Source organism: Lautropia mirabilis (assembly GCF_900637555.1).
GTDB lineage: Bacteria > Pseudomonadota > Gammaproteobacteria > Burkholderiales > Burkholderiaceae_E > Lautropia > Lautropia mirabilis.
The window spans coordinates 699,358-1,622,103 of the sequence record NZ_LR134378.1 but is presented as its reverse complement, the minus strand read 5'-3'; the positions used below and the strand labels follow the sequence as shown (position 1 = coordinate 1,622,103).

Genomic DNA, 922,746 nt, shown 5'->3' with positions numbered 1-922,746 from the left:
GTTTCATGTCCACCTCGGCTCGTTGGATCGGGAAAGACAACATTGTCCCAGCAAGCGTGCCCGCAAAAAAGCCCGGGCAGGCGTGACAGGCACGCACTGCACCGGGCCGATCTCCAGCCGGGGAGGAACGACTCAGTCCTTCAGCAGGTTGTTGGACTTGAGCGCAGCCAGCCACTTGTCGGCGATGACGGCTTCACCCTGATCGTTGGGATGGAAGCGGTCACGCAGCATGGTGGTGGCGAAGCCGGCGTGCTGGTCCACCACGACAACCTTGGACTTGGCGGTGGACAGCGGCGCGATCTGCGAAACGATCTGGGCGTTGTAGGCAGCAACGCTGGCCTCTTCCGTCCCCCCTTCGGTGTTCAGGTAGGGAATGACCTGAGCCACCAGGATGGTGATGTCGTCGTCCGCGGCGCGCAGCGTCTCGATCATCGCCCGCAGCTGCGTGACAGCGTTGGCCACGCCATTGGCGGCGTCGTTGTGCAGGTTGTTGGTGCCGATGTGGATGACGGCCACGTCGGGCTCCTGATCACGCACGGCAGCCTTCAGGGTGCTGAGTGCCTGCGGCAGCGCAGTGTTGACCTGATCGACGCAGGCCCCCCAGTAGCCCTGGTGGGCGGTGTCGAACTCGGGCAGCTTGTAGACGCCGGTATCGACCGCCGTGGTGTTGTTGGCGCACGAGTTCACGTCGGCCGTGGACGTGCCCAGCCGGGTGCCCACGAAGTCCACCTGCGGCAGGCTGGCGTCGGTCATCAGGCCGTTCCAGAGATTGCGGCGGAAGCTGTCCTGGGCGGTGCCGGCCTGCGGGGCACTGCCCTGAGTGATCGAATCGCCGATGTACATGATGCGCACCACGTCGTCATCGTTGTCGGCGCTGTTGGCGATGGGCGCACGGCCACCGGCAGGTGCAACCCCCAGCTCGTCCACCTGCGTATCGGTGGCGGTGGTGAAGTTGACGGCCTTCCAGTCATTGGTGGCCAGCCGCAGCTGGCCGTTGCCCACGTCGGTAAGCGCAGCGCTGTAGGCGCCGGTGGAACCATTGGCGGTGCCCGACTGGACCCAGGCGTCGGTGGCCCAGGCAGCGGCCGTGTTGACCAGATACTTGGCGTTGGCGCGATCATCGGCGCCACCGGCCGTGTCCTGCACCAGACGGGTCTGGGCGGTGGTGAAGATGGCCTCCACCTGGGCCGGCTTCACCAGGCTCTGCGTGAAGGCAGCCTCAGGCCAGAAGCGGAACAGCTTGCCGGCCGTCATCTTGACCGAGACACCGCCGCTGGATTCAGCGCGCAGGCAGGTGCCCAGCTCGCAGGCCTGGGCGTCGCCGTTGTAGGCCGCGTTGTAGAAGGCGCCCCGCACCTGGTTGCTGTACTGCACACGGCTCCACTTGCCGCCGCTGCGCACGTAGGTTTCCAGGTTGCGCAGCTGCACGCGGGTGTTGGTGGCCGTGTTGTCGGCAGCGGTGAAGACCTGGCCATAGGCGCCCAGTGCGGTGGCCGTGGCCGGCGCCGTGGCGTTCTGGGCCGCGGCTGCCGTGGCGAAGTAGCCGGCGGTCAGCTCGGCAGAGGTGGATTCATGTGCGCCGGTGCGGGCCGCCTTGATGGCAGCCACCGAGTTGACTGCGCCCGTGGCCGTCGTGGTCGTGCCGGCGGCTCCAGTCGTGCCGGTCGTGCCCGTGGTCGTTCCGATCGCACCGGCATTGGTCGTGCTGGCGGTGTTGTTGTCGTTGCTGTCCGAGCCGCAGGCTCCCAGGACGAGGGAAACAGCGAGAAGCCCGGCGGTGGGCACTGCGCGAGAGATTTTCATGAAATGGATAAATCAGTAGCGCCCATGAGCCATGCCTTCGGAAGGGCTGGCCCGGACCGGACCCGGACATGGTCGATGCAAGGTCTGCACACCAGGAGCTGGCGGCCATGCCGGCACATGAAGCATCCTGCAGGAATTGTCCCGGCCTTTCGTGGCCCCGGGCAGGTTGAAAAGTGGCGGGCAGTGTAGCAGCGCCCCATCCCACCCTTTATTGCAGGATCACCCCGGCTGATACGCAAACCGAACAAAGCGCCGACATTGCTTGGCAAAAACGCTGCAGAAACGCAGCCGGATACGGTTTGCAGGGCGATATTTCCGGATATTTACCGAACATCCATCGCCACAACACCCATGAATGGTGAATACATTAAGAAGATACACGCCCACACGAAACAAACGGTCACGCTTTTCCAATAAACGATACGACCGAGACGTCTGAACCCGGCAACCCATACACCAGGCTCAGACATGCAGGGACATGCGCGGGGAAAAGCCCCCTTGTCACCGATGGAAGAAGTGGCGGTGCAGGGCCCACAAAAAAGCCCGGGCAGGCGTGACATGCACGCACCGCACCGGGCCTGGGTATCCGATGTCTGCAGCGAAGGGGCTACACGTTGCGCCTGTCGCGCAATGCCTGGGCCACCGTGGCTGCATCCACATATTCCAGCTCGCCGCCCAGTGGCACGCCGCGGGCCGGGCGGCTGACCGACAGACCACGGGCGGTGAGCACTTCAGAGAGGTAATGGGCGGTGGCCTCCCCTTCCTGGGTGAAGTTGGTGGCCAGCACCACTTCCCTGACCACACCGTCGGTGGCGCGCGCCAGCAGGCGCTCGAACTGCAGGTCGGACGGCCCGATGCCGTCCAGCGGCGAGAGCCGGCCCATCAGCACGTAATAGAGTCCCTGATAGGCGCGGGTGTGCTCGATGACCAGCTGGTCAGCTGGATTTTCCACCACGCACAGCAGTGCGGGATTGCGCGTCTCGTCACTGCAGATATCGCACAGCTCGTGTTCGGTGAGCGTGTTGCAGCGGCTGCAGTGCCGCACCCGCTCAAGGGCCTGCGCCAGCCCCTCGGACAGGCGCCGGGCAGCATCGCGGTCGCGCTGCAGCAGGTGAAAGGCCAGCCGCCTGGCCGAGCGCGGGCCCACGCCAGGCAGTCCACGCAGGGCGAGGATCAGTTCATCGAGGGCGGCCGGGTCCTTCACGCGCAGTCAGCCATCAGAACGGCATCTTGAAGCCCGGGGGCAGCGGCAGGCCGGCGGTGACGGCCGACATCTTTTCCTGGGCGGTCTGCTCGGCACGGCGCAGTGCATCGTTGACGGCCGCGGCCACCAGATCTTCCAGCATGTCCTTGTCGTCGGCCAGCAGGCTGGGGTCGATGGCGATGCGGCGCACATCGTTGCGGCAGGTCATCACCACCTTCACGAGGCCGGCGCCGGACTGGCCTTCCACCTCGATGTCGGCCAGCGAGTCCTGCACCTTCTTCATGTTGTCCTGCATCTGCTGGGCCTGCTTCATCAGCCCGGCCAACTGGTTCTTCATCATGACGATTTCTCTCCATCGAGGGGTTTGATCGAATCCGGCAGTATGGTGGCTCCGAACTCTTCAAGCAATGTCCGGACGAAAGGATCGGCCTTGATGGCCTCTTCACTCTCGGCCTGGCGACGCGCCTGTTGTTCGGATGCACGTGCGGCCGCGGTCTGGCCACCGGTCTGGCCCACCGTGACCTGCAGCTGCACCCCGGCACCGAAGTGGTCGGCCAGCAGCTCGCGGGCACGCTCAACCAGCGAGGGCTCAGCCAGATGGCGGATGGGCACCTGCACCTGAAAGACCTGCCCCTGCACGCCCTTCAGCTCGCTCTGGGCCAGCAGCTGGCGCACGGCGCCCTGGGCATGCAGGCGCGCCACGAGGCTCGGCCAGTCGCCGTCGAAATCCAGCGTGCTGGCGATGGCGGGCGCGTCGGCCGCGGGGGTTGCGCCTGGCGCCACGGGTGCCTCTGTCCCGGTGCGTGCATGGGGCGCGGCGGGCGTATTGGATGCGGCAGGCGCATGGGCCGCCGCAGGAGCATGTGCAGCGGCATGTGTCACGGCAGGCGCTGCCGCAGCGGGGGCCTTCACGGCAGGCGGTACCGAAATGGGCGGTTGCACAGCAGATGCGCGCGACGCGGGTGCCTGCATGGCCGGTGTGGACGCGGCGGGTTCATGCGTGACAGGCGCGTGCGTGGCGGGCGCATGGGGCGCCGGAGCCGACGCTGCAGGAGCATCAGGCCCGGTACCACGGGATGCCTGCGACCGGCGGTCGGCCGAGGTGTCGAAATAGAGATCCTGCCGTGCCGGTCGAGGCCGGTCGTCGTCGGCCGCGGGCCGGGCGGACGACTCACCGCCTGCGGGCTGGCGCGCGCCCGTCTGACGCGGGGCGGCAGCCGGCGTACCCGACACGGGCGCTTGCCGAGCCCCCCCAGGACCATTGCTGCCACGGGCCACCATGGCGGCAGCCATCTGGCGAGCACGAGCGCGCGCATCCATGGCGGCATCGCCCCCCGGCCCTGATGACGCCATACCCGGGCCGGCATCCGGGCCGCCCGCGGTATCGGCGTGCAGCGCCCCTCTGGCGGCGGCCGGTTGCCCCGGTGCCTGCGCGCCCGTCTGGCCAGCAGCACGATCCGGCGTACCGCCAAAGGACGACCGCGCCGCGCCGCCCGGTGCCGCCATGCCACGCGCTGCCGCCGAGCCATGGCCCGGCGCGGCGGCACCATCGTCCACGGCAGTCAGCGCGCCCAGCGCCAGATTGTCGGCACGGAAAGCCAGCATCCGCAGCAGGGTCATCATGAAGCCGGTCTGGGCATCGGGCGCCAGCGACAGGTCACGCACGCCATGGATGGCAATCTGATACCAGACCTGCACATCGGAAGGATCCATCTGCGCCGCCAGCACGTGCGGCTCGCCCTGGCCCACCTGGGCCAGCGCCACCCGTTGCAGCTCGGCGGCCATGGCCATCAGGATCTGGGCATGGGCCACGTTGCGGGCCGCCATGCTGTCGGCCTGCTGCACCACGGCAGCGGCATCGCCGGCGGCCAGCAGCGCCAGCAGTTCGGGCGCCAGGTCTTCATCGACCGTGCCGAGCATCTCCTGCACGGTGGCCTGCTTCACCTGCCCCGCGCCCAGCGCGATGGCCTGGTCGAGCAGCGACAGACCGTCGCGCATGCTGCCCCCGGCGGCCTTGCCGATCAGCTCAAGGCTCCGTTCTTCATAGGGAATGTCTTCGGCCTGCAGGACGTTGGCCAGGTGTCCGGCCACGGTGGCCGGGCTGACGTTGCGCAGACCGAACTGCATGCAGCGCGACAGCACGGTGACTGGCACCTTCTGCGGATCAGTGGTGGCCAGCACGAAGATGACGTGGGGCGGCGGCTCTTCCAGCGTCTTCAGCATGGCGTTGAAGGCGTGGGTGGAGAGCATGTGGACCTCGTCGATGACGAAGACCTTGTAGCGGCCCACCGTGGGCAGGTAGGCAGCGTTTTCCAGCACCACCGCCATTTCCTCGACCTTTCGGTTGGAGGCCGCGTCCATCTCCAGATAGTCGGGAAAGCGCCCCTCGTCCACGCCCCGGCAGGCCGAGCACTCACCGCAGGGATGCGAGCTGACGCCCTTTTCGCAGTTCAGGGCCTTGGCCAGGATGCGGGCGATGGTGGTCTTGCCCACGCCCCGGGTGCCGGTGAGCAGGTAGGCATGGTGAAGCCGCTGGTTGTCGAGTGCGTGGCGCAGCGCGCGCACGACCGTGTCCTGTCCGACCAGGGAATCGAAGTCGCGCGGGCGCCATTTGCGGGCCAGCACCTGATGGCTGCCGGAGGGAGAAAGTGACTGCACCGGGTTCCTTGCCGGAGCCACGGGGGCGCACCGGGCGGAAAGACTGGAAGACGGGAGGCGCCGCAGGGCCTGTAGCACCCTGTACCGGCGAGATATGAGGGGGACGAGCCGAACCCTCGGCACTTGCGGGATTCGGTTATGGCTGCTTCCTTCCGGACCTGACCAGGTTCCCGAGCCACAATGCGAGGAGGCCCGTCCGCTGGCGATTGTATATCAAGGCGCCGCAACGGCAAGTTCGGGCATGCCCGCACGCATCCGCCCCGGAATCTGCCGCCGCCCTCCCTGCATGGGCCTCCGGCACGCCCGCCCCGGGCCTCGAAGACAGCCGTTCCGGCAGGGCATCATGTCGTATCGACATATGTGTCATTCCCGAGACGATACATGCAGCCGTCGGACCGACGGATGGCATTGATTCCCTGCCATCCACCCCGATCTGACGGAAAGAGGCCTGGATACGGGCTTTGGCACGGTACGGGGCAGCGGCATTCGCGCCCCCGCCCCCGCCCTCCGGCGGCATCCAGGCTTGCGTGCCCTGCACCTCCCGGTGGCCAGCCGTGTTATTTTTAGCGTCCGAACAGGAGAGTTCCAGAAAACCCATGGGTATCAAAAACGTTTCCGCCGATTCCTTCGACACCGATGTGCTGAAGTCCGACGTGCCGGTTCTGGTCGATTTCTGGGCCGAATGGTGCGGCCCCTGCAAGCTCATCGCCCCGATCCTCGACGAGGTCTCGCACGACTACTCCGACCGCATGGCTGTGGCCAAGGTCAACGTCGACGATAGCCAGGCCATTGCCGCCAAGTACGGCATCCGTGGCATTCCCACGCTGATGCTGTTCAAGAACGGCACGCTGGTGGGCACCAAGGTGGGCGCCGTCTCCAAGGGCCAGCTCACCGCCTTCCTCGACAGCAACCTCTGATCCCGGGTGCCGACAGCGCGGTGCCTGCACGCAGCGCCGGCCCGGCCGGCCGTTCCTGCAGTTGCACTGCCTTGGCACAGCCCCTTCGCACGGAGCATCCCGCTCGACCGACCTTCAGCCGGCCGTCTCGGTGCTCCCCTCGTCGCGCCATGTGACCGGCGTGGCGAAATCTGCGGCCGGTTTGTGTGATTTTTTTGCACATGCAGGTCATTCGTAGTACAGTGCGAACCCGAACCTGATCGGGCACTCGCCCCTGACAGACCGGCACTGCATCTGCCGGCTGCGGGTCCGATGCGCAACGGGCCATCTGCCGCAGCGCTCTGCACCGCGTGCACGCGCTGCCTGCCCGGATCCTCCGGAAGAACCGACCGCCGAGCCAGAAGCCCGGCAGGAACGGCGCACAAAGGTGCCGGCACGGTTTTCCGGACCTCTCCGGAACATCCCGGCTCTGCCCGTCGGCTTTCCAGCCATCGCGCCCAGCAGGCAATCTCCCGGCCACCGAGCCTGCGTTTCCCGGTCGGCCTCCGCTCTTGTCACCGTCGCCCACAGGCGCTCCTGCTCTGTCAGGTCCGCCCGGCGCGCGGCCACACCCCCATTCCATCCTCCGAAGTCTTGCCATGCCGGCATCGTTTCCGGCGGGGCCGATTCCGACCAACCCTCATCCGTTCCAATCTATGTACCTGTCCGAGCTGAAGGCCCTGCATATTTCGCGCCTGATCGAAATAGCGCAAAGCCTGGAGATCGAAGCTGCCAACCGCCTGCGCAAGCAGGAGCTGATGTTCGCCATCCTCAAGCGCAAGGCGCGCAACGGCGACCAGATCTTCGGGGACGGCGTGCTGGAGGTCCTGCCCGACGGCTTCGGCTTCCTGCGCACCCCCGAGACCTCCTACCTGGCCAGCCCGGACGACATCTACATCTCGCCCTCGCAGATCCGCCGCTTCAATCTGCACACCGGCGACTCGATCGAGGGTGAGGTGCGCACGCCGAAGGATGGCGAGCGCTACTTCGCGCTGGTGAAGGTGGACCGCATCAACGGCGCGCCCCCCGAGCACTCCAAGCACAAGATCCTCTTCGAGAACCTGACGCCGCTGCACCCGGACGAGGTGCTGCGTCTGGAGCGCCCCGACCTGCTGACCGACGAGAACGTCACCGGCCGGATCATCGACATCATCGCCCCCATCGGCAAGGGCCAGCGTGGCCTGATCGTGGCCCCGCCCAAGAGCGGCAAGACGGTGATGATGCAGCACATCGCGCATGCCATCACCACCAACCATCCCGATGCCGTCGTCATCGTCCTGCTGATCGACGAGCGCCCCGAGGAAGTGACGGAGATGCAGCGCTCGATCCGCGGCGAAGTGGTCTCCTCCACCTTCGACGAGCCCGCCACCCGCCACGTGCAGGTGGCCGAGATGGTCATCGAGAAGGCCAAGCGCCTGGTCGAGCACAAGAAGGACGTGGTGATCCTGCTGGACTCCATCACCCGCCTGGCCCGTGCCTACAACACCGTGGTGCCCTCCTCCGGCAAGGTGCTGACCGGTGGTGTGGACGCCAACGCCCTGCAGCGGCCCAAGCGCTTCTTCGGCGCGGCCCGCAACATCGAGGAAGGCGGCTCGCTCACCATCCTGGCCACGGCACTGATCGACACCGGCAGCCGCATGGACGAGGTGATCTACGAGGAGTTCAAGGGCACCGGCAACATGGAGATCCACCTGAACCGGCGGATGATGGAAAAGCGCATCTTCCCGGCCATGGACATCAACCGTTCCGGCACCCGCCGCGAGGAACTGCTGATCAAGCCCGAGATCCTGCAGAAGGTCTGGATCCTGCGTCGCCTGCTGCACGACATGGACGAGCTGCAGGCCATGGAGTTCCTGCTGGATAAAATGAAGGCCACGAAGAACAACACCGAGTTCTTCGACATGATGAAGAAGTGAGCCCCATGCACATCCGCCTGAAGGACCTGACCTATCCCGCCATCGCCCTGGTGGTGGCCCTGCTGCTGCGCTACCTGGTGGTGGAATCCACCGACCTGGCCCTGCACTGCGACATGCACCGATGGGAAGGCTGGTGCGGTGTGCGCACGGCGCTGGTGCTGTCGTTCTTCCGGCAGGACCTGGGCTGGGTGGCCCTGGTGCTGTCGCTGCTGGCCTGCTGGCGCCAGAACCTGCTGATGGCGCGGCTCTCGCTGGCCCTGGCTGTGGCCGGACTCATCCTCTACTCGTATGAGCCGGCTGCCGTAGCGGCGCTGGTGGCCGCCATGCTGCTGGCACGCCTGGACGTGAAGGCGCGCCGACTGGCACAGCCCGCCTGACGGGCATCACCCCCGCAGCACCTCCGCGTCCGATCATCGGACGGCGGAAAGAAAAAGGGCCTCTCACGAGGCCCTTTTTCATATCCGGGCAACGCCCGGCTCAACCGCTTCCTCAGTGCTCGTCCTGCGCCGGCATCCAGAAGCGGCCATCGGTGGCCACCGCAGCCAGCGCCACCACCGTGGCGCCAAACGTCAGCGACTGGCCATTGGCAAAGCCCTCGATGAACACGAAGGCGATGCTGCCAAGCACGCAGACAGCGGCGAGCACGCGCTCTTCCACGGCCCCCGCCAGCCGCAGGCCGGCCAGTCGGGCCATGGCCAGCCCCAGCAGCGGCAGCATGTACAGCACCGTCGGGAAGCCCCGGTAGCGGGCATCAAAGAGCAGCAGCAGGGTCATGATGGCAGCTGCGAACAGCAGGAAGCTGCGGCACACGCCCAGCCAGTCCAGCGCGTCGAAGTGCGCGCGCCGACGCCGCCACAGCGTGTTGAATGACGGCACGGTCAGGCCCACCAGCGACGAGGCCCCCTGACCGGCCCGCCGGTCGGAACGCCCCAGGGCCAGCAGCTGCGCCACCCGGAACATCAGCACCAGCGATGCTGCCCCCAGCAGCACGGTGGCGCCCCATTCCAGCGGATTGCGGTTCCAGACCATGCCATAGCGCAGCTGCGCCACCACGAGACCTCCGGTTGCCGCCCCCAGGGCCATCACCTGCACCTGGGACAGCCGTTCGGTCAGCTGCCAGCGGCGGGACAGCCCCAAGGCAGCCGCCAGGCCGATGACGGCCCCCAGCCAGCCCAGATACCAGTACGGATCTTCCGCGACCGGGCCGGTGGCGGGGAACTTGGCCTGGCCATCACTGTCGAAGACCCCCCAGTTGCCGCCCATGGCGCCTTCCTGGCCCCGCTTCCAGGGCTGGTCGAAGCCCTCGATGAAGTTGTAGTTCAGGTGGTGGTCAGCCGCGGCCTGGCTGAACTCGCGCATGAAGCGCGCCTGGTTGACACGGCTGGCCACGGCCGCATCCCGCTGGCGGCCTTCGCTGGGCCAGCCAGTCTCGCCGATCAGCACGTCCTTGCCATTGAACATCTGGCGCATGCGCTCGGCCGTGCCGGTGATGTGGTCGATGGCGGCGTGGATGCCCACCGGGTGATCTTCCCAGTACGGCAGGATGTGGACGGTGACGAACGAGACGTGCCGGGCCAGCTCGGCGTTCTCGCTCCAGAACTCCCAGACATCGGCGTAGGTCACGGGCACGTCAACGGCACTGCGCACCTGATCGATGTACGCACCCATCTGCTGGGCCGACTGCTCGCGGCGCAGCAGCACCTCGTTGCCCACAACGATGCCGCGGATGGTGTCGGGGTATTCGCGGGCCAGCTGGATGGCACGCTGGATCTCGATGTCGTTCTTGTCGCGCTCACGGCCGATCCAGACACCCAGCAGCACCTTCATGCCCAGCGACTTGGCCACCTCGGGCACCTTGTCCAGCCCCTGGATGACCGAATAGGTGCGCACGCACTGCGAACGGGCGGCCAGGATGGACAGGTCTTCACGCAGCCGCGCTTCCGAGACCATGGCGCCGGGATCCAGCGGGGTCTCGCCGGGCTTGCGGAACGGCGCATAGGAGACGCACTGCAGCTTGTTGTCGGCCGCATCGACCATCGGCTGCGGCGTGCCTTGGGCGCGCCACCAGGCCAGCACCAGCAGGGCCGCCAGCACGCTCAGCAGGGTCATCCAGCGGGAACGGTTGCGGGACAGGAAATCGAACATGGGAATGGTCTGTGACGATCGATGGGAAGGAGCACCCGGCAGGCCCTGGGATGCCGGAACGGCAGGATGGCCGGGCGGGCACAGAAGGATGATACCGGCCCCGCCGAGGAATCAGGCGGCCAGAGAATGCGCCGTTGGCGCCATGTGTATCAGGCTGCAAAGTGACGTGACAGCCTCGTAATTCTGCCAGAGCCGACAACGCATAGAATCTCAGGTTGTCCGCGCAAAGGTCGTGTCGGACGTTCTGCATGTCATTCATGACATTCCGCACGTACGGCAGACTTTGACCGGCCTGCCTGGTCCCGTGAAGGTTCATCATTGCGGGATCGGGCACAATGCCCGGCGCACGCCCGCCTCCGGCATGTCCGGGGCGCGCCGCGTCGACGCATCGCATCTCGTTCGTCAATCCCGACAGGAAGCATCCCCTATGTCCGGACCGGACTCCCCTTCGTCCACCCAGGCCCCCCCCAGCCACCCCATTCCCGACAACCCGCTGGGCGAGCATTTCCGCAACCACCATCCGGTCACCTTCGGCCGCGTGGTGGGCGCGGCGTTCCTCGCCCTGTCGCTGGCCGTGCTGAACTTCGTGACCTGGGACAAGATCAACCCGCTGGTGGACGCGCCGGCCTTCTACGGCAAGATCAGCGGCCTGGCCTACAACTCCGCCCAGCGCTGGGACAACCCGCTGGATGGCCGCAACGCCGATGAGTCCTCGATCGAGAAGGACTTCAAGATCCTGTCCGACTACACGACGCGGGTGCGGACCTACAGCAGCGTCGATCAGCCCAACATTCCTGCCCTGGCCGAGAAGGCCGGCCTGCACCTGACGGCCGGTGTCTGGGTCAGCAAGGATGAGGAGCGCAACCAGAAGGAATTCGACGCCATCGAGAAGGCGGTGCATGACACCAGCTCCATCGAGCGGGTCATCGTCGGTAACGAACAGGTGCTGCACGCCGGCCGCACCCCGGCCGAGCTCATCCAGAACATGCGCGAGGTCAAGCGCCGGGTGCGCAAGCCGGTCTCCACGGCCGAGCCCTGGCACATCTGGCTGCGCTACCCCGAGCTGGCCGCCAACGCCGACTTCATCACGGTCCACCTGCTGCCCTACTGGGAAGGCCTGCCGGTCCAGCAGGCGCTGGAGTACACCTTCGGCCGACTGCACGAGGTGCAGCGCCGCTTCCCCGACAAGAAGATCGTGATCGGAGAGGTGGGCTGGCCCAGTCAGGGCGACCGCCGCGACTCCTCCCGTGCCTCGCCCGCCAGCCAGGCCGAGTTCATCCGGGGCTTCCTGGTGCGCGCTGCCGCCGAGAACATCGACTACTTCCTGATGGAGGGCATCGACCAGCCCTGGAAGATCGAGCTGGAAGGCCGGGCCGGCCCGTACTGGGGCTACCTGGACGCCTACCGCCAGCCCAAGTACAGCCTGACCGGCCCCATCGAGCGTGATCCCAACTGGGAAACCAAGGCCGCCCTGGCGTCGGCCATCGGCGTGGTGGCGCTGTTCTGGTTCATGTTCAGCTTCTCCAACCTGCAACTGCCCAGCCGCATCGCCTTCGGCCTGGTGCTGCAGGCCGTCATCTCGCTGTTTGCCTGGCTGGTGGCCCTGCCCTTCGACTACTACATGCGCCCGATCGACTGGACCTTCCTGGTGATCCTGGTGCCGTCGCTGCTGGCCATGTCCACCATCCTGCTCACGAACTTCTTCGAGTTCGTCGAGATGTTCTGGCCGGGCAACCTGCGTCACGTCTACCGCCCACGTCCGCTGGCCCCCGGTGCGCGTGAACCCAAGGTGTCGCTGCACCTGGCCTGCTGCAACGAGCAGCCCGACATGGTGATTGCCACCATCAAGAGCCTGGCTGCGCTGGACTACACCAACTTCGAGGTGCTGGTCATCGACAACAACACGAAGGACGAGAAACTCTGGAAGCCGGTCGAGGAATTCATGGCCACGCTGCCCGAGAACTTCAAGTTCTTCCACCTGCCCAAGTGGCCCGGCTTCAAGGCTGGCGCGCTCAACTACGGGCTGACGCAGACGGCGCCCGATGCCGAGATCATCGGCGTGGTGGATGCCGACTACGTGGTGGTGCGTCGCTGGCTGAAGGACGTGGTGAGCTACTTCGATGATCCGGACACCGCCGTGGTGCAGTCTCCGCAGGCCCACCGGGGCTGGAGCCGCCACACCTTCCGCCGGATGATGAACTACGAGTACGACGGTTTCTTCCGCATCGGCATGCACCACCGCAACGAGCGCAACGCCATCATCCAGCACGGCACCATGACGCTGGTGCGCGCCCAGCCGCTGCTGGAGGGCAAGTGGTCGGAATGGACCATCTGCGAGGACGCCGAGCTGGCCCTGCGCCTGATGAATCAGGGCTACACGCTGCGCTATGTGGACGTGGTGATGGGTCGCGGCCTCACGCCCGACACCTTCTTCGCCTTCAAGAAGCAGCGCAAGCGCTGGGCACAGGGCGCCATCCAGATCATGAAGGCGCACGCGAAGACCCTGTTCGGCCGCAGCAACCTGACGGCAGCACAGCGCTACCACTTCATCACGGGCTGGTTCTCATGGATCGGTGACGCCCTGCACCTGCTGTTCGCGCTGGCAGCCATCGCGTGGAGCATCGGCATCATTGCCGCGCCCCACCTGTTCAGCCTGCCCATCCTGCTGTTCATGATCCCGCTGATCGCCTTCTTCTTCTTCAAGGCGCTGATGGGACCGCTGATGTACATGCGCCGCGTGCGCTGCGAGCAGAAGGATGTCTGGGGCGCCGCACTGGCCGGCATGGCCCTGTCGCACGGCATCGCCCAGGGCGTGTTCTCGGGCCTGTGGAACAAGACGGCCGTCTTCGAGGTGACCGAGAAAGGCGGTGGCGCCGGCACGCAGGCCGCCGATGTCGAGTCGGCCTCGGCTGCGTCGGCCACGCCGGCAGCCGATACCGCTGCAGCCGGTGCCGCCGTGGACACCGTGACCACGAGCCCTGCCCCGGCACCCAAGCCGGCCAAGCCCGCCAAGCCCAAGAAACCCGCAGGCATGGCCTGGGGTGGCGTGCGCGAGGAAGCCCTGCTGCTGATCGGCCTGCTGGTGGCAGCGCTGGGCATCTCGATGACCCGGCTGCCCAACCACCTGGAATCGGCCATGTGGATGGTGGTGCTGGTGCTGCAGGCGGTGCCCTACATGGCTGCCGTGGTCTGCGCCCTGCTGTCGGCCTCCAAGGCCAAGCACCTCGAGAAGAAGCCTCGCAAGACGGCCGGCCAGTCCGGCAACGAGGCAGCCAGCGACGAGGGATCGGCCAGCCAGGCCGCCAGCGCCTGAGTCAGGCGTCGCTCCTCCGGCCGCCCTGTCATGGGCGGCCCCGGACGGGGACGGGACGGATTTCGATCCGCCCGTCCCCGTTTCTTCATGGGCCGCCGTCCGTCGGCCAGCGCTGCCCGAAGCCCCCGACAGCCGGCCGCCCAAGCCCGACCGGCGGGGGCGAATCGTTGCACGGACAGGCCAAACCGTTATAATGGACGTTTACTTGTCGTACCGTTGCGTGCGTTTTCATCACCTGCTTCGGCGCTGAACACCCAACCGATTCCCCTATGAAAGAAGGCATCCACCCCGAGTACCGCGAAGTCGTGTTCCAGGACATGGCCAACGGTTTCAAGTTCATCACGCGTTCCACGGTGCACACGCGCGAAACCATCAAGATGGACGACGGCAAGGAATATCCGCTGATGAAGCTGGACGTGACCTCCGAGTCCCACCCGTTCTACACGGGCGCTCAGCAGCGCATCATCGAGACCGGCCGCGTCGAGAAATTCCGTCAGAAGTTCGCCCGCACCGGCGCTACCGCCGCCAAGGCCTGATCCGTTCTACGGCCCCTGGCCGCGGTTCGCCGTGGCCCCAGAAAAGCCCTGGCAACTGCCGGGGCTTTCTTTTTCCATGGTCTCTCGTGCGTCCGATGCGCCCCTGGCGGACAATGAGCCCAAACGATGACTGATCGGCCCCACAGGATCCGACGATGACAAGCTCTAGTTCCGGGTCGCGCGTCAGACCCTATCTGGTCACCTCGGCAGACGCCGCACGCCTGCCACGCTGGATTCCGCTGCTGTTCTGCGCGGTCTATGTCCTGGCCGGCCTGTTCGGGCGTGATCCCTGGCGGACCGACGACGCCATCGGCTTCGGCATCGCCCACACCATGGCCACCGGCAACAGCATCGACTGGCTGCTGCCCAACGTGCAGGGCCAGCTGGTGCCCGACGAGGGCGGCCCGCTGCCCTTCTGGGTGGGCGCGCTGGGCATGCACGCCGCACGGCTCTTCAACACGCTGCTGGCCAGCTTCTTCGGCCATGCGGCCGACGGGTGGCGCATCGCCCCGGACCTGGCCATGCGACTGACAGCGGCTGCGGGCATCGCTTTGGCCATGACGCTGCTCTGGTATGCGGCGCGCAACCTGGCCGTGCGGCCTGAAATCCAGCCGCAGGATCCGTTCGGCGCCGGCGCCAGCCCGCAGGACTTCGGCCACGCCGTGGCCGATGCGGCTCTGCTGGCCGTGCTGGCCTGCTTCGGGCTCATCGCACCCATCCACGAGACCACGGCCAACGCCTCGCAGACCCTGTGCGTGGCGCTGCATCTGTTCGGCCTGTCGGTGGCCATCGATCGTCCCCGCCGCGGCGGACTGCTGGTGGGCCTGGCCATCGCCGCCAGCCTGCTCACCTACGGCATTCCGCTGGCCGTCGTCATGCTGCTGGCCACGCTGCTGCTCCTGTGGCTGGTGGTGCCCTTCCGGCTGGTGGCGGGCTGGATCCTGCTGACGATGCTGCCGGTGGCCGTGCTTGGCAGCATTGTCTGGCCGGCGCTGCTGGCCTATTTCAGCCACTCGGACGCCGTGGTGCAAGCCCTGCCCCTGATGGAGGGTGACAGCAACCTGCCGGTGGATCCGGCTGCCAGCCAGAAGGTGGCGGAGTTCTTCCACGGCTGGCTGTCCTGGAATGCCGGCATGTTCGGCGCGCCGAGCGGTGAAGCGCTTTCCCAACTGGGCGGCACGCTGCCGTGGTACCTGTGGCCGCTGTGGCCGTTCGTGCTGTGGGGCATGTGGCGCTGGCGGGCCGGCTGCCGTGAAGCGCCCATTGCCGCGCCCCTCTTCCCGCTGCTGCTGATGCTGCTGGCCTCGCTGTGCAACCCGCAGACGGCTGACCACCAGGCCACGCTCACCCCGATGGTGCTGCCGATGGCCGTGCTGACCGGCATGACGCTGCCCATGATCCGCCGCAACCTTGTCAGCGTGGTGGACTGGTTTGCCGTCATGATCTTCTCGGTGGCCAGTCTGGCCGTCTGGGCCTACTGGGTCGCCTTCATGTCGGGCTGGCCGCCGCGCATGGCAGCCCGGGCCGAAGCCGCGCTGCCAGGCTTTGTCGCCCACGTCTCGGTCATCGAGCTGATCATCGGGTTGCTGGCCACCGGGGCCTGGGTGCTGCTGGTGGTGTGGCGCGTATCGCGCCGGCCGCGCCCCTTCTGGCGCCCCATGGCGCTGTCGTCAGGGGGCATGGTGCTGACCTGGCTGCTCCTGATGACCCTGTGGCTGCCTGCCGGCAACTGGCGCAAGAGCTACCAGGAACTGGTGATTCCCACCCGGGCGCTGTTTGCCAGCCAGCCGGGCTGCGTGCTGCATGCCGGCACGGATGCCGGTGAACTGGCCCTGTTTGCCTACTACGCCGGCGCCCGCTTCGTGCGGCTGCCGGATCTGCGCCAGCAGGATGAGGCACCGCCCAAGCCTGTCTGCCCCTGGCTGCTGGTGGCCGACGACACGCCGGGCACGCCCATCAACCTGCCTGACCTGCTGGGCCGCGCCAAGGACGCCGGCCTGGATGGCGCCACGCCCGCCCAGATCCTGGCCCAGCCCTGGCAGTCGCTATGGCAGCGCCAGCGGCCCTTCGGCAAGACGCCGCACCTGCTGGGGCTGTACCGGCGGGTGCCTGTCGAGACGGCGCCCACCCCCTGAGCGCCTCCCGGTGGCCCCGGCTGATCCCGGACTCGGGATCAGCCCCTGGGCTGTCCGGCCGGTCCGATGAAGTGCTGGCGGTAGTGCCGCAGCTCGTCGATGGATTCCTGAATGTCGGCCAGCGCGGTGTGGGCGCCGCGCTTCTTGAAGCTGCGATAGACCTCGGGCGCCCAGCGCCGTGCCAGTTCCTTCAGCGTGCTCACATCCAGGTTGCGGTAGTGGAACCAGCTTTCCAGCTCGGGCATGTAGCGCGCCATGAAGCGCCGGTCCTGCCCAATGGAGTTGCCGCACATGGGTGACTTGCCTTCGGGCGCCCAGGCGCGGATGAACTCCAGCAGGATGCCCTGCGCCGCCGCCTCGGTCAGCGTCGAGGCCCGCACGCGGTCGATGAGCCCGGACTTGCCATGGGTGGACTGGTTCCACTTGTCCATGGCGTCCAGCACCGTGTCGGGCTGGTGAATGGCCAGCACCGGCCCTTCAGCCAGCAGGTTCAGCTCGCTGTCAGTCACCACCATCGCCACCTCGATGATGCGGTCGATGTCGGGATGAAGGCCGGTCATTTCCATGTCGAGCCAGACCAGACGGCTCTCGTCAGGCCGGCCAGGGGGAACGAACACGGTGCCCAGTGGCTGGCCATCGGCCGTGTGGCCGGCCGAGACGCCCTGCGGAGCGCCCTCCGACGCCTGATCCATCCCGTTCCGTTCGTTTTCCGGGGCGGCAGCCGCCCCCATTGTGTCTTGGGTTTCCATGCTTTAATTGTCGCATGCAACCCCTGCACTTCAGCTTCCTGTTCGTCGGATTCCTGTTGCTGTCGCTGGTTCTGCGCCTCTGGCTGGCCAGCCGTCAGGTCCGCCACGTCAGCCGGCACCGCGACGCCGTGCCCGAACCCTTTGCCAGCCGCATCAGCCTGCCGGCCCACCAGCGCGCCGCCGCCTACACCATCGCCCGCGTGCAGCTGGGCATCGTCGACCAGTTCGTGGGCGCGGTGGTGCTGCTTGCCCTCACCCTGCTGGGCGGTCTGCAGTTCATCCACGAAACCTGGATGCGCTGGCTACCCGACCAGCCGCTCCTGCAGCAGCTGCTCGTCATGGCCACCGCGCTGCTTCTCATCAGCCTGGCCGAGCTGCCGGTGGACGGGTGGCGGCATTTCCGGCTGGAGACCCGCTTCGGCTTCAACCGCATGACGCCGGCGCTCTTCGTGGCCGACCACCTGAAGGCGCTGCTCGTTGGCGCCCTGCTGGGACTGCCGTTGCTGGCCGCCCTCATCGCGCTGATGCAGCACACCGGCCAGCGCTGGTGGTTGTGGGCCTGGGCCTTCTGGATCGGCTTCAACGTCGTGGTGCTGCTGCTCTTTCCCACCGTCATTGCCCCGCTCTTCAACCGCTTCGAGCCGATGGCCGATGGACCGGTGAAGGAACGCATCCTGGCGCTGTTGGCGCGCTGCCAGTTCAGTGCCGGCGGCCTGTTCGTGATGGACGGCAGCCGCCGCTCGGCCCATGGCAACGCCTACTTCACCGGCTTCGGCAAAAGCCGGCGCATCGTCTTCTTTGACACCCTGCTGGCCCGACTGGAGGTCGACGAGGTGGAGGCCGTGCTGGCGCACGAGCTGGGCCATTTCAAGAAGAAGCACATCCAGAAGCGCCTGGTGCTGCAGGGCGTATTCAGCCTGGTTGCCTTTGCACTGCTGGGCTGGCTGTCGTCGCAGATCTGGTTCTACCAGGGGCTGGGCATCGCCATCGGCCCCTTCCAGGCCCAGGCACCGGCCGGCGTGGCGCTGCTGCTCTTCTTCCTGGCCCTGCCCGTCTTCCTGCTGCCGCTGCGGCCGCTGATGGCCTGGATGTCACGCCGTGACGAATTCGAGGCCGATGCCTTCGCGGTGGAACACAGCAACGGCCAGGCGCTGGTCTCGGCCCTCACCAAGATCTACGAGGACAACGCCAGCACCCTCACGCCCGATCCGCTGCATTCGGCGTTCTACGATTCCCACCCGCCGGCGCCCCTGCGCATCGGCCGGATCCGGCAGCGGCTGGCCGAGGCGGCCCCGGCCGCCCCATCACAGCCATGACCTCACCACAGCCATGACCTCCTCCGATCACCCGCGCCGCACCGGCCCCGCCGACGACTTCGACGACGACTACACAGGTGCCCGCTACGAGGACGAGGCCATGGCCCTGGCCAACAAGGGCCGGGGACGCCAGCCCCCCCGCCCGGGTGGCAGCCGTTCCTACACCCGCAAGACCCCGGCCGGCAGCCAGGCCCAGCCGCGCGGCCAGACCCGTTCCGAGCGACTGCAGGCCGACGTGATGGCCGCCTATGGCCGCCAGTTCCTGCTGGCCCCGACGGATGGCGGGCCGCACCTGCCCGCCATGGCGGTGGGCCGGCGACTGGACTGCGTGGTGGGCGACCATGTGACCTACCGGCAGGCCGACAGCGGCCCTTCAGCCATCGAGAGCGTGGCGCCGCGCCGCAACCAGGTGCGCCGCCGCGACGCCTTCCGGGAGAAGATCATTGCCGCCAACGTCGATCAGGCGGCCGTGCTGATCAGCGGCTACCCCGCCTTCGACGAAGCGCTGCTGATGCGGCTGCTGCTCGGCCTCACCGCCGAGGACATCCCCGTCCTGGTGCTGGTGACCAAGCAGGACCTGAGCCAGTCGTTCGAGCAGGTGCAGGCGCGCACGCGCGTCTACGAGTCGCTGGGCTACCCGATGCTGCCCATTTCGGCCCTGAAGGATCCCGCCTCGCTGGAACCCGTGCAGGAACGCCTGGTCGGCAAGCGCACCGTGCTGCTGGGCCAGAGCGGCATGGGCAAATCCACCCTGCTCAACGCCCTGGTGCCCACCGCCAGCCAGCAGACCAACGAGATCTCCACCGCATTGTCCAGCGGACGTCATACCACCACCTTCAGTCGTGCCTTCATCCTGCCTGATGGCCAGAGCTGGCTGATCGACACCCCGGGCTTCCAGCAGTTCGAGCTGGCACACCTGAGCCGCTGGCAGCTGCTGCACGCCATGCCCGAGTTCCGCCCCTACTTGGGCCAGTGCCGCTTCAACGACTGCCAGCACCACGACGAACCGGGCTGCGCCATCCGCGATGCGGCCGAACGCGGCGACATCGACCCGCACCGCTACGAACTGTTCCAGCAGCTGGTGGATTACGACTAGGCGCCTGCGGCGTTGAGGGTTGAGGGTTGAGTGCAGAAGACACGAAGCAGAAATTACAAAACGCAAGACCTGCCTGGGCGCCTCAAAAGCGTCCGCCTCTGCTTTTTTCCGTCACCGGAATGCCTTCCCTGCTCGGGGCCTCCCCTACGTCCGGACTTGGGCCGCTGCCTGCACTGACGCTGATTCGACGAAATTCGGTCAACAATCAGGGACATGAAGACCATGATTTCTGAGCATTGGCTCGGCGCATGATGTCATGTTCCGACAGGGACCAGCACACCGTCCTGTCACGAAAACTTTCTTTACGTTGTAATCACCCACCAGGAACCGTTCCGAAAACCCCGAAATCAAGTAACCAAACACTACATTCGTCGCAGGATCATCGACACGCGCTATGGTGGCTGCATGCAAATCGTTTCCCCACGCCAACAGACGGAGGCAGACCATGACGACGCGCATACCCTCCCGCCACACGATCCTCGCAGCGGCAATCCTCGCGCTGCTGGCCGGCTGCGGCAGTGGTCAGGACGACTCGGCAACCCGGACCAAGGCGACCGCGAACAGCCTGGTCACGGCCGCATCCTCGTCCGCCCAGACGACCGACGGCGCCCTGGCCCCCAGCAGCAAGGCGGCCAGCTCCACCCAGGCCGCCATCGACACGCACAGCATCAGCAGTGATCTGCTGGCCACCCTGCTGCTGCAGGGCACCACCTGGGACGGTCAGACCCCCGAGTACCGCGTCTGGCCCGCATGGCCATGGCGAGGAGCCGGAAACAAGGGCCAGGTCGACACCGACGCACTGGCGCACACGCCTCCGTTGCAGGGTGGCCAGTGGCTGCAGCAGGTGGACCCCGACAGCCGCCACTATCGCTATCACCAGGCCAGCTGGCTGCAGGACAGCCCTGTCGATGGCTTTGCCTATCCCACGCTGGACACCGGGCTGGATCTGCACATGGTCAGCGAGGGCTCCTACCAGGAGAACTTCCACGGCAGCCAGTACCTTGCCTATTCCCGCGACACCCCATTCAACCTGGGCAGCCAGGCGCAGGTGCGGGTTGGCGGCACCGGCAACGGCCGCAGCGGCGAGGATGCCGCATCCGATGGCCAGACCCTGACGCTGGATGCCGTCACACGCCCCGTCGCCATCACGCCCGGACAGCGCATCCCGCTGAACCAGTCGCTGGCCGAATGGCGCAACGCCCAGGGGGACTCCGTGAAGCTGGTTCCCATGGCAGGCCAGGCCAAGGACCAGGTACGGCTCTGCCTGGATCAGAAGGTCCAGAACGTGAAGCGCCTGAGCTGCACGCTCTGGCAGGTGCCCGCCGACTGGACGACCCTGAGCGCGCTGCCCACCTATCAGGGCCTGCGCGTGGTGGATGAACGCGACGACCGGCAACGGACCTGGCAGTCCACGACCCGCTATCCGGCCTACAAGGCCGCCACCGTGTCCTCCCGGGGCGTGCGTGGCGACGTGCTGGCTGGCGTGCTGGTCCACTATGTGGACACGGTCCCCGCCCTCATCGGGCCGAACTACCAGAGCTGGTCGGCCGTGCCCTGGAACGGCCCCGGCCCGGACGGCCAGCCCCTGCCCCGTAACGATGGCGCTCCCGCCGTACCCGATGTCGAGGGGTGGTCCAGCATTGACCATCCTGGCCGGACCGAGCCGGGACGGACCCACTACACCCACGAATTCGAGAACTTCCTGAGCCACGACAGCCGGAATCTGCTGCCGGACTACGTCTTCACCCCTCAGACCGTCACGCTGGGGATGGACGTTCACATGGGACGCTTCTTCGAGGGCTATCAGGAGCTGGGCTTCTTCACGCCGGGTCGCTTCCTCTATAGCATCGACGGCGAAGCCACTCCGGGCCGCCCGCTGCTGACCCTGTCCACGCAGGCCAGCTTCACCACCGGAGACCCTGCCTCGGCTGCATCACCGCTGCGCTCGACCAGCAGCTACACCCTGCGCGCCGGCGATGTGGTGCCCTTCAACCAGGCGCTGCAGCACTGGCAGGATGACAAGGGCAACCAGGCCACGCTGAAGGTGCTCAAAGGCAAGGCCAAGGACGAGTTCCGCCTGTGCCTGGATCAGCAGCTGCCCGCCATCAAGCGCCTGTCGTGCAGCCACTGGCGCATCCCGGCGGACTGGAGACTGGACATCTCCCCCGAGTTCAAGGGCATCTCGGTGGCTGATGACCGCAGCGCCGTGGGTGACAGCGGCACGCTCTACTGGCAGACCCGGCCCGAAGCCACCAGGAACCTGAAGAGCGTGAAGACCTTGCAGCGCAAGGCGCTGATCCGGCAGAAGGCGCTGCAGCAGCGCTGAGCATGCCGGGCGCGCGGGATGGCGGCGATCATTCAGGTGATTCAGCAGCCATCCTGCGCCGCAACCAATGGATCACGCCCGTGCACACGGCGCCCACCAGCACGGACAGCGCGGGCGCCACGCCGAGCGTGATCCACGGGCGCGCCAGGAAAGCGTGCGGCCCGTACAGCTGCGGCAGCCACAGGGAAAACAGAAAGCACACGCTGACGATACAGAACACCTTCCACATCGCCAGCCGGCTTGCGGGCACCCGGGTCATGAAGGCGGTCAAGCCCACAAGCACCAGAATCCGGCCGACCCCGTTCAACACATCCATCCATGTCATGGTCGTGCTCCTTCACGCCACCCGTTCGGTGCGTTTCATCCACGTGGCCAAGGCCATGCCAGCCCCCACGAACAAGCCGTAGAACGCTAGGACCGCGGCGACGATCTGCGATCGTGGCCACCACCCCAGCCCTGCCATGCCACGCGGCACCAACATCAGAAATGGCAGGACCAGCCCCAGCAGGAACATCAGCCAGACCGGCCAGCGATACTTGAGGGCCCCCTTCACCAGCAGGAACGGGGCACCCACCACCGTGGAATGCACGAGGATTTGCAGGGGTTGGTCGTCCATGACGCAGCCATCCAGACGGGGATCACCCGTGCGATGGTAATGAGCGTGCCCTGAAGGGACGAAGAAGATCGCTTTCCTGACAGGGTCTTGCCGTTGTCAGGGGGTGCGACAGTCAGGTGGACTGGCGTGGTCTCAAGTCGATGGCGACTCCCCGCCCCCACTGCATGCCGCACTCCATGCGATCGCCGGACGGGTCCCTCGGGCTGCAACGGTGGACCGCCACCATTTCCGTCACGCCGCCAGGAAGTGATAGAAATTGCGCAGCATGGTGGCGGTGGCTCCCCAGATGAAGTAGGTGTGACCCGCCGGTGCCTGCCAGGGCATGGCATGAAAGGCGCGCTGGATGAGCTGCCCGTCCTGCTGCCAGCGCCCCAGACGGCGCTGATGATTGGCCGGATTCATCAGGAAGGCCAGCGGCACCACGAAGGCTTCCTGCACCTCCTGTGGCGACAGCACAAGCGACTGGGGCTGCACCGCAGCATCCAGCAGTCCCACCACGGGATTGACCCAATAGCCCGTGCCGGTGGCCATGCCAGGCAGGTTGCCCAGCACCTGGACCTGATGGCGAGCCAGACCGATTTCTTCTGCCGCCTCGCGCAGGGCCCCATCGGTGACCGAGGCATCTTCCGGATCCAGCCGGCCGCCCGGAAAGGCAATCTGGCCCGGGTGGTGGCGCAGCCGGTTGCTGCGCACTGTCAGCAGCACACCCAGCCCCTGAGGGGTAGGTAGAAGCGGCACCAGCACGGCAGCCGGCGTCAGCGGGCGTCTCGCAGTGGCGTCAGGGTGTGAAGCGCGCCCCCCTGCGGGCTCCTGGGGTGCCCAAACAGAAGCCGATGGGGAGGCGGACGATGGGCCGACAGAAACGGCCGGCACACTCGGGGGCGGCCCCGATGGCGCCTCGGCATTGCTCTCGGCCTCGATCCGCCAGTCGGAGGGCGGATGCAAAAACCGCTGCCGGATCCAGTCGCCCTGCAGGCGCTGATCGGACAGCGGTTGTTCGGAGGATCCGCCGGCAGCAGCCAGCACGGGGGCTGACGACAGATCGAAAGACGGAACGGAAACATCAGCCGATGCTGGCGCAGGCGCGGCCACCCCTCGTGGGATAGGAGGCCGGCGGCCAGACATGGCCGGAACCGATCAGCCCTCGGCGCCTTCCGCGGCGGCCTTGGCAGCCTGCGTGCGGGCCGGCAGCTTTTCCTTGATGCGGGCCTTCTTGCCGGACAGGTTGCGCAGGTAGTACAGCTTGGCGCGGCGCACGTCACCGCGGCGCTTGACCTCGATGCTGGCGATCAGCGGCGAGTACAGCTGGAAGGTACGCTCGACACCCTCACCCGAGGAGATCTTGCGGACGGTGAAGGCGCTGTTCAGGCCACGGTTACGCTTGGCGATGACCACGCCTTCGTAGACCTGCACACGCTTGCGGCTGCCTTCAACCACGTTGACGGCCACGGCCACGGTGTCACCCGGTGCAAAGGCGGGAATCTGCTTGCCGAGGCGGGAAATCTCTTCCTGTTCGAGCTGGGCGATGAGGTTCATGCTAGAGGACTCCAGGCATCATGGGCGGGGCTGTTGTTGGGATTGGAGCCGATGGCACAAAATTGGGCCAGCGGCGGATGGTCCCGCCAGAGGATGCAAGCTAAGCTTTTGATGATAGCACGGATTTTGCCGAAAGCAGCTCCGGGCGCTTGCGCTGCGTGGCGTCCAGGGCGGCGGCATGACGCCAGCGCTCTATCTCGCGGTGGTTGCCCGACAGCAGTACGGGGGGCACCCCGGCCGGCACGTCGCGTGGCAACCCCGGCAGCTGCTCCGGGCGGGTGTAATGCGGGCAGTCCAGCAGACGCTGAGCCGGCGCTCCCTCGGCAAACGAGTCCTGTTCGGCCGATTCGCCGTGGTTGAGCACCCCCGGCAGCAGGCGCACCACGGCATCCATGACAAGCATGGCCGGCAACTCGCCCCCCGAGACCACAAAGTCACCCATCGAGATTTCCTCGTCCACCACGGCGTCGAGGAAACGCTGGTCGATGGCCTCGTAGCGGCCGCACAGGAAAATGGCGCCATCAGAAGCCGCCATTGTCTGGGCGCGTGCCTGGGTGAAGTGCTGCCCCTGCGGGGACAGATAGATGACGGGCAGCTCGGGGCGCCCTTCGGCGGCACGGGTCTCGCGCAGCGCCGTCAGGCAGCGCAGCAGCGGCTCGGCCAGCATCACCATGCCCGGCCCACCGCCATAGGGGCGGTCATCAATGCGCCGGTAATTGTCGAAGGTGTAGTCGCGCGGATTCCAGCAACGCAGGAAATACGCGTCGTTGCGCGCGCGCCCGACCACGCCATAAGGTGCCGCGGCCTCGACCAGGTCGGGAAAGATGGTGATGATCTCGAAGTCCATGGCAACGAAAGGGCGTCAGGGGATGAGACGGCCTTCCCTTTCGCCACGCACAGCGGCGTGCCGCAGCAACGTTCAGACCGTACGACGGATCAGCGCCAGTCGGCCGCCCAGTCTGCCTGGATGCGCCGGGCTGCAATGTCCACCGATTGCACGATGGCCTCGACGAAGGGGATGAGCATGCCGTCGTCCAGACGCAGCACCTGCTGCGCACCGTGGTCATCGACAGCCACGACCGTCCCCAGGCGAGCCCCCTGCTGGCCGATGACTTCGCAGCCGATCAGGTCCGCATGGTAGAACTCGTCGTCCTGGGTGGGCGGGAAGTCGGCGCGATCGACCTGGATTTCCACGCCCTTGAGGGCCAGTGCCTGTTCTCGGGTGAGTGGCGGCTGGCCGTCCAGCAGCACCAGCTCGGCCACCAGCGCGTCACCCTGCACGCGGCAGCGGCTACGCCGCACGACCTGCGGCAACGCCAGCGGACGGGCTGCGCGTCTGGGCGCAGGGACCTGCCCTGCAGGCGGACCGTCCGGAGACGGCTCGACCGCCTCGACCAGGCGCCAGCGCCGGGCATGGCGCAGCACCGATTCGGAGGCGGCGGCGTAGGGCTCAATCTTCAGCGCGCCCTGGACACCATGGCTGCCCCGAATGCGGCCGACGCCAATCCAGTGGGGATCAGCCACGGAAACTGCTCTGGAAGAAATCAGGCAGCGGCAGGTTGCTGCTCGACCTTCTTGGCCAGGCGGGCCACGCTGGGCGACAGCTGTGCGCCCTGGCTGACCCAGTGCTGCACGCGGGCCAGATCCAGACGCAGGGACTGCTGGTCCTTCTCGGAAGCCACCGGGTTGTAGAAGCCCAGGCGCTCGATGAAGCTGCCATCACGACGGTTGCGCTTGTCGGTGACGACGATGTTGTAGAAGGGGCGTTTCTTGGAACCACCACGCGAGAGACGAACGACGACCATTGAGATATCTCCGAATACCAGCCGATGCCGCAGAACTGGCACCCGGACTCCGGGCCTGGCCAGAAACTGCCTGCCGGGCTCCCCAAGGCCACGCCAGAGCGCGCCCATAAGAAACCCGATGTTGAGGAAACCCTTGATTGTATAGCGCAAGTGCGCCGTTGTCATGCAATGAACCACCACCCAGGGCCCAGGCCCGGGGATGAGCGCTGCGCCGGCGCAGGATGGAGCCCTCCCCAGGCGGACCTGCCCCGCCCCCATCACCGCTGCGCCAGGAACGACAAACACCCGACGTTGATCGGCCAAAAGTGGCTGAAAACGCACAAAGTGGGTAATCTTTGAGTTCAAAGCACTCGGGAAAGTCCGAAAAACACGAGACGCGCCGTCACTGAGCCTGTCCAGACCGTCCCCTGTGCGGCTTCGGAGCCCGCTTTGCATTTCAGCCTCAGTCCCACCCAACAGCTTCTCATCCTGCTGCTGCTCATCCTGTGCAGCGCCTTCTTCTCGGCCGCCGAAATCTCGCTGGCCGCCTCGCGCCGCATCAAGCTGCAGGTCATGGCCGACGAGGGCGACGAGCACGCCAAGGAAATTCTCGCCCTGCAGTTGCGCCCCGGCCAGTTCGTCACCGCGGTGCAGATCGGCATCAACGCGGTGGCCATCCTGGCCGGTGCCGTGGGTGAATCGGCGCTCGGCCCCTCGCTGCACGACTGGATATCCCCCTTCTACAAGGGTCCCTGGCTGGAACCGCTCACCACCACGCTGTCCTTCCTGGTGGTGACGGGCATGTTCATCCTGTTTGCGGACCTGCTGCCCAAGCGGCTGGCCATGCTGGCCCCCGAGCGACTGGCCCGGCGGCTGGTGCGCCCCCTGCACGGCTGCATCGTGCTGTTCAAGCCCATTGTCTGGATCTTCAACACGCTCTCGGACAAGCTGATCTCGCTGTTCGGGCTGCCGGCGCAGCGCACCGACGAGCTCACCTTCGACGACATCTCGGCCGTGGTGGATGCCGGCGCCGAGGCCGGTGTGCTGCCCGACACCGAATACCACCTGATCGAGAACGTCTTCGAGCTGGAATCGCGGCTGGTGTCGTCGGCCATGACCACGCGCGAGAGCATTGCCTACCTCACGCTGCAGGAAACCGAGCAGGAGATCCGCGAGCAGATTGCCCAGCTGGCCCATTCGCGCTTCCTGGTCTGCGACGACGAGATCGACCGCATCGTCGGCTACGTGGAATCGAAGGACCTGCTGGCCCGCATCCTGAACGACGAGCCGCTGACGCTCAAGGGCGCACCGTGGATCAAGCCGGTGCTGACCATTCCGGATTCGCTCACGCTGTCCGAGCTGCTGAACCATTTCCGGGCCAGCCGCGAGGACATCGCCATCGTGCTGAACGAATACGCGCTGGTGGTGGGGCTGATCACCCTCAACGACGTGATGAGCACCGTGATGGGCGATCTGGTCAACGACAACCAGCGGCAGATCGTCAAGCGCGACGACAACAGCTGGCTGATCGACGGCCTGACCCCGGTGGAAACCGTGCTGCGGGCGCTGGACATCGAGGCGCTGCCCGAGGACAGCAGCTACGAGACGCTGGCCGGCTTCATGATGTACAGCCTGCGCCGCATGCCCAAGCTCACCGACGCCGTGAGCTACGGTGGCTACAAGTTCGAGGTGGTCGACATCGACCACCATCGCATCGACCAGCTGCTGGTGACACGGCTGAAGGACCCCGCCAAGGAAGAGGCCGCACCAGCCGCAGCGGACTGAAACCGGCCACGACCCTGCCCCGCCGACCAGGCCCTGCGTGGCTGACACCTGGCCACGCCCTGCGCGGCGGACACCCGGTCACGCGCCGCACATGGGGGTGTCCCGACCCGGATGCCCCGATGAGGCCCCAACAAAAAACCCCGACAGCCTTCTGCGCTGCCGGGGTTTTTTCATGAGGGATGACCAGGTATCAGTACGCCGGATGCGCTTGGAAGCCGCTGGACAGGAACGGCGCGCCACGGCCGTTCACGGCACCGGGCGAGCTGCGATAGACCGCGCCTCCGGGCTGGGCCATGGGCGGCATGGGACGGATGTGCGGTGCACCCCAGACCACGGGGGCGCCCCCATAGACCAGCGTCTCGGTGGGCGCCGCAGCGCTCGCACCGCGCAGCAGCATCGTCTCCAGCTTGCGCTGGCGTTCCTGCATGGCCTCGATGGCCAGGCGGTCGGTATAACGCTGCTCGAAGGCCCGGTTCTGCTCGGCCCAGTTGCGGCGCTCGGCTTCCAGCACGGCGGCCGGGGGGGCGTCGGGCAGCCGATAGTCGCGGCTTTCGGTCTCGATGGCGCCTTGGGCAGGCTTGTCGCCGAAGCTGAGCGAACCATCGTGCATGCGCGACTGATAGACCTTGGTGACGCTTTCAGCCTGGGCGGCGCCCGCCGCCAGCAGACCACTCATAGCCACGGCGGCACAGGACAGCACCAGACGGCCCACCGCAAATTTCGTTTCCATTTCCACGTCTCCTGACGAAAGGCACCCGGCGGGGCACCAGCGGCAGGCATTCTTGATCGGCGCCCCGCCCCACGGCAAGCAACCATGCCTCAAGAATCGCCAAAACGTCGGAGTCCTTTTCATGGCCGGAAACGACAACGGCGGAACGTGACGAATGTCACGCTCCGCCGTCCGGTGAGGCGATCAGGCGATCAGCCCAGCTTGGCAGTCAGCGCAGGCACGGCCTCGAAGAGATCGGCCACCAGGCCATAGTCGGCCACGCTGAAGATGGGCGCCTCTTCATCCTTGTTGATGGCCACGATGATGCGGCTGTCCTTCATGCCGGCCAGGTGCTGGATGGCCCCCGAGATGCCGGCCGCGATGTAGAGCTGCGGCGCAACGATCTTGCCGGTCTGGCCCACCTGCCAGTCATTGGGCGCATAGCCGGCGTCCACCGCCGCACGCGAGGCCCCCAGGGCGGCACCCAGCCGGTCGGCCAGCGGCTCCAGCACGGCCTGGAACTGCTCGGCGCTGCCCAGCCCCCGGCCGCCGGCGACGACCACCTGGGCGGCCGTCAGCTCGGGACGATCACTGGAGGCCTGCTCGCGGCCCACCAGGGCGGGCTGGCCGTCGACGGCCACGGCCGCCACTTTCTCGATGGCGGCCGAGCCACCTTCAGCGGCGGCCTCATCGAAGGACGTGCCGCGCACCGTCAGCACCTTGATGGGGTCGCTGCTCTGCACGGTGGCAATGGCGTTGCCGGCGTAGATGGGCCGGCGGAAGGTGTCGGCCGAATCGATGCCGGTCACCTCGGAGATCTGGGCCACGTCCAGCAGGGCGGCCACGCGCGGCATGAAGTCCTTGCCGTGGGCGGTGGCGGCGGCCACCACGTGGCTGTAGTCCTTGGCCAGCGGCACCACCTGGGCGGTGACGACTTCGGCCAGGGACTCGGCCAGCGCCGGATCGTCCACCACCTTCACCTGGGCGACGCCCGCCACCTTGGCGGCGGCCTGCGCAACGGCATCCACGCCGCTGCCCAGCACCAGCAGGTGCACCTCACCCAGCCGGGCGGCTGCATCCACGGCCTGCAGCGTGGCGCGTTTCAGGGTCTTGTTGTCGTGTTCTGCAATAACCAGTACTGCCATGGGTCACTCCCTCTTCCGTTGCGCCTGATCAGATGACCTTGGCTTCGTTCTTCAGTTTCTCGACCAGCTCCTCGACGCTGGAGACCTTCACGCCACCCTGACGGGCAGGCGGCTCGGTCACCTTCAGCACCTTCAGGCGCGGCGCCGGATCGACGCCCAGGTCGGCCGGGGAGAATTTTTCCAGCGGCTTCTTCTTGGCCTTCATGATGTTGGGCAGCGTGACGTAGCGCGGCTCGTTCAGGCGCAGATCGGCGGTAATGACGGCCGGCAGCGGCATGCGCAGCGTCTCCAGGCCGCCATCGATCTCGCGGGTGACGGTGGCCTGACCATCAGCCACCTCGATCTTCGAGGCGAAGGTGCCTTGCGGCAGCTTCAGCAGCGCCGCCAGCATCTGGCCAGTCTGGTTGGCATCATCGTCGATGGCCTGCTTGCCCAGCAGGATGATGCCGGCCGACTCCCTGGCCTGCACGGCAGCCAGCAGCTTGGCCACGGCCAGCGGCTGCAGCTGGGCATCGGTTTCCACCTGGATGGCACGGTCGGCGCCAATGGCCAGCGCGGTGCGCAGCGTTTCCTGGCAGGCGGTGGGCCCGCACGAGACGGCGACCACTTCGGTAGCCACGCCCTTTTCCTTCAGGCGCACGGCCTCTTCCACGGCAATCTCGTCGAAGGGGTTGATCGACATCTTGACGTTGGCGATATCCACGTCGGTGTTGTCACTCTTGACCCTGACCTTGACGTTGTAATCGACGACCCGTTTGACTGCTACCAGAATTTTCATGAGACAAGTCCGTTGATAGAGGTAGTCCACATCGCGTGGAATCATACATGCCGCCATCGGGGGAAGCTCCGGATGGGTCCATCACCCTTCCCGGCCGGAAATGCGAGGCCCGGGAGCCCAGGGCATGGAATCAGCGTGGCGGCCTGCAGGTACATGACACGCTCGTTTTTCCACACATTATAAGAGAGTGTTTCATCAGGGTTTCCCATGAGCGCTACCTTTTGGAAGGTCATGAACTATCGACCCAGGGCAATCCGGGTGGACTGACCCACCCGACACCCCAGGCGCCACGGTGCCCAGGGGCCAGAGGGATGAAGCCCTGAAGGCCTGCAAGCCCGGAAGCGCAGAAAACCATCCCCTGCCCGACACCCGCCCCCTGACGGCCGACCTGGGGCCTGGGGACCGGACAGCGGGGGCGCATCCGCGCCCGCCAACCGGCCGTCAGCCCGGAACCAGCCATGCAGGCGTTCCCCACTACCATCGGCGCCGCTGGGGGTATTGGATGGGCACAGCAACGGACCGGCATGCCGGTGTCCGTGCAGACCCACCCCCATTCCTTCATTCCGTCACGGCTGGTACCCCATGCTGCAAAAGATCCAGGAAGTCGCCATGCAGATCGGCGCCATCGTCGTCGGCAAGCCGCGCCAGATCCGCCTGACGCTGGCCTGCCTGTTCGCCCGTGGCCACCTGCTGCTGGAAGACCTGCCCGGCGTGGGCAAGACCACGCTGGCTCACACGCTGGCCCGTTCGCTGGGGCTGGACTACAAACGCATCCAGTTCACCAACGACCTGCTGCCGGCAGACATCACCGGCTCCAGCGTCTATCAGCGCCAGGAGCAGCGCTTCTCCTTCATGCCCGGCCCGGTGTTCACGCAGATGCTGCTGGCCGACGAGATCAACCGTGCCTCGCCCAAGTCGCAGAGTGCGCTGCTGGAGGCCATGGAAGAGCGCCAGGTCTCGGTGGAGGGCGTGGCCCATCGCCTGCCCGAGCCGTTCTTCGTGATCGCCACCCAGAACCCGCAGGACCAGATCGGCACCTTCCCGCTGCCCGAGTCGCAGCTGGACCGCTTCCTGATGTGCGTGGAACTGGGCTACCCCGATCCCAAGTCGGAACGCGCCATTCTGGAAGGCCGGGACCGTCGGGACTGGCTCACCGAGCTGAAGCCGATCCTCACGCCGGCCGAGCTGCTGCAGATCCAGAAAGCCGTCACCGAGGTGAAGACCTCCGGCCCCCTGATCGACTACGTGCAGAACCTGCTCACCCAGTCGCGGCGCTCGTCGATGTTTGCCGAGGGGCTGAGCCCACGGGCCGGCCTGGCGCTGCTGCGCGCCGCCCGCGCCTGGGCACTGCTGGACGGCCGCAACCACGTGCTGCCCGACGACGTGCAGGCCGTGCTGCTGCCGGTGGCCGGACATCGCCTGAAGCCGGCGCGCGGCGCCGCCACCAACCACCGCGCCCGCGCCGAGCTGGTGGCCGAGCTGCAGAAGGCGGTGGCCATTCCCTGACATGACGCCCCCGTTCCACGCCATGGCCCTTCCTGTGCAAGGCCCGGTTCCGACCACTTTCCCCTACTGAATGCGCTTCTTCGGCCGCACGCGCACCCCCTGGGAAGGCGACTTCCCCCTCACCCGTCGACGGATCTACGTCCTGCCGTCCCGGATGGGGCTGATCTTTGCCGGTGCGCTGCTGGTCATGCTGGTGCTGACCATCAACTACGGGCTGGCGCTGGGCTACGTGCTGGTCTTCGTGCTGGGCGGCGTCTTCTGGGTGTCGCTCTTTCATGCGTGGCGCAATCTGGCCGGGTTGGTGCTGCGACCGGGCCGCGGCGATCCGGTGCACGCCGGCGAGACGGCAGAACTCAACCTGAGCTTCCTGAACCCCACCCGGCTGGCGCGCTACGCCATCCGCCTGGACACGGGCCGCGATACCGAGGCACAGGAAGTGGACATTGCCGCCGAGGCCGAGCAGATGGTGTCGGTGGCGCTAAAGACCGAAAAGCGCGGCTGGCAGCCGGCCCCGCTGCTGCGGCTCACCTCCGACTTCCCGCTGGGCCTGTGGCGGGTCTGGACGCTGTGGTATCCGGCCGCCGGCGTGCTGGCCTGGCCAGCCCCCGAGAATCCGCCCAGCCCCCTGCCCCAGTCCCATGATCCCACCGGCCATGCCGAGCAGCATCAGCATGGCGGCGACGATTTCAGCCACCTGCGCCCCTACCGCCCCGGCGATTCGATCCGGCGGCTGGCCTGGCGCGCCATGGCCCGCCATCCGCAGGGCCTGCCGCAGACCCGGGAATTCTCCGATGGTGGCGAAGGCGGCGAACTGATGTTCGACTGGGAGCAGCTCCCGCCGGGTCTGGACGAAGAAGCACGCCTGTCGCGGCTGACAAGCTGGATCGAACTGGCCGAACAGGCCGAGCAGCCCTATGCGCTGAAGCTGCCGCGCCGCCATTTCACCACCGACCGGGGCCCCAAGCAGCGCGCTGCCTGCCTGGAAGCCCTGGCCCGCTTCGGTGAGGCCCCCGCATCATGAGCCAGGCTCCGCACCAGCCGCAGCCTGCCCGGCCGTTCACGGCAGCCCCTGGCAGCAGCGCGGGCCGTGGATCACGGAATCCAGACGCGAGAACACGCGGCAGCCAGGAAAACGCCACCCTGAACCCGCGTCTGCGCCCCTCGCTGCGTGCGCTGGGCGGCCGTCTGGGCGGCACCTGGGAACGCGACCGGCGCGACACGCTCTTCCTGCTGGCCGTGACGCTGCTGGCCGTCCTGCCCCATGCCCTGTACCTGCCCTTCTGGTGCACGGCGGGCTTTGCCATCCTGTTTGCCTGGCGGCTGGGCCTGCTCGTTTCCGGCCGGCCCCTGCCGGGGCGCTGGATCCGCATCCTGGCCAGTCTGGCCGTGGTGGGCGCGGTCTACGCCCAGTTCCGCACCCTGGTGGGCCAGGAAGCGGGCGTGGCGCTGGTGGTGCTCTTTCTGGGACTGAAACTTCTGGAGATGCGCACCCGGCGGGACTTCTACATCACCGTCTTCCTGGGCTTCTTCCTGCTGCTGGCCGCCTATCTGCACTCCCAGAGCATCCTGATGGGTGCCTGGACGCTGCTGGCCATTCCGGCGCTGCTGGCGGTGCTGCTCACCATCCAGTACCAGCAGGCCGAGGTGCCGCTGCGCACCCGGCTGCGCCAGGCCGTCGTGCTGCTGCTGCAGGCCCTGCCGCTGGCCATCATCCTGTTCGTGCTGTTCCCGCGTCCGAGCGGGCCGCTGTGGGGCAACCAGAACCAGCAGGACGCCAGCACCACCGGCCTGTCGGATTCGATGGCTCCCGGCGACTTCTCGAAGCTGGCCGAATCCAATGAAGTCGTGATGCGGGTGGAATTCCAGGGCGATGCCCCTGCCCCCAGCGACATGTACTGGCGCGGCCCCAGCTTCGGCCACTTCGACGGCCGGCGCTGGACGGCGCTGCCCCCCTCGGCCGAGCGCAGCCTGCCACCGCCCGAGGTGCGCGTGCCACAGGGATCGGCCACCTGGCAATACACCATCACGCGCGAGCCCGGCAACAACCGCTGGCTGCTGGGACTGGACACCATCACCCAGACCCCGGAGGTGGGCGATGAACCCACCGCCGTGCTGCCCACGATGGAATGGGTGCGCCAGTCGCCGCTGACCGAACGGATGCGCTTTGTGGCGCAGTCGCGCCCCGGCTCCTGGACGGGGCTGAACGAGACCGAGCGCAGCCTGCACAACTGGCTGCAACTGCCACCGGGCTTCAATCCGCGTGCCCTGGCGCTGGCCCGACAGTGGCGCCAGCAGCTGGGCGACGACCCCAACGTTCTGGCCGCCCATGTGCTGCGCTGGATCCGCGAGGAACCCTTCCACTACACGCTGTCGCCCCCCAAGCTGGGCAAGGACAGCATCGACGAATTCCTGTTCGAGAGCCGGGCAGGCTTCTGCGAGCACTACAGCAGCGCCTTCGTCTTCATGATGCGCGCCATGGGCGTGCCTGCCCGCGTGGTGACCGGCTACCAGGGCGCCGAGCACCATGCGCAGGATGACTACTGGATCGTCCGCCAGGCCAACGCTCACGCTTGGGCCGAAATCTGGCATCCGAAGGAAGGCTGGCTGCGCGCCGACCCCACCGCCGCCGTCGCTCCCGAACGCATCGAGCAGGGCAACCTGCAGTCACTGCGCGCCCAGCAGCAGGACACGCTGGCGCGCACCGCCTCGGACCTGACCCGACGCTGGACGCTGAGCCTGGACGGCATCACCCACCACTGGAACCTGTGGCTGCTGTCCTACGACCGCAACAGTCAGCGCCGCCTGCTGGACCGCCTGGGCCTGGGCGCCGATGGCTGGCAGACGCTGGCCGGCATCCTGGCGGGCGCCTTGGGGCTGGCACTGGCCGTCACGGCGCTCTTCACCCTGCGGGCCCGTCAGCCGCGCGACCCGGTGGAGCGGGCCTTCGAGGACTTCTGCCGGAAACTGGCGGCCATCGGGGCGGACCGCATGCCCCAGGAAACGGCCAACCAGTTCCTCTACCGCGTCGAGCGTCTGCTTGATGCCGACAATGCCGCGCTGGCACACGATATCGTCGCCACCTACAACCGGATGCGCTACGATCCCGAACCCGGCCCGGCCGAACTGCTGGCCCAGCTGCGCGGGCTGGTGCGGGCCTTCCGGCCCTGAGGGAAGGCGAGCCGCAGGAGTCCGGTCGCCCCCTCCGGCAGCCGGCCCCGCACCGCCCCGTCTTACCCCGCCCGTCCTTCATGCCTGCCATCACGCCCCCTGCCCCGCGGCTTGCCGCCCTCTGCCTGAGCCTTGCCCTGCTGGGCACCGCATCTGTCGCCCTGGCGGCCCCCTCGGCCGAAGGCACGGCCAAGGCCCACACCGTGCGCAAGGCAGCGTTCACGAAAGGGAAGCACACGGCAGGCTCGACCACGGGCGGCAAGAAGGCCGGACAGAACAAGGCCGCCCAGGCATCCCGTTCCGCCCAGGCTTCAACGAAGCCAGCGACGACGAAGGCCCGGGCCGGCGCATCCCGAGGACACCCCGCCGGGAAAGCGGCCCGGACACAGCCCGTCCCCAAAGCTTCATCCAAGGCTGCCGCCACGGCAGCCGCGGCGACATCCACAGCAACGGCCGCCGGCGTGACCGCTGCGGCCAGCGGTCCGCAGCCTGTTCCCGGCAACTATGCCGAACATCTGGAGGTGAAGGCCTTCGTGAGCGAAATGGCCGAGCGCCACGGTTTCGACCGCAACGCCCTGCTGGCACTGTTCGCGCAGGTCAGCCCCAACGCGCGCACGCTGGCGCTGATGACGCCCCCGCCTCCGCCGCCCCCCGTGCCAGCCCCGGCCGGTGACGCCACACCCGCAGGTACCGCCCCCACCACGCCGCCCCCGGCCCCCAAACTGCCTGACTGGCCAACCTACCGGGCCCGCTTCCTGCAGCCGGTGCGCATCGATGGCGGCCTGAAGTTCTGGGAGCAGCATGCCGGCGCACTGGAACGCGCCACGCAGGAACATGGCGTGCCCGCCGAGATCATCGTCGCCATCATCGGCGTGGAAACCCTCTACGGTCGCAACACCGGCAAATTCCCCACCATCCAGGCGCTCTCCACGCTGGCCTTCGACTTTCCGCCGCGCGCGGCCTACTTCCGCAAGGAGCTGGAGCAGTTCCTGCTGTACTGCCGCGAGAACGGCCTGGATCCGATGGCGCCCCGGGGCTCCTACGCCGGCGCCATCGGCACCCCGCAGTTCATGCCCGGCAGCATCCGCAGCTATGCCACCGACTTCGACGGCGATGGCCGCATCGATCTGGTCAACAGCCCGGTCGATGCCATCGGCAGCGTGGCGCGCTTCCTGGCCATCCACGGCTGGCAGAAGGACCGCGACCTCTACTACCCCGTCACGCTGGCCGAGAACGCCGACCCCGCCTCGCTGCTGGCCCGCGGCCCGAAGCCTGAGCTAAGCATCGCCGAGCTGCGCGCTGCCGGCATCAGCAGCCCGCTGTCGCTGCCGGCCGACCAGCCGCTGATGCTGGTGGACCTGCCCAACGGCGCCAACCCGCCCAGCTACGTCATCGGTACCGGCAACTTCTACGCCATCACCCGCTACAACCGCTCGTTCTTCTACGCCATGGCCGTGACCGAGCTGGCCGAAGTGCTGCACCAGCGCCATGCCGGCACGCTGGGCGCACCGCAGCTGGAACTGCCCAACCAGCCCACGCTGCCGCAGAAGCCGCCCTCGCCCTGAGCATCGGGGACGCGGCCTGACGGTTTCATGCTCAGGCCGACCTCTCACGGACACAGCACCACACAGCACCATACAGTGCCACTCAGCGCCAACATGGGCAGCCCGACACGCGCCGAATCCGGCTGCATTGACGCGCTGAATGGGGATCCCACCATCCGGATGACGGCAGACCGGGGCAGCGGCGTTAAGATAGCCTGCCTCATGCCCGTTCATGGACGATCCTCCCCCGTGCCAAGCCCTGCCTCCGCACCCAGTTCCCCCGACCTGCCTGCCGGTCCGCTGGACCTTCCCCCTCACGCCCGCGACATCTACGTCATCTCCCCTTCCGGGGCGATTGCCGACCGCAGCCGCGTGCAGCGGGCGCGCCGGCTGCTGCAGCGCCAGGGCTTTCGGCTGACGCTGGACCCGAAGGCGCTGGCCACCTACCAGCAGCGCTTTGCCGGCGACGACGAGACACGCCTGCAGGCCTTCCAGCGGGCCATGGAGTCCAACGCCCCCACCATCATGACCAGCCGGGGCGGCTACGGCATCACCCGCTACCTGGAAAAGCTGGACTTCGAGCGTCTGGCCGCCAGCGGCAAGAAATGGCTTGGCTTCTCGGACTTCACCGCCTTCCACCTGGCCATGCTGGCCCGGACAGGGGCCACCACCTGGGCCGGCCCTGCGCTGGTCTCGCATTTCGACGCTGCCGACCCGGCCGACGTGGATCCCACCACGCTGGAAACGCTGGCTGACGCCCTGTCGGGCCGGCTGGAACTGGTGGGCTTTCGGGGCGAAGGTGCGCCGTTGGGCTTCGAGGCCGAAGGCACGCTCTGGGGCGGCAACCTCAGCATGGTCTGCTCGCTGCTGGGCACCTCGCTCTTTCCGCGCATCGACGGCGGCATCCTGTTCCTGGAAGAGGTCAACGAGCACCCCTACCGCGTGGAGCGGCTGATGACCCAGCTGCTGCACACGGGCGTGCTGGACCGCCAGCGCGCCGTGCTGCTGGGCCACTTCAGCTGGAAGCAGGCCGAAGGCGATCGCTACACGATGAAGAAGGTCTGGCAGTGGCTGCGCACGCAGACGCCCACGCCGCTGATCACCGGCCTGCCCTTCGGCCATGAGCCCACCACGCTGACCCTGCCGCACGGCGCACAGGTGGGACTGGCGGTGGATCGGCGCACCTGCTATCTGGTGCTGCCGCACGACCACGGCCAGCCTGCGCCGGGCCTGTTCGGCGTCGATCCGGCCGGCAACGACCAAGCGGCCCACCGCGCCTGGCAGTGCTGGTGCGGGCAGCCGCATGAGGGCTGATCAGCCGGCGAACAGCCCCGTCGACAGATAGCGGTCGCCCCGGTCGCAGACGATGAACACCACGGTCGCCGGTTCCACCGCGCCGGGAGCGGGAACCCCGTCTGACGTAGGAGCCTGCCGTGCTGCCGCAGACCGTTCCGCGGCCAGCTGCTCGGCCACCCGCAGCGCAATCACCGCCGCGCCACCCGACGACACGCCGCAGAAGATGCCCTCTTCCCTCGCCAGCCGGCGCGTCATCTCCTCGGCTGCCTGCTGGCTCACTTCCTCCACCCGGTCGATGCGCGCCTGCGCCCGGATAGCGGGCTTGTAGCCTGGCGGCCAGGCGCGGATGCCGGCGATCGATGCGCCTTCTGCCGGCTGGGCGCCGATGATCCGGATGGTCTCTCGCTGTTCCTTCAGGAAACGCGACACGCCCGTGATGGTGCCGGTCGTACCCATGGCCGAGACGAAGTGCGTGACGCGGCCTGCCGTCTGCCGCCAGATTTCCGGACCGGTACTGCGATAGTGCGCCCGCCAGTTGTCGTCGTTGGAGAACTGGTCCAGCACCCGGCCACGTCCCTCGGCCTGCATGGCCAGCGCCAGATCGCGCGCGCCCTCCATGCCCTCTTCCTTCGAGACCAGCACCAGCTCGGCCCCGTAGGCCTGCATCGACTGGCGGCGTTCCAGACTCTGGGTCTCGGGCATGATCAGCACCATCCGGTAGCCCTTCACCGCTGCCACCATGGCCAGCGCAATGCCGGTGTTGCCGGACGTGGCCTCGATCAGCGTGTCGCCGGGCCGGATCTCGCCACGCGCCTCGGCAGCCGTGATCATCGCCAGCGCCGGCCGATCCTTCACGGAACCGGCCGGATTGTTGCCTTCCAGCTTGGCCAGCACGCGGACACCGGCTGCCTGCACGGCCGGATCCACAAGACGCGACAGCGCCACCAGCGGGGTATTGCCGACCTGGTCGAGAATGGACGTGCCGTCGGCCATCAACCCGAGGCCATCCACCCGATCGGCACCTGCATCCAGCACGCGCCGCGGTGCTGCGTCCGCGCCCCTTTCATCCTCCCGAGCCGCACCGGCCGGCACCGCGCCCGGTGTGTTCCGTACCGTCATCAGACCGGCACCGTCATCAGCGACAGCGGCGCGGGCACGTCCAGCGGCATGACGCCCGGCTGCTCCAGCTTCACCAGGCAGTCGTGCAGCTCTTCCACGGCCTCCACCCGGCCGAAGCTCTTGCGCCAGACCAGCATCACCTGACGCACCGGCGGTGTCTTCTCGAAGGGCACGTAGGTCAGCAGGCCGTCATTGTTCTTGCCCTCCACCCCGGGCTCGATGCCGGCCGGCATGGCCGTCCACGGCAGCACGGTGATGCCGATGCCCGAGGCCACCATGTGGCGGATGGTCTCCAGCGACGACCCCTCGAAGGTCTTCTGGATGCCGGCCGTGCTGGTCTGCGAATAGCGCGACAGCTCCGGGCAGACCTTCAGCACCTGGTCGCGGAAGCAGTGGCCTGCGCCCAGCAGCAGCATCGTCTCGTCCTTCAGTTCAGTCGAATCTACCGACGGGCGCGACGCCCACGGATGCTTGGTGGGCACCACCACCACGAAGGGCTCGTCATAGACCGGCCAGGACATCACGCCCGGCACCGGCATCGGCTCGGCCACCACGGCCACGTCGATCTCGCCCAGCTTCAGCGCCTCCAGCAGCTTGGCCGTCAGCCCTTCCTGCAGCAGCAGCGGCATGCCGGGCACGGCCTTCAGCATGGCCGGTACCAGACGGGGCAGCAGGTAGGGACCGATGGTGTGGATGACGCCCAGCCGCAGCGGTCCATGGCGGGGGTCCTTGCCTTCCTTGGCGATCTCGCGGATGGTGGCGGACTCTTCCAGCACGCGCTGGGCCTGCTCGACGATGCGCTCGCCCACGGGGGTGACGCTCACCTCCACGTTGCCGCGCTCGAAGAGCTGCACTTCCAGCTCGTCTTCCAGCTTCTTGATGGCCACCGACAGGGTGGGCTGGCTCACGAAGCAGGCCTCGGCCGCCCGGCCGAAGTGTCGCTCGCGGGCCACGGCCACGATGTATTTCAGTTCAGTCAAAGTCATAGAAGAATTCTATCTCAGACTGGGCACCGAACGCTCCACATTCCGTCGGCTTCCGGCCGACCGCACGACGGAAAGCCCACCCGCAAAAACCGGCCTCAATGCCGCGCGGCAGGCCGCTCAAGCATCCAGGAAGCGCTCGCGCCGTCGCAGCCAGCGGTCCAGATGCGCTTCCACCACGTCCGGGCGCGCCTCCAGCAGCCGCTCCGACAGGGCGTGGGCAATGTCCACCAGCGGGGCATCCCGCCCCAGGTCGGCAAAGCGCAGCAGCATCGCCCCCGACTGACGGGCGCCCAGCAGCTCGCCCGGACCGCGCAGCTCCAGATCGCGCCGTGCGATCTCGAAACCATCCTGCGTCTCCCGCATGGTGGCCAGCCGCTCACGGGCAATGGCCCCCGGCGGATGCCGGTACAGCAGCACGCACAGGCTCTGCGCCGTACCCCGCCCCACGCGGCCCCGCAGCTGATGCAGCTGCGACAGGCCGAAGCGCTCGGCGTGCTCGATCACCATCAGGCTGGCGTTGGGCACGTCCACCCCCACCTCGATCACCGTGGTGGCCACCAGCAGATCCAGCTCGCCGGCCTTGAAGGCCGCCATCACCTCGTCCTTCTCGGCCGCCGACAGCCGCCCATGCACCAGCCCGGTGCGCACCTGCGGCAGCGCCGCCTGAAGCTGCTCGCGCGTGTCGATGGCGTTCTGCAGGTCCAGAGCCTCGGATTCTTCCACCAGCGGGCAGACCCAGTAGGCCTGGCGACCTTCGGCCACCCAGCGCCCCACGTTCTCCACCACCTGGTCGCGCCGCGAATCGGCAATCAGCTTGGTCGTCACCGGCTGGCGCCCCGGCGGCAGCTCGTCGATCACCGACACGTCCAGATCGGCATAGAAGGTCATCGCCAGCGTGCGCGGAATCGGCGTCGCCGTCATCATCAGCTGGTGCGGCAGGAAGCCGTCTTCCCCGGCATGTCCTTCCGCGGCACTGCGCACCCGTCCGTCCTGCCCGGCAGCGGCCTGGGCCGTGTCCTGCGTAGCCCCTGCACGCTCCGGCTCTTCGGCGGCCGTGCCGGCATCCCGCGTGCCCTCCCCACGCAGCGCCAGCCGCTGTGCCACGCCGAAGCGGTGCTGCTCGTCCACGATGGCCAGCGCCAGCCTGGGAAAGACCACCGAATCCTCGATCAGCGCATGCGTGCCGATCAGCACGTCCACCTCGCCAGCGGCCACCGCCTGCTTCACCCGGCGCTTGGCGGCTGCCCCCAGCGAACCGGCCAGCCAGCCCACCCGCACGCCCAGCGGCTCCAGCCAGGGAGAGAGCCGCTCATAGTGCTGCCGTGCCAGGATTTCGGTAGGGGCCATCAGCGTGGCCTGCCAGCCCGAACCCACCGCCACCATCGCCGCCAATGCGGCAATGACCGTCTTGCCGCTGCCCACATCGCCCTGCAACAGCCGGTTCATGGGCTGCTGCCGCGCCAGATCGGCCGCGATCTCGTCACATACCCGGCGCTGCGCACCGGTGAGCGCAAACGGCAGCGAAGCCAGCAGCGCTGCCTCTCCGTCGCGATTCGCCAGCGGCTGCCCCCGCTGCCCCGCCCGCAGCTGACGCGCCCGTCGCAGCGAAAGCTGCTGCGCCACCAGCTCTTCCAGGACGATGCGCTGGCAGGCCGGCGTGCGCCGCTCCAGCAGGGCGTCCAGATCGGTCCCCGGCGGCGGATGATGGATGAGCCGCAGCGACTCCAGCAGCGGCGGCAACCCGGCCAGCAATGACGCCACCGGGTCCGCGCCCGGCCGTCCCGATGCCTGCTTTCCGTCGCCAGAACCCGACATCAGCGCCGTCAGCAACGTCGGCGGCAGCGTGTCCTGCCAGCGGCAATCGGCGAGAGCCCGGTCGATCTCGCGGCGCAGCGTGGCCTGGCCCAGACCGGCCACGGTAGGGTACACGGGCGTCAGCCGGTCGGGCAGCGGCGTGTCCTCGCTCACCATCCGGTAGCGCGGATGCACCATCTCGCGGCCAAACAGCCCCACCCGCAGCTCGCCATAGGCGCGCACCAGCCGCCCCGGCTGCAACTGCGTCAGCTGGGACGGATAGAAATGCAGGAAGCGCAGCTGCAGCTCGCCGGTACCGTCGTTCACCCAGACCTGCAGCGCACGTCGGCCCCGCGTCACTTCGGCACGGGTGACAGTGGCCTGGATCTGGGCCGAACTGCCGTGCACCAGCGAGCCGATCGGCACCAGCCGGGTCTCGTCCTCGTAGCGCAGCGGCAGGTGCAGCACCAGGTCGTCCGGCCCGTGCAGCCCCAGCCGGGCCAGCAGCGACGCTGCCGAGCGGCGGCCGGACGACGTCTTGGCCGCCCCCTTGGCGGTGCGCCCGCCGGCAGCCTCCTTGCCCGGTGCTTCTGCGCCCTCAACGGCGGCGCCTGCCTTGCGCACGTTCTTCATCGCGCGTGCCGCGCCGACCGTGAACGACTCACGCCAGCACCAGCGTGGCTTCCACCTCGAAAGGTGCGCCCTTGGGCAGCGCTGCCACCTGGACGGTGGAACGTGCCGGATACGGCGCATGGAAATACTCGGCCATGATGCTGTTGACGGTAGCAAACTGCTTCAGATCCGTCAGGAACAGCCCCAGCCGCACCACCTGACCCAGGTGGCCACCTGCAGCCTCCACCACGGCCTTCAGGTTGCGAAACGCCTGATGAACCTGCGCCTCGAAGCCGCCCTCGACCAGCTCGCCGGTCTTGGGATCGAGCGGGATCTGACCGGACAGATACACCGTGTCGCCGGCACGAACCGCCTGCGAATAGGGGCCCAGCGCGGCCGGAGCATTGGGGGTGGAAATGGGCAGAGCCATGACGATCTCCTCGTGGTGATGATGTCCTGTCATTCTAGGGTATCCGCCGCACAAGTCCTCGCGTCCGTCGCACGTCGGGCATGGACTTCATGCGAATCCCCAGGGGGCGGCCCGGCCCCTGCACCACCTTGGCCAGAGACTCGCCCCCTCACGATCCACTACCATTGAGAAACCCGATGCCCGACGCCATGTCGATCGGGCCGGCCTGGCCTGTCCGCAGGCTGCCAGCGGGTCGGCACACCGCCTCCCGCCCGTCTTCCCCGCCTTGGTCCCGTCGCACCGTGAGCACCTCCGCCACCCCTGCCCATTCCCCATCAGCCACTGCCGCCCATCCCAACCCGCAGGTGCCCATCCGCATCCGCGGCGCCCGGCAGAACAACCTGAAGGGGCTGGACCTGGACATCCCCACCGGCCAGCTGGTGGTGGTCACCGGTGTCTCGGGCAGCGGCAAGTCCTCACTGGTCTTCGACACCCTCTACGCCGAGGGCCAGCGTCGCTATGTCGAGACCTTCTCGGCCTACGCCCGCCAGTTCCTCGATCGGATGGATCGTCCCCAGGTCGACAGCATCGACGGCGTGCCGCCCGCCATCGCCATCGACCAGACCAACCCGGTGCGCACCTCGCGCTCCACGGTCGGCACGATGACCGAGCTGAACGACCATCTGAAGCTGCTGATGGCCCACGCCGCCACCCTGTACTGCCGGCAGTGCGCCCAGCCGGTCCGGGTCGACGACGTGGCCAGCATCGCCGCCACCGTGCACCAGCGGGCCGCCGCGCTGGAGGATCCCCGCCTCTACGTCACCTTCCCGGTTCTGGTACCGGCCGGCTTCGACGAACGGGAGGTCATCGCCCAACTGCAGGCCCAGGGCTACACCCGCATCCACCAGCGCGAGGATCTGCCCAACCCCGTCGAGAGCGAGGAAACCACCGGCAAGACCGGCAAGCGCAAGGCGGGCAAGGCCGCAAGTGACAAGGCAGCGAAGGCCGGAAAGCGCACCAAAGCCGACAAGACAACCCGCGCCGCAGCAGCCAAGGCAGACGCCAGCACCCTTACCTCTCAGGCCGTCCCTCCGGATGGCGCCGACGCCGCCACGGCAGCCGGCGCCGACGACACCCCGCTGATACACGATCACCCCGTCCGCCTTACCGTTGTGGCCGACCGGTTCCGCGCCAGCAGCGTGCCCGATGACCGGCTGGCGGGCAGCCTGGAAGCAGCCCTGGACCGTGGCCATGGCCGTCTGGCCGTCATCGCCCAGGACGCCGAGGGCCACGAGCTGGCCCGCTGGCATTTCAGCACGCAGTTTGCCTGCGCCACCTGCGACATCGCCTATCACGCGCCCACGCCCAGCCTGTTCTCGTTCAACTCGCCGCTGGGCGCCTGCGACACCTGCAAGGGCTTCGGTCGCGTCATCGGTCTGGACCTCGGCCTGGTCATCCCCGATCCGACCAAGTCGCTGGCCGAAGGCGCCGTCAAGCCCTGGCAGACGCCCAGCTTCAAGGAAGCCCAGGACGAACTGATGAAGTACGGCCGCAAGGCCGGCATCGATCTGGACAGCCCCTGGTCGGACCTGTCCGAAGCCGACCGGCGCTGGGTCATCGAAGGCGCGCCCGACTGGAGCGGCGACTGGAAGCGGCAGTGGTACGGCATCCGCCACTTCTTCGGCTGGCTGGAAAGCAAGGCCTACAAGATGCACATCCGGGTGCTGCTGTCCAAGTACCGCTCCTACACCCCGTGCCCCGCCTGTGAAGGCGCCCGCCTCAAGCCCGAGGCCCTGCTCTGGCGCGTGGGCAACGAAGAAGACGCCCGGCAGGCCTTCGCCCCGGTCGCCGACGAAAACGGAACCGCCCCGGCCGACCAGCCCTCGTCCGGCCGCGCATCTTCAAACGATCCGGCCGGTGTCGATGCCCACGCGGAAAGCGCGGGAAGCTACCGACGCTTTCGCCCCATGGGCACGCAGTGGACCGACGCCCAGCTCGACGCCCTGCCGGGCCTGACCCTGCACGACCTCATGCTGCTGCCCATCGACCGGCTGAACCGGCTGATGGCCGGCCTGCACCTGCCTGCGCCGCTGGACGAGGCCACCGAGCTGCTGATGACCGAGATCCGTACCCGGCTGCGCTTCCTGAGCGACGTGGGTCTGGACTACCTCACGCTCGACCGCCAGTCGCGCACGCTCTCCGGCGGCGAAGTGCAGCGCATCAACCTCACCACCGCGCTGGGCACCTCGCTGGTCAACACGCTCTTCATCCTCGATGAGCCCTCCATCGGCCTGCACCCGCGCGACATGGACCGCATCATCGCCATCATGCAGCGGCTGCGCGACGCCGGCAATTCGCTGGTGGTGGTCGAGCACGACCCGCAGGTGATGTTCGCCGCCGAGCGCATCATCGACATCGGCCCGGGCCCGGGCGAACGGGGCGGCCAGATCGTCTTTGACGGCCCGGCCAGCCGGCTGCCTGCCGCCCAGACACTCACCGCCGACTACCTGGCACGCCGCAAGCACGCCTCCTCCGGCCATCGCGAACCCGTCACCGACGACACCCCGCGCCTGCGACTTGAAGGCGTCACCGCCCACAACCTCAAGGGCATCGACGTGGACATCCCGCTGGGACGGCTCGTCTGCCTGACCGGCGTCTCCGGCAGCGGCAAGTCCACCCTCATGCAGGACGTGCTGCTGCCCGCCCTGCTGAAGGAACAGGGCCTGCCCACCGAGGCTCCCGGTGAATTCAGGCGCCTCGTCGGCGCCCGCCAGATCGACGGCGTGGTCTTCGTCGACCAGTCGCCCATCGGCAAGACCACCCGCAGCAACCCGGTCAGCTACGTCGGCGCCTTCGACCTGATCCGCAAGCAGTTTGCCGCCACCGAACTGGCCCGCGAACGCGGCTACACCGCCGGCGTCTTCAGCTTCAACAGCGGCGATGGCCGCTGCCCCACCTGCGGCGGCAACGGCTTCGAGCACGTCGAGATGCAGTTCCTGTCCGACGTGTACCTGCGCTGCCCCGACTGCGACGGCCGGCGCTTCCGCCCCGAGATCCAGGACGTGCGCATCCGCGGCCGCAGCGACGGCACCGCCATGGCCCGCCCGGTGGAGGCCTCCATCGTCGACGTGCTGGAAATGACCGTGCGCCAGGCCGCCGACTTCTTCAGCGCCACCCCCGAGATCCAGCGCCGCCTGCAGCCGCTGGTCGAGGTCGGCCTCGACTATCTGAAGCTTGGGCAGCCTGTGCCCACCCTGTCAGGCGGCGAAGCCCAGCGCCTGAAGCTGGCCGGCTTCCTGGCCGAAGCCGCCGAACAGGCCCGCAAGCGCGGCGCCCGCAGCGGCCGCCACGCTGCCGGCGGCACGCTGTACCTGTTCGACGAACCCACCACCGGCCTGCACTTCGACGACATCGCCCGACTGCTGCGCGCCCTGCGCTCGCTGCAGGCTGCCGGCCACTCCGTGCTGGTCATCGAGCACAACCTCGACTTCATCGACGCCGCCGACTGGCTCATCGACCTGGGCCCCGGCGGGGGCGATCACGGCGGGCGCATCGTGGCCACCGGTACCCCACCGGACGTCGCCGCCAATCCAGCCTCCTTCACGGGTGCGGCACTGGCCACCCACCAGGCCGAGCTGGAGCGCCTGTCCCGCCAGGCCACGGCGCCACAGGCGGCCCACACGGTTCAGGAGCCCGCCCCCGCCTGGCAGGCCGGATCGCTGCGCGACCGCGCCAGCAGCGCCATCCTCGTGCACGGCGCCCGCGAGCACAACCTGAAGAACATCGACGTGGACATCCCGCGCGACCGGCTCACCGTCATCACCGGCGTCTCGGGCAGCGGCAAGTCCACCCTGGCCTTTGATGTCGTCTTCGGCGAAGGCCAGCGCCGCTATCTCGAATCGCTCAACGCCTACGCCCGCCAGTTCGTCCAGCCCGCCTCGCGGCCCGATGTGGACGGCATCTACGGCATCCCGCCCACCGTTGCCATCGAGCAGCGCACCAGCCGCGGCGGCCGCAAGAGCACCGTCGCCACCCTCACCGAGATCCACCACTTCCTGCGACTGCTGTTCCAGAAGCTGGGCACCCAGTACTGCCCCAACGACGGAACCCCCATCGAGCCGCAGTCCTTCGACAGCATCGCCGCCCGCATCCTGCGCGACTACCGCGGCCGCCAGGTGGGCCTGCTGGCCCCGCTGGTCGTGGGCCGCAAGGGCGTCTACACCGACCTGGCCAAATGGGCTCACGGCAAGGGCTACCCCATGCTGCGCGTGGACGGCAAGTTTCTGCCCACCCAGGGCTTCCCGCGCATCGACCGCTACATCGAGCACAACATCGAACTGCCGGTGGCCGACCTGACCATCAGTCCCGCCCACGAGACCGAGCTGCGAACCCAGCTGCTGGCCACCCTGCAGCACGGCAAGGGCGTGGTCATGCTGCTGGAAGACGTGGACCGCCTGAAGACCGACCTGGACGCCCACCTGAACACCGTCCTCTTCAGCACCAAGCGCGCCTGCAGCCACTGCGGCACCAGCTACCCCGAGCTGGATCCGCGCACCTTCTCGTTCAACGCACGGCAGGGCTGGTGCCCCGGCTGCCTGGGCACCGGCCTGGCCATCATCGGCCGCATCAAGAAGGATGAACTTACCCCCGGCCTGGAAGGCGAGACCGATGCCGGCGTCACCTACAGCGATGACCCCTGCCCCGTCTGCCACGGCCAGCGCCTCAACCCCGTGGCGCTGAACGTGCGCGTCGGCGGCCAGTCCATCGCCGATGTCACCGCCCAGTCCGTCCTGCAGGCCCGCCAGTGGGTCGACACCGTGGCCAAGGGCTTCGACCGCCGCCAGACCGACATCGCCGCCGGCATCCTCGACGAGATCCGCAACCGCCTGGCCTTCCTCATCGACGTGGGCCTGGGCTACCTCACGCTCGACCGCTCCGCCCCCACCCTGTCCGGCGGCGAGGCCCAGCGCATCCGCCTGGCCGGCCAGCTCGGCTCCAACCTGCAGGGCGTCTGCTACGTGCTGGACGAACCCACCATCGGCCTGCACCCGCGCGACAACCGCCTGCTGCTGCAGACCCTGGACAAGCTGCGCCACAAGGGCAACACCCTGCTGGTCGTCGAACACGACGAAGAGACCATCGCCCGCGCCGACCACCTGATCGACATCGGCCCCGGCGCCGGCCGCCTGGGCGGCCAGATCATCGCCAGCGGCACCCTGGCCGAAGTGGAGGCCAATCCCGATAGCCTCACCGGCCGCTATCTGGCCCATCCGCCCGCCCTGCCCGATGCCGCCCGCCGCCCCGTCGACGACGACACCCCCGCCCTGCATCTGCTGGGCGCCCACCTGCACAACCTGAAGGACGCCTCCGCCCGCATCCCGCTCAAGCGTCTGACCGTCGTCACCGGCGTTTCCGGTTCCGGCAAGTCCACCTTCGCCCGCGACGTGCTGCTGGACGCCCTGCAGCGCAAGCTGGCCGGCGAGCGCGGCAAGATCCCCCACTGCCAGGACCTGCAAGGCTGGCAGGGCATCCAGCGCGTGCTGGAAGTGGACCAGACCCCCATCGGCAAGACCCCGCGCTCCACCCCTGCCACCTACATCGGCTTCTGGGACGCCATCCGCCGCCTCTTCGCCGACACCAGCGAAGCCCGCCTGCGCGGCTACACCGCCTCGCGCTTCTCCTTCAACACCGCCGGCGGCCGCTGCCCCGCCTGCGAAGGCCAGGGCGTGCGCACCATCGAGATGAACTTCCTGCCCGACGTGCGCATCCTCTGCGACACCTGCGGCGGCGGACGCTTCGACCCCGAGACCAACCAGGTCCGCCTCAACGGCAAGTCCATCGCCGACGTGCTGCACATGACCGTGGACGAAGCCCTGGAATTCTTCACCCCGTGGCGCTCCATCGCCCATCCCCTGCAACTGTTGCAGGACGTGGGCCTGGGCTACCTCACCCTGGGGCAGCAGAGCCCCACCCTGTCCGGCGGCGAGGCCCAGCGCATCAAGCTCGTCACCGAACTGGCCAAGGTCCGCGCCCTCACCGAAGAGGTCGACCCGCTGCGTGAAGCCAAGGCCCAAGCCACTGCCCGCGCCCGTGCGCGCAAGGCCGGCCACCAGGGCGAGGTCGTCGACGGCGGCACCTTCTACATCCTGGACGAGCCCACCGTCGGCCTGCACATGGCCGACGTGGAGAAACTGCTGCACGTCATGCACCGCCTCGTCGATGCCGGCAACACCTTGCTGGTCATCGAACACAACCAGAACATCTGGGCCGAGGCCGACTGGATCATCGACATCGGCCCCGAAGGCGGCACCGACGGCGGCCAGGTCGTTGCCGAAGGCCCGCCCGCCCAGCTGGCCCGCAGCCGCAAGACCCACACCGGCCGCCTGCTGGCCGAGTTCCTGGCGGCGCATCGGGGCGAGAAACCCGAGGGGTCCGAGGGCAAAGCCACCAGGAGAGAAGCCAGCGAGAGCAAAACCAACCTGGCCGGGCTGCGCCCGGCATCCCGCACCCGCAAGGCGAGCACCACCCGCGCCGGCACCAAGGCCCTCAAGACCGATCCCCACTGACGAAACGCTCACCCCGCAGACAGGGGGCCCTGCAGAAGCATCCAGCGCCTGCAGCCCCCCGTCCGGCGTCCTTTCCCACCCGCGCACCCATCATGCAACCTGCAACCGCTCCATCCGCCGCCATCGGCCTGCCCTGGCTGGGCACCGGCGCCCTGTTCGCTGCCCTGGGAGTCGCCGCCGGCGCCTTCGGTGCCCATGGCCTGCGTGCCATGCTGGCCGAGCCCCTGCTGCTCATCTACGAGACCGCCGTGCGCTACCAGATGTACCACGCCCTGGCCCTCGTCGCCCTCGGTGCCCTGGCCGGCCGCCTGCCTCCCCGCGCCATCACCGTCAGCGGCAGCCTGTTCACCCTCGGCATCCTGCTGTTCAGCGGCAGCCTCTACCTGCTGGTGCTCACCGGCACCCGGCCACTGGGCATCCTCACCCCCATCGGCGGCAGCTGCTTCATCGCCGGCTGGGTGTGGCTGGCCATCTCGGCCTGGCGTGCCGTGCGGACGCCCGAACAGCCCAGGTCCCGCACATCGTGAAACACCCCACCCCGTGACACGCCTCACCTCGTGACACGCCCCATCGCGTGGCACGCCCCCCACACACATTCGTGGCCCCTCGAAGCGGCGTCTTTCCAGGCCATCCACGCAAGATCAGCCCCCAATCCGCTCCGCGCACCGCACACTGAACGCATTTGGGCCCAGAACGGAACCATTGCCCACCGGATCACCGAAGATCCGGCGGGGCCTTCGCCGACCCCTTCCCGGAACTCGGCAAAACAGACATCCGTGCTGCGGTTTTGTACAGTGACCCAATCGTCAATTGTGGCAACATCCTGAATTCAAGTGCATGCCTTGCCTGGAGGTTTTCGTCATGGACACTACGCAAAAGACGCCATCCCCCCGCTCAGCCCCCAACACCGGGGCTCGCAGGGCCGCGTGGCGCATCCTGCAACGCGAGGGACGACGCCTTGAAGAGACGCCCCTGCGAACCCTGCTCGAAAACCCTGGCCGCCCTGCCCAGCTGCGCCTCGAAGCCGCCGGCCTCATCGCCGACTTCAGCAAGCAGCGCATCGACGACGCCGTCATCGACGCCCTGATCGGCGTGGCCAACAGCGCCCGCCTGCCCGAAGCACGCCAGTACATGCTCAGCGGCGGCATTGCCAACCCCACCGAGGGGCGGCAGGTGCTGCACACCGCCCTGCGCGGCCTCGAAGGCGACCCCAACGCGGCCCAGCTGGCCCGCGCCGAACGCCAGCGCATCGTCGACCTGGCCCGCCGCTTCCGTCAGGGTGAACTGCGCGGCCACAGTGGCCAGCCGCTCACCACCCTCGTCTGCATCGGCATCGGCGGCTCCGACCTGGGCCCACGCCTGGTCTGCGACGCCCTGGCCCAGCCGGGCGGCCCCGACGTGCGTTTCGTGGCCAACGTCGACCCGGCCGACCTGGCCCGCAACCTCGTCGGCCTCGACCCCGCCACCACCGCCTTCCTGGTCGTCTCCAAGACCTTCACCACCCGCGAGACCCTGGCCAACGCCGAAGCCGCCCTGCACTGGCTCATCCACGCCGGCATCCCGCGCGAGGCCGCCCTGCGACAGTTCATCGGCGTCACCGCCCACCCCGAAGCCGCCGAACGCTACGGCGTGCCCGCCACGCAGATCCTGCGCTTCTGGGACTGGGTGGGCGGCCGTTACTCGCTGTGGTCCGCCGCCGGCGTCTCCATCGCCATTGCCTGTGGCCCCGAAGTCTTCGAGCAGCTGCTGGACGGCGCCCGCGCCATGGACGAGCACTTCCAGAGCGCCCCGTTCAAGAGCAACCTGCCCGTCTGGCTCGGCCTCATCAGCATCTGGAACCGCGACATCCTGGACTGCACCAGCCAGGCCATCATCCCCTACAGCGAACGGCTGCGCCTGCTGCCCAACTACCTGCAGCAGCTCATCATGGAGAGCAACGGCAAATCCGCCCGCGTCAACGGCAGCCACCTCGGCCTGCTCAGCAGCCCGGTCATCTGGGGCGTCTCGGGCACCAACGCCCAGCACTCCTTCTTCCAGCAGCTGCACCAGGGCCCCGACACCGTGCCGGTGGACTTCATCATCGCCCGCAAGGCAGATCCTGCCACCCTGGGCGGCCCGGATGACCAGCGCCACCAGATCCTCGTGGCCAACTGCCTGGCCCAGAGCGCCGCACTGGCCCTGGGCAAACCGCTGCCCGACGAAGCCAGTGGCGAAGACTGGCACAAGGCCTTCCCGGGCAACCGGCCCAGCACGCTCATTCTGCTGCCCGCCATCGACGCCCGCTCCGTCGGCGCCCTGCTGGCCGCCTATGAGCACGCCACCTTCGTGGCCAGCGTGATCCTGGGCATCAACGCCTTCGACCAGTTCGGCGTCGAATACGGCAAGGTGATGGCCAAGTCGGTCGAATCCGCCCTGGCCGGTGGCGACGCCAGCGCGCTGGACCCGTCCACCCGGGCCCTGCTCGGCTACTTCCGCGGCTGACGCAGCGTGAACCGTGCGCCCTTCGGGCGCACTCAAAAAAAGCGCCCGTCATGGGCGCTTTTTGCTGGCCCCCCTTGCTGCGGCCTTACTGGAGACACTTCCACCAGCTCCAATCTTCCATCGCGTTCTCAGCCCCCAAGCGGGTTTCCGGGCCTCCGATGTAGAGCGCCCCGTGAGCCGGGTACCCTCCTCGGCTCATGTTGCCCGCTTGCGCTTCCAGAGCTCCTGTGGAGGCACCCCACTCCGGGGTGTTGCGGTCAAACCAGACTGCTATCCTGGTAAGACCGTCGGTTACAAGCGCTACTCAACCTAATCCAACCGACTGTGTCATGACGGCTTCGCCTTGAATACCATACCCGTTTCGGGTACATTTCTACCAAGAGATCAAGGTGGCGAACATCCTCAAACGAAAGGACTTTGCACGCTGGCAAGCCAAGGAGCACCTGACGGACACAGCACTATGCAAAGCAGTCAAAGAAATGGAAAAGGGGCTGATCGACGCAGACTTGGGAGGTTTCCTCTACAAGAAACGAGTTGCTCGTTCAGGCTCAGGCAAGAGCGGAGGATACCGAACACTGCTATCTGCTCGACTCGGTAACCGTTATGTATTCCTGCATGGATTCGCCAAGAACGATAGGGCGAACATCACGCAGGACGAGAGGAAGGCGTTGCAGTTCGCCGGCATAACATTTCTGGAACTGCCCCCCATGGCCTTATCCAAGGCGTTGCAATCGGGTGTTTTGATAGAGGTACATTGTGAGCAAGATCATTGAATCGCTGCGCGAGGATCTCGAAACGCTTCACCAAGCCGGAGCCATCGACAAGGTGACAATGCGTGAGTTCGATGCGATCTGCCCCCCTCCAGTAAGGGACTTCCAGGCCGCCGACATCAAGCGTCTGCGTGAAAGTCTCAGGTTCAGCCAACCCGTGTTTGCACTTCACCTGCACACATCCGCATCAACCATACGCAAATGGGAACAGGGCGAAACCCACCCTACAGGCCCAGCACTCAAGCTTCTGAACATCATCGCCGACAAAGGCTTGCAGGCCATCATCTGACATTTCCATCAACGGAAGGCATCCCCCAAGGGATCCGCCTGCTCCCGGGCATGAACTTGGCCCCCATAATGACCATGGGCCCCAAACAGGGGCCCATGCTTCAGCAACGATCAGCGATCAACCTTCAGCCGATCAGAACCGGATCCCGGCCTTCACGCTGTAGCTGGTCGTGTCGCCCGTGCGATCCACCTCAGCAGCCAGGTTGATGCCCAGGTTGATGTTGACGCCGGCAAACGCACGGTTCAGCGAGAAGGACTCGCGCTTCAGCCCCGGCACGTCCTTCGGCGTGCTGCGCACCCACACCTTGCCCACGCCCGCATACGGCGTGAACATCAGGATGCCTTTCGAGATCGACAGGTCCACACCGGTCGTGTTCATCTTCAGCTGGTCCACGCCCGACAGCGCCGAGTACGAACCCCGGATGGCCACCGCCGGCATCACGGTGCTGCCCTCGATGAAGGCCCAGCGCACACCAGCACCCCAGACGCCGATGTTGTTCGTCGCCTTGTTGTAGAACGCATCCAGGTCGATGTTGTTGGGCAGACCCTTGTGAGCCCGGATGCCGCCCATGGCCACGTACTGGTCAACCTTCGACCCATTGGAGGCCCGGCTCCACAGCGAACGGTCCTTCAGCTTGAAGCCCGTGGCCGAGGCGCTGATGTCGAAACCCAGCACGCCCAGCCCTTCCGCCGGAACCACCCCCTTGAAGGCCACGGCACCGCCCAGTTCCTTGGACAGCTCGCGGAACTCCTGTTGCTGCAGCGCCTGCAGCGTGTTGGCGTAGTCACTTGCCGCCATGGCCGGCGCAGCGGCCAGCCCGCAGCCGCCGACTGCCGCCAGAGCAACCGCCACACGAGCAGCCGTCATCTTGCGCGTAAAACCAGAATACATTGTGTCATCTCCTGACAAATAACGTCATATTCCAGAAAGGGCCTCATACAAAACGCCCCATCACACCCCTGATATTAGCCCATGGCGCCACGGCAGGGTGACAGTCCGACATCCGTCGTCCGGAGCCGATGGAACGCCGGTGCTAAGATCGACCGGAAAATGCCGCGCGCCGCGCCATGCCGCATGTACCGCATGTACCGCATGTACCGCATGTACCGCATGTGCAGCATGTACCGCGTTCGCCGCATGGCCGCCACGAGCAGTCTCCGGCGTACCGCATCGGCGCAGCATCCCTGACCCCACACCTTTTCCGCTTCGCTCCCTCACCGTGAACACCACAACACGCCCCGAGTACATCCTCACCCTCGCCTGCCCTGACCGCGCCGGCATCGTTCACACCATCACCGGCCTGCTGCTCGTGCACGGCGGCAACATCACCGAAGCCGCCCAGTACAACGACCCCGACACCGGCCTCTTCTTCATGCGGGTGCAGTTCACCAGCCCCGCCGCCCCCACCACCCTGCGCGATGCCCTGCAGGCCGCCGCCAGCGACCTCTCGCTGCGCTGGAACCTGGCCGAGAACGGCCGGCGCATGCCCACCGTCATCCTCGTCTCGAAACTGGGCCACTGCCTCAACGACCTGCTCTTCCGGACTCGCGCCGGCATGCTGCCCATCGACATCCGCGCCATCATCTCCAACCACGAAGACTTCCGTCCCCAGGTCGAAGCCCAGGGCATCCCCTTCCACCACGTCCCCGTCAGCGCCGCCACCCGCGAAGCCGCCGAAGCCCGACAACTGGAAATCATCGAATCATCCGGCGCCGAACTGGTTGTCCTCGCGCGCTACATGCAGATCCTCTCCGACAACCTCTGCCGCCAGCTCCAGGGCCGTGCCATCAACATCCACCACTCCTTCCTGCCCAGCTTCAAGGGTGCCCGCCCCTACTACCAGGCCCATGACCGCGGCGTGAAGATCATCGGCGCCACCGCCCACTACGTCACCGCCGAACTCGACGAAGGCCCCATCATCGAACAGGACGTCGAACGCGTCGACCACACCATGACCGTCGACACCCTCACCGCCCTGGGCGGCGACGTCGAGAACGTCGTGCTCGCCCGCGCCGTCAAATGGCACGCCGAACACCGCATCATGCTGAACGGCCACAAGACCGTCGTGTTCCGCTGACCTGGCCCCCCTCCTTCTGAAAGCCCCGGGAACCGGGTACCTCCACAGGCGATTTCTGGGAGCGCAAGCGGACAGCATGAGCCGAGGAAGGTACCCGGCTCCCGGGGCGTACTTCATCGAAGGCACTTCTCGCCAACAGAGGAAGGCACTTGGCTCAAAGGGCGCTCCCCATCGAAGGCACCTCCTCCAACCAAGGCACAGCCATCACCTTCTGAAAGCCCGGGAAGCGGGTGCCTCCACAGGCGATTTCTGGAAGCGTAAGCGGACAGCATGAGCCGAGGAAGGTACCCGCTTCCCGGGCGTGCTTCATCGAAGGCACTTCTCGCCAACAGAGAAAGGCACCCGGCTCCCGGGGCGCTCTCCATCGAAGGCACTCTCCCCTTCATCAGAGGCCCTTCTCCCCCGAAACCCACGGGATTCCGTACAAACCCCATGGGTACTTTCCCACCTTGCGAAAAGCAGGCACTCCCCGCAAAGTCTCCTTCCGCGCCCTCGCCCCATGAACGCCCCAGAGCGGCCGGCAAGGGTGGGGCAACCACAAGGAGACAACCATGGCCGATCCCATCGTCGAACGAATCCGGCAACACCCCCAGTACCCGCGCCTGAAGACGGAGCGCAGCCGCCTCGGATGGACACTCACCATCCTGATGCTGATCGTCTTCTACGGCTTCATCGGACTGATTGCCTTCGACCGCCAGTTCCTGGCCCAACCGCTCAGCGCTGACGGCGTCACCACCATCGGCATCCCCATCGCCCTGGGCGTGATCATCTTCACCGTCCTCATCACCGGCTTCTACGTCCACCGTGCCAACAGCCGCTACGACGCCATGACCCGCGACATCCTGAAGGAGACCACGCAATGAACCGCCAAGCCCTTGCCTTCGGCGCCGCCCTGGCCGCCTTCGGCCTGATAGCCGCCCCAGCCCATGCCGCCGGCGTCGACGTCGGCGAAGTCACCCGTCAGGCCACCAACTGGACGGCCATCATCCTGTTCACCGCCTTCGTGGGCGCCACGCTCTGGATCACCAAGTGGGCCGCCGGACGCACCCGTTCCGCCGCCGACTTCTACACCGCCGGTGGCGGCATCACCGGCTTCCAGAACGGCCTGGCCATTGCCGGCGACTTCATGTCCGCGGCCTCCTTCCTGGGCATCTCCGCAGCCGTCATGGCCAGCGGCTATGATGGCCTGCTCTACGCGCTCGGCTTCCTGGTCGGCTGGCCCATCCTCACCTTCCTGCTGGCCGAACGCCTGCGCAACCTCGGCAAGTTCACCTTTGCCGACGTGGCCGGCTACCGCTTCCAGCAGAAGCCCATCCGGATGTTTGCCGCTGCCGGCACGCTCGTGACCGTCGCCTTCTACCTCATCGCCCAGATGGTCGGTGCAGGCCAGCTCATCAAGCTGCTCTTCGGACTCGACTACTGGGTCGCCGTCGTCATCGTCGGCGTGCTGATGATGGTCTACGTGCTCTTCGGCGGCATGACGGCCACCACCTGGGTGCAGATCATCAAGGCCGTGCTGCTGCTCTTCGGCGTCTCCTTCATGGGCTTCATGGTCATGAAGCACTATGGCTTCAGCCTGGAAGCGCTGTTTGCCGATGCCGTGCGCGTCAAGGCCAACATCGCGGCCCAGGGCGGTGCCAGCCCTGAAGAAGCCCACCAGCACGGACTGGCCCTGATGAGCCCCGGCGGCTTCATCAAGGATCCCATCTCCGCCCTGTCCTTCGGCATGGCGCTGATGTTCGGTACCGCCGGCCTGCCCCACATCCTGATGCGCTTCTTCACCGTGCCCGATGCCCGTGAAGCCCGCAAGTCGGTGTTCTGGGCCACGACCTGGATCGGCTACTTCTACCTGCTGATCTTCATCATCGGCTTCGGTGCCATCACCATCGTGCTCACCAACCCCGAGTTCGCCAACACCGCCACCGGCGTCATCCACGGGGGTGCCGGCACCGCCAACATGGCCGCCGTGCTGCTGGCCAAGTCCGTGGGTGGCAACCTGTTCTACGGCTTCATCTCGGCCGTGGCCTTCGCCACCATCCTGGCCGTCGTTGCCGGCCTCACCCTGTCGGGCGCCTCGGCCGTCTCGCACGACCTCTACGCCACCGTCATCAAGCAGGGCAAGGCCGACAGCGCCTCCGAACTGCGTGTCTCGCGCATCACCACCCTGGTGCTTGGCGTCATCGCCGTGCTGCTGGGCATCCTGTTCGAGAAGCAGAACGTGGCCTTCATGGTGTCGCTGGCCTTTGCCGTGGCAGCCTCGGCCAACTTCCCGGTCCTGTTCCTGTCGGTGTTCTGGAAGGGCACCACCACTCGCGGCGCCGTCATCGGTGGCTTCCTGGGCCTCATCGCCTCGGTACTGCTCACCATCCTGTCGCCGTCGGTCTGGGAAGCCACCTTCGGCAACCCCGTGGGCAGCGCGCCCTTCCCCTACACCTCGCCGGCAGTCTTCTCGATGATCGTCGGCTTCCTGGGGGTCTGGCTGTTCTCGCTGCTCGACAACAGCGCCACCGCTGCACAGGAACGTGACGCCTTCGAGGCCCAGCAGGTCCGCTCCGAGACCGGCTACGGCGCCGCCAAAGCCTCGGCACACTGAGGCACCACCCCGCAGGCCATCCCCGGGTACGGGTCCGATCCCCGGCCCGGGGCCTCACGGCCCAGGCCATGGACAGATCACCGCACCATCACCTGACGGCCCCCTATCCAGCCTGCCCACCATCACCCAGCCCGCCCGGCCATCGCGCCCGGCGGGCTTTCTGTTCGCTCTCCCTTGACGCCCTCTTTCGCAATACTACAATTGTAGTAAAACTGCCTTTCATAGCCTGCCTCAACCATGACCGCCTCCATCGCCATCCGTATCGACCGCCAGCTGTACGACCAGGCTCGCAACGATGCCCGTGCCGAGCACCGCACCATCAGTGGTCAGGTCGAATACTGGGCACGGGTGGGTCGTGCTGCTCTCGACAACCCCGACCTGCCCGTCACCTTCATTGCCGAATCCCTGGCCTCGATGGATGAGGCCCGCGAGGACACGACTCCGTTCGTGCCCCGCAGCCAGCGCCCATGAGCGCCTACGCCCTGCGCCAGACCCGGCGCTTTGCCCGCACCTACAAGAAGCTTCACGACAACGTGGCCAGCGATGTCGATGCCGCCGCCCTGGCCGTGGCTGACAATCCACAGCTGGGGGAACGCAGGAAAGGCGACCTGTCCGACCTCTTCGTCTACAAGTTCCGCAGCCAGAACCAGCTCTATCTGCTGGGCTACACCGTCGATGACGGCATACGACTGATCTATCTGGAAGCCGTGGGCCCGCACGAGAATTTCTATCGGGATCTCAAGCGGGGCTGACCTCCATCAGGCAAAGGCTGCTTCCATTCAGGACGCAGCCTCCGCCTCCCCCCGCAACTCCCGCAGCCGGATGAAGGCCAGCGCCGCCATCACGGCGTCGTTCAGCGCATCGTGGGCATCGCGCATCGGCAGATCCAGCGTCTGCAGGATGGTGGCAAAGCGCAGGTCGATATCGGCGTTGTCGTGCTGCTGATAAGGCGGCAATTGACGGAAGCGCCAGTCGTAGTACATCGCCGACACCTCGATCTTCCGCTGCGGCAGCGTCAGGCCGAAGCAGCGCTTCAGCGCCCGGTCGATCATCGCCACGTCGAACTCCAGGTAATAGCCCACCAGCGGCCGGCTGCCGATGAACATCAGCAGTCGTTCCATGGCCTCACACAGCGGCAGCCCATCGGCCACATCCTGGGCTCGCAGGCGATGCACCGCCACACTGTCGGGACTCACCTCGCGCTCCGGGCGCACCAGCAGCTCCAGCCGTTCGCGCGTCATGAGGCGACGCCCCACGATCCGCGTCGCCCCGATGGCGATGATCTCGTCCTGCCGCACGTTCAGGCCGGTGGTCTCGCAGTCCAGTGCCACCCATTCATCGGGCGGCGGCGGCTCGAACAGGAAGGCCCAGCGCGGGTCCTTCAGATGCCGGCGCTGCCAGTCGCGCCGCCACTCAAACAGACGCCGCTGCAACCAGGCCGGCAGCGTCTGCACCACACTGCGACCGCTCATGATGTCGTCTCCCCGAGGCTTCCATCCATGACACCGCTCCCGTCACAATGTGGCGTGCATCACGACACGGCCCCCAGCCGGAAGCGCAGCCGCAGCTGGGCACGAAAGCGTCGCACCGCGGCCAGCGCATCCTTCAGCAGGTCGCGCTCCAGCGGCGTCAGGCCGGCCAGATCCACCTTGCCGCTCACGGGCTGCCCCCGGTCCATCTCGTCCAGACCGGCCTTCAGCCGCAGACCCATGAAGAAATGCAGGCTCTCCGTCAGCTCCTGGGCCGTCTCGGCATCCAGCGCACCGGCTTCGTGCAGCGCCCGGATGCGGGCCTCGGTGCTGGTGGCGTCGATGCGCTCGGCCAGCGCCATGCTGCGCACCCCATGCACCAGCGGGAACATCCCCGCCTTCTTCACGTTCAGATTGGCCTCGCCGCCCCCCAGCATCCGGCGCCACCAGCGCGTGCCGTCTCCGAAGGCGTCCACCACGGCGGCAAAGCGCGACATCATGGCATCATCGTCGGCCAGCATGCCAAACACCTGCCGGCGCAGCGACGCCAGAAGTTCCGCGTCGCCGCACACGGCGTGCGCATCCATGAAGACCGCCAGATTGATCAGGCTGTCGGCCTCCGGCAGCACCAACCATTTCCGCACACGTCGCGCAAAATCCTGCACCGTGCCACGCCAGGTGGCATTGCTCAGCATCACATTGCCCGGACAGGGCGGATAGCCGAAACGCGCCAATGCCTCCGAAAAACGTGCGCAGATCGCGGGCAGGTCGTCCGGGGGCACATAGCCGTCTCGCAACAGCAACGCGTTGTCCTGGTCGGTCTTCAGAAGCTGTTCACCGCGTCCTTCGCTGCCCATCACCAGCAGACAGCTGTTCTGCACCAGCTCCGGCGGGGCAATCAATTGCCAGGCCTGCTCGAAGAGACGGCCGTTCAGATCCTGCACCAGCCGTGCCAGCAGCGCCACCCGCGTACCGCCCCGATACTGCCGGCGAATCATGTCGTTCATCTGCGCTGCAGCTCGTGCCAGCGCATCCAGATCGGTGGCAGCCCGCAAGCGCCGATCGATCAGCATGGAATGATTCGACAGGAAACCAAACAGGTCCAGTGATTCCAGCAACCCCAGAATCTTTCCGTCATCCTGCACCACCACCCGGTGAACGCCATGGCGCTGCATCAGCACCAGCGCCTCACCCACCTGATCATCGGGACGCACCGTGATCAGCTCCCAGCTGGCCAGCTCGCCCACCGGCAGCCTGTCCAGCGGACGGCCATCCAGAATGGCCCGCTGCAACCCGCTGGTGGTGAAGATCCCCCATCGTGGCGGCTGTGCGACATCGTCACGCACCAGCACGTTGCTGGTCTTTTCCGCCTGAAACAGCCGAACCACCGAAACGATGTCCATATCGGCCGGCACGGCATGGGGTGGGCTCAGCAGCGCCTCGTCCACACGGGCCATGTGCAGCGACTGCATCTCCCGTTCGGCGTTGCGACCAGCAACCGCCTGCACCTTCTGTCCGAGTGCCGAGAACAGCAGCGCACTGAAGGTGTCGTTGGACGCAATCAGCGCATTCACCGCCTCGTGGGACAGCTCGTAGGCCAGCACCTCGTCCACCGCCACGAAACGGCTGCCGGCACGCCCGGCCACCAGCGCCCGTCCATCAAAGCTGTCGTCCGGCCCATAGGTGGCCAGCAGCTCGCTTCCATCGAACTGCTGCACATAGCCCTTGATCAGCACGAACAGGTGCTGCGGCACATCACCGGCATCCAGCAGCACTTCACCAGGCCGGAAGTAGGCCACGTTCACCTGGTCACGGACCAGCCGCTGCTCCGAGGCGTCCAGGCAGTCGAAGGGCGAGACCGAGAAATTGAAGGCATTCGGCATGGCACCCCTTCATTGTCAAAAATCAAGGTAAACTGAAAGCATCGAGTCTTTCCCTTTCTGCAGCGCGATGCCTCCTGCCAAGCACACTGCCGCCCTCTCCGGCCGACCGGACCAGCCCAAAGCGGCAGAACTGGCCCACGCGCCCGAGGAACAGGTCTTCATTGCCGAGGCGCGACGCCATTGCCAGCAAAGCGGCAGCCGCCTCACGCCCCTGCGCATCGAGGTCCTGCTGCACCTGCGCCAGCATCCGGGCGGCATCAAGGCCTACGACCTGCTCTCCAACCTGCAGAGCATCAAGCCCGGCATTGCGCCCATGAGCATCTACCGCACCCTGGACTTCCTGGTGGCATCCGGTCTGGTGCACAAGGTGGACGCCACCAGTAGCTTCATCGTCTGCGAGCACGGCCACCATGATCACCACGAGCACGGCGCCCCCGTGATGCTGATCTGCGAGCGGTGCGGACAGGCCAAGGAGATCTGCGACCCCGAGGTGCATGAAACCCTGCAGGCCTCACTGGCACACATCCACGCACTCAATGGCTTCCAGGCCCACGGTCTGGAGATCAAGGGCAACTGTCGCCAGTGTCTGGCCAGCCCTCATTGAACAGCATGCGCGCCCCGGGATGAATCCCGGAAAACCCCCATGCTTCATGCCGCGATGCTTCCAGGCTTCCGCGGCGACACAAAAATCACCCGCCAACGCCCGTTCCGCCTGCCGCCAGGGCAGCAGGCAGGACGGGCGTCCTCATGCCGGGCGGGTCAGGCGTCCTCGTCCTCGACCAGGTTCGCCGACACCTTGGCCAGCAGACGCGAGAGCTGGCGACGGTCGTTGGCCGACAGCGAGGCAAAAGCTTCGGCCAGCGCCTCGGCCTGCCCCGGGAAGACGCGCTTGCTCAGCGTGCGTCCCTTGCGGGTGAGCACCACCAGGTTGGAACGGCGGTCATCCGGGTTGCCGTGCCGCTCCACCAGCCCGTCGCGCACCATGCCATCGACCAGCCCGGTGATGGTGGCGCGCGCCACCCCGGCCTGATCGGCCAGCACGTGCGGCGGCAGGCCGCTCTTGTGGCCTTCCAGCAGGAACAGCAGGATGAAGCGCCCTTCCGACAGCCCCTGGGGAGCCAGCGCCGCCGCGCGACGCCGATCGATCATTGCCGCCAGCGTCAGCGTCTGCGCACAGACGCGCATGCTGTCCTGATCGGCAAGATCCTGACGTTCCGCTTCTTCCAGAAGGGCCTGATATTTGGGGTCAAGATCGATTTCCATGGTCTCTTCTTGCTTCGGTTTGGTCATTGACCATACGGACGGCGTCACGCCTCGTCCGCATCCGGATTATTCTGGATGGCAGCCGCCAAGCCACACGCCATCTGCTTCCATCCTACACCATCAGGACAATGTCCGACCGATGTGGATCATGAGCCGCCGTCATATCCAGTGCGATTCCGTCACCGGACTTTCCAGCACCAGGCCTTTGTATCGATAATGTGAATTCATGTCACTCGCATGTATCAAGACCACCTGGGGTGTGGCAGGCACAGGGGAGCTGGCCCGGACATACCCGACCCAGGACACCTGACCCGGCAAGCATCCGCCTTCCTGGCTGCGGGGGCCCCTGACCCGGACAGGAGGTGCCCAGGGAAGCCCCTACCCGGGAAACTCCGGGCTACGCCCCTTCCGTCAGGCAAGGAACAGGCTCATCATGAACGGCGCCAGCAGCGTCAGCAGAAAGCCGCTGACCATGGCCATCGGGATGACGGACGGTGAACAGACCTGCTTGATGATGGGCAGGGACGAATCCATGGCCGTTGCACCGGCAGCGGCCAGCCCCACCACCGGCCACCAGCGGCCCACCGCGTACAGGATGACGAACGCCAGCAGCTCGCGCAGCAGATCGATGCTCAGGGCCATGGTGCCGTAGGCCTTGCCCAGCGCCTCGGCCACCATCACGCTGGACAGCGAGAACCAGCCGTAGCCGCTGGACAGCGCCAGCCCCGCCTTCAGGGGCACATCGGCCAGCCACGCCACCAGCCCACCGCCCAGCATCGACCCCACGACCACCAGCCCGGGCAGCGCCAGCATGGCAGGCGACACCCATTGGCGGCTCAGACGGATCTGGGCCAGATCAGCCCCGATGATGCCGATCATCAGCAGCAGGAAGGCATTGCTGGACGGCAGAGCCAGTGACTCCAGGCCAAGGTGTTGCTGCGCCAGAAAGAGCAAGGCCCCCAGCGCCACCATGCCCAGCGCGATCAGCGCCTCGCGCAGCGGCGGCCAGGCCAGACTCAGCTGCTGGGCCAGCGACAGGCGCTCGCGCTGCCGACCGGCTCCACCCGTGCTCCCAAGGTCTGCTCCCGAGCCGCCTTCAGCACCAGGTCGTGCCCCGGCCTCGGGGGCAGCTTTCGCTTCCTGCAAGGCCGCTCCCTCGGGAAGCCTGTCGTCGGAAAGCCTCTCAGGTACGGCAGGCTCGCTCACCGCCCCACCCTGCGCGACCTCCCCGCCTGCCCGCGCTTTCGGGACACGTGCGGGATTCAGCACCGACAGGCGCTGGCGCCAACGGGTCAGCCAGCGCCGTGAAGCCAGCACCAGCAGGCCGGGCACCAGGGTGGTGGCCAGTGCGAAGAGCGCCGAAATGCCCAGAATGCGCCCCACCGACCCCGACGAGAACAGCACCTCGCCAAACTCGTGGCCGATGAGAAAGAGCATCAGCCAGATGAGGGGGGCAATCATGCCGATGAGCCGGCTGCAGAGCGCCTGGGGCGCCAGCCGACCGAACACGACCCCTGCGGCCAGGGCCAGCAGGATTGGCCAGAGAGCATTCAGGATATTCATCCTGACATGATAGCGAGCGGCGCAGTACCCGGCAGGGCCATCCCCAAAGAGCCACGGCGACAACACGAAAGATCAGAAGCTGGCTCCCTCGTTCCGCCCTGTTCGGGCCGTCCTCCTTGAACCTCCGTCGATCCGGGTACCGCGTGGAGCCCCGCCCTACCCGAGCTGCCTTCCCCTCCAGGCGGCACGTGCAGCCGCGCCCCCGCTCACTTCAGATACGAGCGCAGCGCCGTCACCACCACCTCCAGGTCCTGCTGCCGCTGCTGGGGCGTGCTGTCCGTCGCCCCCAGGTGCTCGCGGATGTGGTGTTCCAGCACCTGCCCCATCAGCCCGTTGACCGCCCCGCGAATGGCTGCGATCTGCTGCAGGATGGCCGCGCATTCGCTTTCCTGCTCCAGCGCCTTTTCCAGCGCAGCGGCCTGACCGGCGATGCGGCGCACGCGCGTCAGCAGGGCCTTCTTGTCTCGAATGGTGTGGGACATGAATCAGTGCACCGTGAGTAGGGTTATCTATACTGGGGTATAGTATAAAGCGTTCAACGGGAAGACGCATGAAACCGACCGAAACCCCTTCGCCCGCCCCCGCCAACTGCGAGGTCATCCATTCCTTCACCCAGGGCAACCCTGTGGCCGAGCGACGCACCCGCTGGGTGATGTGGCTGACGCTGGTGGTGATGGTGCTGGAAATCGCCGGTGGCTGGATCTTCAACTCCATGGCGCTGATGGCCGACGGCTGGCACATGAGCTCCCACGCCTTCGCCCTGGGGCTGACCGTCTTTGCCTACCGCATGGCCGCCCGCTATGCCCGGGACCGTCGCTTTGCCTTCGGCACCTGGAAAATGGAGATTCTGGGGGGCTACACCAGCGCACTGCTGCTGGTGGGCGTGGCCGTCACCATGCTGGTGGAATCGGTGGAGCGCATGGTCAATCCACTGCCCATCGGCTATGACCAGGCCATCGCCACCGCCGTGCTGGGCTTGGCCGTGAACCTGGTGAGCGCCTGGATGCTGAAAGACGACCATCACCACCACGGTCACTCCCACGGGCACGCGCACGACCATGATCATCATGCGCACCACGCTGCCGATGCCCATGCCCACAGCTCCGACCATCGGCACAGCGACCACGACCACGACCACGACCATGACCACGCCCATGCGACCAGCCATGGACACGATGACCACGCGCATGGCGCCCACGCCGACCTGAACCTGCGCGCCGCCTACATCCACGTGCTGACCGACGCGGCCACCTCCATTCTGGCCATTCTGGCCCTGTTTGGCGGCAAATGGTGGGGGGCCAGCTGGCTGGACCCACTGATGGGCATCGTCGGCGCCGTGCTGGTGGGCGTCTGGGCCAAGGGGCTGCTGCGCGACTGCGCCCTCGTGCTGCTGGATGCCGAGATGGACAACCCGCTGACCGAGCGCATCGCCCGCACGCTGACCGGGGCCGCCATGCCGGTGAAGGTGCAGGACCTGCACCTGTGGCGGGTCGCCAATGACAAGTACGCCTGCATCGTGGCCCTGCAGGTGGCGTCCCCCACAGTGACGACGCCTCCTCCCGTGGCGGATGTCCCTGCCAAAGACTGCTGCCCGCAGGATGCCACCGGATCCACAACGGAAGGCGGGCAGCATCACGGCACCGACGCCGGCTGGCAGCCCCGCCCTGCCCCCGACTACTTCCGCCGACTGCTGAGCGCGCATCCCGAGCTGGTGCACATCACGGTGGAAGTGGACGTGGTGGCCACCGGCGGACAGCCTGCAGTGACTCACTGAACGAACGGCGCCCGACATGGGCCATGCACGAGCCGCCAAGCACGCCGCTGTAAAGCGCGCGACTCGTGCCCGCCTTCGTCCCCCTTACATCAGCCCCGTGCTGCGCAACACCGTGATGCCGATCGCCGCCGAGAACATGGCGCCAAACGTGGTGATGCCCACGATGTTGGCAGCCGCCACGTCATTGCCGCCCATGGCCTTGGCCATCACATAGCTGGCCGCTGCCACCGGCATCGCACACATCAGGAACAGCACCCCCATGGGGATGCCTCGCAGCCCGAAGGCCAGCCCCACCGCCACGGCCGTCAACGGGGCCACCACCAGTCGGCCGATACTGGCCTGCAACGAGATGCCGGAAGTATCCAGTACCGAGCGGACATCGAAGGTGGCACCGGCGCAGATCAGCGCCATGGGCAGCGCAATGTTGGCCATGTAGCGCGCCGTCTGCATGACGGGCCTGGGCAGATCGATATTCAGCCGCTGCAGCAGCAGTGCCGACACGATGGCCACGATCAGCGGGTTGGTGACGATGTTGCGACCGATATGCAGCCAGCGGCGGCGACCTGCCCGCGCGCCGGAACGACTGAGCGTGATCACTGACAGCACGTTGTAGAGCAGCGTGACCACGCCCACATAGACCGCCCCCGACGGCAGCCCGGCATTGCCGTAGGCGTTCTGCACGAAGGCCAGCCCCATGATCGCCATGTTGCTGCGGAATACCCCCTGCACGAACACGCCCTTGTCGCGCACCTCCGGCACGAAGCGCCATGCGTACAGCTCCGCCCCCAGGTACAGCAGCAGCGTCGTGCTGACCCCCGCGGCCAGCATGACGGCTTCCTGGCCGTAACGGATCTCGCTGCTCATCAGCTCATGAAACAGCAGACATGGCAGCCCGTAGTTGAAGACCAGCCGGGAGGCTTTCGCCGCAAAAGCCGCATCCACCTGCCCCGTGCGGCGCATCACCACGCCAAACCCCAGCAACAGCACGCTGGGCAGGGTCACGCCCACGGCGAACAGGATGGCATCAAACAGCGCTTTCATCGGGGAAACGCGCGCCTCAGCGGCGTTGCGCCTTCAGCAGATCCGCCACCAGGAAGGCCAGTTCCAGGCTCTGCGAGCCATTGAGCCGCGGATCGCAGGCGCTGGTGTAGCGCTCCTGCAGGCTCTCGTCCGTCAGGTTCTGTCCGCCACCCCGGCACTCGGTCACGTCCTGGCCGGTCAGCTCCACGTGCAGGCCGCCGGCAATCGTGCCTTCGGCCTCGTGCACCGCGAAGAACTCGCGCACCTCCTGCACCACGTTGCCGAAGTCGCGCGTCTTCAGCCCGTTGGAGCTGGTCACGGTATTGCCGTGCATCGGGTCGCAGCTCCAGATCACCGGACGACCGCTGGCCTTCACCGCCCGCACCAGCGCCGGCAGGTGCTTCGGCAGCTTGCCGGCCCCCATGCGCGTGATCAGCACCAGCCGACCCGGCTCCTGATTCGGATCCAGCGCCTGCATCAGCCCCAGCACTTCATCGGGCGTGGCCGTGGGCCCCACCTTCACGCCAATGGGGTTGTGAATGCCGCGCAGGTACTCGATGTGCGCCCCATCCAGCTGGCGCGTGCGCTCGCCCAGCCACAGCATGTGGGCCGAGGCCCCGAACCAGCGGCCCTGATGCGGCCCCTCGCCCGGTCGCGTCAGCGCCTCTTCATACGGCAGCAGCAGCGCTTCGTGCGAGGTGTAGAAATTCACCCGGTTCAGCGACGACCCGGCGCCATCGAGCACGCCACAGGCCCGCATGAAGGCCAGCGCCTCGCCGATCCGGTCGGCCAGCTCCTGATAGCGCTGCCCCTGTGGGCTCTCCCGCACGAAATCCGCCGTCCAGGCATGCAGCTGGTGCAGGTCGGCAAAACCGCCGCCCGCCAACGCCCGCAGCAGGTTCAGCGTGGCTGCGCTGGCCGAATAGGCGCGCAGCAGCCGCTCCGGCTGCGGCACCCGGTCCGCCTCGGTGAACGCCCCGCCATTGATGATGTCGCCACGATAGCTGGGCAGCGTCACCCCGTCCCGCGTCTCGGTATCGGCCGAACGCGGCTTGGCATACTGCCCCGCAATACGCCCCACCTTCACCACTGCCTGCGCCGCCGCATACGTCAGCACCACCGACATCTGCAGCAGCACCCGGAAGGTCTCGCGCGCCGCATCGCCATCCAGCATGTCGAAGCTCTCGGCACAGTCGCCCCCCTGCAGCAGGAAAGCCCGCCCCGCCGCCACCTCGGCCAGCTGCCCCCGCAGCACCTGCACCTCACCCGCAAAGATCAGCGGCGGAAAGGCACGCAGCTGCCCGCACACCGCGTCCAGGCGCCCCTGGTCCGGATAGGTCGGCATCTGCCGGGCCGGATGCGTGCGCCAGCTCTCGGGCGACCAGGAGGAAACGCCGCCAGCAGCAGCAGACACGGAAGCAGAATCCTTGGGAGCAGTCGTCATGATAGAAGGCAGCAATCGGATACGAGTCAGGGAAGCAGCTATTGTAGGAGAGCGGGCCGCTGCCGGTCGCGATGGCACGGCTGATCGTTCTTCATTCTCCGCAGAATATGCGGACATTGGAACAAGATTCGCCGCAGGCGCAAGGCTGGGCTGCGATGAGCTCGACCGCCTGGCCCGGGAAACTAGCGATTGGTTGCCAACCAGCGCTCCTTGGTCAGGACGTAAAGGCAGTGTCGTTCAAGCTCATGACCGCTTTCCAGCTTGGGGTGATTGAAGTCCTCGCCGGTATTTCTCATGCCGACTTTGATCATGACCCGCCGTGATGGCATATTGACCTGTGCCGTAAAGGCGTACACAGCGTCCAGCGCCAGCTCTTCAAAGGCAAACTGCAAGACCCGCCTTGCTGCTTCAGGCGCATAGCCCTTTCCCCAGTCAGCAGCCAGAATGCGCCAGGCGATCTCCGTCAGCGGTGCATGGGGAATTCCACTGTCACCAGCCAGGGGGTTCAAACCGGATATCCCGATAAACTCGCCGCTGGCCTTTGACTCCACCGCCCACACCCCCCAGCCCCTTTCTGCTATCAGCGAACGAAACTTATCAGCCTGTTCATGGCTCTGCTGCTCGGACAAAGTACTGGGGAAGTAGCGCATCACCATCGGGTCTGCGCTCAGCCGGGCATACGCAGAGTAATCCTCATCCCTCCACTGCCGCAGGCGTAATCGTTCCGTTTCCAACATCGCCATGCACCCATAAATTATTCAGGGCGGGAGATCCCCTCATGTCATATGAACAAGGTTAGATCGTCTGCCGCGCCTCTCGCCAACCCCAAAACGAAAAAGGGCCGGCATGAAGCCGGCCCTTTGGCATGGGGGTGGTGGAGACGAGGAGGATCGAACTCCCGACCTCGGCATTGCGAACGCCGCGCTCTCCCAGCTGAGCTACGTCCCCACGATCATGTGGATGATACCACCGCTTCGGTCGATCCCAAACCGGCGGGCCCGCTCGCAGCAGGACGAACGGCCGAGGCGCTGCGGCAAACGCAACACCCCGGCTGCAACACCCGTCTTCGCCATGAGGCCCCATGACGCAAACAGGGCCACCCGGTTTCCCGGATGGCCCTGCAGGGGGTCACGGAAGGATCATGGACGCAGCCACGCCCCTTCCCCGCTCATGCCCTGGATAGCCTCATGCCAGCAGCGAGCGCAGCATCCAGGCGTTCTTCTCGTGCAGCTGCATGCGGGTGGTCAGCAGGTCGGCGGTGGGTTCGTCGCCAGCCTCGTCGGCTGCCGGGAAGATCTCGCGGCAGGTACGCACCACGGCTTCCTGGCCTTCCACCAGATCCTTGATCATCTCGTTGGCGGACTTGGTGTTGTCGCCGTCCTTGATGCTGGAGAGCTTGGCGAACTCGGTGTACGAACCCGGAGCCAGGTGGCCCAGAGCGCGGATGCGCTCGGCGATCTCGTCCACGGCAGCGGCCAGTTCGGTGTACTGGGTCTCGAACATGGTGTGCAGCGAGTTGAACTGCGGGCCGGTGACGTTCCAGTGGTAGTTGTGGGTCTTCAGGTACAGGCTGTAGGAGTCTGCCAGCAGTTTGGACAGGCCCTTGGCCACGGTTTCGCGTTGCTTGTCGGTCATGCCGATGTTGATGCCCATGTTTGAACTCCTGTCGAGAATTGGGAGGGTTGCCATGCAGTGCTTCCAGTCCCGGCGCCCTTGGCCTTCCGGCGGGCCCGGGCTGCCCTGCACGATGGAAGGCAGTATAGGAGTGTCCTATCGATACGGCAAATTTATTTATTTCATTGTATCGATAGCCAGACATGGAGCGGCAAGAAAAAAGGCGCACCTGATCGGCAGAACAGGTGCGCCCTAACGGTGGCAGCCGAGGCTGCCTCTCCTCCTCCTCAACAGGGGGATCAGTGCCTGACACCAATCAACGTCCCCTTTGGTGAAGAGGATATTACTCCGTTCACTGGTGAATTTCTGGCGTCAGGACCTAGGGCAAACCCTAAGAGACCCGTCGGGACTAACCCTGAAAGGCCCCGGATGGGGCCGAAAGATGGGGCCCGAAAGCATAGCCCGCCCCTTTCGGCCCGGCGCATCCACCTTGCATCAGGTCCGTCCCACGCGGTTCAGCATCACCAGGGCCAGCGCCAGGAACAGGATGGACGGGATGCTGACGGCCAGCCAGGGCGGCCAAGTGTTGATGAGGCCCAGGTTGGAGAAGAGGCCGTTCATGATGTAGAAGCCCACGCCCAGCGAGATGCCGAAGAAGAGCTTCAGGCCGATGCCGCCGGCACGAACCTGCAGGTAGCCGAAGGGCAGCGCCAGCATCAGCATGACGATGATGGCCAGCGGGTAGACCACTTTCTTCCACAGGGCCAGTTCGTAGCGGTTGGCATTCTGGGCGTTTTCCTTCAGGTGCGAGGTGTAGCGCCACAGGGCCAGGGCCGACATGCGGTCTGGGGCGATGGCCAGCACCGACAGCAGCGCCGGGTTCAGGTCCGAGACCCAGACGGTCTCGGGCCGGCGCTCCACGGCGGCATGCAGGGCATCGTAACCCGTCTGGGTGCGGGAGACGTTGAAGCGGGTGGTCTCCACGCCTTCCAGTCGCCAGCTGCTGGCCTGACCGTTGTGCGCCGGCTGATAGCGGCCATGCTCGGCGTGAATGACGGCCGTCAGCCGGAAGTCGGTGTCGAATTCGTGGATGGCCACCTTGCTCAGGCCGCCGTCGGCTTCCAGGGTACCGATGTTGACGAAGCGGGTCTGAAGGCGCTGGCCATCGGGGCCACGCACGCTGTCCTTCAGCCACAGGCCGGAGCGGAAGGCGCCCACGCCCGAGCCCTTGCCCAGCACGTCCATGCGCAGCTGCTGGGCACGCTGTTCGGCCATCGGGGCGATCCACTCACCGGCCACGGCGGTCAGCACGGCCAGCAGCACGCCCAGCACCAGCACGCCGCGCAGCGCCAGCTGGCGACTCATGCCGGCCGCACGCATGGCGGTGAATTCGGAGTTCTGGGCAAACTGGGCCAGCGCGTAGATGCAGCCAATCAGCGCGGCCACGGGCATCAGCTCGTAGATGTGGCTGGGCAGGCCCAGCAGCACGTACAGCACGGCCTGCGGCAGCCGGTAGCCGCCCTGGCCGATGTCGTCCAGTTCGTTGATGAGGTCGAAGAAGGCAAAGAGCCCCAGAAAGCCCAGCAGCACGGCCATGATGCCGCCGGCAATCTCGCGGGTGAGGTAGCGGGCCATCAGCTTCATGCCGTCTTGCCTCCCCGCAGGCGGGCCACCAGCTTGCTGAAGCTGAAGCGCGGCAGCGTGAGCCGCTTGCGGAACATGTAGAGCGCCAGGCCCAGCACCAGGGCGTGAGTCAGCCACACGCCCACCCCGAAGCTCAGTTTCTCCTGGGTGATCCAGGACCGGACGACGCTGTTGAGGTTGGAATAGGTGAAGTAGATGAGCACGCCGATGACAAGGTTGACGGAGCTGCCCAGCCGCGGGTTGACGAACGAGAGCGGGATGGCCAGCAGCGCGATGACGAAGACGGAGATGGGCAGACCGACCCGGTAGGCCAGTTCACCCCGGGCGGCGGGCGACGAGAGCTGCATCAGGTCCGGCGTGGCCATGCCGCGCACGCTCTCGATCTGGGTATTGACGGGCTTGGGATCGAGCCGCACGCCGTAGCGCAGGAACTCCATCAGCGAGTATTCAGGCGTGCCCCAGGTGCCGTCGTAGCGACGGCCGTCCTCCAGCACCAGGAAGCGATCGCCGTTCTCCTCGATCTTCACGTGGCCACCACGCGAGGCCACCACCACCATGCGCGGGCCGTTGTGCTGCACCACGAAGACATTGGAGACGGTGCTCTTGTCAGGGCTCATCGATTCCACGAAGAACACCCGATTGGACGAGGTGGATTCACGGAACTGCCCCGGCGCCACCATGGACACGTCCTCGCGCTGATTGAAGCGCTCGCGCAGCTCGGCAATCTGCTGGTTGGCCCAAGGCGACAGCACGAAGGTGACGGCTGCCACCACCGCCGCATAGGGCAGCACGAACATCATCACCGGGCGGATCCAGGCCGTCAGGCTCTGACCGCTGGCAAACCAGATGACCATCTCCGAGTCGCGCCAGGCGCGTGCCAGCACCATCAGCACCGACAGGAAGACCGTCAGCACCAGCAGCACCGGAATGAAGCCGATGGCGTTGAAGGCGATCAGCGGCAGGATGTCGGAACTGGCGATCCGGTCGCTGGTGGCACGGTTGAGAAACCGGATCAGCGACGTGGTGACCAGAATGGTGAACAGCGTGGCAAACATGACGCCGGCAACGCTGTTCAGGTCGCGGCGCAACGACTGGCGGAAGATCATCGTGCTAGTTTACCCGGGTTGCCCGCATCTTCCGGGGCGTCGAGGGCACACGCTCACCGCCTGTGGTGCGTGTGCAGACATCCCGGCATCGCCCCTCCCCGCCCAGCCTGCGGGAACATGCCGTCGGCCGTCTGGCCGGCCGTCGCTGCAGGGGGCATGGAGCCCCGTCCTATAATGGGCGTTTGCCGCTCCGGCCCGCTTCACCCGATCGAGATTCCTGATGACGCTGCAGTTCTCCCTCAAGACCACCGCTGCCGAGAAACTCCGCACCCAGTGCCTGGTGCTGCCCGTGCAGGCCGGCAGGCTCACGCCCACTGGTGCGGCCATCGACGCCCGCCTGGACAACGCGCTCTCGGCCATCCTGAAGGCCGGCGACCTGGGCAAGAAGCCCGGTTCCACGCAACTGGTGCCCCCCAGCGTCAAGGGTCTGCCGCGCATCCTGCTGGTCTCGATGGGCCATGAAGACACCATCAAGGCCCCCCGTTTTGCCGAGGCCGTGCGCAGCGCCTTCCGTGCCGTGCTGGCTTCGCCCGCCACCGACGCCTTCTGCTGCCTGCACGAGGCCCACGTCGAACTGCGCGAGCTGCCCTGGCGCGTCGGCCAGATCGTGCTGGCCGCCCGTGAGGTGCGCTACCGCTTCGACGATTACAAGAGCAAGCCCGAAGCCGCCCCGGCCCTGAAGGACGTGGTGCTGGGCGTGGAAAGCGCCGCCGACCAGAAGGCCCTGGCGCCCCGCGTGGCGCGCATGTCCGACCTGGCCGACGGCATCGACACCGCCCGTGATCTGGGCAACCAGCCGCCCAACGTCTGCCACCCGTCCTTCCTGGCCAGCCAGGCCCAGAAGCTGGGCCGCCAGCTCAAGCTCAAGGTCGAGGTGCTGGATCAGAAACAGATGGCTTCGCTGGGCATGGGTGCCCTGCTGGCCGTGGCGCAGGGCTCGGCCCAGCCGCCCAAGCTCATCGTCATGCACTACCGTGGCGCCGGCGCACGCCAGGCCCCGGTCGTCCTGGTGGGCAAGGGCATCACCTTCGACACGGGCGGCATCTCGCTCAAGCCCGCTGCCGACATGGACGAGATGAAGTACGACATGTCCGGCGCAGGCTCGGTGTTCGGCACCCTGCAGGCCGTGGCGCAGATGAAGCTCAAGATCAACCTGACGGTGATCATCGCGGCTGCCGAGAACATGCCTTCGGGTTCGGCCGCCCGCCCGGGCGACATCGTCACCACGATGTCGGGCCAGACGGTCGAGATCCTCAACACCGACGCCGAGGGCCGGCTGGTGCTGTGCGACGCCCTCACCTACGCCGAGCGCTTCAAGCCGGTGGCGGTCATCGACGTGGCCACGCTCACCGGTGCCTGCGTCATCGCCCTGGGCCATCAGCGGGCCGGCCTCTTCTCGAATGACGACGCCCTGTCAGCGCAGATCCAGGCCGCTGGCGACGATTCCGGCGACACCTGCTGGCCCATGCCGATGGACGACGCCTACAACGAGCAGCTGCGCTCGCCCTTTGCCGACATGGGCAACATCGGTGGCCGCCCGGCCGGCGCCATCACGGCTGCCTGCTACCTGTCGCGCTTTGCCAAGGCCTATTCGTGGGCGCACCTGGACGTGGCGGGCGTGGCCTGGCGCTCTGGAGCCAACAAGGGCTCCACGGGTCGTCCGGTGGCACTGCTCACCCACTTCCTGATGGATCGCGCAGGCTGAACGGCCTTCCCACGGCACGAATTCCCGCAGCCCCATGACCCAGGTGGATTTCCACTTCAACGTTCCCGACACCGGCCGCTACGGCTGCCGGCTGGTGCGCAAGGCCTGGCAGGCCGGGCACAAGGTGGTCGTCTATTGTGAAGACACCCGCCGCCTGGCCAGCTTCGACCGTCTGCTGTGGGAATTCGCGCCGCTGTCCTTCATTCCGCACGTCTCGGTCCGGCATCCGCTGGCAGAGCGCACCCCGGTGCTGCTCACGGCGTCCGACGCCGACGTGCCCGCCAGCCACCGTCAGGTGCTGGTCAATCTGGGCGAGCGCATGCCGCCCGCCTTCGCCGACTACGCCCGGGTGGTGGAACTGGTAGGCACCGATGCGCAGAGCCGTCAGGCGGCCCGCGCCCGCTTCCGTTCCTACCGCGAACAAGGCTACACCCCGCTCACCCACGATGTGGAGGAACGAGATGGCAACCGATGACAAGCACCCCGACACGGGCACTCACACTGCAGGCGGCGCCCATCCGGCGACAGGCCAGGCCACCGGCTGGCCACGCTCGCAGTTCCCCGACGACTCCGACGACGACTACCTGGAGGACGAGGCCGGCCCGCTGGACGAGGACGCCGCCATCGCCACCCTGCCGCCGCTCACCGACGAGGACCGGGCGCTGATCAACAAGCTGGTGCATTCCATGCGCCTGCTGGATGTGGGCATCTCCTCGGCAGCGGCCCACGAGGCCGCACCAGCCACCGCGCCCGTCCCCTTCCCCGAGCTGCCCACCACCGGCAGCCCGGACGCCGCCCCGTTCGCGCCGCGCACCACGACCATCGTGCCGCCTGCGGTGCGTCCATCCACCCCCACGCCGGAAGACGAAGACGCCATCCCGATGCTGACGGATGTCGTCAACGTGCAGCGCTATCACCCCGATCAGCTGCCGCGCAACTTCGAGGACGTGGACTGGAGCAACCTGGCCGGTCAGGTGCGCGAGAACGTGCTGGAGCGGCTGCTGCGTCGTGGCGACATCCTGCTGGATGGCCAGATGAATCACGCGCTGGCCCCGGTCATCTCCCGCGCCGTCGAGACCATGACGCGCGACGTGCACGACACCCTCAACCGCCTGATCCGCGACATCGTGGCTCGCGCGGTCAACGAGGAAATCACCCGGCTGCACGCCGAGATGGCCCGCCAGAACCACGACGACTGAATCCGGCGGGGCTGCTCAGGCCCCGTCGACGCCGGACCGAGGCCCCCACAGGGCCCTTTTGAACGTGCCTGATCGTGACGCGGGGGCACTGTGAGCGACACCGTGGGCATGAAACGCCCGACACGCTCTAGAATTCCCCTCATCCGATCACTTCCATCCAGACACGTTCATGACCAACGCTGCTGCCCCTGCGGATTCCGCCCAGGACCAACTGCCCAAGAGTTTCGAGCCGGCGCCCATCGAGGCGCGCTGGTATCCCCTGTGGGAATCGCGCGGCTACTTCGCCAACCGGCCGGCCCCGGGCACCGACGCCGCCGGCACGGCATCCGCCCAGCCGGCCAGCGACACCGCCTACTGCATCCAGCTGCCGCCGCCCAACGTCACCGGCACGCTGCACATGGGCCATGCGTTCCAGCAGACGCTGATGGACACCCTCATCCGCTATCACCGGATGCTGGGCAAGGACACCAACTGGGTGGTGGGCAGCGACCACGCCGGCATCGCCACGCAGATCGTCGTCGAGCGCCAGCTGGCCGCCGAGGGCAAATCGCGCTACGACCTGCCGCGTGAGCAGTTCATCGAGCGCGTCTGGGCCTGGAAGAACGAATCGGGCGGCGCCATCAGCAAGCAGATGCGCCGGCTGGGCGACTCGGCCAACTGGGAATACGCCGACAGCCTGGGCACGCATTCCGGCTACTTCACCATGGACCCGAAACTGTCCACGGCCGTGGCCGAAGTCTTCGTGCGCCTGTATGAAGCCGGCCTCATCTACCGCGGCAAGCGGCTGGTGAACTGGGATCCGGTGCTGCGCACGGCCGTCTCCGACCTGGAAGTGGACATGACCGAGCGTGATGGCCACCTCTGGCACATCCGCTACCCCTTCGCCGACGGCCCCCAGAAGGCTGCTGACGGCACCGAACTGCCGGGCCTGACGGTGGCCACCACCCGCCCCGAGACCCTGCTGGGCGACGTGGCCGTGGCCGTACATCCCGATGACGAGCGCTACCGCCACCTGCACGGCAAGATGCTGACCCTGCCGCTCACCGGTCGTCAGATCCCCATCATTGCCGACACCTACGTCGATCCCGAATTCGGCAGCGGCTGCGTGAAGATCACCGGCGCCCACGACTTCAACGACTACGAAGTGGCCATGCGCCACAACCTGCCGCTGATCGTCGTGCTCGACCTGCAGGCCAACATGGCGGGCGACGCCGTGCCCGAAGCCTACCGGGGCCTGAACCGCTACGAGGCCCGCGATCGCATGGTCGCCGACCTGGACGCCGCCGGCCTGCTGGTGAACACCGTCAAGCACCGCAACATGGTGCCCGTCTGCGGCCGTTCCGGCGAAGTGGTCGAGCCCATGCTGACCGACCAGTGGTTCGTGGACCAGACCCGCGAGACGCAGCCCGACGGCCGCCCCGGTGGCATGGCCGCCATCACCCGCCCGGCGCTGGAAGCCGTCACCTCCGGCCGCATCCGCTTCTTCCCCGAGCACTGGGCATCCACCTACGACCACTGGCTCTCCAACATCCATGACTGGTGCATCTCGCGCCAGCTGTGGTGGGGACACCGGATCCCCGCCTGGTACAGCGAGGATGGGCAGCTCTTCGTGGCCCGCAACGAGGAAGAGGCCCGCCAGAAGGCTGACGCCGCCGGCTGCACCGGCCCGCTCACCCAGGACCCCGACGTGCTCGACACGTGGTTCTCGTCGGCCCTGGTGCCCTTCACCTCGCTGGGCTGGCCCGCCGACGACGCCCAGACCCGCGCCGACCTGGCCCGCTACCTGCCCTCCGACGTGCTGGTCACCGGCAACGACATCATCTTCTTCTGGGTGGCCCGGATGGTGATGATGACCCAGTACTTCACCGGCAAGGTGCCCTTCAAGGACATCTACATCAACGCCATCGTGCGCGATTCCGAAGGCCAGAAGATGTCCAAGTCCAAGGGCAACACCCTGGACCCGCTCGACCTCATCGACGGCATCGAGCTCGACGCCCTGCTGGCCAAGTCCGTGCGCGGCCTCATGCGCGCCGACCACAAGGCCCGCATCGAGAAGTACGTCAAGAAGCACTTCCCCGACGGCATCCCCGCCTTCGGTACCGACGCCCTGCGCTTCACCTTCGCGTCGCTGGCCAACTTCTCGCGCACCCTCAACTTCGACATCAGCCGCTGCGAGGGCTACCGCAACTTCTGCAACAAGCTCTGGAACGCCACCCGCTTCGTGCTGATGAACGTCGAAGGCCATGACAACGGCTTCGCCCGGCCCTGCAAGAAGGACTGCGGTCCCGGCCAGTTCATGGACTTCAGCCCGGTCGACCGCTGGATCGTTTCCGAACTGCAGCGCACCGAGGCCGAAGTGGCCAAGGCCCTGGCCGAGTACCGCTTCGACTTGGCCGCCAACGCCATCTACGGCTTCGTCTGGAACAGCTACTGCGACTGGTACCTGGAACTGGCCAAGGTCGAACTGAACCACGAGGACCCCGCCCAGCGCCGTGGCGCCCGCCACACCCTGCTGCGCGTGCTGGAAGCCGTCCTGCGGCTGGCCCACCCCCTCATCCCGTTCATCACCGAGGAACTGTGGCAGAAGGTGGCCCCGCTCACCCACAGCTACGGCGACGGCGGCGTGCAGACCCTGGAAGGCGAAGCCCTGCAACAGGCCCTGGCTGAGCGCCGCCACTCCATCATGCTGCAGCCCTACCCGCAGGCCAACGACACCAGGATCGACGAGAACGCCGACGCCTGGATGACCGAGCTGCGCGCCCTGATCGACGCCTGCCGGGCCCTGCGCGGCGAGATGAACCTGGGCCCGCAGCAGCGCGTGCCCCTGCTCATCGCCAGCGACGACGCCCGCATCGACCAGATGCTGCCCTACCTGCCCGGCCTGGCACGCCTGTCCAGCGCCGAGCGCGTGGCCAGCCTGCCCGAGAACACCCTGGCCCCCGTCCAGGTCGTCGGCAACCACCGCCTCATGCTGAAGGTGGAAATCGACGTGGCCGCCGAAAAGGCCCGACTGGACAAGGAGATCGCCCGCCTGCATGCCGAAATCGGCAAGGCCAACGGCAAGCTCTCCAGCCCCAACTTCGTCGAACGCGCCCCCGCCGCCGTGGTCGAGCAGGAGCGCCAGCGCCTGGCGCAGTTCGGCGCCATGCTGGAGAAGGTGCAGGGACAGCGGGCCAAGCTGGGGTAAGCCCTAGTAAGCCGTAGTAAGCCGGAATTAGCCGTAGTAAGCCGGAATAAGCCGAAAAGCATCAGGGCCCTTCTCGGGCCCTGATGCAGGCAAACGCTGCACCCATGCTCTCTCGGGCCTTGGGGCAAGCTGCCGCGCGTTCACTCTTGGCTCTGATGCCAGCCAGACACCGCACATGTTCACGCTCGGGTCCTGATGCTGGCAGGACACCGCACATGTTCTCTCTGGGACCAGCAGGCCACAGCCACAATCGCACCGTGCACCACGCCCTCTTCCCCCTGATGACCCGCATCACCCGGCTGGAATTCAGGGCGGAAAGCGGTCCTGGCTCACGGATGCAGTGGAACCACCGGGGCAGCGGCCACGTACAGGTGACGGTAAACGGCCCCGATGTCTTCTTTCAGGAAGCATTCACGCTGGACAACGGCCTGCCCTGCCAGGACCGGAAATGCTGGCATTTCGGGGAAGAAGGCATCATCTTCCGTCATTTTCGGCAGCAGCGCTTCCAGGACATCCTGTTGCTGGTGCCTGATGCCGGCGGGTTTGCGCCTTGTGCCACAGAGCCTGATGGCACTGAACTTCACGTCACGCAGCCAAGCAGTATCCAGCCAAGCGGCGTCCAACCAGGCGCCACCCAGCAAGGAAGCCCCCACAAGGGCCCCCTCCCTCCAGACGCCATCCCACCAGGCGGCATCCACCTGGTCGCCCAGACGCCCTATTCCTGCCCGCCAGACCGCTACGACGGCAGCCTGTCACTGCACGGCAGTACGCTCGAACTGCGGCTGCGCATCACCGGCGCACGCAAGGATGAAGACATCCGGTACCGCTATCAGGCTGATCCGGGCTGAATGACCAGAGACTGCGACAGGGAACTCATTCGTACCCCATGCCCAGCGCCTGCGCCTGCTCGGCCAAGGCGTCCAGCGCCTGTTGACGCTCTGCGTCAATCTGGCTCTTGTAGGCCATCACATCCGCATAGCGGACACGCCGATGGGTGCCTGTCCTGTGGAACGGGATCTCGCCTCGCTCCAACAACTGCACCAGGAAAGGGCGGGACACATTGAGCACATCCGCTGCTTCCTGGGTCGTCAGCTCGGCGTGGATCGGAATCACGCTTACGGCGTTGCCCTTGCCGATCTCGGTCAGCACATCGACCAGCAACCGCAAGGCAGAGACGGGCAGATGCACCGGGTGCGAAACGCCTGCGTCATCGAACAGTTCGATCTGCTGCGAATCTGCACGGGTCTGAAGACAGGCCGAAAGCAATCGCCCGCTTTCGCGGGCGATGGCGACCTCCTCAGCGGAGGGCAAGGTGTGAGAGCGGAGAGCTGCCTTCATGATCTTTGATCTTCCCCTTCATCGTCCGGCCATTCTATTCGAAACAAACGAAAAACGAAATAACCGAAACGACGAAAGGCAAGATCTCGTCAATGCTCCCTTACCGCCGCCGCAGATAGAAAACCGTCACGTCCCCGTCATCCACCTGGGCCAGCAGCGCATTGCCCGTCTGGCGGGCAAAGGCGCTGAAGTCCTGTTTCGAGCCGGGGTCGGTGGCCTCCACGCGCAGCACCTGGCCACTCTGAAGCGTGGCCAGAGCCTTCTTGGCCCGCAGGATGGGCAGCGGGCAGGAAAGCCCTCGGGCGTCCACGTGGGCGTCCACGTGGTCCGGGATGGCGCTCACTTCCGGTTGGCCAGCTGCTGCACCAGGCGTTCGTGGGTCATGCCCAGCACGCCTTCCAGCGCTGCCACGTCGTTGCCGCCAGCCATGGCGAAGTCGGGCTTGCCACCGCCCTTGCCGCCCACCTGGGCAGCCACGCGGCCCAGCATCTCGCCGGCCTTGACCGTGTTCACCAGGTCGGGCGTCACGCCAGCCACCAGCTGGATCTTGTCGTTGCCTTCCACCGAAGCCAGCACCACCACCAGCGACTTCAGCTGATCCTTCAGCTGGTCGACCGTGGCGCGCAGCGCCTTGGCATCCATGCCATCCACACGGGTCACCAGCAGGTGGGCGCCACACGGCAGCACCGTGGCCTGGGCGGCCAGGTTCTGACCCTGGCTGCTGGCAGCACTGGCCTTCACGCGATCCAGCTCGCGGCCCAGATCCTTCACCTGGGTCTGCAGCTGGGCCACACGAGCCGGCACTTCGGCCACCGGGGCCCTCACGGCCGCGGCCACCTCGGCCAGCGTGGCCAGCTGCTGCTGGATCCAGGCCAGGGCACCTTCGCCGGTCAGGCCGTCCACACGGCGGATGCCGGCAGCCACGCCCCCTTCGGAGGCAATCTTGAAGACACCGATCTCGCCGCTGCGGGCCACATGGGTACCGCCGCACAGCTCACGGGTATCGGCCACGTCCACCACGCGCACCACGTCACCGTACTTCTCGCCGAACAGCGCCATGGCACCGGCGGCGATGGCCTCGTCATACGACATCTGGCGGATGACGGTGGCCGTGTTGCTGCGAATCTCGGCGTTGACGATGGCCTCGACCGCCTGGATCTCTTCCGGCGTCATCGGCTTGTTGTGGCTGAAATCGAAACGGGTATGGTCCGGATCGACCAGCGAACCCTTCTGCGCCACATGATCACCCAGCACCTGGCGCAGTGCCTTGTGCAGCAGGTGGGTGGCCGAGTGGTTGCGGGTGGTCTTCTGGCGCAGGGCCGTGTTGACCTGTGCCTGCACGGTGTCGCCCACCTTCAGGCTTCCCTCTTCCACGCGACCATGGTGGCCCCAGACGGCGGCCTGGATCTTCTGCGTGTCGGACACGGCAAAACGCAGGCCCTGCCCCTGCAGATGACCCTGGTCGCCCACCTGACCGCCCGATTCGGCGTAGAACGGGCTCACGTCCAGCACCACCACGCCCTCGTCACCGGCCTTGAGTTCCTGCGCCGGCTTGCCGTCGTGGTACAGCGCCAGCACGCGGGCCTGGGCCGACAGCTCGTCATAGCCCACGAAGCGGGTGGTTTCACCGTCGTATTCCAGCAGCGAAGCGCCCTTGAAGCGTCCGGCGGCACGCGCCTGTTCGCGCTGGTGCGCCATGGCCGTCTCGAAGCCGGCCTCATCCACCGTCACGCCGCGCTCGCGGCAGACATCGGCCGTCAGGTCCAGCGGGAAGCCATAGGTGTCGTGCAGGCGGAAGGCCGTCTCGCCGTCCAGCACCTTCTTGCCCTTCAGTCCGGCCAGCGCCCCTTCCAGCAGGCTCATGCCGTTGGCAATGGTCTCGAAGAAGCGGGACTCCTCGCCCTTGAGCACTTCCTCGATGCGGGCCTGATCGCGTTTCAGCTCGGGATAGGCCTCACCCATTTCCTTCACCAGCGCCGGTACCAGACTGTAGAGGAACGGCTGGCGGGCACCCATCTTGTAGCCGTGACGCACGGCGCGGCGGATGATCCGGCGCAGCACGTAGCCGCGGCCCTCGTTGCCCGGCACCACGCCGTCAACGATGGTGAAGCAGCAGGCACGGATGTGGTCGGCGATGACCTTCAGCGACGGGCTGCCCGTCTCAGGTGTGCCGCCTGCGTCCTGCACCACCTTGGCCGCAGCGGCCAGCAGGTTCACGAACAGGTCGATCTCGTAGTTGGAATGCACGTGCTGCAGCACGGCCGCCACCCGCTCCAGACCCATGCCGGTATCCACGCTGGGGCGCGGCAGCGGATGCAGTTCGCCGGATTCGTCCCGGTTGTACTGCATGAAGACGATGTTCCAGATCTCGATGAAGCGGTCGCCATCTTCCTCGGGGCTTCCCGGAGGGCCGCCGGCGACCTCGGGACCGTGGTCATAGAAGATCTCGGTGCACGGGCCGCAGGGACCAGTATCGCCCATCATCCAGAAGTTGTCCGACGCATAGCGCGCGCCCTTGTTGTCGCCGATGCGCACGATGCGATCGGCCGGCACGCCCACCTGCTTGGCCCAGATGTCATAGGCCTCGTCGTCCTCGGCATAGACCGTCACCAGCAGCTTCTCGGGCGGCAGCTTGAAGACCGTGGTCAACAGCTCCCAGGCAAACTTGATGGCGTCCTGCTTGAAGTAGTCGCCAAACGAGAAGTTGCCCATCATCTCGAAGAAGGTGTGATGGCGGGCGGTGTAGCCGACGTTTTCCAGATCGTTGTGCTTGCCGCCGGCGCGGATGCACTTCTGGGCCGTGGTGGCGCGGCTGTAGGGACGCTTGTCGAAGCCCAGGAAGACATCCTTGAACTGGTTCATGCCCGCGTTGGCGAACAGGAGCGTGGGATCGTCATGCGGCACCACCGGGCTGGACGCGACGATGGTATGGCCCTTGGACTCGAAGAACTTCAGGTACTGCTGGCGTATTTCGGCGGACTTCATCATGGGTATCCGGTGGAGGAACCCTTCATTCTAACGAAGGGGCCCCCTACTCTGCCAATCGGGACTTCCCTGTGGGCAACACCTGGTAGCGCCTGGATGCGCTCATCATTCGGCGGTACAACGTATCAGCCCCGGAAGGTCCCAGCCCCAGCCTCGGCGCCGGCCCCGACCCCAGCGCGAGAGCCCCCCGCTGCCCGCCCGAACAGTGTCCGGGGCAACCGCCCAAACAGAGCCTGGAGCAGCCGCCGTACAGAGCCAGGGCATCCGCTATGGCATCATTGCCCGAAGGCCGAAGAACGGCATCCGCCGCAGCGCCACCCGCCCGGCTGCACGGCCACGCTCCCGAGTACGCCCCGGAATCCCGCTGCCGTCCCGGATGCCGCAGGGCATGGCGCATGCCTTCGCCGGAATGCCCCAGCCTTCATCGCTCCCAATCACACCGGAGACCCCACCCCATGAACGCCAACACCCAGCCCGCCCCCACACCCACCACGCCATCGCTCAAGGTCGCCTTCCTGGGCCTGGGCGTGATGGGCTATCCGATGGCACGCCATCTGGCACAGGCCGGACATGCGGTCTGCGTGTACAACCGCACCACGGCCAAGGCAGAACGCTGGCTGGCCGAGATCGAAGGCAAGGCCCCCACCGGTCGCCACCGTCTGGCCCTCACCCCGCGTGAGGCCGCCCAGGACGCCGACATCGTGTTCTCGTGCGTGGGCAATGACGACGACCTGCGCAGCGTGGTGCTGGGCGAAGACGGCGCCTTTGTTGGCATGAAACCCGGCGCACTCTACGTGGACCACACCACAGCCTCGGCCGAGGTCAGCCGCGAGCTGGATGCGGCGGCACGTGCGCACGGCCTGCACTTTGTTGACGCCCCGGTCTCGGGCGGACAGGCGGGCGCCGAGAAAGGTTGCCTCACCGTCATGTGCGGCGGCACCGAGGCCGATGTGGAACGGATACGCCCCGTCTCGATGGCCTACGCGCAGGCCATCACCCGCGTGGGCGACGTGGGCGCCGGACAGCTGGCCAAGATGGTCAACCAGATCTGCATCGCCGGCCTGGTGCAGGGGCTGGCCGAGGCCATCCACTTCGGCGAGGTGGCCGGTCTGGACATGAAGCAGGTGCTGGACGTCATCGGCAAGGGCGCGGCGCAGTCCTGGCAGATGGACAACCGCGGCAAGACCATGACCGACCGCCAGTTCGACTTCGGCTTTGCGGTGGACTGGATGCGCAAGGACCTGGGCCTGTGCCTGGGCCAGGCGCGCCGCAGCGGCGTCACACTGCCCGTGACGGCACTGGTGGATCAGTTCTATGGTGACGTGCAGGCCCTGGGCGGCAACCGCTGGGACACCTCCAGCCTGATCGTGCGCTTCGATCATCTGAAGACGCAAAAGCCCTGAAAAAGCCAGGGTCGCTCAGGTCCCAGGAAGGCAGGTCGTCCCTGCCTTCCCCGGCTCGCCTTTTCTTCCCTTCTCCGGCTTCACCCCGCCTTTGCCGCCTGCGCCACCTTCCCGTTCCTTCGGCGCGGGCGCTCTGCCTGTTGTCCGGGGCCCTACCCGTGCCGCTGCCAGGTACGGCGCCAGTCGGCCCCTTCCTGCAGCAGCCGGGTCAGCGCCTGGCGGTTCCCCGTCAGCAGCGCATGGCGAATGGCCTGCATCCGCGCGTCCACCGCATCAATCGCCCGTAGCGTCGGCATCTGGTTCTGCAGCAGGATGTCCGCCCACAGTTCGGGGGACGACCCCGCAATGCGGGTCAGGTCCAGCAATCCGGGGCCGGCATGATCGCCGGCACGAATGGGCGCCTCCTCTCCGTCATCCCGCACCGCCTTGCCCGCGCCGGCATCCTTGCCTGCAGCATCCGGCCTGCCCGGGTTCGCCCCATCGGCCGCCACGGCCCCTGCCACGGCAAAGGCCACGGCATGGGGCGCATGCGAGACCAGCGCAAACACCCGGTCGTGGTCGGCCACGCTCATCCGGGTCACATGTGCCCCCAGCTGCTGCCACAGCGCCTGCAGGCGCTCAACCGAATCCGGCCGATTCCCGGGCAGCGGGCTCAGCACCACCTCGCGGCTCACGAACAGGTCCAGGTCAGCCGCATCCGGCCCGCCGCGGTCACTGCCGGCAATGGGATGGCAGGGCACGAAATCACCCAGCCCGGGCGTGGCCTGCGTCGCGGCACCATCGCTCATCGCAGCGATCGTCCTGCGCCAGGCCGTCACCACCGGCCCCTTCACGCTGGACAGGTCGGTCAGCACCGCGTCGGGGGGCAGATGGGCCGCCACCTCGGGCACCAGCGCGCAGTTGACGGAAATGGGCGCGGCCAGCACCACCAGGTCGGCCCCGGCCAGCGCGTCGGCCACCGAATCGGCCCGGGCATCGAAGAGCCCCAGTTCCATGGCCCGCGAGATGTCCGGCTCACGCCCGAAGCCCACCAGGCGCACCCCGGGCAGCCGCGCCCGCAGCGCCGCCGCCAGCGAGCCGCCCATCAGGCCCGTCCCCAGGATGGCCACCTGCCTGAACATCACTGGCCCAGGATCTTCGTGAGCGCGTCGATGAAGGCCCGGTTCTCTTCGGGCAGCCCCACCGAGACACGCAGCCACTCCGGCAGACCATAGTTGGCCACCGGCCGCACGATGATGCCGGCCCGCAGCAGCTGGTCGTTGATGCCGGCCGCATCGCCCACCTTCACCAGCACGAAGTTGCCCGAGGACGGCACGTACTCCAGCCCCAGCGCCTCGAAGGCCTGCACCAGCTGGGCCCGTCCCTCGCGGTTGATCTGGTAGCTGCGCGTCAGGTAGTCGGCGTCGTCCAGCACCGCCTCGGCGGCGGCCAGCGCGGCGCTGTTGACGTTGAAGGGCTGCCGCACCCGCCCCATCAGGTCGGTCAGTGCGGGCTGCGCCACGGCAAAGCCTACCCGTAAGCCTGCCAGCCCATAGGCCTTCGAGAAGGTGCGCGACACGATCAGGTTCGGGAAACGCTTCACCCAGGCCAGCGCGTCATAGCGCTGCTCGGGCGCCAGGTATTCGGTATAGGCCTCGTCCAGCACCACCGCCACCTGGGGCGGCACCTGCTCCAGAAAGCGCAGCAGCGCATCGCCCGGGATGAAGGTGCCGGTGGGGTTGTTGGGGTTGGCAATGAACACCATCCGGGTCTCGGGCGTGATGGCCGCCAGCATTGCCGCCAGGTCATGGCCCAGGCCCGCATCAGGCACCTCGATGCCCACCGCCCCGATAGCCTGCGCCACCAGCGGATAGACGATGAAGGCGTAGCGTGAATGGATGATGCCCTGCCCCGGTCCCACCAGCGCCCGTGCCGCCAGCTCCAGGATGTCGTTGGAACCGTTGCCCAGCGTGATCCAGCCGGCGTCCACCCCGTAATGCCGGGCCAGCGCCTGCTTCAGGTCATGGCCGTTGGCATCCGGGTAGCGTGCACCACCGGCCAGCACCTGCTGGGCCGCCGCCACCGCCTTGGGCGACATGCCCAGCGGGTTCTCGTTGGAGGCCAGCTTCACGATGCCGGCCGGATCCAGCCCCAGCTCGCGCGCCACCTCCCCGATGGGCCGTCCGGGCCGGTACGGCGCAATGCTGCGCACCCCGGCCGGCGCCCCCGCTGCGGGCGACACGCCCTGTTGTCCCTCCGTGTTCATCTGGATTCCCTCCCTGTCTCGTAGTCCTGCAAGCCCCAGCCCCCAGCCACCATGTGACTGGCGGCTCTGGGCGACACCTCACACCACCATGGCGCTTTCCGACGGGTACGACCCCATCAGCCGGAAAAAGGCCGCGCGCTGCTGCAGCTCGGCCAGCGCCGTACTTACCTCCGGGTCATCCTGATGCCCCAGCAAGTCGATGTAGAAATAGTATTCCCATCCTCCCTGACGCGCCGGGCGGGACTCGAAGCGCTTCATCGTCACCCCGTGGCGCGAGAGCGGCTCGATCAGCTGATGGAGCGCCCCGACCCGATCGGGCACGCCCAGGATCAGCGAGGTCTGGTCCTGCCCCGACGGCAGCACCTTCTGCATGCCCACCACCAGGAAGCGCGTCCGGTTCATCGGATCATCCTGAATGGCATAGGCCACCGACAGCAGGTCATACACGGCCAGCGCCGTCTCGCTGCCGATGGCGGCCAGCGCCGGATCCTCGGCTGCCCGTCGGGCCCCCTCGCCGTTGCTGGACACCGGCATCAGCTCCACATCGGGCAGATTGCGCTGCAGCCACAGCGTGCACTGCGCCAGCGCCTGCGGATGCGCCACCACCTGCCGGATATCGGCCATCTGTCCGGTCCGGGACATCAGCACATGTCGCACCGGCACCGTGATCTCGGCCGTGATCCGCAGCGGCGTGTTCAGGAACAGGTCCTGGGTGCGCGTCACCGACCCCTCGGTCGAGTTCTCGATGGGCACCACCCCGAAATCCACCGTCCCGGCTTCCGTCACCCGGAACACGTCGTCGATGGACGCACAGGGCACCCCTTCCACGGCATCGCCGAAGCGCGCCCGCATGGCCTGTTCGCTGAACGTGCCCCAGGGCCCCAGAAAAGCCACCCGCAGCGGCCGCTCCAGCCCCCGGCAGGCCGACATCAGCTCGCGCCAGAGCGAACGGATCGCCGTATCGGGCAACGGCCCGGGGTTGGCAGCCTGCAGCTTGCGGATGATGGCCGCCTCCCGCTCGGGGCGGTAGACCGGAGCATCGTCAGCCCCCTTCTTCAGCTCACCGATGCGCTGCGCCAGCCGCGCCCGCTGGTTGACCAGCGCCAGCAGCTGCTCGTCCAGGGCGTCGATGTCCTGCCGCACCCGGTTGATCTGATCATCCGCCATCTCGTTCCCTCACTCCTTTCGTGCTCGTCCGTTCATGCGAACCCGGGTGCCATTGATGCAACCGCACCACATTTCGACCGCCGCTTCGCACCCTTTCTGCCGCGATCCTTATCTGAACTGTAACAAGCATAACCAGTCGTGCAGTTATTCATACCCTTTTCCAGCAAGCAGGCACACAATGAATACATCCACCTGCGGACTGTCATGAAAAACACACTGCTTGTCACTGCCGTCTTCGGTTTGTTGGCCCTCAGTCAGACCGTCCAGGCGCACGATGCTGCCCCGACCGAAGCCATCCGAACCGCCCAGCCCGCTGCCGTTCAGCAGCAGGCTGCCCCCCGGCCTGCCCTCGAACATGCGGGCGTCCATCTGGCCCAGGTCACCACGCCGGTGGCCACGGCCTCCCGGCAGCCCGAGGAAGACGAAGGCACCATGCCTTCCGTGGCCTACGGCCTGATCGGCCTGCTGCTGATGATCTGCGTCCTGGTCAAACGGCACAACGATCCCGTCAGCGTCTGACGCCCCTCCCGGCCCCCGGCCAAGGGCGGACATCGACCCTGGCCATGGCCGGACGCCCTGCATGCCGACCACCTTGTCATTAGCAGGGAGGTTTCCTGCTTTCTTCCGCTCCAACCGTCCAATGCCTGCGGGCCATTCCGATGACCCGCAGGGGGTTCGCCCCTCGCTCGCCGGAAGGCTGCAAGGGGCGCGGAGCGCATCACTCCTCGGCAGCCTCGCCTTCGGCCGCCGCATCATCGCCCGACGGCGACTCCCCGGCTGCTTCCGGGCCTTCACTGGCCGCTGCAGCTTCACCGTCGGCCGACTCGCCCACGGCAGCCAGCACTTCCGGTGAATCGCTGCCCACCACGCGCTGAACGCGCGACAGCGTGTCGCCCTCTTCCACACCGATCAGCGTCACACCCTGCGTGGCCCGGCCCATCTCGCGGATCTCGTCGACCCGCGTGCGGACCAGCACACCACCGGTGGTAATCAGCATGATCTCGTCACCCTCTTCCACCAGGATGGCGGCCACCATCCGGCCATTGCGCTCGGACGACTGGATGGCAATCATGCCCTTGGTGCCGCGGCCGTGGCGGGTGTGCTCGATGAGCGGCGTGCGCTTGCCGTAGCCGTTCTCGGTGGCAGTCAGCACCGAACGGCGCTCATCGTCGGCCACCAGCATGGCAATCACCTTCTGGCCTTCTTCCAGCGCCATGCCGCGCACGCCACGCGCCGTGCGGCCCATGGCCCGCACATCGCCCTCGGAGAAGCGCACTGCCTTGCCGGCGTCGGAGAACAGCATCACGTCGTGCTCGCCGTCGGTCACGGCCGCACCGATCAGGTAGTCGCCCTCGTCCAGGTCCACCGCGATGATGCCGGCCTTGCGCGGGTTGGAGAAGTCCGACAGCGCCGTCTTCTTCACCGTGCCCAGGCTGGTGGCCATGAACACATAGTGCTCGTCGTCGAAGGTCTTGATGGGCAGAACCACCGTGATCTTCTCGTTCTCGGCCAGCGGGAACATGTTGACGATGGGGCGCCCGCGCGAGGCGCGCGAACCCTGCGGCACCTCCCAGACCTTCAGCCAGTACACCCGGCCGCGGTCGGAGAAGCACAGGATCGTGTCATGCGTGTTGGCGATGAAGAGCTGGTCCACCCAGTCGTCATCCTTGGTGCTGGCTGCCTGCTTGCCCCGGCCGCCACGACGCTGCGACCGGTACTCGGACAGCGGCTGCGCCTTGATGTAGCCCGAGTTGGACAGCGTCACCACCATGTCCTGCGGCGTGATCAGATCCTCGATGTCGATCTCGCTGGCGTTGAGCTCGATCTGCGAACGGCGCGGATCCTTCTCGGGGCCGCCGAACTCTTCCACCACCCCCGTCAGCTCGTCGCGGATGATGGCCGTGATGCGGGCTGGCTTGGCCAGGATGTCCAGCAGGTCCAGGATGCGGTCCACCACCTCGCGGTACTCGGTGACGATCTTCTCCTGCTCCAGCCCGGTCAGCCGCTGCAGGCGCATCTGCAGGATCTCGCCAGCCTGCACCTCGGACAGCTGGTAGGTGCCGTCGGGCTGCAGCCCGGCGTTCGGATCGATGCCTTCCGGCCGCAGCGCCGACACGTCGCCCGCCGCGCGCTCGACCATCTCGGCCGCAATGCCCGCCGCCCAGGTCCGCGCCAGCAGCCGCTCTTTGGCCACCGGCGGCGTGGGCGAGGACTTGATCAGCTCGATCATCTCGTCGACGTTGACCACCGCCACCGCCAGACCTTCCAGCAGGTGCCCCCGGTCACGCGCCTTGTTCAGCTCGTAGACCGTGCGCCGCGTCACCACCTCGCGCCGGTGCGCCAGGAAGGCTTCCAGCACCTGCTTCAGGTTCAGCAACCGGGGCTGGCCATCGACCAGTGCCACCATGTTGATGCCGAAACTGTCCTGCAGCTGTGTGAGCTTGAACAGGTTGTTGAGCACCACCTCGGCGTTCTCGCCGCGTTTCAGCTCGATCACCACCCGCATGCCCTGCTTGTCGGACTCATCGCGGATGTCGGAGATGCCCTCGATCTTCTTCTCGTTGACCAGCTCGGCGATCTTCTGCTGCAGCACCGCCTTGTTCACCTGGTACGGGATCTCGTCGACGATGATCGCCTGGCGGTTGCCCGCCTTGTCCATGTCCTCGAAGTGCGTCTTGGCGCGCATCACCACCCGGCCGCGGCCGGTGCGGTATCCCTCGCGCACACCCGCCACCCCGTAGATCAGCGCACCGGTGGGGAAGTCGGGGGCCGGAATCTTCTCGATCAGCTCGTCGATCGTGGCATCCGGGTTCTCCAGCAGCAGCAGGCAGGCGGCCACCACCTCGTGCAGGTTGTGCGGCGGAATGTTGGTGGCCATGGCCACCGCGATGCCCGTGCTGCCATTGATGAGCAGGTTGGGGATCTTGGCCGGCAGCACCTGGGGCTCGGAGGTCGAACCGTCGTAGTTCGGCCCGAAGTCCACCGTGTCCTTCTCGATGTCGACCACCATCTCGCTGGCGATCTTGCGCAGCCGGATCTCGGTGTAACGCATCGCCGCCGGGGGGTCACCGTCCACCGAGCCGAAGTTGCCCTGGCCGTCCACCAGCGTGTAGCGCAGCGAGAAGTCCTGCGCCATCCTCACCACCGTGTCGTAGATGGCCGAGTCGCCGTGCGGGTGATACTTACCCATCACGTCACCCACCACGCGGGCCGACTTCAGGTAGGGGCGGTTCCAGACATTGTTCAGCTCGTGCATGGCGTAGAGCACCCGACGGTGCACCGGCTTGAGGCCGTCACGCACATCGGGCAGCGCGCGCCCCACGATCACGCTCATGGCGTAATCGAGGAAGGAGCGCTTCATCTCCTGCTCGAGACTGATCGGTACCGTTTCTTTGGCGAATTGATCCTGATCCATGGAATCCGGGACGCACCGCATGGCCCCCGTGCGAAGGGCCCCGCCGCACGCAAACAAGAGACCCGGGCACACGCCCGGGTCAGGAAGAAAGGAGGAAGCCCCGACAACGGAGCCGCCCCGGAACAGGCCCTGCGGTCAGCACGTCCCCAGGACCCGAAAAAGCTGCGCCGGCCACCCAAGACGGGTCCTGAAGACCCATCAATGACCGGGCCATGCCTCGCTCCGGCTAAGCCCTTGAATTTTAGACCATCCGCGCCCCCGACTCACGGACACCCCGAAACCGGCTCTCACGTATCGGCAAGAACCCGACACCCGAGTCACTTCTGCCCTTTCACCCGCCTGGCGCCCTTGCTCCCACTGCGGCGCATTCTCGGGCCGCCCCGTGTCCCCAAGCCGGCTTCACGCCACGAATATGTTGCAAATGAACGACAATTCACCCCGCGGGCGTCGCAGAACGGACCCAAGTCCCTACGGACCGACCGGACGCTATGGCACAATGAGTCAAGCGTATTCGTATGGATGCAGCCCTACGGCCACGGCCCGAAGGTTGTTCTTTACGCAAGCTCACTGCATTTTGCACAGGGTCACAGCTGGTAAGTGGTACGCCACAGTCCGTCCTTGTCAAGGTGCTGGTTTTTCAGCTGAGAGTCGTCTCACCGAGAGGAGAAACATGAAGAAATCGGTCAAGCTTGGCGCATTGGCTGCGACAGCGCTGCTCGCCGCCTGCGCGACAGGCAGCGGGGCAAAGGGCCCTGATGTCACCGCCGATCAGAACGATACCGGCTACGTCACGTCCCGTGACGGTGGCGTGGTGACCGGCAAGTTCGGCGAGTGCTTCCACGACAAGGCCTTCAAGGCTTCGCACGCCATCGTGGAATGTGATCCGGATCTGGTGCCGAAGGCGCCTCCGCCGCCTCCCCCGCCGCCGCCGCCGCCTCCCCCGCCGCCGCCTGCTGCACCTCAACCCACCAGTGAAAAAGTCACCTTCGCTGCCGATACCTTCTTCGGCTTCGATCGTGCCGTGCTGAAGGATGAGGGCAAGCAGAAGCTGGATGACATCGTCAACCAGCTCGACGGTGTTGCTCTGGAAGTCATCGTTGCCGTCGGCCACACCGACAGCGTCGGTCCGGAAGCCTACAACCAGCGTCTGTCGGTCCGCCGTGCAGAAGCTGTGAAGGCCTACCTGGTCAGCAAGGGCATCGAAGCCAACCGGGTCTACACCGAAGGCAAGGGCGAAGCCCAGCCTGTGGCTGACAACAAGACCAAAGAAGGCCGCGCGAAGAACCGTCGCGTGGAAATCGAAGTGGTCGGCAGCCGTCAGGTCATGCAGTAAGCCTGCAGCACGCCACATGCCAGCTGCCCGCCCCGGCGGGCACTGGCAGGGCCAGAAAAGCCACCATGATCCGTCATGGTGGCTTTTTTATTGCCCCATGCCTGAGTCCCGTTGGCCGCTGGCCCGCACCCAATACACGGCTTAGGCTCTAAAATCCCCCATGCCCCCAGGAAGGCGGCCTTCCGGCACACCTTCCCCAGGCACCCCTCATCCGGTTCCGTGCCCGCAAGGGCGCCTTCCCGGCCCCTTTCCGCAGGGCCTCCCCTGCCGCACGCTTCCATCTGCCATGTCCACCAGCCCGTCCGCTTCCTCTCCGGTCCCCGCCGACAGCAGCGCCGCTGCCAACGTCGACCAGGCCGAACTCGACAAGTTCCAGGCGCTCGCCTCGCGGTGGTGGGACCCCGACAGCGAGTTCAAGCCCCTGCACGACATCAACCCGCTGCGTCTGGAATGGATCGTCCAGCAGGCCGGCGGCAGCCTGTCCGGCCGCAACGTGGTGGACGTGGGCTGCGGCGGCGGCATCCTCACCGAAGCCCTGGCCAAGGCGGGTGCCGCCACCACGCTGGGTGTGGATTTGGCCGACAAGTCGCTTCAGGTGGCCCGTCTGCACGCCCTGGAAAGCGGCGCCCCGGCCAAATATGAAAAGATCGCCGTCGAGGACCTGGCCGCGCGGCAACCCGGCCACTTCGACGTGGTCGTCTGCATGGAGATGCTCGAACACGTCCCGGACCCGGCCTCGGCCATCCGCGCCTGTGCGGACCTTGCCAAGCCCGGCGGCACCGTGCTGCTCTCCACCCTCAACCGTAACCCCAAGTCCTACCTGTTTGCCATCGTCGGCGCCGAATACGTCCTGAAGCTGCTGCCGCGCGGCACCCACAGCTTCGACAAGTTCATCCGCCCCGCCGAACTGGCCCGCATGGCCCGTCAGGCCGGTCTGGAGCTGCAGGGCTTCATGGGGCTCACCTACAACCCCGTCACCCAGCAATATCGCCTCAACCCCCACGATGTCGGCGTCAATTACATGGCATCGTTCCGGAAACCCCAGTAAAGGTCCGTCATGCCCCAGCTCAAGACCCGGCCTGCCGCCGTCTTCTTCGACCTGGACGGAACCCTGGTCGACACCGCCGACGACCTGGCCGCTCCGGTCAACCACATGCGCGAGGCCCGCGGCCTCAAGCCGCTGCCCCTGGAAGAGTACCGCCCGTTTGCCTCGGCCGGATCACGCGGCCTGCTGCATATCGGCCTGGGCGCCACCGCCGACGACCCCGACTACCCTGCCCTGCGCACCGAGTTCCTGAACCGCTACGAACAGGAGATCGCCGTCCACTCACGGCTCTTCGACGGCATGCCCGCACTGCTGGCCTGGCTGGAAACCAACGGCATCCGCTGGGGCGTCATCTCCAACAAGCTGGAATACCTCGTGCACAAGCTGGTGCAACAGCTGGGCCTTGGCCATCGCGTGGCGCTGGCCTACGGTGGTGATACCGCCCCGCGCGCCAAGCCCTGGCCCGATCCGCTGAAGATGGCCCTGAAGGAAACAGAGCTCACCGCCCGGCAGTGCGTCTACATCGGCGACGACCTGCGCGACATCCAGGCCGCCCACGCCGTGGACATGCCCGCCGTGGCGGCCGCCTACGGCTATGGCAACCCCAACGAGATCCCGCACTGGAAGGCCGACCACGTCGTGAACTCCCCGCAGGAACTCCTGGCCATGCTGAAACGGCTGCCTGCCTGATAGCTGCCCACCTTCCCGAAATCGCCGCCCGCCAGAAAACATCTGGCGGAACCGGCTCACCAAACAGCCCGCTCAGTAGCAGATGCTGTTGTTGCTGCCCATGCGCAGCATGCTGGCCATCGTCACGCCGCGCACACGGATCGGCGGCAGCTGCTCTCGCGTGCGGATATCGAAGCGGTAGATATACGGCGCCCCCTCGTCCAGCGTGTAGAGCGCCGTCTTGCTGTCGCCCGTCACCCACATGTTCATCACCTCGGGCACGAAGCGCACGATCTTGCGGTCCGACGGATCCTTGAACGACTGGAACATGATGCCCTTGTCCCCCGCCAGGATCCAGGTACTCTCCAGCCAGCCCGTGCGAACGAAGCGCGGCGAGAAATTGACCCGGAAGCGTTCAGGCGTGCCATTGCCGTTGACCAGGTCGAACATCGCCACGTTGCCCGTCACGTCGGCAAAGATCACATGCTTGGAGTACGCATCGATGTACGGCATGATCATCGGCTCATTGGTGGAGCCTACCGTACGCATCGGGCCCGTGCTCAGCACCTTGTCCTGAGCCGGGAAGTACACCAGCCCTTCCGAGCCATCGTCGGTCGTCATGGCCAGCAGGTCATCCTCGGGGCTGGCCACACCAATGCCCAGACCCGACCCGGTACCAATATGCTTGGACAGATCGATCGTCTCCCAGGGCGCATCCAGCGGCTCTGCCCCGCCGTAGCGGTGGTAGATGCAGGGCCTGTCCTCGTCCAGCACCCAGAACGACTGGCTGAACGAGCTGAACAGCAACGAATAGTACGTATTGATCAGTGCATCGCGCTGATCCGAATCGAAACGGCGGGGGAAGATGCGTACCGTGAAGTCCTTGTAGTTGATCATCCCCACCTGATCGCGCAGCCCCACCGCCACCAGATTGGTCTGCGGCACGAAGAAGATCTGGAAGACCGGTGAAGGCAGCTCGACCCGGCGCCGCTCGCGCGTCTTCAGATTCATGAACTCGATGGCTGGCACCTCATACGCACCCACTGCCATCATGGCGTCGTCACGCGCCATCTCGAACACATTGGGCCGCATCGAGAAGTACAGCGTCTCGATATGCTCTCCGCTGACGATGTCCGTCACGCTGATGAAATTGCTGAAGCGGTCAGCCACGAACACGTAGCGCGTTGGCGCGTAGATGGACTTCACCACGCGCTTCATGGCCTCATGCTGGTCATCAGGCCCTTTCGACATCGGGCCGGACGGCATGCCTCCGGAAGGGGCCGCAGCTGGCTGCGCGCCCTCCTGGGCGGCGCCAGCTGGCGGAGGATGGTCTCCCGGCGTGGCCGATTCATGGACCATACCGGTTTCCTGGGCCCAGGCAGCCAGCTGTGTTGCCAGCCCCAGTGATGCCCCTGCCCCCGCCTGAATGAACTGTCGCCGCTTCATGTCACTACCGTCCGGAAAGATGGCCGTCAGTGGCCTTCAAGTCAGAGACCCAGAAAGCCCTGATCAGTGGGCCTTTTGGGAATGATCACCGTGCTTGCTGAGCGCCATGCCCATCATGCTTGATGCCGGCGTCCTTCATCACGTCCTTCACCGACTTCACCACGGCTTCGCAGCTGGCCTGGGTGCCGTCGTCGAAGAACACCGTCATGGTGTGCTTGCTGCCCACCTTCGGCTTGTTGGCGACGTCGAACAGCATCACGTGGTCGCCGCCCTTCTTGAACACCCGCTCGCCTTCCTTCAGCGTCAGGTCCTTCAGCGGGCCCATCTCCATCACGCCATTCTGCATGACCATCTCATGCAGTTCCACCCGTGCACTGACACCCGGAACCTCGGCACGCACCAGCTTCACCGGAGCGCCCGTGTGATGGAAGTGCGCGAAGGCACCCGTCATGTCCTTGCCGGACACCACTTCCTGGATCACGCAATTCGTCAGCTTGGTGTGCGTGGCCGTCTCAGCTGCACCAGCCTGACCGGAAATCAGCAGAGCCGGAGCTGCCAGCAGGGCTGCCATCGAAAGAACCGTCGACTTCTTCATGGTGAAACTCCTTCGGGGAATGAATGGGGCGGATGGATGCCGCCACCAGGGAAAACAGGGACAGAAACCTCTCGGGATGTCCGCGCGGCCACCGGAATACCGCATGGCCGCCAGGGACTGCCCGTCAATCACGATCGGAACGCATTGATCCGGCGAACAGTCACCTCAGACGGATGCCTGGACACGAACACGAGCCGACACCAGACCGCCATGGCCAGATACGGAAGCCGACATCTCACCAGCTGGTGCCAGACTGGCCTCTTCGGCCTTGGCCGGCGCATCGATCTTCGCAGGAGCGGAGCCATTGGCGCCCGACCCGGCAGCACCTGACTTCTCAGCGTCCGGCTTGACCGCGTCCGACTGGTCTGCATCAGGCTTCTTTCCGGCATCCTTGGGCGGCTCGCCCAGCACACGGTCCAGTTCCTGGGTCAGCCCCTCGGGGCCCATCTGGTAGTCATAGACGTCCCGCAGCTTCCGGTCAGGGCCGATCAGGTAGATCAGCGCGCTGTGGTAGACCGAATACGGCACGCCAGGTTCCGGGTTTTCCAGCTTCTTGCCGTCCAGCCGGTAGCCAAACGTTGCGCCCAGAATGTCGGAGAGCGCCCGGATGTTCTTCATGCTGCCCGTCAGGCCCACAATGCGCTCATCGAAGAAGCGCACGTACTGATCCAGCCGCTCGGGACTGTCATTGACCGGGTCGATCGTCACGAACACCGGCACGATGGCGTCCGGGTTCTTCAGCGCCTGCATCACCTCGCCGAACTCGAACAGCGTGGTCGGGCAGATATCGGGGCATGAGCTGTAACCGATTGCCAGAAGCAAGTACTTGCCCGGGAAGGCATCCTGCGTCACCTTGCCCTTCACATGCTCCAGGTCGAAATGAATGGCGCGCCCCACCTCGGGCTGCCCTGCAGGCTCCACAACCGGCCCAGCCCCTGGCTGACCAGCCTGGACTGCGCCGCTGCCTCCTTCCTGCGCCACGCCGTTTCCGGCCGCTACCAGCAGCCCGATACTGGCTGCCACTGCCCACCGCTTCAACATGACCATCTTCTCCTGAAATCTGTTCTTTTCCGACAAAACGGCCGAAGACAGAAAAATGCTGCCATCGGCCGTCAATGATACGACGCGGGTGCGTGCGCCTTCGGAATGATCGATTCTCCGTTGTGGTCTCTGTCTGCCCTGAACAGGCATTTTTACTGAAAACCACCAGAAAATGATTTCCAGACGCCTGATCGGAAAAACGTCTCCCCCGGGCAACAGGAAACGGCCCACCCGAAGAACAGGCCGTTTCCGTCAACGCTCAACCGATTACTTCTTCTCTTCCTTGAACTCGGTCGGCGCCTTCAGCTGCTCCATCAGGTCGTTGTCCCACTTGCCGTCGACCTTGATCTGGGCCAGAGCACCGAGGTTCACGGCCTCGATCAGGTTGTGGTTCAGATACACATACACGCCAGGTTGCTTGAACGTGTACATCGCCGCCCCCGTGGAACCCGCGGCGATGGCCCAGGTCTCCAAGTTCTGTGCCGGGGTGTCGGCCAGGTTGCCACGCTCCCAGACATAATCGCCATGACCACCGATCAGGTGCGGGTAGCTGAAGCGGTTGGCCTGCGAGTGGTAGATCATCACCGTCTCGCCCACCTTGGCCGTCAGCGCGTTCTCGCCCGTGTAGGCGCCCTTGCGCTCGCCGAACACGATGTGCGTCGGGATCAGCTTGTCCATGACCTCGCGGTCATCCGCCATGGACTCGGCAGCACTTTGATAGCGCTTGAAGTTGCCGTTCTCATCCTTGGGCAGGTAGAAGTCCTGCTCGCCGATGTAGTAGGCACGGTCGTAGTGCAGCTTCTTGCCGTTCTTGTCATGCAGGCCTTCCTTCGGCAGCACCGTGATGGCGCCGTTCATGCCGTGCACCACGTGCCACGGAATCATCGCGCCGCCAGGAGCGCAGTGATACACGAAGGTACCCGGCTTGGTGGCCTTCCAGCGGATCACCACTTCCTGGCCAGGCTGAACGTGGGTCAGCTCGCCAGCGCCCAGAGCGCCGGTGGAAGCGTGGAAGTCGATGTTGTGCACCAGCTCGTTCTTTGCCAGGTTCTTCAGCGTCAGCTCGACGTAGTCACCCTCGTGAACGATGATCATCGGGCCAGGGACCGAACCGTTGAACGTGAACGCCCACATGAAGACGCCCGGCTCAACCTCGATTTCCTTCTCTTCGATGAACATCTCGACCTGCACCACGCGCGGCGCCTTGGGCGGCGTCAGGCTGTGCTCAGGAACGAACGGAGGCTTGACCAGCTTTTGCTTCACGCGCTGCAGCTTCGCAATGCTCGCAGGCGCCTTGATGACATCGTAACCCGGCAGCCCGCCGGTGGTGGAGACAACGGGATCGGCAGCGAAAGCCGCAGTCCCCACGAGGCAGGAACTCACTGCCGTGCAGATAAGCGCCTTGCGCATGACAGAAGCGATCATGGGAGATACCTCTCGATCGAAAAAAATGGAGCTGATTGGACGAAGTCAGACGTACACAACAACCGTCAACATCTGAAACACAACAAGGATCAATCTATAGGAACGGCCACCTCCATCATTTGACGTTCATCAACTTTTCAACGCAATCTGAAGAAAGTTTGATTCATGTCAGATGAGAGCCATTCTTTTTTGGCGATGAACCTGTCAAAAACACTCGGAAACTCGCCAAGACCCTTGCTGCAAGCCGTTCTCCAGCCGGTGTGCATGAAAGCAACACCCATGCAGGCACCTTGCAAACCCCAAAAGAGCCCCTGTCATCAGAACCGTACATCCATGTTCATGAATTAATGTTCATAAGTGAACGTTCATTTATTAACATTCACTCCTGAAAAGAAATGAAAACGTCCTGAAGGTCTTTTTCCAGGCGCCTGATGCTTCCACCTGCACTCGGAGAGCCACCTGCCACTCGAAGAGCCACCTGCGTTTGGAGAGTCCCCAGCCTCCCTTTCGACGCCCTCCTCCTCACGCCCCTTCCCCTCACGACACGCCCCCACCAGGGGCGACTCCTTTCCCTCTGCCCCCCTCCCCGACATCCCCGCGGCACCACCGCCCTCACGGTGCACCACGGCCACAGCCCCCCCCTTCCCTTGACAACCGAGGTATACTGAAAGGTCTGGGGCCGACCTGGTTTCGACGGGGGTAGTGAAGCGGCTCAGGGCGTGTCGAGGGTCCGTTACCTCGTTAATCCACCGGAAAACCAATAAACGCCAACGACGAGCGTTTCGCACTGGCCGCTTAAGGCCTAGCCGCTGCACCGGGTTGTCGGTAGCCCGGGCCCCGCAAGGGGCAGCAGTGTCATTCTTACCGAATCGTCCCTGGCTGGGCCACCTGGTCAGGGCCTAAAACTCAGGTGGCTGGTTGCTGGTTGAGCCTGTGCGTCGGCGTAACGGCAACGAGATCTCAATGACGTCACTACACACGTAGAACTGGTCGCAGAAGACTCTCGGACGCGGGTTCGATTCCCGCCGGCTCCACCAATCACTAAAATCCCAACCCTTATCGGTTGGGATTTTTTTTGCCCGTTCCCCCAGTGTTGGCGCGGTTTCGGGGCTTGGGCTCTTGACCTCCTTATTGCCGGTACGCCGATCTTCACGCCCAAACGTGCCGTTTTTCTCTCTCCGTTCTCTGCGGGTCTCTTGACCGGGCAAGCGGCGAATTCCTGTGTTTTCAATGGGTTGATGCCCGCTGGTTGCGGTTTTCGTTTGCTGTAGGACAGGCGACCGAGAATGGAGGAAGGCGGGGGCGTCACGCACCCGTCGCCGGTTGCAGCGCGATGATCGCCATACCGGCCAAGGCGATGCTAGCTCCCGCAAGGTCCCAGCGGGTCAGCGCGACGCCGTCGACAAAGTGCAGCCAGACCAGCGCCACGGCGATGTACATCCCCCCATACGCGGCATAGGTTCGCCCGGCGGCCGTCGGGTGCAAGGTCAGCAACCAGGCGAACAGCGCCAAGGAAAGTGCCGCTGGCAAGAGCAGCCATGCCGATTTGTCCTGCTTCACGACCAGCCACGGCAAGTAGCAGCCGACGATTTCAGCCACCGCTGTCACAGCAAAAAGGAGGGCAATTTTCAAGAGGTCCATCGTCACGTCTCCTGAAGTGCCTGGATCATCGGGCAGCGCACCTGTCCCAGTGCGGCGCAGCAGCGCTGCACCAGATCTTCCAGGACCGCCTCAATGCGGTGAAGATCAGCGAGCTTGGCGCGCACATCCGCGAGCTTGCGTTCGGCCTGTTCGCGGGCCTCGGTGCAGTGCGACCCATCCTCGAGCTCTAGCAAGTCGCCGATCTCGTCCAGGCTGAACCCCAGGCGCTGGGCCGATTTGATGAAGCGCACGCGCGCCAGATCCGCCTCACCGTAGCGACGGATGCCGCCCTGGGGCCGGTCTGGCTCCTGCATCAACCCTTTGCGTTGATAGAAGCGGATCGTCTCGACGTTGACCCCGGCAGCCTCGGCCAGGACGCCGATGGTCAGGGTTACGGGTGGTTCATTCATGGCGCTTGACTCCGTACTTAAGTACGGAAGTAAGCTTACGCTATGAAAACCGATCGACCAACAGAACCACAAGACAGCGGACGCGGCGCGCTGGTGACGGGCGGACTTGCCGCCATCCTGGCCTCCACGTGCTGCCTCGGCCCCTTGGTGTTGATCACGCTCGGCGTTTCCGGCGCGTGGATCAGCAACCTGACGCTGCTGGAACCCTACCAGCCCCTGTTCATCGGCGCGGCGGTGGTAGCGCTTTTCTTCGCTTACCGCCGCATCTGGCGACCGGCCACGGATTGCGCACCGGGGCAGGTCTGCGCCCTTCCATCGGTCAACCGCGGCTACAAGGTGCTGTTCTGGATCGTGGTGGCGCTGGTGATCCTCGCCCTCGGATTCCCGCTGATCGCTCCCTGGTTCTATTGAAAGGAATTTGCCATGAAGAAACTCGTTGTGCTGGCCACATTTGCCGCTTTCGCCTCGCCCTTGTGGGCCGCGCCCCAGACCGTCACGCTGTCCGTTCCGGGCATGAACTGCGCAACGTGCCCGATTACGGTCAAGAAGGCGCTGACCAAGGTATCGGGCGTCAGCAAGACCGAGGTGAGCCTGGACAGGCGGGAGGCCAAGGTGACCTTCGATGATGCGAAGACCAACGTCGAGGCCCTGACGCGCGCCACCAAGGATGCGGGTTACCCCTCAACCGTGGTGGGGAGTGCCAAGTGACAGCGATGATCCTGGAGTCGACGCTGACCTGTCCCGAGTGTGGCCACGCCAAGACCGAGACGATGCCCACAGACGCCTGCCAATGGTTCTATGAGTGCGAGCAGTGCCACACGGTGCTCAAGCCCAAAGCCGGTGACTGCTGCGTGTACTGCTCCTACGGCACCGTGCCGTGCCCGCCGATTCAGGAGCGCGGTAAGGGGACTTGCTGCGGCTCATCGGCCGGATAGCAGGCGCGCGCACTGAACGTCCCATCGCTGCGGGATGGCCCTGCGGCTGACACGCTCCAGGGTCACTCCGTCATCCTCACCGGCTGCGCAGGATTCAACGATGCTGGGTGCCAACTGAGCCAATCGGGCGATTCTGCTGGCCCGACCGAGATCGAGGCCCTCAGCTTGTGCGATCGCGCTGATCGATGCAAATCGACCTTCGTCCAGCAGGCGCTGCCAGTGGTGCGCGAGGCCAAGCGCCCGCATCAACGCGGTGTCCTGCGCGGTCGACCGGGCTTCCCGCTCCCGGGTGGCCTCGGACAGAAATTCCTGCGGCGCGTCCAAGGGCGTGATGACCTGCTTCTTCAGCCCCCGCTTCACCAGCGTCCAGGGCACGAAGGTTTCCAGTTGCACGCCGCCTGCCGGGTTCGGCAGTTGATAGGTGACCGGATCACCCTTGAACCGGCCCCGGTGCTTCTTGCTCATGCGTCCTCCTCAAAGCGCTTCACGATCTGGCGTTGCGCCTCCCAATCCACCGGCAGCGGGTTGCGCTGGAACCAGATCAGGTTCATCCGGCGAGGCTGCCGCCCGGCCATCAGCAGTTCGAGGATGTCAGGCGCGAATGGAAATGAAAACGTCCTGAAAGTCTTTTTTCGGGTGCCTGATGCTTCCACCTGCACTCGAAGAGTCCCCTGCCTTTGGAGCGCCCCCAGCCCCCCTCTCGACGCCCCTCCTCCTCACAACAGCCCTCCTCACAACCCTCCTCCTCACAACCGTCCCCCTCACGACACGCCTCCACCGGGGTCGACTGCTCTTCCTCTGCCCCCCACCACCCTCCTCCCCGACGTCCACGCGGCACCACCGTCCTCACGGTGCGCCACGGCCACAGGCCACCCCCTTCCCTTGACAACCGAGGTATACTGAAAGGTCTGGGGCCGACCTGGTTTCGACGGGGGTAGTGAAGCGGCTCAGGGCGTGTCGAGGGTCCGTTACCTCGTTAATCCACCGGAAAACCAATAAACGCCAACGACGAGCGTTTCGCACTGGCCGCTTAAGGCCTAGCCGCTGCACCGGGTTGTCGGTAGCCCGGGCCCCGCAAGGGGCAGCAGTGTCATTCTTACCGAATCGTCCCTGGCCGGGCCACCTGGTCAGGGCCTAAAACTCAGGTGGCTGGTTGCTGGTTGAGCCTGTGCGTCGGCGTAACGGCAACGAGATCTCAATGACGTCACTACACACGTAGAACTGGTCGCAGAAGACTTTCGGACGCGGGTTCGATTCCCGCCGGCTCCACCAAAAACCCAGGGCCTGGATAGTCTCCAGGCCCTTTTCCTTTGCGCGCCCCCCTCGTGGCGTGAGGGCGGCGGGTGGCGACGCGGCCAAACCAGCCAAACCAGCCTGGTTCCAAGCCTGTCCGGTCTCTTTTCTCTGTTTGATCAGCTCCACCCGACCGTCGCCGCCGACCAGTACGCTCTCGATCAGGCTCGTTTGCCGTCAGGGTGAAAACCGAAGTTTGCGGCTTGCACCTGCGCCAGCCGTGCTCCGCTCCAGAGGCAAACGGGATAATTCTGGAAACGACGTGGCTATGGCAACGGCAGTTACCCCGTTTCCCGTACGCCCAGAAGATCACTGCTAGCGATAGATAGATACTATCCGTATCTGATAGCATCCCGAAACCATGTCGGCGAAATCGAAGCTTACGCACAGTGGTTGCCCACAGCCGCCCAAATCCGGTCGGGTTGATGGGAAAAACCTTGAATAGAAGCCTACAGGAGTGCGCTGTTTGAGCCAAGAAGGCCAACTCCTCGACCAAAAATCCTTACAGTCCGTGATCGGCAAGAACGCCGACTGGAACGAGCTGGCCAAGGATTGCATAGCCTTCGCCAACGCGACCGGTGGTCGTCTGCTGCTCGGCATCGAGGACGGAGAAGACGCGCCACCCGCAGGCCAACAGATCCCTACCGACCTTCCGGACACCATTCGACGCAAGATTGCCGAGCGCAGCGTCAACGTGGCCGTGCTTCCGGATGTGGTTACCGCAGCCAATGGCGGTCAATACATCAACCTCGCAGTTCCCCGGGCCATCGCGGTGGCGTCGACAACCGACGGCCGCTACTACCTGCGGGTGGCCGACCAAAGCAAACCTGTCACGGGTGACAATGTGCTGCGGCTAGCGGCGGAGCGTGCGGCGCTACCGTGGGAAACGCAGACCACACTGCAAATGCCCAGGTTAGTTGCCGCTCCGGACAAGGTCGGCAAGCTGGCGAACGCGCTGAGGGCATCGGACCGGGTCAAGCCTTCAGTCAAAGAGAAGTCCGATGACGAGCTCCTCGACCATTACCAGCTCGCACAAGGTGGCTATCTGACCCACTTGGGCATCCTTTGTCTAGGACAGCAGCATCAGCGTGCGCAGCTGACCACCGCCCCGGTGATCCAGTTCATCAAGTACGACGAGCACGGCCAGAAGGTCAACAAGCTGGTGTGGGACGACCACACTTTGAATCCGATGGAACTGATCGAGGCCGTCTGGGTGGAGGTGCCCGACTTTCGAGAGCGCTACGAATTGCCGGATGGCCTGTACCGCCAGAACGTGCCCGCCTTCGACGAGACGGTGGTACGCGAGCTTCTAATCAACGCGCTGGTGCATCGTCCCTACACTCAGCGCGGCGACATCTTCCTGAATCTGCACCCGGATCGGCTGGAAGTGGTCAACCCGGGTCCCCTGCCGCTGGGCGTCACACCACAGAACGTACTGCACACCACCGTGCGTCGCAACGAGCACCTGGCTCGTCTGTTCCACGACCTGAAGTTGATGGAGCGCGAAGGCAGCGGCTTCGATAAGATCTTCGAGGTGCTGCTGTCGCAGGGCCGCCCGGCGCCGGAGCTGATAGAAACTCATGACCGCGTACAGGTCACGGTACGCCGCCGCATTCTCAAGCCCGAAGTCATCGACTTCATTGCCAAGGCAGAGCAGACCTACCAGCTTACCCAGCGTGAGCGCATCGCCCTGGGCCTGCTGGCGCAGCACGACGCCATGACCGCTCGCGAACTGGCCGCCGTATTGGAGCTGCCCTCGGTCGAGTCGCTGCAACCATGGATCAAGCGGCTGCTGGAGTGGGATCTGCTCCAGTGCGCAGGGCGCACGCAAGCCACGCGCTATTTCGTCGATCCGGGGTTGCTGCGCCATCTCGATTTTGCGGGGGAAACGACCCTGAAACGGATCGAGCCGCACCGGCTCACCGCCCTGCTTCTCGAAGACCTCAAGCGCTACCCCAAATCAGCCATCGGCGATATCCGCCGGCGCATCGGCAGCGAGATCCACCCCAGGCAGGTCAAGCGTGCGCTGGATGGCCTGGTGGACAAGGGCGAGGTGCGCTTTGAAGGTGACAAGCGCTGGCGGCGCTATTGGGCGGTGTCATGACAACGCTATCGGACAATTTGTGCCCTATCGGCCATAGTCGGGCGATAGAAAACGGGCGATACACCGGTAAAGGCCAAATAAATCAAAGTCTTATATCGGCCACCGCAGGTGCAGTATGGTCGATAGCGGCAAGGCTAAACCACTGCAACCCAGTGGCTTTCCATCACTTGCCAGGAGGCAGCCCGTGATGGCGGAACAGAAAAAACAAACTCCGCTGATTCGCTACGCGGACTCAACGACCGAAACCTCGATAGGTCCAAAGCCGATAGGCAGGGAACTCAGCGCGAGAGCATATCCCGAACGGCCTGTATGTCAAGCCAGGCTGACCTTGGCCCAAGAACAGCAACGAGACCCTGCATGCCTACATTGAACTGGATCGGTAAAGAAGCCGTCGTAAAACACCACAAAGAAGTGCCGTTCCGCCTGTTGGAGCCGGTGCCCGAGCTATCCTGCGGCGATGCCGACAGCGGCAACCTGATCGTTCAGGGCGACAACCTTCACGCGCTCAAGGCCCTGCTGCCCCGCTACGCGGGGCAGGTGAAGTGCATATACATCGACCCGCCCTACAACACCGGAAATGAGGGCTGGGTCTACAACGACAATGTCAACAGCCCGGAGATTCGCAAGTGGCTGGGCGAGGTGGTTGGCAAGGAAGGCGAGACACTGGACCGGCACGACCGCTGGCTGTCGATGATGTATCCGCGCCTGGTGCTGCTGAAACAGTTTCTGCGCGAGGACGGGGCGATCTTCATTTCCATCGATGACAACGAGGTGGCTACACTGCGTTTGCTGATGGATGAGATTTTCGAAGCCCGAAATTTTGTGGGCACGGTCATATGGCAAAAGAAATACGCAGTATCCAATGACCACAAAACCATCGCACCGATGCACGACTTTGTACTGGTTTATCAACGATCACCCAGTTGGCAACGCAATCTGCTACCGCGCGGGAAGGAAAAAGACAACCAGTACAGGAATGAAGACGAAAAAGGAAAATTTCGTATCAGTGACTACACGTGTGCCAAAACAGCAGAAGAACGTCCAAATCTCTACTACCCAGTAACCAACCCCAACACTGGCGAGGAAATATGGCCCAAACGCACCCGCGTTTGGGCCTATTCACAAGAGGAACACCAACGACACGTGGCAGAGGGCTTGATCTACTGGGGCAAGGACGGCAAGGGAAAGGTGCCTGCCTATAAGCGCTACAAACACTCACTCCGCAATGATGGGGTGGTACCGCAAACGCTCTGGCCACACGAATTTGCAGGCCACACCGATGGTTCGCGCAAGGAGCTTCGCGAAGTGCTGCACGACATTCCATCGGTATCAGATTTCGCAACACCTAAGCCCTCCCTGCTTATCCAGCGCGTTCTGCAAATTGCCACTGACAAGGATTCGTTGATCCTTGACAGCTTTGCTGGTTCCGGTACTACCGGACATGCTGTGCTGAAGCAAAACGCCGAGGATGGCGGAAAACGCCGCTTCATCCTCGTGGAGATGGACACGGGCATCGCAAATAACGTCACCCGCGAGCGGATCAAGCGGGTCGCCGACGGCTACACAAACGCCAAAGGTCAGGCTGTCGAAGGCCTCAGCGGCGGCTTCCAGTTCTGCCGGCTGTCCGCTGAACCGCTGTTCAACGCCGACGGCCAAATCCGCAGCGACGTGAAATTCGCGCAACTGGCCGAGTTCGTCTGGTTTGCCGAAACCGGCACGGGCTTCACCGGCACTGCCAATTCGCCGCTGCTCGGCGTGCACGAGGGCCGCGCGATCTACCTGCTCTACAACGGCATCCTCAAGGACAAATCGTTGGGTGGTGGTAACGTGCTGACCGGCCCGGTGTTCGATGTACTTCCCAAGTTCGCCGGCCCCAAAGTGATCTATGCCGCAGCCAATCGCATGGGTGGCCGCGCTGCACGCGAGGGCATCACCTTCAAGCAAACCCCCTACGCGCTGGAGGTGTAAACCATGACCACATTCGCGCCCAAGACCTACCAGCAGCAAGTGCTCGACAGCGTTGAGGCCTACTTCAAAGCCTGCCACGAGCTGCCGTCGCCTTCGATTGCCTTCACCGCCACCACCGAGCGCCTGTGGGGCCGTGGCAATGCGTACAACCCGCTGTCGGGCTTTCCGCCCGACATGCCGTACTTCTGCCTGCGCGTGCCCACCGGCGGGGGCAAGACCTGGCTGGCGGCCAAGAGCATTCAGCTTGCCAATACGCACCTGCTGCGCTGCGAGCACAGCGTGATCCTGTGGCTGGTGCCCAGCAAGCCCATCCGCGAACAAACCTTGCGCGCTCTGCGCGACCGTCTGCATCCGTACCACTCGGCACTGCGAGAGGCGGGACCGATCACGGTGATGGATATCGACGAGGCCAAGAGCGTGACCCGCGCGACGCTGGACACCTCGACCACCATCATCATCGCCACCCGACAGGCGTTTCAGGTGGAAGACGAGGAGTCCCGCAAGGTGTACCAGAGCAGCGGCGCGCTGATGCACCACTTCGACAATCTGTCGCCCACGCAGCGTGACGCCTTGTTGAGCGAGGGCGAAGGTTCCGAACGAATGACGCCGTGCTCACTGGCCAACGTGTTGCGCCTGCGTCGGCCTTTCGTGGTGGTGGACGAGGCGCACAACAGCCGCACCGAACTCGCCTTCGACATGCTGGTGCGCTTCCGCCCCAGCGGCGTGATGGAACTGACCGCCACGCCCGACCTGGAACGCACGCCCAGCAACGTACTTCACAGCGTCTCCGCCGCTGAATTAAAGGCGGAGGAAATGATCAAGCTGCCCGTGGCGCTCGAAACCGAACCGAACTGGCAGCAGTGTCTAGCCGACGCCATTGGCCGGCGCGACGCCCTGCACAAGCTGGCAGACGAGGAACACCGGGTCGGCGCGGATTACTTGCGGCCGATCGTCCTGATTCAATCCGAACCCCGCCGCACCGGTGTGGAAACACTGGATTTCGAGAAGGTTCGCCAGGAGCTGATCAGCAACCATGGCATCCCGGCCGGCGAGATCGTGGTCGCCACTGGCGAGGAGAAAGGTCTTGAGCAGATTGACGCCGACTACAAGCTGGGCATCGTCGATCCGTCCTGCCCGGTGAAGTTCGTCATCACCCAGAAGGCGCTGGCCGAGGGTTGGGACTGCCCCTTCGCCTACATCCTGGTGAGCATGGCCTCGTTGTCATCGGCCACCGCAGTAGAGCAGTTGCTCGGACGCGTATTGCGCCAACCCGGCGCCAGCCATCGGCAAGCCAAGGCATTGAATCAGTCCTATGCCTTCGTGGTCTCGCGCAACTTTGCTGAGACGGCAGGTGCACTGCGCGACCGTCTGGTCGCGAGCGCCGGCTTCGAGCGACGCGAAGTGACCGAGTTCGTCACCGCCGCCAAGGCTGAGCAGGCTCGACTGGATCTGGAAGGGCACGCCGGACGCGTCGTGGTTCGGCCGGTGGCGATCACCTTGACCGAGAAGCCCGACCTCAGGAGCGTACCGAAGCCGGTGCGCGACAAGGTGAGTTGGGACGGCAAGCTCAACACCCTGACCATCAGCACGCCGCTGACCGAGGACGAGGCGGAAGTGCTCAGAGCCTCTGTCAGCTCTGAAACCGCTGCCGCCGCGATTATCGAAGCCGCCGAAATCAGCCGTACCACGGCCATCGAGTTCTTCCAGACGCCTGCCGAGCTGGGCAAGCGCTTCCGCATCCCGCAACTGGCCTTGCGCGTACAGGGTGAACTGCAGTTGTTCGACGACCCGGAGGTACTGGAGTACCCATGGGATTTGTTCACCTGCGACGCCGCACCGACTGGTGATGACCTGAATACACTGAATGCCGGTCTGAAGGTGTCCGAAGGCGGTGAGATCGATGTCGACGATGAAAGCGGCAAGGTCGTTTCACGTTTCCTACCCGATCTGCAGCGCGACCTTGGGCTGGTCTATCAGCCCGAGAACTGGGACGAGGTGCGCCTTGCCACCTGGCTCTGCCGCAACTTGCCGGAACCCTCTCTAACCCATACCAGCAAGCAGGCTTTCGTGGCCAAGTGGCTGACCGAGCTGCTACGTCGCGATGGCTTCACGCTGGCTCGAGCCAATCTGCAGAAATTCCTGATCCGAAATCTGCTGGAGGCGCGCATTCGTGAGCTGCGCAGGCAGGCAATCGGCAAGACGTTTCAGCAAACACTGTTCGGCGACGATGCAGCCTCGCGCGTCGTAGTCACCAATCAGTACGCGTTTGAGTTCCACGCGCAGACCTATGCACCCAGCCGGGATTACGACGGCCGTTTCGGACACTTCGACTTTCGAAAACACTTCTACGGACGCATCGGCGACTTCGACAGCAAGGAGGAATTTGAATGCGCTTGCTGGCTGGATATTCAGGCGCAGCAGGGGCGCATCCAGTTCTGGGTGCGCAACCTCGTTCGACGCGAAGGTAGTTCGTTCTTCCTGCAGAAAGCCGATGGGCGTTTCTATCCGGACTTTCTGTGCCAGCTACCCGGTAATGATAACGAGCCGGGCCCAATCCTGGCCATCGAATACAAGGGTGCGGATCGCTGGACTGCCGCGGAGGATGACCGGTTAATCGGTAGTCTCTGGGCAAACCTGTCCGAGGGACGCTGCCACTTTGTAATGATCAAGGACAAGCACTGGGAGTGGATCGAGGACTATCTGAAATGATGCCGATTCACAGGCTCACAAGAGAGTGTAACCATGTCCGATATGCTGCTTCAGCCCTCGTTGTTCGAGAAGAATTATCTTCTCCGAAAACGCAGACAGGTTGTCCATGTGCCGAATCGCTCTGGTAGATCACGCCAGGAAGCACCTAAGCACAGGATCCAGAGAATTCCGTTGTGAGTATCTGTCGGTCATCACTGTGAAGTCGCTCCACCTTCTGTTCATGAGAAACCAGATCGACGATCGCTCCCAAGCAGCGCCAGAGAGTTCGTAGCTCTTTGCCAGGCGAGGCCTTCAGCCTCTCATACGCCAACTCTACCCGTTCGCACCTTTCGTACACGGCCTAGACCCCCGCTCGTTCGCTCAGCGTTCCGGCGAGATCAATAGAATGCCTTTCCCCCTCTTACAATAGAACCAAGAACAGCCCCAAGGGCAACAAGGCAGGAGCCAACCATGTACAAGAAACTTCTGGTCCCCCTGGATGGCAGCGCCACCGCTCAACTGGCGCTGAAGCACGCCGAAGCACTGGCCAGGCTCAGTGGCGCCTCCATCATCCTGCTCTCCATCGTCGAAGAGATGCACTACAGCAACGGCTACGAGCACCCGAAGGTCTATACCGAGCAGGTGCGGCCGCACTTCCTGGCCACGGCGCGTGCCCTGCTGGAAAAGGCGGCCAAGCCCTTGCGTGACGGTGGCCTGTCGGTGGCGGCGCACGTGGTGGAGAGTGGCAACCACCGTGTCTCGGAGCTCATTGTCCAGCAGGCCAAGGACGAGCATTGCGACCTGATCATTCTGGGCACGCACGGCCGTCGCGGCATCGACCGGCTGCTGCTGGGCAGTGATGCCGAGCAGGTGGCCCGCATCGCGCCGGTGCCGGTCATGCTGGTGCGCACGGACGGCAAGGAGGCCTGATTTTCAGGGGCGCTGGTTGTAGTCCAGTGCAATGTCCAGCCACCGATCGAATACGGGCTCGGTCAGTGCATCGGCCCGTACCGTGATCCAGCCGGTGGTCTTCTGCTGCTGCTTCCGATTGCCGATGCGGGCTGGCTGTGCCGTGCCCCCGGCCTCGGCCAGCAGGCGCTCCTCGTCTTCGGGCGGGCAGCGCACCATCATGTCGCCGCTGCGGCTGGCAAACGCCACGATGTGGCCGTCCACCATGAAGGACAGGCCGCCAAACATCTTCACTTCGCGCAGGCTGGGAATGCCCGCCAGCCGCTCGCGGATCCGCTGGGCCAAGGTTTCATCGTATGCCATGCGGCCCAGCATACCAGAGCGGCCCACCCGCCTGCCCCCAGCCTCTCACATCTTTCACGAAAGCTGCCGCGCCGGGTCTTTCCCCACCCTGCCCCTTTCAGGCCCCCTTCAGTCATACCCCATCATCGCCGGCAGCCACAGTGACAGTGCCGGCACGTAGGCAATCAGCAGAAGCGCCAGGATGCTGACCAGCGTGAAGGGCACGACCTTGACCACGATCTGCTCCACCGTCATGCCGCTGATGCCGGAGGCAACGAACAGGTTCTCGCCCAGCGGCGGCGTCTGAAAGCCAATGGAGAGCGCGCAGATGACCACGATGCCCACATGGGTGGGATCGGCGCCCAGCATGTACATGATCGGCATCAGCACCGGCACCAGGATCATGATGGCCGCCAGCGTTTCCATGAACATGCCCACGAAGAGCAGCAGCACGATCAGGAAGAGCCACACCACTTCCAGGCTTTCGGTCATGCCCAGCAGCTGCGCAGCCAGTTGCGCGGGGATCTCCTCTTCCACCAGCACCCGGCCGAACACCGTGGCCGCGAACAGGATCAGCAGCACCCGCCCGGTGATCCAGGTGGTGGCCAGCAGGGCTTCCCGCGCCTTGGCCCAGGTGATCTCCCGGTGCAGCACCACGCCCACCAGCAACGTGTAGGCAATGGCCACCACGGCCGATTCGGTGGGGGTGAAGAGCCCGGAATAGATGCCGCCCAGGATGATGAAGGGCGCCACCAGCGACCACACGCCATGGCGCAGCGCCTCGACGATGGCGCGGCCGCTCCAGGTATCGGTCAGGCCCCGGTAGCCGCGTCGGCGCGAGATCAGGTAGTTCACCAGGATCAGTGCCAGCGCCATCACCAGGCCCGGCACAGCCCCCGCCATGAACAGCTTCGGGATCGACAGGCTGGCGAATTCACCGTGCTGCGCCACGGCGGCCGGCGGAATCTGCAGACCCATGGCCGCCACGCCGAAGATCACCATCGGGATGGAGGGCGGAATGATGATGCCGATGCCGCCAGATGCCGCCGTGACGGCGCCTGCATAGGCCTTGTCATAGCCGCGTCGCGTCATGGCCGGCACCATCAGCATGCCCACGGCCGCCGTGGTGGCCGGACCGGAGCCGGAGATGGCGCCGAAGAACACGCAGGCCAGCACCGTGGCCATGCCCAGCCCGCCCGTCACCGGCCCGGCCAACGCCTCGGCGATGTCCACCAGCCGGCGCGAGATGCCGGCCGCCTCCATCAGTGCGCCGGCCAGCACGAAGGCCGGCAGCGCCATGAGCGGGAAGGAGCCCACCGAGGTGTAGGCGATCTGCACCATGCGTACCGGATCGATGTCCAGCACCCAGAAGCAGGCCAGCGCCGACACGGCCAACGAGACGGTGATGGGAGCGCCGATGAGCAGCAACACCAGGAAGGATCCGAAAAGGATCGCCACGATGGGGTATTCCATGCCCTATTCCTCGTGGTGCTGATGGGCCAGCCGCTCGATCTCGGCCTGCTCGGGGTCCTTCAGCGCCTCCCCCTTGATCAGCACGCGATAGTCGTTGGCCAGGATGCGTACCGACATCAGCACGAAGGCCACCGGCAGCACCAGATAGAAGTATTTCATCGGCAGGCCCAGCGTCTGCGAACTCCAGAAGCGGTTCATCCGGAAGAAGATGAAATCGATGCTGAGCCACGCAAAGTACAGGTTGAAGGCCACCCAGATGAGATCAGCCAGCCCTTCGGACACCTTCTTGACGATGGGCGGAAAGAACGTGAACTGGAAGGTGACGCGGTTGTGGGCCGAGAGCCTGGCCGCCACCACGGCGCCAAAGTACGCGAACCACACGAACATGTGCGTGGCCAGTTCATCCGCCCACAGGATGGTGTAATGGAACAGCTGCCGGCTGACGATCTGCGCAAACATCAGCGACACGAACCCCACCAGCAGAAAGGCGCAAACGAACTCCTCGACGTGATCCAGCCAGGACCAGCGGCGCTTCGGGCGGGGCTGCTTCTGTGCTTGGGCCATGGCGTTTCCCGTCACAGGGCTGGCGGCAGGCACGGCGGCCAATCAGCGCCCCAGGGCACGCTGGGTGGCATCGATCTTCTCCTTGCCGCCCACCGTGTCGTAGAAGCGGGGCCAGACACGCTCCATGGCCACCTTTGCCCAGGCCTCTTCGCCCCCAGCGGGTTCAACGATCTCCATGCCCTTGGCCTGCAGCTGCTGCCTGACCTCACGTTCGGTCCGCTGCAGATAGTCGTAGCTGTGCGTCGTGGCTTCCCGACCCGCCGCCAGGATGGCATCCTGCATGGCAGGCGTCTGATGCTGGAAGACCTCTTCACTGATCACCAGCGGCTCCAGCGAGAACAGGTAGCGGATGGGCGTGATGTACTTCTGCACCTCGTCGAACTTCATCGCCGCCACGGTGATGAACGGATTGTCCTGCCCATCCACCACCTTCTGCTGCAAGGCGGTGAAGGTCTCGGACCATGCCAGCGGCGACGGATTGATGCCCCAGGCCTGATAGGTCTCGATCATCACCTCATTCTTGGGCACGCGGATCACCATGCCGCTCAGGTCTTCCGGATTCGTGACCGGCTTGCGTGAATTGGTCAGCACCCGGAAGCCCGAGAACGCCCAGCCGACGATCCGCACCTGGGCATCACGCACGGTGTTGTCCACCAGTTCTCGGCCGATCTCGCCCTGCACCAGCGTGCGCGCCTCGTCGGCATTGCGCACGATGTAGGGCAGCGTCAGCACGCTCAGCGTGGGCGAGAACGGCGCCAGGTTGTTGATGGCCAGCACCGACATATCCAGCGTGCCCATGGCCGCCTCGTTGACGGTGTCCTCCTCGCTGCCCAGCTGGCCATTGGGAAACAGCGCCACCCGGTGCACGCCCTGCGTCTTTCTTTCCAGCGACTGCTTGAAGAATGACGCCAGCTCCCACTGGGTACCGCCCTGGGCATCGCCCACGGCCATCTTGAAGGTGGCGGCACTGGCCGTGCCGGAGATGCCCAGCAGAATGGCCACGATCAGCATGATGCCGGCAGATTTTGGTCGCATGGAAGGTCCCTCCCTGGGGTCGGCGCTCTTTCCCGGGCGAGTCTGCCCGGTCTGGATTCGGGAATGTGCCGGCGGTGCGCCGGCACGCGTTGCGTCGTCGAAGGACGGGTTACAGGACTTCGTCCTTCAGGTGATACCAGCGGTACAGCGCCCGCTGGCCAAGCCGCCGGAATGGCGCAAACCATTCCGATGTGATGACGCCAGCCACGTTGGGGAAAGGCAGCTGCCCCTGGAAAATGGGCAAGCGCAGCGAGCCTCCGGCGCCGGCGATCCACTGCGCCAGGCGGCGACCGGCCTGGGCAGCGTACATCACGCCATTGCCACCATAGCCAAGCGCGTAGTAGATGGCGACGTGAGGGTCGGGCTGCACGATGCGCGGCATCATGTCGTGGCTGACATCCACCCAGCCCCACCAGGAATAGTCGATGGACACGTCACGCAGGCCCGGAAACTTGCGCACCATGCCGTCCAGCAGCATCCGCTCGTAGCGCTTGTCGGGCGCACCGCGTCCGTTGATGGCGCTGCGACTGCCGATCTGCAACCGACCATCCGGTGTGAGTCGATAGTAATGGCGCAGCACCCGCGTGTCGGTAATAACCTGATGGGTGCGCAGGCCATTGGCCTCGATCTCCTCGGGCGTGAGCTGGCGCGTGACCACCGAGTTGGACAGGATGGGCATGAGGCGGTTGCGCAGGCGGGGATGCAGTGTCTGCGACGTGTAGCCGCCCGTGGCCACGGCCACGGCCCGCGCACGCACCACGCCACCGGGCGTCTGCAGATGGTGCCAGCCGTCCTTCGTGACCCAGCCCTGCACCGGACTGGCCGGATGCACGGTGGCCCCCAGCGCCCTCGCCTTCTTCAGGTAGCCGAAGGCCAGCTTGGCCGGATGCACCCCCAGCCCCTCGGGCTCGTGCATGGCGCCAGCCGCCTCGTGGTCGTCGATGTAGTGGCGACGCAGCGTGTCGGCATCAAGGATCTGCGCATCGTAATCGAAGACCTCGCGCAGCACCTTCGCCTCCCTCTCCAGCATCGGCATCCGGGCCGCACGGTGCGCCACGTACAGGTGGCCGCCAGGCTGCACATCGCAATCGATGTCGGCAATCAGCCGCTTGAAGTACTCCATGCCATCCAGACATTCGGCATGCAGCGCCAGCGCCGTGTCCAGCCCCCAGCGTGCGATCCATTGCGAGCGGGTCAGGCGACCGGAGGCACACTGGGCCTGACCCCCATTGCGCACGCTGCATCCCCAGCTCACGCGGTTGGCTTCCAGCACGGTGGCCCGGACGCCGTGATCACGCGCCAGTGCGATGGCGGCCGACAGCCCGGTGAAGCCGGAGCCGATGATGGCCACATCCACCTCGCGGTCGCTGTCGATGGGGCCATCGTCCGCGGGCGGCTCACCGGCCGTGGCAATCCAGTAGGTCGGTGAGTAGTCCTGCCCGCATCCGGGCGTGGACGCCAGCAGAGGATCATAGGTCGGATCGTAGCGATCCAGCGCACGGGTGGTTGAAACGTCCTTCGACGGCAAGCGTTGGCGAAGGAATCCCTGGTCGACTGCAATATCCATCATGCAAACCCACAAAAAGACATCGGGGCGCAGATCGGCTGCAATCACGTGGCTGCATATACCGGGGATCGACACGCGCCATCGCACGTGCGGACCATCGGAATATCTGCCGATCGGTGCCATGGCCACAATATAAATGACATGGCACCGATCTTATTTATCGGAAAAATACTATTGAAATAACCAAATCATGAAAAAGCGGAGAGCGCTCACATCCGCATCAGCAATACCACGCCCGTCATGAATGCGGCAACGAACAGCGCCTCGCTCACCAGCAGCACAATGGGCCGCCAGCCCAGCGCGGCGATCTTCCCGAACGAGGTCTTCAGCCCCAGTGCCGAGATGGAGATGACGAGCGCCCACGAAGAAGCATCACCGGCCAGGTCATGAACAGCCGCCGGGATCCAGCCCAGGCTGTTGAGCACCATCAGCAGCACGAACATCAGCAGGAAGAAGGGCAGCAGCGGTGGCCGCTTTGCCGGCTTGCTGCCATCCAGGGAGGCCGACTGCGCCACGGCCTTGCGAAAGACGAAGGCCAGCGTCAACACCACCGGCACCAGCATGGCCACCCGGAACATCTTGGCCAGCGTGGCGGCCTTGGCGATCTCGGGCGACAGGATGTTGCCCGCCCCCACCACCTGCGTCACGTCATGAATGGCACCGCCCAGGAAGAGGCCTGCCTCGGCCACCGACATGTCCAGCCAGCGCACCCAGAGCGGATACAGCACCATCACCACCGTGGACAGGCTGGCGATGCCGATGGCCGTCATCAGCGTGTTGCGCTCGTTCTCGGCCGTCTGCGGCATGGTGGCGGAAATGGCCATGGTGGCCGAGATGCCACAGATGCCCGTCCCCCCGCCCGACAGCAGCCCCAGCATGGGCGGCAGGCGCAGCGCACGCGCCATCAGCACCCCGAAGGTCATGGTCAGAACCACGGCCCCCGCCAGTCCCAGAATGCCCCAGAGCCCCAGCGCCGAGACATCGGCCATGACGATGCGGGCGCCCAGCAGCGCCACCCCGATGCGCACCAGCTTCTTGGCCGAGAACTCGATGCCCGGCACGCAACGCGCGTCTTCAGACAGGAAATGGAAGGCGATGCCGATCAGCAGCGCGTAGAGGAACTTCGGGCCGCCGTAGTGCTCGGACACAAAGCTGGCGGCCACGGCAATGACCGTGGCCAGCATGATGCCGGGCAGGTACCTGCCCACGACGGAGAAAGGCGTGGCAGGGTCGGGGCGGGAAGGCATGGCAATGAGCGGATGAGGGAGCGGGATCAAGGACCCCGGCATCATACCCTGCCCGCCTGAGCCCCCGCCCGACAGAGAAAGGCCCGGACAGAAAAAACCCCTGATTCCCGCCAGAGCCGCAGCCGGGGGAACCAGGGGATGCGTCCACCCGGGCCAGCCCCGGGCGGAAACGGACAACAGACGGCCGATCAGGCGCTCTGCAGCGCCGTCACCGCAATGGCGTTGACGATGTCGGGCGTATCAGCGCCCCGCGACAGGTCGTTGGCCGGACGGCGCAGGCCCTGCAGCAGCGGCCCCACCACCATGGCGCCACCGATACGCTCGGTGATCTTGTAGCCGATGTTGCCGGCATCCAGGTTGGGGAACACCAGCACGTTGGCACGGCCCTTCAGCTTCGAGTCCGGGAGCTTGCGTGTGGCGATCGACGGCACCATGGCGGCATCGAACTGCACCTCGCCGTCCAGCTTCAGATCCGGCTCGGCCGCAGCCAGCAGCGCCACGGCGCGCTGGACCTTCTCGACGTCGGGGTGCTTGCCACCGCTGCCGGCGGTGGAGAAGGACAGCATGGCTACACGCGGCTCTTCACCCAGCAGCTGCTGGGCGCTGCGACTACCGGCGCGGGCAATGTCCACCAGCTCCTCGGACGTGGGATTGATGACCAGGCCGCAGTCGGTGTAGATGAGGCCACCCTGCATGGGATGATGAGGCTTGTCCAGCGCCACCAGGAAGAAGCTGGACACCAGGCTGGTACCCGGTGCCGTGCCGATGAGCTGGATGGCGGCACGAACCACGTCGGCCGTGGTGTGCACGGCGCCGGCCACCGAGCCGTCCACCTTGCCCTCTGCCACCAGCATGTTGGCAAACACCAGGGGCTTGCGGATCTCGGCAGCCGCCTTCTCGGGCGTCATGCCCTTGTGCTGACGATGCTGGAAGAGACGCTCGGCCAGGGCCGCCGTCTCGGGATCGTTGGCGGGATCGCGGATGGTGAGGCCGTCCAGCGACAGCCCTTCGGCGGCCGCACATTGTTCGATGGCCTTGCGGTTGCCCACCAGCGTGATGCGGGCCACGCCGCGCTGCTGTGCCTGCACGCCGGCCCGCAGCACGCGGGGATCGTCGGCTTCACACAGCACGACGTTCCGGTTCAGCGCGCTGGCACGCTGCTGGACTCCCTGCAGCAGGTCCGGGAGGGCGGGATCGGGGATGTAGGTGAGAGTGCTCATGGCAAACGACGGAAAAGGGACAATGGGCAGGATCCTGAATGTGATCCCATGGTACCCCAGCACCCCCGCCATCGGCGCAACCACGTGCCATGGTGAAAACCCCAACCCGGAAGCCCTCACCCTACGGGGTTCCTGGGGATCCTCTGGATAAGTCACGCGAACCGGCGCGCCACGGAACGGGATGCAGGACAAGGCGACATTTGCTGTCAATAGCGGCGCTATTGACAGCAAATGGCAACGCAGTCATGCGCCCGTTACGGGGATGCGACGGCCGCGGGGACTTGTTCAGAGGATCCCTAGACATAATCCCGGTACTTGTCCAGGAAGCGCACCGGCTTCGACAGCGCATCGCGCCGGAACGGATCGCCCAGCTCGCGGGTGCACATGATCTCGATGATGCAGGTCTTGCCCTCGTTCATCTGCATGTCGATGGCTTTCTTCAGGCTGGGGCCCACGTCTTCCAGACGGTCCACCACAATGCCCTCGGCCCCCATGGAACGGGCAATGCCGGCAAAGCTCGGGCTGTCCAGCTCACCGGCCACGAAGCGGCGGTTGTAGAAATCCACCTGGTTCTTCTTCTCGGCCCCCCACTGCCGGTTGTGGAACACCACCGCCGTGACCGGGATGCCGTGGCGCACGCAGGTCATGGTCTCGACCATGCTCATGGCCCACGCACCGTCCCCGGCATAGGACACCGCCGGCCGGTCGGGACGGGCCACCTTGGCGCCGATGATGGTGGGGAAGGCATAGCCGCAGTTGCCAAAGCTCATCGGCGCAAAGAAGCTGCGCGGCCGCTCGAAGCGCAGGTAGCTGTGCGCGACCGAATTGATGTTGCCGATGTCAGTGGAGAGCATCACGTCCGGCGGCAGCGCCTTTTCCAGCTCACGCAGCACCTGGCGCGGATGCAGGTACTGGCCGCCGCTGAAAGGCGTCTCGCCCTTCTGCTCCTCGATCATTTCCAGGCTGTACGGATCGGTCTCGTGTGTCCAGGCATCCAGCTCCTGCTCCCAGGCGGTCTTCTCGGCCTGGATCTTCGCGGCACGCTCGGCCTTCGTTGCATCCGACACCAGCGTGCGGCCCTGCAACCGCTCAAGCAGCGCCTCGGCCGCCGCCTTCGCATCGCCGCAGATGCCTACCGAGATCTTCTTCACCAGCCCGAGCATCTTGTTGTCGGCATCCACCTGGATGATCTGCGCCGCTTTCGGCCAGTAATCCATGCCATGCTGGGGCAGCGTGCCGAACGGCCCCAGGCGGGTGCCCAGTGCCAGCACCACGTCCGCCTGGGAAATCAGCTTCATGCCAGCCTTGGAGCCCTGGTAGCCCAGCGGACCGCACCACAGCGGGTGGCTGGCCGGGAAGCTGTCGTTGTGCTGGTAGCTGTTGACCACGGGCGCCCCCAGCCGCTCGGCCAGCGCCCGGCACTGTTCCACGCCATCGGCCATCACCACACCGCCGCCCGACACAATGACCGGGAACCTGGCCTGGGCCAGCAGCTCGGCGGCACGGTCCAGACTTTCCTTGCCGCCCGGGCCACGCTCCAGCGGCATCGGGCGGGGGATTTCCGTCTCGATCTCGCCATAGAAGTGGTCGCGCGGGATGTTGAGCTGCGTGGGGCCCATTTCCGACAGCGCCCGGTCGAAGCAGCGCCCGGTGTATTCGGCCATGCGCGCCGGGTTGTTGACGTGCGCCTGATACTTGGTGAATTCCTGGAACATGGGCAACTGGTTGCATTCCTGAAAGCCCCCCAGCCCCATCGTGCGCGTACCGGCCTCGGGCGTGACGATGACCACCGGACTGTGGGCCCAGTAGGCCGCCGCAATGGCCGTGACACAGTTGCTGATGCCCGGGCCGTTCTGCCCGATGACCACGCCCTGGCGGCCGCTGGCACGCGAGTAGCCGTCTGCCATATGGGCCGCACCCTGCTCATGCACCACCGAAATGAAGCGGATGCCCGCCGGCGTGAAGATGTCCATTGCATCCATGAAGGCCGACCCCATGATGCCGAAAATGTTCTTCACCCCATGGGCCACCATGGTCTCCACGAAAGCCTCGGAAGGCGTCATTTTCTGAATCCCTTCCACCACCTGCCTCTCGTCTTTCACCATGTTCCCTTCTCCTCTTTCAGCAAACCGATGCGGGCGCATCCATTTGAAATCCATGACAAGCGGATTATTTTCTGGGCATGGGAAAAAGTGTCAATAAAACCTGTGGATAATGCGCATGAGGCCATGCGCAAATCGCATTTGGCCCCCGCATTTGGCCCCCCGCAGGCAGGCATGACAGGAAAGAGCGCTCCCCTCTTTCAGAAAACCCGCTCGTTCAGCCCCCCACGCGTTCGCTTGCCCGCTCGCTCACCCGTCCTCGCCTGTCCGCACCTGTCCGCGCCCATCCTCGATCCCCATCCACGATTCACTGGCCGGTTCGCCCAACGTAGGCCCTCCATCCCGGCGTGATGCCACGCCACACGCATCTGCCCGACAGGCAACGATGGACGCCCCCTTCTGACGCCGGAACGGCAAGGGCGCTATGATCATGTCCATCGACACGTCGCCCGGCCCTGCCGGCGGCAGCAACCGCATCCCTCACAGGCCCTTTCCATGCTGATTCCCGTCATCCTGTCCGGCGGCGCCGGAACCCGACTCTGGCCCGTCTCGCGTGAAGGTCACCCCAAGCCCTTCATGAAGCTGCCCGACGGCGAAAGCCTGCTGATGAAGACCTACCGGCGCGCACGCCGCGTGGCCGATCCGGGCGAGATCCTGACGGTGACCAACCGCGAGTACTTCTTCCTGTCGCGCGACGAGTACCAGCTGACCCTGCCCGATGAGCCCGAGCGTCCCACCTTCCTGCTGGAGCCCTTCGGCCGCAACACGGCCCCTGCCATTGCCCTGGCAGCCCTGCAGGTGGCCGATCGCCACGGCCCCGACGCCCTGATGCTGGTGATGCCCGCCGACCACCTGATCAGCGACGAGGCGCTGTTCGGCACCACCGTCGGCCAGGCCGCCGCACTGGCCGCCCAGGGGTATCTGGTCACCTTCGGCATCCAGCCCACCGCTCCGGAAACAGGCTACGGCTACATCGAGGCCGGCGAACCCATCCCGGGCGCGGGTCACCAGGCCAGCAATGGCCGTCACGTGGTCCGCTTCATCGAGAAGCCCGCCCGCGAGAAGGCCGAGCAGCTGCTGGCCGCCGGCAACTACCTGTGGAACTCGGGCATGTTCTGCTTTGCTGCCCGCACCATGCTGGAAGCCCTGCAGCAGCACGCCCCTGACGTGCTGCGCGCCGCTCGCGCTTGCCAGGCCAGCGCGAAGCAGGAGCACACCAGCCACGCCACCCTGCTGGAGATCGTCGGCGACGACTTCCGCGAGGCACCGGACATCTCCATCGACTATGCCGTCATGGAGAAATCCGACCGTGTGGCCGTGGTGCCCGGCACCTTCGGCTGGAACGACATCGGCTCATGGGATGCGGTGCGCAGCCTCTCGGCGCCCGATGACGAGGGCAACCGCAGCACCGGCGAGACCGTCTTCGTCGACAGCCACGACGTGTACGTTCACAACAGCGAAGACCGCCTGGTGGCCACCGTCGGCCTGGAGAACCTGCTCATCATCGACACCCCCGATGCCCTGCTGGTGGCTGCTGCCGACCAGGCCCAGAAGGTGAAGGAGGTGGTGAAGGAACTGAAGGCCCGCAAGCACGAGGCCGCCCAGCTGCACCGTACCGTGGCGCGCCCCTGGGGCACCTACACCATCCTGGGTGAAGGTTCGCGCTACAAGATCAAGCGCATCGAGGTGAAACCCGGCGCCAGCCTGAGCCTGCAGATGCACCACCACCGCAACGAGCACTGGATCGTCGTCAAGGGCATGGCCAAGGTCACCAATGGCGATGAAGAGATCTTCGTGGGGACCAACGAGTCCACCTACATCCCGGCCACCCACCGCCACCGGCTGGAGAACCCCGGCCTGCTGCCGCTGGTGATGATCGAGGTGCAGAGCGGCGAATACCTGGGCGAAGACGACATCGTGCGCTTTCAGGACAACTATGGCCGTGCCTGAAGCCGCCCAGGGCATCACCGCCGTCGTTGTCACCTACAACCCCGACCCCGAGCAGCTCGCCCGGCTCTGCCAAGCCGTGCAGCCACAGGTCGAACATGTTGTGCTGGTCGACAACGGATCATCCGCCGAGACCCTGGCCGCCCTTCAGGCCCTGGTGGAAGGCCCTTCCAGTGCGCTGACCCTGCTGGCCCAGGGCGAGAACCGGGGCATCGGCGCCGCACAGAACGCCGGCATCGCCATGGCACGCCAGCACGGTAGCCGCTACGTGCTGCTGCTGGACCACGACAGCATTCCCGAGGCCGACATGGTGGCCACCCTGCGCGCCGCCATCGAAGACCAGCCTGCCGGCAGCCCCCCGGTAGCCGCCGCCGGCCCGCGCTACGCCGATGCGCGCCAGACCACCAACCCCTCCCCCTTCGTGCAGCTGGAAGGATTCAAGCGCGTGCGCTGCGAATGCCAGCACGCCGGCCAGCTCATCGAGGTGGAGCACCTGATCGCCTCCGGCAGCCTGATCCCCATGGCCGTGCTGGACGCCGTGGGCGACATGGACGAGCGGCTCTTCATCGACTACGTGGACATCGAGTGGTGCCTGCGAGCCGCCCACGCCGGCTACCGCATGCTGGGCGTGTGCGACGCCCGCATGCAGCATGAACTGGGCGATACCCCCATCCGCTTCATGGGCAAGCACCTGCCCGACCACTCCCCCCTGCGCCACTACTACCTGTTCCGCAACGCCCTGCTGCTGCAGCGCATGCCGCACATTGGCTGGCGCTGGAAGGTGGTGGATGCCTACCAGACCGTCATGAAGTACGGCTTCTACGCCCTGGTGGCCACGCCACGCCTGCCGCGCATCCGCATGATGAACCGGGGCCTGTGGGACGGACTGCTGGGCCGCGGCGGTGCCTACCAACCGCGCTGAAGTCCCTGTGTCACCCCCCGAAGACAGCCGGCACACAGTTCCACCTGCCTCGCCCATGCCCCGTCCGGCCCCGAGAAACTCCTGAAAAATCAGGCGTGTTCCCGGCATCTCCGGGGTTTCCTATCGTCATCTGCGCCCTTCCGTCACAATAACGGTTGCCCAGTCACACAGGTTCCCATGAAGATCACCCTCTCCATCGTCAGCCACGGCCAGCGCGACATCGCCCTGCGCATGCTGGAAGACATCCTGCGCCTGAGCCCCCCGGACGTGGCGGAAATCATCTACACCGCCAACATCCCCGAACGCGATCTGCCCGCCCTGAACATGGGCCACATCCGCCTGGTGGTGATCCGCAACGAGACCCCCAAGGGCTTCGGCAGCAACCACAACACCGCCTTCTCGCACTGTCGCACGCCCTACTTCTGCGTGATGAACCCGGACCTGCGGTTCGACGCCGACCCCTTCCCGGCCCTGCTGAAGGACCTGACCGGCACACCGAAGCGGGGTCTGGTAGCCCCCCGGATCTACAGCCCCGAAGGCGAGCTGGCCAACACCGCCCGCAAGCTGTACACCCCGCGCGAGCTGATCCGCCAGAAACTGCACCCCGTCAACCACGGCGACCACCCCGACTGGCTGGCCGGCATGTTCCTGCTGTTCAACAGCCGCGCCTACAACGAGATCCGCGGCTTCGACGAAGGCTACTTCCTGTACATCGAGGACGTGGACATCTGCAGCCGCCTCTGCCTGGCCGGCTGGAGCCTCGCCCAGGTGGCCGACACCCGGGTAGTGCACGATGCCCGCAAGCAGAGCCATCGATCTCTGCGCTTCACCCGCTGGCACATCGGCGGCATGCTGCGCTACTGGACCCGCACCTGCTTCTGGCGGTATGGGTGGCGGCTTTGGCGGGAGGGGCGCAAAGCTGCCAAGGCATGACGGTCTGTCATCTGTCCAAAGAAACGTCGTTTCAGCAGAGAGACTTAATGCACCCGCAGCACTTCGACTAGGCTGGGCGCATCCAGCACCCGTTCGGCCCAAGTGTCCAGCTCCTGCCCGGAAGCCACCTTTAGACGCTCGCGCGTCACCTCGTCCAGTGGGCCAAAGCGCGTTTCCAGCTGGCGGATCAGCAGCTGCTGCTTACCCTGCAGCACGCCCAGCTCGACCCCCTGCTGGACACCTTGTTGGATTCCTTGGGCCTTACCTTCGGCCCTAAGCTGCTCAACCACATCCACCATCCTGCGTTCCTCCGTTGCATAGCGTTCAGCGTACAGGCGCTGCCCCGTTTCATCAAGCTTGGCATAGTGCTTGATGAAGTATCCGTACTTGGCCACTTTCTCGACATCAGCCTCCATCGAAAGAAGCCCCTGCGTGGCCTTGCCACAGGCGTCGACCCGCTCCAGAAGTGACTTGTGGCGCATGCACGGCAAGGTGATGCGGGTGACGATGTTGTCACTGTCGAAATAGTCACGTGCGTGGAGTCGCCCCAGCTCACACACCAGCGGGGTGAAGTGCATGAAGATGCGCCCCTCGCTGCCTAGTCTCAGTCGCGTGCGGCTGCAAGCCTGGCCGCGCAGAAAGATCACGACCGGCACTACCCGGTCCGTCTCGCAAGTTTCGGCGACCTGGGCACAGTAGACGGCCATCCGGTAGATGGAGAAGCGATGTGCATCGCTCTCCTCTTCCAACAGGAAGATGATGGCCTCACGCCTGCCATCGGGCCACGTTACCTTCAGTGGCACATCCAGCTCGAAGAAGCGGTCGCTGAGTCGATCCTTCGGCAGTTCCTGCCGTATCGGTGTGATCAGGACATCGGGCCCAAGGTGCGCTGCCACCTCAGCGGCAAAGAAGGCCAGTGCTTCGCGCGGGTAGTCAAGGATGAGGTTCTTGAAGTTCTGATCGTGACTGGTGCTCATGCCGTCATCCGTGGCGGACGAGATGGCGGAATGATCCTCTGGACCAAGAGGCACTTCAATCGGTCAGATGGATGAGGGAGAAGGGCTAGATGGCCGGCCGTAAATCATCCCACATGAAAGCAAGGCGACCACCTGCGGCTCGAAGCGGTGCGAACCCCATTCTTCGTCGCAATGCAACAATCTGCTTCATAAAACACAAAACTGACATGAAAGTCAAATTTGATACACAAACCCATCTATTGATAAAGTTCATTGCCCCTCGTACTCGGAATGAGGGCTCATCCGTTCCCTCCGGTACAGAAGAGACACGCCACCATGAAGTTGAGTGCGCACCTGATCATTGCTCCTTTTCTGCTTGCGTTCTCGGGATGGACGCTATCAGCCCATCTCTGTGTTCTTCTAGGACTCGGTGCATATGCACTGATAGCCCTGTTCCCTTGTGTAACAACCCTTCTTCTCCTTGCATACAGAAAAGGCACAAGAATCCCTTTCCCGGGCCAAAACGCACGCACCCCCCCACAAGACACTGTCTCAGAAAGATTGATTCTGCAGCAGGATCACTCCTCTTCCGCTGAGATCTGGTGGATGGATGCACCTCATCCCGACAAACTGGGAGCACGGCCTCACCATGGCTTCTTCGGCAGGATGCTTGATACAACACACGCTCTTATCCGCTGGCGTGACGGGCTGGCCCTACATCTCATGCTCGCTGTATCACCACTGGTTCTCCATGCATCATGGTATGCGTTCTGGGCCTATGCCATTCTGCTTCTTCTGCTCTGTCTGGTAGACAAGGGTATGCCTCTAGGCCGTCCGACAGGCACGATCCCATCCATGGAAGTAGCCACCGGGCAGTTCATCGCACCTGCGCTATGTCTGTTCATACTGGTATTCATAATCCTGGCGCTATCCATCACACGCAGCGACCTTGATGATGCCTACTATGCAGCCGTAGCAGCACATATGGCAGCTCACCCCGAAGCACCGCTGCAATCAGGGGATCCCATGCTCGGGGAAACGGGGTTCCCTCTCATCTTTCACAGCTTCCGCTTCTCGTCATTCGAGCTGCTGTCCGGAGCCCTGGGTCTGCTTTCTTCCTCAGCAGCTCTTGATGCCTACTATATATATCTCGTCCCTCTTTGGTCAGGCCTTGCCGTACTTGCGACCTACCTCTTGGTGCGGCAGCTGCAGCCACAACAGTGGTTGCTTCCCACTATATGCACACTTGCCCTGGTTCTACTTCTGGGCGAGATGCACCGGAGTTCGGCCAACTTCTCCTTCGTAAGGATCTTCCAAGGCAAAGCAGTATTCGTATCCGTACTCGTCCCCTGTATCTATTACCTCACCAACCGTGTCTTTTCGGCCAGCGCAACTCGCGCAGACTTTCTCCTGCTGGCCTGCTGTCAGATTTCAGCTATTGGAATGAGCAATATTGGCATGTTGATGGGTCCCCTTGCCGGTTTCAGTGCATTGATGGCCAACATTGCCATGCCCCAAAAATATCATCGCATCCGATTTCCTTTGGTAGCCTCCCTGCTTCTCATTCCCCTACCCTATCTTCTCGATGTCCTTGTCCAGTCCGCAGGGTCTCCTCTTCTCGAAATCGCCAATGAGCCACCCAACTCCGTCTGGAAAAGCGTTTTCGGACACCATCAACAGTATCTTGTCGCCCTCCTTCTGCTGGCAGGCCCAGTTCTGTCGACGACACCCGCGGTACGGTGGCGTCTGACAGTCCCTACCCTAATTTTAATGGTCGTCTATCTAAACCCATGGCTTGCCGGTTTTATCTCACGACACGTAACGACCCCTGCTGTCTACTGGCGGGTCGTATGGACGCTCCCTGTTCTGATATACATGGGAGTTGGGGGCAGCATGCTTCTGACCGCACCTGTTCTCTGGAAGCGTCATCACCCTCGCGCTGCCGTCGCCATGTTGATTCTGATGGCCCTGGTAGTACAGGCACTGCCTCACCACACACTTCGTCCATCTAACATCGAACCATACCAAGGCTTTGCCACCTGGAAGATTCGCATGGAGGACCTTCAGGTAGCACAAGAGGCAATGGCACTATGCCTGCCTGGACAGCGCCTCCTGGCCCCTGAACGCATCGCTGGGGTCATCTCCAGGTTCGAGCACCATCCGCCCCTTATCGCCACACGGGATGCCTACATCGACTTCATGAAGCCGTATGTCAATACAGACCAGCACCTTGCCCGCCGCGTCCTGTATGACTTCGCCAACGGACGTCTTCCAGCTCCCGATAACGCCGTACGCAACGCCTTGAATTCTCTGCAGGTCGGAATGGTAGTCACCATCGCATCTCAAGAAACGCCCCAAATAACAGGACTCCTGAGCGCTTCCGGGTTTCGCCAAGCGAGCTCCCTGAGTGGTCATCATCTTTGGACAAAGCAACCATAACGTACTGATCCCGGCCGACTCCCCTCCATGCTCAGGGCAGCACGGGAAAAGGTGTCTCGCCTCCTCCTCGACCTCAGACATTCCGACAGATAGATCCCTTGCCTGAGCTATACATCCTTTGGATCTCGCCCGGAGTACCTCCACCTGTCCGTGACAACTCGATCAGCGGGTGTCAACTCGAAACAACACTGTTTCATTAATTAGACATCTGATACCATATGTTTCGTTTTGAGGTTCATCTAATTTGGATGAACCAGTTCTGCCATGTCTGTGTGCGCCTCACTGATCGCCCGCCAAGCCATGCCTCTCGAGGGCGAGGCTGAGCATCACACTCCAAGGAATCGTCGCATGGCATGAGCAGATTCATTCACCCAAGATCATTGCGCCATGGGTTCAATCACAAAACAATGTCCGGCATGCGGACAGAATCTGCGTGCAGGACAGCACGATTGGCACTTGGTCTGTCCCTCCTGCTCGTATGAGGGCAGCTCCCTCCAAGTGGACATTGATGTCGTCGGGGACCACGAGGTACTGAATGAAGCTCTGCGCCAAGAAGGGCTTAGTGACCTCAGACAAGCCAACTTTCGTCTTCTGAGCAAGAAAATCGCCGCCTCCGTCTCGGTACTTCCGGGAGAGCGGAAGCCTCGCCTGCTGGATGTCGGATGTGCTCATGGATGGTTCATCCAGGCCACGGAGAAGGCATTCTCAAGCCAAGGCATAGAGCCCGACGCCCGCATTGCCGACGTTGCGGCCTCAAAAGGCCTCAAGGTCAGGAAGGGTTTCTTTCCGGATGTCCTCGATCAGGACGAACGCTTCGATGTCATCAGTTTCAACGATGTCATGGAGCATATCCCCGACGTCAACGCTGCTTTCAATGCCTGTGCAAGGCACTTGACCCCAGGTGGGCGTGTCGTTATTAACGCCCCGGCAAGGACGGGTACCTTGTACCAAATTTCAAAGTTGCTGGATCGGTTGGGCCTTCCTTCCAGCTTCGAGCGAATGTGGCAGAAAGACTTTCCGTCCCCTCACATCCATTACTTCGATGACAACTCAATTGAGGCCATTGGAGAGAAGGCCGGACTGATGCTGGAGAAAATCAGCACCTTGCCCTCACTGAGTACAAACGGGCTGTATGCACGCATTCGATACGACAGGAACATGCCTGCCTGGAAGGCTTGGGCAATTACATCCATTCTTTTCGTCATGAATCCTGTACTCAGGATCCTTCCCGCCGACATAAAGGTTTGGGTTCTGAGACTTCAAACATGACCGGCTTTTCCTCACAAGAGAATGCCGACCTTTAGAAAGTATCTAACCTCATGCCCCCCCCAATTACACAGGTTCTTATATTTCAGACCCCCGCCATGACACAAGAAATAGAAACGGACAAGACCTATCATCGCCCAGCTTCGTCTTTATTGCTTCAACACCCGAGACCATAGCCTCACCAGCCCCGCATACCAGACGATCAAGCATAGAAACATAATCATTCATATTTTCACGGAGACCTGAAATGCCAGACAAATTCCGAACAAAGAAATTAAACAAACTCGGTCTCAAAAAATGCATAGTCGCCCTATCTGCCCTTTACTGTATCACTCACGTACTCCTTGCACTAACACCGTCGTCATACGCGTTGGCACTTCAGATTGCAGGCCAGGAAGTCAAGGGACTGATTCTTGGAACTCCCAGAGCCATCCGTTCCGATGAATGGATGGTATTGACCCCCTATTACCAGATTGCCGTCAATAATAACTTCCTGATGACGAACCCCCTCTCCCCTTACCAGGAGAGCCTTAGATCTTTCCAGTCCCTTCCCATTCTTGACTGGGGCCTCATTTTCAAACCATATCACTGGGCATTCTTTGCCCTCCCTCCGGCGAACGCGCTGTCTCTATATTATCTATTCATGACTTTGTCCTTTGTGGCGGGCTGGGGAATGCTGTTCAGACAATTCCGCCTTCCCTTTTCCATCTCGCTTCTACTGTCCGGAACCCTCTATTTTTCTCCCATGGTCCAGACATGGTGGACAACAAACCTTGGCTCATTTTCTCTTGCACCATGGGCAGTGCTTTCATGGATCCTAATAGAAAACCGGATTTTGCGAGTTCTTCTAACCGCATATACCCTAGCCACGTGGGCTCTAGCCAACGCGTACCCCCCATTTCTGTACTCCATCGGCTTCGCAATGGCGGCACTGACAGTCAGTATCAGAACAGACATACTGAACAGGAAACGCCTGGTAGACGGTCTCCTTGCCCTAGCGGCCGCACTCGGCATTTTCTTCCTCTACTTCGGCGACCTCATTGCCATCATGAGGAATACCGTTTACCCCGGCCATAGGGTAAGCACGTCCGGCGGTGTGGGATGGCCAAGAATGATCGCACACCTGCTCCCTGGCGTCACGACGCGTTCATACGAACCACTCCCGGGCATCCCGAACAGCAATGCAGCAGAAATTACCGTCCTCTCAACCTTTCTCCCTGCGCTCACGCTAGCACTGATCGACTATTCGCGTCTTCAGAAAATCATCTGGGAAAAACGACTCAAGGCTCTGGCTTTTTCTGCATTCTTCTTCTTCATTTCATGCTGGCTGATTCTTTACATCCCTCCCGTGGTAGCAAAGCTGACCGGCCTCTCTATGGTACCGACAGGGCGTGCCGTCCTCGCCTTCGGGCTCATGCTCAACATCATCTGTGCCGTAGCCCTGGCACGGGCTGGAATACGGATAAGCGGTTTGCGTCTTCTCCTTCTTGCCGCCATCCTCTTTACGGGAACGGCCCTAAAGCTGGCTCTATCAGAGGTAGCGGCGACCGAACTCTATGGATTCATGGATGCCATTCCGTACGCGTGCGTGGCCTTGCTGGCTGGCATTCTGCTTTCAAGGGTATCTAGTCTATCAACGCCCCTAATTGCTGTCTTCTTTGTCGCGTTTGCGAGCAACGCTCTGACGTACGGCCCTTTCAATCCGGTGCAATCTGCATACCCGATATTCGACCATGACCGTGCCACCACAAGACAGCACATGGCAAATCTTGGAGCCATCGTCACGAACAAGGGGGATATCGCGGTACCAGGCCATTTCGGTGCGATCCTGGAGGGAATGGGATTTCAGACAATCAACCATGTTCTCTATGCCCCTCAACTTGACTATTTCCGCAAGATCTACGGCAACATGGATGAAAGCAGCTTCACACAGACATTCAATCGATATGCCCACATATCCATTGGAAACGTCACCAAGCCGACACTCATCGCCCCTGACCACGTACAGCTTCCTATAAGCAGTTTCTCTGGGAATAGCTTGCTTTCAGGTATCGAGCCCCCCTCTCCCGCGATTGAGATTCTCAATTCCCCTCCGAGCACGCTGGAGCAGATCAACCGACATGGACACATCGACAGCATTTCACGCTCTGCTGACGACAAAAACACTCTGGATCTGACCGGTTGGATTCATGCACGCTCAGACCCCAGCACTGCGGTCCGCATATGGAGCAGTAACCCCATTCAGAAAGCAGAAATCAGCAGCCACAGCAGGGCTGATGTCGCTCAGGCCATATCACAGGAGCTCGCCAATTCCGGAATTCGACTCCGTCTCCGTTTCCGAGAGCCCCTATCGCCTGACGACAAAGTCTGTATTGAAGTACAGGATGGTGAAGGCATATTCAGCACCGTCCTGTTCATGAACGCTGATCACGGATGTACCACCCTTGGTCTCTCATGAGCGCCTCTCGCCACTTCCCTCCTCAGCAGCAGCCGATTGAGTCGTCTCAGATCACCTTGGAGCCGGACAGCCTGGCGTTACCTGCATCGTCCGGTCCTGCTGATGGATCAGCACGACACAAGCGTTCCTTACATAGCCGTTTTCCGGACGTTCATTGTCTCCCACCGCTGGATGGAACCTCCAGACACTGAATGCGGTCGCTCCATTAGTCAGCTTCAACTCCATGTCAACATAACGTCCAGAGGGAATACGAACGAACACGTAGCTGTTGTCCACCACATCATCCAGATCAACATCGACCTGATGCCGCTGACCGCCAACGTCTGTCAACATCAAGGATGCCGTGCCTTTCAAGGTCTGTCCGTATGTTCCCACCATGAACCCCAGAGCCTCGGTCATTGGTATAGCGTTATCAGATACATCCGATACTAGGCGAAACACCATCGGGTGCCCCGGCACAAGCAGCGGCCCGGGCTCCACGACGCCTTCTCTGGCCATAGCCTTGGCTGTAACAGGTCCGACTGAAAACACGGGGATATAGAATGCCTGAATGAGCTTGCACACGCTGATGAGCAAGGACACCAGTCCCAACGCAACCAGCATCACTATTCGCAATGACCTCAACCACGCCGTCATAGCGGGCTTCCAACTACACACAGCCAGTAGCAACAGCATGACAGGCACCAGCAGATAGCGCCCCTGAACCCCCTGAATGACCGTGGCTGGATGCGGCGTCCATGTGAACAGCATGGCCAGGAACGCCAGAAAGATGCCTGTCATGCCTGTCAACATCAGTGCGCTACGCGGCATGAGTGTCTGTACAAACTGTTTCGGCGTGACAAGGCAAGGCAGGATGACCAATCCTAGCAGACCCCCAACATAGGCATAGGCTCCACGCGACAGCGGTTGATCGAAAAATACCCCAAGGAATGACCCAACATAGCTATTCAGCATTACCCGGTCTGTCAATGTTTGTACAAGAACACTCACGAGCTTCGTGGGAGCGCTCAGATAGTAGAAGACCACCTGAGCGGTAGATACCTCCCTAGGAATCCTGAAATCGACCGTGTTCGGTATAGCCAACGCCATCCAGATCATGATAGCCAGCGTTGCTGTCGCCACAGCCACCCATGGCCATACTCGTCGGGTAGGTAAGGCTGCGACAGCCATCAAAAGCACCATAGGAGCCAGATGCGCCCGCGCAGTACCCAGCAAAAATACCACGACAGCCATCAGCCAGAACAGACCTTCAGCTGAGCCCCTGCGCAATGCGAGCAAACGCAGAAAACAGGAAATCGCCAGGATAGCAAGCGCGTTGCAAAGAAAATCTATACTAGCCGATGCCATCTGAAAGATACTCATTGGCAAAAGCATGAGTGCAATAACGACAGGTTGCGGCCAGAAAATGTAAAAGGCCAGAGCGATGGTCGCCGCCCCCGCGAGCATCGCAAAAGCGCGCGCCAGATAGTAGCTTCGCTCAACCGTCAGGCCCCATGCCTTTCCAATGGCCAGCGCTGAGGCCTGAGGCAGATAGACCAAAGGGAAGTAATAGCCTGTTCCAGGGGTATAGGAAAACTCTTCTTCTCCACGCCAACGAATGCTCTCCGTTGCCTTCTGATCCAATAGATTTTCCTTATTCCGCCGGTAGGGGTCGTACTGTTCAAGATATTCAATTAGCCCCTTATCCACCATGCCGCCGGACATGGTACTTCCATTGTGGCACTGCGCACTCTCGCCTTGGCAAGACTTCGTCTTCAGAAAGAAATGTCCCTGTGATAGGAGATAGGCACGAATAATATGTCCTTCCTCGTCAGGTGACTTTCGCGGAGGGATAATGACAGACAAGACCCCTCCCAGCAGAAGGGTAACGATCAAAACCCAACGAAAGGCCATACCCAGAGGCAGGCCCTGTTGTGAAACAGGAGAAGTGTTGTCTGGCATGGCCCGATCAGCTTTGTAACGAGACTGACCGGATTGTACAGTGCCCCTTACTCAGGGCTGACACGCACGTCTTTCGTCATGCAGCCCTGCAAGAATCCGCAGGCCCGCGCCAGCCCGGAAGGCGTCTGACGCGGGGCCTGCCGTGCGGGTTCACGACGCAACCGGCGCAACCGACACGTCCAGTGCTGCCACCCGCGAAGGCCACGCCATGGAGAAGTCGTCCCCCAGCAGGGAGAGGTTCGGGCTGTAGGCCGGATCATCGGCGATGAGGGCGCCCCAGCGCTGCTTCATGATGGCAGCCTCGGCTGCCAGACGCTGCTGGTTGCTGCCTGCCTGGTCACTGCCCCGGCTGGCGGATTCGTGATGGATGAAGGAGGCAAAGGGGTTGTAGAGGTTGCGCAGCCCCTGGGCACGGACCTTCAGACAGAAGTCCACGTCGTTGTAGGCGACCTTCAGGGTCTCGTCGAAGCCATCGACGGCCTGGTAGGTGCTCTTCCGGATCATCAGGCAGGCGGCCGTGACGGCGCTGAACATCTGATGGGCCGAGGCGCGGCCAAAGTAGCCGAAGTTGCCGCGCGGAATGCCCTTGTGAGCGTGGGAGGCCACGCCACCGATGCCCAGCACGACGCCGCCATGCTGCAGGGTGTTGTTGGGATACCAGAGCTGGGCGCCCACGCAGCCGATATCGGGCTGGCAGGCAAAGGCCAGCATTTCTTCCAGCCAGTCGGTCTGGGTGATCTCGATGTCGTTGTTCATCAGCACCAGGTATTCGCCGTCAGTCTGCGCCACCCCCAGGTTGTTGAGCGCAGAGTAGTTGAACGGGATGTCGGCACGGATGACCTTGACGCGCTCGTCCTTGGCGATGCTGTCGAGGTAGGCGAGCGCTTTCTCATCAGTGCTGCCGTTGTCCACGACGACGATCTGGTAGTTCGGGTAGGCGGTCTTTTCCAGGATGGAATTGACGCACATGGACAGCAGCTCGACCCGGTCACGGGTGGGGATGACGATGCTGACGAGCGGCAGCGGATCGGGCAGTCGGTGCTTGATGCGCAGCAGGCCCGGGATGCCGGGAGCCGGATAGACCTGGGTGTCGGGCTTGCCGATGCGTTGCAGGTGCGAGGTGATGGATTCGATCTGGGCCTTGAGGGCGTAGTCCTTCTCTTCCAGTGCCAGCGCGGTGCTGCCGGGAAAGATGCGCCAGTGGTAGAGCACGCGCGGCACGTGGACGATGTTCTCGGGGCCAACCTTCTCGATGACGCGCAGGGCCAGATCCCAGTCCTGGGCGCCTTCGTAGCCGACGCGGAATCCCCCGATCTCTTCGAGCACACTGCGGCGGTAGACGCCGAAGTGGCTGATCATGTTCTGCGACAGGAAGAGTTCGTAGTTGAACTGGCACTTGAAGTACGGCGCCTGGCGCACGTTGTCTTCGGTGACCTTGTCTTCGTCGGAGTAGATGAGGCCGGCCTGCGGATGCTGGTGGGCAGCCAGCGCCATGTAGGCCAGGGCATGCGGCGGCAGCAGGTCGTCGTTGTCCATCAGCGCGATGTAGTCGCCGGTGGCGATTTCCAGCGCCGAATTGGTAGCTGCCGAGATATGGCCGTTCTTTTCGCGGAAGACGAGCTTGATGCGCGGATCCTGGGCGGCCAGCTCGGTCAGCAGTTCACGCACGGCGGCATTGGGCGAGGCATCGTCGGCGATGCAGATTTCCCAGTGCGGATAGACCTGGGCCTGCACGGATTCGATGGCCTGGCGCAGGTAGTCCAGCGGCGGGTTATAGACGGGCATGACGACCGAGAAGGTGGTGGTGATGCCCAGGTCCTCGATCTTCTGGCCCAGGGCCGCCATGGTGGCCTTGTCGGTGGGGTCGTAGAGACGCAGCCAGCCGTGGTAGGGATCTTCGCCCGGTTGCAGCAACGCAGCCTGTGCAGCGGCGGCCGGCACGTTCAGCAGGCGCTCGGCGTTGCTGATACGTGCCTGCAGGCCCTGAACGCCTTCGTTCCTGAGGATGCTGACGGCCTGGCTGGCGGTCTTTCCGACGCCCCCGCGCATGGCAATGGAGCGGCGCACCAAGGCGACTTTCTGGCGGGTTCGGTTGATGGGGGTACCCACCCAGCGGATGGGGGCGGTCATGCGCCAGCACAGCGACTGCTGCAGGGCGGTGGCCAGGTGATGCAGCTCGGCAGCATGCTGGTCCGAGGCCTGTCGGGCGGCACGTGCTTCTTCCAGCGCCTGGTTGGCTTCGGTCAGACGTTCCTTCAGCCTGGCCTCTTCCACCCGCTGGAGGCCATCCAGCTTCTGCTGCAGTTCAGCCTGCGTGCGCTGCAGTTGGGCGCATTGTTCATCACGCTCGGCCAGCCGGGCAGTGAGTGCCTCGATCTGTGCCTGCATGCCGGCCTGTATCTGGGCCCCCAACAGCATGTCGGCCACACCGGCCAGCTGGTTGCGGGCTTCGGGCGTGGCGCAGGCCTGCAACGCCTGCTGGAAGGCCTTCGGCACGTTCCCGCCCACCGCCAGCACACCCAGACCCTGGGCATGCGCAAAGGCCAGATGCGGATATTGGGGTTGCAGCTGCAGCCACAGAGCGGCCGCACCGCTGTCAGCCTGCTCGATGCCAACCAGCAGCACCACGGCATGATCGGAGAGCCGGTCACGCCAGCTTTCGTATTCGTTGCGTACGGTCTCGGGCGAGTAGCGACCATCGATCAGCAGCAGATCGATGCTGCCGGGTGCAAAGCGAGGCAGGGCCTGGGCATCACCCATGCGCAGCAGGCCGGAGAAGGCGCCGAAATGCTGGCGGTTGTAGTCGGATGCGCCGGCTTCCTGCTGCACGCTGTGGCGCTGTGCCAGTTCTTCGGCCTGCCAGGTGCCCACGGCCCAGCAACGGGTAGGCAGGCTGTTCTCGGCCACGGTCTGGCATGCAGCAAAGTAGAGGTTGCCCGACTGGGTACCCAGCTGGACGAAGGTGGCGGGCTGGAGTTCTTTTACCAGCCAGGCCACGAACGGGATGTGGCCCTGCAGGTCGAAGGGAGGAACCAGCCGGTTGGGCCGGAAGGCAAGCACTTGGGCAAGGAGGGAGTCCATGTCGTTCATCGAGCAGGGCTTGTTCTTGTTCGGGATGACGCCCCGGGGCGTGGCCCCGATGCGGCAGAGATCAGATGCGACAACGGCGGCGCAGGTTGCGCAGCCATTCGGACCAGCGCCAGCTGCGTGAATGCAGCAGCGTCTGGACCTGGGCTTCCAGTTCCTCGATCTTCTGCCGGCTGGCGTCGATACGCTTCAGGCCATCGGTCAGTTCCTGGCTGCACTCTGCCAGCTGCTGGCGCAGCACCTGGGCATTCTCTTCGGCCGCCTGGGCCCGCTGCCGCTGTTCGTGCAGTTCGGTTCCCTGAGCAGCCAGGCTGTCCAGCACCATGGGCACCGGCCGGCGGGTGCCAGTATAGAGGCCGTGGCTGACGGCACGCACCGAAACAGCCATCAGGAAGGTCTCTTCCAGTGCCAGCCATTGCTGGACATCTTCGGGCGTCGCATAGTAGCCACAGCGATCGGCCAGGGCGATGACGACCCTGGGAATGGAGCCCAGGGTGTCTCGCGGGACCAGGCCAACCTGCAGACTGTGCATGACGCCGCGCGTGAGTACCCAGCCAGCCGGAACCGGGCAGGACACCACCCACTCCTGGTCGATGATCTGCTGGCGTCCCGTGCCTTCGTTGATCAGGATGTTGAAAGGCACCATGTCCATCAGGTTGCCGGGCAGCACCAGCTGGCGCAGCGGGCGACCACGCTCGCCAATGCCTGCCGCACCAGGGGCATATCCTGCAGCACCTGCGTCCGGGACGGCCTCGGTGGACTCCCCTGTGGTCCCTGCGGCATCAGCCCCCTGCTCCGATGCCGCAGCCAGCAAAGGCGAGGTGCCGACTTCAGCAGAAGACAGGAGGGTCTCGCACCAGGGACGCAATGCCTCGACCATGGCCGGCACGTTGCCTTCGCGCACATGGGCGACCAGAGCGCGCCAGGCCAGCTGACGACCCGGGAAGTAGTCGGAATCGGCAGTTTCCAGCGTGATGGTGTGCCCGTCAGCCAGCGGCAGGGATACGGGTTCATCGGGCAGGATGCGGCGTTTGGTGACGCGGATCCCGCCCTGTGCCTGCGGAATGAAGCGGGTCTCGGTGGCCATGCCCCGATGACGGTGAACGGCCGCAAAGGTCCAGGCCAGGGCAGCGGGCTGCCAGGGTGCAGCAGCGGCCGGTTTGCCCGAGGCAGCGCGGGCATTTCGGCCCTTGCCCTTCCCTGCTGCCTTCTCGACCGGCAGGGGGTGCTGAGCCACCACCAGGAAGGAGTTGCTGAAGTCACCCAGCAGACCGTTCTCTTCCAGAACGCGGTTGACCAGGGCCTCATCGAAGACGCGATGACGGTTGTCGTTGTAGTCTTCGCTGTCGTTGCGCAGCAGCAGGTCGAAGGCGTTGAAGTCGGGGTGCTTCAGCGCCGCATCGGTCAGCACGATGCTGGGGACCTTGTAGTCCGGATACGGATACAGCCACTGCTGCTGTTCCAGACCGGCACGGGCCAGCACCTGCGAAAGCGCCTGACGCCCGAAGGTGCGCGGCCCACCCGTCTTCTGGTAGAGATCCTGGATGCCGGAGAACGGCTTGCCCAGGTGATCTTCCCCGCAGCCGTTGAAATACTTCAGGCCCAGCTGGTTCTCGATGGCCACCACCAGCCGGCCCCCCGGCTTGAGGTGACGCACCGCTGCCGCCAGGTAGGACTGGTAAGGATCCGGTGCCCCGGAATAGGCGGCGGCATATTCCAGCACACCGATCAGCGTCACCCAGTCGTACTGGCCTTCCACGTCCACAGCCTGAAGGTCATCGGCAATGACGGTGACATTGGGCAGGTCGGCACATCGAGCGGCCGCCACACGGGCGCGGGCCAGGCTGCCTTCCACGGCCGTGACCTGTGCACCGGTCTCACCCAGGTAACGGGTGATGGCGCCGGTGCCGCAGCCCAGCTCCAGCACGCGGTCCTGGGGGCCGATATCCAGCGGGCGCACCAGACAGTGCCGTGCCCGGCTGAAGTGGTAGCGGGTGGACCAGTCGACGATGTTCTCGAGATAACCGGGCGCAAAGGTGCTGCGGTCGTCCAGACCTTCCACGATGTCGAGCAGCCGCTGTTCGGCCTCGGCGCCTTCCGAATAGCCGAAGGCCTCGGCCCCCGGACGGAAGTACAGGTTGTAATCTGCGTCTTTCTGGTAGCTCATGTGTCTGCCTGAATGTCCACACGCATGTCGAAATCTGCCAGACCGTAGCAGCGGGACTGCCGGCTGACGTGCATCAGGATGCTGTCGTAGCGCCGGTCCAGCGGCTCGACCTCTCCGCCGCCGATCTCCTGGGCCACGCCCAACGACAGCAGGAAGTCGCCGGCGCCGATGCGCAGGTCCAGCGAGAAGACCACGCGCACGGTCTGTCCTGCCCTGGCCGGCTGCATGACCGGGCCGTCGGGGAAGTCGCGCGAGTTGCTGCCATAGACGGTCACGCCGTCGGGCGTCTTGATGGTGAGGCCATAGATGGGAGCCGGTACGTCCACACGGAACCGCACCCAGGCCACCACCATCACCTGTTCGCCGGTGTTGAGGCGCACGGTGTGGTCCACACCGTTGGTGGTGACCATGAAGTCGACAATCTCGACTTCACGGCTGCCCCAGCGGTATTCATCACTGTTGTAGCCAGGGCGCTCCTCGAAGCGGCCGGGCGGATGGCCCACGGGCAGCAGCGACAGCGGAGATGTGTTGCGGCCACGGGCAACAGCATGAGCGGCAGACGCACCGTCGTGCCCGGCCGAAGCCGCCGTGCCCTCTTCCTGCTCGACCGCCCCCTGCGCATCGCCCCGATCCTGATCCGTCTGCAGGGCGCCGCCAGCGGCAGTCTTGCCGTCCTTGGCATCATCCCCCTTCCCGGCCTTCTTCGTGTCCTCGACCTTGCGCTGCACGCCGAAGAGCAGGTCCAGATAGGTGTTGGCCACGTCCTTGGGAGGCCCCTCCTGGTGCACCACGCCGCCTTCCAGCAGGATGGCGCGGTCACAGTGACGGGTGATCTGCTCGGTGGAATGGGTGACCAGCAGGATGGTGGTGCCGCGCGAGACCAGCTCCTCGAACCGGCGGAAGCACTTGGCCTGGAACTTGGCGTCCCCCACGGCCAGAGCCTCGTCGACGATCAGCACGTCGGGCTCGACGCAGGCCGAGACGGCAAAGGCCAGCCGCACGTACATGCCGGACGAGTACGACTTGACGGGCCGATCGATGAACTCGCCGATGTCGGCAAAGGCTTCGATATCGGCAAAGCGCCGGGAGATTTCCTCTCGGCTGATACCCAGGATGGCCCCATTGAGGTAGACGTTCTCGCGTCCGGAGAACTCGGGATTGAAGCCCGCGCCCAGCTCCAGCAGCGCGGCCACGCGGCCACGGATGTCGACCTGACCGGCAGTGGGCGTGAGCGTGCCGCACAGGATCTGCAGCAGCGTGCTCTTGCCGGCGCCGTTACGGCCGACGATGCCAACGGTCTCGCCCCGGCGCACAGTGAAGTCCAGCCCCTTCAGAGCCCAGAACTCGCGGAAGTACTGCGGCGGGGTGCGCCCCACCAGACGGGCCAGACGGCCCATCAGCAGCTGCTTGAGCAGGTGGCCCGGGCCGTCGTAGAGCTGGAAGCACTTGGACAGGCCCGACACGCGGATGGCCACATCGCTGTCCAGCGTGGGCTCGGCAGGCACGGGGGCGGCCTGGCCGGCGAAGACCGGGTCGGCCACATCAGCAGGATGGCCAGCGGCAGGACTGCCCTCACGGGCTGGGGTACGGGTATCAGAGGACATCGGCGAACCCCTTGCGGATGCTCTGGAACCAGACAAAGCCCAGCCAGGCGAACAGCGCCATGCCGGCGGTGAACATGCCCCACTCGGTCCAGTCGGGCTGGTTGCCCCAGATGAGCACGTCACGCGACTGCACCATGGGCAGCGTGAGCGGGTTGAGCTTGACCCACGGGCGCATGGTCTCGGGAATGGCCTCGATGGAGAAGAAGGCCGGCGAGACGAACAGCATGATGGTGAGCACCACGCCGATGGCCTGGGCAATGTCGCGCACGTAGACACCCAGCGCGGCCAGCCACCAGCTGGCCCCCAGCGAGAAGAGCAGGAGCGGCAGCCACACCAACACGATGAGCGGTGCGGTGAGCGGGATGCCGCCTTCCATGATGAGCAGTGCCACCAGCAGCACCGCCATGCTGACACCAGCCTGGAAAAGCGCCGAAAGCAGGCTGACGACCGGCAGGATCTCCAAGGGGAACACGACGCGCTTCACGTAGCTGGGGTTGCCCAGGATGAGCGACGGCGCCCGCCCGGCCACCTCGGAGAACAGCGTGTGCACGATGACGCCAACAAACAGGATGATGGCGAAGTCGGTATGGCTTTGCTGGGCCCCGGTATGCCAGCGGGCCTTGAACACCACCGAGAAGACGAAGGTGTAGACCACCAGCATGAGCAGCGGGTTGAGCAGGGACCAGAACACGCCCATGACCGAGCCGCGATAGCGGGCGACGATCTCGCGCCGGGCCATCTGCAGGATGAGCGTGCGGTGCCGCAGCAGTGTGGACACCATGAAGCCCGGCGAGACGGGCGTGGCAGCGTGTGGATTCAACGGTGGGAAGTCCGCAACGAAGAAAGGCTGCCGGACGGGACGACCGGAAGCGGCAGCGGGTTGATTATTATCCGGGAATGCCCAGGCTCATGGTCCGGCACCTATGCCCCGACATCTGCCGGCGTGACATCCGTCACACACGGCGGCCCCCGCCCGGATTGCCCCTGGCTCCGTGGCATGGCCATGGATGAGCGCAGGGCAGCAGCCGGAGCGTTTCCCCGCATTCTACGGCCTTGACCCCCTCCGACCGTCGCCAAGGCCCCAGGGAAGGCCGCCTTCACGGCAAAACCTTACAGGCGCAAGAATGCCGTTACACACCCGTACCCTGGTGCAAAATGAAGGGCGCAGCATCCGCCCCGCCCGAGGCCTGCTGCCCGCCTGCCCGTGAAGTCTCCAGCCCCAGGAAAGCCGCGCCTGCCCATGTCCTCATTGCCCTCCTCCTCCCACGCCCTTCTCGCCTCGCTGCGGGCAGCCTTCTCGGGCCGAATGGTTTCCGACCCGGCCGGGATGGCCCCCTGGTTGCGTGACTACCGCCAGCGCTGGGGCGGGCCGGCTCTGGCGGTGGTGCAGCCCGACAGCACGGCGGACGTGGCGGCCGTGGTGCGCTGGTGCGTGGAACACGACGCGGTGATCGTGCCGCAGGGAGGCAACACGGGGCTCACCGGCGCGTCGGTGCCGCTGGGTGTTCCGCCCTCCAGGCTCCCGTCGGGGGCCCCGCCAGCTTCAGCGGACAAGGCGCCGTCCGATGACCTGGATCCATCGCAGGCACGGACCACGGGCGGCGCAGACGCCCGGCTCCGCCCCGTGATCCTGCTGTCACTGTCACGAATGCAGCAGGTCCGCAGCGTGGATGCACTGGCCAGCACGATGGTGGTGGAGGCCGGCTGCACGCTGCAGGCGGCTCAGGAAGCCGCCGCGGCGCATGGACGGCTGTTTCCGCTGTCGCTGGCCTCGGAGGGCAGCTGCACCATCGGCGGCAACCTGGCCACCAACGCCGGCGGGGTGCAGGTGCTGCGCTACGGCAACATGCGCGAGCTGTGCCTGGGACTGGAGGTGGTGACGGCCGACGGCCAGGTCTGGCATGGCCTGAACCGGCTACGCAAGAACAATACCGGCTATGACCTGCGTGACCTGTTCATTGGCGCCGAGGGTACGCTGGGCATCATCACGGCGGCCGTGCTGAAGCTCTACCCGCAGCCGGCTGGCCAGGTGGCAGCGCTGGTGCAGCTGGAATCGCCCGAGCAGGCGCTGGCGCTGCTGGCGCAGGCCCAAGGCCGACTGGCGGCCGAGCTGACCGCCTTCGAGCTGATATCGGACGCGGCGATGCAGCTGGTGCTGAAGAACATCCCCGGAAGCCGGCTGCCTTTTGAAGCGTATCCTGCCGACGCCCCCCTGCCCTGGTACGTGCTGCTGGAAGTCAGCAGCCTGCACAGCGAGCCGGCGGCACAGGAAGGACTGGAAGCGGTGCTGTCCGAGGCACTGGCCGACGGGCGGGTGCAGGATGCAGTGATCTCGCAGTCGCTGGCGCAGTTTGAACAGCTGTGGGCGTTGCGCGAAAACATATCCGCCGCGCAGAGCCACGAAGGCAAGAACATCAAGCATGACATCTCGGTGCCGATCTCGCGCATCGGTGAATTCATCGAAGCAGCATCACGGCAGATTCGCCAGGCCTACCCCGATGCGCGGCTGATCGTTTTCGGGCACCTGGGGGATGGCAACCTGCATTTCAACGTGGCTCCCCATGCACGTTTTGCCCAGCACTATGATGAGGCCTTTGCCCGCGACGAGGCCCTGGTGAACCGGCTGGTGCATGATCTGGTGGCAGCGTACGAGGGCGCCATCTCGGCCGAACACGGCATTGGCGTGCTGCGTCAGGCAGAACTGGTGCGCTACAAGCAGCCGCTGGAACTGCAGATGATGCGCGCCATCAAGCAGGCACTGGACCCGCAGGACCGGATGAACCCCGGCAAGCTGCTGCCCACGCCGTATACACGAACGCCATACCACTGAAAATCGTTGCAAGAAGCCAACAACGTGGCACTCCTATAATGGCCGGTTCCGTTTTTCATTCTTTTTGATAGAGCCATGTCGAATCCTGCCGAGTCTGCCAAAGCGCCGCCCGTTGCCATCATCACCGGGGCTGGCAGCGGCATCGGCCGGGCCGTGGCTCGCGCCTTTCTGGAGGCCGGCTACGCGGTGGCGCTGGCCGGTCGGCGCGAACATGCGTTGCAGGAAACCGTGCAGCTCTGGTTGCAGCATGGTGCCCCCCGGCCCGACATGCAGGACGGCGCCACGGCCGAAGCGGATTCCGGTCCGAACGGAAAACGCAGCCGTACCGCCTTGTCGGAACGCACGACTGACACCACAGCCACCACGCAACCCCGTGATGCGGCCCGCGCACTGGTAGTTCCCACCGATGTGACCGATCCGGACGCCGTGAATGCCCTCTTTGACCGGACGGTGGCGCATTTCGGGCGTGTGGACGTGCTGTTCAACAATGCCGGCATCGGTGCACCGGCCGTGCCGCTGGAAACGCTCTCGCCCGCACAGTGGCGCGCTGTGGTGGACACCAACCTGAACGGGCCGTTCTTCTGCACCCAGGCGGCCTTCCGGGTGATGAAGGCGCAGACGCCACGCGGCGGGCGCATCATCAACAACGGTTCGGTGTCGGCACATGCCCCCCGACCGATGACCATGCCCTACACGGCCACCAAGCACGCGATGACCGGCCTGACGAAGGCGGCCTCGCTGGATGGTCGCGCCTGGGACATTGCTTGCGGGCAGATCGACATCGGCAACGCCATGACCGAGATGGCGCGGCCCATGGCCGAAGGCATCCTGCAGGCCGATGGCCGCGTGGCCTCCGAGCCGACCATCGACGTGGCGCTGGTGGCACAGGCGGTGCTGGACATGGCGCGACTGCCCCTGTCGGCCAATGTGCAGTTCATGACGTTGATGGCCACCAAGATGCCACTGGTTGGCCGCGGCTGACCATCGGCCATGACCGGCGCGCAGACACGACAGGTTGTTGTGTTGCAACCAACAGCGCCCGCTGGTGCCACGAAAACGGCCAGGTAGCCCCTGCCTGGCTGGCAGACCTGTGGCGGGCGGACAATGCCCGCCAACCGGAAGGATTCATGATGAAGAAAACACCCCGCTCTCTGGCACGCCCGCGGCTGACAACGCTCACCCTGGCACTGGGCAGCTCCCTGCTGCTGCAGCCCACGGCACAGGCCGAGACACTGCGCGAGGCCGTGAGCATCGCGCTGGGCCAGCACCCGCAGGTTCTGGGGGCACGCCGCAACGCCGAGGCCATCCGCCACGAGGTGACGGGCGCCGCCAATGCCATGAACACCCGCTTCGGCGTGATTGCCGAGCCTTCAGTGGGCTACACGCGTGGCCAAGGTCGCGACCGTCGCTCGGGCGATCTGGGGGCCCAGGCCGTCAAGCCGATCTATGACGGCGGCCGCACCGACAACGAGACCGACCGCCAGCGCGCCCGTCTGTCCAGTGCCAACTACAGTACCGAAGCCTCGCGCGACGACATCGCACTGCGCGTGGCCGATGCCTATATTGAAGTGGCAAAGCAGCAGCAGCTGGCAGAGCTGGCCCACGACTACGTGGACGGTATCGCCGCGCTGCAGCGACGCGTGCAGGAGATCGTGCGCATCGACCAGGGGCGCGGCTACGACCTGCTGCAGACCGATTCCCGACTGGCGCAGGCCCGCCTCACGCTGGCCGACCGCGAGGGCCAGCTGGCGGAAGCGCGCGAGGCACTGGCGCAGCTGGTGGGTCAACCCATCCAGGGCGTGACCAGCACGGAACCCCCGGGCGAGCCGATCCGCAGCCTGCAGGACGCGATGGACCTGCTGAACATGCACCCGTCGATCCTGGCACGTCGCGCCGAGGTGACGGCCGCCCGAAAGGCGGCTGCCGTGGCCGATGCCTGGACCAAGCCGACCGTCAACCTGCGCGCACGCGTGACCAGCCCCCGCGATTTCGATGGCAAGCGGAAATGGTTCGGTGGCTACGATCTGGGTCTGGTGACCGACTGGAGCCCCTTCGATGGGGGCGTGGGCGCTGCCACGGCGGCGGCGGCCAATGCACAGGTGCTGACGGCCGAGGAAGCCGTGGCCAGCACGCGCCGTGCGCTGCAGACCGACGTGGCCCGCCACTGGACGCAGATCCAGTCGCGCGTGGGACGCGTGGGCACGCGTGCCGAGCTGGTGGAGAGCACGCGCCAGGTGCGTGCTGCCTACTGGGAACAGTTCCAGATCGGCAAGCGCAGCATCATCGACCTGCTCAACGCCGAGAACGAGATCTACGCCGCACGATTGGGTGCCGCTACTGAACACGCCGAGCTGACCCAGGCCCGCTACCGGCTGCTGGGCGCCACCGGGCAGCTGCTGCCGCGCCTGGGCATCGCGCCACTGCCGCCGGTGACTGACAGTGAACAGACACAGGCACAGCAAAGGAACGGAATTCCGCCATTGCCGGAACTGAACTGAAGACATGAGCACACAAGCACAGCCCCCCCAGGGCCATGAAGGACGGCCCGAACAGCCAGCCCAGCCGCTGAACGCCACGATGACGCAGCCGCAGCCCGATCCGCTGCTGACAGCGCTGTCGCAGATGCTGGCGCGCTTCGACATCCACAAGAGCGAAGAGGCACTGGCGACCGGCATTCCGCACGAGCGGCCCCTGCAGCCGGCAGGCATGATGCGCATCGCCGAAGCCCATGGCTGCAAGGTGCGCATCCAGCATCGGGACCTCACCCAGATCAACCCACTGCAGCTGCCCGTGGTGCTTCTGCTGCAGGACCTGCGCGCGTGCCTGCTGCTGGACTGGCGCAATGACGGCAAGGCCGTGATCCTGCCCTGTGAGCCGGGCGCCATCGAACTGGAAGTGACGCACGCCGACCTGCAGAAGCAGTACATCGGCACCTGCCTACTGATCCGTCCGGCCATTGCCGAGGACAAGCGCAGCCCGATCGAGATCGACCGTCCGAAGGGGCACTGGTTCTGGAGCACGATCTGGCGCTTCCGCGGCTACTACGCCCAGGCGGCCGTGGCGGCGCTGCTGATCAACGTGCTGGCGCTGGCGGGCACCTTCTTCACGATGAACGTGTATGACCGGGTGATCTCCAACCAGGCCTACACCACGCTGTGGGCACTGGCCAGCGGCGTGATGGTGGCCATGCTGTTCGAGTACCTGGCCCGCAACCTGCGCAGCTGGCTCATCGACAATGCCGGCAAGAAGGCTGACCTGCTGCTGGGCTCGATGCTGTTCCGGCAGGCGATGATGTCGCGGCTGGAGAACCGGCCACAGTCGGCCGGCGCCTTTGCCAACACGATCCGCGAATTCGAGTCGGTGCGTGACTTTGCCACGTCGGCCACGCTGGCCACGCTCACCGACCTGCCCTTCGTGCTGATGTTCGTCTGGGTGATCCACATGATCGCCGGACCGCTGTTCTGGGTGCCGCTGGCCTGCATTCCCATCCTGGTGATCGTGGGCGGGCTGGCGCAGATTCCGCTGTCGCGCTATGTGAAGGAACACCTGCGGGAAGGTTCGATCAAGCAGGGCATTCTGGTGGAGACGCTGGAAAGCGCCGAGGCCATCAAGGCACTGCGCATGGAAAGCCAGGTGCAGACCCGCTATGAACGCGCCGCCGCGCTGACGGCCCGCACCTCGATGAAGAGCCGCAGCATCACGGCGATGGTGAACAACTTCACTGCGCTGCTGCAATCGATGTGCACGGTGGCGATGGTGGTGTGGGGCGTGTACCTGATCGGCGACGGCACGCTGACGATGGGTGCGCTGATCGGTGCGGTGATCCTGGCCGGGCGCACCATTGCGCCGGCGGCCAGCATCACGGCGCTGGCGGTGCGCTACCAGCAGGCCCGCACGGCGCTGTCATCGCTGAACCGGGTGATGAACACCCCCACCGACCGCGATCCGGAACGCAACTACCTGCGCAAGCCCACCACCGCGGGCGCACTGGCGGCCGAAGGCATCAGCTTCCGCTATGACCCGATGTCGCCGGACTCGGTGCGTGACCTGAGCATGACGCTGAACCCGGGCGAACGGGTGGCGGTGCTGGGCCGCATCGGCAGCGGCAAGTCGTCGCTGCTGAAGGTGCTGGCCGGCCTCTATCTGCCACGCGAGGGCTCGGTGAAGCTTGACGGCATCGAGCTGCAGCAGATCGAACCGGCCGACGTGCGCCGCCACGTACTGTACGTGGGCCAGGACACGCGGCTCTTCTTCGGCACGCTGCGCGAGAACCTGAAGGCGGGTAACCCGCACATCGACGACGATTCGATGATGCGCATCGCCGATGCCTTCGGCGTGCACCAGATCGCCAGCCGCCATCCGCGCGGCTACGACATGCCGATCGGTGAAGGCGGCAACGGCCTGTCGGGCGGTCAGCGCCAAGCCGTGGCACTGGCCCGGGCCGTCATCGCCAATCCGTCGGTGATGCTGCTGGACGAGCCCACCAGCGCGATGGACTCGGCCACCGAGACGATGGTGATGCAGGCGCTTTCCAGACTTTCCACGCGGCAGACGATGGTGTTCGTTACCCACAAGCTTCAGCTGCTGGACTTCGTGAACCGGGTGATGATCATGGACGCAGGCGTGCGGGTGGCCGATGGGCCGAAGGAAGCGGTGCTGCAGGCACTGAAAGAAGGCAAGATCCAGGGAGTTCGTCGTGTCTGAGCAGAAACCCAATGAAGGGCGTGCCGTGGTGCCCTCCCCTGCCCAATCCGGTCAGTCTGGCGCCGCCGGGCGCTCGGCCCAGCGTGCCGTGGCCACCGCCACCCCTCAGGCCGTCCAGCCGCGCGACACCTTCGCCCACCCCGTGTACGCGGGCAGTGGCAGCGACTTCGACTTCATGCGCGACATGCAGCAGGCGATGGTCAACGATCGCCAGAAGAGCAGCTTCCTGCTGCTGGTGCTGATGGTGGCGCTGCTGGTGTCGGCCGCCATCTGGGCCCACTACAGCAAGCTGGAAGAGATCACCAAGGGGGATGCGCGCATCATCGCGTCCAGCCGCGAGCAGGTGATCCAGTCGCTGGAAGGCGGCATTCTGGCGGAGATGCTGGTGCGCGAAGGCGCCACGGTCGAGAAAGGCCAGCCGCTCTTGCGCATTGACGAGACCAAGGCACGTTCGTCCTACAAGGAAGGTCTGAGCAAGGTGATCAGCCTGAAGGCATCGGCAGCGCGTTTGCGCGCCGAGGCCCGTGGCACGCCGCTGAAGTTCCCGGAGGACGTGCTGGCCGATGCCGAGGTGGTCGACAACGAGACCGACACCTACAACGCCCGGCGTGATTCGCTGCAGCAGGCCATCGCCACGTCCAAGGCCAGCCAGGCGCTGATCGGCCGCGAGATCAACATCACCAAGCCGATGGTGGCCAAGGGTCTGGTGGCCGAGACCGAGCTGCTGCGCCTGCAACGGCAGTACAACGACCTGCAGGCCGCCATGCAGGAGCGCATCAACAAGTACCGCGTGGATGCCGCCAACGACCTGTCCCGTGTAGAGGCCGAACTGGCCCAGGTGCAGGAGGCGCTGACGGCCCGCCAGGACCAGGTGACGCGCACGGTGCTGACCGCACCGGTGCATGGCATCGTGAAGAACATCCGGATGAACACGCGCGGCGGGGTGATCCAGCCGGGTCAGGACATCATGGAGATCATTCCGCTGGAGGACCAGCTGCTGGTGGAGGCCAAGATCCGCCCGCACGAGGTGGCCTTCCTGCGACCCGGGCTGCCGGCCACGGTGAAGATCTCGGCCTATGACTACGCCATCTACGGCGGCCTGCACGGCAAGGTGGAGCTGATCAGTCCCGACACGCTGCGCGACGACGAGCAGCGCTCGGCCGGCAACGACCGCTACTACCGGGTGCTGGTGCGCACCACCAGCTCGACGCTGCACGCGGGCGGCAAGGACCTGCCGATCATCCCCGGCATGACGGCTGCGGTGGAGATCCGCACCGGCGAGAAGACGGTGATGGACTACATCCTGAAGCCGATCCTGAAGATGCGCGAGGCGTTCAGGGAGCGGTGACACTTTGACCGGTGTGGCCGTTGGCCCGACAATGCCGGCATGTCATCCCCTACCCTCTTTCTCGGGCTGCTGGTCCTGGCAGCCCTTCTCGTCGGGCTTTTCGTGGCCTGGCCCCTGCTGCGCCGGCGTCCCGCCGGCATCGATGCCCCGGCGGCCGACGCCGCCCGGCTGAATCAGGACATCATCCGTGAACGCCGCCAGAAGCTCGACGAGGAGCTGGCGGCCCTGCCCGAAGGCTCGCCCGAGCGCGAGGCGCTGATGCGCGAGTTCGCCGCCGGTGCACTGGCCGACCTTGCGCCAGCCGACACCCCTGGCGCCCCAGTCGATGCCCCCCGCCGGCGCCAGCTGCTGGCCGTGGTGTTCATCACCCTGCTGGTGGCGCTGCCACTGGCCTTCTACCGCACCACCGGCATGCCCGAGGCCGTGGCGCCCGACTTCGCCGAGAAGTCGCAGATGCCGGACGTGAACAGGATGCTGGCCCAGCTGGAAGCCCGGCTGGAGGCCGAACCGGAGATGGTGGAAGGCTGGCTGATGCTGGGCCGCTCACGCCTGGCGCTGGGCGAAGGCGACAAGGCGGTGGAGGCGCTGGAGCGGGCGCTGAAGCTGGACAGCGAGGATCCGGCACTGGCAGCGCAGATCCGTACCGACCTGGCTGACGCACTGGGCCGGCAGGCCAATTCCCGGCTGGAGGGCCGCCCCTGGGCACTGATCCAGGAGGCGCTGGCACGCCAGCCCAACCACCCGAAGGCCATGGCGCTGGCCGGCGCCTATCAGCTGAGCCAGAACCGCCCTGCCCAGGCGCTGGCCTATTGGGAGCCGCTGCTGCAACAGCTGAAACCCGGTACCCCCCAGTATGAGCAGGTGGAGCAATACATCGCCGGCGTGCGGGCAAAGGCCAATGCCGGAAAGCCGGCCAATGCGCCTTCTCCGGGTGGAAAGGCCGCCCAGCCATGATGCAGGTCACCGGCATCCGCATCGAGCGCGGCCAGCAGGTGCTGGTCGACGGGCTGGATTTCTCGGTTGCGGCGGGCAACGCGCTGATGCTGCGCGGCCCCAACGGCAGCGGCAAGTCCACCCTGCTGCGGGCGCTGCTGGGGCTGACGCCGGTGCAGGCGGGGCAGATTCAATGGCAGGATGACCGTTTTGCGCCGGGCAGCGGCCGACTGTGCACCCACGCCCTGTGGCTGGGCCATGCGCATGGGCTGAAGGGAGAACTGTCGGCCATCGACAATCTGGAGCTGCTGGCCGGGCTGGACGGCACCCGTCCCACCCGCGCGCAGTTGCGTCAGGTGCTGGAACGGGTGGCGCTGGGCAAGCGGCCGAACGTGGAGACCCGCCGGCTCTCGCAGGGCCAGCGGCAACGGCTGGCGCTGGCGCGGCTCCTGCTGTCACCGCACCGGCCGCTGTGGCTGCTGGACGAGCCGTCGGCCGCCCTGGACACCGAGGGCAGCACGCTGCTGGACACCCTGCTGGAAGAACACCTGGAGGGCGGCGGCAGCGCGCTGATCGCCACCCACCTGCCGGTGCTGGCGGCGTGCCAGCCGGCCGAACTGTGGCTGGGGGACAATCGCGCATGAAAACCGCCCCTGCCACCTTTGCCTGGGCACTGAAGCGCGATCTGCGCATTGCCCTGCGTCGCCGGGCCGACACGCTGAACCTGCTGGGCTTCTTCGTGCTGGCCTGCCTGATGGTGCCCTTTGCCGTGGGCCCGGAGACCGACTGGCTGGCGCGCCTGGGCCCCGGGATCATCTGGGTGATGGCACTGCTGGCACAATTGACGGCTTTGCCGATGCTGTTCGCCAACGACCATCAGGACGGCAGCCTGGAGCACATGCTGGCCAGCGGCCGCTCGGCCACCGCGCTGGTGGCAGGCAAGCTGCTGGCGGTGTGGCTGGTCTCGGCGCTGCCGCTCATCGTCATCACGCCAGTCATGGCACTGGCCCTGTCGGTGGACCTGCCACGCACGGGCCTGCTGGTGCTGACGCTGCTGCTGGGTACCCCCACCCTGCTGGTGCTGGGCGCCATCGGTGCGGCGCTCACGCTGGGGGTGCGGGCCGGTGCCGCCCTGGTGGCGCTGCTGTGCCTGCCGCTCTATGTGCCGGTGCTGATCTTCGGCGCCGGGGCGGTGGACATGGTGACGGCCGGCCTGTCGCCGGATGCGCACCTGGCGCTGCTGGCGGCCGGCATGGTGCTGGCCACCTGGGGAGGCCCCTACCTGGTGGCGCTGGCGCTGCGCACCTCATTGGAGTGATATCCCGCATGAACCTGTTTGCCTACGCAGCCCCGCAGCGCTTCTATGCCCTGGCCGGCCGGCTGATCCCCTGGTTTGCCGTGAGTGCCGCCCTGCTGTGCCTGGTGGGTCTGTGGCTGGGCTTCTGGGAGGCCCCCACCGACTTCCAGCAGGGCGAGGTCTACCGGATCATCTTCATCCACGTGCCGGCGGCCTGGATGGCCATGTTCATCTATCTGGTGATGGCGATCTACGCCATCCTGAACCTGGGCTTCCGCACCCGGATGTCGGCGATGATGATCGCCGCGCTGGCGCCCACCGGGGCGCTGTGGGCCGCCATCGCGCTGTGGACAGGCTCGCTGTGGGGCAAGCCCACCTGGGGCACCTACTGGGCCTGGGACGCCCGGATGACCTCGACGCTGATCCTGCTGTTCCTGTACTTCGGCTATCTGGCGCTGACCAACGCCATCGAGGACCGCAACCGCGCCGATCGTGCCGGCTCCATTCTGGTGCTGGTGGGCAGCATCAACGTCCCCATCATCTATTTCTCGGTCAATCTCTGGAACACCCTGCACCAGGGCTCCAGCGTCAACCCGGTCAGCGGCTCGAAGATGGCCACGGTGATGCTGCTGGCCATGCTGGTGATGTCGCTGGCGGCCTGGTGCTACAGCGTGGCGGTGGTCCTGCACCGGGCGCGCAGCATCATCCTGGTGCGCGAGGCGCACACGCAGTGGGTGCATGAGCTGCAGGAGCATCCGGAAAAATCGTGACGGTGTCCGGCCCCCTCACCGGGCGCCGAGCCATCCAGACATCGAAACCTTCAGACTTCCACGCGCCAGAAAGGCTACAGGTGGGCATCAGAGCCGACGACCCGCAATGATTATCAGTCCGGTTTCTGGCGCCATTTGACGACTATTTTCCCGTAACGTATCCGATCATCCGCCATGGCCCGCCAGCCAGTCCGCCGAATGTCGGCCGCGTTGACCTCGATCAACGCTGGCCAGCACGCTACGGGTATCGTCATCCTTCCTCTACGATACCCCTATCTATTCTCCATGACACACTGGCATTACGTCCTGATTGCCTATGGGCTGTCCGCCCTGGCTCTGGTGTTGGAGCTTGTGCTGCTGGCCGGACGCCGCCGGCATGCGCGCCACTGCATGGAAGACGCCAACTCATGACGCCCCGCCAGAAGCGCTTTGCCTGGATCGCCTCGGGCCTGGCGGCCCTGGTGCTGGTCGCAGGCCTGTTGCTCTACGCGCTCAACAGCAACATCGTCTTCTTCTACACGCCGACCCAGGTGTCCCAGGGTGAAGCCCCCAGTGGTCGCGCCTTCCGCATCGGCGGGCTGGTGGAGCCCGGCAGCCTGAAGCGTGACGGGACGCGGGTCGAGTTCGTCGTGACCGATGGCGAACACCAGATCGCCGTCAGCTATGTGGGCACGCTGCCCGACCTGTTCCGCGAGGGCAAGGGCGTGGTGGCCCAGGGCCGGCTGGACGATGCCGGGCATTTCACTGCCTCCGAGGTGCTGGCCAAGCACGACGAGAACTACATGCCGCCCGAGGCCGCTGAAGCACTGCACAAGGCGGGGCACCCGTCGTCCATCGATACCCTGAAGGCACAATGAAGCATGATCGCTGAAATCGGACACTACGCCCTGTGGCTGGCACTGGCACTGGCGGTCGTGCAGTTCTGCAGCGGTCTGTGGGGCGCCCACCGGCAGGACGGGCGGCTGATGCAGGTGGCCCACCGCGCCACGCTGCTGCAGGCGGCCATGATGGTGGTGGCCTTCGGCTGTCTGGCCTGGTCCTTCGTGCATTTCGATTTCAGCCTGAAGAACGTGGCCAGCAACAGCAACCGCATGCTGCCGCTGCCCTACCGCATTGCCGCCACCTGGGGCTCGCACGAGGGTTCCATGCTGCTGTGGGCGCTGATGCTGGGCCTGTGGACAGCGGCCGTGGCCAGCTTTGGCCGCACGCTGGGCACGCTGGTGCGCAGCCGGGTGCTGGGCGTGCAGGGCTTCGTGTCCGTCGGGTTCCTGCTCTTCCTGCTCACCACCTCCAACCCCTTCGAGCGCAGCCTGCCGGCCCCGCCTGATGGCCGCGACCTGAACCCGCTGCTGCAGGATCCGGGCATGGTGCTGCACCCACCCCTGCTCTACCTGGGCTATGTGGGCTTCTCGGTGGCCTTCGCCTTTGCCATTGCCGCCATGCTGGGCGGCCGGGTGGATGCAGCCTGGACCCGCTGGGCGCGCCCCTGGACCACGGCAGCCTGGTGCTTCCTCACCCTGGGCATCACGCTGGGCAGCTGGTGGGCCTACTATGAGCTGGGCTGGGGTGGCTGGTGGTTCTGGGATCCGGTCGAGAACGCCTCCTTCATGCCCTGGCTGGTGGGCACGGCGCTGATGCACTCGCTGATCGTCACCGAACTGCGCGGCACCTTCCGCAACTGGACACTGCTGTTGGCCATCGCGGCCTTCAGCCTCAGCCTGGTGGGCACCTTCATCGTGCGCTCGGGCGTCATCACCTCAGTGCATGCCTTCGCCACCGACCCGGCACGCGGCGTATTCATCCTGAGCTTCCTGGTGGTGGTCATCGGCGGCTCGCTCTTCCTGTACGCCTGGCGCGCCCCCCGGCTGGCACAGGGCAATGCGCCGGCAACCTTCTCGTTCAGCTCGCGCGAGAGCATGCTGCTGGCCAACAACCTGCTGCTGGTGGTGGCCTGCGCCGCCGTCTTCCTGGGCACCATGTACCCGCTGCTGCTCGACACGCTGGAGCTGGGCAAGATCTCGGTGGGCCCCCCCTACTTCGAGGCCGTGTTCGTGCCGCTGATGGCGCCGGCCGTGTTCCTGATGGGCGTGGGCCCGGTGGCTCGCTGGCGCAACGCGCCGGTGCCGGATCTGCTGCGCCGGCTGCGCTGGGCGCTGGGCGTGTCCATCGTCACCACGGTGCTGGTGGCCCTCACCTCCGGCCGCTTCTCGGCCGAGCGGCTGGCCAGCCCGGCTGAAGGCGGGGTCGGTGTCGGCGGGGCCGTGCTCTTTGCCATTGGCATGTTCATCGGCATCTGGGCCATTGCCTCGGCACTGGCGCTGCTGCGCGAACGGCTGTGGCCGTCGGGCGAGGCTGCGGCGTCGCGCTCTGCCATGGAGCGTGCCCGCGCGCTGCCGGCTGCCTTCTGGGGCATGCTGGTGGCACATATCGGCGTGGGCGTCTTCATCATCGGCGTGGCCGGCGTGAACACCCTGGAGACCGAGGCCGACGAGGCACTGGCGCCCGGCCAGAGCATGTCGCTGGGCGGCTATGAGTTCCGCCTGCAGGAACTGCGCGAGGTGCCCGGCCCCAACTATCAGGCCGTGCAGGCCAAGGTGGAAGTCAGCCGCGACGGGCACTTCCACAGCATGCTGCTGCCCGAAAAGCGCGCCTATAGCGGCGCCATGGGTACCACGCAGACCGAGGCCGCCATCGAGACCCGGCTGACCGGTGACGTGTACGTGGCCCTGGGCGAACGTCTGCCCGATGGTCGCTGGACGATGCTGGTATGGATCAAGCCCTTCGTGGACTGGATCTGGGGAGGCTGCGTGCTGATGGCACTGGGCGGCTTCATCGCCATGGCTGACCGGCGCTACCGCCGCCGGCGGGCACACGGCCGACAGGACTGAAACGCTCTCCGGCAACAGGCCGGGCATGGTGTTGCACCGTGCCCGGCGCTCGCCTTTCCAGCCTCGGCGGTGGTTTCTGCTGCGGTTTCTACTGTGGTTTCTGCCGTGCGAGCCGCAGGCCGTATCATGCCCCCATCCCTTCCCGCATCCCTTCACTGAACGATGAAAAAGAAGCGCGCCAAGGCCAAGAAGAAATCCGGTCTGTTCTCCCTTCGCTACCTGCTGCCGGCAGGCTTCTTCCTGGCGCTGTCGGTCTTTCTGCTGCTGGGGCTGAACCGCAACCCCAACGAGATTCCCTCGCCGCTGATCGGCAAGGCCGCCCCCGAGTACGCCCTGCCACGTCTGGCAGACGCACCCGCCTCCATCGGGCGGCGTGCTCTGACGCCGGATAACGGCAACACGTCGGCCGGCCAGGCCAGCGCCGACGCCGGTGCGGGTGCCGACGCCAAGGGGACCAGTGACAATCTGGTGAGTTCCCAGGCGCTGCGTGGCCAGCCCTACCTGCTGAATGTCTGGGCCTCGTGGTGCATGCCCTGCCTGCAGGAGCATCCGCAGATGGTGGCACTGGCCCAGAGTCACCGCATCCGGATCGTGGGCATGAACTACAAGGACCAGCCGGCCGACGCCCGCCGCTGGCTGGCCCGCAATGGCAACCCCTACGACGAGATCATCGTGGACGCCCAGGGCCGCACGGCCATCGACTTTGGCGTCTATGGCGTGCCCGAGACCTTCCTGATCGATGCCGAAGGGCGGATCCGTTACAAGCTGACGGGCGCTCTCTCCGTCCAGACGCTGCAGGACCAGCTACTGCCGGCCATCGCCGCACTGGAAAGCAACGGCCAGCCGTCGGGCAACACCAGCCCTCGGCCGAATCCGGCGCCCTGAGCCTGCCCATCCCGAACCCAGTGCCCTGCACACAGGAAGGGCCATGACGGCGTACCCCACCTGGCGCCCTTCCTGCAGAGGCCACTTGCATGACACCTGCCCACAGGTCACCGCATGAACCTTTTGCCTCCTCACCCTGATCGCGCCGCCCCCCATGGGGGGGAAGTCCGCTCCACCGTTTCTGTCTGCGCGTCCGTTTCTGAAACGCGCGGCCGGACGGCGCGGCCGATGACATCCCGGTACTGGGCTGCCTGCCTGGGGCTGGCGGCCGCGCTGATGGTGGGCCCTGTGGCGCCCGTGGCGGCCGTCACGCCTGTCCAGGCCGTGCCGGCAGCAACCGGCAATGCCACCAACGACAGCGCTACCGGCTCGGCGGCTCCGGACGCGGCCCAGTCCAGCGCGCCGCATGCCGATGCCCAGGCGGAAGCCATCATGCGCACGTCGCGGTTTCGGGGGCTCGCGGCCGAGCTGCGCTGCCTGGTGTGCCAGAACCAGACCCTGCTGGACTCCCATGCCGATCTGGCCAAGGACCTGCGGATGGAGGTGGTGCGCCTGATCCAGGAAGGTCGTGACGACGCCGAGGTCAAGCGCTACCTGGTGGATCGCTATGGCGAGTTCGTGCTGTACCGGCCCACCTGGTCCTGGCGCAACGGCATTCTCTGGCTGGGGCCGCTGGTGTTGCTGGCGGTGGCCGGTGCGGTCATCTGGCGGCTGACGCACAAGCGCAAGCTGCAGGAAGACGAACTCGACGATGCGGACGACACGGACGATGACGGCAGCGACGGGGAGGACGACGAGACGCCACCGCTGTCCACCGAGGACGCCATGAAGCAGGTGGACGCCCTGCTGGCCCGGACAGCCGAGGAGCCTGCCGCTCCCACCCACGTGAGCAGCCGCAAGACAGATAGCTGAGCACACTGGCAGCAAGGCAGGCGCACGGCCCTCAAATTCGCCACCAGCGGCCGACTGGGGTATCGTTGTGGTGATGAGGCCAACCGTCGGTGAAGCATGATGTGCAATACACAGCCCACCCCTGCAATGCCATCCACGGCAAACGCCACGCCCCAGCCCTTTGCGGAGCTGGGGCCCAACACCGTGCTGGCGGCACTGGAAGAGATCGGCCTGCGCTGTGACGGACGCCTGCAGGCGCTCAACAGCTTCGAGAACCGCGTCTATCTGGTGGGACTGGAAGATGGCGGCAGCCGCGTGGCTAAGTTCTACCGCCCCGGACGCTGGAACCGTGACCAGCTGCTGGAGGAGCACCGCTTCGCCCACGAGATCGCGGCCGCCGAGATCCCACTCGCAGCGCCGCTGCACCGGGACGCGCTGATGGCTCCCGACCTGCTCGATGAAGAGGAAGACCCCGAGGACGATGCGGCCGTGGCCGACACGCTCTTCGAAAGCCATGGCTTCTACATCGCCGTCTATCGCCGTCAGGGCGGCCGCGTGCCCGAGCTGGACAACATCCACGAAGGGCCGGCCATGCGCGAGCGCATCGGGCAGTTCATCGCCCGCATCCACCAGGTGGGCGCGCGCCACGGCTTCCTGCACCGCCCGCCACTGGATTGTGGACTGGATGGCTGGAGATCGATAGAACGGGTGACGGAATGTGCGTGGCTGCCGCCGGAAGTGCGTCACCAGTGGGAGGATCTGGCCCGCCAGTGCTGCACGCTCGTGGAAGCGCGGCTGCATCCGACATTGGCCAGCCCGGGCGTGGCGGACTTCACGCGTATCCGCCTGCATGGCGACTGCCATCTGGGCAACCTGCTGTGGACCGAGGCCCATGGCCCGCATTTTGTGGATCTGGACGACTGTCGCAGCGGCCCGGCCATCCAGGATCTGTGGATGATTGCCGATGCAGCCGGCCAGCAGGACGCCGAGACGGGGGATGACGCCACCTCACAGGCCATGCATGAGCTGCTGGCCGGCTACAAGCAGATCCGCCCCTTCGAGCGGCGGGAACTGGCCCTGGTGGAACCGTTGCGCACGTTGCGGATCATCCGCCACAGTGCGTGGCTGGCCGAGCGCTGGGAAGACCCGGCCTTTCCGGCAGCCTTCCCATGGTTTGGCTCGGTACGCTACTGGCAGGGCCAGATCATCAGCCTGCAGGAGCAGCTGGCCCAGCTGCGGGGCCTTTGAGCGATGCGCCCGGCGGCGTGGGGCGCCGCCCATGAAACAGGGGCCTCCTGACGAGGCTCCGAGATGCGCCCCTTCGTGCGGGGCAAGGCCCTGACCAGGGCCCCGGCGGATTACTGCGCCTTGTTGGCGGCGTCCTTGAAGGCGGCGCCAGGGGTGAACTTGGGCACGTTGGCCGCGGCGATCTCGATCTTCTCGCCGGTACGCGGATTCAGGCCGGTACGGCTGGCGCGCTTGCTGGCGTGGAAGGTGCCAAAGCCCACCAGGGTAACGCGGTCACCCTCGGCAACGGCCTTCATGATGGCGTTCATGGCCGAGGTGAGGGCCCGTTCTGCGGCGGCCTTGCTGATGTCGGCTTCGCTGGAGATCGTATCGATCAGTTCACTTTTATTCATTCATACCTCTGACTGGTTGGCTATGCCTTGTCCGAGTTGCAAAGCGGTGCGCACGCGGCCCGCAGGCCCGGCGCGACGCACCGCCGCGACTGTCTCGACCCGGTGCGCAGAGGCTGCCGGGCCACCGCTTCAAGCGGCAATAAGCGCGGATTCTACCGTGATTCCCGCTGCCACTGCGCCCGCCTTGAAAAGCCCCTTCCCTGCACTTGTCCCAGGACAAGGAACAGGACGGCCAAGGCGTCACCACAGGCGACAACCCCCGGGAGCGCAAAGAACATGAACGGCCCTCGCCGACATTGATGGCCCCTCATGGCCCATCCCGTCGACGAGGACTCCCCTGCCAGCCGCCTGCGCAGGCGGCCGGCGGTGCAGGTCAGTCGGCCGCGTACTCCAGCAGCAGATCATGCGCTGCCACCGTCTGCCCGGTCGCCACCAGCACGGAGGCCACCGTGCCGTCACGCTCGGCCCGGATCTGCGACTCCATCTTCATGGCCTCGATGGACACAAGCGGATCACCAGTCCGGACCTTCTGGCCCGGCTTGACGGCCACCGTCACCACCATGCCCGGCATCGGAGCACCCACATGCAGCGGATTGCCGGTCTCGGCCTGCGGACGCGAACCGGCGGTGGACTCGGCATCGGCCTTGCGTACACGGATGGTGCGCGGCTGGCCGTTGATCTCGAAGAAGACCCGCACATAGCCCTCGGCATCGGGCGCGGTGGTGCCCTGCAGGCTGATCAGCAGCGCCTTGCCCTGGTCCAGCTCGACCGAGATTTCCTCGTGTTCACGCAGGCCGTAGAAGAAGGCTGACGTGGGCAGTGCCGCCACGTCGCCATAGCGCCGCTGATGATCCCAGTAGGTGTTGAGCACCTTCGGATACATCAGCCAGGCCGCCAGGTCGTGCTCGGCCAGCGGCTGGCCCGCTTCCTTCTCGGCCTGGGCGCGCATGGCGTCCATGTCAGCCGGCGGGATGCGGTCCCCCGGCCGGTAGGGCGCGGGCGGCGTGTCCTTCAGCACCTTGCGGCCCAGGGCCTCGGGGAAGCCGTCGGGAGGGAAGCCCAGCTCGCCCCTGAACAGCGACACGACGCTCTCGGGGAAGGCGACCTCGCGGGCCGGATCGGCCACGTCCTCGGCCGTCAGGTCGTTGGCCACCATCATGATGGCCATGTCCCCCACCACCTTGGAGGTGGGCGTGACCTTCACGATGTCGCCGAACAGCCGGTTGACCTCGGCATAGGCCTTCGAGACCTCCGGCCAGCGATGCTCCAGACCGATGGCACGCGCCTGCTCGCGCAGGTTCGTGTACTGCCCGCCAGGCATCTCGTGGTGGTAGACATCGGCCGTGCCGCTGCGAATCTCGGACTCGAACGGCGAGTAGAAGCGCCGCACGCCCTCGAAGTAGTCGGCCAGCTCGCGCAGCGCCTGCGGGTCAAGCTTCGGATCGCGCGGATCACCGGCCAGCATGGCCACGATGGTGTTGAGGCTGGGCTGCGAGGTGAGCCCGCTCATCGAATCCAGCGCCCCATCCACGGCATCCACGCCAGCCGCCACGGCCGCCATCACCGTGGCCACCGAGGCCCCACTGGTGTCATGGGTATGGAAATGTATGGGCAGCCCGACTTCCTGGCGCAGCACCCGCACGAGTTCGGCCGCCGCACGCGGACGGCACACCCCCGCCATGTCCTTGATGCCCAGCACGTGACAGCCGGCCTTTTCCAGCTGGCGGGCCAGGTTCACGTAATAGGACAGGTTGTACTTGGGCCGCGAGGTGTCGAAGATGTCGGCCGTGTAGCAGAGCGTGCCCTCGCAGATGGCGCCGGTCTCGCGCACCGCATCGATGGCCACCCGCATGTTCTCGACCCAGTTGAGCGAATCGAACACCCGGAACACATCGATGCCCTGCGCAGCGGCCTGCTGCACGAAGTGGCGCACCACGTTGTCGGCATAGTTGGTGTAGCCCACCGCGTTGGATGCCCGCAGGAGCATCTGCAGCAGCATGTTGGGCATGGCGGCGCGCAGCTTGCGCAGGCGCTCCCACGGGTCTTCCTTCAGGAAGCGGAAGGCCACATCAAACGTGGCCCCCCCCCAGCACTCCAGCGACAGCAGCTGCGACAGCCGGTTGGCATAGACCGGCGCCGCCGGCAGCATGTCGTGCGTGCGCATGCGGGTGGCAAACAGCGACTGGTGCGCATCGCGCAGCGTGGTGTCGGTAACCAGCAGCTGGGGCTGCTCCCGCATCCAGCGGGCAAAGCCCTCGGCGCCCAGGGCCTCCAGGCGCTGCTTGTTGCCTGCCGGCGGCGGCACATTCGCATCCGGCTGCGTCGGCATGCGCACCTGCACATGGCTCAGATCCGGCGCCGCACGTCCCTTCATGTCGGGCTGACCGTTGACGATGACATCGCCCAGATACTGCAGCAGGCGTGTGGCCCGGTCGCGCCGTGCGGTGAAGTCGAAGAGCTCCGGCGTGTTGTCGATGAAGCGGGTGGTGACGCGCCCTGCCCCGAAGTCCGGGTGCTTGATGACGTTCTCGACGAACTGCAGGTTGGTGGCCAGGCCGCGGATGCGGAACTCGCGCAGCGCCCGGTCCATCCGGCGGATGGCCTCCTGCTGCGAGGCGCCCCAGGTCGTGACCTTGACCAGCAGCGAATCGTAGTAAGGCGTGATGACCGCGCCGCTGAAAGCGGTGCCGCCGTCCAGGCGTACCCCGAAGCCGGCCGCACTGCGGTAGGCCGTCATCCGGCCATAGTCGGGCGTGAAGCCGTTCTCGGGGTCTTCGGTGGTGATGCGGCACTGCAGCGCGTGGCCGTAGAGGCGGATCTCTTCCTGAGCCGGCACGCCCGAGCCCAGCTCCAGCACCCTGCCCTCGGCATCGACACGGTCTTCACGCTGGCCGATGCGTGCGCCTTCCGTGATGCGGATCTGCGCCTTCACGATGTCGATGCCCGTCACTTCCTCGGTGACGGTGTGCTCGACCTGCACGCGCGGGTTGACCTCGATGAAGTAGAACTTGCCGGTATCGGCGTCCATCAGGAACTCGACCGTGCCGGCGTGGGTGTAGTTGACCGCACGAGCCAGCTTCAGCGCCGCCTCGCACAGCCCCGCACGCTGCTCATCGGTCAGATACGGTGCGGGCGCGCGCTCCACCACCTTCTGGTTGCGCCGCTGCACCGAGCAGTCGCGCTCGAACAGGTGCACCACATTGCCATGCAGGTCGCCCAGCACCTGGACCTCGACGTGGTGCGCACGGCGCACCAGCTTCTCCAGGTACACCTCGTCATTGCCGAAGGCCGCCTTCGACTCGCGCCGCGCCACCGGCAGCTGCACGCGCAGGTCTTCCGGTGTCTCGATGGCACGCATGCCGCGACCGCCGCCGCCCCAGCTGGCCTTCAGCATCAGCGGGTAGCCAATGGCAGCCGCCAGCTCCAGGCATTTCTCGATATCGTCGGGCAGCGGATCAGTGGCTGGCATCACCGGCACGCCGGCTGCCACGGCCGCTTCACGCGCCGCCACCTTGTTGCCCAGCCGGGTCATTACCTCGGCCGTGGGCCCGATGAAGGCAATGCCCGCTGCGGCGCAGGCACGCGGCAGCTCGGGGTTCTCGGACAGGAAGCCATAACCCGGGTGAATGGCATCGGCGCCGGCCTGCTTGGCCACCCGGATGACCTCGGCGATGTCGAGGTAGGCCTGCAGCGGCTTCTGCCCCTGCCCCACCAGGTAGCTCTCGTCGGCCTTGGTCCGATGCAGCGCAAAACGGTCCTCGTGCGAATAGATGCCGATGGTGCGCAGCCCCAGCTCGGTGGCTGCACGCATCACGCGGATGGCGATCTCGGAGCGGTTGGCCACCAGCACCGATCGGATCCGCCGGCCCTGGCCTACGTTGTTGTCACCCATTTCGTTCTGTCCTCTTGTCATCCGGAAACGTTGTCACCGCCACGGCTCGCGCGGTTCCAGCCGGAAATTATGCCTTGGGGTCCTGCTCCCGAACCCCGCACTGCGGTAATTCACTTCCACCCTGACCGAGGGGCGTGCCATCCGAAAACAGACCCATTTCCCCTTCCGGCCCGATGAAACGCCAGTCTCCGGGCCATGAACAGCCTGTCCGCGCGGTTCTTTCATGCCTGTCAGTGATGACAACCATTGCTTCATTGCGCATGAACCGCGCTGTCATCCCATGAACGGTCCACGACGTTGATGGCATGTTGCGTACAGGGTGCCAGCCTCGTTCCCGGCAAGCACAGTGCGCATGATGGAAGATTTCCCGGCAGAATCAGGGCTGTGGAAGGCGCTCACCGGCCCTGCCGGAGCGCCCCTGACTGCAGCCTCGGGCCGTTTCGGCTGCAGTTTTCGCCATCCCCCGGCCTGCCATGACGCCGCCGACGAAATCCACGGCCAATCTGTACACGGGGGTGACATAACGTCACATTCCAGCCACGCAGGCCAACGAAAATTCCGCCCGTTGCCGTCTCACCCTACACCTTCAGTGCCATGACTCCTCCCACCCTTTCCCTGTCCCTCAGAACCGTCCCGCTGCTGCTTGCCGCCCTGCTGGCGTCCTGCGGCGGCGGCTCCGAAGATTCGGGCGGGGCGTCCAGCAACACGCCCTACCAAGGCACGCTGCTCAACGGCACCAACTGCACGGTGCGCTACTACGCGCAGTCACAACCCAGCCAGCGCGCAGGGACCGACCCGCTCTATCTCACCCAGTGGTATCTGAAGAACACCGGCCGCCTGAGCGGCTATTCCGGCCTGGCTGCGGGCGAGGACCTGCAGGTCGAGAATGTCTGGGCCAGCGGCCTTCGGGGCGAGAACATCCGTGTGGCCGTGGTGGATGACGCCCTGGAGGTGACCCACCAGGATCTGGCCCCCAACGTGGTGGAAGGCGCCAGCTACAACTATGTGAGCGATGGCAGCTGGCAACGCGGCAGTCCCTGGCCGCTGCCCTGCACGTCAAGCCAGACCCACGGCACCGCCGTGGGCGGCGTGGTGGCAGCCCGCGACAGCAACGGCCTGGGCGGCCGGGGCGTGGCACCACGTGCCAGCCTGGTGGGCTACAACGCCCTGGCCAACGACCAGGACAGCGAGGTTCTGGATGCTCTGGTACGTGACCAGGGCAAGAACCATATCTACAACAACAGCTGGGGCGCCGAAGACGACGGCCACTTCAACACGCCCGCCTCGCGCTCGGCCCAGGTGGGCACCATTCTCAACGGCCTGCGCAACGGCCGCAACGGACTGGGCTCCATCTACACCTTTGCCGGCGGCAACGGTGGCGCCAATGGCGACTACTCGGTGCTGGACGGCAACGTGAGCATGCTGGGCACCATCCCGGTCTGCGGCACCAATGCGGCTGGCAAGCGAGCCCCCTACAGCGAACCGGGCCCCAACCTCATCGTCTGCGCGCCGTCCAGCGACATGGGCCAGGCAAAAGGCAGCAGCCTGCCGGACGTGACCACCACGACGCTGCAGAACCAGTACACGGCCAAGTTCAATGGAACCTCGGCCGCCACCCCAATGATCTCGGGCGTCATCGCCCTGATGCTGCAGGCCAACCCCAACCTCACCTGGCGCGACGTGCCGCTGGTGCTGGCCCGAAGCGCCCGTCAGGTGGATCCGACCAATGCCGGCTGGACCAGCTATGGCGGCTACCACTACAACCATGAGTACGGGTTCGGCGTGGCTGACGCCACAGCCGCCGTGCAACTGGCCCGCAGCTGGCAGAGCGTGGGCGGCAGCAGCACGCTGCGGCAGTGCGGCCCCTACAGCGCCACGGTCAACCAGGCCATTCCCGAGACCACCCCGGTTTCCGACGCAGTGCTTGAAAACCCGTTCGCCGACGCTAGCGGCCTGAGCAAGGCCGCCGTCAACGGGGTCACCTCCCGGATCAGTGCTGCCGGCTGCGGCATCCAGCACATCGAACACGTCGAAGTGGTCCTGACGGCCACCGACGACACCGGTGCCCGTGCCCACCCCAGCGCCGGTGACCTGCAGATCACGCTGACCAGCCCCGCCGGACAGACCAGCACGCTGACCACGCCGCACCTCTGCTACAACATCAGCGGCCAGCAGACCAACTGCCAGGGCCTGGTGGACTTCAGTTTCGGCCTCAGCCGCCACCTGGAGGAGCCTGCCATCAGCGGCACCAGCAGCGACTGGACCCTGGCCGCCGCCGACCGTCGCACCGGCAATACCGGCCGGCTGAGAAACTGGTCGATCACCCTCTACGGACGGTGATGATCAGGTACAACCCTTCGACCATGAACATCCCTCGCTGAACCCGAGCCCGAAGAGTCCCAACATGCGCAAGAACACCCTGATCCAGAACCTGGCCATCGGCCTTTCCACGCTGCTGCTGGGCCTGTCCAGCGTGCAGGCTGCCGATGCGAATGTCGTGCAGCTGATCGGTCCCGACAAGACGGTCCGCAGCTTCCAGATCGACACCGCGCACGTCGTGCAGTTTGGTGGCCGCACCCAGGTGCGCAAGGCCAGCCAGGCCGAGACCAAGCAGCTGCACACCCTCAAGAGCACCCGTGGCGCGCTCACCAGCACCTCGGGTGGCACCGTCTCGCCCGTGCTGAAGGATGCCGCCGGCCGCCGCTATGGCCTGCCCGGTGGCCTCATCGTCACACTGAAGCAGGACATGTCCGAGGCTGATGGTCGCGCCCAGCTGGTGGCTGCCGGCCTGAAACCCGAGCGGCAGATCACGGGCCGCGTCTGGGTGGTGGAAAGCCCGGCCGGGCTGGAGACCATCGAGATGGCCAACCAGCAGAACGCCAAAAGCATCTTCACCGACGTGAGCCCCAACTGGTGGACCAAGCGCGCGCTGAAGTGAGCACGCGATCCGGCGCAAGATTCGATCACACTTGATTCGCGACCTGTTTTTTTCTGGCTCGGCCGAACGGTTGCCTCCAGCCCCCCCCCGCTGCCTGCAAACACGGGCAATCTGCTTCGGCTGACAACACCGCCCGTGCTTCGGCCCGGGCCGCTGGAGTTGCCCGATGAAACGCATCCTTGCCATCGCCCTCCTGACCTGTCTGGCCGCCCCGGCCTGGGCCGATCCACCTGTCCCTGAATGGGTTCGAGCTGCGTCCCGGTGCACTAATCTGACGCCAAACTGCAATCCGTTCGCGGACATGATGAGCGATGCAGACCTTGCCGTGTTCCGTTACCTGACCGTCTACAGCATTTTTGACCTCCCGCCAAAGGAACTGCGACTGGCGGTCGATAAAGTCGAAAAAGCAGTCGCGGCAGCACGTTCCCGTAGCAAGACCGCCTGTGAGGATGCCGACAGAGTGATCAAGCTCATGCAGAGGGGGGCCAGTCGTGCGGTCCGTCGACACGCCGACGAGTTGGTCGCCTTCGTCATGGAGCCCAACTGCCAGTGACTGGCGGCTTCACCCAACGACAAAGGGGGCTCATCGCCCCCTTCGTCATTTCCGGACCTGCGGAACGTATTGCCAGCACGCATCCTCATGGTAGCCCCCATGAGGCAAGAGACGAGTGAGGCATGGGCTGCCAGGAACGGTCAGCTGCCCACGGATTATCTGCTCCCCAAGCCCCTTAACCTATAAAAAGCCGAAGTCAACCGTCCATCGACTGTTTGCCGCCAAATCGATGTCGTGACGCAACGCCGTTGCTAGAGTGACGCATCCCCGTGTGCCGATGTTGCACCGTACCGACTCATTCTGGAGCCGTTCCGTCATGAAGACACGACACCTGCCTGTGCGCCACCTGGCCACCCCGCTGCTGCTGTCCCTGCTGGCTGCCTGTGGCGGAGGCGGTGCGAACCCATCTGCCAACCTGGTGTCTGCCCCGGTCAACGGCACGCAGGCCGGGGGGGCGGGCGGCAACGGTTCGAAGCCCGGGGTGGCTCCAGGCACGAACGGCACGGGCAGCGCAGGAAGCGGCCAGGCCGGTGGCCATCAGCCCGGCAGCAGCAATCCGGCAGGCAACGGCAGCCAGCCGGGCGCAGGCACGTCGGGCAACCACGGCGGCTCTTCTGACTCGCCCCGCGAGCGCGTCAGCTGGGCGGGCTGCAAGCTGAACTACTTCCGCGGCGGCCCGGCCGTGGCCGACAGGACCGGATCCGACCCGAATCAGACCCGCCAGTGGTACCTGACGAACACCGGCAGCCTGCCCGGCTTCTCGACCGACGGCATGGTGGCTGGCGAGGACCTGCGCGTGCAGGGCGCCTGGGACCAGGGGATGCGGGGTGAAGGCATCCGCATTGCCGTCATCGACGACGCCCTGGAAGTGACGCACGAGGACCTGCGTGCCAACGTGGTGGCCGGCAGCCACAACTACCGGCGCCTGTCCCCGAATGCCAAGACCATTGCCGGACACGCCGACTACCCGATGCCCTGCACGGAAGACAACGACCACGGCACCCAGGTAGGCGGCGTGATTGCAGCGCGCGACGGCAACGGCATCGGCGTCTCGGGCGTGGCACCCCGCGCCGGGCTGGTGGGCTTCAATGCGCTGGCCAACAGCCTGACCGAAGACGCGCTGGATGCGCTGGTGCGCGACATCGACCGCAACCACGTCTACAACAACAGCTGGGGCGCCGCCGACATCGGGCACTTCTTTGCCCCGGACAACAAGGCCGCCTTCGACAGCACGCTGAATGACGGCCTGAGCAAGGGACGTGACGGACTGGGCGTGATCTACACCTTCGCGGCCGGCAACGGCGCCTTCGATGGCGATTACTCCTCCATGGACGGCACGGTCAGCGCCCGGGGCATCGTGACGGTCTGCGCCACCAATGCCGCCGGCACGCGTGCGCCGTACAGTGAGCGCGGCCCCAACCTGACGGTCTGTGCCCCATCGGCCGACCTGAGCCGGACACTGGGAATCGAGGGAGCCCCCACCCTGCCCGACGTGTCCACCACCGCACTGCAGAACCAGTACACCGACAGCTTCAACGGCACCTCGGCAGCCACGCCGATGGTCTCGGGCGTGGTGGCGCTGATGCTGCAGGCCAACCCCAAACTCACCTGGCGTGATGTGCCGCTGATCCTGGCACGTTCCGCCCGACAGGTGGATGCCAAGTCCAGCGGCTGGCGCAGCCACAACAGCCCGATCGTCGAGGGGCAGCCTGGCGCCTACGACACGCTGCGCTACCACCACGACTACGGTTTCGGTGTCGTCAATGCCGATGCCGCCGTGAAGCTGAGCCGCAACTGGCAGAGCGTGGGCGGCAGCAGCACGCAGAAACAGTGCGGTCCGTTCACGACCCGGGTCAACGCCCCGATCCCGGAAGCCGATGCCGTGGCGACCAATCCCGTCCGGAAGAGCCAGGCGGAAGCGTTCCGGAAGGCGCTGATCGAGGCGGGCAACCGGATCGACTACAACCAGGCGGCGGCCAACGGTCTGACCTCCACCGTCAGTGTGCCGGAAAGCTGCCAGATCACGCATATCGAGCACATCGAGGTGACGCTCACCGCCTCCAATGCCGATGGCAGCGACGAGCACCCCAGCGCGGGCGACCTGCACATCACCCTGCAGAGTCCGCTGGGCAGCGTCAGCACCCTGAGCGTGCCCCACCCCTGCCAGCTTCCCACCGATAACGGTTCGATGCAGATCGGCCCCTGCCAGGGCCTGCAGAACTACCCCTTCGGCGTTCGCCGTCACCTGGAAGAGCCGGTGGCCCAGGGCAGCAACAGGAACTGGACCCTCTCGGCAACCGACCGTGTGGCTGGAGAAACCGGTCGGCTGAAGGACTGGAGCATCACCTTCTACGGTCGATAACTCCCCACAGGGGTCTGTCTTGCCGGCATGGCCAGCAACCTTGATGCCGACCGTTCCGGCATCCGACAGCCCCCGCCCTGCCTTTCCGGGCACATGCACCGTCGCACCGCCAGCCCCTGGCTGCGACGGACACCCCAAGACGTTGCGGCATCCCTTTCCGGACGGATCTCCATCATGCGCAAGACGCCCATCGCCCAGGCCCTGACCCTTGGCTTCTCCACCTTGCTGCTGAGCGCGTGTGGTGGAGGCGGCTCGGATGATTCCGCATCCCCTCACATCACCGCCCTCCAGATCGGCGACCTGGTGCTGGAACGTCCTGCCCGACCGGTGGACCTGAGCCCGCAACGCGCTGTGGAAGAAAGAGTCCAGGAACAGACGCCACCGGCCACGTCACGCCCCGCCCCGCAACCCCAGGCTCCCGCAGCGGCGCTCACGTCGCCAGCCCCTGCCCCTGCGCCCAGCGGTTCCGGCGCTGGCACCAGCCCGAGCCCAAGACCCGTTCAACCGGTCGTGGCACCCGCCCCCAGTCCGGCGCCGACCCAGGGCACACAAGGCCAGGCCTCTCCGGCCCCCGCCCCCGTGCCTGGCGGTTCCGGTACCAGCGCGGGAGCCAGCCCGAGCCCCGTTCAGCCCGTCGTGGCACCAGCCTCCAGCCCGGCGCCGACCCAGGGCACGCAGGGCCAGGCCACTCCGGCACCCGCCCCTCGCCCCGCTCCAGGCCCCAGCACCGACTCCGGAGCCTCCAGCGCGTCTCCTGCGGCAACGCCTGCACCGGCCCCCGTCGCCAGCCTGGCGCTGGATGCCGCCACCCTGGCCACATTGCCCGCCCAGCTGGGCTGGACGAACTGCGCCCTGAAATACCCGCGCCCTCAGGCCGCTCCCGTTTCCAAGGCGGGTGCCGACACCTATCTGTCGCTCCAGTGGCACCTGGAGAATACCGGTCCCCTGCCCGGCTTCCCCAGCATGAAGGCGGGCGAGGACCTGCGCGTGAAACCGGTCTGGAACGCAGGTCTGCGCGGTGAAGGCATCCGCGTGGCGGTGCTGGATGATGGACTGGAAGTGACGCACGAAGACCTGTGGCCCAACGTCGTGACCGGCAGCCGCAACTACCGCACCGAAGCGGGCATGCTCGGTCTGTCCGCCTCCAGCGGCGGCAAGATTGCCGGCCTGCATGACTTCCCCATGCCGTGCAGCAACGATGACACGCACGGCACCTCGGTGGCAGGCCTGATCGCCGCCCGCGACGGCAATGGCACCGGCGTCTCGGGCGTGGCACCACGCGCCCAGCTGGTGGGTCTCAACATCCTGGCCTCCAACTTCGTGGCCGACACGCTGGATGCCCTGTCACGCGATCTGAACCGGAACCACGTCTACAACAACAGCTGGGGCCCCACGGACAACGGACACCTGGCCACGCCGGAACCCGACTGGTCGAGCTACAACGACACGTTGCGCAACGGGCTGAAGACAGGCCGCAACGGCCTGGGTGCCATCTACGTCTTTTCCGGCGGCAACGGGGCCATCCAGACCGACTATTCGTCGCTGGACGGCGGCGTGAGCGCGATGGGCATCGTCAACGTCTGCGCCACCAACGCCATGGGCAAGCGTGCGCCCTACAGCGAGCGGGGCGCCAACCTGACGGTCTGTGCCCCGTCCGCCGACGCGACGGACGACCAGCAGCCGGAAGTGACCACCACCTCGGTGCGGAACGACTATACCCACACGTTCAACGGCACCTCGGCCTCTGCCCCCATGGTCTCGGGCGTCATTGCACTGATGCTGCAGGCCAACCCGAAACTGACCTGGCGCGACGTCCCTCTGATTCTGGCGCGCACGGCCCGCAAGGTGGATGAACAGGATGGCGGCTGGCGTGATTACCGCAGCCCGCTGGGCAACGCCCAGGGCCTGTACGACGTGCTGCACTACAGCCACCACTACGGCTTCGGCGTGGCCAATGCAGACGCAGCCGTGCGACTGGCGCGGAACTGGAAGAGCGTGGGCGGAAGCGACACGCTCAAGACCTGCGGCCCCTACACCACGACCGTGAATGCCTCCATTCCCGAAACCGGGATCGTGACCCAGCAGGGCGCCGACCAGACGGCCAGAAGCACGAAGGACAACAGCCAGGCCCGCACCTATTTCGGTGCGCTCTACCAGCTGAGCAACACGCTGGACTATCAGATGGCCCCGGCCAACGGCCTGCGATCCGCCGTCGAGATTCCGGCTGAATGCGACATCCGCCACATCGAGCACGTCGACGTAAAAGTGACAGTCACCGCTGCCGATGGCCAGGGCACTCACCCCAACACCGGTGATCTGCAGATGGCCCTGCAAAGCCCGCTGGGCACGGTCAGCACGCTGATGCTTCCCCACGCCTGTACCGATCTGAACACCGCGGCCTTCGGCGCTCCCGAGCTACTGGTGGAGCGTTGCGGCGGCCTGAGCAACTTCACCTTTGGCGTTCGCCGCCATCTGGAAGAACCGGTGGCCAGCAGCAACAGCCGGAACTGGGAACTGGTGACGGCCGACCGCGTGCAAGGTGGCGAGGGACAGCTGAAGGACTGGAGCATCACCTTCTACGGACGCTGACCCCCACCGGGCAACAACATCTCCCTGTCCCGAATCACGCCTCTGAACGTACGACATCCATCGACGATTCTTCTTCGCCACTCTTTCCGGACCTCTCGACCATGCGCAGAACGCACATTGCCCAGGCCCTGGCCCTTGGATTCTCTTCCCTGCTGCTGAGCGCATGCGGCGGCGGCGGAAGCACCGAACACGACACACCATCGGCGAGCCACCTGGCACAGCAGGATCCGGCCACATCCGGCCACGGCCTGCAGGGAGAAACCGGACAGGCACCCGTGGCCACGACGCTTGCCCAGGCATCGCCCCCGGCCGTCCAGCCCGTCGCCACGCCGGCACCGGCCCCTGTTGTCACGCCGGCCCCCATCGCCGCACCAGTAGCCGTTGCCACGCCCACTCCCGTCGTAGCACCCGAGCCTGTCACCAGACCGGCGCCTGCTGTCAATCCGGCTCCCGTCACCGCGCCGGCTCCTGTCGTCACACCGCCCCCCGCGGTCAAGCCGACTCCCGTCGCCACGCCGGCTCCTGTCGTTACGCCGGCTCCTGTCGTTACGCCGACACCGGTCGCCCCCCTGCCTCCCGTGACGAACCCGGCCCCCGCGCCCAAACCGAATCCGGTGGCAACGCCCTCACCCGTGCCACCCGCCAGCCCCACCACCGGTGGCACCACGCCGCCCGGCAAACCTGCTACGGGTGGCGTCACGCCGCCGGCGCCGGTCACGGCACCCGTTGCATCGCCCACCCCTGCCCCGACGACGGGTACTCCACCCGTTGCCACGCCGGCTCCCGTGAAGCCGGTCAACAGTGGCAACAACGGCGGCGGCAACCAGAACGCACGCCCCGCGCCGCCTGAAATGGTCAGCTGGACGGGATGCTCGCTGAAATACTATCGACCGCAGGGGCAGCCCGAGATCAGGACCGGGGCCGATCCGCTCAAGCCCCAGCAGTGGCACCTGAAGAACCTGGGCAGCATCGAAGGCAAGCGTTACACGCGCATCAAGGCCGGCCAGGACCTGAATGTGGAGAACGCCTGGAATAGCGGTCTCAATGGCGATGGCATCCGCGTGGCCGTGGTCGATGACGGCCTGGACATGACGCACCCGGATCTGCGGCCGAACATCGTCGACGGCAGCCACAACTACCGCCGCCAGTCGCTGGGCGAGAACCGATACAGCAACCGGATCGCCGGCCACAAGGACTGGCCGGTTCCCTGCACGGAAGACGATTCACACGGGACCTCGGTGGCGGGCATCATCGCGGCACGGGACTACAACGGCATCGGCGGCACGGGCATTGCACCGCGTGCCAGCCTGGTGGGCTACAACCTGCTAGCCTTCGGGGATGAGCGCAACATCCTCGACGCCCTGTCGCGCGACATCGACAAGAACCACATCTCCAACAACAGCTGGGGTCCGAACGACGACGGCCAGCTCAACAAACCCGCCAGCGGCTGGACGGCATTCAACGACGCCCTGGCCAAGGGACTGAACAAGGGTCGCAACGGACTGGGTGTCCTGTATGTCTTCTCGGGTGGCAACGGGGCCTGGGAGGGGGACTATTCCTCGGCCGATTCCGCCACCAGTTCGCGAGGCGTCATCACCGTCTGTGCCGTCGACGCCGCCGGCGAACGCTCGCCCTACAGTGAACGCGGCGCAAACCTGACGGTCTGTGCACCGTCCGGGCGCAGCACGACACCGGCCACGGCCCCCGAAATCACCACCACCGCCGTGAAGGACAAGTACACGGAAGACTTCGGCGGAACCTCGGCCGCTGCTCCGATGGTTTCTGGCGTGGCGGCGCTGATGTTGCAGGCCAACCCCAGGCTCACCTGGCGTGACGTGCCGCTGATCCTGGCCCGTACCGCGCGGCAAGTGGATGCCTCCAAAGGGGGATGGAGCGAACTGCGCAGCCCGCTGGCAGGCGTCACCGGCCACGATGTGCTGCGCTACAGCCACCACTACGGCTTCGGCGTAGTGGATGCCGAGGCCGCCACCCGACTGGCCCGCAGCTGGCAGAGCGTGGGCGGCAGCGCCGAACAGCGCAAATGCGGCCCCTTCCTCATGAACGTGAGCAAGCCCATTCCCGAAGCGTCGACGGTTACACAGCAGCAGGCCGACAGCACACCAGCCTCGATGGATGATGGTTCGGCCGAAGAGCAGTACTTCGAGGCGCTGACAGAACTGGCCAACAACCTGGACTACAACAAGGCTCCCACCGGCGGGCTGTCCTCGACGATCTCTGTGCCGGCCAACTGTAACCTGCAGCACATCGAGCACATCGACGTGAACCTGACGGTGACCGGCGACAACGGCCGGGGTGAGCATCCCAATGCAGGCGACCTGCAGATCGCACTGGCCAGCCCGCTGGGCAAGGTCAGCACCCTGCTGCCGCCTCACCCCTGCACCGAGAAGGATGAGGACGGCGAGCTGAAGATCCTGGCCTGTCAGGGGCTGCAGGACTTCACCTTCGGCGTGCGCCGACACCTGGAAGAGCCGGTAGCCGCCGGTGCCAACCGCAACTGGACCCTGTCGGTAGCCGACCGCGTGCAAGGTGGCACCGGACAACTGAAGAACTGGAGCATCACCTTCTACGGGCGATAGGCTGCAAAAGCACCATGCCGACGGTCATGTCCAGCTGGACACCGTAAAAAAAACCGTCGGCACGCCCGAACAGGGCAGTACAAAACGGCATAATAGCGAGTGGCCGGGAACGCCGCTGCTGGGATCCGATGGGAGACTGCAGGCGCGGGCCCTGCAAAAAAGGGTCGGCTGGATCCGTATGACACTGAACGTCCGTATGAATCTGCCCGCCGTCCGGTGTTCGGAGGAGACGGATCCGAGCCGAGAAACCGCTGAAGAACCGACTGCGACGTGAGCAATCAAATCCTTCGATTAATCATATAGTTATTGATTCAATCTAGAAATGATCTCACATTTCGGGGGCGCTTCGCAAGGTTGCGCTTTCGAGACAGTGCAAAAAACCAACATCTGCCGCCGTCCGTCGGCTGCCCTGCTCCAGACATCTTCCTGTCGCACACCATGACTTTCCCTGCCGCTTCCCAGTCCGCTCAACCGGCCTCTGTCCTGCCCCAGCCCACCGTGGTACGAAGGGAAGACTACCGGGAGCCCGACTGGCTGGCGGATGGACTGGTGCTGCATTTCGCCCTGGACGCCCAGGACACGGTGGTGACGGCGGCATGCCGCTATCGTCGCCGCCCGGGCGCAGCGGCCGATGCCCCGCTGCGACTGGACGGCGAGGCGCTGGAAACCCTGGGCGTGGCCATTGACGACCAGGTGCTGCCGCAGGAAGCCTGGGTGCAGGACAAGGGCCAGCTGGTGCTGAGCAACCTGCCCGAGCACTTCACGCTGCATACCCAGGTGCGCATCCATCCGTCGGCCAATCTGGAGCTTTCCGGCCTGTATGCCACCGGCAGCACCCTGCTCACCCAGTGCGAGGCGCAGGGCTTCCGGCGCATCACCTGGTTCCAGGACCGGCCGGACGTGATGACCACCTACCGGGTGATCCTGCAGGCGCGCCGCGCTCAGTACCCGGTGCTGCTGTCCAACGGCAATCTGCTGGCGGCCGATGCGCCGGCAGCTGCCGAAGCGCGGGCCGCCCTGTCGGTGCTGCCGCTGCCGGCTACCGACGGCGACTGGCATGAGGCCGTCTGGGAAGACCCGTTCCCGAAACCCTGCTACCTCTTCGCGCTGGTGGCTGGCAATCTGGCCGTGAACGAGACCCGCCACCGGCTGGCCTCGGGACGCGAGGTGCTGCTGCAGGTCTGGACCGAGCCCGAGCAGATCCACCGTACCGACTTCGCGCTGCGCAGCCTGGAAAAGGCCATTGCCTGGGACGAACGCCGCTTCGGGCTGGAGCTGGACCTGGATCGCTTCATGATCGTGGCCGCGCCCGACTTCAACATGGGGGCGATGGAGAACAAGGGTCTGAACATCTTCAACGCCAAGTACGTGTTCGCCGACCCCTTCGTGGCCACCGACACCGACTTCGAGTGGATCGAATCGATCATCGGGCATGAGTACTTCCACAACTGGACCGGCAACCGCGTCACCTGCCGCGACTGGTTCCAGCTGACGCTGAAGGAAGGGCTGACGGTGTTCCGCGACCAGGAATTCACCGCCGACCAGATGGCCGCCGGCGTGGATGCCCAGGCCGCCGGCAGCGTGCGGGCCGTTCAGCGCATGGGCAACGTGCGGGTGCTGCGTCAGGTGCAGTTCGCCGAAGATGCCGGCCCGATGCGCCACCCCATCCGCCCGGACAGCTATCAGGCCATCGACAACTTCTACACCGCCACCGTCTACGAGAAAGGTGCGGAAGTCATCCGCATGCTGCAGACGCTGCTGGGCGTGGACGGCTTCCGGCGTGGCATGGACCTGTATTTCGAGCGCCATGACGGCCAGGCCGTGACCTGCGAGGCCTTCGTGGCCGCCATGGCCGATGCCAACGGACGTGACCTGGAACAGTTCCTGCGCTGGTATGCCACCGCCGGCACGCCCCGGCTGCAGGTGCGAAGCCAGTACGATGCCGCGAACAAACGGCTGGTGCTGTCGCTGACACAGCTTCTGCCGGACGCCGAGGGGCATGCGATGCCGGCTGGCGAGCGGGCGCTGCACATCCCGGTGGACGTGGCACTGCTGGCCCGCGACAGCGGCCAGGTGCAGCAGCACCGCCTGCTGGAGCTGACAGCCTCGCAGCAGGACTTCGTCTTCGAGGGCGTGGAAAGTGCCGACGCCCGGGGACCGATGCTGTCGCTGCTGCGGGATTTCTCGGCGCCGGTGGTGGTGGATCATCCCTACAGCGACGAGGACCTGGCCTTCCTGCTGCGCCACGACGACAACCTCTTCAACCGCTGGGAAGCCGGCCAGCAGCTGGCCGAACGTGCCCTGCTGCAGGCCATCCGCCAGGGCGATGCCCAGGCGACACTGAAGGCGCTGAGCGGCGCACTGGCTGCCACCCTGCCGGATGCGCGGCTGGATGACGGGCTGCGCCAGCAGTTCCTGATGCTGCCCGAAGAGAAGCGGCTGGCCGAACAGCTGGAGCCGCTGGATCCGTCCCTGCTGCGTGCCCGACGTCTGGCGGCGCTGCGCACCCTGGTGCAGCCGCTGGTGCCCTACCTGCAGGACGTGGTGGCCCGCCAGCACTGGCGAGCCAACTATTCGCTGGCCGTCCCCGAGGTGGGGCAGCGCGCCCTGGCCAACACGGCACTGCAGCTGCTCACCCTGGTGGGCGCCGAGGGTGCGGCACGCCAGGCACGCGCGCAGTTCGAGGGCGCCAACAACCTGACCGACCGGCTGGGCGCGCTGCAGGCCCTGGTGCAGTGCGAGCCGGATGATGCCGACTGGGCGCTGGCGCGCTTCGAGGACATCTACCGGAACGAGACCCACGTGCTGGACAAGTGGTTTGCCGTGCAGGCCCGCATGCACGGCACGCACCAGCCCACCCTGGCGCGGGTGCGCCAGCTGATGCAGCACCCGGGCTGGAACAGCCAGAACCCCAACAAGGTGCGCGCCCTGCTCTACACCTTCTTTGCCGACAACCTGGCCGAATTCCACCGCCCCGATGGCGAGGGCTACACGCTGTGGCGTGACGAGGTGCTGCGACTGGACCGCAGCAACCCGCAGCTGGCCGCCCGGATGGCACGCACACTCGACCGCCACCAGCGCTTCGTGCCGGTGCTGGCGCGGCAGATGCACGCCGTGCTGGAACACGTGGCCCACGAGGCCCAGTCGCCCGACGTGCGTGAAGTGATTGCCAAGGAGTTGGGTGCCCTCTGAACCCGTCCTCACAGCCGGCGCACCCCGTTTCGTGGTGCGCTGCCTGAGGACATTGTTCAGAGGAGCCCCTGGGGCGCCCTGAAAAGCCCCACCCGATTTCACGTTCCGGAGTCCGTCCATCATGAAGAAACACATCAGCCTCACCCAGTACCTGGTGGAGGTGCAGCGCCAGAAGGGGTTGATCCCCGGCGAGCTGCGCCTGCTGCTGGAAGTGGTGGCCCGCGCCTGCAAGCGCATCAGCCAGGCCGTCGGCAAAGGCGCCCTGAACAACAACCTGGGTGACGTGGGGACCCAGAACGTGCAGGGTGAGACCCAGAAGAAGCTGGACGTGATCGCCAACGACACGCTGCTGGAAGCCAATCTGTGGGGCGGGCAGCTGGCCGCCATCGCCTCCGAGGAAATGGACAAGCCCTACACCATTCCGGACCGCTATCCGAAGGGTGAATTCCTGCTGCTGTTCGACCCGCTGGATGGTTCCTCCAACATCGACATCAACTCGATGGTGGGCACGATCTTCTCGGTGCTGCGGGCGCCCGAAGGCGTGGAGCATGTCACCGAGAAGGACTTCCTGCAGCCCGGCGCGCAACAGGTTGCGGCCGGCTACGCCATCTACGGTCCCTCGACCATGCTGGTGCTGACCGTGGGCGACGGCGTGGCCGCCTTCACGCTGGACCGCGAGATCGGCGCCTGGTACCTGACCGAGCGGAACTACCGCATCACGCCGGACACGAAGGAATACGCCATCAACGCCTCCAACAGCCGGCACTGGTATCCGCCGGTCAAGCGCTACATCGACGAGCTGCTGGCCGGCAGGACCGGCCCGCGCGGCAAGGACTACAACACGCGCTGGATTGCCGCCCTGGTGGCCGAGATTCACCGCATCCTGAACCGGGGCGGTGTCTTCATGTACCCGGCCGACCAGCGCAACCCCAGCAAGCCCGGCCACCTGCGCCTGCTGTACGAAGCCAACCCGATGGCCATGCTGATCGAGCAGGCCGGCGGCGCGGCCACCGACGGTCGCCAGCGCATCCTGGACATCCAGCCCACCGGACTGCATCAGCGCGTTCCGCTGTTCATCGGCGCCCGCGAGGAAGTGGAACGGGTCACCTCCTACCACCTGCAGGCCGACCAGGCATGAACTTCACCGTCCTGCTGGCCCGTCTCGCCGCCCAGATCCTGCTGGGCATCGCTGTCTTCCTCTGGGGCGCCATCGCTGTGCTGGACCCCGCGCGCGGCGATGCCCGCTGGGTCATCGGCCTGGGGGCCGTCCTGGCACTGGCCGCCCTGCTGCGCCTGGGCCGGGGCGGTGCCTGGGTCCCCTGGGCGGCCGCCGTGGGCCTGGTACTGCCCATCGGCATGCTGGCACACGACAACGGCGGCTCACCGTGGCTGTGGGCCCTGTGGGCGCTGGTGGCCTTCGCCACGGCCGGCTGGGTGCGCAACGGGCATGAGGTGAAACAGGGCTGAGGCTGCCAGGATATGGCAGTTCTGCCAGCCAAGCGGTGCCTTGGGAAAGTCTGAACAAGTCCTCGCGGCCTTCGGCAGGATGCCCGGCTAAAACACCCGCCGAGGCCATGCACACAAGTGCATCCTCAAACCGGCGGGTTGCTTTCTTGTGCGCCTGAAGCCCGATCCCCTTCCCTGTCCTGGATGAAACGACGATAAATGGCTGGCGTGCTGAACACCACGGACAGCATGCGAGCGACCTGCATGGCGGTGACCATGGCCACGCCCAGCTCCAGCGCGCGGGCCGTCAGCGTCATTTCGGCAATGCCGCCAGGCATCAGCCCCAGAATGAGCGACGGAGCGGGCAGTCCAACCAGCGGCGACAGGACCTCGCCCAGCCCGACCGTCAAGGCGATGCTGGCCAGCGTGAAGACACAGGCAGCCGACAGCAGCCGGGGAGCACACCGCAGGAAATCCGGGCGGTACCGGTCACCGAACGACCACCCGATGCAGAGCTGACCGGCCCACGAGACCCAGCGCGGCAGATCGGTATGCGGCAGCAGCTGAAGCAGATTCACGGCCGCCACGAACAGCAGCGCCCCCAGCAGCCACGCATTGGGCAGACGCACGCGCAGAAAGAACCAGACGGAAACCAGACTGCCCAGCATCAGCGGCAGCAGGCTGCTCCAGTTCACATCCGGAACAGCCCCCCGAAGATGGGAGACATCACCGCCCAGCCACTGCACGCCGAAGGGCACCAGCGCCACCACCAGCAGCACCCGCACGCTGTGCACCGTGGCCACATGGTCTGCCCGGGTGCCATGGCGATGCGCCATGTTGACGATCTCGCTGGCCGTGCCGATGGCCGACGAGAACCAGGCCGTCCCCACATCCAGGCCACCAACGCGGTGATAGAACCAGCAGCCGATGACCGCCAGCACCTGGGCATACAGGATGCCGGCAAGAATGAGCCCCCAGTGCTGCCCCAGGCTCTGCATCACCTCGGCGGAGAAGTACAGTCCCAGCGACAGCCCGATGACCCAGCGCCCGAACTTGTTGAATGGCGCCGGGCACCGGGTGGGCATGCCGGCCACCCGGGTGGCCGCCGTGAGAAACAGTGGCCCCAGCAGCCAGGGCAATGGGGTGCCCATCCAGACCGCCAGGCCGGCACCCAGCAGGGCGATGCAGAGGCCGCGGGCGACGGGCTGCCAGGCTGCTGCGCCGGATGAGCCGGCCACAGCGCTCATCCCCGTTTTGCTTTCCATCGGCGGATCAGTGCAGGAAGCACGAACACGGCGACGGCCAGCACCCAGAACGATATCGTGACTGGACTGGAGAACAGGATCGAAACGTCACCGTTGGAGATGGCCAGCGCACGACGCAGGTTCTGCTCCATCATCCCCCCCAGCACCACGCCCAGGATGAGCGGCGCAACTGGCAACCCCGCCTTGCGCAGCAGGTATCCCACAGCACCGATCCCCAGCATGAGCAGCAAATCGAAGGTCGAGGCATTGATCGAATAGACCCCAATGAAACTGACGCAGACGATACCCGGCATCAGAATCCAGGGTGGCACGGCCAGAATGCTGGCAAAGACCCGCACCAGGGGCACGTTCATGATGAACAGGATGACGTTGGCCACGGCCAGCGAAGCGATCAACCCCCAGACCAGCTGGGGCTGCGCATCGAAAAGCACCGGGCCCGGCGTGATGTTGTAGAGCGTCAGCGCGCCCATCATCACCGCTGTCGTACCCGACCCGGGAACGCCCAGCGTCAGCATGGGAATGAAGGAGCCGATGGCCGCGGCATTGTTGGCGGACTCAGGGGCCGTCAGCCCACGCATGTCACCCCGACCGAACTTTGCATCTGCCCCTCGACGCTCGCCAATGCGTTTCTCGTTGGCATAGGCAATGGCAGAAGCGACGCTGGCCCCGGCCCCGGGCAGAACCCCCAGGCCAAAGCCTGTCAGACTGCTTCGCATCACGGTGGGCCAGGTAAAGCGCAGTTCCTGCAGATTGAAGAGCTTGCGATCACCTGGCGGAACCGAGATGGCAGCCCCTGCGACGGCCCGTTCCAGCATCTGCAGCAATTCCGTGATGGCGAACAGACCGATGACCACCACCACAAAGTCGATGCCATCGGCCAGATGCGGCACATCGAAGGTGAACCGATACACGCCGGAATTGGCATCCACGCCCACGGTCGAGATGGCCAGTCCGATGGTAGTGGCCAGGATGCCCTTGACGGGATCCTCCCCCAGCAGCCCTGTCAGACAGCAGAAAGCAAAGACCATCAGCACGAAATATTCAGCCGGCCCGAAAGCCAGTGCCCATTTCGCCAGTGCCGGCGCCAGCGCCACGATACCGAAGAACGCCACCAAGGACCCCACGAACGACGCCCAGGCCGACAGGGACAGCGCCACACTGGCCATACCCTGGCGCGCCAGCGGATAGCCGTCGAGCGTGGTCATCACCGCTGCGGCATCACCCGGCACGTTGATGAGGATGGAGGCAATACGTCCACCATACTCCGCCCCCACGTAGACGGCCGCCAGCAGGATCAGCGCGGTCTCTGGCGGCAGGTTCATGGCATAGGCGATGGGGATGAGCATGGCCACCCCGTTGATGGGCCCCAGTCCTGGCAGCAGGCCCACCACCGTACCGAAGAAAGCGCCCAGGGCGGCAAAGCCCAGGTTCATGGGTGCAAAGGCCACGCCGAAGCCCTGCCCCAGTTGAGAAAGCACCTGACTCACAACCATGCCTCCAGGATTCCCGGCGGCAGGACGACATCCAGGCCGCGATCAAACAGCAGAAACAGCAGAATGCTGCCCACCACGCCGGCTGTCAGCGTCTTCACCCAGCTTCCGCCGAACAATCGGCCGACCAGGCACACCATCAACGCCGTGGCCGGAATGAAGCCCAGGGGCTCGAACACCACGGCATAGGCAACCAGCACCAACACAACGGCAAGGATTCGCCCCAGAGCCCCGGGTGGCAAGGGCTCGGCATGGCCGCCGCCCTTGAGCAGCAGACGGACGCCGCACAAGGCCATGATGGCGGCCACGACCATGGGGAACGCGGCGGGACCGAGGGGTTCATAGGCCACCGGCGCCTGAAGGCCGTAGCCAAACCAGAGCATGAAAGCCGCCAGCGACAGTGCGCCGAGGCCCAGGATGCGATTGTTCATGGCGTCTCCGTGCTCAGGGCTCCTGCACCAGGCCAAACGACTTCGCCAGATCCGCGTACTCCTTCACCCGTGCCTTGACATAGGCATCCAGTTCCTTGCCCGTCATCGAGAACGGGTACAGACCCTGCTGTGCGCGCAGTTTGGCAAAACCCTCGGTTTGCATGGTCTTCTCCAAGGCCTGCTGCCACCACTGATAATCCTCGTCCGACACCTTGGGCCCCATGTAGAAGCCACGGATGATGGGCCATTCGATGTCATAGCCCTGCTCCTTGGCAGTTGGCACATCCTTCAGCCGGCCTGGCAGGCGTTCACCATGAAAGACCGCCAGAACCTTGATGGGGGCCCCGCCTTCGAGCTGTGCAGCGGCCTCGGCAGCATCACCCATGAAGACCTGGACATGATTGCCACGCAAGGCGGTGATGCCTTCCCCACCGCCTTCAAAGGCCACGAAGCGCATCTTGCGAGGATCGACACCTGCTGCTCGAGCAGTCAGCGCTGCCTTCATCCAGTCCTGGCTGCCGACGGAGCCTCCCGTTCCGAACACCACGGCCGCAGGATCCTTCTTCAGGGCATCCATGAGCGCGCCCAGCGTCTGGTAAGTTGAATCATCACGAACAACGACGACGCCATAGTCGGCGCCGATAGCCGCCAGCCAACGCACATCATCAACAGAGTAGCGACCGAACTTGCCTTGTGCCAGATTCAGAAGCGAACCACCAGAGAACGCCACGATAGCTCCCCCCTCATCGGGACGCTGAGCGACGATATTGTTGTAGGCCACTGCCCCCACGCCACCAGGCATGTAGACAATGCGCATGGGACGCTTGAGTACCCCTCCTTCCTTCAGGGAGGTCTGCGTCAGCCGGCAGGTGAGATCGAAACCACCACCGGGCTTGGCAGGTGCCACACACTCGGGGCGGCGAGGCTCGGCGGCGCTCACCGTGGACGATACCGTGAGTCCTCCCAGCGAGACCGCCAACGCGAGAACACCCGCACGCAGCCCTGTACGAAGGGGGGCGCATGACGTTGCCCGTCCAAGGCCCGCGGATGCGGTACGCGCTGACAATGAATCACCGACAGGGATGAAGGTTGATTGAAACATCGGGGTGTATCTCCTTTCATGAGCACCAGTCGGTGCGTGGCGCCCCTGAGGACGCCTCTGAACGGGTTCTCGTGGAGCGGAGTGCGCAGTGTAGAGCGAGATGGCCACTTCACCCGCCTCCCGCTTATTGGCGATTACCCTGATATGCGACGACAACACATGACTGGCTCCCGACGAGAAGATCCTGTTCACCCGGTCATCCTGATGAACGAGCGTCATGCCGGCATCGCGTCCGTCTCCTGTGCAGCCCCTGCCCTGCGAATGGGGACGTCCCCCGAATTATGGGAGCCCCCTGCCCCTTCTTTTCCCGAACGGGACAGGCTTTGCGGTTCACAGCGGCACGAAGTTGGAACTAAGCTGTTTTTTCATGAGCAGCTTTCCAACCAGGCTGCACGGTGCAGCCCCACCAAGGAGGTGAACGATGACGATTCCTGGCAACACGTACCGCCTGCCCCTGACGGCTGCTGCGCTGGCCATCCTGCTGGCCGCCTGCGGCAGTGGCAACGGCCATGACGGCAGTAATGCTGACACCAAGGCCCTCTCGGACACCACACCGGCTGCCACGGCAAAGCACGCCACCAAGGCAGATGAAGCCCAGGCTGGAGATACGGCACAGGCGAATACGGCAGCACAGGCAGGTGACGCCGCACAGGCGGCCGACGCTACACAGACCACCGGCGCCGCGCAAGCTGCCGCTGCTGCTCCGGCAAGCTCGGCCAACGCGGAATCTGCCGCCGCCCCCGCCACCGATGCCTCCGGCACGATCAGCTCGGCCACGGCTGCGAACCGCACGGCGGTAGCCGATACGGCAGAAGCCAGCACCGTCACCCAGGCCGCGCCGCAGGCAGCCCCCATCTCGGCCGCCGGGGTACGGGGCGATGCGCTGCTGACCATGCTGGATCAGAAAGGCTGCCTGACCCTTCATCAGGCCACGTCATACAACGGCACGCGCGTCACGACGGGGAAGCCGCTGGAGCTGCCGGAGCCTCGTGCGGATACGGATCTTAACCCCAACAACTATCAGAAGACGACCCCGAACAGCCCCGGCCTGCTGAGCCCGTTTGCCGCGCTGGGCAACATCATATGCGATACCCAGTACTACCAGTACCATGCCGCCGCACCGGGCGAGTATTCACTGAGCGTGGGCAGCGGGCCGCACCCACGGCATCAGTATCTGGGCGAGAAGATTCTGCGAGAGTTCAATAACCAGAGCATTTCGGCGTCCCTGACGGTCACGGCAGACTCTGCCTCACTGGCTGATGCCGTCAGCGTCGGTGCCGGCAAACCGTCGATTGGCGGCGTCGGTGCGCCCTTCAGCTTCCGGCTGGACGGTGTGGCCTCCTACGGTCTGCTGAAGCAGTGGGGCAGCCAGGTGGGCAACCTGGCCAAACTGCTGCTGTTGAAGGGAGACTCCGACCAGCAGGCCAAGCTGTGCTGGAACATCGAACAGCCCCGCGCCAGGCGGCTGCAGTGCGTCGTCTGGCAGGCGCCGGCCAATTGGCAGCGTGGACAGCAGCTGCAGGTCGTCGATCAGTACCTCATCGACGACCGTTCGGTCTATGGCGAGAAAGGCTTCGTGTACTGGCGGGGTCGTTTCCCGCAGTGACGGGCTGATGTTTTCTGTCTATCGGGGAAGCCCGCGCCTTGGTGCGGCTTCTCCTCCGCCTCTGGACTTCGTGCACGCTCCTGGCGTCCAGGTGAAGGATGCGACCGATCCCGACAGGACTGACCCGCAGGCCGCTGTGGCGCTGTGGCGCTGCGGGCCAGGTTTCCTGATGGCCTCTCAGCGCAGCAACTGTGCAATGGCCTGGCTGGCTGCAGCCAGGCCCATGCTGGCGGTGACCGTAACGAGCGAACCATAACCGGCGCACGCCAAAGGCATGCCGCCGCCCTCGCCCTTCGGGCGGGTGCCGGCAATCTGTTCAGGCGAATGGATGGCCGGCACACCGAAGCGGGAAGGATCGCCCTTGCGGCGCCGGCGGGACGAGGACTGGGTCTGTGCAGCCGGAACCGGCCGCGCGTCCTGAGCCGAAAAGTGGCCTGGCGCGCCTGCGCCTTCCTGCGCCTGGCTGTGGGCCATCGCGTTCAATGTTTCAGCATGGCTGGCTAAAGGCGATACCGTGGTGCCGCCATCCCCGCGCGGGAAGCCGTGATGCCGGCGCAACCGCGCACGCACGGCCGACAGCAGCGCATCCCCTGTGGTCCGGGAAAGATCTTCCACCCGCAGCTGCAGGGGATCGGTGCGGCCACCGGCTGCGCCGCAGGCAATGACGGGCTTGCCGTTCGCCACGCACCAGGCAATCAGCGACGCCTTGGCCGCCACGGCATCGATGGCGTCGATGACAAGATCCGCGTCGGCAGGGATCAGCTTCTCTTCCTGGCCGGGCTCGATGAATTCATCGACAGGATGCACGGAGACGTCGGGCGAGATGTCGCGGATGCGCTGCGCCATCACCTCGACCTTGGCCGCGCCCAGCGTGCTGGTGAGCGCATGAACTTGGCGGTTGATGTTGGACTCGGCCACGTGGTCCAGGTCGATGAGGGTGAGGCGCCCCACGCCGCTGCGCGCCAGCGCCTCGGCAGCCCAGGAGCCGACACCGCCAATGCCGACAACGACGACATGGGACTGCCAGAGCCGCTGGCAGCCGGCTTCTCCGTAGACGCGGGCGACGGAGGCAAAACGACGATCGGTCATGGTGGGATTCTTTCCGTTTGGATGGATGGAAGGGTGAACGCCGCGGCCTCATCGGGCCCAAGCGTTGCCCAGTCCTGCTGCGCAAGTCTGCCAGTGTCCTACCGTATGCTCAGGCTGCAAAATTGCGGCATCACCTCCGGGTGGCAGCACGGCTCAGGATCAGCACACCCAGGATGACGACAGCCGTGCCCACGATCTGCAGGCCGCCCGTGGGTTCCCCCAGAACGACGGCTCCCAGAAAGATGGTCCAGACCGGACCGATCATGCCCACCTGCGCCGCCTTGCCTGCCCCCAGATGATTGACGGAGGCCGTGGTCAGAAAGAGCGGGAAGACGGTGCAGAAGATGGCCGTCATCAGGGCAATGCCCTGCACTTCGATCGGCTGGCGAAACAGGTCGCCCCCACCAACCAGCAGCGCCTGGGTGACGCAAAGCACGCAGGCCACCAGGCTGGCCCAGGCTGTCAGCCGCATGGGTCCCAGGCGGCGGACCATCTCGCCGGCGCCCACCAGGTAGAAGGAATAGCTGAGACAGCTGCCCAGCACCAGCGCGCTACCCAGCGGCACATTGACCTGCAGACTGCCGTCCAGATCGTGCAGGTAGACGAGGATCACGCCCAGATAGCTGACGCCCAGCGCCGTCCACTGGGTGCGGCTGACCGGGCGCTTGAGCCAGAACACGGACAGCAGCAGCACGAAGGTGGGGCCCAGATAGAGCAGCACCCGCTCCAGGCCAGCCGAGACGTATTGCAGCCCCAGGAAGTCCAGGTAGCTGGCCAGGTAATAGCCCGAAAAGCCCAGGCCCGCCACGCGCCAGACATCGCCGGAGCGCCAGACGCTGTCCGCGCGGGGCGTCGCGTCGTCGGATAGTCCTGTCGCGCCTGCCGGGGCCTGCCTGTGCCAGCGCCGGCGCAGCGCCGCACCGTCGCTGCGCCAGGCTACCCAGGCAAAGAAGGGGGCAGCCCACATCATGCGCAGCCCCAGAAAGGTCTCGGTACTGACACCATGGCGGTAGGCCAGCTTGATGAGGATGCCCTTGCAGGCAAACAGCATGGAGCCCAGCAGGCCATAGAAGAGCCCGAGATGCTCGGGCTTCCAGCGAGAGACAGGCATCAGCGGCTCTTGCCGGTGAGCGAGCCCAGAATGCCGCGCACCAGCGCGCGACCGACCTGCGAGCCCACCGAGCGCATCATGCTCTTGGCAGCGGTTTCCAGCACGGAATCGCTACGACGGCTGGCCGTCTTGCCGCTGCTCTTGGTGGTGCTGCCGCTGACGCCTCCCAGCAGGCCATCCAGTGCATCCTGCAGGAAGCCGCCCGATCCGGCGCTGCCCTGCGTCTGTGCCCCGGCCTGGCCGCTGCCGCCATGATTGCCCCAGCCATCCATGCCACCGGCACCGCTCGCACCGCCTTTGGAGGCGCCTGCCCCGCCTGCTGCCGCACCGGCAGCCCGGTCGCGCAGCACTTCATAGGCGGATTCACGGTCAACAGCCTGCTCGTAGACGCCGGCCACCGGCGAGGCAGCCAACAGGGCCTGGCGCTCTTCGGTCGTGGCCGGACCGATGCGGGAGGCCGGCGTGGCGATCCAGACGCGCTCGACGATGCCGGGCGTGCCCTTGGCATCCAGGAACGAGACCAGGGCTTCGCCCACTCCCAGCTCGGAGATGGCTTTTGCGGTATCAAGCGCGGGGTTGGCGCGCATGGTCTCGGCCGCGGTGCGCACGGCCTTCTGGTCGCGCGGGGTGAAGGCGCGCAGCGCGTGCTGCACGCGGTTGCCCAGCTGGCCCAGCACGCTCTCGGGCACATCCAGCGGATTCTGGGTGATGAAGTAGACGCCCACGCCCTTGGAGCGGATCAGGCGCACCACCTGCTCGATCTTGTCCAGCAGCGCCTTGGGCGCGTCATCGAACAGCAGGTGCGCCTCGTCGAAGAAGAAGACCATCTTCGGCTTGGGCTGGTCGCCCACCTCGGGCAGCTGCTCGAAGAGTTCCGAGAGCAGCCACAACAGGAAGGTGCCATAGAGCTTGGGCGCGTTCATCAGCTGGTCGGCCATCAGGATGTTGATGACGCCGCGCCCATCCGGGGCGGTGCGCATCATGTCCGATAGCTTCAGCATGGGCTCGCCGAAGAAGCGCTCGGCGCCCTGCTGCTCCAGCGTGAGCAGGTTGCGCTGGATGGCGCCGATGGATGCCGACGAGACGTTGCCGTACTGGTTGGTGAACTGCCTGGCGTTTTCGCCCACGTACTGCAGCATGGCGCGCAGGTCCTTGCTGTCCAGCAGCAGCAGGCCGTTGTCATCCGCAACCTTGAAGGTGAGGTTGAGCACGCCTTCCTGCGTGTCGTTGAGGCCCAGCATGCGCGACAGCAGCAGCGGCCCCATGTCGGAGATGGTGGCGCGAACCGGGTGCCCCTGCTTGCCATAGACATCCCAGAGCGTGACCGGAAAGCCCGTGAACTGCGGCGTGGGCAGGCCGTGCTGCTCCAGCCGGGTCTGCAGCTTGGGGCTCATCTGGCCCGGCTGGGAGATGCCGGTGAGATCCCCCTTCACGTCGGCCATGAACACCGGCACGCCGATGGCCGAGAACTGTTCGGCCAGGCGCTGCAGGGTGACGGTCTTGCCGGTGCCAGTGGCACCGGTGATGAGGCCGTGACGGTTGCCCAGCGCCGGCAGCAGCACGGCCTCGAAGGTGTCGTTCTTGCCGATCAGCAGGGGGGAAAGGGTGTCGGACATCGAAGGCTCCGGAAAGGGATGGGCCGGAAGCGGCCGCAGAAGACGCCGCAGGAAGGGCCGATCACCGGCGCAGGACGCGGGGCGAACGGTCGGCTGAATGGTAAAATCGCGCGCTTGGAAAGGGATGAGGCGGCCTCGCAGGGCATCCCCATGGGCCGTGCACCCCCTTCCAGGGCATTCGGGATGCCTGTCCCGGTGGCTCTTGCACGGGCCTGACGGGGCTGCTCCCAACCGGTTATCTTAGACCAGAGTACCCGGATGCCGCGCGCTCGCACCCCCGCTTCACCGGCGGCATGCGGCGTGCCGATGTAGATCATTGTGAACCCTGCGGCTTGCCATGGCGGAGCGTCACGCCCCGGCCACAGGCAACCGCCCTTCCCCCAGAGGATCCGAGCATGGCAGGCCATTCCAAGTGGGCCAACATTCAACACCGCAAGGGCCGCCAGGACGCCAAGCGCGGCGCGCTCTTCACGCGGCTGATCAAGGAAATCACCGTGGCCGCCAAGATGGCCGGCGGCGACCCGGCTATGAACCCGCGGCTGCGGCTGGCCATGGAAAAAGCCGCTGACGGCAACATGCCCAAGGACACGGTGCAGCGCGCCATCCAGCGCGGCGTGGGCGGTCTGGAAGGCGTCAACTATGAAGAAATCCGCTACGAGGGCTACGGTGTGGCCGGCGCGGCGGTCATCATCGACTGCCTGACCGACAACCGCACCCGCACGGTGGCAGACGTTCGGCACGCGCTCACCAAGCACGGCGGCAACCTGGGCACCGACGGTTCGGTGGCCTTCCAGTTCACGCACTGCGGCCAGCTCGTGTTTGCCCCCGGCACCGACGAGGACAAGCTGATGGAAGTGGGCCTGGAAGCCGGCGCGCAGGACATCCTGTCCAACGACGACGGTTCGCTGGAAGTCATCACCGAGCCGGGCGACTTCATCGCCGTGAAGACGGCGCTGGAGGCGGCCGGCCTGAAGGCCGAGGTGGCCGAGATCACCATGAAGCCGCAGAACGAGCTGGAACTGACCGGCGATGATGCGGTGAAGATGCAGAAGATCCTGGACGCGCTGGAAAACGTCGACGACGTGCAGCAGGTCTACACCAACGCCGTCATCGACGAGGAATGAACGACATGACAGCCCGGAAACGATGCCTGGTGGTGGGTGGCGGCGGACGCGAGCACGCCATCGCGCTGGCTCTGGCCCGCTCGCACGCCTTCGAGACGGTCTACGTGGCCCCCGGCAATGCCGGCACAGCCCTGGAGCCCGGTATCTGCAACCTGCCGGTCACCAACATCGAGACTCTGGCGCTGTTTGCCCGACGCGAGAATCTGGCCTTCACCGTGGTGGGCCCCGAGGCACCGCTGGCCAAGGGCATTGTCGATGCCTTCCGCAAGCAGGGGCTGCCCATCTTCGGGCCCACGCAGGCGGCGGCCCAGCTGGAAGCGTCCAAGGACTTCGCCAAGGCCTTCATGAAGCGCCACGGCATCCCCACGGCCGCCTACGAGACCTTCACCGACCCGGCAGCCGCCAAGGACTACATCACCCGTCAGGGCGCGCCCATCGTGGTGAAGGCCGACGGCCTGGCGGCCGGCAAGGGTGTGGTGGTGGCCCAGACGGTGGCCGAGGCCCATGCGGCCGTCGACCAGTTCCTGGGCGATGACTTCACCGGCGGCAGCAAGGACGGCAAGGACACGGCGCGCGTCGTGGTCGAGGCCTTCCTGACCGGCGAGGAAGCCAGCTTCATCGTGATGGCCGATGGCCGCAACGTGCTGGCGCTGGCCACCAGCCAGGACCACAAGCGCCTGCTCAACGGCGATCAGGGCCCCAACACCGGCGGCATGGGCGCGTATTCGCCGGCGCCTGTCATCACGCCCGACATCCATGCGCGCGCGCTGCGCGAGATCATCCTGCCCACCATCCGCGGCATGGCCGACGAGGGCACGCCGTTCACGGGCTTCCTGTATGCGGGTCTGATGATCGGCAAGGATGGCAGCCTGAACACGCTGGAATTCAACTGCCGGCTGGGTGACCCCGAGACGCAGGCCATCCTCAGCCGTCTCAAGACGCCGCTGGGTCAGCTCATCCAGGCCGGCATTGACGGCCGGCTGGACCAGGTGGAGGCCGAGTGGGATCGCCGCAGCGCGCTGTGCGTGGTGCTGGCCGCAGCCGGCTACCCGGCCCATCCGGAGCTGGGAGACGCAATCACCGGCCATCCGGCACACGGCAATGCCGAAGGGGGCGACCTCTTCGTCTACCACGCCGGCACGGCCCAGAAGGACCAGGACGTGGTGACCAGCGGCGGCCGAGTGCTGGGCGTGACGGGGCTGGGTGACTCGCTGAAGATGGCGCAGACGCGTGCCTATGAAGGTGTGCGCGGCATCCACTTCAACGGCATGCAGTACCGCAGCGACATCGGCCACCTGGGGCTGCCGGCCAACCAGCGCCATTCCTGAGGAGGCTTTCCCGACCGGGGCAGACACCCTCGCCTGCCTCGGGCCTTGGGCGTCGGACCTCGGATCCCGGGCCGCGTCCCCCTTCCCCGCAACTCATCCCCAGAACAATCATCATGAACTCCACGGCCCTGCCTTCTTCTCCGGCCGAACATGACGCCATCGCCGCCTGGTTCGCCGGGCTGCAGTCCCGCATCGTGGCGGGTCTCGAAGACATCGGCGGAGACCGCTTCCTGCGCGATGCCTGGCAGCGCGAGCCCGACAGCCCCACCCAGGGCAGCGGCATCAGCTGCGTGCTGGACGATGGCAAGCTCTTCGAGCGTGCCGGCGTGATGTTCTCCGACGTGCAGGTCAGCCAGCTGCCCCCCACCGCCTCGGCCAACCGGCCGCAGCTGGCCGGGCGCAAGGCGCGGGCCACGGGCGTGTCGCTGGTGCTGCACCCGCGCAACCCCCACGTGCCCACCGTGCACATGAACGTGCGCTTCTTCCGCGCGCTGGCCCCCACGCCGGCCGAGCAGGACGTGTGGTGGTTCGGCGGCGGCATGGACCTCACGCCCTATTACGGTGAGGAAGAGGACGCCCGGCATTTCCACCAGGTGTGCTTCGATGCACTGGCCCCCTTCGGCCCCGAGCACTACCCGGCCATGAAGGCCTGGTGCGACCGCTACTTCTTCCTGAAGCACCGGCAGGAGGCCCGCGGCATCGGCGGCATCTTCTTCGATGACCTGAACCAGCCGGACTTCGCCACGGCCTTCGCGCTGACGCGCAGCGTGGGCGACCATTTCCTGGACGCCTACCTGCCCATCGTGCGGCGGCGCATGGACCGTGCCTATGGCGAGCGCGAGCGCACCTTCCAGGCGCTGCGCCGCGGCCGTTACGTGGAATTCAACCTGGTGCTGGACCGGGGCACGCTGTTCGGGCTGGCCTCGGGCGGCCGCACCGAATCCATCCTGGCCTCGATGCCGCCCACGGCCGGCTGGCGCTACCAGTACCAGCCCGAGCCGGGCACGCCCGAGGCACGGCTCTACACCGACTTCCTGCCGGCGCGTGACTGGCTGGGCGTGGCATCGGCATGAGTCTCGGCCGGCGTCGTCGCATCGGGCTTCTGGGCGGCAGCTTCGATCCCGTCCACATGGCGCACCTGGCCCTCGGCCAGGCGGCCATCACCGCCCTGAAGCTGGACCAGCTGGTGCTGATCCCGGCCGGCCATGCCTGGCAGAAAGGCGGCAACCAGGCCGACGGACGCCATCGGCTGGCCATGCTGCGCCTGGCCATCGCCTCCCTGCCCGCCAGCACCGAGGCCAGCCACTGGAAGATCGACGAGCAGGAAGTGAACCGCAACGGTCCCAGCTACACGATCGACACGCTGAAAGCCCTGCGGGAGCACTACGGCCCCGACGACGCGCTGATCCTGGTGCTGGGCAGCGACCAGTTCCGCAACCTCGACACCTGGCATGACTGGCAGCACCTGCTGGATTGCGCCCACCTCGCCGTGACGCAGCGCGAGCGCGTCCCCCTGTCCGACCTGCCGCCCGACATCGAGAAACTGCTGGCGGCGCGCGGCACGGGCTCGCTGCCCGATACGCCCGCCGGCAGCATCATGTTCTTCCGGATGCCGCCCGTTCCGCTGTCGGCCACGCAGCTGCGCAAGCAGCTGGCCGCCGGCCAGCCCGTGAGCGGACTGCTGCCGATGGGCGTGGAGGCCTATATCCGGCGGCACGGGCTGTACGGCACCGGCACACCTGAAACGGGGCAGGACTGATCTTCCCGGCCGAGGCCGGGGCAGCCGTCACCGGGGGCGTGACTTCCTGACCGAAGCCGAGGCAGCCGTTGCCAGGCGCGTGACGAAACCCGGCCCGCAGAGCCCCGCATCCCGGGCCTGCAAGCCACCACAGCAAACGACATCAATGACCGGATCAGGCCATACGGGTACACACCCGTGAACCGGACCGATTCCTATAGTATGAGCACTGTACCCTCTGTTCAGTGCCGAACCTTCGGGACCAATAGACCCATGAGCATTTCCGAACTGCAGTACCTGGTGGTGGACGCGCTGGAAGACGTGAAGGCGCAGGACATCCGCGTCTTCGACACCGGCCCGCAGCGCAACGCCAAGTCGCCGGCGCTGTCCGACCTGTTCGATCGCGTGGTGGTGGCCACGGCCACCTCCAACCGTCAGACCCGGGCGCTGGCCGCACACGTGCAGGACCGGGCCCGCGAGGCAGGCTATCCGGTGGTGTCGGTGGAGGGCGAGGAAACCGGCGAATGGGTGCTGGTGGATCTGGGCGACATCATTGTGCACATCATGCAGCCCGCCATCCGCGCCTACTACAACCTGGAAGAACTGTGGGGCACGCACCCGGTCGAACTGCCGCTGCCCCGGCCGTCGACCCACAAGGGGCACAGCCGCAAGGATGAGGATGCCGCCCCCCAGGGCGCGCAGGCCTGACCAGCAGGCAAGGAGCGCACGGCGATGCTGATCCGCATCCTGGCCGTGGGTCAGCGCAGCCCGCGCTGGGTGGACGAGGCAGTTTCCGACTACCTGAAGCGTTTTCCCAGCGGGCTGGACGTGGAACTGGTGGCGGTGAAGACCGAGAACCGCACCGGTGATCCCACCCGACGCACGGAAGCCGCCACCGCCACGCTGATGGCACGTGAGGCCGAACGGCTGCGGGCGAAGCTTCCGCCTCGCGCCCGGGTGGTGGTACTGGACGAGCACGGCGACGATCTGCGCACCACGGCGCTGGCCAGACGATTGCAACAATGGCAGCAGGCAGCCGACCCGGTCGCGATCCTGATCGGCGGTCCGGACGGGCTGGATGCCGGCCTGAAGGCCGAGGCGCAGGAGCGCATCCGGCTTTCCAGCCTGACGCTGCCACACGCCCTGGTGCGGGTGCTGCTGGCCGAACAGCTGTACCGGGCATGGTCGATCAACGCGGGACATCCTTACCATCGGGAGTGACCGACTGTCACGGGCAGATGACGTGACTGGCTGACGGGAGACTTCCATCTCATCAGGAGTGACATCATGATCTATCTGGCATCGCGCAGCCCACGCCGGCTGGAACTGCTCAAGCAGATCGGCATCACCGAGGTCCGGTTGCTGCTGGACGAGGACGAAGGCCGGGCCGAAGAACTGGAAGCCATTCGCCCGAAGGAGTCTCCCACGAACTATGTGGAACGGGTGGCGCGTGCCAAGGCCGAGGCCGCCTGGCAGCGGCTTCAGGAACTGCAGCGTCAGGACTTCCTGGCCCAGATGGCAGGATCCCCTGTGGCCGAGATCGCCGCGACCACGGCCCCCGCCACGGCTACGGCGGCGGGCGCCACCTCGAACGGCACCGCCGCTTCGGACAGTCCGTCTGCCACTCCGGCCACCGGGGCCTCCCCCGCCACCCGACCTGCCCCAGGCAGGCTACCCAAGGGCGCAGCCGCAACCGGCCGCAACTGGCCGGCCGCCCCGCTGCTGGCCGCCGACACCACGGTTGCCGTGGGCGGCCGCATCCTGGGCAAGCCCACGGATGAAGAAGACGCCCGGCGCATCCTGAAGCTGCTGTCGGGACGTTCGCACCGGGTGCTGAGCAGCGTGGTGGTGGTCAGTCCGCGTGGCAAGGTGCGCCAGCGCACCCAGGTGTCGCGGGTGCGCTTCCGGCGCCTGACCGATGAAGACATCACCGCCTACATCGCCAGCGGGGAGCCCTTCGGCAAGGCGGGCGCCTATGGCATCCAGGGACTGGCCGCCCGTTTCGTGAAGAAGATCGAGGGCTCGTACAGCAGCATCATGGGCCTGCCGCTCTACGAGACAGCCGCACTGCTGAAGAAGGCTGCTGCTCCCGCCGCATCGAAGAAGAAAACCTCGGACTGACGGAACGACCGGGACCCAATGCGGGCGTGCCTGCGCCCGTCCATCACCAGGGCGGGTGCATCGGGACATGCGCATCCCGCCCCCGGAGCGAGGCGACACACCATTGTGTTGCCTTGGTCGACAAAACGTCCATCCGGGCGCTTCACCCCCGGTGCAAAGAGCCGCCGATTTGGCGGCCATGCCCTGCATGGTGTATATCTGTCAGAAGATATGTCGCCGGAGTGCTCCATGACTGACGCCCCCAAAGAAGAAATCCTGGTCAGTACCACCTCTCCAGAGACCCGGGTGGCACTCATCCAGCAGGGGGTTCTGAAGGAATTCAACCTTGACCGGCAGGCCAGTCGCGGCCAGGTGGGCAACATCTATGCCGGCATCGTCAATCGCGTGTTGCCGGGCATGCAGTCGGCCTTCATCGACATCGGGCTGGAACGCTCGGCCTTCCTGCATGTGACCGACCTGTGGCAGTGCCGGATGGATGGGCACAAGACCACCCCCATCGAGAAGCTCCTGTACCCAGGGCAGCCGCTGCTGGTGCAGGTCATCAAGGATCCCATCGGCAGCAAGGGCGCCCGGCTCACCACGCAGATCAGCATTGCCGGGCGGATGCTGGTCTATCTGCCGCATGACCCCCACATCGGCATTGCGCAGCGCATCACTGACGAGACCGAGCGCAACCGGCTGCTGGAGCGCGTGAAGGTGCTGGCGGCCCAGGGGCACGACGGAAAAGCCTCGGAAGGTGGCGGTTTCATCATCCGCACGGTAGCCGAAGGCGCCGAGGACGAGGTGCTGATGGCCGACATCCAGTACCTGCGCCGGCGCTGGGCACAGATTCTGGAGGCCGCGCAGGCCAACGCCAGCGGCAAGCCGGCCGGCAGCCGCCAGCCCGAGCAGCTCTACCACGAGCTGCCGCTGTCGCAGCGGGTGCTGCGCGACATGGCGTGGGCGGGCACGCAGTCGATCATCGTGGACGACCCCGAGACGCTGGCCACGATGCGCACCTTCTGCCAGACCTACATGCCCAATCTGGAAGAGAAGCTGCGCCTGCATGAGGGCAGCCGCTCGCTCTTCGACCTGTACCAGGTGGACGAGGAAGTCGAGCGCGCCCTGGCCCGCCGGGTGCCGCTGAAGTCCGGCGGATACCTGATCTTCGACCAGACCGAGGCGCTGACGACCATCGACGTGAACACGGGCGGCTACATCAGCGGCCGGAACTTCGATGACACGGTGTTCCGCACCAATCTGGAGGCCACGCAGACGCTGGCGCGTCAGCTGCAGCTGCGCAATCTGGGCGGCATCATCATTGTCGACTTCATCGACATGCACAGCGCCGAGCACCGCGAGACCGTGCTTCAGTCCCTGCGCAGCGCACTGCAGCAGGACCGCACCAAGACCACCGTCAACGGCTTCAGCTCGCTGGGACTGGTGGAGATGACCCGCAAGCGCACCCGCGATTCGCTGGAAAGGATGCTGTGCGAGCCCTGCACGGCCTGCCATGGCAAGGGCACCATCAAGACGGCCCGCACGGTCTGCTACGAGATCATGCGCGAGATCGCCCGCGAAGCGCGACAGTTCGATCCGAAGGAATTCCGCATCCTGGCCTCGCAGCAGGTCATCGACCTGCTTCTGGACGAGGAAAGCCCGCACCTGGCCATTCTGGGCGAGAACGTCGGCAAGCCCATCACCCTGCACGTGGAGCCTGCTTACGCGCAGGAAGACTACGACATCATCCTGGCGTGAAGTGGCGCAGCTTCTTGGGAGGCAGCAGCCAGTCGATCCCTGCCTTGAGGCGCAGCACCCAGCGCCGTTGCCGGTGTTCCAGGGGCAGCGCCCGCCAGTCCACCTTCCCCACTCGGGCCACTGCCTGAGCCACGGTCTCGTCCTTGAGCCGGGCCTCGGCCAGAAAGCCGGCAATCAGCCGGTTCCAGGCCGCCTTGTTGCCCCAGTAGTGGCCGATGACATCCTGGCAGGGGTGCAGCGTGCCCTGCTGCAATGCCAGCGAGAAGGCAAACTGCTCGATGAGCCGGCGGGGACAATCAGTGGCGCACATGGCGTCGCACAGCTGCAAGGCCTGCGCCACCCGCTCGGCTGCCGTGCTGGCCGGCAAGCCGATCACGCCGGCATTCCACATCTCGTGCCGGCCGGTCAGCGCAATGCCTTCCAGCGTCCTGCCCACCAGCGCGCGGCGTGTGCGGGTCAGCGTCCGGCTGTTGCGGTCGCCCAGGCGATTCTCGAAGCAGTGCATGTAGGCGGCCCCCGCATCCAGCTGCCGCACCATGTCTGCCAATGAGCCGGCCAGGAAGGTGTCGGAATCCACGTACAGCAGATGCTGGCCGGGATACTGGCGCACGGCCATGGCCACGGCCTGGATCTTGATCCGCCAGAAGAACTGCTGCGGCCCCTGCCACCCGGTCAGGGTCTCGGCCGTGATGGGAAGAATCTCGACGGCTGCCATGCCGCGCTTCCCGGAAGCGTCCTTGCCCCCATCCTCGGTGGACAGTGCGTTCCGTGCCGTACCGTAGAGCCACCGATAGAAATCCGGGCGGTCGGTCACCACCAGCACCCGCCTGATGTGCGGATCCCGCATGAAACTGAGCGCCGCGAAGACGGCCTGCTGATGATTGTCGGTGTTGTCACCGAAGGTGAGCAGCAGCAGGTTCATGGGGAAGACCGTGCGTTCGGGGCGAAGGGGGAATTTGGCTCGCTGGCGCTCAGCGACGCTCGCAGCTGCTCCCACTTCGCCTCGGGAAGAGCCGCCCAATGGTATTTCCAGAACGTGCCGGCCGCATTGAGCCGGGCCAGCGTCAGACCAAAGCGCCCGTCCAGGAACCCGGCCCGCAGCAGATAGCCACGCACAAACGACCAGCCTGCATGCACGCCGCCCTGCAGGGAACCGCCACGGCCGCGTGCGCGCAGCGCCTCGGCCCCCAGGAAGGCATAGCGGCGCGCCTTGCTGCGCGCGTCTTCCGGAGAGTCCACGCTGTCATGCACCAGGATGCCCTCCAGCACACGGGTCTCGCCGTCGCAGACCAGGCTCTCGTGCACCCGTGCATCGGTGAAACGGCCGCGCTGCCGCTCGAAGAGCCGCAACACCCGGTCATTGCCCCACAGACCGTGGCGGATCACCTGGCCGCAGTAGCGGCTGCTGCGCCGCAGCCAGTAGCCGGCCACCGTCGCCTCGGAGGATGCCTCACACAGCACCCGCAGGATTTCGGCGGCCAGCGCATCCGAGACCTGCTCGTCGGCATCGATGGACAGGACCCAGCGGTACCGGCAGCGTGCCAGTGCCCGGTTCTTCTGCGGGCCGAAACCCGGCCAGTCGGGCGTCACTTCCACGTCGGCGCCCAGACCGCGAGCAATGGCCACCGTGTCGTCGGTACTGCCCGAATCCAGCACCACGATCTGATCGGCAAAGGACACGCTCTGCAGGCACCGCGCGATGCGATGCGCCTCGTTGCAGGCAATGATGGCCACCGACAGGCCCCCGGGAACCGACAGGCCGTCGGCTGTCGTCACAGTCCCGGCTGACGCAGCGGCCGAAGACGCCGCCGCAGATACCTGCACACCCACAGCGGATGCCGAAGAGGAGCCAGATACGTCACCCTGCTGCATCGAGCGTGAAACCCGTTCACCCCCATCCGGGCGAACGATGTTGGGCGACTCTGCACCTCGTACTCCGGCGACATCCGCAGCGACCACATTCGGCGCGACATTCCCCGCACCGCCCTTCGGTCTGCCCATGCCGGCAGGCCCTGCCGCCGCGGCTCCCGGCCCACTGGCCGACATCAGCCAGCTGGCCAGCAGCACGTAGGCCAGCAGCGAGATCTGTCGGTCCAGCAAGGAATCAGTCATCGTGAAGGCGGCATAGCTGGCGCTGAACAGCACCAGCATCAGGGCCGTCTCGGTCTGCTGGCCGCGCAGGAAGCGCCGGCACCCCACCACCAGCGGTGCCCAGAAGAACAGTACGATGACGACGAGTCCCGGGATGCCCGCTGCCGACAGACCGGCCAGATATTCATTGTGCGGCCCCTGGTAGAGCACCAGCGCATCGCGCGCCAGCTCGCCCGTGTCGCGCTGGCGCTGCGTCTCGGCACCGAACCCGTCAAAGCCCACGCCGGTGAACGGCGCATGCCGGGCGGCCCGCAGCGCAATGCCCCACAGCGCCAGGCGCTGCCCCACCTCGCTGTTGTTGTCACCGGCCTGGAAACGCTCATACTGCGGACCGATATCGGCAAAACGTGCGCCCATGTAGTCCGTGGCGCCGGCCAGCACGACGAGGCCCAGCACCGCAGCCAGCACCGGCTGGCGCTGACGCCACCAGGGCCGACGCCCCTCGCGAGCATTCCTTCCGGCCTCCGTACCCTGCCTGGCCGACGACTGTGCCCGGCGACGCAGCCACCACAGCACCCCCAGCACGGCCAGGGCGAGGGCCACGCCCAGCAGCGCACCACGCGCCTGGGTCAGCGCCACCGCCCCCAGACCGGCCATGAAGCCCACGCCGCCCAGCACGCGCCGCCAGACCTGCGGTCCGCGCAACACCAGCTGCAGCGAAAACAGCGCGAGCACGGCGGAAAGATCCCCATACTTCAGCGCGCCGCTGCCCACCACACCGGCTCCCAGGTGCCCGTGCGGCCGGGGGATACCCAGCTGGAAGTACTGCCAGCTGGCCAGTCCCAGCGCCCCCACGGCCCCCAGCGCAGCGGCCGGCAGCAGCCAGCGATGCACGGCCGGCCCCCGGGCCGGCAGGTTGGACAGCAGCACGCCCAGCCCCAGCGCGCAGATCAGCACTTGGTCCCAGTCACGCCAGCGCAGCCAGCCCATTTCGATCTGCACGGCAAACAGCGTCGCATAGCCCACCAGCGGCACGGCCATGGCCCAGCCCTCGCGCAGGCGGCGGCCCAGCGGCGGGGCCTTCAGCCACTGCCCACCGATGATGGCCAGCAGGCAGGTCAGCGCCACCAGCGGCGTCTGGACTTTCGGCACAGCCAGCAGCGTCAGCAGGTAGAGTGCCAGCAGGCCATGCGCGACATTCACCAGAAGCATGTATCAGATCCCTCCCGGCGGCGCAGGGCGATCGTCGTCGGCCAGCTGCGCCAGCCCCCGTTCGGCCACGGTCGCCCCCCGGCTGCCCGCCAGGCGGGCGCGCCGCTCGTTTTCCTCGGCAGCGTCCCGCGCCGCCTCCCGGTGCCACAGATGCAGCACGGTCGTGGCGAAACGCCCGTTCTTCAGCCGCCCACCCAGGTTGAACCAGCGCAGGACCAGATCCGTGTCCTCGAAGCCCCAGCCGGCAATCTTTTCCTCGAAGCCATTCATGCGGATGATGTCATCACGCCAGAGCGCCATGTTGCAGCCCTTGAAGAGCCGCCAGGGCCGCCCCTTCGGATGGCGCCACCACCGCCCGGGCAGGCGCAGCAGGCCGAACACGTTGTTGATGTCGCCCCGCCGCCAGGCCTGCAGCCACTGCCACGGATTCCAGTCCAGCGGATTGCAGTCGCCCGCCTCGACCTGTGCCGTCAGGCGCTCACTCAGCAGCACCCGGTTGCCGGCCGTGGCAAATCCGGGCTCGGCCAAGCGCTGATGGGCCAGCACGAAGTCCGGCCGCAGCAGGCAGTCCCCATCGACAAAGACCAGCAGATCTCCCCGGGCTTCACGAATGGCACGGTTTCGCGCCGCACTGAGCCGAAAACCCTCGTCGGGCTGCCAGCAATGCAGCAGCCGTTCACCCAGGTGCTCGCGCCAGCGCGTCACCACCTGGACGGTCTCCGGTCCCGAACCGTCATCGGCCACCAGGACCTGCAGTGGCATTTCCTGCTGGCGCGCGACGCTGGCCAGCACCCGGTCCAGCGCACGCGGCCGGTTGTAGGTGGAGATGATCAGCGAGACCGTCGGTCGGCCTTCACGGCGTGCCGCAGGCGTGCCCTGCAGGTGATGGTCCATTACGTCAACGTTCCCCCGGCATGCAGGCGCGCATACAGCCCACCCAGTTCGATCAGCTCGGCGTGCGTGCCGGACTCGACGATGCGGCCGTCATCCAGCACCAGGATGCGGTCGGCCTTCTCGATGGTGGAGAGCCGGTGCGCGATGATCAGCGTGGTCTGGCCATGCATCAGCTTGTCCAGCGCCGCCTGCACGAAGCGCTCGGACTCGTTGTCCAGCGCCGAAGTGGCCTCGTCCAGCACCAGGATCGGTGCGTTCTTCAGAAGCGCCCGGGCAATCGACAGCCGCTGCCGCTGGCCGCCCGAGAGCCGGATGCCGTTGTCACCGATCATCGTGTTGATGCCATCGGGCAGCGACGCGACGAACTCGGTGAGATAGGCCGCCTCCAGCGCCGCCCGCACATCGGCCTCGCTGGCGCCTCGCCGGCTGCCATAGGCCACGTTGTTGGCAATGGTGTCGTTGAAGAGCATCACCTGCTGGCTCACCCAGGCAATCTGCCGGCGCAGGCTCTCCAGCTTCAGCGACTCGATCGGGATGTCGTCGAGCAGGATGCGTCCGTCCGTCACCGAGTAGAAGCGCGGGAGGAGGTTGGCCAGCGTGGTCTTGCCACCGCCAGAGCCCCCCACCAGCGCCACCGTCTCGCCCGCCTTGATCTCCAGATCGATCCCCTTGAGCGCCAGGCTGGTGCTGCCCTCGTAGCCGAAGCGCACACCCTCGAAGCGCAGCGCACCCTTGGCCCGCTCGATCTCCTGAGTGCCGTGGTCGTTCTCGATGGGCTCATCGATGAAATGGAACACCGCATCCGCTGCCGCGAAGGCGCGCTGCAACTGACCATTCACGTCGGCCAGGTGCTTGAGCGGGTTCAGGATCATCAGCATGGCGGTCAGGAACGACACGAAGCCGCCCACCGTGGTGCGGTCCTGCTGCGACTGGTAGAGCGCCAGCGCAATCACCAGCGACACCGCCACCGCCGCCATCACCTGCGTGATGGGCACCAGCAGCGACGAAGCCACCGTCATCCGTCGTGCAAAGCCCTGCAGCTGCCGGCTGGCCGCCGCGAAACGGCTGCGCTCGTGCTCCTGCCCTGCATAGACCTTGATGACCGGGTTGCCATGGATGGCCTCGCCCACCACACTGGTGAGCTCACCCGTGTAGCGCAGCTGCTCGCCCGACAGCCGTCGCATGCGGCGAGAAAACGCGCCAACCGCCAGCGCCACCATCGGGATCAGCACGAAGGCGATCATCGTGAGCTGCCAGTTCAGGTACAGCAGCCAGCCCAGCAGGCCCAGGATCACGCAGGTGTCGCGCACCATGATCACCAGCACCGAGGCCAGCGACTGCGTGACGTTCTGCACGTCGTTGACCAGCCGCGCAATGATGGTGCCCGCCGAATGGGTCGAGAAATAGCTCACCGGCATCTGCACCAGACGGTCGAACATCTGCTTGCGCAGGTCGTACAGCACCGAGTTCGACACCTCGTTCATTGCGTAGTTCATGGTGAACGTGAACATGCCACGCCCCACGAAGAGCCCGATGATCATCAGCGGCGCCGTCCACATCAGCTGCGGATTGCCCTTGCCGCCGAAACCGTCGTCCAGCAGGTGCTGCATGATGGCGGGCAGCGCCGTCTCGGTCGAGCCGGTCAGCATCATCGCCACCACCCCCAGCGCGAACACCCGCCAGTGCGGCCGCACATAACGGAACAGCCGCGCCAGCAGCACCCGCTCGCTGGAGGGCTGCCGGATGGTGGGATTCTCTGCCGGTTTGGCCGCCGCCTCCGTACCTGCCTTGTCCGGGCCGGATGCCTTGACGGTGGCCTCGTCCGTCCGGTCTGCCTTTTCCTTGTCCTTCGCCAAATCAGCTCCGCTCATCGATAGCGCATCTCGACCCGTGCCTCGGTCAGCCAGCCCTTCAGGCCGGCCAGCAAGGCGTCATCAGGTCGCACTGCCCATTGGTGTCCCAGCCGCAGAACGGCGGTCGCACTGTCACTGTAATAATGAATTTCCACCGGGCAACCCTCGCCCTGGCTGCCGTCCACCCGGTGCGGCATCAGCAGCTCCCTGAGCCGTGCCGCATCCGGCTTGCCAGCGATGGTCAGCTGCAGCGCCCGGGCATTCTCACCGCGTGCCGTACCCAGGTCCAGGATGCGCTCCACCGACAGCCGGTGGCCGCCGCTGTAGTCGTCCTTGGAAAGCTTGCCCTGCACCACCACCAGCTCGTCTTCTTTCAGCAGGTGCTTGTACTGGTCCCACGCCTCGGGAAAGACCGCGATCTCCTCGGTGCCCGACCCGTCATCCAGCATCACGCGAACCATCTTGCCACGCCGCGTCATGGCCGTGGACAGGCCTGATACGATGCCCGCCACCGTCACCGGGGTGGACCCGAAATGCTTGCCGACGATCTTTTCCAGATCGCCGATGCGCGTCTTCACGAAGCGGCGCACCTCGTCCCGGCAGGCGTCGAACAGGTGCCCCGTCAGGAAGTAGCCCAGCGCGCTCTTCTCTTCCAGCAGCCGCTGGCGGTCGTCCCAGCGCTCGGCCGGCAGCCATTCGCGCGCCGGTGCCTCGTCGGTGCCCCCGAAGAAAGCGTCATCGAACAGCCCGCCCTGGCCGGCTGCCTGCTCACGCGCCTTCTGCTCGGCCGCCTCCATCGCCTGCGGCACATTGGCCAGCAGCCGCGCCCGGTCCGGATCCAGCCGGTCGAAGGCGCCCGCGCGCACCAGCGCCTCGATGGTGCGCCGGTTGATCAGCTTGCGGTCGATCCGCTCGCAGAAATCGAAGAGATCGATGAACGGACCACCCGCCTCGCGGGCCGCCACCACGTTCTCAATGGCCGACTGCCCGACCCCCTTCACACCGCCCAGCCCGTAGCGGATGGCGCGCGGGGCCGCCGGCTCGAAGCGATAGGCCGATGCGTTGATGTCGGGCGGCTGCACCTCCACCTGGTTGGCCTGCGCATCGCGCACGAAGATCTGCACCTTGTCCGTGTCGTCCATGTCCGACGACAGCGTTGCCGCCATGAACTCGGCCGGATAATGCGCCTTCAGCCATGCCGTCTGGTAGGTGACCACCGCATAGGCCGCCGTATGCGACTTGTTGAAGCCGTACTCTGCAAACTTCTCCATCAGGTCGAAGAGCTGGCTGGCCAGGTCCGGATCCTGACCCTTGGCCGCAGCGCCTTCCATGAAGGTCTTGCGCTGCTTGGCCATTTCCTCGGCCTTCTTCTTGCCCATCGCCCGGCGCAGCAGGTCGGCACCGCCCAGCGTGTAGCCGGCGATGATCTGCGAGATCTGCATCACCTGCTCCTGGTAGACGATGACCCCGTAGGTGGGCTCCAGGCAGTCCTTCAGGTCCGGATGGAAATAGTCGATGGCCTGCTCGCCGCGCTTTCGCAGGATGAAGTCGTCCACCATGCCCGAGCCCAGCGGCCCCGGCCGGTACAGCGCCAGCACGGCGATGATGTCCTCGAAACGGTCGGGCTGAAGCTTTCTCAGCAGCTTCTTCATCCCGTCACTTTCCACCTGGAAGATGGCGACCGTGTTGCCGTCACGCAGGATCTGATAGGCCGCCTGGTCGTCAAAGCCCAGGTTGTCCAGGTCCACCGGCTCCTGCCCCTCGCGCGCGCGCCGCTCGTTCACATAGCGCACCGCCAGGTCGATGATGGTGAGGTTTCGCAGGCCCAGGAAGTCGAACTTCACCAGGCCCACCGCCTCCACATCGTCCTTGTCGTACTGGCTGACCACCGAATCGGTGCCCGGCGCCCGGTAGAGCGGACAGAAGTCCGTGAGCTTGCCCGGCGCAATCAGCACGCCACCGGCGTGCATGCCGATGTTGCGGGTCATGTCCTCCAGCGGCCGCGCCAGCGCGAACAGCTCCGCCACCTCCTCCTCGTTGGCCAGCCGCTCGGCCAGCTGCGGCTCGGCCTTGAGCGCCTTGTCCAGCGACAGCGGCTTGGCCTGCTCGATCGGGATCAGCTTGGAGAGCTGGTCGCAGAAGTTGTAGGGCATGTCCAGCACCCGGCCCGCATCGCGGATCACCGCCTTGCTGGCCATCGTGCCGAAGGTGGCAATCTGCGACACCGCGTCGTAGCCGTACTTGCGGCGCACGTACTCGATCACCTTGCCCCGGTTGTCCTGGCAGAAGTCGATGTCGAAGTCGGGCATCGACACCCGTTCCGGGTTCAGGAAGCGCTCGAACAGCAGCGCATACGGCAGCGGGTCCAGATCGGTGATGCCCAGCGAGAACGCCACCAGCGAACCCGCACCCGAACCCCGCCCCGGCCCCACCGGCACCCCGTTCTGCTTGGCCCAGACGATGAAGTCCGCCACGATGAGGAAGTAGCCCGGAAACCCCATCTTGATGATGGTCTCGCACTCGCGCTTGAGCCGCGCCTCGTACTCGGGTGCCTTCTGCGCCCGCACCTCCGGATCGGGATAGAGCTTCTCCAGCCGCTTTGCCAGCCCGTCCTCGGCTTGGTGAACCAGATACTCCTCGATCGACACCCCTTCCGGCGTCGGGTAGATGGGCAGCTGCGGATTGCCCAGCCGCAGCGTCACCGCACAGCGCCGCGCAATCTCGACCGAGTTGGCCAGCGCCGCCGGCAGGTCGGCGAACAGCGCCATCATCTCCGCACGCGTGCGGAAATACTGCGTCGGCTGGAAGCGCCGCACCCGCTTCGGATCGGCCAGCACCTCGCCTTCGGCAATGCACACCCGCGCCTCGTGCGCCCGAAAATCCTCCTCGCGCAGGAACTGGATGGGGTGCGTGGCCACCAGCGGCAGGTCCAGCTCCACCGCCAGCCGCGCCGTGGCCCGCGTGCAGCTCTCGGCCTCGGGCGTGCCGTCGCGCTGCACCTCCAGATAGAAGGCGTCCGGGAACGCCGCAGCCCAGTGTTGCGCCGCCTCGACCGCCCGGGCATGGTTGCCTGCCAGCAGGAACTGGCCCACCTCGCCGCCACCGGCCCCCGACAACGCAATCAGCCCGCCCGTCGTCTCCGCCGTCAGCCATTCGGGCAGCAGCTCGGCATGGCCCTTGTACTCATTCTCCAGCCAGGCCCTGGAAAGCAGCTCGCACAACCGCCGGTAGCCGGCATTGTTGGCTGCAATCAGCAGCAGCCGATACGGCCGATCACGGTTCTCGGCATTGGTGATCCAGACATCGGCCGCGCAGATGGGCTGCAGCCCCTTGCCCGAAGCCTGTTTGTAGAACTTCACCCAGCCGAACAGGTTGGACGCATCCGACAGCGCCAGCGCCATCTGCCCGTCGGCCACGGCCGCCGCCACGGCCTCGTCCAGCCGCACGATGGAGTCGACCACCGAATACTCGGAACGCATCCGCAGATGGACAAAACCCGGCCCCTCGGCACCTTCAGCCACCGACGGCACGGCATCGGACACGGCGACATCTGCGGCCACCGACGCCGGGGGGGCAGCGGAAGCGTCGGGCGAAGCGGAAGCGGGGGAGGAGACGGCTTGGCTCATCCGCCGATTGTACGTGCCCAAGGGCCATGGCGGTATGTCCATCGGGCCCGGCCTGCGATCCCGCCTTCCGCCCCCTGACGCAGCGCCCACCCGCCCGGCGCTGCCCTGTGTCCGACGGGGCCCAGGCCCCTTCCGGCCTGCCTGCCCGCCACCCCGCCCTGGGCGCGGACCGGTAGAATCCTTCCATCATGCCGAACACCTACCTGAACCTGGCCGCCTACCAGTTTGCCGACCTCGACGACCTGCCCGGGCTGCGCGCCCACCTGCTGGCCGAAGGTCGCCGCCTGGACATGCGTGGCACCATCCTGCTCACCCCCGAAGGCGTCAACATCATGCTGAGCGGGCCGACAGACAACGCCCGCGCCTTTGCCGACGTGCTGCGCAGCCTCCCCCCGCTGGCCAACATGCACATCAAGGAAAGCCTCTCGGACGAGCAGAGCTTCAACCGCTTCCTGGTGAAGATCAAGCGCGAGACCATCACCTTCCGCCAGCCCGGCATCCGTCCGGCCGACGGCCGCGCCGCCACCGTCTCGCCCGAGACCCTGGCCCGCTGGATCGACGAAGGCCACGACGACGACGGCCGCGACATCGCCATCATCGACACCCGCAACGACTTCGAGGTCCAGGTCGGCCACTTCCACGGCGCCATCAACCCGCACATCACCAAGTTCACCGAACTGCCTGCCGCCCTGGAGGCCCACCGCCCCCAACTGGCCGGCAAGCGCATCGTCACCTACTGCACCGGCGGCATCCGCTGCGAGAAGGCAGCCCTCTGGATGGCCGCCAACGGCTACGACAACGTCGTCCAGCTTGACGGCGGCGTGCTGGACTACTTCGAACACACCGGTGGGAAGCACTGGGACGGTGAACTCTTCGTCTTCGACCGCCGTGTCTCCCTCACCACCGATCTGGCCCCTGGCACCTGGGAACAGGACTTCGACACCCGAACCGTCCATCCCGCACCGAAGCACGACACCGCCTCCCAGCCCCCCAGCCAGGGAAGCTGACCGACTGCCCGCCCGCTTGCCTGCGGGCACCATCGCCCCCATATTCTGACGCGCCGGGCACGCTCGCCCGGCACACCCGGCGTCACCCTCCCTGCACGATCCCCCAGTCCTTCCCCTGTCTTCACCACGCCATGGCCGCCACCACCCTCACCGTCACCCTCTGGCTGATCGGCATCACGCTGATCCTCATCGGCGTCGCCGGCACCGTGCTGCCCGCGCTGCCCGGCGTCTTCTTTGTCTTCCTGGGCATCCTGCTCACCGCCTGGATCGACGACTTCTCCGTCGTCAGCGGCCTGACCGTCGGCATCTGCCTGGCCATCACCATCGTGGCCTGGGTGCTGGACTACATCGCCGGCATCCTGGGCGCCAAGAAGGTCGGCGCCAGCCGTGAAGCCATCGTCGGCTCGTTCATCGGCACCATCGCCGGCGTCTTCAGCGGCCTCTGGGGCCTGCTTTTCATGCCCCTGCTGGGCGCCGCCATCGGCCAGTACCTCTACGACCGCGACCTCATCCGCGCCCGCAACGTCGGCATCGCCACCTGGCTGGGCATGGTCATCGGCATGCTCATCAAGATCGCCCTCACCTTCCTGATGATCGGCATCTTCGTCTTTGCGCTGGTCACGCCATAAAGCCCAAGGGTCCAAGGGCCCAAAGGTCCAAGGTCAAGCAGTATGGATCGGGCCCCTTCAAAGGCCCCTTTCGACAAGACGTACGCTCCCCAGGAGCAGCAAGGAGACGCCGCTCACCTGAGGGCTGACCCATCAAGCCCTTCCGCCCGATCAGCCCAGCCGGAGCGGCATGACCCATGGCATGCCCGCATCGTTCATCGGTGCATCTCGCACTTCTCGAATGAGACCTCGAGCCGACCCAGCTTTGGCTCGCCACAGGCAAACAGATGGGCACTGCCGGCCCACAGAAGCGCGAGAAAGGACACGAAGACAACCATCTTCGCCAGATCCACAAACAGGACGCGCCATCCCGGCCCCTCGTCGCCCGCCACATCCTCCGGCTTCACGCGACCACCCACATCCCTGGGCGCAGCACCCTCATTCCCCTTGGCCTGACCAGGCCCTGCCTTTCCGAGGGATGATCCAGCCCCTGCCGTTCCAAAGCCGCCGGCCATCGCACCACCTTTGGCCGCGCCGCGCTCTGCGGCATGGACGGCCAGATCGTCGCCCTCGCCCCCTCCCGCCTTGACGTCCGGAGCCCTTCCTTCCAGAAGCGCAATCCGGGCTTCCATGGCAGCCGTCCTTTGCCGGATGACTTCCACCAGCTGCTTCCCTGCCAGCTCCCTTGCCCTTCGCGCCCTCACCTCACGAGCCACCAGCAGAGCCAGCACCAGCAGAACCACGACGACATGCCCTTTCCCGTCGAAGATCAGAAAGAACAGCAGCATCAACAGGGAATCGAGGAACCCTTGGCCGCCCTGAAGCATTGAGAGCAGCAGAATGCCAACGATCGAGAACGCAAGCCACTTTCTCATGACACACCCACATCAATCGACGTGCTCGTCATTGCGCTTTCAGCGCCACAGAGCCAACAAGACCGGGCAAAACAATGCCACTACCCATGCCACGCTTGGCCTCCTCAGTAGCTTTCTGAGCGCCCACCATCCCAGGTAGAACGATCACCTGAAGTTCACACCAAAGCCGTCCGTGGCAGCGATCTCGCCCCTATCGAACAGAAAGAAGCAAGCCATCATCAGGAACAGCAACCATCCCCAGAACAACAGCCCCTCCACATCACGAAGGGAAACCTTCTCCCTGTCCGAGCGTTGGTCAGCGGATGATGAATGCACGCTTCCAGCCAACATCTCGCCTTCCTCGCGGACGCTAGTGCCCTCTTCGCGCCGTCGAAGCCCATCTCTCGCCCGGCGTCGTCTCCCATGGATCTCTGCTGCCACCAGAAGCAGGACACAGGGCACCACGCCTCCCTGGACAAGATAGAGCAACAGTGTGAACAGCGCCTCCATGGGCCCCTTACGAGAGATCAGCGCCATGACAAGGACCACGCCGATGGACGCAAAAATCCATTTCCATCGGCCATACCGCCTTCTGCCCACCGTTGCCCTCGGTTCCGCATCCTGCGCAACGCCATCACGCCCGACATCGGCCCTCAAACACTTCTCTGACTCACGCATTTCCATCCTCCAATCCAGTCCTTTGAACTGAACGAGAACATCCGTTCATCAAGGCTGACGACAGTAGCTGCTGTACTTGCTGTCCAGAAGGATCTGGGTTCTCTTCAGGTATTCGCAATAGACAGCCATATTGATATACCTGACGCGATCACCCTCTGACATAGCCGATTCAGGAACCCTACCTTGTTCCTTCATGCGTTTACGATCTTCAAGGGTTGCCGCCCTTTCCAATCCAATCTCTTCAAGCTCCGGGTGCCGGCCCACCCAGAAAACGGAGTCACGCCCTAAATCATAGGGACGAACCCCATATATTTCCGTCTTATAGTCACTAACAATTCTCCCATCTTGAAGAATTTCTCGACCATCGCTACCTTCTATGCCCGTTCCATCTCCATGGACAACCGGCATGTCAACCCTCTTCAGGCCATCGGGCAAGTCACCCAATTTGACCCCGGCTCGTTCAGCCCTTTCCATAAGAACCCAAAGAGCGATATCCGAAAGATCACCATCCGGCTCACTCGTCCCAGGCGCAGGATAGCCTCCGCCAATGTCTGAATGGGCACCTGCCATCATGAACTCCTCCCGGATACCAATCACGTTTCCATCGGCATCAATCCGTGCAGTACTACCCTCCTCCATTTTCGTACCACGCATAGGCACTGTATTTACCTGACCACCCAATGAAGCCCCATCGAACAGCTTTCCTCGTACATCATGTGCAGCGATGATGTTCACGACATGCTCCCACTTTTCGCTCACTTCCATGGGCTTGCAAGCTGTCTCCCAGTTTTTCACGCCGTCATACATGTTGGTGAAGACCGGGTCCATCAGCCCCATGAAGCGCAGCTTCACTTGGCCAGCCTTGGCCGCATCGATTTCCCCCGACTCCAGCTTCCTGGCAATGATTCGCCCAAACTCCAGGGCCTGAACAGCACCCCGTGAGAAACCGACCACGTCAATGTTCAGTGTCTCGCCTTCCTTCAGCTGTTCGACCGCCTTCATGAAACGGCCGACCTGGTAGTTGACGTTGTCCTTCCACTTGTCTGCGGTAATGGGTTCGATCTTCTCCCGGTGAACAGGCCCGCTTGTCCTGTTGTACGCCGCATGTGGCCCAAATTCGACACCCACCCCCTCCAGGTACGGCCGTAGTACATCGCCTCCCGGCCCGTTGGCCTTCGCGTCATAGGCCTGGTAGAAGTGCCAGATGTTCGTCGGCTTGTCCGGCGCGTTGTACGTTCCGTCAAAGGCAAACAGCATCAGGCCCGTCGGATCCACGTTTCGCATCGGATCGGCATCCACATACAGGTACGGATTGGGCCCCGCACGCAGGCCCAGCGGGTCCGGTGACACATAGCGTCCCAGCGTGGGGTCATAGTCCCGGCGCATGTTGTAGTAGAGACCGGTTGCTGCATCGGCCCACTGACCGGGGAAGCGCAGCATGGGGTCAACACCAAACAGGCGTGCAGAATCTTCCCGGAACACCACCAGCCCATCTAATGCCTCAGGTTCGCCGAAAGGCCCATACTGCTGCTGCCAGACAATGCGCCCTTCCGCGTCGGATCGCATCATTGGCAGGCCGCGATGATCCACATGCAGCCAGTCGATGCTCAGCGTACCGGCCTTGTCGAAGAGCCAGCCTTTCTGCCCCGGGCTGCGCTCCATGACAGCTACCGGAATCTCTCCCTCATGCCACCACAGGCGCATGCCCTCGTGGGCGGTTGTTGCCTGTACCTGCAACCGGCCTTCCACGTAGTCGTAAAAGTCCCATTGCTGCCCCTCGCGGCGTGCAACCCGCTCACCCCGATGGTTGTAGTAGTAGCGGATGCTGCTACCATCCGCATGCACCATGGACAGGATCTGGCCGCCCGGGTGCCAGGTCAGTTTCCAGTCATTCCATTGCAGGGGACGGCCGGCGGCATCGTACTCCACACCTGCCAGGCGGTTGCTGCCCTCCAGGTACGTGGACCGAACGCCGCTGACATGTGCCGAGATATCGCCCGTATCACTGGCGTTGGCGTTGGCGTTGGCGTTGGCGTTGGCGTTGGCGTTGGCGTTGGCGTTGGCAGGATCATGCTTCCCACTGAAAAGCCGGTTGCCGTTGGCATCATAGGCATACCACCAGGCACTTTCATCCAACTGAGCGGAAGCAGCCATGTCCACGGACGCTGACGTATCGGCCCCATCCGGCACAACAGACGTTCTGGCCTTTTCCGCCACCGAAATTGGCCGCACATTCGCGGCTTCAGGCCGGGTACGCTGCGCAATGATCAGTCGCCCCGCCGGATCATAGGCAAACTGCTGCGCATGCGCCTGCGTATCGATGCGCGCCACCTTGCCATCTGCCCGATAGCCATAGCGCATCGAGTACAGCGCATTTCCATCAGGAGATGCAGTACCCGGTCGACTTTCCCGGAACTCCGCCAGACGGCCTTCCCCATTCCACGACAGCTGCCGCTGTACACCGTTGCCCAGCAGCCAGTGGTCCTCCACACCCTTGCCATCAACGGCGCTGCCCACCAGCTCGCGACGATAGAGCAACCGTGCCGGTGCCTTCGCATGCTCCTTCAGCGTCACTTCCACAGCGGGCAACTTTCCATCACGCCCCTGCTGCGTGGCACGATGCACCACGCTTCCATCCGGCAACGTCACCTGATCCGGCTGCGACTGGTTGCCGGCATAGGTGTACTGGTACCGGAAGGTCTTCGTCACGACGCCGTTTTCCGGATGGAGATCAACCTGCCGTTCGACGACGCGCCCCTGCGCATCGTGGCGATAGTGCTCCGTGACGTTGCTGCCCTGCACCTCCACCAACCAGCGGCCTTCATAGCGGTAGCGTGTCTCGTCGCGGAAGCCGTCCGGGGACGTCACGGTCTTCACCAGCGGACGGTCCCAGGCATCCCGCAAGAAGCTCACGACGGCGCCCGTGGCATCAGTCTCGCGCACCACGCGATCAGCCTCGTCGTAATGGATCGTGTCCGTGCCCGCATCCGGTGAGACGATCTGCACCACACGATTGAAATCGTCCACCCGGATGGTCTGCTGCACACCGTTGTCGGCCACATGGCGCAGGGCCCCGGCCTCGGCATGAAAGCGCCCGACATCCTCCAGCCAGGCCATGCTGCTGCCAGCCCAGCCATCGGTACTGCTGGACACTTCACGTCCCAGAGCATCCACCAGCGTCCAGCGCGAATTGCCCTGGGCATCATCGCCATCACGACGCACCTGCACCGTATCCTCTGGCCCGGGCAACGGTCCGTCGATATGGGTCAACAGCCCCTTGTCGTCATAATGCGCCGTCGTCGTGCGGCTGACCGGCTGCCCCAGGCTGTAGCCAGATTCGGTCAGCGTGACTGGCAGCACACGCCCTGCCATGGTCGTGTAGGTGAAGCGCACCTGGTACATCCTGCCAGGCTCGATACTGGGCCGCTCGACCAGCGTGGGGTACGGATTGCTCAGGTCGGCATATTCATAGCGGCGATGCAGCCGCCATGCCGTCTCTGCAAAGCGGGAAGCAATCGGCCCCTGTTTCTGGGTGGAAACCTCTTTCTTGCGCTCACGCCATGTGCGCACGTAGACCGCCTGCGTGCGGCCGTGCATGTCCCGTTCAAAACGAAATTCCCGGTGGAAAGACTGGCGCATGGCATCCACCCTCTGATGCATGCCCACCATATGACCGGCTTCATCATAGCGGTAGTCCCGGTCGGCCAGACGGCAATGCGCGCACTGCTGACCGGTAATGGACAGCGTCTGCCAGCTACCATTGAAGTTTCGATACCGATAGGTCTGCTTGCGCCCCTGCCGGTCCTCGACCTCGGTCTGCAGCACGCCCGCCGCATCGGCCGACTGGTAGCCAAACTGCATCCGCTCGCCCTGCCAGCTCTCATACTGTCGCACCCTGCCCTGCGCATCATAGTGCCACTGGCTGAGCGTCACGCGCCGTTTCAGGGCGGGGGACTCCACCTCGATGGCCGTCAGCGCAAACGGAAAACCGGGATCCTCGTAGCGATAGAAACGCCGGTTGCCGGAGGGCGCCTCCGCGGCCACCAGCTGACCGGTAGGCAATACCTTGTAGCGCCATGTCCCTTGCGGATGATCGATGGCCATCAGGTGATTCTGACGATCGTATCGGAAGCGCATGACGCGACCATCCGGATCCACCACTGACAGGATCCGGCCACCCCGCGCACGCTCGATGCGCAGCACATGCGCGTCCAGCCGGATGGCCAGCAGCCAGCCTTCCGTATTGAAGTCCAGCTCCCGCCCGTCCGGCCAGCGCCACCGATACCCACCCTGGGGCAACGACGTGACCGTACCGTCCTCGGGCTCCGAACCCACGCACTGCATGGCCTGCTGCTCTGCATGCGCCTGCCCGGCGACGGAAGCCCCCACCTTCCAGGCTGCACGATCCCCCTCCGACACATCCGGGCGCCAGAAGATGCGCCGCATGCCATCGGCCTGAACGATCTGGATTGTCTTGCGGGTTGCAAACAGCCGCGTGTCATAGGAAAGATGCCACGCACGCCCCAGCGCGCCATCCACGGCCGCCAGCGACGAGTTGTAGTGACGGCGGATCTCCAGTCCCAGCGGCCCGTCCAGCGGCTCCGCATCCAGGTCCATCTGCACCTTCTGCCCCGTCTGCGGATTGACGGGGTTACCCACCCCCACCCGCACGCTCTTCTTGCTGAGCATGCTGGCCACCCCCAGGGCAGCGCAGGGCGCCTCGGTCGGCGTGGCGCTGCAGCGATTGCGGACATCCGCGCCCCAGGTGCTCAGCTTCTGCTCGGCGGTGGGCCTGGGCTGGTCATCAGCGATGCGATAGGGACTGTCAGCGTATGAGGGCAGCAGCGGAGGCGCCTTGTCGTTGTCCTTCACCGTTCCCGCTGGATCCACGACATCCGCCGGCGCCTTGGGTGCGCTGTCGGACTTCCTGACCTTGCCCTTGGAAACGCCTGATCCCGTAGCCTCCGCCACGGCTGCTCCACGCTGTGCCACGCCGGCCCCTTCTCCCGCCAACGCCCACCCAGGCACCAGCAGCGACAGCGACACCACACCGACGACCCTGTATCCCAGCTTCATGTCCAGCCCTCGTTCCCGCAGGATTTCCGACGGGCTGAACTCTGACGGATCACGCCGCCTCTGCCGATCCGGCAAACGAACGAGGGCGGGACTCCATCACGGCGCGACTAGGCCATCCGGATGATCGCGCCCTACCGCTTCCAAAAGACGGGCTGCTCCGTTCCCACCTACCCGGGCGGCCACGATCACACGCTCAACCGCAAGTAGGGGGCACCAAGCAGACTTAGAATGCCTCCATGCCGTCCCCGCTCACCCCCCTTCCCACCGTCTGTTTCGCAGGCGTCCGCCAACACGGCGGCCGCGAGGCACGCGACACCGTGCGCCACGCCCGCCCCTACGTGGGCCGCTTCGCCCCCTCGCCGAGCGGGCCGCTGCATGCCGGCTCGGTGGTAGCCGCCCTGGCCAGTTACCTGGATGCACGCGCGCACGATGGCACCTGGCTGCTGCGCATCGAGGACATCGACCCACCCCGGGTGGAGCCCGACTCGGATATCCGCATTCGCCACCAGCTGCAGTTCCTGGGGCTGCACTGGGACGCGCCGCCCTGGTACCAATCGGCGCGCATGGACCGCTACCAGGCGGCCTTCGACTGGCTGAAGGAACAGGGGCATCTCTATGGCTGCGGCTGCACCCGCCGGGAGATCACCCAGGCCTGGCAGGCCCGCTGGCAGCAGATAATTCAGAATTCAGACAATATTCGTCTGGCCCACATGCCCGAGGAAACACCCTATCTGGGTACGTGCCGCCATGGCCTCCCCCCCGGACGGCAGGCCCGAGCCTGGCGATTCCGAACGACCGAAGGATACGTGGACTTCGAGGATCGCTGGCTGGGCTGGCAACGGCAGCACCCCGTACAGGATTGCGGTGATTTTGTATTACGCCGTGCCGATGGCGTCTGGGCTTACCAGCTGGCCGTGGTGGTGGATGACGCCGAGGCAGGCATCACCGACATCGTGCGTGGCGCCGACCTGCTGAGCTCCACCGGCCGACAGATGCAGCTTCAGCAGGCGCTGGGCATGCCACACCCGCGCTACCTGCACCTGCCGCTGCTGATGGGTGAGAACGGTCAGAAGCTCTCGAAGCAGAACGGCGCGCCCGGCATCGACGACTCGGGACGCATTGAGCCCGCCGTCATTCTGAATGCAGCCGCCCAGGCCCTCGGGCTGCGCCCGCCTGGCAGCCGGGACCCGCAACGCTGGCTGCACGCCGCCACCGAACAGTGGCGGGCGCGCTTCAGCCCAGCCTGATGACTTACAGCACCACCAGACTCAGCAGCCAGATGAACAGGATCGCCACGATCCCTTGCACGGCCGTGGCCGCCGTCTGAGCCCGCAGGGCCTGGGCCACGCTCATGCGCGAGAACTGGGTGACCACCCAGAAGTAGGAATCGTTGGCGTGGGAGACCGTCATCGCCCCAGCGCCGATGGCCATCACGCACAGCAGGCGTCCCATCTCGCTGTCCAGACCGATGGAGGCCATCAAGGGCGCCACTAAAGTGGAGGTCGTCACCAGCGACACGGTGCTGGAACCTTGCGCGGTCTTGAGCGCCGCTGCCACCACGAAGGGCATGAACACACCCAGCCCCAGGCTGGACAGCGTATGTCCCAGATAGCTGCCTACCGGGGTTTCCTTGATGACGGCCCCGAAGGCGCCCCCGGCCCCGGTGATCAGCAGGATGGGCGCCGCCAGCACCAGGCCCTGCGTGATCAGCGCGCTGATGCGCTCGGTCCGGTCTTCACCCCGGATCAGCAGTAGCGAGAACAGGAAGCCGATCAGCAGCGCACACAGCGGCTTGCCCAGGAAGGCGGCAACCGTGAACAGCAGGCCCGAGCCCAGCGGCCGCGACGGAAAAGCTGCCACCGAGCCGATGCAGATCAGCGCGATGGGCAGCACGATCGGCATGAAAGCCATCAGGGGGGACGGCATCTGGCCGTAGCGGGTCCGATCGGCAGCTCCGTCGGTGTCGTCCGCATCGGCATAGCGCGTGGCGGCCACGGCACCGGCCGGTGATGAAGCCTCCCTGTCTGCGGCGTTCACCGAGCCCGCCGTGCTGGCCTGCCCAGCAGCGCCCTCGCCCTGCGGTAGCTCATGCACGAAGCGATTGGCCCACAGCCAGCCGGCCAGGCAGGCGGGTACCGACACCACCAGACCCATGACGATCACCAGCCCCAGGTTGTCGGCCAGGCCCAGGTTGCCCGCGGCCGCGATGGGTCCCGGCGTGGGGGGCACGAAGTTGTGCGTGGCGTACAGCCCGGTGGCCAGCGCCACGCTCATGGCGATGGAGGAGACCTTCAGGCGTTTCGCCAACGTTTCCTTCAGCGAGTTGAGAATGACGTAGCCGGAATCACAGAACACCGGGATGGAGACGATGGCCCCGATGACGGACATGGTGAGCGTGGGAAAGCGCTCTCCCAGCACCTTGATGACCGACTCCGCCATGACCACCGCTGCGCCGGTGCGCTCCATCACCAATCCGATGATGGTGCCGAACACGATGACTAGGCCAATGCTGCCCAGGATGCTGCCGAAGCCGGTACCGACCGTGTCGGCAACCTTGGGCAGCGGCATGCCATAGAAGAAGGCCGTGAGGAACGCGGCCAGGACCAGCACCAGGAACGGGTGCCACTTCAGCTTCGCCGTGCTGAAGACAATGAACGCGATGACGATGGCGAGCCCGATGATCGTCATGATCCCCTCTTCTTTGGAAATTGTCGTGTGATGACAACTATAAAGAGATCAAATGACGAAAGCAAACCCCGCCTGGGCCTACCCAATAATGCCTGGCGTTGCGGCACAAGACGGGAATAGCCAGCAGAAACGGAAGAACGTCGTCAACCGCCGCAAGCCGATATCAGCCCCCCGGCTTGCCCCCCAGCAGCACGGCCAGCTTGTTCGCGGGACGGCGGATGGCGCTGGAAGGCGCAGAGCCCCGACGACCGGAGGCAGCTGCGGGTGCGCCCCCCTGGATGACGGCCGGTGTATCGGTGCTGACGCCGCCTGCAGCCGACGCCTGCCCCCGCTCGGGGGCATCCGCTGCCGCTGCGGCCGGCTCGCTGGGCACATAGGGCGCATGAAAGAGCGGATCGTCGACCACGGGCTGCGGCGCAGGATAGCGGGCAGCGCGTTCGGCACTTGGCGCATGGCCGCGCAGGTTGCCCTCGCGGCGGCTGCCACGATCACGACCGGAACGCGACGGCGCGCCAATGCCACGCGAATCCTCGCTGCGTGCCGTCTCCTCGCCACCTTCACGGTGGCCGCGACGGTCATCCCGACTGCGACGCTCACCCCGGCCGCGTGCAGAAGCCGGCAGCTGCAGTTCCTGCACGTCCAGCTTGCGCTTGGTGAGCTTCTCGATCTCGGCCAGCGCCTTCTGGTCATGGTCGACCATCAGCGACAGTGCCATGCCGGAGGCGCCGGCACGGCCGGTACGGCCGATGCGGTGCACGTAGTCCTCGGGCGAATGCGGCAGATCGTAGTTGATGACGGCCGGCAGCTCGGCAATGTCCAGGCCACGGGCCGCCACGTCGGTGGCCACCAGCACCTTGATCTCGCCGGCCTTGAAGCCGTCCAGCGTCTTCAGGCGCTCCTGCTGGGACTTGTCGCCGTGGATGGCCTCGGCCAGGAAGCCTTCCTTCTGCAGATGGCGGGCCAGACGGCCGGCACCGATCTTGGTGTTGGAGAAGACGATGACCTGTTCGATGCCGCGCTCACGAATGAGCGCCCCCACCGCGTCACGCTTGAGGTCTTCGGAGGGCACGTGGTAGACCGTCTGCTCGACGTTCTCGGCCAGCGTGTTGGGCCGGGCCACCTCGATGAGCTTCGGCTCGTTCAGGAAGCGCTTGGCCAGCTTGCGGATCTCGTCCGAGAAGGTGGCCGAGAACATGAGGTTCTGCCGGCGCGGATTGAGCAGATTGATGATGCGCTGGATGTCGGGCAGGAAGCCCATGTCCAGCATCCGGTCCGCCTCGTCCAGCACCAGCAGCTGCACCTGCGACAGGTTCACCGACTTCTGCTGGACGTGATCCAGCAGCCGTCCGGGGGTGGCGATGAGGATCTCGACGCCGGCGCGCAGCGCATTGGTCTGCGGCTGCATGTCGACGCCACCGAAGACGGCAGCCGAACGCAGCGGCGTGAACTGGATGTAGGTCTTGACGTTGTCGTGGATCTGGTCGGCCAGCTCCCGCGTGGGCGCGATGATGAGCGCGCGGACCGGGTGCCGCGCCGGCGAGGCGCTATGGCTGGCCGACGGCATGAGCACATTGATGATGGGTAGCGCAAAGCCGGCCGTCTTTCCGGTACCGGTCTGGGCAGCGGCCATCACGTCATGGCCCGCCATGACCACCGGAATGGCCTTGGCCTGGATGGGGGTAGGCTTGGTGTAGCCGGCGGCAGTGACGGCCTTGAGCACGTCGGGATGCAGGCCGAAATCACTGAAGGTGACGGTGGCCGGCTCCTGGGCGCCTTCAGGCGCGGGGGCAGTTGACAAAGTCATGGCCCGATTGTAGCCGAATGCCGCCGAAAACCCGCATGGCAAGCCGCCCTAAAGCCCTTCGGGCCGTTGCGCGGGCGTCGCACCCATTCACTGTGTCGGACGACTTTCCAGTACATGCCGGGAACCTGCCCGGCAGCCCCCGGTACACCGCCCTTCATTGCGGCGCCTTCATATCGGAAGGCAGCCAGGCGCGTACCCGCAACCCGGGATGCGCATTCTCCAGGGCAAGCCGGCCACCGTGGGCCTGAGCCACCAGGCGGCACAGATAGAGTCCCAGCCCCACACCACCGGCATGGCGGGAACGCGCCGCATCGGGACGATGGAAGGGTTCGGCCAGCTTCGAGAGCTGCTCCTCGGGCACACCCGGCCCCCAGTCCCGAACCTCGATGACACAGCCGCCCGTGGGAATCCTGTCGATATGCACCACGGCAATGGCATCCGTGTCGGGTGCCTCCGTATGGCCGGGGCGGGCTGCCGTATGGGCTGTCGTGTTCCCGCCTTCATCCGGCATGGTGCTTCCAAACGCACCCTTCCTGTCGGGATCACGTCCGTTACCCCCATGTCGCACGGCATTTTCCAGCAGGTTGCGCAGCAGCAGGCGCAGACGGGTGGCGTCCAGATACTGCGCCGGCAGCTCCGTTGGCACCTGAAGAACAACCTCTACGCCAGGGTGGCGCGTCTGCAGCTCGGCGATGACGCTGCGGGCCACGACGCCCGGGTCCAGACTTTCCCGCTGCAACGCCACATGACGGTCGGACAGGCGCTCGCTTTCCAGCAGATCCTCCACCAGGGCAGACATCTCCCGCAAGTCACGCAGCAGGGCCTCCCGCTGCGGTCGCACCTCGGGATCGTCCTCGGGCAGCAGCTCGGTGTGCAGGCGCGCGCGGGTCAGCGGGCTGCGCATCTCGTGGCTGATGGCCAGCAGCAGGCTGCGCTTGGCATCCAGCATCTGCCGGATGTCCTCGCCCATGGTGTTGAGCGTCGTGGCCAGCTCGCCCAGTTCGCCGTGCCGCCGGGTCCAGACAGCCGGAATGGGGTCATCGAAGTTGCCCTGGCCGAAGCGGCGAGCGCCAGCGCTGATGGCATCCAGCGGCCTGAGCGTGCGGCGCACGTACCACCAGGCCAGCAACGTCAGCAGCAGCAGCGCGGCCAGTCCCCGGGCCAGCGGGTCCGAGCCATCATGCCGTGCCAACATGGCATGGCGGTCGATGCCGAACACGAGCCGGTGCCCATCGGGCGTCGAGCGCTCGGTGATCTGCCTGATCTGCTGCCAGCCGGGGGGCTCGTCGCCCCACCCACGCCCTTCCCCCACATGAGCACCACGATGCCCCATCCCGCGCTCATCATGACGGTCCGCTCCGGGCATGAGCGCATCCGACGGTGGAGAGTCCTCCCAAGTTCCATCACCCTCACGCCACCAGTCATGTTGGGGATCCTGCGGATGGGACGCCCATCGGATGACCGGTCCCTCGATGCGCACCGTCACCGGCAGGCGCTGTGCCAGTGCACGGGCGCGTTCAACACTGGGATGGCCATCAACCGTGATCTCCTCGGCCAGACGGTCGACATAATCGACCAGCAGCGGCTGGGCGGTCAGCTGCCAGCGCGTGGCCACCACCTGCCGCATGGCGCCGATGAACACGACCATCAGCGCCGCGGCCAACACCAGAAACACCAGCACCATGCGCAGCTTGATCGAGAACGCCAGGCGCACCGGAAGACCGCGCACGCCAGCAAGGAAGCGCCCCATGAAGGCGCGTACCCGGGCAAGCCAACGCTTGGCGGCCGGCATCATGCCTCCTGCGGCCGCAGCGCCAGCGCATAGCCGACATTGCGCAACGTCTTGATGACCACCAATGGCTCCAGCTTGCGGCGCAGGCGGCTGACGACGATGTCCACGGCGCGGCTGTAAAGATCCACCTCGTGGCCTCGCAGCCGGCCCAGGATGTCGTCACGGCTGAAGACGCGCCCCGGCTCGCGGGCCAGCATCAGCAGCAGTTCATATTCGGTGCCGGTCAGCGCCACGTCCTCGTCGTGACGCAGCACACTGCGCCGGACGGGATCGATCACCAGCCCCTCGAAACGCAGCACCGAGGCATCCTCAGGGTGCACGCCAGCAGAATCCGCGCCGCCCCCCGAAGAGGCTGCACGGAAGCGTCGCAGCACCGTCTGCACCCGCGCCACCAGCTCGCGGGGCTCGAAGGGCTTGGGCAGGTAGTCGTCAGCGCCCATTTCCAGGCCCACCACGCGATCGGTCAGCTCTCCACGCGCCGTCAACATGATGATCGGCACCTGGCTACCCTTCCGGATCCGGCGACAGACCTCGAAACCGTCCATCTCCGGCAGCATGATGTCGAGAATCGCCGCATCGAAATTCCCCTCCTGAAGCCGCGCCAGCCCCTTTGAGGGCGTGAACGCCTGCTCAAGTACCAGATCGAAACGCTTGAAGTACATGGCCAGCGGAGGCCCCAGCTGTTCGTCATCGTCGATCAGCAGCACGCGATTCATGGATTCATTCCTGGATGCCAGATAACGTCTGGACGGCCCCACATTGTCAGCCCCCCCGGCAAGATCAAAAAAGGCACGGAGGCAGCTCCTACACAGACTCAGCTTCGCTTGCGCGCCCACCGGGGTTTGGCGACCCCCAGACCGGTGATGATCAGGATCAGCAGGACGTTAACTGCCCCGCCAATGTCCTCAAAGCGATTTGCCGCCACGATTTTCTCCATGTTGGCCACCATGTCCGTCGAGGCAAGCGCCATCATCTCGGCACCAGCGGGCAGTACCACGACAAAGGCAATCAGGGTGACCAGCGCGGCAAGCCCCATGTGCACGCCAAGCCAGCGGCTGTTCTTCACCGACCAGCTCATCAGCCACAGGCCGACGCCACTAAGCAGGAGCAGCCCAAGCCCCGGCAGCGTGAGAAATTGCGTGGCAGCCGCGATATGCTCGCGGGCTGCCAGAAACCGGCCGCCACTCACGGGACCACCGCCAAGGATCCCGGCCACAATATGCCCGAAGATGGATCCCAGAAACAGGACAAGACCCATCAGGTGCAACACCTTCAGGGAAGAGTAGACGAAACGACGCATGATGGAAATCTCCCTTGGGGACGAAAAACCTCGGGAAGACAGCGCGGCACCGTCATGCGTTGACACGGGTTGATCGATGCCGCGCGCCCCGTCACCGGGTTTTCATTTCCGGTCGCCGAAACGCTCTTTCAGCTTCTCGCGCACGACCCGCTGCTGCCCGGCATCCAGACTGTCATAGAAGCTCGCCATGGCCTCCACCACTTTCGGGCTGTGCTGCTGCACGGCCTGCAGCTTCTGGTCGACCACGCTCTGGGCCTTGACCCGGTCGAAGCGTTCGCCAGCAATCACCTGCTGCAGGTCTGCCGCCATGTGCCCCTCACTCCAGAGCGCCTGGCGCTGCTCATCCAGCTGGTCAGCCAGCACTTCCAGCTTGGCCCGCTGCCCCACATTCAAGGACAGCTCCTGACTGACCCGTTCCACCACGTAGGCGCGCCGCTGGGCGGGGTCCTCTCCCCGCCAGTGCGGTCCACAAGGGCCATATCCCCCCCAGGGGCCCGTCCCCCGGAAACCGCATGCCACCACGGCGGAAGTCACCAGCACCACGGCCGTCAGGCCAACCAGAACTCGTTTGATTCCCATGAAGTCACCTCTGCGGGATCCGCCTGGCCATGGCGCCTTCTCATCGGCGGCCACGCCTGTCCGGATCCCGTCATGCCCGGAAGAACCGGCATTCAACACGTGCGGGCGGAAGTGCCCGGGCACGCTGAACATGGGAGACATGTTCGGGCACCCCGCCGAACCGATCATCTCGTTGCAGTGGCGTTTCTTTTCGTTTTGTTTCGACGCCTAGCTGCCCCCGGTACACCGCCCCTCAACAAGAAAAAACCGGAACGCCCCTGGAAGGGAACGTTCCGGCCGCCCATCGGCATCAGGACCGACGGGATGGAGGGACCAACAGGCGTTTCAGCCGATCAGGGCTGCTGTAGGTGGCCCGGACCGCCCGGTCCACCGTGTCCACCGCCACCAGGGCCAGGTCCGGGCCCCCACGGGCCGCAGCAGGCCCCCAGGGCGCCCAGCACCAGCAGGACGGCGCCCAGGCGCATGACCTTGCGTTGCAGGTTGCTCTTCATGGATTTCCTCCAGGGAATGGCAAAGAATCAGCCCACCATCTTCTCGGGCCGGACCCATTCGTCGAACTGTGCCTCGGTCACAAAGCCCAGCGCCAGGGCAGACGCCTTCAGCGTGGTGCCTTCCTTGTGCGCCTTCTTGGCAATCTGCGCGGCCTTGTCATAGCCGATGTGCGGGTTCAACGCCGTCACCAGCATCAGCGACTGCTCCATCAGCTGGTTGATGCGCGCACGGTTGGGCTCAATGCCGACGGCGCAGTTGTCGTTGAAACTACGGGCACCGTCAGCCAGCAGCCTGACCGATTGCAGCAGGTTGTGCACGATCATCGGCCGGTAGACGTTCAGCTCGAAGTTGCCGCTGGCGCCGCCAATGTTGACGGCCACGTCGTTGCCGAAGACCTGCGCACAAGCCATGGTCAACGCTTCACACTGCGTGGGGTTGACCTTGCCCGGCATGATCGAGCTGCCCGGCTCGTTCTCGGGGATGGAGATCTCGCCCAGGCCCGAGCGCGGGCCGCTGGCCAGCCAGCGCACGTCGTTGGCCAGCTTGAAGAGCGAGGCGGCGATGGTCTTGAGCACGCCGTGGGTCGCCACCTGTGCATCGGCAGCAGCCAGCGCCTCGAACTTGCTGGGCGCGGTCTTGAAAGGCACGCCCGTCAGGCGGGCAATCTCGGCTGCCACCTTCACGGCGAACTCGGGGTGGGCATTGAGGCCCGTGCCCACGGCCGTACCGCCCTGGGCCAGCTCCTGCAGGTGCGGCAGCACGTCTTCCAGGTGCTTCAGGCCATGGTCCAGCTGGGCCACGTAGCCAGAGAACTCCTGCCCCAGCGTGAGCGGCGTGGCGTCCTGCAGGTGGGTACGGCCGATCTTGACGATGTCCTTGAAGGCCTCGGACTTGGCCTTGAGGGTGTCGCGCAGCTGCTTCAGCGACGGGATGAGGTTCTTGTGGATGGCCACGGCTGCAGCCACGTTCATGGCCGTGGGGAACACGTCGTTGGAGGACTGGCCCCGGTTAACGTCGTCATTGGGGTGGATCTTGCGCGATTCGCCGCGCTCGCCGCCCATCAGCTCGCTGCCGCGGTTGGCCAGAACCTCGTTGAGGTTCATGTTGGTCTGGGTCCCCGAACCGGTCTGCCAGACGGCCAGCGGGAATTCACCATCATGCTTGCCGGCCAGCACCTCGTCGGCGGCCGTCTCGATTGCCTTGGCCTTGTCGGCTGCCAGTTGCCCCAGTCCGGCGTTGACCGTGGCGGCCGCACGCTTGACGGTGGCCAGCGCCCGGATCAGCTCAGGCGACTGCTTCTCGGTGGAAATCCTGAAGTTCTGCAGCGAACGCTGAGTCTGCGCGCCCCACAGGCGATCGGCAGGGACGGCGATCTCGCCAAAGGTGTCGCGCTCCATGCGCACGGATCCGGTCATGGGAATCTCCTCGGGTTATTGGAAGTAACCGTAACTATAGCGTGTTACGGCCCTCCGTTGCCGAGATAGTTCCCGGAGTCCGTCGGGAAGCCAACAGGCCCCTCAAGGGGGCCTACAGAAGGTCAGCGCGGCAGGCCGATGATGTCCTCGATGGCGAAGGCCGGACGCGAATCCATCCAGTTCTTCACGACGAACGATAGGGGTCTGTCCCCCCACCCCATGGCCAGACCAAAGGCGCAGATCTGCTCGAACGTGAACTGGGAGCCGACGATGGCGGCGGGTTCGTCGGGCAGGACGGGCGTGTGCGTGACCTCTGGCATGATCGGATCGGGCAGGCGCGGACCTGGCGGCAGTTGGGAACGGGGGCAAGCCTACGGGCCCTTCGCCCCCGTCCCAAGCACGCATGCCGCTGCCGGTCCACCCCGCCAGACTGGCGGCAAGGCCGGGACACAGACACGACAGCACCGAATGGCCCGGCGTCGCATTCATGCCTCACGCCACCTCGGACAGGACCGAACACACCTTTCCGATGCCGTGTTCGGGGGCAGATGTTCCCTTCCCGATCCTGAATGTCCTCTTCCGGGCCGTCGTCATGCCGGACGCCGTCGGATGGCCATGACTACACCAACCGGATGCGTGGCTCAGCGGGAGCACGGAGAAACATCAGACAGGCAAGACTGCCCGGACACGGGCCAGGGCATGGCGTCAGCCGATGCGGCCTGGCCGCACCGTTCACCACCCATCGGCAACCATCAGCCGCACATCCTTGCTGCGCTGCGCCCGAGTGGGCCGCAGCGCAGAATGTGCCCATGGATTTCTTTCTCTCCTGAGCTTGGATTAGCGGGTCAACCTACCCTGGGTGACCCGCTTTTTTTTGCTCATTCGGTCGGCAGGTTGACGGTCACGGTCTTGCCGTTGACGCCGGGAAAATCGGCAAACAGCGCATCGATCATGGCAGGCATCTGCGGCGCAACCGCCGCGGACTCGCTGCGCGTGACCAGCGTGGACTCATAGACACGCTCGCCGGGAATCGGCTCACCCGGGGCCGGTCCGCTTGAAGCTGACCTCACCCGGTCGATCTGGACCTGAAGGCGGTGACGGTACTGAATGTTCTCGGACGTGCCGCCAATGGGAATACCCAGCCCCAGGCCCCATCCTGTTCGATAACCGCCCCCCAGGCCCAGCGAAACGCTGCTGGACGAGGTGCTTCCGGTGACGCTGCCACCGTCGGTCCGGTATTCGAAATGCACGACCAGTTCAGCGGCGTGCAGGTCGGGCACGGGGACCAGCCCATGCCTGCGCAGGGCCTCACGGACCCGCAGGGAATAATCGGCATATTCCAGGCTCTCGGCCTGCCCCGGCAGCGGCTGCACGATGAAGTGCCGTCCGGTCCAGGCGTCGGCGCCGGCGTCCTGACGATTGAAGGTGGTGATCTGGGCCGGCGTGGTGCTGGCGCACCCGGCCACCAGGGCCGTCACCCCCAGAATGGTCGCTGCCAGCATGCGGCGCGACCGTTGCAGTGATGCCCGCTTCATGTCGAATGTCATCATGGGCAGATGATCCTCGTCGATATGTCGTTCCTGCCCGCATGCCCGGCCCGGATCATTCCGGCCGGGCAGAGTCCATCAGGACTCTTCGTTGACGCGGAATTCCTCGATGTCGTGGCCAGCCTCGACATGAGCGCGCAGCCAGTTGGGCTGCTTGCCCCGGCCGGTCCAGGTATTGCCCTCGTCGTCGCGGTAGCGGATGGGCACCGGCTTGCGGGACACGGAGCCCACCGGACGGCCGCGACGGGGACGGGCGCTGCCCTCTTCCGAGGCGGCGCCCAACCGTCCACCGGCCGGCCGGCGGCCGCGGCGGATGACCGCACCATTGGCCGAGAACAGGTCGTCCGGCGTCAGTTCATAATCGACGATGGCCTGTCGGATCTGGGCGATGATGCCCTTTCTTTCACGATTCTTGATGGCATCTGCCTGCTTCTGGAGCTTGGCGATTTTCCGGTTGAGGTCGATCAGTGAGGCCATTGTGGTGAATATTCCTGAAAAAGTATGGACGCCCAATGTGGCGTTCCAGCGAAGAAGAATACGCGATTTTTGCCCGCTTGCGAACCAGGAACAGAAAAAATGGATGAAATCCCTCGATCGGGAATGATCATCGTGTCTTTCCGGAAATGGTTTCGGGAGATATCAGCGCAGCATCCGGCAATGCGTGGACAAAATATCGAAACGAAGTATGCCAGAGACGCACGGGGAACTGCCGTGATTTCCCGACAAAGACCCTGACCACGCCATGGATCTCCCGAACGGGCCCCTGAAACATTTCAGGGTTTCCAGGGGAATCGTCCTGCACGGAGACGGACCACGCACGGGGAGGTGGAAACCGGGCAGGATGGGACGGCAAAAGGCGCGAGAGGACAGGCGGATGCACAAAAATCCGGCACCGCCGCGGGCAGCAAATGAAAAGCCCGCCGATGGGCGGGTACGCCATGGCGCGGTAATGCCACGGATGCATGCGCCCCGAGAACCGAGGCGGCGCGACAGTAAAGTGTGGTAGGCCGTGTTGGGCTCGAACCAACGACCAAAGGATTATGCGTACCACTTCGGCTTTCGCCGCCCGTTTCCGGTTCGTGGTCTGGACTCTGTCTTGCCTTTCGGCCTTCCCGTCGAGTCTCTACACGTTCTCCGACAATCCGGAGCTTCGCTCGGCATTGGCACGGCACCGAGGACGGCGCCAGAGCGTCTGCCGAATTTGAGAAGTTCTACCTCGGAGCAGCATGCACTACTCCGGGCAACCCATGTGGCGTTTCCCATGAACGGAACCGGAAGACACACGGCATGCCATGTGCACCCCGGCCGCCGGACGAAGGGAAATGCCCGCCAAGTCCTCTGCTCTGACCAACTGAGCTAACGGCCCACGCGGCTGATTATGGCATAGGTCCGGCCGTGTTGTTATTCTGCCAACCAACCCCATCCCTGATATGCTGCCGTCCCTTCAGGAAAAGGCTGCAACGGGGCTTTTTCCTGACCGTCATGGACGCCCGGCCCGAATGAAAGGCCTCCCGGCCGTCGATGACATGCGGTGCCGGCTCCGCGTTTGCATGGGCCTGTCCGATGCAACCTTCCCTGCCCGTCGCCGCTCACTGCCTCAACCCTCCCGTTCCATCTGCCCAAGCCCATGCCTCAACCGCTGGAACAACGTCTCGCCTCCGAACTGTCGATCAGGCCGCAGCAGGTGCAGGCCACCATCGCCCTGCTGGACGAAGGGGCCACCGTGCCGTTCATTGCCCGCTACCGCAAGGAAGTCACCGGCAACCTGGACGACACGCAGCTGCGCCACCTGTCCGAACGCCTGATCTATCTGCGCGAGCTGGACGCCCGCCGCCAGGCCATCCTGGACTCGATCACCGAACAGGGCAAGCTCACGCCCGAGCTGGCCGCACGCATCGACGAGGCCGACAGCAAGCAGCGACTGGAGGATCTGTACGCCCCCTACAAGCCCAAGCGTCGTACCAAGGCGCAGATTGCCCGCGAAGCCGGACTGGAACCGCTGGCTGACGCCCTGCTGGCCAACCCCATGCTGGTGCCCGAGACCGAGGCAGCCGCCTATCTGAAACCCGCCTTCACCACGCCCGATGGCGACAATCCGGGCGTGGCCGATGCCAAGGCAGCCCTGGACGGTGCGCGGCAGATCCTGATGGAGCGCTTTGCCGAAGATGCCGACCTGGTGGGCCGCCTGCGCGAGTACCTGCAGGAAAAGGCGGTGCTCATTTCCAAGGTGGCCGCCGACAAATCGGAAAGCGGCGCCAAGTTTGCCGATTATTTCGATTACCAGGAACCGCTTTCCGAGATTCCGTCCCACCGGGCACTGGCACTGCTGCGCGGACGCCGCGAAGAAGTGCTGACGCTGACGCTGAAACTGCCCGACGAGGTGGATGGTGTGGAAGGCCCGGGCTGGTGCGAGCGCACCATTGCCGCCCGGGTAGGCATTGCCGACCAGAAGCGCCCGGCCGATCCGTGGCTGCTGCAGACGGTACGCTGGACCTGGCAGATCAAGCTGGGCTGGCAGATCGAAAGCGAACTGATCAACATCCTGCGCGAGAAAGCCGAGGAAGAAGCCATCCGCGTCTTCGGTCTGAACGTGAAGGATCTGCTGCTGGCGGCACCGGCCGGACGGCGGGTCACGATGGGTCTGGACCCCGGCGTGCGCACTGGCGTGAAGGTGGCGGTCGTGGACGACACCGGCAAGCTGCTGGAGACGGCCACCATCTACCCGCACCAGCCGCGCAACGACTGGACCGGTTCGCTGGCCACGCTGGCCCGACTGTGCGCAACCCACAAGGTAGAGCTGGTGGCCATCGGCAACGGCACCGCCTCGCGCGAGACCGACAAGCTGGTGGCCGACCTGATGCGCGCCCAGCCACAGCTGCACCTGACCAAGGCTGTGGTCTCCGAAGCCGGCGCCTCGGTGTATTCGGCCTCGGAGCTGGCAGCGCAGGAATTCCCGGCCCTGGACGTGAGCCTGCGGGGTGCGGTCTCCATCGCCCGTCGCCTGCAGGATCCGCTGGCCGAGCTGGTGAAGATCGAGCCCAAGGCCATCGGTGTGGGCCAGTACCAGCACGACGTGAGCCAGACCCGCCTGGCCAAGGCGCTGGACGGCGTGGTGGAGGATTGCGTCAACGGCGTGGGCGTGGACCTGAACACGGCCAGCGTGCCGCTGCTCACCCGCATCGCGGGCCTGGGGCCGTCGCTGGCCGAGAACATCGTCCGTCACCGTGACCAGAACGGCCCCTTCCCCAACCGCAAGGCACTGCTGGACGTGACGCGCCTGGGCGCCAAGGCCTTCCAGCAATCGGCGGGCTTCCTGCGCATCCAGGGCGGCGACAACCCGCTGGATGCTTCTGCCGTCCACCCCGAGGCCTATCCCGTGGTGCAGAAGATGCTGGATGACCTGAAACTCGGTATCAGCGATGTGGTGGGCCAGCGCAGCGTCATCTCCCGGCTGGACCCGGCCCGCTACACCGACGAGAAGTTCGGCCTGCCCACCATCCAGGACATCCTGAAGGAGCTGGAAAAGCCGGGCCGCGACCCCCGCCCCGAGTTCCGCACGGCGGCCTTCAAGGAAGGCGTGGACAAGCTGGAAGACCTGCGCCCCGGCATGACGCTGGAAGGCGTGGTGACGAACGTGGCCAACTTCGGCGCATTCGTCGACATCGGTGTGCACCAGGACGGCCTCGTGCACATCTCGGCGCTGTCAGATCGCTTCGTGAAGGATCCGCATGAGGTCGTGAAGACCGGCGATGTGGTGAAGGTGAAGGTTCTGGAAGTGGACGTGCGCCGGCAGCGTGTGGCGCTCACCATGCGCATGTCGGATGAGCCCGGCGCCGAACGGGGTGCCGGTGGCCGCCCGGCCGGCGGTACGCGCCCGGCCGGAGGCAATGCACGCGGCCCGCGTCGTGATGGCGCCCGCCCCGGCAGCAGCCGGCAGGCCGAGCAGCCGCAGAGCGCACTGGCCATGGCGTTCGCCTCGGCCCGCAACAAGGGGCGCTGAGGCCACCTCGGGCACCCGGGCAGCACGCTCCGGGTGCCGCTTCATCATGGGGCATCAGGAACGGCGACGGTGGCCGTTCCTGCCCCCGCTTTCCCTTCAGCAGCCTTCCTGCTTCCGCCCTTCCCAACGGGGCATCTCTGCTGGTTCTGCCAGCCCCGCGCTCAGGCAATCAGGCGTTCTCGAGCGCCCCCCGGCTGCGCCGCCCCCTGGCCCGCATGCTGGGCAACCGGAACAGCGACAGCATGTCGGGCAGCTGATCACGCAGGGCGTACACCGCCAGCACCACCGGCAGCAACACCAGCCAGGCCGCCGCAGCCAGCACCTGCCATTCCAGCCGGGGCATGCCCGCCTGGACGGCCGGCAGGGCCGCCACCGATTCGGACAGCATCACCACCGACGGCGGCCAGACCACCGAGCCCAGCACCCGCGCAAACAGGAACTCCATCCACCCCACCAGGAAGCAGGCCAGGAAGGCCCCGCGCACCTGCTGGTGGATGGCCGGCAACAGCACCCGCACGATGAAATGCGTGAAGCCGAAGCCGTCCTGCATGGCCATCTCGTCCAGCGCTACCGGCACCTGCGCCATGCCCGCAGCCAGAATCCACACCGCCAGCGGGACCGCAAAGCTCAGGTGAGCCAGCCCGACCGCATAGGGCATGCCCAACCAGCCCAGCAACTCATTCAGGTGAATGAGCGGAAAGGCCAGCACCACGGCCGGCATCATCAGGCTGACCAGCATGGTCACCGCCATCAGCCGCTCACCGGCCAGCAGGCGGCGAGACCAGGCGTAGGCCATGGGGACCGCCAGCACCACCGCAGCGGCGGCCGTCAGCAGCGCCCGCAGCCCGGTGCGCAACAGGCTGGTGCGCCAGACCGGGTCGTCAATGACCGCCATGAAATGGGTGAAGCCGATACCCTCCTCGGGCGTGGCGCCCTGCAAGGCCAGGCGTGCCAGCCACAGCAGCGGCAGGACGGCGAACACGGCGAAGGCCGCGAGCACCAGCCATCGACACACGCCCCGCAGGAATCCGCGGCGACGTCCCAGTTCCAGATCCTCGCCGGCCTGCACGGTCCCGCCGATGGACAGGCGGCTGCGCCCGCGCCCGATCAGCCACAGGATGGTGAGCATCATCGGCAGTACCAGCATGGCCTGCAGCAACGTCAGGCACGTGGTCAGGTCATGGATCGAGATGTCGGAGAGCCGGTCGGTGAAGGACATGAGCCCCGGCAGCAGCCAGGACATCGGGGCCGCCCCCGGCACGCTGCTGGACAAACCGCCGAACCAGTCCTGCGATTCGGCCAGCCGGGCCAGCGCCCCGCCCCCTGCCCCTGCCAGATACCGGAAGAAATCGACATCGATGAACGCGCCCACCATCAGCCGGTAGAAGACGCCCAGCGCCAGCGCCCCTCGCAGCCAGGGCCACTCCAGCAGGCGGAAGGCCGCCCAGCCCGAACCGCCATCGAACAGCACCGACTGATACTGGACTCGCTGGATGTGGCGCAGCCGCGCCAGGCACAGCAACGCAAAAAGCGGCACCCACTGCCACAGGTCACGCAGCAGCATGATGGAGGAGCGCGCCAGGGGCGGCAGCGCCCCGGGCACGCACTCGGTCAGCCCCGGCACGCACCAGGCCGGCAACGCCAGCTCAGGCAGGAACAGCACCTTCCAGCCCATCACGGAAATGATGAGCGGGGTGAACAGCATCACCCCCAGCAGGGTGCACCACCAGCCGGAAGCCCGCCCCCGCAGGGGCAGCATCCGCGCCAGCCACAGCCCCAGCGCGGCTTCCAGCGCCACCATCAGCGTCATGCGCAGCGTCTGCGCCAGCAGCCCCTGCTGCACCACCGGGTCATATGCCAGGATCGACAGCATGTGCCAGAACCTTCCCAGCGTCCCCGACGACACGCCCAGCGTGAGCTGAACCAGCACCGCCAGCGGCAACAGCCACAGCAGCATCAGCGTCAGCGAGCCGGGCAACACCAGCCAGGCCGGAAACCAGCGCTCTCGATGCAATGCGCTCATGCCCTCGTCCTCACTGCACCAGCCTCCCGTCCACGAAGAAAAGGCTGTGCCGGTTGATGATCTGCAGTTTCTCGCGGCGGCCAGCCACCGCGCTACCGGACAGCACCGCCAGGTCGTAGGCGGCCGGCGTGTCGACCAACACCCGCGCACACAGCGGAATCTCGGTTCCGGGCAGCACCCCATGCAGCTGCATCCAGGTGCCATCATCCTCGACATGGGTCAGCAGCGCCTCGATGCAGCCCTCCTGACCCGGTCGGCCCAGCACCACGTGCTCGGCCCGGATCGCCATCTCGATGCTGGATTTGGGCGATTGCCCCTGCAGCTCGGCCAGCCACAGGTCCAGCTGGGGAGGCGATGGCGGCAAGAGCGGCACGCCGGCAAAATGAGCCACGCCCCCGTCCGAACGGCAGGGCAGCACATTCAGTCCGCTGCCGCCCAGCCGGCTGGCCACCGCCATGGTGCGCGGATACTGCACGAACTCGGCCGGCCGGCCCTGCTGCAGGATCCGGCCCTGATCCAGCATCAGCCACTCATCGCCCAGCCCCATCACGTCGGGCTGACCCCGGGTGCTGATGAGAATGCACATGCGCCGGCTGCGCTGCACCTGCCGCAGGCAACCCACCATCCGGCGGCGCCCCTCGGCATCCAGCACCTGCAGCGCATCATCCAGCAGCAGAAGGCCCAGATCCTCGCGGATCAGGGCACGACCGATGGCCACACGCTGCGCCGTGGCCGGAGCCAGCTGGCCAGCGCGCACATGCAGCACGTCCAGCACCCCCAGCAGCGAAGCCATCTCGGTCACCTGGCGACGCAGCTGCTCGGGCGAGAGCCGCTGGCGGCGCAGCGGCCAGGCCAGGTTCTCCTCGACCGTCAGCGCCGGGTAGACCACCGGCACGGCCGGCACCAGCGCCGTGCGTCGGCGTCCCACCGGCAGGCGGGTCACGTCCACGCCATCCAGCACCACCTGGCCGCGACGCGGCCTGTGCAGGCCCGCCAGTGTCTGCAGCAGCAGCGACTTGCCGGCCCCTGCCGGCCCGAACACCGTGCACAGGCTGCCTTCCTCCAGCATCAGGTCGATGTCGGTCAGCGACGGCCCCGGCCGTCCGCCCAGCCAGGAAGGCCGGCGCGATGCACTGACATCCAGCGAAGAAACCCGCAGAAAAGCCATTTGGCGCTATGCCCTCCCCGCCTTCATCGCAGCGCGAAAATCGTCGGTGCAGCTTCGGTCACCGGCATGTCCGGCGGCACCGGCACCACCTGGGGCCTGCGTTGCGCCCGTTCGGCAGCCCGCTCCACCTGCTGCACCAGGGCACCGGCCCCGTCGAACAGGTAGAGGGCGCCCGGATCGGCGTGGAGCACCACTGTCTCGCCCAGCGCCGGGCGCAGCAGCGACGGCACCAGGGCCGTCAGCGCCCCCACCCGGGCACGGCATTCGATGCGCGTGCCCGCGAGGCCGCATTCCACCCGCTCGACCCGCGCCGGGAAGGCCAGATCGCCAGCCGTACCGGCCAGCCGCAGATCCTCGGGCCGAATCCCCACCAGGAGCGCCGGATCCTCGACATTGAGCGGTGCCATGAGAGCCATGGCGGGTCCCTGCTCGATCTGCACCGAATGGTCCACCAGCGTGGCCCGCAGCAGGTTGATCGGCGGATCGCCGAAGACCCGTGCCACGTTCAGCGATACCGGATGCAGCAGGACGTCGATGGCCCGGACCTCCTGCTGCTGCAAGCGCCCCTGCGCCACCACCGCCGTGGCGCCGCCCAGGGCCAGCGCGACCTGGCTGCTGCGGGTGGCCACCGCCACGGCCATGCCCTGCTGCCAGGCCGTGGTGCAGATGGAGGGCAGGTCCTCCAGCATGTGGATGGCCTCGACATCCGGCAGCCCCGCCAGCGGATCATCCAGCAGGAGCAGTGCCGGCCGGCTGGCCAGGGCACGCGCCAGCGCCAGCCGGCGCTGCCCCACCAGCGACAGATCGGCCGGCATCAGCGACAGGCAGTCGCCCAGCCCCACGGCATGGGCCAGCGTGATGACCTGTTCTTCCAGGAGCTTGCTGCGCGCCATGCGCAGCGGGACCGCGATGTTCTCCCAGACTGTGAAGCCCGGATAGTTGGTGCTGCGCACATCCACCAGCGCCACCTGGCTGTTGCGGCTGCCGTCAAGCGCCACTTCGCGGCCATGGACCTGCAGGCGACCGGCATAGGGGCGCAACTGCCCGGCCAGCACCCGAAACAGCGCCGACTTGCCTGCTCCGGCCGGCCCCACGATGGACAGCGGCCCCCCGAAGGGGATGTCCAGCGACAGCGCGCGCAGGATGTCCCTGCCTCCATCCCGCAGGCAGATCCGGTCGCAGCGAATCGTCATGCCGAATGAAACCCAATAGCCATGCGGACCCCCTGGAAGCCACGGACGGCATCGTGCGCCGCCCTGTTGGTCTGCATTACAGAACAAATCGTGAGGTTTGGCAACTTACGCAACCAGTTGCAACACCGCGTCCCGATTATCATCGCCATGACGAAACTGCACGGAATCGACCATGCGCTGGGAGAACGAACGCGAAAGCAGCAACATCGAGGATCGCCGCGGCCAGAGCGGCGGCGGCGGGGGCCTGCCCTTCAGCGTGGGGGGAGGCCGCCTCAGCCTGGGCACGGTCGCCGTCATCCTCATTGGCGGGTGGCTGCTGGGAATCAACCCCCTTACTTTATTGGGGCTGCTGGCCGGCGGCGATATCGGCACCGGGCAGTCGCTGGCGCCCACCACCACCCAGTCCCAGCAGGTGAGCGGGCAGAACGACGCCGGCAAGCGCTTCGTCTCCGTGGTGCTGGCCAGCACCGAGGATGTCTGGACGAAGATCTTCGCAGCCAATGGCGCCCGCTACACACCACCGGGTCTCGTGCTGTTTTCCGGCCGCACCCAGACGGCCTGCGGCGTGGGCGTCACCGGGGCCGGCCCCTTCTACTGCCCGGGCGACCGCAAGATCTACATTGACCTGGCCTTCTACCGGGTGCTGCAGGACCAGCTGGGCGCGGCCGGCGACACGGCTCAGGCCTATGTCATCGCCCACGAGGTGGGCCACCACGTGCAGAACCTCACCGGCACGCTGCAGCAGGTGGAAGAAGCCCGCAAGCGCATGGACCAGCGCAGCTACAACGCCCTGTCGGTCCGACTGGAGCTGCAGGCCGACTGCTATGCCGGCATCTGGGCCAACCATTCGCAGCAGGCACGCCGCTGGTTCGATGCCGGTGACATTGCCGAAGCCATCAATGCCGCCGCAGCCGTGGGCGACGATGCCCTCCAGCGTCGCGCCGGCAGCTCCGTCAACCAGGAAAGCTTCACCCACGGCAGCTCGCAGCAGCGCCAGGCCTGGTTCCGCATCGGCAACGAAACCGGCTCGGTACAGCGCTGCGACACCTTCACCAACCGGCAGCCCTGATCAGGGACGTGGGCTGCCCCCCTTGGCCGCGCTCGGCACCGTGCCCGTCGGCACGGCTGTCGGCGTGGCCCCCGCGTTGTAGGTCATGTCAGGCACGGCCAGCTCGCGCCACCACCAGCGGTTCGGCCCGGGAATGCTCACGCACAGCACCTGCCGGCTGTCGGCCGTCAGTGCCACGCTGGTCAGCGTGCCTTCCGGGCACAGCCCCGGCCGCGGCGCCTGCGTGCAGTTGGCATCGGCGCACGGCTTGGCCGGTTCCTCGTTCAGCACCGCCGAACGCCCCGTCCAGTTGTCCACGCCCCAGCTCGACACGACCATGTCACGGCTGTCGATCTTGCCGTCATTGTTCGTGTCGATGATCTGCTTGGTGGCCATGCCGCCCGTGATCGGCTCGACGAAGGTGCTGAAGCCCGGCACGTTCACCAGCTCCGCGCAGGGATTGCTGACGTAGTCCACCTCCACCACCGGCGTCATCGCCTCGAACAGCGCCATGCCCGAGACCATCTGCGGCGGCGCGATGGTCCGCAGCCCGCGGTTGCTCATCATGTTCAGCGGGATGTGCCAGCCCCGGTGCGTGGCCCAGTTCAGCACCTTGGTGGGATCGGTCTCGTAGGCCAGCTTGCCGTTCTGGGTGAGCGTCTGGTTGCGGCGCACCAGCGTCGTCAGGGCAATCGGCTCGCCTTCACGCCACTGCCAGCCCGCGGCCTGCACGGTCCCGCCGGCCTGCGCCTGCTTCTGCACCAGCGTACCGTTGTCCCACAGGCCATAGTAGGACTCCAGTGCCCGGGACTTCTCATCGCCCGTCTCGAAGAGTTTGCCGGTACCGATCAGCACCATTGTGCCGCCACGCGGATGGGGCACCAGTGCGGGCGCTGCCGTCACCGGCCGCCGGTCCGCCGTGGTGAACAGCGGGCGACCGCCCAGCGACACCTTCCATTCGGCGGCCCGCTCCGACGCCAGGTCGAACTTCCAGACGTTGCCATGCAGGTCGCCGGCATAGGCGGCGGTGATCACCTGGTTGCCGTCACGCAGCAGCTTGATCCCGCCCAGACCGTTGGGTTCGGCCATCGAGCCGCGCCCCGTGTCCAGCGTCTTCAGCACCTTCCCGGTCGCCAGATCCACCACGAAGAGCTGGGCACGACGGGACTTGCTCTCGTACCCGTTGCCGAAGATGGCCACCCACGTGCCATCACGCAGCATCCCCACCTCGGGTGCGGCCAGCACATGGCCCAGCTCGGCCGCATGGCTCTCGTCCAGCTCCCACATCAGTGTCTTTGTCCCGAGATCGGCATCGGCCGTGCGCGTCATGTTCAGCGCAAACACCGCCTTCGGGCCGGCGCCCGTGGTACCCACCACCACGTTCTGCCACTTGCCGTCCAGGTGTGCGTCGGCCTCCACCAGCGGACCATCCATCAGGAAGCGCTGCTCCTGATTGTTCCGATTGGCCAGCCGGGCCATTTCCTTCATCACCACGTTCGGCGCATAGGCAAAGCTCTCCACCCCGTCACTGGCGCGGAAGGCATGCACGAAGCCCTCGTTGGAACCCACCATCACCAGCTTCTGGCGCGATGCGGCCCCCTTCTGCTCCTTCAGATAGGCACGGTAGGAACGGGCACCGGAATCCACCGTCTGGCCCCCGCTGCCCACGCGCTCCGGCAGGCTTGCATAGCCCTGGTTGGTGGCGGCCCCGATGAAGACCGGTGCCGAGTTGACGATCTGGCCCAGCACGTTCCGGCGAGGCCGGAACAGCGTGGTCTCGTAGTTGCCGTCACCCAGCAGGTAGGCCACCAGCTGCCGCCCCCAGACCTCGCGCTGCGCGCCCTGGCCGGGTGCGCCACCAGCATCAAGCAGCGCCTGCTTCAGCGTCTGTGGCAACTCATCGTTGCGCTCCGCACTCCAGAAGAAGTTGCTGGCACGCACTCCCGTGGTGCTGCCGTTGCCGACAATGGCATGACGACGGCTCCAGTGCGGCATCTTCTCGGCGGCGCTCCACTGCAGATTGCCTTCCCGGCCGTCCACACCCAGTGCAAAGGCCTGCAGGTTGCCCGTCCGGTCACGCGTCATGAACGACGGCACAAACTTCTGGTTGCTGGTCTGCAGTGCCCGGTTGCTGACCGACACCCCGGCGGTCGAACCCGAACGGTTGACGATCTCGGCCAGGATCTGGCGCATCGACGCCAGAAACTCCGTACTGTTCTTGACGTTCAGATAGCGGCCCCGACCGTTGACGGCGGCATGCCACAGGTCGTCCACCGCCTCGTCCGAATCCTTCCTCACGACGGCGGGCCACGACCGCCTGCCCGAAACGATGTCCTGCAGCGTGCTGGCCTGCGACTCAGGCGTCGATGCCGGCAGCTTGCCGTCCGCGCCAAAGCTCAGCGTGTACATCGTCACGTTCTGCCAGAACGACGGATTGTCGGCATCCACCGGAACGTTGTTCGCCAGATTGGGCATCAGGTCCCGGTTCCAGTAATACATGGCCACATCGGCCAGCGTGCGCCCCGTGGCGCTGCGATAGAGCCGGTTGTTCGGGTCATTCGGATCGTAGCGGAAGGCACGATTCTTGCCCGATGCCGGAATCACCGGACCCAGCTCATTGTCGGCATTGCTCATGCCGGGGATCCGGTCGATCTGCGTGTTGTCCTGGTCGTTGTACTGCCCGTCGGTCATCAGGATGTGATAGGAGCGACGGCAGCTCAGCTGACGCGTCTGGCCCTTGCTGTCCGTGTCCGACCAGGGCCCCTGCGCCCCGTCACGCTTGAAGTACTCACCCACGGCAATGGTGGCCCCCAGCAACGGGGTGCTGCCGGAGGGGTTCACCGACTGCAGCCAGCTGAAGAACGCCGTCTTGTCCTGGCCGTCGAACCGGCGCACGCCCCGCTCGACAACCCGGGTTGCGATACCGTCAACTGCCCCTTCCGCCTTGTTGATCCGGCCATAGCCCACGCGGACATCGCCTCCCAGCTGACGGGCAAAGGCCTCGCCCACCGCCCCCACGGCCAGCAGGTAGCGGAAACGGTGATACTGGAACCAGTTGGCGAAGTTCTTGTATTCCTGCTCCTGGGTGCAGGTACGCACACCGGGAGATTTCTGCCGGCATTCGGTCCGGTCGGTGGACTCGATATCGAATTCCTGATGGTCGGCAATCGACACGCGCCGATAGCTGGCCGGGTCATTCCGGTTCACCCCCGTCAGCACATAGTAGGTGGCCGGCTTCACCTGGGCAGGCGCCTGTCCCCAGGCAAAGGGCACGCACTTCGAACCCCGCTGAACGGAGGCTGCACAGACCTGGTGCGCGCTGCCCGCGACAGGCTGCAGACCTCTCAGGTTCAGCGTCTTGTCACCTGCATGCTTGTAGAAATAGTGCACGGCCCCCGGATCTGCGTCCGGCTCGCGGGTGCCGTCGGCATTCATCCACGGCATGTAGCGCACCTTCGGGTTGTAATACAGCAGGTTCACGTCCGAAGAACGCCGACGCGCCGACAGGATGTTTCCGTCACGCGAATCCAGCAGGCCAGCAATCCCGAAATAGGCGATCTTTGCCGGCTCCTGGGGATGGATGGCATAGATCTGGTAGGGGAGATCCGTATCGGGCAGATAGTTGAACAGCATCGAGCCTGAGTCATCCAGCGTGAACATCACGTTGGGCTCCACGACCGGGGGCGTGGCCACGATCAGCGAGTGCTGCGCGATCTCGGCCTGCACGGTCCCCGCACCAGCACAGGCCATCAGAAACAGGGCCAGGCGCACTGCCTTCCCTGCCCCGGCCTGAATGCCGGGACAATGTTCGACACCATGGTGCCCACCTGCCTTGCTGCCATTCACTGCCATGAAGATCTCTCCGGAATACCTGCCGCGCATCCTCGGAATCGCGCGGACTTCCTGATGATCCGGGCACTATCTTCATGACGCCGACTGCAGGCAAGCCGTTGCAGACTGCCGCCATGCAGCTCGTGACAGGCGGTGGCAGCACGCACCGCCACCCCGCAAGCCCTGCTCCGGAAAGCGGGCTGCGCGGCGGCGATACGCGGACTCAGAAGCGGGGGGCAGTCCCCTTCGTGGCACCCGGGGCACCATCACCGGCCAGTGTTCCCTGAGTAGCCCCTCCAACAGGCGCCGTCGGCGTGGCACCTGCGTTGTAGGTGATATCAGGCACGGACAGCTCGCGCCACCACCAGCGGGTCGGCGTCGGGACATCCACACACAGCACCTGGCGGCTCTCCACCGTCATGGCCACACTGGTCAGGGATCCTTCCGGACACAGGTTCTGCTGCGGCTGCGCCGTGCACGGCGCCGTGCTGCAAGGCTTGGGAGGCTCCTCATTCAGGACCACCGAACGACCGGTCCAGTTCTCCACGCTCCAGCTCGACACGATCCGGTCGCGGTTGTCGATCGCTCCATCATGGTTGGTGTCGATGACCTGCTTGGTGGCCATGCCCCCCGTGATCGGTTCGACGAAGGTGCTGAAGCCCGGCACGTTCACCTGCTCGGCACAGGGATTCCGGGCATAGTCCACCTCCACCACCGGCGTCATGGTCTCGAACAGCGCCATGCCCGAGACCATCTGCGGCGCCGCAATGAGGCGCAGCCCCTTGTTGCGCATCATGTCCAGCGGGATCTGCCAGCCCCGATGCAACGCCCAGTTCAGCGCCTTGCCGGGATCACTCTCGTAGGCCAGGCGCCCATCGGCCGACACGGTCTGGCGTCGCGTCACCAGGAACCTGGCCTCGACCGGATCCCCCTCGCGCCACTTCCAGCCCACCTGCCGCCGATTGGCCCCTTCGCCCTCCATGTCCTGCACCATCGTCGACTGATCCCACAGACCATAGAGCGACTCCTGCGCCCGCGAGCGCTCGTCGCCGGGCTCGAAGAGCTTGCCCGTGCCGGCCAGCACCATCGTGCCGCCGCGCGGGTGCGGCACCAGCACCGGTGCGGCCGTGAACGGGCGAGCATCCTGGGTCCTGAACAGCGGCCGGCGGTCGAAGGCCACCTTCCACTTGCTGCGATCCCCCGAGGCCAGATCGAACTTCCACATGTTGCCCTTCAGGTCACCCGCCAGCGCAGCGGTGATCACCTGATTGCCGTCACGCTGCAGCTTCACGCCGCCCAGTCCGTTGCGATCGGTCTTCGAGCCCACCCCGGTATCCAGCCGCTTGAGCACCTCACCCGTGGCCAGATCGACCACAAAGAGCTGGGCACGTCCCGATTCGCTTTCATAGCCATTACCGAAAACCGCCACCCAGGTGCCGTCACGCAGGACGCCCACTTCGGGCGCAGCCAGCACATGGCCCAGCTCGCGATCCCGGCTGGCATCCAGCTCCCACATCAGCGCCTTCGGGGCCAGGTCAGCATCCGCCGTGCCCGTCATGTTCAGTGCAAACACCGCCTTCGGACCGGCACCCGTGCTGCCCACCACCACGTTCTGCCATCGCCCCCCCAGATGGGCATCGGCCTCCACCAGCGGTCCGTCCATCAGCAGCCGCTGTCCGGTCTGCCGCTTGTCGGCCAGCCGAGCCATTTCCTGCAGCACCACGTAGGGCGCATAGGCAAAGTGCTCCACCCCGTCACTGGCCCGGAAGGCGTGCACGAAGCCGTCGTTGGCGCCCACCACCACCAGCTTGTCCTTGTCGTTCTGCCGCCCCTTGGTACCCTTCAGGTACGCCCGGTAGGTGCTGCTGCCGGAATGCTTGCCGCCCAGCTCGGTGGGCAGCGAGGCATAGCCCTGATTGGTGGCCGCTCCGATGAAGACCGGCGTGGAGTTTATGATCTGCCCCAGCACGCCACGACGCGCCCTGAACAGGGTGGTCTCATAGTTGCCGTCACCCAGCAGGTAGGCCACCAGCTGGCGCCCGCGGGCCACGGCCTCATTGCCGGCATGCTGATTGCGTGCGATGCCCTGCGTATCCAGCAGCATGGTCTTGACCGACGTAGGCAGATCGTTGGGCCGGTCAGAACTCCAGTAGAGCTTGCTGGCCCGCTCGCCCGAGGTATTGCCGTTGCCCACGATGGCACGACGCCAGCTCCAGTGCGGCAGCTTGTCGATCGCACTCCATTGCGGTGCGCCCTGCTCGCCCTTGCTGTCAAGCGCATAGGCCATCAGGTTACCGGTCTGGCTGCGCGTCATGAAGGACGGCACGAACTTCTGGTTGTTGGCCTGCAAGGCGCGGCTGTTCACTGCCACGCCGGCCGTCGAACCATTGCGATTGACGATCTCGGCCAGGATCTTGCGCATCGAAGCCAGAAAGCTCGTGCTGTTCTTGACGTTCACATAGCGGCCATGGCCATTGACGGCCGCATGCCAGAGATCATCAATGACCTCCGGTGAATCGTCGTTGATCGTTTCCGGCCATTTCAGCTCACTGCTGGCCAACCGCTCCAGCGTTCTCGTCTGGATCTCCGGCGTCCCGGCCGGCAGACTACCATCCACGCCAAAGCCCAGCGTGTACATCGTCACGTTCTGCCAGAAGGACGGACTGTCACCATCGACCGGCACATTGTTCGGCAGCCGCGGCAACAGGTCACGGTTCCAGTAGTACATGGCAATGTCTGCCAGTGTCCTCCTGGCCGGGCTGGGATAGAGCTTGTTCCTGGCATCATCCGGCTGATACTGGTACTGCGCATTGCGGCCCGAAGCCGGAATGACAGGCCCCGGCGTTCCATCAGCATCCTCGATGCCTGCGTGGTTCTCGAACTTTCTCGTCTTGAGGTCGTTGTACTGACCGTCCGTCATCAGGATATGGTAGGAGCGACGGCAACTCAGCATGCGCTTGCGCCCGTCCGGCCCCTGATCCGCCCAGGGCCCATCCATGTCGTCACGCGAAAAATAGTCACCCACCGAGATCGAGGCCCCCAGCAATGGCGTCCCGCCCGAAGGGTGCACGTCCCTCTGCAACCAGTTGAAGAAGCTGTCCTTGTCGGCTCCCTGGAAACGGCGCACGCCGCGCTCCACCACGCCCGTGTCACGGCCATCGACGGAGGTGGAGCCCTTGTTGATGCGCCCATAGCCCACGCGCACGTCGCTGCCCACCTGGCGTGCGAAGGCCTCGCTGACCGCCCCCACGGCCAGCAGGTGGCGGAAGCGATGGTACTGGTACCAGTTGGCAAAGTTCTGGTATTCCTGCTCCTGCGTGCAGGTCCGCACACCGTTGGCCGCCTTCATGCAGTCCGTGCGCTCGTCGGAATCGATCTGGAAGGAGGTCGCCTCCGAAATGGAAACGCGTGTGTAGTTCCTGACGTCGTTGAGCAGCTGCTCCCGCTCCCGAGGCGTGATGCCCTCACGCGTGAGCCTTTCACGGCCCTTGAAGAGGAAATACGTGGCTGGTTTGACGGCGTTGATACCGTAATCCTGTTTACAAGGATCGTTCCACCCCCGGGCAGCCCGCACGCAGACCTTGTGGTCATTCGGCCGCAGCTGGTAGGTGCCACGCAGATTCACTGTCACCGTGCTGTGCCCGTAAAAATAGTACGCAGCCTCGGGACTGGCCTTGGGCTCACGCGTTCCATCGGCCTTCATCCACGGCAGGTACAGAACCCGCGGATCGTAGTAAAGCAGGTTCACGTCCGGCGAACGGCGGCGCGCGGCCAGCGCGTAATACTCCGAAGGCAGCGCCCCCTTCACCTCGTAGGTCCCCACCTGGGCCGGCTCACCCGGGTGGATGGCGTACAGCTGGAAATTGATCTCCGTATCCGGCAGGTAATTGAACAGCATCGAGCCCGAGTCATCCAGCGTGAACATCACGTTGGGCTCGACCGCCGGAGGATCGGCGATGATCAGCGAGTGCTGGGCCATCTCCGCATGCGCCAGCACACCGGTCGTACCCGCCAACACCGCCAGGGCAAGCCTCACCCCCTGCGTCAGGCGTGCAGCCGACCGCATCCGATGCCCTTTCCGGGCAACGCCCCAAACAGCATCCTGTTCATTCATCTTCATGGGTCTCCTCATGGGCCGTGAGCGCATCACTTGCCTGCCGCCGTGGGCACGGCCCCCGGGTTGTAGGTGATGTCCGGAATGGCCAGCTCGCGCCACCACCAGCGGGTGGGCGACGGCACGCCCACGCAGACCGGCTTGCCATCACCCACGTTCTGCAGACTGCTGGCCAGTGAATCGGGCGGGCAGACCGACCTGGTCTGTGCCTGGCTCTGGCAACCCGCGCCCTCGCAGGGCCTGGGCGGCTTCTCTGCCAGAATCACCGACCGTCCGGTCCAGTTCTCCACGCTCCAGCCCGCCACCTGAAGGTCTGCCTCGTTGATCTTGCGGTCCCGGTTGGTATCGATCAGTGACTTGGGGCTCATCAGCCCCGAGAGCGGATCCACCACCAGCGAGAAGCCCGGCGTGTTCACATTGGCCGCGCAGGCTCCCAGCTCTTCATCCACGAAGGGACTCATGGTCTCGAAAAGCGCCAGGCCGGACATCAGCTGCGGCGCAATGATGTTGCGCTGACCGCCCAGCGCAATCATGTCCACCAGGCGAATGCGCCAGCCGCTGTCCTTGCGCCAGTCCAGGATCCCGTTGGCCTTGTCGTCGAAAGGCGTCTGCGCCAGATAACGGCTTCCGATGACATTCAGCTTGCGGGTCTTCACCGCCGAACGGGCAATGGGCACGCCATCCTTGTCTTTCTGGCGGCCATCCACCCAGGCGCGCTTGCCCTTCTCATCGGAAACCAGCCGGGTGTAGTCCCACAGCCCGTAGATCGATTCGACCGGAAGCGCCTGCCCTCGGGCGGTATCGGGCCGCTTGTTGTCACCCACCTCGAAGAGCTTGCCGGTGCCCACCAGCACCATCACCCCGCCCAGCGGATGCGTGACGGTGGTCGGCGGTGCCGTGATCGGGCGCTCGTCATCCGTCGTGAACATCGGCTTCTGGCCGTAGGACACCTTCCAGTCCGACACCGTCTTGCTGGCCAGATCGAACTTCCAGAGGTTGCCGCGCAGGTCGCCTGCGTAGGCCGCGGTGATGACCTGGTTGCCATCGCGCACCAGCGTCACGCCGCCCAGACCGTTGGGCTGGGCATTGCTGCCCACGCCCGTGTCCAGCCGCGCAAGGACATTGCCCGTCGACAGCTCGATCACCAGCAGCTGGGCACGTCGGGAGCGGCTCTCGTAGCCATTGCCCGTCACCACCACCCATCGCCCATCGGCCAGCACGCCCACCTCAGGTTCCTGCAGCACATGACCGATGGCATCGCCATGGGCCTGCACCGCCTGGTTGGCGTCGCTCAGCTCCCACAACACGGAATCCTTCAGCCCGTTGAAGTCGGTGTTCGTCACATCCATGGCGAACATCGCCTTCGGCCCTGCCCCGGTGGTACCCACCACCACATTTCGCCACCTGCCGCCCCAGTAGGCATCCCGCTCGATCAGCGGGCCGTCCATCATGAAACGGGCCTTGAAACCGGATCTGGACGAGGCCCCCAGCTGCGACAGCGATGCGTAGGGCGCAAAGGCGAAGATCTCGCGGCCGCCATCCTTGGCCGGATCGGGATTGGCATTGAAGCCGTGCAGGAAGCCCTCATTGCTTCCCACGAAAACCATCGAGGGACCGCAGACCTTCGCAGCGCCCCCCTGCAGGGCCGTGCTGCAACTGCGCGCCACCTTCTGCGCCACATAGGCGGTGTAGCTCTTTGCGCCCGACGGGGTGTTTCCGAAGGTCGCCGGCAGGTAGCGGTAGCCCCGATCGACAGGGGCACCGATGTAGACCGGCTGCGAGTTGATGATGTGGCCGATGACGGCGCTCTGCAGCTGCTCACGGAATGCCTTGCCGGACTCGCTCCGGTCCCCGCGCAGATACATCACCAGCTTGCTGCCATCACCCTCCCCCTTGAGCGCGCCGTCGCGCAGAGCCTTCTTCGCGTCCGTGCTCATCGTGTCCCAGAAGAACGCCGAAGAGGCCGCCCCCGACCTGGCGCCGGTACCCACGTACATGCGCCGGTCAATGGGCTTGGGTAGATGGTCCAGCACGCTCCATTGGCGCGCGCCCTGGTTGCCGGCGGCATCCACGGCGTAGGCCGTCAGGTCACCGGTCCAGTCCTTCGTCTTGAACGACGGCACGAACTTCTGGTTGTTGGCCTGCAGCGCCCGCGAGGCGACAGCCACGCCCGAGGTGCTGCCGGTGCGGCTGGAGATGTCTGCCAGGATGCCCGCCATTTCCGTCAGGAAGCCGCTGCTGTTACGCACGTTGACGTACTTGCCGTGGCCGTTGATGGCAGCGTGCCAGAGGTCATCGACGGCCGAGGGACTTTCGGCCTCGACCCTGCTCGGCCACTCCCGCGTGCCGTCCATGATGCCCTTCAACCCGTCCGGATAGGGAATGTTCCCTTCCACGCCGAACCCCAGCGTGTAGGTGGTGACGTTCTGCCAGAACGAAGGGTTTCCATCATAGGGCGTGACCAGGTTGTCCAGATCCGGACGCAAGTCCCGTTTCCAGGCGTCCATCGCATAGTCGGCCAGCGTACCCGGGGTCGCGCTCATGAAGGGACGAACGGGCTGGTACTGATACGTCGAATGGATCTTGCCCTGACTGCTGCCCGGCCGGTGATCGACGATCTCCTCGCCTGACGTGTTGTCGGACTCATTCGTATAGTGCGACGGCGAATCATCGTAGAACGTGTACTGGCCGTCCGTCATCAGGATGTGATAGGAGCGTCGGCACGCCAGATGCTTCTCACCTGTCTGCTTCCCAGGCGTTGTTGCCCAGGGCCCCGTGTAGTCTTTGCGCTCGAAGTACCTGTTCACCGTCTGCAGGGAGTGCATCAGCGGTGTACCACCCTTGGCAGTACGCTGGCTCAGCCAGGTGAAGAATGCACTCCGGTCTTCGCCTTCGAAACGGCGGACCCCACGTTCGACAATGCTGGTGAGGGCACCATCGACAACACTTTCGGCGCTCTTGTTGATGCGTCCGTAACCCACCCGGATATCCTTGCCCAGTGCCGTGGCAAAGGCATTGCCCACGGCGGCAATGGCTACATGCATCCGTGTGCGGTGATACTGGAACCAGTTGGCAAAGTTCTGGTATTCCTCCGCCTGCGTGCAGGTACGGGTGCTGGCACCAGGACTGGTCACCTTGCAGTCAGTACGCGTGTTGGCCCGCACGAACTCCTTGTGGTCCATGATGGAGACGCGCTGGTAGTTGCTGGCGCTGTCTTTCGACGACTGGAAGTCACCCAGCGTCCACCTCACGGGCGGCTTGTTGTCGGGGTTCTTGAGCAGATAGTACGTGGCCGGTGCAATCATGGTGACGCTGCGGTCCACCACACTGCACTCCTGCCCTTTCTTGGGCTCAAGCTGCGGCCTGACGCAGGCTCCCTCATACGGATTCTCCATCCCGGGCTGATGGACGGGCTGGAGTCCCGTGATGTCCATGGTGAGCGAAGCGATCTTCTCCTCCGAATGGCCAAGGTGGTACTTCACCTTCCGGGGGTCTGCATTCGGCATCCGCACCCCTGTTCCGTCCACCCAGGGCTCGTAGCGAATGTCCGGGTCATAGTAGAGCGTGTTGACCTGCGGCGAGCGCTTGCGAGCCGCCAGCAGGTCATTGTCACCCGTACCCAGCAGTCCCTGAACACGCCAGGGCGTGTACCCGGTCCTGGGCTCGGCCGGATGGAGAGCAAACAGATGATCGTCCAGGTCGGTGTCGGGCAGGAAGTTGAAGGCCATCGACCCCGAATCGTCCAGCGTGAACATCAGGTTCGGCTCGACGACCGGAAGCTCCTTGACGATCAGCGATTCCTGCGAGATGACAGCGTGTGCCTGCGGCGCAAGGGCGCAGGACATCAGCAGCAAGGCGGCACGGACCGCCTGCGAGAGCGCGTCCCTGCTTCCAGCATGTGGCCTGCCGCAGCAGGGATCGGTCATGCGTATCATCGTCGTCCTTTTTCCGGAAGCCCCCGCCAGGAGCCCAATGCCCCTGGACGGTTCTCCTCGATCAGAACGGCAATATGATTCGACGCACGATCTCCGACAAGGCAGGCGGGATCATCGCCGCCTGCGAATCGACGGATGGTAGGCCGGTGCGGCTGCCCGGCCTCAGGGTGCTGTCACAGTAATCTGGGCTTGGCCAGGATTTGCACCAGCGTTGTAGGTGACATCGGGCACCGAGATCTCGCGCCACCACCAGCGCGTGGGCGCAGGCAGGCCCACGCACACCTGGACGGCATCGCCCACGTTCTGCAGGCTATTGGCCAGAGAATCTTCCGGACACAGCTGGGCAGGCAGCGGCTTGCAGTCAGCCAGCCCCCCACAGGGTTTGGCCGGCGGCTGGGTCACGACCACCGAACGCCCCGTCCAGTTCTCCAACTCCCAGCCCGCCACCGGTGCGTCACCACCGTCGACCAGCTTGTCGTTGTTGGTGTCGATAAGTGCCTTGGGACTCATGCGGCCGGACAGCGGGTCCAGCGCCAGGGCAAACCCCGGTGTGTCGATCCGGGGCTTGCAGGCCGCCGTGACCTCATCCACCCAGGGACTCATCGTCTCGAACAGCACCAGACCGGACATCAGCTGCGGAGTCACGATGTTGCGCTGCCCCCCCACCGCGATCATGTCCTTCAGCGTCACGCGCCAGCCCCGGTCCCGCGTCCAGTCCAGGTTTCGGTTGGCCGAATCTTCCAGCGGGATCTTCACCAGTGTCATGCCCGGATTCACCTGCAGCCTGCGAGTGACCACGGTGCCAAGCTTGATGGGAATGCCGTCATTGCCCTTGCTGGTGCTGCCATCCGCGTTCTTGCGGTCATCGGCCGCCCAGGTGCGGTTTCCGTTTCGATCGATGCTCAGCCGTGCGGTATCCCACAGGCCATAGAGTGAATCGAATGGCCCCCTGTCCCGATCGTAGTCGGCCGGGATCTCATTGTCACCCACCTCGAAGAGCTTGCCCGTACCCACCAGCACCATCACGCCACCCAGCGGATGGGTGACAAGGACAGGCGCTGCGGTGATGGCCCGTCCGTCGTGCGCAGTGAACATCGGCTTCTTGCCATACGACACTTTCCAGTTCGACGGGTGGGAGGCGGCCAGATCGAACTTCCACACGTTGCCCCGCAGGTCACCGGCAAAGGCACCCGTGATCACCTGGTTGCCATCACGCACCAGGGCCACGCCTCCCAGGCCGTTGGGCTGACTGTCACTGCCCACGCCCGTATCCAGTCGTGCAATCACCTGCCCGGTCTGCAGTTCCACCACCAGCAGCTGGGCCCGCTTCGAGCGGCTCTCATAACCGTTGCCGATCACCACCACCCAGCGGCCATCGGCCAGAACGCCCACCTCGGGCTCCTGCAGCACATGGCCGATGGCATCCGCATTGGCCTTGACCGACTGATTGACGTCACTCAGCTCCCACAGCACGGCCTGATCCAGACCATTGAAGTCGGTCTGGGTCACGTCCAGCGCGAACACGGCCTTGGGCCCTGCCCCGGTCGTGGCCACCACCACGTTGTGCCAGCGGTTGCCCCAGAAGGCATCCCGCTCGATCAGCGGGCCGTCCATCATGAAGCGGGCCTGGAAGTCTGGCTTCGAGGAGCGCCCCAGCTCGGAGAGAGAAGCAAAGGGGGCAAAGGCAAAGATCTCGCGTCCACCATTCTTGGCGGGATCGGGATTGGCATTGAAGCCGTGCAGGAAGCCTTCGTTGCTGCCCACGAACACCATGGCGGGGCCGCAGACCTTCGCAGCGCCGCCCTGGATGGTCGCGCTGCAGGTACGTGCTGCCTTCTGCGCCACGTAGTCCTTGTAACTGTCAGCGCCCGACTTTGCGCCGCCGAAGGTAGCCGGCAGGTAGCGGTAGCCGCGGTCAATGGCCGAACCGATGTAGGCCGGCTGCGAATTGACGATATGGCCGATGACCGCACTCTGCAACTGGGTACGAAACATCTTGCCCGACTCGGAACGGTCACCTCGCAGATACAGCACCAGCGGGCTGCCGTCCTCGTCCTTCTTGCCGGCCCCCTTGATCAGCTCGCGCTTGGCCTCGTCGGTCATGCGCCGGGCCGGTTTGTCTTCGGCGCTGTCCCAGTAAAAGGGTGAAGCTGCCGGTCTGCCGAATTTTCCGGTCCCCACGTACATGGTCCGATCGATGGGCTTGGGCAGACGCTCCAGAACGCTCCATTGCAGCGCTCCCTGCTGGCCATGGGCATCCACTGCATAGGCCTTCAGGTCTCCCGTCCAGTCCTTGGTCTTGTACGAGGGCACGAATTTCTGGTTGTTGGCCTGCAACGCACGCGACGCCACGGCCACCCCGGCCGAGGTTCCGGTACGGCTGGCGATCTCGGCCAGGATGCCGGCCATCTCGCTCATGAAGCCGGCGCTGTTGCGCACGTTGACGTACTTGCCATGGCCGTTGACGGCCGCATGCCACAGGTCGTCGATGGCGGTGGGTGTGCCGGGCTTCACCTCGGCGGGCCATGAGAGCGATCCGTTGATGATCTTCTGCAGGTCATCGGGATACGACAGCGTGCCTTCCACGCCGAAGCCCAGCGTGTAGGTGGTCACGTTCTGCCAGAACGAAGGGTTACCCTCGTAGGTGGGGACCTCGTTGTTCAGATCCGGACGCAGATCGTTCTTCCAGCCATCCATGGCGTAGTCGGCCAGCGACCCATAAGCCACTCCCTTGTACGGGGCCTGGGGACGATACTGATAGCTGCCGCGCGCCGGCCCGCCCTTTTCCGGTGCACGATCATCCTTGATCTTCTCGCCGTCCACATTGTCGGACTCGAGCGGGAAGTCCTTCTGAAGCATCCCCTCGGTTCTTTCCGGGTGATCAGGATCATACTTGGGGAAGGTGTACTGCCCATCCGTCATCAGGATGTGATAGGAACGACGGCATGCCAGATGGTTGCGGCGCTGATTCAGCTTCCCGCCTATCCGGCCCGGCTCCGCTGCCCAGGGGCCCATGGCGTCGGCACGCCGGAAGTAGTTGTTGACGGTATTCGTTGCCCGCATCAGGGGCGTTCCACCGTCGGCCGTTCGCGTATTGAGCCAGTTGAAGAAGTCCGAACGATCGGTTTCACCCGCATTCAATGTGGTGGCTGCGGCATTCTTGTTGACGAAGCGCCGTACCCCGCGCTCGACCACGATGGTCTCCACACCATCAACCGGCTTGAGCACTCCCTGGTTGATGCGTCCATAGCCAACGCGGATATCCGGCCCCAGGGCCGTGGCAAAGGCGTTGCCCACGGCGGCAATGGCCACATGCATCCGCGTGCGGTGATACTGGAACCAGTTGGCAAAGTTCTGGTATTCCTCCGCCTGCGTGCATTCGCGGACGTTGGGGTTTTTCTTGGAAATCAGGCAGTCGGTGCGTGTGAAGGGCCGGTCGAAATACTGGTGGTCCTTGATCGAGATGCGCTTGTAGTTGCTGGCACTGTCTTTCGTCCAGTCCCCGGGCGGCTTGAATTTCGGGTCTTTCGGCAGGTAGTAGGTAGCCGGTGCCACCGTCCTGGTGACGCCATCCCCCGTGCAGGGCTTCTGTTCTCTGAGGTCGCTGACGAACTGATTCCCCTGCGGCGTCACACACACCGGGCGCTCCCCCACCGACCTCTCCCCGGTGATGTCGAGCTTGAGATCCTTGAATTTGGAGTTGGGGTGGTTGACGTGGTAGATGACGGCCCTGGGGTCGGCGTTGGCCATGCGCACCCCGTTCTTGTCCACCCAGGGTTCATACCGTGTATCCGGGTCGTAGTACAGCGTGTTCACCTTCGGCGAACGTCGACGGATTGCCAGAATGTTGGTGTCGTCCGTGGCCAGCAGCCCCTCGTATTTGTAGGGCGCATAGTCGTCCGGCTCGTCGGGGTGGAAGGCGAACAGATGATATTCCAGGTCCGTGTCGGGCAGATAGTTGAAGGCCATCGAACCCGAGTCGTCCAGGGTGAACATCAGGTTTGGCTCGACAACCGTCACTTCCTTGTTGATGAGCGACCGCTGGGAAATCTCGGCCTGCACAGGTGACAGCAGGCTGCACGACATCAGCAGCAGCGCCGCATGCACGGCACGCGGAACCCTGCGCGGCATGACAGCTGCCGGCATTCGATTCAGGTGGAGGCGGGTTACGGTTTCCATCGGTTTCATGTTTCGATCGGATCGTGTCCGCCAAACCGTGCGTCCCTGCACGGCCCGGCGGCCACGATGTTCAGAAGGGTGCCCCCACCCGCAGACATGGGGGAGGAGAATCAGGTGACGACTGAGCCGGAGAAGGTCTCGTTCGTTCGAGCCGAGACAGTGCGCTCGATGGCCCCCATGCCCACCGGATGATCGTCCATCTCATCCTCATGGACAGGTGCGTAGTCGTCGAAGCCCTCGAAGCCCTCGAAGCTTTCCAGGCCGTCGTAGACAGCCATGTGCCAGTCGGGCTCGTCGGCACCTTCCAGGTCGTGCCAGTCCGCGTCCTGACCGACCGGGACATCCAGAAGACCCGACAGCCCCTGCAGGACATCGGCCTCGGGATCCTCCTCGAACGAAGCCAGCCCCTGCACCCACAGTGCTGCTTCGTCCGGATCGCCATCGAGCATACCGGGGACTTCCTGCACGGGTCCGGCATGGCGGAGGGCCCAAGCCTGTGCAGCCCAGTGGCCACGTCCAGTTTGATCTGCGTTCATGAGGTCACCTCCCCACGGAAAGCGTCGTTCAGCGCCAGCAGTTCTCGGCCGAAAGCCGCTCAGTACCCGTCACCGCCCGGGTATCGTTACCACGAACCCCCACGCTGTTAAGCGTGAGCGTGCCACAGGGGTCCGTCTTCTTCCTGGGTACGGCACGCAGCGTATAGCTGTTGTCGTCACTCTCGACGGAAATATCGTAGAGCGGCGCACCATTCTTGGGCGATCTCTGCAACGACGTCGGCAGTGCGACCTGTGTCCTTCCATCACGTTGGGTGCGATAGGAGTTGTGCAGGGAATAGAAACGCTGCATGAACTGGGTGGCGTCCATTAGCGTGGCCTTGGCGTCTGCCCGATTCGCTCGCTGTATGTACGAGAAATAGGATGGCACGGCAATGGCCGACAGGATGCCGACAATAGCCAGTGCAATCATGATCTCGATGAGGGTGAAGCCACGCACGCCAGCTGAGGTGCGAGTGCTGTAGACCCGGGCTGCCGGCATCACGGCCGGAAGCTGCACGCCACCGTCCTCAGCATCCTGCTGTCCGCGGAACGCCACCTGGTGCACCAGATTTCCTGCGCCAAGCTCACGGCCGCAGCGGGCCGACAGATCACCTGGCGCATCCATCGGACCAGGAACAGGGGGATATGTCACAAGCACCATCATCTGATTGCTCTCACCATCGATTGCAGCCGCACTTCTGCTCCCTTGGCTGACTGGTAGTCAGTCAATGACTGGTTAGCCTTTCGTGCAGCATATTCCTGATAGCCCGGGCTGAAGCCACGGACCGTGATGCGGAAGAACAGGAACCTGTCGGCATCGAAACCGCGAGACTCGGCAGTGATGGTGCCCGGTACGGGCGGAGCGATCTTACGCCAGTCGTCGATGGTCAGATACCGGAAAAGGCACTGGGGGTTCTTCTTGATGTTGTCAGGCAATCCGAGCTGTTCGCGCGGCACTTCCAGCTTGGCCGGACCAGCCCAGGCCGCATCATCCGCCCACTCCTCATCCTTCTGGTAGTTCACCAGCATGGGCAAGGTAGTGAACTCACGGATCACCTTTTCTTCGCAGTAGCGCAATGCAGCCTCCGCAGCCTGGAAGGCCAGCGTACGGGCACGCAGGTTGGCACCCACCATGTCGGTGGTCAACGACAACCGCACCGCCACGGCGGTACTCACCGCCATCACCGTGAGCAGGATCAGCGTCATCACCATGACGATACCCTGCTGCGGGGTGGACGCCCTGCCCCACCCGGCGACCGATGTCATTGGTTGGCGCTGCATGGAGGAATGACGCATGGTGCTTTCCTGCAAGACAGTACGGAGCTTCATTGGGCCACCCCGACCTTGTTACGGATGGCTACCGTGGTGGTAAAAGCTTGGCGCAGCCGGCGGTCCTGCACGGTACGCAACACGCCGTTACAATCCACATAGGGCGTGCCAACCTGGTCGTTCACGTTGTCCTCGCTGCGTATCACCAGGCAGATACGCACTGCGTTCACCGCACACCAGGCATTGGGCTGGATGGAGCCAGGCTGGCATCCAGTGGTCATCTGCGAAGCGTCGCGATAGGTGGAAGTACGGCCGCTCAGCGCCGGAGCGTCGAAGGCCACGTTGGTGGCAAGCGCGTTGGGATTGATGCCCGAGACGCCATAACGGATGCTCATCTGCTCGACGTTGTCGGCCAGAATCTGCTCACGCGGGATTCGGGCATCAGTGGGCGTGATGTTGGAGCGGCAGAACAACCCTGGGTTACCCGAGGCCGTTCCGGAGGTCTTGATGTAAAGTCGCTCCTCGATTTCCTCGCTGATGGCGTGTGCCTGCGGGCCATGCGGCGTGCTGGCCACCAGGGGAGCCGCCGTCAGGCTGGCATCGTGCATTTTCTGGCTGAAGACCACGTTGCCCAGGCAGTCCCAGTTCCGCCCGCCAGGCTGCACCTGAAAGCGCAGGGCCACCGAATCATTGTCGCCGTTCTGACTGCCATTGCCACAGGCCAGCGAATTCCAGTCAGCAGCCGGATCGGCGAAGGGCCCACTGCAGCCAAACAGCGGGCTGTCGTGGTTCATCGAGATGTCCTCGGCCATCACTTCGGAGGATGGCAGCCAGAAGCCCGTCATGCGCAGGTGGTCAGCCAGCTGAACCAGCGCCAGGTTGCCCAGGTCATGGATGGTGGACTGCACATTCTGCTTGCGCCCGGAAATGCCCGAACCACTGACGGTATAGAGGACGGTGGCTGTCACCATCAGGCCGATGGCGACAGAGATGAGCATCTCGATCATCGAGAAGCCCTGCTGGCGGGCATGCCCACCAGGCGGATGCCAGGCCAGCGGACGGGGCTGCCGAGGCATGGTGCCGTTCGTCGAGTTCAAAGCTTCACTCCCAGCTGCAGGCATTGCGGTCGATGGTTGTTGCCCTGCACATTACGCGGGCAGAAGCGGTCGGAAGACAGCGAATCGTCGTCCAGGCCAGGCACATTGGGCTGCTTCCACAGCACCCAGATGTCGATGGCATCACCACTGGCGTTCTTGATCACGAACAGATCGCCACCCGGCAAGCTGTTGCGGGCCTGCCGGCGCACTTCCTGCTGGTCGAAGCGGGCAATGTCGTAGTGCGTGCAGATGACCGTTCCCTTCAGGCAGTCGGGGCCACTGTAGGGAGGAATGTTCACGGTGGGGTCGTAGCCGGCGGTATAGAGATAGGCGTTGGCCCGATCACCGCGGGCCACCCCCTTGTCCACATTGAGGTTGGCACGGATCCGATCCGCGTACTCGCTGGCAATCTGGGCGGCCATGTTGCGAAACTCGGCCGTCCGCTCGAAACCCATCGATTTGGTCTGGGCCCAGAGCATGGACAGCATGCCGATCGACAGCACGATGACGGCCACCAGCACTTCGATCAGGCTGGAGCCCTCCTGGCGGGAGGTGCGGGAGAAGACAGGATTCAGCATGGTGCGAGCACCCCCGTGGAACTGACGCAGACCTTTTTCTCCAGGGCCTTGTAGGATCGGTCACTGGTAGGCAGCGGCGGCTTGAAGGTGAAGGTGCGGGCCCCCCTACCTTCAGGACCCCGTTGGGTCGGAAACGGATGCCGCCCACGTCGTCTGCCTGGATGCTGCCGCCATTGCTGTACGGCTGCTGCACACGGATGTACTGGTCGTTGGCGTAGATACTGCCGATGAAGACCAGGTAACCGGTCTTCCAGTCCGTGGAGTTGACACACATGGGCTTTCCATTGGCAGCGGAAGCGTTCCTTGTCGGACAGAGCGAGACTTCACGGCCGCGCTTGAGCGCCTCGGAACGGGCCAGGCGCAGGGCCGAGGTCAGGTCGGTGATCTGGGCGGCAATCGAACGCTGGATGGCGAAGTCGCGGAAGCTGGGAGCGGCCATGGCGGCCACAATACCCATGATTGCCATGACGACCAGCATCTCCTGCAGCGTGAAGCCTGCCGAGGCTTGCGAGGATTTCATGCTCTCCAGACCTTAGCGGTTGAACGGAAGGCAGGAACCCACTCCGCCATGGCGGTCGTGGAATATCCTGCAACGGCAAGTCTGAGGGAGGGGTCAACCCGCGGGCAACGGGCGCTGGACGAGCGGAGGCTGTGTGTCTACTGGTGGCCGCAGATGTGTGACAGATTGCCCCCGAGCGCGGCCTCACCACGCCGCGAGGAACGATCGACCGGAATTTTCCGGGCACACTCCGTGAACGGGCCAAAAAAATCCCCGGCAGGGGCAGTGCCCTGTCGGGGATGGGTCCGCAAGTGACTGCGCCCTGCCCTGCCATGAGCAGGCGTCGGGCGCGGGCCTTACTGGCCTTCGAGGAAGCTCTTGAGCTTGTCGGCCCGGCTGGGGTGGCGCAGCTTGCGCAGCGCCTTGGCCTCGATCTGGCGGATGCGTTCACGGGTCACGTCGAACTGCTTGCCGACCTCTTCCAGCGTGTGGTCGGTGCTCATCTCGACGCCGAAGCGCATGCGCAGCACCTTGGCCTCACGCGGGGTGAGCGAGTCCAGCACTTCCTTGACGACCTCGCGCATGGAGTCATGCAGCGCGGCGTCGGAAGGCGCCAGCGTGGTGGTGTCCTCAATGAAGTCGCCCAGGTGGGAGTCGTCGTCGTCGCCGATCGGCGTCTCCATGGAGATGGGCTCCTTGGCGATCTTGAGGATCTTGCGGATCTTGTCCTCCGGCATGTCCATCTTCTCGGCCAGGGTGGCGGGGTCAGGCTCGACACCGGTTTCCTGCAGGATCTGGCGGCTGATGCGATTCATCTTGTTGATGGTCTCGATCATGTGCACCGGGATGCGGATGGTGCGCGCCTGATCCGCGATGGAGCGGGTGATGGCCTGCCGGATCCACCACGTGGCGTAGGTGGAGAACTTGAAGCCGCGCCGGAACTCGAACTTGTCGACGGCCTTCATCAGGCCGACGTTGCCTTCCTGGATGAGGTCGAGGAACTGCAAGCCCCGGTTGGTGTACTTCTTGGCGATGGAGATGACCAGGCGCAGGTTGGCCTCGGTCATCTCGCGCTTGGCCTTGCGCGCCTTCATCTCGCCCATGGCCATGCGCTTGTTGATTTCCTTCAGGTCGGGCAGCGGCAGCACCACGCGCACCTGCAGGTCGATGAGCTTCTGCTGCAGATCCTGGATATCGGGGATGCTGCGAGCCAGCACGTCGGCATACGGCGGGTTGCCAGCCAGCTCATTCTCGACCCACGCCAGGTTGGTCTCGTTGCCCGGGAAGCTCTTGATGAAGTGCTCGCGCGACATGCCGACGCGGTTGACGCAGATGTCGAGGATGGTGCGCTCGACGGTGCGAACCTCGTCGACCTGGGCACGCAGCATGTCGCACAGCTTCTCGACCACCTTGGCCGTGAAGCGGATGGACATCAGCTGTCGCTGCACCGATTCCTGGGCAGCCAGGTAGGCCGGCGACTTGTAGCCGTCGGTTTCCAGGGCCTGACGCATCTGCTCGAAGGCGGCGCCGATGCTGTCGAAGCGCGACAGCGCCTCTTCCTTCAGCTCCTCGAGCTTGGCGTTGTTCATGGCCGCGACGGAGGCCTCGTCGTCATCGTCGCCATCCGAGCGCGCCGGACCGAAGGACATTTCCTCGTCGTCGGCATCCGGGTCGAGCAGGCCGTCGACGATCTCGTCGACCCGCAGCTGGGCGGCGCGGACCTTGTCGGCCTGCTCCAGCACCTCGGCAATGGTCGTCGGACATGCCGAGATGGCATGCATCATGTCCTTCAGACCTTCCTCGATCTTCTTGGCAATGACGATCTCGCCCTCGCGGGTGAGCAGCTCGACCGAGCCCATCTCGCGCATGTACATGCGCACCGGGTCGGTGGTGCGACCGAACTCGGAGTCCACGGAAGACAGGGCGGCCTCGGCCTCTTCCTCGGTGTCGTCGTCGGACGAGGTGACGGTACGGTCGTTGAGCAGCAGCGAGTCGGTATCGGGAGCCTGTTCATAGACCGAGATGCCCATGTCGCTGAAGGTGCCGATCATCTGGTCGATGGCCTCGACCTCGGTCAGTCCCTCGGGCAGGTGGTCGTTGATCTCGGCGTAGGTGAGGAAGCCCCGCTCCTTGCCCAGCTTGATGAGCTGGCGCAGGCGGCTGCGGCGCGCTTCCATTTCCTCTTCGGTCACGCCCTGCTTGACGCTGGCCAGCGCCTCCTTGATGAGGGCCTTTTCCTTGGAACGCTTGTCACGTCCCCTGCCCTTGGTCGGAGCCGCAGGCACATCGCTTTCGACCGCGTCGTCGTCTCCGTCGAGATCGGCGTCATCGCCGTCGTCGGTGGAGATCATGTCGTAGTCGCCGCCGTCATCGAAACCGTCATCATCGTCCAGGTCGCTGGAAGAGGATTTGGCCGCCGCCTTCTTCTTGCCGGCGGCTTTCTTGGCCGGCTTCTTGGCGCCGTCAGCCTTCTTGGCCTTGGCAGGCTTTTCGGCCTTCTCGCCCTTCTCTGCCTTCGTCGATTTCTCGGCCTTGGCCTTGGTCGCCTTGGCCTTGGCGGGCTTTTCGGCCTCGCCGGACTTGCCCGCGCGGGCAGCCTTCACGGGTTTGGTGCCGTCGGCTGCGTCGGAAGCGGCCGCTGCCGTAGCGGTCGCGTTCTTGGCCGCTTCTTCCTGAGATTTTGCTGTATCTTTTGCCACGTTGGATTCCCGCATTGAACCTTCAATCATATCAGCCCGTCCCCCGCTGGGATAGGCGTTGAATCGTCGCCATCAGTTCTGCATATCGGGTCCGCCCCCCCGGTTCATCAAGACCCCGGCTCACCACCTGCACCACCTCACGACGCGCCTGATCAAGCCGCATCCGGTCCAGGGCCCCCAGATAGTCGGCGCGCGCCTCGTCGTAATCCATGGCGGCCATCACACCGGCATCGCGCTGGTCCAGCGACTCGATGAAATCGGCTTTCCTGGGGTCGGTGGCGCGCACCTCGGCCAGTACCGATGCAAAGTGCGCCCCGGCCGGCAGGGTCGCCAGCTCGTTGCGCCAGTCCAGCAGAGCCTGGGGCAGCAGGCTCTCATCTTCCAGAGGTTCCTGGGCCAGCGCGGGGTAATAGGCCAGCAGCAGGCAGATGCGCTGCTGCAGGGTGGGCGGCGTCGGCCGGGAACGGGCCACGCCCGGCATGCGCGCAGCCCCCGGCTCGCCCCCCTGATAGGGGCGGTCGAAGCCTTGACCGCCTTGCAACGGGCGGTTTCCCCGGCGTGAAGCGGCATTGCCGCCCCCCTGCCAGCGGTCAGCATTCTGCCCGCCCTGCCCCCGCGCACCACGCCCCTCCTGCCAGCGGCCGGATGATGCCTCGCGCCAGGGGCGCCCTTCAGCAGGAGCGGCCTGGTCACGCAGGGAAGCGCCTTGCATCATGGACGCACCGGGGCGCATGGAACGGGCTTCACCGCCCGCTGCCCGCCCCCCATGACGCACGCCGCCCTCCCGGACATGGGCCACCGGATGGGCCATCTGCAGGCCGCAGTAGGCCGCCAGCTCTTCGGTTGGCAGCCCCAGACGCCCCGCCATGTCCACCAGGATCTGCGTGCGCAGGGCGATGTCGGGCATCTGCTGCACCAGCGGCTTGAGTTCGGCCTGCATGCGGGCGCGCCCTTCGGGCGTGGTGATGTCTGCCCGCTGGGCCAGCTCCTTCAGCAGGAAGGACGACAGGGGCAAGGCATCGCGCACGCAGGCCTCGAAGGCCTCCAGTCCTTCGGCCCGCACGAAGCTGTCGGGGTCGTGCTCGGGCGGCAGGAAGAGGAAATCGAGCTGCTTGGTATCGGACAGCAGCGGCAGCGCATTCTCCAGTGCCCGCCACGCGGCGCGGCGCCCTGCGGCATCGCCATCGAAAGAAAACACGACCCGATCGGCCAGGCGCAGCAGCTTGCCCAGGTGCATGGCGGTGGTGGCAGTGCCCAGCGTGGCCACGGCGTAGTGGCAGCCGTGCTGGTGCAGCATCACCACGTCCATGTAGCCCTCCACCACCAGCACGCGACCACTGGTGCGGATACCCTCGCGCGCCTCGAAGAGGCCGTAGAGCTCATGCCCCTTGGAGAACAGCGGCCCCTCGGGCGAGTTGAGGTACTTGGGTTCTCCCTGTCCCAGCACCCGGCCTCCGAAGCCGATGACCTGGCCGCGCGGATTCCGGATGGGGAACATGATGCGCTCGCGGAAGCGGTCGTAGCGCTTGCCGTCTTCACCGGCAATCACCAGTCCGGCTCGCACGGCGTCCTCGGCGGCGTAATCGGGCAGCACGCCTTCCAGGTTGCGCCAGCCCGCTGGCGCATAGCCCAGCCCGAAATGGCGAGCGATCTCGCCGGTGACGCCCCGTTCCTTCAGGTAGGAGATGGCAGCGGGGGTTTCCTTCAGGCGTGAGCGGTAGTAGCGGGCAGCCTGATCCAGCCACTGCGACAGCGCCAGCTGCTGGCTGGCCTTGCGTGCGGCCTCGGCGCCTTCCCGGCTATGGTCTTCGGGGACGGTGAGGCCCACGTCGCGGGCCAGCTCATGCACGGCCTCGACGAAACCCAGGCCGTGATGCTCCATCAGGAAGCTGATGGCCGAGCCATGCGCGCCGCAGCCGAAGCAGTGGTAGAACTGCTTGGTGGGCGACACGGAGAAGGACGGTGTCTTTTCATTGTGGAAAGGACACAGTCCCTGGTAGTTGGCTCCCGCCTTGCGCAGCTTGACGGCCTTGCCGACCACGTCGACGACATCGACGCGGGTCAGCAGCTCCTGGATGAAGGATTGCGGGATCAAACCATCGCGGGGCGTCCCGCCTCAGGCGGACAGGCGCGCCCGCACCTTGGCAGAGACGGCAGCCAGATCGGCCTGTCCGGCCAGCCGGGTCTTGACGATGGCCATGACCTTGCCCATGTCGGCCATGCCGGCAGCGCCGGTCTCGGCCACGGCAGCCTCGATGACGGCCTGGATCTGGGCATCGTCGGCCTGCGCCGGGCGATAGGTGTCGAGCACGGCCAGTTCGGCGCGCTCCTGCTCGGCCAGTTCGGTACGACCGGCCTTTTCGAACTGCTCGATGGAGTCCCGTCGCTGCTTGGAGAGCTTCTCGACGATGGCCAGCACCTGGGCGTCATCGAGCGTGGTGCGCTCGTCGACTTCCTTCTGCTTGATGGCAGCCAGCAACAGGCGCAGGGCGCCCAGGCGCACCTTTTCTCGCGCCCGCATGGCAGCCTTCATGTCGGCGTCTATACGAGACTTGAGATCAGTGGCTGTACTCATGAGCAATCAGGCCATGGGAATGGCCTGCGCGAAGTATCTGAAAACGACGCAGAATGGCGCCGACGCCGCCTGACAGACCATGCCAGACGACGCACAGCGCCGCAAGAAGACTGATCGGATGAAGATCAGTATTTTTTCTTGGGCAGCATCTGGCTGCGCAGGCGCTTGTGATGACGCTTGACGGCAGCCGATTTCTTCCGCTTGCGTTCTGCAGTCGGTTTTTCATAGAACTCACGCGCACGCAGCTCGGTGAGCAGCCCGGTCTTCTCGATGGTTCGCTTGAAGCGCCGCAGGGCAACATCAAACGGCTCGTTTTCCTTGACTCGGACCAGTGGCATGAAAAAACCTTCCTTGAAACGTTGTGAAATGGGCACTTGAGGCTAGTCCACGATTATAGACGCGACTCGCTTCACTTGCCAAGCACGCCAGGTGATCCGTCAACGGCCAACCGACAGGCGCCGTACCGGACGGGTCTGGATGGGCAGGCTGTCCTTGCCCCCAGCCCCTGGGCGCCTTCAGACACGTCCTTCGGCTGCGATGGCCTGCGCCGCCGCGAAGGCCGATGCCCATGCCCACTGGAAGTTGTAGCCGCCCAGCCACCCCGTCACGTCCACGGCCTCACCGATCCAGTGGCTGCCAGGCACGGCGTGGGCCTGCAGGGAGCGCGGATCCAGCGCCTCAGTGGCCACGCCCCCCACCGTCACCTCGGCCTTTCGATAGCCTTCGGAACCCGCCGGCTGCACCGGCCAATGCGACAGGGCCTGCCCCAGCTGGCGCAGCCGGGCGTCCCCGATCTCGGCCAGGCGGCTGGATTCGGCCAGCCCTTCCAGTGCGCCGGACACGCCAGGCGGCATGAGCGCTCCCGAAAGCCGAGTGGCCGAGGCCAGCCAACTCCTGACCAGCCGCGCAGGCAGCACAGCCCCCAGCACTGTCCCCAGCTGCTGCCGATGGGGCTGCCCGGACAGGCTGGCGCCGCCAGGCAACGCCTGTGCGCTGGCACGGCCAGCCTTCAGATCCACCAGCCACTGCCCCGGATCGGGCATGTCCGGCAAGAGGTTCAGCCAGACAGGCTGCCCCGGCTGCCAATAGCTGGAGATCTGCAGGATGCCGGGCCCCGAGAGCCCACGATGCGTGAACAGCAGATCCTCATGAAACACGACGGGACGGGGCGCCTTTCCCTGACCCTTCTGTTGCGTGCCTTTCCCTGCCCTGGCGGGGGGCGTCGCGGACGCCTGGGACCCGGGGTCTGCTTGCAGCCCGGTACCGCCCTCCCCAAGCCGGGCGTCCGTCCTGGCGGTGTCCGCTCCACTGTCACCGGCCGTGGCAGGCACCACCGAGACCGCCACTGGCAGGGCCACACCCGAAAGGGCTGCAAAGTCCTGCCAGGCGGCCGACGTGACCGTGAGGGGAACCAGTCCGGGCCGAGGCGCCACCGTGGCCATGTCCCACTGGCGAGCCAGCTGCCAGGCCCGATCGCTGGCACCGATGGCCGGGATGGAAAGTCCGCCCGTGGCCACGACCAGATGCCGGGCCAGGAACACCCCATCCGAGGTGCTCACGCGAAAGCGCGGGCTATTGTCGGCCCCGTCCAGACGCGCGATCTCCTGCACGGTCACCGGGTGGCGTATCTGCACGCCGCCACGCGCGCAGTCAGCCAGCAGCATGTCAATGATCCGCTGACTGGAATCGTCACAGAAGAGCTGCCCCAGATGCTTTTCGTGAAACCCGATGCGCGCTTCACGCACACGGGCAATGAAGCGCTCGGGCGGATGGGCCTTGAGTGCATGGCGCACGAAGCGCGGATCGCCGCTCAGGTAGCGGGCCGGATCCGCGCCATTCAGATTGGTGAAGTTGCAGCGACCACCGCCCGAGATGCGGATCTTCTCGCCGATGCGACGTGCATGGTCCAGCACGGCCACCCGCAGGCCGCGCAACCCCAGCTGCCCGGCACAATACAGCCCGGCAGCGCCCGCGCCCACCACGATCACATCCCGTCGTTCCACTGTCCTGTCCTCATGTCCTTCGCCATGCCGCCTGCACCGCCTATGGGCGCGGCGCCCGACAGCGTATCATCCTCCCGACACGGTTCGGACGCTCCAGGCACACCAGGGAGCCGCCCTGCCCGGCAAGCCCCGCTTCCCTCCCCCTGCGCCTGACGCAGCATGGTTTCCGGTGCTGACTTGCCCGGACATCGCCACGCCTGCCCCTGGCTGCCCCCGCCCGCTCCGTCATCGCATCCCTTTCCCGACACACCACAATAGACTTCCATGCTGGTACTGGGCATAGAGACCTCCTGCGACGAAACCGGCGTCGCCCTGTACGACACCGACCATGGGCTGCAGGCCCAGGCCCTGCATTCGCAGGTGGCCATGCACAACCGCTACGGTGGCGTGGTGCCGGAGCTGGCCTCTCGCGATCACGTCGAGCGGCTGGTGCCGCTGCTGGAACAGGTCATGGCCGACGCCCAAAGGCCGCTGTCGGCCATCGATGCCATTGCCTACACCCAGGGGCCCGGGCTGGCTGGTGCGCTGCTGGTGGGGGCCTCGGTCGCCACGGCGCTGGCCATGTCGCTGGATCGCCCCGTCATCGGCGTGCACCACCTGGAAGGCCACCTGCTCTCGCCGCTGCTGTCGGACGATCCGCCCGAGTTTCCCTTCGTGGCACTGCTGGTCTCCGGTGGCCACACGCAGCTGCTGCGCGTGGACGGCCTGGGGGCCTACACCCTGCTGGGCGAGACGGTCGACGATGCAGCCGGCGAAGCCTTCGACAAGAGCGCGAAGCTGCTGGAACTGGGCTACCCGGGCGGTCCTGCGCTGTCGGCGTTGGCAGCCCAGGCGGATCCGACGCGCCCCGACGCGCCCCGCTTCACCCTGCCCCGGCCCAAGCTGAAGAGCGACGATCTGGACTTCAGCTTCAGTGGTCTGAAGACTGCCGTCCTGACCCAGGTGAAGAAGGGACTGGCTCCCGAACACCGTCCGGACTTGGCCCGCGAGGTGGAAGAGGCCATCACCGACGTGCTGGTGGGCAAGGCCCTGAAGGCGCTGAAGCAGACCGGGCTGTCACGGCTGGTGATTTCCGGCGGCGTGAGTGCCAACCGGCGACTGCGCGCCAAGCTGGCCGAGGCCAGCGCCCGCTGGCCCGCGAAGAAGGCGCCGCTGCGGGTCCACTTTCCGCCGCTGGCGCTGTGCACCGACAACGGTGCAATGATTGCCTACGCCGGCGCCTGCCGGCTGGCGGCCGCGAAGGCCGCCGGCCCTGAGGCAGTCCCCCTGGCCGGCATCGACACGCAGCCCCTGCGCTTCGATGTGCGGCCACGCTGGCCGCTGGAAGAATTGCCGGCGGTCAGTGCCCACCCACCCGCGGCGGCGGGTATTTGACCTTGGGCGGCTTGGGCGCCTTGTTGCCCCCGATCTTCGATTCCTTGCCCTTCAGCAGCCGGTTGATGTTCTCGCGGTGCCGCCAGACCAGCAGCGCGGCGATGAACAGGATGACCAGCGCCCGGGCATCGATGCCATAGAAAAGCTGCCAGTAGATGGGCGCCATGAATGCGGCCGTGATGGCCGCCAGCGACGAATAGCGCGTCAGGAAGGCCACGGCCAGCCAGGTGGCCAGCACGGCCAGACCGTGCAGCGGGTTGAGCGCCAGCAGCACCCCGCCGGCCGTGGCCACGCCCTTGCCGCCCTTGAAACCGTGAAACACCGGGTACAGGTGGCCGATGAAGGCGGCCAGCCCCACCAGCATGATGATCATGTCGGACAGCCCCAGCGACGGGGCCAGCCAGCGCGCCAGCAGCACCGCCAGCACGCCCTTGCCGACGTCACCCAGCAGCGTGAACAGCGCCGCCTTCTTGTTGCCGGTGCGCAGCACATTGGTGGCGCCCGGGTTGCCCGAGCCGTAGGTATGCGGATCGGCCAGCCCCATGAGCTTGCTGACCACCACGCCGAACGACACCGAGCCGATGAGATAGGCCGCCAGCAGCACAAGGATCTGGACGGACAGGGAAGCAGAAGCCATGGCGAATCATCCGAATGGAATGAGGGCATCCATCATGCCCGGACATGAATGAAATGTTACAGGAAGCGCGCCGACTCCCCTACCCCCGCGGGTGGTGCTGCGCATGCAGCGCCTTCAGGCGCGCCCGCGCCACATGGGTGTAGATCTGGGTGGTGGAGATGTCGGCATGGCCCAGCAGCACCTGCACCACCCGCAGATCGGCCCCGTGGTTGAGCAGGTGGGTGGCAAAGGCGTGCCGCAGCGTATGCGGCGACAGCTGCGCCTCGATGCCCGCCCGCAGGGCATGGCGGCGGATGAGCACCCAGAACATCTGACGCGTCATGCCGGTGGCCCGCTGCGTGACGAACACGGCCTCGGCCTGTCGCGCCCCCAGCAACCGGGGACGCGCCTCCTGCAGGTAGCGCACCAGCCAGGCACGCGCCTCCTCGCCCAGCGGCACCAGCCGCTCCTTCGAGCCCTTGCCCACGATGCGCACCAGACTGTCCACCATCGACACCTCCGACAGTTTCAGCCCCACCAGCTCCGAAACCCGCAACCCGGTGGCGTAGAGCACTTCCAGCATGGCCCGGTCACGCAGGCCCAGCGCCGTCTCCACGTCCGGTGCGGCCAGTAGCGCCTCCACCTGGGCCTCGGACAACGTGGCCGGAAAGCGCGCCGGCTGCCGCATGGCACGGATGCGCAGCGTGGGATCATCCTGCCGTCGCCCCTCGCGCAGCAGGTGTCGATAGAAACGCTTGATGACCGTCAGCCGCCGATTGGCGGAACTGGGCTTGCCGTGCCCATGGGCGTCAGCCAGGTAGGCCAGCAGATCGGCCTCGCTGGCCTCGGCCAGCGCCACGCCCCGCGTCGAAGGGGCCAGCCAGCGCGCCAGCTGGACCAGATCACGCCGATAGGCCTGCAACGTGTTCTTCGACAGCCCGTCTTCCAGCCACAGGGCATCACTGAAGGACTGGATGTCGGCATCGGCCTGCCGGATCCGCTGGGCCACGGCGTCGATCTGCGCCTCCCCGCCCGACGCAGCAGGCGCGTCGGCCTTCTTCGGGCGCGCGCCCTGCCTGCCGGCCGTCGCGCCCTCCATCATCGCCCCTTTCCCGCTCATGCGTTCCATTCCTCCCCATCGCCCCCATCTGTTGCTATGCTGACAGGCAATGCGCCGTGCTGGCCGCGCCGGCAGACCGGCGGCCTGCGCGAGGCAGCCCAGGGAAAGATGTGTGGCAAAACCGCCCTCTCCCCGGATGGCCGACCTGCCGGCCTCCGGCCTCGAAAGCGGCCGCGTGCAGTCATCAACGGATCCGCCTTGCCCGTTCAATGGGTACCCGACCCGCCCCGCACAGGGTCTGACACATTGGCGGGAAACCAACGAACAGGGATACGAAATTGCAACGATACCGGCTAGCCGACGAACGGCAGACCGGCCGCTGGGCCCAGGCCCTGGCCCAGGCACTGCCCTCGCAAGACCTTGAGAGACAAGCGTTTATCGTCACCCTGCGGGGCGACCTGGGAGCCGGCAAGACCACGCTGGTCCGTTACATGCTGCGCGCGCTGGGCGTGCAGGGCCGCATCAAGAGCCCCACCTTTGCCCTGGTGGAATCTTATAATCTCCCGAAGTTCCCGGTCTACCACTTTGATTTATATAGGTTCTCGACGCCTGACCAGTGGTTCGATGCCGGGTTTGACGATATATTTGCCGGTGCCGGGCTGATGCTGGTGGAGTGGCCCGAGCAGGCTGCGGGCGCCTTGCCGGCAGCCGACCTTGATCTGCGACTGCTTCTTCCGGATCCCGACACCGACGAAACGCCCCAGGCAGTCCCTGCCGCGGGCGACACGCGCGGCGACGCCGCGGCAGGGACGGACACCGCCGAGACGGACCCGGACCCAGCCGAAGCCCGCCACCTGGAGGCCCATGCGCACAGTGCGCGCGGAACACAATGTCTGACGAAACTCGCCAACATCCTCGCAGCCGACGACGCCTGCTGAAGCTTGGGCTGGCCTCGCCATTGCTGCTGCCGCTGCACGCCGCCCAGGCTTCGGCGCCCATTCGCGTGGGCCAGCCATCCCGGCCGGGCAGCGCGCCTGCGCGTGCCTCCACCCCGAAAGCTGCCGCATCAGGCAGGACCGCCGCGACCCGAACCGCGTCCGCCAGTGTTGCCCCCGCCAAGGCCGGCACCGCCGGCGGCATCCAGCGCACGGCCCTGGAAACCCCGGCCAAGGCCGCGGCAGCCAGCACCGACAACCGTGCCATCGCGGCCGTGCGGATGTGGCCGTCACGCGAATACACCCGCGTCACCTTCGAGCTGACCCAGGCCATTCCTTTCCGTGCCCGCCTCATCGACAACCCCAATCGGGTCATCCTGGACCTGGAAGGGCTGGAGGTGGAATCGAAGGTGCGCGAGCTGCTGGGCAAGATCAGCACCAACGACCCCTTCGTGCGCCAGGTGCGCGTGGGTCAGTTCAACCCCGAGACCCTGCGCATCGTCTTCGACCTGAAGCAGGCCGTGGCACCGCAGGTGTTCACGCTCAAGCCCGCCGCCGGCTACCAGCACCGGCTGGTGCTGGACCTGTATCCCAAGCATCCGGTCGACCCGCTGGAGCAGCTGATCGCCGACGCCAACGGCAAGACACACGACAGCAAGGCCGCCAGTGGCCCGAAACAGGCCAGCAAGGGCAAGTCCTCGGCGGCCTCCGGCAAGAAAGCCCCTGCCCCCGAAGTGACGCGCACCTTCACCGTGGTGCTGGATCCTGGCCATGGCGGTGAGGACCCCGGCGCTACCGGCCCGATGGGCACGCACGAGAAGACCGTGGTGCTGGCCGTGGCCCACAAGGTGAAGAAGCTGCTGGCCAAGGAAGAGAACCTGCGCGTGGTGCTGACCCGCGACGACGACTACTACGTACCGCTGGGCAAGCGCGTCAGCAAGGCGCGCGGCGTGCGGGCAGACCTCTTCGTTTCCATTCACGCCGACGCCTTCGTCAAGCCCGATGCCCGCGGCTCGTCAGTCTTCGTGCTGTCCAACCACGGGGCCTCCAGCCTGGGCGCCAAATGGCTGGCCCGCAACGAGAACCGTGCCGACCTGATCGGGGGCGTCAACATCAAGACCGCCAGCACCCCCGAGACCGCCAGCCTGCTGATGGATCTCTACACCACCTCGCAGATCCGCGACAGCAAGGTGCTGGCCAAGCGCGTGCTGGCCGAGCTGGGCCAGATCGGGCGGCTGCACAAGGCCAGCGTCGAGCAGGCCAACTTCGCCGTGCTGCGCTCGCCGGACGTGCCGTCCGTGCTGGTGGAGACCGCCTTCATCAGCAACCCCGACGAGGAAAAGCGCCTGCGCCATCCCCAGTACCAGGACGAACTGGCCCGCGCCATCGCGCGGGGCATCCTGGACTACCGCAAGCTCAACCCACCGGGGCCGCGCGGCAAGCTCTCCTGACCCCGAAAGCACGGCGCGCCTGCCGGCGGGGCCAGCCCCGCCCCGGCATGCCCCCCGGATCCGCGGCAGTGGCAACGACACCAGCCACGGACCCGCCAAGCGTCAGGAGCGGCCGACGCTCACGTAGCGGAAGCCCAGCTCTCGCACCTTGGCCGGGATGTACATGTTGCGGCCATCCACCACCAGGTCGCCCCGCATGCCCTTGTGCAGCTTGCGGATGTCGGGCGAGCGGAACTGCGGCCATTCGGTCACCAGCACCAGCGCATCGGCCTCCTGCACGGCTTCGTACTGGTCCTGCACGAACACCAGATCACCGTTTTCCTGGGCCTCACGCGGCATCACGCGCGGCGCCGTGTCCTTCGTCTCCGGATCGTAGGCGCGTACCTGGGCACCGGCCTTCAGCAGCGACTCCACCAGCGTGATGCTGGGCGCCTCGCGCATGTCGTCAGTACCCGGCTTGAAGGCCAGTCCCCACAGCGCAATGGTGCGCCCCTTCATGTCGGGACCGAACTCCTCCACCAGCTTCTCGAAGAGCCACTGCTTCTGCACCTGGTTACGCCGCTCCACGGCGTTCAGCACCATCGGCTCGAAGCCGACCGAGCGCGCCATGCTGGCCAGCGCCTGCACATCCTTGGGCAGGCAGGAGCCGCCGTAACCGGCCCCCGAGCGCAGGAACTTGTCGCCAATGCGCGGGTCGGTACTGATACCCAAGCGCACGTGCTCCACATCCACCCCCAGGCGCTCGCACAGGCCGGCGATCTCGTTCATGAACGAGATGCGGGTGGCCAGCATGGCATTGGCTGCGTACTTGGCCATCTCGGCATCGCGCACGCCCATGTGAATCAGACGGGCGCCCTCCTTCACGAAGGGCTCATACAGGTCGTCCAGCAGCTGGCGGGCCCGCGGCGAATCGACGCCCACGATGATGCGATCGGGCTGCATGAAGTCCTCGATGGCCATCCCCTCCTTCAGGAACTCGGGGTTCGAGGCCACGTCGTACTCGATCTGCACGCCCCGGGCAGCCAGCTCGGCGTCCACGGCGGCGCGCACCTTCTCGGCCGTGCCCACCGGCACCGTCGACTTGTTGATGATCAGCGCCGGACGCTCCATGTGCTGACCGATCTCGCGGGCCACGGCCAGCACGTGACGCAGGTCGGCCGAGCCGTCCTCGTCCGGGGGGGTGCCCACGGCGATGCAGAAGATGTCGGCCTCACGCATGGCCTCGGGCAGCGAGGTGGTGAAGCTCAGGGCGCCGGTATCGGCGTTGCGGGCGATGATGGCATCGAGCCCCGGCTCGTAGATGGGCACTTCACCACGCTTGAGGCCCGCGATGCGCTCCTCGCTGATGTCCACACAAATGACCCGGTGGCCCTTGTCGGCCAGGCAGGCCCCCGAAACCAGACCCACATAACCCGATCCAACAACCACAAGATTCATGATCAATCCTTTCAAGGAAATAGATTATTTCAATCCAACTGCCGCATGAAGGGCGACAGGAACTCTCCGTCCCCGCATACAGCCATCGGGCCCGGTCCAACAAAAAACAGGAAATCTGATGCGCGTCGTCAGCGCGGCAGGCGTAGCGTCACGTGCAGGCCTCCCAATGGGCTGCGGCCCAGTTCCAGCCGCCCCTCGTAGGTCTCGGCAATGTCGTTGGCGATGACCAGTCCCAACCCACTGCCCTCGGTGCTTTCATCAAAACGCTGCCCTCGACGGATGGCCCGTGCGATCTCGTCATCATCCAGACCTGCACCGTCGTCCTCGATGCAGATGGCCAGCAGACCGGTGCGCGAGCGCATTCCGTCATCCTCGGTGGTGGGCTGGGTCAGCAACCGCACCGTCACCACCACCCGACTGCGGGCCCACTTGCCGGCGTTGTCCAGCAGGTTGCCCAGCATTTCTTCCAGGTCGGTGCTCTCGCCCCGCCAGTACACCCGACCCGGCACATCCAGTTGCCAGTCGATGCCGCGCGCCGCATGCAGCGTCTGCATCAGCCCGATCAGCCCCTGCAGGCACTCGTTCACGTCGATGCGCCGTCGATCGCCCGCCCCGCTGCCCGCCCGGGCCAGGTGGCGCTCGATCATCCGGTTCATCGTGTCGACCTGGCGGCGCACCTCCATCCCGTCGACCTCCGCCGAACGCGACTGGGCGTTGAGCAGCGCCAGCGGCTTCTTCAGTGCATGGCTGAGATCCGCCGCATTGCCCCGTGCCCGCGTCACGACCCGTGCGTTGCGCTCCAGCACCTCGTCGATCTCGGCCGCCAGCGGATCCAGGTCGGGACCATAGCCGCTGCCGGCACGATCGGCCTCGCCGGCATGGATGCGTTGCAGCGCATCATGCAGACGACGCAGCGGCCGCAACCCCAGCCAGACCTGCACATACATGCCGGCCACCATCGCCAGCGCCAGACCACCCAGCATCACCATCAGGATGCGGTCGATGCTGGCCATGTCCTTGCGACTGGTCTCGGCCGGACCGTAGACATACAGCCGGTACGCATGGCCATTGACGTGGAAGTTGCGCACCAACCCATACAGCAGCTCGTCACGCGGCCCACGGATGGTCATCAGCTCGGCAGAGCCCGCCACCGGTGAGGCCATGGCCGCATCCAGGCTGCTGTCCCACAGCGACCGGGAGCGATACACGGTACCCTCGGCTTCCAGCTGCCAGTACCAGCCCGAGAAGATGAAGCGGAACTCCTCGCTGACCAGCCGGTTGTCGAAGCTCACCCGTCCGTTGCCATCCACCGTCAGGCCTGCCACGATGCGGTCGGCCCGTTCATCGAGCGAACCGCTCATGCTGCGCAGGATGGCCGCATGCAGCTGATCGCGCATCAGCAGGCCGCCCACACCGGTGATCAGCAGCACCGCCAGCATGCCCAGCAGCATCAGCCGCTGTGCCAGCCCGATGCGCTGCACGCGCACCGGCCGGGTCGGTTGCACAGGACTGTCGCTCATGGGGCAGGATCGACGGACACATCGTCATCATCCCCTTCGGCCTCATCGCCTTCGGGCGCCGCAAGCACGAAACCACGACCACGCACGGTACGGATCATCGACACGCCCAGCTTGCGGCGGATGCGGCCGATCAGCACGTCCAGCGCATTGGAATCCGGATCGCTGTCGCGGGCATAGACATGCTCGACAATGTCGGTGCGGCTGAGCACCACACCAGGCTGGTGCATCAGGTAGGCCAGGATGCGCTCTTCCTGCGCCGTGAAGGCCAGTCGCCGGCCCTCCATCGAGAAACGCCCCTGCAGCGTGTCATAGGAAAGCGGCCCCACCTGCAGCACCGGATCGGCATGGCCATAGGCACGGCGCACCAGCGCGCGCAGTCGCACCACCACCTCTTCGTGCATGAAGGGTTTGGTGAGATAGTCATCAGCCCCTGCGCCGAAACCGGCCAGCTTGTCGCTCCAGCGACCGCGCCCGGTGAGGATCAGCACCGGGAAATTGCATCCCTGCTCGCGCCACTGCTTCAGCACCGAAATACCGTCCAGCTCAGGCAGCCCCAGGTCCAGCACCGCTGCATCATAGCGCTCGGTGCTACCCAGGAAGGAAGCCTCCTGACCATCCACTGCAAGCTCGGCCACCATGCCGGACTCTTCCAGCGCAACCTTCAGGCTCTGAGCCAGCTCGCGATCATCCTCGACAATCAGCACTCGCATCACCGCACCTCGATCTCTTCTTCGCTCAGGACCCTGCCCGTGACCGGGTCCAGCGTCAGCTCGATGAGCGAATCATTGGGGAGACGAAGGTCAATCTCGTACACGGGCTGCTCGTCACGATCGTACTTCAGCTCGACCTCCAGAACCGTGCCGGAATAGCGGCGCAGCAGCGATTCCAGCAGGTCGGGCAACGGCTTCATGCCGGGCGTGGGCACAAAGACACCGATGTCGGAGACCAGCTCACCGGTACTGGCATCGACGAACAGGCCACGCACCTGACCGTTTTCCTGCAGCACCCGCACGTGATAGATTTCGCGCCCCTGACGGCCACGCTCCAGATCCACGTCCACCACGCGACCCGGATGCTGTTTCAGCACCTTGCGCAGCAGGTTCGGCAGGTCAGCCAGCAGCGGCCCGGTCTCGCGACGGACTTCCTCACCGGTCACGGCGTCGATATGGATCTCGCGCCGGCGGCCACTCTCGTCCAGCAGGCGGACCTCGTAGACATGGCGCCCCTTGTCGTTGCGGTCCAGCTCCACATCCAGCACGTTGCCGGCATGCTTGCGCTGCACCGTCTGCAGGATCTCGGCCAGCGGCCGAAAACGCCCGGCCGTGACGGCATTGCGCACTTCGTCATGCTCGGCCGCCAGCGCGCCGGCTGCGGCCAAGGACAGCAGCGCAGCCACCGGAGCAGCAAGCAGGGAGGGGAGGAACCAGGTCTTCATGCCGAGCATCGTAGCCAATCCTGTCTGAACGAATCGTGAACCATGTCGTCAGGGTAGATTCACCACGAATGGGGGACAATGCAGGCATGACAGAACAGACCTGCGCCACGCCCTCTTCCATGCGTCCCCGCATCGCCCTCTATTCCCATGACACCATGGGCCTGGGTCACATCCGCCGCAACACGCTGATTGCCCAGACCCTCATCCAGCCGCCGCTGTCGGCTCAGGTCCTGCTGGTCTCCGGCATCCGCGAATCCGGCGCCTTTGCGCTGCCGCCAGGCATCGACAGCATCACCCTGCCCGCTTACCGCAAGCAGCCGGATGGCAACTATACCGCCCGCGCGCTCGACATGCCGCTGGAACAGCTCGTTGCGCTGCGCAGCCAGACCATTCTGGCCGCACTCACGGCCTTTGCGCCCCAGTTGCTGATCGTCGACAACGTGCCGCGCGGTGCACTGTCCGAACTGGATACGGTCCTGCCGACCATGCGGGCACGGGGCACGCGCATCGTGCTGGGCCTGCGCGACATCATCGACACCCCCGAGGCTGTGGCCCGGCAATGGGAACGCCAGAAGAATGCCGACATCCTGCGACGGTGCTTCGACGCCGTCTGGATCTATGGTGACCCCCGGGTCTACGACACCATCTCCGCCTACGGTCTGGACCGGCTCGAGAGCATCGAGGTCACGCCGGTGGGCTATCTGGACCCGAACCAGCGCTGGGAAGCAAAGAGCGACACGGGTGGCACCGCCTCGGACGGGACCGTGGCCGAAACGTCCGATGCCCCCTATGCCCTGTGCATGATGGGTGGTGGCCAGGACGGACTGGCCGTGGCCGAAGCCTTCGCGCGGGCGCCGCTGCCCAGCGGCTGGCGCGGCATCATCCTCACCGGCTCGATGATGCCGGCCGAGGCACGCCAGCGGCTGCAGGCCCTGGCCGATGCCCGGCCCGAGCTTCAGCTGCTCCCGTTCGTGGCCGAACCACTGACCCTCATCCGCAATGCCCGCGCCGTGGTGGCCATGGCCGGATACAACAGCACCATGGAAGTGCTGGCGCTGGGCAAGCGCACGCTGCTGGTGCCGCGCGTCACCCCCCGCGCCGAACAATGGCTGCGGGCCAGCCGACTGGCCGAGCTGGGCCTGGTGGGCTGTCTGCACCCCGACGAGCTGGATCCGGCCCGCGTGGGCGCCTGGCTGGCCGAAGCCGCCAAACCGGCCCCGGCCGTCAGCGCCCTGCAGGCGCTGGACTTTGGCGGACTGCGGCGCGTGGCCGAGCTGGCAGGCCAGCTGCTGGGCACGCCCAGTCCGGTGGCCCGGGTGCCTTCCGCGGCCTGATTCCCTTCTTCAACGGCTTCTTCTCTCTTTCAGGAACCTCCCATGTCCGAGCCCCGTTCTCCCATTGCCGTCGGCTACGTGCTCAAGCGCTATCCGCGCTTTTCGGAAACCTTCGTCGTCAACGAGATCCTGGCGCTGGAAAAGGCCGGCGTGCAGGTCGACATCTTTGCACTGGGCCCGGTCAGCGAGACCCACTTCCAGGAAGCCATCTCGCGCGTGCGCGCGCCGGTGCACCGCATCCGCCATCAGTTCCACGACACGGAGCTGTACTGGCAGCTGCTGGTTCAGGCACGCAAGGCCCTGCCCGAGTTCCGCCGCCTGGCTCATCTGGCCGATGAGCACGACTGGGTGACGGTCGGTCAGGCCGTGCTGCTGGCCATGCAGGCGCAGAGCAAGGGCATCCGCCATCTGCACGCCCACTTCGGCACCCAGGCCGCCACCGTGGCCCGGCTGGCCGCGGCCTTTGCCGGCATCCATTACAGCTTCACCGCCCACGCCAAGGACATCTACCACCAGTATGAAGAACCGGTACAGCTGGATCTGAAGATCCGCGATGCCGCCTTCACCGTCACGGTGTCGGACTACAACGTGGACTATCTGCGCACCCACTTTGGCGCGCCCACCGATCGCACCCACCGCATCTACAACGGCCTGGACCTGTCGGCCTTCCCGTACCACCCGCCCATCAACCGGCCCTCGCACGTGGTGGCCGTGGGTCGCCTGGTCGAGAAGAAGGGCTTCCCGTTCCTCATCGAGGCCATCGGCCTGCTGCGCGACCGGGGCATCGATTGCCGCTGCACGCTGGTGGGCGACGGCCCGCTGCGGCCGCAGCTGCAGAAGCAGATCGAGGACCTGGGGCTGACCGACCGCGTGCAGCTGGCGGGCGTGCGACCGCTGACCGAGGTGTCGGCCTTCCTGAAAGGGGCCGCCGTGCTGGTGGCGCCCTCCATCATCAGCGAAGGCGGTGACCGAGACGGCCTGCCCACCATTCTGGTGGAAGGCATGGCCCTGGGCACCCCCTGCATCTCCACGCAGGTCGTGGGCATTCCCGAGCTGATCCGTGACCACGAGACCGGCCTGTGCGTGGCCCCCAACGATGCCAAGGTGCTGGCCGACGCCATTGCCGAGATGCTGGGCAATCCCACCATGGCCCGCCTGCTGGCGGACAATGCTCGTGCCCTCATCGAGAGCGAGTACGACGTGCACCGCAACACGGCCCGCCTGCGCGACCTGTTCGCCCGGAGCATCCAGGCCGTGGACGCCCGGCACGCCGCACACCAGCCCAGCGCCACCGAATGAACCTTTCCGGAGTTTCCATGAAGAAACACATCGCCTATGTCTGCGCCGACGCCGGCATCCCGGTCTTCGGCACCAAGGGAGCCTCGATCCACGTGCAGTCGGTGGTGCGAGCCGCCCTGAAGGCCGGCCACCGCGTCACGCTGTTTGCCACCCGCTTCGACGGCCATGTCCCGCTGGGTCTGGAGAACGTCGCCTGCGTCCACCTGCCGGAGATCCCGCAGGGAGACCCCACCAAGCGCGCCCATGCCGCCCTTGAAGCGCGGGACCACATCGCCGAGCGGCTTGACGCGCACGCCCCCTACGACATGGTCTACGAGCGCTACTCGCTCTGGAGCGACGTGGGCATGCGCTGGGCCCGTGAACACGGCATCCCGGGCATTCTGGAAGTGAACGCGCCGCTCATCGAGGAGCAGCGCACCCACCGCCAGCTGGTGCTGGAAGACGAGGCGCACGCCGTGGCGCAGTCGGCCTTCTCGCAGGCCAGCGCCCTGCTGGCCGTCTCGCCCGGCGTGGCCGACTACCTGCACACCTGGCCCGGCACGAAGGGACGCGTGCATGTGGTGGCCAATGGCGTGGATCCGTCGCCCAGCGCCGACAGCGCCGAGCTGCGGGCCGCGCGCCATGCCGACATCAGCAACGAAACCCCGATCGTCATCGGCTTTCTGGGCACGCTGAAGCCCTGGCACGGCCTGCCGCTGCTGGTGGAGGCCTTCGCGCGCCTGCACCGGCGCTTCCCGCAGACCCGGCTGCTGGTGGTAGGTGACGGTCCCGGCCGCACCGACATGGAATCATCGCTCACGGCCCTTGGCCTGCTGCAGCACTGCCGCTTCACCGGCGCCGTGCAGGCACATGAGGTTCCGGGACTGCTGGCGCAGATGGACATTGCCACGGCGCCCTACCCGGCCCAGGACAACTTCTATTTCTCGCCCCTGAAGATCTACGAGTACCTGGCCGCCGAACTACCGGTCGTCACCACCCGCGTGGGCCACCTGGCCACCGTGGTGCTGCAGGACGTCGACGGTCTGCTGGTGCCCCCCGGAGATCCGGACGCCTTTGCCGATGCACTGGCCACCCTGGTCCAGGATCCGGCGCTGCGCCTGTCCATGGGCCGCCGTGGCCGTCAGCGCATCGTGGCCGAACACAGCTGGGATGCCGTCATCGCACGCATTCTGGCCATGGCCGATGCTGCCATGCCGGACAGCCCCGTGATCTGATCGACCGCCCCCGGATTGCCCACGTTCAAGCCCGTCGCAAGAGGAGCCCTTTTTCCCGTGCCCCAGAAAGACACACGCCCCACCGGCAGCCCCATCCGCCGTGTCCTGAAACGCTTCCGTCCCTTCATGAAGGGACAGGGGCCGCTGCTGGCCGGCTCGCTGGCGGCACTGCTGCTCAGCACCCTGATGCGGCTGGCCGAACCCTGGCCGCTGGCCTTCGTGGTGGACCACGTGCTGGGCGACCCGAAGAACGGCCACAAGGCGCTGGGCCAGTGGCTGGGCAGCCTGGAGACGATGGAAATCGTCTGGCTCTCGGCCGTGGCGGTGGTGGCCTTTGCCGCCCTGCGGGCGCTGGCCGGCTTCCTGTCCACCGTGGGCTTTGCGCGCATCGGCAACGAAGTGCTCAGCAAGGTCCGCAACGTGCTCTACAACCGGTTGCTGCGCCTGTCGCTGGCCTTCCATCAACGCCAGCGCAGCGGCGACCTGGCGCTGCGCCTGGTCAACGACGTGGGCCAGCTTCGCGAGGTGACGGTCTCGGCCCTGCTGCCGATGATGGCCAACGTCTTCATCCTGGTGGGCATGTTCGGGGTGATGTTCGTGCTGAACTGGCAGCTGGCGCTGATCTCGCTCATCCCGCTGCCGGTGATGTGGCTGTCGGCCAAGCGCAGCAGCCGGCTCATCCACGAGGCCAGCCGTCGTCAGCGTACCCGTGAAGGATCGCTGGCCGCCACGGCAACCGAATCGATGTCGGCCATCCGCACCGTACAGTCGCTGGCGCTGGAAGAAGGCTTCTCGCGCATGTTCCGCGGCAATGACGGCCAGGCCGCCAACGCCGACATGAACACCAAGCGGCTCTCGGCCGGCCTGGAGCGCTCCATCGACCTGCTGGTGGCCTGCGCCACGGCCCTGGTGCTGTGGCAGGGCGCGCTGCAGGTGATCGCCGGCTCGCTCACGGCTGGCGATCTGCTGGTGTTCATCTCGTACCTGAAGAACTCCATGCGCCCGGTGCGCGAGTACGCCAAGTACGCCGGACGCCTCTCCAAGGCCCTGGCCTCGGCCGAGCGCATCTCCGACATCCTGGAGGAATCGCCCGACATCGCAGACCGCCCGGATGCGCGGTCTGCCCCGGCCTTCCGCGGCCAGCTCGCCTTCCGCAACCTGCACTTTGCCTATGAAGACGGTGCACGCCCCGTCTTCAAGGGACTGGACCTGCAGCTGGATGCCGGCGAGCACGTCGCGGTCGTGGGCCCCTCGGGCATCGGCAAGTCCACGCTGTCGGTGCTGCTGCTGCGCCTCTACGATCCGCAGGAAGGCCGCATCGAGATCGACGGCCACGACATCCGCGAATGGAAGACGGCCAGCGTGCGCCGCCAGATCGGCCTGCTGCCGCAGGATGCGCTGATGTTTGCCTCCAGCATCCGCGACAACCTGGCCTGCGCCGCCGGCCGCAAGGTCAGCGATGCCGAGATCATCGAGGCTGCCAAGCTGGCCAATGCACACGACTTCATCACGGCACTGCCCGAAGGCTACGACACGGTCATCGGCGAGCGCGGCGCCACGCTGTCAGGCGGCCAGCGCCAGCGTCTGGCCATCGCCCGACTGGCCCTGCGCCGCTGCCCCATCGTGGTGCTGGACGAGCCCACCACCGGACTGGATCGCGCCAGCGAGGCCGTGGTGCGCCACGCCATCACCCGCCTCATCGACAGGCGCACGGCGCTGATGATCACCCACGATCTGGATCTGGCATCGCAGGCCGACCGGATCGTCTACGTGGACCAGGGCGGCATTGCCGAATCCGGCACCCACGCGGAGCTGCTGAAGAACGATGGTCCCTACGCGGCCCTGTGGCAGATACATCGCCAGGCCGTGGGCGACCTGCAGGCCAAGGCCGCGCTGGCCGACACCGGGAGCGATGCATGAAGATCGAGACCGAACAGGCCCTGCTCGGGCAGGAACCCGACATGCCCGGCCTGTCGCTGCTGCTGGACGAGCAGGCGCTGCTGGATGTGGTGCAGCTGCAGCTGCCGGCAGCCGACATCTCCCGCATCCGTATCGACTACCTGCGCTACAAGCCCGGTACAGGCTGCCTGGCCGGGCTGCGGGTCTTCGACGTGCTGGGCCGCTCGCAGCACGCCTTTGCCCGCGTGCTGCCCCGCGACAGCACCGCCTGGCCATATCAGTCGCGGCGCCTGCTGAAACGCAGCGCCCGTGACGGCCGCTTCTCGGCGCATGTGCTACCTGCCTGGCACCTGCTGCTGGCCAGCGCCGTTCACGACCGGCGCATCACGGCCCTGGCGAGCCTGCTGCACGACCCCGACATGCTCACCGGCCATCATTCGCTGCCGGACGACTTCCGCCCCTGGCCGGCGCCCCACGGCACGACAGGCCTTCTGCAGGATGCCCCCGCCACCCTGTACGACAGCCGCCTGTTCGGTCAGGTTCTGCGCTACAAGCCCGAACGGCGGCTGGTGATGCGACTGCAGCAGGACGGTCGGCCCCGTGGCCTGCTGCGTGCCTGCATCGAGCATGACTTCGAGGCCACACTGGCCGGTGCCCAATTGGCCCAGACAGTCCAGTCCACGCCGCTGCTGGCCGTGGATGCAGCCCGGCATTGTCTGGTGCTGCCCTGGCTGGCCGGCCAGAGCCTGGACCAGCTGTTTGCCGCCGAACTGCCTGTCATCACCCCGGATCCGCTGTCGGTGGCCGACGCCGCCCCATCCGTAACGGCACGCCGCTTTGCCATTGAGGCGGCCGATCTGTCCCTGCTGACCGACGTGGGCCAGCTGCTGTCGAACCTGCATCAGACCAGCGCCCCGCATCCCGTCCAGCGTCACACCGCGCACGACATCGACGCCCTGCAGCAGGCCTGCACCACCCTGGCCTACCTGCAGCCCGAGCTGGCCGACGAGGTCCGTACCCTGTGCGCCCGGACCACTCTGGCCCTGCAACAGGGCATCTGGCAGCCGCGCATCACCCACGGCGACATGTCGCTGGAACAGCTGGTGCGCAACGACCTGGGCCAGATCCTCATCATCGACTGGGACAGTGCCGCCTGGGGCGACCCGATGGCTGACTTCGGCTCGCTGCTGGCCCGGCTCGTCGTGCAGCACCTGCAGCGCCACCGTCCCTTCATCCCGCTGGACCCGCTGTCCGCGGACGACGGCACGGCCGAACAAGACTGGAATCACCCCGCATTCACCGCTGCGCCCTCCATCGACAGCACCTCACGCCCCGTTCAGGAAAGTCTGGAGCTGCTGGAGGCGGCACGCGAGGCCCTGCTGGAAGGCCATGGCCGGATCCTCTCCTTCGAGGACCGCAAACGCGCCGGCTGGCACACGGTGGCCCACCTGCTGCGCATGATGCCCGAGGGCTTTCGTCGTCGCCGTGCTGACTGGCCGATGCTGATGCAGCAGATCCTGCAGGTTGCCCAGCACCTGGCCGGCCGGCTGCAGCCGCTTGCCCCGCCGGCGGGCCGCACCGGAGGACAGGCCCAAGCCCCGCAGGAACGTCCTGAAGCGACCGGCGTGCATGGCGGGCCCGCCCCACAGGGCACGGCCTCCGTGAAGGACGCACAGCCAAGCGCGCACGACACCCCTTCAGCAGCGCCTTCCGCATCCTCCGCGGCGCCCTCGGCGTCATCGGATGATCCCGCCACCTGGCCCCAGACCGACGTGTCCCTGATGCAGCCGCTGCTGCTGGATGCCCTGCATCTGCGCCCTGACGCCTGGACACTCCAGCCGGTGCAGGTGCTGCGCCACAAGGCCGGCCGTCGTGCCCTGCTGGAGTACCGGCTGCTCCCCTCGTCGGTCACCGATGGCCAGGAGCAGATCCTGCTGGGCAAGCTGCGCTTCAAGGGCGCTGACCGTCACGGCTTCCGGGTGCAGCAGGCGCTACATGCACGCGGCTTCAGCCTGCCCTGGCTGGGCGTCCCCGAGGCACTGGCCATCCTGCCCGAGCAGAAGCTGTGGCTGCAGCGCAAGGTTCCCGGCGTGATGGCCACGCCGCTGCTGCGCCCCGGCAGCAGCACAGAGCTGGCCACGCGCATTGGTCGGGCCCTGGCCGCGCTGCACCATGCGGGCGCCCACCTGCTCCAGGCGTCGGAAGCCTCGTTCCTGCCCCATGGCAACCCGGCATCCGCTCCCCCTCAGGCAGCAGCGGCCGGCTCGGCCTCCCATGGCGCACCGGTTCAGTCGGTTACTGTCCGCCCCCTGATCACGAAACGCTGGACACTGGATGATGAGCTGCAGATGCTGCACCAGCGCCTGCGTGAGGCCGCTGCGCTGCGTCCCCAGTGGGCTGGGCGCATCGAGGCCCTCATTCCGGCCACGCAGCGACTGGGAGCGCATCTGCTGCCCAACCCAACCACCGGCATCCACCGTGACTGCTATGCCGACCAGGTGCTGGTCGATGGCGAGCAGCTGTACTGGCTGGACCTGGACCTGTTCTGCGAAGGGGATCCCGCGCTGGACGTGGGCAACTTCATCGCGCACCTGATGGAGGACGGACTGCGTCACCACGGCGACATCTACGCCCTGCGCCCGCACCAGGACGCACTGCTTGAGGCCTTCCTGCAGGACTCGCCCCAGGTGAACGAGCGCACGCCCACCGGCTGGACGCTGCTGGCACTGGCACGACACATCTACCTGTCGACCCGTTTCCCCGATCGGCACCACACCACCCTGCCACTCCTGGAATATTGCGAGGCACAGCTGCGCCCCTGAGACCCTTCCCCTGAACAGGGACATCGACCACAGAAACAACGACGAATCCCGCGCGCCGGTGCGCTGCTGGCATGAATGCATGCGTACCGGCGGGATGCAACGGCCAGATGGACCGGCCTCTTTCCTGAAGTCATTCAACAACTCACCAGACTCGGAGATATTCGCATGCGAACCACCGTTCTCGAGACCCGACCACACGAGCGGGCACAACAGCCTCGTCATGCCGTCCCCTTCATGGCCCGCTCCCTGCTTGCCCTTGCGCTGAGCGCGACCCTGGTCCCCGGCGCCCACGCCGAGAAACCCATCGAATGGCAGGAGCCCGGCCTCCAGCTGCGCTCGCGCCTGTCCTTCGAGACCGAGTTTCTGCGCAACCGCCAGCTGGCTGCCCGCGACATTCGCACCAAAACCGAGATCACCCCCGAGGCCAGGCTCGCAGGCCGCTGGCAGTTCGACCGGCGCTGGGGGATTGCGGGCGAACTGGAACTGGAAGATGCCACCGAGCGCGAGACGGGCAGGAACACCAATCACGACACCGTGCTGAAGGTCAAGCAGCTGTACGGCGAAGCACAACTTCAGGAATACGGTGCCCGTCTGCGCCTGGGCCGCGTCTCCCGCACCGATGATCGTGGCTGGTTCTTCGACACCGAGTTCGACGGCGTGGAAGGCACCCTCGAACAGGGCCCCTGGCAGGTGGTCGCCTTCTACGCCCGCGTGGGTCAGTGGGACCGTGATCTGCTGAGCAGCCGCGAAAGACGCAGTGACGGTACCGACTACCTGGCGGCCCTGGGCACCTACCGGCTTTCCGACACCCACCAGCTGCTGCTGAAAGCCCTGCACCAGAACAACGACCGCACCGATCGGCGTCTCACGCATGTGGCCGCCGGCTCGCAGAACATGCCCAAGAAAGGCATGCAGCACTGGGCCATGGTGAGCCTGGTCAGCGGCCATGAAGGCGGCCGCAGCGTGCTGGGCGAGGCCATCGACCTGGGCGCCACCTGGTTCCTGGACGAACAGAGCGAGTGGGCGCCACGTGCCACCCTCGGCTATGCCTGGGGCAGTGGCGACGACGGCAATGGCAAGGACAACGCCCACCGCCAGAGCGGCCTGCAGAACAACAAGGCCAAGCTGGGCAACATCATGGACTTCGAGGTCTATGGCGTGGCACTGGACCCACAGCTCTCCAACCTGCATGTGCTGACGGCCGGCGTGGGCTTTGCCCCCATGGAAAAGAGCACCCTGGACCTAGTGTTCCACCACTACCGGCAGGACAAGGTGGGTGCCCTGGGAAGCGACCGTAGCAACCTGCGCCCCCGCGGCGACCAGCTGAACAAGCGCGCACTGGGCAACGGCATCGACATCGTCTGGGGCTGGCGGCCGACCAAGCAGTGGCGCGTGGAAGTGGCCGGCGGCGTCTTCATGCCGTCCAGCCGTTTCCGCCACAACAACCGGGCCAATGCCGACAAGTCGAGCAACGTCTACGCCGGCAGCGTGGAAATCAAGTACTACCCGAACTGGTCGTTCTGAGCCTGCACCTGCCTCGGCCCCCTCGGGGCCGACCGTGGGCATGCAGGTACCGGGGCAAGCCGGATGGTTCCGGCTCGGAAAACCCAAGAGAAGCGGGCCAGCCCACCACATGGGCCGGCCCGCATGACCTGAGCATGACGTGAAAGAAAAAGGGCGCCACAGGCGCCCTTTCCGCTTTCTGCCGACGGGCCAGCCGCGGCTGGCCACCACGTCGTCAGGCAGCCTTCTGCTTCCGGCGGTTGAGGTAGTGCCGCACCACCTCGAAGACGGCAGGCAGGCCGGGGATGATGATCATCGCCAGCGTCACCCACGAGAAATGGGCCTTGACCCAGTCGTTGTTGCCGATGAGATAGCCCAGGCCCGACAGGCCGACCACCCACAGCACGCCGCCCACGATGTTGAACATCGCGAAGCGCGCATAGGTCATCTGTGCCACCCCCGCCACGAAGGGCGCGAAGGTGCGGATGAAGGGCATGAAGCGCGCCACGATGATGGTGATGCCACCATGCTTCTCATAGAAGGCGTGCGTGCGGTCGAAGGCCTCGCGGTTGAAGAAGCGGCTGTCTTCCCAGCTGAACACCTTCGGACCGATGTAGCGGCCAATGGAGTAGTTCACGGCATCGCCCAGCACGGCGGCCACGGCCAGCAGGCCCATCAGCAAGGGCAGATCCAGTCCGCCCACAGCCGCGATGGCACCGGCCACGAACAGCAGCGAGTCTCCCGGCAGGAAAGGCATCACCACCAGCCCTGTCTCGATGAAGATGATGGCGAACATCAGCGCATAGACCCAGACGCCGTAGTTCTGCACCACCATTTCCAGGTGCTTGTCCAGATGCAGAAAGATGTCGAGCAAGGCAGAGAAATCCATGAGTGGAGTTTTCCAGGCAGACGATAGAGGATGCACAGTTTACCCGAGGGGTTTTCCGCCAGCTGAGATGACACGACGCCGCAGACGGACACCGGCATGACACCCCTGTCACATGCGTCGACACCCGGCCCGCGGGCGGCTCTGCAATAATGGCGGATGCCTCCTGCGCCCTCGTCGGATATGTCCACGCCCGCCAGCCAGTTCCCCCTGCCCGCCGCATCCGGCGCCGGGCCCACCCGCCCCATTGCCCTGCTGCCCGACGTGCTGATCAGCCAGATCGCCGCCGGCGAGGTCATCGAGCGCCCTGCCTCCGCCATCAAGGAGCTGCTGGAGAACGCGCTGGATGCCGGGGCCAGCCAGATCGAGATCCGCATCGAGGAAGGCGGTCTGCGCCGGCTTCAGGTCATCGACAACGGCCGGGGCATCGAGAAAGACCAGCTGCCGCTGGCCCTGGCCCGGCACGCCACCAGCAAGATTGCCTCGCTGGCCGACCTGGAGCATGTCACCTCGCTGGGCTTCCGGGGCGAGGCCCTGGCCTCGATGGCCGCCGTCTCGCGCCTGACCCTGGCCAGCCGCCCGCTGGCCGCCGAACACGGCTGGAAAGTGGACGTGCAGCCCGGCCAGGCCGCTCCGCCGCCCGAGCCCGCCGCCATCGCTCCCGGCACCGTCATCGAGGTCATCGACCTGTTCTCGGCCACCCCGGCGCGGCGCAAGTTCCTGAAGTCGCCGGCCACCGAGGCCGCCTACTGCCTGGACGCCATCCGGCGCATTGCCCTGTCGCACCCGGCCGTGCAGTTCGTCGTCCATCAGGACGGCCGCGAAGTGCGCCGCTGGCCCGCCACCACGCCCGCCCAGCGCATCGAGAACCTGGTGGGCGACGGTGCGCGGCTGCTGCCCGTCTCGGCCCAGGCCGGTCCGCTGGCCGTGGAAGGCCTGCTGGGCGAACCGGACGCCGCCCGCGCCCGCAGCGACCGGCAATACCTGTTCGTCAACGGCCGCTTCGTGCGCGACCGCATGCTGGCCCAGGCCATCCGCCAGGCCTTCCGCGACCGCCTGCACGGCGAGCGCTACCCCGTCTTTGCACTCTTTTTGACCATCGACCCCACGCTGGTGGACGCCAACGTCCACCCTGCCAAGACCGAGGTCCGCTTCCGCGATCCCGGCGCCGTGCGCCACCTGGTCTTTCATGCCATCGAGAACGCGCTGGCCGCCACCCTGCCCCAGCAGCGTCAGGGCGCCAGCCGCACCATCGAACTGGCCGGTGGATCGGGCATGGGCGCCGGCACGGATGTCAGCGGCTACACCTCCGACCGGCACACGGTCCGTACCCTGCCGGGGCACCAGCCCGCCGCTGCCCCTGGCGGGCGCCCTGGCGCTGGCAGCCTTCCCATGGCCCGCCATGTGCAGGCCCATGACACCGCGGGCCCCCGCGCGCCCCACCACAGCCCGGCACACGATGTGGCGGCCAATCGCGCCAGTCTGGCCTTCCAGGCGCCACATCGTCAGCCTGCCCCCGACTGGCAGCAGGTGGAACTGCGTGCTGCCCCCTCGGACGACACGGGCACGTCCCCAGTTGGCCGTGCGGAAGGGTCATCGGCAGATACCACCTTGGCAACCCCTGCCCCTCATGCCGCCGAGGTACGCCCCGGCTGGCCTGGCGTGACGGGTAGCGCCACGGCTGAGACCGCGGGATCTGCGCCCGGCATCGTGCCTCCCGCCGCTGCCACCACGGCAGGCACCATGGCAAGCGCCATGGCAGACGGGATTGCCGGTGGAGCCTCGGGTACAGCGAGCACTGCCGGCTCTACACCATCCACATCCACGGCTCCCGCGCCGGACACCCCACCACTGGCGCACACGCCCCGCATGGGCTTTGCCCTGGCCCAGCTGCACGGCATCTACATCCTGTCGCAGACGGCGGATGGTTTGATCATCGTGGACATGCACGCCGCGCACGAGCGCATCGTGCTGGAGCGCCTGAAGAAAGCCCACCGCGACCATCGGATCGCCCGACAGCCGCTGCTGATTCCCGCCGTCTTCCAGGCCACCGAACTGGACGTGGCCACCGTCACCGACGACGCCGACTCCCTGGGCGATCTGGGCATCGACCTGGAAGTGCGTGGCCCCGACACCCTCGCCGTCACCAGCGTACCTGCCCTGCTGTCGCGCGCCAACCCCGAGAAGCTGGCCCGCGAAGTGCTGGCCGCCTGGCAGGCGCCCGCACAGCATAACGCGCTGGAAAAGCGCCTGGACCGCCTGCTGGCCACCATGGCGTGCCATGGTTCGGTACGCGCCAACCGCGCCCTGACCCTGCCCGAGATGAACGCCCTTCTGCGCGACATGGAAGCCACGCCCGACGCGGATTTCTGCAACCACGGCCGCCCCACGTGGTTCCGGCTGACGCTGGAAGAGCTGGACCGCTGGTTCATGCGGGGGCAATGAGCATGCGCGCCCTGATGCTGCTGGGCCCCACCGCCTCCGGCAAGACCGCGCTGGCGCTGGAACTGGCAAGACACCTGCCGGTGGAGATCATCAGCGTGGACTCTGCGCTGGTGTACCGCGACATGGACATCGGCACCGCCAAGCCCACTGCCGAAGAAAGAAGTTCGGCGCCTCATCACCTCATCGATATCCGCGATCCGGTGCAGAGCTACAGTGCTGCGGAATTTGCCACCGATGCCTGGCGGCTTATCGACGAGATCGAGGCACGCGGCCGCCTGCCACTGCTGGTGGGTGGCACGATGCTGTATGCGCGCACGCTGCTGCATCCCATGGACGACCTGCCCGGCGCCCGTCCCGACATCCGCGCCCGGCTGGATGCAGAAGCGGCCGAGCACGGCTGGCCCTACCTGCACCAGCGCCTGGCCACGCTGGATCCGATCACCGCCCAGCGCCTGCACGCCACCGACGCCCAGCGCATCCAGCGCGCGCTGGAAATCATCGAGATCACCGGCCAGCCCCTGTCCACCCTGCACGCCGCCGGCCAGAAGCCCAAGGCCCATCCCGACATCCGTATCGTCAGTCTGGAACCGGGTGATCGAAGCCAGCTGCATGCTCGCATTGCCCAGCGCTTTGCGCAGATGCTGGAACACGGCTTCATCGACGAAGTGAAGCACCTGCACGCCCGCCCCGAACTGCACGCCGAACTGCCGGCCATGCGCACCGTCGGCTACCGTCAGGTGTGGCAGATGCTGGATGGCGAACGCACACCCGACACCCTCTTCGAGGCCGGCGTGGCCGCCACCCGCCAGCTGGCCAAGCGCCAGCTCACCTGGCTGCGCTCGCTGCCCGTGGACCTGCGGCTGGATTGCCTGCGCGTTGGGTTGGGCGATGAGGTGATGCGGTTCATTGAGGCCAGCAGGAACGTTCCTGTCAGTGCACGCTGAAGCGGGCTACTGACGTGCTGCGGGGCAGGCAAGGTGGCCTGTGGTGGCTGACCTATGGATGAACGATGGCAGGTTTCTGTACGAGGAGAGGAAGCGTGATCTGGCCGACACCTTGCACCATGACGGCTGAACACGAATCACGCCCGAACATCGACAACGTATTCTTTCTGGTACTGCATGATCTGACTGTCCGCTGACAGAAAGAGCATCCGATCGATTTCTGCCTGCATCATCAACAGACGGTCAAACGGATCCCGATGCAGCAGTGGCAACCGCTGGACGGCCACGATGTGCCGCAGGCGAATGCGCGTCTCTTCAAAGCCCTGATCCAGCAACTCATCCACGATTCGCTGTGGATCATGCGGGAAAAGATCCTTCCGCAGGCCGGCCTTGATGGCCAGTTCCCAGATGCTGGCATCGCTGAAGCACAGGGTATTGCGCTCATCCATCAGAAAGGCCTGGATCCTGGGAGAGAACATCTCCTGCCTGCCCTCCAGGTACCACAGCAGGACATGCGTGTCGCAGAGCGCTTTCATTTCGCCTTCCCGACGGAATGCAGAAGCTCGGCCTCGGACGACTCCTGACCGGCAAACAGCGCCTGGATCTCGTCTTCCAGCCAGCGATCGAAGTCCTCGGGGATGGTCAGCTGTCCCTTCAGGGTTCCCATCTGCCGCTTTCTGCCTTCCCGTTGCACGGGCATACCGGCAGCGGCCTTTTCCGTCACCTTGTAGCCAGCACCAGCGCCCTCCTCCAGGCACCCAGCGGGGCTTGTACCCTGCGCTTCAGGCTGAGCAGGCGCCCATGCCTGTGCAGCACTGTCGACCTGACGCAGCCGCCAGTATTCAGCCACCGACATCACCACGGCCACGCCCCTGCGCTGGCGCTCTATGACCACAGGCCCCTGATCGACGGATTCCAGAAGCTCGGCAAAGCCCTGGCGGGCCTTGCTGGCAGTGATGGTGCGCACGGGGGGATCCTCTTCAGGCTAGAATTGTACATATTGTACAAAACCAAACACCCAGCCGCGCGGCTTCTACCCGCAGGACTCGTATGCATCAGCCGAAAAAGCAGCGCCAAACCCCATCGCGCAGGAAGCCCATGCTTCACCATCGCGGGGGTGTCACCATGATCATCAAACCGGACTACAGTCGCGCGGACGTCAGCCCTGAAATGGCCGAGATCATGTGCCTCTTCTACAACAGGACAATCCCGTTGTCCCGGGCCGCACGCATGGCGGGCAAGAGCTTTTGTGAGATGGCGATATTCCTGCACACCCATGGCATTCCGATCTTCGGCACGGAGCAGCCAGATGACCCGGAAATCATGGAAGAGGTCCGGGAATACAGGGAACAGAACGGGATCGACATGCCGCCCTACCTTCGTTGAGTGAAGGCCAGGCGGCCGCTCAGTCAGCTCACCCCTCGAACAAACCCCGCACCGTCTCGGCCAGCCTGGCGATTCCCGCGTCCGACAGGTCGTCGGCCTGCACGGTATGGCGCTTGTCCCAGTGGCTGAAGTTGCGGCCCAGCGAACGGCTGTATTGCGGGTCGTAGTGGCGGCTCATCAGCTCGGCAAACAGTTCGGGCAAGTTGCCTTCTTGGGCCCACGCCTGCCAGCGGGTGATGGTCTCGTTGCCCTGCAGCTGCTTGAAACGGCCCAGCAGGTCGGCAAAGGCGGCGGGATCGTCGCCCAGGTAGGCGTAGTCGCGCAGCAGGAAGTCCAGGCGGGATTCGGGGCTGGCGTCGATCTCCACCAGATCGGTGCTGGCGCGCAGGTGGGCCACCATGTCCAGCGGCAGGCTGATGCTGCCGATGCGGGCGCTCTCGCTTTCGGTGTAGACGGGACGGGAGGGATCCAGGCGCTTCAGCGCGGTGTAGAGCTGGGTCTCGAACTGTTTCTGGGGCGGCTGGGGCTGGCCGGGCCAGGCGCCCAGCATGGAGCCCTTGTGGCGGGCCATGCCTTCGAGATCGAGCACCTGGGCGCCCTGGGCGGCCATAGCCTGCAGGATGCGGGTCTTGGCGGTGCCGGTCTGGCCGCACAGCACCACCAGGCGCAGGCCGTGGATGAGCGGGGGCAGGCTTTCGACGACGTGGCGGCGGAAGGCCTTGTAGCCGCCCTTGAGCTGCTGGGCGTCCCAGCCGGTCATGCGCATCCAGGTGACCATGGAGCCGCTGCGCAGGCCGCCGCGCCAGCAGTACACCAGGGGGCGCCAGCTTTCGGGCTTGTCGGCGAAGGCTTCTGCCCAGTGGCGGCCCAGGTTGGCGGCCACCAGACCACCGCCGATGCGGCGTGCCTCGAAGGCGCTCTTCTGCTTGTAGATGGTGCCGACCAGGGCGCGTTCCTCGTCATTCAGGACGGGGTGATTGACGGCGCCGGGCAGGTGGTCGAGGGCGTATTCGGAGGGGGAACGGGCGTCGACGAGGGTATCGAAATCACCGATGGCCTCGACGCCCACCGGACCGCGATGGTTTGCCATGTGCTTGCTCGGTGGCGGAGGGAAATGGGAGTCGAACCCACCCGGCGACGCATGGCGCCACCCACCGGGTTTGAAGCCCGGCCGACCCACCGGGATCGTGTTCCCTCCGGTGGTGCAAAGACGGTGATTGTGGCACGAAACTGCTGGGGAGCCTCTGAACAAGTCCCCGTGGCCGTCGTATCCCCGTAACGGATGCAGGACTTATTCAGAGGATCCCTTGAACACCTCACTTTCCAGCCGCAGCACGTGCGTGTCCCCCACACGGCGGCACAGGCCAATGCGGTCGAAGAACTCCAGCATCTGCACGGCGCGCTTGCGGCCCAGGCCGCTGGCGTCACGGAATCTGGCCACGGTCAGGATGGGAAGGGGGTTGCTCGCCCGTTGCACCTCGGCCGAATCCGATGCCGCAGGCTCTTTGTTCTCCAGCGCCAGCTGCCGCACCAGCGCGGCCAGCCGGGCTGCCGTGGCAGCGTCCAGATACAGGTCCTTCACCACCTGATAGAGGTGGCCGCTGCGGGCCAGGCGGGCCATGGCGGGGCGCAGGTTGGCGGCGGGCTCGCCAATATGTTCGGCCAGGTCACGCACCCAGGCGCCCTGGGCGCCAGCTTCCATCAGGTGCGGGGTCAGGCGCTGCAGCAGGGTTTCGTCACGAGCGGCCAGCTGGCTGCCGTGTTCGGGCAGGTGGACGAAGGCGCCGCTCTGGGCCACGCTGCCTTCCTTCACCAAGGCATCCAGCAGCAGACGCCAGTGGGCGTCGTCCATGCGCAGGCGTGCCAGGCGGCGCAGGCGGGCGGCGTCGGGGCCGATCTCGTCGGTGGCGTTCTGGTGGTAGGCGGCCAGTGTGTCCAGCACGGTACGGCGCAGATGCTGCCAAGTGGGCTCGCCGATGATGAAGTCACCGGCCAGGCGACGATGCGGCAGGGTCTGCAGGCTGGCATCAAAGGCCGCCACGCTGGCCAGGCCAAAGACCTGCTGCCACTGGCGCAAGTCCACGCCATGTTCGCAGGCCTCCAGCAGGCCCGCCAGGCGGTCGCGCAGCGCCGGGCGTTGCAGGGCCTGCAGCAGCTGCAGGCGCTGTGGGGTGCGGCGGTAGCGTACCGGCGCACGGGAATCCAGCACACGGCCACCACCGATGATGCGCTGGCCGGCCGCATCGCGCAGGATCAGCCGGTCGCCATGCCAGGCGGCCAGGGGCTGCGGCAGCACCAGCTGCGCCAGACCCGTGCAGCCCGGGGCTAGGGTGTCAGCGTCCAGCACGGCCACGGCGGCCGGGCTGGCGGTGGTACCCAGGTGGACATGCACGCGGGTACCGCTGCGGATCGCCCGGGGTTCGGCATGCCACAGGTGCAGCTCCACATCCAGCCGGTCAGAGACCGAAGCGATGCCGGGCTGGGCCAGCCAGTGGCCCCGCTGCAGCTGGTCGCGCTCGACGCCGGCCAGATTGATGGCGCAGCGCTGGCCGGCGTGGGCCGCGTCGGTGCTGCGGTTCTGGGCGTGCAGCGAGCGCACGCGCAGCTCTTTCGGGCCATCGGGCAGCTGCTGCAGCACGTCGCCCACCTGCACACGGCCGGCATGCACGGTGCCGGTGGCCACGGTGCCCACGCCGTCCAGGCTGAACACGCGGTCAATGGCCAGGCGGAAGCCTGCCTGGGCCGGAAGTGCTGCAGTGGTTTCGGCGGTGGTGTCTACGTTGGTATCTGTCGTGGTTTCGGCAGGTTCTGTGGCCGCCGCGGCCCAAACGGGGCTGTCGGAACCATGGGGGTCTGCGACCCCGTGCGCACCATGCGCGGCATCCAGCCGCGCCGCCTCGGCGCGCAGCAGCTGGCGCAATTCGACCACGCCGTCACCGCGGGTGGCCGAAACGGGGATGATGGGCGCATGGGCCAGGGGCGTGTCGGCCAGCAGCGCTGTCACCTGCTGGGCCACCTCCTGCACGCGGGCTTCATCCACCCGGTCGATCTTGGTGATGGCCACCACGCCGCGGTCGATGCCCAGCAGCGACAGGACGGCCAGGTGCTCGCGGGTCTGCGGCATCACGCCGTCGTCGGCCGCCACCAGCAGCAGGGCGAAGTCGATGCCGGTAGCGCCGGAAATCATCGTGTGCAGCAGCTTTTCGTGGCCGGGCACGTCGATGAAGGCGATGGGTTCGCGGGGCAATCCGAACGCGGGCACGACCTCGGTTTGACCAGCCGTAGCAGCAGGCGCAACGCTACCCTTCCCCACCGCCGGCCCATCATCGCTGGGCGCCAGGAAGGCATAGCCCAGCTCGATGCTCATGCCGCGTTTCTTCTCTTCGGGCAGGCGGTCGGTGTCGGTGCCGGTCAGTGCCCGGACCAGCGAGGTCTTGCCGTGGTCGATGTGCCCGGCGGTCCCGATCATCATGGTGTGTTCTCCAGCTGCTGCCATTGCTGCGCGAACGTACCTTCGTCGGCCTCGTCCAGGCAGCGCAGGTCCAGCCACACGGCGTCGTCGGCCACACGGCCGATGACGGGGCGTGGCAGTTCCCGGAGGCGGGCTGCCAGGGCCTTCAGGCGGCGGCCGGCACGCTTGCCGTCGGCGCAGCGGATGACCAGGCCGCAGCTGGGCAGCGAATCCACCGGCAGCGCACCGCTGCCAATCTGGCTGAACATGGGCTCGACGGTGACGGTCCAGACAGGCGCCAACGCAGCCTGCATGCCAGGCAGCAGGCGCTCGGCCTGACGGCGGATGTCGGCCTGCGGGCGGATGAAGAGCCGCAGCGTGGTCAGCCGTTCGGGCAGGCGCTCGGGCACCATGTACAGGCGCAGCAGCGCCTCGATGGCCGCCAGGGTGATCTTGCCCACGCGCAGCGCGCGCTTGAGCGGGTTCTTTTTCAGGCGCGCAATGAGATCCCGGTGACCGACGATGAAGCCGGCCTGCGGGCCGCCCAGCAGCTTGTCACCGCTGAAGCTCACCAGATCGGCGCCGGCGGCCACGGTCTCCTGCACGGTGATCTCACGCGGCAGCCCCCAGCGGGACAGGTCCACCAGGGTGCCGCTGCCCAGGTCCACGGCCATGGGCAGGCCGGCCTCGTGCGCGATGTGGGCCACCTCGACCTCGGACACGCTGCGGGTGAAGCCCTGCACCGCATAGTTGCTGGTGTGGACCTTCATGAGCATGGCGGTGCGCGGAGTGATGGCGCCGGCGTAGTCGGCCGGATGGGTGCGGTTGGTGGTGCCCACCTCCACCAGTTTGGCGCCGGCGCGCGACATGATGTCCGGAATGCGGAAGGCGCCGCCGATCTCGACCAGCTCGCCCCGCGAGACCACCACCTGCTTGCCACGTGCCAGGCTGTTGAGCATCAGCAGCACGCCAGCGGCATTGTTGTTGACGATGGTGGCGTCTTCGGCCCCGGTCAGTTCGCGCAGCCAGCCGCTCACCAGGTCGTCGCGGTCGCCGCGTCCGCCGCTGTCCAGATCGAATTCCAGGTTGGCAGGCGTGGTCATAGCCCGTGCCACGGCCTGGGCCACTTCATCCGGCAGCAGCGCACGCCCCAGGTTGGTGTGCAGCACGGTGCCCGTGAGGTTGAAGACCTCGCGCAGGCGCGGGGCCAGCTGACGGCGCAGGATCTCTTCCACCCGGGCCGTCCAGGCCTCGTCGGTAGAGGGAAGCCCGCCACCGGCCGTGGATGGCTGCGCACGGCCGGCCGAGGCGTCCCCGGCTTTTGCTGTGCCCTGTCCACCTGCGTCCTGTCCGCGCCAGGCGCTACGCGCCTCGGCCAGCAGGTCACGGATGACAGCCACGGTGCGAGTGTGGCCGTATTCGTCCAGCAGGGGCTGCATGCCCGGCAGGCGCAGCAGCGCATCCACCGAAGGCAGGGTCGGCTGCACGCCCTGGCCAGGGCCGTTGCCGGCAGGCGCCTGCGCCGACTGACGCACCCCATCGGGTGCCACGTGGCCAGCCGGAATGTCGCGCCCTGCCATCAGTGTGTGGTCCTGTGGCCGTCTTCTTGAGCGGGCGGGAGCGATGGCGTGCCCGTCTGCCCTGCCCCGCTTCCGCCGTCGCCGGCCTCATCTTCGGGGAAGAGGAAGGGATGGGCCCCGGCACGCGGATGCCCGTCCTGGCCCATCATCATGTCCAGCATCAGGGTCCCCAGGTCGTCGGCCAGCACCTCGATGGTGGGATCCTTTCTCAGGTCGAAGATCTTGCTGTAGCAGCCGCACTTGCCGCAAAGCTCGGCCATGCAGGGCACGGCAGCGCGCTGTGCACCGACCATCGGGTTCTTCACCAGATCCTCGCGTGACATCAGCGGGGTATCCACGGATTCAAGCCGGCGATAGCTGATGCCTTCGGTGGAGGCGCAGTTGCTGCACTTGACGCGCACCATGTGCCACTCCGTCTCGCAGATGGAGCAATGCAGGTAGCGAAGGCCTTCTTCCTGACCGCCGATGTGCACGACGCTGGCCAGCGGCGAGCTGCTGCACACGGGGCAGATGGTGGGGGGATCGACGAAAGGCAGGGTCTTGAGGTCCAGCCGCGCAGCGCGGCTCATCATGACCACCTGCACGGCGGCCATCACCACCGGGGCGCGCACGCGCTGGCTGTCGTTCAGATGCTCGTTGCTCCACAGGCTGGCCAGCAGATGGCCCAGTGCCGCGTCGTCCAGGTTCTGAAGCTCGGCCAGCACCTGACGTTCCACGTCATTGGCTTCTTCGGCGCCCGGGCCCTGCTGCAGATGCCCGACGATGGCGCGCATGACCGGCTTCCAGGCAGGATCGATGTCGGCCGGCAGTTGCCACAGCGGCATGGCGTGGCGCTGGGCGCGGTCAAGCCGCTCTGCGTCAGGCTGGGGCATGTCGGGCACGGCGTCCAGCGCGGCATGCTGGGCGTCGACCAGTCGGGCCAGATAGCGCAGGAAGGGGCCCATGGGGCTGCCTTCGGCCAGGTGGCGCAGGCGTGCTGCGCGCTCACGCAGTCGCGTGGCTGGCTGGGGGAGGATGATGCGAGGAAAGGCGGTGCGATCGAGAGCTTCGATCTCACCCGGCTGGAGAATGCGCTGCGACATGAATTTCCCTGGTTTGAATGCGGGGCGTGCCGTGGACACGCGGGCGCCGGCAAGGGCGGCCCAGGTGTTCACGGCACGCTGCAGGGATCATAGCCGCTTTGGCCGACGCAGAACAATGCTGCGCGGCCAGCCAGCCTCAGCGGTTGTCGCCTGTCATCTTGCGGTACCAGGCGCGGTGGTGCTGCTTGGCCCACGCGCGGGTGACGGTACCGTAGAACATGGCGCGGATGGTGCCGCTGGTCCAGATGGCGGCATAGACATGCATGATGATCAGCATGATCATGCAGAAGGCGGCCGTGGCATGCACCAGTACGCCCACCCGCTCCCAGAAGACGGGCAGATCCAGCCAGGCGCGCCAGATCATCACGCCGCTGACCACCAGCGCCAGCATGCACACCACCAGGCCCCAGAACAGCACCTTCTGGCCCCCGTTGTACTTGCCCTGCTCCGGCATGTCATGGTCGTTGCCGTCGACCATCTTCTTGATGTCCATCAGCCACCGGATGTCACGCTTCTCGATGTAGTTGAGCTTCCAGAAGCGCGCCGCCATGATGATGAAGAAGAAGGCCATGCCGACACCGAAGTACGGATGCAGGATCCGCGTCCACGGGCCGCCACCAAAGAGCTGGGTGAGCGGGAAGAAGGCCGGATGGAACATCGCCAGCCCCGTGAGCACCAGAGCGATGAAGAAAAAGCCGACGATCCAGTGGTTGAGCCGCTCGGAAGCGTTGTAGCGAACGATGTCGCGTGGGTTGCGTTGCATGGATCAGACCTCCTTGCCGGATTGGGCACCGGACGATGCCTGCTGCTGCTTGGCAGCCGCTGCCTGACGGGCCAGCTCGCGGTCCTCGGCATCCATTTCGTCCTCCAGCTCCTTGGACACCGAGTTGGGGCCCTTGGTGATGAAGTGGAACAGGCTGCCGAGCATGGCCGCGCCCATGGCCACCATGGCCAGCGGCTTGGCCACGCCCTTCCAGACCGTCACCATCGGGCTGATCTGGGGCTTCTCAGGCAGGTTGGCGTAGATGGACGGCTTGTCGGCGTGGTGCAGCACGTACATGACGTGCGTACCCCCCACCCCTTCCGGATCGTACAGGCCGGCATTCTCGAAACCGCGCCGCTTCAGATCCGCAATGCGGGTCTCGGCGTGGTCCTTCATGGCCTCCTTGGTACCGAAGACGATGGCACCCGTGGGGCAGGTCTTGACGCACGCAGGCTCCAGACCCACCGCCACCCGGTCGGAACACATCGTGCACTTGTAGGCCTTGTTGTCCTTCTTGGAGATGCGCGGGATGTTGAACGGGCAGCCGGTGATGCAGTAGCCGCAACCGATGCACTTCTCCTCGTGGAAGTCCACGATGCCGTTGGTGTACTGCACGATGGCACCCGGCGACGGGCAGGCCTTCAGGCAGCCCGGCTCGGCACAGTGCATACAGCCGTCCTTGCGGATCAGCCACTCCAGGTTGCCGGTGGCGTCGTTCTCGTACTCGGTGAACCGCATCACCGTCCAGGTGTTGCCGTTCAGGTCGGTGGGGTTGTTGTACGTGCCGTTGGTGGTGCTGACCACCTCCGGCCCGAACGGTGTTTCCACGATGTCGGGCCGGAGATCGTTCCACTCCATGCAGGCCGACTGACACGCCTTGCACCCGATGCACTTGGAGACATCGATGAGCTTGGCGATCTCGCCGGAACGCGGTTCACGCACCTGGGGTGGCGTGGTGGTGGTGGCTGACAGGCGTTTGATATCGAGTGATTGCATCGACATGTTTCAGCTCCTCAGATCTTCTCGACCTTCACGAGGAAGGACTTGAACTCAGGCGTGAAGCTGTTGCCATCACCCACAAACGGCGTCAGCGTGTTGGCCAGGAAGCCCGGCCGGGTCATGCCCTTGAACCCCCAGTGGATGGGAATGCCCACGTGGTGGATCGTCTTGCCGTCGATCTTGAGCGGCCGGATGCGCTTGGTGACCACCGCCACGGCCTTGATGAAGCCGCGCTTGGAGGACACCTTCACCTTGTCACCCGCCTTGATGCCCAGCTCCTGGGCCAGCGCCTCGCCGATCTCCACGAACTGCTCGGGCTGCAGGGAGGCATTGATGAGCGCGTGCTTGGTCCAGTAGTGGAAGTGCTCGGTCAGCCGGTAGGTGGTACCCACGTGCGGGAACTCCTCGGGCTTGCCGAAGGTTTCCCAGATCGGCTTGAACACCCGGGCCGCCGGCGACGAGGTCGCCTTCGGATTGTTCGGGTACATGGGGTTGTAGCCCAGCGGCGTGTCGAACGGCTCGTAGTGGGTGGGGAACGGCCCTTCGGCCATGCCCTGGCGCGAGAAGAAGCGCGCCACCCCTTCCGGGTTCATGATGAACGGCCCTGCCCCCGATTCCGGTGCCAGCGTGGGCGCCATGTCGGGGATGTCGGCACCGACCCACTTGCTGCCGTTCCACTCCACCAGCACGCGGTCCGGGTTGTAGGGCTTGCCGTTCAGGTCGGTGGATGCCGTGTTGTACAGCACCCGCCGGTTGGCCGGCCAGGCCCATGCCCAGTTCAGCGTGTTGCCGATGCCGGTGGGGTCGGAGTTGTCGCGCCGGCCCATCTGGTTGCCGGCCTCGGTCCAGCAGCCTGCCCAGATCCAGCAGCCGCTGGCGGTGGAACCGTCGTCGCGGCATTCACCGAAGCCCGCCAGCTGCTGGCCAGCCTTGCGGATGACCTTGGTGGGGTCCTTCGGATCGGTCACGTCCTTCAGCGCCCGGCCGTTGTACTCCATGGCCAGTTCTTCAGGCGTGGGCTCTTCCGGACGTGCATAGCCGCTCCAGTCCAGGTCGCGGATCGGATCGGGGAACACGCCGCCTTCCTTGGCGTACAGCTCCTTGAGACGCAGGTGCAGCGCCGCCATGATGGCGATGTCCGGACGTGCCTCACCCGGCTGCTCGGCCGCCTTCCAGTGCCACTGCAGCACCCGCGCCGAGCTGACGATGGAACCGTCCTCCTCGGCGAAGCAGGTGGTGGGCAGCCGGAAGACCTCGGTCTTGATGCTGGCGGTATCGACGTCGTTGAACTCGCCGAAGTTGCGCCAGAACTCGGAGGTCTCGGTGGCCAGCGGGTCCATGATGACCAGGAACTTCAGCTTGGACAGACCACTGCGCACCCGCCCGGTGTTGGACAGCGAGGCGATGGGGTTGAAGCCCTGCGCCAGGTAGCCGTTGACCGTGCCCTCGTTCATCATCTCGAAGATCTGGAGCATGTCGTACTCCTTGTCGAGCTTGGGCAGGTAGTCGAACAGCCAGTTGTTCTCCTTGGTCGCCTTGTCGCCGTACCACGACTTCATCAGGCTGACGTGGAACTTCGGATAGTGCTGCCAGTAGCTGACCTGACCCGGCCGCAGCGGCTTCAAGGTGCGCTTGGCGATGTACTTGCCGTAGTCCTGCTCGGCCTCGCGCGGCAGCGTCAGGTAGCTGGTCAGCGTGGCCGAGAGCAGACCCAGGTCGGTCAGCCCCTGGATGTTGGAGTGGCCGCGCAGCGCGTTCATGCCGCCGCCCGACACGCCGATGTTGCCCAGCAGCAGCTGCACCATGGCACCGGTACGCAGGATCTGCGCCCCGATGGAGTGCTGCGTCCAGCCCAGCGCGTACATGATGGTGGCCGCCCGGCCCGGCACGGCCGTCGAGGCCAGCGTCTCGGCCACGTGCAGGAACTTGTCCTTCGGCGTGCCGCACACACGTTCCACCGCCTCGGGCGTGTAGGACGCGTAGTGCTTCTTCATGAGCTGATAGACGCAACGCGGGTGCTGCAGCGTGGGATCGGTACGCACGTAGCCATCCGGCCCGAGCTCATAGTCCCAGGTCGAGCGGTCGTAAGTACGCGTCTCCTCGTTGTAGCCCGAGAAGATGCCATCGACAAAGCGGAAATCGTCGCGGACGATGAAGCTGAAGTCGGTGTAGTTCTTGACGTACTCGTGATGGATGCGGTCGTGCGTGAGCAGGTAGTTGATGATCCCGCCCAGGAACACGATGTCGCTGCCCGACCGGAGGGGGGCGTAATAGTCCGCCACCGCGGCAGAGCGGTTGAAGCGCGGGTCGACCACCATGAAGTACGCATTGTTGTGCGCCTTCGCTTCGGTCACCCACTTGAAGCCACAGGGATGCGCCTCGGCGGCATTGCCGCCCATGATGAGCACTACGTCGGCATTCTTGATGTCGACCCAGTGATTCGTCATCGCACCACGGCCAAACGTCGGGGCAAGACCTGCCACCGTCGGGCCGTGTCAGACACGCGCCTGGTTGTCGAACGCCAGAAGTCCCCAGCTGCGGGCCACCTTGTGGGTGATGTAGCCGGCTTCGTTGCTGGCGGCCGAAGCGGCCAGCATGCCGGTGCTCGTCCATCGGTTGACCACCTTGCCATCATCGGTCTTCTGAACGAAGTTGGCGTCGCGGTCGTCCTTCAGCAAGCGGGCGATGCGATCAAGCGCTTCATCCCAGGAGATGCGCTGCCAGTGATCGGAGCCCGGTGCCCGGTATTCGGGGTACTTCAGCCGGTTGGGACTGTTGACGAAGTCCAGCAGACCCGCCCCTTTCGGACAGAGCGTGCCGCGGTTGACCGGGTGGTCTGCGTCACCCTCGACGTGAATGACAGCACGCTTGGCATTGCGAGCGCCGTCGCCCAACGAATACATCAGAATGCCGCAACCCACCGAACAGTACGTGCAGGTCTGGCGGGCCACCGTGGTCTCGGCCAGCTTGAACTGGCGAACTTCTGCCAGCGCCTGAGAGGGCGAGAAGCCCATCAGAGCCATGCTGGAAGAAGCGAGACTGGTCCCCGTCACCTTGAAGAACTGTCGCCGGGAGATCCTCTGCTCCATGGCACCACCTTCTTGGTCTGGACAAGACCGCACGCCACCCGACGAACGCGCGTCCTGACGCGACATTCGTCCGGAGCGGCACAGGGACTCGTCCGGGGTAAAAAATCAAAACCCGCACCGAGTGCCGCCGGATCGACAACGATCCGGACTGACAGCAGTCGACACGGGCCGGGAATAAAGATGAACGCACCGGCCCACCCCGCAAGCTGCGCGAGCGGAAATCCGGCGATTCATGAGGAGGATTCTAGTAGCCAATGCCTCAAAACCCAAAGCGTCAGGCGCATGAACCGGCCAACGGTCGACGGTATGTGCCTGAAAGCACGCGCATTTGTGAGAAATCGTCAGACAATACCCCGGATGCTGCGTAGTGAACGCGACTGCATCGCGGTTAGACTGATGTGAGAGGGAAATGCCCCTTGTCAGGCCGCTTTCGATACACCAGCAATCGATATATACAGAAATAATAGCGATAGCAAAAAACAACGGACGACCGTTGGTCGGGGCGCGGGGTACCCGATGCGGTCGTCCGTGCTGACAGGAATTACCCTGCCCTTTCCCCTCAGGCGACCACGGCTGCTGCTTCGCCCGGCTGGCGCGTGCGCACCTCACCGATCTCGAAGACCTGCTCGCCGGCTTCGGTGAGTGCCCGGGTGACGGCCGCCACGTCGGCCGGGGCCACGGCCAGTACCATGCCGATGCCGCAGTTGAACACGCGGTGCATCTCGGCCGTGTCGATGCCGCCCTGCTGCTGCAGCCAGTCGAAGACCGGCGGGCGCTGCCAGCGCGACGCTTCCATGTGGGCCGTCACCCCCTCGGGCAGCATGCGGGGCACGTTCTCCACCAGTCCGCCGCCCGTGATGTGCGCCAGGCCATGGATGGGTTGCGCGGCATCACGCAGCAGCGGCAGCAGCGACTTCACGTAGATGCGGGTGGGTGCCATGACGTGCTCGGCCAGCGGACGGCCCTCCAGCGGCTGCTGCAGCGCCTGGGCAGAGACTTCGCCCAGGGCCTTTTCCAGCACCTTGCGTACCAGCGAATAGCCGTTGGAGTGCGGCCCGCTGGAGGCCAGGCCCAGCAGTCGGTCACCGACCTGCACGCGGCTGCCATCGATGATCTGGCTGCGCTCGACCACGCCCACGGCAAAGCCGGCCACGTCGTACTCGCCGTCCGGATACATGCCCGGCATCTCGGCCGTCTCGCCGCCCAGCAGCGCGCAGCCGGACTGTTCGCAGCCCCGGGCAATGCCGCCCACCACGGCCGCCGCCGTGTCCACGTCTAGGTGCCCGCAGGCGAAATAGTCCAGGAAGAAGAGCGGCTCGGCCCCCTGCACCAGGATGTCGTTGACGCTCATGGCCACCAGGTCGATGCCGATGGTGTCATGCACGTCCAGCGCAAAGGCCAGCTTCAGCTTGGTGCCGACGCCGTCGGTACCCGAGACCAGCACCGGTTCGCGGTAGCCGGCCGGCACCTGGAAGAGCCCCCCGAAACCGCCAATACCCGAGAGCAGGCCCGGGCGGCGCGTGCGCGCCGCCAGCGGCTTGATGCGCTCGACCAGCGCGTCACCTGCATCGATATCGACCCCGGCATCCCGGTAGGAAAGACCTGTTTTCTGCGTGTTCGCCATGATGCTTCTCGCTGCGTGCCCGGCCGGGGCCGGCCAGGCCCCGCCTACGGGATGATGGGACCGGAGTCGACGAGCCCCTTGCCCTGCTCCGGCGGCAGCCGCATTCTAGCGTGACGACGGACCATGACGGGCACGGACACCCCATAGCCGCCCTGTCTCCCTGCGGCGCGCTACCGCTCCGTATCGTTCCCTGCTTCCCCCTGAAGCCCATGCCGCCCTCGGCTGCCTGTTACATGGAAGGACACAGTGCGGCATCATGCAGAACAGTACCGGCCCCACACGCTCTAGAATCGGCAGGTACACCACCTGCCCCCGGACGGGCAAGCCTGAACAGCCCCACCACCATGGATGCACAACTGACGCTGGATTTCGGCCCTCCTCCTCCGCCGTGTTTCGACAACTTCGTGCCCGGCGCCAACCTGGAGTGCCTGGCCACGCTGCGTCACCTCGTGCAGAGCCTGAAGCACGGCGAGACACCTGCCCAGCGCTTTTTCTACATCTGGGGGCCAGAGGGCTCAGGCAAGAGCCATCTGGCCGGCGCGCTGACCGCCAGCCAGTGCCCGAACCTGATGGTGGTGGACGACGTGGACCGGTACAGCAAGGGCCGGCAGCGCACACTCTTTCATCGCTTCAATGCCCTGATCGATCAGCCCGACCACGCCCTGGTGGTCTTCGGCAACCAGCCCCCCGCCCGGCTGAAGCTGCTGCCGGAGCTGGTGAGTCGCCTGAGCTGGGGCATGGTGTTCTCGCTGCAGCCGCTGGATGACAACGCGCTGGCCGACGCCCTGGAGCAGAGCGCCCGCGAGCGCGGCCTGAATCTGGGCCAGGACCTGAGCACCTATCTGCTGCGACACACGCGCCGTGACATGGCCAGCCTGAAGACCATTCTGGACGGCCTGGACCGGCTGGCCTGGGCCCGCAAGAAGCCGCTCACCCTGCCACTGCTGAAGGACTACCTGCAGAGCCAGCGGCAGGCGGGGGAAGAAGGGAAAGCAGAAGGCTGAAAGACTGATCGCCCATCGAGAAGGGCATGGTGAGCCAGGGCGACGGAGGCTGCTGGCTCACCAGATGCTGCGAGTGCCTGGATCAGAGGGGGACGCCGCACCAGATGTTGGCCACTGGCCCGTAGAAGCGGTCGTCGTTTTCCGCCATCACGACGAAATGGCTGGAGAACTTGGCCAGCACGGCCTCGCCCGGCACCTCCCCGTCCAGGCGCAGCAGCTTGCGTCGCCCCAGGAAGTCCAGCGGATCAAAGTAGACACCCAGCCGCTGGCTCAGCACCTTCGCGATCAGGGGGCGGCCGGCCGTGGACAGCGACATGTGGACATGACCGTACTTCATGGCGTAGTCGTTGGCCAGATACGCCACGAACGGATCCATGCGCAACGAATCCCGTTCGGCCCGGACCTCGCCCTCAGCCGAGATGTCCACCTTGCAGCGCTCGCCCGTGATCAGATCCGTCCCCGTGTAGGTGCCCGCCACACAGGCCAGCAGCGGTGGCGCAGACAGCCAGACCCCGTTGTTGCCATAACCTGCGGGATGCGGTACCGGACACGTGGCCATGATCTTGTGCGCCAGCGCCACGCCAGGCCCGTCGCCCGGCAGAATATAGTGTTCCTCCCCCTTCTGTCCTGCCGTGGCGGCGGACGTTTCCCCCACATGTACAGGATTCGAGGGCGTTTCCGGCGCATTCTGAGCACCGAGGCCGGAGCCATTGGCATCCGCCGTGGCGGAGTTGCCTTGTGGCTGAGGCTGCAGCTGTGGTTGTGTCTGAGATTGTGGTTGCAGCTGCGTTGGCGGCTGCGGCTTCGGGGCTGCCTGCGCTTGGGCTACATCGCTGACGGGCCGTGGCGTGGGTGTGGTAGACACCTGATCCTGGGCTGCCACAACGGGTGCGCGAGCCCCATCTGCCGAGGCCTTGATCGGCGCAGACGGTGAAGAGCCCCCGCCGCCACAGGCGGCCAGTGTCAGCAGGGAGGAAACAACAGCCACCTTCAGCGCGGTGGCCTCGAAAGGCACACGCAAGGATTCAATTTTCATGGTGCAAGGATGGAAAGCGGGGGGAAGAGCCTCATCGGGGTGCAGAAGCCCCCGACAAGGCCCGTGATGCAGCATCGGTGACAGAGGGGCCCTGGAGCCCCCTCACGACAAAATCAGCGGGGAATGGCGCACCAGATCAGGTCATCCCGCGACATCTCTTCGGCTTCGTGCACCACTTCCACCAACAAGTAATCACCCATCTTCTGGATGAGTCGTGACGATTCCGGATCATCAAGCCACTCTTCCCGCGCACGCTGCTCGTTGATGCGGTTCCCGTTCTCGTCCAGCTGCCCCACCAGCAGAGTCCACCCATCGCGATCAAGCTTGCGCGCCCCCAGAGCATCCACAGGGTCAAAGAGAAGGGCAACCGACTCTGCCTCTTCATCCAACGAGTTCGCGACCTTCCTGCCCTCCGTTCTCAGCTGGATACGGAAAGCACCATCTTTCCAACTGTAATCTCCAAGCTCGGACGCACTGAACGGCCTGAAGGCACGTCCCCCGCGGCTGGCACGAACATCCCCATTGGCAGCAATGTTGACCTCGCAACGCTGACCCGTCCAAAGGTCCGTGCCCGCGTAGCTACCTGCAACGCAGGAGATAATGGACGACACGGTGGTCTTTGACCCCCAGCCACCGCTCATGACGCCGAACGTCGGGCACGTGGCATGGATACGCCGGGCAAACTCCGTCCCGATTCCCTTGCCGCTCCACGCAGCCGCCTGGGCTGCGCTGTTTGACGGCCCATTTCCCGGGCCCAGGTCAAGACCGCTGCCTGCAGCGCTCTGTCCCTGCAGAGCGCTACCGTCTGCCGTGCCCAGCCCCTGCAGAGCGCTACTGGCTGCCGCATCCGGTACCTGCTGAGTGCCACTTCCTGCCGTACCCTGCCCCTGCGGGGTGCCGCTGCTGGTTGCGCTGTTGGATGTGCCCGCAGAACCCTGAGCGTTGCTGGCGACAGCCGTGGCGCCACCGGACGCCGAGCCGGCCGTACCGGACGTGGTGGATGAATCGCCCCCACCGCCACCGCAGGCGGTCAGGGCAAACAGGGAGGAAGCCAGGGCCACGGCGATGGCGCTGGACTGGAAGGGAGAGCGGGAAGCGGTCGATTTCATGGCAGCTCCAGATCGATCGGGATGGAAGGATGATCGGAAGCTGGCGGCCTGGCCGTCAGCATCGCACCCGAATTGGCGCGATATGGAAAGCCTATCGACGGACAGACAAGACGGCAGTGAAGGAATGCACGGGTATGGACAGACAGCCGGCAGGCCTAGGCCGGATGGCCTGTCATGGCTGTGCCCTCAGGCGGGACGTCATCGCCCTCGGGCGGGGCGTCAGTCAGCGCACCGTACGAAGCGGTGCGCTGACGCAAGCACGTCAGTGCGCCGCCGCACACAGCGGCAGCACGACGGTCTGGCCGTTGCTGGCACGAAGCAGTTCGGCCTCAATGCCGTAGACCGTGCGCAGGGCATCTTCGCAGACAACCTCGTTGAAGCTGCCCAGGCCGGCCACATAGCCGCCGTTCAGCAGCATGATGGTGTCGGTATGACGGGAGGCCAGGTTGAGGTCGTGGATGGCGATGACCACCAGGGCGCCGGTGCGGTCGACGTATGCCCGCAGCCGGTCGAAGACCTGCATCTGGTGGCGCACATCGAGCGCACTGGTGGCTTCATCCAGCAGCAGCAGCTCCGGGGAGCGCAGCAGGCGCTGGGCCAGCAGCACCAGCTGCTGCTGGCCGCCAGACAGCGTGTTCATGCTGCGGCTGTGCAGGTGGCCGATGCCGAATTCATCCAGAACGCCGATGGCCTCATCCACCATGGCGTTGTCGACGCGCCAGCTCAGTCCCTCGTGGCGCCCCAGCAGCACGGTCTCGGTGACGCTGATGTCGGCGCGCACATGGCACTGCTGCGGCATGTAGCCGATCTCGCCCAGCTTCACGGGGCGGCCCTTCCAGTGAATGGTGCCGCCAAAGGGATACAGTGTGGCGATGGCGTTGACCAGGGTGGACTTGCCGGTGCCATTGGGGCCGATGAGGCCGACAATCTGGCCCGGTTCCAGCCGGCCCGAGATGTCCTTCAGGATACGGGCCTTGCCACGCATGACGCTGACGGATTTCAGTTCGAGGCTCATGTCGATTCCCCTTACCCTTCGTTGCCACGCCGGGCGATGATGGCAAACAGCATGGGCACACCGGCCACGGCGGTGATGATGCCCACCGGGATGACGGCCGCCGGCGAGATGAACTTGCCGAACACCGAAGCGCCCACCAGGATGACGGCACCGATGACGGCCGCCAGCGGCAGCGAATAGCGGTGGTCTTCACCGACCATGCTGCGGGCCGCATGCGGGGCGATGAGGCCCACGAAGCCGATGGTGCCCACGAAGGAGACCGCAGCGGCGGTGAGCAGCGCCACCATGAAGAAAGTGCGCTGCCGGATGCGGTCAACTGACAGCCCCAGGCTGCGCGCATTGGCATCCCCCAGACGCAGGGTGGTGAGCGCCCAGGCATCCTTCATGATGAAGGGCAGGCACAGCAGCAGGACAACGGCGCAGACGGACACGCTGGTCCAGGTGGACTTCAGCAGGCTGCCAAACAGCCAGAAGACGATCTGCTGCAGCACTTCGGGCGAGGCCATGAACTGCAGCAGCGACTGCACCGACTGGAAGAAGAACAGCACGGTAATGCCGCCCAGCACCAGGATCTCGGGCGAGGCGCTGCGCAGCCGGGCGATGATGTAGACCAGCCCGCAGGCCACCATCGTCATGAGGAAGGCGCAGACGGGAATGACGATGTAGCCGGGCAGCGGCAGGCTGCCGCCGAACATGATGGCCAGCGCAGCGCCAAAGCCGGCCGCGGCCGAGAAGCCCAGCGTGAACGGACTGGCCAGCGGGTTGCCCAGGATGGTCTGCATCTGCAGGCCGGCCAGGCCCAGGCAGGCGCCCACCAGCGCCCCCATCAGGGTCTGCGGCATGCGCAACTGCCACAGGATGGTGGCCACGTCGACTTCCTCGCCAGCCGGACCAGCCATCAGGCCGCGCCAGACATCGGCAAAGGGCATGCCGGAAGGGCCGGTGGTGAGGTCCAGCAGCAGCAGTGCCACCAGCACCACGCAGGACAGGACAATGAGCATGAGCCGCCGGGCAGAGACGCGCCGATAGTCGTCGTGCCGGGCGGGAGCAGGAACGGCTTGGTTCATGATGAGGAGAATTCTGGATGCAGCAGAGAGGCATCCGCATACGCGGCCGGATGATCCCTGCGGGTACGAGCCCCTTCCCCGCTCCAAGGCATCGGGCGGCCTGCCAGCCGTCATGCCGCGTACCCGAAGCCCGGTCGCCGGGCCTTCACCTGGGCGATTCTGCCGCCCAGGGGCCCGGAAGGGGAAAGGCTCAGGGGGGGTTACTTCGCGGCGCCAGCCACCGGGGTGTACGGAAGCATGAACTCGCCGTCGGCCTTCACCGGCAGCCATTTTTCGTAGAAGTCACGCAGGTTCTGCTGCGGATCCACATCCTTGAAGGCGTCCGGGTACAGCTGCTTGGCAACGTACTGGGCATACACGTAGTCGGACAGCGTGCGGGCACCACCGTGGTAGATGCCATGCACCCCATGGTTCTTCACAGCCGGCAGGTTGCTCCAGCCCGGCCGCTTCAGGTAGGCGGCCATGCGCTCGCGGGCAACCTCAGCCGTGGCGCCGAAGCCCATCTGCACGGACTGGGGCTTGTTGAGCCATTCGGAACCGGCCAGAAAGATCAGGTCCGGCTTCTGGGACAGCACGTATTCGGGGCTGAGCGGCCCCCAGTTGCCGACCTGCCCATCGGCGATGTTGTGGCCACCCAGGCGGGTGACCAGTGCGCCCCACATGCTGTTGCCGTAGGAGTTGCCCACTTCGGAGGCGCCCTTCTGGGCCAGCTCGAAATAGACCTTTTTCTTCGTGGGACCGGCTTTCTTGATGCGGGCGTCGATGTCCTCGAAGGCCTTGCGGTAGTTGTCGGCCAGCTCCTGGGCGCGTTTTTCCTGGCCCATGATCTTGCCCAGCGCAAGCGTCGAGGCCACGTGTTTGTCCACGGTCTGCGAAAGGTAATCGAGCACCAGCACGGGAATGCCGGCAGCCTCGATCTGCTTGACGCTCTCGCCCAGGGCCTCGTAGCTGAAAGTGGCAAGAATCAGCAGGTCCGGCTTGGTGGCGATGAGTTTCTCGATGGAGAAGGTGTTGTCATCGGTCGAGCCCACGTCCGGCAGGGTTTTCAGTTTGGGCAGCGCCTTTTCATAGGCGGCAAACTGTTTCGGGCGCCAGTCTTTCCAGGTGGTCAGCGACAGGCCCACCACGCGGTCCAGCGAACCGGGACCGGCGATGGCCAGATAATCTTCGTAATAAAAGCCCAGCACCACACGCTTGGGTACGTCGGGAACCGTGACCTTGCGACCCACCACGTCGGTGGTGGTGATTTCTGCCTGGGCGGCAAAGGCCAGGGGCAGCAGGCTCAGCGCCAGGGCGGCAGCGAGTTTCTTCATGGGGGGCCTCTTGTATATGAAATGATTTGACCGGGCATGGCGCTGCGGCAATGCAGCACCGGCAACGGCACCTCCACACCAGCGCCTGCCAGTATCGGAAAGTGCCCGGTACCCTGCACGCTGAATGCGGTGAACGGATCCCGGCACCCGGATGGGTACAGCAACTGTCGAATGGGGCGGATTATTGCACCCTTCGCTCCATGCGCCGGAATATATGGCCCCTGATCGCGTAAGGTATATGCAGCTTTGTAAAAGAGACGGTGGTTCTTATAAGGCAGACACTACGTAAATTGACGGCGATCAAATTAAAAACCCTCTGCAGTCCCTTTCAGGGATAAGCAGAGGGTTGGGGTGCATCGTGGACCTGCTGGAGCGCGCCAGAAGCTCATTCATTACCGTGCCGCCCCTCGAGCCTGCGGGGCGGGGCGACAAGGCAGCGGGACAGCGGGACAGCGGGACAGCGGGACAGCGGGACAGCGGAACAGCGGAACAGCGGAACAGCGGAACAGCGGAACAGCGGAACAGCGGGACGGCTGGACGACTGGACGGCTGGACGACTGGACGGCTGGGCGGCTGGGCGGCTGGGCGGCAGCATCGTCAGGCGCTGCGTGGCGGGCGCGGGGGCAGCATGCCCCTGTCCACGATGAAGTCGATGAGGGTATCGAGCCCCTCGCCGGTCTTCAGGTTGGTGAACGCCCAGGGGCGCCCGGGACGCATGCGCTGCGTATCACGCTCCATCACGTCGAGGCTTGCGCCCACGTAAGGGGCCAGATCGATCTTGTTGATGACCAGAAAGTCGGAACGGGTGATGCCCGGGCCGCCCTTGCGGGGGATTTTCTCGCCTTCGGCCACATCGATCACATAGACGGTGAGGTCGGCCAGCTCGGGGCTGAAGGTGGCACTGAGGTTGTCGCCACCGCTTTCGACGAACACCACGTCGAGGTTGCCGAAGCGCCGGGCCAGGTCCTCGACGGCGGCCAGGTTCATCGAGGCATCCTCGCGGATGGCGGTGTGCGGACAGCCCCCGGTCTCCACGCCGACGATGCGTTCGGGGGCCAGCGCACCGGCCTCGGTGAGGATGCGCTGGTCTTCGCGCGTGTAGATGTCGTTGGTCACCACCGCCAGCTGGTAGTGGTCACGCATCGCCTTGCACAGGGCTTCGAGCAGGGCCGTCTTGCCGGAGCCGACGGGGCCGCCCACGCCCACACGCAGTGGCTGTTTATAGTGCTGTTCGTTCTGCATGGTCTGAAAGAGGAAATCCGACGGGAAAGGGGAAACCGGACGGGAAAAGGGAAAAGAGGGTCTCGAAGGGGGCGTGCCCCGCTACGACCGGAACAGCCGGCTGTACTGGGTTTCGTGGCAGGACGAGGCGATCGACACGATGGGCAGGCCGCCGCCGATGTCGTCATCGGGCAGCTGCAAGGCCACGGGCAGCTGTTCGGCCAGCACCGCACCCAGGTCGCGCAGCAGGGTCTGTGCCGCCTGCTGGCCGAAGGGCACGAGTTTCACGCCGGCCATCACGGCGCCTTCCAGCCAGGCAAAGCCATGGGCCAGCAGCAGCTGCTGCAGCGGCATGTGCCAGTGCTGCGCCAGCCAGGCCATGGCACTGGCCTGGGTGAGTGCCAAGGCTACACGCCACGGGGCGTCGGGCTGCATCTGCCAGCCATCGATCAGGCGGGCCAGGGCTGCGCCCCGCTGGGCCTCTTCGGCCCGCAGTTCAGCCGTTTCCCGGTTGGCCAGCAGGAAGACGCCCCACCGGGTAAAGGCGCCCAGATCGGGCTGCTGCAGGTCGGCAGCTGCGTAGAGGCGGCTGAGTACGGGCCAGTCCAGGCTGACGAGGGTGTCGTGGATCTGTTCGGTCTGCCAGCGGACGAAATCCGCCACGGTACGGACCCAGCCGGCTTCCACCGCCCATTCCAGCCCCTGCGAGTAGGTGTAGCCTCCCACCGGCAGCGATGCGCTGGCCAGCTGCAGCATGCGCAGCTGGGCAAGACTGCCCTGCATCAGCCGGCAAAGAGGACGGCGGCAGCGGCCACGAGGCCTCCACCGGCCAGCTGGCGCACGCGCTGGTGACGGCGCAGCAGCGCCCCCGCGCCAAAGCCCACGGCCAGCAAGGCGGCACTGGCCATCACGAAGCCGGCGGTGAACTGCCAGAAAGCATCGGGTGCCGCCTCGACACCATGGGCCCAGCCGTGCACGAGGGCCAGTGCCGGCATCAGCCAGGCCAGCACGCGCTGGCGCGACGGCAGCAGCAGGGCCAGACCGGCCACGGCCAGCGACAGCGTGATCAGCGTTTCCATGCCGACGAATTCAGTGCTGTAGTGTCCGGCCACGGCCCCCACGAGCATGGCAGCCAGCGTGGCCAGCGGCAGCAGCAGGGAACGGCCGGTCACGGCCGCCAGCACCCCGGTGCCCAGCAGCATCAGCAGGTGGTCCAGACCGGTGACGGGATGCAGCAGGCCTTCCTGCAGGGCGGAGGTGTGCACATGGGGTTCGGTGCCGGTGTGGGCCAGCACGGGCGCTGCGGCAGCTGCCAGCAGCAGGGGAAGCAGTCGTTTCATGGGTGAGGTCCTGTGGGAAGGGGGATATTCAGGAAAAAGGAACTGGACGGCCGGCAGCACGGTATCCCGCGAAGTCATCCGTGACCGTGACCGTGACCGTGACCGTGACCGTGGCTATGGCTACGGCTATGGCTATGGCTGTGGTCGTGGTCGTGGTCGTGGTCGTGGTCGTGGTCGTGGTCGTGACCATGGTGATGGCCATGATCATGGTGGTGTGCATGATCCTGCGCATGACCGTGACCCTGCGCATGACCATGACCGTGATCATGCACATGACCATGCGAATGGCCGTGCGGGGCGCTCTGGTAGGCACCGGCCTCGGGCTCGAACGGGGCCTGTTCGACCACGACGTGCAGGCCCATCTGGACGAGCATATCGTCGAGCACATGGTCGTGCTGGTAGCGTGCAAAGCCCGGGCCGATCTGCAGGGGCACGTGGCGATTGCCCAGGTGATAGCAGGCACGGGCCAGCTGCAGGGGATCGTCGCAGTACAGGGTGGAGACGGTTTCGGCCGCCGCCTGGATGCGCAGCAGGTACTGGCCGGTTTCATCGGCCAGCACATCGCCACCGCGCAGCAGATGGCCACGCGGCAGGATGAAGCCGGCCTCACCGCCCCCGTCCAGTGCGATGCGGGCGCGGCTTCTGATGCGCACGTCGATGGGCAGCGTGGCGCTGGCCATCTTCAGGGTGGTGGGCAGGGATTCGTTGCCGTCGGGCAGATCCAGCCGGCGCGTGAACATCGGCAGCCCGGGTAGGACTTCGGTCATGACAGGATGCAGAAAACCGTTCAGAAGAGGAAATAGCGCTGGGCCATCGGCAGTGTGGCCAGCGGCTCGGCCACCAGCAGTTCTCCGTTGGCGCGCACCTGGTAGGTCTGCGGATCGACGTGGATGTCGGGCAGTGCGTCGTTGTGGATCATGCTGGATTTGCGGATGCGGCGGCAGTCGTGCGCGTGGCCGATCAGGCTCTGCAGGCGCAACTGCTCCGGCAAGCCGGCGGCAATGGCAGCACCGGGCAGGAAGGTCATCCGCGTGGCATGGCGGGCGGCACCGAACGCGGCATACATGGGCCGGTAATGCACAGGCTGCGGGGTGGGGATGGAGCCGTTGATGTCACCCATCGGGGCCATCACCACCAGCCCGCCCTTGATGACCAGGGAAGGCTTCACGCCGAAAAAGGCGGGAGACCACAGCACCAGGTCGGCCAGTTTGCCCACTTCGATGGAGCCCACCTCATGGGAAATGCCATGGGTGATGGCCGGATTGATGGTGTATTTGGCCACGTAGCGGCGCACGCGGAAATTGTCGTGACGCTCGCTGTCCTGCGGCAGCGGGCCGCGCTGCAGCTTCATCTTGTGCGCCACCTGCCAGGTACGCAGCACCACTTCGCCCACACGGCCCATGGCCTGGGAGTCGGAGGACGTCATGCAGAAGGCACCTATATCGTGCAGGATGTCCTCGGCGGCAATGGTTTCGCGGCGGATGCGGCTTTCGGCAAAGGCCACGTCCTCGGCGATGGCCGGGTCCAGGTGATGGCAGACCATCAGCATGTCGAGGTGCTCATCCACCGTGTTGACGGTATAGGGCAGCGTCGGATTGGTGGATGACGGCAGGATGTTGGCGTGGGCGCAGGCGGCGATGATGTCCGGTGCGTGGCCGCCCCCTGCCCCCTCGGTATGGAAGGTGTGGATCACGCGGTTGCCGATGGCGCGCAGCGTGTCTTCCAGAAAACCGCCTTCGTTGAGCGTGTCGGTGTGGATGGCGACCTGCACATCCATCTCGTCGGCCACGCCCATGCAGCAGTCGATGGCAGCGGGCGAGGAGCCCCAGTCCTCGTGCAGTTTCAGGCCCATGGCACCGGCACGGACCTGCTCGCGCAGCGGTTCGGGCTGCGAGGCATTGCCCTTGCCGAGCAGGCCGATGTTGATGGGCAGTGCATCGGCGGCCTGCAGCATGCGGGCCAGATGCCAGGGGCCGGCCGTGCAGGTGGTGGCACGCGTGCCCTCCACCGGTCCCGATCCGCCACCGATCATGGTGGTCACGCCCCCGGCCAGTGCCTCGTCGACCTGCTGGGGGGCGATGAAGTGGATGTGGGTGTCGATGCCCCCCGCAGTGACGATGCGCCCTTCGGCCGCGACGATCTCGGTCGAGGCACCGATGGGAATGGTCACGCCGGGCTGGATGTCCGGATTGCCGGCCTTTCCGATGGCGGCGATGCGGCCGTTCTTCACGCCGATGTCGGCCTTGACGATGCCCCAGTGATCGACGATCAGGGCATTGGTCAGCACCAGATCCATGACATCGGCGGCCAGCTGCTGGCCCTGCCCCATGCCATCACGGATGACCTTGCCACCCCCGAATTTCACTTCCTCGCCATAGAGGGTGAAGTCCTTTTCGACTTCGATCCACAGATCGGTATCGGCCAGACGCACGCGGTCGCCCACGGTGGGGCCGAACATGTCGGCATAGGCGCGACGGGAAATGCTGCTCATGATTCCAGTGCCCCCATCACGCGGCCGGCAAAGCCATAGACGCGGCGAAGACCTCCCAGCGCCACCAGGGTGACGGTGCGGGACTGGCCCGGTTCGAAGCGCACGGCCGTGCCGGCGGCGATGTCCAGCCGGTAACCACGGGTGGGTTCGCGGTCGAACACCAGGGCGTCGTTGACTTCGTAGAAGTGATAGTGCGAACCGACCTGCACGGGGCGGTCACCGTGGTTGGCCACGGTGACGGTCAGCGTGGCACGACCGGTATTGAGTGGAATGTCACCAGGCTGGACCTGGATTTCACCGGGAATCATCGAAGGTGTCCTTGTGTGATGGTGCAGATTTCAGGAGGCGTCACGGGCATCCCTAGACGATGGGGCTGTGCACGGTGACCAGCTTGGTGCCATCCGGGAAGGTGGCTTCGACCTGTACATCGGGAATCATCTCCGGCACCCCTTGCATGACCTGGGCACGGGTCAGCAGATGGCGGCCCGCCTCCATCAGCTGCGCCACGGTTTTTCCATCACGCGCCCCTTCCATGATGGCTGCACTGATGTAGGCCACCGCCTCGGGGTAATTCAGCTGCAGGCCACGGGCCAGCCGGCGCTCGGCCAGCAGGGCAGCGGTGAAGAGCAGCAGTTTGTCTTTTTCGCGGGGGGTGAGTTCCATGGTGTCTGGTCGAAAAAGGTCTGGCCGGGAACGCCTGGTCAAACGGGTGGAAAGAAAACGGGGGGCAAGGATGAAAGGAGATGGGAAAGGGCCTGTTGCGGATGCCCTGCCTGCCGTGCGAACGGATGTGCGTGCATGACCGGATCAGGTGCTCCAGATGCGCGGCGGACTGGGATCCAGCCCCATGACGGCGGGGCGCAGGGCGGCCCAGAGCTGCTGCTGCAGACGCTGGATGCGTTCGTTGTCGCCGCCCAGCAGGCGCACCACCAGCAGGTCGCCCAGCAGGGTGGCACCGGCCAGCGGCAGCGATGCGGCGCTCTCCTGCAGCAGCGCACGGGCCTGCGCCAGCAGGTTTTCATCCGCCGGGGTGAACACGAGGGTGGACAGCAGGGGCTGACCGGCGAGCTTGGCAAGGTGGCCGCCCTGGATGCGCAGGTGTTCGTGCAGCAGCGGCTGGCCGTCCCGATACACGGCAAAGCGGCTGACCAGCTCGCCCCGGTCGAAGGCCTCGTGCATCACGGGGCGGCCCAGGCACAGCGTTTCCCAGCCGGTCAGCCGGGCGCTGCCATGCAGGTCGAAGCGGGTTTCGGTGCGTGCGCGTGCGCCGGGAAAGAGGATGGTGTCCTGCGGAAGCCACTCCAGCCGGGCGCCATCATCCAGCGAGAAATGCTGCCCGAGCGTGGCCTGCGGGCCCGCGCTGCGGTAGAACTTCGTGGCACCGGGCATGGTGATGAGGGTGTGTGCGGAGGATTCGACACGCACGTCGAGCTGCAGGATGTCTCCCCCCACCACGCCACCGGGCGGATGCAGCAGGTAGACATGGCATACCGCCTCTCCTTCCGGATAGAAGGGGCGCTGCACCAGCATCGGGCCCTCGTGACGCTTTTCCAGCAACACGGTGCGTGCCGCATGGCCCCCCTGCCCGCCGCGGTTTTCCGGTGCCGTGCGTGCGGCAAACCGCAGCTGCAGGTGCGCACGCCAGCCGCAAGCGGCGGTATCGGAATCGGGGAACATGGAAACGACGGAGGAAACGGCGGACTGAAACAAGGCCAGTCATCATACGTGGTGATAATCCGTCCGTCTGCGCATGCCGGTCCGGGGCGCATGTCTTCTGTTGTGGATGCACCACTTTTTTCCCTATTTTTTGCCGGGACGCGGGCGGCCTGCCGGGCGCTCCGTGCCGGACGGCATGCCCCCGGCGGCCCCGGGGGGAGCGCCCCTGTCATCACCGGCACACGGATTCCGGAGCCCGCGTGCGGGGATTCCGGGAGTCGCGTGCATTGATTCCAGGGCCTGCGTGCGTTTTCAGGGGGCAGCGAAGGGACGGCGAGGGAACGGCAAAGGGGCGGCAAAGGGACGAACGGACCCATAACGCCTGCCAAAACATCCCAAATGTGTCCACAACGCTTTAGAATGACCTACATGAAAAGGCTAGCCCTGTTTGATCTGGACCACACGCTGCTGCCCATCGACTCCGACAACGAGTGGGGGCGCTTCCTGTGCCGTACCGGCCGCGTGGCCGACGTGGCAGCCTTCAATGCCCGCATCGACGCTTTCTTCGAGCAGTACAAGCGCGGCCAGCTGGATCCTGCCGAGCACCTGCGCTTCGTGCTGGGCGTTCTGGCCGGGCGCCCTGCCGACGAGATCGAGGCATGGCGGCGCGAATACATCGACACGGTCATCCGCCCTTCGCTGAACGCCGAGGCGCTGGCCCTGGTGAAGAAGCACCTGGACGCCGGCGACCTGTGCGTCATCGTCACGGCCACCAACGCCTTCGTCACCCGCCACATCGCCGAGCTTTTCGGGGTGCAGCACCTGCTGGGTGCCGAGGGTGAGGTGAAGGATGGCCGCTACACGGGCGAGCCCCAGGGCACGATCACCTTCCAGGCCGGCAAGCTTGTCCGCCTGCGCGAATGGCTGCAGGAACAGGGACTGACGCCGGATGATTTCGACGAGATCTGGGCCTATTCCGATTCACGCAACGACCTGCCGATGCTGGAAATGGCCACGCATCCGGTAGCCACCAATCCTGATCCGGTGCTGCGCCAGACGGCGACCGAGCGCGGCTGGCCGATCATCGACCTGTTCCCCCTCGTATAGGCATCGTGTTCAACCGATTGTTCAAATGGATCGCCGGCCGGCCGGCCGACCGCGACACTCCGGCCGCTGCGCGCGCACCTGCCCGTCCCCGCGCCCGCATTCCGGGCCGCACACCCGGCCGCCCCCGCTCCCCGGCCCCCAAGCTGCCCGAGCCCCGCATCCTGTCCGCCCAGTCGCTGGGACTGTCCCGCCAGCAGGTCTCCAGCGCCGCGCTGCGCACCTGCGAAGAGCTGCAACACGCGGGCTACAGCGCCTACATCGTCGGCGGCGGCGTGCGCGACCTGCTGCTGGGCCGTGCCCCGAAGGACTTCGACGTGGCCACCGACGCCTCCCCCGAGGCGGTGCAGTCGCTCTTTCGGCGCGCGCGCATCATCGGCCGGCGTTTTCGCATCGTTCACGTGATGTTCGGGCGCGAGACGATCGAGGTCACCACCTTCCGGGCAGCCCATACCAACGGCCAGACCGACGCCCATGGCCGGATGCTGAACGACAACGTGTTCGGCACCCGCGAAGAAGATGCCTACCGACGCGATTTCACCGTCAACGCCCTCTATTACGACCCGATCGCCGAGACGCTGATCGATCCGATGGGCGGGGTGGATGATCTGTCGGCACGGCTGCTGCGCATGATCGGTGACCCCACCACCCGCTACCGGGAGGATCCGGTGCGGATGCTGCGCACCGTGCGCTTTGCCGCCAAGCTGGACTTCCAGGTCGATCCGCCCACGCTCCAGCCCATCCGCACGCTGGCCCCGCTGCTGGAGAACGTGCCGCCGGCGCGGCTGTTCGACGAGGTGATGAAGCTGCTGGAAAGCGGCCATGGCCTGGCCTGCCTGCAGCGACTGCGCCACGAGGGGCTGCACCACGGCATCCTGCCGCTGCTGGACACCCTCTTCGAGACGGACGAAGCCTTCATCACCGAGGCGCTGACCCGCACTGACACCCGCGTGCAGCAGGGCAAGTCGGTCTCGCCCAGCTTCCTGTTTGCCTCACTGCTGTGGCCGCAGGTACGGGTGCGCTGGCAGCAGCTGCATGCCCAGGGCGAACACCTGGTGCCGGCGCTGGATCAGGCCATTTCTGAAGTGCTGGACGAACAGGGCACGAAGCTGGCCCTGCACCGGCGCTACCAGGCCGACATGCGCGAGATCTGGATGATGCAGCCCCGACTGGAAAAGCGTGGCCGGCAGTCGTTCACGCTGGTGACGCAGCTGCGTTTTCGTGCCAGCTACGACTTCCTGCTGCTGCGCTGCACCTCGAACGAGATCGATCCTGCACTGGGCGACTGGTGGACGGAGTTCATCGACGCCGATTCCTCTCGGCGCGAACAGCTGGTGCAGGAAAGCCTGGGCAGCACCGGCAAATCGGGGCGCAACACCCGCAAGCGCCGGCGGCGGCGCAAGAGCGCCTCGACCGAGAACGGTGCACCAGCCGAAGGGCATGGCGGCGCCGGCGAGCCCCCCGCAGCCTCCTGATCATGACCACGGGAAACGGGACGAAGCCCCGCGCGGCCTGGATCGGCCTGGGGGCCAACCTGCCCAGCCGCGTCGGCGGCCCGAAGGAAACGCTGGAAGCCGCACGAAAACGCATCGGCGAGCTGCCCGAGACACGGGTGACGGCCGTTTCCAGCCTGTACGAGAGCGCACCGGTGGACGCGGGCGGCCCGCCCTTCATCAACCAGGTGCTGCGCGTGGAAACTACCCTGCCCCCGCTCTCGCTGCTGGAAGGGCTGCAGGCCATCGAACTGGCCTTCGGACGTGAGCGGCCGTTTCGCAACGCCCCCCGCACACTGGATCTGGACCTGCTGCTGGTCGCTGGCGAGACCCGCACGGATGCGGTGCTGACGCTGCCGCATCCGCGCCTGCATGAGCGACTGTTCGTGCTGATGCCGCTGGCCGAGATCGATGCCGACCTGCACGTGTCCGGTCTGGGAACGGCGGCCACGCTGCTGGCGCAGCTGATGGCCACCGAGCACGGGCAGGATTGCCGGCGACTGGCCTGATCAGGAACGCTCCTGGGTGGCCGAGGCCGCTTTCCGGGCGTCTGCGGCTCCCGCCTTCATGCCCGCCGCATCAGCCAGCGCCTCAGCAGCCCCCGGCGTATCCGACGCCTTACCGGCGGCGGCTGCATCCACATGGCCCGGCCTCGCCGCATCGACGTTCCCGGCAGATTCGGCACTCACGATCGCCTCTGCCACGGCCACCGCTTCTGCGGCCTCTGCTGCCGCCTGCTGCACACTGGCGGCATTTTCCGGCACCAGCTCGGGCGTCTCGTTGCTGACCAGGCTCAGCACCTTGCTGCGCGACAGCATGCCGACGAATTCGTCGTGCTCGCCCGTAACGGCCAGCGGCTGGTCACTCTGCAACAGGTGGCCCAGCACGGTGTCCAGCCCTGCCGTGGACGGCACCGAGGCCATCTCCTCGACGTATTCGGACACGTCGCGCGCGCCTTCCTTCAGGGCATCAATGATGCGCCCGACGGTGAGCACGCCAGCCAGCCGCTTGCCGTCCAGCACGGGCGCATAGTCGTACTTGCGCGCCTGAAGCAGCTCCAGCGCATGGTTCGGCCGGGTACGCATAGTGAGCGTCAACCGCGCACCCTCCTGCAGCGCATGACCGGCGTTGAGCACCTTGCTGCGGTTCACGTCCTGCAGGAAGGACTGCACGTACTCGGTGGCCGGCTCCAGCAGGATGTCCTCGGGCTCTCCTTCCTGGACCAGCTCGCCGTCCTTCAGGATGGCGATGCGGTTGCCCAGGCGCAGCGCCTCGTCCAGGTCGTGGGTAATGAAGACGATGGTCTTGTTGAGCCGTGCCTGCAGCTTCAGCAGGTGGTCCTGCATCTCGCGGCGGATGAGCGGATCCAGTGCCGAGAAAGCCTCGTCCATCAGGAGGATCTCGGCATCGGTGGCCAGTGCGCGGGCCAGCCCCACCCGCTGCTGCATGCCGCCGGAGAGCTGGTGCGGGTACTGATGCTCGAAGCCCGACAGCCCCACCTGGTCCAGCCAGTAGCGCGCCTTCTCCTCACGCTGCGCGCGCGGCACCTTCTGCACGGCCAGACCGTAGGCGGCGTTGTCCAGCACGGTGCGGTGCGGAAAGAGGCCGAAGCGCTGGAAGACCATGCTCATCTTCTGCTGGCGCAGGTGGGCCAGCTCTCGCCGCCCCAGCTCCACCACGTTCTGGCCATCCACCCGGATCTCGCCCGAGGTGGGCTCGATGAGACGGTTGAAGTGCCGGATGAGCGTGGATTTGCCCGAACCCGACAGGCCCATGATGACGTAGATGCTGCCTTCGTCGATGGACAGGGAGATGTCGCGCAGGCCCAGCGTATGACCACTGCGGGTCAGCAGCTCCTCCTTGCTCATGCCATCCTGGACGGCCTTCAGCCAGCGATCGGGATGCGGGCCGAAGATCTTGTAGATGTGGCTGACTTCGATCTTGCTCATCAGTGCGCTCCTCGTCGTTGCCGGCGGCCATAGCCCTGGGTGATGCGGTCGAAGAGGATGGCCAGCACCACGATGGAGACGCCCGCCATCAGGCCCCGACCGACCTCAAGCCGATTGATGCCCTGCAGCACCTCCTGGCCCAGGCCGGTGGCCCCGATCATCGAGGCGATCACCACCATGGCCAGCGCCATCATCGTGGTCTGGTTGATGCCGGCCATGATGTTGGGCAGCGCCAGCGGAATCTGCACCCCGAAGAGCTGCTGCCAGGTATTGGCGCCATAGGCGCGCGAGGCCTCCAGCACCTCCTTGTCCGCCAGGCGGATGCCCAGATCGGTGAGGCGGATGAGCGGGGCCACCGCGTAGATGATGGTGGCAATCAGCGCCGGGGTCTTGCCCAGGCCAAAGAGCATCACCACGGGGATGAGATAGACGAAGCTGGGCATCGTCTGCATGACGTCCAGCACGGGGTTCAGCACGGCCCGCACCCAGTCCACCCGCCCCATCAGGATGCCGACCGGGATGCCGATGACGACCGACAGGAAGGTGGCCATCAGCATCAGCGCCAGGGTCTGCATGCCGGCGTCCCACAGGCCCAGCAGACCGATGATGCACAGCAGCCCGCCCATCAGCAGCGACAGGCCGATACGGCGCGTGAGCAGCCAGGCGACGACGATGACCGTCAGCACCACCGACCACCACGGCGCCGTGCGCAGCAGCTTCTCGAACCAGCCCAGCCAGCGCTCGAAGTGGTCGGACAGTGCCCCCAGCGAGTCGCCATAGTCGGTGACGATGCCATCGACGAAGCTGTCGATGCCCTTGCGAAGCTTCACGGGGTCGAAGAGTTGCGGAAACATGTCAGAGCCCCGCCTTCACGCGTTCGGCCACATCGGCCGGCACCCACTTCGTCCAGACATCGGCGTGGTTCTTCAGGAACCGGTCGGCCACGTCCGTCACTTCCAGCGACTCCGCATCCATCTCGGCCAGCATGCCGTTGACCACATCCACCGGCAGCGACACCTTCGACAGGAACTCGGTGGTCCTGGGCGCCTGTTCAGAGAACTTGGTGTTGACGCCCGTCAGCACCGGGTTCTCGGGGTAGTCCACCACTTCGGGGTTGGCACAGTCCGCATCGGTCAGGCACTGGTGCTTGGCCTTGTCATAGGGCGGGAACTTCAGCCGCACCAGATCCATCGAGGCGACCATCGGCGTGGGTGACCAGTAGTAGAAGACGACGTTGCGCTTGCGCTTGTAGGCCGAGGTGATCGCGGCCTTCTGGGCAGCCCCGGTACCAGGTGCGAACAGGTTGAAAGCTTCCGCCAGCTTCTTGTCGGCCTTGAAGATCTGGGTGGCGACCACCTCGCAGCCCCAGCCCACCGGGCAGCCGTAGAAGCGGCCCTTGCCGGGGTCCTCATTGTCGGCAAACTCGTCCTTGAACCGGGGCAGATCCTCGATGGACTTCAGCTCCGGCAGGCGCTCGGCCACATAGCGCGGGATGTACCAGCCCTCGCCTCCCAGGTAGACCGTGCCGATCGACTTCACCTTGCCGGTGGCCACGGCCTTGGCCCAGGGATCGGCGATGCTGTTCTGCCAGATCTCGCTGATCACGTCCAGATCGCCGCGGCCCATGGCGGCCAGCGCCGACAGGGTCTCGGTGGGCAGCACGTCCGTCTGGCAGCCATAGCCCTTCTCAAGAATGCGCCGCTCGATCTCGGTCAGCACCAGGTTGGATTCCCAGTTCATGCCGCCGAAGCGCACCGGATGGCTGACTTCGCAGGCGGGAGTGTCGGCGGCATGTGCAGCCGGCGCACCCAGCCAGGCAGCAGCGCCCAGAGCGGCCATGGCCATCAGCCGCCCGACAGGCCGCGACAGGCGCATGACGGACGATGCCGGCGAGAAAGCCGGAACGGCAGCGGGTGACAGCAGGTTGGAACGTGACATGATGGACTCCTCTTCTGGATGGGAGGCCCGACGATGCGTCCTGACGGACGAAGCGACGCCGACCCTCTGACCGGCAGCCCGGCTGAAACGCGGGCAGAAGGAACAGACCCGCCCGAATGAAGGCGGTCCATGCCCTGCAATACCGGTGCAGGGTGAAGGGGATACGGGATGTATCCAGGGAAATGCCTGGGCCGAGGGTGTGGAAACAGCAGAAATCCCCCGAATGGGCGCCACGAAAGAACTCCCGCAGGAGCATGGACGCCCCGTCACGATCTGGTGCAGCGGATGAGCAGAAAATACGCTACAGCACCGCTTTGCCAGGGTGACATCTGCCCGGCACACGAAAGAAAGGAACAGCCAAATGGCTGATCGCATATTCCCCGGCAGAGGAATGATGAAATGGATGATTGCCGGGAAATTATCGTTGCATGACGGATGTCATTATATCAACCCCGATCATGCAGATCACAAAGACCCCATAGTGTGGCCTCAAACGAGGCCCCAAAGAGTTGTCGATTTATTTTTCAATCACCCGAAATCAAGCGCCACAAGCCGATCCACAGAAGATGGAGACAAAATGCCGGCCGACATTTTCACCCCATCACATTCGGGTATTCCCCATGATTTCATGAGGCCTGGAAACAAGAATGGCGCCATCTGGCGCCATGTGTAGAGAGGCTACGGATGCGTTCGGAATGCCTTCCGGGCCCCGCCTCCGACCGAGCCGGCCCTGCGTCCGGCGCAAGGCCGGATAGGGTCAGTCACGCCGCTCAGTAGCCGTCCGGATTCTTCTGCTGCCAGTTCCAGCTGTCGGCACACATCTGCTGCAGGTCACGCTGCGCGCGCCAGCCCAGCATCTCGGCCGCAAGCGACGGATCGGCATAGCACTGCGCCACGTCGCCGGGACGGCGATCGACGATCTGGTACGGGATGGGCTTCCCGCTGGCCTTCTCGAAGGCCTTGACGAAGTCCAGCACCGAATAGCCCTTGCCGGTGCCCAGGTTCACCGTCCAGGCGCCCTTGCCGGCCACCACCTTCTCCAGCGCGGCCAGATGGCCCAGCGCCAGGTCCACCACGTGAATGTAGTCGCGCACGCCGGTACCGTCATGCGTGGGGTAGTCACCGCCGAACACCGAGAGCTGCGGCCGCTTGCCCACCGCCACCTGGGTGACGAAGGGCATGAGGTTGTTGGGAATGCCGCGCGGATTCTCGCCGATGCGGCCCGAGGCATGAGCCCCCACCGGGTTGAAGTAGCGCAGGATGCCGATCGACCACTCGGGCGAGGCCACCGCCAGATCATTGAGCATGTGCTCGATGTGCCACTTGGTGCGGCCATAGGGGTTGGTGGGGCCGGTGGGGAAGTCTTCGCGGATGGGCACGCTGGCCGGATCACCGTAGACGGTGGCCGAGGAGCTGAACACCAGGCGGCGTGCACCGGCCTCTTCCAGGCATTCCAGCAGCACCACGGTCCCGCTGACGTTGTTGCCGTAATAGGCCAGCGGCTTGGCCACCGACTCGCCCACGGCCTTGAAGCCGGCAAAGTGGATGGTGGCATCGACCGGGTACTGGGCCAGCAGGCGACGCAGCGTGTCGCGGTTGCCCGAGTCGCCCTCCACCAGGGCGGGACGGCGGCCGGCAATCTCGGCGATGCGATCCACCACCTGGGGCGAGCTGTTGCTGAAGTCGTCGAGGATGACCACGTCATGGCCAGCGGCCAGCAGCTCCACGACGGTGTGGGAGCCGATGTAACCGGCACCGCCGGTCACGAGGAGAGTCTGTTTTTCCATGGGAGGCTATTTTTCCAGATCACCCGACCCGCGACAGGCGGGCCGGACACCAGACAAGGGTTATCGGGTCCGTGCATGGACCTCGACGACACAGCACGAAACATGCCATAAACCACCCGGAAAGGCCATGGCACAGGCCACAGAAAACCGGTGCATGGTCCAAAGCTCCGAAGCGCCCGGGACCGGATCAACCCCGCCGGGGTCAGATCAGCCCCAGGAACTCGCGCCGCAGGCTGGCATTGCGCAGGAAGGCGCCCCGCATGACGGAAGACGTCATCTGGCTCTCGTCCTTCACACCGCGCCAGTGCATGCAAAAGTGGTCAGCCTTCATCACCACGGCCAGACCATTCGGCACCAGGCGCCGCTCCAGCTCATCAGCCAGCGTCTTCACGGCCTCTTCCTGAATCTGCGGCCGGCTCATGATCCAGTCAGCCAGCCGCGCATATTTGGACAGGCCGATGAGGTTGGAGTCGGCATTGGGCAGCACCCCGATCCACAGCCGGCCCATGATGGGGCAGAAGTGGTGCGAGCAGGCCGAGCGCACGGTAATGGGGCCCACCACCAGCAGCTCGTTGAGCTTCTCGACGTTGGGGAACTCGGTCATGGCCGGCGCCTTGCGGTAGCGGCCGGCAAACACCTCGTTCAGGTACATGCGCGCCACGCGCCGTGCCGTGTCCTGCGTGTTGTGGTCCGACTCGGTGTCGATGACCAGCGATTCCAGCAGCGCCTGCATCCGCTCTGCCACCTCGTCCTGCAGCGCATCCAGCTCGGCCTCGTCGTGAATGAAGTCGGCAATATTGTCATTGGCGTGGAAGCGCCGGTTGGCAAACTGCAGCCTTTCACGGATGGCGACCGACAGCGGCCGGCCTTCGGGCGAGGCGTCAGCGCCCTCAGCCCCCGACGCGGCCGTCGGCAGAAGACGCCCTGCGCCCTCCTCGATGCCCAGCGCCTGCGCGGGCGACGCGGATCTGCCCTCGGCCGTGGCATGACCAGCCTCGGTCTGGACAGCGCCCTCAGGCATCGTGCCTTCATGGCTCATGGCAGACGCCATGCCCGACATTCCGCCCGAGGTACTGTCGGCGTCCATCTGCAGATCCTGCTGATCGAACAGGTGGCCGCCGCGCTTCATCTTGGTGAGCAGGTAGCGCTGGTTGTGGGCGTTGACCCCGCCCTTGACCCCTTCACGCTCCACTACGTCGATGCCGGCGTCACGCAGGGCGGCAATCTTGGCCGGGTTGTTGGTCAGCAGGTTGATGTGCGTGCAGCCCAGCGACTTCAGCATGGCAGCCGCCACCTCGAAGTGGCGCTCGTCCATCCGGAAGCCCAGCGCGTGGTTGGCATCCAGCGTGTCCAGCCCCGCATCCTGCCGCCGGTAGGCACGCAGCTTGTTGGCAATGCCGATGCCCCGCCCTTCCTGCGACAGGTACAGCACGATGCCGCCGCCGTCCTTCGCCAGCCGCTGCACCGTGCCGCGCAGCTGATCGCCGCAGTCACAACGCAGGCTGCCAAAGAGATCGCCCGTCAGGCACGAGGAATGCAGCCGGACCCGCACCGGCTCCTTGCCGTTGAAGTCCGGATTGCCGACGATGACGGCAACATGCTCGAAGTCGCTGTCCTTCTCGCGGAAGACCACGAAGCGGCTGTCGATGGCGTGATCACCATCAGCACGTCCGGCGAACCCGCCCGACTGGGCGGCATCGCCCCCAACTGCACCGACCGGTTGTGTCCCATCCCCCCGGGCTGCAGCTTCCCGATCGGCTGCCCAGGCACTGGCCAGCGGCACCGGGGCATCGCTGACCTGCTCCAGCTGGATGGGGCGGGTGGCCACGAAGGCCTGCACTTGCGCCGGGTCGACATGCATCAGACCGGCGTCCAGCAGGTCGTGCGCCTGCTCCGACGAGATTTTGTAACAAACCACCGCCGGCGCCAGACGGGCTTCCCGCGCCAGCGCCAGAGCCGAGCGTGCTAGCTGCAAGGGGGGGCTGCTCACCCCTGGCTGCGCCAGCCATGGAGCCTCCCCACTGGTCGTCCTTGCTGGTTCAACTTTCTGATGAGGCGCTCCCCAGTCCGAAGCCTGGGGATCCCCGGCCAGGGAAAGCAGCTGGTAGCGCATCAGAAGCGCTACCTCACGCGGAATCTCCCCGTCCAGCCCCGCACAGGCCCGAATCGCCGGCAACGCGGCACTTCCCTGATCTGGCATCAGAAACAACTCGAACGGCTGCTCGAAATCTTGCCGCTCCAGGTTGCTCCCCTTCCCTGGCATCAGGTTCGACCAGCCCTGCTGCCGTGCCAGCGTCTCGATCCGTTGGCCGGACAGCAGCAGACGAAAGCCAAGGTCGAGGGGGCTCAGCCGCCGCAACCGCTCCCAGCCATCGGGCGTCAGCGTCTCCACCGCCGCAAACAGCCAGACATTGGAGGGGCCCTGAACTCCTTTCGGCAGCAGGCTGTCAATGCTGTTGGCATCGACCATCAGAAGAGGCCGCCCTCGCCGCAGTTCGGTCACTGCGCGGTCGACGTGGATGGAGAGCCGCTGGCGCTGCCAGTCGGACAGGAAGGAAGAGTCTTGGGTGTGCATCCGACGATTGTATAGAGTGTTTGGCCGGATTCTCCGCGTCAGGCACGCGTCAGGACACGATCGTCGGCATCAATGACAGCCGCCTCGGGACAAGATGCCTCCCCCTGCAAATCCGTCCTGACCGACGAATGGTCACCAACCGTTGCGCATTCCGCGAAACCGCTGCAACAATATGCTCACGGCAACCCCCTTCACGGCATCGGGTCATGCTTGCAAGCCGACCTCATCCCGTGAAGAATTGCCAGCGGCCGATTTGAGGACTCCAATACGAATCGTTACCATTGCGCGGCACATTCCAGAACAAGCCGCCCGGTAGCGCGCAATACCCGGAACGCCTCGACACCGTCCGTCCGAACGCGCCTGCATCCACATCCTGCTGGTTTTCCGGCAAGACCCAGGAGCACGCCTGTTCGGGTCGTGCTTCTGTTCGCTCTCTTGCCTCATGGGTTCTTCCCGGAGACTGCCCCCGCCCTGCCCTGAGCACGCCGTCCCTGATGGGCCGGCCAGTCTCTCGGCCCGGTGATCGGGCATCGGTCGACCCATATCGTTTTCCCAGCAACCTCCATCCGCTCTCGTGTGAAACCACCGTCCTCCCCTCCGTCGGCTCCGGGCGCCTCCTCGCAGGCCCCCCAGACCGCCGACCGGCGCGAGGCCCGCGCCGTGGATCTGGAATCAGTCCTCGCGCTGGACCGTCCCCCTCCGCGCTGGCACATGCTGCCCGCCTTCAGCGGGGTTCTGTTGCTGCACGCAGCACTGCTGTACGGCATCAACCTCACCGATGACATGCTGCAGGCTGCCAGCGGCGAGGATCAGCCCGTCTATGTCGAGCTGGTCAACGCGCCGCCCCAGCCGCCCGTCATTCCCGAGCCCACCGCACCCCCGCCGCCGCCCCCGGAACCCGAGCCCGAACCGGAGCCGGAGCCCGAACCGGTCGTGGCCGAGCCACCGCCGGCGCCTGAGCCTGCGCCGGTCTACGAGGTGCCCAAGCCGAAACCCAAACCGAAACCGAAGCTCAAGCCTAAACCGAAGCCGAAACCCAAGGAGCCGCCGCCGCCCAAGCCTGCCCCCGAGCCGCCCCCGGCCGAGCCGGCGCCTGCCAACCTGCCTCCGGGACCGCCCACACCTCCCGTGCAGGGCGAGCCGAATGCGCCGGCCGGTACCACGCCGCAACAAGGCTCCGGCACGCAGGGTCCCGTCGGCCCGCCACCGGTGCTGGGTTCCTCGCAGATCACCTACATCCGCCAGCCCAAGCCCGTGTACCCGGCGTTTTCCAAGCGCGCCGGCGAGACCGGCAAGGTCATGCTGCGCGTGCTGGTCGACGTGAATGGCCGCCCCAAGGAGGTCAAGCTCGAAAAATCCTCGGGCTCTGACCGCCTGGACAAGGCCGCCATCGATGCAGCCCGCAATGCCCTCCTCTCACCCCACAAGGAAAATGGCAAGCCGCGTGAAGCCTACGTGCTGATGCCAATCGTCTTCGAACTGGAGAACTGAACGTGAACGATACCCCCACCCTCGGCTTCGCCCACTTCCTGGCGCAGGGCGACTTTGTCAGCAAGGCGCTGCTGGTCATCCTGCTGGGCATGTCCGTGGTGTCCTGGACGCTGATCCTCGTCAAGGGCATCACCCATTTCATCCGCAGCTCGCGCGCCGAACGCTTCCTGAAGATGTTCTGGGAAGCACCGTCCATGCAGGCCGTGGCCAAGGACATCGCCGCCCATGGCGTGCATGACCCGTTCTCGCGCGTCACCGCCAACGCCCTGCAGGCCATCCAGCACTATGCCCGCACGGCGCCGTCCAACCGCATGGCGGACGCCGGCACCGCAGCCGACCTGCTGACCCGCACCATCAAGAAGGTGCTGGATGAGGAGACCGTGCGCCTGGAGAACGGCCTGTCGGTGCTGGCCACCGTGGGCGCCACCGCGCCCTTCTTCGGCCTGTTCGGCACTGTCTGGGGTGTGTACCATGCCCTGGTCAACATCGGTCTGAGCGGCTCCGGCTCGCTGGACAAGGTGGCTGGCCCCGTGGGTGAGGCGCTGATCATGACCGGCCTGGGCCTGGCCGTGGCCCTGCCGGCGGTCATCGGCTTCAACTGGCTCACCCGCCGCAACCGGGTGCTGACGGCGCGTCTCGACGCCTTCGCCTTCGAGCTGTTCACCTTCCTGTCTTCCGGCAAAACGCTGAGCGGCCACACGCACGTCGACAACAGCAAGCCGCAGCAGGCTGCCTGAGCAAGCCCGTCATTCCAGTTCCAGGGGCGCCAGCCGCCACGGCGGCGCCCCCTCACCGAAGGATCGATCCACCATGGCCTTTGCCAGTTTTGATTCCAAGAACAGCAACACCCCAATGGGCGAGATCAACATGGTTCCGCTCATCGACGTGATGCTGGTGCTGCTGGTGATCTTCATCGTCACCGCGCCGCTGCTGACCAACTCGGTCAAGCTGGCGCTGCCGCGCGCCACCACCAACCCCACCGAGAACAAGCCCACCACGATCGAGTTCTCGATCGATGCGGACGGCAACCTCTACTGGGGCCATGACCAGATCAGCCGCGAGGAGGCTGCCGAGCGCTTCAAGAAGGCCAGCACCGAGGAGCCGCAACCCAACGTTCACCTGCGCGCCGACGAGAACACGCCCTATCGCTACGTGGCACAGACCATCGTCGATGCCTCCAAAGCCGGCCTCTCGAAAGTGGGCTTCATCACCCAGCCCGAAGACGAGGCCAAGTAACCCTCTTCGTTCCCTGCCCGCACATCGCCTCCCCCATGCAAGAACCCTTCGCCCTGGACACCCTGACCGCTGCCGACACGCACGCCTGCTGGCAACTGAGCCAGGCGCTGCGCTGGCCCCACCGCGAGGCCGACTGGCAGCAGTTCATCAGCTGGGCGAAGGCACACGGCGCAGCCTTGGCCGTGCGTGCCGATGGGCAACTGATCGGCTGTGGGCTGGCCTGGCAATGGGGACACGAACAGGGCAGCATCGGCATGGTCATCGTCGACAATGCCTGGCAACGCCGCGGCATTGGCAAGCGCCTTTTCAAGGACCTGCTGCAGGCCCTTGAAGGCCGTGACGTGATGCTGCAGGCCACCGCCCAGGGAAGGCCACTGTATGAATCGCTGGGCTTTACGGCCATCGGCCAGGCCCGGCAGTTTCACGGGCACTGGCAGCCTCCCGTGGAAGCCGGGCCCACGTCCTCCCTCGCGACCGACGAGCTGACCCGGCTGCTGCAACCGCAGGACCTGCCCGCCCTGCTGGCCTATGACCAGCGTGAACGCGGCCTGACGCGCCCAGCACTGCTGCAGGCCCTGCTGGCTCAGATGGATGCTGATGAACGCTGTGCCGTGAGCATGGACGCACACGGCCGTCTGTGCGGCTACGGCATCCTGCGCCGCTTCGGGCGTGGCTGGGTGGTGGGCCCCCTGCTGGCCGATGGCGCAGACCGCGCCGTGGCGCTGGTGAGGCTGCTCACCCAGGAACGGACAGGCGATTTCGTCCGCATCGACCTGGCAGCGCATACGTGCGCCTTTCCGGCCCCCCACAGCCAGGCTCAGGCTCAGGCTCAGGCTCAGGCTCAGGCTCAGGCTCAGGCTCAGGCTCAGGCAGGGCATGATCGCCCATCCGGCCAAGGCCAGGGCCAGGGCCAGGGCCATGATGCCGACGTCCTGGCCAACTGGCTGCAGGCCCATGGCCTGGCATTGGTGGACCAGCCCACCACGATGATCCGGCTGGCCGCCGGCAGCCCGGACGCCGATGCTCCTGCAGGCAGCGGGCCGCAAAGCACGCCGCAAGCACGCACTGCCACCGTCTGTGCCCTGGCAGCACAGGCGCTGGGCTGATCACTGGCTGCAGCGTCGGCGCAGCCTTCAAGGAAGCTGGCTGATCCCAGCCTCCGCAAGACAGGCAACCGCCCCATTCCCTATCGGACTGCTGCCCGTCAGACGCCGATTGACAGACGCCTGCGGGCACAGCTTGTCGGCACCTCTGACAGAGCAACACTGTTCGTACGTATCTGCTTGACCGAGGCCGGGGAATTCCGGATTCTTCGCCCCTTTTCGGGTAAACCCTAGCATCTCGGATCGCATATCCGACAACAAACATCACATTGATTACTATACGTAATCATGGGAAATGACGAGTTTCATTCGTCTTTCCATCACGCTACGATCAGACGGCTCCCATTCCGTGAACCGGACGACTCTGTAGCCCCGGCCCCGTAGCCGCCTCCCCCGCGCCGGAACCTGCCCGGCATCCCCTCCACCCTCTTGTCAGTTCAAACCATGGCAAAAACCGTTTCGTTCTCCAAAACCGTGCTGGCGGCCGTCGTCGCCGCGCTGTCGATGGGGGCCGCCCAGGCTGCCCAGAAGGAAGTGACCGATATCCAGGGCCGCAAGGTCAAGATCGAATCGCCGGCCAAGCGCGTGCTGCTGGGCTTCTACTTCGAGGACTACATGGCCGTCGGCACCGAGAAGGCCTTCGACAAGGTGGTCGGCATCTCGCGCGAGGCCTGGGAAGGCTGGCGTCCGGCCAACTGGGCGCTGCACACCGCCCATCGCCCGTCGCTGAAGGACCTGCCCGACGTGGGTGAGGTGGAAGTGCAGAGCTTCTCCGTCGAGAAGACCCTGGCACTGCGCCCGGACGTGATCGTGCTGGCCAAATGGCAGTACCTGGGCCTGGGGCCTGACGTGGATCGTCTGGAACAGTCGGGCATCCCCATCGTCGTGGTGGACTACAACGACCAGGATCTGAAGAACCACGTGGCCAGCACGCTGCTCCTTGGCGAGATCACCGGCCAGCAGGCCCGTGCCAAGAAGATTGCCAACGAGTACAAGGAAGCTGTCGAGACCATCACCAGCCGCATTGCCAAGGCCGGCAAGGCCAAGCCGAAGGTCTATGTCGAGTTCGGCAACAAGGGACCGAGCGAATACAGCTTCTCGTACGGCAAGAACATGTGGGGCCCGATGATCACCACCGCCGGCGGCGAGAACATTGCGGCTCCGTTCGTGGAGTACTGGGGCCCGCTGAACCCCGAGCAGATCATCGCTTCCCGACCCGACGTCATCCTGATCTCCGGCACCGAGTCCAAGAAGAACCCCAACGCCATGCTGATGGGCGAAGGCGTGGACAAGGCCGAAGCGCAGAAACGCCTGGAAGGCTACGCCAAGCGTCCGGGCTGGGGCAGCCTGCCGGCCATCAAGGACAAGCGCATCTACGGCGTGTACCAGGGTGCCTCGCGCAGCATCACCGACTACCCGTCGATCCAGTACATCGCCAAGGTGGCCTACCCCGAGCTGTTCAAGGACATCGATCCGCAGGCCAACTACATCAGCTTCTACAAGCGCTACCTGCCGGTCACGCCCAACGGCACGTTCTACACGGGCCTGAAAGACGCCAAGTGATCGCATGAACGCCCCTTCCCCTGCCAATCCGTCGGGGAAACTGCAGCAGGCTCTGGCTGTCCAGCGCCGGCGTGAATCTCGCCGGCTGCTCTGGATGGGCATCCTGCTGCTGGTTCTCCTGGGCACTGTCCTGGCCGACATCTTCACCGGCCCGTCACTGCTGCCCTTCCGGGAGGTCATCGACATCCTGATGCACCCGCCCTTCCCGGCGCTGGGCTTTGCCCACCCCGATGCGGCCGACGGCCTCGTCACCATCGTCTGGGACTTCCGGCTGCCGGTGGCGCTGATGGCCATCGTGGTGGGCGCGGCCCTGGGCCTGGGCGGCGCCGAAATGCAGACGCTGCTGGACAACCCGCTGGCCAGCCCCTACACGCTGGGCCTGGCGGCAGCAGCCGGCCTGGGCGCCGCACTCGGTCTGCACGCCGACGCCATCGGGATCTCCATCGACCCGCTGATCAGCGTGCCGCTGGGCGCGTTCTTCATGTGCATGCTGGCCGCCTCGGTGCTGTTCGGCATCGCCATGTTCCGCCAGGTCAACGCCCAGACGCTGATCCTCGCGGGCATCGCACTGCTGTTCCTGTTCCAGTCGCTGATGTCCATGCTGCAGTTCATGTCGTCCCCCGAACTGAACCAGCAGATCATCTTCTGGCTGTTCGGCAGCCTGCAGCGCAGCTCCTGGTGGTCGCTGGCCATCACCGGCACGGTCACCGTGGTGTGCACCATCCTGCTGATGGCCGATGCCTGGAAGCTGACGGCCCTGCGCCTGGGCGAGGCCCGTGCGCGCAGTCTGGGCGTGGACGTGGCCAAGCTGCGGCTCAAGACGCTCGTCCTGGTCGCACTGCTCACCTCCACCGCCATCAGCTTCGTCGGCGTCATCGGCTTCATCGGCCTGGTGGCCCCGCACATCGCCCGCATGCTGGTGGGCGAGGACCAGCGATTCTTCATCCCGCTGTCCATGCTGTGCGGTGCCGTCATGCTGTCCGCCGCCTCGGTGCTGTCCAAGATCATCGTCCCGGGAGCGCTGTTCCCGGTCGGCGTGGTCACGGCCATCATCGGTGTGCCCTTCTTCTTCTGGCTGATCCTGGGATGGAGGCGCGGTCATGCTTGAAGTCGAGAACCTCCACCTGCATGCCGGCACCCACCCGGTGGCCTGCGGCTACTCGGTGCAGTTCCACCCCGGCGAAGTCACAGCCATCATCGGCCCCAACGGCTGCGGCAAGACCAGCCTGATGCGTGCCCTCTTCGGCGAGCTGCATCCCAGCGCCGGCCACATCCGCCTCAACGGTGACGACCAGCGCGAGCAGCGGTTGCCCGTCTGGCGCCAGCGCTTCGGCTACATGCCGCAGGACACCCGGCTGGATCTGGATCTCTCCACCCTGGAGGTGGTGATGCTGGGCCGGCTGGACCGTCTGGGCATGCGGGTCGATGACGACACCGTGCTGGCAGCGCTCAACGCGCTGGAAGCCGTGGGCCTGCTGCATATCGCCGAGCGCCCCATCTACGCGCTCAGTGGCGGCCAGCGGCAGATGGCGCTGTTTGCCCAGGTGCTGCTGCGCTCGCCCGAAGTGATGATGCTGGATGAGCCCGTGAGCGCACTGGACATGCGCTACCAGGTGGTGCTGATGGACCACCTGCACAAGCAGACCCGCAAGCACAACTGGATCACCGTCACCATCCTGCACGACCTGAACCTGGCGGCGCAGTACGCCGACCGGCTGGTGGTGCTGGACAAGGGCAAGCTGCAGGCCTACGGGCCACCGGCCGAGGTCATCACGGCCGAGCTGATCCAGCGCCTGTACGACGTGCCGGTGGACGTGCAGATCGACCGCTTCGGCCATCCGCACGTGCGCACCATCCGCTACCAGGCCGAGGACGACGCCGTACCCCCGGCAGCCGCCCAGGGCGCGGCCGGCATCGCCGGCTGATCCTTCGCCCGTCGGCCCCGTCCGGCAGGCCCAGGGTCAGCCGGACGCCACGTAATTTTCCCTGCCCGTGCATGCGCTGTACGGGCTCCTTACCGGAAACCCCGATCATGAAAAAGACCCTGACCGCCCTGGCCGCCTCCGCAGCACTGCTGATGCTGGCCAACCCCGCCCACGCCGCCGAGCACGTCGTGAAGATGCTCAACAACGGCAAGGAAGGTGGCATGGTGTTCGAGCCCGCCTACCTCAAGGTGGATGTGGGCGACACCGTCATCTTCGAGCCCACCAACTCGGGCCACCAGGTCCGTTCGCTGGCCGTACCCGAGGGCATCACCCCCTGGAAGAGCGAGCTGGACAAGCCCTTCACGCTGAAGGTGGACAAGGAAGGCCTCTACTTCTATGACTGCCCCCCGCACCTGATGATGGCCATGATCGGCATCATCCAGGCCGGCAAGGCCACCAACCGCGAGGCCGTGGAAAAAGCCTTCAAGGCCAACCGCGGCCGCATGATGATGAACGGCAAGCGGGCCGACAAGCTGCTGGAAGCGATCCAGTAAACCCGATCAGCGCCGCCGGGCCGGACGTGCCCGATCCTGGCGGTCCCGCTCCGGGCGGCCTCTGCCCGAGCGCTCCCGGGGCGACTGCCCTTCGGACGGCCGCGCCTGGGATGGTCGGGCCTGGGGCGCACGATCCCGTCCGCCTTGCCCCGAAGTCTCCATCCACCAGCCCGACTGGGCGTCCTGCCCCAGCAGCTGCCACAGCACGGGCATGGCTTCCTTCAATTCGGCCGCCAGCGTATAGGGCGGGTTGATGACAAAGACGCCGCTGCCATAGAGCCCGTAACCATCCTCCGGCGGCGCGCCCACCTGCAGGCGCACATCCAGCCAGTCGGTCACGCCCGGCAGCCCGGGCAGCTGATCCAGCAGCAGCATCAGCTCGCGCCGGCGCACGAGCGGATACCACAGCATCATCGTGCCCGTGGCAAAGCGCTCCAGCGCCTCCATCAGCGTGCGACGTGCCTTCGCGTAGTCCCGCTTGTCCTCATAGGAGGGGTCGATGACCACCAGCCCCCGGCGCGAGACGGGCGGCAGCAGCGCCTTCAGCCCGGCAAAGCCATCCTCACCGAAGACCTGGACCTGCCGCCGATGCGCGGCCTCCAGGTTGTCGTGCAGGACCCGGATCTCAGTCGGGTGCGCCTCGAAGCAGCGCAGCCGGTCCTGCGGTCGCATCAGCTGCAGCGCCAGCCAGGGCGAGCCCGGATACCAGCGGGGCAGCCGCCCCGTGGGCTGAGCAGCACGTCGGGTCGCAGGTCGGCTTGCGCCGCCTTCGGCTGTTTCGGCAGCCACGGCGTCACCGGCTGCTTCGTCATGGCGCCCTGTTCCGGCCGATGCCCTCCGCTGAGCCGCACGCTCTCGGGTGGCCTCCTCCTGCTCGGCGTCAAAGCGCGCCACCTCGTCACGATAGTCGGCCAGCAGCGCCGGCAGCTTCCGGGCCTGCCACAGCGCCTCGATGCCACTGCGGTATTCGGCGTTCTTTCGTGTCTGGGCCGCATCCAGCCGGTAGCGCCCTGCACCGGCGTGCGTGTCGAAGACCCAGAACGACTTGTCCTTCAGGGCCAGGTGGCGCAGGATGGCCACCAGGATGGCGTGCTTGAGCACATCGGCATGGTTGCCGACATGAAAGGCGTGGCGATAACTGAACATGGGCGCAGCGATCCGGAAAGGGACGACGAAAGCTCGTCGGCCCCCAATGATCGCACGGGCGTCACTGCTCGTCTTCGGGCTTCACGATGGTTCGCACGCGCTTGTGACGGACGACCACCACACCGGCAGGCGGTGCCGCAGGCCGGCGCGGTGCCACACCGGGACGCGATGCCGTGAGCCGCGAGCCCTCGATGCGGCCACCGGCCTCACGGTTGATCTCGACGCGCGGACGCGCGGGGCTTTCGATGGCCGGCTGGCGCCAGGTACGCATCGGCGCCCCTTCGCCCTCCGGACGACGGGACTGATCCACGCCATCGGCCTGACGGACCACCGCGGGTCTGACATTGCCGCGCACCGGCTTGCGGCTGCTGGCCTTGGCACTTCCGCCGCGCTTCTGCGCACGCATCACGCTGCTGACCGCATGGTGATAGAGCGCCACATCGCCGCTGCGGGTCTGCAGCAGCAGCATGTTGGAATCAAAGGAGCGGATCTGCCCATGCAGGCAGGTGCCGGTAACCAGATAGACATCCACCCAGGTGCGCGCCCGGCGCAGGCTGTTGAGCGTGGAGAACTGCTGGTTGATCAGGGGCGAATCCGAAGACGGCCCCTCGGCCGTTCCGGACGGGGACTGGCTGGATGAAGGCGCCGCCTCTTCGGCGGCCGTCGTGGCCTGCGCGACCGGCTCCGGTGCTGCCGATTCCGCGTTCAGTTCGGCTGCATCACTTCCGCTCACAGACTTCCTCCATCGATCAATATCACATGCGGGATTATTCCTTCATTATCAGCCCGATCCGTGCCACAGGGCAAACCCCAACCCCTCGTATCCCACGATTTGCCGCGAGGCGCTTTCTTTCGGCAACATTTCGCACCATCGGGACAACATCCTGCCCTTCGCGTCATCCCTGGTGGCACGCCATGCCGGGACTATCCATCGTCATCTGCGGGGAAACCAGCCCTGCCCCGGAGCGGCCCGCCTGCTAAGCTCACGAAAACGCATCGCAGTACATACAGGAGACCCGCCATGACCCCCAATCCCATCGATGACCCCACCCTGATTGCCGAAATCGCCCCCACCGGCAAGCTGCGCGCCGTCATCAACCTGGGCAATGCCGTGCTGGCGCGGCAGCAGCCCGACAGCGACGAGCCCGCCGGCGTGTCGGTCGACCTGGCGCGTGCCTTCGCCCGCCTGCTGGGTCTGGAACTGGAACTGATCCCCGTGAAAGTGGCGGCCGAGGCCGTGGCCGCCGTCACCGAGGAACGGGCCGACATAGGCTTCTTCGCCATCGACCCGGGCCGTGGCGCTGGCATTGCCTTCACCGCCCCCTACGTGCTCATCGAAGGCGCCTACCTGGTGCGCAACGACTCACCGCTCACCGACAACGCCCAGGTCGACGCGCCCGGCCGCGACATCGTGGTCGGCAAGGGCAGCGCCTATGATCTCTACCTCAGTCGCCACATCCAGCATGCCAGCCTGGTGCGCGCCGCGTCGTCCCAGGCCGTGGTCGACACCTTCCTGTCAGGCAACCACCAGGTGGCCGCCGGCGTGCGCCAGCAGCTGGAAGCCGACGCCGCCCGTGTGCCCGGGCTGCGCCTGCTGCCCGGCCGCTTCATGGTCATCGAACAGGCCATGGGCCTGCCCCGCAACCGCAGCGCCCGTGCCGAAGCCCTGCTGCGCAGCTTCGTCGAGCACGCCAAGGCCAGTGGCGAAGTGGCGGCCGCCCTGCAGCGCAACCACGTCCAGGGCGTCTCCGTGGCGCCACCGGCCCGCGGCTGAAGCCCCGTCGGATCCACCGTCGCCATCGCCCCGTCACCGGCCCCAAAGCCTGTCCTCGACATCCTGTCATCTGCATCTCAAGGCGGAGGCGGATGGCAGGATGCCGGTGTCAGGCATGGCTGACACAAAATCGAACAGATCCATGCCCCTGGTTGCCGCCAATTGACAGCCGACCGGGGCAGCAGGCATGCTTCGCGCCGGACGGTTCCATTCGGCAAAAAAACCCGATACCCCATCGCCATTCATCAAGAATGGCCAATTTGCGCATACCATTGAGGGTTTCTACTGAAAACGGCCTCACCGACGGGCCGGGCCCCTGCCCGGTCGGCCCCTTCACAGGCCATCCCGCACGCCGCCGCCCGTCCCAAGGACTGACATGACCGAGTTCGTTCCCCAAAACAGCTACACCAAAGAAGAACTGATCGCCTGCGGCAAGGGCCAGCTGTTCGGCCCCGGCAATGCCCGGCTGCCCCTGCCCAACATGCTGATGGTCGACCGCATCGTCGAGATCAACCGCGACGGCGGCAAGTACGGCCGCGGCGAGATCATCGCCGAGCTGGACATCACCCCCGACCTGTGGTTCTTCGGCTGCCACTTCGAAAGCGACCCCGTCATGCCGGGCTGTCTGGGTCTGGACGCCATGTGGCAGCTGGTCGGTTTCTTCCTGGGCTGGACCGGTGCCCCCGGCCGGGGCCGTGCCCTGGGTTGCGGCGAGGTCAAGTTCAGTGGCCAGGTGCTGCCCAAGCACCGCAAGATCACCTATCACATCCACATGAAGCGCGTGATGAACAGCAAGCTGGTGCTGGGCATCGCCGATGCAGAGATGAGCGTGGACGGCCGCAAGATCTACGAAGGCAACGGTCTGCGCGTGGGTCTGTTCACCAGCACGGACGACTTCTGAACTCCGTGCCGAGGAACCCCGCCCATCGCCTGTCACGCAAGCATCCGGGAGCCAAAACATGAAACGAGTCGTCGTCACCGGTATAGGCATCGTCTCCAGTCTGGGCAACAACTGCCAGGAGGTCCTGGCATCGTTGCGGGCACTGAAGTCGGGCATCACCTTCGACCCCGTCTATCGGGACATGGGGCTGCGCTCCCAGGTTGCCGGCAACATTGCCCTTGATCCCAAGGAGCACATCGATCGCAAGATCCTGCGCTTCATGGGACCGGCAGCCGCCTACTCCTACATCGCCCTGCAGGAGGCCATCACCCAGTCCGGGCTCACCCCCGAACAGGTGTCCAACCTGCGCACCGGCATCGTCGCCGGCAGCGGCGGCGCCTCGTCGTCGTCGCAGGTGGAGCTGGCCGACGTGCTGCGGGCCAGCGGCATCAAGCGCGTGGGCCCCTACGGCGTCACCAAGTGCATGGGCTCCACCGTCTCGGCCTGCCTGGCCACGCCCTTCCAGATCAAGGGCGTCAACTACTCGATCAGCTCGGCCTGCTCCACCAGTGCCCACTGCATTGGCAATGCCGCCGAACTCATCCAGCTGGGCAAGCAGGACATCGTCTTTGCCGGTGGCGGCGAAGAAGTCTCGTGGCAGATGAGCATGCTCTTCGACGGCATGGGCGCCATGTCCTCGCGCTACAACGACACCCCGGAACTGGCCAGCCGCGCCTACGACGCCGACCGTGACGGTTTCGTCATCTCCGGCGGCGGCAGCATGCTGGTGCTGGAAGAGTACGAGCACGCCAAGGCCCGTGGTGCCAACATCCTGTGCGAGCTCACCGGCTATGGTGCCACCTCCGATGGCTACGACATGGTCCAGCCCTCCGGCGAAGGCGCAGTGCGCTGCATGCAGATGGCCCTGGCCCAGCACGGCGGCAAGATCGACTACATCAACGCCCACGGCACCTCCACCCCGGTGGGGGACACCCGGGAGCTGGAAGCGATCCGCACCACCTTCGCCAACGGCGACATCCCGCTCATCAGCTCCACCAAGTCGCTGTCGGGCCATGCCCTGGGGGCTGCCGGCTCCAACGAGGCCATCTACTCCATCCTGATGATGCAGGACGGCTTCGTCTGCGGCAGCGCCAACATCCAGAAGCTCGACGAGAAGGCCGAGGGCATGCCCATCCTGCGCGAGAACCGCGACATGAAGCTCGACGCCATCATGTCCAACAGCTTTGGTTTCGGCGGCACCAACGCCACCCTCATCTTCAGCCGGGTCTGACCCCCCGGGGTCGGGCCCCAGGTTTCCCCTCCCGGTCCCTGCCGCTGCCGGGATGGCGGCCGACCGGGCTATCACTGTCATCCTCAGGAGAATCTCTACATGGCTTACACCCTGCCCAAGCTTGGCTATGCCTACGACGCGCTCGAGCCGCACATCGACGCGCAGACGATGGAAATCCATCACACCAAGCATCACCAGACCTACGTCAACAACCTGAACGCCGCCCTGGAAGGCGCCGGTCTCCCCACCGACGAGCCTGTCGAGAAGCTGATCACCCGCCTGGACAGCCTGCCGGAAGCCATCCGTGGCGCCGTGCGCAACAACGGTGGCGGCCACGCCAACCACACGCTGTTCTGGACCGTCATGGCCCCCAACAAGGGTGGCAAGCCCACGGGCGCCCTGGCCAGCGCCATCGACCGTGACCTGGGCGGCTTCGACGCCTTCAAGGACGCCTTCACCAAGGCCGCCCTCACCCGCTTCGGCAGCGGCTGGGCCTGGCTGTCGGTCAGCCCCGAAGGCAAGCTGGTGGTCGAAAGCTCGGCCAACCAGGACAGCCCGCTGATGGGCAAGGCTGCCGGCGCCAGCGGCAACACCCCCGTGCTGGGCCTGGACGTGTGGGAGCACGCCTACTACCTGCACTACCAGAACCGTCGCCCCGACTACATCGCGGCCTTCTACAACGTCGTCAACTGGGACGAAGTGGCCCGCCGCTTCGACGCCGCCAAGGCCTGATCCGGCCTTCCCGGCGGCAGGCGCCTCCTGCCGCCGCGGCCTGTGGGCGCAAGCCGCCCAACCCCCGGGCATCGGTTTCCCGATGCCCCACCACCCCGCCTTCCGGCGGGTTTTTTTTCGCCCTGACTTTTGCCCCGACGCCACGGACATGAAATGCCCTCATGAAACGCCTTCCATCCGGATTTTCAGCCCGACTGTCCAATACCTGTTGCGCATCAATCACCAGGACAAATTCCGGAATCAATAAAAACAGCAAAAGCAGGCACAACTGAAGAGCAAAAAACATGGAAAACCGGAAGACCGGAAAACAGCTCAGAAAGGCATGAAGCACAAGACCGAAAAGCCCCATCGATAAAGACAGGCGCCATTCACCCCCAAAAACAAGCCGTTCATTCCAGGCACGACACCGCATGACACATGCCGCCACAGAGCAACAAAACAGCCTGAAAGACAGAGCCCCGGCAGAATGCCTGCCACCTTCCGTCACCCCTCGTTTTCCATCGATCGATTGCCCCCAAAAAAGCGTTCCTTTCACGCTGAAAACGGCCGTCGAAAATTCGGTCCCTCAAGAGAAAACCGACACAATGAAAATCCGCTGGCCGAGGGCTGGAAACTCATCTGTCACCATCACGCGATCGTGACATCGGCATGTTGGGTAGTTGCAAGCCTCACTACCTGACATGAACGATGCTGTTTCAACGGCTCTCGCAGGCGGTTCACGTTCGGACAACCGCCCGTGTTCCTGCAGATCCGGAAAGCGCCATGGATGCGCTTTCTGCACGCAGGAGGACGGGTACACGGCAGGCGTGGCCTGCACCCTGCACACAGAGGGCTCAGATGAGCGGCAATCAGAAACAGGTCAAGCGTTCCCGTAAGCAAACAGCCCGCACAAAGCGGCACGCGCTGCGCTGGACAGCGCCACTGCTGGGTGTCTATGCACTGGGCGCCCCCCATGGCTGGGCCGACACACTGGACGCCACCACGCTGGAATCCAACCGCACCGACCTGCAGCGCGCCATCCTGCCCACGGCACCGGCCGGAATCATGCAGGACATCGTGCCGGTCGAGCCGCTGAAGGACGGCATCGCCCGCATCACGGTCGAGGTGGACCGAAACAACGTGCCCGCCGATGGCCAGAGCCCCGTGAAGCTGCGCATCCGCGCCTTCGACGCCGACAACCAGGGCGTCATCGGCGAGAGCTTCGTCAACGTCGAAGTCTCGGCCGGACGCCTGCAGTTGCCCGGAGCCAAGAGCGATGAGAAGGGCCTCTTTCCCGCTGATCTGAACCCGCTGGAACCCGGCATGCGCGTGGCGCTGACCAATGGCCACGCCGAGGTGCTTCTGTTGGCCCCCCCTACCCCGCAGACCGTGGAACTGCGCGTCTCGGCCGGCCCCGTACGTGTGGAAGGCCAGATCGACTTCGTGCCCGAACTGCGCGACATGATCGCCGCCGGCTTCGTCGAGGGCGTCATCTCGCTGCGTCGTGACCGTTCGCTGCGTCTGGATGAGGCCCGTCCCAGCGACGGCTTCGAGGACCAGATCCAGAACTGGACGCGCAGCAGCGGCAACGGCAAGCGCACGGCCGGCGCCCAGAGCGCCTTCTTCCTGAAAGGCAAGGTCCGCGGCGACATGCTGCTGACCATGGCCTACGACAGCGAACACCCCGATAACAACCGCCTGTTCCGCGACCTGGACCCCGAGCGCTGGTACCCCGTCTACGGTGACAGCTCGCTGGTGGGCTTCGACGCACAGAGCAACAGCCGCCTGTACGTGCGCCTGGACAAGGACCGCAATTACCTGCTCTATGGTGACATCACCACCGGCAGCGGTTTCTCCGAGCGCGCCGGCCAGGGCAAGGTCGCCCGCCTCCAGAACCGTGACCTGGGCCAGTATGAACGTGCCATGACCGGCGTCCGTGGCCACATCGAGGGCAAGAAAGGCTTCTTCGACAGCTTTGCGGCCCACGACAGCCTGCGCCAGGTCGTCGAGGAATTCCCCGGCCGCGGCATCTCGGGCCCCTACACCGTCACCAACGCCGCCAACGCCGTGCTGGGCACCGAGCAGGTGGTGATGGTGGTGCGCGACCGCCACGCCCCGGCACGCATCCTGGAGACCAAGCCCCTTACCCGCTTCATCGACTACACCTTCGAGCCCTTCAGCGGCCGCATCCTGCTCAACCGCCCCGTACCGTCGCTGGACGAGAACCTGAACCCGGTCTCGCTGCGCATCACCTACGAGGTGGACCAGGGTGGCCGCAAGTACTGGGTCTACGGCGCCAACGGCCAGTTCCAGCCCACCGAGGGCACCGACATCGGTGCTGCCTGGGTGAAGGACCGCAACCCGCTGGCCCCCTTCGAGATGGGCAGCGCCAACGTGGGCGCCACCCTGGGCGAGAACGGCTGGGTTCGTGCCGAGATCGCCCGCACCCGCTCCAGCGCCGATTCGGTCAGCGGCCGCCGCTACAACCTGACGCCCGACCAGAACGCCGGTGAAGTGGCCGGAAACGCCTGGCGCGCCGAAGCCGGCTACGAAGGCGACAAGGGCGCCATCGGGGCCTGGTACGGCCAGAGCGACATCGGCTTCAACAACCCGGCCTCCTCCTTTGCCGGCGGCCAGCGCCAGGCCGGCGTCGAGGCCCGCCGCGTGCTGCGCGACGCTGTGGCCCAACCGCGGACGCAGGACACGACAGACGGCGCTGCAGCAAGCACCGACCCAGCGCCTGCCGATGCCACCTCCCCTGCCTCCAAGGACGAATCCCGCCATCAGGTTGGCGTGGCCGTCTACACCCGAGGCCACTACGTCACCGACCGCCAGACCGATGCGGAACGGACCCAGATCCAGGCCGGCGTGCAACTGGACCTGTCGCCCCGGGTTCGCGTGGAAGTCGGTGCCAACCGCGTCGATGAACAGGCCGGCAACACCAGCCAGAATGGCCTGGTCACGGCCAGCAACCTCACGGCCCCCTATGGCATCGGCATCGTCGACCAGGGCTTCGGCGGCGGCATGTACGGCAGCAGCAACACGGCGCTGGACCCCATCCGCGGCGAGACGCTCTACAACACCGGCGCCAGCTGGAGCACCAGCCATGGCAGCAGCGTGGGCACGGGTCTGGCCGGCGTGCCGGTGGAATACACCGCCGCTCAACTGGGCCTGTCGGTCCTGGCCACCGACCGCTGGCGCATCGGCGCCGAGGTGGAGCAGGACCTGAACCACCACGAACACAAGCGCGCCGCCCTGGGCACCAGCTACCGCCTGCAGGAGAAGACGCGCCTGTTTGGTCGCTACGAATGGAACACCGGCCTGTCCAGCGTGGCCACCAGCGCCACCGTCACCGACCCGCAGACCGGCGCCCAGGTTGCCAGCCCCTACCGCAGCGATGCCTTCGTGTTCGGTCTGGACACCGAGTACATGGAAGATGGCACCCTCTACAGCGAATACCGCATGTATGACGCCATCAGCGCCCGCCAGGCGCAGTGGGCCAACGGTATCCGCAACATCTGGCGCCTGTCGCCCCGGCTGTCGCTGCAGACCGGTGCCGAGCACCTGAAGGTCCTCGACGGCACCGACCGCAGCGCCACTGCCATCACCACCGGCATCCAGTGGCAGCCCAACGAGCGCTGGCAGATCGCCAACCGACTGGAATGGCGGCACACCGGTGGCCAGCGTGCCGCAGGCGCTACCGCCACGACGCAGGCCGATCCGTACCTGTCCGGCTATGACAGCTGGCTGTCGACCATCAGCCTGTCACGCAAGCTCAATCGTGACTGGACGGCCCTGGTTCGCAACTACTATCTGCTGAACGACTTCGACAGCAGCGCAGCCAAACGCTACGAGAACCGCTTCCAGCTGGGCTTCGCCTATCGGGACACCGACACCAACCGGGTCAACACCCTGTTCCGCTACGAATACTGGCGACGGCGTGACCCGGTGCTGCAGGCCGCGGCCGACGCCAGCGCTCAGCCGCTGTCCGACGGCTACCTGAAGCACATTGCCAGCCTGGTCTCCGACTGGCATCCGGACCGCAACTGGTGGCTGACCGGGCGCCTGGCCGGCAAGCGCCAGACCGACCACTTCTCCAGTGGCGACAGCCGCTTCCGCGCCTGGCTGGCCGGCGGCCGCGCCACCTACAGCCTGACTGAACGCTGGGATGTCAGCGCCCTCGCCTACCGGATGTGGAGCCCTCACCTCAGCAGTCAGAACGCCTTCGGCGCCGAACTGGGCTACCTGCTCACCTCCAACCTGTGGCTGTCGGGCGGCTACAACTGGGCCGGCTTCCGCGATTACGACCTGGCCGGATCGGAATACACCAGCCGCGGCGCCTATCTGCGCCTGCGCTTCAAGTTCGACGAACGCCTCTTCCGCGGCAGCGACCCGAGCGTCAACCACACACTGGATCGCTGACCCGACGCAGCCACGACTGCCGCCCAGGCTTTCTCTCTGTTCCCGGCATGGGCAGGACCCTCGCGCCTCGGCGCGAGCGCCTGCCCATGTCCGCTTTCTCTCGGTGAATCCCATGACGCCACTCACCCCGAGCGCCCTTCCCGACCTGCAGACTCCGGCCCATCCGTCGTCCCACAGAAAGTCGCCATTGGCCACCGCCCTGCTGGCCGCCCTGGCGATATGGTCGTTGCCGGGTCATGCCGCCATCACGAACGTCGGATATACGCTCACCACCGACGGCACTCCGGGCTGGGACCCCACCGACGGTCCGGGCCTGGACAGTGGCCCGAAGAATGGCATCGTGCGCACCCATGACGAGATCAACTACCAGGTTGCCATCTCCTATGCTGGCGGCACGAAGGATGTACTGGTTGAAATGACGCTGCCCCGTGGCGCCGATGGGAAACCGATGGCCGAATGGCCTGCCAGCGCCCCCGCAACCTGCCTGCAGGGCAAGTCCAGCGTTTCAGCCGATCGCCAGAAAATGATCTGCGCCGTCCCCGACTACACCGGGGCCGGCACCAATTCCGGCAACTTCACCGCCACGGTTCTGGGGTCGAACCGCAACGGTACCCAGCTGCCCGCCCCCACCCTGAAAGTGAGTGCCGTCGGACAGGCCGGCCTTTCTGCTGCCAATCAGCCCCCGGCGCTGACCATCAGTGCAGCGCCCACCTACGATGTGGTGATCGACACCAGTTACAACGGCAACCCCAAGGCCTACGGTTTTCAGGGTGAAGGGGGCCCGAACGGCAAGGACGGCTTCTACCACCGCATGCTGGTGGGCCTCCTGGCCCGCAACCCCAACGGCAACGGCAGAAAAGGCGTCGAGCAGCTTGATCCCACCAAGCCCATCGAAATCGCCCTGGATGTCAGCGGCTATCCCCAGTCGGTGCGACTGGACAACTGGCGCACGAAAGACAATACGACCCCGAACAACATGCCGACCGGCAGCTTTGCCGACGGCTGCGGCAGTGTCTGGGAGGGCCGTCCCAGCCTTCTGGCCGGTGAAGCCATCAACGTTCACCAGCGTGTGGGCGACACGGGGGCACGCAACACCAGCAACTGGATCGTCGCCAACGGCGGCGACTGCGCCACCGTACCCACTGTCGACGGGCTTCCGGACAACCAGACCGTCCGCATCCGCCTGACTGGCGTGGACACCACGCTGACCCGAACCCCGAGGGTGAAACGCAGCGGCGAATCCATTCCACCCGACGAATACTGGGTGGCCAACAAGGCCGTTGTGTTCTGGACCGACCTGGCCGAGTATCCACCAGCAGTCCCGGTACAGCACCAGCTGTCCCTGCGCGAATTCAAAGCCACTTCCATCAGCGGGCAGGCGGCCACCAATGGTCGTACCAGCAATGATTCGTTCACGTACCAGATCACCAACCGGATGCAAGGCTATGCCAGCAAGGTCTACAGCCCTGATCTGACCCTGCCCCTGCCCACCGGGACCGCAGCTGACCCTGGCTATTCGGGAGATTCCATTATTGACTACGCGGCTCATGGTCAGCACGTGAAGAGCCGGGTGGGCTTCAACAATCAGGGCAGCGTGGCCTACAGGAATCTGACGCTGTGCGACATCATCGACCGCACCGCCTTCGATCCCGGTCAGAACTTCAGGGCTGAACTCGATACTCAGGGCCTCAATCCCCGCGTCCAGTACGGCGTTCGCGCCGCCGGCCCCTCCTTTGCCAGCACTGACAGCGCCATCGGCCCACTGCTCCGCGACAACTCGGGTCTGGGCAGCTCCGAGTACGCACAGGACACCTGTGACGGCCCCGGCATCACCTGGCATGACACCGTTGCGCAGGCCGAGGCTGCCGGTGGCCTCACCTATGTCCGGGGAAGTCTGGACAGCCTGCCCGGCGGCAAAAGCGCCTACCTGCACATCTACGGAATACAGCTGCGCAAGACCTGGGCGGAGAGCATCACCGTCCAGACCCCCAGCACGCAGCTTCGCCAGAGGGGTGCCGAGATCGCCGAGGGCAGCGTCATCCGCAATCGTGCCGTGGTTCACGCCGACAACGTGGATGCCGCCACCCTGAGGGACATGAACGCCCAATTGCGTGACCACCTGCAGGTCACGAAGGCGCGCACCACCACCCGCATCGCCAAGAGGATCATCGAGCCGTCCAACGCCACCCAGCCCGTGGCGGCCGGCACCACACTCACCTTCCAGCTGCACCCGCGCTACGCCACCGTGCTGCCGCCCTACCCCGGCACCGTCACCGTCACCGACGTGCTGCCGCGCGGGATGCGCTATGTGCCCACCAGCAGCCGCCAGGGCGGCCAGCCCGTCGAGCCCCGGGTGGAAGAGGACACCCCCTCGCAGGGTCTCACCCGCCTGACCTGGACCTACACGAACGTCACCCCGCACGTGGGTACCGACCTGGAAGGCGGCGCCTACCTGCCCGACATCACCTTCCGTGCGAAGCTGGCGCTGACACTGCCCAACGGCGCATCCCTGCGCAACCAGGCCGTGGTCAGCGGCGGCGCCATTGATGCTGATCCGGACTGCGAGTTCGACACCGCCTCGGGCGGCTTCAAGGCCTGCGCCAAGTCGGCCGACGCCTCCGTCACCATCGACACGCCCCCGGGCTTCGTGCTGCAAAAGACCGTCTCCAAAGAGGAGATCGAGCCGGGCGAGGCCTTCCATTACGATATCGCCTTCTATGCGATGGGCCAGACCCTGCGGCAGATCGACATCCCCGACGTGATCGACATCCTGCCCTTCGTGGGCGATGGCACGGCCGATACCGCGCGCTCGTTCAACGGCCGCAACCCGGCCTCGCGCTTCGATGCCGGCGCCTACCACCTGCAGGCCGTCGAGCCCCCGACCATCGACCCGGGCATGCGCATCTACTACACCAACCGTGCGCCTGCCGAGATCAACAACGACGCGCGTGACGCCAGCAACGTCATGCCCGGCGGCAGCACCCGCTGGTGCCAGGCCGCCGAGTTCGGCCAGGCCGGCTGCCCGGCCGACATCGGCCAGACCACGGCCATCCGCACCCAGTCCACGCTCACGCGTCTGGGCTCGGGCGAGCCCTACGAGATCCGCGTCAAGATGACGAGCGATCCGCTCATCGCCCAGCCCGGCGACATCTTTGCAAACCACGCCGGTGCCCGTCCCGTCAATCCGAGCAGCCACCTGCTCTACACCTATTCCGGCACCGACCTGAACGTGCGCATCCGCACGATCGCCCTCAACAGCCTGGCCGGCCGGCTCTACATCGACGGCCACCAGGACGGCACCTTCAACCATGACGATGCCGCCCTGCCCAACCAGTGCGTGCTCCTGCAGGGGCAGGACGCCCAGGGACGGGCCGTCACGCTCTCGACCCGAAGCAATGCCCAGGGCGAGTACGGCTTTGCCATGGGCGCGGCCAACACGGTCTTTGCCAGCGCCGACTGCAGCGGCACGGCGCTCGTGCGCTTTGCCGGGGTGCCCGGCGGCACCTATGCACTGTCGCGCGTCACGGCCAACAGTGCAGACAGCCTGCCGGGGGCAGCCCGTGCCGGTGCGCAGGGCGGCCAGCCCGCCACCGACGGCCGCAGCATCGCCAGCGTCACGCTGGGCGGCAACCAGAACGCCACCGGCTACGACTTCACCGAGGCACGCCAGAAGCCCCGGCTCTCGCTGCAGGCCAGCATCGACAACACCCATGGCGGCAAGGCCCAGCTGGGCGAGATCGCGCTGACGGCCAAGGGTCCGGGCAACCCGGCCGTCACGCTCCAGGGCTCGAGCGGCAGCCCCCCGGTCACCCGTACCGAGGTGGAGCCTGGCACCTATGCCCTGTCCTCCCCGGCCCTGGCGGGCTACGCCGTCAGCGACTGGCAGTGCGTGGTCAATGGCCAGGCCCCGGTCGATGGCGCCAGCGTCGCGCTCGCCTGGGGCGATGAGGCCACCTGTTCCGTGCGCTATGCCGGCCGGGCCGAGCCGCAGCTCACGCTGGTGGGTCAGGTGACCAACAACCACGGGGGCAAGCTGGGCGTGCATGACGTGCGCCTGTCGGCACACCACGACAAGGACACCGACCCCACCCTCCACGGTGTCACGGGTGAGGCTGCCATCTCCCAGGCCAACGTCGCGCCCGGCACCTGGACGCTTTCTGCACCGGAGCTGCCCAACTACCGCCATGGCGACTGGCGCTGTGACATCACCACCGGGCACGGTGCGGCTGCACAGACCACGACCACCACGGGTGCCACCCTGGCGCTGGACTACGACCAGAAGGCCACCTGCACCCTGGCCTACGAGGATCTGCCGCGGGCCAAGGAATCGCGCCTCACACTGGTGAGCGTGGTCAACAACCGCCATGGCGGCACGGCCACGGCAGAGAGCGTTCCGCTGTCGGCCAGCCACTTTGAAGAGGCTACCTCCCGCACGGTCACCGTCTCGGGCAACAGCGGCAGCAGCGCCGTCACCCAGGCCGATGTCGTGACCGGGGACTGGACGCTCTCGGCCCCTGCCCTGCTTCGCTACTGGCACAGTGACTGGCAGTGCAGCATCGACGGAGCACGTGCCATCCGCATCGCCAACGGGGCCGCCAAGGCTGGTCTGGCCAGCAGCCTGAACCTGCAAAAGGGCCAGGCCGCCGTCTGCACCATCGTCTACGAGGACAGCGCACCGGCTCGGCTCACGCTCGTCAACACCGTCACCAATGTCCTGAGCGGCACCGCCCAGGCCGAGGACTTCCCGCTCTCGGCCGATGGCCGCATCCTCGTGGATGGCCGCAGCGGCCAGCCCGCCGTGACCCAGGTGGAAGTGCCGGCCGGCGCCTACACGCTGGCGGCCAGCACCCTGCCCGGCTACTCGGTCAGCACCTGGAGCTGCACGAACGCCAGCGGCCAGGCGGTGAACCTGGCCAACAGCAAGCTCTCGCTGCAAAGCCATGACGATGTCACCTGCCGCGTGCATCACGTGGACCAGCCGGTGAGCCTGACGCTGGCGCTGGACATCAGCAACAGCCATGGCGGCACGGCCACGCCGGCCCAGCATGCGGTCTCGGCCAGCGGCCCGGACAGCATCCAGGGCATCACCGGCAGCCGGCCCGTGACGCTGGCCGGGGTGCGCCCGGGTGTCTACGAGCTGCAGGCGCTGGCGCTGCCCGGCTACCAGACGGGCAAGTGGGTCTGCAACGGCGGCTCGCTTCAGGGCAACACCCTGACGCTGGCCAACCAGCAGAACGTCACCTGCCGGCTGGAACTGAAGGACATTCCCGCCTCGCTGAAGCTGGCCAAGGCCGTCGACGGCAATGCACGCCTTGTGGCCGGCACCGCCAACGAGTATGACGTGGCCTACACCCTCACCGTCAGCCATGAGGGCGGCATCGCCGGCATCTACGACCTGATTGATGCCCCGGCCTTCGACAGCGACGTGGAGATCGTCAGCGCCACCATCCTGCGCAACGACCAGGCCCTGAACGTGACGCCTTCGGCTGTCACGGGTGCGGGTGCGGCACAGGCTCGCCAGCAATGGCCGCTGGCCACCCAGCAGTCGCTGGCCATCGGTGCCACCGATGTGTACCGCATGACATTCCGTGTGCGTGTGCCCTTCGAGGGCAGCACCGCCAACGACCGCTGCCGGGCAGCCGGTGACGGCTCGGGCCACGGCCTCTTCAACGCCGCCACCCTCACCCGCCAGCAGGGCGGACAGGCCAGCGGCGAGCCCCTCTCGGCCCAGGCCTGCCTCGACACGCCCGAGCCGGTGCTGGCCGCCACGCTCTCCATCGACAAGACCAGCACCAGCCGCTCGGTCGAGATGGGGGACCTCATCACCTATCAGCTGCGCATCCGCAACAACGGCAAGGCCCCTGCCCTGTCGCCGAAGGTGGTCGATCGTCTGCCGCGCGGTTTCCGCTTCGAGCCCGGCTCGGTGCGCATCGCCAACGCCCGCGCCACCCAGGTGCAGATGCAGGGCGATCGGGAGCTGCACATCACGCTGGATCGCGTGGCCGCTGCCAGCACCGCCCAGGCCGCCGGCCAGGGTGCCAGCAACAGTGATGTGACGATCACCTATCGGCTGCGTGCCGGGGTGGGCTCGTCCCAGGGTGACGGCATCAACCGCGCCCACGTGCAGTGTCTGGGCCGTGATGGCGCAAGCCGCAGCCAGTGCTCGAACGAGTCCCGCTGGAAGGTGCGCGTTACCGGCGGCATCTTCTCCGACGAGGCCTGCCTGGCTGGCCAGATCTACGTGGACTGCAACGGCAACAGCGTCAAGGACCGCGAGGAGCTGGGCATCCCGGGCGTGCGCCTGTATCTGGAGAACGGCACCTGGATCGTCTCCGACGAACAGGGCAAGTACAGCCACTGCGGTCTGCGCCCGCGCACCCACGTGCTCAAGGTCGATGCGCGCACCCTGCCCCGCAAGAGCCGGCTCGTGACCAGCAGCGCCCAGAACGTGGGCGATGCACACAGCCTCTTCATCGATGCCAAGAAGGGCATGCTGCACCGCGCCGACTTCATCGAGGGCTCGTGCAGCGCCACCGTCATCGAGCAGGTCAAGGCGCGCCAGGCCCAGGGCGCGAACGTGAGCGTGCAGACCGAACCGGGGCAGCCGGGGCTGAGCTTTGACAGCAAGCGCGGCATTCCGGCACGGCCCCGCCAGCAAGGCACCGACGGCGCTGATCAGCCGATGGCGAAGACGCGGCATTAAGACGCAAGACTGAGCCATGACGCGCCGGGCGCGGCCCCCAGGGGTCGCCCCGGCGCGTTTCATTTGGGGGCCCCTGATCACGGTTCGGCCTGCCCCCATCCGGCAGACCGATTCTTTCATCGGCCACAGGCGCCTGTCCCCTCCCCACACCCCGCGTGCGTCCCGCGTCCACACTGCTCAACTGCCCCACCGCCCCACTGACCCACAGCCGCCCTACCATGCCGTCCCTCTGCCTGCAGGCAACGTCCCGGGCTGGCATACTGCGACATCCTCCCTCCTCTTCAAGGACACCGCCATGACCATCAAGTCCCGTGCCGCCGTCGCCTTTGCCGCCGGCCAACCCCTGCAGATCGTCGAGATCGATGTCGAGCCGCCCCGCAAGGGCGAAGTGCTGGTGCGCATCACCCATACCGGGGTCTGTCATACCGATGCCTTCACCCTGTCCGGTGACGATCCGGAAGGCCTCTTTCCCGTCGTGCTGGGCCATGAGGGCGCCGGCATCGTGGAAGCCGTGGGCGAAGGCGTCACCTCCGTGAAGCCCGGCGATCACGTCATTCCGCTCTACACCGCCGAATGCGGCGAGTGCCTGTTCTGCAAGAGCAACAAGACCAACCTCTGCACCTCGGTGCGCGCCACCCAGGGCAAGGGCGTGATGCCCGACGGCACCACGCGCTTCTCGTACAACGGCCAGCCGCTCTACCACTACATGGGCTGCTCCACCTTCAGCGAATACACCGTGGTGGCCGAGGTCTCGCTGGCCAAGATCAATCCGCAGGCCAACCCCGAACACGTCTGTCTGCTGGGCTGCGGCGTCACCACCGGCATCGGCGCGGTGCACAACACCGCCAAGGTACAGGCCGGTGACTCGGTGGCCGTCTTCGGGCTGGGCGGTATCGGCCTGGCCGTCATCCAGGGTGCACGGCAGGCCAAGGCCGGGCGCATCATCGCCATCGACACCAACCCCGACAAGTTCCCGCTGGCCCGGCAGTTCGGCGCCACCGACTGCGTGAACCCGAAGGACCACGACAAGCCCATCCAGCAGGTGCTCATCGAGATGACCGGCTGGGGCGTGGACCACACCTTCGAGTGCATCGGCAACGTCAATGTCATGCGTGCTGCACTGGAAGCGGCCCACCGCGGCTGGGGTCAGTCGGTGATCATCGGCGTGGCCGGCGCAGGACAGGAAATCTCCACCCGCCCCTTCCAGCTGGTCACCGGCCGCCGCTGGCTGGGCACCGCCTTCGGAGGCGTGAAGGGTCGCACGCAGCTGCCCGGCATGGTGGAAGACGCCATGCACGGCAAGATCGACCTGGCCCCCTTCGTGACCCACACCATGCCGCTGGACGACATCAACGATGCCTTCACGCTGATGCACGAAGGCAAGTCAATCCGCAGCGTGGTGCATTACTGAGCCCCCTTCCTGTCACGACCGGCCGATACAACCGGCCGGCATGACGGCTCAGCCCGGGGTCGTGCCTTCGGCCAGCGCCCGGGCCATGCCTTCAGCCGGCCCCACGGACACGAAACGATGAAACAGATCGAACAGCACGCCTGCTTCGGCGGCCGCCAGGAAGTCTGGCAGCACCCCTCCTCCTCCACCGGCACGCTCATGAACGTGGGCGTCTACCTGCCGCCGCAGGCGCTGGCGGGCGAGAAATGCCCCGTGCTCTACTGGCTTTCGGGCCTGACCTGCACCGAACAGAACTTCATCACCAAGGCCGGTGCCCAGCAGCATGCCGCCCGGCACGGCCTCATCCTGGTGGCCCCCGACACCAGCCCGCGCGGCAAGGACGTGGCCGATGACGAAGGCTACGATCTGGGCCAGGGGGCCGGCTTCTACGTGAACGCCACCCAGGCGCCTTGGGCCGACCACTACCGGATGTACGACTACGTGGTGGACGAGCTGCCGGCCCTCGTGGAAGCCCACTTCCCGGCCAGCGACGTGCGCAGCGTCTTTGGCCATTCGATGGGCGGGCATGGCGCGCTGGTCGTGGCCTTGCGCAATCCCGAGCGCTACCGCCGTGTCTCGGCCTTCGCCCCCATTGTGGCCCCCTCGCAGGTTCCCTGGGGCCAGAAGGTTCTGGGCGCCTACCTGGGCAACGATCCGCAGGCGTGGAAGGCCTGGGACAGCGTGGAACTGGTCAAGGCGCTGGCCGCCGACCAGGACCGCACCAGCGTCCGCCCGCCCATTCTCATCGATCAGGGCGGTGAGGACACCTTCCTGCACGAGCAGCTACGCCCCGAACTGCTGGAGGCTGCCTGCGCCGCTGCCCAGCACCCGCTCGAGCTGCGCCTGCAACCCGGCTACGACCACAGCTACTACTTCATCGCCAGCTTCATCGGCGAGCACATTGCGTGGCACGCACAGGCGCTGCAGGAAGCGCCGTAAGCAGCAAAGCCCTCATGCGGCGGCGTCCTGCCGCCAGCGTCAGTACCCAGCCCGGGCGGCAGGCAGCACACCACGCGCCCGCCCGGCCCGGCGGCCAGACAGCCTGCTTCAGCTCACCGGATCATCCAGCCCGATATCCAGCGACCGGCTGCTGTGGGTCAGGTAGCCCAGCGCAATGAAGTCCACACCCGTTGCCGCCACGCGGTGAATGCGCTCGACGGTGATGCCACCGGATGCCTCGGTGCGCGCCCTGCCACGGCACATTGCCACGGCCTGCGCCAGCATCTCGTCATCCATGTTGTCGAGCAGCACCAGGTCGGCGCCCGCGTCCAGCGCCTCTTCCAGCTGACCCAGCGTGTCCACCTCCACTTCCAGCGGAATGAGGTGTCCGGCCGCCTGCCGGGCACGCCGCAGGGTCTGCGCCAGGCTGCCGGAATGCACCAGGTGGTTGTCCTTGATCAGGATGGCGTCATCCAGACCCATGCGGTGATTGCAGCCCCCGCCGGCGCGCACCGCGTATTTCTGCAGGACCCGCAGCCCGGGCAGAGTCTTGCGCGTGCAGGTGATGCGCGCGGCCGTGCCCTCGGTCTGTGCCACGGCAGCAGCCGTCAGGGTGGCGATGCCGCTCAGATGCGTCATGAAATTCAGCGCCGTGCGCTCAGCCGACAGCAGCGAACGCACTGGCCCCTGCACGCGTGCCAGTACCTGCCCGGGCCGTACCCGCTGTCCGTCCTGCGCCCGGGCCTGGAACGTCACGGCCGGATCGAACAGGTGAAAGGCCAGGCGGGCCAGATCCAGCCCGGCCACCACGCCCAGCTCACGACTGGTCACGTCGAAACAGGCCGTGGCCGACGGTGGAATGACGGCGGCCGACGTGATGTCGCCACGCCGCCCCAGGTCCTCGGCCAGCGCCTGCCGCACGAAGGGCTCCAGCACAACATCGGGCAACGGGAATGGCACGCCGCCAAGGTCAGCCGGACCGGACGTTGACGCATCCGTACCCTGCGCGCCGCCCCCGGAAATTCCGGTATCCAGGCCCGGCATGGGCCGCGTGTTCGATGCAGATTCCGACGACATCCTGTGATCTCCTTGTGGGTTAATTCTGTGTGATGCCACGACGCCCGCTCAGCCCTTGAGGAACGACAATCGCCCCCCCGAGATGAGGCTTTCGGACAGCACGCTCTCGTGAAAGCGATACAGGCGGGCCGGACGGCCGCGTGAGGTCGCCGTGCTCTGGTCGACGGGCTTCAGCAGTCCCTGATGCAGGACCTGACGACGAAAATTCTGTTTGTGCAGCTCGCAGCCCACTAGCGCTTCCACACTCTTCTGCAGCTGCAGCAGACTGAAGCGCTCAGGCATCAGGTCGAAGATGACCGGCCGGTACTTGATCTTGGCGCGCAGCCGCGACACGGCCGTGGCCAGCACCCGGCGATGATCGTGCTGCATGGCGCGGCCTGTCAACGCCATGTCGAAGTCCGCCTGCGGATGCAGCGATTCGGGCACCAGACCCGCTTCATAGAGCAGCTCGTAGCGCTGCAACGTGCGCTCCTCCGACCACTCGCAGGGCGGCAGCCCCCACAGCAGGTCGACCCGGTTGCGGCGCTCCCCACGCATGGCTGCGGTATCGACCTGTTCCACCCAGGCATCCAGCCGGGGCAGGATCACGCGGGCAATCCAGTCCCGCCGGCCATCACGCAGGTCTTCCCACGGGAAATAGTCGTACCAGTCGAACCAGCGCGCATCCGGGCTCAGCTCCGTCTCGTTGGCCTCGCTCACCAGTCCCAGGTAGCTCACGTACAGCACCGGCAGCCCCTGGTCGTTCTGACGCCGGGTGTCCACGAAGGTGTAGAGCTGCTCCACGTAACCCATGGGCTGCGCGGTCTGCTGCGCCACCCACAGCCGCACGCCCGACTGCAGCGAGCGATGCACGGGCGACAGCGGCCCCTGCGGCAGCATGGTGCCGTTGCCCACGGTCAGTACACGGGCCTTGAAGTCCGTCACCGCAACCAGCACCGTGACCAGCTCGACGATGCCTTGCGCCGCACCGGTCTGTTCGAGAGAGGCATCCATCCAGCAGAAATCCGAGAGGGTTACGAAAATTCTACCTGCCCGGAAGGGTGATCGTTTGACAGGAACAATGACACGCCCCTATTATGCTCAAACTGAGCATAAGCGTGACGACGCAGATCCGAAGGTTCCCGAGTCCATGCCTTCCTGCACGCCGGTTCCGATGCAAGGAGTCTGGTGTGCGGAGCACGGCATGAAGCCCCCGGAACGGAAGGTCCGGCGCGCATCGCACCATCACTTCCCCCGTTGTGACCTGTCCGGACACGGCATGAATTCCGGTCGATTCCTGAGTTCCGACCAATTATGCTCAAACTGAGCATAAAGTGACATCCTGCAGACATTCCCGCCCCCCACCACCAACCCTCAACCGCCCTGCTGTCCCGCACAGCCCGTAACCCCGCCCCCACCGAGGAGGATCCCGACGATGATGGAAGTCCTGCACAGGGTTTTCGACTATGACCTGCCCGACGCGAAGGCCCCCACCACGGCCTGCAGCATCCGGCAGGCCTGGGCCAAGGTGCCCGATGCCCTGGGCCCCGATGAGGCCAGGGCGTTGAAAGAACGCATTGCGGCCCTGCTGCACGAACGCAATGCCGTGCTGGTGGCCCACTACTACGTGGATCCCGACATCCAGGATCTGGCCCTGGAAACCGGCGGCTGCGTGGGTGACTCGCTGGAGATGGCCCGCTTCGGTGCCTCCCATCCGGCGCGGATGCTGGTGGTGGCCGGCGTGCGCTTCATGGGCGAAAGCGCCAAGATCCTCTGCCCGGACAAGACGGTGCTGATGCCGGACCTGGAAGCGGAATGCTCGCTGGACCTGGGCTGCCCCGAGGACGAGTTCTCGGCTTTCTGCGACCAGCATCCGGACCGGACGGTGGTGGTGTATGCCAACACCAGCGCCGCCGTGAAGGCGCGTGCCGACTGGGTCGTCACCTCGTCGGTGGCGCTGGAGATCGTCACCCACCTCAAGGCGCAGGGAGAAAAGCTCATCTGGGGACCCGACCGGCACCTGGGCGACTACATCCGTCGCCAGACCGGCGCCGACATGCTGCTGTGGCAGGGTTCGTGCATCGTGCACGACGAGTTCAAGGCCGAGGAGCTGCTGGCGCTGAAGGCCGAACACCCGGATGCCATCGTGCTGGTGCATCCGGAGTCACCGGCCAGCGTGGTGGAGATGGCCGATGTGGTGGGTTCCACCAGCAAGCTGCTCAAGGCCGCGGTGGAGCGCCCCGAACAGACCTTCATCGTGGCCACCGACCAGGGCATCCAGCACGAGATGCGCAAGCAGGCGCCTCACAAGACCTTCCTGGCGGCCCCCACGGCCGGTAACGGCGGCACCTGCAAGAGCTGCGCCTTCTGCCCCTGGATGGCCATGAACGGCCTGGTGGGCATCCACGAGGCGCTGCGCCATGGCCACAACGAGATCCTGCTGGACAGCGAACTGGGCCAGGCCGCCCGCAAGCCGCTGGAACGCATGCTGAACTTTGCCGAACAGCTCAAGCGCCAGCAAGCCGCCAATGTCTTCAACGGGATGGGACCAGCATGAAACCACGGAATGCCGACCACGACGTGATCATCGTGGGCAACGGGCTGGCAGCGCTGACACTGGCGCTCTCGCTGCCGGAGAGCCTGCGCATCGCGCTGCTGTGCAAGTACCGGCTGGATGACAACGCCAGCAGTCGTGCCCAGGGCGGCATCGCCGCCGTGCTGGACCGGCTTGACCGACTGGATGACCACGTGGCCGACACGCTGGTGGCCGGTGCCGGGCTGTGCGACGAGGCCGCGGTACGCGCCATCCTCTCGCAGGGACGGGCCGCCATCGAATGGCTGATCGCCACGGGCGTGCCCTTCAGCCGCGCGGACAACGGCAGCCTGCACCTGACGCGCGAAGGCGGGCATGGCGCCAGCCGCATCGCCCACGTGGCCGACCACACCGGGCTCTCGATCATGCAGGCGCTCTACCGCGCCGTGGCCAGCCGCCCCAACATCCGACAGCTGGAACAGACCATGGCCGTGGACCTGCTGCAGGACGACGAGGATCGCTGCGTGGGCGTGCGCGTGCTGCACCAGGGGCAGCTGCAACCGATGCTGGCCACGTCTGTCGTGCTGGCCAGCGGCGGTTGCGGCCAGGTCTATGCACGCACCACCACCCCGACCGCCTGCACCGGCGACGGCATTGCCATGGCCTTCCGGGCCGGCTGCGCGGCTGCCAACATGGCCTTCATGCAGTTCCACCCCACCGGCTTCGCCGGGCATGCCGGACCTTCCCGCTTCCTGACGGACATCGGTGCCGGCCTGTCCAATACCGACGGGCAGGAACCGATCTTCCTGATCTCCGAGGCCGTGCGCGGCGAGGGGGGCATACTGCGCAATGAAGCCGGCGAGCGCTTCATGCCCCGCTACGACGAGCGTGCCGAACTGGCACCCCGCGACATCGTGGCCCGCGCCATTGCCGCCGAGATCGGCAGGCAGTCGCTCCCCCACGTCTGGCTGGACATCAGCCATCGGCCGCGCAGCTTCATCCTGGAGCACTTCCCCACGATCCATGCACATTGCCTGGCGCACGGCATCGACATCACGCGCAGCCCGATTCCGGTCGGCCCGGTGCAGCACTACACCTGCGGCGGCATCGTCTGCGACACGGCCGGGCACACCCAGGTGGAGAGCCTCTTCTGCCTGGGCGAAGCCGCCTGCACCGGCCTGCATGGCGCCAACCGGCTGGCCAGCAACTCGCTGCTGGAGTGCGTGGTGATGGGCCGCAACGCCGCCCGGGCCATTGCGGACGGCGCCCGCTGGCACCATCCGATGATCCGGGCCATGACGATGGTCTCGAAGCACGACATGGCGCTGGACGCTTCCTCCGAGCCCAGCGGAACAACCGCGACAGCAGCCGACCGGGATGGATCCGCCCCCTTCGCGCAGTGCTTACCCGCCAGCAGGGTTGCCGACGAATCCGGTACCGTCCTGCCGCCTTTCGACCGTCGCGGCCTGCAGGCGCTGGTGAGCCGGAACCTGGGCATCCTGCGCAGCACGCCGGGCCTGGCCCATGCCCATGCCGTGCTGACCGCCTGGCAGGCACGCATCCAGCCCCCCGTCAGCGTGTCCGGGCACGAGGATCTCAACCTGCTCACCTGCGCGCGGATCATCGAGGCCAGCGCCCGACAGTGCCCGACCAGCATCGGCGCGCACTGCAACGTGGACCTGGCTGCCGCCCCGCCGCCGACAGCCTCTACGGCGCATCGGCGGCAGCCGCCAGCACAGCCCGGCGCGTGAACAGCGCCTTCACTTCCGGCTGATGGCTGATGGCCACACACAATGCCCCGGGCAGCGCCTGCTGAAGCAGCCGAACCATGGCGGCTGCGGACTGCGGATCCAGCTGCCCGGTGGCCTCGTCCAGAAAGAGCGCCTGCGGCCGCACCAGCAGCACCCGCGCCAGACTGATGCGCTGCTGCTCGCCGCCCGACAGCACTCGCCCCCAGTTCTGCACCTGGTCCAGGCTGTCCTGCAGGCGTGCCAGCCCCACCTGGGCCAATGCCGCCTTCAGCCGGTCGTCATCCCCATGCCCCCACTGCGGATAGCAGAGCACGGCCCGCAGTGAATCCTGCGGCAGATAGGGCCGCTGCGGCACGAACAGCACCCGGGCCGTGTCCAGACGAAAGTTCCCTTCGTACCAGGGCCACAACCCGGCCACGGTACGCAGCAGGGTGGACTTGCCAATACCGCTCTCTCCGTCGAGCAACACCCACTCCCCTGCACTTGCCTCCAGCTGCACGTCCTGCAGCAGCGGGCGACCATCCGGCGTGCGCAGCGAAAGTCCTTCGATGCGCAACAGGGGCACGGTTCCGGCAAATGCGACGCCCTGATGGGCTCCTGCGCCCATGCCGGTTTCAACCTGCGGCGTATCCAGTGCGGCCATGGCCCGCTCAAGAAGCAGGAAACGGGCGCTGCGTGTCTTGCCGGCTCCACCTTTTCCTTTCTGCCTTTTCCTTTCCGCCTTTGCCTTCCAGCCCGACGGCCGGCTCACGCTTGTCAACCGGGGCACTCGTGCGGATACTTTCGGGCTGTCCCGGCCACTCCCGCGCCGGCGCCGGTCCATCTGCCCGCCCGTTCCATGTCCATCGCCGCCCTGCCCCGCCCCGCCGACGAGCTGCCCGCCCTCTATCAACAGTTTCTGGCGGACCTGCGCGCCAGCGGCTTTGCCGGCGAGATCCAGGACGACTACGCCACCCGCACGCTGTTCGCCACCGACAACTCGCTCTACCAGCTGGCACCGCAGGCCGCCGTCTTCCCGAAAGACGCCGAGGACGTGCAGCGCGTGGCCACGCTGCTGGGTCAGCCTGCCTACCAGGCGGTGGCGCTGGCACCGCGCGGCGGCGGCACCGGCACCAACGGCCAGTCACTCACTCACGGGCTGGTGATGGACCTGTCGCGGCACATGAACCGCATCCTGGAGATCAACGCCGAGGAAGGCTGGGTGCGGGCGCAGGCCGGCGTGGTGAAGGACCAGCTCAACGCCGCGCTCCGCCCTCACGGCCTCTTCTTCGCCCCCGAGCTGTCCACCTCCAACCGGGCGACGCTGGGCGGCATGATCAACACCGACGCCAGTGGCCAGGGAAGCTGCACCTACGGCAAGACGCGCGACCACGTGCTGGCGCTGGACTACGTGCTGCTGGGCGGCGAGCGCTTCGTCAGCCAGCCGGTGGACGATGCAGGACTGGAAGCACTCTGTGCGCAGTCCGGGCGCATCGGCAAGGTGCACCGCACGGCCCGCCGCATTGCCGACGAGCAGGCCGATCTCATCCGCGCGAAGTTTCCGAAGCTCAACCGCTGCCTGACCGGCTATGACCTGGCGCACCTGCGTCGTCCTGACGGCCGCTTTGACCTCAACAGCGTGCTGTGCGGCGCCGAGGGCTCGCTGGGCTTCGTGGTGGAGGCACGGCTCAACGTGCTGCCCATCCCGAAGTATTCGGTGCTGGTGAACGTGCGCTACGCCGCCTTCATGGATGCGCTGCGCGACGCCCGGGCATTGATCGCACAGAAGCCCCTGTCCATCGAGACGGTGGATTCCAAGGTGCTGCTGCTGGCCATGAACGATTTCGTCTGGAACAGTGTGTCGGAATACTTTCCGGAGCGGGAAGGCGAGCAGACACTGGGCATCAACCTGGTGGAATTCAGCGGCGATGACCCGGCCGAGGTGGACGCGCGCGTTCAGCGCTTCGTGAATCACCTGCAGACCGACACCACCGTGCGCCGTCTGGGCCACACACTGGCGGTGGGTTCGGACGCCGTCAAGCGCGTCTATGCCATGCGCAAGCGTGCGGTGGGTCTGCTGGGCAACGTGCAGGGCGAGGCCCGGCCGCAGCCCTTCGTGGAAGACACGGCCGTCCCGCCCGAGAACCTGGCGGAATACATTGCCGAGTTCCGCGCACTGCTGGACAGTCACGGCCTGCAATACGGCATGTTCGGCCACGTGGACGCCGGCGTGCTGCACGTGCGCCCGGCGCTGGACATGAAGGACCCGAAGTACGCGGCACTGGTGCGCCCGATCAGCGATGCGGTGGCAGCCCTTGCGCAGCGCTACGGCGGCCTGCTGTGGGGCGAGCACGGCAAGGGCGTGCGCTCGGAATATGCCGAGGCGTATTTCGGTGAGCTGTATCCGTCGCTGCAGAAGCTCAAGGCCGCCTTCGACCCGCACAACCAGATCAACCCGGGCAAGATTGCCACACCGTGGCAGAGCCAGGCTCAGCTGATGAAGGTCGATGGCGTGCCCACACGTGGCGAGCACGACCGGCAGATCGACGAGCGCGTCTGGCAGAGCTATGGCGCCGCCATGCACTGCAACGGCAACGGCGCCTGCTACAACTATGATCCCGACGACGCCATGTGCCCGTCGTGGAAAGCCACCCGCGAGCGCCAGCACTCGCCCAAGGGTCGTGCCTCGCTGATGCGCGAATGGCTGCGCCTGCAGGGCAATGCTGGTGTGGACGTACTGGAACTGTCGCGCAATCCACCGGGGTTCTTCCGCAGCTTCTGGCAGCGCTGGCGCAATACCCGCGCCGCACGGCAGCAGGCGCCGGACTTCTCGCACGAGGTGTACGAGGCCATGGCCGGCTGCCTGTCCTGCAAGGCCTGCGCCGGGCAATGTCCCATCAAGGTGAACGTGCCGGATTTCCGCGCGCGCTTCCTGCAGCTCTACCACCAGCGCTACCTGCGCCCGCTGCGCCATTACCTCATCGGCTCGCTGGAATTCTCCATGCCGTGGTTTGCCCACGTGCCGTGGCTCTACAACGGCATCATGGGCAACGGCTGGGTGCAGCGCATGATGGAAAAGCACGTGGGCATGGTGGACAGCCCGCTCATCAACCGCATGGCACTCCAGCCCGTGCTGCAGCGATGGCAGGTGGCCACCGCCACGCCGGCCGCACTGGCTGCACTCTCTGCCGAGGAGCGTGCGCGCAGCGTCATTCTGGTGCAGGACAGTTTCACCCGGTATTTCGAGACCGAACAACTGGCGGATTTCATCGAGCTGGCCGCACGACTGGGCCTGCGCGTCTGGCTGGCACCGCTGCACGCCAACGGAAAGCCGCTGCAGGTGCAGGGCTTCCTGCCCGCCTTCGAGCGCGTGGCACGTCGCCACATCCGCGCCCTGCAGGCGCTGGCCCGGTTCGACATCCCGCTGGTGGGGCTGGACCCGGCCATGACGCTGGTGTTCCGGCAGGAGTACGCCAAGATCGAGGGCATCCAGAACCTGCCCCGGGTACTGCTGCCGCAGGAATGGCTGCTGCAGGCGCTGGCAGAAGGACCGGCGGCACGGAAGCTGGCGGAGGTTCTGTCCCCCTCCGCCACGACAGCCACCGATGCCGCCAGCTCGAACGGTGATACCCGCCAGAACATCGGCTTCCCGGAGACCTATCGTCTGCTGGCCCACTGTACCGAGAAGACCAACCAGCCCGACAGCAACGGCCAGTGGGTGAAGGTGTTCCGCCACTTCGGTCTGACGCTGCAGGTGCAGGCCACCGGCTGCTGCGGCATGGCCGGCACCTATGGCCACGAGGCCCGCAACCTGGCCACCTCGCGCCTCATCTACTCGCAATCGTGGCAGGCCCAGGTGGACCGCCCCGCCGAGACAGCCGGCGAGGCCCTGGCCACCGGCTATTCCTGCCGCAGCCAGGTCAAGCGCATGGCCCACCGCCAGCTGCGCCACCCGCTGCAGGTACTGCTGGCGCGGGTGCGGGTGGGGGATGAGGGCCGTGCAGGTGCGGGGCGATAGGGGCTGACCGATACAGTTCATAGGCTGTATGACGAAAATACAGGCTATACTATGTATTGTCAAAATACAGCCTAGGGCCTGTACATGCCTGATCGCCCCCTTCCTCAGGACATCCGCGTCCAGATTCCCGAACAGCTCCCCATGCTGCTGCAGGGCTTTCGCAAGGCCGCCGGGCTGACACAGGCCGAAGCCGCCCGTCGCCTGGGCGTGACCCAACAGACCTTCTCCAGCCTGGAGCGCAACGCCCACCGGATGAGTGCCGAACGCCTGATGGCATTGCTGAGCCTGCTGGGGGTGTCGCTGGTATTGCGGCAGGATCGCATCGGTGGTGCCCGAGGGGCATCCGAAGCCTCTGACGCAAATCCGGAGGGCCCGAGGGCCACCCGCACGCCTGCGGCCGGTTCGGCATGGCCTTCCTCCGGGTCTGACCCTTACGTTTGGTAACACGGAAGCATCCAGAATTCTGTGTGCGCCCCATCAGCACGTTGACCCTAACAAACATACGTTCACAACACAATCAAAAAGTCAACTTATCGAAAGTTATTATACAATAATTACATTTCCAGCATAGAATCATACGGAAACAATCAGAGGAGACTTAACATGCTTCGCAAAACAATCCAAGCATTCACCCTGTTCGCCTTGCTTTCCACGCCCATCGCATCGTTTTCATCAGAAGCCAGCGTCATTACAGGACAAAAAAGCCATTTCAACAACCTCATCGAGGCTCAAGGCCTAAAACAAGTAATTCAAGCCATAACCCGCAACGACAGCGACACATTCAACAAGTCTTTCACGCACACCACAGAAATAATTCAACTAAAAAACGGGACGAAATTCCTAGAAGGATGAGACAATAATGAACATACAAAAACCAGAGCAGCGTTATTCATCCACCCGCACGGAGGAGTAAGCGCAGCCTTATTCGACATAAGCAGAAACCGCATCAACTACTACAGCAACAACACAGAAACCAATCAAGACGCTTCATTTCAGGCATGGGTGAGAATATTTGCACCAACAATTACCTCACCAAACCAGAACCATCACGACACGAAGACCTTACGAAAAAAGTCCGAATGGGACAATACACACGGAGAACAAAATCTCCGTAAAATCGCATCCCTTATATGGGATTACGACGGATCAAAAATCAGCACAAACTGGGAGATGAACGAAGAGGTGACATCCATAATTGTTAGGGCAGTCAATGAGATAAACTCATGCACAAGAAGCGCACGACTGATCTACATGCCAGGGACGATACTCAATAATGGCGTAGACATATTCAGCCAGGCACTTGATATCATCGACTTCATCAGGGCAATCGCAACAAACAGACGAGCCGAATCGTGCATTGTCATGACTGCATCCCGATGGAGGTCGCCAATAGAAATGGCCTCTATGGGAATTTAACCCCCCAAACCCAGACACGAACTTGAAAGCCAAAACAACGGAAGGGGCAGAGCCCCTTCTGAATAACGATCAAAATAAATAAAACATAAATCACACTTCAAACATCAAACACAACAAGCATTGCAGACAACAAGACAACTTGCCATGTCGATTGAATCCATAGAGAACGCCAGCAGTTGGTTTGACGGCCCGTGGAGCCTGCTCGCATTACTAATCCTTGCCACAACCTCCCTAATCGGCGCCAACTGGATAAAAAAAACATTCGGAAGATACGTTTTTTTGCTAATTCTATTTGCAATATGGCTTGCTTTTATATTATTTACCGGAAACTCTGACAAAACAACACCCCCATCCCCTTTGCCCCCGCAATCTTACGTAACGCATAAATTGACGTGAACAATCAAAACCCATATTTGATGCAATAGGGTGATCTTGAGATGTACCATCGGTGCTTCCACAACCCGACCGGAGACCGCCATGAAGCTCTATGTCAGCCCCACCTCGCCCTATGGGCGCATCTGCCTGGCCCGCGCGCTGCTGCTGGGTCGCAACGATCTGTCGTTGCAAATGGTGGACCCATGGCAGAACCCGCCGGAACTGGAGGCCATCAACCCGCTGAGCCAGATTCCGGTGCTGGTGCTGGATGACGGCAAGACCGCTGTTCCGGGCACGCTGCCCATCTGCCTGTACCTGGGTGGTGCCATGCCACCGGCAGCCGAGCTGTCGGCCATCTCGCAGACGCATGCGCTGCTGGAGATGCTGATCCAGATCGTGAAGCTGGTGCGTTTCAAGGCGCCGGACACGGCCGACCATCCGCTGGTGGCGCGCAGCGTCACGGCACTGAAGCGTGCGCTGGCGCAGGTGCCCGCCTTTGACGGCAACAGCCAGGCCTGGCCGGACGTGATGCTGGCCGTGGTGCTGCTGACCGTGAAGCTGCGTCGCCCCGAGGAATTCGAGGCGGCTGCACGGCCCGACACGAAGGCGGCCGTGGAAGCCTTTACCGCAACATCGCTGGCGAAGAAGACGGCCCCCGAAGCTCTGGCAGCAACCAAAGCCACGACAGTCGGCGAGCTTTGACTCCAGCTGGCCGGTGTCACGCCCCGCACTGCAATACGGTCGGGGCCGACGCGCCGTCCGTCCGGCCGCGCCTGCTTCCCGTGAGGTGACATAGCCTGTATCTTCCGCTCACCGTCGGTGATGGCGACACCCGTGTCATCACCGGCCCTGCACCCGGAACGACAGGAGGTTGTCATGTCAGGAGCCCGAGGAATCCGAACCCGCCTGAGCCTGCTGCTGGGCCTTGCCCTGCTGCCGCTGACGGTCATGGCGGACGCCCCTGCCCTGCCGGCCCCCAAGCCCCAGCGCATCGGACAGGTGCAGTTCGAGCCCTGCGTCCTGCAGGCGCCCTCGGGGCTGGAGCAACGCGCTCGTGCCCTGTGTGGTTCGCTGAAGGTGCCCGAGAGCCCGCAGCTGCCCCAGGGGCGGCAGATCGAACTGAAACTGGCGTGGGCGCCGCCGCTCAAGTCCTTCATGGCCCAGAAGGATCCGGTCTTCCTGCTGTCGGGCGGTCCGGGCCAGGACACGCTGCAGACCTATGCTGCGCTGGCGCCCAGCCTTGCCGAGATACGCGAGCGCCGGGGCATGGTGCTGGTGGATCAGCGCGGCACGGGGGGATCGAACCGGCTGGACTGCCCGATGGCGCCGGATACCGACATGCTGTCGATGCCGCCCCAGGCGCTGGTGGCGTTCACCCAGGCCTGTCAGAAGGCACTGGCAGACAAGGCGGACCTGCGCTTCTACACCACCACCGATGCCGTGCGCGATCTGGAGGCCGTGCGCAAGGCCCTGGGGCTGGAGCGGATCAATCTGCTGGGCATCTCCTACGGCACACGGGTGGCGCTGCAGTACGCCCGGCAATATCCGCAGCAGACGCGAGCACTGATCCTGGATTCTCCCCTGCCCAATGGGCATTATCTGGGCGAGCTGGATGCGCGCCAGCACGAGGATGCGCTGAAGCGCCTGCTGGCACGCTGCACGGAAGACGCCACCTGCCGCAAGGCCCTGGGCGATCCGTACCCGCAGCTGCTGAAAGCGCTGGAAAAGCTGCGTTCCAAGCCGGTGGAGGTGAACCTGAAGCTGCCACCCCGGGGCGAGTGGGTACGCCAGCGCCTGACGGACGAGACCATGGCCTCGCTGGTGCGCTTGCTGGCCTATTCGCCCGAGACAGCCAGCATGCTGCCGCTGCTGATCCATCAGGCGGCCCAGGGGCACTATGAGGTGCCCGGCTATCTGGCGCGGCAGATGAACGAGCAGCTTCGGGAGATCCTGGCGATGGGCATGTACACCGCCGTGGCATGCACCGAAGACCTCGACAGTCTCCAGAAACCCACTGGCCGGCCCGACCCGCTGCTGCTGGATGCCAACATCAGGGCCATGGCCCAGGCCTGTCGTGGCTGGCCCCGGGGCGAAGTCCCGGCAGGGTTCGACAAGCAGATTTCACCGGACATCCCCGTGCTGGCACTGACAGGCGAGTTCGACCCCACCCTTGGTCACGCCATGGGCGAGGCAGCCGTGGCGGGGCTGAAGAACGCGCGTCATCTGCACCTGAAGCATCAGGCACACAACGTGATGTCGGCGGGCTGTGTGCCCGAGCTGATGGCGGATTTTCTGCGGCGCCCTGACGCCGCTGCCCTGGATGTCAGCTGTCTGGACGAGCTGAAGCCCGTTCCGCTGCTGCTGCAATGGCCGCAGCCGTCACGCTGACAAAAGAGAGAAAAAGAAAGAGAGATGGTGCCCGGGGTCGGACTCGAACCGACACGCCTCGCGGCGGGGGATTTTGAGTCCCCTGCGTCTACCAGTTTCACCACCCGGGCATGGCTGCTGCCATGAAGGACGGAGCCGCTTCCTGTAACATCGGCATCCGGCTGGCATTATGGCCCAAGTCCAAGGCCTGCGGCAACCGCCCGGCCACCTGACAACAGTGCAGTGGCAGGTACACCGCCTCGCGCCCTGCGCCCCTTGCAGCCCGCCTCCGGGCCTGCGTGCCCCTGCCTGACTCCTGCCGTTTCCTTTCCCGCCTTCCGCCATGGGCTCCTTGCCTTTCCCGCACCATCGTCTGGGCCATGTGCCTGTACAGATATCGCCGCTGGAAGAATCCCACCTGCCGCAGCTGATGCAGGTGCAGAAGCAGGCCTACGTCGGCCTGCCGGTGCTGGAGCCGGTGGAGTTCTTCCAGAACCGCCAGCAGCTTGCACCGCAGGGATGCCTGGTGGCGCTGGCCGGCAACCGGGTGGCGGGCTATCTGGTCTCGTATCCGTGGGACGACGGGCTGCCGCCCGCGCTGGGGGAGCTGCTGGATGCGCTGCCCGAACCGGGCCGGCACTGGTTCGTCCACGACTGCGCCGTGAGCCCCGAATGGCATGGCCGGGGCGTTGCCCAGCGCCTGCTGGCCGCCACCGTGGCGGCTGCACGCCGGCAGGGTCTGGGCAGCCTGCGGCTGGTGTCGCTGGCCGGGGCAGTCCGCTTCTGGCAGCGCCATGGCTTTCAGGACGTGACGCCCACGCCACGCCTGCAGACCAAGCTAGCCGGCTATGGCGCTGGCGCCCGGCTGATGCAGCGCCGGATCCTCGCTGAGCCCGGCCCTTCCGCATGAAGCTCTCACGTGACGTGGCGCCTTTACCCGCTCCGTGATGCCCGCCCCTTTTTCTGATCCATCCCGATGAAGCTGTCCGATTTCGACTATCACCTGCCCGAGGAACTGATTGCGCAGTACCCGCCCGAGCAACGCGCCGGCGGGCGGCTGCTGGACGTGACGACGCTGATGCAGCAGCCCGAGGCCAGCGCTGCCGACCGGCTGCTGGCCGATCTGCCGGAACTCATCGCGCCCGGCAGCCTGCTGGTGTTCAACGACACCCGGGTCATCCACGCACGGCTGGCCGGGCGCAAGGAAAGCGGCGGGCGCATCGAGGTGATGGTCGAGCGCATCGACGGCGAGCACGAGGTGCTGGCGATGGTGCGCGCCAGCCACCCGCCCAAGGCGGGCAGCCGGCTGCATTTCGGGCCGGAGAACGCCACGGAGTGCGCCACGGTCGTCTCGGCACGCGAGCCGGGCAGCATGATGCTGCGCATCCGCTTCGATGCACCAGCGGCCGGGGTGCTGGAGCGGCTGGGCGAGCTGCCGCTGCCGCCCTACATCCAGCACCAGCCGGATCAGGCCGACGAGGCACGCTATCAGACCGTGTTCGCCCGCGAGCCGGGCGCGGTGGCCGCCCCCACGGCCGGCCTGCACTTTGATGAGGCGCTGCTGGCGGCGCTGCGAGCGCGCGGCATCGATAGCGCACACCTGACACTGCATGTGGGCGCGGGCACCTTCCTGCCGGTGCGCACCGAAGATCTGTCGCAGCACCACATGCACAGCGAGCGCTACACCCTGTCGGCCGAAACGGCACAGGCCATCGCCCGCGCCAAGGCCGAGGGACGGCCGGTGGTGGCCATCGGCACCACGGCGCTGCGGGCGCTGGAAGCCAGTGGCGGCGTGGCCGGCAGTGGCGAGACGGATCTGTTCATCACCCCGGGCTACCGCTTCCGGGTGGTGGACCGCCTGTTCACCAACTTCCACCTGCCCAAGTCCACGCTGCTGATCCTGGTGAGCGCCTTTGCGGGCCGCGAGACGATCCGCCGCGCCTACGCACACGCCATCGCGCAGCGCTATCGCTTCTTCAGCTATGGCGATGCCATGCTGCTGGATCGCGCCCCCGTGGAGGGGGACGCCTGAACAGGCCCCATCCGGAATGGTCCGGGATGACCCAGACCACTCCGGGTGCCTGGGTGCCGAAGGCGGCCTGCCTGACGGGCGTGACCAGCCCTGTGGGCCCAGGCCCGGCGTGATCCGGCGCCCCCTTTCACCCTGCCGCTCCCTTACACTCGCTGCCGCGGCCCCGCCTTCTGCAGCCGCTTCCCCGAATCACCTCCTTCCATCATGTCATGCTGCATTACACGCTGAACCACACCGACGGCCTGGCCCGCCAGGGCACGCTGCGGCTCAACCATGGCGAAATCGAAACCCCGATCTTCATGCCGGTGGGCACCTACGGCGCCGTCAAGGGCATGTCGCCGGCCGACCTGGAGGCGGTGGGCGCGCGCATCATTTTGGGCAATACCTTCCACCTGTGGCTGCGGCCCGGCACGACCGTGATGGAGAAGCTGGGCGGGCTGCACGGCTTCAACGGCTGGCACCGCCCCATCCTGACCGATTCGGGCGGCTTCCAGGTCTGGAGCCTGGGGGATCTGCGCAAGATCTCGGAAGAAGGCGTGCGCTTTGCTTCGCCCATCAATGGTGACAAGCTGTTCCTGACGCCCGAGGTCTCGATGCAGGTGCAGCGTGCGCTGAATTCGGACATCGCCATGGTGTTCGACGAATGCACGCCGATCGAGATCGACGGCCGCCCCACCACCCATGAAGAGGCCGCCCGCTCGATGCAGCTGTCGCTGCGCTGGGCACGCCGCAGCCGCGACGAGTTCCTGCGTGGCGAGAATCCCAACGCCCTGTTCGGGATCGTGCAGGGCGGCATGTTCGAGGACCTGCGCGACGAGTCGCTGGCGGGCCTGACGGACATCGGCTTCGAGGGCTATGCGGTGGGTGGCCTTTCGGTGGGCGAGCCCAAGGAAGACATGCTGCGCATCCTGGACCACATCGGCCACCGGCTGCCCGCGGACCGGCCCCGCTACCTGATGGGGGTGGGCACGCCCGAGGACCTGCTCGACGGCATCGCCCGTGGCATCGACATGTTCGACTGCGTGATGCCCACCCGCAACGCCCGCAACGGGTGGCTGTTCACCCGCTTCGGCGACCTGAAGATCCGCAACGCCCGCTGGCGCGACGATGAGCGCCCGCTGGACCCGACCTGCCAGTGCAGCACCTGCCGCCACCATTCGCGCGCCTACCTGCACCACCTGCAGCGAGTGGGCGAGATGCTGGGCGCGCATCTGGCCACCGTACACAACCTGCACTTCTATCTGGACCTGATGGCCCAGGCACGCCAGGCCATTGCCGAGGGGCGCTTTGCGGCCTTCCACGCCGCCTTCCTGAAGGACCGCCAGCGCGGGCTGGACGGCTGAGGCGATGTACCCTCGCGGCGCACTTTTACGCCGTGAAACATGAATGATCCCGCAGGGCGATCGCTTCGGTCGCCCCCACGATACCGCAGCGCCGGCCATGGCAGCGACCGCCCGGCAGACGCCCCGTCGCTATAATGACGGGTTCACCCATCCATCCCTTCAACCCTGAAAGGAACCCTATCGTGATTTCCACCGCCTACGCGCAGACTGCCGCCCCCGCCGGCGCCGAGAGCCAGCTGCTGGGCTTTCTGCCCATCATCCTGATGTTCGTGGCCATGTACTTCCTGATGATCCGTCCGCAGATGAAGCGGGCCAAAGAGCATCGGAACATGCTGGCAGCGTTGCAAAAAGGGGATGAAGTGGTGACGGCTGGCGGGATCGTCGGCCGGGTCACCAAGGTCGGTGACGCCTATGTTACCGTCGAAGTTTCTGCTTCTGGCGACAAGTCCATCGAAATGAACTTCCAGAAGTCCACCGTCCAGACCCTTCTTCCGAAGGGCACCATCAAGGCCATCTGAGTGTGAATCGATATCCGTTCTGGCGATATGCCCTCATCGGGCTGGCGCTGATCTTCAGCCTGATCTATACCCTCCCCAACTTCTACGGCGAATCGCCAGCGGTTCAGATATCGAGCCAGAAGGCGACCATCAAGGTCGACGCGGCCACCGAAAGCCAGGCGCTGGCCGCGCTCGACAAGGCCGGCATCCCCAACACGGGGGTGCTGCGCGACGACAACTCCGTCAAGATCCGCTTCGACACCACCGATACCCAGCTGCGCGCGCGCGACGTGCTGGAGAAGGCGATGAATCCGGATCCGGCCGATCCGGTCTACATCACCGCGCTGAACCTGCTGTCGGCCTCGCCCACGTGGCTGACCCAGCTGCACGCCCTGCCCATGTACCTGGGCCTGGACCTGCGCGGCGGGGTGCACTTCCTGATGCAGATCGACACCACCGAGGCGCTGAACAAGCGCCTGGACAGTGCAATGGCCGATGTGCGCACGCTGCTGCGCGACCGCAAGGTGCGCCACAACGGCATCAAGCGCAACGGCAAGCAGCTGGTTCTGGACTTTGCCAGCGAGGATGCCCGTACCCGCGCCCAGGAACTGCTGCGTGACAACCAGGCCGACCTGGCGGTGCAGGAACGGGGCAGCGGCGCTCAGTCGCAGCTGCTGCTGACACTGACCGAGTCGGCCATGCGCACCTTCCTGGACAACTCGGTGCAGCAGAACATCACCACGCTGAACAACCGGATCAACGAACTGGGCGTGGCCGAACCGGTCATCCAGCGCCAGGGCGCTGACCGCATCGTGGTGCAGCTGCCCGGCGTGCAGGACACGGCGCGTGCCAAGGACATCCTGGGCCGTACCGCCACGCTGGAAGCCCGTCTGGTGGACATGAGCCCCGAGGCCCAGCGTGCCCTGACCAGCGAGAACGGCGTGGTGCCTTTCGGCTCCGACCTGTTCCGCCAGGGCCGTGGCGCCCCGGTGGTGCTGCGGCGTGAGCCCATCTTCACCGGCCAGCAGCTCACCAACGCCTCGGCCACCTTCGACGAGCACCAGCAGCCTGCCGTGGCCGTGAGCCTGAACGAGGCCGGCGGCCGCCACCTGCGCGAAGTTTCCCGCAAGAACATCCACAAGCCCATGGCCGTGGTGCTCTTCGAGAAGGGCAAGGGCGAGGTGCTGACGGTGGCCACCATCCAGTCCGAACTGGGCAGCCGCTTCCAGATCACGGGCATGGGTTCGGCCAAGAACGCCGGCGACTTGGCGCTGCTGCTGCGCGCCGGTGCGCTGGCTGCGCCGATGGACATCATCGAGGAACGCACCATCGGCCCGAGCCTGGGTGCCGAGAACATCTCGAAGGGTTTCCAGTCGGTGACCTGGGGCTTCCTGGCCATCGCGGTGTTCATGATCGTCTACTACCTGCTCTTCGGCCTGTTCTCGACCGTGGCGCTAGGCTTCAACCTGCTGATGCTGGTGGCGGTGCTGTCGCTGCTGCAGGCCACGCTCACGCTGCCCGGCATTGCGGCCATCGCGCTGACGCTGGGCATGGCCATTGACGCCAACGTGCTGATCAACGAGCGCGTGCGCGAGGAGCTGCGCAAGGGCGCCTCGCCGCAGATGGCCATTAGCGCCGGCTACGAGCACGCCTGGGCCACCATCCTGGATGCCAACATCACCACGCTGATTGCGGGCCTGGCGCTGCTGGCCTTCGGTTCGGGCCCCATCAAGGGCTTTGCCGTGGTCCACTGTCTGGGCATCCTCACCTCCATGTTCTCGGCGGTGTTCGTCTCGCGCGGGCTGGTCAACCTCTGGTATGGCGGCAAGAAGCGCGTCAAGCATCTGTCCGTCGGTCAGAGCGACTGGCACCTGGATGATCCGAAACCGGCCAAGCGCTGAGGGAGCAAGCACACCATGGAACTCTTCAAGATCCGGCGCGACATCCCGTTCATGCGCCATGTGACGATCCTGAACGCCATCTCGATCGTCTTCTTCCTGCTGGCGGTGCTGTTCCTGTTCACCCGCGGCCTGAACCTGTCGGTGGAGTTCACCGGCGGCACGGTCATGGAGTTCAGCTACGCACAGCCGGCCGACCTGGGCAAGACCCGCCAGGCCATCGAGGAGCTGGGCTTCTCGGAGCCGCAGGTGCAGAACTTCGGCACCTCGCGCGACGTGCTGATCCGCCTGCCGCTGAAGGAAGGCGTCTCGGCCGCAAAGCAGGCCGAGCAGGTGCTGGCTGCGCTCAAGCAGCATGACCCGTCGGTGGAGCTGCGCCGCAACGAGTTCGTGGGCCCGCAGGTGGGTCAGGAGCTGGCCACCAGCGGCGCCATGGCGCTTCTGGTGGTGATCGCCGGCATCGTGATCTACCTGGCCGTCCGCTTCGAATGGAAGTTCGGCGTGGCAGGCATCATCGCCAACCTGCACGACGTGGTGATCATCCTGGGCTTCTTCGCCTTCTTCCAGTGGGAATTCTCGCTGTCGGTGCTGGCCGCGGTGCTGGCGGTGCTGGGCTACTCGGTCAACGAGTCGGTCATCATCTTCGACCGGGTGCGCGAGAAGTTCCGCGAGCGCCATGCCCGGAACATGACCACCGCCCAGGTGCTGGACCACGCCATCACCACCACCACCTCGCGGACGGTCATCACCCACACGTCCACGCTGATGATGGTGCTGTCGATGCTGTTCTTCGGCGGCCCCACGCTGCACTACTTCTCGCTGGCGCTCGCCATCGGCATCTGCTTTGGCGTGTACTCCTCGATCTTCGTGGCTGCTGCCATCGTGATGCGCCTGGGCCTCAAGCGTGAGGACCTGGTCAAGCCCGTGAAGAAGAAGGACGCCACCGAGGTGGAACTGCCCTGAGAACGGAAAAGCCGGCCCCAGGGACCGGCTTTGCGGGATCACCCAAGGCGCCAGAGACTACGGTCCTGGCGCCTTTTTCTTGCCCGACGGATCAGTGGCGGAACCACTGCCCGTAGATGGGGCGGCCGAAGTGGGCCAGCACGGTACTCAGGAAGACCGCGATGCCGACCGAATGACACCCAGATGGCGACATAACACGACATCTTTCGTCATATCGACTACCAGAAATCGGCAACAAGTCGTCAGCAAATCTGCGCGCACACGGCCTCTCGTAACCAGTTCCGGGCCTCAACTGTTCACTTGTTCGACATGACACATTTTTTGTACCTGTCGTTTCGGTGTGATGGCGGCGGCTTATCTACGATGGAAAAAGCCCGAGAAACAGGGCCTTTCACCTTTCATAAACGAAGTAATCACAGGACGGGGCAAGCGTCAGAGAACGACCGGTCCCCGATGGATAGACAGGCAACATGAACGCTACCTTCAAACGACTCGCCTTGAGCCTCTCGATCATGACCCTGCTGGCCGCCTGCGGCAGCCACGACGGATCGGGTGATGCAGGCGCCTCCAATGCAGCAACGACCAAGTCAGCCACCACCAAGGCAATCGCTGCGCTGCCCACCGCCCTGCCCCCTGAAAGCCTGCTGACCGACAACCAGGCGGAGCCCATCTCCAGCACGGGTATCCGGGGCGACGTGCTGGCCACGGCTCTGACGCAGAATGTCGGCACGGTGGAAGCCCGCACCAGCGAACAGGGCGAGCCCCCGGTGATCAAGATCGAACAGTCGGTGAAGGCCACGGAGTCCGGCAACGGCATCACCCAGCCTTTCTTCAATGATTACCGTGCGTCCCTGGACAAGATCGCGGACGGCGACACCTTTGCCTCGGTGCGCGTGATGACGGGCCTGTCGGCCAACAAGCTGCCGGACAACCTGGAGCAGGCCGCAGCCGATGCCGAGCTGCTGAAGATCGATACCGTGCAGCGGATCGAGAAAGGCGAGATCTTCGATGGCGCCTATACCCGCTACCAGGCCTACGCCACCCACATGCAGCTGAGCCAGCCCTGGAGCCTGAAGCGGAACATGGTGCTGATGTACGGCGCCGAGTCCCTGAGCTGGGAGGACCAGAACAGCACCACACAGGTGGTGATGCGCGCCGAGCGGGGCCGCCGGTCGTCGGACTTCAACCTGTGCACCGAAGTGGGCGTCAACGACTTCTCGCGCGTGAGCTGCACCCAGTGGCGCGTGCCGCAGAACTGGAAGGCCGGCCAGGCCCTGGCCTATCTGGGCCAGCGCGTGACCGAGCGCCACCAGAAGAACGTGACGGACCGGTACGGCAACATCACCGGCACCGTGTCGCGCCCCATCACCTGGCGGACGCGCTGATGGCAGCAACGGGCCGGCGCCAGGCGCACGGCCCGTATCGGGATCACTTCACGTTGAAGCTCAGCGTGAACTCGTCCACCACCTTGTCGCAGACCTTGGGATCCTTCGGTGCCTGCTCGACCTCGGACGACAGGTACCAGGGACCGGGTTTCAGCGCCCGGAACGAGAACTCGCCGTTCTTGTCGGTCTCGGCATAGAAGGCCTCGATCTCGACCTCTTCCGAATTGAAGCCGGCCGGGCTGCCCACGACCTTGGCATCCGCCACCGGCTTGCCGTCCAGCGTCACGCGGAACTTGGCCAGCTCGCCGACCTTGATGTCGTTGGGGCTGGCCAGCGGCGTGATCTCGTAGCCCTTGCCCACCGGCTTGGTGGCGAAGGCGCCGTCATCGTCGATGATGACGAAGCTCTTGCCGCTCATCGAGTACAGGCCGCAGCTCTGCGCATCCGGGAAGTCGGCGCGCGTCTTGGCCATGGCCCACTTGCCGTCGGCCTTCTTCGTCCAATACGTGGGCTTGTAGGTGCCCAGCAGCACGTGGGTTCCCTTGCCCAGCTTGGCGGAATGGCGATAGTGGTAGTTCTCGCCCGACTGCACGAGTGTCTGCGTGCCGCTGGCGCTGATCACCTGCGGTGCCTCGAACAGCACCAGCCGCGCCTCGGGGATGACCTCAGGCTTGGGAAACTCGTGGCCGTAGATCAGGTCGGCCTCGAAGACATCCTTGTTCTCGCCCTGGGTCCACAGACTGTGGGCGGACGCGGATGCCGATGCGCCCAGCAACAGGGCAAGCAGGGTGGCGTTGAGTGCTTTCATGGTTTTCCTCACCTGGGTTAGTTGTCTTGATTCTTGATTGTGTTCTGATTCATCATCCATGACGCGGAAGGTCATGGTATTGGACATCGCAGCGCCGGCTGCTTGCATGGATCGAATGAGTGCATGGCGGGTCTCCTTCCTGCCGTCAGCCACAAAGGCTGCGTGCCTTGCCGGGACCGGGACCGGGACCGGGACCGGGACTGCAGCGTCAGCGTCAGCGTCAGCATGCGAATGCTACATCATCTCTGTAGCGGATGATAACCATTCATATATTACAAAGGTGCGCAAGGGCTGACGCCCTCTAATCCATGCCCCCTTGCCCGGACATGCCCGGCCAGCCGGGCGGTTCTGGGGCACACTTGCTTCTTCCCCCCTCACCCACACGGAGCACGGACATGAAGATAGCCATGGCGGGCGACCACGCCGGATTTTCGATGAAGGCGGCGCTGAAGAAACGGCTGGAGAGCCAGGGTCACGAGGTGGTGGACTTCGGGCCGTTCTCGGAAGAAGGCTGCGACCTGCCGGACTTCATCTACCCGGCGGCGCTGGCGGTGAGCGACGGGCAGGTGGAGCGCGGCATCTTCATCGATGGCGTGGGCTACGGCAGCGCCCTGATCGCCAACAAGATCCCCGGCGTGTATGCGGCCGTGGCACAGGATCCGTTCTGCGCAGGACTGGCACGCTCGCACTCGAACACCAACGTGCTGTGTCTGGGCGGCAAGCTGATCGGCCCGGCCATCGCCGAGGTCATCGTCGACACCTGGATGACGACCGACTACCTGGCCGACAACCCGCGCTACACCCAGCGGGTGGACAAGGTGGTGGAGATTGCGAAGAAGCACACGGTCAGATGAGGCATTCCGTCCCTGCGCTTTGCAGCGGACCTGATGCCACGGCATCCTGCACCCATGAAAAGGCCCCGCAACCTGCCAGGACCAGCAGGCTGCGGGGCCTTCTCCATGACCGTGATCGTCAGACCTTCTTCGCCAGCGCCTCGGCCCGGCCGATGTAGCTGGCCGGCGTGAGCGCCCGCAGCTGGGCGCGGGCGGTTTCGGGGATGTCCAGCCCGTCGATGAAGGTGGACAGGTCCGCCTGGCCGATGTGGCGGCCGCGGGTGAGTTCCTTCAGTTTCTCGTAGGGTTTCTCCACACCATAACGACGCATGACGGTCTGAATGGGTTCGGCCAGCACTTCCCAGTTGGCGTCCAGGTCAGCAGCCAGGGCGGCTTCGGCCACCTGCAGCTTGCCCAGGCCGCGCTGGGCAGAGTCGTAGGCCAGCAGGCTGTAGCCCAAGGCCACGCCCACGTTGCGCAGGACGGTGGAGTCGGTCAGGTCACGCTGCCAGCGGCTGACGGGCAGTTTCTGGGCCAGGTGCGACAGCAGGGCATTGGCCAGGCCCAGGTTGCCTTCGGCGTTCTCGAAGTCGATGGGGTTGACCTTGTGCGGCATGGTGGAGGACCCCACTTCGCCGGCCTTGAGCTTCTGGGTGAAGTAGCCGATGGAGATGTAGCTCCAGATGTCGCGGCACAGGTCCAGCAGCACGGTGTTGAAGCTCACCAGGGCGTGGAAGAGATCGGCCATGTAGTCGTGCGGCTCGATCTGGGTGGTGAGCGGGTTGAAGGTGAGGCCCAGCCGGCCCTCGACGACCCGCTGCGAGAAGGCAGGCCAGTCCACGTCGGGGTAGGCGGACAGGTGGGCGTTGTAGTTGCCCACGGCGCCGTTCATCTTGCCCAGGATGGCCACGCCGGCAATGCGGGCGCGTGCCTGCTGCATGCGCTGAACGACGTTGGCGATTTCCTTGCCCAGGGTGGTGGGTGATGCAGGCTGGCCGTGGGTGCGCGACAGCATGGGCAGCGCGGCGTACTGATGCGCCATGCCGCGCAGGGTGTCGATGATGGCGTCGATGGCCGGCAGGATGACCTTTTCACGGCTGCCCTTGAGCATGAGGCCGTGCGAGGTGTTGTTGATGTCCTCAGAGGTGCAGGCGAAGTGGATGAACTCGCTGGCGGCGGCCAGCTCGGCGTCGTCGGCCACGCGGCTCTTCAGGAAGTACTCGACGGCCTTCACGTCGTGGTTGGTGGTGCGCTCGAAGGTCTTGATGGCCTGGGCGTCGGCGCTGCCGAAGTCCTGCACGATGGCGTCCAGGCGCTGGCGGGCGGCCGGGCTGAAGGGCTTCAGTTCGGGCAGGCCGGCGTCGGACAGGGCGATGAGCCAGGCCACTTCCACCTGCACGCGGTGGCGCATGAAGGCGGCCTCGGACCAGTAGGCGCGCAGCGGCGCGACCTTGGCGGCGTAGCGGCCATCCAGGGGGGACAGGGCATCGAGAGCGGACGTGTCGGCGGTCATGATCGGGAGCTTCGGACGGGTACGAAAGAGCCCCCGATCTTACCCTACAGCAGCTTGTAAAGCCGTTCGCCCACGGATTGCAGGGTATGGGCCGCCCCCGGCAGGCAGGGGGCATTGCGCAGCGGCAGTGCGCTGGCAAACAGGTTCCACTGGGCCAGCAGGCGCACGCCGCCCGTGCCTTGCTGGGCCACGGCATTGAGCCATTTCTCCAGCATCACGCGGCGCTCGTCCATCTGATCCCAGTGCGTCAGGTCCTGCGACCAGCAGGCACTGACGCCATCCAGCAGCAGCTGACTCATCAGCAGGCGCCGACGTGCCCTGCCCTCATTGCCGCCTGTGGCCTTGATGTCCACCGGCGGCAGCAAGGCGCCCAGCGGGGCGGCCACTTCCTGCGCCATGGGCAGCATCAGGCGGGCGATGTCCAGCGTGGGCCGGGTGCGGGTAGCATCGGCCACGGTACGCCAGCGGGCCTCCAGCTGGGCCATCTCGCCCCGCTCGATACGGGTAAACAACTCGCGCTTGATGCGCTGCATCAGCCCATCCCCCTGGCGGCGCAGGCTGTCGAGGGTGGCATGATTGGCCTGGCCGTCCGCGCCGGACAGGACATAGCCGGCCAGAAGCTGGGTGTGGACCAGCAGGAATTCGGTGATCAGCGTGCGCTGACCCGCCGAGATCGGCCCCAGGGGTCGACGGGACGTGGTGGCCAGTACCGGACGCCCCAGCAGGACGCCCAGGCCGATGGTCATGAGCTGCAGCAGGCGGCGGCGCTGGCGGCGCACCATCACGGGGCGCAAACGTGCCGCGCCCCCCCGCGCCGTTCTGGCGCCGGGTGCAGGAAGGTCTCGATCTGTGCCCAGGGTGTCCATGTGGCGGATTCTGTCGCCCTGGCAGGCCCGGCGCCATGGCTCGCGGACGAATGGATGGAACAGTCAGCCGGATGCGGGGCGCCCACCGCCTGCCCTTGGGCTCAAGGCCCCGACACCCGATATCGGGCTACGTGCAGGGTGGGCGGACGCGAACCCCGGGAAGTGGGCAGCCGCCCTCTTCACCCCTGCCGGTCGATGACGGCCCCGCCCAGGCAGACCTCGCCGTCGTAGAAGACGACGGACTGGCCGGGGGTGACGGCCCATTGCGGCTCTGCAAAGCCCACCTCGATGCGTGAGGGGGGCTTTTCGGCCCCGGTGACCGCCGCCGATGCACCTGCCGGGGTCGCGTCCGTGGCGGCGCCCTCCTCCGGCGATGAGGACTGCACCCACCCTTCAGCATCCTGCTGGCGGTAGCGGCACTTCACGCCATAGGGGTGCCCCGGCTCGGGGGCTGCGCCGATCCAGTGGACATCGCGTGCGGCCAGGCGCTGCGTGAGCAGCAAGGGGTGGTCGTGCCCGCGCACCACGATGAGCGTGTTGCTGGCCAGATCCTTGCCGGCCACGAACCAGGGCGTGCCGTCGGCGTTGTCGCGCCGGCCACCGATGCCGATGCCCTTGCGCTGACCCAGGGTATAGAACGAGAGCCCGACGTGCTCGCCCACCTGCACGCCCCGGTCATCGACCATCGGGCCCGGTTTGGTGGGCAGATAGCGCGACAGGAACTCGCGGAACGGGCGTTCGCCGATGAAGCAGATGCCGGTGGAGTCCTTCTTGGTGGCGTTGGGCAGGCCGATGCGGGCGGCGATCTCGCGCACCTCGGGCTTGGTGATGCCCGCCAGCGGGAAGACGGCCCGCGAGAGCTGATACTGGTTCAGCCGGTGCAGGAAGTAGCTCTGGTCCTTGTTGGCGTCCGCGCCGCGCAGCAGCTGCGCCAGGCCGTCAGGCCCGATGCGGTTGCCGGCGTAGTGGCCGGTGGCGATGCGCTCGGCCCCCAGCGCCAGAGCATGGTCCAGAAACGCCTTGAACTTGATCTCGGCGTTGCAGAGGATGTCGGGATTGGGCGTGAAGCCGGCCTCGTAAGCCTGCAGGAACAGGCTGAAGACCCGCTCGCGGTAGTCGGCAGCGAAGTTGACGGCCTCCAGGTCGATGCCGATCACGTCGGCCACGCTGGCGGCGTCCAGCCAGTCCTGACGCGACGAGCAGTACTCGCTGTCATCGTCATCTTCCCAGTTCTTCATGAACAGGCCGGTGACCTGCCAGCCCGCCTCTTTCAGCAGCCAGGCACTGACGGCAGAATCGACACCGCCCGAGAGCCCTACAACGATCTGACGGCCTTCTCCGTCCGGTAATGTACGTTTCATGCGAACATTGTAGAAAATTATGGAAACCCTTAAGGGAAGTTCCGGTCACCCCTGCCTCCTCGCGTGCAGCCTGCCTGCCGGGGGGCGGCATGAGCCGGAGGCCCCAGAAACCCCCCAAGAAAGGATCTGCCCATGAGAATCGGGATCCCGAAAGAGCGACGTCCAGGCGAAACCCGGGTGGCCGCCACGCCAGAGACCGTCAAGAAACTGGTCAAGGCGGGCCACGAAGTGCTGGTTGAACGTGAGGCCGGTGTGGCCTCCGACATCACCGATGCAGCCTATGAGGAAGCCGGCGCACAGATCGTGGACACCGCCGGTGCCTTCGGCGCCGAGCTGGTGGCCAAGGTGCGCGGCCCCATGGAAGAAGAGCTGCCCCAGCTGAAGGCAGGTTCCACCCTGCTGGGCATGCTCAACCCCCACCATGCCGACGGCCTGGCGCGTCTGGCCGCCACGGGCGTGACGGCCTTCGCCCTGGAGGCTGCCCCGCGCACCACGCGTGCCCAGAGCCTCGATGTTCTCTCATCTCAGGCCAATATTGCCGGATACAAGGCCGTGCTGGTCGCCGCCAACCTGTACCAGCGCTTCTTCCCCATGATGATGACGGCTGCGGGTACCGCCAAGGCAGCCCGGGTGGTCATCCTGGGCGCCGGCGTGGCCGGTCTGCAGGCCATCGCCACGGCCCGCCGCCTGGGTGCGGTGGTCGAGGCCTCGGACGTGCGTCCGGCCGTGAAGGAGCAGATCGAGTCGCTGGGTGCCAAGTTCATCGACGTGCCCTACGAGACCGACGAGGAACGCGAGGCCGCCGCCGGTGTGGGTGGCTATGCACGCCCGATGCCGCCGTCCTGGCTGGAACGCCAGGCCAAGGCCGTGGCCGAACGCATCCGTCAGGCCGACGTGGTGATCACCACGGCCCTCATCCCGGGCCGCAAGGCGCCGGTGCTGGTCACGCGCGCCATGGTCGAATCCATGCGCCCCGGCTCGGTGGTGGTGGACATGGCCGTTGAACAGGGCGGCAACTGCGAACTGTCGAAGGCCGACAACGTGGTGCGCCACCAGGGCGTGAGCATCGCCGGGGTGGGCAACCTGCCCGCCATGGTGCCGGCCGACGCCTCGGCATTCTACGCCCGCAACATCCTTGATTTCCTGAAGCTGATCGTCGACGACGAGAAGAAGCTCAAGATCGACCTGGAAGACGACATCGTGAAGGCCTGCCTGGTGGCCCGCGACGGCCAGGTGCTGCGCGAGCAGAAGGCCTGAGCCCGCGCCGGCCCGGACGGCCGGCTTCACCGAATACAAACAAGGTTTCACGACATGGAACTCGTCAATCCCACCATTCTCAACCTGATCATCCTGGTGCTGGCCATCTACGTGGGCTATCACGTTGTCTGGAACGTGACGCCGGCGCTGCACACGCCGCTGATGGCCGTCACGAACGCCGTCTCGGCCATCGTCATCGTGGGCGCCATGCTGGCAGCATCCCTCACCGAGACCGGCCTGGGCAGGAGCATGGGCCTTCTGGCCGTGATCCTCGCCTCCGTCAACGTGTTCGGGGGCTTCCTGGTCACCCGGCGCATGCTGGAGATGTTCAAGAAGAAGGAACCGCGCAAGGCGGAGAACAAGGCATGAGACACGTCATGGCCCAACCCTTCGTCACCGCGCGGTTGGCTGCCCGGCAGCCTGACATCGCGCAGCCCGTATCGTTTTCTGGAGCATTCTGATGAGCATGAATCTCGTCGTTCTGTTGTACCTGGTGGCCTCGGTGTGCTTCATCCAGGCCCTGAAGGGGCTGTCGCACCCCACCACCTCGCGCCGCGGCAACGTCTTCGGCATGGTGGGCATGCTGATCGCCATCGTCACCACCGTGGCGCTGATCCTGAAGCTGCAGGGGGCCGCCGGCACCCAGTCCAACGGTTCCGGCATTGCGCTGGTCATCTTCGGCCTGCTGGTGGGCGGCTCTGCCGGTACCGTCATGGCACGCCGGGTGGAAATGACCAAGATGCCCGAGCTGGTGGCCTTCATGCACTCGATGATCGGTCTGGCGGCGGTTTTCATCGCCATCGCCTGCGTGGCCGAGCCGTGGGCCTTCAACATCGTCGGCCACGGTGAGCCCATCCCGGTGGGCAACCGCATCGAGCTGTTCATCGGCACCTTCGTGGGCGCCATCACCTTCTCGGGCTCCGTCATCGCGTTCGGCAAGCTCTCGGGCAAGTACAAGTTCCGCCTGTTCCAGGGCGCGCCCGTCACCTTCGCCGGCCAGCATGCACTCAACCTCATCCTGGCCATCGCCATGGTGCTGTGCGGCATCTGGTTCACGGCCACCCAGGGCTGGACGCCCTTCTGGCTGATGACCGCCATTGCCTTCGTGCTGGGTGTGCTGATCATCATCCCGATCGGCGGTGCCGACATGCCGGTGGTGGTCTCGATGCTCAACAGCTACTCGGGCTGGGCGGCAGCCGGCATCGGCTTTTCGCTGAACAACCCGATGCTGATCATCGCCGGTTCGCTCGTGGGCTCCAGCGGCGCCATCCTCTCGTACATCATGTGCAAGGCGATGAACCGCTCGTTCTTCAACGTGATCCTGGGCGGCTTCGGTGCCGATCCGGCCGCTGCCGGCCAGGCAGGCGGTGCCAAGGAACAGCGCCCGGTGCGCAGCGGCTCGGCCGACGATGCAGCCTTCATGCTGGCCAACGCCGACTCGGTCATCATCGTTCCGGGCTACGGTCTGGCGGTGGCCCGTGCCCAGCACCCGCTGAAGGAACTCACCGACAAGCTGATCGAGAAAGGCGTGCAGGTGCGCTATGCCATCCACCCGGTGGCCGGCCGGATGCCGGGGCACATGAACGTGCTGCTGGCCGAAGCCGAAGTGCCCTACGACCAGGTGTTCGAGATGGAGGACATCAACCCCGAGTTCAGCGAGACCGACGTGGTGCTGGTGCTGGGCGCCAACGACGTGGTGAACCCGGCCGCGAAGGACCCCAACTCGCCGATCGCCGGCATGCCCATCCTGGACGCCTACAAGGCCGGCCAGGTGATCGTGAACAAGCGTTCGATGGCCTCCGGCTACGCCGGCCTGGACAACGAGCTGTTCTACATGCCCAAGACCATGATGGTGTTCGGCGACGCCAAGAAGGTCGTCGAGGACATGGTCAAGGCCATGGAAGGCTGAGGCTTCAGCCCAGGGACGAAGGTCGGGGCCTGACCCCGGCCTCCTTCCCCTCCCATCACGGCCCGCCACGGCTTTGCGCCTGGCGGGCCTTTTCACGATTAGGGGTCTGCGCAACACTGTTGCGTCCACGCTGGCCAAGCACCGCGCAGGACCGGACAATGCCTTTCGGTATTCTTTCGGCAGGCGGGCAGACCCCATGGTGGAAGACAGTTTCACGGCGTTCCTGGTGGGCAGCTTCGTCAGCCTCATCACCATCATCAATCCGCCGGCCACGCTGCCGATCTTCACCTCGGTCACCGGCAACCTGGATGCGGACGCCACCCGGCGCACCGCCACCTCGGCCTCCATCTACTGCTTCTGCATCCTGGTGGGCAGCCTGTTCGCCGGCAGCCTGATCATGAAGGCCTTCGGGATCTCCTACGGTGCCATGCGGGTGGCCGGCGGCATGATCATCGCCCTGCTGGGTCACGGCATGCTGTACGGCAAGGCCGAGGTCTCGGAAGTGGCCAAGGCGCAGTACAGCAACCCCGCCTTCTTCCCGCTGGCGCTGCCCGGCATCACCGGCCCCGGCTCCATCGCCGTCGTCATTGGTCTGGAGACCAAGATCCGCGAGCTGGGCACCTTCCAGCACCGCATCAGCGCCTACCTGGCCGTTCTGGGCGCCATGCTGGGCGTCTGCCTGGTGGAGTTCCTGCTGCTGCGCAGCGCCCGCACCGTCACCACCCGGCTGGGCAATACCGGTATCGAGGTGATCACCCGACTCAGCGGCTTTCTGCTGATCTGCGTGGGCGTGCAGTTCGTGGCCTCGGGGGCCCAGACGCTGTATGCCACGCTGGTGCAGGCCGCGGCCGCCACGGCCGGGCACTGAAAAGACATCCCCTCTCCACGGGTCAGCCCGACCGTTCGGATCAGCCATCCGGCCCGTCCGTATCCTGCGCCTCGGCAGCGCCGCAGCGTTGTCGTAGTTTTCTCCGACTCAACCCGTCTGACGGACCTCGCCGGAGAACAGAAGCATGCAGGACAACACCGCCACCATCGACACCCAGCAGTCGGACAGCCTGCGCAACATCGTCCTGGGCTGTTACGCCGCCTCCCTCCTGGGGCCCTTCATCTCCATCGGCATGCTGAACGTCCCCGTCATGCTCGTGGCCTGGTTCTACTCTTCCCGCGCACGCGACACGGCCTACGAGGACCATCTGAAGCAGCTGATCCAGACCCCGCTCATCTGCCTGGTCCTGATGGTTGTCGTCATCTTCACCCGCATCCTGGCCCTGCCCGGCAGCATCGCGCTGATCGGCTGGTTCCTGTACCGCATGGTGAAGGGCGCGCTGAGAGCCTATCGCCGGGAACCCTTCTCGGACTGAGCCCGCGGGCCGGCGACCTGCGACCTGCGACCTGCGACCTGCGACCTGCGACCTGCGACCTGCGACCGGGTGCCGGGTGCCGGGTGCCGGGTGCCGGGTGCCGGGTGCCGGCACGGATGATGTGACAGATGGTGAGACGGGGGCTCCCGCAAGACGCAGCCGCTTGATTCCGGGCGGCTGTGTCATCATCTGAGGGGTTGACCACGTTGTGACTTCCCGCCGACCACGGAGAGCCCCCCGCCATGCCGCCGTACACCTACGAGAACGCCACCACCATCGAGACCCAGCGTGAAGCCGCCCTCCGGCGCACGGCCATGCTCGACTACTGGCTGCACATCATCGGCGCCATCTTCTCGATGGGCGTGCTGTCTCTGCTCGCCCTGATCATCAACTACATCCAGCGCCCCTCCGCCCGTGGCTCCATCTATGAAAGCCACTTCACCTGGATGATCCGCACCTGCTGGTGGACGATTCTCTGGGTCTGCATCTTCGGCACGCTGGGCTTCGTCACCTTCGGGCTGCTGTCGTTCCTGGCGCTCATTCCCTTCATCTGGTTCCTGTACCGGATGATCAAGGGGCTGCTGCGGGCCAACTCCTACCAGCCGATGCTGTACTGACCCGTCCCGGGCCAGCCTCACGCGCCCGCGCTCGCGGGCGCTCCCCCACCCCGCACGTCCCCCGCCACCTGCCGCTGCGCGCCGCGTGCAGGCCGTTGCGCCGGAGTCGGCATTATTTCCATGACAGGGTCGGCCAATCTGCCTATCCTGCTCATCACCCGGAACGCAGCCCTGCCACCGCATGACCCTGGCCCCGTTCCGGCGCCTGCCAGACCGACTCGTGCCCGGACCTGCCATGAACGCCATCACGGACGCCTCCGCCTCCTTCCACACCACCCCGCGCGTTCACCGTGCCCGTCCGGTCACCCGTTCCGTGGAGGACGAAACCCGCAGTGCTTCGCTGCGGACGACGGCCATGGCCTGCTACATCGTGGCCATTGGCGGCCTGCTGCTGAGCGCAGGCCTGCTGTCCATCGCGGCAGTGATCGGGGCCTACCTGCTACGGGCCGACGCACGCGGCACAGCCTACGAAAGCCACTGCAGCTGGATGATCCGCACCGGATGGGTCACGCTGGGCGTGCTGGCGCTGGCCTTTGCGCCGGTGATGGTCGGATCCTTCCTGATGCTTCAGTCCACGGGCGTGGACCCGGCCTCGATGGGCGCCATGGCCGCCATCGACAACGGCGGCAGCCTGGGGGCATCCCTGGTCTGGCTGGGATGGCTCATCGCCATCCCCGTGGCCATGGCAGTCTCGGTCTGGTTCCTGTACCGGATGATCAGGGGACTGCTGCTGGCCAACGACAAGCAGGCGGTCTGAACGCAGCCCCTCTGCACATGCCCCAGTCTCCAGACACCTGAGCCTCTGAAAGTCACGGGCCGAAGCCCGGCCCCCACTTGATGTTCAGGCCGCCTCGGCTTTCTTCTCGGCAGCCGCCTCACGCCCGGGACGGGTGATGGCGGTGGCCTTGAGCGTATTCCGCACCGAAGCGCCCTCCTCGTGGGTATCCGGTGCCATCTCGGGCATCTCGATGCGCTCGTCGGTCACGCCACCGGCCAGCAGACGCTGCTCCATCCATTCGATCCAGTGCATGACGGGGGTCTGCGTGCCACCACCCAGGTGGCCGATGCAGCCGACGTTGGCGGACAGGATCACCTCGGGCTGGTGACGTTCCAGGTTGGAGAGCTTGCGGCTGCGCAGCTTCTGGGACAGCTCGGGCTGCAGCACCGAGTAGGCGCCGGCCGAACCGCAGCACAGGTGAGACTCCTGAATGGGCTGAAGCTCTGCCCCCCAGGTGGTGAGCATGGCTTCCACCACACCACGGATCTTCTGGGCGTGCTGCAGCGTGCAGGGAGGATGGAAGACCAGCCGCTGCGCGGGCAGCGCCGTCTTCGGCCTGCGGGAACCCAGCTCGCGGGCCAGCCACTCGCTCAGGTCGAAGGTCATGGCCGAGATGCGGGCAGCCTTCTCGGCGTAGGCAGGATCCAGCCGCATCAGGTAGCCATAGTCCTTCACCATGGCGGAACAGCCCGAGATGTTGATGACAATGGCTTCGAGCCCCTGCTCGATGTGCGGCCACCAGGCATCGATGTTGCGGCGCACGTCCGCCAAGCCGCCCTCCTCATCATCCATGTGATAGGGGAGCGAACCGCAGCAGCCGGACTTGCGCTCGATGATGGCCTGGATGCCCAGCCGGTCCAGCACACGGGCCGTGGCCTTGTCCACCGCCGGCAGCATGCCTTCCTGCACGCAGTTGTTGAGCATGAGGATCTTGCGGGCATGGGTCTGCGTGGGCCACTTGCCGATTGGCACGTGCACGTGCGGGATCTTGGCCTGCAACGCAGCCGGCAGGAGGGGACGGGCCACGCGGCCGATCTTCATCAGGCTGTCGAACAGCGGCTTGTGGCTGATGAGCCGATGCAGCACGCTGCGACCGATGGCCTCGCCGCGCGGGCGACGCACTTCGGAGGCCACGACGCGGCGGCCGATGTCGAGCAGGCGCGAGTAATGCACGCCCGACGGACAGGTGCTCTCGCAGTTGCGACAGGTCAGGCAGCGGTCCAGGTGGCGCAGCGTGGACAGCGTGGGCGTGGCGCCTTCCAGCACCTGCTTCATCAGGTAGATGCGCCCGCGCGGGCTGTCCTGCTCGTCACCCAGGATCTGATAGGTGGGACAGGTGGCCGTGCAGAAGCCGCAATGCACGCAGGCCCGCAGGATGCGTTCGGCCACTTCGCCATCCGGCGTGTTCAGGAAGCGCTCGGCAAGATGGGTTTCCATGATGGTCTGAATGCAAGAAGAATTCGGTGGGCACAGGCCCGTCGCATGAGGCTCAGAGGCCCGGGTACATCCGGCCGTGGTTGATCAGCCCGCGCGGATCGAAGGCCTGCTTCAACCGCTGGTGGATCTGCAGGTTGACCGGCGCCAGCGGGTGGAAGCGCAGCACGTCGGCATGTGCTTCGTCGGCCCGGAACAGCGTGGCCGTGCCGCCCAGCGCCGCGATGCGCTCGCGCAGGGCCTGCGCGGCGGTCTGGGGCGCAGCAGGCACCGTGCCACTCAGGGCAGCGATGGCTTCGGCCGATGGCCGGTACCAGCGCAGCGCCCCGCCCCACTCCACAAGCTGCGTGCCGGGCAGCTCGATGGGGCCGGTGGCGGCCGGAACGGACAGGCGCCACAGGGGAGCGTGGCGCTCGGCCTCACCCTCCGCCGCACCTTGCGCCGCAAAGAACGCATGCCGATGGTCGCGCAGCGACGCCCAGAATGCCGCAGCGGCCTCGTCCTGCATCAGCTCGCCGCCCAGCTCCTGACGGGCCGAGTCCACGGCACGGCGCGCGCCGCACAGACGCACGTACAGCATGCCGTCATGCCAGCAGGTGGCGCCCAGCGGCAGCGGCTTGCCGCCCCAGCGGTTGCAGGCCGTGATGGCCTCGGCCTGGCTCATCGGCAGCATCAGGGTCTGGTCGGCTCGCGGCACGGGCAGCACCTTCAGCGACACCTCGGAAATGAGCCCCAGGATGCCCATCGAGCCGGTCAGCAGCCGGGAGAAGTCGTAGCCCGCCACGTTCTTCATCACCTCGCCGCCAAAGCGCATCACCCGGCCATCGGCGCTGACCAGCACCGTGCCCAGGATGAAGTCGCGCACGGCTCCAGCCGAGGTGCGGCGCGGTCCCGACAGACCGGTGGCCACCACACCGCCGATGGTGCGCCCCGGGGCAAAACGCGGCGGATCGAACGGCAGACACTGGCCGCGCTCGGCCAGCACGGCCTCCAGCTCCTCCAGCGGCGTGCCACATCGCACCGTCACCACCAGCTCGGTGGGCTCGTACTGGACGATGCCGCTGTAGCGCCGGCAGTCGATGACGGTGGTCTGATCGGCACTACCGTCGGGCTGCGTGCCCCCGTCTGCGGCATGGGCCTGCCCGGCAGCGACAGGGCTGCCTTTCGGTGTCCTCGGCATGCCGGCCGCCGGGTGCCCGTAAAACCGGCAGGTATTGCCGCCCTGCAGATAGAGGGGCTGGCCATGATGGTAGGCGTTGGCCATCTGCTCGCGCAGTTCGGCCAGGATGGCGTGGGCCTGGGTGGCATCACCCGCCTTGTGCTCCGACATCGGATCTCTCCCGTTCAGAATCGCGGCAGTTCAGGAAACTTAAGGCGGCCATGCTGGACGTGCATGCGGCCGTATTCGGCGCAGCGGTGCAGCGTGGGAATGGCCTTGCCGGGGTTGAGCAGCCCGGGCGGATCGAAGGCGCGCTTGAGTGCAAAGAACGCGGCACGCTCGGCCTCGGAGAACTGCACGCACATCGAGTTGATCTTCTCGATGCCCACGCCGTGTTCGCCGGTGATGGTGCCGCCCAGCGCCACGCACAGCTCCAGGATCTCGGCGCCGAACTTCTCGGCACGCTCCCATTCGCCGGGCTTGCCGCTGTCGAACAGGATCAGCGGGTGCAGGTTGCCGTCGCCCGCATGGAAGACGTTCATGCAGCGCAGGCCGTATTTCTTCTCCATCCCGGCAATGGCCATCAGCATCTGTCCCAGCTTGTGCTTGGGAATGGTGCCGTCCATGCAGTAATAGTCGGCCGAGATGCGACCCGCTGCCGGGAAGGCGTTCTTGCGGCCCGACCAGAAGCGCATCCGCTCGGCTTCAGAGTTGGAGACCTGCAGCCGGGTGGCACCAGCCTTGCGGAGCACGGCCTCCATGGCGGCAATCTCTTCCGCCACCTCCTCGGCCGTGCCGTCGGATTCGACCAGCAGGATGGCGGCCGCCTCCAGGTCGTAGCCGGCGCGCACGAAGGGCTCGACCGCCTGAGTGGACTGGCGGTCCATCATCTCCATGCCAGCGGGGATGAGGCCGGCCGCGATGACGGCCGCGACGGCGTTGCCCGCCGTCTCCACGTCGTCGAACGAGGCCATGATGACGCGCGCCAGCCGGGGCGTGGGCAGCAGCTTCACCACCACCTCCGTCACCACCATCAGCATGCCTTCCGAACCGATGCAGGCCCCCAGCAGGTCCAGCCCCGGGGTGTCGAGCGCGACGGATTCCGTGGTGGCAGCCGGCGCGGAAGCCGACCCCGGCAGCGTGCTGCCCAGCGTGATGGGCTCCCCGTCGATGGTGAAGCCGCGCACCGCCAGCACGTTGTGAACGGTCAGGCCGTACTTCAGGCAGTGCACGCCGCCCGAGTTCTCGGCCACGTTGCCGCCAATGGTGCAGGCAATCTGCGAGGACGGGTCCGGCGCATAGAAGAGGCCGAAGGCCGAGGCCGCCTCGGAGATGGCCAGGTTGCGCACACCGGGCTGCACCCGGGCGGTGCGGGCATGGGCGTCCAGCGAGAGGATCTGGTTGAAACGGGCCATGGACATCAGCACCCCGCCTGCGTGCGGCATGGCGCTGCCCGTAAGGCCCGTGCCGGCGCCCCGGGGCACCAGCGGCACCTCCAGGCGTCTACAGAGCAGGATGATCTGGCGCACCTGTTCTTCGGTGCTGGGCAGTACCACCACCGGCGGCAACTGACGATAGGCGCTCAGGCCATCGCATTCGTAAGGGCGCAGATCTTCCTGTCGATAAAGAACGCTGCCCTCGGGCACGATCTGCTGCAGGCCGGTGATGAGCGCCTGCAGGCGGTCCGGCGGCAGCGGGCAGGCGCAGTCCTGCCAGGGCTGCACACCCTCGGTGAAGAAGGATGCCGCAGCGGGTGCGGAACGAACCGACTGCGCCACGTCGGAAGAAGCGTTTTCTGCGCGCCCTGCAAGGCTGGCGTCCATTGGGCCCCGGGTCTCCATGCGGTCGTGGTTTCCTGCTGCGGGCCGAGAGCAGGAAAGCAGAAATCTCCTGCCGCACCGCCCTCCCGAAAGCAGGGGCAATTTTTCATTCTAGTCGAGAGCCGCCGCACCAGATTGATGCACGTCAGGCCGGACCGCGCCGCCCCATGCCCCCGCCCCTGCGCCGGGCAAGGCGCAACATGAACAAGCCATCCGCTGCGAAGCCCATGAAAACCCCATGAAAATCCCGGCAAACCCCACCAATCCCGGAGTATTGGACCATCACCCGCCAGGCCGGCATGGTCGTGTCAATCACACTGTCCAGGATGTGCAGCCCGCGCCATGAGGGAAATCCCTGAGCCCTCCAGACCCCGTAAAACGCCCAAAGCCGGCCTGTCCCGTTGACTTGCCCCAGTGCGTCGGCTAACTTGCCCCCAAGTTCCGGGGACTCGCTTGGCGAGCCCCCAGTGTCGCAGTGGGAGAGACCGCTGCCGACCGGAACGGGAAGGCATGTTCACCCCGTCGCCTGTGTAAACGACAGGCTCTCTGGAGGTGCGCCTTGCAGGTCGCCCTGGTCCCTTCCCTTTCCGTCGGTACGGCGCCGAAGGGGCAGCTTCCCCGCAAACTCTCAGGCAAACGGACCGCCGCGACGCACGAACACTCTGGAGAGAAAGCCGGGCAGCCATCCTGCGGGAGCTGCCGTCGGCTTCGCCGAAGGACACGATCTCAGGCACAGGTACAGAGGGGGCAGTCTGTTAATCTGCAGGATGTGACATGCCCCGGGCTGTCACGCCTTCCGATCCTTCCTTCCCCTTCATCTCTCTGGAGACATTCCCGTGACTGTACCCAGCAATCTCAAGTACACCGAATCGCACGAGTGGCTGCGCACCGAGGCCGACGGCACCATCACCGTGGGCATCACCGAGCACGCGCAGGCCGAACTGGGCGATCTCGTCTATGTGGAGCTGCCCGAGGCCGGCCGTTCGGTCGAGGCCAACGAGGCCTGCTGCGTGGTCGAATCCACCAAGGCCGCTTCCGATGTCTACGCCCCCATCGCCGGCGAGATCGTGGCCGGCAACGAGGCGCTGGGCGATGCCCCGCAGCTGGTCAACGAGCAGCCCTTCGAGGGCGGCTGGCTCTTCCGCATCAAGCCGGCCAACCCCGCCGACCTGGACGCGCTGCTGTCCGCCGACGATTACCAACAGGCACTGAAGGACTGAGACCATCATGACGGATCGGAACGACTCGGGATCCCTGGCCGGACTGCTGGCACAGGGACAGGATGAATTCGTGGCGCGTCACGTGGGCCCTGCCGGGGACGACGTGACGCAGATGCTGGCCACCATCGGTGCCGGCTCGCTGGATGCGCTGGTGGCCGAGACCGTGCCAGGCAGCATCCTGCTGGATCCGGGCAACAAGCCCGCGCTGTCCATCGGCGAGGCCAGGACCGAAGCGGCGGCGCTGGCCGAACTGGCCGGGCTGGCTGCCCGCAATCAGGTCTGGCGCAGCTATCTGGGCAGCGGCTACCACGGCACCCTCACCCCCGAGCCGATCCGTCGCAACGTGCTGGAGAACCCCGGCTGGTACACAGCCTACACGCCCTACCAGGCCGAGATCTCGCAGGGCCGCCTGGAAGCGCTGATGGTCTTCCAGCAGATGATCATCGACCTCACCGGCATGGAGGTGGCCAACGCCTCGCTGCTGGACGAAGCCACTGCGGCCGCCGAGGCGATGACCATGCTGCGCCGGGCCAGCACCAGCAAGGCCCCCGGCTACTTCGTCGAGGCCGGCACCCATCCGCAGGTCATCGAGGTGATCCGCACCCGCGCCCGCTGGCTGGAGATCCCGGTCACGGTGGGCACGCTGGACGCACTGGATCCCGGCACCTTCTATGGCGCACACCTGCAGAACCCCGACACCGAAGGGCGCGTGCGCGACCTCACCGACGACATCGCCCGGCTGCAGGCAGCCGGCCTGAAGGTCTGCGTAGGTACCGACCCGCTGGCCGCCGTGCTGCTGAAGTCTGCTGGCGCCCAGGGCGCCGACGTGGTGATCGGCTCGGCCCAGCGCTTCGGCATCCCGCTGGGATTCGGCGGCCCGCACGCCGCCTTCATGGCCACCCGCCAGAAGCTCATCCGCACCATGCCGGGCCGCATCATCGGCACCAGCCACGACGCCGCCGGCAACATCGCCTACCGCATGGCGCTGCAGACACGCGAGCAGCACATCCGCCGCGACAAGGCCACCAGCAACATCTGCACCGCCCAGGCCCTGCTGGCCAACATGTCGGCCTTCTACGCCGTCTACCATGGCCCCGAGGGGCTGCGCCGCATCGCGCTGCGCACCCACGGCATGGCCCGACTGCTGGCCGCCAGCGTGCAGAAACAGTCCGCTGCGCTCGCCCCCGAGCACGCCACCTGGTTCGACACCCTGGTCTACCGCTTCCCGGATGCCGCTGCGGCCGACGCCGCACTGGCCCGCGCCGCCGGCAAGCGCATCAACCTGCGCCGCCTGGACGACACGCGCGTGCTGGTGGCGCTGGACGAGACCGTGGGCCTGGCCGACGTGGCCGACCTGCACGAAGCACTCTCTGGCCACGCCACCGACCTGGCCGCCCTGCAGGCGCTGGCTGCCAAGCTGGCCGCCAACGGCGACGTGCTGCCGGCTGCCCTGCTGCGCACCGACCCCATCCTGACGCATGAGGTCTTCCACCGCTTCCACAGCGAGACCGAGTTCGTCCGCTACCTGAAACGGCTGGAAAACCGCGACATCTCGCTGGTGCACTCGATGATCCCGCTGGGATCGTGCACGATGAAGCTGAACGCCGCCGCCGAGATGGCGCCCATCACCTGGCCGTCCTTCACCGACATCCACCCCTTTGCCCCGGCCAAGCAGACCCAGGGCTACACCGACATGCTGGCCCAGCTGGGTGACTGGCTGGCCGACATCACCGGCTTTGCCGGCGTCTCGTTCCAGCCCAACTCGGGCGCGCAAGGCGAATACGCCGGCCTGCTGGCCATCCGCGAATACCTGCTGGCCCAGGGCCAGACACAGCGCAACATCTGCCTGATCCCGGCCTCGGCGCACGGCACTAACCCCGCCTCGGCCCAGCTGGCCGGGCTGAAGATCGTGGTGGTGGCCTGCGACGCCCACGGCAACATCGACGTGGCCGACCTGGACGCCAAGCTGGCCGCCCACCGCGACGCGCTGGCCTGCCTGATGGTCACCTACCCGTCCACCCACGGGGTATTCGAGGCCAGCATCCGCGACATCTGTCGCAAGGTGCACGAGGCCGGCGGCCAGGTGTACATGGACGGCGCCAACATGAACGCGCAGGCCGGCCTCACCAAGCCGGGCGAGATTGGCGCGGACGTCTGCCACCTGAACCTGCACAAGACCTTCTGCATCCCGCACGGCGGCGGCGGCCCGGGCATGGGCCCCATTGCCGTGGCCGCCCACCTGGTGCCCCACCTGCCGGCCGCCCCGCACCTGACGGGCCAGCCTGCCGACAGCCAGCCCGGCACCGTGTCCGGTGCCGCGCATGGCAGTGCGCTCATCACCCCCATTTCCTGGATGTACATCCGGATGATGGGCTCGGCCGGCATCCGCCAGGCCACGGTCATGGCCATCCTCAACGCCAACTACATCGCCCGCCGCCTGAAAGGGCACTATGACGTGCTCTACACCGGCGAGCACGGCCGCGTGGCGCACGAATGCATCCTGGACCTGCGCCACTTCAAAGGCCAGTACGGTGTCAGCGCCGAGGACGTGGCCAAGCGGCTGATGGACTATGGCTTCCATGCCCCGACCCTCTCCTTCCCGGTGCCCGACACGCTGATGGTCGAGCCCACCGAATCCGAGAGCAAGGCCGAACTGGACCGCTTCTGCGACGCGATGATCCGCATCCGCGAGGAAATCGCCGAGATCGCCGCCGGCACCTGGCCGGCCGACGACAACCCGCTGAAGAACGCGCCGCACACTGCCACCGAGGTGGCTGGCGACTGGTCGCACCCCTACAGCCGCGAGCAGGCCGTCTTCCCGCTGCCCTGGCTGAAGGCGGCCAAGGTCTGGCCGACCGTCAAGCGCATCGACAATGCCGCCGGCGACCGCAACCCGGTCTGCACCTGCCCGCCCCTGTCGGACTATTCGCAAGGAGAGCACCATGGCTGAAGCCCTGAAACACGTTGCCCTGGACGGTCTGCACCGCGAGCTGGGCGCCCGCATGGGCGGCTTTGCCGGCTACGACATGCCCATCCAGTACAGCGGCCTGAAGGCCGAGCATCTGGCCACCCGCGCCTCGTGCGGGCTCTTCGATGTCTCGCACATGGGCCAGCTGCTGGCGCGCCCGCGCGATGGCCGCATCGAGACGCTGCACGCCCAGCTGGAAGCCTGCCTGCCGCTGGACTTCTCCGACTGGCCCGAGGGCGCACAGCGCTACTCGCTGCTGCTGAACGAACGCGGCGGCATCGAGGACGACCTGATGCTCGTCAACCTGGGCAGCGAGGTGCGCATCATCGTCAACGCCGGCAACCGCGATCACGATTTCCACCTGCTCACCACCCGGTGCCCGGAGCTGGAATTCACCTGGATCGACGCCGCGCTGATCGCCCTGCAGGGCCCACAGGCCGAGGCCGTGCTGGCTGCGCTGGACCCGCGTGCCCGCTCGCCGCGCTTCATGGAATCCGTGTCGCTGGAGCTGCTGGGCGTGCCCTGCTTTGCCACCCGCTCGGGCTACACCGGCGAGGACGGCTACGAGATCTCCATTCCCACCGCCGAGGCCGAGCCGCTGGTGCGCCATCTGCTGGCCGATCCGCGCGTGACCCCGGCCGGTCTGGGGGCGCGTGACACCCTGCGCCTGGAAGCCGGCCTGCCGCTGCACGGCAGCGATATCGGCCCGGACACCACCCCGGTGGAAGCGGTACTGGGCTTTGCCATCGCCAAGAGCCGGCGGGTCGATGGCGCGCGGTTCGCGGGCTTTCCGGGCGCCGAAGTGGTGCTGGGTCAGCTGGAACACGGGGCACCACGCCGGCTGACGGCCCTGGTGGCCGACAGCAACGTGCCGGTGCGCGCCCATTCCGTCATCGTCGACAAACAGGGCGACGCCGTGGGCGAAGTGACCAGCGGCACCGTCTCGCCCACGCTGGGCAAGCCCATCATGCTGGCCTATCTGCCGCCGGCTCTCTCCCGCGACGACAGCCCGTTGCAGGCCAAGGTGCGCGACCGGCTCATCCCGCTTCAGCGCGTGAAGCTGCCGTTCGTGGAGAAGCGCTACAAGCGCTGAAGTCGGCCAAGGGCCTTCCCGCCGACATCTGACAACGGCGTCTGACGGCGATATCCAACAACGCCGCCCCATGGTCTCTTCCGGCCGCGGGGCGGCGTCGCTGCATCTGACAACCGGCAGGCTGCCGGTTGCCGTTGTGCCCGCACCACGTCCAGCGCCCCGTCGGCCCGCCATCGCCGCCTTCCGCCGCCGGCGTGAGGTCATTGCGCCTCATCCCGACGCATACTTGGGGGTTAAAACCCCGCCAGAACGCGAAGGCCTGCTGCTCCGGCATGGCCCCTGAACGCGCCCATGCCCAGGCGGGGTGACACGCTCCTCCGCCGTTCATGAATACCCCCTCCTCCTCCGAACCGGCTGCCCAGGGCAGCTGGCTGGCCGTCGTCGCGCTGGCGCTGGCGGCCTTCATCTTCAACACCACCGAATTCGCCCCCGTCGGGCTTCTGTCGATGATCGGACAGAGCTTTGGCATGCGCACCGAGGACGTGGGGCTGATGCTGACCATCTATGCCTGGGTCGTGGCACTGGGCTCGCTGCCGCTGATGCTGGCCACCGGCAAGATGGATCGCCGGCGCCTGCTCATCGGTGTCTTCCTGGTGTTCATCGTCAGCCATGGCGTCTCAGCCATGGCCAGCCAGTACTGGGTGCTGATGGCAAGCCGCCTGGGCATTGCCGCTTCGCACGCCATCTTCTGGTCCATCACGCCGTCGCTGGCCGTGCGCATGGCCCCCCAGGGGCGGGCCAGCCAGGGACTGGGCCTGCTGTCCACCGGCTCGTCGCTGGCCATGGTGCTGGGCATCCCGCTGGGCCGCGCCGTCGGCGAGATCATGGGCTGGCGCGCCACCTTCGGCCTGATCGGCCTGGCAGCTGCGGTGGTGATGATCGTGCTGATCCGCCTGCTGCCCGCCCTACCCAGTCAGAACAGTGGCTCGCTCTCCAGCCTGCCGGTCCTGCTTCGGCGCCCGGCCCTGGTCAGCATCTATGTCCTGATCGTCGTGGGCGTGACGGCACACTTCACCACCTACAGCTACCTGGAACCCTTCCTGCAGCACGTGGCCGGCCTGCAGGGGCAGGCCATCACGCTGGTCCTGCTGGTGTTCGGCGGCTCCGGCCTGATCGGCAGCGTCCTGTTCGGCTGGCGCGGCAGCCGCAATCCGGCCATCTTCCTGCTGGGTTCGCTGCTGTTCATGGGCATCTCGCTGCTGACGCTGGAGCCGCTGGCCCACCACGCCGGCTGGCTGCTGGGCATGCTGGTGGCGTGGGGCACCATGATGATGTGCTTCTCGCTGTCGATGCAGGCACGCGTGCTGGCGCTGGCGTCTGACGCCACCGACGTGGCCATGGCCCTGTTCTCGGGCCTCTTCAACGTGGGCATCGGCGGCGGCGCCCTGCTGGGCAACCAGGTCGCCATCCACTGGGGACTGGACCAGCTGGGTCTGGTCGGCGGCGCACTGGCGCTGGTCACGATGCTGGGCCTCGTGCTGGCCATCGGCCGCTTCGGCCAGACCCTGCTGCGCGCCCCGGTGGGCGGCCAGGCAGCTGCGCACTGAAGCAGCACCGGAAGTCGGGGCACGCGCAGAACGCGTGCCCCGGATGCGTTATCCTTGGAACAATCATCGATACCTGCGCCCATGCGCGCACAAGGAGGAACGCATGCCCTGCACGTCCGACTGTTGCAGTTCCAGCCAGCCCGGCCCGCACACCACCGCCCGCTATCGCAAGGTGCTGTGGGCCGCGCTGGCCATCAACTTCGGCATGTTCATCATCGAGATCGTGATGAGCGCCCGCTCGGGTTCGGTCTCACTCATGTCGGATTCACTGGACTTTCTGGGGGACGCCGGCAACTACCTGATCAGCCTGCTGGTGCTGTCCATGGCCCTGCACCATCGCGCCCGCGCCTCACTGCTGAAAGGCGCCACCATGGCCGCCTTCGGCACCTGGGTGCTGCTCACCACCCTCTATCAGTTCTGGGCAGGCTCATTGCCCAACTATCACGAGATGAGCATCGTGGGGGTGCTGGCCCTGCTGGCCAACGTCACGGCCGCGGCCCTGCTCTACACCTTCCGCGAAGGTGACAGCAACATGCGCGGTGTCTGGATCTGCTCGCGCAACGACGCCATCGGCAACCTGCTGGTGATTGCCGCAGCCGGAGGCGTGTACCTGACCAACAGCAACCTGCCGGACCTGCTGGTGGCACTGGCCCTGTCCGCCCTCGCGCTCAAGGGCGCCAGCACCATCATCCGCCAGGCCCGCCAGGAGCTGCGGACAACGGCAGACACTTCAGGGCGCTAAGCCCAGGGCAAAGAGTACCGGCACTGCAGACTCTTTCTCCCTCGAAAGAGCCCCCAGAAAGCGAGGGAATTGCCTGGGTGCCGGGGCGACAACCACGCCCCTCACCGGACGGCCCCGGAAAGTCGAGGCAGCCCCCAAAAGAAAAGCGGCGCATCGCTGCGAGTCCTCGCAGTCGATGCGCCGCTTCAGCGGATGAGTCCTGGGGCTTATGCCGCCAGCACCTCCGGCAGTTCATGCTGAAGCATCTGCGGGTCTACCGTCAGCAGCTTCAGGCCTTTCTGCTGGGCCTGGGCCAGCAGCAGGCGGTCAAACGGATCACGCTGGATGCGGCTGGAGAGGCGGAAGGCCCGCCACAGGGTGGCTGCGCGCAGCGACAGCTCGATGAAGCCCTGTTCCTTCAGCTCCGTCACCACCTGGTGGGGATTCAGTTTCACGTTCGAGGCGCCCATGCCTTCCTTCAGGGAAAGTTCCCAGATGCTGGCAGTGCTGTAGTAGCGCTCGTTTTGGGGATCCTGCAAAAGGGCGATGGTTTCGGCCGACAGACGATCCGTGGCCCCGGTCAGCCAGGCTTTCATCACCTGGGTGTCCAACAACAATTTCATAGAGGAGTGCTATTTCCGGCTCGTGTCCGGTTGGAGGAGTGGCCACTGTAGAAGAAAAAAAGCGCCCTTTCAATGCCATTGACACACTGCAACATGCCGGGCCGATGAACCAACATGCCGTTCCGACAAGCGGTCGCCAAGTCCGGTCGCACCTCCCCGGAAATCACCGAAAAAACGCTCCGTCTGGCAGACGCTCCCTTGAAGATCCGCATGAACAGCGGGTCTTCAGGGCATTTTTCATGGCGCCCATGAACGCCGCGATCTGACACAGACTGGCACGAACGGTTTCTGCGCCCCTGCCCCGACCGCACAATGACGCCAGAACGTTGCCAAATAACAACAGCAAAATCATGCGGGGGACAACACATCCGTCGGTGGCAGGGCAACACCCGAACGGCTTGCCCGGAGACGTACTGGCACCCAAAAACGGCTTCTCCGCCCTCAAATTCGGGCGACAGAAGCCGTCAGAGCCAAGGTAGAAACCGTCAGCGCCAAGCTTTCAGGCCCGAAGACACCCTGCGTGCCCGGGCGCGGCCCCGTCAGGCCGCCTGCGCTTTCTTCTGCTCGCCGCCCAGCACGTCCAGCAGGTCGGCCAGCAAGCCCGACAGCTCGCCGGCCATCAGCATGAACTCGGCATCGAACACCTGCCGGGCATCGCCCTCGTCCAGGCTCTCGCGCCCCTCGCGCACCACGTCCAGCGGATTGAGCCGCTTGATGGCCGCGTTCTCGGTCAGCACGAAGGACACGCGGTCGCGCCAGGTCAGCGCCAGGCGCGTGCACTGCTTGCCTTCCTTCAGGTGGCGCTGCACCGTGTCGGCATCCACCGGCTGGCGCACGTAGCGAACGGCCGCACGGCTCTCGCCCGTGTCACGCAGCTCGCTGTCGTCGTCGATGGAGAACGGGCCGGGCACTTCGTTCTCGACCAGCCAGGTCGTCATGGCCTGGGCCGGCGAATGCGCCAGCTTCAGCGGCGCCAGCGGCAGGTCGTCCACCGATTTCTTCAGCAGCCCGATGATCTCGTCGGCACGGGCTGGCGCCGTGGTGTCCACCACCACCCAGCCCCCTTCCGGATCGATCCACACCCGGGTGTCCCGGAAGATGCTGAAGGCCTTGGGCAGCAGCTCTTCGGTCACGCGCTCCTTCAGCTCGCGCATCTGCTTGCGGCCGGGCTTGAAGCCCTGCTCTTCTTCCAGCGCCTGGGCGCGTGCGCGGGTGAACTGGTTGATGACCGAGGCCGGCAGCAGTTTCTTCTCGGCGCGCAGCGTCAGCAGCCAGTGACGCCCCACCCGATGCGCCAGGCCCTCGCCTTCCATGGCCGGCACCCAGCCCAGCGACTGCGCCTCCTGGGCCAGCCCCGGCGTGAAGGCCAGTCGCTGCAGCTGCTCTTCGACAGCGGCAGGATCCGGGTTCCAGGCGGCAGAAAGGCGATAGACCAGGGCGTTGCGGAAGAAGGCACTCATGCGGAATTCGGCACAAAGAAAATTCAGGGGCGCCTACTGTAACGCAACTGCCTGCCGGGGGTGAAACTCAAGGTTGATACTTGTACCCCATGCCGTACACCGACTGGATCAGGTCGCTGTCGGGCAGGATGCGCCCCATCTTGCGGCGCAGATTCTTCACGTGCGTGTCGACCGTGCGGCCGTTGACCACCCGGTGGTCTTCATACAGGCGCTCCAGCAGGTCTTCCCGGCTGAACACATGGCCCGGCATGGCCGCCAGCACCGACAGCAGGCGGAATTCCACCGGCGTGAGTTCCAGCGGGCTGCCCTCCAGCCACGCCGCGTGGCGCACCGTGTCGATCCACAGCCCGTCAGGCGGCGGCGACACGTCCGCGGGCTTTTCCAGCACAGCCTCGGCCACCGCCTTCTGCTGCGGCTTGACGGCATCGGCCAGCGTGCGACGCAGCACTGCCCGCACCCGCGCCACCATCTCGCGCGGGCTGAAAGGCTTGCAGATGTAGTCGTCGGCGCCCAGCTCCAGCCCCAGCAGCCGGTCGATCTCTTCGACGCGCGCCGTCATCATGATGATGGGCACCGACGAGAAGGTGCGGATCTCGCGACAGATGTCGATGCCGTCGCGGCCCGGCAGCATGAGGTCCAGCAGCACCAGATCCGGAGGGTTGGTGCGCACCGCGTTGACCACCAGCCGGCCATCGGCCAGGATCCCGGTCTGGAAACCGGCAGCATCCAGGTATCGACAGACCAGGACGGCCAGCTTCGGCTCGTCCTCGACCACCAGCAGCTGCAGCGGCCGGCCAGGATTGGTCCAGATATTCTGCTGCGTCATCCATTTCCCTCCGAAGAATGCTCGGGGGGCAGCTCGATCCGGACGCGCAGCCCACCCAACGGCGAGGCCTGCGCCATGATGCGACCACCATGCGCCTCGACGATGCCCCGGCAGATGGCCAGCCCCAGCCCCGACCCGCCCGTGGCCCGGTTCCGTGACGCCTCACGACGGTAGAAACGGTCAAAGAGACGCGGATAGTCTTCAGGCGACATGCCGGGGCCGGAGTCGTCGAAATCGATGATCACGCCCGGGCTGTCCGCCTGACAGCCCACCTGCACGGTACCGCCCTGGTCCACGTAGCGTACGGCGTTTTCCAGAAGATTCTGGAAAACCTGACGCAATCGATTCGGATCCCCCGAAACGAGCATTCTATCTATAACCCCGACCCTTTTCAGGGACAACCCGCGGACAGCCAGGCGCTCCTGCCAGCTCGACAGCGTGGTGTCCAGCAGCTCCACCACATCCACCTGCTCCCAGTGATACGCCAGCGGTGCCACCTCCGTCATCGACAGCATGTGGATGTCGTCGACCAGCTTGGACAGAATGCCCACTTCACTCTGAAGGGATTGCACCACCCGCTGGTCCAGCGGCTGGAGCCCATCCTCCACCGCCTCCAGCTCGCCGCGCATGATCGCCAGCGGCGTGCGCAGCTCGTGCGACACGTCCGCCATGAAGGCGCGGCGCATGTTCTCGTTGCTCTGCAGCGTGCCGGCCAGCTTGTTGAACACCCGTGCCAGCTGCCCCAGCTCATCCTGCGAGGACACCGGCACGCGGATGTCGTACTGTCCCGCCGCCAGCGCCCGCGTGGCCGTGGCCAGCCGCCTTGCCGGCACCAGCATCACCCGCCCCAGCAGCCAGGCAACAACGGCCGCCAGCAGCACCGCCAGCCCCGCGATGTACCAGGCCGCACTCTCCTGACGGCGCTGGAAGGCCAGATCGGCCGCATCCGTCACCTCGGTGAAGCGCTTGCTGCCCACCCAGCCGGCCACCACCCCATCCACCAGGATTGGCACGAAATGCGCATCCGGCCCCGGGTCCGGGTTGCCCACCACGAAACGGCCACTGGCATCCTGCAGCGTCATGCGCGCCGCGGCATCCATGGGCGGCTTGGGCGCCACCACCGGCCATCCGGGTCCCGGCGCCGGCGCAGGCGGCATGTCGGGGTGTACATCCCCGCCATCGACCAGAACGTCCAGCAGGGACTCCTCGGCCGGCGGCGACAGCTCACCAGCGCGGGCCTCCGGCGGCCAGGAGGCCCCCTTCGTGCCCCCCGGACCCGGGCGGGCCGATTCATCCGCCTGCGTGGCCGACGGGTTGGACAGCCACCACCAGTTCGATGCCTGGCCCACATCGGCGGAGGCCTGTCCGGGCTGCGGCCCATGCCGCGACATGTCACCAGGCAGCAGACCATTGGGCAGCAACCCCTTCGGCAGAGGGCCACCGTGTTGGAGCGCCCCGTGCACGTGCGCTGCATCCGGCGCTGCGCGCCTGTTTTCCTGCCCGGGCTGCTCATACAGCAACCCGCGCGCCGCCCCCATGCCCTCGGCATACGGCATGGGCACCAGCCATTGGCAGGCCTGAAGCGGCCTGCGGCCCAGAATGGGCAGAATCGGCATCTGCCGCGGCCCCGAATGCAGTCGGTAGCCGCTGTAGCGCACAATGTGTCGCCACAGGTCGTCGCGCCCACGCAGGGCATCCCAGCCGTGCTCCGGATCGCCCACCTCGCGCCAGTGCGCCGCCAGCACCGTCGTCAGCACGTTCAGGCGCCGGGTCTCCACCTCATTCAGGTAGCCCAGAAAGCCGCGCTGGAAACTGATGCGGTTGGCAATGCTCATGGCCACCGCCATCACGACACTGGCCGCCAGTACGGCCACGAACAACTTGAAACCTATGCCGATTCTCATGCTGCCTAATTGAACACAGGAAACGTGGCTGTTGCGCGAAACGGCGCTCCCCGCGGCCGAGAATCCGCAATATCCTCATAATCTGCGGGTTCGATGCCGCAAGCCCCCTCGGGAATACCCTCAACCTTACCCCAATACCATGAAAGGCTCTATTTCCTCCGGCGTACTGCTGGTCACCGCCCTGCTGCTGGCCGGCTGCCAGACCACCTCGCCCGACAAGGCCGGACTGGCCCCCGAAGACGCCCGCACCGTGGCTCGCAAGGCCATTCCCCCCAACGTGAAGGACGCCGGCGGCTGGGCCACCGACATCCAGACCTCCTTCTCGCTGCTGGGTCTGCCCGCCACCCGCGGCAGCCTGTGCGCCACCGTCGCCGTCATCGAGCAGGAATCGGGCTTCCAGGTCAATCCCGTGGTGGCCGGCCTGCCCGCCATCGCCTGGAAAGCCATCGACGAACGTGCCGCCCGCTATCACATCCCCGGCTTCATGGTCCGCACTGCACTGGCCCTGCCCAGCGGCAACGGCCAGAGCTATGCCCAGCGCATCGACAGCGCCCGCACCGAAGAAGATCTCAGCCGCACCTTCGAGGACCTCATCGACACCGTGCCCCTCGGCAAGCGCCTGTTCGGCCAGTACAACCCCGTGCGCACCGGCGGCGCCATGCAGGTCTCCATCAGCTATGCCGAAGACCACGCCAGGCGCAAGCCCTACCCCTACGGCGACGCCGGCAGCATCCGGCAGGAAATCTTCACCCGTCGCGGCGGCCTGTACTTCGGCATTGCCCACCTGCTGGACTACCCCGTCGACTACCCCGAGATGAAATACCGCTTCGCGGACTACAACGCCGGCCACTACGCCAGCCGCAACGCCGCCTTCCAGCGCGCCCTGGCCGTGGCCACCGGCCAGAAGCTCACCCCCGACGGCGACCTGCTGGACCACGCCAACCCCTCCATGGCCACCCCGGGCCAGACCGAGCGCGCCGCCCGCACCTTCGGCAAGCAGATCGGCCAGAACGACGACAGCATCCGCGCCATGCTGCAGAAGGGCGACACCCTGGCCTTTGCCGACACCCCGCTCTACAAGGCCGCCTTCGCCCACGCCGACCGTGCCGGCAGCGGCAAGCCCATGCCCCGTGCCACCCTGCCCGACATCCAGCTCAACAGCCCCAAGATCACCCGCAAGCTCACCACCGCCTGGTTTGCCGAGCGGGTGAACGAGCGCTACCTGCGGTGCCTGAAGCGGGTGGGTGGGGAGTGAGGGTGTCAACAGCTCAGCCGCCGGACGCGCTTCCCGAAGAACGGCCGGTGCATTTCTCCCCCTCCCGCCGCGGATCCCCATGCCGATCGAAGCGCTCGTGCCGCATCTCTCCCGTGGGGCGCTGCCGATAGTTCTGGGCGGGCTCGCAGCCGGCCGCCCTGGTCGTCGATGAAGCGGGCACGGGCGAGGCATTGGCCGCCTCGTTCGCGGAGCCTTCCCGGCCCGATCGCGCCGCCGAGCTGCCCTGCCCGTCACTGAAGATCTGCTGCCCGGCAGGCGCACCGCCCAGGGTCGCCCCCTCCTGCGACACGAGCAACGGCGTGGCCAGGGTGGCCACCACCAACAGGACCAGCACGGACGAGACCGACGCCAGCGCGACACCCGCCAGGCTGTAGCGGGGCGGTGCATCAGGAATGGCGCAGGCAATGGCGCGGGTGACGACCCATAGGCCATAGACGGCCAGCACCAGGCCCAGCGGCTGGGCGATCCCGGCCGGCAGCTCCAGCGACTCCAGCAGGGCCGACAGCACGTTGGGCACCAGCCCGGCAGCCAGCAGCAGGTTGAAGAGCGGCCCCCGGCCATCCCAGCGCCCGTCGCGCATCAGCCACCAGCGCAGCACGCCATGCACCAGGCCGTACAGCAGCGCGTTCAGCCCTAGCCCCACCAGCAGCGCCTGCGGAATGGTCATGAGCGGCATGCCGTCGTCCTGTGTGAGGCTTGCCAGACTCATGCCCACCAGGACGCCCAGCACGACCAGCACCCCTACGGTCTGCCGGCGCGGCACGTCGAAAGCCGACAGTGGCAGGTCGCGCAGCAGGAACAGCGAAAGGGCGGCAGAAATCATGACGGGGCTACTCCTTCAGGCCAATGGCTCCGACACGGCGCAGGCTGGCGTGCATTCCCGGTGTGTCGCCAGCCACCGCCGATTCTTCATGGTAGCTGTGGGCCGCCGTCGCCTTGCGCAAGACCCTGGCCGCGTCAACGCAGCATCTCGCCCTCTGATGCTTCATCTTCCTGCGGGGCACTCAATCCTTCAGCCACAGTCTCCGCAAGCGGACGCCCTGGGGGCTGAGGTCACGGGCGTACCCCAGCCAACTCACCCAGCATCCGTACAGCGCTGGCATGGTGGGCATCGCCGTCGTTGAACAGGGCAACGAGAAACCCTGTATCAACCAGCGTAGCCGTATTTCTCACGCAGCTTCTCCAGCACGGCCCGCTTGAGCGGATCCTTCACCGAGTCGGGATCGCGCAGCCCTCCGCCCTGGCCTATGTACATGGCATCAATCTCGGCCTCCGTCTTCTCGGCGGGAATGACCCGAGCGGCATAGGCGGCAATGCTGCGACGCACAAACTCGGACTTGCTGATATGCAGCCTGTCGGCAGCCAGCGTCAACAGAGCATCGTCTTCGGCGGTAAGTTGCAGGGACAGGCTCATGAAGCACCCAGAGCAGTGGAAATCGCGCGTATCGGGCAGCCGCCACCAGTCAGCTTTTCAGCGCGCCACCCGAAACCGTGTTTATACGGTACTTGAGGAAGGGCTACAAGCCCCGCTCCTGCGGAGCCCTGCCCTCCCCCTGGCCGCATCAGCGCAGCATCTTGCCCGGATTGAAGAGCCCCTCCGGATCCAGCGCCGCCTTGATGCGCGCCATCAGCGCCACGCCCTCAGCACCGGCTTCGGTCTCCAGGAAGTCCATCTTGTGCAGGCCGATGCCATGTTCACCCGTGCAGGTTCCGCCCAGCGACAGGGCCAGCGAGACAATCTCACGGTTGAGCGCCTCGGCGCGTGCCACTTCGTCGGGGTTGTCCACGTCCACCAGAATCAGGCAATGGAAGTTGCCGTCGCCCACGTGGCCGACGATCAGCGACGGGAAGCCGCTGGCTTCCAGCAGCTTGCGCGCGCCCTCGACAGAGGCCGCCAGCCGCGAGATGGGCACGCAGGTATCGGTGGAGATGGCCCGCGCGCCGGGTCGCATCTGCAGGCCGGCAAAGTAGGCGTCATGCCGAGCGTTCCACAGCCGGGTGCGCTCTTCGGGCTTCTCGGCCCAGGCAAAGTCCGTCCCGCCCTCGTCGGCCGCCAGCTGCTGCACCAGCTCCACCTGCTCGGCCACGCCGGCCGGGCTGCCATGGAACTCGAAGAACAGCGTGTAGCCTTCGCGCAGGTCCATCTTGCTGTAGGCGTTGATGGCGCGGATGGCGGGCGGGTCCAGGAATTCGCAGCGCGCCAGCGGCACGCCCAGCTGGATGGCCTGGATGACGACGTTGACGGCCTGCTCGGCCGACGGGAAGTTGACCACCGCGGCCGACACTGCCTCGGGCAGCGGATGCAGGCGCAGCGTGACTTCGGTGATGATGCCCAGCGTGCCCTCGGCCCCCACGAAAAGGCGGGTAAGGTCATAGCCGGCCGACGACTTGCGGGCGTGCGTGCCGGTATGCACCACCTTCCCTTCGGCCGTCACCACGGTCAGCGCCAGCACGTTCTCGCGCATGGTGCCGTAACGCACGGCGTTGGTGCCCGAGGCGCGGGTGGAGGCCATGCCGCCGATGGAGGCATCCGCCCCCGGATCGATGGGGAAGAAGAGCCCGGTGTCATGCAGCTCCTGGTTGAGCTGCTTGCGGGTCACGCCGGCCTGCACCGTCACCAGCAGGTCTTCGGCAGCCACCGACACGATGCGGTTCATCCGCGACATGTCCAGCGTGATGCCACCCCGGATCGCCAGAAGCTGGCCCTCGATGGACGAACCCGCCCCCCAGGGCACGATCGGACAGTGATGTGCGCGACAGAGCTTCACCAGATCCACCACGTCCTCGGTGCTCTCGGCAAACACCACCCCTTCGGGCAGGGTCAGCGGGTAGATGGATTCATCGCGGCCGTGGTGCTCGCGCACCCCGTGCGACACCGAGAAGCGTTCTCCGAAACGCTGCTCCAGCGCGGCCTTCAGGGTTTCGTTCAACCGGGGCGCCGCGGCGCCCTGCCCATCGTTCGTCATCGTCTTTCCTGGGTTTGGATCATCAGGGTTGCAAAGCGGCCCGGCCCGGAATCCGCCCCGCCATCACCCGGGGCCGGCGGGCCAGCGCCGAAGGGTGGATTCTAGATCGCGGCGCAACCCGGCGCTGCATCGCAGCATCCGCTCACCCCGGGTAAACCCTAGCCCACAACGTGCCCGTACAGAGCGCGGGGGGTCCGTAACGGGTTGTAGTATCTCGGGAATATCTGAACAGAAGGAACTCCTCCATGGCCCCGGTCATTACCTGCATCGAAGATCTCCGAGTCATTGCCAAGCGCCGCGTGCCGCGCATGTTCTACGACTACGCGGACTCCGGCTCCTGGACAGAATCCACCTACCGCTCCAACGAAACCGCTTTCCAGAAGATCAAGTTCCGCCAGCGCGTGGCGGTCAACATGGAAAACCGCTCGCTGGAAAACACGATGATCGGCGAGAACGTGACGATGCCGGTGGCACTGGCCCCCACGGGACTCACCGGCATGCAGCACGCCGACGGCGAGATCCTCGCAGCCCGCGCCGCCGAGAAGTTCGGAGTGCCCTTCACGCTCTCCACCATGAGCATCTGCTCCATCGAGGACGTGGCCGAGCACACCAGCCGCCCATTCTGGTTCCAGCTCTACGTCATGAAGGACAAGGGCTTTGTCGAGCGCCTCATCAACCGCGCCAAGGCCGCCAAGTGCTCGGCGCTGGTCATCACGCTTGACCTGCAGATCCTCGGCCAGCGCCACAAGGACATCAAGAACGGCCTGTCCTCGCCCCCCAAGCCCACGCTCACCAACCTCATCAACCTGGCTACCAAGCCCTACTGGTGCTGGCACATGCTGCACACGAAGCGGCGCACCTTCGGCAACATCGTCGGCCACGCCAGCGGCGTGAGCGACACCAGCTCGCTGTCGGCCTGGACCAGCCAGCAGTTCGACCCGGCGCTGTCGTGGGACGACGTGGCCTGGATCAAGGACAAGTGGGGCGGCAAGATCATCATCAAGGGCATCATGGAGCCCGAGGACGCCCATCTGGCCGTGAAGTCGGGGGCCGACGCGCTGATCGTCTCCAACCACGGCGGCCGCCAGCTCGACGGCGCCCTGCCCTCCATCGAGGCCCTGCCCGCCATCGTCGATGCGGTCGGCAAGGACAACATCGAGATCTATCTGGACAGCGGCGTGCGCTCCGGTCAGGACGTGATCCGCTCCGTGGCCATGGGCGCACGGGGCGTGTTCATCGGCCGTCCCTTCCTGTACGGCCTGGGTGCCATGGGCGAGGCCGGCGTCACCAAGGCACTGGAAGTCATCCGCAACGAAGCCGATCTCACCATGGCCTTCTGCGGGTTGCGTAACATCAAGGATGTGAACAAGAGCATCCTGGTGCCCGGCACCTACCCGACGTGAGCGAAACAAGCTTCTTCTGGCACGACTACGAAACCTTCGGGCGCGACCCGCGCCTTGACCGGCCGGCGCAGTTTGCCGGCATCCGCACCGACCTCGACCTGAACGAGGTCGGCGAGCCGGTGATGCTGTACTGCAAGCCGGCCCCCGACTACCTGCCTGACCCCGAGGCCTGCCTGCTGACCGGCATCCTGCCGCAGGAGTGCCTGGCCAGGGGGCTGCCTGAATACCGCTTTGCCGATGCGGTGCTGGCCGAGCTGGGTGCCAGCGGCACCATCGGCGTGGGCTACAACTCCATCCGCTTCGACGACGAAGTGACGCGCCACCTGCTGTGGCGCACGCTGCGCCCGCCCTATGACCGGGAATGGCGCAACGGCTGCAGCCGCTGGGATCTGCTGGACGTGGTGCGCGCCACGGCCGCCCTGCGCCCCGAGGGCATCGAATGGCCCCGCCACGACGACGGCCGCCCCTCCTTCAAGCTGGAACATCTGAGCGCCGCCAACGGCCTGGCCCATGCGCAGGCGCACGATGCGCTCTCGGACGTGCGCGCCACCATCGCCCTGGCGGCCCTCATCCGCAACCGCCAGCCCCGGCTCTGGAACTTCTGCCTGGCACTGCGCCAGAAGCAGGCCGTGCTGACCGAGATCGGTTCCGACCGTCCTTTCATCCACGTCTCTGCCATGTACGGGGCCGAACGGGGCGGCATGGCGGTGGTCTGGCCGCTGGCGCAGCATCCCACCAACCGCAACGAGCTGATCGTCTGGGACCTGATTCACGACCCCGCCGAGCTGGCCGACCTGGATGCGGAACAGATTCGCCTGCGGCTCTTCTCGAAGACCGAAGACCTGCCCGAGGGCATGACGCGCCTGCCCATCCGGAGCCTGGCCATCAACAAGTCCCCGATCGTCATCGGCAACCTGAAGGTGCTCACGCCCGCCGTCATCGAACGCTGGCACATCGACATGGAGACCATCGCCCGTCACACCGAGACGGCCCGACGCCTGACCCCACAGCTGGCCAGCCGCATGGATGAGGTCTACCAGCGCCCCCGCCCGCAGGGCCCCGCCCCGGACGTGGACGGCGACCTCTATGGCGGCTTCATCGGCAACGACGACCGTCGGCGTCTGGATGACTGGCGCGAACGACTGGATGCCACCGCATCGCAGGCCGCCGCATCGCCGGATGCCGATCATTCACATATTCAAATCCCGTCTTTTGAGGATCCCCGACTTGAGGAAATGTCTTTCCGATACCGTGCAAGGCAATTTCCGGATATGCTCAGTACTGAAGAAAAACAGCGCTGGGTGGCACACTGTCACGCCAGACTCCATCAGGGGGCCGGCAATGCCATGACGTTGGCGACTTTCGCCCATCGTCTGGACGAGCTCAACCAGTCGCTGTCACCCGACGATGAACACGGCCAACGGCTGCTGGAGGCTCTCTATGACTACGGTGAACAACTCGCCTGACAAAAACAGCACGACACAGACGCTCCAAGCTCCCCCTGTCTGCACGGAAGACGACATCTACTACTTCCGTGAAGGCACCAACAACCGGCTGTATCGCTGGATGGGCGCCCACCCCTGCACCCACGCCACGCAGGAAGGCGGCAAGCCCGAGAAAGGCTGCTGGTTTGCCGTCTGGGCCCCCAATGCCCGCGAAGTGCAGGTCATCGGCGACTTCAACGGCTGGCAGCATGGCGCCAGCCCGCTGGCCGTGCGTGGCGACAGTTCCGGCATCTGGGAAGGCTTCGTGCCCCACGCCTCGGTCGGCGATTGCTACAAGTACCGCATCCTGTCGGCCCCCACCGGTGAATGGCTGGAAAAGAGCGACCCCTTCGGCTTTGCGTGGGAAGAGCCGCCCTGCACCGCCACCCGCATTGCCGACATCTCCTATCGCTGGGACGACGCCGAATGGATGAAGACGCGTGGCCAGGCCAACGCGCTCAACGCCCCCATCAGCATCTACGAATGCCACCTGGGCTCCTGGATGCGCCCGGACGACAACCCGCACGGCTTCCTCAACTACCGCGACATCGCGCCCAAGCTGGCTGACCACGTGCAGTCGCTGGGCTTCACCCACGTCGAGCTGATGCCCATCACCGAACACCCGTTCTATGGTTCGTGGGGTTATCAGACGGTGGGTTACTTTGCTCCCACCTCGCGCTACGGCAGTCCGACCGACTTCAAGGCGTTCGTCGACTACATGCACGGGCGCGGCATCGGCGTCATCCTGGACTGGGTACCCTCGCACTTCCCTGGTGACGCCCACGGTCTGCACCGCTTTGACGGCACCGAACTGTACGAACACGCTGATCGCCGCCAGGGCTTCCACCCCGAGTGGAACAGCTGGATCTTCAACTACGGCCGCCACGAGGTGCGCAGCTTCCTGCTCTCCAGCGCCGCCTTCTGGCTGGACCAGTACCACATCGACGGCATCCGGGTGGACGCCGTGGCCTCCATGCTGTACCTGGACTACTCCCGCCAGGACGGCCAGTGGATCCCCAACCGCTTCGGCGGCCGCGAGAACCTGGAAGCCATCCACTTCCTGCGCCAGCTCAACCAGAGCGTCTACCGCGACTTCCCCGACGTGCAGACCATCGCCGAGGAATCCACGGCCTGGCCGGGCGTCTCGCGTCCGGTGGCTTGGGGCGGCCACAGCAACGACAACCCCGAGACCATGAACGGTCTGGGCTTCGGCATGAAGTGGAACATGGGCTGGATGCACGACACGCTGTCGTGGTTCGAGAAGGACCCGGTCTACCGCAGCTACCACCAGAACGCCCTCAGCTTTAGCCTGTACTACGCCTTCAACGAGAACTTCGTGCTGCCGCTCTCGCACGACGAAGTGGTCTACGGCAAGGGCAGCCTGCTGTCCAAGATGCCGGGCGACGACTGGCAGAAGTTTGCCAACCTGCGCCTGCTCTACGGCCTGATGTGGACCCACCCGGGCAAGAAACTGCTGTTCATGGGCGGCGAATTCGGCCAATGGACCGAATGGGCGCATGAAGGCAGCGTCGACTGGAATGCCGCCGACACCTACTTCCACGTGGGCGTCAAGCACCTCATCGGCGCGCTCAACCACCTGATGCGCACCCAGCCGGCCCTGCACCAGCGCGACTTCGACGGCAGCGGCTTCGAGTGGATCAGCGCCGACGACAGTGCCCATAGCGTGCTGGCCTATCTGCGCCATGGCAACGATCCCAAGGACACGCTGCTGGTCGTCTTCAACGGCACACCCGTGCCGCACCACAACTACCGTCTGGGCGCCCCGCAGGGTGGCCGCTGGCAGGAAATCTTCAACAGCGATGCCTCCATCTATGGCGGCACCGACGTGGGCAACCAGGGCTTCGTGGATGCCCTCGACGAAGGCACCCATGGTCGCCCCTACTCGCTGGAGCTGACCCTGCCGCCGCTGGGCCTGCTGGTGTTCAAGCATGTCGACACGCCGGCTGCCAAGGCACTGCCTGAAGCCAAGGCCGCAGCGCCTGCCGCAAAAAAGCCTGAAGCCGCCCCTGTCGCAGCCAAACCGGCCAAGGCTGAAGCCCCGGAGCCCAAGGCCGCTGTCGCCAAGACCAGCGCAGCCCCCAAGGCGGCTGCTCCGAAGGCGGCCGCTCCCAAGACATTTGAAACCAAGGCAGCAGAGCCCAAGGCTGCAGCACCCAAGGCCGCGGCACCCAAGGCCGCGGCACCCAAGGCTGCCACCACGTCACGCACGCGGACCAGCACTGCCAAGACGGCCGCGGCAGGAACAACCGCCAAGGCGGCCCCCAAGGCAGCCGCTCCCAAAGCGGCCAGCAGCCGCACCACGGCCACGACCAAGGCCAAGCCTGCCAGCCGCAGCAAGGGCTGATTGAGGCAGTTCGGGGACGGGCATTCCCCTCCCCGGACAAAAAAGCCGCCGATACGCTTTCATCCGTATCGGCGGCTTTTTTATGGCCATGAGCCGCGGCCTGTGGGCTTCCGGTTGTCACGCCCCACGCCCCGCGCCCCACGCCCGGCGATGGTGGGCAACCGCAGACAACAACCAGCGCCCGAAGAAGCCCTCCGGTGCGAGCGATCAGCTCACCCGGCCGATGACCCCTTCTGCCAGCCAGTCCATCTTCTGCATGACGGTATCGGACATCACGCCGCCCAGCTGGCGAACCTTGCCGTCATTGGCGCGCAGTTCGCCCTCGAAGACGTGCCGGTGTCCGCGCATGAGCTGCAGGCGCACGGCGTTGATCTGCCGGCGCACCGCCTGCGATACGGGCGCGGGCCCCAGTTCCAGCTGCACCATGCCGTCGGCCAGACCGCCCCAAGTGTGGTCCGGTTCCCACTTGCCTTCCAGCAGCTTGCGGGTGCGCTCCAGGTAGTAGGCATTCCAGTTGGGCAGCACGGTACCCAGCAGCAGGTTGCGCGGCACGATCTTGCTGTAGTCGCCCTGGAAGCCGATCAGCTTCAGCTTGCGGTCACGCGCCACCTCGGCCACCGCCACGGTGTCGGTGTGCTGGGTGAACACATCCGCCCCCTGCGACAGCAGGCTGTAGGTGGCCTCGCGCTCCAGCCCCGGATCACGCCAGTTGTTGGTCCAGTACACCCGCACCGTGATCTTGGGGTTCACCGAACGCGCGCCCAGCGTGTAGGCGTTGATGCCCTGCAGAACCTCGGGAACCGGCACGGGCGCAATGTAGGCCAGCACACCGGCCTTGCTGGCGTGGGCTGCCAGCATGCCGGCCAGATAGCGTGCCTGGTAGTAGCGGGCGTTGTAGGTACCCACGTTGTCAGCCGTCTTGAAGCCGGCATTGCTCTCGAAGCGCACCGAGGGGTAGTCGCGCGCCACGCGCACGATGGCGTCCATGAAGCCATAAGCGGTACCGAACACCAGCTGGCAGCCGTCGGCACACATCTTGCGCAGTACCCGGTCGGCGTCCTTGCCTTCGGTCACACGCTCGGCCGGCACCAGCTCAATGCGGTTGCCCAGCTTCCGCTTCAGGTATTGGGCGCTGAGCGCATGCAGGTGACTGGCCGAATACGGATCGATCGGGCCGTCATACAGAAAGCCCACCCGCAGCGGCTTGGACGCGGCACGGCTGGCCGCATGGCCTGCGCCCGCCGTGGCGGACTTGCCCGCGGTCGGACTGGCGGCTGCGTGGGTGCCACGAGCAGCCCCCGCGGCTTTCCGGTCGTTACCTTCGGCAGCCCGAGCGGACAGCGGCAGGCCGGCCTGCGACAGCAACAGCCCGCTGCCAGCAGCTAGCAGCAGGCGACGACGATTCGTTTGCGACATCTTGTGAGATTCCGGATTCATGAACATTAGGCAGAATCAGCGACCGGCAGGCACCTGGCCCTCAACCCCTTTCACGTAGGTCATCAGGCCTTCCAGGAAGCGGTCATCGCCCACCTTGCCGGCCGGCAGCAGCTCGCGGTCATCCACCGTCACCAGCGGCCCTTTCCAGATCTGCAGCTTACCTTCGCGCAGCGCCTTGCGCTTTTCCTCGACGGCGGCCCGAGCCTCGGGCGTCAGCTTGTCGGACAGGGCCACCAGGTCCACACGGCCGTCACGCAGCCCCTGCCAGGTGGGCGCGGGCTTCCAGCGCTTGTCCAGCACCTGCTGCACCGTCTGCACATAGTAGCCGGCCCAGTCGAAGGCCACCGACCCCAGGTGCGCCTTGGGCGCGGCCTGGCTCATGTCGGCGCCCCAGCCAAAGGCGTACTTGCCCACCCGCTCTGCCTGCTTCAGCGGGTCAGTCGTGGCGGTGTTGTAGATGATCACGTCGGCACCACCGCTGATCAGCGTCTGGGTGGCCTCGGTCTCGCGCACCGGGTCTGCCCAGCCGTTCACCCAGGCCACCTTCACGCGCGCCGTGGGGTTGACCGACTGCGCACCCAGCGCAAAGGCGTCGATGTTGCGGACCACCTCGGGAATGGGCACAGGCGCCACGAAGCCCACGGTGTCGGTCTTCGTCATCTTGCCAGCGGCCACCCCGGCCAGGTACACCCCCTCATAGGCGCGCACCCCATAGGAACGGATGTTGCCTGCGGACGTGCCCAGCCCGGCCACTTCCCAGCGCACATCCGGGTATTCCAGCGCCAGACGCTTCATCAGCGCCTCGTAGGTGGCGCCAGTGCCGAAGATGAGCCGATTGCCGTCTTCCACCAACTTGCGGAAGGCCTTCTCGGCATCAACGTCCTTCACGTTGTCCAGCACCGTCACGGCCACCCGGTCACCCAGCTGCTGACGCAGGGCATCAATGCCCTGCTGGTGCGAGCGCGACCAGCCGCTGCCATCCGGCGTGGTGGGCAGCACGAAGCCCACTTTCAGTTCTGCCTCGGCCCTGGCCGCAGGCTCTGCCTTGGCAGTGCTGTCCTGCTGCGAAGCCGGCGTGCCCTGAGCGGCGGGGGCTTTCTGATCGGCCGGTGCATCCTGTCCAGCCGGCGCTTTCTGCCCGGCCGCAGCGCCTTGCCCGGCAGCTGCCTTCTGTTCGGCTGCAGCGCCCTGCTCGGCCGAAGCCTTCTGACCCGAAGCAGCTTCAGCCTGTCCGGCGGCCTTGTCGGCCGCAGCGGCAGCAGGCTGGACCTTTTCGGGCTGGTCCAGGGTGGGCTGGGCCGCCAGCGGCGCAGCCAGCACCAGCATCACGGCCGCAGCCAGCGGCGCGGTCTTGCATCGACGGGGAAGTTTCATGAAAGGAAGCTCCGCAGGCCCGGGGAACGTCCCCGGGAAAGGGCTGGAACGCCAGAAAGTCAAAGTCATGATTTTATCAGTGCAGCTTGGCGACAACGGATACAACCTGAATCGATATCGAACGTTCTGGCAGAAGTCCTGCCAAAAACTGCGCACGACAGGCTGTTCCGGCACACAGGAAGCGCCCGGGGGCTTTCGACAACGCCAGACCGCATGCGGTCACGGCGTCTCGCGCAGCTGCATGACATCGCCCACCCGATCAGTCGGTCATCAGGGACATCGGCTGCAGGCGGGGCCACAGCACCGCCAGGAAGTCGTCATTGGACACCGGCCGCGGGCTGACCGAGGCCAGATCCACCGTGGTGGCCGCCAGCTCGTCGGCCAGCGCCACCGGGTGACCCAGTGTCTGCGCCAGCAGGCGCCAGGGGGCCGGCTGCACCAGCACGCCCAACGCCAGCAGCACGCCATGGCGGCTGCGCCGCTGGGCAAAGCCCACCAGCTTGCGCGCCACGCCCGTGGCCGGGTCATCCACCACCACCTCCCAGGGCGCCACACCGGCAAAGCATGCCCACGCCAACCGTTCCGGCGCCGGAATGCGCTCGGCCGGCGGCACGGCACGCGCCGTCACGCCCAGCTCGGCCAACGTCTCCATCATGGCCTCGCCCAGCCAGCGATAGCTGTCGGCCACGGAGGTCATCGCCATGCGCGGATCGTCCAGCGGCAGCAGCAGCGAGGCACTCAGCAACCATGGGCCCACCAGCACCGCACCACCACCGGCACCGCGCTTGACCAGCGGCAGGCGCACGGCGCCAGAATCCGCCAATCCATCCGGGGACATACCCGCAGCATCGCCCGCCGGCGCGCCGCCCACGCCGGCAGCTGCCGGCCTGTCAGCCAACGCATGCTGCGAGCGCCCCAGCACGATGGCCCCTTCGCGGTAGGTCCAGACCTTCATCCGCGGCTGCAGCACCGGTTCTGCCAGCTGGCGCTCGTTCCAGCGCTGCTCCCGGGCCGCGTCCAGGTCCGACGCACCTGTCGCTTCCCCTGTCAGGGAGAGACCCTCACCATGTCCTTCATGCGTCGGGGATGTTATGTTCATGCGTTTTCTGCATATCCATCTGTCGCTCAGGCAGAGATGATGCGCCAAAATGGCCGCCATTGTCTCGAGAAGGCCTGCCACGCGCCAGACAGGATCCCGCCGCGGCCGGTACATACGTCCCCTCGCAAGGAGTTCTCACCCATGAAAGCCAACAACATTCTTGCCACCATCGGCAACACCCCGCATGTGCGCATCAACCGGCTGTTCGGTCCCGGCCAGGAGGTCTGGATCAAGGCCGAACAGGCCAACCCGGGGGGCTCGGTGAAGGACCGTATCGCCCTGGCGATGATCGAAGATGCCGAAAAAAGCGGCAAGCTCAAGCCGGGTGGCACCATCGTCGAGCCCACCTCCGGCAACACGGGCGTCGGTCTGGCCATGGTGGCAGCCGTCAAGGGCTACAAGCTCATCCTGGTCATGCCCGAGTCCATGTCGCTGGAGCGCCGGCGGCTGATGCTCGCCTATGGCGCACGCTTCGAGCTGACCCCGCGTGAGCGCGGCATGCCCGGCGCCATCGAACGCGCCCGCGAGCTGCTCACCGAAACGCCCGACGCCTGGATGCCGCAGCAGTTCGAGAACCCGGCCAACCCCGCCATCCACTCCGAGACCACGGCCAAGGAGATTCTGGCCGACTTCCCCGAGGGGCTGGACGTGCTGATCAGCGGCGTGGGCACCGGCGGCCACCTGAGCGGCGTGGCCCGCGTCCTGAAGAAGGCCTGGCCCAACCTGAAGGTATTTGCCGTGGAACCGGCGGCATCTTCCGTCATCTCCGGTGGCAAGCCCGGTCCGCACCCCATCCAGGGCCTGGGCGCCGGCTTCATCCCCAAGAACCTCGACACCAGCCTGCTGGATGGCGTGGTGACCGTCGACGGCGAGGATGCCAAACGCTTTGCACGTGACGCTGCGTCCCAGGAAGGTCTGCTGGTCGGCATCTCGTCGGGCGCCACCCTGGCCGCCATTGCCAGCAAGCTGCCCGAGCTGCCCAAGGGCGCCCGCGTGCTGGGCTTTGCCTACGACACGGGTGAGCGTTACCTGTCCATCGACGGCTTCCTGCCGACCTGATCTCACAGGTTCCGCCATCAAAGGGGGGCTTTGGCCCCCCTTTTTTTTCGGCCCCCTTTTTTCAGCCCCCTTTTTCGGCCCCGTTTCAGAAGCCGCTTTTCAGAGGCTGCCATCCCATCTGAAACCGCCCTCCGAGGCCCCTTCAGGCCCCCCGGGTGGCCCTCACCAGCATGTAGCCTGCCAGCCCGAACAGCAGGCAGGCAAAGGCCCGCTTCAGGGTCGGCACCGGCAGCCGATGCGCCATGTAGGCCCCCACCGGCGCAAACAGCATGCTCATCGGCACGATGGTGAACAGCGCCCGCACGTCCAGATACGCCAGCGCCCCACCCGGCAGCCCCTGCCACCAGCCCATCACCATATAGCCCAGCGTACCCGAGAACGCGATCGGAAAGCCGCAGGCCGCACTGGTCGCAATGGCCTTGGGCAGCGGCACGCCACGGCTGTTCAGGAAAGGCACTGTCACGAAGCCGCCTCCGGCACCGAAGATCGCCGACAGGACCCCGATGCCGGTGCCCACGACTGCCAGCCCCAGGCGCCCCGGAAGCCGTGCCGGCACATCCGGCTCGACGCGCCGCGCGCCGCGCAGCATCCGGCTGCCCATCCACCCCACGAAGAGCGCAAAGGCCACCGCCAGCACCTGCCCGGGCAGCCACGCCACGATGCGCGAGCCCAGCTGCCCCCCCACCAGGATGCCCGGCGCCAGCAGCCAGACCAGATGCCACTGCACCGCCCCCTTGCGGTGATGCGCCCGCATGCTGGACAGCGACGTGAACATGATCGTGGCCAGTGCCGTGGCCAGCGCCGTCTGCACCACCATGGCCGGGTCATGCCCCGCATGGTCAAAGATCATCACCAGGAAGGGCACCAGCACCATGCCGCCGCCCACGCCCAGCAGGCCAGCCAGAAAACCGCCACCGCATCCCATCAGCAGCAGCATCACCACGGTAGTTGCCGTCATCTTTCCTCTTCCGCGTCCTTTTTCTTTCCCAGCGTCTTGCCGGCACACGGACGGCGTCATGTCCGCGCGCATTCGCCTTTCACCGCTCCGGGCGCGCAGGCCTCCTCGGGACCGCCCGCCTTTCGCACACCTCGGCGCCGACGGTCTATTGTGCGCCAATCGGCCTAGGCCGTCGGTAAGGCTGCCAGAAAACTCCCACGCCAGCACGCACGGCAACCCCTAATCTCCTGCCATCCGATCAACCGGCCTCGCCCCCACACTGCCACCCGTCGTTGTCCGACCGCCCAGCCCGCTGTACGCCACGGCCCATGTCCCTCATGACGGCACGGCAGCGGTCAGATACCACGGCATACCGGCAGGACGATGCCCCACAGGAGATTTCCCATGCCCCGCCTCTCCACCCGCTGCGACGCATCCCCCATGCACGCCACCCGCCCTTCGTCGCGGTCCGCTCACAGGACCCGAAACACTTCCCCCAGCGCCCTGCCCCCCCTCTCCGCCCTGCTGGCCGCCGCCCTGCTGGCCGGATGCGCCGTCACGCAGCCCAACGGGATTCCGGAACGGATGCTGACCCCGGAGGCCGTGCAGGAGGCCGCGCGCCAGGATGCCAATGGTGAGCCCTATTACCTGAGCTACCAGGTGGGCGAAACCGGCCTGGCCGCCGCCTTCGATGACGGCAACCATACCTATGTGGAATTCGAACGCCCCGTGCCCAGTGACCTGAGCTGCTTCGACAACGCGGGCGCCCTGCTGAGCTGCGAAGCCGTGGGCAACGTGCTGGCCGTGGAAGGAACCCACGCCGGCATCCTGTTGCGCCAGGGCGAAAATGCCAGCTTCATTGCGCCCAACCCCAAGGCGCTCACCCCGCCGCCACGACAGCTGGGCAACACGTCAGCTTGGGCTGCTCATGTGCAGGCCCGCAATCGCGTGCTGCTGAAGGCACCGCTGCGACAGGCGCTGGAGCGCAGCGCCGGGGTACAGGCCGACCCGAACCTGAATCAGGCTGCCGGCCTGCGCGCCTCGATGGTGCAGACGGTTGCACCAGCTCAGTCAGGAGCGGTCGAGCACCCAGGCTCGGCCACGGACCGCCCTGGCACACGCCTTCTGCGCCATGGCGAAACAGCGAGCCACCGCGAAACAGCGAGCCACCACGCAACCGCGAACGAACCGGGCCCCAGAGCCCGTGGCTCCCTCAAGGCAGAGCGCCCTGACGGGGCTGCCGCCATCCCCCCCGGCACGAGCGTCCGCCCCGGCAAGCCGGCAGGCGCCACGTCCGCCACGGCCCCCGGGCCACACAACACCATCGTGTCGACTTCGCGCTGGACTTCACTGCCTTTTGCCGACAACAGCGCTCAACTGGATGCCCGGCACCCGGTCATGACACGGCTGGGCAAGAGCCTGACCCAGGCCGATGAGGTTCGTGTCGAAGTCCTGAGCAGCGCCGAGGACGCGCTGCTGGCCCAGGCGCGCCTGGCGGCCACCCGGGAACTGCTGCAAAGGCAGGGGGTGATCAGCAGCCGGATCCGGACCAGCACGCGCACCCTGCCGGCCGCCCGCAGCACGCGACAAGGTGCTGCACCGGGTCAGCCGACCCTGCGCATCCAGCTACTGAAGAATGGATTGCCGCTGGAAGCGGCCTGAGCTTACAGCGAGCGCAGAGCGACGCGCGCCGCCAGCGCCTCTTCGTCCGCGTGCTGAACAGTGGCGCGCTTTCCGGCCGTGGACGACGTGCCGCCCGAAGCGTGCGTGCTCATGTTCGCCGCGGAGTGCATGCCGAACATCGACACCGGCGGCAGATTGCGCGCCACCGTGAACAGGCGCTCGTTCTCGACACCCCGGTCACGCATCCCGTCGAAGAAACGGGCGCTCATGCGATGCGGCAGATAGCGCATCTGCATCACATAGCCCCCGTTTCGACACAGATAGGTGAAGAAATCGGCAATGTCGTCGGAGTAGAAGAGGCCCGCCGTGGGGATGAACGAGGCCAGCAGGATCCGCTTGTCGCGCAGCGCCGGGAAGTGGTCGTACAGCTTCTCGATGCCGTCGGCAAACACCCGCGCCGTGGGGTGCTGCTGCTGGAAGCGGTGGGCAAACTCGTCCTCGATCTCGAAGAAGAGCGTCTCGGGCAGAAGCTGATGCACGCGCGAGGCGACCACGCCACTGCCGATGCCGGCCAGGACCACCTGGTCATAGCCGCCAGCCAGACGCCGCACCTCGTGCGCGGCACGCTGGCCAAAGATGGGGGAAGACGGGCACACGCTGCCCGTGACAGTAAACCGCGTCAGATAGCTCATGAGGACATCCGATGGAACAGGTCCGTCCCATCTGAATCGATTCAACAATGCCGGCACAGCAACCGCGATACCGGTACGACGGGCGGACCAACGCACGGACCGGAGCATGGCCCCCGGAAGACGCCATGCCCAGCCCCGGCCGATGAAACCCCTTGCGGCACCGACCCGTGTATCCGCCGAATGTGGCTTTTGTCACACAGCCACTGGTCGGGTGAAGTTTGCGATGGTAACGGATCATGCCGCTGTCCCCAAGAAAGCCCCGCCCGCCTGTTCAAGAGAAACATGAACATCGCGTCATGCGGCCGACAATCGCGCCGACCAGGGGTTTAATATTGAAGGGAGGAGCCCCATATACTTCAGAGACGCTGCACCCGGCAAGGCCCGGCATCGCTGGCCGCCCGGCTCACAGGCAGGATGCAGCACCTGTCCAGGCCTTCCTCAGGAAGTTTCCTTCGACCCGGTGGAGTTCATGGAAAACCAACAGCCCAATCAAGAAGCGCCCGATCACGTCCTCGTCGTGGACGACGACGCAGAGATCCGCACGCTGCTGGCCGAATACCTCAGCCAGAACGGCATCCGTGTCACCGTGGCCCGCGACGCCACCGAAATGCGCCAGGTCTTCGACGAGGCCCGGCCCGACATCATCATCCTGGACCTGATGATGCCCGGCGAGGACGGCCTGACCGTCTGCCGGGAACTGCGTTCGCGCTCCAACGTCCCGGTCATCATGCTCACCGCCCGGGCCGACGAAGTCGACCGCATCATCGGCATCGAGATGGGCGCCGACGACTACCTCGGCAAGCCCTTCAGCCCGCGAGAGCTGCTGGCCCGCATCAAGGGCGTGCTGCGCCGCACACGCACCCTGCCTCCCAGCCTGGGCGACGCCCAGCAGGTACGCTTTGCCGGCTGGACGCTCGATTCCGGCGCACGCCACCTCATCTCGCCCGACAACGTCATCGTGCCGCTCTCGGGCGCCGAATACCGGCTGCTGTCGGTGCTCATCCAGCACCCCAACCGCGTGCTGGACCGCAACCAGCTCATGGACCTCACCCTGGGCCGCGAAGCCACTCCCTTCGACCGCAGCATCGACGTGCAGATCAGCCGGCTGCGCAACCGCCTCAACGATGACGCCCGCGAGCCGCGCATCATCAAGACCATCCGCAACGAAGGCTACATCCTGGCCGCCCATGTCGAGCGCGTGGGCTGACGCCGTCCTCCCGGGCGTGCGGGCCACACCAGGCCCTGCGCCCGGGTTCCGCCTCATGCCCGGAGCCCATCCATGAGGCTGCTGCCCGGCTCCCTCTACGGCCGCATGGTGCTGGTGCTGGCCGCCTCGCTGCTGCTGTCGCAGGGCGCCAGCCTGCTCGTCAACTTCTTCGACCGGGGCAGCTCCATCTACCGGCTCAACGCCGAACAGATGGTCAACCGCATCGCCCGCACCGCCAGCCTCATCAACCGGCTGCCACAGAACGCCCGTCAGGCCGTGGTGGCCGAACTGGGCGCCAAGAGCGACTTCCGCGTCCAGCTCGTCAACCAGCCCATCGAGATCGAGAGCGGCTTTGCCGAGCTGAACCAGTACGAGAAGAACTTCGCCGCCTCCATCCGCGATGCCATGCACCCACCGCTGCTCACCACGGTGGAGATCACCCGCGCTGCCCGGGCCGAAAGCCCTGACGAAGTGGAGCCCCCCAACGCCACCGCCTTCGAGACCTGGCTGGCCCGGCGCTTCTACTTCATGCTGCCGGCCACCTTCTCGGTCGTCGCCCAGGTCGAGCTGGAAGACGGCACCTCGGCCGCCTTCTTCGTGCGCATGCCGCAAGAGCCCCTCAGCCAGCTGGAAGCCCTCGTGCCCCGCCTGCTGATGTGGGCCGCCATCATCCTGCTGATGTCGCTGCTCATCGGCCGCGTCATCACCCGGTCGCTGCGCCAGCTCGACCGCGCCGTCCAGAACATCGGCAAGAACCCCGTCGGCGCCAGCGACAAGCCTGTCGTCATCCCCGACGAAGGCCCCATCGAACTGCGCCGCCTCATTGCCCGCTTCAACGAGACCCAGGAACGCATCCGCCGCTACATCATCGAGCGCTCCAGCCTGCTGGCCGCCATCTCGCACGACCTGCGCACCCCCATCACCCGCATGCGGCTGCGCGCCGAACTGCTTCCCGAGGCACAGCGCGCCAAATTCATCCATGACCTGAAGGAAATGGAAGACCTGGTGGGCTCATCGCTGGACCTCTTTGCCGACCTGGGCAAATCGCGCAAGCGCTACCCCGTCGACATCAATGCCCTGCTCGATGGCATCACTACCGACTGGACCGACACCGGCCACCAGGTCCTGCTCACCGGCCGCGCCCACAGCGCCTACCCCACCGAGCCCTCCATGCTGAAGCGCGCCATCAACAACCTGGTCTCCAACGGCATCCGCTACGGCAAGCAGGTCGAGATCAGCATCATCGACAGCCCGCGCCAGCTGCGCATCTTCATCCGCGACCACGGCCCCGGCATCCCCGAGGCGGACCGCGAGCGTGTCTTCGAGCCCTTCGTGCGACTGGAGCCCTCACGCAACCGCGACAGCGGCGGCTCCGGCATCGGCATGGCCATCTCGCGCAACATCGCCCGCTGGCACCAGGGCGACATCTATCTCGACAACGCCATAGACGGCGGCCTCATCGCCGAACTGCGCCTGCCGCGCCGCCCTGACACCAGCAGCTGAGCCCTCCCGGGCCCCACGCCCCCTCAGTACCCTCAGTACCCTCAGTACCCTCAGTACCCTCAGTACCCTCAGTACCCTCGGTACCCTCAGCACCCACGGCCCCCACTCCCCCTCAGCCCCCCCATCCCGGGCCCCGCTCCCCAGCCCGTCAACCCGAATCGCCCTGCCGCGTTCTTCCCGATTGAGGCCTCCACATCCCGGACGGCCTCATCGCCCGGCGCAGGCATCCCCTGCCCGGCCCCTGCATATCCCTTCCATACCGAAGGAAAGCCATCATGGCCCTGTACAACGCCTTCCCCCTGAACATGGCGAACGCCGCATCCCGTCCTGCCAACCAGCCCCGCCAGGGCTCAGGCCTGCGAAACACCACCCGCCTGCTGGCCGGCCTGCTCACGGCCGGCAGCGCCAGCGCCTGGGCGGCCGGCCCCAGTGTCGACCTGGAAGCCAGCGTCAGCCAGCAGTTCCCCAACGACCAGATGCGCGTGCAGCTCGTCAAGGAAAGCCGGGGCCACACCATCGAGACACTCAACGCCCAGGTCATCGAGGCCATCAACCAGGCCCTGGAAAAGGCGCGGACAGCACCGACCGTCAAGGCCTACGCCAACGGCATCAACACCCACCAGGAATGGAACAAGAACGGCGAGCCTGACGGCTGGGAAGTCAGGGGCAGTCTGGTGCTGGAGGGCACCGACACCGCAGCCGTCGCCCACCTGGCCGGGCAGCTGGCCAGCACACTGCAGCTGGATGGCGTGACCTACCAGCTCAGCACCGCGCGCCGCCACGCCGAAGAAAACAACCTGATCCAGCAGGCCGCAGATGCCTTCCGGGCGCGTGCCCATGCCACGGCAACCGCCTTCGGCTACAAGAGCTATGAAATCAAGCAGTTCCGCCTGGACAGCAACCACCGCTCCGACAGTGACTCGATCGGCGCCTACGCCGTGCTGGCCTCACGCTCCATCGAATCCGACAGACAACGACCCAGCGTGCCCGGTGAAGGCGGCGACACCACCATCACCCTCACCGTCCGCGGCACCATCGAGCTGCGCTGACCCCGCGCCTGAACGGCACTGACACGGGCGGCAGCCCGGCCACACCGGCCCCTGCCGCCTCGCCTCCCGGCACATCCTGCCCGGGAAGGCTCCTGCTCCGTGCTGCGCCGGACTCCGCGTCTCAGGCAGCCCGTCCCAGGCAGTTCACCAGATGGGCGCTCGTCTCGCGCAGCCGGTCCGACAGCAGGCTCACCAGCTTCAGCAGCACCTTGTTGCCCAGCACCGGCTCGCGCGTCAGCAGCGCCAGCAGCGCCGCGCGGGTCAGCACCGCCACCCGGCATTCGGTCTGCGCCATGCAGGACGCGAAGCGCCGCTGCCCGTCCACCATCGACATCTCGCCCAGCGTCTGGCCGGGCCGCGCCACGGCAATGCGCACGGGATAATTGTGCTCGTCACGGCGCACCACATCCACCTGGCCTTCCATCACCAGCATCATGTAGTCGCCCGTATCACCCTCGGTGATCAGCGTCTGCCCAGCCTGTGCTGCATACACGTGCATCACCGCCCCCAGCAGGCGCGACTCGGTGTGGCCCAGTCCGGCAAACAGCGGCGTGCGCATCAGAAGCCCATGCAGTTCCTCGGCAAAGCGCGCGCCTGAACCCAGCGACTGCAGGCGACGTTCCGCCAGTCCCTCGGCCACCGGGCAGCGTGCCGGCACATGGTCACCGGCCCCCTGTTCCGGCCGAACACCCTCGCCCGCCGGTTCCAACGTCACGACATCCTGAATCTGGTCCATTCGCCCTGCCTTTTCGCAGCACAAAAGGGCCATATTGCCGTGACATCACGCAGCGCCCACGCCCCGAAGCGCCACGACCCGATGACCGCCCCGGGGCCCGCGACCGAAGGCCGACCGTGTCGCGCCCGGGACGCACCCGGCCTCAGCCCCGCCGCAGCGCCAGCCGCCGTTCGCTCACCCCTTCGGCCAGCGCCTCCAGCACCGTCACGCTGCTATCCCAGTCCAGGCAGCCATCCGTGATGCTGCGGCCATAGGTCGGCGTGCGCCCGGCCACCAGATCCTCGCGGCCACCCGCGATGTTGCTCTCCACCATCACCCCGAAGATGCGCGACTCGCCATCGGCCAGCTGCTCGGCAATGTCCTGCGCCACCGGCACCTGATTCTCGGGCTTCTTCTGGCTGTTGCCGTGCGAGCAGTCAATCATCAGCCGGCAGGCCAGTGCCGCATGGCCCGCCTCCACACAGGCAGCCTTCACGCTGTCACGGTCATAGTTGGGCACCTTGCCGCCGCGCAGGATGATGTGGCAGTCCTCGTTGCCCGCCGTGGACACGATGGCCGTGTTGCCGCCCTTCGTCACCGACAGGAAATGGTGCGGCTGCGACGACGCCTTGATCGCATCCAGCGCAATGCGCACGTTGCCGTCCGTCCCGTTCTTGAAGCCCACCGGGCACGACAGCCCCGAAGCCAGCTCGCGGTGCACCTGCGACTCCGTCGTGCGCGCCCCGATGGCCCCCCAGGAAATCAGGTCCGCGATGTACTGCGGCGTGATCATGTCCAGGAACTCGGTGCCTGCCGGCATGCCCATCGCATTGATGTCCAGCAGCAGCCCCCGCGCCAGCCGCAGCCCCTCATTGATGTCGAAGCTGCCATCCAGCCGCGGATCATTGATCAGCCCCTTCCAGCCCACCGTCGTGCGCGGCTTCTCGAAATACACCCGCATCACGATCTCCAGCCGGTCGCCGAAGCGCTTGCGCTGCTCCATCAGCCGCGTTGCATAGTCACGCGCAGCAGCCGGATCGTGGATCGAACAGGGCCCGATCACCACCAGCAGCCGATCATCCATGCCATGCAGGATGCGATGGATCGTCTGGCGCGCCTTCGACACCGTGCCGGCCACCGCCGAACTCACCGGAAACTCCTTGATCAGATGCGCCGGCGTGACCAGCTCGTCCAGGGCCAGAATGCGCAGATCATCGGTTGTCGTGGCGGTACTCATCAGCATGAACTCCTTCGAATGGATGGCCCATGATCGTCTTCATCCGGAATGCCTGAAACGGAAGCAGACCATGAAGGGCCGGTACAGATTGGTTTCGGATCGTCCCGAACCCGCCGCCCTCTGCAACCGACGAAAAAAAACCGCCAGTCGCAGAACGCTGGCGGTTTCTTGGGTTGAAGCCCTCTTCGTGTTACCCGAACATGGCCTGACCTGCCATTCCGCCTGCGGAATTGCACCAGAAAAAGCCAAAATAAAATCGGGCGGCGTGGAACACGAAAACGGATCTCGAAAGCAGAACGCGAAGAAAGCTTCAGAAACGGGAGTAAAGGCCACACCATGCAGACACGCTGCCCACAGGCACGGAACCCCGTTCACAGTGTGGCTTAATGTAGGACAAAACCCCGGCCGGCGTCAAACACGGGTCAACCCTCACCCGTCAGAACACCGGCCCGGCACCCATCAGGCCGTTCCTCCCACGGTCAGCCCCTCGATGCGCAGCGTGGGCTGACCCACCCCCACCGGCACGCTCTGGCCGTCCTTGCCGCAGACACCGATGCCCGGATCCAGACTCATGTCGTTGCCGATCATCGTCACCCGCGTCAGCGCATCCGGTCCGTTGCCGATGATGGTGGCCCCCTTCACCGGATACTGGATCTTGCCGTTCTCCACCCAGTAGGCTTCCGACGCCGAGAACACGAACTTGCCATTGGTGATGTCCACCTGCCCGCCCCCGAAGTTCACGGCATACAGCCCGCGCTCCAGCGACGCCAGAATCTCGTCCGGCTCGTGCTTGCCGCCCAGCATGAACGTATTGGTCATGCGCGGCATGGGCAGGTGCGCAAAGGACTCGCGCCGGCCATTGCCCGTCACCGGCACCTTCATCAGCCGTGCATTCAGCGAATCCTGCAGATAGCCCTTCAGCACCCCGTCCTCGATCAGCACGTTGCGCTGCGTGGGGTTGCCTTCATCGTCGATGTTGAGCGAGCCGCGCCGGTCGGGCAGCGTGCCGTCATCCAGCACCGTCACCCCCTTGGCCGCCACCCGCTCACCAATGCGCCCGGAAAACACCGACGACTTCTTGCGGTTGAAATCGCCCTCCAGCCCGTGGCCCACCGCCTCGTGCAGCAGCACCCCGGGCCAGCCCGGCCCCAGCACCACGCTCAGCACGCCACCCGGCGCCGGCCGCGCCTCCAGATTCACCAGCGCCTGCCGCACCGCCTCGTCCACATAGGCGAACGCCCGTTCGTCCGAGAAATAATCCAGATCGAAACGGCCACCACCGCCTGCATGGCCCTGCTCGCGCCGGCCGTTCTGCTCGACGATCACCTGCACCGAAACCCGCACCAGCGGCCGCACATCCGCCGCCAGCACCCCGTCCGAACGCATCACCATCACCACGTCATGCTCGGCGGCCAGACCTGCCATCACCTGCGTCACCCGCGGATCCTTGCGGCGCGCATAGGCCTCGATCCGCTGCAGCAGCCCCACCTTGCCGGCCGCCTCCATCGAGGCAATCGGATCATCCATGCCGTACAGCAGGCGCGGTGCCTTCCTGCGCCCACGCCGCCGCGCCGGTGCAGCCTGCGCATCACCCACCCGCGTGCGGCCCGAACGGCCACTGCGTGCAATCGTGCGCGTTGCATCCGCCGCCGACATCAGCGCCTGCGCATTGATCTCGTCCGAATACGCAAAGGCCGAACGATCACCCGAGACCGCACGGACCCCCACCCCCTGCTCGATCGCAAAGCTGCCCGACTTGACGATGCCCTCGTCCAGGCTCCAGCCCTCGCTGCGGGTGTACTGGAAATACAGGTCCGCGTAATCCACCTTGTGTTCGAAGATCCGCCCGATGGCCCCGTTCAGGTCCTTCACATCCAGACCGTGCGGCTCCAGCAGGACACTCCGCGCCACCGCCAGCGGATCACCCGCCGCGTCATTCCGATTCATTGCCGTATTCGTTTCCATCAAGGTCATTCAAACATGTCTCTCGGCTTCTGCCCCTGGCCAACCACGGCCAGGACCCTGCAGGTCCGATCATCATCATTGACTTCGTAAAGCACATATCGCCCCAGCTTGATGATTCGGCGAACCCCATGCCCGTACTCAGGGACCTCTTGATACAAGCGAGGATATTTTTCCAGAAGGAGCGTTGATTGAAATATCCTGTCGCATATGCCCTGAGCCTCCTGCAAGGAAACCTCATCAAGCAGGTAAACAAGAAAACGCTCCAGATCATCAAGAGCTGCCCTGCTCCACTTGACCTCATAGGTTGCCATTGTGCAGCCGTTCCATGCGGATCCTGAATTCCGTCATTGCCTCCTCAACCGGAACATCCGGACGAGTATCGTCCCGTGCCGCAGCAACCTTCGCACGTACCCAGTCGATGTGCTGTGCCTCTGCCAACTGCTCATCAGCCAATTTCTGCAGAAGCCGCATATGCTCTGGGCACCCATCCTCCGGGCTGATCCGGGGAAGCTTTTCGGCCAGCTCCCTAAGAAAATTGGCATTCTGATAGTGTAGATCCGGTGTCGTGTTCATGATTCCGCCCTCTCAAAGCACCCGATGCCGCAGCGCCGGCAGGCTCTCGCGCACCGAGGCCAGCCGCTCCGTATCCATCTCTGCCATCACCACACCTTCCCCTTCGGGCAGCACCGCACACACCTCGCCCCACGGGTCCACCAGCATGGAATGCCCCCACGTCCGCCGACCCGACGGATGCGTGCCCCCCTGGCCCGAGGCCAGCACATAGCACTGCCCCTCCACCGCGCGGGCACGCAGCAGCAGTTCCCAGTGCGCCTGCCCCGTCGTATAGGTGAAAGCCGCCGGCATCACCATCAAGTCCAGCGGTGCCATCTGCCGGTACAGCTCCGGAAAGCGCAGGTCATAGCAGACCGACAGTCCCACCCGCAGCAAGGCCCCGTCCACCGGCACGTCCGCCACCACCGGCGTGCGCCCCGGGTGAATGGCCACGGACTCGTCATACGACTCGTCGCCCCGCTGGAAGCCAAACAGGTGGATCTTGTCATAGCGCGCCAGCCGCCGCCCGTCCGGGCCATACACCAGCAGGCTGTTGCACACCTTGTTGATCTTCGGCGAGCGCATCGGCACCGTCCCGCCCAGCACCGTCATCCCATACCGTCGGGCCGCATCCGACAGGAAGCACTGCAGGGGCACCTCCGCCTCGGCCTGCATCGGCCACTCGCCCGCATCCGGCTCCATGATGCCCAGCTTGTCGCGGTCATTGCCGCTCATCAGGCAGAAATACTCCGGCAGCAGTGCCAGCTTCGCGCCCTGCTTCGCCGCCTGCGCCAACAGGCCATCAGCCACCTCCAGGTTCCGGTCCACATCCGGCCCGGACACCATCTGCACCGCCGCCATCTTGATCTTCATAACCATTCCTCGTTGGGTCGGCCTGCATCCTAACGCAAACGACGTGCAGCGGCAGCCCCGGCCCTTCAGCCACGCCCTTCATGGCGTCCATCCCGCGCCATCGCTGCCCGCCGCCCATCCGGCCCCCTTCCCGCACTCGGCGCCCCCCAGCGACCGCCCGACGCCTGCCCTCTACAAAGTGTGGCGAAAACTGCCACGATGACTCCCGGTACCTGGCACGGACATTCGGCATATCGGAACCCGACGCCGAAAGCCATGACAGGCACCGGACAGATCGCCAACACCGGCAGACGACCATGCCAGAGACAGAACGCCACGACATGGACACGACGCCGTCATCCCTTTCGTGAGACAGACCGACATGGCAACCCAGAACAACATGACCAAACAACCGTCGCAGCCCCAGGCTGCGGCATCCCGCGCCGCCAGCGCCCAGGCGCATGACATGGATGCGCTGGACAAGCTGGCCGCCCGCAAGGCGGCCCAGCCCCAGGCCGACAAGGCCGCTGAAGTGGCCAACGCCGACGCCCAGGCCGTTGCCGAAAACGCTGCGCCCGCCCAGATGGCCAGCGCCGAAGGCGCCGTGACCGCCGACGCTGCGGCAGCCGGCGGCGTGGCTGCCGAAGCCGGCGCCGGCACGGCCGCTGCCGGACTCAGCCCGCTGGCCATTGGCGGCGGCGTGCTGGGCCTGGCCGTCGTGGCCGCCGCAGCCGGTGGTGGCAGCAGCGGTGGCAGCAACGGCCCCGCCAGCGCCCCCCTGGCCGTGAAACCGCCCGTCAGCAACGTTCCGGCCGACACGCAGCAGCCTGCTGCACCGTCCGCACCGGCCGCCGAGAAGCCCTCTGTGGCAGAAGCCCCCGCCGAATCCCCTGCCGTCCAGGCCCCGGCCGCTGAAACCCCGGCCAAGCCGCCCGCAGCCCAGCCGGCGCCTCAGAAGCCGGTCCAGACCGTCGTGACCGGCCCTGCTGTCGCCCAGGGCGAGCCTGGCGCACCCAAGGTGGCCGAAACCGGTGAGACGAAGCTCTCCAACCTGAAGACGGTGTTCGAAAACTCCGCCGGCGAAAACACCCCGGTCAAGTTCGTCCAGATCACCCACATCCAGGCCTCTGAAAGCGAACACCCCAACGCACGCTCCGTCCGCTACGGCGACGAAGGCCCCAAACAGACGCCCAGCGCCGATCATGACGCCGATGTCCAGGGCATCCATGCCGTTCGCCCCTTCGCCGTCCGTGCCCTGCCAGCCGAAGGCCAGCAGGCCCAGGGTGATGCTGCCAAAGGTGGCAAGACCGTGCTGACGGCCTACGAAGTCATCGAAAGCAAGACCCCGATGACCCTGGCCGAAGCCAAGGCCCATGCCGAAAAACTGGGCGGCAAGCTGCTGTCCGTCGATGACCAGAAGGAACTGGACTGGCTGAACGAGAACCTCCAGGGCCTGGGCCATCAGGGCGAGAACAACGACAACAGCAAGGCCGCCTGGATCGGCAGCAACAAGCTGCACGAAGGCAACGCCATGATCACCACCGGCACCGATGACACCGGCCACAAGCCCGAGACCATCGCCCAGGGCGCCGAAGCCAAACTGTCCCGCTTCGTCATCGAATACGACAACTACCAGGCCCCGCTGACCCTGAACGGCAAACCCGTGCAGGAAGGCCAGATCATCAACGCCGAAGACTTCGACAAGCTGGTCTGGAACTCCACCTACAGCCAGTCCGGTGCCATCCGCTTCCAGGCTGTGGACAGCAATGACCCCAAAACAGCCAAGCCGCTGCCCAACACCCAGCCGCACAACGTCTCCATCACCGAATCGCCCGAGGTGAAGCAGCCCACGGCGCCGGCGCAGCCTGCCCCGGCCGAAACGAATGCAAACGCGCAGCAAGGCGGCCAGGCCACCCAGGGCAGCGACAAGCAGCCGGTCAAGGACGCCCATGAGGGTGACGCCGAGCACAAGGGTGACACTGAGCACAAGGCCGACCCGCAACCGGCCGAGCACCTGCCCCAGTACCAGGCCCAGCACCCCGTCAAGGTGGCCCACGACGCGACCGCCAAGCTTGACCCCGCCATCTTCAAGGGCAGCGATTCCGATCACCCGGCCGGTGCCGTGAAGATCCTGGACGTCAAGCCGGGCACGCTGAAACTGGATGGCCAGAACGTGGAGGCCAATCAGGTCATCACCGCCGACCAGTTCGAGAAGCTGAGCTGGGACGCCAGCACCTCCAAGGGCGGTGAATTCCGCTTCATTGCGGTGCGCCCCGAAGAAGGCCACGCTCACTACGACGCCGCCAAGGTGCAGGCCCAAACCATCAGCATCGACGAAGCCGCCGCAGCGCCCAAGTATCCGGAAGGCGACGCCCATACGGTCAATGTTCGTCAGAACATCAAGCAGACCCTGGGTGAAGACCTCTTCAAGGGCATGGTTGCCGACGACGCACCGGCCTTCATCCGCATCGGGAAAGTCAATGAAACGGCTGACTCCAACTCGGCAGAATCCGCCCTGTTCGTCAACAAGGGCCGTGACGCCTACACTCCGCTGAAAGAAGGCAGTGAAGTCAGCTTCGAGGACTTCAAGCACATCGCCTGGGATTCCGCCCAGAACAACGGGGGGTCCTTCACCTTCCAGGCGCTGGATCATCACAAGCAGCCCATCGCCGGCTCGCCCCTGCAGACCGTCACCGTCCATGAAACGCCCAACCTGCCCAACTACGGCAGCGACGCCAAGACGGTGAACGTCGCCCATAACGCCAACCATCACCTGAATGCCGCCCTCTTCAAGGGTGTCGACGGCGTCACGCCTGCCGGTGTGCGCATCCTCTACATCCATGGCGAAGACGGCTACGAAGGCCCGGTGCTGAAAGTCGGCAACGACGGTGCGGCACGAAGCGTCTCCAAGGACGATGTCATCACCATGGCCGAGTTTGACAGCGTCTACCTGGACGCCAACCAGTTCAAGGGCAGCGCTTCCTTCAAGTTCGTGCCGGTGGATGAACAGGGCAATGTCTTGCAGGGCGCCGATGCGGCAAACCCCGTGTCGCGCGAGGTGAAGATCACCGAAGCCGGCCCGCAGGAGAACAGCAGCCAGTCGCCGCAAACCCCTGCTCCGGAGGCTGGGAACACCTCGCAAGCAGGAAATGCCTCGCAGCCTTCCGGCCCGAGCGCAGGCACGGGCGAAGTCAGCCGCACGGAAGGCGCGCACAGCGACACGCCTCAACAGAGTGATTCGACCTCGGTCCAGAATCAGCCCTCTGGCACCCAGAGCCAGACTCAGGGTCAGACGCAAGGCACGGTTCAGGGTCAGGCCCACTCGACGTCGGGTGAGCATGCTCCGACCCCGCCGGCAGCGTCGGAAGGCAACTCTCAGTCGCAGGGCGCTTCCTCCACGCAGGAAGGCGGCCCGAAGACTCAGGAGACTTCCGGCACGCAGCAGCAAGAAGGCAAGGTGTCTCAGACCTCTGCTCCGGAAGGCTCGGATCCGCAGCTGAAAAACGAGTCGCATGGCGAAGCTACTGGCCAGCATTCCGAAGCCAGTCAGAGAGCCCTGCCCCTGCAGCTCAAGGACCTGCTGGGCCACGAAGAACTCTTCGGTGAAGCATCGCCGACTGCAGACAACGGTCACATCAGCTACGCCCCCAGCAGCAGTCTGGTGTCGAACCTGATCGACCCGCTGCACGAGGTGCCGATGGTCTGATGCAGGCGCGCAACGCGCACGCATCTTGCAGTCATGCTGCCGGGTCCATGGGTTGCAACCCGGCAGCACCTTCCCGCTGAAGGTCGTGCGCCTTCGGCGGGAAGGGCCTCTGGCGGAATGGTCGCCTTGTGCGTTCGGGCCATTCCGCCTTCTTTTTTCCCGCCCGATCACGGACAGCGGCCTTTCGTCCGTCACTCAGCCCTGTCCATAAGCCTGCGAACAAACGGACGAAATCAGGGCACGAACGGCAGGCGTGACTGGGGACAGACACCCCCGGTTTCACGCCGGGCAGCCCCAATCGACCGCTCGAACCCAAAGCCAAGCGGTGCCCTCAAGACCTTGCCAAGATGAGACAAAGCGCACCTTGTGACATCTGGCAACCACCCCCTTTCCGGAACTGAACGGGCCCACGGTTGTCTCACCGCCTTCGCGCGCTTGTCCCAGGCCGGGGCACCTGACCTTCCAGGCAACTGCCGCGGCCAACGTTCATCGTGAGACTTTCAACGTTCGTAGATCGATATGGCAACTCAGAACCGCACGACAAAACCCCAGCCCACCCAAGGCAGCGCCGCTGCACGCCAGGCCGCCCAGGCACCCGCCGCTGACGCCGCCAAGATGGCCAAGCAGGCTGCTGACAAGGCAGAGCTGGACAAGATGGCCCAGGCCAAACAGGCCGAAGCCGTGAAGGAAGTGGTGGCAGAGACCACCGCTGAAGGGAGCGTGGCCACCGCCGACGCAGCCGCTGCTGCCGAAGGCTCGCTGGGCGCAGTGAGCGGTGAAGCTGCGGTTGCCGAAGCCGGTGCCGCAGGCGCCGCCGGTACCGCCGCCGCCATCAGCCCGCTGGCCATTGGTGCCGGCGTGGTGGGCGTTGTTGCCGTGGCCGCCGCAGCCGGCGGTGGCAGCAGCGGTGGCTCCAGCAGCCAGCCGATCGCCCAGAACAACAACCAGCAAGCCGCTCAGAACCAGGGCAGCCAGAAGCCAGCTACCCCGGCCGCCGAGCAGCCTGCCCAGGACACCAAGCCGGCCGAAGGCACCAACAAGCCTGCCGAAGGTGCCAAGCCTACCGAACCGGCCAAGGAAGAAGAGCCTGCCAAGCAGGCCGATTCGAAACCGGCCGATCAGCCCAAGGTTGACCCCACCCCGGTCGAGGATCTCACCAAGCCCGCCACGGCTGCAGGCACTGCGGCAGAACCGAAGGTTGCCGCGGATGGTGTCACCAACCTGACCAAGTTTGCTGACCTCTTCGAGACCGCTGGTGCCAATGGTGGCAAAGCTGAGTACATCAAGATCAGCCGCATCCTCAGCGCCGAAAACGCCAAGGACGCTGAAGCTCGTGCCGTCGACAGCGACAACAGCCGTGCCTATGAAGTCATCGACGCTGGCAAGCCCATCACTCTGGCAGAAGCCCAGACGATGGCCGCCAAGCTGGGCGGCAAGCTGATGTCCATCGACACCGCCGAAGAAAAGGCCTGGCTGGACAAGAATCTGTTCGGCGCCCTGGGTGAGTATGACGGCGACAAGTCCCTTGCCGAAGCAGCAGCAAGAGGTGAAAGCGACAAGGCTGCTCAACAGAAAGTCCTGGATGGCCAACTGGCTTCCAACGGTGCCTGGCTGGGCAAGAACGCCACTGAGGGCGCCGATGCCAAGGCCAACGCCGTCATCCGCAACGGCAACAACGCAGACGGCTCTGGTGCCATGAAGCTCTACGAAGCTGCAGGCACCACGCTCAGCAAGTTCGTCATCGAATATGAAGGCTACAAGTCGCCGCTGCTGCTGGACGGCAAGCCCGTGGTCGAAGGCCAGATCATCAACAAGGCCGACGCCGCCAAGCTGGCCTGGAACGCCGACCTGAACAAGGCCGGCAAGATCACCTATCAGGCCGTCGACAGCAATGATGCCGCCACGGCCAAGCCCGTCGCCGACGCCAAGGAAGGCACGATGGCGCTGTCCGAATCGGCCGACGTCAAGCACCCGATGACCACGCCGGCCAATCCGAGCGCCCAGGACAAGCCGGCGCAGGGCGGCACGGAGGTCAAACCCGCCAACGACGTCCCGCAAGCTGACAAGACCGGCCAGGACACCCAGAACAGCGACCAGCAGCCTGCCAAGCAGGAACTGCCGGCCACGGCTCAAGGTACGGCTGAGGCACCGCAGGTTGCCGCCAACGGCGAGACCAAGCTGGCCAACGTCGCCACCGCGTTCGAGAAGGCGGCTGGCGAAGGCAAGAACGTCGAGTTCATCAAGATCGTCAGGGTCGACACGTCCGAAGGTGAGGCTGGCACGCGCATCTTCCGCGAGGTCGAGACCACCAGCAAGGTCACCGGCAAGGCTCCGGATGCCCCTGCTCCGGTCAAGACCGTGTCCACCACCGCCTACGAGGTCATCAGCACCAAAGAGCCCATCACCCGCGCTCAGGCCGAAGAAATGGCCAAGGTACGCGGCGGCAAGCTGCTGACCATCGACAGCGCCGAAGAAGCCCAGTTCATTGGCCAGAAGCTGTTCGGCTCGCTGGGCGAGTATGACAGCGATGAAAGCGTTGCTGAAGCTAAGGGTGACACTGCCAAGGCTGCGCAACAGGATGTCCTGAACGGACAGCTTGCCAAGAACGGCGCCTGGCTGGGCAAGGACAGCACCGCAGGTGCCGTCGCCAACGCTGACGCCATCATCCGCAACGGCAATGGCACCGACCTGCCCAAGGGCTACAAGGCCTACGATTTCTCCGGCGAGAAGCTGAGCCGCTTCGTCATCGAGATCGAGAACTACAAGGCCCCGCTGACCCTGGAAGGCAAGCCGGTCGTGGACGGCACGATCATCAACAAGGCCGACTTCGACAAGCTGGTCTGGAACGGCGACCACAACATGGGTGGCAAGATCACCTACGTGGCCGTGCAGAGCAACGAAGCCAATGCCGCCAAGGTGGAAGGTGCCGAAGAGAAGACCCTGACCGTGTCCGAATCGGCCACCATCACGCACCCGTCGGCCCCGGCCTCCAACCCGGCTCAGAACCAGCAGCAGGGTGGCGCCGGCACGCCCGAGGTTCAGGACAACAAGGCTCCGACCGGCGGCGAAGGGCCGAAAGGCGATCAGAAAGCTGGAGAGGGCAGCAACAAGGCTGGCGATCCGCCGAAAGGTGGCGAGCATGGCACGGATGGCGGCAATCACAAAGCCGACACCCCGCAAAACAGCACGACTGGTAGCGACGCCAACAAGGGTAACGGCAACCCCGGCGGCCAGGGCGCTGCAGCGGGTGGCTCGACGGGTGGTGCCGGTGCTCAAGGCGGCTCCAAGCCCCAGGAAGGTGGCTCCGACTCCAAGGCCGGTGGCACCACCCAGGATGCAGGTTCCCAGTCCCAGGGTCAGACTCCCCCCAGCAAACCTGCTGGCTCCGACCCTCAAGCTGGCAGCCCGAGCGGCAAGCCTGTTGCCCCCGGCGGCCAGCCCAGTGACGCCCCCAGCCAACCTGCTGGTACTCCCGAGGCTCAGACGGGCGGCGCCGTCAACCAGCCTGCTCAGCCTCCGGTCAAGGCTGCGCCCTCCTACGAAGCCAACAAGTCCGTCAACGTCGCTCACGACGAAACCAATGCCAAGATCGGCAAGGAAGTCTTCGAAGGCACGAACTCAGCCAACAAGCCCGAGGCTGTCAAGGCCACTGGCTTTGCTGCAGGCGCGCTCAAGGTCGATGGCAACGTCATTACCGACGGCGCACTGATCAAGGCAGCGGACTTCGACAAGGTGACCTGGGACGCCTCCAAGGGCGAAGGTGGCACCTTCAAGTTCACGCCGGTTCAGGCTAACGGCGATGCACTGCAAGGTGCTACCGAGCAGACCATCACCATCAACGAGGCACCTGCCCCGGTGGTGAATGCCGAGCCGAAGCTGGGTGTGTACCCGACTGAAGCCGTGAAGTTCGATGTGGCGCACGATGCTCTCAAGGGCGCGCTGACCAAGGACTCGCAGACCAGCCCGTTTGCAGGCACGGACGCCGAAAAGGCCCCGGATGCGGTGAAAATCGTCTCCGTCCAAGGCCCGGATGGTGAGAACACGCACGCCAACATCATGACGCTGGGTGACGGGGGCTCTGCCCGCAACCTGACGGCAGGTCAGTTCATCGACAAGGCCGATTTCAGCAAGGTTCAGTGGGATGCCTCCGTCGACCACGGCAGCGGCACCTACAAGGTCCAGTTCGTTCCGGTCACGTCCGATCACCAGGAAATCGCCGGCGCGCAGACGCAGACCTTCACGGTCAAGGAAGCCGCCGAGCAGCCGAATTATTCGGGCACGACCTTCAGTGCCGAAGCCGAACATAACGGTGACGCCACGTTCGGCAAGGCCATGTTCGATGGATCTGATGCCGCGAAGGCACCGATGTTCATCCGCATCACGGAGATCTCTCCGAGCAATGCAGAGGCGGGCGATCATCGCGTACTGCACCTGGTGGGTGATCACGCGCAGGACCTGAAGGTGGACGATTCTCATCCGGAGAACACGGTCCTCAGTGCTGCGCAGTTCGAAAACCTGCGCTGGGATGCGTCCCACAACGGAGGCGGTTCCTTCAAGTTCACCGCTCTGGACGGTGACATGAAGCCCATCGACTCCAGCGTGGTGCACACCGTCACGGTGACCGAGAAGGATGCGCCCCTGGCCATCAACCCCCAGTCGCTGTTCGGTGCTTCGGAAGGTCAAGGCCCGCTCACGATCAGCGCCAAGTCGCTGGCCGCCTACACCCCGGCCGAGCCCAGCAGCAACCTGCTGGACGACCTGCACAACCAGATCAACCCGCTGATCTGATGGCAGCCTGAAGGCCCGTCACCGTCATCCGGCAGCATCGGGTGACGGCCCCGCCGGTCCGCCGGCACGACGGGACCTTTCCGTGCAGCTGCAACACTGGGTTGCACCAGCCTCCAGGGGCCGCTTTCCGCAAGGGAAGCGGCCCCTTCGCTTTTCATGCGCCGACATTGGCACGCCGCTCTTCTGCGGGTGTCGACTGTCTGTCAGAAACGGTATCCGCTTACCGAAAAACCCACATTTGCCGCACACCCGGCGGCCCCCGGAAGCCGTCCATGCGCTGCCGGTGCTGCTGCCTCGCGGTGCGTACCAAGATTCAGGTTCGAGCATCTCATGCCTCATTCTCTGGTTGGCCTATGAACACCCTGCAACCCTCCTCTGCCTCTGCAAACACGTCGGCCCCGCTGCGGGCACAGACGAACCCTGCATCCGCAGCGGGTGCGAAGACACAGGTCACGTCACCCGCCAGCCGGAACATGCAGGCAGCCGATGACAGCATGATGCAGACCCTGGAGCGCGAATACGGCCCTCTGGGCGACTACCAGGAAGCCGTGGTGCAACAGGAAGGCGCCCGCCGTGCCGCCTGGCTGCCCACGGACGGCGCCGCCGGCGCTGCAGCAGGCGATGCCACCGCCACGCTGGGCGCGGTCGAAGCCACGGGTGAGGCTGCCGGTGCTGCCAGCGTCAACGGTGCAGCACAGGCGGCCCACGTGGCAGGCGTTCAGGCAGCCGCACCGGCGGCATCCGGTCTGGCCGTCACGCCGGGCGCGTTCGCCTTCAGCCCGATGGCGCTGGCGGGCGGTGCCGCCGCACTGGGCGTGCTGACAGCCACCGCATCCCGGGGCGAAGGCCCCATCAGCCAGGCCAACCGGCACGCCAACGAGCTTTCCCAGAACCTTCGGCCCTCCCCTGCTCCGCAGCCGGCCCCCGTGCCCACGCCCGCACCGGCGCCCGAGCCGGCGCCGGAACCTGCTCCACAACCCGCACCACAACCTGCTCCTGCGCCGGAACCCTCGCCCGCGCCTGCACCGCAGCCTGCGCCCGTTCCTTCACCTGTCCCGACTCCCGAGCCGGCCCCGGCACCTGAGCCCGCGCCGGAACCCGCTCCGCAACCGGCGCCGCAACCTGCCCCTGCACCGGAACCATCACCTGCGCCCACGCCGCAGCCTGCGCCCGTTCCTTCGCCTGTCCCGACGCCCGAGCCGGCCCCGGCTCCTGAGCCCGCGCCGGAACCCGCGCCGGAACCCGCGCCGGAACCCGCTCCGCAACCGGCGCCACAACCTGCTCCTGCGCCGGAACCGTCACCTGCGCCTGCCCCGCAGCCCGCTCCACAACCGGCCCCACAGCCTGCTCCCGAACCGGCTCCTGCACCCTCACCGCGTCCCGTTGCGCCCAGCTATGACGACGCCCCCGTGACCCGTGCGGCCCGTCACAACGAGGCGGTGGAGCTGCGCGCCAGCACGTTCACCGGCAAGGATGCCGAACATGCCCCGTCTTACGTGCGCATTGAAGGCATCGAGGCCAAGGGCGCCCGCGCCGGATCGGCCGCGCTGCATCTGCGCGCCGACGACGGATCGCTGACCCCTGTTGCCGAGAACCAGGAAATTGCCGCCGCAGATTTCGGCCGTCTGGTCTGGAACAGCGCCGACAACGACGGCGGCAGCTTCCGCTTCGTGCCGCTGGACAGCGAGCGCCAGCCCTATGACGGCGTCCAGCCGCAGACCGTCAACGTCTACGAATCCCCCGCGGTGCCGGACTACGCCAGCGCGCGTGACCCGCTGGCGGTGGCACACGACCAGACGCTGACGCTGGGTCAGGAACTGTTTGCCGGCAACACGGCCGACAAGGCCCCATCCTTCATTCGCATCGAGAAGATCACCCCCCAGGGTGACACCGGCTCGGGCGCAGCCCTGCAGCGGGATGCCGACGGCGATGGCCCCGGTGCCCCAACGGCTGTCTCAGAAGGCGATGTCATCAGCGCCGCAGACTTTGGCAAACTGAGCTGGAACGCCGCCCACAACGACGGCGGCAGCTTCCGCTTCGTGCCGCTGGATGCCAGCCAGAAGCCCATTCTGGGCGCCTCCGCACAAACCATCACGGTCAGCGAATCCCCGGCTGCTCCGGACTACCCAACCGCACGCGAACCCCTGGCCGTGGCACACGACCAGACGCTGGCGCTTGGCCAGGAACTGTTCGCCGGCAATGCTGCCGACAAGGCTCCATCCTTCATCCGCATCGAGAAGATCACCCCCAATGGTGACACCGGCGCGGGCGCGGCCCTGCAGCGAGACGCCGACGGCGATGGTCCCGACGCGCCCACGGCCGTGTCGGAAGGCGATGTCATCAGCGCCGCAGACTTCGGCAAGCTCAGCTGGAACAGCGCCCACAACGACGGCGGCAGCTTCCGCTTCGTGCCGCTGGATGCCAGCCAGAAGCCCATTCTGGGCGCCTCCGCACAAACCATCACGGTCAGCGAATCCCCGGCTGCTCCGGACTATCCCGCCGCGCGTGAACCGCTGTCGGTCGCACACGACCAGACGCTGACGCTGGGTCAGGAACTGTTTGCCGGCAACGCTGCCGACAAGGCACCATCCTTCATCCGCATCGAGAAGATCACCCTCCAGGGTGACACCGGCGCAGGCGCTGCCCTGCAGCGGGACGCCGACGGCGATGGTCCCGGTGCCCCGACGGCCGTCTCGGAAGGCGATGTCATCAGCGCGGCAGACTTCGGCAAGCTCAGCTGGAACACCGCCCACAATGACGGCGGCAGCTTCCGCTTCGTGCCGCTGGATGCCAGCCAGAAGCCCATTCTGGGCGCCTCCGCACAAACCATCACGGTCAGCGAATCCCCGGCTGCTCCGGACTATCCCGCCGCGCGTGAACCGCTGTCGGTCGCACACGACCAGACGCTGACGCTGGGTCAGGAACTGTTTGCCGGCAACGCTGCCGACAAGGCACCATCCTTCATCCGCATCGAGAAGATCACCCTCCAGGGTGACACCGGCGCAGGCGCTGCCCTGCAGCGGGACGCCGACGGCGATGGTCCCGGTGCCCCGACGGCCGTCTCGGAAGGCGATGTCATCAGCGCGGCAGACTTCGGCAAGCTCAGCTGGAACACCGCCCACAATGACGGCGGCAGCTTCCGCTTCGTGGCACTGGACGCCAACCAGAAGCCCATTCTGGGGGCACCGGAACAGACCATCACGGTGCACGAATCTCCTACCTCCCCAGTTTATCCGGCTGAACCGGTCATTCGCGCCGTGGCCCACGAGCAGACGGCCACCTTCCCGGAAAGCACCTTTGCCGGCACGAACCAGGACTACAAGCCGGCTGCCATCCGCATCGAGGCCATTGAGCCCAGCAGCCATGACGGTGCAAGCCCGTCCCTGCAACTGCTGGGCGACGGTACGCCCACGCCCATCACGGTCGGCCAGACCATCACGGCCGAAAACTTCAGCAAGCTGACCTGGAACACCGTGGGCAACGAAGGCGGCAGCTTCCGCTTTGTGCCCCTGGACGGCACCGGACAGCCCTACGTGGGCGTTCAGCCGCAGACCATCAGCGTCTACGAATCCCCTGCCGCGCCGGAATACCCCAGCGCACGCAGCCCGCTGGCCGTCGCGCACGACCAGACTCTGACCTTCGGCCAGGAACTGTTCGTCGGCAGCGCATCCAGCAAGGCACCTGCCTTCATCCGCATCGAAAAGATCACCGCCAAGGATGGTGACGGCACAGGCACTGCCCTGCAACGGGATGATGATGGTGCCGGCCCCGGCGCGCCCACGGCCGTCTCGGAAGGCGATGTCATCAGCGCGGCAGACTTCGGCAAGCTCAGCTGGAATACCGCCCACAACGACGGTGGCAGCTTCCGCTTCGTGGCGCTGGACGCCAACCGGAAACCCATTCTGGGGGCTGATTCACAGACCATCACGGTGAGCGAATCCCCCGCGGTGCCGGACTACCCCAGCACGCGCGACCCGCTGTCGGCTGCACACGACCAGACGCTGGCGCTGGGTCAGGACCTGTTTGCCGGCAACACCGCCAACAAGGCCCCGGCCTTCGTCCGCATCGAGAGCATCACGCCCCTGGATGGCGACGGCACCGGCACCGCCCTGCAACGGGATGATGATGGGGCCGGTCCCGCCGCACCCACGGCCGTTCAGCAAGGCGATGTCATCAGCGCCGCAGACTTTGGCAAGCTCAGCTGGAACACCGCCCACAACAACGGCGGCAACTTCAGCTTCATGCCGCTGGATGCCAACCAGAAGCCCATTCTGGGTGCCACCGCACAGACCGTCAGCGTCTACGAATCTCCGGCAGCACCGGACTACCCTGGCGTGCGCAATCCGTTGACGGTGGCGCACGACCAGACGCGCGCCCTCGGCCAGGAACTGTTTGCCGGCAACACGCCCGGCAAGGCCCCGGCCTTTATCCGCATCGAGAGCATCGACGCCAAGGATGGCGACGGCACGGGCGCTGCCCTGCAGCGGGAGGCCGACGGCGGCACCCCCACGGCCGTGCAGCAAGGCGATGTCATCAGCGCCGCAGACTTTGGCAAGCTCAGCTGGAACACCGCCCACAATGATGGTGGCAGCTTCCGCTTCGTGGCGCTGGATGCCAACCGGAATCCCATTCTGGGCTCCGATGCACAGACCATCTCGGTGCACGAGTCACCGAAGGCTCCGGACTATTCCGGCCGGGCCCTGCAGGTGGTGGCACATGATCAGGTGCGCCAGATTGATGCCAGCGTCTTCGAGGGCAACGACCCCGCCCGCAAGCCGGCATTCGTCACCATCAACCAGATCGAGGCAGACAATGGCGTGAACCCCGCCCCGCTCTACATCCAGCGCGAAGGCGGGGTCAAGGAAGCCGTACAGGCAGGCGCCACCATCCGTGCCGAGGATTTCGACAAGGTGCACTGGGATACCAGCAGCAACGATGGGGGCCGCTTCACCTTCACGGCGCACGACGCCGAACGGTTTGCCATTGAGGGTAGCGCACCGCGTACCGTCACCGTGCATGAATCGCCGCTGCCTCCGGTCTGGAACGCCATCAGCCTGCAGTATCAGACGGCCTACGCAGCCCATGACGGATCGGCTGCCTTCAACAACGGAATGGCCTACAACGGCCACAACACGCCCCAGAAACAGCGTCCTGCCGCCATCCGCATCACCCACATCGACGAAAAGAATCCGTCGGCGACCGAGCACGCGGCCCTCTACAGCTGGGATGCCGGCCACCGCACCCCACTTTCCGTGGGCAGTGAAATTAAATTCGGCCGCTACAGCAATATCCGCTGGGACACAGCCCACAACGAGGGCGGCACATTCCGGTTCGTGGCCCTCGACAAGGACGGCATCGAGATTGCCGGCTCCGCCGAACAGACGATGACCGTCATCGAATCGCCGGCGGCCCCTGTCTACGCCACGAACACGCCCAGTGCCTTCACCCCCTACAACCGTCCCCTGACACTGGACAGGACCCTGCTGGCTGGTACCGATCCCTCGCGGGAGCCCACTGCCATCCAGATCACCACTATCTACGAGAAGGACGATACTGCCCCTGGCACGTCCGCGCTGGCCATCGACCGTGGTCATGGCCAACTTGACCCGGTCTCCAAAGGCAGCCGGATCCAGGCCAGTGACCTGGACAAGCTGGTATGGCGCTCGGATGCAAACTCCGGCGGCTCGTTCACCTTCTCGATGATCGGTGCGGACGGAAAGTCCATCCTGACCACCAACCCTGCCAACCCTGGCAGCACCTCCACCCTCACCCGAACCATCTCCGTCGAGGAAGGCGTTCAGGGACCGGCCTATGCTCAAAATGCCTCAACGCTGCGCGCCGCGTTCCAGCAGGTTCTGGAGATTGGCAAGAACCATCTGGACGAAATCCGGGGGACCGAAGACAGCCGTGCCCCAGCCCGCATCGAGATCACTCGCATTGAACAGCCCAACGACCGCGACACCAGCCACTCGCCGCTGCAACTGGCCAACGGTACCGATGGCTCCGGCGCCCGTCAGATCACCGAAGGCGAGACCATCGATGCCGCAGAGTTCGCCCGGCTGACCTGGGATGCCAGCAAGACCGATGGCGGCCGCTTCATCTTCAAACCGCTGGACAAGAACGGACGCCCCTTCGTGGACGACAGCGGCCAGGAAATGGTTCGCACCATCACCATCGACGAGCAGCCGCAGGCGGCGGGTACTCCCACCAAACCCGTCGTGGCTCCCAACGCCATCACCGGGCTGGACAAGAGCATCATCAGCAGCAATAGCCATAGTCCGGACTCCAGTCTGGACGGCAGGTTCTTCAAGGTCATAAGTATCGAGGCGTATGAATCTCCCAATGCCAAACGCGTGATGAACTGGGATCTGGCCGGACGCCCCCTGCCCGACGGAGGCCAGTCGGGACCGACCGCCTACGAGGTCATCCAGGCGGATGGCATCAGCCTGGCGGACGCGCAGCAGCGCGCCCAGGACATGGGCGGCAAGCTGCTGTCCATCGACGATGCTGCAGAAAGAGGTTTCATCAAGACCAGCCTGTTCAACAGCGGCCCCGACATCTCGACCCGCTACCACTACATCAACCAGGGCAACGTCGCACACGACGCCGGCAGTGGCGCCAAGGGTTTCATCATCGAGTACGACAACTACCGCCAGCCGCTGAAGCTGGAGAGCGAGCACGACCCCGACTTCTCCGGCCAGGTCGAGGAAGGGCAGATCATCGTCGGCTCGGAACTGAACCAGGCTCACCTGGGCTGGGACAGCAGCAAGAACCACGGCGGTGTCATCACGCTGGTGGAGGTGCAGGGTCAGGAAGTGGAAGACGGCTCAGGCAAGAACCCTTCCCTGCCGGGGAACCGTACGAAGCTGGGCCACCTTGCCAGGGACGCCCGCGATCCGGACGTCGGCCACGAACGCTTCACCATCACCATTGCCGAGGCCGAAGACGGCAGCCCCACCTTCAGCAAGCCCAACATCACCGGCCGCTCGGCAGGCACGTCGGGCCACCGTGAAGCCGCCGAGACGCTGGACGCCGCAGAGCTGCTGCCGGGCACGCCCTCGGCCGGAAGCGACACGGCCACCAGGGCACTGCCGTCCACCCTGGGCAACCTCTGGCACGGCACCGACCCGCTGCTGCACGACCCGCTGGGCCAGCATCCGCCGCTGGCCTGACGGCACGCCAGCACCCGGCGGGGGCACGGAGACGCCCCTGCCGCGACCTACCCCCGCCCCGCCAGCCGCTTGCCGCTTGCCGCTTGCCGTGCCCCAATGCTAACGCTTGACGATACTATCGCCAGTCGTTAGCATGACGGGATGGCCATTCAATCATTCAGATGCAGCGATACCCAAGCCCTGTTTGCCGGCCACCGGGTGGCCCGATGGGTCAGCATAGAAAAGGTTGCCATGCGCAAGCTGGCCATGCTGCACAGAGCCGGCAGACTTGACGACCTGCGCATTCCGCCTGGCAACCGGCTGGAACTCCTCAAGGGAGATCGCCACGGCCAGTACAGCATCCGCATCAACGATCAATGGCGCATCTGCTTCTCGTGGCTGGGCACGGACGCCATTGCCGTCGAGATCACCGACTATCATTGAGAGGCTTCCGCATGCGTACGGTTCCTTATCCTCACCCCGGCGAAATTCTCCAGGAAGAGTTTCTCAAGCCCATGGGCATCAGCCAGTATCGGCTTGCCAAGGAAATCCACGTCCCTCAGCGCCGCATCGGCGAGATCGTGGCGGGCACACGCGGCATCAGCGTCGATACCGGCCTTCGGCTTTCGCGCTTCTTCGGCACGTCAGACGGCTTCTGGACCGGGCTGCAACTCGACCATGAAATGGAAATGGCCAAGGACACCCTGGCAGCCACGCTGGCCGACATCACCCCCATCTCCACCTGAGCCCCCGCCGCAGCCTACCCCCGCCCCGCCAGGCGCTTGCCGTGGTCCCGCCATGGCACCTCGATCCAGCGGTAGGTGCAGCGCGCCGCCAGTAGCACCGCCAGCACGAACACCGCCACCACGGCGTATTTCAGCGGCTCGCCGAACTTGCGGCCCGGCCAGTCGAAGAAGGTGAGCACCGTGACGTGCACCAGATAGATGGAATAGCTGTGCACGCCCAGCCACTGCAGCGGTCGCGTCTGCAGCAAGGCCGCCACCATGCCGCGATCCGGCAGCAGCGACCACACCCACAGGCCGAACACGAAGGGAATGGCATACACCCAGGCCCCCAGATCCGCGCGCATGTCGATGAGCGCCAGCGACAGCACGGCCAGCACCAGCTGACACGCGCCCAGCACGGGTGACGACAGGTTGCGCAGACGGGGCTGCACCGCCTGCCAGCCATACCAGACCAGCACGCCGATGAAGAAGCTGAGCAGCCCGCGCGGCATGCCATGGACATCCGGCGCCAGCACCTGCGGCCCCAGCCCCGAGAACACCCGCAGGAAATGATCCAGGCACAGCACCACGATGGCCACGCTTGCCCAGACCCGCGCCCGGGTACTGCGCACGAAGAAGAACAGCACCGCAAAGGCCAGATACAGCCAGAACTCCACCGACAGTGACCATGACGGGTAGTTGTGCAGCGCCTCGGTCATGATGCCCACGCCCTGCAGCATCACCAGCTCCAGCAGGAAATACGACAGCTTGAAGAACTCCACCGCAAAGGGCTGCTCCCCCCCCAGCTGGATGCCCGCCTGCGCCGCCGCCCACTTGGCGCCCTGCACCACGATCACCGCCCCGATGGCCGTGAGCGTCGTGACCAGATGCAGCGGATACAGCCGGAAGAAGCGCTTGATGAAGAACGCCCGCACCTGCCTGCCATCCTGCAGCCGCTGGCCATACACCATGGCCATGATGGCCCCGCTGATCACGAAGAACAGATCGACGAACAGCCAGGCATTCTGCACCAGCCCCCATTGCGCCGGCGCCCCACCCCAGCGCGCCAGCACAAAGGCATGAAAGAACACCACCATCAGCGCAGCCACGCCACGCAGCCCCTCGATCGATCGAATCACGCTCCCGACTCCAGATTCTCATGTCCGCGCAAGGGTAACACCCACCCCTGCATCCCCTCGCCCCGGTACGGGTATGTCCCCAGCCCCCTCGTAGTGCTACGCTTGCATGCGTTGAATGAGCCGATGCCCATCCCCATGACCCACTACGCCGCCGACCGCCACAGCGCCTTCTTCCGCCGCAACCTGCAGGCCATCGGCACCCGCACCGAAGGCGGCCTCTCCAGCCTGGACGCCCTCATCGGCATCCCGCTCACCCCCGTGGCCATCGACGAGGCCTGGGTGCGCCACCAGATGCTGGGGCAGCCCCCCGAAGTCGCCCTGCGGCGCTTCCGCAACCTGCTGATGATGGCCCTCATCGAGCGCGACGTGCGCGGCGAGGCCCCGCTGGAAGAAGTGCTGGGCGCCATCACCCACTGGGCCGAGGTCTCCGTGCGCCATGCCCTGCAGGTGGCCGCCACCGAGCTGCAGGAACAGGGGCGCACCCTGCTGGACAGCCGCGGCCGTCCGCAGGACATGCTGGTGGTGGGCATGGGCAAGCTGGGCGGCGGCGAACTGAACGTCTCGTCCGACATCGACCTGATCTACGTGGCACGCGACGCAGGCGAGGAACCGCGCTACCTGGAGCGCATTGCCCGCCGGCTGGGCCAGCTGCTCTCCAACGTCACGGCCGACGGCTTCGTCTTCCGCGTGGACACGCGGTTGCGGCCCTACGGCGACGTGGGCCCGCTGATCGCCACCCTGCCGGCCCTGGGCAGCTATTTCCACGAGCAGGGGCGCGAATGGGAGCGCTTTGCCTGGCTCAAGGGTCGGGTGATTGCCCACACGGGCCTGGCCCCCTTCGACAGCACGCGCGGCGACGAACAGCAGCTGATGCAGCAGGTGGTGCCCTTCGTGTTCCGTCCCTACCTGGATTTTCCGGCGTTCACCGCGCTGGCCAAGCTGCACGACATGATCCGCACCGAGGCCGGCAAGACCGAGAGCCGACGCGCCCGCAGCGACAACGCCGGTTTCGACGTGAAACTGGGCCGTGGCGGCATCCGCGAGATCGAGTTCTGTGCCCAGATGTTCCAGATCGTGCGTGGCGGGCAGGATCCGTCCCTGCGCGAGCGCAGCACCCCGAAGGCCCTGCAGCGGCTGGCACGTCGCCGCCTGCTGGACGAGTCCGACGTGGAGCAGCTGCTCTCGGCCTGGCGGCTGCTGCGTCGCACCGAGCACGCGCTGCAATATCAGGAAGATGCCCAGACCCACTGGCTGTCGGACGATGCCGCCCAGCACGCCGCCATCGCCGCCATGCTGGGCATGAGCGCCAGCGAGTTCGACGCCCGGCTGAACGATGCCCGCAACCATGTGGCCCGGGTCTTCGACGAACTGCTGGCCCCGTCGCGGATGACGGGCTTCGAGGCCGCCCCGGAAAACACGGCCGCGCAGGCTTCCGGTGTGGCCACCAGCCCGTCGGCTTCCCCGGCGGAAGCCCCTGCCCCCGCCCCCGAAAGCACCGATGCCCCGCCCGCCGAGGCCGAACCGGCAGCGCAGTCCCCTGCCGCCCATGACCCCGAAAGCCAGCGGCGCATCGAGGCCCTGCGCGAATCGCGCGCCTACCGCAAGGCACGCGACACGTCGCAGCAGAAGGTGGAGCACCTGCTGGGCCAGGCCCTGCACTTCCAGCCCGGTCCCGAGAGCTGCGGCCCCACGGCCCTGATCGGACGGCTGTGCGACTTCCTGGAATCCATTGCCGGGCGCTCGGTGTACCTGGACATGCTGATCCAGCACCCCGGCGCCTTCCTGCACCTGCTGCGGATGATGGCGCAGGCGCGCTGGGCCAGCGATTACCTGCGCAGCCACCCGGTGGTCATCGACGAACTGGCCAACGGCCAGCTGCTGGAGCCGCTGGACATCCCGCACTGGACGCAGGAACTGCGCGAGCAGCTGGATGCCACCGTGCTGGCCGGCGTGCTGGATGACGACGGCCGCCCCGCCCCCGACATCGAACGCCAGATGGACGCGATGCGCGAGGCCCACCATGGCGCCGTGTTCCGCCTGCTGGGGCAGGACCTGGAAAAGCGCCTGACGGTGGAGGTGCTGAGCGACCACCTGAGCGCACTGGCCGACGCCGTGCTGGAAGTGACGCTGGAGCGCTGCTGGGCCAACCTGCCGCGCCGCCACCGACCCGACCCGCAGTTTGCCGTCATTGCCTACGGCCGGCTGGGTGGCAAGGAGCTGGGCTATTCGTCCGACCTGGACCTGGTGTTCCTCTACGACGACCCGCACGAGGACGCCCCGCGCATCTATGCCCAGCTGGCACAGCGCATGGCCGGCTGGCTGCAGACGCGCACCGCCGCCGGCACACTCTTCGAGGTGGACCTGCGCCTGCGCCCCAACGGCAACGCCGGTCTGCTGGTGTCCAGCCAGAACGCCTTCCGGGTCTACCAGACCGAATCGGCCTGGGTGTGGGAGCACCAGGCACTGACCCGGGCGCGCTACGCCGCCGGCAGTCCGACCATCGGCAGCGCCTTCGAGACACTGCGTGCCGACATCCTGGCCCGTCCGCGCGACGAGGCCGCGCTACGCGCGGAGATCCTGTCGATGCGCCAGAAGATGCACGACGGCCACCCCAACAACACGGGCCTCTTCGACCTGAAGCACGATGCGGGCGGCATGGTGGACATCGAGTTCATGGTGCAGTACCTGGTGCTGGCCCACAGTCACCAGCACCCGGCGCTGATCGAGAACAAGGGCAACATCGAGCTGCTACGCCGCGCGGCCAGCGCCGGGCTGATCCCGCCCGAGGCCGGCAAGGCCGTGGGCGATGCCTACCGCCGCTACCGGCGCCTGCAGCACGAGATCCGCCTGAACGACGCCGAGCGTGCCCGCGTGCCACCGGCCACCGTGGCCGTCGAGGCCGGCGCCGTGAAGGCGCTGTGGCAGCACCTGTTCAGTTGAGGGGCCTGCCCGACACGGGGCGTGTGCGCAACGATGACCCACTGCTAGAATGGTTGCCCCCTATTGTTCAATGAACGCGCAGTGCGAAGGGAGCAGAAGGGAGCATCCGGACCGCCTGGCCGATGGAGGGGGTTGCCCATGGGGCAGCCCGGCCGGCCACCGTCCCGTGCCGGCACCTTGCCCGCCCCGCCCTGTCCTGGAGATAAACAATCATGTCAATGTCGGATCGTGATGGGAAGATCTGGTTCGATGGCCAGCTCATCGACTGGCGGGATGCGAAGATCCACGTGCTCAGCCACAGCCTGCACTACGGGCTGAGCGTCTTCGAGGGCGTGCGCGCCTACGACACCGAGCTGGGCACCGCCATCTTCCGCCTGCCCGAGCACACCCGGCGCCTGCTCAACTCCGCCAAGATCTTCCAGATGAAGGTGCCTTTCGACGCCGCCACGCTGGAAGAGGCCCAGAAGGCCGTCGTGCGCGAGAACGGCCTCAAGAGCTGCTACCTGCGCCCGCTCATCTGGCTGGGTGACGACAAGCTGGGCGTCTCGCCCCGCGGTGTGAAGGTTCACGTCATGATCGCCGCCTGGCCGTGGGGCGCCTACCTGGGCGAGGACGGCATCAACAAGGGCATCCGCGTCAAGACCTCTTCCTACACCCGCCATCACGTCAACGTCTCGATGGTGCGTGCCAAGGCCGGCGGCCACTACATCAACTCCATCCTGGCCAACAACGAGGCCCTGGCCGACGGCTACGACGAAGCCATGCTGCTGGACACCGAAGGCTACGTCTCGGAAGGCTCGGGCGAGAACCTGTTCATCGTGAAGCAGGGCAAGCTCTACACGCCTGACCTGGCCTCCTGCCTGGACGGCATCACCCGCGACTCCATCCTCACCATTGCCCGCAACCTGGGCATCGAGGCCCGTGAGAAGCGCATCACCCGCGACGAGGTGTACTGTGCCGACGAAGCCTTCTTCACCGGGACCGCGGCCGAGGTCACGCCCATCCGCGAGCTGGACAACCGCGTCATCGGCGAGGGCACGCGCGGCCCCATCACCACGAAACTGCAGACCGCCTTCTTCGATGTCGTCAAAGGCAAGGATCCGGCCTATCGCCACTGGCTGCAGCCGGTGAATGCCTGAGCCCGCCTCCGAAGAAAGCTGCGCCCTCCGTTGCCGGACGGCGTAGCATGAGGAAGGCGCTGCGCCCTGCCATGCAGGGCGTGGCCAGCCACACCGTCGGCCTCTTCGCCCCCTGACATGCCCGCACCCCGCCGTGCGGGCATGCCACATGCAGGACGTACCCGCATCGGTGTGGCCAGCCCAGCGGCCCCTTCCCTTTCGTTCCCTTCGTCGAACCATCTTCCGTTTCGGTGCCCCATGAGCCAGTCGCCCACCCAGAACACGGCCGTCGAGCTGGACGCCTCCGACCTGCCGGTCTTCTGCCCCAATCCCAAGATGACGCTGTGGAGCCAGCATCCGCGCGTCTATCTGGACGTGACCCACGAGGGCCAGGCCCGATGTCCGTACTGCAGCACGCTGTACCGGCTCAAGCCGGGCGTGAAGCTGCCCCACGGACATTGAACGGCCTCCCTTGCCCGGCACGCCGCGCCGTCTCTCTTTCCTCCCTGCCTGCCCCATGACCCCAGACGCCATCCTTCACCAAAGCGCCTCCCACGCCCAGGAGACCTATTACCAGGCCCTGGTCGATGCCGATCTGGACGTGCTGATGGCCATCTGGGTCGATGACGATTCGGTGTTGTGCATCCTGCCCTCGGGCGAGCGCCTCTCGGGGCTGGATGCCATCCGCGACACGCACGAGGAAGTCTTTGCGCAGGGCGGCGTGCGCGTGACCTGCCACGAATTGCAGTCCTTCGAGACAGCCACCGTCTCGGTGCATCACGTCATCGAGCAGTTCGACTTCAATCCGCCCGACGAAGCGCCGCAGCGCTTCCTGGCCTACGCCACCAACGTGTTCCTTCGCACCCCGCACGGCTGGCAGCTGATGCTGCACCACGCCTCGCAGGCCGGCGACGAGATCGAACTCAGCACCCCTGCACCGACACAGCTGCACTGACCCTCTCTTCTTGGGATGACGCCATGCCCAGCCTGATCCTGACCGATACCGTCGCCAGCCTTGCCGAGCTGAAAGAGGCCCCTCTGGAAACTTTCAGCGCTGCTGATGGACACGCCATCGCTATCCTGGACAAGGACAAACCAGCCTTCTATTGCGTATCGCCCGAACTCTATGAGTACTTCATGGAGCTGGCCGAAGATGCCGAGCTGACCAGAATCGTGGAAGAGCGCCAGCACGAGGAGCCCATTCCCGTGGAGCTGGAGTCGCTGCGTCGATGAAGTATCAGCTCACCTTCAACCCCCAAGCCCTGAAGGAGTTCAGGAAACTGGGGGCAAACATCGCCAATCAGTTTCTCGACAAACTTGAGGAGCGACTGCAAAACCCGAAGGTGCCCAGCGCCCGCCTTATCGGCATGGCCGACTGCTACAAGATCAAGCTTCGCAGCAGTGGCTATCGTCTGGTCTATCAGGTACAAGACGAGAAGATCATCGTCCAAGTCATCGCCGTGGGAAAGCGTGAGCGTATGGAGGTCTATCAGAAAGCGGCACGACGGCTGTAGAGCCGACTGAACACGATCTCTGGCCTTCCTGCCTGCCCCACGGTGGCCATGTTCCGGGCTATGATCGTCGGTGATGTCCATCATCCGTGCGAATGACCATGACCCGACGCTTCACCCACACGCTGCTGGCCGGCGCTCTTCTTGCCACCGGAGCCGGCTTCGCCCAGGCCGAAACCACCCTCACCATTGCATGTGGTTCCGTCGGGCAGGACTATGACTCCTGCAAGCATGCGTCCGACCAATGGGCACGCAAGACGGGCAATCAGGTCAGGCTGCTGTCCGTTCCCGTATCCAGCACCGAGACCCTGGGCCTTTACCAGAAGATGTTCGCGGCCGGCTCATCCGACGTGGACGTGGTGATGGTGGACGTGGTCTGGCCCGGCATCATCGGCCAGCATCTGCTGGACCTCACGCCTTATGCCAAGGACGAGGTGAAGAAGCATTTTCCTGCCATCATCGCCAACAACACCGTGCAAGGCCGCCTGGTGGCCATGCCCTGGTTCACCGCAGTGGGGCTGCTCTACTACCGCAAGGACCTGCTGGAAAAATACGAACTGTCCACCCCCACCACCTGGGATGAGTTCGCCAAGGCAGCTGCCACCATTCAGGAAGGTGAGCGCAAGGCTGGCCGGGAGGATTTTCAGGGGTTCGTCTGGCAGGGCCGCCCCGATGAGGGCCTGACCTGTGACGCGCTGGAATGGGTGCACAGCCAGGGCGGCGGCACCATCGTCAACGAGGCCGGCGAGATCACCATCGACAACGAGAAGGCCGCCCACGCTCTGGATCGGGCCGCCGGCTGGGTCGGCACCCTCTCGCCCCAGGGCGTGCTTGGCCAGGGCGAAGAAGATGCACGCAACCTCTTCCAGAACGGCAAGGCCGCCTTCATGCGCAACTGGCCCTATGCCTGGGCGCTGGTTCAGGGTGCCAACAGCCGCGTGAAGGACAAGGTGGGCGTGGCCCCGCTGCCCGCCGGCGAGAACGGCAGCACCGCCACCCTGGGTGGCTGGCAGCTGGCCGTGTCCAAGTACACGAAGCACCCTGAAGAAGCCGCCGATCTGGTGATGTATCTGACCAGCGAGAAGGTGCAGAAGCGTCGTGCCATCGAGGGGGCCTACAACCCCACCTACCCTGCCCTGTACAAGGACAAGGAAGTGCTGGCCGCCAACCCGTTCTTCGGCACGCTGTATGACGTGCTGCCCAACGCCGTATCCCGACCATCCAGTATCACCGGCCCCAAGTACGACGCCGTCAGCCAGGCCTTCTGGAGCACGGTGCATGACGTGCTGAACGGCCGTGCCAAGGGTGCCGAGGCCGTGAAGAAGCTGCAGGAACGGCTGGGAGAGGTGAAGAAAGAGCAATGGCAAGAGAGGGCTGAACCATGACGACCCGCAGACCCCGCAAGGCGCCCAACAACGAATGGTGGCGCGGCGGCGTGATCTACCAGATCTATCCGCGCAGCTTTCAGGACAGCCACGGCGACGGCGTGGGCGACCTGAACGGCATCACGCAGCGGCTGGACTACGTGAAGGCACTGGGCGTGGATGCCATCTGGCTGTCGCCCTTCTTCAAGAGCCCGATGCACGACTTCGGCTACGACGTCTCGGACTACCGGGCGGTCGATCCGATCTTCGGGACACTGGACGATTTCCGCACGCTGGTGGACCGTGCACATGCGCTGGGTCTGAAGGTGATCATCGACCAGGTGCTGTCGCACACTTCCGATGAACACCCCTGGTTCATCGAAAGCCGTCAGAGCCGCAAGAATCCGAAATCCGACTGGTACGTGTGGGCCGATGCCAAGCCGGATGGTTCGCCCCCCAATAACTGGCAGTCCATCTTTGGCGGCAGTGCCTGGCGCTGGGACACGCGGCGGATGCAGTATTACCTGCACAACTTCCTGCCCAGTCAGCCAGACCTGAACTTCCACAACCGCAAGGTGCAGGATGCACTGCTGGCCGACATGCGCTTCTGGCTGGAGCTGGGTGTGGACGGTTTCCGGCTGGATACCGTCAATTTCTACTTCCACAGTCAGACGCTGCACGACAACCCGCCCCAGTCCCGTCGAGGCAAGGCAATTCCGGAGGCGGATCGGGTCAACCCCTACACCTGGCAGCGCCACCTGTACGACAAGACCCAGCCCGAGAACCTGGCGTTCCTGAAGCGGCTGCGCGCGCTGCTGGACCAGTTCCCCGACACCACCACGGTGGGCGAAGTGGGGGCCGACAATGCGCTGGAGGTGATTGCCCAGTACACGGCCGATGGCGACAAGCTGCACATGGCCTACAGCTTCGATCTGCTGCACGAGCACCACTCGGCCGAGTACCTGCATCAGGTGTTCGGCAAGTTTGGCCGCATCGTGAAGGACGGCTGGCCGTCATGGGCCATTTCCAATCATGACTGCCCGCGCATCCGCACCCGCTGGGGTGGGCAGCAGGGAGGTGAGGCAGTCGCCCGGCTGGCGGCGGCCATGCAGATGACGCTGCGCGGCAGCCCCTGCATCTACCAGGGCGACGAGCTGGGCCTGCCTGAAGTCGAGCTGAGCTTCGAGCAATTGCAGGATCCCTACGGCATTCGCATGTGGCCCGAGTTCAAGGGACGCGACGGCTGCCGAACGCCCTTCCCGTGGAAGAAGCGTGGTACCAGCGCCGGGTTCTCGGATGCGCCGAAGACCTGGCTGCCCATTCCGCCCGAGCACCGCGAACTGGCCGTGGACCAGCAGACGCGCAATCCGGATTCGATGCTGAACTTCTACCGGAACCTGCTGGCCTGGCGCAAGACGCATCCGGCCCTGCTGAAGGGGCGGCTGAAGCTCCTGCCCGCCGATCCGCAGCTGCTCGGCTACGAGCGCCGGCTGGACGACGATGCACTGCTGTGCGTCTTCAACTTCAGTGGCAAGAAGGCACGACTGCCGCTGCCGCGTGGCTGGGCCGACGGCCTCATCGATGAGGGCAGCGGCCTGACCGGGGCCGAGATCCGGCGCGGTGCGCTGGTGCTGGGGCCGTGGTCGGGGGCAGTGTTGACCCGCCCCTGAACGGGTTCAGCGGCGCTCCTCGCCCTGCTCCTGCATCCAGGCCGCTTCGGCTTCGCGCAGCTTGGCATCGGCGATGGAACCGTTGTAGAAATCCAGGTCGCCGGCGTTGCGCGCCAGCCGGAGCTGCTCGATGGCCGGCTGGTTGTAGCCCAGCGCCAGGTAGCCTTCGGCCGCCGCCAGGTGCGACATGCCCTTCTCGCCCTTGGCCAGATAGGCCTCGCCCAGCATGCGCCACAGTTCGGCGTCGCTCTTGTACAGGCGCGTTTCATTGCGCAGCAGCGCAATGGACTCATCCCACTTCTTCGCGGCGTTGAGCACTTCGGCGCGCTGGCGCACCAGCGCCCGGGCGCCGGGGAAATCCTTGGCTGCCGCGGCCGAAGCCTGCTCGGCATCGGCCACCTTGCCGGCCGCCAGCAGATTGGCAATGCGCAGCCGCACGACGTATGGATGCGGCTTGTCGAGCAGCTTCTCGGTCTGCGTCAGGGCCTGTTCGGTGGCCAGGGCGTCGTGCCGCATGTAGGCCACATTGGCAAGGCCGAACCAGGCGGACGGATCCTTCTTGCCTTCCTCGGTCTTGAGCTGCGCCTCGAAATGGCGGCGCACCTCGGTCTGCTTGTCCACGCTGTCGGCACTGACGGCGCGTGCCCGTGCCCGCATCAGCTGGAAATCCACGGAATCGGCCGGCGGTCTGGCCGTAGCGGCCAGCTGCTGGATGCGCAGCTTCAGGTCGTTGATGCGCTCGGCCGTGACCGGGTGGGTGCGCAGGTAGGCCGTGGTGTCGCCGCCTTCGTTGAAACGGTTCTGCTGCTGCAGGCGGCCGAAGAAGACGGGCGCGCCGTTCACGTCGAAGCCGGCCTCGCGCATCACCTGCAGGCCGATGCGGTCGGCCTCGCGCTCAGCATCGCGCGAGAACGAGAGCAGGGAGCGCGTGGCCATGCTCTCGCCCAGCGTGATGGCCCCCATGCCGGCATCCGGATTGTTACGGATGGCCAGTGCCCCCAGCACCATGCCGGCCATGGCCAGCATGCTGGCCTGCTTCTGGTTCTTCAGCATGCGGGCAATGTGGTGCTGAGTGACGTGCCCCATCTCGTGCCCCAGCACGCTGGCCAGCTCGGATTCGCTGCCAGCCACGGCCAGCAGGCCCGTGTGCACACCGATAAACCCGCCCGGCAGGGCGAAGGCGTTGATGCTGTCGTCGCGCACGATGAAGAACAGGAACGGCTGGCCACGTGCCGGTTCGGTGCCAGTGAGCCGGCTGCCGAAGCGGTTGATGAAGTCGTTCATCTCGGCATCGTCGTAAACGGTGCCGTCGGAACGCAGCTGGCGCATCACCGATTCGCCCAGGCGGCGCTCGGCCGGGTTGGACAGTTCGTCACTGTCGGCCGAGCCCAGGTCGGGCAGGCGTTCGATCTGAGCATGGAGCGATGCCGGCATGGCCATGGTCAGCGCCAGGCCCAGCAGCCCTGCCCGGCCCAGACGGCGGAATGCGCGTGTCACGGGCCCTGCAGGCCTGGCGGGCAGCGCTGCAGGCCCGGCGGGCCGTGCCGCGTGTACCCAGCCTTCGGCTGCGCCGTTGCCAGCCCCCAGGCGCCCGGTCTGTTCCGGCTCGTGATGCCTCATCGACAGATTCTCTCGTGTTCGGATTGCCTGGATGGGGCTCCAGATGGCCCCGCGCCATGGCGTGCTACGGTCTTCCAACGTCCGGCCCCGCCCCTGCGACGACAGGAGGGAGCCTTCCTCCTGCTATGATGGCACGATGAACGATCTGACGCATTTCGACGCCCAGGGGCAGGCCCACATGGTGGATGTGGGCGGCAAGGCCGAAACCCGCCGCACGGCCGTGGCCGAGGGCTGGATCCGCATGCAGCCGGCCACGCTGGCGCGCATCCGGGAAGGAAGTGCCGCCAAGGGCGACGTGCTGGGTGTGGCCCGACTGGCGGCCATCATGGCGGCCAAACGCACGTCCGACCTCATCCCGCTGTGCCATCCCATCGCGCTGTCACGCGTAGCGGCCGAGTTCACCCTGGACGAGGCCGGCAGCCGCGTGCGCTGCGAGGTGACGGCCGAATGCACGGGCCGCACCGGGGTGGAGATGGAGGCGCTGACGGCGGTGCAGGTGGGTCTGCTGACCATCTACGACATGTGCAAGGCCGTGGACCGTGGCATGGTGATGGAAGGCGTCCGGCTGCTGGAAAAGCGCGGCGGGAAGTCGGACTGGCACAGCGATTGAGAGAACCATGATGAAGAAACAGATCCTGCTGGCCACCGCGCTGCTTGCCCTGACGGGCACGGCGTCGGCCGCCGGCTCCTTCACGCTGCAGGCCGATGACCTGCAGAACGGCAGCTTCACCCGCAAGCAGCTGCTGAGCGCCGAGTACGGCTTTGGCTGCACGGGAAACAACCAGTCACCGGCACTGTCCTGGAAGAATGCCCCCGTGGGCACCCGGAGCTTCCTGCTCACCATGCATGATCCGGATGCCCCCACCGGCGGCATCGGCTGGACGCACTGGGTGGTGGCCAACATTCCGGCCAAGGTGGACCGACTGCCGGCCGGGATCAGCGTGGGCGACACGAAGCTGCCTGCAGGAGCCCTGCAGACGCGCACCGACGCGGGCAAGCCGGGCTACATGGGCGCCTGCCCGCCCACGGGCCGGGCGCATCGCTATGTGATCACGCTGACGGCCCTGAAGGTGGCCGAGCTGCCGGGCGTGACGGCCGATTCGACGCCGGCGCTGGTCGGCTTCGTGGCCCAGGCCCACGCCCTGGGCGCCTCCAGCATCACGGTGATGTACGGGCGCTGAGCCCGTCAGAACAGCATCGTCGCCAGCCCCAGGAAGATCAGGAAGCCCAGGCCGTCGGTGGAGAAGGTCAGCAGCACGGACGAGCCCAGGGCGGGATCGCGGCCCAGCCTGTTCAGGGTGAAGGGCACCGCCACGCCCAGGGTGGCGCCAATGAGCAGGTTGAGGACGATGGCTACGCCCATGGCGATGCCCAGCAGGCGGGCAGCGTCGGTGTCGTGGTAGAGCAGCCAGGTGGCCAGGCCCGCCACGCTGCCCCAGACCATGCCGTTAAGCAGTGCGACGGTCAGTTCCTTGCGCAGGATGCGGCCGAAGTTGCCGCCGTTGATCTGCCCCTGGGCCAGCGAGCGGATCATCAGCGCCATGGTCTGGTTGCCGGAGTTTCCGGCCAGACCGGCCACGATGGGCATCAGGGTGGCCAGGGCCACGATCCGTTCGATGGTTTCGTCGAACAGCCCGATGACGCGCGAAGCCAGGAAGGCGGTGACCAGGTTGACGGCCAGCCACAGCCAGCGGTTGCGGGCTGACTGCCAGACGGAGCCGAAAAGGTCTTCCTCTTCCTGCAGACCGGCCTGGTTCAGGGCGTCGGTCTCGCTTTCTTCACGGATGACATCCACCACCTCGTCGATGGTGAGTCGACCGATGAGCTTGTGGTGGGTGTCGACAACCGGCGCGGAAATCAGGTCATAACGCTCGAAGGCCTGGGCGGCATCGCCCACGTCGTCGTCCACGTCCAACGACAGGATGTCGCGGTGCATGACGGCCGAGACTTCGGTGTCCGGCTCGTTGAGCAGCACCTGCTCGATGGACAGGCTGCCCGTCAGCATGCCGTTACGATCCACCACGAACACCTGGTCGGTATGCTGGGGTAGCTCGTCGAAGCGGCGCAGATAGCGCAGCACCACTTCCAGCGTCACGTCCTCACGCACGCGCACGAACTCGAAGTCCATGCGTCCGCCCACCGAATCCTCGGGGTAGGACATGGCGGCACGCAGCTGCTCGCGCTCCTCGGGGGTCAGCTCACGCTGGATCTTCTCCACCACCGCCGGCGGCAGATACTCGACCAGGTCGGCCACGTCGTCGGCGTCCAGTTCCTTGACCGCCGAGACCAGCTCGTCCTCGGTCATCAGGTCGATCAGGTCTTCCAGAACCGGCTCGGAAACCTCCAGCAGCACGGCGCCATCGGCTTCGCGCTTGACCGAATCCCAGACCAGCTTCCGCTCTTCCGGTGGCAGCGCTTCCAGCACGTAGGCAATATCGGCCGGGTGCAGCTTGGCCAGACGCTCGCGCAACTGGGCAAGGTAGGGAGACTCGTCCGGACGCGCCGCGACCTTCGATGCCGTCTCCAATGTCGATCCGGACTCGGGCGTCGAGATGTCATCGCCCTCCGCGGCAGCGTCCCCTTTCCGCTCGGCCTCCGGCCGGGTCCCACTGTCGGCCTTCGTCGCCACGTCTCCCATCAACCCGGCGGCGGCCTTCACCCGGACGTCGGCAGACTTCAGTACCCCCGTGGACGGCCCCATGCCGACGGCCGCCAGGGCGCTGTGCTGCCCCGAATGGACGTGATGGCGGATCGGTTGATGATGGGCATCCCGCTGCCCGCTTTCCGCGTGCCGCCCCTGCTCGGTGAGATGGCCTCCCGCCGGGTCATCCTGCGACGTGGCTGCAGACGCGCCGGCGTCCGCATCCGACGCGTGCCGCCCCTCGACAGACGCGTCATGCGCTGCCTCGCCATGGGCATGTGTCCTGTCGTGGGACGCGGCATCCTCCTCGTCGTCGTCGGGCTCCTGCGCCGCTTGGCGCACGGTTTCGGCGTAGTGGCGGGCCGTTTCCTGCGCAAAGGCGTGGCGCTCCAGCAGCAGCTGCACTTCGGCCAGCGCATGCTGCGCGTCTTCAGCGTCGCGCGGGAGAACACTGGTCTGGGCGGCTGCGGTGGCTTCTTCCGATGCTTCCGGTGCTTCAGCTGCCTCCGAGGCCGACAGGACGGATTCCGCCAGGTCAGGATGAGAGGACAGGCTCGTGTCGGCTGCGGTCTCTTCGGGCACGGACGATGCGGCCGAACGGGGATCGACAGGGGAGGTATTCATGGCACGGGCTCAGGCGAGCAGCCGCCGTCGTCGGGGGAGGAGGCAGGCAGGTCCGGACGGTGGCAGGCAGGGAAAGGCCACAGGCATGGGGGTGGCCAGGCTTGAAGCGTGCGTGGGCTGGCAGACAGCCCGCAACCTTGGACGACAGGGTCAGGGAATGCAGAAACCGGGCCGAAGCGCGCGGCCCGAACGACGGCGCAGTCCATGGTCCCGGCTGGCAGCCTGCAGGTGTTGCGCCACCCAAGCTTTCAGCACGCAATCCGCGATGTTAGCGCAATCAGCGTGCCGTGCGCAGTGCTTCCAGCACGGGGACGACATCAGGCCGGATGCCGCGCCACAGGCGGAAGCTTTCGGCGGCCTGGCCGACCAGCATGCCCAGGCCGTCGCTGACCTGCGGCACCCCGGCCGCCATGGCCTGCTGCATGAAGGGCGTGGGTCGGTCGGCATAGATGCAGTCGTAGGCCAGACGACAGCCCTCGAACAGCCGTGCCGGCAGCGTGGGGCCGTCGCCATGCAGGCCGGCGGATGTGGCATTGATGAGCACGTCGGCTGCCGGTGCATCGGCCAGCGCCACGGGCTCCACCCGGACGGGCAGTGCCTGCGCCTCAAGATGGGGGTCGATGTCGGCGGCCAGCGCCTGCGCGCGGGCCAGCGTGCGGTTGGCCACCACCAGCCGGGCCACGCCGGCCTGGGCCAGCGGCAGCATCAGGCCCCGGGCTGCGCCCCCGGCGCCCAGCACCGTCACCCGCAACCCCTGCAGCGACACGCCCAGTCGCCGCTGGATGTCATCGACCAGGCCGGCGCCATCGGTGTTGTCGGCGATGATCCGGCCTTCGATGAAGCAGAGCGTGTTGGCGGCACCCGCGGCCTCGGCACGCGGACTGCGCTCGTCGGCAAGGCGGAAGGCCGCTTCCTTGAAGGGCAGCGTGACGTTGGCGCCCCGCCCTCCTTCGTCCTGGAAGAAGTGCCGCATGGCCGCGGCAAAGGCCTCGGGCGGATCGGTCTCGATCAGGCGCCGTTCGTAAAGGATATGCTGGCCGGTCTGGGCCGCGAAGGCGGCGTGGATCTCGGGCGAGCGGCTGTGGGCAATGGGGTTGCCCACCACCAGGTAACGGTCAGGTCCTGAAACCATCGGCATCACCGCTTGGCCGACTTCGTCTGCAGGCTGCCGTTGGTGAAGGTCCAGGTACGGACGATCTGCAGGATGTCGCCGTCCTTACGCATCTCGGGCGTGAACTTGTCGTAGGGGGCACCGGCCAGCACGATTTCCTTCACCTTGCGGTTGAGCACGTCGTAGCGGGACTTCTTGTTGATCAGCACGTCGACGACGTTGCCGTACTTGTCCACCTCGACGGTGACGGTGAGCGAGTCGTACATCTTGCCCCGGGCTTCCTCGGGGAAGCGCTCGGTGCCGATCTTCTCGATGCGGTCAGCCCAGGCGCTGACGTAGCGGGCGTAGTTGACGCCGGTGGCGTTGACGCCATAGGTGAGGCGCTTGGGCCGGCGGGCGTAGTCTTCCAGCTGGCGGTCGATCTGCGCCTGCATGCGGGCGATCTGCCGCTGCAGCTCTTCCTGCTCGCCGCCATTGGCGTCCTGCGACTGCTGCGGCTCGGCCTGCGGGGTGGGCTCGTTCTGGTTGTTCAGGGCCAGCAGGCGCTGCTGCTCGGCTTCCAGCTGGCGAATGCGGGCCTGCTGCTGCTCCATGGTCTCGCCGTCACGGGCCTGCTCCGAGGCAGGCAGCGGGGAACGCGCCCTGCCCTGGTCACGGTCACCACCGGCTTCCATGTTCACCTGCGCCAGCACTTCGGCATTGACGGGCTTGGCGCGGGTGGAGGCATTGAGCAGCACCACCTCCAGCTGCGACTCGGCGGGCAGGAAGCGATTGGGATCAGCCGCCGAGAAGCGGATGGCCAGCATGACGGCGTGCGCCACCAGCGACACGACGATGCCGACAGTGAGCGGGTCCATCCGGTTGAAGGCGCGGGCCCATGGCGTAGCAGCGGCCATTTGCAGAAATCACTCCGTATCGATCGAATCCGAGGGTGCCAGCCCGGGGTCTTCAGTCCCGGGCGCCGGCGTTGCCTCCGCCCCCACAGGGTCGGAGTCATGGGGATCGGCGACCAGCCGCACGGCACGGGCCTGGACGGTCAGGTCCAGCTCGTCCCAGTCCAGCAGGTCCACCAGCAGGGGCTGACCTGCGCTCATGGGCGGCAGGCCAGTCACCTGGAAGTACAGGGGGGCAGCAGCCAGACGCACCGTCTCGTCGCGGATGGCCACGGCCGGGAAGCGTTGTTCGGGCTGCTGCGCGACCCAGCGCAGGCACCAGTAGCGCTCCATTGTCTGCTGATATTCGCCCACCGTGCCATAGCGCGCCTCGAAAGCAGACACAATTGCATACAGCGATGTGTCATTCATGGTGAATGGCGGGACTTCCGCCTCCAGCACGGCCACCAGCTGCATCTGGTTGATGAGGTCGACGTAGCGGCGCAGCGGCGAGGTGCTCCAGGCGTACTGGGGCACACCCAGGCCCTGGTGGATGGCCGGGTGGGTGGACATCTTCACGCGGCCAAAGCTCTGCGAACGGTACAGGCCCGAGACGGCGTGATCGGCCAGCAGCCGGCCCCAGCGCGAGTTGGCCAGGATGGCCATCTCGGCCACGATGCGGTCAAAGGGTGCATCACGACGGCGCGGGATGATCTCGACATGCTCGCCGTCAATGCGGAAGGTGAAGTCGACGCGCGAGCGGACTTCAGGGCGACCACGCACCTTGTCACGCTCGGCCGACAGCACCTGCGTGAAGCGCCACAGCAGCCGGAAGGCGTCGGCATAGGGCAGCCCGGCCAGCGGATCTTCCTCGCCGGGTACAGGCTGCCAGTCCAGCTGCGCCTCGGTGTCGAAGGGCTCCAGTTCGTCGTGGCGGATGTTGCGCGCCACACGGATGCGGTCCACCTGACTGAATTCGTTGGCGACCTGCAGCGTCTCGATGTTGATGTCCAGGTACAGCGACAGCGCCGGACGCACATGCCCCTCGTCCAGCGAGAAGCTGCGCACCACGGCGTCGGGCAGCATGGTGATCTTCTCACCGGGACTGTAGACGGTGGTCATGCGCTCGCGCGCGACCTGGTCCACGCCATCGCCGGGGCGGATGCCCAGCGCCGGGGCGGCAATGTGCACGCCAATGCGCGCCATGCCGTCGTCCAGCCACTGCACGGACAGGCAGTCGTCGATCTCGGTGGTGCTGGAGTCATCGATGGAAAAGGCCTCGACCGGGCTTTCGGGCAGATGGTCGAGCACCGGCGGCTGATACTGCGACAGCGCCGCCGGGAAATCGGTCCCCGTCGGGAAATGCGAACGCAGGAAGCGCTGTTCGTGAACGGCGCGCGCGCTGGGCAGCGCCCCCACCTTCAGCAGCAGCCGCTCGGGCGACAGACCGGTCTGCTGGCAGGCCAGATCCAGCGCACGCCAGCCCACCGACTGACGGTCGGCGGCCACCAGCAGGTCGGGCACCTGGCCGGCGATGAGCGCCGGCAGCTGACCGGCTTCCAGCTCGGCGGCCAGCCGCTGGATTTCCTCTTCCTGCAGGCGCTTGCGCTCGATGGCGGCCAGCGCGGCCTTGAGGGTGTCGGGCTGGGCCGGGCGATAGCGGCCACGCCCCTTGCGGTAGAAGTACACCGGCATGCCGTGCAGGCGCATCAGCATGGCGGTCTGCTGCACGACGCTGGGATTTTCACCGTAGTACTCGGCCACCAGCAGCTGGTAGTCGAACTCTTCCTGCGGGGCCACTTCCCACAGGAAATCGATGTCGATGTTCTCGGCCTCCTGCAGGGCCTCGGCCAGCATCTCTGCGGGGCCGGGCGATGCAAAGCGCAGCATGACGTTGGCCTGCTTGACCTTGACGCGCTTGCCGGTGGTGAGTTCCACCTGCAGGCTGGTACCGGTGTCCTGCAGGATGGTGCCCGTCTTGAACTGACCGGCCTCCTCGAATAACAGGTAGTTTTGGCTCATTGACGGGATAATCTGGGGGGCGGTCCGCCGTTTGGGAAGATGCAGGGAAAAATGACCGGTGCGGTGGCAGCAGGGAAATGCCCGGCCGCCGCAGACCAGGGCCCTGACGGGGCCTTGTCCCGGTGCCTGCACAGTGTTGCATGGTGAAGACAACCGGCCATTATACGGGCGTGCCCCCCGGCCCTTTCAGGAAAGAGCCAGGCAGGGAAAGGTCAGACCGCCCCCGGAACCGGTGCAACGATCGGCGCTGCACCTTCGGGGATCCGTCCGAGCCCTTCCCGGGTCCGACGGAACATGATCGCTGCCCTGACGCCCTCCGTGCAGACGGACCGACGGACGGCGCCGGAAGGCGGATGGAGCCGCGCCTCTTCGTTGCGCCTGTTACTTCCCGTTGCCTTCCCGCGAGGCCAGTCCGGCCAGCAGGCGGCCGTGAATGCCGCCAAAGCCGCCGTTGCTCATCACCAGCACCTGGTCGCCCGGACGGGCGGCCGCCAGGATGGCGGCCTCCAGGGCCAGCATGTCGCGGAAGACGGCCACGCGCTCGCCCAGCGGAGCCAGGGCGGCCTGGGCATCCCAGTCGATGCCGCCGGCATAGCAGAACACCAGGTCGGCGTCCTGGAGGCTGCCGGGCAGCTGGGCCTTCAGCGTGCCGGTACGCATGGTGTTGGAACGCGGCTCCAGCACGGCCAGCAGGCGCCCGCCAGGATGGCTGCCCGCCTGCATGCGGGCCCGCAGCCCGGCAATGGTGGTGGCAATGGCCGTGGGATGGTGCGCGAAGTCGTCGATGACGGTGACGCCACCGACGGTGCCACGCACTTCCAGCCGCCGCCGCACCCCCTGGAAGGCCGCCAGCGCCTCGATGGACTCGGTCGGCGTGATGCCGATGTGCTCGGCCGCCACGATGGCGGCAATGGCATTGGCCCGGTTGTGCTCGCCGGCCAGCGGCAGGCGCACGCGCCCCTGCTCGACATCGCCGCGCCAGAGCGTGAACACGGTGGCATCGGCCTCCTCGGTCACGTCGCTGGCGTGCCAGCCGCCAGCGCCCAGGGCCTCGGTCTGGCTCCAGCAGCCACGGGCCAGCACCCGCTGCAGCGCCTCGGAGTCCGACGGCCAGATGATCCGCCCCTGCCCGGGCACGGTGCGCACCAGATGATGGAACTGGGTCTCGATGGCCCCCAGATCCGGGAAGATGTCGGCGTGGTCGTACTCCAGGTTGTTGAGCACGGCGGTACGCGGCCGGTAATGCACGAACTTGGAACGCTTGTCGAAGAAGGCCGTGTCGTATTCATCGGCCTCGATGACGAAATAGGGCTTGCGCCCCAGACGCGCCGAGACCGGGAAGTTGCCCGGTACACCACCGATCAGGAAGCCCGGCTCGCGCCCGGCAGCCTGAAGGATCCAGGCCAGCAGCGACGCGGTGGTGGTCTTGCCGTGCGTGCCGGCCACGCCCATCACCCAGCGCCCGACCAGCACCTGCTCGGCCAGCCACTGCGGCCCCGAGACGTAGGGCAGCCCGGCATCCAGAATGGCTTCCATCAGCGGATTGCCCCGCCGCACCACGTTGCCCACCACCCAGACATCGGGCTTGAGCGACAGCTGGGACGGATCCCAGCCCTCGATCAGGTCGATGCCCAGCGCGCGCAGCTGATCGCTCATCGGCGGGTAGACGTTGGCGTCGCAGCCGGTGACCTTGAAGCCCGCCTCGCGGGCAATGGCGGCCACCCCACCCATGAAGGTGCCGCAAATACCAAGAATATGTATGTGCATCCGACGATTCTAGCGGCAGCCACCTCCCCGATGACACGACGACCGGCCTGGCGGTCGCTGCTGTGCCGCTGCGGCGACATGGGCCGGATCCGTGCCACCCGGACCACCGTGACGCCGCCCGGAAGGGCAAGCCGGCTGACCGGTCGCCATCCCGGTAAACTTGTTGCAGCCCGCGCACGTTGTGTGCAGCAGGAGCCCGGGCAACAACCACACCGCAACGGACTGCACGCCGTGCCCTGAAGGCATCCCGAAGCTTCAGACCTGCCCGCGGCAGCATGCCCTGCCCTTTTTCATGCCGATGACCGATCCATCCACCGCGCCGCTGCCCAGCGACGCCCACTCCGACCTGCGCGCCGAGGTTGCCGACCAGGCGGCCCGACTGATTGCCGACGGCGGTCTGGACTATCAGAGCGCCAAGCAGAAGGCGTTGCGCCGTGCCTTTGCCGGCACCACGCCACCGGCCGGCCTAGTCCCCACCAACGAGGAGATCGACCGGGCGCTGCGCGAACATCTGGACCTTTTCGACCCGCAGCACGCTGCCCGGGTGCAGGAATATCGCCAGGCAGCCGTGGTGTGGCTGGAGCGCCTGGCCGAGCACCACCCTTATATAGTAGGTGCTGCCTGGAAGGGCGTGGTCACCACCCACGCCGTGCTGCACATCCAGTGCTTCACCGACGAGGCCAAGGAACTGGAATTCCTGCTGCTGGATGCCGGCGTCGATTACGACGTGGTGGAGGTCGCCCATTTCTCGGGCCGGGGCGAGGACGTCCCCGCCCTGGTCTTTCATGACGGCCACGGCCTGCCGGTGATGATCTCGGTCTACCGGCATGACGACCTGCGCGGCGCCCTCAAGCGCGCCCAGGGCGCCGAACGAGGCGATCTGGCCGCCCTGCGCCGGCTGATGGACGAGCCCGCGCCCGAACCCCTTCTTCCCACTTCTTCTGCCACAAGTCCTCTGCCATGATCCTGCATCGCTTCACCCCCCCCTCCCTGCGCCCCCTGCTGCCCGCCCTGCTGCTGGGTCTTTCCCTGTCCCTGACGAGCCCGGCCATGGCCAGCGCCCCGGACGGCGAGCAGCCGGCCCAGGCTGCCAGCACGGGTGCCACACCCCTGGATCAGCTGGCTCAGAAGAAGTTCCCGGCCCCCGACGGCTCGGCGCTGGACGTGGCCACGCTCAAGGGCAAGCCCGTGGTGATCAACTTCTGGGCCACCTGGTGCCCGCCCTGCATCCGCGAGATGCCCGATCTGGCGGCGCTGGCCCGCGAAATGGGTGATCAGGCGGCCTTCCTCGGCATTGCCGCCGACACCGACGGCAACGTGAAGAAGTTCACCGCGAAGAACCCCGGCATCGATTTCCCGCTGGTGCTGGCCGGCTACAACGCCCTGAATCTGTCGCGCCAGTGGGGCAACGAGCGCGGCGGCCTGCCATTTACCGTGGTTCTGGACGCAAAAGGCCAGATCCAGTGGCGTCACAGCGGCACGGTGGATGTCGAAGCGCTTCGTTCGATGCTAAAATCCGGCGAACTGCGTTGAGCATCCACGATCTTGAACGTATCTGGCTCCAAAAATGGCCTCCTGATCATTCACGGCCCCAATCTGAACCTGCTGGGCACTCGTGAACCCGAGGTCTACGGCCACACCACGCTGGCCGACATCAATGCCCGGCTGGCCCACCTGGCCCGCCGGCATGGGGCTGCCTTCGACCATTTCCAGAGCAACCACGAAGGCGCACTGGTCGACCGCATCCAGGCCGCCCGTACCGACGGAACCGCGTTCATCATCATCAACCCCGCTGCCTACACGCATACCAGCGTCGCCATGCGCGACGCCCTGGCTGCGGTGGCCATCCCCTTCGTCGAGGTGCACCTGTCCAACGTCCACCGACGCGAGAGCTTCCGCCACCATTCCTATTTTTCCGACCTGGCCGAGGCCACCGTGGTGGGCATGGGCGCCCATGGCTACGAGGCCGCGCTGCGCTTCGCACTGCACCGGCTGGGTCTGCTGGACGAACCCCCACCGGGAGACTTAGCTGCTCCCGGGGCCTCTGCCTGAAGGGGAGCCGTCATCCTGATATCTTCCCGCTGGGCGAGACGCGGCAGCCCTGCAGCCCTTCGCTTTCGCCGGCCAGGCGCCCTGCCAGGCGCCCGATTTCCCGATCCGCCGGTCCGAGTGCCCTTGGCATCCGGGCCGGATTCCTTCACAGCCAACCGGCCCGTGTGGGCCAACTCCATCATTCATCAGGGACAAGCAGCATGGATTTGCGCAAACTGAAAACCTTGATCGATCTCGTTGCCGAGTCCAGCATTTCCGAACTGGAAATCACCGAAGCCGAGGGTCGGGTCCGCATCGTCAAGGCACCGCCGCCGTCGGCCCAACCGGCGCCCGTCGCCCAGGTCGTACAGATTCCGGCCAGCCAGCCTGCGGCCGCTGCACAGGCCCCGGCTGCAGCCGCTCCGGCCCAGCAGGCCGCCGCTCCGGCTCCGTCGCGCGGCAAGACGGTCAAGTCGCCGATGGTGGGCACGCTGTACCGCGCCCCCAACCCCGAAGCGGATCCGTTCGTCACCGTCGGCAGCACCGTCAAGGTGGGCGACACGCTCTGCATCATCGAAGCCATGAAGCTGATGAACGAGATCGAGTCGGAATTTGCCGGCACGGTGGTCGAGATCCTGGTCGAGAACGGTCAGCCCATCGAATACGGCCAGCCGCTCTTCGTCATCGAGTAATCCGCCGCGGGTGCCCAGCATGTTCGAGAAGATCCTCATCGCCAACCGGGGCGAAATCGCCCTGCGCATCCAGCGTGCCTGCCGCGAAATGGGCATCCGCACGGTGGTCGTCCACTCCGAGGCCGACACCGAGGCCAAGTACGTCCGACTGGCTGACGAGTCGGTCTGCATCGGACCGCCGCCTTCGCGCAACAGCTACCTGCACATTCCGGCCATCATCAGCGCCGCCGAACTGACCGACGCCGGGGCCATCCACCCCGGCTACGGCTTCCTGTCGGAAAACGCCGACTTTGCCGAGCAGGTCGAGCGCAGCGGCTTCGTCTTCATCGGCCCCCGCGCCGCCTCCATCCGCCTGATGGGCGACAAGGTCTCGGCCAAGGACGCCATGAAGCAGGCCGGCGTGCCCGTGGTGCCCGGCTCGGACGGCGCCCTGCCCGATGACCCGAAGGAGATCGTCGAGATCGCCCGCAAGGTGGGCTACCCGGTCATCATCAAGGCAGCCGGCGGCGGCGGCGGACGCGGCATGCGCGTCGTGCACGACGAAGCCTCGCTGCTAGGCTCGGTGGCCACCACGCGCAGCGAAGCGCAGGCCGCCTTCAACAACGGCTCCGTCTACATGGAGCGCTACCTCGAGAACCCGCGCCACATCGAGATCCAGGTGCTGGCCGACGAGCACGGCAACGCCATCTACCTGGGCGAACGCGACTGCTCCATGCAGCGCCGTCACCAGAAGGTCATCGAGGAAGCACCGGCACCGGGCGTGTCGCGCGAACTCATCCACAAGATCGGCATGCGCTGCGTCGAGGCCTGCAAGTCCATCGGCTATCGTGGTGCGGGCACCTTCGAGTTCCTCTACGAGAACGGCGAGTTCTTCTTCATCGAGATGAACACCCGCCTGCAGGTCGAGCACCCCGTCACCGAGTGGATCACCGGCGTGGACCTGGTGCAGGAGCAGATCCGAATCGCCGCCGGCGAGAAGCTGCGCCTCACGCAGGACGACGTGACCATCAAGGGCCATGCCATCGAGTGCCGGATCAACGCCGAGGACCCGTACAAGTTCACCCCCTCGGCCGGTCGCATCACCAACTGGCACACGCCGGGCGGCCCGGGCGTGCGTGTCGACTCCCACGTCTACAACAACTACTTCGTGCCGCCGTTCTACGACTCGATGATCGGCAAGGTGATCTGCTATGGCGACACCCGCCACCAGGCCATCCAGCGCATGAAGATCGCACTCTCCGAGATGGTGGTCGAGGGCATCAACACCAACATTGCCCTGCACCGTGACCTGATGGAAGACAAGCGCTTCAACGAAGGCGGCACCTCCATCCACTATCTGGAAAAGCTGCTGGCCGAAACCAAGCGACCGTCCTGAACGTCCCGACGCACTGAGCATCCCATGAGCCAGTCCTGGATCGAAATCACCCTCGAAGTCGACAAGGCCGAGGCCGAAGACTGGGCGGACGCCCTGCTGGAAGCCGGGGCCCTGTCGGTCCAGGCCGAAGACGCCGACGCCGACTCGCCCGACGAGCAGCCCCTGTTCGGCGAGCCCGTTCCCCCGGGCCTGCCCGGCACCGGTGCGGGCTACCTGCCCCAGACCTTCGGCTGGAAGCGAACCCGGCTGGCCGTGCTGCTGGACGCCACGGATGAAGACGCCGACGCGTGTCAGACTCCGGCCCCGGCGAATCTGGCCGTGCTGCAGGAAGCCGCCGACAGCCTAGAAAAGCCCCTGCCCTCCATCGTGGGCACCCGCCGTGTGGACGACCAGGACTGGGTGCGCCTCACCCAGGCCCAGTTCGACCCGATTCCGGTGGGTCAGCGCCTGCTGATCCTGCCCAGCTGGCACGCTGCCGAAACCCAGGCGGGCGACCGCGAGGCGCTCATCATCGATCCGGGCCTGGCCTTCGGCACCGGCAGCCATCCCACCACGCGCCTGTGCCTGGAATGGCTGGACGAACATGACCCGCGCGGCCTGCGCGTCATCGACTACGGCTGCGGCTCGGGCATCCTGGCCATTGCCGCTGCCCGACTGGGCGCGGCCGAAGTCATCGGCATCGACATCGACCCCCAGGCCGTGCTCAGCACGGCCGAAAATGCCCGCATCAACCGCGTGGAAGTCACCGCCCTGGGCGGTGACGCGCCGCTGCCGCCACCGGCCGATCTCGTCATCGCCAACATCCTGTCCACTCCGCTCAAGCTGCTGGCCCCCATCCTGTCCAGTCTGGTGGCTCCGGGGGGACGACTGGTGCTGTCCGGCGTGCTGGAGCGGCAGATCGACGAAGTGGCCTCGTGCTACGACCCGGCCCTGAACGTGCAGGCCTGGCGCACCCGCGACGGCTGGGCCTGCCTGAGCGGACGGCGCTGATCCCGTGCGACGGAAAACCAGACACCCCGTCGCCCTGACACCGCGTCCATTTGCGCCGGTCCGCACAATATGCGATCTTCGCGCCCGGCAGGCAGCACACCCCGCCGGAGCGCCCCTATCTTCAGACCCGTTCCGCCCCACCGTGGCCGCCCTGCTGCCCCAGGTTGCCGGCACGCCCTTCCTGCGCCGGCGTCACCCTGCTTTTTCCTCACCATCTTCCAGACGGTAAGATAGCGACATGGCGCTCGCAACCACTTGTCCGCAATGCAAGACCAGCTTCAAGGTCGTCCCTGATCAGCTCAAGCTGCGGCGCGGCCTGGTCCGCTGCGGAGTCTGCCAGCACGTCTTCTCGGGCGTCGAGCACCTGCGCTATGTCGATCGGGACGAGGACACCAGCCAGCCCGACGCGCTGGCCGCGCCCACCATCACCGCGCAGCCGTCCGCGCCCGCGCCCACGGCCCCGGCCAACAGCACACCCCGGCCAAGCGCCGACGCGTCGCCTGCGCACACCGCCCCCGTGGCTGACGACGACCCGGACACGGACACGCTCACGTCCGTCGATACCGGGACAGATACCGGCGCAGCCGACAGCCCGTCTGCCGAAGTCCCTGCGTCCGACGACCAGGACGCCCCGGACGACACCAGCACCCGGCGCCCCTCCAACGACAGGGGCCGGCGTCGGGGCCGCAATCGCAACCGTGACAATCGCGCGGGACGAAATGGCAGCGAAGCCCCGCGTGCCGCGCCGGCGCCCCGCCCCGCCGTCACCCAGGAAGAAGACGACCTGAAGACGGTCTTCTTCCTCTCCGACAGCGAAGAGCCGCTGCCCGGCCAGACTGCCGACGACAACATCCAGCTGCCCGCCTCGCTGCGTTCGGGCAACACGGCGCCCCAGCCAAACGCCATCGACCCCGATACCCAGGCGGCCGGCGCCCTCATCGACGAAGCCAACCGCATCTGGCGTCAGCACAAGCCTCGGCACGCCGATGGCGATGACGACAAGGGAAGCAGCCGCCACGGCGCCGACTACAGCGGTGCATCCGACAGCCGCACCGGCAGCCGTACCGGCCACAGTCGTCGCAGCCGCCGCCATGGTGCGGACAGCAGTGCCCACAGCGGCCAACGCACCCTCGTCGGCTGGCTCACGCCTGCCCGGCGGCGGTACCTGGCCATTGGCCTCTCGGTCCTGGCTGCCGTGCAGCTGGTGTCCGTCTATCGCACCGAGATCGCCTACCACCTGCCCTTCCTGCGGCCCGTGGCCAGTACGGCCAGCCTGCTCACCGGGCAGGACATCAAGCCCCCCATGAGCCTGGGCGCCCTGTCCATCGAGTCCTTCGAGCTGCGCAACACCCGCCAGCCCGGCAAGACCCGCATGACGGCCATCCTGCGCAACCGCAGCAAGCTGCCCACCCGCTGGCCGGCTATGGAACTCACCCTCACCGGCCCCTCCAACGCCGTGGTGGTACGCAAGGTGCTGCTGCCCAGCCAATACCTGGAAAACCCCCGGGCCCAGGCCGCTGGCATGCCGCCTAATAGCGAACAGCCCATCGACCTGCTGCTGGAAACCTCCGACCTGAACCTGGCCGGCTATTCCGTGGCGCTCTTCTATCCCTGATCCCTCACGCCCTGCCGGCCACGCCTTTGCTTTCCGCGGGCCTGGCCGGCTCGGGTCTCCTCCTGATTTCCTGCCGGCACGCCGGCCCATTCCCACAGGCACACCATGTCCCGATACGTTCTGATCAGCGGCTCCGTCGCCTTCGACACCATCATGGTCTTTGACGGCTACTTCAAGGACCACATCCTTCCCGAGCGCGTCCACCAGATCAACGTCTCGATGCTGACCCCCCAGCTCAAGCGTGAATCGGGCGGCTGCGCAGCCAACATCGCCTACAACCTGACCCTGCTGGGCGGCCATCCGGCCATCGTGGCTGCCGTGGGCGCCGACGGTGCCGGATACGTCGAGCAGCTGAAGAAGCGGGGCATCGACACCCGCCAGCTGCTGGTGCTGCCCGAGTACTTCACGCCGCAGGCCTTCATCACCACCGACATGGCGGCCAACCAGATTGCCGCCTTCCACCCGGGGGCCATGAACGAGGCCCATCGCGCCCGCATCGATGCCTTCCCGGCATCCGAAGTCAGCTGGGGCATCGTTTCGCCCGATGGCAAGCAGGCCATGGTCGAACACGCCCAGCAGTTTGCCGATGCGAAGATCCCCTTCATCTTCGATCCGGGCCAGGGCATGCCCCTGTTCAACGGCGACGAGCTGAAAGCCATCGTGAAACAGGCCACCGCGCTCACGCTGAACGACTACGAGTTCGGCATGCTGTGCAACAAGACCGGCTGGACTGAAGCAGAAGCCGCCGAGGCCGCCGGCACGATGATCGTCACCCTGGGCGGCGACGGCTCGCGCCTCTATCAGGCAGGCCAGATCGAGACCATCAAGCCCACCCCCATCAGCCAGGCGGTGGACCCCACCGGCTGCGGCGACGCCTATCGTGCCGGACTGCTGTATGGCCTTTCGCAGGGCTGGGACTGGGGCAAGTCCGCACGCATGGGCAGCATCATGGGCGCCATCAAGATCGAGGCAGCCGGCCCGCAGAACCACCGCCCCTCGCGCGACGACATCGCCGATCGCTTTGCCGCCGCCTACGGCAGCCGGCCCTGGTAATCAGAAACGAAACGGGCCGGCAACCTTCGCCGGCCCCGTGACAACCCCGTGGTGACTCAGTGGCCGCCCAGAAGCGCCAGCACCACGGTGGGGTCAACCAGCACCAGCACCACCTGGATCACCAGAAGCGCCACCAGTGGCGTGAGATCGAACTGCCCCACCATCGGAAGCACCCGCCGGAAGGGTTTCAGCAGCGGGGCAGTGAGTGCTGCCAGCGGCCAGGCCAGCGGTGCCTGCGGATTGATCAGCGACAGCACTGCCGAGGCAATGATCAGCAGCATGGCCAGGTACAGCGCCCAGCGCACAGCCCACAGCACGCCCAGCAGCACCACATAGACCGGGTTTGCCATGCCGGGCACCCCCAGCAGCACGGCAAACGCCAGCGACGTGACCAGCCCCAGCACCAGGGCTGCCACGATGCTGGGCCAGTCCAGCCGCCCGGAAGGCTTCAGCACCATGCCTAGCGGGCGCACCAGCCACTGCGTGAGCGCATGGGCAAAGCCCACCAGCGGATTGCCAAACGGCGACATCCCCTGCCAGCGCGCATAGGCCCGCAACAGACAGGCACTGGCCAGCAGCGAGGCCAGCGTCTGTATCAGCATCCAGAGAATCGACTGCATTCCGGTCCTCCAAGCACAATCGAAAAATGATCTGCCGCTCTGGTGCTGCGCAGGAAAGCGCCGCATGCGGCCAACATGAAACATGCCGGGCTGCGCGTGAAAGGCTGCAGCCCCGGGGCAAGCCCTCTCACCGCAACACGCGCGGAAAGATCAACGCCCGACAGAATACCATCCCCCAAAACGCCGACAGCCGCCCGGGTGACCCGAAGCGGCTGTCGTAACGCTTTCAAGCGTCCTGGATCAGAAAGCGCCTGTCATCAGGGGCGACGACCCACCGGGAACGGCCAGGCAGCCTGGGCTGCCGGCGCATCGGCCTTCGGCTTGCGACCGCGACGAGCAGGCGCTGCTGCCACCGGTGCAGCAGCTTCCGCCTTCGCCTTGCGACCGCGACGGGCCGGCGCGGCAACCACCGGCGCGGCTTCTTCCACCTTCGCCTTGCGACCGCGGCGTGCGGGCGCGGCAACCACCGGCGCGGCTTCCTCCACCTTCACCTTGCGACCACGACGTGCGGGCGCGGCAACCACCGGCGCAGCGGCTTCCGCCTTCGGCTTGCGACCGCGACGAGCAGGCGCAGCAACCACCGGCGCGGCTTCTTCCACCTTCGCCTTGCGACCGCGACGGGCCGGCGCGGCAACCACCGGTGCAGCGGCTTCCACCTTCGGCTTGCGACCGCGACGGGCAGGCGCAGCAACCACCGGCGCGGCTTCTTCCACCTTCGACTTGCGACCGCGACGGGCCGGCGCGGCAACCACCGGTGCAGCGGCTTCCGCCTTCGGCTTGCGACCGCGACGGGCAGGCGCTGCAACCACCGGCGCGGCTTCTTCCACCTTCGCCTTACGACCGCGACGGGCGGGCGCTGCAACCACCGGTGCAGTGGCTTCCGCCTTCGGCTTGCGACCACGACGGGCCGGCACTGCAACCACCGGCGCGGCTTCTTCCACCTTCGCCTTGCGGCCACGACGTGCAGGAGCAGCAACCGCAGCTGCGGCTTCTTCCACCTTCGCCTTGCGACCACGACGGGCGGGGGCGGCAACCACCGCCTCCACTTCGGCTTTCGCCTTGCGGCCACGACGTGCGGGCGTGGTCGTCAGCACGGCAGCTTCAACTTCCACCTTGGACTTGCGGCCACGACGGACCGGCGCAGCAACGACCGCTTCCACCTCGGCCTTCGGCTTGCGGCCACGACGTGCGGGCGTCGTCGTCAGTACCGCAGCTTCCACTTCCGCCTTTGTCTTGCGACCACGACGAACCACGGGTTCCGCCACCGTCTCAGCAGCCTTGCGACGTCCGCGAGTTGCCGTCGTTGTTGCCGCAACAGCCGCAGGGGCCGATGCACGCGTCGCGGTGGCACGACGGGTTGTGGTTGCAGCAGCAGCCTTCGTGCTGCGCGTGGCCGTTGCGGCACGGCCGACGGTCTTCTTGGCTACCGCCGTCTTCTTGGTGGTTGTTGCCATCAGTCACTCCTAAGCAGGGAAATTCGATTGGCGATCAATGTCTGCACCGATTGCACGCCATGCACCACCAACCGAGGGCAATTTCTGACGGCCCGATCATAACGTGAGCAATATGCGTGTTGCAATCGCACCAAGAAGAATACCGAAGGTTTTTTCGCGTTTTTCAGGGGGCAGCAGATAAACGGTTTCTGCGCACCCCCTGTATTGCAGCAGCACTGCACAGTGACAATCGATATCCGCTCGACAGACGCCGGACTTCTGCCCCCTGAAAGCATCACGCAAACTTGAAGCGTTCGGGACTGGCACGCTGGAAAACAGGGCGCAAAGAACAGGATGCAAATGGCAGTGACGGCGCGTCATGAGCATTTCACACCGCCTGCATTTCAAGCATCACCCATGTTTCGTGCACGGGTTTCGCCGCGAATCATGCGTGCAGCCGCCATGGCATCCAGGTCTTCACCCGGCGTGATGGAAGAACGGGAAACAGGCGTTCTACACCACCCACGCCATGCCAGCAGCACACACATCAGCGCATCAGCAGCCTTCCGGAAAAGGACGCACCACACCATGTGCATCCAGCAGCGACTTCAACCGGGACCACTGGAACCAGGGGCCGGGATCTTCCTTGCGTCCGGGTGCCACATCACTGTGCCCGGCAATGTAGCGAATGGGATAGGCCTGGAACAGGGCATCCAGAAGCTTCTCCAGACGGCGGTACTGGCTTTCGGTGAACGGACGCTGACTGCTACCTTCCAGTTCGATGCCGATGGAAAAATCGTTGCAGCGTTCCCGATCCAGCAAGCGCGACACGCCGGCATGCCAGGCGCGCAGATCCGGATGAACGAACTGCACCAGCTCGCCATGCCGGCGCAGGAAGAAATGCGACGACACCCGCACACCAGCCAGCCCTGCAAAGTACGGATGCGCCGTGACATCCAGACGATTGGTGAACAGGGCCTCCACCGCGTCACCCGTGAAATGCTCGGGCGGCAGGCTGATGTAATGGAGGATGACCGTATCGATAACGATGCCCTCGGGCCTCGCATCATGGTTGGGGCTGTCGATCACCTTCATGTTCGACAGCCAGGGCGTTCCGGTGTCCATCAGATGCCCAGCCGCTGCAGCCGATAACGCAATGCACGGAACGTGATGCCCAGCAACCGCGCCGCCGCCGTACGATTCTGGCCGGTACGCTCCAGCGCCAGCAGGATGGCATCACGCTCCACCTGGTCCAGATAATCGGGCAGTGAGGTGGGCACCCCATCAATCAGCTTCCAGCCGCGCGGTTCGCTGGCGGCTGGCATCGACGACGTGCCCTGCCCTTCGTCGGCAGCAGCATCGGACACCGATGCCCCCTGCCCTGCACTCCAGGGTACAGCGGCCAATGTCCCCTGACCCGGACGCATCCCTCCCGGGGCAGCCAGCCCCTGATGCAGGGAGTCATCCAGCTCACGTTCCTTCTCGTCGGTCACGATAGGGCGCAGCCCCAGGTCCTCGACGTTGATCACACGACCATCGGAAAACGCCAGCGCCCGTTCCAGGATGTTCTCCAGCTCGCGCACGTTGCCCGGAAACGGATAGCTCTGCAGGTAGCGCAGCGCCATGCTGGAGAGCTGCGGAACGCCCTCCAGACCGCTGCGCTGTGCCAGCCGCTGCAGGATGGCATCGGCCAGCACGCCCACGTCCTCCTGCCGCTCGCGCAGCGCCGGCATGCGCAGCTCGATCACGTTGAGCCGGTAGAAAAGGTCCTGCCGGAACCGTCCCTGTGCCACGCACTGCGCCAGGTTCTGGTGGGTGGCGCTGACGATGCGCACATCCACCGCTTCTTCCGTCACCGCCCCCACCTTGCGGATGCGCTTTTCCTGGATGGCACGCAGCAGCTTCACCTGCATGGCCAGCGGCAGGTCGGCCACCTCATCCAGGAACAGCGTGCCGCCATTGGCCGCCATGAAGAAGCCGATGCGATCGGAATCCGCCCCCGTGAACGCCCCCTTGCGGTAGCCGAAGAACTCCGACTCCATCAGGTTCTCGGGGATGGCGCCGCAGTTCACGGCGATGAAAGGCCCTTCGGCACGGCCGCTCAACTGATGGATGAGCCGAGCCGCCAGCTCCTTGCCGGAACCGGACTCACCCGTGACGTGCACGGGCGCCATGCTGCGCGCCATGCGCGCGATGGAAGCGCGCACCGCATCGATGGCGGGCGACGTGCCCAGCAGGCGGGTGGACTTGCCCCCGGGCTGCGCCGTCGGTGGCGCGACCGGATTCTTCGTGGCAGGAGTATCCGAGAGCTTCAGGGCCGAACGCACCAGCGCCCGCAGTGCATCCAGCCCCACCGGCTTGTTCAGATAATCGAAGGCCCCTGCCTTCAGCGCCGCCACGGCGTTCTCCGCACTGGCGTAGGCCGTGATGACCGCCACCGGCGTGTCGCGCCACTGGCTGTTGATGAGCCGCACCAGATCCAGGCCGTTGCCGTCGGGCAGGCGCATGTCGGTCAGGCAGAGCGAATAGCGGTAGCGCTCCAGCATTGCACGTGCCGTGGACAGGTCCTCGGCCACGTCCACATCCAGCCCCATGCCCACCAGCGTCAGCTCCAGCAGCTCGCGCAGGCTTTCCTCGTCGTCCACCACCAGCACCCGGGGCGTCCGGCCGGGGGGCAGACGGTTATCGTCGTCGGCGGTGACTTTCATTCATCGCTCTCCATTCTCGAAGGTGCCGCGACAGGGCCTGCTTCCGCAACCTGTCGCTGCTGGGGCGTGATCACGAAACCCGCCCCGTAGCGCTGCCGGATGTCCTCACCCAACAGCGCAGAGGATTCATAACGGATGGTGGCGCCATTGGCCGTGCACAGCTCCTGCGTCAGGTGCAGACCCAGCCCCGTTCCCCGCGTCTCGGTCGTGAAGAACGGTTCGAACAGATGCTCGCGCCGATCTTCGGGAATGCCCGGGCCATCATCCAGAACCCACAGCTGCAGCACGCCCGTCGCACTCTGCGTCCAGAGCAGCAGCACCGCGCCCTCACGGTCCGAGGCATGGCGCAGCCCGTTGGACAGCAGGTTGACGAGGATCTGGCGCAGGTGATTGGGGTCGAAGGTGATGGGCGCATGACTGTCATGGCGCAGCGCGATGCGCTCACCGCCATCGCGCCCTGCCACCACGGCACCACCGGCCTTCACGTTGGCCATGAACTCCGGCATGAACTGCGCCATGAAATGCCGCAGGTCCAGCACTTCGCTCAGGGCCCCGCGCCGTGCCATCGACAGCACATCCTCGACGATGCGGTCGATGCGCATCGTATTCTTCTCGATGATGTCGGCCAGGCGCTTCTGGGCTGTCGTGCTCGCCTGCTCGCCCAGCAGCGCACCGGCATGGCGAATGGCCGAAAGGGGATTGCGGATCTCGTGGGCGATGGAGGCCGACAGACGGCCCATCGACGCCAGCTTGAGCTGCTGGGCCTGATCCTCGATACGCTTCAGGTCCTCCAGCAGCACCACGCGGTCCAGCAATGCACGGCCGCCCTGCCCGTTGTCGCCCCCCGGATAGTACGAAGTCTCATCAAGCTCGTCGGGCGGAATGTTGCCACCGGTCAGCACCCGGGCCCGCAGCCGCACGGTGCCTTCACGACGACGGATCTGCAGGTCCGCCACGCGCTCGGGCGTCTCCAGGACCTGGCGCAGCGCCTTCAGTGTCTTGGGATCGGCCTCGGTGAAGGGAACGCCCATGGGCAGGTTCAGCAGACGCCGCGCCTTCGGGTTCATGTCGCGCGGCACGCCCCGCGGATCGAAGACGACCACCCCCTGATCCAGCTCGGCCACCACCAGCGCGTGGATGGCGCGCTGGTTGCGGAGATCTTCGCCGCGCCGGATGGCCAGTCGCTCCTGCATGGCCAGACGCCGTGCCAGGCGGCTGATCACCAGCGCCGTGAAGAACAGCGTGGCACTGATGAAGGCGGCGATCATCAGCTCGTTGCCGATGGCCGTGGTGCCCATGTCGCCACGCTGCAAAAAGCGCAGCATGGTCTCGCCCAGCAGCATCATCGAGGCCGCAGCCGCCACCGCCAGCGCGGGCAAGGTGGCCGACAGGATGGCCACGCCCGCCACCGGGGTGATCATCAGCGCCCCCAGGCCACTGCGGCCGTTGCTGGCATAGACGATCAGCCCCAGCACCAGCACGTCCACGGTGATCTGCGCAAACAGCTGAAGCGAGAAGCCCCGACGGATGCGACGCACCGCGATGGAGCTCAGCACCGCAAAGCCCATGTAGAAGGCCGTGAGGCCAATGAAGAGCGTTCGCTGGAACGGATGCGCTGCCGGGGTGTCGGGCCCCAGCACCGGAATGTAGATGAGCAGCAGCAGCGCGATGATGAGGCGCCCGTCGGCCAGGTAGCGCAGCGAGGTCCAGAAGGTGCCGGCCTGCTGCAGGGGCAGCTCATCCGGGTCCGGCGACAGCCGATTCGTCGATGCGTTCATGCCGCAACCAGCCGCGTGCGGCGCTGCGCAGGCGTCATTTCAGGCGCTGCCCGCTCTGGGCCGCCTTGCCCTGCGCCTGGTGCGCTTCACAGCAATAGACACGGCCGTGGGCAAAGATGGCCTCGGAAGCCGGCAGGTGCAGGTCGCAGATCGAGCAGGCCACCATCATGTCCGCACTGGCCGGACGTGCGGGCGCGGCGTCTGCGGCCGACTGGCCGGCCGCAGCCTGGGCTTCGCGCCGGGCACGGGCCGCCGCCAGGGCACCATAGCGCCGCACGAGCATGATCGCGCCGGCAATCACCAGCATCCAGAAGATGATTTTCACGTTGATTCCTTCCTGGCGATCAGATCCGGTTGAGGATCACTTCCAGCACGAAACGGCTGCCCACGTAGGACAGCAGCAGCAGGATGAAGCCGCCCAGCGTGAGCCGGATGGCCAGGCGTCCACGCCACCCCCACAGCCGGCGCCCCAGCAGCAGCAGCCCGAAGAAGATGGTGGCCACCAGCGAGAACACGGTCTTGTGGTTCAGCGTGAGCGGTCGCCCGAAGATCTCTTCACTGAACAGGCCGCCACTGACTGTCGTGAGCAGCAGCAGCACGAATGCTACGCTGATGACATTGAAGAGGATGCGCTCGAGCACCATGAGCGGCGGCAAGGCCTGATGGCCGCGCGCCAGCAGTGTTGTGATGAGACCAGCGCGGTCCTGCCGGCGCGGATGCAGCCGGTGCTCGGCCGCCGCCATGAGCAGCGCCTGCAGCGCGGCCAGAAAGACCACGCCGTAGGCCAGCGTGCCCACCACCAGGTGCGGCACGAAGAACGGCGTCTGCCGATCGAGCGGGAATGCGGCACCGGGGAAGAAGACGGGCAGCACCACCACGACCATGGCCAGCGGCGCCAGCAGCACAGGCAGGCGCCCCACACTCATGTGGCGGCTTTCCAGCCAGATGAGCAGCAGCGCGATCCAGACCGTGGCCGACAGCAGATAGGCAAAGCCGAAATGAAAGACCTCGTCGACGCGCCACCAGGGTGAGATGAGCACCAGCGCATGGGCCAGCAACCCGGCCCCCAGCACGACATCGAGACCGCGCCAGCCGACGGCGGGGCTGGCCACACCACGGGGCGCCGGCGCAGCAGCAGGCCGTGCCGCCGGAGCACCTGCGCCGGCGGCACGAGAAGGAGGGTCGGCGTCTGCGGCACGTGCCGGGCCCTGCGCATCATGGCGCAGGCCACGCAGCAGCACCAGACCATACAGTCCGACCGCCAGGAGGATGAGAGTCAGTACAATGCCCACTGTCGCAGTTTACCCCGCCCGGGCACCGGTCGCGCAACATCGCCCCGCCCCTGGCGCACTCCCCGCCACGTTTTCCACCGCCTTCGGGCCCAGTCTCTCATGTTCGACAGCCTTTCCCAACGCCTTGCGCGCATTGTGAAGACCATGCGCGGTGAGGCTCGCCTGACCGAAGCCAATACCCAGGAAATGTTGCGGGAAATCCGCATCGCGCTGCTTGAAGCCGATGTGGCCCTGCCCGTGGTGCGCGACTTCATCGCCCAGGTGAAGGAAAAGGCGCTGGGCCAGGAGGTGCTGCAGTCGCTCACCCCCGGCCAGGCGCTGGTGGGCATCGTCCACAATGCCATGGTGGACCTGATTGGCGGCGAGACCGCCGAGCTGGACCTGGCGGCCCAGCCGCCCGCCATCATCCTGATGGCCGGTCTGCAGGGCGCGGGCAAGACCACCACGGTGGGCAAAATCTCCAAGTGGCTGCGCGAGAACCGCAAGAAGAAGGTGCTGACGGTTTCCTGCGACGTGTACCGCCCCGCCGCCATCGACCAGCTGAAGACCGTGGCCCAGCAGGCCGGCGTGGACTTCTTCCCGTCGCAACCCGACCAGAAGCCGGCCGACATCGCGCGTGCCGCAGTGGACTGGGCCAAGAACCACTATCACGACGTGCTGATCGTCGACACGGCCGGCCGGCTGGGCATCGACCAGGCGATGATGGACGAGATCCGCCTGCTGCACGACACCCTGCACCCCATTGAGACGCTGTTCGTGGTGGACGCCATGCAGGGTCAGGATGCAGTCAACACCGCCAAGGCCTTCAATGACACGCTGCCGCTCACGGGCGTGGTGCTCACCAAGCTCGACGGCGACTCGCGCGGTGGTGCGGCCCTGTCGGTCAAGGCCATCACCGGCAAGCCCATCAAGTTCGTGGGGGTGGGCGAGAAGCTCACCGGCCTGGATGTCTTCCACCCCGACCGGATGGCCAACCGCATCCTGGGCATGGGCGACATCGTGGCGCTGGTGGAACAGGCCCACGCCAACGTGGACCACGCCGCGGCGCAGGAACTGGCCGAGAAGCTCAAGAAAGGCTCGCGCTTCGACCTGAACGACTTCCTGGCCCAGCTGAGCCAGATGAAGAAGCTGGGCGGGCTCAGCTCGCTGATGGAGAAGATGCCGGCGGAGATCCAGGGCAAGGCCAGCGCCGAGGACATGGACAAGGCCGAGCGCGACATGCGCCGCATGCAGGGAATCATCCACGCCATGACACCGGCCGAACGCGAGAAGCCCGAGCTGATCAAGGCCACCCGCAAGCGGCGCATCGCCGCGGGCGCAGGCGTGCACGTGCACGATGTCAACCGGCTGCTGAACCAGTTCTCGCAGATGCAGTCCGTCATGAAGAAGATGCAGAAAGGCGGCCTGGCCAAGATGATGCGTGCCATGAAGGGCATGATGGGCGGCGGCGGCCTGCCCGGCATGGGCGGCCCCGGCCCGATGGGCCGATGACGGGCTGAGGGATATGGCTCATTCGCACCCAGGCACATCCCGGGTGATCGCCTTTCCTGACAATTCAACCGATTCGCGGCTATTCGCAACCGTTCCGCGCTGATTGGTTACATATCGCATTAGATTGGTCACAGAATTGCGGTCTAATGGCTTGCAGAAGTGACCGCCTGTCCCTATTGGGACAGAAGGCTTGGGGGGTTTCACAACGCCCCCTGAGCCTGCCTGCCGGGAAGTTCCTCCCTTCCCGGCACACGGACGCTTCAGGAAGACCCAAACCTCTCATCCTGCGGGCCAGCATCCGGGGCCCGAGCCTTTCCATTCGGGTGACCGACCGTGCGTCTTGCCTATCTGATCATTGCCCACCAGCAGCCCGAGCAGCTGGCCCAGATGCTCTACTGCATCCAGCACCCCGACAACGTCTACCTGGTCATGCCCGACAGCAAGGGGCTGACCGGCAGCGAGCCGGCCCTGCAAGCCGTGGTGCGTCGGCACCCCAATGTCTTCATTGCCCCGGCGCGCGACATGCGCTGGGCGTCCTGGAGCCTGATGCAGGCCCGGCTGGACGGCATCCGTGAACTGCTGGCACGCCCCGAGCCCTGGGAAGTGCTGATCAACCTCAGCGGCCAGGACTTTCCGCTGAAGTCGCAGGAAGAGATCCGCGCCTTCTTTGCAGCCAACGAAGGCCGCAACTTCCTCGACATCGTGGAGCCCGAGAAGGTCTGGAACGACCCTTACGCCCGCATCCAGCGCATCCGGCTGGAGCCCCCGTTCATGAAGAGCGGCTGGAACGTGCCCAAACTGCGCATTGACCGCTGGTCGCGCCATCTGGGCCAGGCCCGCTACGTGGGTGGCCGCCCCTACATGGCGCTTACCCGCAGCTTCTGTCAGCACCTCATCGAATCCAGCCACCTGCCCCGCTGGGTGAAGACCCTGAGGCATGGCTACCGCCCCGTCGAGGTGCTGCCGCACAGCTTCATCATGAACTCTCCCCATGCCGACACGGTGGAAAACCGCCTGCTGCATGAAGAGGACTGGAGCGCCGGAGGATCGCACCCCAAGGTGTTCACGCTGGCCGACCGGGAGCGTCTGGAGCGCTCGGACAAGCTCTTTGCCCGCAAGTTCGACAGCCGACAGGACAGCGAGATCCTGCGGGTGCTGGAAAAGAGGGTGCTGGGCGCCGAGGCAGGCTGACCCACAGAAGGTTGACCGAAACAGGCTGACGACGGCCGGGCGTTCCGGCATCCGGCCTGCCCTCGAACAGCCTCAGCCAGGTTTGCCGAAACACAAAAGCCGAAGCGACCCTTGGCAGGGGCCCATGGCCCATGCAGAAGGTCTGCCTATGGCAGTCTCCTCCCCCCTTCGGGGATCACCACGCCGATACGCACATCCTGCGTGTCGGCGTGCTGCTTTCTGATAGGCCACGCCGCAAGGGCGGATACGACTCGCGGCGCGGTCGGATAGCACGAATCAGATAGCACGGCTCAGATGAATCGACCCCCTGAATCTGCTGCCTTGGCGGGCAGCCGGCCCGTGGGATGAGGCATTCATGCCTCTTGAGCGCACAAATTGACTATCTTTAACATAAAAGATACGGAACGGCGCAAAAACCTCTTGCAATGACCGAAGCCAGAGCATAGAATTCATTCGTCTCCTCCACCTCCTCCTTTGGTGGATTAGCCCGCACGCTTATCCGTGCGGGCTTTTTTCTTTCTGCGGTCGCTTTTCTTGTCCGGCTCAGTTAGTGCAGTACTTGCCGGGTCTCCTCTCACTGCCGCCGGGTGTCTCCATGTCCGGCTGGTCTAGACCGCATGGCTGCATTGTCTTGCTTTGCACGCAGGCATTCCATTGGGGGCAACCCTAAGCGGGGGCAACCCTAAGCATCTGCCCGCCATGACGCTTTCCCTCTTTGAAGACGCGGCCGATCCGCAGATCAACCTGCTGCCCTGCGACGGCGTCGTCAACGACCATGGCACGGTGTTTGCCGCCGAGGCCGATGCGATGCTGGCCTGGCTGCTGGCCGAAGTGCCCTGGCAGCATGACGAGGTCCAGCTCTACGGAAAGCGCATCGTCACGGCCCGCCGTGTGGCGTGGTATGGCGACGAAGCCTTCGACTACCGCTATTCAGGCGTCAACCATCGGGCACGCCTCTGGGCCCCTCCCCTACGGACGTTGCGCGACCAGGTGAGTGCCCGGGTGGGGGTCTCCTTCAATTCCTGCCTGCTGAACCGCTACGACGACGGCACTCAGGGCATGGCCTGGCACAGCGACGACGAGGCCGAGCTGGGGCCGGAGACGGTGATTGCCTCGGTCAGCTTCGGGGCCACCCGCAAGTTTGCGTTCCGCCACCGCCAGACCCGCCAGAAGGTCGAGATGCTGCTGCACCACGGCCAGCTGATCGTGATGCGCGGCCAGACGCAGACCCACTGGCAGCATGCGCTGATGAAAAGCACGCGCGTCACCCAGCCGCGCGTGAACCTGACATTCCGGACGATCCGGGCGAGAGGGTGAGATCCCTCGGGCCTTCCCCGAAAGCGCTATGCCCTCCCCATTGGCTCACCACGCCGCAGCGGTCTCCTTGACATCCGCGCTGCGCACGGTCATGGCCGCTCCCAGCAGCAAGGTGCGCATCAGACGCTCCGTGGCCTCCACCAGCAGCCGCTCACCCGCCTCGATGGCCTGCTCAAGACTCATCGGAATGGGCACGATCGACGCGATGGCATCGATGCCGATGTCATAGACATCCTGGGCCCCCTTGCCAAGCGTGCCAGCCAATGCAACAACCGGCACCCCCAGCTCACCAGCCCGCCGGGCGATCTCGGCAGGAACCTTGCCACGGGGTGTCTGGAAATCGATGGCCCCTTCCGCGGTGATGACCAGGTCTGCCCCTCTGAGCAGCGCATTCATGTCGAAACCGGCCAGCCCGGAGTCCAGAAGTGCCTGAAAGCGCGACACCAGCTGCGCCCCGATGGCAGCCAGCCCTGCACCCAGACCACCCGATGCGCCCGTACCCGCACCGCGAGCAAAATCGATGTCCCGTGCCTGTGGCAGTGCGTATTCTGCCAACTTGCGTGCCCAGTTTTCGAAGCCTCTTTCCAGTTCGGCCACCTGCTGTGGAGAAGCCCCTTTCTGGGGGCCAAAGACCCGTGCCACGCCGCGCTCACCCGTCAGGATGTTATGTGCGTTGAGCGCCATCACCATCTTTACCTTTCCATCGCGCAACGCCGACGGCAGCCCACTCATGTCCAATGTCGCCACATCCGCCAGACAGCGACCACCATGTCCAACCTCCCTGCCTTGGGCATCGGCGATGCGCACACCCAGAGCCTGCAATGCTCCCAGGCCTCCATCACTGGTGCCGGAGTCACCACAACCAATCAAGATGGTGTGGATGTCATGCTCCAGCGCGGCATGTATCAGTTCTCCCACACCCCGGGTCGTGGTGAGGGTAGGATCACGCATGTCTCGCGGCACCAGGCGCAGGCCGGCTGCAGCAGCCATTTCCACCACAGCCACCCCTTGTGCCTTGCCGCCGAGCAAGGCGAAATGCGACTCGACAGGCTGTCCTACAGGACCAGTAACGGTGCGATGCACCAGGCGTCCCTCTGTCGATTCGGCCAGCATATGCGCTGTTCCTTCGCCTCCATCAGGCACCGGAACGGTCTTGATACGTGCTCCCGGCATGGTGCGCCGCACGCCTGCCGAAATGGCACGCGCCACGGTACCGGCGTCCAACGACTCCTTGAACCCAGCTGGAGCCACAAGGATATTCCTGGGGATGATCGACATTGGCTTCCTCCTTGATGGTTGATCCGAACGAACGGCTGCTGCCATTCACTTTCACCGAAACAGCGGCATACCGCTCAGCGGCCAGACGACGAAGGCAAACAACAGCACCAGAGCAGCGCTCAGCGGCGCCAGCCACAGGCTCAACCGCAGCAGATCCTGGGCAGAATAGGTGGGAGCATCCTCGACCCTGGCAAACAAGGCCATGGGTTTGGCCGAACTGCTCATGGTGTGACAGAAACCTGCAGCCGCCGTCGAGGCATACGCAGCGGCCATCGCGGAGACCCCAACCTCCGGCGCCAGCGATACCACCAGAGGAATGAGCACTGCGGACCGTGCCGACCGTGACTGAATGACCAGATGCGCTGCAGTGGAAATGAACACGATAACGACGACGAAAGTGACTGAAGCTGCCTTTCCGGCACTGCGAATGGGCCCAAGCATGCCTTCGGCTGCCCAAGCTGCGGCGCCGGAACTGGCCAGCGCCGATCCCAACGCCAGCGTAGCCGCCATGAAGATCAACAGGGACCACGGTACCGACTTGAGCGCCTTGCCCAGACTGACGACGCCCAAGCTGGTGCTACTCATGGCCAGCCCGCCAGCCAGGGCAATGACAGCAGGGTGGATGCCATGGACCGGCTCCATGCACCAGAGGACGATGACCACAGCCACCAGCCAAGCGGCCCTTCCCTGAGCTGGCGTGAACCTGCCACTGATAGGAATGCTGGTGTGGCTTTGAAGGTCGCTCACAGAAATGCTCAACGCCTGACGACGATCTTCACGTGATGTGAACAGCGCCAGCACCAGCTCCACGCATGCCACACTGGACACCACCGCCAATGGCAAGCCATAGAGCATCCAATTGGCAAATGAGAAGCCCGGGTATCCCCGACCAACCAGAATCTGACTGGTGATCAGATGTGCACCGGCCCCCAGGTAGGAAGCCACGGCCGACAGCAGGATGACAGATGGGAAGGCCAGCGCCAGCGCCCGAACCAGTGAAGGTCGATCGCGCAGTACCGGAGCCAATGCCATGAACACCGGCATGGCCAATGCTGCCCGCCCCGAGGTCGATGGCACAGCAAAAGCTGTAGCCACAAGGGCCGCTCCGCTCAGATGCATCAACTGTCGCACATCTCGTGCCCCAGAAATGATGAAGACTGCTGCTCTCGTGGCAAGCCCGGAAGCCGTGATGCCTGCGGCGATGACGAACGAACCGAGCAACAGCCAGACAGTGTCATCACCCAGAGAATCGAAGAGCGTCTTTTCCGGCAACACACCCATCACCACCAGCACGACTGCCGCCCCCAACGCGACATAGGTGTCATCAATGGCGGTGAAGATCCAGAACCATACCGCAATGGCAAAGACCGAAAGGGTGACTGCGCCCTGCGTGCTCAACGCCTTGGCTTCGTCCGCACCATCCACGGCAATATTGACCCACCAGACGACGAGTGCCATCACACCAATGGCGGCAGCAATGGCGGCCAGATGCCGCACAGAGAAATCGTCACGCAACCGCCGTACCACTCGCTCCATCAGACTTGGCTCAAGCGTTCGTCTGCTCCCGGATTCCCTCCTGTCCGGCAGATTCAATGACGAATGGGTACGATAGAAAACCGGAGCGGAGTCGTCCGTCGTCATATTCTTGATCCGTTCAGCCTTGGTCATGGCATGGGCTGTCATTTTTCATTCTGCATGGCCTGGATGGCCGATTCCTGTACCAGTGTCTGACTGGTACCCTCTGAAGGACGGGCCATCGGAACATCGATACCGAACACCGTCCCACGTTCCGTACCCGACTCCACCCACGCATACCCGTCATGGGCATGCGCCAGTGCCTTTACCACGGCGAGCCCCATGCCCATGTGCAAATGGCCCTCGTCCAGCTCATCACGACGATGCGGCACCGGTTCGAAGACGGCCCTCGCCTGTTCCTGGCTGAGCGGCGCCCCCTGATTGACGACCCAGAGACTAGCCATGGCCTCACCGTCGGCCTGACGGCGAACGGATGCTCCCAGACCGATCCTGTCTCCCACCTGGGTGTTGTCCGCCGCGTTGTTGGCCAGATAGTGCAACGCCAACAGCACCCGTTGCATGTCCAGCTCAGCTTCGGCATCAACGGTCTCCACCACCTGCCAGTCCCGATCGGGTCGCAGATTGCGCTGCTGGCGGACCGCCTTCTGGATCAATTCATCCAGTCTGACCGGGTAGCAATGCAAAAACCCCGGTCGAGCACTTTCGAGCAGCAGCTCCAGATCCTGCACCAGACGGCGCATCTCGCCTGCCGGCCTGTCCAGCAGAGCCAGCTGTTCGGGGTCATGTACCAGCAGCTGACGCAACGAGACCAGTGCCTGCAGTTGCCTCTGCAACTGTTGCTGCACCTCGTACAGCACGTGACTCTGCTCGCGGTGTGAGCTTTCCAGTCGATCCAGCATGCCATTGATCGCGCGTGCCAAGCGGGTCAGCTCACTGCTACCATGCTCGGGCAGCCGTGTATACAGATCAAGCGGGCCGATACGTTCGGACAATCGTGCAAAGCGGCGTACCGGCGCCAGGATCTGCCCGGCTACCAACCAAGCGATGAACGCCGTCAACACCATGCCAGCCAGCGATACGCCGAACAGAACGAGCATGTTGCGATGCACGCTGTCGACATTGGCCTGAACGAACTGCGTCACCAGCAACACCCCCCGCTTGCCGTGCCCCTGAATGACACTCTTGCCCCAGCGCATCGGGCCATCGGGCGTGCTCTCGATGCCTGAACTCTGCGGACTGGTCAACAAGGCCCTCAGGCGCTTGGGATTTTCGGCTAGTCGCTCGCCTGCATCATTGGAGGCATTATCCAGCAGGAGAACCTCATCGGGTGTCACACCAATAAAGGCCTCCCCACGATCAGGGGTCTGACGTTCCAGGTAGCGCTCCATCAGCGCGGTCAACGAGTGGAAGGCAACGTGCGTACGAGGGTCCACAGCCTCGCGGGCAAACGCATTGAACTCATGCAGCTCCTGGACGACGGCTGCATTAGCATCCAGGTCCACCTGCCGAATGAAGATCGAACGGACCGTCAGGATCAACGCCAGAACCATCAATGCAGCTGTCAGCAATATCCAGCCCACGACGCGCCAGCGCGCCGTGAGAGGCATTGCCAGAGGACGTGCATCAGCATTCGACTTCATGGCGTCTCCCTTTTTTGATGGCCATGGTGCTCCGCAGCTTTAGTCTCCGGCGCAATACTGTGCTCGCGGCTGCCATTCTGCCGTTCATCGTGGATACCATCCTGATGAAGAGCATCCGCTCCCTTGCCTCTGACGCCATCCACACGTCTGGCCTCGTCATCCGGCCCCATGTCGTATTTGTGCTTGATGGTGCGGGGTGTATATGAATCCGGCAGACCGATTTCGGTTACTGCATCTGCACCATGGCCAGACATATCATCCGTGTCGTGCAGTGGGACCTCAATGATGCCGCCAGACAATTTGGGCGGAGGTACCGTGCGCGTTATCTGTTGAGACAGCAGCGCAATAGCGACAGGAATAAGAAGCAACAGAATGATGATAAAGAGACGCGACAGCACAGCATTCCCCCTCAAAAAGCAAATGGGACAGCAGTGTCATGATGTTATCTCATCACCAAATCATATACTGCGACACAGTAAGACAAACCTATTTCTTCATGTTAAGAGTTGTATACAAAACTAACTAATTGAATGCTAATTCCTCGATGATATGTTTCTTCGCAACCAAATGTTGGATTAATCGACAATACCTACGCATAATAGTAGGAACATACGATCGCCCCATCTCTATGGTCCTCTGCAAGGTCTTTCTTTCAGTGGGAGGATCGGAGTACAGCTTGCACCAAAAGAGCGAAAACTGGGCTCCGTACATCCCCTTTCCGGAGCCCGGCTCTCGCAAAGACCGCCATACAAAAGGCAAGACATATCTCATGCTCTGCCCGGACGCGAATCTCGCCGTCCGGAGACGATCGCCTCACTGCCAGCGCAGGCCGCCGATGGTATAGCCGCCATCCACCAGGATGCTCTGCCTGGTGATGAACGACGCCGGCCTGATCCTCGCCGCTGCCATTGACGGACAGGGGCTGGCCTATTCGGCCGATCAGCTCGTGGCGGAGCATCTGACGGCAGGTCGCCTGGTACGGGTACTGACAGATTTCAGCCCACGCATCGAGGGCTTCTGCCTGTACTACCCGAACCGCCGGAGATCCGTCACGCTGCGGGCGTTGGTGGAGATGCTGAAGGACGCGCGCGAGCCGGCCGCCCATTGAGGGGATCCCCTTGTACGGGCCACACGGCGCTGGCGGCCTGAGCACCGACAGTCGCATCCTGTATGGGCTGGCACGGCCGGACACGATGACACATTGGGAACGCATCCGATCCCGAAGCCATCCATGCAAATCGCATCTGCCCTCCATCATGGTAGCCGGCAGGGCACTGGATGGGACAAGATCATCGGCATGCCAAGGAAGCCCCTGCCGCAGGCGTGTCTTCCCGGCCAATCAGCTTGCCGCCCGTGCGATTCAGGGCCCGGGTTTTGGTACCCTGTCGGCTGTCTTCATCGCGGTGCCATTCACGGTGACGGCATGGATGAAGGCATCATCGTCGGTTCCGGCTTCGGCACGGGACCGGCACCATACATGTTCAGGGAAGATATTCATGAAGAAGAACCAGAAACCCACCCTCTCCTCGGTGCGCACTCCGGCGCTGGGCCTGCTGGCTGCGCTGGCGCTGACATTCGGTGCACCGTCGCTGCACGCGGCCGACAAGTCCGAACTGCTGTCGGGCGCTCGCGAGAAAGTGACGGAAGTGAAGGATTCGCTGTCCGGCAAGATGAGCGAAGCTGCTGACAGCAAGACATCCACCCTGAAGGAGAAGAAGGATGCGCTGAAGAAGGACGGCAGCAAGCTTCAGGACAAGGCCGCCAGCCAGAAGGACAAGGCCCAGGAAGCCACCAGCAAGGCCAGCGCCACGGAGGAGGCTGCCAAGGACAACGCTGCGGGGTCGGTCGGCAAGCTGGACCTGAACAGCGCGACCGAAGCGGAACTTGCGCAACTGCCCGGCATCGGCGAGGCACGCGCCAAGGCCATCGTGAAGGGACGCCCCTACACCGGCAAGGATGAGCTCAAGCGCAAGAAGATCGTGCCGGCCAGCGTGTACGAGAAGATCAAGGATCGCGTGATTGCGCACAAGCGCTGATCACCTCTGCCGTCGGCGCCCATCGAATTCTTCCGGTTGGGCGCCGATGTATCCCAGATGCGTGAAACGGAAGCCATCGACATACCTCAATCCATAGCCGAGGGCACGATTGAGGCCGATGTGGCGGACATGGTTGGACAGGATACGATACGGACAGCCCCCATCAGGCTTTCGAAGCCCTTCCCCCAACGTTACCGATACCGAAGAGATGTCGCCATTGAAACTCGTGCCGGCCCGGCGCCGAGCACAGGATGCCCGAGGCCATGAAGCGGAGCGCCCCCGCGCGGGGCGTCCGCAGAACCGGAAGAATGACCCTCAGTCCGGGTCACAGGCTCAGCCCCGGACGCAGCCCCGGTTGCAGCCCCGTGAGAAGGCCCAAGAGAAGGCCCAGGGACGTGCCCCGGCCGCGGCATCAAGCGAGATCCCGCCCGAGGGCGAACGGCTGAACAAGCATCTGGCGCGCACGGGCGTGTGTTCGCGGCGCGAGGCGGATGACTGGATTTCCCAAGGCTGGGTGCGGATCAACGGCCGGCCGGTGGAGATGGGGCAGAAGGTGATGCCGGGCGATGTGGTGGAGGTGCGGCAGGCAGCGCGAGCCCGGCAGCAGGACAAGGTGACGATCCTGCTGAACAAGCCGGTGGGTTATGTGAGCGGCCAGGCCGAGGACGGCTATCGACCGGCGGTGACGCTGATCGATGCGCAGAGCCGCTGGGCTGGCGACACGAACCCGCGCCGTTTCGAGCGCAACCAGCTGCGCGGGCTGGCGGTGGCGGGCCGGCTGGACATCGATTCGGTGGGGCTTCTGGTGCTGACGCAGGATGGGCGCGTGGCCCGGCAGCTGATCGGTGAGGATTCGAGCACCACCAAGGAATACCTGGTGCGGGTGCGCTATGGCGAGGTCGAGCGCAATGTGCAGGCGGCCTTTCCGCCGGATCGGCTGAAGCTCCTGCGTCACGGGCTCTCGCTGGACGGGCACAAGCTGAAGCCGGCGCAGGTGGACTGGGAGAACCCCGAGCAGCTGCGCTTCGTGCTGCAGGAGGGGCGCCACCGTCAGATCCGCCGGATGTGCGAGCTGGTGGGTCTAGCGGTGACGGGGCTCAAGCGCATCCGTGTGGGCAACGTCCTGCTGGGGCGCCTTCCGCCCGGCCAGTGGCGTTACCTGGGGCTGGACGAAAGCTTCTGAATGCTCCACGCCGGCGGCGATGCCGGCCAGCTTCTCGAATTCCGGCAGCGGCATGGGCGCGCCCAGCGCCTGGCCCTGGCCGTAGTCGACGCCGATGCGCTCCAGCGCCGGCAGCATCAGGTCGGATTGCACCGACTTGGCCACACTGGCAATGCCCAGTTCATGCGCCAGCACGGTGAGGGTGCGCAGCACGGCCTGACCGGAACCCTGGTGGACGAGCGATTCGGTGAAGGTGCCGTCGATCTTCAGATAGGCCACGCCGATCTCGCCGATGGCCGACAGGTTCACGAAGCCAGCCCCCACGTTGTCCAGCGCGGCGCGCGCGCCCAGCTGGCGCAGGCCGCCAATCAGGCGCTTCATCATGTAGCCGTCCTGCATGGCCACGGTCTCGTTGATCTCGACGACCAGCTTGGGAGCGACCTGCTGGTAGCGGCGCACCTGGCTCAGCAGGTAGGTCTTGAAGGCTTCGTCACTGAGCGCTTCGGCCGACAGGTTGAGCGAGATGAAGTCCAGGGCACGGAAGGCGCGTTCGTTCCTGTCCAGCCAGCGCAGGGTCTCGTTCAGCACCCAGCGGTCGATGGTGGCCATTTCGCCGCGGTAGATGGCGGCCTCGATCAGGCCGGCGGGTGAACGCAGGGTGCCGTCCGGGGTGCGATGGCGCAACAGGATCTCGCCGCCAAGCCGGTTGGATTCGCCCAGGCCGACCACGGGCTGGATGGCCAGCTCGAAATCGCGGAATTCCTTGGTCCGGCGCAGGCGGTCCAGCACCTCCATCTCGACCTGGTGACGCTGGCGCTCCCCTTCCTGCTCACCGTCCTGGAAGATGACGACCTGGTTGCGTCCCTTGCGCTTGGCCTCGCGGCAGGCGTTGTCGGCACGGTCGATCAGCTGGCTGCCGGTCTGGCCACGCCGGGCCGGGCTCATGCCCACGCTGGCAGTGACGGCAAAGCGCTTGGGCGCAATGACGAAGGGGCGGCCGGCAATGGCATCCAGGGCACGATAGGCCAGCAGGCGGTGCGGAGGCTCTTTGCCATTGAGCAGCACGGCGAATTCGTCGCCCCCCATGCGGGCAATCTCCGCATGCTCGCCCAACCGGCTGCGCAGTCGGCGCACGACATCCACCAGCACCGTGTCACCAGCCTGATGCCCGAACACGTCATTGAGCACCTTGAAGCGGTCCAGGTCGATGTAGCAGAGGGACACCTGATCCAGCGTTTCATGCTCATTCAGCAGTGCCTCGAGGCGCTTCTCCAGACCATGGCGGTTCAGCGCGCCGGTCAGCCTGTCGTGCTGGGACTCGTGGATGAGGTGGTGTTCGGCCTGCTTGAGCGCCGTGATGTCGGTAAGGCTGACGTCGTGACCGGTATCGGTCTTCTGTGCCTGCACGCGCAGCCAGCGATGGCCGCTCACCTTCTCCAGACGCCAGACGAAGTCGGCTTCCTCGAAGTTCTCCAGTTCCTGATGGATGCGTTCGGCCAGATCCTGCGGGAAAGCGTCATTGAGGGCGGAGAGCGTGTCGACGTGGGCACGATCCAGTGAGGCACTGTCGCCCCGGATGGCCAAGGGCGAGGCATCTGCCCGTGCACCCGGGGCATGATGGGGATCGATGCTGCCAGCCGGCACATCGAACAGCCGTACCGCCACTTCGTTGTAGCGCTCGATGCGGTTTTCACGATCAAAGGACAGCAGGCCGATGGGCACGGCACGGTAGGTGGCCTGGTAGCGCCCCAGGGCCGTCATGGCGGCTTCCTGGCTGCGCAGCTGGCGCGAACGCTCGGCCGCCAGGTAGCCGATGACGGCGGTGGAGGCGTTCATCACGGCCAGCAGCGTGGTGGACTGCAGGTCCAGCCAGGGCAGCGGCGACTGGGTGATGCCCAGCAGGAAGAAGAGCGTGTTGGCAGCCGCCATCCCGTCGAGCAACGGGGTGCACAGGTACCAGACCGACATCACCGAGATGCGGCGGCTGAGGTTGACCACCACCATGCCGACCACGGTGACGACAATGGCACCGCCCACCAGGTACAGCAGCGTCTGGAAGATGTCGGGCGGCAGCAGGCCGGAGACCGCCAGCGCGAAGCCGGTGGCAATGTACATGCCGTGCAGCCAGGTGCCGAAGCGGTGGCCCTGCAGCCGGGACTCCATCAGCCCCCACATGAGGGCGGCGCAGGCACAGGGGAAGGCCATCTGGGCCATCTGCTCCAGACCCATGCCCACCACGCTGGAGGCCGAGCTGCCCAGCCAGAACTGGATGTAGCCACCCCGCACCATCAGGAAGACGGCACGTGATCCCAGCCAGAAGGCCAGCAGCCGCACCACACGGATGTGCATCAGCTGCCCGGCCACGAAGGCGGTCAGCCCCAGCAGCGCCAGGATACTGCCCAGCAGCGTGCCCTGGGCCTCGATCTGGCGCTGTGCCTCGATGAAGCGGGTCTCGTCCCACAGGTTGAGAGAGAGCGCCGAGCCGGCGATGGACAGCTCCAGACGCAGTACGGCGGTCAGGTCATGTTCACCGCTGAAGCGGCGGTGGCCGGCCGGCAGGGGCAGTGGCAGCTCGGGCAGCGTGATGGCATAGCCCGGCAGTGCACGGGCCGCGTTGACGGGCTCCTGCTCGTTGTTGAAATGCGCGTAGAGCAACGCCTGGCCGAATTCGTCCAGGATGACGGCATCGCCCTTCTGCACGGAACGGTTGGCGATGTGCAGCACGCGCGTGCGCTCGACGGTGTCGGCGGGGATGCGGGCCAGCACCCACAGGGTCTTGGCGTTGCCGCTCTTGGCGCCCAGATCCAGTGCCGGTCCCTGCTCGCGCAGTGAACCCAGCACGCTAGTGAGTTCGTTGAAGTTCTTCGATGACGCCAGGATCCTGTAGGGCAGGACCTGATCCGGCTTCGAATAAGCCATCGGGTAGGCGTACATCCAGACCACGTACGACACCGCAATCAGCAAAAGCACCCACGACGCCAGTTGGCGTGCGCCTTGGCGTTGTCGTGCTGCTGGATCCTGGGGCTGCGTCACATTCGCTCCCGGGAGGGGGTCCCTGGTTGTCGTGCGGTGATCATGTCATCCCGGAATGGGATACATTGGGCGAAGACACACAGGTGGGGGGCCGACGTCGGCCGGGGTGCGTCCATCCCCAGCAAAAAGAATAATGTCCACCGACAGACGGCAGGTCCTGCCCCCCGAACGGGCCGACGAGCGGTCAATCGAGGGGGCTTGCAGCCGACGAACGGTCGGTTGGCGGGGATGAGTGATGCGAAGAAGCGACGTCGGACGGCTGGAAGCGCCAGCGCTTCCAGGCCGCAAAGACCGCATCGGGATAGGCCGACTGGCCACGGCTGCCGTTGTAGCGCCCCAGGGCCATGAAGAGGTTGCCGTTTTCCAGGTCGAGGTAGTGGCGCAGGATGACGCAGCCATAGCGGATGTTGACGCGCATGCGGAAGAGCGCGTCGGCATCGCCGTTGCCCAGCACGCGCGTCCAGAAGGGCATCACCTGCATGAAGCCACGCGCGCCCACCTTCGAGATGGCGTACTGGCGAAAGCCGCTTTCCACCTGGATGAGGCCCAGCACCATCTCGGGGTCCAGGCCGGCACGCTGCGCCTCGTAGCGCACGGTGAGGAGAAAGGCCTGGCGTGCCTCGAAGCCGGGCATGGCGCGACGCGGCAGCCGGTCGGACATCTGCGTGAGCCACTCGATCTTCTGCGCACGCGACTCCCACAACGGCTCGGCATCGTGCGGGGCATCGATGGCGCTGGCCAGCGCCACCCGCACCGCATCGGCCAGCACCTCGTACTGCTGGCCGCCCGCCCGGGCGCTGCCGGGCAGGACAAGGGCAGCCGACAGCGCCGCTGCCCCCAGCGCTGCAGCAACGTGCCTGACAATCAAAGCGTGGGCAGCAGCTTCTGCACCTCGGCCAGCACATCGGCCGGGGCGACCTTGTGGGTGACCATGCCGCGCCGCACGGTGAGTTCCAGCAGCCCTTCCTTCAGGCCACGGTCGCCCACGGTGATGCGCAGTGGCACGCCGATGAGTTCCCAGTCGGCAAACATGACGCCCGGACGCTCGTTGCGATCATCGACCACATAGCGGATGCCGGCCGCCTGCAGGTCGGCAGCCAGCCGGTCGACGGCCTCGCGCACGGCCTCGGAGCGCTCCAGGCCCATGGGGCAGACCACCACCTCGAAGGGGGCGATGGACGCCGGCCAGATGATGCCCTTGTCGTCGTGGTTCTGCTCGATGGCAGCGCCCAGCAGGCGGGTGACGCCAATGCCGTAGCAGCCCATTTCCAGCGGCTTCGACTGGCCGTTCTCGTCGATGAAGGTGGCGTTCATGGCCTGGGAATACTTGGTGCCCAGGTAGAACACGTGGCCCACCTCGATGCCGCGCTGGATGGCCAGCGTGCCCTGCCCGTCCGGGGAGGGATCACCGGCCTGGACGTTGCGGATGTCGGCGATCATCACCTCGCCCACCTGCCCTTCAGGCAGCGGTTCGGGCAGATCACGGCCCCAGTTCACGCCGGTGTAGTGGTAGTCCACCTCGTTGGCGCCGCAGACGAAGTCGCTCATGTTGGCGACCGTGCGGTCGACCACCATGCGCACGGGCTTCTTCAGGCCCACCGGGCCCAGGTAGCCGGGCTTGGAGCCGAAGTGTTCGAGGATCTCTTCCTCGGTGGCAAAGCGGAAACCCTTCAGGCCCGGCACCTTGCCCACCTTCACTTCGTTCATTTCATGGTCGCCGCGCAGCAGCAGCAGCCAGACCGTGACCTTGGGCGGCTGACCGTCGGCCCCCGGAGTCTCCGTGCTCAGCACGATGGACTTCAGCGTCTGGTCGAGCGGCAGCTTGAGGTATTCGGCCACCGCCTCGCAGCGGGCCTGACCGGGCGTGGCCGTGCGGGTGAGCGGCTGGGTGGGGGCCATGCGGGTGGCCAGCAGGGGCACGGCCTCGGCCAGCTCGATGTTGGCGGCGTAGTCGGACCCCGTGCTGTAGACCAGCGCGTCCTCGCCCGTGTCGGCGATGACCTGGAATTCATGGCTGGCCGATCCGCCGATGGAGCCGGTGTCGGCCGCCACGGCACGGTACTGCAGCCCCAGCCGATCGAAGATGCGGTGGTAGGCGTCGAACATCTTCCGGTAGCTGACCAGCGCGCTTTCCGAGTCTCGATCGAAGGAGTAGGCGTCCTTCATGGTGAACTCGCGCCCACGCATGACGCCGAAGCGCGGCCGGCGCTCGTCCCGGAACTTGGTCTGGATGTGGTAGAAGTTCTTGGGCAGCTGGCGGTAGCTGCGCAGATCCTGCCGGGCGAGGTCGGTGACCACCTCTTCGGAGGTGGGCTGGATGACGAAGTCGCGCTGATGGCGGTCACGGATGCGCAGCAGCTCGGGCCCGTATTCTTCCCAGCGGCCGGACTCCATCCAGAGCTCGGCGGGCTGGATCACCGGCATCAGCAGCTCGATGGCGCCGGCGGCGTCCATTTCCTCGCGGATGATGGCCTCGATGCGGCGGATGACACGCAGGCCCAGCGGCATGTACGTGTAGATGCCGCCGGCCAGCTTGCGGATCATGCCCGCGCGCGTCATGAGCTTGTGGCTGACGACTTCGGCGTCGGCAGGCGCTTCTTTGAAGGTAGGCAGGTGCAGTGCGGTGGCTTTCATGGGCTCGCTCTATATAATGGGCAACATTCTAGAGCGTGTCATGGTGCTTTTGGCCAGCTGGAGGCCAAGATATCCTTGTGCACGCCACAAAAAAGAACGCGCCCGCACGCCGACCGGACACTAGCCACCATGCTCGACAAACACGGATACCGACCGAATGTCGGCATCATCTTGCTGAATCAGGACAACCAGGTGTTCTGGGGTAAGCGCATCCGTGAGCAGTCCTGGCAGTTTCCGCAGGGCGGCATCAACGCGGCCGAGTCCCCGCAGCAGGCCATGTACCGTGAGCTGCACGAGGAAATCGGCCTGGGCCCGCAGCACGTCACCGTGCTGGGCCGCACGCGCGACTGGCTGCACTACGACGTGCCGGTGCGCTGGGTGCGCCGCGAATGGCGCGGCCACTACCGGGGCCAGAAGCAGATCTGGTTCCTGCTGCGCCTTGTGGCCGGCGACGACGCCATCTCGCTGGACGGCCAGGGGCACCCCGAGTTCGATGCCTGGCGCTGGACCGGCTACTGGACGCCGCTGGACGAGGTCATCGAGTTCAAGCGCAAGGTCTACGACAAGGCCCTGAACGAGCTGGCCCCGCTGGTGGAGGGCGGCGTGAACACGCCGCCGGCTGCGTAAGGCCCGGACGAGGCCCGCTCCCGAACAAGGCCCGCGCCCTGTCACAGCATGGCTGGCCTGGCAGGCGATGCAGGCAACCTGACCACGAACCGGCTGCCGCCCCCTTCGCGCGGCTCGTGATGGGCATCGCCGCCATGGCGACGGGCAATCTGCCGCACCAGCGACAGCCCCAGCCCCACGTTGCCGGCCTGCTCGGAATGGCCATCCACCCGATAGAAGGCCTCGAAGATGCGTTCGCGCGCCGCTTCGGGCACCCCGGGCCCGCGATCCAGCACCTCGATGCGCAGCCAGTCGGTGGCTTCGCCGGCCTGGCCCCCCTTCCCGGCCCCGGAATGATTGACCCCGGCATGGCTGACCCCGGTATGGCCGGGCTCCGTGTCAGCCTCCGTGCTGCCCACCGCCACCGGCCCAGGCTCCCGCGACAGGCACAGCAGCACCGGCTCATCGCCCTCCGGCTGATAGCGCCGGGCGTTTTCCAGCAGGTTGCGCAGCAGCCGGCGCAGCAGGCGCGCATCGCCGGCCACGGTCGTGTGGGCAGCGCCTGACTCCGACCCGTCATCCCTGTTCACGTCCGACGGCGTTTCGTCCATCCATACGGCGCCTGTCCGCGCCGCCTCCTCGGCGACCAGCTGCGTCAGGTCCACCGGCTCACGTCGCAGCTCGTCCAGGCTCAGGGTATCCAGCCTGCTGGCGAGCAGGATCTCTTCCACCAGCGCATCCAGCTCGCGGATGTTCTGGCGCACTTCATCGGTGTGATGCGTCAGGTCGGCGGGGTTTTCCAGCATCAGCTCGATGGCCATGCGGATGCGCGCCAGCGGTGAGCGCAGCTCGTGCGAGGCGTTGGCCAGCAGCCGGCGCTGGGTGCTCAGGAGCGCCTCCTGCCGGTTCACCAGCGCCTCGATACGCTCGGCGGCGTGGTTGAAGCTGTGCGCCAATGCGGCCACTTCGTCCTGACCGGACACCTCGGCTCGCACGCGCAGATCGCCCGCAGCCTGCGCATCCACCGAGCGCTGCAGCGCTTCCAGCCGACGGGTGATGCGCCGCGAGACCGGCCAGGCGGCCAGCCCCACCGCCACAAAGAGCAGGGCCAGCGCCAGCGGTGCACTGATGGGCAACTGCGGCGGCGCGGGGCGCCAGGTGCGGATCAGCAGCGTGCGATCGTCCGGCAGCGCCACACGATGGATGACGGCCACCATCGCGCGCCGGGGCCCCTCTCCGTCACGGGCCTGGCCATGGCGGCCCTGCGGGCGACGCGCATGAAGGGCCTCGCCCGGGGGCAGGGGCGCATCCAGTCCGGGCGGGGGTGGCATCTCTTCCAGGCCGGGCTGTTCTTCCTGCCGCGCCCCGGCATCGTCCGCACGGAAGGGCCGGCCGGCGGCGGCCAGCACCCTGCCCTGCGCGTCGATCACCTGCAGGTCGATGCGCAGGCGACGCTGCCAGTGCCACAACGCCTGCTGCAGCCGCTCCACCCCCTCGGTGGCCGCGGGAATCACTTCGGCCGCCAGGGCCTCGGTGAAGCGGTTCTCCTGCGCCTCGGTCCGGTTGTCCAGCCGCCACTGCCAGAAAAAGGCCACCGCGGCGGCCATCAGCAGCAGACTGGCCAGCAGCGACAGAAAGATGGTCAGGGACAGGCGACGCATGGGCTATCAATATATAGAAGGGGAGCAGGTCGAATGGTCGAAGACAGCGGCACCTTCGATCAGGCGGAGCCGTTGCGCGGCCGCGCGAACACATAGCCCACGCCGCGCACGGTCAGCAGCCGCACGGGCTGCCGGGGATCGGCCTCGATGGCCTGACGGATCTTGCCTACATGCACGTCGATGGAACGGTCGAAGGCTTCCAGCGGCGCGCCCTTGACCAGATCCATCAGCCGTTCGCGCGACATCACTCGGCCAGCATGGCGGGCCAGCGCCAGCAGCAGGTCGAACTGGTAGCTGGTCAGCGTGCGTTTCTCGCCCGCCACGCGCACCTCGCGGGCGCCCTCGTCGATCTCCAGATCATCAAGCACCAGCACCGGGGGATCGTCGTCCGCCACGGAGGTACCCCGTGCAGCGGCTCCCCCCTGGGTGGCCACACTGCCGGCAGCGACACCTGCGCCACCGGACACTGCCACGCCACCCGACTGGGCAGCGGCGCCATGAGCCCCGGTGCCCGTTGCTGCACCGCCCTCTCCTGCATCCCCGGCGGCGGGATCCGCTGCGGGCGGCACCGAGGCGCGACGCAGCAGCGCCCGCACCCGGGCCAGCAGTTCGCGCGGTTCGAAGGGCTTGGGCAGGTAGTCGTCTGCGCCGATCTCCAGACCCACGATGCGGTCGGTGGTCTCGCCCCGTGCCGTGAGCATCAGGACAGGCACCGTGGCGGCCGCCCCCGGCATCTGCCGGATCTGGCGGCACACGTCCAGACCGTCACCGTCGGGCAGCATCAGGTCCAGCAGCACCAGCCCCGGCACCTGCTGTCCCAGCGCCGCCAGACCTTCCCGCGCCGTTCCCTGATGCTGCACGGCAAAGCCGGCCTGCCCCAGGTAACGGCCCACCATGTCGGCCAGGCGGCGGTCATCGTCGATCAGCAGAATCTCGGGAGACGACATGGGCAGACCTCCTGCAGGAAGGGGATGGATAACGGCGAAACGCCGGGCAACCGACATGATATCGATTGCCCGGCACAGGCTCTCTGCGGTTGAAACGCTTACTGTGCAGCCTCGGGTTGGGGCTGGCCGGCCTCGCCCGGCGCGCCTTCAGGCGCTCCCATGGCCGGCGGCGGCACGTCGGGGCCCTGTCCCTTCATGCCCGGGGCATGGCCCGGCATGGGCGGGCGCTGGCCGTGTCCGCCGTGCATGCCATGGGCCGAACGGGGCGGATGCTGGGGGCGCTCGGCCAGCTGCTTGCGCTGCGCGGGCGTCAGCACCGAGGCCATGTCCAGCCAGGCGTTCATCGAACGCTGCGAGATCTGATCCATCAGCTTGCTGCGCTCGGTGCGCAGGGCCTCGAAGCCGGCGCGGTCCAGCGTCTCGGCCTGATAGAGGGCCTCGGCCCGCTGGTCCAGGGCGCGCATCTGCTCATGCAGCGGGCGCAGGTCCTGGAAGGCGGCGCTGGCCAGCTTGCTGATCTTGTCCGCCTGCTCGGGCGTGCCCTTCACGGATTCGATCACCTGATCGATGCGTTGTGCCAGTCGGCGCTCGGCCCAGCGCGCGCGGTTCTGCATCTCGGCCTCATCGCGCTTCACCTGCTTTGCAGCATCCGCTGCCGACAGCTTCCCGCCTTCGGCTTTGGGCGCATGCGGCGGAGCATCGTGCATCGGGCGCACACCGAAGGGGCCCACGCCGAACAGATCCAGTGCGGCCATCGGCGGGGGCGGCATCATGCACGGCCCATCATGGCGTCCCATGCGCTCGTGACCGTGGGCCTGCTTGCCCGGATGAGCGTGGCGCTGCATGGCCGGCGCGCCGTTGCGGACCTCGCCAGCCTGCTCGGCCTTGGCGGTGACGACAACCGGTGCAGCCACCAGGGTGGGCGTGGCCGCCGATGCGGCGGAAATACCAGCCATGGCCAGTGCGGAAGAAACAACCAGAGTCCTGATCTTCATGTGTCATGCTCCTGCTGGGGTTGAAGGAACGGATCCGGGGCATCCGGCACTGATGCGCTGTCCGCCGATCCGATGGGGTGCATTGTGGGGAGGACGGGTCAAGGCTGATTGAAGCCTGTGTAAAGTTCACGTAAAGCCCCAGCCAGAAATTGCCTGCATCTGTATCGATTTCCCCGCGCCGGCTCGCCTGTGGCCACGCCAAACGGGCCACCGTCCTAGAATGTCTGGGCCTGCCATGGCAGCAGATCGACCCCGAGGGGTCTTGTGCGCGTCCCGGCAGGCATGCTTTGCCACGACTTGAGCCAACCAGACCGATATGGCCCATACCTCCCCCGATACCGCCGGTTCACCGGCCGCGACGCCCGCCGCCCCTTCCGTGCAGCCGGCCTCACCTGCCTCGATCAAGCCGCCGCGCGACCTGCGGCTGGACTTCTTCCGGGGCCTGGCGCTGTGGTTCATCTTCATCGACCACATCCCGTCCAGCAGCATCGGGCAGATCACTTTCCGCAACTTCGGCTTCAGCGACGCCACCGAGATCTTCGTCTTCATCTCGGGCTACACGGCCGCACTGGTCTACGGCAGCTCGCTGGAAAAGCGCGGCTTCGTCTACATGGCCATGCAGGTGCTCAAGCGCTGCTGGCAGCTCTACGCGGCCCACATCCTGCTGTTCATCTTCTTCATCGCGCAGATCTCGTGGGTGGCAGTGCGCTATGGAAACGCCTCGTTCATTGAGGAACTCAATGTCCAGGCCTTCCTCGACAGCCCGCTGGAATCCGTGCTGGATGCGCTGATCCTGCGCTACCGGCCGGTCAACCTGGACGTGCTGCCGATGTACATCGCGCTGCTCTTTGCCCTGCCCTTGCTGCTGGTGCTGGCGCGCCTGTCCCGCCCCCTGACCCTGGCGCTGTCGCTGGTGCTGTGGTGGGGCGTGCAGAAGTACAACCTGGCCTGGCCGGTGTATGAGGCCGGCGATGTCTGGTTCTTCAACCCGCTGGCCTGGCAGCTGATGTTCGTCATCGGCATCCTGTGCGCCTCGGTGCGCAAGACGGGCTCGCCCTGGCTGGCCTGGCGCCCCTGGCTGGCCTGGGTGGCCGTGGCCGTCGTGCTCTTTGCCTGCATCGTGGCCGTGGGCTGGCGCGTGCCCGCCATCGATGAAGTGACCAAGCCGATCGTGGGCTCATGGCTCTACCCCATCGACAAGACCAACCTGGGTCCGGCCCGGGTGCTGCACTTCCTGGCCGTGGCCTACCTGGTGGGCCACTACACCCGCGCCGACGCCCGCTTCCTGAACTGGCGCATCACGCTGCCCGTCATCCGCTGCGGCCAGCACTCGCTCTACATCTTCTGCCTGGGCATCTCGCTGTCGTTCGTGGCGCACTTTCTGCTGGTGGAGTTCGGCCGCAGCTGGACGATGCAGGTGCTGGTGGTACTGGGCGGTCTGGCCGTCATGACAGCCCTGGCCTACCTGCTGCATTGGTACAAGACCCGCAGCACCCCCAAGGCAGTCGCTCCCGCACCCAAAGCGGCCGAAACCCCGGCTCCATCCCATAACGCATGAGGAGGCCCACGATGCACACCCCGATCCGTACTGCCTGCCGCCCCCTCTCGTCGCTGGCCCTGATGGCCGCCCTGGGCGCCCTGCCGCTGGCTGCGGCTGCCCAGCAAGGCACGCCCGCCGCCAGCGCGCCGGCATCCGTGGCGCCTCAGACCACCGGGCAGCCTGCTCCCCAGCCGGCCCCCCAGAACGTCGCCCAAACCGCCAGCCAGCCCGGCAGTCAGACCTCCGGCCAGGGGGGCGCTCAGCCCTCCGCGGCCAGCCCTGCCGCCGCGTCGGCCGTCACATCTCCCGCCGCACCGGCCGTCCCATCGGCTGCGGGCACGCCAGCCGCCACCCCACCAGCGGCCCCGCAGGCCGCCCCTCAGTCGGCGGGTAGTGCACAGCCTGCACCCTCACCGGCCGCCAGCAGCACGCCAACGGCCCGCCTTCCTTCCACTGGCACGCCCCCCACGCAGCCTGCAAACAGCGCCAACCGGCTTCCGGCCGCACCGGACACGGCCGACACCGCCAAGCAGGCCCGCAACTGCTATGTCCCGGATGACCTGCTGTCGGAACCCGGGCGCCTGCCGGGACTGTCGGCCGCGCTGGTGCGCGGCAAGGGCGACCTGCTGGTGATCATGCTGGGTTCGGAAAGCACCAACCCCTCACCGGCCCGCCCGGCCAGTGTCCCCAGCAATACGGCCAACTCCGACGCCGGTGGCAGCGTCAGCAGCCGGCTGCGTGCCACGCTGGCCGCGGCCGCGCGCAATCCGCTGGCCGAACGGCTGGAAGAACGCCTGATCCAGGACCTGGGCCCACTGCCCGGCCGCACCATCCATGTCGAATCGGTCGGACGGCGCAACAGCACCGTGGCCGAGCAGGCCTCGCTGATCAACAAGCAGGTGCTGCCGCGCAAGCCCGCGCTGGTGATCTGGAACCTGGGGCGCACCGACACCCGCCGGGGCCTGCCGCCTGCCAACATGGCACGCGCCCTGGATCGGGGGCTGGAGCAGCTGCGCCGGCAGCACATCGACACCATCGTGATGGATCCGCCCTATCACCCGCAGTTCGAGGCCTTCTACCGGACCGACGACTACCGGCAGTACATCCGTTGGACGATGAACCTGCACGACCAGCCCTATCTGCAACGCTACGACATGATCGACTACTGGGCGTCGACCGGCCGCATCGATCTGGACTCCGGCGAGCCTGACCGCCAGGCCGCCGCCGTCACCTTCACCGAGACCTGCATTGCCTATCAGCTTTCCCGAATGATCGATCGCGGGCTGTCGCGCAAGTGAGACCCCGGCCGCCCAGGCCAGACCATCACTCCGGCTCCACCGTGTCCCCCACGCGGATCAGCGCGCTGCCCGCGCCCTCAGCCACGAAGGCGTGCGTCCCGAACAACACGTTGTCCCCCCGCCGATTCAGCCGGTACTCGCGCAACGTGCGGGTGGGCTCCTCCTGAAAGCGGCCGCTGGCCGCATCCAGATTGGGCATGGGGCAACGCGCGCAAGGCGCCACCATCTGCAGCACGTAGCCCAGCCCGATCAGCCGCGCCATGTCGTCTTCTTCATGGGGCTGCAATTCATCATCATGAATGACGATGTTCGGCCGAAAGCGTTCCATGCCCACGGGCTGGGCGCCTCGCGCCACCAGACGCCGGTTCAGCGCATCCAGCGAGCCCTGTGACACCACCAGCAACGGATAGGCATCCGGCAGCCAGGTCGTCACCTCCTGGTCTCCCTCCCAGCGCGGCTTGCACTGACGCCGGAAAGTCGGGTCTGCCCGCACCAGCCGTATCGGCTGCCCCAGGTACTGGCTCAGCCATTCGTTGACAACTGGCCCTTCCACCAGCGTCTGCACCTCGCTGCGAAACACCGCCGAACGCAGACGGGGCGCAGCATCCGCATCAAAGTCGGACACGGGCACCTCAACGTCTGCCCCCATGCCGGGCGCCCGCAGGCGCAGCACGTCACCTTCCAGTGTCGTCTGGATGAGTGCCATGGCCGGATGTGTACGCTGTGTAACAAAACGTCCATCGGCATCCACCAGCATCCACTGCCGGTCATGTGCCAGACCGGTCTCGAGCAGGTGGGTCTCCGACAGCTTGATGCCGCCACAGGACTTGACGGGATAGATGAACAGACCGGTCACGATGGCCATCGTCTCACCCCTCCCCATTGAGAACGGGCACCGCCACGCCGGCAGCGCCCTTGAAGCCGATATTGTTCATGCAAACCTCCGGATACTTTGACAAAACGGTGTTCATAATCATGAATTCAGATGGAAATCCGTCTGTTCCATAAGGGAAAGTTGGTTTCCCCGGTGTGATTGGACAGCTTGGAAGCAGCTTCTTAAGAAAGAGAATGATTTTCATCGTCATCAACATCTTCTATCACGCAAAGGCTCTTGATTTTCATCAAGCACGCCCCATAGGCACCCTGCAACAATTCCGATAGACAGCACAGGGCTGCCATACAAGTTCAGGAATTTTTTCATGAAAGAGTACAAACGACTTTGGGTGATCCTAGCGATCATCATGATCGGGGCGTTTACGGTGCTCGGTTACTTCGGTAAAGAGGTGTATAACGAGCGCCCGCCGATTCCGACCGCATTCGTGAGCGAGGACGGCAAGACCGTCTACACCGAGGAAGACATCTACGCAGGCCAGACCGCCTGGCAATCCATCGGCGGCATGTCGATCGGTTCGATCTGGGGGCACGGCGCCTACCAGGCTCCGGACTGGACGGCTGACTGGCTGCACCGCGAAGTGCTGAACTGGCTGGACCAGCAGGCCCAGCGCCAGTTTGGCAAGAACTTCGAGCAGCTGTCCGAGCGCGACAAGGCCACGCTGAGCTACGACTCGAAGGTTGCGTTCCGCACCAACACCTTCGACAAGGCCACCAACAAGGTCACGCTGTCGGAAGACCGCATCCGCTCCATCCAGAGCGTCGCGGCCTACTACGACAAGCTGTTCAGCGACGACCCGGCCTTCCAGAAGCTGCGTTCCGCCTACGCCATGAAGGAGAACACGCTGCCTGATCCCGAGCTGCGCTCGAAGATGGCTGCCTTCTTCTTCTGGTCGGCCTGGGCTGCGTCCACCAACCGTCCGGGGCTGGATGTCACCTACACCAACAACTGGCCGCATGAGCCCCTGATCGGCAACGAACCCACGCCCGAAAACGTGATCTGGTCGATCGCCTCGGTCGTGACGCTGATCTTCGGTATCGGCCTCATCATCTGGGTCTGGGCCTTCTTCACCCACCAGCAGCACATCGAGGTCGAGGCTCCCAAGGCCGACCCGCTGTCGCTGATCAAGCTCACCCCCTCGCAGAAGGCGCTCGGCAAGTATCTGCTGGTCGTGGCCGCCCTCTTCCTGGTGCAGGTGCTGCTGGGTGGCGCCACCGCCCACTACACGGTTGAAGGTCAGAACTTCTACGGCATTCCGCTCTCCGAGTACCTGCCGTACACGCTGACCCGCACCTGGCACATCCAGTCCTCCATCTTCTGGATCGCCACCGGCTTCCTGGCTGCTGGCCTGTTCCTCGTCCCCATCATCAACGGCGGCAAGGATCCCAAGTACCAGAAGCTGGGTGTGGACGTGCTCTTCTGGGCGCTGATCGTCGTGGTGGTCGGTTCCTTCGGTGGCCAGTTCGTGGCGCTGAAGGGCTGGATGGCCACGAACCTGAACTGGTGGTTCGGCCACCAGGGCTATGAGTACGTCGAGCTTGGCCGTGTCTGGCAGCTGGCGCTCTTCGTCGGCCTGGTCTTCTGGCTGGTGCTGATGATGCGCGGCATCTACCTGGCCCTGCGCGCTCCTGGCGACAAGAGCCTGCTGATCCTGTTCACCATGGCTGCTGCTGCCATCGGCATCTTCTATGCCCCGGCGCTGATCTACGGTGAGCACACGCACATCTCCATCATGGAGTACTGGCGCTGGTGGGTGGTGCACCTGTGGGTGGAAGGCTTCTTCGAAGTGTTCGCCACCTGCTCGGTCGGCTTCGTGTTCTACAACCTGGGCGTGGTCAGCAAGCACACGGCCACCACGGCCAGCCTGCTCGCCGCCATGCTGTTCATGATCGGCGGTATCCCGGGCACGTTCCACCACCTGTACTTCGCAGGTACCACCACCCCCATCACGGCCATCGGCGCGATGTTCTCCGCCCTGGAAGTGGTGCCGCTGGTGCTGCTGGGCTATGACGCCTTCGAGAACTGGACGGTGCAGCACAAGGCCATCTGGATGAAACCGATGCGCTGGCCGCTGATGTTCTTCATCGCCGTGTCCTTCTGGAACATGCTCGGTGCTGGCGTCTTCGGCTTCCTCATCAACCCGCCGATCTCGCTGTACTACCTGCAGGGCCTGAACACGGCCGCCAACCATGGTCACGCCTCGCTGTTCGGTGTGTATGGCTTCCTGGCGCTGGGCTTCTCGCTGATGGTGCTGCGCTACATCCGCCCGACCCTGAAGCTGAACAACCGGCTGATGGGCATCTCCTTCGTGGCGCTGAACCTCGGTCTGGCACTGATGCTGTTCACCAGCCTGCTGCCGGTCGGCATCATCCAGGCCAACGCCTCCATCAGCGTGGGCCTGTGGTGGGCACGTAGCGCCGAGTTCGTGGAGCAGACCCCCATCATCCACACCCTGCGCTGGGTGCGTACCATCGGTGACATGATCTTCATCTGTGGTGCAGCCGCCTACGGTCTGCAGATGGTGCTGGGCCTGATGCACAAGGAAACCGGCGCCGAAGTGGAAAAAGCCTGATTCACCAGGCTTCACTCAGGCGGATGAACCGGGGCTAGTCCCCGGTTCCCTCCCCGAGGGCCAGGCGAAGGATGCAGAACATCGCATCCACCGCCTGGCCCTTTTTCTTTTCTGGCATCAGGTCTGCGGTCTCAGGGCCAAGCCATGAGACCGGGGGGAGCTGCCACCATCGCAGCGCCAGCCACGATCGTCCCACCAGCCACGATCGTCCCACCAGCCACGATCGTCCCAGCAGCCACGATCGTCCCACCAGCCGCGATCGTCCCGTCAGCCCCCTTCGTCCCGCCGGCTACGACAGGGACCGCAGCGCCCGGCGAACAATGCGCTGCGTGTTGCTGTCTTCGGGCCGCTCGGCCTGCCAGCGTCCGCACACCTCGTGCACCCAGTCAGGCTGGTCCTTGGCCGCATCGTTCAGCCAGTTGGCCACGGAATCCTGCACATAGGCAGCCGGATCCGCCCGCAGCGGCTCCAGAATGGGCAGCCCCTTTTCCGGCTGGCGCTTGAGGGCCGCAATATGCCCCGCCCAGACACCCCGGGGCCGCAAAGCCTCGCTGGCAAAGCGCCGGACCCGCTCCGACGCATCTCCCGTCCACCCGGCCAGCAGCGCGATGCTGGCCTCCAGCTCGGCCACCAGATGCGGCCTGACTGCCATCCAGGCCCATTCACGCACCCCGAAATGCGGGTCATCGGCCAACGGACGGATCAGCGCCAGACGGGCCGCCACATCCAGATCGTCCCGCGCCCCCACCAGGAAGCACCCCCAGCCGCGCACCGTATCGGAGGGATGATCCTGCAGCCGCGCCAGTCCCTCAGCACCCCAGGCCTGCCACAGCAGCTGGCCCGCCAGGCCCATCCGTTTCAGGATGCCCTCGTCTTTTGCCGCCTGCATCCGATTCACGATATCTTCGGACAACTCCGGGAAAACGGAAGTCATCAGCACGCCAAAATCCACAGCCAGGCACTCTGCCAGTATGGCCGCCTCGATCCGGCCTGCATTCAGCTCGGCCAGCCGGGCCGCGTCGATGGCGCTGCCACGCGGCTTCGAGGCCGCGGGCTTTGGGGCTGCTGCCTTCGTGCGCTTCACGCCGGTGGAAGCTACCTTTTCATGGCCCCCTTTTCGGGCCCCCGTCTTCGTGGCCATCGCATCTACTGCAAAGCTCGTTCATCATTCACGCGATCTTCGCACGCCTGCACGCCCCTTTCCCATGTCCGCGCCCAGCCCCCTCATCGCCTTCAACAAGCCCTGCGGCGTCATCTGCCAGTTCAGCCCGCACGAGACCCATCCCAGCCTCAAGGACCACATCGATGCCCCGGGTTTCTATCCCGCCGGTCGACTGGACACCGACAGCGAGGGCCTGTTGCTGCTGACCAACGACGGCAGGCTGCAGGCGCGCATTGCCGAACCCCGCCACGGCAAGGAAAAGACCTACTGGGCCCAGGTGGAAGGCGCCCCCGACGAGCACAAGCTCGCCCTGCTGCGCCGCCCGATGGACCTGGGCGACTTCATCACGCAACCCGCCCGGACACGCCTGCTGGCCGCCGACGAGACCGAACGGCTTTGGCCGCGCCAGCCCCCGGTACGCGTGCGCAAGACCGTGCCCGACTTCTGGCTGGAGATCCGCATCCAGGAAGGCAAGAACCGCCAGGTGCGCCGCATGACGGCCAAGGCCGGCTACCCCTGCCTGCGGCTCGTGCGCATCGCCGTGGGCGCCCTGAATCTGTGGGACCTGGGCCTGGCACCCGGTGAATGGCGCTTCGTGTCGCCGGCCGCGCTGAACCGTCGCTGAACCGCCCCCTGTCCACCGCTCGTCCGGCCAGGCGTTACCTCTGGAAGGTGTGGCGTGCCTGCCCGCAACATCCCGGGCCGGCACGCCACACGCCACGACACCGACCGTTAAGATTCGGATGCCCGTCTTCCATGGAGCCTTCCTGATGCATCTGCGCCCAGCTTCACCCGAACAAGCCCCTCAGCCCCACGCCCCCGCAGCCCCCCATACCACTGCCAGCCACGCAGCCCCGGCCCATGCCGGCCTTCGCAGCCCGCAGGACGGCCCGGCCTGCCGCCAGCAGCGCCGACTGCTGCGCGACGTGCGGCTGGCGCTGCTGATGCTGGGTCTGGGCGTTGCCACGGCCTTTGTCGTTCCCCATGTCCAGGCCAAGGAAGCCCCCATCCCCTCCGCCGCCGTGGCCACGGTCGAAGCCACCACACCCACGAACATCCCCGGCGTCGTGCAGGTGGGCCAGCCCATCAACGGCGTCACCCAGTACCAGCTCTCCAACGGCCTGACGGTGCTGCTGGGCCCGGACGAATCCAAGCCCACCATGACCGTCAACCTGGTCTACAAGGTGGGATCGCGCCACGAAGGGCCGGGCGAAGCCGGCATGGCGCACCTGCTGGAGCACATGCTCTTCAAGGGTACCGAGAAGATTCCCGATCCCAAGAAGGAGCTGACTCGGCGCGGCATCGACTGGAACGGCACCACCTGGTATGACCGCACCAACTACTTCGGCCAGTTCAACGCCAGCGATGCCACGCGCGACTGGATGCTGTCCTGGCTGGCCGACACGATGCAGAACATCCGCATCGATGCCGGCAAGCTCAAGAGCGAGCGCCCGGTCGTCATCAACGAGATGGAATCCAACGAGAACCGGCCCGGCACGGTTCTCTACCACCAGCTCATGGCCACCGCCTACGGCTTCCATCCCTACAGCCGCTCCGTGATCGGCGCGCTCTCCGACCTTGATGCCGTCGCGCCCGACAACCTGCAGAACTTCTACGGGCGCTACTACCGCCCCGACAACGCGGTGCTGATCATCACCGGCCAGCTCGACGTGAACGGCACGCTGGCCGCCGTGCAGAAGGCGTTCGGCAGCATCCCGCGCCCGAAAGCGCCCATCGTCCAGCCCTACACCCTGGACCCCGCCCAGCAGGGCGAGCGCGAAGTGGTGGTGCGCCGCACGGGGGGTGTGCCGCTGCTGCTTGCCGGCTATCACACGCCGGCCGGTGCAGCGCGCGACACCGTGGCCCTGTCCCTGCTGGCCGAGATGCTCACGCGCGAACCCGACGGCCCGCTCTACCAGCAGCTGGTCAAGCCCGGCTACGCCGTGAACGTAGGCGCCTCCTCGTCCGACCTGTACGACCCGGGCATGCTGCTGTTCAGCGCCACGCTGGCCTCGGAAGACAAGCGGCAGATCGTCTGGGACACCCTGCGCAAGGTGGTCGAAGGCGAACTGCCACTGTCGCAGGAGGCCCTGGACCGCACCAAGCAGGACGTGAAGAACGGCATGCAGCGCCTGGCCGAAGACCCCGAGGCCCTGGCCATGGAACTGACCGAAGCCGTCGCCCAAGGAGACTGGCGCCTGCCCTTCGCCCAGGCCGACTGGGCCCAGGCCATGACGCTGGACGAGATCCGTGCCGCCGGCCGCCGCTGGCTGGTGCGCGACAACCGCACGCTGGCCTGGTACCTGCCCACGGCCCAGCCGGTCCGTGCCCCCAACCCGTCGCGCCCTGACATCGCCGCCCTGCTGAAGGACCACAAATGGCAGCAGGCCGAGGCCTTCACGGCCGACGTCGCGCTCACCCCCGCCAGCATCACGGAACGCACCCAGATCGGCCAGCTGTCCAATGGCATCCGCTATGCCATCCTGCCGCGCAAGGTGAAGGGCGATCGCGTGAACCTGTCGCTGAACCTGCAATGGGGCAACCTGCAGAACCTCTCGGGCCGCTGGCGTGAAGCCGACCTGCTGGACACCATGATGCTCTCGGGCACGAAACAGCTGCCGCGCCAGGCCTTCGAGGACCGCCTGCGCGCACTGGATGCCCGCCTGAGCATCGACGCCAACGCCAGCGGCGCCAAGGTGTCGCTGAGCGTCCCGGCCAGGAACCTGTCGGAAGCACTGACCCTGGCCGCGAGCGCGCTGCGCGAGCCCGTGTTTCCCAAGGACGTGTTCCAGGAGCGGCGCGACCAGGTGCTCACCGGCATCGAAGCCCAGCGCCATCAGCCGGAAGCACTGGCCGCCGAAGCCATGGCGATCCGCGGCCATGCCTACCCGACTGATGACCCCCGCCACTACCGCACGATGGACGAGGTCGTCACCGACCTGAAGGCCCAGACCCCCGAACGGCTGATGAAGTTCTGGCAGGACTTCGCCGGCGCCTCCCACGGCCAGTTCTCGGTCGTGGGCAACGTCGACCCCGAAGCCCTGAAGGCCGAGCTGCAGAAGCTCCTGGGCGACTGGAAGAGCCCGCAGGCCTATGCCCGGATCCGCATGGACTACCACGGCCTGCCCGCCGCCACCGAAATGGTGGAAGTGCCCGACAAGGCCAACGCCGTGCTGCTGCAGGCCCGCAACATCCCCATCTCGGAAGAGCACCCCGACTACACGGCGCTGTCCATGGCTGTGCGCCTGCTGGGCGGATCGGCCGATGCACGTCTCTTCCACCGGCTGCGCGAGAAGGAGAGCATCAGCTACGGCGCCTACGCCTCGCTGTCGGCCAGCCGTGACGTGGACAACGCCATGATCGACATCCGCGCCATCCTGGCGCCGGCCAACATCGACCGGCTGCAGAAGGCTCTGCAGGAAGAGATCGAGCGCGTGCACGCCGACGGCTTCACCCAGGCCGAACTGGACGAGGCCCGCAACGCCCTGATGGACCAGCGCCGCCAGTACCTGGCCAGCGAGGCCAACGTGACCAGCCTGCTGTCCAGCAACCTGTTCTGGAACACCGACATGGGCCGCTGGACCCGCCGCGACGAGCAGATCCGCGCGCTCACGCTGGAGCAGGTCAACGCCGCCTTCCGCAAATGGATCGATCCGAAGAAGGCCCTGACCGTGGGGGCCGGCAGCTTCTCGGCCGCCCGGGCAAAGAGCACGGAAAAAGTCCAGAAGTGACGGGAACGACCGTCGGCCCACAAAACCGACGGTCTCCCTTACCATAAAAGACTTCCTAAACAATTCCGACGCCCGGCACACGGCCGGGTCAACGGAAGCTCCTCCCGGCTGACCGACCCCATGCTGCGCTCGATCTGGTCCATTTCATCCCTGCTGATCGGCATGGGCCTTCTACTGGTCGGCTCGGGCCTGCTGGGGATGGTGATCGGCCTTCGTGGCGTCTACGAAGGCTTCAGCAACCTCATGATCGGCCTGATCATGTCAGGCTACTACGTCGGCTACATCGCCGGCGGCTGGATCTGCCCGATCCTGATCCGCCGCGTGGGCCACGTGCGCTGCTTCGCCAGCTTCGCGGCCCTGTCCGCCGCCCTCACGCTGGCCTTCGGCATGGTCGTCGACCCCTGGGTCTGGCTGGTGCTGCGCGTCTTCAACGGCCTGGCGCTGATGGGCATCTACATGGTCATCGAGAGCTGGCTCAACGAACGCAGCCAGGCCACACCCGGCAGCCAGGCCAGCATCTTCGCCGTCTACATGGTCGTCAACCTGGCCACCGTCGCCGTCGGCCAGTACTTCGTCACCTTCTACGGCGCCACGGCCATCGAGTCGTTCATCATCGCGGCCATCCTGTTCTGCATGGGGCTGCTGCCCATCGCCCTCACCCCCGTGCCGCAGCCCCTGCCCATCGCCACGCCCAGCCTCTCGCTGGGCACCCTGGCACGACGCACCCCCTCCGGCGTGGCCGGCGCCCTGTGCTCCGGCCTCGTGCTGGGCGCCTTCTGGGCACTCACCGCCATCTACGGCCGGGCGCTGAACTTCTCCGACATCGACATCGCCAACTTCACCGCTGTCGCCATCCTGGGTGGCGCCCTCACCCAGTGGCCCATCGGCTGGATGTCCGACCACTGCCGTGACCGCCGCGAGATGCTCATCGCCGTCGCTGCCGGCGCCACCCTGGCCCTGATCGCCCTCAGTGTGGTGGACACGGTGCTGGAAGGCAGGGCCGAGCCCAACGACTACATCGCCCTCTCCTTCGTGCTGGGCATCTTCATGTTCTCCATCTACGGCATGGCCGTGGCCCAGACCCATGACCGCTTCCCCGCCAACGAGGCGCTGGAAGCCACCCGAGGCCTGTTGCTGCTGCACGGCGTCGGCGCTGCCATCGGCCCCCTGCTCAGCGGCCTGGCCATGCAGTACCTGGGCACCCAGGGCTTTCCGCAGAGCATGGGCGTCTTCACCGTCCTGCTGGTCATCTTCGTCTGGTGGCGCATCCACCACGACGACCCCGTTCCCATGGAAGAGCGCAGCCCCTTCCACGTCGCCTCCGACCAGGTCTCGCCCGTGGGCGTGGAAATGGACCCCCGTGCCGACAGCCCCCTGAGCGAATCCCCGCCCCCGGATGACGGCAGCAGCACCGAAACCCTCTCGCCCGAGGAAGCCGCCACCGCCGCCGCCGAAGCCGTGGCCTTGGCCCAGAACGTCGCCAGCGAAGCCGCCGAAGCCGAAGTCCGCCAGCAGGAAGAAGCGGCCCAGCAGACTGCCACCCAGCCGGAAGCCCAGTCTCCGAAGAAACCCGAAACCCGCTGGGACAGAATCCGCCACTTCATCCGACGGCACGTCACCCAGGGCAACAACGACTCGATGGACTGACGCCGCTGCGTCAAGGCAGAACAGCGTGGCTTCCGTGGTTTCAGTGCCTTCGCTGCACGGGGCGCCGCGGGGGCAATCCCTGTGGCTTTACGGGCGCAAACCGGCTTGAGCAGTTCATGCTCCGACAGTGCTGGCGCCCGAAGGCGCCCCAGGGACAGCCCCCACGTCACCCTTCCTTCCACATGGTCGGCCGCTCTGCCTTTCAGCGTGCCCCCAAGGACACGACGTAGCCCCACACGCTCCAAGGCCCGTGCGCAGCCCCCGCCCGCTGCCCCCTCGGGCATCACCCCACTTACCCAGAGACGCAACCCGCCCCCTCAATGCAAGGGCGGCGTGCGGGGCCCCCTGAGGCGCCTTCGGGCGCCAGCACCCCACGCGGCAAGGCACAACATCCCCCCAGCGCCCGTAAAGCCACAGGGGGTACCCGTGCGGCGGCCTCCCCCAGCGAAGTCGAGCCCCGAAAGTCCCCGTGGGCACCATCAATCCCACTCACCCAGGGACGCATCCCCCACCATGAAAGGCCGGCGTGCGGGTGCCCCCTGAGGCGCCTTCGGGCGCCAGCACCCCGCGCGGCAGGGCACAACATCCCCCCAGCGCCCGTAAAGCCACAGGGGGTACCCGTGCGCCGGCCTCCCACGCCGAAGCCGAGCCCTAAAGCGCCCGTAAGACAGCCTCCCCCACCGAAGTCGAGCCCCAGGCGCCCCTCAGTAAAACGCCCCGACACGCAGACAGGGCGCCCCCTTCAGGGTTATCCCCCTGCCCCCGCTTGATATATCCTTGACCACCCTCAGCCACACAACCATCTCCCCCATGAAGCACTTCCGCCCCACCGCCCTTCTGGCCGCCCTGGCCCTCTCCGGCCTGATGGCCACCGCCGCCCAGGCCGCCGACACCCTGCGCATTGCGCTGCCCGGCCCCACCACCGGCCCCGTCGCCCAGTACGGCAGCATGGTCCGTGAAGGCGCCTTCACCGCCATCGAGCAGATCAACGCCGCCGGTGGCGTCAATGGCCAGCAGCTGGAAGGGGTCGTCATCGACGACGCCTGCGAACCCAAGCAGGGCCCCATCGCCGCCAACCGCGCCATCAACGAGGACATCCACTTCGTGGTGGGCCATGTCTGCTCGGGTGCCACCATTGCCGCAGCCGCCATCTACGATGAAGAAGGCGTGCTGATGATCACCCCGTCGGCCACCGCGCCCGCACTCACCGACGGCAAGAACTACGAATACATCTTCCGCGTCACGGGCCGTGACGACCAGCAGGGCCCTGCCGCTGCTCAGTACATCCTGGACGTGGCCAAGCCCAAGAAGGTCGCCATCCTGCACGACAAGCAGTCCTACGGTCAGGGCATTGCCAACGCGGTGCGCGTCACGCTGGAAAAGGCTGGCCTCAAGCCCGTGCTCTTCGAGGGCATCAATGCGGGTGATGCCGACTACTCCGCCATCATCACCAAGCTGCGCAGCCAGGGCGTGGATTTCGTCTACTACGGCGGCTACCACCCCGAGATGGGCCTGCTGCTGCGTCAGGCGGCTGAACAGGGCGTGAAGGCCAAGTTCATGGGCCCCGAAGGTGCGGGCAACCCCGACATCAACGCCATCGCCGGCAATGCCGTGGAGGGCATGCTGCTGACGCTGCCCAAGGACTTCTCCGCCGATCCGGCCAATGCCGCCATCGTGAAGGCCTTCCAGGCCAAGAAGCGTGACGCCAGCGGCGCCTTCCAGCTCTCGGCCTACGCCGCAGTGCAGGCCATCGTCGACGGCATCAAGGCCACCGGCAGCGATGACCCCGAGCAAGTGGCCAAATGGCTGCATGCCAACACCGTCAAGACCCCGGTGGGTGAGCTGAAGTGGACCGCGCAGGGCGACCTGGAAAGCTACCCCTACGTGGTCTACACCTGGCACAAGGACGGCAGCAAGACGCTGGCCAAGTAAACCAGGCAAAACATGACGCCAGCGCCCCGGCCAGCACGGCCGGGGCTTTTTTCATGGCGGCACGACAGGCGCTGCCAATGCCGCATTTCGGCAGCACTCCCCGCGTCAGCGACGACCTGTCGATGCTTCCCTCATTGCTCAGGCCTGCCCCCCTTCAGACCCTGAGCACACATCGCCTATCGCCTACCCCGGCCGGCCGATCCCCCTGTCGCCCTGACTGACAGCATGGGCGCGATGGCGCCCGCCCCCTTCCGGGCTTATCATTACAGGTTCGTTTCGGGCCAGACGCCCGGAATGTGTCCTGCCGCCATGCCCACAAGGCGCCCGTGCGGCATGAACCCTCCTCCGGTCACCCCCTGCCGGCGGGGTACCGCGTCCGCCACCCCCGGACAAAGGTCCCGACCTTCACGGAAGGATCGGACAGGTCCTCACGGAACCTGCCCGCGCCTCCCCCTCCAGACCCGAACAGGACGCCCGCCTGTCGCGCCCCCTGCCATTCGCCCCTTGGCCGGCAGGGTCGTGCCTGCGCCCGGTGCCGTCGTCGCTTCCATGTCCGAATACTTACCGCAGATCGTCCAGCAGACCTTCAACGGGCTTTCGCTCGGAGCCATCTACGCCCTGATCGCCATCGGCTACACCATGGTGTACGGCATCATCGGCATGATCAACTTCGCCCACGGCGAGATCTACATGATCGGCGCCTACGTGGGCCTGGTCACGCTCACCGCGCTGGGCACCCAGGGCAGCGTGCCGCTGCCGCTCGCCATCGGGCTGATGCTGGCCATGGCCATGATCGTCACCGCCCTGTATGGCTACAGCGTCGAGCGCATCGCCTACCGTCCCGTGCGCGGCGGCCCCCGCCTCGTGGCGCTCATTTCCGCCATCGGCATGTCGATCTTCCTGCAGAACTGGGTGGCGCTGGGCCAGGGCTCGCGTGACATGGCGGTGCCCTCGCTCATTTCCGGCGGCATCGACATCCCATTCGGCAACTTCGACGTGACCTTCTCCTGGTCGCGGATCCTGATCATCGTCGTGACCGTGGTGCTGATGGTGGGGCTGTCGCTCTACATCCGCCACTCGCGCATGGGCCGCGCCTCGCGCGCCTGCTCGCAGGACATGCAGATGGCCCGGCTGCTGGGCATCGACACGAACCGCGTCATCTCCTTCACCTTCGTGCTGGGCGCGGTGCTGGCTGCGGTGGGCGGCGTGCTCATCGCCATCACCATCGGCAAGCTCAACCCCTTCATCGGCTTCATCGCCGGCATCAAGGCGTTCACCGCCGCGGTGCTGGGCGGCATCGGCAGCATTCCCGGCGCCATGCTGGGCGGCGTGCTGCTGGGCCTGGCCGAAACCTTCGCGGCCGCCTTCATCTCCGCGCAGTACAAGGACATCGTGGCCTTCGGCCTGCTGATCCTCATCCTGCTGTTCCGCCCCAGCGGCCTGCTGGGCAAACCCGAGGTGGAGAAAGTCTGATGGCCAGCACGCTCCGTAACGCCCTCGTGGCCACGCTGGTCACGGCCGGCCTCACCATCCCGGTGCTGGGCCTGCAACTGGTGCGCGAAGGCGCCCGCACCCACATCGAGACCCACTGGAATCTGGTACTGATCGCCTGCGCTGCCGTCTTCGTCATCCAGCTGCTGCGTCCGGCGCTGGCGCGCGCCTTCGGCGGGCTCTCGTTCCGCGTGCCCGGCGCCGAAAGGCTCAACTTCGTCCACCGCACGCCCACCGGCCAGCGAGTGCTCGTTGCCCTGATCATTCTGGCCGCCATCGTCTGGCCCTTCTTCGGCAGCCGCAACCAGGTCGACATCGCCACCGTCGTGCTCATCTACGTGATGCTGGCGCTGGGGCTCAACATCGTGGTGGGCTTTGCCGGCCTGCTCGACCTGGGCTTCGTGGGCTTCTACGCCGTGGGCGCCTATACCTACGCCCTGCTCTACCAGTGGCTGGGCTGGGGCTTCTGGCAGGCGCTGCCCGTCTCCGGCGCCATGGCCGCACTCTTCGGCTTCCTGCTGGGCTTTCCGGTGCTGCGGCTGCGGGGCGACTACCTGGCCATCGTCACCCTGGGCTTTGGCGAGATCATCCGCCTGCTGCTCATCAACCTCACGGACTGGACCGGCGGCCCCGACGGCATTTCCGGCATTCCCAAGCCCACGGTGTTCGGCTATGAAATGAGCCGCAAGGCCAGCGAGGCCGGCGCCCAGACCTTCCACCAGCTGATGGGCTGGAAGTTCTCCAACCAGGACATGGTCATCTACCTGTACCTGATGGCGCTGGTGCTGGCGCTGATCACGCTCTTCGTGTCCAACCGGCTGGTGCGCATGCCGGTGGGCCGCGCCTGGGAAGCCCTGCGCGAGGACGAGATCGCCTGCCGCTCGCTGGGTCTCAACCCCACCCGCATCAAGCTCTCGGCCTTCACGCTGGGCGCCATGTTCGCCGGCTTTGGCGGTGCGTTCTTTGCCGCCCGCCAGGGTCTGGTCAACCCCGAATCCTTCACCTTCATCGAATCGGCGCTGATCCTGGCCATCGTCGTGCTGGGCGGCATGGGCTCGCAGCTGGGCGTCATCCTGGCCGCCATCATCCTCACCGTGCTGCCCGAAATGGCCCGCGAGTTCGCCGACTACCGGATGCTGATCTTCGGTCTGGTGATGGTGCTGATGATGATCTGGCGTCCCGAGGGCCTGCTGCCCGTCAAGCGCCCGCACGTGGAGCTGACCCGATGAGCCACGATCCCATGAACGCCCCCGACAGCACCCGCAAGCCCGGCCCCCTGCTGGCCGTGCAGGACCTCACCATGCGCTTTGGCGGCCTGCTGGCCGTCGACGGCGTGTCGCTGACGGTCGCCCCCGACGAGATCTTCGCCATCATCGGCCCCAACGGCGCCGGCAAGACCACCGTCTTCAACTGCATCGGCGGCTTCTACCGGCCCACCGGGGGCAGCATCCGGCTGGATGGCCACGAGATCGCCGGCAAGCCCAGCCATCAGGTAGCCCGTCACGGCCTGGTGCGCACCTTCCAGAACGTGCGCCTCTTCAAGCAGCTCACCGTGCTGGAAAACCTGCTGGTGGCCCAGCACACCCAGGTGCAGAGCGGCCTGCTGGCGGGGCTGCTGCGCCTGCCCTCCTACCGCCGCGCCGAGGCCGAGGCCATCCGCCATGCCGCCCAGTGGCTGGACTTCATGGGCCTGCGCGAATACGCCAACCGCGAGGCCGGCAACCTGGCCTACGGCCATCAGCGCCGGCTGGAGATCGCCCGCTGCATGATCACCCGGCCGCGGCTGCTGATGCTGGACGAGCCCGCCGCCGGCCTCAACCCCCAGGAAAAGGTCGACCTGCAGGACCTCATCCGCCGGCTGCGCACCGAATTCAACGTGGCCGTGCTGCTCATCGAACACGACATGAAACTGGTGATGAACGTCTCCGAACGCATCCTGGTGATGGAGCACGGCAAGCCCATCATGACCGGCACCCCCGAAGCCGTGCGCAACGACGAGCGGGTGATCAAGGCCTACCTGGGAGAGGCGTAAGACCATGGCTTCCAACCACACCACGGGCCAGCCCAACGACGGCGCCATGCTGCAGCTGGAAGGCGTCAGCACCTTCTACGGCCCCATCCAGGCGCTGGATGACGTGAGCCTCGTCGTGAACCGCGGCGAGATCGTCACCCTCATCGGCAGCAACGGCGCCGGCAAGACCACCCTGCTGATGACCGTCTGCGGCAACCCGCGCGCTGCCACCGGCCACATCCGCTTTGAAGGTCAGGACATCGCCCGGCTGGACACCCCGCAGATCATGCGCAACGGCATCGCCATCTCGCCCGAGGGCCGGCGCGTCTTTGCCGACATGACCGTCACCGAGAACCTGCAGATGGGCGGCTTCTTCCAGAACCGCGAAGAGATCGAGGCCGGCCTGGAGCACGCCTTCAACCTCTTCCCGCGCCTGCGCGAGCGGGCCCACCAGCGTGCCGGCACCATGTCCGGCGGCGAACAGCAGATGCTGGCCATCGGCCGCGCCCTGATGTCGCGCCCGCGCCTGCTGCTGCTCGACGAGCCCACGCTGGGCCTGGCGCCGTTGATCATTGCCCAGATCTTCGAGATCATCCAGAAGATCCGCAGCGAAGGCGTCACCGTCTTCCTGGTGGAACAGAACGCCAACCGCGCCCTGCAGCTGGCCGACCGTGGCTACGTGCTGGAAAACGGCCGCATCGTGCTGGAAGACAGCGGCCAGAACCTGCTGGCCAACGACGACATCCGCAAGGCGTATCTGGGCGTCTGAGCGCGGGGGCACAGTTCAGAGCTGCCCACGGCAGACAGCAACACGTTGAAAGTCCGCAGAACAGGGCTGGTGCCTGCGCCAACCGGCTCAGACCGTCAGCCCGCCGGCCTTCAAGCCATCAGCCCTTCCGCCCCAAAGCGCCGCAGCGCCTCGACACCCCGGATGTCGGTCGACTGCAGCGCATAGTCGAACTGCTGCAGCCCAGCCAGGTCACGGCGGACCTGCGAAAGGATCTCCTGCTGGCGCGCGCGTCGCTGCTGCCAGAAGGCGTTGTCGTCGACCAGGGGAGGAATGATCTGATTCACGATCAGGTGCCGACAGGGAAGGTCGAAATGCTGCAGCTGCGCCACGGCGCGGCGCGTCTCGGCCAGTGGCAGCATCTCGGGAATCATCACCAGCACGATGGCGGTGTGGGCCGCATCGGTCAGCAGCCGGCCTGCCTCGGCAAACAGCTTCTGGCGGCGCTCCAGAACATCCAGCGCCTGCCGCCAGCGCTCCTGCTTCAGCTCATCCGAAAACGGATGACGCTGGCCGCTCTTCTGCCAGAACGGCAGCGCCGCCTCGCGCAACTTCTGCTGCTGCCCCTGCTGGGCCAGCAGCCCCTCGGTCCAGGCGCCCATCATCTTCGGCAGCTCCAGCAGCCGCAGCGTGTGGCCGGTAGGTGCCGTGTCGAAGACCAGATGCTGAAAACCCTGCTGGCGCTGCTCCACCACATGACGGCAGATGGCTTCCAGCATGGCGGCTTCTTCAGCCCCCGGGGAGGACTTGGCCGCCTCCAGGTGCTCACGCAGCCGGGGCAGCATTTCGGGGCGGGCATAGGCCGCAATGGTCTTTTCCACCGCGGCAAAGTGCTCGTCCACCATCCGCGACGGATCCAGCTCCAGCGCCGACAGGTTGTCATCGAGGGCCCGGGCCGTGCCCGACAGCTTCTCCTGCAGCACGTCACCCAGACTGTGAGCGGGATCGGTGGAGACCACCAGCACCTTGCGGCCCAGCGCCGCCAGCCGGCAGGCCAGGCTGGCGGCATGGGTGGTCTTGCCCACCCCGCCCTTGCCGCCCACGAACAGCAACGGCCTGTTTTGCAGTGATTGCAGCAGTCGGTCCATCAGCAGCAGCCGAAACGATCGAGCGGGGAATGCGGCATGCCCATGCGGGTATGCCACTCGTGGAACTCTTCCATTAGCAGCGGCTGCAGCTCCAGCGTATACCAGGTCATGGGATTGGGCACGCCCAAGCTCTCTGCAAACACCAGCAGCATGAACAGATCGCTTTCGTCCCGGTACGCGCGGCTGAGGGTACGCCGGTAGGGCGCATGGTAGAACTCATGCAGCCCTTCCGAGAACGCCTTGAAGCCCTCAAGCCACTTCTTCATCGCCGTCCTTGCGACCGGACCAGTTGCGCTTGAGCACCGAGATGCACTCCAGCGAGGCCAGGATGGAGCAGGCCAGGATCACCAGATCCAGCACCACCAGCAGCCAGTTGCCCTCGTCATAGAAGGACTTCAGCTGCAGCAGCAGCGCGATGACCGACACGAACAGCAGGAAAGCCATCGGGATCAGCGTGAACCACACCTTGCGACCGGCCTTCAGCAGCATCACCGTCACCACCAGCAGGGTCAGACCGGCCATCAGCTGGTTGGTGGTGCCAAAGAGCGGCCAGATCAGCATGCCGCCGTCACCCTTCAGGCCACCGGCACCGAAGGCCAGCAGCATGCAGCTGCCCACCGCCAGGAACGTGGCCACCCAGCCCTTCTGGAAGGACTTGATGTTGTAGATCTCGCCCCACTCCTGGAAGATGTAGCGCTGCAGGCGCACACCCGTGTCCATCGTCGTGCCGGCAAACAGCGCGGCCATCACAGTCAGCATGGTGGCCGACAGCGTGGGATCCAGCCCGATGCCGGCATTCATCACGGCAGCACCGCCGTCGATGAAGGCGCCGATGCCGCCCTTGCCGAAGGCCGAATACACGGCCTGCCAGTCAGCCAGCGTGGCAAAGCCCGCCGTGGCCACCAGAATGGCCGCCAGCGCCAGCATGCCCTCACCCATGGCACCAAAGTAGCCCACGAAGCGGCTGTCCGGCTCGCGGTCCACCTGCTTGGAGGTGGTGCCGGTGGAGACCAGACCATGGAAGCCCGAGATGGCGCCGCAGGCAATGGTCACGAACAACAGCGGCATGATCGGCGGCGTGCCGGCCGGCACGTTCTCGTTGACGGCCGGGGCCACCACGGTGGGGTTCACCAGGAAGATGGCGGCATACAGCACCAGCAGCCCCACGAAGAGCTGCAGGCCGTTGATGTAGTCACGCGGCTGCAGCAGCATCCACACCGGCAGCAGCGAAGCCACGGCCGCATAGACGAACAGCAGGATGATCCACCATGCATTGGTGGGCAGGCCCATCATGTCCTCGGGCAGACGCAGCGGGAAGACCGGGCCCAGATAGATGAGCAGATAGAGCGCCACCACACCGATCAGCGACACCCAGAACAGGTTCATCTTGAAACGGTAGATGCACTGGCCGATGATGAAGGCCACCACCAGCGCGCCCCAGACCGGCAGCACGGACGACGGCGTCTTGATCATCATCTGCGCGATGACCACGCCGAACACGGCATTGACCATCAGCAGCAGCAGGAAGATCACCACCATGAACAGGCTGCGCGTGCGGCCATTGACCACCCGCCCGGCAATGGCGCCGATCGACAGACCCCGGTTGCGCACGCTGGCCCACACCGCCGACATGTCATGCACACCGGCAATGAAGATGGTGCCGCACACCACCCAGACAAAGGCCGGCAGCCAGCCCCAGATGACCGCAATGGCCGGCCCGACGATGGGCGCCGCCCCCGCCACCGAGGTGAAGTGGTGCCCCCAGAGCACGTACTTGTTGGTCGGCACATAGTCGATGCCGTCCTGCATGGCATGCGATGGCGTCTCGTAGTTCGGGTCGAGCTTGAGGATCTTCTGCGCAATGAAGCGCGAATAGACGAAATAACCGGCTGCCATGAGGGCTAGGCCGGTGACCAACAGGGTGACTGCGCTCATGGCGCCTCCTTTGTCAGCGCCGTCGGAGCGATCGGCACGGGATGTTTGAAAACCGCCTGTGTGGCGCGCCCACAAGGGGCGCTCCACGACATCCTCTAATTTTGTCAAACATTCATACCCGTGTGTACAGGGGCACCCAGGGCCTGCGCCCGTCACACGCTGTGGCAGTCATCCCCAAGGGAAAACCCTATGTAGAACCAACCGCACATCGTCAGCCGATGCCGACGTCTCTCAACGCGGCGTCGGTCAGGGTCATTCGGCTCGAAAGTCCGGTCCGTTCTGTCAGACCTTCCCCTCACCTTCTGCCAGGGCCTGCAGGCACATCAGCAGCCACTGATGGCAACGCCCCACCGTATCGATCTGCACCGCCTCGTCCGGCGAATGCGCCCCCGTGATGGTCGGGCCGAAGGAGATCATTTCCCAGTGCGGGTAATGGGTGGAAAGAATGCCGCACTCCAGCCCGGCATGGATGGCCTTCAGCGGCGGCCGATGGCCAAAGACCTGCTCACCCGTGCGCTGGAAGATCCGCACCAGCGGCGAATCCGGCTTCGGCAGCCAGCCGCCATAATCCGCCGAGTAGTCGGACTGGCCACCCGCCAGCCGCACCACAGCCGCCATCCGGTCGGCCAGGTCCAGCTTCTGCGGCTCGGACGACGAGCGCAGCAGGCAGCTGATGTGCAGCGCACCGTCCTTGCAGCGGATGGCCGCCAGGTTGGTGGAGGTTTCCACCAGACCGGGCATGGACGGGCTCATCTGGTCCACCCCGTTGGGCAGCACCCGCAGCACATCCAGCAGCCGCTGGGCGTCCTCGATGACCTGCGTCACCTCCTCGGCCGGCTCCAGCACCAGCTCCAGCCCCTGGGAATCCTGCGCCAGCCCCTGACGGATCTGCGCCGCCAGCCGGGCCAGCATCTCCCGCACGGCCGTGGCGGCCGCCTCGTCCGGCAGGCCGATCAGCGCCTGCGCCTCCCGCGGGATGGCGTTACGCAGATTGCCCCCGCTCAGGTCCGCAATCTCGGTCGCTCCGATGCCGACCAGCACCTGCGCCAGAATGCGGATGGCATTGCCGCGCAGCCGGTGGATGTCCACCCCCGAGTGCCCGCCGCGCAGACCGCGCACCATCAGCCGATAGCCCGGCATCCGCACCGTCCGCGTGGCATACGGCAGGGTGTAGCTTCCATCCACACCGCCCGCGCAGCCGATGCACAGCTCGCCCTCGTCCTCGTAATCCAGATTGATGAGATAGCGGCCCTTCAGCCAGCCGCCCTGCAGCCCCTTCGCACCCACCATCCCCGTCTCTTCCGACGACGTGAACAGCGCCTCCAGCGGCGGATGCACCAGCGTCTTGTCGGCCAGCACGGCCAGAATCAGCGCCACCCCGATGCCATTGTCCGCCCCCAGCGTCGTGCCATCGGCCGTCACCCGGCCGTCCGCATGCACCTGCGTCGTGATCGGATCGCGCGTGAAATCATGCACCTTGTCGGCGTTCTTCTGCGGCACCATGTCCAGGTGCCCCTGCAGGATCACCCCTGGTGCCCCCTCATGCCCGGCACTGGCCGGCTTGCGAACCCGGATGTTGCCCACCGCATCGCGCTCGGCCGACAGGCCCAGCCGCGCCGCCTCGTCCAGCACGTATTGCTGAACGGCCTCCTCATGATGCGAAGGCCGCGGAATCTGCGTGAGCTGGTGAAAATAGTGCCAGACCGATGCGGGCTGCAGATCGAGAATCGTGCTCATGCGGGGCTCCTGTAGGCTGCGGCGCCAGGGCCCGGTGGCGTGAAAGCCGGAAATAGGGGCTGGCGCGGGGCTTGTTATGTCGGTGGATAGGCTATTGTAGGCCCCGCCGAGCCAATTCGCAGACGCCTGGACAGCAGGCCTTCTGGCGTCCGGACGGAATGTTTTACGCAAACATCTGAATCATGTACTGCGCGCGTTCCGCCGAAATTCGATCCTCGTCAAAGGGAATGGAAACGACGTAAGGAAGATTGTCAGAGCCCTTGTAAGTAATTTCCAAGACAATACTTTCTCTCGAGATGCTACTCGACCTTGAAACAGGAGTCCTATTCACAACATCAGACAAGGAGCCTTGACCATACACCGTCTTCGTCTCAACAAAAACACTTCTCTCCACTTTTGAAGACACAATATTTCCTGCATCAAGCCTGATTGCATCGTATTCAGTAGACGAAGAACTAACCAAAAGATACTTATCCCGGCAATCGATACTAAAAATCCCGGGATTCACCAACCACGTTCTCTCAAAGTCCGAGCGAATAAGTCTTCCAAATTGCCTTTGCAGCATTTCAACCGCACGATACCTGAAAGCTGTACCCACCGTGATATTCATGACGAACTCGATAGCCGAAGATGCAATGACATATACCACGAACAACACAAACAAAACCCACAAAACACCCAACAAAAAACCAAAAAAATCAATCGGCTTAGGACCAAACAGAACTTCATAGATAAGAAAAACAAATAACACAGCCTCGATCGCAATGACAAAGCGCTTAACAAGCCGCTGATAGCCCCAATACCGCTTAAAAAGGTTCACAACTTCCTCGTTCTTCATAGCCTCTTCCTTTATTTTTATGACAACCGCGCAAACAGCACCTGCAGCACCTGTCAGCAAGCACAAGCCATTGGAACCGCACACCGGCCCCAGAACGTAGTGTATCGAATTTGATACAGATGCTGACCAAAAGGCCGTGATCTTCATCGCCGCCCGGCTTGTCTCCTCCGCGCCCTCACCTTCCTGCCCTGCGACAGAAGGCGCGCGAAACCGGACCCCGGTAAGGCCTCAACATGAAGGCATGTTCAGCACTTGCGGGGTGACTTGCGGGGTGACTTGCGGGGTGACTTGCGGGGTGACTTGCGGGGTGACTTGCGGGGTGACTTGCGGGGTGACTTGCGGGGTGACTTGCGGGGTAACTTGCGGGGTGACTTGCGGCGTGACTGGGTCGGTCACTGGGTCGCTGACTGGGTCGGTACCCCTCTGTTGGGCACCCTGTTCATCGTTTTCCTGTCACGGTGGCCATTCGCTCAAGACACGCAGAACGCCACCACCCAGCACCAAGCCGGACAGCCCGGCGCTCCTCCCCCGCCGGGCCTCACGGGATTCCCTGAACCTGTCCAGAGAACCCCGCGGATCGATCAAACGTGGATCGACTTGTAACGGAAGCGCTTGGGACGGGCTTCCTCGTCGCCCAGGCGGCGACGCTTGTCTTCCTCGTACTCGCGGTAGTTGCCGGCGAAGAACGTCCATTGCGAATCGCCTTCGGCCGCCAGGATGTGGGTGGCGATCCGGTCCAGGAACCAGCGGTCGTGCGAGATGACCAGGCAGCAGCCGGCGAATTCCAGCAAGGCGTCTTCCAGCGCCCGCAGGGTTTCCACGTCCAGGTCGTTGGAGGGCTCGTCCAGCAGCAGCACGTTGCCGCCTTCCAGCAGGGTCTTGGCCAGGTGCAGGCGGCCGCGCTCACCGCCGGACAGCTGTCCCACCAGCTTCTGCTGGTCGGGGCCCTTGAAGTTGAAGCGGCCGATGTAGGCGCGCGACTGCATCTCGAACTTGCCGACGTTCATGATGTCCAGGCCGCCCGACACGTCTTCCCAGACGGTCTTGTCGCCCTGCAGCGATTCGCGCGACTGGTCCACGTAGGCGATGTGCACGGTGTGGCCGATCTTGATCTCGCCACTGTCGGGCTTCTCGCGTCCGGTGATCATCCGGAAGATGGTCGATTTACCGGCGCCGTTGGGGCCGATGATGCCGACGATGGCGCCCGGCGGGATCTGGAAGCTGAGGTTGTCGATCAGCAGGCGGTCGCCGTAGGCCTTGGAGACGTTCTGGAACTCGATGACCTGATCACCCAGGCGCTCGGCCACGGGGATGAAGATCTCCTGCGTCTCGTTGCGGCGCTGGTATTCGTAGGACGACAGTTCGTCGAAGCGGGCCAGACGGGCCTTGCTCTTGGCCTGACGGCCCTTGGCGTTCTGGCGCACCCATTCCAGCTCCTTCTTCAGGGCCTTCTGGCGGGCCGATTCAGCGGCCTCTTCCTGCTTCAGGCGGTTGCTCTTCTGGTCCAGCCACGAGCTGTAGTTGCCGCGCCAGGGAATGCCGCTGCCCCGGTCCAGTTCCAGGATCCATTCGGCGGCGTTGTCCAGGAAGTAGCGGTCGTGGGTGACGGCCACCACGGTGCCGGTGAACTTCTGCAGGAACTGCTCCAGCCAGTCCACGCTCTCGGCGTCCAGGTGGTTGGTGGGCTCGTCCAGCAGCAGCATGTCGGGGCGCGACAGCAGCAGGCGGCACAGGGCCACGCGGCGCTTCTCGCCACCGGACAGGTTGCCGATCTTGGCATCCCACGGCGGCAGGCGCAGGGCATCGGCCGCCACTTCCAGCTGCAGCTCGATGTTGTCGGTGCCGGCGGCCTGGATGATGGCCTCGTACTTGGCCTGCTCGGCGGCCAGGGCGTCGAAGTCGGCGTCCGGCTCGGCGTAGGCGGCGTAGATCTCTTCCAGCTTCTGCTTGGCCTCGACGATCTCGCCCAGACCGCCCTCGACGGCCTCGCGCACGGTCTGCTCGGGATCCAGCTGCGGCTCCTGCGGCAGGTAGCCCACCTTGATGCCCGGCATCGGCATGGCTTCGCCGTCGATCTCCTTGTCGAGGCCGGCCATGATCTTGAGCAGCGTGGACTTGCCGGCGCCGTTGGTGCCGAGCACGCCGATCTTGGCGCCCGGGAAGAAGCTCAGGGAAATATCCTTCAGGATCTGGCGCTTGGGTGGCACGGTCTTGCTCACCCGGTTCATCGTGTATACGTATTGGGCCATGTAGCTGCGGCAGCCAGCGCTGCCGGAAAATGAAGCGGACCGGACAGGAAAAGTCTCAGGCCGCCCGCCGTGCAGACGGCGGCGGGAGCTTTTCGATGAGGAAAGCGAACGGCGCCGGCAGTGTTCGCCATGGCCGAGGCGCCCTGAAGGGCACACGGCACGGAACACCCGGCCATGCCGGGAAGGGCCCGGAACGGCCCTGCCTGCGGAGGATTATCGCAGACGGCCCGCCGGCAGCCAAACCCCGATCACTTCCGGGGAGGCGGCAGGCAGCGGCACTCGCGCAGGGTCTGCGCGGCAGGAACAGGCAGCACGGCGGAGGACTGCGCCGGCACCACGGCCATGCAGCCGCGCGGTCCGAAGCGCAGCTGCATGATGAAAGGCTGGGGTTTGCCGCGCCGGCCATCCAGGATCTGGCCATCGGGCCCGCGCAGGAAGGTCTGGTCCAGCACCAGGTCGCTGCTGTCGACGAAGGCGGCCTCGCCCAGCATCACGCGGCGGCCGCTGTAGCGCTCAGCCATGGTCTCGATGGCGGCCAGGCAGGCATGGTTGGTCTGCGCGGCCAGCCGTGCATGCGGCAGGTCGGACAGTGAAGCGCCCGGGTCCTGCCGCAGCATTTCCGCCAGCTGCTCGCGGCGGTCGGCTTCGACATCTTCACGGGCGCCTTCCCGGATGGCTTTCTGCTCCAGGGATTCCCGCTTGCCCCCTTCCCCGCTGGTCATCGACGAGCATCCGGTCAGTGCGGCCGACAGCAGCAACACGGCAGCCAGGGCACGACGGGAAGACACGGCGGACAAGGAAGAAGGCAGCAGGGAAAACGTCATGGCAGCACGAACTTGGAAGTCTGGGCGGGAGAGCGCACCAGCTGCGGGTCGGACAGGACGGCCTGCGTGGCACCGCCCAGGGCCTTGGTGCTGGCCGTGGCGGGGCACTGGCCGTACTGGCGGTGATGCAGCGCGGCGGCCAGCAGCCGCTCGTTCGGGTCGCCCAGCTGGTGCTCCAGGTCATCGGCCACCTTGCAGGTGGGCTCGAAGCCTGCGTCGAAACCACCGACGCCCTTGTCATTGACGCCGTTGAATTCGATGGGGAAGTATGACATACCGCAGTTGTCATGCGCGGTAAAGCCGTAGGGCTTGCCGCAGGTGGTATTGCCGATCTGCACCACTTCCACGTCCACGCCGCGCAGGCCGTTGATCAGCGATTCGCTGGCCGAGCAGGTGTTGTTGCCCGTCAGTACGTAGACGCGCTTCAGGCCCAGGTTGGGCAGGGTCTGGCCGTAGCGGGTGTTGGTGCCTTCGGTGCCGCTGGTCACCGTCAGGAAGCGCATCAGGCTCTCGTCCTTGCGGCGCTTGTCGTTGTACTGCAGGCGCTCGAAGACCTTGTCCTTGGTCAGCGTGGGATCGCTCAGCATGTAGGCCAGCTGCGCGGACTGGTACAGGTAGCCGCCGCCGTTGTAGCGCAGGTCCACCACCACATCCTGCACCTGCTGGCCCTGCATTTCGGTCACGGCCTTCACCAGCTGCGCTTCGGCCAGCAGGTTGAAGCCATTGAACAGCACGTACCCCACCTTGGCGCCCCCGGCACCGTCAATCACCCGGGTGGTCTGCACCGGCGGCGCGGTGTACTGGCCAGCGCTCAGCTCGACCTCGCGGTTCTTCTCGCCGCCTTCCACCGGGCGGAACTCGAAGCCTGTGTTCTCGCCCTCGTTGGCCTTGAAGAGCACGCGGTTCAGCTCATCGACTTCTTCCTGAACTTCGGTGTTCACCACGTCGATACGCTTGCCGGCCGCCGTGACGACCCACAGCAACCGGTCACCCCGAGCCACATTCAGGCGCTCGGCCGGGGTACCCGGGGTCACCAGCGTCACCCGCACATCACGCGGCACCTCGCTCTTCAGAACGCCCAGGTCCACACCATAGCCGCTGACGGCCCCCGCCTGCGACTGGGCCTTCCAGTCGGCCGTGGGCATGGCAAAGCTGAAACGGTCCTTGCGTGCGCCATTGGTGTTCTTCTGGGGCGAGAGCAGGTCACGGAACCAGCTGCTCATGCCGTCCTGGTAGGCGGCCTGCGTGTAGATCGGCGGCACCACCAAGGAGGCCGGCATTTCCTGATACCAGAGGTAGTTTTCCTGCAGGTAGGCCCGCACGAAGCTCTGTTCGATCAGCCGCGAGCCCGAGCGATAGCCCGACAGGAGATTGCCCTGGGCATCTCGCGCCAGCGAGTTCTCGGGTGCGCACTGGTTGGCCAGTTGCGTCGACGATCCCAGCAGGATGGCCGAGCCCGCCGCCGGATCGACGGCAGCCGCGGGCGTAGGCGCTGCGCCACCACCGCCGCCACCACAGGCAGCAAGCGCCGTGGCCAGCAGCGCGGAAACAGCCGAGAGGGAGAATTTCGTGGCGTTCATGCAACGATCATGGCGAAAGCCACCATGGCCTGCAATGTACATCGTCACGCTTGCTGCCGGATGGTTCCCCATGGCCGCCGGACGCAGGTGGAGGCAGGCGGAGGCAGGCGGGGGCCACGGGCGAACGCCTGCCCCACCGGGGCGAGCAGCCCTCAATCAGACCATCAGGCGAGGGGAATCAGGCGTTGCCCGGCAGGCTTTCATCCTCACCCGGCAGGTTGTCGGCCGGGTGCAGCGGTGGCAGGCCCAGGATCATGTCTGAGGCCTTCTCGGCGATCATCAGCGTGGACGCGTTGGTGTTGACCGAGGGCAGCGACGGCATGATCGAGGCATCGACCACGCGCAGGCCCTGCAGGCCATGAACGCACAGCTGGTGATCGACCACCGAATCCCGACGGTAGGCCGGCCCCATGCGGCAGGTACCCACCACGTGATACACCGTGGCACCGGTCTCGCGGGCAAAGTCCAGCAGTTCCTCGTCGGTCTGGTACCTGTCACCCGGGACCTCTTCCTGGGCCACGAAGGGGGCCAGTGCAGAGGTCGACATCATCTTCCGCCCCAGGCGGATGCCGTCGATCAGCACCCGCTGATCGCGTTCGTCGGTCAGGTAGTTGGGCTGGATGCGCGGCGCATCGAAGGGGCTTGCGGTGCGGGCCTGCACGCTGCCCCGGCTTTCCGGCCTGCCCTGCCAGATGCCCAGCGTCATGCCCGGCCAGCCATCCAGCAGACCCACCACACCGCCGCGGAAGCTGGCCGGTGCGAAGACGAATTCCAGGTCGGGACGCTCCACCTCCGGCCGGCTGCGCCAGTAGGTGTAGGCCATGGAGGCGCTCAGCGACAGGACGTTGGGACGCCCCCGCATCCATTTCACGAACTCGCTGATGAGCCGGGGGCTGAGCACCACTTCGTTGATGCTGACCACATAACGCAGCCGCGACACCAGACGGACCCGGTAATGGTCCTGCAGGTTCTGCCCCACGCCGGGCAGATCGGCCACCAGCGGCACGCCCAGCGATTCGATGAGGGAACGATCCCCCACGCCGGAGATCTGCAGGAGCTTGGGTGTGCTGACCGCCCCAGCCGCCAGGATGACCTCACGGTTGGCCCGGATGGTCTGCTCCCGCCCCCGAGGCCCACCCCGGACGCACCGCACGCCAACGGCACGGTTGCCTTCGAACAGGATGCGGCTGACATGGGCGCGCGTGCGGACTTCCACGTTCGGACGCTGCATGGCAGGCTTCAGGAAGGCCCGGGCCGAACTGCAGCGCCGTCCGTTGTGGATGGCTCGCTGCAGGTAGCCGCCCCCCGTGTGGACCATGCCGTTGTAATCGTCGGTGAGCGGGATGCCCAGTTCGGACAGTCCGTTGACGAAGGCGTCACAGATGGGGTGCGACCAGTCCTGGTCGGTGATGTGCAGGCTGCCGGAGCGCCCGCGAAAGCGGTCGTCCCCCACGCCGACCTTGCGTTCGGAACGCATGAAATACGGCAGGATCTCCAGATAGGACCAGCCCGGATTGCCGGCCGCTGCCCAGTCGTCGTAGTCCTGTCGCTGCCCGCGCACGTGCGACAGGCCGTTGATGGAGCTGGAGCCCCCCAGCACCTTGCCCTGCGGCAGGCGGAAGCGCCGGTTCACCACCGGCCCGGGCTCCACGGCGTAGTCCCAGGTCAGGCGGCGGCTGTGCACGTTCCAGACATAGCCGACCGGCAGGTGGATCAGCGGGCTCCAGTCACGTCCGCCCGCCTCCAGCACGCAGACACTGGCCCCGGTGGCACTCAGGCGATCGGCCAGCAGGCAACCTGCCGTTCCGGCACCCACCACCACATAGTCGAACCTGGCGTCCTCATCCGTCCCGATAGCCATTATCCGCTCCGCAACAACCCACCGGAATCGACGGGCGCTAAACGATATACCGATAAACCGTCGATAACCGGATCATCGATTAAATTCATCAATAATTGCAATAAAACTTACAAATTTACAGATTATCACGCCGCAGAAACGGCGCCTGTACGCGCCCTATCGCAGCACCAGATTGTCGCGGTGAATGAGTTCCACGCCTTCGATGAATCCCAGGATCGACTCGATGCGTGAAGATGGCTGCCCCGCCAGTCGCCGGGCGTCGGTGGCGGCGTAGTTCACCAGGCCCCGCGCCAGCTCCCGGCCATCGCTCGACAGCACCGCCACCAGGTCGCCTCGGGCGAACTCGCCCTGCACGGCCGTGACGCCCACCGGCAGCAGGCTTCCGCCGTGGGCACACAGGGCTTCTTCGGCCCCGGCATCCACCACCACATGGCCATGCAGCTGCAGGTGGTCGGCCATCCAGGTCTTGCGGGCCGCCAGGCGGGCGGTCTGCGCCACGAAGCGCGTGCCGATCGACTCACCGGCCTCCAGCCTCAGCAGGACGTCGGGTTCATGCCCGGAGCAGACGATCGTCGAGGTGCCGCTGCGGGCTGCACGCCGCGCCGCCAGTACCTTGGTCAGCATCCCGCCCGTACCCACGGCGCTGCCCGCGCCACCGGCCATCTGCTCCAGCGCCGGGTCGCCGGCCTGCACCTCGAGCAGCAGCACCGCGTTCGGATCACGTCGCGGGTCGGCCGTGAACAGGCCGTCCTGGTCCGTGAGAATGACCAGCCAGTCGGCTTCGATGAGGTTGGCCACGAGCGCGCCCAGCGTGTCGTTGTCCCCCACCTTGATCTCGTCGGTCGTCACCGAGTCGTTCTCGTTGATGACCGGTACCACGCCCAGCGCCAGCAGCGTCTTCAGCATGGAGCGTGCGTTCAGGTAACGCCGGCGGTCAGCCAGGTCTTCATGGGTCAGCAGCACCTGCGCGGTCTCGATGCCGTGGCGCTGGAAGGCGTTCTCATAGGCCTGGGCAATGCCCATCTGACCAATGGCGGCCGCAGCCTGCAGCTGGCGCACTTCCCGCGGCCGCTTCTTCCAGCCCAGCCGTTTCATGCCTTCGGCAATGGCACCCGAGGACACCAGCACGATCTCGGGCAGGATCCGCGCACCGTCGTCGGATTCGTGCGCGGCATGATGCCGGCGGTGCCCGGCCGCTGCGCCTTCCGCTTGCCCCTCAGGGTCGCTGGCGTGCCTGCCCTGCACATCGGCATGGGGGGCAGCGGCCGCTCGCGCCCGCAGTGCCGCCACCTGGTCGGCCCAGTGGTTCAGCGCCTGCTGATCCACGCCCTGCCCGCCGCGTGTCACCAGCGACGAACCTACCTTGATCACCAGTCGCTGCGCGGGCATGGCGTTCTTCATGGCTCCAAACTTCCTTGCAATCCCATCATCCGGCCCCGGAAAGCGGCATGCCCGCCCGGGCCCGGCACATCAGCCGGACAGAAGAATCCACCCGGCCCTGCCTGGCATCCCGATCAGGACGCCGGCCCTTCCTCGGCCTGGCGGTCGGCTGCCTCGCCAGCTGCTGCCTCGCCGTTCACCACCTCGGCGGCGTTTTCCCGGTCAAAGCGCACGTCGGGGTCAACATCCTCGGGCGGACGCAGCGACTCCAGATAGTCCCAGATGGCATAGCACAGCTCACGGCAGCCCTGGCCGGCAATGGCCGAGATGCAGAACACCGGCCCCTGCCAGTCCAGTTCCTTCACCAGTCGCTCGCGCACCTCGTCCACGGCCTCGGGCGACATCATGTCCACCTTGTTCAGCACCAGCCAGCGGGGCTTCTCGTAGAGGGCCGGATCGTACTTGCGCAGCTCCTCCACGATCGTCTTGGCCTCGTCCACCACGTCGCGGTCGGGGTCGAAGGGGAAGATGTCCACCAGATGCAGCAGCAGTCGCGTGCGCTGCAGGTGCCGCAGGAAGCGGTGCCCCAGCCCGGCGCCCTCGGCTGCCCCGCCGATCAGCCCCGGCACGTCGGCCACCACGAAGCTGCGGCTGTCTTCCACACGCACCACGCCCAGATTGGGGTGCAGCGTGGTGAACGGATAGTCAGCCACCTTCGGACGGGCATTGGAGACCTGCGAGATGAAGGTGGACTTGCCCGCGTTGGGCATGCCCAGCAGGCCCACGTCAGCCAGCACCTTCAGTTCCAGCTTCAGCCGACGCTCCTCGCCCGGCCAGCCCGGCGTGGACTTGCGCGGCGCGCGGTTGGTGCTGCTCTTGAAATGCAGGTTGCCCAGACCGCCGTCACCGCCCTTGGCCAGCACGACCCGCTCGCCATGCGTGGTCAGGTCAAAGAGCAGCTCGCCCGTGTCCTCGTCATGGATCTGCGTGCCCACCGGCATGCGCAGCACGATGTCGTCGCCACCCTTGCCGTACTGGTCCGAGCCCCGGCCATTCTCGCCGCGGCGTGCCTGGTACTTGCGGGTATAGCGGAAATCGATCAGCGTGTTGATGTTGCGATCGGCCTCGGCCAGGATGGAACCGCCCCGGCCGCCATCGCCGCCATCGGGCCCACCATACGGGATGAACTTCTCGCGGCGAAACGACGCCGCCCCGTTGCCGCCGGCCCCGGCAATCACCTCGATCCGGGCCTCGTCGATGAATTTCATGGCTCACTCCTGCCGGGGAAGGCCCGGACGGGACTTTTCCTGAGACTGAAGCCCGGGGCGGATCCCGCGGATCTCCAGGGGCTTCATGGGAACTGCCCCATGCGGCACCTCACAACGGGCGCAGGCACGGGCAGCAGAATCTTGCAAAAATAACAGCAAACGCCTGCCGTCGTGGCAGCAGGCGAAAAAAAAGCCCCGGAAGCACCGGGGCCTTGGCGGAAGGCGAAGCGCCCTCAGGCAGCGTCTGCCAGCGCCGGGGTGATGCTCACCACCTTGTTGCTCTTCGGGCCGGTGATGCCGAAGGTGACCACACCGTCCATCAGCGCAAACAGGGTGTGATCCTTGCCCATGCCGACGTTGCGACCAGCGTGCACACGGGTGCCGCGCTGACGCACGATGATGGAGCCAGCCGAGACGAACTGGCCGCCGTAGGCCTTGACGCCCAGCATCTTGGGCTTGGAATCGCGGCCGTTTCGCGTGGAGCCGCCGCCTTTCTTCTGTGCCATGTCAGATTACCTGCACGAAATGTCCTGTCGCCCGAACAAGGCAGGGACAGGACGGGTTGATCGGTCCCGGTCGCCTCAGGCGGCTGCGGGTGCCTCGGCCTTGGCCGTGCCCAGCTCGGACGACACCTGCGTGATGAACAGCTCGGTGTAGTTCTGGCGATGGCCCTGGCGCTTCTGATAGTGCTTGCGCCGCCGCATCTTGAAGATGCGCACCTTCTTGTGACGTCCCTGAGACAGCACGACAGCCGACACGCTTGCGCCACCCACCAGCGGCGCACCGATCTTCACCTTGTCACCGTCGTAGACGGCGAGCACCTGGTCGATCTCGATGCCGGCTCCGATGTCTGCGGATATCTGTTCTACCTTGATTTTCTCGCCGGCTGCAACCTTGTATTGCTTGCCACCGGTTTTTATGACCGCGTACATGGAAACCTCCAAAGAACACACCTCCCCACCCGGGAAGGCGCAACCTGGAATTATAGAATCGGCCTGCCTTGGCAGTCAAACATCCGGCTGAGGCCACCACGCCCTCACAGCCACAGCCACAGCCACAGCCACAGCCACAGCCACAGCCACAGCCACAGCCACAGCCACAGCCACAGCCACAGCCTCAGCCTCAGCCTCAGCCTCAGCCTCAGCCTCAGCCTCAGCCTCAGCCTCAGCCTCAGCCTCAGCCTCAGCCTCAGCCTCAGCCTCAGCCACAGCCTCAGCCTCAGCCTCAGCCTCAGCCTCAGCCTCAGCCTCAGCCCCGGCCCCGGGGGGCATGCCCGAAAAGGCACATCCCTCCCTGCGACGGCCCCGGATTCGGTCGCCCAGCCCCTTGAAACCCCTCCCACACCCCCTGAAAAGCGCCCCATTCCGGAAGAATCGGCCACTGCCGATCGGCATCGGCCATCCGCCCATATAATCAGGTCTTTCCCAGGGCATTCCCGTCTGGCAACGTGGCATCATTCCGGGCGCTCCTGCCATCAGGCAGGGCCCCTTGCCGGAACCGGGCACCTTGGTCAGGCCAACGCACAACAGCTTCCCATCTTGAAACCCTACGACGCCTATCCGATCATCTCTGAAGATCTCGCCGAAGTCGATCGGGTCATCAAGGAGCGCCTCGACAGCCCCGTCGCCCTGATCCGCACCATCGCCACCTACATCATCAGTGCAGGCGGCAAGCGGCTCCGGCCCGTGCTGCTCACGCTCTTCGCCCGCGCTCTCGGCTACGGCCAGACCGAACAGCAGCGTGCGCAGGGTCACCACTGGCTGATGGCCGCGGTGGTCGAGTTCATTCATACCGCCACCCTGCTGCACGACGACATCGTCGACGAATCCACCCTGCGGCGGGGCGCCCCCACCGCCAATGCCCAGTTCGGCAATGCCGCCTCGGTGCTGGTCGGCGACTTCCTCTACTCCCGCTCGTTCCAGATGATGGTGGAAGTCGAGCAGCTCCACATCCTCAAGACCCTGGCCGACGCCACCAACGTCATCGCCGAGGGCGAGGTGCTGCAGCTGCTCAACTGCAACGACCCCGACGTGGACGAGGCGGCCTACCTGCAAGTCATCCGCTTCAAGACCGCCAAGCTCTTCGAGGCCTCGGCGCGCATCGGCGCCGTACTGGCTGGCGCCACGCCCGAGCTGGAAGACGCCGCCGCCGCCTACGGCCGACACCTGGGCACCGCCTTCCAGATCATCGACGATGTGCTCGACTACTCCGGCGAGAGCGAGACCCTGGGCAAGAACATCGGCGACGACCTGCGTGAGGGCAAGGCCACCCTGCCGCTCATCCGCGTGATGGAAGTGGGTTCGCCCGAAGACCGCGAGATCGTCCGTCAGGCCATCCTGAACGGCGAGACCGAGCACTTCGACCTCATCCACCAGGCCATCCAGCGCTGTGACGCCCTCGGCTACGCGCGCCAGCTGGCCGAACAGGAAGCAAACCGGGCACATGCGGCTTTGGCGCAAATGCCCCCCTCCCAATATCGCGAAGCTCTGGTATACTTATCTTCTTACTCGGTTTCGCGCAATATGTAGTATCATTGCAGCAAGCCATTCGGGGTGTAGCTTAGCCTGGTAGAGCGCTACGTTCGGGACGTAGAGGCCGGAGGTTCGAATCCTCTCACCCCGACCAGGACATCAAAAAGCCGGATCGTGCCATGTGCCGATCCGGCTTTTTTCATGCCCTCGTCCATGAAGCGCACCACCGCCACGAAGAGCATCTCCATCCACTTTCACAGATGGTGCACAATAATAACTCTCGTTAACGTTATCATCCTCAAGTCCAGGAGACCGATCCCATGCTGCAACCTTCCCGTATCGCCCTGGCCGTAGCCGCCGCGCTGGCCTGCGGCACTGCCCTGGCAGCCCCCACTGGCAAGCCCGGCCCCGCACCCTCCAAACCCGTCAGCCTCGACGCCTCCGACTTCAAGCCCACCAGCGGCTGCGAAAAGCTGGAAGGCTACGACCCCCAGTGGGCCAATCACGGCGACGACTACGGCCTGAATCAGCCTGAGTCCAAAGCCGACAAGCCGAAAGGCGACAAGGACAAGAAGCCACAGTACGTCTGGGGCTTCTATCAGATGCACGAACATGACGGCACCCTGTATGCCGCTTTTGGCGGCAAGATGACCAGGAACGTCACCCCGGGTGCCCTGGTGGCGCTGGATGCCGACACCCTGGCCCTGAAGAACACCATCAAGCTGCCCTTTGCCACCCATGCCCTGGCCCTCAGCCAGGACGGCAAGCGCGCCATTGCCACGCACACCTATGTCAACGCCTTCAGCCTGGTGAACCTGGCCGACGGCAAGATCACCTGCCGCAAGGCCGATACCGACGTGAAGGGCCAGAAGTATCGGGGCCGCTACGTCGTGCTGGATGAAGCCGGCAACTTCTACATCAACTACAACACCTTCGCGCCCGGCAAGCCGCCCAGCTACCTCATGAAGTACACGCCGGAAGGCGAGCACGCACCGGGCTTTGCCGTGCAATCCATCGGCAACGGTCTGGTCATCCCGCTGGCCTACCTGGATGGCCGGGTACTGACCGGCACCCATGGCGTGACAGCCGTGGACCCGAAGACCGGGGTCACCACCCCGCTCACCGGCGTGGACGAGGGGCTCAACGTCTACAACTATGTGGCGGGCCCCGGCAAGCAGCTGCTGGCCAGCGTCTACGGGGTGGGTGCACTGCCCAACCTGCTGCTCATCGATCCGGCCACCGGGGCGCGCAGCAGCCTGCTCACCGGCAGCGGCACCGTCGAGGTGGGCTATTCACCTGAATCCGGACAGGTCTTCTCCACCAACTACGAAAGCCACACCCTCACCGTGGCATCCCTGCCCGCCCAGGCCACAGGCTTCGTGCCCGGCCAGTTCGTCAACATCGCCTTCCAGGATGCGCCGTCCAACCTGCACGTGCGCCACACCGCCAACGGCACCGATGTCTACCTGACCACCAAGGACTGGGAAGGCGGCAATGCCACCCGGGGCGCTCGCCTGCATCGCGTTCACATCGCACCTTCCGTGCAGGGCATCGATGGTCTGGACAAGCCCGACGCCTGCACCGTCACCACCTTCGACATGCGGGACCGCTCGGTCTCGTCCCCGGTTGCCTGCAAGCTGCTGGATCCGAAGGCGACCTGGAAAGTCGAATACGAGCGCGCCGGGAAGAAACTGCCCGACCTGCAGAAAAGCCTGCGCAGGGCCGTCACGTCCGAGCAGGACGCCAAGGTCAAGCTGAAAAAGGCCCAGGCCCAGGCCCGCAAACAGCCCGGCAAGGCAAGCACCCAGGCCGTGAAGGACGCCCAGCAGGAAGTGAAGCAGGCACAGATGCTGCAAGGCTTCCTGAAAGACCAGATGCCGGCTGCCGAATCCGGCCTGAAGATCTTCCAGCACATGGCCGGCCAGTAAGCCTCCGCCAGACCTTCCGGGTATCATGCCCGGACCCGTCTGACCCAGGGAACCCCGCGTTCCCTTTTCACGTTTGCGGGAAGGGTTGGCGACACGGACCCGCAGGTCCGCAGGTCCATGGTCGCAGCGTCCTTCCCGCCCATTCAGGAGATCCTCATGAGCCAAGTCACCCTCGCCGGCAATCCCATCAAGGTTGGCGGCACCTTCCCCGCCAAGGGCAGCAAGGCCCCCGCCTTCACCCTCACCACCGGTGAGCTGGGCGAAGCCACGCTGGCCACCTACGCCGGCAAGCGCAAGGTGCTCAACATTTTCCCCAGCGTCGACACCGGCGTCTGCGCCGCCTCGGTGCGCCACTTCAACCAGGACGCCGGCAAGCTGGCCAACACCGTCGTGCTGTGCATCTCGGCTGACCTGCCCTTTGCTCAGGCCCGCTTCTGCGGCGCCGAAGGCCTGTCCAACGTCGTGATGCTGTCCTCCTTCCGCAACCCGGAATTCCGGACCGCCTACGGCGTGAACATCGAGAACGGCCCGCTGGCCGGCCTGTGCGCCCGCGGCGTGGTGGTGCTGGATGAGAACGACCAGGTGCTGCACAGCCAGCTGGTGTCCGAGATCAAGGACGAGCCCGACTACGCCGCCGCGCTGGCTGCCCTGTAAGCCCTCTTGCGTGCCGGACGGGGGCGTGAGCCTCCCTGTCCGTCCTGCAGACAACGATCCCGGTGCCCGTGCCCAGTCGCACGGCACCGGGATCGCGTTCATGGTGTCGAATATCATTGATCGGGCCTTTCACGCCGCAAAGGCTTGCAGAACCCCGATTCCCATCGCGCTCACACCATGGCCATGTCCCTTCCCAGCCGCCTGCCGGATGTCGGCACCACCATCTTCAGCACCATGTCGGCCCTGGCCGCACGGCACGGTGCCGTCAACCTGGGTCAGGGCTTTCCGGACTTCGACTGCGATCCTGCCCTGATCGAGGCCGTCAGCCGCGCCATGCGCGCCGGCCACAACCAGTACCCGCCCATGCCCGGCTGGCCGGCCCTGCGTCAGGCCGTTGCCCGCAAGATCGCGGCCTGCCATGGCCACGCCTACGATCCCGACACCGAGATCACCCTCACCGCCGGGGCCACCCAGGCGCTGTTCACCGCCATCCTGGCCGTCACCCGACCTGGCGATGAAGTCATCGTGCTGGACCCGTGCTACGACAGCTACGTGCCCGCCATCCGCATGGCCGGCGCCGTCCCCGTGCGCGTGCCGCTGCAATCCGGCAGCTTCGCGCCGGACTTTGAGCGCATTGCCGCCGCCCTCACGCCCCGCACCCGGCTGCTCATCATCAACTCGCCGCACAACCCCAGCGGCACGGTCTGGACGGCCCGGCAGATGCAGCAGCTGCAGACGCTGCTGGCTCCCACCGACGTGCTGCTGCTCAGCGACGAGGTGTACGAGCACATGGTCTTTGACGGCCAGCCGCACCAGAGCGTCTCCCGGTATCCGGAGCTGGCCGCCCGCAGCCTGGTCGTCTCCAGCTTTGGAAAGACCTTTCACGTCACCGGCTGGAAGGTGGGCACCGTGGCTGCGCCGGCCGCACTGACGGCGGAATTCCGCAAGATCCACCAGTTCAACGTCTTCACCGTCAACACTCCCATGCAGGCCGGCCTGGCCGACTACCTGCAGCATCTGGAAAGCAACCCGCAGGATCCGGGCCACTACCTGAACCTGTCCGCCTTCTATCAGCGAAAGCGTGACCTGTTCCGACAGGGCCTGGCGGGTACAGGCTTCCGGCTGCTGGATTGCGCCGGCACCTATTTCCAGGTCGTGGACGTGACCGACCTGTTGCAAGACAAAGCCCTGCGCACTAACGTGCTGGCGCACCGTAACGGAACGTCAAACGCTCCGGCGGCCACAGACCACGGCAACAGCGACAGCACACCGAATCATCCCGCTGACGGACAGCGCCCCGCTCATTCGTCGGACGCCCCCACGGAAGCCGCCTTCTGCGAATGGCTTACCGCCCACATCGGCGTGGCCGCCATCCCGCTGTCGCCCTTCTACGGCGACGGGCGCAACCAGAACCTCATCCGCTTCTGCTTTGCCAAAAAGGACGAGACCCTGCACGCCGCCCTTGAACGGCTGGCCCGGCTGTAGCCGGAAGAGGCGTCGCCCCGTGGAGATCAGGCCCATGGCCTGACCCCGACCTGTTCAAGGTGCACAGGCCTGCCTTGCACCAGTGCATTCACCATGAAACAATGAATGCACATTCATTCCACGGAGCCAGACCGCCATGGCCATGCTCACCGTCCGCAATCTGCCTGATGAAGTCCATCGTGCGCTGAAAGCGCGTGCAGCCTCCCGTGGGCACAGCACGGAAGCCGAGGTACGTGCCATCCTGGCTGATGCCGTCAAACCTGCCGAGCGAATCCGACTGGGATCGCTGCTGGCCGGCATCGGCCAGGAGGTCGGGCTGACCGATGAAGAATTCGCCATCTTCGAGAACGTCCGGGACAGGACATCCGCACCAACGGTGGATCTTGAATGATCCTCCTCGACACCAACGTCATCTCTGAACCCATGCGCCGGGAACCCGAGGCCCGGGTATTGGCCTGGCTGGACCGGCAGCCGTCCGAAACCCTGTTCCTGTCCGCCATCACGGTTGCCGAGATCCGCAAGGGCATTGCATTGTTGCCAGCTGGCAAGCGGCAGACCCTGCTGGCCGAGCGCCTGGACAAGCTGCTGCTGCCGATGTTCCATGGCCGCATCCTGCCTTTCGACATTCACACGACACCGGCCTACGCCTCGGTCATTGCCCATGCAGCCGCAGCGGGTTGCACCATTGCCGCAGCTGACGGCTTCATCGCCGCCATCGCGCTGCAGCACCATTTCAGCGTGGCCACTCGCGACACCCACCCCTTTCAGGCGGCTGGGCTGGATGTCATCAATCCATGGACGACGGACTGATGCTCTCCCACATGCACCCCCAGCTGGCCGAATTCTTCCACTACCGGCTGGCCCAGCAGGAACTCATGAAGGAACTGGGCGAATCCGGCGCCGCCCTGTCCATGCAGCAGGATCTGCGTGCCCTGCGCGGCTGGTACAAGCTGTTTGGCCAGCGCGTGGGCGGCCCCATCCTGGACATGGCCGAGGTAAGCGATCTGGTGGCCGACACCGACGAGCGCCCGATCCGCTTGCGGCGCTATCGTCCGGACATCACGGCCATGGAAGCCCCTGCCCTCATCTACTTCCACGGCGGTGGCTGGAGCATGGGTGATCTGGACACGCATGATCGCGTCTGCCGTCGCCTGGCGCATACCGCACAGGCCATCGTGATCGCCGTGGACTACGCGCTGGCCCCGGAACTGCCCTGGCCCCAGGCGCCACACGACAGCATCGCGGCCACGCGCTGGGTCCTGCAGAACGCTGCCTCACTCGGCATCGACGCCCGGCGGGTGGGCGTGGCCGGCGACAGCGCGGGTGGCAACCTGGCCGCCATCGTCGCACTGGCGTTGCCAGAGCTTGCCTGCCAGATCCTCATCTACCCGGCCACCGACCTGCGCAGCGGCTTCCATCCCCAGTACCCATCGCTGCGCGACAACGCCCAGCGCCCGCCGCTGACCACCGAACAGATGGCCGAGCACATGCGCCTCTATCTGGATGGTCAGGAAACACATGCCCGACATCCGCAGGCCTCTCCCCTCCTGGCCCCCTCCCATCGCGGCGTGGCCCCAGCCCTGATCATCACGGCAGAACTCGACCCGTTGCGCGACGATGGCGCCGCTTACGCACAGAAGCTGGCCGCAGATGGCGTGGACGTGCTGCACCGCAACTACGCAGGCCTCACCCACGGCTTCATCGAGATGGCGGGCGTGCTGGACTGCGTGCCCGAGACCTTTGCGCTGATGGCGCAGTGGCTCCAGGCCTGCTGCCGGCAGGCCACGGCTCCCGACCCGCACAACCCTGCCAGGCCTGCCAGTCCGAGCCACCCAGCCGGCCCATCATCGTGATCCCGGCCGGCGCCCGGGTGACGACCTCGGGCGCCGAACAAGACCCCCGACGACACTCAGATCGACGTATCCACCCGCACGCCCAGCCAGAACTGGCGTCCCAGCCCCTGATAGTCACGCACCGGCTCGATGTCCCGGTCCAGCGCATTCAGGAGTTTCGCCTCCAGCTTCCAGCGCGTGTCCAGCTTCCAGTCGGCACGCAGATCCAGAACCGCATAGCTACCCAGACGCACATTGCCGTCCGGACGTGATCCCACACGGGTGAACGTCGCCCCGGTGCTCCAGCGGTCTGCCAGATAATCAGCCCCGATACTGGCCTGATGCGTGGCACGACGGTTCAGGCGCTGACCGGTGCTGTCGTCCCTCGCATCCAGAAAGTCGAAGACCGCCGTCAGTCGCATGAAGCCCCAGTCATGCGCAGTCTGGAGCGTTGCCCCTTTCAGCGTGGCGCGCGCCGTATTGGCTGCACACCCGAAATACCCGGCCGGGCACGTGGTGCCGGTGCTGTCCGGGTCATAGCCGATCAGGTCGCGGATGCGGTTGCGATAGATCGTGATGCCCGCCCGCGTGTTGGAAGACTGCCAGACCAGACCCAGCTCGGCATTGCGGCCCTTTTCCGGCTGCAGCGTGCTCACGCCATAGTTCGGGTAGTACAGATCATTGAAGGTGGGCGCCCGAAAGCTCGTGCCCACCAGCGCCCGAACCTTCAGGCGATCCGTCAACGCCTGGCTGGCCCCCAGGCTGCCCGTGGTCTGCCCGCCGTAGGCGGAATTGTGGTCATGCCGCAGGCTGGCCTGCACGTCCAGCGGGCCGAACTGCCCCGTATACCCGGCCAGCAGCGCCTGATTGTGCCGCGTGCGCTGTTCGGAAGCGCCAGCCACGCCGCTCGTGGCATAGCTGTTGCTGCCCACCTTCTCGTGCAGATATTCCCAGCCCAGCACCACCTGCTGGCCCGGCTGCAGGCGCAGCGTGTTCTGCCACGTCGCCTGATTGCGCGTCGTCCGGTAATGATCCGGTTGCACCGCACCGCTGCGGTCATCATCCACGCCATGCGCCAGCTGCGCCGACGTGATCCAGCGCGAGGACAGCTCACCCCGATAGTCGAGGGCGGTGCTCGTGGTCTTGGCACGGCGACGGAAATCCGGCGAGGCATCCGACAGCCCGGTAGCCGCATCGAAGCGGCCGCTGTCGTACTGCGCATTCAGCCGGGCCTCGGTGGCCGTCAACCCGATGCGATGCCCGGCGGCAGGCGACACCCCCACGTTCACCGTGCCCATCGTGCGCTTGAAACCGTCTCGGTCGGGGTTGTAGTAACCATAACGGTCGCCCGGGCGGATGGCCGATTCGCCACGATTCTGCTCATGCCCCACGCTGGCCGCATAGTCGATGACGCCACTGGCCCCGGTCAGACCGATGCCCGCCTCACGTCCCCGATAGCCGCCCAGCGCCGCATGGGCCTGCAGGCGAGGCGCGCCCTTGCCACGCCGTGTGACCAGATTCACCACGCCGCCCACGGCATCCGCACCATACAGACCCGACACCGGCCCCCGCACCACCTCGATATGGTCGATCTGCGCCAGGTTCATGGAACCGAAATCGGTCTGCCCCAATGAGGCCGAGCCGATGCGCACGCCATCCAGCAGCACCACGACCCCGCCGGCCGCCACCCCGCGCAGGAAATAGCCGCCGCTCTGGCCAGGCCCGCCATTGCGTGCCAGCTGCAGGCCGGCAAAACGGCGCAGCGCATCGTCCACCGACGAAAGGCCACTGTCCTCCAGCATCTGCCGGCTCACCAGCACCACGTCAGCCACACTGTCGGTGATCGGCTGTGCCTCGCGGGTGGCCGTCACCACCAGCGGCGCCAGCGCCGTCGGTTCTGCCGCCAGGGCCGTCGGTTCTGCCGCCAGGGCCGTCGACAGTGCGGCCCCAGAGGACATCACCAGCGCAACCGCCGCGGCAGCCCCATGAAAGCGAAACACCGGTTTTTTTTCAGAGAAATGATTATCAGTAGACATGTCGGCCAACGTAAAAGAAAGACACCGTAAAGAACAGACACGGATTGCCAGAAATTCTTCGCTTTCAATGATCGCACGCTTCCAGCCACCGGCCATGGTGCCCTGTCGCAATCGCTATATAACCGTGTATATTTCGACTGTCTCCATTTCCACACCATCCATCCAGGGGGTCATCTCCATGAAAAACATCTCCTTCAGGAAACAGCTGCTGGCCCTGTCGGTCCTGTCGCTTGCTGCCGGCACCGCGCAGGCCGCCGAGATCACCGTTTCGGCCGCCGCCAGCCTCACCAACGCCTTCAAGGAAATCGCCCAGCGCTACGAAGCCAAGTACCCGGATGCCAAGGTCCAGCTGAACTTCGGCGCCTCCGGTGCCCTGTTGCAGCAGATGGCCAAAGGCGCCCCGGTCGACGTGTTCGCCTCGGCCGACCAGGCCACCATGGACAAGGCCGAGAAACAGGATCTGATCAACCCCAAGACCCGCCACAACTTCGCTCGGAACACCCTGGTCCTCATCGTGCCGGCCGACAGCACCCAGTCGCTCGACAAGCTGGCCGACCTGAAGAAAGCCTCCATCCAGAAGATCGCCATTGGCAACCCGGCCAGCGTGCCGGTGGGCAACTACACCAAGGATGTCCTGGAAGATGCCCGCCTGTGGAAGCCCGTCTCGACCAAGGCTGTCAACACCCAGAACGTGCGCCAGTCGCTGGACTATGTGGCCCGGGGTGAAGTGGATGCCGGTTTTGTCTACGGCACCGACACCTACGTGATGAAGGACAAGGTCAAGACCGCCTTCGAGGTGCCCACCAAGACCCCCATCCTGTACCCGCTGGCCATCACCAAGGACAGCGCCCAGCCCGAAGAAGCACGCCGCTTCCAGGCCTTCGTGCTGGCCCCCGAAGGGCAGGAAGTGCTGGCCAAGTTCTTCTTCAAGAAGCCCTGATCACTGCACGGCATGGAGTCCGTCTGGCCAGCACTGCTGCTGTCCCTGAAGGTGGCAGGCCTTGCCACCGCCATCGACCTGGTCCTGGGCGTGGCGGTGGGCTGGCTGCTGGCTCGGCGGCGCTTTCCGGGGCGTGAGTTCCTGGACACGGTACTCACGCTGCCCATGGTGCTGCCGCCCACCGTGCTCGGCTACTACCTGCTGGTGCTCATCGGCCGGCGCGGCTGGCTGGGCGGATGGCTGCACGACACCTTCGGCATCAACCTGATCTTCACCTGGCAGGGCGCCGTCATCGCTGCCTCGGTGGTGGCCTTCCCGCTGGTGTTCAAGCCTGCGCGCGCTGCCTTCGAGGCCGTCGACGGCCAGCTGGAGCAGGCCGCCCGCATCCTGGGCATGAAGGAAGCCGCTGTCTTCTTCCGGATCACGCTGCCCCTGGCCTGGCGCGGCATCATGGCCGGCCTGCTGCTGGCCTTTGCCCGTGCCCTGGGCGAGTTCGGCGCCACCCTCATGGTGGCTGGCAGCATCCCCGGCAAGACACAGACACTGTCCATCGCCATCTACGAAGCCGTGCAGGCAGGTCAGGACGACACCGCCAACCTGCTGGTACTGATCACCTCCATCGTCTGCGTCGCCGTGCTCCTGTCCGCCGGCAAGCTCGCCCCCGGGCGCATCGCCCACCGATGACCCCTTCGGCCCCACCTCACGGGGCTGCTCCCTCTCCCCACATTCCCACCCCGCCCTGCCGTCGCCGTGAAGCTCGACCTCGACATCCGAAAGACGCTCACCTCCGCCACGCGCACCTTCACCCTGTCGGTGCAGCTGCAATCCGACCATGAGCGGATCGTGATCGTCGGCCCTTCCGGATCGGGCAAGAGCCTGACGCTGCAGGCCATCGCCGGGTTGCTCACCCCGGACGCCGGTCACATCCGGCTGGAGGACGACACCCTGTACGACGCCTCCAGCCAGATCTGCCTTCCCCCCCAGGCTCGGCGCCTGGCCTATGTCTTTCAGGACTACGCCCTCTTTCCGCACCTGACCGTCTACCAGAACGTGGCGTTCTCGCTCCGTCACGGCTGGCGCAACCCGCCCAGTCATCCCGAGCGCAGCCAATGGCACCCGTCGGTAGCACGCTGGCTTGATGCCTTCGGGCTGACCTCGCTGGCCAGCCAGTATCCATCCGAGCTGTCCGGCGGACAGCGTCAGCGCACCGCCCTGGCCCGCGCCCTGGTCACCGAACCCCAAGCCCTGCTGCTGGACGAACCCTTCTCCGCCCTTGACCCCCACCTGCGTGTCACCATGCGCCAGGAGCTGCTGGCCCTGCAGCAACGCCTGCGCGTGCCCCTCATCCTCATCACCCACGACGTGGAAGACGCCAAGGTGCTGGGTCAGCACGTGGTGCAGATGCAGGACGGCCGCCTTCAGGACTGAGCTCTCTGTCCGCCAGGGCTTGCACACCCAACAGGCACGCGCGATCATCGACCCATGGATTCGCGTGACGTTGCCCCTTCGCTGCCCCAGTCCAACCCCGACGCCGATGCCGTGCCGGATCTGCTGCGGCGCGCGGTCTCGGGCGTGCTGCGCAACGCACAGAATGGCGAGCTCCCGCTGTTCGCCTGGACGCTGGGCATGCCCCAACCGGAACTGTTGGCCCTGCTGGCCCGGCTATTCCCCGAAGTCGACCCCGTCGAATCCATGCCCGATGCCCAGTACCAGAAGCTGCTGCGCATGTGCCCGCCCGACTTCGCCGCCATGCTGACCTTGCTGCTGGCCAACCGTAATCCCGAGCAGCCCGAACGCCTCACCCGCTGGCTGGCCCACGCCATCGCGGCCGCCTGCTATGGTGAACGGGAACTCTGGGAAGACCTCGACCTGGGCGGGCGCGACGATCTGGGTCAGCTGCTGCAACAGTACTTTCCCACCCTGCACGCCCGCCTGCGTCACGGCCACAACTGGAAACAGGTCCTGCTGACCGAGTTCCACGCAACCTGACGCTCAACGGCAGCCCCTGGCCGCCAAGACCCCGGCCATCACTCCGGCATGGAGAGTCAGACCTGCCGCCCCGGGGAAAATGCCTTTCTTTCCCCTTGCGCCCCTCTCTTTTGCCTTGCCTCTCTCCACGACATGAGCACGCCTCAAGCAACTGCCACCGACGCCCCGAACACGACATTTGTCACGGATTCACCCACAAACCAGCAGGTAGAATTGCACGGTTCCATCTGGATGACCATCGGTGGCACCAACTTCGGTGGCGCAGGGCGTATCGGGCTGCTGGCCCAGATTGCCGAGAGTGGTTCCATCTCGAAGGCCGCCAAGGCCATCGGCATGAGCTACAAGGCAGCTTGGGATGCCATCGACATCATGAACAACCTGGCTGGTCAGCCGCTCGTCGAGCGCACGGTGGGCGGCAAGGGCGGCGGGGGAACCCGCCTCACCCAACGCGGCCAGCAACTCATCGACAATTTCAAGACCATTGAAAACGAACACCGTCGCTTCGTCGAACAGCTGTGCGCTCAGGCTGACGGCATTGCTGACGACTACCTTTTGATACGGAGAATGAGCATGAAGACCAGCGCACGCAATCAGTTCCTGGGCAAGGTTTCCGCCGTCCACCGCGGTGCCGTCAACGATGAAATCGAACTCGACGTGAAAGGCGGCCACAAGGTGGTGGCCACCGTCACCCACGAAAGCGCCGAGAACCTGGGCCTGAAGGTTGGCGCCGAAGCCTTCGCCCTCGTCAAGGCCTCGTCCATCATCGTCGTGGCCGACAGCGAAGGGGCCCGTTTCTCGGCCCGCAACCACCTCACCGGCAAGATCAGCCGCGTGCAACCCGGTGCCGTCAACACCGAAGTGGTCATCGAAGTGAACGGCGGTGGCACCGTAGCCGCCATCGTCACCAACGAAAGCGCCCAGTCGCTGGGCCTGGCTGAAGGCAAGACGGCCAGCGCCATCTTCAAGGCCTCCAGCGTCATCATCGGCGTTCCGGCCTGATAAGCCCTTGTCTGGCCCCTGGCGGGCCAGATACCCCCAGGCCCGGCCCCTGCACGGCAATCCACCCCCTGCAGGCGTCGGGCCTGTCGCATCAGGACATTGAAAGCCTCAGGGCCCGTTGCCCGACAGGCCGTTCTCCACCGCATAGACGGCAATCTGCACCCGGCTGGACAGATTCAGCTTCTTCAGGATGTTCTGCACGTGAATCTTCACCGTGCTCTCGGCCACATCCAGCCGCCGGGCAATTTCCTTGTTGCTCTCGCCTCGCGCCAGGCACTGCATGATCTCCCGCTCGCGCGCCGTCAGGTGCACCCGCTCGGGCGTTGTGCCCGACTGGATGGAGGGCGAGTCGGGCGGCGTCACGGTTGCGCCGTGCTGGCCACTGCCCTGCGAACGGAACTGCTCCACCAGCTTCATCGTCATCGACTCGGCAATGACGGGTTCGCCGCGCTTGGCCTTGCGGATGGCAGCCACCAGCGTCTCGGCCTCGACATTCTTCGTGAGATAGCCCACCGCACCGGAGCGCAGCGCCTCGCCCAGCTCCTCGGCCTCTTCCGAGACGGTCAGGATCACCACCTTCGACTGCGGCACATCCTGCGTGAGCAGATGCAGCGTCTCCAGCCCCGACAGCCCCGGCATGTTCAGATCCAGCAGGATCACGTCCGGGCGCAGCGCCTTGGCGCGCTTCAGCCCCTCCAGCCCGTCGGCCGCCTCGGCCACGATGCACAGGTCCTCCTCACGCTGCAGCAGCTGACGCACGCCGGAGCGGAACAGGTTGTGATCATCGACAAGCAGAATGCTGATGCTCATTTATCAGAACTGGAACTCAGGGCTCGACAAGATAACAGAACGGCAAACACTCAGGCCTCGGTAATCCGACCATTTCAGGACGCCAGCCGGTCGCTCTGCGACAGGTACAGGGAAACCTCCGTCCCCTGCCCCGGCGCGCTGCACATCTGCAGCTGCCCGCCCAGGCGTGCCGCCCGCTCGCGCATGATGGACAGCCCCACATGGGTTTCACTGCGCTCGGCCACCTCCTGCGGATCATAACCCTCACCGTCATCACGGATGCTCATGCCGAAATCGCGGTGATTGTCGATGCGCACCGTCACCTTGCTGGCATACGCATGCTTGCGCACGTTGGACAGCGCCTCCTGCAGAATGAACAGCACCTGAAGCTGCTGGTCAGGGTGCAGCGGTGCGCCGTCCCGGTCATCCAGGTGCAGCTCCACGTTCAGCCCGGTCTGCCGGCGGAAGCGCCCGATCGTGTCGTCCACCGCCTTGCGCAGCGACTCCTCGCCCAGCCGGGTCCGGAAATTCTGCAGCAACTCGCGCACATCCTGGTAGCTCTCGGAAACCCCCGTCTTCAGCAACGGCACGATCTCCTCCACCTCGTCCCAGCGGCGCTGCTGCACCGCGCTGCCCAGCATCTGCGTCTGCAGGTTCAGGAAGTTCAACCCCTGGGCCAGGCTGTCATGCAGCCCCTGCGCCACCAGGTTGCGTTCCTCGGCCACCGCCAGCTGACGCGCCTTGATGCTCAGCCGCTGGTTGTCCAGCGCCGCGCCCAGGTGCTGCCCCAGCATCTCCAGCAGCTGAAGCTCGCGGGGCGACATCGTCGTGCGCTCACGGAAATGCAGCGAAAAGGTGCCCAGCGTCGCCTCCGGCGTCACGATCTGGAAGACCGACACCGCCTGGAAACCATCGCGCATGCAGCCGATCTCCTCGGGGCGCGGCAACTTGCGGAAGTCCCGGATGATCATCGTGCCGCGCTGCGTGGCCTCGCCGCAGAAGCAGGCATCGGTACGCATGCAGTGCTCGCTTTCCTGAAGCGCCGAAGAAAACCCCAGCGACACGACAATGTGCAGCCGCTCCCCCGACGGGTCCAGCACCCGGATGCTGCCCGCCGCCGCATGGAACTCATCCATCACCCGCTGCAGGAAGCCCCGGCACAGTGCCTCGATATCGTTGGGCTTGTTCAGGAACGCCGTCATGCCATAGAGCGCGCTCAGCTGCCGGTTCTGCCTTTCCAGCTCGGCCGTCTTCTGACGCACATGCTCGCCCAGATCCTCGTACAGGCTCTGCAGCTCGTCCGCCATCCGGTTGAAGCCTTGGGCCAGCACGCCCAGTTCGTCGGTATTGTTGACGGGCACCCGCACCGAAAAGTCCCGGGCCGCCATCCGCTGGATACCGCCCTGCAGCGTCTGCACCGGCCGGATGATCCAGCGGTACAGCAGGAAGATCATCGCCATCGTGCCCAGGCAGGCCATCACGATCAGCACGCTCTGCAGGATCCGCAGCCGGGTTGTCTTGCTGGCGTTGCCGACCTCCAGCACGTGCACCAGCCGGTCGGCCTCAGCCACGAAGCCCGGCAGCTGCGCCAGATAGGCCGTGCTGTCACCCTCCTCCAGCGCCTCGTGGGCCAGATCCGCCAGCTCATCCCAGCGGGTCGTCACAGCATGGAACTGCTGGCGCAGCGGCGCATCCGTGGACAGAAAGAGCGGTCTGCCCGGAAGGTCCCCCGCAAAATGCGCCAGGATGCGCCCCTGCTCCCGCAGGTCCACCACCACCTGGGCCTGAGCCGCCTCATCGTGCCGAAGCAGGTTCAGCCCGATACGGTTCGCGCGCATCCGCAGGCTGCCCGTCTCGTTGATGGCCGCTGCCGTGCCCGCCAGCTGCCACGACAGCCACAGCGTCCAGCCCACCATGCTCAGCACCAGCGACAGCGCCACCACGGAACTGATGACGATGCGGGTGGACAGCCGGTTCTTCCAGGCCGGCGCAGCCGCCTTGGCCTGCACCGCACCTGTCACCTGCACACCCTCCGGCAAACGGTCGGAGCCTTCCTCACGTCGCAGCCCGGCCTCGCCATCGGTCGCGGATGCAACGCCATCAGGCGCCCTTTCTTCCTCGGAAGCCCCTCTCCGCACTATCGTTATACCCGACTCGACATAACGACTGGAAGCGGCTGCCTGCGACAAGGACCCGTCGCGCTTCGGCGAACCTGATGCCCGGTCATCAAACGGCATGGTGCTTTCCATGGAAGTATCCGTCGAGGAGCCTCGGGGCGTTGCGCCTACTGCACCAATGGCGTGTCGGCCCCTTCCAGATCAATGCCTTCGATTTTGGCACGGCCCAGCAGAACCTGCACATACTGCCGCCAGGCCGCATCCCGGCTGGCTGCGGTCAGTGCCTGCGCGATGCCCTCCTGCACCTGCTCGAAGGGCAGCTGCTGCCCCTCGTGGCGACGGTTGACCCGGATGATGTGCAGCCCGTAGCGGGTCTCGATCAAACTGTCGGCAATGGTTCCGGGAGCAATGCGCCACAGCGCCGCCTCGAACTCCGGCACCGTCTCACCGCGCTGCATCCGCCCCAGTGCACCGCCGTTCTCTGCCGACGGGCAGTTGGAACGCTCGGCTGCCATCGCCTCGAATCGCTCGGGATGCTCCTGCAGCAGCGCCAGCGTCTCCTTCGCCACCAGCCGCAGCGCATCCAGCGGCGTGCGCTCGTTCACGGCAAACAGGATATGGTCGGCATCCACCCATCCGCCCACCCGGAAACGCTCCGGATACTGCTCGTAATGACGCCGGCAACTGGCCTCATCCACCACCGGCACCGTGACCTGCGTGGACAGCAGGTAATCGGCTGCTTCCTCGGCATCCGCCACCGGATGCCCCTGCTCGGCCGCCTCGTCCAGCATCACCCGCTTCAGCGCCAGGGCGATGCAGGCACTGCGCAGCGGCTGCGGGGTGTCCTGGTGGAAAGGCAGCTCGGCTGCCACCTCATCATCGGTGATCTCCACACCATTGACCTTGATCGACACGCAAACCTCCTGAAAATGATTGGGCCACGGAAGTCGTCCTTCCGTGGCCCGATGTCCGGCCCGCCTGATGATATCGGACGGCCGGGATCATGATGAAAGCCATCCGCTGCCGGACGCATCCGGCAGCATGACGACAGCTTCAGCTCAGCGCTGGCGCACCAGCTGCCAGGCACGACCCAGGTAGGTCAGCGAGGCAAAGCCGCTCCAGACATGCACCAGCCGCGTGAACGGGAACAGGATGAACAGCGTCATGCCCATGAACAGGTGCAGCTTGAAGATGATGCTGACATCGGCAATCAGCGACGCCGCGTCCGACTGGAACGTGACGATGTGCTGTGCCCAGGTCATCAGCCGGACCATCTCGGCACCGTCCATGTGGCCGGCCGACACGATGATGGTCGTCAGCCCCAGCAGCAGCGTGAGCAGGATCCAGATCATCAACACCTTGTCACCCAGGGAGGTGACGGCGCGGATGCGCGGGTTGGTCAGACGCCGATGCAGCAGCAGCGACAGCCCGATCAGACACATCGTGCCCATGATCCCGCCGGCCGTCATGGCCACCACCTGCTTGAAGTGGTGAGTCACCCCCAGCATGTCCCAGATGGCCACGGGCGTGAGCAGCCCCACCAGGTGGCCGAAGAACAGCCCCAGAATGCCCACGTGGAACAGGATGTTGGCCGTACGCAGATGGCCGCGGTACAGCACCTGCGAGCTGTCGCTCTTCCAGCTGTACTGCTCGCGCTCGAAGCGCACCAGGCTGCCCAGCAGGAAGATGCTGAGCGCGATGTACGGATAGATCCCGAAGAAGAATGCGTTGAAGTAGCTCATGAGATCTCCTCAGCGATAGAACTTCACCGTCTGCACCATGCCGTTGTCCGGCTTGAGCAGGGGTTCCGAACCGTCATTGCCCGGTCCGATGGTGTCGAGCAGCGTGTCCATGTCACGTGCCGGCGCATCCTCCATGGGCTGCGCCTTCACCGGCGACATTTCCTGCAGGACCGTGAACACGGCGGCATACGGATTCTCGCGCTCGGCCAGGCGGCCGCCCACCAGCGCGATCACGTTCACCGCATCACCCAGCAGGCGCGCGGCCTCCTCGGGCGGACGCTGTGCCAGGAACTCCAGGAACAGCGGCAGGTAGTCCGGCGTCTCGCGCGGGCTGCCCGCCTCGTCACAGGGCTCGAAGCCGTGGCGCTGGTATTCGCGCAGCAGATCCAGCAGCGCGTCACCCCGCTCACGGCTCTCGCCGTGGATGTGCTCGAACAGGTACAGCGACTGGCGGCGCGAGCGATCGAACTCGGCCACGTACTCCTCCTGCAGCCGGATCAGCTTCGTCGTGCGCAGATGCTCAAGGAGCGGCCCCAGCTGCGCACGGATGCGCGGCGTGGGCGCCAGGGCTGCCTCGATCTCGGGCAGCGCGTCGATCAGCTCCTGCTCCGGGTAGCTCAACAGCGCCGAAAGCACTCGATAGATGATCATCACGACTCCTGTTCGGCTTCCTGTTGGCGAGGCCGCTTCAGCTGCAGGTGAATGACATCCACCTTGTTCCGCTTGCCAAAGAGCGACTCATTGGAATAACCCGACGAGCAGCCATTGCCGAAGCTGAAACCGCAGCTGCCGGTATCGCTGAAGTTGCGCTCCACCGCAGCCTTGTGCGAGGCGGGAATGACGAAGCGGTCCTCGTAGTTGGCGATGGCCATGGTCTGATACATGTCCTCCACCATCTCGGGCGTGAGACCCACGCGCTTGATGACCTCCAGCGAACCCTGGCCGTTGATCATCTCGCCACGCTTGAACGCACGCATGGCAATCATCCGCTCCAGCGCCTTGATGACCGGCTCCTCGTCGCCTGCCGTCAGCAGGTTGGCCAGGTAGCGAACCGGAATGCGCAGGCTCTTCACGTCGGGGATGATGCTGCCTTCCACCGTCTCGTGCGGCATCTGCTTGTTCTCGGCTGCACTCTGGATCGGCGACAGCGGCGGGATGTACCAAACCATCGGCAGCGTCCGGTATTCCGGGTGCAGCGGGAAGGCCACTTCCCAGTCCACCGCCATCCGGTACACCGGCGACTTGCGGGCAGCCTCCAGCCACGTCTCGGGGATGCCCTCCTTGCGGGCAGCCTCGATCACGTCCGGATCGTTCGGATCCAGGAAGCACTCCAGCTGGGCCTTGTACAGCTGCTTCTCGTCCGGCATGGATGCGGCCGCCTCGATGCGGTCGGCGTCATACAGCATCACGCCCAGATAGCGGATACGGCCCACGCAGGTCTCGGAGCACACCGTGGGTTGGCCCGCCTCGATCCGCGGATAGCAGAACAGGCACTTCTCGGCCTTGCCCGACTGCCAGTTGAAGTAGATCTTCTTGTACGGGCAGCCCGAGATGCACATCCGCCAGCCGCGGCACTTGTCCTGGTCCACCAGCACGATGCCGTCCTCTTCGCGCTTGTACACCGAGCCCGACGGGCACGAGGCCACGCAGGTCGGGTTCAGGCAGTGCTCGCACAGGCGCGGCAGATACATCATGAAGGTGTTCTCGAAGGTGGAGTACATCTGCTTCTGCACCCCCTCGAACAGGTGATCCTGGCTGCGCTTGCTGAACTCGCCGGCCAGATCGTCCTCCCAGTTCGGGCCCCACTCGATCTTGTCCATCTTCTCGCCGGTCAGCACCGACACCGGCCGTGCCGTCGGCGGCGTCTTCATACGCGGCGCCGACTGCAGGTGCTGGTAGTCGTAGGTGAACGGCTCGTAGTAGTCGTCGATCGACGGCAGGTTCGGGTTGGCAAACAGGTTCGCCAGAATGCGCAGCTTGCCCCCCTGGCGCGGCTCGAGCTTGCCGCTCGAGGTCCGCACCCAGCCCCCGTTCCACTTCTTCTGGTTCTCCCACTGCTTGGGATAGCCGATACCGGGCTTGGTCTCGACGTTGTTGAACCAGGCGTATTCCACGCCGTCACGGCTGGTCCAGACGTTCTTGCAGGTTACCGAGCAGGTATGGCAACCGATGCACTTGTCCAGATTCAGCACCATTCCAATCTGTGCACGAACTTTCATCAGACTTCTCCTTGTGCCGTTTCCGCCTTCACCGGCTCATCCATCCAATCGACCTTCGACATCTTGCGCAGCAGCACGAACTCGTCGCGGTTGCTGCCGATGGTCCCGTAGTAGTTGAAGCCATAGGCCAGCTGCGCGTAACCCCCGATCATGTGCGTGGGCTTGAGCACCGTGCGAGTGACCGAGTTGTGGATACCGCCGCGCTTGCCGCTCAGCTCCGATCCCGGCGTATTCACGATCTTCTCCTGCGCGTGATACATCAGGCACATGCCGCGCGGGATCCGCTGGCTGACGATCACCCGGCAGGCAATCACGCCGTTGGTATTGAAGACCTCGATCCAGTCGTTGTCCTCCACGTTCGCGCGCTTGGCATCCTCTTCCGAAATCCACACGTGCGGGCCACCCCGGCTCAGCGACAGCATCCGCAGGTTGTCCGAATACGTGCTGTGGATGCCCCACTTCTGGTGCGGCGTGAGGAAGTTGAGCGCAATTTCCGGGTTTCCGTTGGGACGTGCGCCGAACATGCTGGCCGTGGACTTGGTGTCGATGGCCGGCTTGTACACGCAGAAGCCCTCACCGAAGTCCAGCATCCAGCGGTGATCCTGGTAGAACTGCTGGCGGCCGGTGATGGTACGCCAGGGAATCAGCTCGTGCACGTTGGTGTAGCCGGCGTTGTAGCTCACCTCTTCCGACTCCAGGCCCGACCAGGTGGGCGCCGAGATGATCTTCCTCGGCTGCGCCTGGATGTCGCGGAAATGGATCTTGTCGTGCTCGCGACCCACCGCCAGGTGCGTATGGTCGCGGCCGGTGATCTTGCCCAGCGCCTCCCAGGCCTTCACCGACACGTGGCCGTTGGTCTCAGGTGCCAGCGTGAGGATCATCTCCGCCGCATCAATGGCCGTATCCAGCCGCGGACGGCCCTTGCTCACGCCCTCTTCCTGCACGGCCTTGTTGAAGCCGACCAGATCGTGGATTTCGTGCTCGGTGTTCCAGGTGATGCCCTTGCCGCCGTTGCCCAGCTTGTCCAGCAGCGGACCGATGGACGTGTACTTGCGATGGATGTCGTTGTAGTTGCGCTCGACCACTACCATGTTGGGCGCCGTCTTGCCGGGGATCAGGTCGCATTCGCCATGCTTCCAGTCCTTCGGCTCGAAGGGCTGGCCCAGCTCTTCCGGGGTGTCGTGCATGAGCGGAACCAGCACGATGTCCTTGCGCGTGCCCAGATACGGACCGGCGATCTCGCTGAACCGCTTGGCGATCAGCTTGTAGATCTCCCAGTCCGTCTTGCTTTCCCACAGCGGCGTCACCGCCTCGGACAGCGGGTGGATGAACGGGTGCATGTCGGACGTGTTCAGGTCGTCCTTCTCGTACCAGGTGGCCGTGGGCAGCACGATGTCGCCATACAGACAGGTCGTGCTCATCCGGAAGTCCAGAATCGTCACCAGATCCAGCTTGCCCTCCTCGGGCATCTGCTCGGGCGTACGCACCTCGGTCGGACGCACGGTGTCGCTGGCATCACAGAACACCGAGTTCTGCGTGCCCAGCAGGTACTTCAGGAAGTACTCGTGCCCCTTGCCGCTGGAGCCCAGGATGTTCGAACGCCAGACGAAGAGGTTGCGCGGGAAGTTCTTCGGGTTCTCGGGGTCATCACAGCTCATGCGCTGCGAGCCGTCCTTCAGGCCACGTACCAGATACTTCACCGGATCCTCGCCTGCCTGCTGCGCAGCGTCGACGATGTCCAGCGGGTTGTTCTCCAGCTGCGGTGCCGACGGCAACCAGCCCATGCGCTCGGCGCGGGCGTTGAAGTCGATCAGCGCCAGCGGCTCCATCGCCTTCTTGTCGGCCGTCGGTGCCAGGATCTCGCCCACGCGCAGCTGCTCGTGCCGATACTGGCCCGTGTGCGCATAGAAGAAGCTCGTGCCGTTCATCTGGCGCGGCGGACGCGACCAGTCCAGACCGAAGGTCAGCGGTGCCCAGCCGAACTGAGGCCGCAGCTTCTCCTGGCCCACATAGTGCGACCAGCCGCCACCGCTCTGACCCACGCAGCCGCACATCATCAGCAGGTTGATGATGCCGCGATAGGACATGTCGGTATGGAACCAGTGGTTCAGACCCCCACCGACGATCACCATGCTGCGGCCACGCGTGTCGTGCGCATTCTGCGCGAACTCGCGTGCCACCTGCGTCACCAGCTCGGGACGCACGCCTGTGTGCTTCTGCTGCCATGCCGGCGTGCAGGGAACATCATCCTCATAGGACTTGGCCACGTTCTCGCCGCCCAGCCCCTGGTCCACGCCATAGTTGGCCATCTGCAGGTCGTAGACAGTAGCCACCAGGCCCTCGCTGCCATCGGCCAGCTTCACGCGCTTGACCGGCACGTTGCGCGGCAGCAGGTCGTCCTTCTCGCCACCAAAGTAGCTGAAGTACACGGCCTTCACGTCGTCGTGCATGCCCTTCAGGCTCAGCACCGGATCAATTTCCCGGCCGCTGCCGCCATCGCGCTTCTCCAGGTTCCAGCGACCCACCTTGCCGGTGCCCGCCTTGTCCTCGCCCCAGCGGAAACCGACAGAGCCATTGGGCGCCACCATGTCACCGGTCAGCGCATCCACCAGCACCGTCTTCCACTCGGGGTTGTTGGTCTCGCCCAGGTTCTCGGGCAGGTGCGAGGCACGCAGGAAGTAGTCCGGCACCAGCTTGCCGTCGTGTTCCTTCAGCGTCACCAGCATCGGCATGTCGGTGTACTGCTTCAGGTAATCCACGAAGTACTGCGACGGGTTGTCGCGGTGGAACTCGGTCAGCACCACGTGACCCATGGCCAGTGCCAGCGCAGCGTCCGTCCCCTGACGCGGGGCCAGCCACACATCGCTGAACTTCACCATCTCGCCGTAGTCGGACGAGACCGCCACCGTCTTGGTGCCCTTGTAGCGCACCTCGGTGTAGAAGTGGGCATCCGGCGTGCGGGTCATCGGCACGTTCGAGCCCCACACCACCAGGTAGCCGGAGTTGTACCAGTCGGCCGACTCGGGCACGTCGGTCTGCTCGCCCCACACCTGCGGGCTGGACGGCGGCAGGTCGCAGTACCAGTCGTAGAAGCTCAGGCAGGTACCCCCGATCAGGCTCAGGTAGCGGGCACCCGAGGCATAGCTGATCATCGACATCGCCGGAATGGGCGAGAAGCCGACCACCCGGTCAGGGCCATACTTCTTGATGGTCAGCGCGTTGGCCGCCACAATGATCTCGGTGGCCGTGTCCCAGTCGGCACGCACGAAGCCACCCAGGCCACGCACGCTCTTGTAGCGGCGCGACTTCACCGGATCCTGGCTGATCGACTCCCAGGCCGAGATCGGATCCATCGTCTTGCGGGCCTCGCGCCACATCTCCATCAGCTCGCCCCGAATCATCGGGTGCTTGACGCGCTGCGCCGAGTACACATACCAGCTGTAGGAGGCGCCCCGCGGACAGCCACGCGGCTCATGGTTGGGCAGATCCGGGCGCGTGCGCGGGTAGTCGGTCTGCTGGGTTTCCCAGGTGATCAGCCCGCCCTTCACGTAGATCTTCCAGCTGCACGAGCCGGTGCAGTTGACCCCGTGAGTGGAGCGCGCAATCTTGTCGTGCTGCCAGCGGGAACGGTAGGCGTTCTCCCAGGCACGGTCTTCCTTCACCACGGCTCCATGGCCTTCTGAGAAGGACGAACGCACCCGGGAAAGGAATTTCAGCCGATCCAGAAAATGACTCATCGTCGATACCTTTTGTTCAGAGCAGCCGGCTTGCGCCGGCCATGTTCAAAAACCACTCAGCAGGGGGTGCGGGCACCCTTGCGGGCGTAGAACCACCAGGTCACCACCATGCAGCTGAGGTAGAAGGCGATGAATGCGTACAACGCCATGTCCACCGAGCCCGTCGCCTCCAGTGAAGTGCCGAAGCTCTTCGGGATGAAGAAGCCGCCATAGGCACCCACCGCGCCGGAGAAGCCCAGCACAGCGGACGCTTCCTTGTTGCCCTGCACCACCGCCTGGCGCTGGGCCTCGGGCGTCTTCTCGGCTTCCTGCGTGCGTGCCGTCAGGAAGATGACGGGAATCATGCGGAAGGTGGAACCGTTGCCGATACCCGAAAGGGCGAACAGCAGGATGAACATGCCCAGGAAGGCCGGGAAGTTGCCTGCATGGCCTTCCGAGGGCAGCGTGAACAGCACGCCCACCACGCCCAGCACCATCAGCAGGAAGGTGTAGAGCGTCACCGTTGCACCGGCCTTCAGCCGGTCAGAGATCCAGCCGCCCACCGGTCGCGTCAGCGCGCCCACCAGCGGCCCCAGGAACGCATACTGCGTGGGGTTCACGTCCGGGAACTGCGACTTGGTCAGCAGCGCCAGTCCGGCCGAGAAGCCGATGAAGGAACCGAAGGTGCCGACGTAGAGCCAGCACATCAGCCAGTTGTGCTTGCGCCGGAAGATGATGGCCTGATCCTTGAACGAGGCCTTGGCATCGGCGATATCGTTCATGCCGAACCAGGCCAGGATGGCCGAGATCACGATGAACGGTACCCAGACAAAGCCGGCGTTCTGCAGCCACAGCGTTTTCTCGACACCCTTCTCCACATAGTGCAGGCCCTCACCCGTGAAGCTGCCCACCATGGCGCTGGAGATCACCAGCGGCACCACGAACTGCGCCAGGCTCACCCCCAGGTTGCCAATGCCCGCATTGAGGCCCGTGGCCGTACCTTTCTTCGCCTTCGGGTAGAAGAAGCTGATGTTGGCCATGCTGGAGCTGAAGTTGCCGCCCCCCAGACCACACAGCGCGGCCAGGATCAGCAGCGTGCTGTAGCTGGTGCTGCTGTCCTGCAGCGCGATGCCCATGCCCACGGCCGGCAGCAGCAGACTCAGCGTGGAGATCACCGTCCAGCGGCGCCCGCCGAAGATGGGCACCATGAAGCTGTAGAACACCCGCAGCGTGGCCCCTGAAAGTGCCGGCACTGCAGTCAGCCAGAACAGCTGGTTGCTGGTGAACCGGAAGCCCACCTTGTCGAGGTTGACCGTCACCACGCTCCACAGCACCCAGATGGAGAAGGAGATCGTCAGCGAGATGATCGAGATCCAGAGGTTGCGCTTCGCGATGCGTGCGCCGGTCTTTTCCCAGAACTCGGGATTCTCCGGATCCCAATGGTGAAGGACATGGCCCTTCACGGGGGCGTCGTTGGATGTTGCCATGATGATCTCCGTGTCTCCTTGACTTGTTATTGGGCGGCAGCCTTGCCCGCCAGCTGAGCGCCATCCGCGGCCTCCTCGCGCGGGTGCTGCACATCGCTGTAGCGGCTGAAGTGCATCCAGATCAGGCTGACCGACACGGTGCCGAACAGCAGCATGAAGCAGCTGGAGCGGATGCCGGTGAGGTCCAGCGCAATGCCGAAGAGCACCGGCAGCAGGAATCCCCCCAGGCCACCGGCCAGCCCCACCACACCCGAGACGGCACCGATGTTGTCGGTGAAATCATCGGAAATGAACTTGAAGACCGACGCCTTGCCGATGGCCGTGGCAATGCCCATCAGGAACAGCAGGAAGGTGAACACCCACGGGCTGTGACCGATGTGGAAGTTCAGCGGACCATTGACGGTGCTGATGGTGAAGTCGGTCTGCGGATAGCTGAGGAAGAAGAAGCAGATCCACATGATCCAGAGCACATACCAGGTGGTTTTGTACGCACCGGCCCGGTCGGAAATCCAGCCACCGATGGCACGCAGCACACCGCCCGGCAGCGAGAAGCAGGCGGCCAGGAAGGCGGCCAGCTGGATGCTGAAGCCGAACTCGTTGATGTAGTACTTGGTCAGCCACAGGGCCAGCGCCACATAGCCGCCGAAGACCACCGAGTAGTACTGGCAGTAGCGCCAGACGCGCGGGTCGCGCAGCACATGCAGCTGGGCCTTCAGCGAGGTGGCACTGGGTACGTTGTGCGCCGGATTTGTGCGCGAGAACATCCAGAAGATGCAGGCCGTGACGGCCATGCCGGCGGCATAGACCTTCGGCACGAAGGTCCAGGTACCGGCGTAGGCGATCAGCGGCGGGGCGATGAACTTGGTCATGGCCGAGCCGGAGTTGCCGGCGCCGAAGATGCCCATGGCCAGCCCTTGGCGATCCTTCGGGAACCAGCGCGCCACATAGGGCGTGCCAACCGAGAAGGAACCACCGGCCAGACCGACGAACAGCGACAGCACCAGGAACTGCCAGTATTCGGTGGCATAGGCCATCAGCCAGATGGCGGGCACGGTGCAAAGCATCAGCACGAACAGCACGATGCGGCCACCGAAGCGGTCGGTCCAGATGCCCAGCGGCACCCGCACCAGCGACCCGGTCAGCACCGGCATGGCCGTCAGCAGGCCAAACTGGGTTTCGTTCAGCCCCAGCTGCTCCTTGATGGGGATGCCCAGCACGGCAAACATCATCCACGCGGCAAAACAGACGGTGAATGCAAAGGTACTGGAGGCCAGCACCGAATAGGCGCCGGGGGGAACGGGACTGTGCTGGATCTTGTCGACCATGACAGAAATAGCCTCTTTTCATTCTTGTAAGGGGCCTGCCCCGGGGCTTTCGCGCCGACAGTCAAAAAACGGCACCGACCGTCAGGATCATCCCGGGAGACCCATGCGCCAGAATGTAGAACTTGTTCACATCGTTCACCATTCCTCATAGGGGGAATACCCCCACCTACCCCGGGACTAGTTCCAAAGAACTATATTCATCAAGCCACTGATTTCAAGGGAAAAACATGCGATGACCCGCAATATTTCATGCGTCGCACAACCATTCCCGACGGCATTCATGAACTTCATGAATGGAAAGGGCGCAGAAAAACCGCCGGATCGACAGACACGGCCAGCCCGCAAATCCATAAAGACCCTGTCGGATAATATTGATCGTTATTGAAAACGATTATCCATCCGCATCCGCTTCATGGTCCGACCCCAAATTCGGGTCTGCACCATGCAAAGGCCACCTCGGTCATAGAATCTCCTCCATGCAGTCTTTCCGGCCCGCGCCCTCACGATCACCCATGAGCGCGCCCCGGTGCGTCGGGCATGCCGCTCTCTGCCATGAGCCGTCCGCCGCGCCGCCCCGCCATGTTGCCGGGCCTGTCCCACCATCCCCTCTTGAACAGCATCCCCATGGACAAAGACATCCAGACATCCTGTCCCGCCGCCGACCCTCAGCCGGTCGTGCAATCGGCCGGCATGGCCGCCATCTTCATCGTGCTGTCCCTGGCGGACGGCGACGAAGCCGCCGACACCGCGCGCGACGCCCTGGGTGAAGTGCCGGCCATGCTGCGCACCCTGAACCTGCGCCTGCCCGGCGCCGCCCTCAGCTGCGTGATCGGCATCGGCCACGACGCCTGGCCCCGCCTCTTCCCCGATCATCCCCGGCCCAAGGGGCTGCACCCCATGAAGGCCTTCAAGGGCGCCAAGCACACCGCCCCCGCCACACCTGGCGACCTGCTGCTGCACATCCGTGCCACGCGTACCGACGCCTGCTTCGAGCTGGCCATGCGCATCCGCGAACAGCTGGGCGACGCCGTCGTGCCGGTGGACGAGGTCCATGGCTTCCGCTATCTGGATGCCCGCAGCATGGTGGGCTTCGTCGACGGCACCGAGAACCCGCAGGGTCAGGAGGCCGTCGAGGCGACGCTGATCGGCGACGAGGATCCTGCCCACGCCGGCGGCAGCTACGTCATCGTGCAGAAGTACATCCACGACATGACGGCCTGGAACGCGCTGCCGGTGGCCGAGCAGGAAAAGGTCATCGGCCGGACCAAGTATGACGACATCGAGATGGACGACGAGGTGAAGCCCACCAACTCGCACATCGCGCTGAACGTGATCGAGGACGAGGACGGCAACGAGCAGGCCATCCTGCGCGCCAACCTGCCCTTCGGCAACCCGTCGCGCAACGAGTACGGCACCTTCTTCATCGGCTATGCCCGGTCCCTGGAGATCATCGAGCAGATGCTCACCAACATGTTCATCGGCCGTCCGGAAGGCAATTACGACCGCCTGCTGGACTACAGCCGCGCCGTGACCGGTACCGCCTTCTTCGTGCCGTCCGCTTCCTTCCTGGAAGAAGCGCTGGGCGGCGACTGAACCCGAACGGCACCGACGCACCGCCCGGGTCAGGCGACGCCCGGGTCGGATCTTCCCGAAGCATCAGGTCGGTGCCGTTCGTAGCAGGAGGCCGTCCGTTGGGCGCATGGCCCCCCGCCAACTGATGCAAGCGGCCGCGGGGCGCGGCACACTCATGGGCCAGGCAGGGTCCGGGAATGGATCCTTCCCGGCTTTTCCTGATCCATGAGGGTAGGTTGCCCGTGTCCGCAAATCTTCCACCGCAAGCAAAGAACGAACGTGCCGACAAGGCCGATGCCGTGCAGCTGCCCGGCATTGCCCGCGTGCTGATCCAGCACCAGCTGCTGTCGCCCGAGCAGGCGCGGGAAGCCCATGCCAAGGCTCAGGCAGCCGAGAACGGCAACTTCCTCGACGAGCTGGTCATCAACAGCAAGGTGCTGAACCCGCTGCGGCTGGCCACCTTCCTGGCCGAGACCTTCGGCATGCCGCTGATGGATCTGGCCAGCCTGGACTTCAGCACCCTGCCCCTGGACCAGATCGACCGCAAGCTGCTGGCCGAGACCCGCGTCATCCCGCTGATCAAGCGCGGCAACCGCCTGGCCGTGCTGCTGTCCGACCCGACTGACAACCAGGCCATCGAGCGCGTCAAGTTCCAGCAGCAGGCCATCATCGACCCCATCGTCGTCGAGCACTCCAAGCTGGTCAAGCTGATCCAGAACCTGGACCAGAGCACCGCCGACAAGCTGGCCGACCTGATCGGTGACGTGGAAGAAGAAGAGTCCGCTGTCGCCGATGGCGCCGTGGCGCTGGAAGACAACGCCGACGTGGACGACGCGCCGATCGTGCGCTTCCTGCAGAAGGTGCTGATGGATGCGATCCAGGGCGGTGCCTCGGACATCCACTTCGAGCCCTACGAGAAGTTCTACCGGATCCGCTTCCGGGTGGACGGCGAGCTGCGTGAGATCACGCAGCCGCCCCTGGTCATCAAGGACAAGCTCGCCTCGCGCATCAAGGTCATCTCCCGGCTGGACATCTCGGAGAAGCGGGTGCCGCAGGACGGCCGGATGAAGCTGGTCATCTCCAACAACCGCGCCATCGACTTCCGGGTCTCCACGCTGCCCACGCTGTTCGGCGAGAAGATCGTGATGCGTATTCTGGACCCCTCTTCCGCGAAGCTGGGGATCGATGCGCTGGGCTATGACCCCGAGCAGAAGAAGGCGCTGACCGAGGCCATCGCCCGTCCCTACGGCATGGTGCTGGTCACCGGCCCCACCGGTTCGGGCAAGACCGTGTCGCTCTACACCTGCCTGAACATCCTGAACCAGCCGGGCGTCAACATCGCCACCGCCGAGGACCCGGCCGAGATCAACCTGCCCGGCATCAACCAGGTCAACGTCAACGACAAGGCAGGCCTGACCTTCGCTGCAGCCCTGAAATCCTTCCTGCGTCAGGATCCGGACATCATCATGGTGGGTGAGATCCGCGACCTGGAAACTGCCGACATCGCCATCAAGGCCGCCCAGACCGGCCACATGGTGATGTCCACGCTGCACACCAACGACGCCCCCACCACGCTCACCCGTCTGATGAACATGGGCGTGGCACCCTTCAACATCGCCTCGTCGGTGATCCTGATCACCGCGCAGCGTCTGGCCCGTCGGCTGTGCACCCAGTGCAAGCAGCCCGTGGACCTGGACGATGACGCCCTGCTGGCCGCCGGCTTCACCGAAGACGACCTGGACGGCAGCTGGCGCCCCTACAAGGCCGTGGGCTGCGAGCGCTGCAACGGCTCGGGCTACAAGGGCCGGGTGGGCATCTACCAGGTCATGCCGATCTCCGAAGAGATCCAGCGCATCATCCTCAATTCCGGCAACGCCATGGAAATTGCCGCCCAGGCCAAGCGCGAGGGCGTCAACGACCTGCGCACCTCGGGGCTGATCAAGGTCAAGCAAGGCCTGACCACCATCGAGGAAGTGCTGGGCGTCACCAACGAATGACCCCCCTGTCCGGCTGGTTCACCCCGGCCCTCCCCCACCGCTTTCCGAAAGAACCGAAAACTCCGGAGTGACGCAACAACATGGCAGCCAAGGCAATGACCGCATCGGGCGCAAAGAGCGCCACCTCGCGGCCCAAGGAATTCAACTTCGTCTGGGAAGGGCGCGACCGCGCCGGTAAGACGCTGCGCGGTGAAACCCGGGCCAGCGGCGAAACCATCGTCGTCAACACCCTGCGCCGGCAGGGCATCGTCGTCACGCGCATCAAGAAGCAGCGCTACAAGGCGGCACGCGGCAAGATCCAGGACAAGGACATCACGCTGTTCACGCGCCAGCTGGCCACCATGATGAAGGCCGGCGTGCCGCTGCTGCAGGCCTTCGACATCGTGGCCAAGGGGACCGACAACGGCGCCGTGGCCAAGCTCTTCACCGACATCAAGGCCGATGTGGAAACCGGTACCGCGCTGTCGCAAGCCTTCCGCAAGTATCCCCTGTACTTCGACAACCTCTTCTGCAACCTGGTGGGCGCGGGTGAACAGGCCGGTATTCTGGACGACCTGCTGGACCGGCTGGCCATGTACAAGGAGAAGATGGAGGCCATCAAGGCCAAGATCAAATCCGCCCTCTTCTACCCCACGGCCGTGATGGTGGTGGCCTTCATCGTGGTGGCGGTGATCATGCTGTTCGTGGTTCCCGCCTTCAAGAGCGTGTTCGAGAGCTTCGGCGCCGACCTGCCCGCTCCCACGCTGTTCGTGATGGCGCTGTCGGACTACTTCGTCCAGAACTGGTACATCATCTTCGGCGGCATCGGCCTGGGCATCTACTTCTTCCTGCAGGCCTGGAAGCGCTCGCCCAAGATGCAGATGTTCATGGACCGGCTGTTCCTGAAGCTGCCCATCTTCGGGCCGGTCATCCGCAAGGCCACCATCGCGCGCTGGCTGCGCACGCTGTCCACCATGTTCGCTGCTGGCGTGCCGCTGGTCGAAGCCCTGGACTCGGTGGGCGGCGCCGCAGGCAACATCGTCTACCTGCAGGCCACCAAGAAGATCCAGCAGGAAGTCTCCACCGGTACCAGCCTGACGGTGGCCATGAACAACGCCAACGTCTTCCCCAACATGGTGCTGCAGATGGCCTCCATCGGCGAGGAATCCGGTTCGCTGGACTCCATGCTGGGCAAGTCCGCCGACGTGTATGAGCGCGAGGTGGACGATGCGGTGGAAAGCCTCTCCTCCCTGATGGAACCGCTGATCATGGTGGTGCTGGGCACGCTGATCGGTGGTCTGGTGGTGGCCATGTATCTGCCCATCTTCAAGCTGGGTCAGGTAGTGTAATACTTGCACCCGCCACCCTAGGAAGGTGCGGACGGCAGCACGCACCGCCCTTCCCCGGAAACCGGGGCGGCCATGCCCGCATGGTCGCCCTTTCACATTTCAGGGGAGTCCGGACAGACTCTCCCGCTGACACACCCTCGCGGCAGCACATGACCGCAGGAATAGACCGCAGGGGTCTGCCCGGCCCCCGCCAGGAACCAGGGAAACAAGCATGGGCATCGAAGACATCTACTGGATCACGCCGGAGTTCTCCGTGATCGTCGCCGGCGTGGTGGGCCTGCTGGTGGGCAGCTTCCTCAACGTGGTCATCCACCGGCTGCCGCTGATGATGCAGGCCCAGTGGGAAGCCGAACTGGAAGAAGCGCTGGCACAACAGAACCCCGCTGCCGCAGAAGCTGCCCCCCCGGTCGAGAAGAAGGCCCCCTTCAACCTGCTGGTACCGCGCTCGCGCTGCCCGCACTGCGGCCACCAGATCACCGCCCTGGAAAACATCCCGGTGCTGTCGTGGCTCTTCCTGCGCGGAGCCTGCCGCGAATGCCGCAAGCCCATTCCGGTGCGCTACCCGCTGGTGGAACTGCTGACCGGCGTGCTGGCCGCCGCCAGCGTCTGGCATCTGGGCTTCGGCGTCACCGGCATTGCCGCCGCCATCTTCTGCTGCGTGCTGGTGGCCCTCACCTTTATCGACTACGACACCCAGCTGCTGCCCGACAGCCTGACGCTGCCGCTGCTGTGGGGCGGGCTGCTGCTCAACCTTACCTCACACGGCATGGCGCCGCTGCCCGATGCCGTCATCGGCGCCATGACCGGCTACCTGTCGCTGTGGAGCGTCTACTGGCTCTTCAAGCTGCTCACCGGCAAGGAAGGCATGGGCTACGGCGACTTCAAGCTGCTGGCCGCCCTGGGCGCGTGGTTCGGCTGGCAGGCCCTGCCCGCCATCATCCTGATGTCCTCGGTCATCGGCGCCGTCGTGGGCATCAGCCTCATCTTCTTCAAGGGCCACGGCCGCAGCCAGCCCATCCCCTTCGGCCCCTACCTGGCCGGCGCAGGCCTGGCCATGCTGTTCCTGGGTGGCCAGGTCATGACCTGGATGGGAGTGGGTGTGCAGCCTTCGGTCATCATCGGGCCTTGAGCGGCACCTGCTGCTACCAGAAGGGGCATGATTTGCCCGAAGCTTCCCGGGTTCCCCGGAAGCTGCCCTTCAATGGTTTCAGCGGGCTACACCAGGCAAGGCTCCACGATCAATACTGCAGGACGTGTACGATGAAGAACATCGCCCCCGAATGTCCCTGCTCCTCACGCCCTGCCCCATGCCTTCGCCCCTCTCGCCTACAGCACAACACCCCTCCCTGTTCACCATCGGCCTGACCGGCGGCATCGGCAGCGGAAAGAGCAAGGTGGCGGACCTGTTTGTCGAACACGGCGCGGCGCTGGTCGATACCGACGAGATCGCCCATCGGCTGACGGCCCCGGGGGGAGCCGCCATTGCGGCCATCCGCACGGCCTTCGGCGACGAGGTGATTGCTCCCGACGGTCGGATGGACCGCGCCGCGATGCGCGCCCTGGTCTTTGCCGCCCCGGCGCGACGCAAGGAACTGGAGGGCATCCTGCATCCGCTGATCCAGGCCACCGTGCGCGATGAGCTGTCCCGGCTTGCCCAGGACGACTCGGTCTCCCGACCGCCCTACGTGCTGATCGCGGTGCCGCTGCTGGTTGAATCCGGCCACTGGCTGCACCGTGTGGATCGCGTGCTGGTGGTGGACTGCCCCGAGGAGGTTCAGGTGGCACGCGTGATGGCCCGTTCGGGTCTGTCCGAGGCGCAGGTGCGCAGCATCATGGCAGCGCAGGCCAGCCGGGCCCAGCGGCTGGCAGTGGCCCATGCCGTCATCGACAACGGCGGCAGCCTGGCAGACACGGCTGCCCAGGTGGCCCGGCTGCATGCACGCTTCCTGGCCGAGGCGGCACAGGCCTGAAAGCCACCATTCAGCGGCCCGCACACCACGGTTGCCCCGCTCCTGCGGGCTCTGGCAGGGTGCCGGCCGTGTCGACAGGGTTATCATCAGGGACAGCGCAGGCCGCGCGCTGCCCCTGCCCGATGCCGGGCATTCCGGCCTCCTCACGGTTTCATCCGGCTGATCCCATCATCCGGCCCACCCCTGCATGCACTCATGATCATCTACCTGCATCCCTTCAACGAGCGTGTCCGCACCATGCTTCGGCTCGATGAGCTGTACCGCCGCTTCGAGCGCCTGGTATCGCGCAACGACTCGCTCTCGCACCATGCGGCGCTGGGTACGCTGTTCGAGATCATGGAACTGTCGTCACGCGCCGAAGTGCGCGCCGACCTGCTCCACGAGCTGGAGCGTCAGCGCCAGACGCTGGCCTCGTTCAAGAATGACCCCGATGTGGCCATCGACGCCCTGTCGTCGATCCTGGGCGAGATCGAGGATGCCGCGGCCGCCCTGCAGCAAAGCGCCGGCAAGGCCGGCCAGGCACTGCGCGAGAACGACTGGCTGATGAACATCCGCAGCCGCAGCGTGATGGCCGGCTGCAGCTTCCAGGTGGACCTTCCCTTCTACTATGCCTGGCAGCACCGCCCGCCCGAAGAGCGGCGCGAAGCCATCATCGAATGGGCTCGTCCCTTCGGTGCCGTGCGCGAATGTCTGACCATCGTGCTGCGCCTGCTGCGCGAATCCGGCCAGAAAAGCCGCGTGACCTCGCAGAACGGCAGCTACCAGCAGCAACTGGGTGGCAAGACCTATCAGCTGGCCGAGATCCACCTGGACGAAACGCTGGGCGCCATTCCCGAGTTCTCGGCCAACAAGTACATGCTGTGGATCCGCTTCGGCCGTCTGGACCGCGAGTTCAAGACCCGCCCCTACGAAGGCAGCGTCGATTTCGAACTGAGCCTGTGCAACCTCTGATGAAACCCGCCGACGCTCCGCCCCCCTCTCGCCGCATCACCGTCAACTGCCCCACCTGCCAGGGACCGTCCCTGTTCGCCCCGGAAAACCGCTGGCGGCCGTTCTGCTCCGAGCGCTGCCGGATGATCGACCTGGGCGCCTGGGCCAACGATGAATATGTGGTGCCCGGCCAGCCCGTCGAAGCTGACGACGACATCCCGCCTCCCGGCCCCCGGCACTGACGGACACCCCCGCGCATCCGCGCCGGGCGCACGACAGCCCCGGTGCGGAAGCCGCCCACACGCTGCACACTGACAACGCAGCGTATCTCTCGCGCCATAACCCCGGGCCATCGATCCCCTGTCCGTTTCCTTCGATCGATTCCGCCCCGGCACACTGCGTTCCGCTCCTTCGCAGACCCTATCCTTCAGATTGGCCACGAGCCCTCTTCCACGCCGCCCTGTGGAACAGGGCCCATGCCGCCTCCGATGACCGGCCACTCCGGCCGATCGCTCTGGCAAGGATATGTGACGCGATGCACAAGCAGGTTTCCCGATCGTTCTCTCAGGCCCTGGCATTGCGCCCGGAAAGCATGGCCACGCCGCCGTGCCACCACGGTGCAGCATTCACCCGTTTCCGCCCCACGCTTCTGGCCGCAGCCCTGCTGGCAGCCCTGTGGAGCGCACCAACCCACGCCGCCCTCAACGCTGTCAACTACACGGTGGACTCCGACGGTACGCCGGGATGGGACGCCACGGATGGCCCCGGTCTCGACACGGGTCCGAACAACCAGCGGGTACGCACCCATGACGAAGTCACCTACCAGGTGGCCATCTCGTATTCCGGCGGCACCAAGGATGCAAAGGTCGAACTGACGCTTCCCAGAAGAGGCGATGGAAAGCCGCTTGCCGAGTGGCCCACGACCCCCCCCGCCGATTGCGTGGCAAAAGGCTCACGTGTTTCGAGCGATCGGCAGACGCTTGTCTGCGCCCTGCCGGACTACACCGGCTCCGGCACGAACTCAGGCAGGTTCAGGGCCCACGTCCTGGGCTCCAACGCCAACGGCACCCCGATGCCGCCCCCCACCCTGAAGGTCAGCTCGCTCAATACTCCCACCATTGCCCCGGCCACGCTGCCGCCGGCACTGACCATCACGGCTGCCCCGTTCTACGACGTGGTGGTCATGGACACCTATCCCGGCAACCCCATGGCCTACGGATTCCAGGCTGGGGGCGGCCCCAACAAGGAAGACGGCTTCTACCATCGCATGATGGTGGGCCTCATGGCCCGCAATCCCAGCGGCAACGGCAAGAAAGGGGTCGAACAGCTTGATCCCACCAAACCCATCGAGATCAGTCTCAATGTTGCCGGCTACCCGCAATCGGTACGTCTGGACAACTGGCGCACTCGCGCCAACACTGAAGCCGCCGACCTGCCCAGCGGCAGCTTTGCCGACGGCTGCGGCAGCATCTGGCAGGGTGCTCCCAGCCAGCTGGCCGGCCGCGGCATCAACGCCTATCAGAGGGTCGGTGATATCGGGGGGCCAAGCAAGGAAAACTGGATGGTTGCCAACGGCGGCGACTGTGAAGCCTTGCCTACCGCCAACGGTCTGCCGGACAACAACATCGTCAGGATCCGCCTGACCGGCGTCGACACCAGCCTTGCCCATACGCCAACCCAGATGCGGGGCGGAAGCTCCATTCCGCCCGACGAACACTGGGTCGCCAGCAAGGCCCTGGTGTTCTGGACGGACCTCAACGACTACCCACCCGAGCAGACCATTCAGCACACGCTGAGACTGGCTGATTTCAAGGCGACCTCCATCAGCAATCAGGCCGCCCAGAACACCCGAACCAGCAATGATTCGTTCACGCACGAACTGATCAACCGGCCTGACGGTTACTCCAGCAAGATCTATACACCCGACGCCGCCCAGCGCCCCCCGATCGGTACCGTACGCGATCCGGCCTATACCGGGGATGACTTCGTCGACTACATGGCCCATGGCCAGATCGTCAAGGCACGTGTCGTGTTCACCAACAAAGGTAGCGTCGCCTTCCGGAACCTGTCGATGTGCGAAATCATCGACAGGACCGCATTCGACCTGGCGGACCATTTCGGCGCCACCTTCACGCCCCAGAGCGGTGAGGGTGCCGTGCAGTATGGCGTCCGTTCAGGTGGCCGTTACTTTGCCAGCACCGACAGCGCCCTCTCCCCCCGCCTGTCCGCAGCATCCGTCACCGGAGCGTCGGAGTACGCCAGGGCCAACTGCACAGACCCCTCCATCACCTGGTATCGCAAGTGGCAGGATGCAGAAGCGGCCGGCGGCGTCACCTATGTGAAGGGCACCGGCAACCTGCCGGGAGGCAAGAGTGCCTACCTGTACATCTCGGGACTGAAACTGCGCGAGACTTGGGCCGAGACCATTGCGGTCGAGACGCCGACACCTTCGGTACGCCAGAAAGGCACCGAGATTGCGGAAGGCACCATCATCCGTAACCGTGGAACACTGGCGGCTGACAACATACCCGAAGCCTTGGTGCAGAGGTTTCAGCCTTCGCTGCGTGACCACCTGCAGGTCACCAAGGCGCGCACCACCACCCGCATCGCCAAGAGGATCATCGAGCCGGCCAACGCCACCCAGCCCGTGGCGGCCGGCACCACACTCACCTTCCAGCTTCTGCCGCGCTACGCCACCGTGCTGCCGCCCTACCCCGGTACCGTCACCGTCACCGACGTGCTGCCGCGCGGCATGCGCTATGTGCCCACCAGCAGTCGCCAGGGCGGCCGACCCGTCGAGCCCCAGGTGGAAGAGGACACCCCCTCGCAGGGTCTCACCCGCCTGACCTGGACCTACACGAACGTCACCCCGCACGTGGGTACCGACCTGGAAGGCGGCGCCTACCTGCCCGACATCACCTTCCGTGCGAAGCTGGCGCTGACACTGCCCAACGGCGCATCCCTGCGCAACCAGGCCGTGGTCAGCGGCGGCGCCATTGATGCTGATCCGGACTGCGAGTTCGACACCGCCTCGGGCGGCTTCAAGGCCTGCGCCAAGTCGGCCGACGCCTCCGTCACCATCGACACGCCCCCGGGCTTCGTGCTGCAAAAGACCGTCTCCAAAGAGGAGATCGAGCCGGGCGAGGCCTTCCATTACGATATCGCCTTCTATGCGATGGGCCAGACCCTGCGGCAGATCGACATCCCCGACGTGATCGACATCCTGCCCTTCGTGGGCGATGGCACGGCCGATACCGCGCGCTCGTTCAACGGCCGCAACCCGGCCTCGCGCTTCGATGCCGGCGCCTACCACCTGCAGGCCGTCGAGCCCCCGACCATCGACCCGGGCATGCGCATCTACTACACCAACCGTGCGCCTGCCGAGATCCACAACGACGCGCGTGACGCCAGCAACGTCATGCCCGGCGGCAGCACCCGCTGGTGCCAGGCCGCCGAGTTCGGCCAGGCCGGCTGCCCGGCCGACATCGGCCAGAGCACGGCCATCCGCACCCAGTCCACGCTCACGCGTCTAGGCTCGGGCGAGCCCTACGAGATCCGCGTCAAGATGACGAGCGATCCGCTCATCGCCCAGCCCGGCGACGTCTTTGCCAACCACGCCGGTGCCCGTCCCGTCAATCCGAGCAGCCACCTGCTCTACACCTACTCCGGCACCGACCTGAACGTGCGCATCCGCACGGTGCCCCTCAACAGCCTGGCCGGCCGGCTCTACATCGACGGCCACCAGGACGGCACCTTCAACCATGACGATGCCGCCCTGCCCAACCAGTGCGTGCTCCTGCAGGGGCAGGACGCCCAGGGCCGGGCCGTCACGCTCTCGACCCGAACCAATGCCCAGGGCGAGTACGGCTTTGCCATGGGCGCGGCCAACACGGTCTTTGCCAACGCCGACTGCAGCGGCACGGCGCTCGTGCGCTTTGCCGGGGTGCCCGGCGGCACCTATGCACTATCGCGTGTCACGGCCAACAGTGCAGACAGCCTGCCGGGGGCAGCCCGTGCCGGTGCGCAGGGCGGTCAGCCCGCCACCGACGGCCGCAGCATCGCCAGCATCACGCTGACGGGCGACCAGAACGCCACCGGCTACGACTTCACCGAAGCACGCCAGAAACCCCGGCTCTCGCTGCAGGCCAGCATCGACAACACCCATGGCGGCAAGGCCCAGCTGGGCGAGATCGCGCTGACGGCCAAGGGTCCGGGCGATCCGGCGCTCACGCTCCAGGGCACCAGCGGCAGCGCCCCGGTCACCCGCACGGACGTCGTGCCCGGCACCTATGCCCTGTCCTCCCCAGCCCTGACGGGCTACGCCATCAGCGCCTGGCAGTGCGTGGTCAATGGCCAGGCCCCGGTCGATGGCGCCAGCGTCGCGCTCACCTGGGGCGATGAGGCCACCTGTTCCGTGCGCTATGCCGGTCGGGCCGAGCCGCAGCTCACGCTGGTGGGTCAGGTGACCAACAACCACGGGGGCAAGCTGGGCGTGCATGACGTGCACCTGTCGGCCCAGCACGACAAGGACACCGACCCCAGCATTCACGGTGTCACGGGCGAGGCTGCCGTCTCCCAGGCCAACGTCGCACCCGGCACCTGGACGCTGGCGGCGCCGGAGCTGCCCAACTACCGCCATGGCGACTGGCGCTGTGTCATCACCACCGGGCACGGTGCGTCGGCTCAGACCACGACCGCCACGGGTGCCACCCTGGCGCTGGACTACGACCAGAAGGCCACCTGCACCCTGGCCTACGAGGATCTGCCGCGGGCCAAGGAATCGCGCCTCACACTGGTGAGCGTGGTCAACAACCGCCATGGCGGCACGGCCACGGCAGAGAGCGTTCCGCTGTCGGCCAGCCACTTTGAAGAGGCTACCTCCCGCACGGTCACCGTCACGGGCAACAGCGGCAGCAGCGCCGTCACCCAGGCTGATGTCGTGACCGGGGACTGGACACTCTCGGCCCCTGCCCTGCTTCGCTACTGGCACAGTGACTGGCAGTGCAGCATCGACGGAGCACGTGCCATCCGCATCGCCAACGGGGACGCCAAGACCGGTGTGGCCAGCAGCCTGAACCTGCAAAAGGGCCAGGCCGCCGTCTGCACCATCGTCTACGAGGACAGCGCACCGGCGCGGCTCACGCTCGTCAACACCGTCACCAACGTCCTGAGCGGCACCGCCCAGGCCGAGGACTTCCCGCTCTCGGCCGATGGCCGCATCCTCGTGGATGGACGCAGCGGCCAGCCCACCGTGACCCAGGTGGAAGTGCCGGCTGGCGCCTACACGCTGGCGGCCAGCACCCTGCCCGGCTACTCGGCCAGCACCTGGAGCTGCGCGAACGCCAGCGGCCAGGCGGTGAACCTGGCCAACAGCAAGCTCTCGCTGCAAAGCCATGACGATGTCACCTGCCGCGTGCATCATGTGGACCAGCCGGTGAGCCTGACGCTGGCGCTGGACATCAGCAACAGCCATGGTGGCACGGCCACGCCGGCCCAGCATGCGGTCTCGGCCAGCGGCCCGGACAATATCCAGGGCGTCACCGGCAGCCGGCCCGTGACGCTGGCCGGGGTGCGCCCGGGCGTCTACGAGCTGCAGGCGCTGGCACTGCCCGGCTACCAGACGGGCAAGTGGGTCTGCAACGGCGGCACGCTCAGCGGCAACACCCTGACGCTGGCCAATCAGCAGAACGTCACCTGCCGGCTGGAACTGAAGGACATCCCGGCCTCGCTGAAGCTGGCCAAGGCCGTCGACGGCAGTGCACGCCTTGTGGCCGGCACCGCCAACGAGTATGACGTGGCCTACACCCTCACCGTCAGCCACGAGGGCGGCATCGCCGGCGTCTACGACCTGGTTGATGCCCCGGCCTTCGACAGCGATGTGGAGATCGTCAGCGCCACCGTCCTGCGCAACGACCAGGCCCTGAACGTGACGCCTTCGGCTGTCACGGGTGCTGCACAGGCTCGCCAGCAATGGCCGCTGGCCACCCAGCAGTCGCTGGCCATCGGTGCCTCCGATGTGTACCGCATGACGTTCCGCGTGCGCGTGCCCTTCGACGGCAGCACCGCCAACGACCGCTGCCAGGCAGCCGGTGACGGCTCGGGCCATGGCCTCTTCAACGCCGCCACCCTCACCCGTCAGCAGGGCGGACAGGCCAGCGGCGAGCCGCTCTCGGCCCAGGCCTGCCTCGACACGCCCGAGCCGGTGCTGGCTGCCACGCTCTCCATCGACAAGACCAGCACCAGCCGCTCGGTCGAGATGGGCGATCTCATCACCTATCAGCTGCGCATCCGCAACAACGGCAAGGCCCCTGCCCTGTCGCCGATGGTGGTCGACCGGCTGCCGCGGGGCTTTCGCTTCGAGCCCGGCTCGGTGCGCATCGCCAATGCCCGTGCCACCCAGGTGCAGATGCATGGCGATCGGGAGCTGCACATCACGCTGGATCGCGTGGCCGCTGCCGGCACCGCCCAGGCCGCCGGCCAGGGGGGCAGCAACAGTGATGTGACGATCACCTATCGGCTGCGTGCCGGGGTGGGCTCGTCCCAGGGTGACGGCATCAACCGCGCCCACGTGCAGTGTCTGGGCCGTGATGGCGCAAGCCGCAGCCAGTGCTCGAACGAGTCCCGCTGGAAGGTGCGTGTTACCGGCGGCATCTTCTCCGACGAGGCCTGCCTGGCCGGCCAGATCTACGTGGACTGCAACGGCAACAGTGTGAAGGACCGCGAGGAGCTGGGCATTCCAGGCGTGCGCCTGTACCTGGAGAACGGCACCTGGATCGTCTCCGACGAACAGGGCAAGTACAGCCACTGCGGTCTGCGTCCGCGCACCCACGTGCTCAAGGTCGATGAGCGCACCTTGCCCCGCAAGAGCCGGCTCGTGACCAGCAGCGCCCAGAACGTGGGTGATGCGCACAGTCTCTTCATCGATGCGAAGAAGGGCATGCTGCACCGCGCCGACTTCATCGAGGGTTCGTGCAGCGCCACCGTCATCGAGCAGGTCAAGGCGCGTCAGGCCCAGGGCGCCAACGTGAGCGTGCAGACCGAGCCGGGGCAGCCGGCGCTGAGCTTTGACAGCAAGCGCGGCATTCCGGCACGGCCGCGCCAGCAAGGCACCGACGGTGCCGATCAGCCGATGGCGAAGACGCGGCACTGAGACGCGACACTGAGCCATGACGCGCCGGCTCGACCCGTAGTCTATCGGGTACCGGGATCCGGGAGATTTCCCGGATCCCCAGGGGATGTCTCAACGGCACAATAGTTCCATCCCACCCATCCCCTGCCCATCCCCACTGATCGACTGCTGCCCGTTTTCCATCGGCAGCCAGCTCAGCGGCGAATATCCTTCATTCATGAACCGGTCCGCCTTCCTGCCCAGCACGAAAGACGGACGCCTGTTTCCATGACCGACCACCCTGCCGGATCTCCGGCAAAGGACATGCGACGCATCATGCGCAGACCGTCTATTCCACTTTCGCTTCGCCCCCTGGCCCGCCTGCTGGCAGGAATGACCCTGGCATCGTTCGCTCTGCCGGTGAGTGCCGGTATCGCGGAGGTGAAGTACAGCACGCACTTCGATGGCACCCCCAATTTCGACAGTGCAGACGGCCCCGGCCTGGACAGCGGCCCCAGAAACGACATCGTGCGAACGCATGATGAGTTCCAGTACCTGGTGCAGCTGGCCACCGATGATGCGGAAAAGGACCTGCGCATCCAGCTCGTGATGCCACAGCATGCCGGCAAGCAGGTAGCTGTCTGGAGCTACCTACCAACAGCCTGCAAGCGAGGGTCCACACTGTCGACCGACAAACGGACCATCGATTGCCGTCTGGGCGACGTTGCCAGCGCCGGAACGTTGGCCGTCTATTTTCAGGGGGTCGTGCTGGGCAGTTCCGGCAATGGTGACAAGATCACCCCTCCCTCCCTGGAAGTCAGTGCCAATGGCCAGGTCCAACCCGGGCCTGCTTCCCTGCCCAATACCCTGACCGTCAGTGCCGCCCCCTTCTATGACGTGGTCGTCCAGCAGTCCGTGGGCGGACCACAAGGCTACCGGCGCGGCAGTGGCCCCGGCGGCAAGGATGGCTTCTACCACCAGATGCTGATTGGCCTGACGGCACGCAACCCCCACGGACATGGTCTGAAAGGCGTTGAACAGCTGGCCCCCACTTCCCCCATCGAAGTCGACCTTGATGTAGGAGGCTACCCACCCTCGGTTGCCGTGGCCAACTGGCATGCCAATCTGCCCGCCAACACCGGCAACCGCCCCACCGGCAGCTTTGCCGATGGCTGCGGCAGCCCCAGCAACGGCCGCCCCAGCCCGCTGATCAGCAACGGTTTCGGTATGTATTACCGCGTGATGGATCAGGGCCCCACACCCAGCACTGCCAATAACTACGTAGCCAATGGCGGTGACTGCCGCACGGTCACCAGCGATCGCAACCACGTCCAGCTGGCCCTCGACGGCGTGGACACCGCGCTGCGGCATATCCCTACCATCCTTCTCCCCGACGGTCGCAAGCTGCCCACCAACCAGGAAGCCTGGGTGGCCAACAAGGCGCTGCTGCTGTGGACCTCAATTGAGGATTACCCGCTAAATCAGGACATCTACCACACCATGACGCTGCGTAGCGTCAGTGGTCAGTCGATCACGGGTCAGTCCATCAGCGGTGACCAGGCCAGCAATAATAAGGACACGTATAAGCTGAGGAATGAGGCTTCAGGAAACACGGCCAAGCAGTTCCAGCCAGATGAAAGCCTGCCCATGCCCTACAGAACGGTACGCGACCCAACCATGACGTCGGGCAGTATCGTCAACCAGATGTCTCACGGACAGACTGTAGCGAGTCGGCTGGGATATTCCGCTTTCGGAGCAATAGCACACGAAAATGTCTCGCTGTGCGACATCATCGACCGCACCGCCTTCGATATTGGCCAGAATTTCACAGCTCTGATTACGGCAAATGTCCCGGCGCCCGACATAAGCTATCAGTATGGCGTACCGGCCAGCGGCTCGCCCTATTTCGCATCCACCGATAGTGCCCATTCCGAGTACGAAGGCCTAGCCGGCGTCCCGCGCTCGGTACCCGGCACATCCGAGTATTCCCGTGCCAGCTGCCTGGATCCAGGCATCCGCTGGTACGCCACCCCGCAGGAAGCTGAAGCGGCCGGCGGCCTGGTCTATGTACGCGGCAACATCAGGAACCTTCCCGCAGCCAACGACTCCTCCATGCGTATCGGGGGACTGATCCTGCGCGAAACCTGGGCATCCACCATTGAAGTGCAGACGCCCACGCGCAGCATCCGTCAGGCCGGTGCGCCCATCGCCGCCGGCAGCATCATCCGTAACCGTGCAGAGCTGCGCTCCGACACGCTGCCCAACCTGGCAAAGAGCATCACCAATTGGGACCACCTGCGCGTGGTAAACCGGCAGACCACAACACGTCCCACCAAAAAGGTGATTGCCCCGGCCAATGCCACCACTGCACCAGTGCCCGCAGGCACCGTCATCACCTATCAGATCACCCCGTATTACGCCACGGTCAACAAGCCCGTACCTGGTACCATCACAGTGACGGACATACTGCCAACCGGGCTGAAGTACGTGGCCGACAGTGCCCGTTTCGACGGCCAGCAACTCGAGCCCACCATTCAGAACGACAAGCCGGCCAAGGGGCTCACCACGCTCACCTGGAAGCTGGAGAACCGCACGCCATTCCTGGGCGTACACTCTGACGCCGCTGCACAGCCTCCTCTCACCTACAAGGCACGCACGAGCCAGACACTGCTGGATGGCACAAAACTTCGCAACGACGTGGCCACCAGCGGTGGTGAGTACGATGCAGCATCCGACTGTACCTACGAAGTGGGCAAGGGCTTTGGAAAGTGCGTCAAATCCGCCTTTGCCGAAGTGACGGTACAGACCCCACCTGGTTTTGTGCTGGAGAAGACCTCTTCCCAGACCAGCATCACGCCGGGCGACGATTTCGACTACAGCATCAGCTTCGCCTCCATCGGCCAGGACACCCTTGCCCCCAACCTGCCGGACATCATCGACATTCTGCCCTTCGTGGGCGACGGTGAGGACAACCACGCATTGAGTTTCAGCGGACGCACCCCGGCATCCAGCTTCGAGCCCGGAGCCTACACGCTGAAATCCGTCGTGCCGTCCAGTCTGGACCCCAACGCACGCATCTACTACACCAAGCGCCCGCCGCACGAGATCCACAACGACCCGCGTGACGACAGCAACCGCCTTGTCGGAGGCACCACCCGCTGGTGCCTGGCCACCGAGCTGGGCACCACAGGCTGCCCGCAGACCATCGGCGAAAGCACGGCCATCCGTGTCAGCCCGACACTGGCCAACCTGCCGCGCAACACGCCCTACACCATCCAGCTGATTCTCGGCTCCCACCCGGTACTGGCCTACCCCGGCAACGTCTTTGCCAACCGGGCCGGCTCCCGGCCCGTGGATCCCGCCAGCTCGCTGCTGTTCGTGGCCTCGCAATCGAACATGCAGGTCCGCGTCCGCGATCACATGAGCCGCCTGGCAGGTCGCGTGTTCGCCGATCTGGACCAGAACCACGTACTGGACACCGCCGACTGGGCGCTGGCCAACCGTTGCATCACGCTGCAGGGCACGACCAGCCGCGGCGAGGCCATGACGTTCTCGATGCGCACCGACGCCGACGGCCGCTATGAATTTGCCGAGGGCGCGCGCAACAAGATCCACTACAACGCCGACTGCAGCGGCACGCCGCTGCCCTACTTTGGTGGTCTGCTGGCAGGCACATACACCGTTTCCAAGCCGGCAGCCAGTGGTGCGCTCAGCAACGGCCTGGCCTTCCTGGGCACCCAGGCAGGCAGCACCACACCCAACGGGACCGTGCAGGAAAACCGGATTGCCCAGATCACCGTGGCTCGCGGCGCGGCCCTTCAGGACTATGACTTCACCGAGGTTCCCGTACGGCCTCGCCTGACCCTGGTGGCCTCGGTCACGAACAACCATGGCGCCACGGCGACTGCCGACAGCGTGCAACTGTCGGCCACCGGGGCCGACACCGCAGCCGGCACCATCGTGCAGGGCAACAGCGGCAGCAGCCCTGTCACCCAGACCACCGTGCCTGCGGGCAACTACACCCTCTCTGCCCAGGAGCTTTCCGACTACAACCCGGCCAGCTGGCAGTGCGTGATCAACGGTCAGGCCCCCGTGGCAGGCACCAACCTGACACTGGCCTGGGGTGATCAGGCCACCTGTACCGCGAGCTACGAAGACCAGCCGAAACCGGCCCACCTGACCCTGGTGAGCCAGGTGACCAACAATCATGGTGGCAAGGCCTCGGCGACCGACATGACGCTCTCGGCCAGCCACACCGACAACGGCAACACCACGACGGTGAGCGGCACCAGCGGTGCCAGCACCATCACCCGCATTGAGGCCGCCAACGGGACCTGGACACTGGCCAGCACGGCCCTGGCCGGTTATACCCATGGCGAATGGCAATGCGCCATCGATGGTGGCGCCCCTGCCAGCGGCAACACGCTGACACTGCAGCGCGGCCAGGATGCCGTCTGCACGATCAACTATGAGGACCAGCCCCCTCCCCCGCCGCAGAAGAAACCGACCTATCTGACGCTGGTCAGTGAGATCGGCAACCGTCACGGCGGCACCAAGACGACAGCCGACCTGACGCTGGGCGCCAGCCATACCGATGACACCGGCACCACCACTGCGCTGGAAGGCGCCAGCGGCAAGCCGTCCATCACGCGCGTGGAAGTGCCGACCGGTGCCTGGACGCTGTCCAGTGCCGAACTGGGTGGCTACCAGCGTGGAGAATGGTCGTGCACCATCACGCCGCACGCAGACAGCACCGACAAGGCCGTGAAACAGAGCAGCGGTAACGCGCTGAGCCTGGCCGAAGGCGATGAGGCCGTCTGCACGGTGCGCTACGAGGACGTGGCTCCCCGCCTGACGCTGGTTGGTGAGGTGAGCAACCGCCATGGCGGCAAGGCCTCAGCCAGCGACGTGACGCTGCAGGCCAGCCAGGACCATGCTGACGGCACATCCACGACCGTGAGCGGCATCAGCGGCAGCAAGGCCGTGACGCAGGTGGAAGTGGCCCATGGTGACTGGACGCTCTCCAGCAGCGCCCTGAACGGCTATCGCCACGGCGACTGGCAATGTGCCATTGATGGCGGAAGCGCCAGGACCGGCAACAGCGTGGCCCTGACACATGGCCAGCAGGCCGTCTGCACGATCCGCTACGAGGACATGCCGGCCCAGCTCACCCTGGTCAACATCGTCACCAACCAGAATGGCCACACAGCCAAGGCCGAGGACTTCCCGCTGTCAGCGCAAGGTCCGACACCGCTGAACGGACAGAGCGGTTCCGCCAGCGTCACCGGGGCCGGCGTGCTGCCAGGTGCCTACACCCTGCGCGCCGATGCCCTGCCCGAGTATGGTTCCACGCCATGGTCGTGCAACGGCGGACAGCTGGCCGACAGCGTGCTCACCATCCGCAGCGGCGAGCACGTCACCTGCACCATCGAGCACATCGATCAGCCGGTGAGCCTAACGCTGGACGTGGACGTGGTGAACGAACACGGTGGCACGGCCTCGAAGGAAGACATCGCCCTGTCGGCCACCAACGTCGCCAACCCCGATGACTCCATCTCCGGCATCTCGAAGACGGCGGCCGTGACCGCGCGCCAGGTGAAACCCGGCGTGTTCGAGCTGCAGGTCCCCAACCTGCCCCGCGGCTATCGCGTCAGCAAATGGGTATGTACCGGCGGCACGCTGCAGGACAACATCCTGACGCTGGCCAACCGTGAATTCGCCAAGTGCCGCGTGGAACTGAAGGACATCCCCGCCTCGTTGAAACTGGCCAAGGCCGTCGACGGCAGTGCACGCCTTGTGGCCGGCACCGCCAACGAGTATGACGTGGCCTACACCCTCACCGTCAGCCACGAGGGCGGCATCGCCGGCGTCTACGACCTCGTCGACGCCCCGGCCTTCGACAGCGACGTGGAGATCGTCAGCGCCACCATCCTGCGCAACGACCAGCCCCTGAACGTGACGCCTTCGGCTGTCACGGGTGCGGGTGCTGCACAGGCTCGCCGGCAATGGCCGCTGGCCAGCCAGCAGTCGCTGGCCATCGGCGCCTCCGATGTGTACCGCATGACCTTCCGTGTGCGCGTGCCCTTCGAGGGCAGCACCGCCAACGACCGCTGCCAGGCGGCCGGTGACGGCGCGGGCCACGGCCTCTTCAACGCCGCCACCCTCACCCGCCAGCAGGGCGGACAGGCCAGCGGCGAGCCGCTCTCGGCCCAGGCCTGCCTCGACACGCCCGAGCCGGTGCTCGCTGCCACGCTCTCCATCGACAAGACCAGCACCAGCCGCTCGGTCGAGATGGGCGATCTCATCACCTATCAGCTGCGCATCCGCAACAACGGCAAGTCCCCTGCCCTGTCGCCGAAAGTGATCGATCGTCTGCCGCGCGGTTTCCGCTTCGAGCCCGGCTCGGTGCGCATCACCAACGCCCGCGCCACCCAGGTGCAGATGCAGGGCGATCGGGAGCTGCACATCACGCTGGATCGCGTGGCCGCTGCCGGCACCGCCCAGGCCGCCGGCCAGGGGGGCAGCAACAGTGATGTGACGATCACCTATCGGCTGCGTGCCGGGGTGGGCTCGTCCCAGGGTGACGGCATCAACCGCGCCCACGTGCAGTGTCTGGGCCGTGATGGCGCAAGCCGCAGCCAGTGCTCGAACGAGTCCCGCTGGAAGGTGCGCGTTACCGGCGGCATCTTCTCCGACGAAGCCTGCCTGGCTGGCCAGATCTACGTGGACTGCAACGGCAACAGTGTGAAGGACCGCGAGGAGCTGGGCATCCCGGGCGTGCGCCTGTATCTGGAGAACGGCACCTGGATCGTCTCCGACGAACAGGGCAAGTACAGCCACTGCGGTCTGCGCCCGCGCACCCACGTGCTCAAGGTCGATGCGCGCACCCTGCCCCGCAAGAGCCGGCTCGTGACCAGCAGCGCCCAGAACGTGGGCGATGCACACAGCCTCTTCATCGATGCCAAGAAGGGCATGCTGCACCGCGCCGACTTCATCGAGGGCTCGTGCAGCGCCACCGTCATCGAGCAGGTCAAGGCGCGTCAGGCCCAGGGCGCCAACGTGAGCGTGCAGACCGAGCCGGAGCAGCCCGCGCTGAAGTTCGAGAGCAAGTACGGGGCACAGGCCAGGCCCCGCCAGCAAGGCACCGATGGTGCCGATCAGCCGATGGCCAGGACGCGGCACTGAGCCGCGTCTACCACACCCCGCGCTGCATGGCCACGCCCTGGGCGCCTGCCTGACGGGCATCGTCCAGGTGCGCGGGGTTCAGGCCGCCCAGCGCATACACGGGAACAGGGGTCTGCTCGATCATCCGGGCCAGCCCCTCCCATCCCAGCCCTGCCCTGCCAGGGTGACTCTGCGTGGGCAGCACCGGCCCACACACGGCCAGGTCCAGCTTCAGCAACCCGGCCAGCCGCAGGTCTTCGGCACTGTGGCACGACGCTGCCACCATCGGATAGTTGACCTGCAGATATTCGATGGCTGTGCGCGAGTCGCGGGCGGAGGTGTGCAGATCGTCCCCGGTCAGGTGAATGCCACCCCGGGTCTTCTCGGCTGCCAGCTGCGCATAGGTTTCAGGGTGACGACTGCTGACCATCAGCCGCACGTCGCGCCCCTGCACGCGTTCCAGCACCCCGTTGAACAGCCGGTCGAAACTGGCCGGCCCCATGTCGGGCTCGCGCAGCAGCAACAGCCGTGAAGGCGCCGCACATGAGCCCCTTGCGCTTTCCAGCCCCTTCCCCTCCAGCCAGCGCTCCAGACACTGCAGCCATTCATCGATGCCCCGTGCCGAAGCATCCGAAATGGCATAGACCGCTGGCAGCGACAGCCAGCGGATGGGATCCAGCGAGGCCGGCAGCAAGGGTTCGACATCGATGGCATCCAGCGCCCGCCAGGCCAGCTGCTGTCCCTCCCGGCCACGCGGCTCACCTTCCCAGGCCGTCACCCGACGGAAATGCAGCCGCACGTGAGCGTGCTCGTAAACGTGCTCCCGCACCACCCACGGCTGCGAGGCCAGCACGTGGATGTCCAGCTCCTCTTCCAGCTCGCGCACAGCGGCCTGTGCGGCATCTTCACCGGGCTCGAACTTGCCACCCGGGAACTCCCACCAGCCTTCATAGGGCTTGCCGGCCGGACGCTGGCCCAGCAGGACCTGCCCATCCGGACGCATCAGGATACCGACGGCGACATTGACGATCTTGGGAGCGGACATGGGAATCGGCATGCCCTGGCCTGCCGCATGTCATGCATGACAGACCAGAGCCTTGCTGGGTTGAGAACGACAAAAGGAAAACAGCCTGCAGAGCCCCTATGGTACGGGACACCACCTCCTGATGTGCTGTCTGCCTGGCCCCAGGGCGCAGGACTCAATCACTGTCCGTGACGCCCCGCCCAGTCACGGGCAAACTGCCAGGCCACGCGACCGGAACGGGAGCCCCGCTCCAGCGCCCAGCGCAGCGCATCGGCCCGGGCGGCCTCCACCGCCGCATCATCGGCCCCGAAATGACGCAGCCAGTGTGCCACCACCGCCAGATAGTCATCCTGCCGGAACGGATAGAACGCGATCCACAGTCCGAAGCGCTCGGACAGCGACACCTTCTCTTCCGAGGTCTCGCCCGGATGGATCTCGCCATCAGCCTGATGGCTGGCCTGCAGGTTCTCGGACAGCATCTCGGGCATAAGGTGCCGACGATTGGAAGTGGCATAGACCAGCACGTTGTCGGCCTGGCCGGACAAGGATCCGTCCAGCACCGTCTTCAGCGCCTTGTAGGCCCCCTCCCCCTGCTCGAAGGACAGATCGTCACAATAGACGATGAAACGTTCGGGCCGCTCCTGCAACTGCTCGACGATCTCGGGCAGATCGGTCAGCTGCGCCTTGTCCACCTCCACCAGCCGCAGACCTTCATCGCGGAACGTGGGCAGACAGGCCTTGACCAGGGATGACTTGCCGGTACCCCGTGCACCGGTCAGCAGCACATTGTTGGCCGGCAACCCACGCACGAACTGGCGGGTATTGGCCTCTACCAGACGCTTCTGCTCATCGACGTTCTGCAGGTCTTCCAGCCGCAGCGTGGCGGGGCGTGCAATGGACCGCAGCTCGCCCACACTGCCAAAGGGCGTCTGGCGACGCTGCCAGCGGAAGGCGCTGGCCGACCAGTCGGGCTCGCGTGCCACAGGTGCTGCCTGGGCAAGCTGGCCCAACAGGGGTTCGACAGTATCGAGCAACCGACCGAGGCGTTGCAGGACAGGCTGCAGGTCGGTGGCGCGCTGCGCCTGATCAGGTAGCCCGCTCATGACCGGTAGTCCGCATTGATCGTCACATAGTCATGCGACAGGTCGCAGGTCCAGACGGTGGTACTGACCGTCCCACGGTCCAGACGCACCCGCACGGTGAACTCGGCCTGCTTCAGCACGCGCTGGCCGTCTTCTTCCCGGTACTCCGGATCGCGCCCACCCTGGCTGGCCACGCGTACGTCGTCCAGCCACACTTCCAGCCTGTCCGCGTCCAGGTCATCGATACCGGCATAGCCGATGGCTGCCAGAATGCGCCCCAGGTTGGGGTCGGACGCGAAGAAGGCCGTCTTGACCAGCGGAGAATGGGCGATGGCATAGGCCACGGCCGCGGCCTCGCCGTCATTGCCGGCACCTTCCACCTGGATGGTGACGAACTTGGTGGCGCCTTCGCCATCGCGCACGATGGACTGGGCCAGCTGCACGGCGGTCTCGACCAGCGCCTGCAGCAGTTCGGCTGCCCCCGGATCGTCATCACGGGCGATGCTCACCGCCCCCTGGCCGGTACTGAGCAGCAGGAAGGTGTCATTGGTGGACGTGTCGCCATCCACCGTGATGCGGTTGAAGCTGGCGTCGGCCATGCGACGCACCCAGGTCTGCAGCAGGTCGGGGGCAATTCTTGCGTCGGTGGCAATCATGCCCAGCATGGTGGCCATGTTGGGACGGATCATGCCGGCGCCCTTGGAAATGCCGGTCATCACCACCTCGCCGCCGGGCAGCTTCACGCGGCGCGACACCGCCTTGGGCAGCGTGTCGGTGGTCATGATGGCCTCGGCCGCCTCCACCCAGTGTGTGGGTGCCAGATCGGCCACGGCATCCGGCACACCGGCCGCGATGCGCTCGACAGGAAGGTGCTCCAGGATCACGCCGGTGGACATCGGCAGCACGGTATCGGCCGGCACGCCCAGTTCGGCAGCCACGGCCTGACAGACCTGCTGTGCGTTGCGCTGCCCTTCGGCACCGGTGCCGGCATTGGCCACGCCGGTGTTCACGACCAGCGCCCGCATCTGTCCCTGCGAAGCCGCCAGATGCTCGCGCGACACCACCACAGGGGCTGCACAGAAACGGTTGCGGGTAAAGACCCCCGCCACCTGGGTACCCTCGGCCAGACGCACCACCAGCAGGTCGCGCCGGCCCGGTTTGCGGATGCCTGCACGGGCGGTACCCAGTTCCACGCCGGCTACAGGCAACAGGCTGGCGGCATCGGGAGCGGTCAGATTGACGGGCATGGGGTCTTCCTCGTTGTTGGTTCCAGACCTGCACAGCAGAAACGGGGTCTCCGCTGCCCAGGCTCACGGCATCGCACCTGACTCCAGGCCTCCAGCGTGGAGCTGCCTTGGGTCGTCCGGGATTGCCGCATGGGAAAGGCCAATGATAAAACGCCCACCGGATCAGGGAGATCCCGGTGGGCGTCGAGGGTCCCCTCAGGACGGGGACATGACACATGACTGAGGCACCGTGTCCATCAGGGCGGACACGGCCTGCACGTCGGCATCAGGCCAGCTTGCCGTGGCAGTGCTTGTACTTCTTGCCCGAGCCGCAGGGGCACGGATCGTTGCGACCCACATGGTGGCCGTTGACGATAGGACGCTGGGCCGGGTTGGCCGACGCCACCTCCTGCAAGCGCAGGGCCACGGCTTCTGGATCCTCGTCCATGCCACCCAGCTCGGAAGAGTCGGCATGCATCATGCGTGCGCCGCCTGCGGTCTGCTCGGCACGATCCTCCAGCTGATCAGCCACCTGCTCGGCCTCGGCCGCCGACTGGATCTGCACGTTCATCAGCACGCGGCTGACCTCGGTGCGGATGATGCCCAGCAGGTTCTCGAACAGCTCGAAGGCCTCACGCTTGTACTCCTGCTTGGGATTCTTCTGCGCATAGCCACGCAGGTGAATGCCCTGGCGCAGGTGCTCCAGCGCCGACAGGTGCTCACGCCAGTGCTGGTCGATGGACTGCAGCATGATCGAGCGCTCGAAGTTGCCGAAGGCCTCGGCCCCCACCCGCTCGATCTTGGCGTGGTAGCGCTTGTCGGCCTCTTCGACGATACGTGCCAGGATGGCCTCGTCGCCCAGGTCCTCGTTTTCCTTGAGCCACTGCGACACCGGCACCGGCAGCTGCCATTCGTTCTGCAGCTCCTTCTCCAGACCGTTGATGTCCCACTGCTCTTCCACCGTGCCTTCAGGCACATGACGGCGGAACACCTCTTCCAGCGCGCCCTGGCGCAGGTTGGTGATCACCTCCGAGACATCGGCGGTATCCAGCAGCTCGTTGCGATGCGCATAGATGACCTTGCGCTGCTCGTTGGCCACGTCGTCATAGTCCAGCAGCTGCTTGCGGATGTCGAAGTTGCGGGCCTCGACCTTGCGCTGTGCGGACTCGATGGCGCGCGACACCAGACCGGACTCGATGGCCTCGCCTTCGGGCAGCTTCAGACGATCCATGATGGCCTTGAGGCGGTCACCGGCGAAGATCTTGAGCAGCGGATCTTCCATGGACAGGTAGAAGCGCGACGAACCCTTGTCGCCCTGGCGACCGGCACGACCACGCAGCTGGTTGTCGATACGACGGGACTCGTGCCGCTCGGTACCGATGATGTGCAGACCGCCCTTCTCGAGCACTTCCTCGTGGACCTTCTGCCATTCATCCTGGAAGCGGGCGATCTCGGCCTTCTTGGCCTCGGGATCCAGGTCCTCGCGCATCTCGATGGCGTTGATGACGCTGGAACGGCTGCCACCCAGCTCGATGTCGGTACCCCGGCCCGCCATGTTGGTGGCGATGGTGATCTGGTGCGGCCGGCCAGCCTGCGCCACGATCTCGGCCTCGCGATCGTGCTGCTTGGCGTTGAGCACGTTGTGCGGCAACCCGGCCTTCTTCAGCAGGTTGGACACCAGCTCGGAGTTCTCGATGGAGGTTGTGCCAACCAGCACCGGCTGACCACGTTCGTGGCAGTCGCGGATGTCGGCCAGGATGGCGTCGTACTTTTCCTTGGCAGTACGGTAGACCAGATCCTGCATGTCGTTGCGCACCATGGGGCGGTGCGTGGGCACCACCACGGTCTCCAGGTTGTAGATTTCCTGGAACTCGTAGGCCTCGGTGTCGGCCGTGCCGGTCATGCCGGACAGCTTCTCGTACATCCGGAAATAGTTCTGGAAGGTGATCGAGGCCAGCGTCTGGTTCTCGGCCTGGATCTTCACGCCTTCCTTGGCTTCCACCGCCTGGTGCAGGCCATCGGACCAGCGCCGGCCTGCCATCAGGCGGCCAGTGAACTCGTCGACGATGACGACCTCGTCGTTCTGCACCACATAGTGCTGGTCACGCAGGAACAGCGTGTGCGCCCGCAGCGCCACCATCAGGTGATGCACCAGCGAGATGTTGGCGGCGTCGTACAGGCTGGCCCCCTCGGGCAGCAGGCCCAGCTGCGTCAGGATCTGTTCGGCGTGCTCGTGGCCAGCTTCGGACAGGTAGGCCTGATGCGCCTTGTGATCCACCCAGTAGTCGCCCGGAGGATCTTCCTCGCCCTGTTTGGGCTCGCTCTCCATCGGCGTGAGCATGGGGGGCACGGCGTTCATCCGCACGTACAGTTCGGCGTTCTCTTCGGCCGGACCGGAGATGATCAGCGGCGTGCGCGCCTCGTCGATCAGGATCGAGTCCACCTCGTCGACGATGGCGTAGAACAGCTTGCGCTGCATGCGCGACGCGGCGTCATACACCATGTTGTCGCGCAGGTAGTCAAAGCCGTACTCGTTGTTGGTACCGTAGGTGATGTCGGCCTGATAGGCAGCCCGCTTCTCGTCGGACGGCTGCTGGGCCACGATGACGCCCACCGTCAGGCCCAGGAAGTTGTAGAGCCGTCCCATCCAGGCCGCGTCACGCTGGGCCAGATAGTCGTTGACCGTGACCACGTGCACGCCCCGGCCGGCCAGCGCATTCAGATAGACCGCCAGCGTGGCGGTCAGCGTCTTGCCCTCACCGGTGCGCATCTCGGCGATCTTGCCGGCATTCAGCACCATGGCGCCCAGCATCTGCACGTCGAAGTGACGCATGCCCAGGATGCGCTTCGAGCCCTCGCGACAGACTGCAAAGGCCTCGGGCAGGATGGCGTCCAGCACGTCGTTCACCGGCTTGCCGGCTGCCACCTCTTCCTGGATGCGCGCCTGGAACTCGCGGGTCTTGCCGCGCAGCTCGTCGTCGGACAGCGCCTCCATCTGTGGCTCCAGCGCATTGATGCGCGCCACGCGACGGCGGTATTGTTTCAGGAGCCGCGAATTGCGGCTGCCGAAGATGCTGGTCAGTAGTGTCTGGAACATTGGCAGGAGGGTTCTGCAGGCGATAATGGGAGCCACGGCGACATGCCGGGACCATCATGACCTTGGCAAAGTAAGCTGAAAATGGTATCACGCGACCCGGAATTCAACGGCCAATCCCCATTGAGACCCCCCTCAGGCCGACCGACGCCCTCCCGGGCGGGGTCTGGCGGCAAGGCCGTGGGCAGCGCGCAACAAGGCAGCGGCCGGCGGCGCACGCTGCGCGAGCGCGACCGCGAGGGCCGCCCCATGCTGGAGCACATGAAGGCCCGAACGCCCGAACTGTGGCAGACCTGGCAGCGTCTGGATCGCTTGGGAAGGGACCTGCACACCATCCTGCCCTCCGTGCGCCTCATCCCCATCAAGCTGGATCGCCAGGTGCTGCTGGTCACGGCCCCCTCCAGCGCCATGGCAGCACGCCTGCGTCAGTACGAGCCGCGCCTGGTCGACGGCCTGCAGGCCCGAGGCTGGCTGGTCAACCGTGTGAAGTTTCGGCCCAACACCGTCTTCATGCCGGTGCCGCCTCCACCGCGGGCCAAACAGCCCGTACCGCCCCGGGCCGTCGAATCAATGGCCGCCCTGGCAGCCTCCGGGCAGGTCACGCCCGAGCTGCGCGCCGCCCTGGAAGCCTTCGTGCAGCGGCAGCGGGGATACCTGCAGGAGCCATGAACGAAAAGCAGCTCGCGGGCGCATGTCCGCGCTTTCCGTTCAGCAAATCAGCAAGGGATATTCTCAACCCCAATCCAGCGAGAACGTGGGCAGGTTGCGGCGCTGGGTGAAGGTAACGATCTCGTGGCTTTCGGGGTCATCCAGCACGGCACGCACCAGCAGGTTGTTCATGTGGTGGCCGGACTTGCGGGCATGGTAGGCCCCCAGGATGGGATGCCCAATAAGATAGAGGTCGCCAATGGCGTCAAGCGCCTTGTGCTTCGCGAACTCGTCGCGATAGCGCAGGCCGTCGGAATTCAGCACGCGATCGTCGTCGACGACGATGGCGTTGTCCAGACTGCCCCCCAAGGCCAGCCCATGCTTGCGCAGCAATTCAACCTCGCTGGCCATCACGAAGGTGCGGGCGCGGGCGATTTCCTGGACGTAGGACGTGGTGGCGAAGTCGATCTCGATGCGCTGGCCGGTGGCATCAATGGCCGCCTGCCCGAAAGCGATCTCGAAGCTGAACTTCATGCCTTCATGGGGCTCCAGTCGCACCCATTTGTCGCCGTCGACAATCTCGACGGGCTTGAGGATGCGGATGAAACGCTTGGGCGCAGCCTGCTCTTCCAGGCCGGCCGATTGCAGCAGATAGACGAACGAGCCCGCCGAGCCATCCAGGATGGGCACTTCGCTGGCGGTGATGTCGATCTGTGCGTTGTCGATGCCCAGCCCTGCCAGGGCGGACATCAGGTGTTCGATGGTGTGGACGCTGACCTGCAGCCCCGGGCCTTCGACATCCGCCGACAGCGTGGTGTTGAGCCGCGTATCGGTGATGCGATGGGCAAGCGCCGGCAACTCGACGACCGGATCGAGATCCACCCGACGAAAGACGATACCGGAGTCGATCGGACCAGGCTTGATGTTGAGGGAAACCCGTTGCCCCGAATGCAGGCCGATACCGATGGCCTGCACCGGTCCACGCAGGGTTCGCTGTCTCAGCATCTTCCAACTCCGTCAGTGTTGGGGCCGGCATCATGGCCCGAAGGGATTCAGGGTCAGGCATTCATGGCCATGGGCTCATGGCCGTTCATCCATGGGCGACACGGACACGATCACCCCGCCATGACAGCGGCTGGGCGAGGCCCGTGGCCCTGGCGTGCCGGGCAGGTTCCTGAAACGCTGCGAACACCGGGCACTGCCCATGACGGCAGATGCCCCGGATCCACGCGACGCTTTTCGGACTGCGCCGGCCGCCGATCAGGGCCAGGATGGACGATCAGTCGGCCTGGCGACGCAGGAAGGCAGGAATGTCCAGACGCTCGACGCCCTTCTGGGACATGGCGTTGACACGCTCGGCCGCCTGGCTGCGCGGGTTGCGGAACACGTTCGGCTCATCCAGACCACCGATGGCATCCACCGTGTCCAGGGCCAGGTCGTCGGTACCGGTCTTGACGGCCGGCTGCGAGACCAGCTGGGGCTTGCGGACCACCTTGCCGATGCCGGTTGCCACGACGGTGACGCGCAGCGAGTCTTCCATGTCCTCGTCGTAGACGGTACCGTGGATGATGGTGGCGTCTTCGGCGCAGAACTGCTTGATGGTGTTGATGACCTCGTTGGTCTCACGCAGTTTCAGCGAGCGGCTGGCGGTGATGTTGACGATCACGCCGCGGGCACCATGCAGGTCGACGCCGTCGAGCAGCGGCGAGGAAACGGCCTGTTCGGCAGCCAGACGAGCGCGGTCCAGGCCCGAAGCCTCGCCGATACCCATCATGGCCTTGCCCTGCTCACCCATGATGGTCTTCACGTCAGCGAAGTCGACGTTCACCAGGCCGGGCACGTTGATGATCTCGGCAATGCCGGCCACCGCGTTGTGCAGCACGTCGTCGGCGCGCTTGAAGGCGTCTTCCAGGGTGGCGTCCTCGTCCATCACCTCGAAGAGCTTCTCGTTGAGCACCACGATCAGCGAATCCACCTGGCCGATCAGGTTCTCGATGCCTTCGTCGGCCACGCGCTGCTTGCGGCTGCCTTCGTAGTTGAAGGGCTTGGTGACCACGCCCACCGTCAGGATGCCGAGTTCCTTGGCGATCTCGGCGACCACGGGCGAAGCGCCGGTACCGGTGCCCTTGCCCATGCCGGCGGTGATGAACACCATGTTGGCGCCTTCCAGGGCAGCGCGGATGTTGCCACGCTCGGCCTGGGCTGCGGCCCGGCCTGCCTCGGGATTGGCACCGGCGCCCAGGCCGGCATCACCCAGCTGGATGGTGCGGCCGGCCAGCGAACGGGCCAGCGCCTGGCGGTCGGTGTTCACTGCGATGAACTCGACGCCCTGCACGCCACGGTTGACCATGTGGTTGACGGCATTGCCACCGCCACCACCGACGCCCACCACCTTGATGACGGCGCCATCGACATCTGTTTCCAACATCTTGAACGTCATAGCTGAAAAACCTCCTGTTTTGAATGAACAGTCGTCAGGCGCGCCGCTATGGCATGAGCCTCCGGACTGGCGGGTGCGGTACCGGGCAAGGATACCGTTCCCTGTCGGCCGCCCTTCCGGGCGGCCCGGCGATCATTCGGGATCGAACGTGATTCTGTCTCAGAAACTCCCGAAAAACCATTCTTTCATGCGGCGAATCGTGTCCCGGAAGGACCCCGACTGCTCCGCGACCTTGCGACCCTTCAGGCGCTGCTGGCGGGCTTCCTCCAGCAGGCCCATGGCCGTGGCGTACCTGGGTGTGCGAACGACATCGGAGAGGCTGCCGCTGTAGGCGGGGGCCCCCACGCGCACGGGCTTGAGGAAGATGTCCTCGGCCAGCTCGGCCATGCCCGGCAGCAGGCTGGAGCCGCCGGTGAGCACGATGCCGGACGACAGCGACTCTTCGTAGCCCGATTCGCGGATGGTCTGCTGGACCATCTGGAACAGCTCTTCCACGCGCGGCTCAATGACCGATGCCAGGCCCTGCTTGGACAGCGACCGCGGCCCGCGGTCACCGATGCCGGGCACCTCGATCTTCTCGCCCGGGTTGGCCAGCGTGGGCTTGGCCAGGCCGTGGCGCAGCTTGATCTCCTCGGCGTCGGCCGTGGGCGTGCGCAGCGCCATGGCAATGTCGTTGGTGATCTGGTCGCCCGCCACCGGAATGACGGCCGAGTGGCGGATGGAGCCACCGACGAACACGGCGATGTCGGTCGTGCCGCCACCGATGTCCACCAGTGCCACGCCCAGTTCCTTCTCGTCGTGGGTGAGCACCGCGTTGGCCGAGGCCAGCGGCTGCAGGATGAGATCCTGCACGGCCAGCCCGCAACGACGCACGCACTTGATGATGTTCTGCACCGCCGAGACGGCACCCGTCACCACGTGCACCTTCACGTCCAGCCGCACGCCGCTCATGCCCACCGGCTCGCGGATGTCCTCCTGGCCGTCGATGATGAACTCCTGGGGCAGCACGTGCAGGATCTGCTGGTCGGTGGGGATGGCCACCGCCTTGGCAGTCTCGATGACGCGCGCCACGTCGGCCTCGGTGACTTCCTTGTCCTTGATGGCCACCATGCCGATGGAGTTGAAGCTGCGGATGTGGCTGCCGGCGATGCCGGTGACCACCTGCTGGATCTTGTTGCCGGAAGTGATCTCGGCCTCTTCCAGGGCAGCCTGGATGGAGGCAACTGTCTTCTCGATGTCGACGACGACACCCTTCTTCAGGCCGTTCGATTCATGCTGGCCGGTGCCGATGACCTCGATCTCGCCATCCGCATGCAGCTCGGCCACGATCGCCACCACTTTCGAGGTGCCGATGTCCAGGCCTACCAGCAGATCCTTGTTGTCACGTGTCATGATCCGTTCCGGCACTCAATGAAGGTTGTCACGATGAGGATGACCGTTGCCGTCATGCGGTTCCAACGCTCCGGGAGCACGCACGGCAAAGCCGTTCGGGTAGCGCAGGTCGATGACCTCGGCACGGCCGTTCAGGCGCGCCTGGATCAGCGGATGCGCCGTGACCCAGCGGGCCACGCGGTCGGCCACGGGCAAGCCTTCGTCACGCCCCATCTTCAGGGTGATGCCACTGTCGAGCCGCGCCGTCCACGACTGGCGGTCGGACAGTTCCAGTTCCACCGGCTGCATCGACAGCGGCAGCAGTTGATGGGCCAGCTCGTCGTAACGGCGGGCGACCAGCGCCTGGCTGCCGTCCGGGCCGGACAGCAGCAGCAGGTTCTGGTGATTGGCAACTTCGGCAGGATTCACCGAAAACAGTTCCCCATGGGTGTTGACGAAACGACCGCTGTCATCCTTCCAGCGCGCCAGCACCTGGTGCTCCTCGAGCGCAACGAAAAGACGGTTGGGCCAGATGCGGCGAACTTCGGCACGACGTACCCAAGGTACCTGCTCGAAATGCTCACGGACACGATCCAGCCCCACGGTAAAGAAATTTCCTTCCAGACGATTGACGCCCTGGGCATCCATCATCCGTTGATCGACATGATCCAGCATGCGCCCGTTGACCGGCCCCACCTCGATGGCCAGCAGATCGAACGTCGATCGCTGGCCTACCCACCAGATGCAGGCAAGCAGCAGGCAGCCGAACGCAGCCATTACCATAACGTTGGCAATGGCGTTCAGCGCGCGCGGATCATGCCACAAATTCACGCAATTGCCTCCGATGCAACACGTCGTTGTATTTTCAGCGATGCCTGAGCCGTCAGGCCCAGAACCAGATCCTCATACGAGATGCCTGCGGCACGCGCCGCCATGGGCACCAGCGAGTGGCCGGTCATGCCCGGCGACGTGTTCACTTCCAGCAGCCAGGGCCGCTGCGTGCCGTCGTCCAGCATGATGTCGACACGCCCCCAGCCCTCGCAGCCCACGGCCCGGTAGGCCGCCTCGGCCAGCGACGCGATGTCGGCCGCCATGGCCGGCACGAGCGGTGCGGGGCACAGGTAGCGCGTGTCGTCGGTGAAATACTTGTTGCGGTAGTCGTAGTTGCCGTTGGGTGCACGGATCTCCACGATGGGTAGCGCACGCGCGGCCGCACCACTGCCGATGACGGCCACCGTCAGCTCGCGCCCCTGCACGAAACGCTCGGCCAGCACCGGAAAATCGATGTCGGCCGCACGCTCATAGGCGGCGGGCAGGCGGTCCAGCGAATCGACGCGGGTAAGGCCCAGCGTGGAACCTTCGTGCGGCGGCTTGATGATGAGCGGCAGGCCCAGGCGCTCGGCCAGTCCGGCCAGCTGATGCGGCCCCAGCAGCACTTCCCACGGCGGCGTGGGCAGGCGGCCTGCCTGCCACATCTGCTTGGTGCTGATCTTGTCGATGGCCACTGCCGATGCCATGACCCCCGAGCCGGTGTAGGGAATGCCCAGCATCTCCAGAACACCCTGGATGGTGCCGTCCTCGCCGTAGCGGCCATGCAGCGCAATGAAGGCGCGGTCGTAGCCGGCCTTTTCCAGGTCGCCCAGCGATCGCTCCGCCGGATCGAAGGCTTCGGCATTGACCCCCTTGGCCTGGAGGGCCTTCAGCACATTGCGGCCGGAATCCAGCGAGACATTGCGCTCGGAAGAATGTCCGCCCATCAGCACCACGACGCGTCCCAGCGCGTCGGGGTCGATCTGCACGGGGAACGGCAGCGGATTCAAGGATTCACTCATGCTCGGCTCCTTGTCGGGAAGGCGTGGCGGCGGACATCCGGGCCACGATCTGCGCAGGGATGGTACCGATGCTGCCCGCGCCCATCGTGATGACGACGTCGCCTGGCTGCACCAGTCCCAGTACCGTCGTCGGCAATTCGGCGACATCGGCGACGAACAACGGATCCCGCTGGCTGGCAAGCCGCACGGCGCGCACCAGTGCCCGACCGTCTGCAGCCACGATCGGAGGTTCACCGGCTGCGTATACTTCGGTCAGGATGAGCTGATCGGCCATGCCCAGCACACGGACGAAATCCTCGAAGAGATCGCGCGTGCGGGAATAGCGGTGCGGCTGGAAGGCCAGCACCAGCCGCCGCGTCGGAAAGGCGCCGCGAACGGCCCGAAGCGTCGCCTCGATCTCGACCGGGTGATGCCCGTAGTCATCGATGAGGGTAAAGGTACCCGATGCGGCTGCCGTTTGGCCAGCCTGTGCGCCCTCGCGCCCTTCACGCACGGGTACCGGCACCTCACCGTATCGTTCAAAACGTCGTCCAACCCCGCGGAATTCCGCCAATGCCGCGACAATGGCCTCAGCCTTCACCCCCAGTTCGGTGGCGATGGCAATGGCCGCCAGGGCATTGCGCACGTTGTGCTCGCCGCTCAGTGCCAGTGAGACCTCCAGGGGCGGCTCGTTCTCGCGCAGCACCTGGAAATGCATCCGGTCACCCTCGGCACGCACGTCCACGGCCCGCACCTGGGCATCCTCGCCCAGTCCATACGTGATGGTGGGCTTGGACACGAAGGGGACGATCTCGCGCACGTGCGGATCATCCAGACACAGCACGGCCGAACCGTAGAACGGCAGCCGGTTCAGGAAGTCGACGAACGCCTGCTTCAGACGGGCCATGTCATGGCCGTAGGTGTCCATGTGGTCGGCGTCGATGTTGGTGACGGCCGCAATCATGGGCAGCAGGTTCAGGAACGAGGCATCGGATTCATCCGCCTCGACCACGATGTAGTCGCCACTGCCCAGCCGGGCATTGACACCGGCGCTGTTCAGGCGCCCACCAATCACGAAAGTGGGATCCAGACCCGCCTTGGCCAGGATGGAGGCGACCAGGCTGGTGGTCGTGGTCTTGCCGTGCGTTCCGGCAATGGCCACCCCCTGCTTGAGCTTCATCAGCTCGGCCAGCATCAGCGCGCGCGGCACCACCGGCACGCGCCGGGCTCGGGCACGGCGCACTTCCGGATTGTCGGCGCGCACGGCCGTGGAGACCACCACGCAGTCGGCGTCTTCCACATGCTCGGCCTGGTGTCCAACGTGGACCTTGGCACCCAGGCTCTCCAGGCGCTCGAGCACCGTCGAGCGGTTCATGTCCGAACCGCTGACCGAATAGCCCAGGTTGAGGAGCACCTCGGCAATGCCGCTCATGCCGGCGCCGCCGATGCCCACGAAATGAATCTTCCGTACCTTGTGTTTCATGCTCTTGCCACTGCCTCGCAGGTATCTGCCACGATGGAGGCGGCATCGGGTTTGCCCAGGGCGCGTGCCTTGGCCGCCATGGCCGCCAGGGCCGGACGGTTGAAATGCGCCAGCAGCGACGACAGCCCCGAGGGCGTCAGCTCCGTCTGGGGAATGAGGATGGCCGCACCGGTTTCGGACAGGAAACGGGCATTGCCGGTCTGGTGGTCGTCCACCGCGTGCGGATAGGGAATCAGGATCGACGCGACCCCGGCCGCCGCCAGTTCGGACACCGTGGTGGCACCGGCACGGGCGATCACCAGATCGGCCTCGGAATAGGCTTCGGCCATGTTGTCGATGAATGCGACGGCCTGTGCGTCGACCGCTGCGTTCTTGTAGTTGGTCCGCAGCTCTTCGAGATGCGCACGACCACTCTGATGCAGGATCTCAGGGCGCCGCTCGGGCTCGATCAGACCGAAGGCGTTGGGAATGATGCGATTGAAGGCCTGCGCCCCCAGGCTGCCGCCCACCACCAGCACCTTCAGCGGACCGCTGCGCTCACGGTAGCGCAGCTCGGGCGCCGGAATGGCGGAAATGGCGCGGTTGACCGGGTTGCCCACCCAGACCGCCCGCGACATCGCGCCCGGGAAGGCCACCAGCACACGCGCCGCAAAGCGCGCCAGGAAGCGGTTGGCCATGCCGGCGACCGAATTCTGCTCATGCAGCACCATCGGCACGCCCAGCTTGCGCGCCACCAGCCCCCCGGGCACGGTGACATAGCCGCCCATGCCCAGCACCACATGCGGGCGCACCTGCTTGAAGGCCTTCTTCGCCTCGCCACAGGCACGGTGCAGACGCAGCGGCATGCGCAGCTTGGCCATCAGACCCTTGCCCCGGAAGCCCTGGAAATGCACGTGCTTCATCTCGATGTCGTGCTGGGGCACCAGCAGTGCCTCCATGCCGTCCGGGTTGCCCAGCCAGAAGATCTCCCAGCCGCGCTCGCGCAGCTGTTCAGCCACGGCCAGCCCCGGGAAGATGTGGCCGCCGGTACCGCCGGCCATGATCAGGACGCGCTTGGCGCTCATGCCATTTTCCCCCGCATCAGTCTGCGATTCTCGACATCGATGCGCAGCACGATGGCCATGGCCACGCAATTCATCAGGATGGCGGTGCCCCCGAAACTCATGAAGGGCAGCGTCAGACCCTTGGTGGGCAGAAGCCCGAGGTTCACGCCCAGGTTGATGAAGACCTGCAGGCCGATCCAGAGCCCGATGCCCTGCGCGACCAGCCCGTTGAAGAACTCCTCGAAAGCGATGGCCTGGCGGCCGATCTCGAAGCAGCGGCGAACCACCCAGAAGAACATCAGGATGACCACCAGCATCCCGACCATGCCCAGCTCCTCGCCGATGGTGGCGAACAGGAAGTCGGTATGCGGTTCGGGCAGGAAGTTGAGCTTGGCCACACCGGCGCCGAGTCCGCTGCCCAGCCATTCACCCTTTCCGATGGCCATCAGCGAATGGGTGAGCTGATAGCTGCTGCCCTCGGCATTGGCGCGCGCAAACGGATCCAGATAGGAGAAGAAGCGCGCCCGCCGGAAGGGCACCAGCAGGATGAAGGCAGCAAACACGAAGCCCAGGAACGCCGCCATGCCGAAGAAAAGCCGGGGGTTCATGCCGCCCAGAAAGAGCACGCCCATCGCCACCAGCAGGATGACGATCAGTGCGCCCAGGTCGGGCTGGCGCATGATGAGCATCCCGACCACCGACAGGGCGATGGCCATCGGAACGAACGCCCGCCACAGGTGCGGCATCAGGGCCTGCTTGCGCACGGCATAGTCAGCCACGTACAGCACCACGAAGAGCTTCATCAGCTCGGTGGGCTGCACGGTGGCCACACCCAGCGACACCCAGCGGTAGGCACCTCCTGCCCGCTTGCCGATGCCGGGCACGAAGACCAGGATCAGCAGCAGCACGCCACCGAAGAACAGCGGCCTGGCCAGCCGCTGCCAGCGTGCCGGCGGCACCGCGTACGCGAACAGCCCTGCCACCAGCGCCACGCAGATGGCCACGCTCTGGCGGATCAGATAGAAGGTGGAGGCATCACCGGACGGGTCGCGCTTTTCCATCAGCGCGATGGAGGCCGAATACACCATCACCAGGCCCAGCCCCAGCAGCAGCGCCGTCATCCACAGCAGCGCCTCGTCAAAGCGCTGCACGTTGCTGTTGGCCAGGGTGCGCTGCGTGAGCCCGCGGCTGGCGGCTGCCGGCGCACGGCGTCCGCGCGCAGCGGTGGCGGGCTTGCGCGCATCGGCAGCCCCTCCTCCCAGCCAGGCAAAGCCCGGCAATGCAGCCAGGCGATTCAGCATGGTTGACCTGCCTCCTCGGCCATGGCGCGCACGGCTGCGGCAAAGACCTCGCCCCGGTGGTCGTAGCCCCGGAACATGTCGAAGCTGGCGCAGGCCGGCGACAGCAGCACCACATCACCGGCCTGTGCAAGGCGTGCACAGGCACGCACGGCGGCATCCATGTCGGCAGCGTCTTCCAGCGCAACGCCGGTGTCTGCCAGCGCAGCGCGCAGGATCGGTGCATCACGGCCGATCAGCACCACGGCGCGGGCATGTGCGGCCACCGCCGGTGCCAGCAACGAGAAATCCTGATCCTTGCCAACGCCACCGGCAATCAGCACGGCGCGGCGGCCCAGGCCCTGCAGGGCGGCCACCGTGGCCCCGATGTTGGTCCCCTTGCTGTCATCGATGTACTCGATGCCGTTGACCACCGTGACCGGTTCGCAGCGGTGGTGATCGGTCACGAAGGCACGCAGCGCATGCAGCATGGCGCGCATCGGCACATCGCAGGCGCGCAGCAGCGCCAGTGCCGCCAGCACGTTGGCATGGTTGTGGGCGCCCTGCACACGCAGCGCGTCGGCCGGCATCAGGCGGTTGAGCACGAAATCCACGGGCTCGACCTTGCGACGACGACCACCAGGAATCTCTTCCGGCAAGGCCTCGGTCAGCCAGGCCAGACCGCCCTCACGCACCAGACCGAAGGCAGGTGCGGAATGTGGGGTGTGCAGCGAGAAATCGGTACGCGGCGCCAGCACGGGCACCTCGACCTTGGCCTTGGCGCGCGAACGCCCCTTGGCTGGCTGAGGAACCTCGGGTTCGGCAGGCACATCCCACGGCGCGGGCAGGTCCGGATCGGCCAGCGGGTCGTCGAGATTGACGACACGGCGCTCTGCTGCCGGGTAGATGCGCAGCTTGGCAGCCCGATAGTTTTCCATCGAGCCATGCCAGTCCAGATGGTCTGGCGTGACGTTGAGCACCACGGCCGCCTGGCAGGCGGGTGGCCGCGACACGGCCAGCTGGAAGCTGGACAGCTCAAGCGCCCACAGCCGCGGCATGGCGGCGGCGGCAGCACTGGGCGGCAGGCTCTCGGGCGCTGATTCATCCTCGGGCGCCGATTCCTGCAGCGGGGCCGGCACGGGCTCGATGGGCAGGTCGCCAAGGCGATCCATCAGCGCATCCAGCATGGAGGGACTGATGTTGCCGGCAGCCACGGCCTCCAGGCCCGCTTCGTTGGCCAGGAAGGCGCAGAGCCGCGTGACGGTGGTCTTGCCGTTGGTGCCGGTAATGGCCACCACATCGGTCCTGGCCCCCTGCGCGCGCAGCGTGGCGATGGCATCCATGAAGAAATCCAGCTCGCCATGAACAGGAATGCCCCGTTCGCGGGCGGCCGCATGCAGCGCGGCACCGGCACCCGTCTCGCAGGAGACGCCCGGGCTCCAGGCCAGCAGATCGATCTGGCCGGCCGCATCAAGCACACCGGCATCCAGCGTGCGGCTGTGGAAGGTTGCCCCCGGAACCTGTGCGTGCAGGGCATCCAGGCCCGGCGGCTGGGCGCGATCATCGAAAACCAGCACATCGCTGCCGGAACGCGCCAGCCAGCGCGCCATGGCCAGGCCCGACTGGCCCAGCCCGATGACGGCCGCCCGTTTCCGATTGAGTTCGATCATGCCCATGTCAACGCAGCTTCAGGGAAGACAGGCCAAACAGCACCAGGACCATGGTGACGATCCAGAAGCGGACCACCACCTGCGACTCCTTCACGCCGCCCACCTCGAAGTGATGGTGCAGCGGCGCCATGCGAAAGATCCGCCGGCCAGTGCCATAACGGCGCTTGGTGTACTTGAACCAGGACACCTGCAGCATCACGGAGACGGTTTCGGCCACGAAGACCCCTCCCATGATGAACAGCATGATTTCCTGGCGGACGATGACGGCGATGCAGCCCAGCGCGGCGCCCAGCGCCAGCGCACCCACATCGCCCATGAAGACCTGGGCCGGATAGGCGTTGAACCACAGGAAGGCCAGCCCCGCCCCGAAGATGGCGCCGCACAGCACGATCAGCTCGCCAGCGCCCGGCACATAGGAAATGAGCAGGTAGCGCGCGAACACCGCGTTGCCAGTGACGTAGGCGAAGATGCCCAGCGCACCGCCCACCAGCACCGCCGGCATGATGGCCAGGCCGTCCGCCCCGTCCGTGAGGTTGACGGCGTTGCTGGTGCCGACGATGACGAAATAGGTCAGCGCCACGAAGCCGGCCACGCCCAGCGGGATGTTCCATTCCTTGAGGAAGGGGATCTGCAGGTCGGTGGTCTCGGGCAGCGGCAGCGAGAAGCCGCTGCTCATCCACTGATGAAAGAGCTGGAAGGCCTCGGCCACCGACTGGGTGGGAATGGCAAAGGCCAGATAGAAGGCCGCCAGCAGCCCCAGTGCGCTCTGCCAGAAGTATTTCTCGCGCGCCGACATGCCCTTGGGATCGTGGTGAACGACCTTGCGGTAGTCATCGACCCAGCCCACCAGGCCGAAACCCAGCGTGACCAGCAGCACCACCCAGACAAAGCGGTTGGAAAGGTCCGCCCACAGCAGCGTGGACAGGCCCACGGCGATGAGCACCAGCACACCGCCCATGGTGGGCGTGCCGGACTTGACCAGGTGGGTCTGCGGGCCGTCCTGCCGGACCGCCTGGCCGATCTTCATGGCTGTGAGACGACGAATGACGGCCGGACCACACAGCAGGCCAATGAAGAGCGCCGTGAGCGTGGCCAGCACGGCACGCAGCGTGATGTAGTTGAATACCGAGAAAACGCGGTATTCGTTGGCCAACCATTGCGTGAGCAGCAACAGCATCAATGTTCTCCCTGCGGCGAGGCCGTCTCGGCCCACGCCCGGACAACGCGCTCCATCTTCATGAAGCGCGATCCCTTGACCAGAATGCTGGCGATGCCGGCCGGCGCCTGCGGATGTTCCGCCAGCAGCGCCTCGACCGTCTCCCAGTACTGCACGCCACCTGCCTGGGCTGCAGCTTTCATGTCCTTGCCAACCGCCCAGACCTGCTCGATGGCCCGACTGACGGCGTATTCACCCACTTCGCGGTGGAAGGCCTCGGCCTGTGCCCCGGTCTCGCCCATGTCGCCCATCACCATCAGGCGCGGGGCTGGCTGGTCGGCCAGCACGTCGATGGCAGCACGCATCGAATCGGGGTTGGCGTTGTAGGTGTCATCAATGAGGGGCACGCCCTGCGCGGTGTGCGTCCGCCGCAAGCGACCGCTGACCGGCTCGAAGGCAGCCAGACCGCGCACGATGGCCTCGACAGGAACCCCCAGCGCCAACGTGCAGGCTGCGGCAGCCAGTGCATTGCGCACGTTGTGACGGCCGGCGATGTTGAGCCGGATGTCGACGAGGGCCTCACCCAGGCGCGCGCGGAAATGCTCGGGACGCGCATCACGGGCCGCAGCCACGGACAGATAGGGCGTTCCGGCATCCGGCGTCGATTGCACATCAGCCTCCAGCGCTGCCTCATCGGCCACCAGGCCGAAGTTCAGCACACGCTGCCCTTGTGCCAGCGCCTGCCAGATGGGCGTGCAGGGGTCATCGCCCGGGAACACGGCCACCCCGCTGGCCGCCAGTGCACCGAACACGGTACCGTTCTCACGGGCGGTGGCCTCGGGGCCATCCATGAACTCCTGGTGTTCACGCTGGGCATTGAGCACCAGCGCCACCGATGGCTGTGTCATGGCGGCGAGGCCGGCGATCTCGCCCGGATGGTTCATGCCCATCTCGACCACGCCCATGCGGTGGGCATCACTCAGCCGCAGCAGCGTGAGCGGAACACCGATGTCGTTGTTGAAGTTGCCGCGCGTGGCAAAGGCCGCCTCTGCGCCCAGGTGCGCCACCAGAATGGCGGCGATCATTTCCTTGGCCGTGGTCTTGCCGTTGCTGCCGGTGACGGCAATCAGCGGGCACTCGAAACGACGACGCCAGCCGCCCGCCAGCGCACCCAGCGCACGGCGGGTATCGGGCACCCACAGCGTGGGCACGCGAACGCGCTCGGGGAACACTTCGGTCAGCACGGCGGCCGCACCGGCGTCGATGGCGGCGTCAATGAAAGCATGGCCATCGAAGCGGTCGCCGCGCAGCGCGATGTACAGGTCACCGGGGCGCACGGTGCGCGAATCGGTGGAAATGCCGGTGAAGCGCTCGGCACCGCTGCCGAACATCGTGACGTTGGGCAGCCACTGGTAGACGGTGCGCAGATCAAGCATGGGGCACCTCCCGGGTCTTGAGCGCCCAGTGCGAGGCCAGGGCCTGCGCGGCGAACTCAGGATCAGAGAACGGATGGAAGACGCCAGCAATTTCCTGCGTGGTCTCGCGGCCCTTGCCGGCGATCAGCACCACGTCGGCCGGTGCAGCCTGCGCAATGGCAGCGTCGATGGCAACGCGCCGATCAGCCTCGGTGCGCCAGGCCGGCTTCGACAGCCCCTGGCAGACATCAGCGATGATCTGTGCAGGATCCTCGTCACGCGGGTTGTCGCTGGTGACGACGACACGATCGGCCACCGCTTCGACGGCACGCGCCATCTCGGGGCGCTTGCCCCGGTCACGGTTACCGCCGGCACCGAAGACACAGCAGAGCTGCCCACCGCGCTGCCCGGCGATGTCGCGCAGGGCAGCCAGCACGTTGGTGAGCGCGTCAGGCGTATGGGCGTAGTCCACCACCACCAGCGGACATGCCGTCGAGGAGATGGCTGCGGCGGGAGCGGCCTCGCCTGCATCAGACACCTGCGCGGCCGGCAGACCAACAATTTCCATCCGGCCGGGTACCGGGTGCAGCTGATGCAGACCCTCGACGATGGCCGGGAAGTTCCAGCCCAGCGAACGCCACGCACCGGCCGCAGCCAGCGCGTTTTCCATGTTGAAGCGGCCCAGCACATTCAAGCGCAGCGTGGCGACGTTGCGGAACATCGCCTGCAGGCGCTGCTGGCGTCCATGGACGGAACCTGCGCCGCCGCTGGAGGCCACCGGGTCGGCCCCCACTTCAGGCAGCTGGAGCAGCGTCTTCACCACGCTGCCGGGGAACATCATCAGCACGTGCTGGCTGCTGTCCCGGTCCAGGGCCAGTTCCAGCACTTCGTCGCAGCGCATGGCCAGTTCGTAGAAGCGACGCAGGCGTGCACGGGCGTCATCGTCCATGGCCTGGAAGGCTGCGTCAGCCTGGCCGGCCTGCGGTGCGCCATGGGCATTGTTCACCCAGTAGCCGATGATGCGCGGTGCCGCCGTATGGCGATGCAGCACCTCGATGATCTCGGTTGCCAGCGGATCACCCAGGTTGACGACGGCTGCCTGCAGCGTGGGCCACGAGAACAGCCCGACCTTGGCGGCGCCGTAGGCCTGCATCGAACCGTGGTAGTCGAGATGGTCGCGGGTGAGATTGGTGAAGACGGCCGTATGGATGCAGGTACCCTGCATGCGCCCCTGCACCAGCCCGATCGACGAGGCTTCCATGGCCACCACACCGACTGGCGCTTCGGTGTCTGCGCGGAAGCGCTGGAACAGCGTCTGCAGCGTGAGCGGATCAGGTGTGGTGAGGCCGATGTATTCCAATGCCCCGGGTGTGCCGACTCCGTTGGTACCGATGACGACACCCCGGCCTCGGCCGGGTTGCATGGCGGCATCGGCATCACCATCCAGGGCGATGACCAGACCGGCAAATTCGGCAGGACGCTGCGTTGAGGCACTGGCGGCAGGACGGCTCGGCGTATTCGCATCAACAGCCTGGGCGTCGCCGGTACGTGCCAGACGATCGTTCACCCCCTGGGCGATCCAGTGGGTAGTACTGGTCTTGCCGTTGGTGCCGGTGACAGCCACCACATCCAGCACCTGGCTGGGGTGGTCGTAATACTCGTCGGCCAGTGCACCCAGCTGGCTACCCAGGCACGGCACGTAGCAGACGGGCACCTGGATGCCGGCCGGCAGCGTCGGCAGATTCTTGAAGTAATCGAAATTCCCGCAAGCGGCGTGCTCGGCCTGCACCACGTCCCCTTCGGCAGCGTCTTCTGCCTGGCAGGCCTGCGCCGGGATGGCCACGACGACGGCGGCCGCACCCTGCTGCACCGCCTGCGCGATGAAGGTGCTGCCATCCTGGCGCCGACCATGCAGCGCAAAGAAGGCATCACCCTTGCCAACGCGGCGGCTGTCGGAAACGAGACGCCCGGTGGCAGGAAGATGCTCCCGCAACCAGGCGACCAGTTCCGTCGGCTCGACCAGGCCCTTGAGGCCGTTCGGGGACTCCGCCATCAGGCCCCTCCCCTTCCACTGCCCGGGCGTTCGTTCTCCTGCCGGACGGCCAGGCGAGGCTTGCCCTCATCGGCCGATGAGGTCTTGGGTCTGCCCTTGGCCGGCGGGATGAGCGTATGACGCGGCACGCTGACATTCTGGACGCGGCCGACATCACCCGGCGCGCGCGGCACGCTGCCAGGCCCCACCACCAGCTCGGGGCTGATCGGGGAGATCATTGTCTCGAACGGGGCATCGGGCTCGACGGCCAGCGTGTGCAGCGCCTCGCCCGTGATACGTGCGAACACCGGCGCAGCGATGTCCGAACCGTAGTACTTGCCGGCACCCGGCTCATCGATCATGACGGCGACGATGACACGCGGGTTGGACATGGGCGCCATGCCGATGAAGGAGCTGACGTATTTCTTGACGTAGCGGCCACCTTCCAGCTTCTTGGTGGTGCCGGTCTTGCCGCCGATGCGATAGCCCGGCACGGCTGCCCGGCTGACGGCATCCTTGTTGCCCGCTGACATCTCCAGGATGTGGCGCATGGTGGCGGCCGTCTGCGGACGGATGACCGGCGTGCCACGCACGGGAGCGTTGAAGCCGGCGCCCAGGGCGGCACCGCCACGTGCGGACACCTGGATGGCACGAACGCGACGCTCTTCTTCGGGAATGATCAGCTGGGCAGGCAACACCTCACCACCACCCGCGAAGATGGTGTAGGCGCGTGCCATCTGCAGGAGCGACACCGACAGGCCATGCCCGTAGGAAATGGTGGCGTGCTCGATGGGCTTCCACTTGGTATAGGGACGCAGACGACCTGCGGCAGCACCGGGGAAACCGATGCGGGGCGCCTGACCGATGCCGACGGCATCCAGCATCTTCCAGTGGTCCTCGGGCGGCATGCTGAGCGCCATCTTGGCGGTGCCGATGTTGGAGCTCTTCTGGATGACCTGCTGCAGCGTCAGCAGTTCCTTGTTGCGGTGTGCGTCACGAATGATGTCCGGACCGATCTTCATGAAGCCTTCGCGGGCGTCGAAGAGCGACGACGGCGAATAGCGACCGCTGTCCAGCGCCAGCGCGGCGGTGAACACCTTCAGGGTGGAACCCGGCTCGTACAGGTCGGTGATGGCGCGGTTGCGCAGCCCGTTGCCGTTGAGGGTGCGGCGGTCGGCCGGGTTGTACGACGGCCAGTTGGCCAGCGCCAGGATCTGGCCGTTGCGGGCGTCCAGCACCACGGCAGCACCGGCCTTGGCCTGCTGGGCAGCGACGGCTTCCTTGACGGCCTGGAAGGCCTGGTACTGGATGCGCGAGTCGATGGTCAGCTTCAGGTCGCGGCCGTCCTGCGGCTCCTTGATCTGGTCGATGTCGCTGATGATGCGGCCGCTGCCGTCACGCACGACACGACGGCTGCCCGGCTTGCCGGCCAGCGTGGACTGGAAGGCAAGCTCCAGACCCTCCTGACCCACATGAGCCAGGTCGGTGAAGCCCACCAGGTGTGCGGCGATTTCGCCCTCGGGGTAGTTGCGCTTGTATTCGCTGTCCTGACCGATGCCGTGGATGCGCAGCGCGGCGATCCGCTCGGCGGTGTCCAGATCGACCTGGCGCTTGAGGAAGACGAAGCTGCGGTCACCATGGGTAAGCTTGGCCTGCAGATCCTGCGGCTTCATGCCCAGCAGGCGCGCGAGGTCCATCAGGCGCGGGTCAGACAGGTCCACGCGGTCGGCGTAGGCCCAGATGGAACGTGCCGGCAGGCTGGAGGCCAGCACGACGCCGTGACGGTCGAGAATGCGGCCGCGGTTGGCCTGCAGTTCGATGGTCTTCTCGTAGCGCTGGGCACCCTGTGCCTGCAGGAAGGGTTTGGAAGCCGTCTGCAGGTAGAACGCCTTGATGCAGAGCGCCGAGAACGCCACGAACAGCAGGGCGAACATGAAACGCGAGCGCCACAGCTGCAAACGCGCCTGCAGCAGGTGCGGGGCGGCGAATTTGACTGATTTGGGCATCAGCGACTTCCTCTCAGGTAAATCGTGCGCTCGGGGGTCAGCGCAATCATCCCCAGGTCCTGTCGGGCACGGGCGTCCAGCAGCGAGGGCTTGGCCAGTCGGGTGATCTCGATCTGCAGCTGGGAGAAGCGAACTTCCAGCTCGCGGGTCTGACCCTGGGCCTGCTCCATCTCCGTGTTCAGGCGCCGTGCACGGTTCTGGGCCGTGACCAGCAGCAGGGCTGCAATCATCAGCAGGACGGCCAGCACGATATTGATCCGGTTGAGCATCATGTCCGTGCGCTCCTCAATGCAGCACCGACGGCAGCCGTTCGGCCACACGCAGGATGGCCGAGCGCGCCCGCGGGTTGGTCGCCACCTCGGCTTCGCCGGGCAGGACGCGTCCCAGGGACTTGAGCAGCGGCTCGGCCAGCCATGCGCCGGTCACGGGGTGACGCTCGGCATCACGGCCAGCGTGACGTGCGATGAACTGCTTGACCACGCGGTCCTCGTTGGAATGGAAGCTGATCACGGACAGGCGCCCGCCAGTGGCCAGGCGCCGCAGGGCGACATTCAGGACCCGCGCGAGCTCGCCGCCTTCGTCATTGGTGTGAATCCGTAGAGCCTGAAAGGTGCGTGTGGCCGGATTTTTCGCCGAATTCTTTTGCCGCCGACGGATGACCCCCGCCACGAGATCGGCAAGCTGTCGTGTTGTCTGAATGCCCTGGCCGTCGGTCTGGTCGCGGCGAGCAGCAATCTCCTTTGCAATCGGAAAAGCAAACCGTTCGTCACCATCTCTTTTCAATACCTCGGTAATCTGTTCGACCGTGGCCTGCATCAGCCATTCATGCGCCGACAGGCCCACGGTCGGATCCATGCGCATGTCCAGCGGACCATCGCCGGTGAAACTGAAGCCCCGGCGGGGATCGTCGACCTGCGGCGACGAGATGCCCAGGTCCAGCAGCAGCCCGTCGATGTGCGTCAGTCCGTGCGCATCGAGCACCTCGTCCAGCGACGAGAAGCGGGCGTGCACGATCTCGAACCGTGCGTCACCGCTTTCCTGTTTCCATGCCCGAGCTGCTGCCACTGCTTCCGGATCCCTGTCCAACGCCAACAGACGGCCTTTCGGTCCGAGGGCCTGCAGAATGTGCCGGCTGTGCCCCCCGCGTCCGAACGTGCCGTCCACGTACACCCCATCCGGGCGGATGGCCAGGGCCGCGACCGCCTCGTGCAGCAGCACGGGCAGATGCGCCCCCGACGACAAACCCTCCCGGTCCATGTCCGCACCTCCTTCCATCGTTCAGAGGCCCGGAATGTCGCCCAAGTCTTCCGGCAAGCCGGCCGCAGCCTGCTTGTCCAGATAGGCTTCCCAAATCTGCTCATCCCACAGCTCGAAGCGGGTCAGGTCTCCGACCATGACCACCTTGCGATCGAGCTTGCCGGCCCGACGCAGGATCGGGCTGACCAGGATGCGTCCTGCACCATCCATCTCCACGGTTTCTGCCGAGCCGATCAGCAGACGACGGATACGGTCGTCCTTGGAGGTCAGCACGGAGGCGATGTGCTCACGTACCTTCTCCCATTCCGGCAGCGGGTAGATCCGCAGAAGATCACCAAAGTGCCGGGTCAGCACGAGCTTGCGCACGCCCTGTTCTTCGAGCACACCGCGCCACTGCGACGGGATCGTCAGACGACCCTTCGCATCCAGCGACAGCGGGAAGCTCCCTTCGAACATTGGCTTACCAACCCGGTTGATGAATGGGCGGCGGCGATGCCGGCCCGATCCGGACCAGGCTGCGCTGCCACCTCGACGGTGGTGGCGGGCCTGCGAGAGGTACGCCTTCGGTGAATTTTCCCACCGTGGCCCACCTTTTCCCACAAATCCCCACCAGATCGAAGAATACGAGGGGTTCCGGGCAGCGTCAAATCAGGAGAAAGTGTTTTTTCCTGCTATGACAATGACTTACAGAAGATCGCTCATCCTGGAAAAGCAACCGTCCGACCACTTTTCACGCACTTAGCGGCGTCACTGAAAGTAAGCCATCAACTAATTGGCAGTTATTTGCAACACTTCTACAACGATTGTGAAAAAACCGGGGGCGATCGGCGGTATTTCCAGCCGACGAACGGTCGTTGAAGCGTTGCCTTCCTGGCTAAAGAATGAGCCGTTCATGCGGCCTGTGGTGGCGCCGCGACCGATCTCGGCACGAAGACGACAGGCGACGCAGCCTTTTTGCCATGCGTCATGACAACCTTTTTGCCCGGGAAAGCAGCAAGGGTTGACAGACGAAGGGGCTTGCACCAAGCCGGACAATGCCACGAGGGGGCGTGGCCCAAGGCCCGGAAAAGAAGGGATGGAGCGGGTCTGTAGGCCGGATTCTGTCCACCTGGGAAGGTGTGACGGTCATTCATCTGGGCCAACCGTTGCCGGCCGGCTCTAGCCATCCACCCGCACGCTCGGGCGGGCGCCCTGTGCAGCCGAGGCTGCGTCGCGTGCCTACATGATGTTGCTCCGGATGGGGTTTGGCGTGCCACGCCTGTCACCAGCCGCGCGGTGGGCTCTTACCCCACCTTTTCACCCTTACCCGGCAGGCTGAGCTGCCGGGCGGTCTGTTTTCTGTGCCACTGTCCGTCGCTTTGGGGACAAAGTGGGACGCCGCCCCACTTTGTCCTTATGGCGCCTGGCCGTTAGCCAGCATCCTGCCCGCAGGAGTCCGGACCTTCCTCCGGGTTGCCCCGGCGACCGTCCGACCCGCTCCGGCCGGGAATGTAACACCAGATGCCCGAACCCGGTGGCTTCGGGGACTTTCCACCAGCGACACGACACACCGGCATTCCGTCACGGCCGGCCGTCGGCATCCGGCCGCCGACGGCAACCCGCCGTGCGTGGCCAACCATTCATCCACTCTGCCTCGACAGGCAAGGGCTGAAACCGGATGCTGGCGCGGATCTCCCAACGAGGATCTTGCTGATGAAACGTCTTCTGAAGCGCGCACTGGCTGGCAGCCTGTCGCGCACGATGCTGGCCGCCGTGGCGGGCGCGGGCCTGGCTGCCGCCAGCCTGCCGGCCCAGGCCGTCGAGTACCCGGTCAACTTCGGTGAGCCGGTCGTGCTGTCCGAACGTGGACAGCCGCTGAAGGTACTGCTGCCCTTCGAGGGCACGCCCAACGACCGGGCCTCTGCCGTTGCCTTCCTGGTGGAGAATGCCGAAGTGCCCGAGGGCTTCCGTGCCCCTGTCGCCCGCAACTTCGTCATCATGCGGCCGGATGCGTCGCCGTACGTGATCTTCCATTCGGAAGAAGATGTGACGGCACCGCAGATCCTGCTGACGGTGAACGTGATGGGCGACCCGAACAGCCCCTATCAGATGCGCCTGAGCATTCCCGAGAGCGGAAGCGACCGGACGATGATGGCCATGGGCGGCGACAACGGACGCCAGGGCGCCCGTCGGGGCGGCCGTGGAGCCAACTCGTTCCGCAAGGTGCCTGCCCCGATGGCGCGCACCGATCTGCCCCCGAAGTGATCAACCATCCAGGGCAGCCGGGCGCAGTGGCCTGAAGATCCTCTCGTCCGCATAGAAGGCAGGATCCGCATTGGCCGGATCCCAGCCTGGCCAACCCTGGAGTGGCAATGGCAGCAACAAGGCCGGGCGCAGCGCCTGCTGCCCGGCCAGTTCGCACAGCCGGGCAGCCGTGCCCCGGTCCAGGCCGTACCGGGGGTCCGGACACGGCAGCAGCTTGGCCGTCATGGACTTGTAGGGACGGTGAAGCTTCTCCAGCAAGCCATGCCCGACGATGACGGGCGCATTCCGCGCTGGCCCTGAGACCAGGCTCAGCACCTCACCGGCATGAGCATCGTCGCGCATTGTCGGTAATTCAGACGTGCCGCCCATCAACGCCTGCCGACGCTCGACGAAGAGGCTGCACCATTCCCGCGCCTCCAGCATCCGCACCCATTCTGGCGCGGGCGCTGGCCATAATGCACCATTCTCATCCAGCAAGGTCAGGGCATCGCGCAAAGGCCCCCGGCCTCGGCGCCCCTTCTGGCCGGTGGACGCACCTGACGCCACATGAGCAGAAGACACGGTCTCCCGCTCAGGTTCATTACCGGTTTGCAGCGCCTCACTTTCCGCCTGCTGACAATGCAGCCAGTTGATGGCAGCCTTCAGACGCGGAAAGCGCAGCCAGACCAGGGCATTATGGAAGTCGTGCCGCGCACCCAGCCCCAGAGGCTTGCACGGAACCCGGCCGGTTTCCAGAATGCTGCGTTCATAATCCACGGCGCCCACGTCGCTGCCCGAGACGAACCGCAGGGACATGCCCCGGACCGAACGCAGGCCGCGCCAGACCGCCAACCGGTTCATGAACGGCAACCAGTGCTCGGCGTCCCAGGTTGAGGGATCGTCTTCTTCAGGAGCGGCATCCAGCCCTGCTTCCTCATGCACCAGCAACAAGGCTGCGGCGCGTTCTCCCGCCGCCTCAAGCGCCATGTCACGCAGGCGACGCAACAGCGGCCAGTAAGGCGCAAAGCCCGGGTGACGCCAGCCGGAACTGGCCAGCCGTCGAAGCAGGGGCACCGACACTCGTGAACTCTTCATGGTGGGCTTCACACATTGCCTACGCGACCATAACAATTCCACCACAAAGCCGGGTCAACCCGGTACCCTGACATCCCGTTTTTTGCGGTGTTGGCCAGCCTTCGGCAGGCCCCTTTCAGGAGCAACCATGTTCCAGACGGTCTTTGCGCATCGGTTTGGCACGTTGGGCTGCGTCGCGGCAGCCTCTCTGGCCCTGGCCAGCCTGGCTGCGCCCCAGGCGGCACACGCCCGCCAGACCAAGGCCTTCACGGTCCAGATTTCCGGCCTGTACGCCGGCCCTGCCCCCGACTACCCACAGCTGGAGCGGTTGACGCCGCAGACCAGCGTCAACATCCTGAGCTGCCTGCCAGACTTCGGCTGGTGTGACGTGGCGGCCAACGGCTTTCGGGGCTGGATGAATGCCCGCAATCTGAGCATCATGGTGGACGGCTATGGCCGACCGGTCCCCGTGGTGGGGCCGACGGTGGGCGTGCCCGTCAGCCGCTTCGCGCTCGGACCGTACTGGATGGCGCACTATCGCAACCAGCCCTGGTTCGATGATCCGCGCTTCGCGCAGGAGCTGAACGCTTACCGTGTCCAGAGCCGGATCGGCAACACCACCATTGAAGTGGAGCGCACCTGGCGCGCCCGGCCGCAATACGAGCCGTATCCGGTCTATGTGGAACCCGGCCCCTCCGTGTATGTGGACCCGCCGGTCATCTATGCGCCCGCTCCCGTGTACGAGGCCCCGGTCTACCAGGCGCCCCCCGTCTACCGGCCGGCCCCCGTGTACCGCCCGGCGCCCGTCTACGAGGTGCCTGAATACTATGAAGTTCCCCGCATGCCGGAGCAGCGCCCGCCGCGCGTGAATCCGCTGCGTCCCTCGCCCGACTTCCCCGACCCCGCACCACTGCCCATGGAGCGGTCGGGCGAGCGCTCCCTGCCCGGTCAGCAGATCATCACTCCGGGAGGTCGGGCACTGAAATGAACGGCTTGCCTACTCCCTTGCGACCCTCGGCCGAAACCATCCAGGCCTATGAACAGACCGACTACCTGGCCGAAGATCACCCCCCGGTCTGCCTGCGCATCGGTGACAGCGGTCAGCAGCACCGGGCGTGGCTGGCCCGTCATGGTGCCACGTCGGCCAGCATCCTGACGGCCTGGAATCCTTTCGGCCAGGAGCTGGCCCGTGCCGAGAACGACGCCCTGCAGGCCCGGTTGCAGACCACCATCCTGCACAGCAATCTGGCCTGGCTGCCCGCCCGGGGTGAAGACCCCAAAGGCAGCTGGCAGCCAGAACCGGGCTTCTGCGTCTTCGACATGCCCCCCGCCCTGCTGGATGAATGGCTTCAGCTGTTTCGTCAGAATGCGGCGGTGCGGCTGGATGCCAACGAGGGGTGCCGACTGGTCTGGCATCCCGAGATCGCCCGGATGCTGACCCAGCCATCCTGACCCGCTTCCCTATTTGCGCCGCGTCGCCTTCTTGGGCTGTTCGGCCTTCAGGAAAAGCGCCGGATCGACCATGGTGCGGTTCAGGCACACCGACCAGTGCAGATGCGGGCCGGTGACTCGCCCGGTCTTGCCCACGGTTCCAATGACATCGCCCGTCCGAACCCGCTGGCCGACACGGGCGCGAATGCGGTCCAGATGACAGTACATGGTCAGCAACCCGGCGCCGTGGTCAACCCAGACGGTGTTTCCGTTGAAGAAATAGTCGCCGGTATCGATGACCACGCCGGGGGCGGCCGCCTTCACGGGCGTTCCCACGGGCGCCGCGATGTCCATGCCCCCATGCGGATTGCGCGACTGGCCATTGAAGAAGCGACGCAGCCCGAACGAGCTGGAGCGCACGCCCGGCACCGGCTGGCGCAGCTGCAGCGAGGCCGGCACCGGTTCGCTCCAGGTGGACATGACACGCGTGCTCTGCTTGCGCTCGCGCAGATGGCGGGACAGGACCTCCTTGCTGAGCGTGACCTGCCCTGGTGCCACCTTGAGATGCTGCTCGGCATACTGATGGGGACGGATGGGCACATCGATCTGTCGCACCCCGGTCGACGACGCCTCCGGCGGAGCCTTGCCAGCCCGGGCCTCCGCCATGACCTCTGCGTCGTGACCTTTGCCCTTGTCGTGCGCCGAGGCCTGCTTGGCGGCTCGCGGCGCACCGGGCGCCGCATCCTGCACCTCCAGCACCAGCCGATCCTGCAACGTGTGCAGCGGAATGCCCAACACCGCGAACCACCCGGATGATGACCCTGTCACCAGAACAGGTACTCCGTTCCAGATGGCCTTGGGCGCCCGCCGGGCAGCCCCCAGTGGCACCACGGCTACACCACCGGGTACCGCTCTCGACACCGGAAAAGGCAATGTCGCCTTCGACCGCGAAACCGTCCTGCGTTCCGGGGGCGGGAGCGCAGCGGCCCGCACAACACCAGGGCACACCGCAAACGCACCGCCCCCCAGCAGGGCGGCGGCCATGCCGCCCAGCCAATGTCGACGTCCGGCCTGCAGTCCCTGAACGTCGCACAGGCGGTTTCCATTCCCGACAGGCAGTGGCAACACTTCACATGCTGTATCACCTTTCACGGATACTTCCGCAGCGTCGGACATCGATCGATCAGGTACATTCAACGGTTTCACGGCCCTCCCGGCCTGGATGGGATACGCATGGCGCTTGCCAACCTGCTCACTTTAATCGACGACATCGCCAGCCTGCTGGATGATGTTGCAGCACTCACGAAAACCGCCGGCGCCAAGACCGCAGGCGTCCTGGGCGACGACCTGGCCCTGAACGCCCAGCAGGTCACGGGCGTGCGCGTGGACCGAGAACTGCCCGTGGTCTGGGCCGTATTCAAGGGCTCGCTGCTGAACAAGAGCATCCTAGTACCGCTGGCGCTCGCCATCAGCGCTTTCGCCCCCTGGCTGGTAACGCCACTGCTGACCCTGGGTGGATTGTTCCTGTGCTTCGAGGGTGCCGAAAAGCTGCTGCACTCCGCACTGCATCGCAAGCACGCCGAGCACGCCGCCGATCATGCCTCGGCCGAAGCGCCTCCCCCTGCCGACGAACAGCCGCCGCTGAACGAGAAGGAGCGCGTCAAGGGCGCCATCCGGACCGATTTCATCCTGTCGGCCGAGATCATCGCCATCACGCTGGGCATCGTGGCCCACGAGCCGCTGCCCACGCAGATCACGGTCATGGCCATCATCGCCCTGACCATGACCGTGGGCGTCTATGGCATTGTGGCCGCCATCGTGAAGCTGGACGACCTGGGCCTGTACCTGAGCCAGCTGCAGGGCAACGGCATGCGCCCGCTGCTGCGCGCCATCGGGCGCGGCATCCTGCGTGCAGCCCCCTGGCTGATGAAGGGTCTGAGCATCGCCGGCACGATCGCCATGTTCCTGGTCGGCGGCGGCATCGCGACTCACGGCATTCCGGCCGTGCATCATGCCCTGGAACACAGCCTGGCGCAGGTCACGCTGCCTGCCTGGCTGTCCGGCCTGGCACTGCCGGTAGCCCAGGGCGTGGTCGGCCTGCTGGCTGGCCTGGTGCTGGCCATCGTCTTCCTGGGCATCCAGAAGATTCGGGGAACGGCCCAGGCGTAAGCCCACGCCAGGGGCAGCGCGGGCATGTCCGAAGGCGGAGGCATCCGGCGCTCCCCGCGTCGTGCGTCATTCGTCAGGCATCACGAAGAACACTGAACGCCTGGAAAAGCCTGGCTGGCAGAGGAACATCCAGCTTCCAGTGAATGCTCATGGGACGATTGCCTTCAGCCTGCAGCAGGGCAACGGGACCACAGGCACGATACGGGTCCTTCCGGGTCTGACGCACGAACAGCTGGAACCGCCAGCCGTTATCCGGGCTTTCCAGATAACGCCGCCCCACCTTGGTATCCGGGCCGGCCGAATTCTGGGTCTGCCAGTGAAAGCGCTCTGCGCTGATGGCGTAATCATGGTAGGCAATGCGCTGATGGTAGCCTTCGCGCTTGTCCAGCGTCACGAACAGCAGCTCTGTCCGTCGTTCCGGCAAGGCCAGTACCCCCGCCTGAAAAGGCGAGCGCCGTGTGTCAGTCAGCCAGCTGACGGCCGTCAGGATCTCGCGAACGCCATAACTGGCATGAAGGCATAGCGGAAGATCTTCCATCCCGGGGATGGAACGTGCCGGCAGCACGTTCCGGCTGGACAGCACCTCGGCAAGCTCCCCCAGCTCCTGGAAGGACATCGGGCTTTCCATCAGTCGCGCAAGAAAGGCTGCGCCGGTTTCCTTCTGCTGATGTCCCGCATCGATCTGATAGGCCAGCATCTGCAGCAGACGCCGCTCACGTGCTGAGCCGGCATCCTTCAGAAGAGCGCTTCCCGACATCGCCACAGCCTCACGTCCGTGTTGATTCGGATGCGCTTCCTTCAGTTCATGCGCTGCGCGTGACTGCGTAACCTGCGCCAGAAACGCCAGCCGTTCGACATCATCGACATGCAGAAGGTCTGCAAAGCGCCTGCCGAAGTACTCTTCTTCCTGCGAGGCCTCCCCAGGCAGCAGGCCTGCCTGTCGCTTCAGACAGGTCCAACCGGACCTTCCGCTGCTGCGATAGAGACTCTCCAGCTCCACGCCCTGATCCTTCAGGAAATCGACCAGCCGTGTCGACTCACGCCCCTGAAGCGTCACGTAAGTCTGCAGTTCCGTACAAAGACGTCGCCAGTTCTGCTGGACCATCCGTCGCAGGCTGTCCAGGATCCGCTCACGTGCCTGGCGTTGCAGATGGATGAAGCATCCGGAAGGAAGACTGGGGAAGTCGTTCTCGGCCTCACTCGGCAATTGCGCACGATGCAGGCCCGTCAGGGATGACAGCAGGCGGTCGAAGCGGAAGTCTTCCCGATACCGTCCCACGAAATCCAGAATCAGGCAGCTCTCCTTGCTGGAATGCAGACGCAGGCCACGGCCAATCTGCTGCTGGAAAAGCACCGGACTCTGCGTGGGACGCAACAACAGCAGCGTGTTCACGAAGGGAAGGTCCACCCCTTCGTTATAGAGATCGCAGGTGACGATGGCATTGATCTCGCCCCGGGCCAGTCTTTCGGGTACTGCACGCCGATCCTCTGCCGAACTGTCTCCCACCACACACTCGGCCGGAATTCCGGCAGCATTGAGCCTGTCTGTCATGAACCGGGCATGGCCCACGGACACACAGAAGACCAATGCCCTGCTCTGGGACAGGCTGCCTGCCAGACGCTGCCATTCATGGATGACCATGCGTGCCCGCATGTCGTTTCCGGTCACGAGGCGGTCGATGGCGGCCGTTTCTCCCGGCGCGTTCCACGGCACCGAAGAGAAATCCGTCTCGTCGTCGCAGGCGTAGTACTCGAACGGACACAGCAACTGCAGATCCAGTGCCTGCCAAAGTCGAAGCTCGACGGCCGGCGAACCATCCCGACGGTTCTGGAAGTACCCCAGAATGGACTTCCCATCACTACGCTCGGGCGTGGCCGTCAACCCCAGCAGCACGGCAGGCCGGATGGCGTTCGCCAACGCATCGAAGCGGTTGGCTGCCAGGCGATGGCATTCATCAATGACCACCACGTTCCAGTAATCGGCACCAAAACGATCGACCAGCCTCTTGGAACTGACACTGTCGATGGTGGCAAACAGATGATCATGGCTATCGGGTTCAGCACCTCCCACCAGCAGGCAGCCAAACGCATGGTCGCGCAGGACTTCCTGATAGGTGCGCCTGGCCTGTCGCAGGATCTCTTCCCGATGTGCGACAAAAAGAAGGCGCGGCCTTCCCCCTTGTGCAGCACACAGACGCCGGTAATCAAATGCTGCCACCACGGTCTTGCCCGTCCCCGTTGCGGCCACCAGCAGGTTGCGGTGGCGTCCCTGAAGCCGTTCTGCATGCAGCTGATCCAGCATGTCCTGCTGGTAGCTCTTGGGCTCCAGATCGAAGAAGGTCAGGCGTACAGGAAGCCCATGCCCGGCCTCTCGTGTCAGCGCATTCTCAAGGGCAGTCCGATGCACGGCATTCTCGGGGTCATAGCGCTGGAATTCGCGGTCTTCCCACAGAGTCTCGAAATTGGCACGCGCCCGGGCAAACAGCTCTTCCTGCCCCTGTTCGGTGAACTTCACCGTCCACTCCAGACCGCCCATCATGGCCGCGGCCGACAGGTTGGCACTACCCACGTAGGCAGATCCGAAGCCACTATCCCGATGGAAGATCCACGCCTTGGCATGCAGACGTGTGCGCCTGCCATCCAGCGAAACCCGAACCTCCACACCCGGCAGCCTGGCCAGCAGGTCCAGCGCCTGCATCTCCGTCGCGCCGGTATAGGTGGTCGTGAGGATGCGCAACCTTGTACCCGGTCTACCGTGAGCATCGACCGCGGTAATTCTCTGCAGAATGTCCAGCAGTTTCCGAACCCCGGACTGCGTGATGAAGCTGACCAGAATGTCGACCCTGTCGCAGGCGCCCAGTTCGCGTTGCAGCTCGGACAGCAGGGAGGGCGTTCCCCGACCTGCCGTGAACAGCCAGGGCATGGCCAGACCGATTTCCGGTCGCAACGGCACAACCCGGTTTCGATGAACGGCCTGCAACAGGCGCGGCGGGCTGCTCAGAAGCCCGTGGCCGCCATCTGCGTCAAGGCGTGCCTCGTCACGCGGCTCAAGCGCATGGGGCCCATGCCCTGCCCCCGTATCCCCCGGAACATCCGAATGCGTGGCTCGATGACGCACGTATCGCAGCAAGTCATTGACCAGAGCCAGCTGACGCCGCGGCTTCCCTCCATCCTCTTCGCCCAGATCTTCCAGGATGCGGGCCAGCGTTGAAGCCAGCACCTCCGCCATTCGCGCGGGGGCATCTTCCGCAGCCAGATCGGCCACGGTAAAGCCATGCTCACCGATCGAAGCCTCGATGAGTTGCTGCAACGAATCGGTCACCACCTGGTCATACAGACCATCTGGCAGAAGCGCGGGGGATTTTCTGGGCATGTTCTAGAAACCCTTGTGGAGGGCTGATCATGCCATTTCCGGACAGCCCGCAGCACCCGGCGTCAGCTGTCAGCCACAGCCTCCAGTTGCTGCCTGAAGGCTTCGGGGCTCTCCACCTCCAGATAGACGCCCGAGTCGGTGCCTTTCACTGCGAATTTCAGAACACCACCAGCGGTCTCCCCGGCTGGTTCGGATGCGGCAGAACGGTGGCCTCCACGCCATAGACTTGGCGGAGCGTGTCGGGGGTGAGTACCTGGGCAGGCGTCCCACAGGCGGCGACGCGCCCCTGGCCCAGCAGCAGAAGCCGGTCGCAGCAGCCGGCGGCCAGGTTCAAGTCGTGCACGATGACAAGTGCCGCCACGTTCTCTTCATGCGCCAACGTATACACGGCAGACAGCAGCTGCAGCTGGTGGCGCGGGTCCAGGCTGGCGGTGGGTTCGTCCAGCATCAGCACGCGGTACTCATCGTTCCCATGACGTGCCAGCAGCAGCTGGTACAGCACGCGGGCCAGGTGCACGCGTTGCTGTTCGCCGCCGGAAAGGCGGCGGTAGCGGCGCTCGTAAAGGTCCTGCACATCGGCCAGGACCAGCACGCGCTGCAGGATGCGCTGATCTTCGGCCATGGCGGCCTGGGCCGTGTCGTGGCGGTTGGTAGGGTGCGCGCCTGTCCGCGAGTGTCGTGCATGCGGATAGGCCCCCATGCCGATGACGGTGGCCACCGGCAGGTCAAACTGCAACGAAGGGCTCTGCGGCAGCACGGCTCGGCAGCTGGCCAGTTCTACCGCAGGCCAGGCAGACAATAGGCGCCCGTTCAGCGTGACGCTGCCGACGCTGGGAGACAGTTCGCCCGCCAGAGCAGCCAGCAGCGTGGATTTGCCGGCACCATTGGCACCCAGCACGCCGATGACCTGGCCAGCCGGCAGGGACAGATCGATGTCGGAAAGGATCTGACGTTCACCGCGTTGCACGGCGATGCCATGGGCCTGCAACATCAGCGCGCCTCCCGCTGGATGAGCATGAACAGCACCGGTGCCCCCAGCAAGGAAGTGACGATGCCGATGGGCAATTCGGCCGGGATGACGACGATGCGTGCAACCCAGTCAGCCAGGACAAGAATGAGCGCTCCCGCCAGCAGTGACAGAGGCAGCAGCGGCCGGTGATCGGCACCCACCACCAGGCGGACAAGATGCGGCACGACCAGACCCACGAAGCCGATGATGCCGGTGACGGCCACCAGTGGCCCCACCAGCAGCGTCACCAGCAGGATGAGCCGTGCGCGCAAACGCTGCAGCTCAAAGCCCAGGTGCAGCGCCTCACGTTCACCCAGCAGCAGCGCATTGAGTGCACGCCATTGCCACAGCAGCGCCCCCATCAGCACCAGCGTCCAGGGCGCCAGCCAGGAGAGCATGGCCCAGTCCGCAGTGGCCAGACTGCCCAGGTTCCAGAAGGTCAGGCTGCGCAGCTGCATGTCGTTGGCCAGGTAGGTGAAGACACCGATGAGCGCACCACCAAAGGCATTGATGGCGATGCCGGCCAGCAGGATGCCTGCCGCCCCCGGTGCACGCCGTCCCAGCAGCCAGGCAGCCAGTGTGGCCAGCAGGCTGCCGACAAAGGCAGCGCCTGCCAGCACCAGCGGCTGCTGGTCATATCCCAGGACAATGGCACCCACAGCACCAACTGCCCCGCCCACCGAGACGCCGACCAGACCGGGCTCGGCCAGCGGGTTGCGAAAAAGCGCCTGCATGACGGCACCGGCCACGGCCAGCGCCGCCCCCGCCAGCATGCCCAACAGGATGCGCGGCAGGCGGATGTCCAGCAGCACGCCTTCCCAGAGCCGGTATTCCGGATGGCCAGCCGCGGAAGATGTCGATACGGAATCGGACGCCACGCCCAGCAAGGCCGGCATCGCGTCCAGCGGAATGCGCACGGCACCACTCATGGCCGAGCCGATAGCCGCCACGAGCAGCAGCGCCAACAGCACCAGCATGCCAGCCAGCAGCTTGGGCCTGCATCGTCCGCAGCGGTCCTTGACCGGGTTCGATACACCGCCACCGGCTGGACTCATGATGCGCCTCCCTGCCTCGGCGGGTTGGACCGGCAAAGGCCCGGGTGAACTGAAGCAAGAAATCGGTCGTCTTTCATGGGGGCATGGTCCGGAAGGTCACGGGACCGTCATCGATGCGATGACTGCCCCCGGCAGGATACGATGGTATCCGTCCCTGCCAAGGGTTCAATCCGGACTCTGCCCGTTGCACGGCAGGCCGGCACACGCGGGCTTTCCCGTTCCGCAGCGGGTGCCGGCCGCAGACAGCACCGTCTACCTACCCGGCAACTGTGCGTAGAACTGGATGGTCCAGCGCTGCGCCGAGTTCAGGTTCTTCGGATCCTGATAGGACACGCGTTTCAGACGCATGCGGGCGTAGTTGTTTCCCTCGCCGCCGCGTATCAGAGCCCCACGTTCAGGATCGGCCCCCAGCACGCCTGCCAACGGCGCAAAGCCGGCTGCCTGGGCACGACTTGCATCGGTGTACTTGATGAACCAGCCATGGTCTTCATCCAGCCCCCGCAGGGTGGCGGGCACATTCAACAGCGAGCCGTTGGCGTCAGCCACATAGGCATCGGCCGGCAGGGGCTCGCGGTTGGCCGGGTTCGTGGCCCCATCCTTCCACTGTTCCAGATGGAACCATTTCATCAGGACCTGCTGGATGGTTCCGTTGGCAGCCCGCCGAACATAGACACCACCCTGGCCAGTACCACTGGAGCCGCTGTTGGTGAACAGCATGGGCGCTTCGTCCTGCCGTCCGGTGATCTTCAGGTCCCAGGCATTGCCAAGGCACGTGGGCACCTCGGAACCCGCGTCGAAGTCGAAGCAGGTCGACTGGCCCGCGGCAGGGATGTCGGCCTGCCAGACGACTTCAGTATTGAAGTGTGACGGAAAGGGATCGGGCCCCCCGCCTCCTCCACAGCCTGCCAGCGTCAGGGCCAGCAGCGCCATGCCCCATGTCGATCCATCCGGTCTTGCTGTTTTTCTTTCCGGAACCACGATGTCGCCTCGTCAATGTTGAATGCCAGTCTGGCGGATGAAGGCATGAAATATGAAGATTCCATGCCGAAACCCTCAATCTGCAGCTACAGATACTACAACGTGCAACAAGACGAAACGGTATACAGCGTCACCACGCGGCGCATTCCGGGCTCGGCGGCTGCTTTCACCTTCCCGACGGCGTGCTTCAAGCGTGCTCCCGGTACCGGACAGCAAAAAGGCCGCGCACACCGAAGTGTGGCGGCCTTGTCGGACGGTTCGGCCTGACACCAGCTTCCTGGGCAGGCACGATCATCCTGCAACCTGGGCTTGCTCCCCACCTGCCCGGTCAAACCGGACAGAACGCGGCAGCTCTGGTCTCAGGTGTTCACTTGCTGAACTTTTCCTTGGCGGAATCCTTCAGTTCCGAGGCTTTCTCCTTGGCGGAGTCCTTGATTTCCGAGGCTTTTTCCTTGGTCTTGTCCCACATCGAGCTGTCCGATGAGGAGCCTTCCTTGGTCATGGTCTCGGTGGGCTGGGCAGCCGTCGTGCCATGCTCGTGGTGCATGGCGTCATGCGAGGTGCTTTCCGACGAGCCGTGCTTCACGTCCTCGGCTTTCTTCTCCAGCTTCTCGCCACCGGCCTTGATGTCCTGACCCATGCCGGACATGGTGTTGCAGCCGGCCAGCACGAAGGTGGCACCCACCAGGGCAGCGCTCAGTTTCTTGATCATGTTCTTATCTCCTTGAATCTCGATCTCTGTGGGAAGGTTTCTGGCTCAAGGCTCAGGAACCGCTCTTCACGCCCTCGGCCTTTCTTTCCAGCTTTTCGCCACCGGCCTTGATGTCCTTGCCCACGCCGGCCACGGTGTTGCAGCCAGCCAGCACGAAAGCGACGCCCAGCAGGGCTGCGCTCAGTTTCTTGATCATGGTTTTTTCCTTTCCCGGCAATGGGAAGAACAAGGATGAGAGGACTGATTGAAAGGGCCACAACAGGGTGGCACCGAGGGCATCATACCAAAAAGCCCCCGACAGTCCGGCATGGAGGAATCAGGCGGTCCTGCCCTCGCCCACCACCTGCCAGCTCAATGTCTCGCCGGCCGCCAGCGGCACGATCTCGGTTCCCGCAAAAGGCAGGCTCTCGGGAATGGTCCAGTCCTGGCGCTTCAGGGTAATGGTGCCGGTATTGGGCGCCCTTCCGTAGAAGCGGGCGCCGTGCAGGCTTGCAAAGGCATCCAGCTTGTCCAGTGCGCCGGCAGCCTCGAAGGCCCAGGCATAGAGCTCCAGGGCATGGGGGCCGGTATAGCAGCCGGCACAGCCATTGCCAACTTCCTTCAGCGCACGGGCATGGGGGGCGCTGTCGGTCCCCAGGAAGAAGCGAGGATCGCCACTGGTGGCCACCTCCACCAGTGCCGTGCGGTGGATTTCGCGCTTGAGCACCGGCAGGCAGTACCAGTGCGGACGCAGCCCGCCGGTGAAGATGGCATTGCGGTTGTAGAGCAGGTGCTGTGGCGTGATGGTGGCGCCCAGCATGCCAGGCTCGGCGGAGTCAGTCCTGACGTACTCGGCCGCCTGACGGGTGGTGATGTGCTCGAACACGACCTTCAGCTGCGGCAGCCGGGTGCGCAACGGAATCATCACGCGATCGATGAAGACGGCCTCACGATCGAAGACATCCACGTCAGGATCCGTGACCTCACCGTGCACCAGCAGCGGCATGCCGGCTTCGGCCATGGCTTCCAGCACCGGAATCACCCGGTCGATGGCGCGCACGCCCGCATCGGAATTGGTGGTAGCGCCGGCCGGATAGAGCTTGACGGCCGTCACCACGTCCCCGGCAGCGGCCTGCCGGATGTCGTCCACAGAGGTCTTTTCGGTGAGATAGAGCGTCATCAGCGGCTGGAAGCTTGCCGCCTGGGCCTGGCTGATCTCGCCTCGCCCCACGGCCTCATCCAGCGCGAGGCGGATGCGGTCACGATAGGCCGTGGCCTCGGCCACCGTGGTGATGGGCGGGCGCAGGTTGGGCATGATGATGGCACGGCCAAACTGGCGTGCACTAGCGGCCACGACCGAATGGAGGGCGGCACCGTCACGCAGATGCAGGTGCCAGTCGTCGGGGGTTCTGAGGGTCAGCGTATCCATGGTGCAATGATATGCCGACACGCCGTCCATCGGGCCATGGTGGACGAAGCCGTTCGGCCGAATTGGCGCCCCACCGATGATGGCATCATCACGGGCCGACGCTCGTGGCCGGAACCACCGCCATGCCCCAGGCAGCTGCCTCCCCTGGACGCTGCTTGCGGTGCCGCAGCCGTGGCCCATTCCATCTCTGCTGCTCACCCTGCCCTGTCCGTTTGCGCCCTCCTTCCTTCGCCCCCTTCTCGTCCCCTTCTCGTCCCCTTCTCGTCCCCTTCTCGTCCCCTTCTCGTCCCCTTCTCGTCCCCTTCTCGTCCCCTTCTCGTCCCCTTCTCGTCCCCTTCCCGGAACCTCCATGCGCCACCGCCTTCCTGCCCTGCTGCTTGCCACCGCCCTGCTGACGGGTCTGGCGGGCTGTTCGGCTGACGATCCCACCCGCGGCGCCAGTACACAGACTACCGGCGAGGCCACTCTGACCAAGGGGCACCGTCCTGACGTGCCGGCCGAATGGCGTGAACAGGTCGCCACGAGCAAGCGGCGCCAGAAGGAAGGACAGAAGAACAAGGACAAGCGTGCACGCGCCCATGCCGGGTCAAGCGCCCGGGTAGCCGGAAGCACGGGCAACGATGATCGCCCCCAGGGCAGAAAGGCACGTCGTCAGGCGGACGGCGTGGCGGGCAGTGCGACCATCGACGATGCGAATGGCCTGCGCATCATGACGCTGAATGCCGAGCACCTGATGTCGCCCGCCGTCTTTGCGCGCTGGCAGTCCTTCTGCGAACCCCTGGGCTGGCGGGACGGGCCTGGCGACCGTCGCCCGGCGGGGCTGCCCTATTGTGACGCCCTGAACGGCCGTGACATGCAGGGGCGCCTCATCTTCGGCCCCCAGCACCGACGCCAGGACCTGGATGCCAAGGTACGCCAGCTGGCCGAGCTGGTCCGGACGGCACGACCCGACATCGTGCTGATGCAGGAGATTACCGACGCTGACGCCGTTCGCCAGGTGCTGGGCAAGGGCTGGACAATCCACACGACGGCCGAACGCTGGAACGGCGGCCCGATCTCGCAGAACCTGGCCGTGGCCTGGCCCACCCACCGCTTCCTGCAGGAGCCCCGGGTGGAAGTGGTGGAAAGCCTGGCGCGCAGCAGCCCGGAAGGTCGGCGCACGCGGCCGGGGCTGGCCGTGTACCTGCCACTGCCCGTGCCCGAGAAGCCATCCGGTACACCCCCGAAAGCTGCACGACCAGCTCCCACGCTGGCCATCCTGAACGTTCATCTGAAGGCGGGCTGCCGGCAGGGGCGACTGGACCGCAGTCTGAGCCGCCAGCCCACCCGACAATGGCGGCGGCTGTCATCCTGTCAAACGCTGCAGTCACAGGTACCGGCACTGGAAGGCTGGCTGGATCGTCAGATGGCGGCCGGCCATGCGGTGCTGATCAGTGGTGACTTCAACCGGGACCTGCGCCAGGAACTCCGGCAGGGGCTGCCGGCGCGAGGCGACGGAAGCCCGGCCGCCGCCCCGATACGCACGTCGGACGAGATGCGACGTGTTGCCAGCGTGCTGCCGGAACTGGATGACGACCAGCCACGCGGTACCCGCCTGACCCTGGTGGCCAGTGGCCCCTACCGCAAGCTGGCTCGCTGCCACCACCACATCGATGTCTTCCTGCTGAGCCACAATCTGGATGCCTGGCTGCGCACACCGCCGGAAGACCTGCGTGTGCAGGTGGTGCCCTTCGAGGCGCCCCTGTCGCTGGAGCGCCCCCGCCCCAGCGATCACTGCCCGCACGTGCTGCAGCTGCCGCTATGACCCACCGGGTAAACGCCACGTGCCGCCCCGGGGCGGCATGCGTTATGCTTGGCCGAACTGTCCGATGCTGCCAGGCAGCATGTCCATCCGCACCATGACCGAGATCCATCGTTCCCCGTCTTCCCGCAACACCTCCCAGAGCGAGCTGCCCAGCGGCCGCACGCCCGTGCTGGCCATCGTGCCCATGCCGCCCGATGCGAACCCGCATGGCCACGTGTTCGGGGGATGGATCATGTCGCAGATGGACATCGCCGGGGCCGTGGCTGCCGTGCAGCGTGCCCGAGGCCGGGTCAGCACCGTGGCCGTCAACACGCTCACCTTCCTGGCTCCCATCCAGGTTGGCTCACGCACGTTGTTCTACGCCGACGTGGTACGCGTGGGCAACACGTCCGTCACCTGCAAGGTGGAGGCCTACACCGAACACAACATCCATGCCCCCACGGAAGTCCGCAAGGTCTCGGAGGCCCTGTTCACCTACGTGGCCATGGACGAGAACGACCAGCCTCGCCCGGTGGACCAGCCCTCTGTAGCCCGCGCCTGAGCGGGCTTCAGGCGATGAAGGGCGCGTCCTTCTGGGGCGCAATCAGCATTTCCAGGTGCGGAATGCCGTCTTCCAGATAGGGATCCGAGACCGGCATGAAGCCGGCTGACCGATAGAAGTTCGCCAGGTGCGCCTGGGCCGAAATGCGGATGGGCTGCCCGGGGAAGGCCTCACGGGCGGATTGCAGCGTGTGGGCCAGCAGGGTTCTGCCCAGGCCCCGCTGACGGAAGGGCTGCGCCACGCACAGCCGACCCATGGAGGGGTCGTCGAAGCCGACGCCCGGCGGCAGGATGCGCGCCGTGGCAATCACGTCAAACAGGGTGGCGCCATGATCGCCCGTGGCACCCCAGGGGCGGATGCCGACGACGATCAGCGCGTGCTGGTCGAGCCCGTCGATATCCTGGTACAGGCATTCCTGCTCGACGACAAAGATGCTGCTGCGCAATGCGAGGACGCGATAAAGCACCGCCGCATCCAGCGCGCGGAAGGGCAGTGTCACCCATTCGATGCCATTCTTCGTGACCGCACCCGGCAGGCTGGCACCCAGGCTCCACGGTTCGTGCTTCATGTTCTCCTTGCTCCGACTGTTACGCCCCAGCAACACAAAAAATAGCACAGGAACCCTGTGACAAATATCGAGATCCCGCCTGAAACTCCGGGGAAACGTAAGCAATCTTGCGCGAACAGCTGACGCTCAGAGAACCTGCAGCTGCTGCCCGGCCAGCCAGCGACCGCCCGGCGGCACCTCGGCAGGCCGGCCAATGCAGGCAGCCTCCACGCACAGCATTCGCCGCCAGTCGTCGTCAGGCATGTCGGCCAGGGCCTTCGCCCCTTCAGGGCCGGGGTTCCACACCACCGTATCGACAAAGCCGCCGCTCATGCCAATGCGCAGTGCCCCGCCAGCGCTGTGCAGCCGCAGCGGCCGAGGCACGTCGAAATAGATGTCGTCGATGGCTCCCCGCAGGATCAACGGCCCACCCGGAGCGGCTTCCTGACGGTTGGGCTGAACCAGGGTGTCCAGCCGGGTACTGCCTTCCAGGCCATCCAGCGTGGTGCCCGGCAGCTCGGGAACTGCCAGGTAGGTGTGCAGCGCGGCCGTGAAGCGCATGGACTGCGTACCGGTATTGTCGAGCACCAGCTGCAAGTCCAGCTGCTGGGGCAGCAGACGGATACGCAGCTGCAGGCGGAAGGCGTGTTCCCAGCTCTTGTGTGTCTCGGGGCCATCCCCCAGCGCCAGCACCAGGTCGGCAGCATGCAGGCCGGGCACGGCTTCGGTCGCGGTCATGTCGGCCGGCACATGGGTCTCGGGCAGACCACAACCGGCAGGCGCCGGAGCACTGGCCGCCACAGCGCCCGGTTCGGCCCCAGGCATGCCCGGGAACGGGGTGGGAGCAGGCGCGGCCTGGGCTGCCACGTTCGGCGCGATTCGGTACCAGCGCAGCTGGCGGGCAAAGCCATGGCGCGGCAGGGTGAAATCCGGCCCCCGCTGATTGAATTGCGGAAAGATCACCGGCACGCCACCGCGCACGGGTTTCGGTTCCGAAGGCAGACGCGAGGTGCAGTACAGGCGCTCCACGCCATCGGCCGTCATCCACGACAGGATCTGCGCCCCATGCTGCAGGACGACCACCTGGTCCCCCACGGCATTGCGCAGGCAGAACGCCGGCTGTCCGGCCACGGAGATCTCTTCGACCCAGCTCATCGTCTCATCCTTCGTCATGGTGCGCTTCCTCCTGAATACCCTTGTCATGATAGCCTCGCCCACGGTGGGGGATGATGACAATCGACAGGACAGGACGGGCGAACGGGCCCGGATCAGTCGGGCAGCAGCGTCAGGTCCGCCACCACCGGCGCATGATCGGAAAGCCGCGCCCAGCTGAGCCCCCGCAGCACCTGGGCCGTCTCCACGGCAAAGCCGCGAACATAGATGCGGTCCATGCGCAGGCACGGCATCAGCGCCGGGAAGGTGCGGGCGCTGTCCAGCACCTCATACACGCCCAGCCGCTCCACCAGGAGGCGGCTCAGGGCATCCTGCCAGTCGTTGAAGTCGCCGGCGATCAGCAGCGGGGCACCGGGAGGCACCTCGGCGCGGATCCAGTCGATGAGCGCACCGGCCTGACGGGCCCGGCTACGGGCGAACAGCCCGAAGTGGATGACGAAGCAATGCACCGCGCGCTCGCCCATCTGCAGCACGCAGTGCAGGACACCGCGCCGCTCGAACACGTGGTCGGAGAAATCGCGGTTCTCGATGGACAGGATGGGAAACTGCGACAGCAGCGCGTTGCCGTGATGCCCGTGCAGGTAACGGGCATTGAGGCCATAGACGGCCTGGAAACGGCGGGAGGACTCGGGGTCCAGCGCCAGGTACTGGGCCTGCGGATCGGCAGGCCACTGCGCGAAGCGCTTGGCAAAGCGATTGTTCTGACCCTGCACTTCCTGCAGGAACACCACGTCGGCCTGCAGCTCATGCAGGCGCTGGCGCATTTCCTTCACCATGGGACGACGGCGCAGCGAGGGCCCGGGCACCACGCCCTTGTGGATGTTGTAGGTGGCCACCCGCAACCGCAGTGATTTCATGGTGTCTCTCCTGCCTCGCCTGTCGATGCCTTCCAGCCCAGGCGCTTCGCCAGTATCCGGATCGCGTCGGCGTTGCTGGGCGAGAAGCAGCGCCGGGCCGCCTCTTCCCAGGCCAGCCAGGCATGGGCCAGATGCTCGCGGGGCGCCAGCTTCACCGGAACCGGGGCCGGCAGCGCCAGCGCAAACACATGCTCGGTATTATGCGTGACCCCCGGCGCATAGCGGTGCCGCCAGTGGGCATAGATCTCGTAGCGATTCTGAATGCCCAGATCGTGCAACGGGCCCACGACCCCTGCCGTCAGCCCGGTTTCTTCCTGCACCTCGCGCCGCGCCGCAGCGCAAGGTGCCTCATCCGGCGCATCCAGGCTGCCGGTCACCGACTGCCAGAAGCCGGGCCGGTCGGCCCGCTCCAGCAGCAGCACCTGTCCGTCGGTGGTGTGGATCACCACCAGCACGGACTCGGGGATCTTAGGCGCTGTGCCCATCTGCGGCGGGCTGGCCTGCCACCTGGCCAACGGGGTTGCGCAGGCGGATATGCAGCTCGCGCAGCTGCTTCTCGTCCACCGGCGACGGCGCCTGCGTGAGCAGATCCTGGGCACGCTGCGTCTTGGGGAAGGCGATCACGTCGCGGATCGACTCGGCACCGGTCATCAGCGTGACCATGCGGTCCAGACCGAAGGCCAGGCCACCGTGCGGGGGCGCACCATAACGCAGCGACGACAGCAGGAAGCCGAACTTGGCTTCGGCCTCTTCAGGTCCGATGGCCAGCGCGCGGAAGACCTTGCTCTGCACGTCGTCACGGTGGATACGCACCGAGCCGCCGCCCATCTCCCAGCCATTCAGCACCAGGTCGTAGGCCTTGGCGATGCAGGCGCCCGGATCGGATTCCAGCAGGTCCTCGTGGCCGTCCTTGGGCGAGGTGAACGGGTGATGCAGGGCCACCCAGCGCTTCTCGTCCTCGTCGTACTCGAACATCGGGAAGTCCAGCACCCACAGCGGCTGCCAGCCGGCCTCGAACAGGCCGTGGCCCTTGCCGAACTCGGAGTGGCCGATCTTCACGCGCAGCGCGCCGATGGCGTCGTTGACCACCTTGGCACGGTCGGCGCCGAAGAAGATGATGTCGCCGTCCTGGGCGCCAGTGCGCTCCAGGATGGCGGCGATGGCTTCGTCATGCAGGTTCTTGACGATGGGCGACTGCAGGCCTTCGCGGCCGGCCTTCACGTCGTTGACCTTGATCCAGGCCAGGCCCTTGGCACCGTAGATGCCCACGAACTGCGTGTAGGCGTCGATCTCGCTGCGGCTGATGGACGCGCCACCCGGCACGCGCAGCGCCACCACGCGACCGTCCTTGGCATTGGCCGGACCGGAGAAGACCTTGAAGTCCACCGTCTTCATCACATCGGTGAGTTCGGTGAACTGCAGCTTCACGCGCAGATCGGGCTTGTCCGAACCGTACAGGCGCATGGCCTCGGCAAAGCTCATCGTCGGGAACGGATCAGGCAGGTCCACGTTCATGACCTGCTTGAAGATCGTGCGGATCATCGGTTCGAAGATGCCGCGGATCTCTTCCTCGGACAGGAAGGAGGTCTCGCAGTCGATCTGCGTGAACTCGGGCTGGCGGTCGGCGCGCAGGTCCTCGTCCCGGAAGCACTTGGTGATCTGGTAGTAGCGGTCGAAGCCGGCCACCATCAGCAGCTGCTTGAAGAGCTGCGGTGACTGCGGCAGCGCGTAGAAGTAGCCATCGTGCACGCGCGACGGCACCAGGTAGTCCCGTGCACCCTCGGGGGTGGAGCGCGTCAGCATCGGCGTTTCCACATCCACGAAGCCCAGGTCATCCAGATAGCGGCGCACCGCCATCGTGACCCGGTGGCGCAGCATCAGGTTCTTCTGCATGGCCGGGCGGCGCAGGTCCAGCACCCGGTAGGTCAGGCGGGTGTTCTCGGACAGGTTCTCGTCATCGAGCAGGAACGGCGGCGTGACCGACGGGTTCAGCACTTCCAGCTCATGGCACAGCACCTCCACCTGGCCGCTGCGGATGCCGTCATTGACGGTGCCTTCCGGGCGGCGACGCACCTTGCCGGTAATGCGGATGCAGTATTCGTTGCGCAGGCTTTCCGCCGTGCGGAAGGTCTCGGCGCGGTCAGGGTCGCAGACGATCTGCGCCAGGCCCTCGCGGTCGCGCAGATCGATGAAGATCACCCCGCCATGATCCCGCCGCCGATGCACCCACCCCATCAGGGTCACTTCCTGATCCAGAAAGGCCTCGGACAATTCACCGACATAACAGCTACGTTTCACTGATTCTCTCCTGGCAACCGCAGTATGGTGCCCGGCCATGCCGGACACCGGTTTCATGGCCCCGACCCCGGGACCGTCGTTCTATTGAGCCCGCCGGCCGCACCGGACGCTTCGCCCGACTCGACCCACGGTCTCATTCATGATTGGTTTCAGCTTCGTTCCGGCCGACCGGGGGCGCTACCACCCCCATCGACACGATGTACTTCAGCGCGGCATCCACGCTCATGTCCAGTTCCACCGTCTCCTCACGACGCATCATCAGGAAGAAGCCCGAGGTGGGATTGGGCGTGGTGGGCACGAACACGGACACCATCGTATCCTCTTCCTGTCCGGACGACACGCCCATCTTCGCCTGCATCGCGGCCGAGGGTGCCCCGGTCAGGAAGCCCAGCGTCCAGCAGCCACGACGCGGGTACTCCACCAGCAGCGCCTTGCGAAACGCCTGCCCATGCGGCGACAGGATGGTGTCGCTGACCTGCTTGACGCTGGAGTACAGCGTGCGCACCACCGGAATGCGCGACAGGATCCATTCGCCCAGCTGCACCAGCGCCCGGCCGATGAAGTTGGTGGTGAGCAGCCCCGTGACGAAGACGATGAGCACCGTCAGCACCACGCCCACGCCGGGAATGTCGCGCCCCAGCCAGACCTGCGGCTGCCACTGGGCTGGCAGCAGTGCCAGGCTCTTGTCCATGGTGCCGACGATGAGATTCAGCACCCAGACGGTGATCACCAGCGGAACCCACAGCAGCAGGCCGGTCACGAAATAGCGCTTCAGCATGGCAGGGCTCCCTTGGACATCCCGATACGATCAATCACTGCCCGAAGCAGCCCCTGCACCGCCGGAGGCGCTCCCCGACGACGCCGTGGACCCGGCACCCGACCCAGCATCAGCCGCCCCGGACGAGGCGCCGTTGCCCGCGTCCCCGGCGCTGTGGCTCTTGCCATGCTTGGGGTCCTGCCCGGCCGGCTTGGTGCCGTTGTCGCGGAAGTCGGTCACGTACCAGCCCGTACCCTTGAGCTGAAAGGCGGGCGCGGACAGTTGCTTGTGGAAATCCGGCTTGCCGCACGAGGGACAGTCCGTCAGCGGGGCAGCGGAGATTTTCTGCAGCACGTCCTGCTCATATCCGCAGCTGCTGCATCGATAGGCGTAGATCGGCATGATCGAAATGCACAGGAAAAGCCTTTCATTATAAGGCGGTACCCATGACAGGGGGATGGGCCGCCGAACGGCCTCCGGCGCCCTCGGACCGGCGTTGCGGCATCGACACACCCGGCCCGGGCAGCAAGCGTCGCACACGGGTATGACCCGCATGACCAGCGGGTTGGGCGTATCGTTGCCGGATGCAGAGCACACCTCCTTCCCAGAAACAGAACATGCCTGTCTCCTCCGAGCCCGGGGAGAAAGGCCCTGACACCCCTGAATCCGGCGCACCAGCGGCAGCCCCCGCCAGCGAGGAAGACGCCCGCCACTTCGTCTTCGAGATCGCCCGGGGCATGCTGTCCGACGGCCTTCAGACCGGCGAGACCGTGCGCGTGGCCACCGAACTGGGCCAGCGCCTGGGGCAGGAAGTCATCCTCATGCCGCGCTGGGGCGAGCTGATCATGCGCACCCGGCAGCCAAACCACCGGCATGACCTGCTCGACATCGCGCCATGCTCGCCACACGCGGTGGCCATGCACCGCGTGGCCGCCTACATGCACCTGGCGCGCACCACCCGTCTGGACAACCTCACGGCTGGCCTCTCTCGCCTGGGCACCATCCAGCGCATGCATGCCACCCCGCTGCTGCTGTACATGCTGGCCTGCATCGGCGGGGCCCTGGGCATGGCCTTCATCTTTGGCGCCCAGCGTCCCGGCGCCATCGGCCTGATGGCCATCAGCGCCGGACTGGGCGCCCTCATCCGTCGCCAGATGGCCCATCTGGGCATCGGCATCGTCTGGCAAGTGGGTGTTGCCGCCTGGCTGGCCGGTGCCATCGGTGCACTGGCCGTGCACTGGGATCTCACCTCCCGGCTGCATCTGGTAGCCCTGTGCCCGGCCATGATCCTGGTGCCCGGCCCCGCCATCCTCAACGGCCTGATGGACCTGTCGGCCACCCGCGCCAGCATGGGCATCGCCCGGCTGGCCTACGCCAGTACCCTGCTGGCCGCCATCTGCACCGGCCTGCTGCTGGGCCTGTCACTCAACCACGTGGCACTGCCGCTGCTGCCGGGTGCACGGATTGTTCCGCTCTGGAAGGACGTGCTCTCGGCCGGGCTGGCGGCCTGCAGCTTCGGCCTGCTGTTCTCAATGCCCCTGCGTGCACTGGTCTGGCCCGTCTGTGTGGGCATGGCTGCCCACGCACTGAACTGGCTGTGCAAGGCCGAGTTCGGCCTGTCACCCGGCGAGGCAGCAGGCCTGGCGGCCGTGGCGGCCGGTCTGGTGCTGGCGCCCGTTGCCCACCGGCTGGACCTGCCCTTTGCCGGCATCGGCTTTGCCGCCGTGGTCTCGATGATTCCGGGCAGCTACGTCTTCCGGATGGCCAGCGGTCTTTTGCAGCTGCAGCAGCCCGATGTGGACGCCCTGCCCACCCTGGTGGCCACCCTCTCACACGGGGTCACCGCCGTGCAGATCGCACTGGCACTGTCCCTGGGCCTGATCATTCCCAAGCGCATGCATGACGAATGGGTGGGCCGCCGCGAACGGCTCAAACGCATGAGCACGTAGGCGCTGCCACGACGAAGCTGCGCCCCCTGACGCAGCCCTCAGATTCAGATTCCATCCGTCCATACGACAAGCGCCGCAGATGCGGCGCTTTTTTCATGGATTGCGATCCTGGACGGGCGCAGGACGTGTTGCCGATGCGCCCAGACCGTCAGAACGGGATGTCGTCGTCCATGTCGTCGAAGGTGGGGGCCGGACGGTTGCCGCCTGCCGGGGCGCCACCGCCTGCAGCGCCGCCACTGCGGGCACCACCGCCGGAAGCACCACCACCATAGCCCCCGGACGAGCCGCCACCGTAGCCACCGGAACGGCCACCGCTGTCGCCGCCGAAGTCTCCGCCGCCATCACGGCCACCCAGCATCTGCATCTGCTCGGCGATGATGTCGGTAGCGTACTTCTCCACGCCGTTGGCATCGGTGTACTTGCGGGTCTTCAGGCGGCCCTCGATGTACACCGAGCGACCCTTCTTCAGGTACTCACCGGCGATCTCGGCCAGGCGGCCAAAGAAGGTCACGCGGTGCCATTCGGTTTCCTCGCGGCGCTCGCCCGAGTTGCGGTCCTTCCACTGCGAGGTGGTAGCCACCGAGATGTTGGTGATGGCCGAACCCTCGGCCGTGTAGCGGACTTCCGGGTCGCGGCCCAGATTGCCCACCAGGATGACTTTGTTGACGGATGCCATGAGAGAACTCCTGAGATCAGAAACCGGCCGCAGGACCGAGAAACAGTGCAACGGCAGGCCGTGATTGTCGATGAAAGAACGATGGGCAGGCGATGGCCAAAAAGACACGCCGGGCTAGGCCATCCGGCGAGGCCAGCCCTGAGCTGCCTGCCGGAAGCGCCGCACGGGCTCAGCCCCCGGACGCCTCCTGGGCTGCGGCCTTCTCGGCGCGCAGGGACGCCGCCGACGGCCACCGCCGGGCTGAACGGGCCAGCGCCCACCACAGCACCAGCAGGAGCGCCGACGCCAGGGGCACCGCCGTCGCGCCGGCGTACTTCAGCACCAGCCCCCCGAAGGCGCCGCCCGCAAACACCCCCAGCGACTGGCTGGTGCTGTAGACCCCCAGTGCCAGCCCGCGCCCATTGGGCGGCACCAGCCGCGACACCAGCGACGGCAGCATGGCCTCCATGAGGTTGAAGCCCGTGAAGAACAGAAGCAGCAGCCCTGCCAGCGGCCACACCTGGTCGGGCACGAAGGCCAGCCCCAGCTGGCTGAGCGCCAGCACAAGCACACCGCCCAGGAAGACCGGCTTCATCCGGTTGCCCCGCTCGGCCGCCCGCATGGGTCCCAGCATCAGCATGAAGCCCAGCGCCCCGGCCGGCAGATACATCTGCCAGTGGTCACCCACCGCCATGCCGGCCGCCAGCAGCCGCGCCGGCAGCACCACGAAGAGCGCCATCTGCGTGAGATGCAGCAGGAAGATGCCCGCATCCAGCCGCCACAGGTCCGGCCCCAGCACCTCGCGCAGCGGCGGAGCCGCCTGACGCACCGGCGACTGCGCCGGGTTGGGCACCAGCCGCCACAGCACGCCAATGGCCAGCAGCGCCAGCGCCCCGGTAAAGAGGAACATGCCGGACAGCCCGACGCGCTGATACAGCACCGGCCCCACCACCAGCGACACCGCATAGGACATGGCAATCATCACGCCAATGAGCGCCATGGCCTTGCTGCGGTTCTCGTCACGGGTGGAATCGGCCACCAGCGCGCTGATGGCCGCCGAAACCGCGCCGGCGCCCTGCAGCGCCCGGCCCAGGGCCAGCATCGCCACCGTGTCGGCCATGGCGGCCAGCACGCTGCCGGCTGCCATCACCAGCAGCCCCACCGTGATGACCTGCTTGCGCCCGAAGCGGTCGGACGCCGCACCGTAGGGAATCTGCAACAACGCCTGCGTGAGGCCATAGGCCCCGAAGGCAAAGCCCACCCAGGCCGGATCATCTCCCCCGGGCAGCTGCCGGGCGTGCACCGCGAACACCGGCAGGACCAGGAACAGCCCCAGCATGCGAATGGCGTACAGACTGGCCAGCCAGAGGCTGGATCGCAGTTCCTGGCGCGACATGCGCACCGGCCCGCCGTCCTGATCGCCGGCAGGCGCCTTACCGAGGGAATCGTTCATGCTGATATGGGGAATAGGGTCGTCGTGGCTACCACAATGGTATCAGTGGCTCGCCCGCTCTCCCCTCGGGCGAAAGCCCCCCGCCGCCTCGTCGTCCAATGCGCCGACACAGAGGCGCGATTTCGCGCCGGAATTCGCCCCACCGTCTCATCGTCCAGCGCACCGACACCGCTGACCAGCATCCGCCATGCCGTGTTCCGTACAACGGCAGCCCTGCGCGGCCCCCCGATCAATTGGGTATAGTGTCAGGTTCGCCTCGTTACGGGATCCGCAGGACACCCATCCCGACCGCATGACCACCAAGACTTCCCGCCCGCAGCCTGCCCCTCACGCCCATCCGGACATCGACCGGCCGATGATCCGCGTACGCGGCGCACGCACCCACAACCTGAAGAACATCTCGCTCGACATCCCGCGCAACCAGCTGGTGGTCATCACCGGCCTGTCGGGCTCGGGCAAGTCGTCCCTGGCCTTCGACACCCTGTACGCCGAAGGACAGCGCCGGTACGTGGAGTCACTCTCGGCCTATGCCCGGCAGTTCCTGCAGCTGATGGAAAAGCCCGATGTCGACCTGATCGAGGGACTGTCGCCCGCCATCGCCATCGAGCAGAAGTCCACCAGCCACAACCCGCGCTCCACGGTGGGTACCGTCACCGAGATTCACGACTACCTGCGGCTGCTGTTCGCCCGCACCGGCACCCCCTACTGTCCGGACCACCCTGACCAGCGGCTGGAGACCCAGACCGTCTCGCAGATGGTGGACGCCATCATGGCCCTGCCCGAGGACACCCGGCTGATGATCCTGGCGCCCGTGGTCCAGAACCGCAAGGGCGAACATCTGGAACTCTTCGAGCAGCTGCAGGCCCAGGGTTTCGTGCGCGTGCGCATCCGCAGCGAGGGCGGCGCCGACGGCGCCGAACAGGGCGCAGACAGCGCAGGCCGCATCCACGAGCTGGACCAGGTGCCCGAGCTGAACCGCAGCCAGAAGCACACCATCGACGTGGTGGTCGATCGCCTGAAGGTGAACGACGGCATCCGCCAGCGGCTGGCCGAATCGCTGGAAACGGCGCTGAACCTGGCCAATGGCCGCGTCATCGCCCAGCCCATGGACGAAGGCCCCGAGCGCGCCATGCTGTTCTCGTCACGCTACGGCTGCCCCATCTGCAACTGGTCGCTACCCGAGCTGGAGCCGCGCCTCTTCTCGTTCAACAACCCGCTGGGCGCCTGCCCGGAATGCGACGGCCTGGGTCACACGCTGTTCTTCGATCCCGAGCGGATCGTGCAGTTTCCCAACCTGAGCCTGGGCGCCGGCGCCGTGCGCGGCTGGGACCGGCGCAACCAGTTCTACTACCAGCAGCTGCAGAGCCTGGCCATCCACTACGGCTTCAACCTGGACCTGCCCTTCGAGGAACTGCCCGAGAAGGTCCGCAGCATCCTGCTGTTCGGTTCGGGCAGCGAGACCATCACCTTCACCACGCTCAGCGCCAGCGGCAAGCCCTCCACCGAGACCCGTCCCTTCGAAGGCATCGTCCACAACTTCGAGCGCCGCTACCGCGAGACCGATTCAGCCAACGTGCGCGATGAACTGGCCAAGTTCCAGCACACCCGCACCTGCCCCGCCTGTCAGGGCACCCGCCTGCGCATCGACGCCCGCAACGTGCGCGTGGGCCCCGCCGGGCATGACAAGCCCATCTGGGAGATCAGCGCCTGGACGCTGGGCGAGGCTGCCCACTGGTTCGAGCACCTGAAACTGGAAGGCGCCAAGGCCGCCGTCGGCGAGCGGATCATCCGCGAGATTGCCAGCCGCCTGCGCTTTCTGAACGACGTGGGCCTGCAGTACCTGTCGCTGGAACGCTCGGCCGACACCCTGTCCGGCGGCGAGGCCCAGCGCATCCGGCTGGCCTCGCAGATCGGCTCCGGGCTGACCGGCGTGATGTACGTGCTGGACGAGCCCTCCATCGGCCTTCACCAGCGCGACAACGACCGGCTGCTCTCCACCCTCACCCACCTGCGTGACCTGGGCAACTCGGTGCTGGTCGTCGAGCATGACGAAGACGCCATCCGCGCCGCCGACCACGTGGTCGACATGGGCCTGGGTGCCGGCGAGCACGGTGGCGAGGTCATTGCCCAGGGCACCGTGCAGGACATCATCAATGAACCCGAATCCCTCACCGGCCAGTACCTGGGCGGCGCCCTGAAGATTGCCGTGCCCACCGAGCGCAAGGCGCCTGACCGGCGCTGGATCCGCATTCTGGATGCCAGCGGCAACAACCTGAAGGAAGCGCGCATCGACATTCCCGTGGGCCTGATGGTGTGCGTCACCGGTGTCTCGGGCAGCGGCAAGTCCACCCTCATCAACGACACCCTGTACAAGACGCTGGCGCAGAAGCTCTACCGCGCCCAGGCGGAACCTGCCCCCTGCCGCCAGATCGACGGTCTGGACCACTTCGACAAGGTGATCGCCGTCGACCAGAGCCCCATCGGTCGCACCCCGCGCAGCAACCCTGCCACCTACACCGGGCTCTTCACGCCCATCCGCGAACTGTTTGCCGGCGTGCCCTCCGCCCGCGAGCGCGGCTATGGCCCGGGGCGCTTCTCGTTCAACGTGCGCGGAGGCCGCTGCGAGGCCTGCGAAGGCGACGGCATGATCCGCGTGGAAATGCACTTCCTGCCCGATGTGTACGTCCCCTGCGACGTGTGCAAGGGCCAGCGCTACAACCGCGAGACGCTGGAGATCCACTACAAGGGCAAGAGCATTGCCGACGTGCTGGACATGACGGTGGAAGAGGCTCACACCTTCTTCGAGTCCGTGCCGCAGATCAGCCGCCGCCTGCAGACCCTGCTGGACGTGGGCCTGGGCTACATCCGCCTGGGCCAGAGTGCCACCACGCTGTCCGGCGGCGAGGCCCAGCGCGTCAAGCTCTCGCAGGAGCTGTCCAAGCGCGACACCGGCCGCACCCTGTACATCCTGGACGAGCCCACCACGGGCCTGCACTTCCACGACATCGCCCTGCTGCTGAAGGTGCTGACCAGCCTGCGCGATCAGGGCAACACGCTGGCCATCATCGAGCACAACCTGGACGTGATCAAGACCGCCGACTGGCTCATCGACATGGGCCCCGAAGGCGGTGCGGGTGGTGGCCACCTGGTGGCAGCCGGCACGCCCGAGACCGTGGCAGCCTGCGAGGCCAGCCACACAGGACGGTATCTGCGACCACTGCTGGGCATGAAGCCATGAGCCTTCTGCCGCCGGGGCGAGAAGGAACCGCCAGACGGTTCACCCCCGGCGCAGATCATCCGATGACTGTCGGATCAAGGCGACAGGATTTGTAACCGCACCCCGGGCTGGCTTACAAATCGACGCGCAACAGACGATGCCCGCCCTACGAGGCATCGCACCCCCAGGCTTTGGGTCTAAGCTTGGCGCCACGACATTCCGCGACATTACGTCGCCACGGAACAACATTTCGAGAAGCGCCATCCATGAAGACCCCTGCACACCTGTCATGCAGCGTTGCCGCCCTTGCCCTCCTTCTGGCCGCCTGCGGTGGCGGCGGTGGCAATGACAACAACGACAAGGCCGTATCGGCCAGCCCTGTCGCGCCTGTGAATCCGGTCGCGCCGGCGAACTCGGGGAGTGGGATCACCGACAGCACGCCGCCAGCATCCAGCCCTGATACGCCGTCTCCCGCGCTTTCCGATAACCGCGCACGTGGAAACCCCAACACGGCCACCCCACCGGTCGACAACGAGGTGACACCTCCGGCCGCTCAGCCTCAGCCTCAGCCTCAGCCTCAGCCTCAGCCTCAGCCTCAGCCGCAACCGCAACCGCAACCGCAACCGCAACCGCAACCGCAACCGCAACCGCAACCAGCCAATCCTGCACTCACGCCTCCCGCGGCGGATAGCACGGCAAGCGGCACCCCCACCACGGAACCGGTACCCCTTGTTTCGGCGCAGGGCGTGCGCGGTGACGTGCTGCTGACCATGCTGGATCAGCGATCCTGCAAGCCCTTTGGAACCTTGAGTGCATCCCACGATGGTCCCAGCCTGGAAAACGACGGAGACTTCCCTCCCCCATGGATCAGCCACTCGCTCTCGGCGGAGAATTACCTCATCAACCCCGAACACCGAAGCACCTACGAACACTCTCCCGTTCCGGGCGCACTCTGCCCGCCCGTCCTCATCTACACCCCGGCTGCCACCGGCGTGTACACCTATCGTCTGAACAGCTCCATCTACGGGCGATTCACCTCACCGGACTCACGCCCTCGGGGCTTCAGCATGATGCACACCAGCATCCCGGTTGCCATTTCCCAGGACGCCATCATCATTGGAAGCCGCATCGAAGCAACAGCCAACGCCTACTGGGGCAAGACCTTCAGGGATGCGAATCCGGATGGTCAGCCCAAAGACACCGAATATAACTTCGGCCAATCCCCAAGCAGCAAGACCATCGGATTGAACAGCTTCGTGCCGATCGGCGTGCTGACAACATGGAAGGACGAATCCCCTGGAGGCGATTCCTACACCATGACGACTCACATGATGCTGCTGCCCGGAAGCCATGCGCGGCAGGCCAAACTGTGCTTCGACACCTACATGAAGTACGTGAAGCGACTGCATTGCACCGTATGGACCGTGCCCGAGAACTGGAAACGGGGCCTGGAACTCAAGGATGACGGCCAGTACATCGTGGATGACCGCTCGACCTATCCCGGAGAGTCCGGCCTGCTTTACTGGCGCACAAGCGGCCGTGATTGATCCGGCCTGAGCGGGTCCACATACCACAACAGTCACGTGGGCCCGCCACCACACCCACCCACCGTCCAGCCGCAGTCTGCCGCCGTCGCATCGGTTGCCGCCGCGGCAGGCCCCCCTGTTCTGCGGTCTGTCTCTATGCTGCCGGGCATCACCTCGGCGCCCGAGAGCATGGATGGCCAGAATGCCCCTGACTCCTGGATACGCCCCCCTTACAGCCCGGGAGAACATTCATGATGAAGAACAGGTTCCGTGTTCCGATGACGGCCGCTGCGCTGGCGCTGCTGCTGACCGCCTGCGGAGGCGGTGGTGGTGGCGGTACGGAAGGCAAGGCCGTGTCGGCCAGCCCGCAAGCTCCGACGCACCTCGACCCCATCGCCGGCGCCGTCAGCGCCCCCAATCCGGGCAGCAGCAACAATGCGACATCCACGCCGGTCGCACCGACTGCCAGCCCCGCGACGCCGACCGTCACGCCCGACGATGACCGTGCGGGCCGCAACCAGGCCGCCAGCCCCGACGGAAACCAGCCCCCCGCCCCCAGCGCCGTGGCCGCGCTGTCGCCCCAGGGCGTGCGTGGTGAAGTGCTGCTGAGCATGCTGGACCAGCGGCCGTGCGACAACTTCGGTGTGCTGTCGTTTGCTCCTGATGGGAACCCGGTGCCTGAAGCCCAGGACGACACGCCCGAAACGGTCTTCGGCACCACGCTGTCGCAACCCGGCAACCACGAGACGGGCAGCAACTACGTGCGCCGCCCTGGTGTCGACGGCAATCCGTCGCATGCGCCCAATGCCATCTGCAGCGACGACCAGATGTACGCGCCGGCCCGTCCCGGTACCACCTATGTGATTCACCAGGACAGCAACCCGGTCTATCGCTTCACGCCGGCCTCCGTGAAACGCGGCTTCCATTACTTCGGCGCTCGGCTGTCGCTGCGGGTCAGCAACGACGAGTTCAGCATCGGCAATGTCGTGCACCTGGCCGAGAAGCAGGATCCGGGCCGCGCTTATGCCGAGGCCCATCCGGAAGCCCAGGAACCGGACGTGCAGCGCTATGAATGGACCGCCGACAGTGACCTGACCATCCGCAACGGCGCCCTGGTGCCCTTCGGCATGCTGAAGGAATGGAAGGAAGGCAATCTTTCCTACCAGATCATGCTGGTGCGCGGTGAGCAGCCCGGTCAGGCCAAGCTGTGCTGGAACACCCACCTGCAGCACGTGAAACGTCTGCACTGCACCGTCTGGAACGTGCCCACCAACTTCCGCCAGGGCACGCTGATGAAAGTGCAGCAATACGTGGCGGACGATCGCAGCACCTACGAGGGCGAGAAAGGCACGTCCTACTGGCGTGCCGGCAACAACTGATCAGGTCAGCCCCGCCCCTGCCTGCTTCCTGCAGGCCTCGGACCGCCTGCCCGGCCTTTGCCGGCAGGCGGTTCCTGCATTCATGGCCTGCCCCCTACGTGAATTCATTGCTGCGAACACGCCACAAGAGCCCTTAAATTTGTAACAGTCATTTCCAGTCGCTGACGATTTGATGCGCTTTTACCCAAGCAGACGCATCGCTCTCGATCTGCAGCCAGTGTTCCCCGTATCCTGTCCTTGAGGACGGCGTCGCCGGGACGCAGTACGTCCCGATCGCCGTTGCCGTGTTCGACGACAGGAGGTTCATGATGCAGACATATCGACTTGGGGCCCCGCTGACGGCCGCCGCACTCTCCCTGCTGCTGGCTGCCTGCGGCAGTGGCAGCGATGGCAGTGATTCGAGCCTGCGGACCGTTTCCTCCAGCCCGCGAGCCCCCGTTGCCAGCACCACGGGCACGACTGCAGATTCGACGACATCAACCGGCGCAGCAAGCCAGACAGACACGGGTACCACGACCGGCAGCGCAGGCACGACGGATACGGTCGCCGAGACCGGCACGAACACGAGCGCTTCGACCGGGTCGGCAAGTGCAAGGGGCGCCAACAGCACCACGAACAATGGTTCTGCCAGCACGGCTGCTGCGCTCATCTCCTCGACCGGCGTTCGTGGCGACGTGCTGATGACGATGCTGGACCAGGTGCCCTGCAACCAGGATCCGTCCGAGACCAGTGCCGTGGACGGCCCAGCCTACCCCCGTTCAAAGAACGAGGTGTCGGATGCCAAGATCCAGTTCAGCCTGGATCCGAGCACCTACAAGGAGAACCCGGATTTCAAGTGGCCGCCCAATGGCGCCATCTTCCTGAGCCGGCCCTGCAACGCCTTCCTGTACCAGCCGGCCAAGCCGGGCACCTACGTGCTGAACGTGGCCTCCTACGCCTTCAGCCGGACCCGCCCGGTGAACCTGAACAAGGGCTTCAACAACATCGCACTCACGCCGCAGCTCACCGTCACGGCCAGCGGCGCCTCACTCTCGGCGAACATGCCGGCCAGCGCACAGCGTGACCGGAATCCCTACCCGGACAACGTGCAGGCCACCCTGAAGCCCGAGAATGAGGATGCCACGCTCAAGGCCGACGGCGCCTTCGCCTTCAAGCTGTCCGACACGGTGGCATTCACCAATGTGCTCAAGCAATGGCGCTCGGGCCAGAGCACGGTGCAGCTGATGCTGCTGCCCGGCCAGAGCAATCAGGCCAAGCTGTGCTGGAACATCGACATGCAGATCGTGAAGCGACTGCAATGCCAGGTGTGGCAGGTACCCGCCAACTGGAAGCGCGGCCAGGAGCTGAAGGAAGTCGACCAGTACATCGTCGATGACCGCAGCGTCTACCCGAACGAGAGCGGTGTGCGCTATTTCCGCACGGCGGTGCAGCAGCAGCCCTGAGGCTTGATGCGATCCTCCCCAAAACGCCCCGAATGCCGGGGCGTTTTTGCATTCATGCACCGCATTCCCCTCTGCATGGTCCCCGTTCAGAACGGCACCATGCACTTCCGGACACGATTCGCAACCCCATGAATCATGGGATGCGGGTTGTTTTAACGAATCGTTTCCGGAATTTTCAGCCTTCGGCCGAGTGTCATATTTCGGGCTGCATCTCCTTCCACCATGCAAGAGCCGTCGGCGCGCCTGAAGCCCTTTTCAGGACGTTTGACTGTTGAGCCTGCCCGGCGACCCGACTGGGACACCAGACGGTATTCATCTGCCCGGCATGCGCCACGCCGCCACGGCATCAGGTTCCACCAACGCATCTAGGCTATTTGCCGGGAGACTCCCATGAACCGACCTGATCTTCGTCTGTCCCTGACGGCCGCCGCACTGTTGACCGCCCTGGCTGCCTGCGGTGGCAGCTCCGATTCGGCGGACAGCAACACCGCGACCAAGTCCCTGCCGGGCACGGAAAACGCTAGCGCACTGGCCACGAAGGATGTGCAGCCTGCGGCCAGTGAGAGCGCCGTCACCCGCGATCCCGCTGCAGCCGCTGCCACCCAGGCCAGCCAGCCTCGGGAAGGCACACCGGCCTCGGCGCCCATTTCCAACGACAGCGTGCGCGGCGACGTGCTGCTGACCATGCTGGATCAGAAGGCCTGCGCCATGGCCGTTCTGGCCTCCGGACTGGATGGCCCCCGTGCCGACAAGGCAGTCTCGGACCAGTATCCGGAGATCAAGACGGATGTCATTCTGGAACCCAGCAACTATGTCAGACGGCCGGATGCGCCGACGCAGCCGAGCAGCTGGATGTTCGATGCATCATGCTCCAGCACCCATACGGCCTACCAGCCTGCTGCCGCCGGCAAGCACACCATCAACGAATACAGCACGCCGTATTACTACAACAACACCAGCATGACGCAGCGCCGCTTCAACTACTGGACGGCCAAGGTCCCGCTGGAAGTGACGGCTGACGGCTTCAGCGTGGGCGCACAGACCCAGGTTTCGGCCAGGTTCGATCCGGCGAAGCCGGGCGGTGGACGCGTCGACAACGTGCCTGCTCCCGTGGAATCGGCCCTCTCCACGGACAAGCCCTTCTCGGCCAAGCTGACATCGGAAGTGCCCTATGGCACGCTGGTTCAGTGGGCCGATGCGGCCGGCCACAACGACCAGCTGATGCTGCTGAAGGGCAACGAGGGCGTTGCCAAGCTGTGCTGGAACGGCAATACCACCCACGTTCGCCGCCTGCATTGCACGGCGTGGTCAGTGCCCCAGAACTGGAAACGCGGTGACAAGCTGAACTTCGTGGACCAGTACGTGGTGGAAGACCGTGCCCCCTATGCCGGCGAATCCGGGCTGATCCACTACTCCGCAAAGGCCTACGCGGGTACCGACGCGAAGTAAGGCTGCCTCAGCCATTCTCCGACGAAGGGATGCCGCGCACCGCCTCCCGCAGGATGTGGATATGCGGCCCTGCGTGAAAGGGTGAAGCCATCACGCGGGCTTCGACACGGAACACGTCGCGTAGAAGCGCTTCGGTCAGCACGTCGGTCGGGGTGCCATGCGCGACGATCTTGCCCTGCTGCATCACGATCAGCGCATCGCAGAACATGGCGGCATGGTTCAGATCATGCAGCGCAATGATGCTGGTGATGGGCAATGCCGCCACCAGACGCATCAGGCTCACCTGATGCTGGATGTCCAGATGGTTGGTAGGCTCGTCCAGGAAGAGTTCCTTCGGTTCCTGCGCCAGGGCGCGTGCGATGTGGGCACGCTGACGTTCGCCACCAGACATGCTCTGCCAGCCGTCCAGACGTTTGTGGTCGATGCCAGTATGTGCCATGGCACGTTCGACAGCGTTTTCATCCGCCTGTGTCCAGCCCGACAGAAAGCTGCGGTGCGGAAATCGCCCCAGTTTCACCACGTCGATGACACGCAGATTGGCCGTGGTGCTGGCATGTTGCTCCACGAAAGCCACGCGCTGCGCCAGCCGTCGGCGCGGCATGCGATGAATATCCTGTCCATCCAGCAGAACACGGCCGGCAAGAGGTTTCCTCAGCCCTGCCAGGAGGCGCAGCAAGGACGTCTTGCCGGAACCGTTCGGCCCCAGCAGACCCAGCGTCTGCCCCTGCGGAACATGGAAGGACACACCATCGACCACCGTCTTGCGGCCGATCTTCCAGACCAGGTTCTCGGCCGTGATGCTGACCGCGTGAGTCTGTCCTCTTGCGGTGTCTGTGCTTTCTTCAAAGGCTTCAGTCATCGGCGGGTTCATGGATTCATGAGGATTCATGCAGCACGCTGCATTCGGTAAAGCACGACCGAGAAGAACGGCACGCCCACGAGCGCCGTGACGACCCCCACCGGCAGCACCTGTTGATCCACCAGAACGCGCGAGCCGATGTCGGCCAGCACCATGAAGACGGCGCCGGCCAGCGCGCAGGCTGGCAGCAATCGCGCATGCAATGGCCCCACCACGTAGCGTGCGGCGTGTGGCACCACCAGGCCCACGAAGCCGATGGACCCCACCATGCTGACGATGGTGGCCGTCATCAGTGCAGTGAGCGCGAACAGCACCAGCCGTGCAGCGGTGACATTGACGCCCAGTGCCGATGCCGCTTCATCACCGAAGGCGAAGGCATCCAGCACACGCGCATACATCAGGCACCCCACCAGGCCCACCGAGATGACCAGCGCCAGCAAAGCAAACTCCGGCCAGCGTACGCCGCCGAAGCTTCCCAGCAACCAGAACATCACGTCGCGTGCCTGCTGGGCGTTGGCAGCCGTGGTAACGATGTAGGCAGTCACGGCGTTGAAAAGCTGCGAGGCAGCCACACCGGCCAGGATGGTGCGATCCGGACCGCTGCGCATGGCGTTGGACAGGAGCGCCACAAAGAAGAATGCGGCGAATGCGCCGGCGAAGGCGCCCATCGACAGGCCAACGACACCCACACCCATACCCAGGATGACAATGAGCACCGCGCCGGTGGATGCGCCTGCGGATATGCCCAGCACGTAGGGTTCAGCAAGCGGATTGCGCAGCAACGCCTGCATCACCGCTCCGGAAAGCGCCAGCCCGGCGCCACAGAAGGTGGCGGCCAGTGCGCGGGAAAGTCGATAGTCCCAGATCACCGTCTCATGGATGCGACTGATGTCGACCTGCGTCCAGCCCAGCCGGTTGGTGATGGCATGTCCGGTCGTCGACAGTGGAATGGGCAGATCTCCGATGCCGACGCTCACACCAACGACCAGGGCGATGACGAGCAGCGCCGCAACCAGCAGCGTGCTCCATAGGGCCAGCGTGCGCATCAACGGGCTTCAGACTTGCCCGAAGAAGCGCCGGATTTCTTCGAACCGGGTACCTTCGACGATGCACCGCTTGCCTGTGAAGCCGCCTGATCCTGCAGCGCCCTGGCCACCTGCTCGGCCCCGTAGATGGTGCGCACCGACGGATTCATGGCCGAACCATCCATCACGATCAGTCGCCCGCTCTTCACTGCCGGCATTTCACGCGTAGCAGTATCGGACGTGAGGAACGCGATCTTGGCCTGAGGCTTGTCCAGCTCCCAGCGGTTGCGATCCAGGCTGGCCACCACGATCACGTCCGGATGAGTGGCGATGATGCTTTCCCAGCTCATCGTCGGCCACTCGGTCTCGTTGGTGACGGCATTCGTACCCCCCAGAAGATCGGCAATGTAGCCCGACGCACCATTCTTGCCGGCTACATAGGCATCAGCGGACGGTGACGGACTGGAGAACCAGAAGAGGAAGGACGGCCTGGTCTTGCCTGCCACCAACCCTTTTGCGGCCAGGGCGCGCACTTTCGCTTCACGCGCCTTCAGGTCGGCGATCAGAGCCTGACCGCGATCAGGCACGTCGAAGATGCGCGACAGCTCATCAATCTCCCGGTAGAGAAGCTCGGGATTCCAGAGCTGGTCACGGCTGCCGTAGGCATCCTTGGCCGTTCCGCTGGCCAGGCAGGTACCAGGTGCCAGGTAGGTGGGCACATCCATCTTCTGGAAGTCTTCGCGCTTGGCCACCTTGCTGTTGGCCCCCATCAGGCTAGGCAGTGCAGCCGCCACGAAGTCGGGCTCCTCGGCCAGAATGGACTCGAATCGGGGCATCTCCACCGTCAGAAGCTTCACCTTGGCATTGGCGTCGGCCACCTGCGGCAGTACTTTGCTGGGCCAGAAGGCGGTGCCTGCCATGCGATCCTGCAGCCCCAGCAGCAAAAGGATCTCGGCACTGTTCTGACCCAGCGCGACGGCGCGCTCCGGAGCCTTGCGATAGGTAACCTTCTGGCCGCAGTTCTCCAGCGTGAGCGGGTAGTGCGTGTAAGAGGTCTGGCCAGCGGCGGTCTTCGTCGTACCGGCCGGCCGTACAAACGCAGAATCAGCCGCCCGCACATCGGCTACACCGGTGAGGCTCAGCAGGGAGACCAGCAGCGGCAGGGCCAGGATCGAGCGGGAAGCGAACAGGGATTTGGACATGGCATGAAAGAGAAACGAGACTGACACGCAATTCTCGTTCATTCCATCGTGCCAGAAGCGCAATGGCCCTTCAGTCGTTCAGCCCTCTGAACGAGCCCCACAGGCAGGCGCACCACGAGACAAATGCAGGACGATGCACGGTTCACCACCCAGTGGAGCTATTGGCGACAGAGCATCTCGTCATGCCCCGGTCCGGGAAAACGGCCGTACGGACTTGCTCAGCGTAGCCCAGGCCACATCGCATGCCCGCCAATCAGCGCAGCTGCGCGGCAATCCCCTTCAGGCGCGTGCCACAGGTGATCAGCGCACCGAGGGCCATCAGGATGAGCGCCAGGTGCAGCAGGCCGGTGGTCCCGAAGAGCGGTGACAGGAGGCAGGCGCCGGTCATGAGCGCCATGCGGTGCTGCTTGGCCATGGGGCCGCGGAAGCTCTGCACCAGCACCAGCGAGCCGCCCAGCACCCGCACGTAGGCGGTGCAGGCGGCCGCCAGTGCGGCCAGCCAGCCCAGCCACGGCACGCCCACGGCATACCCCAGGGACACGAGCAGCACCGAATCGGCCACACGGTCGGGCACTTCGTTGTAGAGCGCGCCGGTGGGCGTCTTGCGACCGCCTTCGACAGCGACCATGCCATCGATGAGATTGCACAACAGGCGCAGCTGGATGCCCACGGCACAGGCAATGCCCCCCCAACCGACGGGGCTGACCAGCAGGCAGACAGCCCCCAGGGCCGCAAACACGACGCTGGCCACCGAGATGCTGTTGGGCGTGATGCCGGCCTCGGCCATTCGACGCGCCAGCCGCTGGATGAACGGGTTGCCGCGCGCCTTGATGGGGCGGCGGTTGGCTTCAGTGGTATCCACGCCCGCGGTTGCCATCCTCAGGCCGGGGGCGGCATGAGCCGTGCATCCAGCATGGCTGGCCTGGCGGGAGGCGGCGTCGCTCGGGAACGGTTGTTCGTTGGGCATGGTAGAGACCGGTCGATGAGAACGGATCGACTATGCCCTCGCGCTTGCCGAAGATGAACACGGCAAGAGACCGGCGGCCCATGAAGGCCAACCGGCGGCGCAATCAAACAGCAGGACCCAATAGCGAGTGATTACTCACTTATGTCCTTGAAGGCTTCCAGCCTGCGGGCATCCACCGGCTGGGCAGACAAGCTGATGGGCACGCGCTGGGCGGCCACCATCCAGGCCGGGTTGGTGAAGCGTGCGGCTTCCAGGGCCTTCAGGAAATCGGCCATGACCTGGGGCGAATGGCCGTTGGCCCGCAGCATGCGAATGCTGCCCGCATCGGCCGCCTGCCGGATATTGGCGCCGTAGCCCTGGTAGAGCACGGTGTCGGCCCCCGAGGCCAGCAGGTCGTCCTGCCCCTGGCCAGTCAGCACCATCTTCACCGACTTGCGCAGCGAGGCCAGCAGCAGGATGCGTTGCGGATCCTGGTGGATGACGTGGGCCATCTCGTGCCCCAGCACGCCCACCAGCACAGCCGCGCGGTCGGGCTGACGGGCCGCCAGGCCCAGCAGCTCGTCGGTGATGAGGATGAGGTTGCCGGGCAGCGTCACGGCGTTGGGCCCCAGCACGTCGCCACCCCGCACGAACTGGATGCGGTAGGGCGGCAGCTCCCGGGGCTCCCAGCTCTTCTGCACGGCCGCCTGCAACCCTTCACGCAGGCGCTTCTGGGTCTCGATGGACAGCCGCGACGGCTGCACGCCCTCGCGCTGCAGGCGGGTCAGTGTGGCGTCGCCCAGGGCAGTGTCGAAGGCGGGCGGCATGGCACGCACCAACATGTCGCTGAGCACCGGCCTGCCATAGAGCGCCACCCAGACCGCGAACACCAGCGGGGCTGCCATGAGGCCCAGTGCCAGTACCCAGTGGGTGCGGGGCCTGGGAACGGCCAGGGGCGTTGCCGGCGGCGGGTTGACGGCCCCCTCGATGGGTTCGGTCAGCGACAGGACCCGCACGGACTCGCGCCGCAGGCGGGCCATGCGCACCACGCCGTAGGGGTAATACAACCCCAGGGTCAGCAGCGTGAGTACGTCACAGAAGAAGCCGGTGGCCATCAGCCGGCCTGCTGCCAGGTGGCCCTCGAAGGCATAGCCCCCCACCCGGAAGGTGCTCCAGGTCTTGTTCCAGAGCCGGGTGGAGAAGTAACGCCAACCCATCATCAGCAAGAGGCCGCAGCCCGCCAGCATCAGCAGCACCATGGTGGCGCGACAGGCGACGCACAGCCCGCCATCGGTGAGCACACTGCCGTCCAGCACCGAGACATCCAGTCGCAGGCTGCCGAACAGCGAATCGGCATCGGGCGCCAGGTTGGAGAGGTTCTCCAGGGTGCCCGGCGGCTCGATGCTGAGCAGCGACAGCAGCACCGGCCAGTTGGCGTAGACCAGACCGATGGCCAGGAAGGGCGCCGGCAGGATGAGCACCATCGCCACCAGAGCCGCCCGCAGCAGCGGCCAGAAATGCAGGCGGCTGCGGCCGACGCCGTCCGGATGGTGCACATGGCCCAGCCCGAAATGAACCGCGGCGTGATACCAGTTGGCCATGGCCAGCGCCACGGACAGGGCCACCATCCAGGGAATCAGCTCCTGCACCTCGGAGGTGAGACCGTAGCGGGATGTCCAGCTGCGGCCCAGCAGCCACAGCCGGAAGTTGTCCAGAAAGAGCGCGCTGATCAGCAAGCCGGCCGGCACCAGGGGCAGACACATGCGGATCCAGACCAGGCAGGCTGTCAGCAGGTCACCCTGGAAGTCCAGCGGTGCGCCACGCCAGCCCACCAGGCCCAGACGGGCCCGCCAGCCGGTGTACAGCCACAGCGGGCCGCTGATGCCGAAGAGCGCCACCAGCATGGGCCACCCGAAGATGCCCATGGAGCGGGTGATGAACAGCCACAGGCCAATGATGAAGGCGCCCACGGCCAGCGGCTGCCAGCGCGGGGGCCAGACGCCGGGCAGCGGCGCCTGCTGCAGGTCGGCCAGCCGATGCGCGCCGACCCAGGTATTGGCATCCAGGAACAGCCAGCGACGCCGACGCAGCCAGGGCCAGTACAGGCCACCGGTCAGCATCATGCACAGCAGGTCGGCGATCCAGATACGGAAATAGTCGTTGCCCTGGCCGGAAAAGCGCACACCGACCCCGCCGACCGGAACCGGCGGCGTCCGCGCGGTAGCGTCCCTGCCGGTCTCCATGGCGATATCAGCGGGTTCGGATGGGCATCACCCGCACGCCGCCCACCTGAAGCGCCTGCCAGTAGATGCGACACAGCGCTTCCAGCTGGCGGGCCAGCGAGACCGCTGCCCGAGGATTGGGGCCGACGGTGAGCAGACCGTAGTGGGCCACCAGGCAGGCATTGCCGCCGCCCAGGGCCTGCAGGATCATCTGCTGCGCGCTGGCGATGCAGGCGGCCGGACTGCCGGCCGGCTCGACGCCATATTCCCCGAACGGGTCATCGGCAAAGGCCTGGGCCAGCTCGTCGGCCGGCGTGCCGGCTGCCGGAGCAGCCCCCGCCAGCACGGCATAGACGCCGGCCGGGCAGCAAGCGATCTGCGGACGGCCCGAGAGTGCGACCATCGGGTGAAAGAACGGGATGCCATCAAGCTGCACGTCGCGGCAGCAGGCCAGCGTGGCGGCAAAGGGGGACGCCACCAGCGCCACCGCACCGGCATCGGGCCGATGTGCATAGATGCCGCCGTGCAGCCCCGCCACATCCGCCTCATCCAGCGGATGCCAGACGGCCAGCTCCAGGGCTTCGCATTCCGGGCCGCGGGCGCTGCCCGGCGCCTGGCTCTCGTTGAACCATGCCGGGTCTGCTTCCACTGCGCCCTCGGCGAAGGGGAACTCTCCGGTTGCCAGGGCATCGTGGCCGGCACCGTCGGCCGGCATGCCATCGAAGGCGGAAACGTCATGCCCGGCCAGGCCGGCCGATGCGCCCCAGGGAGCAGCTGTCGCGCCAGCTTCCCAGCCAGAGGTGGCAGGCAGGCAGGCCTGCGCGGCCGCACAGGCGCTCACGGGCACCAGCAGCAGCCCGTCGGCAGCCGGACGCGCCCAGCGCATCGAGACGGTGGCGCTGCCCAGCGGGTCCAGCCCGTCGTTGGCCAGGGAAGCCGCCTGCTGCAACAGCGTCAGACGGGCGGCGTTTTCGGAAGATGGGTTCATGAATGAAGAAAGATCAGTCCAGACGGATTCGGGAGAGTTCGCGCCGATCGCGCTTGGAAGGCCGGCCGTGCAGGCCCTGGGCCGGCTCACGCTCGAAGCGCCGGCGTTCGGCAGCAGCCTCGCGGGCGGCGACGGATTCCGGCGTTTCCTGGTAGAGCGTCTGCGCCACCGGCGCAGGCCCCCGAACGCTGGAAAGCGCCATCACCACCACTTCGCGCTGCACGTCACCCGTGCGGATGCGCAGCAGCTCCCCTCCCTTGAGCAGGCGCGCCACCTTGACGCGCTCGCCCTGGACCAGCACCCGGCCATTCTCGACGGCGTCCTGGGCCAGCGCACGCGTCTTGAAGAAGCGCGCGGCCCACAGCCATTTGTCGACCCTGACCGGTGCCGGTCCGGCATCCGCCCTCATTGTTCGGTTTCGGAAAAGCGCGCCAGCGCAAAGGTTGGCACGCCGGCCTCGCGCAGCTTGGCCGCCCCGCCCAGCTCGGGCAGTTCGATGATGGCCGCACCTTCCACCACTTCGGCGCCCAGCTGGCGCAACAGCTTCACGGCTGCCAGCATGGTGCCGCCCGTGGCGATCAGGTCATCGACCAGCAGCACCCGGTCGCCGGACTTGCAGGCGTCGATGTGCAGCTCGACCGTGGCCGTGCCGTACTCGAGATCATAGGTGGCCGAGACGGTCTCGAAGGGCAGCTTGCCCTGCTTGCGCACGGGCACGAAGCCCACGCCCAGCTGGTGTGCGATCAGCGGCCCGATGATGAAGCCCCGTGCATCGATGCCGGCCACCAGCGAGATGCCGGCCTCGGCGTAGCGCTCGACGAAGATGCGCGTCATGGCCCGCAGCAGGCGGGGATCCTGCAGCAACGGCGTGATGTCGCGGAACATCACCCCAGCTTTGGGCCAGTCGGGAATGGTACGGATATGACGCTTGATCTCGTCGAGTTCGGACATGACTATCTCGGTTGAAGGGCGCATGGGACCACCTGGCACAGGCTGTCCCGCTTCTAATGATACCGTCGATACCGGCCAACGACTGCCGGCGCGCGCCCTGCCCGGTGGATACGGCACCACATCCCGCCCGAGTGCCCCGGCGCTCCCCGGACGGCAACCGCGCCCACCGCCCGAGACGAAGCCGGGATCCCCGGGCCGACACCGCGCCCGGGGCACCTCGTGGACCCGATCCGGGACCCGATGGCGCGTGAGTGCTCAGCCCAGCGGCCAGCCCGCCTGCTCGGGACGCATGATCTCCAGCGTGCGCGACAGCCGCAGCACCCCCAGATCGTCGAAGCGATGGCCCACCACCTGCACCCCCACGGGGACCCCGTCGGCACCATGGCGCCAGTTCAGCGACGCCGCCGGATGCTCGGCAAAGTTCCAGGGGACCGTGAAGGCCACATGCGGCAGACCGTCCTGCGGGTCGTTGGTGGGCGACAGCGAGCCGGCCGCCCACGGCAGCACCGGCGAGACCGGCATCAGCAGATAGTCGTAGCCCATCATCGCCTCGTTGATGGCGGCGCGCATGCGCACGATGTCGGCCAGGGCCTGCATCACCTGCGGGCCACTGAAGCCCGGGGCACGGCGCCCGGCCCAGTCGACCACGAAGCCCGGCAGGCGAACCCGCTCGTGCTCGCTCATCGCCTCCAGATCCCTATGGGCACCGGCCTCCAGCAGCATCTGCATGCTCTCGAACATCTCCGGATCCAGGAAGCCGTCGATCATCTCGACACTGGCCCCGGCCGTCTGCAGCGCTCGGGCCGCTTCCTGCACCGCCAGGCGGATGGCGGGATCCACCGCCGGCCCCACCCCCATGTCGGTCAGCACCGCGATGGTCAGCGACTTCGGACTCATCCCGTCCACCCGCATCCGGTACTCCGGGCTCTCGGGCGGCAGGCAGGCAAAGTCACGGTCATCCGGGCGGGCCAGGATGTTCATCATCGCCGCCGCATCATGCACGCTGCGGGTGATCGGGCCCGCCACACGTCCCATGGCCGGTGCAGCCAGCGGCACCCTGCCCTGCGTGGGCTTGAAGCCGAACACACCGCAGAAGGCGGCCGGCATGCGCAGCGACCCGATCCGATCGATGGCCACATGCAGTGGCGCATAGCCCGCCGCACAGGCCACCGCCGCCCCGGCTGACGAACCGCCGGTGGTCAGCGCCGGCTGCCACGGGTTGCGCACCAGGCGACCCTCGATGCAGCGACCGGCCACCACCGCATCGTGCGCTGCCATCACCGTCTTGCCCAGCACCACGCAGCCGGCTTCCAGCAGCCGCGCCACCACCGGCGAGACGCCTTCCACTTCGTTGGCATATGACGGCAGCGAAATGTCCTCGCGCACCATCACCGGCACGCCATCCAGCGGCGACTGCGGCGCGTGTCTGCGCCAGCGTCGCTCGGAAGCGGCCGCGCTCTCCAGCGCGGCCTCGCGGCTCAGCACCCGAACCGCGCCCAGCTCCTCATCCTGCGCTGTCATGTGCTCGAACAGCGCCTCGGCCACCGCCACCGGCGAAGCCTCCTGCGCTGCATAGGCAGCGGTCAGCTTCTCGCTATCTGCTCCGATCCAGTCCGTCATTGATTCCTTCCCCGTCAGCCGCCGGCGACAGGGCCGGCATGCTGGCACTGTAGGCGGGGAAGGCCAAGCGGCCGCCCGGGTGCTGACCGACAGGCAGCGGGGGCCGATCGGCGTTCACGGGCGTGGCGACGGACCGTCAGTGACGCTCAGCGCGGCAGATCCGATGCCCCCATCAGGAAGGCATCCACCGCCCGGGCCGCCTGGCGGCCCTCGCGGATGGCCCAGACCACCAGCGACTGGCCGCGGCGCATGTCACCGGCCACGAAGACCCGTTCACGGCTGCTCTGATAGGCAGAATCGCCTTCCGTCGTGGCGCGGGCGTTGCCGCGCTCGTCGGTGGCCACATCGAAGGCCTTCAGCATCTGCGCCACCGGGTGCACGAAGCCCATGGCCAGCAGCACCAGATCGGCCTTCACCTCGAAGGTGGAACCGGGCACCTCTTCCATGGTCATCCGACCGGTGACGCGGTCCTTCACCCAGGCCACGCGGGCGCAGGTAAGCGACTTGACGTTGCCGTGGCCATCATCATTGAAGGCCTTCGTGGTGACGGACCAGTCGCGCTGGCCACCCTCATCGTGCGAGCTGGAGGTACGCAGCTTCACCGGCCAGTAGGGCCAGGTCAGCAGGCGGTTCTCGTGCTCGGGCGGCTTGGGCATCAGCTCGAACTGGGTGACGGAAGCTGCGCCCTGCCGGTGCGAGGTCCCCACGCAGTCCGATCCGGTATCGCCACCACCAATCACCACCACATGCTTGCCGGTGGCACGCAACTGGTTGGGCAACGAGTCGCCGGCCACCACGCGATTCTGCAGCGGCAGGAACTCCATGGCGAAATGCACGCCCTTCAGTTCACGTCCCGGGATGGGCAGGTCGCGGGGAACTTCCGAGCCACCGGCCAGCACGACGGCATCGAAGCTCTTCAGCAGCTTGCTGGCCGGCATCGTGCCCGTGGACAGGTTGCAGACCATGCCCGGGAAGTCGCTGGTGACAGCCACGCCGGTACGAAACTCCACGCCCTCCGCCTTCAGCTGGCCCACGCGCCGATCGATCAGCGTCTTGTCCAGCTTGAAGTCGGGGATGCCGTAGCGCAGCAGACCACCGATGCGGTCATTCTTCTCGAACACGGTGACCGCATGGCCGGCACGCGCCAGCTGCTGGGCACAGGCCAGCCCTGACGGGCCCGAACCCACCACCGCCACCCGCTTGCCGGTCTTGCGCGCCGCCGGCTGCGGCTTCACCCAGCCTTCGGCCCAGGCCTTGTCGATGATGGCGTGCTCGATGGACTTGATGCCCACCGCGTCGGTGTTGATGTTGAGCGTACAGGCCGCCTCGCACGGGGCCGGACAGATGCGCCCGGTGAACTCGGGGAAGTTGTTGGTGGCGTGCAGCACCTCGATGGCCTCGCGCCAGCGGTCCCGATACACCAGGTCATTCCAGTCGGGGATGATGTTGTTGACCGGGCAGCCGTTGTGACAGAACGGGATGCCGCAATCCATGCAGCGAGCCCCCTGCTGGCGTGCCTGGGCATCGTCCAGGTGCACCATGAACTCACGATAGTGCCGCACGCGCTCCGCAGCGGGTTCGGCCGCTTCCTGCAGCCGGGCGAATTCCAGAAATCCGGTGATCTTTCCCATGGTCCTTCCTCAGATGTCGTCGCTGCGTCGTGCGGCCGGCACCTTGCCGGCACTGCTGCCACCCCTGGCCTGCCGGGTCTTGCCTGCTTTCGGTGCGGCATGCTGGCCATCGGCCACGGCGGCCACCGTGCCCACCGATTCGGCATCGGCACTGCGTTCGGCCTCGCCCGGCGGCAATTCCGCCTGGCGGCGTGCGGCGATGTCGGCCAGCGCGCGCTGGTATTCGGGAGACACCACCTTCACGAAGCGGCCGCGCATGGTTTCCCAGTCAGCCAGGATGTCGCGGGCCCGGAAGCTGCCGGTATGGCGGAAATGCGCCTGCACCAGTGTCTTCAGGATCTCCTCGTCGGTCTGCGCCGGCAGGCCGGGCCGGGCGCGGTGCCAGATGGTCGGATCGATGCTGGCGCGCTGCTCGGCCTCGGGCAGCACGGCCGAGAGCATCACCATGCTGGTGTTGCAGCGGCTGGCGAAATCACCCGCCGGGTCGAACACGTAGGCCACACCGCCCGACATGCCGGCCGCAAAGTTGCGTCCCGTCTGACCCAGCACCACCACGGTACCACCGGTCATGTATTCGCAGCCATGGTCGCCGGTGCCCTCCACTACGGTGGCCGCGCCCGAGTTGCGCACCGCGAAGCGTTCGCCCGCCACGCCGTTGAAGAAGGCCTCGCCCTCGATCGCGCCGTAGAGCACCGTGTTGCCGGCAATGATCTGTTCGGGTCCGAAGCCCCGGAAGTCGTTGGGCGAGCGCACGATGATGCGTCCTCCCGACAGGCCCTTGCCCACGTAGTCATTGGCCTCGCCCACCAGGTCCAGCGTGATGCCACGCGCCAGGAAGGCACCGAACGACTGTCCGGCCACGCCATTGAACTGGATATGGATGGTGTCGTCAGGCAGCCCTTCGTGTGTGAAGCGGCGCACCACCTCGCTGGAAAGCATGGTGCCCACGGTCCGGTTCACGTTGCGGATGGGCTGGATGAAGCTGACCTTCTCGCCGCTTTTCAGCGCCGGTCGCGCCTTCTCGATCAGGACGTGATCCAGCGCGCGCTCCAGTCGATGATCCTGCGTCTCCACCTGACGACGCGCCACATCGGCCGGCATGGGCGGGTTGTAGAACACCCGTGAGAAATCCAGCCCCTGCGCCTTCCAGTGTTCGATGCCGCGCCGCATGTCCAGAAACTCCGTGCGACCGATCAGCTCATCGAAAGTACGCACTCCCAGTTGCGCCATCAGCTGGCGCACTTCATCGGCCACAAAGAAGAAGTAGTTCACGACGTGCTCGGGCTTGCCGGCGAAACGGCGGCGCAGCACCGGATCCTGCGTGGCCACGCCCACCGGGCAGGTGTTGAGGTGGCACTTGCGCATCATGACGCAACCCTCGGCCACCAGCGGTGCGGTGGCAAAGCCGAATTCATCGGCCCCCAGGATGCCGCCGATCACCACGTCGCGTCCGGTCTTCATCTGACCATCGGCCTGGATGCGCACGCGGCCGCGCAGACGGTTGAGCACCAGCGTCTGCTGCGCTTCGGAAAGCCCCAGCTCCCATGGCGTGCCGGCATGCTTGAGCGAGGACAGCGGGCTGGCGCCCGTGCCGCCATCGTGGCCGGCAATGGTGATGTGGTCGGCCTTGGCCTTGGCGACACCTGCCGCCACCGTGCCCACGCCCACTTCCGACACCAGCTTCACCGAAATGGAGGCGCGGTCGTTGGCGTTCTTCAAGTCATGGATGAGCTGGGCAATGTCCTCGATGGAGTAGATGTCATGGTGCGGCGGCGGCGAGATGAGTCCCACACCCGGCACTGAGCAGCGCAACCGCGCGATGTAGTCGCTGACCTTGTGGCCGGGCAGCTGCCCGCCCTCGCCCGGCTTGGCGCCCTGCGCCATCTTGATCTGGATCTGGTCGGCCGAGGCCAGGTATTCGGCGGTGACGCCAAAGCGCCCGGATGCCACCTGCTTGATGCGCGAGCGCAGCGAGTCGCCGGCTTGCAGGGGATAGTCAGCCTCCACCACATCCTTGCCCAGCACGCTGGCCAGCGTGGCACCGGTCCGGATGGGGATGCCCTTCAGATCCTGCCGATAGCGCACCGGGTCTTCACCGCCCTCGCCGGTGTTGGACTTGCCACCAATGCGGTTCATGGCCACGGCCAGCGTGGCATGCGCCTCGGTGGAGATGGAACCCAGCGACATCGCCCCCGTGGAGAAGCGCTTGACGATCTCCGACGCAGGTTCCACCTCGTCCAGCGAGATGGCCCGTTCGGGGTCGAAGCGGAACTCGAAGAGTCCGCGCAGCGTCATCAGTCGTTTTGACTGATCGTTGATCAGCTGCGCATATTCCTTGTAGGTCTGGAAGCTGCCGGCCCGCACCGCATGCTGCAGCCGGGCAATCGAGTCCGGCGTCCACATGTGCTCCTCGCCGCGCACGCGGTAGGCGTACTCGCCGCCCGCCGCCAGCGCATGGGCCAGCTCGGCCTGATTGCCGTAGGCGGTGCGGTGCATGCGCAGCGCCTCTTCGCCCACGTCGAAGACGTTCATGCCCTCGATGTTGCTGGCCGTGCCGGTGAAATAGCGATCGACCAGTTCGCGCGCCAGACCCACCGCCTCGAACACCTGTGCCCCGGTGTACGACATGTAAGTGGAGATGCCCATCTTGGACATCACCTTGCGCAGCCCCTTGCCGATGGCCTTGATGTAGTTGGCAATGGCCTTTTCCGCCGACAGTTCCGCGCTCAGCTCGCGGTGCATGTCGACGATGGTTTCCATGGCCAGGTAGGGGTGGATGGCCTCGGCCCCGTAGCCAGCCAGCACGGCGAAGTGATGCACCTCGCGTGCCGAGCCCGTCTCGACCAGCAGGCCGGTGTTGGTGCGCAGCCCGCGGGCAATCAGGTGCTGGTGCACGGCCGACAGGGCCAGCAGCGCCGGAATGGCCACGTGATCGCGGTCCATGGTCCGGTCGGTGATGATGAGAATGTTGTAGCCGTTGCGCACCGCATCCACGGCATCGGCACACAGGGCGGCCAGCCGCGCCTCGATGCCGTCACGCCCCCAGGCCACCGGGTAGCAGCAAGGCAGCTCCAAGCTGCGGAACTTGCCGTCGGTGAAGCGGGCGATGTCGCGCAGCCGCGCCATCTGCGGCGGCCGCAGGATAGGCTGGTCGATTTCCAGCCGCAGCGGCGGGTTGACGTTGTTGATGTCCAGCAGGTTGGGCTTGGGGCCGATGAAGCTCACCAGCGACATCACCATTTCCTCGCGGATCGGGTCGATGGGCGGGTTCGTGACCTGCGCGAAACGCTGCTTGAAGTAGTGGTAGAAGGGCTTGTTGTGGGCCGACAGCACCGTGATCGGTGTGTCGGTACCCATCGAGCCGATGGCTTCCTCGCCGTTGAGCGCCATCGGCGCCATCAGGAACTTGATGTCCTCCTGCGTGTAGCCGAAGGCCTGCTGGCGGTCCAGCAGCGATTCCGTCGGCTGCGGCACGCTGTCGTCATCGGGGCCGGCCACCTCGTCCAGGCGCATGCGCAGCGCGTCGATCCACTGCCGGTAGGGCTTGGAGGCGGCCAGCTGCGCCTTGATCTCGCTGTCGTCGATGATGCGACCCTGCTCCAGGTCGATGAGGAACATCTTGCCGGGCTGCAGCCGCCATTTCTTGACGATGCGCGAATCCGCGATCTCGGGCAGCACGCCGGACTCCGACGCCATCACCACCAGATCGTCTTCCGTCACCAGGTAGCGTGCCGGCCGCAGGCCGTTGCGGTCCAGCGTGGCGCCGATCTGCCGGCCATCCGTGAAGGCCAGCGCCGCCGGACCGTCCCACGGCTCCATCATCGCGGCGTGATATTCATAGAAGGCCCGCCGCGCCGGGTCCATGGCTGCATGCTGCTCCCAGGCCTCGGGAATCATCATCATCACCGCGTGGGCCATCGAGTAGCCCGACATGGTGAGCAGCTCCAGCACGTTGTCGAAGCAGGCCGTGTCCGACTGGCCAGGGAAGATCAGCGGATAGAGTTTCTGCAGGTCGGCCCCCAGCACCGGCGAGGCCATCGTGCCCTCGCGGGCACGGATCCAGTTGTAGTTGCCGTTGACGGTGTTGATCTCGCCGTTGTGCGCCACCATCCGGAACGGGTGCGCCAGCTCCCACGCCGGGAAGGTGTTGGTGGAAAAGCGCTGGTGCACCAGGGCCAGCGCCGAGGTACAGCGCGGATCGGCCAGATCCTTGTAGTAGACGCCCACCTGGTCGGCCAGCAGCAGGCCCTTGTAGACGATGGTGCGCGTCGACATCGACGGCACGAAATAGGTGTGACCGAACTTCAGGTTGAGGTTCTGGATGCGGTGCGCCGAACGCTTGCGCAGCAGGTACAGGCGCCGCTCCAGCGCGTCCTGCACCATCACGTTCTGGCCCCGACCGATGAAGAGCTGACGGATGACAGGTTCGGAGTCGCGCACCAGCGGCGACATCGGCATGTCGGCATCCACCGGCACGTCACGCCAGCCCAGCACCACCAGGCCTTCGTCGCGCACGGTGCGCTCCAATTCCTTCTCACAGGCGGCGCGCGAAGCCGGCTCGCGCGGCAGGAAGATCATGCCCACGCCATATTCGCCCGCTGGCGGCAGCGTCACGCCCTGGGCAGCCATCTCCTCGCGCAGCAGTGCATCCGGAATCTGCAGCAGCATCCCGGCCCCGTCACCGAACAGCGTATCGGCCCCGGTGGCGCCGCGATGGTCGAGGTTGAGCAGGATGCGCAGCCCGTACTGCACGATCTCGTGGCTCTTGCGGCCCTTGATGTGTGCCACGAAGCCGACGCCGCAGGCATCGTGCTCGTTGACGGGGTTGTACATCCCCTGCGGTGCGGGCAGCGCCCGGGGCTGGAATATCGGCATGGGTTCTCTCCTGGTTCCGCAAGCGCCTGCCAGAGCCCCTTGTCAGGACTTTCCCGGACACGCTACGGACGCAAGAATAAGAATGTCAAACCCTGCTGCGCAATGAGAAAATTGGGGCCAGAGCAAGTTAATTATCGATAAATGGCTCTATTTTCCAATAATGGGGACAGAACAAACTGCCTCCTGGGCGAGATACGGCAACAAGCGTGGTCGCAGCCCTCTCAGGCGAGATTTTATACATATAAATCAGTGGTTTACGAATTTTTCGAGGCCTGTCGTGGCCCGGCGGCGATCCTCTTCACCGGCCGGCCCACCGTACGAAACTGCAGCGTCCGGTCATGGATCAGCTCCAGCCGATGCAGCCATGCAAGGGTAGCGATGGGGTGCCCACTGGCCAGGGCCCGGGCCAGATCTCGATGGGCCAGGTGCGGATGCACCTCGGCCAGCGCCTGGGCGAGGGCTTCTTCCGCCAGTCGGGTCTGCCAGGCGGCCTCACGCTCGAAGGGCGTGTTGCCCAGCGCCCAGTAGGCAGGCTGGGGCTGCAGGCCAGGCTCATGCTCTAGCCCCAGGTGGTGGCGTGCGCTGGACCACAGGTAATGGGCAGGCGTGGAGGCCAGCCCCATCGCCACCGGCAGCCGTTCCAGGTACTGCTGGCAGACCAGGCCAAAGCGTGCGCCCTCGATGAGCGATGCACGGAAACGCCCTTCCCAGAGCGTGCCACTGCGCTGGTGACGGGTGTTGAAGCAGCGCACGTACTGCCGGCCCAGCGTCTGCATGACAGCGGCCAGAGCCCGCTCCTCGCGCGGGGTGACGAGCAGATGCACCCGGTTGGGCAGCAGCAGCCAGGCATGCAGCGTGGCGCCCTGCTGGCGGGCAGCCTCACCCAGGATCTGACGAAACGCCTGGCGGTCCTCGTCGTCGACGAACACCGGCTGGTCGTTGTTGCCGCGCAGCAGGATGTGATGGAGCTGGCCGGGCAGGATCAGGCGCGGGCGGCGGGCCATCGCTTCATTCCTGCTTCACCACACGGCACCCGCCCGGATGAACCCGCCCAGGGAGGAACGCCCCCAGGCGCGTCGGCCACAGTCATCGCAGATGATCGGCGATGACCGCCCGAACCAGCGCCTCATCGGCGCGCGTGGTGGCCGCATGGCCCAGCCCGTTCAGCACCACGAAGACGGGGATGCCGTGCTCGGCCTTCTTGTCGATGGCCATGTTGCGCAGGTAGTCATCCACCGGCCAGGCGGGTGCCCGGGTGGGCAGGTTGGCCGACGTGATGATCCGGCGCAGTTCGTCGAGCTGCTCGGCAGGCATGCGGCCCAGCCGCACCGACAGGTCGGCCGCCATCACCATGCCGGCGGCCACGGCCTCGCCGTGCAGCCACTTGCCGTAACCGGCGCCCACCTCGATGGCATGACCGAAGGTGTGGCCGAAGTTGAGGTGCGCCCGCACGCCGGCCTCGCGCTCATCGGCGGCCACCACGGCCGCCTTGATGCGCATGGAGGCCAGGATGGCGCGCGCCAGCGCCTCGGGCTGGCAGGCCAGCAGTGCCGGCATGTCGACGGCCACCTGTTCCAGGTAGGCGCGGTTGGCAATGGCACCGTGCTTGATGACTTCGGCCAGGCCGGCCGCCAGCTCACGCGAGGGCAGGGTCTTCAGCGTGCCCGTGTCAGCCACGACCAGCCGGGGCTGATGGAAGGCCCCCACCATGTTCTTGCCGCGTGCGTGGTTGATGCCGGTCTTGCCGCCCACCGAGGAATCGACCTGCGCCAGCAGGCTGGTGGGCACCTGCACGAAGTCGATGCCGCGCTGGAAGCTGGCGGCGGCAAAGCCGGCCAGGTCGCCCACCACGCCACCGCCCAGCGCCACGATCAGGCTCTTGCGGTCCAGCCGGGCTTCCAGCATGCGGTCATGGATGGCGTCGAGCTGCTGCCAGCACTTGCTGGCCTCGCCGGCTGGCACCACGATGCGCACCACCTGGTGTGCCACCGGGGCCAGCAGCGCCTCGACCTTCGCACCATAGATCGGGTCGACGTTGCTGTCGGAGATGACGGCCACCGAGCGGCCGCGCGCCAGTGCCTGGAAGGCTGGATTCTCGTCCAGCAGGCCGTGGCCCACCTGGATGTCGTAGCTGCGTTCGCCGAGATCGACGGTCAGGATCTGGGGACTGGGCATGGGAAGCTCCTCAGGGTTGCGTGTGTGTCGGCGCATCCTCCTGCGCCTGAAGCACCTGCACGATGGTCTCGACGATCTGCTCGATGGGCTGGCGGCTGGTGGTGACGATGTGATCGGCCACTTCCAGATAAAGCGGCTCCCGCTCTGCCGTGAGGCGGTGAATGCGTTCGCGCGGGTTGGCGGTGCGCAGAAGCGGCCGGTGGCGGTCGCGGCGCAGCCGCTGCCACAGGTCGGCCGCCGAGGCCTGCAGGTAGACGACCCGGCCGCGCGACTGCAGCATGTCACGGTTGACGGGCGAGAGGACGGCGCCACCACCGGTGGCCAGCACCAGGCCGTCACGGGCGCTCAGTTCGTCCAGCAGCTGGGTCTCGCGGCGGCGAAAGCCTTCTTCGCCCTCCAGCTCGAAGATGGTCGGTATGCTGACCCCCAGCCGCTCCTCCAGCTCACGGTCCGCATCGATGAAGGCACGACCGAGCCGCCGGGCAAGCCGCACCCCGACGGTCGACTTGCCGGCACCCATCATGCCCACGAGGAAAATGGAAAAGGCGGCTTTCATGCCGCCTTAAGTTACCAGAAAGCCGGCCTGCCGTCGGCAGGCCGTTTTCGGGATGACCCGGATCAGCGCTGGGCCAGCGTATCGGTGACGATGCGCGGGGTGAGGAACACCAGCAGCTCGGTCCGGTCGTTGGTCCGCGTGGTGCTGCGGAACAGGTAGCCCAGGACCGGGATGTCGCCCAGCAGAGGCACCTTGTCGGTCCGGTTGCGCTCGAACTGCTCGTAGATGCCGCCGATCACCACCGTGCCGCCGTCTTCCACCAGCACCTGGGTCTTCACGTGGCGGGTGTCGATGGCGTAGCCGGCGTTGGTCAGCTGACCCACCGCGTCACGGCTGACGTCCACGTCCAGGATGACGTTGCCTTCAGGCGTGATCTGCGGGGTGACTTCCAGCCGCAGGTTGGCCTTGCGGAACGACACCGAGGTGGCGCCGCTGGAGGTGGCCGACTGGTACGGCAGCTCGGTACCCTGCTCGATCACCGCCGGACGCTGGCTGGAAGTCAGCACGCGCGGGCTGGAGACCACCTTGCCGCGCTGGTCGGCTTCCAGGGCCGACAGCTCCAGGTTGATGAAGCGCGACAGGCTGGAACCGAAGAGGCTGATGGCCAGCGAAGCCGGGTTGGTACCGTTGATGCCGCCTGCCGGGAAGCTGAAGAAGTTGGTGTTGTCCAGCGCCGTGGCCTTGCCCAGACCCAGGACTTCACCGGTACCGTTCTCGCCACCCAGCTGCGAGGACAGGTCGGCCGCACCGGACAGGTTGCCCGAGATGGTGCCGTAGCCGATGCGGTTGCCCAGCGAGGAGCCCGGACCATGGACCGGAACGTTGACTGCTTCCGTCTCGCCCGTGACCGGGTTGGTACGGGCCGCGGTACGGTAGATCGTGCTGCGGCGGTCGTAGTAGCCCAGCTTGGTGCCCAGGTTGCGCGAGAAGCGATCATCAGCCTCGACGATGCGGGCCTCGATCAGCACCTGGCGGACCGGGATGTCGATCTGCGCAATCATCTGGCGGACTTCATCCAGACGCGACGGTGTGTCCATCACGAACAGCTTGTTCGAGCGGATGTCGGCCAGCGCACTGCCGCGCTTGGACAGCACCGACTGCTTCTCGTCGGTGAGCATCTCGCGCAGCTTCTCGGCGGTCTGGTAGTTCAGCGTGAAGGTCTCGGTGCGCAGCGGCTCGATCTCGGAGATCTGCTGCTTCGATTCCAGCGCCAGCTTTTCCTTGGTGGCCAGCTCTTCACGCGGCGCGATCATCACGACGTTGCCGTTCTTGCGCATGTCCAGACCACGCGACTGCATGATGATGTCCAGCGCCTGGTCCCAGGGCACATCCTTCAGGCGCAGCGTGAGCTTGCCCTGCACGGTGTCGCTGGTGACGATGTTCAGGTTGGTGAAGTCGGCAATGACCTGCAGCAGTGCACGCACGTCGACGTTCTGGAAGTTCAGCGACAGGCGCTCACCGCGGTAGCCGGGGCGGCTGCCCTGCGTGAGGCGGTTCGGATCTTCCTTGACGGGCTTCACTTCCACCACGAACTGCGAGTCGCTCTGGTAGGCGCTGTGCTCCCACAGACCCTGCGGCTCGATGATCAGGCGGGCGTTGCCATTCTGCTGGACGCTGCGGATGGTCTTGACGGGCGTGCCGAAGTCGGCGACATCCAGCTGACGGCGCAGGTTGTCCGGCAGGCGCGTACCCTGGAATTCGACGATCAGGCTCTTGCCCTGCTGACGCACATCGACGCCTGCACCATCATCCGACAGGTTGACGACCACGCGGCCTTCACCATCCTTGCCGCGGCGGAAGTCGATATCCTTGAGCGAATGCGCATGGCCAACCGCACCACGGGCATCCGCCTTGCTGGCCTGTGCCACCATGGGCAGCTGGCTGCCACGTGCGGCAGGCGTGGCCTCGACACTTTCCTGGCGATCCAGCGACAGGATCAGGTCATTGCCCTCGATCTCGGACTTGAAGCGCATCGGGCGCGTCATGTTCAGCACGACGCGAGCGCGCTCGCCACCCTGCACCACGTTGACGCTCTTGACGTCACCACCGGTCAGCTCGACCAGGCTGCGGCCGATGCGGTTGTCGGTGTCCTTGAAATCAAGCGCCAGGCGGTGCGGATTGGCCAGGCTGAAGCTGGCCGGCACTTCCGTGAGCGGCATGCCCATGCGGATGCGCACCTGCGTGGTGCTGCCCTGCTGGGCGCCGATGATCGATTCGATGGAGTTGCTGACGGCCCACGCCGGGCTGGCAGCGACGGTGCCGAACCCGACAAGGGCTGCGGCAATGGAGGTTTGGAGAAAGCGCATGGCCGTTATGTTCCCAGGTCGTTGGTTCATGGTTTGGGTTCGTCTTCCAGGGCAAGGGTGGTGTCCTGTTCCACCCAGTCGCCGGTCGCATCTCGCACCAGCTCCTTGATGCCCATCTCGGTTTCGGTAATCTTCACGATGCGGCCGTAGTTCTGACCCACGTAGTTGCCCACGCGTGCCTGATAGACCACGTTGTCGACCGACAGCAGCGCCACGTTGCCGTTGGTCTTGTTCTGCAGGTGCCCGACCAGGCGCACCGTGTCGAGCGGGAAGTTCTCCAGCACTTCACGGCGGCGGTTGCGGTCAGGCGCCAGACCGGAACGGCTGCGATCAGTCAGGTTGGCCATGGCCACGGCCAGCTTGCTGTCGGAGAACGGGTCGTAATCCAGCCGGGCTTCATAGCGGAACGGCACGAAGTTCTTCGGCTCGTCCAGCTTGCCCACGCGGCGCGGCGTGTTGGCACGAGTCTGGTCCATCCAGCCCTGCACTTCATCCAGATCGGCGCTGCAGGCTCCCAGCATCGTGCTGGCCAGCAGGACGGATCCCACCGAGATCAGTCTTTTGGTCGTCTTCATTTCTTGCCTCCAGCGGACTGTCTGGCAAGCTCATCCTTGTCCAGGTAGCGGAAGGTTTTGGCCGTGGCGCTCATCTCCAGGTTTCCACCGTTGCGATGTTCGATGGTGATGTTGTTGAGCGTCACGATGCGCGGCAGGTTGGCCAGGTCACTGCTGAACGAGGCCAGATCGTGGAAGCCCCCCACCACCTTCACGGCAATGGGCAGCTCGGCGTAGTGCTTCTTCAGCTCCACCGAACCGGGACGGAACAGCTGCAGCTGTGCGCCGCGGCCCACGCCCGCCTGGTTGATGTCGGAAAGCAGCGCATCCATCTCGGCACGGCTGGGCAGCTGCTTCTCCAGCACGCCCACATACTGCTCGGCCAGCACCTTCTGCCGGCGCAGGTCGTCCAGGTTCACCGCCTTGGCCACTTTCTCCGTGTATTCGTCCTTCAGGACCTGTTCCTGCGCCGCGGTGGACTCCAGTTCCTCGTTCAGGCCGCTCCAGTAGGCAAACCAGCCGCCCACCACGATGGCAGCCACGACACCGGTCAGCAGCAGTGCCTTGGGCGCGATCGGCCACAGACCGGGATGGCGACCATTGAGACCCTCGAACTGCTTGGTCAGGCCACCGAAATCAAGTTCGATGTTCTTCATCAGTTGGCTCCCGCGTTGTTCAGGGCAACCTGGGCGTTACTGGCGGCGTCAGACGGTGCCTGGCGCTTGACCACCACATTCAGGCGGAATTCATGCGCGCGCTTGATCTCGCCGTCCTTGCCACGGGTGCGAATCTCGTTCTCGCGGATTTCCTCAAGCTGAGGCTTTTCCAGCCAGGCACTGCGCTCGCTGAGGTTGCGCAGGAACTCGGCCACCCGTTCGTTGGACTGCGCCATGCCCGAGAGCGTGACCTGCATGTCGCGCTGTTCCAGCTTGTTCAGGTAGACACCTTCCGGCGTCATCTTCACCAGCTCGTCGAACAGGTGCACCGGAATGGTGCGGTCGCTCTGCAAGTCCTCGACCGCGTTCTGGCGTGCCTTCAGCGAAGCGATGGCACCTTCCAGGTCCTTGATCTCGGCAATCTGCGTGTCGAGCTTCTGGTTCTCGGAACGGATCAGTTCGTTGCGGGCGTTCTGGTTCTCGATCTCGTGATTGATGAACATGCCGCCCAGGAAGACAATGCCGCCCCCGACGATGGCGGAGATCACCAGCTGGCCGTTGAAGTCGCGCTTGCGACGCTCACGTTTCTGCTCGCGGTGCGGCAACAGGTTGATGCGGATCATTGGTCAAACCTCCTCATGGCCAGGCCGCAGCTCACCAGGAGTGCCGGGGCATCCAGATTCATCTGCTTCTCGGAAATCGAATCACCGATCTCCATGCCCTGGAACGGGCTGAGAATCTCGGTCGTGACCGATGTCTTCTGCAGCACGGCTTCAGCCAGACCCGGCGTGACGGCAGCACCGCCAGCCAGGAAGATGCGGTCAACGCGCTCGTACGGCGTCGACGAGAAGAAGAACTGAAGCGAGCGTGCCAGTTCGGTGGCCCCTTCTTCCACGAAGGGGTGCAGCAGTTCGGCCGTGTAGTTTTCGGGCAGGTCGCCGGTGCGCTTCTTCAGCTCGGCTTCCTCGACCGTCAGCCCGTACAGACGCACGATTTCCTGCGTGAGCTTGCTGCCGCCGAACGGCTGCTCACGCTCGAATATGGTCTGGCCGTTGTAGACGACGGACAGGCGCGTGGCGGTCTGACCGATGTCGAACACGGCCAGGATCAGGCCTTCACCGCCAGCGGGCAGCTGGCTGATGATGCTGTCGATGGAGATGCGTGCCGCATAGGGTTCGACATCGATGATCACGGGTTTCAGTCCGGCCAGTTCGGCCACCATCACCCGGTCATCGACCTTTTCCTTGCGCGAGGCTGCCAGCAGCACGTCCACGCTGTCTTCCGAGTTGGCCGAAGGACCCAGCACCTGGAAATCCAGGTTCACCTCGTCGATGGCAAACGGGATGTACTGGCTGGCCTCGGATTCAACCTGCACTTCGTAGTCGTCCTCTTTCAGGTCCGCCGGCAGCGTGATCCGCTTGGTGATGACCGAGGATGACGGCAGTGCCATCGCAACCTGCTTGGTCGACGAACCTGTCTTGCGCAGGGCGCGCAACAGGGCATCGGCCACCGCTTCATGCCGTTCGACGTTGCCGTCAACGACGGCGCCCCGCTCGATCGGCTCGATGGCATAACGTTCCAGACGCATCGGCGCCTGTTTTCCAGGCGAAAGCTCGACGACTTTGACGCTGGACGCGCTGAAATCCACCCCGATCAACGGGGCTGGTCCGCGCGCTAACAATGTTTGAAGGCCAAATCCCACAAAACCACCCGATCTAGAAAAAAGTCCCGTCGAAACCGGTCGATGGACCGACTTCCCTTACAATTCCCCATGTACCGCCTGAAAGACAGGGGCTCACTTTAAGAGTTTTTTCGTCGTTTTCATCCCCCTCGCCACACCACCGGTCAAGGCTCGTTACCCTTTAGTCGCTCATGCCGGAAGAACAGTCGAATTCGGGTGGTGAACGGTCATTCGGGACACTGCGCGCGGTGTGATCGATGACACGGAGAAAGGCCCAGCTGCCGCGCTGCGGGCATGTGCAGACGACTCTTTCGGTCGTTGAAGGCATCTGCCAGATCCCGGAATCCGGCATGTACACCCCCATGGGACAGCCCTTCATGCAGGCCTGCCGCCGCTCCGTCCGTGCCGGTTCCGGCGATGCCATCCAGGCGTGCAGGATGGCCCTGACCAGACGTGGCGAGTTGCAACTTCCGACCGGTGGCGCGCCTGGCCGGATGACCTCCCGGCAGGCTTCCTTTATAGTGTCGGGTTGGGAATCTCCCGGCTGCTTGACCGGCAATCTTCTTCGCCGCCGCCGGGCAGGGCCTTGACAGGGCGCTCGTCGCACCGCATCTCCGATGGATGCCCGGCCTGCATGCCCGCCAGCCTCTTTCCGGCACCGACCCCCGCTCCCTCTCGATGAAGCCATCCGCCACCACGACCCGATCTCCTTCCAGCAGAACCTCCGGCAACGGCGCCGGAGCGCGCCAACCCGGCCGTCGACGCCCGCAGGCCCCACGCCGTCACCCGGTGCTGCGCTTTCTGGGCTGGACCGTGGCGCTGAGTGGCACGCTGGTGGTGTCGGGGGCGCTGGTGGGCATCGTGGCCTACGAGGTGGCCTCCAGCCGGCTGCCGCCGCTCACCTCGCTCACCGACTACAAGCCCAAGCTGCCGATGCAGGTCTTCTCGGCCGACGGGCTGCTGATCGGCGAGTACGGCTCGGAAAAGCGCACGGTCGTGTCGTACAGCAGTTTTCCCGAGAAGATGCGCCAGGCCATCCTGGCCGCCGAGGACGATGACTTCTTCACCCACCACGGCATCGACCTGTTCGGGGTGGCGCGTGCCGTCCTGGCCAACGTGAAGACGGGCGGGCGCGGCCAGGGGGCCAGCACCATCACCATGCAGCTGGCCCGCACCACGTTCCTGAGCCGCGAACGCAGCTTCGTGCGCAAGTTCTACGAGGTGCTGCTCACGCTGCGCATCGAGCAGCAGCTCTCCAAGTCGCAGATCTTCGAGATCTACGCCAACCAGATCTTCCTGGGCCAGCGCTCGTACGGCTTTGCCACGGCCGCCCAGACGTATTTCGGCAAGCCGCTGTCCGAGCTGACCATCGGCCAGATGGCCATGCTGGCCGGCCTGCCCAAGGCCCCGGCACGCGACAATCCCATTGCCAACCCCGAGCGGGCCAAGCAGCGCCAGCGCTATGTACTGTCCCGGATGCGCACGCTGGGCTTCATCACCGAGCCGGAATACCAGGCGGCGCTGAATGAAGAGCTGAAGCTGCACACCGACCGCCCCACCTTCCCGCTGCAGGCGCAGTGGGCCTCCGAAATGGCGCGGGCGCTGGTGGCCGACCAGTTCAAGGAGGACGCCTACACCGGCGGCCTGAAGGTCTACACCACGATCCGCGCCAAGGACCAGCAGGCCGCCAATGCGGCGGTTCAGCGCGCCGTGTTCGCCTATGACCGCAAGCAGGGCTATCGCGGGCCGGAGTCGATGGTGGACCTGAAGACGGCCGATGAGCTGGAACGCGAGGAGCGCATCGAGGAAGCCGTGGCCCAGGCCGGCGATGTGGGCAAGCTGCTGTCGGCGGTGGTGCTCAAGGTCACGCCGCAGGCGGTGACGGTCTCGCGCGGGCGTGGCGTCAGCTTCGACATCAGCGGTCAGGGTCTGGCCTTCGTGAACGCCTGGCTGAACCCGAAGGCGCCCGCGAACCGCCAGCTGCGCCCGGGTGCCGTGGTGCGCATCACCGAAGGGCAGCATGGCTGGGAGATCACCCAGGCCCCCGAGGTGGAAGCGGCCATGATCACCATCGACACGCACGACGGGGCGATCCGCGCGATGGTGGGCGGCTACGATTTCAGCCGCAGCAAGTTCAACCGCGCCACGCAGTCCATCCGCCAGCCGGGCTCGGTGCTCAAGCCGTTCATCTATTCCGCTGCGCTGGAAAAGGGTTTCATGACCAGCACGGTGGTCAACGATGCGCCCATCATCCTGGACCCGGCCACGACGGGCAACCAGCTCTGGGAGCCGAAGAACTATGGCGGCGGCTATGACGGCCCGATGACGCTGCGCAATGCGCTGGCGCGCTCGAAGAACATGGTCTCGATCCGGATCCTGCAGGATATCGGTGTGGACTATGCGCAGGACTACCTGGGCCGCTTCGGCATCCGCCCCGAGCGCAACCCGGCCTACCTGACCATGGCGCTGGGTGCGGGCAGCGTGACGCCCATGCAGATTGCCACCGGCATGGCCACCTTCGCCAACGGCGGCTACCGGCTGGAGCCCTATCTCATCGATCGCATCACCGACACCACCGGGCGCGAGGTGGCCAAGGCCAACCCGGTGCAGTCCGGCGACGAGAACGCGCTGATCATTGACCCGCGCAATGCCTTCCTGATGGACAGCATGCTGAAGACGGTGGCGCAGTCGGGCACCGCGGCGCGCGTGACGAAGGAACTGAAGCGCAAGGATCTGGCCGGCAAGACCGGTACCACCAACGATTCACGCGATGCGTGGTTTGCCGGCTATGCCACGGGCGTGGCGGGCGTGGCCTGGCTGGGCTACGACCGGCCGCGTTCGCTGGGCGAGCGCGAGACCGGTGGCGGTCTGGCGCTGCCCATCTGGATCGACTACCTGAAGGAAGTGCTGCCGGAGGTGCCGCAGAAGGAGCGCCCCGTGCCGCACGGCGTGGTGCAGGTCAACGGCGAATACTATCTGGACGAGGCACAGCCCAGCAGTCCGGGCGTGAAGCGCGCGCTGGGCATTGCGGAGGACGGCCTGTCCTCCGACGTGAAGGATCTGAAGGACGCCCAGCAGACCAAGGACCAGATCTTCTGAGCGTTGATCGGTCAGTCCGTGAAACGGATGGCCGACAGATCGATCGGCTGGCCGGCGTGAAAACCGATCTCGTCGGCCACCAGATCCAGCAGCTCGCGGCCGCTGCGGGTGTCGATCCAGCCCTGCTCGCCGGGCCGGAAGTGGAACCCGCCCCGTTTGGAAGCCACCCAGACCTCACCGGCCGCCTCGTGGCTGTTGATGACCATCTGCGACCGGTCCTCGAATTCGAGGGTGATGACATTGCCGGCACGGGTCACTTCCAGATCCATGTCGGCCGCTTCGGCCGCCGTCTCGATACCTTCGGTGAGAGCGTCCAGGACGACGTCCACCCGTTGCGAAAAGCTGTTTCCGCTCATGCTAGAGTTCTGTTCCCTGTTGTGACCGGGCCCGCCATTGTCAGGCCCGGCGTGGATGAATCATGCGTGCTTCCATTTTAATCACTCCGCCGGCCCTCCTGCTGGCCGGCGCCTGCCTGCTGGCCGGCTGTGGCCAGAAGGGCCCCCTGTATCTGCCGCCCGAACCCGTCATCGAGCAGGCCACCCCGGCCGTGACGATGCCCTCCCGCCAGGAAGACTCCGAGGCCACTCAAGGCACGGATGCCGCCACCTCCCCCCGGAAAGGAAACCGCGAATGAGCGCGATCGACGCGACCTTCAATACCCCCGACGGCTGGCTGTCGCGCAATGCCCAGGGCGAGCTGCTGGCGGGTGGCCTCAGCCTGCTGGCACTGGCCGGCGAATATGGCACGCCCCTCTACGTCTACAGCCGGCAGGCCATCGAGGCGACCTGGCAGCGCTTTGCCCAGGCCCTGACCGGGCGTGACGCCCGCATCTGCTTTGCCGTGAAGGCCAGTTCCAACCTGGCCATCCTGGGGCTGTTCGCCCAGCTGGGGGCAGGCTTCGACGTGGTATCGGGCGGCGAGCTGGCTCGGGTCATCGCGGCGGGCGGCGACCCGCGCAAGGTCGTGTTCTCGGGCGTGGGCAAGTCGGGCGACGAGATCCGCCAGGCCCTGGCGGCCGACATCGCCTGCTTCAATGTGGAATCGCTGCCCGAGCTGGAGCGCATCAACCAGATTGCCGGCGAGATGGGCAAGCGCGCACCGGTGTCGCTGCGCATCAACCCGGACGTGGACGCCGCCACCCACCCCTACATTTCCACCGGGCTGAAGGAAAACAAGTTCGGCATCCCGCACAGCCAGGCGCTGGCTGCCTATCGTCAGGCCGCTGCCCTGCCCCACCTGCAGATCCACGGCATCGACTGCCACATCGGTTCTCAGATCACCGAGGCCTCGCCTTTCCTGGCGGCGCTGGATCGGGTGCTGGCCCTGGTGGATCAGCTGGAAGCCGAGGGCATCGCCATCGGGCATCTGGACCTGGGCGGCGGTCTGGGCATCCGCTACGACAACGAGACGCCGCCCACGCCGGAAGCGCTGATGCAGGCGCTGTTCGACCGCCTGACGCAGTGGCGTCCCGACGGGCTGCCGGGCGTGACCTTCGAGTTCGGTCGCGCGCTGGTGGGCAATGCCGGGCTGCTGCTGACCTGCCTGGAGTACCTGAAGGACAACGAGGGCCAGCATTTTGCGGTGGTGGATGCCGCCATGAACGACCTGATGCGGCCGGCGCTGTACCAGGCGTACCACCGTGTCGAGGTGGTGAACCCCGGAAATGCACCCGTGGTGACGGCCGACGTGGTGGGGCCGGTATGCGAGAGTGGCGACTGGCTGGCCCGAAAGCGCCCGCTGGCGCTGCCACCGGATGCGGTGCTGGCCATTCTGTCGGCCGGTGCCTATGGTTCAACCATGGCTTCCAACTACAACTCCCGCCCACGGCCGGCCGAGGTGCTGATCGACGGCAAGCATGTGCACCTCATCCGCGAGCGCGAGACGATGGCGGACCTGCTGCGGCACGAGAAGCGGCTGCCTTAGACAGCAGGGGTAAGGAACGACAAGGAATGGGAGCCGGCGCGTGCGATCGCCATGCGCCGACCTGATACATTATCCCAGTATCTGCAAGGCTCTTGATCGAAGGCAAGACGGCCTTCCCTCGCCTTCTTCAAGATACGTGCCCTAGTCGGCAGCGCGCGGAGACCCTCATTCCGTCGGAGTGAGTGATTCCTGCCGGAACCCTTTCCATCGAACCAGCGGGTCGTATTTCCCTGGGCAGGATGGTGCGTGGCTACGGCCGAGCATCCCGTGCGCGCCCCCTTTCCTTCCACGAACCCCTCACCATGAAACCGACGCATCACGGCGGCCATGCAGGCCGACCGCAGACAGCCTCTTCCCATTCGGCCCTCACGGCATCGCCCCGGCTGCCCAGCCTGCTGCTGGCGCTTTCGTGCTCTCTGGGCGTGCTGATGGCACCGACTGCCCATGCGCAGTCGGTCGACGCCAACGACGCTGCCAGACAGCGTGCCGACACCCCCTCTGCAACCGGCACCGGCCGGCATGCGCAGCTGCCGACCGTGTCGGTACGGGATCGTCAGGAAAGCCCCAATGGTCGGCTGGACATGGACATTCCCAACCAGGCCGGCAGCCGCCTGGGCCTGACCGAGCGTGAGACCCCGGCCTCGGTCACGGTCGTGGACCGGGCGACCATCGAGGCCCGCGGCGCCCGCAACACGCACGAGATCCTGCACAGCATGCCGGGCGTGAGCACCAGCGCCACGCCGGGCGACACGCAGGTCAGGCAACGGGGCTTCAACAGCGCATCGGTCAACCAGACCTACAACGGCATCAACCTGCAGTACACCATCGCCACCCAGCCGGTGGACAGCTGGATCTACGAGCGGGTCGAGGACATCGCCGGCCCCTCGAGCTTCCTGTACGGGGCTGGCGGCGTTGGCGGCACCATCAACTACGTCACCAAGACGGCGCAGCGCCGTGACAGCAGCGAAGTGCAGGTGGGCCTGGGCAGCCGCAGCAAGCGCCAGGTTGCGTTCGGCCTCAACCGGCGGATTGCCGGTGACGGCAACGGCCAGGGCGATCACTACTGGCGCATCGACGTGAACCACGAACGCGGCGGCGAAGTGACCGACGACACCCGTGAGCACAGCAGCCAGGTGCTGACCTCGCTGCTGTCGGATCTGGGCGGCGGTCTGACGCACACGCTGGCCTATGAACACCAGCGCACGCGGGCCCATCGCCCGTACTGGGGCACGCCGCTGAACCAGCCTGCCACCGGCGAGCTGAACGTGCTGGAGCGGCTGCGCTACAAGAACTACAACAGCGCCGACGGCATGTTTGCCCAGCGGGTGCAGTGGCTGCGTTCGGTGACCGAGTGGAAGGCAAGCGACGCGCTGTCGCTGAAGAACACCTTCTATGCCTATGACGCGCTGCGCGACTACCGCAACGTGGAAGTCTACGAGCTGAACGGGGCCGGAACCGAGGTGACGCGCACCAACCCGCTGCTGCAGCGCCATGACCAGCGGGTGTATGGCGATCGCATCGACGGCACGCTGCGCCACGACCTGGGCAGCCACCGCAGCGACTGGAGCTTCGGTCTGGACGTGTCGTTCAACCGCCAGACCACCTACCCGTCGTACAACGACGACTTCAAGAGCATGGTCGATCCGGACCGCTTCGTGACGGAGTACTTCTACGACATCGAGGGCATTCCGTCCCGCTACGACCCGAAGAACCGGCATCGCGTGGACACGGTGGCTGCGTACCTGGAGAACCGCACCGAGCTGACGCCGACCATCAAGCTGATCACTGCGCTGCGCCACGAACGCGTGAAGCTGCACTACACCAGCTGGGATGATGCGGACGCGGTCGACGAACGCGACATCAGCCGCACCTACCACCCCACCACGGGCCGCATCGGCGCCACCTGGGACATCAGCCCGCAGGTGATGGTCTACGCCCAGTACGCCACGGCGGCCGATCCGGCCTCGGGCAACCTGGCCAGCGCCTATTTCTCCACGCTCTCCGACAACACCAAGCTGACCACGGGCCGGCAGCTGGAGATCGGCAGCAAGCTGGGCTTCCTGGACGGGCGGGGCAATGCAACGGTGGCGCTCTTCGACATCGAACGCAAGAACATCGCCACCTCCAACCCGCAGAATCGGCGCCAGCGTCTGCTGATCGGCAAGCAGCGTGCCCGCGGCGTCGAGCTGAAGGCCGGACTGCAACTGACCCGGCAATGGAGCGTGCAGGGCAATGCCACCTATACCGACGCCGAGTACCGCAACTTCTATCAGGGCGATATCTCGCTGGCCGGCAAGGCACCCACCAACACGCCAAGCACCATCGCCAATCTGTGGAGCACCTATGCGCTGACGCCGAACCTGAGCGTGGATGCCACGCTGCGCCATGTGAGCCGCCTCTACGCCAACGCCCAGAACACGGCCTACTGGCCGGCAGCCACGCTGGTGGATCTGGGGCTGGAGTACCGGATCAACCGGCGGCTGACGCTGAACGGTCACCTCTACAACGTGGCAAACAAGGTCTATGCCGAGGACGTGGATGACCGGATGGCCGTGCTGGGAGATCCCCGCACTGTCTTCGTGTCGCTGAAGATGCAGTTCTGATGCAGAAAGGGCCTGCTGGACTCAATGCCAGCAGGCCCTTTTTGTTGAAGCCCTTGTTGGGTTTGGGTTTCACCGCGCACCGGCGAAAACCGGTGCAGCGGGGAAAGCGACCGATCAGTGTGCCTCGGAGCGCAGGCCGGCGATGTAGTCCGACACGGCCTTGATTTCCGGGTCGGTCATGCGGATGGCAATGGCTGCCATCGGGTGGTTGTTCGTACGGGTGCCGTCGCGGAAGGCCACCAGCTGAGCCTGGGTGTACTCGGCAAACTGGCCATGCAGCGCCGGATACTGGGCCGGCATGCCGTCACCCGCCGGGCCATGGCAAGCGGCACAGGCCGGCACGCCCTTGCCCGGGATGCCGCCCCGATAGATGTTGCGGCCCAGCTCCATGGATTCGGCATTGTGGGCTGCCGTGGGCTCGAGCTTCTGCGAGGCAAAGAAGGCGGCCACGTTGACCACGTCCTGCGGGGTGAGCTGGGAGGCAAAGGCACCCATCACGGCATTGACGCGGGCAGCCGGCTTGTCACCCTCACCGGGCGCAAAGTCCTTGAGCTGCTTGCGGATGTATTCCGCATGCTGACCCGCCAGCTTGGGGTTCTGGGGAATCTGGCTGTTGCCGTCTGCGCCGTGACACGCGGCACAGACTTCCTCGACCGTTTCCTGGCCGGCCTTGAGGTCCGGCTTGAGCGGCCCTTCTTCCTTGGCGGCCTCCTGGGCCATGAGCGGGCCGGCGGCGCACAGCATCAGCCCGGCAGCCAGGCCGGCCAGCGCACGCGGCCGCAGGTACTGGGTCAGCCGCAGGGCAATGCCCGACACTTCCGTCGTCGCTGCCGTCTCTCGGCAATCACAGGCATCCTGCATGCCCAGTCGCGCTGCCATCGTTCCTGTCGTCCGCATGTTCCTATTGACCTACTCGTAGCTAGTTCAGGATCGCCCAAGCATAGCGACGATGGGCGGACAAATCGTTGCGCCTGATCAAACTTTTTGCCCCCAGCCGCGTTGGCGGCAACCGTCCATCGGCCGGGAGCCACGGCGACCGGAACCACGACGGTCGGAGCCGGGCGCGCGAGTTTACGGGATAATGGCGGCATGAGCATCCTGACGACCGCCCGCTTCGCCGACACGGTGGCAAAGCTGCCCCAGCTCGACCGGGCCAACCCCCATGGACTGCCGGAGGTCGCCTTTGTTGGCCGATCCAATGCCGGCAAGTCTTCCTGCATCAACACCCTGTGCAACCAGAAGCGACTGGCCTTCTCCAGCCGCACGCCGGGCCGCACGCAGGCCCTGAACCTGTTTGCCGTGGGCCCCGTCAAGCAGCCTGAGCCCCTGGGCTTCCTGGTGGACACGCCGGGCTATGGCTTTGCCACGGCCAGCCCCGAAGCCAAGCGATCCTGGCAGGCCCTGGCCGGCGACTACATGACCCGCCGCCAGGCGCTGACCGGCATCGTGCTGATGGTGGACATCCGCCGCGGCCTGACCGATCTGGACCGGCAGCTGCTGGCCTGGATTCCCGGTGTGCTGCCGCTGGTCCTGGTGCTGACGAAGGCCGACAAGCTCTCGCGCCAGCAGGGCCTGGAGGTGCGCCGCCAGCTGCTTCAGGAAGCCATCATCCAGCAGCGGGAAGGCCCGGTGCTGCTGCAGCTCTTTTCGGCGCTGAACCGAACCGGCGTCGAGCCGCTGCGCGATGTCATTGCCTGTCTGCTGGAAAGTGGCGCTCAGGACTGGCCAGCGCTGGTGGCGCAGGGCAACGGCCCCTATGCACCGATGCTGCTGAAGGAACAGGGCATGATCCAGCCCCCCGCATGACGATGCGCTGACCCTGGTCCTCGGGCTGTCCGACAGCGCCGGGCACAGCGCCCGACGGGCAGCCGGCCCACATTGCTCGACGGTTTCAAGAACACATCTCCTGGCGGTACGAGCGCAACTGCCTCATCCGCCATCCATCATATTCATCACCATGAATCAGGACATCTCACACCCCGACACCAGTGCCCACCTGGGCTCATTCCCCACCGTCCGGATGCGCCGCAACCGACGGCAGGACTTTTCCCGACGCTTGGTGCAGGAACACCACCTGCGTCCCGACGATCTGATCTACCCCGTCTTTGTCCACGAGGACAACGGGGCAGCCACGCGCGACCCCGTGCCTGTCGGCTCGATGCCCGGCGTGCATCGCTACACGATCGAGCAGCTTCTGAAGGTTGCCGAACAGTGCGTGGAGCGCCGAATTCCGGTCATGGCGCTGTTTCCGGCCATTGCCAGCAATCTGAAGACCCCGGACGGCCGTCTGGCCACCGATCCGGAAGGCCTGGTGCCCCGTACCGTGCGGGCGCTGAAGGCGCGCTTCCCGGAGCTGGGCGTGATGACGGACGTGGCCCTGGACCCCTACACCAGCCATGGTCAGGACGGCCTGATCGACGAAAGCGGCTATGTGCTGAATGACGAGACGCTGCCGCTGCTGCGCCAGCAAGCGCTGGTGCAGGCCCAGGCCGGCGTGGACATCGTGGCGCCATCGGACATGATGGACGGCCGCATCGGCGTCATCCGTCGTGCGCTGGAGGAGTCGGGCTTCATCCACACGCAGATCATGGCGTACTCGGCCAAGTATGCGTCGGCCTGGTACGGCCCGTTCCGGGATGCCGTGGGCTCGGCCGCCAACCTGGGCAAGAGCTCCAAGAAGACCTACCAGATGAACCCCGGCAACAGCGACGAAGCACTGCACGAGGTGGCCCTGGACCTGCGCGAAGGCGCCGACATGGTGATGGTCAAGCCTGGCCTGCCCTACCTGGACATCGTGCGGCGGGTGAAGGACACCTTCAAGGTGCCCACCTTCGTCTACCAGGTAAGCGGCGAGTACGCCATGATCAAGGCGGCCGCGCAGAATGGCTGGATCGACGAGCGGGGTGTGGCGATGGAAGCGTTGCTGGCCATGAAGCGCGCCGGTGCCAATGGCATCCTGACGTATTACGCGCTGCAGGCAGCAGACTGGCTGAAGGAACTGGAGGGCTGACGAGCCCATGAGCCCGCCTGCGGGCGCCGCTGTCCGGATCCCTGGATGGCGGCGCTTGGCGGGCTGGCAGCGTCAGGGATGAACGAACAGGGGTGGCTGCCATCCGCAGTGCCCCCGAAATGAAAAATGCCGGGCAAGCCCGGCATTTTCTTTTGCTGAGCCAGTGCCCGAAGACACTGGCAGAGCTCACTGCTTACGCAGCTTTCTCTTCCTCGGCGCCTTCCGGCACTTCGGGACGGTCCAGCAGCTCGACGTAAGCCATGGGGGCATTGTCGCCATCCCGGAAGCCGAACTTCAGGATGCGGACATAGCCGCCCGGACGCGAAGCGTAGCGGGGACCGAGTTCGTTGAAGACCTTGACCACCATTTCACGATCGCGCAGGCGATCGAAAGCCAGACGGCGGTTGGCCAGCGACGGCTTCTTGCCCAGCGTAATGATGGGCTCGACGACGCGACGCAGTTCCTTGGCCTTGGGCAGGGTGGTCTTGATGACTTCATGACGCAACAGCGAGTTGGTCATGTTGCGCAGCATGGCGAGACGATGCGCGCTGGTACGGTTAAGTTTTCTGAGGCCGAGACGATGACGCATGATTCAGATCCTGTTCTTTCGAAGCGGGTTCAGCTGGAACGCTCCAACCCGGCAGGCGGCCAGTCGTCCAGCCGCATCCCCAGCGTCAGACCACGCGACGCCAGCACTTCCTTGATTTCGTTGAGAGACTTCCGACCGAGGTTCGGCGTCTTCAGCAGCTCGTTTTCCGTGCGCTGGATCAGATCACCGATGTAATAGATGTTCTCGGCCTTCAGGCAGTTTGCAGAGCGGACAGTCAGCTCCAGGTCGTCGACCGGACGCAGCAGGATCGGATCGATCGTGCCCGTGGACGCACCGAAGCCAGCAGCACCGCCGGCACCCAGACCTTCGACGCCCGACGGCACGCTGGAAACGTGACCGCCAATGGTGGCGCCCATGGGGGTCTGGCTGCCACCGATGGGCACAGCCGGATCGTTGCCTTCGATGGAGGCGAACACCTGCAGCTGGTCAACCAGGATGGCTGCCGACTTGCGCACCGCTTCCTCGGGCGCGATGGCGCCGTTGGTCTCGATGTCGATCAGCAGACGGTCCAGGTCGGTACGCTGTTCCACACGGGCGCTTTCGACCGCGTAGCTGACGCGCCGGACGGGCGAGAAGGAGGCATCCAGAACGATGCGGCCGATGGTCTTGCTGTCACCCAGGTTGCGCATGTTGCCGGGCACATAGCCACGGCCCTGCTCGACCTTGATCTGCATGTCCAGCTTGCCGCCCTCGGTCAGCGTCGCAATGACGTGATCGGGGTTGATGATCTCGACATCGTGCGGCAGCTCGATATCGGAGGCCTTGACCGGACCGGGCACTTCCTTGCGCAGCGTGAGGAACACTTCGCTGCGGCCGCGCAGTTTGAAAACGACGCCTTTCAGGTTCAGCAGCAGATCGACCACGTCTTCACGCAGCCCGTCCACCGTCGAATACTCGTGCACCACACCGGCGATCTGCACCTCGGTCGGCGCGTAGCCAACCATGGAGGACAGCAGCACGCGCCGCAATGCGTTGCCGAGCGTATGGCCGTAGCCACGCTCGAAAGGCTCCATCACCACGCGAGCATGCGAAGGTCCACTGATCTCCTGGACTTCCACAAGGCGTGGCTTGAGCATTGCAGTCTGCATAGGGACTTACCTCACTTGACCCGATCAGCGCGAGTACAGCTCGACGATCAGGCTTTCATTGACGTCGGCAGCGATCTCGGACCGATCCGGGTAGGCCTTGAAGACACCTTCCATCTTGTTCTTGTCCACGGAGACCCAGGACGGGAAGTTGTGCTGTTCAGCCAGGTTCAGCGCGTCGACGATCCGGGCCTGCTTCTTGGCGGATTCCTTGACGGAGATGACGTCGTTGGGCTTGATGGCGGCGGAGGGGACGTTCAGGATGGCACCGTTGACCAGGATGGCGCGGTGCGAGACCAGCTGACGTGCCTCGGCGCGGGTGGAAGCCAGACCCATGCGGTAGACGACGTTGTCGAGACGGGATTCCAGCAGCTGCAGCAGCAGCTCGCCGGTGTTGCCGCGCTTGCGGGAAGCTTCGGCGAAGTAGCGACGGAACTGGCGCTCCAGGACGCCGTACATGCGCTTGACTTTCTGCTTCTCACGCAGCTGCAGGCCATAGTCGCTGGTGCGCTGGCCGCTGGTGCGACCATGCTGTCCAGGCTTGGTGTCGGCCTTGGCCTTGGAGTCGAGGGAGCGACGAGCGCTCTTCAGGAAGAGATCGGTGCCTTCGCGGCGAGAGAGTTTCGCCTTCGGTCCGGTATAACGTGCCACTTTACGTTCCTTTGTTGCTGCGCGGCTCTTGCCGCGGTTAGTCCGCCGCGGGCATCAGTGCCCGCCGGTCGAACAAGGTGGTCTTGGAAGAATCAGATACGGCGTTTCTTGGGCGGACGGCAGCCGTTGTGCGGCACCGGGGTCACGTCCGAGATCGACAGGATCTTGATGCCCAGCGCGTTCAGTGCGCGGACGGAGGAGTCACGGCCAGGGCCAGGGCCCTTGATCCGGACGTCCAGGTTCTTGATGCCATACTCGATGGCGACCCGGCCGGCGGCTTCAGCCGCCACCTGGGCTGCAAACGGCGTGGACTTGCGCGAACCCCGGAAACCGGCGCCCCCGGAAGTGGCCCACGACAGCGTGTTGCCCTGGCGATCGGTGATCGTGATGATCGTGTTGTTGAAGGACGCGTGGACGTGCGCGATGCCGTCGGAAACGTTCTTCTTGACTTTCTTGCGGGCGCGCTGGGAAGCCGCAACCTGCTGCGCTGTAGGATTACGTGCCATCTTTGCTCAGGCTCCTTTACTTCTTCAATGCCACGCCGGCCTTGCTCGGACCTTTGCGGGTGCGTGCGTTGGTACGGGTACGCTGACCACGGACCGGCAGGCCACGACGGTGGCGCAGGCCACGGTAGCAACCCAGGTCCATCAGGCGCTTGATCGACATCGAGACTTCGCGACGCAGGTCGCCCTCGACGACGAAACGGCCAACCTGATCACGGATGCGCTCCATCTCGGCATCGCTCAGGTCGCGGACCTTCTTGGAAGGCTCGATACCGACCGCGGCGCAGATGGCCTGGGCACGGGCCCGGCCGATGCCGTAAATGGCCGTCAGACCGATGACGGTGTGCTGACGATCCGGAACGTTGACTCCAGCAATACGTGCCATGTTTCAGATTCCTCTCTCAACCCTGACGCTGCTTGTGCCGGGGATCGACACAAATAACGCGGACAATTCCATTGCGCCTGATGATCTTGCAATTCCGGCACATCTTCTTGACACTGGCCATGACTTTCATGTTCTGTCCCTTGCTCACCAAGCGGGGCTCGCCCCGCCGTATTAACCTCTAATGACTGCCGCAGTGGACGCCACGGCAAACACCCCGTCTTACTTCGCGCGAAAGACGATACGCGCCCTGGAAAGATCGTAAGGCGTCAGCTCGACCGTCACCTTGTCTCCAGGCAGGATCCGGATGTAGTGCATCCGCATTTTCCCGGAAATGTGGCCAAGGACCACATGACCATTCTCCAGCTTGACGCGGAACGTGGCGTTGGGAAGGTTCTCCAACACCTCGCCCTGCATCTGGATGACATCTTCCTTCGACATTGTTTTCCTGTAAGGGTCGCTGAACTATCAGCGACCCATCGAACCCAGCCCCTTGAAGTTTGCTTTCTTCAGCAGGCTTTCGTACTGGTTGGACATCAGGTGCGTCTGAACCTGTGCCATGAAGTCCATCGTCACCACCACGATGATCAGCAGCGAGGTTCCGCCGAAGTAGAACGGGACGTTCCACTCCAGGATGAGGAACTCGGGCAGCAGGCAGACCAGCGTGATGTAGAGCGCCCCCACGGCCGTCAGCCGAGTCAGTACCTTGTCGATGTACTTGGCCGTCTGCTCGCCAGGGCGGATGCCCGGGAGCATAGCACCACTTTTCTTCAGATTCTCGGCTGTGTCACGGCTGTTGTACTGCAGGGCCGTGTAGAAGAAGCAGAAGAAGATGATGGCGATGGCGTACAGCAACATGTACACCGGCTGACCAGGAGACAGCGTGGCGGCCACGTCCCGCAGCGTGCGGACCGCGACGTTCTCGCTGTCACCGGAGGTGAACCACTGCGCAAGGGTGGCCGGGAACAGGATGATGGAGCTGGCAAAGATCGGCGGGATGACGCCGGCCATGTTCAGCTTCAACGGCAGATAGGAGGTCTGCCCCTGATAGATCTTGTTACCGACCTGACGCTTGGCGTAGTTGATGGTGATCCGACGCTGACCGCGCTCGATGAAGACCACGAAGGCCGTCACCAGAATGACCAACGCCATGATGATCAGCGCCGCCACCGGGTTCATGTTGCCGTTGCTGACCAGCGAGCCCATGCCGCCAATGGCGCCAGGCAGGCCGGACACAATGCCGGAGAAGATGATCAGCGAGATGCCGTTGCCCAGACCCCGTTCGGTAATCTGTTCGCCCAGCCACATCAGGAACATCGTGCCGGTAACCAGCGAGATGACCGCGACCACCCGGAACATGAAACCGGGGTCGGAGACCAGGTTGCCCTGAGACTCCAGCGCCACCGAAATGCCCAGTGCCTGGAACGTGGCCAGTGCCAGCGTAGCCCACCGCGTGTACTTGGTGATGATGCGCCGACCGGCCTCGCCTTCCTTCTTGATCTGATCGAGCGACGGCACCACGACCGTCAGCAGCTGCATGATGATCGATGCCGAGATGTACGGCATGATCCCCAGCGCAAACACCGAGAACCGGCTGAGCGCGCCACCCGAGAAGAGGTTGAACAGGCCGAGGACACCACCTTCCTGGTTACCGAAGAGTTCCGCCATCGCGTCCGGATTGATTCCGGGCACAGGGATGTGGGTGCCGATGCGGAACACCACGAGCGCCAGCAGCAGAAACACAAGACGGCGCTTCAAGTCGCCGTACTTGTTGGCCTCACGAGCCTGCACTGACCGATTGGTTGCCATTTACTCAGGCCGCAGCTTGTTCAGCGACAGGATCCTGGACGCTGCCACCAGCGGCCTCAATGGCGCTGCGAGCACCCTTGGTGGCACCCACGCCAACCAGGGACACCTTGCGCTTGATCTCGCCGGCCAGGATGACCTTGGCGGACAGCGCCAGCTGCGACACGATGCCGGCGGCCTTCAGCACGCCCAGATCGATGTCGGTGGCTTCCAGACGCTGCAGGTCCGACAGGCGCACCTCGGCAACGCGGCCAGCCTGCAGCGACTTGAAGCCGCGCTTGGGCAGACGACGCTGCAGCGGCATCTGACCGCCTTCGAAACCAACCTTGTGGAAGCCGCCGGAACGGGATTTCTGGCCCTTGTGGCCACGACCGGCCGTCTTGCCCAGGCCGGAACCGATGCCGCGACCGACACGCTTGGCGGCGTGCCGGGCACCTTCTGCGGGTTTCAAGTCATTCAGTCGCATATCAATCCACCACCTTGACCAGGTATGCCACCTTGGTGATCATGCCGCGCACCGCGGGCGTATCTTCCAGTTCGCGGACCTGATTCATCCGCTTCAGGCCAAGGCCGAGAACCGTGTCACGATGCCCACCAACCGTACGGCTGGGGCTACGGACCAGCTTCACTTTGACCGTTTTCTTCTGTTCGTTGCTCATCAAGTCTCTCCAGACTGAACGTCCGCGGTCTCAGCGGACGTTCAACCCAAGATTTCCTCGACCGTCTTGCCGCGCTTGGCAGCGATCTCGGCCGGGGTCGACAAATTACGGAAGGCGTCCAGCGTTGCACGGACCATGTTGTAGGGGTTGCTGGAGCCATGGCTCTTGGCCACGACGTTGCTCACACCCAGCACCTCGAACACGGCACGCATCGGACCGCCGGCAATCACGCCGGTACCGTCAGCAGCCGGAGCGATGTACACGCGCGAAGCGCCGTGACGGCCTTCGACGACGTGAGGAACCGTGCCGCTGCGCAGGGGCACCTTGAACATCTTGCGGCGTGCTTCGTCCATGGCTTTCTGCACCGCCACGGGCACCTCGCGGGCCTTGCCCTTGCCCATGCCGACGCGACCATCACCGTCACCAACCACGACCAGGGCTGCAAAACCCAGAATCCGACCACCTTTAACAACCTTGGTGACCCGGTTGATGCCGATCATCTTTTCCTTCAGACCGTCATCACGCTCATCGGCCCCGCGCTGCGGGCCACGTGCCTGAACCTTTGCCATTCGTTTTCCGTCCTCAGAACTTCAGTCCGGCCTCGCGTGCGGCTTCAGCCAGCGCGCGGACCCGTCCGTGATAGCGATAGCCGGAGCGATCGAACGCAACCGATTCGATACCAGCTTTCAGTGCCTTCTCTGCCACGCGCTTGCCGACGATCGACGCTGCACTGACGTTGCCGCCACGACCCGGCTTCTTGGCCAGCTCGGCACGCACATCGGCTTCAACCGTGGAAGCCGACACCAGGACCCGGTCACCCTCAGGCGACAGGATGTTGGCGTAGATATGCGCATTGCTGCGGAAAACGGACAGGCGGTTGACGCGCAACTCGCTGATCTTGTGCCGCGTCTGGCGCGAACGCCGCAGGCGCGATGCCTTTTTGTCAAATGCCATCTCTGTTCCTTGCACCCGGATGATCGGCCCGCTGCCGGTCGGCCCTTCTGGCCGACCCGTGGGCGATCACCCTCTCGTGCCCTTACTTCTTCTTGGTTTCTTTCAACGTGACCCGCTCATCCGAGTAGCGAACACCCTTGCCCTTATAGGGCTCGGGCGGACGATAGGCACGGATGTTGGCGGCCACCTGACCAACCTTCTGCTTGTCGGCCCCTTTCAGCACGATCTCCGTCTGGCTGGGCGTTTCCGCCTTCACGCCTTCCGGCAGCTTATGCACGATAGGGTGCGAGAAACCGAGCGACAGGTTGAGGTTGCTGCCTTGAGCCTGTGCACGAAAGCCCACGCCGACCAGCGTGAGGCGACGCTCGAAGCCCTTGGTGACGCCGTTGACCATGTTGGCCACCAGCGCACGCAGCGTACCCGACATGGCGTTGGCTTCAGCCGAGTCGTTGGTAGGGCTGACCAGCAGCTGTTCGCCTTCCTGCTTGATCTGCGCGTTGGGATTGATTGCCTGGGTCAGGGTGCCCAGCGGGCCCTTGACGGTAATGCTGTCGGCAGCCAGCTTGACCTCCGCACCCTTGGGCACGGCGATCGGCATCTTTCCGATACGGGACATGTTCTGGCCTCCTTAAGCGACGTAACCCAGCACTTCGCCGCCGATGCCGGTCTGACGTGCCTTGCGATCGGTCATCACGCCCTGGGACGTGGTGATGATGGCAACGCCCAGGCCGTTCATCACCTGAGGCAGGTCGTTGCGCGCCTTGTAGATCCGCAGACCAGGACGCGACACCCGCTCGAGGCGCTCGATGACCGGACGGCCGGCATAGTACTTCAGTGCCACTTTCAGCAGCGGCTTGCCGTCGTTCTCGAGGACTTCAAAGCCCTCGACATAGCCTTCTTCCTGCAGAACGCGGGCGATGGCCACCTTCAGTTTGGACGACGGGATCACGACGGATTCCTTCTCGACGCGCTGCGCGTTGCGGATCCGCGTGAACATGTCGGCGATCGGATCGCTCATGCTCATTGGTAATCGCTCCCGTAGCAGGCCAGTGCCGGCTTGACGCCCAGCTTGGCCGAATTCGATTCAAACTTGATCACTTCTTTCACTCCGACGCAGTTACCAGCTGGCTTTGGTCAGCCCGGGGATCTCGCCCCGCATGGCGAATTCACGCAGCTTGTTGCGGCCCAGGCCGAACTTGCGGAAAACGCCGCGCGGACGACCCGTGAGGGCGCAGCGCTTGCGCATGCGCGTGGGACTGGCAGCGCGCGGTTGTTTCTGGATGGCGAGACGCGCCTGATAGCGCTCCTCGTCGGATTTGGATTGATCATCGATGATGGCCTGAAGTGCTGCGCGCTTGGCGGCGTACTTCTTGACCAGTGCTTCGCGCTTCTTCTCGCGCTCGATCATGGATGCCTTTGCCATTCATTCACCCCTGGAGGTCAGCTTCGGTTTTCGGCTAATGCCAGCCAACCTCAGTTGCGGAACGGAAACCGGAAAGCGGACAGCAGCGCCTTGGCTTCCTCGTCGGTTTTTGCGGTCGTCGTGATGCTGATGTTCAGACCACGCAGTGCGTCAACCTTGTCATACTCGATCTCGGGGAACATGATCTGTTCCTTGACACCGAAGTTGTAGTTGCCGCGACCGTCGAAGGAACGGCCGGACACGCCCCGGAAGTCACGCACACGCGGCAGGGCCACGGTGATCAGACGATCCAGGAACTCATACATGCGGACACCACGCAGGGTGACCATGCAGCCAATGGGATAGCCTTCCCGGATCTTGAAGCCGGCAATGGCCTTGCGGGCCTTGGTAACCACGGGCTTCTGGCCGGCGATCTTGGCCAGGTCGGCCACGGCGTTGTCCATGATCTTCTTGTCGGCAACCGCTTCACCCACGCCCATGTTCAGCGTGATCTTGGTGATCCGGGGCACTTCCATCACGGATTTGTAGCCGAATCGCTTGGTCAGCTCGGGAACGAGCTTTTCACGATAGGTTTCTAAGAGACGCGCCATCGATGTTTCCTTTTGGGTCTTCCGATTCCTGCAGGAATCAGGACTTCAGCTCTTCGCCGTTGGACTTGAAGACGCGGACCTTGCGACCATCCTCAAGAACCTTGAATCCAACCCGGTCGCCCTTGCCGGACGTGGGGTTGAACAGCATCACGTTGGACTGGTCGATGGGCATCGACTTGTCCACCACGCCGCCGCTGGTTCCCCGCATGGGGTTCGGCTTGACGTGCTTCTTGACGATGTTGACACCGTCGACGAGCAGGTGACGGTCGTCCACGCGCTGGGTGACGGTACCGCGCTTGCCCTTGTCCCGCCCGGCGATGACGATGACCTCATCACCCTTACGAATCTTTTGCATCATGATTAAACAGCCCTCGGCTTGAATCGCGTGTTGATCGGCAGGCTCAAAGCACTTCCGGTGCCAGCGAGACGATTTTCATGAACCGCTCGGTACGCAGCTCACGCGTGACAGGCCCGAAGATACGGGTGCCGATCGGCTCAAGCTTGCTGTTGAGCAGCACGGCGGCGTTGCCATCAAAACGCAGCAGCGAGCCGTCGGGGCGACGCACGCCCTTGGCGGTACGCACGACGACCGCGTTATAGATCTCGCCTTTCTTCACGCGGCCACGAGGCTGCGCTTCCTTGACAGAGACCTTGATGATGTCACCGATTCCGGCGTAGCGGCGCTTGCTGCCACCGAGCACCTTGATACACATGACCTCGCGCGCCCCCGTGTTGTCGGCGACACTCAGCGTCGACTGCATCTGAATCATTGCAATATCCTGACGATTTCTTGCCCAACTTGGACCCGCGTTGGCAATACCGCCGCAGACCAGTCTTGGTTCCGTTGACCGATTGGCCCACGCCGGGACAACCGATCGGATTGAATTCATTGAAACGACCTGCCCTGACCGCCCGTGGATGCCTTGGGCAAAGCCACCTAGGCTGAGCGGACTGAACCGATCGCGTTGCCGAAAGACGATGCGACCGCTTGTGTCGCGCGCCTGACCGGCAGTCCCAAGCCTTGAATGACGAGGATGTCACGCTTGGCGCTGGGAAGACTTGGAGTATAGGAAAGTTCCCGACTTTTTACAAGCCTGACCAAGGAATTTTCCAACCTGGAAAGCACAACGCCCGGCGCAAGGCCGGGCGTTGTGCTAGTGCCGTATCCGACTGGATCAGACCACCTTGGCGGCGGTCAGCAGACGGGAAACGTACCAGGACTTGGTCTTCGAGACCGGACGACCTTCCTGGATCTCGACGATGTCGCCCTCGTTGTACTGCGCGTCGGTGTGTGCATGGTACTTCTTGGACTGCACAACGTACTTGCCGTACACCGGATGCTTGACCTTGTGCTCGACCAGCACGGTCACGGTCTTCTGCATCTTGTTGCTGGTGACCCGGCCGGTGAGGGTGCGGGTGCGGGAGGTGTTGGTGGTTTGCACCGCTGCTTGATCACTCATTTGGCTGCCACCTGCTTCTCTTTGATGACGGTCTGCACGCGAGCAATGTCGCGGCGCAGCCGCTTCAGTTGGGCGGTATTGCTGTTCTGCTGGGTGGCAATCTGCATGCGCAGCGCGAAATGCGCGCGGCCCAGATCACTCAGCTCCTGCTGCAGACCTGCCACGTCCTTGGTTCTCAGTTCTGTCGCTTTCATCTTCGACTCCAGTTGGCGTCAGGCGCCAATCTGACGGGTGACGAAAACCGTGGACAACGGCAGCTTGGCCGCAGCCAGGGCGAAGGCTTCACGGGCCAGCGCTTCGTTCACGCCGTCCATTTCATAGAGCACCTTGCCGGGCTGGATCTCGGCGACCCAGTATTCCGGGTTGCCCTTACCGTTACCCATACGGACTTCCGCAGGTTTCTGGGAAATCGGCTTGTCCGGGAAGATGCGGATCCAGATCCGACCACCCCGTTTGATGTGACGCGTCATGGCACGACGAGCCGATTCGATCTGACGAGCCGTGAGGCGACCACGAGCGGTCGCCTTCAGGCCGAATTCACCGAAGGCAACGGAGGCGCCACGGGTGGCGAGACCCGTGTTGCGGCCTTTCTGTTCCTTCCGGTATTTACGTCTGGAGGGTTGCAACATGATTCTTCTACCTTAGCTTGGTTCACTCATCGGACTGCACAGGCAGACCCATCAGTTGTCGCCCTTGTCTTCTGCCGTGGCAGGAGCTGCCTCGGCAGCAGCCTTGCGGGGCGCGCGACGACCAGGGGCGCGGGCATCGGCGCCTTCGGCGCCGGCCTCACGACGACGACCACGACCGGGGGCAGCACCAGGACGGCCCGGGCGGCGACCGCGACGGTCTTCACGCTCGTTGCCGGCGGCTTCCTTCTCGGTGGTCTCGGGCGCTTCGCCACGACCCAGGGTGTCGCCCTTGTAGACCCACACCTTCACACCGATGATGCCGTAGGTGGTCTGAGCTTCGGAGGTGCCGTAGTCCACGTCGGCGCGCAGGGTGTGCAGGGGCACACGACCTTCGCGATACCACTCGGTACGGGCGATCTCGGCACCGTTCAGACGACCGGCGCTCATGATCTTGATGCCCTGGGCACCCAGGCGCATGGCGTTCTGCATGGCGCGTTTCATGGCGCGGCGGAACATGATGCGCTTTTCCAGCTGCTGGGTGATGGAATCAGCGATCAGCTGAGCATCCACCTCAGGCTTGCGGATTTCCTCGATGTTGACGTGCACGGGCACGCCCAGCATCTTGGTCAGCTCGACCTTCAGACGCTCGATGTCCTCGCCCTTCTTGCCGATCACCACGCCCGGACGAGCCGAGTAGATGGTGATGCGTGCGTTCTTGGCAGGACGCTCGATCAGCACGCGGCCGACCGAGGCGTTCTTCAGGCGCTTCTTGAGGAACTCGCGCACTTGCAGGTCTTCTGCAAGCTTGCCGGCGAAGTCTTTGTTACCTGCATACCAACGCGAAGCCCAGTTGCGGCTGACGGCAAGCCGGAATCCGGTCGGGTGAATTTTCTGTCCCATTTTCTCGGTCCTTCCTCAGCTCAGGACTTCTTGCCAGTACCGACCGTCAGGTAGATATGGCAGGTTTGTTTCTCGATGCGGACGCCACGACCCTTGGCGCGCGCCGAGAAGCGACGCAGCGACTGGCCTTTCTCGACGTGAACCCGGCTGACCCGGAGTTCGTCCACGTCTGCACCATCGTTGTGCTCGGCATTGGCAATGGCCGATTCGAGCACCTTCTTGAGAATCTTCGCCGCTTTCTTGGGCGAGAAATTCAGGATATTGAGCGCAGCTTCCACCGACTTTCCGCGAACCTGGTCTGCCACCAGGCGACCCTTCTGGGCAGAAATCCGGACACCGCGCAGGACTGCTTGAGTTTCCATCTCGTCAACTTTCCCTTGATCTTGTCAGGCCAACATGGGGCGGGCCACCTTCGACACGAGGTCTGCGGCGGCCCTCACCATCAGCGCTTGGCCTTCTTGTCGGCGGCGTGCCCTTTGAACGTGCGAGTCAGCGCGAATTCACCCAGCTTGTGACCCACCATGTTCTCGTTGATGAACACCGGAACGTGCTGCTTGCCGTTGTGGACGGCAATGGTCAGGCCAATGAACTCAGGCAGAACCGTCGAACGACGCGACCAGGTTTTGATTGGGCGCTTGTCCTTGCCCGATGCAACTGCATCGACTTTTGCCAGCAAGTGATGGTCGACAAACGGACCCTTCTTGATTGAACGTGCCATGTCGTATTACCGGTTATTTCTTCTTGCGCCGCTGAACGATCATCGAATCGCTGCGCTTGTTGCGACGGGTGCGATAGCCCTTGGTCGGCTTGCCCCACGGGTTGACAGGCACGCGGCCCTCACCCGTGCGACCCTCACCACCACCGTGCGGGTGGTCGATCGGGTTCATGGCCACGCCACGGACTGTCGGGCGGATACCACGCCAGCGGGTGGCACCGGCCTTGCCGATCTGGCGCAGGCTGTGCTCGCCGTTGCCGACTTCGCCCAGGGTTGCACGGCACTCGATGTGGATGCGACGGATCTCGCCGGAACGCAGACGAACCTGCGCGTAGACGCCTTCACGGGCCAGCAGCTGTGCGGAACCACCGGCGGAACGAGCGATCTGACCGCCCTTGCCCGGCTGCATCTCGATGTTGTGGATCGTGGAACCCACAGGGATGTTGCGGATGGGCAGGGTGTTGCCGGCGCGGATCGGTGCCTCGGAACCGGACATCAGTTCAGCGCCGGCCGAAACGCCACGCGGTGCCAGGATGTAGCGACGCTCGCCGTCTGCGTACAGCAGCAGGGCCAGGTGGGCGCTACGGTTCGGATCATATTCCAGGCGCTCGACGCGGGCGGGAATACCGTCCTTGTTGCGGCGGAAGTCGACGATCCGGTAATGACGCTTGTGGCCACCACCACGATGACGGGTGGTGATGTGACCCAGGTTGTTGCGACCCGAGCCGCGTTTCTTCGGCTCGATCAGCGACGCAACCGGGGCGCCCTTGTGCAAGGTCGGGGTAACGACCTTGACCATCGCCCGGCGGCCGGGCGACGTCGGTTTCAGTTTCACGACCGGCATTTACTTGGTCTCCGCGAAATTGATCTCTTGGCCCGCTGCCAGACTGACATACGCCTTGCGGATGTTCCGCCGACGCCCCATGCTGCGGCCGAAGCGCTTCTGCTTGCCCGCGATGTTGACCACGTTGACCGCATCGACGGTCACCTTGAACAGCGACTCGATGGCAGCCTTGACTTCAGCCTTGGTGGCGTCCTGCATCACCCGGAAGACGTACTGGTTCTGCTTTTCGCCCACCAGCGTGCTTTTCTCGGAGATGACCGGAGCGATCACCACTTGTGTCAGACGATTCGGATTCATCCCAGCATCTCCTGAATCTGCGCCAGCGCCTGCTTGGTGACCAGGACGTTGTCGTAATGGACCAGCGACAGCGGGTCGATGTGGCGGGTTTCGAGCACCAGCACGTGCGGCAGGTTGCGAGCCGCCAGGTACAGGTTCTCGTCTTCGTTGTCGACCACGATGAGCGTGGACTTCAGACCCATGCCGTTGAGCTTGCCGACCAGCAGTTTGGTCTTGGGCGCTTCCAGCTTCAGCGACTCGACCACCGACAGACGGTCTTCGCGGACCAGCTGCGACAGGATGGAGCGCATGCCAGCGCGATACATCTTCCGGTTGACCTTCTGCGAGAAGTTCTCATCCGGCTTGTTCGGGAAGATGCGACCGCCTCCGCGCCACAGCGGGCTGGAGGTCATACCGGCACGAGCACGGCCCGTGCCTTTCTGACGCCACGGCTTCTTCGTGGAGTGACGGACCTCGGTACGGTCCTTCTGGGCACGATTGCCGCTGCGGGCGTTGGCCTGGTAGGCCACGACGATCTGGTGAATCAGCGGCTCATTGAAGTCGGTGCCGAAAACGGTGTCAACCACCGAGACGGCGCCAGCCTTCTGACCCTGATCGTTCAAGATATTCAGTTCCATGTTCGAACGATCCTCTCTCAAGCCTTGCCCTTGGCCTCGGCTGCCTCGGCCCGGACGGGCTTCAGGCGGCGCTTGACCGACGGGGTGATGACCAGATGACCGCCAGCCGAGCCCGGCACGGCGCCACGAACCAGCAACAGACCACGCTCGGTGTCGATGCGCTCGACGACCAGATTCTGGACGGTGCGGGTGACGTTACCCATCTGACCGGACATGCGCTGACCCGGGAACACGCGACCCGGATCCTGCGCCATGCCGATGGAACCCGGAACGCGGTGCGAACGCGAGTTACCGTGCGAGGCACGCTGGGAACCGAAGTTGTGACGTTTGATGGTGCCGGCAAAGCCTTTACCTTGCGAGGTACCCTGCACGTCGATGTACTGACCGACCACGAAGTGATCTGCGCCCAGCACCGTGCCGGCCGGAACTTCGGCAGCACGCTCGGGCGAGACGTGGAATTCGGCTGCCACGGTACCGGCCTGGACGCCAGCCTTGGCATAGTGACCTGCTTCAGCGGCATTGACGCGGGATGCGCGACGCTCGCCGTAGACGAGCTGAACGGCAGAGTAGCCGTCCTTTTCGACGGACTTGACCTGCGAGACCCGGTTACCGGAAACATCGATGACGGTGACAGGAATGCTTTCACCATCATCAGTAAAGATTCGCATCATTCCGACCTTTCGGCCCAGCAGACCAAAAGCGGAACTAGCCTGACTTCCGGCGCCGCCGGAAACATCAGCCTGAGACCCCATGCGGAGACCCCCTTCAAGCGATTATCGACACCTGCGGCTTCGATTGGCCGCAAGCCTTACCAAAGCGGGGAAGTATAAACCGGCCACCCCCTGGACGCAACCATGAGAGGGCGGTGCGTCACGGCCGGCGCACCTGCGCCCAAGGCGGCGATCAACTGGCAGGGCCACCCGGAACCGGCCGGGCACCGTCGGTAGCAGAGGGTCGACAGGCCACAGGTTTCCAGTCTGTCATGTGCGCCTGCAGCATGCCAGGGTCATCCCGGGGTCTTTCCCTGCCCTGCCAGGCCCGCATGCCCTCTTCAGTCACGTTTCCGGCCTCATCGGGGCGCTGACATGCCTACCGATTAGGCAATCTGGTCGCGTTCCCTGCCATTTTGCAGATTCCACGTCTGCCCGTAGGTTTTGCTGCGCTGCGTTACCCCCGGGCGTAGTACATTTTTGCGATGTGACGTGTTGCAACGTTCGGGTTACGAACGTGAAAACGCCTGGGCCAGGCTGGCAGGAGGGCCTGGCACCATGAAGGCGGCCGCGTGTCACAACCAACCTCATTTTCATGTATGCGCATCACGCAACCCCCTGCAGGACGGGCATGGCCATGCTGACACTGGAACAACAACAGACCCTGGCTTTCGAACATGTGCGAAATGCGCTGGTGCACCGTCTGGGCCGCAAGGCCTCCGGTGCTCAGTGGCAGCAGTTCGAGGATCGACTGAAAACCCATCTTCCGGCGCTGCTGGACAATCTGCAGCCCCTCTACGGGCATCGTCCGGACTTCCTGGCGCAGCTTGATGCACTGATCGAGATGGCCTGGACGGGCTGGTCCGAGCGCCCGAAGGAGATGAAGGCGCTGGACGAGGCTCGTGAGAAGAACCCCACCTGGTTCCAGTCGGAGAAGGTGGTGGGCGGCGTCCTCTATGTGGACCGCTTCGCCGGCAACCTGAAGAACCTGCAGGACCAGATTCCCTACTTCAAGGAGCTGGGACTTTCCTACCTGCACCTGATGCCCCCGTTCAAGGTCCCCCCGGGCAACAGCGACGGCGGCTATGCGGTCAGCAGCTACCGTGACGTGAACCCCGAGATCGGCACGATCGAGGATCTGCGGGCGCTGGCCAAGGCCCTGCGCAAGGAAGGCATCAGCCTGGTGCTGGACTTCATCTTCAACCACACGGCCAACGACCACCCCTGGGCACAGGCCGCCGTGAAGGGTGATCCCGCCTACAAGGACTTCTATTTCCTGTTCCCCGACCGCACCCAGCCCGACATCTACGAGCGCACGGTGCGCGAGATCTTCCCGGACGAGCACCGGGGTGCCTTCTCGCAGCTGCCCGACGGCCGCTGGATCTGGACGACCTTCCACACGTTCCAGTGGGACCTGAACTACAGCAACCCGGCGGTGTTCAACGCCATGGCGGGCGAGATGCTGGCCATTGCCAACCTGGGCGCCGAGATCCTGCGTCTGGACGCGGTGGCCTTCGTCTGGAAGCGCCCGGGCACCCCCTGCGAGAGCCTGCCCGAGGTGCACAACCTGATCCGCGCCTTCAACGCACTGGCCCGGATCGCCGCACCATCGCTGCTCTTCAAGTCTGAAGCCATCGTGCACCCGGCCGAGGTGATGTCCTACATCTCGCCGGAAGAGTGCCAGCTGTCGTACAACCCGCTGCAGATGGCGCTGCAATGGAACTCGCTGGCCACCCGCGAGGTGAACCTGCTGCAGCAGGCGCTGGAGAAATGGCACCACCTGCCGCACGACACGGCCTGGGTGAACTATGTGCGCAGCCACGATGACATCGGCTGGACCTTTGCCGACGAGGATGCCGCCCAGTTCGGCATCAACGGCTACGACCACCGCAAGTTCCTGAACCGGTTCTACAACAACCGCTTCCCCGGCAGCTTCGCGCGCGGCGTCCCCTTCCAGGAGAACCCCGACACGGGCGATGCCCGCGTGAGCGGCACCTTCGCCTCGCTGGCCGGTCTGGAGCAGGGCGACCCGCTGGCGGTGCAACGAATGCTGCTGCTGTTCAGCACGATCCTGAGCACGGGCGGCCTGCCGCTGATCTATCTGGGCGACGAGGTGGGCACGTTGAATGATCCCAGCTACCTGAACTCGCCCGACGAGGCCGACGACAGCCGCTGGATCCACCGCCCGCGCCGCGATGTGGCCCGCTACGAGCAGCGCAACAACCCCAACACGGTGCCCGGCCAGATCTTCACCGGCCTGCGCAGCATGATCATCATCCGCGCCAACACGCCGGCTTTCGCCGGGGGCGAGCTGATCGGCTACCGGGCTGCCAATCCGGCCGTGCTGGGCTACACGCGCAGCAGCGCCGAGCAGACGGTGCTGGTGCTGGCCAACTACAGCGAGTTCGAGCAGCACTGCCCGGCCCAGGTCTTCCAGGCCATGCCCGACCATCCGGTGCGCGACCTGCTGACCGACCGCACGTACAACCTGCGCCACGGTGTGACGCTGGCACCTTACGGGGTGCTCTGGCTGGAGATCCGCGCACCGGAGTCAGGTGCTCACGCCTGACCTCCCGACCGGATACCGGGTTCTCCGCGCTGCGGGATCCGGCATCCGGTTGCCGGCGGCGGCCAGACCAGCTCACCCTGTTCCGGCCAGCCGCCCCTCTCTCTACCCCCAACCCTTTTGCCTGAAGTAGAAAGGAGCTCTCTTGAAGAAGACGCAGATGATGGCCGCAGCCGGTACGGGCATCGTACTGGCCATGTCGTGCCTGAGTACATCGGCCATGGCCGAGGAGACCAACACCCCCACCTTCTCGTTTGGTGCCTACATGCGCAGCGGCGCTGGCACCACGTCCGATGGTGGTTCGCAGGCCTGCTTCCGCCTGCCGGGTGCGGCAACGTTCTTCCGCCTGGGTAACGAATGCGATTCCTACGTGGATTTGAAGCTGGGGTCGCACCTGGGTGAGGTCAAGGGCACCAAGTTCGACGCCAAGATCACGCTGTCGCACGGTACCCAGGGCATGGCCAACTGGGAGCAGAGCACGCCAGCACTGCGCGAGCTGTTCGTGACGGCCACGGACATCGGCTCGTCGCTGGACGTGCGGGCCCTGGACGGGGCGATCCTGTGGGTGGGCAAGCGCTTCTACAAGAATCCCGATGTCCACATGATGGACTACACGTACTGGGAGCCGGGTCAGGGTCCGGGCTTCGGTCTGGACAACGTGACGCTGGGCCCGGGCAAGTTCGCCTACGCGATGTTCCGGATGGGCGACTTCACCGGCTATGGGGTCAACAACGGACTCGGCGGCTACAACCCCGACCTGATCGGGGGCGGTTCGCGTTCGGCCACGGTGCATGACTTCCGGCTGGAAGAGATCGGGGTCAATCCGGGCGGCAAGCTGACGGTGGGCATGGACCTGGTGCGCGCCAGCAATCGCGACGGCACCAGCACCTACACGGTGGACACCACGCAGTCGGTGGACCTGGACAACAATCCGGCCACGCCGAATGTGGACGTGGTGGTGCGCGAGACCCGGACCATCGACAACAAGTCGGGCAACAACGGCACGGCGTTCACCCTGTCTCACGAGCAGGCCAATGCCTTCGGCCTGGGCGGCACGAACTCGCTGGTGCTGCAGTTTGCCCACGATGCAGCCCTGCTGAAGGGCTACGGTGTGGGTGGCAGCACCGACAAGCGCCGCGAATGGATGGTGTTCGACCACTGGCTTTACGAGCCGGCTCACAGCAAGTGGTCGGCCACCTCGACCGTGGGCTATCGCCACGCCAAGGTCAACGACGTGAAGATGCGCGAGATGTGGGTGGGCACCCGTCCGCTCTACAACATCAACGAGGTGCTGGGCCTGTTCTCCGAGCTGAGCCACCAGCGCGTCAAGCAGGATTCGCAATCGACCCGCACGCTGTCCAAGGTGACGCTGGGCACGCAGTTCTCGATGGGGCCGGGCATGATGGCACGGCCCGCATTGCGGTTCTTTGCCACCTACGCGAAGTGGAACGATGCGGCAGCCAATGCCGGCCCCGTGGCCTGCACCGGTCGTGACTGCAACACGGCCGTGACCTCGTTCGCCAACAAGCGCAGCGCCGTGACCTATGGTGCCCAGGTGGAAGCCTGGTTCTGATAGTCGCGTGTTCCCGGCGCCGGGGTCCGGCGCCGTCTTTCAGAGGAAATCACTCCCATGAAGATAGATCATCGCGTGGTGATGACATTTCGGCAGATATTGCTGATGAACTTCGGGTTCTTCGGCATTCAGTACAGCTTCGGGCTGCAGCAGACTGCCATCAACCCGGTGTTCAGCATGCTGAATGCCAACCCCGACCAACTGCCACTGCTGAACCTGGCCGGGCCGGTGACCGGCCTGATCATCCAGCCGCTCATTGGTGCCATCAGTGACCGGACCTGGATTCCCGGCATGGGCCGCCGGCGCCCGTTCTTCCTGATCGGCGCGATCGGCTGCAGCATCTGCCTGTTCCTGTATCCGCACGTCACCGAGCTGTGGATGGCCGTGCTGCTGCTGTGGCTGCTGGACGCCAGCAACAACACCGCCATGGAGCCGTATCGTGCGTTCATCGCCGACAAGCTGCCCGATGAGCAGCATGCCACCGGCTTCCTGATGCAGAGCTTCTTTGCAGGGCTGGGCATCACGCTGGCCAACGTGTCGCTGTACTTCTTCCAGCGCTACTTCACGGCCGTGACCGATGAAGGCATGCCGGTCTGGGTGTATGGCTCCTTCTACGTCGGTGCGTTCTGCTCGATCGCCACGGTGCTGGTCTCGGTGCTGACCACCCCGGAAATCGAACCCACCCCCGAGGAGCTGGCCGAAATTCGCGCCAAACCCCACGGTCTGATTGCTGCCGTCAAGGAGATCTACGAAGCCATCCTGGTGATGCCGAAGACCCTGTGGCAGCTGGGTGCGGTCTACATGTTCCAGTGGTACGCCATGTTCGTGTACTGGCAGTTCGTGTCGCACAGCATCGCCGATTCGGCCTTCGGCCGGCTGGAAGCCGCCACGCCGAAAGAGGCTGCTCACCTGTATGAACAGGCGGTGGCCTGGACCGGCCTGGTCAACGGCTTCTACAACGTCGTCACCTTCCTGTCGGCCTTCGTGCTGATGTACCTGGCCCGCAAGTATCAGGCCAAGCTGGTGCATGCCTTTGCCCTGGCCCTGATGTCCCTGGGGCTGTGCCTGTTCCCGCACATCACCAACAAGTTCATGCTGTTCCTGCCGATGATCGGCTTCGGCATTGGCTGGGCCAGCATTCTGGGTGTGCCCTACATGATCGCCGTGGCCGAGATTCCTTCAGGCCGCTATGGCGTGTACATGGGCATCATCAACATGATGATCGTGATCCCCATGCTGCTCCAGACGGTGAGCTTCGGCTGGATCTACCGTACGTTGCTGGATCACAACCCGGGTTACGCCATGACCTTCGCCGGTGTGCTGCTGCTGCTTGCCTGCATCACCACGCTATTCGTGTCGACGCCCCACTTGCCGCGTCAGCACAACTTCCCGATGCAGAATCGCGCCAAGAAGCAAGGCTGATCCACGTCCGGCATGGCTCGCCTCCCTGCGGGGAGCGGGCCATGTCCAGTGAACTGACGTCATGTTCGCCCGGCGCTGCCGGGCTTTACGGAAAGCCGGTCCCTTTTGCGGGGACCGGCTTTTTTCATGGGTCAGGTGTCTGCTGGGCACACGCGTGGGGGCGGAATGGAGACCCCCGACAGTAGTGCTGGCCACGAATCCGTGGCCCCTGTTGAAAGGTTCAGCGTCCGCCCCGCCCTGCGGCGACCGTCCGGTCGATCCAGCCGAACAGCTCGTCCAGGTCGTAGTCACCACTGTGCGGCACGTCCCACGGCATGAACAGATCCACCTGCTTGCCGGTGTTCTGCAGTCGTGTGGCCAGGATCACGGCGATGGCGTGGGAGGTGTCGCGGTCGGCGGTACCCAGCCGGATGCGCCAGTGCTGAGGCCCCGCCTGCCGATGGGCGATGTAGTTCATCGGGTTCATCAGCCGGATGGTCTGGGCGTCGGCCATGCCGGCACCCTTCACCGTGCTGTGTGCCGCCGAGTACGCGGTGAAATGCCGGGCATCCACCGTTTCGGTTCCGAACTCCTGGTTCTCGCCACTGTCCAGCGCCAGACCGTCAAAAGCGGGCGGCGTCTTCTGGCGACCTGCGGCGCGTGCGAAGGCAGCAAAGTCCACGGCCTTCACCTTGCCGTCCTGAAGGGTCAGCCAGCCACGGTCGGACAGGTCCTTGCCGGCATCCAGCTGCTTCTGGGCCGAGGCGGCCAGATACGAAGCCACATGCGCCTTGAAGCTGCCGTTGCCCTGGGCATCCAGAGAGAGCTTGCGGCCATCCGGGCCGAGCAGGTGCAGGGCATTCACATATTCGGTGAACAGTGGCTTGAGCTGGCTTGAAACCTTCTTCTACTCGGAAGTGAGCACTCCCTTCACAAGCTTGCGCTTAACATGGAAGTCGATCTGACGCATGTCGATCTTGGCGTACTCATCGACGCCATTGAACTCCCATTCATAGGCGGCATCGGCCTGCTCCAGAATGGAAATCGGGCAGTAGGCCGAGACGGCAAAGATGTCGTCGGGCGCGTCGGCGGCCCCCAGTGCCTTCAGGTAGGGCTCGTAGTCGGGCTGGTTGGCGCTGGCTCCCAGCAGGACCGACAGCGCACCACCGGCGCTGGTCCCGTTGGAGATGATCCGGTTGGCATCACCCGGCATGGCGGCATCGTTGTGCTTCAGGTAGCGAACCGCCGCCTTCAGGTCGACGATGGCGGCCGGCGCCTTGCCGGTGGCCTGAGTACGCCCTCGCGCACCGGGCGAGACGACCACCAGACCCCGTGCCAGCGCCGTCTGCATGGCGTCGGCCTGGTCAGGGTCGCGCGGACCAAAGCCTGCCTGCCCCATCACCCCGGGCTTGGCCGGCATGTAGCCCCCCACCTGATTGGGCAGGAAGATGGGGGCCGTTCTGGCCGTGTAGCCATGGATGGTGCCACCCTGGAAGTAGGCCTCCGGCACGTAGATGTTCAGGCTCTGGTACTCGGCATCGACCGGGTTGCGAACGTAGACGACGTTCTCGTAAGCCCGGTAGGCCACGGCCTTGCCATTGACACGGGTGCTTCCGGACACGGGGGCGAGACGAGAGAAATCGAGGGCATCCATGTCGGTCTGGCCGGTCTGTTGGGAGGCGTTTGCACGGACGCCATTCATTGAGGCCGATGGCCCGTGCTGGCCGGCGGCCCATGCGACTGTTCCAACCAGCAGACTGCCGACAAGCAGGGCCAGCCGGGTGTGCCGCCGGAAGGGACGGTCTTGCAGTGGCGGTGCCGAACGCGTCCGGGGGGATGGCGTGACATGGGTATTCATGAATTCTCCTGTGTCGAGGAGCAAGCGAAGATGGATGTGCCAAGACCTAGCACATCCTGACGAACCTATTGGCCCTTGCGATGAAAACGGCTGGCCGCCCAGAGCATCAGCAGCGCCACGAATGGCGCCAATCCGAAAGCCAGGTGCAGGCCGTCAAGCATGGTGGCCCGGGCAGCCTCGGTCAGCGCGCCTCCCGCAGTCGCTGCAGCGTGCGCAGTCGTGTCGATGGCCGCGCCCTGCCCTCCCGCCTGACCCAATTCCAGGGCCGGGTGCAGAAAATCCGTCGAAGCGGTCGTTTTTGTTGTGCCACCCGCGGCGCTGGCGGAAAGCCGTTCACCCAGATGCGTGACACCGACGAAGAAGGCGGCGCCCAGCGCACCGGCGATGGGGTTGAGCGTTGCCATGATGGCCGCGCCGTGGGGGTTGAGATTGCGCGGCAAGGCGTTGAGGCCGTAGGTCTCGGACACCATGGCTGCCGCTCCCGCCGCCGAGAAGAGCCCAAACAGCGTGGCCAGCCACCAGGCCCGGGAAGTGGCATCAAAGCTGAGCCACATGCCCAGCAGGCTGATGAGGATGAACACCGTGCCCGGCAGGACCACGAATCGCCCGCCTCGCCGATCCAGCAGCGTCCCGAACACCGGCATCAGCAGTGCCTGGACGATGCTGCCCGGCAGCAGGATGAGTCCGGTGACGGTCGCCGACAGCATGAGCACCTGCTGGGCGTACATGGGCATGAGCAGCTCCATGCCCAGGAACAGGAAGATGTTGCTGGCCATCACGATGACGGCATAGCCGAACTGTGCGTGGCCGAAAGCCCGCAGGTTCAGCAGCGGCGTCTTCAGACGGAACTGACGGACCACGAACGCTCCGACCATCAGCAGGGATACCGGCAGCAATACGGCCAGCTGCAGGGCGGATGCCTCGGAAAACGTGCTGCCGCCGTAGACCAGCCCGCCAAAGCCCAGCACCGACAGCACGACCGACAGCAGATCGATACGTGGCCGCGTGATCTCGACCAGGGTGACTTTCAGGTAACGGAGCACCAGCAGGACAGCCACCAGCATCAGCGGCACGGTCAGCAGGAACAGCCAGCGCCAGCCGAAGTGGTCAATGATGAAGCCCGAGATCGTGGGACCCAGTGCCGGGGCCGCGCTGAACACCATGGCCACCAGCCCCATGACCTTGCCGCGTCGCTCGGGCGGATAGATGGCCAGCGTGGCATTCATCAGCAACGGCATGGTGAGCGCCGCCGACACGGCCTGCACCAGCCGCCCCGTCAGCAGCAGTCCGAACGTGGGTGCCGTCGCGCAGATCAGCGATCCCGCCAGGAAGGTGCCCAGCGTGACCAGCGTGAGCCGCCGGGTATCAAGCCACTGCACCAGGCTGGCGGTCAGCGGCGCCAGCGCCCCCATCACCAGCAGAAAGCCCGTGGCCATCCATTGCACGGTGGTCTTTTCCACCGAGAACTCCCTCATCAGCGTGGGCAAGGCCACGTTGAGCAGGGTCTCGTTCAGAAAGCCGATGAAGGCCCCGACGAACAGCGTACTGATGACCAGCGTGCTGGGAAAGGACGGGTCGTCGTCAAAGTACTCGTACTGGCGGGATGAGGGCAAGGATCACTCCAGATCATCGCTGAGGAAGACCGGCTTCTCGGTCTGGTCCAGCGGAAGCAGCAGGTTGAGCACCACGGCCGTGATGCCACCGGCGGAGATGGAGTTCTGGAAAAGCACGGGAAGCTGCTGGAAGACTTCCGGCTCGAAAGCGACTCCCAGACCCAGGCCCACCGAGGTGGCTGCAATGATGGTCTCACGCCGACGGATGCCGTTGGTCATGAGGATGCGCACACCGGCGATGGTGATGAGGCCGAACATCAGCACCATGGCCCCGCCCAGCACGGGGGCCGGGATGGTGGTGAAGATCCGTCCCACCACCGGGAACAGCCCCAGCAGCACCAGGATGACGGCGATGTACTTGCCCACATGGCGTGAGGCCACCCCCGTCATCTGGATGACGCCGTTGTTCTGAGCGAACGTGGTGAGCGGCAGCGACCCCAGAGCGGTGGCAATGACGGAGACGAGGCCGTCGGCCAGGACACCGCCACGCAGGCGTCGCGTGTACTCATCGCCCTCGATGGGCTGCCCCGACACCATGGCCGTGGCGGTGAGATCCCCCACCGCCTCGAAGACGCTGAGCAGGTAGATGGCGCCCGCCACCACGAAGGCATGGCTGTCGAACGCAAAACCATACTTGAAGGGCACCGGGATCGTGACCAGAGGCAGGCCATTCAGTGATGAGAAGTCCACCTTGCCCCAGAAGAGCGCGATCAGATAGCCGATGACCAGGCCCACCGCAATGCCGCTCATGCGCAGCAGCGGATTCTTCATGCAGTTGAAGAAGAGCACGATGAGCAGCACCGTGCCCGCCAGGCCCAGGTTCTCGAAGGAGCCAAAGCTGCCGTCCGCCTTGGCGCCAAAGCCACCGCCAAAATCGGTAATGCCGACGTGCACGAGGCTGAGGCCGATGAGCATGACGACCACCCCACTGACGGTGGGCGTGATGACTTTCTTCAGGTATGGCAGCAGCCAGGCGGAGAAGCACACCAGGAATGCACCCACGAAGGAGACCCCCAGCAGCGCCGAGATCATGGCGTGCGCGTCCAGCCCCTCGGCCTTCATGGACGTGCCCAGCGCGATCATCACCGTGACGAACGAGAAGTTGACCGACTGGATGGAGAGCATGCCCGACCCCAGCGGCCCAAAGCGGTTGACCTGCAGCCAGGTGCCGACGCCCGAGGCCACCATGGCCATGGACACCAGGTAGGCCGTCATGTCCACGGGCAGTTCCAGGGCGCGGCCCACGATCAGCGCCGGGGTGATCATCGGCACGAAGATGGCCAGCAGGTGGGTGATGGCGCTCAGCAGCGCATTGCCGAACGGGGGGCGATCTTCCAGTCCATAGACGAGATCGGCTTGATCAATGGGCTTGGAGGGGTGGCTCATGATGAATTCTGAATTCTGTAAACAAAAAAGCCCGCCGGGCTTCCTCGAAGGAAGACGGCGGGCTTTGGGCGAGACGGGCAGCACCAAGAGACCAGGCGCTGCACGCATCATCACTGCAGCTTGATTTCCACGTCGACGCCGGCGGGCAGGTCGAGTTTCATCAGCGCATCGACGGTCTTGTCGGTGGGATCCACGATGTCCATCAGACGCAGGTGCGTACGGATTTCCAGCTGGTCACGCGACGTCTTGTTGACGTGCGGCGAACGCAGCACATCGAAATGCTCGATGCGGGTTGGCAACGGCACCGGGCCGTGAACGACTGCGCCGGTGCGCTTGGCCGTATCAACGATCTCAGCGGCGGACTGGTCGATCAACTTGTAGTCGAACGCTTTCAGACGGATACGGATTTTCTGGTTTGCCATGATGATTCCTTAAAGAGCGAGGAGCGCGCGGCAGACGCGCTCCTATGTCTGCGATGGGATGGGACGTGAAAATCAGGCGATGATCTTGGCGACCACACCGGCACCGACGGTACGACCACCTTCACGGATGGCGAACCGCAGACCCTGTTCCATGGCGATCGGGGCGATCAGCTTGACCTTCATCTGAACGTTGTCACCCGGCATCACCATCTCGGTGCCTTCCGGCAGCGTCACCGAACCCGTCACGTCCGTCGTACGGAAGTAGAACTGCGGACGGTAGTTCGAGAAGAACGGCGTGTGACGACCACCTTCGTCCTTGCTCAGGATGTACACCTCGGCTTCGAACTCGGTGTGCGGCTTGATCGTGCCCGGCTTGGCCAGCACCTGACCACGCTCGACGTCCTCGCGCTTCGTGCCGCGCAGCAGGATACCCACGTTGTCGCCTGCCTGACCCTGGTCCAGCAGCTTGCGGAACATCTCCACGCCCGTGCAGGTCGTCTTCTGCGTGTCACGGATACCGACGATCTCGATCTCGTCGCCAACCTTGATGATGCCACGCTCCACACGACCCGTAACCACCGTACCACGACCCGAGATCGAGAACACGTCCTCGATCGGCATCAGGAACGTACCGTCCACGGCACGCTCGGGCTCGGGGATGTAGCTGTCCAGCGCCTCGGCCAGCGCCATGATGGCCGGCTCGCCGATCTCGCTCGTGTCGCCTTCCAGCGCCTTCAGTGCCGAACCCTTGATGATCGGCAGATCGTCGCCCGGGAACTCGTACTTCGACAGCAGTTCACGAACTTCCATCTCCACCAGCTCCAGCAGCTCGGCGTCGTCGACCATGTCGGCCTTGTTCATGAACACGATGATGTAGGGAACACCCACCTGGCGAGCCAGCAGGATGTGCTCGCGCGTCTGCGGCATCGGGCCGTCAGCCGACGACACCACCAGGATCGCGCCGTCCATCTGGGCAGCACCGGTAATCATGTTCTTCACGTAGTCGGCGTGTCCCGGGCAGTCCACGTGTGCATAGTGGCGCTTGGCGGTCTCGTACTCAACGTGCGAGGTGTTGATCGTGATGCCCCGGGCTTTCTCTTCCGGTGCATTGTCGATCTGGTCATAGCCCTTGGCCTCGCCGCCGAACTTCTTCGACAGCACCGTGGCAATCGCCGCCGTCAGCGTCGTCTTGCCATGGTCCACGTGACCGATGGTGCCCACGTTCACGTGCGGCTTGGTCCGTTCAAACTTGCCCTTTGCCATTTTTCAGTTCACTCCTGATTCTTTCAATCGAGATTGTCGTTTGTCGGAAGGCGAGGCACTCCGGCTGGTGTGCCCCACCCCCTTCCGGCCTGTACCCGTGATTACTTGGTACGGGCCGCGATGACGGCCTCGGCGACGTTCTTCGGCGCTTCGGCGTATTGCTTGAATTCCATAGTGTAAGTGGCACGACCCTGGGTCAGCGACCGCAGTGTGGTGGCGTAGCCAAACATCTCGGCCAGCGGCACTTCAGCCTTGATCTGCTTGCCGCCACCGACCATGTCTTCCATGCCCTGGATCATGCCGCGCCGCGAGGACAGGTCGCCCATCACGGTACCGGCATACTCTTCCGGCGTTTCCACTTCCACGGCCATCATCGGCTCCAGCAGGACCGGGCTGGCCTTGCGCATGCCTTCCTTGAACGCCATCGAACCCGCCTGCTTGAAGGCGTTTTCGTTGGAGTCCACGTCGTGGTACGAACCGAAGTGCAGCGTGACCTTCACGTCCACCACCGGGTAGCCGGCCAGCACGCCGGTCGGCAGGGTGTCTTCGATACCCTTCTGGACCGCAGGGATGAACTCGCGAGGCACCACACCGCCCTTGATGGCATCGACGAACTCGAAGTTCGGGCCGCCCGGCTCCAGCGGTTCCAGCTTGAGCACGACGTGACCGTACTGACCACGACCACCGGACTGCTTGACGAACTTGGCTTCGGCGTTCTCGACCGTCTTGCGGATGGTCTCGCGGTAGGCCACCTGCGGCTTGCCGACGTTGGCTTCCACGTTGAACTCACGCTTCATCCGGTCGACGATGATCTCGAGGTGCAGCTCGCCCATGCCGCCGATGATGGTCTGACCCGATTCCTCGTCGGTGTGGACGCGGAAGGACGGATCCTCGGCAGCCAGACGCGACAGCGCCAGACCCATCTTCTCCTGGTCGGCCTTCGACTTGGGCTCGACGGCCTGACGGATCACCGGCTCGGGGAACACCATGCGCTCCAGGATGATCGGAGCAGCCTGGTCGGTCAGCGTCTCACCGGTGGTGACTTCCTTCAGGCCCACCACGGCGGCGATGTCGCCAGCACGCACTTCCTTGATCTCTTCGCGGTTGTTGGCGTGCATCTGCAGCAGACGGCCGATGCGCTCCTTCTTGCCGCGGGTGGCGTTGAGCACCGTGTCACCGGAGTTCAGCACGCCCGAGTACACGCGCACGAAGGTCAGCTGACCGACGAAGGGGTCGGTCATCAGCTTGAATGCCAGTGCGGCGAACTTCTCGTTGTCGTCGGCCTTGCGGGTGACGCGGTTGTGCTCGTCGTCCTCGCCCTCGATCGGCGGAATCTCGACCGGCGACGGCAGGAAGTCGATCACGGCGTCCAGCATGCGCTGCACGCCCTTGTTCTTGAAGGCGGTGCCGCACAGCATCGGCTGGATCTCGTTGGCGATGGTGCGCTTGCGCAGACCGGCCTTGATCTTCTCTTCGGGCAGATCGCCGTTCTCGAGGTACTCGTTCATCAGGTCCTCGTCGGCTTCGGCCGCGGCCTCGAGCATCTTCTCGCGCCACTCGGCAGCCTTTTCCTTCAGGTCGGCCGGGATGTCGCGGTAGTCGAACTTCATGCCCTGCGAGGCCTCATCCCAGATGATGGCTTTCATCTTGATGAGGTCGACCACGCCTTCGAACTTGTCCTCGGCGCCGATGGGGATGACCACGGGCACGGGATTGGCGCGCAGGCGCAGCTTCATCTGGTCATAGACCTTGTAGAAGTTCGCGCCGGTACGGTCCATCTTGTTCACGAAGGCCAGACGGGGCACGTGATACTTGTTGGCCTGACGCCAGACGGTCTCGGACTGCGGCTGCACGCCGCCCACTGCGCAGTACACCATGCAGGCACCGTCCAGCACGCGCATCGAACGCTCCACCTCGATGGTGAAGTCGACGTGTCCCGGGGTGTCGATGATGTTGATCCGGTGTTCCGGATAGGAAAGGTCCATGCCTTTCCAGAAGGTGGTCACGGCAGCGGAGGTGATGGTGATGCCACGCTCCTGCTCCTGTTCCATCCAGTCGGTGGTGGCCGCGCCATCATGCACTTCACCCAGCTTGTGGTTCACGCCGGTGTAATACAGGATGCGCTCGGTCGTCGTGGTTTTTCCTGCATCGATGTGGGCCGAAATACCAATATTCCGGTAGCGCTCGATGGGGGTCTTGCGAGCCATGATGGTGAGTCCTTGAATAGCACATTAAGGCACAGGACCGACAGCCACTGACATTGCGGCGGCCGGTCCGGTGCAGAGGGGACGTATCGTCCTCGTTCCGTCAGAGACGGGTCAGAAGCGGAAGTGCGAGAAGGCGCGGTTGGCCTCAGCCATGCGGTGAACCTCGTCGCGACGCTTGACGGCGCCACCCCGGTTCTCGGCCGCTTCCATCAGTTCGTTGGCCAGGCGCTGGCCCATGGATTTCTCGGCACGCTTCTTGGCGGCTTCACGCAGCCAGCGCATGGCCAGCGCGGTACGGCGCACCGGGCGAACTTCAACCGGCACCTGATAGTTGGCACCACCCACACGACGGCTCTTGACCTCGACCATCGGGCGGGAATTGCTCAGTGCGGTGTTGAAGACTTCGATGGGATCCTTGCCGCTCTTGGAGCGGATGATCTCGAAGGCACCGTACAGGATGCGCTCGGCGACGGCTTTCTTGCCGGAGAGCATCAGCACGTTGATGAACTTGGCGACTTCTTCGTTGTGATAGAGCGGATCCGGCAGGATCACGCGCTTCGGTACTTCGCGACGGCGTGGCATTTCTTACCTCAGATTGACATTCAGCTGGCCTTGCACGCGGACTCCAGGTGATTCCCGGGAACCGGAAAACACGCCGCCCCATCGGATATGGGCGGAAAACAGGGAACCTTTGGGCATTGCCATGACCCCGAACCTTTCTCGCAGGATCGCGAAAAGGCGGGATCGCTTACTGGATGGCGGCGCCGCCTGCGCCCATCGCAGGCGATCGTACCAACCACCCTTCCAGCCGACCACCCGGAAGACGGGCGACCGTGATGGGACCGATGATTACTTGGCAGCCTTGGGCCGCTTGGCACCGTACTTGGAACGGGCCTGTTTCCGGTCCTTGACGCCTTGCAGGTCAAGGGAGCCGCGAACGATGTGGTAGCGCACACCCGGAAGGTCTTTCACACGACCGCCGCGGATCAGCACGACCGAGTGTTCCTGCAGGTTGTGGCCTTCACCGCCGATGTAGCTGATGACCTCGAAGCCGTTGGTGAGACGCACCTTGGCCACTTTACGCAGCGCGGAGTTCGGCTTCTTGGGGGTGGTGGTGTAGACGCGGGTGCAAACACCGCGGCGCTGCGGGCAATCTTCCAGCGCGGGGCTCTTGCTCTTGACGACCGCAGATTTACGCGGCTTGCGTACGAGCTGATTGATGGTTGGCATGGCTGTTGACGCTTGGATTTGGGAGCAGCCACGGCGGGCTGCGTCGATCGGAGATCAATCCATGGCAACGCGCGGCGGCGTCTGCCTGAATTCGATTTGCCGGGCCGGAAGAACCCGGCCTTGTGTGAGGGGCTGTCTGCTGCCCGATGCCCCTTCGACCGACGCCTTGACCGAACTGCCTTGGCAGACGGCCCCGGTGCTACCCAAAGAGCGCATCTGGCGCGGCATACGGCCGCCCCAGGAACACGGGAGTATAAAAGGAAGGTGTCGACCAGTCAATGAAGACAAGCCGGGGTGCCCACGGCGTGGGCCATTCGCCGCACGCTTCAGGATGCGGCAACAGGCTGGGGCTGAACCCAGAAGTAGCCGGGCTGCGGCGCGGGCGCCACGGCCCCTGTCGGCGGCAGCAGGCGCATGGCATCACGCACGGCCGCCTCGGCCTCTGCAAGACTGTTGCCGGTAGCCGTGCAACCGGGAACGTCCGGGACGTAGGCCCGGAAGCAGCTGCCTCGCTGTTCGATCACGATTGCATAAGCTGCCATGGTGTTTTCTCCTGACGGGGGCGCCTGGGGCGCCTCAGCTGACGATTGTCCCGCCAAATCGACCGTCCCGCCGTGAATTCCGGCCGCTTCCTCCCTGAACGACCCTCCGACAGCCCGGGATGCAACATGGCCGGGCAGGGACGGACGCAGGGTGCTGCCTGTTCCTTTATGGGGAGAAGATAAGGGGAAAGTCCATTCGGCGTATTCGGACTATTTGACCCCAGACCGCTGATCCTGTGATTGCCAGCTGTCGATGAACGGTAATTATTTGTAATAGCGTCGAAATACCCAACATGTCGGGATCGAATCCGCCTGCCATCCCGATCACTGGCCGTGTCAGCACCGCCCCCATCACTGCCTCGGCTTACCTCATTCCATGCGGCCTGGCGGTACCCTTTCCGGCTGCGAACCCTATATGCAGGCCTAGCCGGGGCAGCGCGATACAGATTCCTGGTACCGGAGGGCTGACACAACTTGTTTCACTCCGCCCTGCTTCGACGGCGCTCAAAAGCAACAAGGCCAGGAACGGTAATCCGCTCCTGGCCTTGTTCCTGTGCTTGCCGCCCGGACCATCAGGCCCGGGCCGGTCATGGCAGGATCAGCCCTCGTCGCCGGAAGGCTGTGCCGGGGTCTCGTCCGACGAGGTGGACGGTCCGCCGAACAGTGCGCTCAGATCCAGCGCAGCCGCGGTGGCGGCGGCCGACGACGCACTTTCCTCGGCCGTCACCAGCTCGGGCTCGGACGACGCAGGCATGGCGAAGGCTGCTTCGGCGGCTGCCAGTGCGGCGGCTTCCTGGGCCTCGACCGATTCCTTCTCGTGACGTGCCTTGTGGTAGGCCAGACCCGTACCTGCGGGGATCAGGCGACCGACGATGACGTTCTCCTTCAGCCCACGCAGGTCGTCGCGCTTGCCCATGATGGCCGCCTCGGTCAGCACCCGGGTGGTTTCCTGGAAGGAAGCCGCCGAGATGAACGAGTCGGTGGACAGCGAGGCCTTGGTGATGCCCAGCAGGATGTTTTCATACGACGGCGGCAGCTTGCCTTCGTCGTTCATCTTGTCGGTGGCATCCAGGAGCTCGCTGCGCTCGACCTGCTCGCCCACGATGAAGTTGGTGCCGCCCGGTGCGGTGACGACCACACGACGCAGCATCTGGCGAACGATCACCTCGATGTGCTTGTCGTTGATCTTCACGCCCTGCAGTCGGTAGACGTCCTGCACCTCGTCCACGATGTAGCGCGACAGCGCCTCGATGCCCAGCAGGCGCAGGATGTCGTGCGGATCGGCCGGGCCGTCCACGATCATCTCGCCCTTGTTGACCACCTGACCGTCGTGCACCAGCACGTGCTTCTCTTTCGGGATCAGGAACTCGTGCGCATTGCCGTCCAGGTCGGTGATGACCAGACGCTGCTTGCCCTTGGTGTCCTTGCCGAACGAGACCGTACCGGTGACCTCTGCCAGCATGCCGGCGTCCTTGGGCGAACGGGCCTCGAACAGCTCGGCCACCCGCGGCAGACCCCCGGTAATGTCCCGGTTCTTCTGGGATTCCTGCGGGATACGTGCCAGCACCTCGCCGACGGCCACCTGCTGGCCATCGCGCACGGTGATCAGCGCGCCCACCGGGAAGCCGATCTGCACCGAGTGATCGGTGCCGGCGATCTTCACTTCCTCGCCCGCCTCGTTGATCAGCTTCATCGTGGGACGGACGTTCTTGGCACCCGCACCCCGCCGCTTGGCATCGATGACCACCTGCGTGGACAGACCGGTGACCTCGTCGACCTGCTTGGCCACGGTCACGCCTTCCTCGACGTTCTCGAAGCGCACCGTACCGCCGTACTCACTGATGATCGGGCGGGTCAGCGGATCCCAGCTGGCCAGCTGCGAACCGGCGGTGAGCGCCTGACCGTCATGGACGTGCAGCGTGGCACCGTAAGGGATCTTGTGGCGCTCGCGCTCGCGGCCGTTGTCATCGGTGATCATCACCTCGCCCGAACGCGAGATGACGATCAGCTCGCCCTTGGCGTTGGTGATGTAGCGCATGGCGGCGGTGAAACGCGCCGTACCGTTGGACTTGGTTTCCACCGAGCTGGCGACCGCGGCACGCGAAGCCGCACCACCGATGTGGAAGGTCCGCATGGTCAGCTGGGTACCCGGCTCACCAATGGACTGGGCGGCGATGATGCCGACCGATTCGCCAGTGTTGACCAGCACACCGCGGCCCAGGTCGCGACCGTAGCACTTGGCGCACAGGCCATAGCGCACGTCGCAGGTCAGCGGGGTGCGCACGCGCACCTCGTCGATGCCCAGCTGCTCGATCTTCTCGACCAGGTCCTCGTTCAGCAGTTCACCGGCCGGGATGGCGGTTTCCTGCGTCTCGGGGTTGATCACGTCCACGGCCGTGACACGACCCAGCACGCGATCGCGCAGCGGCTCGATGACCTCACCGCCCTCGACCAGCGCACGCATGGCCACACCGTTACTGGTGCCGCAGTCGTGCTCGGTCACCACCAGATCCTGCGCCACGTCCACCAGACGACGGGTCAGATAACCCGAGTTGGCGGTCTTCAGCGCGGTGTCGGCCAGACCCTTACGGGCACCGTGGGTGGAGATGAAGTACTGCAGAACGTTCAGGCCTTCGCGGAAGTTCGCCGTGATCGGCGTCTCGATGATCGAGCCGTCCGGCTTGGCCATCAGGCCCCGCATGCCCGCCAGCTGACGGATCTGCGTGGCCGAACCACGAGCGCCCGAGTCGGCCATCATGTAGATGGCGTTGAACGACTCCTGCTTCTGCACCAGACCTTCGCGGTTGACGACGTCCTCGGTTGCCAGCTGGTCCATCATGGCCTTGGCCACCTGGTCGCCGGCCTTGGACCAGATGTCCACCACCTTGTTGTAGCGCTCGCCCTGGGTCACCAGACCCGAGGTGTACTGCTGCTCGATCTCCTTGACCTCCTTCTCGGCGGCCGCCAGGATCTGCGGCTTGGACGGCGGCACCAGCATGTCGTCGATGGCGATGGAGATGCCACCGCGCGTGGCCAGCCGGAAGCCGTTCTGCATCAGCTGGTCGGCCAGGATGACCGTGGCCCGCAGACCGCAGCGACGGAACGAGGCGTTGATCAGGCGCGAGATTTCCTTCTTCTTCAGCGCCCGGTTCATCAGGTCGAACGGCAGGCCCTTGGGCAGGATCTCGGACAGCAGCGCACGACCGACGGTGGTCTCGAAGCGCTTGAAATGCGGGCGGAACTCGTTGTCGCCGATGCGCTCGTACTCATGGAGACGCACGGTGATCTTCGTGCCCAGCTCGACCTCGCCGTTGTCGTAGGCGCGCTGCACTTCCTTGATGTCGGCCAGGTACATGCCCTCGCCCTTGCCGTTGACCTTGGCACGAGTGGCGTAGTACAGGCCCAGCACGATGTCCTGCGACGGCACGATCGACGGCTCGCCGTTGGACGGGAACAGCACGTTGTTGGAGGCCAGCATCAGGGCGCGGGCTTCCATCTGCGCTTCCAGCGACAGCGGGACGTGCACGGCCATCTGGTCGCCGTCGAAGTCGGCGTTGAAGGCGGCGCAGACCAGCGGGTGCAGCTGGATGGCCTTGCCCTCGATCAGCACCGGCTCGAAGGCCTGGATGCCCAGACGGTGCAGCGTCGGCGCCCGGTTCAGCATGACCGGATGCTCGCGGATGACTTCTTCCAGGATGTCCCAGACGATGGGCTCCTGCGTGTCCACCATCTTCTTAGCCTGCTTGATGGTGGTGGCAGCCGACATCGCCTCCAGCTTGTTGAAGATGAAGGGCTTGAACAGCTCCAGGGCCATCAGCTTGGGCAGACCGCACTGATGCAGCTTGAGCTGCGGGCCCACCACGATGACCGAACGGCCCGAGTAGTCGACGCGCTTGCCCAGCAGGTTCTGACGGAAGCGACCGCCCTTGCCCTTGATCATGTCGGCCAGCGACTTCAGCGCACGCTTGTTGGCGCCCGTCATGGCCTTGCCACGGCGGCCGTTGTCCAGCAGCGAGTCGACCGATTCCTGCAGCATCCGCTTCTCGTTGCGGACGATGATCTCGGGGGCCTTCAGCTCCAGCAGACGCTTGAGGCGGTTGTTCCGGTTGATGACACGGCGATACAGGTCGTTCAGGTCGGACGTGGCGAAGCGGCCACCATCCAGCGGCACCAGCGGACGCAGCTCGGGCGGCAGCACCGGCAGCACTTCCATGACCATCCACTCGGGGCGGATGCCCGAGCGCTGGAAGCCTTCCAGCACCTTCAGGCGCTTGGCGATCTTCTTGACCTTGGCTTCGGAGCTGGTGACCTGGATTTCCTCGCGCAGGCGATCGACCTCGCGGTCCACGTCGATGGACTTGAGCAGCTCGCGCACGCCCTCGGCACCCATCGCGGCCACGAACTCGTCACCGTACTCCTCGGTCTTGGCCAGGAAGTCGTCCTCGGTGAGCAGCTGGTTGCGCTTGAGCGGGGTCATGCCGGGCTCGACCACGACATAGGCCTCGAAGTACAGCACGCGCTCGATGTCGCGCAGCGTCATGTCCAGCACCATGCCCAGACGCGACGGCAGCGACTTCAGGAACCAGATGTGCGCGACCGGGCTGGCCAGCTCGATGTGGCCCATGCGCTCGCGGCGCACCTTGGCCAGCGTCACTTCCACGCCGCACTTCTCGCAGATCACGCCGCGATGCTTGAGGCGCTTGTACTTGCCGCACAGGCACTCGTAGTCCTTGATGGGCCCGAAGATCTTGGCGCAGAACAGGCCGTCACGCTCGGGCTTGAAGGTCCGGTAGTTGATGGTCTCGGGTTTCTTGACTTCGCCGTAGGACCAGGAGCGAATCTTGTCGGGAGAGGCCAGGCCGATGCGGATGGCATCGAAGTGGTCGCTCTCCTCGACCTGTTTGAAGAGATCCAGCAATGCTTTCATGGGTTCTCCGTTGTGTTCCTCAGCTCAGTCTCAGGCGCGTTCGAGATCGATGTCGATGCCGAGCGAGCGAATTTCCTTGACCAGCACGTTGAAGGATTCCGGCATGCCGGCGTCGATGGCGTGCTCGCCCTTGACCATGTTTTCGTAGACCTTCGCACGACCGGTCACGTCGTCGGACTTGACCGTCAGCATCTCCTGCAGCGTGTAGGAGGCACCATAGGCTTCCAGTGCCCAGACCTCCATCTCGCCGAAACGCTGGCCACCGAACTGGGCCTTGCCGCCCAGCGGCTGCTGGGTCACCAGGCTGTACGGACCGGTGGAGCGGGCGTGCATCTTGTCGTCGACCAGGTGGTGCAGCTTCAGGAAGTGCATGTAGCCCACCGTGACCGGCCGGTCGAACGGATCGCCGGTGCGGCCGTCACGCAGGATGAGCTGCGTCTTGCTGGGCGTGAAGCCCAGTTTCTCGGTCCGCGGGTCATCCGACGGGAAGGCCAGATCCAGTGCAGCGTGGATCTCTTCCTCGGTCGCACCGTCAAACACCGGGGTGGCAAACGGCACGCCGTCCCGCAGGTTGTTCGCCATGGCCAGCAGCTCGTCGTCGGACAGCTCGGACAGGTTGGCCTTCTCGCCGCGGTCGTTATAGACCTTGTCGAGATAGCGGCGCAGCTCGGAGACCTTCACGTGACGGTCCAGCATCTCGCCGATGCGCAGGCCCACGCCCTTGGCAGCCCAGCCCAGGTGGGTTTCCAGAATCTGGCCCACGTTCATCCGCGACGGCACGCCCAGCGGGTTCAGCACGATGTCGCACGGGGTGCCATCAGCCATGTAGGGCATGTCCTCGATCGGCACGATGCGCGAGACCACACCCTTGTTGCCGTGGCGGCCGGCCATCTTGTCACCAGGCTGCAGACGACGCTTGACGGCCAGGTAGACCTTGACCATCTTCAGCACGCCCGGGGGCAGCTCGTCGCCCTGGGTGAGCTTCTTGCGCTTCTCTTCGAAGGCCAGGTCGAACTGGTGACGCTTCTGCTCGATGGCGTCCTTCATGCCTTCCAGCCAGCGGGCATCTTCCTCGTTGGCCAGACGCACCTCGAACCAGTGGTAGCGGTCCAGATCCTTCAGGTAGTCGCGGGTGACGACCGTGCCCTTGGCCAGCTTCTTGGGTCCGCCATTGGCTTCCTTGCCGTCCAGGAAACGCTCGATCCGGCTGAAGGCGTCGTTCTCGACGATCCGCAGCTGGTCGTTCAGGTCCAGACGGAAGCGCTTGAGTTCGTCGTCGATGATCGACTGCGCCCGCTTGTCACGGGTGATGCCCTCGCGGGTGAACACCTGCACGTCGATGACGGTGCCGTTCATGCCCGAAGGCACGCGCAGGCTGGTGTCCTTCACGTCGGAGGCCTTCTCGCCGAAGATCGCGCGCAGCAGCTTCTCTTCCGGGGTGAGCTGGGTCTCGCCCTTGGGCGTGACCTTGCCCACCAGCGTGTCGCCGGCCGAGACTTCGGCGCCGATGTAGACGATGCCGGACTCGTCCAGGCGGGCCAGCTGGCTCTCGGACAGGTTGGAGATGTCGCGGGTGATCTCCTCGGGCCCCAGCTTGGTGTCACGCGCCAGAACCGACAGCTCCTCGATGTGGATCGAGGTGTAGCGGTCGTCGGACACCACCTTCTCCGAGATCATCACCGAGTCCTCGAAGTTGTAGCCGTTCCAGGGCATGAACGCGATCAGCATGTTCTGCCCCAGGGCCAGCTCGCCGAGGTCGGTCGAGGCGCCGTCGGCGATCACGTCGCCGGCAGCCAGCCGGTCGCCCTTGGAGACGATCGGACGCTGGTTGATGTTGGTGTTCTGGTTGCTGCGGGTGTACTTGACGAGGTTGTAGATGTCCACACCCACTTCGCCCGCCGTGGCTTCCTCGTCGTTGACGCGGATCACCACCCGGTTGGCATCGACGTAGTCGACGGTGCCGCCGCGCAGCGCGGTGACGACCGTGCCCGAGTCCACCGCACAGGTGCGCTCGATGCCGGTACCGACCAGCGGTTTCTGCGGACGCAGGCAGGGCACGGCCTGACGCTGCATGTTGGCACCCATCAGCGCCCGGTTCGCGTCGTCGTGCTCAAGGAACGGAATCAGCGAGGCGGCCACGGACACGATCTGCGACGGCGCCACGTCGATGTACTCCACGCGGTCGGCCGAGACCAGCTGGGTCTCGCCGTTGATGCGCACCGACACCAGCTCGCCGGTCAGGCGGCCTTCCTCGTCCAGCTCGGCGTTGGCCTGAGCGATGACGTAGCGACCTTCCTCGATGGCCGACAGGAAGTCGATCTGGTCAGTCAGCTTCTGGTTCTCGACCTTGCGGTACGGAGTCTCCAGGAAGCCGAACTCGTTCAGGCGGGCATAGAGCGCCAGCGAGTTGATCAGACCGATGTTCGGACCTTCAGGCGTCTCGATCGGGCAGACGCGACCGTAGTGGGTCGGGTGCACGTCGCGCACCTCGAAGCCGGCACGCTCACGCGTCAGACCGCCCGGGCCAAGGGCCGAGACACGGCGCTTGTGGGTGATCTCCGACAGCGGGTTGGTCTGGTCCATGAACTGCGACAGCTGGCTGGAACCGAAGAACTCGCGGATGGCGGCGCTGATCGGCTTGCTGTTGATCAGGTCATGCGGCAGCAGGTTCTCGGTCTCGGCCTGGCCCAGACGCTCGCGCACGGCGCGCTCGACGCGCACCAGACCGGCACGGAACTGGTTCTCGGCCAGCTCGCCCACGCAGCGCACGCGACGGTTGCCCAGGTGGTCGATGTCGTCGATCTCGCCCTTGCCGTTGCGCAGGTCCACCAGCAGCTTGATGACAGCCACGATGTCGTCGTCTTCCAGCGTCATGGGGCCCGTGGGCTCCTCGCGGCCGACGCGGCTGTTGAACTTCATCCGGCCCACGCGCGACAGGTCGTAGGTGTCCTCGTTGTAGAAGAGGCGGTTGAACAGTGCCTCGACTGCGTCCTCGGTCGGCGGCTCACCCGGGCGCATCATCCGGTAGATGGCGATGCGGGCCGAGATCTGGTCGGCGGAGTCATCCAGACGCAGGGTCTGCGAGATGAACGGGCCCGCGTCCAGGTCATTGGTGTAGAGCGTGCGGAACTCGTGGATGTTGGCCGCGCGCAGGCGACCCAGGCTGTCCTCGGTCAGCTCGTCATTGGCGCGCATGACGATCTCGCCGGTCTCGGGATCGACGATGTCGGTGGCCACGGCACGACCCAGCAGGAACTCGTCCGGCACGCTGATCAGCTTCAGGCCGGCCTTCTCCATGTCGCGGATGTGCTTGGCGTTGATCCGCTTGTCCTTGGCAACGATCACGTTGCCTTCACGGTCGGTGATGTCGAAACGGGCCGTCTCACCCTTCAGACGCTCGGGCACCAGCTCCATCTTGGCGCCTTCCGACTCCAGCGTGAAGGTGTCGAAGACGAAGAAGTGGGCCAGGATCTGCTCCGGCGTCATACCGATGGCCTTCAGCAGGATCGTCACCGGCATCTTGCGGCGACGGTCGATACGGAAGTACAGGATGTCCTTGGCGTCAAACTCGAAGTCCAGCCACGAGCCACGGTAGGGGATGATCCGTGCCGAGAAGAGCAGCTTGCCGGAGCTGTGGGTCTTGCCGCGGTCGTGCTCGAAGAACACGCCGGGCGAACGATGCAGCTGCGAGACGATGACGCGCTCGGTACCGTTGATGACGAAGGAGCCGGTCGGCGTCATGAGCGGGATCTCGCCCATGTAGACTTCCTGCTCCTTCACTTCCTTGACCGTGGGCTTGCTGGCCTCGCGGTCCATGATGACCAGGCGCACGCGGGCGCGCAGCGGTGCGCAGAAGTTCAGGCCGCGCTGCTGGCACTCCTTCATGTCGAAGGCAGGCTGGCCCAGCGTGTAGCCGACGAACTCCAGACGCGCCATGTCGTTGTGCGAAGAGATCGGAAAGATCGACTTCAGTGCCGCCTGTAGCCCCACATCCTTGCGTTGGTCGGCGGGCACGCCTTCCTGCAGGAACTCGGCATAGGATTCAAGCTGCGTGGCCAGCAGGTAAGGCACTTCCTGCACGGCACGGGCACGCCGGTGGCCAAAGCTCTTGCGGATGCGCTTCTTTTCAGTGAACGAGTAGGTCATGGACTCTCCGTGAGACGTCGGGGTCACGATAGGCGAACGGAAGCCGCGCAGCGAAGGGCACCGCAGCTTCTGATTCTGGATCCGGGGCGGGAAGGCAACATGCGGCTGGCCGGGCAGCCCGCAACAAGGCCCTGACAGGGCGAAACGCGCCGTTTCGCGGTGTACTGCATGTGTATCCGTGGAAGAAACCCGCTGCAGGACCCGGCTCGGTAGCCCTTATTGCCTCGAAGAGGCAAGCTGGCCAACGAACAGGGTCTTGAAGCGAGTCTGGAAAGGGGCTGGAAGCTACCGGCCTGGTGCTGCCACGGCGACGACCGAGGCACGCGGGCGAATACCTCGCCAACCACCGGGCTCCAAACACCACAATCCGGAATCAGGGGAACAGGCCGATCACCAAGCGCGAGTGAAAGCGCTTCGGAGACGGCTGCCGGGAAACGCCCCCACCCCTGCCCTTCGGCAGGATGATGAGGGGTTTCCCGGTAAGGCAAACCCGCCGGATACACGGCAAACGACCGAGGTCCCCTGACAGCAGACCCCGGTCCCTTGGCCGATACCCGGCGGCAAGTCGATTACTTGACTTCGACCTTGGCGCCAGCGTCTTCCAGCTGTTTCTTCAGCGCGTCGGCGTCGGCCTTCGAGATGCCTTCCTTCACAGGCTTCGGAGCACCGTCGACCAGGTCCTTGGCTTCTTTCAGGCCCAGGCCGGTAGCGGCACGCACGACCTTGATCACCTCGACTTTCTTCTCGCCAGCAGCGGCCAGAACCACGGTGAACTCGGTCTGCTCTTCGGCAGCAGCACCACCAGCGGCGCCACCAGCGGCCGGAGCGGCCACGGCGACAGCAGCGGCAGCAGCCGACACGCCGAATTTCTCTTCCATCATCTTGATCAGTTCGGACAGTTCCAGAACCGTCATGCCTGCGACTGCGTCGAGGATCTCTTCTTTGCTCAGTGCCATTTGGAATTACTCCAGTTCGATTGCGTTTGTTACGTCGGATGAAGCCCGACAGTCAATGTGAGTGCGGGGATGCTCAGGCAGCTTCCTGCTTGTCGCGCACGGCCGCCAGACCGCGAACGAACTTCGTCGGAACCTCGTTGAGGGTACGAACGAAGGTAGCAACCGGTGCCTGCATCGTGCCCAGCAGCTTGGCCAGCAGCTCTTCGCGGCTCGGCATGGTGGCCAGGGCCTGAACCCCGGCGACGTCCATGACCACATTGGGCATGGCACCACCCTTCACCACGAGCTGGTCGTTGGCTTTTGCGAAGCTGGCGATCAGCTTGGCGGGCGCGACCGGATCAGCGGAAATGCCGTACATCAGCGGACCGACCATCTGGTCAGCCAGCTTCTCGTAAGGCGTATCCTTGACGGCGCGACGCACCAGCGTGTTCTTCAACACGCGCAGATACACACCCGATTCCCGTGCCTGCTTGCGCAGCTGGGTAATCTTCTCGACTGTCAGACCACGGTACTCGGCCAGGACGATCGAGCCAGCCTGTGCCACCTGGGCACTGACTTCCTCGATGACGGCCGCTTTCTCTTCACGATTGAGAGCCACGGTCTTTCCTTACAAATGAGATGGTTGCGCCGAAGCACTTCCATCGTTGACAACACGGCGATCAGGTGTGAAGCCTTCAGCCACAGGCGCTGCATCCTCAAGGGGTGAAACCCCATGAAATGCGCCGTCTGCAATCGAACACTTCATTCTTCAGGACCGCCATCTGCGTATGGCGCCGGAAACCGGATGGCGAACCACCCTGCTCCTGCATTCAAGACCGCCCTTGCCGGCAAGCCGGCTTGCTTGGTCCCATACGGTCTTTGACAACACGTACCCGAGGGTACGGCCCAAAGCTTGGTGGGGGAAGGAACAGATACCGCCGGCAAACCGACGGAAAACCTGCTGGAACCTTCGCCCCGAATCACTTCAAGATCCCATCAGGCCTTGAAGGCTGCTGCTAGTTGGTAGCCCGGCTCGTTGCCGGGCAACATCCTGCAGTCGGCCCTCACGGCCAGGAGATCAGGCTCCCGTGCCGCTGACGGAAGCGGTGTCAACCTTGACACCCACGCCCATCGTGCTGGAGACCGCGACCTTGCGCAGGTACAGCCCCTTGGAGGTGGCGGGCTTGGCACGGACCAGAGCCTCGACCAGAGCAGCCAGGTTCTCCTGCAGCGCCGCCACGTCGAAGGAAGCACGGCCGATGGTGGAGTGGATGATACCGGCCTTGTCGGTACGGTACTGAACCTGACCCGACTTGGCGTTCTTGACAGCCTCAGCAACGTTCGGCGTCACGGTACCGACCTTCGGGTTCGGCATCAGGCCACGGGGACCCAGGATCTGGCCCAGCGAGCCGACCACGCGCATGGCGTCCGGCGAAGCGATGACCACGTCGAAGTCCAGCTGACCAGCCTTCACTTTCTCGGCCAGATCTTCCATGCCCACGATGTCGGCGCCGGCGGCCTTGGCTTCTTCAACCTTGGCACCCTGCGTGAACACCGCAACGCGAACCGGCTTGCCGGTACCGCGGGGCAGCACCACCGAACCACGCACCAGCTGGTCGGATTTGCGGGGATCGATACCCAGCTGAACAGCCACGTCGACGGACTCGTCGAACTTGGCGGTTGCGCATTCCTTGACCAGGGCCAGGGCGTCAGCGGCGGGATACAGCTTGTTGGCTTCGACCTTGGCGCTCAGCGCCTTGGCACGTTTGCTCAGCTTGGCCATTTACACGCCCTCCACGTTCACGCCCATGCTGCGGGCAGAGCCGGCGATGGTACGCACGGCGGCATCCAGGTCGGCAGCGCTCAGGTCAGGCTGCTTGGTCTTGGCGATCTGCTCCAGCTGTTCGCGGGTCAGCGTGCCCACCTTGTCGGTGTGGGGGGTCTTCGAACCCTTGTCGATCTTGGCGGCTTTCTTGATCAGGATGGACGCCGGCGGCGTCTTCATGATGAAGGTGAAGCTCTTGTCGGCGAAGGCGGTGATGACCACAGGGATCGGCAGACCGGGCTCCATGCCCTGCGTCTGGGCGTTGAACGCCTTGCAGAACTCCATGATGTTCAGACCGCGCTGACCGAGGGCCGGACCGATCGGGGGCGAGGGGTTGGCTTTGCCTGCAGGAACCTGCAGCTTGATGAAGCCGACGATTTTCTTGGCCATGAATGGCTACTCCTGTGAGTACGACCGCCCGTAATCAGAATGGCGAACCTTTCTGACACAGGCTCCTCAAAACGCTGCCACCCCCTTTCGAAAGGCAGCAGCCTGAAACTGTCTTGCTGCGGAAGGAAAGACCTTCCGGGATCAGAGCTTCTCGACCTGCCCGAACTCCAGTTCGACCGGCGTGGCACGACCGAAGATGGTGACGGACACGGTCAGACGGCTCTTCTCGTAATTGACTTCCTCGACGTTGCCATTGAAATCGGCAAACGGACCTTCCTTGACCCGAACCATCTCGCCAATCTCGAAGAGCGTCTTCGGACGCGGCTTTTCCACGCCCTCGGCCATCTGGTTCATGATCTTGTCGACTTCAGCCTGGGAAATGGCCGCAGGACGGTTGCCGCTACCACCGACGAACCCGGTGACCTTGTTGGTGTTCTTCACCAGGTGCCAGGTGTCATCGTTCATTTCCATCTCGACCAGCACGTAGCCGGGAAAGAAACGACGCTCGGTGATGGAACGCTGGCCGTTCTTCATCTCCACCACTTCTTCGGTGGGGACGAGAATCTGGCCGAAGAGATCCTGCATGCCCGCACGCTCGACGCGCTCACGAATGGCACGGCCGACGCTCTTCTCCATGCCCGAGTAGGCGTGCACCACATACCAACGTTTGCTCATCAGCGACTCCAGCCCAGCACGAGATCGTACAAAACGAACTGCAGCCCGGAATCGACGAGCCACAGGAAGATGGCCATGACGACCACGAACAAGAAGACGTACAGCGTGACCGACCAGGTCTCCTTCTTGGTGGGCCAGACGACTCGCCGGGTTTCCTGCCAGGATTCACGCAGGAAGGCGAGCAGACGACGACCCTGCGTCGACGTCCAGGCAATCAGACCACCCAGTACCAGACCGCCGATGACGGACAGCACCCGGAAGATCAGCGCCTGATCACGCAACAGGTAGAAGCCGACGACGCCAGCCACCACGACCAGAATGGCAAGGATCAGCTTGACTCGGTCGCCGCCGGACGTGACATCTTCGACTTTATGCTGCGCTGCCATGTATCCAGCCTGGAAATATGCAGTCTTCGACTGCCATGAATGACTCTTGTTCTGACGAAAGCGGGCCTTGTCGGCCCGGCTTTCTTGCTACATCAGGAAAAGTGGCAGGGGCAGAGGGAATCGAACCCCCAACCTTTGGTTTTGGAGACCAACGCTCTGCCAGTTGAGCTATGCCCCTACGTTTCCTTCAATCCTTGGTATCAGGCGATGATCTTGGCGACCACACCGGCACCGACGGTACGACCACCTTCACGGATGGCGAACCGCAGACCCTGTTCCATGGCGATCGGGGCGATCAGCTTGACCTTCATCTGAACGTTGTCACCCGGCATCACCATCTCGGTGCCTTCCGGCAGCGTCACCGAACCCGTCACGTCCGTCGTACGGAAGTAGAACTGCGGACGATAGTTCGAGAAGAACGGCGTGTGACGGCCACCTTCGTCCTTGCTCAGGATGTACACCTCGGCTTCGAACTCGGTGTGCGGCTTGATCGTGCCCGGCTTGGCCAGCACCTGACCACGCTCGACGTCCTCGCGCTTCGTGCCGCGCAGCAGAATACCCACGTTGTCGCCTGCCTGACCCTGGTCCAGCAGCTTGCGGAACATCTCCACGCCCGTGCAGGTCGTCTTCTGCGTGTCACGGATACCGACGATCTCGATCTCGTCGCCAACCTTGATGATGCCACGCTCCACACGACCCGTAACCACCGTACCACGACCCGAGATCGAGAACACGTCCTCGATCGGCATCAGGAACGTACCGTCCACGGCACGCTCGGGCTCGGGGATGTAGCTGTCCAGCGCCTCGGCCAGCGCCATGATGGCCGGCTCGCCGATCTCGCTCGTGTCGCCTTCCAGCGCCTTCAGCGCCGAACCCTTGATGATCGGCAGATCGTCGCCCGGGAACTCGTACTTCGACAGCAGTTCACGAACTTCCATCTCCACCAGCTCCAGCAGCTCGGCGTCGTCGACCATGTCGGCCTTGTTCATGAACACGATGATGTAGGGAACACCCACCTGGCGGGCCAGCAGGATGTGCTCGCGCGTCTGCGGCATCGGGCCGTCAGCCGACGACACCACCAGGATCGCGCCGTCCATCTGGGCAGCACCCGTGATCATGTTCTTCACGTAGTCAGCGTGTCCCGGGCAGTCCACGTGTGCATAGTGGCGCTTGGCGGTCTCGTACTCGACGTGCGAGGTGTTGATCGTGATGCCCCGGGCTTTCTCTTCCGGTGCATTGTCGATCTGGTCATAGCCCTTGGCCTCACCGCCGAACTTCTTCGACAGCACCGTGGCAATCGCCGCCGTCAGCGTCGTCTTGCCATGGTCCACGTGACCGATGGTGCCCACGTTCACGTGCGGCTTGGTCCGTTCAAACTTGCCCTTTGCCATAACTGGAGACTCCTGATGTCTGGGTGGGGAGTGGCCGACCGACCCGGGATCCGTCAGGGACCCTCCCTGACATGACGCGCTGCCATTGTCGGCAACGCCTTGGAATATGTGGTGCCCATGGCGCGGATCGAACGCGCGACCTCTCCCTTACCAAGGGAGTGCTCTACCACTGAGCCACATGGGCATGACCTTCAACAACCTTGCCTGAAGCAGGCAAGGGTCAGACACGCTTGAACTTTCAGCCTTGCTTGCAGGACGACGGAACCGCCCTTGCAACCAAACCGCTGTGTGCCTGTCCGGTCAATGGGACATTATGAAGACTTTTTCTCTGCGATGCAAGGGGGTGGCGAAGTTCCATCATCAGCACCCGATCTGCGCTCGCGCGGATAGGTCCACAAGGGTGTGATGATAGGGCAAAACCGGCTTCTGTGCGCATGGCTGCCGCACTTCCCGTTCAAACGTCGCGTACTGCATACGTTCAACGGCATCCGCCCCCCCCACTGCACTTGCCGTCACGGACAGAACGCCCAGGTACCACGACCCGGTTGCCTGGTGACGCGCCGTGCGCCCGGCATGCTGTTCCGCGCCGGCTCATTCTGGCAAGATCAGCGTTGCCCATTCGACAGACATCTTTGGAATCCGCCCCATGAACACCCCCAAGACCCTGGTTGCCAGCGCTCTGGCGCTGGCCTTTGCCTTGGCAGGCTGCAGCCTTCTGCCCAGCACCGCCGACACGACGCCTGCCACCAGCGTGAAGGAAATGGCCGAGGCCCCGCTGACGATCCAGACCTACAACCCGGGCGAGGAAGCCATCTTTGCCGTGTCGTCCACCCTGGTGCAAGGCAGGAAGGACGCCATCCTGATCGACGCGCAGTTCTCGGCCGAGGATGCCCGTAAGCTGGCGGCGCAGATCAAGGCCAGCGGCAAGAGGCTCGTGGCCATCTATATCAGCCATTCCGATCCGGACTACTACTTCGGGCTGGATACGCTGAAGGGCGAGTTCCCCGAAGCGCGGATCGTGGCCACGCCGCAGACCGTCGCCGCCATCGAGCAGAACAAGGACATCAAGCTGAAGGTCTGGGGGCCACAGCTGGGCGAGAACGCGCCCAAGGACATCATCATTCCGGAGCCGCTGGACGGTGACCGCCTGAAGCTGGAAGGGCAGACGCTGCAGGTGGTGGGCCTGGACGGCCCCACACCAGACCGCACCTTCGTCTGGATCCCGTCGATCCGCGTGGTAGCCGGCGGCATTCCCGTGGTGGCCGGAGAGCACGTCTGGATGGCGGACACGCAGACGCCGCAATCGCATGCGGACTGGCTGACCACACTGGACCGCATCCAGGCGCTGAACCCGTCCGTGGTGATCCCCGGGCACTATGCGCCGGGCAGTGCGCTGGACCTGAGGGCCGTTCAGTTCACCGGTGACTACATCCGCGCATTCGACGAGGAAACCGCCAAGGCCACCAACTCGACCGAGCTGATCTCGGCCATGAAGGCTCGCTACCCCCACCTGGCCGGCGAAGGGTCCCTGGACCTGAGCGCCAGGGTGGCCATGGGCGAGATGCAGTGGCCCTGACGGGCATTCAGGGCTGCGTGGCGCTCAGCTCGTCGAGCAGCGCCAGCAGCGCCTGGACTTTCTCCTTGCCGAATTTCTCTTCCAGGCGCCGGTAGTCGTCCTCGACCTCATCGACCATGTCGTTGAAACAGGTCTGCCCGGCAGGACTCAGGCTCACGTAGACGCGGCGCTGATCATGCCGGGGCTTGCGGCGCTGGACGAGGCCATCCCGCTCCATGCGCTGGAGCACACCCGTCATACTGGGCTTCAGGATGCAGACCAGCTCGGCCAGCTGGTGACTTTCCAGCTCGCCGTAGCGGCGCAGCACACGAATGATCCGCCATTGCTGCTCGGTGAGTCCATGCCGGTTGAGCGACGGCCGGAAAAAGAGCATGGCCGATTCCCGAGCCTGCAGCAGCGCCATCGTGAGAGAGGGACGCACGGTGACGGGCGGCGGCGCGGCGATATCCGGCGCGGGAATGGGAGGATCGGGCGCGCGTGTCGGCGTCAGGCGGATCGTCCGGGGCTTCAGGGCGTGCCGCTCCCCCTCGGGCAGAGGCTGTGCATCAAGCACCGAGAAGGGATGGGTGCCGGCATCAACACTGGCATCCGGCAGCGCAACGGTCGATGTGAATGCGTCCATATCCATGGGGATTGTCAAAACATGTCATCTGAACAATACCGGCAGGATACCCCAGACCGCGCGATCGGGTGGAGATAACCAATCGCTTTCCCGCTCCGAAGGGCCGGATACAGGCCGTTTTCCAGGAAAAGAAATATCCCGTTCGGGAATTTTTCACATCGAATCCATCGTCTGGACCGTCGGGGACGGGCAACGGGCTGCCTCAGCAGCGCACGATGACCCGCTTCAGCATGTCGGCGAACAGCGCCTTTTCTTCGTCCGAGAAGGGCGCAAACACCCTGTCCTGCTGACGGCGGGCCATGTCCCAGACGGCCTGCGCCTGACGATGCCCCTCGGGGGTCAGCACGAAACCGCTGCCCTCCTGCCGGACCAGGCCCCGCTCACGCAACAGGCGCAGCACCGGCTCGACTTCGCGCGCCGGCATGACGGCCTGGTGCACCACCGTGGCCAGATCGACTGGCTGGTCAGCATCCAGGACCAGCAGCACGCGTGACTCGCCTGCACTCCACCCACCCTGCCGGCGCTCAGGCTGACAGGCTTCCTGATGGGCACGCATCGCCTGGCTCATCAGATAGAAGTAGTTGTCCACCAGGCGGCTGTGGAACTCGGTGCGCGGGGCATTCACCTCTTCCCGCTCTTCCAGCTCCGGATGCGGCAGCACCATGGAATAGGCGCCCTGGTGGTAGAGCAGCGGATCGCGCCCGTTGTCGTCGTAGGCCACCACCTTGCCGATCATGATCCAGTGGTCGCCCCCGTCGATGATCTGGTGCTTCTCGCACTGGAAGCTGGCCGCGGTGTTTTCCAGCAGGATGGAACCGCCGACACCGGACCGGTGCGGTACCCCCGCGTAGCGGTCGTCGCCGGGGCGGGCGAACTGGTTGGACAGGGCGATCTGGCCCACCGCCAGCACGTTGACGGCGAAGTGCGAGGCCTGCGCAAAGACCGGGTAGCTGCCCGAACGCTTGTCGATGCTCCAGAGGATGAGCGGCGGATCGAGCGACACCGAGTTGAAGCTGTTGGCGGTGACCCCGACCTTCCGACCGTCGGCGCTGGCCGTCATGACCGTGACGCCGGTGGCGAAGTTGCCCAGCGCCCGACGGAATTTCCGGGGGTCGATCACGGCCTCTGCAACCGGGACCGGCTGGCCACCCGCCCCCGCACGCTGCGCCGCGCCGGCAGCCTGTCCGTTGCTCTGACCATTCTGCGGGGCGGCAACAGCCTGTGCCGCGGGGTTTGTCGTCATGTCCTGCTATCTCCAGAAGAGCCATGGGCCGGCACGGGGAATCCCTGCCCGGCAGCGTGTCGAAGGCGCGCGGCGACACGCCGCGGACCCGATGGGGCGGCAAACAGGCAGGTCTGCCTCGCACCGACGATCACCCGGCAGGCCTGCAAAGGCGATGGATTCTGCCAGACACCCTCCCCGGCGGTGCAACCGTACCGGGAAATGACCGCGCAAGGCGGTCAGTCTGGTCAACCCATCGCCTGATAAAATCCATCGGGAATTATCTCCCTGATACGCGCCCGGACGTGCCTTGGGGTCAACCCGCACACCGGCCCTGCCATGTGACGCACCCGTGGTGCGAGGCACTCGTGGGGCCCGCCACGCCGGGCACGTCACTGCGCCCTGCCCAAGCTACCCTGCCGGGGCATGGGGGATACCCCGCTCGTCTCACCCAACCAAGACACATGAACGCCATCGCCCACCGCGTGGTGATCGGCTATGGGTCGGAGTCGGGCAATGCCCGCGCTCTGGCCCAGCAGCTGGCCGCCGACCCTGCCCTGCAGCCCTTCTCCCCCCAGGTCCTCACCCTGAACGAAATCTCGCCCGGCATGCTGCAGGACGGGAACCCGCTGTTCATCATCTCCTCGCAGTTCGGCGACGGGGAGCCGCCCTCCAATGCGGAGGCCTTCCTGGCACTGATCCAGAAGACCGATTCGCTGGCCGGGCTGCGCTACGCCATCTTCGGGCTGGGCGACACCGCCTACCCGCACTTCTGCGGCTTCACCCGGCAGCTGGACGAGCTGCTGCAGGCCCGTGGTGCCACCGCCCTCATCAACCGCGTCGATGCCGACAGCAACTTCCAGCAGTTCTTTGCCCAGTGGCTGCCCGTGGTGGGCAAGGTCCTGAACGGTGACGCCGAAGCCGGCAAGGCCCTGCACCTGCAGGTCAGGGCCTACGGTGCAGGCTCGGCCTACGAGGCGAAGCTGCTGGAGCGCCGGGCGCTGAGCACCAGCCGCCCGGCGGCCTACCATCTGCGCCTGGACACCACCGACAGCGGCATGGTCTGGCGTGCCGGCGACACCGTGTACGTGATGGCCGAGAACGATCCCCAGCTGCTGGGCGCACTGGCCAAGTACTACGGATCGTTCGATGCCACCGCGCTGCTTCGCCACAAGGAGCTGCGGCAGATCAGCAAGGGCGTGCTGCGCGACCTGGGCAAGCTCACCAGCAGCGAGGAACTGAAGGAGCTGCTGAAGTTCAAGAACCGCAAGGCCCTGGAAGAGTACCTGTGGGGCGCCGACATCCTGGACATCCTGCAGGACTTCTGCAGCCCCCAGAGCGTGCCGCTGGCCGAGCTGGCCAAGCTGCTCTCGCCGTGCCTCATCCGCGCCTACTCCATAGCCTCGCACGGTGCGGCGGGCCACATCGACCTGTGCGTGCGCGAGGTGGACTACGAGCGCAAGGGCCGCCGGCACCGGGGGACCGCCACGCGCTTCCTGCTCACGCATGAGGGACCGTTCCGCATCTACTGCCGCTCCAACCCGGGCTTTCACCTGGCGGGCAGCGCCGACACCCCGCTGATCCTCATTGGTACCGGCACCGGCATCGCCCCGCTGATGGGCCTGCTGCGCGAGATGCAGGCCAGCGGCGTGAAACGCGAGAACTGCCTGATCTTCGGCGAGAAACGCCGTGCCGAGGACTTCCTCTATCAGGAAGAACTGGAGGCCATACAGCAGGAAGGCGTGCTGGGCGAGCTGATCACCGCCTTCTCGCGCGACGGGGCCGAGAAATACTATGTCCAGAACGCCATCGCCGACCATGCCGAGCGCCTGCGGCCGATGCTGGAAAAAGGCGCCCACGTCTACGTCTGCGGCAACAAGGCCCACCTGGAGGAGGCCGTGGCCCAGGCCTTCGACACCCTGATGGCCAACAGTGACCGCCTGCCTGCCAATGACCGCTGGTGGAAACTGATGCAGCGCGAAGGCCGGGTGCACCTGGAGCTTTACTGACCCTCACGGCCGGTGGGTGGGTGCATCCCCACCCATCGGCGACCGTTTCCGGACCTGCCCGGAAGGTGCCACAATGGCGCCCCGTCCATTTCGCCTTTGCACCGCACCATGGCCGCCGACATCTGCACCGAAGAAGACATCTCCCGGATGGTCTACACCTTCTATGACCGCATCCGTAGTGACGAGATCCTGGGGCCGGTCTTCGACCGTCACATCGATGACTGGGACCCGCACCTTGTGAAAATGGTGGACTTCTGGTCCAGCCTCTTGCGCCGCACCGGCCGCTTCGAAGGCGCCCCCATGCCCAAGCACATCGCCCTGCCCGATCTGGACGCCGATCTCTTCAAGCGCTGGCTGTCGCTCTTTGCCGAAAGCCTGACCGAACACCCCAACCAGGTCATGGCCGCCCAGGCCAACGAAATGGCTGCCCGGATCGCACAACGCCTGTGGCTGGGCTACCAGATGGGCAACTTCCCCGACAAAGAGCCCACACTTCTGTCAGTTTGAGCAACACTAGTACACAATACCACCACTAGCACCTCGCCCATTCCTGCGCGGTTTTCCGCAGCGCACCAGAATCCTCGGCTGTTTCCTGATGATTTGCAGCCGGATCTCTCGCTGGCAAGGCACGGTGCCGTGGCATGAGCAAGACCCTGACCTACCTCTTCGACCCGCTTTGCGGCTGGTGTTACGGCGCCAGCCCGGCACTGGCCAGCATCGTCGAAAGCACCGGGGTCGGGCTGGAGCTGCTGCCCACCGGCCTGTTTGCCGGCCACGGCGCACGCCCCATGGACATGAGTCTGGCCAGCCACGCCTGGACCAACGACCAGCGCATCGAGGAGATCACCGGCCAGATCTTCAGCCTGACCTACCGAGACCAGGTGCTGTGCAATCTCCACCAGCCCATGGACAGCACTGCCGCCACACTGGCACTCACGGCCGTGGCCCAGACCCAGCCCCAGCGGGAATTCGAGGCGCTGCAGCGCATCCAGCGCGCACGTTACGTGGATGGATGCAACATCACCGAGCTGGCCACCCTGTGCGAATTGCTGCGCAGCCTCGGACTGTGCGATGCAGCTACACGGCTTCAGGCGGCCACACCCGAACTGCATGCCGCCACCAACCAGCGCATCGGCCGGGCCTGCACGCTCATGAACGAGCTGTCGGCCCGTGGCGTGCCCGGCTTCGTCATCCAGGACGACGGCGAGCAGCGCCTGCTGCCCTCCAGCATGCTGTTCTCGCAACCCATGCACTTTGCGCGCCAGGTGTGCGGCATCAGCCAGGCCGAGCTGGACAACCTGCTCTGACCTGGAAGGAATGCCGGCCGGCCCCTGTCACGGGTCCGGCCGGGCATGAGGTCATCAGAAGAACATCTGCGCGAACAGCAGCCCCAGCGCCAGCGAGAACGCCATGCTGAGCAGGCCCGGCAGCATGAAGCTGTGGTTGAAGATGTAGCGCCCGATGCGCGTGGTTCCCGTGGTGTCGAAGTCGATCGACGCGATGATCGGCCCGTAGTTGGGAATGAAGAAGTAGCCGTTGACCGCCACCAGCGTGCCGATCAGGATCGGTGCAGGCACCCCCAGTGCGATGCCCACCGGAAAGAGCGTGGTCACCGTGGCTCCCTGACTGTTGACCAGCACCGACAGCACGAAGAGTGCAAATGCGAAGGTCCATGGCGCTGTCTCCACCAGCGACGAAACCGCCGCCTTCAGCTCCGGCAGATGCGCCTGCATCAGCGTGTCACCCATCCAGGCCACCCCGAACACCGCGATCACCGCCCGCATGCCGGCATGGAAGACGCTGCCCTGCGTGATCTCGTTGCCATCGGGCTTGCAGACCAGGATGATGAGCGCGGCTGCCGACAGCATCACGATCTCGATGGTGTGCGCCATGCCCATGTGCTCGCCGCCGAATACCGGCCGCAGCCACTTGAACGCCCCCATCAGCACCACCAGCAGGGCGGCCGCCAGGAAGATCCGCACCGACGTCTTCGCCGTCGGCTTGAGGGGAGCATCCTCGGCCACCGCCTCCACCGCATTCAGCTTCACGTACTCCGGATCCTTCAGCCGCTGCTGATAACCCGGATCATCGGCCAGCTCCTTGCCCATGCGATTGACGAACACGCAGGCCAGGCCGATGCCCAGGATGGTGGAGGGCACCGTCACCTTCAGCACGTCGATCAGCGTGATGTGCTGCGGCTCAAGGTAGTGCACGACCGAAACCACCGCGGCCGCCACCGGACTGGCCACGATGGCGAACTGCGAGGCGATCACCGCCATCGACAGCGGCCGCTCGGGCCGGATGCCATTGCGACGACTGACCTCGGCAATGACCGGCAGCACCGAGTAGGCCACGTGACCGGTACCGGCCACCACCGTGAAGGCATAGGTGACCGCCGGTGCAATGAACGTGATGTAGCGCGGATTGCGATGCAGCACCCGCGTGGCGACCCGCACCAGATAGTCCAGGCCGCCAGCCGCCTGCATGGCTGCCGCGGCCGAGACCACCGCCATGATCATCATCATCACGTCGATGGGGGGACTGGTGGGCTGGATATGGAAACCGAAGGCCATCACGGCCAGGCCGATACCCCCGAACACGCCCAGTCCGATGCCTCCCACCTGCGCACCGATGAGGATGCACAGCAGGACAACGGCAAACTGAATGGCAAAAAGCATGATGACTCCCGAGAGGCGTCACCACAGGCCTCCGGGTCTGGCCCTTGCCACGAGACCGTAGCCACCAGGCCACGCCGTCATACTCAAGAACCTTTCGCCTTGCCTGTGGTGATTGATTCTTATTGGAAAAAGTGAGAAAAGTATAGTTGATGCAAGCCTGCCGTCGCCATGCGAATCCCTGAAAATCGCTCGGCTCCGAACCGCCCCACGAAACCCGAAATGATGCGATGATAAGGAACGTGTCATCACGTCCTGAGACAACCTGTAAGACCAGGTGACAGCACCCGCATCTACCCGCATAATTTGACCTTCTTCAGAGAATCGGGGTCATTGCCGTCCTGCCCGTACTGACATGAACACGTGTCGCAACCGTCCGCTGATCATCTGGATCGCCATGCTGGCCGTCCTGATGGGCACGCTTGCGCCGTCGATGACCTCTCTGCTGGCGGCTGCCCGGGGCGAGATCCCGCTTGAGATCTGCACCACCCCGTACAACCGGGGCGCAGCCTCGCTGCTGGCGCAACGCGCCGCCCAGGACGCCCAGTCCCCCATCGATCACACCCTGCTGCACGACGGGGGGCACTGCCCCTACTGCCGCCTGCAACAGGAAGTGCCGGCCATGCCCCATGCGCCTCAGCCCCTGGTGCTGGCCACGATCACCACTGTCCGGCAGGCACTCCAGCTTGCCCCCACCCCGCCACCGGTCGCTCCGGCCTGGCCTCCCCAGCTCAGTCGCGCTCCGCCGCAACTCTCCTGAACCTGCGTCCACGCGACGCCTGCGTTCGTGCCTGCCCGTCTTCCCGGCCCGAGCAGCAAGGTCCCATGACCCCGCTGCCCCGCCTGGAGGTGGATATCCGGAACACCCGACGTATCCCCAGACGGATCGCCTGACGATGTGACCACCCCCGGCCCCACAAGGCCTCATTCGGTCCGCATCCCCGAGCAGGACCCCATCGGTCCCCGCCCGACATCAGGTCCCTCCGGCACATCGCCCACGCAGCCTGCGTCGCCCGTCCGTACACAGCGCATCTGGAGATTGCCATGAATATCTTCGCCAGCCCCTCGCGGGCCCCTGGCCAGGCAGGCCAGACATACAACGAGAACTGGAGCGAGACCACCATGAATCACGACGCTTTCGATGCCCATGAGGCCCCCCGTTCACTGTCCGTGGGTGAACACCTTTTCCTGGCCGGCGAACGCAATGGCGTCTGGCAGCTGAGCCGCGGCCTGGTCCGACTGGAAAGCGTCGGCCCCTCGGGCACCAGCTTCGTCCGCCTGGCCATGCCGGGTGACCTGCTGGGCGCCGAGTGCGCCCTGCACCAGCCCTACGCCTTCAACGCCGTCGCCGTCACCGACTGTGAAGTCACCCGCGTGGATACCGGCAACGACATGCAGCGGATGCTCATCGTGATGACCGCCTTCCTGCAGGAACAGAGCCGCGCAGCCGACGCCATGCGCATGCGCCAGGGCTCGGTGGCCGCCCGCCTGGATCACCTGCTGCAGGTCCTGAACGCCGGCATGGACGAGTCCGAGCCGATCTCGGTGCGCCAGCGCAAGCTGCCCCAGCTGCGCGACCTGGCCTTCATGATCGACTCCACCCCCGAAAGCGCCTGCCGCTACCTGAGCCAGCATCTGGGTCTGCAGCGTCAGCGCCGCTACCGGCGCACGGCAGCCGTGAAGGCCGCCTCCACGCCCCACCCGGTCCCGATGGCCGAAGCGATGGCAGCCGCGGGCTGATTCCCGCGGCGGGCCCTGGAGCGAACCAGGGCCCGCCCAAATCCCGTCCGGCGTGGGACGGGAACCCCCACCCCCTTTACACCTTTGGACGCAAGTCCCTTCAGGCCATCTCGCGGAATCCGCGATCAGTGATGCCGGTCATGGCCGACACTTTCGCCCCAATGGCACACAGCTCATCGATGGCAGCCTGACGCTTGCGCGGTGTGAGCCCGCTGTTGCCACGACTTCGTACCGTAGCCAGCGTCAGTGTCTGGTAGGACCAGTTGCCCAGCTCCAGCGTCACCTCCTGTATCGACAGCGAGGTGGTGCGCAACCAGACATACGGAGACAGGTCGACTTCCCGACTACGCAGCACCCGTTTCCCCAGGCAGAGCTGGCGAACCAGCCGGGCCCGCGCGACTCCCGTCGGAGCATCAGATAGCGTGCCCGATCCGGAAGCAGACACCAAGGCCTTCTCGGCACCAGACAGCTGCCCCCTTCCGGATGCTGCCGCTCCCTCACCCTTCGACGCCAACCTCTCCCCCGCCTCGGCCGGCGGCGTGGCGTCCTCGACAACTTCAAGCAACCAGTACGACCGCAAGACCAGGGAGAGCACCGTCAGCAGGACAACCCCTAACACAATGGCGATCCCGAAAGGTGGGCGCCATCGGTCCAGTACGACCAGCGACGGCACGACAAACAGCACGGCAGGCAGCTTGTTCTTTGTTCCGAAGGTATACGCGCTGTTGATGGGGATGCGCAACGTTCGGGGTACCTGCGTCGGGCTCTCCGGCATTGGGTTCTGCTGCATCAGGCTGTCCTGCATCAGGTTCGCCCTTCATCCACCCGCGCACGCAGCGCGTCCGGCGTGATGATCAGGTAGGAACGCAAGGGCTGCCAGACAGCCATGAACAGGCAGAACGCCACCAGCAGCATCAGCATTCCGGACAGCAGCAGCATGACGGGATCCCTCATCAGCGACGCTGACAGCATTGTTGAAGCGTCTCCGAACAGGAAGCCTCCGACGACAGGCGGTACCAAGACACCCCCCAATGGCACCAACCATCGGGTGGCAAGCGGCTTCGCCCCGAAAGTTTGATGACATTCGAGCGGAATGCGCAACACCCGTTCCGGTGTCTGTTGCAGCGGGGATAGGTCGGCGGAAACTGGAGCGGGTGAAGGGAATCGAACCCTCGTCGTAAGCTTGGAAGGCTTCTGCTCTACCATTGAGCTACACCCGCTTGCGTGGCACCCACCGAACGGGCGGCGCCGCGAAACGAACATGCCGTGGGGCTGAATGCCTTGCACCGGCATGGAGCCGTGTGTCAGAAACAGGTGCAATGACCCTGCGGGGGTGATGCAACCGGACTGACTGGCCTGGGAGACGAACCCACCCGAACAGGTAGGCTGTGAAAGCGGTGGTGGAGAGGGTTGGATTCGAACCAACGTAGGCGTAAGCCAACAGATTTACAGTCTGCCCCCTTTAGCCACTCGGGCACCTCTCCGGGGAAGAGACCGAATTATGCCGTCGCCCGCGCGGCGTTGTCAAATGCCATGCAATAACTGCACTCCAAGGTCGGGAACTGAACAGGAAGACAAGGCACCAATATCCGGGCGAACCCCATGGGCATGCGCCCCGCTCAGGAGACACGAGCAACCTTCACATGGCGCCTGACAGATTGCCTCTCCCGACAAGGCAATCTGCAGCACAAGCCGCCAAAACACGGCATCTTCCCCGCCTGGAACAGGTTCTTCCCGCTTCAGGCGCGAGGACACGCCTTCAGGGAAAGATACCTGCGGCGCCGGCATGGATGAATACCCTGCCTGCCCTGTCAGCATCAGCCACGGCGCACGCCCGACACTGTTGCAATACGGGAGTTTGGTGGCAGAACCCGCCATTAAGCTGCAAAATCTACAGTTGTTGTTCACTTCACCGAAAGGTCGTGAAGATGCCCTCCAAGTCCCCCAAGAAGACCAAGAATCCCACCCCGTTGACCGAAGCCTTCGAGCCGGCCTCGATCGAACGGAATGACCATGAGGCCCTGCGCCGCTACGTGGCCAACCGCCTCCTCTACACCATCGGCAAGGACCCGAAGACCGCCACGAAGGCAGACTGGTACGCCGCGCTGGCCCGCCTGGCTCGTGACAAGCAGATCGAGAACTGGATCGAGACCACGCGCCAGCAATACGGCCAGAAGGTCAAGCGCGTCTACTACCTCTCGATGGAATTCCTGGTCGGTCGCGCGCTGACCAACAGCCTGATGGCCATCGACCTTTACGACGAGCTGGCCACGGCCCTGGCCGAAGGCGGCATCGATCTGGAAGAGGCCCGCGAGGAAGAACCCGATCCGGGTCTGGGCAACGGCGGCCTGGGCCGCCTGGCCGCCTGCTTCCTGGATTCGATGGCCACCACCGGTCTGCCCAGCTTCGGCTACGGCATCCGCTACGACTACGGCATGTTCGCCCAGTCGATCCACGACGGTTACCAGGTCGAGCAGCCCGATGACTGGCTCAAGCTGGGCAACCCGTGGGAATTCCCCCGTCCGCAGGTCACCTTCCCCATCAAGTTCGGTGGCTGGGTCGAGCACGACCCCGAGCGCGGTGCCCTCTGGCACGAGGCCGAGAAGGTCATGGCCACGGCCTACGACATGATCGTGCCCGGCTATCACACCAAGACCATCAACACCATGCGGCTGTGGCATGCCCGCGCCGCCGAGAGCCTGGACCTGACCCTGTTCTCGCAGGGCAACTACATGCAGGCCGTGGCCAGCAAGAACCAGTCGGAAAACGTCACGCGCGTGCTGTATCCGGATGATTCCAGCTACCAGGGCCGCGAGCTGCGTCTGCGCCAGGAGTACTTCTTCGTCAGCGCCTCGCTGCAGGACATCGTCCGCCGCTACCTGCACAACCACGAGAACTTCTCCGAGCTGTCCGATCAGGTGGCCATCCACCTGAACGACACCCACCCGGCCATCGCCGTGCCCGAGCTGATGCGCATCCTGGTGGACGACCACAAGATGTCGTGGAACAGCGCCTGGGCCCAGTGCTGCAAGGTGTTCTCCTACACCAACCACACGCTGATGCCCGAAGCGCTGGAGACCTGGCCGGTGGCCATGATGCGCAGCGTGCTGCCGCGCCACCTCGAGATCATCTTCGAGATCAACAAGCGCTTCCTGGACTGGGTGCGCACCCACCACGGCGAGGACCACGACCTGCTGCGTCGCGTGTCGCTGATCGACGAGACCGGCGAGCGCCGCGTGCGCATGGCCTACATGTGCGTGCTGGCCAGCCACAAGGTCAACGGCGTGTCCAAGCTGCACAGCCAGCTGCTGGTCGACACCATCTTTGCCGACTTCGCCAAGCTGTTCCCGGGCCGCTTCATCAACATCACCAACGGCATCACGCCGCGCCGCTGGCTGGCCAACGCCAACCGGCCGCTGTCGGCCCTCATCGACAAGTCGATCGGCACCGACTGGCGCAAGAACCTCGGCGAGCTGTCCAAGCTGAAGAAGTTCGCGGACAAGCCTGCATTCCTGAAGGAATTTGCAGCCGCCAAGCTCACCAACAAGCAGCGCCTGGCCGACTGGGTCAAGACGCACGGTGGGGTCGACATCGACCCGAACGCCATGCTGGACGTGCAGGTCAAGCGCTTCCACGAGTACAAGCGCCAGCTGCTGAACGTGCTGCACATCGTGCATCGCTACAACCAGATGGTGGCCAACCCCGACAAGGACTGGACGCCGCGCACCTTCCTCTTCTCCGGCAAGGCCGCCTCGGCCTACCGGATGGCCAAGCTGATCATCAAGCTGATCAACGACGTGGCCCGCAAGGTCAATGCCGAGCCGGCGCTGCGCGACCGGATGAAGGTCGTGTTCGTGCCCAACTACAGCGTCTCGGCCGCCGAGATGATCATGCCGGCCGCGAACCTGTCCGAGCAGATCTCCACAGCCGGCACCGAGGCATCGGGCACCGGCAACATGAAGCTGGCCATCAACGGCGCGCTCACCATCGGCACGATGGACGGGGCCAACGTCGAGATCCACGAACAGGTGGGCGACGACAACATCTTCATCTTCGGTCACCGCACCGAGGAAGTGGCGAAGATCAAGGCTGCTGGCTACGATCCGGCCCGCTACTATGAAGAGAATCCCGACCTGCGTCTGGTGATCGACCAGATTGGCGGCGGCTTCTGGTCGCCCGACGATGCCGGCCGCTTCCGCCCGATCGCCGATTCGCTGCTGCGTCAGGACACCTACCTGCTGCTGGCCGACTTCGCCGATTACGTGGCCACGCAGGAGAAGGTCGATGCGCTGTACCGCGACCAGGACGCCTGGAACCGGAAGGCCGTCATCAACGTCTCCGGCATGGGCATCTTCTCCAGCGACCGCACGATCCTGGAGTACGCCGACAAGATCTGGGACGTTAAACCCCTGAAGGTCTGAGAGGGCGCCGGGTTCGCCCGGCACACACTTTGACGATGCGTTGGCACCATGCCAACGCCTGCCGGGTCGTTCACGGGATTCCGCCTGCATTTTGCGGTATCTTCGTGCCGGCTTTTTCGGCGCCGGCCAGCTCGGGCAGACCCAGGGTCCCCCCCGGGCTGGCCTTTTCCCGGCGCAGCTCTGGATACGCGCCGACAGCACTGGCATCAACCGCCGGCCTGGCCCCGCCCCGTCGCTGCACGGGGCTCGGCTGGACACCGCAGGCCAGACGCGCCAGCCCATGCCCTTCACCTCCCGGGTGTCATGAGCTGGCGCCAGCCTGCCGCCCTCGACCGGCACCGGACATGGCCCGACACGCTCGGGCCATGGCCCCGGCTGACAGCAGCTCCCATCGTCACCCCTGACCGGGTGGCAGGACGAGACGCGCAGAGCAATCCGAGACAGCCCTCCTCGCAGTTACCTCACCGGTCCGCCGTTCGCCGCGGAAGGCAGGCCATGGCGTGAGAACTTTTGAACGATCCATGAAAGACGAAAAATTGCCCAAGGGCCGAGTGTGGCCACTGGGTGCCTCCTGTCATGACGGTGGCGTCAACTTTGCCCTTTTCAGCAGCGGTGCGCGCAGCGTCACGCTGTGCGTGTTCGACACCGACGGCCACGAAACCCACCGCTATGCGATGAACGGCCCGGTCAACAACGTCTGGCACGGTTTCCTGCCCAATACCGGCACAGGGCTGATCTACGGCTACCGCGTGGATGGCCCCTACGATCCATCCCGCGGCCTGCGCTACAACCCCGCCCGTCTGCTGCTGGACCCCTACGCCCGGCGCCTGCAAGGCCAGTTCCAATGGCATGAATCCCATCTGGACCGACCTGACACCCAGATGGATGACAACGCCGCCTACATGCCCAAGGCCGTGGTCACTGGCGTGCACGAGTTCGACTGGGAAGGCGATCGACGCCCGAACATCCCGATGTGCGAAAGCGTCATCTACGAGGTGCACGTCAAGGGCTTCACCCAATCCCACCCCGACGTGCCGGCCGAGTTGCGCGGCACCTATGAGGGCATGGCCAGCCCGGCCGCCATTGCCCACCTGAAGCGTCTGGGCGTAACCGCCGTGGAACTGCTGCCCGTGCAGGAATCCGTCAGCGAAGGCACGCTGATCGAGATGGGGCTGTGCAACTACTGGGGCTACAACACCCTGGCCTTCTTCGCCCCCGATCGCCGCTTTGCGCGCCAGGACCCGGTCAACGAGTTCCGGCACATGGTGAAGGAGCTGCACCGCCACGGCATCGAGGTGATCCTGGACGTGGTGTACAACCACACGCCCGAAGGCGACCAGCGCGGCCCCACGCTGTCGTGGCGCGGACTGGACAACCAGGCCTACTACCACCTCAGCCGCCAGGATCCGGCCTACTACGCCAACTACACCGGCACCGGCAACAGCGTCAACGCCAGCAACTATGTGGCGCTGCAAATGATCATGGACTCGCTGCGCTACTGGGTCCAGGAGATGCACGTCGACGGTTTCCGCTTCGATCTGGCCTCGGTGCTGGGGCGCGTGGCCCTGCCCAACTCGAACGACCCAGGCCGCTTCGACCGCTACGCACCGTTCTTCCAGGCTGTCCGGCAGGACCCGGCCCTGGCCGGCATCAAGCTGATCGCCGAGCCCTGGGACGCGGCCGGCGGCGGCTACCAGCTGGGCGCCTATCTGCCGGGCTGGAGCGAGTGGAACGACCGCTTCCGCGACACGACGCGCTGTTTCTGGCTTCAACCCCACAAGGACCGCGGCGCCTTTGCCAGCCAGATTTCCGGTGCCAGCGAGCAGTTCCATCACGATGGCCGCTGCCCGCAATCCAGCATCAACTTCATCACCTCGCACGACGGCTTCACGCTGAACGATCTGGTTTCCTACAACCAGAAGCACAACGAGCCCAACGGCGAGGACAACCGCGACGGCCACAACGACAACCACAGCTGGAACGCCGGGGCGGAAGGCCCTACTGACGACCCGGACATCAACCGCACCCGCGCACGCCTGAAACGGGTCATGCTGGCCTCGCTGCTGCTGTCGCAGGGCACGCCGATGCTGACCGCCGGCGACGAGATGGGGCGTACCCAGCACGGCAACAACAACGCCTACAACCAGGACAACGCCATCAGCTGGCTGGACTGGAAGAGTGCCGACGAAGACCTGATCGGCTTCACGGCGCACCTGATCCACCTGCGCAAGAAGCACCCGCAGCTGCACCTGCCCATCTGGCTGCTGGGCGCCCCCACGGCCTCCGGCATGCTGGACGTGCGCTGGCTCAACAGCCAGGGACAATCGATGCCGGCCGAGCAGTGGAACCAGGATGGCGACGGGGTATTCGCCCAGATTCTGGGCGCCCACAATGATGATGAACAGGATCTGCTGATCGTCTTCAACCCCGACGGCGAGAACCGCCCCTTCGTGATGCCCGAAGGCGACTGGACCATGGTGCTGGACACCAACCAGGCCGACGGCCAGCCCTGGCGGGCCAACTCCACCGAAGGCGAGGTGGACGAGACCATGACACAGATCATGCGGCTGGGCCTGGCCATCAACAAAAACAGCAAGCTTCGCGCACCTGTGGTCAAATGCAAGACACAGGGCGCAACAAGTAGCGACGTTCCTGCCGCCAAACCGAAAGGAACTTCCGCGCGCACGCTGCGTCCTCATTCCGTCTATATGTTCGTTGCCCGTCGCAAAGGATGAAGACCATGAGTCCAAACACCTCTCGTGCCAGCGGCATCCTGCTGCACATCACCTCACTACCGGATACCGAGCCCGTCGGCCCTGAACAGCCGCTCACCATCCAGCACCCAGGTTCGGGAGACTTCGGACCCAGCGCCTATCACTTCATCGACTGGCTGGAGCACGCCGAGCAGTACCTGTGGCAGATCCTGCCGCTGGTGCCTCCGGGCAGCGGCTATTCGCCGTACATGAGCCCGGCCGGCATGGCCTTCAACCCCATGCTGGTGGACCTGCGAGGCCTGGCCTCGCAAGGCTGGCTGCCGGCCGACTTCCAGGAAGACTACTCGGTCGACGGCGAGCCGGGCCCCGCCCCGCGTGAAGGCCGGATCGACTTCCCGCGTGTCGAGCGCTTCCGCCTGCGTGCACTGACCCAGGCGGCCCGCACCTTCCTGGGAAATCCCCATGAACCGCTGCGCGCCGAGTTCGACGACTTCCGCGAGCGCGAAGGCGCCTGGCTGGACGACTATGCCCTGTTCATGGTGCTGGACCGTCTCTACCAGGGCAAGCCCTGGCAGGAATGGCCGGCCGACCACGCCCAGCGCAAGCCGGCCGCCCTGGAGCACATCCGCCAGGACTACCGCGACGACTACCTGTTCTGGTGCTTCGTGCAGTGGGTGGCCGAAAAACAATGGCAGGCCATCCGCACCTACGCCAACGCCCACAACGTCCGCATCGTGGGTGATGTGCCCATCTTCGTGGCGCTGCACAGCGCCGACACCTGGGCCAACCCCAAGCTCTTCGACTTGGGCAAGGATCTCTGGCCCACGCACGTGGCCGGCGTTCCGCCCGACTACTTCGCCGTGGATGGCCAGCGCTGGGGCAACCCGCTGTACCGCTGGTCCGAGCACGCCAAGCAGGGCTACGCCTGGTGGATCGCACGCGTCAAGCGCTGCCTGGCCCTGACCGACATCGTGCGCATCGACCACTTCCGCGGCTTCGACGCCTACTGGGCCATCCCGTCCACCTGCCCCACGGCACGCGAGGGCGAATGGACGCCCGGCCCGGGCATGGCGCTCTTCAACGCCCTGGAAAAGGCGCTGGGCAAGCTGCCGCTGGTGGCCGAGGACCTGGGCCTTCAGACCGACAGCCTGCGCAAGCTGCTGGCCGACACCGGCCTGCCCGGCATGGCCGTGCTGCAACTGGCCTTCCTGGACGATTCCGAGAACGTCTTCCTGCCGCACAACCTGCGTCGCAACCAGATCGTCTACACCGGCACCCACGACAACGACACGACGCTGGGCTGGTTCGCCCAGGCGTCCGATCGGGAGCGTGCGCTGGCACAGGTGTACCTGAAGACCGACGGTCGGGAAATGCACTGGGAGCTGGTCCACGCGGCCTCGCAGTCCGTCTCGGGCTGGGCCATCTACCAGATGCAGGACATTCTGGGCCTGGGCGCCGAAGGCCGGATGAACTACCCCGGAGAAGCCTCCGGCTGGTGGGGCTGGCGCTTTGCCTGGCACCAGCTGCACGAGTGGCAGACGCGCCGCCTGCGCGCCATCACCCAGGTGCATGGCCGCAGCAAACCCGAATGGGTGTGCTCGGAAGAAGAGGCAGCGGACAAGTGATCCGCTGATCAGCGGGGCCCGGCAGCAACCGGGCCTCGCGACCCGCCTTCACTCTTGAGGGCCGGTTCCATCCTTGCAGGTGGGTCCGGCCCTTGCCGTTTCCGGCCCAGGCCGGACTCAGTCGTCCTGGGCGCTTGCGCCCCACGGATTGCGCAACGCGCTGGCAATCAGCGCGGGCATAGGCTCGCCGCCAAAGCGGGTGAGCGGCACGTTGCGCGTGCCCCAGACGCGGCGCAGCGTGACGTCGTCAATCATCTTGCGCAGCCAGCGATGTGAGGGCAGCTGCTCCTGCCGCCGGTGCCACACCATGTCGATGCGCATGGCCGGCAACGCCACCGGCAATGGCTGCCACGCCAGACGGTCGGCAATGCCGGTGGCCGGAACGAAGTCCAAGGGCAGCACCGTGAGCAGATCGGACTGGGCCACCACATGGGCCGCCGTGAAGAACTGGTTGAGCGTGAGCACGATGCGCCGGGTACGCTGGCGCGTGGCCAGCGCCTCGTCGACGAAACCGAAGGGCCGCCCCGAGTAGCTGACCAGCAGGTGCCGGGCATTGCAGTAGTCGTCCAGGCTGATGGGACCGGCACTCAGCGGGTGCCCCTCACGCATCACGCAGACATACTGGCCTTCGTAGATCTCCTGGTGCCCGAAGGTGTCGGGCCGATCTTCCTGCATCTCGCGCAGGATCACGTCGGCCACGGCGCCGGGGAAGTGCCCGACCGCCAGGTGCAGCTCGTCGTTTTCCAGAAGCGGGAGTGGATCACGCGTGGTGAGCGGACGCAGCCGCAGCGTGGCATTGGGGGCATCGCGCTGCAGCCGGTCCAGCAGCGGCGGCACCAGCAGGGCCGCCGTGGCATCGGCCATGGCGATGACGAAGGTCTCGCGGGTGCGCTGCGGATCAAAGGACTTGGGCGAGATGACGCCTCGCAGCGCGTTGAGCGCCGTGCGCACGTCGGGCCAGATGGCCAGTGCGAAGGGGGTGGGCTCGACGCCGCGGCCAGCGCGGATCAACAGTTCGTCCCCCAGGGCCTCACGCAGCCTGCGCAGGGCATTGCTGGCAGCCGGCTGGGTCATTGCGAGGTTGCGGGCCGCACGCGAGATGTTGCGCTCGGCCATGACTTCATCAAAAACCCGCAGCAGGTTCAGATCGAAGTTCTGGAAATCCACCCTTCTCCCCCAGTGACACCCCGCGGGCATCGTCATGACACCCGCCGGGCCGCCTTCTGCGGCCCCCCGGGATGGCGCCGGTCCGGGGCGGCAAGCCGCCCGCATCTTGCTTACGCGCCTGATTTTACGATCAGCAGCACCCAGTCGCGCAAGCCCGGGAAAACATCAAGGAAGCCGCCAGGCTGCCCGTGGAAGAAACAGGTCACGCAAACCCCTGGCGCGACACGTCGCGGGGGAAGACAGGATCACTGCCACTCACCCAGCAGGCGCTGGTAGAGCGACAGGTACTCGGCGGCGGACGGCCCCCAGCCGTGCCGGGCCTCCATGGCCGTGCGCATCCGCCACTCCCAGCCGCTGCGATCGTGCCACCACAGCGCGGCAGCGCGCTCCAGCGCATCAATCAGGCCCGAGATCTGGCCGCCCTGGAAGACAAATCCGTTGCTGGGCTGGCCATCCAGGTATTCGGTCACGGTGTCGGCCAGGCCACCCACCTTGCAGACCAGCGGCAGCGTGCCATAGCGCAGCCCGTACATCTGGGTCAGGCCGCAGGGTTCAAAGCGCGACGGCACCAGGATGAGGTCGCCGGCGCCGATCAGCCGGTGGGCCAGGCGCTCGTCATAGCCGATGCACACCGCCACCTGATCGGGGGCCTCCTCGGCCGCCTTCCGGAAGGCATCCTGCAGGTGGGCGTCCCCGCTGCCCAGCAGCGCCAGCTGGATGCCCAGCTCACGCATCTTCGGCAGCGCCTGCAGGACAAGGTCGGCCCCCTTCTGGTTGGTCAGCCGGCTGATCATGACCGCCAGCATGCGGTTCGGATCGACCGTGAGCCCCAGCTCCTGCTGCATGCGGGTCTTGTTCTCGACCTTGCGGCCCAGGTCATGGATGCCGTAGTTGGCACTGATCAGCGGGTCGGTCTGCGGATCCCAGACCGTCTCGTCAATGCCGTTGAGGATGCCCGAGAGGCGCTCGCGCCGCTCCAGCAGCACGCCCTGCATGCCGGCACCGCCCTCCGGCGTGGTGATCTCGTAGGCATAGCGCGGGCTGACCGTGCTCAGCCAGTCGGCAAACACCAGCCCGCCCTTCATGAAGCTGCCGTGCCCGTAGTATTCCAGGCTGCGGGACACCCCCGGCCGCAGGATGTGCGGCGGCAGGTCCAGCCCCGGCGCCTCCTCCAGCGGGAAGAGCCCCTGATAGATCAGGTTGTGGATGCTGAACACGGACTTCACCCGGCGCACCGGGTTCAGCGACAGATACACTGGCGCCAGCCCCGCGTGCCAGTCATGCGCATGCAGGATGTCGGCCTGCCACCAGGCATCGATGTCCCCCCAGGCCAGATGGGCCCCCACCCAGCCCAGCAGCGCAAAGCGCCGGATGTTGTCGGACCAGTCACGATGGTCCGGACCCAGATAGGGGTTGCCTTCGCGCCGGAAGTACCAGGGCGCATCCACGACATAGGCGGTCAGACCGCTCTCTTTCAGCCGCCCGTGCAGCACCCGCACGCGGGCGGCCCCCATCAGGGAACCCAGGTCGGCCACCAGGCCGACCTCTTCCAGATTGTCGATGATGGCCGGATAGCCCGGCACCAGCAGCCGGGCATCCACCCCCTGGGACAGCAGGGCCGTCGGCAGGGCGGCCGCGATGTCGCCCAGCCCGCCCGTCTTGACCTGCGGGTATACCTCGGCCGTGACGTGCAGGACCCGCACATTGCCCGCCGGTGCGCGATTGGGCTGCTGCCAGATCACGGCCGGCACGGCTGCGCCTCCCGTCGATCGGGCAGGATGCGCGTCATCGGGACGCGCAGCATGGGGTCGGGCAAGCGTACGGTCTGCAAACATCATCGATCCTCCGGGCGTTCAGCCCTGCAGTTTTTCCAGCATCCTGGGGGTGATCAGCGTCACGCCGCCCTCGCTGCGATAGAAGCGCCGTGCATCATCGTCCGGATCCTCGCCGACCACCAGGCCATCGGGAATCCGGCAGCCCCGGTCGACCACCACCTTGGTGAGCCGGACGTTGCGCCCCACCTGCACCTCGGGCAGCAGCACCGCGCCGTGGATCTGCGTGTAGGAATGCACGCGGCAGTTGGAGAACAGCAGCGAGTTGTGCACCGAGCCGGACAGGATGCAGCCCGCCGAGACGCTGGATTCGATGGCCTCGCCGCGACGGTTTGCCTCGTTGTGCACGAACTTGGCCGGCGGCAGCTGTTCCTGGTAGGTCCAGATGGGCCAGGAACGGTCATAGAGGTTCAGCTCGGGCACCGTGGCCGTCAGGTCGATGTTGGCCTCCCAGTAGGCATCGATGGTTCCGACGTCGCGCCAGTAGGCCGGTGCCTTCTCGCTGTTGTAGACGCAGCTGTCCTGGAAGAAGTGGGCCACCACCTGGCCTTCTCCCACGGCCTTCGGAATGATGTCCTTGCCGAAGTCGTGCGAGGAGCCCTCCAGGGCGATGTCCTCGTCCAGCATCCGGTACAGGTAGTCTGCCGTGAAGATGTAGATCCCCATGGAGGCCAGCGAACGGTCCGGCTTGCCCGGCATGGCAGGCGGATCGGCCGGTTTTTCCACGAAGGAGGTGACCTTCTTGTTCTCGTCGATGGCCATCACGCCGAAGGCCTTCGCTTCCTGGCGATCGACCTCGATGCAGCCCACCGTCACGCCGGCGCCCGAAAGGGCGTGGTCGGCCAGCATCCGGGCATAGTCCATCTTGTAGATGTGGTCGCCCGCCAGGATCACCACGTATTCCGGCTTGTTGGACTTGATGATGTCGAGACTCTGATAGACGGCATCGGCCGTGCCACGGTACCAGTATTCCTCGTCGACGCGCTGCTGCGCGGGAATGAGATCGACGAATTCGTGCATCTCGGACTTGAGGAAGTTCCAGCCGCGCTGCAGATGGCGCAGCAGGCTGTGCGACTTGTACTGCGTGAGCACGCCGATGCGACGCAGGCCCGAGTTCATGCAGTTCGACAGGACGAAGTCGATGATGCGGAAGTGTCCGCCAAAATAGACGGCCGGCTTGCAGCGGGTATCGGTGAGCTGCTTCAGGCGGCTTCCCCGTCCTCCGGCAAGAATGAGCGCCATGGCGCGCTTGGGCAGCCGGCGTTCCAGATCGATGCGTGCGTTATTGTCCATGAGTCCCTCCTATGTGTTGTTCAAGGAAGCACTGACACGAACTTGCGCCAGCCACCCGACGTCGGACCGAACCACACCGACACGGACGGACCTCGTGGCAGGCAGATGGTGCCCGGAAGGCACCCCGGCTGCCAGGGGGCGGCTCTGCCGGGCAGCCACGCCTTCACCGTGTTCTCCCGCCAGCGACGAATCCCGGGCCAGGGAAAACTCATCGAAGCCGTGGGGGACCCCTCCGGAGATGGCGCTGTGCCCGTGCCCGAAGGCCTGAACCGGAGCCCTGCCGTTATTGTCCCCGCCCGGCAGCGCAGAAAACAGGGAGACGACACCCACAGCCCGAGGGCTGGCGTGGCGGCGACGTCGATGTTCCGTGCTGCCTTGGTTCGATTATCCCCCTAGTGGCGCAGAAACGCACGCAATCCCGGGTAGCGTGCAGACAAAGTATTCCCGTTCCCGACAGTGCGGTCCGGAAACATCAGCTGCCGGCGGGCAACGGCATCATGCGTGAATCCCGCAGCACCTGATCGATGGTGCGCCGAGGCAGTGCACGGCGCGCGATGTTGCGCACCATCCGGACGGAACGCCCGCCCTCCCGGCGCTGTTCCGGCGGGGCAATCGCCACCGGCGGACGCTCTTCCAGCATGACTTCCTGGCGCCACGGCGAGCTGATGTCCACCAGCGTGCCGTCGGGGTCGCGGGTGAGAAAGCGCCGCTGGCCATAGAACTCGTCACGCGGCGGCTGCACGATGGGCAGGCCACGCACCACGGCGCGGGCGTGGATGTCGTCCACGTTGTCCACCACGAAGGTGAGGTACATGCCCACCGGCACGGCGCGCCAGTCGGCCGGCAGCAGCGGATGGTCGCGCTGGATGATGCCCAGCTCCAGGCCCGGATTGGTGGGCGAGTGGAGCCGGATGTACCAGTCGGATTCGAAGGCCACCTCCATGCCCAGCAGGTCGGCATAGAAATCCCTGCTTTCCTGCAGCCTGTCGCTGCTGATGTTGCTGAGCAGTCGTCTCACGCTCATGAGGTGTCCTCCTCCAGTCAATTCCTCATACTAACGGCCTGTCGTCGCCTTTCGCCGACAGCCCCCGCCCGGCGGTATCCCTCAGCCGGCCGGCGGCCCGCCTTTCGGCTAGACTGTGGCGTGCCGGCCATGGCCTGCCCGGCACGCTCACATTCCCGGCCCACTCCGGGCACGGGACCGGATCCTGACGCCGCCAGGGCCACTCTTTTGCCCTGTTCGCCCGGCGCTCCTCTGCCGCCTCTTCGCATGTCCCATTCATCACCCCCTACCGGCTGCCCCTTCCATGCCGCCCAGAACCGCGCGACCGCAACGGACAGCCCCCGGCCTGCCAACGGCACGCCGGCAGCGGGCGTCGTTCCCGACCCGGCGACCGTCCTTGCCGCCACCCGCCTCTGGGTGGAGAAGGCCGTCGTCGGCCTGAACCTGTGCCCCTTCGCCAACGCCGTGCTGAAGAAGGAGCGGCTGCACATCCAGGTCAGCGAGGCCACCGAACCGCTGGCACTGCTGGAGGATCTGCGGACTGAACTGAAGCGCCTGCTGGACGCCCCGGAAACCGAGATCGAGACCAGCCTGCTGGTGTGCCCCCGCATGCTGTCCGACTTCCTGGAATTCAACGACTTCCTGGACATGGCCGAAGCCCTGCTGACCGAGCTGGACCTGAACGGCACGGTGCAGATCGCCAGCTTCCATCCCCACTACCAGTTTGCGGGCACGGCCGTCGACGACATCGAGAACGCCACCAACCAGTCGCCCTGGCCCACGCTGCACCTGCTGCGCGAGACCAGCATCGACCGCGCCGTGGCCGCCTGGGGCGAGGACACCGACCGCATCTTCGAGAACAACATCGCCCGCCTGCAGGCGCTGGGCCCCGAAGGCTGGCGCCGCCTGAGCCGCCAGTGGCAGGCCCCGGGGCTGGAAAGCCCCGATGAAAAGCCTCCTGCCGTCGGCTAACATTCAGCATTGTGGCGCCTCCGGCACGGATTCCATGTTTCGGCCGGTACCCGGCCTGCAACAATGCCCGTCAAAGAACAAGGACTCTTACATAATGGATCGTCGCTCCGCCCTGAAGGCCAGCGTCGCCGCCGGCGTCGCTGCCGGCAGTGCCACCCTGGCTGCCCCCGCCATCTCGCAAGGCCGCAAGCAATGGCGGATGGTCACCTGCTGGCCCAAGAACTTCCCCGGCATCGGGACCAGCGCCGAGAGCCTGGCCCGGCGCATCACCGAGATGTCCGGTGGCAAGCTCACGGTCAAGGTCTATGCTGCCGGCGAGATGGTGCCGGCCCTGCAGGCGCTGGATGCCGTCATCGAAGGCACGGCCGAAATGAGCCACGGCGCCGCCTATTACTGGATGAACAAGAGCCCGGCCCTGGCCTTCTTCACCGGCGTGCCCTACGGCATGACGGCTTCCGAGATGTCGGCCTGGGTCAACGTCATGGGCGCCCAGGCGCTGTGGGACGAGGTCTATGACCAGTTCGGCGTGCAGGGCTTCCTGGCCGGCAACACCAGCGTTCAGGCCGGCGGCTGGTTCCGCAAGGAACTCAAGTCCGTGGCCGACGTGAAGGGCCTGCGCATGCGTGCGCCCGGCCTGGGTGGCCAGGTCTGGCAGAAGATGGGCGTGTCGGTGATGAACCTGGCCGCCGGCGACATCTTCCAGGCCATGCAGACCGGCACGCTGGATGCCGCCGAGTTCGTCGGTCCCTACAACGACCTGGCGCTGGGTCTCTATCAGATCACCAAGAACTACTACATCCCCAGCTTCACCGAGCCGGCCCAGGCCCCCGAGCTGGTGGTGAGCAAGGAGAAGTTCCAGGCCCTGTCCAAGGACCTGCAGGAGATCGTCCGCGCCGCCTGCCAGGCCGAGTACGACAGCATGTACGCCACCTACGCGGCCAACGACCCGCGCGCGCTCGACACGCTCGTGGGCAAGCATGGCGTCAAGGTCCAGCGCTTCCCCGACGAGATCTTCGAGAAGGGCGGCCAGTATGCCCGCGAGCTGATCCTGGAGATGCGTGACAGCAAGGACCCGCTCACCAAGAAGACGGCCGAACACTTCATCACCTCGTTCAACCTGCTTCGCCAGAAGACCGAAGGGACCGATCAGCCGTTCATCGAGGCCCGCACCAAGTACTTCAGCCTGAAGTGACACGGGCCCACCCCGCGGCGCCGGCCGGCATCCGTCCGTCCGGCGCCCGTGCGTTCCGGGCCGCCATCTCGCGGCCCCGCCGGCAGCGACACTCTCCGCACCGGTATCATTCCACCGGCCCGGTCGCCTGACGACCGACTGTCGCAGCGCCATCGCGTCGCCCTGCCCGCTCCGTGGCGGGGCTGCCGCCCTCTTCCTCCTATCTTCACGTCTTTCCTCCAGGACAGCTCCCATGCGGGCTCTCGCAAGCTATACGATCTTCATCAGCGCCATCAACCGGCTGGTGGGCCAGGTGTTCTCCTGGCTCTCCCTGGGCATCGTGCTGGTCTGCTTCACCGTCGTGGTGGAGCGCTACCTCTTTTCCACCTCGCAGATCTGGATGCAGGATCTGTACGTCTGGCTGAGCGGCGCCATGTTCATGGCCCTGAGCGCCTATGCCCTGATGCGTGACGAGCACGTGCGCGTCGACATCTTCTATCGCCGTGTCTCCAACCGCCAGAAGGCCTGGCACGACCTGTTTGGCGTGCTGACCTGCCTGCTGCCCTTCTGCCTGCTGGTCTGGACCTACGCCCTGCCCTATGTGCAGCGCGCGTGGCGGCTGCACGAGGGCTCGCCCAACACCGGCGGCATGCCCGGCTTCTACATCCTGAAGACCTTCATCCTGGTCTTTGTGGTGCTGACCGCGCTGCAGGGCCTGGCCATGCTGTGCCGCAGCATCCTGACGCTGGCCGGCCGTGACACCCTGCTGCCCGCCCACCTGCGCTACCAGACCCACGATCACGCCCACCAGGAGGCTGCATGATGGAAATGGATCCGATCCTGCTGGGCGAGATCCTCGCTGGCACCCTGTTCTTCGGCATCATCTTCGTGCTGGCGCTGGGCTTCCCGGTTGCCTACACACTGGCCGGCACCTCGCTGATGATCGCCGCCATCGGCTGGTACTTCGAGATCTTCGACTTCTCCAACTTCGGCGCACTCGCCTCACGCTACGTGGGCTTCATGTCCAGCGAGGTGCTGGTGGCCGTGCCGCTCTTCATCTTCATGGGGGTGCTGCTCGAACGATCGGGCATTGCCGAGGCCCTGCTCACCACCATGGGGAGGCTCTTCGGCAACGTCCGGGGTGGCCTGGGCTTCTCGGTCATCATCGTGGGCGCCCTGCTGGCCGCCTCCACCGGCGTGGTGGGCGCCACCGTCGTCACCATGGGCCTCATCAGCCTGCCCGCCATGCTGCGCGCCGGCTATGACCCCAAGCTGGGTGCCGGCGTGATCGCCGCCTCGGGCACGCTGGGCCAGATCATCCCGCCGTCCACCATCCTCATCTTCATGGGCGACATGCTCTCGGGCATCAACGCCCAGGTGCAGATGTCCAAGGGCAACTTCGCCCCCACCCCGGTCTCGGTGGGTGACCTGTTCGTGGGCGCCATTCTGCCCAGTGCCGTGCTGGTGGGGCTGTACATGCTCTACATGGCCGGCAAGGCCATCTTCGACCCCAAGTCCTGCCCCGCCACGCCCTTCCAGCGCGAAGAAGGCGGCCACGGTCTGGGCCGCGAGATCGTCACTGCCCTGCTGCCGCCCCTGGCGCTGATCCTGGCCGTTCTAGGTTCCATCCTGGGCGGCATCGCCACCCCCACCGAAGCCGCCTCCGTGGGTTCGGTCGGCGCGCTGCTGCTCATTGCCATCAAGGGTCGCTTCAGCCTGCGCATGCTGCAGCAGGCCTGCCTGTCCACGGCCACCATCACCTCCATGGTGTTCACCCTGCTGCTGGGCGCTGCGGTCTTTTCCATCGTCTTCCGCAGCTGGTGATGTTCCTGCTGGGCTTCGTGCTTGACACCTTCGAGGTGATCTTCATCATTATCCCGATCACCGCGCCGGTGCTGCTGGGCATGGATGTCGACCCGGTCTGGCTGGGCGTGCTGGTGGGCATCAACCTGCAGACCAGCTTCATGACGCCCCCGTTCGGCTTCTCGCTGATCTACCTGCGCGGCGTGGCACCGGCCAGCGTCACCACGGGGATGATCTATCGGGGTGCAGTCCCCTTCGTGGCACTGCAGCTCATCGGCCTGGGCATCGTCATGGCCTTCCCCGAGCTGAGCACCTGGCTTCCTGCGCAAGTGTTCCGTAACGGCGGCTGACCCGGTATCCGCACCTGTGCCCTTTCTGCTACCCTTTGCGGGCTGGGCACGACTACCTGTACCGTATGACTGATTCACTGCGAACCCGCCTGTCCGCCATCGAACCCGCCACGCTGCGCGGGATCTCCCGCGGCCTGGAAAAAGAAAGCCTGCGTGCCACGGCCGATGGCAGCCTGTCCATGCGTCCGCACCCGCGGGCGCTGGGCGCACCGCTCACGCACCCGCGCATCACCACCGACTTCAGCGAATCCCAGGTGGAGCTGATCACCGGCGTGCACGAGGACATCGAGGCCTGCCTGGCCGAGCTGACCGAGATCCACCAGATCACGCTGGCCGACATCGACGGCGAGTCGCTGTGGTGCACCAGCATGCCCTGCCCGCTGCCCGCCGACGACCAGATTCCCATCGGGCAGTACGGCAGCTCCTTCGTCGGCCGGACCAAGACCATCTACCGCGTCGGCCTGAAGCATCGCTACGGCAGCCGGATGCAGACCATCTCCGGGCTGCACTACAACTTCTCCATCCCCCAGACCCTGTGGCCGCTGCTGCAGCAGATGCCCGGTCTGAGGCTCGACGAGAACCCCAAGCGCGCCCGCAGCCAGGGCTACTTCGGGCTCATCCGCAACTTCCGGCAGCACTCGTGGCTGCTGCTGCTGCTCTTCGGGGCCTCGCCCCTGGTGCAGCGCAGCTTCGCCGTGGGCATGCCGCACATCCTCAAGCGCTTCGGCCGGGATGCCCTGGGCCTGCCACATGCCACCTCGCTGCGCATGGGCCCGCTGGGCTACCAGAGCGACGCCCAGTCGCGCATCGGCGCCAGCTACAACTGCCTCAAGAGCTACGCCGAATCGCTCTATGACGCGCTCACCCAGCCGTATCCCGCCTACGAGAAGATGGGCATCCTCTACGAAGGCGAGTACCGGCAGCTGTCCACATCGCTGCTGCAGATCGAGAACGAGTTCTACGGCACCATCCGTCCCAAGCAGCCCATCCGTCCGAAGGAACGGCCGCTGGCCGCGCTGGCTGCCCGGGGCGTGGAGTATGTCGAAGTGCGGCTGATGGACCTGGATCCCTTCAGCCCCATCGGCATCACGGCCGAGACCATCCGCTTCCTCGACATCTTCCTGCTGTACTGCCTGCTGTCCGACAGCCCGCCCGACAGCCCCAAGATCACGGCCGCCCAGGCCGCCAACCGGCACGCCGTGGCCCAGCGCGGTCGCGAACCCGGGCTGGCGCTGCAGCAGGGTGATGGCAGCCTGCGTCCGCTGCAGGACTGGGGCCAGGAGCTGCTGAAGGACCTTCAGCCGGTCGCCGAGCGCCTGGACGAAGCCTTCCCCGAGCACGGCGGTGCCTATGCGGCGGCCCTGCAGATGGCCCGTCAGCGGCTGGAATCGCCCGACACCACCCCATCGGCGCGACTGCTTGCCGAGCTGGCTGCCAACGAGGAGGACTCGCTGACCGCGCTCACCCTGGCCCGTTCGCAGGCCCACCGCCAGCATCTGCTGTCGCTGCCGCTGACCGCTGACGTGCGCGAGGCCTACACCCGCATGGCGCAGGAATCCTTCATCGAACAGGCCGACATCGAAGCCGCCGACACCGGCGACTACGAGCAATGGCGCCAACAGTACATCACCTCGGTTTTCCCACTGATCAGTGACTGAACACGACGCACAGCAGGTGCTGCTGGTCCGCGCCATCGAGCGCCAGCCGGCTTCTTCCACCTGGACCGACGAAGACCGCCTTCACGCCAGCCAGGAGGCGCTGCGCCAGACCGGCCCCGAGGCCGAGCGCAGCACCTTCGTCATCGAACGCGCCCGGCTGGCCTGTGAACGGCTCATTGCCCGCAAGCCCGCCCTGGGTGACCTGCTGCACAGCCTGCAATGGCGAGGCTGGTTCACCCCCGTGGCGCTGCTGGTGGCCCTGCTGGCCGGCGCACTGCTCGACTCGGCCGGCGGCGATCGGATCAACATCCTCAACCCGCCGCTGCTGCTGATCATCGCCTGGAACCTGTTCACCTATCTGGTGCTGGCCATTGGCGCCATCCGCGCAAAGCTGGGCCGCGGTCGCACAGGGGCTGCCGCCGGCAAGTCCGGAAAGAACGCCCGGCCCGCAGCCTCGCAGGATCAGGAGCCGACCGGCACCGGCGGCTGGCTGCGCCGCCACGTCGTTCGCCTGGCCACCGGGCAGGGCTGGAAGCGCATCGGCCGCTCACGCGAGGGCAGCGTGGCCAACGCCTTCCGCACCAGCTGGTTCCACGCCGCAGCGCCCCTCTACGGTCAGCGAGCACTCACATTGCTGCATGGCGGCGCCATGATGTTCGCCCTGGGCGCCCTGGCCAGCCTCTATCTGCACGGCCTGGTGCTGGAATACCGTGCCGGCTGGGAAAGCACCTTCCTGAACCCGCAGCAGGTCGAGACCCTTACGCACCTGCTCTGGGGCCCCGCCAGCCTGGTCAGCGGCATTGCCCTGCCTGACGCCAACGGCCTGGCCGCCATCCGCTTTCCGCACAACCCCGGCGAGAACGCGGCCCAGTGGATCCACCTGCAGACGCTGACCGTGCTGCTGATCGTGGTCATCCCCCGCCTGCTGCTGGCACTCTGGGCCCGCGAGCAGTCACGGAAACTGAGCACTCACTTTCCGCTGTCGCTCGATGAGAGCTACTTCCGGGATCTCCTTCGCAGCCAGCGCGGCGACGCGGCCGTCGCCTGGGCCCTGCCCTACAGCTACCACCTGAGCGATGCGGCCCAGGCCGGCCTTTCCCGGCTGCTGCAGCAGGCACTGGGCGGTTCCGTGTCCCTGCGCCTGCAGCCGCCGCTGCCTCTGGGCGGGGAGGACGACCTGCAGTCACCGCTGCCCGGCCTGGACGGCGCCAGCCTGGCGGCTGCCGTCTATTCGCTGTCGGCCACGCCCGAAGCCGAGAACCACGCTGCCTTCCTGGCCACGCTGGCCCGCCACGTACCGGCCGGCATGCCCCTGGTGGCCCTGGTCGACGAAAGCGGCTTCCGTGCCCGTTTCGGCGCCGACTCGGACCGGCTGGAAAGCCGTCGCAACGCCTGGCGTCGCATCCTGGCCAGCCGCAGCGATGTCCAGCCCCTGTTTGTCGACCTGGCCGCCGAACCCGCGCATGACGTCCTGGACGGCCTGGACGCCCTCCTGGCTGCCTCAACCCGGACCATGCCCGCCAGCGCCTGATCCACCTCTGCTTTTCTCATCGCCGTGCCCGACGCCGCCAACATCATCTCCCTCAGCCTGGTCTCCCACACCAACGTCGGCAAGACCACCCTTGCTCGCACCCTGCTCTCGCAGAGCGTGGGCGAGGTGCGCGACGAGCCGCACGTCACCGACACCAATGACCGCTTCGAGCTGGCCCAGACTCCACAGGGCGACCAGCTGGTCCTGTGGGACACTCCCGGTTTCGGCGACAGCGCCCGACTGGCGCGGCGCCTGCTGCAGTCCGACCGCCCCATCGGCTGGTTTGTCAGCCAGGTCTGGGACCGTTTCGCCGACCGCGCCCTGTGGTCCAGCCAGCAGGCCGTGCACAACGTCCGCGAAGAGGCCGACGTGGTGCTGTACCTGGTCAACGCGGCCGAGAACCCCGAGGATGCCGGCTACGTCGAACCCGAGATGAAGATCCTGGCCTGGATCGGCAAGCCCATCATCGTGCTGCTGAACCAGATGGGTCCGCCGGCCGGCCACCAGGCCGAAGAAGCCGAGATCGACCGCTGGCGCTCCTACCTCACCCGCTTCGGCAACGTCCATCAGGTGCTGGCCCTGGATGCCTTTGCCCGCTGCTGGGTCCAGGAAGGCGCCCTGCTGCAGGCCGTCGAGCCGCTGCTGCTCCAGGCCAAGAAGCCCGCCTTCGGCCGACTGAACCGCTTGTGGCAGAACCAGCGCCGCCAGACCTTCGACCGCTCGATGCACATCCTGGCCACCCGGCTGGCCGCCACCGCGCTGGACCGCGAACGCATCCCCAACAGCAGCCTGAAGGACCAGCTGCGCGAGGTGGGCAAGGTGCTGGGCGTCTCGCGCTCGCCGCAGGACGATGCCAAGCAGCAGGCCATGGCCAAGCTGGCCGAGCGTCTCAACACCGCCATCCGCCAGTCCACCGACGAGCTGATCGAAGCCAACGGGCTGGTGGGTCACGCCACCGACGAGGTGCTCAGCCGCATGGCCGATCACTACGACGTGACCGAGAACCTCAATGAAGGCCATGCGGCCGTCGTGGGCGGACTCGTCACCGGCGCACTGGCGGGCCTGAAAGCCGACCTGCTGGCCGGGGGCCTCACCCTGGGAGGCGGCATGATCGCCGGTGGCGTCCTGGGCGCCCTGGGGGGTGCCGGTCTGGCCCGGGGCTACAACATGGTGCGCGGCATCGACGCCATCACCGTCACCTGGACCGATGCCGTGATGAACCGGCTGATCCAGTCTGCCCTGCTGACCTATCTGGCCGTGGCCCACTACGGCCGGGGCCGGGGTGAATGGGCACAGTCCGAACACCCCGCCCACTGGGAAAAGACCGTCACCGACGTGCTGACACAGCAGCACGATCAGTTCACCCAGTTCTGGCGCAAGCGTCAGAACTATGGCCCGGACGCCCTGGCCAGCGCCCTGCAGACCGAGCTGACCCTGGCCATGGAGCGGATCCTGATCCGCCTCTACCCCAACGCGCTGTCGATGGCCGCCCTGGGCAGTGGCGCCCGACGCCTGAACATCGCCCTGGCCGCCGATCTGGCCGAAGCCCGCGGCGACAACCCCCAGCCCTCTCAGCAGGCTGCCGACGAGCCCGAGTACGCCGCTCACCTACGCGCCGGCTTTGCGGCCGCCCGCGGCCCGGTGTCGCCGCCACGCCCCGCAGCGTCCTCTCGCGCCCCATCGCACGAGGACACCCAGGCCACGCCGGAAGGGGATGAGCCCGCCCAGGAACCCGACACCCGCCCTTTTGGCAAAGGCAGGTCCTTGGCCGATGGTTCCGGTAGCCAGCAGGCTGCCGCTGACCGGACGCCCGCCGACGCCCTCCCGCGCCCGGCCCAGGAAGGCCCTGCCATGAACGGGAGTCCACAGCCTTCATCTCCTGCGGATACGGCTGCCCCCGCCACTGTGCCCGACGCGTCTCCAACCCCGGAAGACCGAAAGCCCGCTCCCCGGGCCGTGTCGCCCGAGGCCGCGCCGTCCCCTGCCCGCCAGCCGGACAGTGCTCCGGTCACGGACAACAACACGGCAAAAGCCGGCAACAGCACCAGCCCAGCCGACTCCAGCACGGCAAAAACCGACGCCGAGACGGCGGTCACCGGCAATGACACGACAACGGATGCACCAGCAGCACCAGCAAAAGCCGACAACAGTACGCCTGCAGACAACCCCGGCGCGGCCAGCAACAGCACGGCTTCGGATGTCCCTGCCGAATCCGGCAACAACGTGACCCCGGATGCCCCGGCTGCACCCGGCAACGACAAGGCAGCAGATGCACCCGCTGCCACGGACACGGGCGCAGCCTCCGACAAGGCCCAGGCCCTTGCCGACGAAGGAGCATCCGCCCCCCCAAAGTCGGACGCTGATACGCCTGCCGCCGACGTATCAGCCACCTCCCCGCGCGGTGGAAAGGCCCCCGAGGCCTCCGAGACCCGGAGCACCCGGCGCAAGCAGGGATCCGGCAAGGGGCGTCGCAAGCGGCGCTGAACGGCATCGCCGCCGCCGGCCGGCACGCCATCCATCACCGGCTACCAGGCCATGGACGACGATGAACCTCTCCCGCATCAAACGCTGGATCCTGCTCGGCCACCGCTGGCTGGGCATCGGCACATGCCTGCTGTTCTTCCTGTGGTTCCTGTCGGGCGTGGTGATGATGTACGTGGGCCATCCCAAGCTCACCTGGCAGGAACGGCTTGAACATCTGCCGCCGCTGGAAGCCAGCCAGCCCCTGCTCTCACCCGCCGACGCCTTCCGAAAGGCCGGCATCCACGGCACCGTCACCGACCTTCGGCTGGCCAACGCCCGCGCCGGACTGCCCGTCTACATCGCTCAGATCCGCACTGACACCCTGTCCGCACCGGACGCCCCCCGGCCCGAGCCTCGCCTGGTGGCCCTCGATGCCCGCACCGGCGCCCTGTTGCCCCCCACCGATCCCGCCACGGCTCTGGCCAGCGCGCAAATCTATCTGGAACAGGGTGGCCTGTCGCCCACGTCATCATCCACCATCCGGCCTGCAACCAGCCCCCGGCAGCCATCCCCCGCCACCGCGCAAGACACGCCAGGCAAACCCCTGTATCAGGGCATCACGGTCGAAGACGCCCACACCCACAGCAAGGCCATGGACCTGCACCGGCCGCTGCACAAGGTGCTGCTGCCCGACGCCGACCAGACACTGCTCTACATTTCCGGCACCACCGGCGAAGTGGTGCGCGACGCCCCGCGGCTGGAACGGGGTTTCAACTACCTGGGCGCCTGGCTGCACTGGCTCTACCTGTTCCGCGACACGGCCATCGACTGGACCGAGCTGATCATCTGGCTCTCCGTCATCGGCATCGTGTCCGTCATCAGCGGCTTCCTGTCCGGCATCATCCGCTGGCGCTTCTCCCGCCCCTACCGCAGCGGCTCCCGCTCGCCCTTCGCCCCCGGCGCACTGCGCTGGCACCACATCCTCGGCCTGATCTTTGCGCTGACCACCTTCACCTGGATCTTCAGCGGCCTGATGTCCATGAACCCCTGGGACATCTTCGAGGCCGATGACAGCATCATCGACGCCCGGAGAATCAGCAGCCCGGACATCCAGCCATCACACGCCACCGCCACCCCGCAAGCCCTGCTCGCCAGCACCACCACGCCCGTGCGTGAACTGCAATGGCACACCCTCCTGGGCAAGACACGGGTGAAGGCCGTCCGGACACACGAGGTGCCCCCCGGGAATGCGGACCAGTCCCTCCTGCTGTCGGCCCGCACCGGCAAGCCCTACACCCTGGAGCCGGAACGCCTCCGAAGCGCCCTCTTCACGCTGCAGCCCGGCTACCCGCCACGCATCGACATCCTCCGGCAGGACGACTTCTACTACTACAGTCGTGCCGAGCACACCATGGGCGGCGGGCGCAAGCCACATCCGCTGCCCATCTGGCGCGTGCGCTACGATGATCCCAACCAGACCTGGCTGCACATCGACCCCACCACCGGCCAGGTCCTGAACGAAATGGACAGCTACCAGCGTGCCGAACGCTGGCTCTTTGCCCTGCTGCACAGCTGGGACTGGCTGCCGCTGCTGCAGAACCGGCCCCTGTGGGACATCGTGATGCTCGTGCTGGCTGCGGGCGGCCTGGCTCTGTCCGCCACCGGCATCTGGATCGCCGGTCATCGCCTGCACATCAAGACCCGCCGCTGGCGGCTGCTGCGCCGAAAGCAGCAGTGACCGCATCAAAGTCCTTCACATTTGAGCCAAAACAATTCAATTGCAAGAAAATCCGGCTCCTCCGGCGTATCGTTGGCACCCTGATACATAATCACATACAGAGACAGTCAACGCCAACAACAAGCCGTTCATGGACTTCCGCAGGCGCCCATCGAGATTCCACACCGCCATCCTGGCGTGGCTGCTCGTGGCCCTCGCGTCTTCCCTGCTGTCGCCGCTGGTGCAGCGCATCCCGGCCGGCGATGTCGAAACCGTCATCCTCTGTCACGGCAATGGCGGCTTCACCCGAATCGTCCTCTCGACCGACGATTCCGATGACCCTTCCGCCCCACCCGCAGACGCACGCTGTTGCCCGTTCTGCCTGTCCAGCCCCATGCTGGCCCTGGCACCGGCGCAGGTCTTTCCTTCTTCCACGGCATGGCGGCACGTCCTGCACGCCGTCACCACGCATGGCCACACGGCTGGCCTCACCCTCCACTACGACTCTCGCGGACCCCCTGCCGCATTGATGCCTGCCTGATCGCGGCACGAAGCGATCCCCCGCAGCGACCGATCCCCGTCGCGCAGTCATCCTTGCCCCCACCGGCCGCCCCCTGCCCGTGCGCCGGTACCTTGCCTTTCGGCAGAGCCCATCATGAGCATTCCGCGTCTTCCCATCAAACCCTTCGTCATGCCCGCGCTGCTGTTGCTGCCCGTCCTGCCAGCGCACGCCATCCAGTCCCTGGATCCCGTCACCGTGCGCCCGGCCCAGCAGGAAGGACTTCAACAGGCCGCATCTGCCGGATCCCGCCTGGGGTTGTCCATCCAGAACACCCCGGCCAGCGTCGACGTGATCTCCCGCGAACGGATCGATGCACGCGGCGACACTACCGTCAACGAAGCCACCGCACGCGCGCCCGGCTTCAGCAGTCTGGCCCATCCGGGCAACAGCGGCAGCGACCTCTCGGTGCGGGGTTTCACCGGAAGCAGCTCCGTCATGCAGCTCTACGACGGCGTGCGCCAGTACGGCGGCCTCGGCGTCAGCTATCCCTTCCACGCCTGGGCCGTCGAACGGATCGAAGTCCTCCGGGGCCCGGCCTCCGTCGTCGACGGTGATGGCGCCATCGGCGGCGTCGTCAACGTCATCCCGCGCAAGCCGCGCCACGGCGCAATCCGTCACGAAGTCCGCGCGGGCATCGGCAACCGGGGCCAGCGGTCGCTGGACTTCGACAGCAGCGGTTCGATCAGCGAACACCTGGCCTACCGGCTCGACGCCAGCATCGAACGCGGTGACGGCTGGGTGGACCGCGGCAAGCACAGCAGCCAGGGTCTGACCGGTGCCCTGCAATGGCAGTTCCTGCCCCGCTGGCAATTGCAGCTGAGCCACGCCGAAGGCCGCCACAAGCCCATGCGCTACTTCGGCGTCCCGCTGATCGACGGAAAGCCGCTGGAAGCCCTGCACCGCACCAACTACAACGTCCAGGACGCCCGCATCACCTTCCGTGACCACTGGAGCGAACTGACGCTGCAGGGTTCCCCCGGCGACAACATCGCCGTGCGCAGCCGCCTCTATCACATCCGCAGCAATCGCCTGTGGTTCGACGCCGAGAACTACACCTGGGATGCGGCCCGCCAGCAGATCCGCCTGGCCGGTGACACCGCCATCCGCCACCACCAGAAGCAGACGGGCAACACCACCGACGTGACCTTCGAGGGCAAGCTGCTGGGCATGGACAACGCCGTCTCGGCAGGCTTCGACCTCAATCACAGCAGCCTGCAGCACGACAACAACACCTACACCGGCAACCCGCGCTATGTCAGCCTGCTGTCTCCCGAGACAGGCTTCTTCGACAGCGATCTCCCCTTCATTCCCCGCTACCGGAACACCGCCGACCAGTACGCCCTGTTTGTCGAGGATCGGCTGGCCGTCACCGGGCAGCTGTCGCTCGTGGCAGGCCTGCGCCATGACCGCGCCCGCATCCGCCGTGACGACCTGATCACCGGGAACCGCGTCTTCAGCCGCACCTGGAACAGCACCGGCCACCGCCTGGGCGCTGTCTATGCGCTGACCCCGACCCTGTCCGTCTACGCGCAGCACAGCCGGGCCGCCGACCCCTCCACCTCCCCGCTGATGATGAGCGCCAGCGGCGCCAAGGCCGACATGACCATCGGCCGCCAGATCGAAGTGGGCATCAAGCAGTCGCTGCCCCAGCAGCGTGGCGAATGGACCCTGGCCGCCTACAACATCACCAAGCACAACCTGCAGAGCCGTGACCCGGCCAACCCCGAGAACAGCATCCAGGTCGGCAAGCAGAGCTCTCGCGGCATCGAAGGCACCCTGTCGCTGGCACTGTCCTCCACCTTGAGGCTCGACGCGGACGCCACCTTCCTGCGTGCCCGTTACGACGACTTCAACGACGCCGTCGATGGGGCCATCGTCTCGCGCAATGGCAAGACCCCGCCCGATGTGCCCGAACGACTGGCCAACCTGTGGCTGAGCTGGCAGATGCACCCGCAATGGACGCTGTCCGGCGGTGCCCGCCACGTCGGCAAGCGCTACGCCAACCGGGCCAACGACCTGACGCTGCCCGCCTACACCACGGCGGATGTGGCCCTGAAATGGCAGCCCTCCGACGCCACCACCCTGGCGCTGCATGGGCACAACATCTTCAACCGCCACTACTACAGCACCGTCTACTACAACGAGAAACAGTGGTTCGTCGGCGAATCACGTCGCGTGCTGTTCACCATCGACCATCGCTTCTGACACAAGCAGCCTTCGGTCATTCCCCCGGCCCCCGGGCCGGGGGCCGGCAGACTCCTGCCCCCTTCATGCAGGCCCTGGCGATCACCCACGGGTCTCGACATTCACCCCATTCGCCCCATTGCCCCCATGAACATTCCCATCAAACGCTGGCTGCTGCTTACCCACCGCTGGCTGGGCATCGGCCTCTGTCTGTTCTTTCTGACCTGGTTCGTCTCCGGCATGGTGATGATGTACGTGGGCTATCCCAAGCTCACCCATGCCGAACGGCTGCAGCACCTGCCCACGCTGGATGCCGACGCACCGTTGCTGTCCCCGCGCCAGGCCTTCGGCATGGCAGGCATCAATGGCCCCGTGTCCGATCTTCGGCTGACCGCCAGCCGCGCCGGCCAGCCCATCTACACCGCCCTGCTGCAGAGCGGGCCGGATGACGAAGAGACGGCGGTTGCCGTGGATGCCCACACCGGACGCCGGCTGCCAGCAGCCACCCAGGACGTGGTCCTGGCCAGCGCACGGACCTACCTGCAGCACGATGGCCATCCGACATCCGAAAGTGCCCCGACGTCAAAGCCGGACCAGGCCCAGCCGGCACTCACCTACGAAGGCACCATCGACGAGGACCCCCACACCCACAGCCGCAGCCTGGACCCCTACCGTCCGCTGCACAAGGTGCAGCTGCCCGACGCCGACCGGACGCTGCTCTACATCGCCGGCACCACCGGTGAAGTGGTGCGCGACGCGCCCCACACCGAACGCGCCCTCGACTACGTGGGCACGTGGCTGCACTGGCTGTACATGTTCCGGGGCGGCAGCTTCGACGCCTGGTGGCCCACCATCGTCATCTGGCTGGCCACCATCGGGGTTCTGGTGGCGCTCACCGGCGGCATTGTCGGCATCCTGCGCTGGCGTTTCTCGCGCCCCTACCGCAGCGGTTCGCGCTCGCCGTTCCAGCCCGGCGTCATGCGCTGGCATCACATCGTGGGCCTCTTCTTTGCGCTGACCACCCTCACCTGGATCTTCAGCGGGCTCATGTCCATGCGCCCGTGGGGCCTGTTCAAGAGCCCCCACGCCGCCCTGGAAACCGAAAGCATCAGCAGCCTGCAGCTGGACCCGGCACAGGCCCCCATGATTCCCCATGTGCTTCTGGAGTCTGCACACCGTGACGGTCTGGGCGATGTCCGCGAACTGCAGTGGAGAACCATTCTGGGCAAGCCGACGGTCCTCGCTCTGGGGGCCACCGGCACCCCACATGTTCTGGATGCCGTCACCGGCAAGCCGACCCAGGTAAAAGAACAGGACCTGACGGCCGCACTCAACGCCCTGACGCCGGATCACCCGCCCCGGATCGAGCAGCTGAAGGAATATGACTTCTACTACTACACCCGCGCCGACCACACCATGATGGGTGGCGGCGACCCTCAGCCCCTGCCGTTCTGGCGCGTGCAGTTCGACGACCCCGACCGGACCTGGGTTCAGCTCGATCCCGCCACAGGCACCGTCCTGAACACGCTCAACCAGCATAAGCGCGTCGAACGATGGCTGTTCTTCCTCATGCACAGCTGGGATCTGGTGCCACTACTGCACCGCCGTCCGCTCTGGGACATCCTCATGCTCGTGCTGGCCGTGGGCGGCCTGGCCCTTTCGGCTACCGGCATCTGGATTGGCACCAAACGCCTGGGCATCAAGACCCGTCGCCGCCAGCTGCTGAACCGGAAGGGTCAGGCGACACAGTGACTAGGGCACCTCGTGCCCCTGCGAGGCAGCATAGACACTGATCCAGTCCGCCTCGGAGAACTTCACGCGCACCGCCTCGGCGGCAGCCCGCAGCCGAGCCGGGTTGCCCGAGCCCACCACCGGCATGATGGACGCCGGATGCGCCATCAGCCAGGCCAGCGCCAGTACGTCCAGCCGTTCCTCACCCTGCGGCGCACCCACCGCCCGCAGGGCCTCGGCCACCCGCACGCTGCGGGCATCCGTCGCATCGAAGAGCCGCCCGCCGGCCAGCGGTGACCACGCCATCGGCCGGATGCGCATCCGCAAGGCCAGATCGATCGTCCCGTCATCGAAGGCATTCAGATGCAGCGGCGAGGCCTCGATCTGGTTCGTCAGCAGGGGCTCGGCCAGATACGATTGCAGCATCCGGAACTTGGGCACCGGGAAATTGGACACCCCGAAGCGCCGCACCAGCCCCCGCCGGCGCAGCTCATCGAACGCCCCTGCAATCTCTTCCGGATTGGCGCACGGCGAGGGACGATGGATGAGCAGCAGATCCAGATAACCGCACTGCAGGCTTCGCACCGAACGCTCGGCCGACCAGACGATGTGCTTTCTGGAATTGTCGTAATGCTTGGCCTTCATCCACGGCAGCGCCTTGTTGGGAAACAGGATGCCGCACTTGCTGACGATGCACATCTGTTCGCGCAGTGAAGGCTCCAGCGCCAGCCCGCGTCCGAACATCTCCTCGGTGGTGAAGCCCCCATAACAGGCGGCATGGTCGAAGACCCGAATGCCCAGCGCCAGCGCCTGATGGATCATGCGCAGGAAGCCTTGATCATCCAGCCCCCATTCGTGCGCCCGCCAGTAGCCATGCGCCAGACGCGCATGGGTGAAGAAATTGGTGGTCATGGCGTGCTCCTCTCGCTCCCTTGACGGACTATACCTAACTCAAGGAGAGGCTGTCGACCATGACTGGACTGGCGGCACTACCTGGCCCGCACCAGCAACAGTCCACGCAAGCGTGGCAAACGGAATCCCGGTCATGAAGGGCGAACGGGATTCCGGCAGGGTCCGGGTCTCAGGCGCAGAAATCGCATCGACGCAGGAACCGGACCGAAAAGCAAAGTTCAGAAATCCCAGTCCTCATCCTCGGTGGCCACCGCCTTGCCGATGACGTAGGACGAACCACTGCCCGAGAAGAAGTCATGGTTCTCGCTGTCGGGCGACAGTGCCGACAGGATGGCGGGATTGACCTCGCACGCCGCGGGCGGGAACAGTGCCTCGTAACCCAGGTTCTGCAGCGCCTTGTTGGCGTTGTAGTGCAGGAAGGCCTTCACGTCCTCGGTCAGGCCGATGCGGTCGTAGAGTTCCTCGGTGTAGAGCGCCTCGACTTCATACAGCTCGAAGAGCAGCGAGAACGCGAAATCCTTCAGACGCGCCTGATCGGCTTCCGGCAGCCGGGCCAGCGCACGCTGGAACTTGTAGCCGATGTAGTAGCCATGCACCGCCTCATCGCGGATGATGAGACGGATGAGGTCTGCGGTGTTGGTGAGCTTGCCGCGGCTTGACCAGTACATGGGCAGATAGAAGCCCGAATAGAACAGGAAGCTCTCCAGGAACACGCTGGCGATCTTGCGCTGCAGGGGATCGGACGCGGCGTCATACTCTTCCAGGATCAGCCGCGCCTTGGCCTGCAGCTGCGGATTCTCTTCCGACCATCGGAAAGCCTCGTCCACTTCCCGGGTGGAACACAGGGTCGAGAAGATCGACGAATAGCTGCGCGCATGCACCGCTTCCATGAAGGCGATGTTGGTCAGCACCGCCTCCTCGTGCGGTGTCTGCGCATCCGGCATCATCGAGGGCGCACCCACCGTGTTCTGGATGGTGTCCAGCAGCGTCAGCCCGGTGAACACCCGGATCGTCAGCGTCTGCTCCTCCTCGCGCAGCGTGGCCCAGCTCTGCACATCATTGGACAGGGGCACCTTTTCCGGCAGCCAGAAGTTCGCCGTCAGCCGGTTCCATACCTCCAGATCCTTCTCGTCCTGCAGCCGGTTCCAGTTGATGGCCAGCGGCACCTTCCGCGCCTTTTCCTTGTTCGACATGTCAATCACCTGTTCTTGTCGGGCCATGGCCCCTTTTCCTGTTCCGTCCACCCTCCGTCACCGCGAAGGCTTCCCTTCGCGGCGCACGGCGGCGCTCACAATGCGCAGGACACGCAACCCTGCACCTCGGTCCCTTCCAGCACCGCCTGGCGCAGCCGCACGTAATAGATGGTCTTGATGCCCTTCTTCCAGGCGTAGATCTGTGCCCGGTTGATGTCGCGCGTGGTGGCGTCCGACGGGAAGAAGAGCGTGAGCGACAGGCCCTGGTCCACATGCTCGGTGGCCGCGGCATAGGTGTCGATCAGCGGTTCCGGACCGATCTCGTAGGCATCCCGGTAGTACTCCAGGTTGTCGTTCGTCATGAACGGTGCCGGGTAGTACACGCGCCCGATCTTGCTTTCCTTGCGGATCTCCACCTTCGAGACGATCGGATGGATGGATGACGTGGAATGGTTGATGTAGCTGATGGAGCCCGTAGGCGGCACGGCCTGAAGGTTGCGGTTGTAAAGACCGTGCTTCATCACCGCCTCGCGCAACGCTGCCCAGTCCTCACGCGTGGGCAGCGTCACGTCCATCCGCGCAAACAGCTCCCGTACCGTTTCGGTCTCGGGCAGCCAGTCGCGCGTCACGTATTTCTCGAAGAAGCTGCCGTCGGCGTACTTCGACCGATCAAACCCCACGAAGGTGCTGCCTTTTTCCTGGGCCAGCAGGTTGGAAGCGCGCAGCGCGTGGTAGGCCACCGTGGCAAAGTACACGCGGGTGAAATCAATGCCTTCCGGGCTGCCGTAATGAATGCGCTCACGCGCCAGGAAGCCGTGCAGGTTCATCTGCCCCAGTCCCACCGCATGGGCCTCGTCGTTGCCACGCCGCACCGAAGGCACGCTGTCGATGGCCGACATTTCCGAGACGGCCGTCAGCGCGCGCACCGCCGCTTCCACCGTTGCGCCCAGATCCGGGCCATCCATGGCAGCTGCAATGTTCAGCGACCCCAGGTTGCAGGAAATGTCGGTGCCCAGATGGCGATAGCTCAGATCATCGTTGAAGGTGGACGCCTCGTTGACCTGCAGGATTTCCGAACACAGGTTGGACATGGTGATGCGCCCCTCGATGGGGTTGGCCGCGTTCACCGTGTCCTCGAACATGATGTAGGGATAGCCGCTCTCGAACTGGATCTCGGCCAGCGTCTGGAAGAACTCGCGGGCGTTGATCTTCTTCTTGCGGATGCGCTTGTCCCCCACCATCTCGTCGTATTTCTCGGTGACGGAAATTTCCGAGAAAGCCTTGCCGTAGACCTTTTCCACGTCATGCGGCGAGAACAGGTACATGTCGGCATTGCGCTTGGCCAGCTCGAAGGTCACGTCCGGAATCACCACGCCCAGCGACAGCGTCTTGATGCGGATCTTCTCGTCGGCATTCTCGCGCTTGGTGTCCAGGAAGCGCAGGATGTCCGGATGGTGGGCATTCAGGTACACCGCACCGGCGCCCTGCCGCGCACCCAGCTGGTTGGCATACGAGAACGAATCTTCCAGCAGCTTCATCACCGGAACCACGCCGGAGGACTGGTTCTCGATACCCTTGATGGGCGCTCCCAGCTCACGCAGGTTGGTAAGCATCAGCGCCACGCCACCGCCCCGCTTGGAGAGCTGCAGTGCCGAATTGATGGCACGCCCGATGCTCTCCATGTTGTCTTCCACGCGCAGCAGGAAGCACGAGATCAGCTCACCCCGGCTCTTCTTGCCGGCGTTTAGGAAGGTGGGCGTAGCCGGCTGGAATCGACCGCCGATGATCTCGTCCATGAAACGCAGCGCCAGCTGCTCGTCGCCGCGTGCCAGCGTCAGTGCCACCATCACCACACGATCTTCGAAGCGCTCCAGATAACGCTGGCCGTTGCGCGTTTTCAGCGTGTAGGAGGTGTAGTACTTGAAGGCCCCCAGGAAGGTGGGGAAGCGGAACTTCCGGCTGTAGGCCTCGTCCCAGATATGGCGCTGGAAATTGCGCGAGTACTGGTCAAGCACTTCGGCATCGTAATAGCCTTCGTCCACCAGATAGCGCAGCTTCTCATCCAGGTTGTGGAAGAACACCGTGTTCTGGTTGACGTGCTGCAGGAAGTACTGGCGCGCCGCACGACGATCGGCCTCGAACTGGATGTTCCCGTCCGCGTCGTACAGGTTCAGCATCGCGTTCAGCGCGTGGTAGTCCAGCCCCGGTTTGTCGTCATCCGACACGCCCGTATCGGAAGCTTCGTAGCTGCTTGCAGCCGTCATGTTCTCTCCCTGCATCAATCATGGGCGACCGGGGGCCTTTTCGCCCTCACCCACCCTTTCCTTCATGTCCCATCGGCCCTGTCCGGCCCTATCCGTCATGGCGTCCGCATGGCACCTTCGCCCATGCGGCTGCGCCCATGAAGTGTTGGCATTCAGACAGGCTCGACCTCATCCAGACTGGCCCAGAATCGCTCCAGGCCTTCACGCACTCGCACCACATCCAGCTCGGTGCCGGCCAGCTCGAAGCGGTACAGCACCGGCACGCCACACTTGTCGCCAATCACCCGACCGGCGTGGGCAAACGTCGTGCCGAAATTGCGGTTGCCGCTGGCAATCACCCCCCGCAGCAGACGGCGGCGATCCGGATCGTTCAGGAAGCGGATCACCTGCCGGGCCACGGCGCCGTGCCCCTCGCCATCGGCGTAGGTGGGCGAGATCAGCACGAAGGGCGCGTTCGGCTCGGGCATCGGGGCGGACTCATCCACCGGAATGCGCATGGCCGGCAGGCCCAGCTTGTGCATGAAGCGCTCGGTGTTGCCCGAGGCCGAGGAGTAATAGACCAGCACCGCCATGGCGGATATCAGGCCAGGCGGCCGATCATGTCAGGACGAAAACCGGTCCAGTGGGCTTCGCCGGCCACGACCACGGGGGCCTGGCGGTAGCCCATGGCCAGCACCTGGGCCATGGCGACGGCATCCTGGGTCAGGTCGACCAGCTGGTAGGCAATGCCACGGGCATCCAGCGCACGGGTGGTGGCGGTGCACTGAACGCAGGCGGGTTTGGAGTAGACGGTGACGGTCATGGGCCGGATTTCCTTCAGACGGGGAGCGAAGGGCCGGCAGCAGTCCGGGCGGACGCGCGCAGACAGGCGCCATCCACCATGACCCGCTCCTGCCCACCGCAGGGTTGTCATCCATGCCGAAAGGCACTGCCGCCATGAAGATGGGCGGCCTTTCGGCGGCTATCGGGGCAGGTCTCCTGGCTTGCGGGTCCTTGCGTGGCTGGAACCTTCCCAGACCCCATGGGTCCAGTGGTTCAGGAAGAGTCCGTGCGGACCCCTTCCAGCCTTGCTCACCGCCTACAGTTGCGGGGGCAGCGCCGGCATTGCACCCTGAGCGAAAGGCCTTGAGGCGACCTTCCCGGATGCGCACCGGCTTCCCTTTTCATCCCGGGGATGATCTCCCGGGAACCTCGATGAAGCGCATTGTACCCAAGATATGGGGTTCGTCCACCCCGCGGACACAATATGTAGCGCCTTCAAATGCCATGAGACACCATGGAAGGTGTTGCGCGAACGCCAAACGGCATGGCCAACAGTTCTGCACGCCTTGCAGGAACACGCGCCAAGTGCCCGCGGGCAAAGGGTTTTCCAAAAACATCCACGTTGCGTGGATGCTGCACGACCGTCCGTCGGAAAGGGGTCGGCGGGGCGGTGAAAGAGTGGGCTCAGTGCCATCCCGGCCACATCAGGAGGGCGTGGCCGGATGGGAAAGGCTGTCTGACGATATCGGCATCGTCTTCATCCGGCATGAGGGAAGGCGCCGGAGGGTGCACGCCATGAGGTGCCGACGCAGGGTCGTCGGAGCACCTCATGGCGCCGTGCGGGGCAGGATCACTGCTCGGCAAAGGCCCGCTCGATGACGAAGTCACCCGGGGTGGAGGTGTTGCCCTCGACGAAGCCGCGCTTCTCGAACATGTCCTTCAGATCGCGCAGCATCTCGGGGCTGCCGCAGATCATGATGCGGTCTTCCTCGCGGTTGAAGGGCGGCAGGCCCAGGTCAGCGTTGAGCTTGCCGTTCTCGATGAGGGTGGTGATGCGGCCCTGGTTGCGGAAGGGCTCGCGGGTCACGGTGGGGTAGTACAGCAGCTTGCCCTTGATCAGCTCGCCCAGGTATTCGTGCTCCGGCAGCTCCTTGGTGAACAGGTCGTAGTAGGCCAGTTCGTTCACCTGACGCACGCCGTGCACCAGGATCACCTGGTCATAGCGCTCGTAGGTCTCGGGGTCGCGCGTGATGCTGAGGAAGGGGGCCAGGCCGGTACCGGTGGCCAGCAGCCACAGACGCTTGCCAGGCAGCAGGTAGTCGGTCACCAGCGTGCCGGTGGGCTTGCGACCGACGATGACCTTGTCACCGGGCTTGATGTGCTGCAGCTTGGAGGTCAGCGGACCATCGGGCACCTTGATGCTGAGGAACTCCAGCTGCTCCTCGTAGTTGGCGCTGGCGATACTGTAGGCACGCAGCAGCGGCCGCTCGCCCTCTTTCGGCGGCAGGCCGATCATCGTGAAATGGCCGTTCTTGAAGCGCAGCGCCTCGTCACGCGTGGTGGTGAAACTGAACAGACGATCGGTCCAGTGATGGACGGTCAGAACCTCTTCTTCGCTGAATGCTTTCGATTTCATGTATGACCCGGGCAGCACCCGGCAACAGATGACGGGCAACGCAGAGGCGCGCCAGCCCGCAGGAGTGGAAGGCCGACATTATGAACCGATGCCGGCGGTTTGCCAGCACGGAGGCACAGGAATGCCATGGAATTAAGTGATTGCGCACTTACTTCTTCAGGCATCTGCTTTCAGGAAACGCTTTCTGGGAATGCTCCGCGCCTGATGCAGGCTCATTGAGCATGGTACATGGCCCTGCGAGGGCCTGCCCCGAAGGGGGCGCATCTCTCAGCAGAGGATCAGAGGGCGGGCTGGACGATGATGCCCGGCCCGCCCCTGGCCTCAGTCGAAGCTGCGCGAGCGCAGCACGTCCAGCGAGTTGTCGCTGCCGGTCTGGGCGCGCAGCACGTAGCCCTTGCCCAGGGTGTACTGGATGCGCAGCAGGTTCCAGACGCCGCGCACGCCCTTCTCGTAACTGACGAAGAGGCGGTCGTTGATGCGCTTGCCCAGCGACACCACGCCGGTTTCGGTCGCATCGGCGTTGCTGCTGCTGCTCGAGCCCACCAGGCCCTTGGGCGTCATGCTCTCCTGGATGCCTGAATCCACGCCGGTGTTGGACGCATAGCCGTAGTTCAGCACGTCCAGACCCAGCCGCTCGGCAATGGAGGGCGAGCGCACGCCATTGTCGTTGCCCAGCAGCATGGTGCCTGCCTGCTGCAGGGCCAGGACCTGGGCAGCCCCTCCGGCCTCGTCAGGCGGCACGCCCAGCACCAGCCAGGACAGTTTGTTGGTCTCCGACATGGAGGGCTTGGAGATGAGCGAGATCCGCGGGTTGCTTGCCTGCCCGGTGATGGAAATGCCCACTTCCACCGGCAGGTACGGCCGCTTGGCCTCAATGTCCAGCGACGGATTGTCCACCGGACCGGTGAAGCGGATCAGGCCCTTGGTGAACTTGAGGTTCTGGCCATAGGCCTGATAGCTGCCGTCCACGATGTTGACCACGCCGGTCAGCTGCGGATCGGCCGGCAGGAAGCCGCCAACCTGCAACTTGCCGCCCAGTCGGGCTTCGGCCCCCATGCCGTTGATCTTCAGCTTGTCACCCAGCTCCACTTCCAGATCGCTGGCGATGCGCAGGCTGGCTTCCGCGTCCTTTTCCTCGGGCAGGTCCTGGGGGATCTGCTCGCCGGAAACCCGCACGTCACCAGGCAGAGTGGGGGCAGAAGACCCCGCCAGCTCGATCAGTCCCTCGTCGACTTTCATGTCACCGACCAGGATCAGGCCTGCCGGGCCGCTGGTCAGACGGGTCACGCCCGAGAGGGTCACCCGCTGACCCGGCCCGATCGGAACCAGGAAATGGTCGGCCCGCACGTCAAAGACGCCGTCCATCGGCAGCAGCGAGGGCTTGGGGCTACCTGCCTTGGGCGGCTTCGTGAGTGCGGCAGCCCAGGCGGCATCCTGGGTGGCCAGAGCGGCCTTCATGTTGCCGCGATCCACCAGACGGGCCGCGCCCTTCAGCTGCAGGCTGCCCTGGCCGGCATGGAACTTGAGCCGATTGATCTGCAGGCCATGACCGCTCAGGTGCGCATCCAGCTCGCCTCCGGAAAGGCGCATGCCAGCCGAGCGCTGCAGCACGGACAGGTCCTTGCCCGTGACACCCAGGTCCACCAGCGGCGCATCCAGCGTGCCGGCCACCGTGCCATCGACCTTCAGCGAACCGTCGACGGCCATGTCGGGGCCGGTGAACAGGTTGACCAGCTCCAGCGACACGATGTCCAGATTCACCTTGCCGTTGAGCTTGCGCTCATCGAAGCGCAAGGTCAGACCGTTGTTGTCGCGCAGCCCCAGGCGCTTCCTGCGCCCGGCAGGCACCTGCTCACGGATGCCGGCCTGCACGTCACCGTACAGGGCCTGCGCCCCCTGGCCACGCAACTGCCATTGACCGGCAATGCGCACGTCCTTCAGCGCGTCCAGGTTCTTCTGCTCATCCACGCCCAGCAGCTGATGCAGCCGCAACGGGGCCAGATCGTCCAGGCTGCCGCGCGTCTCGTACTTGAGCGGGCCGCTCCAGTCCAGCAGCAGGCGCTTCAGGTCAATGTGTCCGTCCAGCGCTGCCAGCCGGAAATCCGACAGCGTCAGGCGACTGCCGTCCACCGCCAGCGGTGCCGGGTCGACCAGGCGCACGGCGGTACGGCCGCTCAGGTCCAGGGTTTCCACACTGGCCCGATAGCTGGGACCGGTACGCGGCAGCGACAGCGCGCCTTGCAGGCGCAGCTGCAGCCGGTCCTTGCCCTGCCGGGCGGCGGCAGCCAGCTGATGCTGGCTCGGCGTGCCGTGCAGGCTCAGGTTCAGCGCATCCAGCACGTCGGTGCCCGAGCCCAGCTGACGGGCAGACAGCGTCAGCTCCACGGGCGTGTCCTGCCGCGACTTCGCCTGCAGCGCCAGCGGCGCCGTCAGATCCAGCTTCAGGTCCTTCAGGCTCAGACGGTTCGGCTTGCCCGCCTCATCCAGGATCGTCCAGTCCACACCGCTGGCGCGCGCCGAGGCCTTGGCGCTCAGATCCTGAAAGCGCCCGCTCAGGTGGCCATCCAGATTCATGCTGCCTGCAGCGCGGCGATCCAATGCCGACAGGTCGTTAAGCTTCACACCGACATCCAGCCGGTCCTGCGGGGCGCCCAGTGCCCCCTTGGCCTGGATGCGGTTGGCCGTGCCATGGGCCAGCTTCAGGTCGATGTCCTTCAGCGACAGCGGCTGCCACTGGGCATCCAGCTCGGCCTTGCCGTGCAGGCCGCCGGTCAGCGGCTGGCCGGCCACGCGGCTTTCCACCAGATCCAGCCCCACCGTGGCCTTCTGGCCAGGCGACATCAGGCGCCCTTCGACGGACCAGTCCGCGCCCAGCATCCCCTCACGCCAGGCCGGGTCAACGGGCAGCGTGGCCGGCAACCATTGCGCCAGGTCCAGCCGGCGGGCCGTTCCGCGCAGGTTCAGATCCCACGGGGCACTGACGGCCGCCTGGCCGCTGGCCGTCAGCAGCGTCTCACCCAGTGCAACCCGCCCTTCGTTCAGTTTCAGCCAGCGCGGGTCCAGCGTGCCGGCCAGCTTCACCTGCGCATCGGCCGCCAGTTTCTTCAGGTCAGCCGGCAACAGGGAGCGCATCTGTTCGGCGCGCTGCGACAGATCCACCAGGAACTGCTGGCCATCCACCTTCACCTGTCCGCCCAGGGCCGTCCGGGGCAGGCCCTGCCAGAGCGGGGCCAGATCCAGTCCGGTCAGCTTCAGGTCACTTTTCAGGCGGGGCAGCGTGGTCCCCGGAATGGCCATCGACTGGGCCAACCAGCTTTCCAGCCGCCCCTCGATGCGGGCTTCGCCCTTGGCAGCGATGGTCACGGGCTGGGCGGCCTGCGGTTTCTGGGGAGCCTGGCCCTTGCCGGAGCCATTGCCCGGTTTCGCGTTGGCCGGCACTTCTGCCACGCCCCCGGCGTCAGCCTGCTGCACGCTCACCGGCAGGCCGATGGCCAGGTCGTTGAGGGCGACGTAGAGGTGCTCCCACTGAGCCGTGGGCGGAATGCGGAAGACGATGCCGCTCTGCAGCGAGCGCAGCGGAATGCGGTTGCCCTCCAGCGTGCCCGCCCGGCGGTTGGCCAGCCGGATGAGTCCCTGCCACGTTTCCTTCTTGCCGGGCGCCGGATCGATGTCGAGGTCCAGGTCCATGCCGGTCTCGGGCAGCTTGCCCAGGGCAGTGAAGCGCATCAGGTTGGTATCGGCCAGGCGAGCGTGCAGACGCTCCACCGGCATCCGGCCCAACGGCTTCACCACGGCCTGGATGTCGGCCATGCCATCAGCCAGCTGCCCCTGAAGGGTGGCCGGCAGTCTGGCCAGGTCGCCATCGACGGTCAGGGTGGCGTCATACGGCCACTGCTGGGCCTGGCCATTGGCCTGGATCACGCCCTTCAGACGGTGCGGCGGCGCACCCTCCATCTGGGCCGTGGCCGAGCGCACCTGCCCCCAGGGGCTGGTCAGCGCCAGCGTCTTGATCCGGTACTGCCCCACGGCATATTCGGCTGTCCCATCGATGTCGGTCAGCACCACGTAGGGCTCGGCATCCTTGCCATTGACCGCAGGCGGCTGGATCTCCAGTCGCCCGACGGCCAGCTTGCGGATCTCCAGCGGAAACGGCAGGCCAAAATCGCCGGGCATGTCGGTGTCGGTGCGCGGCTTGTCCGGGTCACCGGGCGGCACCTGGATGACCAGTGTCCCGGCCTCCAGCTGATGCACCAGTCCCTTGCCACGCAGCAGTGCGCGCAGCGACCAGCGCAGCTGCAGATCAGTGCCCTTGACCGCCGTGTCGAAGCCACGCCATTCCACGCGCCCGAAACGGATGCCGCGCCACAGGTTGCCCTGCAGTCGGTCAAACGCCAGCGCCTGGCCATTGCGGGCCAGAAACTGCTGCGCCCAGGACAGCGCCTGGGTCAGGCCGCTTTCGCTGCCCAGCCACAGCAGCGCCGCCAGCACCAGCCCCATGACCAGCAGCAGGATGCGCACGCTCCAGCGAAAGATCGCGCGCCACAGGGAATGCTCGCGTCGATCGGGGGTCGTCTTCGTGTCTTCCATGATCAGAAGCTGAATCCAATGGAGAAATGCACCCGGTAGCGATGGATGGCCTGGCCATAGGCCAGATCCAGCTTCACCGGCCCCACGGGCGTTCGCACCTGCAGGCCTGCACCGTAGCCCGAGACGGCATCGAAGCTGCGCCAGGCATCGGTGACGTTGCCGTAGTCATAGAACACGCCCAGCGACAGCATCTCGGTGATGCGGTGCTGGTATTCCAGCGAGCCGATGGCCAGATAGCGCTGGCCGATCACCGAGTTGTTGACGTTCAGGCCCAGCGATCGGTAGCCATATCCGCGCAGCGAGCCGATGCCCCCTGCCCGGAACAGGTTCTCGCTGGGGATGCCGAAGCGGCTGCCCGCATTGACCACGCCGAACTCCACGCGACCGATGAAGGTGCCGTTGCGCCAGACGGGCGAATTCTTCGACAGCGGCTTGAAGCCCACCATGCTGGTGTAGAAACGGGTGAAGGTGGCATCACTCAGCGCGTGCTTGCTGGCCCCCGAGATCTCGAACTTGACGCCGTAGCCGCGCGAGGGGTTGAGCTGCGAATCGAAGCGCTGCAGCGTCCAGGCCTTGCCCAGCACCAGCGCCTTCACGCCATCCCGCTGCCCGGACTGCCGGAAGTGGATCTCTTCCTGCTGCAGCTGCAGCGAGGTGAACGCCTCAATGTCGCGCTCGCGCTGGCCATAGCCCACGTAGGCGTTGCTGTTGAACGTGACGACACCTTTCTCGTCCTCACGCTCGACACGTCCACCGAACCCGTAGTAGCGGTCCTCAGCGTCATAGGGCGTTCGGAAGTTGGTGAACGCTCGTTGACGGCGCTCCGACATCACCAGCGAGGCCTCCATCTGCAGCCCGAACAGGCTACGGTCCTGAAAGCCTACCTGGCCACGGAAGCCGTCGTCGGTGCTGTAGCCCAGACCATAGACCAGCCGATGGCGCTTGAGCTCCTCCACGACCAGGCGGATGGGCACCGCTTTCAGCGACGGATCTTCCTGCAGCGCCAGCGTGTCGGGCACCGCACTGACTGAACTGAAGTACCCCGCCTCACGCAGCCGCTCCTGGAAAGTCTGCAGCGCGGCATCCGTGTAGGCGTCCCCTTCATGGAAGGGCTGCAGATCGGTGATGATCTTCTCCGGATAGCGCGACAGGCCCTGGACCTCCACCTTGCCGAAGGCAATGCGGTCGCCCGAATCCACCACGACCGTCAGCCGCGCCTTGGCCGCCGCGGCATCCACCTGCGCGGTGCTGCGGGCAATGCGGGCGCGCAGGTAGCCCTGCCGCTTCATGGCATCGATGAGCGCCGACTTGCCACTCTGCCAGTTGCTGCTCACGAAGGGATCACCCACGGCCATGCCGAAGCGACGCTTCACGTTGGCCAACGCCCGGTTCTGCGTGCCCTGCCCTTCGATCTGGATGTCCAGCTCGCTGACCTTGGTGCGGTTGCCAGGCTTGAGCGTGAGCTTCACGCGGTCGGGCTCCTCGGCATCGATCTCGATGCGTGGCTCGAAGTACCCTTCGGCCTGGACAATGGCCAGCACCTCGTCATGCAGCTTGGACACCAGACCGTCGAACTGCACCGGGTCGTAATCCTTGCGATGCTGCCAGCGGCCCACCAGCGTGCTGTCACGGATGGTGCTGACAAAGCTCGACGGCGCATCAATGTCGAAGCGGTAGTTGTTGTGTTCCAGCAGCTCCGAAACTCCGCCGGATTTGCGCTCTGCCTCGGCCGATTTCCCGGCGGCAGTCGTACCCGAGGCCTGATCTGCCGGGGCTGCTTCCTGCCCGGAAGACGAGGAAGACGCGGAAGCGCCGGTCTGGCCAGCTTCCGGGGCTTGGGTCGAATCATCGGCCGCCAGGCGCCATGCCGACATGTCGCCGCCCGCCTGCAGGCCCGGAAAGTTCCCCGAGCGAAGGCCGGCAGCCTGCGCCACGGACGCGCCACCTGCCAGGGCCAGCACGGTCGCCAGGCCCAACCACCTGTCCAAAACGATTTTCTTCATGACATCGGCGCACGGCAGACCCGTGCAGCAGGAAAGCACAACGTACCAGAGCATTCATGCAACGGCGCAGCCGGATGCGACGATGACAATCCCCGGCCATCGCATCCTTCCTGAAAGGGCGGAAATGCCCCACCCGACGGCAGGCCAGCACGCCGTCCCTGCGCCCGCAGTGCAGCGCCGAGTATAGGGCCTGCCGTCCGCCCTTACTGAAAAACCGTGACAAATCCGGCAGATGATGACGCAGAAACGGGCGACACCCCAGCCCGACGGGACGACCGGCCCATCCCGGGTGCCCGGCGCCCGATGAAAAGCAGAACGCCCGGGCCATACGGCACCCGGGCGTCCTGTGAAACCCCACAAGGGGGCGGAACGGGCGGCATCACCGCCCGGTGGCGTGCGGCTTTCACCGCACGCCGGCTGGCGATCAGGCCACCAGCCGATACTGCTTCGTGAGCTTGACGAAGTTGTCCAGCTCGGCCTTTTGGCGCTCCTCGCTCCAGCCCAGCCGGGGGGCCATGAATGCAGCCACCGCAGGCGCTGCAGCCTCGGCCGCCTTGGCGTCCAGGAACAGCAGCCGGATGCGCCGTGCCAGCACGTCTTCCAGCGACTGGGCAACCTCTTCATCGATGGCCCACTGCACCTGGGCGAAGGTGAAGGGGTAGGCGGGGTGGATGCGGTCGGCCAGCTTCGGCTCTGCGGCGATCAGCCTGCCGATGGCCATGGCGTCACTGCCGTACAGCGTCAGCGGCGTGTCGTCCATGTGCTGCTTGTCGTCGATGTAGCCGTGCAGGCGCAGTTCCTGCGTGCGGCAGGGTTTGGCTGGCAGCAGCCCGGCACCGATGGCGGCATCCACGCCGTCCTCGGCCATCTGGCGGTAGGTGGTCCACTTGCCGCCGAAGATGTTGACCATGCCGGAGTGGCTGACCTCCACCTTGTGGCTGCGCGACACTTCCTTGGTGGACTTGCCCTCGTCCTTGGGTGCGGCCAGCGGGCGCAGCCCCACGTAGACGCTGCGCACGTCGGCCCGGGTGGGGGCCTTCGTGAGATAGTCGCGCGACGTGTTCAGGATGAACTCGATTTCCTGTTCCAGCGGCAGCGGCTCGTAAGACGGATCCTTGACCAGGGTGTCGGTGGTACCCACCACCACCTTGCCATGCCAGGGCACGGCAAACAGCACGCGGCCGTCCGATGTCTTGGGCACCATCAGGGCGTCCTCGCCGGGCAGGAACTCGCGGTCCAGCACCAGGTGGATGCCCTGGCTGGGCAGGATGGGCGGCTTGTCGTGCGGCTCGTCCATCCCCAGGATGGGGTTGGCAAACACGCCGGTGGCGTTGACCACGCACTTCGCCTTCACCTCGAAGGTCTCGCCGGTCAGCTCGTCCTTCGCCGTCACGCCTTCCAGACGACCATTGCCGCCCTTCTTCAACGCCGTGACGGCGCAGTAGTTGAGCACCGTGGCACCATGGTCGGTGGCCGTCTGTGCCAGGCACAGCGCCAGACGGGCGTCGTCGAACTGGCCGTCGTAGTAGCAGACCCCGGCACCGATCTTGTCGTCACGCACCCCCTTCAGACGCCGGCGGGCATCGCCCTGGCCCAGATAGCGGGTCTTGCCGATGCTCAGCTTGCCGGAGAGACGGTCATACATCCACAGGCCGAAGGTGTAGTACGGCGCCGTCCACCATTTTTCGCCCGGGATGATGAAAGCCTGCTTGCGGAACAGGTGCGGCGCATTGTGCGAGAGACGGCCACGCTCGCGCAGCGCCTCGCGCACCAGGTCCACATAGCCCTGGGCCAGGTAGCGCACGCCACCATGCACCAGCTTGGTGGACCGGCTGGACGTGCCCTTGGCAAAGTCGTGGGCTTCGAGCAGCAGGGTGGAATACCCGCGGGTGGCGGCATCCACCGCCACCCCGAGGCCCGTCGCACCACCGCCAATCACCACCACATCCCATTCACCGTGGGTCCTGAGCTGTTCGATGGCCTTGTTGCGTTGCATGCTGATGACCTCCTGTGATCACTTTTGCAGACGTTCGCTTTCGGGAATCTTCGCCTTGTGGCGGCCCTCTTCGATCATCGTGATGAAGAGCAGGACCACGGCAATCACGCCCCCGCCAATCATCACATAGAAACCACCGTCCCAACCGTAGTGCTGGGCAGCCCAGCCCACCACGGCTGCCGCGGCCGTCGTGCCACCCAGGTAGCCAAACAGCCCCGTGAAGCCTGCTGCCGTGCCGGCGGCCTTCTTGGGGGCCAGCTCCAGCGCGTGCAGACCGATCAGCATCACCGGACCGTAGATGAGGAAGCCCACCGTGGTCATCAGCACGAAGTCGGTCAGCTGGTACGGGTTCTGGAACCAGGGCTTGTCCGCATATTGCGCCACCTGGTCAGCCGGCGTGGCCGGGTTCATCCAGAGGGCCACCACGGCAGCGGTGGTCAGGATCATGAAGATGAAGCCCGTCAGGCCGCGCTTGCCCTTGAACACCTTGTCCGACACCCAGCCGCACAGCAGCGTGCCCGGAATGGCAGCCAGCTCATAGATGGTGTAGGCCCAGGCCGTGCCCTTGAAGTTGAAATGCTTGACTTCGGACAGGTAAACCGGCGACCACTTCAGCACACCGTAGCGAATGAGGTAGACGAACACGTTGGCCAGCGCGATGTACCACAGCAGGCGGTTCTTCAGCACGTAGGTGACGAAGATTTCCTTGGTGGTCAGATCCTTCTCGGCCGTCTTGGCGTCGTAGTTGTCCGGATAGTCGTTCTTCCACTGCTCGATCGGCGGCAGCCCGCAGGACTGCGGCGAATCCTTCATGATGAAGAAGATGGGAATCGCGATGATCATCGCCGCGATGCCCGGGTAGTACAGCGCCTGCTGCCAGATGTCCTTGTTGGTGGCCTCAACCCCGTGGGTGTTGAAGTAGACGGCACCGGCCAGCAGCACCATGGCGCCCGGCACCATGCCGCCCAGGTTGTGGGCCGTGTTCCAGACCGACACCACCGAGCCGCGCTCGGTCTTGGACCACCAGTGCACCATGGTCTTGCCGCACGGGGGCCAGCCCATGCCCTGGAACCAGCCGTTGATGAAGATCATCGCAAAGGCGATGGCCACGCTTGAGGTCGCCCAGGGCATCAGGCCCATCAGCGTCATGCACAGGCCCGACAGCAGCAGGCCGATGGGCAGGAACACCTTCGGATTGGAGCGGTCGGAAACGGCCGCCATCAGGAACTTCGAGATGCCGTAGGCCAGACCCGCAGCAGCACCGATCTGACCCAGCTCGGCCTTGTTGTAGAGGCCCGCGTCGATCAGGCCCTTCTGGGCGAGGTCGAAGTTGCCCCGCACGAAATAGTAGGCGGCATAGCCGAAGAAGATGCCGGCAAAGACCTGCCAGCGCAGCCGCCGGTAGGTCGGATCGATCTTGTCCGCAGGCAGCAGGGGCTTGTGTGCCGCCGGCTTGAGGATGCCAATCACGAGATGTCTCCAGAGGAAAAAAGGAAAGGGAAAACAACGTTGATGATTCTGAAACATGTCCGCCAATAATGCGAACTTGTTTTAATGACGAATCATACGCCCTCATCCGCCGGAAAGACTTGAACTCAGGTCAAAGCATCGTCATCCGTGAACTACACACCTGCTGCCGGTAAGCTTTGCCGACAGGCAGCAGGCGTGAATTCAGGCTGATTGCGTGCCCCCGCGGCACGCGATGCCGCTCACACCCCCGCTCGGGCCAGCCCGGAGAGAATCCCCTTCAGCGACGCGGTCAGGATGTCGGCATCCATGCCCACCCCGAACAGGGTGTGATCGCCCACTCTCAGCTCAAGGTAGGCCACCGCCTGAGCATTGGCGCCCGAACCGATGGCGTGCTCGCGGTAGTCCATCACCCGCACCTGGGCCAGGCCCGTGGCGTTGAGACCGGCCACGAAGGCATCCACCGGACCGGTACCCTCGCCCTGGAGGCTCACCGTCCGGCCGCCCAGCTGCACGTCGGCCTTCAGCGACACCCGGGTGTTGCCCGCCTCGTCGGTCTCGGACATGGCCCGCTGCTTCGGTGCAGCGATCTCGTCCAGCCGGTATTCCTTGCGGAACAGCGTCCACAGGTCCTTGGCCTGAAGCTCTTTGCCCGAGGCGTCCATCTCTTGCTGCACCACCCGACTGAACTCGATCTGCAGCCGGCGCGGAAGCTCCAGCCCGTACTCGTTCTCCAGCAGGTACGACACCCCACCCTTGCCCGACTGGCTGTTGACGCGGATCACCGCCTCATACGAGCGGCCCAGGTCCTTCGGATCGATGGGCAGATAGGGCATCTCCCAGATGTCGCCCTCCTTGCGGGCAGCAAACGCCTTCTTGATGGCGTCCTGGTGCGAACCCGAGAAGGACGTGTAGACCAGGTCGCCCACATACGGGTGGCGCGGGTGCACCGCGATCTGGTTGCAGTGCTCCACCACCCGGCGGATCTCGTCGATGTCGGAGAAGTCCAGCCCCGGCGAGACCCCCTGCGTGTACAGGTTCAGCGCGATGTTGGCCAGGTCGCAGTTGCCCGTGCGCTCGCCGTTGCCGAAGAGGCAGCCTTCCAGCCGGTCGGCCCCGGCCATCAGCGCCAGTTCGGCCGCGGCAATGCCCGTGCCCCGATCGTTGTGCGGATGCACCGACATGATGATCGAATCCCGCTTGGCCAGATTGCGATGCATCCACTCGATCATGTCGGCAAAGACGTTCGGCGTGCAGTGCTCCACCGTCGAGGGCAGGTTGATGATGCACTTGTTCTGCGGCGTGGCGCCCCAGGCCTCCACCACAGCGTCTACCACCCGCTTGGAGAAGTCCAGCTCGGTGTCCGAGAACATCTCGGGCGAATACTCGAAGCCCCACTCGGTCTCGGGATGCTCGGCCACCAGCTGCTTGACCAGCTTCGTCTGACTCACCGCCATCTCGACGATGCCGTCCTCGTCCAGCCCCAGCACCACCTTGCGCATGACGGGCGCACAGGCGTTGTAGACGTGGATGATGGCCTTCTTCACCCCCTGCAGGGACTCGATCGTGCGGCGGATCAGCGACTCGCGCGCCTGCGTCAGCACCTGGATGCTCACATCGTCCGGGATCAGGTTCTCCTCGATCAGCCGGCGCACGAAGTTGAACTCGGTCTGCGAGGCCGACGGAAAGCCCACCTCGATCTCCTTGAAACCGATGTTCACCAGCAGCTGGAACATCTCCAGCTTGCGCTCGACGCTCATGGGCTCGATCAGCGCCTGGTTACCGTCGCGCAGATCGGTACTCAGCCAGATCGGCGCCTTGGTCAGCACGGCATCCGGCCAGGTGCGATCCTTCAGGCCGACGGGCGCGAACGGGCGGTATTTGGAAGCGGGCTGTTGCAACATGAAAAACGTTCCTGACAAAGAAAGGGTTGAGCAGTCGGCAACGATGCGAACCACGCAGGGGCCAAAAAAACGAACGGCCCGCTGCCGGAGGCATACGGGCCGTTGAAGCTGGATCGCAGGGATGCGCGCGAAACTACCTTCGCCCGTAGGGGACGAACAGCAGTAGAGCCAGCAGCAGGGAGTCCTTGCGTGTATCCATGGTGCAGGAATCTAACATATTTCAAGCTTCCCGGGCATCTGTCGGCCCCATTCCCGGGGGCGGGATATCCCTTGTCCCTCTTCCCGCGCCCTTCTTCCTGTGCCCATCCATCCGTGTCGCTCTGCCCGCGCCCCTCTGCCGTGCCTCTCTTCAAAACCCTGACGATAGCGGCCCGGGGAGAAAGCCGCACCCCGTACAAGGACGTCCAGACCTCGCCCACGAACGATAACCCCGCCCCACCATTGGTCGTTCATGAAGTGCCTGATCATTCCATGCAAGATGGATTCGGGCCTGGGGCGCCCTGCCCCGGCCCGTTCATCAGACCATTGAACACTGGAGGGTCTCCCATGATCCGGAAAACGTCTGTTGCCGCCGTCCTGATCGGCCTGGCCGCCCTGGCTGCCCATGGTTCGGCCTCGGCCGAGAGCATTCCCCAGGATGCCATCAACCTGTCCAACGCCAAGCTGTCGCTGCCGGAGGCCGTCGCGCTGGCCGAAAAGCACCATCCAGGCAGCAAGGCCAACCAGGCCGAGCTGAAGTTCAAGAAGGAAAGGCTCTACTACGAAGTGGAGGTGGTCACCCCCAGGAACGAGGTGTTCGACGTGAAGGTGGACGCCAAGGACGGCACGGTCTTCCAGAGCAAGCCCGACAACCTTGATTGACCGACGCTGACGGATCAGCCATGATGCCGGGTAACGGCGGCGTCTGTTCCCGCCGTTGCCCGGCCCTCCAGGCGATAGATTACGCTTATAGCCACATTTAGTTAAATTCAATTTACTTAACAGCAGAAATCCCGGATCATTCACGCATCGGCCGCCGCGGACACGCTGGCACCCAGCCCGCCCGGCCAGGAAGCGCCAGAATCTGCCCGCCATGGCGGGACGTGCGGATGCTCCGCCTTCCCCGTCTGGCCAGATTCCCCGCCGGGAACTGCTCCCTGTCCCGTCTTCAGGCGTGGGACAGGGAGCAGTTCCGGCAAGGCCGCTTCCGACACCATCGGCAGGCCCTGTCCTGCCACCCACTCTAGAGGAAATCCCATGTCTCTGATCAACACCCAGATCAAACCCTTCAAGGTCCAGGCCTTCCAGAACGGCAAGTTCTTCGAAGTCACCGACGAGACCCTGAAAGGCAAGTGGAACGTCATCTGCTTCTACCCCGCCGACTTCACCTTCGTCTGCCCGACCGAGCTGGAAGACCTGGCCGAGCACTATGACGAGTTCAAGAAACTGGGCGTGGAAGTCTACTCGGCCTCTACCGACACGCACTTCGCCCACAAGGCCTGGCACGACACCTCGGACGCCATCAAGAAGGTCAAGTACCCCATGCTGGGCGACCCGACCACGCAGCTGGCCCGCAACTTCGACGTGCTGATCGAAGAAGAAGGCCTGGCCCTGCGCGGCACCTTCCTGATCGACCCCGAAGGCCTGATCAAGGTCTGCGAAATCCACGACAACGGCATCGGCCGTGACGCCAGCGAACTGCTGCGCAAGGTCAAGGCTGCCCTGTACGTGGCCTCGCACCCGGGCGAAGTCTGCCCCGCCAAGTGGAAAGAAGGCGCCGAGACCCTGAAGCCCTCGCTGGACCTGGTCGGCAAGATCTGATCCCGCACCCCGGAAGGCTGGCCGGTTGCAGACCACCCCCGGCCTTCCCGTCATGATTGACATCGTTACCAGCCAGCCCCGGCCAAGCGGCGCTCCTATCGCCTAGCTCCTCGCGCCGGCAACCGGTGGCTGGTTTTTTTTGTCCATTTCCCACGTCACCACGGCACCATCATGCTTGACGCAGACCTCAAGAACCAGCTGCAAACCTACCTGGGCCACCTGAAACAGCCGATCGAGCTGGTGGCCACCCTGGACGGCAGTCCGAAAGCGAAAGAAATGCAGGAACTCCTGCAGGAAATCGCCGAACTGTCCGACAAGATCACTCTGCGCGAAGACCCGGCCGCGGATGTCCGCAAGCCCTCCTTCGCCATCAACCGCATCGGCACCGACATCGGCGTGCGCTTTGCCGCCATCCCGCTGGGCCACGAGTTCACCTCGCTGGTGCTGGCCCTGCTGCACGTCGGCGGCCACACCATCAAGCTCGACGCCGACACCATCGAGCAGACCAAGGCCCTGTCCGGCGACTACGACTTCGAGATCTACATGTCTCTGTCGTGCCAGAACTGCCCGGACGTGGTGCAGGCGCTCAATTCGATGTCGGTCATCAACCCCCGCATCCGCGTCCAGACCATCGACGGCGCCCTCTTCCAGGACGAAGTGGAAAAACGCGCCATCATGGCCGTGCCCACCGTCTTCCTGAACGGCGAAGTGCTGTTCCAGGGCCGCTCCAGCGCCGAAGAGATCCTGGCGCGCCTGGACAGCGGCGCCCACTCCCGCGCCGCCGAGAAGCTCTCCGAGAAGGATCCCTTCGACGTGCTGATCGTCGGCGGTGGCCCGGCCGGTGCTGCGGCAGCCGTCTACGCCGCCCGCAAGGGCATCCGCACCGGCGTGGTGGCCGAGCGTTTCGGCGGCCAGGTGCTGGACACCATGTCCATCGAGAACTACATCTCGGTGCTGGAAACCGACGGTCCCAAGTTTGCCGCCGCCCTGGAAGCCCACACCCGTCACTACGGCGTCGACATCATGAACCTGCAGAAGGTCGAGTCGATCAGCCGTGACGAGGCTGCCGGCATGGTCACCGTCAAGACCGCCAGCGGCGCCAGCCTCAAGAGCAAGACCGTCATCCTGGCCACCGGTGCCCGGTGGCGCAGCATGGGCGTGCCCGGCGAGCAGGAATACCGCAACCGCGGCGTCACCTACTGCCCGCACTGCGACGGCCCGCTCTTCAAGGGCAAGCGCGTCGCCGTCATCGGCGGTGGCAACTCGGGTGTCGAGGCCGCCATCGACCTGGCTGGCGTGGTGGACCATGTCACGCTCTTCGAGTTCATGCCTGAACTGCGTGCCGACGCCGTGCTGCAGCGCAAGCTGGAAAGCCTGCCCAACGTGAAGATCCTGAAGAACGTTCAGGTCACCGAGGTCAAGGCCAGCAACGACAAGGTCAGCGCCATCGTCTACAAGGACCGCACCAACGACAGCATCCACGAAGTGGCGCTGGAAGGCGTGTTCGTCCAGATCGGCCTGGTGCCCAACACCGACTTCCTGAAGGACAGTGGCATCACGCTGGTCCGCAACGGCGAGATCCAGGTCGACGTTCGTGGCCAGACCTCAATGGAAGGCGTGTTTGCCGCCGGTGACTGCACCACCTCGCCGTACAAGCAGATCATCATCGCTGCCGGCGATGGCGCCAAGGCTGCCCTGGCAGCCTTCGATCACCTGATCCGCACCTCGGCACCCAAGTAAGCGCACACTGCGCCTCGATGATCCGAGCATCATCGAGGCGCAGCACGCTTTCCAGACCTCGTCCTGATCGGCACGCAAACAAGCAGCCTTTCCACCGAAACGCGTTCCGTCTGGACGGCTCGCCCGGCCGTCCGATCGTCCTGGCCGTGCAGCACGGCCCGGCATAGTCTTTCAGGGGTGGCCTGATGCCATCAGCCACCCAGACACCAGCGACCCGCACCGTCCCGTGCGGGCCCGCCCGTCCGCCCTCACCCGGTTACCGCCGGGTGGGGGCGTTTCTTTTTTCAGGATGGCCAGGCGCGAGCTGGCACCGCCCACTCAGCCCTTCAGGTGCTTGAGCGCCTCACGGATGCTGAGTGGTGCCATCCGGGCACGATGGGTCTCGATGAAAGCCAGCACCCACGCCGGATCCTGGCGGGCGTACTGGCGCAAGGCCCAGCCAATGCCCTTGTTGATGAAGAACTCGGTCTGCCCCAGGTTGTTGACGATGACCTCGGCCAGCAACGCACGATCGGTCTGCGCCCCCAGCGACAGCTGACAGTCAATGGCGATGCGGCGCAGCCAGAAGTTCTCGTGCAGACTCCAGGCCATGATCCGGGGGCGGATCTCCGGATGACGCAGCAGGATGGAGCCCACCACCTTGTCCAGCGCATCCACCGTGTCCCACCACGACTTCTGCACCACCAGCGCCTCCACGCGGTCCAGGTCTGCCGGAACCAGCTGTTCCTTCACCTCGTTCAGGTAATCCACAGCCACGTACTGCATCTCGCGGAACGGGCTCTGCCAGCATTCCCGCACGAAGACCCAGTCCGGTACCTGCCCACGCGCCGCACGGAAGAACGGCCGGCAGAGCTTTCGCCGCTCGGGCGTGCCCACCCCCAGAAATGCGAAGCGATGCTTCATGTAGGCCGCCATCTGCGGCGCTCGGCCGGGCTCGGCAGCCGCCTGCAGGACGGCGAGGATCTCGTGTGCATCCATGATGGACAGCGCCTCCCATACGCCCAGCACCTATCGGGCGGACAGGGCCAGTATGCCACCGCCCCCCGACCGAGGTCTGGTTGCGCCAGATCGTTACCCCTCAATGTCCCCCAACGCCACGCGCTGCCGGCCCTCGGCATCGAAGTTGTCATCCGACAGCCACCTCTCCAGGCGCCGCTTCACGCGGGGCCATTCGGAATCCAGCATTGAGTACCAGCAGGTATCGCGGTTACGCCCCTTGTACACGATGGCCTGGCGGAACATGCCCTCGTAGGTGAAGCCCAGGCGCAGGGCAGCGTTGCGCGATGGCTGGTTCAGCGAATCGCACTTCCATTCATAACGGCGGTACTTCAGCGTCTCGAACACGTACTGCGCCAGCAGCAGCTGGGCCTCGGTGGCCATGCGCGTGCGCTTGAGCCGGTCGGAATAGGTGACGGACCCCACTTCGATCACGCGGTTGGCCGGATCGATCCGCATCAACGCAAACGAACCCACGACCTGGTTGCTGCCCTCTTCGATGATGACGAAGGTACAGGGATCCTCGCTCGCCTCCAGCCGCTCCAGCTGTGCCTGCAAGGTCTGTCGGTCGGGCACCGGATCACGGGGAAGGTAGGTCCAGTCAGCCAGGTTGGCTCCCGGGCCATGGAAGGCATACAGATCTTCGCCATGTCGGGCGGCCGACAGCCGCTCCAGCCGGCAGAAACGCCCCTGCAGGACAGGGCGGCCTGGCCGTTCACCGGGCGTGAAGCCAGGCACCGCATTGCCGATGGGCTGGCCGAATTCGTTGTGACGCATGAAGTCTCCTCGAAGGTCGTGTCATCGCCCCGAATATACGGCGCCTCATGCCCTGAAAACGATCCGGGCCATGGCGCAGCCACGCCATGGCCCGGATACCGATCACGCGCTGGGCAATCAGGACGTTGCCAGCACGATGCCCTCCGCCTGCAGGCGCTCGTGGATGGCAATGCACAGCTCGCTGCGGATGCCCCCCATGCGCTCGCTACGTGCCGTCCAGGCATAGAGCTTGAACTGCAGGGCCGACGCACCGAAGTCGGTGAACTGCGCCGTGGGCGCCGGCGTGGCCAGCAGATCAGCGTGTTCGCGTGCCACCTCGGTCAGCAGCTTGATGACCTGCTTGGGATCGCTGTCGTAGGCCACCCCCAGGCCGATCTCGATGCGGCGCAGGTGATCGGACAGCGTCCAGTTCACCACCTGGTTGGCGATGAGCTGCGAGTTGGGCACGATCACGTCCGCCCCCGCTCCGGTGCGCAGCACGCTGGCACGGATGCCGATGCGCTTGACCTTGCCGCTCTGCCCCGCCATGTCCACCGAATCGCCCACCTTGATGGGACGCTCGAACAGCACGATGAGGCCCGAGACGAAGTTGTTGACGATGCTCTGCAAGCCGAAACCGACCCCGACACCGAGTGCGCTGGCGAAGATGGTGAATCGATCGAGGCTCACACCGGTGGAGGCAATGGCCATCAGCAGACCGCCGATCAGCACCACATAGTTGAGGATGCTGTTGAGCGCATACGGAATGCCCGGCGCCAGCGACACCCGCGTGTAGACCTCGCGGTCCAGCACGTAGCGCAACAGGCGCGAGACCTGCAGCGTCAGCCAGACCAGCACGAAGAAGCGCAGCAGGTCGGCCAGCGACACCGAGATCTGCCCGATCTTCAGCGGCGTGGACAGGAAGTTCCCCAACGCATCGGTGAGCGGCGACAGCAGCATCACCTGGTTCAGGGTGTAGCCCGTCCACAGCAGCACCGCCACCCAGTAGACCACGCGACGCAGTCGTGCCTCGATCAGCGCCCCGTCCTCGTCCAGCATCTTCAGCCGGTTAAGCGGGCGCAGGTTGCCGGCCAGGCGCAGCAGCGACAGCAGCACCAGCGACCCCGCCAGCAGGATGACCCCCGCAAACAGCGAATTGAGCGTGGAGGCACTGATGAAGCGCGCCAGCCGGGTGAAGCCCAGCAGGTCGGTGACCAGGGCCGCACTGCAACCGGCCAGCACCGTGTTGATGGCGTAGCCCGTCAGCCGCAGCGAGCGGGCATTCTGGTCCACATGCTTCGTGCTGCTGTCGGGCGGCAGCGCTTCGCTGGAGACCGTCTCGTTTTCGGCCTCGGCCTCGGCACGCGCCTGCACGAAGGCGCGGCGCCGGTCACGCGTCAGGTGCATGAGCACCAGGATCGTCAGCAGCAGCTGCGACTGGAAGAACAGCCGCTCCCAGGTCGGGTCGAACTTCAGGATCTCCGGCACCTGGTTGAAGGCGAACATGGCCAGCAGCCAGTACAAGTAAGTGGCCAGCGAACGCTCCACCACCTGACGCAGCAGCTGCACGGTGGGCGCCAGCGCCACCAGCCCCAGCAGCAGGTTCAGGCTGGCCGGCGGATAGGGCAGAACAACTGCCGCCATCGTCACCGTCGTCAGCACCGCCACCGACAGCGGATCCTGCAGCAGCCAGCGCACCGAACGCAGCACCGGCTGTTCGCTGATCTTTGCCTCCACCCGCGGACGCAGGAGGTGCAGCGTGGCAAACACCAGCACCAGCCACGCCAGCAGCGCAATGGAGCGGACCGGATGGATGCGCAGGTACTCGACGATGGCATGGCCATCCGAGCGCAGGCGCGCCAGGCCCGTCAGCGTGCTGCCGTCAGTGCTTTCCGCATTGGACGCACCGAACAGCGCCGGGCTATCAGTCTTGAACAGCGAATCGATGGACGCCGTCAGCGTGTTCTTCAGCAACGCCTGCTCGGACGAGATGGTGGCCTGCAGCTTGCTGCTCTGCGCCTGCAGGTCGAAGATGCCGCTGCGGATCTTGGACGCCGCCTTGCGCGTGTCCTGGATCTGGTTCAGCACCTCCTGCACGCGCGTGCGGATGACCTGCGGTGACGCCTTGATCTCTTCAGCCGCCTGCGCCCCTTCCCAGGCCTTCTGCATGGTGTTCAGGCGGTTGAAGTCCTCCTGCAGCGCCTCGGCCACCTGCGTGAGCTGCTTGTCCACCGCCGTCACCTCGGCCTGCAGCTGCGCCCAGGTGGGCTCGATGTCACGCATGCGCCGCTGGCTGTCGGAGTCCATCGCCAGATGGCTCAGCGTTCGTGCCTCGGCCGTGTCCCGGGCCAGGCGAGCCAACCGCTGCTTGATGCCATCGCGCTGCGGCGAGGCCTGAAGGCGGTTGCGAATGATGTTGAGCGCGTTCTCCTCGCTCTCGGCGCGGGAAACCACGTTGGCCGGCGGAATGGGCGAGGCCGGGGCAGGCGCCGGATTGGCCGCGGCGGCATTGGCATTGCCACCCTGGGCCGCCTTGTCCTTGTCACTGGCAGCAGCTGGCGCCGCCTGTGCCATCGCAGGGCTCGGAGACAAGGCCACGCCGGCCGGCGCGGCCAGCATCAGGGCCAGCAGCAGCCGGCCACAAAGGGAAATGAGGGCATCGGTCTTCATGCCCGCCAGTGTACCGGGCACCCGCGCCCTGCTGGACAGTGCCCCCATGGCACGGGACGACCGGTCGGCAGGCGAAGCGTGGCTGGCCGGGGCGTTTGTCGGGATGCAACAGGGGAGATATACCTGACCCGCCCTACGTTGCTGGGGCAATCGATGAGATGGCCTGTCCCCATCATGCCTGGCACCTCAGCCCCCTGAACCTTCAAGCCCTCTCGCTGAATGACACACAAAACTTGACATCTAGGTCATGTTACCATTATGCTATGCGTCCTTAGGACGCATAGCATAATGGTAACACCATCACGGACCTAGTAAACAGGTATCCATGGACACCCCGTTGCCCTTCAACCTGCTGAAATCCATTCAGGAACGCCTGTCCGGCTGGAACAGGCCTGTCATCACCGACTATGAGCTGGCCGTGCTCATCACCCGGTTGACCGACACGTCCGGACAACCACCAGACATCCGTTCCCACCAACAGGCGGTAGACAACCTGCTTTCGACGGGCCTGCTCCTGCCTGACAAGGATTTCCGGAAAGGAACCGTGTATCGGCTCTTCGGCAAGAACAAACCCGCAGCCACGGAGGTTGCCTGTGCCGTGGATCCATTTGCCTATGTCTCGCACCTCAGTGCCATGGAATACCACGGTCTGACGGACCGCTTTCCGAAAGTCCTCTACCTCACCACCCCCGACGACAAGGCATGGCGCACCCAGGCCGATGCCCGCATGGCAGCCGACTTGGGTGAACGGCTTTCGGCCTACCGTCAGACAGGTCTTCCTGTCCTGCGTCGTCAGCCCAGCCAGAGCATTGAAGGCCAGCACGTGGAACTCATGCGTCGCAGCCACCTGGGGGCATTCAAGGTCGTGCGAAGCACCGGCGTGCGCGTCGCCACCATCGGCCGGACCTTTCTGGACATGGTCCGTGAGCCCGAGCTCTGTGGCGGCATCCTGCACGTCATCGATGTCTACCGAAGCCGGGCGGCACAGTACCTGTCATTGATCATCGATGATGCGGAACGCCACGGCACGGCCATCGACAAGGTCAGGCTAGGCTTTCTGCTGACCGAAGTGTGCCACCTCTCCGATCCTCGCATCGAAGGCTGGACCCGACATGCCCAGCGGGGCGGATCCCGCAAACTGGACCCACAGGCGGAATACGATCCCCGATATTCCGATAAGTGGATGCTCTCCATCAACGTACCCACCTTGCACACCAACAACATGGATGATGCCCATGAATGAAGTGGACATCGAACGTTGGGTCGATGATGCACCCACCCATCAAAGGGGCTTTCGGGAAGCCGTCCACATCATCCTGGACAGCATCGGCCATTCACGTAACCTGCAGGCCCGCATGGTCATGAAAGGCGGTCTGCTGCTGGCCATTCGCTACGACAGCAGCCGTTTCACCCGTGATCTTGACTTCTCCACCACGGAGCAATATCAGGCAGACACGGCCGACCAGCTTCTCGACGAGTTCGAGAAAGGACTGATCGACGCCGAGAACCGCCTTTTCTATGAGACGACCTGTCGCCTGCAATCCCGTCGGGTGGAGCCCAAGGGAGAAAACCGCACTCACCACAACCTGACGCTGACCATCGGCTTTGCCGACAAGTCGGATCGCAGCGCCATGGCACGGCTTCAGGCAAAGCAGTCCCCACGAGTCGTTCAGATCGACTACAGCTTCAACGAATCCGTCTTCGACGTGGAGCTTCTGGAACTGGAAGGCGGCGCCACCATTCACTCCTATTCCCTGCACAACGTGCTGGCCGAAAAGATGCGCTCACTCTTGCAACAGCCCATCCGCCGGCGAAACCGCCGACAGGATGTCTACGACATCTGGCTGTTGCTGGAATCGGCACCACCCCTGACGGCAAATGACCTGAAACGCATCCATCAGATACTGGTCAAGTCTTGCCAGAGCAAGGGGCTGACCCCAACCGCCCGATCCATGGAAGATGAGGCCGTGCAACAACTTGCACGTGAGGGCTACGCAGACATCCGGTCCGACGTGGATGGCGAGCTCCCGGCCTTCGAGGATGCCTTTGGCGCCGTATCCAGCCTCTATGGAAGGCTTCCCTGGTAACAACCCCGCAAAGCCTTCCTGCAAGACCCACCTTGATATGCCGGGCTTTGGGGACGTTTTTCCAGCGAGCCTGATATGTCGGCACGGCCTAGACTACCCATGGCGTTCACCCGAGAGGCATCCTCATGGCCATTGGCAGTTTCTTCGAGCTGGCCCACAGCAGCAGCTCCTACGCGTCCTTTGTGCAGTCTGCCATGCAGCAGATCTCCGGCCAGGGCGCTGCCCCTCAGGCCGAGAACACAAACGGCAGCAAGTTTGCCGGCATCATGACCGACACACTCTCCATCGAGCGTGCAAAGAAGACCAAGGAGATCATGTCCGGCTATGACATGACCCACATGTCACGTAACGAGATGATCGAGATGGCCGGGAAATTGGAGAAATCCGGCATCATCACGTGGGATCAGTACTTTGAATTGACTGCCCCCCATTTCGATGAATGGGATGAGAACATGAATCTCATCACCGACTACGATCAAAAGATCAACTATCTGGAAGGGCTGCAACAGGTCGTAATCAGAAACCGGACCTTCAACCCTAGCGACATCCAGTCGATCATCATTGCGGAAAGAACCCAAGCCCTGGCCGAGTCGCTAGACCACATAGCGCGGGCGTAATACCACCGAGAACGTGGTGTCCCGTAGCTCCCACGTTCTCGACTCTTCGTTCAACTCACTGGATGTAAATCGAATCGCTCATAGTGTTCCATGGCGAATTCATGGACGTGTTCTGATAGGAGAACGCCCCCCGCTGATTTCCGCCAAGCTTCCAATAGCGGCGATATCCAACCACGGATTGGCCCGTTGGACCATGAAAGGCGGTCTGCTGGTGATCCGCCATGACAGCAGCCGCTTCACCCGTGATCTGGACTTCTCCACCACGGAGCAATATTAGGCAGACACGGCCGACCAGCTTCTCGACGAGTTCGGGAAAGGACTGACATGGAAGGCTTCCCTGGTAACAACCCCGCAAAGCCTTCCGGCAAGCCCCGCCTTGATATGCCGGGGTTTGGGGACGTTTTTCCAGCGAGCCTGATATGGCGGACGGCCTAGACTTCCCATGACATTCACCCGAGAGGCATCCTCATGGCCATTGGCAGTTTCTTCGAGCTGGCCCACAGCAGCAGCTCCTACGCGTCCTTTGTGCAGTCTGCCATGCAGCAGATCTCCGGCCAGGGCGCTGCCCCCCAGACCGAGAACACAAACGGCAGCAAGTTTGCCGGCGTCATGACCGACACACTCTCCATCGAGCGTGCAAAGAAGACCAAGGAGATCATGTCCGGCTATGACATGACCCACATGTCACGGAACGAGATGATCGAGATGGCCGGGAAACTGGAGAAGTCCGGCATCATCACGTGGGAACAATTTGCAGACCTCACTAGCCCGTACTTTGACGAATGGGATGAGAACATGAATCTCATCACCAACTACGACCAAAAAATCAACTATCTGCAAGGTTTCCAGGAGGTTGTGAACCGGAGAAAAATGTTTCTCCCTGATGACACGAAATCAATCGAACTGGCGCAACGGACGCTGGCGCTGGCCGAATCTCTTTACTCTGTTTCAAATGTTCGCTGATCACCATGAGCATGGACCCGCTATGAAGCCCATGCTCGAATCTTCACTCCTTTACTGGATATAGATGGAATCGCTCATGGTATTCCATGGCGAATTCATGGACGTGTTCTGATAGAAGAACGTCCCCCGCTGATTTCCGTCAAGCTTCCAATAGCAGCGATGTCCAACCACGGCTTGGCCCGCTGGACCATGATAGGCGGCCTGCTGGTGATCCGCCATGACAGCAGCCGCTTCACCCGTGATCTGGACCTCTCCACCACGGAGCAATATCAGGCAGACATGGCCGACCAGCTTCTCGACGAGTTCGAGAAATGACTGACAAGGAAGGCTTCCCTGGCAACACCCCGCGAAGCCTCCCGCAGCCTTTCCGTGGCGCCAGCCCTCAGACCGGCCAGGCCTCCAGCCGGTAGGCGGCGTCCCAGAACATCCATTCCAGTCGGGCAGCCTGGGTGTAGGCGGCGTGCATGCGTTCACGCATGGCGGGGGTGGTGGTTGCCGCGATGCGATCCAGCGTGTCGCGCATGCGGGCCACGGCCTCGTGGAATTCCTCGGCGGCATAGGTGTCCACCCAGGCCTGCCAGGGATTGCCGGGCTTGCTGCGGGCGTGGATGTCACGGCCCACTTCGGCATAGATCCAGAAGCACGGTAGCAGCGCGGCCATGGCCACCGGCCAGGGCTCACCCCAGGCCGTGGCCAGCAGGTAGCTGGTGTAGTGCTCGGCTGTAGGTGACAGTGGCGTGGCGGCAAACTGCTCGGGCGTGACGCCGTGCTGCTTCATGAAGCCGTTGTGCAGCTCGCGCTCGCCCACCACGGCTTCCTGGGCAGCGGCAGCCAGCTGCACCACGGTGTCGGAATCATCGGCCCGGGCGGCCGCCACGGCCAGCGCCCGGCCGAAAGCCACCAGATAGTGGGCGTCCTGGATCATGTAGTGCCGGAAGCGCTCGATGGACAGCGTGCCGTCAGCCAGCTCGCGGTTGAAGGGCATCTCCAGCGTGGCCTGAAAGAGCGCGCTGTTGCGTGCCCAGGCTTCCTGCGTGAAAGTCATGGCGGGTCTCCTGATGGTCTGGATGAGGGATGGCAATACCGCGCAGGATCATACCGCCTCCGGCCTCCGCACGATGCACGGCGATGGTCTCCCCACTGCCCTTGCTCTATGATTCCCGCATCACCTTTTGCCGGGACACTTTGCCATGGACGCCCCTGCCACCGATCCCATCACGCCCACGCCGGGCACGCTGTTCGAGACCTGCCAGGCCCTGCTGCCCACCTGTGAACAGCACGGCATGCACTCGCGGCACACCGGCCGGCGCTATCGGATCCAGACCACCTGCGTCGGCCCCGAGCCGGAAGGCGGCTATCCGGTGTTCACCCTCCTGGATGGCGACACGCTGTTTCCAGTGGCAGCCATGGCCGCCCACGCCATGATGACGCGCACCGGCGAGAACGGCGTGACCCCCATGCTGCTGGTGGGCGTGGGCTACGGCCACGACGGCTGGCTGGATACCGATGCCCGCGTGGAGGACTACACGCCCCCCGTGACCGACGGCAGCGCCAGCCACGATGCTCGCGGCCGCCGTCAGGGCGGCGCCGGACGCTTCCTGCGCTTCCTGCGCGAGGAACTGCAGCCGGCCATGGCCGAGCGTTTTTCCGTGAACCCGCAGCGCCAGGCGCTGTTCGGGCATTCCTTTGGCGGCCTGTTTGCGCTGTACACACTCTTCAACCAGCCCGACGCCTTCCAGACCTACATCGCCTCCAGCCCGTCCCTCTGGTGGCACGATGAATACATCCTGCAGGAACGCGACCGCTTCGTGCAGGCACAGGCCGGCCGCCCCCCCCTTCCCGTGCGCGTGCATCTGAGCATCGGCGAATACGAGCAGAAACACGCTCCGTACATTGCCCCTGACAGCCCTCGGGCACAGATGCTGAAGGCCCGTGGCCAGGTGGACCGCGTGCGCGCCTTCACCCGGCACCTGAACGAGACCCTGCCCGGGCTGCCCGTCAGCCTCACCGAGCATCCGCGCTCCACCCACGGCAGCTCCCAGCTTTATGCGGTGCTGGATGCGCTGCGATTTGCCAGCGGCACAAGCGACATCTGAACCGGTTTCGTCGGACATGCCGTAGCGCGCCAGCGCTGAAAGCGAACGTTCAAGGGATCCTCTGAATAAGTCCCGCGAACCGGCGCGCCACGGAACGGGATGCAGGACAAGGCGACATTTGCTGTCAATAGCGGCGCTATTGACAGCAAATGGCAACGCAGTCATGCGCCCGTTACGGGGATGTGACGGCCGCGGGGACTTGTTCAGAGGATCACAAGAGCACTCAGCACGCCCCTAGAAGCCTTCAACCGAAGTACGGAACCTCACCCCGCCCTCTCCATGGTCCATGCGACGTTGACTGCATCAACTTGAGGATAAAGAAATGCCGGAATTGCCTGAGGTGGAAACGACTTTGCGAGGCATCACCCCGCACATCCAGGGCAAAAAGGTGGCGGATGTCGTGCTGCGCCAAACCAGGTTGCGCTGGCAGGTCAATCCGCAGTTGGCGGAGATCCTGAAGGGGCAGGAGGTATTGAGCTGCCGTCGGCGGGCAAAATATCTGATTATCGGTTTTGAAACGGGCATTCTGCTGATTCATCTGGGCATGTCGGGCAGTCTGCGTATCTTTACGTGTGGCGATGCACGGATTGAACATCCCGACAAACACGACCATGTGGACATGGTGTTTGCAGACGGCACGGTGTTGCGCTACCACGATCCACGCAGGTTTGGCGCGATTTCCTGGCATGAAGGCATTGCGGAACATCATCCGCTTCTTGAGAAGCTCGGCCCTGAACCGCTTTCAGACGACTTCTCCGCCGACTATCTTTATCAAAAATTCAAGACGCAAAAGCGAGCAGTCAAACTGGCCCTGATGGACAATGCCGTCGTGGTCGGCGTGGGCAACATTTATGCGAACGAAAGCCTATTCAGATCGGGCATCTTGCCACACCGCCCTGCAAACAAGATCAAGAAAAAGGAATGCGCCGTCCTGGTGGAAACGATCAAGGCAGTGTTGCAGCGTGCGATTGAAACCGGCGGCAGCACGTTGCGCGACTTCGTCAACAGCGACGGTAAAAGTGGTTATTTCCAGCAGGAATATACGGTGTACGGCAGACACAACGAACCCTGCGTCTGTTGCGGCGGTTTGGTGCAGAAGGAAGTTCTGGGGCAGCGCGGGACGTTTTACTGCCCGAACTGCCAGAAATGACTCCTGGGTCTTCGCGGATCAGTGTGGGTGAGATGGAGGCCGAAATCGGCGTTTGATGCCTGAAATCAAGGGATTTACAGCGCAGATGATGATGTCGTATCGTGTATCGACACTGGATCGAGGTGCTGTGCATGAAAACAGGTCGCAGTCTGAGGGAGCTTTTGTCCGTTCCCGGCTTCGCGGCATCGGCGAAGCTGAAGGGAATCTTCGGAGACCCCAAGGCGAGGGTCGTACAGCTGAGACGCCGAAAAAAACAGCCATTTGCTCAAATTGTGGGTAGCGCTGCCAGGGACGTTACGACCAGCGGACGTGCCGTGTGCGGGATCTTCGGGTGGCAGGCTGGGTGGTGTACCTGGAGTTCGAGCGCTGGAAACAGAGCCTGCGCTGGCAGCGTCTTGGGCCGTACAGGAAGTTTGCCGACATGATCGAGCGGCACTGGGACGGCATTGCCGCCTACTGCCGCCCCGAGAACAAGGTCAGTCTGAGGATGGTGGAGGGGCTGAACAACAAGATTCGGGTCATTCAGCGCAGTACTTACGGATACCGGGATAAGGAGTATCTGAGGCTCAAGGTCATTGCCAGTTTCCTGCCTCCGCTACCCGAAAACGCCCGATTGCACCCACACTGATCCGCGAAGACCCTTTTTTTGTGACATGGGGTGATTCTCCGTAGTCATTCAAGTGCCAGCGCAGGATGACGACACAAGGTTTTGCAGAAGTCCTGCATCGCTCGCTGGTGCTCGCACCGTGTTGAGGGACGACGCATTCCGGCGTCGTCATGCATCTTCAGGCACTCGCACGGAATTGCGGCACGATGTTTTCCAGGAAGTCCTGCATCGTTTCCAGCGGCGGGCGACGGGTTGGCTTGAGGTTGGCGATGACGTGTGCCACCCCAGCCTCGGCCTGCTGGGCGTAGAAATCCGACAGCGCCCGGCTGCCACCACGCAGGTAGATGCTGTTGAACACCTGCAGCGGTGCGCTGGCATCTTCCAGCAGCTCGACGAAATTGCAGGACCCAAAGGGACGCCAGATGCCTGATTCGTTCAGGCGCTCCAGCTCTGCCATGAGGCTGCGCAGATGGGGCAGGTCTGCGGAGTACCACAGCCAGCCATCGGACTCATTGGCAATCCAGCGCAGATCCTGTCGCGCACGCCCCACGGTCATCATCGGCAGGCGCCCCTGTACGGGTTTGGGCACCAGATCGAGATTGCCGAAGAAGCTGCCGCCGTGTTCGGTACCAAAGCGTGGGAAGGATTGCTCCGTCAGCCGGCGGATGACCTGCCAGTTTTCCTGAAAACGCTCGGCACGATTGTCAAACTCCTTGCCAAAGGCAGGATACTCACTGGGGCGGTCACCGCCCGCCAGGCCCAGCACGAAGCGTCCGCCGCTCAGATGGTCGATGGACGCCGCCTCCTTCGCGGTCAGGATCGGCTCACGCAGGGGAGAGACATAGCCCGCCGAGCCGAGCGTGATGTGTTCGGTGATCGCACTCAGGTAACCCAGTGTCGCCGTGATGTCGTGAATCTGGCCGACATCGCCGAAGTTCGGATCGTAGAACGGCACATCGCGCACCCACAGCGCCCCCAGGCCGCTGCCGTCTGCCTGTTTCACCAGCGCGGTGAAGTCCGTCATGTCCGGAAAGGGCGAATCGGCATAACCCATGAAAGGCGCAATCAGGCCGAGCGTCAGCTTGCCGGGCTGGAAGGTCCGGGCAAAGCCCCGGTGGTTCTGCAGATGCTGCGGCACGGTTTTCTCCATCGCTTGCTCCCTGTATCGAGACGGAACGAGGGCATTCTAGGCGTGGCATTCACAAAGAAAAACCGTACAATCGAGAAAAGACTTTTTGATATGTTCAAACAATGGAGCAGCCAGCGTGCCCCGGGGGGCGCCCCCTGTATGACTTTCGCGCCATGGCGATCTTCGTCGAGGTCATCAAGCACCAGTCCATGCAGCAGGCTGCCAGGCAGCTCGGGCTGACCGTTTCCACCGTCAGCCTTGCCATCAGCAGGCTGGAGCAGCAGCACGGCATCAGGTTGCTGCACCGCACCACCCGGCGTCTTTCCGCCACCAGCGCAGGCGAAGCCTTCTACCAGGCCTGCCTCAGAATGCTCGAAGGTGCGGAGCAGGCCCACCGGGTGCTGGAGCAGCAAAAGCACGAAATCGAAGGCACCCTGCGCATTGCCACCTTCTCTTCCGTATGCGGGCTGCCGCTGGGTGACAGCCTCAAGGCCCTGCTCGAACGGTACCCGGCGCTCAACATCGAATGGTATGTGGACGACAGTTTCAGCAACCTCTACCGCCAGCAGATCGACATCGCCATCCGCGGTGGCATGCATGCGCTCAATGACCCGCAGCTCATTGCCCGCAAGCTGTTCGATGCCGAGATGGTGCTGTGCGCCACACCCGAGTATCTGGCCAACCGGCCTCCCATCGAAAGGCCGCAGGATCTCTACACGCACCAGTGGCTCGACTACCAGCAGCCCGACTACCGCCTTACCCACCCCGAGCATGGCGAAATCCACCTCGCTCCCAGACTGCGCATGCTCTGCAACAACAGTCTGCTCTCGAAGGAGCTGCTGCTCAACCACTTCGGCATCGGCGTGCGTGCACGGGCCGAGTTCCGGGAGGAGTTTGCACAGGGCAGGCTGGTACAGCTGCTGCCCGACTGGCATCTGGAATCCCGTCCGATCTATCTCGTCACGCTGAACCGCGAACAGCCTGCACGGGTGCGGGCTGCGAGGGAGGCGCTCAGTGCGGCGCTGATGGAATACAGGCCGTGAATCGGGCGGGTTTCGGTCTGGCGGGATTGACCGGCCGCCGGGCAGCAGGATGTGCCCCTTTGAAGATCTTTTGAAGATCGGGTCTTCGCGGATCAGTGTGGGTGAGATGGAGGCCGAAATCGGCGTTTGATGCCTGAAATCAAGGGCTTTACAGCGCAGATGATGATTTCGTATCGTGTATCGACACTGGATCGGGGTGCTGTGCATGAAAACAGGTCGCAGTCTGAGGGAGCTTTTGTCCGTTCCCGGCTTCGCGGCATCGGCGAAGCTAACGGGAATCTTCGGAGACCCCAAGGCGGGGGTCGTACAGCTGAGACGCCGAAAAAAACAGCCATTTGCTCAAATTGTGGGTAGCGCTGCCAGGGACGTTACGACCAGCGGACGTGCCGTGTGCGGGATCTTCGGGTGGCAGGCTGGGTGGTGTACCTGGAGTTCGAGCGCTGGCGGGTACGTTGTTCAGGGTGCGGCGGCGTGCATGTAGAACGGCTTGACTGGCTGGCGCAGAATCCGCGCTACACCGAACGTTTTGCGCTGCATGTCGGCAGGTTGTGCACGAGCATGGGCAACAAGGCCGTGGCAGAGCTGGAGCGGCTTCACGACAGCACGGTGAAGGATCTGTCGAAGCTGTACATGCAGGAGCAGGTTCGTCGTGCCGGTCGGCTCAAAGTCAGGCGCGACGAGTACAGGCGTCTGCAGGGCAAGGACAGGTCGTGGATCAAGGGGCAGCGCAATACGCTGCTGTCGGCGCAGGAAAACCTGACGCTGGAAGGCCGGCAGGCACTCAGGAAGCTGCTGGCAGCCAATCGGCGGTTGAACACGGCCTATCTGCTGAAGGAATCGTTCGGGCAACTGTGGAGCTACAGAACCGAGCGCGGTGCCCGGGCATTCTTCGAGCGCTGGAAACAGAGCCTGCGCTGGCAGCGTCTTGGGCCGTACAGGAAGTTTGCCGACATGATCGAGCGGCACTGGGATGGCATTGCCGCCTACTGCCGCCCCGAGAACAAGGTCAGTCTGGGGATGGTGGAGGGGCTGAACAACAAGATTCGGGTCATTCAGCGCAGTGCTTACGGATACCGGGATGAGGAGTATCTGAGGCTCAAGGTCATTGCCAGTTTCCTGCCTCCACTACCCGAAAACGCCCGATTGCACCCACACTGATCCGCGAAGACCCTGACTTCTTGAACCTACTTCAGACGACTTCCCTGCAATCCAGGCAAGCTCAGCCGCCTTGTTGAACCCCTCACGGCAAGCCCCATGGTCGAACCTGATGCTCGCCGCAGAAGAGGCGTTCTTGTACAGATCTCCCTGAACACCCCCTGACGTTGTTGTGGCCGCAGCACATGGAGACCGGCGCTTTCCCGTTGCCACCGGGCAACGCTCAGTAACCATCCATCATCCACATACCGCCACACGGAAGCCGAACCGGGCAAGATGAACGTACATCATCCGCTCCTGACTGGGAGGCCCCGATGCCATTCGCGCTATTTGCCCTATCAAGACGCCGGCCTGCCGTTCATGGCAAAGGGATCTTGCGAGTCTGGCCAATGCTGCTGGGCTGCCTGCTGGCCACAGCATCAGTCCACGCCGCCCCTCCATCTACTGCCCCCGGTTCGCTACCCGCCTCCCCGGCCCCCATCACCCCCCGCACCGACGGCCTGCCGCGGGAGCTGCAGGAATGGGTGCCCTGGGCGATGCAGGGGCACGAGATGCTGGCCTGCCCCAGCCGGCATGATCAGGCAGGCAGCCGTGCCTGCGTCTGGCCAGAGCATCTGGCCGTGGTCATCGATGGCCGGCAGGCACGCTTCACGCTGACCGTGACGGTGTACGGTGCCCCGGCGGCAGTGATGCTGCCGGGCGAGGCGGGCAGCTGGCCGACCGAGGTGCGCACCCGTCAGGGGCAGACGCTGGTGGTGACGGGCGGCAGCGATCAGCCGCAGGTGCTGCTGCCGGCCGGCCAGCATGTGCTGACGGGCACGCTGCAATGGCAGGCCGATCCGCAACTGGTGCGGGTACCGGCCCAGGTGGGCACACTATCGGTGGTGGCCAATGGCAAGCCGGTGGCAGCGCTGATGGACCGCAACCGGCATGTGTGGCTGAAGGCATCGCGCCCGGCCGCAGAAGCGGATGTGATCAGCAACACGATGACGATGCTGGTCCGTCGCCGGATCGACGACGGGGTGCCTCGTCAGGTGACGACCCACTATGAACTGAACGTGGCTGGCCAGCCACGCGAGGTGGAGCTGCCGGCTGCACTGCTGGCCAACAGCATGCCCCAGGCGCTGCGCAGCGACCTGCCGGCGCGCCTCTACCCGAACGGCCGGCTGCAGGTACAACTGAAGCCCGGCAACTGGCACCTGGAAGTGGATGCCCGCCAGATGCAGCCCACGACCGAGCTGGCCCTGCCGGCCGGTGCGCCCGATGAAGAGATCTGGTCCTACGAGGGGCACAACGATCTGCATGTGGCGCAGGTGGAAGGCGTGGAAGCCGTGGACGCGCAGCAGGCACGCGTGCCCGAGGACTGGCGTCAGTTGCCTGCCTACCGGGTGGGTGCCAAGGACAAGCTGCAACTGGTGTATCGGACGCGCGGCAACGAGCATCCGGAAGCCGGTTCGCTGAAGCTGCAACGGCAATGGTGGCTGGATTTCGACGGCCAGGGCATCACGCAGAAGGACGTGCTGACCGGCACGCTGTCGGCCCCGTGGCGCCTGCAGCTGCAGGGGCCGGCGCAGCTGGGCCATGCCCGCCAGGGCGAGACGGCGCTGCCCATCGGCCTGCTGCAACCGCCTTCCTCCTCCGAACAACCGCATGATGCTGCTGAGCATGACGCGGCCGACACGGCGCCCGGCGTGGAACTGCGCAACCAGAACCTGACGCTGACCACACTGGCGCGACTGGAGTCCCGGAGCGACACGCTGCCGGCCAATGGCTGGAACACGGTGCTGGATGGCGTGGAGGCGACGCTGCAACTGCCTCCGGGCTGGACGCTGCTGGCGGCCAGCGGCGTGGACGACGTGACGCCGGCAACATGGACCTCACGCTGGCGTCTGTACGATTTCTTCTTCATGCTGCTGATCGGCATGGCAGCGTACCGGCTGCTGCGGCCACTGTCGGCCACCACGGTGATGCTGGCGGCCTTGCTGAGCTGGTATGACCTGGAGGGCGCCGGGGTGCTGATCATCCTGCTGCTGGTACTGCTGGCCTGCCAGCGGGTGGCCCCCAAGGGCTCTGCCCCCGAGAAGTGGCTGCAGGCCGGCAACCGCATCCTGTGCCTCTTCCTGCTGCTGGTGCTGGCGCCCTTTGCCGTGAACGAGGTGCGGCTGCTGATCTATCCGTCGCTGGAACATGCCCGGGTGCGTGACACATCCGGCTACTACGTGCAGGCTCACCGCCCCGGCGCTGACAGCGAAGTGGCCACCCTGCAGAAACGGGCCCGCAGCCGTGCCATGGCCGATCTGTCGTCGATCGATTCGATCGACGCCGACGTGAAGCGTGGCAAGGCGACTGAACCGGTTCGCCACCAGGGCCGCATCATGCCGGTGCAGACCGGTCCTGGCGAGCCGGGCTGGTCGTGGAATGCCTACACGCTGGAGCTGCATGGCGACGTGCAGCCCGACCAGACGGTGACGGTTCACCTGCTGCCGCCCTGGGGCACGCGCATCCTGAAGATCGTGCGGCTGCTGGTGCTGTTCGGCAGCCTGTGGGCGCTGTACCGGGTGCTGCCCGGCGGATTTCTGCCCAAGCGGCCCCAGGATCCGGAACCGGGGCACGGAATGGGGACCGCCAGCACCGCCACAACCGCCACGACCGCGATGCTGGCGGCGCTGACGGTCCTTACCCTGGCCTGGCCGGCTCAGCCGGTACAGGCGGCCTCGGGCTACAAGGCCGAGCAGCTGGAAGCGATCCGCGAGCATCTGTATCCGGCCCCGAGCTGCCTGCCTCACTGCGCAGCGGTAGCGCAGACACGGGTGAAGGCCGATGCCGAACGATTGACGCTGCAGCTGCTGGTGCATGCTCAGGCCACGGTGCAGGTTCCGCTGCCCGGTCATGACGGCGCGGACAACTGGCGGCTGGAGCGCGTGCTGCTGAACGGCCAGCCCGCCACGACACGACGCGAGGCCAGCCGCCAGGGCGACGGGCAGGACCTGTGGGTGCTGGTGCCTGCCGGCATCCATGTGGTGGAGCTGCAGGGTACGCTGGGCCAGGGGGCGCATGTACGCCTGCCGCTGCCCATGGCGCCACGCATGCTGCAGGTGGACAGCACGGTGTGGTCAGCGGGCGCGCTGAACGCCCAGGGGCTGCCCAATGACGGCGTGCTGACGCTGACCCGCAAGCTGGACAAGGCGGACGAGCCGGCCACGAAGCAGCTGGCCCATGTGCCCGACGCCCTGCCCGGCTTTGCACTGGTGGAGCGCACGCTGGTGATGGACGAGCGCTGGCGGCTGGAAACGCGCATCTCCCGGCTGTCGGTAAGCCAGGCGCCGGTGAAGGTGCGCTTTGCGCTGCTGCCCGGCGAATCGGTCAATGACGACCGGGTATTGGTGCGCGATGGTGTGGCCGAGATCGAGCTGGGCAGCGCCCGGCGCATCACGCTGGCCAGCACGCTGCCCATCAGCACGGACTTTGTCTGGCAGGCCTTGCCAGCCATGAACCAGATCGAGATCTGGGCCATGCGCTACGGCACCACCTGGCACCTGCGGTGGGAGGGCATGGCGCCCACAAACTACGTGCAGGACGGCCAGCTGGCGCCCTGGTGGCAGCCGTGGCCGGGCGAGCGCCTGCAGGTTCAGGCGCTGCAGCCCACCACGGTCAGCGGCCCCACGCTGACGCTGCAAGGCCATGTCACGACGCTGACCCCGGGTGCACACAGCACGCTGGCCGAGACCACGCTGCGCTTCCGCGCCAGCCTGGCCGGCACCCAGCGTGCCACGCTGCCGCCCGGTGCGGAACTCCTGGGCATGCGGCTGGATGACGACGAGGTGCCGCTGCAGGCGCGCGACGGCCAGCTGGAGCTGCCGGTGATTCCGGGCGAGCACACCGTCACGCTGCGCTGGCGCGTGCCGCAGGGCACCGATGGCGCCTTCAACCGCTACGAGACGCAGCCGCTGGCCCTGAACCTGCCGGGCGTGAACGCCACCACGCAGCTGAACCTGCCTGAAAGCCGGGTCGTGCTGCTGGTGGGCGGCACCGGCATCGGACCGGCCGTGCGCTTCTGGGGCTTCTTCGTGCTGCTGGTGGCGGTGTCGATGGTGCTGGGTCGCCACCGCACGACGCCGCTGGGCATGCTGGGCTGGCTGTTGCTGCTGCTGGGCGTGGCCCCCATCTCGCTGTGGGGCGCGCTGGCCGTGGTCGGCTGGTTCTTTGCGCTGGCCTGGCTGCCCTCGCCGCAGCAGCTGCGACGCCTGGGCTGTGACGAGCAGGCCGCGCGCAGCACCATGCCGTTTGCGCTGGGGCTGTGGACACTGTTCGCCGCCATCGCGCTGTACCTGACCATCCAGCGTTCACTGCTGGGCTATCCCGACCTGCTGGTGGGTGGCAACGGCTCCACGCCCTTCGAGCTGAACTGGTACCAGGACCGCTTCCAGAACCAGCCCGACGCCGACTGGGCCATCTCCATGTCGCTGACCGCCTACCGGACGATGATGCTGGCGTGGTCGCTGTGGCTGGCGTTCTCGCTGCTGGGCTGGATCCGCTGGGGATGGCGACGGCTGGTGGAGACCGGCTATGTGGGCCAACACCCGGAACACCCGGATGGCACGCCCGGAGGCACGAGGGGTGGCACGGGAGGCGCGAAAGGCCCCCGTGGACCCCACGGATCGGGAGCGCCAGGCGTTCCGGGTGACACCAAGGGCACGGATGGTGGTTCCAGCGCCCTGAACCGCGCCCGCCCCACGGCCACCAGCGCGACCGCTGCCAGCCACGCCGTCGCCAGACGCGATGTCACGCCAGAAAAGGCCACCGACCCGGATCATTCCACGCGACAGGATTCGGCGGCTCCTGCCGGATCCGTCAACGTGGCCGGATCCGCCCAGGCAGAAAAGATGGCCACGCTGGACGGTGTGGCAGCAGACCGTGTGGCCGTGGAGGGCCCGGCAGCGGACGGTGCGTCAGCAGAAAGGAAGGCAGCAGGCGCCACGGCCCTGCCTGCCCCCGCCCGCGAAGCCCATGCCGGCGGCGCGTCTCAGGCTGCCACGTCCACGGTTCCGGCTGTCCGACACCCCGCCGCCCAGGGGAAGGGCCCTGCGGCCCGACCGTCCCAGCCACCCGGCGCTCTGCGCAAGCTGGCCAAGGTGTTCTTCTGGTTTGCTGCCGTGCTGGGTATCCTGGTGATGCTGGGCCTGGGCTTCTTGCTGCTGAGCTACGGCCGCTATCTGTTCTGAAGGGCCAGGCGGGCCGCCATTGGGCAAGCGTGGCGACCATTTGACCTTTTTTGGCAGGGATGCGCGCAACGATCCGCCATGAAACACGGTGTTTCGTACTGCCGCCTCGTATAATGCGACCTGTCGGACCCATTCGGGGACCAGGCCGCCGTGCACAGGCTGGCCCGGGTGGTGCCGTACCGGGCCTCTCTCGACAGGGCATGTCCCTGCACCGTCACGACAGCGTTCAGGCACTGCTCCAGGGCACCCTGCCTGTCGGCGTATCAGCCCGGACAACCCAACCAGACCTATTGTCCTCCTTCCCTCATCTCAACACGGCCCCGCCGACCGTTCCCGCTCCCGTTCCGGGCGCCGGGATGGCTTGTTGCCGGGCTGGAGCCTGACATTGAACACTGACACATCCTTTTCCGGCCTTGGCCTGGCCGACCCACTGCTGCGGGCGCTGGCCGACGTGGGCTACACCAACCCCACCCCCATCCAGGCCAAGGCCATTCCCGTGGTGCTGACCGGCCGCGACCTGCTGGCCGCCGCGCAGACCGGCACGGGCAAGACCGCCGGCTTCACGCTGCCCATCCTGCAGCGGCTGCTGGACAACCCCATGCAGACCCGCAAGCCGGGCCGCCCCCGCTGCCTGATCCTCACCCCCACGCGTGAACTCACCGCGCAGGTGGAAGAGTCGGTCAAGGCTTATGCCAAGTACACGCGCATCCGCTCGGTGCTGATCTTCGGGGGCGTGAGCATCAATCCGCAGATTCAGGCGCTGCGCCAGCCGGTGGACATCCTGGTGGCCACGCCGGGCCGACTGCTGGACCACGTGCAGCAGGGCACCGTCGACCTGTCCGGCGTGGAGATCTTCGTGCTGGACGAAGCCGACCGCATGCTGGACATGGGCTTCATCCACGACATCCGCCGCGTCATCGCCAAGCTGCCGGCCAAGCGCCAGAACCTGCTGTTCTCGGCCACCTTCTCGCCCGAGATCCGCTCGCTGGCACACGGCCTGCTGGACAACCCGGCCGAGGTGGACGTGGCCCCGCGCAACACCGCCTCCGAACTGGTGGCGCAAAGTGCCCACCTGGTGCCCAAGACCCGCAAGCGGGCGCTGCTGTCGTACCTGATCGGCTCGCGCCGCTGGAAACAGGTGCTGGTCTTCACCAAGACCAAGCACGGCGCCAACCGCCTGGCCGAGCAGCTGGGCAAGGACGGCATCGAGGCCATGGCCATCCACGGCAACAAGAGCCAGGGAGCCCGCACGCGGGCGCTGTCGCGCTTCAAGGACGGCAGCCTGCCCGTGCTGGTGGCCACCGACATCGCGGCGCGCGGTCTGGACATCGACGAGCTGCCGCACGTGGTGAACTACGAGCTGCCCAACGTGCCGGAAGACTACGTGCACCGTATTGGCCGTACCGGCCGGGCCGGTCACGAAGGCACGGCCGTGTCGCTAGTGGACCGCGAGGAAATGAAGCTGCTCACCGGCATCGAGCGCCTGATCAAGCGTCAGATCCCGCGCGTGGAAGTGGAAGGCTTCACGGGCTGGCAGGCCCAGCCGGGTGATTCCACCGACGACATCAACGACCGTCCGCCGCTGCCCCCGGGCCAGCGTCGGGGCGGCAACGGACGGCGGGGTGCGCCCGCAGCCGGCCGTGGTGCAGCAGGCAGCCCGCGCGAAGGACGCGATGGCCGCAGCCATGGCGACCTGAACGGCTCGCCCAGCCAGCGCACCACGACGCGCGCCGGTGAGCCCGGACGCGCCGGCAACGATCGCCGTCGTAGCCGCGGCGGACGCGGTGGTCGTCCTGGCGGTGGCGTCGGAACGACGCCTTCGCAGGACTGATGCCGTGCGCTGATGCGCCGGATAAACACACTGGGGTGATACGCCACCGAATGATGGCGTGATGACAAAAAAAAGGCCGCAGAGTGCTTTGCTCTACGGCCTTTTTTCTTCGGTCTTTCGTGCTTCAGCGATCTTCCCTGCGATGGTCTCCGAGTTTCGATGACCAAGCCTCACGCACCGTTTCACCACGGAACGAGATACAACGACCGAAAGGATCTTCTCAACGCATCACGCGCCAGAAGATCAGGGCATGAAGCTCAGCTCATCCTTGATGTCGAAGTGGGCCTGCTGACGGATATCACGCGATGACGCACTGACGCTGACGGTGTAGCGCCCCGGATGGGCCACCCACCGGTGAGCCTCAGGATCGAAGGAAGTCAGCCCCCGAGGCTCCGCCCGCATGACAAGCTTCTGCGACTGACCCGGCTGCAGCAGTCGTGTCCTGGCATAGGTACGCAGCTCGGCGGCAGGTTTTTCCAGATTATTCTTCGGCGCCGAAACATAGAGCTGCACCACTTCCTTGCCCGCACGACGGCCGGTGTTGGTGACGATGACCGAGGCCGTGAAGCCCGCATCCTCACGTGTCAGCTTCAGATCCCGGTACTCGAATTGGGTGTAGGAAAGGCCGTAGCCGAAGGGATAGGCCACCTCGACACCCCAGGTGTTGAAGTGGCGATAGCCGACCCGGATGTCATCGCGGTAATCCACCTCTGCAGCACGATCGTTGATGACGATACCGCCACGGGCAGCCGGATCAGGACCCAGCAGCGTCACGCCGGGGAAGTTCTCGGCGGCGGGATAGTCCTTCAGATCGAGTGCAAAGGTATCGGTCAGCTTGCCGGATGGGTTCACCTTGCCGGACAGGACATCCGCCATGGCATGACCCGCTTCCTGCCCGGGCTGCCACGCCAACAGAATGGCATCGACCTGATCGCGCCAGCTGGCAAGCTCAATGACACCGCCAATGTTCAGCACCACCACGACCGGCTTGCCGGCCTTGTGAAAGGCGGTCGAGACATTCCTGACGAGCGTCTGCTCGGCTTCCGTCAGATAGAAGTCATCCTTCGCCTTGCGATCGATGAACTCACCGGAATTCCGGCCGATCGTAATGACGCCGACATCATTGGCAGCAACGGCAGCGTCAATCTGCTCGACCGTCGGCACCAGCTCGGGCAGCGGTGGCGGCGCCAGGAAGGGATTGGTTTCCGGGCGACGTGCCTTTGCCGCCTTGATGTGTTCGGCATAGGCCTGTGAAAGCGCCTTGTCGGTGGCGTATCCGTCTTTCTCCATCCCCTCGGGCAATGCCACCGAATAGGCTTCATGGACATCACCACTGCCGGTACCACCGATGATGATGTCATAGGCACTGTTGCCGAAGATCGCCAGCTTCTTCCCGGCTGCAAGCGGCAGGGCGTCACGCTCGTTCTTCAGCAGCACCATGCCTTCCGTGGCAGCCTTGCGCGAGATCTGCGCATGGGCATCCAGATCGGGTTTATTGCTGACGGGTTCATGACGGAAGGTTCGGGTCCTCATGATCAGATCGAGGATGCGTTCGATGTTTCGATCCAGCACCTGCACATCAAGCTGGCCCTTTCTGGCTGCGTTCAGCAGTGCCTGCTGCTGCGACTGGGTTCCGGGCATCAGCAGGTCGTTGCCTGCCTGCATCTGCTTCACGGCATCCGCACCGGCGAACCAGTCCGTCATCACGACGCCCTCGAAGCCCCATTGATCACGCAGCACGTCCTGCAGCAGCCAGGGGCTTTCCGAGGTGTAGGTTCCGTTGATCCGGTTGTAGGAAGTCATGATCGTCCACGGACTGCTTTCCTTGACGGCGATCTCGAAACCCTTCAGGTAAAGCTCGCGCAGCGCACGCTCGCTGACTTTCACGTTGATGGTGTTGCGGTTCCATTCATGGTTGTTGGCCGCGTAATGCTTGGCCGACGTGACCACATCCTGTGACTGGATTCCGCGGATCATGGCGGCGGCCATCTTGCCGGAAACCAGCGGATCTTCCGAGTAGTACTCGAAGTTTCGGCCACCCAGCGGATAGCGATGCAGGTTCAGGGCCGGCGTCAGGAAGACATCGACGCCATAGGCTGCTGCTTCCGCCCCCATGGCCTCCCCCACCCGTTCGACCAGCGCATCGTCCCATGAGCTGGCCAGCAGCGAGGCAATGGGAAAGGCCGTGGCATGGAAGGTCTGATTCGGCCCATCGTCCCGCGTCGGGTCGATGCGCAGGCCGGCCGGTCCATCAGCCATAACGATCGAGGGAATGCCCAGTCGTGCAATGGGAAAGGTCGTGCCGGCCGCGCCGGGAACCCGGCTGTTCGTATCGACCCCGACCCCCGGCCCCTGCATGCCGCCCGACATGCCGGCCATGCCCTGCCCCAGCACCAGCGCCACTTTCTCTTCAAGGGTCATGGCCTGGATCACTTCCCGGATCGGAGAGACGCCGAGACGGGGCGTCGAATCATCCGCGACGGCAGGCGTCGTCATCTGCATGGAAGCGGCCAGCGCCAGGGCCGATGCAGTACGTGAGCAGGAAGGCTTCGATGCCATGGCTGTCTCCTGAAGAAAGGAAGAACCCGAAGGAACGACCGGGCAAGCTGTCCCCACACTACACGATCAGGCCAGAGCGGGCCGCAGAAGCCCTGCCTGAAGGGACGGCCAGGACACACCGGCAACAATCGCCGTCGAAGTTGCGGCAGGCGTATGGTCGGCGGCGGTTGCACACCCCCCTCGCCGCGGTGGCGGTGGATGTGCCGGCAGCAGCATGAGAACGGCGCCATGGCAGGACAGATACGGCAACCACGCCAGCATGACGCAAAAAGGCCGCAGGCGCGACGCGCACTGCGGCCTTTCTTGGACATGGGGAGATCAGCTTACTTCTTCTTCGCGGCCGCTTCACCCGTCCTGGCCAGGTTGTTGACGTTGGCGTCGATCAGGTCCATCACCTGACGCGAGGCAGCCTGGACTTTCTCGAAGGCGGTATTGGCCTCGACCACGCTCTGGCGCAGCAGCTTGACGGCGCCTTCAGAACCGGCCGGGGCGTTCTTGGCCAGCGCATCGACGGCAGCCAACAGTTGCTGCTGGCTGCTGGCCACCTGCTTCTCGATGAGTTCGGCCACCTGGCTGTGGGTCTGCTGGGCGATGTCGTAGACATCCTTCACGTAGGCGGCGGCCTTGTTGCCTTCAGGTTTGGAAAACTGCGAGAACAGGTCGGCCAGCAGGGTGTTGAGGGCACTGACATCCCTGGCGGCCAGAAGGGCCTTCAGTTGGGCCGAGGACTCTTCCATGCCGGCACGGGCCGCCTGCACGTTCAGCTCCAGCAGCTTGCGGGCGCCGTCGAAGGCCGTGGTGGCCACGGAGTTGGTGGTCTTGAAGGCTTCGGCCTGGGCCTTCATCAGCTCATCGATGGAAGGAAACATGGGGACCTCCGGTATCGGGTGGGGCAGGCAGCGACGCCTGCCCGGAAAAGGGTGCAGCCAATGGAATACCGGGATGTCATAAGGGCTCCCGACGTTTGCTGCATCGCACAAAACCCATTCTCCCATGGTTTGCTGCGCCGCACAATAGTGTCACTGTCCAGCTCGATGCTATCTGGCGACGCCTTCCTGAGGCAGAAACGAAACGGCGCCCATGAAGGGCGCCGTGGGAACGTCAGGAAGCGGGCTCAGACCCGCCAGGCATCATTCCTGCTCGTCGGGGTCATGCGCCGCAATGGCAGCCCGCACGCGGGCCAGCACCTTGCGCAGGCGGGCGGCGTTGTCGGGACCGACGCGGATCATGATCTTCTGGCCTGCCGACAGGTTCTCCAGGTGATCATCCTCGAAGCGGTAGAGCACCTTGGGCTGCACCAGCCGGATGGGACCGGTGGGGCGCGGCGCATCCATCATGTCGTCCAGCGCGGCCAGCACACGGTCGTGGAAACGCTCCTCGGGGAAGCCGGTTTCCTCGTAGGTGCGCTGCAGGAGCGGATAGAACTTGGCGTACAGCCGGCCGATCTTGCGCGCATCCATCTTCTCGACGTAGCCGATGATGCGGTCATAGCGCTCGTAGTTGGACGGATCCAGCGTGATGGTCTCGCCCTCCTTCTTCACGCGCAGCAGCTCGGGCACGCCCCGGGTGACGCGCAGCTGCGACGGCACGTGCTCGCGCGGCAGGTTGTCGACGGTGATGACCAGGCGGCGTGCCTGTTCCTGCAGGTTGAAGTACTTGCGCAGCTGGGCCAGGGGCCAGTTCTTCGCCAGTTCCTTGTTGACGGCCGCCTCGCCGGCATCGGCCGGAGCCACCTGGACGCGACGCTTGCCAGCCTGGGCACCCGTCTGCTCGGTGGCAGCCAGCTGCTGGGCAGCCGCCTTCTTCTGGGCCTCGACCTCGGCCTTGCGGGCGGCTTCCTCTTCGGCGGCCTTCTTCTCGGCCTCGGCAGCAGCCTGGCGTTCGGCTTCCTCCTTCTCGGCCTGCGCTTTCTCGGCAGCCAGGCGCTCGGCTTCGGCCTTTTCAGCGGCAGCCTTGTCGGCAGCGGCTTTCTCGGCGGCCGCCTTGTCGGCTGCTTCCTTGTCAGCTGCTGCCTTGTCAGCCGTCTGGGTGGCGGTGTCGGCCGCTTCTTCGCGCGCCTTGCGTTCAGCGTCCGCGCGGTGGCGGGCAGCCTCTTCCTCGGCTCGCAGGGCCGGCCGGCCGGTACCGTCATTGTCGGCGGTCTGCTTGCCGTAGCCGGCGTACTGTGCGGGCGAGATCAGACCGGACAGGAAGCTGCCGGCCTTGCCCAGCATGCCGGCCTGCCAGCCCCACAGGAGCAGCAGCAATGACGACACGACAGCGATGACCAGCCAGAAGAAAAGGCCGGAGGAGGGCTTGGGAGGTCCTTTGGGAAATGCCATGGCACTCGAACGGCGTGGACGCCGGGGGTTGTTGCGGAGTGGTCCAATGGTACCCGCTGCGGCGCGGAGAGTATGGGTCGGGCCTTGCGCCGGTCAGGCCTGCGCATGCCTGGCAACCCGGGCGGCCGGCGGGTCCTGTCAGGGGATCCGCGCGGATCCCCGAGCTTTGTCCCGTGCGACGACGATGCGACATCGCCATGTCGGGAGCGTCTGCGACAAAATACACCTTTCGGAACGGAAAGATGTAACGTCATGAAACTCGCCACCCGCAAGGACGATTCCCGTGACGGCCAGCTGGTCGTCGTCTCGCGCGATCTGAAACATGCCGTGATGGCCTCGCGGATCACCGGCACCCTGCAGCGTGCCCTGGACGACTGGGCGTTCATGGCGCCACAGCTGCAGGATCTGTACGACGAGCTAAACCACGGGCGCGCCCCGAACAGCTTCCCCTTCGACCCGGACGAGTATCTGTCGCCGCTGCCGCGTGCCTTCCAGCGCATCGAGGCGGGCGCCTACCCCGCCTATGAGAAGCGCCTGCAGAAGGCCCGGCTGGTGGCCGACGCGCCGCTGCCGGAGGACATGGTGCCGCTGAAGATCGCGCCCTCGCACGCGCTGCTGTCGCCCCGGGGGCCGGTCTCGATGGGCTATCCGGACCTGCGCACGGACAGTGGTGGCCGCCCGGTCAGCACCCAGGAGACCGATCCGGACGACTTCGCGGACGAGAGGGAGGCGGAGGAGGTCGACGAACACGCCAAGGCTGCGGCGCCGGGCACACACCGCACGGTGCCCGTTCAGGATGCCGCCGTGCGCGAGGCTGCGGCCCGCAAGGCGGCGGCCCGGGGCGGGCTGGATTTCAGTGCGCAGCTGGTGGCCATCTGCAACGATCTGCCGCTGAACCTGACGGAAGACGAGGCCGAGCGTCATCTGCTGTTGCTGGGGCTGGCCAATGCCTGGCGCCTGCATGTGACGGGCGATCCGGCCGGTCGGGGTCGTGACCGGGGGCTGGCCCTGGCGCCCGTGCTGGTGACGCCCGACGAGCTGGGCGAGGACTGGCGGGCAGGCCGCATCCACCGGCCACTGCATTGCCGCTTCAATGGGCGCTCCACCGGCAAGATCGACGCAGCCGCCGACATGCGCTTTGATTTCCGGCAGCTGCTGCAGGTCCTGTCACGACAGGCCCCCGTGAATGCGGGCGCCCTCCTCTGCACGGGTCCGATGGCCAACGCCGATCCGGACAGCGGCTGGACCTCGCTGCTGGAAGCCCGTGCGCGGCGGATCATCGAGGAATCGTCCCAGCCCGGCCCGGCCTTCATGCAGCCGGGTGACCGCATCCGGATCGACATGGCGGATGCGCGGGGCCATTCGCTGTTCGGCGCCATCGAGCAGCAGGTGCTTGCCTAGGAGCACGGCGGCATCTTCCGCCTGTCCGTCGGCATCGTCCATTGGCCCGGTCAACCTGGCCGCGCTCTTTGCAGGAGGAGACCCCATGACCAGAATGAAGGACATTCCGGCCGGTGCCGGGCAGTCTTCAGACCCGCTGTCTTCCTTCAACATTCCCGGCAACATGTTCAATCCGCTGGAAAGCTTCAACCAGGCGTGGCGCACGATGCAGACGGCATCGTCCCTGCCGCCCACGATGAGCGTGGCAGACCTGGAGAAGCGGATTGCCGAACTGCGGACGGTGGAACAGTGGCTGAACCTGAACCTGGGCATGCTGCGCACTTCCATACAGACGCTGGAAGTGCAGAAGGGTACGTTGCAGGCGCTGAGCAGTCTGTCGGCCCTGATGTCCCCCGATGCCGCGCAGGCCGCCATGGGATCCAGCCCGGGCCATGCCGCCGCGGGTCCGGATTCCGCAACCGGGGCCATGGACACGGCCCAGCAGCTCTCGAAGCAGTGGTGGGACGTGCTTCAGGCCCAGCTGGCGCAGCTGTCCGGCATGACCGGGCTGCAGCCGGGTGCTGCTGCCCCCGCCGCAGCCGACACGCCCAAAGACGCGTCCGCCCCTTCCGAACACGATGCCAGGGCGGCCGCTTCCGCCAGGGCATCCACCCGCCCACGTTCCCGTCCTCTCCGACGCTCTACCGGGCCCAAGCCCCAGGAGCCATGACCACCATGTCCGCTCATGCGCATCCCTTCCGCCATGCTCACGCTTCCGACCTGTCCTGGCAGGACAGTCTGGAAAAGGTGATTGCCGGCCTGAAAGCCCCTCCTGTCGCGCCCCTGGCGCCGGATGCCGAGGAGCTGGGTTTCCTGTTTCTGGGCAATGCGCTCTACCACGTGGCAGACCGGATCCTGGAGACGCTTCAGCAGCGTACCGGGGTTCAGCGCTGGGCGGGTGTAGTGGCCAATGGCGTGATGAGCCTGGATGCCGACTATCGTCTGGAACCTGCCATCTGCGCCATGGTGGGCGTTTTCCCGAAAGGAAGTGCTCGCTTCTTTACTGCGGAGGATCCACTGCCCCGGGCACTGTCCGACATGCCTTCACCCTGGTGGACGGCGCTGGTGTATGGCGATTCGCAACGAGGCGATCTGCCTGCGCAGCTGGACGAGGTGGCTGGTCTGGTGCGCAGCGGATTCGTCTTCGGCGGCCTGACCCAGGGCGCCAAGCAGCATGCCCTGCCCACGTTCGTGGGTGATGCCGTGCTGCACGATGGCACCCTGGCCGGCGTGGCCTTCCGTGACCACGTGCTGCTGCAGGTGCGCATGACCCAGGCGCTGAAGCCCCTGGGCGGCCTGCATCAGATCACGCTGGCGCACGACAACGTGATCGTGGAACTGGACGGCAAGCGCGCCTTGGACGTGCTGGACGACGAGTTCTTCGACCATCACCCCATTCCGATGCCGCCCCACGTGAGCCTGCTGGATCTGCCGGCGGTGCTGGTGGACATGGGGGTGTATCGCACGGCGCACGCGGCCATCAGCCGGAACAACCGGCAGAACATGGACCATCTGGCCGACCTGGATCTGGTCGCGCTGGAAGACATCGACCCGAGCGGCGGCAATCTGTGCATGACCCAGGAGATGCAGACGGATACGCGACTGCGCTTCTGCGTGCCTGATGCCAAGGCGGCCCGTGCCGACATGGCGCGGATGCTGACCGAGCTGCGCGACGAGATCACGACCCAGCAGCTGACGATCCGTGGCGGCATCTACGTCACGGACATGACCCGCCCCCACGCGATGTTCCAGGAGCCGGGCAGCGAGCTGCGGATGATCCGCGAGGCGCTGGGAGACTTTCCGCTGGTGGGCTACTGCAGCGAGGCCGAGGTGCACCGCAACGTGCGCCACACCCACGCCGGGCTGCTGACGCTGTTCGTGGGCTGAACCGTCAGGGGGCAGGTCCCGCGTTCAGTTGGTGCTGCGGTTGCCGGCCTGCTGATCCTGACGACGGTTGGCGTCCTGCCGGGGACGTGCCGAGGCGGCGCCCGATGTGCTGTTGCGGGACGCGCCCGACGGTGCCGCATGCGGCCGATCTGCCGTCCGTGCGGAAGCCCCCTGCCGGTCCGACGCATTCCTGTCCGGGGCGCTGGCCGACGCGGGCTGGCGCTCGTCCTGGGCCGCCGACCGGGCTGAAGCATTCTGCACGTTGCCGGAAACGGCGCCCTGCGGTGCGGCGTCCGCCTGTTTGTCACCCTCCTGGGCGGCTGCAGCACTGTGTGCCGACGAAGCGGCTTCGGCCGCCGCCGCCCCACCCGGCACCACGCGCACCCGGTCGGCGTCGATCTGCCGGCTCAGGCGCCCCGGATCAGGCTGATCCCCGAAGACCGGCGGCAGCACGCCCAGCAGCGACAGCATGAGCAGCACGTTGAGCAGCACCAGCGCCGGCAGCAGGTAATGGCCCCAGCCCCGCGAGCGGGTGGGCATGGGAGGGTCTTCGAGCAGGGAGGACATGGTGAGGAAACGGATACGTGCGGGGCGCGGAGCGGACCAGCCGAAGGGGCCGGCGCAGCCGACCGGGCCGTGGTGGCCAGAAGGTGCTGCCCCCGCGCCGACGGGCGGCAGAATCGCCCGAGAATAGCGGATCGGCCCATGCCCTTCAAGGCCGCCCGCCCGGCCGGCCGCCGTCGTGGCAGCTGTGACGACAGCCCGGCCCCGGGATCACGAATACTCGAAGAAGCCTCGGCCCGTCTTGCGGCCCAGGCGGCCGGCATCGACCATCTCGCGCAGCAGCGGCGCAGGCCGGTACTTGGGATCGCTGAAGCTGTCGTGCAGCACTTCCATGATGGCCAGCACCACATCCAGGCCGATCAGGTCAGCCAGCGCCAGCGGTCCGATGGGATGGTTGCAACCCAGCTTCATGCCCTCGTCGATCTCGACGGCACTGGCCACGCCGTCCTGCAGCGTGAAGACGGCCTCGTTGATCATCGGGCACAGCAGGCGGTTGACGACGAAACCGGGGGCATTGCGCACGCTGATGGGCGTCTTGCCCAGCTTATGCGCCAACCCGGTCACGGCGTCGAAGGAGGCCTGCGAGGTCTGCAGGCCACTGATGATCTCCACCAGCGCCATCATCGGCACGGGGTTGAAGAAGTGCATGCCCACAAAACGGGACGGATCCTTCAGCGATGCGGCCAGCCGGGTGATGGAGATGGAGGAGGTATTGGTGGCCAGGATGGCGTCGGGACGCACCACCGCCTCCACGTTGCGCAGCACCTGCGCCTTGACGCTCTCGCGCTCGGTGGCGGCCTCGATCACCAGGTCGGCATCCTTGAGCGCTGCCGCGTCGGTGGTGCCGCGGATGCGCGCCAGCGCGGCGGCCTTGCCGGCCTCATCCAGCTTCTCCTTCCTGATGAGCCGGTCCAGCGACGTGCCGATGGCCGCCAGTCCGCGTTCGACGGCCTCGGGCATGATGTCCTGCATCACCACGTCCAGACCGGCCTGAGCCGCGGCCTGCGCAATGCCGTTGCCCATCGTGCCGGCGCCAATCACGCCCAGTGTCCTGATCGTCATGTGTCCTGTCTCCTTTCTTCTGGAATGAATGCCGTGGCCGGACGCTTCCGGACCCGCGGATCTATGTCCCGTAGACGGCAAGAGGTCTGATTCAGGGGAAATGGCCCTGTGCCCCGATCATCCCATGAAACGGGGCGGCAGGGCAGGATTCACCTTTGCGCAGCCGGATGCCGATCTGCCCGGGCATCCTTGCCCGGCACCTGCGGCCTTGGGGTCCGGCAGGGCGCCAGGATGTCCATGTCCTGGCGATACGTCTCGCTCAGCGCCAATGCCATGTCCATCATCCCGAACACGGTGCTGAAGTAATGGTCATGGGAATAGGTGTTCTTCCGGGCATGGTCGGCCAGGCACTGGAAGTCCACGCCCTCGTTCTGGCGGAAGGCCTTCGAGAACCACATGACCATCGGCACCTGGGTCTGCTCCTTCGTGGCGATGCCATAGGGCGTACCGTGCAGATACACGCCGTTCTCACCCAGACTTTCGCCGTGGTCGGACACGTACAGCACGGCGCTTTCCAGATCGTCCCGCTTCTCCAGGCGCCCGATGACCCGATCAATGAAGCGATCCACGTAGACGATGGTGTTGTCGTAGGTGTTCACCAGCTGTTCCTTGCTGCACTTGTTGATCTCATTGGTGTCGCAGGTGGGCGTGAACGTGCGGTCCTCGGCCGTGTAACGCTCGTAGTAGGTGGGCCCGTGGCTGCCCATGGTGTGCAGCACCACCAGCGTGTCCTTGCCGCTTTCCTTGTTCAGGATCTCATCGAAAGCCGGCAGCAGGATGTCATCCAGACATTCACCGTTGCGGCAGAATTCCGGCAGGTTGAGCGCGGTGAGGTCCACGGTCGCTGCCACGTTCTTGCACACGCCCTTGCAGCCCGTGTCGTTGTCCAGCCAGGAGATGTCCACGCCGGCACGCTGCAGGATGTCCAGCAGGTTGTCCTGGCGCGCTGCCCGGGCGTCGTTGTACCCCACGCGGTTCATGTTGGAGAACATGCAGGGCACGGAATGGGCCGTCGATGTGCCGCAGCTGCTCACGTCGTGGAAGTTGATGACCTCGTCTCCCCGCTTGGCCAGCCGGGGCGTGGTCTGCCGCGCATAGCCGTTCAGCCCCCAGTTCTGGGCCCGGGTGGTCTCGCCCACGATCAGGACGACGAAATGGCGGTGATTGTCGGGCTTGGCCTGCGTCACGGCCAGATCCAGCTGCATGTACGGCATGCGCGCCCGGTGCCAGGTTTTCAGTTTGGATCCGCCAGCCACGATGAGGTTGGTCGGCACGATCAGGTGCGTCACGTCCCGGTTGTTGCGGAAGAACGAAGCGTAATCCTGGTAGAAGTACCGAGCCACTCCGCCGATCACCAGTACCGAAAGGACAATCAGAACAGCACGCTGCGCAATCTCCTTGTACCAGCGACGGTAGTCCACCTTCACCATGAGGTACAACAGCGCCGGCACGACACCCAGACCCGCGATCCACCCCAAGTACGCCGGCGTCATCAGGCGACTGCTTTCCGCCCAGCCGGTGATCAGCACATTGGTGAGCATGTGCTTGTCGAAGTAGATGTTGAAGAACAGCGACTGGTAGGAAATCGCGGCTCCAATCACCAGCAGCGCCGGGATGACCACCTTGTGCAGCAAGGGCGCCGCCAGTAGCTGGAAGACACCATTGAGCAGGAAGAAGAGCAGCACCGGTAGCGAGTACACGAACCAGTCTGCCCCCCATTGAGCTCGACGACCTTCTTGTAGAAGGCGATGTTGAATGCGACGGTGAAGTAGAGGGACACGACCGCGATCAGCGTCGCGGAAGAAGCATGAAGGCGATTGAGTCGCATAACTTTATTATTTTGCATTCTGAAAGGCGCAACAGTATAACGAAACACTTAGGGAACCCTTAGCATCCCCATGCCCCTTGATGCGCCATGAGGACACGGCTCGCATCACACCAGGTTTCTGCTGCCGACAACGGCGCCTGCAGGGACGCGCGCAAGCGCCCCCGGCCTCCTGCCGGACGATCCGACGGGGAGGCCCGTCAGACTTCGGGAAGATTCGGGAAGATCACGGTGGGCTGCATGACAGGGCGTGCTCACCCCTCGGTTCCGGACTGTCGCGTACCTGGACCGTTAGAGGTAGACATGCCACAGCGCCGACACCCATACAGCCGTGAGCATGACCAGTGCGGCAAGCTGGGCGGCAGAACCGGCATCCTTGGCGCGCTTGGCCAGCTCGTGTTCTGCGGTGGAGGTGTGATCGACGGCGGCCTCGATGGAGGTGTTGAACAGCTCGACGATCAGCGAGACGAAGGATGCGATGATCAGCAGCACCCGAACGGACAGCTCGAAATTGAGGCTGAACGCCAGGATGATCAGCCCCAGGTTGAGCCAGCACAACTGGCGAAACGCGCTTTCATGGCGGTAGGCAGCGGCAAGGCCGTCCATGGAGTAGCCACAGGCATTGATGATGCGCCTGATGCCGGTCTTGCCTTTCTTGCTGGATGCGTAGGATTCGTGGTGCATGAGATGGGAAGTGTCTGTCGTCTTCTTCGCCAACGGGCACGGGCCACGACGGCGATTCGGGCGGCCACGAACCAGCGCCTGCGTCTCAGTCAGCCCGTGGCCGGATGCTGACCTGCTCGGCCGTCACCACCGCCAGATGCCCCGGGGCATCGTCATAGCAGACCTGTAGCGCCCCCTGGGCATCGATACCCAGGGCGGTGGCGTCACGTGGGCCTTGGGTGTGATGCACGCGCACCGGCCGCCCCGCCAATACATCGACATGCTGCCAGCGGGCAGAGAATACACCGAAGCCCTCGGCCAGCAGCTGTTCGACGCCCGCCAGCAACACTTGTCCAACCCCCAGCGCCAGTGCCAGCGACTGCGGCCCGGACAGCGTGTCGAACAGCGCTGCCACCGGCTGATCCGTCACCAGCCCCTCCGGCAGGGCCTGCAGGTTGAGACCACAGCCGATGACGAGGCGACTGCCCTGACTGCGCGTGCGCATTTCGCACAGGATGCCGCCCACCTTGGCCAACGTGCGACGCGGCCCCGGCAGCACCCGGCACAGGTCATTGGGCCATTTCACCATCACGTCCACACCCAGCGTGGCCAGGTATTCGGCAATGACGATGCCTGCTACCAGCGGCACGGCGCCCACGTCGGCCAGACGATCGGGGGGCAGCTCGCAGCCCAGCGAGGCGGTCAGTGCATGACCCGGCTGCGCCTTCCAGGCCTTGCCGCGCCGCCCCCGGCCGGCCGTCTGTTCACCAGCCATCAGCCATACCGGCGACAGCGGGTGCTCACTTTCAGGCAGCGATGGGCGACGCATCAGCTCCAGGTTGGTGGAATCCAGACAGTCGCGCCACTCCACCCACAGGCGGCCCTCGAAGCGGCCGGGCACGTAATCTTCAGGACGCAGGGAATGCTCGGGAAGCGGGACGGGGTTCATGGTAAAGGGCCGGAAATCGATGTTGTGACGGACCAGACGGTCGGCGCCGGGGGCGAGCGCCCCCGCCGTCGCAGCGCAGCATCCATGTTATAACGCCAGTCATGGCCTCCGACCCCTCCTCTGCCCCGCGCACTTCGGCCCATCCGGTCCTGTGGCTGATGGCCTTTGCCGCCATTCTGTACCTGTCCCTGTATCCGTTTGCCGACTGGGCGCTGCGCCGCCCCAGCCCCTGGGCCTGGCTCTCCATGGGGTTGCCCCGCTTCTATTCCTGGGGCGACATGATCGTCAACGTGGGAGCCTACGCCGGCTTTGGCTATCTGACGGTGCGCCAGTTCCAGCAGCGGCTGGGTCTGTGGGGCGCGGTGCTGGTGGCATCGGTGGGCGGCTGCCTGCTGTCGTTCAGCATGGAGTCCATCCAGTCCTACCTGCCGCGCCGTGTCCCCTCGCTGCTGGACCTGATCACGAACGGTCTGGGTGCCTTGCTGGGGGCCGCCCTGGTGGTGGCGCTGACGTATTCCCCCCGCCTGCAGCGCATGCGCGCCAGGATCAGTCGCCTGGCCCTGGGCCATGAAAGTGAGCACCGACACCGCCGCTTTGCCGCGGTACTGCTCATTCTGTGGGTCGCCGGCCAGATCGTTCCCCAGCAGTTGCTGATGTCGGTGGGCCCCCTCTCTCCGTGGCCGGGCCAGGATCTGCTGCCACCCCTGCCGCTGGTGGGCGCCCTCCCCGCCTGGGCCGTCACCCCGGCCAGCGTGCTGCTGACGGCGGCCACCGCCCTGCTGCCAGCCCTGCTGGTGATGCGCTGCGTGGAGACCCCCAGGAACCAGCTGGCCCTGTGGCTGCTGTTGCTGGCGACGGCCGTGGCCCTTCGGCTGGGAGGCGCCCTGCACATCTATGTACGCACCGACCGGCTGCAGACCGATCTGCCGATCCTGGCCGCCGGCCTGGCACTGGCGCTGGTGCTGTGCCACCCGGTGGCCCGATGGAGCGAGAGCGCGCAGCGCCGGGTGGCGCTGGGCCTCATCCCGCTGACCGTGGCGCTGGCCTGGCTGATCCCGCCCGAGCCGGCGCTTCAGCCACTGCTGAAGAAAACGATGACCACCTACATGCGGCTGGCCACTCCGGGCTTCCGGGGTCTGCTGCGTACCATCGCCTGCTGGTGGCCACTGGCCGCCCTGTATTTTTTTACCATAGAAGCCCCCAACTCATCGGCCGGACGGCTCCGGTCAGCGGTCGATGGGGACCCTGCCGGACGCTGAATCCGACAATGGTCTTCACGGGGGCGGTCCTGAACCGACTGCTTTCCGACCCTGACTTGCCATGAATCCATCCACTCGCATCCTGTCCATTCCCGGTCCCGTCGGTGCCATCGAGTGCTCGCTCGATTGCCCGGCCGAGCCGCGCATGCTGGCACTGATCGCGCACCCGCACCCGCTGCAGGGGGGCACCATGAACAACAAGGTGGCCCAGACGATTGCACGGGCGCTGTTGCAGCAAGGTGCCATCTGCTGGCGGCCGAACTTCCGGGGCGTGGGCGGCAGTGCGGGGGAATTCGATGCCGGTCAGGGAGAAACCGACGACCTGGAAGCCGTGCTGAAGTTTGCACTGGCGCACGAGAGCGCGGCCAGCCTGCCGCGTCCGGTGCCGCTGGTGCTGGGCGGTTTCTCCTTCGGCACCTTCGTGCAGTCCCGGCTGATGCAGCGGCTGGACGGATACCCGGTCGAGCACCGACCGATGGTGTTCGTCGGGCCTGCCGTCTCGCGCTTCGACGTGGCCGAGGTGCCCGCCGACACGCTGGTCGTGCACGGCGAGGAGGACGACGTGGTGCCGCTGGCGAGCGTGCTCGACTGGGCGCGCCCGCAGCAGCTTCCCGTGGTCGTCGTTCCCGGGGTGGGCCACTTCTTCCATGGCCGCCTGCCCCAACTGAAAACGCTGATTCTGCGACACCTGGCAGGAACACATGTCTGACACCACGCTGATCGAGCGTCCGGCCACCGCCGGCGCAGCCCCATCCTCCACCGCCGCCAAGGTTGCCGGAGCCCCTGCACCGGCCTCGACCGCCGCACCTGCCGTGGCCAGCCGCCCGGTCCTGTGCTTTGCGCGCACGGCCATCGGCAGTGCCCAGCTCAAGCAGCCGTCGGTCATGCTGTCGCCGCAGGCCACGCGGCTGCTGATGCTCTTCGAGGAGCCGCAGACCATCGACGAGCTGCGCCGCATCATCGACGAACCGTGGCTGCCCGAGGCCCTGATCGAGCTGGAGCGCCGCAAGCTGGTGCGCCGCGAGAACATGGTGCGCCCGGCACCGGCCCAGCCGACGCCGTCTGCGGCCGCCAACGAGCCCACGCTGACCCTGGCCAGCCAGCCGGACCCGGCCCGCGAGGCCGCCGTGCGCCTGGCCCGCCAGCGCGCCCAGGCCCGAATCCTGTTCCTGCAGCAGATCGGCCGCCTCAGCACGCTGATGATCGACCGCATCGAGTCCTGCCAGTCCGAAGCCGAGCTGCAGCGCCTGACGCCCGCCTTCGCCGACCTGCTGGCCACCTCCACCCCGGCCGACCAGGTCGCCCACGCCGCCTGAAATCTGCGGCCTGGCAAGCACACCCGGCGAACCTTCGCCGGGGCGGGCACGTTATCATTGGGGTTTCATCCGCCCGGCCCGAAAGGTGACGATGCCCGCGCCCAAGATCGCCAGACTCGACCCGGTCCGCCACACAGACCCCGACAGCTGGGAGCCCCCCCGCTCCTGGACGGCTTCGCGCATCCCGTCGGCGCGGCTGCGGGCCATCCATCTGGCGCTGGGTGACGGGCGCGACCAGCCCAATCCGCGCATGGTGTTCTCGCTGACCGAGACCGGCATGCAGACGGTCAACAATCCGCGCCGCATCATGTCCACGCCGGCGCGCCGCCTGCTGGGGCTGCTGGACGGCCGGCGCTCGCTGGGCGAGATGCCCGCCATCGTCCGCCCGGCCGACCTGCCCGAGGCACTGAAGGAACTCATCTCGCGCGACATGATCGCGCTGACCGGCATTGCCCGTCACGATGCCGCTCCCACCGATCCGCAGTCCGAACTGAAGCTGCAGGCCATCAAGCGCGCCCTCTCCGGCGCCTTCGAGGCCGAGCTGGGCCCCGATGCCTCGGTGCTGGAAGCCCGCGTGCAGGACTGCGTGAACCTGCATGTGCTGCGCCACGTGCTGCGCGAACTCATCAACCTGGTGGGCCAGCGCAAGAACCCGGCCGCTGCCCATCGCATCGCCACCCGGGTGCGCCGCCACGGGCCGCTCTGAAGCCCCCTTCCCCCGTTCACCGCGCCGTCCAACTGTGAACATGTGTCCCGCAGTGCCGTTCTGGCCACACTTGCGGGCCGATCCGGGACGCTTTTGTTCCTGGGCTGTCCTGCATCGGGGGAAGCCACCCGCTCGGGTGGCATAATCCGCGCGGTTCCTTGCAATAAATGCCCTGATTCATGGGGGTTTCCGTCGACATGTCCGCGTCTCATTCCGTGTCCGCTTCCCTGCCCCGACTGCTGCGCCAGCGCCTGTCCGCGCTGATGCTGGCCACCTCGCTGGGTCTGGCAGCCCCGGTGGCCATGGCCCAGTCGCTGCCACCGCCCGACATCGGCGGCCGCTCGTGGTTCCTCTTCGATGTGAGTACCAACACGGTGCTCTACAGCCAGGCACCGGACGAGCGGGTGGAACCGGCTTCGCTCACCAAGCTGATGACGGCCTATGTGGTGTTCGAGGCGCTGCGCGACGGCACGCTGAACATGGACACCCGCCCGCCCGTCTCGCAGGCGGCCTACAAGGCCATCGGCTCGCGGATGTTCGTCGATCCGCGCAAGCCCGCCACGGTGGAAGAGCTGCTGCACGGGCTGATCATCCAGTCCGGCAATGACGCCGCCATCATCCTGGCCGAAGCCGTCTCCGGCAGCGAGGAGGCCTTTGCCCAGCAGATGAACGCCGAGGCACGCCGCATCGGCATGAAGAACTCGCACTTCGTGAACGCCTCCGGCCTGCCCGCCCCTGAGCACTATTCCACCGCGCGCGACATGGCGCTGCTGGCCACGCGCATCATCAAGGAGTTTCCGGACTACTACCGGATGTACTCCGAAAAGGAATACACCTTCAACGGCGTGCGCCAGCCCAACCGCAACCGGCTGCTGTACATCGATCCCTCCGTGGACGGCATGAAGACCGGCCACACCGACGCAGCCGGCTACTGCCTGGTGGCCTCGGCCCATCGGGAGCAGCGCAACGCTGCCGACCCGAATGGCAGCCCCTTCTCGCGCCGCATCCTGTCGGTGCTGATGGGCGCCACGACCGACGCCACCCGTGCCACCGAATCCCAGAAGCTGCTCAACTACGGCTTCCAGAACTTCGAGGCCCTGCAGCTCTACCGGAAGAACCAGCCCGTCGGCCAGCACCCGCCGGTCTGGAAGGGCCAGCAGGCCACCGTGGCGGCCGGCTTCGCCGACGACGTGCTGATCACCGCCCCCCGTTCGCAGATCGCCAACATCAAGGGCGAGATCGAGCGCACCGAGCCCCTGGTGGCCCCCATCCACGCCGGTCAGCGCATCGGCACCCTGCGCATCCGTCTGGGCGACACCGTGATTGCCGAGCGTCCGCTGGTGGCGCTGGAAACGGTGGAGAGCGCCGGGTGGTTCAAGAGCACGTGGGATACCATCCGACTCTGGATCAAATGATGACGACGCAGGCCGGGACGACGACGCGCGCCCGCCCTGCCGACCAGCCCGAAGGTCTGGAAGCCCGGGCCATGGCATGAGCCGCCGGTGACGGATCACCGTGTCCGCACCACTGCCCCTGCCTTCCGGACCATGACACCCCCGACGCCCGGGATGCCTTTCGGGCGGGCCAGACCGTTCATGACGCGCGCCCGACGACAGGAGCCCACCTTGGCTGAAGCATCCGATTTCTCGACACAGATCGTCTACCTGAACGGCAGCTACATGCCGCTTTCCGAAGCCCGCGTCCCGGTCCTGGACCGCGGATTCATCTTCGGGGATGGCATCTACGAAGTGGTGCCGGTCTATGAGGGCCATCCCTTCCGGCTGGCCCACCACCTCAAGCGCCTCAAGCGCAGCCTGGCCAAGATCCGCATCACCAACCCCCTGGACGATGCCGGCTGGACGCAGCTGATCGACGAGCTGGTCCGCCGCCACCCACAGTGGCCCAATCAGGTCGTCTACATGCACATCACCCGGGGCGTGGCCAAGCGTGACCACGCCTTCCCGGAAAACGCCACTCCCACGGTGTTCGCCATGACGAACCCGTTCACGCCGCCCACGCTCGAATCCATCGGCGAAGGCCTGTCGGTCATCAGCGTGCCGGACGAGCGCTGGCTGCACTGCGACATCAAGTCCATCTCGCTGCTGGGCAACATCCTGGCGCGCCAGACGGCCGTGGAAGCCGGGGCCATCGAGGCGGTACTGTTCCGTGACGGCTACCTCACCGAAGGGGCGTCTTCCAACATCTGGGTCGTGAAGGACGGCAAACTGCTGGCCCCGCCGCACGACAACCTCATTCTCGAAGGCATCCGCTACGAGCTGATGGAAGAACTGGCCAGGCGCAGCGGCATCCCCTTCGAGGCCCGCCGCATCAGCCAGGACGAGGTGCGCAACGCCGACGAGCTGCTGCTGACGGCCGCCACCAAGGAAGTGAAGCCCATCACCCGTCTGGACGGCCAGCCGGTTGGAAAAGGCGTTCCCGGCCCCATCTTCCACAAGCTGTTTGCCGCTTATCAGGAAGCCAAGGCACAGCGCTGAGACCGGTGCACGCGGGACGTTCCTGCGTCCATCGCCCCGAGGCGTCCCGCGCCGGGCTGACTGACCGGCTCTGCCTGATCTTGCACCTGAGCAGGCCACCCGGCACTGCGTCTGACCATGTGCCAGCCATGCGCCGGACCGCACATCCGACTGGGCCTGCGGTTCGGGTTGGCTCATCAAGCCCCTGACCAGCCCTTCACATCCGCCCGGGTGCATGCCGAAGGTGGCAAACTCTCCCTTTCCCCATTCATTGCCCCCCCCGAGATGACCGATCCCAAGCACCCCGAGCACCTGACCAACGAAGCCGTCCCGGCCGAGCCGTCTGCCGTCGACCCGCTGCAGTTCCCCATGGAGTTTCCGCTGAAGGTCATGGGCAAGAACGAACCCGGCTTCACGGAGACCATCGCCGACGTCCTGGGCCGGCACATTGCCGACTTCGACCCCAAGACCCTGGACGTGCGCCATTCCAAGGGCGGCAACTACCTGTCGCTCACGGCCACCTTCACCGCCCATTCGCGCCAGCAGCTGGACGACCTGTACCGCGAACTGTCGGCCCTGCCGCAGGTCTCGTACCTGATCTGACCCCCCTCGGGCGACGTCCTCGCCCGCCATCCCGTAGCCTGACCTTCCCATTGCCACCGCCCCGATGACGGACGCCCGCTCCCATGCCCTCCCTTCCATCCGCCTGCGCCTGCTGGGCACCGTGCCCTACACGGACGCCCTGACGCGCATGCGGGAATGGACGGCGGCACGGCAGGCAGCGCGCAAGGCGGCCCTGGCGGGCGGAGCCCCGCCTGCTGCCACACCCGCCATCGTGCCCGGTACCGGAGAGGCATCCCTGCGGCGCGACTGGCCGGACCTGGCCGAGGCCGCCACGGCCGGCGACGAGATCTGGCTGATGCAGCATCCGCCCGTCTTCACGCTGGGCATGAACAGCCAGCCCGAGCACCTGCTCAATGCCGGCGACATCCCGGTGGTGCCCACGGAGCGAGGCGGTCAGATCACCTATCACGGCCCCGGCCAGATCATGGCCTACCTGATGCTGGACCTGCGGGCCCGCCGACTGGGCATCCGCACCCTGGTCGAACGCATCGAGGATGCGCTGATCGATTGCCTGAGCCAGTACGGCATCACCGCCTTCCGGCAGGAAGGGGCGCCCGGCATCTACGTCCTGCCCGGACAGAACGGCCCTGTACAGCCAGCCGATGGCGCGGCACAATGGCCCGCCGGTACCGTCACGCCCCCCGTGTCCGGACCGCACCACGTCCACGCGCGCCATGCCCGGCCGGCCGCTGGCGTGGCCAAGATCGCCTCCATCGGCCTGAAGACCAGCCACGGCTTTTCCTATCACGGGCTGGCGCTGAACGGGCAGATGGACCTTTCACCTTTCCATAGAATCAACCCCTGCGGATTCCGCAACCTGCAGATGACCGATATCCATCGGCAGGCCGCCCTTTCCCAGGACCTCGATCTCGATGCGCTGGCGCTTGCCCTGGGCAAGGCACTGGCCGCCGCCATTGAAGGATAATTCGCCCATGGATCTCGTCGACAGCTCACTGACCGCCCGTTCCGCCCCGGCCCCTGCCGCGCCCTCGCAGACCGACACCGCGTCGCAGCCTCCCGTCACGACCCGGGATGGCGCCCCCCAGGGCACGGCGGCCTCGGCCTCCGGCATCACCGCGCGCGCCGCGGCCAACCAGGGCGCCGCCACCCCGGCCATCGACCCGCGCCAGAAGCAGAAGGGCGAAGCCAAGACCTCGCGCATTCCCATCAAGATCATTCCGATCAAGGACATGCTGCGCAAGCCGGACTGGATCCGCAAGCCGGCCCCCAAGCTGGGCAGCCGCTTCTACGAGATGAAGGAGATCCTGCGCGACCACAAGCTGCACACGGTCTGCGAGGAGGCCTCCTGCCCGAACATCGGCGAATGCTTCGGCAAGGGCACCGCATCGTTCATGATCATGGGCGACAAGTGCACCCGCCGCTGTCCGTTCTGTGACGTGGGCCATGGCCGCCCCGACCCGCTGGACACCGAGGAGCCCTACAACCTGGCGATGAGCGTGAAGGCGCTGCGCCTCAAGTACGTTGTCATCACCTCCGTCGACCGCGACGACCTGCGCGATGGCGGCGCCGGCCACTACGCCGACTGCATCCGGATGATCCGCGAGCACTCGCCCAGCACCCAGATCGAGGTGCTGGTGCCCGATTTCCGCGGCCGTCTGGACAAGGCGCTGGACATCCTGGAAGCCACGCCGCCGGACGTGATGAACCACAACCTGGAAACGGTGCCGCGCCTGTACAAGCAGGCCCGTCCGGGCGCCAATTACGAGCACTCGCTGAAGCTCCTGAAGGACTTCAAGGCCCGCAAGCCCGACGTACCCAGCAAGTCCGGCCTGATGGTGGGCCTGGGCGAGACCGATGAGGAAATCCTGCAGGTGATGCGCGACATGCGCGCGCATGACATCGACCGTCTCACCATCGGCCAGTACCTGGCTCCCACCCGGCACCACCTGCCGGTGGAGCGCTACGTCACGCCCGAGACCTTCAAGATGTTCGAGGAAAAGGCCTACGAGATGGGCTTCCAGCACGCCGCCGTGGGCGCCATGGTGCGCAGTTCCTACCACGCCGACATGCAGGCCGAGGAGGCCGTGCGCAACAGTGTGAAATCCAGCGATAAATTGGACTGCACACCAGTCTGATGGGCTGGCTCCCCCGGGCTTTCGGGTTGGCGCCAGGATGAACGACCATCCGCCGATCAGGGGGTTCCCGAATGACGGCCGGCCGTGGCGACCGGACGGACTGGCTGGGCAGGACATGACGGGAGCCCCTGCAAAAGCCTGTGAACGCGGGGGCGCCCCAGTCTCACCTGCATCATTGTCGATCAGGCAGGCTACCAGGCAAAAATTGCGACGTCTATACCAAAGCATAGTAATGTATAATCAAGTATAACTCGATTGAGTTATACATAAGTATACTGCCTTATACTTCGGTATAGTCCGCTATATTCTAGTATAGTCCCCCGTTCCAGATCATCAACCATGGACCCCATCAGAAACCCGTTTGCCCCCGGTGCCGGCAGCCAGCCACCGGAACTGGCCGGACGGCAGCACATCATCCATGATGCAAGCGTGGCGCTTCAGCGTACCCTGGACCGGCGCCCCACCCGGTCGCAGATGCTGTTGGGATTGCGGGGCGTGGGCAAGACAGTATTGCTGAACCGAATCCGGGAACTGGCCGAAGAATCCGGGCACCTGACATCCTACATCGAAGCACCGGAAAGCAAGCCACTTGGAGAACTGTTGACCCCGCAGCTGCACAAGGTGCTGCGCCGGCTGTCGACGAGAGAAGAAGCCCGGGCCCGGGTTCATTCGGCACTTCAGGCACTACGTTCCTTTGCAGCTGCCTTCAGGATCAGCTATGGAGACACATCGATCTCGGTCGAGCCTGAGCCAGGCGTTGCGGACAGTGGTGATCTGGAACTGGACCTTGCCGACCTGTTCGTACAGGTTGGCGAGGCGGCGAAAGAGGCCGGCAAGGCGTGGACGCTGTTCATCGATGAGGTGCAGTATCTGACGGCCAAGGATCTGAGCGCGCTGATCGTCGCGCTGCACAGAGTCAATCAGGCCAACCTGCCGATTCTGTTCTTTGGCGCCGGCCTGCCACAGGTAGCCGCACTGTCCGGAAACGCCAAGTCCTACGCCGAGCGATTGTTCGCTTACCCGCCAGTAGGCCCTTTGCGCAAAGAGGACGCAATTGCAGCCATCCGGCAACCTGTGCTGTCCGAAAGAGCCAGTATCAGTGACGAAGCGCTTGAAGACATCTTCGGACAAACTCACGGCTACCCCTACTTTCTGCAGGAATGGGGCCATCAATGCTGGAAGATCGCCAGCGGAAACCGCATCGAGCTTGCCGACAGTCATGCGGCTGCAAAGCTGGCCATCGAACAGCTTGACAATGGTTTCTTCAAGGTGAGGTTCGACCGGCTGACGCCAAAGGAACGCGAGTATGTCATTGCCATGGCAAGACTGGGCAAAGGCCCGTACCGGTCGGCCGACGTAGCAGAAAAACTTGGTGAATCCCTGCAAAGCCTTGGTCCACGACGTTCGAAGATCATCAACAAAGGCATGATCTACAGCCCTTCCCACGGCGACATCGACTTCACGGTGCCGCTGTTCAACGAGTACCTGATGCGCAGCTACCCCGAACAGGTGTGAAGCTCGCTCATGAGCGTGACAGGCTCAGGCGGCCGTCAGCCTGTGCGATGCACGCCTACCGTCTGATCACCCCGTTTTTCAATCGTTCACAACAATTCTGCTAGCCCGCCGTTTCCTAACCTGCCACTAAGTCTGCCCGCGCAGAATGCATCCCGTCGACAGCAACAACGCTGCCGCACCGATGCAGCACACCGGGCCACAATCTTCGGGGAATCGCCCCACAACCACCCGGTTGCCCCTGCACCGAACCCCATGGACCCAAAACACAGACGCAAGGAAACGACCATGAACAAACGCACCCTCACCGCCCTGCTGGCCGCCTCCGCCATCGCCATCGGCACTGCCGCGCCCGTTTTTGCCTCCGATACGCAGGACATCGCTGCCCTCGGCCAGGCCAAAGTGACCCTGCAGCAGGCCATCACCGCGGCCCAGCAGAAACACGCCGGTGCCCGTGTCATCGACGCCGACTTCGATACCCACAAAAACGGCAGCGCCGACTACGAGATCAAGCTCGTCACCACCGACAACCAGGTCTTCAAGGTCATCGTCGACCCACAGACCGGCAACGTCACCGCCGACCGCCCCCATGGCCAGCGCAACAAACCGGTGCCCGCCCCCAGCGTCAGCCTCGAACAGGCGCTGGAAACCGCCCTGCAGCAGCATCAGGGCGGCAAGGTGCTCCAGGCCGAGCTGGAAGGCCGCAAGGACGGCACGGCCGACTACGAGTTCGACGTGGTCACCGCCAACAGCCAGATCTACAAGGTCCGCATCGACGGCCAGAACGGCAAGGTCGTGGCCAACTACCTGGACGACTGATCCCGGGCAGCCCGGCAAACCCACGGTCGCTGGCGCTGCGCCCCTTCACGGGAAGGGGCCCCTTGCACCCGTGGTGAATCAACGGCATGTTGTGCCCTGTCCGCGTGTCTGCAGGCTCCCCCTTGCACCTGCAGGGAATCATTCATCCTCGCGCCAGCCACCAGCCGTGTGCTGGCAATACGCCACGCAGGCAGGAATGGCCTCCGGCCGGGTCTGTCGCGCCCATTCACCAGCTCGCTACATCGTTACGGATCTGACGTACCCCACATACGCCGCTGGGGTAATCTTGAACTTTTTGCCGTTCCCGACACATGTCATGGATCTGTCCATGGCACGTGCCGGCCGGATCTGTTTCAGGATTTTCCCAAGGGGAGTTTCATGAACCGTAACGCCCTGCACGCGCTGGTCGCTGCAGCCCTGCTGGCTGGTGCCGGCAGCGCCCTTGCCGCCGACATCCGCGACATCGCGGCGTCGAAGCACGTCAAGGTCAACATCGAACAGGCCATCGACACCGCACTCAAGGTTCACCCGGGCAGCATCGCCCTCGATGCCGACCTCGACGGCCACAAGGATGACACCATGGACTACGACGTACGGGTCGTCACCACCAGCAACCATGTCTTCAAGGTACGCATCGACCCCATCACGGGCGAGGTCATCCGCGACAAGGCCCAGGGCCCCCGCATCACACAGGCCCCGTCCCTGCAGATCACCCTGAAACAGGCCATCGTCACCGCCCAGCAGCAGCACCCGGGCAGCAAGGCACTGAATGCAGACTTCGACGGTGCCCGTGGCACACCCCGTTATGTCATCGAAACCCTGCTGCCCACCGGCGAACTGCGCGAACTCACGATCGACGCCCAGAGCGGCCAGGTTCTGGAGGACCATGCCGACCGGGCCGACTACTGAGCCGCTCCGGACATCGGCCAGCCCCGACCGGCACAGCCATGGTGCAACCGCAGGCCGCCCTGCCTGCCGCAGCTGACCCAGTACGTACTCCCCGCCCCGACCCCGAAGCCTCCCTGCACCATGCGCGTCCTGCTCGTCGAAGATGACCCCATGATCGGCAACGCCGTCCACGGCGCCCTGAACGATGCCTCCTGGGCGGCCGACTGGGTGAAGGACGGCAACAGCGCCCTCACGGCCCTGCGCACGCAGCACTACGATCTCGTCCTGCTGGACCTCGGCCTGCCCGGACGTGACGGCCTGGAGGTACTGCGCAGCATCCGCAGCCAGCCCACGACCCTGCCGGTGCTCATCGTCACCGCCCGCGATGCCCTGGACGACCGCATCGCCGGACTGGACGCCGGCGCCGACGACTACATCCTCAAGCCCTTCGAGATCAGCGAACTGCTGGCCCGCATGCGGGCCGTGCTGCGTCGCCAGGGCGGCCAGGCCAACCCCATTCTCAGCAGCGCCCTGCTCACGCTGGACCCCGCCACCCACGAGGCCAGCCGGCAGGGCCAGCCCACCGTGCGTCTGTCCAACCGCGAATTTGCCCTGCTGCACGCCCTCATGCAGCGCCCCGGCGCCATCCTCTCGCGTGCCGACCTCGAAGACCGCATCTACGGCTGGGGCCAGGAGGTGGAAAGCAACGCCATCGAATACCTCATTCACAGCCTGCGCAAGAAGCTGGGCAGCGAAGCCATCAGGAACATACGGGGCGCCGGATGGATGGTGAGCAAGCAGGCCTGAGCCAGTCGCTGCAGTTCCGTCTGGCACGCGCCATCTCGCTGGCCGTGGCCGCCATGGCCACCGTGGCAGGCATCCTGTCGTTTCGGGCCACGCTGCACGAGGTGCATGAGTTTCAGGACGAGATTCTGGAGCAGGCGGCCGAACTGCTGGGGCCGGAATCCGGTCAGGTCACCGCATCACTGCCGGTGCAGGGCTGTCTGCAGACTGATGACGACGAGGAAGGACTAATCATCCAGCGCCTGCCCGCCCTGTCGAAGGACGGACAGGACAGGAAAGACAGGAAGCAATCTTCCGTCACTGATACGGCCACGAAAGATTCGCGGGCAAATGATGGAGCAGCAACATCTGTCAGACCATCGGATGCGACACGTACATCGGATGCAAAACGTTCATCCGGCTCGCGTGACAAGGATGAAGATGACGATGATGACGAGGCCCGCTGCCTGCCGCTGCCGGCCACGCTGAAGAACGGCTTTCATGCCTTCCGGAACCAGAATCTGGATTACCGGGTCTATGTGCATCGCCTGCGCGATGGCAGCCGCATCGCCGTTTCGCAGGAAACCCGCATCCGTGATCAGATTGCCCGCCAGAGCGCACTCTACGCCACGCTGCCCCTGCTGTTGCTGGTGCCCGTGCTGCTGGCGGTGATGCTGATGCTGATCCGACTGATGCTGCGGCCGCTGGCGGAGCTGTCCCGTACAGTCAATGCCCGTCAGGAAAACGACCTGCAGCCGCTGCCGAAGACCGATCTGCCCACCGAGCTTCGGCCCTTCGTGAACGCCATCAACGGACTGCTAGGCCGCACGGGTGCCGCCATGGAAAGCCAGCGTCGCTTCGTCGCTGACGCGGCGCACGAGCTGCGCTCTCCGCTGGCCGCCCTGTCGCTGCAGGCCGAACGGCTGCATGCAGCCCCGATGTCCCCCGAGGCGACCGAGCGTCTGGAGACGCTGCAGGCCGGCATCCGGCGCAGTCGGCACCTGCTGGAGCAACTTCTGCTGCTGGCGCGGGCACAGAATGCGCGTTGGGGTCAGGGGCAGGCTGCTGCCACAGCGGCTTCCGTCCCTGCTGCCGTGGCCGTCCTGCCAGTGATGCGCCGCGTGCTGGAGGACCTGCTGCCGCTGGCGGATCAGAAGGGGCTCAATCTGGGCATCAGCGCGGCCCCCGGCGTCACCCACGATGCCGAGGCGGACGAACGGATTCGGGTTAGCGCCGACGAGATGGCGCTGTACACGCTGCTGCGCAACCTGGCGGACAACGCCATCCGCTACACACCAGTGGGCGGCCAGATCGATCTGTGGGTGGATCGGCGCGGTGCTGAGGTGGTGATGGCCGTGCAGGACAATGGCCCCGGCATTCCGGCCGCGGAGCGTGCGCGGGTCGTCGATCCGTTCTACCGGGTGCTGGGCACGGGTGAGAGCGGCTCGGGACTGGGGCTGTCCATCGTGGACACGCTGGTGGGCAACCTGAAGGGGCGGTTGCGACTGGATGATGCCGTGGGCCAGGCCCACGGTCTGCGGGCGGAGGTGACGCTGCCGGCGGCGTGAAGGGGCAACGTTCCGGATCGGAACATGGCCTGGCGCATGCTCCCGGCAAATGACCGTCCGGACGGACGGGTCGTCTCGGCAACGTGATGGTTCGAGCGGTAAACCCGGGGCGCGGGCGGTACACCCCGGGGCGCGGGAGTTAGCCGCCCGCGTCACCCGATCACTCGTTTCGGGGCCTGCTTACTTGCCCTGGCCTTTCTGATTCTCGGGCCGGTCAGTCCCCAGGATGCGCGACAGCTCGGCATCGGTGACGTACTCGAACAGCGTGACGACCTTGCTGACGCCCGAGACCTGCGAAGCCACGATGGCGGCACGCTGGCCTTCCTCGTGCGTGACCACACCCATCAGGTAGACGACGTTGCGCTCGGTCACCACCTTGATGGCGCTGGCGGTGACGTTGCGCTCACGCACCAGACCGGCCTTCACCCGCGCTGTCAGGGAAGAATCCCGGGCGCTGGCGGCGAAGTCTTCAACCGGCTTGATCTCGACCTCGTTGTAGATGTCCTTGATGTTGGGCACCCGGGTGCGGACGATCTCTTCGGCCTGGGCACGCATCTCTTCAGTGGGCACCTGACCGGTCAGCAGCGCGCGCCGGTTGAAGCTGGTGATGGACACCGACGCCATCGGATCCTTGTTGACGCTCTCGTTGAGCACGCGGGCGCCGCGCAGCTCGATGGTCTCGTCCTCGGTCTGGGCACCGATGGAACGACGATCCAGCACGGCCACCGTACCGATGGCGGCGCCGGTGACGGCCAGTCCAAAGCAGCCGCTCAGCCCCAGGGTGGCTGCAAGCACGGCAGACGATACGATACGACGCGCGAAGGCGCTGGGCTGGCTCATCCGAACTCTCCTGATAGCGTTGGTCCGATTATAGAAAGCCCGGCCGGATTTCGCCCGTTCGTCGGCTGCTGTTGTGGCCCACGCATCGAAACGTTACAAACTGCTGACGGTAACGGCGGCTCCATGGACTTTTCAGGGGGGCTGTGATGCGGCAAGCGCCTTCAGACGCTCAGAACGCCTGACGGATCCACGTCAGCTGCCCGCCCTCGATGGCCACGACATCGAAGCGGCACTCGGGCCAGCCACGGCCGGCAAAGCGTGATTGCAGCCAGCACTGGGCGGCGCGCTGGATGCGCTGCTGCTTGCGGAAGTCCACGCTGGCGGCCGCGCCGCCCCAGGCCATGGAGCGGCGACTACGCACCTCGACGAAGACCACGGTCTGGCCGTCCCGCATGATCAGGTCGATCTCGCCCACCTTGTAGCGGACGTTGGCCGCGACAAGGCGCAGGCCGGCCTGCTGCAGATGCTCGCGGGCCTGCTGCTCGGCCTCGTTGCCGATCCGCTGGCGCGGTGTCAGGCGCGGTGTGTCGTTCATCGCAGCCCATCATCCGGTTGGTGAGCGCCTGCTTCGCCGGAAACCCCCTAAAAATTGGGGCTCAGACGGCGACAGGCACCCCGTTGCGATATTCGGCCGGCAGCAGCGTGCGCTCAATGACCGGGTAGCTGCCGTCGTAGCGCAGCTTGCCCGTCAGGCCGTTCAGGTCCAGCGTGGTGGCCCCGGAGAACATCTCGCGCCCGATACGCAGCGCGTCGATGCCCAGCGCGTAGAGGCGCTGCATCTCCAGGCTGAAGTCTTCGGGCGGCGCCTCGAAGCCCTGGGCCCCATAGCTCTGCGGCTGGATGATGGCCGGCATTTCCACCAGCCGAATGCCATCCAGTTCGCCAATGGGCGTCTTGGCGTCCGGCCCGCCGATGGAGATCTGCGAGGTGCCAAAGGCCGGCTGGTTCCGGCCCGTGATCATCCGGACGGGGCGCGCCAGGTGCGAGGCCATGGAAAGGAAATAGAGGTCGCCCTGTTCCTTCTTGGCGACTTCGCGAAACTTGTAGAGCGCGCTTTCTTCCAGCTCGATGGGCAGGTCGGCTTCGCCCCCCAGGGCCTGCCACTGGCCATGGAAGACCGAGGCGGCGCGGCGTCCCACCTGGTTGGCCGCGGTGATGATGATGGCGCGCGGAGCCTTCGGGTTGCTGGCCTTGCGACGCATGGCCTGGAAGGCCATGTCGGCCACCTGCACGGCCTCCTGCTCGACGCCGATGGAGAAGACCAACACGTTCCAGGGCACACTGCCGTCGCCCTCGAACTGGTTCAGGGCCAGCGTGGTGATGGGCACTTCGCCGAAACTGGCCAGCGCAGCCGTGCCGTTGCGCGTGAGCGGGCCGATGACGAGCGACGTGCCCCGGCGCAGCATGCCCTGGTAGGCGGCGGTGAGCTGCTTGGCCGATTCGTCGGTCTCGTAGATGTCGATGGCAAAGCCCTTGGGCAGCCGGCGGAAGGCGGTCTCGATGCCGGCTTTCAGCGCGGCCGCGGCACGACCATAGATCTGCCCGGACTTGGGTAACAATAGACCGATCCGCTCCACCGACGCGGCGCGGGCCAGCCCCGGCCAGCCGGCGACTGCTCCCATGGTCGCCCCTGCGGTCAGCAGGGTTCCTTTCATCCAATCTCGACGCTGCATCATGCCCTCATGCCAGTTTGCCGGCGGGCCCGATCCCGAAGGGATCGTCCCTGCGCCAGCAGAAACCTCTCCGGCGCTTGCCGCTGCATTATATGTAGTGGCCACGCCCATCGGAAACCTCGAAGATATCAGCTCGCGCGCCGCACGGACGCTGCGGGCTGCTGCATGGATTGCCGCCGAGGACACCCGCAGCAGCCGACCGCTGCTGCAGTCGCTGGGCATCGGCCACGCGCGCTGCCTGGCGCTGCACGCCCACAACGAGGAAAGCCAGGCCGAACGCGTGCTGGATCGCATCCGGGGCGGCGAATCGGTGGCGTTGATCACCGATGCGGGCACCCCCGGCATCAGTGATCCCGGCGCCCTGCTGGTGGCCGCAGCCCATGCTGCCGGCATCATCGTCGTGCCGGTCCCCGGGGCCAGCGCCTCCACCACGCTGCTCAGCGCTGCCGGCCTGCCCGGTGGGCGCTATTTCTTCGAGGGATTCCTGCCCACCCGTACCCGCCTGCGTCAGGAACGGCTGCAGGCACTGGCGGCCAGCGGGCAGGCCTTCATGCTCTTCGAGGCGCCACATCGCATCGAGACGCTGGCGGCGGAACTGCTTCAGGCGCTGGAGGCCGAACGCGAGGTGGTGGTGGGACGGGAACTCACCAAGCGTTTCGAGCAGATCGTGCGCATGCCGCTGGCTGCGCTGCCCGAGTGGCTGCAGGCGGATGCCAACCATTGCCGGGGCGAGTTCGCACTGCTGGTCTTTGCCCCCCCGGTCCAGCCGGAAAGTGACGAGGCCGCAGACGCAGCGCCCAGTGTGCTGGGGCTGAAGGCCATGCAGGTGCTGAGCGAGACGATGCCGCCGCGTCAGGCCGCCAAGCTGGCGGCCCGTATCAGTGGCGACAAGGCAGACAGGCTGTATCAGAGCACGCTCAGGGACAAGTAAGCACTTACAACGATCGCCCTGCTATTGGCGCGAGACCCCCGGCTTGTGTCCGGTGCGCTGGCCGATGTCGGCGGCCACGGCGCGCGCATCGGCCTCGTCGGCATAGGGCCCCAGCAGCACACGATACTGGTCGCCGCGCTGAACCAGCTCCACCGGCGGATCGGACGGGGTGGAGCGCGCCATCTGCTCGCGCTGCACGCGCAGGGCATTGTCCAGCTGACGGAACACGCCCAGCTGCAGGAACCAGCCGCTGTCGCCTTCGGCGGCACGACGGGCTCGGACTGGCGCCGAGGGGGCGGTCTGCGTCCTGGCCGAAGGCCGGTTCGGGGCCGGGACTGCGCCCTGCTCTCCAGGGGCAGCCCGCCGGCTCTCGGGAGCCATCGCTTCCGCTGTCGGGAAGGCGTCACCCCCTTGGCTGCCGTTGTCCGCCGTCAGGGCGGAAGGCCCTGGATCACCGCTGTTGCTACCCGCCACGCCGGCGCGTTCATCCACCCGGGGTGGCTCCGCCGGCGCAAGCTCCTTGTCCGCAGCGGCGCCTTCATCCCCCGGCAGGTCCAGTTCGGCGCGGGCCAGCGAGACCGCCGGCAGCGTGCGGGCCTGAACGGGGACCGCCCTGACGCCAGGCTGGGCCGTCAGCGTGCGGCCTTTGCCGGCATCCGCGGGATTGAGCAGTTCCACCTCGACCTCGGCGTGCCCCTTGCCCACATAGCCCAGCTTGCTGGCCGCCAGGTAGGACAGGTCGATCAGCCGCCCACGCAGGAACGGTCCCCGATCGTTGACGCGCACCACCACCGAACGGCCGTTGTCCAGCCGCGTGACGCGCGCGTAGCTGGGCAGCGGCAGCGTCGGGTGAGCGGCCGTCATCTGGTACATGTCGTAGGTTTCGCCCGTGGACGTGGGCTTGCCGTGAAAGCGCTGCCCATACCAGGACGCCACGCCCTGTTTCTTGTAGGGCTTGCGTTCGGTCATGGGTGCAAAGTCCTGTCCCATCACCCGATAGGGGCGATTGGCCCGGGCCAGCAGCGGTTCGTGCTTCGGCACCGGATCGGGCTCGCGCATCAGGCGGGCCACCCGCTCAGGGTCCGGCTTGCCGGGGCCGTCATCCAGGTAGTAGCCGCCCCCGCGCGACGGGTTGCCGCTGGCGCAGCCTGCGGACAGGCAGCCCAGCAGGGCCGCCGTACTCACGGACACCCACCAGCCCGGCCGGTTCTTCACTGTAGACACTCGTTCGATACTCCCCGGAACCTTCCGGTCCGTCAATGGCGCGGGCTGTCCGCTCCGCCCGTACCGGACGGCGGAATCTCTCCCTGACGCGGCTTGCGCAGACTGTTGGCAAACAGGCGGTCATAGAGCCAGGCCGGCAGGATGCGCAGCAGCCTGGCCACCCATCCCATCTGCCAGGGAATCACGATCCGGCGCCGGCGCGCCAGAATGGCATCCACCGCCACCTGCGCAAAGCGTGGCGCCGGCATCAGGAAGGGCATGTGATAGGGGTTGATCCGGGTCATGTCGGTATCGATGAACCCCGGCGAGATGGTGACGACCGAGACGCCAAACGGCCGCATTTCCAGCCGCAGGCTTTCCAGATAGACGGCCACGGCCGCCTTGCTGGCGCTGTAGGCGCCCGATCCGGGCAGGCCCCGCACGCCGGCCACGCTGGCAATGCCCACCAGCGTGCCCCGGCGGGCCGCCTTCATGGCGTCCAGGAAGGGGGCAAAGCTGTCGAAGACACCCTGCACGTTCACGGCCAGGATGCGGGCAAAGACGGCCCGATCTTCCGGCTCGTCGGTGAGTGTGCCCACACTGATGCCCGCGTTGGCAATCACGATGTCAGGCGCACCGTGCTCGGTCACGAAGCGCCGGCAGATGCCGGAAAGCCGCTCGTGGTCGGTGATGTCCACCGTTTCGCAGACGCATTGCACCTGCGGCAGGTCAGCGGCCAGTTCGGCCAGCCGGTCGGCGCGACGGGCCAGCAGCAGCATCGTGCTGCCCGGAAAACGTAGGGCCAGCTCGGTGGCCAGCGTCCGCCCCAGGCCGCTGGATGCGCCCGTGATGACGATGCGTCGCACCGGGGACGATGCGGCGCTGTCGCGGCCGGCCGCCATCAACTCACTTGCCGGCGCCGTCGGCGCCTTGCTGGCCGCGTTCGCGCTGGATCAGCTCATCCAGCACCACGATGGCCCGTTCGTTGCTGCCCGCCACCGACGGGCTGGTGGTATAGCGGCCATTGATGCCCAGCGTCGGCACGCCGTCGATGCCATAGGCGGTGGCCAGCTTGTTGGCGCGCTGGATCTGCGTCTTCACGCCGAACGAGTTGTAGGCATTCTCGAAGGCCTTCGGATCCACCTTGGCGGCGGCCAGCACTTCCTTCATCTCGTCCAGCTGCTGCATGGGCTTGCGCTGCTTCTGGATGGCCTCGAAGATCACATTGCGGGTGTCATCGTCCTCGCGGCCGATGGCCTGCAGTGCATAGAACATCTGCTGGTGCGGACGGCTGAAGAAGGGCACGTGCACACGGCGGAAGACCACGTCCTCGGGCTTGCGCTTGCTCCAGGCCGAGATGGTCGGATCGAAGGCATAGCAGTGGGGGCAGCCATACCAGAAGAACTCCACCACCTCGATCTTGCCCGGCGCGGCCTCGGTGGGCACATGCCCCGACAGCGCCTGGAAATCCTTGCTGCTGATCGACTGCTGCGCCAGAGCGGCGCCAGCGGGCATCAGCGCCAGGGCCAGGCCAGCTGCGGAAAGCGTCAAGAGGAACTGTTTGCGATTCATGAGACCCATCCTGAAAGAGGCGACACCCGGAAAGCCTTTCCAGGCATCGTGAAAAACTGGGGGAACCGTAAAGGTTCCCGGCGAAGGAGCGTCCGGCCTGGGGGCCGAAGGTCATCCGCAGCAACGAAGGAGGCGTCGAGCCGGTTTACCCTGCATCAGACCGTTACACCTCGCCAACCATCAGTGGCAGTTCGCAACCGACCAACGGCAGGGTTGGCTCCCCTCCCGGACGAAGCCCGCAGGGATCAGCGCCCGCGCACCACGGCCGCTTCGATACCCTCGTCGGCCAGATCGGCGCGCACCTGGTTGGTGTCCTGCAGCGACGGATACGGCCCGATCCGGACCCGATACACCGTCTGGCCATTCACGTTGCCCTGCTCCACCCGCGCTTCCAGACCGCGCAGCGCAAGGTTGCCCTTCAGGCGCTCGGCATCGGCCACGCGCCGGAAGGAACCGGCCTGCAGCATGTAGCCGCCCCCCACCATGGCAGGCTGTTGCGGCGGCATGGTGGGCAGATCATCGGTCGGCTGTCCGCTTGCATCACCGGTCACGTCCACTGTGGAGACCCCCTGCGACTGCAGGTTGGTGCGCGGATCCGGCTGCGGCATCACCTGTTGGCGGGAAGCGCCCTGGTTGGGGTCAGGCAGCTGACCGGCCTGGGGCTGGACGCTGGGCACCGGGTTGGGCACCTCGGGCGCCGGCTTCAGCCCCGACGGGTTGCCCTCCTGCACGACCGGCGTGATGAAGGGCAGTGGCGAGCGGTAGATGTACCAGGCCACGCCCGCGGCTGCACCGGTGCCGATCAGCAGACCCAGCAGCAGGCCCAGCATCGTGCCGCCCCGCTGGCGTGCCAGCGGCGTGCGTGCCACGAAACCGGGCCGGGACTCGCCTGCCTGGCGAGCATCCTCCAGGTCTGCGGGCCATGCCGTGTTCACCCGGGCGGCTGCCAGCCGGGCAGTCGCCTGCGCCATCGGGGCATCACCCCGGTTCATCGGCATCATTGGATTGTCGATCTGCATCAAACCTCCCAGCCGTGGCCGTTCACAGCCGTTCCGGCGCCGACACGCCGATCAGCGCCATGCCGCGCCGCAGGACCGTCCGCACGGCCTCCAGCAGCGCCATCCGCGCCGACTGCAGTTCGGCATCGTCCACCAGCACGCGTTCGGCGTTGTAGAACGCATGGAAGTCGGCAGCCAGATCCTTCAGATAATAGGCCAGCTGATGCGGCGCCAGTTCACGCGCAGCCTCGGTCAGCATGGCCGGGAAAGCCGCCATGCGTGCCATCAGCGCGTATTCGGTCGGTGCCGTCAGCCGGTCGATGTGCGCCCCGCGTCCCTCCGCGCCGGCCGACTGGCCACCACGCTCCGCCGCCTGCGCCAGGATCGAGCAGATCCGGGCATGGGCATACTGGACGTAATAGACGGGGTTCTCGTCCGAGCGCGACAGCGCCAGGTCCACATCGAAGGTGAACTCGGTGTCGCCCTTGCGGGAAATCAGGAAGAAGCGCACGGCGTCGCGCCCCCGGGTCTCGTCCCCGCCGCCCGACCACTCGATCAGGTCACGCAGCGTGACGTAGCTGCCCGCACGCTTGGAGATCTTCACCTCCTCGCCGTTGCGCATGACGCGCACCATCTTGTGCAGCACGTAGTCCGGGTAGCCCTTCGGGATGCCCATGTCCAGCGCCTGCAGCCCGGCGCGAACCCGCGCCACCGTGCCGTGGTGATCCGAACCCTGGATGTTGATGGCCTGGGTGAAACCCCGCTGCCACTTGCCCAGGTGATAGGCCACGTCCGGCACGAAATAGGTGTAGCCGCCTTCGGACTTGCGCATCACGCGGTCCTTGTCGTCACCGTAGTCGGTGGTGCGCAGCCACAGCGCGCCGTCCTGCTCGAAGGTGTGGCCGCCGGCCACCAGTCGCGCCACGGCCTCTTCCACCTTGCCGTCGGTGTAGAGCGACGACTCCAGGTAGTAACGGTCGAACGACACGCCAAAGGCCGCCAGGTCCAGGTCCTGTTCACGACGCAGGCAGGCCACCGCAAAGCGGCGCACTGCATCCAGGTCATCCAGATCACCTGTGGCCGTCTCGGGCGGCTGGCCATTCACCTGAACCGTCTCGCGGGCCACGAAGGCCCGGGCGATCTCGGCGATATAGTCGCCGCGGTAGCCATCGGCCGGGAAGGACGGATCATCCGGCGAAATGCCGCGCCCACGTGCCTGCACCGACAGCGCCAGGTTGTGGATCTGCGCGCCGGCGTCGTTGTAATAGAACTCGCGGTGAACCTTCCAGCCTTGCGAGGCCAGAAGGTTGCCCAGCACGTCGCCCAGTGCCGCCTGGCGGCCATGGCCCACGTGCAGCGGGCCGGTGGGATTGGCCGAGACGAATTCCAGCATCACCTGCTGGCCGTTGGACGGCTGCTGCCCGAACTGTTCACCCTGGGTCAGCACCTCGTGCACCACGCGCTGGTGAGCGGCGGGCGTGAGCCGGAAGTTGATGAAGCCCGGGCCGGCAATCTCGGCCTGGGCGATGAGATCGGTCGCACCGGGTTGTTCCATCAACGCGGCCACCAGCTGTTCGGCCACCGCGCGCGGCGACTTCTTCAGCGGACGGGCCAGCTGCATGGCCAGGTTGGTGGCCAGATCCCCATGGTCGGCCTGCCGGGGGCGCTCAAGCGAAGGCGTCACCGACGCCGCCAGCTCAGCCTCGACCCCGATGGCCTGCATCGTGTGCGCCAGAAGCTGGCGCAATTCATTCAATTGTGTTGGAAGCATCCCCGGATTCTAGAGCCTGCACGCCATTTTGGGCGGCCGCTGTGGGCTGCCCCTGACGCGGCGGGCCGACAGCCGGCGCCTGGCCACGCCCACTCGCGTCGCGCTCCGTCGGCGTCGATGCGAGGGCCGGGCTCATGTTCCGGCGTGCCGCTCAGGCAGCGCCTGCCTCTGCGCAGCACTCACCCTGTCTCGGATCCTTGACGGATTTGCCGGTGCATACAAAGACAGACACTGCGTTCTGCATTCAGCATGCGCGGATCGTTACAATACCGCCGTTACATTTTTCCTCGACAGCCCGCCTCCCCTATCCATGGACGCCAACTACAAGATCTCCCGCTCGTCCCTGCACGTTGAAGTCACCGATCGACTGCGCGAGATGATCTACGAACGCAGCCTGCCGCCCGGTGAGCGCATCGACGAACTGGGGCTGTCCGCCCGCCTGGGCACCTCCCGCACCCCGCTGCGCGAGGCCCTGAAGGTGCTGGCTCATGAAGGACTGGTCCGCCTGGTGCCGGGGCGGGGCGCCTTCGTCATCGAACTGAGTGCCAGCGAGGCTGAAAGCCTCTTCCCCGTGCTGGGCCTGCTGCAGAGCCGCTGTGCGGCCGAGGCCGTGCGCCGCCAGACCCCCGAGGACATCGCAGCGCTGGACACCCTGCTGGCCAGCCTGGAGAACGCCGTCACCGGCAATCGCTTGGCCGACTACTACCGTGCTGTGGACGGTTTCCACGAGCGCCTGCAGGCCATGGCGGCCAACCCCTGGCTCACTCGCTCCATCACCGACCTGGGCCGTTTCCTGCAGATGGTGCGCACCCTGATGCCGCTGCCCGAAAACCGACTGCGCCAGTCCATGGCCGAATACCGCACGCTGATGAAGGCCATCCACCGGGGAGACGCCGACGCCGCCGAGCAGATCGTCTACCTGCAGGCCATGGCCCAGCAGCGTGCCTGGCGCATGCTGCAGCAGCAGGCGCAGGAAACCGCCGCCGCGCAGGAAGCCGCTGCTCAGAGCGCGGACGCGGCAGCCTCGATGCCGGCCTCGTCAGCCGGCACGACTTCCAGCACTACCATCGCGGCGGAAGCGCCCAGCCCCTCCCAGCCCGCGGGCACTGCACACGCGAACCCACAAGGCAACGCATCGACGCCGGTCTACCAGGAAGCAAGCACCCACTCCGGTATATATGCAACCGGGGCACGCCCGGCCCAGCCCGCCGTGCAGCAGACCCGCAACGAGGTGGCCTCGCTGGACGCCTGACAGGGCGCTGAAAGTGCTGGGCTGAAGAAGGGACGGCCTCCGGTGGCACATGGCGCAGCGGCGCACGACAGGCAGGCGCTGTGCCCCTCCTCTTCCGAGCCACCGCTGCCTGGGCCGGGTGGAGCATGCCCGACATGCCTCACCCCTCACATCAAGGGGCGCACTCTGAAACTTATGTTCACAAATGCGGTAATCTCTGCCTGTCACACTGACACTTTCATACATCTTCAGCCCTTTTCCCGGTGAATTTCGAGGTCCCCCTCAGCATTGGCGGCAACGCAGCCAATCGCAGCGAAGACGCGCTGATCCAGAAGCAGAACACCGTCCTGCTGTTCGATGCGGATCCGGCCGTCGGCAAGCTTGTATCCGGGTTGCTGGAAGCCCATCGACTGGGCACGCTCTGCGTCATTCAGCATCCGCGTGAGGCCGAGGAGATCATCGAGAGTGAGCGCACACCTTCCTTGCTGCTCGTGCATCTGGACGGGCCCGAAGATCCCCGCCTGAACTGGCTGCGCGAGCAGCTCAAGAACGCCGCCTGGCAGCGTCTGTCCGTCATCCTGCTCACGGCGGGAGATCCCCGCCCCCTGTGGCGGGAGGCCCTGGCCCTGAACCTGACCGACGTGCTGGCCAAGCCCCTGGACGAGTCTGCCCTGCTGCTGAAGCTGCGCCAGTGCCTGGGGTTGAGGATCTATCGGGACCGCCTGCTGCGTCAGGACCTGCTGACCGGCCTGACCAATCACACCGGCTTCATGCGCCGGCTGGAATCCGTGCTGCGTTCCACGCCCCGCGCCTGCACGCTCATGCTGCTGGACCTGGACCGCTTCCGGCAACTCAACGACGGTCTGGGCCATGCCATTGGCGATGCCTTCCTGAAAGCCGTCAGCCAGCGGCTGGACGATCTGGTCAGCCGCCACACCGGCCCCGAGCGTCGCCGCCGCCTTCGCACCACCAGCCCCTGGCTGGCGCGTACCGGCGCCGACCGCTTCATGGCCCTGCTGCCCGGCCGCCCCGGTGACCCCGAGCACACGGCCTGCATGGACGAGCTGCAACGGATCATGGGCCTGCCGCTGCACATCGAGGGCAAGGAACTCTTCATCTCGGCCAGCGTGGGCATGGCCGTGTTCCCCGACCACGCCACCGACCACACCCAGCTCACCCGCCATGCCGAACAGGCCATGGCCCTGGCCAAGCGGCGCGGCGGCCATCGCATCGAGTATTTCGACCCCACCCAGAAACAGGCCCGCCTGGACGCACTGACGCTGGAGAACCACCTGCGCCACGCCATCCGTCACCAGGAGCTGCGCCTCTTCTATCAGCCCAAGATCTGCAGCCGCACCCTTCAGATCACCGGTGTCGAAGCGCTCATCCGCTGGCATCACCGCGAACTCGGCCTCATCCTGCCCGAACACTTCGTGCCCATCGCCGAGCGCAGCGGGCTCATCGCAGACATTGGCGCCTGGGCCCTGAACGAAGCCTGCCGTCAGGCCCGCGCCTGGCTGGACGAGGGGCTCCCTCCCCTCAAGATGGCCGTCAACGTCTCGGCCGCCCAGACCCAGCGCGGCAACCTGGTCGACACCGTGCGCCAGGCCCTGCATGACAGCGGCCTGCCTCCCGAGCAGCTCATCCTGGAACTGACCGAGACCCTGCTCATCGAAAGCGGCGACCAGGCCCGCTGCCTCATCACCCAGCTCAAGCAACTGGGCCTGAAGCTGTCGCTGGACGACTTCGGCACCGGCTACTCGTCCCTCACCTACCTGCACACCCTGCCGTTCGACGAGATCAAGATCGACCGCAGCTTCATTCAGGGGCTGCCCCAGCAGGCCGTCTCCCGTGCCATCGTCAACGCCATCCTGGCGCTGGCCCAGGGACTCCGGCTCGAAGCCGTCGCCGAGGGCATCGAACGTCCCGACGAGTTTGCCTGCATCCAGCAGAACCTGCCCGACTGCACCCTGCAGGGCAACCTGTTCTGCCCGCCCCTCAGCGCCGCCGACCTGCGCGCCCGCCTGCACGCCAATACCCGCTTCCAGCCCGCCCTGCCGGCCTGAACATTCCGGCCTGAAATCTCGCCGCCTGAACGCTGACGCCCTCTCTTGGCCTTGGCCGGACACGACTCTGAGCGCCCACGACACCTCCCCAGGCGCCCGGATTTATATCGCTCCGATTTAACCTGACGCAACAGGTTGCACTTCTTGCGGGGTCAAGCGCCCCCCTCTGTCGCGTTCTGGTCTATCCTTGAAACAGGATCCCACTGGGCCGGGCAGCCCGTGCCTTGGCCTGCCTCTCGAAAGGAGACCTGTCTCATGTACAACCGCGTTCTCATCGCCACGGATGGTTCCCCGCTGTCCGAACGGGCCGTCGATACTGGCATCAACCTGGCCACTTCCCTGAAGGCCTCCGTGATCGTCGCCACCGTCGGTGCCCCGTATGCACCGCCTCTCTACGCCGGCGACCTGGTGCCCAACAACTACCTCACCGCCAACGAGCACGACGAGAAAGTGCGCGCCAGCGGCCAGGAGATTCTCGACAAGGCATGCGCCAAGGCCAAGGCGGCCGGGCTGCAGTATGAGACCGGCTTCGAAATCGCCGATGAGCCCGCAGACGGCATCATCAAGATCGCCCACGACAAGAAAGCCGACGTGATCGTCGTTGCCTCGCACGGTCGCGGCGGCCTCAGCGCCCTGCTGCTGGGCAGTGCCACCCGCCGCCTCATCAGCAACGCCAAGATCGACCTGCTGGTCGTGCGCAATCCGGAAGAAGACGCGGCCTGATCCCGTGCTCCCGGCCGTGGCCTGTTCAGGGCCATGAGCCGATCACTTCCGACAGCCCACTGGCTTGCCAGTGGGCTGTTTTACCTTTGGCCGCTCAAGGCGCCTCTTCAGGGAACGGCTCCCCCCTTGCGGCCGCCCTATTGAATCGCGAAGATCCCACTCCATGGAAGCTCCCAACACATTGGACGCTGCTAGGCGTCAGTTCCAGGGTGACGACTACGCAGTCATTCCCGATGTCTGGACAAAGGCCGAAGTGCAACAGGCGATTGATGCTCTGGATGCACTCGTCGATGACATCCGGACCCATCCCCTGCGATGGCAGGAACACGTCGTATGGCAATCGGATGTGCCGGAAAGACAGCTGACGGGGATTCCACAGGCGCTCCGAGCCGCTGCAGCGACGCAACCCTACATCATTGGCGACCTGGCCTCACACAGCGTCGTCTTGCGTCGGATGATCCTTGATGAGCGTTGCCGTCGCATGGCCGAGGCTCTCCTGGACACTGAAAGCGTCTGCCACTTCAGCAATGCCACCATTCGTGCTGCCAACGGTGGCTGCGCGTGCAACTGGCATCGGGACTGGCCCAACAGCTACTGCACCACACATACCGGTCGCCAGCTTCGCATTCTCATCTGCCTGGACGGCATGCACGCAGAACAAGGCGCCACCCGCATCATCCGCGGCAGCCAGCATTGGAACGAGCAGCAGTTCAACACCTGGAAGCAGGAGGAGCATCCATGGGATGAAACAGGCCATGCCGTCACCTGCTCACCCGGCAGTGTCGTCGTGCTGGGATCCCGTATTGTCCATGGTGCCGGCAACAACCTTTCAGCCGTTCCCCGACGCAACCTCATCGCCCAATGGGGCGCTCAGAAAGACCTCATCTGCGCACAGGTCTTTGAGAGCGTGCTGGGCCTGACAGACTGATCTGCCCATCCCACAATAAAGAAAGCGGCAGGCATCCACAGACACCTGCCGCCCGATCGAAGGCCGGCCGATCAACACTTCATCCGCAGACGAAGTGCCGTGGCTGAAAACCCGGACAGACCACCTGGCCTTCAGGACATCCCGAAGCAGCATTCGAGACTGCTTCGGAACGTTACCGTCAGTGAGTACTCACCGACAGGCCGATGCCGCTGTATGCCGGCAGCGCGTCGCGCGCGATGTAGCGACGGCCATCGATCAGCGGAACCGCAGTGCGACCCGCCTTCTGCTGCAGCTCCGGCACGGCCTTGTAGTCGGGCCAGCTCGTCACCAGCAGCACGGCCTCGGCCTGCGCCAGGGCATCATCCAGCTTGGGCTGGAACTGATAGGCACTTTCCGGGACACCGAAGTCGGCCAGCGCCTTCTTGCCGGTCTGAACCGCGATCGGATCGTGAGCGGTCACTTTCGCGCCTTCCTTCACCAGCGCAGCGATGATCGGCAGCGCCGGCGATTCGCGCACGTCGTCGGTACCCGGCTTGAAGGCCACGCCCAGCACGGTCACGCGCTTGCCCTTCAGGTCGTTGCCCACCTGCTCCTTCAACAGGCGCAGCATCTGCTCGGGCTGCGTCTTGTTGGTCGAGAGCACCGCGTCCAGCATCGGCGTGTCCACGCCACGGTGCTGAGCATGCGCCGTGATGGCCTTCACATCCTTCGGGAAGCAGCTGCCGCCAAAGCCGCAGCCTGCCCACAGGAAGGAGGTGGCACCCGCCGTCTTCAGCTTGCCTTCGCCGTCGCGGTAGATCAGGTGCTTCATCAGGTGCAGGCCCTTGAACACCTCGGCCGCATCCAGTTCACCGATGCCGTCGCAGATCCGCGCGATCTCGTTCGAGAACGAGATCATCGTGGCCATGAAGGCATTGGAGGTGTACTTGATCATCTCGGCCGTGCGCGGCGTGGTCTGGATGATCGGCGTGTTCCGGAACATCGCGTACATCTCGGCCAGCTGCGCCGTGCTGCGGGCATCGATGCCCCCCACCACGATACGGTCCGGTTCCTGGAAGTCCTTCACGGCCACACCTTCGGCCAGGAACTCGGGGTTCATGCCCAGCCCGAAGTCCTTGCCGGCCACCAGACCCGAGGCTTCCTCGATGGCCTTGCGCACCACCGTGTCGGTCGTGCCCGGCACCACCGTGCTCTTGACCGTCACCACGCAGTAATGCGGCTGCTTGCCGGCGGCTTTTGCGGCCGCGGCCTGATCCTTCAGCACCTTGCCGATCTCGCGCGAGACCTGCAGCACGTAGCTCAGGTCGATGGTCTTGCCATCGAAGGGCGTACCCACGCAGATCAGCGCGACATCGGCGCCATCCATCGCGTCGGCCAGCGAAGTGGTCGCTCGCAGACGTGTACCGACGTTGGCCTTCAGCAGTGCTTCCAGACCGTCCTCATGGATCGGCGGCTCACCCCGATTGATGCGCTCGACCTTGGCTGCATCCACGTCGACGCAGGCCACCTCGTGCCCGACCGAAGCCAGGCACGTTCCCGACACCAGACCGACGTAGCCGGTTCCCACCACACACAGTTTCATCATGCAGCCTCTGCATCACGATTGAAGTAATACCAGTTGAGGATGCGGCGCAGACCCGTGTCCACATCCACTTCCGGCGCATAGCCCAGCTCGGTGCGTGCCTTGGTGATGATCGGGCAGCGCCGGTTGGGGTTGTCCTTCAGGTAGACCTCACCCTCGCTGGACAGCTTGTGAATGACCTTGCCTTCGTAGCCCCACAGTTCCTTCGCCAGCTTCTGCACCCGCTCGGCCAGCTCGCGCATGGTGATCTCGGGCGTCTCGATGCCGATGTTGTAGGGCTCGCCCCGGCGGCCGTTGACCAGCACGCGCAGGTAGCCCGACAGGGCGTCGGTGATGTAGCAGAAGGTGCGGGTCGGCGAACCGTCGGACAGCATCACGATGTCGCGGCCGGCCAGCACGTCGCGGGCGAAGTCGGGCAGCACGCGGCCGTCGGTGATCTTCAGGCCCGGGCCATAGTTGTTGAACGGCCGTGCCTGCGAAACAGGCACGCCCTTGTTCTGGGCATACAGCACGCACAGCGTCTCGCCCACCCGCTTGGACTCGTCATAGCAGGCACGCGGGCCGGTGCACGACACCAGGCCGCGATAGGTCTCGGGCGTGGGAATGGCATCGGGCGTCGGGTCGCCGTAGATCTCGCTGGTGGAGAAGAACAGGAAGCCCTTCATCGAGCCCGGTTCCTTCTGGTTGCGCTCGGCGGCGTAGTCCAGCATCAGGCGCAGGCCATTGACGTTGGCGTCGATGGTCTCCAGCGGATACTTGCGGTAGTACATCGGCGAGGCGATGGAGGCCGCGTGGATGATGAAGTTGGCCGGCTCCAGATCGGTCGGGATCGGGTGCGTCACGTCATGCTTGCGCAGCTTGATCTCTTCCGACTTCGCGCCTTCCAGCCAGGCCGGCACGCCACGCACATAGTTGTCCAGCACCGTCAGGCGGATCTTCTTGCCGGGCGCCGCCGTCTTGTTCCAGTGGCCCATCGACAGCACCAGGTAGTAGCCCAGGAAGCCCGCGCCCCCCGTCAGCCACACATGGTTGCCAGCCAGCGCCTCGAACTGCGGACGGGCCTTGCGGATCAGGTCGTCCAGATCCTGGTTGATCAATTGGTCAATGGGAAGCAGACCAGAAGGCGTTGTCATCGAGTTTACCCCGTAAGTAAGCACTGACTCGTTTCGTGATTGGCCGATCCGGGCGCCCCTGCGGGAGAAGCGCTGACCAGCCCAGTTCCTGGACCGGTCCCGCCGCTGTCGCCGTCGACGGCCCGCAGGCCAGCCGGACGCACCGGGATCGTTCCGAGGATTATCGTCAATTTATCCGGCGGTCGCGTGTAAATAGTTGGCATGGGAGCAGGTGCGTCCCGACGAAAAAACAACAGGCCGGGGATGAGCGGCAAGTACCTGCCTTCATCCCCGGCCTTCCCGATGCCCCACGACACGTCACGGGACGTGCCCGCTGTGTTCGGGCCTCAGGCCGCGTTGGCCGCCCGCATGGCCTTCAGGCCCTCTTCCAGGTCAGCAATCAGCGCTTCGGCCGGTTCCAGTCCGCAGTGGATGCGGATCAGCTGCCCCCCTTTCCAGGGCTGGACGCTGCGGCAGCCATCCAGGTGCGCGGGCATGATCAGGCTCTCGAAGCCGCCCCACGAGAAGCCCAGCGCGAAATGGCGCCGTCCATTGCACAGTGCCATGATCGCGGCCGGGGACATGGGCTTCTTCAGCTCGAAAGCAAAGAGCCCGTTGCTGCCCAGGAAGTCGCGCTTGAAGAGCGCATGCTGCGGATGGCTCTCCAGCCCGGGGTGCAGCACCCGAACCACATCCGGCTGCGTCTCCAGCCAACGGGCCACCGCCAGTGCCGTCTGCTCGTGCATGCGCAGCCGTGCATCGACCGTGCGGATGCCCCGCAGGACCAGCCAGGCATCATCACCGCCCACGCAGATGCCCAGCTGCCGCACCGTCGTCCACAGCTGCTGCCACAGCGGCTCGCGCACCACCACGGCGCCCATCAGCACGTCCGCATGGCCACACCAGTACTTGGTCAGCGCCGGGATGGAGATGTCCACGCCCCAGTCGAATGGCCGCGCCAGCCGCGGCGAGGCATAGGTATTGTCGATGGCGGTCAGGATCCCGCGCTGGCGTGCCCAGGCGCAGATGGCCGGCACATCCTGGATCTCGAAGGTGTAGCTGCCCGGGCTTTCCAGATAGATCATCCGGGTGTGAGCGCTTGCCAACTTCTCCAGATCTGCCGGTGTGGCCAGCGGGTTGAAGTAGATGGTGCGCACCCCGAACTTGGCCAGCAGCGTATCGGCAAAGGTGCGTGCCGGCCCGTAGACCGAATCGCTCATCAGGATCTCGTCACCGGGCGAAGTGAACGCCCACATCACGGTAGAGATCGCTGCCAGGCCGGAAGGCATCAGGGCAGCCCGCACGGCATGGGGCGCTCCCTCCAGCTCGGCCACGGCATCCATCAGCGCGTAGGTAGTCTCGGTGCCGGCGGTGGCGTAAGTGGAATGGTGCAGCTCGCCCCGGTCCGTGCGCCGACCAGCCTCGATGGCTGCCTGCACCGATTCGAAGATCACGCTGGATGCCCGGACCACGGGCGGGTTGACCACCTTGATGGGCCGGCTGATGCCACGGCCTGCCTGGATCGGCTCACAGCCTTGCACCCTCGGGTGCTCCCCCGGCAAGGCCGATGCCTGATGTTCTTCCGTACCCTGTCTGGAACCAGCGGCCCCGGCAGATTGCTTGTCCGTCACGACGAAACTCCCTTTGCACAGATGCACCATCGCGCCTTTGCGGCCAGATGGCAATCAAAAAAGTAAGCGCACACTCTTCGTGTGTTCGAGACATTCGAGACACCTGGGCGCCCTCCCCTGCCCCGGGCAGGCGTGGTTCAAACCGATGCCCGGGGGACGGAAAGCGTCGATGGAAGTCGGGCCGCGTGAAGCCTGCCAGGGCGTCAGAATCCCCTCGATGCGCAGGGGTCCATTCTGTCAGAAATGTTTCCGCCGGCTCCTTCCAGCCCCTGGATTAACAATACCCTGGATTCCACATGATGGAGCCCTGTGCCGCCATCCGGATTCCGTGCTTCGCACGCCACTGTTTTCGTGCCGCCAGCCCCCCATACCCGTCCACGGCAGTCGACTTCAGGAAAGCACCAGACAGGCTCACGAAACCCGTTCAGGCAAACTGGTCGTCATCGCCCAGGCTCGCCCTCCATCGCACACAGCGGCCCGCCAGAACTCCCTCTTCCGTTTCCACCCCATGCCGACATACGGGCGTTACCGCCATAGTAGGCACTCGCTCACGAACGGCAGGTCGTGTCAGCCCCCCTCCCCTGCCCCGCCATGCCCCCTACCACTACGCAGTGGGTACGCCCCTTTTCCTGTCGTCTGCCGGAACGTTTACCTGCTTTCACCGTTGGGACCGTTGGCGAAAAAGCCGCAAAAGGCATAGGATCACAAGTGAGAAAAAACGTGTCTTCCTGCGCGCGCTATGCACTTGGCCTGCCGAGTTCATAGCACGCTCTGGAGACATCCGTGAACGGTCTGCGGTCAGTCAGATTCCGGTGCCTGCCCGGTGCTCCAAGGCGCCGGCAAGTGTCCCCTTCTTCGGGGGCACGGCCCCGGATGATGGCAGCTGCCAGGAGACCGACCGCCGTTCACCGCGAACCCGCTTCTGGTGTTTTTTCAACTTCACAACAAGGAAAATTCCATGACGAAGACATCAACGGCAGTCGATATCGGCAATGTCCCGCCTGAAGTGCGGCATACCGGCGTCGTCGATTGGGTTCGACAGATCGTCGAGCTGACCGAGCCCGCCCAGGTGGTCTGGGTCGATGGCAGCCAGGAAGAGTTCGACAAGCTGTGCAGCGAGATGGTCGATCGCGGCACACTCATCAAGCTCAACCCCGCCAAGCGCCCCGGCTCGTTCCTCGCCCGCTCCGACCCGTCCGACGTGGCCCGGGTCGAAGACCGCACCTTCATCTGCAGCGAGAAGGAAATCGACGCCGGCCCCACCAACAACTGGGTTGAACCGGCCAAGATGCGCGCCACGCTCAAGCAGCTCTTCAAGGGCTGCATGCAGGGCCGCACCATGTATGTCGTGCCCTTCTCCATGGGCCCGCTGGGTGGCGAGATCTCGCAGATCGGCATCGAGCTGACCGATTCGCCCTACGTGGTTGCCAACATGCGCATCATGACCCGCATGGGCAAGCCCGTGTGGGACGTGCTGGGTACTGACGGTGCCTTCGTGCCTGCCGTTCACAGCGTCGGCATGCCGCTGCTTGAGGGCGTCCAGGAAGTTCCCTGGCCCTGCAACGCCGAGAAGTACATCGTCCACTTCCCGGAAACCCGCGAGATCTGGTCCTACGGTTCCGGCTACGGCGGCAACGCCCTGCTGGGCAAGAAGTGCCTGGCGCTGCGCATCGCCTCGTCGATGGGTCATGCCGCAGCACGCGACGGCCAACCCGGCTGGCTGGCCGAGCACATGCTCATCCTGGGCGTCACCTCGCCCGAAGGCAAGAAGTACCACGTGGCAGCCGCCTTCCCGTCGGCCTGCGGCAAGACCAACTTCGCCATGCTGATCCCGCCCAAGGGCTTCGAGGGCTGGAAAGTCACCACGGTGGGCGATGACATTGCCTGGATCAAGCCCGACGCCAACGGCCGCCTGCTGGCCATCAACCCCGAAGCCGGCTACTTCGGCGTGGCCCCGGGTACCAACGCCAAGAGCAACCCCAACTGCATGGCAGCACTGGACAAGAACGTGCTGTTCACCAACGTCGCCCTGACGGACGACGGTGACGTGTGGTGGGAAGGCCTGAGCGAGCCGCCGGCACACCTGATCGACTGGCAGGGCAACGACTGGACCCCGGCCGACGGCAAGAACGGCCGCAAGGCAGCCCACGCCAACTCGCGCTTCACCGTGCCCGCCACCAACAACCCGGCTGTCGATCCCGCTTGGGATGATCCTGCCGGCGTGCCGCTGGATGCCTTCATCTTCGGCGGCCGCCGCTCCGACACCATCCCGCTGGTCACCCAGGTCCGCAGCTGGGCCGAAGGCGTCTACCTGGCCGCCACCATGGGCTCGCAGACCACCGCAGCCGCCGGCGGCAAACAGGGTGTGGTGCGCCGCGATCCGTTCGCCATGCTGCCCTTCTGTGGCTACAACATGGGCGACTACTTCCAGCACTGGCTCAACCTGGGCGAGTGGCTGAAGGCCAAGGGCGCCAAGGTCCTGCCGATCTTCAACGTCAACTGGTTCCGGACCGACGACCAGGGCCACTTCATCTGGCCCGGCTTCGGCAACAACATGCGCGTGCTGAAGTGGATGCTGGACCGCATCGAAGGCAAGGCCCAGGACGGCACCGAGCACGTCCTTGGCACGTCGCCGAAGTACACGGACCTGCGTTGGGAAGGTCTGGACTTCAGCGAAGCCGACTTCGAGAAGGTCATCGCCATCAAGCCCGAAGAAGTCCGTGCCGAGTTCAAGCACCACGACGAACTCTTCGAGCGCCTGGGCGAGCGCCTGCCCGCCACCCTGCGTGAAACGCGCAAGGCACTGGAAGAGCGGCTGGACAAGAAAGCCTGAAGTCAGCGGCCACTATCTCCCTGAAGGCCTGAAAACCTGAGGGGAGATGAAGAAAACGCCCGAGCGAGTCGATGACCCCTTCGGGCGTTTTTCTTTTCGGGGGATCCGATCGATTGGCACTCCGGGAACCCGCTCGCGGGCGGCAAGCCAGGCTTCAGACCTGGCTGAGCGTCAGACTTGGCCGGGCATCAGACTTGCTTTGGGGGTACAACCTCGGCCCTCTTTCACGCCCTTTCCCGCTTTCCCGCTTTCCCCCCTCGATCAGTTCCGTGCCTCGGACTTTCCCGACAGGCGCTCGGCCATCCGCATGGCCGCCAGCAGGCTGTTCGGCTGCGCAATGCCCTTGCCGGCGATGTCGAAGGCCGTACCGTGGTCCGGACTCGTTCGCACGAAAGGCAACCCCACCGTCAGGTTCACCCCCTCATCCACCCCCAGGTACTTCACCGGGATCAACCCCTGGTCGTGGTACATGGCAATCACCACATCGAACTCGGCAAAGCCCCTTGCCCGCATGAACACCGTGTCCGGCGGCCAGGGACCACTCGCATCAATCCCCAGCGCGCGGACCTCCTGCACCGCAGGACCGATCACGCGAATCTCCTCGTCCCCCAGTAGCCCGTCCTCGCCCGCATGCGGGTTGATGCCCGCCACGGCGATTCGGGGCGCCTGAATGCCCGTCATGTGCAGGAACGCATCCGTCAGTCGGATCGTCTCCACGATGCCCGCCGTCGACAGACTGCTGACCGCCTCCCTCAGCGGCACATGGATGCTCACCAGCACCGTGCGCAGCTCCTCGTTGGCCAGCATCATCCGCACCGGCACATTTCCCCCGACCTCCGCCAGAATCTCCGTATGCCCCGGATACACGTGGCCCGCCAGGTTCATTGCGGCCTTGCTGAGCGGCGCCGTCACCACGGCCCGCACCTTGCCCGCCATCGCATCCTGCGCCGCCCGGTACACCGCCTGGAAGGCTGCCTCACCGCCCGCTGCCGAAACCTGCCCCACCGGAAGGTCCTCGGGCACCTTGGTAACCGGGACCACCTCCAGAAAGCCCGTATTCAGCCCCAGGCGCCTCGCAACAGCCTCCATCCACCCAGGACAGCCATAAACGACAAAAGGGCCTTCCAGGCCCATTTCCGGGGCTCTGGCAAGGGCTCGCAGAATGATCTCCGGACCAATACCTGCCGGATCCCCCATCGTGATGGCAATCGGCTTCCGAATCTGCCCATGGGGCCCTTCCTGGCTCAGCGTCTGATCCGTTCTCTGGGCATCCACAGAAGTTCTCATCATCAAGGCACCTCGCGTGTCGTGTTGACGGCATCTCTCGCCAGACGGGCCCGGGGCCCGTTGCCCGGCATCCGCCCAATCTGACGGGCAACCATGATAGCCCCATCGAGTACATAAAATATAAAGTGTGTGTTCACTTACTTATGTGCGTGAGTTCCGTTTCTGAAACTTGCCAGTTTGCAGAAAGCCTTTGGATCTTTGGGTCTTTGGTAATTACGGCGTTATCTGAACAGGACGACCGTTCGTCCTGGAGCGCCATGCGTGCTCTTCTTCTCCGTCAAGGATGCTGTCGGCGTCCTGCTGCAGACTCCAGCTTGCTTCCATCTGTCGCAATGCCTTTGATGCACGTTCGCTCATGCAAGGGCTCTCATGTCAGCGGATGATCTTCGAATCAGCAGATTCCCGGCTCTGGCTCATGGACGACCTGGATTCATCGATCCGCCTGAATCATGGATTCGTAGCCGGGCACTTCCTTCACCCCGGGTTGCTCGCTACCGATCATGAAATGAGGGCATCCTCATCAACGTCATCTTCTGGGATGGGCTTGGAGACCAGAGCGGGCTGCCGCGTATGTGGTGTCCTCCCTATCGGTTGGACGCCTGACCAGTCCAAGCACTGCTCGAATCAGAACTGCAGGATGTTGAGCACTAGCGTCTTTCACGTGCGGCGGGCCCGCATCGGAGGGGCGTGTGGCCGACCGTCATTACGTCCGGCGAGCAGATCCCGGCATCATGATTCATGGTCGCTCAGATTCGGGAGCTAGCCTATGGGGTTTGTTTTGGATGCAAGAATTCCAGCTTCCTCCGTGAGGCGGCTGAGCGGCTGAGCGGCTGAGCGGCTGAGCGGCTGAGCCACTGAGCCACTGAGCCACTGAGCGACCGAGCAGCCGAGCAGCCGAGCAGCCGAGCAGCCGAGCGAGCGAGCAGCTGAGCTTTGACCACCTGACTTCCCTTGGCAGGCCGCAGCGTACTGCATCAGCCTTGCCACACGACAAGTCGCTTCCTTGCCTAGTGGCGCTATCTACTTGTTCGCATGAATGCCGCTTTTCAGGGTTCTTTCTCACGGCGTCATGACGCGCATCTCGTGTCGCTCATCCGCCCGGTGACCATCCCTTATCGCCTGGACACAAACAGGTTCTTAGCCGCAGGCGTCAGCAGTCAGACTCTCCTGGCTGCCAAGATCCTCTGTAAGGGCCTCCCTGGACTTTGGCCCCGCAGCTTGGCTGGCGTATTGCTTCCTGAGGCTGACCGAGTATCAAGCCCCTCCCGGCGAGATGATGTGAGCGCCGCTGCACTCTATGTGAGTCCTTGCCCCCCTGACTCGGTGCATGGAACTCAGCATCCAACGCGTATAGGCTGCAGGGATGATTTGGCGTGTTGTTTCACGTGAAACAAGCATCGCTCTGTACGGCCATGATGACAACCAAGCGCCACCTGGAACTCTTGCCGCTCGACAAGGATATGCCAACTCGGTGGAAGAGCAACGCGATATCAAACGCGGTCACCGGGCAAACGAAGGCAAATCAGCGGCACAGGTTCAACCAACCGCGTAGGCCCCGGCAGGCCTACGCAACATCGCACTCAGCCTCGGAAGAATTCGCTATCAGATGGCGCAAACATGTTCGCTCCTACACGATCCACCAGGCTCACGATCCGCTCCCTCCAAGGCATGATCCTCTCATCCCCGGTTCATGTGACATCCAATTTTTGGATTCAACTCATGAACGAAGGAAGATGACAGGAAGACAACGTACATGCCTTTCCTGAAGGATCGGATGCCCGCAACCCGGTATCCGTTGTTAATGCATGTAATCGAGCCTTCCGGAAATACCGCCTGATCCGGCATACATACGCGAGCATCCACCATAGTCCTGCACTCGAGCAGCTCGCCAATACGTATCTGTCGGACCAATCAGGCACTTGCTACCACCTTCTGGAGTCCCGTCGTCCTGAACGATATAGCGCATTGCCATTCATGCAGAGTGCGCGAAGCCCGTGTCCGGTGCCCATTCGATGAACGTAAAGGACAAAACCGTTCCCGGCACCGCCCGACAGCAACCATGGACCATCACTAGCACCCCGTTATAGGCACCAATTCGGGGAATAGCGCACTGCTGGACATGACTCCACGGTCATCCCCGAAGGTCCTCATAGCTCAAACACCCAACCCGTTATCTGCCCCGAATGAACAGTACACCCCACCCTTTCGCCAGTCCTTCGGTGAAGTACAGGCTCGCCTCTTCAGAAAGACGGCTACCAGATCAGCATCAACCTTGTCACGCGCCCCTATTAAGGGCCACCCGCACCGGAGCGATTCAGAAGCGACCGTAGAACACTCTCCTATCAACCACCAACCATTAGCCAACCATTAGCCAACCATTAGCTAACCACTAGCCAACTACCAACCAACTACCAACCGGCTCCGAGCCAAGTCCAATGGCGGCATCAGCTCTAATCGGCCCCGTTCAGGTGCGTGCAAGTACAGTAGGTGGTTATCTATCTTTAAATAGGCACTAGCCAACGAATCCGAAAGTCCTGATCCAGCAAAAGGCACTCCATGGGCCAAGTAGACTAGGTCTGCCCAGGTACACTGGATCAAGCAAGTACTTGAATGGCAGGCGATTCAGAGTTCCAGCGGGTCGCTAACGAGGCAAACACTACCAAGATCAGACGGCACTCCACTCAACGGCGCGTTCGATGTCTTTCAGCTTGGGCACTCCATGCCCTAACCATGCCCCAGGAATCGAAAGATCCAATTGAACGGCCACATAGCAGGCAGCTACTCCACAAACACACTCCAGTGCCGGTGCTCAGACCCCCATCTACCCTGTTTCACGTGAAACACCAGTTCCACCTCGTCATCGTGGAACATCTGAGACCTTGAACAGCGGCGAATGTTCTCATCTCTACCTCTAATCCCCGTATGACGACTACGAACACGAACAACCTCGCGTTTCGCGCCGGAGACCACTCGGTACTTCTACATACAGCGCATGATGCCAGGCCAAACCTCAACCAGGGCAAGGATATCCATGGTGTCTCGCAAAGCGCGTGAGTTGATTCCCGCTTCTTCCATGCCACGTACTCCGTCCGCAAGGAGGCGGGTATCGTCAAGGGGAGTTAGGGCTTCCGCCGTCACCACCAGCGCGGGCAAACTGGTGTGCCAACCGGATGGCCATATACCCCGTTCAAGCATTGGACGCCGTGACCCATCCGGCCCTTTGTTCCACGTGAAACACGCATCACCACAGGCGGAGGCAACCAGACTCAAAGGCGGCCTCAGCCAATGGGCAATCACGTTGGCGTATCGGGCGCCTGCGTTCGGCGTTCCGCATGAAACATGAGTAGCTCTAGATCAACCGCTCTCTGTTCCACGTGAAACAGTCCCAAACCGGCGCTACTTGTTGATGTTCCACGTGAAACAGCCTATTTTTGTCAGTATTTCGCCCTGTTCCACGTGAAACATCAGGCACATTACACCGTTCTATCCTTATGCCGGAACACTCCTTGGAGAGGCATATACTAAGTGGCCTACCGTGAAACCCTCATCGTTAACTCGGCTAATTAGATAGATATGTCGTTGGAACAGCTTTCTTCTGCGCAGAAAGGCACACTATCTGCCATTGCCTGCTACCTCATCTGGGGCATATTCCCCCTCTACTGGGCACCGCTGAAGGGGCTCATGCCAGCCGATCAACTCCTGGCACAACGAATTGTCTGGTCAGCGTTGTTCTCGGCGCTCCTTATCATCGGCACTGGAAAGCTGAAGAACCTGTACGCGGTATTTGGCAATCCTCGCCTTCTGTTCATGCTCGCAGGTTCAGCAGCATCCATATCCATCAACTGGTTGGTCTACCTGTGGGCAGTCACCAACGGGCACGTCCTGGACGCGAGCCTGGGATACTTCATTAACCCGCTATTCAACGTATTGTTGGGACGCATATTCTTCAGCGAACGTCTGAACAAGCCTCAGATGGTTGCAGTTGCCCTGGTTCTGGTTGGCATTCTGTGGCTGGCCATTCCCGCGGGCTCCATTCCATGGGTCGCGCTACTGCTGACATTGAGCTTTGGCGTCTACGGACTCATCAGGAAGCTTGCTCCTTTGGATGCATTGACCGGGATGGCCATGGAGACTCTCCTGATGTTGCCTCTGGCAGCTATCTACCTGGTTTATCAGGGACATCTGAATAAACTCGTCTCTCTGGGAGATCTATCGACCCTTCCCTTGATGGTGATGATTGGTTCCGGCGCGGCGACAACCATTCCTTTGCTCTTCTTTGCGGCAGCTGCCCGTCGCATCAGTCTCAGCAATCTTGGAATGATCCAATACATGTCTCCCACCATGCAGTTCCTGCTGGGACTGCTGGTGTTCCATGAAAGCTTCCAGCTCTCACGCTTCATAGGATATGTCTGGGTCTGGGCGGGCGTCGCACTCTACCTGTTCGGGATATTCACCGCACAACGAGCTGCACGAGCAGCAAAGTAAATGGCCCTTCATGCGTGGGCGGCAAGGTGACAGGCTCAAAGGATACGTGAAACGTGTCGCCCTGGCACCCTACCCGTCTCTGACGCAACTCCCGGACAACCCTCTTTGCGTAATTCATGGGGGCTTGAGTAGCTTGGCATACACAGGCTGATTCTTCCAACATCTCGTCCCATGGATTGCAGTGAGTAATACAGGCAGGCATTTAAGCCTATTTCTCGTCAAAGCTCTTCGCTATTACGCATTTTGTGGGGACCAGAACATCTTCCATGGTCAGCGCGTGGAATCGAGCCCAACGCTGAAGCGTCGTAGCTCCCGCAGGCGACCCGATGACCACTTAAGCCAACATGGCAAGCTTAGGGATTAAGCACGCCTATTGGCAAGGGTTGAGCGAACACCGACTCAGCATACTTAACATGCAGCGGCGCGCTGCAGGTCTTACCATTCGGGTGCGGAGGTATCTGACCTCCCGCTCTTTTCCCCAATAGCCTGGGTTATACCGCCTTCTACTTGGTGCTCCTAGCCTTCCCATACCCACTATTACCCACTATATCCCGACTGGGACATATACATGACGCGCGCACAGATTTCCTCGTTGGCCACCACTAGTCCTTTCGTAGTCAAGGTCGACGTCTTGAAACGTGCTCCTGGAACCACCTCACGCGTGTTCCCGGCGTGTTATGTCAGCCAGAACGCTTTGACACTGACTGAGCGGTCCTCAGCACTCCACTCCATCAAAGCCCGGTTCTGAACGTCGCTCCAGCACTTCCCTCGTCAGCGCCCCCTCATCATAAGTCGACGTTACTGAACGAACAGATTCAGTTCGTCTACCCTGTACTTCGTTAGTCACGAGCCAAGCACAGCCCAGTCAATCATATGGCGTCAGACATGACTTTCCCTCATCGGTATCAAGCCCTCATTCCACCAGCCTGCTATGAGTCGCTGCTGGCGAGCACACTTTCCACCCGCCATTCTCACGGTCCAGCGGCTGCATCCTGCGTCACAGTCGTGCTAATGCATGGCAGCTTACGGTCGTGGCACCACGGCAGCCTCTGTGCCCCACCTCTTTTGACCGGTAAACCCGCAGCCGGCCGCGCGCAAGGTCATCAAGGTTCGCACGAAGAGCCTCCAGCCCCAGCCGTCCGCCGCAACCCATCATGCTCTTCCTCCCTGAGAGCCCTCTCCGACGATGTCCGCGGCTTCACAGAGCGGACCATCTCCTGCCCGGTGGGCTGAGCGCATGTTTGCCTGCGTTGAGCTCCACCCTGCAGCTCAACACAGCGATTAGCCGTCCAGTCCCTGCAATTTCCGTGCCCGAACCCCGTGAAACCGAAAAAGAATCGCTGTTTCACGTGAAACAACGCACGAAACCGGGCACAAAATGAGGGCGCGCGATCTATAATGGCGCATGAGCACTCACCCTGAAATCTTCGACGTCATCGTCGTTGGCGGGGGCCACGCTGGAACGGAAGCCAGCCTGGTCGCGGCGCGCACTGGCGCAAAAACGTTGCTTTTAAGCCACAATCTTGACACCTTGGGTCAGATGTCCTGCAACCCGTCCATTGGTGGGATCGGCAAGGGGCATCTCGTCAAGGAAGTCGATGCGCTGGGCGGCGTCATGGCCGTTGCCACCGATCACGCCGGTATCCAGTTCCGGATTCTCAATGCCAGCAAGGGCCCCGCGGTTCGAGCCACGCGCGCCCAGGCAGACCGCGTCCTGTATCGCCAGGCTATCCGCCAGGCACTGGAGAACCAACCCAATATGACCCTCTTCCAGCAGGCGGTGGATGACCTGCTGCTGGAAGGTGATCGCGTGGTGGGTGTCATCACGCAGCTTGGCATCCAGTTCAGAGCCAAGGCCGTCGTGCTGACCGCAGGTACCTTCCTGAATGGCAAGGTGCATGTCGGGCTGGATAATTACGAGGCCGGGCGTGCAGCCGATCCTTCGGCCAAGACGCTGGCAGCCCGCTTGCGTGAGCTGGCCCTGCCCCAGGGGCGTCTCAAGACCGGCACGCCTCCTCGTATCGACGGCAAGACCATCGATTACAGCCGGCTGGGCATCCAGCCGGGTGATCTGGATCCGGTGCCCGTATTCTCGTTCATCGGATGCGCCGACCAGCACCCGCGGCAGCTGCCGTGCTGGATCACGCACACCAACGCGCGCACGCACGAGATCATCCGCCAGGCGCTGGATCGTTCGCCGCTCTTCACCGGCGTCATCGAAGGCGTGGGGCCCCGCTATTGCCCCTCCATCGAGGACAAGATCCACCGTTTCGCGGACAAGGATTCACACCAGATCTACCTGGAGCCCGAAGGGCTCCAGACACACGAGATCTACCCCAACGGCATCTCCACCAGCCTGCCTTTCGACACACAGCTGGCCGTCGTGCACTCCATGGTCGGTCTGGAGAAGGCGCACATCCTGCGCCCCGGCTACGCCATCGAGTACGACTACTTCGATCCTCGCGGACTGAAGCCCGGCCTGGAAACCCGGCAGATTCAGGGTCTGTTCTTCGCAGGCCAGATCAACGGCACGACCGGTTACGAGGAAGCCGCCGCGCAGGGCCTGCTGGCTGGCCTGAATGCTGCGCGCCAGGTTCAGGGCAAGGAGCCCTGGGTGCCCCGCCGCGATCAGGCCTACATGGGCGTCATGCTGGACGACCTGCTCACCCAGGGCGTGCAGGAACCCTACCGGATGTTCACCAGCCGGGCCGAGTATCGCCTGAGCCTGCGCGAGGACAATGCCGATCTGCGACTGACCGAGCTGGGACGGCAGATGGGCTGCGTGGACGATGTTCGTTGGCAAGCGTTCACTTCCAAGCAGGAGGCTATTGAACGCGAGATTGCCCACATGCGTGCCACACTCGCCAATCCTCAGGTTCTGGCACGCCTGCAGACGCCCCAAGGCACGACACAGGCTGCAGAGGAGGCCCAAGGCGCCTCGCCATCAGCGCCACAAGCACCTGCTGCTCCCCAAGGCCAGAATGGCACAAGTAAACACTCACTTCATGATCTTCTGAAGCGCCCGGATGTCTCGCTGGCCCAGCTGGCAAGCCTGATGCCGGAGGAGTTTGCCGAGGTTCAGGCAGATCCCCGCGTGGCCGAACAGGTCGAGATCCAGATCAAGTACCAAGGCTACATCGATCGGCAGAAGCTCGAAGTGCAGCGCATGGCCCAGCAGGAAGCCACGCCGATTCCGGCCGATCTGGACTACACGCAGATCTCCGGCCTCTCGAACGAGGTGCGGCAGAAGCTCATCGCCCAACGGCCGCAGACCATCGGGCAGGCAGGACGCATACCCGGCATGACCCCGGCAGCGGTATCCCTGCTGCTGGTGCATCTGAAGAAGCGCCGGAAGGTCGCGAGCGCCACGGAGCAGCGCACGCCAACCCAGCCTGAAGCGTCTACCTCTGACGCAGCCGCTTCCCAGCCCCAGGGAGACTCGGCATGAAGCGCCGCGCCCCCGCCCAGCGTTCGGACACCACCTGGGCAGACGCTGACACGCAGCGCCTGCAGGAGGGCCTGCAGCGCCTGTCCGTGACGCTGGACGAGACCGCCTTTGCCAAGGTGGTGCAATGGGCCAGGCTGCTGAAGCAGTGGAACCGCACCTTCAACCTGCTGGGCAACAGCGACAGCGCCCACCTCATCGACGAGCATCTGCTGGACAGCCTGGCCATCGTGCCGGTGCTGGAGCGCTACCTGCCGCGGCCGGAAGAGGCGCTCGTGGACGTGGGCACCGGGGCCGGCTTTCCCGGCATCCTGTTGGCCATCGTCCAGCCACAGCGGCCCATCTATCTGGTGGAGCCGGTGGGCAAGAAGGTCGCCTTCCTTCGTCAGTCAGTGCTCACACTCGGCTTGAAGAACGCCACCGTGCTGGCGGGCAAGATCGAGGATCTGGAAAGCCTGCTGCGAGCAGACCCGCTCCCTCGAAAGGGCAGGGATGGGGCCGTCTCGACGCCGGCTGATTCCGGCGCAGACCCCTCAGCCGAGGAACCTGCCTCCCGTACCATGCCGCGCCCGGCCGAGGAGGCCGTGGATCACCCCGCACTGCGCAGCCTGATCAGCCCGCCACACTTCATCTGCCGCGCCTTCACCGCACTGGGGCGTTTCGCCGCACTGTGCGAGCCCTACATGAGCAGGGACTCACTTCTCTTTGCCATGAAGTCGCTGCGACTGTCCGAGGAACAGCAGGCGCTTCCGGAAAGCATCATGTTGCAAGCCGTGGAGCCGCTGCCGACGATCAACCTGAGCGTGCAGCGCAACCTGGCCATCCTGAGCCTGGCCGGAAACACGCCTGCGCCAGACGCTGCACAACCGGCAGCCGCTAAGCCTCCCAGCCCTCCAGGCTCCGGTACCGCGGCGAGCGCGCTGACGCGGACCACGTCACCGACAGCCAGCCATTCGCCTGCAACCGGCACCCCCTCCTCTTCCCTGCCCCCATCCGCACAACCCAACCGACGGAGACCCCAGTGACGCTCATTCTGACCATTGCGAACCAGAAAGGCGGGGTCGGCAAGACGACGACCTCAGTGAACCTGGCTGCCGCCCTCTCCCAGCTGGGCAAACGGACCCTGCTGGTCGACCTGGACCCCCAGGGCAACGCCACCATGGGCAGCGGCATCGACAAGCGCCGCCTGTCCCTGTCCGTCTATGACGTGCTGATCGGGGAAGCGACCGTGACCGAGGCCCGTCAGCGCTCGGACGCCGGCGGCTACTACCTGCTGCCCGCCAACCGCGAGCTGGCGGGCGCTGAAGTGGAGCTGGTCGAGCTGGACCGGCGCGAGCGCCGCCTTCGGGACGCGCTGGATCAAGTGAGCGCTGACTACGATTACATCCTGATCGACTCGCCGCCGTCGCTGTCGCTACTGACCCTGAACGGCCTGTGCGCTGCCCAGGGCGTGATCATCCCGATGCAGTGCGAGTACTACGCGCTGGAGGGTCTGAGCGACCTGGTGGGAACCATCCGGAAAGTGCACGCCAACTTCAATCCGGAGATCAAGATCATGGGCATCCTGCGCGTGATGTACGACAGCCGGATCACGCTGGCGCAGCAGGTCTCGGCCCAGCTGGAAGAGCACTTCAAGGAGAAGGTGTTCAAGGCGGTCATCCCGCGCAACATCCGTCTGGCCGAAGCCCCCAGCCATGGCCTGCCGGGCGTTCGTTTCGACCCGGGTTCGCGCGGCGCGCTGGGCTATCTGGACTTTGCCTCCGAGCTGATCGAACGCACCCCCGCCTATGTGGCCCAGATGAAGTCTGCTGCGCAGGCGCGCGCCGGACAGCAGGCAGCCCCCCAGGCGCGGGACGCATCTCACGCACCGGCCGGATCCACGAACGCCCCCACTCAGGCGGATGAGACCGCCGAGGCGCAGCACCCGTCCACCACGAACGGAAGCGCGTCGGGCCATGCCAGCGAAACCCCAGCCGACAGTCACACCGAAGAGAGCCAGGCCAACGCCGGCTGATCCCACACAAGAACCTTGAAGCCAGGCCGGGCGCATCCCATGCCCCGACGCCTGGTGCCCAGAACACACGAGAACATTCCAAGGAAAGCAAGGCATGAGCAAGAAAGCCAAGGGCGGCCTCGGTCGCGGTCTGGATTCACTGCTGGGGGGCGATGGCCCGATGCTGGATGAGACTCCTGCCCCGGTTGCCCCGCAACCGGTTGCGGTCTCCTCCAGTCCGGCCGCCCCCGCCGAGGAAGGCATCCGCGAGATGCCCCTGAACCTGCTGCAGGCCGGGCGCTATCAGCCCCGCACCCGCATGGACGAATCCGCCCTGCAGGAGCTGGCGGACTCGATCCATGAGCATGGTTTGCTGCAGCCCCTGGTGATCCGCCCCATCGACAATGGGCGTTACGAGATCATCGCCGGCGAACGGCGCTTCCGTGCCGCGGCGCTCGCCCAGCTCGAGACGGTGCCGGTCATCATCAAGGAAGTCAGCGACGAGAACGCCCTGGCCCTGGCCCTGATCGAGAACATCCAGCGCGAGGACCTGAACCCGCTGGAAGAAGCCAGTGCCATCCAGCGTCTCATCGACGAGTTCCACTACACCCACGAACAGGCCGCCCAGGCCATCGGCCGCTCGCGCAGCGCCACCTCCAACCTGCTGCGTCTGCTCAACCTGGCCGACACGGTCCAGACCATGCTGCTGGCCGGTGACATCGAGATGGGCCACGCCCGCGCCCTGCTCTCGCTGGACCGGGCCGAGCAGATCCTGATGGCGCACCTGGTGGTGCAGCGCCGTCTTTCCGTGCGCGAGACGGAACGCCTGGTCAGCCAGAAGCTGGAGGAGAACAAGGGTCTGGCCAAGGCCAACCAGAAGCGAGCGGCCGACGCGGTGACCGACCGCGACGTGGCCCGTCTGCGTGAGCGCATTGCCGACCACCTGAACACGACGGTCGAGATCATCAGCAAGGCCAACGGCCGCGGCAAGCTGGTCATCCACTTCTCCAGCAACGACGCTTTCTCGGGGCTGCTGGAGCGACTGCGGCTGGACACCGTGACTCAGGAGTGAGCGCACACAAACGCCGTTGAATCACGTAATTACGGACTTCGTTGCCGTTACCGACGGAGTCCGCAGAAAACACGCCTCAGCGACCTCAGGCGAGCATCCCTCAGGACGGCTGTAATTCAGAATTATGAATGACACCCTGATCGTTCCTCGGGAAAACCCTCATTCAGCTTAATACGCTGCCGTTTTGACCGGCATCGTAGTACCCCCTATACTCGTGCAGGCATTAGGGAATGCAGCTTCTTCGTTCGTTTGCAGGTGGGCGCACACCCACGCACCCTCTCCGTGAAGCGAATCGGGCAAGGCAGCTCGGTCCGTCAATGCGCGGGCGCACCGGGGAACGCAGAGGAGGCGTTTCCCGATCTTCGAAGGGGCTGGGTAGAATGCTGAAAACCGTCAGCCTGCAGATCGTGCTGGTGATCGTGGTCGCTGCGCTCGGCAGTCTGTACTGGGGCACTCCGGGCGCCCGGGACATCCTGCTTGGTGGGCTGGCCTGCGCGGTTCCCAATGTGCTGTTTGCCCGTCTGCTTGCACGGGCAGGACGACAGTCGTCGCAGGCATTCGTTGCGGCCTTCCTGCTGGGGGAGTTCCTCAAGCTTGCCTTGACATTGTTTTGCCTGATGGCTATCGTCAGATGGCTGACGCCGGCACATTGGGAAGCATTGCTGTTGGGTATCATCACCGCCTTGCATGCCCCGTGGCTGATGGCCCTTTCCCGACGCCGCGAGAATCGAATCCATGCCGAGCAGGGTGTCCAGAGCGACACCAGGCCTGGTTCCTGAAACACTTACCCCCACACCAAGATGGCGACAGAAGGCACACATGGCCCCGCAAACGCGGCCGAATACATCGTTCACCACCTCGGTAGTGCCAACTCTTCGGGTCATCCGCAGAAGGCCATCGTCGACTTCTCCATCATCAACTACGACACCATCTTCTGGTCCGTCCTGATGGGTGTCCTGGCCTGCGGCCTGATGTGGATGGTCGCCCGCCGCGTCAACAGCGGTGTGCCCAACCGCTTCGTGGGGGCCATCGAGTTCCTGGTCGAATACGTCAACGAACAGGCCCGCTCCATCATCCACGGCGACATCCGCTACATCGCCCCGCTGGCGCTGACGGTCTTCGTCTGGATCGTCTTCATGAACACCCTCGACCTGGTTCCGGTCGACCTAGTGCCCGCCATCGTCTCCGGCCTGGGCATCTCCCACTATCAGCGCATCCTGCCCACGGCGGACCTGAACGCCACGCTGGCCATGTCCATCGTCGTGCTGCTGGCCTCGCTCTACTACGGCGTCAAGATCAAGAAGGCCCACTTCTTCGGTGAGCTGGTCTCCGCCCCGTTCGGCTCGGGTGGCAACAGCGGCATCGGCCTCATCTTCAAGCCCATCCTCTGGGTCTGCAACTTCGCCATGCAGATCATCGAGTACCTCTCCAAGACCGTGTCCCTCGGCATGCGGTTGTTCGGCAACATGTTTGCCGGCGAGATGGTGTTCATGCTGCTGGCCCTGCTGGGCGCCCTGGCCACCTGGTGGGGTGCCGGCCTGCACTTCGTACTGGGTCTCATCTGGGCCATCTTCCACATCCTGATCATCGTGCTTCAGGGCTTCATCTTCATGATGCTTACCCTGATCTACCTGGGTCAGGCCCACGACGCTCACTGAGCGGCGTGTAAAGTGAACCGGGGTGCGCGCCAGGCCCGGCCCGCCGCACACCCCAGTCCCCTGCCTCGCGCAGGTTCTTTTCTGTCTCTCTCAACCTTTCTTTGTCTGTCTCGACTGAGGAGTCTTTCATGACCAATGCAGCATACGTCGCAATCGCCTGCGGCATCATCGTGGGCCTGGGTGCTCTCGGCGCTTCGATCGGTATCGCCCTGATGGGTGGCAAGTTCCTGGAAGGCTCCGCCCGCCAGCCTGAACTGATGGGCAAACTGCAGACCTCCATGTTCGTTCTGGCCGGCCTGATCGACGCGGCCTTCCTGATCGGCGTGGGTGTCGCCATGCTGTTCGCCTTCGGCAACCCCTTCGCCGCCTGACACCATCGGAACGGTAGATTGAGAGAAGCAGGCAGACGGTGGCTGCCACGAGGCAGCCACCATGCCGCTTTAGGTATCAATAGTTGATACGGAGAATCTCGCGTGTACATCAACGCCACGATCATCGTTCAATGCTTCATCTTCCTGGCGCTCTGGTGGTTCACCGCCAAGTTCATCTGGCCGCCCATCACTGCGGCACTGGATGAACGCAGCAAGAAGATCGCAGCCGGTCTGGCAGCTGCCGACCAGGCCAAGGCGGAGCTGCAGGCCACCGAGAAACGGGTCGAACAGGAAATGCAGAAGGCTCGCGCCACTGCGGTCGAAGTCCGCGCCAGCGCTGACAAGCAGGCTGCCGAACTCATCGACCAGGCACGTGCCGAGGCTGCTCGCATCATTGCCGCCGCCCAGAAGTCCGCCGCCGAGGAAGCCACACTGGCTGCCGAGCGTGCCCGCGACCAGCTGCGTGATCAGGTCGCCCAACTGGCCGTCAGCGGTGCCGAGCGCATCCTCAAGCGGGAGATCGACGCCAAGCAACACGCCGATCTGTTGTCCAACCTGAAAAACGAGCTGCGCTAAGCCCAAGAACCATGGCGGAAGCACTGACCATTGCCCGTCCCTATGCGGAGGCGGCATTCAAGCTCGCGGCAGAAACCAAGAAAGTGAAGGAATGGTCGGGCGCACTCTCGCGCCTGGCCACCGTCATGAAGGCTGACGTCGCCACCGAGCTTCTGGATAATCCCAACATCGACCGCGCCCAGGCTGCCGCCATCGTTTCCGAAGCCGCCGGCAAGCTGGACAAGCATCAGAAGAACTTCGTGCAGGTCCTGGCCGACAACGGCCGCCTTGCCCAGCTGCCCGACATCGCCGCCCTGTTCGAACAGAGCCGTGACCGGCACGAGAACGTGCTGGAGGCGACCATCGAGTCGGCCTTCGAGCTGACCGACGCCCAGAAGGCCGCCATCGTCGACACGCTCAAGAAGCGCTTCGGCAAGGGTATCAAGGCCACCACCACCGTAAACCCCGAATTGATTGGCGGCGTCTCCATCCAGATAGGCGACGAAGTCATTGACGCATCCGTGCGTGGCAAGCTCTCCCAGCTGGCCGCGTCCCTGACGAAATAAGGAGTTCCCTTCATGCAGCTCAATCCCGCTGAAATCAGCGAACTGCTCAAAAGCAAGATCCAGAACCTTGAGGTCTCGGCTGACTCCCGGAACCAGGGCACGGTCATCTCGGTCACCGACGGCATCTGCCGGATCCACGGTCTCTCCAACGTGATGCAGGGCGAGATGATCGAGTTCCCGGGCAACGTCTACGGCCTGGCGCTGAACCTCGAGCGAGACTCGGTCGGCGCGGTGATCCTCGGTGAATACGAGAGCATCTCCGAAGGCGACGTCGTCAAGACCACCGGCCGCATTCTGGAAGTGCCCGTCGGCCCCGAGCTGATTGGCCGCGTGGTGAACACGCTGGGTCAGCCCATCGACGGCAAGGGCCCGATCAACGCCAAGGAAACCGACGTGATCGAGAAGGTGGCGCCTGGCGTCATCGCCCGTCAGTCGGTGTCCCAGCCGGTGCAGACCGGTCTGAAGTCCATCGATGCCATGGTGCCCATCGGCCGGGGCCAGCGTGAGCTGATCATCGGCGACCGCCAGACTGGCAAGACGGCCGTGGCCATCGACACCATCATCAACCAGAAGGGCAAGGACCTGATCTGTATCTACGTGGCGATCGGCCAGAAGGCCTCCACCATCGCCAACGTGGTGCGCAAGCTGGAAGAGTTCGGCGCGATGGAATACACCATCGTCGTGGCTGCGACCGCTTCCGAGTCCGCCGCCATGCAGTACCTGGCTCCCTACGCCGGCTGCACGATGGGTGAGTACTTCCGTGACCGCGGCCAGGATGCCCTGATCATCTATGATGACCTGACCAAGCAGGCCTGGGCCTATCGTCAGGTGTCGCTGCTGCTGCGCCGCCCGCCGGGCCGCGAAGCCTACCCGGGTGACGTCTTCTACCTGCACTCGCGTCTGCTCGAGCGCGCTGCCCGCGTGAACGAGGAATACGTCGAGAACTTCACCAAGGGTGAAGTGAAAGGCAAGACCGGCTCGCTGACTGCCCTGCCGATCATCGAGACCCAGGCAGGTGACGTGTCGGCCTTCGTGCCCACCAACGTCATCTCCATTACCGACGGCCAGATCTTCCTGGAAACCGACCTGTTCAACGCCGGTATCCGTCCTGCCGTGAACCCGGGTATCTCGGTGTCGCGGGTGGGTGGTGCCGCTCAGACGGGCCTGATCAAGAAGCTGGCCGGTGGCTCGCGTATCGCGCTGGCCCAGTATCGTGAACTGGCTGCGTTCGCGCAGTTCGCTTCCGACCTGGAAGAGAGCACCCGCAAGCAGCTGGACCATGGCCGTCTGGTGACCGAGCTGATGAAGCAGGCCCAGTACGCCCCGCTGCAGGTCTGGCAGCAGGCGCTGACGCTGTTCGCCGCCGACAACCACTACTACGAAGACATCCCCGTGGAGAAGGTGCTGGCCGCCGACAAGGCCATGCACGACTACGTGCAGACGAAGTATCCCGACTTCGTGGCCCAGCTGGAACGCGACAAGGCATTCAACAAGGATGTCGAGGCCAAGATGCACGAAGTCCTGAAGGACTTCAAGCAGAACGGCGCATTCTGAAGAACGTCTTCGTCCCCCAGCCTGCGGGCTGAACCGCGCGCCGCGCAAGCGGCGCGCCAACGAGTTTCTCCACTATGGCAAGCAGCAAAGAGATCCGAAACCAGATCAAGAGCGTCAAGAACACGCAAAAGATCACAAAGGCCATGGAAATGGTCTCGGTATCGAAAATGCGCAAGGCACAGGACCGGATGCGGCAGGCCCGGCCCTACGCAGAGAAGATCCGCGACATCACGGCGCACCTGTCCAACGCCAACCCCGAGTACGTCCACCCGTTCATGCAGAAGCGTGAGAAGGTGAAGAAGGCCGGCATCATTCTGGTGACCAGCGACAAGGGGCTGTGCGGCGGTCTGAACACCAACATCTTCCGGGCTGTGACCCACAAGATGCAGGAGCTTCACGCCCAGGGTGCCGACGTGCAGGCCACCACCATCGGCTCCAAGGGCATGGGTTTCATGTACCGTGCCGGGGTGAAGATCGTCTCGCAGCTTGTGCAGCCCGGCGACACGCCGCGCATCGAGAAGCTGGTCCCGATCATCAAGGTCCAGATCGACGACTTCCTGAAAGGCGAGATCGATGCGGTGTACCTGGCCTACACCCGCTTCGTGAACACCATGACGCAGACGCCGGTCGTGGAGCAGCTGCTGCCGCTGCCCGAGGGCAAGCTCGACCGTCCTGATCCGGGCTACTCCTGGGACTATCTCTACGAGCCCAACCCGAAGGCGGTGCTGGACGAACTGATGGTGCGCTACATCGAGGCACTGATCTACCAGGCGCTGGCCGAGAACATGGCCTCCGAGCACAGTGCCCGGGTGGTGGCCATGAAGGCTGCCTCGGACAACGCCAAGAAGATCATCAACGAGCTGCAGCTGTCCTACAACAAGGCACGGCAGGCAGCCATCACGCAGGAACTCAGTGAAATCGTCGGCGGCGCTGCGGCCGTCTGACCGACGACGTCCCCGACCGATCAACGTACAGTATTCAAAGGAATTCCCATGGCACAAGGTCATATCGTTCAGTGCATCGGCGCCGTCGTCGACATCCAGTTCCCGCGCGATGCCATGCCCAAGGTCTACGACGCGCTCGTCCTGGAGGAATCCGGCGACTCGCTCGCCGAGAAGGGCCTCACCTTCGAAGTTCAACAGCAGCTGGGCGACGGTATTGTCCGTACCATCGCCATGGGCTCCTCCGACGGCCTGCGCCGCGGCATGCCGGTGAAGAACACCGGTGCCAACATCCAGGTGCCCGTGGGCCCCGCCGTGCTGGGTCGCGTGATGGACGTGCTGGGCCGCCCGATCGACGAGCGTGGTCCCATCCAGACCGAAGAGCATCGCGGCATTCACCAGCCGGCACCCAAGTTCGACGAGCTGTCGCCGTCGGTGGAGCTGCTGGAAACCGGCATCAAGGTGATCGACCTGATCTGTCCGTTTGCCAAGGGCGGCAAGATCGGTCTGTTCGGTGGCGCCGGCGTAGGCAAGACCGTGAACATGCTCGAGCTGATCAACAACATCGCCAAGGAGCACTCGGGTCTGTCCGTGTTCGCCGGCGTGGGTGAGCGTACTCGTGAGGGTAACGACTTCTACCACGAGATGTCGGATGCCAAGGTCATCGTGCAGGACGACCTGTCGCAGTCGAAGGTGGCCATGGTGTTCGGTCAGATGAACGAACCCCCGGGCAACCGTCTGCGCGTGGCACTGACCGGCCTGACCATGGCCGAGCGCTTCCGTGACGAAGGCCGTGACATCCTCTTCTTCGTCGACAACATCTACCGTTACACTCTGGCCGGTACCGAAGTGTCGGCGCTTCTGGGCCGGATGCCGTCCGCCGTGGGTTACCAGCCGACGCTGGCCGAGGAGATGGGTCGCCTGCAGGAGCGGATCACTTCCACGAAGACCGGCTCGATCACCTCCATCCAGGCCGTGTACGTGCCTGCCGATGACCTGACCGACCCGTCGCCGGCCACCACCTTCGGCCACCTGGACGCCACCGTGGTGCTGTCGCGTGACATCGCCTCGCTGGGTATCTACCCCGCCGTGGACCCGCTGGACTCCACCTCGCGCCAGATCGACCCCAACATCATCGGCGAAGAGCACTACAACGTCACCCGCGGCGTGCAGGCCACCCTGCAGCGCTACAAGGAACTGCGCGACATCATCGCCCTGCTGGGCATGGACGAGCTGTCGCCCGAGGACAAGCTGGCCGTGGCCCGTGCCCGGAAGATCCAGCGCTTCCTGTCGCAGCCGTTCCACGTGGCCGAGGTCTTCACCGGCGCGCCTGGCAAGTACGTGCCGCTGAAGGAAACCATCCGCGGCTTCAAGATGATCATCGACGGCGAATGTGACGAGCTGCCGGAAGGTGCGTTCTACATGGTGGGCAGCATCGACGAGGCGTTCGAGAAAGCGAAGAAGCTCGCCAAGTAAGCAGCCACCTCGATGAAAATGGCGATGTCGGCTGACTAGAACATGCAGCGGATGCGTCAGATGCGCCTACGGCGGCCCTGGCTTTCAAAAGCCGTCGGCCTTCGGCGCAAGTTGAAGCATCCCGCATGTCCTCAGTCACATCGTCCCACCTGACCCGCGAGAACCCATACGTCATGAACACGATTCAAGTCGAAGTGGTCAGCGCCGAGGAGTCGATCTTTTCCGGAGAAGCCGAATTCGTCGTGCTGCCCGGTGAGGTCGGTGAGCTTGGTGTCTATCCCAACCATACCCCGCTGATCACCCGCATCAAGGCCGGTGCGGTGCGCATCCGGGTGCCGGGCGAGAACCGCGACGAACTGATCTTCGTTGCCGGTGGCATCCTGGAGATCCAGCCGAACCTGGTCACCGTCCTGGCCGACACCGCCATCCGCGGCAACGACCTCGACGAGGCGCGTGCCAACGAGGCCCGTCGTGCGGCTGAAGAAGCGCTCACCAACGCCAAGTCCAAGATGGACCTGGCACGTGCCCACTCCGAACTGGCGGCGGTCACCGCCCAGATCCAAACCATTCGCAGATATCGGTCACGCTGATTTTGTCCACGAAGAACGACACCTTCCTTCGCGCCCTGCGGGGCCAGGTCACCGACTACACGCCGGTGTGGCTCATGCGTCAGGCCGGGCGCTACCTGCCCGAGTACAACGCCACGCGCGCCCGGGCGGGCAGCTTCATGGCGTTGTGCAAGACGCCCGAGCTGGCCTGCGAGGTGACGCTTCAGCCTCTGGCGCGCTTTCCGCTGGATGCCGCCATCCTGTTCTCCGACATCCTGACCATTCCGGATGCGATGAACCTGGGGCTGAGCTTCCAGCAGGGGGAAGGCCCCCGTTTCGAGAGGACCATCCGGCACGAGGACGACGTGAAGGCGCTCTTCGCGCCGGATCCGACCCAGGAGCTGCGCTACGTGCTGGACGCCGTCCGCACCATCCGCCAGGCCCTGGATGGCCGCGTTCCGCTGATCGGCTTTGCCGGCAGCCCCTGGACGCTGGCCTGCTACATGGTCGAAGGCCGGGGCGGCACCGACTTCCACACCATCAAGACGATGATGTACCAGCGTCCCGACCTGCTGCACCGGGTGCTGGAAATCAATGCGCGGGCCGTCACGAACTACCTGAATGCCCAGATCGAAGCCGGCGCCCAGGCGGTCATGATCTTCGACACCTGGGGCGGCATCCTGGCCGACGGACCCTACCAGCGCTTCTCGCTGGCCTACATGCGCCGCATCCTGTCCGAGCTCACCCCGTACCGCAAGGAACGCAACGAGAAAGGCGAGACGGTTCTGGAAAGCGTCCCCACCATCCTGTTCACCAAGGGCGGCGCCCCCTGGCTGGAGGCCCTGGCCGCCAGTGGTGCCGATGCCATCGGCATCGACTGGACGATGAACCTGGCCACCGCCCGCAAGCGCGTGGGGCCCACCTGCGTGCTGCAGGGCAACCTTGATCCCATGGCGCTGCTCACCTCGCCTGAGCAGGTGCGTGAACAGGTCGTCCGCACGCTGGACAGTTACGGTGCAGCCAACACGGGTCGGGGCCACGTCTTCAACCTGGGGCATGGCATCTCGCAGTTCACGCCCCCCGAGCACGTCTCGGTACTGGTCGAAACGGTCCACGAGCACAGCCGCAAGCTGCGGCGCTCGCCCTTCGCCTGATCCGCTCTCACCTTCAGCAGAAAGCCCGCACCACGCGGGCTTTTTCATGTCCACATGCCCACATGCCGCCATCGGGCAGGCGTGCACGCGTCCATTCGCAGGCGATACAACACGCCGATCGACAGCACTTTCCAACACCAAACTAACTGTGCGGAATAGCAGCGCGGCCCCCATGAAACTGCCGCATAATCGAACGTAACCGTCTGTCAAATGGAAAGTGCCCAACGACACTTTCAGCCGACAGGCGGCAGACCTGCGTGCTGCCCGTTACCCCCTCATTCCTCACGGGTCGCCTCGCCAGAACCAGCAGGCATCGCGGCCGATGGCCGCCGCGCCCTCTCGAAACCTCGCGTACAGAAGAAACAAGGAGCGTTTTCATGGCCACTTCCAAACCCAGCAAGAAAGACGGCAACTGGCCCCGCCTGGTTGCCGATGTCGGCGGAACCAACGCCCGATTTGCACTGGAAGTTTCCCCGCTTGAGCTGGAGCACATCGAGACCCTGCCCACTAAGGACTACGACAGCCTGCACGCTGCCATCCGCGCCTATCTGGAGAAAGCCGGTCAGCCCCTCATCAAGCACGCGGCCATTGCCATCGCCAACCCCATCATCGGCGACTGGGTGCAGATGACCAATCACCACTGGGCCTTTTCCATCGAGACGACCCGGCAGGCGCTGGAACTGGACACCCTGATCCTGCTGAACGACTTCACGGCGCAGGCACTTGCCATTCCCCACCTGCCCAAGCGCGAGCTGCTGCAGGTGGGTGGCGCCGCCCCCGTGGAAGACGCCCCCATCGCCGTCATCGGCCCGGGCACAGGTCTGGGCGTCTCGGGCCTCATCCCCAACGGCCGGGGCGGATATACCGCGCTGGCGGGCGAAGGCGGACACGTCAGCTTCAGCCCGTTCGACCATACCGAAATCCACATCTGGCAGTACGCCAACCGCAAGCACGGCCACGTCTCGGCCGAGCGCTTCCTGTCGGGCGCGGGCCTGTCCCTCATCTATGAAGCGCTGGCCGACCGCGAAGGCATCGAGCGGCCGCCGCTCAGTGCGGCAGAGATCAGCAAACAGGCGCTCAGCGGCTCTTCGCCGCTCGCTCGCCTGAGCCTGGACATCTTCTGCGCCATGCTGGGCACCGTCTCGTCCAACCTGGCCCTGACGCTGGGTGCCCGGGGCGGCGTCTATCTGTGCGGCGGCATCATCCGTCGATTCATCGATTATTTCGTCACCTCGCCGTTCCGCAACCGCTTCGAGAGCAAAGGCCGTTTCGAAGGCTACCTGGCCGTCATTCCGGTCTACATCGTGCTGGCCCAGAACCCGGGTCTGATCGGTGCTGCCGTCGCCCTGTCCAATCAGGTCGACGCCTGATTGAGGGCTGGCATCCGGGGATCCTGTTCATCCTGAAGGGATCCTCGGAGCCCCGTCCCTCCCCCGCCCACCAACCGAGGATCCGTCCATGGCAACCATTCACACTGCGGCGCCACCAGCAGGCACGCATCAGAACAGTAACCAGGCCCTCACCGTCCTCACCAGTCTGTTCTTCATGATGGGTTTCATCACCTGCATGAACGACATCCTGGTGCCCCACCTGAAGGAAGTCTTCTCGCTGAACTACGCGCAGGCGTTGCTGGTTCAGTTCTGCTTCTTCACGGCCTACGCCATCACCTCCATTCCCTTCGGCAAGTTCATCTCGCGCCTGGGCTACAAGAACGGGGTGATCGGCGGCTTTCTGATCGCCGCGACGGGCTGCCTGCTGTTCTATCCGGCAGCAGGCTCCAAGTCCTATCCCATCTTTCTGGGGGCCCTCTTCATTCTGGCCAGCGGCGTGACGCTGCTGCAGGTCTCCGGCAACCCCTACGTGACGCTGCTGAGCGCACCGGGCAAGGAAGCGCGCACCCTGACGCTGGTGCAGGCCTTCAACTCGCTGGGCACCACCGTGGCACCCTCCATCGGCGCCCTCTTCATTCTCAGCACCGAGATCATGTCCCCGGAAAGGCTGTCGCAGATGAGTGAGGCAGACCTGGCCAAGTACCAGGCGGGGCAAGCGGCGTCCGTGCAGGAGCCGTACCTGATTCTGGCGGGCATCCTGATCCTGCTGGCCATCACCGTGTTCTTCATCCGGCTGCCGGCCGCAGAGAAGATCGCGCAGGAGGTCTCGGCCCATGCGCATGACGAGCGCACCGGCGCCTGGCAGTATCGCCACCTGAAGCTGGGTACCCTGGGCATCTTCTGTTACGTGGGTGCCGAAGTGGCCATCGGCAGCCTGCTGGTGAGCGTGATGGGTCTGCCGGAAGTGGCTGGCCTGAAGGAAGCCACGGCCGCCCATTACCTGACCTACTACTGGGGCGGCGCAATGGTGGGCCGCTTCCTGGGCAGCTACCTGCTCAACATCATCCGGCCGGGGATCTACCTGTCGTTCAACGCCATGATGAACGTGCTGCTGATCTCGCTGGCCATCGCGCAGGGCGGGCACGTGGCCATGTACTGCCTGCTGGCCTGCGGCTTCTTCAACTCCATCATGTTCCCGACCATCTTCTCGCTGGCCACGCGTGGCCTGGGGCGGCACACCAGCCAGGCCTCGGGCATGCTGGCCACGGCCATCGTCGGGGGCGCCATCGTGCCGCTGTTCCAGGGCGTCGTGGCTGACACGGTGGGCCTGCTGCCCTCGTTCTGGGTGGCGGCGGCTTGCTACTGCTACATCGTCTACTTCGGCCTGTTCGGTCACCGTGTGAAGGACTGATGAAACGCGGCTGAGAAGACCGTCCTGACCGGTTGGCGGGGATTCCTTGCAGGAATCCCCGCCAGTTGATGGAAAGCGCCTTGCAAGGGCCTTCCAGCGGCTCAGGACAGCATGGCAAGCCTGGTCTGATCTGAACCAGGCATCGGGCGGCGACAGCCGCCCTTTTTTTGCCCCCAGCGAGTGGGCCCGCCTTTCTCATCGGGCGTTCATGCCTGACGGAAGTCTTTGCAGCGCGGAGTCTTTTTCACTTATCCATAAAGTTATCCACAGAAAGACACCCTGGGCAGTTACCAGGGGCTTGTCAGCCCCCAGCCGCCAAAGCACACCCATCTCATTGTTTTATAAGGAAATATATCCATTGTTGGCTTGCCGCATCGCTGGAAAAGATGACAGGCCCTCGATTTGACAAGTCCGCCGGGATTTGTCCTCACAAAGTTATCCACAGAAAACTCCCCTGATCTGCGCAACCAGGCCTTCCTGTGTCATCCAGACAACGCGTCTTTCGGGCCATGAACGTGGGAAATCCATATGCCCAAAATTCAGGCAGCCCCTGCCCATCCCGCATGGATACAGGCCTCGGCGGGCTTACCCCTCCCCTTCCCACACACTTATCCACTGATTCTGTGAAATAACCCACGTCCGGCGACCGTTGACGGGTCCCCTGTCTGCCGTTCAAGCGACGGCTGTCGACCACTGGTCGGCTTCACTCTTGCCCTGGGTGGAACAGTTGCCAAGCCCGTCCAAAAAAACGGCAATCCCGGAAAACCCGCATCAACAGTGGACTTGCGCCGGTTGCGAATGGAGATCCCACAGAGTTATCCACTGTTTTTGTGCACAACTTCGGGCCTTTCTCACGCTGTTTTCGTAACAAAAACTCACGCCAACCGACCGTCTGTCGGGCATGGCATCTCCCCAGGTCAAAATTTAGGCAACACCCTCAAGACCCGCATGAACACTGGATCTTCCTGGCTTGACCGGACCGAGTTCACATACTTATCCACTGATTCTGTGAAAAAGCGCACATCTCCCGACCGATGAACGGTAACCGGCCTGTCACCTTTGCATCCCTTAAGTACGGCTTCAGGCGCCGCCAAGTCGCTGGACTTGTCAACAGGCAGAGAACGATTCCTGTTCAGTCACGGAAATCCCAGAGAGATACCCGCTGCGCAGGGACGCCCCCGAGTACCGATGAACGGCATGCCGATAACCCCGGTTACACGACGCATCGTCCCCCCCCACATCTGAACTCACCATCCAGCCCCCTAACCGGATGCCCTCCACCCACACCATTCGGAATGCGTCACTGTTGCACGCAGGCCGCCAGCCATCACCCCCATTCACGGATGTGCACGCGCATGCATCCCTTCTTCCCTGGCGCCGTTCGTCGCCACGCATCCACCGCCTGTAACCAATCGGCTTTCAGACTTCGATAGCAGTAGAAGAGTCGAGCCTTGGCGCGTAGGCGAGTGCTCCCTAACCTGAGAAGCACGCTTTTTCGTGGTTATGCACAGAACGACGATCGTGCTGCCACAACCGATGGGTGTTGTGCAAATCGAGAAACCTTTTCTTCAAGTCATTGATTCAAAAGACCTTTTTCTTTGGTGTATTTCTGGGCAAAGAACCCCTTTCCTAGGCGCCATGCGGGTTTGGGGGCGATTGCCCCACTTTTCTCACAGAGTTATCCACAGTTTTTGTGTATAAACATCGATGCCCTTATATATCAATTGGTTACGGTGCATTCTTTCAAACCACTTCATGAAAGCGCCTGATCTCGACGTGGAAACTCCGATGCGGGCCATCAACCCCACCCCGTATTGAGGCGACAGCCCGCGGAAACCTGGTCGTCGTCTCATCGCCACACCCGCAGACACACGCGAGCACGCCACCACATGCAGCCCCGCGCCGTCAGGCTTGGCCCCCTGCGGCACAATATCGACACCCCAACCTCGCACACCGTGCCATCCTCGGCCGGCGCGACGCGCTACCTGTTCATCCCCTTCACGTCCGATCTTCTGCCGTGTCTGCTCCCTATCTCCAGGTCCTGATCGACGGGCCGCTGGCCGGTTGCTTCAGCTATCGCTGCCCAGCCGAGGGGCCAGAGGCTGCCGGCCACTGGGTGACCGTGCCCTGGGGCAAGGGAAGACGCACGGGCCTGGCCCTGCAACGTCACGATGCCAGCACCCTGCCGGCCGGACTGAAAGCCGAGGACATCAAGCCCATCGAGGCAGTACGCGAGGATCTGCCCGCCCCCTCCCCCGAATGGCTGGCCTTTCTGCGTTTCGTGGCCCGCTATTACCATGGCAGCCTGGCCGACCTGGCCGTGGGCAATCTGCCCAAGCTGCTGCGCACCCCGCCCACCGCACGCAGCCGCAAGGACGCCGTCGCGCGGCTGGAAGACTTCTCGGCCACGCTGGATGACGGACACGATGCGCCGTCCATCGCCCCCGAACTGAACAGCGAGCAGCAGGCCGTGCTGGCGGAACTGTGCACATGGCAAGGCGCGAGGCCAGACGGATCCGCCCCAGCCACACCTTCCCCGGAAGCGTCCACCGGCTCCCCGCCGCCTACTCCGGCTGCAAACTCTGCCGCGAACGGCTCTCCCCTCTCCTCGCGCACTCGCACCGAGGCCGATCCATCCCCCACATCGGTGGCCTCCCGACCAGCCCCCCGTCCATGGCTGCTGCACGGCATCACCGGCAGCGGCAAGACCGAGGTCTATCTGCACTGGATGGAGCATCTTCTGGCCTCACAGCCGGATGTTCAGGTGCTCTTGATGGTGCCGGAAATCGGACTGACGCCTGCCTTGCAGATGCAGCTGCAGCGCCGCTTTCCCGGGCAGCCCATTGCCGTCCTGCACAGCGAGATGACCGATACCGCGCGGGCCAGTCACTGGCTGGCGGCGGCCAGCGGCCGGGCACGCATCATCCTGGGCACGCGTCTGGCCGTTCTGGCCCCCCTCCCTCGCCTGGGCGCCATCATCGTCGACGAGGAGCACGACCCTTCCTACAAGCAGCAGGAGGGTCTGCGCTACTCGGCGCGCGACATGGCCGTCGCCCGGGGTCGGCTGGCCCGGATCCCGGTGCTGCTGGGCTCGGCCACGCCCTCGCTGGAGAGCTGGCACAACGCACAGCTGGGCCGCTATCGGCTGCTGCGCCTGCGCCATCGGGCCCGCAGCCAGGCGGCCCTGCCCAAGGTGAAGACCGTGGCCTTGCGAGGTGCCAAGACCCAGGAAGGCCTGGCCGAGGAAAGCCTACAGGCCATCCGCGAGACCCTGGCCCGCGGCGAGCAGGCGCTGCTCTTTCTGAATCGGCGGGGCTTCGCCCCGGTACTCGGATGTGATGCCTGCGGCTGGCTGTCACGCTGCAACCGGTGCGACGCCTATCGCGTGCTGCACCGCATCTCGCCCGGCGCCGGAGAGCGCAAGACAAAAGCATCCGCGGCCCGAGCCGCCTCCCGCCCCCCATCCGGAACCCCGGGCAACCCGCCGGGCACCGGCGACGAGCCGTCCCTGGGCATCCTTACTCTGGATGAAGCGAGAGAGAGCGGCGATCAGCGCCCTCCCCGCTATCGGCTGGTCTGCCATCACTGCGCCACCACGCAGACCGTACCCCGTGCGTGCCCGGCCTGCGGCAACCAGGATCTGGCCCCGCTCGGGCGCGGTACCCAGAAACTGGAAGACGCGCTGGCAACGCTTTTCCCCAGTGCGCACATCGGCCGCCTGGACCGTGACGTGGCACGACGCAAGGGCGCGACCCAGGCCTTTCTGGACGACGTGCATGCCGGGCGCACCAATCTGCTGGTGGGCACGCAGATGCTGGCCAAGGGACACGATTTCGACCGCCTGACGCTGGTGGTGGTGGTCGATGCCGACGCCGGCCTGTTCACGACCGACTTTCGCGCCCCCGAGCGTCTCTTCGCCACCCTGATGCAGGTGGCCGGTCGGGCTGGCCGCCATCGCAGCGAACATGCCCGAACCCTCATCCAGACCCGCCACCCCGAGCACCCGCTCTTCGAGTCCCTGCGGCGTCACGACTACCCCAGCTTTGCGGCAGCCCAGCTGGCCGACCGGCAGGCCGGTGCCCTGCCGCCCTTTGGCTTCCAGGCCCTGCTGCAGGCCCAGGCCCGCGACCTGGACAGCGCCCTCGCGTTCCTTCAGGACGCCCGCCAGTACCTGCTGCAGGCCATCCAGACAGCCCGTACCCAACAGCAACGGCCCGGCACTTCCGGGCACGGATCGGGGCCATCCAAGGCCTTCAGCGCGCATTCGAACGCAGTGCAGCGCCCCGCCAGCATTACGAATTACGCAGTAGAAACCCAGCAGACCCACGCCTCGGCAAATGACGTAATTACGAATGACAACAAACCAGGCAACCAAGCAGCCTTTCAAGCCCCCGCCTTCACCCCGGCATCCAGAGGCGAGGAAGCCGGGTCCGTCACGTCCAGCAGAATTATTGATAACGACGAAAATTCAACAAGATATCGAGGTTCCTCCATCCACCCCGACGCCCACGTGGAAATCTGCGACCCCGTCCCCATGCCCCTGGCGCAGGTCAACAAGGTCTTCCGTGCGCAGCTCCTCATCGAAAGCAGCCACCGCCCCAGCCTGCACACGTTGCTGGCCAGCTGGCAGGCCTCGGTGGGGGCGGGTGACCACGCCACCGGCGTGGCCGGCAGTGCGGCCCATCACCACAAGGGCGTGCGCTGGCAGCTGATCATCGACCCGCAGGAAATCTGACGCAGCCGCCGTCGCAACACCCGTTGCATGAACTCACCATTGCGACAGACGTCCGCGGCCGATTCGTCCGATAATAGCCCCCCCTTCCCGTCGGATGAAGACGCGGACACCGGCCTCGCCGAAGCGGGCTCCCAGACCCCCTGCATATTGTAGGTGAGCACTCACTTGCAATATTGCTTCCCGGCATCGCCTGCCTTGTTCCCCGTCCTGCCCGACCTGCCTGCTGTCCTCATTCCCCAACCGTGGCTGAACTCAATCCCGCACAGGCCCAGGCCGTCAAGCACCTGGACGGCCCCAGCCTGGTCATTGCCGGCGCCGGCTCGGGCAAGACCCGCGTCATCACCGCCAAGCTCCTGCACCTGATCGATGCCGGTTTCACCGGCCGGGCCATTGCGGCCATCACCTTCACCAACAAGGCGGCGGCCGAAATGGCCGAGCGCTTCGCCCAGCAGCGCAAGCTCCCCGCCTCCGAACGTCCGACCATCTCCACCTTCCACTCGCTGGGCATGAAGATGCTGCGCACCAGCGGCCGGGGCATCGGACTCAAGCCCTCGTTCTCGATTTTCGACAGCGACGACTGTGCCGGCCTGCTGGCGCAGCTTTTGCAGACCACCGACCGCAAGCTCATTCGGCTGGCCGCCACGCGCATCTCGCTGTGGAAGAACGCCATGGTCGAGCCCGAGACGGCGCTCAAGGAAGCCCGCGGCGAGAGCGAGCTGCGCATCGCCCGCGCCTACATGGAGTACCAGGCCACGCTGGAGGGCTACCAGGCCGTCGACTTCGACGACCTGATCCGCCTGCCGCTCAAGCTGCTGCGCCAGGACGAGGAAGCCCGCCGCCTCTGGCAGGAAAAGCTGCGCTACTTCCTGGTGGACGAGTACCAGGACACCAACGTGGCGCAGTACGCGCTCCTGAAGGAGCTGGTGGGCAACCGCACGGGCCTCACCGCCGTGGGCGACGACGACCAGTCCATCTACGGCTGGCGCGGCGCCTCGCTGGAAAACCTCAAGCGCCTGGGGCAGGACTTTCCCAACCTCACCGTCATCAAGCTGGAGCAGAACTACCGCTCCACCCGCACCATCCTGCACGCGGCCAACACCCTCATCGCCAAGAACCCCAAGCTCTACACCAAGACGCTGTGGTCAGCCCTGGGCGAGGGCGATCCGCTCAAGGTACTGCCCTGCGACGACGACGAGGACGAAGCCGAAACCGTCGTCAAGCGCATCCAGGCAGCCCGCTTCGAGAAGCGTCTGAAATGGTCGGACTTCGCCGTGCTCTACCGCGGCAACCACCAGGCGCGGGTCATCGAGCAGATGCTGCGCAAAGAGCACATCCCCTATCAGATCTCCGGCGGCCAGTCGTTCTTCGACCGTGCCGAGATCAAGGACCTGTGTGCCTACCTGCGCCTGCTGGCCAACGACGACGACGATCCGGCCTTCATCCGCGCCGCCACCACGCCTCGACGCGGCATCGGTCCGCAGACCCTCAAGCTGCTGGGCGAATACGCCGGCGAGCGCGACATCAGCCTGTTCCAGGCCATGTTCGAGGCCGGCGTGGAAAGCCGCCTGTCCGATCGCCAGCTGCATCCGCTGCGCGTCTTTGGCGACTTCATCAACCGCCTGAAATGGCGTGCCGAGCGCGAACCGGCCTCCACCGTGCTGGATGCGCTGATCAGCGCCATCGACTACCAGGCCTACCTGTCCGAACAGGGCGACGAGCGCAGCGCCACCACCCGCTGGCAGTACGTCTGCGAATTCCGTGACTGGATCGGCAAGCGCGCCGACGATGACGGCAAGACGCTGGTGGACATGGCCCAGCACATCTCGCTGGTGACCCGCCTGGAAGGCCGCGACGAGGACGGCGACGCCGTGCGCCTGTCCACCGTCCACGCCAGCAAGGGGCTGGAGTACCCGCACGTCTTCCTGATCGGCGTGGAAGAAGGCATCATGCCCCACGCCGGCCGCGAGGATGACGGCCTGGACGACGTGAACGGCTCGCCCGTGGACCGCGAGAAGATCGACGCCGAACGCCTGGAAGAAGAGCGACGGCTGATGTATGTCGCCATCACCCGCGCCCGCAAGAGCCTCACGCTCTCATGGTGCCGCCAGCGCAAGCGCGCCCGCGAGATGGTGGACTGCCAGCCCTCGCGCTTCATCACCGAGATGCAGCTGGAAGCCGAAGGGACGCGCAACGTCCCCGTCTCGGCCGACGAGGCCCGCAAGAAGCTGGCAGCGCTGCGTGCCATGCTGGAGCAGCGGGGCGCCGTTCCCAGCTGAAAGGGAAACGCCCCATTCCTGCAGGCCGGAACCTGCACGAATGGGGCGCTGAGAAGAAAGTGGTGACTTACTCGTCGCCTTCTTTCTTCTCTTCCAGCTTGGGTGCCTCGAAGTTGGCACCGCCCTCGTTGGCCATGTAGACCACCGCGTTGGCGACCTCCTGATCGGAGTACTCGCCACCCGCCTGCGGCGGCATGGCGTTCTTGCCCTTCGTGGCCGACTGCAGCAGCGTGTCCAGACCCTGCGCGATGCGCGGCGCCCAGGCGGCCTTGTCGCCAAACTTGGGCGCGCCCGAAACGCCCGCCGTATGGCAGCCCGTGCACACGCCCTTGAACACTTCCTCACCGGTCCGGGCCGGGCCGCCCTTCTTCATTTCCTGCAGCTCGAAGCCGGCCACCGGACGGATGCGTGCCTCGATGACTTCAGAGGACATGTCGTCGGTCGCGCGCGGGCGGCTGCCGGACGCCCCGATCATCGCCGAAATGATGACGACCGGCAGGACCAGTGCCGTCGTCACCACCACGACCAGCTGGGTGTTCGACTTGAAGAACCGCATCTTCTCGCCGGTCTGCTTGCCGGCAGGGGTGTTATTGGCCATGAATGCTCCGCGCTGCTTTCGATAGATTCCAGGTATCCGGGCACGGCACCGCATTCCTGCCTGCGGCAGGTCGATCAGGGCCGGCACCCATGATGAATCGCGTTTTTATAGAGCAAAACCCTACTGGCCGTGTTGATCAGGATCAGCTCCCGGCCAGAGCGGCCCGCCAGACGGCGTCATGGCCTCCCTCGGGACAGAGAATGCGCACGGCCCGGCACGCTTCCTCGGCAGCGGCCAAAGATCACGCAAGCCGCCTGAACCTGAAACAGGGATAGCCCGCCTTCCCCTGGCCGCCAGCACTGGACGCCCATCCGGAAAAGCTGTATTCTTCAAAAGCTCAGCGCGCCCGTAGCTCAGGGGATAGAGTATTGGCCTCCGAAGCCAAGGGTCGCACGTTCGATTCGTGCCGGGCGCGCCACTTCCCCTTCTTGGTGGGGCCTTCATGTCCGCATCCACCCCTGCCCAGCGTACCCTCACCACCGCCCGCTGCCTGCTGGCCGCCGGTGCCCTGGTTTCGGCCTCCGCCATCGTACGCTCCTCCATTGCCGGCACCCTGCTGGCCTGGCTGCTCATGCTGCTGGGCGGCGGCATGCTGGTGGCTGCCCGCCGCGCCGACTGACCCATTCTCCAGGTGCCGTCTATCGGCCCTCTTCCCGTGCCCGCCGGGCGCGCTCGAAAAGCTTGTCGTGAGGCTCGCCCACGGTGCGATCGTCGCTCAACGTGAGCGGATCATCATCGATCTCGTCTTCCCAGGCGGCTTGGGCAGCGGTCTGCGACTCCCGGTCGTTGCCGATCCCCACCGGCAGGTCGGCCCCTTCGTCCGGTGACCACGTCGCCTCATCGGCCCCGGCACCATCGGCGCGTCCGGCCGGCAGTGCCCTGTCCGTTTCCGCCTCATCGGCCGTGCCCGTAGCGGCCTCGGCCACCGCATCCGCATCCGCATCTGCAGAACGTTCGGCGGCCACTTCACCCTCCGACGTTGCCTCCTCGGCCGTCATACCGTTTTCAGCCGCCTCGGCGTTGTCCTCTGCGTCGGGCGCCTCTGTCCAGCCGGTACCGACCAGCAGCGCCCCGCCAAACTGCGCCTCGGGCCGGAAAGCCCCCAGGCCAAACAGCTTCAGGAAGGACTCGGCATCCACCCGTCCCTGCTCGTAGGCCTTCAGAAAACGCTGGGGCGACGTGAAATCCCAACTGCCCACCGGCAGCGGAACGGACGGCTGCACGTAGAGGCGACCTTCCAGCGCAAAGACCGGGGTCTTGCGGTTGTAGGTGCGCGTGGTCAGCACCAGCGTCTGACCCGGCACATCGGCCACCAGATCCACCGGCACCGGATCCACCAGACTGCCCGAACAGGCCGGCACACCATCCAGCTCCACCGGCGGCACCAGCGGCGGCAAGGCACTGGCGGCCTGCAGCAGATCGAACAGCTCCCGCTCGGTACGGCAGTCCTGCAGGCGCTTCACATGCGGCACGAACATCGCCGTGCGCTCGGACCGGGCATGCAGTGCGGCCGGCATCAGCCGTGCGTCACGCCGGTATTCGCGCCAGCTCACCCTCCGCAACTGACGCTCGGTCAGCGTGGGCGGCGGCAGCGCGCAGCCAATGCGGATCTCGGGCGCGGCCCACAGCAGCTGCCGGAAATGCTCACCCCCCAGCACCGCCCGCATGGACTTGCGATAGATGCCCCCCTGACGGAACAGCGGCGCATCCTTGCGAAACAGATTGAGCCAGGCGATGTTGGTGCGCACCCCGGCCAGCTCACGCTCGTACCAGGCCAGCGCACGCCGGCTGTCATTGGCATGGACCAGGCAAGCCATGAAGGCGCCCATCGAGGTTGCCCCGATGACGCGCGGGCGCAGCTCGATCTCGGCGCGCAGGACTTCCCAGAAGCCCGCCTGCCACCAGCAACGATGCCCGCCACCCGCAAAGACCACCTTGTCAAACATGCAATCGATCCAGTAGTTGCCCGGCCCACAGTCGGGCCCTCTCCCATTCTACCGTCGGCCCCCCGCCAGGCCAGCCATGCGCACCCCAAGGCAACAGATGCCCACGAAAGAAAACAGGCTCCACTCAGAAGAAAACAGGCCCCGCACAGGCGCTGCTGCAACCTGCAACCTGCAGCCCACAGCCCGCAGCCCGAACGAGCCTTCATCAGCCCACAGGCCTATCAGGCGCGATAATCCGTGCATGAGCAACACGCCTGCACCGCCATCGGCACCCTCTCATGGGCCAGGCCGCAACCCCGACAGCCGACCCACCCCCGCCCCGGCAGGGGCAAGGCACAGCGGCGACACGGCCGCCCCACCCCACCAGGGCCTGCCCCCGGTCTGGCGTGAAGACGCACGCATCCTGCTGCTGGGCAGCTTTCCCGGCAATGCCTCCCTGGCGGCCCGGGCCTACTACGCCCACCCGCGCAACCAGTTCTGGCCCATCATGGGCCGGCTGACGGGCGAGCCCACGGCCGCGCTGCCCTACGAGGCGCGACTGGCCCTGCTGCGCCGCCACCGCATCGCCCTCTGGGACACCGTGGGTCGCTGCCAGCGTCAGGGCAGCCTGGACAGCGCCATCCGCGAGGCCCTGGGCAACGAATTCCAGCCCCTGCTGGCACGCCTGCCCCACCTGCAGCTGATCGGCTTCAACGGCCAGCATGCAGGTCGCCAGCAGGCATTCTTTCAGTCACTGGGCTACCAGACCGTGGTACTGCCCTCCACCAGCCCGGCCTACGCCAGCCTGAACCTGGATCAGAAAAGTGAGCGCTGGCTCTCGGTACTAAGCCCGTTTCTCAGCCCTTAGACCTCACCCCGGGCAGGAACTGCACCAGCAGGAAGAGGCAGGCCACCGAAGCGATGGCCATGTCCACCAGCCGCACCCGGATACGGCGACGGCGCGGCGCATTGAGGATCGCATGCGGTGTGGTCGTGGGCCGATCCTCCCGCGCCGGATGCCCGGCCCGCTCCGCATGCACCTGCGGCATCGAAGTCCCTTCTGACGCCGGTTTCGTATCCGATGAAGCCATGATCGTCTCCGCTCAGGCGCCGCGCTCGGCCACCAGCGCCGGGTTGAACGCCGGGTCGTTGTACATCTTGAACTGGCGGTACACCTTGAAATAGGCCTTGCCGGCACGGCAGTCGGCCATCAGCTCATCCAGGCAGCGGCCCAGATCGTCGCGCTGCGTTTCCAGCCGTGCCAGCCGGGCCCGCGAGGACTCCCGATGCGCCTCGTCCACATCGGTGCGCTCGGTCTGCGCCTTCATCGCCCGCACCTTCAGCGCCATGATCGACATCCGGTCGATGATGCTGCCGGCCGTCTCGCTGTTCATCCGCGCCCCCTGGCCCGCCAGGCTCACCGGCGAATCACCGCCCACCGACGACGGATCCACCAGACCCAGCCCCAGCAGCAGCAGCTCGTCCACCCGCTCGGTGGCGTCATTGCGCGCCTGGTTGTAGCCGTCGATGGCCCGCTTGTTGCCGGCAATCTCCTCGGCCGAAACGCGGGTACGCCGCGCCAGATCCTCCTCGTCCCACAGCAGGCTGTTGAAGCGGTGGTTGTTGCCCACCCAGTGCCACAACAGCACCTGCGTATCGTCCGTGGCCGGCGCCTGGTCCAGCGCATGGCCATCCGGCGCCACGCCCGCCTTGGGCCAGCCCGGCAGCGCCAGACACTGCTGATGGAAGGCAATCACCGCTGCACCGTTCAGCACCCGACGACTCTGGTTGTCTGCACCCTGCATCTCGTTTCACTCCATAATCGGTGGAAGATCACTGAATTATCCACAAATGCGACCACTCATCGTTCGTCTGCCGAACTGGGTCGGCGATGTCGTCATGAGCCTGCCCACCCTCTGGCACCTGCATCATCACGGCTACGCGCTGCAACTGGTAGGCAAGCGCTGGGCTGTCCCCCTGCTGGCCGGCTGCGGCTGGCCCGTGCATACCCTGCCTGGCCCCCTGCGCGAACGGGCCCGCCTGCTGCGCGGCCTGGCCCGGGATGTCCGCACCCTCGACGCGGATTTCGACAAGCGCCTCAACACCCTGCTGCTCACCAACTCCTTCTCCAGCGCCCTGGATGCCTGGCTGGCCGGGCTCAACACCGTCGGCTACCGCCAGGACGGCCGAGGCTGGTTCCTCACCCACCCCGTTGCCCGGCCCACACAGCCGCTGCATGAAAGCCAGCGCTTCTGGAACGTCGCCGGCCCCCTCACCTCCGGCCGGCCCGACGGTCTGGATGCCCGCACGGCAGCGCCCCCGTCCAGCGCCATGCCATCCGCCCACCCGGCGGCTGATGGCCGCTCCACCCCGAATGGAAGCGCCGCCCCGGCCGCAAGGCAGGCCCCGGCTTCCCAGGCCACCCCCATGGACTGGCCCACACTCCCCCTGACCGATGATGTCCGGGCCGCCGCCCTGAAACTGCTGCGCCAGCAGGGCCTGGTGCAGGACACCGACAACGGCCAGCCACACATCCTGCCCTACGCCTGCCTGGTGCCCTTTGCCACCGGCACCCTGAAAGGCGCCAGCAAGGCCTGGCCCGGCTTTCCCACCCTGTGCCGGCAACTCGTCCCCGAACTGCCGGTACTGCTCATGCCCGGCCCGGGGCCGGAAACCATCCAGGCCCGCACCGACTACCCCGATGCCCAGACCCTGGCCGGCGTCCCCCTGGATGTCTACGCCGCCCTGCTGGCCCACAGCGCCGTGGTCGTGGCCAACGACACGGGCCCCGGTCACCTGGCTGCCGCCGTCGGCGCTCGCCTCGTCTCCGTCCTGGGCCCCACCGACGCCAGCCGCTACCGCGCCCTCGGCCCTCACGTCACCCTCATCCAGCACCACCCCTGGCCCGAGGTGGACACCGTCCTGCAACAGGTGCACCAGGCCATCGCGGCCGCCCGCCAGGGCTGAGCCTGCGGCCGCACGCCTGCCCGTTTTCGGCCTTGCACGAGGCCGTTACATCCCGCCGCATCCCGCAAAACAACGCGGCAGGCCGTTGCCCTCAAAGCCACACATTGTGACCCGCCGTTTGTCGGCCGACAGACGGCGGCCTAAACTGCAGGCGAAACGACACTGTTGCGCCCCGGCGACGTACACCCCGCCGGCTGCACCTTTCGGAGAAACCCATGTTCAAGCGAAGCACCTGTGCTGCGGCCGTTGCCGCAGCCTTCTCCCTGGCAGCCATCCCGGCCGCCATGGCGCAAACCGCCTCGGACCACGCCCGTACCGCTCGCCCCGCTCACGCCGGCCAGCAGAACCACCAGGGACGTCACTACAACCTGCAACGCAACACCCCGCAGGCTGCACCGGCATCCAGGGCCGCGGCAAAACCCGCCGCCCCGCACCACGGCGCCCGGATGGTCACCGCCGCCAACATGCCCACCGCCATCGACACGCTGACCAGTGATGTCGTCGTGCTGCCCACCTACCACGCCCAGCGCAACGCCAGCCAGCTCACGCCCTTCGAGGCCCTGGGCAGCATCCAGGCCCGCTCGCAAGGCACCCCCGGCTCCTTCGGCGGCCTGGCCATCCGCGGCAATGCCCTGCAGGACACCCTCGTCCTGATCGACGGCTTCCGCGTCAGCCCCGCCAGTGGCGCCGACTTCTCGCTGCTGCCCATGGCCTATGGCAGCCGCACCGAAATCCTGCGTGGCCCCGCCTCGGGCGTCTACGGCCAGAATGCCGGCGGCGGCGTGATGCAGTACCTGTCCGACCGTGCCGGTCCCAAGACCCGCGTCAGCGGCGAAGCCGGCATCGGCGGCCGCGGCTACATGCAGATGCGCGGCCGCGTCTCGGGCGGCAATGAACAGATCACCGGCACCCTCGACGTGGGCCGCGAGCGCGGCGACGGCTTCGACGCCACCGCCCGTGACTACCCCGGCCACCAGGACGACCAGGACAGCTGGAAGCGCGACAACCTCTCCGGTCGCCTCGACGCCCGCCTCTCCACCGCCACGAACGTCACCGTCGTGGCCATGCGCAACACCGTCAACGCCGACTTCGACGGCACCTATGGCGGCAACACCGCCCTGGCCGCCAAGAAGCGCCTGGAACTGACCGGCTTGCGCGCCGACCACCAGCTCAGCCCGAACACCCGACTGGACGCCAAGTTCGGCCAGAGCAGCATCAGCAACACCTGGAACTACACCAACAACGTCGCCACCTGGGACAAGACCCGCCTGCGTGAATACGGCCTGGGTGCCACCCAGCAGGTCACCCCTGAAGTCCTGGCCCGCGTCGGCGCCGAACGGCTGGAAGAAAGCTACGACACCACCGGCCTGTCCTCGCCCACCCGCACCACCCATGCGCTTACCGGCAACGCCGTGGGCGAATACGGCCCGCACCAGCTCAACGTGGCCCTGCGTCTGGACGACAGCAACCGCTACAAGAAGACCTTCAGCCACCAGGTGGGCTATGGCTACCGGCTGGCCGACAACCTGCGCGTCGTGGGCAACCTCAACACCGGCTACCGCATGCCCGACCTGGCCGACTACTACGCCAGCCCGGAAAATGCCCGCCTGAAACAGCAGCGCAACCAGACCGTCGACGCCGGCGCCTACTGGCAGCCCGACCAGGCCACCTACGCCAAGGCCATCGTCTACCGCAGCCGCGTGCGTGACCGCCTCACCACCATCGGCGACTGCACCGGAGCCGCCAACTGCGCCATCACCAACGTCGGCCGCACCACCATCACCGGCATCGCCCTCTCCCTCGGCCAGGAAAACGCCCCCGGCCAGCTGGTTGAGGGACTGAGCTGGCAGGCCAACCTCGACCTGGTCAATCCCAAGAACAGCGCCACCGGCCGCGTGCTGCCGCACGTCGCCAAGCGCACCTTCAGCGGCCAGGTGGACTACAGCTTCGACGAGTACAGCGTGGGCGCCGACGTGGTGCTGAACAACCGCCACTTCTCCGACGAAGCCAACCAGCGGCGCGTCGGTGGCGGCCTGCTCGTCAACCTGCGCTCGTCCTGGCGCGTCTCCCCCGAGCTGACAGCCCACGCCGACGTCTACAACCTCGGCAACCGCAGCAACGCCAGCTGGCGCTACTACAACCAGCAGCCGCGCACCGTGATGCTGGGCGTGTCGTACTCGCCGCGGTAAGGCAAGGTGACCGTGACTGGAAAACCTCCAGTCACTGACCCCGCCGACCCAGGGCCGGTTCCTTCAACCACGAAGGGGCCGGCCCTGTTCATTTTCTGCACCCGGCCAAGCACGCCATCGGCCGAGGCACTAACTTCGGACGGGAGCGCAGTGAGTGACGAAACAGAGGTTCAAAATGCGTCATCCGTTACTGGCGAAGATCCGGGCTTTTCAGTCTGCCGACGATAACCGGCCGTTTAAAACGTTCATGATGGAACAGATTACATTAGCCGAAGAAATCGGCGGTCGACTCACGTTTGAAGAACTTTCCCGGCGCTTGGACGAAGATGAAAACAGGCAGCCATTGCCCCCGGACAAGCCCCTCCAGCGCTGAGGAAACGCCCTTCTTGCATTCAGATGACTAGGGTAATACCATTCGTATTACCCTAGTCATCTGAATGCATGTCGCCATGACCACCACCGTCAAGCTGCCTCCCGAACTGGAACATCAGCTGCGCCAGCGCAGCACCCAGGAAGGCCGCTCCATCAGCGAGCTGATGCGCGACGCGCTCAGCGCCTACCTGCAGAACGTACCGCCCCCCAGGGCCTCCGCCTTCAGCCTCGGCGCAGACCTGTTTGGCCGCCATGCCGGCCCGGCCGATCTGTCCGCCGAACGCCGCCGCCATCTGGCCGATGCCTGGGAAGAGAAACACCGCAAGGGGCAATGAAGATGTCAGAACAGAAAGTCGCAGAGCCCCCACTTCGGTGGCCAGCCCCCGTCGAGGGCCCCGTCCTGGTCGACCCGGGCCCCCTGCTGGCCCTGTTCAACGCAGCGGACCACTGGCACCTGCCCGTGCGACACTGGCTGGAAACGCATCCCGCAGTCCGCCTCATCACCACCTGGCCCGTACTGACCGAAGTCTGCGCCCTGCTGGCCCGTCGCATCCATAACCAGGCCGCCCTGGACTTCCTGCTGTGGATCGAACGCGGCGCTGTCCAGGTGGACATCCCCACCGACACGAGCCTTCCAGCCGTCCACCGCATCGCCCAGCGTTTCGCCAGCCTGCCCCTGGACCTGGCCGACGCCTCCATCGCCGAAGCCGCCGCACGGCTCGGCATTCACCGCATCATCAGCATCGATGCCGACTTCGATATCTACCGGGACGCGCGAGGAAAGGCGCTGGTCAATCTGCTGCGCTGAAAGGTAATCGAGCGCTCTTCAAGACAAGATCAGACGATATCAGCATGCAGGCTGAAGCGCTCGGCGACCACACGAACCTCTTTCCTGCGTCCATGCCCCGGGAATGGCTTATCTTCAAGCGTAACCAACCCCGCCTTGGCAAGCTCATCGATATCTCGCTTGACCGCGCTGCGATCCCGATGAAGCCGTACAGCAATGTCCGTAATTGAACCAGGGGCCTCCTTGACTGCACGAAACAGATTGAGCCTGGCAGCCGTCAACAGCTTCATCAGGTCTTCGGGATCCTCAAAACTGAGAATGCGCTGTTCAGGCAGCCGCTCGCCACGATCAGCACTACGGGCCAGTTGCCGCCCTCTGGCGAAGAACTCGTCTTCTGTTCCGGTCTTGATAACGACATGGGTCATTTGGGCTTCCTCAGGGCGATCCAATCCTGCTGAAAACGCTCTTCGATGGACTCAAAAGTGGTGTACTCGACAGGCTCGACAACGCCAAAGACATGACGATGATGTCCATCGTGAGCATTGTCGTACCCTATGACCCGACCGTTGTCCCGCGGATAAATCCGGTGATTGATGTAGGCAAGGTTGTAACGGGTCACAAGCCCTGTCCGGGAATCCACCCACACCTCACGACGCAACTGACCATTGCCTCGCTTGTCCGAGATGTGATGAGACTCATCGGATATCTTGATATCAGCCATGATGCAGTATGTCACGGCTGACAATAATCCGTCAACCCATGGGAACCCGCGTCAAAAGCACAACTCCGAAAGAGAATGAAGGTCGTTTACTCGGATCTGGCTGGTAGCCAACTGCGCGAGATACTGGCCTACTTTCGCCGCGAGTTCGGCATAATCATCATCGTTGCCGTGTTCTCCGCCGGCACAAACATCGACTATTCAGATATCATCGATTGAGCGCAACCACCAGGAAGAACTTTCCCATGGAACATGGATATCTCACAAAAATACTGGCTCTCTGCGCCTTCGTCGTACCAATGAGCGTTCTCATGAAAAAATTCTTCATGAAAACCATTTTCAAGGAGCTGCCCGGGGGCGGCGAAGACCTTGCTTTCATGGCCACCATCATCATTCTGTTACTCTTTATCATCCCAATAATCAACCGGATATTGTGAGAAATCAGATTCTTGGTGGCCATGCTTTTCATCGACTCACATTGAAACCCATTAAAACAACCCGGAAGTGATAATCGAACATAGCCCCCGATCTTCCATTGAACAAGCTTTGCGAGCAGGAGCCTTTATATAACAGCCCCCTAGAAGAATGAATGTGCCACAAGACCCCCACAAGCGTCACACTGGGGACTCACAAGAACATTCTGCCGAATAAAACAATAGCTACCAAACATGGCGCTATCAACATGATGGCCCAGAGAGGCACATCAATCCTTCCCCGTCTTGCCATGATCGCCACAACAACAGCCACAACAACGATACCGATCGATAAAAAGGCAGAACGAATGCTGATCTCACCCAGATGACCGGGCATGAACGAGGAAACAGTCAACAAGAAAGGAAAACACGTTGACAAAATAACATAAATCAACCAAGGATCTTTTGTCCCGGTGCTTGGTATTTCTGGAGACGCCACATTCACCCCCTTGCACAGGCCACAAATACTTCAAGCAGATCCTAGCCTCAATTTTCAACCGCTACAATCCGCCCCCCTCTCCAACCCCACCAGAATCGGGCAATCCGGCCGCTCGTCCCCCGCGCAGCAATCCATCAGCGTCTGCAGTGTGTCCACCATTTGCTGCAGGCTGGCAATGCGCTGCTGAAGGTCCTCGATATGCCCGCGGGCAATCCGCTTCACGTCCGCACTGTGGCGGGACCGGTCGTTCCACAGGTCCAGCAGCGTCTGGATCTCGTCCACCGCAAAGCCCAGGTCACGCGCGCGCCGCACAAAGCGCAGCCGGTGCACGTCCTTCTCCGAATACGCCCGGTAGCCCGACGCCAGCCGCAGGGGGGCCGGGATCAGCCCCACCTGCTCGTAGTAGCGGATCATCTTGGCCGACACGCCCGAGGCCCGGGCCGCTTCACCGATGTTCATCGCGCTCTCCCGTCATGGCCTGAACGGCCCGCGAACACGGGCAGCCACACGCCCGATGTTCCGCCAAAGCGGTATGGACCCGACACGTCTGGCCTACCCACCCGGAGACCGTCCCTGCCCATCAGCTCAAGCATTCTCCCCGCGCCCGAAATGCCGCAGCCGCAGCGCATTGCCCAGCACGAACACGCTGGACAGCGCCATGGCACCAGCCCCCAGCATCGGGGACAGCAGGATGCCGAAGGCCGGGTAGAGCGCGCCCGCAGCCAGCGGGATCAGCGCCGTGTTGTAGGCGAAGGCCCAGAACAGGTTCTCGTGGATGTTGCGGATGGTGGCCCGCGACAGCCCGATGGCCTTGGCCACCCCCTGCAGATTGCCCGACATCAGCACCACGTCAGCCGCCTCGATGGCCACGTCGGTACCGGTGCCGATGGCCATCCCCACCTCGGCCTGCGCCAGCGCCGGCGCATCGTTGATGCCGTCGCCCACATAGGCCAGCGCCCCATGGGTGGCCTGCAGGCGCTTCACTGCCTCCACCTTGCCCGCCGGCAGCACCTCGGCCACCACCTCGTCAATGCCCAGTTTCCGGGCAATGGCCTGCGCGGTCCGGGCGTTGTCACCGGTGATCATCGCCACCTTCAGTCCCTGCGCGTGCAGCGCCGCAATGGCCGCCGGCGTCGTCACCTTGATCGGATCCGACACCGCCACGATGGCGGCCAGCTTGCCGTCCACGGCCACATAGAGTGGCGACTTGCCCTCGCACCCCAGGCGCTGTGCCACCTCGGCAAAGGGGCTCACATCCACCCCCAGCGACTGCATGTAGCGGTCGGCCCCCACGGCCACCGGTACCCCGGCAGGCTCCGCAGAGTCAGTGCCCACTTTCGATGAATCCTGTACCCGTGCGTGTACGCCCAGCCCCGTCAGCGACTCGAAGTCCTGCACCGCCGGCAGCGCCAGCCCCTCGGCCTCGGCGGCCGCCACCAGCGCCCGCGCAATCGGGTGCTCGGAGCGCGACTCCAGCGCCGCCACCTGGGCCAGCACCGTGGCACGCTCGAATCCCGGCCGCACCTCCAGGTCGGTCAGCGCCGGCCGGCCCTCGGTCAGCGTGCCGGTCTTGTCCACCGCCACCACCTTCGCGTCCTTCAGAAGCTGCAGCGCCTCACCCTTGCGGAACAGCACGCCCAGCTCGGCCCCGCGGCCGATGCCCACCATGATTGAGGTCGGCGTGGCCAGCCCCATCGCGCACGGGCAGGCAATGATCAGCACCGCCACCGCGTTGACCAGCGCAAAGCCCAGCGCCGGCGTCGGCCCGAACACCATCCAGATGACGAAGGTGATGAGCGCAGCCGTCATCACGGCTGGCACGAACCACATCGTCACCCGGTCCACCAGGGTCTGGATGGGCAGCTTGGAACCCTGCGCCTGCTCCACCATCCGGATGATCTGCGCCAGCACCGTCTGGCCGCCCACGGCCGTGGCCCGCAGCGTGAAGGCGCCGGTCTGGTTCACCGTGCCCCCCACCACCGGGCTGCCTGCCGTCTTGGCCACCGGTACCGGCTCACCAGTGATCATCGACTCGTCCACATAGCTGTCGCCCTCGATCACCTCGCCATCCACCGGCACCCGCTCGCCGGGGCGCACCTCCACCACGTCCTGCGCCCGCACCTGAGCCAGCGGCACATCCACCACCTGGCCGTCACGCCGTACATGGGCCGTGCGGGCCTGCAGGCCCGCCAGCCGCTGGATGGCCTCCGACGTGCGCCCCTTGGCCCGCGCCTCCAGGAAGCGCCCCACCAGGATCAGCACCACGATCACCGCCGCCGACTCGAAGTACACGTTCACCGAGCCTGCCGGCAGCACTGACGGCAGGAAGGTGGCCACCGTGGAAAAGCCCCACGCGGCCAGCGTGCCCACCGCCACCAGCGAATTCATGTCGGGCGCCCCGCGCAGCAGCGCCGGAATGCCTTTGCGGTAGAAGCGCAGCCCCGGCACGAACAGCACCAGCGTCGTCAGCACGAACTGCAGGTACCAGCTGTTCTGCGTGCCGATGGTGTGCGCCACCCAGTGATGGAAGGCCGGCACCATGTGCCCACCCATCTCCAGCAGGAACACCGGCAGCGCCAGCGCTGCCGCCAGCCACAGGTCACGCCACAGCGCCTGCTGCTCGGCCGCCTTGCGATCCACAACAGAGTGAGCACCCGCTTCCCTGGAAACACCGCCACCATGGGCATCAGCGCCCTCGCCCGCAGCCCCCGGGGCCGCACCGGCATCCTCACCGCCGTCCACCACCCGTGCCGGATACCCGGCCTTCTCGGCCGCCGCCAGCAGCGCCGCCACCGGCGCCAGCCCGCTCACCGTCGCCCGTTCCGTGGCCAGGTTCACGCTGGCCGAACGCACGCCCGGCACCGCCTTCAGCGCCCGCTCCACCCGGCCCACGCATGAGGCGCAACTCATCTCATCCACCTGCAGCACCACGGTGCTCTCGGGCACGTCGTAGCCCATCTTCTGCACCGCCTGCACCAGCTGCTGCGTCTCCAGCGGCTCGGCCAGCGTCACTGTGGCCCGCTCGGTGGCCAGGTTCACGTTCACCGACGCCACCCCGGGCACCTTGCCCAGCGCCATCTCCACCCGCCGCACGCACGACGCGCAGCTCATGCCCTCGATGGGCAGCACAAGAGTCTGGGCCGCCTTCTGCAGCCCGGTGCCGGACACAACCGGATTCGGTTCATTCATGATCCATTTCCTTGCCGTTTCACGGCCTTGCTGGAGCCTCCAAGCATAAACCTTCCCATCGTGGGAAGGTCAATGCCCCTGCAATCAATAACCATTCCATCAGTGGTCCCATGACACCTTGCGCGTAGAATCCGCCACCTTGCCAGCGTTTTCGTGCAGGATGCCCTCCCCTGTCCATCCTGACGACAATCCGGCAGATCCCTACGGCCCCATCCCGCGGCCGACCCTCCGGATCTGCCCGGCCTTTCCGCCGGCATCTATCCATCCGATACAAGGAGACGGTCCATGACCATGACCCCCGCAGATACGGCAACCACCATCATGTTTGCCATCTACCTGGTTGCCATGCTGCTGATCGGCTGGCTGGGCTACCGGGCCACCAGCAACCTGTCCGACTACATCCTGGGCGGACGCAGCCTGGGCAGCTTCGTCACCGCCCTGTCGGCCGGCGCCTCCGACATGAGTGGCTGGCTGCTGATGGGCCTGCCTGGCGCCGTCTACGCCAGCGGCCTGTCCGAATCATGGATCGCCATCGGCCTGTGCATCGGCGCCTGGCTCAACTGGTACTTCGTGGCCGGGCGCCTGCGCGTCTACACCGAGAAGGTCGGCAACGCCCTCACCATGCCCGACTACTTCACCAACCGCTTCGAGGACCACAGCAACCTGCTGCGCATCTTCACGGCGGTGGTCATCCTCGTCTTCTTCACCCTGTACTGCGCCTCCGGTGTCGTGGCCGGCGCCCGCCTCTTCGAGAGCATGTTCGGCATGCCCTACAGCGTCGCCCTCTGGGTCGGCGCCCTGTGCACCATCGCCTACGTCTTCATCGGCGGCTTCCTGGCCGTCAGCTGGACCGACACCATCCAGGCGTCACTGATGATCGGCGCACTGATCCTCGCCCCGCTGATGGTCATCTACAACCAGGGCGGTGTCACCGAGAGCATCCAGCTCGTCGAACAGATCAAGCCCGGTGCCACCAGCCTGATGGGCGACCTCGACACCCTGGCCATCCTCTCGCTGGCCGCCTGGGGTCTGGGCTACTTCGGCCAGCCGCACATCCTCGTGCGCTTCATGGCCGCCGAATCGCTCCACACCATCCCCAACGCCCGCCGCATCGGCATGATCTGGATGTTCCTGTGCCTGTTCGGCTCGGTCGGCGTCGGCTTCTTCGGCATCGCCTACTTCGGCAGCCACCCCGAAATCCCCAACACCGTGGCCGCCAACAACGAGACCGTCTTCGTCGAGATCTCCCGGCTGCTGTTCAACCCCTGGATCGCCGGCCTGCTGCTGGCCGCCATCCTGGCTGCCGTCATGAGCACCCTGTCCTGCCAGCTGCTCGTCTGCTCCAGCGCCCTCACCCAGGACCTCTACAAGACCTTCCTGCGCCGCGGCGCCTCCGACCATGAACTGGTCTGGGTCGGCCGCGCCATGGTGCTGCTGGTCTCCGTCGTCGCCATCTGGCTGGCCTCCGACCCCAACAGCGAAGTGCTGGGCCTGGTCAGCTACGCCTGGGCCGGCTTCGGTGCCGCCTTCGGCCCCGTCGTGCTGCTGTCGCTGATGTGGCCGCGCATGACCCGCAACGGCGCACTGGCCGGCATGATCGTCGGTGCCCTCACCGTCATCATCTGGAAGAAGACCAGCTGGGCCGCCCTGGGCATGCCCGTGCTCGATACCGTCTACGAGATCATCCCGGGCTTCCTGCTCTCGACCCTCGCCGTCGTCATCTTCAGCCTGATCTCGCCGCCGCCCTCGGCCAGCATCCGCCAGACCTTCGACGAAGTGGAAACCGACGTGCGTGAGCACGGCTAAGCGAAGCCTTCTCTTCAAACCAAGGGCCAGATCATCCACTGCACGGATGACTGGCCCTTTTTTCGCCAGCCCCTCAGCCGCAGCTGTCCCCGCCCGGCTCGGCGCCCTGCACGCGCATGGCGGCCTGCCACAGATGACGCGGCACCCGTGACTGCAGACGGTCCACCAGCCAGCCCACCAGCTCGGCACTCAATGCATGGCCCTCATGCGGCACGATATCGGCCATCACGTCCGCATCACGCTTGACCAGGTCCTCGGCCGTCTTCACCGAATGACGGAAATGCACGCTCTGGTCCGCCTTGCCATGCACCAGATGCAGCACCAGCGTCGGTGACACGGCATCAGGCACCGGCCCGAAACGTCCTCCCACAGTGCTCACGCGACCGCAGACCGGATGTCCGTCACCGGCTGACGCCATCGCGGCCGCCAGCGCCATCGTGGCCCCTTCGCCCACACCGATCAGTGCCGTGGCCTCGGGCAGCACCTTCATCTGCGCCTGCCAGCTACGGATGCTGCCGATACAGCCCGGCAGTGCTGCCTCGATAGCCCCTGCCAGCGCCTCATCTTCCCAGGCCGTCAGCAGCGCACGGCCTTCCATGGGCGTGTCCGTTGCCCCGGCCTGCGTCTCACCCACCGGCTCCAGCCAGCCATGATCTTCACCCACGGCGTGCGGCCCCTGCAGCGCCACGATGGCCGCTGAACCAAAGGCCTTGCCCAGCGCCTCACCCAGAGGCGTCATCTCCTGCCAGGACTGACCGGCATCGCAGAACAGCAGAAACAGCTGGGCAGCGCCGCCTTCCGGCGCCGGCTTGAGGATATGGGCAATGGCCATGATGTCTTCCCGTGGCAGGTGAAAAAGCCGTCATGCTGCCACAACGGCAGCACACTGCGCACAGATGGCGTCTCCCTGCCCAAAGCGCAAGGGAAGGACCGGATCATCCCGCAGGACGATCCGTTCCTTCCCCATGGACAAACCCCAGCTGCACAGCTGCACGGCAACCCAGCAACCCAGGCTGCCAGGGATCACGAAGGTCCCTGGCCCTCATGAAGACGCAGTCGGTCTTACTGCGCAGCAGCCTGCGGTTGTTCGGCACCAGCACCCTGCGCCGCTGCCTGCTGGCCGGCCGCCGGTTGCTCTGCGGCGTTCGTACCTGGCAGCGCCGACTCCCAGTACCTCAGGCCCGCCCCCTTCTGGTGGAAGGAACGATCATCCACCACATAGGTTCCCAGATCCTCCGGCGCATACGAGTTCACTCCCCAGATATTGCAGGTCAGACGCCGGAAGCCCTTGACCGCCGTATTCGTGCACAGTCGGACTTCTCCTTTGCGCCTTCCCTTCAGAAAGAGCAGTTCCGTGAAGTTGCCTTCAGCATCCTTCCAGTGCTGCAGTACGGTATCGAATGGAATGATCTCTCCATATTTCACGTCATAGGTCCTGTCGCTGGTGAGCGGGACCTTCCACGAGCCGTCCTCAAGCTCCTGATAGGCAATGTTCCTGACGACCGCCCTTCGTTCCAGTCGCATCAGCAACTTCCCTTCCCGAATCCCGGAAGCCGGGGAAAACCAGGCTGCGCCATACGACCAGGCAAAAGAGCTTTCATCGAGCGTCACCCCCATGATCGAAGCCAGGGGCTCATAGCCTCCCGGAAATTCCTGGAGCTTTTCGGGACGCAGGATGCTCTGGGACCCCAGTCTGATCTGGTGCGTGCCATCCACATCCGTGCTGCCATCAATATCCTCGATCTTTTTTTGCGTATATTGGTGGGCAAACACATTCGGTGCCTTGGAGGATGCGTCCAGGGGTTTGCCTTCCGGCGGCGGGCCAGAAAGCGGCAGCCCCGGATCGGAAAAGGCCATGACCTGTGTTCGCTCCATGGTCGGGTCGTCATAATCCCGGAACGTGTTGTTCTGAACCAGAAGATCGGCTGCAACTTCCCCGCGGATCCCGTGCTCCGTCACTCCGGTGTCCGCCTTCGCAGCCTCCTGCTGACCCGCCGCCTCGTTTGCGGCCCCTTGCGCTACAGGCGCAGCCGCATCGGCTGCCGCTGCCGATGCAGCCCCATCCGTGCCACGGCCTGGCGCCTGCGCATTGCCGTCAGCCTGCTCTGCCTTCAGCTGCTTCACCTCGGCACCCGATTGCGCTGCACCGTCATTTGCGCTGTCACCGCCACAGGCGGCCAGCAGTGACACCAGCACTGCTGCTCCTATCCAAAGACCCTGCTTGTTCCCGGTCATCTGTCCGACTCTCCTCATGACATTTCCATGAATGGCGCCGCATCGCCCGGTTCAGGCCCGGCGGCAACACGGCTTTTTCAGCATAAGGAACAGTCACCGATACAGGTGATTCATGATGAATGAAACTGTTTCGCGTCCCCCCAATAAACCATGGCAAAACGTGCAGAAAGTGAATCCATGCGGCTCATTCCTGGTCGGAACATGAAGTCCAATCCGTCGGTTTGCGCCGCAGAACACCCACTGCCCGATGAACCACGCTGACCCGCCAGACACCGCAGCCCCTGACACGGCAGCATCCACACCCGGCGCTTTCTGAAGCCACGGCACCCTGGGCACCACGCCCGCATGCCGACCATCTCCCGCCGGTTGGCGCCAGGCCGCACACCATGCAGAATAAGGTGCCATTCCTGCCTGCGACGGCAGCACTGCCGCCCGCACGCTCCGACTGCCCCAGCGGCCGGCCCTGAAGTTCACCATGCGTCCCCTGAAGTTCTCCCCCCGCACCCGCGCCTTCCTGCGCGTCCTGCTCAGCCACTACATCACCAATGGCATCACCGCCTGTCTGGGACTGCTGGTGATATCGCTCATCGTCGAGAACTGGCTGGGCGCCTATGCGGCCTCGCTCGCCACCGTCGGCGTCATCGCCGTCACGCCGCCGGACGTGGCCGCGCCGCGCCGGGGCAAGCTGCGCACGATGATGCTGCCCTTCATCGCCGGTGTGCCCGTGTTCTACATCGTCCAGCTGCTCAACGGCCGGCACCTGGAACTGGGCATCTTCCTCACGTTCTTCTCGTTCCTGGCCTTCCTGGCCATGGCCTGGGGCAAACGGGGCATTCCGGTGGCCATGGGCATGATGTTCACGGCCATCTTCTCCATCGCCAGCCACCGGCCCGGAGCCGAAAGTGCGGCCCTTCAGAGCACGCTCTATTTCAGTATCGGCGCCGGTCTCTACGTCATCTGGGCCACGCTGGCCAACCTGGCGCTCAACGCCCGCTACCGCGCGCTGGCCATGGCTGACGTGCTGATCTCGCTGGCCGACCTGATCCGCACCGAGGCACGCCAGTTCCGCCACCAGCGCGCCTGTGACACGGATGAGTGCGAGGCGCTGCTGAGCCAGCTGCTGAAGGCCCAGGCCGCGCTGGCCGACCAGATGCAGGCCACCCGCGACATCGTGCTGGAATCACCCCGCACCCCGTTCCGCCAGCGCATTGCCGGCATGCTGGTCATCGTCATCGACATCCGCGACCAGCTGCTGGCCAGTGAGCTGGATCTGGATGGCCTGCGCACCCACCCGCGTCACCGCCACGCCCTGGCCCAGATGCGCTCGGTGCTCGATGAGCTGGCCGACGAGGTGGATGCCCTGGCCGACGCGCTCTTCCTGGGCTACCGCCCCCGCCCCGCCATCGACCGCCGCACCCGCATCGCCACCATCCGCTCCACCCACGACTACGAACAGGACGGCTTCAGCCTGGGGCCCACCCCGGCCATGCTGGTGCGCGGCATCGCTCACCGCATCGGTCACATCAACGACGAGATCCTGCGCCTGTCACGCACCGCCCGCGGCGAGCAGATGCCCAACCTGGCCATCGTGCGCGCCAACTGGCAGATGTTCGTCAGCCCCACTGCCTGGTCGTGGGCACCCTTCTTCTCGGTCTGGGGCTGGAAGACCCCGCAGATGCGCCACGCCATCCGCGCCGCGCTGGCCATGGGCACGGGCTATGCCGTCTCCATCAACCTGCCCTGGGGCGGCCTGCACGACTACTGGATCCTGCTCACCATCGCCGTCGTGCTGCGAGGCAGCCTGTCGCAGACGCTGGAGCGCCGCAACCAGCGCGTAGCCGGCACCCTGGTGGGATGCCTGCTCACCATGGGCCTGCTGGGACTGCATCCGGCCAGCATCGTGCTGCTCGTCGTCATGACGGTGGCCCAGGGGGCCGCCCATGGCTTTGCCCAGCGCCGCTATCTCGTCACCTCCGTGGCCGGCACCACGCTGGGCCTCATCCAGGCCTACATGCTGGCCTACGGCGACAGCAGCCACGCCACGTTCACCCTCTTCGAGCGCATGGCCGACACCCTGCTGGGCGCCGTCATCGCCTGGGCCTTTGCGTACATCCTGCCCTCGTGGGAACGCGGCCAGATTCCGGCCGTCGTGCAACGCACCATCGATGCCCAGATCCGCCATGCCAAGCTAGCGCTGGACCCCGAACAGCTCAAGAGCGTCGAGGACACCCCCGAGCTGGAATGGCGCCTGGCGCGCCGCGAGGCCTTCGACAGCCTGTCGGCCCTGGTGCAGGCCACCCAGCGCTCCCTGTCCGAACCGCGCGCCGTTCGCCCGCCCATCGAGGCCCTGCAATACATGCAGGTGCACTGCTACCAGCTGCTGGCCCAGCTCAGCGCCGTGAAGGCGCTTCTGGTGCTGCGTCGCGACCGCCTGAACCTGCCCGAAGCCACCGCCGCCCTGGAAAACGCAATCGAACGCATCGAGCGCAAGCTGGGATCCCTGCCCATCGCCCCGCTCAACGACAGCACCGCCGCCAGCACCCTCAGCGATCAGGTGATCCTGCCCGATCCCTTCGAGACCGAGATCACCCCCTGGCTGCTGCGCCGGCTGGATGCCTCCACCAACATCGCCATCCAGATCCGCGACGACGCCTCGCGCGTGCTGCAGATCCTGGACTGGAGCGCGGGGCAGCACCTGGTCGAGTGCGACGCTGCCTGAGGGCTGCTCGGGCAAGTGAGCCCCCGAGGCCGAGACGCTCACCCATCGAGCGCGACACTATCTGACGGCCGCCCGGGGGGCTTCGCTGCCGTCCCGCCCTTCCTTCTGGCATGATGGTTCTTCCAGGGCTCATCCAGGAGAAACGACATGCAACTGGCCATCACCGGCGCCACCGGCCATATCGGCGGACAGGTCGCCCGCCTGCTGAGCGACCAGGGCCTGCCCCTGATCCTGCCGCTGCGCAATCCGTCCCGCGCCCCCAGGCTGCCCGGCTGCGAGCCGCGCCCCTTCAGCTACGGTGATTTCGAGCTGGCCCGCGAGGCCCTGCAGGGCGTCGATGCGCTCTTCATGGTCTCGGCCGCCGAAAGCCCCACGCGCGAACAGGAACATCTCACCCTGGTGCGCGCCGCCCAGGCCGCCGGCATCCAGCATCTGGTGTACCTGTCCTTTGCCGAGGCACGGCCCGACAGCACCTTCACGCTGGCGCGTACCCACGCGATCACCGAAGAAGCCATCCGCCGCTCGACCATGAAGCACACCTTCGTGCGCGACAACTTCTACAGCGAGCTGATGGCCCGGCTGGCCGATGCCGAGGGCGTGATCTGCGGTCCTGCAGAGCAGGGGCGGGTGGCCTGTGTCGCCCAGCGCGATGCTGCCCAGGCGGTCGCCAACATCATGGCCGATATCGCCGCTGGCGGCACGCAGCACCAGGGGCGCACCTACACCCTCACCGGCAACCAGTCGCTGAGCATGGAGGACATTGCCCGCATCCTCACCACCTGCACCGGCAAGCCCCACCGGTTTCACAACGAGACCATTGCCGAGGCCTTTGCCAGCCGCAGGGCGGCCTACCCCGATACCCCGGACTGGGAGATCGAGGCCTGGGTCTCCACCTATACGGCCATTGCCAAGGGCGAACTGGCCCAGGTCACGCAGGACCTGCCCCGGCTCATCGGCCGGGAGCCCCTTACCTTCGAGCAGGTAGTGACGGAAATGGCCAACAGCCCCGCGGCTGTCAGTGCGCCACGCGACTCAGGAAAGCCTTGACGCGGGCGTTGTCGTGCCGGCCGCCGAAGAAGTCGGCGGGCGGCGCCTCGAAGGCGATGCGGCCATCATCGAAGAACAGCACGCGGTCGGCCACCTCGCGGGCAAAGCCCATCTCGTGCGTCACCACCAGCATGGTCATGCCGGAATCGGCCAGCTGGCGCATCACGTCCAGCACTTCCTTCACCATTTCCGGATCCAGTGCCGAGGTGGGCTCATCAAAGAGCATCACGCGCGGTTGCATGGCCAGCGCGCGGGCAATGGCCACGCGCTGCTGCTGACCGCCCGAGAGCGCGTGCGGGTACTTGTGGGCATGGTCTTCCAGGCCCACGCGGGTCAGCAGCGCCATGGCCCGTTCACGGGCCTCCTCGCGCGAGAGCTTGCGCACGCGACGCGGCGCCAGCGTGAGGTTGTCCAGCACCGACAGGTGCGAGAACAGGTTGAACTGCTGGAACACCATGCCCACTTCCTTGCGCAGGGCTTCCAGCCGCTGACGGTCGTCATCGACCTCGATGCCGTCGATGACGATGCGGCCGGCATCGTGCCGCTCCAGCCGGTTCAGCATCCGCAGGAAGGTGCTCTTGCCCGAGCCGGAGGCACCCACGATCACGGCCACCTCACCGGCGTTGAAACCCGCCGTCACGTCGGTCAGCACCTGATGCTCGCCAAAGCACTTGCTGACGTGGCTCACCTCGATCAGGGGGTTGCCGGCACGCTTGTCCTGGTTCATGTCTGCCTGGCTCATTTCTGGCGACCCTCCACGTCCATCCGGTGTTCCACGGCGGTGGAAATCTGCGTGAGCACGGTGGTCAGCAGCAGGTAGATGACTGCTGCCGTGACCAGCGGCGGAATGGGCTGGAAGGTGGAGGACTGGATGCGGTTGGCCACGTTGGTCAGCTCCACCACGCCGATGGCATAGGCCAGCGACGAATCCTTCAGCAGCGCGATGAAGTTGTTCACCAGCGGCGGCAGGGCAATCTTGAAGGCCTGCGGGAAGATCACGTCCCAGAAGGTGTGCCAGTTCGACAGCCCCAACGAGCGGGCCGCCTCGGTCTGGCCGCGCGGCACGGCCAGCAGGCCCGCACGGATGGACTCGGCGTTGTAGGCCCCCGCGTTGAAGGCCAGCGCCACGCAGGCCGAGGTGAAGTCATCCAGCTTGAGCCAGGGCAGCAGCTCGGGCAGAGCCAGAAAGACGAACAGCACCTGCACCAGCAGCGGCGTGCCGCGGATGACCCAGATGTAGAAGGAAGCGATCCAGCGGATGGGCGGGATGCGCGACAGCCGCCCCAGTGCCCCCAGCACCCCCAGCACCAGGCCGGCCACCCCGGAGACCAGCGTCAGATAGACCGTGATCCGGCTGCCTTCGGCAAACAGTTCCGCATTCTCGGCGATCGGTTCCGGCATCCTCGAGAGCGGGATGTCGATGAAGCACATCAGCAGCAGCAACAGGACCACACCCAGCGCAATGGCCAGGCTACAGCGGCTCTGTCGGGACCAGCCTGCTGGCCACCGGGAAAGAAAGAACATCATGATGGGGGGAACACCGGCAGAAGGTGAGGGGGAGTGTAGTCAGAGACCTGGTACCGGGGACAGGCTCAGTCCTTGCAGCGGATGTCCTGGTCGAAGTATTTCTTCGACAGCTTCTCGTAGGTGCCGTCGACCATCACCTCGGCCAGGCCCTTGTTGAAGGCCTTGACCAGTTCGGTGTTGCCCTTGCTCATGGCCCCGGCCATTCTCTCGGGGAAGAGGATCTCGCCCTGCTTCAGACCCGAATCCGGCACCAGCTTGATGGCCTCCATGGCCACGAACTTGTCCGTCACCCAGGCGTCGGCCCGGCCGCTGACGGTGGCTGCACGCGCATCGCGGTCCAGCGGGAAGTTGCGCACCGAGCCGATGCCGTCCATCTTGCGCAGCCGCTCCAGATAAGTGGTGCCGGTCTGCACCGCCACGGTCTTGCCGGCCAGGTCGGCCGCCTTGGCCACCTTGCCATCCTTCGAGACGATGGTGGCGCCGCCACAGTAGTGCGGGTTGGTGAAGTCCACCACCTTGGCGCGCTCCTCGGTGATGCCGTGCGACGAGATGGCTAGATCCCAGCGGTCACGCTGCAGGCCGGCCAGCAGCGAGTCGAAGCTCAGCACCTTCCACTCCACCTTCAGGCCCAGCTTCCTGGCGATGGCGTCGGTCAGCTCCACCTCGAAGCCGGTGAGCTGCTTGCCCTCGAAGTAGTTGAAGGGCTTGAGATCGCCGCCGGTGGCCGCGATCAGCGTGCCGCTCTTCTCGATGTCCGCCCAGGACCGAGCCTGGACACCCGACGCCGCCAGCGCCACACACACACCTGCCAGGACCGAACGCAAAAGATTCATGATGAGACCCGTCTTGAAACCTGAAAACCCCGGATTGGAGCACCCGCCACGACGGCAGGCAATCCGGGCTACCACCCGGCCACCCTCACGGTGCCGCGGCGCTGCAAACCCGCCATTGTACGACGCGCAGCCCTTCTCCTCCCGCCATGTCAGGGACAGAGCCCCTTTCAGGCCGATCACCCCCGGGCAAACCCCGACCAACCGACGGCAATGAAGGGGTAATCCTGCGCGATGCAGGCAAATCAAAGACAATGAGAGCATGTTGTCTGCAATTGATATTGTTTGCCGGCAAATTACCGTTACCCGAACAGTTCTTCAAGACATTGCCATGCCTCTGCTTACTTCCTTCATCGATGGCCGTTACATTCCCGAACGCGCCGATGCCGAGCGCTTCGAGACCATCGACCCCGCCACGGGCGAGGTGCTGGCCGAAGTCCAGGCGGCCACCGATGCCGACATCGACGACGCCGTGGCCAGCGCCCGGCGGGGCCAGCAGGCCTGGGCCACCCTCACCCCGGTCGAGCGGGCCCGCATCCTCAATCGCGCCGTCGAACTGCTGCGCGCCGCCAATCACGAACTGGCCGAGCTGGAAAGCCGCGATACCGGCAAGCCCCTGTCCGAGACCCGGGCCGTGGACATCGTCACCGGCGCCGACGTGATCGAGTACTACGCAGGTCTGGCCGTGGCCATCGAGGGCCGCCAGATCCCGCTGCGCCCCACCAGCTTCGTCTACACGCGCCAGGAACCGCTGGGCGTGGTGGCCGGCATCGGCGCCTGGAACTACCCCATCCAGATCGCCATGTGGAAGGCAGCCCCCGCACTGGCCGCCGGCAACGCCATGATCTTCAAGCCCAGCGAGGTCACGCCGCTGTCGGCGCCCCATCTGGCCGAGATCTTCCTGGAAGCGGGCCTGCCGGCCGGCGTCTTCAACGTGGTGCAGGGCGACTGGCGGGTGGGCCAGGCGCTCAGCCAGCATCCCGACATCGCCAAGATCTCCTTCACCGGCGGCGTGGCCACCGGCAAGAAGGTGATGGCCAGCGCCGCGGCCTCGTCGCTCAAGGACGTCACCATGGAGCTGGGCGGCAAGTCCCCGCTCATCGTCTTCGAGGACGCCGACATCGACCTGGCCGCCGACATCGCCATGATGGCCAACTTCTACAGCAGCGGCCAGGTCTGCACCAACGGCACCCGCGTCTTCGTCCACGCCGCGCTCAAGTCGCGCTTCGAGGAGGCCGTGCTGGCCCGCGTCGCCCGCATCCGGATCGGCCACCCGCTGGAAGACAGCACGAACTTCGGTCCGCTGGTCAGTTTCCCGCACATGAAGAAAGTGCTCACTTACATTGAATCCGGCAAGGAACAGGGCGCCCGCCTGCTCTGCGGTGGCCACCGGATCGAGACCGGCGCCCTGGCCCAGGGCGCCTTCGTGGCCCCCACCGTCTTCACCGACTGCCGTGACGACATGAAGATCGTGCAGGAAGAGATCTTCGGGCCGGTCATGAGCATCCTGTCCTTCGAGACCGAGGCCGAGGTCATCGAGCGCGCCAACCGCACGCCCTACGGTCTGGCTGCCGGTCTGGTCACGCCAGACCTGAAACGCGCCCACCGCGTCATCGGCCAGCTGGAGGCCGGCATCTGCTGGCTCAACACCTGGGGCGAATCCCCCGCCCAGATGCCGGTGGGCGGCTACAAGCAGTCCGGCATCGGCCGCGAGAACGGCCTCCAGACGCTGATGCACTACACGCAGACCAAGTCGGTCCAGGTCGAACTGGGCGACTTCGTGTCGGTCTTCAACTAGGTCCGCCCCGCGGATCTCCAGCCAGCCTGTGACGCAGACGCCTGCCGCAGGCTTGGCCCGGCTCGCTCCAGAAAATTCCGGAGCAAGCGCTCACTTGTTCTGTCGCCCGCATTTCATCAATGGCAAGGCACTGCCGTGCCTGCATGCGGCCTATTCCTTCCGACTTAACACGCTCTTTCCATGGCTCAATCCACTTACGACTACATCATCATCGGTGCCGGCTCGGCCGGCAACGTCCTGGCGGCCCGCCTGACCGAAGATGCGAATGTCCGCGTCCTGCTGCTGGAAGCGGGCCTGCCCGACTACCGCCTGGACTTCCGGACCCAGATGCCGGCTGCACTGGCCATGCCGCTGCAGGGCACCACCTACAACTGGGGCTACAAGACCGATCCCGAGCCCCATATGGACAACCGCCGCATGGACTGTGGCCGGGGCAAGGGCCTGGGCGGCTCGTCACTGATCAACGGCATGTGCTACATCCGTGGCAACGCCCTGGACTTCGACCACTGGGCGAAGAAGGACGGCCTGGCCGACTGGCGCTACCACGACGTGCTGCCCTACTTCCGCAAGGCCGAATGCCGGGACATCGGCCCCAACGCCTACCACGGCGGCCACGGCCCCATCGAAGTGACCACGGCCAAACCCGCCACCAACCCGCTCTTCGAGGCCATGATCGAGGCCGGCGTGCAGGCCGGCTACCCGCGCACCGACGACCTCAACGGCTACCAGCAGGAAGGCTTCGGCCCGATGGACCGTTTCGTCACCCGCCAGGGCCGGCGTGCCTCCACGGCCCGCGGCTACCTGGACATGGCCCGTGAGCGCAGCGGCCTCGTCATCCAGTCCCGCGCCCTGGTCGACACCATCGTCTTCGAAGGTACCCGCGCCGTGGGCGTGCGCTACCAGATCGATGGCGGCGCCTTCCAGACGGCCCACGCCAGCCGCGAGGTCCTCCTGTGCGGGGGCGCCATTGCCTCGCCGCAGATCCTGCAGCGCTCAGGTGTGGGCCCCGGCGAATGGCTCAAGGAAGCCGGCGTGAAGGAGATCCTGGACCTGCCGGGCGTGGGCAACAACCTGCAGGATCACCTCGAACTCTACATGCAGTACGAGTGCCTGCAGCCCGTGTCCATCGCACCGGCCAACCTCTGGTACAACAAGCCCCCCATCGGCGTCGAATGGATGTTCAAGGGCACCGGCCTGGGCGCCACCAACCACTTCGAGGCCGGCGGCTTCATCCGCAGCGATGAGAAGTTCACCTGGCCCAACATCCAGTACCACTTCCTGCCCATCGCGGTGCGCTACGACGGCCGCAACGCCTCCAAGGCCCACAGCTTCCAGGCTCACGTCGGCTCCATGCGCTCACCCAGCCGCGGCCGCGTGCGCATCACCAGCACCAACCCGCAGGAACACCCCAGCATCCTCTTCAACTACATGTCCCACCCGCAGGACTGGGAAGAGTTCCGGGCCGCCATCCGCATCACCCGCGACATCTTCCGCCAGCCGGCGCTGGATGGGTTCCGGGGCAAGGCCATCACCCCCACCGACGACCTGCAGAGCGACGCCGAGCTGGACGCCTATGTCCGGCAGCATGCCGAGACCGCCTACCACCCCTCCTGCACCTGTGCCATGGGCGAAGGCAACGACGCCGTGGTGGACGGCCAGGGACGGGTCCACGGGCTGGAAGGGCTGCGCGTGGTGGATGCCTCGATCATGCCAAACATCATCACCGGCAACCTCAACGCCACCACCATCATGATCGCCGAGAAGATCGCCGACCGGATCCGCGGCCGCGATCCCCTGCCGCCGTCCGATGCCCCCTACTACCAGGCCAACGGCGCCCCCGTGCGCGGCAAGCCCGTCCGGGCCTGAGGGAGGACAAGGCATGCAACAGCACTCCTCATCTGCGCAGCATCCGCCTGGTCAGGACACCGGCAGCACGGCCACGACGACCGTCATCAACGGCACGGCCGACACGCCCGCCACCATCCACCGCATCGTCTTCACGGTCTCGGCACTGCTCACCCTCGCGCTGATCGGCTTCACCCTGGCCTTTCCCGGCATCAGCGAACAGGTGCTAGGCCACGCCATGGCCTGGGTGTCCGACCGCTTCGGCTGGTACTACATGCTGATCGTCGCCGCCTACGGCATCTTCTCGCTGTACGTGGGCATGTCCAAGTACGGCGACATCAAGCTGGGTCAGGACCACGAGAAGCCCGACTTCCCGTACCTGGCCTGGGCCGCCATGCTGTTCTCCGCGGGTATCGGCATCGACCTGCTCTTCTTCGGCGTCTCCGAACCGCTGACCCACTATCTCACACCGGTCACCGGCCAGGGCGGCACGCCCCTGGCCGCCCGGGCCGCCCTGGCGCAGACCTTCCTGCACTGGGGCCTGCACGGCTGGGGCATCTACGCGCTCATCGGCATGGCACTGGCCTACTTCGCCTACCGCCACAACCTGCCGCTGGCGCTGCGCTCGGCGCTCGTGCCCGTGTTCGGCCAGAAGCGGGCCGACGGCTGGCTGGGCCACAGCGTCGACATCTTCGGCGTGGTCTGCACGCTGCTGGGCCTGGCCACCAGCCTGGGCATCGGTGTGCTGCAGGCCAACGCCGGCCTGGCCCACGTCTTCGGCATCGAGACCACGAAGTTCACCCAGGCCGTCATCATCATCATCGTCACCGTCACGGCGGCCGCCTCGGCCATGTCCGGCGTCGACAAGGGCGTGCGCCGGCTGTCCGAGTTCAACATGCTGACCGCCATCCTGCTGGTCATCGCCCTGCTGTTCTCCGGCCCCACGCAGTTCCTGCTCAACGCCATGGTGCAGAACATCGGCGACTACTTCGAGATGCTGCCGGTCAAGACCTTCGAGACCTACGCCTACGAAGGCGCGAAGGGCGCCACCTGGAAATCCACCTGGACCATCTTCTTCTGGGCCTGGTGGGTGGCCTGGGCCCCGTTCGTGGGGCTGTTCATCGCCCGCATCTCGCGCGGCCGCACCCTGCGCGAATTCGTCTTCGGCGTGATGTTCATCCCGCTGGGCTTCATCTTTGCCTGGTTCTCCATCTTCGGCAACAGCGGCATCTTCCACGCCGCCACCGATCCGACCCTGGCCAAGACCGCCATCGAGAGTCCGGCCATGGGCCTCTTTGTCCTCTTCGAGCACTACGCCCATCCAGCCATCTGGTCCAGCGTCTCGGTCATCATCGGCCTGATCTTCTTCGTCACCTCGGCCGATTCAGGGGCGCTGGTGCTGGCCAACCTGTCCAGCAAGGGACTCTCGTCGGGCGACGACGCCCCCATCTGGCTGCGCCTCTTCTGGGCGGCCGCCACCGGCCTCATCACGCTGGGGCTACTGTTCTCAGGAGGCTTCTCGGCCCTGCAATCGGTCTCGGTCGCGGCCGGCCTGCCGTTCTCGCTGGTGCTCTTCATCTACATGGTGGCCATGGCCTACAGCCTGCGCCAGGAGGGCAACCGCCGCAAGGCCAGCACCTTCGACATGGCACCGCCCGCGCTGAACCCGCAGCACAGCTGGCGTGACCGCCTGAACCGCATCCTGAACTTCCCCACGCGCAAGGCGGTGCTGCGCTTCATGGCCGGCACGCTGGAACCCGCCATGCAGGATGTCTGTGCCGAACTGAACAAGCAGGGCGTGCAGACCACCGTCATCCGCAACGAGGAAGACCAGAGCCTCACCTTCGAGGTGCTGCATGGCGAGGAAGTGGATTTCCTTTATCAGGTGAAACCCGTCTCGGCCCTGATGCCGGTATTTGCCATGAACCAGGCCAGCAACCTGGAATCCGACAAGCACCACGAGCGCTACTGGCGTGCCGAGGTCTTCCTGCGCGAAGGCAGCCAGGAATACGATCTGGTCGGCTACACCCGCGAACAGATCATCGGCGACATCCTGAACCAGTATGAGCGCCACATGCAGTTCCTGCACCTGGAGCGCTGAGTCCACGCAGAAGCGCATCCCTGCAGCAAACCGATGCGACTGCCCTTCGGGGCGGCACCCTCGGGAACAGGCCGGCCGTGAGGAGACACCCTCACGGCCGGCCTTCTTCATGCACCGCGCATCCGGACAGGCGGACGCAGACGCCCGTTCAGGGCAGAATATTGGCCTGCCATCAAGGAGACTTCCATGAGCAAACTGGATCTGCACGACATCCGCCAGGACTACTGCCGGCAGGAATTGTCCGAGACCGACTGCGCCAGCCAGCCGCTGGAACAGTTCCGCACCTGGCTGGATGCCGCCATGCATGCCCAGGTCCATGAACCCACCGCCATGAACGTCGCCACCGTCGACGAACACGGCCACCCCAACGCCCGCATCGTGCTGCTGAAGGAAGTCAACGACCAGGGCTTCGTCTTCTTCACCAACTATCAGAGCCGCAAGGGCCGTGCCATCGCCCTGCACCCCTACGTCGCGCTCACCTTCTTCTGGCCCGAACTGGAGCGTCAGGTGCGTGTGGAAGGCAGCATCGACAAGCTGCCCGAAGCCGAATCCGACGCCTACTTCGATTCCCGCCCCTACACCAGCCGCATCGGCGCCTGGGCCAGCCACCAGAGCGAGGTCCTCTCCAGCAAGGCCGACCTGATGGCCCGTGCCGCCCTGGTCGGCGCCCGGCACCCGCTGCACGTTCCCCGCCCCCCGCACTGGGGCGGCTACGTCGTCACGCCCCGCCTGGTGGAATTCTGGCAGGGCCGTCCCAGCCGCCTGCACGACCGCATCCAGTACCGGCTGGAAAACGGCCACTGGATCCGCGAACGGCTCTCGCCCTGAGTAACGATCTTCAACCCTCGCGTTACAGAAGCACCTCGCTTCACTGCCCATTCTGGTGGGTCGGGACATGACCGTTCACACGATGACATGTTCCGGCCCATGCCGAACATGCCCGACACATGACCCCCTCACGTCTTTCCTTAGCATCCCCGAGGAAAGTCCGAACAAGTCCCCCAAGCGACGCACCACGGAACGGGGTTCAGGAAAAGGCGACATTTGCCGTCGTGCGCCCATTCCGGCAATGCGATGACTGCGAAGACTTGCGCAAGCTTTCCTCAACACGGGCAACAGTGCCCCACCAGGAAAGACACCATGAACCAGAGTGCATCCGCATCACGGCCTGCCTTGCCGGGCATTTCCCTTCGTTCCTTCCGTCATGTCCTTGCCGTGGCTATCGG

725 protein-coding genes, 9 tRNA genes, 4 other RNA genes, 5 pseudogenes and 3 riboswitches (2 of these 746 cut by a window edge) are annotated in these 922,746 nt (G+C 65.5%); of the genes and pseudogenes, 339 read left to right on the top strand and 404 right to left on the bottom strand.

What is annotated here, in order from left to right; genetic code table 11:
- The 6 genes from EL249_RS06510 to ffs all read right to left on the bottom strand — a co-directional run.
- Positions 1–7 carry the 5' end (the start) of an SIR2 family NAD-dependent protein deacylase gene (locus tag EL249_RS06510; RefSeq protein WP_040529892.1) on the bottom strand. It extends 683 nt beyond the left edge of the window, so 7 of the gene's 690 nt are visible here — the first part of the coding sequence; the start codon lies at positions 5–7; its stop codon lies beyond the left edge, outside the window.
- Positions 8–132: 125 nt separating this feature from the next.
- A complete protein-coding gene (locus tag EL249_RS06505) occupies positions 133–1,803 on the bottom strand; it encodes a GDSL-type esterase/lipase family protein (protein ID WP_005673593.1) in 1,671 nt (556 codons plus the stop codon).
- 607 nt (positions 1,804–2,410) lie between these two features.
- On the bottom strand, positions 2,411–3,013 hold the full coding sequence (gene recR / locus EL249_RS06500; RefSeq protein WP_126348117.1) for a recombination mediator RecR: 603 nt from the start codon (positions 3,011–3,013) through the stop codon (positions 2,411–2,413).
- A gap of 7 nt (positions 3,014–3,020) precedes the next feature.
- Positions 3,021–3,347, bottom strand: coding sequence for a YbaB/EbfC family nucleoid-associated protein (locus EL249_RS06495; protein ID WP_005673596.1), 327 nt, complete (start codon positions 3,345–3,347; stop codon positions 3,021–3,023).
- Positions 3,344–5,665, bottom strand: a complete 2,322-nt coding sequence (dnaX, locus tag EL249_RS06490; protein ID WP_005673597.1) for a DNA polymerase III subunit gamma/tau — start codon at positions 5,663–5,665, stop codon at positions 3,344–3,346. The genes EL249_RS06495 and dnaX overlap by 4 nt, the downstream gene beginning before the upstream one ends.
- Before the next feature lie 99 nt (positions 5,666–5,764).
- Positions 5,765–5,862, bottom strand: an RNA gene (gene ffs, locus EL249_RS06485) — signal recognition particle sRNA small type.
- Between the two features lie 399 nt (positions 5,863–6,261).
- On the opposite strand from ffs, the gene trxA reads away from it, so the two are divergent.
- From trxA to EL249_RS06470, 3 genes are all read left to right on the top strand, one after another.
- The gene (trxA, locus tag EL249_RS06480; protein ID WP_005673599.1) at positions 6,262–6,582 is read left to right on the top strand and encodes a thioredoxin TrxA; all 321 of its coding nucleotides are present in this window, start codon (positions 6,262–6,264) and stop codon (positions 6,580–6,582) included.
- A 674-nt stretch (positions 6,583–7,256) separates the two neighbouring features.
- Positions 7,257–8,516 carry a transcription termination factor Rho gene (gene rho, locus EL249_RS06475; RefSeq protein ID WP_005673600.1) on the top strand — a complete coding sequence of 420 codons (1,260 nt, stop codon included), beginning with the start codon at positions 7,257–7,259 and terminating at the stop codon, positions 8,514–8,516.
- On the top strand, positions 8,513–8,893 hold the full coding sequence (locus EL249_RS06470) for a hypothetical protein (protein WP_148669029.1): 381 nt from the start codon (positions 8,513–8,515) through the stop codon (positions 8,891–8,893). Before rho ends, EL249_RS06470 begins: the two co-directional genes overlap by 4 nt.
- Before the next feature lie 112 nt (positions 8,894–9,005).
- Here EL249_RS06470 and EL249_RS06465 read toward each other — a convergent pair whose 3' ends face one another.
- Positions 9,006–10,661: a glycoside hydrolase family 17 protein gene (locus EL249_RS06465; protein WP_005673602.1), complete on the bottom strand. Its 1,656-nt coding sequence runs from the start codon at positions 10,659–10,661 to the stop codon at positions 9,006–9,008.
- Positions 10,662–11,088: 427 nt separating this feature from the next.
- Here EL249_RS06465 and EL249_RS06460 point away from each other — a divergent pair, with 427 nt between their 5' ends.
- The 3 genes from EL249_RS06460 to EL249_RS06450 all read left to right on the top strand — a co-directional run bounded on the left by EL249_RS06460 (position 11,089) and on the right by EL249_RS06450 (position 16,645).
- Entirely contained in the window at positions 11,089–13,974 is a 2,886-nt protein-coding gene (locus EL249_RS06460) for a glycosyltransferase (RefSeq protein WP_005673603.1), read from the top strand.
- 269 nt (positions 13,975–14,243) lie between these two features.
- On the top strand, positions 14,244–14,510 hold the full coding sequence (locus EL249_RS06455) for a type B 50S ribosomal protein L31 (RefSeq protein ID WP_005673604.1): 267 nt from the start codon (positions 14,244–14,246) through the stop codon (positions 14,508–14,510).
- A gap of 155 nt (positions 14,511–14,665) precedes the next feature.
- Positions 14,666–16,645 (top strand): ArnT family glycosyltransferase, encoded by a 1,980-nt coding sequence (locus EL249_RS06450; RefSeq protein WP_005673605.1) that lies wholly within the window; start codon positions 14,666–14,668, stop codon positions 16,643–16,645.
- 38 nt (positions 16,646–16,683) lie between these two features.
- On the opposite strand, the gene orn is transcribed toward EL249_RS06450, so the two are convergent.
- The gene (orn, locus tag EL249_RS06445) at positions 16,684–17,211 is read right to left on the bottom strand and encodes an oligoribonuclease (RefSeq protein WP_232002069.1); all 528 of its coding nucleotides are present in this window, start codon (positions 17,209–17,211) and stop codon (positions 16,684–16,686) included.
- A 197-nt stretch (positions 17,212–17,408) separates the two neighbouring features.
- Between orn and EL249_RS06440 the strand changes: the two genes are divergently transcribed.
- From EL249_RS06440 to EL249_RS06430, 3 genes are all read left to right on the top strand, one after another.
- Complete coding sequence (locus EL249_RS06440) at positions 17,409–18,710, top strand: M48 family metallopeptidase (protein WP_005673607.1); 1,302 nt, start codon at positions 17,409–17,411, stop codon at positions 18,708–18,710.
- A 13-nt stretch (positions 18,711–18,723) separates the two neighbouring features.
- On the top strand, positions 18,724–19,806 hold the full coding sequence (rsgA, locus tag EL249_RS06435) for a ribosome small subunit-dependent GTPase A (RefSeq protein WP_005673608.1): 1,083 nt from the start codon (positions 18,724–18,726) through the stop codon (positions 19,804–19,806).
- Positions 19,807–20,251: 445 nt separating this feature from the next.
- Positions 20,252–22,132, top strand: coding sequence for a hypothetical protein (locus EL249_RS06430; RefSeq protein ID WP_005673609.1), 1,881 nt, complete (start codon positions 20,252–20,254; stop codon positions 22,130–22,132).
- Between the two features lie 28 nt (positions 22,133–22,160).
- Here EL249_RS06430 and EL249_RS06425 read toward each other — a convergent pair whose 3' ends face one another.
- From EL249_RS06425 to rpsP, 7 genes are all read right to left on the bottom strand, one after another.
- A complete protein-coding gene (locus tag EL249_RS06425) occupies positions 22,161–22,457 on the bottom strand; it encodes a hypothetical protein (RefSeq protein ID WP_005673610.1) in 297 nt (98 codons plus the stop codon).
- 12 nt (positions 22,458–22,469) lie between these two features.
- Entirely contained in the window at positions 22,470–22,748 is a 279-nt protein-coding gene (locus EL249_RS06420) for a hypothetical protein (RefSeq protein WP_005673612.1), read from the bottom strand.
- Positions 22,749–22,979: 231 nt separating this feature from the next.
- On the bottom strand, positions 22,980–23,774 hold the full coding sequence (locus EL249_RS06415; RefSeq protein ID WP_040529904.1) for an NUDIX hydrolase: 795 nt from the start codon (positions 23,772–23,774) through the stop codon (positions 22,980–22,982).
- Positions 23,775–23,885: 111 nt separating this feature from the next.
- Entirely contained in the window at positions 23,886–24,284 is a 399-nt protein-coding gene (rplS, locus tag EL249_RS06410) for a 50S ribosomal protein L19 (protein ID WP_005673614.1), read from the bottom strand.
- A 100-nt stretch (positions 24,285–24,384) separates the two neighbouring features.
- The gene (trmD, locus tag EL249_RS06405) at positions 24,385–25,131 is read right to left on the bottom strand and encodes a tRNA (guanosine(37)-N1)-methyltransferase TrmD (RefSeq protein WP_005673615.1); all 747 of its coding nucleotides are present in this window, start codon (positions 25,129–25,131) and stop codon (positions 24,385–24,387) included.
- An 89-nt stretch (positions 25,132–25,220) separates the two neighbouring features.
- Positions 25,221–25,808: a ribosome maturation factor RimM gene (rimM, locus tag EL249_RS06400; protein WP_005673616.1), complete on the bottom strand. Its 588-nt coding sequence runs from the start codon at positions 25,806–25,808 to the stop codon at positions 25,221–25,223.
- Positions 25,809–25,828: 20 nt separating this feature from the next.
- Positions 25,829–26,089, bottom strand: a complete 261-nt coding sequence (gene rpsP / locus EL249_RS06395) for a 30S ribosomal protein S16 (RefSeq protein WP_040529906.1) — start codon at positions 26,087–26,089, stop codon at positions 25,829–25,831.
- Between the two features lie 429 nt (positions 26,090–26,518).
- On the opposite strand from rpsP, the gene paeA reads away from it, so the two are divergent.
- A complete protein-coding gene (gene paeA / locus EL249_RS06390; RefSeq protein WP_005673618.1) occupies positions 26,519–27,853 on the top strand; it encodes a polyamine export protein PaeA in 1,335 nt (444 codons plus the stop codon).
- A gap of 190 nt (positions 27,854–28,043) precedes the next feature.
- On the opposite strand, the gene EL249_RS06385 is transcribed toward paeA, so the two are convergent.
- The 3 genes from EL249_RS06385 to EL249_RS06375 form a co-directional block, all read right to left on the bottom strand.
- Positions 28,044–28,583 (bottom strand): hypothetical protein, encoded by a 540-nt coding sequence (locus EL249_RS06385; RefSeq protein ID WP_005673619.1) that lies wholly within the window; start codon positions 28,581–28,583, stop codon positions 28,044–28,046.
- 191 nt (positions 28,584–28,774) lie between these two features.
- A complete protein-coding gene (locus EL249_RS06380) occupies positions 28,775–29,707 on the bottom strand; it encodes an electron transfer flavoprotein subunit alpha/FixB family protein (protein ID WP_005673620.1) in 933 nt (310 codons plus the stop codon).
- Between the two features lie 28 nt (positions 29,708–29,735).
- On the bottom strand, positions 29,736–30,485 hold the full coding sequence (locus tag EL249_RS06375) for an electron transfer flavoprotein subunit beta/FixA family protein (protein WP_040529909.1): 750 nt from the start codon (positions 30,483–30,485) through the stop codon (positions 29,736–29,738).
- 582 nt (positions 30,486–31,067) lie between these two features.
- Between EL249_RS06375 and EL249_RS06370 the strand changes: the two genes are divergently transcribed.
- The 5 genes from EL249_RS06370 (at position 31,068) to EL249_RS06350 (ending at position 38,017) form a co-directional block, all read left to right on the top strand.
- Entirely contained in the window at positions 31,068–31,991 is a 924-nt protein-coding gene (locus EL249_RS06370) for an AAA family ATPase (RefSeq protein ID WP_005673622.1), read from the top strand.
- Between the two features lie 70 nt (positions 31,992–32,061).
- Positions 32,062–33,012, top strand: coding sequence for a DUF58 domain-containing protein (locus tag EL249_RS06365; protein ID WP_005673624.1), 951 nt, complete (start codon positions 32,062–32,064; stop codon positions 33,010–33,012).
- Positions 33,009–35,159 carry a transglutaminase TgpA family protein gene (locus tag EL249_RS06360; RefSeq protein ID WP_005673625.1) on the top strand — a complete coding sequence of 717 codons (2,151 nt, stop codon included), beginning with the start codon at positions 33,009–33,011 and terminating at the stop codon, positions 35,157–35,159. Before EL249_RS06365 ends, EL249_RS06360 begins: the two co-directional genes overlap by 4 nt.
- Positions 35,160–35,239: 80 nt before the next feature.
- Positions 35,240–36,724 carry a lytic murein transglycosylase B gene (gene mltB / locus EL249_RS06355; RefSeq protein WP_005673626.1) on the top strand — a complete coding sequence of 495 codons (1,485 nt, stop codon included), beginning with the start codon at positions 35,240–35,242 and terminating at the stop codon, positions 36,722–36,724.
- A gap of 228 nt (positions 36,725–36,952) precedes the next feature.
- Complete coding sequence (locus EL249_RS06350; protein ID WP_232002048.1) at positions 36,953–38,017, top strand: S66 peptidase family protein; 1,065 nt, start codon at positions 36,953–36,955, stop codon at positions 38,015–38,017.
- On the opposite strand, the gene cysM is transcribed toward EL249_RS06350, so the two are convergent.
- The 4 genes from cysM to EL249_RS06330 all read right to left on the bottom strand — a co-directional run bounded on the left by cysM (position 38,018) and on the right by EL249_RS06330 (position 42,973).
- Entirely contained in the window at positions 38,018–38,992 is a 975-nt protein-coding gene (gene cysM / locus EL249_RS06345; RefSeq protein WP_040531342.1) for a cysteine synthase CysM, read from the bottom strand.
- A gap of 125 nt (positions 38,993–39,117) precedes the next feature.
- Positions 39,118–40,104: a LysR substrate-binding domain-containing protein gene (locus tag EL249_RS06340; RefSeq protein ID WP_005673629.1), complete on the bottom strand. Its 987-nt coding sequence runs from the start codon at positions 40,102–40,104 to the stop codon at positions 39,118–39,120.
- 117 nt (positions 40,105–40,221) lie between these two features.
- Positions 40,222–42,531, bottom strand: coding sequence for an ATP-dependent DNA helicase RecG (recG, locus tag EL249_RS06335; RefSeq protein WP_005673630.1), 2,310 nt, complete (start codon positions 42,529–42,531; stop codon positions 40,222–40,224).
- Between the two features lie 28 nt (positions 42,532–42,559).
- Complete coding sequence (locus tag EL249_RS06330) at positions 42,560–42,973, bottom strand: RidA family protein (RefSeq protein WP_005673631.1); 414 nt, start codon at positions 42,971–42,973, stop codon at positions 42,560–42,562.
- A gap of 311 nt (positions 42,974–43,284) precedes the next feature.
- Here EL249_RS06330 and EL249_RS06325 point away from each other — a divergent pair, with 311 nt between their 5' ends.
- The 5 genes from EL249_RS06325 (at position 43,285) to EL249_RS06305 (ending at position 53,025) form a co-directional block, all read left to right on the top strand.
- Positions 43,285–49,485, top strand: a complete 6,201-nt coding sequence (locus tag EL249_RS06325; RefSeq protein WP_232002068.1) for an excinuclease ABC subunit UvrA — start codon at positions 43,285–43,287, stop codon at positions 49,483–49,485.
- Positions 49,486–49,577: 92 nt separating this feature from the next.
- Positions 49,578–50,012, top strand: coding sequence for a DUF423 domain-containing protein (locus EL249_RS06320; RefSeq protein WP_005673633.1), 435 nt, complete (start codon positions 49,578–49,580; stop codon positions 50,010–50,012).
- Positions 50,013–50,346: 334 nt separating this feature from the next.
- Entirely contained in the window at positions 50,347–51,966 is a 1,620-nt protein-coding gene (gene pgi / locus EL249_RS06315) for a glucose-6-phosphate isomerase (RefSeq protein ID WP_050781880.1), read from the top strand.
- Between the two features lie 389 nt (positions 51,967–52,355).
- A complete protein-coding gene (locus tag EL249_RS06310; protein ID WP_083799499.1) occupies positions 52,356–52,739 on the top strand; it encodes a type II toxin-antitoxin system RelE/ParE family toxin in 384 nt (127 codons plus the stop codon).
- Positions 52,723–53,025 (top strand): helix-turn-helix domain-containing protein, encoded by a 303-nt coding sequence (locus EL249_RS06305; RefSeq protein ID WP_005673635.1) that lies wholly within the window; start codon positions 52,723–52,725, stop codon positions 53,023–53,025. Before EL249_RS06310 ends, EL249_RS06305 begins: the two co-directional genes overlap by 17 nt.
- A 132-nt stretch (positions 53,026–53,157) precedes the next feature.
- Here EL249_RS06305 and EL249_RS06300 read toward each other — a convergent pair whose 3' ends face one another.
- The gene (locus EL249_RS06300; protein WP_005673636.1) at positions 53,158–53,916 is read right to left on the bottom strand and encodes a hypothetical protein; all 759 of its coding nucleotides are present in this window, start codon (positions 53,914–53,916) and stop codon (positions 53,158–53,160) included.
- Positions 53,917–54,244: 328 nt separating this feature from the next.
- Between EL249_RS06300 and purU the strand changes: the two genes are divergently transcribed.
- The 5 genes from purU to EL249_RS06275 all read left to right on the top strand — a co-directional run bounded on the left by purU (position 54,245) and on the right by EL249_RS06275 (position 58,447).
- Positions 54,245–55,102 (top strand): formyltetrahydrofolate deformylase, encoded by an 858-nt coding sequence (gene purU / locus EL249_RS06295; protein WP_005673639.1) that lies wholly within the window; start codon positions 54,245–54,247, stop codon positions 55,100–55,102.
- A gap of 551 nt (positions 55,103–55,653) precedes the next feature.
- A complete protein-coding gene (locus tag EL249_RS06290) occupies positions 55,654–55,965 on the top strand; it encodes a DUF485 domain-containing protein (RefSeq protein WP_005673640.1) in 312 nt (103 codons plus the stop codon).
- Positions 55,962–57,695 (top strand): cation acetate symporter, encoded by a 1,734-nt coding sequence (locus tag EL249_RS06285; protein ID WP_005673641.1) that lies wholly within the window; start codon positions 55,962–55,964, stop codon positions 57,693–57,695. Before EL249_RS06290 ends, EL249_RS06285 begins: the two co-directional genes overlap by 4 nt.
- A 237-nt stretch (positions 57,696–57,932) precedes the next feature.
- Positions 57,933–58,166 (top strand): ParD-like family protein, encoded by a 234-nt coding sequence (locus EL249_RS06280; RefSeq protein WP_005673642.1) that lies wholly within the window; start codon positions 57,933–57,935, stop codon positions 58,164–58,166.
- Positions 58,163–58,447 (top strand): type II toxin-antitoxin system RelE/ParE family toxin, encoded by a 285-nt coding sequence (locus EL249_RS06275; protein ID WP_005673643.1) that lies wholly within the window; start codon positions 58,163–58,165, stop codon positions 58,445–58,447. Before EL249_RS06280 ends, EL249_RS06275 begins: the two co-directional genes overlap by 4 nt.
- Positions 58,448–58,474: 27 nt before the next feature.
- Here EL249_RS06275 and EL249_RS06270 read toward each other — a convergent pair whose 3' ends face one another.
- Positions 58,475–59,167 carry a 3'-5' exonuclease gene (locus EL249_RS06270; protein ID WP_005673644.1) on the bottom strand — a complete coding sequence of 231 codons (693 nt, stop codon included), beginning with the start codon at positions 59,165–59,167 and terminating at the stop codon, positions 58,475–58,477.
- 59 nt (positions 59,168–59,226) lie between these two features.
- Positions 59,227–61,047 carry a DUF294 nucleotidyltransferase-like domain-containing protein gene (locus tag EL249_RS06265; RefSeq protein WP_005673645.1) on the bottom strand — a complete coding sequence of 607 codons (1,821 nt, stop codon included), beginning with the start codon at positions 61,045–61,047 and terminating at the stop codon, positions 59,227–59,229.
- A 67-nt stretch (positions 61,048–61,114) separates the two neighbouring features.
- On the opposite strand from EL249_RS06265, the gene EL249_RS06260 reads away from it, so the two are divergent.
- Positions 61,115–61,651: a transcriptional repressor gene (locus EL249_RS06260; protein ID WP_005673646.1), complete on the top strand. Its 537-nt coding sequence runs from the start codon at positions 61,115–61,117 to the stop codon at positions 61,649–61,651.
- Positions 61,652–61,806: 155 nt separating this feature from the next.
- Here EL249_RS06260 and EL249_RS06255 read toward each other — a convergent pair whose 3' ends face one another.
- The 3 genes from EL249_RS06255 to EL249_RS06245 form a co-directional block, all read right to left on the bottom strand.
- On the bottom strand, positions 61,807–62,310 hold the full coding sequence (locus tag EL249_RS06255; protein WP_005673647.1) for a MarR family winged helix-turn-helix transcriptional regulator: 504 nt from the start codon (positions 62,308–62,310) through the stop codon (positions 61,807–61,809).
- 411 nt (positions 62,311–62,721) lie between these two features.
- Positions 62,722–63,873, bottom strand: a complete 1,152-nt coding sequence (locus EL249_RS06250) for a LysO family transporter (RefSeq protein ID WP_005673649.1) — start codon at positions 63,871–63,873, stop codon at positions 62,722–62,724.
- A 206-nt stretch (positions 63,874–64,079) separates the two neighbouring features.
- The gene (locus EL249_RS06245; protein ID WP_005673650.1) at positions 64,080–64,355 is read right to left on the bottom strand and encodes a metal/formaldehyde-sensitive transcriptional repressor; all 276 of its coding nucleotides are present in this window, start codon (positions 64,353–64,355) and stop codon (positions 64,080–64,082) included.
- A gap of 68 nt (positions 64,356–64,423) precedes the next feature.
- Here EL249_RS06245 and EL249_RS06240 point away from each other — a divergent pair, with 68 nt between their 5' ends.
- On the top strand, positions 64,424–65,647 hold the full coding sequence (locus tag EL249_RS06240; RefSeq protein WP_005673651.1) for a cation diffusion facilitator family transporter: 1,224 nt from the start codon (positions 64,424–64,426) through the stop codon (positions 65,645–65,647).
- Positions 65,648–65,731: 84 nt separating this feature from the next.
- Here the strand turns inward: EL249_RS06240 and EL249_RS06235 are convergent, their stop codons facing one another.
- From EL249_RS06235 to lptF, 7 genes are all read right to left on the bottom strand, one after another.
- Positions 65,732–66,688 (bottom strand): AEC family transporter, encoded by a 957-nt coding sequence (locus EL249_RS06235; protein ID WP_005673653.1) that lies wholly within the window; start codon positions 66,686–66,688, stop codon positions 65,732–65,734.
- Between the two features lie 16 nt (positions 66,689–66,704).
- The gene (locus EL249_RS06230) at positions 66,705–68,081 is read right to left on the bottom strand and encodes a class II 3-deoxy-7-phosphoheptulonate synthase (RefSeq protein ID WP_005673654.1); all 1,377 of its coding nucleotides are present in this window, start codon (positions 68,079–68,081) and stop codon (positions 66,705–66,707) included.
- Positions 68,082–68,293: 212 nt separating this feature from the next.
- A complete protein-coding gene (locus EL249_RS06225) occupies positions 68,294–68,854 on the bottom strand; it encodes a GNAT family N-acetyltransferase (RefSeq protein ID WP_005673655.1) in 561 nt (186 codons plus the stop codon).
- Positions 68,855–68,983: 129 nt separating this feature from the next.
- Positions 68,984–69,059, bottom strand: a tRNA-Ala gene (locus EL249_RS06220).
- Positions 69,060–69,296: 237 nt separating this feature from the next.
- Positions 69,297–69,764 carry a Dps family protein gene (locus EL249_RS06215; protein WP_005673656.1) on the bottom strand — a complete coding sequence of 156 codons (468 nt, stop codon included), beginning with the start codon at positions 69,762–69,764 and terminating at the stop codon, positions 69,297–69,299.
- Between the two features lie 456 nt (positions 69,765–70,220).
- Positions 70,221–71,369, bottom strand: a complete 1,149-nt coding sequence (gene lptG / locus EL249_RS06210) for an LPS export ABC transporter permease LptG (protein ID WP_005673657.1) — start codon at positions 71,367–71,369, stop codon at positions 70,221–70,223.
- On the bottom strand, positions 71,366–72,475 hold the full coding sequence (gene lptF / locus EL249_RS06205; protein WP_005673658.1) for an LPS export ABC transporter permease LptF: 1,110 nt from the start codon (positions 72,473–72,475) through the stop codon (positions 71,366–71,368). The genes lptG and lptF overlap by 4 nt, the downstream gene beginning before the upstream one ends.
- Before the next feature lie 220 nt (positions 72,476–72,695).
- On the opposite strand from lptF, the gene EL249_RS06200 reads away from it, so the two are divergent.
- The 5 genes from EL249_RS06200 (at position 72,696) to EL249_RS06180 (ending at position 79,414) form a co-directional block, all read left to right on the top strand.
- Complete coding sequence (locus tag EL249_RS06200) at positions 72,696–74,180, top strand: leucyl aminopeptidase (RefSeq protein ID WP_005673659.1); 1,485 nt, start codon at positions 72,696–72,698, stop codon at positions 74,178–74,180.
- Between the two features lie 34 nt (positions 74,181–74,214).
- On the top strand, positions 74,215–74,655 hold the full coding sequence (locus tag EL249_RS06195) for a DNA polymerase III subunit chi (RefSeq protein WP_005673660.1): 441 nt from the start codon (positions 74,215–74,217) through the stop codon (positions 74,653–74,655).
- Positions 74,642–75,379, top strand: a complete 738-nt coding sequence (locus EL249_RS06190; RefSeq protein WP_005673661.1) for a DUF2486 family protein — start codon at positions 74,642–74,644, stop codon at positions 75,377–75,379. Before EL249_RS06195 ends, EL249_RS06190 begins: the two co-directional genes overlap by 14 nt.
- 169 nt (positions 75,380–75,548) lie before the next feature.
- Positions 75,549–78,566, top strand: a complete 3,018-nt coding sequence (locus EL249_RS06185; RefSeq protein WP_005673662.1) for a valine--tRNA ligase — start codon at positions 75,549–75,551, stop codon at positions 78,564–78,566.
- 215 nt (positions 78,567–78,781) lie between these two features.
- A complete protein-coding gene (locus EL249_RS06180; protein ID WP_005673663.1) occupies positions 78,782–79,414 on the top strand; it encodes a hypothetical protein in 633 nt (210 codons plus the stop codon).
- A 25-nt stretch (positions 79,415–79,439) separates the two neighbouring features.
- Here the strand turns inward: EL249_RS06180 and EL249_RS06175 are convergent, their stop codons facing one another.
- The 3 genes from EL249_RS06175 to alaS all read right to left on the bottom strand — a co-directional run bounded on the left by EL249_RS06175 (position 79,440) and on the right by alaS (position 82,889).
- Positions 79,440–79,904 (bottom strand): helix-turn-helix domain-containing protein, encoded by a 465-nt coding sequence (locus tag EL249_RS06175; RefSeq protein ID WP_005673664.1) that lies wholly within the window; start codon positions 79,902–79,904, stop codon positions 79,440–79,442.
- Between the two features lie 100 nt (positions 79,905–80,004).
- A complete protein-coding gene (locus tag EL249_RS06170; RefSeq protein ID WP_005673665.1) occupies positions 80,005–80,247 on the bottom strand; it encodes a sulfurtransferase TusA family protein in 243 nt (80 codons plus the stop codon).
- Positions 80,244–82,889 carry an alanine--tRNA ligase gene (gene alaS / locus EL249_RS06165; RefSeq protein WP_040531369.1) on the bottom strand — a complete coding sequence of 882 codons (2,646 nt, stop codon included), beginning with the start codon at positions 82,887–82,889 and terminating at the stop codon, positions 80,244–80,246. The genes EL249_RS06170 and alaS overlap by 4 nt, the downstream gene beginning before the upstream one ends.
- 455 nt (positions 82,890–83,344) lie before the next feature.
- On the opposite strand from alaS, the gene EL249_RS06160 reads away from it, so the two are divergent.
- Entirely contained in the window at positions 83,345–84,292 is a 948-nt protein-coding gene (locus EL249_RS06160; protein ID WP_005673668.1) for an NAD(P)-dependent oxidoreductase, read from the top strand.
- Between the two features lie 152 nt (positions 84,293–84,444).
- On the opposite strand, the gene EL249_RS06155 is transcribed toward EL249_RS06160, so the two are convergent.
- The 3 genes from EL249_RS06155 to pheA form a co-directional block, all read right to left on the bottom strand.
- Positions 84,445–85,413, bottom strand: a complete 969-nt coding sequence (locus tag EL249_RS06155) for a prephenate dehydrogenase (protein ID WP_005673669.1) — start codon at positions 85,411–85,413, stop codon at positions 84,445–84,447.
- Positions 85,413–86,537: a histidinol-phosphate transaminase gene (gene hisC / locus EL249_RS06150; RefSeq protein WP_005673670.1), complete on the bottom strand. Its 1,125-nt coding sequence runs from the start codon at positions 86,535–86,537 to the stop codon at positions 85,413–85,415. The genes EL249_RS06155 and hisC overlap by 1 nt, the downstream gene beginning before the upstream one ends.
- 78 nt (positions 86,538–86,615) lie before the next feature.
- The gene (gene pheA, locus EL249_RS06145; protein ID WP_005673671.1) at positions 86,616–87,704 is read right to left on the bottom strand and encodes a prephenate dehydratase; all 1,089 of its coding nucleotides are present in this window, start codon (positions 87,702–87,704) and stop codon (positions 86,616–86,618) included.
- A 204-nt stretch (positions 87,705–87,908) separates the two neighbouring features.
- Between pheA and EL249_RS06140 the strand changes: the two genes are divergently transcribed.
- A complete protein-coding gene (locus EL249_RS06140) occupies positions 87,909–88,223 on the top strand; it encodes a hypothetical protein (RefSeq protein WP_040529915.1) in 315 nt (104 codons plus the stop codon).
- Positions 88,224–88,422: 199 nt separating this feature from the next.
- Here the strand turns inward: EL249_RS06140 and gyrA are convergent, their stop codons facing one another.
- Positions 88,423–91,119 carry a DNA gyrase subunit A gene (gene gyrA, locus EL249_RS06135; RefSeq protein WP_040529916.1) on the bottom strand — a complete coding sequence of 899 codons (2,697 nt, stop codon included), beginning with the start codon at positions 91,117–91,119 and terminating at the stop codon, positions 88,423–88,425.
- A gap of 670 nt (positions 91,120–91,789) precedes the next feature.
- Here gyrA and ompA point away from each other — a divergent pair.
- The 3 genes from ompA (at position 91,790) to EL249_RS06120 (ending at position 94,187) form a co-directional block, all read left to right on the top strand.
- Positions 91,790–92,452, top strand: a complete 663-nt coding sequence (gene ompA, locus EL249_RS06130; RefSeq protein WP_005673675.1) for an outer membrane protein OmpA — start codon at positions 91,790–91,792, stop codon at positions 92,450–92,452.
- 286 nt (positions 92,453–92,738) lie between these two features.
- Positions 92,739–93,500: a bifunctional 2-polyprenyl-6-hydroxyphenol methylase/3-demethylubiquinol 3-O-methyltransferase UbiG gene (gene ubiG / locus EL249_RS06125; RefSeq protein ID WP_005673676.1), complete on the top strand. Its 762-nt coding sequence runs from the start codon at positions 92,739–92,741 to the stop codon at positions 93,498–93,500.
- A 9-nt stretch (positions 93,501–93,509) separates the two neighbouring features.
- Positions 93,510–94,187 (top strand): HAD family hydrolase, encoded by a 678-nt coding sequence (locus tag EL249_RS06120; protein WP_005673677.1) that lies wholly within the window; start codon positions 93,510–93,512, stop codon positions 94,185–94,187.
- A gap of 72 nt (positions 94,188–94,259) precedes the next feature.
- Here EL249_RS06120 and EL249_RS06115 read toward each other — a convergent pair whose 3' ends face one another.
- The 4 genes from EL249_RS06115 to nirK all read right to left on the bottom strand — a co-directional run bounded on the left by EL249_RS06115 (position 94,260) and on the right by nirK (position 98,658).
- The gene (locus EL249_RS06115) at positions 94,260–95,612 is read right to left on the bottom strand and encodes a hypothetical protein (protein WP_126348113.1); all 1,353 of its coding nucleotides are present in this window, start codon (positions 95,610–95,612) and stop codon (positions 94,260–94,262) included.
- A gap of 85 nt (positions 95,613–95,697) precedes the next feature.
- Positions 95,698–96,207 (bottom strand): copper chaperone PCu(A)C, encoded by a 510-nt coding sequence (locus tag EL249_RS06110; RefSeq protein WP_005673679.1) that lies wholly within the window; start codon positions 96,205–96,207, stop codon positions 95,698–95,700.
- A 165-nt stretch (positions 96,208–96,372) separates the two neighbouring features.
- Complete coding sequence (locus tag EL249_RS06105; protein ID WP_083799621.1) at positions 96,373–97,248, bottom strand: SCO family protein; 876 nt, start codon at positions 97,246–97,248, stop codon at positions 96,373–96,375.
- A gap of 267 nt (positions 97,249–97,515) precedes the next feature.
- Positions 97,516–98,658: a copper-containing nitrite reductase gene (nirK, locus tag EL249_RS06100; RefSeq protein WP_126348324.1), complete on the bottom strand. Its 1,143-nt coding sequence runs from the start codon at positions 98,656–98,658 to the stop codon at positions 97,516–97,518.
- Positions 98,659–99,348: 690 nt separating this feature from the next.
- Between nirK and ssrA (EL249_RS06095) the strand changes: the two genes are divergently transcribed.
- Positions 99,349–99,710: a transfer-messenger RNA gene (gene ssrA, locus EL249_RS06095) on the top strand.
- 268 nt (positions 99,711–99,978) lie between these two features.
- Here the strand turns inward: ssrA (EL249_RS06095) and EL249_RS06090 are convergent.
- Positions 99,979–100,314 (bottom strand): YnfA family protein, encoded by a 336-nt coding sequence (locus tag EL249_RS06090; RefSeq protein ID WP_005673685.1) that lies wholly within the window; start codon positions 100,312–100,314, stop codon positions 99,979–99,981.
- Positions 100,315–100,316: 2 nt separating this feature from the next.
- Positions 100,317–100,724, bottom strand: coding sequence for a mercury resistance transcriptional regulator MerR (merR, locus tag EL249_RS06085; RefSeq protein WP_005673686.1), 408 nt, complete (start codon positions 100,722–100,724; stop codon positions 100,317–100,319).
- A 42-nt stretch (positions 100,725–100,766) separates the two neighbouring features.
- Between merR and merT the strand changes: the two genes are divergently transcribed.
- From merT to EL249_RS13550, 3 genes are read left to right on the top strand one after another with little or no spacing between them, the layout of a single operon-like run.
- Positions 100,767–101,135 carry a mercuric ion transporter MerT gene (gene merT / locus EL249_RS06080; RefSeq protein WP_040529918.1) on the top strand — a complete coding sequence of 123 codons (369 nt, stop codon included), beginning with the start codon at positions 100,767–100,769 and terminating at the stop codon, positions 101,133–101,135.
- Positions 101,136–101,147: 12 nt separating this feature from the next.
- A complete protein-coding gene (merP, locus tag EL249_RS06075) occupies positions 101,148–101,432 on the top strand; it encodes a mercury resistance system periplasmic binding protein MerP (protein ID WP_005673688.1) in 285 nt (94 codons plus the stop codon).
- On the top strand, positions 101,429–101,659 hold the full coding sequence (locus EL249_RS13550; protein ID WP_083799502.1) for a GDCCVxC domain-containing (seleno)protein: 231 nt from the start codon (positions 101,429–101,431) through the stop codon (positions 101,657–101,659). The genes merP and EL249_RS13550 overlap by 4 nt, the downstream gene beginning before the upstream one ends.
- On the opposite strand, the gene EL249_RS06065 is transcribed toward EL249_RS13550, so the two are convergent.
- Both EL249_RS06065 and EL249_RS06060 read right to left on the bottom strand, forming a co-directional pair.
- Entirely contained in the window at positions 101,645–102,124 is a 480-nt protein-coding gene (locus EL249_RS06065) for a hypothetical protein (RefSeq protein ID WP_005673689.1), read from the bottom strand. The two genes, EL249_RS13550 and EL249_RS06065, sit on opposite strands and share 15 nt — an antisense overlap.
- Positions 102,121–102,258: pseudogene (locus tag EL249_RS06060) on the bottom strand (site-specific recombinase resolvase); the annotation flags it as partial. The gene EL249_RS06065 and the pseudogene EL249_RS06060, both read right to left, overlap by 4 nt.
- A gap of 311 nt (positions 102,259–102,569) precedes the next feature.
- On the opposite strand from EL249_RS06060, the gene ssrA (EL249_RS06055) reads away from it, so the two are divergent.
- The 4 genes from ssrA (EL249_RS06055) to EL249_RS06040 all read left to right on the top strand — a co-directional run bounded on the left by ssrA (EL249_RS06055) (position 102,570) and on the right by EL249_RS06040 (position 109,733).
- Positions 102,570–102,931: a transfer-messenger RNA gene (gene ssrA, locus EL249_RS06055) on the top strand.
- Between the two features lie 487 nt (positions 102,932–103,418).
- Positions 103,419–105,056: an ATP-binding protein gene (locus EL249_RS06050; protein WP_005673692.1), complete on the top strand. Its 1,638-nt coding sequence runs from the start codon at positions 103,419–103,421 to the stop codon at positions 105,054–105,056.
- A 357-nt stretch (positions 105,057–105,413) separates the two neighbouring features.
- Positions 105,414–107,024 carry a site-specific DNA-methyltransferase gene (locus tag EL249_RS06045; protein WP_005673693.1) on the top strand — a complete coding sequence of 537 codons (1,611 nt, stop codon included), beginning with the start codon at positions 105,414–105,416 and terminating at the stop codon, positions 107,022–107,024.
- Positions 107,025–107,027: 3 nt separating this feature from the next.
- A complete protein-coding gene (locus EL249_RS06040; RefSeq protein WP_005673694.1) occupies positions 107,028–109,733 on the top strand; it encodes a DEAD/DEAH box helicase in 2,706 nt (901 codons plus the stop codon).
- A gap of 83 nt (positions 109,734–109,816) precedes the next feature.
- Here EL249_RS06040 and EL249_RS13545 read toward each other — a convergent pair.
- A pseudogene (locus EL249_RS13545) lies at positions 109,817–110,015 on the bottom strand (transposase); the annotation flags it as partial.
- 168 nt (positions 110,016–110,183) lie between these two features.
- Here EL249_RS13545 and EL249_RS06030 point away from each other — a divergent pair.
- Positions 110,184–110,642 (top strand): universal stress protein, encoded by a 459-nt coding sequence (locus tag EL249_RS06030; RefSeq protein WP_005673695.1) that lies wholly within the window; start codon positions 110,184–110,186, stop codon positions 110,640–110,642.
- Positions 110,643–110,645: 3 nt separating this feature from the next.
- Here the strand turns inward: EL249_RS06030 and EL249_RS06025 are convergent, their stop codons facing one another.
- The 8 genes from EL249_RS06025 to xsc all read right to left on the bottom strand — a co-directional run bounded on the left by EL249_RS06025 (position 110,646) and on the right by xsc (position 120,174).
- Complete coding sequence (locus EL249_RS06025) at positions 110,646–110,984, bottom strand: TfoX/Sxy family protein (RefSeq protein WP_040531380.1); 339 nt, start codon at positions 110,982–110,984, stop codon at positions 110,646–110,648.
- 108 nt (positions 110,985–111,092) lie between these two features.
- Positions 111,093–112,436, bottom strand: a complete 1,344-nt coding sequence (locus tag EL249_RS06020) for a TRAP transporter large permease (protein ID WP_005673697.1) — start codon at positions 112,434–112,436, stop codon at positions 111,093–111,095.
- Positions 112,437–112,439: 3 nt separating this feature from the next.
- Entirely contained in the window at positions 112,440–113,000 is a 561-nt protein-coding gene (locus EL249_RS06015; RefSeq protein ID WP_005673699.1) for a TRAP transporter small permease, read from the bottom strand.
- Between the two features lie 42 nt (positions 113,001–113,042).
- Positions 113,043–114,035: a TRAP transporter substrate-binding protein gene (locus EL249_RS06010; RefSeq protein ID WP_005673700.1), complete on the bottom strand. Its 993-nt coding sequence runs from the start codon at positions 114,033–114,035 to the stop codon at positions 113,043–113,045.
- A gap of 109 nt (positions 114,036–114,144) precedes the next feature.
- The gene (locus tag EL249_RS06005; protein ID WP_005673701.1) at positions 114,145–115,605 is read right to left on the bottom strand and encodes an NAD(P)/FAD-dependent oxidoreductase; all 1,461 of its coding nucleotides are present in this window, start codon (positions 115,603–115,605) and stop codon (positions 114,145–114,147) included.
- A gap of 206 nt (positions 115,606–115,811) precedes the next feature.
- Positions 115,812–116,879, bottom strand: a complete 1,068-nt coding sequence (locus tag EL249_RS06000) for a YeiH family protein (RefSeq protein ID WP_232002047.1) — start codon at positions 116,877–116,879, stop codon at positions 115,812–115,814.
- Between the two features lie 158 nt (positions 116,880–117,037).
- Positions 117,038–118,069: a phosphate acetyltransferase gene (gene pta, locus EL249_RS05995; protein WP_126348111.1), complete on the bottom strand. Its 1,032-nt coding sequence runs from the start codon at positions 118,067–118,069 to the stop codon at positions 117,038–117,040.
- A gap of 296 nt (positions 118,070–118,365) precedes the next feature.
- Positions 118,366–120,174: a sulfoacetaldehyde acetyltransferase gene (xsc, locus tag EL249_RS05990; protein WP_005673704.1), complete on the bottom strand. Its 1,809-nt coding sequence runs from the start codon at positions 120,172–120,174 to the stop codon at positions 118,366–118,368.
- A gap of 492 nt (positions 120,175–120,666) precedes the next feature.
- Here xsc and EL249_RS05985 point away from each other — a divergent pair, with 492 nt between their 5' ends.
- From EL249_RS05985 to EL249_RS05975, 3 genes are all read left to right on the top strand, one after another.
- Positions 120,667–122,121, top strand: coding sequence for a mannose-1-phosphate guanylyltransferase/mannose-6-phosphate isomerase (locus EL249_RS05985; protein WP_005673706.1), 1,455 nt, complete (start codon positions 120,667–120,669; stop codon positions 122,119–122,121).
- Positions 122,114–123,040: a glycosyltransferase family 2 protein gene (locus tag EL249_RS05980; RefSeq protein WP_197721610.1), complete on the top strand. Its 927-nt coding sequence runs from the start codon at positions 122,114–122,116 to the stop codon at positions 123,038–123,040. The genes EL249_RS05985 and EL249_RS05980 overlap by 8 nt, the downstream gene beginning before the upstream one ends.
- Positions 123,041–123,217: 177 nt before the next feature.
- Positions 123,218–123,973 carry a glycosyltransferase gene (locus EL249_RS05975; RefSeq protein ID WP_005673708.1) on the top strand — a complete coding sequence of 252 codons (756 nt, stop codon included), beginning with the start codon at positions 123,218–123,220 and terminating at the stop codon, positions 123,971–123,973.
- Between the two features lie 44 nt (positions 123,974–124,017).
- On the opposite strand, the gene EL249_RS05970 is transcribed toward EL249_RS05975, so the two are convergent.
- Positions 124,018–124,950, bottom strand: coding sequence for a DUF4351 domain-containing protein (locus tag EL249_RS05970; RefSeq protein WP_005673709.1), 933 nt, complete (start codon positions 124,948–124,950; stop codon positions 124,018–124,020).
- Between the two features lie 315 nt (positions 124,951–125,265).
- Between EL249_RS05970 and EL249_RS05965 the strand changes: the two genes are divergently transcribed.
- The 3 genes from EL249_RS05965 (at position 125,266) to EL249_RS05955 (ending at position 131,092) form a co-directional block, all read left to right on the top strand.
- A complete protein-coding gene (locus EL249_RS05965) occupies positions 125,266–127,368 on the top strand; it encodes a DUF6077 domain-containing protein (RefSeq protein ID WP_126348110.1) in 2,103 nt (700 codons plus the stop codon).
- A gap of 498 nt (positions 127,369–127,866) precedes the next feature.
- Positions 127,867–128,637 (top strand): class I SAM-dependent methyltransferase, encoded by a 771-nt coding sequence (locus EL249_RS05960; protein WP_005673712.1) that lies wholly within the window; start codon positions 127,867–127,869, stop codon positions 128,635–128,637.
- A gap of 244 nt (positions 128,638–128,881) precedes the next feature.
- Positions 128,882–131,092 (top strand): DUF7657 domain-containing protein, encoded by a 2,211-nt coding sequence (locus tag EL249_RS05955; RefSeq protein ID WP_005673713.1) that lies wholly within the window; start codon positions 128,882–128,884, stop codon positions 131,090–131,092.
- A 51-nt stretch (positions 131,093–131,143) separates the two neighbouring features.
- Here EL249_RS05955 and EL249_RS05950 read toward each other — a convergent pair whose 3' ends face one another.
- The 5 genes from EL249_RS05950 to EL249_RS05930 all read right to left on the bottom strand — a co-directional run bounded on the left by EL249_RS05950 (position 131,144) and on the right by EL249_RS05930 (position 140,711).
- Positions 131,144–133,033 carry a DUF2142 domain-containing protein gene (locus EL249_RS05950; protein ID WP_083799504.1) on the bottom strand — a complete coding sequence of 630 codons (1,890 nt, stop codon included), beginning with the start codon at positions 133,031–133,033 and terminating at the stop codon, positions 131,144–131,146.
- Positions 133,034–133,183: 150 nt separating this feature from the next.
- On the bottom strand, positions 133,184–136,114 hold the full coding sequence (locus tag EL249_RS05945) for a glycosyltransferase family 2 protein (RefSeq protein WP_169311680.1): 2,931 nt from the start codon (positions 136,112–136,114) through the stop codon (positions 133,184–133,186).
- A gap of 70 nt (positions 136,115–136,184) precedes the next feature.
- Positions 136,185–138,287 (bottom strand): class I SAM-dependent methyltransferase, encoded by a 2,103-nt coding sequence (locus tag EL249_RS05940; protein ID WP_005673717.1) that lies wholly within the window; start codon positions 138,285–138,287, stop codon positions 136,185–136,187.
- On the bottom strand, positions 138,284–139,891 hold the full coding sequence (locus EL249_RS05935) for an ABC transporter ATP-binding protein (RefSeq protein WP_083799505.1): 1,608 nt from the start codon (positions 139,889–139,891) through the stop codon (positions 138,284–138,286). The genes EL249_RS05940 and EL249_RS05935 overlap by 4 nt, the downstream gene beginning before the upstream one ends.
- A complete protein-coding gene (locus EL249_RS05930; protein WP_005673719.1) occupies positions 139,881–140,711 on the bottom strand; it encodes an ABC transporter permease in 831 nt (276 codons plus the stop codon). The genes EL249_RS05935 and EL249_RS05930 overlap by 11 nt, the downstream gene beginning before the upstream one ends.
- A gap of 420 nt (positions 140,712–141,131) precedes the next feature.
- On the opposite strand from EL249_RS05930, the gene EL249_RS05925 reads away from it, so the two are divergent.
- The 14 genes from EL249_RS05925 to EL249_RS05855 all read left to right on the top strand — a co-directional run bounded on the left by EL249_RS05925 (position 141,132) and on the right by EL249_RS05855 (position 157,685).
- Positions 141,132–142,721, top strand: coding sequence for an FAD-binding oxidoreductase (locus EL249_RS05925; protein ID WP_005673720.1), 1,590 nt, complete (start codon positions 141,132–141,134; stop codon positions 142,719–142,721).
- Between the two features lie 75 nt (positions 142,722–142,796).
- A complete protein-coding gene (locus EL249_RS05920) occupies positions 142,797–143,702 on the top strand; it encodes an SDR family oxidoreductase (RefSeq protein WP_005673721.1) in 906 nt (301 codons plus the stop codon).
- A gap of 146 nt (positions 143,703–143,848) precedes the next feature.
- Positions 143,849–145,219, top strand: a complete 1,371-nt coding sequence (locus EL249_RS05915) for a TolC family protein (protein WP_005673722.1) — start codon at positions 143,849–143,851, stop codon at positions 145,217–145,219.
- Between the two features lie 4 nt (positions 145,220–145,223).
- Positions 145,224–147,425 carry a type I secretion system permease/ATPase gene (locus EL249_RS05910; RefSeq protein WP_005673723.1) on the top strand — a complete coding sequence of 734 codons (2,202 nt, stop codon included), beginning with the start codon at positions 145,224–145,226 and terminating at the stop codon, positions 147,423–147,425.
- Complete coding sequence (locus tag EL249_RS05905) at positions 147,418–148,773, top strand: HlyD family type I secretion periplasmic adaptor subunit (protein WP_232002046.1); 1,356 nt, start codon at positions 147,418–147,420, stop codon at positions 148,771–148,773. Before EL249_RS05910 ends, EL249_RS05905 begins: the two co-directional genes overlap by 8 nt.
- A 39-nt stretch (positions 148,774–148,812) precedes the next feature.
- Positions 148,813–149,727, top strand: a complete 915-nt coding sequence (gene ccmI / locus EL249_RS05900; protein WP_005673725.1) for a c-type cytochrome biogenesis protein CcmI — start codon at positions 148,813–148,815, stop codon at positions 149,725–149,727.
- A complete protein-coding gene (ccmA, locus tag EL249_RS05895; RefSeq protein WP_005673727.1) occupies positions 149,724–150,350 on the top strand; it encodes a heme ABC exporter ATP-binding protein CcmA in 627 nt (208 codons plus the stop codon). The genes ccmI and ccmA overlap by 4 nt, the downstream gene beginning before the upstream one ends.
- On the top strand, positions 150,347–151,024 hold the full coding sequence (gene ccmB, locus EL249_RS05890; RefSeq protein ID WP_005673728.1) for a heme exporter protein CcmB: 678 nt from the start codon (positions 150,347–150,349) through the stop codon (positions 151,022–151,024). Before ccmA ends, ccmB begins: the two co-directional genes overlap by 4 nt.
- Positions 151,025–151,032: 8 nt before the next feature.
- A complete protein-coding gene (gene ccmC, locus EL249_RS05885; RefSeq protein WP_005673729.1) occupies positions 151,033–151,773 on the top strand; it encodes a heme ABC transporter permease CcmC in 741 nt (246 codons plus the stop codon).
- 407 nt (positions 151,774–152,180) lie between these two features.
- Positions 152,181–152,630, top strand: coding sequence for a cytochrome c maturation protein CcmE (gene ccmE, locus EL249_RS05875; protein WP_005673731.1), 450 nt, complete (start codon positions 152,181–152,183; stop codon positions 152,628–152,630).
- 3 nt (positions 152,631–152,633) lie between these two features.
- Positions 152,634–154,661 (top strand): heme lyase CcmF/NrfE family subunit, encoded by a 2,028-nt coding sequence (locus EL249_RS05870; RefSeq protein WP_005673732.1) that lies wholly within the window; start codon positions 152,634–152,636, stop codon positions 154,659–154,661.
- Positions 154,662–154,823: 162 nt separating this feature from the next.
- Positions 154,824–155,546, top strand: coding sequence for a DsbE family thiol:disulfide interchange protein (locus EL249_RS05865; RefSeq protein ID WP_005673733.1), 723 nt, complete (start codon positions 154,824–154,826; stop codon positions 155,544–155,546).
- Positions 155,547–155,774: 228 nt separating this feature from the next.
- Positions 155,775–156,458: a cytochrome c-type biogenesis protein gene (locus EL249_RS05860; protein ID WP_005673734.1), complete on the top strand. Its 684-nt coding sequence runs from the start codon at positions 155,775–155,777 to the stop codon at positions 156,456–156,458.
- Positions 156,459–156,554: 96 nt separating this feature from the next.
- A complete protein-coding gene (locus tag EL249_RS05855; protein WP_005673735.1) occupies positions 156,555–157,685 on the top strand; it encodes a serine/threonine protein kinase in 1,131 nt (376 codons plus the stop codon).
- Positions 157,686–157,795: 110 nt separating this feature from the next.
- Here EL249_RS05855 and EL249_RS05850 read toward each other — a convergent pair whose 3' ends face one another.
- Both EL249_RS05850 and EL249_RS05845 read right to left on the bottom strand, forming a co-directional pair.
- The gene (locus EL249_RS05850; RefSeq protein WP_005673737.1) at positions 157,796–158,077 is read right to left on the bottom strand and encodes an HU family DNA-binding protein; all 282 of its coding nucleotides are present in this window, start codon (positions 158,075–158,077) and stop codon (positions 157,796–157,798) included.
- A 373-nt stretch (positions 158,078–158,450) separates the two neighbouring features.
- Positions 158,451–161,969 carry a pyruvate carboxylase gene (locus EL249_RS05845; protein ID WP_005673739.1) on the bottom strand — a complete coding sequence of 1,173 codons (3,519 nt, stop codon included), beginning with the start codon at positions 161,967–161,969 and terminating at the stop codon, positions 158,451–158,453.
- 594 nt (positions 161,970–162,563) lie between these two features.
- Here EL249_RS05845 and EL249_RS05840 point away from each other — a divergent pair.
- From EL249_RS05840 to EL249_RS05800, 9 genes are all read left to right on the top strand, one after another.
- On the top strand, positions 162,564–164,309 hold the full coding sequence (locus tag EL249_RS05840) for a S8 family serine peptidase (protein WP_005673741.1): 1,746 nt from the start codon (positions 162,564–162,566) through the stop codon (positions 164,307–164,309).
- Positions 164,310–164,373: 64 nt separating this feature from the next.
- Positions 164,374–164,907 (top strand): hypothetical protein, encoded by a 534-nt coding sequence (locus tag EL249_RS05835; protein WP_005673742.1) that lies wholly within the window; start codon positions 164,374–164,376, stop codon positions 164,905–164,907.
- A gap of 166 nt (positions 164,908–165,073) precedes the next feature.
- A complete protein-coding gene (locus EL249_RS05830; RefSeq protein WP_126348108.1) occupies positions 165,074–165,460 on the top strand; it encodes a hypothetical protein in 387 nt (128 codons plus the stop codon).
- A gap of 316 nt (positions 165,461–165,776) precedes the next feature.
- Positions 165,777–167,822 carry a S8 family serine peptidase gene (locus tag EL249_RS05825; protein WP_126348107.1) on the top strand — a complete coding sequence of 682 codons (2,046 nt, stop codon included), beginning with the start codon at positions 165,777–165,779 and terminating at the stop codon, positions 167,820–167,822.
- 174 nt (positions 167,823–167,996) lie between these two features.
- Entirely contained in the window at positions 167,997–170,411 is a 2,415-nt protein-coding gene (locus EL249_RS05820; protein WP_197721609.1) for a S8 family serine peptidase, read from the top strand.
- 101 nt (positions 170,412–170,512) lie between these two features.
- Entirely contained in the window at positions 170,513–173,008 is a 2,496-nt protein-coding gene (locus EL249_RS05815; protein ID WP_232002045.1) for a S8 family serine peptidase, read from the top strand.
- Between the two features lie 438 nt (positions 173,009–173,446).
- Positions 173,447–176,200, top strand: a complete 2,754-nt coding sequence (pepN, locus tag EL249_RS05810; protein ID WP_005673749.1) for an aminopeptidase N — start codon at positions 173,447–173,449, stop codon at positions 176,198–176,200.
- A gap of 121 nt (positions 176,201–176,321) precedes the next feature.
- The gene (locus tag EL249_RS05805; RefSeq protein ID WP_005673750.1) at positions 176,322–177,338 is read left to right on the top strand and encodes a class 1 fructose-bisphosphatase; all 1,017 of its coding nucleotides are present in this window, start codon (positions 176,322–176,324) and stop codon (positions 177,336–177,338) included.
- Complete coding sequence (locus tag EL249_RS05800; RefSeq protein WP_005673751.1) at positions 177,335–177,667, top strand: hypothetical protein; 333 nt, start codon at positions 177,335–177,337, stop codon at positions 177,665–177,667. The genes EL249_RS05805 and EL249_RS05800 overlap by 4 nt, the downstream gene beginning before the upstream one ends.
- Positions 177,668–177,792: 125 nt before the next feature.
- Here EL249_RS05800 and EL249_RS05795 read toward each other — a convergent pair whose 3' ends face one another.
- The 4 genes from EL249_RS05795 to EL249_RS05780 are packed head-to-tail and all read right to left on the bottom strand — an operon-like array spanning position 177,793 to position 181,832.
- On the bottom strand, positions 177,793–178,893 hold the full coding sequence (locus EL249_RS05795; protein ID WP_005673752.1) for an AbrB family transcriptional regulator: 1,101 nt from the start codon (positions 178,891–178,893) through the stop codon (positions 177,793–177,795).
- Positions 178,890–180,404 (bottom strand): tripartite tricarboxylate transporter permease, encoded by a 1,515-nt coding sequence (locus EL249_RS05790; RefSeq protein ID WP_005673753.1) that lies wholly within the window; start codon positions 180,402–180,404, stop codon positions 178,890–178,892. Before EL249_RS05790 ends, EL249_RS05795 begins: the two co-directional genes overlap by 4 nt.
- Complete coding sequence (locus EL249_RS05785; RefSeq protein ID WP_005673755.1) at positions 180,395–180,832, bottom strand: tripartite tricarboxylate transporter TctB family protein; 438 nt, start codon at positions 180,830–180,832, stop codon at positions 180,395–180,397. The genes EL249_RS05790 and EL249_RS05785 overlap by 10 nt, the downstream gene beginning before the upstream one ends.
- A 13-nt stretch (positions 180,833–180,845) precedes the next feature.
- Positions 180,846–181,832: a Bug family tripartite tricarboxylate transporter substrate binding protein gene (locus EL249_RS05780; protein WP_040531421.1), complete on the bottom strand. Its 987-nt coding sequence runs from the start codon at positions 181,830–181,832 to the stop codon at positions 180,846–180,848.
- A gap of 523 nt (positions 181,833–182,355) precedes the next feature.
- On the opposite strand from EL249_RS05780, the gene EL249_RS13355 reads away from it, so the two are divergent.
- A complete protein-coding gene (locus EL249_RS13355; protein ID WP_005673757.1) occupies positions 182,356–183,540 on the top strand; it encodes a hypothetical protein in 1,185 nt (394 codons plus the stop codon).
- 177 nt (positions 183,541–183,717) lie between these two features.
- On the opposite strand, the gene EL249_RS05770 is transcribed toward EL249_RS13355, so the two are convergent.
- From EL249_RS05770 to EL249_RS05760, 3 genes are all read right to left on the bottom strand, one after another.
- On the bottom strand, positions 183,718–184,629 hold the full coding sequence (locus EL249_RS05770) for a tRNA threonylcarbamoyladenosine dehydratase (RefSeq protein ID WP_005673758.1): 912 nt from the start codon (positions 184,627–184,629) through the stop codon (positions 183,718–183,720).
- Positions 184,630–184,759: 130 nt separating this feature from the next.
- Positions 184,760–185,740, bottom strand: a complete 981-nt coding sequence (locus tag EL249_RS05765) for a DMT family transporter (RefSeq protein ID WP_005673759.1) — start codon at positions 185,738–185,740, stop codon at positions 184,760–184,762.
- The gene (locus tag EL249_RS05760) at positions 185,740–187,356 is read right to left on the bottom strand and encodes a helicase HerA-like C-terminal domain-containing protein (protein WP_005673760.1); all 1,617 of its coding nucleotides are present in this window, start codon (positions 187,354–187,356) and stop codon (positions 185,740–185,742) included. The genes EL249_RS05765 and EL249_RS05760 overlap by 1 nt, the downstream gene beginning before the upstream one ends.
- Positions 187,357–187,751: 395 nt before the next feature.
- Between EL249_RS05760 and EL249_RS05755 the strand changes: the two genes are divergently transcribed.
- The 8 genes from EL249_RS05755 (at position 187,752) to rng (ending at position 195,404) form a co-directional block, all read left to right on the top strand.
- Positions 187,752–188,480: a YebC/PmpR family DNA-binding transcriptional regulator gene (locus tag EL249_RS05755; RefSeq protein ID WP_005673761.1), complete on the top strand. Its 729-nt coding sequence runs from the start codon at positions 187,752–187,754 to the stop codon at positions 188,478–188,480.
- The gene (gene purD / locus EL249_RS05750) at positions 188,477–189,808 is read left to right on the top strand and encodes a phosphoribosylamine--glycine ligase (RefSeq protein WP_005673762.1); all 1,332 of its coding nucleotides are present in this window, start codon (positions 188,477–188,479) and stop codon (positions 189,806–189,808) included. Before EL249_RS05755 ends, purD begins: the two co-directional genes overlap by 4 nt.
- A 113-nt stretch (positions 189,809–189,921) precedes the next feature.
- Positions 189,922–190,881 (top strand): oxygen-dependent coproporphyrinogen oxidase, encoded by a 960-nt coding sequence (gene hemF / locus EL249_RS05745; protein ID WP_005673763.1) that lies wholly within the window; start codon positions 189,922–189,924, stop codon positions 190,879–190,881.
- On the top strand, positions 190,878–191,567 hold the full coding sequence (gene nadD / locus EL249_RS05740; protein WP_005673764.1) for a nicotinate (nicotinamide) nucleotide adenylyltransferase: 690 nt from the start codon (positions 190,878–190,880) through the stop codon (positions 191,565–191,567). Before hemF ends, nadD begins: the two co-directional genes overlap by 4 nt.
- A gap of 252 nt (positions 191,568–191,819) precedes the next feature.
- The gene (rsfS, locus tag EL249_RS05735; RefSeq protein ID WP_005673765.1) at positions 191,820–192,254 is read left to right on the top strand and encodes a ribosome silencing factor; all 435 of its coding nucleotides are present in this window, start codon (positions 191,820–191,822) and stop codon (positions 192,252–192,254) included.
- Positions 192,255–192,278: 24 nt separating this feature from the next.
- On the top strand, positions 192,279–192,767 hold the full coding sequence (gene rlmH / locus EL249_RS05730; RefSeq protein ID WP_005673767.1) for a 23S rRNA (pseudouridine(1915)-N(3))-methyltransferase RlmH: 489 nt from the start codon (positions 192,279–192,281) through the stop codon (positions 192,765–192,767).
- Between the two features lie 66 nt (positions 192,768–192,833).
- A complete protein-coding gene (locus tag EL249_RS05725) occupies positions 192,834–193,667 on the top strand; it encodes a Maf family protein (RefSeq protein ID WP_005673768.1) in 834 nt (277 codons plus the stop codon).
- 228 nt (positions 193,668–193,895) lie between these two features.
- Positions 193,896–195,404 (top strand): ribonuclease G, encoded by a 1,509-nt coding sequence (gene rng, locus EL249_RS05720; protein WP_040529933.1) that lies wholly within the window; start codon positions 193,896–193,898, stop codon positions 195,402–195,404.
- Here the strand turns inward: rng and EL249_RS05715 are convergent.
- Genes EL249_RS05715 through dnaE form a run of 5 tightly spaced genes read right to left on the bottom strand, consistent with a single transcriptional unit; the run spans position 195,391 to position 205,080 of the window.
- A complete protein-coding gene (locus EL249_RS05715) occupies positions 195,391–196,326 on the bottom strand; it encodes a hypothetical protein (protein WP_005673770.1) in 936 nt (311 codons plus the stop codon). The genes rng and EL249_RS05715 overlap by 14 nt on opposite strands.
- A complete protein-coding gene (locus EL249_RS13860) occupies positions 196,323–198,707 on the bottom strand; it encodes an O-antigen ligase family protein (RefSeq protein WP_005673771.1) in 2,385 nt (794 codons plus the stop codon). Before EL249_RS13860 ends, EL249_RS05715 begins: the two co-directional genes overlap by 4 nt.
- Before the next feature lie 3 nt (positions 198,708–198,710).
- Positions 198,711–199,601, bottom strand: a complete 891-nt coding sequence (locus EL249_RS05705) for a glycosyltransferase family 2 protein (protein ID WP_005673772.1) — start codon at positions 199,599–199,601, stop codon at positions 198,711–198,713.
- On the bottom strand, positions 199,601–201,472 hold the full coding sequence (gene msbA, locus EL249_RS05700) for a lipid A export permease/ATP-binding protein MsbA (RefSeq protein ID WP_005673773.1): 1,872 nt from the start codon (positions 201,470–201,472) through the stop codon (positions 199,601–199,603). Before msbA ends, EL249_RS05705 begins: the two co-directional genes overlap by 1 nt.
- Positions 201,469–205,080, bottom strand: a complete 3,612-nt coding sequence (dnaE, locus tag EL249_RS05695; RefSeq protein WP_005673774.1) for a DNA polymerase III subunit alpha — start codon at positions 205,078–205,080, stop codon at positions 201,469–201,471. Before dnaE ends, msbA begins: the two co-directional genes overlap by 4 nt.
- 188 nt (positions 205,081–205,268) lie before the next feature.
- Between dnaE and trhO the strand changes: the two genes are divergently transcribed.
- Together trhO and EL249_RS05685 are read left to right on the top strand one after the other, a co-directional pair.
- Positions 205,269–206,087 carry an oxygen-dependent tRNA uridine(34) hydroxylase TrhO gene (trhO, locus tag EL249_RS05690; protein WP_005673775.1) on the top strand — a complete coding sequence of 273 codons (819 nt, stop codon included), beginning with the start codon at positions 205,269–205,271 and terminating at the stop codon, positions 206,085–206,087.
- A 131-nt stretch (positions 206,088–206,218) separates the two neighbouring features.
- Positions 206,219–206,716, top strand: a complete 498-nt coding sequence (locus EL249_RS05685) for a DUF456 domain-containing protein (protein ID WP_005673776.1) — start codon at positions 206,219–206,221, stop codon at positions 206,714–206,716.
- Between the two features lie 194 nt (positions 206,717–206,910).
- On the opposite strand, the gene EL249_RS05680 is transcribed toward EL249_RS05685, so the two are convergent.
- The 3 genes from EL249_RS05680 to EL249_RS05670 all read right to left on the bottom strand — a co-directional run bounded on the left by EL249_RS05680 (position 206,911) and on the right by EL249_RS05670 (position 212,916).
- Positions 206,911–207,570: a hypothetical protein gene (locus tag EL249_RS05680; RefSeq protein WP_005673777.1), complete on the bottom strand. Its 660-nt coding sequence runs from the start codon at positions 207,568–207,570 to the stop codon at positions 206,911–206,913.
- A gap of 144 nt (positions 207,571–207,714) precedes the next feature.
- On the bottom strand, positions 207,715–208,233 hold the full coding sequence (locus tag EL249_RS05675; RefSeq protein ID WP_005673778.1) for a hypothetical protein: 519 nt from the start codon (positions 208,231–208,233) through the stop codon (positions 207,715–207,717).
- 42 nt (positions 208,234–208,275) lie between these two features.
- The gene (locus tag EL249_RS05670; RefSeq protein WP_169311683.1) at positions 208,276–212,916 is read right to left on the bottom strand and encodes an RHS repeat-associated core domain-containing protein; all 4,641 of its coding nucleotides are present in this window, start codon (positions 212,914–212,916) and stop codon (positions 208,276–208,278) included.
- A gap of 623 nt (positions 212,917–213,539) precedes the next feature.
- On the opposite strand from EL249_RS05670, the gene gluQRS reads away from it, so the two are divergent.
- On the top strand, positions 213,540–214,550 hold the full coding sequence (gene gluQRS, locus EL249_RS05665; RefSeq protein WP_005673780.1) for a tRNA glutamyl-Q(34) synthetase GluQRS: 1,011 nt from the start codon (positions 213,540–213,542) through the stop codon (positions 214,548–214,550).
- 4 nt (positions 214,551–214,554) lie between these two features.
- Here gluQRS and EL249_RS05660 read toward each other — a convergent pair whose 3' ends face one another.
- The 11 genes from EL249_RS05660 to EL249_RS05615 form a co-directional block, all read right to left on the bottom strand.
- Entirely contained in the window at positions 214,555–215,991 is a 1,437-nt protein-coding gene (locus EL249_RS05660) for a GntP family permease (RefSeq protein ID WP_005673781.1), read from the bottom strand.
- A 163-nt stretch (positions 215,992–216,154) separates the two neighbouring features.
- Positions 216,155–217,795, bottom strand: a complete 1,641-nt coding sequence (locus EL249_RS05655) for a DEAD/DEAH box helicase (protein ID WP_005673782.1) — start codon at positions 217,793–217,795, stop codon at positions 216,155–216,157.
- Positions 217,796–217,949: 154 nt separating this feature from the next.
- Complete coding sequence (locus EL249_RS05650) at positions 217,950–219,590, bottom strand: sensor histidine kinase (RefSeq protein WP_005673783.1); 1,641 nt, start codon at positions 219,588–219,590, stop codon at positions 217,950–217,952.
- Positions 219,587–220,303, bottom strand: a complete 717-nt coding sequence (locus EL249_RS05645) for a response regulator transcription factor (protein WP_005673785.1) — start codon at positions 220,301–220,303, stop codon at positions 219,587–219,589. Before EL249_RS05645 ends, EL249_RS05650 begins: the two co-directional genes overlap by 4 nt.
- A gap of 98 nt (positions 220,304–220,401) precedes the next feature.
- Complete coding sequence (locus EL249_RS05640; protein WP_005673787.1) at positions 220,402–220,887, bottom strand: DUF2269 family protein; 486 nt, start codon at positions 220,885–220,887, stop codon at positions 220,402–220,404.
- A gap of 102 nt (positions 220,888–220,989) precedes the next feature.
- Positions 220,990–221,466 carry a Spy/CpxP family protein refolding chaperone gene (locus EL249_RS05635; RefSeq protein WP_040531454.1) on the bottom strand — a complete coding sequence of 159 codons (477 nt, stop codon included), beginning with the start codon at positions 221,464–221,466 and terminating at the stop codon, positions 220,990–220,992.
- Between the two features lie 332 nt (positions 221,467–221,798).
- Positions 221,799–221,957 (bottom strand): hypothetical protein, encoded by a 159-nt coding sequence (locus tag EL249_RS13165; protein ID WP_005673792.1) that lies wholly within the window; start codon positions 221,955–221,957, stop codon positions 221,799–221,801.
- A gap of 27 nt (positions 221,958–221,984) precedes the next feature.
- Positions 221,985–223,373, bottom strand: a complete 1,389-nt coding sequence (gene fumC / locus EL249_RS05630; RefSeq protein ID WP_005673793.1) for a class II fumarate hydratase — start codon at positions 223,371–223,373, stop codon at positions 221,985–221,987.
- A 122-nt stretch (positions 223,374–223,495) separates the two neighbouring features.
- Positions 223,496–223,693: a hypothetical protein gene (locus tag EL249_RS05625; protein ID WP_005673794.1), complete on the bottom strand. Its 198-nt coding sequence runs from the start codon at positions 223,691–223,693 to the stop codon at positions 223,496–223,498.
- 558 nt (positions 223,694–224,251) lie between these two features.
- The gene (locus tag EL249_RS05620; protein ID WP_005673796.1) at positions 224,252–224,923 is read right to left on the bottom strand and encodes a DUF4136 domain-containing protein; all 672 of its coding nucleotides are present in this window, start codon (positions 224,921–224,923) and stop codon (positions 224,252–224,254) included.
- A gap of 75 nt (positions 224,924–224,998) precedes the next feature.
- Complete coding sequence (locus EL249_RS05615; protein WP_005673797.1) at positions 224,999–225,397, bottom strand: H-NS histone family protein; 399 nt, start codon at positions 225,395–225,397, stop codon at positions 224,999–225,001.
- A gap of 1,150 nt (positions 225,398–226,547) precedes the next feature.
- On the opposite strand from EL249_RS05615, the gene EL249_RS05610 reads away from it, so the two are divergent.
- On the top strand, positions 226,548–228,920 hold the full coding sequence (locus tag EL249_RS05610; RefSeq protein ID WP_005673799.1) for a Tex family protein: 2,373 nt from the start codon (positions 226,548–226,550) through the stop codon (positions 228,918–228,920).
- Between the two features lie 169 nt (positions 228,921–229,089).
- On the opposite strand, the gene EL249_RS05605 is transcribed toward EL249_RS05610, so the two are convergent.
- Genes EL249_RS05605 through EL249_RS05595 form a run of 3 tightly spaced genes read right to left on the bottom strand, consistent with a single transcriptional unit; the run spans position 229,090 to position 233,304 of the window.
- Positions 229,090–230,943 carry an ABC transporter permease family protein gene (locus tag EL249_RS05605; RefSeq protein ID WP_005673800.1) on the bottom strand — a complete coding sequence of 618 codons (1,854 nt, stop codon included), beginning with the start codon at positions 230,941–230,943 and terminating at the stop codon, positions 229,090–229,092.
- A 10-nt stretch (positions 230,944–230,953) separates the two neighbouring features.
- Entirely contained in the window at positions 230,954–232,111 is a 1,158-nt protein-coding gene (locus tag EL249_RS05600) for an ABC transporter ATP-binding protein (RefSeq protein WP_005673801.1), read from the bottom strand.
- Between the two features lie 23 nt (positions 232,112–232,134).
- A complete protein-coding gene (locus EL249_RS05595) occupies positions 232,135–233,304 on the bottom strand; it encodes an ATP-binding cassette domain-containing protein (RefSeq protein ID WP_005673802.1) in 1,170 nt (389 codons plus the stop codon).
- 172 nt (positions 233,305–233,476) lie between these two features.
- On the opposite strand from EL249_RS05595, the gene ypfJ reads away from it, so the two are divergent.
- Positions 233,477–234,373, top strand: a complete 897-nt coding sequence (gene ypfJ / locus EL249_RS05590) for a KPN_02809 family neutral zinc metallopeptidase (protein WP_005673803.1) — start codon at positions 233,477–233,479, stop codon at positions 234,371–234,373.
- Here the strand turns inward: ypfJ and EL249_RS05585 are convergent, their stop codons facing one another.
- The 15 genes and pseudogenes from EL249_RS05585 to EL249_RS13515 form a co-directional block, all read right to left on the bottom strand.
- Positions 234,374–238,204: a pilus assembly protein gene (locus EL249_RS05585; RefSeq protein WP_126348106.1), complete on the bottom strand. Its 3,831-nt coding sequence runs from the start codon at positions 238,202–238,204 to the stop codon at positions 234,374–234,376. It lies immediately after the preceding gene.
- Positions 238,205–238,406: 202 nt separating this feature from the next.
- A complete protein-coding gene (locus EL249_RS05580; RefSeq protein ID WP_005673805.1) occupies positions 238,407–242,303 on the bottom strand; it encodes a pilus assembly protein in 3,897 nt (1,298 codons plus the stop codon).
- 26 nt (positions 242,304–242,329) lie between these two features.
- On the bottom strand, positions 242,330–246,223 hold the full coding sequence (locus tag EL249_RS05575) for a pilus assembly protein (protein WP_232002044.1): 3,894 nt from the start codon (positions 246,221–246,223) through the stop codon (positions 242,330–242,332).
- Between the two features lie 171 nt (positions 246,224–246,394).
- Positions 246,395–250,363 carry a pilus assembly protein gene (locus EL249_RS05570; protein WP_232002043.1) on the bottom strand — a complete coding sequence of 1,323 codons (3,969 nt, stop codon included), beginning with the start codon at positions 250,361–250,363 and terminating at the stop codon, positions 246,395–246,397.
- A gap of 158 nt (positions 250,364–250,521) precedes the next feature.
- Positions 250,522–250,860 (bottom strand): hypothetical protein, encoded by a 339-nt coding sequence (locus tag EL249_RS05565; protein ID WP_005673809.1) that lies wholly within the window; start codon positions 250,858–250,860, stop codon positions 250,522–250,524.
- A 115-nt stretch (positions 250,861–250,975) separates the two neighbouring features.
- Positions 250,976–251,572, bottom strand: coding sequence for a type IV pilin protein (locus tag EL249_RS13740; protein WP_005673810.1), 597 nt, complete (start codon positions 251,570–251,572; stop codon positions 250,976–250,978).
- Positions 251,573–251,607: 35 nt separating this feature from the next.
- The gene (locus EL249_RS05555; RefSeq protein ID WP_169311684.1) at positions 251,608–252,243 is read right to left on the bottom strand and encodes a pilus assembly PilX family protein; all 636 of its coding nucleotides are present in this window, start codon (positions 252,241–252,243) and stop codon (positions 251,608–251,610) included.
- A gap of 29 nt (positions 252,244–252,272) precedes the next feature.
- Positions 252,273–253,313, bottom strand: a complete 1,041-nt coding sequence (locus tag EL249_RS05550) for a PilW family protein (RefSeq protein WP_040529952.1) — start codon at positions 253,311–253,313, stop codon at positions 252,273–252,275.
- Positions 253,310–253,891: a type IV pilus modification protein PilV gene (gene pilV, locus EL249_RS13520; protein WP_005673813.1), complete on the bottom strand. Its 582-nt coding sequence runs from the start codon at positions 253,889–253,891 to the stop codon at positions 253,310–253,312. The genes EL249_RS05550 and pilV overlap by 4 nt, the downstream gene beginning before the upstream one ends.
- A gap of 115 nt (positions 253,892–254,006) precedes the next feature.
- A pseudogene (locus EL249_RS13855) lies at positions 254,007–254,411 on the bottom strand (GspH/FimT family pseudopilin); the annotation flags it as partial.
- A gap of 335 nt (positions 254,412–254,746) precedes the next feature.
- Positions 254,747–257,104: an RNA polymerase sigma factor RpoD gene (gene rpoD, locus EL249_RS05535; RefSeq protein WP_005673814.1), complete on the bottom strand. Its 2,358-nt coding sequence runs from the start codon at positions 257,102–257,104 to the stop codon at positions 254,747–254,749.
- A 16-nt stretch (positions 257,105–257,120) separates the two neighbouring features.
- Positions 257,121–259,184 (bottom strand): DNA primase, encoded by a 2,064-nt coding sequence (gene dnaG, locus EL249_RS05530; protein WP_005673815.1) that lies wholly within the window; start codon positions 259,182–259,184, stop codon positions 257,121–257,123.
- A gap of 21 nt (positions 259,185–259,205) precedes the next feature.
- On the bottom strand, positions 259,206–259,664 hold the full coding sequence (locus EL249_RS05525; RefSeq protein WP_005673816.1) for a GatB/YqeY domain-containing protein: 459 nt from the start codon (positions 259,662–259,664) through the stop codon (positions 259,206–259,208).
- Positions 259,665–259,789: 125 nt separating this feature from the next.
- Positions 259,790–260,002 carry a 30S ribosomal protein S21 gene (gene rpsU, locus EL249_RS05520; RefSeq protein ID WP_005673817.1) on the bottom strand — a complete coding sequence of 71 codons (213 nt, stop codon included), beginning with the start codon at positions 260,000–260,002 and terminating at the stop codon, positions 259,790–259,792.
- 177 nt (positions 260,003–260,179) lie between these two features.
- Complete coding sequence (locus EL249_RS13515; protein WP_005673818.1) at positions 260,180–261,667, bottom strand: BaiN/RdsA family NAD(P)/FAD-dependent oxidoreductase; 1,488 nt, start codon at positions 261,665–261,667, stop codon at positions 260,180–260,182.
- A 264-nt stretch (positions 261,668–261,931) separates the two neighbouring features.
- On the opposite strand from EL249_RS13515, the gene tsaD reads away from it, so the two are divergent.
- Positions 261,932–263,041, top strand: a complete 1,110-nt coding sequence (tsaD, locus tag EL249_RS05510; protein ID WP_005673821.1) for a tRNA (adenosine(37)-N6)-threonylcarbamoyltransferase complex transferase subunit TsaD — start codon at positions 261,932–261,934, stop codon at positions 263,039–263,041.
- Here tsaD and plsY read toward each other — a convergent pair.
- On the bottom strand, positions 263,007–263,678 hold the full coding sequence (plsY, locus tag EL249_RS05505) for a glycerol-3-phosphate 1-O-acyltransferase PlsY (RefSeq protein ID WP_005673823.1): 672 nt from the start codon (positions 263,676–263,678) through the stop codon (positions 263,007–263,009). The genes tsaD and plsY overlap by 35 nt on opposite strands.
- A 79-nt stretch (positions 263,679–263,757) precedes the next feature.
- Positions 263,758–264,756 carry a site-specific tyrosine recombinase XerD gene (gene xerD / locus EL249_RS05500; RefSeq protein WP_126348314.1) on the bottom strand — a complete coding sequence of 333 codons (999 nt, stop codon included), beginning with the start codon at positions 264,754–264,756 and terminating at the stop codon, positions 263,758–263,760.
- A gap of 299 nt (positions 264,757–265,055) precedes the next feature.
- Between xerD and tsaE the strand changes: the two genes are divergently transcribed.
- Positions 265,056–265,655 carry a tRNA (adenosine(37)-N6)-threonylcarbamoyltransferase complex ATPase subunit type 1 TsaE gene (gene tsaE / locus EL249_RS13510; protein ID WP_005673826.1) on the top strand — a complete coding sequence of 200 codons (600 nt, stop codon included), beginning with the start codon at positions 265,056–265,058 and terminating at the stop codon, positions 265,653–265,655.
- Entirely contained in the window at positions 265,607–267,103 is a 1,497-nt protein-coding gene (locus EL249_RS05490) for an N-acetylmuramoyl-L-alanine amidase (RefSeq protein WP_126348102.1), read from the top strand. The genes tsaE and EL249_RS05490 overlap by 49 nt, the downstream gene beginning before the upstream one ends.
- 102 nt (positions 267,104–267,205) lie before the next feature.
- Here EL249_RS05490 and EL249_RS05485 read toward each other — a convergent pair whose 3' ends face one another.
- The 4 genes from EL249_RS05485 to EL249_RS05470 form a co-directional block, all read right to left on the bottom strand.
- Positions 267,206–268,540 (bottom strand): UDP-glucose dehydrogenase family protein, encoded by a 1,335-nt coding sequence (locus tag EL249_RS05485; protein WP_005673828.1) that lies wholly within the window; start codon positions 268,538–268,540, stop codon positions 267,206–267,208.
- 128 nt (positions 268,541–268,668) lie between these two features.
- Positions 268,669–270,060, bottom strand: coding sequence for a sensor histidine kinase (locus tag EL249_RS05480; protein ID WP_005673830.1), 1,392 nt, complete (start codon positions 270,058–270,060; stop codon positions 268,669–268,671).
- Positions 270,057–270,770, bottom strand: a complete 714-nt coding sequence (locus EL249_RS05475; protein ID WP_005673831.1) for a response regulator transcription factor — start codon at positions 270,768–270,770, stop codon at positions 270,057–270,059. The genes EL249_RS05480 and EL249_RS05475 overlap by 4 nt, the downstream gene beginning before the upstream one ends.
- Positions 270,770–271,495, bottom strand: coding sequence for a PepSY domain-containing protein (locus EL249_RS05470; protein ID WP_197721608.1), 726 nt, complete (start codon positions 271,493–271,495; stop codon positions 270,770–270,772). Before EL249_RS05470 ends, EL249_RS05475 begins: the two co-directional genes overlap by 1 nt.
- 86 nt (positions 271,496–271,581) lie before the next feature.
- On the opposite strand from EL249_RS05470, the gene EL249_RS05465 reads away from it, so the two are divergent.
- The 6 genes from EL249_RS05465 (at position 271,582) to EL249_RS05440 (ending at position 281,587) form a co-directional block, all read left to right on the top strand.
- The gene (locus EL249_RS05465; RefSeq protein ID WP_197721607.1) at positions 271,582–272,829 is read left to right on the top strand and encodes a glycosyltransferase family protein; all 1,248 of its coding nucleotides are present in this window, start codon (positions 271,582–271,584) and stop codon (positions 272,827–272,829) included.
- A gap of 42 nt (positions 272,830–272,871) precedes the next feature.
- Positions 272,872–274,128, top strand: a complete 1,257-nt coding sequence (locus EL249_RS05460) for a glycosyltransferase family 4 protein (protein ID WP_005673834.1) — start codon at positions 272,872–272,874, stop codon at positions 274,126–274,128.
- Positions 274,129–274,145: 17 nt separating this feature from the next.
- On the top strand, positions 274,146–275,342 hold the full coding sequence (locus tag EL249_RS05455; protein WP_040529958.1) for a glycosyltransferase family 4 protein: 1,197 nt from the start codon (positions 274,146–274,148) through the stop codon (positions 275,340–275,342).
- Between the two features lie 57 nt (positions 275,343–275,399).
- The gene (locus tag EL249_RS05450; RefSeq protein WP_005673837.1) at positions 275,400–277,262 is read left to right on the top strand and encodes an ABC transporter ATP-binding protein; all 1,863 of its coding nucleotides are present in this window, start codon (positions 275,400–275,402) and stop codon (positions 277,260–277,262) included.
- Complete coding sequence (locus EL249_RS13350; protein WP_005673838.1) at positions 277,259–280,063, top strand: phosphotransferase; 2,805 nt, start codon at positions 277,259–277,261, stop codon at positions 280,061–280,063. Before EL249_RS05450 ends, EL249_RS13350 begins: the two co-directional genes overlap by 4 nt.
- A 165-nt stretch (positions 280,064–280,228) precedes the next feature.
- Positions 280,229–281,587 carry an alginate export family protein gene (locus EL249_RS05440; RefSeq protein ID WP_169311685.1) on the top strand — a complete coding sequence of 453 codons (1,359 nt, stop codon included), beginning with the start codon at positions 280,229–280,231 and terminating at the stop codon, positions 281,585–281,587.
- 214 nt (positions 281,588–281,801) lie between these two features.
- Here EL249_RS05440 and EL249_RS05435 read toward each other — a convergent pair whose 3' ends face one another.
- Positions 281,802–282,455 (bottom strand): DedA family protein, encoded by a 654-nt coding sequence (locus EL249_RS05435; protein ID WP_005673840.1) that lies wholly within the window; start codon positions 282,453–282,455, stop codon positions 281,802–281,804.
- A gap of 156 nt (positions 282,456–282,611) precedes the next feature.
- Between EL249_RS05435 and mutL the strand changes: the two genes are divergently transcribed.
- On the top strand, positions 282,612–284,897 hold the full coding sequence (gene mutL, locus EL249_RS05430) for a DNA mismatch repair endonuclease MutL (protein WP_083799511.1): 2,286 nt from the start codon (positions 282,612–282,614) through the stop codon (positions 284,895–284,897).
- A complete protein-coding gene (gene miaA / locus EL249_RS05425) occupies positions 284,894–285,841 on the top strand; it encodes a tRNA (adenosine(37)-N6)-dimethylallyltransferase MiaA (protein WP_005673842.1) in 948 nt (315 codons plus the stop codon). Before mutL ends, miaA begins: the two co-directional genes overlap by 4 nt.
- Positions 285,842–285,978: 137 nt before the next feature.
- On the opposite strand, the gene EL249_RS05420 is transcribed toward miaA, so the two are convergent.
- Together EL249_RS05420 and EL249_RS05415 are read right to left on the bottom strand one after the other, a co-directional pair.
- Positions 285,979–286,377, bottom strand: coding sequence for a type II toxin-antitoxin system VapC family toxin (locus EL249_RS05420; protein WP_005673844.1), 399 nt, complete (start codon positions 286,375–286,377; stop codon positions 285,979–285,981).
- Positions 286,374–286,808, bottom strand: coding sequence for a type II toxin-antitoxin system Phd/YefM family antitoxin (locus EL249_RS05415; protein WP_005673846.1), 435 nt, complete (start codon positions 286,806–286,808; stop codon positions 286,374–286,376). The genes EL249_RS05420 and EL249_RS05415 overlap by 4 nt, the downstream gene beginning before the upstream one ends.
- Before the next feature lie 158 nt (positions 286,809–286,966).
- On the opposite strand from EL249_RS05415, the gene EL249_RS05410 reads away from it, so the two are divergent.
- Positions 286,967–287,227, top strand: coding sequence for a hypothetical protein (locus EL249_RS05410; protein ID WP_126348101.1), 261 nt, complete (start codon positions 286,967–286,969; stop codon positions 287,225–287,227).
- 28 nt (positions 287,228–287,255) lie between these two features.
- Here EL249_RS05410 and mnmH read toward each other — a convergent pair whose 3' ends face one another.
- From mnmH to purM, 9 genes are all read right to left on the bottom strand, one after another.
- Positions 287,256–288,317 (bottom strand): tRNA 2-selenouridine(34) synthase MnmH, encoded by a 1,062-nt coding sequence (gene mnmH, locus EL249_RS05405; protein ID WP_005673849.1) that lies wholly within the window; start codon positions 288,315–288,317, stop codon positions 287,256–287,258.
- A gap of 12 nt (positions 288,318–288,329) precedes the next feature.
- Positions 288,330–288,425 (bottom strand) — tRNA-Sec (locus tag EL249_RS05400).
- A gap of 93 nt (positions 288,426–288,518) precedes the next feature.
- Positions 288,519–290,699: a selenocysteine-specific translation elongation factor gene (gene selB, locus EL249_RS05395; protein ID WP_005673850.1), complete on the bottom strand. Its 2,181-nt coding sequence runs from the start codon at positions 290,697–290,699 to the stop codon at positions 288,519–288,521.
- Positions 290,696–292,258, bottom strand: a complete 1,563-nt coding sequence (gene selA, locus EL249_RS05390; RefSeq protein ID WP_005673852.1) for an L-seryl-tRNA(Sec) selenium transferase — start codon at positions 292,256–292,258, stop codon at positions 290,696–290,698. The genes selB and selA overlap by 4 nt, the downstream gene beginning before the upstream one ends.
- Positions 292,258–293,340 (bottom strand): formate dehydrogenase accessory protein FdhE, encoded by a 1,083-nt coding sequence (fdhE, locus tag EL249_RS05385; protein WP_005673853.1) that lies wholly within the window; start codon positions 293,338–293,340, stop codon positions 292,258–292,260. The genes selA and fdhE overlap by 1 nt, the downstream gene beginning before the upstream one ends.
- 136 nt (positions 293,341–293,476) lie before the next feature.
- A complete protein-coding gene (locus EL249_RS05380; RefSeq protein WP_005673854.1) occupies positions 293,477–294,103 on the bottom strand; it encodes a formate dehydrogenase subunit gamma in 627 nt (208 codons plus the stop codon).
- A 3-nt stretch (positions 294,104–294,106) separates the two neighbouring features.
- On the bottom strand, positions 294,107–295,105 hold the full coding sequence (fdxH, locus tag EL249_RS05375; protein ID WP_005673855.1) for a formate dehydrogenase subunit beta: 999 nt from the start codon (positions 295,103–295,105) through the stop codon (positions 294,107–294,109).
- Between the two features lie 11 nt (positions 295,106–295,116).
- Positions 295,117–298,191: a formate dehydrogenase-N subunit alpha gene (fdnG, locus tag EL249_RS05370; RefSeq protein WP_083799512.1), complete on the bottom strand. Its 3,075-nt coding sequence runs from the start codon at positions 298,189–298,191 to the stop codon at positions 295,117–295,119.
- A gap of 559 nt (positions 298,192–298,750) precedes the next feature.
- Entirely contained in the window at positions 298,751–299,815 is a 1,065-nt protein-coding gene (gene purM / locus EL249_RS05360) for a phosphoribosylformylglycinamidine cyclo-ligase (RefSeq protein ID WP_005673859.1), read from the bottom strand.
- 344 nt (positions 299,816–300,159) lie between these two features.
- Here purM and EL249_RS05355 point away from each other — a divergent pair, with 344 nt between their 5' ends.
- Positions 300,160–300,819 (top strand): HdaA/DnaA family protein, encoded by a 660-nt coding sequence (locus tag EL249_RS05355; protein ID WP_005673860.1) that lies wholly within the window; start codon positions 300,160–300,162, stop codon positions 300,817–300,819.
- Between the two features lie 82 nt (positions 300,820–300,901).
- Here the strand turns inward: EL249_RS05355 and EL249_RS05350 are convergent, their stop codons facing one another.
- The 13 genes from EL249_RS05350 to EL249_RS05290 form a co-directional block, all read right to left on the bottom strand.
- Positions 300,902–301,855 carry a hypothetical protein gene (locus tag EL249_RS05350; protein ID WP_126348100.1) on the bottom strand — a complete coding sequence of 318 codons (954 nt, stop codon included), beginning with the start codon at positions 301,853–301,855 and terminating at the stop codon, positions 300,902–300,904.
- 113 nt (positions 301,856–301,968) lie between these two features.
- Positions 301,969–302,964: a TrbL/VirB6 family protein gene (locus EL249_RS05345; RefSeq protein WP_005673862.1), complete on the bottom strand. Its 996-nt coding sequence runs from the start codon at positions 302,962–302,964 to the stop codon at positions 301,969–301,971.
- Positions 302,965–303,226: 262 nt separating this feature from the next.
- Complete coding sequence (locus EL249_RS05340; protein ID WP_005673863.1) at positions 303,227–303,979, bottom strand: ABC transporter ATP-binding protein; 753 nt, start codon at positions 303,977–303,979, stop codon at positions 303,227–303,229.
- A gap of 11 nt (positions 303,980–303,990) precedes the next feature.
- Positions 303,991–305,046: a FecCD family ABC transporter permease gene (locus tag EL249_RS05335; RefSeq protein ID WP_005673865.1), complete on the bottom strand. Its 1,056-nt coding sequence runs from the start codon at positions 305,044–305,046 to the stop codon at positions 303,991–303,993.
- Positions 305,047–305,246: 200 nt separating this feature from the next.
- Complete coding sequence (locus EL249_RS05330; protein ID WP_005673867.1) at positions 305,247–306,359, bottom strand: ABC transporter substrate-binding protein; 1,113 nt, start codon at positions 306,357–306,359, stop codon at positions 305,247–305,249.
- 597 nt (positions 306,360–306,956) lie between these two features.
- Positions 306,957–307,601, bottom strand: a complete 645-nt coding sequence (ureG, locus tag EL249_RS05325; protein WP_005673868.1) for an urease accessory protein UreG — start codon at positions 307,599–307,601, stop codon at positions 306,957–306,959.
- An 81-nt stretch (positions 307,602–307,682) separates the two neighbouring features.
- Entirely contained in the window at positions 307,683–308,363 is a 681-nt protein-coding gene (locus EL249_RS05320) for an urease accessory protein UreF (protein WP_005673869.1), read from the bottom strand.
- Positions 308,363–308,920 (bottom strand): HupE/UreJ family protein, encoded by a 558-nt coding sequence (locus EL249_RS05315; protein ID WP_005673870.1) that lies wholly within the window; start codon positions 308,918–308,920, stop codon positions 308,363–308,365. Before EL249_RS05315 ends, EL249_RS05320 begins: the two co-directional genes overlap by 1 nt.
- A 74-nt stretch (positions 308,921–308,994) precedes the next feature.
- Positions 308,995–309,687 (bottom strand): urease accessory protein UreE, encoded by a 693-nt coding sequence (gene ureE, locus EL249_RS05310; RefSeq protein ID WP_005673871.1) that lies wholly within the window; start codon positions 309,685–309,687, stop codon positions 308,995–308,997.
- Positions 309,688–309,707: 20 nt separating this feature from the next.
- Entirely contained in the window at positions 309,708–311,411 is a 1,704-nt protein-coding gene (gene ureC / locus EL249_RS05305) for an urease subunit alpha (protein WP_005673872.1), read from the bottom strand.
- Positions 311,408–311,719: an urease subunit beta gene (locus tag EL249_RS05300; RefSeq protein ID WP_005673873.1), complete on the bottom strand. Its 312-nt coding sequence runs from the start codon at positions 311,717–311,719 to the stop codon at positions 311,408–311,410. The genes ureC and EL249_RS05300 overlap by 4 nt, the downstream gene beginning before the upstream one ends.
- Positions 311,720–311,771: 52 nt before the next feature.
- On the bottom strand, positions 311,772–312,074 hold the full coding sequence (locus EL249_RS05295) for an urease subunit gamma (RefSeq protein ID WP_005673874.1): 303 nt from the start codon (positions 312,072–312,074) through the stop codon (positions 311,772–311,774).
- A 144-nt stretch (positions 312,075–312,218) separates the two neighbouring features.
- Complete coding sequence (locus EL249_RS05290; RefSeq protein WP_005673875.1) at positions 312,219–313,121, bottom strand: urease accessory protein UreD; 903 nt, start codon at positions 313,119–313,121, stop codon at positions 312,219–312,221.
- 366 nt (positions 313,122–313,487) lie between these two features.
- On the opposite strand from EL249_RS05290, the gene EL249_RS05285 reads away from it, so the two are divergent.
- The 3 genes from EL249_RS05285 to folK are packed head-to-tail and all read left to right on the top strand — an operon-like array spanning position 313,488 to position 316,173.
- Positions 313,488–314,174 carry an HAD family hydrolase gene (locus tag EL249_RS05285; protein ID WP_005673878.1) on the top strand — a complete coding sequence of 229 codons (687 nt, stop codon included), beginning with the start codon at positions 313,488–313,490 and terminating at the stop codon, positions 314,172–314,174.
- Between the two features lie 5 nt (positions 314,175–314,179).
- Positions 314,180–315,646 carry a polynucleotide adenylyltransferase PcnB gene (gene pcnB / locus EL249_RS05280; protein ID WP_005673879.1) on the top strand — a complete coding sequence of 489 codons (1,467 nt, stop codon included), beginning with the start codon at positions 314,180–314,182 and terminating at the stop codon, positions 315,644–315,646.
- Between the two features lie 2 nt (positions 315,647–315,648).
- Positions 315,649–316,173 carry a 2-amino-4-hydroxy-6-hydroxymethyldihydropteridine diphosphokinase gene (gene folK, locus EL249_RS05275; protein ID WP_005673880.1) on the top strand — a complete coding sequence of 175 codons (525 nt, stop codon included), beginning with the start codon at positions 315,649–315,651 and terminating at the stop codon, positions 316,171–316,173.
- Here the strand turns inward: folK and EL249_RS05270 are convergent, their stop codons facing one another.
- The 6 genes and pseudogenes from EL249_RS05270 to ribA form a co-directional block, all read right to left on the bottom strand.
- Positions 316,174–317,613: a quaternary amine ABC transporter ATP-binding protein gene (locus EL249_RS05270; RefSeq protein WP_005673881.1), complete on the bottom strand. Its 1,440-nt coding sequence runs from the start codon at positions 317,611–317,613 to the stop codon at positions 316,174–316,176. It abuts the gene before it with no gap.
- Positions 317,613–318,467: an ABC transporter permease gene (locus EL249_RS05265; RefSeq protein ID WP_005673882.1), complete on the bottom strand. Its 855-nt coding sequence runs from the start codon at positions 318,465–318,467 to the stop codon at positions 317,613–317,615. The genes EL249_RS05270 and EL249_RS05265 overlap by 1 nt, the downstream gene beginning before the upstream one ends.
- A 1-nt stretch (position 318,468) precedes the next feature.
- On the bottom strand, positions 318,469–319,488 hold the full coding sequence (locus EL249_RS05260) for an ABC transporter substrate-binding protein (protein ID WP_005673883.1): 1,020 nt from the start codon (positions 319,486–319,488) through the stop codon (positions 318,469–318,471).
- Positions 319,489–320,321: 833 nt separating this feature from the next.
- Positions 320,322–321,338 carry a UDP-glucose 4-epimerase GalE gene (gene galE, locus EL249_RS05255; protein ID WP_005673884.1) on the bottom strand — a complete coding sequence of 339 codons (1,017 nt, stop codon included), beginning with the start codon at positions 321,336–321,338 and terminating at the stop codon, positions 320,322–320,324.
- A 202-nt stretch (positions 321,339–321,540) separates the two neighbouring features.
- Positions 321,541–322,254 (bottom strand): GTP cyclohydrolase I, encoded by a 714-nt coding sequence (folE, locus tag EL249_RS13505; protein ID WP_040531507.1) that lies wholly within the window; start codon positions 322,252–322,254, stop codon positions 321,541–321,543.
- A gap of 192 nt (positions 322,255–322,446) precedes the next feature.
- Positions 322,447–323,199: pseudogene (gene ribA / locus EL249_RS13500) on the bottom strand (GTP cyclohydrolase II); the annotation flags it as partial.
- Between the two features lie 1,290 nt (positions 323,200–324,489).
- Between ribA and EL249_RS05245 the strand changes: the two are divergent.
- The 8 genes from EL249_RS05245 to EL249_RS05210 all read left to right on the top strand — a co-directional run bounded on the left by EL249_RS05245 (position 324,490) and on the right by EL249_RS05210 (position 331,785).
- Positions 324,490–325,404 carry an energy transducer TonB gene (locus EL249_RS05245; protein ID WP_126348099.1) on the top strand — a complete coding sequence of 305 codons (915 nt, stop codon included), beginning with the start codon at positions 324,490–324,492 and terminating at the stop codon, positions 325,402–325,404.
- 2 nt (positions 325,405–325,406) lie between these two features.
- Complete coding sequence (locus EL249_RS05240) at positions 325,407–326,141, top strand: MotA/TolQ/ExbB proton channel family protein (protein WP_005673888.1); 735 nt, start codon at positions 325,407–325,409, stop codon at positions 326,139–326,141.
- Positions 326,142–326,214: 73 nt separating this feature from the next.
- Positions 326,215–326,640 carry an ExbD/TolR family protein gene (locus EL249_RS05235; RefSeq protein ID WP_005673889.1) on the top strand — a complete coding sequence of 142 codons (426 nt, stop codon included), beginning with the start codon at positions 326,215–326,217 and terminating at the stop codon, positions 326,638–326,640.
- A 35-nt stretch (positions 326,641–326,675) separates the two neighbouring features.
- Positions 326,676–327,746 (top strand): GNAT family N-acetyltransferase, encoded by a 1,071-nt coding sequence (locus EL249_RS05230; protein WP_005673891.1) that lies wholly within the window; start codon positions 326,676–326,678, stop codon positions 327,744–327,746.
- 441 nt (positions 327,747–328,187) lie between these two features.
- Positions 328,188–329,306, top strand: a complete 1,119-nt coding sequence (locus EL249_RS05225; RefSeq protein ID WP_005673892.1) for an ABC transporter substrate-binding protein — start codon at positions 328,188–328,190, stop codon at positions 329,304–329,306.
- Positions 329,307–329,310: 4 nt separating this feature from the next.
- Positions 329,311–330,414 (top strand): FecCD family ABC transporter permease, encoded by a 1,104-nt coding sequence (locus EL249_RS05220; protein ID WP_005673893.1) that lies wholly within the window; start codon positions 329,311–329,313, stop codon positions 330,412–330,414.
- Entirely contained in the window at positions 330,407–331,231 is an 825-nt protein-coding gene (locus tag EL249_RS05215; RefSeq protein ID WP_005673894.1) for an ABC transporter ATP-binding protein, read from the top strand. The genes EL249_RS05220 and EL249_RS05215 overlap by 8 nt, the downstream gene beginning before the upstream one ends.
- Positions 331,232–331,338: 107 nt before the next feature.
- Positions 331,339–331,785, top strand: coding sequence for a pseudoazurin (locus EL249_RS05210; RefSeq protein WP_005673895.1), 447 nt, complete (start codon positions 331,339–331,341; stop codon positions 331,783–331,785).
- 6 nt (positions 331,786–331,791) lie between these two features.
- Here the strand turns inward: EL249_RS05210 and EL249_RS13495 are convergent, their stop codons facing one another.
- Together EL249_RS13495 and EL249_RS05200 are read right to left on the bottom strand one after the other, a co-directional pair.
- On the bottom strand, positions 331,792–332,931 hold the full coding sequence (locus tag EL249_RS13495; RefSeq protein WP_005673896.1) for a 23S rRNA (adenine(2030)-N(6))-methyltransferase RlmJ: 1,140 nt from the start codon (positions 332,929–332,931) through the stop codon (positions 331,792–331,794).
- A 61-nt stretch (positions 332,932–332,992) separates the two neighbouring features.
- A complete protein-coding gene (locus EL249_RS05200) occupies positions 332,993–333,664 on the bottom strand; it encodes an RNA chaperone Hfq (protein WP_005673898.1) in 672 nt (223 codons plus the stop codon).
- A 288-nt stretch (positions 333,665–333,952) separates the two neighbouring features.
- Between EL249_RS05200 and EL249_RS05195 the strand changes: the two genes are divergently transcribed.
- The 8 genes from EL249_RS05195 (at position 333,953) to fghA (ending at position 351,101) form a co-directional block, all read left to right on the top strand.
- A complete protein-coding gene (locus tag EL249_RS05195) occupies positions 333,953–334,705 on the top strand; it encodes a transporter substrate-binding domain-containing protein (RefSeq protein ID WP_005673899.1) in 753 nt (250 codons plus the stop codon).
- A 376-nt stretch (positions 334,706–335,081) separates the two neighbouring features.
- Entirely contained in the window at positions 335,082–335,606 is a 525-nt protein-coding gene (gene fabA, locus EL249_RS05190; protein ID WP_005673902.1) for a 3-hydroxyacyl-[acyl-carrier-protein] dehydratase FabA, read from the top strand.
- Positions 335,607–335,664: 58 nt separating this feature from the next.
- Positions 335,665–336,876 carry a beta-ketoacyl-ACP synthase I gene (fabB, locus tag EL249_RS05185; protein ID WP_005673903.1) on the top strand — a complete coding sequence of 404 codons (1,212 nt, stop codon included), beginning with the start codon at positions 335,665–335,667 and terminating at the stop codon, positions 336,874–336,876.
- Positions 336,877–336,975: 99 nt separating this feature from the next.
- Positions 336,976–337,608 (top strand): superoxide dismutase, encoded by a 633-nt coding sequence (locus tag EL249_RS05180; protein WP_005673905.1) that lies wholly within the window; start codon positions 336,976–336,978, stop codon positions 337,606–337,608.
- 837 nt (positions 337,609–338,445) lie between these two features.
- Complete coding sequence (locus EL249_RS13145) at positions 338,446–342,009, top strand: TonB-dependent receptor (protein ID WP_005673909.1); 3,564 nt, start codon at positions 338,446–338,448, stop codon at positions 342,007–342,009.
- A gap of 112 nt (positions 342,010–342,121) precedes the next feature.
- On the top strand, positions 342,122–348,712 hold the full coding sequence (locus tag EL249_RS05170) for a DUF11 domain-containing protein (protein ID WP_170169599.1): 6,591 nt from the start codon (positions 342,122–342,124) through the stop codon (positions 348,710–348,712).
- A gap of 301 nt (positions 348,713–349,013) precedes the next feature.
- Positions 349,014–350,123 (top strand): S-(hydroxymethyl)glutathione dehydrogenase/class III alcohol dehydrogenase, encoded by a 1,110-nt coding sequence (locus tag EL249_RS05165; protein ID WP_040531523.1) that lies wholly within the window; start codon positions 349,014–349,016, stop codon positions 350,121–350,123.
- Positions 350,124–350,240: 117 nt separating this feature from the next.
- Positions 350,241–351,101: an S-formylglutathione hydrolase gene (fghA, locus tag EL249_RS05160; RefSeq protein ID WP_005673915.1), complete on the top strand. Its 861-nt coding sequence runs from the start codon at positions 350,241–350,243 to the stop codon at positions 351,099–351,101.
- 108 nt (positions 351,102–351,209) lie between these two features.
- Here fghA and nadC read toward each other — a convergent pair whose 3' ends face one another.
- Both nadC and EL249_RS05150 read right to left on the bottom strand, forming a co-directional pair.
- Positions 351,210–352,124, bottom strand: a complete 915-nt coding sequence (gene nadC / locus EL249_RS05155) for a carboxylating nicotinate-nucleotide diphosphorylase (protein ID WP_411431048.1) — start codon at positions 352,122–352,124, stop codon at positions 351,210–351,212.
- A gap of 102 nt (positions 352,125–352,226) precedes the next feature.
- A complete protein-coding gene (locus EL249_RS05150; RefSeq protein WP_005673919.1) occupies positions 352,227–353,171 on the bottom strand; it encodes an NrtR DNA-binding winged helix domain-containing protein in 945 nt (314 codons plus the stop codon).
- A gap of 424 nt (positions 353,172–353,595) precedes the next feature.
- On the opposite strand from EL249_RS05150, the gene nadA reads away from it, so the two are divergent.
- The gene (nadA, locus tag EL249_RS05145) at positions 353,596–354,714 is read left to right on the top strand and encodes a quinolinate synthase NadA (protein ID WP_197721623.1); all 1,119 of its coding nucleotides are present in this window, start codon (positions 353,596–353,598) and stop codon (positions 354,712–354,714) included.
- On the top strand, positions 354,711–356,441 hold the full coding sequence (gene nadB, locus EL249_RS05140; protein WP_005673922.1) for an L-aspartate oxidase: 1,731 nt from the start codon (positions 354,711–354,713) through the stop codon (positions 356,439–356,441). Before nadA ends, nadB begins: the two co-directional genes overlap by 4 nt.
- Here the strand turns inward: nadB and EL249_RS05135 are convergent.
- Positions 356,398–357,084 (bottom strand): ATP-binding cassette domain-containing protein, encoded by a 687-nt coding sequence (locus tag EL249_RS05135; RefSeq protein ID WP_050781898.1) that lies wholly within the window; start codon positions 357,082–357,084, stop codon positions 356,398–356,400. The two genes, nadB and EL249_RS05135, sit on opposite strands and share 44 nt — an antisense overlap.
- A gap of 195 nt (positions 357,085–357,279) precedes the next feature.
- Between EL249_RS05135 and ydiJ the strand changes: the two genes are divergently transcribed.
- The 5 genes from ydiJ (at position 357,280) to EL249_RS05110 (ending at position 364,617) form a co-directional block, all read left to right on the top strand.
- A complete protein-coding gene (gene ydiJ / locus EL249_RS05130; RefSeq protein ID WP_005673924.1) occupies positions 357,280–360,438 on the top strand; it encodes a D-2-hydroxyglutarate dehydrogenase YdiJ in 3,159 nt (1,052 codons plus the stop codon).
- Positions 360,439–360,522: 84 nt separating this feature from the next.
- Positions 360,523–360,882 carry a helix-turn-helix transcriptional regulator gene (locus EL249_RS13850; RefSeq protein WP_005673925.1) on the top strand — a complete coding sequence of 120 codons (360 nt, stop codon included), beginning with the start codon at positions 360,523–360,525 and terminating at the stop codon, positions 360,880–360,882.
- Between the two features lie 159 nt (positions 360,883–361,041).
- Positions 361,042–361,290 carry a hypothetical protein gene (locus EL249_RS05120; RefSeq protein ID WP_005673926.1) on the top strand — a complete coding sequence of 83 codons (249 nt, stop codon included), beginning with the start codon at positions 361,042–361,044 and terminating at the stop codon, positions 361,288–361,290.
- 1,041 nt (positions 361,291–362,331) lie between these two features.
- The gene (locus tag EL249_RS05115) at positions 362,332–362,931 is read left to right on the top strand and encodes a glutathione S-transferase N-terminal domain-containing protein (RefSeq protein WP_005673927.1); all 600 of its coding nucleotides are present in this window, start codon (positions 362,332–362,334) and stop codon (positions 362,929–362,931) included.
- 174 nt (positions 362,932–363,105) lie between these two features.
- Positions 363,106–364,617: an alpha/beta fold hydrolase gene (locus EL249_RS05110; RefSeq protein ID WP_005673928.1), complete on the top strand. Its 1,512-nt coding sequence runs from the start codon at positions 363,106–363,108 to the stop codon at positions 364,615–364,617.
- A 25-nt stretch (positions 364,618–364,642) separates the two neighbouring features.
- Here EL249_RS05110 and EL249_RS05105 read toward each other — a convergent pair.
- Positions 364,643–364,727, bottom strand: a tRNA-Leu gene (locus EL249_RS05105).
- Between the two features lie 212 nt (positions 364,728–364,939).
- On the opposite strand from EL249_RS05105, the gene EL249_RS05100 reads away from it, so the two are divergent.
- The 7 genes from EL249_RS05100 to EL249_RS05070 all read left to right on the top strand — a co-directional run bounded on the left by EL249_RS05100 (position 364,940) and on the right by EL249_RS05070 (position 372,714).
- Entirely contained in the window at positions 364,940–365,506 is a 567-nt protein-coding gene (locus EL249_RS05100; protein WP_005673929.1) for a GNAT family N-acetyltransferase, read from the top strand.
- Positions 365,507–365,572: 66 nt separating this feature from the next.
- Positions 365,573–366,628 (top strand): tRNA preQ1(34) S-adenosylmethionine ribosyltransferase-isomerase QueA, encoded by a 1,056-nt coding sequence (queA, locus tag EL249_RS05095; RefSeq protein WP_005673930.1) that lies wholly within the window; start codon positions 365,573–365,575, stop codon positions 366,626–366,628.
- 209 nt (positions 366,629–366,837) lie between these two features.
- Positions 366,838–367,971 (top strand): tRNA guanosine(34) transglycosylase Tgt, encoded by a 1,134-nt coding sequence (gene tgt, locus EL249_RS05090; protein ID WP_005673931.1) that lies wholly within the window; start codon positions 366,838–366,840, stop codon positions 367,969–367,971.
- A 134-nt stretch (positions 367,972–368,105) separates the two neighbouring features.
- Positions 368,106–368,489 carry a preprotein translocase subunit YajC gene (gene yajC / locus EL249_RS05085; protein ID WP_005673935.1) on the top strand — a complete coding sequence of 128 codons (384 nt, stop codon included), beginning with the start codon at positions 368,106–368,108 and terminating at the stop codon, positions 368,487–368,489.
- A gap of 2 nt (positions 368,490–368,491) precedes the next feature.
- On the top strand, positions 368,492–370,369 hold the full coding sequence (gene secD / locus EL249_RS05080; protein ID WP_005673936.1) for a protein translocase subunit SecD: 1,878 nt from the start codon (positions 368,492–368,494) through the stop codon (positions 370,367–370,369).
- A gap of 15 nt (positions 370,370–370,384) precedes the next feature.
- Positions 370,385–371,329, top strand: coding sequence for a protein translocase subunit SecF (gene secF, locus EL249_RS05075; protein ID WP_005673937.1), 945 nt, complete (start codon positions 370,385–370,387; stop codon positions 371,327–371,329).
- A 470-nt stretch (positions 371,330–371,799) separates the two neighbouring features.
- A complete protein-coding gene (locus tag EL249_RS05070) occupies positions 371,800–372,714 on the top strand; it encodes a hypothetical protein (RefSeq protein ID WP_005673938.1) in 915 nt (304 codons plus the stop codon).
- A gap of 43 nt (positions 372,715–372,757) precedes the next feature.
- On the opposite strand, the gene EL249_RS05065 is transcribed toward EL249_RS05070, so the two are convergent.
- Positions 372,758–373,522, bottom strand: a complete 765-nt coding sequence (locus tag EL249_RS05065; RefSeq protein ID WP_040529974.1) for a DUF4198 domain-containing protein — start codon at positions 373,520–373,522, stop codon at positions 372,758–372,760.
- Between the two features lie 395 nt (positions 373,523–373,917).
- On the opposite strand from EL249_RS05065, the gene EL249_RS05060 reads away from it, so the two are divergent.
- Positions 373,918–374,376 carry an RpiB/LacA/LacB family sugar-phosphate isomerase gene (locus EL249_RS05060; RefSeq protein WP_005673940.1) on the top strand — a complete coding sequence of 153 codons (459 nt, stop codon included), beginning with the start codon at positions 373,918–373,920 and terminating at the stop codon, positions 374,374–374,376.
- 118 nt (positions 374,377–374,494) lie between these two features.
- Here the strand turns inward: EL249_RS05060 and purB are convergent, their stop codons facing one another.
- The 3 genes from purB to mnmA all read right to left on the bottom strand — a co-directional run bounded on the left by purB (position 374,495) and on the right by mnmA (position 378,095).
- Positions 374,495–375,868 carry an adenylosuccinate lyase gene (purB, locus tag EL249_RS05055; protein ID WP_005673942.1) on the bottom strand — a complete coding sequence of 458 codons (1,374 nt, stop codon included), beginning with the start codon at positions 375,866–375,868 and terminating at the stop codon, positions 374,495–374,497.
- A 44-nt stretch (positions 375,869–375,912) separates the two neighbouring features.
- A complete protein-coding gene (locus tag EL249_RS05050; RefSeq protein WP_170169598.1) occupies positions 375,913–376,734 on the bottom strand; it encodes a hypothetical protein in 822 nt (273 codons plus the stop codon).
- A gap of 179 nt (positions 376,735–376,913) precedes the next feature.
- Positions 376,914–378,095: a tRNA 2-thiouridine(34) synthase MnmA gene (gene mnmA / locus EL249_RS05045; RefSeq protein WP_005673945.1), complete on the bottom strand. Its 1,182-nt coding sequence runs from the start codon at positions 378,093–378,095 to the stop codon at positions 376,914–376,916.
- Between the two features lie 132 nt (positions 378,096–378,227).
- Here mnmA and EL249_RS05040 point away from each other — a divergent pair, with 132 nt between their 5' ends.
- The 7 genes from EL249_RS05040 (at position 378,228) to EL249_RS05010 (ending at position 383,999) form a co-directional block, all read left to right on the top strand.
- Positions 378,228–379,352, top strand: a complete 1,125-nt coding sequence (locus EL249_RS05040; RefSeq protein WP_005673946.1) for a Re/Si-specific NAD(P)(+) transhydrogenase subunit alpha — start codon at positions 378,228–378,230, stop codon at positions 379,350–379,352.
- Between the two features lie 54 nt (positions 379,353–379,406).
- Positions 379,407–379,721 carry an NAD(P) transhydrogenase subunit alpha part 2 gene (locus EL249_RS05035; protein WP_005673947.1) on the top strand — a complete coding sequence of 105 codons (315 nt, stop codon included), beginning with the start codon at positions 379,407–379,409 and terminating at the stop codon, positions 379,719–379,721.
- A 91-nt stretch (positions 379,722–379,812) separates the two neighbouring features.
- A complete protein-coding gene (locus tag EL249_RS05030; protein ID WP_005673948.1) occupies positions 379,813–381,261 on the top strand; it encodes an NAD(P)(+) transhydrogenase (Re/Si-specific) subunit beta in 1,449 nt (482 codons plus the stop codon).
- 196 nt (positions 381,262–381,457) lie between these two features.
- A complete protein-coding gene (locus tag EL249_RS05025; RefSeq protein WP_005673949.1) occupies positions 381,458–382,129 on the top strand; it encodes a MarC family NAAT transporter in 672 nt (223 codons plus the stop codon).
- Between the two features lie 145 nt (positions 382,130–382,274).
- Entirely contained in the window at positions 382,275–382,625 is a 351-nt protein-coding gene (locus EL249_RS13140) for a hypothetical protein (protein ID WP_005673950.1), read from the top strand.
- 242 nt (positions 382,626–382,867) lie between these two features.
- Entirely contained in the window at positions 382,868–383,242 is a 375-nt protein-coding gene (locus EL249_RS05015; protein WP_005673951.1) for a DUF4870 family protein, read from the top strand.
- Positions 383,243–383,477: 235 nt separating this feature from the next.
- Positions 383,478–383,999, top strand: a complete 522-nt coding sequence (locus tag EL249_RS05010) for a hypothetical protein (protein WP_126348095.1) — start codon at positions 383,478–383,480, stop codon at positions 383,997–383,999.
- A gap of 84 nt (positions 384,000–384,083) precedes the next feature.
- Here EL249_RS05010 and glcF read toward each other — a convergent pair whose 3' ends face one another.
- The 3 genes from glcF to EL249_RS04995 are packed head-to-tail and all read right to left on the bottom strand — an operon-like array spanning position 384,084 to position 388,436.
- Positions 384,084–385,457, bottom strand: a complete 1,374-nt coding sequence (glcF, locus tag EL249_RS05005) for a glycolate oxidase subunit GlcF (protein ID WP_005673953.1) — start codon at positions 385,455–385,457, stop codon at positions 384,084–384,086.
- 52 nt (positions 385,458–385,509) lie between these two features.
- Positions 385,510–386,784 (bottom strand): glycolate oxidase subunit GlcE, encoded by a 1,275-nt coding sequence (gene glcE, locus EL249_RS05000; RefSeq protein WP_005673955.1) that lies wholly within the window; start codon positions 386,782–386,784, stop codon positions 385,510–385,512.
- Positions 386,785–386,798: 14 nt separating this feature from the next.
- Positions 386,799–388,436: an FAD-linked oxidase C-terminal domain-containing protein gene (locus EL249_RS04995; RefSeq protein ID WP_126348094.1), complete on the bottom strand. Its 1,638-nt coding sequence runs from the start codon at positions 388,434–388,436 to the stop codon at positions 386,799–386,801.
- A 468-nt stretch (positions 388,437–388,904) separates the two neighbouring features.
- A riboswitch (glycine riboswitch) is annotated at positions 388,905–389,083 on the top strand.
- Positions 389,084–389,085: 2 nt separating this feature from the next.
- Positions 389,086–389,185: riboswitch (glycine riboswitch) on the top strand.
- A gap of 84 nt (positions 389,186–389,269) precedes the next feature.
- Between EL249_RS04995 and gcvH the strand changes: the two genes are divergently transcribed.
- The 5 genes from gcvH to EL249_RS04970 all read left to right on the top strand — a co-directional run bounded on the left by gcvH (position 389,270) and on the right by EL249_RS04970 (position 396,003).
- Positions 389,270–389,653 (top strand): glycine cleavage system protein GcvH, encoded by a 384-nt coding sequence (gcvH, locus tag EL249_RS04990; RefSeq protein ID WP_005673958.1) that lies wholly within the window; start codon positions 389,270–389,272, stop codon positions 389,651–389,653.
- Between the two features lie 7 nt (positions 389,654–389,660).
- Positions 389,661–392,603, top strand: a complete 2,943-nt coding sequence (gene gcvP, locus EL249_RS04985; protein WP_005673960.1) for an aminomethyl-transferring glycine dehydrogenase — start codon at positions 389,661–389,663, stop codon at positions 392,601–392,603.
- Positions 392,596–393,714 carry a glycine cleavage system aminomethyltransferase GcvT gene (gcvT, locus tag EL249_RS04980; protein ID WP_005673961.1) on the top strand — a complete coding sequence of 373 codons (1,119 nt, stop codon included), beginning with the start codon at positions 392,596–392,598 and terminating at the stop codon, positions 393,712–393,714. The genes gcvP and gcvT overlap by 8 nt, the downstream gene beginning before the upstream one ends.
- Before the next feature lie 326 nt (positions 393,715–394,040).
- Complete coding sequence (locus EL249_RS04975; RefSeq protein WP_005673962.1) at positions 394,041–395,261, top strand: sugar transporter; 1,221 nt, start codon at positions 394,041–394,043, stop codon at positions 395,259–395,261.
- A gap of 103 nt (positions 395,262–395,364) precedes the next feature.
- On the top strand, positions 395,365–396,003 hold the full coding sequence (locus tag EL249_RS04970; protein WP_005673963.1) for a cation efflux transmembrane domain-containing protein: 639 nt from the start codon (positions 395,365–395,367) through the stop codon (positions 396,001–396,003).
- 206 nt (positions 396,004–396,209) lie between these two features.
- Here EL249_RS04970 and EL249_RS04965 read toward each other — a convergent pair whose 3' ends face one another.
- The 4 genes from EL249_RS04965 to EL249_RS04950 all read right to left on the bottom strand — a co-directional run bounded on the left by EL249_RS04965 (position 396,210) and on the right by EL249_RS04950 (position 400,795).
- Complete coding sequence (locus EL249_RS04965; protein ID WP_005673964.1) at positions 396,210–396,605, bottom strand: type II toxin-antitoxin system VapC family toxin; 396 nt, start codon at positions 396,603–396,605, stop codon at positions 396,210–396,212.
- 539 nt (positions 396,606–397,144) lie between these two features.
- The gene (locus EL249_RS04960) at positions 397,145–398,065 is read right to left on the bottom strand and encodes a recombination-associated protein RdgC (protein WP_005673965.1); all 921 of its coding nucleotides are present in this window, start codon (positions 398,063–398,065) and stop codon (positions 397,145–397,147) included.
- A gap of 67 nt (positions 398,066–398,132) precedes the next feature.
- The gene (locus tag EL249_RS04955; RefSeq protein ID WP_005673968.1) at positions 398,133–398,891 is read right to left on the bottom strand and encodes a response regulator; all 759 of its coding nucleotides are present in this window, start codon (positions 398,889–398,891) and stop codon (positions 398,133–398,135) included.
- Positions 398,888–400,795, bottom strand: a complete 1,908-nt coding sequence (locus EL249_RS04950; protein WP_005673969.1) for an ATP-binding protein — start codon at positions 400,793–400,795, stop codon at positions 398,888–398,890. The genes EL249_RS04955 and EL249_RS04950 overlap by 4 nt, the downstream gene beginning before the upstream one ends.
- Before the next feature lie 139 nt (positions 400,796–400,934).
- Between EL249_RS04950 and EL249_RS04945 the strand changes: the two genes are divergently transcribed.
- The gene (locus tag EL249_RS04945; RefSeq protein WP_005673971.1) at positions 400,935–402,050 is read left to right on the top strand and encodes a DUF1615 domain-containing protein; all 1,116 of its coding nucleotides are present in this window, start codon (positions 400,935–400,937) and stop codon (positions 402,048–402,050) included.
- Between the two features lie 13 nt (positions 402,051–402,063).
- Here the strand turns inward: EL249_RS04945 and EL249_RS04940 are convergent, their stop codons facing one another.
- The 3 genes from EL249_RS04940 to EL249_RS04930 all read right to left on the bottom strand — a co-directional run bounded on the left by EL249_RS04940 (position 402,064) and on the right by EL249_RS04930 (position 405,037).
- A complete protein-coding gene (locus tag EL249_RS04940; protein WP_005673972.1) occupies positions 402,064–402,894 on the bottom strand; it encodes a hypothetical protein in 831 nt (276 codons plus the stop codon).
- 324 nt (positions 402,895–403,218) lie between these two features.
- Positions 403,219–403,485, bottom strand: coding sequence for a ribbon-helix-helix protein, CopG family (locus tag EL249_RS04935; protein WP_005673974.1), 267 nt, complete (start codon positions 403,483–403,485; stop codon positions 403,219–403,221).
- Positions 403,486–403,633: 148 nt separating this feature from the next.
- A complete protein-coding gene (locus tag EL249_RS04930; protein ID WP_005673975.1) occupies positions 403,634–405,037 on the bottom strand; it encodes an FAD-binding oxidoreductase in 1,404 nt (467 codons plus the stop codon).
- A gap of 245 nt (positions 405,038–405,282) precedes the next feature.
- Between EL249_RS04930 and EL249_RS04925 the strand changes: the two genes are divergently transcribed.
- From EL249_RS04925 to glgB, 3 genes are read left to right on the top strand one after another with little or no spacing between them, the layout of a single operon-like run.
- A complete protein-coding gene (locus tag EL249_RS04925; RefSeq protein ID WP_005673976.1) occupies positions 405,283–406,440 on the top strand; it encodes an alpha-hydroxy acid oxidase in 1,158 nt (385 codons plus the stop codon).
- Complete coding sequence (sbcB, locus tag EL249_RS04920) at positions 406,437–407,906, top strand: exodeoxyribonuclease I (RefSeq protein WP_005673977.1); 1,470 nt, start codon at positions 406,437–406,439, stop codon at positions 407,904–407,906. Before EL249_RS04925 ends, sbcB begins: the two co-directional genes overlap by 4 nt.
- Complete coding sequence (gene glgB, locus EL249_RS04915) at positions 407,881–410,289, top strand: 1,4-alpha-glucan branching protein GlgB (RefSeq protein WP_336407072.1); 2,409 nt, start codon at positions 407,881–407,883, stop codon at positions 410,287–410,289. The genes sbcB and glgB overlap by 26 nt, the downstream gene beginning before the upstream one ends.
- Before the next feature lie 207 nt (positions 410,290–410,496).
- Here the strand turns inward: glgB and EL249_RS04910 are convergent, their stop codons facing one another.
- The 3 genes from EL249_RS04910 to EL249_RS04900 all read right to left on the bottom strand — a co-directional run bounded on the left by EL249_RS04910 (position 410,497) and on the right by EL249_RS04900 (position 414,199).
- Complete coding sequence (locus tag EL249_RS04910; RefSeq protein WP_050781902.1) at positions 410,497–411,705, bottom strand: BMP family ABC transporter substrate-binding protein; 1,209 nt, start codon at positions 411,703–411,705, stop codon at positions 410,497–410,499.
- A 36-nt stretch (positions 411,706–411,741) separates the two neighbouring features.
- The gene (locus EL249_RS04905) at positions 411,742–413,100 is read right to left on the bottom strand and encodes a BMP family ABC transporter substrate-binding protein (RefSeq protein WP_126348092.1); all 1,359 of its coding nucleotides are present in this window, start codon (positions 413,098–413,100) and stop codon (positions 411,742–411,744) included.
- Between the two features lie 259 nt (positions 413,101–413,359).
- Positions 413,360–414,199, bottom strand: coding sequence for a lipoyl protein ligase domain-containing protein (locus tag EL249_RS04900; protein ID WP_005673983.1), 840 nt, complete (start codon positions 414,197–414,199; stop codon positions 413,360–413,362).
- A gap of 141 nt (positions 414,200–414,340) precedes the next feature.
- Here EL249_RS04900 and cysK point away from each other — a divergent pair, with 141 nt between their 5' ends.
- On the top strand, positions 414,341–415,258 hold the full coding sequence (cysK, locus tag EL249_RS04895) for a cysteine synthase A (RefSeq protein ID WP_005673984.1): 918 nt from the start codon (positions 414,341–414,343) through the stop codon (positions 415,256–415,258).
- A gap of 142 nt (positions 415,259–415,400) precedes the next feature.
- Here cysK and EL249_RS04890 read toward each other — a convergent pair whose 3' ends face one another.
- A complete protein-coding gene (locus EL249_RS04890) occupies positions 415,401–416,216 on the bottom strand; it encodes a sulfite exporter TauE/SafE family protein (RefSeq protein ID WP_005673985.1) in 816 nt (271 codons plus the stop codon).
- A gap of 384 nt (positions 416,217–416,600) precedes the next feature.
- Here EL249_RS04890 and EL249_RS04885 point away from each other — a divergent pair, with 384 nt between their 5' ends.
- The gene (locus tag EL249_RS04885) at positions 416,601–417,857 is read left to right on the top strand and encodes a TrbG/VirB9 family P-type conjugative transfer protein (protein WP_126348091.1); all 1,257 of its coding nucleotides are present in this window, start codon (positions 416,601–416,603) and stop codon (positions 417,855–417,857) included.
- 2 nt (positions 417,858–417,859) lie between these two features.
- Here the strand turns inward: EL249_RS04885 and EL249_RS04880 are convergent, their stop codons facing one another.
- Positions 417,860–418,510, bottom strand: a complete 651-nt coding sequence (locus EL249_RS04880; protein ID WP_005673987.1) for a hypothetical protein — start codon at positions 418,508–418,510, stop codon at positions 417,860–417,862.
- Positions 418,511–418,979: 469 nt separating this feature from the next.
- Between EL249_RS04880 and EL249_RS04875 the strand changes: the two genes are divergently transcribed.
- The 3 genes from EL249_RS04875 (at position 418,980) to EL249_RS04865 (ending at position 422,269) form a co-directional block, all read left to right on the top strand.
- Positions 418,980–419,717 (top strand): response regulator, encoded by a 738-nt coding sequence (locus EL249_RS04875; protein ID WP_040531561.1) that lies wholly within the window; start codon positions 418,980–418,982, stop codon positions 419,715–419,717.
- A gap of 72 nt (positions 419,718–419,789) precedes the next feature.
- Positions 419,790–421,220: a sensor histidine kinase gene (locus EL249_RS04870; protein ID WP_005673989.1), complete on the top strand. Its 1,431-nt coding sequence runs from the start codon at positions 419,790–419,792 to the stop codon at positions 421,218–421,220.
- Between the two features lie 275 nt (positions 421,221–421,495).
- Positions 421,496–422,269, top strand: coding sequence for an SIMPL domain-containing protein (locus EL249_RS04865; protein ID WP_005673990.1), 774 nt, complete (start codon positions 421,496–421,498; stop codon positions 422,267–422,269).
- Between the two features lie 121 nt (positions 422,270–422,390).
- On the opposite strand, the gene EL249_RS04860 is transcribed toward EL249_RS04865, so the two are convergent.
- The 6 genes from EL249_RS04860 to EL249_RS04835 form a co-directional block, all read right to left on the bottom strand.
- Positions 422,391–423,005, bottom strand: coding sequence for a cyclic nucleotide-binding domain-containing protein (locus EL249_RS04860; RefSeq protein ID WP_005673991.1), 615 nt, complete (start codon positions 423,003–423,005; stop codon positions 422,391–422,393).
- A 142-nt stretch (positions 423,006–423,147) separates the two neighbouring features.
- Positions 423,148–424,227, bottom strand: coding sequence for a 3-deoxy-7-phosphoheptulonate synthase (locus tag EL249_RS04855; protein ID WP_005673992.1), 1,080 nt, complete (start codon positions 424,225–424,227; stop codon positions 423,148–423,150).
- Between the two features lie 453 nt (positions 424,228–424,680).
- The gene (gene tldD / locus EL249_RS04850) at positions 424,681–426,168 is read right to left on the bottom strand and encodes a metalloprotease TldD (RefSeq protein WP_040529984.1); all 1,488 of its coding nucleotides are present in this window, start codon (positions 426,166–426,168) and stop codon (positions 424,681–424,683) included.
- A gap of 23 nt (positions 426,169–426,191) precedes the next feature.
- On the bottom strand, positions 426,192–426,497 hold the full coding sequence (locus tag EL249_RS04845; protein WP_005673994.1) for a type II toxin-antitoxin system RelE/ParE family toxin: 306 nt from the start codon (positions 426,495–426,497) through the stop codon (positions 426,192–426,194).
- Positions 426,484–426,759, bottom strand: coding sequence for an antitoxin PaaA2 family protein (locus EL249_RS04840; RefSeq protein ID WP_005673995.1), 276 nt, complete (start codon positions 426,757–426,759; stop codon positions 426,484–426,486). Before EL249_RS04840 ends, EL249_RS04845 begins: the two co-directional genes overlap by 14 nt.
- Positions 426,760–426,771: 12 nt before the next feature.
- The gene (locus tag EL249_RS04835; RefSeq protein ID WP_005673996.1) at positions 426,772–427,617 is read right to left on the bottom strand and encodes a carbon-nitrogen hydrolase family protein; all 846 of its coding nucleotides are present in this window, start codon (positions 427,615–427,617) and stop codon (positions 426,772–426,774) included.
- A 355-nt stretch (positions 427,618–427,972) separates the two neighbouring features.
- Between EL249_RS04835 and EL249_RS13735 the strand changes: the two genes are divergently transcribed.
- The 5 genes from EL249_RS13735 (at position 427,973) to EL249_RS04810 (ending at position 443,981) form a co-directional block, all read left to right on the top strand.
- The gene (locus EL249_RS13735) at positions 427,973–431,296 is read left to right on the top strand and encodes a hypothetical protein (protein WP_005673997.1); all 3,324 of its coding nucleotides are present in this window, start codon (positions 427,973–427,975) and stop codon (positions 431,294–431,296) included.
- Between the two features lie 519 nt (positions 431,297–431,815).
- On the top strand, positions 431,816–436,084 hold the full coding sequence (locus EL249_RS04825) for a hypothetical protein (protein ID WP_005673998.1): 4,269 nt from the start codon (positions 431,816–431,818) through the stop codon (positions 436,082–436,084).
- 494 nt (positions 436,085–436,578) lie between these two features.
- On the top strand, positions 436,579–443,256 hold the full coding sequence (locus EL249_RS04820; RefSeq protein WP_126348089.1) for a C-type lectin-like domain-containing protein: 6,678 nt from the start codon (positions 436,579–436,581) through the stop codon (positions 443,254–443,256).
- A gap of 141 nt (positions 443,257–443,397) precedes the next feature.
- Positions 443,398–443,679 (top strand): type II toxin-antitoxin system RelE/ParE family toxin, encoded by a 282-nt coding sequence (locus EL249_RS04815; protein ID WP_005674004.1) that lies wholly within the window; start codon positions 443,398–443,400, stop codon positions 443,677–443,679.
- 11 nt (positions 443,680–443,690) lie between these two features.
- Entirely contained in the window at positions 443,691–443,981 is a 291-nt protein-coding gene (locus EL249_RS04810) for a HigA family addiction module antitoxin (protein ID WP_005674005.1), read from the top strand.
- Between the two features lie 14 nt (positions 443,982–443,995).
- Here the strand turns inward: EL249_RS04810 and EL249_RS04805 are convergent, their stop codons facing one another.
- Positions 443,996–445,099, bottom strand: a complete 1,104-nt coding sequence (locus EL249_RS04805; RefSeq protein WP_040529993.1) for an acyltransferase family protein — start codon at positions 445,097–445,099, stop codon at positions 443,996–443,998.
- Positions 445,100–445,222: 123 nt separating this feature from the next.
- Between EL249_RS04805 and glnE the strand changes: the two genes are divergently transcribed.
- From glnE to EL249_RS04765, 8 genes are all read left to right on the top strand, one after another.
- Positions 445,223–448,039: a bifunctional [glutamate--ammonia ligase]-adenylyl-L-tyrosine phosphorylase/[glutamate--ammonia-ligase] adenylyltransferase gene (gene glnE / locus EL249_RS04800; protein ID WP_005674007.1), complete on the top strand. Its 2,817-nt coding sequence runs from the start codon at positions 445,223–445,225 to the stop codon at positions 448,037–448,039.
- A 212-nt stretch (positions 448,040–448,251) separates the two neighbouring features.
- Entirely contained in the window at positions 448,252–449,178 is a 927-nt protein-coding gene (locus tag EL249_RS04795) for a branched-chain amino acid transaminase (RefSeq protein WP_005674008.1), read from the top strand.
- A gap of 237 nt (positions 449,179–449,415) precedes the next feature.
- Positions 449,416–449,619 (top strand): zinc-finger domain-containing protein, encoded by a 204-nt coding sequence (locus tag EL249_RS04790; protein ID WP_005674010.1) that lies wholly within the window; start codon positions 449,416–449,418, stop codon positions 449,617–449,619.
- Between the two features lie 55 nt (positions 449,620–449,674).
- Positions 449,675–450,112 (top strand): YybH family protein, encoded by a 438-nt coding sequence (locus tag EL249_RS04785; RefSeq protein WP_050781906.1) that lies wholly within the window; start codon positions 449,675–449,677, stop codon positions 450,110–450,112.
- A 23-nt stretch (positions 450,113–450,135) separates the two neighbouring features.
- Positions 450,136–450,390, top strand: a complete 255-nt coding sequence (locus EL249_RS04780) for a hypothetical protein (RefSeq protein WP_005674012.1) — start codon at positions 450,136–450,138, stop codon at positions 450,388–450,390.
- The gene (locus EL249_RS04775; RefSeq protein WP_005674013.1) at positions 450,387–450,671 is read left to right on the top strand and encodes a type II toxin-antitoxin system RelE family toxin; all 285 of its coding nucleotides are present in this window, start codon (positions 450,387–450,389) and stop codon (positions 450,669–450,671) included. The genes EL249_RS04780 and EL249_RS04775 overlap by 4 nt, the downstream gene beginning before the upstream one ends.
- Positions 450,672–450,763: 92 nt before the next feature.
- Positions 450,764–452,053, top strand: coding sequence for an ABC transporter substrate-binding protein (locus EL249_RS04770; RefSeq protein WP_005674014.1), 1,290 nt, complete (start codon positions 450,764–450,766; stop codon positions 452,051–452,053).
- Positions 452,050–453,702 (top strand): alpha-glucosidase family protein, encoded by a 1,653-nt coding sequence (locus EL249_RS04765; RefSeq protein WP_005674015.1) that lies wholly within the window; start codon positions 452,050–452,052, stop codon positions 453,700–453,702. The genes EL249_RS04770 and EL249_RS04765 overlap by 4 nt, the downstream gene beginning before the upstream one ends.
- 6 nt (positions 453,703–453,708) lie before the next feature.
- On the opposite strand, the gene EL249_RS04760 is transcribed toward EL249_RS04765, so the two are convergent.
- The gene (locus tag EL249_RS04760; protein ID WP_040531585.1) at positions 453,709–455,199 is read right to left on the bottom strand and encodes a M48 family metalloprotease; all 1,491 of its coding nucleotides are present in this window, start codon (positions 455,197–455,199) and stop codon (positions 453,709–453,711) included.
- 259 nt (positions 455,200–455,458) lie between these two features.
- On the opposite strand from EL249_RS04760, the gene moaC reads away from it, so the two are divergent.
- Both moaC and EL249_RS04750 read left to right on the top strand, forming a co-directional pair.
- Positions 455,459–455,932 (top strand): cyclic pyranopterin monophosphate synthase MoaC, encoded by a 474-nt coding sequence (gene moaC, locus EL249_RS04755; RefSeq protein WP_040529994.1) that lies wholly within the window; start codon positions 455,459–455,461, stop codon positions 455,930–455,932.
- A 7-nt stretch (positions 455,933–455,939) separates the two neighbouring features.
- Entirely contained in the window at positions 455,940–456,503 is a 564-nt protein-coding gene (locus EL249_RS04750; protein WP_005674018.1) for a YbhB/YbcL family Raf kinase inhibitor-like protein, read from the top strand.
- A 5-nt stretch (positions 456,504–456,508) separates the two neighbouring features.
- Here EL249_RS04750 and mgtE read toward each other — a convergent pair whose 3' ends face one another.
- From mgtE to mpl, 5 genes are all read right to left on the bottom strand, one after another.
- Positions 456,509–458,587 carry a magnesium transporter gene (gene mgtE / locus EL249_RS04745; RefSeq protein WP_050781907.1) on the bottom strand — a complete coding sequence of 693 codons (2,079 nt, stop codon included), beginning with the start codon at positions 458,585–458,587 and terminating at the stop codon, positions 456,509–456,511.
- Positions 458,588–458,864: 277 nt separating this feature from the next.
- Entirely contained in the window at positions 458,865–459,725 is an 861-nt protein-coding gene (gene aroE, locus EL249_RS04740) for a shikimate dehydrogenase (RefSeq protein ID WP_126348088.1), read from the bottom strand.
- Positions 459,725–460,594 (bottom strand): hypothetical protein, encoded by an 870-nt coding sequence (locus EL249_RS04735; protein WP_005674023.1) that lies wholly within the window; start codon positions 460,592–460,594, stop codon positions 459,725–459,727. Before EL249_RS04735 ends, aroE begins: the two co-directional genes overlap by 1 nt.
- A gap of 9 nt (positions 460,595–460,603) precedes the next feature.
- Entirely contained in the window at positions 460,604–462,592 is a 1,989-nt protein-coding gene (locus tag EL249_RS04730; RefSeq protein WP_005674024.1) for a ribonuclease catalytic domain-containing protein, read from the bottom strand.
- Positions 462,593–462,973: 381 nt separating this feature from the next.
- Entirely contained in the window at positions 462,974–464,359 is a 1,386-nt protein-coding gene (gene mpl, locus EL249_RS04725) for a UDP-N-acetylmuramate:L-alanyl-gamma-D-glutamyl-meso-diaminopimelate ligase (protein WP_005674025.1), read from the bottom strand.
- A 292-nt stretch (positions 464,360–464,651) separates the two neighbouring features.
- Here mpl and EL249_RS04720 point away from each other — a divergent pair, with 292 nt between their 5' ends.
- The 8 genes from EL249_RS04720 to EL249_RS04685 all read left to right on the top strand — a co-directional run bounded on the left by EL249_RS04720 (position 464,652) and on the right by EL249_RS04685 (position 472,115).
- Complete coding sequence (locus EL249_RS04720) at positions 464,652–465,323, top strand: hypothetical protein (protein ID WP_005674027.1); 672 nt, start codon at positions 464,652–464,654, stop codon at positions 465,321–465,323.
- Positions 465,320–465,892 (top strand): TlpA family protein disulfide reductase, encoded by a 573-nt coding sequence (locus EL249_RS04715; RefSeq protein ID WP_005674028.1) that lies wholly within the window; start codon positions 465,320–465,322, stop codon positions 465,890–465,892. Before EL249_RS04720 ends, EL249_RS04715 begins: the two co-directional genes overlap by 4 nt.
- Before the next feature lie 12 nt (positions 465,893–465,904).
- Positions 465,905–466,411 carry a type II 3-dehydroquinate dehydratase gene (gene aroQ / locus EL249_RS04710; protein ID WP_005674029.1) on the top strand — a complete coding sequence of 169 codons (507 nt, stop codon included), beginning with the start codon at positions 465,905–465,907 and terminating at the stop codon, positions 466,409–466,411.
- Between the two features lie 200 nt (positions 466,412–466,611).
- Positions 466,612–467,082, top strand: coding sequence for an acetyl-CoA carboxylase biotin carboxyl carrier protein (accB, locus tag EL249_RS04705; RefSeq protein ID WP_005674030.1), 471 nt, complete (start codon positions 466,612–466,614; stop codon positions 467,080–467,082).
- A gap of 19 nt (positions 467,083–467,101) precedes the next feature.
- Complete coding sequence (accC, locus tag EL249_RS04700; RefSeq protein WP_005674032.1) at positions 467,102–468,457, top strand: acetyl-CoA carboxylase biotin carboxylase subunit; 1,356 nt, start codon at positions 467,102–467,104, stop codon at positions 468,455–468,457.
- A gap of 24 nt (positions 468,458–468,481) precedes the next feature.
- Positions 468,482–469,447: a 50S ribosomal protein L11 methyltransferase gene (gene prmA, locus EL249_RS04695; RefSeq protein ID WP_005674033.1), complete on the top strand. Its 966-nt coding sequence runs from the start codon at positions 468,482–468,484 to the stop codon at positions 469,445–469,447.
- Positions 469,448–469,685: 238 nt separating this feature from the next.
- Complete coding sequence (locus tag EL249_RS04690; protein WP_005674034.1) at positions 469,686–471,062, top strand: DUF3426 domain-containing protein; 1,377 nt, start codon at positions 469,686–469,688, stop codon at positions 471,060–471,062.
- Between the two features lie 105 nt (positions 471,063–471,167).
- On the top strand, positions 471,168–472,115 hold the full coding sequence (locus tag EL249_RS04685; protein WP_005674035.1) for a carbohydrate kinase family protein: 948 nt from the start codon (positions 471,168–471,170) through the stop codon (positions 472,113–472,115).
- 56 nt (positions 472,116–472,171) lie between these two features.
- Here the strand turns inward: EL249_RS04685 and EL249_RS04680 are convergent, their stop codons facing one another.
- The 8 genes from EL249_RS04680 to EL249_RS04645 all read right to left on the bottom strand — a co-directional run bounded on the left by EL249_RS04680 (position 472,172) and on the right by EL249_RS04645 (position 479,946).
- A complete protein-coding gene (locus EL249_RS04680; protein ID WP_005674036.1) occupies positions 472,172–472,735 on the bottom strand; it encodes a YggT family protein in 564 nt (187 codons plus the stop codon).
- 257 nt (positions 472,736–472,992) lie between these two features.
- Positions 472,993–474,189: a hypothetical protein gene (locus EL249_RS04675; RefSeq protein WP_126348086.1), complete on the bottom strand. Its 1,197-nt coding sequence runs from the start codon at positions 474,187–474,189 to the stop codon at positions 472,993–472,995.
- 96 nt (positions 474,190–474,285) lie between these two features.
- Positions 474,286–474,549 carry a hypothetical protein gene (locus EL249_RS04670; RefSeq protein WP_126348085.1) on the bottom strand — a complete coding sequence of 88 codons (264 nt, stop codon included), beginning with the start codon at positions 474,547–474,549 and terminating at the stop codon, positions 474,286–474,288.
- 174 nt (positions 474,550–474,723) lie between these two features.
- Positions 474,724–475,293, bottom strand: a complete 570-nt coding sequence (gene ampD, locus EL249_RS04665; RefSeq protein WP_005674041.1) for a 1,6-anhydro-N-acetylmuramyl-L-alanine amidase AmpD — start codon at positions 475,291–475,293, stop codon at positions 474,724–474,726.
- Entirely contained in the window at positions 475,293–476,876 is a 1,584-nt protein-coding gene (locus EL249_RS04660) for a sigma-54-dependent transcriptional regulator (protein ID WP_005674042.1), read from the bottom strand. Before EL249_RS04660 ends, ampD begins: the two co-directional genes overlap by 1 nt.
- Entirely contained in the window at positions 476,873–478,654 is a 1,782-nt protein-coding gene (locus EL249_RS04655; RefSeq protein WP_005674043.1) for a two-component system sensor histidine kinase NtrB, read from the bottom strand. Before EL249_RS04655 ends, EL249_RS04660 begins: the two co-directional genes overlap by 4 nt.
- Positions 478,655–478,688: 34 nt before the next feature.
- On the bottom strand, positions 478,689–478,979 hold the full coding sequence (locus EL249_RS04650) for a PP0621 family protein (protein WP_005674044.1): 291 nt from the start codon (positions 478,977–478,979) through the stop codon (positions 478,689–478,691).
- 19 nt (positions 478,980–478,998) lie between these two features.
- Positions 478,999–479,946 carry a cytochrome C assembly family protein gene (locus EL249_RS04645; RefSeq protein ID WP_050781913.1) on the bottom strand — a complete coding sequence of 316 codons (948 nt, stop codon included), beginning with the start codon at positions 479,944–479,946 and terminating at the stop codon, positions 478,999–479,001.
- A 99-nt stretch (positions 479,947–480,045) separates the two neighbouring features.
- Here EL249_RS04645 and ffh point away from each other — a divergent pair, with 99 nt between their 5' ends.
- The 3 genes from ffh (at position 480,046) to EL249_RS04630 (ending at position 483,945) form a co-directional block, all read left to right on the top strand.
- Positions 480,046–481,437, top strand: a complete 1,392-nt coding sequence (ffh, locus tag EL249_RS04640; protein WP_040529998.1) for a signal recognition particle protein — start codon at positions 480,046–480,048, stop codon at positions 481,435–481,437.
- 333 nt (positions 481,438–481,770) lie between these two features.
- Positions 481,771–482,628, top strand: a complete 858-nt coding sequence (locus tag EL249_RS04635) for a beta-1,6-N-acetylglucosaminyltransferase (protein WP_005674047.1) — start codon at positions 481,771–481,773, stop codon at positions 482,626–482,628.
- A gap of 699 nt (positions 482,629–483,327) precedes the next feature.
- Positions 483,328–483,945: an alpha-ketoglutarate-dependent dioxygenase AlkB family protein gene (locus EL249_RS04630; RefSeq protein ID WP_005674048.1), complete on the top strand. Its 618-nt coding sequence runs from the start codon at positions 483,328–483,330 to the stop codon at positions 483,943–483,945.
- A 45-nt stretch (positions 483,946–483,990) separates the two neighbouring features.
- Here EL249_RS04630 and EL249_RS04625 read toward each other — a convergent pair whose 3' ends face one another.
- From EL249_RS04625 to EL249_RS04610, 4 genes are all read right to left on the bottom strand, one after another.
- Complete coding sequence (locus EL249_RS04625) at positions 483,991–485,196, bottom strand: glycerate kinase (protein WP_232002038.1); 1,206 nt, start codon at positions 485,194–485,196, stop codon at positions 483,991–483,993.
- 78 nt (positions 485,197–485,274) lie between these two features.
- Positions 485,275–486,891, bottom strand: a complete 1,617-nt coding sequence (locus EL249_RS04620) for an SLC13 family permease (RefSeq protein ID WP_197721605.1) — start codon at positions 486,889–486,891, stop codon at positions 485,275–485,277.
- Between the two features lie 11 nt (positions 486,892–486,902).
- The gene (locus EL249_RS04615) at positions 486,903–488,399 is read right to left on the bottom strand and encodes a HAMP domain-containing protein (protein WP_083799523.1); all 1,497 of its coding nucleotides are present in this window, start codon (positions 488,397–488,399) and stop codon (positions 486,903–486,905) included.
- Positions 488,396–488,797 carry a hypothetical protein gene (locus tag EL249_RS04610; protein ID WP_126348084.1) on the bottom strand — a complete coding sequence of 134 codons (402 nt, stop codon included), beginning with the start codon at positions 488,795–488,797 and terminating at the stop codon, positions 488,396–488,398. Before EL249_RS04610 ends, EL249_RS04615 begins: the two co-directional genes overlap by 4 nt.
- A 476-nt stretch (positions 488,798–489,273) precedes the next feature.
- Here EL249_RS04610 and EL249_RS04605 point away from each other — a divergent pair, with 476 nt between their 5' ends.
- Both EL249_RS04605 and EL249_RS04600 read left to right on the top strand, forming a co-directional pair.
- Positions 489,274–489,507, top strand: coding sequence for a LysR substrate-binding domain-containing protein (locus EL249_RS04605; RefSeq protein ID WP_040530001.1), 234 nt, complete (start codon positions 489,274–489,276; stop codon positions 489,505–489,507).
- 388 nt (positions 489,508–489,895) lie between these two features.
- Positions 489,896–490,435, top strand: a complete 540-nt coding sequence (locus EL249_RS04600; protein ID WP_050781915.1) for a ComEA family DNA-binding protein — start codon at positions 489,896–489,898, stop codon at positions 490,433–490,435.
- On the opposite strand, the gene EL249_RS13730 is transcribed toward EL249_RS04600, so the two are convergent.
- Complete coding sequence (locus EL249_RS13730) at positions 490,436–490,624, bottom strand: DUF4260 family protein (RefSeq protein WP_083799525.1); 189 nt, start codon at positions 490,622–490,624, stop codon at positions 490,436–490,438.
- Positions 490,625–490,790: 166 nt separating this feature from the next.
- On the opposite strand from EL249_RS13730, the gene EL249_RS04590 reads away from it, so the two are divergent.
- Positions 490,791–491,618, top strand: a complete 828-nt coding sequence (locus EL249_RS04590; protein ID WP_005674059.1) for a pseudouridine synthase — start codon at positions 490,791–490,793, stop codon at positions 491,616–491,618.
- On the opposite strand, the gene EL249_RS04585 is transcribed toward EL249_RS04590, so the two are convergent.
- The 3 genes from EL249_RS04585 to EL249_RS04575 form a co-directional block, all read right to left on the bottom strand.
- Entirely contained in the window at positions 491,517–494,516 is a 3,000-nt protein-coding gene (locus EL249_RS04585) for a putative bifunctional diguanylate cyclase/phosphodiesterase (protein ID WP_169311687.1), read from the bottom strand. The two genes, EL249_RS04590 and EL249_RS04585, sit on opposite strands and share 102 nt — an antisense overlap.
- Positions 494,517–494,814: 298 nt before the next feature.
- A complete protein-coding gene (locus tag EL249_RS04580) occupies positions 494,815–495,498 on the bottom strand; it encodes a lytic transglycosylase domain-containing protein (protein WP_005674061.1) in 684 nt (227 codons plus the stop codon).
- Positions 495,495–497,264 (bottom strand): proline--tRNA ligase, encoded by a 1,770-nt coding sequence (locus EL249_RS04575; RefSeq protein ID WP_005674062.1) that lies wholly within the window; start codon positions 497,262–497,264, stop codon positions 495,495–495,497. Before EL249_RS04575 ends, EL249_RS04580 begins: the two co-directional genes overlap by 4 nt.
- A gap of 129 nt (positions 497,265–497,393) precedes the next feature.
- Between EL249_RS04575 and EL249_RS04570 the strand changes: the two genes are divergently transcribed.
- The gene (locus EL249_RS04570) at positions 497,394–497,891 is read left to right on the top strand and encodes an RNA pyrophosphohydrolase (protein WP_005674063.1); all 498 of its coding nucleotides are present in this window, start codon (positions 497,394–497,396) and stop codon (positions 497,889–497,891) included.
- Between the two features lie 41 nt (positions 497,892–497,932).
- On the opposite strand, the gene EL249_RS04565 is transcribed toward EL249_RS04570, so the two are convergent.
- From EL249_RS04565 to EL249_RS04555, 3 genes are all read right to left on the bottom strand, one after another.
- Entirely contained in the window at positions 497,933–499,531 is a 1,599-nt protein-coding gene (locus tag EL249_RS04565) for a HAMP domain-containing sensor histidine kinase (RefSeq protein ID WP_005674064.1), read from the bottom strand.
- A gap of 59 nt (positions 499,532–499,590) precedes the next feature.
- On the bottom strand, positions 499,591–500,478 hold the full coding sequence (locus EL249_RS04560; RefSeq protein ID WP_005674066.1) for a response regulator: 888 nt from the start codon (positions 500,476–500,478) through the stop codon (positions 499,591–499,593).
- A gap of 98 nt (positions 500,479–500,576) precedes the next feature.
- Positions 500,577–501,473: a Spy/CpxP family protein refolding chaperone gene (locus tag EL249_RS04555; protein ID WP_005674067.1), complete on the bottom strand. Its 897-nt coding sequence runs from the start codon at positions 501,471–501,473 to the stop codon at positions 500,577–500,579.
- 316 nt (positions 501,474–501,789) lie between these two features.
- On the opposite strand from EL249_RS04555, the gene EL249_RS04550 reads away from it, so the two are divergent.
- Together EL249_RS04550 and EL249_RS04545 are read left to right on the top strand one after the other, a co-directional pair.
- Positions 501,790–503,031, top strand: a complete 1,242-nt coding sequence (locus EL249_RS04550; protein ID WP_005674068.1) for an OpgC family protein — start codon at positions 501,790–501,792, stop codon at positions 503,029–503,031.
- A gap of 11 nt (positions 503,032–503,042) precedes the next feature.
- Positions 503,043–504,311: an SGNH/GDSL hydrolase family protein gene (locus EL249_RS04545; RefSeq protein ID WP_126348082.1), complete on the top strand. Its 1,269-nt coding sequence runs from the start codon at positions 503,043–503,045 to the stop codon at positions 504,309–504,311.
- A 25-nt stretch (positions 504,312–504,336) separates the two neighbouring features.
- Here EL249_RS04545 and EL249_RS04540 read toward each other — a convergent pair whose 3' ends face one another.
- Positions 504,337–505,176: an MOSC domain-containing protein gene (locus tag EL249_RS04540; protein ID WP_040530008.1), complete on the bottom strand. Its 840-nt coding sequence runs from the start codon at positions 505,174–505,176 to the stop codon at positions 504,337–504,339.
- 4 nt (positions 505,177–505,180) lie between these two features.
- Positions 505,181–505,396, bottom strand: a complete 216-nt coding sequence (locus tag EL249_RS04535; protein WP_126348081.1) for a hypothetical protein — start codon at positions 505,394–505,396, stop codon at positions 505,181–505,183.
- Between the two features lie 114 nt (positions 505,397–505,510).
- Here EL249_RS04535 and EL249_RS04530 point away from each other — a divergent pair, with 114 nt between their 5' ends.
- Positions 505,511–507,775 carry a nitric-oxide reductase large subunit gene (locus EL249_RS04530; RefSeq protein ID WP_005674071.1) on the top strand — a complete coding sequence of 755 codons (2,265 nt, stop codon included), beginning with the start codon at positions 505,511–505,513 and terminating at the stop codon, positions 507,773–507,775.
- 289 nt (positions 507,776–508,064) lie between these two features.
- On the opposite strand, the gene EL249_RS04525 is transcribed toward EL249_RS04530, so the two are convergent.
- Positions 508,065–508,916 carry a hypothetical protein gene (locus tag EL249_RS04525; RefSeq protein WP_005674072.1) on the bottom strand — a complete coding sequence of 284 codons (852 nt, stop codon included), beginning with the start codon at positions 508,914–508,916 and terminating at the stop codon, positions 508,065–508,067.
- Positions 508,917–508,980: 64 nt separating this feature from the next.
- Between EL249_RS04525 and EL249_RS04520 the strand changes: the two genes are divergently transcribed.
- From EL249_RS04520 to EL249_RS04485, 8 genes are all read left to right on the top strand, one after another.
- Positions 508,981–509,562 carry a pseudouridine synthase gene (locus EL249_RS04520; protein WP_005674073.1) on the top strand — a complete coding sequence of 194 codons (582 nt, stop codon included), beginning with the start codon at positions 508,981–508,983 and terminating at the stop codon, positions 509,560–509,562.
- A 145-nt stretch (positions 509,563–509,707) separates the two neighbouring features.
- Positions 509,708–512,668, top strand: coding sequence for a M16 family metallopeptidase (locus tag EL249_RS04515; RefSeq protein ID WP_050781917.1), 2,961 nt, complete (start codon positions 509,708–509,710; stop codon positions 512,666–512,668).
- Positions 512,669–512,788: 120 nt separating this feature from the next.
- Positions 512,789–514,315, top strand: a complete 1,527-nt coding sequence (locus tag EL249_RS04510; protein WP_005674075.1) for an MFS transporter — start codon at positions 512,789–512,791, stop codon at positions 514,313–514,315.
- A gap of 810 nt (positions 514,316–515,125) precedes the next feature.
- Positions 515,126–516,247, top strand: a complete 1,122-nt coding sequence (locus tag EL249_RS04505) for a high-affinity branched-chain amino acid ABC transporter substrate-binding protein (protein WP_040530009.1) — start codon at positions 515,126–515,128, stop codon at positions 516,245–516,247.
- 549 nt (positions 516,248–516,796) lie between these two features.
- Entirely contained in the window at positions 516,797–517,720 is a 924-nt protein-coding gene (livH, locus tag EL249_RS04500; protein ID WP_040531634.1) for a high-affinity branched-chain amino acid ABC transporter permease LivH, read from the top strand.
- Positions 517,720–518,967 (top strand): high-affinity branched-chain amino acid ABC transporter permease LivM, encoded by a 1,248-nt coding sequence (locus tag EL249_RS04495; RefSeq protein ID WP_005674079.1) that lies wholly within the window; start codon positions 517,720–517,722, stop codon positions 518,965–518,967. The genes livH and EL249_RS04495 overlap by 1 nt, the downstream gene beginning before the upstream one ends.
- The gene (gene livG, locus EL249_RS04490) at positions 518,964–519,770 is read left to right on the top strand and encodes a high-affinity branched-chain amino acid ABC transporter ATP-binding protein LivG (protein WP_005674080.1); all 807 of its coding nucleotides are present in this window, start codon (positions 518,964–518,966) and stop codon (positions 519,768–519,770) included. Before EL249_RS04495 ends, livG begins: the two co-directional genes overlap by 4 nt.
- A gap of 46 nt (positions 519,771–519,816) precedes the next feature.
- A complete protein-coding gene (locus EL249_RS04485; protein ID WP_040531640.1) occupies positions 519,817–520,518 on the top strand; it encodes an ABC transporter ATP-binding protein in 702 nt (233 codons plus the stop codon).
- A 110-nt stretch (positions 520,519–520,628) separates the two neighbouring features.
- On the opposite strand, the gene EL249_RS04480 is transcribed toward EL249_RS04485, so the two are convergent.
- The 14 genes from EL249_RS04480 to EL249_RS13135 form a co-directional block, all read right to left on the bottom strand.
- Positions 520,629–521,624 (bottom strand): ArsA family ATPase, encoded by a 996-nt coding sequence (locus EL249_RS04480; RefSeq protein ID WP_197721604.1) that lies wholly within the window; start codon positions 521,622–521,624, stop codon positions 520,629–520,631.
- A complete protein-coding gene (locus EL249_RS04475) occupies positions 521,624–521,890 on the bottom strand; it encodes a cory-CC-star protein (RefSeq protein ID WP_005674083.1) in 267 nt (88 codons plus the stop codon). Before EL249_RS04475 ends, EL249_RS04480 begins: the two co-directional genes overlap by 1 nt.
- Complete coding sequence (locus EL249_RS04470) at positions 521,874–523,559, bottom strand: carbon starvation CstA family protein (protein WP_005674084.1); 1,686 nt, start codon at positions 523,557–523,559, stop codon at positions 521,874–521,876. The genes EL249_RS04475 and EL249_RS04470 overlap by 17 nt, the downstream gene beginning before the upstream one ends.
- A 282-nt stretch (positions 523,560–523,841) precedes the next feature.
- Positions 523,842–525,296 (bottom strand): aminoacyl-histidine dipeptidase, encoded by a 1,455-nt coding sequence (locus tag EL249_RS04465; protein WP_005674085.1) that lies wholly within the window; start codon positions 525,294–525,296, stop codon positions 523,842–523,844.
- Between the two features lie 163 nt (positions 525,297–525,459).
- The gene (locus EL249_RS04460; RefSeq protein ID WP_126348080.1) at positions 525,460–526,281 is read right to left on the bottom strand and encodes a hypothetical protein; all 822 of its coding nucleotides are present in this window, start codon (positions 526,279–526,281) and stop codon (positions 525,460–525,462) included.
- A gap of 434 nt (positions 526,282–526,715) precedes the next feature.
- Entirely contained in the window at positions 526,716–528,383 is a 1,668-nt protein-coding gene (gene ettA / locus EL249_RS04450) for an energy-dependent translational throttle protein EttA (RefSeq protein ID WP_005674086.1), read from the bottom strand.
- A gap of 248 nt (positions 528,384–528,631) precedes the next feature.
- Entirely contained in the window at positions 528,632–529,207 is a 576-nt protein-coding gene (locus EL249_RS04445) for a hypothetical protein (protein ID WP_005674087.1), read from the bottom strand.
- Positions 529,204–530,787 carry a S41 family peptidase gene (locus EL249_RS04440; protein ID WP_040530013.1) on the bottom strand — a complete coding sequence of 528 codons (1,584 nt, stop codon included), beginning with the start codon at positions 530,785–530,787 and terminating at the stop codon, positions 529,204–529,206. The genes EL249_RS04445 and EL249_RS04440 overlap by 4 nt, the downstream gene beginning before the upstream one ends.
- Before the next feature lie 178 nt (positions 530,788–530,965).
- Positions 530,966–532,648, bottom strand: a complete 1,683-nt coding sequence (locus EL249_RS04435; RefSeq protein WP_005674089.1) for a GMC family oxidoreductase — start codon at positions 532,646–532,648, stop codon at positions 530,966–530,968.
- A gap of 156 nt (positions 532,649–532,804) precedes the next feature.
- Positions 532,805–534,049, bottom strand: coding sequence for a glutamate 5-kinase (gene proB / locus EL249_RS04430; RefSeq protein ID WP_005674090.1), 1,245 nt, complete (start codon positions 534,047–534,049; stop codon positions 532,805–532,807).
- Between the two features lie 113 nt (positions 534,050–534,162).
- The gene (gene obgE / locus EL249_RS04425; RefSeq protein WP_005674091.1) at positions 534,163–535,296 is read right to left on the bottom strand and encodes a GTPase ObgE; all 1,134 of its coding nucleotides are present in this window, start codon (positions 535,294–535,296) and stop codon (positions 534,163–534,165) included.
- 233 nt (positions 535,297–535,529) lie between these two features.
- Positions 535,530–535,802, bottom strand: coding sequence for a 50S ribosomal protein L27 (rpmA, locus tag EL249_RS04420; protein WP_005674092.1), 273 nt, complete (start codon positions 535,800–535,802; stop codon positions 535,530–535,532).
- Between the two features lie 75 nt (positions 535,803–535,877).
- Complete coding sequence (gene rplU / locus EL249_RS04415) at positions 535,878–536,228, bottom strand: 50S ribosomal protein L21 (protein ID WP_005674093.1); 351 nt, start codon at positions 536,226–536,228, stop codon at positions 535,878–535,880.
- Between the two features lie 75 nt (positions 536,229–536,303).
- Positions 536,304–536,690, bottom strand: a complete 387-nt coding sequence (locus tag EL249_RS13135) for a hypothetical protein (protein WP_156789143.1) — start codon at positions 536,688–536,690, stop codon at positions 536,304–536,306.
- Between the two features lie 144 nt (positions 536,691–536,834).
- Between EL249_RS13135 and EL249_RS04405 the strand changes: the two genes are divergently transcribed.
- The 8 genes from EL249_RS04405 (at position 536,835) to EL249_RS04370 (ending at position 543,687) form a co-directional block, all read left to right on the top strand.
- Positions 536,835–537,824, top strand: a complete 990-nt coding sequence (locus EL249_RS04405; RefSeq protein WP_005674095.1) for a polyprenyl synthetase family protein — start codon at positions 536,835–536,837, stop codon at positions 537,822–537,824.
- Positions 537,825–537,844: 20 nt separating this feature from the next.
- A tRNA-Pro gene (locus tag EL249_RS04400) sits at positions 537,845–537,921 on the top strand.
- A gap of 166 nt (positions 537,922–538,087) precedes the next feature.
- The gene (locus EL249_RS04395) at positions 538,088–539,695 is read left to right on the top strand and encodes a YncE family protein (protein ID WP_005674097.1); all 1,608 of its coding nucleotides are present in this window, start codon (positions 538,088–538,090) and stop codon (positions 539,693–539,695) included.
- 156 nt (positions 539,696–539,851) lie between these two features.
- A complete protein-coding gene (tpx, locus tag EL249_RS04390) occupies positions 539,852–540,349 on the top strand; it encodes a thiol peroxidase (RefSeq protein WP_040530014.1) in 498 nt (165 codons plus the stop codon).
- Positions 540,350–540,526: 177 nt separating this feature from the next.
- Positions 540,527–541,834, top strand: a complete 1,308-nt coding sequence (locus EL249_RS04385; protein ID WP_040531651.1) for a pyridoxal phosphate-dependent aminotransferase — start codon at positions 540,527–540,529, stop codon at positions 541,832–541,834.
- A 136-nt stretch (positions 541,835–541,970) separates the two neighbouring features.
- Positions 541,971–542,225 carry a FitA-like ribbon-helix-helix domain-containing protein gene (locus EL249_RS04380; RefSeq protein WP_005674100.1) on the top strand — a complete coding sequence of 85 codons (255 nt, stop codon included), beginning with the start codon at positions 541,971–541,973 and terminating at the stop codon, positions 542,223–542,225.
- Complete coding sequence (locus EL249_RS04375) at positions 542,222–542,644, top strand: type II toxin-antitoxin system VapC family toxin (protein WP_005674101.1); 423 nt, start codon at positions 542,222–542,224, stop codon at positions 542,642–542,644. The genes EL249_RS04380 and EL249_RS04375 overlap by 4 nt, the downstream gene beginning before the upstream one ends.
- Positions 542,629–543,687 carry an alpha/beta hydrolase gene (locus EL249_RS04370; protein WP_005674102.1) on the top strand — a complete coding sequence of 353 codons (1,059 nt, stop codon included), beginning with the start codon at positions 542,629–542,631 and terminating at the stop codon, positions 543,685–543,687. Before EL249_RS04375 ends, EL249_RS04370 begins: the two co-directional genes overlap by 16 nt.
- Positions 543,688–543,743: 56 nt before the next feature.
- Here EL249_RS04370 and EL249_RS04365 read toward each other — a convergent pair whose 3' ends face one another.
- A complete protein-coding gene (locus tag EL249_RS04365) occupies positions 543,744–545,666 on the bottom strand; it encodes a TonB-dependent receptor domain-containing protein (protein WP_005674103.1) in 1,923 nt (640 codons plus the stop codon).
- A gap of 214 nt (positions 545,667–545,880) precedes the next feature.
- Here EL249_RS04365 and modA point away from each other — a divergent pair, with 214 nt between their 5' ends.
- The 5 genes from modA (at position 545,881) to EL249_RS04340 (ending at position 549,630) form a co-directional block, all read left to right on the top strand.
- Positions 545,881–546,642 carry a molybdate ABC transporter substrate-binding protein gene (modA, locus tag EL249_RS04360; protein WP_040530017.1) on the top strand — a complete coding sequence of 254 codons (762 nt, stop codon included), beginning with the start codon at positions 545,881–545,883 and terminating at the stop codon, positions 546,640–546,642.
- A gap of 12 nt (positions 546,643–546,654) precedes the next feature.
- Positions 546,655–547,326: a molybdate ABC transporter permease subunit gene (modB, locus tag EL249_RS04355; RefSeq protein WP_005674105.1), complete on the top strand. Its 672-nt coding sequence runs from the start codon at positions 546,655–546,657 to the stop codon at positions 547,324–547,326.
- Positions 547,327–547,392: 66 nt separating this feature from the next.
- Positions 547,393–548,070, top strand: a complete 678-nt coding sequence (locus EL249_RS04350; RefSeq protein ID WP_005674106.1) for an ABC transporter ATP-binding protein — start codon at positions 547,393–547,395, stop codon at positions 548,068–548,070.
- Positions 548,071–548,124: 54 nt separating this feature from the next.
- Positions 548,125–548,631 carry a nitrogen fixation protein NifQ gene (locus EL249_RS04345; RefSeq protein WP_005674109.1) on the top strand — a complete coding sequence of 169 codons (507 nt, stop codon included), beginning with the start codon at positions 548,125–548,127 and terminating at the stop codon, positions 548,629–548,631.
- A gap of 231 nt (positions 548,632–548,862) precedes the next feature.
- Positions 548,863–549,630, top strand: a complete 768-nt coding sequence (locus EL249_RS04340) for a TOBE domain-containing protein (RefSeq protein WP_050782076.1) — start codon at positions 548,863–548,865, stop codon at positions 549,628–549,630.
- Between the two features lie 108 nt (positions 549,631–549,738).
- Here the strand turns inward: EL249_RS04340 and EL249_RS04335 are convergent, their stop codons facing one another.
- The 9 genes from EL249_RS04335 to EL249_RS04295 all read right to left on the bottom strand — a co-directional run bounded on the left by EL249_RS04335 (position 549,739) and on the right by EL249_RS04295 (position 563,025).
- Positions 549,739–550,440 carry a response regulator gene (locus EL249_RS04335; protein WP_005674112.1) on the bottom strand — a complete coding sequence of 234 codons (702 nt, stop codon included), beginning with the start codon at positions 550,438–550,440 and terminating at the stop codon, positions 549,739–549,741.
- Between the two features lie 74 nt (positions 550,441–550,514).
- Positions 550,515–552,668, bottom strand: coding sequence for a HAMP domain-containing protein (locus EL249_RS04330; RefSeq protein ID WP_005674113.1), 2,154 nt, complete (start codon positions 552,666–552,668; stop codon positions 550,515–550,517).
- Positions 552,669–552,703: 35 nt separating this feature from the next.
- A complete protein-coding gene (locus tag EL249_RS04325) occupies positions 552,704–553,450 on the bottom strand; it encodes a peptidylprolyl isomerase (protein WP_005674114.1) in 747 nt (248 codons plus the stop codon).
- 144 nt (positions 553,451–553,594) lie between these two features.
- Positions 553,595–554,278, bottom strand: coding sequence for a respiratory nitrate reductase subunit gamma (gene narI, locus EL249_RS04320; RefSeq protein WP_005674115.1), 684 nt, complete (start codon positions 554,276–554,278; stop codon positions 553,595–553,597).
- Between the two features lie 9 nt (positions 554,279–554,287).
- Positions 554,288–554,929 (bottom strand): nitrate reductase molybdenum cofactor assembly chaperone, encoded by a 642-nt coding sequence (gene narJ, locus EL249_RS04315; RefSeq protein ID WP_005674116.1) that lies wholly within the window; start codon positions 554,927–554,929, stop codon positions 554,288–554,290.
- Positions 554,929–556,497, bottom strand: coding sequence for a nitrate reductase subunit beta (gene narH / locus EL249_RS04310; protein ID WP_005674117.1), 1,569 nt, complete (start codon positions 556,495–556,497; stop codon positions 554,929–554,931). Before narH ends, narJ begins: the two co-directional genes overlap by 1 nt.
- Positions 556,497–560,234 carry a nitrate reductase subunit alpha gene (locus EL249_RS04305; protein ID WP_005674118.1) on the bottom strand — a complete coding sequence of 1,246 codons (3,738 nt, stop codon included), beginning with the start codon at positions 560,232–560,234 and terminating at the stop codon, positions 556,497–556,499. Before EL249_RS04305 ends, narH begins: the two co-directional genes overlap by 1 nt.
- 56 nt (positions 560,235–560,290) lie before the next feature.
- Positions 560,291–561,700, bottom strand: coding sequence for a NarK family nitrate/nitrite MFS transporter (locus tag EL249_RS04300; protein ID WP_005674119.1), 1,410 nt, complete (start codon positions 561,698–561,700; stop codon positions 560,291–560,293).
- A gap of 26 nt (positions 561,701–561,726) precedes the next feature.
- Positions 561,727–563,025, bottom strand: coding sequence for an MFS transporter (locus tag EL249_RS04295; protein WP_005674120.1), 1,299 nt, complete (start codon positions 563,023–563,025; stop codon positions 561,727–561,729).
- A 624-nt stretch (positions 563,026–563,649) separates the two neighbouring features.
- On the opposite strand from EL249_RS04295, the gene EL249_RS04290 reads away from it, so the two are divergent.
- The 9 genes from EL249_RS04290 (at position 563,650) to EL249_RS04250 (ending at position 585,115) form a co-directional block, all read left to right on the top strand.
- Positions 563,650–564,618 carry a Dyp-type peroxidase gene (locus tag EL249_RS04290; RefSeq protein ID WP_040531668.1) on the top strand — a complete coding sequence of 323 codons (969 nt, stop codon included), beginning with the start codon at positions 563,650–563,652 and terminating at the stop codon, positions 564,616–564,618.
- Between the two features lie 284 nt (positions 564,619–564,902).
- Complete coding sequence (pilB, locus tag EL249_RS04285; RefSeq protein WP_267878749.1) at positions 564,903–566,594, top strand: type IV-A pilus assembly ATPase PilB; 1,692 nt, start codon at positions 564,903–564,905, stop codon at positions 566,592–566,594.
- 80 nt (positions 566,595–566,674) lie between these two features.
- Positions 566,675–567,922 carry a type II secretion system F family protein gene (locus EL249_RS04280; protein ID WP_005674125.1) on the top strand — a complete coding sequence of 416 codons (1,248 nt, stop codon included), beginning with the start codon at positions 566,675–566,677 and terminating at the stop codon, positions 567,920–567,922.
- Between the two features lie 211 nt (positions 567,923–568,133).
- On the top strand, positions 568,134–569,051 hold the full coding sequence (locus EL249_RS04275) for a prepilin peptidase (RefSeq protein WP_005674126.1): 918 nt from the start codon (positions 568,134–568,136) through the stop codon (positions 569,049–569,051).
- A gap of 151 nt (positions 569,052–569,202) precedes the next feature.
- On the top strand, positions 569,203–569,892 hold the full coding sequence (gene coaE, locus EL249_RS04270) for a dephospho-CoA kinase (RefSeq protein ID WP_005674127.1): 690 nt from the start codon (positions 569,203–569,205) through the stop codon (positions 569,890–569,892).
- A gap of 195 nt (positions 569,893–570,087) precedes the next feature.
- Entirely contained in the window at positions 570,088–570,843 is a 756-nt protein-coding gene (zapD, locus tag EL249_RS04265) for a cell division protein ZapD (RefSeq protein ID WP_005674128.1), read from the top strand.
- Entirely contained in the window at positions 570,843–571,064 is a 222-nt protein-coding gene (locus EL249_RS04260; RefSeq protein ID WP_005674129.1) for a DNA gyrase inhibitor YacG, read from the top strand. Before zapD ends, EL249_RS04260 begins: the two co-directional genes overlap by 1 nt.
- 350 nt (positions 571,065–571,414) lie before the next feature.
- Positions 571,415–577,972, top strand: a complete 6,558-nt coding sequence (locus EL249_RS04255) for a DUF11 domain-containing protein (protein WP_170169597.1) — start codon at positions 571,415–571,417, stop codon at positions 577,970–577,972.
- 294 nt (positions 577,973–578,266) lie between these two features.
- Positions 578,267–585,115 (top strand): DUF11 domain-containing protein, encoded by a 6,849-nt coding sequence (locus tag EL249_RS04250; protein WP_170169596.1) that lies wholly within the window; start codon positions 578,267–578,269, stop codon positions 585,113–585,115.
- Between the two features lie 7 nt (positions 585,116–585,122).
- On the opposite strand, the gene EL249_RS04245 is transcribed toward EL249_RS04250, so the two are convergent.
- From EL249_RS04245 to secA, 4 genes are all read right to left on the bottom strand, one after another.
- Positions 585,123–586,139, bottom strand: coding sequence for a Nudix family hydrolase (locus EL249_RS04245; RefSeq protein WP_040531677.1), 1,017 nt, complete (start codon positions 586,137–586,139; stop codon positions 585,123–585,125).
- 158 nt (positions 586,140–586,297) lie between these two features.
- Positions 586,298–587,170, bottom strand: coding sequence for an ATP-binding protein (locus EL249_RS04240; RefSeq protein ID WP_040531680.1), 873 nt, complete (start codon positions 587,168–587,170; stop codon positions 586,298–586,300).
- A 47-nt stretch (positions 587,171–587,217) separates the two neighbouring features.
- Positions 587,218–588,447, bottom strand: a complete 1,230-nt coding sequence (argJ, locus tag EL249_RS04235; protein WP_005674142.1) for a bifunctional glutamate N-acetyltransferase/amino-acid acetyltransferase ArgJ — start codon at positions 588,445–588,447, stop codon at positions 587,218–587,220.
- Positions 588,448–588,712: 265 nt separating this feature from the next.
- Positions 588,713–591,523, bottom strand: coding sequence for a preprotein translocase subunit SecA (secA, locus tag EL249_RS04230; RefSeq protein WP_005674143.1), 2,811 nt, complete (start codon positions 591,521–591,523; stop codon positions 588,713–588,715).
- Positions 591,524–591,700: 177 nt separating this feature from the next.
- On the opposite strand from secA, the gene EL249_RS04225 reads away from it, so the two are divergent.
- Positions 591,701–592,189, top strand: coding sequence for a DciA family protein (locus EL249_RS04225; protein ID WP_040530023.1), 489 nt, complete (start codon positions 591,701–591,703; stop codon positions 592,187–592,189).
- Between the two features lie 63 nt (positions 592,190–592,252).
- Here EL249_RS04225 and lpxC read toward each other — a convergent pair whose 3' ends face one another.
- The 17 genes from lpxC to rnpB form a co-directional block, all read right to left on the bottom strand.
- Positions 592,253–593,173, bottom strand: coding sequence for a UDP-3-O-acyl-N-acetylglucosamine deacetylase (gene lpxC / locus EL249_RS04220; protein WP_005674145.1), 921 nt, complete (start codon positions 593,171–593,173; stop codon positions 592,253–592,255).
- A gap of 274 nt (positions 593,174–593,447) precedes the next feature.
- On the bottom strand, positions 593,448–594,608 hold the full coding sequence (gene ftsZ / locus EL249_RS04215) for a cell division protein FtsZ (protein WP_005674148.1): 1,161 nt from the start codon (positions 594,606–594,608) through the stop codon (positions 593,448–593,450).
- 159 nt (positions 594,609–594,767) lie between these two features.
- Positions 594,768–596,000, bottom strand: coding sequence for a cell division protein FtsA (gene ftsA, locus EL249_RS04210; RefSeq protein WP_005674150.1), 1,233 nt, complete (start codon positions 595,998–596,000; stop codon positions 594,768–594,770).
- Between the two features lie 15 nt (positions 596,001–596,015).
- Complete coding sequence (locus EL249_RS04205; RefSeq protein ID WP_005674152.1) at positions 596,016–596,810, bottom strand: cell division protein FtsQ/DivIB; 795 nt, start codon at positions 596,808–596,810, stop codon at positions 596,016–596,018.
- Entirely contained in the window at positions 596,807–597,811 is a 1,005-nt protein-coding gene (locus EL249_RS04200) for a D-alanine--D-alanine ligase (protein ID WP_005674153.1), read from the bottom strand. The genes EL249_RS04205 and EL249_RS04200 overlap by 4 nt, the downstream gene beginning before the upstream one ends.
- Positions 597,804–599,273, bottom strand: coding sequence for a UDP-N-acetylmuramate--L-alanine ligase (murC, locus tag EL249_RS04195; RefSeq protein WP_005674154.1), 1,470 nt, complete (start codon positions 599,271–599,273; stop codon positions 597,804–597,806). The genes EL249_RS04200 and murC overlap by 8 nt, the downstream gene beginning before the upstream one ends.
- Positions 599,270–600,337, bottom strand: a complete 1,068-nt coding sequence (gene murG, locus EL249_RS04190) for an undecaprenyldiphospho-muramoylpentapeptide beta-N-acetylglucosaminyltransferase (RefSeq protein WP_005674155.1) — start codon at positions 600,335–600,337, stop codon at positions 599,270–599,272. Before murG ends, murC begins: the two co-directional genes overlap by 4 nt.
- Positions 600,334–601,617 carry a putative lipid II flippase FtsW gene (gene ftsW, locus EL249_RS04185; protein ID WP_005674156.1) on the bottom strand — a complete coding sequence of 428 codons (1,284 nt, stop codon included), beginning with the start codon at positions 601,615–601,617 and terminating at the stop codon, positions 600,334–600,336. Before ftsW ends, murG begins: the two co-directional genes overlap by 4 nt.
- Entirely contained in the window at positions 601,611–603,263 is a 1,653-nt protein-coding gene (locus tag EL249_RS04180; RefSeq protein ID WP_040531686.1) for a Mur ligase family protein, read from the bottom strand. The genes ftsW and EL249_RS04180 overlap by 7 nt, the downstream gene beginning before the upstream one ends.
- Positions 603,264–603,270: 7 nt before the next feature.
- Positions 603,271–604,440: a phospho-N-acetylmuramoyl-pentapeptide-transferase gene (mraY, locus tag EL249_RS04175; RefSeq protein WP_005674158.1), complete on the bottom strand. Its 1,170-nt coding sequence runs from the start codon at positions 604,438–604,440 to the stop codon at positions 603,271–603,273.
- The gene (locus tag EL249_RS04170; protein ID WP_005674159.1) at positions 604,440–605,855 is read right to left on the bottom strand and encodes a UDP-N-acetylmuramoyl-tripeptide--D-alanyl-D-alanine ligase; all 1,416 of its coding nucleotides are present in this window, start codon (positions 605,853–605,855) and stop codon (positions 604,440–604,442) included. The genes mraY and EL249_RS04170 overlap by 1 nt, the downstream gene beginning before the upstream one ends.
- Positions 605,848–607,887, bottom strand: a complete 2,040-nt coding sequence (locus tag EL249_RS13470) for a Mur ligase family protein (RefSeq protein WP_005674160.1) — start codon at positions 607,885–607,887, stop codon at positions 605,848–605,850. The genes EL249_RS04170 and EL249_RS13470 overlap by 8 nt, the downstream gene beginning before the upstream one ends.
- Positions 607,887–609,872 carry a peptidoglycan D,D-transpeptidase FtsI family protein gene (locus EL249_RS04160; protein ID WP_005674161.1) on the bottom strand — a complete coding sequence of 662 codons (1,986 nt, stop codon included), beginning with the start codon at positions 609,870–609,872 and terminating at the stop codon, positions 607,887–607,889. The genes EL249_RS13470 and EL249_RS04160 overlap by 1 nt, the downstream gene beginning before the upstream one ends.
- The gene (gene ftsL / locus EL249_RS04155; RefSeq protein ID WP_005674162.1) at positions 609,872–610,144 is read right to left on the bottom strand and encodes a cell division protein FtsL; all 273 of its coding nucleotides are present in this window, start codon (positions 610,142–610,144) and stop codon (positions 609,872–609,874) included. The genes EL249_RS04160 and ftsL overlap by 1 nt, the downstream gene beginning before the upstream one ends.
- 13 nt (positions 610,145–610,157) lie before the next feature.
- Positions 610,158–611,129: a 16S rRNA (cytosine(1402)-N(4))-methyltransferase RsmH gene (rsmH, locus tag EL249_RS04150; RefSeq protein ID WP_050782077.1), complete on the bottom strand. Its 972-nt coding sequence runs from the start codon at positions 611,127–611,129 to the stop codon at positions 610,158–610,160.
- Positions 611,130–611,150: 21 nt separating this feature from the next.
- On the bottom strand, positions 611,151–611,585 hold the full coding sequence (gene mraZ / locus EL249_RS04145; RefSeq protein ID WP_005674165.1) for a division/cell wall cluster transcriptional repressor MraZ: 435 nt from the start codon (positions 611,583–611,585) through the stop codon (positions 611,151–611,153).
- A 617-nt stretch (positions 611,586–612,202) separates the two neighbouring features.
- An RNA gene (gene rnpB / locus EL249_RS04140) (RNase P RNA component class A) lies at positions 612,203–612,609 on the bottom strand.
- A gap of 212 nt (positions 612,610–612,821) precedes the next feature.
- On the opposite strand from rnpB, the gene EL249_RS04135 reads away from it, so the two are divergent.
- On the top strand, positions 612,822–613,373 hold the full coding sequence (locus tag EL249_RS04135; RefSeq protein ID WP_005674166.1) for a hypothetical protein: 552 nt from the start codon (positions 612,822–612,824) through the stop codon (positions 613,371–613,373).
- Here the strand turns inward: EL249_RS04135 and EL249_RS04130 are convergent, their stop codons facing one another.
- A complete protein-coding gene (locus tag EL249_RS04130) occupies positions 613,374–614,447 on the bottom strand; it encodes a DUF3025 domain-containing protein (protein WP_126348076.1) in 1,074 nt (357 codons plus the stop codon).
- 127 nt (positions 614,448–614,574) lie between these two features.
- On the opposite strand from EL249_RS04130, the gene EL249_RS04125 reads away from it, so the two are divergent.
- Positions 614,575–615,414: an SH3 domain-containing protein gene (locus tag EL249_RS04125; protein WP_005674168.1), complete on the top strand. Its 840-nt coding sequence runs from the start codon at positions 614,575–614,577 to the stop codon at positions 615,412–615,414.
- 5 nt (positions 615,415–615,419) lie between these two features.
- Positions 615,420–615,878, top strand: coding sequence for a DUF3293 domain-containing protein (locus EL249_RS04120; RefSeq protein ID WP_169311689.1), 459 nt, complete (start codon positions 615,420–615,422; stop codon positions 615,876–615,878).
- Positions 615,879–615,887: 9 nt separating this feature from the next.
- Here EL249_RS04120 and EL249_RS04115 read toward each other — a convergent pair whose 3' ends face one another.
- A complete protein-coding gene (locus tag EL249_RS04115; protein ID WP_083799531.1) occupies positions 615,888–616,901 on the bottom strand; it encodes a peptidoglycan DD-metalloendopeptidase family protein in 1,014 nt (337 codons plus the stop codon).
- A 189-nt stretch (positions 616,902–617,090) separates the two neighbouring features.
- Between EL249_RS04115 and EL249_RS04110 the strand changes: the two genes are divergently transcribed.
- Positions 617,091–618,026 carry a DUF808 domain-containing protein gene (locus EL249_RS04110; protein ID WP_040530037.1) on the top strand — a complete coding sequence of 312 codons (936 nt, stop codon included), beginning with the start codon at positions 617,091–617,093 and terminating at the stop codon, positions 618,024–618,026.
- A gap of 73 nt (positions 618,027–618,099) precedes the next feature.
- On the opposite strand, the gene EL249_RS04105 is transcribed toward EL249_RS04110, so the two are convergent.
- From EL249_RS04105 to EL249_RS04090, 4 genes are all read right to left on the bottom strand, one after another.
- Positions 618,100–621,399 (bottom strand): DEAD/DEAH box helicase, encoded by a 3,300-nt coding sequence (locus tag EL249_RS04105; protein ID WP_005674174.1) that lies wholly within the window; start codon positions 621,397–621,399, stop codon positions 618,100–618,102.
- 157 nt (positions 621,400–621,556) lie between these two features.
- Positions 621,557–622,393 carry a heme ABC transporter ATP-binding protein gene (locus EL249_RS04100; RefSeq protein ID WP_040530043.1) on the bottom strand — a complete coding sequence of 279 codons (837 nt, stop codon included), beginning with the start codon at positions 622,391–622,393 and terminating at the stop codon, positions 621,557–621,559.
- The gene (locus EL249_RS04095; protein WP_005674176.1) at positions 622,390–623,463 is read right to left on the bottom strand and encodes a FecCD family ABC transporter permease; all 1,074 of its coding nucleotides are present in this window, start codon (positions 623,461–623,463) and stop codon (positions 622,390–622,392) included. Before EL249_RS04095 ends, EL249_RS04100 begins: the two co-directional genes overlap by 4 nt.
- 252 nt (positions 623,464–623,715) lie before the next feature.
- Entirely contained in the window at positions 623,716–624,393 is a 678-nt protein-coding gene (locus EL249_RS04090) for a hypothetical protein (protein ID WP_005674177.1), read from the bottom strand.
- Between the two features lie 93 nt (positions 624,394–624,486).
- On the opposite strand from EL249_RS04090, the gene EL249_RS04085 reads away from it, so the two are divergent.
- On the top strand, positions 624,487–624,708 hold the full coding sequence (locus EL249_RS04085; protein WP_169311690.1) for a hypothetical protein: 222 nt from the start codon (positions 624,487–624,489) through the stop codon (positions 624,706–624,708).
- Positions 624,709–624,808: 100 nt separating this feature from the next.
- Here the strand turns inward: EL249_RS04085 and EL249_RS13845 are convergent, their stop codons facing one another.
- From EL249_RS13845 to pyrC, 3 genes are all read right to left on the bottom strand, one after another.
- Positions 624,809–625,153, bottom strand: coding sequence for an entericidin A/B family lipoprotein (locus EL249_RS13845; protein WP_005674180.1), 345 nt, complete (start codon positions 625,151–625,153; stop codon positions 624,809–624,811).
- A 52-nt stretch (positions 625,154–625,205) separates the two neighbouring features.
- Positions 625,206–625,349: an entericidin A/B family lipoprotein gene (locus tag EL249_RS04075; RefSeq protein WP_005674182.1), complete on the bottom strand. Its 144-nt coding sequence runs from the start codon at positions 625,347–625,349 to the stop codon at positions 625,206–625,208.
- A gap of 120 nt (positions 625,350–625,469) precedes the next feature.
- Positions 625,470–626,561, bottom strand: a complete 1,092-nt coding sequence (gene pyrC, locus EL249_RS04070) for a dihydroorotase (protein ID WP_040531704.1) — start codon at positions 626,559–626,561, stop codon at positions 625,470–625,472.
- A gap of 349 nt (positions 626,562–626,910) precedes the next feature.
- Here pyrC and EL249_RS04065 point away from each other — a divergent pair, with 349 nt between their 5' ends.
- Together EL249_RS04065 and EL249_RS04060 are read left to right on the top strand one after the other, a co-directional pair.
- Entirely contained in the window at positions 626,911–628,365 is a 1,455-nt protein-coding gene (locus tag EL249_RS04065) for an endonuclease/exonuclease/phosphatase family protein (RefSeq protein WP_005674186.1), read from the top strand.
- A 79-nt stretch (positions 628,366–628,444) separates the two neighbouring features.
- Positions 628,445–628,906, top strand: coding sequence for an acyl-CoA thioesterase (locus tag EL249_RS04060; RefSeq protein WP_232002035.1), 462 nt, complete (start codon positions 628,445–628,447; stop codon positions 628,904–628,906).
- A 7-nt stretch (positions 628,907–628,913) separates the two neighbouring features.
- Here EL249_RS04060 and EL249_RS04055 read toward each other — a convergent pair whose 3' ends face one another.
- The 7 genes from EL249_RS04055 to EL249_RS04025 all read right to left on the bottom strand — a co-directional run bounded on the left by EL249_RS04055 (position 628,914) and on the right by EL249_RS04025 (position 634,940).
- Positions 628,914–629,474: a GNAT family N-acetyltransferase gene (locus EL249_RS04055; RefSeq protein ID WP_005674189.1), complete on the bottom strand. Its 561-nt coding sequence runs from the start codon at positions 629,472–629,474 to the stop codon at positions 628,914–628,916.
- A 126-nt stretch (positions 629,475–629,600) separates the two neighbouring features.
- Positions 629,601–630,626 (bottom strand): D-hexose-6-phosphate mutarotase, encoded by a 1,026-nt coding sequence (locus EL249_RS04050; protein WP_050781919.1) that lies wholly within the window; start codon positions 630,624–630,626, stop codon positions 629,601–629,603.
- A 95-nt stretch (positions 630,627–630,721) separates the two neighbouring features.
- Positions 630,722–631,483 carry an endonuclease/exonuclease/phosphatase family protein gene (locus tag EL249_RS04045; protein WP_005674192.1) on the bottom strand — a complete coding sequence of 254 codons (762 nt, stop codon included), beginning with the start codon at positions 631,481–631,483 and terminating at the stop codon, positions 630,722–630,724.
- On the bottom strand, positions 631,480–631,968 hold the full coding sequence (gene nudB, locus EL249_RS04040) for a dihydroneopterin triphosphate diphosphatase (RefSeq protein WP_005674193.1): 489 nt from the start codon (positions 631,966–631,968) through the stop codon (positions 631,480–631,482). The genes EL249_RS04045 and nudB overlap by 4 nt, the downstream gene beginning before the upstream one ends.
- A complete protein-coding gene (gene aspS, locus EL249_RS04035; protein WP_050781920.1) occupies positions 631,952–633,820 on the bottom strand; it encodes an aspartate--tRNA ligase in 1,869 nt (622 codons plus the stop codon). The genes nudB and aspS overlap by 17 nt, the downstream gene beginning before the upstream one ends.
- A gap of 94 nt (positions 633,821–633,914) precedes the next feature.
- The gene (locus EL249_RS04030) at positions 633,915–634,556 is read right to left on the bottom strand and encodes a DUF502 domain-containing protein (protein WP_040531716.1); all 642 of its coding nucleotides are present in this window, start codon (positions 634,554–634,556) and stop codon (positions 633,915–633,917) included.
- A gap of 33 nt (positions 634,557–634,589) precedes the next feature.
- On the bottom strand, positions 634,590–634,940 hold the full coding sequence (locus EL249_RS04025) for an FmdB family zinc ribbon protein (RefSeq protein ID WP_005674196.1): 351 nt from the start codon (positions 634,938–634,940) through the stop codon (positions 634,590–634,592).
- Positions 634,941–635,155: 215 nt separating this feature from the next.
- Between EL249_RS04025 and EL249_RS04020 the strand changes: the two genes are divergently transcribed.
- Complete coding sequence (locus EL249_RS04020; RefSeq protein WP_169311692.1) at positions 635,156–636,487, top strand: threonine/serine exporter family protein; 1,332 nt, start codon at positions 635,156–635,158, stop codon at positions 636,485–636,487.
- 148 nt (positions 636,488–636,635) lie between these two features.
- Here the strand turns inward: EL249_RS04020 and ssb are convergent, their stop codons facing one another.
- Together ssb and EL249_RS04010 are read right to left on the bottom strand one after the other, a co-directional pair.
- Positions 636,636–637,163, bottom strand: coding sequence for a single-stranded DNA-binding protein (gene ssb / locus EL249_RS04015; RefSeq protein ID WP_005674198.1), 528 nt, complete (start codon positions 637,161–637,163; stop codon positions 636,636–636,638).
- Positions 637,164–637,332: 169 nt separating this feature from the next.
- Positions 637,333–638,595: an MFS transporter gene (locus tag EL249_RS04010; protein WP_005674199.1), complete on the bottom strand. Its 1,263-nt coding sequence runs from the start codon at positions 638,593–638,595 to the stop codon at positions 637,333–637,335.
- Positions 638,596–638,950: 355 nt separating this feature from the next.
- Between EL249_RS04010 and uvrA the strand changes: the two genes are divergently transcribed.
- The 3 genes from uvrA (at position 638,951) to EL249_RS03995 (ending at position 644,717) form a co-directional block, all read left to right on the top strand.
- Positions 638,951–641,833, top strand: coding sequence for an excinuclease ABC subunit UvrA (gene uvrA, locus EL249_RS04005; RefSeq protein ID WP_040531722.1), 2,883 nt, complete (start codon positions 638,951–638,953; stop codon positions 641,831–641,833).
- Between the two features lie 245 nt (positions 641,834–642,078).
- Complete coding sequence (locus EL249_RS04000; protein WP_005674202.1) at positions 642,079–643,359, top strand: hypothetical protein; 1,281 nt, start codon at positions 642,079–642,081, stop codon at positions 643,357–643,359.
- A gap of 230 nt (positions 643,360–643,589) precedes the next feature.
- A complete protein-coding gene (locus EL249_RS03995) occupies positions 643,590–644,717 on the top strand; it encodes a hypothetical protein (RefSeq protein WP_005674203.1) in 1,128 nt (375 codons plus the stop codon).
- 148 nt (positions 644,718–644,865) lie between these two features.
- On the opposite strand, the gene EL249_RS03990 is transcribed toward EL249_RS03995, so the two are convergent.
- Positions 644,866–645,366, bottom strand: a complete 501-nt coding sequence (locus EL249_RS03990; protein WP_126348074.1) for a hypothetical protein — start codon at positions 645,364–645,366, stop codon at positions 644,866–644,868.
- A 31-nt stretch (positions 645,367–645,397) separates the two neighbouring features.
- Here EL249_RS03990 and EL249_RS03985 point away from each other — a divergent pair, with 31 nt between their 5' ends.
- Both EL249_RS03985 and EL249_RS03980 read left to right on the top strand, forming a co-directional pair.
- On the top strand, positions 645,398–646,159 hold the full coding sequence (locus EL249_RS03985) for a hypothetical protein (RefSeq protein ID WP_126348073.1): 762 nt from the start codon (positions 645,398–645,400) through the stop codon (positions 646,157–646,159).
- A 390-nt stretch (positions 646,160–646,549) separates the two neighbouring features.
- Entirely contained in the window at positions 646,550–647,608 is a 1,059-nt protein-coding gene (locus tag EL249_RS03980; protein ID WP_005674205.1) for a hypothetical protein, read from the top strand.
- Between the two features lie 7 nt (positions 647,609–647,615).
- Here EL249_RS03980 and EL249_RS03975 read toward each other — a convergent pair whose 3' ends face one another.
- From EL249_RS03975 to EL249_RS03885, 19 genes are all read right to left on the bottom strand, one after another.
- Positions 647,616–648,467, bottom strand: coding sequence for an ABC transporter ATP-binding protein (locus EL249_RS03975; protein WP_050781924.1), 852 nt, complete (start codon positions 648,465–648,467; stop codon positions 647,616–647,618).
- 26 nt (positions 648,468–648,493) lie between these two features.
- Positions 648,494–649,513 carry a FecCD family ABC transporter permease gene (locus tag EL249_RS03970; protein ID WP_005674207.1) on the bottom strand — a complete coding sequence of 340 codons (1,020 nt, stop codon included), beginning with the start codon at positions 649,511–649,513 and terminating at the stop codon, positions 648,494–648,496.
- A complete protein-coding gene (locus EL249_RS03965; protein WP_197721603.1) occupies positions 649,513–650,721 on the bottom strand; it encodes an ABC transporter substrate-binding protein in 1,209 nt (402 codons plus the stop codon). The genes EL249_RS03970 and EL249_RS03965 overlap by 1 nt, the downstream gene beginning before the upstream one ends.
- A gap of 226 nt (positions 650,722–650,947) precedes the next feature.
- Positions 650,948–651,556: a CDP-alcohol phosphatidyltransferase family protein gene (locus EL249_RS03960; protein ID WP_197721602.1), complete on the bottom strand. Its 609-nt coding sequence runs from the start codon at positions 651,554–651,556 to the stop codon at positions 650,948–650,950.
- Positions 651,557–651,792: 236 nt separating this feature from the next.
- A complete protein-coding gene (locus tag EL249_RS03955; protein ID WP_005674211.1) occupies positions 651,793–653,883 on the bottom strand; it encodes a DUF898 family protein in 2,091 nt (696 codons plus the stop codon).
- A 7-nt stretch (positions 653,884–653,890) separates the two neighbouring features.
- On the bottom strand, positions 653,891–654,850 hold the full coding sequence (locus tag EL249_RS03950; RefSeq protein ID WP_005674212.1) for a class II aldolase/adducin family protein: 960 nt from the start codon (positions 654,848–654,850) through the stop codon (positions 653,891–653,893).
- 13 nt (positions 654,851–654,863) lie between these two features.
- Positions 654,864–655,259 (bottom strand): RNA-binding S4 domain-containing protein, encoded by a 396-nt coding sequence (locus EL249_RS03945; RefSeq protein WP_005674213.1) that lies wholly within the window; start codon positions 655,257–655,259, stop codon positions 654,864–654,866.
- Complete coding sequence (locus EL249_RS03940; protein WP_005674214.1) at positions 655,256–655,825, bottom strand: adenine phosphoribosyltransferase; 570 nt, start codon at positions 655,823–655,825, stop codon at positions 655,256–655,258. The genes EL249_RS03945 and EL249_RS03940 overlap by 4 nt, the downstream gene beginning before the upstream one ends.
- 231 nt (positions 655,826–656,056) lie before the next feature.
- Positions 656,057–657,421 carry an amidase family protein gene (locus EL249_RS03935; protein ID WP_005674215.1) on the bottom strand — a complete coding sequence of 455 codons (1,365 nt, stop codon included), beginning with the start codon at positions 657,419–657,421 and terminating at the stop codon, positions 656,057–656,059.
- Between the two features lie 146 nt (positions 657,422–657,567).
- Positions 657,568–659,052, bottom strand: a complete 1,485-nt coding sequence (locus EL249_RS03930; RefSeq protein ID WP_005674216.1) for a glutamate synthase subunit beta — start codon at positions 659,050–659,052, stop codon at positions 657,568–657,570.
- A gap of 9 nt (positions 659,053–659,061) precedes the next feature.
- Positions 659,062–663,927 (bottom strand): glutamate synthase-related protein, encoded by a 4,866-nt coding sequence (locus tag EL249_RS03925; protein WP_005674217.1) that lies wholly within the window; start codon positions 663,925–663,927, stop codon positions 659,062–659,064.
- A gap of 254 nt (positions 663,928–664,181) precedes the next feature.
- On the bottom strand, positions 664,182–664,931 hold the full coding sequence (locus tag EL249_RS03920; protein ID WP_005674218.1) for a transposase: 750 nt from the start codon (positions 664,929–664,931) through the stop codon (positions 664,182–664,184).
- 82 nt (positions 664,932–665,013) lie between these two features.
- Complete coding sequence (gene aroB / locus EL249_RS03915) at positions 665,014–666,102, bottom strand: 3-dehydroquinate synthase (RefSeq protein ID WP_005674219.1); 1,089 nt, start codon at positions 666,100–666,102, stop codon at positions 665,014–665,016.
- Between the two features lie 10 nt (positions 666,103–666,112).
- Complete coding sequence (locus tag EL249_RS03910) at positions 666,113–666,658, bottom strand: shikimate kinase (RefSeq protein WP_005674220.1); 546 nt, start codon at positions 666,656–666,658, stop codon at positions 666,113–666,115.
- Positions 666,659–666,720: 62 nt separating this feature from the next.
- Entirely contained in the window at positions 666,721–668,964 is a 2,244-nt protein-coding gene (locus tag EL249_RS03905; protein WP_005674221.1) for a type IV pilus secretin PilQ, read from the bottom strand.
- A 26-nt stretch (positions 668,965–668,990) separates the two neighbouring features.
- Positions 668,991–669,539: a pilus assembly protein PilP gene (locus EL249_RS03900; RefSeq protein ID WP_005674223.1), complete on the bottom strand. Its 549-nt coding sequence runs from the start codon at positions 669,537–669,539 to the stop codon at positions 668,991–668,993.
- Positions 669,536–670,174, bottom strand: a complete 639-nt coding sequence (locus EL249_RS03895) for a type IV pilus inner membrane component PilO (protein ID WP_005674224.1) — start codon at positions 670,172–670,174, stop codon at positions 669,536–669,538. Before EL249_RS03895 ends, EL249_RS03900 begins: the two co-directional genes overlap by 4 nt.
- Complete coding sequence (locus EL249_RS03890) at positions 670,174–670,797, bottom strand: PilN domain-containing protein (RefSeq protein ID WP_005674225.1); 624 nt, start codon at positions 670,795–670,797, stop codon at positions 670,174–670,176. Before EL249_RS03890 ends, EL249_RS03895 begins: the two co-directional genes overlap by 1 nt.
- Positions 670,794–671,876: a pilus assembly protein PilM gene (locus tag EL249_RS03885; protein ID WP_050781928.1), complete on the bottom strand. Its 1,083-nt coding sequence runs from the start codon at positions 671,874–671,876 to the stop codon at positions 670,794–670,796. Before EL249_RS03885 ends, EL249_RS03890 begins: the two co-directional genes overlap by 4 nt.
- A gap of 657 nt (positions 671,877–672,533) precedes the next feature.
- Here EL249_RS03885 and EL249_RS03880 point away from each other — a divergent pair.
- Entirely contained in the window at positions 672,534–674,954 is a 2,421-nt protein-coding gene (locus tag EL249_RS03880) for a penicillin-binding protein 1A (protein WP_005674227.1), read from the top strand.
- Positions 674,955–674,965: 11 nt separating this feature from the next.
- Here EL249_RS03880 and cyaY read toward each other — a convergent pair whose 3' ends face one another.
- Positions 674,966–675,310: an iron donor protein CyaY gene (gene cyaY / locus EL249_RS03875; protein ID WP_005674228.1), complete on the bottom strand. Its 345-nt coding sequence runs from the start codon at positions 675,308–675,310 to the stop codon at positions 674,966–674,968.
- A 62-nt stretch (positions 675,311–675,372) separates the two neighbouring features.
- Between cyaY and lptM the strand changes: the two genes are divergently transcribed.
- The 3 genes from lptM (at position 675,373) to EL249_RS03860 (ending at position 679,480) form a co-directional block, all read left to right on the top strand.
- Positions 675,373–675,588: an LPS translocon maturation chaperone LptM gene (lptM, locus tag EL249_RS03870; RefSeq protein WP_005674229.1), complete on the top strand. Its 216-nt coding sequence runs from the start codon at positions 675,373–675,375 to the stop codon at positions 675,586–675,588.
- On the top strand, positions 675,585–676,877 hold the full coding sequence (gene lysA, locus EL249_RS03865) for a diaminopimelate decarboxylase (RefSeq protein WP_005674230.1): 1,293 nt from the start codon (positions 675,585–675,587) through the stop codon (positions 676,875–676,877). Before lptM ends, lysA begins: the two co-directional genes overlap by 4 nt.
- 302 nt (positions 676,878–677,179) lie before the next feature.
- Entirely contained in the window at positions 677,180–679,480 is a 2,301-nt protein-coding gene (locus tag EL249_RS03860) for a TonB-dependent receptor (protein WP_005674232.1), read from the top strand.
- Positions 679,481–679,594: 114 nt separating this feature from the next.
- Here the strand turns inward: EL249_RS03860 and EL249_RS03855 are convergent, their stop codons facing one another.
- Positions 679,595–680,248 carry a c-type cytochrome gene (locus tag EL249_RS03855; protein WP_390888941.1) on the bottom strand — a complete coding sequence of 218 codons (654 nt, stop codon included), beginning with the start codon at positions 680,246–680,248 and terminating at the stop codon, positions 679,595–679,597.
- Between the two features lie 321 nt (positions 680,249–680,569).
- Between EL249_RS03855 and yihA the strand changes: the two genes are divergently transcribed.
- Together yihA and hemB are read left to right on the top strand one after the other, a co-directional pair.
- Positions 680,570–681,286: a ribosome biogenesis GTP-binding protein YihA/YsxC gene (gene yihA, locus EL249_RS03850; protein WP_005674234.1), complete on the top strand. Its 717-nt coding sequence runs from the start codon at positions 680,570–680,572 to the stop codon at positions 681,284–681,286.
- 151 nt (positions 681,287–681,437) lie between these two features.
- Complete coding sequence (gene hemB / locus EL249_RS03845; protein WP_005674235.1) at positions 681,438–682,490, top strand: porphobilinogen synthase; 1,053 nt, start codon at positions 681,438–681,440, stop codon at positions 682,488–682,490.
- Between the two features lie 193 nt (positions 682,491–682,683).
- Here the strand turns inward: hemB and rplQ are convergent, their stop codons facing one another.
- The 28 genes from rplQ to rplC form a co-directional block, all read right to left on the bottom strand.
- Positions 682,684–683,079, bottom strand: a complete 396-nt coding sequence (gene rplQ / locus EL249_RS03840; protein WP_040530062.1) for a 50S ribosomal protein L17 — start codon at positions 683,077–683,079, stop codon at positions 682,684–682,686.
- 29 nt (positions 683,080–683,108) lie between these two features.
- The gene (locus EL249_RS03835) at positions 683,109–684,188 is read right to left on the bottom strand and encodes a DNA-directed RNA polymerase subunit alpha (RefSeq protein WP_005674238.1); all 1,080 of its coding nucleotides are present in this window, start codon (positions 684,186–684,188) and stop codon (positions 683,109–683,111) included.
- Between the two features lie 24 nt (positions 684,189–684,212).
- The gene (gene rpsD, locus EL249_RS03830) at positions 684,213–684,836 is read right to left on the bottom strand and encodes a 30S ribosomal protein S4 (RefSeq protein ID WP_005674239.1); all 624 of its coding nucleotides are present in this window, start codon (positions 684,834–684,836) and stop codon (positions 684,213–684,215) included.
- A 92-nt stretch (positions 684,837–684,928) separates the two neighbouring features.
- A complete protein-coding gene (gene rpsK, locus EL249_RS03825) occupies positions 684,929–685,342 on the bottom strand; it encodes a 30S ribosomal protein S11 (RefSeq protein WP_005674240.1) in 414 nt (137 codons plus the stop codon).
- Positions 685,343–685,358: 16 nt separating this feature from the next.
- Positions 685,359–685,724, bottom strand: a complete 366-nt coding sequence (gene rpsM, locus EL249_RS03820; RefSeq protein WP_005674241.1) for a 30S ribosomal protein S13 — start codon at positions 685,722–685,724, stop codon at positions 685,359–685,361.
- Between the two features lie 16 nt (positions 685,725–685,740).
- Positions 685,741–685,854, bottom strand: a complete 114-nt coding sequence (gene rpmJ, locus EL249_RS03815; RefSeq protein ID WP_083799534.1) for a 50S ribosomal protein L36 — start codon at positions 685,852–685,854, stop codon at positions 685,741–685,743.
- Positions 685,855–685,943: 89 nt separating this feature from the next.
- A complete protein-coding gene (gene infA, locus EL249_RS03810) occupies positions 685,944–686,162 on the bottom strand; it encodes a translation initiation factor IF-1 (protein ID WP_005674242.1) in 219 nt (72 codons plus the stop codon).
- Positions 686,163–686,189: 27 nt separating this feature from the next.
- Entirely contained in the window at positions 686,190–687,530 is a 1,341-nt protein-coding gene (gene secY, locus EL249_RS03805) for a preprotein translocase subunit SecY (protein WP_005674243.1), read from the bottom strand.
- Between the two features lie 4 nt (positions 687,531–687,534).
- Positions 687,535–687,993 carry a 50S ribosomal protein L15 gene (gene rplO, locus EL249_RS03800; protein WP_005674244.1) on the bottom strand — a complete coding sequence of 153 codons (459 nt, stop codon included), beginning with the start codon at positions 687,991–687,993 and terminating at the stop codon, positions 687,535–687,537.
- A 1-nt stretch (position 687,994) separates the two neighbouring features.
- Positions 687,995–688,186: a 50S ribosomal protein L30 gene (rpmD, locus tag EL249_RS03795; protein WP_005674245.1), complete on the bottom strand. Its 192-nt coding sequence runs from the start codon at positions 688,184–688,186 to the stop codon at positions 687,995–687,997.
- Between the two features lie 41 nt (positions 688,187–688,227).
- Entirely contained in the window at positions 688,228–688,755 is a 528-nt protein-coding gene (rpsE, locus tag EL249_RS03790) for a 30S ribosomal protein S5 (RefSeq protein WP_005674246.1), read from the bottom strand.
- 13 nt (positions 688,756–688,768) lie between these two features.
- Complete coding sequence (gene rplR, locus EL249_RS03785) at positions 688,769–689,140, bottom strand: 50S ribosomal protein L18 (RefSeq protein ID WP_005674247.1); 372 nt, start codon at positions 689,138–689,140, stop codon at positions 688,769–688,771.
- An 82-nt stretch (positions 689,141–689,222) separates the two neighbouring features.
- Positions 689,223–689,756, bottom strand: coding sequence for a 50S ribosomal protein L6 (gene rplF / locus EL249_RS03780; protein WP_005674248.1), 534 nt, complete (start codon positions 689,754–689,756; stop codon positions 689,223–689,225).
- Positions 689,757–689,768: 12 nt separating this feature from the next.
- The gene (gene rpsH, locus EL249_RS03775) at positions 689,769–690,164 is read right to left on the bottom strand and encodes a 30S ribosomal protein S8 (RefSeq protein ID WP_005674249.1); all 396 of its coding nucleotides are present in this window, start codon (positions 690,162–690,164) and stop codon (positions 689,769–689,771) included.
- Between the two features lie 93 nt (positions 690,165–690,257).
- Positions 690,258–690,563, bottom strand: a complete 306-nt coding sequence (gene rpsN, locus EL249_RS03770) for a 30S ribosomal protein S14 (protein ID WP_005674251.1) — start codon at positions 690,561–690,563, stop codon at positions 690,258–690,260.
- A gap of 50 nt (positions 690,564–690,613) precedes the next feature.
- Positions 690,614–691,153 carry a 50S ribosomal protein L5 gene (gene rplE / locus EL249_RS03765; RefSeq protein WP_005674252.1) on the bottom strand — a complete coding sequence of 180 codons (540 nt, stop codon included), beginning with the start codon at positions 691,151–691,153 and terminating at the stop codon, positions 690,614–690,616.
- Positions 691,154–691,190: 37 nt separating this feature from the next.
- A complete protein-coding gene (rplX, locus tag EL249_RS03760; RefSeq protein WP_040531749.1) occupies positions 691,191–691,508 on the bottom strand; it encodes a 50S ribosomal protein L24 in 318 nt (105 codons plus the stop codon).
- A gap of 46 nt (positions 691,509–691,554) precedes the next feature.
- The gene (rplN, locus tag EL249_RS03755) at positions 691,555–691,923 is read right to left on the bottom strand and encodes a 50S ribosomal protein L14 (RefSeq protein WP_005674255.1); all 369 of its coding nucleotides are present in this window, start codon (positions 691,921–691,923) and stop codon (positions 691,555–691,557) included.
- A 405-nt stretch (positions 691,924–692,328) separates the two neighbouring features.
- The gene (gene rpsQ / locus EL249_RS03750) at positions 692,329–692,613 is read right to left on the bottom strand and encodes a 30S ribosomal protein S17 (protein ID WP_005674257.1); all 285 of its coding nucleotides are present in this window, start codon (positions 692,611–692,613) and stop codon (positions 692,329–692,331) included.
- Positions 692,610–692,807, bottom strand: coding sequence for a 50S ribosomal protein L29 (gene rpmC, locus EL249_RS03745; RefSeq protein ID WP_005674258.1), 198 nt, complete (start codon positions 692,805–692,807; stop codon positions 692,610–692,612). The genes rpsQ and rpmC overlap by 4 nt, the downstream gene beginning before the upstream one ends.
- A gap of 18 nt (positions 692,808–692,825) precedes the next feature.
- Positions 692,826–693,242 carry a 50S ribosomal protein L16 gene (gene rplP / locus EL249_RS03740; RefSeq protein WP_005674260.1) on the bottom strand — a complete coding sequence of 139 codons (417 nt, stop codon included), beginning with the start codon at positions 693,240–693,242 and terminating at the stop codon, positions 692,826–692,828.
- A gap of 51 nt (positions 693,243–693,293) precedes the next feature.
- Positions 693,294–694,142 (bottom strand): 30S ribosomal protein S3, encoded by an 849-nt coding sequence (gene rpsC / locus EL249_RS03735; RefSeq protein WP_005674261.1) that lies wholly within the window; start codon positions 694,140–694,142, stop codon positions 693,294–693,296.
- A 20-nt stretch (positions 694,143–694,162) separates the two neighbouring features.
- Entirely contained in the window at positions 694,163–694,504 is a 342-nt protein-coding gene (rplV, locus tag EL249_RS03730) for a 50S ribosomal protein L22 (protein ID WP_005674263.1), read from the bottom strand.
- An 80-nt stretch (positions 694,505–694,584) separates the two neighbouring features.
- On the bottom strand, positions 694,585–694,860 hold the full coding sequence (gene rpsS, locus EL249_RS03725) for a 30S ribosomal protein S19 (RefSeq protein WP_005674265.1): 276 nt from the start codon (positions 694,858–694,860) through the stop codon (positions 694,585–694,587).
- 13 nt (positions 694,861–694,873) lie between these two features.
- Complete coding sequence (rplB, locus tag EL249_RS03720; protein ID WP_005674266.1) at positions 694,874–695,701, bottom strand: 50S ribosomal protein L2; 828 nt, start codon at positions 695,699–695,701, stop codon at positions 694,874–694,876.
- A complete protein-coding gene (gene rplW, locus EL249_RS03715) occupies positions 695,702–695,998 on the bottom strand; it encodes a 50S ribosomal protein L23 (RefSeq protein WP_005674267.1) in 297 nt (98 codons plus the stop codon).
- The gene (rplD, locus tag EL249_RS03710) at positions 695,995–696,615 is read right to left on the bottom strand and encodes a 50S ribosomal protein L4 (protein WP_005674268.1); all 621 of its coding nucleotides are present in this window, start codon (positions 696,613–696,615) and stop codon (positions 695,995–695,997) included. The genes rplW and rplD overlap by 4 nt, the downstream gene beginning before the upstream one ends.
- Before the next feature lie 17 nt (positions 696,616–696,632).
- Positions 696,633–697,367: a 50S ribosomal protein L3 gene (rplC, locus tag EL249_RS03705; RefSeq protein ID WP_050781930.1), complete on the bottom strand. Its 735-nt coding sequence runs from the start codon at positions 697,365–697,367 to the stop codon at positions 696,633–696,635.
- A 589-nt stretch (positions 697,368–697,956) separates the two neighbouring features.
- Here rplC and EL249_RS03700 point away from each other — a divergent pair.
- The 3 genes from EL249_RS03700 (at position 697,957) to EL249_RS03690 (ending at position 702,886) form a co-directional block, all read left to right on the top strand.
- Positions 697,957–699,894 (top strand): alpha-amylase family glycosyl hydrolase, encoded by a 1,938-nt coding sequence (locus EL249_RS03700; RefSeq protein WP_005674271.1) that lies wholly within the window; start codon positions 697,957–697,959, stop codon positions 699,892–699,894.
- A gap of 142 nt (positions 699,895–700,036) precedes the next feature.
- Entirely contained in the window at positions 700,037–701,464 is a 1,428-nt protein-coding gene (locus EL249_RS03695) for a maltoporin (protein ID WP_005674272.1), read from the top strand.
- A gap of 57 nt (positions 701,465–701,521) precedes the next feature.
- The gene (locus tag EL249_RS03690) at positions 701,522–702,886 is read left to right on the top strand and encodes an MFS transporter (RefSeq protein WP_005674273.1); all 1,365 of its coding nucleotides are present in this window, start codon (positions 701,522–701,524) and stop codon (positions 702,884–702,886) included.
- A gap of 220 nt (positions 702,887–703,106) precedes the next feature.
- On the opposite strand, the gene EL249_RS13325 is transcribed toward EL249_RS03690, so the two are convergent.
- From EL249_RS13325 to EL249_RS03590, 21 genes are all read right to left on the bottom strand, one after another.
- Positions 703,107–703,730 (bottom strand): hypothetical protein, encoded by a 624-nt coding sequence (locus EL249_RS13325; RefSeq protein WP_005674274.1) that lies wholly within the window; start codon positions 703,728–703,730, stop codon positions 703,107–703,109.
- Between the two features lie 42 nt (positions 703,731–703,772).
- A complete protein-coding gene (locus EL249_RS13320; protein ID WP_005674275.1) occupies positions 703,773–704,723 on the bottom strand; it encodes a subtype B tannase in 951 nt (316 codons plus the stop codon).
- A 65-nt stretch (positions 704,724–704,788) separates the two neighbouring features.
- The gene (locus EL249_RS03680) at positions 704,789–706,336 is read right to left on the bottom strand and encodes a DHA2 family efflux MFS transporter permease subunit (protein ID WP_005674276.1); all 1,548 of its coding nucleotides are present in this window, start codon (positions 706,334–706,336) and stop codon (positions 704,789–704,791) included.
- 3 nt (positions 706,337–706,339) lie between these two features.
- Positions 706,340–707,722, bottom strand: coding sequence for a nucleobase:cation symporter-2 family protein (locus tag EL249_RS03675; RefSeq protein WP_005674277.1), 1,383 nt, complete (start codon positions 707,720–707,722; stop codon positions 706,340–706,342).
- 110 nt (positions 707,723–707,832) lie between these two features.
- On the bottom strand, positions 707,833–708,144 hold the full coding sequence (gene rpsJ, locus EL249_RS03670) for a 30S ribosomal protein S10 (RefSeq protein ID WP_005674278.1): 312 nt from the start codon (positions 708,142–708,144) through the stop codon (positions 707,833–707,835).
- Between the two features lie 72 nt (positions 708,145–708,216).
- Positions 708,217–709,407 (bottom strand): elongation factor Tu, encoded by a 1,191-nt coding sequence (tuf, locus tag EL249_RS03665; RefSeq protein ID WP_126348071.1) that lies wholly within the window; start codon positions 709,405–709,407, stop codon positions 708,217–708,219.
- 101 nt (positions 709,408–709,508) lie between these two features.
- Positions 709,509–711,614, bottom strand: a complete 2,106-nt coding sequence (fusA, locus tag EL249_RS03660; protein WP_005674280.1) for an elongation factor G — start codon at positions 711,612–711,614, stop codon at positions 709,509–709,511.
- A 111-nt stretch (positions 711,615–711,725) separates the two neighbouring features.
- Positions 711,726–712,196 carry a 30S ribosomal protein S7 gene (gene rpsG / locus EL249_RS03655; RefSeq protein ID WP_040530071.1) on the bottom strand — a complete coding sequence of 157 codons (471 nt, stop codon included), beginning with the start codon at positions 712,194–712,196 and terminating at the stop codon, positions 711,726–711,728.
- A 267-nt stretch (positions 712,197–712,463) separates the two neighbouring features.
- On the bottom strand, positions 712,464–712,844 hold the full coding sequence (rpsL, locus tag EL249_RS03650; protein ID WP_005674283.1) for a 30S ribosomal protein S12: 381 nt from the start codon (positions 712,842–712,844) through the stop codon (positions 712,464–712,466).
- A 326-nt stretch (positions 712,845–713,170) separates the two neighbouring features.
- On the bottom strand, positions 713,171–713,386 hold the full coding sequence (locus EL249_RS03645) for a type II toxin-antitoxin system HicB family antitoxin (RefSeq protein ID WP_005674284.1): 216 nt from the start codon (positions 713,384–713,386) through the stop codon (positions 713,171–713,173).
- A 598-nt stretch (positions 713,387–713,984) separates the two neighbouring features.
- Positions 713,985–718,313 (bottom strand): DNA-directed RNA polymerase subunit beta', encoded by a 4,329-nt coding sequence (rpoC, locus tag EL249_RS03640; protein ID WP_005674285.1) that lies wholly within the window; start codon positions 718,311–718,313, stop codon positions 713,985–713,987.
- Between the two features lie 30 nt (positions 718,314–718,343).
- On the bottom strand, positions 718,344–722,459 hold the full coding sequence (gene rpoB / locus EL249_RS03635) for a DNA-directed RNA polymerase subunit beta (RefSeq protein WP_005674286.1): 4,116 nt from the start codon (positions 722,457–722,459) through the stop codon (positions 718,344–718,346).
- Between the two features lie 569 nt (positions 722,460–723,028).
- Complete coding sequence (rplL, locus tag EL249_RS03630) at positions 723,029–723,415, bottom strand: 50S ribosomal protein L7/L12 (RefSeq protein WP_005674287.1); 387 nt, start codon at positions 723,413–723,415, stop codon at positions 723,029–723,031.
- Positions 723,416–723,488: 73 nt separating this feature from the next.
- Positions 723,489–724,013, bottom strand: a complete 525-nt coding sequence (gene rplJ / locus EL249_RS03625; protein ID WP_005674288.1) for a 50S ribosomal protein L10 — start codon at positions 724,011–724,013, stop codon at positions 723,489–723,491.
- 459 nt (positions 724,014–724,472) lie between these two features.
- Positions 724,473–725,177 carry a 50S ribosomal protein L1 gene (rplA, locus tag EL249_RS03620; protein ID WP_005674289.1) on the bottom strand — a complete coding sequence of 235 codons (705 nt, stop codon included), beginning with the start codon at positions 725,175–725,177 and terminating at the stop codon, positions 724,473–724,475.
- Entirely contained in the window at positions 725,178–725,609 is a 432-nt protein-coding gene (gene rplK / locus EL249_RS03615; RefSeq protein ID WP_005674290.1) for a 50S ribosomal protein L11, read from the bottom strand.
- A 141-nt stretch (positions 725,610–725,750) separates the two neighbouring features.
- Positions 725,751–726,284, bottom strand: a complete 534-nt coding sequence (gene nusG, locus EL249_RS03610) for a transcription termination/antitermination protein NusG (protein WP_005674291.1) — start codon at positions 726,282–726,284, stop codon at positions 725,751–725,753.
- Positions 726,284–726,670 carry a preprotein translocase subunit SecE gene (secE, locus tag EL249_RS03605; protein ID WP_005674292.1) on the bottom strand — a complete coding sequence of 129 codons (387 nt, stop codon included), beginning with the start codon at positions 726,668–726,670 and terminating at the stop codon, positions 726,284–726,286. The genes nusG and secE overlap by 1 nt, the downstream gene beginning before the upstream one ends.
- Positions 726,671–726,772: 102 nt before the next feature.
- Positions 726,773–726,848 (bottom strand) — tRNA-Trp (locus EL249_RS03600).
- Between the two features lie 22 nt (positions 726,849–726,870).
- The gene (gene tuf, locus EL249_RS03595) at positions 726,871–728,061 is read right to left on the bottom strand and encodes an elongation factor Tu (protein ID WP_126348071.1); all 1,191 of its coding nucleotides are present in this window, start codon (positions 728,059–728,061) and stop codon (positions 726,871–726,873) included.
- Between the two features lie 109 nt (positions 728,062–728,170).
- Positions 728,171–728,245: transfer RNA gene (locus EL249_RS03590), tRNA-Thr, on the bottom strand.
- 462 nt (positions 728,246–728,707) lie between these two features.
- Here EL249_RS03590 and EL249_RS03585 point away from each other — a divergent pair.
- Positions 728,708–729,637 (top strand): MBL fold metallo-hydrolase, encoded by a 930-nt coding sequence (locus EL249_RS03585; RefSeq protein WP_005674293.1) that lies wholly within the window; start codon positions 728,708–728,710, stop codon positions 729,635–729,637.
- Positions 729,638–729,644: 7 nt separating this feature from the next.
- Here the strand turns inward: EL249_RS03585 and hpaR are convergent, their stop codons facing one another.
- Together hpaR and EL249_RS03575 are read right to left on the bottom strand one after the other, a co-directional pair.
- The gene (gene hpaR, locus EL249_RS13455) at positions 729,645–730,259 is read right to left on the bottom strand and encodes a homoprotocatechuate degradation operon regulator HpaR (RefSeq protein WP_232002034.1); all 615 of its coding nucleotides are present in this window, start codon (positions 730,257–730,259) and stop codon (positions 729,645–729,647) included.
- Between the two features lie 202 nt (positions 730,260–730,461).
- Complete coding sequence (locus tag EL249_RS03575; protein ID WP_005674295.1) at positions 730,462–731,502, bottom strand: p-hydroxyphenylacetate 3-hydroxylase reductase component; 1,041 nt, start codon at positions 731,500–731,502, stop codon at positions 730,462–730,464.
- Positions 731,503–731,945: 443 nt separating this feature from the next.
- Between EL249_RS03575 and EL249_RS03570 the strand changes: the two genes are divergently transcribed.
- The 3 genes from EL249_RS03570 to EL249_RS03560 all read left to right on the top strand — a co-directional run bounded on the left by EL249_RS03570 (position 731,946) and on the right by EL249_RS03560 (position 734,797).
- Positions 731,946–733,490, top strand: coding sequence for a flavodoxin domain-containing protein (locus EL249_RS03570; protein ID WP_005674296.1), 1,545 nt, complete (start codon positions 731,946–731,948; stop codon positions 733,488–733,490).
- A 108-nt stretch (positions 733,491–733,598) separates the two neighbouring features.
- Positions 733,599–733,997: a group III truncated hemoglobin gene (locus tag EL249_RS03565; RefSeq protein WP_005674297.1), complete on the top strand. Its 399-nt coding sequence runs from the start codon at positions 733,599–733,601 to the stop codon at positions 733,995–733,997.
- Positions 733,998–734,131: 134 nt separating this feature from the next.
- A complete protein-coding gene (locus EL249_RS03560) occupies positions 734,132–734,797 on the top strand; it encodes a DsbA family protein (RefSeq protein ID WP_005674299.1) in 666 nt (221 codons plus the stop codon).
- A gap of 54 nt (positions 734,798–734,851) precedes the next feature.
- On the opposite strand, the gene EL249_RS03555 is transcribed toward EL249_RS03560, so the two are convergent.
- Complete coding sequence (locus EL249_RS03555; RefSeq protein ID WP_005674301.1) at positions 734,852–736,168, bottom strand: anaerobic C4-dicarboxylate transporter; 1,317 nt, start codon at positions 736,166–736,168, stop codon at positions 734,852–734,854.
- A gap of 352 nt (positions 736,169–736,520) precedes the next feature.
- Here EL249_RS03555 and EL249_RS03550 point away from each other — a divergent pair, with 352 nt between their 5' ends.
- Entirely contained in the window at positions 736,521–736,925 is a 405-nt protein-coding gene (locus EL249_RS03550) for a DUF2946 domain-containing protein (RefSeq protein ID WP_005674303.1), read from the top strand.
- A 284-nt stretch (positions 736,926–737,209) separates the two neighbouring features.
- Positions 737,210–737,905: a Crp/Fnr family transcriptional regulator gene (locus tag EL249_RS03545; RefSeq protein ID WP_005674304.1), complete on the top strand. Its 696-nt coding sequence runs from the start codon at positions 737,210–737,212 to the stop codon at positions 737,903–737,905.
- 100 nt (positions 737,906–738,005) lie between these two features.
- Here EL249_RS03545 and EL249_RS03540 read toward each other — a convergent pair whose 3' ends face one another.
- The 4 genes from EL249_RS03540 to EL249_RS03530 form a co-directional block, all read right to left on the bottom strand.
- Positions 738,006–738,710, bottom strand: a complete 705-nt coding sequence (locus tag EL249_RS03540; RefSeq protein ID WP_005674305.1) for a hypothetical protein — start codon at positions 738,708–738,710, stop codon at positions 738,006–738,008.
- The gene (locus EL249_RS13130) at positions 738,710–738,859 is read right to left on the bottom strand and encodes a hypothetical protein (RefSeq protein ID WP_170169595.1); all 150 of its coding nucleotides are present in this window, start codon (positions 738,857–738,859) and stop codon (positions 738,710–738,712) included. Before EL249_RS13130 ends, EL249_RS03540 begins: the two co-directional genes overlap by 1 nt.
- A 192-nt stretch (positions 738,860–739,051) precedes the next feature.
- Positions 739,052–739,125 (bottom strand) — tRNA-Gly (locus tag EL249_RS03535).
- Positions 739,126–739,303: 178 nt separating this feature from the next.
- Positions 739,304–739,389 (bottom strand) — tRNA-Tyr (locus tag EL249_RS03530).
- A gap of 444 nt (positions 739,390–739,833) precedes the next feature.
- Here EL249_RS03530 and EL249_RS03525 point away from each other — a divergent pair.
- The 3 genes from EL249_RS03525 (at position 739,834) to malQ (ending at position 746,665) form a co-directional block, all read left to right on the top strand.
- Positions 739,834–742,326 carry a glycogen/starch/alpha-glucan phosphorylase gene (locus EL249_RS03525; RefSeq protein ID WP_083799635.1) on the top strand — a complete coding sequence of 831 codons (2,493 nt, stop codon included), beginning with the start codon at positions 739,834–739,836 and terminating at the stop codon, positions 742,324–742,326.
- A gap of 521 nt (positions 742,327–742,847) precedes the next feature.
- Positions 742,848–745,061 carry a glycogen debranching protein GlgX gene (glgX, locus tag EL249_RS03520; RefSeq protein ID WP_005674308.1) on the top strand — a complete coding sequence of 738 codons (2,214 nt, stop codon included), beginning with the start codon at positions 742,848–742,850 and terminating at the stop codon, positions 745,059–745,061.
- Positions 745,062–745,066: 5 nt separating this feature from the next.
- The gene (gene malQ / locus EL249_RS03515) at positions 745,067–746,665 is read left to right on the top strand and encodes a 4-alpha-glucanotransferase (RefSeq protein WP_050782081.1); all 1,599 of its coding nucleotides are present in this window, start codon (positions 745,067–745,069) and stop codon (positions 746,663–746,665) included.
- Between the two features lie 117 nt (positions 746,666–746,782).
- Here the strand turns inward: malQ and EL249_RS03510 are convergent, their stop codons facing one another.
- The 4 genes from EL249_RS03510 to EL249_RS03495 form a co-directional block, all read right to left on the bottom strand.
- Complete coding sequence (locus tag EL249_RS03510) at positions 746,783–747,832, bottom strand: LysR family transcriptional regulator (protein WP_232002033.1); 1,050 nt, start codon at positions 747,830–747,832, stop codon at positions 746,783–746,785.
- 245 nt (positions 747,833–748,077) lie between these two features.
- Positions 748,078–749,583 carry a glycogen synthase GlgA gene (gene glgA / locus EL249_RS03505; protein ID WP_005674311.1) on the bottom strand — a complete coding sequence of 502 codons (1,506 nt, stop codon included), beginning with the start codon at positions 749,581–749,583 and terminating at the stop codon, positions 748,078–748,080.
- Between the two features lie 102 nt (positions 749,584–749,685).
- Positions 749,686–750,957 carry a glucose-1-phosphate adenylyltransferase gene (gene glgC / locus EL249_RS03500; protein WP_005674312.1) on the bottom strand — a complete coding sequence of 424 codons (1,272 nt, stop codon included), beginning with the start codon at positions 750,955–750,957 and terminating at the stop codon, positions 749,686–749,688.
- Between the two features lie 472 nt (positions 750,958–751,429).
- The gene (locus EL249_RS03495; RefSeq protein ID WP_005674314.1) at positions 751,430–751,981 is read right to left on the bottom strand and encodes a VOC family protein; all 552 of its coding nucleotides are present in this window, start codon (positions 751,979–751,981) and stop codon (positions 751,430–751,432) included.
- Between the two features lie 246 nt (positions 751,982–752,227).
- Here EL249_RS03495 and EL249_RS03490 point away from each other — a divergent pair, with 246 nt between their 5' ends.
- The 12 genes from EL249_RS03490 to EL249_RS03440 all read left to right on the top strand — a co-directional run bounded on the left by EL249_RS03490 (position 752,228) and on the right by EL249_RS03440 (position 768,123).
- Entirely contained in the window at positions 752,228–752,932 is a 705-nt protein-coding gene (locus EL249_RS03490; RefSeq protein WP_005674315.1) for a DUF1415 domain-containing protein, read from the top strand.
- Between the two features lie 94 nt (positions 752,933–753,026).
- Positions 753,027–754,124 carry a TRAP transporter substrate-binding protein gene (locus EL249_RS03485; protein ID WP_005674316.1) on the top strand — a complete coding sequence of 366 codons (1,098 nt, stop codon included), beginning with the start codon at positions 753,027–753,029 and terminating at the stop codon, positions 754,122–754,124.
- A gap of 232 nt (positions 754,125–754,356) precedes the next feature.
- A complete protein-coding gene (locus tag EL249_RS03480) occupies positions 754,357–754,926 on the top strand; it encodes a TRAP transporter small permease subunit (RefSeq protein ID WP_005674317.1) in 570 nt (189 codons plus the stop codon).
- Positions 754,923–755,927, top strand: coding sequence for a TRAP transporter large permease (locus tag EL249_RS03475; protein ID WP_005674319.1), 1,005 nt, complete (start codon positions 754,923–754,925; stop codon positions 755,925–755,927). The genes EL249_RS03480 and EL249_RS03475 overlap by 4 nt, the downstream gene beginning before the upstream one ends.
- Positions 755,927–756,256 carry a TRAP transporter large permease subunit gene (locus EL249_RS13725; protein ID WP_005674320.1) on the top strand — a complete coding sequence of 110 codons (330 nt, stop codon included), beginning with the start codon at positions 755,927–755,929 and terminating at the stop codon, positions 756,254–756,256. The genes EL249_RS03475 and EL249_RS13725 overlap by 1 nt, the downstream gene beginning before the upstream one ends.
- Positions 756,257–756,321: 65 nt before the next feature.
- Entirely contained in the window at positions 756,322–757,914 is a 1,593-nt protein-coding gene (gene gshA, locus EL249_RS03470; protein ID WP_005674321.1) for a glutamate--cysteine ligase, read from the top strand.
- A complete protein-coding gene (locus EL249_RS03465; protein ID WP_005674322.1) occupies positions 757,907–759,445 on the top strand; it encodes a DUF2868 domain-containing protein in 1,539 nt (512 codons plus the stop codon). Before gshA ends, EL249_RS03465 begins: the two co-directional genes overlap by 8 nt.
- Before the next feature lie 24 nt (positions 759,446–759,469).
- Positions 759,470–761,929, top strand: coding sequence for a GTPase domain-containing protein (locus tag EL249_RS03460; RefSeq protein WP_005674323.1), 2,460 nt, complete (start codon positions 759,470–759,472; stop codon positions 761,927–761,929).
- 61 nt (positions 761,930–761,990) lie between these two features.
- Positions 761,991–763,646 (top strand): PepSY domain-containing protein, encoded by a 1,656-nt coding sequence (locus EL249_RS03455; RefSeq protein WP_005674324.1) that lies wholly within the window; start codon positions 761,991–761,993, stop codon positions 763,644–763,646.
- 130 nt (positions 763,647–763,776) lie between these two features.
- Complete coding sequence (locus EL249_RS03450; RefSeq protein WP_005674325.1) at positions 763,777–764,166, top strand: DUF2946 family protein; 390 nt, start codon at positions 763,777–763,779, stop codon at positions 764,164–764,166.
- A gap of 114 nt (positions 764,167–764,280) precedes the next feature.
- Positions 764,281–766,392: a TonB-dependent receptor gene (locus EL249_RS03445; RefSeq protein ID WP_005674326.1), complete on the top strand. Its 2,112-nt coding sequence runs from the start codon at positions 764,281–764,283 to the stop codon at positions 766,390–766,392.
- A gap of 126 nt (positions 766,393–766,518) precedes the next feature.
- Entirely contained in the window at positions 766,519–768,123 is a 1,605-nt protein-coding gene (locus EL249_RS03440; protein WP_005674327.1) for a PepSY domain-containing protein, read from the top strand.
- On the opposite strand, the gene EL249_RS03435 is transcribed toward EL249_RS03440, so the two are convergent.
- The 11 genes from EL249_RS03435 to leuA form a co-directional block, all read right to left on the bottom strand.
- Positions 768,124–769,014: an aldo/keto reductase gene (locus tag EL249_RS03435; RefSeq protein ID WP_005674328.1), complete on the bottom strand. Its 891-nt coding sequence runs from the start codon at positions 769,012–769,014 to the stop codon at positions 768,124–768,126.
- A 218-nt stretch (positions 769,015–769,232) separates the two neighbouring features.
- Complete coding sequence (gene nrdF, locus EL249_RS03430; protein ID WP_005674329.1) at positions 769,233–770,234, bottom strand: class 1b ribonucleoside-diphosphate reductase subunit beta; 1,002 nt, start codon at positions 770,232–770,234, stop codon at positions 769,233–769,235.
- Positions 770,235–770,302: 68 nt separating this feature from the next.
- Positions 770,303–772,471: a class 1b ribonucleoside-diphosphate reductase subunit alpha gene (gene nrdE, locus EL249_RS03425; protein WP_083799636.1), complete on the bottom strand. Its 2,169-nt coding sequence runs from the start codon at positions 772,469–772,471 to the stop codon at positions 770,303–770,305.
- 152 nt (positions 772,472–772,623) lie between these two features.
- The gene (nrdI, locus tag EL249_RS03420; protein WP_005674331.1) at positions 772,624–773,043 is read right to left on the bottom strand and encodes a class Ib ribonucleoside-diphosphate reductase assembly flavoprotein NrdI; all 420 of its coding nucleotides are present in this window, start codon (positions 773,041–773,043) and stop codon (positions 772,624–772,626) included.
- 8 nt (positions 773,044–773,051) lie between these two features.
- The gene (gene nrdH, locus EL249_RS03415; protein ID WP_005674332.1) at positions 773,052–773,273 is read right to left on the bottom strand and encodes a glutaredoxin-like protein NrdH; all 222 of its coding nucleotides are present in this window, start codon (positions 773,271–773,273) and stop codon (positions 773,052–773,054) included.
- Between the two features lie 149 nt (positions 773,274–773,422).
- Positions 773,423–773,680: riboswitch (cobalamin riboswitch) on the bottom strand.
- Positions 773,681–774,083: 403 nt separating this feature from the next.
- Positions 774,084–774,869, bottom strand: a complete 786-nt coding sequence (locus EL249_RS03410; RefSeq protein ID WP_040530077.1) for a ferredoxin--NADP reductase — start codon at positions 774,867–774,869, stop codon at positions 774,084–774,086.
- 321 nt (positions 774,870–775,190) lie between these two features.
- Complete coding sequence (locus tag EL249_RS03405; protein WP_005674335.1) at positions 775,191–779,456, bottom strand: translocation/assembly module TamB domain-containing protein; 4,266 nt, start codon at positions 779,454–779,456, stop codon at positions 775,191–775,193.
- A 2-nt stretch (positions 779,457–779,458) separates the two neighbouring features.
- Positions 779,459–781,444, bottom strand: a complete 1,986-nt coding sequence (locus EL249_RS03400) for an autotransporter assembly complex protein TamA (protein WP_169311693.1) — start codon at positions 781,442–781,444, stop codon at positions 779,459–779,461.
- A gap of 439 nt (positions 781,445–781,883) precedes the next feature.
- Positions 781,884–783,455 (bottom strand): glycerol-3-phosphate dehydrogenase/oxidase, encoded by a 1,572-nt coding sequence (locus EL249_RS03395; RefSeq protein ID WP_005674338.1) that lies wholly within the window; start codon positions 783,453–783,455, stop codon positions 781,884–781,886.
- Between the two features lie 18 nt (positions 783,456–783,473).
- Positions 783,474–784,925, bottom strand: a complete 1,452-nt coding sequence (glpT, locus tag EL249_RS03390) for a glycerol-3-phosphate transporter (protein ID WP_005674339.1) — start codon at positions 784,923–784,925, stop codon at positions 783,474–783,476.
- Positions 784,926–785,164: 239 nt separating this feature from the next.
- A complete protein-coding gene (leuA, locus tag EL249_RS03385) occupies positions 785,165–786,826 on the bottom strand; it encodes a 2-isopropylmalate synthase (protein WP_005674340.1) in 1,662 nt (553 codons plus the stop codon).
- A gap of 546 nt (positions 786,827–787,372) precedes the next feature.
- Here leuA and EL249_RS03380 point away from each other — a divergent pair.
- From EL249_RS03380 to ahpF, 3 genes are all read left to right on the top strand, one after another.
- Positions 787,373–787,687, top strand: a complete 315-nt coding sequence (locus EL249_RS03380; protein WP_005674342.1) for a PepSY domain-containing protein — start codon at positions 787,373–787,375, stop codon at positions 787,685–787,687.
- Positions 787,688–788,062: 375 nt separating this feature from the next.
- Positions 788,063–788,626, top strand: a complete 564-nt coding sequence (gene ahpC / locus EL249_RS03375; RefSeq protein WP_005674343.1) for an alkyl hydroperoxide reductase subunit C — start codon at positions 788,063–788,065, stop codon at positions 788,624–788,626.
- Positions 788,627–788,797: 171 nt separating this feature from the next.
- Positions 788,798–790,366 carry an alkyl hydroperoxide reductase subunit F gene (gene ahpF / locus EL249_RS03370; protein ID WP_040531796.1) on the top strand — a complete coding sequence of 523 codons (1,569 nt, stop codon included), beginning with the start codon at positions 788,798–788,800 and terminating at the stop codon, positions 790,364–790,366.
- Positions 790,367–790,684: 318 nt separating this feature from the next.
- Here ahpF and EL249_RS03365 read toward each other — a convergent pair whose 3' ends face one another.
- From EL249_RS03365 to EL249_RS03355, 3 genes are all read right to left on the bottom strand, one after another.
- Positions 790,685–791,344, bottom strand: coding sequence for a DNA alkylation repair protein (locus EL249_RS03365; RefSeq protein WP_040531799.1), 660 nt, complete (start codon positions 791,342–791,344; stop codon positions 790,685–790,687).
- 93 nt (positions 791,345–791,437) lie between these two features.
- A complete protein-coding gene (locus tag EL249_RS03360; protein ID WP_005674346.1) occupies positions 791,438–792,139 on the bottom strand; it encodes a GNAT family N-acetyltransferase in 702 nt (233 codons plus the stop codon).
- A 117-nt stretch (positions 792,140–792,256) separates the two neighbouring features.
- Positions 792,257–794,788, bottom strand: coding sequence for a mechanosensitive ion channel family protein (locus EL249_RS03355; protein ID WP_050781933.1), 2,532 nt, complete (start codon positions 794,786–794,788; stop codon positions 792,257–792,259).
- A 325-nt stretch (positions 794,789–795,113) separates the two neighbouring features.
- Between EL249_RS03355 and EL249_RS03350 the strand changes: the two genes are divergently transcribed.
- The 3 genes from EL249_RS03350 to EL249_RS03340 all read left to right on the top strand — a co-directional run bounded on the left by EL249_RS03350 (position 795,114) and on the right by EL249_RS03340 (position 797,492).
- Positions 795,114–796,031, top strand: a complete 918-nt coding sequence (locus tag EL249_RS03350; RefSeq protein ID WP_005674348.1) for a type IV toxin-antitoxin system AbiEi family antitoxin domain-containing protein — start codon at positions 795,114–795,116, stop codon at positions 796,029–796,031.
- Positions 796,024–796,875: a nucleotidyl transferase AbiEii/AbiGii toxin family protein gene (locus EL249_RS03345; RefSeq protein ID WP_126348069.1), complete on the top strand. Its 852-nt coding sequence runs from the start codon at positions 796,024–796,026 to the stop codon at positions 796,873–796,875. The genes EL249_RS03350 and EL249_RS03345 overlap by 8 nt, the downstream gene beginning before the upstream one ends.
- 125 nt (positions 796,876–797,000) lie before the next feature.
- The gene (locus EL249_RS03340; protein WP_005674350.1) at positions 797,001–797,492 is read left to right on the top strand and encodes a hypothetical protein; all 492 of its coding nucleotides are present in this window, start codon (positions 797,001–797,003) and stop codon (positions 797,490–797,492) included.
- A gap of 55 nt (positions 797,493–797,547) precedes the next feature.
- Here the strand turns inward: EL249_RS03340 and EL249_RS13840 are convergent, their stop codons facing one another.
- A complete protein-coding gene (locus tag EL249_RS13840) occupies positions 797,548–797,715 on the bottom strand; it encodes a DUF4879 domain-containing protein (protein WP_083799637.1) in 168 nt (55 codons plus the stop codon).
- 245 nt (positions 797,716–797,960) lie between these two features.
- Here EL249_RS13840 and EL249_RS03325 point away from each other — a divergent pair, with 245 nt between their 5' ends.
- Positions 797,961–798,455: a hypothetical protein gene (locus tag EL249_RS03325; protein ID WP_005674351.1), complete on the top strand. Its 495-nt coding sequence runs from the start codon at positions 797,961–797,963 to the stop codon at positions 798,453–798,455.
- Positions 798,456–798,506: 51 nt separating this feature from the next.
- On the opposite strand, the gene EL249_RS13835 is transcribed toward EL249_RS03325, so the two are convergent.
- Positions 798,507–798,674: a DUF4879 domain-containing protein gene (locus EL249_RS13835; RefSeq protein WP_083799638.1), complete on the bottom strand. Its 168-nt coding sequence runs from the start codon at positions 798,672–798,674 to the stop codon at positions 798,507–798,509.
- On the opposite strand from EL249_RS13835, the gene EL249_RS13720 reads away from it, so the two are divergent.
- Positions 798,645–798,770: a hypothetical protein gene (locus EL249_RS13720; protein ID WP_269471750.1), complete on the top strand. Its 126-nt coding sequence runs from the start codon at positions 798,645–798,647 to the stop codon at positions 798,768–798,770. The two genes, EL249_RS13835 and EL249_RS13720, sit on opposite strands and share 30 nt — an antisense overlap.
- Positions 798,771–798,837: 67 nt before the next feature.
- On the opposite strand, the gene tenA is transcribed toward EL249_RS13720, so the two are convergent.
- Positions 798,838–799,500 carry a thiaminase II gene (gene tenA / locus EL249_RS03310; RefSeq protein ID WP_005674353.1) on the bottom strand — a complete coding sequence of 221 codons (663 nt, stop codon included), beginning with the start codon at positions 799,498–799,500 and terminating at the stop codon, positions 798,838–798,840.
- A gap of 145 nt (positions 799,501–799,645) precedes the next feature.
- On the opposite strand from tenA, the gene EL249_RS03305 reads away from it, so the two are divergent.
- The 3 genes from EL249_RS03305 (at position 799,646) to EL249_RS13310 (ending at position 802,329) form a co-directional block, all read left to right on the top strand.
- Positions 799,646–800,551, top strand: coding sequence for an alpha/beta hydrolase (locus tag EL249_RS03305; protein WP_005674354.1), 906 nt, complete (start codon positions 799,646–799,648; stop codon positions 800,549–800,551).
- Between the two features lie 322 nt (positions 800,552–800,873).
- Entirely contained in the window at positions 800,874–801,701 is an 828-nt protein-coding gene (mutM, locus tag EL249_RS03300) for a bifunctional DNA-formamidopyrimidine glycosylase/DNA-(apurinic or apyrimidinic site) lyase (protein WP_005674355.1), read from the top strand.
- A 316-nt stretch (positions 801,702–802,017) separates the two neighbouring features.
- Positions 802,018–802,329, top strand: coding sequence for a transposase (locus tag EL249_RS13310; RefSeq protein ID WP_126348068.1), 312 nt, complete (start codon positions 802,018–802,020; stop codon positions 802,327–802,329).
- Positions 802,330–802,486: 157 nt separating this feature from the next.
- On the opposite strand, the gene EL249_RS03290 is transcribed toward EL249_RS13310, so the two are convergent.
- Positions 802,487–803,446 carry a TIGR03571 family LLM class oxidoreductase gene (locus EL249_RS03290; RefSeq protein WP_232002032.1) on the bottom strand — a complete coding sequence of 320 codons (960 nt, stop codon included), beginning with the start codon at positions 803,444–803,446 and terminating at the stop codon, positions 802,487–802,489.
- Positions 803,447–803,610: 164 nt separating this feature from the next.
- On the opposite strand from EL249_RS03290, the gene EL249_RS03285 reads away from it, so the two are divergent.
- The 4 genes from EL249_RS03285 to EL249_RS03270 all read left to right on the top strand — a co-directional run bounded on the left by EL249_RS03285 (position 803,611) and on the right by EL249_RS03270 (position 812,688).
- Positions 803,611–804,480, top strand: coding sequence for a LysR family transcriptional regulator (locus EL249_RS03285; protein ID WP_040530082.1), 870 nt, complete (start codon positions 803,611–803,613; stop codon positions 804,478–804,480).
- Between the two features lie 390 nt (positions 804,481–804,870).
- Complete coding sequence (locus tag EL249_RS13305; RefSeq protein ID WP_005674360.1) at positions 804,871–805,638, top strand: transposase; 768 nt, start codon at positions 804,871–804,873, stop codon at positions 805,636–805,638.
- Between the two features lie 371 nt (positions 805,639–806,009).
- A complete protein-coding gene (locus EL249_RS03275) occupies positions 806,010–810,857 on the top strand; it encodes a hypothetical protein (RefSeq protein ID WP_126348067.1) in 4,848 nt (1,615 codons plus the stop codon).
- A gap of 385 nt (positions 810,858–811,242) precedes the next feature.
- Positions 811,243–812,688: a DEAD/DEAH box helicase gene (locus EL249_RS03270; protein WP_083799538.1), complete on the top strand. Its 1,446-nt coding sequence runs from the start codon at positions 811,243–811,245 to the stop codon at positions 812,686–812,688.
- 243 nt (positions 812,689–812,931) lie between these two features.
- Here the strand turns inward: EL249_RS03270 and EL249_RS03265 are convergent, their stop codons facing one another.
- From EL249_RS03265 to EL249_RS03255, 3 genes are all read right to left on the bottom strand, one after another.
- Positions 812,932–815,247: a glycoside hydrolase family 3 C-terminal domain-containing protein gene (locus EL249_RS03265; RefSeq protein WP_005674363.1), complete on the bottom strand. Its 2,316-nt coding sequence runs from the start codon at positions 815,245–815,247 to the stop codon at positions 812,932–812,934.
- Positions 815,248–815,570: 323 nt separating this feature from the next.
- Entirely contained in the window at positions 815,571–816,116 is a 546-nt protein-coding gene (locus EL249_RS03260; protein WP_005674364.1) for a phasin family protein, read from the bottom strand.
- Between the two features lie 261 nt (positions 816,117–816,377).
- Positions 816,378–817,568: a DUF3014 domain-containing protein gene (locus EL249_RS03255; protein WP_005674365.1), complete on the bottom strand. Its 1,191-nt coding sequence runs from the start codon at positions 817,566–817,568 to the stop codon at positions 816,378–816,380.
- Between the two features lie 252 nt (positions 817,569–817,820).
- On the opposite strand from EL249_RS03255, the gene EL249_RS03250 reads away from it, so the two are divergent.
- The 3 genes from EL249_RS03250 (at position 817,821) to EL249_RS03240 (ending at position 820,895) form a co-directional block, all read left to right on the top strand.
- Positions 817,821–818,969 carry a fumarylacetoacetate hydrolase family protein gene (locus EL249_RS03250; RefSeq protein WP_005674366.1) on the top strand — a complete coding sequence of 383 codons (1,149 nt, stop codon included), beginning with the start codon at positions 817,821–817,823 and terminating at the stop codon, positions 818,967–818,969.
- An 85-nt stretch (positions 818,970–819,054) separates the two neighbouring features.
- The gene (locus EL249_RS03245; RefSeq protein WP_005674367.1) at positions 819,055–819,678 is read left to right on the top strand and encodes a PhaM family polyhydroxyalkanoate granule multifunctional regulatory protein; all 624 of its coding nucleotides are present in this window, start codon (positions 819,055–819,057) and stop codon (positions 819,676–819,678) included.
- 5 nt (positions 819,679–819,683) lie between these two features.
- Positions 819,684–820,895: an FIST signal transduction protein gene (locus EL249_RS03240; protein ID WP_170169594.1), complete on the top strand. Its 1,212-nt coding sequence runs from the start codon at positions 819,684–819,686 to the stop codon at positions 820,893–820,895.
- 24 nt (positions 820,896–820,919) lie between these two features.
- On the opposite strand, the gene EL249_RS03235 is transcribed toward EL249_RS03240, so the two are convergent.
- The 5 genes from EL249_RS03235 to EL249_RS03215 all read right to left on the bottom strand — a co-directional run bounded on the left by EL249_RS03235 (position 820,920) and on the right by EL249_RS03215 (position 825,958).
- Complete coding sequence (locus EL249_RS03235; protein ID WP_005674369.1) at positions 820,920–821,462, bottom strand: hypothetical protein; 543 nt, start codon at positions 821,460–821,462, stop codon at positions 820,920–820,922.
- Between the two features lie 207 nt (positions 821,463–821,669).
- On the bottom strand, positions 821,670–822,521 hold the full coding sequence (locus EL249_RS03230; RefSeq protein ID WP_005674370.1) for a 3-hydroxybutyryl-CoA dehydrogenase: 852 nt from the start codon (positions 822,519–822,521) through the stop codon (positions 821,670–821,672).
- Positions 822,522–822,670: 149 nt separating this feature from the next.
- The gene (locus tag EL249_RS03225; protein WP_005674371.1) at positions 822,671–824,221 is read right to left on the bottom strand and encodes a phosphoethanolamine transferase; all 1,551 of its coding nucleotides are present in this window, start codon (positions 824,219–824,221) and stop codon (positions 822,671–822,673) included.
- Positions 824,222–824,637: 416 nt separating this feature from the next.
- Positions 824,638–825,030 carry a diacylglycerol kinase gene (locus tag EL249_RS03220; RefSeq protein ID WP_005674373.1) on the bottom strand — a complete coding sequence of 131 codons (393 nt, stop codon included), beginning with the start codon at positions 825,028–825,030 and terminating at the stop codon, positions 824,638–824,640.
- Positions 825,031–825,115: 85 nt separating this feature from the next.
- Positions 825,116–825,958, bottom strand: coding sequence for a biotin--[acetyl-CoA-carboxylase] ligase (locus tag EL249_RS03215; protein WP_005674374.1), 843 nt, complete (start codon positions 825,956–825,958; stop codon positions 825,116–825,118).
- Positions 825,959–826,059: 101 nt separating this feature from the next.
- On the opposite strand from EL249_RS03215, the gene EL249_RS03210 reads away from it, so the two are divergent.
- The 14 genes from EL249_RS03210 to EL249_RS03145 all read left to right on the top strand — a co-directional run bounded on the left by EL249_RS03210 (position 826,060) and on the right by EL249_RS03145 (position 840,003).
- Positions 826,060–827,217 carry a VanZ family protein gene (locus tag EL249_RS03210; RefSeq protein ID WP_005674375.1) on the top strand — a complete coding sequence of 386 codons (1,158 nt, stop codon included), beginning with the start codon at positions 826,060–826,062 and terminating at the stop codon, positions 827,215–827,217.
- 61 nt (positions 827,218–827,278) lie between these two features.
- On the top strand, positions 827,279–827,926 hold the full coding sequence (locus EL249_RS03205) for an alpha/beta hydrolase (RefSeq protein WP_005674376.1): 648 nt from the start codon (positions 827,279–827,281) through the stop codon (positions 827,924–827,926).
- On the top strand, positions 827,919–828,533 hold the full coding sequence (locus tag EL249_RS03200) for a hypothetical protein (protein WP_005674377.1): 615 nt from the start codon (positions 827,919–827,921) through the stop codon (positions 828,531–828,533). Before EL249_RS03205 ends, EL249_RS03200 begins: the two co-directional genes overlap by 8 nt.
- Positions 828,534–828,624: 91 nt before the next feature.
- Positions 828,625–829,239: a hypothetical protein gene (locus tag EL249_RS03195; RefSeq protein ID WP_005674378.1), complete on the top strand. Its 615-nt coding sequence runs from the start codon at positions 828,625–828,627 to the stop codon at positions 829,237–829,239.
- Between the two features lie 197 nt (positions 829,240–829,436).
- Positions 829,437–830,654, top strand: coding sequence for a D-alanyl-D-alanine carboxypeptidase family protein (locus EL249_RS03190; protein ID WP_050781937.1), 1,218 nt, complete (start codon positions 829,437–829,439; stop codon positions 830,652–830,654).
- 264 nt (positions 830,655–830,918) lie between these two features.
- Positions 830,919–831,734, top strand: a complete 816-nt coding sequence (locus EL249_RS03185) for a D-amino acid aminotransferase (protein WP_232002056.1) — start codon at positions 830,919–830,921, stop codon at positions 831,732–831,734.
- A 264-nt stretch (positions 831,735–831,998) separates the two neighbouring features.
- Positions 831,999–832,316 carry a YbeD family protein gene (locus EL249_RS03180; protein WP_005674381.1) on the top strand — a complete coding sequence of 106 codons (318 nt, stop codon included), beginning with the start codon at positions 831,999–832,001 and terminating at the stop codon, positions 832,314–832,316.
- A 64-nt stretch (positions 832,317–832,380) separates the two neighbouring features.
- Positions 832,381–833,262 carry a lipoyl(octanoyl) transferase LipB gene (gene lipB, locus EL249_RS03175; protein ID WP_005674382.1) on the top strand — a complete coding sequence of 294 codons (882 nt, stop codon included), beginning with the start codon at positions 832,381–832,383 and terminating at the stop codon, positions 833,260–833,262.
- A 7-nt stretch (positions 833,263–833,269) separates the two neighbouring features.
- A complete protein-coding gene (gene lipA, locus EL249_RS03170) occupies positions 833,270–834,433 on the top strand; it encodes a lipoyl synthase (RefSeq protein ID WP_005674383.1) in 1,164 nt (387 codons plus the stop codon).
- 339 nt (positions 834,434–834,772) lie between these two features.
- Positions 834,773–835,948 carry an ATP-binding protein gene (locus tag EL249_RS03165; protein WP_005674384.1) on the top strand — a complete coding sequence of 392 codons (1,176 nt, stop codon included), beginning with the start codon at positions 834,773–834,775 and terminating at the stop codon, positions 835,946–835,948.
- 285 nt (positions 835,949–836,233) lie between these two features.
- Positions 836,234–836,764, top strand: a complete 531-nt coding sequence (locus tag EL249_RS03160) for a PepSY domain-containing protein (protein WP_050781938.1) — start codon at positions 836,234–836,236, stop codon at positions 836,762–836,764.
- A gap of 378 nt (positions 836,765–837,142) precedes the next feature.
- The gene (locus tag EL249_RS03155; protein ID WP_005674390.1) at positions 837,143–837,673 is read left to right on the top strand and encodes a PepSY domain-containing protein; all 531 of its coding nucleotides are present in this window, start codon (positions 837,143–837,145) and stop codon (positions 837,671–837,673) included.
- Positions 837,674–837,793: 120 nt separating this feature from the next.
- The gene (locus EL249_RS03150; RefSeq protein WP_005674391.1) at positions 837,794–838,459 is read left to right on the top strand and encodes a response regulator transcription factor; all 666 of its coding nucleotides are present in this window, start codon (positions 837,794–837,796) and stop codon (positions 838,457–838,459) included.
- Complete coding sequence (locus tag EL249_RS03145; protein ID WP_005674392.1) at positions 838,435–840,003, top strand: sensor histidine kinase; 1,569 nt, start codon at positions 838,435–838,437, stop codon at positions 840,001–840,003. The genes EL249_RS03150 and EL249_RS03145 overlap by 25 nt, the downstream gene beginning before the upstream one ends.
- A 180-nt stretch (positions 840,004–840,183) precedes the next feature.
- On the opposite strand, the gene EL249_RS03140 is transcribed toward EL249_RS03145, so the two are convergent.
- The 3 genes from EL249_RS03140 to EL249_RS03130 form a co-directional block, all read right to left on the bottom strand.
- Positions 840,184–840,843, bottom strand: a complete 660-nt coding sequence (locus EL249_RS03140; RefSeq protein WP_005674393.1) for a BON domain-containing protein — start codon at positions 840,841–840,843, stop codon at positions 840,184–840,186.
- A gap of 169 nt (positions 840,844–841,012) precedes the next feature.
- Positions 841,013–841,378: a YraN family protein gene (locus EL249_RS03135; RefSeq protein ID WP_005674394.1), complete on the bottom strand. Its 366-nt coding sequence runs from the start codon at positions 841,376–841,378 to the stop codon at positions 841,013–841,015.
- Between the two features lie 61 nt (positions 841,379–841,439).
- Complete coding sequence (locus EL249_RS03130; protein WP_169311694.1) at positions 841,440–842,465, bottom strand: penicillin-binding protein activator; 1,026 nt, start codon at positions 842,463–842,465, stop codon at positions 841,440–841,442.
- A gap of 148 nt (positions 842,466–842,613) precedes the next feature.
- Between EL249_RS03130 and rsmI the strand changes: the two genes are divergently transcribed.
- Positions 842,614–843,447: a 16S rRNA (cytidine(1402)-2'-O)-methyltransferase gene (gene rsmI, locus EL249_RS03125; RefSeq protein ID WP_005674396.1), complete on the top strand. Its 834-nt coding sequence runs from the start codon at positions 842,614–842,616 to the stop codon at positions 843,445–843,447.
- 21 nt (positions 843,448–843,468) lie between these two features.
- On the opposite strand, the gene EL249_RS13715 is transcribed toward rsmI, so the two are convergent.
- From EL249_RS13715 to argS, 5 genes are all read right to left on the bottom strand, one after another.
- The gene (locus EL249_RS13715; RefSeq protein ID WP_126348066.1) at positions 843,469–844,671 is read right to left on the bottom strand and encodes a septal ring lytic transglycosylase RlpA family protein; all 1,203 of its coding nucleotides are present in this window, start codon (positions 844,669–844,671) and stop codon (positions 843,469–843,471) included.
- 32 nt (positions 844,672–844,703) lie between these two features.
- Positions 844,704–845,552 (bottom strand): SDR family oxidoreductase, encoded by an 849-nt coding sequence (locus EL249_RS03115; RefSeq protein WP_005674398.1) that lies wholly within the window; start codon positions 845,550–845,552, stop codon positions 844,704–844,706.
- A 4-nt stretch (positions 845,553–845,556) separates the two neighbouring features.
- Positions 845,557–846,222, bottom strand: a complete 666-nt coding sequence (locus EL249_RS03110; RefSeq protein WP_005674399.1) for a thiol:disulfide interchange protein DsbA/DsbL — start codon at positions 846,220–846,222, stop codon at positions 845,557–845,559.
- 245 nt (positions 846,223–846,467) lie between these two features.
- Positions 846,468–847,241 carry an SPOR domain-containing protein gene (locus EL249_RS03105; RefSeq protein WP_005674400.1) on the bottom strand — a complete coding sequence of 258 codons (774 nt, stop codon included), beginning with the start codon at positions 847,239–847,241 and terminating at the stop codon, positions 846,468–846,470.
- 22 nt (positions 847,242–847,263) lie between these two features.
- Positions 847,264–848,991, bottom strand: coding sequence for an arginine--tRNA ligase (argS, locus tag EL249_RS03100; protein ID WP_005674401.1), 1,728 nt, complete (start codon positions 848,989–848,991; stop codon positions 847,264–847,266).
- 310 nt (positions 848,992–849,301) lie between these two features.
- On the opposite strand from argS, the gene EL249_RS03095 reads away from it, so the two are divergent.
- The 4 genes from EL249_RS03095 to EL249_RS03080 all read left to right on the top strand — a co-directional run bounded on the left by EL249_RS03095 (position 849,302) and on the right by EL249_RS03080 (position 853,939).
- Positions 849,302–850,243, top strand: coding sequence for a GntR family transcriptional regulator (locus tag EL249_RS03095; protein WP_005674403.1), 942 nt, complete (start codon positions 849,302–849,304; stop codon positions 850,241–850,243).
- 242 nt (positions 850,244–850,485) lie between these two features.
- Complete coding sequence (locus EL249_RS03090; RefSeq protein ID WP_005674405.1) at positions 850,486–852,288, top strand: putative bifunctional diguanylate cyclase/phosphodiesterase; 1,803 nt, start codon at positions 850,486–850,488, stop codon at positions 852,286–852,288.
- A 255-nt stretch (positions 852,289–852,543) separates the two neighbouring features.
- On the top strand, positions 852,544–853,011 hold the full coding sequence (locus tag EL249_RS03085; RefSeq protein WP_005674407.1) for a universal stress protein: 468 nt from the start codon (positions 852,544–852,546) through the stop codon (positions 853,009–853,011).
- Between the two features lie 163 nt (positions 853,012–853,174).
- The gene (locus EL249_RS03080; RefSeq protein WP_005674408.1) at positions 853,175–853,939 is read left to right on the top strand and encodes a phytanoyl-CoA dioxygenase family protein; all 765 of its coding nucleotides are present in this window, start codon (positions 853,175–853,177) and stop codon (positions 853,937–853,939) included.
- Between the two features lie 178 nt (positions 853,940–854,117).
- Here the strand turns inward: EL249_RS03080 and EL249_RS03075 are convergent, their stop codons facing one another.
- From EL249_RS03075 to metC, 3 genes are all read right to left on the bottom strand, one after another.
- Positions 854,118–855,524, bottom strand: a complete 1,407-nt coding sequence (locus tag EL249_RS03075) for a UDP-glucose dehydrogenase family protein (RefSeq protein WP_005674409.1) — start codon at positions 855,522–855,524, stop codon at positions 854,118–854,120.
- On the bottom strand, positions 855,521–856,654 hold the full coding sequence (locus EL249_RS03070) for an NAD-dependent epimerase/dehydratase family protein (protein WP_005674410.1): 1,134 nt from the start codon (positions 856,652–856,654) through the stop codon (positions 855,521–855,523). The genes EL249_RS03075 and EL249_RS03070 overlap by 4 nt, the downstream gene beginning before the upstream one ends.
- Before the next feature lie 326 nt (positions 856,655–856,980).
- Entirely contained in the window at positions 856,981–858,174 is a 1,194-nt protein-coding gene (gene metC / locus EL249_RS03065; protein ID WP_197721600.1) for a cystathionine beta-lyase, read from the bottom strand.
- 1,048 nt (positions 858,175–859,222) lie between these two features.
- Between metC and EL249_RS03060 the strand changes: the two genes are divergently transcribed.
- Positions 859,223–861,097: a phosphoenolpyruvate carboxykinase (GTP) gene (locus EL249_RS03060; protein ID WP_005674412.1), complete on the top strand. Its 1,875-nt coding sequence runs from the start codon at positions 859,223–859,225 to the stop codon at positions 861,095–861,097.
- A 261-nt stretch (positions 861,098–861,358) separates the two neighbouring features.
- Here the strand turns inward: EL249_RS03060 and pdxA are convergent, their stop codons facing one another.
- Positions 861,359–862,387, bottom strand: a complete 1,029-nt coding sequence (gene pdxA / locus EL249_RS03055) for a 4-hydroxythreonine-4-phosphate dehydrogenase PdxA (protein ID WP_005674413.1) — start codon at positions 862,385–862,387, stop codon at positions 861,359–861,361.
- A gap of 3,570 nt (positions 862,388–865,957) precedes the next feature.
- On the opposite strand from pdxA, the gene rarD reads away from it, so the two are divergent.
- From rarD to EL249_RS02960, 19 genes and pseudogenes are all read left to right on the top strand, one after another.
- Positions 865,958–866,869: an EamA family transporter RarD gene (rarD, locus tag EL249_RS03050; RefSeq protein WP_005674415.1), complete on the top strand. Its 912-nt coding sequence runs from the start codon at positions 865,958–865,960 to the stop codon at positions 866,867–866,869.
- A gap of 1,405 nt (positions 866,870–868,274) precedes the next feature.
- On the top strand, positions 868,275–870,317 hold the full coding sequence (gene mnmG / locus EL249_RS03045) for a tRNA uridine-5-carboxymethylaminomethyl(34) synthesis enzyme MnmG (protein ID WP_005674416.1): 2,043 nt from the start codon (positions 868,275–868,277) through the stop codon (positions 870,315–870,317).
- Complete coding sequence (gene rsmG / locus EL249_RS03040) at positions 870,314–871,339, top strand: 16S rRNA (guanine(527)-N(7))-methyltransferase RsmG (RefSeq protein WP_005674417.1); 1,026 nt, start codon at positions 870,314–870,316, stop codon at positions 871,337–871,339. The genes mnmG and rsmG overlap by 4 nt, the downstream gene beginning before the upstream one ends.
- Positions 871,336–872,091, top strand: a pseudogene (locus tag EL249_RS03035) (ParA family protein); the annotation flags it as partial. The gene rsmG and the pseudogene EL249_RS03035, both read left to right, overlap by 4 nt.
- A gap of 331 nt (positions 872,092–872,422) precedes the next feature.
- Positions 872,423–873,379: a ParB/RepB/Spo0J family partition protein gene (locus tag EL249_RS03030; protein WP_005674419.1), complete on the top strand. Its 957-nt coding sequence runs from the start codon at positions 872,423–872,425 to the stop codon at positions 873,377–873,379.
- Between the two features lie 380 nt (positions 873,380–873,759).
- A complete protein-coding gene (locus EL249_RS03025; protein WP_005674420.1) occupies positions 873,760–874,158 on the top strand; it encodes an ATP synthase subunit I in 399 nt (132 codons plus the stop codon).
- 21 nt (positions 874,159–874,179) lie between these two features.
- Positions 874,180–875,037 carry a F0F1 ATP synthase subunit A gene (gene atpB / locus EL249_RS03020; protein ID WP_005674421.1) on the top strand — a complete coding sequence of 286 codons (858 nt, stop codon included), beginning with the start codon at positions 874,180–874,182 and terminating at the stop codon, positions 875,035–875,037.
- 128 nt (positions 875,038–875,165) lie between these two features.
- Positions 875,166–875,408, top strand: a complete 243-nt coding sequence (gene atpE / locus EL249_RS03015) for a F0F1 ATP synthase subunit C (RefSeq protein ID WP_005674423.1) — start codon at positions 875,166–875,168, stop codon at positions 875,406–875,408.
- Between the two features lie 102 nt (positions 875,409–875,510).
- On the top strand, positions 875,511–875,984 hold the full coding sequence (locus EL249_RS03010; protein ID WP_005674425.1) for a F0F1 ATP synthase subunit B: 474 nt from the start codon (positions 875,511–875,513) through the stop codon (positions 875,982–875,984).
- 11 nt (positions 875,985–875,995) lie between these two features.
- The gene (locus EL249_RS03005) at positions 875,996–876,529 is read left to right on the top strand and encodes a F0F1 ATP synthase subunit delta (protein ID WP_005674427.1); all 534 of its coding nucleotides are present in this window, start codon (positions 875,996–875,998) and stop codon (positions 876,527–876,529) included.
- Positions 876,530–876,541: 12 nt separating this feature from the next.
- Complete coding sequence (gene atpA / locus EL249_RS03000; RefSeq protein WP_005674429.1) at positions 876,542–878,083, top strand: F0F1 ATP synthase subunit alpha; 1,542 nt, start codon at positions 876,542–876,544, stop codon at positions 878,081–878,083.
- Between the two features lie 74 nt (positions 878,084–878,157).
- Positions 878,158–879,027, top strand: coding sequence for a F0F1 ATP synthase subunit gamma (gene atpG / locus EL249_RS02995; protein WP_005674430.1), 870 nt, complete (start codon positions 878,158–878,160; stop codon positions 879,025–879,027).
- A 48-nt stretch (positions 879,028–879,075) separates the two neighbouring features.
- Positions 879,076–880,500: a F0F1 ATP synthase subunit beta gene (gene atpD, locus EL249_RS02990; RefSeq protein WP_005674431.1), complete on the top strand. Its 1,425-nt coding sequence runs from the start codon at positions 879,076–879,078 to the stop codon at positions 880,498–880,500.
- Between the two features lie 173 nt (positions 880,501–880,673).
- Positions 880,674–881,090: a F0F1 ATP synthase subunit epsilon gene (locus EL249_RS02985; protein ID WP_040530094.1), complete on the top strand. Its 417-nt coding sequence runs from the start codon at positions 880,674–880,676 to the stop codon at positions 881,088–881,090.
- Between the two features lie 2 nt (positions 881,091–881,092).
- On the top strand, positions 881,093–882,202 hold the full coding sequence (gene hemE, locus EL249_RS02980) for a uroporphyrinogen decarboxylase (RefSeq protein WP_005674434.1): 1,110 nt from the start codon (positions 881,093–881,095) through the stop codon (positions 882,200–882,202).
- A gap of 377 nt (positions 882,203–882,579) precedes the next feature.
- Positions 882,580–883,572, top strand: coding sequence for a glucokinase (locus tag EL249_RS02975; protein ID WP_005674435.1), 993 nt, complete (start codon positions 882,580–882,582; stop codon positions 883,570–883,572).
- 88 nt (positions 883,573–883,660) lie between these two features.
- Positions 883,661–884,944: a sugar MFS transporter gene (locus tag EL249_RS02970; RefSeq protein ID WP_005674436.1), complete on the top strand. Its 1,284-nt coding sequence runs from the start codon at positions 883,661–883,663 to the stop codon at positions 884,942–884,944.
- Positions 884,945–886,961: 2,017 nt separating this feature from the next.
- A complete protein-coding gene (priA, locus tag EL249_RS13120; protein WP_005674437.1) occupies positions 886,962–889,679 on the top strand; it encodes a replication restart helicase PriA in 2,718 nt (905 codons plus the stop codon).
- A gap of 242 nt (positions 889,680–889,921) precedes the next feature.
- Entirely contained in the window at positions 889,922–891,955 is a 2,034-nt protein-coding gene (locus tag EL249_RS02960) for a UvrD-helicase domain-containing protein (RefSeq protein ID WP_005674438.1), read from the top strand.
- 67 nt (positions 891,956–892,022) lie between these two features.
- Here the strand turns inward: EL249_RS02960 and EL249_RS02955 are convergent, their stop codons facing one another.
- The gene (locus EL249_RS02955; RefSeq protein WP_005674439.1) at positions 892,023–892,553 is read right to left on the bottom strand and encodes a c-type cytochrome; all 531 of its coding nucleotides are present in this window, start codon (positions 892,551–892,553) and stop codon (positions 892,023–892,025) included.
- 342 nt (positions 892,554–892,895) lie between these two features.
- Between EL249_RS02955 and EL249_RS02950 the strand changes: the two genes are divergently transcribed.
- Positions 892,896–892,971, top strand: a tRNA-Arg gene (locus tag EL249_RS02950).
- A 24-nt stretch (positions 892,972–892,995) separates the two neighbouring features.
- Positions 892,996–893,172 carry a hypothetical protein gene (locus tag EL249_RS13115; RefSeq protein ID WP_005674440.1) on the top strand — a complete coding sequence of 59 codons (177 nt, stop codon included), beginning with the start codon at positions 892,996–892,998 and terminating at the stop codon, positions 893,170–893,172.
- Between the two features lie 19 nt (positions 893,173–893,191).
- Here EL249_RS13115 and EL249_RS02945 read toward each other — a convergent pair whose 3' ends face one another.
- Positions 893,192–894,499 carry a patatin-like phospholipase family protein gene (locus tag EL249_RS02945; RefSeq protein ID WP_005674441.1) on the bottom strand — a complete coding sequence of 436 codons (1,308 nt, stop codon included), beginning with the start codon at positions 894,497–894,499 and terminating at the stop codon, positions 893,192–893,194.
- Positions 894,500–894,740: 241 nt separating this feature from the next.
- Between EL249_RS02945 and EL249_RS02940 the strand changes: the two genes are divergently transcribed.
- Positions 894,741–895,346, top strand: a complete 606-nt coding sequence (locus EL249_RS02940; protein ID WP_005674443.1) for a DNA-deoxyinosine glycosylase — start codon at positions 894,741–894,743, stop codon at positions 895,344–895,346.
- Here EL249_RS02940 and EL249_RS02935 read toward each other — a convergent pair.
- Positions 895,336–895,527: a hypothetical protein gene (locus EL249_RS02935; protein WP_005674444.1), complete on the bottom strand. Its 192-nt coding sequence runs from the start codon at positions 895,525–895,527 to the stop codon at positions 895,336–895,338. The two genes, EL249_RS02940 and EL249_RS02935, sit on opposite strands and share 11 nt — an antisense overlap.
- Before the next feature lie 54 nt (positions 895,528–895,581).
- Positions 895,582–896,283 (bottom strand): DUF4254 domain-containing protein, encoded by a 702-nt coding sequence (locus EL249_RS02930; RefSeq protein ID WP_005674446.1) that lies wholly within the window; start codon positions 896,281–896,283, stop codon positions 895,582–895,584.
- A 46-nt stretch (positions 896,284–896,329) separates the two neighbouring features.
- On the opposite strand from EL249_RS02930, the gene EL249_RS02925 reads away from it, so the two are divergent.
- The 5 genes from EL249_RS02925 to EL249_RS02905 all read left to right on the top strand — a co-directional run bounded on the left by EL249_RS02925 (position 896,330) and on the right by EL249_RS02905 (position 900,814).
- Entirely contained in the window at positions 896,330–897,445 is a 1,116-nt protein-coding gene (locus EL249_RS02925) for a glycosyltransferase family 9 protein (RefSeq protein ID WP_005674447.1), read from the top strand.
- Positions 897,446–897,660: 215 nt separating this feature from the next.
- Entirely contained in the window at positions 897,661–899,634 is a 1,974-nt protein-coding gene (locus tag EL249_RS02920) for a TonB-dependent receptor plug domain-containing protein (protein WP_005674449.1), read from the top strand.
- A 154-nt stretch (positions 899,635–899,788) separates the two neighbouring features.
- The gene (locus EL249_RS02915; RefSeq protein WP_170169593.1) at positions 899,789–900,007 is read left to right on the top strand and encodes a hypothetical protein; all 219 of its coding nucleotides are present in this window, start codon (positions 899,789–899,791) and stop codon (positions 900,005–900,007) included.
- Between the two features lie 76 nt (positions 900,008–900,083).
- Positions 900,084–900,341, top strand: a complete 258-nt coding sequence (locus EL249_RS02910) for a ribbon-helix-helix protein, CopG family (protein ID WP_040530097.1) — start codon at positions 900,084–900,086, stop codon at positions 900,339–900,341.
- Positions 900,338–900,814 (top strand): type II toxin-antitoxin system VapC family toxin, encoded by a 477-nt coding sequence (locus EL249_RS02905; protein WP_005674452.1) that lies wholly within the window; start codon positions 900,338–900,340, stop codon positions 900,812–900,814. The genes EL249_RS02910 and EL249_RS02905 overlap by 4 nt, the downstream gene beginning before the upstream one ends.
- 29 nt (positions 900,815–900,843) lie before the next feature.
- On the opposite strand, the gene EL249_RS02900 is transcribed toward EL249_RS02905, so the two are convergent.
- Positions 900,844–901,218 carry an HVO_A0114 family putative DNA-binding protein gene (locus EL249_RS02900; protein ID WP_005674453.1) on the bottom strand — a complete coding sequence of 125 codons (375 nt, stop codon included), beginning with the start codon at positions 901,216–901,218 and terminating at the stop codon, positions 900,844–900,846.
- Positions 901,215–901,514 carry a toxin-antitoxin system TumE family protein gene (locus EL249_RS02895; protein ID WP_005674454.1) on the bottom strand — a complete coding sequence of 100 codons (300 nt, stop codon included), beginning with the start codon at positions 901,512–901,514 and terminating at the stop codon, positions 901,215–901,217. Before EL249_RS02895 ends, EL249_RS02900 begins: the two co-directional genes overlap by 4 nt.
- 75 nt (positions 901,515–901,589) lie before the next feature.
- On the opposite strand from EL249_RS02895, the gene EL249_RS13110 reads away from it, so the two are divergent.
- Together EL249_RS13110 and EL249_RS13710 are read left to right on the top strand one after the other, a co-directional pair.
- On the top strand, positions 901,590–901,730 hold the full coding sequence (locus EL249_RS13110) for a hypothetical protein (protein WP_005674455.1): 141 nt from the start codon (positions 901,590–901,592) through the stop codon (positions 901,728–901,730).
- A 92-nt stretch (positions 901,731–901,822) separates the two neighbouring features.
- Entirely contained in the window at positions 901,823–901,948 is a 126-nt protein-coding gene (locus tag EL249_RS13710; RefSeq protein ID WP_267878742.1) for a hypothetical protein, read from the top strand.
- 529 nt (positions 901,949–902,477) lie between these two features.
- On the opposite strand, the gene cueR is transcribed toward EL249_RS13710, so the two are convergent.
- Both cueR and EL249_RS02880 read right to left on the bottom strand, forming a co-directional pair.
- Complete coding sequence (cueR, locus tag EL249_RS02885; RefSeq protein WP_005674457.1) at positions 902,478–902,882, bottom strand: Cu(I)-responsive transcriptional regulator; 405 nt, start codon at positions 902,880–902,882, stop codon at positions 902,478–902,480.
- A 126-nt stretch (positions 902,883–903,008) separates the two neighbouring features.
- A complete protein-coding gene (locus EL249_RS02880) occupies positions 903,009–905,612 on the bottom strand; it encodes a heavy metal translocating P-type ATPase (protein ID WP_005674459.1) in 2,604 nt (867 codons plus the stop codon).
- A gap of 285 nt (positions 905,613–905,897) precedes the next feature.
- Here EL249_RS02880 and putP point away from each other — a divergent pair, with 285 nt between their 5' ends.
- Positions 905,898–907,418, top strand: a complete 1,521-nt coding sequence (gene putP, locus EL249_RS02875; protein ID WP_005674460.1) for a sodium/proline symporter PutP — start codon at positions 905,898–905,900, stop codon at positions 907,416–907,418.
- Positions 907,419–907,491: 73 nt separating this feature from the next.
- On the opposite strand, the gene EL249_RS02870 is transcribed toward putP, so the two are convergent.
- The gene (locus EL249_RS02870; RefSeq protein WP_005674461.1) at positions 907,492–908,250 is read right to left on the bottom strand and encodes a prolyl oligopeptidase family serine peptidase; all 759 of its coding nucleotides are present in this window, start codon (positions 908,248–908,250) and stop codon (positions 907,492–907,494) included.
- 230 nt (positions 908,251–908,480) lie between these two features.
- Positions 908,481–909,653, bottom strand: a complete 1,173-nt coding sequence (locus EL249_RS02865; protein ID WP_126348064.1) for a hypothetical protein — start codon at positions 909,651–909,653, stop codon at positions 908,481–908,483.
- Positions 909,654–910,128: 475 nt separating this feature from the next.
- Here EL249_RS02865 and EL249_RS02860 point away from each other — a divergent pair, with 475 nt between their 5' ends.
- Together EL249_RS02860 and EL249_RS02855 are read left to right on the top strand one after the other, a co-directional pair.
- Positions 910,129–912,372, top strand: a complete 2,244-nt coding sequence (locus tag EL249_RS02860; protein ID WP_005674463.1) for an FUSC family protein — start codon at positions 910,129–910,131, stop codon at positions 912,370–912,372.
- A 147-nt stretch (positions 912,373–912,519) separates the two neighbouring features.
- The gene (locus tag EL249_RS02855) at positions 912,520–913,419 is read left to right on the top strand and encodes an SDR family oxidoreductase (RefSeq protein WP_005674464.1); all 900 of its coding nucleotides are present in this window, start codon (positions 912,520–912,522) and stop codon (positions 913,417–913,419) included.
- On the opposite strand, the gene EL249_RS02850 is transcribed toward EL249_RS02855, so the two are convergent.
- From EL249_RS02850 to EL249_RS02840, 3 genes are all read right to left on the bottom strand, one after another.
- Positions 913,388–914,161: an amino acid ABC transporter ATP-binding protein gene (locus EL249_RS02850; RefSeq protein WP_005674465.1), complete on the bottom strand. Its 774-nt coding sequence runs from the start codon at positions 914,159–914,161 to the stop codon at positions 913,388–913,390. The genes EL249_RS02855 and EL249_RS02850 overlap by 32 nt on opposite strands.
- Positions 914,158–914,946 carry an amino acid ABC transporter permease gene (locus EL249_RS02845; protein ID WP_005674466.1) on the bottom strand — a complete coding sequence of 263 codons (789 nt, stop codon included), beginning with the start codon at positions 914,944–914,946 and terminating at the stop codon, positions 914,158–914,160. Before EL249_RS02845 ends, EL249_RS02850 begins: the two co-directional genes overlap by 4 nt.
- Positions 914,947–915,011: 65 nt before the next feature.
- Entirely contained in the window at positions 915,012–915,779 is a 768-nt protein-coding gene (locus tag EL249_RS02840; protein ID WP_050781942.1) for an ABC transporter substrate-binding protein, read from the bottom strand.
- A 328-nt stretch (positions 915,780–916,107) separates the two neighbouring features.
- Between EL249_RS02840 and betB the strand changes: the two genes are divergently transcribed.
- The 5 genes from betB to EL249_RS02815 form a co-directional block, all read left to right on the top strand.
- On the top strand, positions 916,108–917,574 hold the full coding sequence (gene betB, locus EL249_RS02835; RefSeq protein ID WP_126348063.1) for a betaine-aldehyde dehydrogenase: 1,467 nt from the start codon (positions 916,108–916,110) through the stop codon (positions 917,572–917,574).
- A 180-nt stretch (positions 917,575–917,754) separates the two neighbouring features.
- The gene (gene betA / locus EL249_RS02830) at positions 917,755–919,440 is read left to right on the top strand and encodes a choline dehydrogenase (RefSeq protein ID WP_005674470.1); all 1,686 of its coding nucleotides are present in this window, start codon (positions 917,755–917,757) and stop codon (positions 919,438–919,440) included.
- A 13-nt stretch (positions 919,441–919,453) separates the two neighbouring features.
- Positions 919,454–921,520, top strand: coding sequence for a choline BCCT transporter BetT (gene betT / locus EL249_RS02825; RefSeq protein WP_005674471.1), 2,067 nt, complete (start codon positions 919,454–919,456; stop codon positions 921,518–921,520).
- Positions 921,521–921,706: 186 nt separating this feature from the next.
- A complete protein-coding gene (gene pdxH / locus EL249_RS02820; protein WP_005674472.1) occupies positions 921,707–922,348 on the top strand; it encodes a pyridoxamine 5'-phosphate oxidase in 642 nt (213 codons plus the stop codon).
- Positions 922,349–922,660: 312 nt separating this feature from the next.
- Positions 922,661–922,746: the start of a hypothetical protein gene (locus EL249_RS02815; protein WP_126348062.1), read on the top strand. The gene runs 874 nt beyond the window's last position; only the first 86 of its 960 coding nucleotides appear in the window; its start codon is at positions 922,661–922,663; its stop codon lies off the right edge, out of view.

Coding starts and splice junctions, on each gene's coding strand:
- EL249_RS13140 (WP_005673950.1), top strand. CDS start 382,275: ATGCAGGACAACACCGCCACCATCGACACCCAGCAGTCGGACAGCCTG.
- rplV (WP_005674263.1), bottom strand. CDS start 694,504: ATGGAAACTCAAGCAGTCCTGCGCGGTGTCCGGATTTCTGCCCAGAAG.
- EL249_RS04910 (WP_050781902.1), bottom strand. CDS start 411,705: ATGTCGCAAACGAATCGTCGTCGCCTGCTGCTAGCTGCTGGCAGCGGG.
- rpmJ (WP_083799534.1), bottom strand. CDS start 685,854: ATGAAAGTCATGGCCAGTGTCAAGAAGATGTGCCGGAATTGCAAGATC.
- EL249_RS04480 (WP_197721604.1), bottom strand. CDS start 521,624: ATGGACCGACTGCTGCAATCACTGCAAAACAGGCCGTTGCTGTTCGTG.
- rsmG (WP_005674417.1), top strand. CDS start 870,314: ATGAAGCGCCGCGCCCCCGCCCAGCGTTCGGACACCACCTGGGCAGAC.
- EL249_RS02860 (WP_005674463.1), top strand. CDS start 910,129: ATGCGTCCCCTGAAGTTCTCCCCCCGCACCCGCGCCTTCCTGCGCGTC.
- EL249_RS05180 (WP_005673905.1), top strand. CDS start 336,976: ATGGCTTACACCCTGCCCAAGCTTGGCTATGCCTACGACGCGCTCGAG.
- rpsP (WP_040529906.1), bottom strand. CDS start 26,089: ATGGTCGTCGTTCGTCTCTCGCGTGGTGGTTCCAAGAAACGCCCCTTC.
- EL249_RS05800 (WP_005673751.1), top strand. CDS start 177,335: ATGAACTTCACCGTCCTGCTGGCCCGTCTCGCCGCCCAGATCCTGCTG.
- EL249_RS06300 (WP_005673636.1), bottom strand. CDS start 53,916: ATGTATTCTGGTTTTACGCGCAAGATGACGGCTGCTCGTGTGGCGGTT.
- EL249_RS04020 (WP_169311692.1), top strand. CDS start 635,156: ATGCCTGTCTCCTCCGAGCCCGGGGAGAAAGGCCCTGACACCCCTGAA.
- EL249_RS05805 (WP_005673750.1), top strand. CDS start 176,322: ATGAAGAAACACATCAGCCTCACCCAGTACCTGGTGGAGGTGCAGCGC.
- EL249_RS03925 (WP_005674217.1), bottom strand. CDS start 663,927: ATGCCGATATTCCAGCCCCGGGCGCTGCCCGCACCGCAGGGGATGTAC.
- EL249_RS05320 (WP_005673869.1), bottom strand. CDS start 308,363: ATGCAGGGCAGTCTTGCCCAGCTGCGCATGCTGCAGCTGGCCAGCGCA.
- EL249_RS03890 (WP_005674225.1), bottom strand. CDS start 670,797: ATGATCCGCATCAACCTGTTGCCGCACCGCGAGCAGAAACGTGAGCGT.
- EL249_RS04750 (WP_005674018.1), top strand. CDS start 455,940: ATGATGAAGAAACAGATCCTGCTGGCCACCGCGCTGCTTGCCCTGACG.
- rpmA (WP_005674092.1), bottom strand. CDS start 535,802: ATGGCACAGAAGAAAGGCGGCGGCTCCACGCGAAACGGCCGCGATTCC.
- EL249_RS05935 (WP_083799505.1), bottom strand. CDS start 139,891: ATGTCCTCTGATACCCGTACCCCAGCCCGTGAGGGCAGTCCTGCCGCT.
- EL249_RS03305 (WP_005674354.1), top strand. CDS start 799,646: ATGGACGCCCCTGCCACCGATCCCATCACGCCCACGCCGGGCACGCTG.
- EL249_RS03190 (WP_050781937.1), top strand. CDS start 829,437: ATGTCCGCGTCTCATTCCGTGTCCGCTTCCCTGCCCCGACTGCTGCGC.
- EL249_RS04540 (WP_040530008.1), bottom strand. CDS start 505,176: ATGGCCATCGTGACCGGTCTGTTCATCTATCCCGTCAAGTCCTGTGGC.
- EL249_RS03575 (WP_005674295.1), bottom strand. CDS start 731,502: ATGACGACAAACCCCGCGGCACAGGCTGTTGCCGCCCCGCAGAATGGT.
- ccmC (WP_005673729.1), top strand. CDS start 151,033: ATGAACCTGTTTGCCTACGCAGCCCCGCAGCGCTTCTATGCCCTGGCC.
- rsfS (WP_005673765.1), top strand. CDS start 191,820: ATGAGCATTTCCGAACTGCAGTACCTGGTGGTGGACGCGCTGGAAGAC.
- EL249_RS05910 (WP_005673723.1), top strand. CDS start 145,224: ATGAGCACACAAGCACAGCCCCCCCAGGGCCATGAAGGACGGCCCGAA.
- EL249_RS06105 (WP_083799621.1), bottom strand. CDS start 97,248: ATGTTGAAGCGGTGGGCAGTGGCAGCCAGTATCGGGCTGCTGGTAGCG.
- rpmC (WP_005674258.1), bottom strand. CDS start 692,807: ATGAAAGCGACAGAACTGAGAACCAAGGACGTGGCAGGTCTGCAGCAG.
- EL249_RS05210 (WP_005673895.1), top strand. CDS start 331,339: ATGAAAAAGACCCTGACCGCCCTGGCCGCCTCCGCAGCACTGCTGATG.
- EL249_RS02855 (WP_005674464.1), top strand. CDS start 912,520: ATGCAACTGGCCATCACCGGCGCCACCGGCCATATCGGCGGACAGGTC.
- merT (WP_040529918.1), top strand. CDS start 100,767: ATGAAAACCGATCGACCAACAGAACCACAAGACAGCGGACGCGGCGCG.
- EL249_RS04870 (WP_005673989.1), top strand. CDS start 419,790: ATGAGGCTGCTGCCCGGCTCCCTCTACGGCCGCATGGTGCTGGTGCTG.
- EL249_RS05285 (WP_005673878.1), top strand. CDS start 313,488: ATGACCTACATGAAAAGGCTAGCCCTGTTTGATCTGGACCACACGCTG.
- tpx (WP_040530014.1), top strand. CDS start 539,852: ATGAGCCAAGTCACCCTCGCCGGCAATCCCATCAAGGTTGGCGGCACC.
- rplU (WP_005674093.1), bottom strand. CDS start 536,228: ATGTACGCGGTCATAAAAACCGGTGGCAAGCAATACAAGGTTGCAGCC.
- livG (WP_005674080.1), top strand. CDS start 518,964: ATGAGCCACGATCCCATGAACGCCCCCGACAGCACCCGCAAGCCCGGC.
- EL249_RS04970 (WP_005673963.1), top strand. CDS start 395,365: ATGCCCTGCACGTCCGACTGTTGCAGTTCCAGCCAGCCCGGCCCGCAC.
- EL249_RS03490 (WP_005674315.1), top strand. CDS start 752,228: ATGTCCCATTCATCACCCCCTACCGGCTGCCCCTTCCATGCCGCCCAG.
- tuf (WP_126348071.1), bottom strand. CDS start 709,407: ATGGCAAAGGGCAAGTTTGAACGGACCAAGCCGCACGTGAACGTGGGC.
- recG (WP_005673630.1), bottom strand. CDS start 42,531: ATGAAGAACGTGCGCAAGGCAGGCGCCGCCGTTGAGGGCGCAGAAGCA.
- EL249_RS04815 (WP_005674004.1), top strand. CDS start 443,398: ATGGCCATTCAATCATTCAGATGCAGCGATACCCAAGCCCTGTTTGCC.
- EL249_RS04055 (WP_005674189.1), bottom strand. CDS start 629,474: ATGAAGCACGAACCGTGGAGCCTGGGTGCCAGCCTGCCGGGTGCGGTC.
- ccmA (WP_005673727.1), top strand. CDS start 149,724: ATGATGCAGGTCACCGGCATCCGCATCGAGCGCGGCCAGCAGGTGCTG.
- EL249_RS05235 (WP_005673889.1), top strand. CDS start 326,215: ATGGCCTTTGCCAGTTTTGATTCCAAGAACAGCAACACCCCAATGGGC.
- nirK (WP_126348324.1), bottom strand. CDS start 98,658: ATGCGCAAGGCGCTTATCTGCACGGCAGTGAGTTCCTGCCTCGTGGGG.
- EL249_RS04785 (WP_050781906.1), top strand. CDS start 449,675: ATGACCCCAGACGCCATCCTTCACCAAAGCGCCTCCCACGCCCAGGAG.
- EL249_RS05170 (WP_170169599.1), top strand. CDS start 342,122: ATGACGCCACTCACCCCGAGCGCCCTTCCCGACCTGCAGACTCCGGCC.
- ureC (WP_005673872.1), bottom strand. CDS start 311,411: ATGAGCAGCATTTCCCGTCGCGCCTATGCCGACATGTTCGGCCCCACC.
- EL249_RS03450 (WP_005674325.1), top strand. CDS start 763,777: ATGGACTTCCGCAGGCGCCCATCGAGATTCCACACCGCCATCCTGGCG.
- narH (WP_005674117.1), bottom strand. CDS start 556,497: ATGAAAGTTCGTGCACAGATTGGAATGGTGCTGAATCTGGACAAGTGC.
- EL249_RS03540 (WP_005674305.1), bottom strand. CDS start 738,710: ATGCAGGACAGCCTGATGCAGCAGAACCCAATGCCGGAGAGCCCGACG.
- EL249_RS04780 (WP_005674012.1), top strand. CDS start 450,136: ATGCCCAGCCTGATCCTGACCGATACCGTCGCCAGCCTTGCCGAGCTG.
- EL249_RS04585 (WP_169311687.1), bottom strand. CDS start 494,516: ATGGCTTATTCGAAGCCGGATCAGGTCCTGCCCTACAGGATCCTGGCG.
- EL249_RS06425 (WP_005673610.1), bottom strand. CDS start 22,457: ATGACATGGATGGATGTGTTGAACGGGGTCGGCCGGATTCTGGTGCTT.
- EL249_RS04125 (WP_005674168.1), top strand. CDS start 614,575: ATGTTCCAGACGGTCTTTGCGCATCGGTTTGGCACGTTGGGCTGCGTC.
- EL249_RS05580 (WP_005673805.1), bottom strand. CDS start 242,303: ATGAAGATGAATGAACAGGATGCTGTTTGGGGCGTTGCCCGGAAAGGG.
- merP (WP_005673688.1), top strand. CDS start 101,148: ATGAAGAAACTCGTTGTGCTGGCCACATTTGCCGCTTTCGCCTCGCCC.
- aspS (WP_050781920.1), bottom strand. CDS start 633,820: ATGGCCGGGCACCATACTGCGGTTGCCAGGAGAGAATCAGTGAAACGT.
- rpsH (WP_005674249.1), bottom strand. CDS start 690,164: ATGAGCATGAGCGATCCGATCGCCGACATGTTCACGCGGATCCGCAAC.
- EL249_RS02970 (WP_005674436.1), top strand. CDS start 883,661: ATGGCAACCATTCACACTGCGGCGCCACCAGCAGGCACGCATCAGAAC.
- pdxA (WP_005674413.1), bottom strand. CDS start 862,387: ATGATGAGAACTTCTGTGGATGCCCAGAGAACGGATCAGACGCTGAGC.
- pepN (WP_005673749.1), top strand. CDS start 173,447: ATGACTTTCCCTGCCGCTTCCCAGTCCGCTCAACCGGCCTCTGTCCTG.
- EL249_RS02945 (WP_005674441.1), bottom strand. CDS start 894,499: ATGTTTGACAAGGTGGTCTTTGCGGGTGGCGGGCATCGTTGCTGGTGG.
- EL249_RS03210 (WP_005674375.1), top strand. CDS start 826,060: ATGGCCTCCGACCCCTCCTCTGCCCCGCGCACTTCGGCCCATCCGGTC.
- EL249_RS06505 (WP_005673593.1), bottom strand. CDS start 1,803: ATGAAAATCTCTCGCGCAGTGCCCACCGCCGGGCTTCTCGCTGTTTCC.
- EL249_RS04790 (WP_005674010.1), top strand. CDS start 449,416: ATGAGCCAGTCGCCCACCCAGAACACGGCCGTCGAGCTGGACGCCTCC.
- EL249_RS03115 (WP_005674398.1), bottom strand. CDS start 845,552: ATGGCGGCCGGCCGCGACAGCGCCGCATCGTCCCCGGTGCGACGCATC.
- lptF (WP_005673658.1), bottom strand. CDS start 72,475: ATGATCTTCCGCCAGTCGTTGCGCCGCGACCTGAACAGCGTTGCCGGC.
- EL249_RS05230 (WP_005673891.1), top strand. CDS start 326,676: ATGCAAGAACCCTTCGCCCTGGACACCCTGACCGCTGCCGACACGCAC.
- proB (WP_005674090.1), bottom strand. CDS start 534,049: ATGAAGAACGCCATGCCCGCGCAGCGACTGGTGATCAAGGTAGGTTCG.
- EL249_RS03260 (WP_005674364.1), bottom strand. CDS start 816,116: ATGTTTCCTTCCATCGATGAGCTGATGAAGGCCCAGGCCGAAGCCTTC.
- EL249_RS05335 (WP_005673865.1), bottom strand. CDS start 305,046: ATGAACCAAGCCGTTCCTGCTCCCGCCCGGCACGACGACTATCGGCGC.
- cysK (WP_005673984.1), top strand. CDS start 414,341: ATGAAAGCCAACAACATTCTTGCCACCATCGGCAACACCCCGCATGTG.
- mltB (WP_005673626.1), top strand. CDS start 35,240: ATGCCTGCCATCACGCCCCCTGCCCCGCGGCTTGCCGCCCTCTGCCTG.
- folK (WP_005673880.1), top strand. CDS start 315,649: ATGACCACGGGAAACGGGACGAAGCCCCGCGCGGCCTGGATCGGCCTG.
- cueR (WP_005674457.1), bottom strand. CDS start 902,882: ATGAACATCGGTGAAGCGGCCCGGGCCTCGGGCGTGTCGGCCAAGATG.
- EL249_RS04655 (WP_005674043.1), bottom strand. CDS start 478,654: ATGAACGCATCGACGAATCGGCTGTCGCCGGACCCGGATGAGCTGCCC.
- EL249_RS04510 (WP_005674075.1), top strand. CDS start 512,789: ATGCTGCGCTCGATCTGGTCCATTTCATCCCTGCTGATCGGCATGGGC.
- rpsL (WP_005674283.1), bottom strand. CDS start 712,844: ATGCCAACCATCAATCAGCTCGTACGCAAGCCGCGTAAATCTGCGGTC.
- rplK (WP_005674290.1), bottom strand. CDS start 725,609: ATGGCCAAGAAAATCGTCGGCTTCATCAAGCTGCAGGTTCCTGCAGGC.
- EL249_RS03435 (WP_005674328.1), bottom strand. CDS start 769,014: ATGACCACCAATTTCTTCACCCATGCGCGTCTGGCGCATGGCTACTGG.
- tsaD (WP_005673821.1), top strand. CDS start 261,932: ATGCTGGTACTGGGCATAGAGACCTCCTGCGACGAAACCGGCGTCGCC.
- EL249_RS04565 (WP_005674064.1), bottom strand. CDS start 499,531: ATGCGTCGCCTGTCCCTGACCATCTTTCTGTCGCTGCTGGCCAGTCTG.
- rplA (WP_005674289.1), bottom strand. CDS start 725,177: ATGGCCAAGCTGAGCAAACGTGCCAAGGCGCTGAGCGCCAAGGTCGAA.
- EL249_RS06005 (WP_005673701.1), bottom strand. CDS start 115,605: ATGATGGATATTGCAGTCGACCAGGGATTCCTTCGCCAACGCTTGCCG.
- EL249_RS06120 (WP_005673677.1), top strand. CDS start 93,510: ATGCCCCAGCTCAAGACCCGGCCTGCCGCCGTCTTCTTCGACCTGGAC.
- EL249_RS05265 (WP_005673882.1), bottom strand. CDS start 318,467: ATGTTTCCGCAACTCTTCGACCCCGTGAAGCTTCGCAAGGGCATCGAC.
- ompA (WP_005673675.1), top strand. CDS start 91,790: ATGAAGAAATCGGTCAAGCTTGGCGCATTGGCTGCGACAGCGCTGCTC.
- EL249_RS05300 (WP_005673873.1), bottom strand. CDS start 311,719: ATGATTCCCGGTGAAATCCAGGTCCAGCCTGGTGACATTCCACTCAAT.
- rpsJ (WP_005674278.1), bottom strand. CDS start 708,144: ATGGCAAACCAGAAAATCCGTATCCGTCTGAAAGCGTTCGACTACAAG.
- EL249_RS03550 (WP_005674303.1), top strand. CDS start 736,521: ATGAACACGTGTCGCAACCGTCCGCTGATCATCTGGATCGCCATGCTG.
- malQ (WP_050782081.1), top strand. CDS start 745,067: ATGAGTCCAAACACCTCTCGTGCCAGCGGCATCCTGCTGCACATCACC.
- purD (WP_005673762.1), top strand. CDS start 188,477: ATGAACGACATGACAGCCCGGAAACGATGCCTGGTGGTGGGTGGCGGC.
- EL249_RS04560 (WP_005674066.1), bottom strand. CDS start 500,478: ATGTCGTCTCCCGAGATTCTGCTGATCGACGATGACCGCCGCCTGGCC.
- gluQRS (WP_005673780.1), top strand. CDS start 213,540: ATGCCGTCCCCGCTCACCCCCCTTCCCACCGTCTGTTTCGCAGGCGTC.
- pta (WP_126348111.1), bottom strand. CDS start 118,069: ATGAGCACTCTCACCTACATCCCCGATCCCGCCCTCCCGGACCTGCTG.
- EL249_RS05015 (WP_005673951.1), top strand. CDS start 382,868: ATGCCGCCGTACACCTACGAGAACGCCACCACCATCGAGACCCAGCGT.
- EL249_RS05940 (WP_005673717.1), bottom strand. CDS start 138,287: ATGAGCTACCAGAAAGACGCAGATTACAACCTGTACTTCCGTCCGGGG.
- mutM (WP_005674355.1), top strand. CDS start 800,874: ATGCCGGAATTGCCTGAGGTGGAAACGACTTTGCGAGGCATCACCCCG.
- EL249_RS04115 (WP_083799531.1), bottom strand. CDS start 616,901: ATGGCCGCCGCCCTGCTGGGGGGCGGTGCGTTTGCGGTGTGCCCTGGT.
- EL249_RS05330 (WP_005673867.1), bottom strand. CDS start 306,359: ATGAAGAAACTCGCTGCCGCCCTGGCGCTGAGCCTGCTGCCCCTGGCC.
- EL249_RS05295 (WP_005673874.1), bottom strand. CDS start 312,074: ATGGAACTCACCCCCCGCGAAAAAGACAAACTGCTGCTCTTCACCGCT.
- EL249_RS13710 (WP_267878742.1), top strand. CDS start 901,823: ATGAAAAAATTCTTCATGAAAACCATTTTCAAGGAGCTGCCCGGGGGC.
- EL249_RS02900 (WP_005674453.1), bottom strand. CDS start 901,218: ATGACCCATGTCGTTATCAAGACCGGAACAGAAGACGAGTTCTTCGCC.
- EL249_RS04715 (WP_005674028.1), top strand. CDS start 465,320: ATGATCCTGCATCGCTTCACCCCCCCCTCCCTGCGCCCCCTGCTGCCC.
- rplW (WP_005674267.1), bottom strand. CDS start 695,998: ATGAATCCGAATCGTCTGACACAAGTGGTGATCGCTCCGGTCATCTCC.
- EL249_RS04200 (WP_005674153.1), bottom strand. CDS start 597,811: ATGAGTGAATCCTTGAATCCGCTGCCGTTCCCCGTGCAGATCGACCCC.
- EL249_RS03245 (WP_005674367.1), top strand. CDS start 819,055: ATGACCAGAATGAAGGACATTCCGGCCGGTGCCGGGCAGTCTTCAGAC.
- EL249_RS05465 (WP_197721607.1), top strand. CDS start 271,582: ATGACAGAACAGACCTGCGCCACGCCCTCTTCCATGCGTCCCCGCATC.
- yihA (WP_005674234.1), top strand. CDS start 680,570: ATGAGCATCCTGACGACCGCCCGCTTCGCCGACACGGTGGCAAAGCTG.
- EL249_RS03110 (WP_005674399.1), bottom strand. CDS start 846,222: ATGAATCGCAAACAGTTCCTCTTGACGCTTTCCGCAGCTGGCCTGGCC.
- pheA (WP_005673671.1), bottom strand. CDS start 87,704: ATGGCGGATGATCAGATCAACCGGGTGCGGCAGGACATCGACGCCCTG.
- pyrC (WP_040531704.1), bottom strand. CDS start 626,561: ATGGATACGCTGACCCTCAGAACCCCCGACGACTGGCACCTGCATCTG.
- EL249_RS04065 (WP_005674186.1), top strand. CDS start 626,911: ATGCGCCACCGCCTTCCTGCCCTGCTGCTTGCCACCGCCCTGCTGACG.
- EL249_RS03135 (WP_005674394.1), bottom strand. CDS start 841,378: ATGAACGACACACCGCGCCTGACACCGCGCCAGCGGATCGGCAACGAG.
- EL249_RS03005 (WP_005674427.1), top strand. CDS start 875,996: ATGGCGGAAGCACTGACCATTGCCCGTCCCTATGCGGAGGCGGCATTC.
- EL249_RS04730 (WP_005674024.1), bottom strand. CDS start 462,592: ATGAGCCAAAACTACCTGTTATTCGAGGAGGCCGGTCAGTTCAAGACG.
- EL249_RS04825 (WP_005673998.1), top strand. CDS start 431,816: ATGGCAACTCAGAACCGCACGACAAAACCCCAGCCCACCCAAGGCAGC.
- EL249_RS05060 (WP_005673940.1), top strand. CDS start 373,918: ATGAAGATAGCCATGGCGGGCGACCACGCCGGATTTTCGATGAAGGCG.
- EL249_RS04720 (WP_005674027.1), top strand. CDS start 464,652: ATGCCGATGACCGATCCATCCACCGCGCCGCTGCCCAGCGACGCCCAC.
- EL249_RS05865 (WP_005673733.1), top strand. CDS start 154,824: ATGAAAAAGAAGCGCGCCAAGGCCAAGAAGAAATCCGGTCTGTTCTCC.
- EL249_RS05610 (WP_005673799.1), top strand. CDS start 226,548: ATGCCTCAACCGCTGGAACAACGTCTCGCCTCCGAACTGTCGATCAGG.
- rpsK (WP_005674240.1), bottom strand. CDS start 685,342: ATGGCACGTAATCCTACAGCGCAGCAGGTTGCGGCTTCCCAGCGCGCC.
- rpsN (WP_005674251.1), bottom strand. CDS start 690,563: ATGGCAAAGGCATCCATGATCGAGCGCGAGAAGAAGCGCGAAGCACTG.
- nudB (WP_005674193.1), bottom strand. CDS start 631,968: ATGGGCACAGCGCCTAAGATCCCCGAGTCCGTGCTGGTGGTGATCCAC.
- glcE (WP_005673955.1), bottom strand. CDS start 386,784: ATGTCGGAGCACAAGGCGGGTGATGCCACCCAGGCCCACGCCATCCTG.
- EL249_RS04690 (WP_005674034.1), top strand. CDS start 469,686: ATGGCGCTCGCAACCACTTGTCCGCAATGCAAGACCAGCTTCAAGGTC.
- EL249_RS04280 (WP_005674125.1), top strand. CDS start 566,675: ATGGCAGCCAAGGCAATGACCGCATCGGGCGCAAAGAGCGCCACCTCG.
- EL249_RS03165 (WP_005674384.1), top strand. CDS start 834,773: ATGGACCCCATCAGAAACCCGTTTGCCCCCGGTGCCGGCAGCCAGCCA.
- tuf (WP_126348071.1), bottom strand. CDS start 728,061: ATGGCAAAGGGCAAGTTTGAACGGACCAAGCCGCACGTGAACGTGGGC.
- EL249_RS05795 (WP_005673752.1), bottom strand. CDS start 178,893: ATGAGCGCTGTGGCCGGCTCATCCGGCGCAGCAGCCTGGCAGCCCGTC.
- EL249_RS03480 (WP_005674317.1), top strand. CDS start 754,357: ATGCGGGCTCTCGCAAGCTATACGATCTTCATCAGCGCCATCAACCGG.
- EL249_RS06040 (WP_005673694.1), top strand. CDS start 107,028: ATGACCACATTCGCGCCCAAGACCTACCAGCAGCAAGTGCTCGACAGC.
- infA (WP_005674242.1), bottom strand. CDS start 686,162: ATGTCGAAGGAAGATGTCATCCAGATGCAGGGCGAGGTGTTGGAGAAC.
- EL249_RS03940 (WP_005674214.1), bottom strand. CDS start 655,825: ATGCGCCCTTCAACCGAGATAGTCATGTCCGAACTCGACGAGATCAAG.
- livH (WP_040531634.1), top strand. CDS start 516,797: ATGTCCGAATACTTACCGCAGATCGTCCAGCAGACCTTCAACGGGCTT.
- EL249_RS03215 (WP_005674374.1), bottom strand. CDS start 825,958: ATGAACCCCGTCCCGCTTCCCGAGCATTCCCTGCGTCCTGAAGATTAC.
- ampD (WP_005674041.1), bottom strand. CDS start 475,293: ATGGACACCGGAACGCCCTGGCTGTCGAACATGAAGGTGATCGACAGC.
- EL249_RS03080 (WP_005674408.1), top strand. CDS start 853,175: ATGGAAGCTCCCAACACATTGGACGCTGCTAGGCGTCAGTTCCAGGGT.
- mgtE (WP_050781907.1), bottom strand. CDS start 458,587: ATGAATACCTCCCCTGTCGATCCCCGTTCGGCCGCATCGTCCGTGCCC.
- accC (WP_005674032.1), top strand. CDS start 467,102: ATGTTCGAGAAGATCCTCATCGCCAACCGGGGCGAAATCGCCCTGCGC.
- EL249_RS13135 (WP_156789143.1), bottom strand. CDS start 536,690: ATGCCGATCGGCAGTGGCCGATTCTTCCGGAATGGGGCGCTTTTCAGG.
- EL249_RS04735 (WP_005674023.1), bottom strand. CDS start 460,594: ATGGCCGCTGCTACGCCATGGGCCCGCGCCTTCAACCGGATGGACCCG.
- EL249_RS05600 (WP_005673801.1), bottom strand. CDS start 232,111: ATGGCTTTTCTGCGGGTTTCTTCGCTGGATGTCAGTGCATCGCGCCGG.
- rpsG (WP_040530071.1), bottom strand. CDS start 712,196: ATGCCACGCCGTCGCGAAGTACCGAAGCGCGTGATCCTGCCGGATCCG.
- fdxH (WP_005673855.1), bottom strand. CDS start 295,105: ATGTCGATGCAATCACTCGATATCAAACGCCTGTCAGCCACCACCACC.
- EL249_RS03935 (WP_005674215.1), bottom strand. CDS start 657,421: ATGACGGACTGGATCGGAGCAGATAGCGAGAAGCTGACCGCTGCCTAT.
- glgC (WP_005674312.1), bottom strand. CDS start 750,957: ATGGACAATAACGCACGCATCGATCTGGAACGCCGGCTGCCCAAGCGC.
- ahpF (WP_040531796.1), top strand. CDS start 788,798: ATGCTTGACGCAGACCTCAAGAACCAGCTGCAAACCTACCTGGGCCAC.
- EL249_RS13350 (WP_005673838.1), top strand. CDS start 277,259: ATGAAGATCGAGACCGAACAGGCCCTGCTCGGGCAGGAACCCGACATG.
- hemB (WP_005674235.1), top strand. CDS start 681,438: ATGAATCAGGACATCTCACACCCCGACACCAGTGCCCACCTGGGCTCA.
- EL249_RS06255 (WP_005673647.1), bottom strand. CDS start 62,310: ATGGAAATCGATCTTGACCCCAAATATCAGGCCCTTCTGGAAGAAGCG.
- EL249_RS06020 (WP_005673697.1), bottom strand. CDS start 112,436: ATGGAATACCCCATCGTGGCGATCCTTTTCGGATCCTTCCTGGTGTTG.
- EL249_RS05585 (WP_126348106.1), bottom strand. CDS start 238,204: ATGGCAGTGAATGGCAGCAAGGCAGGTGGGCACCATGGTGTCGAACAT.
- rpsM (WP_005674241.1), bottom strand. CDS start 685,724: ATGGCACGTATTGCTGGAGTCAACGTTCCGGATCGTCAGCACACCGTC.
- EL249_RS03095 (WP_005674403.1), top strand. CDS start 849,302: ATGGACGCCAACTACAAGATCTCCCGCTCGTCCCTGCACGTTGAAGTC.
- EL249_RS04600 (WP_050781915.1), top strand. CDS start 489,896: ATGAAGAAGAACCAGAAACCCACCCTCTCCTCGGTGCGCACTCCGGCG.
- EL249_RS04670 (WP_126348085.1), bottom strand. CDS start 474,549: ATGACGCGCCGTCACTGCCATTTGCATCCTGTTCTTTGCGCCCTGTTT.
- EL249_RS13320 (WP_005674275.1), bottom strand. CDS start 704,723: ATGAATACCCATGTCACGCCATCCCCCCGGACGCGTTCGGCACCGCCA.
- rplF (WP_005674248.1), bottom strand. CDS start 689,756: ATGTCCCGTATCGGAAAGATGCCGATCGCCGTGCCCAAGGGTGCGGAG.
- aroB (WP_005674219.1), bottom strand. CDS start 666,102: ATGCCCAGTCCCCAGATCCTGACCGTCGATCTCGGCGAACGCAGCTAC.
- hisC (WP_005673670.1), bottom strand. CDS start 86,537: ATGAACACGGAGGGACAACAGGGCGTGTCGCCCGCAGCGGGGGCGCCG.
- EL249_RS04545 (WP_126348082.1), top strand. CDS start 503,043: ATGCACACCCCGATCCGTACTGCCTGCCGCCCCCTCTCGTCGCTGGCC.
- EL249_RS06175 (WP_005673664.1), bottom strand. CDS start 79,904: ATGAAGGCAGCTCTCCGCTCTCACACCTTGCCCTCCGCTGAGGAGGTC.
- rarD (WP_005674415.1), top strand. CDS start 865,958: ATGTCGTTGGAACAGCTTTCTTCTGCGCAGAAAGGCACACTATCTGCC.
- EL249_RS06380 (WP_005673620.1), bottom strand. CDS start 29,707: ATGGCAGTACTGGTTATTGCAGAACACGACAACAAGACCCTGAAACGC.
- EL249_RS05110 (WP_005673928.1), top strand. CDS start 363,106: ATGTCAGGAGCCCGAGGAATCCGAACCCGCCTGAGCCTGCTGCTGGGC.
- EL249_RS05765 (WP_005673759.1), bottom strand. CDS start 185,740: ATGCCTGTCTCTCGCTGGAAGCCCGAGCATCTCGGGCTCTTCTATGGC.
- EL249_RS03455 (WP_005674324.1), top strand. CDS start 761,991: ATGAACCTCTCCCGCATCAAACGCTGGATCCTGCTCGGCCACCGCTGG.
- EL249_RS05150 (WP_005673919.1), bottom strand. CDS start 353,171: ATGGATGCCTCTCTCGAACAGACCGGTGCGGCGCAAGGCATCGTCGAG.
- EL249_RS06160 (WP_005673668.1), top strand. CDS start 83,345: ATGAACGCCAACACCCAGCCCGCCCCCACACCCACCACGCCATCGCTC.
- EL249_RS06360 (WP_005673625.1), top strand. CDS start 33,009: ATGAGCCAGGCTCCGCACCAGCCGCAGCCTGCCCGGCCGTTCACGGCA.
- EL249_RS03130 (WP_169311694.1), bottom strand. CDS start 842,465: ATGGGAGCAGTCGCCGGCTGGCCGGGGCTGGCCCGCGCCGCGTCGGTG.
- EL249_RS03345 (WP_126348069.1), top strand. CDS start 796,024: ATGAATGAAGTGGACATCGAACGTTGGGTCGATGATGCACCCACCCAT.
- EL249_RS04620 (WP_197721605.1), bottom strand. CDS start 486,891: ATGACCAAGGCTGAACGGATCAAGAATATGACGACGGACGACTCCGCT.
- EL249_RS03395 (WP_005674338.1), bottom strand. CDS start 783,455: ATGCAACGCAACAAGGCCATCGAACAGCTCAGGACCCACGGTGAATGG.
- EL249_RS02930 (WP_005674446.1), bottom strand. CDS start 896,283: ATGCAGGGTGCAGACAACCAGAGTCGTCGGGTGCTGAACGGTGCAGCG.
- EL249_RS03140 (WP_005674393.1), bottom strand. CDS start 840,843: ATGAGCCAGCCCAGCGCCTTCGCGCGTCGTATCGTATCGTCTGCCGTG.
- EL249_RS06180 (WP_005673663.1), top strand. CDS start 78,782: ATGTTCTCTCTGGGACCAGCAGGCCACAGCCACAATCGCACCGTGCAC.
- EL249_RS03025 (WP_005674420.1), top strand. CDS start 873,760: ATGCTGAAAACCGTCAGCCTGCAGATCGTGCTGGTGATCGTGGTCGCT.
- EL249_RS04930 (WP_005673975.1), bottom strand. CDS start 405,037: ATGACGAACGATGGGCAGGGCGCCGCGGCGCCCCGGTTGAACGAAACC.
- EL249_RS04840 (WP_005673995.1), bottom strand. CDS start 426,759: ATGAACACGACACCGGATCTACACTATCAGAATGCCAATTTTCTTAGG.
- EL249_RS05625 (WP_005673794.1), bottom strand. CDS start 223,693: ATGCCAGAGGTCACGCACACGCCCGTCCTGCCCGACGAACCCGCCGCC.
- EL249_RS06275 (WP_005673643.1), top strand. CDS start 58,163: ATGAGCGCCTACGCCCTGCGCCAGACCCGGCGCTTTGCCCGCACCTAC.
- EL249_RS05115 (WP_005673927.1), top strand. CDS start 362,332: ATGAAGCTCTATGTCAGCCCCACCTCGCCCTATGGGCGCATCTGCCTG.
- EL249_RS04575 (WP_005674062.1), bottom strand. CDS start 497,264: ATGAAAGCCACCGCACTGCACCTGCCTACCTTCAAAGAAGCGCCTGCC.
- rsmH (WP_050782077.1), bottom strand. CDS start 611,129: ATGGACCGGGAGGGTTTGTCGTCGGGGGCGCATCTGCCCGTGCTGCTG.
- selB (WP_005673850.1), bottom strand. CDS start 290,699: ATGATGATCGGGACCGCCGGGCACATCGACCACGGCAAGACCTCGCTG.
- ydiJ (WP_005673924.1), top strand. CDS start 357,280: ATGTCCATCGCCGCCCTGCCCCGCCCCGCCGACGAGCTGCCCGCCCTC.
- rpsS (WP_005674265.1), bottom strand. CDS start 694,860: ATGGCACGTTCAATCAAGAAGGGTCCGTTTGTCGACCATCACTTGCTG.
- EL249_RS04535 (WP_126348081.1), bottom strand. CDS start 505,396: ATGACGATGAAAATCATTCTCTTTCTTAAGAAGCTGCTTCCAAGCTGT.
- nadA (WP_197721623.1), top strand. CDS start 353,596: ATGGAAGTCCTGCACAGGGTTTTCGACTATGACCTGCCCGACGCGAAG.
- nadB (WP_005673922.1), top strand. CDS start 354,711: ATGAAACCACGGAATGCCGACCACGACGTGATCATCGTGGGCAACGGG.
- EL249_RS06265 (WP_005673645.1), bottom strand. CDS start 61,047: ATGCCGAATGCCTTCAATTTCTCGGTCTCGCCCTTCGACTGCCTGGAC.
- EL249_RS02985 (WP_040530094.1), top strand. CDS start 880,674: ATGAACACGATTCAAGTCGAAGTGGTCAGCGCCGAGGAGTCGATCTTT.
- EL249_RS03265 (WP_005674363.1), bottom strand. CDS start 815,247: ATGGCATCGAAGCCTTCCTGCTCACGTACTGCATCGGCCCTGGCGCTG.
- pilV (WP_005673813.1), bottom strand. CDS start 253,891: ATGCTGAATCCTGTCTTCTCCCGCACCTCCCGCCAGGAGGGCTCCAGC.
- tenA (WP_005674353.1), bottom strand. CDS start 799,500: ATGACTTTCACGCAGGAAGCCTGGGCACGCAACAGCGCGCTCTTTCAG.
- EL249_RS05345 (WP_005673862.1), bottom strand. CDS start 302,964: ATGAAATCGACCGCTTCCCGCTCTCCCTTCCAGTCCAGCGCCATCGCC.
- EL249_RS05770 (WP_005673758.1), bottom strand. CDS start 184,629: ATGACCGATCGTCGTTTTGCCTCCGTCGCCCGCGTCTACGGAGAAGCC.
- EL249_RS04475 (WP_005674083.1), bottom strand. CDS start 521,890: ATGAAGAAGTGGCTTGAGGGCTTCAAGGCGTTCTCGGAAGGGCTGCAT.
- EL249_RS13130 (WP_170169595.1), bottom strand. CDS start 738,859: ATGAGGGATCCCGTCATGCTGCTGCTGTCCGGAATGCTGATGCTGCTG.
- EL249_RS05525 (WP_005673816.1), bottom strand. CDS start 259,664: ATGAGTACAGCCACTGATCTCAAGTCTCGTATAGACGCCGACATGAAG.
- ftsL (WP_005674162.1), bottom strand. CDS start 610,144: ATGATGCTCAACCGGATCAATATCGTGCTGGCCGTCCTGCTGATGATT.
- EL249_RS04530 (WP_005674071.1), top strand. CDS start 505,511: ATGAAAGAGTACAAACGACTTTGGGTGATCCTAGCGATCATCATGATC.
- EL249_RS05920 (WP_005673721.1), top strand. CDS start 142,797: ATGTCGAATCCTGCCGAGTCTGCCAAAGCGCCGCCCGTTGCCATCATC.
- EL249_RS04255 (WP_170169597.1), top strand. CDS start 571,415: ATGGCCACGCCGCCGTGCCACCACGGTGCAGCATTCACCCGTTTCCGC.
- hemF (WP_005673763.1), top strand. CDS start 189,922: ATGAACTCCACGGCCCTGCCTTCTTCTCCGGCCGAACATGACGCCATC.
- rpoB (WP_005674286.1), bottom strand. CDS start 722,459: ATGACCTACTCGTTCACTGAAAAGAAGCGCATCCGCAAGAGCTTTGGC.
- narJ (WP_005674116.1), bottom strand. CDS start 554,929: ATGATCATCTATCGAGTGCTTTCGGCGCTGTTGAGCTACCCGGAGCAG.
- xerD (WP_126348314.1), bottom strand. CDS start 264,756: ATGGAGGGCGCGACGGCCGGCAGGCAGGGCGCGCGCCCGAAGAAGGCC.
- EL249_RS06460 (WP_005673603.1), top strand. CDS start 11,089: ATGTCCGGACCGGACTCCCCTTCGTCCACCCAGGCCCCCCCCAGCCAC.
- uvrA (WP_040531722.1), top strand. CDS start 638,951: ATGATCCGCGTACGCGGCGCACGCACCCACAACCTGAAGAACATCTCG.
- EL249_RS02920 (WP_005674449.1), top strand. CDS start 897,661: ATGTTCAAGCGAAGCACCTGTGCTGCGGCCGTTGCCGCAGCCTTCTCC.
- EL249_RS03555 (WP_005674301.1), bottom strand. CDS start 736,168: ATGCTTTTTGCCATTCAGTTTGCCGTTGTCCTGCTGTGCATCCTCATC.
- EL249_RS05725 (WP_005673768.1), top strand. CDS start 192,834: ATGATCTATCTGGCATCGCGCAGCCCACGCCGGCTGGAACTGCTCAAG.
- queA (WP_005673930.1), top strand. CDS start 365,573: ATGAAGCTGTCCGATTTCGACTATCACCTGCCCGAGGAACTGATTGCG.
- EL249_RS03220 (WP_005674373.1), bottom strand. CDS start 825,030: ATGCACCACGAATCCTACGCATCCAGCAAGAAAGGCAAGACCGGCATC.
- nrdH (WP_005674332.1), bottom strand. CDS start 773,273: ATGACCGTCACCGTCTACTCCAAACCCGCCTGCGTTCAGTGCACCGCC.
- betT (WP_005674471.1), top strand. CDS start 919,454: ATGCAACAGCACTCCTCATCTGCGCAGCATCCGCCTGGTCAGGACACC.
- EL249_RS13110 (WP_005674455.1), top strand. CDS start 901,590: ATGAAGGTCGTTTACTCGGATCTGGCTGGTAGCCAACTGCGCGAGATA.
- rplB (WP_005674266.1), bottom strand. CDS start 695,701: ATGCCGGTCGTGAAACTGAAACCGACGTCGCCCGGCCGCCGGGCGATG.
- prmA (WP_005674033.1), top strand. CDS start 468,482: ATGAGCCAGTCCTGGATCGAAATCACCCTCGAAGTCGACAAGGCCGAG.
- EL249_RS06375 (WP_040529909.1), bottom strand. CDS start 30,485: ATGAAAATTCTGGTAGCAGTCAAACGGGTCGTCGATTACAACGTCAAG.
- EL249_RS04525 (WP_005674072.1), bottom strand. CDS start 508,916: ATGGCCACGAAGACGGGGGCCCGAAAAGGGGGCCATGAAAAGGTAGCT.
- EL249_RS06200 (WP_005673659.1), top strand. CDS start 72,696: ATGACGCTGCAGTTCTCCCTCAAGACCACCGCTGCCGAGAAACTCCGC.
- EL249_RS05925 (WP_005673720.1), top strand. CDS start 141,132: ATGTCCTCATTGCCCTCCTCCTCCCACGCCCTTCTCGCCTCGCTGCGG.
- EL249_RS05640 (WP_005673787.1), bottom strand. CDS start 220,887: ATGCGTCGTTTCGTCTACTCTTCCCTGAAGGTGTTGCACCTGATGGGT.
- alaS (WP_040531369.1), bottom strand. CDS start 82,889: ATGAAGTCCGCCGAAATACGCCAGCAGTACCTGAAGTTCTTCGAGTCC.
- ureG (WP_005673868.1), bottom strand. CDS start 307,601: ATGCAGAACGAACAGCACTATAAACAGCCACTGCGTGTGGGCGTGGGC.
- EL249_RS03405 (WP_005674335.1), bottom strand. CDS start 779,456: ATGGAAGACACGAAGACGACCCCCGATCGACGCGAGCATTCCCTGTGG.
- EL249_RS03895 (WP_005674224.1), bottom strand. CDS start 670,174: ATGAAGAACATCGAACTTGATTTCGGTGGCCTGACCAAGCAGTTCGAG.
- EL249_RS03070 (WP_005674410.1), bottom strand. CDS start 856,654: ATGACAACGCCTTCTGGTCTGCTTCCCATTGACCAATTGATCAACCAG.
- EL249_RS13355 (WP_005673757.1), top strand. CDS start 182,356: ATGACGATTCCTGGCAACACGTACCGCCTGCCCCTGACGGCTGCTGCG.
- lptM (WP_005674229.1), top strand. CDS start 675,373: ATGCGTGCTTCCATTTTAATCACTCCGCCGGCCCTCCTGCTGGCCGGC.
- EL249_RS04570 (WP_005674063.1), top strand. CDS start 497,394: ATGCTCGACAAACACGGATACCGACCGAATGTCGGCATCATCTTGCTG.
- EL249_RS03155 (WP_005674390.1), top strand. CDS start 837,143: ATGAACCGTAACGCCCTGCACGCGCTGGTCGCTGCAGCCCTGCTGGCT.
- EL249_RS06495 (WP_005673596.1), bottom strand. CDS start 3,347: ATGATGAAGAACCAGTTGGCCGGGCTGATGAAGCAGGCCCAGCAGATG.
- EL249_RS05955 (WP_005673713.1), top strand. CDS start 128,882: ATGCCAGACAAATTCCGAACAAAGAAATTAAACAAACTCGGTCTCAAA.
- nrdE (WP_083799636.1), bottom strand. CDS start 772,471: ATGACGGCTGCAAGCAGCTACGAAGCTTCCGATACGGGCGTGTCGGAT.
- atpD (WP_005674431.1), top strand. CDS start 879,076: ATGGCACAAGGTCATATCGTTCAGTGCATCGGCGCCGTCGTCGACATC.
- EL249_RS03525 (WP_083799635.1), top strand. CDS start 739,834: ATGCCCTCCAAGTCCCCCAAGAAGACCAAGAATCCCACCCCGTTGACC.
- EL249_RS13495 (WP_005673896.1), bottom strand. CDS start 332,931: ATGTTCAGTTATCGCCACGCCTTTCATGTCGGCAACCATGCCGATGTG.
- EL249_RS03285 (WP_040530082.1), top strand. CDS start 803,611: ATGGCGATCTTCGTCGAGGTCATCAAGCACCAGTCCATGCAGCAGGCT.
- EL249_RS03235 (WP_005674369.1), bottom strand. CDS start 821,462: ATGTCCTCCCTGCTCGAAGACCCTCCCATGCCCACCCGCTCGCGGGGC.
- EL249_RS05120 (WP_005673926.1), top strand. CDS start 361,042: ATGCTTCGCAAAACAATCCAAGCATTCACCCTGTTCGCCTTGCTTTCC.
- EL249_RS04275 (WP_005674126.1), top strand. CDS start 568,134: ATGGGCATCGAAGACATCTACTGGATCACGCCGGAGTTCTCCGTGATC.
- EL249_RS04765 (WP_005674015.1), top strand. CDS start 452,050: ATGACGACCCGCAGACCCCGCAAGGCGCCCAACAACGAATGGTGGCGC.
- secF (WP_005673937.1), top strand. CDS start 370,385: ATGGAACTCTTCAAGATCCGGCGCGACATCCCGTTCATGCGCCATGTG.
- betA (WP_005674470.1), top strand. CDS start 917,755: ATGGCTCAATCCACTTACGACTACATCATCATCGGTGCCGGCTCGGCC.
- EL249_RS04960 (WP_005673965.1), bottom strand. CDS start 398,065: ATGAGTGCCTTCTTCCGCAACGCCCTGGTCTATCGCCTTTCTGCCGCC.
- lipA (WP_005674383.1), top strand. CDS start 833,270: ATGGATCTCGTCGACAGCTCACTGACCGCCCGTTCCGCCCCGGCCCCT.
- narI (WP_005674115.1), bottom strand. CDS start 554,278: ATGAGCTACTTCAACGCATTCTTCTTCGGGATCTATCCGTACATCGCG.
- atpB (WP_005674421.1), top strand. CDS start 874,180: ATGGCGACAGAAGGCACACATGGCCCCGCAAACGCGGCCGAATACATC.
- EL249_RS03380 (WP_005674342.1), top strand. CDS start 787,373: ATGATCCGGAAAACGTCTGTTGCCGCCGTCCTGATCGGCCTGGCCGCC.
- EL249_RS05655 (WP_005673782.1), bottom strand. CDS start 217,795: ATGACTTTGTCAACTGCCCCCGCGCCTGAAGGCGCCCAGGAGCCGGCC.
- EL249_RS13735 (WP_005673997.1), top strand. CDS start 427,973: ATGGCAACCCAGAACAACATGACCAAACAACCGTCGCAGCCCCAGGCT.
- EL249_RS03945 (WP_005674213.1), bottom strand. CDS start 655,259: ATGAGGGCGGATGCCGGACCGGCACCGGTCAGGGTCGACAAATGGCTG.
- EL249_RS06420 (WP_005673612.1), bottom strand. CDS start 22,748: ATGGACGACCAACCCCTGCAAATCCTCGTGCATTCCACGGTGGTGGGT.
- EL249_RS02910 (WP_040530097.1), top strand. CDS start 900,084: ATGACCACCACCGTCAAGCTGCCTCCCGAACTGGAACATCAGCTGCGC.
- EL249_RS04130 (WP_126348076.1), bottom strand. CDS start 614,447: ATGAAGAGTTCACGAGTGTCGGTGCCCCTGCTTCGACGGCTGGCCAGT.
- EL249_RS03365 (WP_040531799.1), bottom strand. CDS start 791,344: ATGGATGCACACGAGATCCTCGCCGTCCTGCAGGCGGCTGCCGAGCCC.
- tldD (WP_040529984.1), bottom strand. CDS start 426,168: ATGAATCGGAATGACGCGGCGGGTGATCCGCTGGCGGTGGCGCGGAGT.
- EL249_RS04775 (WP_005674013.1), top strand. CDS start 450,387: ATGAAGTATCAGCTCACCTTCAACCCCCAAGCCCTGAAGGAGTTCAGG.
- EL249_RS03690 (WP_005674273.1), top strand. CDS start 701,522: ATGAAGATAGATCATCGCGTGGTGATGACATTTCGGCAGATATTGCTG.
- EL249_RS13860 (WP_005673771.1), bottom strand. CDS start 198,707: ATGCTTCTGGTGAATGTCGCGCATGGCCTGCTGGCACTCTACCTGCTG.
- EL249_RS04940 (WP_005673972.1), bottom strand. CDS start 402,894: ATGATTTCTGCCGCCCTTTCGCTGTTCCTGCTGCGCGACCTGCCACTG.
- atpG (WP_005674430.1), top strand. CDS start 878,158: ATGGCAAGCAGCAAAGAGATCCGAAACCAGATCAAGAGCGTCAAGAAC.
- EL249_RS04945 (WP_005673971.1), top strand. CDS start 400,935: ATGAAAGGCTCTATTTCCTCCGGCGTACTGCTGGTCACCGCCCTGCTG.
- EL249_RS06235 (WP_005673653.1), bottom strand. CDS start 66,688: ATGAAAGCGCTGTTTGATGCCATCCTGTTCGCCGTGGGCGTGACCCTG.
- EL249_RS03980 (WP_005674205.1), top strand. CDS start 646,550: ATGAACCGACCTGATCTTCGTCTGTCCCTGACGGCCGCCGCACTGTTG.
- EL249_RS04955 (WP_005673968.1), bottom strand. CDS start 398,891: ATGACGCAGCAGAATATCTGGACCAATCCTGGCCGGCCGCTGCAGCTG.
- EL249_RS06285 (WP_005673641.1), top strand. CDS start 55,962: ATGAACCGCCAAGCCCTTGCCTTCGGCGCCGCCCTGGCCGCCTTCGGC.
- EL249_RS03485 (WP_005674316.1), top strand. CDS start 753,027: ATGGATCGTCGCTCCGCCCTGAAGGCCAGCGTCGCCGCCGGCGTCGCT.
- EL249_RS04090 (WP_005674177.1), bottom strand. CDS start 624,393: ATGGCGCTGCTGGCCCTGACGCTGGCAGGCTGTGGAGGAGGCGGGGGG.
- mnmH (WP_005673849.1), bottom strand. CDS start 288,317: ATGGCAAACCATCGCGGTCCGGTGGGCGTCGAGGCCATCGGTGATTTC.
- EL249_RS04295 (WP_005674120.1), bottom strand. CDS start 563,025: ATGGTCGACAAGATCCAGCACAGTCCCGTTCCCCCCGGCGCCTATTCG.
- EL249_RS02895 (WP_005674454.1), bottom strand. CDS start 901,514: ATGGCTGATATCAAGATATCCGATGAGTCTCATCACATCTCGGACAAG.
- glcF (WP_005673953.1), bottom strand. CDS start 385,457: ATGGAAACCCATCTTGCCGAGCGCTTCCTGAACACGCCGGATGGCGAA.
- EL249_RS04965 (WP_005673964.1), bottom strand. CDS start 396,605: ATGAAATTGTTGTTGGACACCCAGGTGATGAAAGCCTGGCTGACCGGG.
- EL249_RS03360 (WP_005674346.1), bottom strand. CDS start 792,139: ATGCGTCACAACGAATTCGGCCAGCCCATCGGCAATGCGGTGCCTGGC.
- EL249_RS04555 (WP_005674067.1), bottom strand. CDS start 501,473: ATGAAGATCAGGACTCTGGTTGTTTCTTCCGCACTGGCCATGGCTGGT.
- EL249_RS05480 (WP_005673830.1), bottom strand. CDS start 270,060: ATGAGCGACAGTCCTGTGCAACCGACCCGGCCGGTGCGCGTGCAGCGC.
- EL249_RS04885 (WP_126348091.1), top strand. CDS start 416,601: ATGCCCCGCCTCTCCACCCGCTGCGACGCATCCCCCATGCACGCCACC.
- EL249_RS03085 (WP_005674407.1), top strand. CDS start 852,544: ATGTACAACCGCGTTCTCATCGCCACGGATGGTTCCCCGCTGTCCGAA.
- EL249_RS06290 (WP_005673640.1), top strand. CDS start 55,654: ATGGCCGATCCCATCGTCGAACGAATCCGGCAACACCCCCAGTACCCG.
- EL249_RS05260 (WP_005673883.1), bottom strand. CDS start 319,488: ATGCGCCTGTCGCGGCCTGTCGGGCGGCTGATGGCCATGGCCGCTCTG.
- EL249_RS04470 (WP_005674084.1), bottom strand. CDS start 523,559: ATGAGCGCAGTCACCCTGTTGGTCACCGGCCTAGCCCTCATGGCAGCC.
- EL249_RS05350 (WP_126348100.1), bottom strand. CDS start 301,855: ATGAAAATTGAATCCTTGCGTGTGCCTTTCGAGGCCACCGCGCTGAAG.
- EL249_RS06330 (WP_005673631.1), bottom strand. CDS start 42,973: ATGACAGGACATCATCACCACGAGGAGATCGTCATGGCTCTGCCCATT.
- EL249_RS04890 (WP_005673985.1), bottom strand. CDS start 416,216: ATGACGGCAACTACCGTGGTGATGCTGCTGCTGATGGGATGCGGTGGC.
- EL249_RS04550 (WP_005674068.1), top strand. CDS start 501,790: ATGGCCCATACCTCCCCCGATACCGCCGGTTCACCGGCCGCGACGCCC.
- EL249_RS05965 (WP_126348110.1), top strand. CDS start 125,266: ATGAAGTTGAGTGCGCACCTGATCATTGCTCCTTTTCTGCTTGCGTTC.
- EL249_RS06015 (WP_005673699.1), bottom strand. CDS start 113,000: ATGGCCCAAGCACAGAAGCAGCCCCGCCCGAAGCGCCGCTGGTCCTGG.
- EL249_RS04485 (WP_040531640.1), top strand. CDS start 519,817: ATGCTGCAGCTGGAAGGCGTCAGCACCTTCTACGGCCCCATCCAGGCG.
- ubiG (WP_005673676.1), top strand. CDS start 92,739: ATGTCCACCAGCCCGTCCGCTTCCTCTCCGGTCCCCGCCGACAGCAGC.
- rho (WP_005673600.1), top strand. CDS start 7,257: ATGTACCTGTCCGAGCTGAAGGCCCTGCATATTTCGCGCCTGATCGAA.
- EL249_RS05945 (WP_169311680.1), bottom strand. CDS start 136,114: ATGGACTCCCTCCTTGCCCAAGTGCTTGCCTTCCGGCCCAACCGGCTG.
- fabB (WP_005673903.1), top strand. CDS start 335,665: ATGAAACGAGTCGTCGTCACCGGTATAGGCATCGTCTCCAGTCTGGGC.
- rplO (WP_005674244.1), bottom strand. CDS start 687,993: ATGCGACTGAATGACTTGAAACCCGCAGAAGGTGCCCGGCACGCCGCC.
- rplR (WP_005674247.1), bottom strand. CDS start 689,140: ATGGCATTTGACAAAAAGGCATCGCGCCTGCGGCGTTCGCGCCAGACG.
- EL249_RS13845 (WP_005674180.1), bottom strand. CDS start 625,153: ATGATCAAGAAACTGAGCGCTGCCCTGGTGGGTGCCACCTTCGTGCTG.
- rpsQ (WP_005674257.1), bottom strand. CDS start 692,613: ATGAGTGATCAAGCAGCGGTGCAAACCACCAACACCTCCCGCACCCGC.
- modA (WP_040530017.1), top strand. CDS start 545,881: ATGAAAAACATCTCCTTCAGGAAACAGCTGCTGGCCCTGTCGGTCCTG.
- EL249_RS13115 (WP_005674440.1), top strand. CDS start 892,996: ATGTCCGCATCCACCCCTGCCCAGCGTACCCTCACCACCGCCCGCTGC.
- EL249_RS02940 (WP_005674443.1), top strand. CDS start 894,741: ATGAGCAACACGCCTGCACCGCCATCGGCACCCTCTCATGGGCCAGGC.
- EL249_RS04290 (WP_040531668.1), top strand. CDS start 563,650: ATGGACAAAGACATCCAGACATCCTGTCCCGCCGCCGACCCTCAGCCG.
- EL249_RS05975 (WP_005673708.1), top strand. CDS start 123,218: ATGAAGATCACCCTCTCCATCGTCAGCCACGGCCAGCGCGACATCGCC.
- rplQ (WP_040530062.1), bottom strand. CDS start 683,079: ATGCGTCATCGTCTCGGCCTCAGAAAACTTAACCGTACCAGCGCGCAT.
- EL249_RS05605 (WP_005673800.1), bottom strand. CDS start 230,943: ATGAGCGCATTGCATCGAGAGCGCTGGTTTCCGGCCTGGCTGGTGTTG.
- EL249_RS04170 (WP_005674159.1), bottom strand. CDS start 605,855: ATGCTTGATCTGCGCACCGTCTACCAGTGGCTGCCCAACGTCACGATG.
- EL249_RS05030 (WP_005673948.1), top strand. CDS start 379,813: ATGAGCATGAATCTCGTCGTTCTGTTGTACCTGGTGGCCTCGGTGTGC.
- EL249_RS03195 (WP_005674378.1), top strand. CDS start 828,625: ATGCCCGCGCCCAAGATCGCCAGACTCGACCCGGTCCGCCACACAGAC.
- EL249_RS05485 (WP_005673828.1), bottom strand. CDS start 268,540: ATGAATCTTGTGGTTGTTGGATCGGGTTATGTGGGTCTGGTTTCGGGG.
- EL249_RS06465 (WP_005673602.1), bottom strand. CDS start 10,661: ATGTTCGATTTCCTGTCCCGCAACCGTTCCCGCTGGATGACCCTGCTG.
- nrdF (WP_005674329.1), bottom strand. CDS start 770,234: ATGGCCCGACAAGAACAGGTGATTGACATGTCGAACAAGGAAAAGGCG.
- EL249_RS06115 (WP_126348113.1), bottom strand. CDS start 95,612: ATGAAGCGGCGACAGTTCATTCAGGCGGGGGCAGGGGCATCACTGGGG.
- EL249_RS03250 (WP_005674366.1), top strand. CDS start 817,821: ATGAAACTCGCCACCCGCAAGGACGATTCCCGTGACGGCCAGCTGGTC.
- EL249_RS03340 (WP_005674350.1), top strand. CDS start 797,001: ATGGCCATTGGCAGTTTCTTCGAGCTGGCCCACAGCAGCAGCTCCTAC.
- EL249_RS06195 (WP_005673660.1), top strand. CDS start 74,215: ATGACCCAGGTGGATTTCCACTTCAACGTTCCCGACACCGGCCGCTAC.
- gyrA (WP_040529916.1), bottom strand. CDS start 91,119: ATGGATCAGGATCAATTCGCCAAAGAAACGGTACCGATCAGTCTCGAG.
- gcvT (WP_005673961.1), top strand. CDS start 392,596: ATGGCTGAAGCCCTGAAACACGTTGCCCTGGACGGTCTGCACCGCGAG.
- tgt (WP_005673931.1), top strand. CDS start 366,838: ATGCTGCATTACACGCTGAACCACACCGACGGCCTGGCCCGCCAGGGC.
- EL249_RS05915 (WP_005673722.1), top strand. CDS start 143,849: ATGATGAAGAAAACACCCCGCTCTCTGGCACGCCCGCGGCTGACAACG.
- EL249_RS04340 (WP_050782076.1), top strand. CDS start 548,863: ATGACCATCGGTGGCACCAACTTCGGTGGCGCAGGGCGTATCGGGCTG.
- rplN (WP_005674255.1), bottom strand. CDS start 691,923: ATGATTCAGATGCAGTCGACGCTGAGTGTCGCCGACAACACGGGGGCG.
- EL249_RS03565 (WP_005674297.1), top strand. CDS start 733,599: ATGGCCGCCGACATCTGCACCGAAGAAGACATCTCCCGGATGGTCTAC.
- EL249_RS03880 (WP_005674227.1), top strand. CDS start 672,534: ATGAAGCCATCCGCCACCACGACCCGATCTCCTTCCAGCAGAACCTCC.
- EL249_RS04375 (WP_005674101.1), top strand. CDS start 542,222: ATGATCCTCCTCGACACCAACGTCATCTCTGAACCCATGCGCCGGGAA.
- EL249_RS06010 (WP_005673700.1), bottom strand. CDS start 114,035: ATGCGACCAAAATCTGCCGGCATCATGCTGATCGTGGCCATTCTGCTG.
- EL249_RS02925 (WP_005674447.1), top strand. CDS start 896,330: ATGCGACCACTCATCGTTCGTCTGCCGAACTGGGTCGGCGATGTCGTC.
- EL249_RS03560 (WP_005674299.1), top strand. CDS start 734,132: ATGAGCAAGACCCTGACCTACCTCTTCGACCCGCTTTGCGGCTGGTGT.
- orn (WP_232002069.1), bottom strand. CDS start 17,211: ATGGAAATGACCGGCCTTCATCCCGACATCGACCGCATCATCGAGGTG.
- mutL (WP_083799511.1), top strand. CDS start 282,612: ATGCCTCCTGCGCCCTCGTCGGATATGTCCACGCCCGCCAGCCAGTTC.
- EL249_RS04845 (WP_005673994.1), bottom strand. CDS start 426,497: ATGGCAACCTATGAGGTCAAGTGGAGCAGGGCAGCTCTTGATGATCTG.
- argS (WP_005674401.1), bottom strand. CDS start 848,991: ATGCTTCCAACACAATTGAATGAATTGCGCCAGCTTCTGGCGCACACG.
- rplE (WP_005674252.1), bottom strand. CDS start 691,153: ATGGCGCGTCTCTTAGAAACCTATCGTGAAAAGCTCGTTCCCGAGCTG.
- EL249_RS05620 (WP_005673796.1), bottom strand. CDS start 224,923: ATGATGACATTCGACATGAAGCGGGCATCACTGCAACGGTCGCGCCGC.
- ffh (WP_040529998.1), top strand. CDS start 480,046: ATGTTCGACAGCCTTTCCCAACGCCTTGCGCGCATTGTGAAGACCATG.
- EL249_RS06245 (WP_005673650.1), bottom strand. CDS start 64,355: ATGTCCCACACCATTCGAGACAAGAAGGCCCTGCTGACGCGCGTGCGC.
- EL249_RS04370 (WP_005674102.1), top strand. CDS start 542,629: ATGGACGACGGACTGATGCTCTCCCACATGCACCCCCAGCTGGCCGAA.
- EL249_RS03205 (WP_005674376.1), top strand. CDS start 827,279: ATGAATCCATCCACTCGCATCCTGTCCATTCCCGGTCCCGTCGGTGCC.
- EL249_RS04975 (WP_005673962.1), top strand. CDS start 394,041: ATGAATACCCCCTCCTCCTCCGAACCGGCTGCCCAGGGCAGCTGGCTG.
- EL249_RS05790 (WP_005673753.1), bottom strand. CDS start 180,404: ATGGTTGTGAGTCAGGTGCTTTCTCAACTGGGGCAGGGCTTCGGCGTG.
- moaC (WP_040529994.1), top strand. CDS start 455,459: ATGAACGATCTGACGCATTTCGACGCCCAGGGGCAGGCCCACATGGTG.
- EL249_RS04135 (WP_005674166.1), top strand. CDS start 612,822: ATGAAACGTCTTCTGAAGCGCGCACTGGCTGGCAGCCTGTCGCGCACG.
- ahpC (WP_005674343.1), top strand. CDS start 788,063: ATGTCTCTGATCAACACCCAGATCAAACCCTTCAAGGTCCAGGCCTTC.
- EL249_RS04395 (WP_005674097.1), top strand. CDS start 538,088: ATGCTGCAACCTTCCCGTATCGCCCTGGCCGTAGCCGCCGCGCTGGCC.
- EL249_RS03325 (WP_005674351.1), top strand. CDS start 797,961: ATGGCCATTGGCAGTTTCTTCGAGCTGGCCCACAGCAGCAGCTCCTAC.
- rplL (WP_005674287.1), bottom strand. CDS start 723,415: ATGGCACTGAGCAAAGAAGAGATCCTCGACGCAGTCGCAGGCATGACG.
- EL249_RS05705 (WP_005673772.1), bottom strand. CDS start 199,601: ATGGACCATCACCTGCAGGGCACGCCTGCGGCACGCCGTGAAGGCCGA.
- msbA (WP_005673773.1), bottom strand. CDS start 201,472: ATGAGCGGAGCTGATTTGGCGAAGGACAAGGAAAAGGCAGACCGGACG.
- EL249_RS06250 (WP_005673649.1), bottom strand. CDS start 63,873: ATGAATATCCTGAATGCTCTCTGGCCAATCCTGCTGGCCCTGGCCGCA.
- EL249_RS03030 (WP_005674419.1), top strand. CDS start 872,423: ATGAGCAAGAAAGCCAAGGGCGGCCTCGGTCGCGGTCTGGATTCACTG.
- EL249_RS05595 (WP_005673802.1), bottom strand. CDS start 233,304: ATGACGATTCGCTGCGACCGGATCTGCCTGCGGGATGGAGGCAGGGAC.
- EL249_RS06025 (WP_040531380.1), bottom strand. CDS start 110,984: ATGGCATACGATGAAACCTTGGCCCAGCGGATCCGCGAGCGGCTGGCG.
- EL249_RS05575 (WP_232002044.1), bottom strand. CDS start 246,223: ATGACCGATCCCTGCTGCGGCAGGCCACATGCTGGAAGCAGGGACGCG.
- EL249_RS05470 (WP_197721608.1), bottom strand. CDS start 271,495: ATGAAGACCTGGTTCCTCCCCTCCCTGCTTGCTGCTCCGGTGGCTGCG.
- EL249_RS04110 (WP_040530037.1), top strand. CDS start 617,091: ATGGCGCTTGCCAACCTGCTCACTTTAATCGACGACATCGCCAGCCTG.
- EL249_RS04855 (WP_005673992.1), bottom strand. CDS start 424,227: ATGCTGATGAGTACCGCCACGACAACCGATGATCTGCGCATTCTGGCC.
- ssb (WP_005674198.1), bottom strand. CDS start 637,163: ATGGCATCCGTCAACAAAGTCATCCTGGTGGGCAATCTGGGCCGCGAC.
- atpE (WP_005674423.1), top strand. CDS start 875,166: ATGACCAATGCAGCATACGTCGCAATCGCCTGCGGCATCATCGTGGGC.
- murG (WP_005674155.1), bottom strand. CDS start 600,337: ATGAGCGCCAAGCGCGTCCTGATCATGGCCGGCGGTACCGGCGGCCAC.
- EL249_RS05675 (WP_005673778.1), bottom strand. CDS start 208,233: ATGGAAATGCGTGAGTCAGAGAAGTGTTTGAGGGCCGATGTCGGGCGT.
- rplD (WP_005674268.1), bottom strand. CDS start 696,615: ATGGAACTGAATATCTTGAACGATCAGGGTCAGAAGGCTGGCGCCGTC.
- ureE (WP_005673871.1), bottom strand. CDS start 309,687: ATGACCGAAGTCCTACCCGGGCTGCCGATGTTCACGCGCCGGCTGGAT.
- EL249_RS05070 (WP_005673938.1), top strand. CDS start 371,800: ATGAACGCTACCTTCAAACGACTCGCCTTGAGCCTCTCGATCATGACC.
- rpoD (WP_005673814.1), bottom strand. CDS start 257,104: ATGCGGGAATCCAACGTGGCAAAAGATACAGCAAAATCTCAGGAAGAA.
- EL249_RS02865 (WP_126348064.1), bottom strand. CDS start 909,653: ATGACCGGGAACAAGCAGGGTCTTTGGATAGGAGCAGCAGTGCTGGTG.
- EL249_RS04505 (WP_040530009.1), top strand. CDS start 515,126: ATGAAGCACTTCCGCCCCACCGCCCTTCTGGCCGCCCTGGCCCTCTCC.
- EL249_RS03180 (WP_005674381.1), top strand. CDS start 831,999: ATGACCGATCCCAAGCACCCCGAGCACCTGACCAACGAAGCCGTCCCG.
- EL249_RS05025 (WP_005673949.1), top strand. CDS start 381,458: ATGGTGGAAGACAGTTTCACGGCGTTCCTGGTGGGCAGCTTCGTCAGC.
- EL249_RS03645 (WP_005674284.1), bottom strand. CDS start 713,386: ATGGCAGCTTATGCAATCGTGATCGAACAGCGAGGCAGCTGCTTCCGG.
- EL249_RS04770 (WP_005674014.1), top strand. CDS start 450,764: ATGACCATGACCCGACGCTTCACCCACACGCTGCTGGCCGGCGCTCTT.
- EL249_RS03150 (WP_005674391.1), top strand. CDS start 837,794: ATGCGCGTCCTGCTCGTCGAAGATGACCCCATGATCGGCAACGCCGTC.
- EL249_RS05435 (WP_005673840.1), bottom strand. CDS start 282,455: ATGGATTTCTCTGCCTTGCTCGACATCTTTCTGCATCTGGACAAGCAC.
- nusG (WP_005674291.1), bottom strand. CDS start 726,284: ATGAGCAAACGTTGGTATGTGGTGCACGCCTACTCGGGCATGGAGAAG.
- EL249_RS02955 (WP_005674439.1), bottom strand. CDS start 892,553: ATGGCCAATAACACCCCTGCCGGCAAGCAGACCGGCGAGAAGATGCGG.
- EL249_RS04950 (WP_005673969.1), bottom strand. CDS start 400,795: ATGAGAATCGGCATAGGTTTCAAGTTGTTCGTGGCCGTACTGGCGGCC.
- EL249_RS02880 (WP_005674459.1), bottom strand. CDS start 905,612: ATGAATGAACCGAATCCGGTTGTGTCCGGCACCGGGCTGCAGAAGGCG.
- EL249_RS04095 (WP_005674176.1), bottom strand. CDS start 623,463: ATGAGTCCAGCCGGTGGCGGTGTATCGAACCCGGTCAAGGACCGCTGC.
- EL249_RS05985 (WP_005673706.1), top strand. CDS start 120,667: ATGCTGATTCCCGTCATCCTGTCCGGCGGCGCCGGAACCCGACTCTGG.
- fghA (WP_005673915.1), top strand. CDS start 350,241: ATGAAACAGATCGAACAGCACGCCTGCTTCGGCGGCCGCCAGGAAGTC.
- pgi (WP_050781880.1), top strand. CDS start 50,347: ATGGACACTACGCAAAAGACGCCATCCCCCCGCTCAGCCCCCAACACC.
- EL249_RS05825 (WP_126348107.1), top strand. CDS start 165,777: ATGAAGACACGACACCTGCCTGTGCGCCACCTGGCCACCCCGCTGCTG.
- putP (WP_005674460.1), top strand. CDS start 905,898: ATGACCATGACCCCCGCAGATACGGCAACCACCATCATGTTTGCCATC.
- EL249_RS06270 (WP_005673644.1), bottom strand. CDS start 59,167: ATGAGCGGTCGCAGTGTGGTGCAGACGCTGCCGGCCTGGTTGCAGCGG.
- leuA (WP_005674340.1), bottom strand. CDS start 786,826: ATGTTGCAACAGCCCGCTTCCAAATACCGCCCGTTCGCGCCCGTCGGC.
- plsY (WP_005673823.1), bottom strand. CDS start 263,678: ATGGCTTCTGCTTCCCTGTCCGTCCAGATCCTTGTGCTGCTGGCGGCC.
- EL249_RS04795 (WP_005674008.1), top strand. CDS start 448,252: ATGTCAATGTCGGATCGTGATGGGAAGATCTGGTTCGATGGCCAGCTC.
- EL249_RS06090 (WP_005673685.1), bottom strand. CDS start 100,314: ATGGACCTCTTGAAAATTGCCCTCCTTTTTGCTGTGACAGCGGTGGCT.
- EL249_RS05010 (WP_126348095.1), top strand. CDS start 383,478: ATGAACGCCATCACGGACGCCTCCGCCTCCTTCCACACCACCCCGCGC.
- nrdI (WP_005674331.1), bottom strand. CDS start 773,043: ATGGCGGTGCTGGTCTATTACTCCTCGGCCTCGGGCAACACCGAGCGC.
- EL249_RS03835 (WP_005674238.1), bottom strand. CDS start 684,188: ATGCAGACTGCAATGCTCAAGCCACGCCTTGTGGAAGTCCAGGAGATC.
- EL249_RS02850 (WP_005674465.1), bottom strand. CDS start 914,161: ATGAGCCAGGCAGACATGAACCAGGACAAGCGTGCCGGCAACCCCCTG.
- EL249_RS02935 (WP_005674444.1), bottom strand. CDS start 895,527: ATGCCGCAGGTGCATGCGGAGCGGGCCGGGCATCCGGCGCGGGAGGAT.
- rsgA (WP_005673608.1), top strand. CDS start 18,724: ATGACCTCCTCCGATCACCCGCGCCGCACCGGCCCCGCCGACGACTTC.
- EL249_RS05475 (WP_005673831.1), bottom strand. CDS start 270,770: ATGCGAGTGCTGATTGTCGAGGATGATCGCGAGCTGGCTCAGAGCCTG.
- EL249_RS05755 (WP_005673761.1), top strand. CDS start 187,752: ATGGCAGGCCATTCCAAGTGGGCCAACATTCAACACCGCAAGGGCCGC.
- accB (WP_005674030.1), top strand. CDS start 466,612: ATGGATTTGCGCAAACTGAAAACCTTGATCGATCTCGTTGCCGAGTCC.
- mraZ (WP_005674165.1), bottom strand. CDS start 611,585: ATGTTCGAAGGGAGCTTCCCGCTGTCGCTGGATGCGAAGGGTCGTCTG.
- EL249_RS02870 (WP_005674461.1), bottom strand. CDS start 908,250: ATGGCCATTGCCCATATCCTCAAGCCGGCGCCGGAAGGCGGCGCTGCC.
- EL249_RS05135 (WP_050781898.1), bottom strand. CDS start 357,084: ATGGCCGCACTGGATACGCCGCAGGTTGAAACCGGCATGGGCGCAGGA.
- EL249_RS03440 (WP_005674327.1), top strand. CDS start 766,519: ATGAACATTCCCATCAAACGCTGGCTGCTGCTTACCCACCGCTGGCTG.
- ypfJ (WP_005673803.1), top strand. CDS start 233,477: ATGCGCTGGGAGAACGAACGCGAAAGCAGCAACATCGAGGATCGCCGC.
- mnmA (WP_005673945.1), bottom strand. CDS start 378,095: ATGAAACGTACATTACCGGACGGAGAAGGCCGTCAGATCGTTGTAGGG.
- atpA (WP_005674429.1), top strand. CDS start 876,542: ATGCAGCTCAATCCCGCTGAAATCAGCGAACTGCTCAAAAGCAAGATC.
- EL249_RS05835 (WP_005673742.1), top strand. CDS start 164,374: ATGCGCAAGAACACCCTGATCCAGAACCTGGCCATCGGCCTTTCCACG.
- ftsZ (WP_005674148.1), bottom strand. CDS start 594,608: ATGACGTTCAAGATGTTGGAAACAGATGTCGATGGCGCCGTCATCAAG.
- EL249_RS05815 (WP_232002045.1), top strand. CDS start 170,513: ATGCGCAGAACGCACATTGCCCAGGCCCTGGCCCTTGGATTCTCTTCC.
- EL249_RS05840 (WP_005673741.1), top strand. CDS start 162,564: ATGACTCCTCCCACCCTTTCCCTGTCCCTCAGAACCGTCCCGCTGCTG.
- EL249_RS06370 (WP_005673622.1), top strand. CDS start 31,068: ATGCTGCAAAAGATCCAGGAAGTCGCCATGCAGATCGGCGCCATCGTC.
- EL249_RS05650 (WP_005673783.1), bottom strand. CDS start 219,590: ATGATGCCGGCCGCCAAGCGTTGGCTTGCCCGGGTACGCGCCTTCATG.
- ftsW (WP_005674156.1), bottom strand. CDS start 601,617: ATGCTGAATCGCCTGGCTGCATTGCCGGGCTTTGCCTGGCTGGGAGGA.
- EL249_RS06140 (WP_040529915.1), top strand. CDS start 87,909: ATGAAAAACACACTGCTTGTCACTGCCGTCTTCGGTTTGTTGGCCCTC.
- fusA (WP_005674280.1), bottom strand. CDS start 711,614: ATGGCTCGCAAGACCCCCATCGAGCGCTACCGGAATATTGGTATTTCG.
- EL249_RS03445 (WP_005674326.1), top strand. CDS start 764,281: ATGAGCATTCCGCGTCTTCCCATCAAACCCTTCGTCATGCCCGCGCTG.
- EL249_RS03495 (WP_005674314.1), bottom strand. CDS start 751,981: ATGAGCGTGAGACGACTGCTCAGCAACATCAGCAGCGACAGGCTGCAG.
- EL249_RS04935 (WP_005673974.1), bottom strand. CDS start 403,485: ATGAGCCTGTCCCTGCAACTTACCGCCGAAGACGATGCTCTGTTGACG.
- EL249_RS05860 (WP_005673734.1), top strand. CDS start 155,775: ATGACATCCCGGTACTGGGCTGCCTGCCTGGGGCTGGCGGCCGCGCTG.
- EL249_RS02840 (WP_050781942.1), bottom strand. CDS start 915,779: ATGAATCTTTTGCGTTCGGTCCTGGCAGGTGTGTGTGTGGCGCTGGCG.
- purB (WP_005673942.1), bottom strand. CDS start 375,868: ATGACCGCCGACACGTCCGCTCTCGATGCCCTGTCCCCCCTGGATGGC.
- rplP (WP_005674260.1), bottom strand. CDS start 693,242: ATGTTGCAACCCTCCAGACGTAAATACCGGAAGGAACAGAAAGGCCGC.
- EL249_RS06045 (WP_005673693.1), top strand. CDS start 105,414: ATGCCTACATTGAACTGGATCGGTAAAGAAGCCGTCGTAAAACACCAC.
- secE (WP_005674292.1), bottom strand. CDS start 726,670: ATGGCAGCGCAGCATAAAGTCGAAGATGTCACGTCCGGCGGCGACCGA.
- EL249_RS03475 (WP_005674319.1), top strand. CDS start 754,923: ATGATGGAAATGGATCCGATCCTGCTGGGCGAGATCCTCGCTGGCACC.
- murC (WP_005674154.1), bottom strand. CDS start 599,273: ATGAAACACAAGGTACGGAAGATTCATTTCGTGGGCATCGGCGGCGCC.
- EL249_RS03545 (WP_005674304.1), top strand. CDS start 737,210: ATGAATATCTTCGCCAGCCCCTCGCGGGCCCCTGGCCAGGCAGGCCAG.
- obgE (WP_005674091.1), bottom strand. CDS start 535,296: ATGAAATTCATCGACGAGGCCCGGATCGAGGTGATTGCCGGGGCCGGC.
- rpsE (WP_005674246.1), bottom strand. CDS start 688,755: ATGGCAAAGGTTCAGGCACGTGGCCCGCAGCGCGGGGCCGATGAGCGT.
- EL249_RS03900 (WP_005674223.1), bottom strand. CDS start 669,539: ATGAAGACGACCAAAAGACTGATCTCGGTGGGATCCGTCCTGCTGGCC.
- EL249_RS03105 (WP_005674400.1), bottom strand. CDS start 847,241: ATGCAGATCGACAATCCAATGATGCCGATGAACCGGGGTGATGCCCCG.
- EL249_RS13165 (WP_005673792.1), bottom strand. CDS start 221,957: ATGAAGAGCAACCTGCAACGCAAGGTCATGCGCCTGGGCGCCGTCCTG.
- EL249_RS05685 (WP_005673776.1), top strand. CDS start 206,219: ATGGCCGCCACCACCCTCACCGTCACCCTCTGGCTGATCGGCATCACG.
- EL249_RS03240 (WP_170169594.1), top strand. CDS start 819,684: ATGTCCGCTCATGCGCATCCCTTCCGCCATGCTCACGCTTCCGACCTG.
- EL249_RS05440 (WP_169311685.1), top strand. CDS start 280,229: ATGCGAACCACCGTTCTCGAGACCCGACCACACGAGCGGGCACAACAG.
- EL249_RS05850 (WP_005673737.1), bottom strand. CDS start 158,077: ATGAATAAAAGTGAACTGATCGATACGATCTCCAGCGAAGCCGACATC.
- lysA (WP_005674230.1), top strand. CDS start 675,585: ATGAGCGCGATCGACGCGACCTTCAATACCCCCGACGGCTGGCTGTCG.
- EL249_RS05820 (WP_197721609.1), top strand. CDS start 167,997: ATGCGCAAGACGCCCATCGCCCAGGCCCTGACCCTTGGCTTCTCCACC.
- EL249_RS04045 (WP_005674192.1), bottom strand. CDS start 631,483: ATGAAATCACTGCGGTTGCGGGTGGCCACCTACAACATCCACAAGGGC.
- glgB (WP_336407072.1), top strand. CDS start 407,881: ATGACTACGGTGAACAACTCGCCTGACAAAAACAGCACGACACAGACG.
- EL249_RS04000 (WP_005674202.1), top strand. CDS start 642,079: ATGAAGACCCCTGCACACCTGTCATGCAGCGTTGCCGCCCTTGCCCTC.
- ccmI (WP_005673725.1), top strand. CDS start 148,813: ATGTCATCCCCTACCCTCTTTCTCGGGCTGCTGGTCCTGGCAGCCCTT.
- EL249_RS06455 (WP_005673604.1), top strand. CDS start 14,244: ATGAAAGAAGGCATCCACCCCGAGTACCGCGAAGTCGTGTTCCAGGAC.
- EL249_RS03160 (WP_050781938.1), top strand. CDS start 836,234: ATGAACAAACGCACCCTCACCGCCCTGCTGGCCGCCTCCGCCATCGCC.
- EL249_RS05215 (WP_005673894.1), top strand. CDS start 330,407: ATGCTTGAAGTCGAGAACCTCCACCTGCATGCCGGCACCCACCCGGTG.
- EL249_RS05460 (WP_005673834.1), top strand. CDS start 272,872: ATGTCCGAGCCCCGTTCTCCCATTGCCGTCGGCTACGTGCTCAAGCGC.
- EL249_RS06385 (WP_005673619.1), bottom strand. CDS start 28,583: ATGGAAACGAAATTTGCGGTGGGCCGTCTGGTGCTGTCCTGTGCCGCC.
- EL249_RS05420 (WP_005673844.1), bottom strand. CDS start 286,377: ATGAAAGCGCTCTGCGACACGCATGTCCTGCTGTGGTACCTGGAGGGC.
- EL249_RS04335 (WP_005674112.1), bottom strand. CDS start 550,440: ATGAGCATCAGCATTCTGCTTGTCGATGATCACAACCTGTTCCGCTCC.
- EL249_RS04820 (WP_126348089.1), top strand. CDS start 436,579: ATGATGCAGACCCTGGAGCGCGAATACGGCCCTCTGGGCGACTACCAG.
- EL249_RS04460 (WP_126348080.1), bottom strand. CDS start 526,281: ATGAAGATCACGGCCTTTTGGTCAGCATCTGTATCAAATTCGATACAC.
- ftsA (WP_005674150.1), bottom strand. CDS start 596,000: ATGACACGTGACAACAAGGATCTGCTGGTAGGCCTGGACATCGGCACC.
- EL249_RS03185 (WP_232002056.1), top strand. CDS start 830,919: ATGCCGCTTTCCGAAGCCCGCGTCCCGGTCCTGGACCGCGGATTCATC.
- EL249_RS04075 (WP_005674182.1), bottom strand. CDS start 625,349: ATGATCAAGAAACTGAGCGCAGCCCTGCTGGGCGTCGCTTTCGTGCTG.
- EL249_RS04905 (WP_126348092.1), bottom strand. CDS start 413,100: ATGAAACTTCCCCGTCGATGCAAGACCGCGCCGCTGGCTGCGGCCGTG.
- EL249_RS04060 (WP_232002035.1), top strand. CDS start 628,445: ATGTCCATCCGCACCATGACCGAGATCCATCGTTCCCCGTCTTCCCGC.
- EL249_RS03700 (WP_005674271.1), top strand. CDS start 697,957: ATGGCCATGCTGACACTGGAACAACAACAGACCCTGGCTTTCGAACAT.
- trxA (WP_005673599.1), top strand. CDS start 6,262: ATGGGTATCAAAAACGTTTCCGCCGATTCCTTCGACACCGATGTGCTG.
- EL249_RS03920 (WP_005674218.1), bottom strand. CDS start 664,931: ATGGCCCGCCGCCCGCGCCTGATCCTGCCCGGCCAGCTCCATCACATC.
- EL249_RS06065 (WP_005673689.1), bottom strand. CDS start 102,124: ATGAGCAAGAAGCACCGGGGCCGGTTCAAGGGTGATCCGGTCACCTAT.
- EL249_RS03075 (WP_005674409.1), bottom strand. CDS start 855,524: ATGATGAAACTGTGTGTGGTGGGAACCGGCTACGTCGGTCTGGTGTCG.
- EL249_RS04085 (WP_169311690.1), top strand. CDS start 624,487: ATGAAATATGAAGATTCCATGCCGAAACCCTCAATCTGCAGCTACAGA.
- EL249_RS04105 (WP_005674174.1), bottom strand. CDS start 621,399: ATGCCCAGAAAATCCCCCGCGCTTCTGCCAGATGGTCTGTATGACCAG.
- coaE (WP_005674127.1), top strand. CDS start 569,203: ATGTCCCTGCTCCTCACGCCCTGCCCCATGCCTTCGCCCCTCTCGCCT.
- EL249_RS06365 (WP_005673624.1), top strand. CDS start 32,062: ATGCGCTTCTTCGGCCGCACGCGCACCCCCTGGGAAGGCGACTTCCCC.
- EL249_RS04330 (WP_005674113.1), bottom strand. CDS start 552,668: ATGGAAAGCACCATGCCGTTTGATGACCGGGCATCAGGTTCGCCGAAG.
- EL249_RS05455 (WP_040529958.1), top strand. CDS start 274,146: ATGAAGAAACACATCGCCTATGTCTGCGCCGACGCCGGCATCCCGGTC.
- EL249_RS05855 (WP_005673735.1), top strand. CDS start 156,555: ATGATGTGCAATACACAGCCCACCCCTGCAATGCCATCCACGGCAAAC.
- EL249_RS04995 (WP_126348094.1), bottom strand. CDS start 388,436: ATGGACGCCAGCCTTGCAGGGCGCGCAGAAAACGCTTCTTCCGACGTG.
- fdhE (WP_005673853.1), bottom strand. CDS start 293,340: ATGTCGCAGCGCATTCTCCAGCCGGGTGAGATCGAAGCTCTCGATCGC.
- EL249_RS05220 (WP_005673893.1), top strand. CDS start 329,311: ATGAACGCCCCTTCCCCTGCCAATCCGTCGGGGAAACTGCAGCAGGCT.
- EL249_RS04515 (WP_050781917.1), top strand. CDS start 509,708: ATGCATCTGCGCCCAGCTTCACCCGAACAAGCCCCTCAGCCCCACGCC.
- EL249_RS03355 (WP_050781933.1), bottom strand. CDS start 794,788: ATGAAGACCGATGCCCTCATTTCCCTTTGTGGCCGGCTGCTGCTGGCC.
- EL249_RS04495 (WP_005674079.1), top strand. CDS start 517,720: ATGGCCAGCACGCTCCGTAACGCCCTCGTGGCCACGCTGGTCACGGCC.
- EL249_RS03985 (WP_126348073.1), top strand. CDS start 645,398: ATGACGATGCTGGACCAGGTGCCCTGCAACCAGGATCCGTCCGAGACC.
- EL249_RS05645 (WP_005673785.1), bottom strand. CDS start 220,303: ATGAATCGCGTGCTGCTGATCGACGATGACGAACAGCTGGGGCCTCCG.
- EL249_RS04900 (WP_005673983.1), bottom strand. CDS start 414,199: ATGAACATAACATCCCCGACGCATGAAGGACATGGTGAGGGTCTCTCC.
- EL249_RS03410 (WP_040530077.1), bottom strand. CDS start 774,869: ATGAAATCGAAAGCATTCAGCGAAGAAGAGGTTCTGACCGTCCATCAC.
- EL249_RS04685 (WP_005674035.1), top strand. CDS start 471,168: ATGTCCCGATACGTTCTGATCAGCGGCTCCGTCGCCTTCGACACCATC.
- purM (WP_005673859.1), bottom strand. CDS start 299,815: ATGGCGAACACGCAGAAAACAGGTCTTTCCTACCGGGATGCCGGGGTC.
- EL249_RS04865 (WP_005673990.1), top strand. CDS start 421,496: ATGGCCCTGTACAACGCCTTCCCCCTGAACATGGCGAACGCCGCATCC.
- EL249_RS13470 (WP_005674160.1), bottom strand. CDS start 607,887: ATGGCGGAGTCCCCGAACGGCCTCAAGGGCCTGGTCGAGCCGACGGAA.
- EL249_RS04250 (WP_170169596.1), top strand. CDS start 578,267: ATGCGCAGACCGTCTATTCCACTTTCGCTTCGCCCCCTGGCCCGCCTG.
- secA (WP_005674143.1), bottom strand. CDS start 591,523: ATGTTCCAGACACTACTGACCAGCATCTTCGGCAGCCGCAATTCGCGG.
- EL249_RS05195 (WP_005673899.1), top strand. CDS start 333,953: ATGACCCCCAATCCCATCGATGACCCCACCCTGATTGCCGAAATCGCC.
- EL249_RS04300 (WP_005674119.1), bottom strand. CDS start 561,700: ATGGCAACATCCAACGACGCCCCCGTGAAGGGCCATGTCCTTCACCAT.
- mnmG (WP_005674416.1), top strand. CDS start 868,275: ATGAGCACTCACCCTGAAATCTTCGACGTCATCGTCGTTGGCGGGGGC.
- lptG (WP_005673657.1), bottom strand. CDS start 71,369: ATGAAGCTGATGGCCCGCTACCTCACCCGCGAGATTGCCGGCGGCATC.
- EL249_RS05050 (WP_170169598.1), bottom strand. CDS start 376,734: ATGGACACCCTGGGCACAGATCGAGACCTTCCTGCACCCGGCGCCAGA.
- EL249_RS06440 (WP_005673607.1), top strand. CDS start 17,409: ATGCAACCCCTGCACTTCAGCTTCCTGTTCGTCGGATTCCTGTTGCTG.
- EL249_RS05555 (WP_169311684.1), bottom strand. CDS start 252,243: ATGCGTCATTCCTCCATGCAGCGCCAACCAATGACATCGGTCGCCGGG.
- EL249_RS05570 (WP_232002043.1), bottom strand. CDS start 250,363: ATGCCGCGCAGGGTTCCGCGTGCCGTGCATGCGGCGCTGCTGCTGATG.
- EL249_RS03255 (WP_005674365.1), bottom strand. CDS start 817,568: ATGGCATTTCCCAAAGGACCTCCCAAGCCCTCCTCCGGCCTTTTCTTC.
- EL249_RS05040 (WP_005673946.1), top strand. CDS start 378,228: ATGAGAATCGGGATCCCGAAAGAGCGACGTCCAGGCGAAACCCGGGTG.
- EL249_RS04630 (WP_005674048.1), top strand. CDS start 483,328: ATGACGCTTTCCCTCTTTGAAGACGCGGCCGATCCGCAGATCAACCTG.
- trmD (WP_005673615.1), bottom strand. CDS start 25,131: ATGGACTTCGAGATCATCACCATCTTTCCCGACCTGGTCGAGGCCGCG.
- EL249_RS04385 (WP_040531651.1), top strand. CDS start 540,527: ATGGCCATGTCCCTTCCCAGCCGCCTGCCGGATGTCGGCACCACCATC.
- EL249_RS06340 (WP_005673629.1), bottom strand. CDS start 40,104: ATGACTTTGACTGAACTGAAATACATCGTGGCCGTGGCCCGCGAGCGA.
- argJ (WP_005674142.1), bottom strand. CDS start 588,447: ATGCCCGTCAATCTGACCGCTCCCGATGCCGCCAGCCTGTTGCCTGTA.
- EL249_RS05760 (WP_005673760.1), bottom strand. CDS start 187,356: ATGTCCGACACCCTTTCCCCCCTGCTGATCGGCAAGAACGACACCTTC.
- fumC (WP_005673793.1), bottom strand. CDS start 223,373: ATGACCGGATCCGTGCGCATGGAGCGCGACACCTTTGGCGAGATCGCC.
- EL249_RS06280 (WP_005673642.1), top strand. CDS start 57,933: ATGACCGCCTCCATCGCCATCCGTATCGACCGCCAGCTGTACGACCAG.
- cyaY (WP_005674228.1), bottom strand. CDS start 675,310: ATGAGCGGAAACAGCTTTTCGCAACGGGTGGACGTCGTCCTGGACGCT.
- EL249_RS05785 (WP_005673755.1), bottom strand. CDS start 180,832: ATGAACAATCGCATCCTGGGCCTCGGCGCACTGTCGCTGGCGGCTTTC.
- EL249_RS03955 (WP_005674211.1), bottom strand. CDS start 653,883: ATGGAGACCGGCAGGGACGCTACCGCGCGGACGCCGCCGGTTCCGGTC.
- EL249_RS04835 (WP_005673996.1), bottom strand. CDS start 427,617: ATGGTTATGAAGATCAAGATGGCGGCGGTGCAGATGGTGTCCGGGCCG.
- EL249_RS13720 (WP_269471750.1), top strand. CDS start 798,645: ATGATAGGCGGCCTGCTGGTGATCCGCCATGACAGCAGCCGCTTCACC.
- zapD (WP_005674128.1), top strand. CDS start 570,088: ATGATCATCTACCTGCATCCCTTCAACGAGCGTGTCCGCACCATGCTT.
- aroE (WP_126348088.1), bottom strand. CDS start 459,725: ATGCCGATGGTTTCAGGACCTGACCGTTACCTGGTGGTGGGCAACCCC.
- galE (WP_005673884.1), bottom strand. CDS start 321,338: ATGGAAAAACAGACTCTCCTCGTGACCGGCGGTGCCGGTTACATCGGC.
- rpsU (WP_005673817.1), bottom strand. CDS start 260,002: ATGCCACTGGTCCGAGTCAAGGAAAACGAGCCGTTTGATGTTGCCCTG.
- EL249_RS02905 (WP_005674452.1), top strand. CDS start 900,338: ATGAAGATGTCAGAACAGAAAGTCGCAGAGCCCCCACTTCGGTGGCCA.
- EL249_RS06190 (WP_005673661.1), top strand. CDS start 74,642: ATGGCAACCGATGACAAGCACCCCGACACGGGCACTCACACTGCAGGC.
- gcvP (WP_005673960.1), top strand. CDS start 389,661: ATGACGGATCGGAACGACTCGGGATCCCTGGCCGGACTGCTGGCACAG.
- EL249_RS03905 (WP_005674221.1), bottom strand. CDS start 668,964: ATGCGCTTTCTCCAAACCTCCATTGCCGCAGCCCTTGTCGGGTTCGGC.
- EL249_RS04440 (WP_040530013.1), bottom strand. CDS start 530,787: ATGAACGCCACGAAATTCTCCCTCTCGGCTGTTTCCGCGCTGCTGGCC.
- EL249_RS04880 (WP_005673987.1), bottom strand. CDS start 418,510: ATGAGCTATCTGACGCGGTTTACTGTCACGGGCAGCGTGTGCCCGTCT.
- EL249_RS04435 (WP_005674089.1), bottom strand. CDS start 532,648: ATGGCTATCGGGACGGATGAGGACGCCAGGTTCGACTATGTGGTGGTG.
- EL249_RS05065 (WP_040529974.1), bottom strand. CDS start 373,522: ATGAAAGCACTCAACGCCACCCTGCTTGCCCTGTTGCTGGGCGCATCG.
- EL249_RS04605 (WP_040530001.1), top strand. CDS start 489,274: ATGAACGACGCCGGCCTGATCCTCGCCGCTGCCATTGACGGACAGGGG.
- cysM (WP_040531342.1), bottom strand. CDS start 38,992: ATGGCCGACGGCACGTCCATTCTCGACCAGGTCGGCAATACCCCGCTG.
- EL249_RS05670 (WP_169311683.1), bottom strand. CDS start 212,916: ATGCTCAGCAAGAAGAGCGTGCGGGTGGGGGTGGGTAACCCCGTCAAT.
- EL249_RS13145 (WP_005673909.1), top strand. CDS start 338,446: ATGAGCGGCAATCAGAAACAGGTCAAGCGTTCCCGTAAGCAAACAGCC.
- EL249_RS05355 (WP_005673860.1), top strand. CDS start 300,160: ATGGATGCACAACTGACGCTGGATTTCGGCCCTCCTCCTCCGCCGTGT.
- rng (WP_040529933.1), top strand. CDS start 193,896: ATGACTGACGCCCCCAAAGAAGAAATCCTGGTCAGTACCACCTCTCCA.
- EL249_RS13740 (WP_005673810.1), bottom strand. CDS start 251,572: ATGGATGCGCCAGGTGATCTGTCGGCCCGCTGCGGCCGTGAGCTTGGC.
- EL249_RS05615 (WP_005673797.1), bottom strand. CDS start 225,397: ATGGCCTCACTGATCGACCTCAACCGGAAAATCGCCAAGCTCCAGAAG.
- rpoC (WP_005674285.1), bottom strand. CDS start 718,313: ATGAAAGCATTGCTGGATCTCTTCAAACAGGTCGAGGAGAGCGACCAC.
- pdxH (WP_005674472.1), top strand. CDS start 921,707: ATGAGCAAACTGGATCTGCACGACATCCGCCAGGACTACTGCCGGCAG.
- ccmB (WP_005673728.1), top strand. CDS start 150,347: ATGAAAACCGCCCCTGCCACCTTTGCCTGGGCACTGAAGCGCGATCTG.
- EL249_RS06185 (WP_005673662.1), top strand. CDS start 75,549: ATGACCAACGCTGCTGCCCCTGCGGATTCCGCCCAGGACCAACTGCCC.
- EL249_RS04875 (WP_040531561.1), top strand. CDS start 418,980: ATGGAAAACCAACAGCCCAATCAAGAAGCGCCCGATCACGTCCTCGTC.
- xsc (WP_005673704.1), bottom strand. CDS start 120,174: ATGGTGAAAGACGAGAGGCAGGTGGTGGAAGGGATTCAGAAAATGACG.
- rplC (WP_050781930.1), bottom strand. CDS start 697,367: ATGGGGTCTCAGGCTGATGTTTCCGGCGGCGCCGGAAGTCAGGCTAGT.
- EL249_RS05100 (WP_005673929.1), top strand. CDS start 364,940: ATGGGCTCCTTGCCTTTCCCGCACCATCGTCTGGGCCATGTGCCTGTA.
- EL249_RS03910 (WP_005674220.1), bottom strand. CDS start 666,658: ATGAAAGCCGCCTTTTCCATTTTCCTCGTGGGCATGATGGGTGCCGGC.
- EL249_RS03970 (WP_005674207.1), bottom strand. CDS start 649,513: ATGCGCACGCTGGCCCTATGGAGCACGCTGCTGGTTGCGGCGCTGCTC.
- EL249_RS04445 (WP_005674087.1), bottom strand. CDS start 529,207: ATGACGTTTTCCCTGCTGCCTTCTTCCTTGTCCGCCGTGTCTTCCCGT.
- EL249_RS04180 (WP_040531686.1), bottom strand. CDS start 603,263: ATGATCGAACTCAATCGGAAACGGGCGGCCGTCATCGGGCTGGGCCAG.
- EL249_RS13850 (WP_005673925.1), top strand. CDS start 360,523: ATGCCTGATCGCCCCCTTCCTCAGGACATCCGCGTCCAGATTCCCGAA.
- EL249_RS03930 (WP_005674216.1), bottom strand. CDS start 659,052: ATGGGAAAGATCACCGGATTTCTGGAATTCGCCCGGCTGCAGGAAGCG.
- EL249_RS04345 (WP_005674109.1), top strand. CDS start 548,125: ATGGATTCGCGTGACGTTGCCCCTTCGCTGCCCCAGTCCAACCCCGAC.
- EL249_RS05270 (WP_005673881.1), bottom strand. CDS start 317,613: ATGAGCAAGATCGAAGTCAGCCACATCTACAAGATCTTCGGCCCGCAT.
- glgX (WP_005674308.1), top strand. CDS start 742,848: ATGAAAGACGAAAAATTGCCCAAGGGCCGAGTGTGGCCACTGGGTGCC.
- secY (WP_005674243.1), bottom strand. CDS start 687,530: ATGGCAACCAATCGGTCAGTGCAGGCTCGTGAGGCCAACAAGTACGGC.
- rplS (WP_005673614.1), bottom strand. CDS start 24,284: ATGAACCTCATCGCCCAGCTCGAACAGGAAGAGATTTCCCGCCTCGGC.
- EL249_RS03585 (WP_005674293.1), top strand. CDS start 728,708: ATGAACACCCCCAAGACCCTGGTTGCCAGCGCTCTGGCGCTGGCCTTT.
- EL249_RS05970 (WP_005673709.1), bottom strand. CDS start 124,950: ATGAGCACCAGTCACGATCAGAACTTCAAGAACCTCATCCTTGACTAC.
- EL249_RS06215 (WP_005673656.1), bottom strand. CDS start 69,764: ATGGGCATCAACATCGGCATGACCGACAAGCAACGCGAAACCGTGGCC.
- EL249_RS04245 (WP_040531677.1), bottom strand. CDS start 586,139: ATGTCCGCTCCCAAGATCGTCAATGTCGCCGTCGGTATCCTGATGCGT.
- EL249_RS03230 (WP_005674370.1), bottom strand. CDS start 822,521: ATGACGATCAGGACACTGGGCGTGATTGGCGCCGGCACGATGGGCAAC.
- EL249_RS13840 (WP_083799637.1), bottom strand. CDS start 797,715: ATGGCGGATCACCAGCAGACCGCCTTTCATGGTCCAACGGGCCAATCC.
- EL249_RS03350 (WP_005674348.1), top strand. CDS start 795,114: ATGGACACCCCGTTGCCCTTCAACCTGCTGAAATCCATTCAGGAACGC.
- EL249_RS04260 (WP_005674129.1), top strand. CDS start 570,843: ATGAAACCCGCCGACGCTCCGCCCCCCTCTCGCCGCATCACCGTCAAC.
- EL249_RS13835 (WP_083799638.1), bottom strand. CDS start 798,674: ATGGCGGATCACCAGCAGGCCGCCTATCATGGTCCAGCGGGCCAAGCC.
- EL249_RS05950 (WP_083799504.1), bottom strand. CDS start 133,033: ATGCCAGACAACACTTCTCCTGTTTCACAACAGGGCCTGCCTCTGGGT.
- nadD (WP_005673764.1), top strand. CDS start 190,878: ATGAGTCTCGGCCGGCGTCGTCGCATCGGGCTTCTGGGCGGCAGCTTC.
- EL249_RS05315 (WP_005673870.1), bottom strand. CDS start 308,920: ATGAAACGACTGCTTCCCCTGCTGCTGGCAGCTGCCGCAGCGCCCGTG.
- EL249_RS05380 (WP_005673854.1), bottom strand. CDS start 294,103: ATGCAACGCAACCCACGCGACATCGTTCGCTACAACGCTTCCGAGCGG.
- dnaE (WP_005673774.1), bottom strand. CDS start 205,080: ATGAGCCAAGCCGTCTCCTCCCCCGCTTCCGCTTCGCCCGACGCTTCC.
- EL249_RS05225 (WP_005673892.1), top strand. CDS start 328,188: ATGGCAAAAACCGTTTCGTTCTCCAAAACCGTGCTGGCGGCCGTCGTC.
- EL249_RS04050 (WP_050781919.1), bottom strand. CDS start 630,626: ATGACGAAGGATGAGACGATGAGCTGGGTCGAAGAGATCTCCGTGGCC.
- EL249_RS06110 (WP_005673679.1), bottom strand. CDS start 96,207: ATGAAGAAGTCGACGGTTCTTTCGATGGCAGCCCTGCTGGCAGCTCCG.
- EL249_RS05410 (WP_126348101.1), top strand. CDS start 286,967: ATGATCATCAAACCGGACTACAGTCGCGCGGACGTCAGCCCTGAAATG.
- fabA (WP_005673902.1), top strand. CDS start 335,082: ATGACCGAGTTCGTTCCCCAAAACAGCTACACCAAAGAAGAACTGATC.
- EL249_RS04680 (WP_005674036.1), bottom strand. CDS start 472,735: ATGCAGTCGATTCTCTGGATGCTGATACAGACGCTGGCCTCGCTGCTG.
- EL249_RS06225 (WP_005673655.1), bottom strand. CDS start 68,854: ATGGCGATGTTGGAAACGGAACGATTACGCCTGCGGCAGTGGAGGGAT.
- trhO (WP_005673775.1), top strand. CDS start 205,269: ATGCCGAACACCTACCTGAACCTGGCCGCCTACCAGTTTGCCGACCTC.
- betB (WP_126348063.1), top strand. CDS start 916,108: ATGCCTCTGCTTACTTCCTTCATCGATGGCCGTTACATTCCCGAACGC.
- EL249_RS05490 (WP_126348102.1), top strand. CDS start 265,607: ATGTCTGACGAAACTCGCCAACATCCTCGCAGCCGACGACGCCTGCTG.
- rpmD (WP_005674245.1), bottom strand. CDS start 688,186: ATGAGCAACGAACAGAAGAAAACGGTCAAAGTGAAGCTGGTCCGTAGC.
- miaA (WP_005673842.1), top strand. CDS start 284,894: ATGAGCATGCGCGCCCTGATGCTGCTGGGCCCCACCGCCTCCGGCAAG.
- EL249_RS03995 (WP_005674203.1), top strand. CDS start 643,590: ATGATGAAGAACAGGTTCCGTGTTCCGATGACGGCCGCTGCGCTGGCG.
- EL249_RS06030 (WP_005673695.1), top strand. CDS start 110,184: ATGTACAAGAAACTTCTGGTCCCCCTGGATGGCAGCGCCACCGCTCAA.
- EL249_RS06320 (WP_005673633.1), top strand. CDS start 49,578: ATGCAACCTGCAACCGCTCCATCCGCCGCCATCGGCCTGCCCTGGCTG.
- EL249_RS04025 (WP_005674196.1), bottom strand. CDS start 634,940: ATGCCGATCTACGCCTATCGATGCAGCAGCTGCGGATATGAGCAGGAC.
- lipB (WP_005674382.1), top strand. CDS start 832,381: ATGACGGACGCCCGCTCCCATGCCCTCCCTTCCATCCGCCTGCGCCTG.
- EL249_RS05635 (WP_040531454.1), bottom strand. CDS start 221,466: ATGGGAATCAAACGAGTTCTGGTTGGCCTGACGGCCGTGGTGCTGGTG.
- selA (WP_005673852.1), bottom strand. CDS start 292,258: ATGGCAGGGCGCGACATTCCGGCTGGCCACGTGGCACCCGATGGGGTG.
- EL249_RS04160 (WP_005674161.1), bottom strand. CDS start 609,872: ATGCCCAAATCAGTCAAATTCGCCGCCCCGCACCTGCTGCAGGCGCGT.
- EL249_RS06450 (WP_005673605.1), top strand. CDS start 14,666: ATGACAAGCTCTAGTTCCGGGTCGCGCGTCAGACCCTATCTGGTCACC.
- modB (WP_005674105.1), top strand. CDS start 546,655: ATGGAGTCCGTCTGGCCAGCACTGCTGCTGTCCCTGAAGGTGGCAGGC.
- EL249_RS05845 (WP_005673739.1), bottom strand. CDS start 161,969: ATGGGTGACAACAACGTAGGCCAGGGCCGGCGGATCCGATCGGTGCTG.
- EL249_RS04615 (WP_083799523.1), bottom strand. CDS start 488,399: ATGAAGTCGAATGCTGATGCACGTCCTCTGGCAATGCCTCTCACGGCG.
- EL249_RS03570 (WP_005674296.1), top strand. CDS start 731,946: ATGAACGCCATCGCCCACCGCGTGGTGATCGGCTATGGGTCGGAGTCG.
- EL249_RS06155 (WP_005673669.1), bottom strand. CDS start 85,413: ATGTTCAGGCAGGTGGCCATCCTGGGGACGGGCCTGATGGGCGGCTCG.
- EL249_RS03990 (WP_126348074.1), bottom strand. CDS start 645,366: ATGAGCGCAGCAGCCGTGCTGGCAGAACCATTGTTCGTGGTGCTGTTG.
- EL249_RS04860 (WP_005673991.1), bottom strand. CDS start 423,005: ATGGACCAGATTCAGGATGTCGTGACGTTGGAACCGGCGGGCGAGGGT.
- mpl (WP_005674025.1), bottom strand. CDS start 464,359: ATGCACATACATATTCTTGGTATTTGCGGCACCTTCATGGGTGGGGTG.
- EL249_RS05660 (WP_005673781.1), bottom strand. CDS start 215,991: ATGACGATCATCGGGCTCGCCATCGTCATCGCGTTCATTGTCTTCAGC.
- rpsC (WP_005674261.1), bottom strand. CDS start 694,142: ATGGGACAGAAAATTCACCCGACCGGATTCCGGCTTGCCGTCAGCCGC.
- EL249_RS04380 (WP_005674100.1), top strand. CDS start 541,971: ATGGCCATGCTCACCGTCCGCAATCTGCCTGATGAAGTCCATCGTGCG.
- EL249_RS02975 (WP_005674435.1), top strand. CDS start 882,580: ATGGCCACTTCCAAACCCAGCAAGAAAGACGGCAACTGGCCCCGCCTG.
- ettA (WP_005674086.1), bottom strand. CDS start 528,383: ATGGCCCAATACGTATACACGATGAACCGGGTGAGCAAGACCGTGCCA.
- EL249_RS06240 (WP_005673651.1), top strand. CDS start 64,424: ATGAAACCGACCGAAACCCCTTCGCCCGCCCCCGCCAACTGCGAGGTC.
- EL249_RS05830 (WP_126348108.1), top strand. CDS start 165,074: ATGAAACGCATCCTTGCCATCGCCCTCCTGACCTGTCTGGCCGCCCCG.
- EL249_RS04010 (WP_005674199.1), bottom strand. CDS start 638,595: ATGAACGATTCCCTCGGTAAGGCGCCTGCCGGCGATCAGGACGGCGGG.
- EL249_RS03060 (WP_005674412.1), top strand. CDS start 859,223: ATGACGAAGACATCAACGGCAGTCGATATCGGCAATGTCCCGCCTGAA.
- EL249_RS06430 (WP_005673609.1), top strand. CDS start 20,252: ATGACGACGCGCATACCCTCCCGCCACACGATCCTCGCAGCGGCAATC.
- EL249_RS03145 (WP_005674392.1), top strand. CDS start 838,435: ATGGATGGTGAGCAAGCAGGCCTGAGCCAGTCGCTGCAGTTCCGTCTG.
- rlmH (WP_005673767.1), top strand. CDS start 192,279: ATGCTGATCCGCATCCTGGCCGTGGGTCAGCGCAGCCCGCGCTGGGTG.
- EL249_RS05035 (WP_005673947.1), top strand. CDS start 379,407: ATGGAACTCGTCAATCCCACCATTCTCAACCTGATCATCCTGGTGCTG.
- yajC (WP_005673935.1), top strand. CDS start 368,106: ATGACGGGTTCACCCATCCATCCCTTCAACCCTGAAAGGAACCCTATC.
- EL249_RS05340 (WP_005673863.1), bottom strand. CDS start 303,979: ATGAGCCTCGAACTGAAATCCGTCAGCGTCATGCGTGGCAAGGCCCGT.
- glnE (WP_005674007.1), top strand. CDS start 445,223: ATGCCCATCCCCATGACCCACTACGCCGCCGACCGCCACAGCGCCTTC.
- EL249_RS05565 (WP_005673809.1), bottom strand. CDS start 250,860: ATGCTCGATGGCGATCCGGACGAAGCAGCACTGTGGGTGCAGGGGCTG.
- EL249_RS03200 (WP_005674377.1), top strand. CDS start 827,919: ATGTCTGACACCACGCTGATCGAGCGTCCGGCCACCGCCGGCGCAGCC.
- EL249_RS05715 (WP_005673770.1), bottom strand. CDS start 196,326: ATGAACCTGCTGCTGCTCACCTTCGGTGACAACACCGACAATCATCAG.
- EL249_RS05870 (WP_005673732.1), top strand. CDS start 152,634: ATGATCGCTGAAATCGGACACTACGCCCTGTGGCTGGCACTGGCACTG.
- EL249_RS04675 (WP_126348086.1), bottom strand. CDS start 474,189: ATGGCAACAACCACCAAGAAGACGGCGGTAGCCAAGAAGACCGTCGGC.
- EL249_RS03975 (WP_050781924.1), bottom strand. CDS start 648,467: ATGACTGAAGCCTTTGAAGAAAGCACAGACACCGCAAGAGGACAGACT.
- ccmE (WP_005673731.1), top strand. CDS start 152,181: ATGACGCCCCGCCAGAAGCGCTTTGCCTGGATCGCCTCGGGCCTGGCG.
- EL249_RS05680 (WP_005673777.1), bottom strand. CDS start 207,570: ATGAGAAAGTGGCTTGCGTTCTCGATCGTTGGCATTCTGCTGCTCTCA.
- EL249_RS04810 (WP_005674005.1), top strand. CDS start 443,691: ATGCGTACGGTTCCTTATCCTCACCCCGGCGAAATTCTCCAGGAAGAG.
- EL249_RS04465 (WP_005674085.1), bottom strand. CDS start 525,296: ATGAGCACGATTCTCGATCTGCAGCCCGCATCGGTCTGGCACTATTTT.
- EL249_RS04520 (WP_005674073.1), top strand. CDS start 508,981: ATGTCCGCGCCCAGCCCCCTCATCGCCTTCAACAAGCCCTGCGGCGTC.
- EL249_RS06260 (WP_005673646.1), top strand. CDS start 61,115: ATGCCTCCTGCCAAGCACACTGCCGCCCTCTCCGGCCGACCGGACCAG.
- EL249_RS02845 (WP_005674466.1), bottom strand. CDS start 914,946: ATGATGTTCTTTCTTTCCCGGTGGCCAGCAGGCTGGTCCCGACAGAGC.
- EL249_RS04925 (WP_005673976.1), top strand. CDS start 405,283: ATGGCCCCGGTCATTACCTGCATCGAAGATCTCCGAGTCATTGCCAAG.
- rplX (WP_040531749.1), bottom strand. CDS start 691,508: ATGCAAAAGATTCGTAAGGGTGATGAGGTCATCGTCATCGCCGGGCGG.
- hpaR (WP_232002034.1), bottom strand. CDS start 730,259: ATGGACGCATTCACATCGACCGTTGCGCTGCCGGATGCCAGTGTTGAT.
- gshA (WP_005674321.1), top strand. CDS start 756,322: ATGACTGATTCACTGCGAACCCGCCTGTCCGCCATCGAACCCGCCACG.
- mraY (WP_005674158.1), bottom strand. CDS start 604,440: ATGCTGTTGCTGCTCACGCAATGGTTGGCCAACGAATACCGCGTTTTC.
- EL249_RS04305 (WP_005674118.1), bottom strand. CDS start 560,234: ATGAGTCATTTTCTGGATCGGCTGAAATTCCTTTCCCGGGTGCGTTCG.
- lpxC (WP_005674145.1), bottom strand. CDS start 593,173: ATGCTGAGACAGCGAACCCTGCGTGGACCGGTGCAGGCCATCGGTATC.
- EL249_RS03860 (WP_005674232.1), top strand. CDS start 677,180: ATGAAACCGACGCATCACGGCGGCCATGCAGGCCGACCGCAGACAGCC.
- EL249_RS13725 (WP_005674320.1), top strand. CDS start 755,927: ATGTTCCTGCTGGGCTTCGTGCTTGACACCTTCGAGGTGATCTTCATC.
- EL249_RS03950 (WP_005674212.1), bottom strand. CDS start 654,850: ATGAACCCATCTTCCGAAAACGCCGCCCGTCTGACGCTGTTGCAGCAG.
- EL249_RS03675 (WP_005674277.1), bottom strand. CDS start 707,722: ATGAGCCACCCCTCCAAGCCCATTGATCAAGCCGATCTCGTCTATGGA.
- EL249_RS04660 (WP_005674042.1), bottom strand. CDS start 476,876: ATGAAAGTCACCGCCGACGACGATAACCGTCTGCCCCCCGGCCGGACG.
- merR (WP_005673686.1), bottom strand. CDS start 100,724: ATGAATGAACCACCCGTAACCCTGACCATCGGCGTCCTGGCCGAGGCT.